Source organism: Halopiger aswanensis (assembly GCF_003610195.1).
Lineage (GTDB): Archaea > Halobacteriota > Halobacteria > Halobacteriales > Natrialbaceae > Halopiger > Halopiger aswanensis.
This window is the reverse complement of the sequence record NZ_RAPO01000001.1, coordinates 393519-1289691: the sequence shown is the minus strand read 5'-3', so window position 1 is coordinate 1289691 and position 896173 is coordinate 393519. Positions and strand designations below refer to the sequence as shown.

Annotated in this window: 874 protein-coding genes, 6 tRNA genes, 1 rRNA gene, 1 other RNA gene and 9 pseudogenes (1 of these 891 running past the window's edge); 457 read left to right on the top strand and 434 right to left on the bottom strand. The window is 64.9% G+C overall.

From position 1 onward, the window contains the following. The 3 genes from ATJ93_RS06230 to ATJ93_RS06220 all read left to right on the top strand — a co-directional run. On the top strand, positions 1-659 hold the 3' portion of the coding sequence (locus ATJ93_RS06230) for a GIDE domain-containing protein (protein WP_120243716.1). The gene continues 163 nt to the left of window position 1, outside the view; the window shows 659 of its 822 coding nt (coding positions 164-822); its start codon lies off the left edge, out of view; the stop codon is at positions 657-659. 71 nt (positions 660-730) lie between these two features. Next, the gene (locus ATJ93_RS06225) at positions 731-1177 is read left to right on the top strand and encodes an Hsp20/alpha crystallin family protein (RefSeq protein WP_120243715.1); all 447 of its coding nucleotides are present in this window, start codon (positions 731-733) and stop codon (positions 1175-1177) included. A 66-nt stretch (positions 1178-1243) separates the two neighbouring features. Next, positions 1244-2941 (top strand): ABC1 kinase family protein, encoded by a 1698-nt coding sequence (locus ATJ93_RS06220; protein WP_120243714.1) that lies wholly within the window; start codon positions 1244-1246, stop codon positions 2939-2941. 137 nt (positions 2942-3078) lie between these two features. Here ATJ93_RS06220 and ATJ93_RS06215 read toward each other — a convergent pair whose 3' ends face one another. After that, positions 3079-3540 (bottom strand): DUF6653 family protein, encoded by a 462-nt coding sequence (locus ATJ93_RS06215; RefSeq protein ID WP_147376632.1) that lies wholly within the window; start codon positions 3538-3540, stop codon positions 3079-3081. 134 nt (positions 3541-3674) lie between these two features. On the opposite strand from ATJ93_RS06215, the gene ATJ93_RS06210 reads away from it, so the two are divergent. The 4 genes from ATJ93_RS06210 (at position 3675) to ATJ93_RS06195 (ending at position 6802) form a co-directional block, all read left to right on the top strand. After that, positions 3675-4748, top strand: a complete 1074-nt coding sequence (locus tag ATJ93_RS06210; protein WP_120243712.1) for an enolase-like domain-containing protein — start codon at positions 3675-3677, stop codon at positions 4746-4748. Between the two features lie 245 nt (positions 4749-4993). Next, on the top strand, positions 4994-5368 hold the full coding sequence (locus ATJ93_RS06205) for a translation initiation factor IF-5A (RefSeq protein WP_120243711.1): 375 nt from the start codon (positions 4994-4996) through the stop codon (positions 5366-5368). Continuing rightward, positions 5368-6231, top strand: a complete 864-nt coding sequence (speB, locus tag ATJ93_RS06200; protein WP_120243710.1) for an agmatinase — start codon at positions 5368-5370, stop codon at positions 6229-6231. The genes ATJ93_RS06205 and speB overlap by 1 nt, the downstream gene beginning before the upstream one ends. 169 nt (positions 6232-6400) lie before the next feature. Then, a complete protein-coding gene (locus ATJ93_RS06195) occupies positions 6401-6802 on the top strand; it encodes a DUF7344 domain-containing protein (RefSeq protein ID WP_211334025.1) in 402 nt (133 codons plus the stop codon). Positions 6803-6829: 27 nt separating this feature from the next. Here ATJ93_RS06195 and ATJ93_RS06190 read toward each other — a convergent pair whose 3' ends face one another. Beyond that, a complete protein-coding gene (locus ATJ93_RS06190) occupies positions 6830-7762 on the bottom strand; it encodes an acetamidase/formamidase family protein (RefSeq protein WP_120243709.1) in 933 nt (310 codons plus the stop codon). A gap of 165 nt (positions 7763-7927) precedes the next feature. Here ATJ93_RS06190 and ATJ93_RS06185 point away from each other — a divergent pair, with 165 nt between their 5' ends. The 3 genes from ATJ93_RS06185 to ATJ93_RS06175 all read left to right on the top strand — a co-directional run bounded on the left by ATJ93_RS06185 (position 7928) and on the right by ATJ93_RS06175 (position 11513). After that, entirely contained in the window at positions 7928-8695 is a 768-nt protein-coding gene (locus ATJ93_RS06185; protein ID WP_120243708.1) for a Nif3-like dinuclear metal center hexameric protein, read from the top strand. A 390-nt stretch (positions 8696-9085) separates the two neighbouring features. Next, the gene (locus ATJ93_RS06180) at positions 9086-10258 is read left to right on the top strand and encodes a hypothetical protein (protein WP_120243707.1); all 1173 of its coding nucleotides are present in this window, start codon (positions 9086-9088) and stop codon (positions 10256-10258) included. Positions 10259-10433: 175 nt separating this feature from the next. Beyond that, positions 10434-11513 (top strand): deoxyhypusine synthase, encoded by a 1080-nt coding sequence (locus ATJ93_RS06175; RefSeq protein ID WP_120243706.1) that lies wholly within the window; start codon positions 10434-10436, stop codon positions 11511-11513. A gap of 4 nt (positions 11514-11517) precedes the next feature. Here the strand turns inward: ATJ93_RS06175 and ATJ93_RS06170 are convergent, their stop codons facing one another. Together ATJ93_RS06170 and ATJ93_RS06165 are read right to left on the bottom strand one after the other, a co-directional pair. Then, the gene (locus tag ATJ93_RS06170) at positions 11518-11856 is read right to left on the bottom strand and encodes a nucleoside triphosphate pyrophosphohydrolase (protein WP_120243705.1); all 339 of its coding nucleotides are present in this window, start codon (positions 11854-11856) and stop codon (positions 11518-11520) included. Positions 11857-11894: 38 nt separating this feature from the next. Continuing rightward, complete coding sequence (locus ATJ93_RS06165; RefSeq protein WP_120243704.1) at positions 11895-12776, bottom strand: MBL fold metallo-hydrolase; 882 nt, start codon at positions 12774-12776, stop codon at positions 11895-11897. Between the two features lie 148 nt (positions 12777-12924). On the opposite strand from ATJ93_RS06165, the gene ATJ93_RS06160 reads away from it, so the two are divergent. Both ATJ93_RS06160 and ATJ93_RS06155 read left to right on the top strand, forming a co-directional pair. Further along, positions 12925-14067: an NAD(P)/FAD-dependent oxidoreductase gene (locus tag ATJ93_RS06160; protein WP_120243703.1), complete on the top strand. Its 1143-nt coding sequence runs from the start codon at positions 12925-12927 to the stop codon at positions 14065-14067. A gap of 80 nt (positions 14068-14147) precedes the next feature. Beyond that, on the top strand, positions 14148-14753 hold the full coding sequence (locus tag ATJ93_RS06155; protein WP_120243702.1) for an HAD family hydrolase: 606 nt from the start codon (positions 14148-14150) through the stop codon (positions 14751-14753). A gap of 41 nt (positions 14754-14794) precedes the next feature. On the opposite strand, the gene ATJ93_RS06150 is transcribed toward ATJ93_RS06155, so the two are convergent. Next, on the bottom strand, positions 14795-15178 hold the full coding sequence (locus tag ATJ93_RS06150) for a pyridoxamine 5'-phosphate oxidase family protein (protein ID WP_120243701.1): 384 nt from the start codon (positions 15176-15178) through the stop codon (positions 14795-14797). A gap of 179 nt (positions 15179-15357) precedes the next feature. On the opposite strand from ATJ93_RS06150, the gene ATJ93_RS06145 reads away from it, so the two are divergent. Continuing rightward, the gene (locus tag ATJ93_RS06145) at positions 15358-17733 is read left to right on the top strand and encodes a PAS domain S-box protein (protein WP_245977514.1); all 2376 of its coding nucleotides are present in this window, start codon (positions 15358-15360) and stop codon (positions 17731-17733) included. Between the two features lie 20 nt (positions 17734-17753). Here ATJ93_RS06145 and ATJ93_RS06140 read toward each other — a convergent pair whose 3' ends face one another. After that, the gene (locus tag ATJ93_RS06140; protein WP_120243700.1) at positions 17754-18479 is read right to left on the bottom strand and encodes a glycosyltransferase; all 726 of its coding nucleotides are present in this window, start codon (positions 18477-18479) and stop codon (positions 17754-17756) included. Between the two features lie 326 nt (positions 18480-18805). On the opposite strand from ATJ93_RS06140, the gene ATJ93_RS06135 reads away from it, so the two are divergent. Next, the gene (locus ATJ93_RS06135; protein ID WP_120243699.1) at positions 18806-19054 is read left to right on the top strand and encodes a hypothetical protein; all 249 of its coding nucleotides are present in this window, start codon (positions 18806-18808) and stop codon (positions 19052-19054) included. A 310-nt stretch (positions 19055-19364) separates the two neighbouring features. Here the strand turns inward: ATJ93_RS06135 and ATJ93_RS06130 are convergent, their stop codons facing one another. Then, positions 19365-19817, bottom strand: a complete 453-nt coding sequence (locus tag ATJ93_RS06130) for a DUF4385 family protein (protein ID WP_120243947.1) — start codon at positions 19815-19817, stop codon at positions 19365-19367. A 342-nt stretch (positions 19818-20159) separates the two neighbouring features. Continuing rightward, positions 20160-21095 (bottom strand): pectinesterase family protein, encoded by a 936-nt coding sequence (locus ATJ93_RS06125; RefSeq protein WP_120243698.1) that lies wholly within the window; start codon positions 21093-21095, stop codon positions 20160-20162. A gap of 304 nt (positions 21096-21399) precedes the next feature. On the opposite strand from ATJ93_RS06125, the gene ATJ93_RS06120 reads away from it, so the two are divergent. From ATJ93_RS06120 to ATJ93_RS06090, 7 genes are all read left to right on the top strand, one after another. Then, positions 21400-24234: a glycoside hydrolase family 31 protein gene (locus ATJ93_RS06120; protein WP_245977513.1), complete on the top strand. Its 2835-nt coding sequence runs from the start codon at positions 21400-21402 to the stop codon at positions 24232-24234. A gap of 220 nt (positions 24235-24454) precedes the next feature. Continuing rightward, positions 24455-24889, top strand: coding sequence for a DUF2085 domain-containing protein (locus ATJ93_RS06115; RefSeq protein ID WP_120243697.1), 435 nt, complete (start codon positions 24455-24457; stop codon positions 24887-24889). A 60-nt stretch (positions 24890-24949) separates the two neighbouring features. Next, a complete protein-coding gene (locus ATJ93_RS06110; RefSeq protein WP_120243696.1) occupies positions 24950-25381 on the top strand; it encodes a TM2 domain-containing protein in 432 nt (143 codons plus the stop codon). Positions 25382-25732: 351 nt separating this feature from the next. Further along, positions 25733-27073 (top strand): FAD-dependent oxidoreductase, encoded by a 1341-nt coding sequence (locus ATJ93_RS06105; RefSeq protein WP_120243695.1) that lies wholly within the window; start codon positions 25733-25735, stop codon positions 27071-27073. Between the two features lie 185 nt (positions 27074-27258). After that, positions 27259-28593 carry a sodium:calcium antiporter gene (locus ATJ93_RS06100; protein ID WP_120243694.1) on the top strand — a complete coding sequence of 445 codons (1335 nt, stop codon included), beginning with the start codon at positions 27259-27261 and terminating at the stop codon, positions 28591-28593. Between the two features lie 13 nt (positions 28594-28606). Continuing rightward, positions 28607-29443 (top strand): hypothetical protein, encoded by an 837-nt coding sequence (locus tag ATJ93_RS06095; RefSeq protein ID WP_120243693.1) that lies wholly within the window; start codon positions 28607-28609, stop codon positions 29441-29443. A gap of 86 nt (positions 29444-29529) precedes the next feature. Then, positions 29530-29994 (top strand): DUF2391 family protein, encoded by a 465-nt coding sequence (locus ATJ93_RS06090; protein ID WP_120243692.1) that lies wholly within the window; start codon positions 29530-29532, stop codon positions 29992-29994. Here ATJ93_RS06090 and ATJ93_RS06085 read toward each other — a convergent pair. After that, positions 29991-30818, bottom strand: a complete 828-nt coding sequence (locus ATJ93_RS06085) for a GNAT family N-acetyltransferase (RefSeq protein ID WP_120243691.1) — start codon at positions 30816-30818, stop codon at positions 29991-29993. The two genes, ATJ93_RS06090 and ATJ93_RS06085, sit on opposite strands and share 4 nt — an antisense overlap. A gap of 214 nt (positions 30819-31032) precedes the next feature. On the opposite strand from ATJ93_RS06085, the gene ATJ93_RS06080 reads away from it, so the two are divergent. Then, positions 31033-31263 (top strand): DUF7860 family protein, encoded by a 231-nt coding sequence (locus tag ATJ93_RS06080; RefSeq protein WP_245977512.1) that lies wholly within the window; start codon positions 31033-31035, stop codon positions 31261-31263. A gap of 52 nt (positions 31264-31315) precedes the next feature. Here ATJ93_RS06080 and lrp read toward each other — a convergent pair whose 3' ends face one another. Then, entirely contained in the window at positions 31316-31777 is a 462-nt protein-coding gene (lrp, locus tag ATJ93_RS06075; RefSeq protein WP_120243689.1) for an HTH-type transcriptional regulator Lrp, read from the bottom strand. Between the two features lie 275 nt (positions 31778-32052). On the opposite strand from lrp, the gene hpt reads away from it, so the two are divergent. Next, entirely contained in the window at positions 32053-32607 is a 555-nt protein-coding gene (gene hpt / locus ATJ93_RS06070) for a hypoxanthine/guanine phosphoribosyltransferase (protein ID WP_013879684.1), read from the top strand. Between the two features lie 182 nt (positions 32608-32789). Then, on the top strand, positions 32790-34202 hold the full coding sequence (locus tag ATJ93_RS06065) for a uracil-xanthine permease family protein (protein WP_120243688.1): 1413 nt from the start codon (positions 32790-32792) through the stop codon (positions 34200-34202). A 53-nt stretch (positions 34203-34255) separates the two neighbouring features. Here the strand turns inward: ATJ93_RS06065 and ATJ93_RS06060 are convergent, their stop codons facing one another. The 3 genes from ATJ93_RS06060 to ATJ93_RS06050 form a co-directional block, all read right to left on the bottom strand. Next, positions 34256-35083, bottom strand: a complete 828-nt coding sequence (locus ATJ93_RS06060; protein WP_120243687.1) for an SDR family NAD(P)-dependent oxidoreductase — start codon at positions 35081-35083, stop codon at positions 34256-34258. Between the two features lie 134 nt (positions 35084-35217). Further along, positions 35218-36708, bottom strand: coding sequence for an aldehyde dehydrogenase family protein (locus ATJ93_RS06055; protein WP_120243686.1), 1491 nt, complete (start codon positions 36706-36708; stop codon positions 35218-35220). Positions 36709-36850: 142 nt separating this feature from the next. Next, a complete protein-coding gene (locus ATJ93_RS06050; RefSeq protein ID WP_120243685.1) occupies positions 36851-37663 on the bottom strand; it encodes a helix-turn-helix transcriptional regulator in 813 nt (270 codons plus the stop codon). A gap of 199 nt (positions 37664-37862) precedes the next feature. Between ATJ93_RS06050 and ATJ93_RS06045 the strand changes: the two genes are divergently transcribed. Both ATJ93_RS06045 and ATJ93_RS06040 read left to right on the top strand, forming a co-directional pair. Next, complete coding sequence (locus tag ATJ93_RS06045; RefSeq protein WP_120243684.1) at positions 37863-38867, top strand: DMT family transporter; 1005 nt, start codon at positions 37863-37865, stop codon at positions 38865-38867. A gap of 175 nt (positions 38868-39042) precedes the next feature. Continuing rightward, complete coding sequence (locus ATJ93_RS06040; protein ID WP_120243683.1) at positions 39043-40122, top strand: Vms1/Ankzf1 family peptidyl-tRNA hydrolase; 1080 nt, start codon at positions 39043-39045, stop codon at positions 40120-40122. 230 nt (positions 40123-40352) lie between these two features. Here the strand turns inward: ATJ93_RS06040 and rdfA are convergent, their stop codons facing one another. From rdfA to ATJ93_RS06020, 4 genes are all read right to left on the bottom strand, one after another. Further along, positions 40353-40991 carry a rod-determining factor RdfA gene (gene rdfA / locus ATJ93_RS06035; protein WP_120243682.1) on the bottom strand — a complete coding sequence of 213 codons (639 nt, stop codon included), beginning with the start codon at positions 40989-40991 and terminating at the stop codon, positions 40353-40355. A gap of 281 nt (positions 40992-41272) precedes the next feature. Continuing rightward, entirely contained in the window at positions 41273-42631 is a 1359-nt protein-coding gene (locus ATJ93_RS06030) for a glycerate kinase type-2 family protein (RefSeq protein ID WP_120243681.1), read from the bottom strand. A 108-nt stretch (positions 42632-42739) separates the two neighbouring features. Continuing rightward, the gene (locus tag ATJ93_RS06025; RefSeq protein ID WP_120243680.1) at positions 42740-43912 is read right to left on the bottom strand and encodes an MFS transporter; all 1173 of its coding nucleotides are present in this window, start codon (positions 43910-43912) and stop codon (positions 42740-42742) included. A gap of 99 nt (positions 43913-44011) precedes the next feature. After that, positions 44012-46267: an NADP-dependent malic enzyme gene (locus ATJ93_RS06020; protein ID WP_120243679.1), complete on the bottom strand. Its 2256-nt coding sequence runs from the start codon at positions 46265-46267 to the stop codon at positions 44012-44014. A gap of 218 nt (positions 46268-46485) precedes the next feature. Here ATJ93_RS06020 and ATJ93_RS06015 point away from each other — a divergent pair, with 218 nt between their 5' ends. Further along, positions 46486-47082 (top strand): hypothetical protein, encoded by a 597-nt coding sequence (locus ATJ93_RS06015; RefSeq protein WP_120243678.1) that lies wholly within the window; start codon positions 46486-46488, stop codon positions 47080-47082. A 122-nt stretch (positions 47083-47204) separates the two neighbouring features. Here ATJ93_RS06015 and ATJ93_RS06010 read toward each other — a convergent pair whose 3' ends face one another. Next, complete coding sequence (locus ATJ93_RS06010; protein ID WP_120243677.1) at positions 47205-48608, bottom strand: M14 family zinc carboxypeptidase; 1404 nt, start codon at positions 48606-48608, stop codon at positions 47205-47207. Positions 48609-48764: 156 nt separating this feature from the next. Here ATJ93_RS06010 and ATJ93_RS06005 point away from each other — a divergent pair, with 156 nt between their 5' ends. Together ATJ93_RS06005 and ATJ93_RS06000 are read left to right on the top strand one after the other, a co-directional pair. After that, positions 48765-49910, top strand: coding sequence for an acyl-CoA dehydrogenase family protein (locus ATJ93_RS06005; protein ID WP_120243676.1), 1146 nt, complete (start codon positions 48765-48767; stop codon positions 49908-49910). Between the two features lie 132 nt (positions 49911-50042). After that, positions 50043-51749: an acyl-CoA mutase large subunit family protein gene (locus ATJ93_RS06000; protein WP_120243675.1), complete on the top strand. Its 1707-nt coding sequence runs from the start codon at positions 50043-50045 to the stop codon at positions 51747-51749. 34 nt (positions 51750-51783) lie between these two features. Here ATJ93_RS06000 and ATJ93_RS05995 read toward each other — a convergent pair whose 3' ends face one another. Beyond that, positions 51784-52218: a universal stress protein gene (locus ATJ93_RS05995; protein ID WP_120243674.1), complete on the bottom strand. Its 435-nt coding sequence runs from the start codon at positions 52216-52218 to the stop codon at positions 51784-51786. Positions 52219-52370: 152 nt separating this feature from the next. Between ATJ93_RS05995 and ATJ93_RS05990 the strand changes: the two genes are divergently transcribed. The 5 genes from ATJ93_RS05990 to thrC all read left to right on the top strand — a co-directional run bounded on the left by ATJ93_RS05990 (position 52371) and on the right by thrC (position 56593). Beyond that, complete coding sequence (locus tag ATJ93_RS05990) at positions 52371-53171, top strand: alpha/beta fold hydrolase (RefSeq protein ID WP_120243673.1); 801 nt, start codon at positions 52371-52373, stop codon at positions 53169-53171. Between the two features lie 91 nt (positions 53172-53262). Continuing rightward, entirely contained in the window at positions 53263-54051 is a 789-nt protein-coding gene (locus tag ATJ93_RS05985) for an SDR family oxidoreductase (RefSeq protein WP_120243672.1), read from the top strand. After that, positions 54051-54440 (top strand): cupin domain-containing protein, encoded by a 390-nt coding sequence (locus tag ATJ93_RS05980; protein ID WP_120243671.1) that lies wholly within the window; start codon positions 54051-54053, stop codon positions 54438-54440. The genes ATJ93_RS05985 and ATJ93_RS05980 overlap by 1 nt, the downstream gene beginning before the upstream one ends. Then, the gene (locus ATJ93_RS05975; RefSeq protein WP_120243670.1) at positions 54437-55270 is read left to right on the top strand and encodes a fumarylacetoacetate hydrolase family protein; all 834 of its coding nucleotides are present in this window, start codon (positions 54437-54439) and stop codon (positions 55268-55270) included. The genes ATJ93_RS05980 and ATJ93_RS05975 overlap by 4 nt, the downstream gene beginning before the upstream one ends. 111 nt (positions 55271-55381) lie before the next feature. Next, positions 55382-56593, top strand: coding sequence for a threonine synthase (gene thrC / locus ATJ93_RS05970; RefSeq protein WP_120243669.1), 1212 nt, complete (start codon positions 55382-55384; stop codon positions 56591-56593). 4 nt (positions 56594-56597) lie between these two features. Here thrC and ATJ93_RS05965 read toward each other — a convergent pair whose 3' ends face one another. Both ATJ93_RS05965 and ATJ93_RS05960 read right to left on the bottom strand, forming a co-directional pair. Beyond that, complete coding sequence (locus tag ATJ93_RS05965) at positions 56598-57251, bottom strand: metallophosphoesterase family protein (protein ID WP_120243668.1); 654 nt, start codon at positions 57249-57251, stop codon at positions 56598-56600. Positions 57252-57683: 432 nt separating this feature from the next. Continuing rightward, positions 57684-58181, bottom strand: coding sequence for a hypothetical protein (locus ATJ93_RS05960; RefSeq protein ID WP_120243667.1), 498 nt, complete (start codon positions 58179-58181; stop codon positions 57684-57686). A gap of 179 nt (positions 58182-58360) precedes the next feature. Between ATJ93_RS05960 and ATJ93_RS05955 the strand changes: the two genes are divergently transcribed. Together ATJ93_RS05955 and ATJ93_RS05950 are read left to right on the top strand one after the other, a co-directional pair. Beyond that, positions 58361-59101 carry a sugar phosphate isomerase/epimerase family protein gene (locus ATJ93_RS05955; protein ID WP_120243666.1) on the top strand — a complete coding sequence of 247 codons (741 nt, stop codon included), beginning with the start codon at positions 58361-58363 and terminating at the stop codon, positions 59099-59101. Between the two features lie 186 nt (positions 59102-59287). Next, positions 59288-59503, top strand: a complete 216-nt coding sequence (locus ATJ93_RS05950) for a hypothetical protein (RefSeq protein WP_120243665.1) — start codon at positions 59288-59290, stop codon at positions 59501-59503. Between the two features lie 2 nt (positions 59504-59505). On the opposite strand, the gene ATJ93_RS05945 is transcribed toward ATJ93_RS05950, so the two are convergent. Continuing rightward, on the bottom strand, positions 59506-61227 hold the full coding sequence (locus ATJ93_RS05945; protein WP_120243664.1) for a spermidine synthase: 1722 nt from the start codon (positions 61225-61227) through the stop codon (positions 59506-59508). A gap of 135 nt (positions 61228-61362) precedes the next feature. Further along, the gene (locus ATJ93_RS05940; protein ID WP_120243663.1) at positions 61363-61584 is read right to left on the bottom strand and encodes a hypothetical protein; all 222 of its coding nucleotides are present in this window, start codon (positions 61582-61584) and stop codon (positions 61363-61365) included. A 147-nt stretch (positions 61585-61731) separates the two neighbouring features. Here ATJ93_RS05940 and ATJ93_RS05935 point away from each other — a divergent pair, with 147 nt between their 5' ends. From ATJ93_RS05935 to ATJ93_RS05920, 4 genes are all read left to right on the top strand, one after another. Then, entirely contained in the window at positions 61732-62145 is a 414-nt protein-coding gene (locus ATJ93_RS05935) for an SRPBCC family protein (RefSeq protein WP_120243662.1), read from the top strand. Between the two features lie 127 nt (positions 62146-62272). After that, positions 62273-62569, top strand: coding sequence for a hypothetical protein (locus tag ATJ93_RS05930; RefSeq protein WP_120243661.1), 297 nt, complete (start codon positions 62273-62275; stop codon positions 62567-62569). 1 nt (position 62570) lies between these two features. Further along, positions 62571-63584: an ArsA family ATPase gene (locus tag ATJ93_RS05925; RefSeq protein WP_120243660.1), complete on the top strand. Its 1014-nt coding sequence runs from the start codon at positions 62571-62573 to the stop codon at positions 63582-63584. 144 nt (positions 63585-63728) lie between these two features. After that, on the top strand, positions 63729-65573 hold the full coding sequence (locus ATJ93_RS05920) for a carbon starvation CstA family protein (protein ID WP_120243659.1): 1845 nt from the start codon (positions 63729-63731) through the stop codon (positions 65571-65573). A 4-nt stretch (positions 65574-65577) separates the two neighbouring features. On the opposite strand, the gene ATJ93_RS05915 is transcribed toward ATJ93_RS05920, so the two are convergent. Further along, positions 65578-66234 carry a hypothetical protein gene (locus ATJ93_RS05915; protein WP_120243658.1) on the bottom strand — a complete coding sequence of 219 codons (657 nt, stop codon included), beginning with the start codon at positions 66232-66234 and terminating at the stop codon, positions 65578-65580. A gap of 225 nt (positions 66235-66459) precedes the next feature. On the opposite strand from ATJ93_RS05915, the gene ATJ93_RS05910 reads away from it, so the two are divergent. Continuing rightward, a complete protein-coding gene (locus tag ATJ93_RS05910) occupies positions 66460-66696 on the top strand; it encodes a hypothetical protein (RefSeq protein ID WP_120243657.1) in 237 nt (78 codons plus the stop codon). Positions 66697-66735: 39 nt separating this feature from the next. Here the strand turns inward: ATJ93_RS05910 and ATJ93_RS05905 are convergent, their stop codons facing one another. The 4 genes from ATJ93_RS05905 to ATJ93_RS05890 all read right to left on the bottom strand — a co-directional run bounded on the left by ATJ93_RS05905 (position 66736) and on the right by ATJ93_RS05890 (position 70451). Beyond that, positions 66736-67935 carry a redox-regulated ATPase YchF gene (locus tag ATJ93_RS05905; RefSeq protein ID WP_120243656.1) on the bottom strand — a complete coding sequence of 400 codons (1200 nt, stop codon included), beginning with the start codon at positions 67933-67935 and terminating at the stop codon, positions 66736-66738. Between the two features lie 254 nt (positions 67936-68189). Beyond that, positions 68190-68468, bottom strand: coding sequence for a hypothetical protein (locus tag ATJ93_RS05900; protein ID WP_120243655.1), 279 nt, complete (start codon positions 68466-68468; stop codon positions 68190-68192). 106 nt (positions 68469-68574) lie between these two features. Then, entirely contained in the window at positions 68575-69699 is a 1125-nt protein-coding gene (locus ATJ93_RS05895; RefSeq protein ID WP_120243654.1) for a pyridoxal-phosphate-dependent aminotransferase family protein, read from the bottom strand. Continuing rightward, positions 69696-70451: a class I SAM-dependent methyltransferase gene (locus tag ATJ93_RS05890; RefSeq protein WP_120243653.1), complete on the bottom strand. Its 756-nt coding sequence runs from the start codon at positions 70449-70451 to the stop codon at positions 69696-69698. The genes ATJ93_RS05895 and ATJ93_RS05890 overlap by 4 nt, the downstream gene beginning before the upstream one ends. Positions 70452-70712: 261 nt before the next feature. Between ATJ93_RS05890 and ATJ93_RS05885 the strand changes: the two genes are divergently transcribed. Beyond that, a complete protein-coding gene (locus ATJ93_RS05885) occupies positions 70713-73625 on the top strand; it encodes an MEDS domain-containing protein (protein WP_120243652.1) in 2913 nt (970 codons plus the stop codon). A gap of 25 nt (positions 73626-73650) precedes the next feature. Here ATJ93_RS05885 and ATJ93_RS05880 read toward each other — a convergent pair whose 3' ends face one another. After that, positions 73651-74427 carry an NAD(P)H-hydrate dehydratase gene (locus ATJ93_RS05880; RefSeq protein WP_120243651.1) on the bottom strand — a complete coding sequence of 259 codons (777 nt, stop codon included), beginning with the start codon at positions 74425-74427 and terminating at the stop codon, positions 73651-73653. Between the two features lie 164 nt (positions 74428-74591). Between ATJ93_RS05880 and ATJ93_RS05875 the strand changes: the two genes are divergently transcribed. Further along, a complete protein-coding gene (locus ATJ93_RS05875) occupies positions 74592-75230 on the top strand; it encodes a phosphoribosyltransferase (RefSeq protein ID WP_120243650.1) in 639 nt (212 codons plus the stop codon). On the opposite strand, the gene ATJ93_RS05870 is transcribed toward ATJ93_RS05875, so the two are convergent. Beyond that, positions 75227-75451 (bottom strand): hypothetical protein, encoded by a 225-nt coding sequence (locus ATJ93_RS05870; RefSeq protein WP_120243649.1) that lies wholly within the window; start codon positions 75449-75451, stop codon positions 75227-75229. The genes ATJ93_RS05875 and ATJ93_RS05870 overlap by 4 nt on opposite strands. Positions 75452-75614: 163 nt before the next feature. On the opposite strand from ATJ93_RS05870, the gene ATJ93_RS05865 reads away from it, so the two are divergent. Next, positions 75615-76262 carry an ERCC4 domain-containing protein gene (locus tag ATJ93_RS05865; protein ID WP_120243945.1) on the top strand — a complete coding sequence of 216 codons (648 nt, stop codon included), beginning with the start codon at positions 75615-75617 and terminating at the stop codon, positions 76260-76262. A 28-nt stretch (positions 76263-76290) separates the two neighbouring features. Here ATJ93_RS05865 and ATJ93_RS05860 read toward each other — a convergent pair whose 3' ends face one another. The 5 genes from ATJ93_RS05860 to ATJ93_RS23530 all read right to left on the bottom strand — a co-directional run bounded on the left by ATJ93_RS05860 (position 76291) and on the right by ATJ93_RS23530 (position 78839). Beyond that, positions 76291-76773, bottom strand: coding sequence for a hypothetical protein (locus ATJ93_RS05860; protein ID WP_120243648.1), 483 nt, complete (start codon positions 76771-76773; stop codon positions 76291-76293). 46 nt (positions 76774-76819) lie between these two features. Further along, positions 76820-77689, bottom strand: a complete 870-nt coding sequence (locus tag ATJ93_RS05855; RefSeq protein WP_120243647.1) for a YihY/virulence factor BrkB family protein — start codon at positions 77687-77689, stop codon at positions 76820-76822. A gap of 147 nt (positions 77690-77836) precedes the next feature. Continuing rightward, positions 77837-78043 (bottom strand): DUF2196 domain-containing protein, encoded by a 207-nt coding sequence (locus tag ATJ93_RS05850; RefSeq protein WP_120243646.1) that lies wholly within the window; start codon positions 78041-78043, stop codon positions 77837-77839. A gap of 124 nt (positions 78044-78167) precedes the next feature. After that, positions 78168-78584 carry a peptide-methionine (R)-S-oxide reductase MsrB gene (gene msrB / locus ATJ93_RS05845; protein WP_120243645.1) on the bottom strand — a complete coding sequence of 139 codons (417 nt, stop codon included), beginning with the start codon at positions 78582-78584 and terminating at the stop codon, positions 78168-78170. A 96-nt stretch (positions 78585-78680) separates the two neighbouring features. Then, positions 78681-78839, bottom strand: coding sequence for a hypothetical protein (locus ATJ93_RS23530; protein ID WP_170155525.1), 159 nt, complete (start codon positions 78837-78839; stop codon positions 78681-78683). A 516-nt stretch (positions 78840-79355) separates the two neighbouring features. Between ATJ93_RS23530 and ATJ93_RS05835 the strand changes: the two genes are divergently transcribed. The 4 genes from ATJ93_RS05835 (at position 79356) to ATJ93_RS23525 (ending at position 83754) form a co-directional block, all read left to right on the top strand. Then, complete coding sequence (locus ATJ93_RS05835) at positions 79356-80624, top strand: ornithine cyclodeaminase (protein ID WP_120243643.1); 1269 nt, start codon at positions 79356-79358, stop codon at positions 80622-80624. A gap of 138 nt (positions 80625-80762) precedes the next feature. Beyond that, positions 80763-82394, top strand: coding sequence for a bacterio-opsin activator domain-containing protein (locus tag ATJ93_RS05830; protein ID WP_120243642.1), 1632 nt, complete (start codon positions 80763-80765; stop codon positions 82392-82394). Positions 82395-82479: 85 nt separating this feature from the next. Next, positions 82480-83490, top strand: a complete 1011-nt coding sequence (locus ATJ93_RS05825; RefSeq protein ID WP_120243641.1) for a phytoene/squalene synthase family protein — start codon at positions 82480-82482, stop codon at positions 83488-83490. A 102-nt stretch (positions 83491-83592) separates the two neighbouring features. Continuing rightward, positions 83593-83754: a hypothetical protein gene (locus ATJ93_RS23525; protein WP_170155524.1), complete on the top strand. Its 162-nt coding sequence runs from the start codon at positions 83593-83595 to the stop codon at positions 83752-83754. A gap of 31 nt (positions 83755-83785) precedes the next feature. On the opposite strand, the gene cruF is transcribed toward ATJ93_RS23525, so the two are convergent. The 3 genes from cruF to ATJ93_RS05810 are packed head-to-tail and all read right to left on the bottom strand — an operon-like array spanning position 83786 to position 87129. Continuing rightward, entirely contained in the window at positions 83786-84688 is a 903-nt protein-coding gene (cruF, locus tag ATJ93_RS05820; RefSeq protein ID WP_120243640.1) for a bisanhydrobacterioruberin hydratase, read from the bottom strand. Continuing rightward, positions 84681-85598, bottom strand: a complete 918-nt coding sequence (locus ATJ93_RS05815) for a prenyltransferase (RefSeq protein ID WP_120243639.1) — start codon at positions 85596-85598, stop codon at positions 84681-84683. Before ATJ93_RS05815 ends, cruF begins: the two co-directional genes overlap by 8 nt. A 43-nt stretch (positions 85599-85641) precedes the next feature. Beyond that, positions 85642-87129 carry a phytoene desaturase family protein gene (locus ATJ93_RS05810; RefSeq protein ID WP_120243638.1) on the bottom strand — a complete coding sequence of 496 codons (1488 nt, stop codon included), beginning with the start codon at positions 87127-87129 and terminating at the stop codon, positions 85642-85644. Positions 87130-87391: 262 nt separating this feature from the next. On the opposite strand from ATJ93_RS05810, the gene ATJ93_RS05805 reads away from it, so the two are divergent. The 3 genes from ATJ93_RS05805 (at position 87392) to ATJ93_RS24530 (ending at position 90457) form a co-directional block, all read left to right on the top strand. After that, the gene (locus tag ATJ93_RS05805) at positions 87392-89290 is read left to right on the top strand and encodes a formate/nitrite transporter family protein (protein ID WP_120243637.1); all 1899 of its coding nucleotides are present in this window, start codon (positions 87392-87394) and stop codon (positions 89288-89290) included. A 237-nt stretch (positions 89291-89527) separates the two neighbouring features. Further along, positions 89528-90235 carry an SDR family NAD(P)-dependent oxidoreductase gene (locus ATJ93_RS05800; RefSeq protein WP_120243636.1) on the top strand — a complete coding sequence of 236 codons (708 nt, stop codon included), beginning with the start codon at positions 89528-89530 and terminating at the stop codon, positions 90233-90235. Between the two features lie 105 nt (positions 90236-90340). Continuing rightward, on the top strand, positions 90341-90457 hold the full coding sequence (locus ATJ93_RS24530; RefSeq protein ID WP_394338792.1) for a phosphohydrolase: 117 nt from the start codon (positions 90341-90343) through the stop codon (positions 90455-90457). Between the two features lie 202 nt (positions 90458-90659). Here ATJ93_RS24530 and ATJ93_RS05795 read toward each other — a convergent pair whose 3' ends face one another. The 4 genes from ATJ93_RS05795 to ATJ93_RS05780 form a co-directional block, all read right to left on the bottom strand. Then, positions 90660-90944, bottom strand: a complete 285-nt coding sequence (locus ATJ93_RS05795; protein WP_120243635.1) for a translation initiation factor aIF-1A — start codon at positions 90942-90944, stop codon at positions 90660-90662. A gap of 122 nt (positions 90945-91066) precedes the next feature. Further along, positions 91067-91582, bottom strand: a complete 516-nt coding sequence (locus ATJ93_RS05790) for a YkgJ family cysteine cluster protein (protein ID WP_120243634.1) — start codon at positions 91580-91582, stop codon at positions 91067-91069. A gap of 88 nt (positions 91583-91670) precedes the next feature. Further along, complete coding sequence (locus tag ATJ93_RS05785; RefSeq protein WP_245977511.1) at positions 91671-93005, bottom strand: beta-propeller fold lactonase family protein; 1335 nt, start codon at positions 93003-93005, stop codon at positions 91671-91673. 132 nt (positions 93006-93137) lie between these two features. Further along, positions 93138-93866 (bottom strand): fumarylacetoacetate hydrolase family protein, encoded by a 729-nt coding sequence (locus tag ATJ93_RS05780; RefSeq protein WP_120243633.1) that lies wholly within the window; start codon positions 93864-93866, stop codon positions 93138-93140. A gap of 169 nt (positions 93867-94035) precedes the next feature. Between ATJ93_RS05780 and ATJ93_RS05775 the strand changes: the two genes are divergently transcribed. Together ATJ93_RS05775 and ATJ93_RS05770 are read left to right on the top strand one after the other, a co-directional pair. Beyond that, positions 94036-94713, top strand: coding sequence for a hypothetical protein (locus tag ATJ93_RS05775; RefSeq protein ID WP_120243632.1), 678 nt, complete (start codon positions 94036-94038; stop codon positions 94711-94713). A gap of 92 nt (positions 94714-94805) precedes the next feature. Beyond that, positions 94806-95006, top strand: coding sequence for a hypothetical protein (locus ATJ93_RS05770; RefSeq protein ID WP_120243631.1), 201 nt, complete (start codon positions 94806-94808; stop codon positions 95004-95006). Positions 95007-95079: 73 nt separating this feature from the next. Here the strand turns inward: ATJ93_RS05770 and ATJ93_RS05765 are convergent, their stop codons facing one another. From ATJ93_RS05765 to ATJ93_RS05710, 12 genes are all read right to left on the bottom strand, one after another. Beyond that, positions 95080-95289 (bottom strand): hypothetical protein, encoded by a 210-nt coding sequence (locus tag ATJ93_RS05765; RefSeq protein WP_120243630.1) that lies wholly within the window; start codon positions 95287-95289, stop codon positions 95080-95082. 138 nt (positions 95290-95427) lie between these two features. After that, the gene (locus ATJ93_RS05760; RefSeq protein WP_120243629.1) at positions 95428-95880 is read right to left on the bottom strand and encodes a hypothetical protein; all 453 of its coding nucleotides are present in this window, start codon (positions 95878-95880) and stop codon (positions 95428-95430) included. 26 nt (positions 95881-95906) lie between these two features. Then, complete coding sequence (locus ATJ93_RS05755) at positions 95907-96785, bottom strand: adenosylcobinamide amidohydrolase (RefSeq protein WP_120243628.1); 879 nt, start codon at positions 96783-96785, stop codon at positions 95907-95909. After that, positions 96782-97834, bottom strand: a complete 1053-nt coding sequence (gene cobD / locus ATJ93_RS05750) for a threonine-phosphate decarboxylase CobD (protein ID WP_120243943.1) — start codon at positions 97832-97834, stop codon at positions 96782-96784. Before cobD ends, ATJ93_RS05755 begins: the two co-directional genes overlap by 4 nt. 4 nt (positions 97835-97838) lie before the next feature. Then, positions 97839-98876, bottom strand: coding sequence for a nicotinate-nucleotide--dimethylbenzimidazole phosphoribosyltransferase (locus tag ATJ93_RS05745; RefSeq protein ID WP_120243627.1), 1038 nt, complete (start codon positions 98874-98876; stop codon positions 97839-97841). Positions 98877-98891: 15 nt separating this feature from the next. Then, positions 98892-99512: an NTP transferase domain-containing protein gene (locus ATJ93_RS05740; RefSeq protein ID WP_120243942.1), complete on the bottom strand. Its 621-nt coding sequence runs from the start codon at positions 99510-99512 to the stop codon at positions 98892-98894. Continuing rightward, positions 99512-100279, bottom strand: a complete 768-nt coding sequence (gene cobS / locus ATJ93_RS05735) for an adenosylcobinamide-GDP ribazoletransferase (protein WP_120243626.1) — start codon at positions 100277-100279, stop codon at positions 99512-99514. The genes ATJ93_RS05740 and cobS overlap by 1 nt, the downstream gene beginning before the upstream one ends. Continuing rightward, positions 100276-101277 carry an adenosylcobinamide-phosphate synthase CbiB gene (gene cbiB / locus ATJ93_RS05730; RefSeq protein ID WP_211334035.1) on the bottom strand — a complete coding sequence of 334 codons (1002 nt, stop codon included), beginning with the start codon at positions 101275-101277 and terminating at the stop codon, positions 100276-100278. The genes cobS and cbiB overlap by 4 nt, the downstream gene beginning before the upstream one ends. 67 nt (positions 101278-101344) lie before the next feature. Beyond that, on the bottom strand, positions 101345-102031 hold the full coding sequence (locus ATJ93_RS05725) for an HAD family hydrolase (RefSeq protein ID WP_120243624.1): 687 nt from the start codon (positions 102029-102031) through the stop codon (positions 101345-101347). Between the two features lie 98 nt (positions 102032-102129). Continuing rightward, positions 102130-102741: a translation initiation factor IF-2 subunit beta gene (locus ATJ93_RS05720; RefSeq protein ID WP_120243623.1), complete on the bottom strand. Its 612-nt coding sequence runs from the start codon at positions 102739-102741 to the stop codon at positions 102130-102132. Positions 102742-102850: 109 nt separating this feature from the next. After that, the gene (locus ATJ93_RS05715; protein ID WP_120243622.1) at positions 102851-103237 is read right to left on the bottom strand and encodes a DUF5789 family protein; all 387 of its coding nucleotides are present in this window, start codon (positions 103235-103237) and stop codon (positions 102851-102853) included. A 350-nt stretch (positions 103238-103587) separates the two neighbouring features. Then, positions 103588-104616, bottom strand: a complete 1029-nt coding sequence (locus tag ATJ93_RS05710) for an LLM class flavin-dependent oxidoreductase (RefSeq protein WP_120243621.1) — start codon at positions 104614-104616, stop codon at positions 103588-103590. A 154-nt stretch (positions 104617-104770) separates the two neighbouring features. On the opposite strand from ATJ93_RS05710, the pseudogene ATJ93_RS24660 reads away from it, so the two are divergent. Together ATJ93_RS24660 and ATJ93_RS05705 are read left to right on the top strand one after the other, a co-directional pair. Further along, positions 104771-106477 (top strand): annotated as a pseudogene (locus ATJ93_RS24660) (PAS domain S-box protein); the annotation flags it as partial. After that, entirely contained in the window at positions 106457-109057 is a 2601-nt protein-coding gene (locus ATJ93_RS05705; protein WP_449405095.1) for a PAS domain S-box protein, read from the top strand. The pseudogene ATJ93_RS24660 and the gene ATJ93_RS05705, both read left to right, overlap by 21 nt. 94 nt (positions 109058-109151) lie before the next feature. Here the strand turns inward: ATJ93_RS05705 and ATJ93_RS05700 are convergent, their stop codons facing one another. After that, complete coding sequence (locus tag ATJ93_RS05700) at positions 109152-111290, bottom strand: CapA family protein (protein ID WP_120243619.1); 2139 nt, start codon at positions 111288-111290, stop codon at positions 109152-109154. Between the two features lie 452 nt (positions 111291-111742). Next, positions 111743-111816: transfer RNA gene (locus ATJ93_RS05695), tRNA-Tyr, on the bottom strand. A gap of 128 nt (positions 111817-111944) precedes the next feature. On the opposite strand from ATJ93_RS05695, the gene ATJ93_RS05690 reads away from it, so the two are divergent. The 4 genes from ATJ93_RS05690 (at position 111945) to ATJ93_RS05675 (ending at position 114965) form a co-directional block, all read left to right on the top strand. Beyond that, a complete protein-coding gene (locus tag ATJ93_RS05690) occupies positions 111945-112625 on the top strand; it encodes a double zinc ribbon domain-containing protein (protein WP_120243618.1) in 681 nt (226 codons plus the stop codon). 197 nt (positions 112626-112822) lie between these two features. Continuing rightward, positions 112823-113002, top strand: coding sequence for a ribbon-helix-helix domain-containing protein (locus ATJ93_RS05685; RefSeq protein ID WP_013879759.1), 180 nt, complete (start codon positions 112823-112825; stop codon positions 113000-113002). A 2-nt stretch (positions 113003-113004) separates the two neighbouring features. Next, positions 113005-114204, top strand: coding sequence for a cell division protein FtsZ (ftsZ, locus tag ATJ93_RS05680; protein ID WP_120243617.1), 1200 nt, complete (start codon positions 113005-113007; stop codon positions 114202-114204). 362 nt (positions 114205-114566) lie between these two features. Continuing rightward, entirely contained in the window at positions 114567-114965 is a 399-nt protein-coding gene (locus ATJ93_RS05675) for a double zinc ribbon domain-containing protein (protein ID WP_245977510.1), read from the top strand. A gap of 69 nt (positions 114966-115034) precedes the next feature. Here ATJ93_RS05675 and ncsA read toward each other — a convergent pair whose 3' ends face one another. After that, positions 115035-116006 carry a tRNA 2-thiolation protein NcsA gene (gene ncsA / locus ATJ93_RS05670; RefSeq protein WP_120243941.1) on the bottom strand — a complete coding sequence of 324 codons (972 nt, stop codon included), beginning with the start codon at positions 116004-116006 and terminating at the stop codon, positions 115035-115037. A 149-nt stretch (positions 116007-116155) separates the two neighbouring features. On the opposite strand from ncsA, the gene ATJ93_RS05665 reads away from it, so the two are divergent. Continuing rightward, on the top strand, positions 116156-116926 hold the full coding sequence (locus ATJ93_RS05665; protein WP_120243616.1) for a hypothetical protein: 771 nt from the start codon (positions 116156-116158) through the stop codon (positions 116924-116926). Positions 116927-116956: 30 nt separating this feature from the next. Here ATJ93_RS05665 and ATJ93_RS05660 read toward each other — a convergent pair whose 3' ends face one another. Next, positions 116957-117691: an alpha/beta fold hydrolase gene (locus tag ATJ93_RS05660; protein WP_120243615.1), complete on the bottom strand. Its 735-nt coding sequence runs from the start codon at positions 117689-117691 to the stop codon at positions 116957-116959. A 140-nt stretch (positions 117692-117831) separates the two neighbouring features. Here ATJ93_RS05660 and ATJ93_RS05655 point away from each other — a divergent pair, with 140 nt between their 5' ends. Continuing rightward, positions 117832-118521: a DUF7095 family protein gene (locus ATJ93_RS05655; protein WP_120243614.1), complete on the top strand. Its 690-nt coding sequence runs from the start codon at positions 117832-117834 to the stop codon at positions 118519-118521. A 12-nt stretch (positions 118522-118533) separates the two neighbouring features. On the opposite strand, the gene ATJ93_RS05650 is transcribed toward ATJ93_RS05655, so the two are convergent. Next, positions 118534-118920: a DUF7344 domain-containing protein gene (locus ATJ93_RS05650; RefSeq protein WP_120243613.1), complete on the bottom strand. Its 387-nt coding sequence runs from the start codon at positions 118918-118920 to the stop codon at positions 118534-118536. 134 nt (positions 118921-119054) lie between these two features. On the opposite strand from ATJ93_RS05650, the gene ATJ93_RS05645 reads away from it, so the two are divergent. After that, complete coding sequence (locus ATJ93_RS05645; RefSeq protein ID WP_120243612.1) at positions 119055-119747, top strand: helix-turn-helix domain-containing protein; 693 nt, start codon at positions 119055-119057, stop codon at positions 119745-119747. A 37-nt stretch (positions 119748-119784) separates the two neighbouring features. On the opposite strand, the gene ATJ93_RS05640 is transcribed toward ATJ93_RS05645, so the two are convergent. The 5 genes from ATJ93_RS05640 to ATJ93_RS05620 form a co-directional block, all read right to left on the bottom strand. Continuing rightward, positions 119785-120579 (bottom strand): ABC transporter permease subunit, encoded by a 795-nt coding sequence (locus tag ATJ93_RS05640; RefSeq protein ID WP_120243611.1) that lies wholly within the window; start codon positions 120577-120579, stop codon positions 119785-119787. Then, the gene (locus ATJ93_RS05635) at positions 120572-121594 is read right to left on the bottom strand and encodes an ABC transporter ATP-binding protein (RefSeq protein WP_120243610.1); all 1023 of its coding nucleotides are present in this window, start codon (positions 121592-121594) and stop codon (positions 120572-120574) included. Before ATJ93_RS05635 ends, ATJ93_RS05640 begins: the two co-directional genes overlap by 8 nt. Positions 121595-121668: 74 nt before the next feature. Further along, positions 121669-122490: a class I SAM-dependent methyltransferase gene (locus tag ATJ93_RS05630; RefSeq protein ID WP_120243609.1), complete on the bottom strand. Its 822-nt coding sequence runs from the start codon at positions 122488-122490 to the stop codon at positions 121669-121671. A gap of 84 nt (positions 122491-122574) precedes the next feature. Next, a complete protein-coding gene (locus tag ATJ93_RS05625; RefSeq protein WP_120243940.1) occupies positions 122575-123444 on the bottom strand; it encodes a deoxyribonuclease IV in 870 nt (289 codons plus the stop codon). A gap of 78 nt (positions 123445-123522) precedes the next feature. Then, entirely contained in the window at positions 123523-124422 is a 900-nt protein-coding gene (locus ATJ93_RS05620) for a lipoate--protein ligase family protein (protein WP_120243608.1), read from the bottom strand. A 262-nt stretch (positions 124423-124684) separates the two neighbouring features. Here ATJ93_RS05620 and ATJ93_RS05615 point away from each other — a divergent pair, with 262 nt between their 5' ends. Both ATJ93_RS05615 and ATJ93_RS05610 read left to right on the top strand, forming a co-directional pair. After that, on the top strand, positions 124685-125092 hold the full coding sequence (locus ATJ93_RS05615; protein ID WP_120243607.1) for a response regulator: 408 nt from the start codon (positions 124685-124687) through the stop codon (positions 125090-125092). A 139-nt stretch (positions 125093-125231) separates the two neighbouring features. Next, on the top strand, positions 125232-125981 hold the full coding sequence (locus ATJ93_RS05610) for an MBL fold metallo-hydrolase (protein WP_147376631.1): 750 nt from the start codon (positions 125232-125234) through the stop codon (positions 125979-125981). A 39-nt stretch (positions 125982-126020) separates the two neighbouring features. Here the strand turns inward: ATJ93_RS05610 and ATJ93_RS05605 are convergent, their stop codons facing one another. After that, positions 126021-127088, bottom strand: coding sequence for an NAD-dependent epimerase/dehydratase family protein (locus tag ATJ93_RS05605; RefSeq protein WP_120243605.1), 1068 nt, complete (start codon positions 127086-127088; stop codon positions 126021-126023). Between the two features lie 96 nt (positions 127089-127184). Here ATJ93_RS05605 and ATJ93_RS05600 point away from each other — a divergent pair, with 96 nt between their 5' ends. Then, positions 127185-127955, top strand: coding sequence for a sugar phosphate isomerase/epimerase family protein (locus ATJ93_RS05600; protein WP_120243604.1), 771 nt, complete (start codon positions 127185-127187; stop codon positions 127953-127955). Positions 127956-127982: 27 nt separating this feature from the next. Here ATJ93_RS05600 and ATJ93_RS05595 read toward each other — a convergent pair whose 3' ends face one another. The 3 genes from ATJ93_RS05595 to ATJ93_RS05585 form a co-directional block, all read right to left on the bottom strand. Then, on the bottom strand, positions 127983-129053 hold the full coding sequence (locus tag ATJ93_RS05595) for a HEAT repeat domain-containing protein (protein ID WP_120243603.1): 1071 nt from the start codon (positions 129051-129053) through the stop codon (positions 127983-127985). A gap of 66 nt (positions 129054-129119) precedes the next feature. Further along, on the bottom strand, positions 129120-129392 hold the full coding sequence (locus tag ATJ93_RS05590) for a hypothetical protein (protein WP_120243602.1): 273 nt from the start codon (positions 129390-129392) through the stop codon (positions 129120-129122). After that, positions 129385-130560 carry an ABC transporter substrate-binding protein gene (locus ATJ93_RS05585; RefSeq protein ID WP_120243601.1) on the bottom strand — a complete coding sequence of 392 codons (1176 nt, stop codon included), beginning with the start codon at positions 130558-130560 and terminating at the stop codon, positions 129385-129387. Before ATJ93_RS05585 ends, ATJ93_RS05590 begins: the two co-directional genes overlap by 8 nt. Positions 130561-130859: 299 nt before the next feature. On the opposite strand from ATJ93_RS05585, the gene ATJ93_RS05580 reads away from it, so the two are divergent. The 4 genes from ATJ93_RS05580 to ATJ93_RS05565 all read left to right on the top strand — a co-directional run bounded on the left by ATJ93_RS05580 (position 130860) and on the right by ATJ93_RS05565 (position 134633). Then, positions 130860-131771 (top strand): serine/threonine-protein kinase RIO2, encoded by a 912-nt coding sequence (locus ATJ93_RS05580; protein ID WP_120243600.1) that lies wholly within the window; start codon positions 130860-130862, stop codon positions 131769-131771. A 296-nt stretch (positions 131772-132067) separates the two neighbouring features. Beyond that, the gene (locus tag ATJ93_RS05575) at positions 132068-133234 is read left to right on the top strand and encodes an ABC transporter substrate-binding protein (protein WP_120243599.1); all 1167 of its coding nucleotides are present in this window, start codon (positions 132068-132070) and stop codon (positions 133232-133234) included. A 242-nt stretch (positions 133235-133476) separates the two neighbouring features. Further along, on the top strand, positions 133477-134067 hold the full coding sequence (locus ATJ93_RS05570; protein ID WP_120243598.1) for a 50S ribosomal protein L15e: 591 nt from the start codon (positions 133477-133479) through the stop codon (positions 134065-134067). A gap of 131 nt (positions 134068-134198) precedes the next feature. Next, entirely contained in the window at positions 134199-134633 is a 435-nt protein-coding gene (locus ATJ93_RS05565) for a universal stress protein (protein WP_120243597.1), read from the top strand. Between the two features lie 34 nt (positions 134634-134667). On the opposite strand, the gene ATJ93_RS05560 is transcribed toward ATJ93_RS05565, so the two are convergent. Beyond that, entirely contained in the window at positions 134668-135387 is a 720-nt protein-coding gene (locus ATJ93_RS05560; RefSeq protein WP_120243596.1) for a phosphoribosyltransferase family protein, read from the bottom strand. A 92-nt stretch (positions 135388-135479) separates the two neighbouring features. Next, positions 135480-136217, bottom strand: coding sequence for a helix-turn-helix domain-containing protein (locus tag ATJ93_RS05555; RefSeq protein WP_120243595.1), 738 nt, complete (start codon positions 136215-136217; stop codon positions 135480-135482). Between the two features lie 183 nt (positions 136218-136400). Here ATJ93_RS05555 and ATJ93_RS05550 point away from each other — a divergent pair, with 183 nt between their 5' ends. Further along, the gene (locus ATJ93_RS05550; protein ID WP_120243594.1) at positions 136401-137021 is read left to right on the top strand and encodes a methyltransferase family protein; all 621 of its coding nucleotides are present in this window, start codon (positions 136401-136403) and stop codon (positions 137019-137021) included. A 6-nt stretch (positions 137022-137027) separates the two neighbouring features. On the opposite strand, the gene thrS is transcribed toward ATJ93_RS05550, so the two are convergent. Next, positions 137028-138977 (bottom strand): threonine--tRNA ligase, encoded by a 1950-nt coding sequence (thrS, locus tag ATJ93_RS05545; RefSeq protein ID WP_120243593.1) that lies wholly within the window; start codon positions 138975-138977, stop codon positions 137028-137030. A gap of 327 nt (positions 138978-139304) precedes the next feature. Here thrS and ATJ93_RS05540 point away from each other — a divergent pair, with 327 nt between their 5' ends. Both ATJ93_RS05540 and ATJ93_RS05535 read left to right on the top strand, forming a co-directional pair. Further along, complete coding sequence (locus ATJ93_RS05540) at positions 139305-140024, top strand: HAD family hydrolase (protein WP_120243592.1); 720 nt, start codon at positions 139305-139307, stop codon at positions 140022-140024. Next, on the top strand, positions 140021-140680 hold the full coding sequence (locus ATJ93_RS05535; RefSeq protein WP_120243591.1) for a class II aldolase/adducin family protein: 660 nt from the start codon (positions 140021-140023) through the stop codon (positions 140678-140680). The genes ATJ93_RS05540 and ATJ93_RS05535 overlap by 4 nt, the downstream gene beginning before the upstream one ends. A 30-nt stretch (positions 140681-140710) precedes the next feature. Here the strand turns inward: ATJ93_RS05535 and ATJ93_RS05530 are convergent, their stop codons facing one another. Together ATJ93_RS05530 and pyrE are read right to left on the bottom strand one after the other, a co-directional pair. Further along, positions 140711-141220, bottom strand: coding sequence for an NUDIX hydrolase (locus tag ATJ93_RS05530; protein ID WP_120243590.1), 510 nt, complete (start codon positions 141218-141220; stop codon positions 140711-140713). Between the two features lie 47 nt (positions 141221-141267). Further along, positions 141268-141801 carry an orotate phosphoribosyltransferase gene (pyrE, locus tag ATJ93_RS05525; protein WP_120243589.1) on the bottom strand — a complete coding sequence of 178 codons (534 nt, stop codon included), beginning with the start codon at positions 141799-141801 and terminating at the stop codon, positions 141268-141270. A gap of 114 nt (positions 141802-141915) precedes the next feature. Here pyrE and ATJ93_RS05520 point away from each other — a divergent pair, with 114 nt between their 5' ends. Continuing rightward, on the top strand, positions 141916-142710 hold the full coding sequence (locus ATJ93_RS05520) for a hypothetical protein (protein ID WP_120243588.1): 795 nt from the start codon (positions 141916-141918) through the stop codon (positions 142708-142710). Positions 142711-142730: 20 nt separating this feature from the next. On the opposite strand, the gene ATJ93_RS05515 is transcribed toward ATJ93_RS05520, so the two are convergent. Further along, positions 142731-143276 (bottom strand): CDP-2,3-bis-(O-geranylgeranyl)-sn-glycerol synthase, encoded by a 546-nt coding sequence (locus ATJ93_RS05515; protein ID WP_120243939.1) that lies wholly within the window; start codon positions 143274-143276, stop codon positions 142731-142733. A 193-nt stretch (positions 143277-143469) separates the two neighbouring features. On the opposite strand from ATJ93_RS05515, the gene ATJ93_RS05510 reads away from it, so the two are divergent. Then, positions 143470-144312, top strand: a complete 843-nt coding sequence (locus tag ATJ93_RS05510; protein WP_120243587.1) for a proline dehydrogenase family protein — start codon at positions 143470-143472, stop codon at positions 144310-144312. A 39-nt stretch (positions 144313-144351) separates the two neighbouring features. Further along, the gene (locus ATJ93_RS05505) at positions 144352-145038 is read left to right on the top strand and encodes a DUF502 domain-containing protein (protein WP_120243586.1); all 687 of its coding nucleotides are present in this window, start codon (positions 144352-144354) and stop codon (positions 145036-145038) included. A gap of 89 nt (positions 145039-145127) precedes the next feature. On the opposite strand, the gene ATJ93_RS05500 is transcribed toward ATJ93_RS05505, so the two are convergent. From ATJ93_RS05500 to ATJ93_RS05490, 3 genes are all read right to left on the bottom strand, one after another. Next, the gene (locus tag ATJ93_RS05500) at positions 145128-145628 is read right to left on the bottom strand and encodes a DoxX family protein (protein WP_120243585.1); all 501 of its coding nucleotides are present in this window, start codon (positions 145626-145628) and stop codon (positions 145128-145130) included. A 172-nt stretch (positions 145629-145800) separates the two neighbouring features. Continuing rightward, entirely contained in the window at positions 145801-146730 is a 930-nt protein-coding gene (locus ATJ93_RS05495) for a branched-chain amino acid transaminase (RefSeq protein ID WP_120243584.1), read from the bottom strand. 110 nt (positions 146731-146840) lie between these two features. Then, a complete protein-coding gene (locus ATJ93_RS05490) occupies positions 146841-147374 on the bottom strand; it encodes a winged helix-turn-helix transcriptional regulator (RefSeq protein ID WP_120243583.1) in 534 nt (177 codons plus the stop codon). A 251-nt stretch (positions 147375-147625) separates the two neighbouring features. On the opposite strand from ATJ93_RS05490, the gene ATJ93_RS05485 reads away from it, so the two are divergent. Beyond that, positions 147626-147976, top strand: coding sequence for a DUF7471 family protein (locus ATJ93_RS05485; protein WP_120243582.1), 351 nt, complete (start codon positions 147626-147628; stop codon positions 147974-147976). Between the two features lie 21 nt (positions 147977-147997). On the opposite strand, the gene ribB is transcribed toward ATJ93_RS05485, so the two are convergent. The 3 genes from ribB to ATJ93_RS05470 all read right to left on the bottom strand — a co-directional run bounded on the left by ribB (position 147998) and on the right by ATJ93_RS05470 (position 150413). Beyond that, positions 147998-148723 carry a 3,4-dihydroxy-2-butanone-4-phosphate synthase gene (gene ribB, locus ATJ93_RS05480; protein WP_120243581.1) on the bottom strand — a complete coding sequence of 242 codons (726 nt, stop codon included), beginning with the start codon at positions 148721-148723 and terminating at the stop codon, positions 147998-148000. Then, entirely contained in the window at positions 148720-149427 is a 708-nt protein-coding gene (locus tag ATJ93_RS05475; protein WP_120243580.1) for a DUF120 domain-containing protein, read from the bottom strand. Before ATJ93_RS05475 ends, ribB begins: the two co-directional genes overlap by 4 nt. Positions 149428-149612: 185 nt before the next feature. Beyond that, positions 149613-150413 carry a DICT sensory domain-containing protein gene (locus ATJ93_RS05470; protein WP_120243579.1) on the bottom strand — a complete coding sequence of 267 codons (801 nt, stop codon included), beginning with the start codon at positions 150411-150413 and terminating at the stop codon, positions 149613-149615. Positions 150414-150541: 128 nt separating this feature from the next. On the opposite strand from ATJ93_RS05470, the gene ATJ93_RS05465 reads away from it, so the two are divergent. After that, on the top strand, positions 150542-151342 hold the full coding sequence (locus ATJ93_RS05465; protein ID WP_120243578.1) for a helix-turn-helix transcriptional regulator: 801 nt from the start codon (positions 150542-150544) through the stop codon (positions 151340-151342). A 132-nt stretch (positions 151343-151474) separates the two neighbouring features. Further along, the gene (locus ATJ93_RS05460) at positions 151475-151807 is read left to right on the top strand and encodes a DUF7344 domain-containing protein (protein ID WP_120243577.1); all 333 of its coding nucleotides are present in this window, start codon (positions 151475-151477) and stop codon (positions 151805-151807) included. A gap of 57 nt (positions 151808-151864) precedes the next feature. Here the strand turns inward: ATJ93_RS05460 and twy1 are convergent, their stop codons facing one another. Both twy1 and ATJ93_RS05450 read right to left on the bottom strand, forming a co-directional pair. Continuing rightward, a complete protein-coding gene (twy1, locus tag ATJ93_RS05455) occupies positions 151865-152845 on the bottom strand; it encodes a 4-demethylwyosine synthase TYW1 (protein ID WP_120243576.1) in 981 nt (326 codons plus the stop codon). Positions 152846-152996: 151 nt separating this feature from the next. Then, a complete protein-coding gene (locus tag ATJ93_RS05450) occupies positions 152997-153287 on the bottom strand; it encodes a hypothetical protein (protein ID WP_120243575.1) in 291 nt (96 codons plus the stop codon). 114 nt (positions 153288-153401) lie between these two features. On the opposite strand from ATJ93_RS05450, the gene ATJ93_RS05445 reads away from it, so the two are divergent. Then, entirely contained in the window at positions 153402-154595 is a 1194-nt protein-coding gene (locus ATJ93_RS05445; protein ID WP_120243938.1) for an iron-containing alcohol dehydrogenase, read from the top strand. 36 nt (positions 154596-154631) lie between these two features. Here ATJ93_RS05445 and ATJ93_RS05440 read toward each other — a convergent pair whose 3' ends face one another. Both ATJ93_RS05440 and ATJ93_RS05435 read right to left on the bottom strand, forming a co-directional pair. Further along, positions 154632-155096, bottom strand: coding sequence for a pyridoxamine 5'-phosphate oxidase family protein (locus tag ATJ93_RS05440; RefSeq protein WP_120243574.1), 465 nt, complete (start codon positions 155094-155096; stop codon positions 154632-154634). A gap of 43 nt (positions 155097-155139) precedes the next feature. Continuing rightward, on the bottom strand, positions 155140-155832 hold the full coding sequence (locus ATJ93_RS05435) for a phosphoglycolate phosphatase (RefSeq protein ID WP_120243573.1): 693 nt from the start codon (positions 155830-155832) through the stop codon (positions 155140-155142). A gap of 366 nt (positions 155833-156198) precedes the next feature. Here ATJ93_RS05435 and ATJ93_RS05430 point away from each other — a divergent pair, with 366 nt between their 5' ends. The 5 genes from ATJ93_RS05430 to ATJ93_RS05410 are packed head-to-tail and all read left to right on the top strand — an operon-like array spanning position 156199 to position 161324. Continuing rightward, positions 156199-157404: an ABC transporter substrate-binding protein gene (locus ATJ93_RS05430; protein ID WP_120243937.1), complete on the top strand. Its 1206-nt coding sequence runs from the start codon at positions 156199-156201 to the stop codon at positions 157402-157404. 2 nt (positions 157405-157406) lie between these two features. After that, the gene (locus tag ATJ93_RS05425; protein WP_120243572.1) at positions 157407-158441 is read left to right on the top strand and encodes a carbohydrate ABC transporter permease; all 1035 of its coding nucleotides are present in this window, start codon (positions 157407-157409) and stop codon (positions 158439-158441) included. 2 nt (positions 158442-158443) lie between these two features. After that, positions 158444-159361, top strand: coding sequence for a carbohydrate ABC transporter permease (locus ATJ93_RS05420; protein WP_120243571.1), 918 nt, complete (start codon positions 158444-158446; stop codon positions 159359-159361). Continuing rightward, positions 159361-160557 carry an ABC transporter ATP-binding protein gene (locus ATJ93_RS05415; protein WP_120243570.1) on the top strand — a complete coding sequence of 399 codons (1197 nt, stop codon included), beginning with the start codon at positions 159361-159363 and terminating at the stop codon, positions 160555-160557. Before ATJ93_RS05420 ends, ATJ93_RS05415 begins: the two co-directional genes overlap by 1 nt. After that, positions 160557-161324 (top strand): glycerophosphodiester phosphodiesterase, encoded by a 768-nt coding sequence (locus ATJ93_RS05410; protein WP_120243569.1) that lies wholly within the window; start codon positions 160557-160559, stop codon positions 161322-161324. The genes ATJ93_RS05415 and ATJ93_RS05410 overlap by 1 nt, the downstream gene beginning before the upstream one ends. A 69-nt stretch (positions 161325-161393) precedes the next feature. On the opposite strand, the gene ATJ93_RS05405 is transcribed toward ATJ93_RS05410, so the two are convergent. Continuing rightward, the gene (locus ATJ93_RS05405; RefSeq protein ID WP_120243568.1) at positions 161394-162467 is read right to left on the bottom strand and encodes a hypothetical protein; all 1074 of its coding nucleotides are present in this window, start codon (positions 162465-162467) and stop codon (positions 161394-161396) included. After that, complete coding sequence (gene glpK, locus ATJ93_RS05400; RefSeq protein ID WP_120243567.1) at positions 162468-164009, bottom strand: glycerol kinase GlpK; 1542 nt, start codon at positions 164007-164009, stop codon at positions 162468-162470. A 298-nt stretch (positions 164010-164307) separates the two neighbouring features. Between glpK and glpA the strand changes: the two genes are divergently transcribed. The 5 genes from glpA to ATJ93_RS05375 all read left to right on the top strand — a co-directional run bounded on the left by glpA (position 164308) and on the right by ATJ93_RS05375 (position 172159). Beyond that, the gene (glpA, locus tag ATJ93_RS05395; protein WP_120243936.1) at positions 164308-166020 is read left to right on the top strand and encodes an anaerobic glycerol-3-phosphate dehydrogenase subunit GlpA; all 1713 of its coding nucleotides are present in this window, start codon (positions 164308-164310) and stop codon (positions 166018-166020) included. Position 166021: 1 nt separating this feature from the next. After that, the gene (glpB, locus tag ATJ93_RS05390; RefSeq protein ID WP_120243566.1) at positions 166022-167350 is read left to right on the top strand and encodes a glycerol-3-phosphate dehydrogenase subunit GlpB; all 1329 of its coding nucleotides are present in this window, start codon (positions 166022-166024) and stop codon (positions 167348-167350) included. A gap of 118 nt (positions 167351-167468) precedes the next feature. Further along, complete coding sequence (locus tag ATJ93_RS05385; RefSeq protein ID WP_120243565.1) at positions 167469-168806, top strand: anaerobic glycerol-3-phosphate dehydrogenase subunit C; 1338 nt, start codon at positions 167469-167471, stop codon at positions 168804-168806. A 4-nt stretch (positions 168807-168810) separates the two neighbouring features. Continuing rightward, positions 168811-169992, top strand: coding sequence for a Cdc6/Cdc18 family protein (locus ATJ93_RS05380; RefSeq protein WP_120243564.1), 1182 nt, complete (start codon positions 168811-168813; stop codon positions 169990-169992). A gap of 97 nt (positions 169993-170089) precedes the next feature. After that, on the top strand, positions 170090-172159 hold the full coding sequence (locus tag ATJ93_RS05375) for a hypothetical protein (protein WP_120243563.1): 2070 nt from the start codon (positions 170090-170092) through the stop codon (positions 172157-172159). Positions 172160-172204: 45 nt separating this feature from the next. On the opposite strand, the gene ATJ93_RS05370 is transcribed toward ATJ93_RS05375, so the two are convergent. The 5 genes from ATJ93_RS05370 to ATJ93_RS05355 all read right to left on the bottom strand — a co-directional run bounded on the left by ATJ93_RS05370 (position 172205) and on the right by ATJ93_RS05355 (position 175650). Then, a complete protein-coding gene (locus ATJ93_RS05370; RefSeq protein WP_120243562.1) occupies positions 172205-173461 on the bottom strand; it encodes an RNA-guided endonuclease InsQ/TnpB family protein in 1257 nt (418 codons plus the stop codon). Between the two features lie 222 nt (positions 173462-173683). Continuing rightward, on the bottom strand, positions 173684-173818 hold the full coding sequence (locus tag ATJ93_RS24655) for a DUF7503 family protein (protein WP_013879825.1): 135 nt from the start codon (positions 173816-173818) through the stop codon (positions 173684-173686). A gap of 235 nt (positions 173819-174053) precedes the next feature. Next, positions 174054-174560: a metal-dependent hydrolase gene (locus ATJ93_RS05365; protein ID WP_120243561.1), complete on the bottom strand. Its 507-nt coding sequence runs from the start codon at positions 174558-174560 to the stop codon at positions 174054-174056. Then, a complete protein-coding gene (locus tag ATJ93_RS05360) occupies positions 174553-175104 on the bottom strand; it encodes a DNA-binding protein (RefSeq protein ID WP_120243560.1) in 552 nt (183 codons plus the stop codon). The genes ATJ93_RS05365 and ATJ93_RS05360 overlap by 8 nt, the downstream gene beginning before the upstream one ends. An 84-nt stretch (positions 175105-175188) precedes the next feature. Then, a complete protein-coding gene (locus ATJ93_RS05355) occupies positions 175189-175650 on the bottom strand; it encodes a VanZ family protein (protein WP_147376630.1) in 462 nt (153 codons plus the stop codon). A gap of 375 nt (positions 175651-176025) precedes the next feature. Here ATJ93_RS05355 and ATJ93_RS05350 point away from each other — a divergent pair, with 375 nt between their 5' ends. Beyond that, a complete protein-coding gene (locus ATJ93_RS05350; RefSeq protein WP_120243558.1) occupies positions 176026-177297 on the top strand; it encodes a polysaccharide deacetylase family protein in 1272 nt (423 codons plus the stop codon). A gap of 53 nt (positions 177298-177350) precedes the next feature. Here ATJ93_RS05350 and ATJ93_RS05345 read toward each other — a convergent pair whose 3' ends face one another. Beyond that, positions 177351-178358: an aldo/keto reductase gene (locus ATJ93_RS05345; RefSeq protein WP_120243557.1), complete on the bottom strand. Its 1008-nt coding sequence runs from the start codon at positions 178356-178358 to the stop codon at positions 177351-177353. Between the two features lie 681 nt (positions 178359-179039). On the opposite strand from ATJ93_RS05345, the gene ATJ93_RS24520 reads away from it, so the two are divergent. Further along, positions 179040-179297, top strand: coding sequence for a zinc ribbon domain-containing protein (locus ATJ93_RS24520; protein WP_120243556.1), 258 nt, complete (start codon positions 179040-179042; stop codon positions 179295-179297). A gap of 85 nt (positions 179298-179382) precedes the next feature. On the opposite strand, the gene ATJ93_RS05335 is transcribed toward ATJ93_RS24520, so the two are convergent. The 3 genes from ATJ93_RS05335 to ATJ93_RS05325 form a co-directional block, all read right to left on the bottom strand. Then, entirely contained in the window at positions 179383-180273 is an 891-nt protein-coding gene (locus ATJ93_RS05335; RefSeq protein WP_120243555.1) for a putative nucleotide-diphospho-sugar transferase, read from the bottom strand. Between the two features lie 1232 nt (positions 180274-181505). Then, positions 181506-182774 (bottom strand): polysaccharide pyruvyl transferase family protein, encoded by a 1269-nt coding sequence (locus ATJ93_RS05330; protein ID WP_120243554.1) that lies wholly within the window; start codon positions 182772-182774, stop codon positions 181506-181508. 74 nt (positions 182775-182848) lie between these two features. Beyond that, the gene (locus ATJ93_RS05325) at positions 182849-184345 is read right to left on the bottom strand and encodes a lipopolysaccharide biosynthesis protein (protein WP_120243553.1); all 1497 of its coding nucleotides are present in this window, start codon (positions 184343-184345) and stop codon (positions 182849-182851) included. A gap of 418 nt (positions 184346-184763) precedes the next feature. Here ATJ93_RS05325 and ATJ93_RS05320 point away from each other — a divergent pair, with 418 nt between their 5' ends. The 6 genes from ATJ93_RS05320 (at position 184764) to asnB (ending at position 192830) form a co-directional block, all read left to right on the top strand. Beyond that, complete coding sequence (locus ATJ93_RS05320; RefSeq protein WP_120243552.1) at positions 184764-185951, top strand: glycosyltransferase; 1188 nt, start codon at positions 184764-184766, stop codon at positions 185949-185951. Positions 185952-186300: 349 nt separating this feature from the next. Beyond that, complete coding sequence (locus ATJ93_RS23520; protein ID WP_170155522.1) at positions 186301-186627, top strand: hypothetical protein; 327 nt, start codon at positions 186301-186303, stop codon at positions 186625-186627. 527 nt (positions 186628-187154) lie between these two features. Then, positions 187155-188375 carry an O-antigen ligase family protein gene (locus ATJ93_RS05305; protein ID WP_120243549.1) on the top strand — a complete coding sequence of 407 codons (1221 nt, stop codon included), beginning with the start codon at positions 187155-187157 and terminating at the stop codon, positions 188373-188375. A gap of 37 nt (positions 188376-188412) precedes the next feature. Further along, entirely contained in the window at positions 188413-189345 is a 933-nt protein-coding gene (locus ATJ93_RS05300; RefSeq protein WP_170155521.1) for a glycosyltransferase family 2 protein, read from the top strand. A gap of 77 nt (positions 189346-189422) precedes the next feature. Next, the gene (locus tag ATJ93_RS05295; protein WP_120243547.1) at positions 189423-190781 is read left to right on the top strand and encodes a sulfatase; all 1359 of its coding nucleotides are present in this window, start codon (positions 189423-189425) and stop codon (positions 190779-190781) included. Positions 190782-190916: 135 nt separating this feature from the next. Continuing rightward, the gene (asnB, locus tag ATJ93_RS05290) at positions 190917-192830 is read left to right on the top strand and encodes an asparagine synthase (glutamine-hydrolyzing) (RefSeq protein WP_120243546.1); all 1914 of its coding nucleotides are present in this window, start codon (positions 190917-190919) and stop codon (positions 192828-192830) included. A gap of 4 nt (positions 192831-192834) precedes the next feature. Here asnB and ATJ93_RS05285 read toward each other — a convergent pair whose 3' ends face one another. The 3 genes from ATJ93_RS05285 to ATJ93_RS05275 all read right to left on the bottom strand — a co-directional run bounded on the left by ATJ93_RS05285 (position 192835) and on the right by ATJ93_RS05275 (position 196505). Further along, positions 192835-193926, bottom strand: a complete 1092-nt coding sequence (locus ATJ93_RS05285; RefSeq protein ID WP_120243545.1) for a glycosyltransferase family 4 protein — start codon at positions 193924-193926, stop codon at positions 192835-192837. 150 nt (positions 193927-194076) lie between these two features. Further along, the gene (locus tag ATJ93_RS05280) at positions 194077-195024 is read right to left on the bottom strand and encodes an NAD-dependent epimerase/dehydratase family protein (RefSeq protein ID WP_120243544.1); all 948 of its coding nucleotides are present in this window, start codon (positions 195022-195024) and stop codon (positions 194077-194079) included. Further along, on the bottom strand, positions 195021-196505 hold the full coding sequence (locus ATJ93_RS05275; RefSeq protein ID WP_120243543.1) for a sugar transferase: 1485 nt from the start codon (positions 196503-196505) through the stop codon (positions 195021-195023). Before ATJ93_RS05275 ends, ATJ93_RS05280 begins: the two co-directional genes overlap by 4 nt. Positions 196506-196776: 271 nt before the next feature. Between ATJ93_RS05275 and ATJ93_RS05270 the strand changes: the two genes are divergently transcribed. Both ATJ93_RS05270 and ATJ93_RS05265 read left to right on the top strand, forming a co-directional pair. Further along, a complete protein-coding gene (locus ATJ93_RS05270; protein ID WP_120243542.1) occupies positions 196777-197901 on the top strand; it encodes a DUF4330 family protein in 1125 nt (374 codons plus the stop codon). Between the two features lie 2 nt (positions 197902-197903). Further along, a complete protein-coding gene (locus tag ATJ93_RS05265; protein ID WP_120243541.1) occupies positions 197904-198548 on the top strand; it encodes a hypothetical protein in 645 nt (214 codons plus the stop codon). A 347-nt stretch (positions 198549-198895) separates the two neighbouring features. Here ATJ93_RS05265 and ATJ93_RS05260 read toward each other — a convergent pair. From ATJ93_RS05260 to ATJ93_RS05235, 7 genes and pseudogenes are all read right to left on the bottom strand, one after another. Further along, positions 198896-199752: pseudogene (locus ATJ93_RS05260) on the bottom strand (NAD-dependent epimerase/dehydratase family protein). Positions 199753-199845: 93 nt separating this feature from the next. Beyond that, a complete protein-coding gene (locus tag ATJ93_RS24445; RefSeq protein WP_342768847.1) occupies positions 199846-200001 on the bottom strand; it encodes an HVO_A0556 family zinc finger protein in 156 nt (51 codons plus the stop codon). 108 nt (positions 200002-200109) lie between these two features. Next, entirely contained in the window at positions 200110-200964 is an 855-nt protein-coding gene (locus ATJ93_RS05255) for an undecaprenyl-diphosphate phosphatase (protein ID WP_120243935.1), read from the bottom strand. A 47-nt stretch (positions 200965-201011) separates the two neighbouring features. Further along, positions 201012-201143, bottom strand: a complete 132-nt coding sequence (locus ATJ93_RS24325) for a hypothetical protein (RefSeq protein ID WP_281271529.1) — start codon at positions 201141-201143, stop codon at positions 201012-201014. An 88-nt stretch (positions 201144-201231) separates the two neighbouring features. After that, positions 201232-203649: an MFS transporter gene (locus tag ATJ93_RS05250; protein WP_120243540.1), complete on the bottom strand. Its 2418-nt coding sequence runs from the start codon at positions 203647-203649 to the stop codon at positions 201232-201234. 473 nt (positions 203650-204122) lie between these two features. Continuing rightward, a complete protein-coding gene (locus tag ATJ93_RS23995) occupies positions 204123-206522 on the bottom strand; it encodes a BGTF surface domain-containing protein (RefSeq protein ID WP_245977507.1) in 2400 nt (799 codons plus the stop codon). 516 nt (positions 206523-207038) lie between these two features. Beyond that, complete coding sequence (locus tag ATJ93_RS05235; RefSeq protein ID WP_120243539.1) at positions 207039-209987, bottom strand: oligosaccharyl transferase, archaeosortase A system-associated; 2949 nt, start codon at positions 209985-209987, stop codon at positions 207039-207041. Between the two features lie 135 nt (positions 209988-210122). Between ATJ93_RS05235 and aglG (ATJ93_RS05230) the strand changes: the two genes are divergently transcribed. The 9 genes from aglG (ATJ93_RS05230) (at position 210123) to aglF (ATJ93_RS05190) (ending at position 220940) form a co-directional block, all read left to right on the top strand. Then, complete coding sequence (gene aglG / locus ATJ93_RS05230; protein ID WP_120243538.1) at positions 210123-211043, top strand: glucosyl-dolichyl phosphate glucuronosyltransferase; 921 nt, start codon at positions 210123-210125, stop codon at positions 211041-211043. Then, complete coding sequence (locus tag ATJ93_RS05225) at positions 211040-212065, top strand: glycosyltransferase (protein ID WP_120243537.1); 1026 nt, start codon at positions 211040-211042, stop codon at positions 212063-212065. Before aglG (ATJ93_RS05230) ends, ATJ93_RS05225 begins: the two co-directional genes overlap by 4 nt. Positions 212066-212086: 21 nt before the next feature. Beyond that, positions 212087-213445, top strand: coding sequence for a sulfatase (locus tag ATJ93_RS05220; protein WP_120243536.1), 1359 nt, complete (start codon positions 212087-212089; stop codon positions 213443-213445). A 2-nt stretch (positions 213446-213447) separates the two neighbouring features. Further along, positions 213448-214395 carry a glycosyltransferase family 2 protein gene (locus ATJ93_RS05215; RefSeq protein WP_120243535.1) on the top strand — a complete coding sequence of 316 codons (948 nt, stop codon included), beginning with the start codon at positions 213448-213450 and terminating at the stop codon, positions 214393-214395. A gap of 225 nt (positions 214396-214620) precedes the next feature. Beyond that, on the top strand, positions 214621-215688 hold the full coding sequence (locus tag ATJ93_RS05210) for a PLP-dependent cysteine synthase family protein (RefSeq protein WP_120243534.1): 1068 nt from the start codon (positions 214621-214623) through the stop codon (positions 215686-215688). Positions 215689-215784: 96 nt separating this feature from the next. Continuing rightward, the gene (locus ATJ93_RS05205; RefSeq protein ID WP_120243533.1) at positions 215785-217668 is read left to right on the top strand and encodes an asparagine synthase-related protein; all 1884 of its coding nucleotides are present in this window, start codon (positions 215785-215787) and stop codon (positions 217666-217668) included. Between the two features lie 98 nt (positions 217669-217766). After that, positions 217767-218633, top strand: a complete 867-nt coding sequence (locus ATJ93_RS05200) for an FkbM family methyltransferase (RefSeq protein WP_170155520.1) — start codon at positions 217767-217769, stop codon at positions 218631-218633. A gap of 76 nt (positions 218634-218709) precedes the next feature. Beyond that, on the top strand, positions 218710-220128 hold the full coding sequence (locus ATJ93_RS05195; RefSeq protein WP_120243531.1) for an oligosaccharide flippase family protein: 1419 nt from the start codon (positions 218710-218712) through the stop codon (positions 220126-220128). A gap of 50 nt (positions 220129-220178) precedes the next feature. Further along, on the top strand, positions 220179-220940 hold the full coding sequence (aglF, locus tag ATJ93_RS05190) for a UTP--glucose-1-phosphate uridylyltransferase AglF (protein ID WP_120243530.1): 762 nt from the start codon (positions 220179-220181) through the stop codon (positions 220938-220940). Between the two features lie 3 nt (positions 220941-220943). Here the strand turns inward: aglF (ATJ93_RS05190) and ATJ93_RS05185 are convergent, their stop codons facing one another. The 4 genes from ATJ93_RS05185 to ATJ93_RS05170 are packed head-to-tail and all read right to left on the bottom strand — an operon-like array spanning position 220944 to position 225025. Beyond that, on the bottom strand, positions 220944-221798 hold the full coding sequence (locus tag ATJ93_RS05185) for a TrmB family transcriptional regulator (RefSeq protein WP_120243529.1): 855 nt from the start codon (positions 221796-221798) through the stop codon (positions 220944-220946). Positions 221799-221800: 2 nt separating this feature from the next. Next, on the bottom strand, positions 221801-222808 hold the full coding sequence (locus ATJ93_RS05180; RefSeq protein ID WP_120243528.1) for an NAD-dependent epimerase/dehydratase family protein: 1008 nt from the start codon (positions 222806-222808) through the stop codon (positions 221801-221803). Between the two features lie 2 nt (positions 222809-222810). After that, positions 222811-223776, bottom strand: a complete 966-nt coding sequence (locus tag ATJ93_RS05175) for an NAD-dependent epimerase/dehydratase family protein (protein ID WP_120243527.1) — start codon at positions 223774-223776, stop codon at positions 222811-222813. A gap of 1 nt (position 223777) precedes the next feature. Next, positions 223778-225025 carry an NAD-dependent epimerase/dehydratase family protein gene (locus tag ATJ93_RS05170; protein ID WP_120243526.1) on the bottom strand — a complete coding sequence of 416 codons (1248 nt, stop codon included), beginning with the start codon at positions 225023-225025 and terminating at the stop codon, positions 223778-223780. A gap of 478 nt (positions 225026-225503) precedes the next feature. Here ATJ93_RS05170 and aglG (ATJ93_RS05165) point away from each other — a divergent pair, with 478 nt between their 5' ends. The 7 genes from aglG (ATJ93_RS05165) to ATJ93_RS23230 all read left to right on the top strand — a co-directional run bounded on the left by aglG (ATJ93_RS05165) (position 225504) and on the right by ATJ93_RS23230 (position 233408). Further along, complete coding sequence (gene aglG, locus ATJ93_RS05165) at positions 225504-226421, top strand: glucosyl-dolichyl phosphate glucuronosyltransferase (protein WP_120243525.1); 918 nt, start codon at positions 225504-225506, stop codon at positions 226419-226421. A 66-nt stretch (positions 226422-226487) separates the two neighbouring features. After that, on the top strand, positions 226488-227759 hold the full coding sequence (locus tag ATJ93_RS05160) for a nucleotide sugar dehydrogenase (protein WP_120243524.1): 1272 nt from the start codon (positions 226488-226490) through the stop codon (positions 227757-227759). A 1-nt stretch (position 227760) separates the two neighbouring features. Beyond that, positions 227761-228897, top strand: coding sequence for a glycosyltransferase family 4 protein (locus ATJ93_RS05155; protein WP_120243523.1), 1137 nt, complete (start codon positions 227761-227763; stop codon positions 228895-228897). A 130-nt stretch (positions 228898-229027) separates the two neighbouring features. Next, the gene (locus ATJ93_RS05150; protein WP_120243522.1) at positions 229028-230005 is read left to right on the top strand and encodes an alkaline phosphatase family protein; all 978 of its coding nucleotides are present in this window, start codon (positions 229028-229030) and stop codon (positions 230003-230005) included. Between the two features lie 430 nt (positions 230006-230435). Then, positions 230436-231341: a glycosyltransferase family 2 protein gene (locus ATJ93_RS05145; RefSeq protein ID WP_120243521.1), complete on the top strand. Its 906-nt coding sequence runs from the start codon at positions 230436-230438 to the stop codon at positions 231339-231341. 53 nt (positions 231342-231394) lie between these two features. After that, positions 231395-232501: a glycosyltransferase family 4 protein gene (locus ATJ93_RS24440; protein WP_120243520.1), complete on the top strand. Its 1107-nt coding sequence runs from the start codon at positions 231395-231397 to the stop codon at positions 232499-232501. 118 nt (positions 232502-232619) lie between these two features. Beyond that, positions 232620-233408, top strand: coding sequence for a hypothetical protein (locus ATJ93_RS23230; protein ID WP_147376629.1), 789 nt, complete (start codon positions 232620-232622; stop codon positions 233406-233408). Positions 233409-233507: 99 nt separating this feature from the next. Here ATJ93_RS23230 and ATJ93_RS05135 read toward each other — a convergent pair whose 3' ends face one another. Continuing rightward, a complete protein-coding gene (locus ATJ93_RS05135) occupies positions 233508-234332 on the bottom strand; it encodes an alkaline phosphatase family protein (protein ID WP_147376628.1) in 825 nt (274 codons plus the stop codon). 428 nt (positions 234333-234760) lie between these two features. Here ATJ93_RS05135 and ATJ93_RS05130 point away from each other — a divergent pair, with 428 nt between their 5' ends. The 4 genes from ATJ93_RS05130 to ATJ93_RS05115 all read left to right on the top strand — a co-directional run bounded on the left by ATJ93_RS05130 (position 234761) and on the right by ATJ93_RS05115 (position 238243). Further along, the gene (locus ATJ93_RS05130) at positions 234761-235684 is read left to right on the top strand and encodes a glycosyltransferase family protein (RefSeq protein ID WP_170155518.1); all 924 of its coding nucleotides are present in this window, start codon (positions 234761-234763) and stop codon (positions 235682-235684) included. A gap of 116 nt (positions 235685-235800) precedes the next feature. Next, positions 235801-236889 carry a DegT/DnrJ/EryC1/StrS family aminotransferase gene (locus ATJ93_RS05125; RefSeq protein WP_147376627.1) on the top strand — a complete coding sequence of 363 codons (1089 nt, stop codon included), beginning with the start codon at positions 235801-235803 and terminating at the stop codon, positions 236887-236889. Beyond that, entirely contained in the window at positions 236886-237797 is a 912-nt protein-coding gene (locus ATJ93_RS05120; RefSeq protein WP_120243516.1) for a Gfo/Idh/MocA family protein, read from the top strand. Before ATJ93_RS05125 ends, ATJ93_RS05120 begins: the two co-directional genes overlap by 4 nt. Further along, positions 237794-238243: an acyltransferase gene (locus ATJ93_RS05115; protein ID WP_120243515.1), complete on the top strand. Its 450-nt coding sequence runs from the start codon at positions 237794-237796 to the stop codon at positions 238241-238243. Before ATJ93_RS05120 ends, ATJ93_RS05115 begins: the two co-directional genes overlap by 4 nt. 21 nt (positions 238244-238264) lie before the next feature. On the opposite strand, the gene ATJ93_RS05110 is transcribed toward ATJ93_RS05115, so the two are convergent. The 4 genes from ATJ93_RS05110 to ATJ93_RS05095 form a co-directional block, all read right to left on the bottom strand. Beyond that, positions 238265-239098, bottom strand: a complete 834-nt coding sequence (locus ATJ93_RS05110; RefSeq protein ID WP_120243514.1) for a GT-D fold domain-containing glycosyltransferase — start codon at positions 239096-239098, stop codon at positions 238265-238267. Positions 239099-239290: 192 nt separating this feature from the next. Further along, entirely contained in the window at positions 239291-241087 is a 1797-nt protein-coding gene (locus tag ATJ93_RS05105; RefSeq protein ID WP_120243513.1) for an ABC transporter ATP-binding protein, read from the bottom strand. 124 nt (positions 241088-241211) lie between these two features. Beyond that, on the bottom strand, positions 241212-243017 hold the full coding sequence (gene glmS / locus ATJ93_RS05100) for a glutamine--fructose-6-phosphate transaminase (isomerizing) (protein WP_120243512.1): 1806 nt from the start codon (positions 243015-243017) through the stop codon (positions 241212-241214). A 2-nt stretch (positions 243018-243019) separates the two neighbouring features. Further along, the gene (locus tag ATJ93_RS05095) at positions 243020-244186 is read right to left on the bottom strand and encodes a sugar phosphate nucleotidyltransferase (RefSeq protein ID WP_120243511.1); all 1167 of its coding nucleotides are present in this window, start codon (positions 244184-244186) and stop codon (positions 243020-243022) included. Between the two features lie 125 nt (positions 244187-244311). On the opposite strand from ATJ93_RS05095, the gene aglF (ATJ93_RS05090) reads away from it, so the two are divergent. Then, complete coding sequence (gene aglF, locus ATJ93_RS05090; protein ID WP_120243510.1) at positions 244312-245076, top strand: UTP--glucose-1-phosphate uridylyltransferase AglF; 765 nt, start codon at positions 244312-244314, stop codon at positions 245074-245076. Positions 245077-245477: 401 nt separating this feature from the next. Beyond that, positions 245478-246461 carry an SDR family oxidoreductase gene (locus ATJ93_RS05085; RefSeq protein ID WP_120243509.1) on the top strand — a complete coding sequence of 328 codons (984 nt, stop codon included), beginning with the start codon at positions 245478-245480 and terminating at the stop codon, positions 246459-246461. Between the two features lie 45 nt (positions 246462-246506). Here ATJ93_RS05085 and ATJ93_RS05080 read toward each other — a convergent pair whose 3' ends face one another. Next, a complete protein-coding gene (locus ATJ93_RS05080) occupies positions 246507-247424 on the bottom strand; it encodes an NAD-dependent epimerase/dehydratase family protein (RefSeq protein WP_120243508.1) in 918 nt (305 codons plus the stop codon). A gap of 147 nt (positions 247425-247571) precedes the next feature. Here ATJ93_RS05080 and aglM point away from each other — a divergent pair, with 147 nt between their 5' ends. Both aglM and aglJ read left to right on the top strand, forming a co-directional pair. After that, on the top strand, positions 247572-248867 hold the full coding sequence (gene aglM / locus ATJ93_RS05075; RefSeq protein WP_120243507.1) for a UDP-glucose 6-dehydrogenase AglM: 1296 nt from the start codon (positions 247572-247574) through the stop codon (positions 248865-248867). An 81-nt stretch (positions 248868-248948) separates the two neighbouring features. Next, positions 248949-249965 carry an S-layer glycoprotein N-glycosyltransferase AglJ gene (aglJ, locus tag ATJ93_RS05070; protein WP_120243506.1) on the top strand — a complete coding sequence of 339 codons (1017 nt, stop codon included), beginning with the start codon at positions 248949-248951 and terminating at the stop codon, positions 249963-249965. Positions 249966-249971: 6 nt separating this feature from the next. Here the strand turns inward: aglJ and ATJ93_RS05065 are convergent, their stop codons facing one another. Further along, positions 249972-250301: a DUF5789 family protein gene (locus ATJ93_RS05065; RefSeq protein WP_120243505.1), complete on the bottom strand. Its 330-nt coding sequence runs from the start codon at positions 250299-250301 to the stop codon at positions 249972-249974. A 101-nt stretch (positions 250302-250402) separates the two neighbouring features. On the opposite strand from ATJ93_RS05065, the gene ATJ93_RS05060 reads away from it, so the two are divergent. After that, on the top strand, positions 250403-250612 hold the full coding sequence (locus ATJ93_RS05060; RefSeq protein ID WP_006186097.1) for a ribbon-helix-helix domain-containing protein: 210 nt from the start codon (positions 250403-250405) through the stop codon (positions 250610-250612). Between the two features lie 137 nt (positions 250613-250749). After that, positions 250750-250878, top strand: coding sequence for a hypothetical protein (locus ATJ93_RS24320; RefSeq protein ID WP_280985395.1), 129 nt, complete (start codon positions 250750-250752; stop codon positions 250876-250878). An 86-nt stretch (positions 250879-250964) separates the two neighbouring features. Here ATJ93_RS24320 and ATJ93_RS05055 read toward each other — a convergent pair whose 3' ends face one another. Both ATJ93_RS05055 and ATJ93_RS05050 read right to left on the bottom strand, forming a co-directional pair. Beyond that, positions 250965-251414: a hypothetical protein gene (locus tag ATJ93_RS05055; protein WP_120243504.1), complete on the bottom strand. Its 450-nt coding sequence runs from the start codon at positions 251412-251414 to the stop codon at positions 250965-250967. 108 nt (positions 251415-251522) lie between these two features. Then, positions 251523-252206 (bottom strand): hypothetical protein, encoded by a 684-nt coding sequence (locus ATJ93_RS05050; RefSeq protein ID WP_120243934.1) that lies wholly within the window; start codon positions 252204-252206, stop codon positions 251523-251525. A gap of 119 nt (positions 252207-252325) precedes the next feature. Here ATJ93_RS05050 and ATJ93_RS05045 point away from each other — a divergent pair, with 119 nt between their 5' ends. Both ATJ93_RS05045 and ATJ93_RS05040 read left to right on the top strand, forming a co-directional pair. Continuing rightward, on the top strand, positions 252326-253063 hold the full coding sequence (locus ATJ93_RS05045; RefSeq protein ID WP_120243503.1) for a VOC family protein: 738 nt from the start codon (positions 252326-252328) through the stop codon (positions 253061-253063). A gap of 89 nt (positions 253064-253152) precedes the next feature. Continuing rightward, complete coding sequence (locus ATJ93_RS05040; RefSeq protein WP_120243502.1) at positions 253153-253650, top strand: YciE/YciF ferroxidase family protein; 498 nt, start codon at positions 253153-253155, stop codon at positions 253648-253650. Between the two features lie 15 nt (positions 253651-253665). Here the strand turns inward: ATJ93_RS05040 and ATJ93_RS05035 are convergent, their stop codons facing one another. The 3 genes from ATJ93_RS05035 to ATJ93_RS05025 all read right to left on the bottom strand — a co-directional run bounded on the left by ATJ93_RS05035 (position 253666) and on the right by ATJ93_RS05025 (position 254776). Next, positions 253666-253881, bottom strand: a complete 216-nt coding sequence (locus ATJ93_RS05035) for a hypothetical protein (protein WP_120243501.1) — start codon at positions 253879-253881, stop codon at positions 253666-253668. A gap of 86 nt (positions 253882-253967) precedes the next feature. Then, a complete protein-coding gene (locus ATJ93_RS05030) occupies positions 253968-254258 on the bottom strand; it encodes a DUF5779 family protein (protein WP_120243500.1) in 291 nt (96 codons plus the stop codon). Positions 254259-254320: 62 nt separating this feature from the next. Beyond that, positions 254321-254776 (bottom strand): ferritin-like domain-containing protein, encoded by a 456-nt coding sequence (locus tag ATJ93_RS05025; protein ID WP_120243499.1) that lies wholly within the window; start codon positions 254774-254776, stop codon positions 254321-254323. A 499-nt stretch (positions 254777-255275) separates the two neighbouring features. Between ATJ93_RS05025 and ATJ93_RS05020 the strand changes: the two genes are divergently transcribed. The 22 genes from ATJ93_RS05020 to ATJ93_RS04920 all read left to right on the top strand — a co-directional run bounded on the left by ATJ93_RS05020 (position 255276) and on the right by ATJ93_RS04920 (position 279103). Then, positions 255276-256520 (top strand): LeuA family protein, encoded by a 1245-nt coding sequence (locus ATJ93_RS05020; protein ID WP_449405094.1) that lies wholly within the window; start codon positions 255276-255278, stop codon positions 256518-256520. 401 nt (positions 256521-256921) lie between these two features. Next, positions 256922-258748: a biosynthetic-type acetolactate synthase large subunit gene (ilvB, locus tag ATJ93_RS05015; protein ID WP_120243498.1), complete on the top strand. Its 1827-nt coding sequence runs from the start codon at positions 256922-256924 to the stop codon at positions 258746-258748. Then, positions 258745-259434 carry an acetolactate synthase small subunit gene (gene ilvN / locus ATJ93_RS05010; RefSeq protein ID WP_120243497.1) on the top strand — a complete coding sequence of 230 codons (690 nt, stop codon included), beginning with the start codon at positions 258745-258747 and terminating at the stop codon, positions 259432-259434. The genes ilvB and ilvN overlap by 4 nt, the downstream gene beginning before the upstream one ends. Further along, a complete protein-coding gene (gene ilvC, locus ATJ93_RS05005) occupies positions 259427-260482 on the top strand; it encodes a ketol-acid reductoisomerase (protein ID WP_120243496.1) in 1056 nt (351 codons plus the stop codon). The genes ilvN and ilvC overlap by 8 nt, the downstream gene beginning before the upstream one ends. A gap of 21 nt (positions 260483-260503) precedes the next feature. After that, a complete protein-coding gene (locus tag ATJ93_RS05000; protein ID WP_120243495.1) occupies positions 260504-260845 on the top strand; it encodes a hypothetical protein in 342 nt (113 codons plus the stop codon). Further along, complete coding sequence (leuC, locus tag ATJ93_RS04995; protein ID WP_120243494.1) at positions 260842-262269, top strand: 3-isopropylmalate dehydratase large subunit; 1428 nt, start codon at positions 260842-260844, stop codon at positions 262267-262269. Before ATJ93_RS05000 ends, leuC begins: the two co-directional genes overlap by 4 nt. Next, entirely contained in the window at positions 262266-262901 is a 636-nt protein-coding gene (gene leuD / locus ATJ93_RS04990; protein WP_120243493.1) for a 3-isopropylmalate dehydratase small subunit, read from the top strand. The genes leuC and leuD overlap by 4 nt, the downstream gene beginning before the upstream one ends. Before the next feature lie 140 nt (positions 262902-263041). After that, entirely contained in the window at positions 263042-264796 is a 1755-nt protein-coding gene (locus ATJ93_RS04985; RefSeq protein ID WP_120243492.1) for a vWA domain-containing protein, read from the top strand. Positions 264797-264865: 69 nt separating this feature from the next. Then, a complete protein-coding gene (locus ATJ93_RS04980) occupies positions 264866-267250 on the top strand; it encodes a S8 family serine peptidase (protein WP_120243491.1) in 2385 nt (794 codons plus the stop codon). Positions 267251-267315: 65 nt separating this feature from the next. After that, the gene (gene leuB / locus ATJ93_RS04975) at positions 267316-268296 is read left to right on the top strand and encodes a 3-isopropylmalate dehydrogenase (protein WP_120243490.1); all 981 of its coding nucleotides are present in this window, start codon (positions 267316-267318) and stop codon (positions 268294-268296) included. 279 nt (positions 268297-268575) lie between these two features. After that, complete coding sequence (locus ATJ93_RS04970) at positions 268576-269865, top strand: ABC transporter substrate-binding protein (RefSeq protein ID WP_120243932.1); 1290 nt, start codon at positions 268576-268578, stop codon at positions 269863-269865. Between the two features lie 40 nt (positions 269866-269905). Next, positions 269906-270835: a carbohydrate ABC transporter permease gene (locus ATJ93_RS04965; protein WP_120243489.1), complete on the top strand. Its 930-nt coding sequence runs from the start codon at positions 269906-269908 to the stop codon at positions 270833-270835. Continuing rightward, positions 270832-271752: a carbohydrate ABC transporter permease gene (locus tag ATJ93_RS04960; protein WP_120243488.1), complete on the top strand. Its 921-nt coding sequence runs from the start codon at positions 270832-270834 to the stop codon at positions 271750-271752. Before ATJ93_RS04965 ends, ATJ93_RS04960 begins: the two co-directional genes overlap by 4 nt. A gap of 48 nt (positions 271753-271800) precedes the next feature. Further along, entirely contained in the window at positions 271801-272937 is a 1137-nt protein-coding gene (locus ATJ93_RS04955; protein WP_120243487.1) for an ABC transporter ATP-binding protein, read from the top strand. Next, positions 272934-273104: a hypothetical protein gene (locus ATJ93_RS23510; protein WP_170155517.1), complete on the top strand. Its 171-nt coding sequence runs from the start codon at positions 272934-272936 to the stop codon at positions 273102-273104. The genes ATJ93_RS04955 and ATJ93_RS23510 overlap by 4 nt, the downstream gene beginning before the upstream one ends. A 97-nt stretch (positions 273105-273201) precedes the next feature. Further along, positions 273202-273963: an HTH-type transcriptional regulator GlpR gene (gene glpR, locus ATJ93_RS04950; protein ID WP_120243486.1), complete on the top strand. Its 762-nt coding sequence runs from the start codon at positions 273202-273204 to the stop codon at positions 273961-273963. After that, on the top strand, positions 273960-274868 hold the full coding sequence (pfkB, locus tag ATJ93_RS04945) for a 1-phosphofructokinase (protein WP_120243485.1): 909 nt from the start codon (positions 273960-273962) through the stop codon (positions 274866-274868). The genes glpR and pfkB overlap by 4 nt, the downstream gene beginning before the upstream one ends. A gap of 59 nt (positions 274869-274927) precedes the next feature. Continuing rightward, entirely contained in the window at positions 274928-276040 is a 1113-nt protein-coding gene (locus tag ATJ93_RS04940; protein ID WP_120243484.1) for a PTS fructose transporter subunit IIC, read from the top strand. Between the two features lie 25 nt (positions 276041-276065). Next, positions 276066-276527 carry a PTS sugar transporter subunit IIA gene (locus tag ATJ93_RS04935; RefSeq protein ID WP_120243483.1) on the top strand — a complete coding sequence of 154 codons (462 nt, stop codon included), beginning with the start codon at positions 276066-276068 and terminating at the stop codon, positions 276525-276527. After that, positions 276527-276907, top strand: a complete 381-nt coding sequence (locus ATJ93_RS04930) for an HPr family phosphocarrier protein (protein WP_120243482.1) — start codon at positions 276527-276529, stop codon at positions 276905-276907. The genes ATJ93_RS04935 and ATJ93_RS04930 overlap by 1 nt, the downstream gene beginning before the upstream one ends. 4 nt (positions 276908-276911) lie before the next feature. Then, on the top strand, positions 276912-278672 hold the full coding sequence (gene ptsP, locus ATJ93_RS04925) for a phosphoenolpyruvate--protein phosphotransferase (protein WP_120243481.1): 1761 nt from the start codon (positions 276912-276914) through the stop codon (positions 278670-278672). Beyond that, complete coding sequence (locus tag ATJ93_RS04920) at positions 278669-279103, top strand: PTS fructose transporter subunit IIB (RefSeq protein WP_120243480.1); 435 nt, start codon at positions 278669-278671, stop codon at positions 279101-279103. Before ptsP ends, ATJ93_RS04920 begins: the two co-directional genes overlap by 4 nt. Positions 279104-279146: 43 nt before the next feature. On the opposite strand, the pseudogene ATJ93_RS24510 reads toward ATJ93_RS04920, so the two are convergent. From ATJ93_RS24510 to ATJ93_RS04905, 3 genes and pseudogenes are all read right to left on the bottom strand, one after another. Further along, a pseudogene (locus tag ATJ93_RS24510) lies at positions 279147-281258 on the bottom strand (beta-glucosidase). 130 nt (positions 281259-281388) lie between these two features. Further along, on the bottom strand, positions 281389-282177 hold the full coding sequence (gene dph5 / locus ATJ93_RS04910; RefSeq protein WP_120243479.1) for a diphthine synthase: 789 nt from the start codon (positions 282175-282177) through the stop codon (positions 281389-281391). Positions 282178-282242: 65 nt separating this feature from the next. Continuing rightward, complete coding sequence (locus ATJ93_RS04905) at positions 282243-282662, bottom strand: Rieske (2Fe-2S) protein (RefSeq protein WP_120243478.1); 420 nt, start codon at positions 282660-282662, stop codon at positions 282243-282245. Positions 282663-282769: 107 nt separating this feature from the next. Between ATJ93_RS04905 and ATJ93_RS04900 the strand changes: the two genes are divergently transcribed. Together ATJ93_RS04900 and ATJ93_RS04895 are read left to right on the top strand one after the other, a co-directional pair. Continuing rightward, a complete protein-coding gene (locus tag ATJ93_RS04900; protein WP_120243477.1) occupies positions 282770-283819 on the top strand; it encodes a class I SAM-dependent methyltransferase in 1050 nt (349 codons plus the stop codon). Positions 283820-283907: 88 nt separating this feature from the next. Next, positions 283908-283981, top strand: a tRNA-Thr gene (locus ATJ93_RS04895). Positions 283982-284268: 287 nt separating this feature from the next. Here ATJ93_RS04895 and ATJ93_RS04890 read toward each other — a convergent pair. The 7 genes and pseudogenes from ATJ93_RS04890 to ATJ93_RS04865 all read right to left on the bottom strand — a co-directional run bounded on the left by ATJ93_RS04890 (position 284269) and on the right by ATJ93_RS04865 (position 291219). Then, positions 284269-286623: a BGTF surface domain-containing protein gene (locus ATJ93_RS04890; RefSeq protein WP_170155487.1), complete on the bottom strand. Its 2355-nt coding sequence runs from the start codon at positions 286621-286623 to the stop codon at positions 284269-284271. 63 nt (positions 286624-286686) lie between these two features. Beyond that, positions 286687-286785, bottom strand: a pseudogene (locus ATJ93_RS24505) (surface glycoprotein); the annotation flags it as partial. A 303-nt stretch (positions 286786-287088) separates the two neighbouring features. Then, the gene (locus tag ATJ93_RS23225; protein WP_147376626.1) at positions 287089-287646 is read right to left on the bottom strand and encodes a hypothetical protein; all 558 of its coding nucleotides are present in this window, start codon (positions 287644-287646) and stop codon (positions 287089-287091) included. 336 nt (positions 287647-287982) lie between these two features. After that, the gene (locus tag ATJ93_RS04880; RefSeq protein WP_120243475.1) at positions 287983-288777 is read right to left on the bottom strand and encodes a hypothetical protein; all 795 of its coding nucleotides are present in this window, start codon (positions 288775-288777) and stop codon (positions 287983-287985) included. 363 nt (positions 288778-289140) lie between these two features. Next, positions 289141-289845 carry an energy-coupling factor transporter transmembrane component T family protein gene (locus ATJ93_RS04875; RefSeq protein ID WP_120243474.1) on the bottom strand — a complete coding sequence of 235 codons (705 nt, stop codon included), beginning with the start codon at positions 289843-289845 and terminating at the stop codon, positions 289141-289143. Continuing rightward, a complete protein-coding gene (locus ATJ93_RS04870) occupies positions 289839-290567 on the bottom strand; it encodes an energy-coupling factor ABC transporter ATP-binding protein (RefSeq protein WP_120243473.1) in 729 nt (242 codons plus the stop codon). The genes ATJ93_RS04875 and ATJ93_RS04870 overlap by 7 nt, the downstream gene beginning before the upstream one ends. Before the next feature lie 64 nt (positions 290568-290631). After that, positions 290632-291219: a biotin transporter BioY gene (locus ATJ93_RS04865; protein WP_120243472.1), complete on the bottom strand. Its 588-nt coding sequence runs from the start codon at positions 291217-291219 to the stop codon at positions 290632-290634. 547 nt (positions 291220-291766) lie between these two features. Here ATJ93_RS04865 and ATJ93_RS04860 point away from each other — a divergent pair. Beyond that, on the top strand, positions 291767-296017 hold the full coding sequence (locus ATJ93_RS04860; RefSeq protein ID WP_120243471.1) for a DUF7282 domain-containing protein: 4251 nt from the start codon (positions 291767-291769) through the stop codon (positions 296015-296017). Positions 296018-296202: 185 nt separating this feature from the next. Here ATJ93_RS04860 and ATJ93_RS04855 read toward each other — a convergent pair whose 3' ends face one another. Further along, entirely contained in the window at positions 296203-296493 is a 291-nt protein-coding gene (locus ATJ93_RS04855; protein WP_013879920.1) for a DUF7545 family protein, read from the bottom strand. Positions 296494-296627: 134 nt separating this feature from the next. On the opposite strand from ATJ93_RS04855, the gene ATJ93_RS23500 reads away from it, so the two are divergent. After that, entirely contained in the window at positions 296628-296771 is a 144-nt protein-coding gene (locus ATJ93_RS23500) for a DUF7557 family protein (protein ID WP_170155516.1), read from the top strand. Positions 296772-296897: 126 nt separating this feature from the next. On the opposite strand, the gene ATJ93_RS04850 is transcribed toward ATJ93_RS23500, so the two are convergent. The 7 genes from ATJ93_RS04850 to ATJ93_RS04820 all read right to left on the bottom strand — a co-directional run bounded on the left by ATJ93_RS04850 (position 296898) and on the right by ATJ93_RS04820 (position 301959). After that, positions 296898-297368, bottom strand: a complete 471-nt coding sequence (locus ATJ93_RS04850) for a DUF5799 family protein (RefSeq protein ID WP_120243470.1) — start codon at positions 297366-297368, stop codon at positions 296898-296900. A gap of 124 nt (positions 297369-297492) precedes the next feature. Continuing rightward, positions 297493-297993: a gamma carbonic anhydrase family protein gene (locus tag ATJ93_RS04845; protein WP_120243469.1), complete on the bottom strand. Its 501-nt coding sequence runs from the start codon at positions 297991-297993 to the stop codon at positions 297493-297495. Positions 297994-298309: 316 nt separating this feature from the next. After that, positions 298310-298585, bottom strand: a complete 276-nt coding sequence (locus tag ATJ93_RS23990) for a DUF3006 family protein (protein WP_245977523.1) — start codon at positions 298583-298585, stop codon at positions 298310-298312. A gap of 170 nt (positions 298586-298755) precedes the next feature. Then, positions 298756-299835 (bottom strand): ComEC/Rec2 family competence protein, encoded by a 1080-nt coding sequence (locus ATJ93_RS04835; protein ID WP_120243930.1) that lies wholly within the window; start codon positions 299833-299835, stop codon positions 298756-298758. Between the two features lie 117 nt (positions 299836-299952). Further along, positions 299953-300348, bottom strand: coding sequence for an OsmC family protein (locus ATJ93_RS04830; protein WP_120243467.1), 396 nt, complete (start codon positions 300346-300348; stop codon positions 299953-299955). 114 nt (positions 300349-300462) lie between these two features. After that, positions 300463-301137 carry an HAD family hydrolase gene (locus tag ATJ93_RS04825; protein ID WP_120243466.1) on the bottom strand — a complete coding sequence of 225 codons (675 nt, stop codon included), beginning with the start codon at positions 301135-301137 and terminating at the stop codon, positions 300463-300465. A gap of 93 nt (positions 301138-301230) precedes the next feature. Next, positions 301231-301959 carry a metal-dependent hydrolase gene (locus ATJ93_RS04820; RefSeq protein WP_120243465.1) on the bottom strand — a complete coding sequence of 243 codons (729 nt, stop codon included), beginning with the start codon at positions 301957-301959 and terminating at the stop codon, positions 301231-301233. Between the two features lie 442 nt (positions 301960-302401). On the opposite strand from ATJ93_RS04820, the gene ATJ93_RS04815 reads away from it, so the two are divergent. Next, positions 302402-302665 (top strand): hypothetical protein, encoded by a 264-nt coding sequence (locus tag ATJ93_RS04815; RefSeq protein ID WP_120243464.1) that lies wholly within the window; start codon positions 302402-302404, stop codon positions 302663-302665. A gap of 146 nt (positions 302666-302811) precedes the next feature. Continuing rightward, on the top strand, positions 302812-304950 hold the full coding sequence (locus tag ATJ93_RS04810; RefSeq protein ID WP_120243463.1) for a DHH family phosphoesterase: 2139 nt from the start codon (positions 302812-302814) through the stop codon (positions 304948-304950). A gap of 181 nt (positions 304951-305131) precedes the next feature. Here the strand turns inward: ATJ93_RS04810 and mnhG are convergent, their stop codons facing one another. The 7 genes from mnhG to mbhE all read right to left on the bottom strand — a co-directional run bounded on the left by mnhG (position 305132) and on the right by mbhE (position 311552). Next, on the bottom strand, positions 305132-305545 hold the full coding sequence (mnhG, locus tag ATJ93_RS04805) for a monovalent cation/H(+) antiporter subunit G (RefSeq protein ID WP_120243462.1): 414 nt from the start codon (positions 305543-305545) through the stop codon (positions 305132-305134). Continuing rightward, complete coding sequence (locus ATJ93_RS04800) at positions 305542-305835, bottom strand: monovalent cation/H+ antiporter complex subunit F (RefSeq protein ID WP_120243461.1); 294 nt, start codon at positions 305833-305835, stop codon at positions 305542-305544. The genes mnhG and ATJ93_RS04800 overlap by 4 nt, the downstream gene beginning before the upstream one ends. After that, the gene (locus ATJ93_RS04795) at positions 305828-306493 is read right to left on the bottom strand and encodes a Na+/H+ antiporter subunit E (protein WP_120243460.1); all 666 of its coding nucleotides are present in this window, start codon (positions 306491-306493) and stop codon (positions 305828-305830) included. The genes ATJ93_RS04800 and ATJ93_RS04795 overlap by 8 nt, the downstream gene beginning before the upstream one ends. Then, the gene (locus ATJ93_RS04790) at positions 306493-308196 is read right to left on the bottom strand and encodes a complex I subunit 5 family protein (protein WP_120243459.1); all 1704 of its coding nucleotides are present in this window, start codon (positions 308194-308196) and stop codon (positions 306493-306495) included. Before ATJ93_RS04790 ends, ATJ93_RS04795 begins: the two co-directional genes overlap by 1 nt. Then, on the bottom strand, positions 308193-308555 hold the full coding sequence (locus ATJ93_RS04785; RefSeq protein WP_120243458.1) for a sodium:proton antiporter: 363 nt from the start codon (positions 308553-308555) through the stop codon (positions 308193-308195). The genes ATJ93_RS04790 and ATJ93_RS04785 overlap by 4 nt, the downstream gene beginning before the upstream one ends. Next, the gene (locus ATJ93_RS04780) at positions 308552-309016 is read right to left on the bottom strand and encodes an MnhB domain-containing protein (RefSeq protein WP_120243457.1); all 465 of its coding nucleotides are present in this window, start codon (positions 309014-309016) and stop codon (positions 308552-308554) included. The genes ATJ93_RS04785 and ATJ93_RS04780 overlap by 4 nt, the downstream gene beginning before the upstream one ends. A 121-nt stretch (positions 309017-309137) precedes the next feature. Then, positions 309138-311552 carry a hydrogen gas-evolving membrane-bound hydrogenase subunit E gene (gene mbhE, locus ATJ93_RS04775; RefSeq protein ID WP_120243456.1) on the bottom strand — a complete coding sequence of 805 codons (2415 nt, stop codon included), beginning with the start codon at positions 311550-311552 and terminating at the stop codon, positions 309138-309140. Between the two features lie 227 nt (positions 311553-311779). Between mbhE and ATJ93_RS04770 the strand changes: the two genes are divergently transcribed. Beyond that, entirely contained in the window at positions 311780-313450 is a 1671-nt protein-coding gene (locus ATJ93_RS04770) for a tRNA uridine(34) 5-carboxymethylaminomethyl modification radical SAM/GNAT enzyme Elp3 (RefSeq protein ID WP_120243455.1), read from the top strand. A 99-nt stretch (positions 313451-313549) separates the two neighbouring features. Then, positions 313550-313942, top strand: coding sequence for a hypothetical protein (locus ATJ93_RS04765; RefSeq protein WP_120243454.1), 393 nt, complete (start codon positions 313550-313552; stop codon positions 313940-313942). Positions 313943-314233: 291 nt separating this feature from the next. Here ATJ93_RS04765 and ATJ93_RS04755 read toward each other — a convergent pair whose 3' ends face one another. From ATJ93_RS04755 to ATJ93_RS04745, 3 genes are all read right to left on the bottom strand, one after another. After that, on the bottom strand, positions 314234-315016 hold the full coding sequence (locus ATJ93_RS04755; RefSeq protein ID WP_120243453.1) for an HpcH/HpaI aldolase family protein: 783 nt from the start codon (positions 315014-315016) through the stop codon (positions 314234-314236). Positions 315017-315109: 93 nt separating this feature from the next. Next, complete coding sequence (locus ATJ93_RS04750) at positions 315110-315775, bottom strand: lactate utilization protein (RefSeq protein WP_120243452.1); 666 nt, start codon at positions 315773-315775, stop codon at positions 315110-315112. Positions 315776-315856: 81 nt separating this feature from the next. Then, positions 315857-316687 (bottom strand): ZIP family metal transporter, encoded by an 831-nt coding sequence (locus tag ATJ93_RS04745; protein ID WP_120243451.1) that lies wholly within the window; start codon positions 316685-316687, stop codon positions 315857-315859. Positions 316688-317009: 322 nt separating this feature from the next. Here ATJ93_RS04745 and ATJ93_RS04740 point away from each other — a divergent pair, with 322 nt between their 5' ends. After that, positions 317010-317405 carry a hypothetical protein gene (locus tag ATJ93_RS04740; protein ID WP_120243450.1) on the top strand — a complete coding sequence of 132 codons (396 nt, stop codon included), beginning with the start codon at positions 317010-317012 and terminating at the stop codon, positions 317403-317405. A 154-nt stretch (positions 317406-317559) separates the two neighbouring features. Here ATJ93_RS04740 and ATJ93_RS04735 read toward each other — a convergent pair whose 3' ends face one another. After that, the gene (locus ATJ93_RS04735; protein WP_120243449.1) at positions 317560-318213 is read right to left on the bottom strand and encodes a hypothetical protein; all 654 of its coding nucleotides are present in this window, start codon (positions 318211-318213) and stop codon (positions 317560-317562) included. Positions 318214-318472: 259 nt separating this feature from the next. Between ATJ93_RS04735 and rqcH the strand changes: the two genes are divergently transcribed. Then, positions 318473-320638 (top strand): ribosome rescue protein RqcH, encoded by a 2166-nt coding sequence (rqcH, locus tag ATJ93_RS04730; RefSeq protein ID WP_120243448.1) that lies wholly within the window; start codon positions 318473-318475, stop codon positions 320636-320638. Positions 320639-320764: 126 nt separating this feature from the next. On the opposite strand, the gene ATJ93_RS24315 is transcribed toward rqcH, so the two are convergent. Next, positions 320765-320890, bottom strand: coding sequence for a hypothetical protein (locus ATJ93_RS24315; RefSeq protein ID WP_281271527.1), 126 nt, complete (start codon positions 320888-320890; stop codon positions 320765-320767). A gap of 247 nt (positions 320891-321137) precedes the next feature. On the opposite strand from ATJ93_RS24315, the gene ATJ93_RS23220 reads away from it, so the two are divergent. Both ATJ93_RS23220 and ATJ93_RS04720 read left to right on the top strand, forming a co-directional pair. Further along, complete coding sequence (locus ATJ93_RS23220; RefSeq protein ID WP_147376625.1) at positions 321138-321461, top strand: hypothetical protein; 324 nt, start codon at positions 321138-321140, stop codon at positions 321459-321461. Between the two features lie 65 nt (positions 321462-321526). Then, entirely contained in the window at positions 321527-321790 is a 264-nt protein-coding gene (locus tag ATJ93_RS04720; RefSeq protein ID WP_120243446.1) for a hypothetical protein, read from the top strand. 40 nt (positions 321791-321830) lie between these two features. Here the strand turns inward: ATJ93_RS04720 and ATJ93_RS04715 are convergent, their stop codons facing one another. Further along, positions 321831-323030 (bottom strand): MFS transporter, encoded by a 1200-nt coding sequence (locus ATJ93_RS04715; protein ID WP_245977506.1) that lies wholly within the window; start codon positions 323028-323030, stop codon positions 321831-321833. 217 nt (positions 323031-323247) lie between these two features. Next, entirely contained in the window at positions 323248-323802 is a 555-nt protein-coding gene (locus ATJ93_RS04710; RefSeq protein WP_120243444.1) for a hypothetical protein, read from the bottom strand. 139 nt (positions 323803-323941) lie between these two features. Here ATJ93_RS04710 and ATJ93_RS04705 point away from each other — a divergent pair, with 139 nt between their 5' ends. Further along, positions 323942-325009 (top strand): mRNA surveillance protein pelota, encoded by a 1068-nt coding sequence (locus tag ATJ93_RS04705; RefSeq protein ID WP_120243443.1) that lies wholly within the window; start codon positions 323942-323944, stop codon positions 325007-325009. 73 nt (positions 325010-325082) lie between these two features. After that, entirely contained in the window at positions 325083-325394 is a 312-nt protein-coding gene (locus tag ATJ93_RS04700) for a hypothetical protein (RefSeq protein ID WP_120243442.1), read from the top strand. Between the two features lie 59 nt (positions 325395-325453). On the opposite strand, the gene ATJ93_RS04695 is transcribed toward ATJ93_RS04700, so the two are convergent. After that, a complete protein-coding gene (locus ATJ93_RS04695; protein ID WP_120243441.1) occupies positions 325454-326221 on the bottom strand; it encodes a TrmB family transcriptional regulator in 768 nt (255 codons plus the stop codon). Then, positions 326218-329355: an MMPL family transporter gene (locus tag ATJ93_RS04690; protein ID WP_120243440.1), complete on the bottom strand. Its 3138-nt coding sequence runs from the start codon at positions 329353-329355 to the stop codon at positions 326218-326220. Before ATJ93_RS04690 ends, ATJ93_RS04695 begins: the two co-directional genes overlap by 4 nt. Before the next feature lie 356 nt (positions 329356-329711). Here ATJ93_RS04690 and ATJ93_RS04680 point away from each other — a divergent pair, with 356 nt between their 5' ends. Continuing rightward, entirely contained in the window at positions 329712-330665 is a 954-nt protein-coding gene (locus tag ATJ93_RS04680; RefSeq protein ID WP_120243929.1) for a formyltransferase family protein, read from the top strand. A 70-nt stretch (positions 330666-330735) separates the two neighbouring features. On the opposite strand, the gene ATJ93_RS04675 is transcribed toward ATJ93_RS04680, so the two are convergent. From ATJ93_RS04675 to ATJ93_RS04660, 4 genes are all read right to left on the bottom strand, one after another. Next, a complete protein-coding gene (locus ATJ93_RS04675; protein ID WP_120243438.1) occupies positions 330736-331470 on the bottom strand; it encodes an MBL fold metallo-hydrolase in 735 nt (244 codons plus the stop codon). Positions 331471-331555: 85 nt separating this feature from the next. Continuing rightward, positions 331556-331951: a tRNA (N6-threonylcarbamoyladenosine(37)-N6)-methyltransferase TrmO gene (gene tsaA, locus ATJ93_RS04670; protein ID WP_120243437.1), complete on the bottom strand. Its 396-nt coding sequence runs from the start codon at positions 331949-331951 to the stop codon at positions 331556-331558. A 78-nt stretch (positions 331952-332029) separates the two neighbouring features. Beyond that, positions 332030-332761: a bacteriorhodopsin gene (locus tag ATJ93_RS04665; RefSeq protein ID WP_120243436.1), complete on the bottom strand. Its 732-nt coding sequence runs from the start codon at positions 332759-332761 to the stop codon at positions 332030-332032. Then, positions 332758-334455: a methyl-accepting chemotaxis protein gene (locus ATJ93_RS04660; RefSeq protein WP_120243435.1), complete on the bottom strand. Its 1698-nt coding sequence runs from the start codon at positions 334453-334455 to the stop codon at positions 332758-332760. Before ATJ93_RS04660 ends, ATJ93_RS04665 begins: the two co-directional genes overlap by 4 nt. 251 nt (positions 334456-334706) lie before the next feature. On the opposite strand from ATJ93_RS04660, the gene ATJ93_RS04655 reads away from it, so the two are divergent. Continuing rightward, on the top strand, positions 334707-334970 hold the full coding sequence (locus ATJ93_RS04655; RefSeq protein WP_120243434.1) for a hypothetical protein: 264 nt from the start codon (positions 334707-334709) through the stop codon (positions 334968-334970). 31 nt (positions 334971-335001) lie between these two features. Here the strand turns inward: ATJ93_RS04655 and ATJ93_RS04650 are convergent, their stop codons facing one another. Further along, entirely contained in the window at positions 335002-335679 is a 678-nt protein-coding gene (locus ATJ93_RS04650; RefSeq protein ID WP_120243433.1) for a CPBP family intramembrane glutamic endopeptidase, read from the bottom strand. 160 nt (positions 335680-335839) lie between these two features. On the opposite strand from ATJ93_RS04650, the gene ATJ93_RS04645 reads away from it, so the two are divergent. The 3 genes from ATJ93_RS04645 to ATJ93_RS04635 all read left to right on the top strand — a co-directional run bounded on the left by ATJ93_RS04645 (position 335840) and on the right by ATJ93_RS04635 (position 339979). Next, a complete protein-coding gene (locus ATJ93_RS04645; RefSeq protein ID WP_120243432.1) occupies positions 335840-338623 on the top strand; it encodes an ATP-dependent helicase in 2784 nt (927 codons plus the stop codon). A gap of 89 nt (positions 338624-338712) precedes the next feature. Then, the gene (locus ATJ93_RS04640) at positions 338713-339699 is read left to right on the top strand and encodes an AIR synthase family protein (protein WP_120243431.1); all 987 of its coding nucleotides are present in this window, start codon (positions 338713-338715) and stop codon (positions 339697-339699) included. 82 nt (positions 339700-339781) lie between these two features. After that, complete coding sequence (locus ATJ93_RS04635) at positions 339782-339979, top strand: hypothetical protein (RefSeq protein WP_120243430.1); 198 nt, start codon at positions 339782-339784, stop codon at positions 339977-339979. Positions 339980-340376: 397 nt separating this feature from the next. Here ATJ93_RS04635 and ATJ93_RS04625 read toward each other — a convergent pair whose 3' ends face one another. Both ATJ93_RS04625 and ATJ93_RS04620 read right to left on the bottom strand, forming a co-directional pair. After that, positions 340377-341246 (bottom strand): phosphatase PAP2 family protein, encoded by an 870-nt coding sequence (locus ATJ93_RS04625; protein ID WP_120243428.1) that lies wholly within the window; start codon positions 341244-341246, stop codon positions 340377-340379. Positions 341247-341336: 90 nt separating this feature from the next. Beyond that, entirely contained in the window at positions 341337-344108 is a 2772-nt protein-coding gene (locus tag ATJ93_RS04620) for an AAA domain-containing protein (protein WP_120243427.1), read from the bottom strand. Between the two features lie 175 nt (positions 344109-344283). Between ATJ93_RS04620 and ATJ93_RS04615 the strand changes: the two genes are divergently transcribed. Then, a complete protein-coding gene (locus ATJ93_RS04615) occupies positions 344284-344835 on the top strand; it encodes an SPW repeat protein (RefSeq protein ID WP_120243928.1) in 552 nt (183 codons plus the stop codon). On the opposite strand, the gene ATJ93_RS04610 is transcribed toward ATJ93_RS04615, so the two are convergent. Beyond that, entirely contained in the window at positions 344832-345071 is a 240-nt protein-coding gene (locus ATJ93_RS04610) for a hypothetical protein (protein WP_120243426.1), read from the bottom strand. The genes ATJ93_RS04615 and ATJ93_RS04610 overlap by 4 nt on opposite strands. A 169-nt stretch (positions 345072-345240) precedes the next feature. Between ATJ93_RS04610 and ATJ93_RS04605 the strand changes: the two genes are divergently transcribed. The 4 genes from ATJ93_RS04605 (at position 345241) to ATJ93_RS04590 (ending at position 348014) form a co-directional block, all read left to right on the top strand. Beyond that, positions 345241-345795, top strand: coding sequence for a hypothetical protein (locus tag ATJ93_RS04605; RefSeq protein WP_120243425.1), 555 nt, complete (start codon positions 345241-345243; stop codon positions 345793-345795). A 151-nt stretch (positions 345796-345946) separates the two neighbouring features. Beyond that, positions 345947-347170, top strand: coding sequence for an ABC transporter substrate-binding protein (locus ATJ93_RS04600; protein WP_120243424.1), 1224 nt, complete (start codon positions 345947-345949; stop codon positions 347168-347170). A 68-nt stretch (positions 347171-347238) separates the two neighbouring features. Beyond that, a complete protein-coding gene (locus tag ATJ93_RS04595) occupies positions 347239-347676 on the top strand; it encodes a DUF3225 domain-containing protein (protein ID WP_120243423.1) in 438 nt (145 codons plus the stop codon). Between the two features lie 2 nt (positions 347677-347678). Continuing rightward, positions 347679-348014, top strand: coding sequence for a hypothetical protein (locus ATJ93_RS04590; protein WP_120243422.1), 336 nt, complete (start codon positions 347679-347681; stop codon positions 348012-348014). Positions 348015-348062: 48 nt separating this feature from the next. Here ATJ93_RS04590 and ATJ93_RS04585 read toward each other — a convergent pair whose 3' ends face one another. Further along, positions 348063-349025: a zinc-dependent metalloprotease gene (locus ATJ93_RS04585; RefSeq protein ID WP_120243927.1), complete on the bottom strand. Its 963-nt coding sequence runs from the start codon at positions 349023-349025 to the stop codon at positions 348063-348065. Between the two features lie 46 nt (positions 349026-349071). Next, entirely contained in the window at positions 349072-349386 is a 315-nt protein-coding gene (locus ATJ93_RS04580; RefSeq protein WP_120243421.1) for a hypothetical protein, read from the bottom strand. 137 nt (positions 349387-349523) lie between these two features. Here ATJ93_RS04580 and ATJ93_RS04575 point away from each other — a divergent pair, with 137 nt between their 5' ends. The 9 genes from ATJ93_RS04575 to ATJ93_RS04535 all read left to right on the top strand — a co-directional run bounded on the left by ATJ93_RS04575 (position 349524) and on the right by ATJ93_RS04535 (position 355236). Continuing rightward, complete coding sequence (locus ATJ93_RS04575) at positions 349524-349751, top strand: LSM domain-containing protein (RefSeq protein ID WP_120243420.1); 228 nt, start codon at positions 349524-349526, stop codon at positions 349749-349751. Continuing rightward, on the top strand, positions 349748-349924 hold the full coding sequence (locus ATJ93_RS04570; RefSeq protein ID WP_120243419.1) for a 50S ribosomal protein L37e: 177 nt from the start codon (positions 349748-349750) through the stop codon (positions 349922-349924). Before ATJ93_RS04575 ends, ATJ93_RS04570 begins: the two co-directional genes overlap by 4 nt. A 319-nt stretch (positions 349925-350243) precedes the next feature. Beyond that, positions 350244-350951, top strand: coding sequence for a DUF4013 domain-containing protein (locus ATJ93_RS04565; protein ID WP_120243418.1), 708 nt, complete (start codon positions 350244-350246; stop codon positions 350949-350951). A gap of 141 nt (positions 350952-351092) precedes the next feature. Next, positions 351093-352286, top strand: coding sequence for a threonine synthase (locus tag ATJ93_RS04560; RefSeq protein ID WP_120243926.1), 1194 nt, complete (start codon positions 351093-351095; stop codon positions 352284-352286). Positions 352287-352385: 99 nt separating this feature from the next. Continuing rightward, positions 352386-353087, top strand: a complete 702-nt coding sequence (locus ATJ93_RS04555; protein WP_120243417.1) for a phosphoglycerol geranylgeranyltransferase — start codon at positions 352386-352388, stop codon at positions 353085-353087. A 150-nt stretch (positions 353088-353237) separates the two neighbouring features. Further along, positions 353238-353933, top strand: coding sequence for a helix-turn-helix domain-containing protein (locus ATJ93_RS04550; protein WP_120243416.1), 696 nt, complete (start codon positions 353238-353240; stop codon positions 353931-353933). Positions 353934-354009: 76 nt separating this feature from the next. Next, positions 354010-354513 (top strand): Lrp/AsnC family transcriptional regulator, encoded by a 504-nt coding sequence (locus tag ATJ93_RS04545; protein ID WP_170155515.1) that lies wholly within the window; start codon positions 354010-354012, stop codon positions 354511-354513. Between the two features lie 175 nt (positions 354514-354688). Further along, on the top strand, positions 354689-354973 hold the full coding sequence (locus tag ATJ93_RS04540) for a HalOD1 output domain-containing protein (protein ID WP_120243414.1): 285 nt from the start codon (positions 354689-354691) through the stop codon (positions 354971-354973). Further along, complete coding sequence (locus ATJ93_RS04535) at positions 354970-355236, top strand: hypothetical protein (RefSeq protein WP_120243413.1); 267 nt, start codon at positions 354970-354972, stop codon at positions 355234-355236. The genes ATJ93_RS04540 and ATJ93_RS04535 overlap by 4 nt, the downstream gene beginning before the upstream one ends. Before the next feature lie 33 nt (positions 355237-355269). Here ATJ93_RS04535 and ATJ93_RS04530 read toward each other — a convergent pair whose 3' ends face one another. Next, complete coding sequence (locus ATJ93_RS04530) at positions 355270-356109, bottom strand: SIR2 family NAD-dependent protein deacylase (protein WP_120243412.1); 840 nt, start codon at positions 356107-356109, stop codon at positions 355270-355272. Positions 356110-356170: 61 nt separating this feature from the next. Beyond that, positions 356171-356854 (bottom strand): helix-turn-helix domain-containing protein, encoded by a 684-nt coding sequence (locus ATJ93_RS04525; RefSeq protein WP_120243411.1) that lies wholly within the window; start codon positions 356852-356854, stop codon positions 356171-356173. A 172-nt stretch (positions 356855-357026) separates the two neighbouring features. Here ATJ93_RS04525 and ATJ93_RS04520 point away from each other — a divergent pair, with 172 nt between their 5' ends. The 7 genes from ATJ93_RS04520 (at position 357027) to ATJ93_RS04490 (ending at position 362903) form a co-directional block, all read left to right on the top strand. Further along, a complete protein-coding gene (locus ATJ93_RS04520) occupies positions 357027-358373 on the top strand; it encodes a cytochrome P450 (protein WP_120243410.1) in 1347 nt (448 codons plus the stop codon). A gap of 74 nt (positions 358374-358447) precedes the next feature. Beyond that, the gene (locus tag ATJ93_RS04515; protein WP_120243409.1) at positions 358448-358660 is read left to right on the top strand and encodes a hypothetical protein; all 213 of its coding nucleotides are present in this window, start codon (positions 358448-358450) and stop codon (positions 358658-358660) included. After that, positions 358650-359018: a PIN domain-containing protein gene (locus ATJ93_RS04510; protein ID WP_245977505.1), complete on the top strand. Its 369-nt coding sequence runs from the start codon at positions 358650-358652 to the stop codon at positions 359016-359018. The genes ATJ93_RS04515 and ATJ93_RS04510 overlap by 11 nt, the downstream gene beginning before the upstream one ends. Before the next feature lie 130 nt (positions 359019-359148). Continuing rightward, positions 359149-360453, top strand: a complete 1305-nt coding sequence (gene aspS / locus ATJ93_RS04505; protein WP_120243407.1) for an aspartate--tRNA(Asn) ligase — start codon at positions 359149-359151, stop codon at positions 360451-360453. A 159-nt stretch (positions 360454-360612) separates the two neighbouring features. Then, entirely contained in the window at positions 360613-361038 is a 426-nt protein-coding gene (locus ATJ93_RS04500; protein WP_120243406.1) for a universal stress protein, read from the top strand. Between the two features lie 83 nt (positions 361039-361121). Further along, positions 361122-362357, top strand: a complete 1236-nt coding sequence (locus ATJ93_RS04495; protein ID WP_120243405.1) for a cation:proton antiporter — start codon at positions 361122-361124, stop codon at positions 362355-362357. Between the two features lie 90 nt (positions 362358-362447). Continuing rightward, complete coding sequence (locus ATJ93_RS04490) at positions 362448-362903, top strand: universal stress protein (protein WP_120243404.1); 456 nt, start codon at positions 362448-362450, stop codon at positions 362901-362903. Positions 362904-362940: 37 nt separating this feature from the next. Here the strand turns inward: ATJ93_RS04490 and ATJ93_RS04485 are convergent, their stop codons facing one another. Next, positions 362941-363330, bottom strand: coding sequence for a DUF7576 family protein (locus tag ATJ93_RS04485; RefSeq protein ID WP_120243403.1), 390 nt, complete (start codon positions 363328-363330; stop codon positions 362941-362943). 159 nt (positions 363331-363489) lie between these two features. Between ATJ93_RS04485 and ATJ93_RS04480 the strand changes: the two genes are divergently transcribed. The 3 genes from ATJ93_RS04480 (at position 363490) to ATJ93_RS04470 (ending at position 368405) form a co-directional block, all read left to right on the top strand. Continuing rightward, complete coding sequence (locus tag ATJ93_RS04480; protein WP_120243402.1) at positions 363490-364323, top strand: pantoate kinase; 834 nt, start codon at positions 363490-363492, stop codon at positions 364321-364323. Positions 364324-364590: 267 nt separating this feature from the next. Further along, positions 364591-367548: a YegP family protein gene (locus ATJ93_RS04475; protein WP_120243401.1), complete on the top strand. Its 2958-nt coding sequence runs from the start codon at positions 364591-364593 to the stop codon at positions 367546-367548. Between the two features lie 80 nt (positions 367549-367628). Beyond that, entirely contained in the window at positions 367629-368405 is a 777-nt protein-coding gene (locus tag ATJ93_RS04470; RefSeq protein WP_120243400.1) for a 4-phosphopantoate--beta-alanine ligase, read from the top strand. Between the two features lie 120 nt (positions 368406-368525). Here ATJ93_RS04470 and ATJ93_RS04465 read toward each other — a convergent pair whose 3' ends face one another. The 3 genes from ATJ93_RS04465 to ATJ93_RS04455 form a co-directional block, all read right to left on the bottom strand. Further along, positions 368526-370076: a sensor histidine kinase gene (locus ATJ93_RS04465; RefSeq protein ID WP_120243399.1), complete on the bottom strand. Its 1551-nt coding sequence runs from the start codon at positions 370074-370076 to the stop codon at positions 368526-368528. A 129-nt stretch (positions 370077-370205) separates the two neighbouring features. Further along, on the bottom strand, positions 370206-371204 hold the full coding sequence (locus ATJ93_RS04460) for an arsenic resistance protein (RefSeq protein WP_120243398.1): 999 nt from the start codon (positions 371202-371204) through the stop codon (positions 370206-370208). Positions 371205-371457: 253 nt separating this feature from the next. Further along, complete coding sequence (locus tag ATJ93_RS04455) at positions 371458-372102, bottom strand: hypothetical protein (RefSeq protein WP_120243397.1); 645 nt, start codon at positions 372100-372102, stop codon at positions 371458-371460. 114 nt (positions 372103-372216) lie between these two features. Between ATJ93_RS04455 and ATJ93_RS04450 the strand changes: the two genes are divergently transcribed. Next, positions 372217-372411, top strand: a complete 195-nt coding sequence (locus ATJ93_RS04450; RefSeq protein ID WP_013880001.1) for a hypothetical protein — start codon at positions 372217-372219, stop codon at positions 372409-372411. Between the two features lie 88 nt (positions 372412-372499). Beyond that, the gene (locus ATJ93_RS04445) at positions 372500-373501 is read left to right on the top strand and encodes a tyrosine--tRNA ligase (RefSeq protein WP_120243396.1); all 1002 of its coding nucleotides are present in this window, start codon (positions 372500-372502) and stop codon (positions 373499-373501) included. 6 nt (positions 373502-373507) lie between these two features. Here ATJ93_RS04445 and ATJ93_RS23495 read toward each other — a convergent pair whose 3' ends face one another. Next, complete coding sequence (locus tag ATJ93_RS23495; RefSeq protein ID WP_170155514.1) at positions 373508-373678, bottom strand: hypothetical protein; 171 nt, start codon at positions 373676-373678, stop codon at positions 373508-373510. Between the two features lie 172 nt (positions 373679-373850). Between ATJ93_RS23495 and ATJ93_RS04440 the strand changes: the two genes are divergently transcribed. After that, positions 373851-374792, top strand: a complete 942-nt coding sequence (locus tag ATJ93_RS04440; protein ID WP_120243395.1) for a biotin--[acetyl-CoA-carboxylase] ligase — start codon at positions 373851-373853, stop codon at positions 374790-374792. A 404-nt stretch (positions 374793-375196) separates the two neighbouring features. Here ATJ93_RS04440 and ATJ93_RS04430 read toward each other — a convergent pair whose 3' ends face one another. The 6 genes from ATJ93_RS04430 to ATJ93_RS04405 form a co-directional block, all read right to left on the bottom strand. Then, positions 375197-375673 (bottom strand): universal stress protein, encoded by a 477-nt coding sequence (locus ATJ93_RS04430; protein ID WP_120243393.1) that lies wholly within the window; start codon positions 375671-375673, stop codon positions 375197-375199. 111 nt (positions 375674-375784) lie between these two features. Beyond that, entirely contained in the window at positions 375785-376207 is a 423-nt protein-coding gene (locus ATJ93_RS04425) for a nucleoside 2-deoxyribosyltransferase (protein WP_120243392.1), read from the bottom strand. Positions 376208-376259: 52 nt separating this feature from the next. Then, positions 376260-376946, bottom strand: a complete 687-nt coding sequence (locus ATJ93_RS04420; protein ID WP_120243391.1) for an HD domain-containing protein — start codon at positions 376944-376946, stop codon at positions 376260-376262. A gap of 79 nt (positions 376947-377025) precedes the next feature. Then, complete coding sequence (locus ATJ93_RS04415; RefSeq protein ID WP_120243390.1) at positions 377026-378063, bottom strand: amidohydrolase family protein; 1038 nt, start codon at positions 378061-378063, stop codon at positions 377026-377028. A gap of 177 nt (positions 378064-378240) precedes the next feature. Beyond that, on the bottom strand, positions 378241-379452 hold the full coding sequence (locus ATJ93_RS04410) for an MFS transporter (protein WP_120243389.1): 1212 nt from the start codon (positions 379450-379452) through the stop codon (positions 378241-378243). 114 nt (positions 379453-379566) lie between these two features. Beyond that, on the bottom strand, positions 379567-382011 hold the full coding sequence (locus ATJ93_RS04405) for a cbb3-type cytochrome c oxidase subunit I (protein ID WP_120243388.1): 2445 nt from the start codon (positions 382009-382011) through the stop codon (positions 379567-379569). A 259-nt stretch (positions 382012-382270) separates the two neighbouring features. Between ATJ93_RS04405 and hisC the strand changes: the two genes are divergently transcribed. The 7 genes from hisC to ATJ93_RS04370 all read left to right on the top strand — a co-directional run bounded on the left by hisC (position 382271) and on the right by ATJ93_RS04370 (position 387241). Then, on the top strand, positions 382271-383425 hold the full coding sequence (gene hisC, locus ATJ93_RS04400; protein ID WP_120243387.1) for a histidinol-phosphate transaminase: 1155 nt from the start codon (positions 382271-382273) through the stop codon (positions 383423-383425). Beyond that, entirely contained in the window at positions 383422-383958 is a 537-nt protein-coding gene (locus tag ATJ93_RS04395) for an adenylate kinase family protein (RefSeq protein WP_120243386.1), read from the top strand. Before hisC ends, ATJ93_RS04395 begins: the two co-directional genes overlap by 4 nt. After that, positions 383955-384569 (top strand): CDP-alcohol phosphatidyltransferase family protein, encoded by a 615-nt coding sequence (locus tag ATJ93_RS04390; protein ID WP_120243385.1) that lies wholly within the window; start codon positions 383955-383957, stop codon positions 384567-384569. Before ATJ93_RS04395 ends, ATJ93_RS04390 begins: the two co-directional genes overlap by 4 nt. Positions 384570-384673: 104 nt before the next feature. After that, positions 384674-385225: a multiprotein bridging factor aMBF1 gene (locus ATJ93_RS04385; protein ID WP_120243384.1), complete on the top strand. Its 552-nt coding sequence runs from the start codon at positions 384674-384676 to the stop codon at positions 385223-385225. Positions 385226-385373: 148 nt separating this feature from the next. Then, the gene (gene tpiA / locus ATJ93_RS04380; protein WP_120243383.1) at positions 385374-386018 is read left to right on the top strand and encodes a triose-phosphate isomerase; all 645 of its coding nucleotides are present in this window, start codon (positions 385374-385376) and stop codon (positions 386016-386018) included. Positions 386019-386112: 94 nt separating this feature from the next. Further along, positions 386113-386538 carry a hypothetical protein gene (locus tag ATJ93_RS04375; protein ID WP_120243382.1) on the top strand — a complete coding sequence of 142 codons (426 nt, stop codon included), beginning with the start codon at positions 386113-386115 and terminating at the stop codon, positions 386536-386538. 40 nt (positions 386539-386578) lie between these two features. Beyond that, positions 386579-387241 carry a toll/interleukin-1 receptor domain-containing protein gene (locus tag ATJ93_RS04370; protein ID WP_120243381.1) on the top strand — a complete coding sequence of 221 codons (663 nt, stop codon included), beginning with the start codon at positions 386579-386581 and terminating at the stop codon, positions 387239-387241. A 44-nt stretch (positions 387242-387285) separates the two neighbouring features. On the opposite strand, the gene ATJ93_RS04365 is transcribed toward ATJ93_RS04370, so the two are convergent. Continuing rightward, on the bottom strand, positions 387286-388017 hold the full coding sequence (locus tag ATJ93_RS04365) for a J domain-containing protein (protein ID WP_120243380.1): 732 nt from the start codon (positions 388015-388017) through the stop codon (positions 387286-387288). A gap of 119 nt (positions 388018-388136) precedes the next feature. Between ATJ93_RS04365 and ATJ93_RS04360 the strand changes: the two genes are divergently transcribed. From ATJ93_RS04360 to ATJ93_RS04350, 3 genes are all read left to right on the top strand, one after another. After that, a complete protein-coding gene (locus tag ATJ93_RS04360; protein ID WP_245977504.1) occupies positions 388137-388598 on the top strand; it encodes a DUF3054 domain-containing protein in 462 nt (153 codons plus the stop codon). A gap of 421 nt (positions 388599-389019) precedes the next feature. After that, positions 389020-389235, top strand: a complete 216-nt coding sequence (locus tag ATJ93_RS04355) for a hypothetical protein (protein WP_120243379.1) — start codon at positions 389020-389022, stop codon at positions 389233-389235. 132 nt (positions 389236-389367) lie between these two features. Further along, positions 389368-390366, top strand: a complete 999-nt coding sequence (locus ATJ93_RS04350; RefSeq protein ID WP_120243378.1) for an ornithine cyclodeaminase family protein — start codon at positions 389368-389370, stop codon at positions 390364-390366. Between the two features lie 22 nt (positions 390367-390388). Here the strand turns inward: ATJ93_RS04350 and ATJ93_RS04345 are convergent, their stop codons facing one another. From ATJ93_RS04345 to ATJ93_RS24310, 3 genes are all read right to left on the bottom strand, one after another. Then, positions 390389-390868, bottom strand: a complete 480-nt coding sequence (locus tag ATJ93_RS04345) for a helix-turn-helix domain-containing protein (protein WP_120243377.1) — start codon at positions 390866-390868, stop codon at positions 390389-390391. Between the two features lie 172 nt (positions 390869-391040). After that, positions 391041-392150 carry a copper-containing nitrite reductase gene (gene nirK / locus ATJ93_RS04340; RefSeq protein ID WP_120243376.1) on the bottom strand — a complete coding sequence of 370 codons (1110 nt, stop codon included), beginning with the start codon at positions 392148-392150 and terminating at the stop codon, positions 391041-391043. A gap of 188 nt (positions 392151-392338) precedes the next feature. Then, complete coding sequence (locus ATJ93_RS24310) at positions 392339-392470, bottom strand: hypothetical protein (RefSeq protein ID WP_281271526.1); 132 nt, start codon at positions 392468-392470, stop codon at positions 392339-392341. Positions 392471-392475: 5 nt separating this feature from the next. On the opposite strand from ATJ93_RS24310, the gene ATJ93_RS04335 reads away from it, so the two are divergent. Next, positions 392476-393483: a DHH family phosphoesterase gene (locus ATJ93_RS04335; protein WP_120243375.1), complete on the top strand. Its 1008-nt coding sequence runs from the start codon at positions 392476-392478 to the stop codon at positions 393481-393483. An 87-nt stretch (positions 393484-393570) separates the two neighbouring features. On the opposite strand, the gene ATJ93_RS04330 is transcribed toward ATJ93_RS04335, so the two are convergent. Further along, positions 393571-394053 carry an Hsp20/alpha crystallin family protein gene (locus ATJ93_RS04330; RefSeq protein WP_120243374.1) on the bottom strand — a complete coding sequence of 161 codons (483 nt, stop codon included), beginning with the start codon at positions 394051-394053 and terminating at the stop codon, positions 393571-393573. 156 nt (positions 394054-394209) lie between these two features. Here ATJ93_RS04330 and ATJ93_RS04325 point away from each other — a divergent pair, with 156 nt between their 5' ends. Then, complete coding sequence (locus ATJ93_RS04325) at positions 394210-394890, top strand: type 1 glutamine amidotransferase domain-containing protein (RefSeq protein ID WP_120243373.1); 681 nt, start codon at positions 394210-394212, stop codon at positions 394888-394890. Positions 394891-395107: 217 nt separating this feature from the next. Here ATJ93_RS04325 and ATJ93_RS04320 read toward each other — a convergent pair whose 3' ends face one another. Then, positions 395108-395416 carry a cyclin family protein gene (locus tag ATJ93_RS04320; protein WP_120243372.1) on the bottom strand — a complete coding sequence of 103 codons (309 nt, stop codon included), beginning with the start codon at positions 395414-395416 and terminating at the stop codon, positions 395108-395110. Positions 395417-395953: 537 nt separating this feature from the next. Between ATJ93_RS04320 and ATJ93_RS23490 the strand changes: the two genes are divergently transcribed. The 11 genes from ATJ93_RS23490 (at position 395954) to ATJ93_RS04270 (ending at position 409755) form a co-directional block, all read left to right on the top strand. Beyond that, the gene (locus ATJ93_RS23490) at positions 395954-396127 is read left to right on the top strand and encodes a hypothetical protein (RefSeq protein WP_006674019.1); all 174 of its coding nucleotides are present in this window, start codon (positions 395954-395956) and stop codon (positions 396125-396127) included. Between the two features lie 57 nt (positions 396128-396184). Next, positions 396185-396269: transfer RNA gene (locus tag ATJ93_RS04315), tRNA-Leu, on the top strand. Between the two features lie 524 nt (positions 396270-396793). After that, positions 396794-397237: an SPW repeat domain-containing protein gene (locus ATJ93_RS04310; protein WP_120243371.1), complete on the top strand. Its 444-nt coding sequence runs from the start codon at positions 396794-396796 to the stop codon at positions 397235-397237. Between the two features lie 143 nt (positions 397238-397380). Then, a complete protein-coding gene (locus ATJ93_RS04305) occupies positions 397381-397878 on the top strand; it encodes a universal stress protein (RefSeq protein WP_120243370.1) in 498 nt (165 codons plus the stop codon). 247 nt (positions 397879-398125) lie between these two features. Then, positions 398126-400225 (top strand): cation:proton antiporter, encoded by a 2100-nt coding sequence (locus ATJ93_RS04300; protein ID WP_120243369.1) that lies wholly within the window; start codon positions 398126-398128, stop codon positions 400223-400225. An 89-nt stretch (positions 400226-400314) separates the two neighbouring features. Beyond that, positions 400315-402291, top strand: coding sequence for an acetate--CoA ligase (acs, locus tag ATJ93_RS04295; RefSeq protein ID WP_120243368.1), 1977 nt, complete (start codon positions 400315-400317; stop codon positions 402289-402291). A 138-nt stretch (positions 402292-402429) separates the two neighbouring features. Next, a complete protein-coding gene (locus tag ATJ93_RS04290; protein WP_120243367.1) occupies positions 402430-404790 on the top strand; it encodes a bacterio-opsin activator domain-containing protein in 2361 nt (786 codons plus the stop codon). 316 nt (positions 404791-405106) lie between these two features. Beyond that, on the top strand, positions 405107-407083 hold the full coding sequence (gene acs / locus ATJ93_RS04285; RefSeq protein WP_120243366.1) for an acetate--CoA ligase: 1977 nt from the start codon (positions 405107-405109) through the stop codon (positions 407081-407083). Positions 407084-407139: 56 nt separating this feature from the next. After that, positions 407140-407610 (top strand): DUF4212 domain-containing protein, encoded by a 471-nt coding sequence (locus ATJ93_RS04280; RefSeq protein WP_394338791.1) that lies wholly within the window; start codon positions 407140-407142, stop codon positions 407608-407610. Then, entirely contained in the window at positions 407607-409298 is a 1692-nt protein-coding gene (locus ATJ93_RS04275; RefSeq protein WP_120243365.1) for a VC_2705 family sodium/solute symporter, read from the top strand. Before ATJ93_RS04280 ends, ATJ93_RS04275 begins: the two co-directional genes overlap by 4 nt. Positions 409299-409302: 4 nt before the next feature. Then, the gene (locus ATJ93_RS04270; RefSeq protein WP_120243364.1) at positions 409303-409755 is read left to right on the top strand and encodes a universal stress protein; all 453 of its coding nucleotides are present in this window, start codon (positions 409303-409305) and stop codon (positions 409753-409755) included. 788 nt (positions 409756-410543) lie between these two features. On the opposite strand, the gene ATJ93_RS04265 is transcribed toward ATJ93_RS04270, so the two are convergent. Beyond that, complete coding sequence (locus ATJ93_RS04265) at positions 410544-410765, bottom strand: hypothetical protein (RefSeq protein WP_120243363.1); 222 nt, start codon at positions 410763-410765, stop codon at positions 410544-410546. A 164-nt stretch (positions 410766-410929) separates the two neighbouring features. Continuing rightward, positions 410930-411406, bottom strand: coding sequence for a cupin domain-containing protein (locus ATJ93_RS04260; RefSeq protein WP_120243362.1), 477 nt, complete (start codon positions 411404-411406; stop codon positions 410930-410932). A gap of 152 nt (positions 411407-411558) precedes the next feature. Between ATJ93_RS04260 and ATJ93_RS04255 the strand changes: the two genes are divergently transcribed. The 3 genes from ATJ93_RS04255 (at position 411559) to ATJ93_RS04245 (ending at position 415651) form a co-directional block, all read left to right on the top strand. Then, positions 411559-412179 carry a tRNA (cytidine(56)-2'-O)-methyltransferase gene (locus tag ATJ93_RS04255; RefSeq protein WP_120243361.1) on the top strand — a complete coding sequence of 207 codons (621 nt, stop codon included), beginning with the start codon at positions 411559-411561 and terminating at the stop codon, positions 412177-412179. A gap of 170 nt (positions 412180-412349) precedes the next feature. Further along, on the top strand, positions 412350-414281 hold the full coding sequence (locus ATJ93_RS04250; RefSeq protein WP_120243360.1) for a hypothetical protein: 1932 nt from the start codon (positions 412350-412352) through the stop codon (positions 414279-414281). Between the two features lie 26 nt (positions 414282-414307). Further along, positions 414308-415651 carry a DUF7405 family protein gene (locus ATJ93_RS04245; protein ID WP_120243359.1) on the top strand — a complete coding sequence of 448 codons (1344 nt, stop codon included), beginning with the start codon at positions 414308-414310 and terminating at the stop codon, positions 415649-415651. A gap of 35 nt (positions 415652-415686) precedes the next feature. On the opposite strand, the gene ATJ93_RS04240 is transcribed toward ATJ93_RS04245, so the two are convergent. Beyond that, a complete protein-coding gene (locus tag ATJ93_RS04240; RefSeq protein WP_120243358.1) occupies positions 415687-416388 on the bottom strand; it encodes a hypothetical protein in 702 nt (233 codons plus the stop codon). A 105-nt stretch (positions 416389-416493) separates the two neighbouring features. Here ATJ93_RS04240 and ATJ93_RS04235 point away from each other — a divergent pair, with 105 nt between their 5' ends. From ATJ93_RS04235 to ATJ93_RS04220, 4 genes are all read left to right on the top strand, one after another. After that, positions 416494-416763, top strand: coding sequence for an amphi-Trp domain-containing protein (locus ATJ93_RS04235; protein ID WP_120243357.1), 270 nt, complete (start codon positions 416494-416496; stop codon positions 416761-416763). A 181-nt stretch (positions 416764-416944) separates the two neighbouring features. Then, positions 416945-417472 (top strand): transcription factor E, encoded by a 528-nt coding sequence (gene tfe / locus ATJ93_RS04230; RefSeq protein ID WP_120243356.1) that lies wholly within the window; start codon positions 416945-416947, stop codon positions 417470-417472. After that, entirely contained in the window at positions 417472-418146 is a 675-nt protein-coding gene (locus ATJ93_RS04225) for a DUF2110 family protein (RefSeq protein ID WP_120243355.1), read from the top strand. Before tfe ends, ATJ93_RS04225 begins: the two co-directional genes overlap by 1 nt. A 1-nt stretch (position 418147) precedes the next feature. Further along, positions 418148-418918, top strand: a complete 771-nt coding sequence (locus ATJ93_RS04220; RefSeq protein WP_120243354.1) for a DUF5803 family protein — start codon at positions 418148-418150, stop codon at positions 418916-418918. Positions 418919-418948: 30 nt separating this feature from the next. Here the strand turns inward: ATJ93_RS04220 and ATJ93_RS04215 are convergent, their stop codons facing one another. Next, positions 418949-419455, bottom strand: coding sequence for a chemotaxis protein CheW (locus ATJ93_RS04215; RefSeq protein ID WP_120243923.1), 507 nt, complete (start codon positions 419453-419455; stop codon positions 418949-418951). 159 nt (positions 419456-419614) lie between these two features. On the opposite strand from ATJ93_RS04215, the gene ATJ93_RS04210 reads away from it, so the two are divergent. The 9 genes from ATJ93_RS04210 to ATJ93_RS04170 all read left to right on the top strand — a co-directional run bounded on the left by ATJ93_RS04210 (position 419615) and on the right by ATJ93_RS04170 (position 431231). After that, positions 419615-420319, top strand: a complete 705-nt coding sequence (locus ATJ93_RS04210; protein ID WP_120243353.1) for a chemotaxis protein CheW — start codon at positions 419615-419617, stop codon at positions 420317-420319. A gap of 131 nt (positions 420320-420450) precedes the next feature. Further along, positions 420451-420813, top strand: coding sequence for a chemotaxis protein CheY (gene cheY / locus ATJ93_RS04205; RefSeq protein WP_013880061.1), 363 nt, complete (start codon positions 420451-420453; stop codon positions 420811-420813). Continuing rightward, positions 420810-422150 carry a chemotaxis-specific protein-glutamate methyltransferase CheB gene (gene cheB, locus ATJ93_RS04200; RefSeq protein WP_120243352.1) on the top strand — a complete coding sequence of 447 codons (1341 nt, stop codon included), beginning with the start codon at positions 420810-420812 and terminating at the stop codon, positions 422148-422150. The genes cheY and cheB overlap by 4 nt, the downstream gene beginning before the upstream one ends. Beyond that, positions 422143-426591 (top strand): ATP-binding protein, encoded by a 4449-nt coding sequence (locus tag ATJ93_RS04195; RefSeq protein ID WP_120243351.1) that lies wholly within the window; start codon positions 422143-422145, stop codon positions 426589-426591. The genes cheB and ATJ93_RS04195 overlap by 8 nt, the downstream gene beginning before the upstream one ends. A 67-nt stretch (positions 426592-426658) precedes the next feature. Then, complete coding sequence (locus tag ATJ93_RS04190; protein ID WP_049895271.1) at positions 426659-427264, top strand: chemotaxis protein CheC; 606 nt, start codon at positions 426659-426661, stop codon at positions 427262-427264. After that, entirely contained in the window at positions 427261-428508 is a 1248-nt protein-coding gene (locus ATJ93_RS04185) for a chemotaxis protein CheC (RefSeq protein WP_120243350.1), read from the top strand. The genes ATJ93_RS04190 and ATJ93_RS04185 overlap by 4 nt, the downstream gene beginning before the upstream one ends. A 4-nt stretch (positions 428509-428512) precedes the next feature. After that, a complete protein-coding gene (locus ATJ93_RS04180) occupies positions 428513-429034 on the top strand; it encodes a chemotaxis protein CheD (protein WP_120243349.1) in 522 nt (173 codons plus the stop codon). Then, entirely contained in the window at positions 429031-429849 is an 819-nt protein-coding gene (locus ATJ93_RS04175; protein WP_120243348.1) for a CheR family methyltransferase, read from the top strand. Before ATJ93_RS04180 ends, ATJ93_RS04175 begins: the two co-directional genes overlap by 4 nt. Positions 429850-429956: 107 nt before the next feature. Beyond that, a complete protein-coding gene (locus tag ATJ93_RS04170) occupies positions 429957-431231 on the top strand; it encodes a hypothetical protein (RefSeq protein WP_120243347.1) in 1275 nt (424 codons plus the stop codon). 49 nt (positions 431232-431280) lie between these two features. Here ATJ93_RS04170 and ATJ93_RS04165 read toward each other — a convergent pair whose 3' ends face one another. The 9 genes from ATJ93_RS04165 to tatA all read right to left on the bottom strand — a co-directional run bounded on the left by ATJ93_RS04165 (position 431281) and on the right by tatA (position 441356). After that, positions 431281-432060: a DUF7289 family protein gene (locus tag ATJ93_RS04165; RefSeq protein ID WP_120243346.1), complete on the bottom strand. Its 780-nt coding sequence runs from the start codon at positions 432058-432060 to the stop codon at positions 431281-431283. Further along, a complete protein-coding gene (locus ATJ93_RS04160) occupies positions 432057-432569 on the bottom strand; it encodes a DUF7266 family protein (RefSeq protein ID WP_120243345.1) in 513 nt (170 codons plus the stop codon). Before ATJ93_RS04160 ends, ATJ93_RS04165 begins: the two co-directional genes overlap by 4 nt. A gap of 5 nt (positions 432570-432574) precedes the next feature. Next, the gene (locus ATJ93_RS04155) at positions 432575-433012 is read right to left on the bottom strand and encodes a hypothetical protein (RefSeq protein ID WP_120243344.1); all 438 of its coding nucleotides are present in this window, start codon (positions 433010-433012) and stop codon (positions 432575-432577) included. Beyond that, on the bottom strand, positions 433006-433677 hold the full coding sequence (locus ATJ93_RS04150; RefSeq protein WP_120243343.1) for a DUF7288 family protein: 672 nt from the start codon (positions 433675-433677) through the stop codon (positions 433006-433008). The genes ATJ93_RS04155 and ATJ93_RS04150 overlap by 7 nt, the downstream gene beginning before the upstream one ends. A gap of 4 nt (positions 433678-433681) precedes the next feature. After that, positions 433682-434254, bottom strand: a complete 573-nt coding sequence (locus ATJ93_RS04145; RefSeq protein ID WP_211334023.1) for a DUF7287 family protein — start codon at positions 434252-434254, stop codon at positions 433682-433684. Between the two features lies 1 nt (position 434255). Continuing rightward, positions 434256-436328 carry a type II secretion system F family protein gene (locus ATJ93_RS04140; RefSeq protein ID WP_120243342.1) on the bottom strand — a complete coding sequence of 691 codons (2073 nt, stop codon included), beginning with the start codon at positions 436326-436328 and terminating at the stop codon, positions 434256-434258. Continuing rightward, complete coding sequence (locus tag ATJ93_RS04135; protein ID WP_120243341.1) at positions 436325-440491, bottom strand: ATPase, T2SS/T4P/T4SS family; 4167 nt, start codon at positions 440489-440491, stop codon at positions 436325-436327. Before ATJ93_RS04135 ends, ATJ93_RS04140 begins: the two co-directional genes overlap by 4 nt. Positions 440492-440970: 479 nt before the next feature. Beyond that, a tRNA-Arg gene (locus tag ATJ93_RS04130) sits at positions 440971-441043 on the bottom strand. Positions 441044-441056: 13 nt separating this feature from the next. After that, positions 441057-441356 (bottom strand): twin-arginine translocase TatA/TatE family subunit, encoded by a 300-nt coding sequence (tatA, locus tag ATJ93_RS04125; protein WP_120243340.1) that lies wholly within the window; start codon positions 441354-441356, stop codon positions 441057-441059. 432 nt (positions 441357-441788) lie between these two features. Between tatA and ATJ93_RS04120 the strand changes: the two genes are divergently transcribed. Further along, positions 441789-442268: a redoxin domain-containing protein gene (locus ATJ93_RS04120; protein ID WP_120243339.1), complete on the top strand. Its 480-nt coding sequence runs from the start codon at positions 441789-441791 to the stop codon at positions 442266-442268. 66 nt (positions 442269-442334) lie between these two features. Continuing rightward, on the top strand, positions 442335-443147 hold the full coding sequence (locus ATJ93_RS04115; protein WP_120243338.1) for an HD domain-containing protein: 813 nt from the start codon (positions 442335-442337) through the stop codon (positions 443145-443147). A gap of 334 nt (positions 443148-443481) precedes the next feature. On the opposite strand, the gene ATJ93_RS04110 is transcribed toward ATJ93_RS04115, so the two are convergent. Next, entirely contained in the window at positions 443482-443706 is a 225-nt protein-coding gene (locus ATJ93_RS04110; RefSeq protein ID WP_013880079.1) for a helix-turn-helix domain-containing protein, read from the bottom strand. Positions 443707-443964: 258 nt separating this feature from the next. Between ATJ93_RS04110 and ATJ93_RS04105 the strand changes: the two genes are divergently transcribed. Beyond that, positions 443965-444162, top strand: coding sequence for a XapX domain-containing protein (locus tag ATJ93_RS04105; protein ID WP_013880080.1), 198 nt, complete (start codon positions 443965-443967; stop codon positions 444160-444162). Between the two features lie 53 nt (positions 444163-444215). Here ATJ93_RS04105 and ATJ93_RS04100 read toward each other — a convergent pair whose 3' ends face one another. The 6 genes from ATJ93_RS04100 to ATJ93_RS04075 all read right to left on the bottom strand — a co-directional run bounded on the left by ATJ93_RS04100 (position 444216) and on the right by ATJ93_RS04075 (position 449415). Beyond that, a complete protein-coding gene (locus tag ATJ93_RS04100; protein WP_120243337.1) occupies positions 444216-444401 on the bottom strand; it encodes a hypothetical protein in 186 nt (61 codons plus the stop codon). 189 nt (positions 444402-444590) lie between these two features. Next, positions 444591-446426, bottom strand: coding sequence for an FAD-binding protein (locus ATJ93_RS04095; protein WP_120243336.1), 1836 nt, complete (start codon positions 446424-446426; stop codon positions 444591-444593). 9 nt (positions 446427-446435) lie between these two features. Further along, on the bottom strand, positions 446436-447320 hold the full coding sequence (locus ATJ93_RS04090) for a succinate dehydrogenase/fumarate reductase iron-sulfur subunit (protein ID WP_120243335.1): 885 nt from the start codon (positions 447318-447320) through the stop codon (positions 446436-446438). Position 447321: 1 nt separating this feature from the next. After that, positions 447322-447687: a succinate dehydrogenase gene (locus ATJ93_RS04085; protein ID WP_120243334.1), complete on the bottom strand. Its 366-nt coding sequence runs from the start codon at positions 447685-447687 to the stop codon at positions 447322-447324. Further along, positions 447687-448115 (bottom strand): succinate dehydrogenase, cytochrome b556 subunit, encoded by a 429-nt coding sequence (gene sdhC, locus ATJ93_RS04080; RefSeq protein ID WP_120243333.1) that lies wholly within the window; start codon positions 448113-448115, stop codon positions 447687-447689. Before sdhC ends, ATJ93_RS04085 begins: the two co-directional genes overlap by 1 nt. Before the next feature lie 196 nt (positions 448116-448311). Further along, the gene (locus ATJ93_RS04075) at positions 448312-449415 is read right to left on the bottom strand and encodes a succinylglutamate desuccinylase/aspartoacylase family protein (protein WP_120243332.1); all 1104 of its coding nucleotides are present in this window, start codon (positions 449413-449415) and stop codon (positions 448312-448314) included. Between the two features lie 162 nt (positions 449416-449577). Here ATJ93_RS04075 and ATJ93_RS04070 point away from each other — a divergent pair, with 162 nt between their 5' ends. Both ATJ93_RS04070 and ATJ93_RS04065 read left to right on the top strand, forming a co-directional pair. Then, positions 449578-450327 carry a GNAT family N-acetyltransferase gene (locus ATJ93_RS04070; protein ID WP_120243331.1) on the top strand — a complete coding sequence of 250 codons (750 nt, stop codon included), beginning with the start codon at positions 449578-449580 and terminating at the stop codon, positions 450325-450327. A 293-nt stretch (positions 450328-450620) separates the two neighbouring features. Next, positions 450621-452090: a flippase gene (locus tag ATJ93_RS04065; protein WP_120243330.1), complete on the top strand. Its 1470-nt coding sequence runs from the start codon at positions 450621-450623 to the stop codon at positions 452088-452090. Positions 452091-452190: 100 nt separating this feature from the next. On the opposite strand, the gene ATJ93_RS04060 is transcribed toward ATJ93_RS04065, so the two are convergent. Continuing rightward, positions 452191-452664 carry a hypothetical protein gene (locus ATJ93_RS04060; RefSeq protein WP_147376624.1) on the bottom strand — a complete coding sequence of 158 codons (474 nt, stop codon included), beginning with the start codon at positions 452662-452664 and terminating at the stop codon, positions 452191-452193. 191 nt (positions 452665-452855) lie between these two features. On the opposite strand from ATJ93_RS04060, the gene ATJ93_RS04055 reads away from it, so the two are divergent. The 4 genes from ATJ93_RS04055 to katG all read left to right on the top strand — a co-directional run bounded on the left by ATJ93_RS04055 (position 452856) and on the right by katG (position 458087). Further along, entirely contained in the window at positions 452856-453680 is an 825-nt protein-coding gene (locus tag ATJ93_RS04055) for a manganese catalase family protein (protein ID WP_120243921.1), read from the top strand. 239 nt (positions 453681-453919) lie between these two features. Then, positions 453920-455263, top strand: coding sequence for a RimK family alpha-L-glutamate ligase (locus ATJ93_RS04050; RefSeq protein WP_120243328.1), 1344 nt, complete (start codon positions 453920-453922; stop codon positions 455261-455263). 63 nt (positions 455264-455326) lie between these two features. Then, positions 455327-455584 carry a PRC-barrel domain-containing protein gene (locus ATJ93_RS04045; protein WP_120243327.1) on the top strand — a complete coding sequence of 86 codons (258 nt, stop codon included), beginning with the start codon at positions 455327-455329 and terminating at the stop codon, positions 455582-455584. A gap of 364 nt (positions 455585-455948) precedes the next feature. Continuing rightward, positions 455949-458087 carry a catalase/peroxidase HPI gene (gene katG, locus ATJ93_RS04040; RefSeq protein ID WP_120243326.1) on the top strand — a complete coding sequence of 713 codons (2139 nt, stop codon included), beginning with the start codon at positions 455949-455951 and terminating at the stop codon, positions 458085-458087. 173 nt (positions 458088-458260) lie between these two features. Here the strand turns inward: katG and ATJ93_RS04035 are convergent, their stop codons facing one another. Beyond that, on the bottom strand, positions 458261-459643 hold the full coding sequence (locus ATJ93_RS04035; protein ID WP_120243325.1) for a hypothetical protein: 1383 nt from the start codon (positions 459641-459643) through the stop codon (positions 458261-458263). Between the two features lie 307 nt (positions 459644-459950). Continuing rightward, a pseudogene (locus ATJ93_RS04030) lies at positions 459951-460166 on the bottom strand (DNA-3-methyladenine glycosylase family protein); the annotation flags it as partial. A gap of 151 nt (positions 460167-460317) precedes the next feature. On the opposite strand from ATJ93_RS04030, the gene ATJ93_RS04025 reads away from it, so the two are divergent. Beyond that, positions 460318-460920: a DNA-3-methyladenine glycosylase family protein gene (locus tag ATJ93_RS04025; RefSeq protein WP_120243324.1), complete on the top strand. Its 603-nt coding sequence runs from the start codon at positions 460318-460320 to the stop codon at positions 460918-460920. Between the two features lie 1005 nt (positions 460921-461925). On the opposite strand, the gene ATJ93_RS04020 is transcribed toward ATJ93_RS04025, so the two are convergent. The 4 genes from ATJ93_RS04020 to ATJ93_RS04010 all read right to left on the bottom strand — a co-directional run bounded on the left by ATJ93_RS04020 (position 461926) and on the right by ATJ93_RS04010 (position 466093). Continuing rightward, positions 461926-462363 (bottom strand): S26 family signal peptidase, encoded by a 438-nt coding sequence (locus ATJ93_RS04020; RefSeq protein WP_245977503.1) that lies wholly within the window; start codon positions 462361-462363, stop codon positions 461926-461928. After that, the gene (locus ATJ93_RS23485) at positions 462360-462533 is read right to left on the bottom strand and encodes a hypothetical protein (protein WP_170155513.1); all 174 of its coding nucleotides are present in this window, start codon (positions 462531-462533) and stop codon (positions 462360-462362) included. The genes ATJ93_RS04020 and ATJ93_RS23485 overlap by 4 nt, the downstream gene beginning before the upstream one ends. A gap of 41 nt (positions 462534-462574) precedes the next feature. Beyond that, positions 462575-462997, bottom strand: coding sequence for a hypothetical protein (locus ATJ93_RS04015; protein WP_147376623.1), 423 nt, complete (start codon positions 462995-462997; stop codon positions 462575-462577). Between the two features lie 150 nt (positions 462998-463147). Further along, entirely contained in the window at positions 463148-466093 is a 2946-nt protein-coding gene (locus ATJ93_RS04010) for an N-6 DNA methylase (RefSeq protein ID WP_120243322.1), read from the bottom strand. Positions 466094-466204: 111 nt separating this feature from the next. Between ATJ93_RS04010 and ATJ93_RS04005 the strand changes: the two genes are divergently transcribed. After that, on the top strand, positions 466205-466438 hold the full coding sequence (locus tag ATJ93_RS04005; RefSeq protein ID WP_120243321.1) for a hypothetical protein: 234 nt from the start codon (positions 466205-466207) through the stop codon (positions 466436-466438). A gap of 26 nt (positions 466439-466464) precedes the next feature. After that, positions 466465-466755 (top strand): hypothetical protein, encoded by a 291-nt coding sequence (locus ATJ93_RS23215; RefSeq protein ID WP_147376622.1) that lies wholly within the window; start codon positions 466465-466467, stop codon positions 466753-466755. 652 nt (positions 466756-467407) lie between these two features. Here ATJ93_RS23215 and ATJ93_RS04000 read toward each other — a convergent pair. Together ATJ93_RS04000 and ATJ93_RS03995 are read right to left on the bottom strand one after the other, a co-directional pair. Continuing rightward, positions 467408-467629 (bottom strand): helix-turn-helix domain-containing protein, encoded by a 222-nt coding sequence (locus tag ATJ93_RS04000; RefSeq protein WP_120243320.1) that lies wholly within the window; start codon positions 467627-467629, stop codon positions 467408-467410. Between the two features lie 10 nt (positions 467630-467639). Then, on the bottom strand, positions 467640-467924 hold the full coding sequence (locus ATJ93_RS03995) for a hypothetical protein (protein ID WP_120243319.1): 285 nt from the start codon (positions 467922-467924) through the stop codon (positions 467640-467642). 390 nt (positions 467925-468314) lie between these two features. Between ATJ93_RS03995 and ATJ93_RS03990 the strand changes: the two genes are divergently transcribed. Both ATJ93_RS03990 and ATJ93_RS03985 read left to right on the top strand, forming a co-directional pair. Beyond that, positions 468315-469088 carry a recombinase family protein gene (locus tag ATJ93_RS03990; RefSeq protein WP_120243318.1) on the top strand — a complete coding sequence of 258 codons (774 nt, stop codon included), beginning with the start codon at positions 468315-468317 and terminating at the stop codon, positions 469086-469088. Continuing rightward, positions 469081-469287 carry a hypothetical protein gene (locus tag ATJ93_RS03985; RefSeq protein WP_120243317.1) on the top strand — a complete coding sequence of 69 codons (207 nt, stop codon included), beginning with the start codon at positions 469081-469083 and terminating at the stop codon, positions 469285-469287. The genes ATJ93_RS03990 and ATJ93_RS03985 overlap by 8 nt, the downstream gene beginning before the upstream one ends. A gap of 317 nt (positions 469288-469604) precedes the next feature. Here the strand turns inward: ATJ93_RS03985 and ATJ93_RS03980 are convergent, their stop codons facing one another. Next, the gene (locus tag ATJ93_RS03980; protein ID WP_120243316.1) at positions 469605-470018 is read right to left on the bottom strand and encodes a DUF7342 family protein; all 414 of its coding nucleotides are present in this window, start codon (positions 470016-470018) and stop codon (positions 469605-469607) included. A 238-nt stretch (positions 470019-470256) separates the two neighbouring features. Between ATJ93_RS03980 and ATJ93_RS03975 the strand changes: the two genes are divergently transcribed. Continuing rightward, a complete protein-coding gene (locus ATJ93_RS03975; RefSeq protein WP_147376621.1) occupies positions 470257-471177 on the top strand; it encodes a hypothetical protein in 921 nt (306 codons plus the stop codon). On the opposite strand, the gene ATJ93_RS03970 is transcribed toward ATJ93_RS03975, so the two are convergent. The 3 genes from ATJ93_RS03970 to ATJ93_RS03960 all read right to left on the bottom strand — a co-directional run bounded on the left by ATJ93_RS03970 (position 471164) and on the right by ATJ93_RS03960 (position 473033). Beyond that, positions 471164-471847 carry a hypothetical protein gene (locus tag ATJ93_RS03970; RefSeq protein WP_170155512.1) on the bottom strand — a complete coding sequence of 228 codons (684 nt, stop codon included), beginning with the start codon at positions 471845-471847 and terminating at the stop codon, positions 471164-471166. The two genes, ATJ93_RS03975 and ATJ93_RS03970, sit on opposite strands and share 14 nt — an antisense overlap. 168 nt (positions 471848-472015) lie before the next feature. Beyond that, complete coding sequence (locus ATJ93_RS03965) at positions 472016-472717, bottom strand: GNAT family N-acetyltransferase (RefSeq protein ID WP_120243313.1); 702 nt, start codon at positions 472715-472717, stop codon at positions 472016-472018. A 58-nt stretch (positions 472718-472775) separates the two neighbouring features. Further along, entirely contained in the window at positions 472776-473033 is a 258-nt protein-coding gene (locus ATJ93_RS03960; RefSeq protein WP_120243312.1) for a BlaI/MecI/CopY family transcriptional regulator, read from the bottom strand. A 144-nt stretch (positions 473034-473177) separates the two neighbouring features. Here ATJ93_RS03960 and ATJ93_RS03955 point away from each other — a divergent pair, with 144 nt between their 5' ends. Continuing rightward, positions 473178-473486, top strand: coding sequence for a hypothetical protein (locus ATJ93_RS03955; protein WP_120243311.1), 309 nt, complete (start codon positions 473178-473180; stop codon positions 473484-473486). After that, the gene (locus ATJ93_RS03950) at positions 473440-473919 is read left to right on the top strand and encodes a hypothetical protein (protein ID WP_170155511.1); all 480 of its coding nucleotides are present in this window, start codon (positions 473440-473442) and stop codon (positions 473917-473919) included. The genes ATJ93_RS03955 and ATJ93_RS03950 overlap by 47 nt, the downstream gene beginning before the upstream one ends. Here ATJ93_RS03950 and ATJ93_RS03945 read toward each other — a convergent pair whose 3' ends face one another. The 4 genes and pseudogenes from ATJ93_RS03945 to ATJ93_RS03930 form a co-directional block, all read right to left on the bottom strand. Further along, entirely contained in the window at positions 473920-475098 is a 1179-nt protein-coding gene (locus ATJ93_RS03945) for a hypothetical protein (protein WP_147376618.1), read from the bottom strand. Positions 475099-475386: 288 nt separating this feature from the next. Then, complete coding sequence (locus tag ATJ93_RS03940) at positions 475387-476373, bottom strand: tyrosine-type recombinase/integrase (RefSeq protein WP_120243308.1); 987 nt, start codon at positions 476371-476373, stop codon at positions 475387-475389. Further along, the gene (locus ATJ93_RS03935) at positions 476374-476973 is read right to left on the bottom strand and encodes a hypothetical protein (protein WP_120243307.1); all 600 of its coding nucleotides are present in this window, start codon (positions 476971-476973) and stop codon (positions 476374-476376) included. Between the two features lie 54 nt (positions 476974-477027). Further along, positions 477028-477435, bottom strand: a pseudogene (locus ATJ93_RS03930) (DNA-3-methyladenine glycosylase family protein); the annotation flags it as partial. Between the two features lie 138 nt (positions 477436-477573). Between ATJ93_RS03930 and ATJ93_RS03925 the strand changes: the two are divergent. Beyond that, positions 477574-478059, top strand: a complete 486-nt coding sequence (locus tag ATJ93_RS03925; protein ID WP_120243306.1) for a hypothetical protein — start codon at positions 477574-477576, stop codon at positions 478057-478059. A gap of 245 nt (positions 478060-478304) precedes the next feature. On the opposite strand, the gene ATJ93_RS03920 is transcribed toward ATJ93_RS03925, so the two are convergent. Beyond that, positions 478305-479456: an acyl-CoA dehydrogenase family protein gene (locus ATJ93_RS03920; protein WP_120243305.1), complete on the bottom strand. Its 1152-nt coding sequence runs from the start codon at positions 479454-479456 to the stop codon at positions 478305-478307. Positions 479457-479572: 116 nt separating this feature from the next. Here ATJ93_RS03920 and ATJ93_RS03915 point away from each other — a divergent pair, with 116 nt between their 5' ends. The 3 genes from ATJ93_RS03915 (at position 479573) to ATJ93_RS03905 (ending at position 483019) form a co-directional block, all read left to right on the top strand. Next, on the top strand, positions 479573-481543 hold the full coding sequence (locus ATJ93_RS03915) for a 3-hydroxyacyl-CoA dehydrogenase/enoyl-CoA hydratase family protein (protein ID WP_120243304.1): 1971 nt from the start codon (positions 479573-479575) through the stop codon (positions 481541-481543). A gap of 199 nt (positions 481544-481742) precedes the next feature. After that, positions 481743-482315, top strand: a complete 573-nt coding sequence (locus ATJ93_RS03910) for a HalX domain-containing protein (protein WP_120243303.1) — start codon at positions 481743-481745, stop codon at positions 482313-482315. 272 nt (positions 482316-482587) lie between these two features. Beyond that, complete coding sequence (locus ATJ93_RS03905; protein WP_120243302.1) at positions 482588-483019, top strand: SPW repeat domain-containing protein; 432 nt, start codon at positions 482588-482590, stop codon at positions 483017-483019. 95 nt (positions 483020-483114) lie between these two features. On the opposite strand, the gene ATJ93_RS03900 is transcribed toward ATJ93_RS03905, so the two are convergent. Further along, positions 483115-484269, bottom strand: a complete 1155-nt coding sequence (locus ATJ93_RS03900) for an acyl-CoA dehydrogenase family protein (RefSeq protein ID WP_120243301.1) — start codon at positions 484267-484269, stop codon at positions 483115-483117. 122 nt (positions 484270-484391) lie between these two features. On the opposite strand from ATJ93_RS03900, the gene ATJ93_RS03895 reads away from it, so the two are divergent. Both ATJ93_RS03895 and ATJ93_RS03890 read left to right on the top strand, forming a co-directional pair. Then, complete coding sequence (locus ATJ93_RS03895) at positions 484392-485060, top strand: helix-turn-helix domain-containing protein (protein ID WP_120243300.1); 669 nt, start codon at positions 484392-484394, stop codon at positions 485058-485060. 56 nt (positions 485061-485116) lie between these two features. After that, entirely contained in the window at positions 485117-486397 is a 1281-nt protein-coding gene (locus ATJ93_RS03890; RefSeq protein WP_120243299.1) for a sensor histidine kinase, read from the top strand. A gap of 18 nt (positions 486398-486415) precedes the next feature. On the opposite strand, the gene ATJ93_RS03885 is transcribed toward ATJ93_RS03890, so the two are convergent. The 3 genes from ATJ93_RS03885 to nikR form a co-directional block, all read right to left on the bottom strand. Beyond that, positions 486416-486862 (bottom strand): hypothetical protein, encoded by a 447-nt coding sequence (locus ATJ93_RS03885; protein ID WP_120243298.1) that lies wholly within the window; start codon positions 486860-486862, stop codon positions 486416-486418. 179 nt (positions 486863-487041) lie between these two features. Beyond that, the gene (locus tag ATJ93_RS03880) at positions 487042-487419 is read right to left on the bottom strand and encodes a cupin domain-containing protein (protein WP_120243297.1); all 378 of its coding nucleotides are present in this window, start codon (positions 487417-487419) and stop codon (positions 487042-487044) included. Between the two features lie 96 nt (positions 487420-487515). Next, on the bottom strand, positions 487516-487944 hold the full coding sequence (gene nikR / locus ATJ93_RS03875; RefSeq protein ID WP_120243296.1) for a nickel-responsive transcriptional regulator NikR: 429 nt from the start codon (positions 487942-487944) through the stop codon (positions 487516-487518). 135 nt (positions 487945-488079) lie between these two features. On the opposite strand from nikR, the gene ATJ93_RS03870 reads away from it, so the two are divergent. Continuing rightward, complete coding sequence (locus ATJ93_RS03870; protein ID WP_120243295.1) at positions 488080-488871, top strand: creatininase family protein; 792 nt, start codon at positions 488080-488082, stop codon at positions 488869-488871. 542 nt (positions 488872-489413) lie between these two features. Beyond that, the gene (locus ATJ93_RS03865) at positions 489414-490226 is read left to right on the top strand and encodes a mechanosensitive ion channel family protein (protein WP_120243294.1); all 813 of its coding nucleotides are present in this window, start codon (positions 489414-489416) and stop codon (positions 490224-490226) included. 52 nt (positions 490227-490278) lie between these two features. On the opposite strand, the gene ATJ93_RS03860 is transcribed toward ATJ93_RS03865, so the two are convergent. After that, positions 490279-490686 carry a hypothetical protein gene (locus tag ATJ93_RS03860; RefSeq protein WP_120243293.1) on the bottom strand — a complete coding sequence of 136 codons (408 nt, stop codon included), beginning with the start codon at positions 490684-490686 and terminating at the stop codon, positions 490279-490281. A gap of 235 nt (positions 490687-490921) precedes the next feature. On the opposite strand from ATJ93_RS03860, the gene ATJ93_RS03855 reads away from it, so the two are divergent. The 3 genes from ATJ93_RS03855 to ATJ93_RS03845 all read left to right on the top strand — a co-directional run bounded on the left by ATJ93_RS03855 (position 490922) and on the right by ATJ93_RS03845 (position 494909). Next, positions 490922-491368 (top strand): DUF1467 domain-containing protein, encoded by a 447-nt coding sequence (locus ATJ93_RS03855; RefSeq protein WP_120243292.1) that lies wholly within the window; start codon positions 490922-490924, stop codon positions 491366-491368. Between the two features lie 63 nt (positions 491369-491431). Beyond that, positions 491432-494350 carry a PAS domain-containing protein gene (locus tag ATJ93_RS03850; protein WP_120243291.1) on the top strand — a complete coding sequence of 973 codons (2919 nt, stop codon included), beginning with the start codon at positions 491432-491434 and terminating at the stop codon, positions 494348-494350. Between the two features lie 106 nt (positions 494351-494456). Further along, the gene (locus tag ATJ93_RS03845) at positions 494457-494909 is read left to right on the top strand and encodes a hypothetical protein (protein WP_120243290.1); all 453 of its coding nucleotides are present in this window, start codon (positions 494457-494459) and stop codon (positions 494907-494909) included. Here the strand turns inward: ATJ93_RS03845 and ATJ93_RS03840 are convergent. Continuing rightward, a complete protein-coding gene (locus tag ATJ93_RS03840; protein WP_120243919.1) occupies positions 494894-495571 on the bottom strand; it encodes an O-methyltransferase in 678 nt (225 codons plus the stop codon). The genes ATJ93_RS03845 and ATJ93_RS03840 overlap by 16 nt on opposite strands. Positions 495572-495726: 155 nt before the next feature. On the opposite strand from ATJ93_RS03840, the gene ATJ93_RS03835 reads away from it, so the two are divergent. The 3 genes from ATJ93_RS03835 (at position 495727) to ATJ93_RS03825 (ending at position 499007) form a co-directional block, all read left to right on the top strand. Then, positions 495727-496233, top strand: coding sequence for a dCTP deaminase/dUTPase family protein (locus ATJ93_RS03835; protein ID WP_120243918.1), 507 nt, complete (start codon positions 495727-495729; stop codon positions 496231-496233). 162 nt (positions 496234-496395) lie between these two features. Continuing rightward, the gene (locus tag ATJ93_RS03830; protein ID WP_120243289.1) at positions 496396-497373 is read left to right on the top strand and encodes an ROK family protein; all 978 of its coding nucleotides are present in this window, start codon (positions 496396-496398) and stop codon (positions 497371-497373) included. Positions 497374-497465: 92 nt separating this feature from the next. Then, complete coding sequence (locus tag ATJ93_RS03825) at positions 497466-499007, top strand: LVIVD repeat-containing protein (RefSeq protein ID WP_120243288.1); 1542 nt, start codon at positions 497466-497468, stop codon at positions 499005-499007. Between the two features lie 45 nt (positions 499008-499052). Here the strand turns inward: ATJ93_RS03825 and ATJ93_RS03820 are convergent, their stop codons facing one another. Next, positions 499053-499484, bottom strand: a complete 432-nt coding sequence (locus tag ATJ93_RS03820) for a PPOX class F420-dependent oxidoreductase (protein ID WP_120243287.1) — start codon at positions 499482-499484, stop codon at positions 499053-499055. A gap of 153 nt (positions 499485-499637) precedes the next feature. Between ATJ93_RS03820 and leuS the strand changes: the two genes are divergently transcribed. The 4 genes from leuS (at position 499638) to ATJ93_RS03800 (ending at position 505791) form a co-directional block, all read left to right on the top strand. Further along, complete coding sequence (gene leuS / locus ATJ93_RS03815) at positions 499638-502337, top strand: leucine--tRNA ligase (RefSeq protein ID WP_120243286.1); 2700 nt, start codon at positions 499638-499640, stop codon at positions 502335-502337. A 194-nt stretch (positions 502338-502531) separates the two neighbouring features. Beyond that, positions 502532-502828 carry a HalOD1 output domain-containing protein gene (locus ATJ93_RS03810; protein WP_120243285.1) on the top strand — a complete coding sequence of 99 codons (297 nt, stop codon included), beginning with the start codon at positions 502532-502534 and terminating at the stop codon, positions 502826-502828. Positions 502829-502913: 85 nt separating this feature from the next. Beyond that, the gene (locus ATJ93_RS03805) at positions 502914-503516 is read left to right on the top strand and encodes a DUF420 domain-containing protein (protein WP_120243284.1); all 603 of its coding nucleotides are present in this window, start codon (positions 502914-502916) and stop codon (positions 503514-503516) included. A gap of 160 nt (positions 503517-503676) precedes the next feature. Continuing rightward, complete coding sequence (locus ATJ93_RS03800; RefSeq protein ID WP_120243283.1) at positions 503677-505791, top strand: PAS domain S-box protein; 2115 nt, start codon at positions 503677-503679, stop codon at positions 505789-505791. 21 nt (positions 505792-505812) lie between these two features. Here the strand turns inward: ATJ93_RS03800 and ATJ93_RS03795 are convergent, their stop codons facing one another. Then, positions 505813-506586: an ABC transporter permease gene (locus ATJ93_RS03795; protein ID WP_120243282.1), complete on the bottom strand. Its 774-nt coding sequence runs from the start codon at positions 506584-506586 to the stop codon at positions 505813-505815. Next, positions 506583-507572: an ABC transporter ATP-binding protein gene (locus ATJ93_RS03790; protein ID WP_120243281.1), complete on the bottom strand. Its 990-nt coding sequence runs from the start codon at positions 507570-507572 to the stop codon at positions 506583-506585. Before ATJ93_RS03790 ends, ATJ93_RS03795 begins: the two co-directional genes overlap by 4 nt. 246 nt (positions 507573-507818) lie before the next feature. Here ATJ93_RS03790 and ATJ93_RS03785 point away from each other — a divergent pair, with 246 nt between their 5' ends. Both ATJ93_RS03785 and ATJ93_RS03780 read left to right on the top strand, forming a co-directional pair. After that, on the top strand, positions 507819-508967 hold the full coding sequence (locus tag ATJ93_RS03785) for a GNAT family N-acetyltransferase (protein ID WP_211334022.1): 1149 nt from the start codon (positions 507819-507821) through the stop codon (positions 508965-508967). Positions 508968-509032: 65 nt separating this feature from the next. Continuing rightward, on the top strand, positions 509033-509989 hold the full coding sequence (locus tag ATJ93_RS03780; protein ID WP_120243280.1) for a TIGR03557 family F420-dependent LLM class oxidoreductase: 957 nt from the start codon (positions 509033-509035) through the stop codon (positions 509987-509989). A gap of 33 nt (positions 509990-510022) precedes the next feature. On the opposite strand, the gene ATJ93_RS03775 is transcribed toward ATJ93_RS03780, so the two are convergent. Continuing rightward, positions 510023-511123, bottom strand: a complete 1101-nt coding sequence (locus tag ATJ93_RS03775) for an NADH dehydrogenase subunit (RefSeq protein ID WP_245977502.1) — start codon at positions 511121-511123, stop codon at positions 510023-510025. A 188-nt stretch (positions 511124-511311) separates the two neighbouring features. Here ATJ93_RS03775 and ATJ93_RS03770 point away from each other — a divergent pair, with 188 nt between their 5' ends. The 3 genes from ATJ93_RS03770 (at position 511312) to ATJ93_RS03760 (ending at position 514489) form a co-directional block, all read left to right on the top strand. Continuing rightward, a complete protein-coding gene (locus ATJ93_RS03770) occupies positions 511312-511974 on the top strand; it encodes a helix-turn-helix domain-containing protein (protein WP_120243278.1) in 663 nt (220 codons plus the stop codon). A gap of 89 nt (positions 511975-512063) precedes the next feature. Next, positions 512064-513053, top strand: a complete 990-nt coding sequence (locus tag ATJ93_RS03765; protein WP_120243277.1) for an aldo/keto reductase — start codon at positions 512064-512066, stop codon at positions 513051-513053. 116 nt (positions 513054-513169) lie between these two features. Further along, a complete protein-coding gene (locus ATJ93_RS03760) occupies positions 513170-514489 on the top strand; it encodes an outer membrane protein assembly factor BamB family protein (protein WP_120243276.1) in 1320 nt (439 codons plus the stop codon). Between the two features lie 33 nt (positions 514490-514522). On the opposite strand, the gene ATJ93_RS03755 is transcribed toward ATJ93_RS03760, so the two are convergent. Continuing rightward, positions 514523-515794 carry a DUF418 domain-containing protein gene (locus tag ATJ93_RS03755; RefSeq protein ID WP_120243275.1) on the bottom strand — a complete coding sequence of 424 codons (1272 nt, stop codon included), beginning with the start codon at positions 515792-515794 and terminating at the stop codon, positions 514523-514525. A 172-nt stretch (positions 515795-515966) separates the two neighbouring features. After that, positions 515967-518450, bottom strand: coding sequence for a dihydropteroate synthase (folP, locus tag ATJ93_RS03750; RefSeq protein WP_120243274.1), 2484 nt, complete (start codon positions 518448-518450; stop codon positions 515967-515969). A gap of 190 nt (positions 518451-518640) precedes the next feature. Between folP and ATJ93_RS03745 the strand changes: the two genes are divergently transcribed. Continuing rightward, the gene (locus tag ATJ93_RS03745; protein WP_120243273.1) at positions 518641-519012 is read left to right on the top strand and encodes a cupin domain-containing protein; all 372 of its coding nucleotides are present in this window, start codon (positions 518641-518643) and stop codon (positions 519010-519012) included. A gap of 12 nt (positions 519013-519024) precedes the next feature. Here the strand turns inward: ATJ93_RS03745 and ATJ93_RS03740 are convergent, their stop codons facing one another. From ATJ93_RS03740 to ATJ93_RS03730, 3 genes are all read right to left on the bottom strand, one after another. Continuing rightward, a complete protein-coding gene (locus ATJ93_RS03740) occupies positions 519025-519885 on the bottom strand; it encodes a hypothetical protein (protein ID WP_147376617.1) in 861 nt (286 codons plus the stop codon). Positions 519886-519948: 63 nt separating this feature from the next. Continuing rightward, positions 519949-520767, bottom strand: coding sequence for a hypothetical protein (locus ATJ93_RS03735; RefSeq protein WP_120243271.1), 819 nt, complete (start codon positions 520765-520767; stop codon positions 519949-519951). A gap of 42 nt (positions 520768-520809) precedes the next feature. Next, positions 520810-521595 (bottom strand): ABC transporter ATP-binding protein, encoded by a 786-nt coding sequence (locus tag ATJ93_RS03730; protein WP_120243916.1) that lies wholly within the window; start codon positions 521593-521595, stop codon positions 520810-520812. Positions 521596-521763: 168 nt separating this feature from the next. Between ATJ93_RS03730 and ATJ93_RS03725 the strand changes: the two genes are divergently transcribed. Further along, positions 521764-523425 carry a hypothetical protein gene (locus ATJ93_RS03725; RefSeq protein ID WP_120243270.1) on the top strand — a complete coding sequence of 554 codons (1662 nt, stop codon included), beginning with the start codon at positions 521764-521766 and terminating at the stop codon, positions 523423-523425. A gap of 113 nt (positions 523426-523538) precedes the next feature. Next, positions 523539-524537, top strand: a complete 999-nt coding sequence (locus ATJ93_RS03720; RefSeq protein ID WP_120243269.1) for an aldo/keto reductase — start codon at positions 523539-523541, stop codon at positions 524535-524537. 36 nt (positions 524538-524573) lie between these two features. Here ATJ93_RS03720 and ATJ93_RS23480 read toward each other — a convergent pair whose 3' ends face one another. Together ATJ93_RS23480 and ATJ93_RS03715 are read right to left on the bottom strand one after the other, a co-directional pair. Continuing rightward, positions 524574-524744, bottom strand: a complete 171-nt coding sequence (locus ATJ93_RS23480) for a hypothetical protein (RefSeq protein WP_170155510.1) — start codon at positions 524742-524744, stop codon at positions 524574-524576. Between the two features lie 87 nt (positions 524745-524831). Then, positions 524832-525209, bottom strand: a complete 378-nt coding sequence (locus ATJ93_RS03715; protein WP_120243268.1) for a hypothetical protein — start codon at positions 525207-525209, stop codon at positions 524832-524834. A 180-nt stretch (positions 525210-525389) separates the two neighbouring features. Here ATJ93_RS03715 and ATJ93_RS03710 point away from each other — a divergent pair, with 180 nt between their 5' ends. Continuing rightward, positions 525390-527015 (top strand): potassium channel family protein, encoded by a 1626-nt coding sequence (locus tag ATJ93_RS03710; RefSeq protein ID WP_120243267.1) that lies wholly within the window; start codon positions 525390-525392, stop codon positions 527013-527015. Between the two features lie 57 nt (positions 527016-527072). Beyond that, positions 527073-528689, top strand: coding sequence for a potassium channel family protein (locus ATJ93_RS03705; RefSeq protein WP_245977501.1), 1617 nt, complete (start codon positions 527073-527075; stop codon positions 528687-528689). 36 nt (positions 528690-528725) lie between these two features. Here ATJ93_RS03705 and ATJ93_RS03700 read toward each other — a convergent pair whose 3' ends face one another. From ATJ93_RS03700 to ATJ93_RS03690, 3 genes are all read right to left on the bottom strand, one after another. After that, the gene (locus tag ATJ93_RS03700; protein ID WP_120243266.1) at positions 528726-529370 is read right to left on the bottom strand and encodes a thioredoxin domain-containing protein; all 645 of its coding nucleotides are present in this window, start codon (positions 529368-529370) and stop codon (positions 528726-528728) included. 79 nt (positions 529371-529449) lie between these two features. After that, positions 529450-530877, bottom strand: coding sequence for a heme o synthase (locus tag ATJ93_RS03695; protein WP_120243265.1), 1428 nt, complete (start codon positions 530875-530877; stop codon positions 529450-529452). 91 nt (positions 530878-530968) lie between these two features. Continuing rightward, positions 530969-531346: a DUF7111 family protein gene (locus ATJ93_RS03690; RefSeq protein ID WP_449405093.1), complete on the bottom strand. Its 378-nt coding sequence runs from the start codon at positions 531344-531346 to the stop codon at positions 530969-530971. A 92-nt stretch (positions 531347-531438) separates the two neighbouring features. Between ATJ93_RS03690 and ATJ93_RS03685 the strand changes: the two genes are divergently transcribed. From ATJ93_RS03685 to ATJ93_RS23475, 3 genes are all read left to right on the top strand, one after another. Then, entirely contained in the window at positions 531439-532359 is a 921-nt protein-coding gene (locus tag ATJ93_RS03685) for a DUF3267 domain-containing protein (RefSeq protein WP_120243264.1), read from the top strand. Positions 532360-532447: 88 nt separating this feature from the next. Next, on the top strand, positions 532448-532759 hold the full coding sequence (locus tag ATJ93_RS03680; protein WP_120243263.1) for a PadR family transcriptional regulator: 312 nt from the start codon (positions 532448-532450) through the stop codon (positions 532757-532759). A 181-nt stretch (positions 532760-532940) separates the two neighbouring features. After that, a complete protein-coding gene (locus tag ATJ93_RS23475) occupies positions 532941-533099 on the top strand; it encodes a hypothetical protein (protein WP_170155509.1) in 159 nt (52 codons plus the stop codon). A 68-nt stretch (positions 533100-533167) separates the two neighbouring features. Here the strand turns inward: ATJ93_RS23475 and ATJ93_RS03675 are convergent, their stop codons facing one another. From ATJ93_RS03675 to ATJ93_RS03665, 3 genes are all read right to left on the bottom strand, one after another. Then, positions 533168-534313, bottom strand: a complete 1146-nt coding sequence (locus ATJ93_RS03675; RefSeq protein WP_120243262.1) for an acyl-CoA dehydrogenase — start codon at positions 534311-534313, stop codon at positions 533168-533170. Positions 534314-534425: 112 nt separating this feature from the next. After that, positions 534426-536078 carry a long-chain fatty acid--CoA ligase gene (locus ATJ93_RS03670; RefSeq protein WP_120243261.1) on the bottom strand — a complete coding sequence of 551 codons (1653 nt, stop codon included), beginning with the start codon at positions 536076-536078 and terminating at the stop codon, positions 534426-534428. Between the two features lie 169 nt (positions 536079-536247). Continuing rightward, on the bottom strand, positions 536248-536898 hold the full coding sequence (locus tag ATJ93_RS03665; protein WP_120243260.1) for an SDR family oxidoreductase: 651 nt from the start codon (positions 536896-536898) through the stop codon (positions 536248-536250). A gap of 207 nt (positions 536899-537105) precedes the next feature. Between ATJ93_RS03665 and ATJ93_RS03660 the strand changes: the two genes are divergently transcribed. After that, a complete protein-coding gene (locus ATJ93_RS03660; protein ID WP_120243259.1) occupies positions 537106-538152 on the top strand; it encodes a phytoene/squalene synthase family protein in 1047 nt (348 codons plus the stop codon). Positions 538153-538185: 33 nt separating this feature from the next. Here ATJ93_RS03660 and ATJ93_RS03655 read toward each other — a convergent pair whose 3' ends face one another. The 3 genes from ATJ93_RS03655 to ATJ93_RS03645 form a co-directional block, all read right to left on the bottom strand. Next, on the bottom strand, positions 538186-539481 hold the full coding sequence (locus tag ATJ93_RS03655) for a hypothetical protein (protein WP_120243258.1): 1296 nt from the start codon (positions 539479-539481) through the stop codon (positions 538186-538188). Between the two features lie 79 nt (positions 539482-539560). Continuing rightward, a complete protein-coding gene (locus tag ATJ93_RS03650) occupies positions 539561-540790 on the bottom strand; it encodes a pyridoxal phosphate-dependent aminotransferase (protein ID WP_120243257.1) in 1230 nt (409 codons plus the stop codon). 67 nt (positions 540791-540857) lie between these two features. Further along, on the bottom strand, positions 540858-541712 hold the full coding sequence (locus tag ATJ93_RS03645; protein ID WP_120243256.1) for a 3-hydroxyacyl-CoA dehydrogenase family protein: 855 nt from the start codon (positions 541710-541712) through the stop codon (positions 540858-540860). Between the two features lie 115 nt (positions 541713-541827). Here ATJ93_RS03645 and ATJ93_RS03640 point away from each other — a divergent pair, with 115 nt between their 5' ends. The 4 genes from ATJ93_RS03640 (at position 541828) to ATJ93_RS03625 (ending at position 545688) form a co-directional block, all read left to right on the top strand. Beyond that, entirely contained in the window at positions 541828-542865 is a 1038-nt protein-coding gene (locus ATJ93_RS03640; protein ID WP_120243255.1) for an SGNH/GDSL hydrolase family protein, read from the top strand. A 139-nt stretch (positions 542866-543004) separates the two neighbouring features. Further along, a complete protein-coding gene (locus ATJ93_RS03635) occupies positions 543005-543760 on the top strand; it encodes a hypothetical protein (protein WP_120243254.1) in 756 nt (251 codons plus the stop codon). A 253-nt stretch (positions 543761-544013) separates the two neighbouring features. Then, complete coding sequence (locus ATJ93_RS03630) at positions 544014-544808, top strand: class I fructose-bisphosphate aldolase (RefSeq protein ID WP_120243253.1); 795 nt, start codon at positions 544014-544016, stop codon at positions 544806-544808. A 1-nt stretch (position 544809) separates the two neighbouring features. Then, a complete protein-coding gene (locus ATJ93_RS03625) occupies positions 544810-545688 on the top strand; it encodes a class 1 fructose-bisphosphatase (protein WP_120243252.1) in 879 nt (292 codons plus the stop codon). A 31-nt stretch (positions 545689-545719) separates the two neighbouring features. Here the strand turns inward: ATJ93_RS03625 and ATJ93_RS03620 are convergent, their stop codons facing one another. Then, positions 545720-545977: a hypothetical protein gene (locus ATJ93_RS03620; RefSeq protein ID WP_120243251.1), complete on the bottom strand. Its 258-nt coding sequence runs from the start codon at positions 545975-545977 to the stop codon at positions 545720-545722. A gap of 76 nt (positions 545978-546053) precedes the next feature. Next, entirely contained in the window at positions 546054-547229 is a 1176-nt protein-coding gene (locus tag ATJ93_RS03615) for a hypothetical protein (protein WP_120243250.1), read from the bottom strand. Between the two features lie 489 nt (positions 547230-547718). Here ATJ93_RS03615 and ATJ93_RS03610 point away from each other — a divergent pair, with 489 nt between their 5' ends. Together ATJ93_RS03610 and ATJ93_RS03605 are read left to right on the top strand one after the other, a co-directional pair. Beyond that, complete coding sequence (locus ATJ93_RS03610; RefSeq protein WP_120243249.1) at positions 547719-549515, top strand: acyl-CoA carboxylase subunit beta; 1797 nt, start codon at positions 547719-547721, stop codon at positions 549513-549515. Positions 549516-549745: 230 nt separating this feature from the next. Next, positions 549746-550096 carry a hypothetical protein gene (locus tag ATJ93_RS03605; RefSeq protein ID WP_211334021.1) on the top strand — a complete coding sequence of 117 codons (351 nt, stop codon included), beginning with the start codon at positions 549746-549748 and terminating at the stop codon, positions 550094-550096. Positions 550097-550126: 30 nt separating this feature from the next. Here the strand turns inward: ATJ93_RS03605 and ATJ93_RS03600 are convergent, their stop codons facing one another. The 4 genes from ATJ93_RS03600 to ATJ93_RS03585 form a co-directional block, all read right to left on the bottom strand. After that, entirely contained in the window at positions 550127-550741 is a 615-nt protein-coding gene (locus ATJ93_RS03600) for a GNAT family N-acetyltransferase (protein WP_120243913.1), read from the bottom strand. An 87-nt stretch (positions 550742-550828) separates the two neighbouring features. Next, a complete protein-coding gene (locus tag ATJ93_RS03595; protein WP_120243247.1) occupies positions 550829-551455 on the bottom strand; it encodes a PH domain-containing protein in 627 nt (208 codons plus the stop codon). After that, positions 551452-552108 carry a PH domain-containing protein gene (locus ATJ93_RS03590; protein ID WP_120243246.1) on the bottom strand — a complete coding sequence of 219 codons (657 nt, stop codon included), beginning with the start codon at positions 552106-552108 and terminating at the stop codon, positions 551452-551454. Before ATJ93_RS03590 ends, ATJ93_RS03595 begins: the two co-directional genes overlap by 4 nt. A gap of 8 nt (positions 552109-552116) precedes the next feature. Continuing rightward, on the bottom strand, positions 552117-552584 hold the full coding sequence (locus ATJ93_RS03585; protein ID WP_120243245.1) for a MaoC family dehydratase: 468 nt from the start codon (positions 552582-552584) through the stop codon (positions 552117-552119). A 170-nt stretch (positions 552585-552754) separates the two neighbouring features. Between ATJ93_RS03585 and ATJ93_RS03580 the strand changes: the two genes are divergently transcribed. Both ATJ93_RS03580 and ATJ93_RS03575 read left to right on the top strand, forming a co-directional pair. Then, positions 552755-553264, top strand: coding sequence for a small multi-drug export protein (locus tag ATJ93_RS03580; protein ID WP_120243244.1), 510 nt, complete (start codon positions 552755-552757; stop codon positions 553262-553264). 129 nt (positions 553265-553393) lie between these two features. Continuing rightward, positions 553394-555148, top strand: a complete 1755-nt coding sequence (locus ATJ93_RS03575) for an alkaline phosphatase D family protein (protein WP_120243243.1) — start codon at positions 553394-553396, stop codon at positions 555146-555148. A gap of 35 nt (positions 555149-555183) precedes the next feature. Here ATJ93_RS03575 and ATJ93_RS03570 read toward each other — a convergent pair whose 3' ends face one another. Together ATJ93_RS03570 and ATJ93_RS03565 are read right to left on the bottom strand one after the other, a co-directional pair. After that, positions 555184-556584: an NAD-dependent succinate-semialdehyde dehydrogenase gene (locus ATJ93_RS03570; protein ID WP_120243242.1), complete on the bottom strand. Its 1401-nt coding sequence runs from the start codon at positions 556582-556584 to the stop codon at positions 555184-555186. 178 nt (positions 556585-556762) lie between these two features. Further along, the gene (locus ATJ93_RS03565) at positions 556763-558049 is read right to left on the bottom strand and encodes a Cdc6/Cdc18 family protein (RefSeq protein WP_120243241.1); all 1287 of its coding nucleotides are present in this window, start codon (positions 558047-558049) and stop codon (positions 556763-556765) included. A 1027-nt stretch (positions 558050-559076) separates the two neighbouring features. Between ATJ93_RS03565 and ATJ93_RS03560 the strand changes: the two genes are divergently transcribed. From ATJ93_RS03560 to ATJ93_RS03540, 5 genes are all read left to right on the top strand, one after another. Next, a complete protein-coding gene (locus ATJ93_RS03560; RefSeq protein ID WP_120243240.1) occupies positions 559077-559955 on the top strand; it encodes an HpcH/HpaI aldolase/citrate lyase family protein in 879 nt (292 codons plus the stop codon). Positions 559956-560087: 132 nt separating this feature from the next. After that, on the top strand, positions 560088-561344 hold the full coding sequence (locus ATJ93_RS03555) for a Glu/Leu/Phe/Val family dehydrogenase (protein WP_120243239.1): 1257 nt from the start codon (positions 560088-560090) through the stop codon (positions 561342-561344). 219 nt (positions 561345-561563) lie between these two features. Continuing rightward, positions 561564-563654 carry an ABC transporter ATP-binding protein gene (locus tag ATJ93_RS03550; protein WP_120243238.1) on the top strand — a complete coding sequence of 697 codons (2091 nt, stop codon included), beginning with the start codon at positions 561564-561566 and terminating at the stop codon, positions 563652-563654. Between the two features lie 68 nt (positions 563655-563722). After that, on the top strand, positions 563723-564220 hold the full coding sequence (locus ATJ93_RS03545; RefSeq protein WP_120243237.1) for a DUF2062 domain-containing protein: 498 nt from the start codon (positions 563723-563725) through the stop codon (positions 564218-564220). Positions 564221-564319: 99 nt separating this feature from the next. Next, on the top strand, positions 564320-565135 hold the full coding sequence (locus ATJ93_RS03540; protein ID WP_120243912.1) for a DUF6517 family protein: 816 nt from the start codon (positions 564320-564322) through the stop codon (positions 565133-565135). Between the two features lie 69 nt (positions 565136-565204). Here ATJ93_RS03540 and ATJ93_RS03535 read toward each other — a convergent pair whose 3' ends face one another. Both ATJ93_RS03535 and ATJ93_RS03530 read right to left on the bottom strand, forming a co-directional pair. Beyond that, on the bottom strand, positions 565205-566347 hold the full coding sequence (locus tag ATJ93_RS03535; RefSeq protein ID WP_120243236.1) for an acyl-CoA dehydrogenase family protein: 1143 nt from the start codon (positions 566345-566347) through the stop codon (positions 565205-565207). Positions 566348-566494: 147 nt separating this feature from the next. Next, positions 566495-567685, bottom strand: coding sequence for a DUF7544 domain-containing protein (locus tag ATJ93_RS03530; RefSeq protein ID WP_120243235.1), 1191 nt, complete (start codon positions 567683-567685; stop codon positions 566495-566497). 114 nt (positions 567686-567799) lie between these two features. On the opposite strand from ATJ93_RS03530, the gene ATJ93_RS03525 reads away from it, so the two are divergent. Both ATJ93_RS03525 and ATJ93_RS03520 read left to right on the top strand, forming a co-directional pair. Continuing rightward, positions 567800-568609 carry an RIO1 family regulatory kinase/ATPase domain-containing protein gene (locus ATJ93_RS03525; protein WP_120243234.1) on the top strand — a complete coding sequence of 270 codons (810 nt, stop codon included), beginning with the start codon at positions 567800-567802 and terminating at the stop codon, positions 568607-568609. Positions 568610-568707: 98 nt separating this feature from the next. Next, positions 568708-570243, top strand: coding sequence for an aldehyde dehydrogenase family protein (locus ATJ93_RS03520; RefSeq protein WP_120243233.1), 1536 nt, complete (start codon positions 568708-568710; stop codon positions 570241-570243). Between the two features lie 367 nt (positions 570244-570610). On the opposite strand, the gene ATJ93_RS03515 is transcribed toward ATJ93_RS03520, so the two are convergent. The 6 genes from ATJ93_RS03515 to ATJ93_RS03490 form a co-directional block, all read right to left on the bottom strand. After that, positions 570611-571468 carry a carbon-nitrogen family hydrolase gene (locus ATJ93_RS03515; protein ID WP_120243232.1) on the bottom strand — a complete coding sequence of 286 codons (858 nt, stop codon included), beginning with the start codon at positions 571466-571468 and terminating at the stop codon, positions 570611-570613. A 12-nt stretch (positions 571469-571480) separates the two neighbouring features. Then, positions 571481-571915, bottom strand: coding sequence for a CoxG family protein (locus ATJ93_RS03510; protein WP_120243231.1), 435 nt, complete (start codon positions 571913-571915; stop codon positions 571481-571483). A gap of 198 nt (positions 571916-572113) precedes the next feature. Continuing rightward, entirely contained in the window at positions 572114-572338 is a 225-nt protein-coding gene (locus tag ATJ93_RS03505; protein WP_013880179.1) for a DUF7123 family protein, read from the bottom strand. Between the two features lie 156 nt (positions 572339-572494). Continuing rightward, positions 572495-572677 (bottom strand): DUF7525 family protein, encoded by a 183-nt coding sequence (locus ATJ93_RS03500; RefSeq protein ID WP_120243230.1) that lies wholly within the window; start codon positions 572675-572677, stop codon positions 572495-572497. Between the two features lie 86 nt (positions 572678-572763). Then, on the bottom strand, positions 572764-573795 hold the full coding sequence (locus ATJ93_RS03495; RefSeq protein ID WP_120243229.1) for a phosphate signaling complex PhoU family protein: 1032 nt from the start codon (positions 573793-573795) through the stop codon (positions 572764-572766). A 184-nt stretch (positions 573796-573979) separates the two neighbouring features. After that, positions 573980-575140, bottom strand: a complete 1161-nt coding sequence (locus ATJ93_RS03490) for an ATP-NAD kinase family protein (protein ID WP_120243228.1) — start codon at positions 575138-575140, stop codon at positions 573980-573982. 98 nt (positions 575141-575238) lie between these two features. On the opposite strand from ATJ93_RS03490, the gene ATJ93_RS24305 reads away from it, so the two are divergent. Then, positions 575239-575361, top strand: a complete 123-nt coding sequence (locus ATJ93_RS24305; protein ID WP_281271524.1) for a hypothetical protein — start codon at positions 575239-575241, stop codon at positions 575359-575361. Between the two features lie 7 nt (positions 575362-575368). On the opposite strand, the gene ATJ93_RS03485 is transcribed toward ATJ93_RS24305, so the two are convergent. Further along, the gene (locus ATJ93_RS03485) at positions 575369-576052 is read right to left on the bottom strand and encodes a competence/damage-inducible protein A (RefSeq protein ID WP_120243227.1); all 684 of its coding nucleotides are present in this window, start codon (positions 576050-576052) and stop codon (positions 575369-575371) included. A 175-nt stretch (positions 576053-576227) separates the two neighbouring features. Between ATJ93_RS03485 and ATJ93_RS03480 the strand changes: the two genes are divergently transcribed. From ATJ93_RS03480 to ATJ93_RS03460, 5 genes are all read left to right on the top strand, one after another. After that, positions 576228-576581, top strand: coding sequence for a winged helix-turn-helix domain-containing protein (locus tag ATJ93_RS03480; RefSeq protein WP_120243226.1), 354 nt, complete (start codon positions 576228-576230; stop codon positions 576579-576581). A gap of 140 nt (positions 576582-576721) precedes the next feature. Further along, positions 576722-577222 carry a 6-pyruvoyl trahydropterin synthase family protein gene (locus tag ATJ93_RS03475; RefSeq protein ID WP_120243225.1) on the top strand — a complete coding sequence of 167 codons (501 nt, stop codon included), beginning with the start codon at positions 576722-576724 and terminating at the stop codon, positions 577220-577222. 1 nt (position 577223) lies between these two features. Further along, the gene (locus ATJ93_RS03470) at positions 577224-578009 is read left to right on the top strand and encodes a 7-carboxy-7-deazaguanine synthase QueE (protein WP_120243224.1); all 786 of its coding nucleotides are present in this window, start codon (positions 577224-577226) and stop codon (positions 578007-578009) included. Positions 578010-578027: 18 nt separating this feature from the next. Beyond that, on the top strand, positions 578028-578777 hold the full coding sequence (queC, locus tag ATJ93_RS03465) for a 7-cyano-7-deazaguanine synthase QueC (RefSeq protein WP_120243223.1): 750 nt from the start codon (positions 578028-578030) through the stop codon (positions 578775-578777). A 128-nt stretch (positions 578778-578905) separates the two neighbouring features. Next, positions 578906-579280: a CBS domain-containing protein gene (locus ATJ93_RS03460; protein WP_170155507.1), complete on the top strand. Its 375-nt coding sequence runs from the start codon at positions 578906-578908 to the stop codon at positions 579278-579280. 131 nt (positions 579281-579411) lie between these two features. Here ATJ93_RS03460 and ATJ93_RS03455 read toward each other — a convergent pair whose 3' ends face one another. Beyond that, a complete protein-coding gene (locus ATJ93_RS03455) occupies positions 579412-580416 on the bottom strand; it encodes a zinc-binding dehydrogenase (protein ID WP_120243221.1) in 1005 nt (334 codons plus the stop codon). Between the two features lie 210 nt (positions 580417-580626). Between ATJ93_RS03455 and ATJ93_RS03450 the strand changes: the two genes are divergently transcribed. After that, positions 580627-581124 carry a hypothetical protein gene (locus ATJ93_RS03450; protein ID WP_120243220.1) on the top strand — a complete coding sequence of 166 codons (498 nt, stop codon included), beginning with the start codon at positions 580627-580629 and terminating at the stop codon, positions 581122-581124. A gap of 13 nt (positions 581125-581137) precedes the next feature. On the opposite strand, the gene ATJ93_RS03445 is transcribed toward ATJ93_RS03450, so the two are convergent. After that, positions 581138-582376 (bottom strand): iron-containing alcohol dehydrogenase family protein, encoded by a 1239-nt coding sequence (locus tag ATJ93_RS03445; RefSeq protein WP_120243219.1) that lies wholly within the window; start codon positions 582374-582376, stop codon positions 581138-581140. A gap of 205 nt (positions 582377-582581) precedes the next feature. Between ATJ93_RS03445 and ATJ93_RS03440 the strand changes: the two genes are divergently transcribed. Then, on the top strand, positions 582582-583238 hold the full coding sequence (locus ATJ93_RS03440; protein ID WP_245977500.1) for a COG1361 family protein: 657 nt from the start codon (positions 582582-582584) through the stop codon (positions 583236-583238). A gap of 40 nt (positions 583239-583278) precedes the next feature. Here ATJ93_RS03440 and ATJ93_RS03435 read toward each other — a convergent pair whose 3' ends face one another. Further along, positions 583279-585576 (bottom strand): AAA domain-containing protein, encoded by a 2298-nt coding sequence (locus ATJ93_RS03435; protein WP_120243217.1) that lies wholly within the window; start codon positions 585574-585576, stop codon positions 583279-583281. 135 nt (positions 585577-585711) lie between these two features. Here ATJ93_RS03435 and ATJ93_RS03430 point away from each other — a divergent pair, with 135 nt between their 5' ends. The 5 genes from ATJ93_RS03430 to ATJ93_RS03410 all read left to right on the top strand — a co-directional run bounded on the left by ATJ93_RS03430 (position 585712) and on the right by ATJ93_RS03410 (position 590740). Beyond that, complete coding sequence (locus ATJ93_RS03430) at positions 585712-586986, top strand: Single-stranded DNA binding protein (RefSeq protein ID WP_120243216.1); 1275 nt, start codon at positions 585712-585714, stop codon at positions 586984-586986. Beyond that, entirely contained in the window at positions 586983-588866 is a 1884-nt protein-coding gene (locus ATJ93_RS03425) for a hypothetical protein (RefSeq protein ID WP_120243215.1), read from the top strand. Before ATJ93_RS03430 ends, ATJ93_RS03425 begins: the two co-directional genes overlap by 4 nt. 25 nt (positions 588867-588891) lie before the next feature. Then, entirely contained in the window at positions 588892-589749 is an 858-nt protein-coding gene (locus ATJ93_RS03420; protein WP_120243214.1) for a metallophosphoesterase, read from the top strand. A gap of 88 nt (positions 589750-589837) precedes the next feature. Continuing rightward, entirely contained in the window at positions 589838-590350 is a 513-nt protein-coding gene (locus ATJ93_RS03415) for a molybdopterin-dependent oxidoreductase (protein WP_120243213.1), read from the top strand. A gap of 93 nt (positions 590351-590443) precedes the next feature. Then, positions 590444-590740 (top strand): hypothetical protein, encoded by a 297-nt coding sequence (locus tag ATJ93_RS03410; RefSeq protein WP_120243212.1) that lies wholly within the window; start codon positions 590444-590446, stop codon positions 590738-590740. Positions 590741-590829: 89 nt separating this feature from the next. On the opposite strand, the gene ATJ93_RS03405 is transcribed toward ATJ93_RS03410, so the two are convergent. Beyond that, positions 590830-592182 (bottom strand): sodium-dependent transporter, encoded by a 1353-nt coding sequence (locus ATJ93_RS03405; RefSeq protein WP_120243211.1) that lies wholly within the window; start codon positions 592180-592182, stop codon positions 590830-590832. Positions 592183-592453: 271 nt separating this feature from the next. Between ATJ93_RS03405 and ATJ93_RS03400 the strand changes: the two genes are divergently transcribed. Continuing rightward, positions 592454-593998 carry an acyl-CoA carboxylase subunit beta gene (locus ATJ93_RS03400; protein WP_120243210.1) on the top strand — a complete coding sequence of 515 codons (1545 nt, stop codon included), beginning with the start codon at positions 592454-592456 and terminating at the stop codon, positions 593996-593998. Positions 593999-594010: 12 nt separating this feature from the next. Continuing rightward, on the top strand, positions 594011-594367 hold the full coding sequence (locus tag ATJ93_RS03395; RefSeq protein WP_120243209.1) for a hypothetical protein: 357 nt from the start codon (positions 594011-594013) through the stop codon (positions 594365-594367). A gap of 49 nt (positions 594368-594416) precedes the next feature. On the opposite strand, the gene ATJ93_RS03390 is transcribed toward ATJ93_RS03395, so the two are convergent. Next, positions 594417-595205 (bottom strand): class I SAM-dependent methyltransferase, encoded by a 789-nt coding sequence (locus ATJ93_RS03390; RefSeq protein WP_120243208.1) that lies wholly within the window; start codon positions 595203-595205, stop codon positions 594417-594419. A 241-nt stretch (positions 595206-595446) separates the two neighbouring features. After that, positions 595447-595568, bottom strand: a 5S ribosomal RNA gene (gene rrf / locus ATJ93_RS03385). 285 nt (positions 595569-595853) lie between these two features. On the opposite strand from rrf, the gene ATJ93_RS03380 reads away from it, so the two are divergent. Next, a complete protein-coding gene (locus tag ATJ93_RS03380; RefSeq protein WP_120243207.1) occupies positions 595854-597689 on the top strand; it encodes an acetyl-CoA carboxylase biotin carboxylase subunit in 1836 nt (611 codons plus the stop codon). Between the two features lie 446 nt (positions 597690-598135). Here the strand turns inward: ATJ93_RS03380 and ATJ93_RS03375 are convergent, their stop codons facing one another. Then, the gene (locus ATJ93_RS03375) at positions 598136-599308 is read right to left on the bottom strand and encodes a TIGR04053 family radical SAM/SPASM domain-containing protein (RefSeq protein ID WP_120243206.1); all 1173 of its coding nucleotides are present in this window, start codon (positions 599306-599308) and stop codon (positions 598136-598138) included. Between the two features lie 148 nt (positions 599309-599456). On the opposite strand from ATJ93_RS03375, the gene ATJ93_RS03370 reads away from it, so the two are divergent. Then, the gene (locus ATJ93_RS03370) at positions 599457-599819 is read left to right on the top strand and encodes an Htur_1727 family rSAM-partnered candidate RiPP (RefSeq protein ID WP_120243205.1); all 363 of its coding nucleotides are present in this window, start codon (positions 599457-599459) and stop codon (positions 599817-599819) included. A 159-nt stretch (positions 599820-599978) separates the two neighbouring features. After that, a complete protein-coding gene (locus ATJ93_RS03365) occupies positions 599979-600458 on the top strand; it encodes a type IV pilin (RefSeq protein WP_170155506.1) in 480 nt (159 codons plus the stop codon). A 37-nt stretch (positions 600459-600495) separates the two neighbouring features. Here ATJ93_RS03365 and ATJ93_RS03360 read toward each other — a convergent pair whose 3' ends face one another. After that, positions 600496-600798 carry a CGCGG family putative rSAM-modified RiPP protein gene (locus tag ATJ93_RS03360; RefSeq protein WP_120243203.1) on the bottom strand — a complete coding sequence of 101 codons (303 nt, stop codon included), beginning with the start codon at positions 600796-600798 and terminating at the stop codon, positions 600496-600498. Between the two features lie 74 nt (positions 600799-600872). Beyond that, positions 600873-601298 (bottom strand): MoaD/ThiS family protein, encoded by a 426-nt coding sequence (locus ATJ93_RS03355; RefSeq protein ID WP_120243202.1) that lies wholly within the window; start codon positions 601296-601298, stop codon positions 600873-600875. A gap of 88 nt (positions 601299-601386) precedes the next feature. Between ATJ93_RS03355 and ATJ93_RS03350 the strand changes: the two genes are divergently transcribed. Further along, positions 601387-602769, top strand: coding sequence for a heme-copper oxidase family protein (locus tag ATJ93_RS03350; RefSeq protein ID WP_211334020.1), 1383 nt, complete (start codon positions 601387-601389; stop codon positions 602767-602769). A 5-nt stretch (positions 602770-602774) separates the two neighbouring features. On the opposite strand, the gene ATJ93_RS03345 is transcribed toward ATJ93_RS03350, so the two are convergent. Continuing rightward, complete coding sequence (locus ATJ93_RS03345; protein WP_120243201.1) at positions 602775-603017, bottom strand: hypothetical protein; 243 nt, start codon at positions 603015-603017, stop codon at positions 602775-602777. Positions 603018-603359: 342 nt separating this feature from the next. Between ATJ93_RS03345 and ATJ93_RS03340 the strand changes: the two genes are divergently transcribed. Further along, positions 603360-604589, top strand: a complete 1230-nt coding sequence (locus ATJ93_RS03340; protein ID WP_120243200.1) for an HD domain-containing protein — start codon at positions 603360-603362, stop codon at positions 604587-604589. A gap of 25 nt (positions 604590-604614) precedes the next feature. Here ATJ93_RS03340 and ligA read toward each other — a convergent pair whose 3' ends face one another. Further along, positions 604615-606309, bottom strand: a complete 1695-nt coding sequence (gene ligA / locus ATJ93_RS03335; protein WP_120243199.1) for an ATP-dependent DNA ligase LigA — start codon at positions 606307-606309, stop codon at positions 604615-604617. 374 nt (positions 606310-606683) lie between these two features. On the opposite strand from ligA, the gene ATJ93_RS03330 reads away from it, so the two are divergent. From ATJ93_RS03330 to ATJ93_RS03305, 6 genes are all read left to right on the top strand, one after another. After that, positions 606684-607376: an archaellin/type IV pilin N-terminal domain-containing protein gene (locus ATJ93_RS03330; protein ID WP_211334019.1), complete on the top strand. Its 693-nt coding sequence runs from the start codon at positions 606684-606686 to the stop codon at positions 607374-607376. 250 nt (positions 607377-607626) lie between these two features. After that, the gene (locus tag ATJ93_RS03325) at positions 607627-609180 is read left to right on the top strand and encodes a glutamate--cysteine ligase family protein (protein ID WP_120243197.1); all 1554 of its coding nucleotides are present in this window, start codon (positions 607627-607629) and stop codon (positions 609178-609180) included. 102 nt (positions 609181-609282) lie between these two features. Next, on the top strand, positions 609283-610275 hold the full coding sequence (gene cofD, locus ATJ93_RS03320) for a 2-phospho-L-lactate transferase (RefSeq protein WP_120243196.1): 993 nt from the start codon (positions 609283-609285) through the stop codon (positions 610273-610275). Between the two features lie 7 nt (positions 610276-610282). Continuing rightward, positions 610283-611059, top strand: a complete 777-nt coding sequence (locus tag ATJ93_RS03315; protein ID WP_120243195.1) for a tRNA-dihydrouridine synthase — start codon at positions 610283-610285, stop codon at positions 611057-611059. 113 nt (positions 611060-611172) lie between these two features. Next, entirely contained in the window at positions 611173-611580 is a 408-nt protein-coding gene (locus ATJ93_RS03310) for a hypothetical protein (protein WP_120243194.1), read from the top strand. An 87-nt stretch (positions 611581-611667) separates the two neighbouring features. Then, positions 611668-611991 carry a hypothetical protein gene (locus ATJ93_RS03305; RefSeq protein ID WP_120243193.1) on the top strand — a complete coding sequence of 108 codons (324 nt, stop codon included), beginning with the start codon at positions 611668-611670 and terminating at the stop codon, positions 611989-611991. Between the two features lie 29 nt (positions 611992-612020). On the opposite strand, the gene ATJ93_RS03300 is transcribed toward ATJ93_RS03305, so the two are convergent. The 3 genes from ATJ93_RS03300 to ATJ93_RS03290 all read right to left on the bottom strand — a co-directional run bounded on the left by ATJ93_RS03300 (position 612021) and on the right by ATJ93_RS03290 (position 615297). Then, the gene (locus ATJ93_RS03300) at positions 612021-612497 is read right to left on the bottom strand and encodes a response regulator (RefSeq protein ID WP_120243192.1); all 477 of its coding nucleotides are present in this window, start codon (positions 612495-612497) and stop codon (positions 612021-612023) included. 296 nt (positions 612498-612793) lie between these two features. After that, positions 612794-614698, bottom strand: a complete 1905-nt coding sequence (locus ATJ93_RS03295) for a DHH family phosphoesterase (protein WP_120243191.1) — start codon at positions 614696-614698, stop codon at positions 612794-612796. Between the two features lie 152 nt (positions 614699-614850). Continuing rightward, the gene (locus ATJ93_RS03290; protein ID WP_120243190.1) at positions 614851-615297 is read right to left on the bottom strand and encodes a universal stress protein; all 447 of its coding nucleotides are present in this window, start codon (positions 615295-615297) and stop codon (positions 614851-614853) included. Positions 615298-615438: 141 nt separating this feature from the next. Between ATJ93_RS03290 and ATJ93_RS03285 the strand changes: the two genes are divergently transcribed. The 3 genes from ATJ93_RS03285 (at position 615439) to ATJ93_RS03275 (ending at position 618061) form a co-directional block, all read left to right on the top strand. Further along, positions 615439-616854 (top strand): GntP family permease, encoded by a 1416-nt coding sequence (locus tag ATJ93_RS03285; protein WP_120243189.1) that lies wholly within the window; start codon positions 615439-615441, stop codon positions 616852-616854. Positions 616855-617084: 230 nt separating this feature from the next. Then, positions 617085-617582 carry a Mov34/MPN/PAD-1 family protein gene (locus tag ATJ93_RS03280; protein WP_120243188.1) on the top strand — a complete coding sequence of 166 codons (498 nt, stop codon included), beginning with the start codon at positions 617085-617087 and terminating at the stop codon, positions 617580-617582. Then, on the top strand, positions 617579-618061 hold the full coding sequence (locus tag ATJ93_RS03275) for an adenylyltransferase/cytidyltransferase family protein (RefSeq protein WP_120243187.1): 483 nt from the start codon (positions 617579-617581) through the stop codon (positions 618059-618061). The genes ATJ93_RS03280 and ATJ93_RS03275 overlap by 4 nt, the downstream gene beginning before the upstream one ends. An 87-nt stretch (positions 618062-618148) precedes the next feature. On the opposite strand, the gene ATJ93_RS23470 is transcribed toward ATJ93_RS03275, so the two are convergent. The 3 genes from ATJ93_RS23470 to mobA all read right to left on the bottom strand — a co-directional run bounded on the left by ATJ93_RS23470 (position 618149) and on the right by mobA (position 620961). Beyond that, positions 618149-618307, bottom strand: coding sequence for a hypothetical protein (locus ATJ93_RS23470; protein WP_170155505.1), 159 nt, complete (start codon positions 618305-618307; stop codon positions 618149-618151). Between the two features lie 169 nt (positions 618308-618476). Further along, positions 618477-620204 (bottom strand): dihydroxy-acid dehydratase, encoded by a 1728-nt coding sequence (gene ilvD, locus ATJ93_RS03270; RefSeq protein ID WP_120243186.1) that lies wholly within the window; start codon positions 620202-620204, stop codon positions 618477-618479. Positions 620205-620346: 142 nt separating this feature from the next. After that, entirely contained in the window at positions 620347-620961 is a 615-nt protein-coding gene (gene mobA / locus ATJ93_RS03265) for a molybdenum cofactor guanylyltransferase (RefSeq protein WP_120243910.1), read from the bottom strand. 312 nt (positions 620962-621273) lie between these two features. Here mobA and ATJ93_RS03260 point away from each other — a divergent pair, with 312 nt between their 5' ends. From ATJ93_RS03260 to ATJ93_RS03225, 8 genes are all read left to right on the top strand, one after another. Next, entirely contained in the window at positions 621274-621600 is a 327-nt protein-coding gene (locus tag ATJ93_RS03260; RefSeq protein ID WP_120243185.1) for a hypothetical protein, read from the top strand. 197 nt (positions 621601-621797) lie between these two features. Next, entirely contained in the window at positions 621798-622811 is a 1014-nt protein-coding gene (locus ATJ93_RS03255) for a beta-ribofuranosylaminobenzene 5'-phosphate synthase family protein (protein ID WP_120243184.1), read from the top strand. 171 nt (positions 622812-622982) lie between these two features. Beyond that, positions 622983-623273, top strand: coding sequence for a PLDc N-terminal domain-containing protein (locus ATJ93_RS03250; RefSeq protein WP_120243183.1), 291 nt, complete (start codon positions 622983-622985; stop codon positions 623271-623273). Positions 623274-623382: 109 nt separating this feature from the next. After that, a complete protein-coding gene (locus tag ATJ93_RS03245) occupies positions 623383-624219 on the top strand; it encodes an RAD55 family ATPase (RefSeq protein ID WP_120243182.1) in 837 nt (278 codons plus the stop codon). Between the two features lie 85 nt (positions 624220-624304). Then, a complete protein-coding gene (locus ATJ93_RS03240) occupies positions 624305-625153 on the top strand; it encodes a hypothetical protein (protein ID WP_120243181.1) in 849 nt (282 codons plus the stop codon). Further along, positions 625150-625800 (top strand): hypothetical protein, encoded by a 651-nt coding sequence (locus tag ATJ93_RS23890; protein WP_211334018.1) that lies wholly within the window; start codon positions 625150-625152, stop codon positions 625798-625800. Before ATJ93_RS03240 ends, ATJ93_RS23890 begins: the two co-directional genes overlap by 4 nt. An 85-nt stretch (positions 625801-625885) precedes the next feature. Further along, positions 625886-626209 (top strand): transcription factor S, encoded by a 324-nt coding sequence (locus ATJ93_RS03230; RefSeq protein WP_013880233.1) that lies wholly within the window; start codon positions 625886-625888, stop codon positions 626207-626209. 223 nt (positions 626210-626432) lie between these two features. Continuing rightward, positions 626433-627215 (top strand): cupredoxin domain-containing protein, encoded by a 783-nt coding sequence (locus ATJ93_RS03225; RefSeq protein WP_120243180.1) that lies wholly within the window; start codon positions 626433-626435, stop codon positions 627213-627215. A gap of 25 nt (positions 627216-627240) precedes the next feature. On the opposite strand, the gene ATJ93_RS03220 is transcribed toward ATJ93_RS03225, so the two are convergent. After that, positions 627241-627645, bottom strand: a complete 405-nt coding sequence (locus ATJ93_RS03220; protein ID WP_120243179.1) for a DUF5518 domain-containing protein — start codon at positions 627643-627645, stop codon at positions 627241-627243. Positions 627646-627756: 111 nt separating this feature from the next. On the opposite strand from ATJ93_RS03220, the gene ATJ93_RS03215 reads away from it, so the two are divergent. Together ATJ93_RS03215 and ATJ93_RS24425 are read left to right on the top strand one after the other, a co-directional pair. Next, entirely contained in the window at positions 627757-629097 is a 1341-nt protein-coding gene (locus tag ATJ93_RS03215) for a DNA polymerase Y family protein (RefSeq protein WP_120243178.1), read from the top strand. Between the two features lie 149 nt (positions 629098-629246). Next, a pseudogene (locus ATJ93_RS24425) lies at positions 629247-629381 on the top strand (DnaJ domain-containing protein); the annotation flags it as partial. A gap of 77 nt (positions 629382-629458) precedes the next feature. Here the strand turns inward: ATJ93_RS24425 and ATJ93_RS24420 are convergent. Further along, complete coding sequence (locus ATJ93_RS24420) at positions 629459-629959, bottom strand: hypothetical protein (protein ID WP_342768853.1); 501 nt, start codon at positions 629957-629959, stop codon at positions 629459-629461. Positions 629960-630002: 43 nt separating this feature from the next. Here ATJ93_RS24420 and ATJ93_RS24415 point away from each other — a divergent pair, with 43 nt between their 5' ends. After that, the gene (locus ATJ93_RS24415) at positions 630003-630671 is read left to right on the top strand and encodes a molecular chaperone DnaJ (RefSeq protein WP_342768852.1); all 669 of its coding nucleotides are present in this window, start codon (positions 630003-630005) and stop codon (positions 630669-630671) included. A gap of 66 nt (positions 630672-630737) precedes the next feature. Here the strand turns inward: ATJ93_RS24415 and ATJ93_RS03205 are convergent, their stop codons facing one another. Both ATJ93_RS03205 and ATJ93_RS03200 read right to left on the bottom strand, forming a co-directional pair. Next, positions 630738-631370, bottom strand: a complete 633-nt coding sequence (locus ATJ93_RS03205) for a uracil-DNA glycosylase family protein (protein WP_120243176.1) — start codon at positions 631368-631370, stop codon at positions 630738-630740. A gap of 109 nt (positions 631371-631479) precedes the next feature. After that, positions 631480-632265, bottom strand: coding sequence for a helix-turn-helix domain-containing protein (locus ATJ93_RS03200; RefSeq protein WP_120243909.1), 786 nt, complete (start codon positions 632263-632265; stop codon positions 631480-631482). 280 nt (positions 632266-632545) lie between these two features. Between ATJ93_RS03200 and ATJ93_RS03195 the strand changes: the two genes are divergently transcribed. Next, positions 632546-633058 (top strand): metal-dependent hydrolase, encoded by a 513-nt coding sequence (locus ATJ93_RS03195; protein ID WP_120243175.1) that lies wholly within the window; start codon positions 632546-632548, stop codon positions 633056-633058. A 29-nt stretch (positions 633059-633087) separates the two neighbouring features. Here ATJ93_RS03195 and ATJ93_RS03190 read toward each other — a convergent pair whose 3' ends face one another. Continuing rightward, positions 633088-633972, bottom strand: a complete 885-nt coding sequence (locus ATJ93_RS03190) for a COX15/CtaA family protein (RefSeq protein WP_211334017.1) — start codon at positions 633970-633972, stop codon at positions 633088-633090. A gap of 164 nt (positions 633973-634136) precedes the next feature. On the opposite strand from ATJ93_RS03190, the gene ATJ93_RS03185 reads away from it, so the two are divergent. Next, a complete protein-coding gene (locus tag ATJ93_RS03185) occupies positions 634137-635249 on the top strand; it encodes a M24 family metallopeptidase (protein WP_120243173.1) in 1113 nt (370 codons plus the stop codon). 101 nt (positions 635250-635350) lie between these two features. Here the strand turns inward: ATJ93_RS03185 and ATJ93_RS03180 are convergent, their stop codons facing one another. Beyond that, positions 635351-635989, bottom strand: a complete 639-nt coding sequence (locus ATJ93_RS03180; RefSeq protein WP_120243172.1) for a helix-turn-helix domain-containing protein — start codon at positions 635987-635989, stop codon at positions 635351-635353. 247 nt (positions 635990-636236) lie between these two features. Between ATJ93_RS03180 and ATJ93_RS03170 the strand changes: the two genes are divergently transcribed. Continuing rightward, entirely contained in the window at positions 636237-638702 is a 2466-nt protein-coding gene (locus ATJ93_RS03170) for a DNA topoisomerase VI subunit B (protein WP_120243170.1), read from the top strand. Position 638703: 1 nt separating this feature from the next. Next, the gene (locus ATJ93_RS03165; protein WP_120243169.1) at positions 638704-639795 is read left to right on the top strand and encodes a DNA topoisomerase IV subunit A; all 1092 of its coding nucleotides are present in this window, start codon (positions 638704-638706) and stop codon (positions 639793-639795) included. A 317-nt stretch (positions 639796-640112) separates the two neighbouring features. On the opposite strand, the gene ATJ93_RS03160 is transcribed toward ATJ93_RS03165, so the two are convergent. Further along, complete coding sequence (locus ATJ93_RS03160) at positions 640113-641213, bottom strand: zinc ribbon domain-containing protein (protein WP_120243168.1); 1101 nt, start codon at positions 641211-641213, stop codon at positions 640113-640115. 87 nt (positions 641214-641300) lie between these two features. Then, positions 641301-642029, bottom strand: coding sequence for an MBL fold metallo-hydrolase (locus tag ATJ93_RS03155; protein ID WP_120243167.1), 729 nt, complete (start codon positions 642027-642029; stop codon positions 641301-641303). A 307-nt stretch (positions 642030-642336) separates the two neighbouring features. Here ATJ93_RS03155 and ATJ93_RS03150 point away from each other — a divergent pair, with 307 nt between their 5' ends. From ATJ93_RS03150 to ATJ93_RS03140, 3 genes are all read left to right on the top strand, one after another. Beyond that, complete coding sequence (locus ATJ93_RS03150) at positions 642337-643314, top strand: transcription initiation factor IIB (RefSeq protein WP_120243166.1); 978 nt, start codon at positions 642337-642339, stop codon at positions 643312-643314. Positions 643315-643421: 107 nt separating this feature from the next. After that, positions 643422-643601, top strand: a complete 180-nt coding sequence (locus tag ATJ93_RS03145; protein ID WP_120243165.1) for a DUF7836 family putative zinc-binding protein — start codon at positions 643422-643424, stop codon at positions 643599-643601. A 340-nt stretch (positions 643602-643941) separates the two neighbouring features. Next, the gene (locus ATJ93_RS03140) at positions 643942-644178 is read left to right on the top strand and encodes a UPF0058 family protein (RefSeq protein ID WP_049895280.1); all 237 of its coding nucleotides are present in this window, start codon (positions 643942-643944) and stop codon (positions 644176-644178) included. A 113-nt stretch (positions 644179-644291) separates the two neighbouring features. Here ATJ93_RS03140 and ATJ93_RS03135 read toward each other — a convergent pair whose 3' ends face one another. Next, a complete protein-coding gene (locus tag ATJ93_RS03135) occupies positions 644292-644804 on the bottom strand; it encodes a DUF555 domain-containing protein (RefSeq protein WP_120243164.1) in 513 nt (170 codons plus the stop codon). Positions 644805-644997: 193 nt separating this feature from the next. Here ATJ93_RS03135 and ATJ93_RS03130 point away from each other — a divergent pair, with 193 nt between their 5' ends. Continuing rightward, positions 644998-645879: a DNA-3-methyladenine glycosylase family protein gene (locus ATJ93_RS03130; RefSeq protein ID WP_120243163.1), complete on the top strand. Its 882-nt coding sequence runs from the start codon at positions 644998-645000 to the stop codon at positions 645877-645879. A gap of 1 nt (position 645880) precedes the next feature. Here the strand turns inward: ATJ93_RS03130 and ATJ93_RS03125 are convergent, their stop codons facing one another. Further along, the gene (locus ATJ93_RS03125) at positions 645881-646153 is read right to left on the bottom strand and encodes a hypothetical protein (RefSeq protein WP_120243162.1); all 273 of its coding nucleotides are present in this window, start codon (positions 646151-646153) and stop codon (positions 645881-645883) included. 11 nt (positions 646154-646164) lie between these two features. Next, on the bottom strand, positions 646165-646416 hold the full coding sequence (locus tag ATJ93_RS03120) for a hypothetical protein (protein WP_120243161.1): 252 nt from the start codon (positions 646414-646416) through the stop codon (positions 646165-646167). 5 nt (positions 646417-646421) lie between these two features. Here ATJ93_RS03120 and ATJ93_RS03115 point away from each other — a divergent pair, with 5 nt between their 5' ends. Further along, positions 646422-646700, top strand: coding sequence for an acylphosphatase (locus ATJ93_RS03115; RefSeq protein ID WP_120243160.1), 279 nt, complete (start codon positions 646422-646424; stop codon positions 646698-646700). Positions 646701-646820: 120 nt separating this feature from the next. On the opposite strand, the gene ATJ93_RS03110 is transcribed toward ATJ93_RS03115, so the two are convergent. Further along, complete coding sequence (locus ATJ93_RS03110) at positions 646821-647321, bottom strand: hypothetical protein (protein ID WP_120243159.1); 501 nt, start codon at positions 647319-647321, stop codon at positions 646821-646823. A 122-nt stretch (positions 647322-647443) separates the two neighbouring features. Between ATJ93_RS03110 and ATJ93_RS03105 the strand changes: the two genes are divergently transcribed. Both ATJ93_RS03105 and moaC read left to right on the top strand, forming a co-directional pair. Beyond that, positions 647444-648877, top strand: coding sequence for an NAD(P)H-hydrate dehydratase (locus ATJ93_RS03105; RefSeq protein WP_120243158.1), 1434 nt, complete (start codon positions 647444-647446; stop codon positions 648875-648877). Further along, positions 648870-649415: a cyclic pyranopterin monophosphate synthase MoaC gene (moaC, locus tag ATJ93_RS03100; RefSeq protein ID WP_120243157.1), complete on the top strand. Its 546-nt coding sequence runs from the start codon at positions 648870-648872 to the stop codon at positions 649413-649415. Before ATJ93_RS03105 ends, moaC begins: the two co-directional genes overlap by 8 nt. A gap of 33 nt (positions 649416-649448) precedes the next feature. Here the strand turns inward: moaC and ATJ93_RS03095 are convergent, their stop codons facing one another. Then, complete coding sequence (locus ATJ93_RS03095) at positions 649449-650207, bottom strand: creatininase family protein (protein WP_120243156.1); 759 nt, start codon at positions 650205-650207, stop codon at positions 649449-649451. A 122-nt stretch (positions 650208-650329) separates the two neighbouring features. Here ATJ93_RS03095 and ATJ93_RS03090 point away from each other — a divergent pair, with 122 nt between their 5' ends. Both ATJ93_RS03090 and ATJ93_RS03085 read left to right on the top strand, forming a co-directional pair. Beyond that, positions 650330-651349 (top strand): NAD(P)H-dependent flavin oxidoreductase, encoded by a 1020-nt coding sequence (locus tag ATJ93_RS03090; RefSeq protein ID WP_120243155.1) that lies wholly within the window; start codon positions 650330-650332, stop codon positions 651347-651349. A gap of 78 nt (positions 651350-651427) precedes the next feature. Beyond that, the gene (locus tag ATJ93_RS03085) at positions 651428-652594 is read left to right on the top strand and encodes a DUF7351 domain-containing protein (RefSeq protein ID WP_245977499.1); all 1167 of its coding nucleotides are present in this window, start codon (positions 651428-651430) and stop codon (positions 652592-652594) included. Here ATJ93_RS03085 and ATJ93_RS03080 read toward each other — a convergent pair. Together ATJ93_RS03080 and ATJ93_RS03075 are read right to left on the bottom strand one after the other, a co-directional pair. After that, entirely contained in the window at positions 652591-653361 is a 771-nt protein-coding gene (locus tag ATJ93_RS03080; protein ID WP_120243154.1) for an archaeal proteasome endopeptidase complex subunit alpha, read from the bottom strand. The two genes, ATJ93_RS03085 and ATJ93_RS03080, sit on opposite strands and share 4 nt — an antisense overlap. 1 nt (position 653362) lies before the next feature. Then, positions 653363-654127, bottom strand: a complete 765-nt coding sequence (locus tag ATJ93_RS03075; RefSeq protein WP_245977498.1) for a proteasome subunit alpha — start codon at positions 654125-654127, stop codon at positions 653363-653365. 163 nt (positions 654128-654290) lie between these two features. Here ATJ93_RS03075 and ATJ93_RS03070 point away from each other — a divergent pair, with 163 nt between their 5' ends. Continuing rightward, positions 654291-654689: a hypothetical protein gene (locus tag ATJ93_RS03070; RefSeq protein ID WP_120243153.1), complete on the top strand. Its 399-nt coding sequence runs from the start codon at positions 654291-654293 to the stop codon at positions 654687-654689. Between the two features lie 17 nt (positions 654690-654706). On the opposite strand, the gene ATJ93_RS03065 is transcribed toward ATJ93_RS03070, so the two are convergent. From ATJ93_RS03065 to ATJ93_RS03045, 5 genes are all read right to left on the bottom strand, one after another. Then, positions 654707-655450, bottom strand: a complete 744-nt coding sequence (locus ATJ93_RS03065) for a beta-ketoacyl-ACP reductase (RefSeq protein ID WP_120243152.1) — start codon at positions 655448-655450, stop codon at positions 654707-654709. 165 nt (positions 655451-655615) lie between these two features. Next, on the bottom strand, positions 655616-657214 hold the full coding sequence (phaC, locus tag ATJ93_RS03060) for a class III poly(R)-hydroxyalkanoic acid synthase subunit PhaC (protein WP_120243151.1): 1599 nt from the start codon (positions 657212-657214) through the stop codon (positions 655616-655618). A 4-nt stretch (positions 657215-657218) separates the two neighbouring features. Then, positions 657219-657779, bottom strand: a complete 561-nt coding sequence (locus ATJ93_RS03055) for a poly(R)-hydroxyalkanoic acid synthase subunit PhaE (RefSeq protein ID WP_120243150.1) — start codon at positions 657777-657779, stop codon at positions 657219-657221. A 71-nt stretch (positions 657780-657850) separates the two neighbouring features. Next, positions 657851-658336 (bottom strand): hypothetical protein, encoded by a 486-nt coding sequence (locus ATJ93_RS03050; RefSeq protein ID WP_120243149.1) that lies wholly within the window; start codon positions 658334-658336, stop codon positions 657851-657853. Between the two features lie 75 nt (positions 658337-658411). Next, positions 658412-658723 carry an AbrB/MazE/SpoVT family DNA-binding domain-containing protein gene (locus ATJ93_RS03045; RefSeq protein WP_120243148.1) on the bottom strand — a complete coding sequence of 104 codons (312 nt, stop codon included), beginning with the start codon at positions 658721-658723 and terminating at the stop codon, positions 658412-658414. Between the two features lie 273 nt (positions 658724-658996). Between ATJ93_RS03045 and ATJ93_RS03040 the strand changes: the two genes are divergently transcribed. From ATJ93_RS03040 to cdd, 7 genes are all read left to right on the top strand, one after another. Then, positions 658997-659629: a MaoC family dehydratase gene (locus tag ATJ93_RS03040; protein WP_120243147.1), complete on the top strand. Its 633-nt coding sequence runs from the start codon at positions 658997-658999 to the stop codon at positions 659627-659629. 82 nt (positions 659630-659711) lie between these two features. Further along, complete coding sequence (locus tag ATJ93_RS03035) at positions 659712-661136, top strand: phosphohexomutase domain-containing protein (protein WP_120243146.1); 1425 nt, start codon at positions 659712-659714, stop codon at positions 661134-661136. Positions 661137-661298: 162 nt separating this feature from the next. Continuing rightward, a complete protein-coding gene (locus ATJ93_RS03030) occupies positions 661299-662354 on the top strand; it encodes a BMP family lipoprotein (RefSeq protein WP_120243145.1) in 1056 nt (351 codons plus the stop codon). 3 nt (positions 662355-662357) lie between these two features. Then, positions 662358-664061, top strand: coding sequence for an ABC transporter ATP-binding protein (locus ATJ93_RS03025; RefSeq protein WP_120243144.1), 1704 nt, complete (start codon positions 662358-662360; stop codon positions 664059-664061). Beyond that, positions 664058-665323, top strand: a complete 1266-nt coding sequence (locus tag ATJ93_RS03020) for an ABC transporter permease (RefSeq protein WP_120243143.1) — start codon at positions 664058-664060, stop codon at positions 665321-665323. Before ATJ93_RS03025 ends, ATJ93_RS03020 begins: the two co-directional genes overlap by 4 nt. Further along, positions 665316-666443: an ABC transporter permease gene (locus tag ATJ93_RS03015; protein ID WP_120243906.1), complete on the top strand. Its 1128-nt coding sequence runs from the start codon at positions 665316-665318 to the stop codon at positions 666441-666443. The genes ATJ93_RS03020 and ATJ93_RS03015 overlap by 8 nt, the downstream gene beginning before the upstream one ends. 87 nt (positions 666444-666530) lie before the next feature. Beyond that, positions 666531-666947, top strand: coding sequence for a cytidine deaminase (cdd, locus tag ATJ93_RS03010; RefSeq protein WP_120243142.1), 417 nt, complete (start codon positions 666531-666533; stop codon positions 666945-666947). On the opposite strand, the gene ATJ93_RS03005 is transcribed toward cdd, so the two are convergent. After that, positions 666944-667435, bottom strand: a complete 492-nt coding sequence (locus ATJ93_RS03005; RefSeq protein ID WP_120243141.1) for a DUF488 domain-containing protein — start codon at positions 667433-667435, stop codon at positions 666944-666946. The genes cdd and ATJ93_RS03005 overlap by 4 nt on opposite strands. 66 nt (positions 667436-667501) lie before the next feature. Between ATJ93_RS03005 and ATJ93_RS03000 the strand changes: the two genes are divergently transcribed. Beyond that, positions 667502-668332: a nucleoside phosphorylase gene (locus tag ATJ93_RS03000; RefSeq protein ID WP_120243140.1), complete on the top strand. Its 831-nt coding sequence runs from the start codon at positions 667502-667504 to the stop codon at positions 668330-668332. Positions 668333-668404: 72 nt separating this feature from the next. Here the strand turns inward: ATJ93_RS03000 and ATJ93_RS02995 are convergent, their stop codons facing one another. The 7 genes from ATJ93_RS02995 to ATJ93_RS02975 form a co-directional block, all read right to left on the bottom strand. Continuing rightward, positions 668405-669169, bottom strand: a complete 765-nt coding sequence (locus ATJ93_RS02995) for a mechanosensitive ion channel family protein (protein WP_120243139.1) — start codon at positions 669167-669169, stop codon at positions 668405-668407. Position 669170: 1 nt separating this feature from the next. Further along, the gene (gene dacZ / locus ATJ93_RS02990; RefSeq protein ID WP_120243138.1) at positions 669171-669983 is read right to left on the bottom strand and encodes a diadenylate cyclase DacZ; all 813 of its coding nucleotides are present in this window, start codon (positions 669981-669983) and stop codon (positions 669171-669173) included. Between the two features lie 276 nt (positions 669984-670259). Beyond that, positions 670260-670433: a hypothetical protein gene (locus ATJ93_RS23465; protein WP_170155503.1), complete on the bottom strand. Its 174-nt coding sequence runs from the start codon at positions 670431-670433 to the stop codon at positions 670260-670262. 129 nt (positions 670434-670562) lie between these two features. Further along, entirely contained in the window at positions 670563-671468 is a 906-nt protein-coding gene (locus ATJ93_RS02985) for an alpha/beta fold hydrolase (RefSeq protein ID WP_120243137.1), read from the bottom strand. A gap of 59 nt (positions 671469-671527) precedes the next feature. Next, positions 671528-673099: a uracil-xanthine permease family protein gene (locus tag ATJ93_RS02980; protein WP_120243136.1), complete on the bottom strand. Its 1572-nt coding sequence runs from the start codon at positions 673097-673099 to the stop codon at positions 671528-671530. A gap of 198 nt (positions 673100-673297) precedes the next feature. After that, positions 673298-673429, bottom strand: a complete 132-nt coding sequence (locus ATJ93_RS24300; protein WP_280985364.1) for a hypothetical protein — start codon at positions 673427-673429, stop codon at positions 673298-673300. A gap of 71 nt (positions 673430-673500) precedes the next feature. Beyond that, on the bottom strand, positions 673501-675702 hold the full coding sequence (locus ATJ93_RS02975; RefSeq protein WP_120243135.1) for a VWA domain-containing protein: 2202 nt from the start codon (positions 675700-675702) through the stop codon (positions 673501-673503). Between the two features lie 34 nt (positions 675703-675736). Between ATJ93_RS02975 and cobN the strand changes: the two genes are divergently transcribed. The 3 genes from cobN to ATJ93_RS02960 are packed head-to-tail and all read left to right on the top strand — an operon-like array spanning position 675737 to position 681196. Next, positions 675737-679639, top strand: coding sequence for a cobaltochelatase subunit CobN (gene cobN / locus ATJ93_RS02970; protein ID WP_120243134.1), 3903 nt, complete (start codon positions 675737-675739; stop codon positions 679637-679639). Next, a complete protein-coding gene (locus ATJ93_RS02965; protein ID WP_120243133.1) occupies positions 679632-680405 on the top strand; it encodes a precorrin-8X methylmutase in 774 nt (257 codons plus the stop codon). Before cobN ends, ATJ93_RS02965 begins: the two co-directional genes overlap by 8 nt. Beyond that, positions 680402-681196, top strand: coding sequence for a cobalt-precorrin-7 (C(5))-methyltransferase (locus ATJ93_RS02960; RefSeq protein WP_120243132.1), 795 nt, complete (start codon positions 680402-680404; stop codon positions 681194-681196). The genes ATJ93_RS02965 and ATJ93_RS02960 overlap by 4 nt, the downstream gene beginning before the upstream one ends. 80 nt (positions 681197-681276) lie before the next feature. On the opposite strand, the gene ATJ93_RS02955 is transcribed toward ATJ93_RS02960, so the two are convergent. The 3 genes from ATJ93_RS02955 to ATJ93_RS02945 form a co-directional block, all read right to left on the bottom strand. After that, complete coding sequence (locus tag ATJ93_RS02955; RefSeq protein WP_120243131.1) at positions 681277-681963, bottom strand: class I SAM-dependent methyltransferase; 687 nt, start codon at positions 681961-681963, stop codon at positions 681277-681279. A gap of 226 nt (positions 681964-682189) precedes the next feature. Then, positions 682190-682372, bottom strand: coding sequence for a hypothetical protein (locus tag ATJ93_RS02950; RefSeq protein WP_120243130.1), 183 nt, complete (start codon positions 682370-682372; stop codon positions 682190-682192). 246 nt (positions 682373-682618) lie between these two features. Further along, complete coding sequence (locus ATJ93_RS02945) at positions 682619-682834, bottom strand: hypothetical protein (protein ID WP_120243129.1); 216 nt, start codon at positions 682832-682834, stop codon at positions 682619-682621. A gap of 486 nt (positions 682835-683320) precedes the next feature. On the opposite strand from ATJ93_RS02945, the gene ATJ93_RS02935 reads away from it, so the two are divergent. The 10 genes from ATJ93_RS02935 to ATJ93_RS02890 all read left to right on the top strand — a co-directional run bounded on the left by ATJ93_RS02935 (position 683321) and on the right by ATJ93_RS02890 (position 693200). After that, positions 683321-684637 (top strand): cobyrinic acid a,c-diamide synthase, encoded by a 1317-nt coding sequence (locus ATJ93_RS02935; RefSeq protein WP_120243127.1) that lies wholly within the window; start codon positions 683321-683323, stop codon positions 684635-684637. 106 nt (positions 684638-684743) lie between these two features. Beyond that, a complete protein-coding gene (cbiT, locus tag ATJ93_RS02930) occupies positions 684744-685325 on the top strand; it encodes a precorrin-6Y C5,15-methyltransferase (decarboxylating) subunit CbiT (protein WP_120243126.1) in 582 nt (193 codons plus the stop codon). Next, a complete protein-coding gene (locus tag ATJ93_RS02925) occupies positions 685322-686173 on the top strand; it encodes a cobalt-factor II C(20)-methyltransferase (protein WP_120243125.1) in 852 nt (283 codons plus the stop codon). The genes cbiT and ATJ93_RS02925 overlap by 4 nt, the downstream gene beginning before the upstream one ends. Then, entirely contained in the window at positions 686170-687123 is a 954-nt protein-coding gene (locus ATJ93_RS02920) for a cobalt-precorrin-4/precorrin-4 C(11)-methyltransferase (protein ID WP_120243124.1), read from the top strand. Before ATJ93_RS02925 ends, ATJ93_RS02920 begins: the two co-directional genes overlap by 4 nt. Before the next feature lie 75 nt (positions 687124-687198). Then, a complete protein-coding gene (locus tag ATJ93_RS02915; RefSeq protein ID WP_120243123.1) occupies positions 687199-688509 on the top strand; it encodes a DUF7125 family protein in 1311 nt (436 codons plus the stop codon). Positions 688510-688513: 4 nt separating this feature from the next. Continuing rightward, on the top strand, positions 688514-689794 hold the full coding sequence (locus tag ATJ93_RS02910) for a hypothetical protein (protein ID WP_120243122.1): 1281 nt from the start codon (positions 688514-688516) through the stop codon (positions 689792-689794). Beyond that, complete coding sequence (locus tag ATJ93_RS02905; protein WP_120243121.1) at positions 689791-691023, top strand: MFS transporter; 1233 nt, start codon at positions 689791-689793, stop codon at positions 691021-691023. The genes ATJ93_RS02910 and ATJ93_RS02905 overlap by 4 nt, the downstream gene beginning before the upstream one ends. Further along, on the top strand, positions 691017-691424 hold the full coding sequence (locus tag ATJ93_RS02900) for a DUF7857 domain-containing protein (RefSeq protein ID WP_120243120.1): 408 nt from the start codon (positions 691017-691019) through the stop codon (positions 691422-691424). The genes ATJ93_RS02905 and ATJ93_RS02900 overlap by 7 nt, the downstream gene beginning before the upstream one ends. After that, entirely contained in the window at positions 691421-692104 is a 684-nt protein-coding gene (locus ATJ93_RS02895; RefSeq protein ID WP_120243119.1) for a MinD/ParA family ATP-binding protein, read from the top strand. The genes ATJ93_RS02900 and ATJ93_RS02895 overlap by 4 nt, the downstream gene beginning before the upstream one ends. A gap of 121 nt (positions 692105-692225) precedes the next feature. Beyond that, entirely contained in the window at positions 692226-693200 is a 975-nt protein-coding gene (locus tag ATJ93_RS02890; RefSeq protein ID WP_120243118.1) for an aldo/keto reductase, read from the top strand. Between the two features lie 36 nt (positions 693201-693236). Here the strand turns inward: ATJ93_RS02890 and tenA are convergent, their stop codons facing one another. Next, positions 693237-693917 (bottom strand): thiaminase II, encoded by a 681-nt coding sequence (gene tenA / locus ATJ93_RS02885; RefSeq protein ID WP_120243117.1) that lies wholly within the window; start codon positions 693915-693917, stop codon positions 693237-693239. A 155-nt stretch (positions 693918-694072) separates the two neighbouring features. Between tenA and ATJ93_RS02880 the strand changes: the two genes are divergently transcribed. Further along, positions 694073-694273 (top strand): hypothetical protein, encoded by a 201-nt coding sequence (locus ATJ93_RS02880; RefSeq protein ID WP_120243116.1) that lies wholly within the window; start codon positions 694073-694075, stop codon positions 694271-694273. Positions 694274-694549: 276 nt separating this feature from the next. Here the strand turns inward: ATJ93_RS02880 and fdhF are convergent, their stop codons facing one another. The 5 genes from fdhF to ATJ93_RS02855 form a co-directional block, all read right to left on the bottom strand. Next, complete coding sequence (gene fdhF, locus ATJ93_RS02875) at positions 694550-697993, bottom strand: formate dehydrogenase subunit alpha (RefSeq protein ID WP_120243905.1); 3444 nt, start codon at positions 697991-697993, stop codon at positions 694550-694552. After that, a complete protein-coding gene (locus ATJ93_RS02870; RefSeq protein ID WP_120243904.1) occupies positions 697990-699663 on the bottom strand; it encodes an NADH-ubiquinone oxidoreductase-F iron-sulfur binding region domain-containing protein in 1674 nt (557 codons plus the stop codon). The genes fdhF and ATJ93_RS02870 overlap by 4 nt, the downstream gene beginning before the upstream one ends. A 127-nt stretch (positions 699664-699790) precedes the next feature. Then, on the bottom strand, positions 699791-699976 hold the full coding sequence (locus ATJ93_RS02865) for an LPXTG cell wall anchor domain-containing protein (protein WP_120243115.1): 186 nt from the start codon (positions 699974-699976) through the stop codon (positions 699791-699793). A 108-nt stretch (positions 699977-700084) separates the two neighbouring features. Then, the gene (gene msrA, locus ATJ93_RS02860; protein WP_120243114.1) at positions 700085-700618 is read right to left on the bottom strand and encodes a peptide-methionine (S)-S-oxide reductase MsrA; all 534 of its coding nucleotides are present in this window, start codon (positions 700616-700618) and stop codon (positions 700085-700087) included. A gap of 59 nt (positions 700619-700677) precedes the next feature. After that, positions 700678-701346, bottom strand: coding sequence for a 2,5-diamino-6-(ribosylamino)-4(3H)-pyrimidinone 5'-phosphate reductase (locus ATJ93_RS02855; protein ID WP_120243113.1), 669 nt, complete (start codon positions 701344-701346; stop codon positions 700678-700680). Positions 701347-701476: 130 nt separating this feature from the next. Here ATJ93_RS02855 and ATJ93_RS02850 point away from each other — a divergent pair, with 130 nt between their 5' ends. Further along, a complete protein-coding gene (locus ATJ93_RS02850; RefSeq protein WP_120243112.1) occupies positions 701477-702265 on the top strand; it encodes a hypothetical protein in 789 nt (262 codons plus the stop codon). Between the two features lie 8 nt (positions 702266-702273). Beyond that, positions 702274-703134 carry an alpha/beta fold hydrolase gene (locus ATJ93_RS02845; RefSeq protein WP_120243111.1) on the top strand — a complete coding sequence of 287 codons (861 nt, stop codon included), beginning with the start codon at positions 702274-702276 and terminating at the stop codon, positions 703132-703134. Between the two features lie 29 nt (positions 703135-703163). Here the strand turns inward: ATJ93_RS02845 and ATJ93_RS02840 are convergent, their stop codons facing one another. From ATJ93_RS02840 to ATJ93_RS02825, 4 genes are all read right to left on the bottom strand, one after another. Continuing rightward, positions 703164-704087 carry a DMT family transporter gene (locus ATJ93_RS02840; protein WP_120243110.1) on the bottom strand — a complete coding sequence of 308 codons (924 nt, stop codon included), beginning with the start codon at positions 704085-704087 and terminating at the stop codon, positions 703164-703166. A 75-nt stretch (positions 704088-704162) separates the two neighbouring features. Next, a complete protein-coding gene (locus ATJ93_RS02835; protein ID WP_120243109.1) occupies positions 704163-704804 on the bottom strand; it encodes a nitrous oxide reductase accessory protein NosL in 642 nt (213 codons plus the stop codon). 85 nt (positions 704805-704889) lie between these two features. Further along, complete coding sequence (locus tag ATJ93_RS02830) at positions 704890-705378, bottom strand: SRPBCC family protein (protein WP_120243108.1); 489 nt, start codon at positions 705376-705378, stop codon at positions 704890-704892. A 224-nt stretch (positions 705379-705602) separates the two neighbouring features. After that, positions 705603-706598 (bottom strand): phosphate uptake regulator PhoU, encoded by a 996-nt coding sequence (locus tag ATJ93_RS02825; protein WP_120243903.1) that lies wholly within the window; start codon positions 706596-706598, stop codon positions 705603-705605. A gap of 419 nt (positions 706599-707017) precedes the next feature. Between ATJ93_RS02825 and ATJ93_RS02820 the strand changes: the two genes are divergently transcribed. The 5 genes from ATJ93_RS02820 to ATJ93_RS02800 all read left to right on the top strand — a co-directional run bounded on the left by ATJ93_RS02820 (position 707018) and on the right by ATJ93_RS02800 (position 712744). Beyond that, complete coding sequence (locus ATJ93_RS02820) at positions 707018-708052, top strand: PstS family phosphate ABC transporter substrate-binding protein (protein WP_120243902.1); 1035 nt, start codon at positions 707018-707020, stop codon at positions 708050-708052. A 218-nt stretch (positions 708053-708270) separates the two neighbouring features. Beyond that, positions 708271-709245: a phosphate ABC transporter permease subunit PstC gene (gene pstC / locus ATJ93_RS02815; RefSeq protein WP_120243107.1), complete on the top strand. Its 975-nt coding sequence runs from the start codon at positions 708271-708273 to the stop codon at positions 709243-709245. Position 709246: 1 nt separating this feature from the next. After that, positions 709247-711037 (top strand): phosphate ABC transporter permease PstA, encoded by a 1791-nt coding sequence (gene pstA / locus ATJ93_RS02810; RefSeq protein ID WP_120243106.1) that lies wholly within the window; start codon positions 709247-709249, stop codon positions 711035-711037. A 41-nt stretch (positions 711038-711078) separates the two neighbouring features. Next, entirely contained in the window at positions 711079-711738 is a 660-nt protein-coding gene (gene phoU / locus ATJ93_RS02805; RefSeq protein WP_120243105.1) for a phosphate signaling complex protein PhoU, read from the top strand. A 1-nt stretch (position 711739) separates the two neighbouring features. After that, complete coding sequence (locus ATJ93_RS02800; RefSeq protein ID WP_120243104.1) at positions 711740-712744, top strand: phosphate signaling complex PhoU family protein; 1005 nt, start codon at positions 711740-711742, stop codon at positions 712742-712744. Positions 712745-712872: 128 nt separating this feature from the next. Here the strand turns inward: ATJ93_RS02800 and ATJ93_RS02795 are convergent, their stop codons facing one another. Then, on the bottom strand, positions 712873-713856 hold the full coding sequence (locus ATJ93_RS02795) for a metallophosphoesterase family protein (protein ID WP_120243901.1): 984 nt from the start codon (positions 713854-713856) through the stop codon (positions 712873-712875). Between the two features lie 308 nt (positions 713857-714164). On the opposite strand from ATJ93_RS02795, the gene ATJ93_RS02790 reads away from it, so the two are divergent. After that, complete coding sequence (locus tag ATJ93_RS02790) at positions 714165-714461, top strand: hypothetical protein (RefSeq protein ID WP_120243103.1); 297 nt, start codon at positions 714165-714167, stop codon at positions 714459-714461. A 77-nt stretch (positions 714462-714538) separates the two neighbouring features. On the opposite strand, the gene ATJ93_RS02785 is transcribed toward ATJ93_RS02790, so the two are convergent. Further along, complete coding sequence (locus ATJ93_RS02785; protein ID WP_211334016.1) at positions 714539-715513, bottom strand: DUF7260 family protein; 975 nt, start codon at positions 715511-715513, stop codon at positions 714539-714541. Between the two features lie 307 nt (positions 715514-715820). Here ATJ93_RS02785 and ATJ93_RS02780 point away from each other — a divergent pair, with 307 nt between their 5' ends. Continuing rightward, on the top strand, positions 715821-716054 hold the full coding sequence (locus ATJ93_RS02780; RefSeq protein ID WP_120243900.1) for a DUF7511 domain-containing protein: 234 nt from the start codon (positions 715821-715823) through the stop codon (positions 716052-716054). A 172-nt stretch (positions 716055-716226) separates the two neighbouring features. Here ATJ93_RS02780 and lrpA1 read toward each other — a convergent pair whose 3' ends face one another. Next, positions 716227-716655, bottom strand: a complete 429-nt coding sequence (gene lrpA1 / locus ATJ93_RS02775) for an HTH-type transcriptional regulator LrpA1 (RefSeq protein WP_120243102.1) — start codon at positions 716653-716655, stop codon at positions 716227-716229. A 164-nt stretch (positions 716656-716819) separates the two neighbouring features. Between lrpA1 and ATJ93_RS02770 the strand changes: the two genes are divergently transcribed. Next, a complete protein-coding gene (locus tag ATJ93_RS02770) occupies positions 716820-717143 on the top strand; it encodes a hypothetical protein (protein ID WP_120243101.1) in 324 nt (107 codons plus the stop codon). 92 nt (positions 717144-717235) lie between these two features. Here the strand turns inward: ATJ93_RS02770 and ATJ93_RS02765 are convergent, their stop codons facing one another. From ATJ93_RS02765 to ATJ93_RS02755, 3 genes are all read right to left on the bottom strand, one after another. Further along, entirely contained in the window at positions 717236-718345 is a 1110-nt protein-coding gene (locus tag ATJ93_RS02765; protein WP_120243100.1) for a double zinc ribbon domain-containing protein, read from the bottom strand. Between the two features lie 169 nt (positions 718346-718514). Next, entirely contained in the window at positions 718515-719450 is a 936-nt protein-coding gene (locus ATJ93_RS02760; protein ID WP_013880327.1) for a thiamine pyrophosphate-dependent enzyme, read from the bottom strand. A gap of 2 nt (positions 719451-719452) precedes the next feature. Next, positions 719453-721354, bottom strand: coding sequence for a 2-oxoacid:acceptor oxidoreductase subunit alpha (locus tag ATJ93_RS02755; RefSeq protein ID WP_120243099.1), 1902 nt, complete (start codon positions 721352-721354; stop codon positions 719453-719455). Positions 721355-721628: 274 nt separating this feature from the next. Here ATJ93_RS02755 and ATJ93_RS02750 point away from each other — a divergent pair, with 274 nt between their 5' ends. Then, on the top strand, positions 721629-723569 hold the full coding sequence (locus ATJ93_RS02750; protein WP_120243098.1) for a 2-oxo acid dehydrogenase subunit E2: 1941 nt from the start codon (positions 721629-721631) through the stop codon (positions 723567-723569). Positions 723570-723593: 24 nt separating this feature from the next. Here the strand turns inward: ATJ93_RS02750 and ATJ93_RS02745 are convergent, their stop codons facing one another. From ATJ93_RS02745 to aroC, 6 genes are all read right to left on the bottom strand, one after another. After that, positions 723594-724673: an NAD(+)/NADH kinase gene (locus ATJ93_RS02745; protein WP_120243097.1), complete on the bottom strand. Its 1080-nt coding sequence runs from the start codon at positions 724671-724673 to the stop codon at positions 723594-723596. Positions 724674-724677: 4 nt separating this feature from the next. Then, positions 724678-725691, bottom strand: a complete 1014-nt coding sequence (locus tag ATJ93_RS02740; protein WP_120243096.1) for an alpha-ketoacid dehydrogenase subunit beta — start codon at positions 725689-725691, stop codon at positions 724678-724680. Beyond that, a complete protein-coding gene (locus ATJ93_RS02735) occupies positions 725688-726746 on the bottom strand; it encodes a thiamine pyrophosphate-dependent dehydrogenase E1 component subunit alpha (RefSeq protein WP_120243095.1) in 1059 nt (352 codons plus the stop codon). Before ATJ93_RS02735 ends, ATJ93_RS02740 begins: the two co-directional genes overlap by 4 nt. Positions 726747-726869: 123 nt before the next feature. Further along, the gene (locus ATJ93_RS02730; RefSeq protein WP_120243094.1) at positions 726870-727646 is read right to left on the bottom strand and encodes a PHP domain-containing protein; all 777 of its coding nucleotides are present in this window, start codon (positions 727644-727646) and stop codon (positions 726870-726872) included. A 96-nt stretch (positions 727647-727742) separates the two neighbouring features. Continuing rightward, the gene (locus ATJ93_RS02725; RefSeq protein ID WP_147376615.1) at positions 727743-728270 is read right to left on the bottom strand and encodes a hypothetical protein; all 528 of its coding nucleotides are present in this window, start codon (positions 728268-728270) and stop codon (positions 727743-727745) included. Positions 728271-728366: 96 nt separating this feature from the next. Next, positions 728367-729518: a chorismate synthase gene (gene aroC, locus ATJ93_RS02720; protein WP_120243092.1), complete on the bottom strand. Its 1152-nt coding sequence runs from the start codon at positions 729516-729518 to the stop codon at positions 728367-728369. Positions 729519-729861: 343 nt separating this feature from the next. Between aroC and ATJ93_RS02715 the strand changes: the two genes are divergently transcribed. After that, on the top strand, positions 729862-730272 hold the full coding sequence (locus ATJ93_RS02715) for an HIT family protein (protein WP_120243091.1): 411 nt from the start codon (positions 729862-729864) through the stop codon (positions 730270-730272). A gap of 5 nt (positions 730273-730277) precedes the next feature. Here ATJ93_RS02715 and ATJ93_RS02710 read toward each other — a convergent pair whose 3' ends face one another. Together ATJ93_RS02710 and aroA are read right to left on the bottom strand one after the other, a co-directional pair. Next, positions 730278-731522, bottom strand: coding sequence for an alkaline phosphatase family protein (locus tag ATJ93_RS02710; protein WP_120243090.1), 1245 nt, complete (start codon positions 731520-731522; stop codon positions 730278-730280). An 84-nt stretch (positions 731523-731606) separates the two neighbouring features. Continuing rightward, positions 731607-732899, bottom strand: a complete 1293-nt coding sequence (aroA, locus tag ATJ93_RS02705) for a 3-phosphoshikimate 1-carboxyvinyltransferase (protein ID WP_120243089.1) — start codon at positions 732897-732899, stop codon at positions 731607-731609. A 115-nt stretch (positions 732900-733014) separates the two neighbouring features. Here aroA and ATJ93_RS02700 point away from each other — a divergent pair, with 115 nt between their 5' ends. After that, positions 733015-734331 (top strand): TIGR00341 family protein, encoded by a 1317-nt coding sequence (locus ATJ93_RS02700; RefSeq protein ID WP_120243088.1) that lies wholly within the window; start codon positions 733015-733017, stop codon positions 734329-734331. Positions 734332-734400: 69 nt separating this feature from the next. Here the strand turns inward: ATJ93_RS02700 and ATJ93_RS02695 are convergent, their stop codons facing one another. Then, entirely contained in the window at positions 734401-735594 is a 1194-nt protein-coding gene (locus ATJ93_RS02695) for a LolA family protein (RefSeq protein WP_120243087.1), read from the bottom strand. Positions 735595-735726: 132 nt separating this feature from the next. Here ATJ93_RS02695 and ATJ93_RS02690 point away from each other — a divergent pair, with 132 nt between their 5' ends. From ATJ93_RS02690 to ATJ93_RS23985, 4 genes are all read left to right on the top strand, one after another. After that, a complete protein-coding gene (locus ATJ93_RS02690) occupies positions 735727-736923 on the top strand; it encodes a M24 family metallopeptidase (protein WP_120243086.1) in 1197 nt (398 codons plus the stop codon). Between the two features lie 54 nt (positions 736924-736977). Beyond that, a complete protein-coding gene (locus ATJ93_RS02685; RefSeq protein ID WP_120243085.1) occupies positions 736978-737913 on the top strand; it encodes a phosphotransferase family protein in 936 nt (311 codons plus the stop codon). Between the two features lie 134 nt (positions 737914-738047). Beyond that, positions 738048-738347: a winged helix-turn-helix domain-containing protein gene (locus ATJ93_RS02680; RefSeq protein WP_120243084.1), complete on the top strand. Its 300-nt coding sequence runs from the start codon at positions 738048-738050 to the stop codon at positions 738345-738347. After that, entirely contained in the window at positions 738344-738760 is a 417-nt protein-coding gene (locus ATJ93_RS23985; RefSeq protein ID WP_245977497.1) for a hypothetical protein, read from the top strand. Before ATJ93_RS02680 ends, ATJ93_RS23985 begins: the two co-directional genes overlap by 4 nt. Before the next feature lie 144 nt (positions 738761-738904). On the opposite strand, the gene ATJ93_RS02670 is transcribed toward ATJ93_RS23985, so the two are convergent. Together ATJ93_RS02670 and ATJ93_RS02665 are read right to left on the bottom strand one after the other, a co-directional pair. Further along, the gene (locus ATJ93_RS02670) at positions 738905-739150 is read right to left on the bottom strand and encodes a HalOD1 output domain-containing protein (protein WP_120243083.1); all 246 of its coding nucleotides are present in this window, start codon (positions 739148-739150) and stop codon (positions 738905-738907) included. 2 nt (positions 739151-739152) lie between these two features. Continuing rightward, positions 739153-740175, bottom strand: coding sequence for a S1C family serine protease (locus tag ATJ93_RS02665; RefSeq protein WP_342768841.1), 1023 nt, complete (start codon positions 740173-740175; stop codon positions 739153-739155). Between the two features lie 492 nt (positions 740176-740667). Between ATJ93_RS02665 and ATJ93_RS02660 the strand changes: the two genes are divergently transcribed. Genes ATJ93_RS02660 through ATJ93_RS02650 form a run of 3 tightly spaced genes read left to right on the top strand, consistent with a single transcriptional unit; the run spans position 740668 to position 743731 of the window. Then, a complete protein-coding gene (locus ATJ93_RS02660; RefSeq protein ID WP_170155502.1) occupies positions 740668-741924 on the top strand; it encodes a CARDB domain-containing protein in 1257 nt (418 codons plus the stop codon). Further along, positions 741921-742583 carry an ABC transporter ATP-binding protein gene (locus tag ATJ93_RS02655; RefSeq protein ID WP_120243080.1) on the top strand — a complete coding sequence of 221 codons (663 nt, stop codon included), beginning with the start codon at positions 741921-741923 and terminating at the stop codon, positions 742581-742583. Before ATJ93_RS02660 ends, ATJ93_RS02655 begins: the two co-directional genes overlap by 4 nt. Further along, on the top strand, positions 742583-743731 hold the full coding sequence (locus ATJ93_RS02650) for an ABC transporter permease (protein ID WP_120243079.1): 1149 nt from the start codon (positions 742583-742585) through the stop codon (positions 743729-743731). Before ATJ93_RS02655 ends, ATJ93_RS02650 begins: the two co-directional genes overlap by 1 nt. A 35-nt stretch (positions 743732-743766) precedes the next feature. Here the strand turns inward: ATJ93_RS02650 and ATJ93_RS02645 are convergent, their stop codons facing one another. From ATJ93_RS02645 to ATJ93_RS02630, 4 genes are all read right to left on the bottom strand, one after another. Next, positions 743767-744834 carry an NAD(P)/FAD-dependent oxidoreductase gene (locus ATJ93_RS02645; protein WP_120243078.1) on the bottom strand — a complete coding sequence of 356 codons (1068 nt, stop codon included), beginning with the start codon at positions 744832-744834 and terminating at the stop codon, positions 743767-743769. Positions 744835-744945: 111 nt separating this feature from the next. Beyond that, positions 744946-745326: a DUF7344 domain-containing protein gene (locus ATJ93_RS02640; protein ID WP_120243077.1), complete on the bottom strand. Its 381-nt coding sequence runs from the start codon at positions 745324-745326 to the stop codon at positions 744946-744948. Positions 745327-745800: 474 nt separating this feature from the next. Further along, the gene (locus tag ATJ93_RS02635) at positions 745801-746292 is read right to left on the bottom strand and encodes an Lrp/AsnC family transcriptional regulator (protein WP_120243076.1); all 492 of its coding nucleotides are present in this window, start codon (positions 746290-746292) and stop codon (positions 745801-745803) included. 192 nt (positions 746293-746484) lie between these two features. After that, the gene (locus ATJ93_RS02630) at positions 746485-747216 is read right to left on the bottom strand and encodes a GNAT family N-acetyltransferase (protein ID WP_120243075.1); all 732 of its coding nucleotides are present in this window, start codon (positions 747214-747216) and stop codon (positions 746485-746487) included. Positions 747217-747373: 157 nt separating this feature from the next. Between ATJ93_RS02630 and ATJ93_RS02625 the strand changes: the two genes are divergently transcribed. The 7 genes from ATJ93_RS02625 (at position 747374) to ATJ93_RS02595 (ending at position 753149) form a co-directional block, all read left to right on the top strand. After that, the gene (locus ATJ93_RS02625; RefSeq protein ID WP_120243074.1) at positions 747374-748201 is read left to right on the top strand and encodes an NAD(P)-binding domain-containing protein; all 828 of its coding nucleotides are present in this window, start codon (positions 747374-747376) and stop codon (positions 748199-748201) included. Further along, positions 748198-749805 (top strand): small ribosomal subunit Rsm22 family protein, encoded by a 1608-nt coding sequence (locus tag ATJ93_RS02620; RefSeq protein ID WP_120243073.1) that lies wholly within the window; start codon positions 748198-748200, stop codon positions 749803-749805. The genes ATJ93_RS02625 and ATJ93_RS02620 overlap by 4 nt, the downstream gene beginning before the upstream one ends. Positions 749806-750315: 510 nt before the next feature. Then, complete coding sequence (gene surE, locus ATJ93_RS02615; protein ID WP_120243072.1) at positions 750316-751134, top strand: 5'/3'-nucleotidase SurE; 819 nt, start codon at positions 750316-750318, stop codon at positions 751132-751134. Between the two features lie 78 nt (positions 751135-751212). After that, on the top strand, positions 751213-751443 hold the full coding sequence (locus ATJ93_RS02610; protein WP_120243898.1) for a SelT/SelW/SelH family protein: 231 nt from the start codon (positions 751213-751215) through the stop codon (positions 751441-751443). Between the two features lie 209 nt (positions 751444-751652). Beyond that, positions 751653-752048 (top strand): helix-turn-helix transcriptional regulator, encoded by a 396-nt coding sequence (locus ATJ93_RS02605; RefSeq protein ID WP_120243071.1) that lies wholly within the window; start codon positions 751653-751655, stop codon positions 752046-752048. A 505-nt stretch (positions 752049-752553) separates the two neighbouring features. Further along, positions 752554-752700: a DUF1328 family protein gene (locus tag ATJ93_RS02600; RefSeq protein ID WP_120243070.1), complete on the top strand. Its 147-nt coding sequence runs from the start codon at positions 752554-752556 to the stop codon at positions 752698-752700. Between the two features lie 77 nt (positions 752701-752777). Then, positions 752778-753149 carry a hypothetical protein gene (locus ATJ93_RS02595; RefSeq protein ID WP_120243069.1) on the top strand — a complete coding sequence of 124 codons (372 nt, stop codon included), beginning with the start codon at positions 752778-752780 and terminating at the stop codon, positions 753147-753149. A gap of 410 nt (positions 753150-753559) precedes the next feature. Here ATJ93_RS02595 and ATJ93_RS02590 read toward each other — a convergent pair. After that, positions 753560-753631 (bottom strand) — tRNA-Ala (locus ATJ93_RS02590). Between the two features lie 278 nt (positions 753632-753909). On the opposite strand from ATJ93_RS02590, the gene ATJ93_RS02585 reads away from it, so the two are divergent. Genes ATJ93_RS02585 through ATJ93_RS02570 form a run of 4 tightly spaced genes read left to right on the top strand, consistent with a single transcriptional unit; the run spans position 753910 to position 756546 of the window. Then, positions 753910-754380: a 30S ribosomal protein S15 gene (locus tag ATJ93_RS02585; protein WP_120243068.1), complete on the top strand. Its 471-nt coding sequence runs from the start codon at positions 753910-753912 to the stop codon at positions 754378-754380. 21 nt (positions 754381-754401) lie between these two features. Continuing rightward, on the top strand, positions 754402-755619 hold the full coding sequence (locus ATJ93_RS02580; RefSeq protein ID WP_120243067.1) for an exonuclease: 1218 nt from the start codon (positions 754402-754404) through the stop codon (positions 755617-755619). Beyond that, positions 755616-755912, top strand: a complete 297-nt coding sequence (locus ATJ93_RS02575) for a KEOPS complex subunit Pcc1 (protein WP_120243066.1) — start codon at positions 755616-755618, stop codon at positions 755910-755912. Before ATJ93_RS02580 ends, ATJ93_RS02575 begins: the two co-directional genes overlap by 4 nt. Then, a complete protein-coding gene (locus tag ATJ93_RS02570) occupies positions 755905-756546 on the top strand; it encodes a 30S ribosomal protein S3ae (protein WP_120243065.1) in 642 nt (213 codons plus the stop codon). Before ATJ93_RS02575 ends, ATJ93_RS02570 begins: the two co-directional genes overlap by 8 nt. 119 nt (positions 756547-756665) lie before the next feature. On the opposite strand, the gene arsN2 is transcribed toward ATJ93_RS02570, so the two are convergent. Together arsN2 and truD are read right to left on the bottom strand one after the other, a co-directional pair. Next, positions 756666-757127: an arsenic resistance N-acetyltransferase ArsN2 gene (gene arsN2 / locus ATJ93_RS02565; RefSeq protein WP_120243064.1), complete on the bottom strand. Its 462-nt coding sequence runs from the start codon at positions 757125-757127 to the stop codon at positions 756666-756668. Between the two features lie 43 nt (positions 757128-757170). Next, a complete protein-coding gene (gene truD / locus ATJ93_RS02560; protein ID WP_120243063.1) occupies positions 757171-758568 on the bottom strand; it encodes a tRNA pseudouridine(13) synthase TruD in 1398 nt (465 codons plus the stop codon). A gap of 146 nt (positions 758569-758714) precedes the next feature. Here truD and ATJ93_RS02555 point away from each other — a divergent pair, with 146 nt between their 5' ends. Further along, on the top strand, positions 758715-758915 hold the full coding sequence (locus ATJ93_RS02555) for a hypothetical protein (RefSeq protein ID WP_120243062.1): 201 nt from the start codon (positions 758715-758717) through the stop codon (positions 758913-758915). Positions 758916-758941: 26 nt separating this feature from the next. Here the strand turns inward: ATJ93_RS02555 and pth2 are convergent, their stop codons facing one another. Both pth2 and ATJ93_RS02545 read right to left on the bottom strand, forming a co-directional pair. Next, positions 758942-759280 (bottom strand): peptidyl-tRNA hydrolase Pth2, encoded by a 339-nt coding sequence (pth2, locus tag ATJ93_RS02550; protein ID WP_120243061.1) that lies wholly within the window; start codon positions 759278-759280, stop codon positions 758942-758944. Positions 759281-759356: 76 nt separating this feature from the next. Further along, positions 759357-760172: a hypothetical protein gene (locus tag ATJ93_RS02545; RefSeq protein ID WP_120243060.1), complete on the bottom strand. Its 816-nt coding sequence runs from the start codon at positions 760170-760172 to the stop codon at positions 759357-759359. Positions 760173-760328: 156 nt separating this feature from the next. On the opposite strand from ATJ93_RS02545, the gene dcd reads away from it, so the two are divergent. Further along, positions 760329-760940, top strand: coding sequence for a dCTP deaminase (gene dcd, locus ATJ93_RS02540; RefSeq protein WP_120243059.1), 612 nt, complete (start codon positions 760329-760331; stop codon positions 760938-760940). A gap of 81 nt (positions 760941-761021) precedes the next feature. Here the strand turns inward: dcd and ATJ93_RS02535 are convergent, their stop codons facing one another. Continuing rightward, complete coding sequence (locus tag ATJ93_RS02535) at positions 761022-761399, bottom strand: hypothetical protein (RefSeq protein ID WP_120243058.1); 378 nt, start codon at positions 761397-761399, stop codon at positions 761022-761024. A gap of 174 nt (positions 761400-761573) precedes the next feature. On the opposite strand from ATJ93_RS02535, the gene ATJ93_RS02530 reads away from it, so the two are divergent. From ATJ93_RS02530 to ATJ93_RS02515, 4 genes are all read left to right on the top strand, one after another. Next, positions 761574-762473: a thiamine-phosphate synthase family protein gene (locus ATJ93_RS02530; RefSeq protein WP_120243057.1), complete on the top strand. Its 900-nt coding sequence runs from the start codon at positions 761574-761576 to the stop codon at positions 762471-762473. Between the two features lie 16 nt (positions 762474-762489). Beyond that, entirely contained in the window at positions 762490-763242 is a 753-nt protein-coding gene (locus ATJ93_RS02525) for a class I SAM-dependent methyltransferase (RefSeq protein ID WP_120243056.1), read from the top strand. Between the two features lie 105 nt (positions 763243-763347). After that, the gene (locus ATJ93_RS02520) at positions 763348-764019 is read left to right on the top strand and encodes an ABC transporter ATP-binding protein (RefSeq protein WP_120243055.1); all 672 of its coding nucleotides are present in this window, start codon (positions 763348-763350) and stop codon (positions 764017-764019) included. Further along, positions 764016-764906, top strand: a complete 891-nt coding sequence (locus tag ATJ93_RS02515; RefSeq protein ID WP_245977495.1) for an ABC transporter permease — start codon at positions 764016-764018, stop codon at positions 764904-764906. The genes ATJ93_RS02520 and ATJ93_RS02515 overlap by 4 nt, the downstream gene beginning before the upstream one ends. A 50-nt stretch (positions 764907-764956) precedes the next feature. Here the strand turns inward: ATJ93_RS02515 and ATJ93_RS02510 are convergent, their stop codons facing one another. The 7 genes from ATJ93_RS02510 to ATJ93_RS02480 form a co-directional block, all read right to left on the bottom strand. Further along, positions 764957-765367 carry an acyl-CoA thioesterase gene (locus ATJ93_RS02510; protein ID WP_120243054.1) on the bottom strand — a complete coding sequence of 137 codons (411 nt, stop codon included), beginning with the start codon at positions 765365-765367 and terminating at the stop codon, positions 764957-764959. A gap of 126 nt (positions 765368-765493) precedes the next feature. Then, complete coding sequence (locus ATJ93_RS02505; RefSeq protein WP_120243053.1) at positions 765494-766297, bottom strand: alpha/beta fold hydrolase; 804 nt, start codon at positions 766295-766297, stop codon at positions 765494-765496. Between the two features lie 99 nt (positions 766298-766396). After that, complete coding sequence (locus ATJ93_RS02500) at positions 766397-767224, bottom strand: DUF7001 family protein (protein WP_120243052.1); 828 nt, start codon at positions 767222-767224, stop codon at positions 766397-766399. Between the two features lie 57 nt (positions 767225-767281). After that, entirely contained in the window at positions 767282-768823 is a 1542-nt protein-coding gene (locus tag ATJ93_RS02495) for a DUF5059 domain-containing protein (protein ID WP_120243051.1), read from the bottom strand. A 194-nt stretch (positions 768824-769017) separates the two neighbouring features. After that, positions 769018-771690, bottom strand: a complete 2673-nt coding sequence (locus ATJ93_RS02490; RefSeq protein WP_245977494.1) for an AAA family ATPase — start codon at positions 771688-771690, stop codon at positions 769018-769020. 146 nt (positions 771691-771836) lie between these two features. After that, positions 771837-772766 (bottom strand): sulfide-dependent adenosine diphosphate thiazole synthase, encoded by a 930-nt coding sequence (locus tag ATJ93_RS02485; protein ID WP_120243050.1) that lies wholly within the window; start codon positions 772764-772766, stop codon positions 771837-771839. A 239-nt stretch (positions 772767-773005) separates the two neighbouring features. Then, complete coding sequence (locus tag ATJ93_RS02480) at positions 773006-773446, bottom strand: cupredoxin domain-containing protein (RefSeq protein WP_120243049.1); 441 nt, start codon at positions 773444-773446, stop codon at positions 773006-773008. Between the two features lie 161 nt (positions 773447-773607). Here ATJ93_RS02480 and ATJ93_RS02475 point away from each other — a divergent pair, with 161 nt between their 5' ends. Together ATJ93_RS02475 and ATJ93_RS02470 are read left to right on the top strand one after the other, a co-directional pair. Continuing rightward, a complete protein-coding gene (locus tag ATJ93_RS02475; RefSeq protein WP_120243048.1) occupies positions 773608-774333 on the top strand; it encodes a protein sorting system archaetidylserine synthase in 726 nt (241 codons plus the stop codon). Between the two features lie 69 nt (positions 774334-774402). Continuing rightward, positions 774403-775032: pseudogene (locus ATJ93_RS02470) on the top strand (HEAT repeat domain-containing protein); the annotation flags it as partial. Here the strand turns inward: ATJ93_RS02470 and ATJ93_RS02465 are convergent. The 6 genes and pseudogenes from ATJ93_RS02465 to ATJ93_RS02440 all read right to left on the bottom strand — a co-directional run. After that, positions 774991-775143 (bottom strand): annotated as a pseudogene (locus ATJ93_RS02465) (metal-dependent transcriptional regulator); the annotation flags it as partial. The pseudogenes ATJ93_RS02470 and ATJ93_RS02465 overlap by 42 nt on opposite strands. Before the next feature lie 97 nt (positions 775144-775240). Further along, positions 775241-775735 (bottom strand): ferritin-like domain-containing protein, encoded by a 495-nt coding sequence (locus ATJ93_RS02460; protein WP_120243047.1) that lies wholly within the window; start codon positions 775733-775735, stop codon positions 775241-775243. A gap of 150 nt (positions 775736-775885) precedes the next feature. Then, positions 775886-777100: a Fe-S cluster assembly protein SufD gene (gene sufD, locus ATJ93_RS02455; protein WP_120243046.1), complete on the bottom strand. Its 1215-nt coding sequence runs from the start codon at positions 777098-777100 to the stop codon at positions 775886-775888. A 1-nt stretch (position 777101) separates the two neighbouring features. Further along, a complete protein-coding gene (gene sufB, locus ATJ93_RS02450) occupies positions 777102-778532 on the bottom strand; it encodes a Fe-S cluster assembly protein SufB (protein WP_120243045.1) in 1431 nt (476 codons plus the stop codon). Positions 778533-778593: 61 nt separating this feature from the next. Then, positions 778594-779499, bottom strand: coding sequence for an ABC transporter ATP-binding protein (locus tag ATJ93_RS02445; RefSeq protein WP_120243044.1), 906 nt, complete (start codon positions 779497-779499; stop codon positions 778594-778596). A 206-nt stretch (positions 779500-779705) separates the two neighbouring features. Next, a complete protein-coding gene (locus tag ATJ93_RS02440) occupies positions 779706-782444 on the bottom strand; it encodes a DNA-directed DNA polymerase (protein ID WP_120243043.1) in 2739 nt (912 codons plus the stop codon). 185 nt (positions 782445-782629) lie between these two features. Here ATJ93_RS02440 and ATJ93_RS23460 point away from each other — a divergent pair, with 185 nt between their 5' ends. The 3 genes from ATJ93_RS23460 to ATJ93_RS02430 all read left to right on the top strand — a co-directional run bounded on the left by ATJ93_RS23460 (position 782630) and on the right by ATJ93_RS02430 (position 784045). After that, complete coding sequence (locus ATJ93_RS23460) at positions 782630-782803, top strand: DUF7331 family protein (protein WP_170155486.1); 174 nt, start codon at positions 782630-782632, stop codon at positions 782801-782803. 61 nt (positions 782804-782864) lie between these two features. Continuing rightward, a complete protein-coding gene (locus tag ATJ93_RS02435) occupies positions 782865-783542 on the top strand; it encodes a DUF7322 domain-containing protein (protein ID WP_120243042.1) in 678 nt (225 codons plus the stop codon). Next, positions 783539-784045, top strand: a complete 507-nt coding sequence (locus ATJ93_RS02430; RefSeq protein ID WP_120243041.1) for a DUF7346 family protein — start codon at positions 783539-783541, stop codon at positions 784043-784045. Before ATJ93_RS02435 ends, ATJ93_RS02430 begins: the two co-directional genes overlap by 4 nt. A gap of 32 nt (positions 784046-784077) precedes the next feature. Here ATJ93_RS02430 and rad50 read toward each other — a convergent pair whose 3' ends face one another. The 3 genes from rad50 to ATJ93_RS02415 form a co-directional block, all read right to left on the bottom strand. Then, positions 784078-786762 carry a DNA double-strand break repair ATPase Rad50 gene (rad50, locus tag ATJ93_RS02425; RefSeq protein WP_120243040.1) on the bottom strand — a complete coding sequence of 895 codons (2685 nt, stop codon included), beginning with the start codon at positions 786760-786762 and terminating at the stop codon, positions 784078-784080. Next, positions 786759-788177, bottom strand: coding sequence for a DNA double-strand break repair protein Mre11 (gene mre11 / locus ATJ93_RS02420; protein ID WP_120243039.1), 1419 nt, complete (start codon positions 788175-788177; stop codon positions 786759-786761). Before mre11 ends, rad50 begins: the two co-directional genes overlap by 4 nt. Positions 788178-788341: 164 nt before the next feature. Then, on the bottom strand, positions 788342-788611 hold the full coding sequence (locus ATJ93_RS02415) for a MarR family transcriptional regulator (protein ID WP_120243038.1): 270 nt from the start codon (positions 788609-788611) through the stop codon (positions 788342-788344). 123 nt (positions 788612-788734) lie between these two features. Here ATJ93_RS02415 and pan1 point away from each other — a divergent pair, with 123 nt between their 5' ends. Further along, the gene (gene pan1, locus ATJ93_RS02410; RefSeq protein WP_120243037.1) at positions 788735-789952 is read left to right on the top strand and encodes a proteasome-activating nucleotidase Pan1; all 1218 of its coding nucleotides are present in this window, start codon (positions 788735-788737) and stop codon (positions 789950-789952) included. A gap of 168 nt (positions 789953-790120) precedes the next feature. Here pan1 and ATJ93_RS23455 read toward each other — a convergent pair whose 3' ends face one another. Next, positions 790121-790258 (bottom strand): hypothetical protein, encoded by a 138-nt coding sequence (locus tag ATJ93_RS23455; RefSeq protein WP_170155501.1) that lies wholly within the window; start codon positions 790256-790258, stop codon positions 790121-790123. A 95-nt stretch (positions 790259-790353) separates the two neighbouring features. Here ATJ93_RS23455 and ATJ93_RS02405 point away from each other — a divergent pair, with 95 nt between their 5' ends. Then, a complete protein-coding gene (locus ATJ93_RS02405; RefSeq protein WP_120243036.1) occupies positions 790354-790908 on the top strand; it encodes a GMP synthase subunit A in 555 nt (184 codons plus the stop codon). Between the two features lie 151 nt (positions 790909-791059). Here ATJ93_RS02405 and ATJ93_RS02400 read toward each other — a convergent pair whose 3' ends face one another. Next, positions 791060-791320: a DUF3194 domain-containing protein gene (locus tag ATJ93_RS02400; RefSeq protein WP_120243035.1), complete on the bottom strand. Its 261-nt coding sequence runs from the start codon at positions 791318-791320 to the stop codon at positions 791060-791062. After that, positions 791321-791719 carry a prefoldin subunit beta gene (locus ATJ93_RS02395; protein WP_120243034.1) on the bottom strand — a complete coding sequence of 133 codons (399 nt, stop codon included), beginning with the start codon at positions 791717-791719 and terminating at the stop codon, positions 791321-791323. Positions 791720-791886: 167 nt separating this feature from the next. Here ATJ93_RS02395 and ATJ93_RS02390 point away from each other — a divergent pair, with 167 nt between their 5' ends. Continuing rightward, positions 791887-792300 (top strand): hypothetical protein, encoded by a 414-nt coding sequence (locus ATJ93_RS02390; protein ID WP_211334015.1) that lies wholly within the window; start codon positions 791887-791889, stop codon positions 792298-792300. Positions 792301-792402: 102 nt separating this feature from the next. Here the strand turns inward: ATJ93_RS02390 and ATJ93_RS02385 are convergent, their stop codons facing one another. Beyond that, complete coding sequence (locus ATJ93_RS02385; RefSeq protein WP_120243033.1) at positions 792403-793296, bottom strand: phosphatase PAP2 family protein; 894 nt, start codon at positions 793294-793296, stop codon at positions 792403-792405. Beyond that, positions 793296-795254: an ABC transporter substrate-binding protein gene (locus tag ATJ93_RS02380; protein WP_120243032.1), complete on the bottom strand. Its 1959-nt coding sequence runs from the start codon at positions 795252-795254 to the stop codon at positions 793296-793298. Before ATJ93_RS02380 ends, ATJ93_RS02385 begins: the two co-directional genes overlap by 1 nt. Before the next feature lie 278 nt (positions 795255-795532). On the opposite strand from ATJ93_RS02380, the gene ATJ93_RS02375 reads away from it, so the two are divergent. From ATJ93_RS02375 to ATJ93_RS02365, 3 genes are all read left to right on the top strand, one after another. Continuing rightward, positions 795533-795811, top strand: a complete 279-nt coding sequence (locus tag ATJ93_RS02375) for a ribonuclease P protein component 4 (protein ID WP_120243031.1) — start codon at positions 795533-795535, stop codon at positions 795809-795811. Positions 795812-795917: 106 nt separating this feature from the next. Beyond that, entirely contained in the window at positions 795918-796166 is a 249-nt protein-coding gene (locus tag ATJ93_RS02370) for a YhbY family RNA-binding protein (protein ID WP_120243030.1), read from the top strand. After that, entirely contained in the window at positions 796163-797116 is a 954-nt protein-coding gene (locus ATJ93_RS02365) for a mechanosensitive ion channel family protein (protein ID WP_120243029.1), read from the top strand. Before ATJ93_RS02370 ends, ATJ93_RS02365 begins: the two co-directional genes overlap by 4 nt. A gap of 1 nt (position 797117) precedes the next feature. Here ATJ93_RS02365 and ATJ93_RS02360 read toward each other — a convergent pair whose 3' ends face one another. From ATJ93_RS02360 to ATJ93_RS02345, 5 genes are all read right to left on the bottom strand, one after another. Further along, positions 797118-797927: a LolA family protein gene (locus tag ATJ93_RS02360; protein ID WP_120243028.1), complete on the bottom strand. Its 810-nt coding sequence runs from the start codon at positions 797925-797927 to the stop codon at positions 797118-797120. Positions 797928-798040: 113 nt separating this feature from the next. After that, positions 798041-798979 carry a DMT family transporter gene (locus ATJ93_RS02355; RefSeq protein ID WP_120243027.1) on the bottom strand — a complete coding sequence of 313 codons (939 nt, stop codon included), beginning with the start codon at positions 798977-798979 and terminating at the stop codon, positions 798041-798043. 93 nt (positions 798980-799072) lie between these two features. Beyond that, positions 799073-799243 (bottom strand): hypothetical protein, encoded by a 171-nt coding sequence (locus ATJ93_RS23450; RefSeq protein WP_170155500.1) that lies wholly within the window; start codon positions 799241-799243, stop codon positions 799073-799075. Between the two features lie 122 nt (positions 799244-799365). Then, an RNA gene (ffs, locus tag ATJ93_RS02350) (signal recognition particle sRNA) lies at positions 799366-799678 on the bottom strand. A 120-nt stretch (positions 799679-799798) separates the two neighbouring features. Then, positions 799799-800500 carry a DUF2270 domain-containing protein gene (locus ATJ93_RS02345; protein WP_120243026.1) on the bottom strand — a complete coding sequence of 234 codons (702 nt, stop codon included), beginning with the start codon at positions 800498-800500 and terminating at the stop codon, positions 799799-799801. A 123-nt stretch (positions 800501-800623) separates the two neighbouring features. Here ATJ93_RS02345 and ATJ93_RS02340 point away from each other — a divergent pair, with 123 nt between their 5' ends. Both ATJ93_RS02340 and ATJ93_RS02335 read left to right on the top strand, forming a co-directional pair. Next, complete coding sequence (locus ATJ93_RS02340) at positions 800624-801772, top strand: ABC transporter substrate-binding protein (RefSeq protein WP_120243025.1); 1149 nt, start codon at positions 800624-800626, stop codon at positions 801770-801772. 134 nt (positions 801773-801906) lie between these two features. Continuing rightward, positions 801907-803334 carry a sodium-dependent transporter gene (locus tag ATJ93_RS02335; protein ID WP_120243024.1) on the top strand — a complete coding sequence of 476 codons (1428 nt, stop codon included), beginning with the start codon at positions 801907-801909 and terminating at the stop codon, positions 803332-803334. Positions 803335-803502: 168 nt separating this feature from the next. Here ATJ93_RS02335 and ATJ93_RS02330 read toward each other — a convergent pair whose 3' ends face one another. After that, positions 803503-803877, bottom strand: coding sequence for an Hsp20/alpha crystallin family protein (locus tag ATJ93_RS02330; RefSeq protein WP_120243023.1), 375 nt, complete (start codon positions 803875-803877; stop codon positions 803503-803505). A gap of 147 nt (positions 803878-804024) precedes the next feature. Here ATJ93_RS02330 and ATJ93_RS02325 point away from each other — a divergent pair, with 147 nt between their 5' ends. Then, the gene (locus ATJ93_RS02325) at positions 804025-804354 is read left to right on the top strand and encodes a DUF5798 family protein (protein ID WP_120243022.1); all 330 of its coding nucleotides are present in this window, start codon (positions 804025-804027) and stop codon (positions 804352-804354) included. Positions 804355-804597: 243 nt separating this feature from the next. Continuing rightward, positions 804598-805578, top strand: a complete 981-nt coding sequence (locus ATJ93_RS02320) for a PLP-dependent cysteine synthase family protein (RefSeq protein ID WP_120243021.1) — start codon at positions 804598-804600, stop codon at positions 805576-805578. 157 nt (positions 805579-805735) lie between these two features. On the opposite strand, the gene ATJ93_RS02315 is transcribed toward ATJ93_RS02320, so the two are convergent. The 5 genes from ATJ93_RS02315 to ATJ93_RS02295 all read right to left on the bottom strand — a co-directional run bounded on the left by ATJ93_RS02315 (position 805736) and on the right by ATJ93_RS02295 (position 808593). Further along, positions 805736-805930, bottom strand: coding sequence for a hypothetical protein (locus ATJ93_RS02315; RefSeq protein WP_120243020.1), 195 nt, complete (start codon positions 805928-805930; stop codon positions 805736-805738). A 153-nt stretch (positions 805931-806083) separates the two neighbouring features. After that, on the bottom strand, positions 806084-806503 hold the full coding sequence (locus tag ATJ93_RS02310; RefSeq protein ID WP_120243019.1) for a CoA-binding protein: 420 nt from the start codon (positions 806501-806503) through the stop codon (positions 806084-806086). 127 nt (positions 806504-806630) lie between these two features. After that, positions 806631-807254 (bottom strand): RAD55 family ATPase, encoded by a 624-nt coding sequence (locus tag ATJ93_RS02305; RefSeq protein WP_120243018.1) that lies wholly within the window; start codon positions 807252-807254, stop codon positions 806631-806633. A 161-nt stretch (positions 807255-807415) separates the two neighbouring features. Then, positions 807416-808276, bottom strand: a complete 861-nt coding sequence (locus ATJ93_RS02300) for a geranylgeranylglycerol-phosphate geranylgeranyltransferase (protein WP_120243017.1) — start codon at positions 808274-808276, stop codon at positions 807416-807418. 134 nt (positions 808277-808410) lie between these two features. After that, positions 808411-808593 (bottom strand): DUF7511 domain-containing protein, encoded by a 183-nt coding sequence (locus ATJ93_RS02295; protein ID WP_120243016.1) that lies wholly within the window; start codon positions 808591-808593, stop codon positions 808411-808413. Positions 808594-808775: 182 nt separating this feature from the next. Between ATJ93_RS02295 and ATJ93_RS02290 the strand changes: the two genes are divergently transcribed. Further along, positions 808776-808850 (top strand) — tRNA-Arg (locus ATJ93_RS02290). Between the two features lie 67 nt (positions 808851-808917). On the opposite strand, the gene ATJ93_RS02285 is transcribed toward ATJ93_RS02290, so the two are convergent. Then, positions 808918-809340, bottom strand: a complete 423-nt coding sequence (locus ATJ93_RS02285) for a universal stress protein (protein ID WP_120243015.1) — start codon at positions 809338-809340, stop codon at positions 808918-808920. Between the two features lie 141 nt (positions 809341-809481). Between ATJ93_RS02285 and ATJ93_RS02280 the strand changes: the two genes are divergently transcribed. After that, complete coding sequence (locus ATJ93_RS02280) at positions 809482-809697, top strand: hypothetical protein (RefSeq protein WP_120243014.1); 216 nt, start codon at positions 809482-809484, stop codon at positions 809695-809697. Between the two features lie 55 nt (positions 809698-809752). Here ATJ93_RS02280 and ATJ93_RS02275 read toward each other — a convergent pair whose 3' ends face one another. From ATJ93_RS02275 to ATJ93_RS02170, 22 genes are all read right to left on the bottom strand, one after another. Continuing rightward, the gene (locus tag ATJ93_RS02275; protein WP_120243013.1) at positions 809753-810628 is read right to left on the bottom strand and encodes a hypothetical protein; all 876 of its coding nucleotides are present in this window, start codon (positions 810626-810628) and stop codon (positions 809753-809755) included. A gap of 66 nt (positions 810629-810694) precedes the next feature. Next, the gene (locus ATJ93_RS02270) at positions 810695-811696 is read right to left on the bottom strand and encodes a hypothetical protein (RefSeq protein WP_120243012.1); all 1002 of its coding nucleotides are present in this window, start codon (positions 811694-811696) and stop codon (positions 810695-810697) included. 57 nt (positions 811697-811753) lie between these two features. Next, positions 811754-812326, bottom strand: coding sequence for a hypothetical protein (locus ATJ93_RS02265; RefSeq protein ID WP_120243011.1), 573 nt, complete (start codon positions 812324-812326; stop codon positions 811754-811756). 2 nt (positions 812327-812328) lie between these two features. Next, the gene (locus ATJ93_RS02260) at positions 812329-813954 is read right to left on the bottom strand and encodes a DNA primase (RefSeq protein ID WP_120243010.1); all 1626 of its coding nucleotides are present in this window, start codon (positions 813952-813954) and stop codon (positions 812329-812331) included. A 140-nt stretch (positions 813955-814094) separates the two neighbouring features. Continuing rightward, on the bottom strand, positions 814095-815417 hold the full coding sequence (locus tag ATJ93_RS02255; protein ID WP_120243009.1) for an outer membrane protein assembly factor BamB family protein: 1323 nt from the start codon (positions 815415-815417) through the stop codon (positions 814095-814097). Positions 815418-815425: 8 nt separating this feature from the next. Beyond that, entirely contained in the window at positions 815426-815800 is a 375-nt protein-coding gene (locus tag ATJ93_RS02250) for a DUF3209 family protein (RefSeq protein ID WP_120243008.1), read from the bottom strand. Between the two features lie 66 nt (positions 815801-815866). Beyond that, positions 815867-817105: a CbiX/SirB N-terminal domain-containing protein gene (locus tag ATJ93_RS02245; protein WP_120243007.1), complete on the bottom strand. Its 1239-nt coding sequence runs from the start codon at positions 817103-817105 to the stop codon at positions 815867-815869. 37 nt (positions 817106-817142) lie between these two features. Beyond that, the gene (locus ATJ93_RS02240) at positions 817143-817871 is read right to left on the bottom strand and encodes a cobalamin biosynthesis protein (RefSeq protein WP_120243006.1); all 729 of its coding nucleotides are present in this window, start codon (positions 817869-817871) and stop codon (positions 817143-817145) included. After that, positions 817868-818134 carry a ferredoxin gene (locus ATJ93_RS02235; protein WP_120243005.1) on the bottom strand — a complete coding sequence of 89 codons (267 nt, stop codon included), beginning with the start codon at positions 818132-818134 and terminating at the stop codon, positions 817868-817870. The genes ATJ93_RS02240 and ATJ93_RS02235 overlap by 4 nt, the downstream gene beginning before the upstream one ends. A gap of 14 nt (positions 818135-818148) precedes the next feature. Continuing rightward, positions 818149-819270 carry a precorrin-3B C(17)-methyltransferase gene (gene cobJ / locus ATJ93_RS02230; protein WP_120243004.1) on the bottom strand — a complete coding sequence of 374 codons (1122 nt, stop codon included), beginning with the start codon at positions 819268-819270 and terminating at the stop codon, positions 818149-818151. Positions 819271-819282: 12 nt separating this feature from the next. After that, on the bottom strand, positions 819283-820161 hold the full coding sequence (locus ATJ93_RS02225) for a precorrin-3B C(17)-methyltransferase (RefSeq protein WP_120243003.1): 879 nt from the start codon (positions 820159-820161) through the stop codon (positions 819283-819285). Beyond that, positions 820158-821126 (bottom strand): cobalt-precorrin 5A hydrolase, encoded by a 969-nt coding sequence (gene cbiG / locus ATJ93_RS02220; RefSeq protein ID WP_120243002.1) that lies wholly within the window; start codon positions 821124-821126, stop codon positions 820158-820160. Before cbiG ends, ATJ93_RS02225 begins: the two co-directional genes overlap by 4 nt. A gap of 311 nt (positions 821127-821437) precedes the next feature. Further along, positions 821438-822742: an outer membrane protein assembly factor BamB family protein gene (locus tag ATJ93_RS02215; RefSeq protein ID WP_170155499.1), complete on the bottom strand. Its 1305-nt coding sequence runs from the start codon at positions 822740-822742 to the stop codon at positions 821438-821440. Positions 822743-823039: 297 nt separating this feature from the next. Next, on the bottom strand, positions 823040-826270 hold the full coding sequence (locus tag ATJ93_RS02210) for a DUF7286 family protein (protein ID WP_120243000.1): 3231 nt from the start codon (positions 826268-826270) through the stop codon (positions 823040-823042). Then, the gene (locus tag ATJ93_RS02205) at positions 826270-827316 is read right to left on the bottom strand and encodes a DUF7284 family protein (RefSeq protein WP_120242999.1); all 1047 of its coding nucleotides are present in this window, start codon (positions 827314-827316) and stop codon (positions 826270-826272) included. Before ATJ93_RS02205 ends, ATJ93_RS02210 begins: the two co-directional genes overlap by 1 nt. Continuing rightward, positions 827310-827732 (bottom strand): DUF7285 family protein, encoded by a 423-nt coding sequence (locus tag ATJ93_RS02200; RefSeq protein WP_245977493.1) that lies wholly within the window; start codon positions 827730-827732, stop codon positions 827310-827312. The genes ATJ93_RS02205 and ATJ93_RS02200 overlap by 7 nt, the downstream gene beginning before the upstream one ends. A 58-nt stretch (positions 827733-827790) precedes the next feature. Next, positions 827791-828852, bottom strand: a complete 1062-nt coding sequence (locus ATJ93_RS02195) for a DUF7283 family protein (protein ID WP_120242997.1) — start codon at positions 828850-828852, stop codon at positions 827791-827793. A gap of 54 nt (positions 828853-828906) precedes the next feature. Next, a complete protein-coding gene (locus ATJ93_RS02190; protein WP_120242996.1) occupies positions 828907-830637 on the bottom strand; it encodes a secretion system protein in 1731 nt (576 codons plus the stop codon). A 3-nt stretch (positions 830638-830640) separates the two neighbouring features. Next, positions 830641-832593 carry a type II/IV secretion system ATPase subunit gene (locus tag ATJ93_RS02185; protein ID WP_120242995.1) on the bottom strand — a complete coding sequence of 651 codons (1953 nt, stop codon included), beginning with the start codon at positions 832591-832593 and terminating at the stop codon, positions 830641-830643. A 90-nt stretch (positions 832594-832683) separates the two neighbouring features. Further along, entirely contained in the window at positions 832684-833154 is a 471-nt protein-coding gene (locus tag ATJ93_RS02180) for a DUF7311 family protein (RefSeq protein ID WP_120242994.1), read from the bottom strand. Next, the gene (locus tag ATJ93_RS02175; protein ID WP_120242993.1) at positions 833151-833846 is read right to left on the bottom strand and encodes a DUF7310 family coiled-coil domain-containing protein; all 696 of its coding nucleotides are present in this window, start codon (positions 833844-833846) and stop codon (positions 833151-833153) included. Before ATJ93_RS02175 ends, ATJ93_RS02180 begins: the two co-directional genes overlap by 4 nt. A gap of 63 nt (positions 833847-833909) precedes the next feature. Further along, positions 833910-834965: an ATP-binding protein gene (locus ATJ93_RS02170; protein ID WP_120242992.1), complete on the bottom strand. Its 1056-nt coding sequence runs from the start codon at positions 834963-834965 to the stop codon at positions 833910-833912. A gap of 74 nt (positions 834966-835039) precedes the next feature. Here ATJ93_RS02170 and ATJ93_RS02165 point away from each other — a divergent pair, with 74 nt between their 5' ends. Then, positions 835040-835549: a DUF7382 domain-containing protein gene (locus ATJ93_RS02165; protein WP_120242991.1), complete on the top strand. Its 510-nt coding sequence runs from the start codon at positions 835040-835042 to the stop codon at positions 835547-835549. 77 nt (positions 835550-835626) lie between these two features. On the opposite strand, the gene ATJ93_RS02160 is transcribed toward ATJ93_RS02165, so the two are convergent. The 3 genes from ATJ93_RS02160 to ATJ93_RS02150 all read right to left on the bottom strand — a co-directional run bounded on the left by ATJ93_RS02160 (position 835627) and on the right by ATJ93_RS02150 (position 839637). Beyond that, positions 835627-836616: an ABC transporter permease gene (locus tag ATJ93_RS02160; protein ID WP_394338794.1), complete on the bottom strand. Its 990-nt coding sequence runs from the start codon at positions 836614-836616 to the stop codon at positions 835627-835629. Positions 836617-836737: 121 nt separating this feature from the next. Continuing rightward, positions 836738-838567, bottom strand: a complete 1830-nt coding sequence (locus ATJ93_RS02155; protein ID WP_120242989.1) for an ABC transporter permease subunit — start codon at positions 838565-838567, stop codon at positions 836738-836740. A gap of 92 nt (positions 838568-838659) precedes the next feature. After that, a complete protein-coding gene (locus ATJ93_RS02150; protein ID WP_120242988.1) occupies positions 838660-839637 on the bottom strand; it encodes an ABC transporter ATP-binding protein in 978 nt (325 codons plus the stop codon). A gap of 221 nt (positions 839638-839858) precedes the next feature. Between ATJ93_RS02150 and ATJ93_RS02145 the strand changes: the two genes are divergently transcribed. Next, positions 839859-840263 carry a winged helix-turn-helix transcriptional regulator gene (locus ATJ93_RS02145; protein WP_211334014.1) on the top strand — a complete coding sequence of 135 codons (405 nt, stop codon included), beginning with the start codon at positions 839859-839861 and terminating at the stop codon, positions 840261-840263. A 41-nt stretch (positions 840264-840304) separates the two neighbouring features. Here the strand turns inward: ATJ93_RS02145 and ATJ93_RS02140 are convergent, their stop codons facing one another. Together ATJ93_RS02140 and ATJ93_RS02135 are read right to left on the bottom strand one after the other, a co-directional pair. Next, a complete protein-coding gene (locus ATJ93_RS02140; RefSeq protein WP_120242987.1) occupies positions 840305-840751 on the bottom strand; it encodes a UPF0179 family protein in 447 nt (148 codons plus the stop codon). A gap of 114 nt (positions 840752-840865) precedes the next feature. After that, complete coding sequence (locus tag ATJ93_RS02135) at positions 840866-841279, bottom strand: DUF5820 family protein (RefSeq protein ID WP_120242986.1); 414 nt, start codon at positions 841277-841279, stop codon at positions 840866-840868. 803 nt (positions 841280-842082) lie between these two features. Between ATJ93_RS02135 and ATJ93_RS02125 the strand changes: the two genes are divergently transcribed. From ATJ93_RS02125 to ATJ93_RS02100, 6 genes are all read left to right on the top strand, one after another. Continuing rightward, positions 842083-844155: a PrkA family serine protein kinase gene (locus ATJ93_RS02125; RefSeq protein ID WP_120242985.1), complete on the top strand. Its 2073-nt coding sequence runs from the start codon at positions 842083-842085 to the stop codon at positions 844153-844155. Position 844156: 1 nt separating this feature from the next. Further along, on the top strand, positions 844157-846442 hold the full coding sequence (locus tag ATJ93_RS02120; RefSeq protein WP_120242984.1) for a PrkA family serine protein kinase: 2286 nt from the start codon (positions 844157-844159) through the stop codon (positions 846440-846442). Then, positions 846433-847764: a YeaH/YhbH family protein gene (locus ATJ93_RS02115; RefSeq protein WP_120242983.1), complete on the top strand. Its 1332-nt coding sequence runs from the start codon at positions 846433-846435 to the stop codon at positions 847762-847764. The genes ATJ93_RS02120 and ATJ93_RS02115 overlap by 10 nt, the downstream gene beginning before the upstream one ends. After that, positions 847757-849793 carry a SpoVR family protein gene (locus ATJ93_RS02110; RefSeq protein ID WP_120243893.1) on the top strand — a complete coding sequence of 679 codons (2037 nt, stop codon included), beginning with the start codon at positions 847757-847759 and terminating at the stop codon, positions 849791-849793. Before ATJ93_RS02115 ends, ATJ93_RS02110 begins: the two co-directional genes overlap by 8 nt. A gap of 96 nt (positions 849794-849889) precedes the next feature. Then, positions 849890-850603, top strand: coding sequence for a hypothetical protein (locus tag ATJ93_RS02105; RefSeq protein ID WP_120242982.1), 714 nt, complete (start codon positions 849890-849892; stop codon positions 850601-850603). A gap of 92 nt (positions 850604-850695) precedes the next feature. Then, positions 850696-851097, top strand: a complete 402-nt coding sequence (locus ATJ93_RS02100; RefSeq protein WP_120242981.1) for a secondary thiamine-phosphate synthase enzyme YjbQ — start codon at positions 850696-850698, stop codon at positions 851095-851097. A 21-nt stretch (positions 851098-851118) separates the two neighbouring features. Here the strand turns inward: ATJ93_RS02100 and ATJ93_RS02095 are convergent, their stop codons facing one another. Beyond that, positions 851119-851778 carry a glycerophosphodiester phosphodiesterase gene (locus ATJ93_RS02095; protein ID WP_120242980.1) on the bottom strand — a complete coding sequence of 220 codons (660 nt, stop codon included), beginning with the start codon at positions 851776-851778 and terminating at the stop codon, positions 851119-851121. 241 nt (positions 851779-852019) lie between these two features. Between ATJ93_RS02095 and ATJ93_RS02090 the strand changes: the two genes are divergently transcribed. Both ATJ93_RS02090 and ATJ93_RS02085 read left to right on the top strand, forming a co-directional pair. Then, positions 852020-852463: a response regulator gene (locus tag ATJ93_RS02090; RefSeq protein ID WP_120242979.1), complete on the top strand. Its 444-nt coding sequence runs from the start codon at positions 852020-852022 to the stop codon at positions 852461-852463. Between the two features lie 124 nt (positions 852464-852587). Beyond that, complete coding sequence (locus ATJ93_RS02085; protein ID WP_120242978.1) at positions 852588-853310, top strand: SDR family oxidoreductase; 723 nt, start codon at positions 852588-852590, stop codon at positions 853308-853310. A 21-nt stretch (positions 853311-853331) separates the two neighbouring features. On the opposite strand, the gene ATJ93_RS02080 is transcribed toward ATJ93_RS02085, so the two are convergent. Continuing rightward, on the bottom strand, positions 853332-853709 hold the full coding sequence (locus ATJ93_RS02080) for a hypothetical protein (RefSeq protein ID WP_120242977.1): 378 nt from the start codon (positions 853707-853709) through the stop codon (positions 853332-853334). A gap of 179 nt (positions 853710-853888) precedes the next feature. Here ATJ93_RS02080 and ATJ93_RS02075 point away from each other — a divergent pair, with 179 nt between their 5' ends. Then, positions 853889-854128 carry a helix-turn-helix domain-containing protein gene (locus ATJ93_RS02075; RefSeq protein ID WP_120242976.1) on the top strand — a complete coding sequence of 80 codons (240 nt, stop codon included), beginning with the start codon at positions 853889-853891 and terminating at the stop codon, positions 854126-854128. 260 nt (positions 854129-854388) lie between these two features. Here the strand turns inward: ATJ93_RS02075 and glnA are convergent, their stop codons facing one another. Both glnA and ATJ93_RS24295 read right to left on the bottom strand, forming a co-directional pair. Then, positions 854389-855744 (bottom strand): type I glutamate--ammonia ligase, encoded by a 1356-nt coding sequence (gene glnA / locus ATJ93_RS02070; RefSeq protein WP_120242975.1) that lies wholly within the window; start codon positions 855742-855744, stop codon positions 854389-854391. A 279-nt stretch (positions 855745-856023) separates the two neighbouring features. Then, positions 856024-856290 (bottom strand): hypothetical protein, encoded by a 267-nt coding sequence (locus ATJ93_RS24295; RefSeq protein ID WP_120242974.1) that lies wholly within the window; start codon positions 856288-856290, stop codon positions 856024-856026. A 230-nt stretch (positions 856291-856520) separates the two neighbouring features. Between ATJ93_RS24295 and ATJ93_RS02060 the strand changes: the two genes are divergently transcribed. Continuing rightward, positions 856521-856877 carry a thioredoxin family protein gene (locus ATJ93_RS02060; protein WP_120242973.1) on the top strand — a complete coding sequence of 119 codons (357 nt, stop codon included), beginning with the start codon at positions 856521-856523 and terminating at the stop codon, positions 856875-856877. Positions 856878-856913: 36 nt separating this feature from the next. Here ATJ93_RS02060 and ATJ93_RS02055 read toward each other — a convergent pair whose 3' ends face one another. The 4 genes from ATJ93_RS02055 to ATJ93_RS02040 all read right to left on the bottom strand — a co-directional run bounded on the left by ATJ93_RS02055 (position 856914) and on the right by ATJ93_RS02040 (position 859630). Further along, complete coding sequence (locus ATJ93_RS02055; RefSeq protein ID WP_120242972.1) at positions 856914-857174, bottom strand: hypothetical protein; 261 nt, start codon at positions 857172-857174, stop codon at positions 856914-856916. A 63-nt stretch (positions 857175-857237) separates the two neighbouring features. Then, positions 857238-857669 (bottom strand): hypothetical protein, encoded by a 432-nt coding sequence (locus tag ATJ93_RS02050; RefSeq protein ID WP_120242971.1) that lies wholly within the window; start codon positions 857667-857669, stop codon positions 857238-857240. Between the two features lie 339 nt (positions 857670-858008). Beyond that, positions 858009-858230: a hypothetical protein gene (locus tag ATJ93_RS02045; protein ID WP_120242970.1), complete on the bottom strand. Its 222-nt coding sequence runs from the start codon at positions 858228-858230 to the stop codon at positions 858009-858011. Between the two features lie 338 nt (positions 858231-858568). Beyond that, complete coding sequence (locus tag ATJ93_RS02040) at positions 858569-859630, bottom strand: PGF-CTERM sorting domain-containing protein (RefSeq protein WP_120242969.1); 1062 nt, start codon at positions 859628-859630, stop codon at positions 858569-858571. Positions 859631-860005: 375 nt separating this feature from the next. Between ATJ93_RS02040 and ATJ93_RS02035 the strand changes: the two genes are divergently transcribed. The 5 genes from ATJ93_RS02035 (at position 860006) to ATJ93_RS02015 (ending at position 867172) form a co-directional block, all read left to right on the top strand. Continuing rightward, a complete protein-coding gene (locus ATJ93_RS02035; protein WP_147376614.1) occupies positions 860006-860545 on the top strand; it encodes a hypothetical protein in 540 nt (179 codons plus the stop codon). Between the two features lie 110 nt (positions 860546-860655). Further along, the gene (locus ATJ93_RS02030; protein WP_120242967.1) at positions 860656-863496 is read left to right on the top strand and encodes a DEAD/DEAH box helicase; all 2841 of its coding nucleotides are present in this window, start codon (positions 860656-860658) and stop codon (positions 863494-863496) included. A 144-nt stretch (positions 863497-863640) separates the two neighbouring features. Further along, complete coding sequence (locus ATJ93_RS02025) at positions 863641-865746, top strand: PAS domain-containing sensor histidine kinase (RefSeq protein WP_120242966.1); 2106 nt, start codon at positions 863641-863643, stop codon at positions 865744-865746. 69 nt (positions 865747-865815) lie between these two features. Next, entirely contained in the window at positions 865816-866208 is a 393-nt protein-coding gene (locus tag ATJ93_RS02020) for a response regulator (RefSeq protein WP_120242965.1), read from the top strand. Between the two features lie 148 nt (positions 866209-866356). Continuing rightward, positions 866357-867172: a protein sorting system archaetidylserine decarboxylase gene (locus ATJ93_RS02015; RefSeq protein ID WP_120242964.1), complete on the top strand. Its 816-nt coding sequence runs from the start codon at positions 866357-866359 to the stop codon at positions 867170-867172. 281 nt (positions 867173-867453) lie between these two features. Here the strand turns inward: ATJ93_RS02015 and ATJ93_RS02010 are convergent, their stop codons facing one another. Further along, the gene (locus ATJ93_RS02010) at positions 867454-869697 is read right to left on the bottom strand and encodes an AAA family ATPase (protein WP_120242963.1); all 2244 of its coding nucleotides are present in this window, start codon (positions 869695-869697) and stop codon (positions 867454-867456) included. A gap of 129 nt (positions 869698-869826) precedes the next feature. Here ATJ93_RS02010 and ATJ93_RS24290 point away from each other — a divergent pair, with 129 nt between their 5' ends. Beyond that, positions 869827-869961 carry a DUF7128 family protein gene (locus ATJ93_RS24290; RefSeq protein ID WP_013880488.1) on the top strand — a complete coding sequence of 45 codons (135 nt, stop codon included), beginning with the start codon at positions 869827-869829 and terminating at the stop codon, positions 869959-869961. A gap of 16 nt (positions 869962-869977) precedes the next feature. Here the strand turns inward: ATJ93_RS24290 and ATJ93_RS02005 are convergent, their stop codons facing one another. Genes ATJ93_RS02005 through ATJ93_RS01995 form a run of 3 tightly spaced genes read right to left on the bottom strand, consistent with a single transcriptional unit; the run spans position 869978 to position 871635 of the window. Further along, a complete protein-coding gene (locus tag ATJ93_RS02005; RefSeq protein ID WP_120242962.1) occupies positions 869978-870223 on the bottom strand; it encodes a DUF7508 domain-containing protein in 246 nt (81 codons plus the stop codon). A 2-nt stretch (positions 870224-870225) separates the two neighbouring features. Continuing rightward, entirely contained in the window at positions 870226-870732 is a 507-nt protein-coding gene (locus ATJ93_RS02000) for a DUF5796 family protein (RefSeq protein ID WP_120242961.1), read from the bottom strand. 57 nt (positions 870733-870789) lie between these two features. Next, complete coding sequence (locus tag ATJ93_RS01995; protein ID WP_120242960.1) at positions 870790-871635, bottom strand: YihY/virulence factor BrkB family protein; 846 nt, start codon at positions 871633-871635, stop codon at positions 870790-870792. A gap of 162 nt (positions 871636-871797) precedes the next feature. Between ATJ93_RS01995 and ATJ93_RS01990 the strand changes: the two genes are divergently transcribed. From ATJ93_RS01990 to ATJ93_RS01980, 3 genes are all read left to right on the top strand, one after another. After that, positions 871798-872670 (top strand): shikimate kinase, encoded by an 873-nt coding sequence (locus ATJ93_RS01990; protein WP_120242959.1) that lies wholly within the window; start codon positions 871798-871800, stop codon positions 872668-872670. Beyond that, positions 872667-873002: a chorismate mutase gene (locus tag ATJ93_RS01985; protein WP_120242958.1), complete on the top strand. Its 336-nt coding sequence runs from the start codon at positions 872667-872669 to the stop codon at positions 873000-873002. Before ATJ93_RS01990 ends, ATJ93_RS01985 begins: the two co-directional genes overlap by 4 nt. 96 nt (positions 873003-873098) lie before the next feature. Continuing rightward, complete coding sequence (locus tag ATJ93_RS01980; RefSeq protein ID WP_211334013.1) at positions 873099-873632, top strand: GNAT family N-acetyltransferase; 534 nt, start codon at positions 873099-873101, stop codon at positions 873630-873632. A gap of 474 nt (positions 873633-874106) precedes the next feature. Here ATJ93_RS01980 and ATJ93_RS01975 read toward each other — a convergent pair whose 3' ends face one another. The 4 genes from ATJ93_RS01975 to ATJ93_RS01960 form a co-directional block, all read right to left on the bottom strand. Beyond that, positions 874107-874376: a HalOD1 output domain-containing protein gene (locus ATJ93_RS01975; RefSeq protein WP_170155498.1), complete on the bottom strand. Its 270-nt coding sequence runs from the start codon at positions 874374-874376 to the stop codon at positions 874107-874109. Between the two features lie 682 nt (positions 874377-875058). Beyond that, entirely contained in the window at positions 875059-875370 is a 312-nt protein-coding gene (locus ATJ93_RS01970) for a HalOD1 output domain-containing protein (protein WP_120242957.1), read from the bottom strand. A gap of 43 nt (positions 875371-875413) precedes the next feature. Next, entirely contained in the window at positions 875414-876772 is a 1359-nt protein-coding gene (locus ATJ93_RS01965; protein ID WP_120242956.1) for a helix-turn-helix domain-containing protein, read from the bottom strand. A 294-nt stretch (positions 876773-877066) separates the two neighbouring features. After that, positions 877067-877507: a DUF7522 family protein gene (locus ATJ93_RS01960; protein WP_120242955.1), complete on the bottom strand. Its 441-nt coding sequence runs from the start codon at positions 877505-877507 to the stop codon at positions 877067-877069. 115 nt (positions 877508-877622) lie between these two features. Here ATJ93_RS01960 and ATJ93_RS01955 point away from each other — a divergent pair, with 115 nt between their 5' ends. Next, positions 877623-877826, top strand: coding sequence for a DUF7501 family protein (locus ATJ93_RS01955; protein ID WP_120242954.1), 204 nt, complete (start codon positions 877623-877625; stop codon positions 877824-877826). A gap of 185 nt (positions 877827-878011) precedes the next feature. Here ATJ93_RS01955 and ATJ93_RS01950 read toward each other — a convergent pair whose 3' ends face one another. Further along, entirely contained in the window at positions 878012-878827 is an 816-nt protein-coding gene (locus ATJ93_RS01950; RefSeq protein WP_120242953.1) for a hypothetical protein, read from the bottom strand. Between the two features lie 143 nt (positions 878828-878970). Here ATJ93_RS01950 and ATJ93_RS01945 point away from each other — a divergent pair, with 143 nt between their 5' ends. Beyond that, positions 878971-879549, top strand: a complete 579-nt coding sequence (locus tag ATJ93_RS01945; protein WP_245977492.1) for a hypothetical protein — start codon at positions 878971-878973, stop codon at positions 879547-879549. Between the two features lie 24 nt (positions 879550-879573). Here ATJ93_RS01945 and ATJ93_RS01940 read toward each other — a convergent pair whose 3' ends face one another. From ATJ93_RS01940 to ATJ93_RS01930, 3 genes are all read right to left on the bottom strand, one after another. Next, positions 879574-879951, bottom strand: coding sequence for a universal stress protein (locus ATJ93_RS01940; RefSeq protein ID WP_120242952.1), 378 nt, complete (start codon positions 879949-879951; stop codon positions 879574-879576). 389 nt (positions 879952-880340) lie between these two features. Further along, a complete protein-coding gene (locus tag ATJ93_RS01935; protein WP_120242951.1) occupies positions 880341-880649 on the bottom strand; it encodes a DUF7521 family protein in 309 nt (102 codons plus the stop codon). Continuing rightward, positions 880646-880993 carry an ArsR/SmtB family transcription factor gene (locus ATJ93_RS01930; protein WP_120242950.1) on the bottom strand — a complete coding sequence of 116 codons (348 nt, stop codon included), beginning with the start codon at positions 880991-880993 and terminating at the stop codon, positions 880646-880648. The genes ATJ93_RS01935 and ATJ93_RS01930 overlap by 4 nt, the downstream gene beginning before the upstream one ends. A gap of 253 nt (positions 880994-881246) precedes the next feature. Here ATJ93_RS01930 and ATJ93_RS01925 point away from each other — a divergent pair, with 253 nt between their 5' ends. The 3 genes from ATJ93_RS01925 (at position 881247) to ATJ93_RS01915 (ending at position 884663) form a co-directional block, all read left to right on the top strand. Then, complete coding sequence (locus ATJ93_RS01925; protein ID WP_120242949.1) at positions 881247-881876, top strand: metal-dependent hydrolase; 630 nt, start codon at positions 881247-881249, stop codon at positions 881874-881876. A 346-nt stretch (positions 881877-882222) separates the two neighbouring features. Then, positions 882223-883320 carry a polysaccharide deacetylase family protein gene (locus ATJ93_RS01920; protein WP_211334012.1) on the top strand — a complete coding sequence of 366 codons (1098 nt, stop codon included), beginning with the start codon at positions 882223-882225 and terminating at the stop codon, positions 883318-883320. Continuing rightward, complete coding sequence (locus ATJ93_RS01915; RefSeq protein WP_120242948.1) at positions 883317-884663, top strand: PGF-pre-PGF domain-containing protein; 1347 nt, start codon at positions 883317-883319, stop codon at positions 884661-884663. Before ATJ93_RS01920 ends, ATJ93_RS01915 begins: the two co-directional genes overlap by 4 nt. A 200-nt stretch (positions 884664-884863) precedes the next feature. Here ATJ93_RS01915 and ATJ93_RS01910 read toward each other — a convergent pair whose 3' ends face one another. Beyond that, a complete protein-coding gene (locus tag ATJ93_RS01910; protein WP_120242947.1) occupies positions 884864-885982 on the bottom strand; it encodes a DUF354 domain-containing protein in 1119 nt (372 codons plus the stop codon). A gap of 164 nt (positions 885983-886146) precedes the next feature. On the opposite strand from ATJ93_RS01910, the gene ATJ93_RS01905 reads away from it, so the two are divergent. From ATJ93_RS01905 to ATJ93_RS01895, 3 genes are all read left to right on the top strand, one after another. Next, entirely contained in the window at positions 886147-887442 is a 1296-nt protein-coding gene (locus ATJ93_RS01905; RefSeq protein WP_120242946.1) for a glycoside hydrolase family protein, read from the top strand. Then, a complete protein-coding gene (locus ATJ93_RS01900) occupies positions 887439-888668 on the top strand; it encodes a glycosyltransferase (protein ID WP_211334011.1) in 1230 nt (409 codons plus the stop codon). Before ATJ93_RS01905 ends, ATJ93_RS01900 begins: the two co-directional genes overlap by 4 nt. A 184-nt stretch (positions 888669-888852) precedes the next feature. Further along, a complete protein-coding gene (locus ATJ93_RS01895) occupies positions 888853-889872 on the top strand; it encodes a GNAT family N-acetyltransferase (protein ID WP_120242945.1) in 1020 nt (339 codons plus the stop codon). 45 nt (positions 889873-889917) lie between these two features. Here the strand turns inward: ATJ93_RS01895 and ATJ93_RS01890 are convergent, their stop codons facing one another. The 3 genes from ATJ93_RS01890 to ATJ93_RS01880 all read right to left on the bottom strand — a co-directional run bounded on the left by ATJ93_RS01890 (position 889918) and on the right by ATJ93_RS01880 (position 895881). Beyond that, positions 889918-891891: a right-handed parallel beta-helix repeat-containing protein gene (locus ATJ93_RS01890; protein WP_120242944.1), complete on the bottom strand. Its 1974-nt coding sequence runs from the start codon at positions 891889-891891 to the stop codon at positions 889918-889920. Positions 891892-892192: 301 nt separating this feature from the next. Beyond that, positions 892193-893728 (bottom strand): flippase, encoded by a 1536-nt coding sequence (locus ATJ93_RS01885; protein ID WP_120242943.1) that lies wholly within the window; start codon positions 893726-893728, stop codon positions 892193-892195. 329 nt (positions 893729-894057) lie between these two features. Next, positions 894058-895881, bottom strand: coding sequence for an MFS transporter (locus ATJ93_RS01880; RefSeq protein WP_120242942.1), 1824 nt, complete (start codon positions 895879-895881; stop codon positions 894058-894060). Positions 895882-896173: the final 292 nt, after the last annotated feature.

Here is an 896173-nt window from a genome sequence, read left to right as displayed (position 1 = left end):
TCGAACTCCGCGGCACCGCCAAACCGGTCGGCGGCGTCCTCCGATCACCGTTTACCGAGACGCCGTGTCTCGCCTACGAGTACGTCGTCGAGGAGGAACGCGACTCGAAGAACGGCCGCCACTGGACGACCGTCGCGTCGGGTGACGAGTACCTCCCCTTCCGGCTCGACGACGGCTCCGGCAGCGTCCTGATCGAACCGCCGGGGGCCGACTTCCGGCTCGCGACCGACGCCCGGATCGAGGTCGACGGCGGCACCGAACCGCCGGCGCCGATCGCCCGGTTCATCGATCGCACCGAGGATCTCGACTCGGAGAATACGTCGATCGACCTACGGGTGTTCGAACTCCGGACCGGACGGGATCGGCGCTTCGTCGAACGGCGCCTCGAGCCCGGCGAGACGGTCCACGTCCTCGGCACGGCGCGGTACGACCCGTCCGCCTCGAGCGCGGCGGGAGACGTCAACGCCGCCGTCGGAATCGACGAGCGCGCGCTGTCCCCGAGTCGATGGCTACGACTTCGTCACCGGCTGTTCGGCCATCCGTTCGTCATCGCGGAGGGTTCGGAGCGGTGGCTCGGGCTTCGGGCCGGCGCGGTCGGGCTGGCGTCGATTCTGGGCGGCGTCGCCGCGCTCGGATTCGTCGTCGCCGTCGCGGTGTAACCGGTTGGGGCGTGTTATCGCACCACTGCGGTACCGCGGGCTTTTTCGTATCGGCGTTCGAACCAGTAGCCATGTCAGCGCTCCGCGACGCGTTGCGGGACCTCTCCGACGACGTCTTCTTCGATCTGCTCGAGAGCGACGACCGGTACCTGCTCGTCCTCGACGTCCCCGGAGTCACCGCCGACTCGATCGACCTCGCGATCGAGGACGGTCGTCTCTCCATCGACGCCCAGCGGCAGAAGGACCTCCCGGACGACTACCGCTACCTCGAGGAGAACCGGTCGCTGTTCTTCGACGTCGAGTTGCCCCTTCCCGACGACGCGATCGAGGCGGACCTCGACGCCGGCGTCGAGCGGGGCGTCCTCGAACTCTCGATTCCGAAGCGGCCCGCGGACGACGAGACGACGATCGACGTCGTCGAGGGACGGATCCGCGAGGGCGACGACGGAGACGACGAACCCGCCGGCACCGATCCCGACGCCGACCCTGAACCCGAATCCGATCCCGAACCGAGGTGACCGAAGCTGGTATCGCTTCGCGCGTACCGACGATTCGTCCTCGTCGCTTGGCAGTTCCTCCCGCTGTTGCTCGCGTACGCCCGCGACCGTCGCCGGTTCCTCCTGTTCGGCTCGCGGCGGCAGGTCGACCCCGAGACCCACCGCGAGCGCGCGGAGGTGCTGCTCGAGTCGCTGCTGACCCTCGGCCCGACGTTCATCAAACTCGGCCAACTGCTATCGACCCGCCCCGACATCCTGCCGCCGGAGTACATCGACGTCCTCTCGGCCTTACAGGACGAGGTGCCCCCGGCCGAGTGGCGCGAAGCGAAGCGGGTCCTCGAGGACGAACTCGGCCCCGTCGACGAGCGGTTCCTCGAGTTCGACACCGAACCGATCAGCGGCGCCAGTCTCGGACAGGTCTACCGGGCGCGGATCGATCCCGACGCCGCGGACTGGGACGGCAGCGACGGCGGCCCGACAGCCGTGCCGACCGGCCCCGACACGACCGGCGGCGAGGGACCGCCCGGACAGGAAGTCGCGGTGAAGATCCGCCGCCCCGACATCGAACCCCTCGTCGAGGCCGACCTGCGCGTGATCCGCTGGTCGCTGCCGATCGTGATGTTCTTCGTCGACGAGTCACGGTCGTTCTCGCTCGAGAACCTCGCCGACGAGTTCTCGCGGACGATCCGCGAGGAGATGAACTACGAGCGCGAGGCCGAGATGCTGACCGAGATCCGCTCGAACTTCGCGGATGACGACCGCTTTTGTATCCCCGCCGTCGCCGAGAGCCACTCCGGGCCGCGCGTGCTCACGATGGAGTACATCCGGGGGACGAAGATCAACGACCTCGAGGAACTCGAGCGCAAGGGGATCGACCGGACGCGGGTCGCGGAGAACTTAGAGCGGGCGTACCTGCAGATGATCATGGACGACGGCGTCTTCCACGCCGATCCGCACCCCGGAAACCTGGCGGTGACCGACGACGGGCGGATCGTCTTCTACGACTTCGGCATGTCGGGTCGGGTCGACCCGTTCATCCAGGAGAAGATCATCGAGTTCTACATCGCCGTCGCCAACCGGGACATCGACGGCATCCTCGACGCCCTGATCGAGATGGGGACGCTCTCCCCCGATGCCGACCGGGCGGTGATGGCCGAGGTGATGGAACTGGCCATCCAGGACGCTCGCGGCGAGACGCTCGACCAGTACCGCGTCCGGGGCATCGTCGGTCAGATCGAGGATTCGATCTACGAGTTCCCCTTCCGACTGCCCAAGAACCTCGCGCTCGTCCTCCGGGTGGCGACCGTCGTCGAGGGGGTCTGCGTCACGCTCGATCAGGATTTCGACTTCATCTCGACGGCCACCGACTACCTCACCGAGGAGGGCTATCGCGAGGAGTCGATCCGGCGCTACGTCCGCGAATCCGCCGAGCAGATCCGTCAGTCGGGCGAGTCGCTGACCCGGCTGCCCCCCAAGGCCGAGGGGGCGCTCGACCGACTCGATCGGGACGACCTCTACGTTCGCATCGGCGTCGAGGACTCCGACGACGTCTTCGCTAAATTCGCAAAGCGGCTGATCTACGGCATGCTACTGACGATGTCGCTGTTCTCGATGGGCGTCCTCTACGCGCTGGGCGCGCCCGAGGCGTCGGTCGTAGCGGCCGTCTTCTCGGTCGTCGTCATCGTCCAACTCTACCGCTCGTTCCGCAAACCCAAATCGACCCGCGTGCGGCCGCAGTTCACGCGCCAGAACCTGCGACAGCGACGGCAGCAGCGCGAGGAGTGACCGCCGTTTGTCCGCCTCACCGTTTCGCTCCGGGCGCTCACTGCTTACCCACCCTGCTGAGAGTGTCGCTCGGTGAGAGGGTCAGCCGGTCCGCTGAATACAGGGCGTAAATCGGCCTCTCGAGCGCGCTCGGGTCGCTACGCAGTGGCTCCCGCCGCGTCGTCTTGGTTCGGCGCGTGTTCGTCGTAGTAGTTCACCAGCACGTGAAGATAGACGAGTTTACACGTGAGTGCGACCCCACCGCCGAGCGCAGTCACCCGCGGGTTGCGTTTGTACGCGCCGTAGAGACCGTAGCAGTATGCAACGGCGTTCAGACCGTTGAGAGCGCCGGGAAGGCTGGCCTCGAACACGTCGTGGCCGTCTTCCAGCCAGCGTTGCTCCCCGAGGACGCTACGGCTGATCCACGCGTCCTTGGTCTCGGGTTCCGGGAAGAGAACCGGATTGCTGGCGACGTAGAGAAGGGTGAGACCAACCAGCCGCCAGTCCCGCCGGTACAGTCCGAGCAGGAGGATCGGTCCCATCGGGAGGCGCGTGTAGCCGCTCCACGGATTCGTGTGTCGCGCCCAGAAGTCCTCTCCAAGGGCGTCTGTGAGAGCCATAAGATCACCTACGCGGGGAACTCGTATCAACCTACTGAATATACCCGTCTATGCAGCACGCACTCCCGCTCAGGTGCTGCCCGTTTCAACAGCGCCGCTGCAACCTACTTTTCCCTGGCGCTCGATGTGGACGTATGGAGTACGATCGGATCGCGGACCTGCCCCTCGAGATCGACGCCGTTTCGACCGACCGCCTCGAGCGCGAGACCTCGAGCGACTTTACCCGCGTCACGACTGTGTTTTCGCTGTCTGGTCCCCGCGACGACGACGCGGTCGTCGGCCGCGGCGAAGACGTCACCTACGAGACCGCCGACCACGACCGGCTGGCCGAGACCGGACTCCCCGATCTCGCCGGCGAATACACCCTCGCGTCGTTCTCGGAGCACCTCACCGACCTCGACCTCTTCCCGGGCGGCGCACCCGACCGCGAGGTCTTCCGGAACTACCGCCGCTGGGGCCTCGAGAGCGCGGCGCTGGATCTGGCGCTTCGCCAGAACGGGACCGACCTCGCGAGCGCGCTGGATCGCTCAGCCGAGCCGGTCCGGTTCGTCGCCAGCACGCGACTGGGCGAGCCGCCGACGGTCGACCGCCTCGAGCGACTGCGCGAGCGGGTGCCGGACCTCGAGTTCAAACTGGATCCGACGCCGGAGTGGGACGCGGCGCTCGTCGACGATATCGTCGACGCCGTCGGTCGGGACGCCGTCCGAATCCTCGATCTGAAGGGCCACTACGAGGGGACCGAGGTCGACACCCCGCCGGACCCGGCGCTGTACGAACGCGTCCTCGAGGCGTTCCCCGAGGCGGTGATCGAGGACCCCGCGCTGACCGACGAGACGGAGCCCCTGTTCGACGACCCCGCCGTCCGGGAGCGGGTCTCCTGGGACGCGCCGATCCACGGGCTCGCGGACGTCGAAGCCCTCCCCTGGGAGCCCGACTGGCTGAACGTTAAGCCGTCGCGCTTTGGCTCGCTCGAATCGCTGCTCGAGACGATCGATTTCTGCCGGGAGCGCGGAATCACGATGTACGGGGGCGGCCAGTTCGAACTCGGCGTCGGTCGCGGCCACCTCCAGTTGCTGGCGTCGCTGTACTACCCCGACTCGCCGAACGACGTCGCACCGGGCGCGTACAACGACCCCGACGTCGGGGACGGACTGCCGGCGAGTCCGCTCGAGCCGCCGGCTGCCGTGGACGGATTTCGGTGGGACTGAGATCCCCGTCGGCTCGTGACGTCCGAACGGGTCGCGTCGTGGCTGCGGGGCCGCTCGCGCCGCGGTTCAGGGGACTACTCGAGCGAGCGGTCGCTCGAGCGTTCGGGCGGGTTTCGGACCGCACCGATCGTACTAGTTCACCGCCGCTTCGGGATCGAATTTCACGCTGTGAGACCTGTTACCGGACCGAACTCGAGGAAACGCATTCCAAACCGTTTATGGACGTCGGTTGATTACCCCGGGACATGGCGAAACAGCAGAACGAAGTTCGCGACCTCCAGGAAGGTAGCTACGTGATGATCGAGGACACGCCGTGTAAAATCAACTCCTACTCCACGGCAAAGCCCGGCAAACACGGCAGCGCCAAGGCCCGCATCGAGGCCGAAGGCGTCTTCGACGGGAAGAAGCGCTCGCTCTCCCAGCCCGTCGACGCGAAGATCTGGGTCCCGATCATCGAGCGCAAACAGGGCCAGGTCGTCTCCGTCGACGGCGACGACATGCAGGTCATGGACTTAGAGACCTACGAGACGATCACCATGCGCGTCCCCGAGGACGCCGACGTCTCCCCCGACGAGAACATCGAGTACCTCGAGATGGAAGACCAGCGAAAGATCGTCTAATGTTCCCCGGGGCGGCTGACGAACGCGAGGGGACCGACGCGGCCGGTACTGCCGACCGTGGAGGCGCGAACTTCGTGGTCGTCGGTGCGCCCCTGGACGCCACGACGACCTTTCAACCGGGGACCCGATTCGGTCCTCGACGGATCCGTTCTTTTGCAGAGCCGTTCGACGACTACGACCACCGGACGGACCAGCACTTTTCCGACCTCGGCGTCGTCGACCGCGGCGACGTCCGCGCGTGGGACGACATCGAGGAGTACCTCGAGTACCTGACGAGCACGCTGCGCGAGGCGGTCTGGAACGACGCCGTGCCGCTCCTGCTGGGCGGCGAACACACCGTGTCGCTGGCCGGCGTCCGGGCCGTCGAACCCGAGGTGTTCGTCTGCCTGGACGCCCACCTCGACCTCTATGACGCCTACGACGGCAACCCGCTGTCCCACGCCGCCGTCACCCGGCGGATTCTCGAAGACGTCGACTCCGTCGAGGAAGCCGTTATTCTCGGCGCACGCACCGGCAGCGAAGCCGAGTGGGAACGCGCTGACGCGGACGACGTGACCGTCATTCCACCCGAGGAGGTCGGCGCATTCACGCGCGAGAACCTCGCAGATCGCGTTGCCGACCGCGAGACCTACCTCAGCGTCGACATCGACGCCGCCGATCCCGGCTACGCGCCCGGGACGGGAACGACCGAGCCGTTCGGCCTCGAGCCGCGCGAACTGCGCGACGTCGTTCGCACCGTCGCGCCGCACGCCGACGGGTTCGACGTCGTCGAGGTCAACGATCGCGACGACGGCCAGGCCGCGTCGCTGGCCGGCAAACTGGTCCGAGAGTTCGTCCTTTCACACGCCGCCGAACGGCTCTGACGGGCGGCGATCGGTCGTTGGATCCGCGATTCCGTCCGGACCTCAAAGTTCATCGAATCGAATATATCGATAACCGCCACAGTATCGTGGTGCGGACTATCGTATACCGTGATTTCCCCCTACTAGTTAGGGACAATCATTGGGAACGCGCTCGCCAAACTGCGGAGCAATGACAGCGTCGCAACCATCCGAACTCGATCTCGAGACAGCCTACGAACTGCTGGCACACCCGTACCGTCAGCAGTTGCTCCGGTCCGTAGCGCCGGACGAACGGCGATCAGTCGCCGCCCTCGTCGACGAGATCGCGGCTCGAGAGTGCTCCGATTCGGTCGGGGAGCTCGATCACTCCGTTCGCCAGCGGATCGAAATCGAACTCGTTCACGACCACCTGCCGCGGCTCGACCACCACGGCGTCGTCGACTACGACCACGAGTCGAAGGAGGTCGTGTTGACGGCGCCGATCGATCAGAACAGGGCTGACGGCGACGAAACCGACGTATTCGGCGAAGCCGGCAACGCCAACGAATCGGCCGCAGCCGCGGCGATCCTCGAGCGCATGATCGACGTCTAACCCTCAAGCGATCGGCCGTCGCCCCGCTCAGAACGGCGACGACAGGTACTCCTTGGGGATCGCGTTTCGAACCGTCACCAGCGGATCGACCACCTGACTGATCTCGAGGCCGCCGGTCAGGCTCGAGAACAGGTAGGCGTCGGTGTCGTCGAACCCGTGTTCCGCGGCCAGTAGGTCGACCGCGTCCCGGTTCGCGAGTTCGCAGGCCGCCTCGAGCGTCTCGGCGCTGGCGATCGGCTTCCAGGCGTCGGCGGTTTCGACGAGCGGGCGCTCGAGATCGACGGCGGCGTCGGTGGCGCTAATGACGTCGACGGTGACGTCGATCTCCGTCGCGATTTCCGCACCGGTCCCGCACATCTCGCCGTCGGCCATGGCGGCCTTGCAGTCGCCCATCGCGAGCATCGCGCCCTCCTGAAAGACGGGGAAGTAGACGGTGTTACCGCCCGTCACGTCCGTCGTGTCCAGATTCCCGCCGTGATCGTGGGGGACGAGGGTCGTGTACGACTCCGCGGCGGGCGCGACGCCGATCGTGCCGATGACGGGCTCGACCGGGACCTCGAGATCGTCGAACGCGATCGTCGGCTCCGAATCGTCCTCACTGTCACCGTCAACGGGTGTGATTCGCGTCCGCGGCGCCTCGATGTCCTCGTCGCCGTCGAGCAGCCCGAAGCCGTCGATGGTGATGACGCGGCCCCGGTCCTCCGCAAGGCGAACGGCCTCGATTTCGACTCCCAGTACGTCGCCCGGTTCGGCGCCCTCGACGGCGATCGGGCCCGTCGCGGCGTTGACTTCCTCGGGGATCGACTCGATTACGTCCGACTCGGTCTGAACTGCTCCATCTAAGCTGTCTCGCGTCTCGATCGTCAATTCTGTGCCCGGCTCGACGGTATCGACCGCCTCGAGACCGGGCGTGAACTCGTAGATCGCTCCGTCCTCGTGGGAAATCGTGCGACGCGACATGCGCGGACGTACGGCGGGGCGCGTGGTAAATCGAATCCTCTCCCCGGACGATTGCCGCGGAACGCGGCCGCCGCGACGAGTCGTCGCCGTCGCGGATGATCGCGTCACAACCGCAATCGCAAGCATACAAGCCCCGGCGCCGTCTATCCACGCCCGACCATGGCCATGGACCTCTCGGAGTTCACCGCACGGCTCGACGAGGAGCTACGCCACGACGACTACGCCGACCTCGACGCGAGCGCGAACGGCCTGCAAGTCGGCCCCGACGAGGCCGAACTCGAGCACGTCGCTTTCGCCGTCGACGGCGTCGAAGAGACCTTCGAGCGGGCGATCGATGCCGGCGCGGACGCGCTGGTCGTCCACCACGGCATCTCCTGGGGCGGCTTCGACCGCGTGACCGGCCGCACCTACGACCGGATCGCACCGCTGATCGAGCACGACTGCGCGCTGTACGTCTCCCATCTCCCGCTGGACGGCCACCAGGAACTGGGCAACGCCGCCGGCGTCGCCGACGTCCTCGACCTCGAGGACCGCAAACCCTTCGGCGAACTCGGGCCCGAGTACATCGGCCAGCGCGGCATCGCGAGCCAGTCGTTCGGGGCCGAGGAACTCCGCGAGCGCCTCGAGAGCGAACTCGTGACGGACGATCACTCCGTGCGGGTGCTCGACTTCGGCCCCGACGAACTCGAGGACGTCGCGATCGTCACCGGCAGCGGCACCGACTGGCTGGACGAAGCCGTCGACGCCGGCGTCGACGTGCTGGTCACGGGCGAAGGGAAACAGAAGGTCTACCACGAAGCCCGGGAGGCCGGTATCACCGTCGCGCTGGCGGGCCACTACGCGACCGAGACGTTCGGCGTCCGATCGCTGCACGATCTCGTGGAGGACTGGGGCCTCGAGACGAGTTACTTCGAGGTTCCGACGGGGCTGTAAGCCGACCCTGACGCGGGTAGGTTGCGGGTTGCGTCGCCCGCTCGACCGAACGGCCCGGTTTATGCGGCCGGTCTCGAGCCGGCCGGTCGTCGCCAGACCAGGACGGCGAACGTCGCTGTGCCCCGCTATCGATCCCCTTCGCTTCGTACGGCGCGGCTTCTCGAGTCCTGCGTGCCGGAAGGGGGTTCGTAGCGTCCGCTAGTGGCCGGTTTCACGGCCGCTCGAGCCCGTCCTCGAGCTATTTTATTTCGTGACTTTTCGATCGAACTGACGGTACGGTCGGTAGTAGTGTCGTGTCGTTCGGTAGTTCACTGATTACAAACCGTCCATCTCTCGGAGTAGTCGTCACTCACCGGGCCGGCGAGGACGCCGGCGACCGGGAGCGAACCTATGACCGACGAACGCACCATCTCCAGACGGGACAGTCTCAGGGGTATCGCGACGACCGGCACGCTCATCGGCGGCGCCGGACTCGGCATCGGAACGGTTAGCGCCGGCGAAAACGGCGGTAACGGCAGCAATGGCGGCAGCGGCGACGGGAACGGCGACGATATGCCGCTCTACGAGCGCACCGCCTTCCAGGGGTGTCACACCGTGTTCGTGCTCTTCGAGAGCGCGGACGAGCTGCCGACGAACCTCTGGATTCAAACCTACAACGCGGAGCGTGATCGGACCGAGAACGTCGTGCGGCCGGTCATGGCCTCCAACGTGTACGCGTATCCCTCCAGGTTCGGTGACTACTACGTCGCCGAGTTCAACGCCTTCCAGTTCTACGACCGCACGGCCGACAGCGGCGATAAGGTCCTCTCGGTCACCTACGACGGCGAGACCGTCGTCAACGAGAACTGCGGCGAGCAGTCGGGCGACGGAGACGACGGGAAGGAACACGAGGACGAGAATCACCACAAGAAGAAAGGCGGACACGCAAAGCGGAAAAAGAAGAAAGAGAAGGGCCACGACGGCGGGAAGAAGAACCACGACAAAGGCGGCGGGAAGGACGACGGCAGCGATGACGACGACGGTGACGATGACAGCGGAACGATCGACCTCGACGCACTCTCCCTCGAGGCGGTCTGCGTCGACAGCGAAACCGGCATGGCCCGGTTCCGCGTCGAGAACGAGAACGATGCCGCAGTCAGCGTCGGCTACACCGTCCACGGTGCCGACCGCAGCGGCTCCGTCGGCGTCGGGCCCAACAGCGCGACCTACTTCGACGTCGGCGGGACCACGTCGGAGGGCATGGTGACCCTCGATCTGGTCTACAACGATATCGCGCTCGACACGCAGGCGGCAAACACCGACGAGCAGTGCATCCCGCGTAACGACCTCAACCTGTTCCTCGACAGCGTCGACGCCGAGAACGACGAGGCGACGTTCTACGTGATGAACTACGACGAACCCGCCCGCAGCGTCGTCGTGCGCTTCCCCGGCACGGACGTCGAGGAGATCATCACCGTCCCCGCCAACGGCTCGCAGTACTTCACCGTTTCTGCCCCCGACGGCGACATCACGGCTGCCATCTTCTACGAGGGCGTCGAGATCGACTACGAACCGAGCGACTGACGATCGGTATCGGACGCCGCCGTCGACACCATTTTGATCGCGTTTCGGACGCTACCGACTCTTTTTCGACGCTGCTCGAGACCGTCAGTCGCTACGCTCGAGTCCGCGAGTCCGCGGGTCGAATCGCGCGGCCCGAACCGCGGCGTTCAAACCGCTGGCTCGCGGATGCGTGGACATGAGCGACGAGCACGAGTCCGAGAGTGACGCCGACGCGTCCGACGCGGATGGTGACGATCACGATCACCACGGCCACCGCGAGCCCGACCGCGAGACCTTCTCGCACGATCCCGTCGGCCACGCCGAGGCCCGCGCGGGGATGACCGTCGGCGAACTCGCCGACGAGTACGGCAACGCCGGCGTCGGTGCGGCGAACCTCCACGAGGCCGTCGACGTCACGGAGTCGATGTTCGACGACGACGTGACCGTCTTCTTCGGTCTCGCGGGCGCGATGGTCCCGACGGGAATGCGCCGAATCGTCGCCGACCTGATCCGGGACGGCTACATCGACGTGCTGGTCACGACCGGCGCGAACCTCACCCACGACACCATCGAGGCCATCGGCGGCAAGCACCACCACGGCGCGGTAACGGCCGAGGGCAAGACCGAGCGCGAGCACGACGAAACCCTGCGCGACGAGGAAGTCGACCGCATCTACAACGTCTACCTCCCCCAGGAGTACTTCGCGACCTTCGAATCGCACCTCCGCGAGGAGGTTTTCCCCGTCCTCGAGGAGGAAGGCGTCGTCTCGATCCAGCGCCTCACGGAGGAACTCGGCCGCGCGAACGCCGAAGTCAACGAGCGCGACGACGTCGACGAGGGGCCCGGCATCGCCGCGGCGGCCTACGAGAACGACGTGCCGATCTACTGCCCGGCCGTCCAGGACTCCGTGCTCGGCCTGCAGGCCTGGATGTACTCCCAGACCTCCGACTTCTCGCTGGACGCGCTGGCCGACATGACCCCGCTGACCGACATCGCCTTCGAGGCCGACGAGGCCGGCGCCTTCGTCGTCGGCGGCGGCGTCCCGAAGAACTTCACGCTGCAGACGATGCTGGTCGCGCCCGACGCCTACGACTACGCCGTCCAACTCACGATGGACCCCAAGCAGACCGGCGGCCTCTCCGGCGCGACGCTCGACGAGGCCCGCTCGTGGGGCAAACTCGAGAAGGACGCCGACAACGTCTCGGTGTACGCCGACGCGACGATCACGCTGCCGCTGGTGGTCGCGGCTGCGCGGGAGCGGCTCGAGGACGCCTAACGCGTTACCCGTCGTCGGCTGCCTCCGAGCGCGACTCGACGCGCTCGAGGACGATCCGATCCGCAAACCGACCGTTCTCCTCGGCTTTTCGATCGCGGTAGGTGTCGAGTTCCTGCTCGGAGAGGTCCTCGAACTCGCGGATCGCGTGGACGACCTCCAGAATATCGGCTAACTCCTCGCGGTCGCGGCTCTCGACGTATTCGTCGACTTCCTCCTGGAGCTTTGCGAGGAGATACCGCTCGTATTCATCGCCGCTCACGGCTCGAGTGACCGGAACGTCACCGTTCCGTTCGACGATTTCCGGAATCGAATCTCGAACGAGCTTGTCGTACTCTCGAGACACGGTCGCCCTTCCGACGGCGGCGTATTGAAACCCACACGTCAGTTGCGCCGGTCCCGCGACTCGAACTCGAAGGTCTCGCCGTGCTCGAGATATTCGACTCGATCCTCCAACCCCGCCTTCTCGACGGCCGCTTTGAAGTTCGACAGCGGCGACCGGAACACCTCGTAGTCGTTGTAGTGGATCGGGATCGCCGTGTCGGCGTCGATCAGGTCGACGGCTTCGACGCCCTGCGCGGCGTCCATCGTCAGCAGGACGCCCAGAATTCGCGTGCCGCCCAGATGTAGTAGAGCGAGATCGATCTCCGGATACCGCTCGGGAATCTCCTCGAGCGCGTCGTAGACGAGGGTATCGCCCGAAATATAGAGCCGCAGCAGCGGCGGCTCGTCGGGAACGACGTCGTCCGGACGGAACTCGAGCATGCTACCCATCACCGGCGGCAGGCCCTTCGCGACGACCGGCGGGCCGTGACGGCCGGGCATCGCAGTGATCGTGAGTCGAGCGTCGCCTTTCCGGATCCGACACTCCTCCCAGGTCTCGAGCGGGTGGGTTTCGCGAAAGCCCTTCTCCTCGAGTTCTTCGGCCGCGTGCGGGGTCGTCACGATCGGCAAATCCTTGTCGAGTTTCGCCTCGGCGACGCGATCGAAGTGGTCGCCGTGGTAGTGCGACAGCAACACGAAATCGATCGGCGGCAACTCGTCGATGTCGATCGCGGGGTCGGTTCGCCGGCGGGACTTGATCCCGTACCCGAGGTGGACGTGGTCCCCGCTGTGGAGGAAGTTGGGATCGGTGAGGATCGTAAAGCCGGCGTACTCGAGGACGATCGTCGCGGTGCCGACGAAGAAAATCGATCCGTTCTCGAGGTCGGGGTCGTCCTCCTCGGCGGCCGGCAACTCGAGGTCGATGGCCCGTATCTGACTCATGGACGTGGCTCCACCACGCGCCCGTTTCAAGCCCCATTCGGACTGGGCGAGACTACCGCGTCGGCTGATACGAACCGGACGTCGCCGCCGCGGCCGTGGCCGCACATGCGCGCTCCACGCTCAACCCGCTGGGTCCCGAATCCGACCCATGACGACGGACCCGCTCGAGTACGAGGTCGCCGTCGTGGGGGGTGGCCCCGCCGGCTTGACCACGGCGCTGTACACGACTAGACTCGGCCACCGTACCGCTGTCTTCGAGAAAGAGGGCGGCCGGCACGCGGCGGTCTCCCACGTCCACAATCTGTTGGGTGTCTCCGAGAACGTCTCCGGCGAGCAACTGGCGACCCACGCCGTCGACCAGTTCGAACACTACGGGGGCGACTTCTACCCCGACGCGGTCGAATCCGTGACGCGGCTGGACGGCGGCGAGAGCGGCGACGAACCGCGATTCCGCCTCGGGGCCGCCCACGCCACCGTCGACGCCGAGCGGGTCGTCTTCGCGACCGGCTTCCGCGACCGCAGTCCGGACGTGCCGGAACTCGAGCGTTTCACCGGTCGCGGGCTGCACTACTGTCTCCACTGCGACGCGTACTCGCTGGGGGACGGCCCCGTCTTCGTGCTCGGGCACACCGAGAGCGCGGCTCACGTCGCGATGACGATGCTCAATTTCACCGCGAACGTCGACCTCCTGCTGGACGGCCGCGAACCCGAGTGGGGCGACGAAACCGAGACGAAACTCCGCGTGCACCCGGTCGACCGGATCGAGACGTCGGTCGTCTCGGCGTACGAAGACGAGGCGATCGCCGAGGACGAACCCCCGTGGCTCGGCGGTCTTTCCTTCGGCGACGGCACGGAACGGGACTACCTCGGCGGCTTCGCGATGTACGGCTCCTCGTACAACGCCGACCTCGCCGCCGATCTTGGCTGCGAGTTGGGCGAAAACGGCGCGATCGACGTCGACGAGCGCCGGGAGACCAGCGTCGACGGCGCCTACGCCGTCGGCGACGTCACCCACGGGCAGAACCAAACCACCATCGCCATCGGCGACGGCGCCTACGCCGGACTCGCCGTCCACAAGGATCTTCGCCGGTTCCCGATGTCGGTCGCCGACCTCGAGGCGCGCGGCGCCGAGACAGAGGGCGACGGCGAACCCGACACCGACGCCGCCGACCTCGAGTGGGACGACCTCGAGGTGCCCGCCAGCGCGCCGAGCCTGCGGGCGCAGATGCGCCGCGTTCGCGACCTCGAGACGCATCCGGGGCTCCGGGGGCCGTCCCCGGGTCGGGAGTGACGACGCGTCGGTCTCGACTTCCCGGGCTGCCCTGTTGTGTCAAGGTGTTGTTTTTATTGTGGCCGTGAGAAGACGACGGCATGACGGCGATCGTCTTCGACGTCGACGGAACGTTGCTTCGCTTCGACCGGCCCTATCGGGAAATCGTAGCCGGCGCGATCGAGACCGTCCGCGGCGACGCGCCCGCGGCGTGGCTCGACGCGTACGAGGAGGCGTTCTTCGAGTCGTTTCTCGCGTTCGAATCGGAACCAGTCGAGCGAGCGTTCGGCCGGATAGACGGCTGTTCGGACCCCGAACCGTACGCGACGGCGCTGCTCGAGGCCGAGATCGAGGCGCTGTCGCCGCCGGACGGCGTCCACGACGACCTCGAGCGGCTGACCGCGGAGACCGACGCCGGTCTTGGCGTGCTGACGAACGGCGTTCGTGACTGGCAACTCGCGAAGCTCCGGGCGTTCGATCTGGAGGACTACTTCGACGCCGCTGTCGCCTCCTACAAGGTCGGCGTCCACAAGCCGGCGACGGAACCGTATCGTGCGCTCGAGGAGCGGCTCCCGGCACGGCGGTACGTGATGGTCGGCGACAGCGACGACGATATCGACGGCGCGGCCCAGGCCGGCTGGACGCCGTACCGGTACGACGGCGGCGGCTTCGGCGACCTGCCGGCGGCCGCCGAGGTCGATCAGTAGCGCAGTCGCTCAGTCGCCCAGTCGCCAAGTCTCCCGGTCGTTCAGTAGGTGCGGTACGTCGCTGAACCGACGTCGATCCGGACGAGCGTGTTTTCAGCGTAGGCATCCGGCTCCGCGTCGTACTTCGCGTTGATCCGGCGGCGAGCGTCGGCCGTCTCGGACTCGTCCTCGACGATCGTCGCCGTTCCGAGCAGCGTCACCATCCACTGCGTTTTGCCCGCGTCGTCCTTCTGGATCGACAGGGAGACGCGCGGGTTCTCGCGGATGTTCGCCAGCTTTCGCCCCGTCGTCACGATCTCGACGACGCCGTCCTCGTAGCGGTACCAGATCGGTGCGACGTGCGGGCGGCCGTCCACGCAGGTTCCGAGGTGGGCCATCAGCGGCTCGCTCTCGAGGAGTCGCTCCGCTTCGGATGGGACCGTCATTGGCAGTGACAGTGTCGCGGAGGACGCCCAAAAGTGCCGTCCCTATCGACGGTCGGCGTGTTCCCGTCGAACCGAACGACTGACGTATCGGTACCGCGGCCCGAATGTCGGATCGATTACCTGTAGCCGGACGGTTTATTAGCCGAACGGCCGACGTCCCCGTATTCACCGACTTCGCCATGACTGACGTGCCCGCCGCGATGACGCCGGAGTCGACTGACCGCCCACTCACGGTCGGATACGTAGAGACGAGTCCCCCGACGACCGAGGCGGTCCGCCGGGCCCTCCGGGACCGAATCGATCGGGTGACGGTCGAGCCACTCTCCGACGGGGCCCAAGCGGTCGACTCTGCTGCGGCCGGCACGATCGACTGTCTCGTGATCGGAGCCGATCCGGCACGCGACGTCACCGAACTCCTCGAGCGGATTCGGACGGCGACCGAGCGACTGCCGGTTTTCGTCCTTACCGACGGTCGCGATGAACCGGTCGCGAGCGCGGCGCTCGAGGCCGGCGCGACCGGCTGTCTCCCGGCCGCGAGCGTCACCGCGGCGGGCGATCGGTTCGCGATTCGAGTCGAGCGCGAAGTAGAGCGAGCAACCGAACGTCGTGAACTCGAGACGAACGGTGCTCGGTTTCGGGCGTTTACGGAGAACGCGTCGTTCGGCGTCGTCACTGCGGCCGCGGACGGGACCATCCAGTACGCGAGCGACGCCGTCGAAACTCTGCTCGGCTACGACCCCGAGGGCGTGATCGGCGAACCGCTAACGACGCTGATCCCGGCCGACTACCGCGACGATCACCTCGCGGCGTTCGCTCGATACCGGGAGACCGGCGACCGGCAACTCGAGTGGGACTGGATCGAACTCCCCGGTCGCCACGCCGACGGACACGAGGTTCCGCTCGGCATCTCGTTCGGCGAGGCCGTCGTCGACGGCGACCACCTGTTTACGGCTGTTTTGCGGGATCTCTCCGATCTCCGTGCGCTCGAGCGCGAGCGCGAAACGATTCTCGATCGGATCGCCGACGCCTTCGTCTCGCTCGACGAGGACTGGACGTTTACCTACGTCAACGACCGCGCGGTCGAACTGCTCGGTCGCTCTCGGGAGGTCCTGCTGGACGAGGGTCTCCGAACCGCAGTCCCGGAGTTCGCGGAGACCGACGCGGCGCGACAGCTCGAGGAGGCGTTCGAAACCCAGTCCGCGACCACGTTCACCGATTTCTTCCCGTCGCTCGGCTGTTGGTTCGAGGTCCGAGCGTATCCGGCCGACGACGGCGTCTCGCTCTTTCTGACCGACGTCACCGACCAAATGCGGGCAGAACAGAATCTCGAGGCCAGCGTGACGGCCCTGGAGTCGCTGTACGATATTTCGACCCGGCCCGACGCCTCGCGCGAGTCGAAGGTCGACGACCTGCTCGCACTCGGGCAGGAGTATCTCGACCTGCCGTACGCGTTCCTGACTCGGATCGACACGGACGACCTGACCCAGACCGTCGTCCAGTCCCGTAGTTCTCACCCGCAGTTGCAGCCGGGCGACTCCTGTCCGCTCTCGCAGGCGTACTGCCGGAAGACGATCAAAACCGACGAACTGGTCACCGTCGCGGACGCGCCCGACGAAGGCTGGATCGGCGATCCGGCCTACGAGACGTTCGAACTCGGGAGCTACATCGGCGCCAAGGTGACAACCAACGGCGAGATCTGGGGAACGCTCTGTTTCGCCTCGAGCGAACCGCGGTCCGGCGGCGGGTTCTCCGAGACCGAGCGGACGCTGGTCAAACTGATGGCCAAGTGGGTCAGCTACGAAACCGAACGCGCGCGCTCGCGGGCCGCCCTCGAGCAACAGAACGCCCGACTGCAGGAGTTCGCCAGCGTCGTCAGCCACGACCTCCGGAATCCCCTGAACGTCGCGCAGGGTACGCTCGAACTCGCGCTCGACGGGGGCGGAGACGGCGGTGAGGACGGTAACGGCAACGAGCGTGAGCGCGAATCCCGTCTCGAGGAGTGCCAGCGGGCGTTGGACCGCATGGCACGACTGATCGAGGACCTGCTGGCGCTCGCCGAACAGGGGGCGACCGTCAGCGACCCGAACACCGTCGCCGTCGCCGACGTCGCTACGAAATCGTGGGCGATGGTCGAGACGGACGGCGCCGCGCTCGCGCTCGAGGTGCCGGGGGACTATCGGATTCGGGCCGATCCCGACCGGCTCCAACAGCTGTTCGAGAACCTGTTCCGGAACGCGATCGATCACGGGTTGGCGGGTGAGGAGGACGCTGATACCACTGGCGACGCCAGCGACGATTTCACCGTCACCGTCGGCACGCTCGAGGACGGGTTCTACGTCGAGGACACCGGAGAAGGGATTCCCGCCGACGAACGGGAGCAGGTGTTCGACACCGGCTACACGACCGCGACGGACGGGACCGGATTCGGGCTCAGCATCGTCAATCGCATCGCGCAGGCACACGGGTGGGACGTCGAGGTAACGGGCGGTCGAACCGGCGGCGCACGCTTCGAACTGACGGACGTTCCGCACTCGGAGCGGTCGGAATCGGCGTAACCGACTGCGAGCGATCGACCCTATCCGTCGCGACCGCGACTCGCGCGAAGCCGCTCGAGATCGAGCCGGAGATAGTACGTCAGGGTGCCCGTAAGGCCGCGCTGATCGATTCGCCGGCCCGAGGTTTCGACCAGCGGCTCGGCGTAGTAGCCGGTCGGGTGGCTGCTCGCGAGTCGGCGGCTAAATGCCGTATCCTCGTTCGGGACGTTCGGAAAGCCGCCTGCATCTTCGAAGGCCTCTCGGCGGACGAGGAGGTTGAATCCCGGCAGAATCGGCCGCTCGAGGTGCGGAAAGACGTGGTTGATCGTCGCCTCCATGAGCTTCGTCCGTCTGGGCCCCGTCATCCGGCAGTGGGAACTCACCGCCGCGAGGTCGGTAGCCGCCGCGTACCCGAGTAGTTCGGTCAGGTAGTCCGCCCGTACCCGCGTATCGGCGTCGATGAAGGCGAGCCAGTCGCCGCTGGCGCGCCGGGCGCCGTAGTTTCGGCCGGCGGCGATGCTCGTCCCCGGCCCCTCGAGCACCGTCGCGCCGTACTCGCGGGCGATGGCGGGCGTCGCGTCGCTCGAGTCCCCGTCGACGACGAGCACCTCGTACTCGTAGTCCGTATCGAGGCCGGCGAGGCTGGCGAGCGTGCCGCGCAGGTAGTCGGCCTCGTTGCGGGCGGGGACGACGAAACTCACGTCGACGGGAGCGCCGTCGCTGGACACTGCCGCGCTGCCGGCATCGCCTCGCGGTTCGCTCGCCATTACACTCGAAATCCCAACGGGTGCAGGCTTAGTGATGCGGGCTTCGCTCGCCACGTCTGGGTCGGTCGCGCCCTCTGAGGGCGGGCCGTGTGCAGTTCGGCAGTCGGGATTTGACCGTTGTCGGTGCGACTGCGTGCGGTTTGGTGCCACAGCACGATCGTGGATTATAGAACATGAACTTTTATGATGGACGAGCCTGTAGCCGCTGGTACAGATGTCGGTCGTACACGTACGCGCAGCAGCCCCGAAACGCCGAGCAACGTCTGCATCGCCCGTCGACGATCCGCGCACTCGTACACCACTACTCGATCCCGAACACGACCGACATGACGACACGAACCCACACTCGACCCCAGACTCAGACCCGAACCGACGCCGAATCGACACCCGAACCCGCTACTGAGCGATCGACACCGCCGTCCTCGTCCTCGAGTCCGCCCGTTGCACCCGAGACATCGGCGGAGCGGACGTCTAGTACCGCCAGCGCACCGGCGATGTTCTCGCATCGGAATACGGATCGCCTCGAGAACCTCATCGACGAGTGGAACGCCGCGTTCGCCGCCGGCGGCTCGTAACTCGGTCCGTCGCGATCCAAACCGTCTTGGACTCGAGTCCCGTAGCCTCGCGTGGCCGATGACGATGCACCCGCTCCGAGCCGGACTCGGCACCCGGTGACGACGAGCCCTATGAGTGCCGAGGCCATTACAGCAATTCTGATGCTGCTTCCGCCAATAGCGGGGAAATTGCGGCTCATATTCCGAACCCCGTCTACGCGCCGAGATTCTCCGATGGGATCGAGAAGCCGCCCGGTCGTCCGTTGGAACGAGTCGGAAAGACCGCAGCAGTGTCACTTCGCCGATGGCGCAACGGCGGACCGCAACACAACTAGTCGCCGTTCTGCCACTCCCGTTTTCGTCGCTGGTACGTTTCGTCTTCGGTCACTCGATCGAGATACTCGCGGTACACCTGCGAGATCTCGAACTTTTCGTCGTCGTACCACTGCTGGGGTTCGCGCTCGACGCGATTTCCGTCCTCGTCTTCCTCGTACTTCTGTCCGCCCGGGTACTTGGCGTACCTGAGCGAGCGAGTCCATCCCATCTGTAGGTACTTTCGTGCGAGGTCCATCCCGGGAAACTCGTTGGCTCGCTTGTACTCCTCGAACTTCTGGTAAATGTCCGCAGCGGCCGCTTCGGCCTGCTCGAGACTCTTGATCGACCAGAGGGGCAACAGTTCGTCCTTGTACGGCTGCATCTTGAAGACGCCCTGCTCGCCGCGCCCGATCTCGTACTCCTCGGGGGACTCACGAAAATCGATGTCGTATTCTGGATCGTCGCTCACGGCCACTCACCCGGATCGACGCATACGGCCTCGGCCTACATCGGTTTTACTCGGACTGCCCGTCCCACGTTCTCGATGATGCGGGTGGCAGCCGCGGCCAACGGAGTACGGTGCGGTCCGTGAGCACGCCACTGCGATGGGATTTGCCGGATTCCGTTGTACACGTGAGTCTGTCCTGTTCGAGTGGCGAGGCCACTGCGTTACATATGCGACGAGCCGAATGCTGGGACACTCCACGCGGTGGCTACGAGCACGCAAGAACCACCGATAGCACAATGATACCGCTGTCGTGATAACAGGGCTATCCGTAGACGTTCGACAGTACGTATGAGTGAACGACCGTCAGCGAATCGCTCGATGCCAGTACCAGTCGGATCGTTCAGTTGCTTCCTCGAGAAGGACGTTTTCGCCGTCGTACTGGGCGGCCTCTTCCGATGACAACGTCTCGGACCAAGAGACTCGCTCCGCCGTCCTTGCACCGGGACCGTGATTCTCGTACTCCGCGTACGTGACGTCGTCCACCACGGCCGGTCGCGACCAGTCGTGCCAGCCGGCCGGGTGAATGTGGTCGCCCATGTGCGACCGTAGAAACGCAACGTGAGCGTGATCTCGCCAGGGTCTGCCCAGGTACACCTCGGAAACGTCCGGCTCGGCGGTTAGCGTACAGTTGTCGAACACGAACCCGAACGGTTCGGTCCGCGGCGTGGAGGCGGCCGTAATGTACGAATCGGCTTTTGAGTGTACCTCGCAGTTTTCGAATACGGCTGTGGCGCCGCCGAACACGAAGTCGGTCGTCCCCTCGAGGTAACAGTCGTCGAAATACTGTCGCGCTCCCTCGCCGGCGGCGTAGACCGTGTCCTGATTCCCGACGAACCGACAGTGTTCGAAGACGGCGCGATCGGCTTCGACGTGCAGCGCGACGGCTTGCCCCACCTCCGGCCCGGCACTGTTTCGCACCGTCAGGTTGCGAGCGCGGAAATCGTTCCCGCACACCCGCAGCGTGTACGTGAAGAACGTACTGTTGCGGCCGCGATCGATTCGGTCGAAGTGATCGTCGTGGGTGATGACGGTCCCGTCCGCGCTCTCGCCGATCAGGTCGATCTTCGGATTCCACGAGTGGACCGTGACCTTCTCCTCGTACACGCCTTCTTTCAGAAAGATCGTGATCCGGTCTCGAGGGAACGACTTCGCGTCGTCGATCGCCGCCTGGATGCGCTCGTAGTCGCCGTTGCCGTCCGGATCGACGACGTAGTCGTACCGGTCCTCGCTCGCACTCATTCGTACACTACTGCCGTCCGCGCTGCCACCTATGTTCTTCGGCGAGCGTTCGACCGCCGGTGAACTGCCGAGCGGTGTCGGACGACGGCAGCGCCGCTCGAGACCGGCGGCTTGGGGCCCTCTTCGACGCGGGGGCGGCGAGACTAGGCGGGACGACGCGTGAGGAGTTCGCTGCCCGGCTCGAGATCGGTCGCTCGAGCGATTGGCCGCACACCGATATGATTTGATGAAATTGTACGTAAAATATACTATGAATTCGAACCTAGAAAAATCTTAATACAAACTGTAGTTAATTTCTCCGATGATGTCTAAGAAGTTATCGCGGTTCGCGACGCGACGAACGGTCCTGCAAACGTCGGCCGCGCTGCTGGCCGGGAGCGCGCTCGCATCGTCGTCGGCACGCGCCGATCACTACGACTCGAAGATCCACTACGAACCGGAACTCGACGAGGACAACCTCCAGGAGCTGTCCGTTCGAGGCTACGACGTCCTCGAGGACGGCGTGAAAGTCGATCTCGGCGAGTACGAGGGGTACGTTCGGCTGTTCGCCGAGGATATGGCCCGCGTGTCCGTTCTCGAGCGCGGCGCGGACGAGTACGAGTCCCGCGGGATCGCGAAGGGGCGAACCGAGTGGGACGCGCCCGAGTTCACCGTCGACGCGACCGACGAGCGGATCGCGCTCGAGACCGCGACGATCACGGCCGAGATCAACAACGGGCGCTTCGGCGTCAGGTTCCGCGACGCGGACGGGACCGTCATCAACGAGGACTACCTCGAGAAGGGCTCGCCGGGCTACGAGGACGGCAAACCCTACGCGTACAAGAAGACCGACGAAGACGAGGCCTTCTACGGATTCGGCGAACAGCCCGGCAACGAACTCGACAAGCGGGGCGAGAAGCTCGAGCACTGGAACACGGACCAGTACGCCTACGGCGCGGACAACGACTACGTCTACACGTCGATTCCGTTCTTCGTCGGCGTGAAGGACGTCGGCGCCTACGGAATCTTCTTCGACGATCCGTACCACTCCGTGTTCGAGATGGCGACCGAGTCCGACGACTACTACTCCTTCTTCGCCGACGGCGGCCAGCTGACCTACTACTTCGCCTACGGCCCCGAGATCGAGGGGGTGCTCGAGCGGTACACGGAGCTGACCGGGACGATGGAACTGCCGCCGAAGTGGGGGCTCGGGCTCCACCAGAGCAAGTGGGAGTACACCCCGGAGGAGATCGTCGAGACCGCCGAGACCTACCGCGAGAAGGGGATTCCGCTGGACGCGATGCACTTCGACATCGACTACATGAACGAGTATCGCGTCTTCACCTGGGACGACGAGTACCGCGAGGCGCTCGATCGCGTCGAGTCGGTTCCGGGGATCAGAACGGTCGCGGTCAACGACCCCGGCGTCGCCGCGGTGGAATCGTACGATCCGACGGCCGACGACTCGCTTGACGACTCGTCCGGGGACGAGAGTTCGTACGGCGACGAGTCCGACGGCGATACGACTGACGATGGGGCCGACGGCGACAAATCTGACGGCGACGATTCAGCCAGCGACACGCCCTACGCGGAGTCGCCCGACACCGGCACGCAGGAAGACGGCGTTTCCCTCACGACCGATATCCCGGACGACCACACTCGGTACGACGTCTACATCGAGGGGACGGAAAACGACTACTGGGTGAAAAACGCCGACGGCGAAACCTTCGTCGGGCGGGTCTGGCCGGACGAGACGGTCTGGCCCGACTTCGCCCGGTCGACGGTCCGTTCGTGGTGGGCCGAGCAACACGACGCGCTGTTCGACGCCGGGATCGACGGCATCAAAAACGATATGGCCGAACCGGCTGTGTTCCAGGAGAACGAGAAGTACGACTGGACGATGCCGGTCGACAACGTCCACGGGACCGGCGACGAGACGATGCGCCACGCGGAGTATCACAACATGTACGGCTTCGACATGGCCAGAGCCGCTCGCGAAGCCTACGACGTCTACAAACCCGACCAGCGTCCGTTCCTGCTGAACCGGAACCTGTACGCGGGCGGCCAGCGCTACGCGGCGCTGTGGACCGGCGACAACGTGAGTTCGTGGGCGCACCTGCGCAAGTCGATCCCGATGCAGCTGAATCTCGGGCTGTCGGGACTGCCCTTCGTCGGCCACGACATCGGCGGGTTCGTCGGTCGTCCGAGTCCGGAGCTGTTCGCTCGGTGGATGGAGCTCGGCGCGTTCGTCCCCTACTGCCGGAACCACGCGGACAGCCACACCAAGGTCGCCGACGGAGAGCCGCGGAATCAACACCCCTGGACGTTCGGCGAGGACGTCGAGGCGATCAGCAAGAAGTACCTCCGACTGCGCTACCGGCTGCTTCCGTACCTCTACAACGAGTTCCGCGAGGCCAGCGAAACCGGCAAACCGGTCCAGCAGCCGCTGGTGTTCCACTTCCAGGACGACGACCGAACCCGGGACATCGACGATCAGTTCATGTTCGGCGACGACCTGCTGATCGCGCCGGTCCTCGAGGCGGGCGCCACCGCTCGCGAGGTCTATCTGCCCGACGGCGAGCAGTGGGTCGATTACTGGTCCGGCGAGTCGTACGACGGCGGGCAGACCCTCACGGTCGACGCGCCGCTCGATCACCTGCCGATCTTCGTTCGGACGGACTCCATCGTCCCGATGCGTGAGGTCCAGCAGTACACCGGCGAACAGCCGCTGACGACGCTGGTTCTCGACGCGTACGTGGACGACGAAGCGACGTACTCGTTCTACGAGGACGACGGCGAGAGTCGCGCCTACGAGGACGGCGAGTACAACGTGACCGACTTTACCGTCTCGGCCACGCCCGGCGGCGTCGTCACGTTCGAACGCGAGTCGGTCGTCCGGAACTACGAGGACTCGCAGCTGTCGTCGTACGTGCTACAACTGAATCGATCGGACGCACCGCGGAAGGTGCAGGCGGCGTCGACGAAGTACGAGGCCGTCGACGACGCGGCGACCGTCGAAGCCGAACCCGAGACGTTCACCTACAGCGAAGCGAAGGACGCCGTGCTCGTGCACGTCCCCGCGGACGAAGACGAGACGGTGAAACTATTCTTCAACGGGAAGAACAGTCGCCGCGGAAACCCCGAGAACGAGAGCGCGTGATCAGACGGGTAACGACTCGCCCTCCCCCTGCGGAACGCCACGCAACCGGTTCGGGTACACTCGATCGGACACGTTCGCGTCTCGAGATGAACGTGATGACGATCACCTGATTGAAACGTTCGCCGAACGTGAGGGACGATGATGGCGTCGTGACAGACCTCGGAGCCTCGTCTCGTCGACGTTCAACAGATTCATTTCGATCCTCTGTGAGCCACATTTCGTGAAGATCGACCCCGCCGAACTTCGGGCTGGACTCGCCGAGACGAGGCGGTTCGTCCTCTCCCATCACCTCCCGTCGGAGTACCACCGCTGTTATTCGCCCAGTATTGGCGACCGACGGGTCCACGTCTGTGCTCGGTGTCTGGGCGTCTATCCAGGTATCGCGATGGGCGTTCTGACCGCGTTGTTCCTCCTGAACGACGTACCGCTGGCGCTCGTCGCTTTGCTACCGCTGCCGGCGCTTTGCGACTGGGCTCTCACGACGTTCCGTCCTGCTCGAGGCTCCAACGTCATCCGGACTGCGACCGGCACCCTCCTCGGCTGCGGCTACGGACTCGGTGTTGCGCTCTTTCTCCTCGAGCACGAACTGGCCGTCCTCGGGATCGGTGCCGTCTACGCCGTAATCGCCGGTTTCCTGCTCACTCGCGCCTGGTGATCACCTCTGCGAACAATCAGGTATTTATGGTAACTGTGTGAACGGATTCAGAGATCGATCGTGAAATACTGTATTAACTGCGGCGAGCAGATCACCGCCGAGGCGGCGGTCTGCACCCACTGCGGCGTCAATCAGGCGACTTCGCTCGAGGGAAGCCACGAGGAGCGCGGCGAGAACGAAAAGTACTGCGTCGATTGCGGGACGCTGATCAACAAACAGGCCGAGCTCTGCCCGGACTGTGGCGTCCAACAGCCGGCCGCCGGATCGACGAATTCGGACAAGGTCGCGGCCGGCGTGCTGGCGCTGTTGCTCGGCGGACTCGGGGCGCACAAGTTCTACCAAGGGAACGTGAAACTCGGGGTACTGTATCTCTGTTTCTTCTGGACCGGGATTCCAGCCCTGCTCGGACTGGCCGAAGGGATTCTCATGCTGATCGCCGACGACAAGGAGTACGAGGAGAAATACGCTGACGGGAGTCTGTTCGGCCGCTAATACTGTGTTTCGTACGGTAGAGCTATCGTAGTCCGACCGACTCACCAGATCTCGCGTAGGTTGCCCGATTAGGAGTATAAAAACGTCTCTTGAGGACGGCGCGTCGACGCCGCGGCATCGACGTCGACCGGAGACGGAAAGGCCGCTCTCGAGACGCCGTCAGTAGCCGTGTGACTACCTTATACGGGCTGATGGACACGATTTCCGACGACTGGTCGCCGAACTGCGTTCGAAACCCCACGTTCGTATTGTCGATACCCTATTTCGTCAATCATCGATGCCCAGCGCGAAAAAATATGAGTTATCCGTACGGAGTGCACTGGTCGAAACGGATACGTTACGCAACTAATCATGTCTGGCAAATACGACCTCGTAATCGTCGGCGGCGGCATCAGCGGCGCATCTCTCCTGTACACGACCGCGAAGTTCTCCACGATCGACTCGATCGCACTCATCGAGAAGGAACCGGAGATCGCGGCGATCAACTCGCATCACACGAACAACTCCCAAACGCTTCACTTCGGCGACATCGAGACCAACTACACCCTCGAGAAGGCCGAGGAAGTCAAGGAGGGCGCGGAACTGCTCGCGGGCTATCTCGAAAACCACGACGCCGACCGCGAGATGCACGACAAGCGCAGCAAGATGGTGCTGGGCGTGGGGAAAGAGGAGGTCGCCAAACTCGAGCGACGCCACGAAGAGGAGGGCTTCGGCGACCTGTTCCCGAAACTGCAGGCGATCGGCCGCGAGGAGATCGCCGAGTACGAGCCGAAGGTCGTGGAGGGCCGCGACCCGAACAAGGAGATGCGCGCCTTGCAGACGCCGGACGGCTACGTCGTCGACTACGGGCAGACGACCAAGTCGTTCGTCGATGAGGCGCGCGAGGAGTCGAACGTCGACATCTACACCGGCACGTCGGTCAAAGACATCACCCCGACGCTGGACGGCTACACGATCGAGACGACGAACGGTCGGTTCGACGCCGATGCGACCGTCGTCGCGGCCGGCTCGCACAGCCTCCAGTTCGCGAAGGAACTGGGCTACGGCCAGGATAAGGTCCTGCTGCCGGTCGCCGGGAGCTTCTTCCTCGCGGACGACCTGTTGAACGGGAAGGTCTACACGCTCCAGATGAAGAAGCTGCCCTTCGCCGCAGTTCACGGCGACGCGGACGTCCACGACTCGTCGATCACGCGATTCGGGCCGACGGCGAAGCTCGTGCCCACCCTCGAGCGCGGGCGCATCTCGACCGTCGGCGACTTCCTCGACGTGTTCGGGCTGAACGCGGCGGCGTTCCTGAGCTACGCGAACATTCTCGCCGATCGCATTCTGCTGCCGTACGTGCTCCGGAACCTCGTCTACGACCTTCCCGAGGTCGGTCCGCGGCAGTTCCTCCCGCACGTCCAGAAGGTCGTCCCCAGCGTCGAACTCGAGGACATCGAGCGCGCGAAGGGCTACGGCGGCGTCCGCCCGCAGATCGTCGACACGAAGAAGAAGTCCCTGGACATGGGCGAGGCGAAGATCGTCGGCGACGACATCATCTTCAACATCACGCCCTCGCCGGGCGCCTCGACCTGCCTGAAAAACGCCATGCGGGACACTCACCAGATCCTCGAGTTCCTCGGCGACGACTACGAGTTCGACGAGGATGCGTTCCGCGCGGCAACGATCGACAACTTCCCGCGCGCGAACTGAGGGCGCTCTCGTCTCGATCTGCCGTCCTAGCTTTGTCCACCCCGCACGACGATTCGACGGCAGTTCCGATCGGGTAGTCGGCACTCGCAGGCCCGACCGCCATCATCACGGGGCTCATACTGCCGTTCGATCGGTACACGTTTCAGTTCGGTCTTTGATACGACGAATACGATCACACGATTCACATGAGACGCCGAGCCCTCGCCGCCCTCGCGGCCGCGGTCGCACTGACGCTCCCCTGGATTGCCGTTCTGGGGAGTACCGCTATCCTCCCGTCACTCGATACTCTCGGGACGGTGATCGTCACCGGACTGGCCGTCCTCGGCTCCTCGTTCCTGCTCGCGTGGGCGGCTGAGACAGCCGAGAAGGACGTCCCGCAAGCGTTCGCGATTGCCGTGTTGGCCGTCCTCGCCGTCGCCCCCGAGTACGCCGTCGACGCGCTCTACGCTTGGAACGCCGGCGTATACGCTGGCACCGAGCGCGGGATCGAGGCGGGGAACCTCGCCGTCGCCAACATGACCGGCGCGAACCGGATTCTCATCGGCATCGGCTGGGCCGGCGTCGCCCTCTTTACGATCTTCAGAGCGGGCGCGTCCAGCGATCCGGCGGTCGACGACCGGCCCGGCGTCCTCTCGGACGTCGTGAAACTCGACCGCGAGATCGGCCTCGAGATCGTCTTCCTGCTGTTGGCGACGCTGTGGGCGTTCCTCGTTCCGCTGAACGGCGGCATCGACATCTTCGACATGCTGGTGCTGGTCGGCATCTACGTCTGCTACATCGGGGTCATCCTGCGGGGCGACGTCGAACCGGACATGGACCACGTCGGCGTCCCGGCCTACCTCCAGAGCTTCCCGAAACCGGGCCGGGTCGCCACCGTCCTCCTCCTGTTCGCGTTCTCCGGCGCGATGATCTTCACCGCCGTCGAGCCGTTCGCTCACGGCCTCGAGGAACTGGGCGAGAGCGTCGGTATCCCCTCGTTCTTTATGATCCAGTGGATCGCGCCGCTGGCCTCCGAGGCGCCGGAACTCATCGTCGTCGTCTACCTCGTGAACAAGGCGCGCTCGACGGCCGGCTTCAACGCGCTCATTTCCTCGAAGCTCAACCAGTGGACGCTGCTGATCGGGACGCTCGTGGTCGTCCACTCGCTCGCGCTGGGCCGGTACGGCGTCCTCGCGTTCGACTTCAAGCAGTCGGCCGAGATCTGGCTGACCGCCGCGCAGTCCTTCTTCGCCATTTCCCTGCTGATCCGATTCGAGATCTCCGTGAAGGAGGCCGTGGCGCTGCTTGGACTGTTCCTCTCGCAGGTCCTGCTCGAGTTCGCCATCATCCGCGAGTTCGTGACGCTCCCGTTCACGAGCACCGACGTCCTGCTCGCCTACAGCGCGATTTACATCGTCCTCGGGCTGGCGCTGTTCGCCCGGCGACGCCACGCGTTCGTGCGACTCCTCCGACGAACGGCGGGGACGGTCGGTGACGCGATGTCGTTCGGCGGGGAGCAGCCCCAGAGCGCGGACGACTGACGGAACAGCCCGAATGCTTTCGTTTCCAGCAGGACTGCTCACTGGTCTTCCCCCGGGGCAACCGACGCCGCTCCCGGACTCGACGCTCCGTCCCGCAATCGCACTCGCTCTGGCGCTGACCCACTTCTTCGCCGGTCGGCTGGGCGTCGGCGGCCGCATCCCTCGCAGTCGGTGGCTCTCCGCCGCCGGCGGCGTCTCGGTCGCGTACGTGTTCGTCCACCTCCTCCCCGAAGTCCACGAGGCCGCGACGACGCTCGACGCGTACGCATTGCCGACGCCGACCGCGTTCGCCGACCACCACGGCTATCTGCTCGCCCTCCTCGGGTTCGTCACCTTCTACGGCCTCGAGCAACTGGCGCGGCGGTCCCGGCGGTCCGTTCGATCCGAATCGGCCTCGAACGCAGAGCCGGAGTCGACCGCGGCCCGGAACCGCACCGACGCCGACGACCGACCCGCAACCGGGGTCTTCTGGATCCACGTCGGCGCCTTCGCCGCCTACAACGCGATCGTCGGCTCGCTGCTGTGGGACCGCGCGCTCGGCGCCCTGCTGCCCTTCGGCGTCGCGATGGCGCTGCACTTCCTCGTCACCGACGACGGGCTCCGCGAGCACCACGGCCAAACGTACCACCGGCGCGGGCGCTGGGTGCTCTCGGCCGCCGTCCTCGTCGGTTTCAGCGGCGGCGCCGTCCTCGAGGGAACTGAGATCCTCGTCGCGGTGTTCGTTCCGTTCCTGTCCGGGGGCATCATCCTCAACGTCATCAAGGAGGAACTGCCGTCCGATCGCGAGAGCCGGTTCTGGGCGTTCGCGGCCGGTGCGGCGGTGTACGCCGTGCTCCTATTGTTCGTCTGAGGCAGTCAGTCGATGTCGACCGACGGATGGCGGCAACCGATCGGTCGAACGGGAAGGTTTTACCGATCGACTGTCAGTCACCGTCTATGAGAATTCGACGCCCGCGCCGGCCGCGGCAGTTCCGCCTTGCGGACTCGGCACAGCAGATCGTCGGCGGCTTTCTCCTCGCGGGGCCGTTCGTGGTCACGCAGGAGGTCTGGGACCTCGCCGATAGCATGAACCGCTGGCAGCTGCTCGGCGTCGTGATCGTCGTGTTCGGGATCGGCTACGGCGCGCTGTACGCCGCGGACACGACCCGCGACGTCGACGAGGAACAGGAGGTCGCCGGGATTCCGCTCCGGTTCATCTCGCTGATGCTCGCCTCGTTCGGCTCGGTCACGGTGCTCGCGCTACTGCTGGACGCGCCCGACGTGTTCCTCGACGGTAAACCGTTCCCCGCCGTCGTCGAGACCACGTTCACGGCCGTCAGCGTCGGCTCGGTCTTCAGCGTCGTCGGCGCGGCGACGGCGGACAGCCTCTTCTCGAAGCCCGATAACGGGAACGGCACCTAAAGGTACGAGTCGTCGTAGGACTCCCCCGACCGGGATGCGTGAGAGTTCCCGCAGTCACCGCACTCGAGGCGGTCCATATTGTCTAGCGAGATGTCGAGCGACCCGCAGTTCGCACAGTAGAAGCCGAACTGTTCAGCATGGTCTGCGTCCTCGTACGCGGTATAAAAGGACGCCGCGGTCCCGGATTCTTCCTCGTCGCGTGCAATGTAGACCGTCTCGCCACCGTCGGTCGTCGCCGTGAGTTCTCCGTCCGTCTCTTCGGTTTCCGGGAACTCACCTTCCTCGGCGTCCTCGTCGTCCGCCTCGCTCGGCAACTCGAGGTCGGCGTCGGGATCCGCGTAGACGTACTTCACGAACGACTCCTCGGCGATTTCGACCCGGCGGTCGCCCTCGTGTTCGAGGCCGAACCGCTCGACGAACTGGTGGCCCTCGGTGTTGGCCTCGAGGACCGTGACGCAGACGTGGTCGGCGCCGCGCTCGCGGAGGGCGTCGGTCGCACCCTCGTACAGCGCCGTGCCGATGCCGCGGCCGCGGTGCTCGGGGTCGACGAACAGCCAGTTGAGTTCGCCCCACTCGCCGTCCCCGACGAGGCTGCCCTCGACGAACCCGGCGATCGCTTCGCCCTCGATGTCCTCGCCGGTCTCGGCGATCAGCAATACGGTTTCGTCGTCCTCGATCTTCGCCGCGACGGCCTCGTCGTTCAACTCCTCGTTCGTGATCGCGTCGATCTGGCCCGGACTGAGCCTGAACGTGGTCGTCATCGAACTGTCCACGACCTCCTGAATCCGATCGGCCTCGTCCGGTTCCGGGGCCCGAATCTCCATACCGGCGTTTCGACGCGAATCCGGATAAGCGAGGTGCCGGCTGAAACAAGCGGGAGCACGCGTTGCGCGGGACAAGACGGTTCAGAGTCGGTATCGGCTCGAGTGACTCACGCCGGCGCTCTCCTATCGCCTCGCGCTCGGACGTCGTGAGCCAGTTTCGACACCCTATACTGGGGACGAAACTGTTAATTCGATGGATCGTTCTGGTGTAGGTATGCAACAGCGATACGGCGATCTCGATTACCCCTTCCTGACGAAAGCGGGATTCCTGTTCGGGGTCGGATTACTCGCACTCGGCGGCGGCGCCGAGCTCATCGGTCACGCCGTCGTCGGCGAACTCCCCGGCTGGGAGGATCGACTCTTCACCTACTCGGAAGCGCTCGGTATCCTCATCGCCTTCTTCTCGGTGTGGATCTTCGGGATCTACCTCCCGCTTACCGAATAAGTCCCACTGACCGAACTCGGATCAGCATACCACTCGGAGAACGGCGGCGCTGTTAGTCGTCGCCGGTTTCCAGTTCGAACTGCTGGTTTTCGGCGACCTGATTCAGCACGACGCTCGTGTTGGACTGATTGATGTCGGGGTCGGTCAGCAACTGTTTGATCTGGTCGTTCATGTCGTCCGTATCCTGGAACTTGCCGATAGCGATGACGTCGTAGTCGCCGGTGACCTCGTAGACGGAGATCATCTGCTCGTGCTCCCGGAGCGTCTCCGTGATCTCGGGAAGCGCGTTCCCTTCGGCTTTGAGTTGCATGATCGCCGTCACGTCGTAGCCGACGGCGTCGTAGTCGACGATCGGCGTGTAGCCCTCGATGACACCCTCCTCCTCGAGATCGGAGAGGTGATTCGAGACGGTCGTCACGGAGACGTCCAGTTCCTCGGCGAGGCTGCGCAGGCTCGCGCGGCCGTTCCCGAGCAGTTCGTTGACGAGATCGGCGTCGAGATGTTCGTACGTCATGCCGTTCAGTAGGTTGCTTCCACTACTAGATGTTTACGAATATCCAGTTTTTTGCGTCGATTTCTATCTCTCTCAGATCCGGGCGTGCATATATCGGGGATCAGTGTGCTCTCTACGGATTCCGATCGTCGTTGAATTATCGGTTCAACTGACCGGCGTTTTGCTACCACGAGTTGCACTCGAGAGCGATAGTCGCGAAACAGGACAGAACGAAATCGAAACCGAACCCGACTCGAGAACGAACGATTTTTGCCCCGATTTTCCGAACCGGCGGTATGGAACGGCTCCTCGAGTCGCTGGACGACGCACCGATCATCGACAAGGACGGCTACGAGTACCTCGTCCACCCGATCAGCAACGGCGTACCGCGGCTCGATCCCGACCTGCTGCGCGAGGTCGTCGTCGAAGTCATGCGGACCGTCGACCTGGACGTCGACAAGATCGTCGCCCCCGAGGCGATGGGGATCCACCTCGCGACCGCGCTCTCCCTGCAGACCGACATTCCGCTCGTCGTGATCCGCAAACGCGAGTACGGCCTCGAGGGGGAGGTCTCGCTCCACCAGGAGACGGGCTACTCGGAGTCCGAGATGTACATCAACGACATCGAGGACGGCGACCGCGTCGTCATCGTCGACGACATGCTCTCGACCGGCGGGACGCTGGCGGCGATCTGCGGTGCGCTGGACGAGATCGGGGCCGAGATCGTGGATATCGTCGTCGTGATGCGCAAGGTCGGCGAGTCCGCGCTCGACGACACCGAGTACGAGGCGACGAGTCTCGTCGACATCACCGTCGAAGACGGGGAAGTAACGGTCCACTCGACCCATTGAGCGGCGCGGCTCGTCTGGCGGCGGCTCCGATCGGCGACTTCGGCTGGCAACCGCGACGGATCGATGTATGCACGCTCCTGCAACAATCAAGCACAAACGTGCATACTATTCGGCGAACGACCCGCGCTATAGGCTCGTTTACGAAACTTTTTATGCACCCCTCTGCAATCTGGCGCCCATAGATGGCAACTGACTCCGATGGGGGGATTCAACTCGAGTACGGCCTCGACGAGAAGCCGCCGGTACCGAAATCGATCCTGCTGGGGCTCCAGCACGTCGCGGTGATGATCGTGCCGGCGACGGCGGTGGCGTACGTCGTCGCCGGCGGCGTCGGCCTCGACCCGGCGGATACGGCCTACATCGTCCAGATGGTCCTGCTGTTCTCCGGCCTGGCGACGATGATTCAGGCCTACACCGTCGGCCCGGTCGGCGCGCGCCTGCCGATCGTCATGGGCTCGAGTTTCACGTTCGTGGGGGCATCGATCTCGATCGGCGCGGACTTCGGGATGGCCGCGGTGTTCGGCGCGATCCTCGTCACGGGATTCGTCGTCGAGGGTCTCATCGGCTGGCAGTTCAAACGCATCAAACCCTTCTTCCCGCCGCTCGTCACCGGCCTCGTCGTCGTCATCATCGGCCTCTACCTCATTCCGGTGGCGATGGATTACGCCGCCGGCGGCGTCGACGCGCCGGACTTCGGCGCCCTTCACAACATCGGTCTCGCCGCGCTCGTACTGGCGATCGCCGTCGGACTCAACATGCTCACCCGCGGCGTGACGCGACTGCTGTCCGTCCTCGTCGCCATCGCCGTCGGCTACGCGGTTGCGGTCGCGCTGACGTTCGCGACCGGCCTCGAACTGGTGGACTTCTCGCCCGTCGGCGACGCGGCGTGGGTCGCCCTTCCCAAACCCACCCGCTTCGGCTTCGAGTTCGAGCCGATCGCGATCGCCACCTTCGCCGTCCTCTTCCTCGTCTCCGCGATGGAGACGGTCGGCGACATGTCCGGCGTCACGGCCGCCGAGGGCCGCAACCCGACCAACGAGGAGTTCCGCGGCGGGTTGTTCAACGACGGCCTGCTGAGTTCGGTCGGCGCCGTCTTCGGCGCGTTCCCGATCACCTCGTTCTCGCAGAACGTCGGCATCGTCAACTTCACCGGCGTGATGAGCCGCCACGTCGTCGGCATCGGCGGGGTCTTCCTCGCCGTCCTCGGGCTGAGCCCGAAGGTCGGCGCGGCCGTCACGACCATCCCCAGCGCCGTCTTCGGCGGCGCCGTGTTGCTGATGGCCGGGATGGTCGCCGCCAGCGGCTTCCGACTGATCGTCACCCACGCCGACCTCGACCGCCGGAACACGGTCGTCGTCGCCGTCTCGCTGGGGCTCGGGCTCGGCATCGCGACGACGCCCGAGGCGCTCGCCGGCCTGCCCGACGCCGCGGAGACGTTCTTCGGCCAGCCGGTCATCGTCACCGCGCTCTCGGCGCTGGCGCTCAACACGTTCGTGCCCGGCGCGCAGAGTCCGCTGTTCGACGCCGTCCCCAAGGACGCGGACGGGTCGACCGGCTCGGCCGACGCCGCGACGGCCGGTCCCACCGACGACTAACGGAACCCGTCGCAGTCGTTTCTATCTCAATACCGAGATTCGTTATCCGGCCGTTAGAGGATGCTGTACCCGCCGTCGACGTACAGCAGGTGGCCCGTCATGTACTCGGCGTCGTCGCTCGCCAGGAACAAGTACGGCCCCGCGATGTCCTCCGGTTCAGCCATCCGCCCCATCGGAATGTCGGTGCCGATCTCGCCCTCGCGCTCGAGCGGGTCCGGAACGTCGGCGTCCTCGAGGATGAGCCCCTCGTCCCGCGAGCGGTCCGGGCCCTCGGCGCCGAACGCCGTCTTCACGATCCCCGGCGCGACGGCGTTGACGCGGACGTCGTAGGGGGCGAGCTCGAGCGCGGCGACGCGGGTGAGCATCATCACCGCGCCCTTCGAACTGTCGTACATCGAGTGGCCCAGTTGGGCGTACTCGGAGCTGATCGACGCTGTGTTGACGATCGTTCCCGGCTCGTCCCGGGCGAGCATGTCCCTGGCGGCCGCTCGGGTGCCCGCGAGGACGCCCCGCACGTTGATCTCGAGGAGCCGATCGAACGTCTCGAGGTCGGTCTCGAGCACCGAGCCGTGGCGGTAGATGGCGGCGTTGTTGACCATCACGTCGACGCCCCCGAACTCGCGGGCGGCCTCGACGACGGCCGCGACGTCGTCGGCGTCGGTGACGTCGGTTTCGACGAACGTTGCTCGACCGTCAGCGTCTTCGATGCGCTCGTGGGTCGGCGTGGACTCGCCCTCGCGTTTGGGCTCCTCGCGAACGTCGGCGACGATGACCGTCGCGCCCGCCTCGCCGAAGCGAGTCGCGACTTCGCGTCCGATCCCCGATGCGCCGCCGGTCACGATCACCGTCTCGTCGTCGAAGTCGTACGTTAACGCGCCCATATGTCAACTCTAACGAGGGTTCTCTTCAGTGTAAGGGATGCAGATAATCGCGAGTCGGAGAAAGGGACCGGCCGATCATACGGCCGTCCCGACCGTCTCAGCCGTTTTGGGTCGTACCGCGGGGAATGCGGCGCTTAGAAGGGGTACTCCCGCGGCTCGTGCTGGATCGAGATCCACTTCGTCTCGGTGATCTCGCGGAGGAAGGCGTCGCTGTTGTACGATCCCATCCCCGACGCGCCGATACCGCTAAAGGGGACGTGCGCTTCGTCGTTGATCGGCTGGTCGTTGATGTGGACGTTGCCGGTCTCCATGCGGTCCGCGATGTCCTTCGCGACCTCGAGGTCGCCGGCGTGGACGGCACCCGAGAGACCGAACTCGGTGTCGTTGGCGAGCTCGACGGCCTCGTCGATATCGGAGAACGGGATGACCGGTGCGATGGGACCGAAGTGCTCGTTGCACGCGGCGGCCATGTCGTTGGTCACGTCCGAGAGGACCGTCGGCGCGACGACCAGCGAGTCGTCGACGCCCTCGAGGGGAACGGTCTTGCCGCCGGTTTCCAGCGTTGCCCCTTGGTCGACGGTCTCCTCGACGTACTCGAGCATCTCGTCGCGCTGTGACTCGTCGATGATGGGGCCGACGATCGTCTCCTCGTCGTGGGCGCTGCCGACCGGGAGTTCCTCGGCGCGCTCGGTCAGGCGCTCGACGTACTCGTCGTAGATGTCCTCGTGGACGATGTGGCGGTTGATCGAGATGCAGACCTGGCCCTGGTGAACGAACGAGCCGAAGGTCGCGCCGTCGAGCGCGCGCTCGAGATCGGCGTCGTCGGTCACGACGAAGGCGTTGTTGCCGCCCAGTTCCATCGCGGGGACGGCGAGGTTCTCGCCGGCGAGGCTGGCGACGTGCTGGCCGACTTCCGTCGAGCCGGTAAACGCCACCACGTCGCTCTCGGGGTGGCTCGCCACGCGGTCGCCGATCTCGCTCCCGCGGCCGGTGACGACGTTCAGCACGCCGTCGGGGAGGTCGGTCTCCTCGAACAGCTTCGCGAACAGCAGCCCGCCCGTGATCGGCGAGTTGGTCGAGGGCTTGAGCACCACGCTGTTGCCCGCGGCGATGGCGGGCGCGACCGCTCGCATCGAAAGGTTCAGCGGGAAGTTCCACGGCGAGATGACCGTCACGACGCCCTTGGCCTCGCGCTGGACGATGTTCTCCTTTCCGGGGATGTTCGAGGCGGCGTGTTCGCCTTTCATCCGCCGCGGGAGCGTCGCCGCCTCGGTGGCGTGGTCGCCCGCGATGTGGATGGACGTCTCGCCCATGATCCGCGACCCGCCGACCTCGTGGGCCAGCAGGTCGACGATCTCCTCGCTGTGCTCCTCCACCGCCTCGTGGAACTGCCGGATGACCTCGGCTCGACGGGCCGGCGGTTGGTCCTTCCACTCCTCCTGCGCGGCGGCGGCCGCCTCGTACGCCGCGTCGACGTCGGCTTCGACTCCTGCGGGGACTTCAACGACCGTCTCGCGGGTCGAGGGGTCCTCGACCGCGATCGTCTCCTCGCTCTCGCCCGCGGTCCACTCGCCGTCGATGTACTGGACGTCCCAGTCGGCCTCGATAGCAATGCTGTCGACCATGCGTTTACCACTTGGTAGAATATCGTAAAAGGGATTCGGCCAGCGAACACGCCGCCGGCTTCGAACCCTTCTCGGTTCTCGAGCCCGAACGAGAACGGGAATCGTCGCTGGGTTCGTGGTCGCCGCGTCGACGGCACCGCCGTCAGGACGACAGCGCGTCGGCCTCGAGCGGTGCGGCTCCCTCCCAGTAGGAGTCGAACGTCTCGCGAGCCCACGCGCGAATCTCGTCGTCGTCGCTGTCGATCGACGCCCGCAGGATTCCCTGCTCGTCGCGCACCAGCAGGTAGACGACGTCGTCGATGATCATCGCCGCGAGCGGGATCTCGTCGTCGTAAATACGGACGGTGGCGCGGTCGGTCTCGAGCAGTTCCCGCAACTGCGTCCGCAGCGCGGAGTCGTCTGCAAGCGCGTCGATCGCGTCCCGCGAGAAGACGCCCTCGAAGGTCTGCTCGCCGGTCTCGGTTCGCTCCTGGACGGTGGTCAGGTTCTGTTCGTTAAAGGCGTGCGAGACCGCTCGGACCTCCGTCGCATCCTCGAGCAAGGCGAGCAGGCGCTGCAGCGGGGCGTTCGGCCGCGTCTGGCTCGGCACGGTGATCCGCGCGTCGGCCAGTCGCCGGATATCGAACTCGAACGTCTCGGTCGGCAGGTACTCCACGATCCCCCGCAGCCGCCGCTCGGTCTCGAGGATGTCTTGCATGTCGGTAAAGCCCGACGCGACGAGTTGGCCGGTCGCCGTCGCGGTGTACTCGCTGCCGTCTCGCGTGATCCACGAGCGATCGGCGAAATCCCCCAGAATGCGGCCGAGCGTCGCCTGCGACGCGCCCGTTTCCTGTGCCAGTTCGGTCCGCGTGTACCGCCCCTCCGAGAGGAGTCGGAGCACGTCGACGCGGTTCGCCGAGAGCGCGAGGAACTCGATCTCCTCGAGCGCCGATGCCGACGGGTCCGTCGCGTTCATACGGGTACTCGCGTCCGCGTCGGTAAACAGCTTTCGCCCCGTGAAATAATTTCACTACGTGAAAGCGCGTAACGCCGACCCGCCTATTTCTTGCCGTGAAATATTTTCTGAACAAAACTATGCCCCTAACACCCCTACCGATAGATATGCTTCTCACGCTCTCCCTCCCCGGAGCATCGGACGCCGAGGTGATCTCCTCGTGGACGTAGATCGCCGAACGGCCGCCTTTTTCGTCCTCTCGAGTCTCTTCTTCGGGGGGACGTTCGTCGCGGCCAAAGCGGGACTGGAGTTCTTCCCGCCGCTGCTGTTCGTCGCGCTGCGGTTCGACGTCGCGGCCGCCCTGATGGCTGCCTACGTCGCCGTCACGGTCTCGCGCGAGGACCTCCTGCCGACGACGCGGGGCGACGCGCTGGGTATCGTCGCGACCGGCGTCTTCGTGATCGGCCTCTCGAACTCGCTGCTGTTCGTCGGCCAGCAGTACGCGACCAGCGCGGTCGGCGCGATCGTCTTCAGCCTCAACCCGATCCTGACGCCGGTGTTCGCAGCCGTGCTCCTCTCCAACGAGCGACTCTCCGCTCGCGGCGCGATCGGGATGGTGCTGGGTCTGCTCGGCGTCGTCCTCGTCGTCAGCCCCGACCCCGCGAACCTGCTCGGCGGCGACGCCGTCGGCAAGGCGATTCTGTTCGCCGGTGCGATCAGCGCCGCGTTGGGCGCCGTCCTCATCCGCCGGGCCGACGCGACCGTCTCGAGCACGGTTCGGATCGCGTGGGGACTGCCCCTCGCCGCCGCGCTCTCGCACGGGTTCTCGGCGCTGGCCGGTGAGTCGGCCGCGTCGATCGCGTGGACCCCCGGTGCGATCGCGGCGCTGGCGTACGTCAGCGTCTTCGCCGGCGTCCTCGCGTACATCGCCTACTTCGCCCTGCTCGATTCGACCGGCGCGATCCGCGCGAATCTGATCTTCTACGTCGTGCCGGCCGTCTCGACGCTGGGTGGCTGGGCCCTGCTCGGCGAGCACATTGCGCCGTCGGCCGCCGTCGGCTTCCTGACGATCTTCGCCGGCTTCGCGGTGCTGGGCAGCGAATCGATCGCCGTCCGCTCGCGGCTGCCCGGCCTCACGTTCGACGTGCCGATCGGGTCCGGGAAATCGGGCGACGACGACCGCCCCCCGATCGAGGAGGAGCCGCGCGGCTACCGCTCGGACTAACCGGTTCTGTCCGCCGTCCTCAGCAGCCCCCGCCGTCGGCCGCTTTCTCGAAACGCTCGAGGTGACTCGTACTTGAGCACGCCAGCCGATTTCTCAACTCCGGCCCCGGCCTACCGTCCGTACCTGTCGATCACCGGTGACGGGCTCTGCCGGTGTATCGACGTGCTCAGCTAGTATGTCGATGGCAAACTACGAACTCCACGACCGACTCGACCGTCTCTCGTCGGCCGACGCCGACCGCGATATCCTCGTGACGCTCGCCGTCCCGCCCGACGAATCGATCGGCGAAGCCCGCCAGCCGGTCGAAACCGACTACGCCGAAGCGACGCAACTCGACGAACAGTCGTTCCCGGAGCCCCTGACCGACGCTCTCGAGACCGTTCGCAGCGAGTTGAACGACTACGAGGAGGTCCCCGAGAACGGCCTCGCGATCTACGCCGGCGCGCCCGACGGCGATCTCGTGACAGCGGTCTTCGACGACCTCCCCGTGGCGATCGACGAGTCGATCTACGAGTACGCCAACGAGTTCGACCTCTCCCCGCTCGAGGCCGTCGCCGAACCCGACTCGACCTACGGATTGCTCGTCGTCGAGCGCGGCGGCGCCGCCCTCGGCCGACTCGACGATACCGGCGTCGAACCCATCGAGATCTTCGACAGCGACGTCCCCGGCAAGTCCAGCGCCGGCGGTCAGTCTGCCGAGCGGTTCGAACGCGACCGCGAACGGCAAAAGCGCGAGTTCTTCGACGAGGTCGCCGAGCGCGCCGTCCTCGAGTTCTGCGAGAGCGGCCCGGTCGACGGCGTCCTCCTCGGCGGTACGACCGGCACGGTCGAGGACTTCCGCGAGGAGGCCGACCTCGATCACCGACTCGAGGACCGGCTCCTCGGCGAGTTCGCCGTCGAGTACGCCAGCGAACAGGGCCTTCGGCAACTCGCGGAGAAGGGCCAGTCGGCGATCGACGAACGCGATCGGCGCGACGCCCGCGACGCGCTCGAGGAGTTCTTCGAGGCGGTCCGCGACGACGACGCAGCCGTCGCCTACGGCACGGACGAGGTCGACGACGCGCTCGAGTACGACGCCGTGGACACGCTGTTGCTCTCGACGGCGCTCGAGGGCCAGCAGCTCCGGGCGTTCGGCGACCGCACGATGGAACAGGGCGGCGAGACGGTCGTCGTGCCCGACGATTTCCCGGACGGGAGCCGCTTCGCCGAGGCCTTCGACGGCGTCGGCGCGCTGTTGCGGTTCGCGATCGACTGAACGGACACCGACGGTGGGGTTCACGCATTCCGCTGCCCTCGTCTCCGAACCTCCACAGTCACCCCTGCCGAACAGTACCGCACGCTCTTGGCTCGAGCTACCAGAACGAATAGTATCATTCGGATCTGAAACTACGTGTCGAAAGCGGAGCTGCAGTTGTCCCGGTGGACGTGAGGACCAGTAGACGTCGCGAACTGCGGCGACGGTAAGCGATCACCGATCGGGCGCACTCAGTCCGCGGACTGCTGGCAGTCACAGCCACCCTGATCGAACAGATCCTGCACCGTGTACTGGGTCTTGCACTCCTCACAGGTCACCGTCACGTTCACGAGCACGTTGAACTCCCCGATGTCGAGGACGTCGCCCCGCTCGAGTTGGTCGATCGTGTCCTCGGTAACGGCCGATGTCCGGTTCCGAAGCGCACCGAGCTTGTCCCGGCTTCGCTCGAGTCGCTCCTCGTCGCTGGGGGATTCGAGCGACGCCTCGAGACAGTCGGTCAGGTGGTTGTAGACCGTCTGGTGGGAGACGAAGTCGCTCTCGACGTCCTCGATCGGCACGGCGTCGCGCTCGAGTTCCTTGCGCGTCTGGACGCGCGTCCCGCTGCTGACGTCGTCGCTCGTGAGCAGTCGGTAGGTGTTCTCGACTTCGCCGTCCTTGTACTGGAGGCCGGCCTCGTCGAGCGCGGCGGCGAGGACCCGTTGGTTGACGTGTTCCGCGAGGTCGCGGGTGCTGTAGCGGTCCTCCGTCCGGTCGGTCCAGTAGCGGACGAGCTCGTCGTCGAGCCCCTCGAGGGCGTACTGGTCGGCGATGCGTCCGACCTTACAGCCGCACGGCTCGCTGGTGCGGTCGTCGGGCTTCGTGTCGGTCACTACCGAATGCTACCCGCCATCGCTAAAAAAGGTTTCCGCACGACGGACAGTTTACAGCAATACTGACGTAATCAGGCGGCGCCGATCGGTATCGCGAGCCCCCTGATTAGGCGCTCCGTTCGACGCTGAAACGCTTCTGCCCCCGCTGAATAATGGTACACGATATGGAAATAATGGAAACTCATCGAACAGAGTACAGTATGGGCATTCGAGGGCGGGCGGAAATAACTCGAGAGCCAGCGCCGTACGTCCGAATCGCTGCCGAGCTTACCGACCGTTCGTCATTCGACCGGTTCGACGACGATCGCCCTGAGATCGTTGACGTTCGTCCCCGTCGGCCCCGTTCTGAGCAGGGCGTCCGCCTCGTCGAGCACCGGCAACACGTCGTTGCGCTCGAGCGCGGCACGCCCCTCCGCATCCGGCACCGTCGTCGCGTCCGCGATCGCACCGGCGGCGTCGGTCGCACCGTCGATCCCGTCCGTGTCGACGCTCGCGACCACGATCCCGTCGGCCTCGAGGTCGAGCGCGCCGTTCAGGACGAACTCCTGGTTCGGCCCGCCGCAACCGGGCTCGTCGCCGAGCGTGACCGTCGTCTCGCCGCCTGAAAGCAGAACAGCGGGCGGCGATGCCGGCTCGCCGGTTTCGCGACACTCCTCGGCGATCGCGACGTGCGTGAGCGCGGCCTCCCGCGCTTCGCCGCGCACTCCTGCGGCGAGCACGAGCGGTTCGTACCCTCGCTCCGCGGCGGCTTCGCGGGCCGCCTCGAGCGCCGTGCGTCCGCTGCCGAGCACGTGCGCGCTCGTCCGGTCGAACGCCGGATCGTCGGCCGTCGGCGTCTCCGGTCGGTTCCCCCGTGCGCCGGCTTCGAGGTGGTCTCGAACCGCCGCCGGCACGTCGAGGTCGTACCGCTCGAGTACTCCGAGAGCGTCGCCGTACGTCGACGGATCCGGAACGGTAGGGCCGCTGGCGATCACGCTCAGGTCGTCGCCGACCACGTCGCTGAGGACGAGCGTCGCGACGGTCGCCGGCGCCGCGGCGCGAGCGAGTTGGCCGCCCTTGATCGCCGAGCAGTGCTTGCGGACGGCGTTGATCTCGTCGATCGTCGCGCCGCAGGCGAGCAGTTCCTCGGTGACCGCCTGCAGATCGGACAGTGATAGCGGCTCGGCGGGGGCTGCAAGCAGCGCGCTGCCCCCGCCGGTGATCGTCGCGATCACGAGGTCGTCCTCGTCCGCGCGCTCGGCGATCTCGAGCACACTCGACGCGTGCTCGACGCCGCGCTCGCTCGGAATCGGATGGTCGCCGGCCAGCAGGTCGACCGTCGCCGTCTCGCTCGGATCGTCCGTGACCACGGCGCCGTCGGTCAGCCGATCGCCGAGTTCGTCCTCGAGCGCCGTCGCGAAGTGACCCGCGGCGTTACCGCCCCCGACCAGAAGGACGTCGTCGTAGTCATCGAGGTCGTACTCGGTTGTCGTCCCGTCGACGGTCGTGACGGTGAGGGTGCCGTCGCGAACGACAATCGTCTCGTCGACCCGCGCGGCCGGGTGAGCGGCTTCGATCCCCGCCCGCAGGCACTCGAGGGCGACGTCGTGGGCGTCGGTCCGCGCGAGCGCGTCTCGATTCCGGAACCGAATATCAGCCATGCGACGCCGTACCGCGGAGAGCCGTATGTATCTACCGAGCCTGTTCGTCGCCCCTCGAGAGCGGCCACGTTCTCGAGTTGTGCTGCATTTCGTATAGCGAATAGTGATTTAATACCTGTGATCGAGGGCTCGATTGGCCGCCAGCAGGCAGAGGACGATCGCCAGCAGCGCGGCCAGCGCGCCGAAGGAGGCCGCCCAGCCGGCGACATCGGTAACGAATCCGACGGCGATCGAGCCCGTCGAGGCGACGATCATGTAGACGGTTCGGACGAGTCCGAAGCCGGCGCTTTGCTCGGCTTCAGAGAGGTGATCCATGAACCGCGGGAAGACCGCGGCGCCCCAGCCCATGCCCGTCCCGAGCAGCACGATACCGCTCGAGAGCGCCACCAAGCCGGTGCCGACGACGAGTAACGCGAGCCCCGCGATCCCGGTCGCCGCACAACAGAGGATACCGATATCGCGGCCCAACCGATCGGCGATTCGGCCGACGGCGATCTGGAGCACTCCCTGTACGATGAAATAGCCGGCGAACATGGTGCCGGCCGTCGTCGTCGCGTAGCCGTGGAATTCGACGAAAAACGTCGGCAGAAACGAGGCCAGTCCCTGCCAGGTGAAATCGAAGATGATGGCGATGACGCCGGTGTAGACGATCGGCGGCCGCGACAGCACCTCGAGCATCGGCCCCGGCGAGAGTCGCTCCCGGAGCGGTTGGTCGGGGCGGCGGGGCTCGGTCGGCCGTACGCGCCACGCGAAGAGCACGGCGGCCGGTACGGCGACGGCCGCCGTGATCGAGACTGCTGGCCGCCAGCCGTACCGGACGGCGATCCAGGAGACGACGACCGGCGTTATCAGCCCCGCGGCCGGCGCGCCGGCGTTGTGAATGCCGACTGCAGTTCCGAGATCGTCGTACGTTCGGGTAAGCAGCGCCGTCGCGACGCTGTAGTGGAGTCCGGCGGCGCCACCGAGCAAGACCGCCCCGAGCACGAAGACGGCGAAATGGGGTGCGAAGACGACGAGGAGACAGGTCGCGCCGGTGCCGCCGACCGACGCCAAGATAACGAGTCGCTCCCCGTACCGGTCGGCGAGGATCCCGCTCGGGTACTGCGCGAACGCGTACGCGAGCCACATGCCCGTCAGCGCGATTCCGACGTGAGTGTTGCTGACGCCGAACTCGCCCGTGATTTCGGGGACGACCGGGCTGAAGGCCAGTCGCCCCACCATCGTCGCGAAAAAGGCGAGCGTACACAGCGCCAGCACCGTCTCGCGGTACCGCCAGTCCATGCGACGGTTCCCACTCCCGTCTCGAGGAGGCAGTATCTGTCGGCCGGAATCAGCGACGGAAAAGCGGACGAACGACGGCCCCTCGAGCGACTTTCCAGATCAGTCGGAGCGCTGGGCCTCGACCGTCGCGACCGCCGCCAGATTCACGATGTCCTTGACTTCGTCGTCGCGCTGGAGGACGTGGACCGGTTCGGCCATCCCGGCGAGCATCGGGCCGACCGCCTCGGCGCCGCCCAACCGCTGGAGCAGCTTGTAGGTGATGTTGCCCGCCTCGAGGTTCGGCAGGACGAGCACGTTCGCCGGTTCGTCGAGGTCGGCGAACTCGTAAGTGCCCTGCAGGGTCTCCTCGACGACGGCGGTATCGGCCTGCATCTCGCCGTCGACGGGGAAATCGACGGCCGGATCGTCCCGCAGTATCTCGGCCGCGCGCCGGGGTTTGCGGGTGCCCTCGTTGTCGACGCTGCCGAAGTCGGAATAGGAGAGGAGGGCCGCGCGGGGTTCGACGTCGAACCGCCGGGCGATGTCGGCCGCGTGCTGGGTCACCTCGGCGAGCGTTTCCGCGTCGGGGTCCTGGTTTACCGTCGCGTCCGCGAGGAAGACGACCCGGTTCTTGAACGTCAACATGTAGACGCCGGCGGCGTAGTCGACGTCCTCGGCGGTGCCGATGACCTGCAGGAGCGGCCGCAGCGCCGACGGGTAGTGGTGAGTTAGCCCCGTTAGCATCGCGTCGGCGTCGCCCTGATCGACCATCACCGACGCGAAGTAGTTGCTGTCCTCGATGAACTCCGCGGCCTCCGTCCGGGTGATTCCCTTGCGCTTGCGCCGCTGGTAGAGCGCGTCGACGTACTCGTCGTAGTCGCCGGTCTCGGGGTCGACGATTTCGGGCTCGAACTCGAGGCCGAGTTCGTCCGCCGTCCGCTCGATCTCGTCGCGGTTGCCGATCAGGACCGGCTCGGCGATCCCTTGCTCCCGGAGCTGGTAGGCTGCTCGGATGATCTTCTCGTTATCTCCTTCCGCGAGCGCGAGGCGCTTGGGGTCGCTCTGGGCCTTGTTGAGGACGACGCGCATCATCTCGCGGGACTTGCCCAGCCGGGCCTCGAGTTCCTCGACGTAGGTGTCGACCTCGAGGTCGGTCCGGGCGACGCCGGTGTCGATCGCCGCCTGCGCGACGGCGGGTGCGAGTTCGAACAGCACACGGGGATCCATCGGCTTCGGGATGATGTACTCGGGGCCGAACTGCAGGGGCTGGTCGCCGTAGGCCTTGCGAACGGCGTCGGGGACGTCCTCCTTCGCGAGGTCGGCGAGCGCCTCCGCGGCGGCGACTTTCATCGCCTCGTTGATCTCGGTGGCGCGGACGTCGAGTGCTCCGCGGAAGATGAAGGGAAAGCCCAGCACGTTGTTGACCTGGTTCGGGTAATCGGAGCGGCCGGTCGCCATAATGACCGTATCGTCGCGGGCCTCCTTGGCCTCCTCGTAGCCGATTTCAGGTGTCGGGTTCGCCATCGCGAAGATGATCGGATCCGCCGCCATCGAGCGGACCATCTCCTGTGAGACGATGCCGCCGGCCGCGAGGCCGACGAAGACGTCGGCGCCCTCCATCGCTTGCTCGAGGCCCCCCTCCGGAACGTCTTTCGCGAACTCGCGGTTGTAGGCGTTCAGATCACCGGCTTCTGCCCGCTCGGTGGTGAGAATGCCGTCGATATCGACCATCGTGATATTCTCCCGCTTAACGCCCAGCGAGACGTAGAATCGAGCGGTCGCGACCGCCGCCGCACCGGCGCCGGCGAAGGTCACCTCGAGATCCTCGAGGTCCTTGCCGGCGATTTCCGTCGCGTTCAACAGCGCGGCACCGGAGATGATCGCGGTCCCGTGCTGGTCGTCGTGAAAGACCGGAATGTCCATCCGCTCGCGGAGGCGCTCCTCGATGACGAAACACTCGGGCGCCTTGATGTCCTCGAGATTGATCCCGCCGAAGGTCGGCTCCATTCCGGCGACGGAGTCGACGAAGTCGTCCGGATCGTCGTGGTCGAGTTCCACGTCGAAGACGTCGATATCGGCGAAGCGCTTGAACAGCACCCCTTTCCCCTCCATGACGGGTTTCGACGCCTGCGGACCGATATCGCCCAGTCCGAGGACGGCCGACCCGTTCGAGACGACGCCGACGAGGTTCCCCTTGACCGTGTAGCGGTAGGCCTCGTCGGGGTCCTCGTCGATCGCCCGGCAGGGGCCGGCGACGCCGGGCGAGTACGCGAGGCTCAACTCCCGCTGAGTGTTCGTGGGCTTCGTCGTCCTGATCTCGAGTTTCCCGGGCGGCCGCTCCGCGTGGTACTCGAGGGAGTCGTCTTCGAGTGACATACCGTCCGTTTCCAGTATGCAAGCAAAAACGTATGGGGTGGCGTCGATATCTGACCGACCCGTCGCTATCCCGCGGTTTTGGCCGATACTTCTGCGTGTTTGTCAGCCGATCGCTCCGAATCCCGCTTCGAGTGCGTGGCCGGTAGTCTCCGCTCGCCCTCACTGCCACGGCTGTTGCAGGCACCAGTCGCTTGGCCCGGATTCGACTACCGCTACCCATGCCCGAGTTTACGGACGACGACCGCGGGAAGCCGGTCGAGAACGCCAACGGCGACCGGGTCGGGACGATCGAGACCGTCGAGGACGATATCGCCTACGTCCGACCCAACGCGGACGCCGTGGATTCGATCAAGTCGTCGATCGGCTGGGAGAGTCGCGCCGACGAGCCCCTGCCGCTGGACCACGAGGCCGTCGCCGAGGTCACCGACGACGCGATCCGACTCGAGGGATCGCTGCTCGAGCACGCGCCTGACGACGGGGGCGAAGAATCGACGGCCGACGCGAGTACCGACCGAACCGAACCCGCGGGGAGTATGAGCGGCATGGACGAGACGGACGTTTCGGAGCCGATGGAAGACGACGAGTCGGAGCCCGACGAGGCGACCGATCGCGGTCTCTCCGCTGATCCGTCTGAACTGACTGACGACGCGTCCGGGTTCGAAGTCAATCCCGACGATATGGACGACGAGTTCCAACGAAGCGACGCGACGGTCGACCCCGAGGAGGACGCCCAGCGATCCGACGCAGCCGTCAATCCCGACGACGCGGATGATGGGAGTGACGCGGACGCTGATACCGACGAGGACGGAACGTAACTCGCTTCTATCCGTCTCGAGACGATCCTCTCCATCACACGAATAAACGTATAAATGCTATATCAAAACCGTGAACTGACGGAATCGCTGCCGCGTGATTCAGTCGGTGAGAACGCCTGCTGTCAGGGCTCACGCTCCCGCTGTCGATGATCCAGACAAATCAGTCCCGCCCGCGCCTGAATCGCGACGAGTTTCCAGATCGGAATCGTCTCGTAATCGAGTTCGGTCCGAATCTCCCCGAGTCGGTCGTGAAAGACGTCCTCGAGCGTCCGCTTCGCGTCTAGCAACGTGTCGCGGACCTCGCCGTCGGCACTCATTGCGGCACGGTCGATCGAGCGGAGCAACATTCCGAGGTACGTCAGCAGGTGGTACTGGCGGATGAATCGCTCGTCGACGTACTGGGCGACGGTCCCGGGTTCGTCGGTCTCCGACACCGAGGTCGCCCAGTCGAGTTTCCCCTCGAGTTCGTCCTCGAAGTAGCCGAAGACGCCAGCCGCTTCGTGGGCCATCGGCGTGTCCGGCAGGTACTCGGCAACGGCGTCGAGCGGATCCGCGATTTCCTCGAGGAACGATCGGCGGTGCTGGACGCCCTCGCGGATGACGGCCTCGCGGGAGCGCTCGAGTCGAGTTTGATCGCCGATTCGCGGGGCGGAGAAGTACGGGAGTTCGACCGCGAACTCGACCACGTCGTCCTCGAAGCGGCTCGCGTAATCGTAGGCGTTGCCGCCGAGTAGCGGTTCGTCGGAACCCTCTCCGTCATCGTCGTCCGTCTCGGCGGCGTCGAACCGATCCGCGAACGTCGGGAGCCGGCGGACGGCGTCGTCGAACGCCTCGTCGATGAACCGCTCCGGCTCGCCGCGGTTGAGCGATACGCCGTATTCTGCCGGAAGCGACCGCAGCGCGTCGTGTAGCGGCTCGAGCGGTTCGGTGACGACGTAGTAGCAGCCGCCGAACGCGGTGTTGTGGAAGCTGTAGACGAACTCGGGGCGACGGGCCCCGATCAGGTCGGCCAGCGCTCGCGTCGCCGGAATTGGGTCGTCGAACGAGTAACCCTCGCGGTCGACCGGAAACGTGGCTTCGACCTGACGTTCCGGCGGCGGCCGGTAGAAGTTTTGCGCGTAATTCGCGAGCGTAAACGGGCCGTCGAACCAGCCCTCGTTCCGCCGGACGCCGTCCGGGTCCGCGACCGGGACGCAGACGAACTCGTAGTCGAGGGACGCGCGGAGGTCGTCGTTCGTCGCGAGTTCGTGGAGGAGGAAATCGATGGTCATCGACCCGATCGGTTCGTTCGGATGGGGCGCGCCGAGCAGGAGTGCGGTCCGACTGCCTTCGCCGACGGTCACTGCCCAGATCGGGTTCCCGTCGGCGCTTTCGCCAAGTCCTTCGTACGTTACGTGCTCGTGTACGTCGGCGAGTTCCCGATCGCGCTCGCGGTGCTTGCGGACCGAGAAAAACGACTCGTAGCGGGGAATCGACTCGTCGAGCCACTCGAACGTCCGCGCGGGCGGCGCTGACGGATCGCTCATATGTAGTTACATTGACTCCATTACACGTAGTTGTGGGTATCATTACACGAACCAGCGCGCTATCTGATCCGTCGCAATCGCTATCTTCTCGCGGTTCCGCCTCGAGACCGACCGCTCGGCGGCACGTTTACCACGGCGGCCCGCAATACTTGCCTCATGTCGCTTTCACCGGAACAGGAACTCGTCAGGGACAGCGTCCGGGAGTTCGTCGAGCGAGAGGTACGACCCGTCGCGGCGGAAGCAGATGCGAACGGGGAGTTTCCCGAGGACGTCTGGGACGGCCTCGCGGAACTCGATCTCACCGGGCTCACCGTTCCCGAGGCGTACGGCGGGTTCGACGCCGACCCGCTCACGGCCAGCGTCGTCTACGAGGAACTCGCCTACGGCCACCTCTCGCTGGCGACGGCGCTGTCGGTTCACTCGCTCGCGACCGCCTGCATCCGCGAGTTCGGTTCCGAATCCCACACGGACGAATGGCTCCCCGAAATGGTCGACGGGCGACCGGTCGGCGCGTTCGCGCTGTCGGAACCCGACGCGGGATCGAACCCCGCCGAGATGAGTACGACGGCGCGGCTCGACGAAGAGTCGGAGGAGTACGTGCTCAACGGGACGAAACAGTGGATTACGAACGGCGAGCGCTCCGGCGTCGTGATCTTGTTTGCGAAGGTAGCGGACGAGTCCAACGGTGACTCGGATGCCGACACCATCACCCAGTTTCTCGTGCCCAAGGACGCGGCGGGCCTCGAGGTCGGCAAGAAGGAGGACAAACTCGGCCTGCGGGCCAGCGACACGACGACGCTGGTGTTCGACGACGTTCGGATTCCAGCGGAGAACCGCCTGACGGAGGTCGGGAAGGGGCTGAAGGCCGCCTTCTCGATCCTGACCGGCGGCCGGATCGCGATCGCGAGCCAGGCAGTCGGGCTCGCGCAGGCGGCGCTGGACGACGCCCTCGAGTACGCGACCGAGCGCGAGCAGTTCGGCAATCCGATCGCCGACCACCAGGCGATCGCGCACAAACTCGCGGAGATGCAGACGCAGGTGCAGGCGGCCCGACTCCTCGCTCGCGACGCGGCGCGGAAGAACGACGGCGACGTCGATCCGATGGCCGCCAGCACGGCCAAGTACTTCGCCAGCGAGGCGGCGGTCGACGTGGCCAACGAGGCCGTCCAGATCCACGGCGGCTACGGCTACACGACCGATTTCGACGTCGAGCGCTACTACCGCGACGCCAAGGTGACGACGATCTACGAAGGGACCAGCGAGATACAGAAGGAGATCATCGCCCGGCATCTGCGGAAGTGAGCGGGGACAGCGAGCGCGGAGCGACCCCGGCCCCACGAGTGCACCGTCTCGCCCGTTCCTGCGCGATTCAGTTCACTCGTGTCGTGGTGTGTGGTACCAATACTTTAGGCGAATCCCGTCGATAGTGGCGCTATGTTCGATCAGGACGACCTCGAGGACATCCGCGAGGAGCGCGAGCGGTGGGAGGCGGAGACGCTCGAGCCGACCCTCGAGCGCCACGGTGAACGGCAGGATCGGTTCGCGACGGTGTCGAACCACGAGGTCGAGCGGCTCTACACGCCCGAGGACATCGCGGACTTGGACTACGAGGCGGAGCTCGGCTTTCCGGGTGAGCCGCCGTATACGCGCGGCCCGTACCCGACGATGTACCGCGGACGGACGTGGACGATGCGGCAGTTCGCCGGCTTCGGCACCGCGGAGGAGACCAACGAGCGGTTCCACTACCTCATCGACGAGGGCCAGACGGGGCTGTCGACGGCCTTCGACATGCCGTCGCTGATGGGGATCGACTCCGACCACCCGATGAGCGAGGGCGAGGTCGGCAAGGAGGGCGTCGCGGTCGACACCCTCCGCGATATGGAGATTCTGTTCGACGGCATCGACGTCGGCGAGGTCTCGACCTCGTTTACCATCAACCCCTCCGCGCCGGTGATCTACGCGATGTACGTCGCGCTGGCCGACCGCCAGGGCGTTCCCCGCGACGAAATCCGGGGAACGCTGCAGAACGACATGCTCAAGGAGTTCATCGCGCAGAAGGAGTGGGTCATCCCGCCCGAACCGTCGCTCGAGGTCGTCACGGACACGATCGAGTTCGCCGTCGCGGAGACGCCGAAGTTCCACCCGATCTCGATCTCGGGGTACCACATTCGGGAGGCCGGCTCGACCGCCGCCCAGGAGGCCGCGTTCACGCTCGCGGACGGCTTCGCGTACGTCGAGGACTGTCTGGATCGCGGGCTCGAGGTCGACGACTTCGCGCCCTTGCTCTCCTTTTTCTTCAACTCGCACAACTCGATCTTCGAGGAGGTCGCGAAGTTCCGCGCGGCGCGGCGGGTGTACGCCCGCATCATGGAGGAACAGTACGGCGCCGAGCAGGCCGAATCGAAGCGGATGAAGTTCCACACCCAGACCGCGGGCCAGTCGCTGACCGCCCAGCAGCCGCTGAACAACATCGTCCGCGTCACGATCCAGGCGCTCGCGGGAGTCTTCGGCGGCACGCAGTCGCTGCACACCAACAGCTTCGACGAGGCGCTGGCCCTGCCCAGCGAGGAAGCGGTCCGGGTCGCCCTGCGCACCCAGCAGATCATCGCCGAGGAGTCCGGCGCGGCCGATATCGTCGATCCGATGGGCGGTAGTTTCGCGATCGAGAAACTGACCAACGAGATGGAGGAGGAGATCATGACGTACCTCGCGGAGATCGAAGAACTGGGCGACGGTTCGCTCCGCGACGGCGTCCTCGAGGGCATTTCGGGCGGCTACTTCCAGCGCGAGATCCAGGACGCGAGCTACGAGTACCAGCAGCGCGTCGAGCGCGGCGAGGAGGTCGTCGTCGGCGTCAACAAGTATACGATCGAGGAGGACACCTCGCCCGAAATTCTCCAGATCGACGAAACGACCAGAGACCGGCAACTCGAGCGCCTCGAGTCGGTCAAGGCGGAGCGAGACGAGGAGGCGGTCGACGCGGCGCTGTCGGCGCTGGCGGACGCGATCGCGGGGGAGAAGACCGAGAACGTCATGCCGTACATCGTCGACGCCGTGAAGGCGTACGCGACGATGGGCGAGATCATGCAGGTGTTCGAGGACCGCTACGGCGCGTACCGGGAGGAGGTGACGCCGGCGTAGTGGCCGAGGCTCCGATCGCCGGCCCGGACGAGCGTTACTCCGTTTCGTGGACCACCACCACGGTCATGGGCGCTCGCCGCACGACTTTCTCGGCGACGCTCCCGAACAGTAGTCGGCTGGCCCCCTGTCGCCCGTGGCTGCCCATGACGATCTGGTCGAAGTCGTTGTCGATCGCGTAGTCGACGAGCTCCTGCGCGGGTTCGCCTTTCACTATCACCGTCTCGAGGGAGCGATCGGCCCCTGCCGTCATCTCGTCGGCCTCATCGAGGAGGTCCCGGGCCTGCGCCTCCGCCCGTTCGCGGCCCGGGAAGTCCTCCTCCGACTCGACGAACAGCGTCCAGTACCCCTCCGGGAGCCGGATAACGTGGACTGCGGTGATCTCCGCCTCGGGGTACTCCTCGAGCGCGTACCGGAGCGCCGCCTTGGCCTGGGGCGAGCCGTCGTACGCGACCATCGTCTTTCGAGACATGTGTACACATACCACTGCTATCGGCTTAACATAATCTTCTCCGCAGGTGGTACTCCCGTCGGTGGAGACAGTCTTCCGGCCGTGTGCGACCGTTACGCGCTCGAGTAGCCGGCACGACTACTAAGGACCTGCTCGTGATACGACCGCCGGCAATGACTACAACCCCGCCCGATCGAGAACCGGAGGGCGCCGTCGACGTCGACGGCCCCGCGGACGCGCAGGCGATCGTCTTCGTCCACGGCGCCGCCATGACGCGAAAGATGTGGCTGCCGCAGGGACGCGACCTCGCCGGCGAGTTCCGCGTCGTCGCGCCCGATCTGCCGGGCCACGGCTCGCGCGCCCGCGAACAGTTCCGGATGGACCCCGCGATAGACCAGCTTCACGACACCATCCGAACCCACACCGACGGGACGGCGATTCTCGTCGGCCTCTCGCTTGGCGGCTACGTCGTGACGGAGTACGCCCACCGTTACCCGTCGAACGTCGACGGCTTGGTACTCTCGGGCGCCAGCGTGAACCCGGTTCGCGGCATGGGAATCATGACGCGGGCAACCGGCGGCCTCACGCGGCTCCTGACGAAGCCGGATGTCGGCAAACGCGCCGGCGAGGAGTTCGCGACGCGGTGGGTTCGCCAGCGCGACCTCCCGCCGGATATCGAGCGCGAGATCATCGAGGCCGGCTTCTACCCGAAGCAGTTCGGCGATGCGGGCCCCGATATCGCGGGGCAGGATTTCCGCTCGAAACTGTCGACCTACCCCGGCCCGACGCTGATCCTCAACGGCGAGAACGACAAGCTCATGCGCCGCGGCGAACAGGATCACGCCGCGGCGGCCCAGGACGGGCGGATCGAAGTCCTCGCGGACGCCGGTCACATCTGTAACCTCCACCGGCCGCGAACCTACACCGAGCGGGTGCGAAACTTCGTCCAGCAGCGGGTGCCGACCGAGCCGTAGCACCTCGTGGCCGCCCGCTGTCTGCCGTTCCGGCCGCCGCGTTACCGCAACGACAATCTTTTTCGTCCTCTCGTGGGCGATTACGAACGATATGGACCTGCAGATCGACGGCAACGCGGCGCTGGTAACGGCATCCTCGAGCGGGCTGGGGAAAGCGTCTGCGACGGCGCTGGCCCGCGAGGGCGTAAACGTCGTCATCAACGGCCGCGACGAGGACCGACTCGCCGAGGCGAAGGCCGACATCGAGGCGGTCGCGACCGGCGAGGTCGTCGCCCAGACGGGCGATCTCACCGACGAGGACGACATCGAGCAGTTGGTCGAGACGACCGTCGACGAGTTCGGCGGCCTCGATCACCTCGTCACGAGCGCCGGCGGCCCGCCCTCTGGCCCCTTCCTCGAGACCGACGACGAGGACTGGTACGAGGCCTACGAACTGCTCGTGATGAGCGTCGTCCGACTCGCTCGCGAGGCCGAACCGCACCTGCAGGAGGGCGAGGGCGGCACGATCGTCAACATCACCTCCCGGAGCGTCAAGGAAGCCATCGACAGTCTCGTGCTCTCGAACTCCGTCCGGATGAGCGTCATCGGCCTCGAGAAGACGCTCTCGCAGGAGTTCGCGCCGGACGTGCGCGCGAACGCGGTGCTGCCGGGCCCCCACGAGACTTCGCGCATCGAGGACCTCGTCGAGCAGGCCGTCGAGCGCGGCGAGTACGACTCCTACGAGGAGGGCCTCGAGAACTGGGCCGACAACCCGCTCGAGCGCGTCGGCGACCCGATGGAACTCGGCAATACGGTGGCGTTCCTCTCCTCGCCCCAGTCCGGCTTCATCAACGGGCAGAGTATCGTCATCGACGGCGGGACGACCGGTTCGAACCTATAATGGAGCCCGTCGAGTTCGACGACGCCGAGACCTACGAGCCCGACGCGGACTGGCGGCGCGCCGCACTGGCCGGCAGCGACCGCTTCTCCTTCGAGTGGTTCGAGAAGCCGCCGGGCCACAGCTCCCCGATGCACGACCACGAGAACGAGCAGGTCTGTCTCTGCCTCGAGGGCGAGTTGACGGTCGTCACCGAAGACGACGAGGTCACGCTCGAGCAGTACGACTCCGTCTGGCTCGACGCCTGGGAGTCCCACCGGGTCGAAAACACCGGCGACGAGCGCGCGGTCGGGCTGGACGTGTTCGCGCCGGGTCGCTCGTTCGACTTCTGGACGGACCGCGAGGACGGAGACGGGACCGACGAGGACGACGCCGCCGACGAGAACGCATGAAGCACCTCGCGCGCACCCTCGAGGGCCGGCCGCTGCTGGGCGACGACGAGGGATTCGTCCCGCTGTCGGCCGCCGCGCCGGAACTCGAGACCGTTCGCGACGCCCTGCCGCGGGCCGCGGCGGGAACGTTACCCGACGTCGACGACGCACCCGCCGACAGGACCGCCGCCGCGGGGCTGCAGTTCGGCCCGCCGCTCGAGCGCGAGCGGTTCGGAAAGCTGTGGGGAATCGGCCTCAACTACGCCGAACACGCCGGCGACCTGGACGAGCAACGGCCCGACGAGCCGGCGAGTTTCATGAAGCCCTCGAGTGCGCTGGTCGGACCGGGCGGGCCGATCCGGCTCCCGCCGACCGAACGGAGCGAGCGGGTGACGGCCGAAGCCGAACTCGCGGTCCTCGTGGGCCGGGAGTGCCGGAACGTCGACGCCGACGCCGTCGACGACGTGATCGCCGGCTACCTCCCCGTCATCGACATGACCGCGGAGGACGTGCTGCAGCGGAACCCGCGATTCCTGACGCGAGCCAAGAGCTTCGACTCGTTCCTCGTCGTCGGGCCGACGATCGCCGTTCCCGAGCCCGGCGACGGACTCGCGCTCGAGGATCTGACCGTTCGGACGATCGTCGACGGCGAGGTGGCCGCCGAAAACGAGATCCGGAACATGCTGTTCCCGCCCCGCGAGCTCGTCGCGTTCCACTCGGACGTGATGACCCTCGAGCCGGGCGATCTGTTCAGTACCGGGACGCCCGGCGCGGCGCCGATCGAACCGGGCGACCGGGTTCGCGCGGACGTCGAGGGGATCAGGTCGGTCGAGGCGCCGGTCGTGCGCTAACGTCCGGGTCCGCGGACCGAGCGAACCGCCGGTCCGGACGCCCGTAGGACCGAACGACCGCTCGCCGACGACCGAACACTGTTTTAGGCTCCCGCAGCGACGCTCACCGTAATGGATCGACGGGTCCGCTGCTACGACTGCGGGAAGACGTACCGCCTCGAGGAGCGCCAGCGCTGTTCCTGCGGCGAACCGCTCTGGTTCGACACCGACGCCGACGCGGCGACCTTCGAGTGGCCGGACGACGACTGGACCGCCGGAATGTGGCGTTATGCTGACGTGCTCCCCGTCTCCGCCACCGCCACGGAGCCGATGGGTCCCGTTCCCGGCGCGACGCCGCTCGTCCGCGCCGCGGATCTGGACGAGTACGCCGGCTGTTCCCTCCACCTGAAGCCGGAAGGGCAGAATCCGACGGGGAGCTTCAAGGATCGCGGCACCGCGGTCGGCGTCGCGTACGGCCGTCGGGACGGTCACGACTGGATCGGCACCGTCTCCCACGGCAACATGGCGCTGAGCACGAGCGCCTACGCCGCCGCTGCCGGCCTCGAGGCGGCGGTCTTCGTGCCGGCGGACACCCCGACGGAACGGCTCGAGTTGATCGCCCGCCACGGTGCGCGGATCTTCCGCGTCGAGGGCGATTACGGCCGGCTGTACGCCGAGACGCTCGCGCTCGAGACCGACGGTGGACGTTTCGTCAACTCGGATACGCCGCTGCGGGTCGCCGGCCAGAAGACGGTCGCGTACGAGATCCTCGAGCAGTTCCGACCGAGCGCGCCGGACGCGATCGTCCTCCCGGTCAGCAGCGGCGGCCAGGCCAGCGGCGTCTGGAAGGCGCTCCGGGAACTCGAGACGGCGGGCCTGCTCGATTCCGAGGACGTGCCGCGGCTCTACCCGGTCCAGGCGGCCCCGTGCGATCCCATCGCGACGGCCTATCGCGAGGATCGAGCGACCGTCTCGGCGATCGAACCGGGGGAGACGATCGCCGTCTCGATCGCGAACGCCGATCCGCCCAGCGGCACCCGCGCGCTAACTGCCGCCCGCGAAACGGGCGGTGCGGTCGTCTCCGTCTCCGACGAGGCGACCCGCGAGGCGATGGATCGGCTGGCGACGACGGCTGGACTCTCCGTCGAACCCTCGAGCGCCGTTGCACTGGCCGGGGTCCGCGAACTCTCTCGGCGGGGCGAACTCGACGCGGACGACGAGGTCGTCACGATCCTCACCGGCTCGGGGTACAAGGAACGGTACGACGTCGACGTCGAGTCCCGAACACGGACGATCGATCTCGAGGCGGTCGAACGGGAACTCGCCGCCGTCGTCGGTTCGTAAACCGCTACGGGTCGCTCGCGTTCGCGCCCAAATCGTGGTCGTGCGCCTCGAGTGCTAGCGTCTCCGAATCGAGCGTGTAGTACCGCTCCCAGGCCGGCGCGAGGCTCACGACGCGGGTCCCAGCGATCTCGGCTTCGTGATGTTCGTGGTGGTGACCGACCAGACACAACTCCGGATCGATCGCCTCGAGAAGTTCGTCGACGCGCTCGCAGCCCGGATCGTACCCGTACGAGAGGAGCCCGGTCGGCGCCTCGTGGGTGAGGAAGACGTCGATATCCTCGAGTTCGCGCGCTTGCGCGACGTCCTCGTGCGTAAAGTGGCGACGGCGATCGCCCGTGAGCGCCGAGCGCGGCTGGTCGTACTTCGTCGGCGCGTAGTTGCCGGAGAGGCCGGCCACCCGCAACCCGTCGACCGTCGCGACCGTGCTCGCGAGCAGGTGGACGTCGGGCTCGCCGAACGGGCGCTCGTTCGCACGCATCGACTCGATAACGTCGAAGTCCTCGTTGTTGCCGGCGATGAACCACGTCGGCGCCGGCAGGTCGTAGTACTCGAGGTCGCCGACCTGAAGGACGCGATCGGGGTCGATCGTCCGGTAGAGTGCGAGGAGGGTCTCGCGCCGGGCGGGATCGGCGGCGTGGGCGTCGCCGAGGACGAGCATGGCGGCGGTACGGTTCCGACGCGGATAGCGTCGTTGCTCGACGAGCGGTACGAAGCGGTGCGCTCGAGCGGCACGCTATTTGTCGATCGCAAACGGTGCTGAATCGACTGCACGCTGGCGCGGGAGCCGCGCGGAGAGCGCAGTCACCTCCCCGTTGCCCCGTCGTAGCTCGGGCTAGCCCGGAGCGGTCCGCCGCAGTCCGGACAGCGCGCCCGGTACGAGACGGGATGCACCTCGGATTCGCACTCTTCGCACTCGTAGTGATTTTCGTATCGCTTCATTCTCCGTCTCCCAGTGCACGGAGTACAGGATTCACCGATAAAAATGTGGGGTGTGATATCGTCCGACACATCCGGCGTCCAACTTCCGGCGTCGAGTGGCATCCATCAAATCGATCCCTCGAGAAGAGCGGTCTGAACCGCGAATGTGGCGTTACGCCCGCTGCGTCGCCGATCCGATCTCGAAGATTTCCGTATAGAGGCCGTCTGCGAGTCGGTCCAGGTTCTCCTCCGCGTCGGACGCGTCCATCGTGTCGTCCATGCCCTGCCACTCGATCGTCAGCTTCGTGATCGGTGCCAGCGCGACGCCGCCGACGACGACGTCGCCGCGGGCGGTGTGGACGGTCCACTCGGTCCGCATCCCGTCGGACGAGCGCGTCACCGACTCGATCTCGCCGCCGGCCTCGACCCACCGCTCGACGAGTCCGTCGGTGATCCGGCGCAGTTGCCGTTCGCCTAACAGGTGAACGCCGATGCCGCCGGCTGCGAGAACGACGAAGGCGACGATCGCGAACGACACGCCGCCGTACGGGATGTTTACGGACGCTGCGAGCCCGGCCGTCGCAACGACCAGCCCGAGCACCCGGACGTCCACAGCGGTCGGCACCGAGCCGCTCCACTCGCCGCGCTGCGACGATTTCTCGAGTTGCATATCGGCTCTCCGTCCGACCGGCCGATAGCCATTCTCCTGCGTCACTGTTCGCTTTAAGTGAACGGAAGCGGGCAGCCCCGAAGTGGCCGTTCTGGTCCCTCCACGGGACCAATTCAGTCGGCTGTCACGAACGCGAGTGTGTCATCAATTTTATTTGGTAAGGTATTTCTTCTCAAGGTATGGTTCGCACTGCCGTTCAGTTGTACTCGCTGCGCGATATCGACGCACCGCTGCCGGAGGTCCTCGATCTGGTCGGCGAGACGTCCTTCGACGGGGTCGAGTTCGCCACCCGCATCCGGGACGACGAGACCGACCTCGAGGCAGTGATCGACGCCCTCGAGCGGAACGATCTCGCGGTCGCCGCGGCCCACGTCGGACTCGACGACCTCGAGAACGACTACGAGGCGGTGACGGAACTGTACGACCGTCTCGGCTGCCGGACGCTCGTCGTCCCGTGGCTCGAGCCCGAGCAGTTCGCGTCCGAGGCGTCGATCGCCGACGCGGCCGAGCGCCTCGCGGCCGTCGCGGACGACCTCGCCGCCGACGGGTTCGACCTGCAGTATCACAACCACGATCAGGAGTTCGTCTCGCTCGGCACCAAGACGGGCCTGGACGAACTGCTCGGGCGGGCCGAAAACGTCGGCTTCGAGATCGACCTCGGCTGGGCGCGAGCGGGCGGCGCCGACCCCGTCACGGTCGTCGATCGGTACGCCGACCGGATCTCCCACGCCCACTTCGCCGACGCCGACGGCGAGACGATGACCTGCGTCGAACTCGGCGAGGGCGACCTCGACCTCGAGCGCACCCTCGAGGCGGTCCGCCGCGCCGACGTCGAGTGGTACATCTACGAGCACGACAACCCCGAGAACCCCCGCGAATCGATGGCTCACGGCGCCGAGATGCTCGAGTCGTTCCGATAGCGTTCCGAAGCGGTTCCAGATTTGCTCCGTGACCCGAGGGCTGGTACTCTCCGAAGTCGATAGTCCGCTGTCGGCGGTCAACTGCGCGCTCGAGTCGGAACCGACAGCGGCAGGCTCATAAAGAACGGACGGATGAAGTCGGGACCCTATCCGCCGCGAGCCCCTCCGATCACATCCTACGACTGTATGTCTCGAGACTACGTTGACGAGCTGCGGTGGGGCTGGCAGTGTCCCCGGTGTGACGCGGACGCGACGGTAACGAAGGACCCCCGCACGGAGACGTTCCTGTGGGCGTGCCCCGAGGAGTCGTGTCCGGCCGTCGGATTCGGCTTCACGTCTCGCCGAAAGGCGCGAATCGCGCTCCGAGAGTACCGCGAACGGTATAACGACATCTACCGCTAAAATCAGGTCGCGCTCGCCGGGACGGGCCGCGCGCCGTCGTTTTCGATCCCAGATGCCGGTGACGGCGAGTCGATCGCCTCGAGCGACGACGGTGAGTCAATCGCCTCGAGTGATGACGGTGAGCCGATCGCGGCCGGTGTGGCGGATTCAGCGTCGGTCACCGACTCGTTCGACCCGTTCGTCTCCTCGACGACGTAGCGCTGGCCGAGCATCGGATCGAGCAGTCCGTTGACGCTGCCGCGGTCGTCGCGCAGTATCGGCGCGTCGTCGGTTTCGGGTTCGTCCATCCGGTTGTGGATCGCATCCTCGAGATCGACGCCGAGGTCGCGCTCGGCGTTGCGCTGCTGGAGTTCTCCGGTCGAAAGCTCGGTGGCGTTCTTCGTGGCGACGACCTCGATGTTCTGGATCGATTCGCGCTCCGAGGTTCGGAAGCTGTAGACCTCGGGGAAGACCCGCTCCATCGTCCGGTACTGAGCGCGGTAGAACGCGCCGGCGGAGCCGCTGGGTGCCGAGATGACGTTCGCGTACAGCATGCCGTCGTCGGTCAGCCGCTCCGATGCCAGGGTCATGAACTCTTCAGTCGTCAGGTGGAACGGGACCTGATCCTTCTGGTAGGCGTCGAGGACGATCAGATCGTAGGTCTCGTCGGTCCGCTCGAGGTACTGGCGGCCGTCGCCCGTGTGGACCGTCAGGTTCTCGCTCTCCTCGAGGCCGAAGTACTCCTTCGCGGCGTCCGTGACCGTCGGATCGATCTCGACGACGTCGACAGTCACGTCGTAGCGCTCCTCGAAGTCCTGTGGCCCCGTGTATCCGCCGCCGCCGATGAACAGCACGCGATCGATCTCGTCGGGGTCGTCGGCCATGAGCATCGGGAGGTGGAAGTACTTCGTGTAGGTGAAGACGTGCCGGTCGGGATCCTCGAGGTCCATCGCACTGTGGCGGGCGTCGTCCAAGTACATCGTCCGCACGTCGCCGTCGTCGACGACCTCGAGTTGCTGCTGGTAGGAGGTGGTGGTCTCGTAGACGACGTCGCCGCGGTAGTCGAGTGCGACGGGGCCGCCGCCGGCGGCGACGACGAGCAGGGCCGCGACGACGACCGACGCGGCCGTCGGCTTCCGCGGGAGCGACGGTGCCTCGATGGCCAGCGCGGTCGCGACGAGCATGAACCCGAACAGGAGCGCGATCTGGCCGATCGACAGCAGCGGGATCAGCAGGAACGTCGTCGCGCCGGAGCCGACGATGCTGCCGATGGTTCCGAGCGCGTAGACGTGGCCCGACGCTTCGCCGGTGCTTTCTTTCGCCGAGAGTTCGGCCGCGTAAGGGCTGATAAAGCCCAGCAGGTAGGTCGGCGGGCCGAAGAGGACGACCACCGAGGGTAAGGCGGCGTACCGCGCCGGGAGCGCGAGCGTCGACGTCTGGACGACCAACAGTTCGTTCGCGTAGATCACGACGCCCATGTAGACCGCCGTCGCGAGCATGATCCAGGTCATCTCCCGCGTCGTCGCGCTCGCGGCGCGCTTGCCACCCTGCCAGTAGCCGAGGCTCAGCGCGGCGAGACAGACCGTGAGGATGCCGCCGACGGTGTAGATGTGGCTGCCGTACTGCGGGGCGACGATCGGGAGCGCGAGAATCTCGATACCCATGCTCGTGACCCCCGAGACGAACACGGCGAGGCCGGGTTTCGTGGGGCGGTACGAGGCGATGGTCCGTCCATCAACGTCCATCACCCCATGGGACGGGGTCCGCGGGTGAGTACTTGTCGCCTCGGCGTACAGTCCTCGCTCGAGACGCGGCGACCGCGATAGCGTAGGTGCTAGGTGCTCGAGCGAACGGTCGCGAAGCGCCGGGAAATGGCGGATTCAGGACTGAACGACGGTATAGGTGAGCACGAAGAGACAGACGGCGACGACCGCCAGCGTCGTGAGGGTAAACTCGCGGGCGCCGATGAAATCCAATCCCCAGAGAACCAGCGCGGCAAAGGCCGTCGAGAGGACGGCGTTGAGGGCAGTCAGCAGCCGCGGATCGCCCTGTGACGACTCGAGTCCTTCCTGGAGTCCGTCCCGTTCCCCGTCGGATGCCATGCGTGGAAACGCGGCCGTTCGCCACTTAGCCGTTTCCCCTCGCCGGTTTCTTCGGTCCCGTTGTCGACTCCCGCGATCGTCGAAGCCGGTGTCCGGCACCGCTGTCACGCCACCGAGGTTTATGGCACGTAGCCCGAACGTGGCCGTATGCGGGAGGTCACCGCGTCGCGCGTCGTCGACGCTTCGCCAGCAGAGCTGTCGGCGCGGCTCGATCCGCCGACGATCGTCGAGGCAGAGGGGAGTTTCACCGTCGAGTCCGTCCACGAGCGCGACGGCGCGACGGTCGTCGTCGCCGGCGGTCCCGGACTGCAGGTCCCGCTCCGATTCGAAGACCGCGAGAGCGAACTCTACTACACGCAGGAGGGCGACGGCGGCCCGTTTTCGCACCTCGAGACGTGGCTCGACCTTGAGCCAGTCGACGGAGGCTCGGGGACGCGCGTCCTGCTGCGCTCGACCGTCTCGCTCGCCGTCTCGCTGCCGTTTACCGACCGGATCGCTGCGTGGAAACGAAGGGGCGAACTCGAGCGCGCCCTCGACCACATCGCCACGGAGTTCGCCTGAGGTACGGCGACCACCGACGCTCGACCGGATCGGTTCGCGGTCCGTCCCGTCGTGAGGGGAGCCGACGGGCCGTTCGCCGTCACGGGACGCGATATCTTTTTATCCGCAGCGTCACGCATGATTGATGATGGAACTCGCCGATCGAATCGCCACGTTCCGTGCGACGCTCGAGGAGTGGCTCCACGGGCTCTACCACGGAATGATCGCCCATCCGGCCACTGAGAAGATCGAACAGGAGGCCGAGGACCTCGAGGACGCGTTCATGCTCGCGTGTTTCCCCGATGCCTTCGGCATCCCGTCGCCGGTATCCTACTACACGGCCGAACTCCTGCCGTACCTCGGCGAGGAGTACGCGGCCTGGGAGCGTCGGATGTGGGATCGGCAGTCGCTGATCGAACGCAAGGGCCACCAGTACCACTTCTGATATGAGCGAGTCTACTACGACAACCCGATCCGAGGACGCGACTGCGGTCGATGATAGTACAGGGACCGAGTTCGTCTTCGTCGGCGGCAAGGGCGGCGTCGGCAAGACAACCGTCTCGAGCGCCTACGCCCTCGAATGCGTCGAGGCGGGACTCGAGACGCTGATCGTGTCGACGGACCCGGCCCACAGCACGGCCGACGTCTTCGAGCAGACGTTCGATGACGACCCGCAGCCGGTCGAGGGGTACGACGGGCTCTCCGCCATGGAGATCGACCCGGATCAGGAGGTCCAAGAGCACCTCACCGATCTCAAGCGCCAGCTAAACGACCAGCTGAGTGCGGGGATGGTCAACGAGGTCGACGCGCAACTCGAGATGGCCCACCAGACCCCCGGCGCGTACGAGGCGGCCCTGTTCGATCGGTTCATCGAGGTGATGCGCAACGCCGACCCCTATGATCGGGTCGTATTCGACACCTCGCCGACCGGGGCGACCCTGCGGCTGCTCGCGTTGCCGGACCTGCTTCAAGGGTGGATCGACCGGCTGATGGATAAACGCGAACACAGCATCGACCTCTACGAGAAGGCCGCGATCGGCAATCAGGCGCCCCGACGCGTGATGGACGGCGACCCGATCCTCGCACGCCTGCAGGCGCGGAAGGAACGGTTCGAGTTCGCCGGCGAGGTGCTGCGCGAGCAGTCGTCGTTCTACCTCGTGTTGAATCCCGACGAACTTTCGATCCGGGAAACCCAGCGCTCGCTCGCCCAACTGCACGACGCCGACCTCCCCGTCGAGGGACTCGTCGTCAACCGACTGACGCCGGAACCCGAGTCCCACGAGGAGGGGCGCGGCGCGACGTACCTCCGCCAGCGCGTCGAAACCGAGCGCGATCGCCTCGAGCGGATCGACCGGGAGTTCGACGTGCCGGTCGTCGCGACGATCGAAACCCGCGTCGAGGAGGTTCGAGGTAGCCTGCTCGAGGAGGTTGCTGCGGAACTTAACGTCTCAGTGAACTGAGTTATACGCGAGTTCCGTTCCCCGTTAGTTCGTATTTCGGCCGGGTAACCGCCTCTTGACCCGGTATTATTCTCGGTCTCATCGGACCTCAATGAATTATATTTATGGTCATCCCGCACTATCGGTCGCACGGGAGATACTACCATGGCAGGAGTGATCTGGATCGTGGCACTGGTGCTGGTACTGTTTAGCGTCGCGTACATCGGGTACGGGCGTTACCTCTCGCAGTTCGTCGACCTAGACGACAGTCGAGAGACGCCAGCACACAAGTACCAAGACGGGCAGGAGTACGTACCGGCCAAGAAACCGGTCTTACTGGGGCATCACTATTCGAGTATCGCGGGCGGGGCGCCGATCGTCGGCCCGATCACGGCCGCGCTGGTCTGGGGTTGGGTTCCGGCGCTGCTGTGGGTCGCGATCGGGAACCCGCTGATCGGCGCGGTCCACGACTTCGTCTCGCTCTCGAGCAGCCTGCGACACGAGGGGAAGTCGATCGGCTACATCATCGGCGAGTACGTCGGGGAACGCGGCAAGAACATGCTGCTGTGGTTCGCGTTCCTGCTGACGATTCTCGTCGTCGCGGTGTTCGCGCTGGTCATCGGGATCGTGTTCGACGCCTATCCGCAGGCGGCGACGGCGAGCCTCCTCTACGTGGGGCTCGCGTTCGTGTTCGGGTTCTGGCTGTACCAGCTGAACCTGCCGTTCTCCGTCGGCACGGTCGTGTTCGTCGCCGGCATCTTCGCGACGGTGTGGGTCGGCATCCAGTACCCGATCGCACTGTTCGGCGAGGTCGGCGGCTTCGACAACGTGACCAACACCGAGACGATCGTGCTGTTCGGCGAGACTGCGCCGTCGATCATCCCCGAACTCGGCTTCAACGCGAACGTCGGGGCGTGGGTGCTGGTGATGCTCGTCTACGGCGGGCTCGCGAGCGTCTTGCCGGTCTGGATGCTGCTCCAGCCCCGCGACTACCTCTCGTCGTTCCTGCTGTACTCCGGCGTGGGCGGCGCGCTGCTGGCCGTGATCGTCGGGACGTTCGTCACGACCACCAGCCAACCGCTCGAGTTCCAGATCGACGCGTGGTACGGGCTGTTCGGCAGCGATAACGCGGCCTACGAGTTGATGCCGCTGTTCCCGCTGCTGTTCATCACGATCGCCTGCGGGACGATCAGCGGGTTCCACTCGCTGGTGTCCTCGGGGACCACCGCGAAGCAACTCGATAAGGAGACCGACGCGCGCCTGATCGGGTACGGCGGCATGCTCGGCGAAGGGCTGCTCGCGGCCGTCGCGCTCTGTACGATCGGCGTCGCCGGCATCGCCGGCGCCGGCGGAATCGGGACGGCGCTGCCGAACTTCGCGACCGGCGGGGGCGTGATCCTCACGGCCTTCGGCATTCCGGAGACCTACGGCGCGCCGTTCATGGCGCTGGTGCTTGCTAGCTTCCTCCTGACGAGCATGGACACGGCCGTTCGACTGAGCCGGTACATGGTCGAGGAGATCGTCGGGACGCCCGAGACGGCGATCGAGGGCTACGGCGCGAACCGCTACGTCAACACGACGTTCGTCGTCGGCTTCGCCTTCGTGCTGCTGGGCACGGGGAGTTGGGAGGACCTGTGGCTGCTGTTCGGCGGCGCGAACCAGCTGCTGGCCGCGCTCGCGCTGCTGACCGGGACTGTCTGGCTCGCCAACTGGGACCGGAGCAAGCAGCTGTACAGTACCGGCGCTCCGTTAGCCCTGATGGCCTTCATCACGGTGTGTGGCCTCCTGTGGGTCGCGTTCTACCAGGTGCTGTACAGCCGGCTCCTGTCGGGCGACCCTACGGTCTGGACCTGGATCGCCGGCGGCGGACAGATCGTCATTAACCTGACGCTGCTCGCGCTGGCGCTGGCGCTGCTCCGGATCGGTTACGGCAACATCTCGTCGATCCGCGGTATCGGCGACGAACCCGTCGCAGCCGACGGCGGCGACGCAGAACGGACTGACGACTAACAGCTTATAGCTGGAGCCGGCGGGCGATCAGCCCGAGAATTCCCGGCTCCTCGCGCTCGATTTCTTCCCAGAGTCGAAACGCCGCTTCGACGTCGGCGTTCTCGTTGGCGACCAGTTCTTCCTGCTCCGGTGCGACGACGACCAGGTTGATTTCGTAGTGGCCGTGGTAGCCGTACTTCAGTAGCGTTCGCTCCGAAAAGTCCGCGACGCGACGGCCCAGGTCGTCGGGAATCGACGGCGCGACCGCGACGAACGTAAACTCCGTCGCGAAGTGTTCCTCGTCGGGCTCGAGCCACGCATCCGAATCAGCCAGTTCGTGCCCGAGGTCGACGTACCGATCGAGCGTGCGGTCGTCGACGCGGTCGACGCGCTGGACGAACAGGTGTTCGTTCGACTCGTGCTCGGCGAGCGAGATCGCCGGGTGGAGGAAGTGCTTCTGGCTGACGAGGTTCATCCGCCCGTACAGCGTAAAGCGCTCGCCGGCGACGGTGCGGTCCTTCTCTAAGTCGTAGTTGTGCATGAGCCGGTCGCTCACGCGGTCGACGTAGTCGTCGTCCCAGTCGGGGACGTCGGGTTCGCTCGTCCCCGTTTCCGACTCCGGTCCCTCGACCGAGTGCTCCGAACCGGCAACATCCCCACTCCGTCTCTCGTGGTCGCTCATGTCCGGTCCCCCGATTGCTCTTTCGTTCTTTTCGCGGCTGTCCGACCCCCGAGCGACTGCGAACTCGAGCGGCGGGCGGGCGCGTCTCGAGTCCGCGCGCCCGAATCGCCGTTCACGACACCATCGACCATGCGATGAAATGCCACGCCGAGACCAAAAGCGCGTCGCCCCGGGCCCGGAGCCAGCGCTTAAGTCGCGGCGGGCCGTACTGCTGGATGAATAATCATGCCAAAAGAACGCGAGGCCTGCGGTCGGTGTTCGACGTCGATCGCGCTCGAGGCCGTCACCGAGGGGGAGGACGACGGCGGGAACGGCGACGAACGCGCAGGACGCGACCTCTTCGGCCCGGAGCGGATCGAGGTCGACGAGGGGCGGCTCCGGTCGCTCTCTCCCGACGGCTGGATGGACCGCGTCTCGTCGCGCCTCGATACGGCGGTAGAGCGGCTCACTTGGGGCCGGTGAACGACAGCAAAAATCGAGCTGAGAGGGGGTGCGAAGCGCTCAGTTCGTCGTGATAACTTCGATCACGTCCCGCGACTCGACCTCGTAGTCCTTGCCCAGTTGCCGGTTCGTCCGGCAGTCGATCGCGTGGAGGAACCCGTCGCCGATGTCGGAGTGGAGGCTGTACGCGAAGTCCTCCGCGGTCGAGTTCGGCGGGATCAGGTAGCAGTCGGGCAGCACCTCGCCGCGCTCGTTGCCCAGCCCGTTCGCGCCGCCCGGGAACACCGGGACGACGCCGAGCACGTCGAACAGCGCCGTCTCGAGCGCGGCCTGGACGCCCGTCGCGCCGTACTCGGAGAGGAAGTCGCGAATCTGCTCTAAACCCTCCTCCTGCTCGCCCGAGATGTCGCCCGTAATTTCGAAGTCCGCATCGCCGGGGCGATAGTCGACGACGCCGGCCTTGTCAGCGGACTTGAGCGCCTTCTCGGCGTGGGCGCTGCAGGGAACGAACGTCAGGTGGTCGTAGTCGGGGTCGTCCGTGATCTCCGCGTAGTTCTCCTGGGCCTCCGGGAGATCCATCTTGTTCGCCGCGACGACCATCGGCTTGGTCTCCTTGCGGATTTCGCGGGCGAGCTCGAGTTTATCGTCGTCCTCCCACTCTTCGGGGTCGAAGCCGATGTCTATTCGGCGGATGAGCCGTTTGATCTCGTCCTCGTTGGTCTTGAACGCGCTCATCTGCTCGGCGAGTTCCTCCTCGATGGCGTCGTCTTCGGTCGTGTAGCCGGATTCGTAGCGTTCGATACCTTTCTCGAGGATACCGAGGTACCACTGGTCGAGTTCCTCCTCGAGGAAGTCGATGTCCTTCCGGGGATCGTGGTCCTCGGTGGGTTCGCCCTCGAGGTCGGTCTGGCCGGAGAAGTCGACGACGTGGACGAGCACGTCGGTTTCGTTCAGGTCGGTCAGGAACTGGTTCCCCAGCCCGGCGCCCTCGTGAGCGCCGGGGATGAGGCCGGCGACGTCGACGAGTTTCGTCGGGACGAACCGCGTGCCGTGATCGCAGTAGCCGACGTTAGGCGTACACTCCTCGTCGAACTCGGGGGCCGCGCAGTCGACGCGGACGTAGGCCTCGCCGACGCTGGGATCGATCGTCGTGAACGGGTAGGCACCCTCGGGCACGTCGTTCATCGTCGCCGCGTTGAAGAAGGAAGATTTGCCGACGGACGGTTTGCCGACCAGTCCGATCCGGTAACTCGTACTCATTAGCCGTCCCAGGAGCGGCCCGATTAAACACGTTTCCTTCCGACGAGAGTGTGTTACGAGAAAACACACGCGAATCAGTCGTTCGGTCGCGTCGGTCGTTCATCGTCGCCGTCGCCGAATCGCAGCGCGGTTCTGCTGCGCGTCAGCGCGAAGCGCTGACGATGGGTGGCTCGAGCACACGGATGGGAGAGCGCAGAGAATGCGTGACGTTACAAAGCCGATCGAAACCGAAACGGAACCCGCCGTTGCCCTCGTTAGCCGGAGATCGCTTTCCAGCTCCAGCCGGCGAGCGCGAGCCAGATCAGCGCGAGCACACCGAAGACGGCCCACTGCTGGGTCCCCGTCTCCGCGACGGAGCCGAACACGTCCATGACGCCGGTCGCCTGCATCAACGCGATCATAAGCAACAGGAGGCCGAAGATCGAGACGACGGCGACCCCGATCCAGTTACGGATCATCCACTGGTCCTCGTGTTTCGCCTCCTTCTTCGTGTTCGTCGGTTTCTTGGTTGGCTCCCGATCGGGTTCGGACATGGACGACGCTAGGGCCGACGTCCGGGAAACGGTTGGACCTGCAGGTTCCGGCTACGCGTTCATCCCGCAGTTCGGGGCCTCACCGCTTCGATTGAAGCCGGGCTGATCACTCGAGCACCGCCTCGAGCGCGTCCATCGTCCGATCGACCCGCTCCAGACGCGCGTTGTGGCCCATGTGGCCGACGCGGAGAACGTCGTCCTCGAGGTCGCCGAGGCCGGTCGCGAGGACGATGTCGTGGTTCTCTCGCATTCGTTCCTGCAGTTCCGCGGCCCGGCCCTCGACCTCGAGCGCGGTCACCGTCGGCGAGGCCGCGTCCGCTTCGGGATAGAGTTCGAGGCCGAGTTCCGCGGCTCGCTCGCGACACCGCTCGGCCGCCGCTTCGTGGCGCTCGAAGACGCTCTCGAGACCCTCCTCGAGCAGCAGGTCGGTCGCGGTCTCGAGGCCGGCGACGTTCGCCGAGAGGTGGGTGTAGGGGAACCACTCGACGTCCTCGTCGGCGGCGTTCCGCCAGGGCTCGAGATTCGTGTACAGCGACCGGGTTTCGACGGTCTCGATGCGCTCCCACGCGCGGTCGCTGACCGCGCAGGTCGTCAGCCCCGGCGGCGCGCTCAGACACTTCTGGCTCGCGCCCAGACAGACGTCGATCCGGTCGGTCGGAACGGGCGTGCCGCCGACCGCGGAGACCGCGTCGACGATCGAGAGTACGTCGTGGTCGTGCTCCTCGAGCGCGTCGAGCACCGGCTCGAGGTCGTTCAGCGTTCCCGTCGGCGTCTCGCAGTGGACCATCGTCGCGAGGTCGAACGGCTCGCCGGCGTCGGCGGCGCGTTCCAGTGCTTCGCGGACGGCGTCGGCCTCGAGGGTCTCCCGCCAGGGGAACTCGCAGGTGACGGCCTCGCCGCCGTAGTCTTCGACGAAGTCGGCGAAGCCGTCGCCGTAGAGCCCGTTCGAGAGACAGAGCACGCGGTCGCCCTCCTCGAGCAGCGAGGCGACGGCGGCCTCGAGGCCGAGAATTCCCTCGCCGCCGAGGACGGCGACGTCTCGGTCGAGACTCGAATCGTCGGCGTCCCCGCCCGCCGCGTAGATCCGCTCGAGGTTAGCCGTTAGCGACCGGTAGATATCGAAGAATTCGCTCTCGATATCGGGGTTCGGCGTCGGTTCGGCCATCCGCTGGCGCACCGCGTCGGGGACCTCGGTCGGCCCCGGCGTCATCCGCAGTCGATCGCTGCTCATATCGACAGCCGGGACCCCGAGCCCGATAAATCCCCGAGGCTCTCGAGCGGCTCGTCACCGAGCGCGTCTCCCAAACCGCCGCGCTCCCGGCGCAACGTGCCTCGGACGACCGGCGTCACCGGAAAGAACCCGAACTCGAGGCGCTCGATCTCCTCGACGGCGAACGCGTCGTGGCCGGCGAACCGCGAGACGGTATTCCGAGTGAGGTTACAGCCGCCCGACGCCCGGCTCCAGAGCGGGTTCAACAGATTCTGGCCGGTTCCGCGCCAGCCGTCGTTGCCGACGTGCTCGAGGAACCGAAACTCCCCGTCGGGTCGCAGGACGCGAGCGAGCTCCGCCAGCGCGGCGTCGGGGTCCTGGACGGTGCAAAAGACCAGCGCGGAGACGACCGCGTCGAACGAGTCGTCGGGGTAGGGCAGCGACTCGGCCCGAGCGTCGCGCAGGTCGACGGACAGTCCGGCCTCGCGGGCCGCTTTCGCTGCACGCGTGCGCATGTTCGGATCCGGTTCGATCGCGTGGTACTCGAGGTCGGCCGCCGCGCCGTCGGCGACGTAGGGGAACATCGCCCCGCTTCCCGGGCCGATCTCGAGGACCCGTCCCGAGAGGTCCCGTGCGAGGTACTCGCGGTGGGGTCTGAGCAGCACCGAGTCGGGGAGCAGATCGTAGAGCGCGGCGAAAACGGGGTGGTCGATGTCATCGGTTTCGGCCTCGGTCTCGGTTTCGGTCGTCGGTCGAGCTGATTGCTCCGACATGTGTGCACGTAGCACGGGCTCGGTATTCAGTCTACGCCGTCGAACAGCCGTCGAGACTGGCGTCCCCGCATCGCTCGTGCCGGCGACTCACCGCTCTCGTCTGAACCTCCAAACCCCCAGTATAACGGGTTCCTCGACACCCTTTTTGTCCTCGGTCTCATCTCTTTGCCCGACGAGCACCGTCCGGTACGAAGCACCTGCCCGGCTGCCGAAGCCGAGGATCCGTTTGTCTCTGGATCGCCGGGCGATCGGAGGGAATTCATGAGCAAACAGGTATCTACCCACACCAGCCGCTACCAGACAGCCGACGACGAACGCGGGTTCACGTCCACAGCGTCGACCGGCGATGTTCGCGGCCCGCCCGGATCGGTCGAGACCCACGACGACAACGACCACTTCGCCCTCATCTACGAAGATCGACAGCAGCAGTTCGAAACGGCCGTCCGGTTTATCAAAGAAGGACTCGAGCGCGGCGAACAGTGTCTCTACGTCGCCGACGACAACACCGTCGACGAGGTCCTCGAGGCGATGCGAACGCGCGGGATCGAGGTCGATCGTGCCCTCGAGTCCGGGGCGCTCGTCGTTCACACGGCCGCGGAGACCTACCGCCGGACCGGCGAGTTCGACCGCGAGGCGATGCTCGAGTTCTGGGCGGACGCCCTCGCGGACGCGACCGCCGACGAGTTTACGGGCCTCAGAGCGACCGCCGAGATGACGTGGGCGCTCGAGGACGACGAGACGGAACTCGACGACGTCTGCGAGTACGAGGAACTCCTCAATCCGCTCTACGACGGCGAAGACTACGCGGTCCTCTGTCAGTACAACCGAAACCGGTTCCCGGCCGAGGTTCTCCACGACGTCCTCAACACACATCCGTTTCTCGTCTACGAGGACGCGACCGTCTGTCAGAACTTCTACTACACGCCGCCCGAGGAGTACTTCGGCGACGACCGGCCGTCGCGGGAACTCGACCGGAAGTTGGCGACGCTCGTCGATCGGACCGACGCGCGAACGACGATCGAGCGCCGCGAGCGGTACCAGCGGGAACTCTACGAGACGATCGCGGACCCGACTGCATCGCTCGGCGAGAAGATCGAGCGCCTGCTCGAGCTAGGCCGCCAGCGGCTCGGCCTCGAGATCGGTTACTTCACGGAAACCCGCGGCGAGGAGTCGTTCGAGATCGTCGAAGCCGTCGGCGAGCACGACCGCATTCGGGCGGGCGTTACCGACTCGCTCTGTGACACGTACTGCGAGAAACTCCTCGCCTCGCCGGGAACGATCGCCGTGCAGGACGCGGCCGAGGCCGGGTGGACCGACGACCCCGCCTACGAGCGGTTCGGCCTGGACGCGTACTTCGGCACGACCGTCCACGTCGGCGGCGAGGAGTACGGCACGCTGTGTTTCGCCTCCGAGAGGGCGCGTCCCGTCCCGTTTACGGACGCCGAACGGACGTTCCTCGACCTGATGGGACAGTGCATCGAGTACGAACTCCAGCGCCGACAACGCGAGCAGTTCCTGCGGGAGAGCTACCGGATCACGGCCGACCCCGAGCGCGACTTCGACGAGAAACTCGAGGAGTTGCTCGAGTTGGGCTGCGAGTGGTTCGGCCTCGAGATGGGCGGGCTGAACCACCTCCCGGCGTGGGGCGGCGAGTTCCGGCTGGAGAAGGGGGTCGGTCTCGGCGTCGATCCCGACGAGGAACTGTGGTCGGATCCGGGGTACGGGTGTTTCTGCCGACGGACCATCGAAGCCGACGAACCGGTCGCGATGGCGGACGTTGGCGGCACCGACTGGGAGCACGATCGGATCCACCGCGAGTTCGGGTTGACGAGTTACATCGGGACGCGAGTGATGGACGGATCGACGCCGTACGGAACGTTCTGGTTCGGCAGTACGGAGCCCCGCGACCGGCCGTTCTCCGAGACCGAGCGGACGTTCCTCGAGTTGCTGGGCCAGTGGGTCAGCTACGAACTCGAGCGCGAACAGCGCGAACACCACCAGCAGACGCTGACTCGGATCGCCGCCGATCCCGATCGATCGTTCGAGGAGAAGGTAGACGATCTGTTCGAGTTGGGCTGCGAGCGGTTCGATCTCGAACTGGGCGGCATCGCGAAAATCGATCCCGCGACCGATTCGTTCACCGTACAGGCCGTAAACGGCGACTACGACCACGACCACCTCCAGCCCGGCGCGGAGGCGCCGCTCTCGGAAACCTACTGTCGGGCCACCGTCGACGACGACCCGCTGGCGGACATCACCGATCCAGAACGAGCCGGGTTCGGCAACACCCTCGCCTACGAGGAGTTCGGCGTCGAGACGTACCTCGGCACGCGCATCGAACTCGAGACCGAGCCCGATCGGACCTTCTTCTTCGTCTCGACGGGCTCGCGCGACCGCCCGTTCACGGACGCCGAACGGACCTTCCACCAGCTCATGGCCCAGTGGATCCAGTACGAACTCGAGCGAACCCAACGGGAACGAGCGCTCGAGGAGTCCAACGAGCGCTTAGAGCAGTTCGCCTACGCGGCCTCCCACGACCTCCAGGAGCCCCTGCGGATGGTCACGAGCTACCTCCAACTCCTCGAGAACCGCTACGCCGACGCCTTCGACGAGGACGGCCGGGAGTTCCTCGCGTACGCGGTCGACGGCGCCGACCGCATGCGCGAGATGATCGACGGCCTGCTGGCCTACTCCCGGATCGAGACCCAGGGCGATCCGCTCGAGCCGGTCGAACTGGACGCGCTCGTCGACGACGTTCGAGCGGACCTCCAGATTCAGATCGAAGAGACCGGCACCGAGATCGCGACCGACGACCTCCCCCGCGTCGAGGGCGACGCGAGCCAGTTGCGCCAGGTCTTCCAGAACTTACTCGAGAACGCGATCCAGTACAGCGGCGATACCCCGCCGGCGATCCGCGTCGATGCGACCCGCCGCGGACGGGAGTGGGTGATTTCGGTCGAAGACGACGGGATCGGCATCGATCCGGCCGATCAGGATCGGGTGTTTACCGTCTTCGATCGCCTCCACAGCCGCGAGGAGTACGAGGGGACGGGCATCGGGCTGGCGCTCTGTCAACGGATCGTCGAGCGCCATGGCGGCGACATCTGGGTCGACTCCGAACCCGGCGAGGGCTCGACGTTCTCGTTCACGCTGCCCGCGGTGCGCGGTCGATAATCGGCCGCCGCCGATTTGTGCTCTCTTACCGGATCGTATCCGGGATCCGCTCGATCACGTCCGTCGCAAGGACGCCCGGCCCGTACTCGGCCGTCGCGAGTTCGCCGCTCTTGCCGAGGATCCACGCGCCTAGTTCCGCGGCTTCCGTCCGGTCCATCCCCTGTCCGAGCAGCGAGGCCGTGATCCCGGCCATCGTGTCGCCGGTCCCGGCGACGGTCATCGCCGACGTTCCCGTCTCGTTGCGCAGCCGTTCGCCGCCGGTGATTATCTCGTCGACGCCGCCGGTCAGCGTAATGACCGCGCCCGTCTCCTCCGTAAACGCCTCGAGCGAGCCGTAGCCGTCCCGAATCGGATCGTCCTCCGAACTGCTCGGCGTGAGGATCGCACTCGAGAGGTCGGCGTCGAGCGCGGGCTCGATCGCGAGCGCGTCGACGACGACCGGCACGTCGACGCCGTCGATGGTCTCGCAGACCGCTTCGGTCTCCGCGTCGACGAGTCCGGGACCGATCACGAGCGCGTCGGCCCACTCGCAGATATCCAGGGTTTGCTCGACGGCGTCCTCGCTGAACCGCTCGCCGGCGTAGTAACTCGTCAGCAGGTTCGGCGAGTGACTCGCGACGATCTCGTAGATGTTCTCGGCGACCAGCGCCCGGACGTGGTCCGACCCGGTCCGCAGCGCCGCCATGCCGGTGATCGCCGGCTGGTTCGGGTAGTCGATGCTGCCGCCGACGACGGCGACGCGGCCGTTGTCCATCCCCGACTCCTCGGAGACGTTCGAGAGCGTTCGCTGGAGTCGTCCCATACGCCACTTCCCGAACCGGAACGGGTAGTGGTTCGGCAAGCGTGTTCCAGTCCGGTCGCCAGGGTGCGACCGTGCTCGAGGCTTCCCGACTTCCTCTTGCGTCGAACGTCAGCCCCGTCGTGTGCTACGGTAACGCAAAGGGCGTTGCCCGCCTAGTCCCGACCATGTTCACCACTCGAAGCGAAGCGGGCGATCGACTCGCGGCCGAACTCGAGGCGCGGGGCGTCGAAGCCGACGTCGTCCTCGGCATCCCGCGCGGGGCCTTGCCCGTCGCGCGGCCGGTCGCGGACGCGCTCGAGGCCGATCTCGACGTCGTCGTCGCCCGAAAGATGGGGGCACCGAACAACCCGGAACTGGCGCTGGGCGCGGTCGCCAGCGACGGCAGCGTCTGGTACAACGACGACCTCATCGATCGGCTCGGCGTCTCCGACGACTACCTCGAACGGATCCGCACGGAGGAAGCCCAAAACGCCCGCGAGAAGGCCGACCGGTACCGCGACGCCGACGGATTGCCCGATATCGAGGGAAAACGCGTCCTTGTCGTCGACGACGGCGTCGCGACGGGCGCGACCGCGACGGCGTGTCTCCGACAGGTTCGCGCGGCCGACGCCGACTACGTCGGCCTGGCGGTCCCCGTCGGCTCGCCCCAGTCCGTCGCGGACCTCGAGGCCGAAGCCGACGAAGTGATCGCGCTCGAGACCCCCGAGAACTTCCGCGCGGTCGGGCAGTTCTACCGCGAGTTCGGGCAGGTGACCGACGAGGAAGCGATTCGCTATCTCGAGGGGCTGGGCGGCCGCTCCTAATCGGAATCGGCCGTCGCCTCGTCCGCTCGCGGCAGTTCCGACCGCTGCGAGAGATACCAGAGCACGACGACCCACCCGGCGAGTGGAACCGAAAGGATGCCGAGGGAGTACATCGCCGGCCGCTCGAGATCGAGTCGTCTCGCGTCGACGTAGACGAGGACAGCGATCGGGAACTGGATCAGGAGGGCGGCGATGAGGAGTACGACGACCGAACTGACCATATCAACAGAGCCACAGTCTGGGGAGAAAAAAGTACGCGCGGTGTCACAGTGGTACTCCGCTCGAGTCAGCCCGATCGGGCCGCTCGCCATACCGAACTGACGTAGCGACGCCGCGTCGAACCGACACCCGTTCATCGTTCGAGCCCCTCCACCCGGTATGAGTATGCGCGTCGTCGTCACCGTCGACGACCGGGAGCCCGCGGGCCTCGTCGAGGCCGTCCGCGAGCACCCCGACGTGACGGAGGTCGTCGTCGACCGGCTCCCGTCGGGTGACATCGCGATCGACTCGATCGGCTTCGAACGGAAGACGCCCCGCGACTACGTCAGCACGGCGATGGGCCGCTCCGGCCCCGACCTCGAGGAGCAGGTCGCGCGGATGGCCGACTCCTACGACCACTCCTACCTCCTGCTGGAGGGCGACTTCCTCGACCTCGAGTCGCTGCGGACGGCCGTCTCCCCCGAGTCGATCCGCGGCTCGATGGCCTCGATTACGGCCCGCCACGAGGTACCCGTCGTCCCCTGTACGGATCGCAGCCGACTCGTCGACTTCGCGATTCGGCTCGGCCGGAAACACGCGGAAGATCCCTCGAGCCGGCGACTCCCGGTCGGCGCGGTCGCGAGTCGCAGGGAACCGACGACCAAGCGGATGTACGGCTGCATCGACGGTATCGGTCCCGAACTTGCGACCACGCTGTACGAGCGGTATCCAACCGTCGAATCGCTGCTCGCGGCCGACCTCGAGGACCTCACGCGGATCGACGGGATCGGCGAGACGCGGGCGGAGACGATCTACGCAGCGTTTCGGGAATGACAGAGTGGCCGATAGCGGCGTCGCCCTCCTACCCCTCGTCGCTCCGGCTTCGGAACCCGTCGCGGAACGCACTCGCGCTTCTGTAGCAGAGGTAGGCGGCTGCGATACCGATCAGCAGGCTCGGATCGGTAGTTTCGCCGCTGAGCGCCGCCAGCGCCGCCGAGAGTCCGACCCACGAGACCGCGATCAGAAAGAGGCCGATACCGCCGATCCCCAACAGGTATCGGCCGACGACGATCGGCCACGGCCCGCGATTGACGGCGCCCGCGCCGTCGACGCGGACGGCGGCGACTTCGGCCGCGACCTGCAAGCCGATCAGCAGCGAGCAGCCGAGGAGACCGACGAGTTCCGGACGCGACGACAGGATCCGCTCCGCACTCATCAATCCCGTGCCCTCGAGGACGATCGAGAGGGTCAGAAACGTCACCGTCGCTGCGGGGAAGCCAACCGTGACCGCGAGCTTGGCAACAGTCAGGTTGCGGGCGATCGCCGAACGCAGCGGGGTCGACATCGGAGGCTGAACGGCTCTTCTCTCGGACAGCCAATACGTCTGGCGGTCACTTGAACACGTCCGCGTACTCCGACCACAGGTCCCGCATCGGCACCCAGCCGTCCTCCGGTTCGACGCGTCCCGCGAGCACGGCGTTCAAGACTGCACCGAGCAGTAGGCAGAGCCCGCCGAGGTACACCCACGTCAGAATCAGGAGGACCGCGCCGGCGACGCCGAACAGGGCGACGCTCTCGGAGGTCGCGACGTAGAGCCGGAAGCCGCCGGCCAGCGCGGTCCAGGAGAGGGCCGCGAACGCGGTTCCCGGGAGCACCTCCCGTACCGAGACGTCGGCTTGCGGAAACCAGTAGTACATCGGCAGGAAGACGCCAGTCAAGAGCGCCGCGAGGAGGACAGACCCGCCCGCGGCAAGCGGGAGGCCACCAAGCACCGAGACGCTCAGTCCGACGACGCTGACCAGCGCGACGCCGACCGAAAGCGTCGCCGTCGCGAGGACGACGTAGAGCGCCGTCACGAGCGTCACGGTCGTCGCCGCGTCGACGTACAACGCGTCCTTCCGCGAGCCGTAGACGTCGGTGAACGCGCTGTTGATCGCCTGAAACAGCCGAACCGCACTCCACAGGAGGATACACAGCGCCAGCACGGCGGCTCGCCTCCGAGCGCTACCGTTTGCGGTCGCCGCCGCCCCCTCGAGTCCCGTTCCGCCGAGTCCGGTCGCACTCGAGACCGCCGCGAGCAGCGGCTCGAGCGAGTCGACCAGCGCGGCGCCGACGAGCGCGAGGATGAGCAAGGGGACGAGCGTATTGACGGCGTGGTAGGCCAGTCCCGCTGACTTGACGCTTAGCTGGCGCTCGCGGGCGACCGCGGCGACGTCGCGGGCGAGCGTTCGGAGTCTGGGTCTCGAGTCGGAGTCAGCCATGAACTGCGTTCGATCCCGCCCTCAACGGACGGCAGGAAGTTCCTTGTGCCGGTACGGTGTCCCTACCGGGCGGAGCCGACGCTGCTCGTGACTGGCTCGTGATCGAAATCGGACGAAGACGAGCGCAAGGAGAACGTCGCGTGAGCGTTACTCGTCCGCAACGACCGACTGCACGTGGCCGACGACGCCGCTTTTCAGCTCCACCTCCGGCCCCTTCGGATCGTCGCCGTAGATCGTCCCGATTTCGCCGACGATCGGCTCCTGATCCTCGGACTGGACGTCCTGATCGCCCTGCACGATCTCGACGGTGATTCCCTGGCGGAGTTCCTCGGCGGTAGGGCGTTCGCTCGACATACGGGTGGTGATCGGCCGGGTACGTCGAAAAGAATGCTGCCTGCACTCGCCTCGCCCGATTTGGCGCGTTGTGGCGATCTCGGTCGCGCGCCGTCCCGCGATTCCGTTACTCGTCGTGATTCTGTTACTCGTCGTCCTCGAACTCGAGGGCGACGCTGTTGATGCAGTAGCGCTTGCCCGTCGGCTCGGGGCCGTCCTCGAAGACGTGGCCGAGGTGGCCGCCGCACTCGGCACAGAGGACTTCGGTGCGGCGCATGCCGTGGCTGGTGTCGAGACGGGTCTCGACCTTGTCGTCGTCGACGTCGTAGAAACTGGGCCAGCCACAGCCCGACTCGAACTTCGTCTCGGAGTCGAACAGTTCGGCGCCGCAGGCCGTGCAGGCGTAGCTGCCGTCGTCCTTGTGGTCGACGTACTCGCCGCTGAACGGTGGCTCGGTGCCGGCTTCGCGGAGGATGCGGTACTCCTCGTCGCTGAGTCGCTCGCGCCACTCCGCGTCGCTTTTCGGTAGGTCGTCTGCGGTGCGGTCGTTCTCGGATTCCATACGTGGTGTAGGAGGGTGACGTTCAAGAGTTTGTCCGCGTCGCGCGAGTTCCCAGTTGTCTGCTCACAACTTGCGCTCGACCCCGTCGCGACGGCGTTACCGTCGCGTAATGACGTCCGTACTCTCGCAGTTCGGACACTGTGTCATCCGGCCCAGTTTCGGGACCTCGAGTCGGATCCACGCGTCGTCGCCGCCCGGCGCCTCGAAGCCGCAGTTACGACATCGTGAGAGCGCTGTGGCTGTGTCGGTGGCCATACGCGATGGTATGTCACCGAGTGCCATATAGGTTGCTCCGGGAGCGACGCCGCCGAATTAGGGAAGGATGGGGGAGCGTGTGACGGCACTCGGTTCGGCGGGCGATCGCGATTGCGGTCACGATCGCGTCTCGCCGATCGACTCGAGTTGCCGGTCACTCGGAGATCTCTTCGTCGGCCCGCCGCTCGCCGCGGATCGTCCCACGTTCCGTCGCCGGCGTTCCCTCGAGCGCGTCGCGTCGGCCGACGACAGCGTGTCTACCGTCGTCGTGACAGGGGCGACGACGTCCGGTTGCCGTCGGCGAATCGGACGCACGTGCGATCTCCGTGGGAGGAGTCCACGACTCCGTACAAAAGTGTTCGCAATTATATCAGTTTCGGAGTTGTGAAAGTAACGGTTTCGGTACGATTACCTCGATACCGCCTGCCGAGCGGCGCTGCGATGAACACCGGCTGACCGCGAACGTGCTGGTCGAAAACCTCCACTGTCTTAGGCCATGCCGTCTAACTACCCCCAATGACAGTTGCGCGTACCGTCGAACTCGAGGGCCACATCATCGATTCGGGGACGATGGGCCACTGCTTCGGCGTCGTGATGGACATGGGCGGCGAGTTCGAAGTCGAGGAGTTCGAGGTCGGCCGCCACAAACACGCCGAGACGTACTGCCGGATGACCGTCATGGCCGACACCGAAGAAGATTTGCGGGCGATCCTCCACGAACTCAACCAGCAGGGCGCGACCGTCGCCGACCCCCGCGACGCGACGCTCGAGCCGGCGCCGGAGGACGGGGTCGTGCCGATCGACTTCTACTCGACGACGAACCACCCGACCTACGTCCGCGTCGACGGTGAGTGGGTCGAGGTCGCAGACCCCGAGATGGATTGTGCACTCGTGGTCGAGCGGGGGGATCCGGCGGATCCGCAAGGAACCGGCGACGCCGGCGAAGGCGACGGTGAGCCACGGGTTTCCACCAAAGTCCTGAACGCCGTCGAGGAGGGCGACCTCGTCGTCACCGGCGAGACCGGCATCCGCGTCGAACCACCCGAGCGGCCCCGCGACGGCGGCGGCTCCTTCGGGTTTATGCAGGGCGGCGTCTCGAGCGAGCGTCCCTCCGAGTCGCTCATCGAGGAGATCGCCGACGAGATGCGCGAAGTGCAGGCCGAGGACGGGAACGTGCTCGCGGTCTGCGGTCCGGCGATCGTCCACGCAGGGGGCCGGGACGCCCTCGCGGACCTCGTGGGTGCGGGCTACGTCGACGCACTCAGCGCCGGCAACGGCTTCGCGGTCCACGATTTAGAGCGCGACCTGTACGGCACCTCGCTGGGCGTCGACACGGAGAACTTAGAGCACCCGCGGGAGGGCCACAAGCACCACATCTACACGATCAGCGAGATCGTCCGGCTGGGCGGCATCGAGGAAGCCGTCGAGGCGGGCGTCGTCGACGAGGGCGTGATGTACGAGTGCGTTGCGAACGACGTCCCCTTCGTGCTCGCGGGCTCGATCCGCGACGACGGCCCGCTCCCGGACACGATCACCGACTCGATCGAGGCCCAGAACGCGATCCGCGAGCAGGCCCACGAGGCCGACCTCGTGCTCATGCTCTCGACGCTGTTGCACTCCGTCGCCGTCGGGAACTGCCTGCCCTCGACCACCAAGACCGTCTGCGTCGACATCAACCCCGCGACGGTCACCCAACTGCTCGACCGCGGCAGCGCGCAAGCGATCGGCATGGTCACCGACATCGGGACGTTCATCCCCATGCTCCGGGACGAACTGCTCGAGTAGGTACTTGAGGCGGGAGGTGAGGACGGCGACGCCCCGCTCGCCGGTCAATAGCGGCTCCCCATTCTGTAATCACACTTGGACCTGCCTATCGCGCGCGCTCCAGATTCGTTATTACACTCGAACCCGAAACTACGGGCGATGGCCACCGGGGATGCACTCGCCGCCGCGGCTCTCGAGACGCTCCCGATCACCGTCGCCGTACTCGACGACGACGGCGAGATCCTCCTGACGAATCGCTCCTGGCGCGAGTTCGAAGCCGGCGAGACGGACGACCACGTCGGCTACGACTACGTCGCCACCGCTGCGATGGACGCGGACGACGACGAACACGCCCAGCGCGCGACCGAGGGCCTCGAGTCGGTGCTCGAGGGCGAGCGCGACTCGTTTTCGATGGAGTACCCCTGTCACTCGCCCGATCAGAAGCGGTGGTTCATGATGCGAGCGGGCCGGTTCACCGCCGATGATGCGGTGCGGGTGACGGTCGTCCACCTCGAGATCACCGAGCGGAAACTGGCCGAAATCGCCGCCGAGGAATCCGCCGAACAGGTGCGCGAAGAGCACCGCGCGCTGGAACACGTCCTCGAGCGCGTCGACGGACTCGTCCGCGAGGTTACCGACGCCGCGGTCGGCGCCGGCAGCCGCGACGAGATCGAGCGGCGGGTCTGTCGCCGACTCGTCGACACCGATCCCTACGTCCTCGCCTGGATCGGCCGCGTCGACGTGACGACGCGACGGGTCTCGCCCCGCGAGTGGGCCGGTCGGGACGACGTCCCCCTCGAGGACGACGATCTCGTTCTCGGCTCCGACGAGACGCATCCTGCCGTCCGCGCGCTCGAGGAAGCGGAGCCCTACGTGATTCAGGATCTCGCGGAGTTCGAGGACGCCGACCGGTGGTGGCCGACCGGAGCGGGCGAGCAGTATCACGCAGTCGCTGCGATCCCGCTGACCTACGGCGACGTCACCTACGGCGTGCTCACGCTCTTCGCCGCCGAGCCGGCGGTGTTCGACGAACGCGAGCTCCCGATCCTCGAGTCGCTCGCGGAGACGGTCTCGACGGCGCTGAACGCCATCGAGGCGCGGCGCATGCTGACGACCGAGACCGTCGTCGAACTCGAGGCGACGATCGAGGACCCGTCGCTGTTCGTCACGGAACTCGCCGACGCGCTGTCGACGACGGTCATCTACCGCGGGCTGACTTACGACGAGGGCGGCACGCCGCTGGCGTTCTTCCGCGTCGAAACGGCCGACGCCGACCGCGCCGTCGACGCTGCGACCGCCCTCGAGGACGTCGAGAACGCGTCCGTGCTGACCGAGTACGACGACAGCGTCGTCCTCGAGTTAGCGCTCGGAAACGGCGTCATCACCGCACTGGCCGACCACGGCGCCGTGATCCAGCGATTCGACGCCGACGATCGGGTACTCGATCTGGCCCTGGAGTTGCCAAACGGCCAGGCCGCCCGCTCGGCGTACGACCTGCTCGAGGAGCGGTACGATCGCGTCGAACTGCGCAGCTACCACGAGACGGACCAGCCGACGCGGACGCCCCGAGATCTGCAGTCGACGATCGAAACCAAACTGACGGACCGCCAGCAGACGGCGTTACGGAAGGCCTACTACGCCGATTACTTCGACTGGCCGCGGGGCGTCTCCGGCGAGGAACTGGCCGAATCGATGGACGTCTCCCGGTCGACGTTCCACCAGCACCTCCGGGCCGCACAGCGAAAGCTGCTCGAGGAACTGTTTGCCGGCGACCCCACTAGTGAGGCCTAGGTATTTTATAACCATCCGTCGTTGTCAGACATCCGACGGTCGGTGACGGTTGCGTTCGCGTCGTCGACTCGGATGAAGTTCAGCAATGCAACAGGAACACATCGACGCCGGCAAGGCCATCCAGCGACGGACGGGAAAGACGTTCTACCTCGCGACGAAATTCCTGCCGGAGCGAGTTCGCCACGCGACGCACGTCCTCTACGCGTTCTTCCGCATCGCCGACGAGGTCGTCGACGACGCCGAGGGCGTACCGCCCGCAAAACAGCGGGCCGAACTCGAGTCGCTCCGCGCGCAGGCGCTCGGCGAGGCCGAGCCCGAGGATCCCGTCCTCGAGGCGTTTCAGGAGCTGCGAACGGCGTACGACATCGACGACGCGACGGTCGACGAATTCGTCGACGCGATGCTGACCGACATCGAGACGAGCCGGTACGAGACCTACGCCGACCTCGAGTCGTACATGGGCGGCTCGGCGGCCGCGGTCGGCGTGATGATGACGGCGATCATGGACCTCGAACCCGAAAAAGAGGCGACGGCGCTCCCGCACGCCAGAAAACTCGGCGAGGCCTTCCAACTCACCAACTTCCTGCGGGACGTTCGCGAGGATATGCTCGAGCGCGAGCGAATCTACCTCCCTCAGGAGACGCTGCGGCAACACGGGGTCTCGAACGACGAAATCGAGCGCCTCGAGTACTCGGACGCGTTCGCGGCGGCGATGCGCGAGGAACTCCACCGCGCCGAGTCGCTCTACCGGGAGGGCGTCGCGGGCATTCGGTATCTCCCCGAAGATTGCCAACTGCCGGTGCTGCTGGCGGCCGTGCTCTACGCCGAGCACCACGCGCTGATCCGACGACAGGAGTACGACGTGCTCTCTTCCGAACCGTCGCTGTCGACGACGCGGAAGCTGTGGTGTCTCGCGAAGACGCGGTGGCACTGGCAGTGGACCCGCGACCCCGAGGCGGTCTTCGAACGGGTCTCTGCGGTGCCGACGCTCGAGTCGGACGCGGAGACCGACTCCGAACCCGGTCCCGGCCCCGACTCCGATCCCGACCCTGAGCCGCACAGACCCGACCGCGGCGACGGCCTCCCGACGCGATAATTCTAGCGCCTCGAGTCCGCTTGTGGACGGACTCGAGGCGCCTATCAAAGCCCCTGATATAGTGGATTCCCTTTCGTATCGCCGCAGTGCGTACCGATAGGTATGGCCGAACGCACCAGTTCCGGTCCGTTCGAAGTAACGGAGAACGACCAGGAGTTCGTCCGCACCGCCGCGGTCTCGCTGGGCGTCTGGCTCGCGCTAACGCTGCTCGCCGTCGGGATCCTGCTGGTGGCCGGCGACAGCATCACGAGCCTCTTCCTCTGACCGTCCGAGAACGCCTCCCCGCTCGAGGGCGTTACCCGCTCGAGAGCGCCGTTCGGACCATCGCCCAGTCGTAGCGATCGGTGCTGAACAGGCCGGCGCAGAACAGCCCCGCGACGGCCGCGGCGATCCAGTTGCCGTACAGTAGGTTGATCGCCCCCCACAGCAGCACGAAGCTCACCAGATCGTCCAACACGAACTCGCAGGTCCGGACGCGCTCGAGCAGCGCCGCCCGGTCGAAGGCGAGATCGACGAGCGCGACGGCGACCGCGCCCGAGAGGAGCCAGCCCCGATAGTTCGAGAGCGGGACGCCGTAGTAGCCGCCCGTCTCGTAGCTCCAGAAGCCGATCGCGACCGCGCCCGGATCGAGGACGAGGTCGACCGCGACGACGGCGGCGACGGCGACCGGCAGCCTGACCAGCGCCCGCTCGAGGCCGCGCGGCCACCACCGCTCGAGGACCAGCAGGGTGAGCAGAACGGCGTTCAGCACGAGCGGGATGAAAAACAGCGGCAGCGCGAGCGGTATCTCGCCGTTGAGCATCGGCCCCAACTCGATGCCGTACTCGAAGGCGCCGTAGGGCCAGTCCGTACGCACGCCGACGGTCTCGATCGCGTAGGTGTAGGCCGTCAGCAGACCGAGACAGGCCAGCGCCCGACTATCGATCCGGGGCAGGAGGCCGACGATCAGCGGCGAGCGCATGACCGCGGTCCCGACGAAGATCAACAGCGGATTGTACGCGAGCGGCGCCGGCAGGAGGTTCTCGGCGCTCGCGACCAGCAACAGCGCGCCGACGACGGGGAAGACGACCGCGATCGTAAACCGGTTCTCCCGGATCAGACGCTCGAGGCGGCGCTGGACGGCGGTCCGCGTCTCGCCGTGTTCTTGGGCGTGCGTAGCGGGAGCGCCGCCCGCATCGTGTGCGTCGGTCCTATCCATTGACGATCCTCCAGAGTCCGCCCATCGTCAGCACCGCGCCGACGACGGTGTTGATCGCCGGGAACCACCAGTAGGCCCGGTCGACCGCGACGCTCGAGGAGACGATCGCCCCGATTAGCGCCGGGTAGACGAGCATGACGGCGCCGAGTCGGACGTCGACGGCGGCGAACCCGAGGGCGCTGCCGAGCCAGCACGCCCCGCAGTAGGCGTAGGTGCGCCGTTCGCCCAGCACCGTCGCGGTCGTGCGGATGCCGGTCGCGCGGTCGGGTTCGATGTCGGGAATCGCCGAGAAGGTGTGCATGCCCATGGCCCACAGCCACGCGCCGAGAATGGCGATCGCTGGCGGCTGTGCGCCGGCGACTGCGGCGTAGGCCGCGGCGCCCGGCGCGACGTAGAGGCCGTTCGAGACCGAGTCCAGGATCGGCGTCGTCTTGAACCGAACCGGCGGCGCGCTGTAGCCGGCCCCGAGCAGCAGGAAGACGACGAGCCAGGGCCAGACCGCGGGCTCGAGAAGCGGCGCGAACACAAGCGGCAGCGCCGCACAGACGCCGACCGCGAGAGGAACGTATCGCTGGCCGCGGTACCGCGCTTCCTGCTCCTCCTTTTTGGGGTTCGCGGCGTCGATATCCCGGTCGTAGATGTCGTTGATCCCGTAGAGGAAGACGTTCGCCGGGAGCAGGAAGTACGCGAAGAGGACGACCGACGCGGGAGTGAAGAGCTCCGCTCGTGACTCCGCCGCGTACGCGACCCCGACCAGCACCGGTCCCGCGAGGTAGAGCCAGAACCGCGGCCGCGAGAGGACGAGCAGATAGCCGAGTCGATCGCGGAGCCCGGCATCGCCGGCCGTCGACGCGCCGCTCGAGGGCCGCGATTCCCGGTCGCCGGCGTCGGGGTTCGGGTCGTCGGTCATCGGCAGATCGGAGGATCGCGATACTGGGACATTCGTCTCGCAGTCACTCGTCTCCGTGATCCGCGAGCACCTTCTCCGCGGTCAGTTCGCCGCTGATGAGACACATCGGGACGCCGATCCCCGGCGTCGTGTCGCCGCCGACGAAGTAGAGGCCGTCGGCGCCCTTCGAGCGGTGGGGCGGCCGGAAGAGCGCGGTCTGGCGGAGGGTGTGGGCCAGCCCGAGCGCGGTCCCGTCGTAGCTGTTGTACCGGTTCGCGAAGTCCTCGACGCAGAACCGCTCCTCGACGACGATCCGATCGCGAAGGCTCGTGCCGGTGTAGTCGGCGATGTCGTCCAAGATCTTGTCGCGGTACTGCTGGCGGATCTCGGGGGTGTCCTCGAGACCGGGCGCGATCGGCACGAGGACGAACAGCGCGCTGTGGCCGTCCGGGGCGACGTCGTCGTCGGTCTCGGAGGGGACGCAAATGTAGTAGGCCGGGTTATCGGGCCACTGCGGGTCCTCGAAGATCTGGTCGAAGTGTTCCTCCCAGTCGGTCGGCAGGACGAGCGTGTGGTGGGCCAGGTCGTCGACCTCGCCCTCGAGGCCGAGGTACAGTAGGAAGGCGGAGGGAGCGTAGGTCCTGGACTCCCAGTAGTCGGCGTCGTAGCCGCGCCGTTCGGCGGGCAGCAGGTCCTGCTCGGTGTGGGCGTAGTCGGCGTTGCTGACGACCAGATCCGGCCGGAGCGGGCCGTCGGGAGTCTCGACGAGGAAGGCGCCTTCCCGGCCCTTGATCGCCGTTGCCGGCCGGTTCGTGTCGTACTCGACGCCGAGTTCCCGGCCGAGATCCGCGATCGCGTCGACGGCCGCGGCGACCCCGCCGTCGGGGTACCAGACGCCGAGGTTGAAATCCACGTGGCTCATCAGGTTGTAGAGCGCGGGCGTGTTCTTCGGCGAGCCGCCGAGGAACACCAGCGTGTACTGCATGATCTGTTGGAGCTTCGGGTGGTCGAAGTAGCCCTCGACGTGGCCCTGCATCGAGCCCAGCAGCGAGAGGCCCCGGGCCTGGCGCGCGACGTCGAGATCGAGGTAGTCCCGCAGGCGCGGTCGGTCCTCGTAGACGAAGTGCTCCATCCCGACCTCGTAGTTCTCCTTGGACTTCGCGAGGTATCGCTCGAGGGCCTCGCCGGCGCCGTCCTCGTACTCGTCGAAGACGTCCTTGGTCCGCTCGAGGTCGGGTGTGATGTCGACCTGATCGCCGTCCTTGAAGAAAATCCGGTAGTGGGGATCGAGGTGGGTGAGTTCGTAGTAGTCCGAGGGCGTTCGGTCGAAATCGGCGAAAAAGCGCTCGAAGACGTCCGGCATCAGGTACCACGAGGGTCCCATGTCGAACCGAAAGCCGTCGCGCTCGAGGTGACTCGCGCGTCCGCCCAACTGTTCGTTTTTCTCGATGACTTGGACGTCGGCGCCCGCGTCGGCGAGGTAACACGCCGTCGCGAGACCGCCGACGCCGGCCCCGATCACGACGACGGACGAACCGGCCAGCGATTGCATGAGTCGTTGTGAGTATCGGCCAACTGAAAAACGTGTATCATACATACGTCGGGTTCCGGACTCGTTTGCCGTTTGTCGGCCGCGCGTCCGGCGGGCGTAGCGCGTCCATCGGCCGCCCCGAGTCGATGCTTATATTCGCGTCCTGAGTTGGCGGATATTCGATCACGTGTCTATTTTTACGGGAGAATGTGAAAATCTGAGCCAGTTCGATACCGTCGGAAATGCCAACGTCTTAGTTCTTCAACCCACTCGTTTCCTCATAATGGCTGATCCCGAACCCGAATCCGAACGCTCCCCGCCCCCGCAGGGGGACGCGGACGATGCTGATTCCGGTCAGCAGGCGGAACCAGCGTCGGCTGACCCGGTCGCCGAGCAGGGTACGGCCGTCCGAGACGCCGTCGAGCGATCCAGACACGGCGCGCCGGCGGTCGGCTCGGTCGTCCGCGATCGATTCTCGTCCGACGAGGTCTTCCAACGGATCGTCGCGGCCGCCGACGAGGAGGTCACGTCCGGCAACCGGGAACTGTTCTTCAGCGGGTTGGCCGCCGGCTTCGCGATCACGATTACGTTTCTGCTGTATGCCTCGCTGTACGGTGCGACCGGCGGCGATCCGATCCTGAGTTCGCTGCTCTACCCGCTCGGGTTCATCTACATCATTATCGGCGGTTACCAGCTCTACACCGAGAACACGCTCCCGCCGGTCGCCCTGACCCTCGAGCGGTTGGCCAGCCTTCCGATGTTGCTTCGCCACTGGCTGATCGTCCTCGCCGGTAACTTCACGGGCGGCGCTCTCGGTGCGGTCGCACTCACGTGGGGCGGCGTCTTCGACCCCGATGCGGCGGATGCAGCGATGTCTATCGCACACCACGGAATCGAGACCTCGTGGTGGCAACTGTTCTTCAAGGCGGCCTTTGCGGGACTGATCGTCGCCGGCGTCGTCTGGGTGACCTTCGCCTCTCGCGATACGATCTCCCGCCTCGTCGTCGTCTACCTCGCCTTCCTCGCGATTCCGCTCGGCAACCTGTTCCACGTCGTCGTCTCGTTCACCGAGATGCTCTATCTGGTCTTCGCCGGCGAACTCGCCGTCCTCGTCGGCGTGACCGACTTCGTGTTGCCGGTGTTGCTCGGCAACACGCTCGGGGGTATCCTGCTGGTGACCGTCGTCAACTACTACCAGACCAGCGAGGAACGCCTCGAGTCCGCGCGGTTCGACGGTATCGAACGCCGGCTCACCCCACAGGAGTGGCTGTTCGGCAGCCTCGCCGGGCGATCGTACGTCCCGCTGATCGACACTGCGGAAACGACGGCGCCCGAGGACGACGAGACGTACCGGATCGTGGTTCCGATCGCCAATCCGCGGACCGAAGCGCCGATCGTCGAGTTCGCCACACGGCTCGCGAGCGATCACGAGCACGCGACCGTTCACGTCGAACACATCGTCCAGACACCCGGCAGCTCGGCGACGGCCGACAGACAGCGCGATCGGATCGTTTCCGAGTCCGAAGAACTGCTCGCCGATCTCGAGGAGATCGTCACCGGTCAGGCGGTCGACTGCCAAACCTCGACGGTCGTCACGCACCGATCGTTCGAGGAAATCTTCGACACGGCCGACCGCGAGCACGCCGACCTCGTGTTGATGGGGTGGGACGAGAACACGCTGTGGAGCGCCGCGCGGGCCGAACGACCGCTCAGCGAATTGACGACGCGGCTGCCGTGTGACTACCTCATCCTGAAGAACCGCGGGCTGGACACGTCGCGGCTCCTCCTGCCGACGGCCGGGGGTCCCGATTCGGACCTGAGTGCGGCGGTCGCGCGCACGCTCGCCGATACAGACGGGTCCGAGGTGTCCCTCCTGCACGTCGTCGACAGCCCCGAGGAGCGCGATGCCGGCGAACAGTTCCTCACGGAGTGGGCTATCGATCACGACTTACCCGACGCCGAGATCATCGTCGACGACTCGGGCGACGTCGAGGACGCGATCTGTCGCGCCGCCGACGATCACACGATGGTCCTGATCGGGGCGACCGAACGCGGCCTGCTCTCGCGGCTCGTCACCAGCACGCTCCATCTGGACGTCATCAACGAGGTCGACGCGTCGGTGTTGCTCGCAGAGCGACCGACGGAGCGCAGCCTCTACAAGCGAATCTTCGGTCGACGATAGCGCGCCGAACCGGATTCGGTCGACCGCGAGGCTCCGAGAGCAACCCTTTTTCGACGCGATTCCGATCGGACGACGCGGCAAGTGTCGGTCGCCGGTAACTCGAGCCGAGTTACTGCTATAACGCAGATCACCTTCTCGGTAGCTAGGCAATCGCTATCCCGCCAGCCCCTCGTCCGCTCCGGTCGGTGCCGGCATCGTCGGGGGTAGGTTTCAGTTCCTCCCAGTTGTACGCGACGTATGACGCAACTGACTGCCGCCATCACCGGCGGTACGCACGGCATCGGACGCGCCGTCGCCGACGCGTTCGCGGCGGCGGGCGCGACGATCGTCGTCGGGGCTCGAGACGGGGACGAGGTCGATGCGACCGTCGGGGCGCTCGAGGACGCGACGGCCGAGACCGCGACCGCGGCGGGGCACCGAACCGACGTTCGCGACGAGTACGACGTCGAACGCTTCCTCGAGACGGCCTCGAGAACGGGAGCCCGCAGCGGGGTCGACGTCGTCGTTCCCGCGGCCGGCGTCTACCACGGCGAACCGGGGGCGACGCCGACCGACGACGAGTCCTACGCGGCGTTCGACGACCACTGGCGGACGAACGGGCGCGGCGTCTTCGCGACGATCCGCGAGGCGCTGCCCCACCTGAACGACGGCGCGCGGGTGCTCGTCCCGACCGGACCGGTCGCCCGTAAGTCCGCTCCTGGGTACGGGTCCTACGCCATTTCGAAGGCGACCGCCGAAGCCGTCGTTCGCGGATTCGCCGCCGACACCGACTACGTCGTCGGCTGTCTCGATCCGGGGCACGTCGCGACGGACCTGACGGGCGGTACCGGCCGCGACCCAGCCGACGTCGCGGAGCTGTTCGTCTGGGCGGCGACCGAGGCCGACGCGGACGACCTCGACGGATCGGTGCTCGGGCTGCGGGAGTGGAAACGCGCGACGCGGTAGGCACGATCGATCGGAACCGGTATCGAGCGGTGACCGTCACCGCAATAATTAACTCAGTTTCGTATCCGAGTAGTTTTACAAGGCCGGATCGCGTACGGAGAAACGATGCCGGAAGTCACCGTCTCGGAACAACTGTACGAAAAGCTCGAGGAACAGACCGACGAGTCCATCGAGGACGCGCTGTGGGACATGATGCACCAGACCCAGCGCGGCTACCACTGACGCGGTCGGATTCGGTTGCTTCGACGCGGTGAGCGGTGCGATTTTTGGATGGGTTCCCGGGTAGCGACTGCTATCGGAAATCGAGCGCAGTAGCAGACGGTGCACTCCCCGTACGCACAACGGCACTGCTATCGCGGCGTACGCTCTCGGAGCCCAGTACTAGCGGAGAAAGCGACGAAATTAGTCAGCGCTGCGACCGCTATCAGTCAATGTGACCTTCGCGGCGGAGCTGGTCCGCGTCCTGGCTGGTGTAGCGCCACTCGATGGTGGCCTTCTCGTCCTGCCAGTCCCAGGGTTCGGCGACGACGATGTCGTCTTGCTCGATCCAGGTTCGGTATTTCATCCGTCCGGGGATGCGGCCCAGACGCTCCTCGCCGTCCTCGCAGCGAAGCTGAACGTGGTTTCCACCGAGGTGTTCGGTGACGACGGCGAATACTTCATCGTTGTTGGGCATACGGAGGTTCCGACGCCCGGAGTTTTCTGTCACAAGATAACTACGCACCGAAGACGTTTAAAAGGTTGGAGAGTCGTGGTAACACGCCTCCCGATACCGAAAATTCGTTTTCGAGACGCTGGGGTTCGGAAAACGAGCGTCGACGGACGCACCGGTTACAGTTCGCGGTCCGAATCCGGATTCTCGAGTTCCCACAGCACCTCGGGGAGGAAGGCCTCGAGGTTGTCGATGACCGACCGCTCGCTGACGTTCAGTCCCTCGCAGTGGTCGTGGGCCGAATCGCGGATGTCGACGTGGAGGTCGCCGTCCTCGCGCCAGACGCCGAGCGGGAACACTGAACACCGAGTCGGCTTCCAGTCTTCCTCAAGATGCAGCGAACAGAGTCCGTCCTCGCGAAGGAAGGCGCAGGCACAGCCGTCCTCGGCGACGTGGTCCTCGCGTCCCTTCTCCTCGCGGGTGACGAACTTCTCGCCGCGAAAGTCGGTCGTCGTCTCGGCGAGGTTCGCCCGCTGGGCTAACTCGAGTAAATCCTTGTCGTAGAGCAAGACCCCGTGGTGACAACACCAGGTGCAGTCGTCGACGCACTCGAAGGTGAGGTCGGGGTCGAACTCGACGACGACCTCGCGGTCGGGGTAGACTTCCACGCGGCGCGGGGCCTCCTCGGTGCTCACGGCAGTGGGGAGGGACCGCGCGCGGAAGTGTGTTGCTCCTCGCGGCTGCGACCGGGGTCGGCGCTGCGGCGCCGCGGCGGACGCTCCGTCAGCCGCAGTAACAGTTCCCGTCGGGACACGCCGTCGCCTCCCGCTCGCCGAACTCGAGGCCCAGTCCGGCGAGTGCGGCCCGGAGCCGCTGGTCCGCGCTCGTCTCGGGCCGGACCATCCCGCCGACCGCACCGGTCGGGGACTCGCCCGCGTCGATCGTCGCGACGACCTCGCGGCGCGCGTGATCGACGACGGCGACGCGGTTCGCCGTCTGGACCGGCACGTACAGCTTCTCCCGGCGCGGCCCCCACGCGCCCGAAATCGCGCTCCCGCCGACGTCGAGGACGCGGTCGACTTCGCGGTCCTCGAGGTCGAGGACCGTCACGGCCTCGGCGTCCGGCGTGAACAGGTAGCCCGTCTCGCACTCCGGACCGATCTCGCTCGTGATCGGCGTCGCCGGCAGGCCGTCCGAACGCGTGATGCGCTCGAGTTCGACGGGTTCGGTGGGCGTCGACACGTCCCAGATGCTCTCGGACCCCTCGCGGGGCACCTCGGGATCGGGACCGAGCGCGCCCTCGCCGTTCTCGACCAGCAGCAGGTCGCCGTCGAACGACGCCGTCGCCATGAACGGCAACACCTGTCCGTCCCCCGCGGGTTCGCCGACGTCGACCTCGGCCGCGGTCTCGAAGGGGTCTACCTCGACGACCCGAAGCCGTTCGGCGGCGATCTCGGGGACGAACGCGTACTCGCCGCCCGGGTCGAGCGTCGCGTCGCACGGACCGGTATAGCCGGTTCGGATCTCCTCAGTGACCTCGCCGAAGGTATCCCCGTCGCGGTCGGCGTCGATTCGAACGATCGCGTGGTCCTCGGCGGCCGCCGACTCGTCCGATTCGTCGGCGCCGTCCGATTCGGGATCGGGATCTAGCGTCGTCGTCCCGCCCGCGGCGACGAGCAGGTGCTCCTCGTCCGGCGTCAGGTTGGGATAGTTCGGCTCGAAGCCGGTCTCGACGCGGGCGACCTCCTCGAGCGTGTGCGCGTCCAGCGCCGCGACGCCGCCGTCGACGTTGAGCCAGAGGACGTCGTACTCGGAGTCCGCGCCCGTGCCGTACTGGTTGGCCGGAAACGACGCGGTGGTGTCGACGTGGACCGTCTCGAGGGCCTCGTCGCGCTCCGCGTCGACGACGGTCACCGTCCGGTCGCCGTTGTTGAAGACGTAGACGGTCGGTTCGCGCTCCACGGCCGCACCGTCGCCGAGGCAGCCGGCGACGGCGGCGCTCGCGCCCGCAGCCGACGAGCGCATGAGGCGTCGTCGGTCGATACCGGACGCGAACGGATCCAGCCGGTCCGATTCCGTCCGCCGATCGGTCGCCGTTCGGTCTCGAGGGGAGGCCATGGGATGGATCGGCTACTACGGGCGGGCCCTTAGCGTCGCCGCCAAACGCGCAGCGGAACGCGGCGTGAGCTGATTCCGATTCCGTCGATCGACGGGACGCGGGATACGGCGGTTTCGGTCTCGCCGTCTGGTTCAGGCGGTTTCGTCCGCCTCGATCACCGTATTCCGCAGCGTTCCGACGCCCTCGTAGGTGATCTCGACCGTGTCGCCGGGTTCGACCAGTCCCGGATTCGCCGGGCTGCCGAAGGCGATCACGTCGCCCGGCCGGAAGGTAAACCGCCGCGAGAGGTAGGAGACGACCTCGTAGGGATCGAACAGCATCAGTTCCGTGTTCGCCTCCTGCCGGCGCTCGCCCGCGACGTCCGTGTGCATGTCGATCCCCCGCGGATCGAGGTCCGTTTCGAGCCACGGCCCGAGCGGGCCGGAACCGTCGAAGGCCTTCCGCGCAGTCCGCCCCTGCTGGTCGAGCGCGTCGACGTCGTTCATGATGGTGTAGCCCCGCACGACGTCGGGCACTTCGGCCTCGGAAACGTCGTGGCAGCGCTCGTCGATCACCGCGGCCAGTTCGCCGGCGTAGGTGAGTTCGTTCGTAAATTCGGGGTACTCGATGGGCTCCTCGTGGGCCAGCAGCGACGCCGGCGGCTTGATGAAGAAGTCGGGTTCCTCGGGGCGCTCGTACTCCATCTGCTCCAAGGTCTCGGCGTAGTTGCGGCCGACGCAGTACAGCGCGGAGGGCTCGCAGGGCGGCAGGAGGTCGCCGTCCTCGCCGACCGCGTACGTCTCGTCGTCCGCGTGGACGACGCCGTCCTCGTAGCGTCCGCGTACCGGTCCATCGGATGTCTCGAGTCTCGCGAGTCGCATTATCGGCGCTGGGGCGTCCGGCGGATTAGTGGTACCGATTCCGGCGACGGACTCGGTGCTCGAGGACTTACGAGGATGCGATGGCAGGGTTCCCGCGACCGCGGCCAAGCTGAAAGGATCGTTTCACGCTGCGCCGGTTTTTATACGCCGTCTGACAGCATACGAACCGATGAACCGACGGACGATACTGGCTGCGGTCGGAACGACGACGGGCGCCCTCGCCGGCTGTGTGAGCGATCGGACGGACGGCGGGAACGCCGGCGGCGAGACGGGCGACGAGCAGCACGCGGCGACCGCGAACGGGTCGACCGGCTCGACCGACGGGACGGTTCGTAGCCACTTCGAGACCGAACCGACGCGACCGGAGTGTGAACTCGAGTCGGAAACGGTCACGGTCAAGTCCGGCGGCGAAACGGAGACGGCCGAAACGGCAACGACGATCCCGTACCCCGATCCCCCGGACTCGTTCGCCGACGACGCCGTCGTCGAGTACGTCGAGGCGTTCGATCACGCGCACCTGACTCACGACGTCCTCTGCGATCGGCAGGGGTCGGACGGCGCGATCCTCAGCATTAGCCACGCCGTTAGAGCGCGCGAGACGTTCGACCGAACGGACGGGATTACGCACGTTTTCCTCCTTCGAGCCGCCGGTGCGACCGCGGGCGTGTCCGGAAACGGTCAGAAATGGGCCGCCGACATCGGCTACGGCGGCGTCGTGTACGCGGTCGACGAGACCGGCGTCGCCAGGGCCGGGTTCCCCGAGGCGCGTCCGGGGAAGACCGGCGAGTTGGAATCGGAAGCGCCCGATCCGCTCACCGACGGGACGCTGGTCGCCGCCTTCGACTGAGACGTGCGTCCGTGCCGACCGCGACGACACGAAGCTCGTTCGTGGCATATGCAACCCCGATCCGTTTCTCGCTGCTCGTTCTCGCTAGACCCATGACAGCTACGTCCAACCGCACGAAACTGCTGAAAAACGCCGGCGTCGTCACGACGCTCATCGACGCCGTCATGGAGTTTTCGAAGGGCCGACCCAAGAGCGGCGTCCTCCTGCTGGGCTCCGCGCTCGCCTCGTCGCGGATTCCCGGCTTCGGCACCGCCGTCTCGCTCCTGCTCCGGGCCTACCGACGATTCCGCTAACGGGTCGATAGCAGTCGGTACAGTTTGCACTCGAGTCAGTACGTCTATCGCCCCGTCAGCAGCGGGCTGCGTCTCACTCCTCGAGCACGAGATACGTCCGCGCGCCGCAGTGCTCGAGCGAGACGCGTTCGGTCGAGACGTTCGCGCGGACGAACTCCTCGATGCCGGCCGTCCGGAGGTCGGTCACGTCGATGCGACGACGCCGCTCGGCGGTCGTCACGGTCCCTTCGCGTCGGCTGTCCACCTCGCTCCGGTCGTCGGCCGCGTCTACGATCAGTGCCATACCTCTCAATTGGACAGACGGTACGTCAAACCGATCCGTCCGGAGTGAAAGTGAAAGTGCAGGACATGAGACGTGTCCCCTCCAAATCCGTGTCGTCGACTCGGTCGTGGCGCTCCGACAGTCGTGCTACTGCGCGGCTCAGCCGAGTCGTTTTACGTCGACCTGGTGGGGCCCGTCGTCGGTCTCGAGCGTCACCGTCTCGACGATGGCGGCTTCGGCCCGCTCCTGCCACTCTTCGACGGCCTCGGCGTGGCGTTTTCGGAGCCGTTCGGCTTCCGCGTCGTCCAGCTCATCGAGAGTGTCCGCCGCGAGGTCGTCGAATTCGTCCTCGAGGTGCGGATACGCCGCCAGCACGTCGTCCGCGATGACGTCTTCGGGCGGAACGTGGATCGCCCCGGTTACCTGCGTATCGTCGACTCGATAGACGTGAAGCCGCGCCCGCATCCGGCCGTGGAACGGCGAGGTCACGCGGAGGACGGCCTCGCCGGGGTTCTCCTGCCCGTAGGCGTACGCGTTGACGGCGTCTTCCGCCGATACGGCGAGCGACCGGATCCGGGTTGGATCGCTCTCGTCGGTTCCGTCCTCTCCCATCGAGCAGTCGTTAGCGGCGAACGCGTTTAATTGCCCTGCCCCGGCGACCCGTCGGACGGCGTCGGTCGAAACACGCTGGCGCGAACGTCCGTCGAGACGCCGTGGGTCGCCGCGTCGACCGACGACGGTACCTGTTGGTCGATTCCCGCGTAGTGTGCGCGCAGCGACGCTCGAACGGCGTCGCGGACGCAAGCCCGCGTCGCCGCGCCGACCGCCGTTCCCGAACCCGAAAACGAGGTGGCCGGACCCGACGGATCGTGGCCGACGACGACCGCGTCAGTCGTGGTGCCGGGAAATCCGGTCGCCGCGAGCAGCGTCGCCGCCTTCGCCTCCGCGGCGACGGCGATCAGGTTCGCCAGCGCGCCGGGCTCGAGGGCCCGCGTCGTCCCGACGATGAGGTTGACGGTGCCGGTCGGATCCAATTCCGAGTCGAAGTCCGAGTCCGGTCCCGGATCCGCGTCGGCATCGGTCGAAGCATCGGGGGCCATCGGCAGCGCCGCCGGATTCGAAATGCCGGCGGTGGCGTAGACCGTTACCGGGCCACACTGGGCACCGCGGGCGTCCTCGAGGTCGACGCCGGTCAGCAGGACGGGCGGCTCGCCGCCGGCGTCGCGGGTTTCGTCCTCGCCACCGGCGACGGCAGTACCGTCTCCGTCGCCGCTATCGGCGAAGTCCGCCCGCTCGAGCCGTTCGTCGACGTACGCCTCGAGATCGGTCCGATCCCAGCCGTCCGGAACCGAGACGTTGTACGCGCAGTCGGCGGTCCGGCGGCCGCCGTTCCAGCCGGTCGAGAGCCACTCGGCGTCGGCGTCATGATCGGAGCGACGAACCCGGAGGACGCCGTCCCGACGCTCCGCCTCGTACGCGCGCTCGCGATCGCTGTCGTCGGTCGTCTCCATCGTCATCGGTCGCGGTTGCCCTGCACACCGAGCGCTGCGAGCAGTTCGTCGTTCGCCGCGCGATCCTTGACGGCGACGCGAACGTGGGACTCGAGGCCGCGGAAAGTCGTCGCGTCCCGAATCGCAACCCCGCGGTCGCGGGCCGATGCGATCACGTCAGCGACGTCGCGGTCGCCGACGTCACACAGGAGGTACGGGGCGTCCGACGAGTAGACGTCGAACCGCTCGCCGAGCGCCTCGCGCAGTCGCTCGCGCTCGCTCGCGACGCGCTCGCGCGTCTCCCGGACGAACTCGTCCTGCCGAAGGCAGTGGGCGCCAACCCGCGCGGCCGGCGTCCCGAGCGACCACGCGCGGCGGGCCGTCTCGAGCGCGTCGCGCCGCTCGCCGGTCGCAACAGCGAAGCCCGCCCGCAACCCGGGGAGTCCGAACAGTTTGGTCAACGAACGCGCGACGATCACGTTCTCGAGGTCGCGGTCCCGCGCGAGGGTGGCCGCCGACGGCAGGTCGGTGAAGCCGAGAAACGCCTCGTCGACCAACAGCGTCGTGCCCGCCCGCTCGCACCGAGCCGCGAAGGCGGCCAGTTCGTCGGGATCGGCCGCCTCGCCCGTCGGATTGTTCGGCGTGCAGACGACCGCGAGCGCAGCCGACTCGAGGCCCTCGCGCTCGAGGGCGAACAGGTCGTCGTACCGAATGAACCGCGGCTGTGCGCCCTGCAGTCGAACCTCGCGGGCGTACTCGCCGAAACTCGGGTAGGGAACCAGGGCCTCGTCGCCGGGCTCGAGCGTGATTTCGATAGCGAGCCGAATCGCCGCCAGTCCGCCGGGCGTCGGAACCACGTCGTCGGGTTCGCAGCCGACGAACCCGGCGGCCGCGGCGCGGAAATCGGGGTAGTCGTCGTCCGGGTAGCGCCGGGCATCCTCGAGGGCGTCGGCGTAGACGCCCTCGACGCCGTCGGGTATTCGGGGGTTCGTGTTCGCCGAGAAATCGAGGATGTCCGTGTCGGTCTCGCCGCCGTGGGGGACGCGCTCGGCGGTGCGGATCGCGGCAGGGTCCACGGTATCAGTCACCTCCGCATTCTTCGTCGTCGTGCTGTCCTCCCTGTTCGGCGTCGATCCCGAGCCGCGAACAGACCGTCTCGAACTGATTGCGCACGTCGGCCATTTGTCCGTCCGGCACAAGGGAGAGCGCACCGCCCATCGCGACGCCCTCCTTCGCCTCGCCGGCACAGTAGCGGTTCATCGCGACGTGGTCGCGCTCGTGATCGGCGAATCCGGGGTCCGTCACCGTTAGCTCACAGTCGAGACGCTCGCAAGCGGCCTCGAGATCGTCCCCCCGCTCATCGGCGACGAACGACGTCGTCGCGATCGACAGCGGTGCATCGACGCCGGCGTGGCGCAAGAGGGCGGCGACGGCAATCATCTGCGTGCCGCCCGCGAGCGTCACCCCGGTGCCGGACTCGAGCGCGCCGGCCGCGACGCCGGCTACCGTCGGCTGGACGGGATCGCCGACGGCGCGGATCGCCTCGAGCGGTGCTCCCGCGCACGCGCCGGGCTCGAGGTCGCTGGCTGCGAGTCCCTCGTCGACCACCCGGCGCTTGTGCTCGAGGGGGTTCTCGGGGAGCGAGGAGGAGACGCCGATCGGTTCGCCGAGCGCGGTGAGAACGCCCAGCGCCGTGGTGGTCCCGCCGGGAATCGTCTCTCCGATCAGGAGGTCGTCGTCGGGGAGGCTCGTGCCGTACCCGTGCGCGCGGTCGAAGATCGCCCCAGCGTCCGAGACGGCCTCGTCTTCGCGAACGTCCGCACCCGGCGCGACGTCCCCGATACCGACCGTCGGCGCGGTCGTCGGCTCGGCGAGGCCGGCGTCGACGATCGCGATGTCGAAGCCAACCGTTTCTCGCACGGCGCGAGTGACCGCCGCGGGCGTCGGACAGCCCGTCGGACTCACCGGCGTCACGGGCGCGCGGGTCGGCTCGCCGTAGGCGAGAATCTCGGCGTCGGCCGCGGGCGTGTGGGCCATCAGTTCCGGGGACGCGCCGGCGGCGCTTATCCCCTCGATCAGTGCGGTGTCGGTCGTGCCGGCTGCGAGTAGTACGCGCATCGTGTTGTCTCCGTATTACTGCGTGTCGGGTTCGTCTCGATCTCGTACGGGTTCGCCCGTTCGGTTCGGTATTCGCTCGGCTGCGATCCGTGCGTCTTCGAGTCGGTTGACGTTCACTGCGAGTCGCGGATCGTAATGGATGTCGATCGAATCGGCGTCGGCGTCGCCGACGACGTTGAGGCCCGTCGGCGCGAGATGCGAGCGCGACTCGAGGCGCGCGTCCACGCTGACGCCGAGCCGTCGTTTGAGTGCGACGGGGACGCAGACGGTCCGCGACCGGTCACTGTCACGGTGGCGGGCGAGCACCCGATCGACGACCGGCGCCTCGAGCAGCGGGAGATCGGCGGCGACGGTGAGGATCGGCGTCGAGACGTCGTCGCGCTCGAGGACCTGCATCAAATCTGTAACGTACCCCTCGCCCGGCGTCTCGACAGTCGTCAGGGCTTCGCGCTCGCGCGCGGCGCGCTCGAGGTGGGCCCGCGTCTCGGGTGCGTTCGGCGAGACGGCGACGGATATCGTCTCGACGCGACTCTCCGCGAGCGCCGCCACGACGCGATCGACCATCGGTGTACCGCCGATCGGATGCAGGGGTTTCTCGTGGGGGCTCTCGAGGCGCGTTCCCTTTCCGCCGCACATCACGAGAGCGTCCACGCGATCACCCCCGCGTGAACGCCGACGATGCGGCCGATCTCGTTCGCGGCGCCGAAGATGTCGCCGTTGATGCCGCCGAGGCTGCGGTTCGCCCAGTACCAGGGCAGGCCGATTCCGGCGAGCGCACTCCACGGTGCCACAGCGGCCGGGTCGGGCCAGACGAGGACAGTTACACCGGCGAGGACACCCGTCGGAACGACGAACCGTCCCGGCGTCGACGCCTCGGTGAACTGCCGGCCCATCCCCTCGAACTCCGCGGTGCCGAAGCAGGCCATCGCGGCCATCCCGAGTTTCGCGCCGATCTCGGCGCCGATCGCGATCCCGACCGCCGTCAGCGGCGGCAGATCCGCCAGCCCGAGCCCCGCGAGGGCGAGAGCGGCCACGGTCAGCGCTACTGCAAGCACGGCGCCGACACCGGTCGTCGTATCCTTCAGCACCTCGCGCCGCCGCTCCTGATCACCGTGGACGACGAGGGCGTCGCCGAGGTCGGCGATCCCGTCGAGGTGGTGGACACCAGTCACGGCATAGACCGCGAGCAGGTAGCCGAGCGCGACGGTCGACGCCGGCAGTACGTCGACGGCGAGCAGCGGCATCGCCGCCAGCGACCCCGAAACGAGGCCGACGATCGGAAACGCGGCGGGCCGCGAGCGGAACGCGTCCCAGTCACCCTCGCGGTGAGGGACCGGCAGTCGCGTCAGGAACCCGACCGCGGCGCGGATCGCGCCGGGCCACCCTCGGCCGCGTGCGGTCATCGGAGCGTCACCTCCGGCGCCGCGAGTCGAGGCGCCTCGAGCGGCGTCGCGACCGTATCGGCCGCGACCGCGTCGACGCCGATCGCCAGCGCGACGGCGACGAGCACCGCGACCGCCGCCCCGCGTCCGACGACGCGCACGGCTCGCTCGCCGTCAGCGACTGTGGGGAGCGGAGCGTCCGGGTTGAGGTCGTAGACGCCCGGCTTGCGGAGTCGAACCCCGAGCGCGCAGGCGAGCGTCGCCATCGGCCACCCGGAGTTGGGCGACGGCGGTGCTCGAGCCCACCGTCGCGCACGCTCTAGTGCGAGGTGGTCGCCGGCGGCGACGGCGATCGCCAGCGCGCTGAGCCGCGCCGGGAGCCACATCACGAGGTCGTCGAGTCGCGCGCTCGCGGTGCCGATCGGCTTGTCCGGGTAGCCCAGCATCGAATCGAGCGTGTTGACCCCCTTCACCCACGCGGCTGCGGCGGCCGCGGCCGGCGGCGAGAGCGGGGCGAGCACGGCGAACGGAACCAGCGTCGCCACGAGTCCGTCCGCCAGGTTCTCGGCCGCGCTCTCTACGGCCGCACTGCGAAGCTCCGCCGCCGAAAGCGCCGACGTATCGCGGCCGACGAGTCCGCGGACCCGGTCGCGGGCGGTCTCGAGGTCGTTCGCATTCGCGGTCGCTGCGACCACAGTGTCGGTAAGCTCGAGCAGCGAACGCAGGCTCATCGACAGAAAGAGGACGAGCGCGGCGGCGACGGCGCCCGCGAGCGGAGCGAGCGCGCTCGCGGCGATGACGAGGGTGGCAGCCGCGACGGCGGGTAGCAGCGGCGCGAGGAGGGCAATCACGATGCCGACACGGCGCTGCCGTCGAGGCGCGTTCTCGGTGCGGGTATCCGTCGCCGCGCTCCAGTCGCGGTCGAGCGCGCCCACGAGGCGGCCGAACCACGCGACCGGGTGGGCGGCGTTCGGCGGCTCACCCAGGAGAAGATCGAGGCTGAACGCCAGACCGATCATCCCCAGCGTCGCGATCACGCGGCTCCCTCCTGTTGGTCGCGGTCCGGCCCTGATCGCGCCGTTGGCGTCATCGCTCCGAATCCCGTGTCGATGCGTTCGCGTTCGATCGGTCCGACAGTCGTTCCGGAACGTCCTCGAGCGTCAATCCGTCGTCGCCGTCACCGTCATCGCCTCGGCCGTCGAGCAATAGCGCCGTCCCGCCAACTGCCTCGACGCCGCCGTCGGTGTCCGGATCGTCGCCGACGTGAACGAGGTCGGCCGGGTCGACGCCGAGTTCGTCGGCCGCCAGTTCGAAGATCTCGGGGGCCGGCTTGCGCCAGCCGCAGCCGACGCTCGTGACGACGGCGTCGAAGGCGTCGCGCTCGAGGTCGGCGCGGATCAGCGTTCGGGCGACGAGTTCCGGAACGCTGCAGTTCGAGCAGATCGCCACCGGCCCCAGTTCGCGGGCCGCGGCGACCGCTTCGCGGGCCCCGTCTCTGGTCGTCACGTCGGGGTCGAACGCCGCGACGACGGCCCGTCTGACCGCGTTTCGCTCGTAGTCGATGCCGCGGCTCGCGAGCGCGCGGGCGACGTGAGCCGGAAGCGGTACCTCGGCGCCCTCGGGGGCGTCGACGTGTGGCTCCGTGTACGCGGCCTGCCAGTCGTCGGGGACCGGAACGTCCCGCTCGGCGAGTTCGGTCGCGACGGCGTCGGCCGGATCGGCCGGCGTCTCGGCGGCCACGAGGGTTCCGAAGAGGTCGAACGATACTCCCACGACAGTGTTACTAGGACAAATTTACTTTAAGTAATCGGTCCGACGGCTCTCGGTGATCGACGCCGCGAGAAGATCGGGAAGAACTCGAGTGGCTCCCGTTAGGCCAGTTCCGCGAACGCGAGGTTGCCCGAGATGTTCTTGATGTAGATCTCGACGACGTCGCCCTCTTCGGCGCCGGGGACGAAGATCGTGTACTCGCCCTTCTCGGCGACACCGTCGCCCTTGCGACCGGTGCCGGTGATCTCGACGGTGTAGGTCTCGCCTTCCTCGACGGCGTCGGCCTGCTGTTGCTGCTGGCTGCTCGCGGAGCGCTTGGTGACCGGGCGGAACGCACCGCAGGCGTCACAGCGCAGCATCGGCGTGCGGTCCTCCCGGACGAGGCGGGTGTCCGGCAGACCACACTCCGAACAGAGGACGTACTCGTCGACGTAGGCGTCGACGGCCATGTCGAAGTCCTGCTCGGAGAAGGTCCCGTTGTATCGGCCGCGGCCGTCCTCGAGTTTGCCGCTGGTCCCCATCTCGCGCTGGATGAACCGGTGGAGGTGCTCGTCCTCGCGCGAGAGGACGTCGGCGATGTCGCCGAGGTTCGTAAAGCGCGTGAATGCGCCGTCCTTCTGGGTCTCGGCGTCCGGGATCTGGAGCCGCTGTTCGTCGCCCCCGATGTCGGGGACATCGTCCATCGCACGGTCGAGACTCGATTCGTAATCCATACGCGAACGAAGGAGATTGGAACGTAAATCCGTTCTGCTATCACGATCCGGCGACGGCGCGGCGATGACTATCGACGCTCTCGAGGGTCGGTATCCGCCCCACCGCGGGTTATAGCGAGTCGCCGCCCCGCTCGCTGGGCGATCCCTGTTTCTCGGCGTCCAACGCCGTAAGGTCGCGTTCGGCGTTAGCCTCGTTCGGACTGCTCGCTTCACCCGTGATCTCGCCGTACACCGCTTCCCGAACCTCCTCCGGGTCGTCGTACTGTTCGCCCGCCAATCGATCGAAGACGCTGCCCAGCGACTCCGTCTCGTTGGGCATGTCGATCGCCTCGTTGCTGTACTCCGAGGCCAGTTCCTCGCTCGTGACGGGATACTCGAGTTCGCCGAGGTGTCGTTGGACGTCTTCGAAGATGGCCTCGGTGTGGTCGGCCCGCTCCGACTTGCGCTGTCCGATGCGGTCCTGTGCGCGGTCGCGGTTCGGTCCGTCCTCGCTCATACCCGGCGCTTTCACGAGGCGAGCGAAAAGGGACCGGCCGGCGTTTGCGGGCCCGCTCGTCCTGTGGGAAGACGGCTCGAGCGCTCCCCTTTCCCGACGCCGCCTCCGGGATTCGAACCCTGCCACGTGTTATCTATCCCTATTTGAGCGGCTTGCACAATAGTCAACGATAGTTTATGTGTCCCCGACACCAACCCGGAATTGGCCCTGGTTGATGGTGGCGCGTTGCCCAGCGGCTACCTGTTCTCCAGGGTCATTCGTCATTTTCGACTCGGGCGGCGAGTGTAGCCGCTCAGGGTGACCGGACGAATCGCGGAAAAACTCGAGAACTGACGCTGCGCGCCGGCAGGTTACGGCGTCGCCGTTACGTCCCCGAAGCGCGGGATGACTTCCTCTTCGATCACTTCACAGAAGGCCGCCTGGTCGGGACTGTGGCTCTGGTAGACGATGTGGTTGAAGCCGGCGTCGACGTACTTCTCGGTGACGTCGACGATGTCCTGTGGATCGGTCGTGATAGTCATCTCCTCCTTGAGGACGTCGGGATCGACCTTGTCGCCGTGGCGCTGGACGACCCGCGGGTCGGCGATGTTCGCCTCGAAGAAGATGTCGAGCATCGTGCCGCGCCACGGGAGACACGGCTCGAGGGCGGCCTCCTCGCTGTCGGGGTCGTAGGAAACGTGGAGGTGAATCGAGCGGTCCATCTCCTCGAGGGAGTCGTTTCGCTCGGACCGCTCGATGCCCTTTCGGACCGACGGGAACAGTTCCTCTTGGACGCGCTCGGGCGATTCGAAGACGGTGACGTAGCCGTCGCCGAGGTCGCCGGCCATTCGGGCGAGCGTCGGGCCGTTGCTGGCGATGTAGACCGGCGGCATCTCGTCGGGGCCGGTGTAGAGGTTCGCCTCGTCGAGCGACCAGAAGTTCCCGTCGTAGCTGACGAAGTCGTTCTCGAAGAGGGCACGCATTATCCGGACCGCTTCGGCGGTGCGCTTGGCGGACTCGCCGAACTCGGGCATCGGCAGCCCGAGCGGGCTCTCGTTCAGTGCTTCGCCGGAGCCGAGTCCGAGGAAGATTCGGTCGGGGTACATCTCTGCGAGCGTCGCCAGTCGATGGGCGACGTTCCCCGGGTGATAGCGGTGAATGACCGCGCTGACGCCCGTCCCCATGACGAGGTCGTCGGTGCGCTCGAGGGCCGCGGGGAGCCACGACCAAGCGTTCCCGCCGTTGGCCGACGATCCGTCCTGCTTGTGGTCGAACCAGGGGTGGAAGTGGTCGTTCACCCACGCAGTATCGAAGCCCGCCTCCTCGGCGAGTTCGACCTGGTGCAGGCACTCATCGGGCGTAAACTCCTCGAGAGAGGCAAACCAGCCAAATCTGACCATATTTGTACCTCCGGTGACGGGGCACTAAGTCCATTCTTCACGGCGAATCTAACCGACATCCGTGACGCCGGCGGCGGCCGAACCGCCGTAACAAAGGCTCCACACCTGAATCCGTGCCGGGGACTTTTCCGCCCGGAGAGCAAGGTGGCCGTATATGAGTGAGCGAGCGGACGCCACCGACAGTGCGTTCTGGGGGAATGCAGATGAGTCCGCGGCGCTCCAGCGGTATCGGACACTCGTGAACGCGATCGACGACGGTCTGTATCAACTCGATGCCGACGGGTGCTTCGTCGCGGCGAACGACGTCCTGCTGGAAACGACGGGCTACGTTCGAGAGGAACTCATCGGGGAACACGTCTCCGTCCTCCTCGATGGCGACGACGTCACACGCATCGAGCGCGCAATCGACGACCGACTGGCGGCTGTCGGCGAAACGAGCGACGCGACCGCCGCGAACGACGCCGTCGTCGGTACGTTCGACCTCGAGATCGAGACCGCTGTCGGCGAGCGCGTCCCCGTCGAACTGCGGACCTCGCTGCTGCTCGAGGAGGAGTCGTTTCAGGGGACGGTCGGCGTTGCTCGCGACATCTCCGAGCGAAAACGCCGCCGGGAGTGGGCCGAAACGGCACTCGAGTCCTACGAGACGATCACCAGCGTCCTCGACGAGGCCGCGGTGGGTGTGTTCGTTCTCGACGAGTCGTTCGACGTCGCGTGGGCCGACGAGACCGTCTCTCGGTACTTCGGTCTCGGCCGAGCCGAAACGATCGGCCGCGACAAGCGAACGCTGGTCGAGGAGACCATCCGTGACTGCGTCGCGGACGGAGACACGTTCGCGGAGACGGTGCTGGCGACCTACGACGACAACAGCTACGTCGAACACTTCGAGTGTCGCGTCACGCCAGGCGAGGGCCGCGAGGAGCGGTGGCTCGAGCACAGGAGCAAACCGATCGAGTCGGGTCGCTACGCTGGCGGACGGGTCGAACTCTACTACGACGTGACCGACCAGTACCGCCGTGCCGCCCAGTTAGAGCGGGTCAACGAGGCCGTCAGCGAGTGGCTCGCAGAAACCTCGCGTGAGGCGGTCGCCGAGCAGGCCTCGCAGCACCTGCAGGACATTCTTCAGTTGGAGACGAACGCCATCTACCTCCTCGAGGACGACGGGACGCTCCAGCCGACGAGCTGGACCGAAGACGCCGAAGCGCTGCTTGGCGAACTTCCGACGTTCGAGCCCGCCGATGGGATAGCCTGGCAGGTTTTCGAGACCGGCGAGCCAGCGATCTACGACAACGTGACCCAAGCCGAAACCGTGTACAATCCGGCAACGCCGATCCGAAGCGAGATCGTCCTGCCGCTGGGCGACCACGGCGTCGCCCTTATCGGCTCTGAGCACGAGGCTGCCTTCGACGATGAGGACGTCACCCTCGCGAAGATCGTCGCGTCGAACCTCGCGGCGACGTTCGACCGAATCCGCGACGAGCGCCGTCTCGAGCGCGAGCGCGACCTCACGGATCGGATCCTCGACGCGATTCCGGTCGGCGGAATCGTCCTCGACACCGACGGTGAGGTGACACGGCTCAACGACCGCGCGGCGGAGTTGTTCGGCGTCACGGACCCGGCGTCGTTTGCCCTGCAGGACCGGCCGGTGTACGACGAAACCGGCGACCGACTCTCCCCCGACGAGTACCCGTCCGAACGGGTGCTGACGACGGGCGACCCGGAGTACGAACGCATCCTGCGGATCGAACGTCCCGAGGGCGATCCGCGGTGGCTGTCGGTCAATACGGTGCCGATCACCGACGAGCGCGGCGAAATCGACCGCATCGTCTCCGCCGCCGAGGACGTGACCGCCTTCAAGGAGCGCGAACGCAAACTCGAGAGCGAACTCCGAGAGGTGTTCGGCCGCGTCTCGGACGCGTTTTATGCGGTCGACGAGGACCTGCGGTTCACGCACGTCAACGACCGCGCCGCGGAACTGCTCGGGTACGACGAGGACGACCTGCTCGGTGAACGGATCGCAGACCTCTTTCCGGAATCGGACGAACGCCGATACATCCGCGAGCGTTTTGAGACGGCGATGGAGACCCAGGAGACGATCGACCTCGAACACTACTCCAAGATACTCGGGGTCTGGATCGAGGCGACCATCTATCCCTCCGAGAGCGGCGTTTCGGTGTACTTCCGTGATATTACTGAGCGCAAGGAGATCGAGCAGGAACTCCGCGAGAGCGAGGCGCGGTTCCAAACCCTCGCCGAGAACGTCGACGAGATCGTCTGGATGTCGACGCCCGATACCAAGGAGATGCTGTATATCAACCCTGTCTACGAGGACGTGTGGGGCCGGAGCCGCGAGTCACTCTACGACGACCCCTACTCGTTCCTCGAGTCGGTCCATCCCGACGACCGCGACCGCGTCGCCGAGGCCTACGGTTCACTACCCGACAGCGAGTACGACGAGGAGTTCCGCGTCGTCCGCTCCGACGGGTCGACCCGGTGGGTCCACGCTCAGGGCGTCCCGGTCCGCGACGAGGAGGACACGCCCGTTCGTATCGTCGGGATCGCCGCCGACGTCACCGAGCGCAGGGAGCGCGAACGGGAACTTCGCGAGGCCAAATCGCAACTCGAGGCCGCGACCGAAGCCGGCGCGGTCGGGACCTGGGAGTGGCACGTCCCCGAGGACCGGTTCGTCGCCGGTGCCTCGTTCGCCAGAACGTTCGACGTCGATCCCGAGGCGGCCCGCGAGGGCGTCTCGCTCGAGCGGTTCGTCTCGTCGATCCACGAGGCCGACCGCGACCGCGTCGAAGACGCGATCGATGAGGCCCTCGAAACCTGCGGCGAGTACGAGGCCGAGTACCGGGTCCGCAACGCCGACGGCGAGTGGCGGTGGGTCGTCGCCCGCGGCCACGTCGAGTGCGACGGGGACGGGAACCCGATTACGTTCCCCGGCGCACTCGCCGACATCACGGAACGAAAGCGGGCTGAACAGGCTCTCGAGGAAACGAAGACGCAACTCGAGACGCTGATCGGGGTACTGCCGGTCGGTGTTGTCGTCGCCGAAGCCGACGGCTCGCTCGTCAGGGCCAACGACGTTTCGAAGGCGATCTGGGGTGGCAACGTCTTCGATGCGGACTGTATCGACGATTACGAGCAGTTCACCGGCTGGTGGGCGGATACGGGAACCCCGGTCGCCCCCGACGAATGGACGATGGCTCGCGTGCTCCAAGGCGAGGAGGTCACCGAACCCGACGTCTTCGAAATCGAGGCCGACGGCGGAGAGCGCCGGACGATCGCCGTCCGCGGCATGCCGGTCCGGAACGCCGACGGCGAGGTCGTCAGGGGCGTCGTCACGCAGTCCGACATCACGGAGCGTCGGGAGTACCGCCGCAGACTCGAGACCAGCGAGCGCCGCCATCGGACGCTCGTCGAGAACTTCCCCGACGGCGCAGTCGCGCTGTTCGACGAGGACCTCGAGTACACCGCCGTCGGCGGCCACTACTTCGATGTCGTCGAGGCAGATCCCGACGACCGAGTCGGTCACCACGTCTCCGAGGTCTATCCGGACGATATCGTCGCCGAGATCGAACCAGCGTTTCACGCTGCCCTTAACGGCGAGGAATCCGACTTCGAGGTCACGTATAACGACCGTCACTTCCGGCTCCACACCGTTCCCGTCAGGGACGCCGACGGCGACATCTACGCCGGTATGGCCGTCGCACAGGACGTCACCGAACGCCGCGAGTACGAGCGCAAACTCGAGGACTCGAACGAGCGACTCGAGCAGTTCGCCTACGCCGTCTCTCACGATCTGCAGGAACCGCTCCGGATGGTCTCGAGCTACCTGAGCCTGCTCGAGGATCGGTACGAGGACGAACTCGATGACGACGGGCGGGAGTTCATCGAGTTCGCGGTCGACGGCGCCGAGCGCATGCGGGCGATGATCGACGGCCTCCTCGAGTACTCTCGCGTCGAGACACGCGGCGACCCCCTCGAGCCCACGGACCTGAACGCGGTCGTCGACGAGGTTCTCGACGATCTGCAGTTCCGCATCGAGGAAACTGACGCCGATATCAGCGTCCCGGAACTGCCCCATGTCGAGGGCGACAGCAACCAGTTGCGGCAGGTGTTCCAGAACCTGCTCGAGAACGCGATCGAGTACAGCGGCGACGAGCCCCCATCGATCACCCTCTCAGTAGATCAACGAAGCGACGACTGGGTAATTTCGGTCGCTGACGAGGGGATCGGGATCGATCCCGACGACGCTGATCGGATCTTCGACGTCTTCGAGCGGCTGCACACCCAGGACGAACACGCCGGTACGGGAATCGGGCTCGCGCTGTGCGAGCGGATCGTCGACCGCCACGGCGGCGAGATCTGGGTCGACTCCGACCCCGGCGAGGGATCGACGTTCTCGTTTACGCTGTCCGACGCGAGTAACACGGAGTAACGGCTATCGGATACCGATCCTGGCTATCGAACAGCTACGCTCCAGCACTCCGTCCTGCGAAAGCGAGACCGAGCAAGGACGAGCGAAGCGGTCGCTACGATTCTCCCGGGTCCTCGAGCGGCTCGAGTTCGGTTTCTCCGCTGTCTGTCCCTGGGTACTGTGCGAGTTCCACCGTCGTCGCCCCGTCGACGAGGAGGTGGTCGGCGCCCGGTGTCGGCTCGTCGGCCAGTTCTACGAGCCGGAGATCAGTCACGCGGACAGTGACGTCGCCGGACTCGGGCGGCGAGAGGAAGCTATACGGCATCACGTACTCGGCGTCGGCCGGCGGCTCGAGGTCGTACCGGAATCGGTGCCAGTCTCCCTCGGTTCCATCGGGGGAGTAACGCGTCTGGTCGAACGACTCGCCGCTCGTGTCGTCGTACCACGACAGCTGCACCTCGAGTTCGTCGGCTCCGTCGAACCGGTAGCAGCCGGTCAGTACCAGCGGCGCCCCGGAAATCGGGATTCGGTGACGGGGTGACAGCATGGCGCGGTAGCTGTTGTCCGCCGACCGCTCGAGTTCGAGTGCATTGACCGGCGAGCGCGGGACGTCCCCGGGTGCGAGGTCGGGACTGACGGCGGCGTGCGAGCGACCGAACCGCCACAGCGGCCCCTCGACCGGGGATTCCGTCACCAACTCGTTGCGGAAACTCCCGAACCGAAGTCTGTCGCGGCCGAACCGGACCGTCCCGTCCCCGCTGACGTCCGCCACCCAGCCGTCGACGATCCGAAACAGCTCGCCGTCGCCGCTAACCGTCTCCGTGCTCGAGTCGGGCTCGCTGCCGACGGTACGGACGCCGTCCGCGGTCAGTCCGAACGGATCGTCGGCCAGCGCCGCCGTGCGGCGAGCGAGGCGCTGTCGCGACCGCCCCGTCGCCGGCTGGGGTTTGTATCCCTGAATGACGACCGGCTCGGTGTTGGCTCGGACGATCCCGCTCTCGTCGACGTCGACGGTGAGGACGAACGACCGGAGCGTCGCCCAGAACTGCTGGTCGAAGACCAGATTGCCGAGCGTCCAGGCCACGAGCGCGCCGTCGCGGCGTTCGACGCCGCCGGTCACGTGGGGGTGGTGGTTGACGACCAGATCCGCGCCGCCGTCGATCGCGGCATCGATCAGGGCGACCATCTCGTCGGTCGGCTCGCGAACGTACTGGGTCCCGCCGTGGATCTGGACGACGACGAGATCGGCGGCGTCGGCAGCGCGCTCGGCAGCCGTTCGCAGCCGCTCCGGCGTCGGCTCGGCGGCGCCCATCGCGCCCGAAAGCTGGAGCGACGAGTCGGCGTCGACTCCCTCCTGCGGCTCGACTTCGTGCGTTCGATCGGGATTCCGGTCGGCGGACCAGTCGATGTCGTAGCCGCCACCGACGACCGTCGTACACGAGAGGAACGCCACCGTCGTCCCGCCGCGCTCGACGAGTGCGGGTTCCCACGCTGCGTCGCTGTTCTCTCCCGCACCGGAGTGGGCGATGTCGGCCGCCTCGAGCGTCTCGAGCGTCTCCTTCAGCCCCGGTTCCAGTGCGTCGAAGATGTGGTTGTTCCCCAGCGCCGCGTAGTCGATTCCGGCGTCGGCCAGCGCCTCGGCCGCGACGGGATGGCCCGTAAACGTGTAGGCTTTCGAGGGGTGGCACCATTCCGTCGTCGTCAGCGACGTCTCGAGATTGATCGAGCCGATATCCGTCGCCCGGAAGTACGGTGCGACGTCCGCGAGCAGTTCTCGGTGGGACGCGAGTCGATCGTCCGGATCGAGTTGGAATCGCGGGCGTAGATCGTCCTCGGGCGCGTCGTAGTACCGACGGCCGAACATCACGTCCCCGCCGAACGCCATGGAGACGGCGTCGTCTTCGGCGAGTCTGATCTCCGGCGTCTCCCCAGGCGCGACCGCGCGGACGCGACTGTTGTACCCGTCCTGGCGAACGGTCAACTGGACGGGCCCGCTCGCCTCGAGCGAAAAGCGCCCGTCTCCGTCCGTCGACGTCGGGTTCGGTTCGTCGCTCGCAGTGGGTGCCCGAACGGCGACCGACGCGCTGGCGATCGGATCACCGCCGACCGAGCGAACGACGCCCTCGATCGGTCGCTCGCGCTCGGTCGCCGTCTCCTCGCGCTGCTCGAGATATCCGCACCCTGCGACCCCGCTTGCGACGCCGACGCCGACGGTTCCGAGGAACTGTCGACGGTTCAACCGTCGATCTTTCATTTGATGATTGTTAGTATTCTAACTATAAGTGTATTTTTCGAAGTGAAAGAATGGGCGTAATAATATGGGAAACAGTTACCGACGCTTACGTACGGAGCGAAACCGACTCGAAAACGGATTCAGTGCGCTGGCTGCGTCCCAAACTGCACAGGACGACTGCGAGTATCGCAGCTACGGCCGGTTCCGTTCCCGCGACAATCAACTCGACGGTCATCGTTCGTGGATGGGTAAACGAGCACTCGAGCGTCGCGTCCGTACACCCGGTGTAAACACATCTCTCGGCGTCAGTTGTAATGCGACGAAGAAGGAAGTCCGCTCTCCCCGATTTGAACGCCGGAAGACGGTCACCTCGCTTCGCTCGGTGCTGCGACTTCCGAGCCCTCGTTCGCTTCGCTCACGTGGACGGGGGACAAGCCGATCGGTAGTCAGCTACGAATCGACAGGAAAACGAGTCCGCCCTCCCCGATTTGAACGGGGGACAAGTCGATCTACAGTCGACTGCTCTACCAGTCTGAGCTAAGGGCGGTCGCACTCATACGTAGCCGCCGAGGGAAACATAAGGGTTATCATTCGCAACGGGGATGGACCTGTCACGGAAGATGAACGGCAGAATGATTGATATGGGAGGCGTTGCAATGTGGTAGTATCCGCCCCATGAGCAAGATCACGTTCCGCGCCGACGACGACCTCGTCGAGGAACTCGAGGCGCTCGAGACCTCGAAGAGCGAGGCGATGCGGGAGGCGCTTCGGGCGTACCTCGAGGACGAGGTGAGCGGTGTATCGGTGCGGAACGGATCAGACGGGGCCGAAACCGAGACCACAGCGCGCGCGGACGAAACCGCGATCGACGATCTGGTTCGCGAGCGCGTCGACGAACTCCTGACGGAGCGACTGGCGGAGTTGGAACACAACGCGCACGGGCGCGAGCGACAGCCGCGCGCGCAGTCATCGCAGCCACAGGACGTCAACGTCACGATCGCGCTCGAGGACGGGCGGGCGCGGCGCGTCGACGAGGCACAGGATTCGGCGTCGTCACGGGCGCAGGCCCGGTCCGATTCCCGGCCCGCTCGCGAGAGCGAACACGGCCACGATCACTCGCAGCAGCCACAGGATGGGCCTCAGTCTCGAACCCAGAGCCGACAGCACACGTGCGGCCAGTGCGGCGAGGACGTCGACAGCGAGCACGTCTTCTGTCCCAACTGTGGGGAGAAGGTGTCCCGCCGGCTGTTCTGCGACTGTGGTGACGAACTGCGATCGGACTGGGCGTTCTGCCCCAGCTGCGGGCGTCGGACGGCGTCAGCGGACGTGCTCGAGTCGAACAGTCAGCGATCGTGACTGTTGTAAGACAGTGAGAGTTGCGTCTGACGAAACTTTTATTATCCAAGACAGTATTGCGTTTATTCGCGTAAGACGGTCGTCTTACACCGGCCGACGGACGTCGGAAACCGCCCGATGTCGGGCGATTCCGGTGTAAGACACGTCGCGTCAGACAGGGGCGCGCTGCCGTCTTACCTCAACGGGGAATACCAACCATGGAGCGTGTGACACTGCGCATTCCGAAACAGCAGATCGAGGAGGTCGAACAGTTAGTTGACTCGGGCGAGTTCCCGAACCGGAGTGAGGCGATCCGGTCGGCCGTCCGCGAGATGATCAACGAAGAGTACGACGGACAGACCGAGCAGTCCCGTCAGCGTAACTGGGCCAAGGTGTAACGATGCAGGATATCGTTCAGGACGCCCTCGAGAACGCCGAGCAGGAGGCCCGACAGATGGACGCCGAGTTCGACGGCGACGAATTCGGCGATCCACGGATCGTCATCGTCGGCTGTGGCGGTGCGGGTAACAACACCGTCAACCGGCTGTACAACATCGGCGTCGACGGTGCCGACACCGTGGCGATCAACACGGACAAGCAGCACCTCAAGATGATCGAGGCCGACACGAAGATCCTGGTCGGCAAGTCCCTGACAAACGGGCTCGGCGCGGGCGGCGACCCCTCGATGGGCGAGCGCGCGACCGAGATGGCCCAGGGCACGATCAAGGAAGTGCTCGGCGACGCGGACCTCGTGTTCGTGACCGCCGGCATGGGCGGCGGGACCGGCACCGGCGCCGCGCCGGTGGTCTCGGAGATCGCCAAAGAGCAGGGTGCGATCGTCGTCGGCATGGTCTCGACGCCGTTTAACGTCGAGCGCGCACGCACGGTCAAGGCCGAGGAAGGCCTCGAGAAGCTGCGCGAGCAGGCCGACTCGATCATCGTGCTCGACAACAACCGGCTGCTCGATTACGTCCCGAACCTCCCGATCGGCAAGGCGTTCTCGGTGATGGACCAGATCATCGCCGAGACGGTCAAGGGCATCTCGGAGACGATCACCCAGCCGTCGCTGATCAACCTGGACTACGCCGACATGTCCACGATCATGAACCAGGGCGGCGTCGCCGTCATGCTGGTCGGCGAAACCCAGGACAAGAACAAGACCGACGAGGTCGTCAAGGACGCGATGAACCACCCGCTGCTGGACGTCGACTACCGCGGCGCCTCCGGCGGACTGGTCCACATCACGGGCGGCCCCGACCTCACCCTCAAAGAGGCCGAGGGGATCGCGGACAACATCACGGAGCGACTCGAGGCGTCCGCGAACGTCATCTGGGGCGCCCGGATTCAGGAGAACTACAAGGGCAAGGTCCGCGTCATGGCGATCATGACCGGCGTCCAGAGCGCCCAGGTGCTCGGCCCTACCACGCAAAAGCAGGCCGATAAGTCCCGCGCGAGCATCGAAGGGCTCGACGAGGCCGACTTCGACGCGAGCAACAACGTCGAAACCGCGAAATCGACTACCGGCACCGGCTACGGTGCCCAGAGCGACGGCGGTCGCGAGGAAGTCGAACAGCAAAACGGCGTCGACGTGATCCGGTAGGCGGCACGTCGCCGTCCCGCGGTTCGCTCTCGTATCCGTTTTCGAACACCTGTTTTCCGTACCGTTCTCAGTGCCACTGGAGAGTAGCGACAACGGCAGTTCGGCCTCGAGGTTGTGACGACATTCGGCCAGAACTGGGTGTTTACGGCCGTATACGTCCGCAATAGGGGTCAGCAAATTCCGGTTCTACTCCTGACGCATCCGACGTTGGGTGTCCGCAGCTTCGAGCCGCCGTCGACGTGAGCGTCCACCGATAAAGATAGGTCGGCTCAATGACGGGAATCCGGTATGTCCCTCCAGACTGGATTGCAGGTCGTCGGACTCCTTACCGTCGGCTACCTCGTTTTACGGGGCTGCTCGCGATGGGACCGATCGGCTGGCTGGTCTTCGTCCCGATGCTGCTGATCGGCGGCTACCAGGTGCGCCGCGAGCGGCGCGAGTGGTCCGAGGCCGAACGCGAGCGGACCGCCCTCAACTACGGTCTCAACTGCGGATCGCCGGTCTATTCCGAGGGGTTCGGGGCAGTCGACGATTCGGATGCCGACGACGACGGCGACTGGCGAGTTCGCTACTGCTCGACCTGTGGGGTGCCGCTCGAGTCGTTCCTGTCTCCCGGCCCCGGCGGCTCCGAGACCAGTTCCGTCGACGACCGTTTTGAAACCGATACGGATCGGTCGGGTTCCGTAACGAACTGCTCGGACTGCGGTGCGCCCAACGATCCGGATCGAACGACGTGCAAGCACTGCGACGCCGACCTGTAAGACGGATTCGACACCAGTTGGAAAACAGGCGAATAAGACGGCGTTCGGACGAGAGGCCGGAATACGTCCTCAGACCAGCGTCTCGAGCAGCGAGCACTTCCGACAGACGTCTCGCGTCGTCATCGATCCACACTGCTCGCACTCCTGTAGGTCGGCACCCTCGCCGTTCCCGTCGTCGTCGTTGAACTCCGCGGCTACCATCTGGGCTAGTTCCTCGTACCCCGAGAGGATCGAGTGGCGGGTTCCGGGGTGGTTCTCCTCGAGATCGTAGAGCAGTTGCTGGATCTCGCCGCGGTAGGCCTCGCTGGCGTGGGGACACTCCGTGATGTGGGCGGGGAGATCGTTGAGGTGCGCGTAGAGGGCGACCTCCTTCTCGGGAACGTCCCGCAACGGCTTCGCGCGCGGAATGAAATCGTCTTGCTCCTCGCGCTCCGAGAGCGGACCGAGGCTGGCGTCGAAGTGTTTGGCGATCTGGGCGACGTCGCCCTCGAGGAAGTTCATCAGCGCAGTTTGGGCCTCGTCGTCCAGATTGTGACCCGTCAGCAGGAGGTCGGCCTCGAGTTCGTCGGCGTAGCGCTCTAAGATGTCGCGCCGGAAGACGCCGCAGTAGGCGCAGGCGGCCATGTTTTCGGGGTCGTCCTCGACGACGTCGTCCATCTGAATCCCGAACTCGTCCTCGTAGCTGACGAGTTCGTGGCGGATCTCGAGGTCGTCGGTGAGGTCGACGCAGGCGTCGACCGACTTGTCGCGGTAGCCCTCGATCCCCTCGTGGATCGTCAGCCCGACGAGTTCGATGCGCGGGTCTTCCGCGAACGTGTCGTGGAGGATCTGCGTGAGGACGACGCTGTCTTTCCCCCCGGAGAGGCCGATGACCCACGTTTCGGGGTCGTCGGGCGAGGCGTCCTGCGGCACGAGATCGTCCCGTCGGACGCGCCGGCGCACCCGCTTTTCGACCGACTCGCGGAAGTGGTCCTCGCAGAGGTGTGCCCCCGAGTAGGCGGCGTGCATGACCGCCTCGTCGTCACACCGGTTACAGTCCATCGGCGGATCCTTGCCGACGAGCGCGTATGTCCGTTTCGTCTCCCGGGCAGTCCCCGTTCGAGTCCGGCAGCGGAACGTCTCGACGCCGTACTGGCCGACCGAACGTATCAATCGGTACGCCTTTCGGCGTCCCTCGAGAGGGTGTCCGCATGGGAGCGTACGATCGGTCGCCGTCGACGGGGTACCGGATCGTCGACGAGTTTAACCGCGGGTTCGGCTGGTTCGCGCATCCCGACGAGGAAGGGTTGCGCGCGAGTCACGCTATCGTCGGAACGGGGGAGTCGGAGGCCGCCGCGTCCGACGCCACTTCCGATTCCGATTCTGATTCCGACGCTGATGACGGCGACGGCGAGGTCTGGCTGTTCGACCCGCTCGAGGCGCCGGGAATCGGCGACGAAATCGAATCGCTCGGCGACGTTGCGGGCGTCGTCGTCTGCTCCGACTACCACGCGCGCGACGCCGGTGCGTTCGCACGGCGGTTCGACGTTCCGGTCTACGTTCCGGAGTGGCTCGAGCGAGTTCCCGAGCGCGTCGATGCGCCGCTCGAGGTCGTCGACGGCGAACTCGGGACGTCCGGATTTGTGCTCCGCGAGTCGCGCCCGCTGCCGGGCTGGCGGGAAGCGATTGCATACCGCCGCGCAGACGCGACGCTGTACGTGCCGGATCTGCTCGGTACTGCACCGCCGTATCTCACCGGCGACGAGCAACTCGCCGTTTACCTTCTCTGTCGACTCCGTCTACAGACTGCAGTATTCGAGGGGATCGCACCCGAGCGGATTCTGCTCGGCCACGGCCCCGGCGTCTTCGACGACGCGGCGGCCGTCCTCGCCGACGCGCTCGAGACCGCGCGGCGGGGATTCCCCCGTGCGCTCGTGACGAACGGGCCGACGCAACTGCGGGCGCTTCTCGACGCGCTGTAAGTCGTACTCGAGGGCAACAGCTCGAGCGTCTCAGGCCGGAACTGCCGCTTCCTCGTCGTCCGCCGTTTCTTCGACAGCCTCGGCGCCCTCCTCGAGCGCGGCCAGCAGCGTGTCGATGTGCCGGTCGCGGCTCGCCGAGGAGAACAGTTCGTGGCCGCCGTTGTAGAGGACGACGTGCTCGGCGGGGACGCGCTCGCCGATCGGCCGGAGGTCGATGACCGGATCGCGAAGCGAGCAGAAGACGACCGCGTCGTGGTCGATCGCGAGCAGTTCCTTCTGGGCGTGGCGCGTCTCGCGGACGAACGCCGGCGAGATCCACCGCGGCAGCGTCGCGAGCTGGTGGTCGGTCGCTTTCTCGCCGAGCGCCGATCGATCCATCTCGCCGACGGGGAGGAACGGGAACGTCGTCGGTATCTGGGAGACGGCCTCGAGAGCCAGGTCCGGGTAGCCGTCGCCGTACCCCCACCACGGGCTCAGGTAGACGTGGTTGTCCGCGCCGTCTAAGGCCTGCGCGACGAGTGCGCCGGCGCTGTGACCCAACAGCTGGTAGCCGTCGAGGTCGAGGACGTACTCGGCGATCGGCTCGAGCCAGTCGGCTTTGAAGTCGTCGATGTTCGTGGGGAGTTCGAACGCGTGGACGCGGTAGCCGGCGTCGGTCAGCTCGCCGATGAGCCAGCTGACGTTCTCGTGGGTCCAGCGGTTCCCCCAGCCCATGACGAAGACGAGTTCCTCGTCGCCGTCCTCGTTGAAGACGCGGTGTCGCATATGATTCCCTTCGGTCGGTAGCGATAAAAAGGTGCTCGCTTGACACGATTTGCGACAGTCTCGGCGTCCGGCTCCACCGCGACCGAGGCTGCGACTGCGACTGAGAAACGGTTTTGCGCCTCGAGCCCCCAACTCCGGTAATGACTGGCTTTGACCGCAGCGACGCGGTCGATCGACTCGAGGAACTCGTCGACACCGTCGAGAACGACCGGATGCCCGTGCCGGTGCGGGAGGTCTGGGCGTTCGGCGACGTCGCGCTCGGGCTCGACCCCGTCGAGCGGCTCGACGTTTACCTGACGAAGGACATCCTGATGCGCGACGACAGCGCGAACGAGGGTACCGACGGCTCCGACGAGCCTGACCCGGAAGCGCGGTTTCGCGAGTCCCACGGCATCGAGGGCGTCGGCAAGTCCGTCCGAGCCGACTGGGCCGCCGAACACCCCGAGTATCTCCGAGCCAACGCGGCCGGCCACGCTGCGCCCGAGAAGTGCCTCGCCGCCCACCTGATCGGCGACGAGGACGAGCCGATCCACCTCGAGGTCTGTAACTCTCCCTTCGAGGACAACGTCACCCAGCGGCTGCGCGGCGCGAAGCTGCGCGACGACTACACGCAACTGCTCGATCCTCGCGGCGTCTGCCTGTGGGCCGACGGCGTCCGCAGCGACGAGGCGTTCCGCAAACTTCGTGAGAGCGAACTCGCCCTCCCGACGCTCTCGTCCGCCCTCGAGATGCTCGGGATGGACGGCGACGAGGCGTCGGCGGCAGCCAAAGAACTCCACGCCTGGCGCGAGGAGCAAGAGGGCGTGACAGTCCGTGGCGACGTCGTCTAACCGGTCGCTCGCTTACTGGTCGTCTCGTTCTCGCTCGATCGGCGCGTTCTGTAGGTTCGTGACCGTCGCCCGAACGCGCTCGAGCAGCGCCGCGGTCGCATCGCGATCGAGGTAGACGGCACCGCTTTGGCGGTCGTACTCGACGACTCCCGCGTCGACGAGCGCAGGGAGATGCCGGTGGTGAAGCGCCGACTCGAGGGTTTGCCTGTCGCGATCCGTGGTGCCGGTCGCTACCGTCGCCTCGTCGGCGAGATAGTCGACGAGTTCCTCGCACGCGACGATATCCGCGTCCGTTCGTAGGACGTACCGACAGAGCGCTCGGCGGTACGGATCGCTCAGTGCCTCGAATCCGTTATCGATCGGAACAGTGCCGTCGTCCCCCGTGTTCCACCCAACCATCGATCACTACTGAACATGTCTACCGGTTAGTTACCACGCGTAAGTATTCACGCTATTTATTAGTGTTCGAAACTCTCGCGGTGTGGGCCGAAACCCCGAAGGGAGAGCGGCGTCTGCATCACGTACCTATACCGATGATCTTCGCGACGCTTCTCGTCGACTATCCCATTCTGTCCGAGACGCTCTCGACCGCTCCCGACGCGATCGTAACGTGGGAACAATCGGATCTCACCGCCGACGGTGACCACCGGATGCTCGTCTGGGTGGACGGCGACGACGACGCGCTCGAGGCGTTCGACGACGCGCTCGAGGCGGATTCGACCGTGGCCGAACCCCTGCGCGTCGTCGACTTCGGCGACCGACGACTCTACCACCTCGAACTCACCTGCGAAGGGCACCGAGACAGCGTCTATCCGACCGTCATCGAAGGGAGCGGCGTCTTACGGGACGTCACCGCGACGGCCGAGGGCTGGTTCTTTCGCGTCGCGTTTCCGAGCGCCGAGACGTTCGGCCGATTCCACGAGTTCTTCATCGAGCGGGACCTCGACGTCGAGGTTCGACAACTGTACGACGAGTCCGACGGGGCCGGAGATTCCAACGACAACCCGAACTCGACCCCGCCGACACAGTTCGGTCTGACCGCCAGCCAGCGCGAGACACTCGTCGCCGCCGTCGACGCCGGTTACCTCGATATCCCCCGTTCCTGTTCGCTCGCCGAACTCGCGGATCGGTTCGACATCTCGTCGAACGCGGCGTCGGAACGGTTCCGTCGCGGCGTCCGAACCCTCATCGAGAACACGATCTATCCCGAGGACCGGTCGCCGTGACCGCATTCGGGATCCCTCGAGGTGCGCATCGCTCGAATCAGGCGATATCGCGCCGGCCGAACCACCACTGACTCACAGCTAGCAGGGCGATCGTCATCGCGACGAGCACGCCCGCGTCGACGAGGTCGTAGCTGCTCTCTAAGAGGATCGCGTTCGGATCGAAGTACCGCATCGGCGCGATTGCGCCGACGGCCTCGTAGTCGGTCCCCCCGAGCAGCGACTCGAGCATGAACAACCCGAACGTGACGCCGAGCGCGAGCCGTTGGGCGATGCTCGTTCGGTCGACGACGACCGAGGCGACGAGGCCGATGCCGGCGCAGGCGAACAGATAGGGAACGGCGAACGCGTGGAGCGCGAGCAGGTCCGCGGCGGAAATGGGTTCGTCGACCAGCGCGGCCGCGACGTAGACGACGACCGGTACGACGGCGTTGACGACGAGGATCGGGACGGCCAGCGAGGCGAACTTCTCCGCGACGGTGCGGGCCCGCGAGACGGGCATCGAGAGGAGGATATCCATCCGCCCGTGTTCGACGTCGCCGGCGATCGTTCCGGCGGCGAGGTAAGCCAGGTAGAGCCCGAGCATGATCGTCCAGCCGAAGATGTAGAGTTCGAATGCGAGAAAGCCCTCGAGGACGGCCATCGTTCGGATGTCGAACACCTGGATGACGCCCTCGGGATACGCCTGCAGGAACTGCTCGTCGACGTCCTCGAACGAGCCGCTGAACGAAGGATAGATCCAGATGACGACGACGGCTAGCAGCGACATCGCGATCGACAGGTAGAGGCTCCCCTTGAGCCGGTGACGGCCGTCGTACCGGGCGAGTTCAAGCATCGTCGGTCACCTCGGTCGCGGCGCCCGCGTTCTTCCGTTCCCCCGCCGGCGACTCGAGCGCGGACGCGGACTCCGCCTCGCTGTCGCCGTAAAACCGCATGAAAACGTCCTCGAGCGGCGCTTCCTCGATCGAGAGATCCAGCAGCCGGTACTCGCGAAGCCGCTCGAGCAAAGCGTTGACGTCGCCGGTGAACGTGAAGGTACACTCCGTGAACGCGTCGGCTGCGGCCTCGGGCGCTCGGCTCCCCGTCGCGGAATCGGCGTCCGCAGAACGCCCAACTTCGAGGTCGTGCACGCCGGCGAGCTCGAGCGCCGCCGCCGGGATCGGGTCGTCGGCGCGGAGGTGGACGACCTTGCCGCTCCGGTCGAGCAGGGCGTCGACCGGTTCGACCGCGACGAGGCGGCCGTTTCGGATGATGCCGACGCGGTCGCAGAGTCGTCGTACCTCGCTCAGGACGTGCGAGGAGAAGAACACCGTCACGCCGCGGTCGCGTTCGGCCCGGAGGAACTCGGCGAACCGCTGCTGCATCAGCGGATCGAGTCCACTGGTCGGCTCGTCCAAGATGACGAGGTCGGGATCGTGCATGAACGTCGTCACCAGCCCGAGTTTGCGGACGTTCCCGTGGGAGTACTCCCGAACCTCGCGATCGAGCGGCGGATCGAACAACTCGAGCAGGTCCGCGCTGCGCTCGTCGCCTTTGATCGACGCGTGCAGGTCGAGAATCTCTCGCCCGGTCGCCGACTCGTCGAACGCCGGATTGTCGGGCAAGTAGCCGAGCCGGCGTTTCGCCTCGAGCAGGGCCGACTCGTCGGTGACGTCGCGGCCGAGCAGCCGCGCGGTGCCGGCCGTCGGCGAGATGAACCCGAGCAGCGTGCGGATCGTCGTGGTCTTTCCCGCGCCGTTGGGTCCGAGGTAGCCGAAGATCTCGCCGTCCTCGACGTCGAAGGTCACGTCGTTGTTGGCCAGCACCGTCCCGTAGTCCTTGGTTAGTCCCTCGAGTTCGATCGCGGCCATATCGTCCGCAAGGCGGGCCACCATCATGTAGATGTGCCCCCGCTGACACCGATTGCGACGCTCGACGGCGGCGACTACGGCTCCGATCCGGCGCCGTCGACCCGGCCGACGGTGACGAAGAACGGCACCGTCTCCTCGCGCTCGTAGTCGCCGGTTTCCATCTGGTCGACGACGTCCCGACCCATCTCCCGCCACGCGCTCCGGAGGTCGTCGTACTCCGCTGCGGTCAACGCGCCCTCGAGCATCGTCTCGCGGTCGTCAGCCAGCCCCGCGCCCGTCGCCTTTCGGCGGGCCTCGAGCAGCGCCCCCTCGTCGTAGGGCGGTTCGACCGTTCGGACGTGATCGTACCGGCGCGTTTCGAGCACCTCGAGGCCGGCGTCCTCGAAGGCGTCGCGGGCGTCGGCCCCGAGCGCGACGTCGGTGTCGACGCCGTCGAGGTAGGCCCGTCGCGCCCGCCGCTCGAGAGCATCTTCCCGGTCGACGCTCGAGTCGACCTCGACGGCGGCGTTGTTCGGTTCGACGGCGGCGACTAGGTCCGCGGAGACGCGGGCGAACTCGGACACTGCGGCCGCGGGGTCGGGCAGGTTGATCAACAGCGCCTGACAGACGACCAGATCGAAGGCGCCGTCGGCAAACGGCAGTCGGAGCGCGTCGCCGGCGACGACCGGCACGCGCTCGCCGGCGACCGCGAGCAGCGCCGGATCCGCGTCGCAGCCGACGACCTCGCAGTCGGCCGGCGATTCGGCCGCGAGCACGCGGCTCAACTCCCCGGTACCGCAGCCGACGTCCAGGATCCGCTCGCGGGACTCGAGGTTCAGTGGCTCGAGGGCGTCGCGGGAGTCGTCCCACATCCCCCGGCGGGTCCGGCGAAGGTAGTCTTCGGAGAACTCGCGCACGGGCCGGAATAGTGGCGTCTCGAGTAAAAACGGGTCGATTCGACGCGGAAGTGGCGATCGAACGGCGACGACCGCCGCTCGTCGTTACTCCTCGCGTAGTTCCTTGACCTTCTGGATGTTCCACTCGAAGCCGCGGCCGTCCTCGGTCGGCGTCTCGAGCGCGAACGGCAGGTCCCGCAGGTCGGGGTGGTTGACGATGGCCTTCATGCCGTCTTCGCCGATGTAGCCCTCGCCGATGTGGGCGTGTTCGTCCTTGTGCGTGCCGACGTCGTGCTTCGAGTCGTTGAGGTGGATGTACTCGAGGTACTCCAGCCCGACCTCGTCGTCGAACCGCTGGACGGTCTCGTCGACGGCCTCGGGCGTGGTGAGGTCGTTACCCGCGACGAGCGTGTGGGCGGTGTCGATGCAGATACCGATGTCCGTCTCGGTGCGGTCGATGATGCCCGCGAGGTGCTCGAACTCGCCGCCGAGCTTGGTCCCGCTGCCCGCGTCGGACTCGATCAGGATCTGCACGTCCTCGGGGACCTCGAGTTCGTCGATGAGACTCGCCGCGTTGTCGAGGCCGCCCTCGACGCCGGCGCCGGTGTGTGCGCCGAGGTGGACGTTGACGTACGGAATTCCCAGCTGCGCGGCGGCGTCGAGCTCCGCCTGCATGCTCTCCTTGGACTTGCGCCGGAGGTCGTCCTTCGGCGTACAGAGGTTGACCAGATACGCGGAGTGAATCACCCACGGCCCCTCGAGTTGTTCCTCGGTTTCGTCCTGGAAGCCCTCGGCGGCCTCGTCGCTGATCTCGGGCTGGGCCCAGACCTGCGGCGAGGTGGTGAAGATCTGGCCGCAGTTGCCGCCGAACGCCCGCTGGCGGTGGACCGCGTTGCGGATGTCGTCGTACGGCGGGGTTTCGTCGTCGGAGGAGACGCGCGAACCGGAAATCGACACGTGTGCGCCGACCTTCATGGTCATGGATTCCCGTCAGTACCGGTTCGTGATAGGTACTTCGGACCCGGTCGGCGCCGACTCGAGGTACCGGCCGCGCTACTGCTCGCCCGCCTCGAGCACCTCTCGATTCCGGACCCACGCGTCCGATCCGTACTTTCGATCGGCGAGGTCGCGGGCGGCCTCGAGTTCCCCGTCTCGCCACTCGCCTGCGTCGGCGTCGCACCAGTCGCCCAGCGCGTCACCGATCGTCGCCACCGCCTCTTCGCGAGTGATCTCGCCGCCCGTCTGCTCGCTGATGCTCGTCACGCGGTCGCGGAACGTCGCCGGCTCGAGGTCCGCGTCGAATGTTCCGACGTGGCGCTCGGGTTCGAGAGCGAAGCTGATCGAGCCGTGCTGGATGACGACGTCGCGCTGGCGGTACTGGGCGTTACCGCTGATTTTCTTCGGGACGGCGTCGACCTCGTCGGCGGCGCCCGCGCTCGAGTCCCCACCGGCGGGTGCGACGATGTCGTGAGCCGGATGGATGTCCCGCAGGTAGCACGACGGCTGGTAGATCGCCTCCTGTTCGCTGGCCGCGAAGTCCGCATCGACGCCCAGTCGGTCGAACGCCTCGAGGATCGGCTCGCAAAACAGCGCGTAGCACTCCATCAGGTCGCCCGGCACCTCGTCGGCCGGCGCGACGATCGTGTAGGAGATGTCGGCGTCTCGGTCGTGGTAGATCCCGCCGCCGCCGGTCTGTCTCCGGGTGACGTCGATCCCCTCACGCTCGCAGTAGTCCCAGTCGACCGTCTCGGCGTCCTGCCGGTAGCCCAGCGAGAGCGCGCTCGGCTCCCACGAGTAGGTTCGGACCGTTCGGATTCCGTCCTCGAGGGCCGTCTCGGCGGCGACCTCCTCGAGGGCCATCTGGATGGCGCCGTCGCGGGCTTCGTCGCGGATCAGCCGCCACTCGCGGCCCGCGAGGTCCGCGTCGTCTGCGCGGTCTGAGACGTCGGTCATACCCCTTCAGTCGCGCTCGAGCGAATTAGGGTTACGGGATCGACGACGCCCGATTCGGCTCTTGGGGAATCGATTCCGCGATCGTGCCGTCGAAAACCGATCCGTGACCGGCGGTGTATGCAGGAATTATCGGCGCAACCGGGACAGTTGCAGCCGACGCAACTGAGCGATTCCGCTGAAGCGAATTGAAATCCGCTGAACGCGGTCTGAATTCGAGAAACCGGAATGCGTCCTTTTTCCCTGTGGTTCGACGACGAATGCTATGGATGAGAGGACCGAGCCGGACGGAGAGATCCTCCTGGTCGAGGATAATCCCGGTGACGTTCGGCTGGTCGAGGAATCCCTTCGCGAGACGCCCGGGACCCTTCATACCGCGGTAGACGGCGAAGAAGCGCTCGACTTCCTTTCTCAGCGCGGCGACTTTGCCGATGCTCCTCGCCCCGATATCGTGCTTCTCGACCTGAACCTGCCGCGAGTCGACGGCACTAGAGTCCTCGACGAAATCCGGAGCGATCTCGAGCGAGACGGACTTCGAGTCGTCGTTTTAACCAGTTTAGAGGCGGAATCCGTCGATCTCGACCTCACCGATCTTGCGGAGGTGGACTTCTACACGAAACCGACGGATCCCGACGAATTTATGGCTCTCGTCCGTTCCGTGGTCTTCGATTGATGGCGGACGGTATCGGGCGGCGAATTCGTGGCTCTGTCGCTCAGACGCTCCGTGAACTCGCCGAGAGCGTGCTCGGTTCCCAGTACCCAGGAACGGCTCGAGGTGTTTATTCGCTGTCGTGAACTCGGTCGAGGTATCGATGACGATGATCGCGGAACGCGTTGCCGACGGCGTCCACCGGTGCGGAAGCGAGCGGGTAAACTGGTACCTCGTGGAGGCGGCCGACGGTCTCACGGTCGTCGATACCGGCTTTCCGGCGCACTGGGATCAGTTCGTCGACCGGCTCGAGACGATAGGCTACGACGTGACGGACGTCGACGCCTGCCTGCTGACGCACCCTCACCCCGATCACGCGGGGTTTGCTGAGCGACTCCGAAGGGAAGCCCGCGTCTCGGTGTGGCTCCACGAAGACGATGCCGCGCACGCGCGGGGCGACGCCGACGTGTCCCTTCGCAAGGGGGTTGTCCGCCTCTGGCGTCCGGGATTCGCCACGTACGCGGTCGAGTTCGTTCGCTCGGGCGGCCTCTCGGTCCCACCGCTGAGGGCGTTTCGTACGGTCACCGACGGCGAGACGCTCGACGTTCCGGGCTCGCCTCGCGTCATTCACACCCCCGGCCACAGCGAGGGACACGTCGCGTACCACTTCCCGGACCACGACGCGTTGTTCTGCGGCGACGAACTCGTCACGACCGATTTCGTCGCCGATCGCGGCCACCGGCCGCAACTGCTGGCTGAATGGTTCAACCCGGATCACGATCGCGCATACGAATCGTTGTCCCGCCTCGAATCGATCGGCGAAGTGCTCCTCCTCCCGGGTCACGGCGAGCCGTGGCACGGGGACACCGAGACGGCCGTCGAACTCGCTCGAGAGCGCGAGAAACGGAAGTAACGAGCCAGAATGCGGTCGAGGAACCGCGACTGTGCGTCGCTATTTGCCCGCCGAGCCGACGCGCTCGAGGAACTCGCCGGTCGCCGCGTTCCACGCCGCGATGAGTTCGTCGTCGTTCGCACTGTCCCAGGGGTCGATCGCGTCGCGGGCCTCGAGGTCCTCGATCGTCCGCCGGATACCGTCCATAAAGTCGATCGTGTACTCAAACCCGAGATCGCGCCGCGCTTTCGCGTTGTCGAAGACGGTGCTGTACTGGAAATGGGCCTCGAGCATGTCGGTGCGGTCGGGCACCGATTCGCGAAGCTGGTCGGTCGGGATGTGAACGAGGTCGGGTTCGGGCGCGTCCATCGCGCTGGCGACTCGCCGGTGGTACTGGTTCCACGTAATCAGTTCCTCGCTGGTGACGTGGTAAGCCTCGCCGTAGGCCCGTTCGTTGCCGACGGCGCCGACGAACGCGCGGGCGACGTCGTCGCGGTGACAGGAGCCCCACAGCGAGGTGCCGTCGCCGTGGACGACGATCGGTTTGCCCTTCCGAATGCGATCGAGGTAGTAGGTACCGTTTCCGAAGGTGTGAAGAACCGACCCGCCCTCGCCGTACGTGCTCCAGGGGCGGATGATCGTCGTCGCGAACTCGCCCTCGGAATCGGTGCCGGTGACGGATTCGGGGCCGTCGTGAGCCGCGAGGAACACGTCCTCCGCGGCGGCCTTGTTCGCACCGTAGTCGCTGACCGGCTCGACGCCCTCGAGGTCCGACTCCCGCGGTACGTCCTCGGTTGCGGGGTTGCGCTCGAGCGGCCGGTGGTAGACGTCGACCGTCGAGCAGAAGACGTACTGTTCGATCGCGCCGCCGAAGACGTCGACCGCCTCGGCGGCCTGCTCGGGCGTGAAACAGACCATGTCGATGACGCAGTCGGGGTCGATCTCGCGGGCGGCCCGCTCGAGGGCCGCTTGATCGTTGCGGTCGCCGGTGACGAACTCGACCGCGTCCGGGACCGGCGCGTCGGTTTCGCCCCGCGTGAGACAGCCCACCTCGTGACCGGCGTCGACCAGTTGCCGCGTGATGCCGGTGCTGATGACGCCGGTGCCGCCGATGAGGAGTACGCGCATGGGCCCCGGTCACGCTGAACGCGCATAAACCCGAGTACCGACCCCGTCGCCGGCCGCCTCCCGAACGCTTTTGCGCCGATCGGTACCACTGGATCCATGTCACAGCCGTTCGATCCCGGCGTCCAGAGCGTCGTCTTCGGCGACGATTCGATCGAAATCGCCCTCGAGCGTCTCGCATCGTCCCCGGCCGATCTCTCGACGCTCGAGCTCTGGACCGACCACCGCCCGCCGACCGACGACGCCGACGACCTGGCGACGCTCCGACGCAATCTCGAGGTGGCCGGCGTCGACGTCCGTGGCTACGGCGTCGTCGACCTCGACGACACCGGCGAGGCCCGCGAGTACGTCGCGTTCGCGGCCCGACTGGGCGCCGACTACGTGACGGTCAACTATCCGCCGGGCCGGGACGACATCACCGAAGAACTGCTGGCGCTCGCCGACGAGTTCGAACTCGACGTCGCGATCCACAACTACTCCGAAATCCACCACGACGACCTCTCGCAGGTGTTCTCGTCGATCGACGACGTCCGCGAGGTACTCGAGCGCTACGACGACCCGCGGCTGGGCGTCTGCGTCGACACCGGCCACTTCCTCGCGGCGTCGGTCGATCCCGCGGCCGTGATCCCGGCGTTCGGGGATCGCATCGTCGCCGTCCACCTCAAGGACACTTCCGACGCGGAACTCGAGGATCTGCCCGGCGCCGGCGTCCTCGAACTCGAGCGCATCGTCGGCCTGCTCGCCGAGCACGTCGACCGCGAGCGTCCGCTGCCATTGCTCATCGAGTACGAACTCCCCGCAGAACGAGCGGTGGGCGCGCTCGCGGACGCCGAACGGAACGTGCGCGATGCACTCGCCGCGCTCGAGTAGCACTCTCGTCGAACCGCGACTGCGCAGTCAGTACGGCGCGCCACACCGCGGACACATCGGCGGTGCACCGTCAGGCAGTGCGAGTCCGCAGTGAGGACACTCGTCGTCGGCGTCCGGCGACGACACGGTCGCGGCGATCTCGTCGGTCGTCCGGCGAATTGCGTCGATATCGCCGATCTCGGCGGTGTCGGTCGCGGTATCGATCGCCGGATCGGAATCGGGGGCAGCGAATGCGCGGGCCGCGTAGCGAGCGCGGTCGGCGAGAAAACCAGTGTCTGCGTCCTCGAGCATCTCGAACTCCGCCTGGAGCACCGATACCTCGACGTCGCTCTCGTTCTCGCTTTCGCTTTCGTCGCCGACGCCGTCCGCGCGGGCCAGCAGCCCCAGCGCCTCCGCGGCGCGGCCGCGGACGTAGTCGTTTTCGGTCTCGTCCTCGACTCGAGCCACGAGTTCGCCGCTCGCCTCGGCGAGCGCGCTGGGCCGCTCGCAGCCGATCACGACGAGCACTGTCGCGAGGTGATACCGGACGAGTTCGTGCTCGTCGTCGAGATAGTCGGCGAGGGTTCCGACGTGGTGGTCGAGCCGCGTCGGTTCGCCCAGCGCGACGCACGCCAACGCTTTCGCCAGCTTCGGCCGCACGTCCGGCTCGTCGAACGAGAGGCCGATCCGGAGATCCGCGAGGATGTCGGGCGAGGCAACCTCGTCGGGGTGGTCGAGTGCGACGTATCCGAGCGCCTCGGCACACCGTGCGCGGACGTAGTAGAATTCCGCGTCGTCGGCGAGGCGCTCGCCGAGGGCGGGGACCGCGTCGACGGCGGCGTCCGACTCGTTCGCGGCGACGGTGACGAACAGTTTCGCGGCCGTCAGCCGAATCGCTCGCTCGTCGTCCGTGAGAAACCGCTGAAGCGTCGGCACGAGCGGCCGAACCGTCGGCCCCTGGTCGTCGACGAGCGTGCGGAGGTCCCGGAGCGCCGTCTTCCGAACCTCGGGGTCTGCGTCGGCGAGTCGCTCGAGACACGTCCGCGCGGCCTCGTGCTCGCGCTCCTCGACGAGGGCCGTCAGCCGATCCGCCGCGGGGACTGTTGTCGAGTCATCCATCGATACGGTATCGTGTCACTGAGTTCTGTCGAGTAGTTAATAAATACTCCGCTCGAGAGCGGGCGCTTACCGGCGGACCCGAACCGGGCGCTCGGCCCGGAGGAACGGCTCCGAATCCGCGGACACCGCGAACTCGAGGCTGCCCGACACACTCGAGCGGACGTGCCACGCCGGGAGTTCGGGGATACCGTAGGCGGCCGGCTCGCGGTACCGGTGGGCGATCGTCCAGCACCGAGCGAGCATCGACGACGATCCGCTCTCGGTTTCCGTATCGGCCGCTGAAGCTGCTGAGTCGGCCCCGCGCTCGCGATCGGTATCGGTGCCATCCCGCTTACTCATCGTCGAACGCCCCCGTAACGATATCTGCGACCCGCTGGCGGTCGAACAGTTGCTCGTCGCCGAACACATCGGGGTAGAGCCCCTGCGCGGCCCGCTCGAGCTGGAACAGGTGGATGATCGGCCCCTGGTACGTGAGCCCGCCGTAGATGATCCGATCGTTCTGGACCGCCTGCAGTTCGCTCGCGACCTCGTGATCGCGCAGGTGCGAGACGATTTCGGACTCGAAGTACTCCTCGGTGATCTCCCCCTGCAGCCTGATCGCGAGGACGTCCGGATCGATCTCGAGCAAGGTCTCGTAGTCGATTTCGCCGCCGCCCGCCTGCGCGTCCGTGACGCCGTCGGCGGCGAGCGCGTCGCCGACCTCGAGGTCGCGCCAGTGTTTCGACTGGATGCCGTCGCCGATGCGGTACGGATAGAACGACTCGGGCGGGACTTCGGCGGGATACAGTACGGCGATATCGGGCGTCGCCGCGGGCAATCGCGACTGCACGTCCGACAGCACCGCGTCGTGAAGCTCCGCGAAGGCCTCGTAGCGGGCCTGCTCCTGGAACACTTGCGCGAGCTTCTCGAAGGCCTCGTACAGCCCGTAGTACCGGTACTCGTGCCAGTCGTAGACGCGCGTGAAACTCGTGTTCCCGACGAACGGGCCGACCTGCGCGGCGATCTCGTCGACGTCTCCCCGGTCCCACTCGAGGCGGTTGATCATGAAGTTCGGGTCGATGAGGTGGACGTCCGCGTCGAGTTCGTAGAAGAGTTCCTTGCCGGTACCGTCCTGCCACAGCTCCGTGAGTTCGTCCTTCGCGACCGTGACGTCGGGGAGTTCGTCGTACAGGTGCGTCCCGAACCGCGCCCGGACGCCGATCCCGGCGAGGCCGTCGGCTTGCCCGAGGGCGACGCCCATATCGGCGTAGTCGCCGGTGTAGGGCACCCACGTCTCCGGAACGGCGTCGAACTCGACGGTTCCGACCGGCTCCATCGTCACGGAATACGACTCGTCCGATTCCGTCGCCGACCCGTTCGTTGGGTCGGCCTCGTTCGACTCGTCGTTGGGCGCTTCCGATCCGTTCCCGCCGGTACAGCCCGCGAGGAGGCCCCCGCCGATGGCCGCGCCGCCGTACTTGATCGCGTCTCGCCGCGTCGGTGCGTCAGTTTGACTCGCGTCGTCCATGCCCTTTAGGCTCGCCTAAATAATTAAATCGCTTTCGAATCTTAGGCGTGCCTAAAGCAATCGCGAAGCGGCTTCTCGAGGCGGCGCGCATACTGTGCCTCCGAAACCGATTTGGCCCATTTGGTATATCGTGATGTAGTTTATGGGTCCGGGACGGCGGTTGCTATCATCGCGTCTCTTCGGGCGGAGAGTCGATGACCACCGTATACTCGGTGCGAACTGATCCTCGTTGGAGTACGCGTCGCGTCGCACGAGCACGCGTCACGACGTTTTTACGTACTCGCCGGCTATCCGACGATATGGTGCGGAACGTCGCCGGGTTACTCCCGGAGCTCGAGGAAGAAGACTTCTATCTCCTGTCGGGGGTCGAACAGGGAATGCGCTTCTCCGAGTGGGTCCAGCGGGAGAAGCTCCCCGAGTTCGCGAACCTGACCGAAGAGGAGGTCGACTACCGCCTCGAGCGCTGTCTCAAACGCGGGTTGATCGAGAAGAAGACCATCCAGTACGAGGGGTACACGCTCCAGTTCGAGGGGTACGACACGCTCGCGTTGCGGGCGCTCGTCCAGCGCGACACCATCTCGGAGTTCGGCTCGCCCCTCGGCGTCGGCAAGGAGAGCGACGTCTACGAGGTCCGCTCGTACAAACCGCTCGCGCTGAAGTACCACCGCGAGGGCTACACCAATTTCCGAGAGGTCCACAAGGAACGCGACTACGCCTCCGACCGGGAGCACGTCTCCTGGATGTACACCGCTCGGAAGGCCGCCGAGCGCGAGTACGACATTCTCGAGGAACTGTACCCCGACGTCTCGGTGCCGCGGCCGATCGACCAGAACCGCCACGCCATCGTCATGGAGAAGATGGACGGCGTCGAACTCTCGCGGACGAAACTCGACGACGACCAAGTGCTCGGCGTCCTCGATCTCCTGCTCTCTGAGATAGCGCGGGCGCACGAACACGGCTACGTCCACGCGGACATGAGCGAGTACAACGTCTTCGTCAGCGAGGACGGCGTCCGAATTTTCGACTGGCCCCAGGCCGTCCCGACCGACCACGAAAACGCGGCGGAGTTCCTCCGACGTGATCTCTCGAACGCGATCGGGTACTTCCGACGCAAGTACCCCCAGCACGTTCCGGACGATCTCGACGAAGCCGAAGTCGCACGCGCGATCGAAGACGAAGCGTTCGAGACGGTGACGGCGTTTACAGCCTGAACGACTGCTGCCGTTCGATCGACGCACAGCGCGGCGTTTCCGCAGCCGATCGCTTTTGATCGGTCCAGGGCTATGTTTTCGAGCGGAGCGTCGATCAGCGAAGTAGGCTCCCGAGTCACCGTCGAGACGAGCAGCGCATTTCCCGTTATTATATGATAAATCGTAAAACGATATACGAAATTCACCGCTAGCGGTTTAGCCATCCTGCGCTCGAGCGAGACGCGGCACGCTTCGCACCTGTTTTAGGTAAGCCAAAAATAGAAACTGTTTTATTACTTTAGGCGAGCCTAAAACTCATGCCAACTCACGTTGACGCAGTTCAGGCGCCGACGCGGCGTGATTCGTTGAAGTACGGTGGAGCGGTTCTCGGTGCGACGTTGCTCGCTGGCTGTAGCGACGAGACGACCGATTCGGAATCGACGCCCGAAGACGACTCGAGTACGGACGACGGATCGTACACGGTATCGATGGAACCGGTCGGCGAGGTGAGTTTCGAGTCGGTTCCCGAACGCTGGGTCGCGTACGACGGCGGCTACGCGGACATGGCCGTCGCGCTCGGACAGGCCGAAGGGATGACCGGGATCGGCGGTGCGGACCGGTACTACACCGACGTCTACGACCAACTGCCGGGCGTGTCCGTCAATCTGGAGGCGATCGAGTCGTACCCCGAGGTCAGGACCAGAGAGGAGTTCTACGAACTCGAGAACGACGTCCACCTCTACGATCCCCAGATGCTCGTCAACTGGTTCGACTGGCGCGAGGAAGACGTCACGGAGATCGCCGACAGCGTCGGGCCGTTCGTAGGCAACTTGATCTTCCGCCGGTCCGACGACTGGCACGACCACCGGTACTACACGCTCTACGAAGCCTTCGAGAAGGTCGCCGAGGTATTTCAAGAGCAAGCGCGCTACGAGGCCTTCGCGGAGCTTCACGACGAGTTCATCGCCGACATCCAGCGCCAGCTTCCGCCGGCGGACGAGCGGCCGAGCGTGCTGTTGACGTACGACGAAACGCTCGAGCCGGAGTCGTTCTCGCCGTACCGCCTCATCGACCGCGGGACGAGCAAGAAACAGTGGCGCGACCTCGGCGTCGAGGACGCGCTCGCCGGCACTGGAATCGACAACCTCAGCACGACCGATCGCGGGAAGCTCGACTACGAGGCGTTACTCGAGATCGATCCGGACGTCATCCTGCTGCGGGGTCACGAGCGAAAGTCGGCGACCGAGTTCCGGGAGACGGTCCTCGAGTACATGAAAACCCATTCGTCCGCAAGTCGGCTCACCGCAGTCCAGAACGACCGCGTCTACCGCGGCGGCTACCTCCACCAGGGGCCGATCCACAACCTGTTCCTGACTGAGCGCGCGGCACAGCAGCTGTATCCGGACGTGTTCGGCGAGGTAACGAGCGACCGCGAGTTGTTCGACCGCCAGCGGGTCGCGGATATCGTCACCGGCGACGTCTGAGCGCCGACCAGTATTCGCTTCGCTCGAGTGGCCGATCGGTGCTGTGAGAAACGGGACCACACGCCGTTTCGACGGTTCGAAGCCCTTATACGGGAACGCTGGGTACGTTCGGGCAACTCGCTGGGTCGCGGGCGCCAGCGGGCACCTGTTCGCGCGGCGCTGCAGTCACGCGGCGCCGCCACAGGTCGGGATGTGATCTCGAGATTCGGGATTGAACCAGGAAACGCCCGCAGGTGATAATCATGGCACGGAGCTTCTACTCCCACATCAAGGACGCATGGAAGGACCCCGACGACGGCAAGCTCGGGGAACTGCAGTGGCAGCGAAAGCAGGAGTGGCGCAAGCAAGGCGCCATCGAGCGCATCGAGCGCCCGACCCGTCTGGACAAGGCGCGCGAACTCGGCTACAAGGCCAAGCAGGGCATCGTCGTGACTCGCGTCTCGGTCCGCAAGGGGACCGCTCGAAAGCAGCGCTTCAAGGCCGGTCGCCGATCCAAGCGCCAGGGTGTCAACCGCATCGGGCGGCGCAAGAACATCCAGCGCATCGGTGAGGAGCGCGTCTCCCGGAAGTACCCCAACCTGCGGGTGCTCAACAGCTACTGGGTCGGTGAAGACGGCTCGCAGAAGTGGTTCGAAGTGATCCTCGTCGATCCCGAACACCCCGCGATCCAGAACGACGACGATCTCAACTGGATCTGCGACGACGCCCACCAGAACCGCGCCTTCCGCGGGCTGACGAACGCGGGCAAGGACAACCGCGGTCTCAACAACCGCGGCAAGGGCGCCGAGAAGGTCCGTCCGTCCAACACCGGCGGACGCGGTCGCGCGAAGTAACCCGCTTCGCATCGCCGAGCAGTCGGTTTTCGACGCCGCAGTTCACGCTTCGATTTTTCGAGCCGCCATCGTCTTCCCGATCAGTGCCAACTGTGGCAGGAACTTAAGTTCCGACTGGCGTAGTGTCAGGCATGCCGACTCACGTGCTCGTTCCGATCGACGACTCGAACCAATCGACCGAAGCCCTCGAGTTCGCCTGTACCGAGTATCCGGACGCGACAATTACCGCCCTACACGTCCTCGATCCGGGCGATTTCTACGCCGCGACGGGCGTCGAGGGCGGCACGATGGCGAACTACGATCAACTGCAGGAACACCACGAGACGCGAGCCGAGAGCTTACTCGAGGAGGCTCGAGACGAGGCGTCGGCCCACGGCGTCGAGATCGAGACGGATCACGTCGTCGGCGGCGTCTCGCGGTCGATCGTCGACTACGCGGACGAACACGACGTCGACCACATCGTGATCGGCAGCCACGGTCGAACGGGAGCGAGCAGAATTCTTCTCGGAAGCGTCGCCGAGACGGTCGCCCGGCGGTCGCCGGTGCCGGTGACGATCGTTCGCTAACGCGGTTGCTGACGGCGCTCGACGCTCGAGCGGGCTACCTGTCCGCGACCGTCGTCAGCGCGCCGACCGGCGCGTCCGTCCGCTCTCGAGCGCGTTCGATGCCGTCGTCGCCGGCCGCGATGAGTGCGAAGACGCCGGCGACGTCGGCTCGCGCGGTGGTCACGATATCGAGCAGGAGTTCCTGCGTTTCGCCCGAGCGGATGAGGTCGTCGACGACGAGTACGGACTCGCCGGAATCGATGGCCGACTCGGGCAGGTAGTAGGTGAGTTCGATTCCGGACTGGAGCCGCTGGCGCGCCTCGATGAACTCCTCGACGGCGGTTTCCTTGCTCTTTTTCGCGTAGGCGCAGCGGACGCCGTAGTAGCTCGCCAGCGATGCGGCGAGCGTGATTCCGTCGGTCGCGGCGGTGAGCACGACGTCCGGCCGGTCGAACTCGAACCCCTCGGCGACGACGGGCGCGACGAGGTCGAGGAACGGCTGATCGAAGACCGCGGCGGAGTTGTCGACGTACCCCTCCTCGTCGACGCGGATGCGCGCGTCGAGTTCGTTCGCGAGCGCCTCGCGGCCGAGATCCTCGACGATCTCGCGAGCGCGGTCGGTGCCGGGGAGGACGTGCCCGTTGACGTACCGGTTGAGATCGCCGGCGGGGAGCCCCGTCGTCTCCGCGAGTTCGTCGTAGGTCCGCGTCTGCTTCAGCATTCGCAACACGTCGACGGCCCGCAACTGGAGGGCTGCCTTCTCTGCTCTGTTCATAGTTGGTATGCACGATCCTGCAACTATGGGGGTTTCGATCGTCATCGGCGTGTGAGATAGTCACATCCGTGTTTTCGGCGACCGGAGCAGCCTCAGCCGCGATCGGAGCCGGTCGACCCGCTCGTTTCGACGGGGTCTCCCGTCTCGTCCCCGAGCAGCCCCCGCCCGCGCTGCTGGACAAGCCGTTGCATCACCCGCGCCTGTGCCTTCTGAAGTAGCGTCGCAGCCGTACTCGAGGCGCAATCCAGGCGCTCGGCGACGGCTTCGACGCCTGCCTTCCGGGGAACCTCATAGTAGCCCGCGTCGACGGCGGCCGCGACGGCCTCGAGTTGGCGCTCGGTGAGGTCGCCGGTCAGAGGCGCGTGATGGCGATCGTACTCCCCGATCGCGCGAACGGTGACGTCGATCTCGTCGGGGAGCCCCTCGAGCATCGCCTGCAGGTCCTCGCCGGCGCCGACGACGGTCATGTAGAACGCGGCCTCGGAGTCGTAGATCACGGGCGGGACGATGACGAGGTCGAGCGCGGCGAACGACTGGCGCCAGCGGACGTCCTCCTCGCGGGTCTCCTGGCAGATGTAGACGTAAAAGGAGTCGTCGTCGATCGGCGTGAGATCGTACCAGCGGACCGAGTCGACGGCCTCGATGGCCTCGACGTACGCCTCGCGGTCGGCTTCGGCGTAGAACAGTTCGTACTCGCGGTCGCCCTCGGGGCCGAGGATGTTCCACGTACGCAGCTCCTCGTAGCGGACCGCGTCTTCCTCGCGGATGAACCGCTGCATAGGATGGAGCATTCGGTCGGGCTGACGGAGCCGAACGTCGAGGTACTTCATCGCGGTAGGTGCACGGCAGCACGGGACCACATATAAATTCCCTAGTGTGTCCGTGAGAAGCGACAGATCGATCGCCGGTCGACGTACGCGCATGAGACTCCGACAAGCACGGCTGCCGACGGTCGATCCGGTACAGAAACAGGCGCAGACGCTCGAGTCGCCGACGACGGCGGTGATCGACCGATGACCGACGCGCTGACGAGCGCAGTGTTCGCCGCGGGTATCGGCCTCGCGCTCGCGAACTTCACGGGAATCGTCGCCAGCGCACTGGGGCTGGTCTCGTACTGGCCGCCCGGCGAGCGAGACTGGACCTACTACGTTCACTGGGGAATCTCGCACTCGCTCAACGTCGTTATGCTCGCGCTCACGTACCTCAGTTGGAACAGCCTCGGCCTGCCGCGCGGCCCGTCGCTGGCCGCCGGCGCCGCGCTGTTCGTCGGCGGCTACGCCGTCGCCATCGCGGCCGGCCTGGATCTCGGCGTCGAGGAGACGAAGGGGCTGGCCGGCGACCTGCGAACCGGCGGCTGGTACCGCTACTCGAGGAATCCCCAGTACGTCGGCTACGTCGTCGCGACGGTCGGGTTCGCGCTGCTGGCGAACTCCGCGCCCGTGGCCGTCGTCTGTGCGATCTACCTCGGCTGGTGGCTCTCGCTGCCGTTCGCCGAGGAGCCGTGGCTTCGCGAGCGGTACGGCGCAGAGTACGAGCGGTACGCCGAGCGCGTGCCGCGGTTCGTGGGAAGGCGGACCGTTCGTGCGGTCGTCGGGAATCGGTCAGAAGAAACGGCGGTCAGCGACGGCGGATGACCGCGGTCAGTCCTGCAGGAAGTCCGGCTGGGTCCGCTGTTCCTCGACCTCGGACTCGAGGTGCGCTTTGAACGCCTCGATTTCGACGTCGTACTCCTGATCCTCGAAGCGGTCGCGGACGGAGATGTTCCCGTCTTCCTCCTCGTTGTCGCCGACGATGATCTGGTAGGGGACGCGGTCGTCGTGGGCCGCGCGGATCTTGCGCTCTAAGGTGGAGTCGCGGTCGTCGACCTCGACGCGGAAGTCGTCGAACTCGTTGGCGACCCGGTGGGCGTAGCCGAGGTTGTCGTCCGAAATCGGCAGTACGCGGACCTGCTCGGGGGCGAGCCAGAGCGGGAACCGGCCCTCGTAGTGCTCGATGAGCATCATGAAGAACCGCTCGTAGCTGCCGTACAGCGCGCGGTGGATCATGACCGGGCGGTGTTCCTCGTTGTCCTCGCCGACGTAGTTCAGGTCGAACCGCTCGGGCATGTTGAAGTCCAGTTGGACCGTCGGGCCGTCCCACGAGCGGCCGATGGCGTCCTCGAACGCGAAGTCGATCTTCGGCCCGTAGAAGGCGCCGTCGCCCTCCTCGACCTCGTACTCGTGGCCGTGCTCCTCGAGGACGGACTCGAGTTGCGACTCGGCCTTCTCCCAGATCTCGTCGGAGCCGACCGACTTCTCGGGGCGCGTGGCCAGCGCCATCTCGTACTCGAGGTCGAACGTCTCGAGGACGTCCGTGATCATGTCCATGATCTGCTCGACCTCCTGCTTGATCTGGTCGGGACGGACGAACAGGTGGCCGTCGTCGATGGTGAACGCCCAGACCCGCGAGAGGCCGGAGAGTTCGCCGCGCTGCTCCTTCCGATAGACCTTGCCGTTCTCGGCGTAGCGGATCGGGAGGTCCCGATACGACCAGGACTGGTCCTGGAAGATGGCGGCGTGGCCCGGACAGTTCATCGGCTTCAGGCCGAACTCGTCGTCGCCCACGTCGAAGATGAACATGTCGTCCTGATAGTTGTCGTAGTGGCCCGACTTGTGCCACAGGTCCGTCTTGAAGACGTGGGGCGTCTCGACGTACTCGTAGCCCGCGTCCTTGTTCAGGTCCTCGACGAAGTCCTCGAGTTCCTTGAGGACGGTCTTGCCCGGCGGATGGTAGAGGGGGAGGCCGGGGCCGGTGACGTCCTGGATCGAGAACAGGTTCATCTCGTTGCCGATCCGGCGGTGGTCCCGTTTCTCGGCCTCGCGTTTACGCTCCAAGAAGTCCTCGAGGTCGCTCTCGTCCTCGAAGGCCGTCCCGTAGATACGGGTCTGCATCTCGTTTTCCTCGTCGCCGCGCCAGTAGGCGCCGGCGATCTCGAGCAGTTCGACGACGCCGATCTCGCCCGTCGAGTCGACGTGTGGGCCGGCACAGAGGTCCTCCCACTCGCCCTGCTTGTAGAAGGTGACGGTGTCGTCCTCCTCGGCGAACTCCTCGAGGAGCTCGAGCTTGTAGGGCTCGCCCGCGAGCCGTTCTTCGGCCTCTTCGATCGAGACTTCCTCGCGCTCGATCTCGTAGTCGGCCTCGATGATCTCCTCGATTTCGGCCTCGAGGTCGGCGAGATCCTCCTCGTCGACGTCGAGATTGTCGAAGTCGTAGTAGAAGCCCTCGTCGGTCGGCGGCCCGATCGCGAGTTTGACCTCGTCCTCGTCGTACAGTCGTTCGACGGCCTGGGCGAGACAGTGGGCCGCGGAGTGGCGCATGACCTCGAGGTACTCGTCGCTCCCGTCGGTGATGATCTCGAGTTCGGCGCCGTCGTAGACGGGTTCCTCCTTGGCGACGAGGTCGCCGTCTAACTTGCCGGCGACGGTGTCGCTGCCGAGGCCCGGCCCGATCTCGTAGGCGCAGTCCTCGACGGTTGCACCGGCGTCGACTGCGAGTTCCGATCCGTCCGGCAGTACGACTGCGATCTGCTCCTGTGAATCTGATTCTGACATGGGTGTAGTGTGGCTGTGGCTATGGCTGTAACTGATCTGGGAACTTCTGTGAGAAGTTCGGCGGGTGGTCCGCCCGGGCCGCTCGACTCTGTCGATCGAACAACGGCGACACAGCGAGCGGTAGGTGTGGATTAGAAGCGGGCAAACGCCCCTGTAAAGCGGACACCTACCATCGTGGATACGCGTAGTCTCGAGCAGGTTAAAAACATTGTGATGGTCTGCGAGCGCGGCAACGGCAGTCGTGGCGCCGTGTCGCTGGCTTGCCGTCTCGGGGCAGTCGGTACCGAGACCGGTACTCGTTTCTCGCTGCCGTACAACTGGTAGCGCATGGCAACCGCCGTGCTCTTCGACCTCGACAATACGCTGTACCCGTACCCCCCGTGTAACCGCGCGGGGCAAACCGCCGCCCTCGAGCGGGCCCAGGAGTTGGGCTACGACCTCGATCACGAGTCGTTCACCGAGTTCTACCAGGCGGGCCGCCGCGAGGTAAAACTCGACACCGGCGGGACCGCTGCCTCCCACGAGCGGTACCTCTACTTCAAGCGCGCCTTCGAGATCCACACCGGCGAACCGCAACCGGGGGACGCTCTGGCGCTCGGCGACGCCTACTGGAGCGCCTACCTCGAGGAGATGAGCCTCGTCCCCGAGGCGGAAGAGACGCTCGAGGAACTGCAAGCGCGAGGCATCGATATCGCGATCACGACCAACCTCACGGCGGCGATCCAGCTCGCGAAACTCGAGGCGCTGGGGCTGACCGACGACGTCGACCTCGTACTCACGTCCGAGGAAACCGGCCAGGAGAAGCCCGCGTCGGTCATGTTCACGCTGCCGCTCGCGCGACTCGACTGCCGAGCGTCGGAGGCGGTGATGGTCGGCGACGACCTCGAGGCAGACATCGTCGGCGCGAACGCGGTCGGCCTCGAGACCGTGCTGTTCGATGCGAGCGAGGATTCGGACGCGAACGAATCGGCGGACCGCGCTGCGGCGGAACGGGAAGCCGACCACAGCATAGATACTCTCGGAGACCTAACCGATCTGGTATCGTGATCCTCGAGACCGAGCGCCGAGCAGTCGTCGAGCACGCGTCCGAGTTGGCCGACCTCACGCCGGGTCGGACGGGGAATTTGAGCGTTCGCAGTCGCGGCGACGGCACCGACGCCGGGCCCGGAGACGCCTTCGCCATCACTCCGACCGGCGTCCCCTACGACGGGTTCGACGCCGAAGACGTGCCGGTCGTCGGCACCGACGGCGAGCGACTGGACGGCGAGATGGCCCCCAGCAGCGAGGTGCCGATGCACAGCGCCATCTACCGCCGCGAGGACGTCGGCGCGATCGTCCACACCCACTCGCCGTGGGCGACGGCGCTGGCGGTCGCCGACCAGCCGCTGCCGCCGATCCACTACATGATCGTCGCCGTCGGCAAGCGGGTTCCGGTGGCGGAGTACGCGCCCTACGGCACCGACGAACTCGCCGAAAACATCGTGACCGCGATGACCGAAGCCAGCTCGACGGCGTCGCTCATCGAGAACCACGGCCTCGTGGTCACCGCCCCCGACTTAGAGACCGCCCTCGAGAACACCCACCACGTCGAGAGCCTCGCGCGGCTCTACCTCGAGTCGCGCTCCGCGGGGCTGGAACCGCAGACGCTGACGGACGACCAACTCGAGACGGTGCTCGAAAAGTTCGAGTCGTACGGGCAGTGAGAGCCGACGGGCGGTACCGTCCAACCACAGCTATTCTCGGAGGTACGGTCGAAACAGATCGTCTTCGTGCAGATTCGAAGGCAGCGTCTCGAACCACCGCGCCGCTCTGATTTCGCCCCGTTCGACGCCTAACTGCTCGACGGCGGGGATCGATCCGTCCGCGCGGGCGTCGAACACGAGGAACTGCGCCGACAGTCGGGTCTCGCCGTCCGCCGTCTCGCAAACGTAGGTCTGGTCGATCACGAACAGCGGGTCGTCGATCGTCGCCTCGAGGCCCGTCTCCTCGAGCACTTCGCGCGGCGCGGCATCGGCGGGCGCTTCGCCCGGCTCGACCGCACCGCCGGGGACGATCCAGCCGTCGGACCAGCGGTTCTTCACGAGCGCGATTCGTCCGTCGGAATCGGTGACTCGGGCCGCGGCCGTCAGTCCGGTTCCCTCGACGGTCCACTCCCGGAACGCCTCGAACGCCTCGAGGTTCGACGGCGAGAGGCTGATCGTCTGCTGCTCTCGCGGCGCGTGTGAAGGGATGTCGACGGTCATCGGTATCGCTGGTCGCTCGAGAGTGAGTGAAACCGGTGTCGCTGCGGTCAGTCCCGCTCAGCGTCCGCCAGCAGTTCCTCCGCGGTCACCAGCGCCTCCATCTCGACGCCGGCGTCCTCGACGTTCTCGCGGCCGCCTTCCTGCCGGTCGACGACGACCAGTGCACGGTCGACGGTCGCGCCCGCGTCCCGCAGGGCCTCGATCGCGTCGACGAGGCTCGTCCCCGTCGTCACGATGTCCTCGAGGACGACGACCTCCTCGCCCTCCTCGAGGCGGCCCTCGATCAGGTTGGCCGTGCCGTAGTCCTTGCGCTGCTTGCGGGCGATGACGTAGGGGGCGTCGGCCGCGACGCTCGTAGCGGCCGCGAGCGGGACCGCGCCGAGGGCGACGCCGGCGAGTTTGTCGTCCGGCCCGACCCGGTCGGCGAAAGCCTCCGCGATGGCCTCGAGGCAGGTCGGATCGGTCTCGAAGAGGTACTTGTCGACGTAGTACTCGCTGGTGCCGCCGTGGGAGAGTTCGAACTCGCCGAATCGGACGGCGTCGGCCTCGCGCAGCGCGTCGATGAGTTCCTGATTCGTCATTGCTCGAAGGCGCGTGCCCAGACGAAATAAGCGGTGTGGAACGCGTCGGCACGGCCGATGCTGAGCCGGTCCTCACAGCGGAACTATTTTATTATATTGCTGTCACTACCGGATATGAATCGACGGTACGCAATCGTCGGCATCGTCGTCCTGCTGGCCGCCGCGACGACCGGAATGCTCGCGGGCTACTCGCCTACCGACGCGACCGCATCGTCGCCCGCGACGCCGACCGGACTCGAGGGTTCGTACACCGTTACCGAAACGGTGCTCGTCGACGGCGACCGCTTCTTCGAGCGCGAATCGATCGTCGACGCCGAAACCGGGGCACAGCGGTCCGTCCTGTTGTTCGAGGACAGTTCGTACGACAGTTACTGGACCGGCGACGGGGAACGGTACACGAAGGTCGCGTTCGAAAGCGAGGCGCGACTCGAGGAGTGGCTCGCCGGGTCCGAAGATGAGGTCGTCCGAACGGTCGACGACGAGCACGGCGCCATCCTCGCCGCGTCCGACGGCGCGGCCGATCGGGCGGACGGTCCGGTCGGGGATACCTTCCCGGATCGGTTGTCGCACTCGCAACTCGAGATGGCCGCATTTACCGAAACGGACGAGACGACTGTCGACGGAACGACGGTCGAGACCTACGAACCGCGAACCGGCTGGATCGACGTCCAACTCGAACGGTCGAGCCACGAGACGGTGTACGTCGCCGACGCCGACGGCGAGGTGCGCGTCGGCCCCGACGGTCGGCTACGGCATGCGAACGTCACCGTCGAACGCGTCGACGCCGAAACGTGGGGCGAATACCTGCTCGAGCGCGGCGAATCGTACGCGACGACGTTCGAGTACGACGTCGCCGAATCGACCGAGAACGTCCGGCCGGAGTGGCTGGACGACGTGCCGTCAGAATAGTCGGCGCCGCTCCCGCGGCGCTACCAGGGCTCGTTCTTCAGACCGAGTTTGTACGCGATCATATTCGTCGAGACGTGCAGAATCGGCGTGACCACGACGACGACCAGAATCACGTTCCAGGTGAAGACCGCGCGGAACCAGTCGGTCGCGAGCAGGGCGGTCAGCGGCAGGGAGACGACCACGAAGTCGAGCTGATCGAGCCCGGGGAACATCGCGCCGCGCTGGCGGCCGGTTCGGCGCTTGAGGAAGGACGCGAGGATATCGCCGAGCATCGCCCCGGCGGCGAGGCCGACCGCCGCGAGGGGCTCGAACTCGGGCACGTCGAACCCGAGCGCGTCGCTGACGGCCGGCGCCAGGACGGTCAAGACGGCCGCCAGCGCGAGCCCGGCGAAGATGCCCATCGCCGTGCCGCGCCAGGTCTTGCCGTCTCCCAGGACTCGCGTGTCGCCCCAGGTGCGGCCGCCGTCGATCGGTCGTCCCCCGCCGGCAAGCACCGCGGCGTTGTTAGGGACGTAGGCCGGCAACATCGCCCAGAAAGCGACGACGACAGTCTCGAGTAGCGTCATATCCGCGGGGACGAACCCCCGCGTCTTAATCGCCGGTGGTTTCTCGTCGCCGTCGCGGGGCCAGTCGGGGCGCCGAATCGCCGTCGGGCGACGACCTTTGCTCGAGCACAGCGCAGCCGTCGCCCGTACCGGTCCGTCGCACACACTTTCACGGACACCAAACACCTTACGTCCGGCCGTCGATATCCGGGGTATGATTCCGCCGATCGCGGACCGGTTCGTCGCGGGGGAGTCACCCGCGGAGGCCCTCGAGCACGTCCGTCGGCTCAACGGCCGCAACGTCAAGGCGATCGTCAACCTGCTTGGCGAACACTACGACGAGCGCCCGCCCGTGCGCTCGGACGCCGCCGAGTACCGGGCGCTGGTCGGCGATATCGCGGGCTCGAACCTCGAGGCCTGCATCTCGGTCAAGCCCACGCAGTTGGGACTCGACCTCGGCGAGGACGTGTTCCGCGAGGAACTGGCGGGCGTCGTCGACGCCGCGGCGGATCACGGCGTCTTCGTCTGGATCGACATGGAAGATCACACGACGACCGACGCGACCCTCGACGCCTTCGAGGATCTCGCACGCAAGCACGAGGGGGGCGTCGGCGTCTGCGTCCAGGCGAATCTCAAGCGAACCCGCGACGACGTCGAGCGGCTCGCCGACGTGCCGGGAAAGGTCCGGTTCGTCAAGGGCGCCTACGACGAGCCGGCCGACATCGCCTACAAAGACGCCGACCGGGTCAATCGCGAGTACGAGACCTTGCTCGAGTACGCCTTCGAACACTACGGCGACGGCCCGACGATCGCGGTTGGAAGCCACGATCCGGCGATGATCGAGCGCGCGATCGATCTGCACGAGGAGTACGGCACCGACTGCGAGTTCCAGCTGCTCATGGGCGTCCGCGAGGACGCCCAGTACGAACTCGCCGGCGACTACGAGGTCTGGCAGTACGTTCCCTACGGCCCGCGCTGGAAGTCGTACTTCTACCGGCGCGCGATGGAACGGACGGAGAACCTCCGGTTCGCCCTCCGGGCGGTGCTCGGGCGCTAAAGGGAAGGGCTCATTAGCCCGTGGTGAGAGTCTCACCACATGGCTTCGTGGAAGCGGGACTTCGCGAGCGGGCTCATCGTCCTCGGCCCGATTCTCATCACTCTCTACGCTATTTACTGGCTCTACGGGATCGTCGCCGGCGTTACCCCCGGGATCATACTCAAACCCGAAGCGCTCGAGCCCCTCGGCAACGAGCAAACTCGCGAACAGCTCGCGCAGTTCCTGCGCGTCGTCGTCGCCCTGACCGTCTTTACGATCCTCACCTTCTCCGTCGGCTACCTCATGCGGACCACGGTCGGCAGCCTCGTCGAGCGACTCGTCGACAACGTCGCGAACCGCGTCCCCGTGATGCGGGTCATCTACAACGCCTCGAAGATGGCCGCCGAGACCGCCTTCGGCGAACAGGAATCACTGCAGAAGCCGGTCAAACTCGAGGTGTGGGACGGACTCCGCATGACGGCCTTCAAGACCGGAAAGGTCACTGACGACGGCCGAGAGATCCTCTTTCTGCCGACGTCGCCGAACATCACGACCGGGTACGTCATCGAGGTTCAGCCGGAGCGGATCGACGAACTCGACGAGGACGTCGAGGACGCGCTGACGCGGGTCCTAAGCGCCGGGTTCGGCGATGCCGATCGTCAGCGAGGGATGGACGCGGGGGTCTCGATCGACGTGGTCGACGAAGCGAGTCCGAACAAGAACGCAGAGGCGTCGGACGACGACTGATACGGTACTGTAACGAGTTACCGGCCCAACCGCTGCACGGGTCGCAGTTGCGCCGGAAATGACTTCCAGTAGTCCGTACGGTGACCGCGCTACTGCTCGTCCCGGCGCCGGCCCTGCGTCATGAACGCGAGCGCTGCGCCGAACAGCGCGCCGTTCTTGAGGAAGTGCGTGAGTTCCTGCTGTTTCTCCGTCGGATCGTCCTCGTTCCAGAAGTCGTGCATTATGGGCGTCGTCCCCGCGAGAAAGCCGGCGATGGCGGCCGCGCCCGTCGCCGGCCGGCGCCACAGCGCCACGCCGAGCCCGCCGGCCAGCAACGCCGTACTGACCGCCGGCACCGACCGTTCGGGCGCCGGCGCGTCCTTGGCGTCGGCGTACTGGACGCGCTCGTCTAAGTTCCGGAGGTTGTCCACCGCGGTGAACGCGAGAATGCCGCCGAAGATAGCCCGTCCGAGGCGGAACAGCGGGTCGTCGGCGATCGAGTCGGCTTCCGTCTCCCCGCGTGCGGTCGTGCTCGGCTGGGGGACGGATTCGGGTTCGGGTTCGGATCGCCCTCGAGAACGCGAACGCGGGAGCTGGAGCAGTGATCGCATCGTTCGAGAGACAGCGATCCGGCCGGTTAGCTCTCGGCGTGGCATTTGCGTGTCCTGCAGGAGAGGATAGTGTCTCGTTCGGCGGGTAGCAACGGCGACGTAGAAACGAAAAGCGTCCACGAGGACACTCGAGCGGACGACTAACGTCGTCCACTGAAGCGAGTGAATCGGTTCAGACGTACTCGAACCACTCGTCGTACTCGTCGGTCTTGCGCTCGACGACGTCGAAGAACGTCGACTGGATGTCCTCGGTGATCGGCCCGCGGGAGCCGTCACCGACGACGACGTTGTCGACCTTCCGGATCGGCGTCACCTCGGCCGCGGAGCCGGTGAAGAACAGTTCGTCGGCCGTGTGGAGTTCGCCTCGAGAGATCGAGACGTTGTCGTGGACCGTGTACCCGAGGTCCTCGGCGAGTTCGATCACGGTGTCGCGGGTGATGCCGTCGAGAATCGACTCCGAGAGGCCGGGCGTGTAGATCTCGCCGTCGCGCACGAGGAAGAGGTTCTCGCCGGGGCCTTCCGCGACGTGGCCTTCCTTGTTGAGGACGATCGCCTCCGCGTAGCCGTTGCGCCGGGCCTCCTCGCCTGCGAGCATGCTGTTGACGTACAGTCCCGTCGTCTTCGCGTTGGTCGGGATCTGGCTCGAGGCGTGCTTGCGCCACGAGGAGATCATCACTTCGATCCCCTCCTCGAGCGCTTCTTCGCCGAGGTAGGCGCCCCAGGGCCAGACCGCGATGGCGGTCTTGGTCGGGCAGTCCTTCGGACTCACGCCCAGCGAGTTGTAGCCGTAGAAGGCGATCGGGCGGATGTAACAGGACTCCAAGTCCTGGCGCTGGATGAGTTCCTTGGTCGCCTCGGTGAGTTCCTCCTTCGTGAAGTCGATGTCCATGTCGTAGGGCTTGGCGGAGTGGAAGAGCCGCTCTAGGTGCTCCTCCCAGCGGAAGATCGCCGGCCCGTTTTCGGTGTCGTAACAGCGTGCGCCCTCGAAGACCCCGCTGCCGTAGTGGAGGCCGTGGGTGAGCACGTGGACCTGCGCTTCGTCCCAGTCGACGAACTCGCCGTCCATCCAGATCGTGTCGACGTCCATCTCGTCGAATCCCATTATCGGGTGTGTTGCAAGCCACCGTACTAAGTGTTCGCGATTTTCGAGGCCGACCGTCGTTCGACGGGTCGCGACTCGAGGGCGGGGACGGGTCAGAAACGAGGGCGGGACTATGCGGACTCCGCGCCGGACGCGTCCTCGAGCAGGTCGTCGACGAGCCGCGTGAACCGGTCGATCAACCGGTCGGGGACGGTCGGCTCCACGTCCGAGAGTAACTCGCCCGTTCGCTCGGGCGCGGCGAGTTCGAGCGTAACCCGGTTCCGATCGTCGTACCGTTTCTCGACGATCCCGCGGTCGACGAGCCGATCGAGGTGGTACTCGAGGGTGCTCCGGGCGATCTCGAGGGCGTCGGCGACCTCGCTCGGTACGGCCGAATCGTTGCCGATCAGGTAGATAACGATATCGCGGGTCGTTTCGCGGCGGAACAGGGCCAGCGCGGCGCGTTCCCACTCGTCGTACGCCGTCGGATAATAGTGCGTCCGGCCGTAGAACTCCTCGCGAACGAGGGCGTCCTCGTCGAGCAGCCGGCGGATGTGATACTGGATCTGTCCCGGCGCGAACTCCGATTCGCGGACGAGTTCGTTGAAGTGGATTCCGGCGTTCGACTGGACGTGTGCTCGGATCGTACGTCGAGTATCGGTCATGGCAGTGATCGCGGCTCCGGTCAGTACTCGCGGCTAGCGGTGCCGGACTGATAACGGGTTCCGCCGGTTCCCGACATTTGAGAACCGGTCATACGACGGATCGTGATATCGGTAGTGAACTACGGAAACCGCGCTGATCGTGGCGCGGCCTGCAACTGCAGGCGACAGGCGTTCACCTCGCTTCCGGGCCAACCGCCGAGTATCCGACCGAAGCACATACGTGACTCTCCCGCCGATGTAGGATAGCGGCGATGGACCACACGAATCCGTTCGACGTCGGGTGGCTGGATCCGAAACTCGCGCCGGTCTTACTCGCGATTATCGTTCTGGCGGTCGTCGGGACGACGATCCTCTTCGGATGCAGCGTCGTCGCGTACTCTCGACGGCGATCACCGCGATATCTGTTGATCACGATCGTTCTCGGCTTGCTCGTCGCACGGTCGATTACGGGGCTCGGAACCGTGTTCGGACTCGTGCCGATGACCGTCCACCACCTCGTCGAACACAGCTTCGACTTTACGATCGCCGTGCTCGTTCTCTACGCGGTCTACCGGAGCGGTTCCGATGCCGACCGAACCGGACTCGAGTCCGAAGGTGACTGACCGAAAACGGAGACGAACCGATCAGGCGAGTCGCTCGAGGACGTCCCGCCCCTCGAGGTAGACGAAGTCGTGGCGCCGTGCGTAGGCGCGGGCGTCGGCCGGCGAGAGCGCCTCGCCGGTTTCGTCGTCCAGCATTTCGCAGACGACGACCGCGGGCGAGAGGTCGGCGGCGCTCGCGAGCGCGATGCCGAGTTCCGTGTGGCCTTCCCGCTGTGCGAGCAGGTCGGGCGCGGCCTTCAGCAGGTGAACGTGGCCGGGGACGCGGAACTCGGCGGCGAAGTCGGTGTCCGCCGGCGCGGCGGCGGCCTCGCCGAGCGCTCGGATCGTCGTCGAGCGATCGTTATCCGTGATGCCGGTGTAGGTGTCGCGGTGGTTGACCGTCAGCGAGAACGACGAGCGGTCGTCGTAGCCGAGCTCGTGGGCCTCGGCCGCGGGGTGGTCGACCTCGTCGCCGTAGAAGGGGAGATCGAACGCCTCGGCGACCTCGTGGCCCAGCGCGGCGCAGACGAGCCCGCCGGCGTCGTTGCGCAGGCGTGCGACGGCCTCGGGCGTGACCGCGTCAGCGTGGTAGATCAGGTCCGTCTCGCCCTCGCGGTCGGCCGCGTCGTGCACGAGAATCGGTTCGCCGGCCCGCAGCGCCTCGAGTGCCTCGTCGACGCTGTCGGCGTCGGCTGTCGCCGCGCCTGCGGTTCCGCCGTCGGCGGTCGCGTTCGGATTCGACTGGGGGCCCGCGTGTCGGCCCGTCATTCGCGATCACCCACCGAGACGGTGACGTGGTCGCCGTCCTCGAGGTCGAGTTCGTCGCGCAACTTGTCCGGCGCGATGACCTCGAGTTGGTCCTCGTCGTGGTGGGTCCGCTCGGGGGCGATCGTGTGGGCGTCCTCGTAGGTCTCGCCCGCGCTTGTCTCGACCGTCGCGGGGTAGCAGACGGCGGGGCCGTAGGTCCGATCGTCGTCCTCCCAACCGTCGATCGGCACCGGCTCGAGCGAGGAGACGGCGCTGCGTCGGCGGACGCTGTCCTCGCGCAGGTCGACGTTCAGCGTGCCCGGGAACGGCTCGTAGCCCAGGCGCTCCTCGAACTGGCGGTTGTAGCCCGGCAGCGAGATGTAGTGGCGGCCCTCGCCCATGCCGCTGGTGACGGTCCCCTCGAGGTCGACCTCGGCGTCCGTCTCGAAGATGCGACGGTAGTCCTCGTACTCGGCGTGGAGGGCGCGCTCGCCGTCGTCGGTGATCGCGACCCACTGGCCGTCGCTGACGGTATCGCGCTCGAGGAGATCGGCGCTCTCCAAGCGCTGGAGTCGCCGCGAGGCGGTCTGGTTCGACGCGTCGAGGCGCTCCGCGAGACGAGCACAGGAGATCTTGACGTCGCCCTCGAGCCCGCCCTCGAGCGCCAGTAGCTTGAGAACGGCGAGTTCGTCGTGGCCGACGGCGGACTCCGTTGTCAGTGACATGTCCGTACGTTAGCGGCGCCCTCCCAAAAGGATATCGAATATGGGATGCGTAACACAACTGTTACGCCGTTGTCGACGGTTCATTGCGTACTCCGAACCCGCAGGTGGAAAAGCCACCGGTTGTCCCGCCGCTTGCCGGTTTCCGTCGGAGACGCTTCGGGGACCGCCGAGGGAGCCGTCGCTCCCTACAGTTCGGTCGCCACGTACTCCTCGAGGGCGGCGACGCGCTCGGGATCGAAGGTCCAGAAGCCGTCCCAGATCCGTGGCTCGGTCTCGAGACACAGCAGGGCGGCGGGGTCCGGATCGGTCGTCCGATCGTCGGGTTCGTAGACGACGAACCAGCCGTTCCGGTACTCGTCGGCCGTTCCGGTGTGGGTTGTCACGTCTAACTCGTCGGTCACGCTGCGGTCATCGGGGACGCCGTAGACGTGGACGTCGACCGCGGTCCGCTCGAGTTCCTCGTAGACTGCCAGCGTGCCGACCTCGTCGTTGAGCCGCGAGAGGTGCTGGAACGCCGTGTGGAGCGTGCCGCCGTCGCCCAGCCAGGCCCGTTGCTCGATGTACCGCGAGAGCAGGATCAGGACCAGTTTTTCGTTGTGGGCGAGCGGATACCCTCGCAGGCGCAGGCGCGTATCAGCGAGGTCTGCGAGCACGTCCGGGAGCGCGATCTCGCCGAGCCCGCGCGCGCCGGTCGTAAAGAGGTCGGAGTTGATCGCGAGGATCGACTCGTAGAGTTCGTCCATCGAGGAGGCCGCGATCGGCGTGTCGTCTTCGAGTAGTACGACGGTAGTGTCACCCTCGGAACTCGCCTCGAGATCGAGCGCCGAACGGTCGAGATCCGTCGTGGCGTCGCTCGACGCGACGTCGACCGGCGTCTCCGCGAACGTCTCCGCGAGCATCCCCTCGAGCGGTCCGCTCGTGTCGCCGACGACGGCCAAGGCGTGATCGGGTGGCCCGACGGCCTCGAGAAACGATCGGAGACTCACTCGCGGTGGGTTTTAGCGGTTCGTCCTTAAATCTTCTCGCCGATCCAACCATTCGGAATCAGCCTAATGCCGATCAGTATAACCGGAGCCAAATCGACTATGGTACTCGTCTGCAAACGCGGTGGCATATGGGGGACCCGACGGCGCCACGCGAACACATTTCGTTTCTCGTTCGGTCGGACGCGCGAATCGATATCCTGACGCGGCTGTTCGAGTCGGGGCCGGCGACGCAACGCGAACTGCGGACGGAACTGGACAGTTCGCGGTCGACGGTCGCCCGGTCGCTCTCCGCGCTCGAGGAGTGCGGCTGGGTCGAGCGCCACGCCGACCGCCACCGGCTGACGCCCGTCGGCACGCTCGTCGCCGAGGGGTTTCTGGACTTCGTCGAGACCCTCCGCGCGGCGGAGGAGCTCTCGCCGTTCCTCGAGTGGTTTCCGCTCTCGGAGCACGACCTCGAGATCGACCAGCTCGAGGGCGCGACGATCACCCCCTCGACGCCCGGTGATCCGTACAAACCGGGCCGCACGCAAACGGAGTTTATGCGGTCGACGGCGGAGTTTCGCGCGTTTCTCCCGTCGACCGAACTCGAGGGCTGCAAACTCCTCCACGAACGGGTCACGAACGGCGACCTCGAGGCCGAACTGATCGTCTCTCCGGAAGTCGAGCGGACGATCGAATCCGAGTCGTTCGCCCCGCTGTTTCGCGAGCAGTTGCAGACGGGTCGGATGACGCTGCTCGTCTCTGACGGGCCGTTGCCGTTCTACCTCGGGATCGACGACGCGCGGACGATTCAACTCGGCGTCGAGGACGACGACGGGTTTCCGCGGGCCTTGCTGGAAACGACCGAGCCGTCGGTCGCGGAGTGGGCGAGCGACCTGTACCAGGAGTACCGCTCGGCCGCGCGACGTAAATCCGCCGCGGAACTCTGAGATCGTTCAGTCGTCGATCGCGACGGAGCGGCAGTTCCGTCGCTCACCGCCCGTACGTCGTGCACGCCCTGAAACAGTTCCACCGGATAACATGATAACCCCCTGCTGTAAATATCGCTCTGTCGATCGATCATGGGGGACTCCAACCGACTGCGCCGGGACGAACTACACAGAATCGCGGCGAACGAGCGTCGACGAACGATCGTCGCAACGATCCGCGACAGGGGGGCGATCACCGTCGACGAACTGGTGGCAGCGATCGCCGAGTGCGAGCCGCCAGCGAATCCGGCACCGATCGATCGACGGACTGTGATCGAAGTCGAACTGCTGCACGTACACATCCCGATGCTGCGTGCAGCCGGGGTGATCGACTTCGATCCCACTCAGCGGCGCGTCACTCCCCGACAGCGTATAGCGCACGTCGACGAGATGTTGTCAGACGAATACGAACTGGCGTCTCCGTAAACGGTTGCTCGCACTCGAGCGAACACGATCGAGATTGGGGCAAGCCGGGCCGGTCGATCAGTCGCCCGTCACCGGATCCCGCGCCCAGAAGTCGCTGTCTTTCTTCAGCTTGGGGACCCACGTGTCCTCGGTCTTCGCCAGCAGGGCGACGCGGGACGGCGGCACGCCCTTGAGTTCGTCGAACTCGGGCATGTACTCCCGTACGTCTTCCGCGAACGCGACGACGTCCTCGTGGTCGGGCATCGACGAGCGGTCGAGTCGGCCCTGCGAGTGGCCGACGTGCATGTACGCCTTTAGTTCGATGAAGTCGGGGTCGGCCTGCTGGTAGAAGCCGGCGTACCAGTCGGGGTGGTGCATGTTCTCGCCGTCGACCAGCGTCGTCCGCAGAACCGTTCGGGTCTCCTCTTTCTCCCGCAGGACGTCCATCGTCTCGAGCAGGCGTTCCCAGGCGTCGTCCTCGACGGCCTTGACGACCTGATCGAAGGTGTGGCGCTCGGGCGCGTCGACGCTGACGTAGAGTTGGGTCGGGTCGCACTCCCGGAGAACGTCGGGATTGGTGCCGTTCGAGACGAGGAAGGTCGTGATGTCGCGCTCGTGGAAGGCCTCGAGCAGTTCCGGCAGGTAGGGGTAGAGCGTGGGTTCGCCGTCCAGCGAGATGGCGACGTGGCGCGGTTCCATGGCCTCCTCGAATCGTTCGCGGGGAACCTCGTCGTTGCCGCCGAAGCCCGAGAGGAGTTTCTTCTGGAGGTCGATGGAGGCGTCGGCGACGGCCTCGGGGTCGTCCCACTCGACGTCGTCCAGTTCGTAGGCGTGGCCTCGGTGGTCGCGCCAGCAGAAGACGCAGCGTTCGTTGCACTTGACGACCGGCGTCATCTGGATGCAGCGGTGGGACTCGATGCCGTACCAGACGTTCTTGTAGCACCGGCCCTCCCCGCGTAAGGCGTTGGCCGTCCAGCCGCAGGTCTGGGCGGCGGTGTGGTTCTCGCTGTGGTAGTCCGGTGAATCGACCTGCTTCGGACCACTTTCGGAGTCGCTCATTGGAGCGCTCTAGAGAATCCAGCGCAATAATAACCGCGCTCGGCACTCGCGGCCGCTCGTAAGTATCGGATTGAAAGGTCGACGTGGCGCGTCACCGCGGGTTTCACACCGGCCCGCGGCGGGTCGCACGCGATCTCCCCTCCTCGGCGTCTCACTTCTGATGGGGCAACTCGCCCGGTTCGGGCGGGTCGTCGTCCTCGAGCATGACCTCCCGTTCGAACGTGTAGATCACCGCGCCGGTGTTGGCCGTCATGATCGTTCCCGTCGTCGGCACCGACGCGAACAGGTAGAGCCCGAGGCCGACCAGCACCGGGGCCGCCGCGACCGTCGCCCACAGCAGCGGGCGCCCCATCTCGACGTTCGTCGCGTCGCGGTAGACGTACCCGAACACGCCGACCGTCGCGAGGAGTCCGAGGACGGCGATCGGTGACTCGAGGAGCATACGTATACGTAATCGTTCGACCGCCGGAGCAAAAGGGTTCTGTCGCGGGCCGCCGGTCGCCGCCGGCCGTGTGGGATGGGAACACTTTTGCCGGTGATCGGTATGTATCCCGTCATGTTCGACGGCATCGGTTCCATCCGCGACGTCAACGGCGTCGGCAGTCCGAACGACATCCGGTACGGCATGGGCGCGGCGGGCGAACTCGAGGCCTACGCTGCCGAGGAGGACGTCGACTCCGCGCTGGTCGTCACCGACGAGGGCGTGCTCGAGGCCGGGGCGGCCGATCCGGTCTTCGAGGCGCTCGAGGCAGCAGGGGTCGAGGTGGCGACCTACGACGGCGTCACGCCGGAACCGAAACTCGCGCTCGCCGAGGCGGCGGCCGAGGAGATTGCAGCGGTCGACGCGGACGTCGTGGTCGGCGTCGGCGGCGGCTCCAGCATGGACACCGCGAAGCTCGCGTCCGCACTGGCCGAACACGACGTGCCGGTCCGCGAACTGCTCGGGATGGGCAACGTTCCCGGTCCCGGTCGACCCACGATCTTGCTGCCGACCACCGCTGGCACCGGCAGCGAGGTGACTCATATCGGCGTCTTCGCGGACAAGGAGGACGGCGGGAACAAGAAGGTCGTCTACTCCGAGCACCTCTTCGCGGACCTCGCGCTCGTCGATCCCGAACTGACCCGCTCGCTGCCGCCGCAGGTTGCGGCCGCGACCGGAATGGACACACTGACCCACGCCGTCGAGAGCTACGTTTCGACGCTGCGGACGCCCTACACCGACGCCTTGGCCCGCCGCGCGATCGAGTTGATCGGCGACAACCTCCGCGAGGCGGTCCACCAGGGCGAGCACAACGACGAGGCCCGCTACGCGATGAGCCTCGCGGCCATGCTGGCCGGCCAAGCGTTCGTCAACTCCGGGCTCGGCGCCGTCCACGCGCTCACCTACCCGCTGGGTACCGAGTGCGGGCTCGGCCACGGACTGGCCAACGCCGTGCTCCTGCCCCACGTGATGGAGTACAACGTCCCCGCCGAACCCGATCGGTTCGCCGAGATTGCGGGCCTGCTGGGGGTTCCCGAACGCGAGGACGAGTCGACGCTCGAGCGCGCCCACCGCAGCGTCGACGCCGTGAAAGCGCTGAACGACGACATTGGAATTCCGAATCAGATTCGTGAGGTCGGCGACGTCGACGAATCGCAGTTCGACGCCTTCGCCGACATCGCGCTCGAGCACTCCGAGCACAACATCGAGCGGAACCCGCGCCGGATGGACAAGGCGGATATCGTGGACGTGTTCGAGACGGGGTACTGAACGCGGTTCGGCCTCGCTCGCTCTTTCGCCGAGCGGTTAGTCGCCGTCGTTCCAGACTACCGGCGGCGCCGGATACGACTGGTCTCGAGCGACGACCGTCTCCGGGTCGAAGCGGATGAGCCGGTAGTCGTCGGGGCGCAGGTCTACGAAGCCGTCCGGCCAGTCCTCAACCTCGTTACCCAGATACTTCGTCAATAGCCGTTGGGCCCGGTCCGGATCGTAGGGTTCGACTGCCGCCCTCCCGCGCATCCCGACGTGCTCGACGCGGCCGGTCCGACGGTCGAAGTCGACGATCGCGACGGCCGCCTCCGGTTGTCGGTCCGCCCGCTCGAGGTACGAGCGATCCGTCCGGGCGATGATCCAGCACGCGCCGTCCTCCCACAGGAACCACAGCGGGGAGAGCCTCGGCCCGGCGTCGACGGCTTGCGCGAGGTAACAGAACAGCGGTCGCTCGAGCACGCTCTCGAGGTCCGTCTCGAGCGTGTTCTCGACGATTTCCATACGAACATATCGATCTCGAACGACTTATATTCGTGATACGAACTCACACGTCCTCGCGAGTGCCCTGAACTCGCTCGAGAACCGACAGCGTGCCGTCGGCGTGGACGTCCTCGAGCACCTCGTCGGCCGCCTGTTTGGCCGCCTCGTCGGCGTTCGCGACGGCGAAACTGCGGCCGGCGACCTGGAACGTCGAGACGTCGTTGATCGAGTCGCCGACGGCGACCGCCTCGGCGAGGTCGAAGCCGACGTGCTCGGCGATGACCTCGACGCCCTCGCCCTTGTTCGGGTCGGCGTCCTTGACGTGGTAGGCGTAGCCGGTGTCGATCACCTCGAGGCCGTACTCGGCGGCGATCTCCCGCAGCGGCTCGACGGGTTGCTCTAAGTTGACCGCGATCTCGGTTTCGCGCCATCGGTTGACGGTGTCCTCGCGGCCCCAGCCCAGATCGTAGCCGGCGGCACGGTACTCTTCGGCGACGGCTTGGGCGGCCTCGCGGTCGGCGGTGAAGAAGACGTCGTCGCCGGTGTAGACGACGCCGCCGTTCTCGGCGACGACGAGTTCCGGCACGCCGGCGAAGTGACAGAGCGCGACGGGGTAGGGAAAGGCCTTCCCGGTGGCGATTACGACCGGCGCGTCCCACTCCCGGATCGGATCGAAGACGCGCGGATCGATGCCCCAGCCTTCGGGGCGAGTTAGCGTTCCGTCGATGTCGAGCACCAGCGGCGGATCGGCGGTCATACCCCCACGTCGGGGACCTGTCGCCTAAACGGTTACTCGCGACACGGTGGTCGACCGCCTCGTAGTCTCCGTTTCAGTCGGGTGTGGCTACGATTCTCACAGTACGGCTGAGTGTCACTCACAGCGATACGTTCTGCTCGGCGAAGGTATGGTTAGTTCCTAGCAATGTTCATTACCGCGCTGTCGGACCGAACACTCGTGACCCGAAACTCACGGAGATCGGTACTGCGCAACGGTGCTGTGGCACTCACCGGAAGCGTCGCGATGGCCGGCTGCCTCGACGCGCTGCCCGGTGGAGAAGAACCGGAGACGGACGCCGAACTCGAGTCGGAGCCGGACGAGGACGCGATCACCGTCTGGCACGCGATGGGCGGCGGCAACGGCGAGACGATGGAGCGGCTGGGCGACCAGTTCCAGGAGGAGACCGGCATCGACGTGGAGATGGTCTACCAGGGGAGCTACGAGGACACCCTGAACCAGTCGTTCGCGGCGATCGACGCCGGGACGATGCCGGAGGTCGTCCAGATCGACAGCCTCCACGCCAAGCAGATCCTCGACACAGACGCCTTCCAGTCGGTCGAGGGTATCCTCCCCGACGACTACCCGGTCGACGACTTCCTCGACCCCGTGACGGACTTCTTCACGATCGACGGCGAACTCTACTCGCTGCCGTTCAACAACTCGAACGCGATCCTCTACTACAACAAGGACATCTTCGAGGAAGCCGGCCTCGATCCGGAATCACCGCCCGAGACGCTCGAGGAAGTCACCGAGTACTCCCGCGAGATCGTCGACTCGGGCGCGGCCGAGTACGGGATCACCTGGCCCAACCACGTCTGGTTCATCGAGCACTGGTACTCGCTGGCGGGCCAGACGCTCGTGGACAACGAGAACGGCTGGGCGGACGATCCGACGACCGTCCACACCGAGACCGACGTCGGCGAGCGGCTCTGGTCGTGGTGGCGCGACATGGCCCAGGAGGACCTCTACACGAATCCCGGGATGGAAGCCTGGGGCGAGGCGACCGACCTCTTCTACGGCCAGAACGTCGGCATGCTGCTCACGTCGACGGCCTCCGTCGCCGGCGCCATCGCCCAGAGCGAGGAGCAGGGCTTCGAGCTCGGCACCGGCTTCTACCCGGCGATCGACGGCCGCGAGGGCGTCGTCATCGGCGGCGCGTCGCTGTGGGTCCCCGAGGACATGTCCGACCAGCGCGCCGACGAGGTCGGCCAGTTCCTCGAGTTCATGAGCCAGCCGGAGAACCAGATCACCTGGCACAAGGAGACCGGCTACTACCCGGTTCGCGGTGAGGCTGTCGACCAACTCGAGGAGGACGGCTGGTTCGAAGAGAGCCCCCACCACGGAACGGCTTTCGACCAGCTACTCGCCAGCGAGCAGACGACCGCCACCAAGCGCATGCTCGTCGGCCCCGCGCGGCAGGTGGCCGTCCAACTGCAGGAGGGCTCCGTCGAGATTTTCGAGGAACGGACCGACCTCGAGGACGGGCTCGCGAGCATGAAGGAGGGAATCGAGGCCGAGATGGAGCGCTACGTCGAGGCCCGCGGCTCGTAACGATGGGAACGCGAGACACGAAAGAAATCTACGGCGGCTCCCTCGGCGTCGGCCAGTTCCTGCGCGAGCGGGGACTTCGCGGTACGGTCGCGTACCTGCGCGAGCACGGCGTCCGCGGCGCCGTCGCGAACGCTCGCGAGGACGACCGATCGCTGCTGGGCGAGCTCCGGGGTATCTCCGTCGCGTACCTCCTGCTGGCCCCGACGCTGCTCGTCTCGGCGGTGTTCCTCTACTACCCGGCGCTCGAGGCGCTGGAGCTGAGCTTCCACCAGACGCTGTTCTTCGGCGGCCAGCGGACCTGGGTCGGGCTCGGCAACTACGAGACGCTACTGTCCTCGTCGGCGTACCACGAGAGCGTCGCGATCACCGTCGCGTTCGCGGCGGCGGTCGTCGTCGGCGTGATGACGCTCTCGCTGGTCGTCTCGTTCCTGCTGTACGAGGTCGACTGGGGCCAGTCGGGCTACCTGATCGCCGCGATCTGGCCGTACGCGCTGCCGCCCGCGGTCGCCGGCATCGTCTTCCTGTTCCTGATCCACCCCTCGATCGGGACGCTGACGGCGGTGCTCGAGGGGTACACAGGACTCGAGGTCGACTGGTTCAGCGACGGCCGCCAGGCGTTCGTCGTGGTCGCGGTCGCGGCGATCTGGAAGCAACTGGGCTACAACGTCATCTTCACCGTCGCGGCGCTGAACAACGTGCCTGCGACGCTCCGGGAGGCCGCTGAACTCGACGGGATCGGCCGCTGGACGCGACTCGTCCGGATTTACGTGCCGCTGATCTCGCCGACCCTGCTGTTCCTGGTCGTGATGAACACGATCTACGCGTTCTTCGGGACGTTCGCGTTCATCGACCTGATGACCCAGGGCGGTCCCGGCGGCGCGACCAACATCATGATCTTCGACCTCTACCGCAACGCCTTCGAGTTCAACAACCACGGCCTCGCGTCGGCCCAGTCGGTCGTCCTGTTCGCCGTCGTGAGCCTCCTGATGTACGCACAGCTTCGCTTCTCGGACGAACGCGTGCACTACGGAGCCTAACCATGTCACGGCACTCGAACACGAACACGAACGCGAACGCAAGTACGAGCACGAACGCGCCCACCGGCGGCGAGTCCCGGCGGCTCATCGACCTCGAGCGCGGACTGCCCGCCCTCGACGGCGCGACGCTGCGAGCCCACGCCGGCCTGCTGCTCGCGGTCTCCCTGATGGCGTTGCCCCTGGTGATCGCGGCGCTGATCAGCTTCGGCACGCGGGCGACGTTCACCAGCGTCTCGGAGCTGTCGCTCGAGACGGCGGCGCAGAACTACCGCGACGTGCTGTTCCGGTACGACATGGGCCAGTACATGCTGAACTCGCTGATCATGTCGGTTATCGTCGTGATCGGCAAACTCGCGGTCTCGCTGCTGGCGGCGCTGGCGATCGTCTACTACCGGTTCCCGTTCAAGAACGCCGTCTTCGCGGTCGTCCTGCTGACGCTGATGCTGCCGGTGCCGGTCCGGATCGTCCCGCTGTTCCAGCTGGCGGCCGATCTCGGCTGGGCGAACTCCTTCGCGGCGCTGACGATTCCCTACCTTGCGAGCGCGACGACCGTCTTCCTGCTGCGCCAGCACTTCCTGTCGATTCCGGCCTCGCTCGTCGAGTCGGCGAAGCTCGACGGCGTCGGTCCCCTGCGGTTCCTCGCGTTCGTACTGATCCCGATGTCGAAGGGGATGATCGCGGGCGTTTCCGTGATCATGTTCATCTACTCGTGGAACCAGTACCTCTGGCCGCTGCTGATCGTCGACGACCAGTCGATGCAGGTCGCGCAGGTCGGCATCCGCCTCCTACAGGGGGTCGTCGAGTCCGGCGAGATCGCCTGGCCGCTGCTGATGGCCGGTTCGATCGTCACGCTGGTGCCGCCGCTCGCCGTCCTGATCGTGTTCCGAAAACCGCTGCTCGAGACCTTCGGAGTCCAATAATGGCATCGATCGAACTCACAGCCCTACGGAAGCGCTTCGACGACGTCACCGCCGTCGACGGGATCGACCTCGAGGTGCGCGACGGGGAGTTCCTCGTCGTCGTCGGTCCCTCCGGCTGCGGCAAGTCGACGACGCTGCGGTGTATCGCCGGCCTCGAGTCGCCGACCGCGGGAACCGTCCGCATCGGCGACGAGGACGTGACCGCCCAAGAACCCCACCAGCGGGACATCGCGATGGTGTTCCAGAACTACGCGCTGTACCCGCACATGACCGCCGAGCGGAACATGACCTTCGGGATGCGGTCGGCGACCGACTTCTCGAGCGAGGAGATCGATCAGCGCGTCACCGAGGCAGCCGAGACGCTCGGCATCGCGGACCTGCTGGACCGAAAGCCGTCGGCGCTATCGGGCGGCGAGCAACAGCGGGTCGCGCTCGGCCGCGCGATCGTCCGCGATCCGGCCGTCTTCCTGATGGACGAGCCGCTCAGCAACCTGGACGCGAAGCTTCGCGTCGAGATGCGGACCGAACTCTCGCGGCTCCACGAGGAGCTGGGGACGACGACCGTCTACGTCACCCACGACCAGACCGAGGCCATGACGCTCGGCGATCGGGTCGTCGTCATGAACGACGGGCGCATCCAGCAGGTCGATACGCCCCAGCGGCTCTACGACTACCCGTCGAACCGGTTCGTCGCCGAGTTCATCGGCGACCCCGCGATGAACATGCTCGAGGTGACCGTCGACGAGGGGCCGTCCGGCCCGGTCGTCCGCCACGAGGCGTTCGCGATCGAGGTGCCGGGCGCGCCGGAACTCGAGGGTCTCGAGGGCAACAGCGCCGTCCTCGGTTTCCGCCCGGAAGACGCCTCGCTCGCGGATCGCGACGCGTCGTCCGCCGGCGGCGCTGGCACTGCGGATCGACGGCGAGACGGCCGCGGCGACCCCGAGCGGACCACTGGGCCGATCGAAGCGACGGTGCAAGTGACCGAACCGCTCGGCGATACGCTGCTGTGTTACTGCCGGGCCGGCGAGGACGAGTTCAAGGTCCAGACCGCGCCCCGAACCGGTCGCGCCGCGGGCGACGCCGTCACGCTGACGCTCGACGCCGATCGGCTCCACCTGTTCGATCCCGAGACCGGCGAGGCGATCTACCACTCGGACTCCGACCGCGAGCGACGCGCGGCGGCCCCCGAGCCGTAATGGCGCTCCGCTCGCAGCTATCGCGCCGGCGGCTGTTGGCCGGCGGCGTCGTCGGCAGCGCCTCGCTCCTGTTCGCTACTGCTGTCCGCATCCGATCGGTCGACGTCATCGCCCATCGCGGGTTCGCCGCCGAGCGACCCGAAAACACCCTCGAGGCAGTCCGCTACGCCGCGTCGCGGGCCGACGACATCGAGGTCGACGTCCGTCGCTGCGGCTCCGGGGAACTCGTCTGCGTCCACGACGAGACGCTCGAGCGGCTCACCGACGGCGCGGTGACCGACCGAGTTGGCCGGCTGGACTGGGGGACGCTGCAGACTGTGTCCATCGGTTCGTCGGACGCTCGCGTCCCACGTCTTGCCGAGGTTCTCGAGGCGGTTCCGCCCGACGTGCGGCTGAATATCGAGTTGAAAGAACGCGGGCTCGCGCCGGACCTGCTGGGGCTCCTCGAGGAGTTCGACGGTTCGGTGCTCGTCTCGTCGTTCGATCCGACCGCGCTGTGGCAGGTGCAGTCGCTGACCGACGGCGTGGCGCTCGCGTACATCTTCGGCGATGATCCCGATCGGGGGCTCGAGACGGCCGCGGATCTCGAGTGTGCTGCCGTTCATCCGTCGGCCGGCCTGTGTCACGAGACGAATATCGTCGATCGCGCGCACGAGCGCGGCTTCGCCGTGAACGCGTGGACGGTCGATTCGGGTCTCGAGGCGGCGCGGCTGGCGCTTTCCGGTGTCGACGGTGTCTTCTCGGACGCGTCGCTGCCGGCGCTCTGACGGGGAGATTGTGAGAACGGCGGCCCAGCCTCGAGGGAGTCAGGAAAATGAAACCGAAAACGGCTCGGGTTAGAGCCCGAGGTAGCCCGCGTTCGGCAGGACGCCCACCAGGTACAGCACCCCGAGGACGAACATGAACGCCGCGATGGCCATCGCCGGCGGGTCCACGTGCGTCCCGGAGTGGGAGTAGAACACCCGCTGGGAGAGTTCGCCGATGAGGGCGCTGATCGCGCCGAACGCACCGGCGACGAGCAGGATGACCGGATCGCTGCCGACGACCGACGCCGCGATCACCGCGCCCGTCGAGCCCAGCAGCGTGATGTGGTGGGTGACGGGGATCTTCTCGACGCCGAGGTTGAGGAACAGCAGGCTCATCGCCGAAATGGCGTAGCCCAGGAAGATGCTCCCGGTCTCGAGCCAGATGAACCCGCCGAGGAGCCCGCCGACGATACCGATGGTGGCGACGCCGGACCACTCGTACTGGTGGGGCAGCCACGGCTCGGTCGCCAGCCGGTCGGCCTCCGTGCCGCCGTCGGCCGCCATCCGCTTCTCCTCGCGCTCGAACGGCGACATGTCGAGCACGCTCGAGCCGCCGACCTTACCCACGATCGGGTAGTCGAAGACGATCCGGGCCAGGAACGCCGTGGCGACGACCGACAGCGCGATGTTGTCCGTCGGGAAGCCGACGCCGTCCATCACGCGGGTGAAGAGCATCCCGACGGCGCCGAAGACGGCGCCGACCGCGAGGATGTCGGGTTTGGTCCCGAAGGCGTACAGGATGTCCTTCCCGAAGTGGTAGTCCCAGCCGTCGGGCTCCATTTCGGGGTACTTCTTCCCGGCGTAGGCGGTCGCGGCCACACCGCCCGCGAAGGCGATGTGCGGGCCGGTCACCGCGCCGAAGCCGATCGTGCCGGTGATGCCGGTCGCGATGTCGCCGGCGCCGATCGCCTCGGCGGCGCCGATTTCACCCTCGAGAACGGCCAGTCCTTCCCCGAGGAAGACGACGAAGCCCGTGAAGACGAACGAGGGCAACGCGCCGAGGGCTGCGCCGAAGGCGCCGCCGGCTAGGGCGGCGATCAGCAGGACGGCGAACGCTTCGAACTCCATGCCGATGACCGGCACCTGAAGCACCGTTTCGTACATTTATTCATCACCGTCCCGCGCCCAGTCGCGCGCCCGGTCGACCGCGTCGGCCCACCGATCGTACCGCCGATCGGCGAGGTCGCGATCCATCTCCGGTTCGAACTCGCGGTCGACGCGCCAGTTGTCGCGCAGTTCCTCGAGGTCGTTCCAGTAGCCGACGGCGAGCCCGGCCGCGTACGCGGAGCCCAGCGCAGTCGTCTCGTCGACGATCGGCCGGACGATCTCCGAGCCGATGATGTCCGACTGGAGCTGGCAGAGGAAGTTGTTCTTGACCGCGCCGCCGTCGACCTTCAGGCTCGTCATCTCGATGCCCGAGTCGGCCTCCATCGCCTCGGCGACGTCGCGGGTCTGGTAGGCGATCGACTCGAGCGTCGCCCGGACGAGGTGTTCCTTCCGCGTGCCGCGGGTCATCCCGACGATGGTGCCGCGAGCGCGCTGATCCCAGTGGGGAGCGCCCAGCCCGGTGAAGGCGGGGACGACGTAGACGCCGTCCGTCGAGTCGACGCTGCGGGCCAGTTCCGCGGTTTCGGAGGGGTCGTCGATCAGATCGACGTCCTCGAGCCACTCGATGGCCGCGCCGGTGACGAAGATCGACCCCTCGAGCGCGTACTGGACGGGTTCGCCCGAGCGCTGGAAGCCGATCGTGGTCAACAGGCCGTGGTCGGACGTGACGGCCTCGTCGCCGGTGTTCATCAGGAAGAACGACCCGGTGCCGTAGGTGTTCTTCGCGTCGCCGGCGTCGAAGCAGGTCTGGCCGAACAGCGCGGCCTGCTGGTCGCCCAGCGCGCCCGCCACCGGGACTTCAGCCTCGAGGAAGCCGTCCGGATCGGTCGTCCCGTAGGTGTTCTCGTCGCTGGAGGGGCGGACCTCGGGGAGCATCTCGCGGGGGATGCCGAACTCCTCTAAGAGTTCGTCGTCCCACTCGAGGTCGTGGATGTTGTACAGCATCGTCCGCGAGGCGTTGGTGACCTCGGTGATGTGGTTCCCCGTGAGGTTGTAGATGAGCCAGCTGTCGATCGTCCCGAAGAGGACGTCGCCGGACTTCGCGCGGTCCTGGACGTCCTCCGGCCGCGCGCGCTCCATCTTGATCGGATCGCCCTCCTCGAGGAGCCACTCGGCCTTCGTCGCCGCGAAGTAGGCGTCGGGCTCGAGGCCGGTCTTCGACCGGATGGTTTCGGTCATCCCGTCCTCCTCGAGTTGCTCGACGCGCTCGGTGGTGCGCCGGTCCTGCCAGACGATGGCGTTGTGGACCGGCTTCCCGGTGTCCGCGTCCCACAGCACCGTCGTCTCGCGCTGGTTGGTGACGCCGATGGCCTCGAGTTGGTCGGGACTGATCTCGGCCTGACTCAGCGCCTGCGTCGTCACCGCCTTGGTGTTTTCCCAGATCTCCATCGGGTCGTGCTCGACCCAACCCGGTTCCGGGTAGATCTGTTCGTGCTTTTCGTATGCGTTGGCGACGACCTGCCCGCGGTGGTCGAAGATGATGAACCGCGTCCCGGTCGTCCCCTGGTCGATCGCGCCGACGTACGTGTTCGCTGTCATGAGAGCTTACCCCAAATTCCACGCGACATCTTTACCGACGGTCGCGTGCTATCGGTAAACACATCCGACAATCATTATAAATGTTACTGTAATATGCGAAACTTATTAATAATTCTCGGTAATTCTCCGGGCGAAGAATGTGCAGTAGCGTGGTTATACTGGCGGATATGCAGCTACTTCTCGGGCGAATAACATCAATGTTTTGTATATTCCAGCTGCGTGCAGCCGATTGTTATGGTCGTTCCGGCGCCGTCGATAAAATAATGGTGCGGCGGAATAGTAGACCTATGTGAAGGGAATGGCACGGGACACTGAGGTCCTCGTAATCGGCGGCGGGTCGACCGGCTGCGGTATCGCCCGGGATCTGGCGATGCGCGGCCTCGAGGTCACCCTCGTCGAGCGAGGCAATCTGACGGACGGCACGACCGGCCGAATGCACGGGCTCCTCCACAGCGGCGGCCGGTACGCCGTCTCGGACCAAGCGAGCGCGACCGAGTGCATCGAAGAAAACGAGATCCTGCGCGATATCGCCGGTCACTGCGTCGAGGAGACCGGCGGCCTGTTCGTCCAGCGGCCCGAGGACTCGGACGACTACTTCCGGGAGAAACTCGAGGGCTGTCGCGACTGCGGCATTCCGGCCCGCGTGCTCTCGGCCCGCGAGGCCCGCGAGATCGAGCCGTACCTCGCGGAGGACATCAAGCGCGCGATCGAAGTCCCCGACGGCGCGGTCGATCCGTTCCGGCTCTGCGTCGCGAACGCGATCGACGCCGAGCGCCACGGCGCGCGCGTCGAGACCCACGCCGAAGTGATCGACCTCCTCCGGGAGGGCGACGACGTCTACGGCGTCGAGGTTCGCCACGACTCCGGCCCGGGCAAACGGACCCACAAGGCGCCCGGCACGACCGAGGAGATCACCGCCGAGTACGTCGTCAACGCCAGCGGCGCGTGGGCGGGACAGATCGGCGCGATGGCCGACCTCGAGATCGAGGTTCGACCCTCGAAGGGCGTGATGACGATCATGAACGTCCGGCAGGTCGACACCGTCGTCAACCGCTGCCGGCCGAAGGGGGACGCGGACATCATCGTGCCCCACGAGACGACCGCGATCCTCGGCACCACGGACGAGGAAGTCGAGGACCCCGACGACTACCCCGAGGAGCAGTGGGAGGTCGACCAGATGATCGACACCCTCTCGGAACTCGTCCCCATCCTCGAGGAGGCGCGGACGATCCGGTCGTTCTGGGGCGTCCGGCCGCTGTACGAGCCGCCGGGGACCGGCACGCAGGACCCGACCGATATCACGCGCGATTTCTTCCTGCTGGACCACGCCGACCGCGACGAGGTGTCGGGAATCTCGAGCATCGTCGGTGGCAAGTTCACCACCTACCGCGCGATGGCCGAGGAGATATCGAACCACGTCTGCGAGAAGTTGGGCGTAACGGCGTCGTGCGCCACGGCCGAGGAACCGCTGCCCGGCAGCGAGGACCTGTCGGTTCTCGAGGAAGGCATGGACAACTTCGGGCTGCGGTCGCCTGTCGCCCGCCGGAGCAAGCAGCGACTCGGCAGTCGCGCGAGGGAAGTGCTCGAGGGCGACGGCGCCAACCCCGTGATCTGCCAGTGCGAGGGCGTCACGCGCGCGGAGATTCAGGACGCGATCGAGCAGTCAGGTTCGGACTTGAACGCCGTGCGCATCCGGACCCGCGCCTCGATGGGGAACTGTCAGGGCGGCTTCTGCTGTCAGAACATGGCCAACGAACTCCACCCCGAGTACGACGAGGAAACGGTTCGGGCGGCGCTGGACGAACTCTTCCAGGAGCGTTGGAAGGGGCAACGTCACGCCCTGTGGGGCGAACAGCTCTCGCAGGCGATGCTCAACTACGCCCTGCACGCGACGACGATGAACCGGGACCGCGACCCCGCGAACGAGAGGGACGCAGAGTCGACGCTCGAGTACGCCGCGTTCGACGGCGGCCCGACGAAAACGACTCCTCGAGCGGACGGAGGGCGCTGAGATGGCGATCGAAGACGACGTGCTCGTGATCGGCGGCGGCATCGCCGGCTCGATGGCCGCGCTGGTCGCCGCGGACCGCGGGGCGCGGGTTCGGCTGGTGACGCACAAGGAGAGCACGCTCCGCAACGCGAGCGGGTTGATCGACGTGTTGGGATACACCCCCGACGGCGACGGCCCGCTCGCGGAGCCGTTCGACGCCCTCGAGGACCTCCCAGAGGAACACCCCTACCAACGGGTCGGCTCCGACGCGGTCCGCGAGGCGCTTTCGGTGTTCGACGACGTGACGGGCGACGCGTACGCGGGCGGCCACACCGACGCGAACGCCCTCGTCCCGACCCACGGCGGCACCGTCAAGCCCACCGCGCGCTACCCCGCGTCGACGGCCGCCGGGCTGGCCAGCGACGACCGGGACGCGCTGCTGGTCGGCTTCGAGACGCTGCCGGACTTCGACGCCCCGCTGGCCGCACAGCACCTCGAGGCCGCCGGCGTCCCCTTCGAGGCCCGCGGCGCGACGGTGCCGTTCCCCGGCATCATTCGAGACGACGCGAAGGTGACGCGGTACGCCCACCTGCTCGACCACGACGAGACCGTCGAGACGGGTGCCGGCGAAACCGGCGCGCGGGAGGCGCTGGCCGCGACCGTCGAGCACCTTCTCGAGGACGAGCCCCGTGTGGGCTTCCCCGCGATATTGGGCGACGAGCACGCCGCCGAAGTGCGGGCCGATCTCTCCGAACGGCTCGGCGTCGACGTCTTCGAGGTCCCGATGGGGCCGCCGAGCCTGCCCGGACTGCGCCTCGAGGACTTGCTGTACGACGCGCTCGAGGACCGGGGCGTCCGCGTGACGTCGGGCGTTCCGGTGGTCGACTACGAGACGGCCGGGGCGGGAGCGGGTTCGACCTCGAGTACGAGCGACGACGACGGCGACCGCATCGACCACGTCATCGTCGACCGCAACGGCACCGAGATTCCCCACCGCGCGGACCAGTACGTCCTCGCAACCGGAGGACTGGTCGGCAAGGGCGTCCGCTCGGAGCGCGAGCGGGTGTTCGAGCCGATCTTCGACTGCCACGTTCCCCACGCCGACGACCGCTACGACTGGTTCGTCGACGACGCCTTCGGCGAACAGCCCTACGCCCGGTTCGGCCTCGCGTCGGATCGGGAGCTTCGGCCACTCGACGCCGACGACGAGCCCGAATTCGAAAACCTGCGGGCCGCCGGCGCCGTGCTGGGCGGCTACGACTACGCGGCCGAGAAGTCCGGCGCCGGCGTCTCCCTCGCGACGGGCTACGTCGCGGGACAGCGAGCGGCCGAGGAGGTGGAGCAGGCGTGAGCGGAATTTTGACGAACCGGACCGCGACTGTGGCGGCAACACGCGACTCGAGCAACGACACGACGACCGACGGACGCACCGACGCGACGACCAACCGACGATCCTTTCAGGTGATTCGATGAGCGACGCACAACGACCGACCGACGATCACGTACCGGGCGCGGACGAGGAGGAGTTCGAACCGATTCAGGTCTTCCCCGAGGCGGAGGACATGGACCTCCGGCCGGGCGCCGACAACTGCTACAAGTGCTCGACCTGCGACACCGAGTGTCCCGTCGCCGAGGTCGACGACGAGTTCCCCGGACCGAAGTTCCAGGGGCCCGAGCAGTGGCGGCTCAAGCGCCAGGAGGACCACGACATCGACGAGTCGGTGATGAAATGTTCGAACTGCATGCGCTGTGACGGCGCCTGCCCCTCCGAAGTCCCGCTCTCGCAGATGCACAACACCGCGCGGGCGGAGTACGTCGAACAGAACATGAGCAAGTTCTCCCGCGAGTACTGGCGCAACCGCATGCTCGCGAACTACCGCCGCCTCGCGCCGCTGGCCGCGATGTTCCCCCGAACGGCCAACTTCGTGACGGGGCTGTCGGTCACGAAGTGGCTCGGCGAGAAGGTCATGGGCATCACGAGCGAGCGGGAGTTCCCCGAGTTCGCCACCGAAACGTTCCGCGAGTGGTGGGCCAAACGCGGCGGCGCGAAGGTCGAGAACCCCGACAAGCGCGTCGCCTACTTCCACGGCTGCTACGCCAACTACAACACGCCCGAGGTCGCGAAGGCGTTGGTGCGCGTCTACGAGCAGTTCGGCTACGAGATCATGGTCCCCGACCAGCACTGCTCGGGCACGCCGATGTTCGCAAACGGCATGCTCGAGGACGCCCGCCACGCGGCCGAGACGAACGTCCCCGAACTCGCCGCGGCGATCGACGAGGGCGCCGACATCGTCGCCTCCTGCAGTTCGTGTTCGATGTCGCTGCGCCAGGAGTACCCCGAACTGTTCGACTTCGAGGACACCGAGCGCGTCGCCGAGAACACCTGGGACGCGGTGGAGTACCTGCGCGTCCACGAGGACTTGGAGGCCGCGCTCGAGGGGACCGAAGTCGAGGGGTTCGACGACTTCGCTTACCACGCGCCGTGTCACGCCCGGAATCAGGGACTGGACGGGCAGACCGTCGAGTTACTGTCGCTCATTGAGGGCATCGAGGCCCACGACGTCGGCGACTCCTGCTCGGGCATCTCCGGCACCTACGGCTGGAAGGAGGAGAACTACGAAACATCCATGAAAATCGGGGAAGAGATGTTCGAACACATGGACGCCGCCGACGCCGAGCAGGGACTGACGGAGTGTCCGACCTGCTCGATGCAGATGGAACACGGCACCGGCTACGAGATCACTCACACGCTCGAGGTCCTCGAGGCGGCACTTGTCGGGGACGGGACGACCACGGCACAGTCGTAATCGCATGAACCTCCGCGAACGCATCGCTCGACGACGCTCGGCCTACCGGACCCGCGGCCTCGTCGTCGACCGCGACCACCTCAGTCCGACCGTGCACCGCCCCGAACCCGTCGGGCGCGGCCCCGTTCTCGAGGAACTGCTTGACGTCTTCGAGCCGGTCTTCGAGGGCACGCTTCCCGACCCCGTCGCGGTGGTCGGCCCCGCCGGCGCGGGAACGTCGGCGGTCGTGACGGCGCTGTTCGATGCGCTGACCGACAGCGTCGGGTCCTCGGATCGACCGATCGGCACGACGACCCGTGCGGGCTCTACGGAACCGATCACGCGGTTCGTCTACGTCGACGCTCGCCGCACCGAGAGCGCCTTCGCCTTCTATCGAACCCTCCTCGCGGAGATTTCGGCCGAGCCGGTTCCGGAGAGCGGCGTCGGCACCGACGACCTGCGCGACAGAGTTCGCGAACGGCTCGAGCGCCGCGACCGGCGGGCAGTCGTCGCTATCGACCACCACGACGAACCCGAGACGCTCGCCTACGACCGGGCGATGGAACTGCTCGAGCCGGTCGATGAGAGCGTGGCGACCGTCGCCGTCGGCCAGTCCGCACCCGAGGACTGGTCCGGGCGAGTCGTCCGCGTGCCGGCCTATCGCGACCACGAACTCGTCGACGTGCTCACCGACCGCACCTCGACGGGGCTGGCCGCGGGCGGGATCGACCACGAACTCGTCCGGCAGGTCGCCGACTGGGCCGACGGAAACGCCCACGATGCGCTGGCGGCGCTGTTCGGCGCCGCAGTGGTTGCGAGCGGGGCCGACGCCGATCGGATCACTGACCAGCACATCGAGCGAGCGACCGATGCCGTCCCCGAAGACGGCGTTCACGTCGATCGCACGCTCGTGCTCCCGGAAACGCGACAGCGCGTGCTCGCGCACCTGATCTCGATCGACAGCCGCGACCGACCGATCCGCGACGTCGCGGAGGAGATCGCCGAGCGGTCATCGCTGACAGCCGGGACGGTCAAGCGGTTCCTGTACGAACTGGCGGATCGGGGCGTGATCGAACGCGTCCCGCTCGCGGTAACCGACGGCGGGAGCGGCCGCCGACCGAGCGGACTCGAGCCACGATTCCCCCAACTCGTCTTTCGGTCGCTGAGTGCCGTCGCAAACGAGACGCTTTCGGAGGGCGATTCGTGACTATGATCGTAACAGCGGCCCGGAGATCGCCAAATTGGCGCGACGGTATCCTTTTGATGGTCCGCGCGAATAACGTTCATATCCGCTGAGAGGAGTTATGACGATCACCTTCGACGAAACGACGGACCCGGTCGGCCTCGAGATTCACGACGCGATCGAACAGCGGTATCTGTCGATCGAGTCGACGGCGCCCGTCTCCATCGATGGGTCCGAGACGACCGACTTCTGTTTCCCGGTCGATCGAACCTGCGCGATCGAGACTGACGGGCTTCGGTTCGATCAACGCTACTCGGTGACGATCCACGACAGTTCGGGCCGGACCGAACAGGCCGTCACCGGCGCCCAAACGGTCCACCTCGAGGACCGACCGCAGTTCGTCGGCCTCAGCGCGCCGATCAAACTCTACTTTCGGATCGACCCCGCGGCGACGATCGACGTCGGCCTCTCGTCGGTCCGGATCTCGCTGGACCGCGAGGCGACGATCGACCTCGGCGTCCGGTCGCTCCACGACCAGCCCGCGGGGACGATCACGACGCCGCCGGATCTCGACTCGATGCTGCAGGCCATCTCGGCGCTCCCGTCCGCGCTGAAGACCACGTCGCCGGAGCGAACGTGGCCGACGCTGCGCGGTCATCCGCCGCTGATCGAACTCGGGGACCGCCTCGAGATTCCGTCGGCCGTCGACGCGCCGGACAACGACATCACGCTCGTCGTTCCGCCGGAGCATCTGGCCGCGTATCAAGCGGCTCCGCTGGCGTTTTTCCTCGGTGCAACGGTTCGATCCGGCCGAAATCCGCGACTCGAAACGTCGCAGTTCGAACGACCGCTCGCGGCGGAATCCTTCGGTGACGAAATTGCCGATCTCTTCCGGCGATTCTTCTTCTGCGATTGCCTCACGCGAACGGAGGGACTCTTCCGGTACGAACTGCTGGAGCGGTCGATGATCGAGGACGACCTGCCGTTCGATCTCGCGGCGACGTACGACGAACCGCTCTCGGTTCGACTGGAGCGCTACCTCGAGGTACCGTTCGACCTCATCGAGCCGCACCTGCCCCGGTGGCCGCTGACGGCACACCTGCCGTCGGACCCGGAAAGCGTCGAGGTCATCCCGTTCGTCGTCAACGAGCTCGGCCTCGTTCGCGAAGCGCGCGGTCGGACGCCGACCAACGTTCCGCAGACGGAGGCGACGAGCGCGCAACTGGTCCGCTCCGCCTCGACGTACCGATCGTCTGCGCCGCCGAACCCGTCCGAATTCGTGGTTCCGGCGGTAACCGGTGAGTCGATCGAGCACGCGTGGTTCGGCGACGGAATCCCACAGCACGCGTCGAAAGCCACGATCGAAGCCTACCGCAGCGAACTCGACCGCGGCGCTCGGAACGACTCGATCAAAATCCTGCTCGTCTGTAACGACGTGCGGATGCTCGACGAACACGACCTCCTCGGCGACGCGTACGGCAATCGCGAGGCGTTGCCCTTCGACGTCCGCTCCGAGTTCGGCGTCGATTCGGACCAGCTCGCGTCCCTGCTGACCGAGGGCGGCTACGACTTCCTCCACTACATCGGCCACGCGACCGAAGACGGCATCCGCTGTACCGACGGCGAACTCGACGTCCGAACGCTCGAGTCGGTCGATCTGGGCGTCTTCTTCCTGAACGCCTGTCGCTCCTACGAACAGGGGCTCGCGCTGACCCGCCGCGGTGCGTTCGGCGGTGTGAGTACGTACAGCGACGTCATCAACGAGGACGCCGTCGAAGCCGGCGAAATCATGGCGCGGCTGCTCAACCGGGGCTTCCCGCTTCGCGGGGCGCTCGAGATCGTCCAGGAGAACGCGGCCCTGGGTGACCAGTATCTGATCGTCGGCGACGGCTCGACCGATATCGCACAGTCCGACGGCGGATCGCCCGGGATCATCGAACTCGAGGATCACGACGACGACACGTTCGGGTTTGCGGTGCGATCGTATTCGACGAAGGAGTACAAACTCGGAACTTCAAGTACATCGAATCTCGCTACGGTCGCGGACCGCCACCTGACTCCGGGCATAACGCCACCATCTAGCGTGGATAAGCAGTCGCTCCGAGAGTATCTGACGTGGACCGAACTTCCGTTTCTGATCGACGATCAACTCCACTGGAACGACGGTATCACTCCAGACCCCTTCACTTGACCTCCTCCCACCCCTGAAGGGGTGGGATTCCCGAGCGTTGGGATATTACGGTTTGCAGTCTCCCTGTTCTCTCGGTGTGAACCATCCGCTCTCGCGGTCGAACAGGAAGACTCCGGGCTGGGCCAACCAGCCGTTACTCATATCCCCGGTCGGGGGACTCTGAGTTATCTTTCGTCGGATATTCACCGCACCGTTCACATCGGCGTTCATCGTCGTCTCGCACGACTCACAGACGTACAGACCACGCTCCACGCGGTTGCTGTCTCGAATCTGCCCACAACACGAACACGTCTTCGAGGTGTTGTCTTCGTCCACCCGGTCAACGAGGATACCGTGTTCTTCGGCCTTGTATTCGAGCAGGTTCGTGAACCGGTCGAACTCCCAACCGTGCAATTTCTTATTCCCCGACTGACCCCAGTTCCGCGAGTCACCGTTTTCGTCTTCGCGGATGTCGCTGAGGTCGCCAACTGCGATCTTCGTCACATCTTCTTCGAGACACCGCTCAACGATGTGCTTGCTGAGAGTGTGGAGGAAGTGGTCTTTGCGTCGGGAGAGTTTCCGACGAGCTTTCAACGCACGCTTTGATGGTCCGTTCTCGCCTTCGGTCTGGTACTCCTCGCGGGTGAAGTAGTGCTTGTCCTCTTTCAGCACGTTCCCCGGATACAACTCCGAGGGGCCGTCCTCGTAGTCGATGGCGAGGTAGTTGCTGATGCCAAGGTCGATGCCTGCTGTGTTGTCGCCGGGCGCGTCTTCGACGGGAATTTCTTTCTTGCAGACGAGGTGAAGTTCCCATTCGTCTCCGTTCCAGACGGCACGCACTTGCTGGATGTTCTTGACTTCTACGTCAGGTCGGGTTTCGTACTCGGCGAGGATGAAGTCAGACCGTCCGTCTTTCAGATTCCAGCCTTTCGAGAGTCGGATTTGACCGTGTTTGGCGTCGTGCTTGATGCCTTTCTGTTTCCACGTCACGGTGGAGCGTGGGTGTCGATCGCCACGTTTCCGATAGCCCGGTGGGTTGTTGCCATCGTCGGAGCTGTACCACCCATTGAACGCCTCAGCAAGTTCTTCGAGAACTCGCTGACTTGACTGAGAATGCAGGTCACTGTAACGTTCGTGGGCTTTTAACTCCGACTTCAGCTCGGCTTCGTCGGGTATCTCACTGTCTTCAGCCCACCGTTGTTGGATGTAGTAGCGGCCGACGTTCCACAGTTTGGACGCGGCGAACCCGCACTGGTCGAGGTCGTCACGAACCTGTGAGTGGTTCGTGATGCGTGCGACATAGGTACGGGTCGTCTCCAACATCCGTACTGTATTCATAACCAGTTATGAGCAATATCCTATTGAAAATTATGACCGGCGTGGAATATCCGTCCGAGCGTTCGAGCGTGGTGAGTCTCCCAGTTGTCGGCTTCATCCCACGGCTAAAGCCGTGGGTTTTCGCCTCGAAATCTCTATAATCGCCAACCGAAATCCCCTTCGCGACGAAAATGACACTCAGTAGTCGTTAGTACGTTTCACGAATTGTTACGGCCCGACCTGACTGCTGATCCCCGCCGCAACTGTGCCCGTTTGACTCAAGAGGACAAACAGTGTGAACAGGACGCCGATCATTCGTGGGTGCTGTGCGAGGTAATCTTGCATGCTGGTATCGTCCGACATTACATGCTGATGGACATCGCCACTGGAAATAAAATTATCTTATAATTACATATAGAACGTGATGGAATTGCAGTTCGGGATATACTACACTCTGACCCGGTTATAATTTCACCAGCCCATCAGGACATTACAATATACGCTGTTTTTGTCATTGGAATTGTGGTTCCGAACGAGATCGGCTCAAGGACGTGTAAATCGACAATCTGTAGCGGTCTGCTCACTCGAGACGGTTGCGCTACGTCAGGAGTGATCGTCCATCGACGACCCAGAAACGATCGTAGAGCAGGACGAGTCCAGCGGCTACAGCGGTGACGACGAGGACGGCCGGATCCGACGAGATATAGAGGCTCGGTGTCGGCGGCCGATACCACGTGAACGGGTACAGCCACGCGCCTGCAGCACCGTCGGCGTACGCTTTGACCCCATCTATCAGAAGGTGCGAGAGCGCTCCGCCAAGTAGCATACCGAACGCCCGGCGGTGCTGGCTCGTCACAACCATCGAACCGACGCCCGCGAGAACGAGGACCCCGCCGAGCGTGTGGATCCCGTCGACACTGAACGGGAGGTCCAGGACCGTTTCGAGGGTCGCGTCGGTGACGAACAGTCCGATGCGGTTGAGATCGGGCAGGAGCGCGCCGATCATCGCGACGGCCACCCACCGTTTCGTGAGCCACTCGAGGCGCCAGCTTCCGATGGTGAAAATGGCGTAGGCGGCGAGGACGTGCGAGAGGAGATCAGCCATTGCAATCTGCCTCCGTGGACTCAGTCGGATCGTCGGCATTCACTGTTTGTCGGGCGGTCGTGTCGGTCCGCGGTTCGAACCCGAACCCTCGGACAGTCGGTCGCCAGTGGACGAGGAAGTAGCCGATTGCGAGGAGCACGCCCGTAACGGAGGCGCCGAGCTTGTAGTAGAAGGCGGTCGTTCCGCCGTTGACGACGATCGTCTGGATCGGCGTCATCGTTCGATCCGCCTCGAGCACGCCGTAGACCTGCACGACGCCGCCGGGTTCGACCGGCTTCTCGAAGTCATGGATCTCGAGTTCGGCCGCGACCTCGTCTGCGGAGTCGGTGACGTGGATCGTGATGGAACTCGATTCGGCGTCGACGGATCGGACCTCGCCGAATAGCAGGACGCGCTCGCCGACGTACGCGTCGTAGTCGTCCCGCAGTTGGTCGCCGGTCGGGTGCGGCCAGCCCTCGTCGTACGTCGCCCCGTAGTGGACGCAGAGTCCGAGCAGGGCTGTGAGAAAGACGGCGGCCATTACGAACCGGACTGCGCGTCGCATTCGTCTCCGTGGTCGCAAATCCGCTACTTGGTGGTTCCGTTTTCGGGCTCGTAGTGGGTTCGGAGAGCGGCTGCTGTTGTTGTTCTACTGACTGGTTGGACTGCGGAGTTCCGCAAACGATACGAACTCCACACGGCGCTCGAGTTCGTACCAGCACAGTGCAGTCAGTGCGCCGAGCGCGTTGACCGTCCCATCCGTAACGGAGGCGGTGCGCTCGGGCCGGAACAGCTGTCCGAACTCCATGAGTGTGCCGTAAGTCGTTGCGAGAACGATGACTACCAACGCCTTCCTGATGATGTTTGACTCACGGTCGGCAAGGGCGTACGCGAGGGCAAGTGCGAGAAGCGCGTAGGCGATGCCGTGCTGAAAATACGATTGTGGTACAGCGGTGGGGTCGAGTAGGACTCCAACACTACTCGTTGCGACGCCAGTGACAGCCGCGGCTCCCCACTCGAACCCAACCGGAGAGATCGTCGGCGGGGTCGTTACGAGCGACCAGTAACAGATACCTGCGGCAATACCGACGGGGCCGAGCCAGCGAACCAAGCGCGGAAGCAACGGAATACGGAGCGCCACCGTTGCGCTGCGTTCGCGAGACCGGCAGTTAGTAAGGGACCGGCTGCTTTGACGACGATGATTGGGTGTAGAACGTAGTCGGCGGTTAGCCGACATTAGTCGGCTTTTGCGGGGATCTGAACGGTCCTCGAAGGCTAACTGCTGGCAGTCTCGAGTGAGTTAGTCATCGTAACTCCTGAAGGGGTTTCTAAAGTTGAACAACGGATGCATTCGTCGGGTGCCGTCTCAGATTCCCACTCGTCGCTCGGGCTAATTGGGCTTCGTGCTCAGAGATTTCGAACCCATTCAGTTACTGAATAATATTGTAGTCATAACAATAGCAGAATTTGATCTATTTCGATGGTAATGAGGCGACGGACCTATCTCTCGATAACAGCGTCGGCCGTAGCCGGTGTCGCGGGTTGTATTGCCTCGCGTTCTACCAATACGGACCGCGACAGTACCGATGATTCGACATTGCCACCTGACGACACTCGAGCGGCGCTACCTGACGAGGAGGGTGGATCCTCGACCGACGAGACTGCGGTCGATCAGCCGGCCGAAGCCGGCACCCACGACGACTTCGAGAATCTCGAGACGTGGGACATCACGGGCGGGACCCTGACGGCAGATCCAAACCGGGCCGTCGTCGGCTCCCAGAGCGCGCGGGTCGAAGTTCCGGCAGCCCGAGGGGCGACGCGACTCACGAAGACGTTCGCAGAACCGCGTGACCTCGCTGACGTCGTCCCCGGTGTCGCAGTCGCGGCGGACGACGTCGTCGTCCCCTGGGTGCGGTTGGTCGACACGGAGGGCAATTCGATCGACTACCGACGCGGTGTCGGTGGTGAACTCCCGCTGATGCGATACAACTTCGGTATCGAAGCGCTCGATACGGGATTCGATGCCACGAGTGTTTCCGAGGTTCACATTCAGCTCTGGACGGCCGAGGGGGACACGCGGACCGTGTGGTTCGACGACTTCCACGTTACGCCCCGTCCGGAGACGGGAGCGGTGATGATCCAGTTCGACGACGGCAGCGCCACCGACTACACCGAAGCCTTACCGATTCTCGAGGAATGCGGCTATCCTGCGGCGACGTTCGTCAACCCCGACTCGATCGACAGTGGCGAGCAGTGGCTCACGACCGACCAGCTATACGAACTCGACGACGCCGGCTGGTGTATCGGGAATCACACTCGTAGTCACGGACGGCTCCCCGAACTCAACATTGCCGAACAGGCGGCCGAGATCCGCGAGGGCAAACAGTGGCTCATCGAACGGGGATTCGAAGACGGAGCCGAGTATTTCGCCTATCCGTACGGGCGGTACGACGCGACGACGCTCGAACTCGTCGACGAGCACCACGCGATCGGCTTTGCCGGTGGCCGTCCGGTACAGGGATACACTACGAACACCAGGCTTGCGTCCCGGATCAGTGAACCGAGCGTTGACCGCCTCGAGACCGTACTCGAGCGGACAGCCGAACAGCGCGGGATCACGTCAGTGATGTATCACCAGCTCGAGGGCGAGGACCTCGAGGCCTTCGAGCGGCTGGTCGAACTGCTTCACGAGTACGAGTCGCATGGTGAGCTCGAGGTGATTCTTCCGACCGATCTCGAAGAACGGTTCCTGTTCTAGGCCGATACTGGACGCAATAAGGCTGGCCAGCTGGCGCGAGCGCGTTGATCGTCTCAGGCGTTCGTCTTGTAGAGTTTCCCGTTCTCGTCGTAGCGGGCGTCGAAGATGCGATCGAACTGTTCGTCCGTGAGCGAGATGTCGACGGCGCCGAGGTTCTCCTTGAGCTGGTCAACGGTGCGGGCGCCGATGATCGGCACGCAGTCGAAGTCGGGCTGGTCCATGAGCCACCGGAGCGCAACCTGGGCAGGCGTCGCATCGACCTCGTCGGCGACCTCGCGGACGGCGTCGAGAACGTGCCATCCCCGTTCGGAGACGTAGAAGTCCGTGAATCGATCGGACAGCTCCGCACGGGTCCCCTCCGGCGCGTCTAGGTCGTAGGTCCCGTCGCCGACGCGCTCGTACTTTCCGGTGAGAAACCCGCCAGCCAGCGGTGAGTACGGACAGACCGCGAGGTTCTGATCGGCACACACATCGAGGTACTCCGCGACGTCCTCGTAGTAGGCAGCGTGAAACAGGGGTTGCGTGACGCTGAAGGCCTCGTAGTTGTTTACGTCGGCCTTCCAGAGGCCCTTCGTGAGCTTCCAGGCGTCACAGGTCGAGATACCGACGTAGTGGACCTTCCCCTCGGAGACGAGGTCGTCAATCGTTCGCAGCGTGGTCTCGATCGGCGTCTCGTCGTCGAACCGGTGCAGGTACAGGATGTCGAGGTAGTCCGTCCCCAACCGGTCGAGCGAGCCTTCGACCTCCGCACGGACGTTCTTCCGGGAGAGGTTTTCCTGGAACCGAGAGACCGTCGACCAGTAGCACTTCGACGCGATCACGAAGTCTTCGCGGTCGCGGTCCGCGAGCCACTCGCCGATCCACCGCTCGGAGTCGCCGTCGCCGTAGCCGTTGGCCGTGTCGATGAAGTTGCCGCCACGTTCCGCGAAGGCTTCGAGCAGTTCATGGGCTTCCTCGCGGCCCGTCTCGACGACGCCGTCTTGTTCCTTCCCGAATCGCCACGTCCCGAAACACAGCGGTGAGACCTGCAGGCCTGTCTCGCCGAGTCGTCGGTCGTTCATGCACGTACTTGGGAGACGGAAGGTCATAATAGAGGGGGAAGTCCAATATAACATCCTCATCGCCATCGAACGTCCTGATAGGTGTCCTGTCTGCTCTCGTTCTCATCCCACGCTTCATCAAATTCTGCCGCGTAGCACTCGCTAACAGGTTTGCAAGCATCGTTCCAAACTCACTCTCCAATCCGCCCGTTCCTCAAACTGCGCTAACTAGACGGTACCATCCACACTCAAATTCTACACTGGTCTTGGACTCTAGTGCTAGTAATCGAAACACTACACTCGAAGTAATCTCCACAGGGACGGTAAAACCGCTATATGCACGCATCTTCGGTATTACACGCCCTGATTAAATCACCGGACTTCTAGGGGGTTGGTCACGGGTTCGGCAGAACACACAGGTGACGCCGAGACGGGTTCGGGTCGGAACCTAGAATGTGACGGGGCGTAGTATGAGCATATCAAAGCGTATAGAGAAGTCGAAGTACGGTCGAAATCCGACGCAAAGCGGACGCGGTTGGTTGACATCGGGATACCGACTTAGCCAGATATGCCACCGTGACGAGCGCAACATCCATATCGCTCCCAACATCTACAGTGACTTCCGAAAACGTGCTTCAGGACCAATCACCGTCTCTAACGGCTCAGAAGTAATTGAATAGCTGTTGAGTATAGCGACAGCCTATGGCGTGTTTGACCACATCATCCACTGAAAAGCCCCGTGCTAGAAAAACTCCAATACATTCGCGAGGACATAGACTATGGCGTGTTATGAACCCACTCCTTACGGATAGGCGTTTACCAAACTCCACACAAATTCAATACAAGGCTGAGAAATTCGGTACTCCAGTTTCAACGGTAAATTTCCAGAAAACGTCCACAGAGTGCCACACCTGTGGTGAGAACGGGACGTGTCCTGAGCAGGCGCAGTCTGATGTATGACTGATCCGTATTTGATCGGAAAATACCAGGCTAGAATTAATACTATATCCAACATTGTAGACCGCTACCGTAACGGAATTTCGTCTCATCCCGAGTTTGACTTCCACTTAAAGGCTTCCCAAAGAGTCTTGACTAGCCCTTTTTCTCTCACAGACCGTTCAAATCGTTCTCGCAGTCCACCTTCATTCCCCTCTTCTCTAATAAATGAATTGACTATAAATCGGTAGGATGGCCGACGTCCAATAACTTCGATCGGCCATTTTTTCGACGTGTATACTCTCATACCGGTTTTTTTGTTGAGATGATCGGCAATCACGTCTAGTCCCATCGGATGCCTACCGTGTACAATCCGGACTTTATCGGATGCAAATCCAACTGACCCTTGGTCATGCACTCTTAGATTATATTCTGAGGGGATCGTCCCAATTGCGACATCACTCTTGTACAAGGCTTCCCTGAACGCTGGTTGGTTTAGGTTCAATTTTATTTCTTTTTTGTTCTTCTCATATATTTTCTCCCAATCATTAAATAATGATTTAACCTTCTTATTTGATTTAAATGACATTACACCAGTATTATATAGGGGGAAGGTGTCTGGTGCATCTGCAATATACCCACCGCGCTTTTTTGAGTTCCGACTCCCTGGGTTGTGTGCGGCGAGTAGATCAAATCGGTCTAAGGCATCGATTAAACCATTAATGTTATCGCAAACATATGTATCTGAATCAAGAAATATTGTTCTTTGAAATGGTGTATCCTCAATTGATATAATCGAATCTCCGAAATCTCCATCAGTCCTTCTTGCTGGTAATATTATCTCAAAAAGATTTTCATTAACTTCTTCTAAGTTGTCTGTCCGAATTGCTGCAGGGATATCATTATGGCGTTTAAGCGATTGTACGGATATTTCAGCTTCTTTGATGTATTGCTCTCCCGTTGCGATGTACAAAACACCAATATCGTTTTCGTCAGACATTATTACCTGAGACAAGCCGATGATAGTACATATATTATTAGGTTCCGAGGAAAATTCCAGTTCCTCTGTTATGAATCAGCTTAGAGAAAGATAGCTATATTTTCCCGCTTACATGTTTTCAGTCATTTTATGTATCTCTATCTCGCGCAGTAGACTCGCAGCTGTCTCGGCTAGATCATCGTGGCTGCCGATCTCGAGTAGTCAAGTCAAATTCCAGACCGATAGGCGGCGGTGTATATCGTCAGGATCGGGATAGCAACAAGATTAATTCAGTATCAGGGAAGATTAACGCAAGACAGGCTGCTGTAAAATCTTCACCTAAAATCAATCCGAGAATCTCTTCCAGTCCTCGGTAATTGGTCATGGCTTCTCAAACTCAGGTTCGTGGGTTGGTCCTTCTTTCGGTGGTTCTTGCCGAGTAATTCAGTCGCGTCTTCGGTAAATCTATCTAATTTCGGACTATAGTCGCAGACAATGGCGCGCAGTTCGTCTCCGAGGGTATCGTGGTGTTCGTCGGGATGACGATGTCGCCCTCGAATGCGTTGAGATTATATTCCCGGAAAGGACATTTGGGGTGAATAAAACCTGCTCACCTTTCAGAAAGTCGGGTTGGTATTCGAATTGATGTACACCTGTAGGCACTTGACGATGGTAGTATATCACTGACCTCTTGTTTCTGTATAGGTTAGGAGCCACAGTTGATCAGTTACGGTGATAGTTGGACTGTCGGTATAAAAACACTGTAAGAACAGCATGTGCAACTGTTTGTGAGTTCCTCTACCAAATGTAATTTCAGTGGTCCAGCGTGCCGACTGCGCTTACCGTAAGCCAGCATCGGAGAAAACAGCTATGACCGCTTTATCGACCTGTACTGCCTAGGTATCAGTATCATATATTGTGGCAGTCTGGTCTGGTCGTAGCCGCGAAATGTTCGAATTTGTTTGATCGGTCCCAGCTGGCCTGATCGCTTTATAAGGGGGGTAGCTTTTGGTGGTTGAAATATTTGGATTTGCAAACAAAAGCGAACAATTCTGTAATTTTTGTCGTTTTCTAAAAGACCGAGTCCAAAAAAGATTCTGTCTACAGTCTCATATAGAACATTAGTGGGAGTGCTTTCTTGAGGTGGAGATGAATCTGGCTTCCTTAACCCACTTCACTAAAACGGACTCTTGAACAGTGAGATCTATTCATTATAAAACTGGCGTATAGTCACTAACACTTGCTTCGCAATATCATTTATACTCCTCTGCGGACTCCACGTGGTCCTTAACAAGTTGCGCTGATTGACTGGACTTATTTTGAACAACTGGAAGTTCTGACCGAATCGTTTTCGTAATAGAAGAGCGGTTGGAGAGCGCATTGTCTACGATCTGGCGAAGAGATTCTTCATTGACATCATTAATATCAATCATATAGTCTAGCAGGCCGAACTGTTCCATCAATCCTTCAGTCTTGAACTGATACTGGATTGCTACAATCGGAGTTTCTGCCATCATAGCTAAAATGTTAGAATGCATCCGCATTCCGATGTGTAAGTCCATCTGTTCGTAAATCTTAACCAGGTCTTGCGGTGTATATTCACCGGCGAGAATCTGTACTTCGTCTCGTTGTCCGTGTTCCATATGATTAACAACTTGTCCCGCCATAAGCCGATCATCTTTATGATATCCTGCTAAGCCGGTACAGGTTGAAGCAAATACGACGTTTATGTTCTTTTCTTTGACTAACCAGTCAGCAATATCTGCAATAGTCTGAGCGTAGTCATCTACGCTTATGCCTGCATCGGTATGACTCCACTCTCTAACGGAGATACTTACTGTAAACTCATTTTCATCAGGCAGTGTATCTGACGTACCCAAGACATTCAGAATAGATTCTCTATCCGTTTGGAGCGACATTGAAAACGCTGGATCTGCTGTGAAATAAACTGGGGTAGATACACCCAGATCCTCTATCATCTTTTTTGACTTTTGATCACGTGTGATTATCAGCTTAGTTTTATCAAGGACTGATTTTGTCATCCGGCGGTACGGTTGACGATTAAACGGCCCAAGCGTCTGGGCGTATATGACAACGGGCGTATTTAATTGGCTGAGGAAATAATGTTCCCAAAGAATCCCCACTTTCCCTGGAAAGTAAACGTCAGTCAAGAATTGCCCTCCTGTAGAAATAACCAAGTCGGCATCAAGATACGGTTGTAGGTTCCCTCTATTCTTAATATAGTCAAATCCGGGTGGAACCACACCCTGGTTAAAAAACGGGCTAATCAAAGATAGATATGCTCGTACAGCGTTCTTTTTTGATATTCTCCATTGGAATCCTGTTAGCACCTGTGGTTCTGCATTGATCCCATGAACTAATTCTGCAGCTTGAGGGTTTTCCGACATTATTGTCACATCGGCGTCAGGATATACCTCTTCTAACGATTGATAGACTCCTTCAAGAATCGCGGCATCACCGCGATTTGACGCACAATAGTAGTCCGTTATTAGAATGTCCATGGTGAACTTTCTGTGCGAATATCCTTGAGAGTACTGTTCCAAAAGTGTTAGGGAGCTAATCAGTGGTAATTTATCTAGATCCTCTGCACCACTAAGTGATATAGTTGCGTAAATTCTGCATCAAGTATATATTCAAAGAAGATCATTAGAGCAAAATAGAGTATAATGCCCAATATTATAAGAGATACGAGATTGAGCATGCTTGTTCCTACGAGAACGTAGGTATCTAGCACTATAACACTGCCAGCCATGCCGATGCTACTCACCAATGGATATACTATTAGTTTGAGCAACTCAATAGCTTGTCCCTGAGTGATTGACAAAACATAATGGAAGTGAAGTGGAAGTGATATGGTTGAACTCATCACAATAGCAGAAGCAACACCGGGAAGCCCAAACCACTCTGCAGCAGGATAAATTAGAATTATTATAGTGACAACTTTGAGTGCCTGTATCCGTGCTTCAATGTCTGGCCGCCCTATCGATTTATAAACAGGTCCGACATTTGCTCCAAACGCACGAATCCCACCCCAGACTGCTAGAACCTGCATCACCGGTATGGCTGCCCGCCATTGATCACCAAGAACTACAGGAACGAACTGAGGGGCGACAGCAGCTATACCGGCTGCCATCGGAAAAGCCACGGTTGTTGATAACTGGACAGCCCTCCGAAATCCCTCACGTAGTTTCTCGGTATCATTCTGAACCTTCGACAGTGTCGGAAACGCTACGCGTGAAATAACGTGTGTGACCTCAGTCGCGGGGGCATTTGAGAACCGATATGCTAATTGGTAGACGCCAAGCGAACTCGCTGCAAAGAACCAGCCAACGAACGCATCGTCCCCCTGTCCGTAGAGGAAAACGAGGATTGCCGACACAAGCAACCATTTTCCGAAGCCAAACATTTCCTTTCCATACGCGAGGTTAAACTCGATATTGGGGCGGTATTCGTGAATACCGTAGGAGATCACAAACTTTACGAAATTCATCGCTACGATGCCAGCCACGAGAGCCCAAACGCTACGGAAGATGAGCGCGATAACGACAGCGACGGTGAGATCCACCAATCGACCCCCAACCTGATACACGAACTCCTTGTGGAAGTTGAGATTCTTTTGGAAGTACATCACTGCCGGATTCTGTAAACTCAAAATCAATGGGGAGATACCAACGACACGGATAATCGGCTCTGCTTGCGGCTCGCCGAAAAACACCGCGAGATATGGAGCTGCGAGAAACGCGACGAGTGCGATTCCGAGCCCACGGATAATCTTCATTACCCAAGCGGTGTTCAGGTAGGCGTCTACGTCGTCGTCTTCGTGTTGTATCAACGCCTCATCAAACCCGAGTTTCGAGAATTGCCGGAGTGCCGCAATTGCAAGCAGCGCGATTCCGAGAAGGCCGAATGCGGCCGGTGAAAGCAATCGAGCGAGAATGACGACCTTGAGAAGTTGCAAGATACGGTCGGCAACATTGATTCCAGCCACCCAGATACCGCTCTGTATGGCTTGTTCCGCTGTTGACCCGCCCGCAGTAAGACGTTCGTAGACAGTTCGAAGTAGTTCAATCACTCATACCAGCGTTCTTTGCCCATTATCAAATAATCCTCGTTTTATCATCAAGCACCGCCTAGTGAGGAGTTTGAAGCGATCTACCAATAAATCGCGTGAACGACAAAATGCATCAAGAGAACACGTGACAGATTGCTAGTTCGGCCAGCGAAGCGTGCTGTGGGAAGTCAGACTCTTGATTTGAGTTTATGGTCTCTTAGAACGCATAGTTAGCTATGCCATCACAGTCTGGTAAGATAGCATAGTACAAGGGCAAACATGGAGAAGCCCTAGAGGAATCAAGACTATTACTCCACGGTGTTCAAAGTTGACTTGGGAGGAGAATACATCAAAGAAGTTCTAGGTATATAGCTAGGGTGATGTCATCTGAAATCAATTACTTTCAATAGATGTGAGCCACCAGTCAAACAGAACCAGCATGAATATTGTCTATTACCTCGGTCACTTCCCTAAACTCTCAGAAAGCTTTGTACTCAACGAGATCTACGAGTTGGAACAAAACGGGCACAACGTCGCAGTTTGCGCGTTGAATAAACCTGACGAAAACATTGTTCACGAAGAATTCAATGATCTGAATATCCCAATCAACTATATCCCTAGACCATCGTTCGCAGATGTGACAGAAATCTTCTCAACGAAAGCACTACATCCTCGTATTCTCAAAAACACATTCTATCGCGCCTCACCAAAGTACCACGCCGCAAATCTGTTCTGGGCTAAAGAGTGCATCAAATTTGTTGATTCCCTTGGTTGGCAACCAGATCATTTTCATTCACATTTTGCAGGCCTCTCAAAGTTCGGAGCCCAATACGCATCGGAATACTATCAGGTCCCCTTTACCATTACGACGCATGCATCCGGTCTCTACAAGGAACCAGTCGATTCATACACGACCAGCCTGCTCCAACAAGCCAATAGAATCATAACAATTTCTGAATATAACAAAGATTATATCCAAGAACAGTTCGCACCGAACACGCCAATTGATATCGTCCGGGCCGGAATCAGACCCGGAAAATTCGCGCCAACGGAAGCAACAAAACCAAACAGGGTCTTGACAATCTCTCGATTCGTAGAAAAGAAGGGGTTCCCATACGCGCTTAAAGCAGTCAAGATTGCAACTGAAGAGATACCTGAACTTGAATATCATATCATTGGATCCGGTAATCTGGAATCAGACCTCGTTCAAATGGTTGAACAGTTAGGAATTGAGGAAAATGTAGTTTTTCTTGATAACGTCAACGATCAACGGTTAGTCACCGAACTTGACGAGGCTCGCTGCTTTTTGTTACCTTGTGTGGTTGCAGAGTCAGGTGATCGAGACGGGATCCCGGTTGCGTTGATGGAAGCAATGGCGATGAAAACACCTCCGGTATCTACCACCGTCTCCGGAATTCCCGAGTTAATCGATCACGAACAAAATGGCCTCTTGACAGAACCGCGAAACCCGGAAGCGACAAGCAAGGCGATAGTTTCGTTACTTGAAGCCGGTTCAGAGTGGACAGCATACGCAGAGCGCGCACGCGAGAAAGTAGCAGCTGAGTTCAATATAGAGAAGGAAGCAGAAAAACTTGAAGCGGCTTTTCGCTCAACGCAGTACGAGTGAAAGCACTAAGAACCGAAATTATCAGACAGCTGTGATTGAAGTCGGCTTATAAATCAAAAGTATTATTTCACTTTTCTGGGGACGAGTACAGGAAGCGGCTCGACCGCGACGACATTTCGCACGAGGACCAGCCCATCGGTGTCGAAGGCATGGACCAGAAGACTGGTTCGTCCTTTGCGTTTCAAATCACCAGTATCAGCCTCGTTAATGTCAAGATGCCTTGGTGATGGCGGCGGAGGGCATCCAGCGGCGCGGGAACATCGAGCACCAGATAGACGAGATGCTGACGTACACGAAGCATACGTCTAGCCCGATATCGTCTGTATGATGGTGGTTCTACGGCCGCGGAATGCACGACTGTCTCGAAGAACACGGCCTAAAGTTCATCAGCCGACTGCGCACCCGACCGCCAGCGATCACTGACAACCTGAAGGAGGGTGTCATCCACTACGACATGGACTACAACGCAGCAGGGGACGACGTCTGCCTTGATAAGGTCGTCTTTAAGGGTGAGGCGGAGTCGTGGCTGATCACGATGCCCTCGAAAAAGCAGATCGAACAGACTGAGACGGGAATCGAGGACGAGGGAATTGGGAGGTGCACTACACGAACCTCGATCCGGAGGAGTTCGGTGGTTTGGAAATCGGAGGACGGTACCAGCAGAGATGGACGATAGAGACTGTATACCGACTGATGAAACATGATTTCACCGCGAAGTCCGCGAGCGAGCTACGGAGGCAGCGGGAGTTCATTGCCAATATGGCGTTCGTATACAACGCTATGTGGATATCGTTGAACGTGATATACGCCGAGGAGAACGACCAACCGGTGAAAGACGACCAAGCCCGATACCCATTCACGGCCAACAGTTCTTGGTTGCCGTGCTGCTCGGCATGGAGGACATCGACGTTGGAAAAGTCCGCGACTCATCAGTTCTAAGTAACATCATTTGGGAGGTACTCGACGATGGCTATCTCTTCCGCCTGGACGATCATCCATCGAGATCAGAATATACTTTATATCTGCTATAGTTATGATTTAGATGATATGATTGTATAATAACTGTATTACCTTGAATTACAGACCTCATTAGCGACGCGGTGTCTACCAAGTACTGGAAAACTGCTACTGACATAGGAATAGAATATAGTAGCGCTCTACAGAGCAAAAGGTACTTAGTCAGAACCGCACATCATGTAAGCAATGGTTGATAATAATTGGATTTCATTTTTAAAGAATATAATTAGCTTCGAAGCTTTTTTCTTTCTTTTCTTATTTGCAGGATTATACAATAATCATGAGGTATTCAACGTATTGCCTATAAATATGACTGGTGTTATGGCAATTATGACGGTTGGGTGGGCATTCTTCCTATGGTTGAAAGATGAATGGCAGTGGACAGCAATATCTTTCCTCTTATTGGTTTCATATTCAATACTCTCAGTTTGGTTAACAATTTCTTTATTTTGGTCTCCTGGAGGTAGTCATGCCATATTTAAAACATTCCGTTTTTGGTCGATATCTGCCTGGGCTGTTTTTGGTTTTGTACTTATTATCGGAAGCTCTGAAGAAAGGCTCAAAAGATTCCTGAAAGTGATATTCATATCATCAATAGTGATGACTTGTATTATTTTCTACCAATATCCATTTGACGGTCCCTCTTTTAGATTCGCAGGTTCTAATCATATACTTCCGGGTAGATTAGTCGGTATTGGTGGACTCGTAGCAGTATATTTGTTGTCTCAAACACAGAGAAGATATAAGAGAATCTTACTTTTAATCATATTCTTTACAAAAATTTCCGCCCTACTTATAGCAGGCAGTCGTGGGCCTTTAGTCGCATTAATCGGTGCAATCGGCTTCTGGCTGGTTGTATTGTCGCAAGAATCAATGTTTATGAAATTAAGGATAGGACAGACCCTACGTGATTTTATAAAAACTGGCTTTGTAGCAGGTATAGGTACCGGTTTGATGCTTCTGCAATTCCCTAACCTTATCGAAAAAATACCGGGTATTAGGAGATCGATCGAACTACTGAAGCTGGAGGGGATAGGGTTTTCTCTTCAGAGAAGACTCCAACTCTGGTCATATGCATACGACATGTGGAAGGAATCACCAATTATTGGTCACGGAGTGGGCGGGTTTTATGCTGAGCACAATGCATATCCACACAATATTATACTCGAAATCTTAGTTGAGTTTGGAATCATTGGATTATGTCTAGTAACTATATTTGTCCTAATATGTTTAGGGAGACTCTATGTATCTAGGAAAGCAATTAGCCCAACAAAAAAATCATTTATCATATCTTTTCCGGTATATTGTTTCCTGGCTGCATCATTCTCGCTAGATATTGCAGGGAATAGAATATTCTTTATGAGTGTTTCTTTGATGTGTGTATCCGAAGGTTTGTTTAAGAAATAGCGATCTTATTTATGTACCAAGAGGATGTGTTCAAATGATGAGTAAGCAGCCAAAAGTTTCAGTTATCATACCCACATATAATAGAGCAGATGTATTACCAAGAGCAATCAATAGTATAATTAACCAATCGTTTGACAAATTTGAGTTAATTGTTGTTGATGATGGATCTACAGACAATACTCAAAGTGTCGTTGAATCATATAACGATGAACGGGTTAAATATGTTGTGAATGATAGGAAAAATGGGGCGAATGCTGCACGGAATAAAGGAATACTCAAATCTAGAGGAGAATACATATCGTTCTTGGACTCTGATGACGAGTATCCGAGTGATAATTTAAGTAGGACAATATCATGTTTGGATACACTTTCATCAGAATTTGCAGGTGTATGTATTCCCGAGTATAAATATAAAGGTGATAATCTACTCACAGTCGATGAACCACCTAAAGAAGAAATACAACTTAATGATATTAAAAATGGAAATGTTATTGGAGGATTTTCAACTATAACGGTATGCGCATCAATCTTTGATAAAATAGGTCTATTAGATGAATCCCTTCCTGCTTCGCAAGACTATGATTTTTATATTAGGACACTCAAAAATAAGAAAATAAGATATACTGATAAAACTTATGTTATTAGACATCTGGATAATGATAGGATCACAACATCACCAGAACGAAAACAGAAAGGATTCGAAAGACTAGTCGAGAAACATGCAGACATATTACCTTCCTCAACGATATCTGCACAATATTGTTCTCTTGGTGTATTATACGCAAGAGAGAAAAATTCACCCCTAGCAGCTCGTGAGTTCCGGAAAGCTATAAAAGTAGATTCAGAATATATTCTTCCTTATGCATTATACATCATTTCCTTATTTGGGGGACATCCGATATATTATTCAATAATATCCTATGACTATCTCAGGTCATTGTATAATAGGTTCAAACATATGTCTATATGATAGTTCTGTTCATCTGTGTGGTACTTATCAAACCAAAAAAGACAGCCTTTTAAAATTACTTTTGCTTAACTCCTGTGATGAATGTCCTCTACATCACTGTTGATGCACTTAGAGCAGATCATGTTACAAAGAGTGTGATGCCAACTATCCATGATTTTGCTAATGACGGGCTTGAATATACGCGATGTTACGCGAATGGACCAGGAACGCCATGGTCATTTCCATCGCTACTGGCAGGCCGCTATTCAGGAGGGACTGATGGGTTCGGAATTCCTGATGAGAATGATCCACGCCCAACACTCGCCGAAGCGCTGAACAAAGAAGGATATGCGACTGCAGGATTTACTGACAATCGCTTCGCCAGCAGTGATTACAACTACGACCGCGGGATGGAGTCGATGTACGATGCAAATGCGACCTCGTCTGAAAAACGGATCAAACAGGTAGTTCGAGAGCGGCTTGACCATGATGGGCTCCTCTACCAGAGTCTCCTTCGAAGTTATCACCTCATCGACGACCTCCTTGTGAATGTCAGCGGTAGAGAAACGCGATTTGTTCGCGCTGAAATCCTAGTTAATCGATTACTTGACTGGGTTGATAATCAGGATGAGGAGTGGTTTGCCTGGCTTCATCCAATGGACGTCCACGCGCCATATGAAGCTCCGGATGAGTATCAACGTAAGTATCTTGATGACCCGGTCTCTCGGCGACGAACACAGGAACTCGCTCGGAAGGCAACGCACCATCCGGACGAGTTGTCTGACGATGAGTGGAAACTTCAGCGGCGACTATACAAGGCAGAGTGTACGTACCTTGACGATCAGCTAGAGCGTCTTTTTGATTCGCTTCCTAAATCTGTTTTAGAAGAAACATTGATCGTCTTCACAGCCGATCACGGAGAAATGCACGGTGAACACGGACTCGGTGGCCACCCTCAACAATTCTGGGAAGAGGTGATCCACGTTCCGTGTGCTATCTCTGGACCTGATCTGGGAACAGATGTGATCGACGATCAGATTGGACTCGTGGACTTGCCGCCGACGATCCTCGAGGCACTAGGAATAGATCAACCAACTGGGTGGGATGGCCATAACATCTTACCAACGGAAGACGGTACCGTTGATGAACGAGAGCACGTATTCGTCGATGTCAAACCCGAACTCGACAGAGATCACGTTGGGGTCCGTCGTGCTGATGAATGGAAACTCATGAGACATAATGAAGAAGGAGAGATCCTTGTTAACACGAACGATAATCCGAAAGAAGATCCATTACAGGATCAATCGAATAACGTGTCTACTATCTATCAGGAATTATCTGATATTCTAGATGAGCATCTCGACGAAATGGAACAACGTCGTCGAGAGGATGTAACCGGTATCGAAGACGAAGAAATGATTGAGGATCACCTTCGAGAACTTGGGTATCTTGAGTAAGGTTCAAGGCAGATTTGATCAAATTATTAGAGAGATATGCCTGCTCATGATTGAGGCTTTAACTTCATCATCTAAACCTGTCACTATACCCAATAACGTGACTTATATGGATGGAATTGGCTGTATAGATTACTAATGTGTGGGATCTCTGGTGTATACTCGGAAGGGAATCTACCATCATCCTCGACGTTGGAGAGAATGAATGAATGTGTCAAACATCGCGGCCCTAACGAAGAAGGATATTTTCGAGAGGAGCCGGTCGGTCTCGCACACCGTCGACTGAGCATTATTGGGATCGAATCCGGCCGACAGCCGATTTTCAATGAAGACGAATCTATTGCCGTCATTTTCAACGGCGAGATCTACAACTACACTGAACTTCGAGAATCGCTCGTCCGCGATGGGCATCGATTCAGTACTGACACGGATACTGAAGTACTCGTCCATCTGTACGAAGAAGAAGGTGACGCGTTCGTCGACCGACTCGAGGGAATGTTCGCCTTCGCGCTCTGGGATCGTGACGATGAACGCTTACTGCTTGCACGCGATCCGAGAGGGATCAAACCATTGTTCGTCGGTGACGATGGTGACCACGTAGCGTTTGGGTCGGAGTTACGATCTCTCCTCGCATCACCGATTGATCAAGGTCCACTGGATAAAAACGCAATATCACAATACTTTGCACTAGGTTACATCCCCGCACCAAACACGGTTTTCGAGAACGTTCGAAGTCTCCTGCCTGGCCAGTTGTACACGATCGAGGACAGTGATAGTAAGTCGCGGGAATTCACGGGGAAAACTATTCAGCCGCGAGATGTGTCGTTTGATACCGCGACAACTGAACTACGAGAGCGGATGACTGCGGCCGTCGAAAAACGGTTGATGAGTGACGTCCCGCTCGGAGCATTCCTGAGTGGGGGAATCGATTCGACGATCATTGTTGGTCTAATGTCGGAACTCTCGTCTGATCCTGTACAGACCTTCTCAGTTCGGTTCGGAGAAGAACTCTTCGACGAGTCCTCGTTTGCCCGCACAGTAGCTGAATATCACGACACTGATCATCATGAGTTTACGGTGTCACCGGAGACAATTCGGGAGTCAATCCCTCACGTCGTATCTAAACTGGGACAGCCGTTCGGTGATCCCTCACTTCTGCCGACGTACATCGTTTCGAATCGAGCAAGCGATGAAGTAACTGTTACACTTTCCGGTGACGGTGCCGACGAACTCTTTGCCGGATACAACCGGTACGTAGGCGAGTACTATTCATCATACTATCGAAAGATTCCCCGAACGCTACGAACGTCACTGATCAAACCAGCACTCGAGTCGCTCCCTGCAACCCGTTCGAACGAATTCGGTGAAATGATTCGGAAAGGGCAGCGGTTCGTGGCAACGAACGCTGACGAAACTGCCGAACGTCACTACCAACTGGTCCGTCGTTCGGACGATAGTATTGATGACGTATATACGGGATATATTCCTGAAAAAGATGGTCTTTCGGCGTTTCGTGACGCCCACGAAGACGCCCGCAATGCCCTTCCCAAAGAACGCCAGGACTCGCTCAGTCGGATCCTTGCCGTCGACATGCGGTTTGGACTTCCGAACCAGATGCTCCAAAAGGTCGATACGGCGAGCATGTTGAATTCGCTGGAAGTGAGGGTCCCCTTCCTCGACCAATCCGTAGTCAACTATGCACTCGGACTACCCACTGAATACAAAATCACTCGCCGATCGAGAAAACGAGTGCTGAAAGCAGCGTTCGACGATTTATTACCTAATTCGATCCTCAATAGGGAAAAGCAAGGGTTCGACATGCCTATCGGTGAATGGTTCAAGAATGAGCTCGCTGACGAATTCGAGGAATCGATTACAGGATTGGAAACTGAATTGCTCGATTCCCAGCGTATTCTCGAAATTCATCGAGAACATGTAACTGGATCGCGGGATTACGAACGCTTCCTTTGGAATGCGTTCGTGTTTGCTCAATGGGAGCGTCAAATGCGGGCCGAGGGATTTCTCGAAATCGAGGATCGGCAGATGAATTGATCGATCACTTCCGATTTAGACGATTGAGACTTGCTGTCGTCTGTTTAACTGTTCGTTCCCAGCTAAATTCCGAATCGAGTTCTGCGTTTGACTCCTTCATTAACGTCTCGCGCATTCTGTCTCCGAATACATCGACGTTATCAACGGGAGCGTACGCAATCTCATTACCGAAGGCTGACTTGACTTGCGGTAGTTCCGAACAAACCACGGGAATACCTGTCGAGAGCGCCTCCATGATCGTCCGTGGAACACCTTCTGCTCGGCTCGAAAGAACGAATAAATCCACACTCCGGAACACGTTTGGCATCTCATCATAAGGAACCTGTCCCAGAAAAGTAACGGAATCCTCGATTCCTAAATCGGCGGCTTGAGATTCAAGAGTCTCTTGAAGTGGCCCTTCTCCACAGAGGTACATTTCTGCGTTTGGATACTCTTTTCGAACCGATGCAAACCCCTCGAGTGCGATAGATGGCTGTTTTCCTTCAACCAACCGTCCAACAAACAACACTATAGGCCCGTCTGCCTCTACTAAATCGCTCTCGGGGCCCTCGGGCATGAAGCGCTCAGTATCGATTCCATTAGGAACGACCTCAATCTGACTCGAGACCCCGAACCCCCGAACCCGCTCCTTATCGGTCTCTGTATAGCAAAACACCACGTCGGCTTGGTTGAACGTCCACCGCCCCATCGTGCGCAGATAGAGATCGAAGACCCATTCGGGAGCAGTCTGACTGTATAGACCGTGGTTCGTAATCGCCAGCGGGATATCCTCGCAGAACCGTTTCAGCGCCGCGAGGTTCGTCGAGAAGTAGAGATGCGAGTGGGCGTGTATCACGTCGAAATTTGCCGCGTCCCGCAGATACTGCGCAACTCCGAGACTAATATCATTACCGAGTAGATTCACGGTAGGATCGTACCGAACCACTGTATACCCATCGCGCTCCTCAATGTGAGGCAGCTCAGGATCGTGCCGTACCGTTAGCACGGTCACGTCGTGACCCATCGCAGCTTGGTCGCGACTCATCGCGTGGACGTGATAGGCACCGCCGCCTTTCACGTCGGGATAGATCGTCTGTGCAACCCGAAGAATTCGCATTCGAGTCACCGTTACTGTGCGGTGGTGTAATGATTTGTCGTTTTGACGGGCTTTTCCTCGTCGATAGCGCCCCGCCCCTACAAGACAGAGAACGGAGACTCGTATTCGGTCCACCCTAAAAGTATCGTCCTTCACTAAACCGGAGTCCCGTTATTCCGATTTAGAATCCGCTGATGGAACGATTGTCTCGAGTCCGTTTCGAAGCGTAACAGTGGGTTGAAAGTCGAGGGCTGACTGGATCTTAGAGATATCGGCACGACTTTGATCGATGTCTCCGTCCCGCGCAGCGGCATGGACGATGTCCGATCCCGAACTCGCGACTTCGCGAACGGTTTCGGCTAACTCGAGAATCGAGACGCTCTCTCCGGTTCCAACATTGTACACGCCGGTGACATCGGAACTCGCCGCGAGTAGATTCGCCTGGACGATATCCCGAACGTGGACGAAGTCTCGAGTCTGGGACCCATCCCCTTCGACCGTGATCTCCTCTCCGTTGAGCGCCTGCTCGACGAAGATACCGATGACAGCACTGTAGTCGCTATCGATCTGTCCCGGACCGTATACGTTGAAGTATCGTAGGATGACCGCGTCCAGATTGTACTGATCGACGTATAGCTGGATGTATTCCTCAGCGGCGAGTTTCGAGACACCGTACGGCGATGTTGGATGCGTTGACGCGTTCTCAGAAATGGGGACGGACTCAGGCTGTCCGTACACCGCAGCGCTCGAGGCAAACACCAGCCGAGCGGATTCCTCACGTGCTCGTTCGAGCAGCTTTACGGTCGCAGTGACGTTGATCTCGTGCGTGAGCTCGGGTGCGCGCATCGACTTTTCGACGCTGATCAGGGCCGCCTGATGGAAGATAACGTCGACGTCCTCCGTCGCTCGATCGAGATCGTCATCGGTTCGGATATCGCCGTCAATCACCGTCGCCTCGTCCGGAACATTCGATCGAGAGCCACTGGAGAAGTTATCGAGGATACGGATATCATTGTCGGCAACGAGTTCTTCTGCGATGTTGCTCCCGATGAATCCGGCACCGCCGGTGATGAGAATCCGCTTACCTGAAAGAGAAGCCGTACCGTCCTGTGAACTCATTCGTCAGAAGCGAACTCCCTGACGTCGGATAACACTTTCCAGATCTGTCGAGCCACGATTATTAGATCGTACCCAAGTGACTGTCGTCGGACGTACTCGAGATCGTACCGAAGCTTCTTTGCAGGTTCATGGCCGGTGGCGTCGTTGATTTGTGCAAGCCCAGTCAGGCCAGGCTTGACGAACCAGCGTTTTTCCCAGTCGATCCCATCGTCTTGGATTTCTGTATCGAGCTCCGGCCGTTCCGGCCGAGGGCCGACGACGCTCATATCGCCGACGAGGATCGACCAGAGTTGTGGAATCTCGTCAAGATGCGTCTTTCGTAGTACGTGCCCGACGCGTGTAACACGTGGGTCGGCTTCGCCGGCGTCTTCCTCGCTGATCTTCGCCCCCGTTTCGGCTTCGGCGTTTTCGATCATACTGCGGAACTTATATACCGGAAACGAATCGCCAAACACGGCCGTCCGATCCTGCTGGTAAAGTATCGATCCGCCGTCCTCAAGTTTAATCGCCGTCGAGATGACAGCGACCACTGGTGCAAGCGCAACCAATGCGGTCGCCGCGAACAAAACGTCGAACGCCCGTTTGAACAGGTGATCAATTGGATCCCAGGGCTCGAGATCCACATCTACCAGTTTCCCGACGTCTCCCGCAGCTACGAGCACGCTGTCGGCGTACTCCCGGTGGACCTTCGCGTCCACGCCGTGTTCATAACAGGCGTCCAATGCGCCGAAAAACTCCGCGCGATCGGCCTGCCGGAACGCCAGGACGACGGTGTCGACGTCGTACTCGACGAGCGTATCCTCCAACCGCGACAGCCCGCCGATCCGAGGCAATTCGTCGAGGGCTTGTTCGAGTTCCTGATCCTCACCGGTGTGCTGCAACGCCACTCCACCGTCGGCAGTAACTCTCGTCCCGCCGCCCTCACCGATAGCACCCTCGTCGAACTCGTAGTAGTCCACGCTCGAGGGACAGAGATACCCGAGGATGGGCGCGTCCACGGCCGGTGCGATGCGTTCGATCTGCGCCAGATCGTCGCCGACCAGCAGCGTCCGCCCGTCGGCCCCGTGCGGTCGTCGTCGAATCCAGACGAACCACGCGGGAAGGACGATTCCGAGCAACCCGATGATCATCACGAGCGTCGCACGAGGCAGTCGGTGCGACCACTTGAAGTAGCCGAGCGTAGCGAGCGCGAATCCTGCCACGACCACGCGTTTTTGGACCAGTACCACGGTATCCAGAATCCGCCGCGGGCGGGGTTTGTACAGCGGCAGGAGACTCCCCGTCACCGTCACGACGGACAGCAGGACGGCCAGGTAGAACGACTCGCCGGTGAGTACGGTAGCCTCGAGCCGATTGAAAAGCGGCACGTACGTAGTAAACAGCGTCTGGGAGAGTTCGTGGTTGGCGGCGACCACGGCGGCGAGGGTCAACCCGATCACGCCGAGGAGGCTCACGACACGAAACCGCCACCCAGTAAGCATTCGTTACAGGGAAGGTTTCGACAGTGGCATAAGTTTGTTGAAAGGCGAGTTTCTCCGGATAGCCTACGGGCGAAGGCATATACCTCGAGATTCCCCTCCTGATTCGGAAGCAGTCGGTTTCCCGATGTTCGAGAGGTGGAATACCAGTCTCCACTCGAGAGTAGTGAAGCAGTCGATCGACGGTAACAGGGTGGGCTTCCGCTAGTACCGTGTCAAAACACCTATGGCCTTTCGAACGACTCAGCACTGATATGAACACTCCGGGTGAGCTATGGAACTGATTGACGAGAAGGGGAATCTCTTCGGCGTCGTCAACGTCATCGACGCACTTGTGGTTTTACTCGTTCTCGCGGTCGGCGTCGCCGGTATCGCCGTCGTCGGCGTTCTCGGTCCAGGAGACGACACTACGGACGGCGACGACGGACCGCCGACCGAAACCCGCTACGCGACGATCGATCTCGGCACGCAGTCGCTCTCGAACGCCGAAGCCGTCGCCACGGGAGACGAGATGACCGGCGACGTCGAAGACGAACGCCTCGCGGTTACCGACGTGTACGCGGTCCCGGCCGGAAACGAAACCGCCGACGTAACCGTCCGCACCGAGGTCAAAGGAACGCAGTACGAGAACGGCACGTTCGCGTTCGGCGGCAACGAGGTCGCCGCCGATCACAATATCTCGATTCAAACCGACGAGTACGACGTAACCGGCACCATCGAGACCGTCGAGAACACGACCGCCGAACTGCAGACCAACGAAACCGAGGTCCTGTTCGATCGGACGGTCGACCGGGAGACAGCCGAAGCGATCGAGGCCGGGGACGAAGCTCAGCTCGGCAACGAAACGACCGCAACCCTCGAAACTGCGTCCGTCTACCCACTCAGCGACGGCCAGTATCGCGTCGTCGCTGGCGCAACGCTCGAGACGCTCGCAACCGAGGACGACCCGCGGTACGGCTCCGCGATCGTCGAACCCGAATCGACGATCGCGTTCTCGACGGCCGAGTACGATCTCCGGCCGACGATACGCGAGCTCGGAACGACGGACGAACCCGGTGAGCCGTCGACGACTACCGTCGAAATCGATCTCGACCAACTCGGGGAACGGGAAGCCTCCCAGTTCGAACCCGGACTGACCGAGACGGCGGGCGGCGACACGTGGGCGACGATTACGAACGTCGACCGCGAACCGGCTTCCGTCATCGTCGAAACCGAGGACGGCAATCTGCACGAGCGCCAGCACCCAACCAAATACGACGTGACCCTCACTGTCGACCTGGAGACCCGCGAGACGGATCTTGGACAGCAGTTCAAGGGTGAATCCCTCCGGAACGGCGATACCGTCTACCTCGATTTCGGCGTCACAACCGTCGAGCAACGCGCGTGGATCGTTGACTGATTATGACCGATTCGAACGCTGACTCGACACAGCAGACGATCGAGACCGTCGAACAACGGCTTCGAACGGGTGTCGAACGCTCCCGGCTCGCCAGCACGGTACGGACCCTCGGCCGGTACGTGCGCCACTCGTGGGTGTACCGATGGCTTACGGCGGAACCCGATCCGGAGGTAATCGTCATCGATCTCCGCGAGACCTACACCGTTGGGCCGTTCATCCGCCTGCTCGATCGAATCTTCGAACAATGCGCACGGGCAACAGCCTCCTCGAGAGCGGTCGAATTCTCACACCGCGTCGAGGATCAGTTCCGCGCACGTCCGCTCCGAGTACTCGGCACTGCGATCCTCGGGGGAGTCGTCTTCTCGGGACTCGTTTCGATCGTCCTCGGACAAATCGGGACTGGATGGGTCATCGGTCACGCCGTCCTCGCCGGACTGGCAGTCCTCGGACTGCGCTCGGAACGGACGCTCGAGGACCTGACCGAAACCAGAGCATGGGAGCTACCTGTTGCTGCATTCGAACCGCCTGAGCCCCCGACCGAGACGGAGATTGCGGAAGGGACGGATGAATCGAGATCAGTTGACGATTCAGAACCAGCTTCTGACGACTCGCAAGTACGAAGCCGGAACGCGGATACCGAAATCTAACGGCGGATTTTCAAACCGAAATAGGTTGTTTTCGATCCGGTATATCGTATTTACAAACGAACGTCAACGGCGCCCAGTACGAGCGAAAAGCAGGACGTAACCTGTAGTAACAGGGCTAACTGGAGCGTGCCTGCTCGGGCGACATTCCGACGAGAGACAGAAACGGAGAGAGGATCACCTACGAGGGGACCGGCAGCCACTCGACGATTTCCTGAATGACATCCACGAGGACCCGGACGCTGTTTTTCTATTATTCACATCTCTGTACGTATTCGGAAACGGAATCTCGATTACTTATACTGTTCACAAACCCGTCGAATCCCTTCCTTGAAGTCGATTTCGGGTTCTCAACCAGTTGCTTCACGTATCTTCGTCGGATCCGCGCACGTGTCATGGATGTACACGTCATCGGGAATCGGGTTCTCAGTGTACTCGGGTTCGACGTCAGTACCGAGTTCCTCGTTGAGCAGTTCGACGACGGTGTTGAAGTCGTAGGCATCCCCGGTGCCCAGGTTGTAGACCCCGTCGAGTTCGTGTTCAGCAGCTAGAACGAGCCCGGGGACGACGTCGTCGACGTGAGTGAAGTCACGCGTCTTCTCGCCGTCTCCGTACAGGATGGGGGAATCGCCGTTTGCAATATCGTCGGCAAACTGTGCGATCACGTTCGCGTACTCTCCCTTGTGTTCCTCGGCACCGCCGTAGCCCTGATAGACTGTGAAAAACCACATTCTCGCAGCGCTTATGTCGTAGTGGTTCGAGAAGTATTCCGCGTACCGTTCGCGGGCCATCTTCGAGGCCTCATAGCCCGTGTTTACCGTCACATTCATATCTTCGGATGACGGCTCTGTCCGGCTGCCGTAGATCGACGATGTCGACGTGTACACCACTGTGTCACAACCGTCTTTCCTGGCCTGATCGACGACGTTGACGAATCCCTCCACATTCACTGGAGCACCTTTACAGGAATCATCCTCGTACATCGCGTACGACGACAATGCTGCCAAGTGGAACACGACGTCAACATCCGTCGGCAGGCCCTCCTCGAGGACGCTCGCATCCCGAAACTCGACCGCTACATCGAGATTTGCCGGCGTCTCCAGGTACCCGTCGTCAACGACGATCCCGTTGTCACTCGGAGTTCGTTTGCGAGGTTTGGGCCAATAAATCCGGCACCGCCGGTTACCAGAATCCGTTTGTCCTGCATCATCTGAAGACCAACAGAGGGCCAATAAAAATTCCCTACTTTACTGAGAGTAGATGCGCTAACGTTACTTTCAAAATATAGAATGGACGTGGTTCACTCAGGCTCCCATGACTGTATGGCAGGCGTTCCACACTGACTGCAGAGTACGGCTGAATTCCCTTTGAATTGCTCACGAATTAGGATACCCTCTTCACAATAGTTACATGGGGATCCCTCGAGGGACGACAGGATACGATCGTTAGGTGCCATTGATCTCTTCGACATTGGACGTGACTTGAAAGAAGATTTGGCACATAGATGAAGTACTTTTTGGCTAAATTTGTTTCAAAATCCCGTAAGGTGGTGTAGGTTCGAAAGCTACACCGTAAACACCGCAACCCCTCCGCCGCCGATGATCGCCAACCCACCCAAGCTGAAACAGACGATCCAGAATGGGATCCGTTCGACGACGCGCATCAGCAACCCAATAGTCAGGTATCCAACAACAGTACTGGTCACGATCGCCACTGTGGCAGCACTTAGGCTCACACCAGGAATCCCACCCTCGGTCACAACGGTCAACACGCCGGCGCCCAAACCTGCAGGAATCGAAAGCAGGAACGACAGCCGAAACGCCGACGGCACACGATACGAGCGAAAGAGCAGAGCACTCGTCGTCACGCCGGATCGTGAAATCCCAGGGAGGATCGACAGCCCCTGGAAGGCGCCCACGATTACGGCGTCACGGAGTGTCGGCTCGTCGCGATCCTCGAGCGCAACAGACTCGGTGACCAACTGTAACACCCCGGTCGCGACGAGCAACGCGCCGATCGCTGCGATAAACAGCCCGCCGCTCAGTTCGCTCACGAAGTCTGCAGCCAACACGTAGAGCGGGATGCCGACCAGTCCCGTCGCGATACAGGCGACGACGACGAACGTCGTCACCGCGTTCGCACCGGTAAATGCCGTCGACGGTCGCCATTCCGGAACGGCCGCGAAACTCTCTCGAATATCATCACGATAGTACAGCGCCGAGGAGAGTGTCGTCCCAACCTGTAGAAACAGCGCCAGTTGCAGCGCGTGCTCCGGATCCGTGCCGGCGAGCGTCAGGAACAGCGAAAGGTTCCCCTGCGAGGAGACCGGCAGCCACTCGACGATACCTTGGACAATGCCAGCGAGAACTGCGACGATGAATTCCCAGTTGGCGGATGTACTCACAGGAGGGGCTACCATCGTATTCTCGAGCACAGCGTCAATCATACTCGCGTTCACGACTACGATCAGGAGCGACGAACCAGCGATTCGTACTCGGTGTCGTAGACGGCCTCGAGATCCTCGAGGGCAATCGTGTCGTGGCCATCACTGACGAACCCTTCTGCGAGGAGACCGCCGATAAATCCACCCTTATTCATACTGAGAAGTTGCATTGTCGTTGTACAGAGGTTTTATCGAGTGTACTTTTAGGTTGTTATTCAGCTGAGTATCTCACACTGTGTTCGGTCAGTCACCGACCGTAACCGCTTGTCCGTTCAGAACGTCGCCCTCGGAAACGGTCTCCGTCTGATTCCCAACCACGTACTCGCCTGCGTACGGGACCGTTACCGTCCCCTGGCCGTCGTCTCCGATAGCCACGTCGCGTTCGTAGGTGATCGACTCATCGGACACCGATACCGTTGTCTCGAGGGGCACGGATGAACCCGCCTCGCCGGAGACGTCGAGCGTCGCACCGGGGACGACTGCGAACGCGGCAACGTCGTCGTCGACGAAGATAGCCTGGTAGTGGGCGACGCCGTCAGTTTCGTTTCCGGCCGAACCGTACCGCTCGAACAACTGCGCTTGCGTACTGTCTGCCGGCACATCCCGCTCGACGTCAGTGAGGACGACGTAGCCGACGCGGCCGTCGAACTGATCGTACCAGCCGTCGGGATCAGAACCGGTGACGAAATCGACGTAATTGCTCTGCGCGTAGCCGTACCCTCGCGACTCGCCGTTCACGAAGTGGTTGTACATTCGGTTGTCGCCCCACTCGCTCAGCACGTAGTTTTCGGGGTACTCTCGCTCGACCGCTTCGGCGTGGTCGTCGATCGCCTCGAGCGCGGCGACCTGTGAGTCGTCGTACGCGACGTCCGAAGTCAGTCCAGGTACATAGATCAGACTCACCCCGAATACCAGCAGGAAGATGCCAACAACGTACACGGCCGCCCGCCCATCGGGAAGCGCGATTGACGGCTCTGATCGGCCGCCGTCGGAAGCCAGCGATGGAGCTCCTGTGCGATCTACCATTGACGGCGAGTCGCCGCGGAACGGGACGGGGCGACGCGCGAGATCGACCGCGGACAACACGTACACGAACCCGAGTCCGCCAAGGATCGCGAGCGGAATCGCGAGTTGACTGGCGAAGCGAACCTGAATCCCCGCCAGCAACAGTAGGTAGCCGGTGTAGGTCCCGACGAGTAACCACCCTGGCTCGTACCGTCGGTAGACAAGCCAAGCTACCCAGCCCAACACGGCCAGTCCGAGATAGAATCCGACGCCGAGCTGATACAGCGGACCGAAGAACACCGCGTACTCCGTCGCGAACAGCGACATCGTTTCGCTCGCACCTTCCCGGAAGAACAGATCGTCGATACGTTCTTGGGCCGCTACCCAGTCTTCCGGACGCAACCGCCGGAAGGCAAACAGCCCGACAGCAGCGACGACTCCCTCAACGATTACTAACCCGCCGAGATGTACTTCCTGCCGCCGCCACAGTTCGCCAAGCGTGAATACGAGCGTCCCCCCGACCAGCACCATCGCAGGGGTCGCCGAGACGAAGGTTTCGTGCCATCCCCACCGGACATTCAAGGCGAGCGAAATCACCGCACCTAACGTAAGTCCACCCAATACTGGAAGGTTCGCGTGTAGCGATGGCACATCTTCTCGAGCATCCATCGCCGCTCGCAGGGCGATGTAGCCCGCCAGCGGGAGCAAGAGCAGCGGCGAGCCGCCCCACGCGTGCGTTCCGACAGCGACGGAAATTCCGAAGATACAGGCGACGACCCACGTCGCGGGCGATCGAAGGTGGTCCGAAACGACACCGCCCCTCTCGAGACGACGCTGAAGATCGACCGCGAGCCATCCGAGCGTGAGTAGCGTCACGCCGAGCCAGAAGTACTGGTGTAGCTGGTGATCGATGAATCCCAGCTCCGTGTACACTACGTGTGTGGGCGTGACAGCGAAGAGTAGCACCGATGCGATCCCGACGCGAACGTCTCGAGTGAGCAGAACGGTGAGCTTGTAGATCAACGCACCCAGTGCAACCGAGGCGAGGATCGGGAGCCAAGCAGCGACGATATCCGCCGCCCACTGATCACCACCGAGTAACTCGGCGAGAAACCAGTTAGTCGCATGGGAGGAGGGACGCGTCCACGCAGTATCGACTAGAACACCGTAATCCGTCGGCCCGGACGACTCCGCCAACAGCCGTTCCATCCAGTAGCGGAAGAAATACGGATCGTTCCCGGGCGAGACAACGTATCCGCGCTGGAAGACGCGGTTGTAGACGAGCATCCGCGCGGCGGCGACGACCGTCAGTGCGCCAAGTAGCGCTGACAGCGCCCGTACGTCAATATCATATTTGAACGAAAACGAACGCTCGTCTTGTGTACCGGTTGATTCGGCGACGATTGCGTCACCTGCAAGAACTGCTCGGACGACCGGCTCATCCGCAACGCGATATTCTCCATCGTGTTTCTCTACGATCCCGCGAGACACTAGCTCACCAAAGGTTCCGGAATCCAGAACGATGTCGTCAAAAGTCCACGTTTCGGCGTCCGCGTCGACCTCGAGAACCGCTTCGAGCACCCGTTCCCCGTCTTCATGATCCTCGAGAAACGCGGTGGTCGCGTCCGCAACGGCACTCGAGTCGTCGTCAGTCATTGCCCGTGTGGTGAGCGCGGGACCCCATCATGTTTTCGTTATAGAGAACTGCCACCACGACGTTAGATAGTAAACAGCGTTACCTCACCGCTGCTGACGATCTTTAGTCCGTAAAGACTGAGACAGACGGTCCAAAACGGGATCCGTTCGATAATGCGCAGCAATATCCTGATCGTCGCGGAGCTGACGACAGCACTCGTCGTGATCGCCACGATAACTACGTTGACACCAACACCGTGGATGCGGTCTTCGGTGACGGCGGTCAGTATCTCGCCACTGACTCACGCTAGGGTCGACAGGAGGAACAAAACTTGTCTCGGCCAGCGGATTCGTTAGCTACGTCTGATAGAGTACGTGTATCGCTGCGATCAGCTACGAAGACTTGAGAATAATACAGCTGTCGCTACGCGAGTAGCGCTCGAAAGAAAAGCGAAATGCGTGAAAGCCGGACGAAGTCCGGTAGTTAGGTGGCGTTAGTCCTGACGGCGCAGGGCCAGCATGGCGGCTGCGAGCAGGGCGATTGCGGCGACAGCAACGCCGAAGCCGGGCGTACCGGAGGCGCCGCCGTCGTCAGAGCCGCTGTCGTCGGAGCCACTGTCGTCAGACCCGCTGTCGTCGGAGCCGCTGTCGTCGGAGCCGCTGTCGTCAGTGCCACTGTCGTCAGTGCCACTGTCGTCAGCGGGCTCTTCTTCTTCGACAACGCTCAGGGTGCCACTGGCGGAGTCGTCACCAGCAGTGACGCCCCACTCGATGTCGCCAGCTTCCGAGGTGTCGAAGGAGTAGCTCTGGCTCCACTCGTCACCGGGCTCGAGCGTGACAGTCTGGCTGTCGACGGATTCGCCAGCGATGTCAACGCCGATCTCGACTTCGTCAGCTGCGCCACCGTTGTTGGCGACGGTCACGTCGAGCGTGGCGTCGTCACCGACGGTGACTTCTTCAGGTGCGCTGGTGTCGAGCTGAATCAGGGGTTCTTCAGCGTCGACGAGGGTCGACTCGATCTGATGTCGGAGGTCGTCCTCGTAGTTGCTGTCGAACTCGTTGCGGTCGGCGTGGGTCGCCGTGAGGTCGAACGTGATGCCAGCGTCGTACTCGCTAAAGTCGTACGTGGCGGTGAACGTGCCGTCCTCAGCAACGATCGCGTCTTCGGAGTCGGTGAAGTTACCCGAGGAGCGAGCGTTCGTGTCGATCTCGCTGCCAGGGGCGACGTTCGTTTCACCGGTCACGTCAGCGTTTGCCGAGTTGGGGACTTCCTCAGCGCTGTCGTCCCACTCAAGCTCAGGTTCTTCGATGGTGAACGAGTCTTCGATTTCCACTTCTTCGTCCTCACTGTCAACGTACGGACTGTCCTCGCTGACCGAGTAGGTCAGGTCGTAGGACTCGTCAGCTTCGAGGCCGGCGTCCTCGTAGTTGAGAGCCAGGACGAGGTTACCGTCGTATTCGGAGACGTCGGTGTAGGTAACGTTTGCGTGGATCAGGTCATCCGCATCGGAGTCAGCGACCTGATCGGGGTTAGTGCTCCAGACGTTGGCGTCAACGTTCGGGCCGGGGTCCTGCTCTTCGACGGTGATGTTGATGCTCTGGTTTCCGAGGTCTTCACCGACGGACTCACCGTTGCTCCAGGAATCAACCAGTCCGGACTGGTCGAAGCTGTCGAGGTTCAGGAGCAGGTGGTCACCGTCAGCGACGACGTTGGATTCGGTGACGGTGGTGTCGTTGAGGTTGTCGAACCCTTCAACGTTGTCGCCAGCGGGTGCGACGTGCGTCGAGACGTCACCGACGGGCGTTGGGTCGTTCACGTTGAAGAACGCCGTGTCGGTCACGTCGCTATCGTCGATGTAGTAGTTGTCTTCGTGGAGGTCGGACGACGTGTTCAGGTCCGTACCTGCCTCCATCTCGTACTCGTACGCGCCGAGAGGCTCGAACTCATCGAGCTCAGAGGCGTTCACAGCCTTGTTACTCAGTTCGATGTCGTGGTCGTCGTGCTTGGGGTGGAGCGACCATGCGTCGTCAGCCCCAGTGGCGTTCGGCGCGTTGGTGTTGAACTGCAGGGTGATCTCGTTGAGATCGTCTTCGTCGATCTCGAACTCGGTTGCAGCCTGGAAGTTCTGGTCTTCGAGGTCAGCGATCTGGACGGCACCACTGTCAACGTACTGGGTGCTGACAGTGATGTCGATGATTTCGCCCTGCTCGCCGTTCGCGTCACCTTCGAAGTTGACTTCGGCGTCGTCCTGGATGACTTCAACTGTTGCGTTATCTGCCGCGAGCGAGTCGGTCGACTCGAAGTCGAACTCGTACTCGCCAGCGTCGATCTCGCTGAAGTCAGCACCGAACTCGACGGAATCGTCAGACGGAACGCCCGTGACGTTGAGCGTCACGCGGTCGTCGTCTTCGTGAGTCGTGACATCCTCAATGTTGGAGTCGGAATTACTGAAGATGTTGTCGAGGTCGTCCGTGTCGAGACCGTCAGCGCTGACGTTCAGCCACTGCGTGTCACGGTCGGATTCGAGCGAGACGTTCACGCTCCCTTCCTGAGAGACGGTGGAACTGGTGAACTCAGTGTTGAGGTCCTCGGATTCAACCCAGAAGACAACACCGTTCCACTTGGAATCGCCGTTATCTCCAGTGACGTTGAGGTTGTATGGGTTACCTGCTTCGAGTTCGGAACTATCGAAGGTTACCTCCTGATTTCGAACACGGTTCTCGAGGACGACGTCATCGTCCTCGCTGTAGGTCGAACCCTGTCGAATCTGAAGCGAAGTGTAGTCACCATCGAGTTCGAGGGTGACTTCTTGACCGATCCAGACGTCCTTATTGTTCAGGTCGCTTTTCTCGTTGTATGTTGGTCCAGCGTCGCCAATGTCCTGCGACTTCACTGCAGCACCTGCGCCTGCGAAGGCAGCAGACATCGCGACGACAGAGAGGACCATCATCGCTGCCAGGAACACTGCGCGTCCCTTTTGGCGATATGAATTTCCGCTCATGTGTTGTGTTATAGTTGTGTTATCTGCGGTTTGGTTGGTTAGCGGGCGATCAGTGGAAGACGACCATTACGGCATCGTTCAACGCATCATCGCGTACCGACTCAGCCTTCCGGGTAGGGGTATTCGGAGGAAGATGGGATTCCGTAATAAGCTTTCTGTTTAACAGGTCGTCTTTAGAATGAGTTTCAAGACGCTATTATGGCGTAGTAAGTATGTATTACACCCGATTCTGGGTGATTCTACATCTGAATTCCCTCATGGTGTTTAATAAGTAACAATATCTAATATAATAGAATGGTTGGCAGAATTCAGACAGGGGTAAAGATAGTGGACGACTACAGGACTACGGTCAATCAGCAGAAAAGTGAGAACAACCGCAAATCCAAAATTGCGGTACCAACCAGTCCGCTAGTTCGCGGATTCAGCGATCATGGAATCAGCTGAGCTAATTGCGCCGGCCGTGTCGTTGTTGCCGGTCGAGTCACTTTCCGCACTGTTATCGTCGGAACTGTTTTCGTCAGTCGCGTTACTCTCGCTCTCGTTATTCATATCGCTCTGATTCTCGAACTCGACCTCCTCGAGATCAACCGAAACCGTCTCTCCGTCGACGACTGCTGATTCACTAACTTCAGTCTGGCCCTGATACTCAGTGATGCCGAAACCTTGCGAACCAGGCCGTTCGACGGAGACGACGTAGTTGCTGAGCGCTTCGACACTACTGTTCGTGTAGCCGTCCTCGACGCTCAGTTCGTCGTTTGTCGCGTACGGCACCGTCAGTTCGAAGCTCCCATCCTCGTTAACCGTAGCTTCCTGCTCATAGGTGAACGTACGGCCGGTGTTTGTCTCGAGGTCGACCGCTGCGGTCACAGTTGCGTTCTCGACGATAGACTCGTCGTCAACAGTTCCTGTAATCGTCGCGCCTTCGACACGCTCGAAGGTTTTGACAGTCGACTCGAGGTGTGCATCCCACATCGGGATACCGAGCGACTGGTAGATTTCGTTGTTCTCGCGTGCGTCCGCGAGGTCCGATTGCAACGCAGCCGTTTCGTTGCCCCAACTTGTTTCGACTTCGAACTGGTCGTTGACGAGCCGGTTGTATCGTGAGAGTTGGAGCGAGTAGTGGGGACCGCCTCGGTTTCCAACCCGCATTCCGCCGACGAACGCGTAGTCGTCGTTCTCGTGGACCAGCCGATAGTGCTCCATCTCGTTTGCGTCCTGAAGGTACAGCGACGCCGTCGTCGTATTGTAGTAGTTCTCGTTCGGGCCAGCAACCTGTTGTTGGTCACCGTCGAGCTGGTATTCCTTCGTGTCGTAGTAGTGACCGTAGCCGGGTCCGGTGAAGGCGGTCATCGCACTGAACTTCCCGCCGGCCATCTGGTCATCGATCATCACGTACCGGACGTCTTCGCCGCTGTCGTTGGTATCGGCGGCAATTTGCTCGAGTTGTTCGTTGGACTCGTCGGTCGGTGATCCACCTGCAGCGATCGCATCGAGCACCAACTCAGCTCGTTCTTCGGACGTAGCCGTCAGGAAGGCCGATGACGATGACGCGTGTTGCTGGAACGGATTTGAGTGCGGTATTCGTTCACCCTGCGTTGTGATCAGATGGCCGTAGTCCCACCACGAGATTACGCCGTACGCCCCCTCGGGATAGTCGTAGTTACCATTGTCCGGATACTCGTAGGTGCCGTAGTACTCGAGTTCGTCAGTTCTGTCTGCGTCCGCCCAGTCACCCGGCTCGGGCGTGTTTCCTTCTAGCCAGTGGTTCGCTTCCTCCCACGTCATCGCGTCGCCGTTCGGCCCAACGGATTCAGCACTCCCCCACGCAGTTGCCGTCGCAATCGGCGGCAGCAACGGCGCGAACAGCAAGAGGACAACAATCGCGACAGTGAGAACTTGATAGGTCTCGAGTTGCCTGACCGACTCGAGTCGTCTGGTGAGATCGAGATCGAAGAGCCGTACAACCTCCGCGACGAACGCGGCGTTAACGACGGCGATTGCGAGGACAAGGTAGTACGAGAAACGAACTTGTGCCGCCGCCATACTGATCAGGAACAGCGACCAGACGATAACGAGCGTGTGCTCAGCACGGAATTTACGGCCGAAGAGTGGCCGGATCGCGAGAAAGACGAGTCCAATGAGCATCGTGAAGAACGCGCTTCCGGACTCGGAGAAGACGTGGTTGAAGTAGTCATCCGGCGGTTGGACTTCCTGAACGGTTAGTGCGGATTCAGATGCACCGAAGGGAAGGAGTCGCCCTGTGAGGTTTCCGACGAGCGTACTGTAGAGTTCAGGGAGTACGAGCCACATCAGTGCCAGCGCACCGGCGCCGATTCCGACGATTGCAGCGGGATAGTACCGACGATCGATATCTCGATTGTTCCACTCTCGAGCGAGCCAGGCCATGAAAAGACAGCCAACTGCTACTGAGAGGGCAAGAAGGGGCTGGAGGTAGCTGAAATTAGTGGTCCCGAATCCGGGTCGTTCGATCAGTATCGCGGTCACGAGCGTAGTGACGCCGAGACTCACCGCACCGACGAATGCGATGTGGTCTGGAGAGACTCCGCGGAGATAATCGAGACAGAGCTGCACGGCGAAGAAGGCGCCGAAGATACCGACGAGTACGACGCCAGACGGCCACACCCAGATGTAAAGCGAGAGCGCAATTCCAGCGAGGACGCTATAGAGGGCAGGCGTACGAAGCGGTTGCCAGTCCTTGTCCGCGACCAGTTCGTAGATCGGTTTCTCCCGCTCGCCGACGGTGAGTGCGACCATCATCGCGAGGACCGCAATCGCCATAAACAGTGCCTCGCCGATGTGGTGGTCGAGCTGGCCGACGGTCGATCGTGAGAGGAACTGTCCGCGGGAAAGCGCGAGAATGATGATCGAGATGATCCCGCCTAGCGTCCCGCCGAGGCGCCGCCCCATGTAGAAGACGGGAATCGCAACGAGCGCTGCCATGATCGGGATCGAAAGCAGCGAAACCGTGTACAGCGTTTGGGTGGATGGATCGCCGAGCCCGACGATCATCGCCGCCGTGACGATCAGTTGATCGAAGAGTGTGCCGAACTGGCCGACGTAGTTCCCCTCCGGGAAGCCGGTCCAGATCTCGTACGGCATTGTGTGCGGGTAGTTCTCCGCGGTCCACTGGATCGTTCGCCAGTGATACCACGAGTCGATTCCCGCCAGCGCAGGCGTTCCGTCGCCAGTCGTGAACCGGTCGAACGACTGGGTCCGCAGCCAGAACATAAACAGCATCACGGCCCCGATAATAGGGAAGTGATACCAGTTTCGCCACGTCGCGAGGGCGGAGGACGTGTCGGACTCCTCCTCGACGTGTTCGGTATCCGTGCTCATTAGGTTGCACCAGACCCAAGTCAAAAATAAGCCTTGTCATATACTCGCCGCGCTTTCATATGTTGGCTGGCGACACTGTAGCAGCGACTGATTTGGCCCCGAAAAACTAACGGCCAGAATCTGGAAATTCCTCCAATGGACGTTTCAGTCGTACTCTGTACTTACGATATTGACGCATACGATGACTTCCGCGAGGCCGCGATGAGCGTTCTCGAGCAGACGTACGACAGCGTGGAACTCGTCGTTGTCGTCGACGGCACTGACGCCGTGTACGGACGCGCGCTCGAGGATTTCGGCAATCGAGACGACATCGTCGTTCACTGTAATGACGAGAACAAGGGACTGTTGGCGAGCCGAAATCGCGGCGCCGAACTCGCCAGCGGCGATGTCGTCGCCTTTCTCGACGACGATGCTGTCGCAGACGAACGGTGGATCGAGTCACTCGTCGACGCGTACGATGAGAAGAACGCGATCGCAGCGGGCGGGAAAATGACACCACGATGGACCGCTGATCGGCCCGACTTTCTCCCCGAGGAATTCTACTGGCTCGTCGGCGTGACCCACCGGGGGTTCGCCGACGGACCGGAGGAAGTCCGAAACACGTTCGGCTCGAACATCTCTTTCCGGCGCGACGTGTTTCTGAATCTCGAGGGCTTCGATACGGATATCGGCGGTCGAAAGGGCGACAAAAACCTGCAGGGAGGAGAGACGGAACTGTGCGCGCGGATGCAACGGAAGTACGGGCGCGCCGTCTGGTACGTTCCTGAGGCCGAAGTCGAACACAAGGTCTTCGAATACCGAACCGATCCGACGTGGCTCCTCGAGCGCGCGTTCTGGCAGGGTTATTCGAAACGAGCGATGGAAACGCTCGTTCCGGACTCGAGCGACGAGGAGAGCGAGTTCCTCAGCAAACTCCTTTTGAAATTCGCACCTGAAAGGATACGGGGACTCACGAGCGACCCGAGTATCGGACGAGCGACTCGATTCCTCGCACTGTTCGTCTTCACCGCCGTCGTGGGGCTGGGGTACCTCTACGGAGTCGTTCGATACCGATGACTACGCTACCCACTTCGACGACTGTCCTCTGGCTGACGCCCGATAAACCGGAAGATATCAGCGTCGGCCGTCAGCGTATCGCCACCCATCTCGAGGAGAGCGGCGTCGACGTAACGCTCAGGGGCACCACGTCGAAGACGGTCCTGCAATCGCTTCGCGATGCCGGTCAGTACGATGTCATCATTGGAACGACGCGGGCGGGGGCCATCGCCGGTACAGCGATTAAACTCGCGACTGGCACGCCGTTGATCGTCGATCATATCGATCCAATCAGGCAATTCGAAGAGAACAATCCGCGCTGGCTCGCGACGATCGTCCGTCAACTCGAGAATGTGGCCTTTCGCGTCGCCGATCGCGTTCTCTACGTCTACGACGAGGAAGCAAATCGCGTCAATCGGTTCGGTACCGCGACGAAGACCGCCCTCGGCGTCGACTTCGATCGGTTCGCGAATCCCGATCCTGACATCGTCGAACGAGCCGAATCGGCGCTCGAGGGGACAGTAGCGGAGAACGTCGCAATCTACGTCGGCGGCCTCGAGCCGATCTACCACGTCCGCGACCTGCTCGCTGCGGCGACGCGACTCGACGAATCGTGGACGCTGCTCGTCCTCGGGACGGGATCGCTGTCGGAGCAGGTCGAGCGAGCGGCGGCAAGTCACGACAATATCGTCTATCCAGGGACGGTTCCGCACGAGGTTATCCCGGGCTACCTCCACGCCGCCGACGTCGGCGTCTGTCTCGTCGATGACCCGCACACGCTGAAAGTCCTTGAGTACGGTGCGGCAGGATTGCCGACGGTCCAGGTTCGGGGCCGCGCGGAAGAACGGTTCGACGGACTCGTCGAGTTTTGCGATCCGACGCCGGACAGTATTGCTCGCGCGATTGAACGTGCTGGCACTGAGCAAACCGGTTCGACTGGGTCATCACAATCGACGACTACAGGGCTTCAATCGTTCGCGCGCGAGTTCGACTGGGCCGAAATTGCCGAGACGTATAAGAATACCATCACAAATCTGAAATAACCCGACGGTGGAATCGTCGACATGGAGGACGTTGTTCTCGTCACCGTCGACTCGTTGCGCGCAGATCACGTCGGATGGCACGGTTACGAACGAGAGACGACGCCGAACTTAGACACCCTCGCCGACCGCAGCCACACCTGTACGAACGCGTTCGCACACGCCTGCAGCACGCGGCCGTCCTTCCCGTCGATCCTCACATCGTCGTATGCTCTCATGTACGGCGGCTACGAGCGGATCTCGCCCGAGCGAACGCTGATTTCGGAAGTCTTCGACGAGGCCGGCTATCGAACGGCTGGCTTTCATTCAAACCTGTATCTCAGCGCCGATTTCGATTACGACCGCGGCTTCGACGAATTCTACGACTCGAAAACGGATCCGTCGGCGACTGCACGACTCCGGCAGTTCGTCAAGGACCAACTCGACTCGGACGGCCTGGTCTACCAGACGCTCGCTCGAGCGTTCGAGACTGCCGAGGAAACCGCCGGCGTGAACATCGGTTCGGCGTATGTCAGCGCCGACGAGATTACCGATCACGCGCTCGAGTGGGCTGAGTCCGTCGCCGACGACGGGCCTCGATTCCTGTGGGTACACTACATGGACGTCCACCACCCGTACGTCCCGCCGGAGCGCCACCAGCGCGCCTTCCGCGACGAGCCGATCGGCGAGCGGCGGGCGATCCAGCTCCGCCGCAAGATGATCGAGTCGCCCGGCGACGTCACCGAGTCAGAACTCGAGGATATCGTCGACCTCTACGACGCGGAGATTCGCTTTACCGACGAGCAAATCAGCCGGTTGATCGATACCGTGCGCGAGCAGTGGGGCGACGTCACCGCGCTCGTCACGGCCGACCACGGCGAGGAGTTCCTCGATCACGGGCAGTTCAGCCACTACGCGACCTTCTACGACGAGGTGCTCCACGTCCCGCTGCTGTACGACGACGGCTCCGGCGACGGCGGGGAGCACGACGACCTCGTCGGCCTTCTCGACGTAGCGCCGACGCTCGTCGAGAGCGCCGGACTCGAGCGGCCGCCGAACTTCTACGGGGAGAGCCTGCAGTCCCTGTTCGCCGGTGACGGCTGGTCTCGAGAGCATATCATCGGCGACTGGGAGAACACGAACTCCGGCGAGCGACGCTTCTCGTACCGAGATCGGGAGTGGAAGTACATCCGAACCGAGGACGGCGAGGAACTGTACGATCTGACGGCTGATCCCGATGAACGGGAGAACGTCGTCGACACCGAACCGGAAATCCTCGAGCACGCGCGAAGCGTCATCGACGACCACCGTCAGGAGATCGCCGCGACCGAGACCGACATCGGCGACGTTCACATGGACGACACCGTTAAAGAACGACTGCGAGACCTCGGCTACCAGGAATAACGATGGCCGCGCAAACGCCGCTCGTAAGCGTCATCGTTCCGACGTACAACCGCCCCGAACGACTGGTTCGCTCGCTCGAGAGCATCGCCGAGCAGACCTACGACGAACTCGAGATCGTCGTCGTCGACGACTGCTCGGAAACGCCGGCTGCGGAGGCCATCGAGCCGCTGCGTGACGACTTCCCGTATGAACTCGTGGTCATCAGACACGACGAGAATCAGGGCGCGAATGCAGCTCGAAACACGGGAATCCGCGAGGCGTCGGGGGAGTTTCTCGCCTTCCTCGACGACGATGATGAATGGGAACCGCAAAAGATACGCCAGCAGGTGGCGGCATTTCAGCGCGCACCCGACGACGTCGGCCTCGTCTACACCGCGCTGCGACTCGTCGATGACGACGGCGAGGTGATCCGGACGACGGACGCGTCTGTCAGCGGCGACGTGACGCGGACGCTGCTCTGTCGGAACGCCATCGGATCGTTCTCCTGCGTGATGGTCCGGACCGCCGCCATCGACGACGCCGGCCTCCTCGACGAAGAGTTCCCGAGTTGGCAGGATCTGGACTGGTACATCCGCATATCCGAGGAGTGGCGCGTCGAAGCGATCCCCGAACCGCTGGTCACGAACCACGCCGGCGGCCACGACCGGATCACTGACGACCTCGAGGCGCTGGTTCAGGAGACGTATCCGCGATTCCTCTGGAAACACCGTCCTCGAGCGGCGTCGTACGGGCAACTGTTCGAGCGTAAGATGCGGGCGTGGGCCGCGTTCCGGGTCGGTGCGTGGTACGCGCTGCCGGCCGGACGATATGAGACAGCGCAGCGATTTATCCGGCGGGCAATCGCGCTATATCCCCTCGAGCCACAGTTCTTCCTCTACGCTGCGCTCGCGGCCGGCGGTGAACCTGCGAACTCGGTGTTCGAGGTGGTGAAACAGTCGCTTCCGCAGTGACACGCATCGCTATCGCAGTGCGGTAGCGACTCGACTGCGACTCCGGCTTCTCAGATAGCCAGAAACGTCTGCATAACAGTAGCCCCGGAAATTCACGGCTAATCAAGAGCATGCATATGCGCCGTGGTCGGCTAAACAGCGAGCGGTGGTATCCCGCTCGTATGCGCGATCGAGACTTGGTCCCTGCACCGTCGTGTTCCGTCACATCCTCGAGAGGTGGTGTCCGTGACCGACGATAGCGATCGATCAGCTGATGAGAACTCCGTCGCCGACGGCGGCTATCTCGAGCGAGAAGAGCCGAAAGCCGAGACGCACGGATCTCCGTACCAGACGGGCGATCCGGTACTCGCTCGGATCGGCGAGACGCCGCTCGTCGACTACCCCGAACCGGCGGACGGCGGTGATATCCTCCTCAAACTGGAAGCCGACAATCCGACCGGCTCGATGAAGGACCGCGTCGCGCTCGGGATGATCCGCGAACTCGAGGCCAAGGGTCGACTCGAGGAAGACGACGTTGTGGTAGAAGCGTCCTCGGGGAACACCGCCGGCGCGGTCGCGCTGGTGACGAACCGGCTCGGCTACGAGAGCGTGCTGACGGTCCCCGAGGGAACGAGCGGGCAGAAGATCGGCTACGTGCGGGCCTTTGGGAGCGAGATCGTCGAGTGTCCGGACGTCGACTCCGGCGACGAACGACACTACCGCTCGACGGCCGAACGGATCGCGTCGGAACGAGGCGGCGTGTGGTTGGACCAGTACTCGACCCAGCTGAATCCGACCGTCCACTACGAGTGGACCGGTCCCGAACTGTGGCGACAGGCGGCGGGCGATCTAACCCACGTCGTCTGTCCGATGGGGACCGGCGGCACGCTCTCCGGTATCGCGAGGTACGTGAAAGAACGGACCGGGGACGTCGAGATCGTGGGCGTCGACGCCGAACAGTCGAACATCTCCGCGGCGTTCTACGATCGTGATCCCGGAACCTACGACACCGACGTCGAGGGCCTCGGGAAGGAGCACGAACTGCCGACTATGTGGTTCGACTACATCGATGAGGTTCGTAGTGTCGCCGACCAGCATGCCTTCGATGAGGCGCGTCGTGCCGCCGCCGAACACGGCGTCCTCGTCGGAGGCTCTTCCGGCGCGGCGATCGCTGTCGCTCGAGAGATCGCCGACGAGCAACCGAACGCGCGTATCGCCGTGATCGGCTGCGACGGGGGCGAACAGTACTTCGATACGGTCTTCGACGAGGCGTCGATGTCGCACGACGGGTCCTCTGGGTCGACCCTCGAATAACCTCGAGGGGGAGGCCACGAGTTGAATCGGCTGCACCAGACGATAACCGCCGTCGGTGTTTTTCTCGCTGTGCGGTGAACGACGACCGAGGATAGCATGGTCGGGATCTGCGGCGTTCTGGGCGACCGACAGCACGATATCAAGTCGCTCGCCGAGACGATCGAGTGGCGTGACGACGAGGAATCGGCGGGCTACCGGGAGGATACTGTGCAGGTTCGGCTGTCCGTCCACCGGGAAACGGACGCGGAGCAACCCGCAACGGTCCGAACCGGAGACGAGGAACGACTGTGCTGGATCTGGGGCGACGTCATCGGCGTCGAGGACTCGACGGGATACACGCCCAGGCGGGATCAGTCGACGTGTGATGCGGCCTACTGCGCGGACTTGCTCGAGGAGCGAGGCCTCTCGTTCGTCGACGGCCTGAACAGCGAGTTTGCGGGACTGGTAGTGAATCGCGACCGCGACGAGGCGACGCTGTTTACCGACCGGCTCGGCGCCCGGCCGGTCTACCTCACGGAAGCGCTCGACGGCCGCGTCCTGTTCTCGACCCACCCGAACACCATCTTAGCGCACCCCGAGTTTCGACCGGCCGTCGACGACGAACTCATGTCGGAGTTTCTCAAGTTCGAGCGGGCGTTCGGGATCTGCACGCCGTTCGAGGACGTCTACCAGCTCCATCCAGGGTCGAAACTCACCGTCGATCTCGAGAGCGGGGAAACGTCACTGGAGCGCTACTGGCAACCCCACTATCGGCCGACGGAGAAACCGTACGACGCGTTCGTCGAGGAGTTTTCCTCGATCATGCAACGCTGCGTCGAGGAACGCCGCCGCCCGGAAGACGACGAGGGCATCTTCATCAGCGGCGGCAGCGACTCGCGGCTGCTCCTGTCGCTGTTCGAGGACCGCGACGTGACGGGGTACCACCTGAACGACGCGATGAACGACGAAGCGAAGACGGCTTACAAAGTCTGTGAGATGCTAGGCGTCGAGTTCCGATTTCTTCGGCGTGACCAGGAGTACCTGACGAACGTGCTGGAGCGAGTGGGCGACTTTCAGATCTTCTCCTCGTTCTTCGATCAGGCGCATTTCACAGGGTTTGAGGACGAACTCACCGACGAAATCGACGCCGTCTTCGCCGGTCACACGGCCGATACGGTCCTCGAGGGGTTTTACATGCCGACGCGGGACCTCGACGTTCCCGGGCTCGGGTGGACAGTTCCGGTCCCGGTTCTCGATCAGATCACGGGCGTCGACGAATATGCCGAGCACATCACTTGCGACTATCAGTATCACCGCGGTCCGTCGGTAAACTCGCAGCCGAAGTGCGTGACTCTCGAGACGGACCCCGTCGCGGTGCTGCGAGAGCACATGTCGGAATCGGGCGGCGCTATCGACCACCACGGCGTGCGCTATCCGTCGCTCGAATCGCTCGTCCACACCGGCGGCTTCTACCCGATCACGAACAACAAGGCGTACCTCATGTACTACTCCGCGAACCAGATGCTTCCGACGCACTACCCGTACCTCGATAATCGGGTGATCGAGTTCTCGCTGTCCGTTCCGCATCGCCACCACGTCCGCCGGAGCGTCGTCAACCGGGCCGTGGCGAAGCGAAACCGCGACCTGGCTGAGATTCCGAAGGCGGGGATCGGTCTGCCGTTGACCTACCCGAGAACGGTGTACAGCGCAGCGCGGCTGTGGCGGAGCTTCAAAAGCAAGCTCGGAACGGAGTCGGGATCCGGCGGCGGCTCCTGGAGCGATCCCGATCGTATCGTTCGAGAGACGGACATCGTCGAGGAACACCTGCTGACCACGGAGAACGAGAAGCGGTGTCCGGATATCCTCGATTGGGAGACGCTCGAGGAGCTATACCGGGCTCATCTCGAGGGTGCGAACGAGTACTTCGAGTTGTTCGGCGCCCTCTCGCTCTGCCACTCGTATCCGGTCGCAAACGATCTTATACGCGATGAAGACGGATGATGGTCGACTGCTCGACGCTCGGTAACCGCCGACTGTCATCCGTGTCCGTAAAATGCAGCGTCCAGTATAATGGCGCGCTCCGTCGTAGCGACGGTTACATGTGTGCTCTCCACGAGCGAGCGGAAACGCTGCTCTCCTCACTGTACGCCGGTCCGGTTCGACGCGTCTCCGAACGGTCCGGACTCCACCCGTTTGTCTTCGAGGTCCACCAGCGAATCCAAACGCTCACGAAGCGTCTCGATCACCGTCTCGCGCCGAACCCTTATCCCGTTGAAGTGAACGACCGAACCGTTCGGTTCGACGTTTCGACGCTTCCCGAATACAACCGCGTCTCGAGCTTTCTCGAGGAGGAGGCAGTCATCGATGCGATCGTTTCGGAGATTCGGGATGACGACGTCTACTGGGACGTCGGCGCCAATATCGGTACGCATGCGTTGCTGCCGGCTGCGGCACAGCCGGGCGCCCGCGTTATCGCCGTCGAACCCCACCACCGGAACGTCGCGAAACTGATCCGGAACAAGACGCTCAACGAGTTGGACTCAGTCACTGTCTTACCGATTGCACTAGGCGATAACACAGGCACGGCAACGCTCCGCGGCGCGGACGATCGACCCGGCTACGGGTCGTTCTCACTGGGCAACAACTCGGAGCAGACGGTCGCGGACGTCCCCGTGCGGCCGGGCGACGACGTGATCGCTGACGGCGTTCCGGAACCAACGGTCGTGAAAATCGACGTCGAAGGCGCCGAATGCGAGGTACTCGACGGGCTGACAGAGACGCTCTCTGAGAGGTCGATACGCACCGTCTTCTGCGAGGTCCACCGTCACGAGGGCGTCGACGAGAGCGACGTCGTGGGGCGACTCGAGGACCGCGGATACGACGTAAGCCGTATCACTGAGCGTGGACCGACGGCGTTCCTCAAAGCGGATCGAACAGAGTCAAAGGGGTCAATCTCGTTGCTATGAGCGTAGACGAGTTCGAGCATCGACTGAGAACCGAGTTCGGACATCGGTCGGAAGCCGCTCGCCTCGAGACCAGAGTATGAAACTCGGCCAGATCTCGTTCGTCACGTTCGCGTCTCAGATCGCGTCGTCCGTCTTCGGCTTCATCGCGACGATATACCTCGCTCGCACGCTCGGACCGGGCGTATTGGGAACGTACTTCCTCGTCGTGGCGGTCGTGGTCTGGCTGAAGGTGATCGCCTTCGGCGGCGTCCAGTCGGCGCTGACGAAGCGACTGAGCGAGGGTGACGAACCCGGTGCCTACATCACCGCCGGAACGGGGTTGTTCCTCGGAATCTTCGCGGTGCTGGCCCTCGCCCTCGTCCTCGCTCGCGATCTCGTCAACGGGTACATCGGCCAACCCGTGGCGATACCGATGGTGGGCGTTCTCTTCGCGACGCTCCTGCTGATGTTCGTCTCGGGTGCGCTGCAGGGACAGCACCGCGTCCACATCTCCGGCGCGCTCAGTCCGGTGGACATGCTTTCGCGAAGCGCGCTCCAGATCGGCGCCGCCGTGCTCGGATTCGGACTATTCGGGCTGCTGGCCGGCTACGCGGTCGCGAGTATCATCGCGGGGCTCGTCGGCGCGATCTTCGTCACCTGGAGGTGGCAACGTCCCGAGCGACGCCACCTCTGGAGCGTGTTCGATTACGCCCGCTACTCGTGGCTCGGGCGGCTGAGTTCGCGAACCTTTTCCTCGATGGACACGCTCGTACTCGGGGTCTTCGTCGCCTCCGATCTCATCGGTATCTACGAGATCGCCTGGAACCTCGCGTCGCTGCTCGCGGTCTTTAGTCTCGCGATCCAGCAGACGGTGTTTCCCGAGATCAGCAGCGTCGCCGAGGACGGCGATCAGGACCGGATCGTCGCCTTGCTCGACGACGCCTTCGCATACGCCGGCCTGTTCCTCATTCCGGGGCTGGTCGGCTGTCTCCTCATCGGCGATTTCGTCCTGCGGGTCTACGGGCCTGAGTTCAGTGCCGGTCACACCGTACTCGTGATCCTCGTCGCATCTCGGCTCGCCTACGCGTACGGCGAACAGTTCCTCAACGCGCTCAACGGCCTCGACAGACCGGATCTCGCCTTCCGGATCAACGGCCTCTTTTTCGTCACGAATATCAGCCTCAATTTCGCGCTCGTCGCCGCGTACGGATGGCGCGGCGCCGCCGTCGCAACGGCAGTTTCCGCGCTGGTGACGGTCTCGATCGGCTACTGGGTTCTCTCGCGGTTCATCTCCGTCTCGTTCCCGCTCCGGGCGGTCGCGATGCAGGTGCTGGCCACGGTTCCGATGGCCGTCGTCGTCGGCTCCGGCCGGCTGTACCTCGAGCCGAGCATCCCGGTGACTGTCGGGCTGGTCGGCGTCGGTGCGGGCACGTACTTCGCGGCGCTGTTCCTCGTCTCGGGCCGCTTCCGGACGACGGTCGTGCGCAACCTGCCGGTCGAGTACGGTGGCTCGTAGGCTGCGAATCGGCCCCGTGATTCATCGGGCCGGCGCTGGTAGTACGCGGTATGCAAGCCGTCGTTCTCGCCGCCGGCAAAGGGACTCGCCTTCAGCCCCTCACCGACGACAAACCGAAGGCGCTCGTCGAAGTCGACGGGACGCCGCTCATCGAAGACGTCTTCGACAACCTCCTCGAGATTGGCGCGACGGAGTTCATCGTCGTCGTCGGCTACCAGAAAGAACAGATCATCGAGCACTACGGCGACGAGTACGAGGGCGTCCCGATCACCTACGCCCACCAGCGCGAGCAGTTGGGACTTGCCCACGCCATCCTCCAAACGGAGCCGTACATCGACGACGATTTCATGCTGATGCTCGGCGACAACATCTTTCGCGCCAATCTTGGTGATGTCGTTAATCGTCAGCGGGAGGATCGTGCGGATGCGGCCTTCCTCGTCGAGGAGGTCCCCTACGAGGAAGCCTCTCGGTACGGCGTGCTCGACACCAACGAGTACGGCGAGATCGTCGAAGTGATGGAGAAACCCGACGATCCGCCGTCGAATCTCGTCATGACCGGTTTCTATACGTTCACGCCGGCAATCTTCCATGCCTGTCACCTCGTTCAGCCGAGCGACCGCGGCGAGTACGAACTCCCGGACGCGATCGATCTGCTGATCCAGTCCGGCCGGACGATCGACGCGATCCGGATGGACGGGTGGCGCGTCGACGTCGGCTATCCCGAGGACCGGGACAAAGCCGAAGCGCGCTTGTCCGGGAATTCGGATCCTGAGCAGCACGGTGACGAAGACGAGAGTAACGACGGAGAATAACGACTACGGCTCGGGCCGCGTCTCGAGGCTCTCGTACTCCCAGATAAGATCGAAGTAGCGCTTCATTCCCGCGACGAACGAGCCGTTTTCGGTGATCGCCGCCTGTCGCCGATGGTTCGGCACGTCGGTCTCTTCGACGAGGAAGATCGCTTTTCCGGAGTCATAGTCCGTACTCGGATCGACGAACGTCCCGCGCCACGGAAGCCGCTCCTCGCTGAAGCGGTACTCGATGGCCGGAAAGTTGCTCGCAATTCGGTCGACGATCTCCCCCTGCGCGGCCGCCTTCTCCGCCGGCAGGTGCTGCGGATCGAGAAAGAGCACCGAGACGGGGATATCCTCCTCGAGCGCGGCTGCCACGGCCGGCTCGATGTCGTCGAAGTACGCGAAGCTGTTCGTGATGACGTAGACGCCGTCCGTCGCGTTCCGGTAGAGTTGCCGCGTTTCGGTCTCGCTGGGCTGGCCCACGTCGACGACGTGGAACAGTTCGGACGTCGGGGTCACATCCTTGTCCGCTCTCTCGTATCGCGGTCCGAACACCTCGAGAAACTCCCCGCGGAGGTCCTCGATCTCGGCGCAGTAATCTTCGTATCGCTGTCGCCTGTTCTCCTTGGCTCGCTCGAGGATCTCCTCGGGCGCCTTCGGCTGGTACTGCTTCGGCCGGCCGGGGATCACCTCGATGAAGCCGTAGTCGGCCAGCGACTCGAGGACGCCGTACACCCGCGCCTGCGGGATGTCAGTCGCGTCCGAGATATTCGGGGCAGTGGTCCGGCCGGCGCTCAACAGGTGCGTGAGCGCCGTCGCCTCGTACTCTTTGAGATCTAACTGCTGGAGCAGGTCGGTCGGTCCGGTTCCGGCCATAGTTATGCGCGCCGTCGTAACAGGTCCCGAACCGATTCCTCGACCGTGTGCCGTGCCTCCCACTCGAGGACCTCGTTGGCCTTCGAGGTGTCGACGGCGAAGTCCTCGACCATCGTCTCGTCGCTTCGGGGGTTTTCGATGAGTTCAACGTCGACCGTTTCGTCCAGTTCCTCGCGGGCGAGGTCCTGAACCGTCTCGGCGACCGCCATTACCGAGGGATCCTCGTTCCCGGCGATCTCGTACGTTTCCGTTCCAGTGTCGCCGTTCGACAGCTGCGTGAGCATCCGTTCGGCGCTCCGGACGTACGCCCTGGCGACGTCTTTGACGTGGACGAAGTTTCGGGACTGGGTCCCCGGTTCGTACACCGTCAGCGGTTCGCCCGCCGTCGCTCGCTCGACGAAGAAGTTGATCACGGTTGGCTTCGAGACGACGGTTCCGTCGACGGCGTGATCGCCGTACAGGTTCGACTTCAGGAACAGGTGTGCAGGGAACGCGCCGTCGGCAAACGACTCGATGGCCCGTTCGCCGAGGAGCTTCGTCCGCCCGTACCAGTTGAACGGGTCCCGCGACTGGTCGGCGGTGATCGGGAACTGTTCTGGGTCGCCGAGCACCGCCATACTGAACGGGAAGACGAGTCCCGCTCCGGTCTTGCGGCAGAACCAGGCGACGTTGTTCGTCCCCGTGACGTTGACCTCGTAGGCCAGATCTGGGTTCTCGTCGCAGTCGTCGACGCCGCTGACCGCCGCGAGGTGCAGGACGATATCTGCGCCCTCGAAGGCTTCCTCGAGGCGCCGTCGATCGCGAATATCGACATGGTCGATGTCGGTCTCGCCAACGGACTCGACCTGTCCGCGGTAGTAGTTGTCGAGCGCACGAAGGTTCCAGTCGGGATGGGTCGTCTGCAACTGCTGGACGACGCGACTGCCGATGTAACCGGCCGCGCCGGTGATCGCGATCGTCGGTTCGTCGTCCGTCGCAGCCTCGTCGCGATCGGTCGTTGCTTCCGTCATGGTTACGCTTCGAGCATCGCCGTGCTCGTTCGATCACCTTGCAGTCGCTTCGCGAGATCTCGAATCCCCTCACGGAGCGTCCACTCCGGTTCGAAGCCCGTCTCCGAGAGTCGATCAAAGTTCACGTGGTACGACGGGCCCGGGTGTTCGTCCTCGAGGAAGGTGATGTCGAGGTCGCGCTCGAGGCCGAGTTCGTCGCGGACGATCGACGCGATGTGGGCGATTCGGTAGTTCTCCTCGGTTGCGCCGACGTTGTAGACCGTCCGGGGCCACGACTCGGGCTCGAGGAGCGCGTGGGCGTACGCCCGCGCCGCGTCCTCGACGTGGATGAACGGCCGCCAGTTGGTGCCGTCGCCGTACACCGTCAGCGGCCGCTCGGTCAGCCCGCGGAAGACGAAGTGGTTCACGACTAGATTGAACCGGATGCCGGGCGCCCAACCGTAGTTCGTGCTCATCCGCAGCGCCGTGCCGTCGAAGCCGTAGTCGTCGATCGCGTCGGCGAGCAACTGCTCGGATTCGACCTTCGACTCCGCGTAGGGGTTGAGCGGATTCTGCTCGGTCGTCTCGTCGATGTTCGTACTGGCCGTCCGCCCGTAGTTGTTGCACGACGACGCAAAGACGACCGACTCGATGTCGAGCTTGCCGGCGGCGGTGAGGACGTTGGCCGTCCCGTCGCGGTTGACCGCGAACGTTTCCTCGCGACGGTCGTGCGTCGAGGCCGCCCCCGTGATCGCTGCGAGATGGATGACGCCGTCGACGCCCCGCATCGCGCTCTCGATGTCGCCGTAGTTCCGTACGTCACCACGGCGGAACTCGAGTCCGGCGCCGATACAGCCCCGAAGATTCGCCGGCGATCCGGACGCCAAGGAGTCGAAGACGACGACCTCGTCGACCCGCTCGTCTGCGAGCAACTTTGGGACGAGCGCGCTTCCGATGTAGCCGCAGCCGCCGGTCACGAGGACGCGCATGTTACTCGGCCTCGACGTCGGCGGACTGCGGTTCGTCGCTCGAGGAACTCGAGCCCTCGGTTGCGATCGATTCTGCTTCCCTGTCGGCCAATACGTCCGGCAGGAATCGATCCTCGTGCGCCTCGACGCGACCCTGATACTCGACCAGCGTGTCGAGCACGTCTCTGACGCCCTCCTCGAACGTCGTCGACTGGCCGTCGATCAGGTCGGCGTACCGATCGTTCTCGATCTCCATCTTGTGGGTCTCGTCCTCCTCGCGCGGGTTCTCGAAGTGCTCGACGTCGACGTCGAGCCCGAACTCGTCGGAAACGTCGGCGATCGTCTCCGCGATCTCGACGATGCTGATCGCGCGGGTCACCTGGTTGTAGATGACGTGATCGTCCGGCCGGTCGTCTGGATCGATGAGGGCCAGACGGGCTAGCCCCTCCACGGCGTCCTCGAGGGCGATGAACGGCTTGCGCTGTTCGCCCTTCCCGTAGACGGTCATCGGGTAGCCGGCGACGGCCTGCGCGCAGAATCGGTGGGCGACGACGCCGAAGTAGTAGTCGAAGTCGAACCTGGTCGCCAGTCGCGGATCTGCGGCCGTCTCTTCGGTTTCAGTTCCGTAGGTGATTGCGGTCCGAACATCGGAGACCGGGATATCGAACTGGTCGTGGGCCAAGCGCATGTTGGCCGCGTCGTGGGACTTCGTCAGGTGGTACCAGCTGCCGGCCATCGCGGGGAACGGTACCTCGTCGCGCTCGCCCTGGTTCTCCATCGTTGCGCCGCCTTCGGGGATCGGGAACTCGGGCGCGCCGTAGACGCCGGTCGTCGTCGTCTCGATGAAGTGCGTGTCGGTCAGGTCGTGCTCCTCGAGTCCCCACAGCAGGTTGCGCGTCGCCTGCAGGTTATTGTGCTGCGTGAAGTTCGCGCGCTCGCCGTTGATTTGTGAGTAGGGTGCGGAGGGCTGTGCGGCGGTGTGGACGATCGTTTCCGGCTCGTGGACCGTAAGCAGCTGGTCGACAGGGTCTTTGTCGGTGAGGTCGGCTTCGATGAACGAGAGGTTCGTGCAGCCGTGGACTTCTTCGGCGGCCTCGAGTCGCTCGTTCATCTCGGCGACTGGAACGGCGCTCGTCGAGCCGACGGACTCGACCCATTCCCGACGGCCGAAGTTATCGACGAGGACGACTCGATCCTTCGTGCGATCTGCGATCCGAAGTGCAGTCGGCCAGCCGAGGTAGCCATCAGCGCCCGTCACGAGTATAGTCATAGTGACTCAGGTCGTGAGTAAGTGAAAAAAGAGGCTGCGTTCGTTCAGATCGGTACGTAGTGGTTATCTTTCAACCGTCTATTTCTTTTAGGTAGTACGAGGTGATTACCAAATCCCGTTATGTCGACCGATGTGCTATCGAGGATGGTAATTCTATCCTACGTCGAGCTTGTCTCTCGATACCACCTGTAATCTGACCCGTATATATTTCACAAAACACTGTTTCTCCTGGGGATTGATTTGGTGAGGCGGTTACTCAGAAACTGAGTACCATGGGTTCAGAAAATCAGGCTGATGACGACACCACGCAGCACGCTGAACATCTCGCAGACGTTGACGACGGATGTGGCTGTACGGAGATCTGGGAACGCCTTGCCGACATACGAACATCCGATTAAAACTCCGCGGCAGTATTGGGCTGAGTACTGGTTCTCGAGATACGCAAACCTTATTCGGAGACGACTAGAATCCGACTCCAATGGAAGTATCGGTCGTCGTATGTACGTACTCCATGGAGCGCCTCGATGCGTTCTACGAGGCGGTTGATAGTATTCTCGAGCAAACGTACGAACCGATCGAGATCGTTCTCGTCATCGACGGAAACGAACGCGTCTTCGAACGCGTTCGTGATCGATACGGTGATCACGAGAACGTCGTCCTGCACTGTAACGACGAAAACCAGGGCATCTCGTATAGCCGAACGAAGGGCGGTGAAATCGCCTCCGGCGACGTCGTTGCGTTTATCGACGACGATGCGACTGCACACCCCACCTGGATCGAAGAGCTCGTCGATGTCTACGACGAAACCGACGCGTTAGCCGTCGGCGGTCGGATGGCCCCTGACTGGGTTGCGGGTCGGCCCAAATTTCTGCCTGAAGAGTTCTACTGGCTTATTGGAGTCACCCATAGAGGGTTCGCCGAACCCGGCGAGGAAGTCCGGAATACGTTCGGATCGAACCTCTCGTTCAAGCGTGAGGTCTTCCTTGATCTAGGTGGATTCGATCCGAACGTCGGTCGAAAGGGCGAGAAGGAAATGCAGGCCCACGAGAGCGAAATCGGGGCGCGGCTGCGCCGCCAGTACAATCAGGGTGTTATCTACCATCCGGACGCTATCGTCGAGCACAAGGTCTTCGACTACCGGACGCAGCTCACGTGGCTTCTCAACCGCGCGTTCATGCAGGGGTACTCTAAGCGCGTGCTCGCGAAACTTGCTCCGGACGCGTCAGGCGACAAAAACGAGTTCCTCAGCCAGTTACTCCTCGAGTTCGTCCCTGATCGACTTCGCAAACTCGTTCGGAACCCGTCGGTCGAACAGGCTTCACAGTTGCTCATGCTTTTCCTCTTGACTGGAACTGTCGGCCTTGGGTATCTCTACGGTATTGCTACAGTTCGGTAATGTCCTGATAAGTTGCTGATTATGTAACCGGTGGGGTTAAGGTAATCATTTCATAATCAGGTGGTAATGCGGTCTACCACTCGAGTCGGCGTCGTCGGACTCGGTTACGTCGGGCTTCCGCTCGCGCTGGCTTTTGCTCGCTCCGGATACGATGTCGTCGGTGTCGACGTCGATCAAGACCGAATTACGGCGCTCAAACGCGGCGAATCGTATATTACTGACGTTGCGGACGACGAAGTCCAATCCGTCGTCAATGATCGGTTTCATCCAACAACCGATTACGAGGATCTTGCCGACGTAGACGGAGTTTCGATTTGTGTCCCGACCCCGCTGCGAAAGACGGGCCAACCTGACCTCTCTTACGTCGCCGACGCTACCGAACGGCTCGCCGATGTCCTCCCAGACGGTTGTACTGTCGTCCTCGAGAGCACCGTCTATCCGGGTGCAACTGAGGAATTGGTTGCACCAACGCTGGCAGAAAACGGCAAGTCAGTCGGTGAAGACGTCTACGTCGCCTTCTCTCCCGAACGGATCGATCCCGGGCGGGACGATTATCGCTTAACCGAGATTCCAAAGGTACTCGGCGGCGTGACGGCCGACTGCAGCGACCACGCAATGGCGCTGTACGAGCCGATCTTCGACGATGTTGTTCGGGTAACGTCGTCGACTGAAGCTGAGCTGGTCAAACTCCTCGAGAACACGTTCCGGGCGGTCAACATCGGAATGATAAACGAGGTCGCGATGATTGCCCACGAGTTGGGCGTCGACGTCTGGGAAGTCGTCGAAGCAGCCTCCACGAAGCCCTACGGGTTCATGCCATTCTATCCGGGCCCGGGACTCGGCGGCCACTGCATTCCTATTGATCCGCTGTACCTCTCGTGGAAAGCCGGTCAACAGGATATACAGACGCGCTTTATCGACCTCGCAGATCGGATCAACCGTGAGATGCCCCTCCACGTCGTCCGTCGTGTAACCGATCTTCTCAATCAGGAGGGGCTGGCAGTATCCCAATCGTCTATTCTCGTTGTTGGCGTAGCATACAAGCCGGACGTTTCGGACGTTCGAGAGTCGCCGGCCTATGATGTGATGGGACTACTTGAGGAGCGTCACGCCGATCTTGCGTACCACGACCCCCACGTCTCCCAATTCGATGTAGAAGGGACGACCTATGAGTCGGTCGGACTAACTCGGAACCGACTGCAAGACGCTGACTGCGTACTGGTACTGACTGACCACAGTGTGATCGATTTCGATCATGTTGTAGAGCAAGCCTCGCTGGTATTCGACGCGCGAAACGCGACTAAAGACGCGGACTCCGAGACGGTGTATCGACTCTGATATGCCCGACGACGATGATATCTGCGTCGTTACACAACCCGTATCCAGTGCGAGTCAGTCGCATGTAGAAACCCTCGTAGAAATTCTCGGTGCAATCACTACTGTCTCGCTGCTCACCGCAAACCTGCCGAACGATTCCTCGATCCGTGACGATCATGAGGTCATCGACATCGCAATGGTTGGTACCGGCAGTTCGATTTCGACTGCTGCTATCCGGTTTCTCCAGAATCAGATTCGAATGGCACGTGAAATCTGGGGCCGGGATGAGTCGATTGTCCTCTTTTTCGGGACAACAGCGTATCTCATCCCGCTTCTCGCGGCGAAGGCATCCGGAAAGACTGTTGTGCTCGAGCCACGTGGAGATGTCCCGCTCACACTACGATTACACTGGGAAGAGCGCGTTCCATCGGCTATTGCTCGAGGATTAGCCGGTTCGATACGGCTCTTAGAAGAGATTGGCTACCGATTGGCCGACGCTATCATCACGTATACCCCATCAATGGCCAAGGAACTAAAGCTTGAGCGGTTTGAGGAGAAACTGTATCCACATGGAGCACGGTACATTGACACAGATCGATTTTCTCCAAGGATATCGTATGACGAGCGCAATCAGATAGTCGGTTTTCTTGGGCGACTCGACGAAGAAAAGGGAATTCGGGAACTCGCCGAAGTCGCGAAGCATCTCTCGGACGATATAATGTTTGTTTTTGCAGGTGATGGCGACCTGAAGGAGTGGCTGGAAGCGGAACTTTCAGACGAGATTAATTCTGGAGCGGTAGAACTGACTGGATGGATTGACCGAGAGGATGTTCCTAAAGTCTTAAGCCGATTTGGACTTTTGGTGTTACCTTCCCAACCAACAGAAGGTCTTCCAACAGTTATATTGGAATCCTTCGCGTGTGGAACACCAGTTTACGCAACACCCGTTTCGGGAATCCCAGATGTCGTCCGTGAAGATGAAACTGGGATGAGAATGTCAAACCGAAACCCGAGAACGATAGCTGCTCGAATAGAAGATTTCTATTCAAGAGATGATCGGCATAAAATGAGCGCGAATGGGAGACAACTAGCCAAATCAGAATATAGCTTTCAGGCAGCGACACAACGGTATCAAGAAATCCTCTCCAATATTGGGTGAGTAATCAAGTTCTTGCCGTAACTCCGCTGAAACAGTAGATGAGTTTTGGATATACGCCATATTTTGTACTGTTCTTGATCGTACTATTTAATAGAAAACGCTTAACCGCGAAAACGATAACAATGGACTAATGACAGTCGTTGTTTTGGGGATCGATGCACTTGATCCAGACCTCGTCGATCCAGATGAACATCCGAGTCTGACCTTAGAAGGGCACAAGCGGATCAATACGATAAATAGTGCTTCGGGAGAACCGAGTACACATGAGCTTTGGCCAACAATTATCACTGGACTCCCGCCCAAAAAACACGGCCTAGAGCTTGAAGACGGCGTTGCCTGGGAAAATCCGTTTCTTAGGGTTGGTAGTTCGATCGCAAATATCTTAGTTCCTGATGAAATTCAAACTCGTATCGGTGCGTGGCTCCTCAACAATACTGATCAGGATGCGTTCCGTGTAGAATCATCCTATTATAGCGAAAATGGAATTGATACGGTCTTTGATGGTCGTGACGCTTCTCCGATCGGAATCCCGAACTACGTTACTGACCCAGATTCAGAAGACCGAGAACATCAACTTCGGCGAAGTCTCGGTAATCTTTTCGAGCGCGATCTCAATACCGAATCCGGACACGTTTCGTCCGATCCCGAAGCATTCTACGAACTTTGTATGGAGATGGCAATGATCCGGATCGCTCGTGTCCGACGTGCTCTTCGGAGTCAAGAGTATGAGCTCGTGTTTGGATATACGAGTGGACTGGATCTAATTGGACATGTAGCGTTCGATCGTCCAAGTATGCAGATGGCAGTGTACGAAGAGCTTGATCAGTTCGTTAGCGAACTTCGTGGTGATCTTACCGACGATGATGTACTCATCCTTGTAAGCGACCACGGTCTCCAAGACGGTGTTCACACCCATGAGGCGATGGTTGCAACCACGCATCCAGAAACAATTGAACCGATCACTGGAGTAGAAAGTGTTCGAGATGGAATCGAATACGCACTGAATGACAGTAATCATGAACCAACTGGACGCCAATTCGAACAAAAACGAAGCAGAGAACAGTCAGAACAGGTCAAAAGCCAGCTCGAAGATCTCGGATACATATAATATTATTGAATTTTACCGAGATCACGGAGTTGCTGTTCCATCGTGTCAGTAAATTCGGCATCGTTTACTTCCCCGACTGGTTGTCCCCCGGACTCTAACCACGCATTCAGATCTGTTTCAAGCGTCTCGGCGACAGAGGGATGATGATCCGTTACATCGCCGGTTGCGTTCGGTAACTGAAAGAATTCAGTTCGATCCAAGCTTTGGTGGTATTTGAAATCCCCTGTTCGAAGAGTAGTAGAGGAAATCGAGGGTACCAGAAAGTATCGAAGTCAGAATTCTGCTCGAGGACGAGGAATGGCTTGAAGTCCATCTTACCACGCTACAAAATCGCATATCTGTATATATGAATATAATTAAATATTGAGAAAACTTACTGACCACGACGCATCGTAAACCCCAATAGACCATAAGCAAAGAATTTGCTTAGATGAGCGAGCTTGCCTTAGGAGTGACTGTTTTCAAACGCCCAAATAAATTAAAAAACCTCCTTCACTCGGTAAAAGGGGACCAAATTGATCGAGTCATCATTGCTGATAACGGAAATATGACAGAAGAAAAGAGGGAAATATATAATAACTTCTCTAAAACCGATATAACTGTTCTTGACATAGAATACGACTCTGGGCTAGGAAATAGTCGAAAGCAAATAGTTGATGAACTTAACGAGGAGTATTTACTGATCGTAGATAGCGATATAGAGTTGCCAAAAAATGTAGTTGAACTTCGTGATCAGCTCGAGATTCGGTCTGATCTTGGTGGTGTCGGTGGGATTCTTTGGGAAGAAAAAAGGATTCGAAGCGACTGTTACGACCTCTACGATCAAGGAAATATAATTTTTAGAGGCATTAGGGGGAAAAAAGAGGTGAAAAAGGTAGCAAATGCACCGCTTGTTGAGTTCGATGTTATTCAAAATGTAGCTATATTCCGCCGAGAGTGTTTAGAGGATTATTGCTGGGACCCAAAGTATAAGATAGGTTGGGAACACACAGATTTCTTCTTGGGTCATATGCAAAACACGAACTGGGAATTTGCGGTAAATCCAAATGTAATATTTAAACATAATCCAGGTGGTGATAACGAATATATGAAATCTAGGAAAAACAGGAAAAGACTAGAAAAAAGCAAAAAATATTTTCTACAGAAGTGGGGGTATAAACAGGTAGTCAATGGTCAGGTAAGGTGGCTTCAGTCAAATGATGGTATTTTAACAAAAAGAAGGCTATTCGAAGAATCTATCAAACGTGTTCTTCTGACTCTTCCAGTAAATGTTCAAGTGCTACTAATGCGAATGAGGGATAAATTACGATATTTGAAAGGCAAACCCCCTTTCTAAGATGAATCACAAGGTATATGGCCAATCAAAATAAATCAATCCTAGATAATTAGATGAGGTTCTGTGCTGTTTTACGTAAGTATCCGAAAGATGTACCAGGTGGTGCAGAATATCAGTCCTATCTTATAAGCAGAGAACTCGCTAAACGAGGTCATGAGACACATTATGTAGCATATCAATCGGATAGAGTTGAAACTATAGAGGACGAGGGAATTACGGTCCACCGTTTGAATGCGACCAAGACTCAAGCACTTGAAGCACTCAAGGACATCAGAGCCGATATCTACTATTTCCGGTTAGCACTAGATCTTCCGCTTCTTTGGCGAGCCAAACGGCAACTGGATTCCACATTTGTATATAATATTTCACGGGATATCCAGTGCCAGCCATTGTTCTCCGGGGGGCTCCATCAACCGTCAAAGGGGCTATTACAAAATCTCGTTAGTATGGGACGATACGCAATATATCGATATCTTCTCCGAGTCCCGGACGTGATATTTACTCAGACACGCCAGCAACAAGCATTACTTGAAGAAAACCATGATCTTCAGAGTACTCTCATTGGAAACGGGCATCCGGTTCCTGATCCCGACTTCAAGAAGGAGACTCCACCAGTAGTGCTCTGGCTATCAAGTCTCAAGAGAGTAAAGAATCCAGAAACATTCATCCGTCTGTTCGAAGCAACGGAAGACCTTTCCTGCCAGTTCTGGATCGTAGGACGACCAGTAAACGAAGAGGTACATGAGTATGTTCAACAGAAAGCGGACCAACACGAGAAACTAGAGTATCTTGGGGGTTGCGGAGTCCAGGAAAGCAATGAATACTTCAAAAAAGCATCTGTATATGTTCATACGGGTGGTTCAGAGGGGTTCCCAAATACGTTCATTCAATCATGGCTCCACAGGACACCAGTAGTTAGCTTTAGTACGGATCCTGACTCGGCAATTAAAAATAATACCATTGGTGTTCGCTGCAAATCAATTAAAGAAGCAAAAGAAACAATCACTCAAATGATTGAAGATCCAGAATACTGCGGACAGATTAGTATGAATGCCCGTGAATACGGAATAAATAACCATAGTATTGAAAAAATCACTGATAGGATTGAACGACGACTCGAGACTTTAATAGAGGAGACCCACAATACCGAAACTGAGTAGAAGAATAATGTATTCCTCACGAGAAATCCTCTCTGGATTACGTAAACCCCGAAAAGCAGTTTTGGAATTAAATCGGCTCTATAATAGGAAAATCCGGGGTCGGACTGGGATTAAAGTAATGGAAAAGGACTGGGATAATCTAATCATTCTCGATGCCTGCAGGTATGATCTATTTAAGCAGGTCAATACCATAGAAGGAGAACTACGATCTGTTATCTCCAGCGATTCGAGCACAAGTGGATTCCTCCAGTATAATTTTTCCGATAATGAATTTCCAGATACAGTGTATATTTCTGCGAACCCACAAGTGCAACGACACGAAGTTGGGGAGCAATTTCACGATTGTATCAGACTTTGGGAAGGTAGTTGGGATAATGAACTACACACAGTCCTTCCTGACGACGTAACTGAACGGGCACTTAGGGCACACAAGCAGTATCCACAAAAACGTTTGATAATTCATTATGTTCAACCACACTACCCATTCATTGGTGAAACGGGACAGCAGATTGAACATGGGACTCTAACAGGGGATGGAGTGATAAAAAACGAGAGAGAAGTAGAATCAGTTTGGGATCAACTTGAGAAGGGTATCGTAGAGCAGGAGACAGTTTGGAAGGCTTATCGTGAAAACCTTGAATTAGTTATCCCGGAGGTTAAAAAGCTTCTAAATGGAATGAATGGAAAATCAGTAATCACGTCAGATCATGGAAATACATTTGGTAGATTTGGAATCTATGGACACCCTGGTGGGACATTTTTAAAATCTTTAGTTACAGTACCCTGGCTAGAAAAAGAGAAAGAACCTCGGCGAGAAATAGAAACTGGTGAGATCCGACCAAATGATAATGGGATTGAGTCTGACGTATCTGATCGACTAGCTGATTTAGGATATGTCTACGATTAGATCGATATTGGAACAATCCTATGACTCTTATTAGGTTTTCATCAGGACCACAGAGTATTATGCAAATCCTGAAAGGCACATCCAATAGCCAGTATTAGACTATAAGTATCCTAAATGTTCCAGTTGCTCTCTAACTGTTTCGTCATCAACGGATTCCGATTCGACCGGTGTCTCACTGGTTACACTTTTTCGCTGTTCATATTCAAACTCCATCCATGGGACAAATCTGACCTCAGGTGAATACCCATTGTGTCCGTACTTTGGTGAAAAAACCCCGCCCGGATTGCCTAAGTTCTCACCATGATCAGATGAGATGACTGTCTTCCCATTGAGCTCGTTAGCTAACTTCTCGGCATATTCTAGTACGAGTTTTAGGTTCTCAATGTATACCTCATGTATCTGCGCTGCAGATAGGTAGCCATCCTTTGCAGCATACATCAGGTCTGCATATTGTTTTTTTCCGTTCTCCTCCGTATCTGGTAACCGGGTGAATCTGATATTGTATTCACTGGCCAACTCCTGTCTCAGGTGTTTGGCCTTCTCACCAAAATACGGACCGTGTGGTTGCATAAAATGAACTACAATATACTTATCTGAATACGATTCAATATTGTCCTTTGCAATGTTGTAGACGTTCTCAGGGTGGAATTTGGTATGATCGTTTGTTCGCTGATTCTTCCAACTTTCCCCATAGGTTTTTATCACATCGTGAAAGACACCATCATCAAGCGTCATTTCAACGTGGGGGTTCGATGAGATATAGACGGTATCGTATAATTCCTTGCCATTCATCGCTTCTTCAATGAATTCGGATGACCGTCCTCCGACAGATACAATCTTCTCTATTTCCCGGTCGGCAAGAGACTGCAAAATGTCGTACCGACACGCATCCAGCAAGAGAAGATTGTCCCAATCCTTCTGCATGATGTCCACTTCTCGATTCTTATATTGATGATTGTAATAAAATCTCCCAAAGCTGTTGTGTCCGACAGTAGTAAGATCATCCCAAATGTATCCAAACGCATTGGGGACTTTACTCGGATTCTTGACCAGACCAAGCATGTTATTGAGATTGTATTTTCCTCGCATTTCACGCACTATTGAGCCTATTTTCTGGCACTATTTATACTCTATTGCTAGCTTAAATCTGTAATTGTGATTATTCTGTCTTTAAATCTACCGTCGTAGCTATCTGGCCCTTTCGACAGAACTTTACGAGCTAGCGAGGAGAGAATTCAGCAAGAATGTACTCACCTCGTCAAATTCTGAGAGGCCTACGTGATCCGTCCCTTGTACGCGCCGAGCTGTATGGTCAATATGCGAATTTCCACGATACCATCATAAATAAAATAATGGAACAAAACCAGGTTGACAAATCCTCTCGATATGGACTAGTTTTGAATTGGGGGCTGAAACGGCGGGGAGAGTGGACGGTTGCTGAGTATCCGTATTTCATCAACCAATTCATCGATCGGTTTGACCCAATCATTATTACCACACAGCGACTCTACGAGCGAAAAGCAGAAGAACTTGACAATATTTTTGCCTTCGGCGCACGAAATAATAAAGGTCCAACACTGGATTATCTCGATGAGGACCATACCGTCCTTTTATTTGCGAGTGACCCGAACACAGATCCTGAGTGGTTCTACGAGTACATTCATCAGAATAACGTTGATCGCGTTCTTTCTCCAGTTTATGACCCGTTCTTTCACTGGATGCCTCAGTTAGAAGAGGATCGATTGGAGTTCTTTCCCTGGGCAGTTCCCTCGGAGTTCGTACTGTCCCCCGAAGAGGTTCAGTTCAGAGGTAATGAAGAAATTCACCTTACTGGTGCGTCCGGATCAGAGGTGTATAAAATGAGGGATTGGTGTAGACAACAAGACTATATTATCGATTATGACAACTCGGGCCATCAAAACCGTATTTTCGAACATGATGAGTACTACCAATGGCTCAGAAACTTCGACTGTATGGTTGCCGCGGGGTCGTTAGATCCCGAATGGCAGTATCTATTCGGTAAATATTTTGAAATTCCTGCTGCGGGAGCCCTGCTCTTCGCCCAATACTCCAATGACCTCGCCAGAGCAGGATTCACTAATGATAATTGCTTGATCTTTAACTCAAAGGAGGAGTTTGCCTCCCAAGCACACCAGTACTTGTCAGACCCAGAGAGCTACCTTGAAAAGCGGAGAAGAGGAACGAGACTCATTAAGGAGAACCATACTATTTCACACAGAATCGACACAGTAGACCGGCTCTTCAGACAAAACTGACGATTTCAGAACAGTTCACAAATAAAATATATGGGATCGAATGGTTATATACTATGCAGGACTGTCATTCATAGAATTGCATAATATTTATATTGGCGTGGGGTAAGGTGATCATAATGGAGATTCCACTTGCGAATCCATCCCTTGACGAGGAGATGCTGTCCGAGGCGCACCGAGTCTTGGAGGAGGAATTTTTCGTAGGAGGGGAGACGGTTTCGCGGTTCGAATCAGAACTTGAGACATATTTCGAAGTAAATCACGCTATTGCCGTCGACAGTGGTACTAAAGCGCTTCAACTCGCTCTTGAGGGAAAGGGGATTGGAGAGGGAGACACTGTACTTACTACACCAGCAACGTTCATCGCGACAGCGAATGCCATTGTCCAGACGGGGGCAACTCCTCGGTTCGTCGATATAGATCTTGATACCTACGGTCCGGATTTATCCGAGGTAAAGCGTATCGTTGAGATGGAGGAAATCGATGCTATTCTACCAATTCACCTTTACGGTTATCCAATGGATATTGAACGGTTGCGCGATATTGCTGGGGATATCCCTATTATTTCAGACGCCTGTCAGGCCCACGGAGCAATGCGCAACGGCAGGAAGATAGGGTCAATAGCAGACGCCGCGGCACTATCATTCTATCCGTCAAAGAATGTTACAGTCGCTGGCGACGGCGGTGCGATCTTGACAGATGATAATTCGCTAGCACGAGCAGCACGCTCACTTCGAGACGTAGGGCGATCCGAGTCTGGTTATCACCACGAACGCATCGGCTACACAGCACGATTGAATACTGTCAACGCAGCAATCGGTCGCATTCAGATTCAGCGACTGGATGAGTGGAACGGCCGCCGACAGGAGGTTGCAGCGCGATACACCGAGGAGTTCAGCGATTTAGATATCCATCTTCCACCGTCGGCCGATGAGAATGTTACGCCGGCTTGGTACTTCTATACAATTCGGTCAGAGCAGCGAGATGCGCTAAGAGAGTATTTGGATGAGAATGGTATAGAGACTGGGCGGCAGTACAGATGTCCGGTTCATCTACAACCACCGTATCGTGAGATGGGGTACAGCGAGGGAGACTTCGAGCGCGCTGAACAATGGTCTGAGACGGTTTTAACGCTTCCTTGTCATCAACACCTATCGGAACAGCAGGTAGACTATCTCGTTAAACACCTTCGGGGGTTCTTTCAATGACAAGTATAGGTGTCATTGGATTGGGTCATTGGGGATCAAAGGTCGTAGAAGAGTACACCCACCTCCGTAACGAGGGTCGAATTGAGGAAGTCGCCGCCTGCGATCTCGATGACTCGCGGCTCGATGCCGTCCAAGGTGCGGACTACTGCCTCTCAGATCTCGACTCAACGTTGAGGAAGGTCGATGGAATTCACGTTTGCACTCCGAATGAGACACACGTACCGATCGGCATGGAAGCTGTTAGGTCCGGTGTGGACATTATGATTGAAAAGCCAATCACAACAGATCGTAATGCTGCCTTTGATTTGATGGAAATTGCAAACGAAGAAAATCAGATCATTCAGACGGGGCACATCTATCGATTTGCAAACGTAATCCAGACGGTTCGTGATCTATATAGGGACGGGCGATTTGGGACATTGAATGATGTCACTCTCCGATGGACCCACCACATTGAACCTCCCTCAGGGACGGACGTGTTATGGGATCTTGCTCCGCATCCAATAGATATCCTAAACTTTGTTACAGACGACTGGCCCTCTAAGGAACAGTGTCAGACGCGGACAATTCCAGGTGTCGATGGAGCAGTATCAGCAACGGCACAATTCTCCGTTGCAGGTGCTGAAGTGACAATGCAGGTTAGCTGGGATGATTATATTCGTCGGAGGACGATTGAACTCGCGGGGACGGAAGCCAGCGCAAAAATCGACGCTGTCAGCCAAGACATCGAAATCTACGACGAGAGTGGCGTCTCCAAGTATCCTGTTGAGAAGAACAATACGATACGAGCTGAAGCCTCGAATTTTATCGATGCGATCGAAACAGGACATAATACTATCAACTCCGCCGTCGTAGGTGTTCGGACGGTAGAGGCGATTGAGCGACTGCAAGAGGTGAGACAAAAATGACCGACCACTCTCCGCAGCATGCTATCATCACCGACGTGTCATTACCTACGGACGTAGACATTTACGATCAGGTGAACCTCTTCGGCTGTGAAATCAGCAGCGGTACCAAAATCGACTCGTTCGTCTATATTGAGGAAGATGTTACTATCGGTCAGAACTGCACTATCCGCCCATTCACGTTTATTCCGACAGGTATCACCCTAGAAGAGGAGGTCTTCGTCGGTCCAAACGTCACATTCACCAACGATATGCATCCGTCGGTTGACGGCGAGTGGGAACAACTTGAGACTATCGTCCGCGAAGGTGCAGCGATCGGCGCTGGTGTGACGGTAGGACCCGGAGTTGAAATCGGAGCAGGTGCACTGGTCGGTGCTGGTGCCGTTGTTCTAGAAGATGTCCCGCCTAAGACAACCGTCGTCGGCAATCCTGCTGAACCTATTGAGTGACTGCTCACACTCTCGAATCTTTCAGAGCATCTTATACAGTTTCCCAATATCGTACGTCCGATACCCCTCTGCGTTTAACTCTGCTGACAGGGCAGTTGCCGTAACTCCCGCTGAGATCAGAATTAGAGGATTGTGATGTCGCTCATATGCTTTTATCGCTCGTTCCTTGATATTATCATATATATAAAAAGCATCAATTTCGGATTCCGGTGGTATTTCGATGACTTCGGATATCTCGATATCTTCGCTAAACCGATTCTTGTCCGTCACATATAGCAAATCTTTTTCCGAGAAGAGCTGAATCAGTTTCTCTTTGTATTCACCTACATTGTGGGCCACCTCTCCCTTTCGAAAGCAAAACTGGGATCCATATGGAACTCCCTTCTTGAGGAATGGGATCATTGCGTACCGCTTGTCGTAACTCCAAGCTGATGGATCAGTATTATGTTTGGAGTAGTAATCTCCAAGAGTAACGTCGATGGGTAATGTCACCAGATATTGGTTGGTCGAAGTATCGTTGCTGTACGTCGATAAGACCTGTCGAACTTTTTTTCTCAGGGGTGGATACTGTGGGTCGTGGCTCGTATTCTTACCCAATAAGTACGTGAGTTCACCGTCTCCAAATCGAGCGATTCCAACGTCATTTGCTTCGAGGTACTGGAGAGTTTCCCACTCGGATAGTGTAAGTATATCGTGTTCCGTGTAAGCTAGTTTGTGGGGCGCCTTGAGATTGTAATACGCGAGTCTTCCGTGGTAGGTCGCCGTTCGGGTAAGATGAGAGAAAGCGAGCTTGGAGAGATGTGTTAATCCACCACTTGCATAAGCCTGCTGGATTCTCTCCGATATTGATGGCATACCGGTACTTCTATAATAACCGTATTCAAGCTATCGAAATAATCGAGAGAAATTTACGAAAGGTAGTGAGCTGTGACTCATTGCTGTTTCTAACCATGCGAACGTATTCGCCTAATACGGATTATTGCGACAGTACCTAACACAGCGGTCTGCGGTAGCAGAGACTAAACATGGCTGCAAGGTTCAAACCACTTAACCTCGCGACTGAATCGCATACAGTTCCGCGTATTCACCCTCGTCGTCAAGCAATTCCCGGTGGCTTCCTTGTTCGATGATTTGCCCCGCCTCAACCGTGTATATCCGGTCAGCGTTCTTCACCGTCGAGAGCCGATGTGCGATCGCGATGATGCCATAGTTACGGTCCATTAATTCGATAGCGTCCTGCACCTCCCGCTCTAAATTCGAGTCGAGGTCGCTAGTCGCCTCGTCCAGTACCAGAAAGTCTGCGTCCTTCAATAATGCTCGCGCCAACGCCACTCGCTGGCGCTGTCCCCCGGACAATCGAACTCCGTCATCACCAAGCTGAGAGTCGTAACCATTTGGAAGTTCGTCGACGAATTCGTCGACTTTCGCGATCTCGCTAACGCGCTCGACGTCATCGCGAGTTGCGTCTCGATTTCCGACTGTGATGTTATTCTCAAGGGTACCATTGAAGATAAACGGCTGCTGGCGAACTACGGCGATCCGTTCGCGCCACTCCTTGAGGTCGTACTCCTCAATAGGGGTACCGTCTGCACGAATGTTACCCTGATCGGGATCGTACAGCCGAGCAAGCAGTGAGACGATCGTTGACTTTCCGGCACCGGAGTGGCCAACGAAAGCGATAAATTCGTCCTCTTCGACATTAAACGAGATGCCGTCTAGAACTTTCTCATCGTTATTGTAGGAGAAGTGAACGTCATCGAATTCGATACGGTTGACCGTAGAAATAGATTGAGTACCACTATTTTCCCGTCGACTGTCGAGTTCATCGAGAAATACCTGCGTGCGAACGAGGTGCGAGAGGTTGCCTTCGACCCTATACACCTGGCTGTTCAGGCGACTCATCAGCGGCGAAAGCCGGAACATCGCAAAGAGGAAAATACTGAGTGCCCCGAGTGAGAGGCCAGTATATGTAAACCCTGCATAGATCAAGACGAATAGTGATATTGCCGCTGCAAGGTCGTAGAAGTTTTGCATTGCGGCTTCGTTTCGGGAAAGATTTATTTCAGAGCGTGTGTAGCGACGAATTGACTCGAAAAAGTCATCATATACTTCGTCGGCAAGTCCGAAGAGTTTCACGTCACGGATACCCTGTGTCCCTGCCTGAACGGACTGTTGAACCTGTTCGTTCGCCTCTGCGACTTCCGTCCCAACGGTAGCCGCTGGTTCGATAACATGTCTGATAACTACAGTAACGCCCCCAAGGAGAAGTAGCGCAAAAACAGTCATTTTCGGGGTAATGTAAAACATTACCGTCAAGTACATTCCTGCGAGGAATAAGGTTTCTAAGGATTGCACGGCACCTTTGATTACACGACCAGAGTAGCGCGTCTCAGTGATGATTGCGTTCAGGATATCGTCTGATCCTTCCTCGTCGAAGTAGCCTACTTCGGCAGCGAGTGCAGCATTGAATGCTCGCTTCCGAAGGTCTTGCTCGTAGCGCTTCTGGAGCATAGCTTTGAGCCAACCGACGATAAATGACGACGTGAACCGAACCGTCATCACTGCTGCAATTCCAATAATTAGATAGCCAAGTTTGAAGGGTATATTAAGAGCATCGTATATTCCTAAGAAGACCTCCATAATCATATCGGACGAAGCGACTTCACCGTCGGTTTGCGCAACTTCGATGATCGGATAGATGAAACTTAGTCCGATCCCCTCGAGGAAGGCAACGAATCCACCCAAGACGATAAGCCCTGCAGTAAATTTTGGTCGATACTTCGCAACGCGGAGTAACGCATCGAGTTTTTCGCGTGAGCTAATATCGTCCTCTCCGTCTGTCATTTAACCACCACCGCTGCTTGTACAGAACCAATACGCATACTGTTTCGAGAGTCAAATTCGGTGAAAGATACCATCTGCTGTCGATGCACTCGTTTCACTCCCCGGATGTACGCTTTTCGGTCTCTCATTCGACGGTCACGCTCTTCGCCAAGTTCCGCGGTTTATCGATCGACTGACCTTGTAGGTTCGCGATATGGTAGGCAAACAACTGTAGGTAGACATTTGCAACAAGCGGCGTGAGTACTCCGATATTCGGAATCTTGAGCGAAACATCGAGCCCTTTCGCATCAACGGAGCCATCGATGATACCGATTGCCGGCGCTTCCCGGGTCTGGGCTTCTGCAACGTTGTTTAGCGTCTCCGCAGCACTTGTTCCATCTGTTAGAATCGCGAGTACAGGCGTTTTATTTGTCACGAGAGCTAGTGGCCCGTGTTTTAATTCACCGGCTGCGAATCCTTCAGCGTGGTCGTAGGAAATCTCCTTCAACTTCAACGCACCCTCGAGCGAGACCGGATAGCCGTACTCGCGGCCGACAAAGAAGTAGGCGTCGGCGTCGACGTATTCTTCGGCAGCCTCCAAAACGGCACCTTCGTCGTCGAGTACTTGCTGAACCGCACCCGGTAACCCACGAAGATTCTCCAGTACGTCACGGGCATCGGCCGCCGACAGCGTCCCCCGTTCTCGACCGACGAACACCGAAAGCAACGCCAACGTCGTCACCTGTGAAGCGAACGTCTTCGTCGCCGCGACCCCGATCTCCGGACCGGCACGGATGAAGAGACTATCGTCGGCTTCCCGCGTCACCGTACTGCCGAGCGTGTTGGTCACCGCCAGCGTCCGGACGCCGGCGCCGGCCGCACGCCGAAGTGCACTGAGCGTGTCGGCGGTCTCGCCGCTCTGAGTGACGGCGACACAGAGCGTCCGCCAAGGATCTCGTCCACCATCAAAGGTGTACTCGCTCGCCAGTTCGGCGGACGCTCGGACGTCAGCGAACTCCTCGAGCAACTCCGCCGCGTACTGGGCAGCGTAGTACGACGTCCCGCAAGCGACGAGCTGAATCTCCTCGAGGGAGTCGAGGAACCCGGTCGGGAACTCGACGTCGAGATCGGCCGTGCCGCGGTCGAGGTCGATCCGGCCCGACAGCGCCTGCCGCAACGCGGTGGGCTGCTCGTGGATCTCTTTGAGCATGTAGTGGTCGTACCCCCCTTTCTCTGCCGCGTCGGCATCCCAGTCGACGGTCTCGATTTCCCGGTCGACGACCTCACCGTCTTGGTAAACCGTCACGTCCCCGCCCTCGAGGGTTACGACGTCGCCGTCCTCCAGGTAGGTCACGTCGCGGGTGTGCTCGAGGAATGCCGTCACGTCGCTTGCGAGGAACGAGGCGTCGTCGCCGTGGCCAACAACTAACGGACTCTCGTGACGCGTGGCAACGATTTGCTCCGAACCAGCTCGCACCGCTGCGATCGCGTAACTCCCCTCTAATCGTTCAACGACAGATTCGAGTGCCGAGTGCAGATCGTGGCCGTCTGCTAACTCCTGCTCGAGGAGATGCGGGATAACCTCAGTGTCCGTATCGCTCGAGAACTCACGGCCGTCCGCGCGCAGCTCGGATTTCAACGCGTCGTAGTTCTCGATGATGCCGTTGTGGACGACGGCGACGTCTCCGGTCATCCCGGTGTGGGGATGCGCGTTTTCGTCGGTCGGCGGACCGTGGGTCGACCACCGCGTGTGACCGATACCGCAGGTCGCATCTGGGATGTCGGGAACGGATAGGTCATCTACCTTTCCGGACTGCTTTGCGATCGTCACCTCTTGATTGACGAGCGCGACACCCGCAGAGTCGTATCCGCGGTAATCGAGATTCTTGAGCCCGCCGTGAACGACCGGGCCAGCTGATTCGGTGCCGACGTAACCGACGATTCCACACATGATTATCCCCTCCTGACGATCGCGTCCGATTCAATTCGTCCGCTGACGGTCGCACCCGGATCGACGACGGCACCGTCGCCGAGGACGGTCCCAGGGTCGAGGACCGTCCCGCCCCCGACGGTCGCGTTGTCGCCGACGACGCCGCCGAGTTCGACGTCCTCGTGTACCTCGTCGGCGACGACGACCGTACTTTCGCCGCCGGCGATCGTCGCGTTCGCTCCAATGCGAGCATTTTCAGCGACGATGGCATCGCGAACGACGGCTCCCGCCTCGATGACGGCGTCCGAAAAGACGACAGCGTTGGAGACGACGGCGTTGGCTTCGATCGTCACGTTATCGCCGATCGCGACGCTTCCGCCGAGCGTCGCGTTTGCTCCGAGGGAAATGTTCTCGCCGATAGTCGTATCAGCCGCGATCGCACCGTCTAACTCGGCCCCACTGTCGTCAAATTCGTCGATCACTGCCGCATTCACGTTGAGTAGATCCCAGAGATACGAGACGTCGAGCCAGACGTCCCGATACCGGATGGCGCGAATCGGTTCCTCCGACGCAATGGTCTCGAGCGTCGTCGTGATCGCCATCTCGCCGTGTTCGGTCGGCGTTTCGCGGATGGCATCAAAGATAGCGCCGTCGAACCCATAGACCCCGGCGTTGATCACTTCGGACCGGACGGGTTCGGTTGGCTTTTCGGTGATATCGACAATACGATTGCCCTCGAGCGAGACAACGCCGTAATCGCTCGCATGGCCCGTTCGTGTGACCGACATTACCGGACTAGTGTCAGCGTCAACGATTTCGTCGCGGACACGCTCGACAAGTGACGAATCGACGATTCGGTCACCGTTGAGAACGAGAAACGGTCCATCGACGGCAGATTCCGCCTGTAAGACTGCGTGGGCCGTCCCGAGTTGCGTTTCCTGTACAACGTATTCAATGTCGATGTCCCAGTCGTCGCCATCGCCGAAGTGATTTCGAATTCGTTCGTCTCGGTACCCGACAATGAGAACGACTCGGTCGATACCGGCGTCTGCGATCGCCGAAATAACGTACTCCAGAATCGGTCGATTCGCAACGGGGACCATCGGTTTCGGACGCCGGTTCGTCAGCGGGTCGAGACGGCGTCCTTCGCCAGCCGCCAGAACAACAGCTGGCACGTTCGCTTCGCTCATAGTCACTCTTGTCGGAGGAATCCTTGAATACTTGCTGGTTGTCCGAAAGGAGTCTGATCGGCGAACTATCGCCCGTCAATACGATGCCCGAAGACATATAACACTTGATTGGAAGCTATAGCTATATGCAAGCAGTCGTGCTGGCCGCAGGCAAAGGAACTCGCCTTCGGCCCCTCACGGACGACAAACCGAAAGTCCTCGTCGAGGTCGACGGCAAGCCGCTCATTGAGGACGTATTCGACAATTTGATCGAGATCGGTGCGACGGAGTTCGTCGTCGTCGTCGGTTACCAGAAGGAACAGATCATCGAACGTTACGGTGACGAGTACGAGGGCGTACCGATCACCTACGCGCACCAGCGTGAACAGCTGGGACTTGCCCACGCGATCCTCCAGGCGGAGCCCCACATCGACGATGACTTCATGCTGATGCTCGGGGATAACGTGTTCCGAGCGAATCTCGGCGATGTCATCAATCGTCAGCAGGAGGCCCGCGCCGACGCGGCCTTCCTCGTCGAGGAAGTCCCCTACGAGGAAGCGTCACGGTACGGTGTTCTCGATACGAACGAGTACGGCGAGATCGTCGAGGTGATGGAGAAACCGGACGATCCACCGTCGAATCTCGTGATGACTGGGTTCTATACGTTCACGCCGGAGATCTTCCATGCCTGTCACCTCGTTCAGCCGAGCGACCGCGGCGAGTACGAACTCCCGGACGCGATCGACCTGCTGATCCAGTCGGGTAGAACGATTGACGCGATCCGGATGGACGGGTGGCGTATCGACGTCGGCTATCCCGACGATCGAGAGCGAGCAACGGAACGACTCCAAGACAATGACTCGCTGGCGTCTACGGGAGAGGCCTCTGAAGCCACGGCCAATAACGATTGAGAAACCAACAACAATAGTTCCGAATCAGCGCTCACAACACGTTTGGGCACCATGTGGATGCTCGTACTGCCTGTGACACTTTTTGCACTCGAATTTCGTAATGTAGTCCCGTTGCATAGGTGAACCAGTTTTACTCTGTTCCTTTGGTATGCTGCTTGTAATCGACGGGTAGGTGTTGCTTCGATTTACACGGCAGTCCGTAACGACTACCAAGGGAGCAGTCAGTGTGCTTCCGACTATGCGATTACAACCTCTGACCAAGTCAGTCTGTCTCTGCTCAAGTAGGTCCTACGTACCTGACTGATCCGATTATATATGGTCACACTCCGGGCTCAATCATCACGAGGGAAGAATTCGAGTGCACCGAAACTAACTAACGACCGCGCTGTCTCCTGCCCCGTATGAACGTCCTCGTAACCGGCGGTGCAGGGTTCATCGGCTCCCACATTGCGGAAGGACTCCTCGAGGAGGGCCATACCGTCACGGTACTCGATGTTATGGACCCCTACTACGATACGGGAATCAAGGAACGGAACGTCGAACTGTGTCGCGAACTCGGTGACGAGCGGTTCGAGTTCGTGAATGGATCGATTACTGACGAGGAACTCGTCCGAGACATTATCGCGAGTCGCGATATCGACTACATCTACCACCAAGCGGCTCAAGCTGGCGTTCGGACGAGCGTCGAGAATCCGAAAAAGCCCCACGAAATCAACACGACGGGACTACTCAACCTCCTACAGGCGGCCGCTGACCATGGCGTGGAACGGTTCGTCAACGCCTCGTCGTCATCGGTCTACGGCGAGATGGAGTACCTGCCGTACGACGAAGACCACCAGAACGTGCCCCAGAGCCCCTACGGCGTGACGAAGCTCGCGGCCGAGCACTACTGTCGCGTCTGGACCGATGTCTACGATCTGCCGACGGTCAGCCTCCGATACTTCACCGTTTACGGGCCGCGGATGCGGCCGAATATGGCGATCACTAACTTCACGTCGCGGTGTCTCAACGGCAAGCCGCCAGTAATCTATGGCGACGGCCAACAGACGCGTGACTTCACCTATATCGATGATATCGTAGGTGCGAATCTCACGCTGCTCGAGACGGATGCTGCGGACGGCGAAGCGATGAATATCGGCTCGACAGGGAACATCACGATCGAAGAACTCGCCGAACACATCATCGACGAGACGGGCGCCGATGTCGGTCTCGAGTACAATGACGCCAAGGAAGCCGACGCGCGCCACACCCACGCCGACGTGTCGAAGGCGAACGAACTGATCGGCTACGAACCGTCGACGAGCATCCGCGAGGGCGTCTCGCAGTTCGTCGACTGGTACCGGGACAACCGGGAGTGGTACGAACCACTCGTTCTCAATTCCTGATCTCCCTGCTCTGTCTTCGCCGAACGAATCGAAACAGACACTGACTCACAGGTACGGCTCGCAGACTCGCTCTACTCCCTCCTCGAGCCCGATCTCGGGTTCCCAGCCGGTCGCAGCCCGAAGCTTCGACGCGTCCGCGCAGGTATCGTGGACGTACACGTCTTCGGGAATCGGGTTCTCGACATACTCGGGAGCGACATCCGTTCCGAGCGTCTCGTTGAGTAACCCAACGAGTTCGTTGAACGAGGTTCGATCGCCGGTGCCAACGTTGTAGACTCCCTCGAGTTCGTCCTCGGCGGCTAACTCGAGTGCGCGCACCACATCCGAGACGTGCGTGAAGTCGCGGGTCTGGGTGCCGTCCCCGTAGAGTTCCGGCGACCGGCCGTGAGCGATGTCGTCGGCGAACTGTGCGATAACGTTGGCGTACTCGCCCTTGTGGCCCTCGGCGCCCTCATAGCCCTGATAGACCGAGAAGAAACGCATTCCGCACATGGACATCCCGTAGTGGTTGCCGAAGTATTCCGCGTAGCGCTCGCGGGCCATTTTCGAAGCCTCGTAGCCCGTGTTGACCGACACTGGCACGTCCTCGGGCGTCGGTTCGGTTCTGGTGCCGTAGATCGAGGACGTCGACGCGTAAACGACGGCCTCGCAACCGTCCTGGCGTGCCTGTTCGACCGTATTAACAAACCCTTCGACGTTCACGCGAGCGCCTCGCGTCGGATCCTCCTCGTGCATCGCATAGGACGAGAGCGCAGCCAAGTGGAAGACAACATCGACGTCAGTCGGCAAATCGTCCTCGAGGACGCTCGCCTCGACGAACTCGACGTCGTCGGAGAGGTTGTCAGCCTCGCCGAGATAACAGTCGTCGATGGCGATCACGTCGTTACGGCTCGCCAACTCGTTCGCGAGATTCGAGCCGATAAATCCCGCGCCGCCCGTGACAAGAATCCGGTAGTTTTCCATGCGAGGGTATTCACAGAACACCCTCAAAAAGTCGCGGATTCGAGCGCCGACAACCTCAACATTCGAGACGTAACCTGATCGGTTTAGACGCGGATCGCACCGTCGCGACCCGAAAACCACTAACACCAGCCCCGCGTTTCGCCCGCTATGAACGTCTCTATTATCGGCAGCGGCTACGTCGGGACCACCGTCGCCGCCTGTCTCGCCGATCTGGGCCACGAGGTCGTCAACGTCGAAATCGACGAGGACATCGTCGACGCGATCAACGCCGGCGAGGCGCCGATCCACGAGTCGGGCCTCGAGGAACGGATTGCCGAGCACGCCGGCGCTTCCCTCCGCGCGACGACGGACTACGACGAGGTTCTCGAGACCGATGTCACGCTGCTCTGTCTCCCCACTCCACAATCGGACGACGGCAGCCTCGAGCTCGCACCGATGCGCGCCGGCGCGGAGATGCTCGGCGACGCGCTCGCCGCCAAAGACGACGACCACCTCGTCGTCGTCAAGAGTACCGTGCTGCCGGGAACGACCGAGGAAGTCGTCGCGCCAATCCTCGAGGAGCAATCGGGAACGGCCATCGGCGACGGCATCGACGTCGCGATGAACCCCGAGTTCCTGCGGATGGGGACCGCGGTCCAGGACTTCCTCGAGCCGGACAAGGTCGTCCTCGGAACCCGCACCGACGCAGCCGCCGAGCAGCTCCGCGAGCTCTACGCGCCGATCCTCGCGAACGACGACACCCACCTCGTCGAGACCGACGTCCGCGAGGCCGAACTGATCAAGTACGCGAACAACGCCTTCCTCGCCTCGAAGGTGTCGCTGGTGAACGACCTCGGCAACATCGCCAAGGAGTACGGCGCGGACGCTTACGAGGTCCTCGAGGCGGTCGGCCTCGACGACCGCATCTCCGAGCGGTTCATGCGTTCGGGACTGGGCTGGGGCGGCTCCTGCTTCCCCAAAGACGTCGCCGCCCTGCGGGCCGGCGCCCGCGAACAGGGGTACGAACCCGAACTGCTCGACGCCGCCGTCGCCGTCAACGACGAACAACCGCGGCGGCTCGTCGACCTGCTCGCGGACCACGTCGACCTCGAGGGTGCACGGATCGCCGTCCTCGGCCTATCCTTCAAGCCGGGGACCGACGACATCCGAAAGTCCCGCGCACTGGACGTCGTCGAGTATCTCCGCGAGCGCGGCGCCGCGGTCGTCGCGTACGACCCCGTCGCGATGGATAACGTCCGCGAGCAGTACCCCGACCTCGAGATCGAGTACGCCGACTCGGCCGCGGGGGCGCTCGAGGGCGCTGACGGCGCGGTCGTCGCGACCGACTGGCCGGAGTTCGACGCCCTCGAGTTCGACGGGATGGCCCGGCGCGTGCTCGTAGACGGGCGGCGGATCGACGTCGACAAAGACGAGCTCGACGTGTACGAAGGACTGACCTGGTAGACTCGAAGGAAGTCACAAGCGTTGCACAGGCGATCCCGTCGATCAGTACTCTTTTGCGGCCACACGAAAGAGTGACTGGCGATGGAGAACGATGGGCCTCGCGCGAGCGCGGTCGCGGACGGTAGCGGCGAGATTACCGTCATGAGCCAATCCGAGACGACGCGCGAGATTTCCGCCGAAGAGGTGTGTATCCTCATTCCGACGTTGAACGAAGCCGCGACGATCGGCGACGTGATCGACGGCTTCGAGGAGCAGGGCTACACGAACGTCGTCGTCATCGACGGCGGGTCGGACGACGACACGCAGGAGATCGCCCGCGATCACGGCGCACAGGTGCTGGTCCAGTCCGGTGAGGGCAAGGGCCAGGCGGTCCGGGAAGCCGTTGACTACATCGACGTTCCCTACGTGCTGATGCTCGACGGCGACGGGACGTACGATCCGGCCGACGCCGACACGATGCTCGAGCCGCTCGCCCAAGGGTACGAGCACGTGATCGGCAACCGGTTTGCGGACATGGACGACGACGCGATGAAGGCGTTGAACGGGTTCGGCAACCGGATGATCAACCGCTCGTTCCGGCTGATTCACGGCGCCGACTACGAGGACATTCTCTCGGGCTACCGCGCCTTCACGACCGATTCGTTCGACCGGCTTTCGCTCGACTCAGACGGCTTTACGATCGAGACGGAACTCGCCGTCGAGTGCGTGAAACACGGGATCGACACGACGGTCGTCCCGGTCAGTTACAGCGCCCGACCCGAGGAATCGGAGACGAACCTCCACCCGATCAGGGACGGCGGGACGATCATCCTCGCGCTGTACTCGCTAGCGAAAACCAACAACCCACTGTTTTACTTCGGCAGCCTCGGAGCCGCCGGCCTCGTTACGGGGAGCCTCATCGCAGCTTACGTGCTCTGGGAGTGGGTCCAGTACGGAGTCGGCCACGAGATCATGGCGCTCGTTTCGGCGGCCGCAATCCTACTCGGCGTCCAACTGCTCATGTTCGGCGTCCTCTCGGACATGCTCGTAACCCTCCACCGCGAACAGCGGCGTCGGCTCGAGCACATCGCGCGCCGCAATAATCGCGACGACGACTGAGGTCGATTAGAAGGGGAGCATCGACCGAACCTGTTGGAAGACGCCACCCGAGTGCTGTCGGCGATACTCCTCGAAGGGTTGATGCAGTTCGTTCAGCAGTTCCTGGCGGGAGCGAAACTCCGGCGTATTGACTTCTGCTAGTATCTCGCCCAGCGCGACGTCGTCCCCGTGCACGTTGTACGGGATTCGTTCGTGGCCGAGTTCGGCCGCGACGTCGTCTTTCGTCGCCGGGAAGGAGAGGTCGGAATCGCGTAGCTTGGCGTCAACAGCGGCGATGCCGAATTCGATGCTCTCGGGTTCGTCGTCGTCTCCGCTCGAGGGTGGCCGAACGCCCATACAGTGAACTAGCGAGGCAGCTTTAAAAATCGCTACGAAGACGCGACGAACGCGACGAGAGCGGTCGACACGCATTTGGGGCCGGCGACAGAGGTTGGGGTATGACCGAGTACACCACGGTCTCGATCCCGAAGGATCTCGCCGACCGCGTCGAGGAGACGATCGAGGGGACGAGCTTCCAGAGCACGAGCGATCTCGTTCGATTTCTGCTGCGCAGCATCGTCATCCAGCACCAGAAGGAGGGCGAACTGACCGAGGCCGAATTCGAGGAGATCACCGAGCAGCTCCGCGGGCTGGGCTATCTCGAGTGACGTCGCGAGAACGACGGAGAGGGGAGCGCGAAGCTACCCTATAGACGGTATCACTGAGGAATGGGACACCGACGAACGCAGCGGTCCCCGATTCTTTTCCGCCTCGAGTCACTAGTGAGACGTGGAGGTCGAGTCGTATGCCACACGTACCGGGCTTCCCATCGTCGGACGACTCCGAGAGGGACGACGATCGAGACCGGCAGCGCGATAGCATCATCGGCCGAATCATCGACGACAACGGCTTTCCGACGCCCAATCCGGGCTAACCGCCGACCAGACTTCGATTTTATCCCTTTTCGAGTGGTGTGCCTACTACTCTCGCCGAGCCGGTAGTACGGCGCCACTGCGCCCACTATAGCTTCGACTCTGACTCCGACTCTGATTCGGAGAACGACTCCGCCGGCGCCTGCGCATCGATGATCTCGAGCGGCTGCCGTTCGCCCGAGCGATTGAACGCGCCGAAAGAATCTTGTCCGGTTCCCCAGGGTGGCACCGCGACGAAGATCACCTCCGCGAGGTCGTCGCGCTTGGTCACCTCGAGTTCGCGGACGGGGTGAGAGACGAATCGACCCTGCGCTTGGCGGGCAGGCGTTGTGAGGTCGACCCCGAAGACGGCGTTGACCGGGTTGCCGGGATCGGGGAGGAAGAAATCCGTAAAGACCGGCGTCTCGGGCGGGACGGCGTCGGCGTCCTCGAGGTCGCCCGCGGGCGTGACGGAGACGCCGGTCGTCACGCGATCGGGATCGGCGTCGCTGGCCAGATCGAGCAGGACGTCGACGAGCGCTCGCGTGATGTAAACCACAGGCGGTGTAGGAGCGGTAGGTAGTTAGGTGTATTCCCCGCGCATGCTGCTGCACCGTGCCTCGTCTCTGAAGATTCGGCAGGCGATTACAGCGGGGCAACCGCCAACTCAGACGGGAAGGAACTCCCGAACCATGCCCGCGAAGACCCCCGGCGCCCGCCGGCGGGAGTTCTCGAGCGCGTCTTCGAGTGCCACGTCGGCGTTGGACAGCACGCCCTCCCCGTGGCCGACCAGCACGCGGTCCGGATCGAACGCACCGAGCGTCTCGCGAGGCGGAACGAGCCGTCGCATCGGGTGGACGCCGAGCCGTTCGTTTCCGGCGCGGAAGTAGTCGCTCGTGCCGACCGACTCGGGGACGACGAGTGTGTCATCGCGCGGATCGTAAAGCGCGACTTCCTGCCAGAATCGGTTGTCGACGACCGGATACGCTTCGATGCCGGTATCCGAGAGTCGGTCGCCGAAGCGGGCGACCGCCGCCTCGAGGTCGTCGGTGACGCCCGAAAAGGAGTCGTGCAGGTAGACCGGGACGTTGTGGCGGTTGGCAATCGTGGCAGCGTCGCGGGTGTGCCGGTCGAGCAGGACGACGACGCCGGCCACGTCGCCGAACTCGGCGAACAGTTCGTCCAGGCCCTCGGCGTCGACGGGGTCGATTACCCAGACGTCGCCGTCGACCTCGATGGCGTGGCTCGCTCGCTGCATTTCCTCGTCCGGATGGGCGATCCAGCCGACGCCGTGGTCGTAGCGATCGATCTCCTCGAAGTCGGTCGCGCGCTCGTCGATTCGAAAGCTCATGTACGTGTCTACGGGCGTCAGTGGCATAAACGACCGTCACGCGGCTACCACGTCCGGTTCTCCAGCTTCGGTCGAGTCCCGGCCGACAGTATATGCGTCCACCGCTCGTACCGACGCCCATGCTCACCCAGCTCGCCTGGCTCGCCCTCGAGGTCAAATACCTCGAGCCAGCGCGGCGGTTCTACGCGGAGACGCTCGAGATGGACGTCCGCGAGGGACGGGTAGGACGATCACGAGGAGACGACGAGAACGGAGACGAACTCACCTTCGCGGCGGGCGAAACCGACCTCGTCTTGCGCCGGCCGACCGGCCTCCCGCGGGGCGGTCTGCACACGCACTTCGCGTTCTCGATTCCGGTCGCCGAGTACGACGACTGGTGGGACCGCCTCTCCGAGCGGTACGACGGCGACCTCGAGGAGACGCAGTTCGGCACCGCGAAGTCGCTGTACCTGTACGATCCGGACGGCAACTGCGTCGAACTCGGCCAGCGCGACGTCGACGGCCCCGGAATCGACGGCATCTTCGAGGTCGTCCTCGAGGTCGAGTCGCTCGAGCGCGCGGAATCGTTCTACGCCGACCTCGGTTTCGAGACCGTCGACAGGGGCAGCGAGCGTAAGCGCGTGCGAATGAACGGACCCGATCCGACGGGGCTGGCGCTCGAGTTGTGGGAACCACAGTTGGGGATCGCCGACGCACGGGGCGGAGTGCACGTCGATCTGGGATTCGAGGTCGAAGGCGAGGCGCCGACGCAGGTGCTCGAGGCGATCCGCGACTGCGTCCGATCAGTCGAGCGGGAGACGGACGAACGAGTCGTCGTTCGCGATCCGGACGGACACGTGCTCACGTTCACGGCCTGACACGGCGGTTCACAGCGGCGTGTACGAGCCGCTCAGTTGCAGGGCGATAGCTTATTGACAGGAGCGCTGTCCGCTCACACGGATCGCCTATGAGCATCGACTCAACCGAAGACCTCTTCGTATCCGGCCTGAAGCACGCGTACTACACCGAACAGCGCCTCGTCGACGCCCTCGACGAACTCGAGAGTTCCTCATCGAACGAGGAACTGAAGAGCGGGTTCGCCGAGCACCGCGAAGAAACCAAACAGCACATCGACCGCATCGAGCAGGTGTTTGAACACCTCGACGCGGACGCCGAGGCGGAGGAAGATCCCGTCGTCGAGGGGATGATCGAGGCCCACGAGGAGTTCATGAACCAAGACCCCAGCGATCAGGCCATCGACCGGTACAACATCGCCGCCGGCCAGAAGTCCGAACACTACGAGATCGCCACCTACGGCAACCTCATCCCGATGGCCGACCAGCTCGGGATGGACGACGTCGCGGACATGCTGGAGGAGACGCTGCGCGAGGAACAGGACGAACTCGACACCCTCTCGGAGATGGGCGAGGAGTTCGACTACGGCGAGTTGACGGTCTCGGAGTAGCGACGCCGGCTCGAGCTAGGGTTTCTTTTTCGAAGTACTGTCGTCTCCCTCTCGGTCGGCGAACTCGAGGAGGAGTTGCGCAGCCAGGAGGGAACCGAGAAGCCCGACGGCCGTCAGGAGAAGCCAGTTGCGGGTTTGAACGCCGTACCAAGTAAACAGCAGGAGAAACAGGCCGACGGCGAGCGCCGGATGCTCGCGGACGGACTCGTCCGTGCGTTCGATCAGTTTCATCAGCGTTTCCGACGTCAGGGAGTGACTCCCCGAGATCGGCGTGCGCCGCGAACGGTATTCGATCGTTGACAGGCCCCCAACGCCGATTACAGTCGATCCGTGCTGACGTCCACGCCCGGCGGCGCCACGATCAGAAAGCCCCGGAAGTGAACCAGATTGCCGCCCGCTTCCTTGACGTCGCGGGCGAAGCCCGACGCCAGTTCGTTAACCTCGCCCTCGACGCAGAGGACGAGTACGTTGCCGCTCGAGACGGTCTCGAGCCACTCGTCGGCCGGCGTCGTCCCGTCGAGGACGCCGAGTACGATGCTTCCCTCGAGTTCGAGCTCCTCGTCGATGTGTTCCTCGACCGCCCGAAGGTCGAGGTCGAAGTCGCTCATGTGGCCCTCCTTGGAGCGCGACGAGAAAAACGTTCCTCTGCCTGGCTCACCGCGGCCAGTCGTCAGTCCATCGGGAACTCTTTCTTGAAACCGCGGAACTCGGTGCGGTGGGCCTCCTCGTCCGTGAGGATCGTCACCGCGACGTCCTCGGTCACCGGATCGTTGGCGTCGTCGGCCGCCTCGACGAGCGACCGGTAGGTCTCGATCGCGTCCTCCTCCGCCTGGAGCACGCCGTCGATGACCGACTGCACGTCGGTCGTGTCCGCGGGCGGCTGTAGCCCCGACTGCTTCGCCTCGAACGACTCGGAGCCCGGCGGCGACTCGTCGAGTTGCTTCAACCGCTCGCCCAGCATGCGCGCGTGGTCGAGTTCCTCCTGGATGTCCTCCTCGAGGCTCGCTTTGACCTCCTCGGCGTGGATCCCGTCGAGGACGATCGCGTTCGTCAGGTAGTTCATCACGGTCTCGAGTTCGTCGTTGTACGCCTCCGTCAGGAGGTCGGTGATTTCGTCGGTCGTCATACCGGGCCGGCCTACCACGAGCGCACGTAAAATGCTGATACGCGCTCGTGCCGTCCGAAGTAGTGGGTCGAAATCTGAGGGCCAGGGTACGCGAGCGGAGCGCCGCGATTACGCTACGAATTGGACGATCGAACGCCTGAACCGTGTCGAGTCAACAGGAGACACGCACGACCAGTCTTAGTAGACGCCTGTCGACCGATACCCGTCGAAATAGACGCTTGTAATTTTCGAGGTAATTTTTGCGCAGTTACGCTGACCGAACGTTCACTCGAGGGTGCGCGAGAGCGCGCTCGAGGGTCTCGAGGGGGTCGAATCGGTCCCGATAGTCGGATGACGCGGCAAATCGGCGCCGATCGACTGGTATGATAATAGTCGATATAGGGAATATTAGGTCGTTGGTGTCGGGCGATTTTCCGCTGTCCGGTTTTCTGTGTGCCGTGGTAACTCGTCAGTTCTGGTTCGGTTCAGCGTTAGTTTTATATATCCAGTCCCGCCTCGGATTCTGATACAATGTCTTCACAAGACGGTTCGTCCTCTGACACCAGTCAGGGGGGTCGAGTTCTTCCAGGGCACGTTAGATTCCACTGACGAAATAGAGTCAGCACGTGTCTTCGATACGACCCTCCGGGACGGCGAGCAGTCGCCCGGAACCTCGTTCTCGTACGACGATAAACGGCAGATCGCCTCGATCTTGGACGAGATGGGGACCCACGTCATCGAAGCCGGGTTCCCCGTCAACTCCGACGCGGAGTTCGAGGCCGTTCGTGATATCGCTTCCTCGACGTCGACGACCACCTGCGGGTTAGCCCGCGTCGTCGACAAAGACATCGAAGCGGCGCTGGATTCCGGCGTCGAGATGGTGCACACCTTCGTCAGCACCAGCGACGTCCAGATCGAGGATTCGATGCACGCCACCCGGGACGAGGTCGTACAGCGCGCAGTCGAATCGGTCGAACGCATCACAGAGGCGGGAGCGGTCTGCATGTTCTCGCCGATGGACGCGACGCGGACCGACGAGGCGTTCCTGATCGACGTGATCGAAGCGGTCACGGAGGCCGGAACCGACTGGATCAACATTCCCGACACCTGCGGCGTCGCGACGCCGAGTCGGTTCAAGGCGATGATCGAGAAGGTCGACGCCCACACCGACGCGCGGATCGACGTCCACACCCACGACGACTTCGGGCTGGCCACCGCGAACGCCTTGGCCGGCATCGAAGCGGGCGCCGATCAGGCGCAGGTGTCGGTCAACTCCATCGGCGAACGCGCCGGCAACGCCGCCTACGAGGAGTTCGTGATGGCCGTCGAATCCCTCTACCAGACCGACACGGGGATCGACACGACGCGCATTACCGAACTCTCCGAGGTCGTCGAGGAGAAGAGCGCCATCGAGACGCCGGGCAACAAGCCCGTCGTCGGCGACAACGCCTTCTCCCACGAGAGCGGCATCCACGCCGCCGGCGTCATCGAGAACTCCGACACCTTCGAGCCCGGCGTCATGACCCCCGAGATGGTCGGCGCCGAGCGCCGACTGGTCATGGGCAAACACACCGGAACCCACTCGGTACGGGAGCGCCTCGACGAACTCGGCTTCGAGCCGACCGACGACGAGGTCCGCGCGGTCACCCGCCGGGTCAAGGACTACGGTGCCGAGAAGCGCCGGGTCACGGTCAGCGACCTCGAGCGCTTCGCGGAGGAAGCTGGCGTCGACCGCCAGCGCGAGGGCGAGGAGGTGCGCGCCTGAGGGATGTCCTCCCCGTTTGCCACCGTTCGCGAGCGTCGGCTATACCGCTCGAGCACCGCAAATAGCTCGAGCGGGCCGACTCGCGTTCGGACTCGTGATCGCACTCGCAGCGACGGCCGCAGGGGCAGACGTTGCTCGACACGCAAAGATTATGTGAGTCGAGCGACCTACATCGTCAGTAATGACGGAACGCGCAACGACGTCGGCTCGCTTCGCGGTCGACACCAGCGCGCTCGCTCCGATTCGTATTGTAGGGGCGCTTTAGCCCCACCTCTACTAGTCCGTCGCAGCTTCGATTTCGGGTTCGCACCGTTTTCAGAGCGATCACACACCCAGCAGATGACACCGTACCGTACACCCAAACCCACGACTGCTCGCCGCATCGCGGCGGGGGAGACTCGATGAGCGAACGCGCAACACCGGTTACACAAGCCGACGCGGAGGAAGAACAGGCAGACGACCAGATCACGGACAGCGCGGCGCCGGACGCCGCCAAACCGGATCCCGAAGCCGATTCGGCGTCGGAGACGACGCCCGAGCCGGTCACTAACGGCGCCGAGGCCGTCGTCCGTGCGCTCGAGAACGCGGGCGTCGAGTACGCCTTCGGCGTGCAGGGCGGGGCGATCATGCCCGTCTACGACGCCCTCTACGACTCCGAGATCACGCACATCACGATGGCCCACGAGCAGGGCGCGGCCCACGCGGCCGACGCCTACGGCATCGTCTCGGGCAAGCCGGGGATCTGCCTGGCGACCTCGGGCCCGGGCGCGACGAACCTCGTGACGGGCCTGGCGGACGCCGACATGGACTCGGACCCGATGGTCGCGCTGACCGGCCAGGTCCCGACGGAGTTCGTCGGCAACGACGCGTTCCAGGAGACCGACACCACCGGCGTCACGACGCCGGTCACGAAGAACAACGCCTTCGCGTCCGATCCGGACCGCGTCGGCACCGACGTCAGCGAGGCCTTCGCGCTCGCAAGCGAGGGTCGACCGGGGCCGACGCTGGTCGACCTGCCCAAGGACATCACCAAGTCCGACACCGACACCGAGCCCGACGCGCCGAAGACGCCCGACACCTACGAAGTCCAGGAGCGGGCCGACTCGGAAATCGTCGCGGCCGCAGCCGAACGGATCGAGAACGCCGAGCGACCCGTCATGCTGCTGGGCGGCGGCGTCATCAAGGGCGAGGCCAGCGAGGCCTGCCGCGAGTTCGCTATCGAACACGAGATTCCGGTCATCACGACGATGCCCGGCCTCGGTTCGTTCCCCGAGGATCACGAACTGTCCCTCGAGATGGCGGGGATGCACGGGACCGGCTACGCCAACATGGCGATCACGCACTGCGATACGCTGATCGGCATCGGCACCCGGTTCGACGACCGCCTGACCGGCGGCATCGAGACCTTCGCCCCCGAGGCGGAGGTCATCCACGTCGACATCGACCCCGCCGAGATCTCGAAGAACATCTACGCGGACTACCCGCTGGTCGGCGACGCCGAAACCGTCGTCGAGCAACTGGCCGAGGCGGTCGACGAGTCGCCGCAGGCGAAGAAGTGGCGCGCACAGTGCCAGCAGTGGAAGTCCGAGTATTCGATGGACTACGAGACGCCCGACGACAAACCCGTCCAGCCGCAGTTCGTCGTCGAGGCCTTAGACGAGGCCACGAGCGACGAGGCCATCGTGACGACCGGCGTCGGCCAGCACCAGATGTGGGCCTGCCAGTACTGGACGTTCACCGAGCCGCGCACGTGGGTCTCGAGTCACGGCCTCGGGACGATGGGCTACGGCCTGCCCGCAGCCATCGGGGCTCGAGTCGCGGCCGACGACGATCAGGAAGTGATCTGCGTCGACGGCGACGGCTCGTTCCTGATGACGCTGCAGGGCCTGTCGGTCGCGGTCCGCGAGAACTTAGACATCACCGTCGCGGTGCTCAACAACGAGTACATCGGGATGGTCCGCCAGTGGCAGGACGCCTTCTTCGACGGGCGCCACTCCGCGTCGGACTACGGCTGGATGCCCGAGTTCGACAAGCTCGCCGAAGCCTTCGGCGCGCAGGGGTACCGCATCGACGACTACGACGAGGTCGCCGACACCATCGAATCGGCCATCGCGTACGACGGGCCGTCGGTCATCGACGTCCACATCGACCCGCAGGCCAACGTCTACCCGATGGTGCCCAGCGGCGGCGACAACGGCCAGTTCGCACTGACGGAGGACCAGCTATGAGCGGCGACGAGTTCGAACGCGGACTCGAGGGACCGGCACCCGAGGAACGCCCCTCTCCCGAGGGCCGGCGCAACAAGCAGGGGATCCGCATCGACCCCGAGGTCGAGGCGACCCACGAGCCGCGCCGGACCGTCATCTCGGCGCTGGTCGAACACGAGCCCGGCGTGCTCGCGGAAGTCTCGGGGCTGTTCTCGAGGCGGCAGTTCAACATCGAGAGCCTGACCGTCGGGCCGACAAAGGACGACGACTGGGCCCGTATCACGGTCGTCGTCGAGGAGCCCGACCCCGGAATCGACCAGATCAAAAAGCAGCTCCGGAAGCTGCTGCCGGTCGTCTCCGTCCGGGAACTCGAGCCCGACGCGATGCAGCGGGAACTGGCGCTCGTGAAGGTCGACGCTCACGATCCCGCCGCCGTCAGCGCCGTCGCGGACATGTACGACGCGACGACCGTCGACTCGAGTCCGGAGACGGCGACCTTCGAGATCACGGGCGCGCGACAGAAGATCGAAGCCGCGATCGAGACGTTCAGTCAGTTCGGCATCCGGGAGATTTCCCGGACCGGGACGACGGCGCTCGCCCGCGGCACCGACGAGACGGCCGCACCGGCCGGCTCGAGCGCGGAAGCATCGACCGCCGACGAGGCGAACCACACCCAACAACAACCGCAGACAACTTCCGATGACTGACGAATTCACCACCGAGATTTACTACGACGACGACGCAGACGTATCGACGCTCGACGACGAGACCGTAGCCGTGCTGGGCTACGGGAGCCAGGGCCACGCCCACGCGCTGAACCTCCACGAGAGCGGCGTGGACGTGGTCGTCGGCCTCCGCGAGGGCTCGTCCTCGCGCTCGGCCGCCGAGGAGGACGGCCTCGAGGTCGCGACGCCCGGCGACGCCGTGGCGCAGGCCTCCTACGTCTCCGTGCTCGTGCCCGACACCGTCCAGCCGGACGTCTACGAGCAGTCCATCGAGCCGAACTTAGAGAGCGGCGACACGCTGCAGTTCGCCCACGGGCTGAACATCCACTACAACCAGATCCAGCCCCCCGAGGACGTCGACGTGACGATGGTCGCGCCCAAGAGCCCGGGTCACCTCGTCCGCCGCAACTACGAGAACGACGAGGGGACGCCCGGTCTGCTGGCGATCTACCAGGACACGACCGGCGACGCCGAGGAGCGCGCACTGGCGTACGCGAAGGGCATCGGCTGCACCCGCGCCGGCGTCATCGAGACGACGTTCCAGGAGGAGGTCGAATCCGACCTGTTCGGCGAGCAGGCCGTCCTCTGTGGCGGCGTCACCTCGCTGGTCAAGCACGGCTACGAGACGCTGGTCGACGCCGGCTACTCGCCCGAGATCGCCTACTTCGAGTGTCTCAACGAGCTCAAGCTCATCGTCGACCTGATGTACGAGGGCGGGCTCGGCGAGATGTGGGATTCGGTCTCCGACACCGCCGAGTACGGCGGCCTGACCCGCGGCGACGAAATCGTCGACGAGCACGTCCGCGAGAACATGGAACAGGCCCTCGAGGAGGTCCAGAACGGCGAGTTCACCCGCGAGTGGATCCTCGAGAACCAGGCCAAGCGACCGACCTACAGCCAGCTGCGCCAGGCCGAGAAGAACCACGAGATCGAGGACGTCGGCGAGCGGCTCCGCGCGCTGTTCGCGTGGGCCGAGGAGGAAGCCGAGGCGGAAGACGAGGAATCCGTCCAAGTGCAGGCGGACGACTAACGAATTCGGTGCAATGACACAATGAGCGACAACGCAAACGACGCGCGAACGATGGCCGACGTCAGCCACACCAACCCCTACACGGGGGAGACGACCGGCCGCCTGTTCAGCCGCGGCCCGACGGTCGCGGCGGACGGCGGTGAGCGAACCGATGGTTCGCGATCCTCGTCGGAGCGTCGCTCCGACGGTGGCCGGCCGGCTGACGCCGAGGCCGACGAGACCGACGACGGAACAGCCGAGCGAAAACGAGACACCACCATGGCGGACGTGGATCACACGCCGCCCCACGACGCCGAGGACGCGAACCGCGTCTTCGAGCGCGGGCAACGAAACCCGGTAGACCCGGTAGAGGACGAGGAATGAGCGAAGGCACGCTGTACGACAAGGTTTGGGATCGACACAAAGTCACGACGCTGCCGACCGGACAGGACCAGCTGTTCATCGGCCTCCACCTCATCCACGAGGTGACGAGCCCGCAGGCGTTCGGGATGCTCCGCGAGCGCGACCTCGAGGTCGCCTACCCCGAACTGACCCACGCGACGGTCGACCACATCGTCCCGACGGCCGATCAGTCCCGCCCCTACGAGGAGGACGCGGCCGAGGAGATGATGGCCGAACTCGAGGAGAACGTCCGCGAGGCGGGCATCGAGTTCTCGGACCCGACGACGGGCGATCAGGGGATCGTCCACGTCATCGGACCGGAGCAGGGCCTGACCCAGCCCGGCAAGACGATCGTCTGCGGCGACTCCCACACCTCCACCCACGGCGCCTTCGGCGCGCTCGCGTTCGGTATCGGCACGAGCCAGATCCGGGACGTGCTCGCGACGGGCACCGTCGCCATGGAGAAGCAGAAGGTCCGTAAGATCCAGGTCGACGGCGAACTCGGCGAGGGCGTCGAGGCCAAGGACATCATCCTCGAGATCATCCGCCGACTCGGCACCGAGGGCGGCGTCGGCTACGTCTACGAGTACGCCGGCGAGGCCATCGAGTCGCTGGGCATGGAGGGTCGGATGTCGATCTGTAACATGTCCATCGAGGGCGGCGCCCGCGCGGGCTACGTCAACCCCGACGAGACCACCTACGAGTGGCTCGAGGAGACGGACTACTTCCAAGAGAACCCCGAGCGCTTCGAGGAACTCAAACCGTACTGGGAGTCCATCCGCTCCGACGCGGACGCCGAGTACGACGACATCGTTCGCATCGACGCGAACGAACTCGAGCCGGTCGTCACCTGGGGCACCACGCCCGGCCAGGGCATCGGCATCACGGACCCGATCCCGGCACCGGAGGAGCTGCCCGAGGACAAGCAGGACACCGCCCGACGCGCCCAGGAGCACATGCGCGTCGAGCCCGGCGACACGATGGAGGGCTACGACATCGACGTCGCCTTCCTCGGTTCCTGTACGAACGCTCGCCTGCCGGACCTGCGACGTGCGGCCCGTATCGTCAAGGGTCGTGAGGTCCACGACGACGTCCGCGCGATGGTCGTCCCCGGCAGCCAGCGCGTCCAGCAGGCCGCCGAGGAAGAAGGCCTGAAAGACATCTTCGAGGAGGCCGGCTTCGAGTGGCGCAACGCCGGCTGCTCGATGTGTCTCGGCATGAACGAGGACCAACTCGAGGGCGACGAGGCCTGCGCCTCCTCCTCGAACCGGAACTTCATCGGCCGCCAGGGCAGCAAGGACGGGCGCACCGTCCTGATGAACCCGCGGATGGTCGCCGCGGCGGCGATCCAGGGTGAAGTGACCGACGTTCGCGAACTGCCGGAAGCGGAGGTGACCGCACAATGAGCGACGACGTCGAGATTCCCGAGGTCGACTACGTTTCCGGGTCGGGCCTCCCGATCCGCGGGAACGACATCGACACGGACCAGATCATCCCCGCGCGGTTCATGAAGGTCGTCACCTTCGACGGGCTGGGCGAGTTCGCGTTCTTCGACGTCCGGTTCGACGACGACGACAACCCCAAGGACCATCCGATGAACGAGGACCGCTACCAGGACTCCTCGGTGATGGTCGTCAACAGCAACTTCGGCTGCGGCTCCTCGCGTGAGCACGCGCCCCAGGCCCTGATGCGCTGGGGTATCGACGCGATCATCGGCGAGAGCTTCGCCGAAATTTTCGCGGGTAACTGTCTGGCCCTCGGGATTCCGACCGTCACGGCCGACAGCGAGACGATCCAGGACCTGCAGGACTGGGTCGACGAGCACCCCGACGAAGAGATCGAGATCGACGTCGAAGCCGAGGAAGTCACCTACGGCGGGCAGACCATCGACGTCACGGTCGACGAGGCCCAGCGCAAGGCCCTCGTCGAGGGCGTCTGGGACACGACGGCGCTGATGAAGTCCAACGCCGGCGAAGTTCGGAAGAAGGCCGAGGAACTGCCGTACGTCGAGGACGCGGCGATTCCCGAAGCCGAGTAGCGCCGCGCCGGCCGCCGTTCGATCCTTCGCTCCTTCGTTCTCTCGAGTTTCCGAATCGTCGTCTCGAAGCCGACGCGCTAGCTACAATCGTCGTTTCAGTTTGCCGAACCGATTATGACCGTCGACGCGTAGCGTCGGCTATGCCCTCCGATCGACGACAGTTTCTGACGCTGTGTACCGCTGCCGCCGCCTCGAGCGCCGCGCTCGCGGGCTGTTCGCTGCCGACATCGACGCCGTCGACGGCGACCGACGGGGAGCGGGTCGACGACTGGCAGTACTCGCCGGATCGCGAGGACGACGACGGTCTCTGGAGTTTCGGCGGGAGCGACGACGCGGCGGGCGGCAACGGCGCCGAGATGGCGACGAGCGCCGACGAGAGCATCGGCCTCGCCGCCGGCGGCGCCGCCGACGTCGGGACGTTCAGGCGCAACGTCGCCGACGGCTACCTGCCGCTCCCCGAAAGCATGGCCACCGAGGGGCTGTTCCACGAGTACTACTTCGACACCGGCGGCGACGGTACCTGCGAGTCGCTGTTCTGCCCGACCTACACGCCGGCCGTGACGCCGGACCCGCTCTCGGGCGACCCCGAGCGGTACCTGTCGGTCGGCCTCGAGTCGGGGCTCGCCCAGTCCGAGTTCGACCGGCCGGCGCTGAACCTCGTGATCGTGCTGGACATCTCGGGGTCGATGAGCGCCAGCTTCGACGACTACTACTACGATCAGTTCGGCAACAGGCAGGAAGCCGAGGGTGACACGAGCCGGCCGAAGATGGACGTTGCGAAGGAAGCGCTGGCCGCGATGACGAAGCAGCTCCGTCCCGACGACCGACTCGGCGTCGTACTGTTCAACAGCGAGGCGCACCTCGCGAAGCCGCTTCGGGCGGTCGAACAAACAGATATGGACGCGATCCGCGAGCACATGCGCGAGGACGTCGAAGCCCGCGGCGGGACGAACGTCTCGGCCGGACTCGAGTTGAGCGAGGAGTTGCTGTCCGAGTACGACGACGCCGACCGCGGGGCGTACGAGAACCGCTCGATCCTGATCACGGACGCCCAGATCAACGTCGGCGAGACCGACGCCGACGAACTCCACGCGAGCCTCGAGGCGAACGCCGACCGGGGCCACCACACGACGGTGGTCGGCGTCGGCGTAGACTTCAACGCGGAGCTGATCGACCGGTTGACGGCCGTCCGCGGCGCGAACTACTACAGCGTCTACTCCGCCGACGAGTTCGAGCGCCGAATGACCGACGAGTTCGAGTACATGGTGACGCCGCTGGTCTACGATCTCTCGCTGGAACTCGCAGCCGACGGGTATGAGATCGTGCGGGTGTACGGCTCGACGGCCGCCGATGAGGCAACTGGTGAACTCATGCGCGTGAACACGCTGTTCCCGTCGCCTCGAACCGACGGTGAGGCGAAAGGCGGCGTCGTCCTCGTGCGGGTCGAACGGACGGATACAGCGTCCTCCGATGGCACCGACGCGCCTCTGACGCTCGAGGCGAGCTGGGAGACGCGGTCGGGCGAGCGCCGATCGACGACCGAGACCGTCGCGTTCCCGTCCGGTGACGACGAGCGCTACGGCAGCACCGCCGTCCGCAAGGCGATCCTGCTTGCCCGCTACGCCGAACTGCTGCGAAACTGGACGGTCCACGAGCGCGAGGCCGACCTCGTCGCAGTCGACGGCGCCGACGACGGCATCGCCCCGGCTCCCGACCCCGAAGCCGATCGGCTCGGCGAGTGGGAGTTGCAGTCGGACCCGCTCGTGGTGTCACCGCCGTACGACGAGCGACTCGAGCGCTTCCGCGACCACCTCCGTTCGGAACGCGAGGCGATCGGCGACGAGACCCTCGATCGGGAGCGGGACCTGCTCGACGAGATTCTCGCGAGCGGTTGATCAGCGGCCTAAAAGCGAGCGCCGAGTCAACAGGTACGTTTAACCGCGCCGACTGTCTTCGCTCGAGCAATGTCCGCCTCGCCGATCGGTTCTCGGGTGCGGTCCGCCGGAGTGGCGGCGCTGGTTGCGTGCGTGCTTTGCGTGCTGTTCGTCGCGGCCGTTCCCGGCGCGTGGGCGGCGACGCCCGCCACGTCAGCGGTGGGCGATGCGACGTCCGCTCCCGCGGAACCGACTCCCATCGACGAGACGATCGAGGAGGCCGACGGAACCGTCACGGTGCTGGTCCGATTCGAACCGTTCGACGACGAGGCGGTCTCGAGTGTCGACGAGGGTGGTGCCAAGATCGAGGTCGAGCGCGAACGGGAGGACGATATGGTCGCCGCTCGCCGGGGCCACGCCGAGCGGACGCAGCAATCCCTCGAGCGGTACGCGAGCGCGACCGAGGGCGTCACGCTCGAGCGGTCCTTCTGGATCACGAACGCCGCACTCGTAACGGTCGATACTGATCGCGCGTCGCTGACGGTCCTCGCGCGGCTGGAGAACGTGACGCGGATCGAGCCGAACAGCGTCGTCTCGAGTTCCGCGCCAGCCATCCCAGCGAAATCAAGCACGAACGAGCCAACAACGCACGCCGAATTGGCGACCGCTGGAACGTCCTCGAGCGCGGTGTACACCGAGGGCCTCGAGAAGATCCGCGCCCCCGAGGCCTGGGACGCGTTCCGCACGAGAGGCGAGGGTGTCAGAGTCGCCGTACTCGACTCGGGCGTCGACGGCGACCACCCGGACATCGAGGTCGCGGAGTGGAAGGACTTCGACGACGACCCGTCGGCCGAGCCGATCGACTACGACGGCCACGGAACGCAGGTGTCGGGCATCGTCGCCGGCGGCAACGCGAGCGGAACCCACATCGGCGTCGCGCCCGACGTAACGCTGCTCCACGGCGCCGTCATGACCGACTGCGAGAACCGGAAGCGCTGCGGCGGGCGCTCCTCGACGATTCTGGCCGGAATGGAGTGGGCGATCGAGGAAGACGCCGACGTTATCAGTCTGAGTCTGGGGTGGGACGGCCACAGCAGCGCGTCCGTCGACGCGATCGAAAACGCCCGCGAGGCCGGCACCGTGGTCGTCGGCGCGGTCGGCAACGGCGGTGAGGGGACGTCGCTGTCGCCGGGGAACGCCTACGACGTGATCAGCGTCGGGGCGATCGATCAGTCGGACGACGTGCCCTCCTTTTCCGGGGGCGAGGAGATCGACACCGCCGACGAGTGGCGCGGGGATGCGCCGGCCCGCTGGCCCGACTCGTACGTCGTCCCCGACGTCGTCGCACCCGGTGTAAGCGTCAAGAGCGCGACGCCGGGCGGCGGCTACCGGACGAACCTCGGCACCAGCCTGACGGCGCCCCACGTCGCCGGTACGGCCGCGCTCATGCAGTCCGCAACCGCAGCGGACCTCTCGCCCGACGAAATCAAGCGTGCACTCGAGGAGACGGCCTGGAAACCGGACGGCGAGGACGTTTCCGCGGCGAAAGATACCCGCTACGGGAGCGGGATCATCGACGCCTACGCGGCGGTCGACGCCGTCGGCCAGTACGCGACCCTTGAGGGGACGGTGACCGACGCCGAAACCGGCAACCCGATCGCCAACGCGACCGTCGAGGTCATCGGCGAGGGCGAACCGTACGAGACGACCACCGACGCGGAGGGTCGCTACGAGGTTCCCGGATTGGCCGGCGACCGGGAATACGCCGTCGTCGTCGAGCGCGACGGGTACGAGTCGGTAACTGAGACGCGAACCGTCGCCAGCGACGAGACGTCGACCCTCGACGTCGAACTCGCCGGCAGCGGGACGCTCGAGGTGGACGTGACCGACGCCCGCTTCGGCGACGGAATCGACGGGGCGACGGTCGAGGCCGCCGGGCCAGCGGGAACGTACACGGGAACGCACGTCGGCGACGGGACCTACCGCCTCGAGAACGTGCCGATGCGGGGCGAGTATGAGCTACAGGTCGGCGCCGAAGGATACGTCGACGCTGATCGAACGGTTTCGTTCGCAGCCGATGCCGACCGACTCGAGGAATCGGTGACGCTCGACGGAGACGCCGCGCTCACCATTACGGTCCAAACGGAAGATGGTGAGCCGATCGGAAACGCGACGGTGAGGATCGAACGGGACAGCGGTACCGCGTTCGGCGCAAACGGGACGACGAAGGAAGACGGAACGCTCGAGGTCGTCGTTCCCGGCACTGGCGAGTCGTACGCCGTCGAAGCCGCCGCATCGGAGTTCGAGTCGAACAGCGTCGAGACGGGACCGGTCGAGAGCGGCGAGACAGCGAGCGTGACGGTGGCGCTCCCGGCTCCGGTGCCGGTCCCGGTGACCGGAACGATCGCCGCGCTGTTCGCGCTGTGTGCCGTCCTCGGCGGCGTCTACGCGTGGCGGCGCGCTCGCGGGTCGTAAGTCCGGTCCGTGACCAGTTCGGGTGTATCGATACCCTCTTTTCCCCCGCCCCGAGACGTTGTGGCATGACTCACGAAATCGCCGTCATCCCCGGCGACGGAATCGGTCAGGAAGTCACGCCCGCGGCCGTCGAGGTCCTCGAGGCGCTCGAGCTCGACTTCGAGTTCGTCGAGGCCGACGCCGGCGACGCGGTCGAGGAGGAAACCGGAGAGGCGCTGCCCCAGGAGACCTACGATCTCGCGGCCTCGGCGGACGCGACGCTGTTCGGTGCGGCCGGCGAGACCGCGGCCGACGTGATCCTGCCGCTGCGCGACGCGGTCGACTCCTTCGTCAACATCCGACCGGCGAAGGCCTACCCCGGCGTCGACGCCGTCCGGCCCGAGACCGATCTGGTCTTCCTCCGCGAGAACACCGAGGGCGTCTACTCGGGGATCGAGGATCGACTCACGCAGGACGTCTCGACGCTGACCCGCGTCGTTACCGAGTCGGCCTCCGAGGATCTCGCGGAGTTCGCCTGCGAGTACGTCGAGGACAACGGCTACGACGGCTTTACAATCTCCCACAAGGCCAACGTCATGCGCGAGACGGACGGCCTCTTTCGCGACACGATCAAGCGCGTGGCCGACGAGAACGGCGTCGAAACCGACGAGGTGCTGATGGACGCCTTCGCCACGCGGGTCTGTCTCGATCCCGAACAGTTCGACGTCGTCGTCTGTCCCAACCTTGCGGGCGACGTACTCTCGGACCTCGCCGCCGGCCTCGTCGGCGGCCTCGGTCTCCTCCCGAGCGCGAACGTCGGCCCCGAGCGCGCGCTGTTCGAACCCGTCCACGGTACCGCGCCGGACATCGCCGGCGAGGGCGTCGCGAACCCGGCCGCGACGATCATCTCCGCCGCCATGCTGCTCGAGTACCTCGGCTACGACGAGGAAGGGCAGGCGGTCCACGAGGCCGTCGAGGCGACGCTCGAGGACGGGCCGCGCACGCCGGATCTGGGCGGCGACGCCTCCACTGAGGACGTAACGAACGCGATTATCGAGCGACTGTAACGGACCTGTTCGTTTCTGACTGCGAGTGTTCGTTCGTGTCGGGCGAGCGTTTTCGTCGGTAGTTGATCTCATCGAACCTGACTCGACAGGCCACGCCCACATCGGGGCAAATAGCGCTCTTTTGGTGGTATTCTCCCGTCTCGAGATTCGGTAGTGACGCAGATGTTTGATCGTATTGTCACTTCCGGAGGGGCGATTCCAAATAATTCCACTCATCTACAGTAGTGTATAAACGAAATTACGCAACTTTTATTATTAATCACTCTGATGTGGGACAGTATGCCACGCAAACGGCAGTCACGGCGGACGGTTCTCAAAACGAGTGGCGCACTCAGCGCCGCCAGCATCGTGGGACTCGCTGGCTGTACGGGCAACTCGGACGGGGGCAACGGCAGTGGTAACGGGAACGGCGACGGCGAGATGGCCGACGAAATCACGTTCTACAACGCGGGGAGCCTCGAGTTCGACCAGGGGACCGAGGCCAACATCGAACGCTTCGAGGAGGAAACCGGCATCACCGTCAACGTCAACGAAGTTCCCTGGGCGAACCTGAAGACCAGCCTGACGACGATCTTCAACAGTCAGGAGCCGAAGGTCGACGCGTTCAACGGTCCGACCTGGTGGCTCGCCGACTTCGTCAACGCCGGCTGGCTCGAGCCGCTCGAGCTCTCGGACGACCACATGAGCAAGTTCCCGGACAGTCTCGTCGACCTCGTCAGCTTCGACGGCGATCCGTACATGGCTCCCGAGTTCGGGAAGTGGGGCACGTACCTCTACGACACGGAGGTCGTCGAGACGCCGCCGGACACGTGGGACGAGGTGCTGGAGATGGGGCCCGAACTGAGCGACGGCAGTCGGTCCGGCTTCGGCCTCACGTGGGCCGATAAGTCCGTGTTCACGTTCAAGCAGCTGCTCTACCAGGCCGGCGGCTCGCTGTTCAACGAGAACAACGAGCCGGTGTTCGCGGGCGACGAAGGCCAGCAGGTCATGGAGTTCGTCACGCAGCTCCGCGACGAGGAAATCATCCCCGACGGCATCTCGAGCATGGGCGAGGGCGCCGTCGGCGACGCCTTCATCGCCGGCGAGTTCGCTACCGTCGAATCGTGGACGCCGCTCGGCTCGCGCGCGATCGACGAGTGGGGCGAAGAGCGCGTCGGCAGTGCACGGCCGCCGGCAGGCCCGAGCGGTCGTGCGACCTTCCAGGACACGAACGGAATCAGCATCTCCGCGTTCTCCGAGAAGAAGGCCGCAGCCCAGCGGTTCGCCGAGTTCATGACGACGCGAGAGTCCTGTAAGAACAACATGCTCGTCGAGGGGAACCCCTGCGTCGTCCCCGACGTCTACGAGGACGACGAGATCCAGGAGGAGTACCCCTCGTGGCTCCTCGAGGACATGAAGTACAACCTCGAGCACGCGATGAGCGAGACCTACATCCAGCAGCCGCAGGTCGACGACTACATCGACGAACAGATCACGCCGGCGCTGCTCGGCGAGAAGGATCCGCAGACGGCGCTGGAAGACGCACAGGAGAACGTTACGCGCCTCTATCAGGACATCGGGCTCCTGTAAGTGGACCCACAGCTACCGACTATCCCGTTACATATCATATATGGAGACGTCAGAAAAGTCGCTACGTCGAGCGCTTGACCGGCTGTTCGTTCCGCTGACGGTCGGACCGACGCTGATCTGGATCGCGGCCATCATCGTCTATCCGACCGCTCGGCTCCTCTGGTCGAGCCTGTTCTGGGAGAACCCGCTCACGCGGGAGACCGAGTTCGTGGGGCTCCGGAATTTCAAGCGCATTCTGCTCGATCCCGGCGGCACGCTGGAGGTGTTTAATGCGAGCTTCATCGCGTTCACGAAGAACACGCTCATCTACGTCGGGTGTAGCGTCACCCTTTCGTTCCTGCTCGGACTCGGGATCGCGATCCTGTTGAACAAGGATCTCAAGGGTCGAGGGTGGTTCCGGACCGCCGTCATCGTCCCGTGGATCCTCCCGTACGTGATGAGCGGACTCATGTGGCGCTGGATGTTCGAGGCGAAAAACGGCGCGATAAACGGGCTGCTGACCCAGACGGGCCTGCTTTCGGAGAAGATTGCGTTCCTTTCGGACGGAACGCTGGCGATGATGGCACTGATCATCGCCGACATCTGGGTGTTCACGCCGTTTATCGTGATCATCCTGCTCGCGGGCCTGCAAAACGTCCCGGAGCAGCTGTACGACGCCGCCGAAGTCGACGGCGCGAGTCGCTGGTCACGCTTCTGGAACGTGACGTACCCGTTCCTGAAGCCGTCGATTCTGGTCGCGCTGACGATCCGCATCATCTTCGATATCAGGGCGCTGGACCTGGTGTGGGTGATGACCCAAGGCGGTCCCGGGAAGTCCACTGAGGTGTGGGCCTCCTGGCTCTACCGCACGTCCATGGAGTTCCAGCGAACCGGGGAAGGAGCCGCGCTGGGCGTCATCATGCTCGCGGTCACGTTCGCCATCGTCGCGATCCTGTACACGATCTTCGGAGGGACACCGTACGACTCATGAGCACGAAAGATTCACCCGTCAATCGATTCGCCGACCGCCTCGGCCTCAACGCGGACGACGCGTGGCCGAGCGTCGTCAGGGAACGACTGGTCGCGTACGGACTCTTGCTCCTGTACGTGATCGTCATCTGGTTCCCGATATACTACATCTTCATCACGAGCCTGAAGACCCAGGGCGAGGTCCTCTCGCTCCCGATCACGTTCGTCCCGCACGATCCGACGGTCCAGAACTACGTCGACATCTTCCGGAATCGGCCGTTCGAGGCGTACACGATCAACAGCCTGATCGTCGCGTCGACGACGACGCTGATCTGCGTCACGCTGGGGACGATGACCGGGTACACGTTCTCCCGGTACAACTTCCTGGGGAACAAGGCGCTGTTGCTCTCGATCGTGGCGGCGCGGATGATTCCGCCGATCGCGCTGATCGTGCCGTTCTTCCAGATCATGTCGAGTCCGCCGCTGATCGGCGGGTTGACCGGCAACCTCACCGACACGCGAGTGGCGCTGATCCTGACGTACACGTTCTTCAACCTGCCGTTCGCGGTCTGGATCATGAAAAACTACTTCGACGGGGTGCCGGAATCACTCGACGAGCAGGCGCAAGTCGACGGTTGTTCCACCTGGGAGGCGTTCGTGAAGGTCGTCCTCCCGGTCGCCAAGCCCGGTATCGCGGCGACGGCGATCCTCGCGTTCATCTTCTCGTGGAACGAGTTCATCTTCGCGCTGGTGCTCACCCGGAGCGAAGCGTCCCAGACGCTACCGATCGCCGTCTCGCTGTTCGTCGCCGACGACTTCATCGACTGGTCACACCTCGCCGCTGGCGGCATGATCGCCGCACTGCCCGGCATTCTGTTCGGGCTGTTCTTCCAGCGGTACATCGTGAGCGGTCTCACGCAGGGGGCGGTGAAAGAATGAGTTCGAAATCAATGCAACGACGACACACTATCTACGGCGGTGGTATCGATGGCTAAAGTACGACTCGACGACCTCGTCAAGCGGTTCGACGACATCGTCGCCGTCGACGGCGTCTCGCTCGAGATTCCCGACGAGAGCTTCACCGTGTTGGTCGGCCCGTCGGGCTGTGGCAAAACGACGACGCTGCGGCTGATCGCCGGCCTCGAGCGCGCCAGCGACGGGACGATCAAGATCGGCGATGAGGTCGTCAACGATCAGCGCGCCTACGAGCGCGACATCGCCATGGTCTTCCAGAACTACGCGCTCTACCCGCACAAAACCGTTCGCGGGAACATGCGCTTCGGACTGGAACAGCAGGGCGCCGACGAGGAGACGATCCAGGAGCGCGTCGAAGACGCCGCGAATCTCCTCCAGATCGACGAACTGCTGGATCGGAAGCCGGCCGAACTCTCGGGCGGCCAGCAACAGCGGGTCGCGCTCGGTCGCGCCATCGTCCGGAACCCGGACGTCTTCCTGATGGACGAACCGCTGTCGAATCTGGACGCGAAACTGCGCGTGCAGATGCGCGCCGAGTTGAACAAACTCCACGACAAGCTCTCGACGACGACGGTCTACGTCACCCACGATCAGGTCGAGGCGATGACGCTCGGCGATCAGATCGCCGTCATGAACGACGGGAAGGTCCAGCAGGTCGGCCCGCCGACGTTCGTCTACTCCAACCCGCGAAACATGTTCGTCGCGGACTTCCTGGGCTCGCCGAGCATGAACTTCCTCGAGGGGACGGTTCACCGGACCGACGACGGCTACGCGATCGATCTCGGCGCGTTCGAACACGAGGTCCCGGACGAGTTCGAGTGGGCGCTCGAGGGGGCGGTCGGCGACGATGTCGTCCTCGGCGTCCGACCGGAGGACGTGACGCTGCGTCCGGACGGGCTCCCGGCGACGGTCAACGTCGTCGAGCCGCAGGGCGAAAAGACGGTCCTCGAGCTCGGCCTGGGTAACGAGACGACGATGAAGGCGTCGGTCGAGCCCGGCGGGCCGATCCAGGTCGACGACCGCGTCAGCGTCGAGTTCGATCGCCGCTCGCTGCACTACTTCGACGCGGCCTCCGGAGAGTCGCTGACGTTCGAGCGAGCCGAAAACGAAGCGACCGCCGAATCCGCCGAAGAGGAGCAAGTCGCGTGACGACGATCGACACCGACTCCATCGCGGAGCTCGTTCCGTTAGTGATCGGTGTTGCGCTCGTCGGCATCGCGGTGTACAACTACCTTCGGGGAACCTACGGCGCCGCGTTCGTCACCGGTATCGGGGCGATGGTCACGCTGGCGCTCGCGATGCTCTCCGCGCGATAGCGCCAGTCGTCGGCAGCAATGAACGTAATCGATCACAAACAAATAAGGTCACGGGCCGAACAATAATCGAGCAACGAATATCTCTCCCCGCCGAGTTATGCTACCCAAACAACGGAAACGCGAAATCGTCGACGTCGTCTCTGAAGAGAACGGACAGACCGTCACCGAGCTTGCGGACGCACTCGGCGTCTCCGAGGCGACGATCCGGCGCGACCTCCAGGACCTCGAGGACGAGGGGCTGATCGAACGCTCGCACGGCGGCGCGATTCCCGCCTCGAGCGTCGCCGAGGAACGGACGTACAGCCAGAAACAGGTCCAAAACCTCGAGGCGAAGCAAGCGATCGGAAACCGCGCCGCCGAGGAGATTCGACGGGGACAGGTGGTCTTCTTCGATTCCGGGACGACGACGATGGAAGTCGCCAAGGCGGCGCCCGATACCGAGTTTATCGCCGCGACGAACTCGCCGCTGATCGCCATGGAACTCGGCGAGCGCGGCGACGTCAAACTCACCGGCGGCACGCTTCGCGAGCAGACGTGGGCGCTCGTGGGGCCGACCGGCGAGGAGTTCCTCGAGCGGACGAACTTCGACGTCGTCTTCCTCGGGACGAACGCCATCCACCCGGAGGCCGGGCTGACGACGCCGAACGAGGACGAAGCGCGGATGAAGTCGTTGATGGTGGAGAAGTCCCAGCGGGTCGTGCTCGTTTCCGACGGCTCGAAACTCGACCAGCGGAGTTTCGTCAACTTCGCCGACCTCGAGGACGTCGACGTGTTCGTCACCGAGGCGACGCTGACGGACGAGCAGCGCGAGCCGTTCGAGGCCGCCGGCGTCGACGTCGTCGACGGGGTGGGAGAGTGATCCTCACCGTCACGCTGAATCCGGCGGTCGATCACACGATCACCGTCGAGGGGGACCTCGAGCCCGACGTGGTCAAACGCGCGAGCATGTCCCAGTACGACCCCGGCGGAAAGGGGATCAACGTCTCGAAGTACCTCTCCGGGCTCGGCGTCGACTCGACCGCGACCGGGCTGATGGGCGGGTTCCTCGGCTCGTACATCGAGGATCAACTCTCCCGTCAGAAGATTCCGAACGACTTCGTCGAGATGGGGGGCTGTACGAGGCTCAACACGACGATCCTCACCGACGACGAGGAGTACAAGGTCAACCAGTCGGGCCACAACGTCAAGAAGGAGACCGTCCGCGAGGTCGTCAACAAGGTTCGCGAACACGATCCGGAAATGGTCGTCATCGCCGGCAGCCTCCCGCCGAACCTGGGGCCGGCGACGATCGACCGTATCGCTCGCGCCGGGTCGTGGCGAACCGTCGTCGACGTTCAAGGCGACCTGTTGAAGGGACTCCAGAGCGACTACTTCCTCTGTAAGCCCAACCGCCGCGAACTCGGGACCGCGACCGGGATGCCGGTTCACACCGACGAGGAGTGCGTGGAAGCGGCGGAAGCGCTCCGCGAGGAGGGGTTCGAACACGTCGTCGCGTCGCTGGGGGACGACGGCGCCCTGCTGGCCTCGCCCGACGGCGTGTACCGGGCTGACGCTCGAGACGTCGAGGTCGTCGACACCGTCGGGGCGGGCGACGCCCTGCTCGCGGGTATCTTATCGACGTTCGCGCGCGGCCAGTCCGGAACCGCCGCGCTCCGCATGGGCATCACGGTCGCCGCCGAGGTCGTGTCGGTGCCGGGCACGACCGTCCCGGAGATGTCCGGTCTCCGCTCGGATTCGACCGACGTCCCGCTGTTTACGAGGTGATCGGTTCGGCGACCCCGATCTCGATCTCGATCCCGCTCCCGATTCCGATATCCGTGCCCATGACCGTCACGTCCACACTCTCCGCCCACCTCGAATCCGTCCGCCGCGATCTCATGACCGGCGTGAGCTTCATGATCCCGTTCGTCACCGTCGGCGGCGTCTTCCTCGCGGTCGCTCGTCTCGTCGGCGAGGCGGGGGCGCTCGAGCAGCCCGGCACGCTCGCGTGGTTTCTCGCGGCGATCGGCCGAGCGAGCCTCGAGTTCGCCGTTCCCGTTTTCGGCGCGTACGTCGCCTACGCGATCGCCGACCGACCGGGTCTCGCGCCGGGGTTCGTCCTCACTGCGCTCGTCCAGCGGGGAGCGATCGTCGAGCAAGCGGGACTGATCGTAGGCCTCGAGACGGGACAGACGGGAGCCGGCTACCTCGGCGCGCTCGGCGTCGGACTCCTCGCGGGGGTGACCGTCGCCTGGGCCGGTAATCGCGACGTGCCGAACGCCGTCGAACCGCTCGTGCCCGTCTTCCTCGTTCCGGTCCTCGTCACCGGGTCGCTAGCACCCGTCGCGCTCTTCGTTCTCGCGCCGCCCTCTGCGATCGCGCTCGAGTGGCTGACCGCGGTCGTCCGCGACGCGGTCGGCCTCGAGGCGCTCGCGTTCGGCGCCGTGCTGGGCGGGATGGTCGCGATCGACAGCGGCGGCCCCGTCAATAAGATCGCGTACGTTTTCGCCGTGGCCCTGCTCCCCGACCAGATCTACGCGCCGATGGCCGCGGTGATGATCGCGGGGATGGTGCCGCCGCTCGGCCTCGCGCTGTCGAACGCCGTCGCCCCGCAGAAGTACCCCGACGAGCGGTACGCACAGGCGAAGGCCGCGGTGCCGATGGGACTGTCCTTCGTCACCGAAGGCGCCATCCCCTACGTCACCGCCGATCCCGAGCGGGTGCTGCCCGGCGTCGTCGTCGGGAGCGCGGCCGCCGCCGGGCTCGCGATGTGGCTCGGGGTGACGATGCCCGCGCCCCACGGCGGTATCCTCGTCGTAATTCTCAGTAACAGCCCGGCGCTGTTCCTGGTCTGTCTCGCGCTCGGGACGGCCCTTACGGCCACAACCGTAACGATGCTCAAACCGGACTACGTCGATACCGACGACGCAGTCGCGACCGCACAGAAGAACGACTAAACGTCATTAACGATATACCACATCCATGGACGACGAGATCGACGCCGTACTCGCGCCGGAGCTGATCACGCTCCGGGAGCCCCCGACCGACAAGGGCGGGTGTATCGAGTACCTCCTCGATCGCGCCGTCGACGCGGGCCGCGTGACGGACCGCGACGAAGCCCTCGAGGCGATCCGCTCTCACGAGGCGGAAATGGGCGCCGGGGTGGGAAAGGGGATCGGACTCTTCCACGCGAAGACCGACGCCGTCGACCGACCGACGATCGCCTTCGCTCGCTCGAGCGAGGGGGTCGCCGTCGAGACGAGCGACGGGGAGCCGGCGACGCTGCTGTTTCTGTTGCTCGCGCCGACGGAAGCGACCGACGAGCACCTCGCGATACTCAGTTCGCTGTCCCGCGCGCTCATGCACGCGGAGGTGCGAACGGCGTTGCACGAGGCGGAGTCGGCGGCCGCCGCCCGACGGACGCTCGCGGAGGCGATCGGGTGATGGACGGCGAACGCGTCGGCGAACGAGCGCGAGCGCGAACGCGAACCGTCACCGTTGCAGCAGATGAAGGTCTCCACGCCCGCCCGGCCGCGGACATCGTCGACACCGTCGCGCAGTTCGACGCCGAAGTCCGGATCGAGCCCGTCGATGACGCCGACAACGACGACGGCGACCGCGACGACGACCCAGTCGCGGCGACGAGCGTCCTCGCGGTCACGAGCCTCGGCGTCGCGAGCGGCGATGACGTTCGACTCACTGCGGCGGGCGACGACGCGGCGGCGGCACTCGACGCGCTCGAGGAACTGCTCGCGACGCAGAGAGCAGCGACAGAGGGGAAGCGGGAGACGGACTCGGACTCGCCGTCGGAATCCACGACCTGATATCATGACCGAAAACGAGCCGCCGAGCCGGCGAATCGAGGGGATCGGGATTACTGCGCTCGAAAACGTCGGCACCGCAGCGTGGTACGACCCCGGAACCGACGCCCGACTCGAGGCCGAAGCGCCGGCGGCCGCCGCGACCGACCCGGCGGCCGAGCGCAACCGGTTCGACGAGGCACGGGAGCGCGCTCGGGAGGAACTCGAGCGCGAACGCGAGCGAGCGGCCGAACGCGTCGGCGAGGAGGAAGCGGCGGTGTTCGACGTCCACGAGCGACTCCTCGACGATCCGCAGCTCGTCGACAACATCGAGGCGGCGATCGCGGACGGGTGCTCGGCGGAACGGGCGGTCCAGCGGTCGTTCGCCGACCCGATCGAACGGTTTGCGAACATGGAGGGGCGGACGGGCGAGCGCGCCGACGACCTGCGCGACGTTCGAGATCGGCTCCTCCGGCTGCTGACCGGCCGCGAGCGGCTCGACCTGACGGGCGTGCCAGAAGGAACCGTCCTCCTCGCGGAGCGGCTGACGCCGAGCGACGCGGCGCGGCTCGACCCCGAGCGCGTCGCGGGCTTTGCAACCGTGGACGGCGGCCGAACCTCGCACGCGGCGATCTTCGCCCGCTCGCTGGGGATTCCCGCCGTCGTCGGCGCCGGCGACGCGCTCGAGGCGATCGACGACGAGCGGACCGTCCTCGTCGACGGTGACGACGGCGCCGTGATCGTCGATCCCGACGACGGGCGACGCGATCGAGCGACGGACGGGCGAAACCCCGAGGTTCGCGAGGCGACCGTTTCGACGGCGGACGGGAAGCCGATCGGGGTCGCCGCCAACGTCTGTACGCCCGCCGGTCTCGAGGACGCCGTCCGGCAGGGGGCCGACGGGATCGGGCTGTTCAGAACCGAGTTTCTCTTTCTCGACCGCGAAAGGCCCCCGAGCGAGGACGAACAGTACGAGGTCTACCGGGAGGCGCTCGAGGCGTTTCCCGACGGGCGAGTCGTCGTCCGGACGCTCGACGTCGGCGGCGACAAGTCGCTCCCGTACGCCGACGCCCGCGAGTCGGCCAATCCCTTCCTCGGAGCGCGCGGTATCCGCCGCTCGCTCGGACCCGACGCCGACCTCTTCGAGACGCAGCTTCGGGCCCTGCTCCGGGCGGCGGCCGCCGAGTCCGGCACGCTGTCCGCGATGTTCCCGATGGTTGCCACCGTTTCGGAACTCGAGGCGGCCCTGACAGCGGTCGAGTCCGTCGCGACCGACCTCGAGACAGCGGGTATCGCCCACGAACTCCCCGAACTCGGCGTTATGATCGAGACGCCGAGCGCGGCGCTCTCCGCAGCCGATCTCGCGGAGCGGGTCGACTTCCTCAGCATCGGGACGAACGACCTCACCCAGTACGTGATGGCGGCCGCTCGAGAGCACGATCGAGTCGCCGATCTCCACGATCCCTGCGAACCCGCCGTTCTCCGGGCGATCGAGCGGACGGTCGAGGCGGGACACGACGCCGGCGTCCGGGTCGGGATGTGCGGCGAAATGGCGGGCGACCCCGACCTGACGGCGTTACTGGTCGGACTCGGACTCGACGAACTGAGCATGAGCGCGGTCACGATCCCCGAGGTGAAGGCGAATATACCCAGGATCGACGCGACGGAGGCTGCATCGCTGGCGGATCGGGCGACGAGCGCGACCACGGTCGAGGGGGTTCGCAGCCGACTGGCGGCGGACGACGCCGGTGCTGGCGGCGAGCGCAACGGGGGCGAAGCGAATCGATGAAATTCGTCGCAGTCACCTCCTGTCCGACGGGGATCGCACACAGCCAGATGGCGGCCGAGAATCTGGAACGGGTCGCGGCGGCGAACGGCCACGAGATCATCGTCGAAGTCCGAGGTGCCATGGGGCGGGAAAACGAACTCTCGAGCGACGATATCGCGACGGCGGACGCGGTCATCGTCGCCGCAGAGACGGCCGTCGGCCGCGACCGGTTCGAGGGGACACCCGTCGTCGAGGCGCCCGTCAAAGCGGCCGTCACCGATGCGGACGGCCTCCTCGAGCAGGCTGCCGAAGCAGCGTATCGTGAGGGTGCGGACACTGATCCAGAGACTTCGCTGGACGGTGACCACCGAGAACCAGTAGCCGACTCCGCGAATTCGCGCGACGGTCAATCGAGCGGACTGGTCGCGCGGCTTAAGCGCTTCTTCTCTTGACTGCGGCCCCGAGACCAGTTCCGACGGCGATGCCCCGACCGCGCTACACGTCCACCTCGAGCGTCGCCTCCAGATCTCGCGACGAGCGGCCAACGGCGATCGCATTCGCGCCGTTCGGGACCGTCCAGCCGTCCGATCCGTTCTCGCTTGCGTCGTAGTACGCGAAGTCCTCCGTCTCGAGCGAGACGGTCACCGTGGTCGATTCCCCGGCCTCGAGGGTGACTGATTCGAAGCCGACGAGTTCGCGCTCGGGCGTCGGGACGGGTGCAGCCGCCTTCTCGGCGTAGACCTGCATGACTTCCTTGCCAGCACGGTCGCTCACGTTGCTGATGTCGACGGTGACCTCGAAGCCGTCGCCGGTCTCGGTAACAGCAGCATTGTCGTACTCAAAAGCGGCGTACGAGAGCCCGTGGCCGAACGGGAACAGCGGTTCGCGGTCGTGTTCGTCGAAGTAGCGGTAGCCGACGAAGACGCCCTCGTCGTACCGTGCGACATCGTCAGTGCCCGGGAACGCCGTCTCCTCGGCCGTGGGGTAGTCGTCGGCCGACCGCCCGAACGTCACCGGAAGCCGGCCGCCGGGATCCGCGTCGCCGAATAGGATATCGGCGAGCGCTTCGCCGTCGCCCTGGCCGGGGTACCACGTCTCGAGGACGGCGTCGACGGCCTCGAGCCACGGCATCGCGACGGGGCCGCTGGTCCGGAGGACGACGACGGTTCGCTCGGCGGCGTCGGCGACGGCCGAGATCAGGTCGTTCTGGTCGCCGGGGAGGTCGAGGGAGTCCCGGTCTGTGAACTCCGTCGCGTCGTCCTGTGCGACGACGACTGCGCAGTCGGCGGCTTCGGCGGCCGCGACCGCATCGTCGACGCTCGCGTCGTCGGCGTCCGTCGGATCATCGCCGCCGTCGAAGAACGACGATTCCGCGATCGGTTCCGCGCCGCGCTCGAACGTCACCTCGACCGCGCGATCCTCGAGTCCCTTGAGGGGGCTCGTTTCCGTGACCGGCGTTACTTCCGACGAGCCGCCGCCACCGAGCTTTGCGGCGTCGGCGTTCGGACCGATGAGGGCGATCGACTCGTCGTCCGCCAGGGGGAGCGCGCCGTCGTTTTGCAGCACGACCGTTCCCTCGATCGCGATCTCTCGAGCCAGTCGGCGGTGTTCGTTCGTGTCCAGTTCGCCCTCAGGCGCACCGTCGTCGAACCGGCCGATCGACTCGAGGAGCCCGAGGAGTCACGAGACCTTTTCGTCGAGGACCGATTCGTCGACGTCGCCGGTCTCGACCGCTTCGCGAAGCGGGTCGCCGAAGTAGGCGGGGACGTCCGGCAGCGGCGGCAGCGCGCCGTCATCGGTGCCGTCTCCGCCGTCAGGTGCGTCCATTTCCTCGGGATCGGCCGGGAGGAACTCCTCGAGTTCGACGCCGGGCATCTCGAGGTCGAGACCCGCCCGTGCCGCGTCGACGGTGCTACGGGTGCCCCACCAGTCGGAGACGACGACGCCGTCGAATCCCCACTCGTCTTTCAGGACGTCCGAGATGAGATACTCGTGATCGCTCATGTGGGTACCGTTGACTCGGTTGTACGCCGTCATCACGGACCGGACGTCGGCCTCCTCGACGGCCGCCCGGAATGCGGGCAAGTAGATTTCGCGCAGCGCCCGTTCGCTCACGTCGGCGCTGACCTCGTAGCGGTTCGTCTCCTGGTTGTTCGCGACGTGGTGTTTGACCGTCGCCGCGACGTCCGCCGACTGGATGCCCTCGATTGTCCCGACGCCGATCCGAGAGGTAAGGTGCGGGTCCTCGCTGTAGTATTCGAAATTCCGCCCGCCGTGGGGCACTCGGATGATGTTGACGCCCGGTCCGAGCAGAACGTCCTGCTCGCGGGCCGCCGTCTCTCGACCGAGCGCGGCGCCGAACTCGCGTGCCAATTCCGGGTTCCACGACGATGCGAGAGCGATCGATGCGGGGAACGCAGTCGCTTGCGCTCCCAGTGCCCGCACGCCGAGCGGGCCGTCGACCATCCGCAGCGGCGGGACGCCGACCCGATCGATGCCGGGGACGTACCCGGTCGCCTTGCCGTCCGGATCGGGCGCGCCGTGGACGAGATCGATCTTCTCCCCGAGCGAGAGGTCGTCGACGAGGTCCGTGCCGTTTGCTCCCATGATCCTCTACGGTCTATCTGTCACTGTCGGACCATAACGTCGATCGAAGCAGAAACAGTCGCCGCCTTTCCGAAACGCGCCTGCGCTCGCCACACCGCGTAGCCGGCCGACCGCAGGAAGATGCCGTGCCTCAGACGATATCCAGTTGCTCTCGGTCCGCACCGGCGAGTTCGACCAGCGCGTCGGCCTCGAGCAGGTGGCAGTCGCCGGGAATCACGAGGAGGTGGAGCGGATCACCGAACTCGCGGTCGGCGAGGTCGGTCATCGTGCCAGCTTCGACGAGCGGGTCCGGGCTGCCGGCGCGGGCGACGACGACGCCGACGAGGTCGGGGTACTCCTCGGCGAGCAGTTCGGCGCCCCTATCGGCGGTCATGTACTCGTCCTCCTCGGCGCGTTCGTGCCCGACCTTGATGTCGAGGTAGACGACCGTGTGCAGTCCGTCCTCGCGGTTCTCGTCGATCGTCTCCGTGACGCTCGCCGGGAGACCGTCCGCGCCGTGGGCGTAGGGAAACGGCAGCGTCGTCGCCTTGCCGAACCGGTAGTTCTGTAGCCCCGTCAACGAACTGGTCGCCGTCTGGGCGGTGACGCCGTGGATCACGCGCGTCTCGATCCCGCGGTCGTGGGCGCGCAAGCGGAGGTCGACGTGGGTCGTCGAGATCATCGTGTCGCCGGCGGTCAGAAAGGCCACGTCCTCGTCCTCGGCGGCCGCGAGGATGTCGTCCGGTTCCTGCTCGACGCCGGCGCGATCTCGAACCTCGATCTCGACGTCGTGGTAGGACTCGAGGTCGTCGATCGTCGTCCCGATGAGTTTGCTGGTGTAGAATTCAGCGTAGGCGCGGTCGGCGTTTCGGAGCGCTTCCTGGCCCTCGACGGTGATCGAGCGTTCGTCGTAGAGGCCGAGGCCGATGAAGGTGAGCATGGCCGCTCGTAGTGCGACCGGGCGGAATACGCTTTCGAGACGACCGCAGTCCGATCGAGACTCGGTTAGAAGCCGATATGGGACGTCGACGCCGGTCCGTCGTCACCGTCGTCCTCGTTTTCGTCGATACCGCCCTCGCCGACGAACGAGAGTTCATCGTCAGTGAGGATGACGCGGCCGTCGTCGCGGACCGTGATCTCGACCGTCGGGAGCGTCGTATCGGCCGCCTCGCCATTGTCGCAGTAGCCCGAGCAGGTGTCGAACATCGACCCGTGGCGCGGGCAGATGAGCTGCCCGTTACGGATCGGTGCGCCCCGTCCCGTGTCGAATCGCTGGGCTTCGTGCGTACAGCGGTTGATCCATCCTTCGACGCCAGCTTCGCAGGGGACGAGCAGCGCCTCCTCGAGTTCGCCGTACTGATCTCGGACCGTAAATAGCCACGACCCCTCCTCGTGGACCGTTTCGACGGTCGTGAGCTGCTTCATAGGCCGGCTACGATCGGCTCCCTGATAACCGTTAATCGTTCTCGATGTCGACGCGCGGCCGTCCGGGAAAACGTCACCGTTACGGCCGCCCATCGGCGAGTACCGGTATGAACGTGCCCTGCGTCCGCGTTCCCCGCGAGGAGGGCGAGGCGACGCGCAGCGACCTCGCGGACGCGGACCTGATCGACGACGACTACGAGATCGCGGTCGAGGACGGCAACCTCTACATTCCGGTCACAGACGCCGAGGCGGTCCCCGACGACCTCGAGGTCGTGCGGCGAACTGCCGACGAACGCGAAACACAGACGAGGCCAGCCGATCTGCTCGGCTTCGATCCTTCGTACGAACGACTCGGGAAAGCAGTCCTGCTCGACGAGGACGATCCGGACCGCGCCCGGGAGATCGCCGATGCCGTCCTCGGGTCCGACCTCCCGGTCGAGACGGTGCTGAACAAGGCCTCGAAGGTCAAAGGCGAGACGCGCGTCCGCGACTGGGAGCTGCTCGCCGGGGAGGATACCGAGGTCATCCACCGGGAGTACGGCTGCGAGTTCGCGCTAGATCTCGCGGAGGTGTACTTCTCGCCGCGGCTCGCAACTGAGCGCCACCGCGTCGCCGAGCAGGTAGCAGCCGACGAGCGGGCGTTCGACATGTTCGCCGGCGTCGGCCCGTTCGTCGTTCCGTTCGCGAAACGCGGCGCGGAGTGCGTCGGCGTCGATATCAACCCGGACGCGATCGCGTACCTCCGAGAGAACGCCTGCCGAAACGGTGTCGAGGACCGCGTGACTGCGATCTGTACGGACGTTCGAACGGTCGTTCCGTCTCGAGTCGATGCGAGCGAAGGCGAAGCAGTCACCGAGCGCGATACCAAAGGCGCCCCTGACTACGAGAACTGGGCCGACCGCATCGTCATGAACCTTCCGCACAGCGCCGACGAGTTCCTCGAGACGGCCGTCGCGATCGCCGGCGATGACTGCGTCCTCCACTACTACGACATCCAGCACGAGGACGACCCCTTCGGACCGGGCGAGCGCGCGATCCGCGACGCCGCCGAACCCGAATACGACGTTTCCGTCGAGACCCGACACACCGTTCGCTCGTACGCCCCCCACGAACTGAACGTCTGTCTCGACGTGCGACTCGAGCGCTCGTCGGCGTAGGCGCCGGACCACGCAACACGGTCACACGACCGGATCGATTCGCAATCCTTATGCCTGCTATCGCTCGTACGAATACATGCAACGGAGCGCCGGTGTAGCTCAGACTGGCAGAGCGAATCCTTCGTAAGGATTAGGTCGAGGGTTCAAATCCCTCCACCGGCTTCAATCCTTCAGTTCAACGCTTCTGTCTGCAGGTATTTGCGACTCTCGAAGTACGGAAGAGGCCAGTAATCCGAGCTCGCGGTTCAAAGCACATTTACCGCTCTCCTTCTGCGACGAACATCACACGTGATCACGTGAAGAGCAGAGTAGGCTGTGATGGACCTGGATCTAATCGAGTAGAGTCATTCTCGAGAAATTAGCACAGAAGTGCCGTCGCTACCGGGTATAGTATCCAGAATAAAATCAGAATACGGAAGAGCCGGACGAAGTCCGGTAGTTAGGTCGCGTTAGTCCTGACGGCGCAGGGCCAGCATGGCGGCTGCGAGCAGGGCGATCGCGGCAACAGCAACGCCGAAGCCGGGTGTGCTGTCATCGTCGTCATCGGAGCCACTGTCGTCAGAGCCGCTGTCGTCAGAGCCGCTGTCGTCAGAGCCGCTGTCGTCAGAGCCGCTGTCGTCAGAGCCGCTGTCGTCGGAGCCACTGTCGTCAGTCGGCTCTTCTTCGACGACACTCAGCGTGCCACTGGCGGAGTCGTCACCAGCAGTGACGCCCCAGCTGATATCACCAGCTTCCGAGGTGTCGAAGGAGTAGCTCTGGGTCCACTCCTCGTCAGGCTCGAGCGTGACGTTCTGACTGTCGACGGGTTCGTCAGCGATGTCAACGCCGATCTCGACTTCGTCAGCTGCGCCACCGTTGTTGGCGACGGTCACGTCGAGCGTGGCGTCGTCACCGACGGTGACTTCCGACGGTGCGCTGGTGTCGAGCTGGATCAGCGGTTCCGCAGCGTCGACGAGCGTCGACTCGATTTCGTCTTCGAGGTTGCTGTCGTACTCGTCGTCGAACTTGTTCCGATCGGCGTGGGTCGCCGTGAGGTCGAACGTGATGCCAGCGTCGTACTCGCTAAAGTCGTACGTGGCGGTGAACGTGCCGTCCTCGGCGACGATCGCATCTTCGGAGTCCGTGAAGTTACCTCCGGAGCGAGCCTTCGTGCTGATCTCGCTACCGGGGGCGACGTTCGTGTCGCCGGTCACTTCAGCGTCTTCCGAATTGGGAACTTCTTCAGCGTTGTCGTTCCACTCGAGTTCGGGTTTTTCGAGGGTGAACTCGTCTTCAATCTCGATCTCTTCGTCCTCATCGGACACGTACGGACTGTCCTCACTGACCGAGTAGGTCAGGTCGTAGGATGCGTCAGCCTCGAGTTCCTCGTCAGCGTCATCGTATTCGATGACCAGTGGGAGATCACCGTCGTATTCCTCAGTGTCAGTGTGTGCGGGACTGACGTTGATCAGGTTGTAGTCTTCTTCGTCTGCCTGATCGGGGTTGGTCGTCCAGACCTCGGCATCAACGTTCGGGCCAGGATCCTGTTCTTCGATAGTGATGTTAATGCTCTGGTTTCCGAGGTCCTCACCGACAGATTCCTCTGCTTTCCAGGAGTCAACCAGTCCGGACTGGTCGAAGCTGTCGACCGACAGCAGGAGGTGGTCGCCGTCGGCGACGACGTCGGAGTCAGTGATCGTGGACTCGTTGAAGTCCTTGTAGTCGAACACGTCGTCCCCTGCGGGCGCAACCTGCGTAGTGACGTCACCAACAGGTGACGGTTCGCTCACGTCGAAGAACGCCGTGTCAGTCACGTCGTTGTCGTTGATGTAGTAGTTATCGTCGTAAGTGGTCGACGTATTCAGGTCCGTGCCGGCCTGCATCTCGTAATCGTACGCACCGAGGGGCTCGAACTCGTCGAGCGCCGAGGCGTTCACGGCTTGATTATCCAGTTCGATATCGTGGTCGTCGTGCTTGGGGTGGAGCGACCACGCATCTTCAGCATCGGTCGCTCTCGGTGCGTTGGTGTTGAACTGCAGGGTGACCTCGTTGAGATCGTCTTCGTTGATCTCGAACTCAGTTGCGGCCTGGAAGTTGTAGTTTTCCAGCTCACCGATCTGGACTGCACCACTGTCGACGTACTGCGTGCTGACAGTGATGTCGATAATTTCACCCTGCTCGCCGGTGGCGTCTCCCTCGAATTCGACTTCCGCGTCGTCTTGGATAACTTCGACCGTCGCGTTATCCGCAGCGAGCGAGTCCGTCGTCTCGAAATCGAACTCGTATTCGCCAGCGTCGATATCGCTGAAGTCTGCACTGAACTCAATGTCGTTGTCGTCGTAAGTAGTGACGTCCGTGACGTTGAGGGTCACGCGGTCCTCGTCACTGTCGGTATTTTCAACCGAAACGTCGCTGTTGTCGTTCGAACTGAAGACATCCTCGAGATCGTCTGCATCAAGACTGTCAGCCGTAACGTTCACCCACTGGTTCGCTCGGTCAGACGTGAGCGAGACGGTTGCGTTACCCTCCTGGGTAACTGTGGAGCTGGTGAACTCGGTTTCGAGGTCTTCCGATTCAAGCCAGAAGACAACCCCATTCCACTTCGAGTCCGTGGTTCCGCCGGTAAGGTTGAGGTTGTACGGATTGCCTGCCTCGAGCTCGGAACTATCGAAGGTCACCGTGTTATCGCTGGTGTCGACACGGTTTTCGAGGACGACATCGTCATCCTCGTCATAGGTCGACCCTTGGCGAATCTGCAGCGAGGTGTACTCCTCTTCAAGTTCGAGGGTTACCTCTTGGCCAATCCAGACGTCCTTGTTTTCCAAGTCGCTCCTCTCGTTGTATGTCGGTCCTGCGTCGCCGATATCCTGTGTCTTAACGGCAGCGCCTGCGCCTGCGAAGGCAGCAGACATTGCGACGACAGAGAGGACCATCATCGCTGCCAGGAACACTGCACGTCCCTTTTCGCGATATGAATTTCCGCTCATGTGTTGTGTTATAGTTGTGTTATCTGCGGTTTGGTTGGTTAGCGCACGATCAGTGGAAGGCGACCGTCGACATCCTCCCAACAACTCAGCTACGAACCTACCAGCCTCCCGGGTAGGGGTATCAGAAAGATCATTCGAGTGAAGTAATAAGTCTTGTGTGTTGACTCATCTGGCAGATAATTTTACCGAGTAGTGAAATCGTAGGTGAATATCTGCAATAGTGCGCGTCATCAGTTCATGAACTATTGTGCTATGGACGCGTTCGTCAGAGTCGATTTTCAACGTGAAGTGGGGATGCATCGGCTATGATCGCTTTTTCACTGCCAACGCTCCGTCGCTGATAACCGGTTCACAGTCAAAGGGACCAGCAACACGATAGTACTCGAGGACGTTCGTCTCGCAGCCCTCGATAGCGTCGTGAGCCTCAAGATCGGATTCAGTAATAACGGTTCCAAGGTCGCGATAGACCGACTCGAGAGGGGCAGCCTTTGCGACCGCCGCAGTCGATGTCGGTCGATACCGATCGTTGGGATACGTTTCGAAGTGGTCGCGATCGATTACCCACTCGGTACCGCTTCGACGCTGTTCATACACGATATTTTGGTATTTCCGGAGTTTCCGTTCACCCAAAAAGTGGAGGATCCAGTCGTATACCTCACGCGGGACCGCGCGTTGAACCGGATCGGGATGCGAAAAGTCGATCGCCTTCAGTTGCGCTCGATTCTCTTCAACGAATTTCTTTGCGGCCATTCGTTCGTCACCGTCGAGATAGTAGACGGTCGTAAATTGGCCGTCGTAGGCTGGAGGTTGATCGCTGCGGCGATTGACGCGGAGGTACTGAACTTGCATTCGTTCGTCCATCGCCAGAGCGTTCCGATTGATACCGGTTTGCGGGGACTCGGTGAGGCGATCGTATTGTTCGGTCGCCACACAATAGTGTTGTTTCTACTATAACATTAGTGTTCCTATAATAATTGTGGGCAAGTAAGCCCATCCACCAGTGATAGTAAGTCGCTTAACAGGCAGTTCTGAGGATCAATCGCTTCGAGCGTCCAGACTAACCTTGGAAGTGAATGAAACCTGTACGATATCGAATTAATTGACCAATAGTACTGAGATAGATTGAATCACATGAACAATGGGAAAAGTAACTTCTCTCCCGAAGATCGCTATTGTGAGTACGTGTTAGCGTCCAAATCACGCATCCTCCTCGGTTGATCTATCTTCTATCGGTTCAGTGTCTTCACTACTGGCTTCGACCGACAGCGCAACGTGGGGGATGTGCCACTCTTGGCACCACTCTTCGATCACCGCCTCGAGCCGCCCCTCCGTCGCAGCTGAGGTGAGATCGATCGTAAACGCAGTTTCGCTCGTTCCAAGGCGGGCGGCGTCGGCTCGATCTTGTTGGTTGCTCAGTGCAGTCGACTGCGTGACCTGTTCCGTCACGTCGACGGCGGCTCGAGCGGGATCGTCCGAGTCGTCGAGGGTTACCTCGAGGGTTCGTTCGACGGTACGCACCTGACCGCCGGTCGTCCGGTAGCGGTACGAGCCCGAAAACTCGAGGTTGTGGTCGGCCGCGGCGCTCGTGTTGCTCCGGGTAAAGGTGATCGGCTCCGGTGCTGATTTGCGCGATTCATCCGCATCTTGCAGTCGCTCCCGCGCGAACTCGGAGAGCGAATCCCACTCGAGGCGGTCGCCGAACGCCGCGAGAGTCTCGGCGAGGCTGCCGTCGGACTCGAGTTCCCGTTCGGTACCGTTCTTCGGGACGAGCCGCTGGTTGTCCTCGTCGATTACGGCCTGAAACACCGTCTCGTCACGTTCGTCGTAGACGAGCGCGGTTGACTCGATATCGGCATCACCGCTTTCGTGGCTTGCCATCCCGATGTACGTCGTCTGGCGTTCGGTTCCGTCGAAGCCCTTGACTGGCCAGCTGCCGCCTTCCGCGTGCGGGAGCCGCTCCGCGGCGTCCCGTTCGGACGAATCGTGGCTCATGGTGACACGTATATCTTCGTCGGATCGCGGGTAACCCTGTGCCCCGTATTTCCCGACGGCCGCCGCGAGAGTCGAGAGCGCGCTGTGCTGGGTCGAAATCGCAGGCCGGAACGCCGACGAACGTCAGACGAGCGTCTGCCGAAGTATTATTACTCATCACCGATACTGATTACACGCCCATCCAGACGCGTTCCGTCTGGAGGCATCCCCCATCCGCTTGTCACTCCATCCCCCCATCTCGACTGGCAGTTTGCGGCTGGGGCTGCGGGGAGCGAGGGTCCCCTCTCGTTCCCCACCCTCCCCTCTCCCCCACTCGCTTTTGCTCCGGACCGAGTCCGCGGGCGATCGGTACGTCACCGCGAGCTACAGGAACGCCGTTAGACTTAATCCGACCGCAAACACCAGCACGACTGCGTCGCCCCGTCCGAACGATAGCGGCGGCAGCGTCGGATTCCACGAAAAACACCGCGCTTGCATCGCGAGCGCGAGTCGATCCGCGCGGTCGAAGGCGCGCGAGAGCCCGAGCAACGTGAGCGTACTCGCGCGGTCGACGGCGCTGCGTTCGGTGCCGAGTCGGGCAGCCATCGCATCGCGAATCGTCCGAATATCGCCCTGCAGGACGGGCAGAAAGCGAAAGACGAGCGCGATCCCGATTCCCAGCAACTGACCGGGTTTCCCCGGGATCGTCCGCTGGATCGCGGCGCGCGAGTCCCGTACCGGCGTCGACCGGACGTACGCAGCGCTAACGAGCAGGATCAACAGGACGCGATAGCTCGCTCGAGCCGACGCGAGTCCGTCCTCGAGGACGATCCACGGCGGCCCGAGCGCGAGCGCGGCCAGCAGCGGCGCGAGCGTCAGGATGACGAACGCGAACCGATACGCGTACAGCGTCCGCCGGAGCGGTACCCGCGCTGCGACGAGGACGAGCGCGGCGACGGCGGACAGCGCGAGGAGGGCTCGCGCGTCGGTGTGTGCCAGCGCGGTCGCGGCGAAGCCGAGCTGGACCGCGAGCTTCGAGCGCGGATCGAGCCGATGGGCCAGCGTGTCGTCGGGTTCGTAGGTCAACATCGGTCGGCCTCGGGACGGAACGCTTCCGGAACGCGAACCTCGAGGCCCTCGAGTTCCGCAATCGCTCGCTCGGGCGCGTCGTCGACGACGACGCGTCCGTCCCGCATGGCGACGAGCCGATCCGCGAGCGCGAGGACGTCCCGCAGGTCGTGCGTCGCGAGCACGACGCCGGTGCCCTCGGCGGACAGCGACTCGAGGCGCTCGAGGACGGATCGGCGGGCGGGATCGTCGAGCCCGGTAAACGGTTCGTCGAGGACGAGGTGGTCGGGATCCATCGCGAGCGCGCCCGCAATGGCCACGCGGGCCTGTTCGCCGCCCGAGAGCGCGTCGATCTGCTCGTCCTCGCGGCCCGCCATATTCACGGCCGCGAGCGCGGCTTCGACGCGGCGGTCGATCTCCGATCGCTCGAGGCCGAGGTTCTCGGGGCCGAAGGCGACGTCGGCGCCGACCGTCGCGGCGACGAACTGGTCGCGCGGGTGCTGGAAGACCATGCCGACGCGCGAGCGCGCGGCAACGAGGTCGTCGGCGACGGGCGTGCCGTCGACCAGCACGGTTCCGGAATCCGGCTCGAGGAGGCCGTTGCAGTGACGCAACAGTGTCGTCTTTCCGCTGCCGTTCGCGCCCGCCAGAACGACGAACTCGCCGCTCTCGACCGACAGCGAGAGTTCCTCGAGGACGGGGACGTCCTCGAAGGCGTAGGAGACGTCGCGGAATTCGATCATTGCGTGCGTTCGCGTACGAGCGTGGGCGCGGATGTGCGTGCGGTCTCGAGTCGGTTGCGTGCGGTCACGAGCGCACCGATACGATCCGGCCGCTTTTGACGATGGCGATCGCCGCGGCCATCTTCAGGATCTCGCCGGGGATGAACGGCAGTGCGCCAGCGGCGATCGCGTCCCAGAGGTTCATCTCGAGGAGCCAGGCCATGTAGCCGACGCCCATGCCGTAGATGAGCAGCGTTCCGGCGACGAGTGCCGCGACGACGACCGGAAGGGGCTGTGCGGCGGGGTCGCGCAGGTTCGTCCCGCGGTGGACGACCAGCCCGATCAGTCCGGCGGCGATCGGGTACGACCAGAGGTAGCCCGCGGTTTGCCCGACGAGGACGCCGGGGCCGCCGTTCATGCCGGCGAAGACGGGGAGCCCAACCGCGCCGGCGGCGAGATACAGCACCAGCGAGAAGGTCCCCCAGACCGGCCCGAGGACGAGTCCGGCCAGGAAGACGAACAGTACCTGCAGCGTGATCGGCGCCGGCGAGAGCGGGATCGGGATCGTTACGGGTGCGGACGCCCCGATCAGCGCCGCGATCAGCGCCGCCCGGGCGAACTGCCGGACGACGTCGCCGTCGACGCGATCGACCGACTGTCGTTCGGTTGCCATACCGACGTGTGTCTCGTAAACCAAGATCAAAACTTCGGTTTCCAAAATCGGTGATCGACCGGGGCTCCTCGAGACCCTCGCGATACTCGAGTCCCGCGGAAACCGATGCTCGGCACGAACGGAGCCGAATCAACCCGGCTGAAACGGGACGTTCCTGTCCGGTTTCACGATTATACTGGCTCCCTGAACGAGCGTAGAACCGGGCCGTCAACTCACTGCGCGCTCGAGGACGGGCGGCTGACGATTCACGGGGAAGTAATCCGGTATTGTCTCCGGGTCCTGACTGAAACGGACGGCGCGCTTATGCGCCGATTCGGTCGGGTGGTGTGAAACGAATGCGATCCGGTAGTACGCGGTACGGACGGCGACGGCAGCGCAGGATAAACGCGAGACGATTCGACCACTGCGGTACGGGACGACACGTACCGATCTCGATATCGAGGTCGTCGTCTGGACGCGCGCGTGAACGATGCGTGAGAGCACGCGAAGCGTCCGCCAGTTCTGATCCAACGGGCGTCTGTGACGGCCCCCGCGCCGGTGATCCGCAGTGAACCGCACGCGCGTCGGGTTCGTCGCGGTCGCGCTCGTCGTCGGGGCGATGCTCGTTGGCGCGGTCGCACTGCCGTCACTCGGTGGTCTCGGTCCGTTCGACGGAGCCGAAACCGGATCGGCAGACGAGGGGGGCGACGGCACGCAGGCGCAGTTCCAGGAGGACGACCCGACAGGTGAGGACGATGGGGCCGAGTCGTCGGGAACGGAATCGGCGGGGACCGACGGCGAAGCGGATATTCTGCCGCTCGAGGCGCCGGTAGAGCTACAACCGCAGGACGGCGGCGAGGATGAGAGCGGCGAGGCCGCATCCTCGAGCGTTGAAGCAACGCCTCAGCAGACCGAATCTGGTGCGCAGGAAGACCCCGTCGAAGCCGGCGTCGACGCGGGAATCGAACTCGCGCAGTCCCAGGGCGTCGAGGTGACGCAGGAACAGCGCGCGGCCGCGATCGACGGCGCGCGACAGGCGGCCGCCCAGCACCAGGCGGCCGACGCCGAGCAGGTGCAGTCCGCGACGGCGGGCGCGGTCCACGGCTCGCTGATGCAGGAGCAGGCGGTCAACGCCACCCAGATCCAGTACGCGGTCGGCGGCGCGACCGATGGTGCGCTCGCCCAGTACCAGACGGTCAACGCCACCCAGATGCAGAGCGCGACCTGGGGCGCGACCCACGGCGCGCTCGCCCAGCAACAGCGCGTGACCGTCGAGCAGATTCAGGTCGCGACCTACGGCGCCGCTGCAGGCGCCGCCAGCGAGGCCGGCGACACGGGCGTCGACAGCAAACCGAAGATCCAGGAGGCCGCCCAGGGTGCGGCCTACGGCGTCCTCGAACAGTACCAGAAAGTCACGGTCGAGCAGCGCCAACGGATCACGCTCGAGCACGTCCAGCACGCTGCCGCGGGGGCGTCGGCCGGCTCGCTCGAGGGGAGCACCCGGAGCGTGCTCGAGCAGGAGCAACGCGTCGACGTCGAACAGCGCCAGCGCGTCGACATCAAGCAGGTTCAGAAGGCCGCGATCGGGGCCGCGAAGGGCGCGCTCGAGCAGCGCCAGTCTGTCTCGGTCGAGCAGACCCAGGCCGCCGCACGCGGTGCCGGCAAGGGGCCGCTGAAGCAGGTCCAGTCCGTCAGCGTCGAGCAGGTCCAGCGAATCTCGATTACGCAGATTCAGGAGGCTGCCTTCGGCGCGTCGAAAGGGGCGATCGAACAGAGCCAAGAAGCATCCGTCGAGCAGATTCAGGCTGCGGCGGACGGCGCCTCGCAGGGGTCGCTGCTGCAGCGCCAGGAGGTCTCGATTACGCAGATCCAGCACGCGGCCACCGGCGCCTCGAAGGGCGCCGTCCAGTCGGCAGTCCAGTACCAGATCGTCGAGGTCGAGCAGATCCAGGCCGCCGCGCGCGGCGCGGGTGAGGGCGCGGTGACCCAGCAGCAGGTCGTCGACGTCGCGCAGGTCCAGCGACTCGCACAGGGCGGCTCGAGCGGCGCACTCGTCCAATCTCAGGAGGCCAGCGTCGAGCAGATCCAGACCGCAGCCCGGAGCGCCTGCGAGGAGACCGCACGGGTCGTCCAGTCCCAGCGGATCAGCATCACGCAGCTCCAAACGATCACGCAGGAGACGGCAGCGGACGCGACCCAGTACGCCGTCAGCGAAGGGATCACCGACGCGACGGAGATCGTCCAGTACGTCGAGGTCACCGTCGTCCAGCGAATCGAGCAGGTCGACGAACTCGAGGGGACCGCGTCGATCGAGTTCGCCGATCAGCAATCGGAGGGCGCGAGCGTCGTCGTCGACGAGGTCGACCTCTCGGAAGGCGGCTTCGTCGCGATCTACGAGGGCGTCGCGGTCGATACCGATCCCGACGCCGTCATCGGCACGTCCGACTACCTCGAGGCCGGCGAGTACGAGGATCTCGAGATCGACCTCGAGGAGCCGATAAACGAGAGTCAGGCGCTCGTCGCGGTCGTCCATCACGATACGAACGACGACGGATCGTTCGACTACGTAGAGTCCGACGGCAGCGAGGACGAGCCATACGTCGCCGCGGGCGGCGGCCCGGTGCTCGACGGTGCGTTCGTCACGGTCGCCGACGATACCGACCGCGAGGCCACGCTCAACGTAAGCGATCAGGAGGGCGACGGCGAGACGCTCGTCGTCGACGAGGCCAATGCCTCCGTCGACTACGCCGTCACGGCCGAGTACGACGGCGAACGGGTCGACAGCGAGTCGTTCGCCGCGGGTCAATCGGTCGAGGACCTCGAACTCGATCTCGAGCCACCGCTCGAAGCGAACGCAACCGTTGATGTCTTCGTGCGCGCGCTCGAGGACGACGCGGCACTCGCGAACGAATCGATCGAGTACACGATGGCGACTGAACCACCTGAACCCGAACCCGAGGCGACGCTCAACGTAAGCGATCAGGAGGGCGACGGCGAGACGCTCGTCGTCGACGAGGCCAATGCCTCCGTCGAATACGTCTTGAGCGCCGCGTACGACGGCGAACGCGTCGACAGCGACCCCTTCAGCGCCGGCGAGGCGGTTGAGAACGAGTCGATAGACCTCGAGCCGTCGATCGAGAACGACACGACGGTCGACGTCTCGGTGCGCGACGCCGCGACGGACGAGGCGCTGGCGAACGACTCCGTCGAATACGCGGTCGCGGACGAGGCGCCCGAACCCGAGCCGGAACCGGAAGCGACGCTCAACGTGAGCGACCAAGCCGGGACCGGCGAGGCCCTCGTCGTCGACGAAGCCAACGCCTCCGTCGACTACGCGCTCACCGTCACCGACGAGGCCGGCGACCAACGCGCCGCGAGCGACACGTTCGCGGCCGGCCGGGCGGTCGAGAACGCGTCGCTCGCCCTCGAGCCGCCGCTGGAATCGAACGCGACGCTCGAGGTGGCGGTCGTCGCGGCCGACGGTGACAACGCGACGGCCGACGAGAACGAGAACGGGACCGCCGCCCCGCTCGCGAACGAGACGATCGAGTACACCGTCGACCAGTCGCCCGAATTCGGCGTCGAGTTCGTCAACTGTTCGCGCGCGGAAGTGACGGGCTCGTTCGAGGAGGGCGACACGGTCATCGTGGCCACCGGCTTCTACGAGTCCGGCGGCTTCGGCAACTCGATGGGCGAGTACGCACTCAGCGTCGGCGAGAACATCGAGGGACCCGTCGAGGGGACCGTCGTCTTCGAGACGGGCGAGGACTTTGGCGTCTCCGAGACCGATGACGGCGCGTACGTCGAGGTCCCGCAGGGACAGTTCGGCTCGGCGATCACCGGCATCGCGTCGCCGGACGCACTCGCCGGCTCGATCGACTACCCGAACCCCGACGCCAGCGAGTGTCTCGAGCAGGTCCGGCCCGAGCAGCCGGAAATCGGCGTCGAGGAGACGACGCCGACGGACGACGGGGAGACCATCGAGGTCACCTTCGGCTACGAGAACCCCAACGACGCGCCGCTGTTCGTCGACAGCGCGTTCGTCGAAGGGACGACCGCCAGCGAACCGCCCGAAGAACTCGAGCCCGGCGCGGGCGAGTTCACCGTCGAGTGGACCCCCGAGAGCGACGACGAGCGGCTCGTCTGGGAGGTCGATATGAGCCGCTACGACTACGAGGAGGTGCTGACCGCCGAAACCGCCGCTGCGGGCGAGATCGCGCCCACCGAGCCAAGTGGAGATCCTGCCGAGTTTGCCATCGACGACGTGTCGGCGGACGCAACCGATCCGGCGCCGGGCGATCCGGTCACGGTGAGTACGACGATCACGAACGTCGGCGATCTCGAGGGAACGCAGACGGTGACCTACAGCGTCGACGGGCAACCGGCCGGAGAGACGGCGGTGACGCTCGCCGGCGGCGAATCGGCGACGGTCTCGTTCGAGACGACGGTTCCGGAGGGTGAATCGACGCACACGATCGCGACCGAGAACGACACTGGCTCGGTGACGATCGAAGCGGTCACCGAGTCCGGTGCCGGCGACGCGGGCGACGCCGGTGCGGGTGCGGACGAACCGCCGGAGGCGCGGTCCGAAGACGGAGGTGACGGTCAATCTCCGGAGGGACCGCCCGAAACGACCGACGAGGCCCCCGATTCGGGAGCGGCTGACGAGCCGGCGAACGCCGGTACCGAATCGCCCGACGAACCGACCAGCCCTGGTCCACCGGCCGAGTCGAACGGCTCAGCCGAGGGCACCGAACAATCCGGCGACTCGCCGCCGGCTGAATCGACCGCCGGCGAATCGGGGATAACAGTCGTCTAGCTCCGAGAGCCGGCGACCGACGGCGTCGCTCGAGCGCGCCCGCCACAGCGCGACACCAGCGCCGTCGGTAGCTGGTCGATCGTTCGGATACCGCCGTAGAAATCGCCGACGGTCGAGTCCGCAGAACGAGGGTCCGAACCCGCAGACTGCAGCGTCGACCGGTGGTTCGATCGTTCGGGAGCGCGTTAGTGCTGGTGACCGGTCGCTTCGCCGAAGGTGACGCCGAACCGCTCCTCGAAGAGATCCATGATGCGTTCCTCCTGGGCCTCGAGGTCCTCGTCGCCGCCCTGGCCGTGGTGAACCATGTGGTGGGCGCGGCTGGCGAACGAGAGCAGCACGATGTCGCCGACCGTCTCGGCGGACGTCTGGTCGCCTTCCGCGACGAGGTCCACGAGGCCGGCGGGGACCGTCACGTCGTCTGTCGTTTCATCATCGGCCGTAATCGAGACGGTGATCGTCTCCACGTCGTCGGACATATCCCTACGGTCGGGAAGCGTCCCTAAAGGTGCTGTGGCTTGCGACGACGGGTCGATCGGTCAGTCGATCGGAAGAAGGCCGGCGAGGACGGGTGCCCGTGGCGTTTTTGCCCGTTGACGTCGAAGTTTCGCGTATGCCCACCGTCGAACTCGAGGAAGAGACGATCGAGCGACTGGACGAACTGCGCATCGACGACGAGTCCTACGACGAACTGGTCAACGAACTCATCAACATCTACGAGACCAGCGAGTACACGCTCTTTCGCGCCGGCGACTGATGGCGCGGTCGGTCGTCGCCGGTCCGCAGGCGTTGTCCCCGGTCGGTGCTCGGTTGTCGCCGAACAGCAGTGGTTGTCGATCGACCGGACGTATCGCGCGTCGCCGGCCGTCTCGCGCCGCGCCGATCAGTTTTCCGCGGCGATTTCTCGAATCGAGTCCCACTTGCCGTTCGACTCGAGTTTCGACTGAAGTTCGTCGGCGTACTCCTGTGTGAGCCGTTCGGCTGCCTCGCGTTTCGCATCGTGCCCGCCTCCGCCGTCGCCGCCGAGGCCGAGCGCGCCCTTGATGGAGTCGACGAGGCCGCCGCTCGAGCCGCCCGCGTTACCGCCACCGCCGCCGGCACCCGGCCCGCCCATCGCTCCCATCCCCGCATCCACGTTCTCGAGTTCGGGCATGATCTGATCGACTTTGTCGGTGTTCGCGACGATCCGGGCGCGCTCGGGGTCGTCGGCGTGTTCGATCTCGAGTTCGGTCGCGGTCATGATCAGACTCCACTGCTGGTTCGAGAACCGCGACTCGGCGATACGTGAGGAAAACTCCTGATCGAGGGTCATCCGCGCCCCGACGATCCGGTCGGTCCAGTCGGCGTCGCTCATGGCCAGCGATTAGCACGGTGCGCGTATCAGCGTTTCCCTCGACGGACGCCGATACGGGGACGAACGGCCCTCGAGCCCTCGATTCGCGGCCGGTCGCGCCGCCGGTCACCGCTGCCCCGCGTCGTCAGTCCAGCCGTTCGGACGACTCGGCGTGGCGCCTCGCGAGGTCGACGTACCGATCGGCGGTCGCCTCGAGGCGCGGATCGTCGACTTCGGTCTTCGGCTCGGCGGGCGCGCCGGCGACTAACGTCGACGGCGGGACCTCGGTTCCCTCGGTGACGACGCTGCCGGCCGCGACGACGGCCCCCTCGCCGATGTGGGCGCCGTCGAGGACGGTCGCGTTCATCCCGACCAGCGCGCGCTCGCCGACCGTGGCGTCGTGAACGATCGCGCTGTGGCCGACCGTCGCGGAGGGCTCGAGTTCGGCCTCCTCGTGGAGAACGGCGTTGTCCTGGACGTTCGCGCCCTCGCCGACGACGATCTGCCCGTGGTCGCCGCGGAGGGTGGTGTTCGGCCAGACGCTGGCGTCGGCCTCGACGATGACGTCGCCGATGACCACAGCGGCCTCGTCGACGTACGCGGAGTCGGCGATCTGTGGCGTCGTGCCGTCGAACGAACGAAGCATGTCTCGTCTCACGGTGGTTCGGGCGTGCCCTTGAATCTGTGCGCCGCGGTCGATCGGTCAGCTCCTATCATCCGATCATATCATCCAGTTGCAAGAACGGATGCAGTTTCTCATAACTACCAACGTGATTTGGCATTACGGCTAAGATCGATCCTGCGAAATAAACGATTGCAGCGGGCGTTCTGGCTTCCCCCGGCCACCGTTCCGCTGAGTGTCATCCCACCACCTCACCCCATCTACCCCAACCGGTGAACAGGGGTCGAGTCGAACCCCCCCTTCGTTCCTCCCCTGTTGCTGCACCCGTACCCCCGAGTCCCTACTCGTCCGAGAGTCGCTCCGAGAGTCGATCGAACCGATCCTGCGCTCGGTCTCGACGATCCCGCTCCTGCTCCGGCTCGTACGTGATCTCGAGCAGCGTGCCGGTCTCGACTTCGGTTTCGGTCCCGGTCCCGCTATCGGTCTCGTCCTCGTCGTCCGCAATCACGACCTCGAGTACGGCGCCCTCGTGGGCTCCGTCTTCCGGGAGTCGATCGACCGGGACCGTTCGCTCGTCGACGACCTCGCCGTCGGCCTCGAGCAGGAGGACGGCCAGTTCGACGCGGTCGCGTTGCGGTTCGCGATCGGCGTCCGCCTCGTGATCCGTCTGGTCCTCGCTGGACGACTCCGTCTCGTCACCGCCTCCAGCCTCGCTTTCGCTCGCGCGCTCGCCCCCGCTTTCGGCCTCGACGATGCGGTCGAGGACCGCAGTGTAGCTGGTACCCATTAGCCCACGGTACGCGCGGGAGTCACATCAATCGCGGGTGAGAGCGGATCGGACGCGATCGGGGACACCGCGGCGCTGTCGGCCCTCTCGTCGTCCGCGCCGTGTTTCCGCTCGAGCAGCGCGGCCGCGTCGGTCGGCCCCTCGCGTTCGGTCGCCACCGACAGGTCGGTGCCGCCGTCGTCGACCGTGAGCACCGTATCGCCGTGCACGCCGGTCCAGTAGGTCTCGATATCGCGCTCCGCGAGGCTCTCGAGCACCTCGTCGTGCGGGTGGCCGTACTGGGAGTCGAGCGCGCTCGAGATGACGGCGACGTCGGGATCGACGGCGTCCAAGAAGGGATCGCTCGATGAAGTCGACGACCCGTGGTGGCCCGCCTGGTAGGCGTCGGCCGCGAGGGCGTCGCCGTGGGCGTCGATCAACCGCTGTTCCGTGGTCCGTTCGATGTCGCCCGTCGTGAGGTAGGTAAACTCGCCGTACGCGAGCGAGAGGACGACGCTGTTCTCGTCGACGCCGTCGTTGGGGCGCTCCTCGGGCGGATTGAGGACGGTCGCCTCGAGCGTCGCGTTACTTCCGTCGGCGCTTGCACTCTCGAGGGGCAATCGATCGCCCGCGACGACCTGGAACAGGTCGACGTCGTATTCCTCGATCGCGTCGAGGTAGTTCTCGTAGGTGGCGCTCGTGTGCGCGACGCCGGCGTCGTAGGCCGCGCCGACGCCCTCGCCGTGTTCCTCGAAGTGCTCGATGACGGCCGGGTGGCCGCCGATGTGGTCCGCGTGGCCGTGGGTCGCGACCAGGTGGTCGATGCGCTCGATCCCCTGGGCCTCGAGGTAGTCGATGACGGCCTGGCCGTCGTCGCGCCAGTCGCCCGTATCGATCAGAATCGTCTCGTTGGCCGGCGTGACGATCAGCGTCGAGTCGGCCTGGCCGACGTCGATGTGGTGAATCTCGAGGTCGCCGGCGGCGTCGACCGTGGACGAGTCTGCGCTGGAATCGGCGGACGTCCCGAAATCGACACCGCCGGCACAACCCGCGAGGATGACCGTGAGTCCGACAGCGACGACGAGGACGGATCGTTGCACGTTCCCCACGACGCCCTCGCGGGATATGGTGGTTCGGAGCGGTCGGGTTTCCGACCGGTTCACGGGTTGAAACGTCTCGGTGCGAAAAGAGTTACAGTCGGCCGACAGGGTGTCAGGTTAGACGGCGCCGCCCTCGAAACTCGTCTCCGCGTGGAGGTCGTCCTTTAGCGCGTCGTGGACCTTACAGAGTTCGAACGCGCGCTCGATGATCTCCTCGCCCGTCTCGTCGTCGACGTCTTCCTCGACGCGGATATCGAAGGCGATCGACTCGAGTTTGTCGTCGTCGTTGAGCTCGCCGGTGATGTCGATCTCGATCTTTCCGAGGTCGTCGGCGCCGCGCTGCTGCCCGCCGACGCGGAGCGCGGGCACGTAACAGGAGCCGTAGGCGGCCAGCAGCGCCTCGAGCGTGTCGGGTGCGTCCTCGCCGTTGGCGTCGATTGTCGTCTCGAACTCGCGGATCTCGTTCGTCGCGCTGTAGCCCTCCTCGGATACCGTGGTGACTTGCTTCGCCATAGCAGGCGGATCGTCCACAGCCGGGGCCGTAAACGTTGTTCTCGCGGGGGATACGGTCCGTTCGACTGAGACGAACCGCCGGGGAGCCGACACAGTACGTCCCTGCGCCCGACGTCAGCCCGTCCAGGGAGGGGGCGATAACTCACTGATCCCCTCGACGCGATAGGTTGGATCGTCGTTTCCCGCATCGCCGTCGGCGGCAACCCACACCGACTCGAGGCCGGCGGCAGCTGCGCCGCGCACGTCGGTCTCGAGCGAGTCGCCGACGTGAACCGCCGTCTCCGAAGACGCGTCGAGGGCCCGGAGCGCCCGTTCGAAGGGCTTCGGCGACGGTTTCGGTGGAATCTCGTGGCCCGCGATAACGACCGTGTCGATCCACCGCTCGAGTCCGGTGGCGTCGATTTTCTCTCGCTGTGCGTCCGGCGCGCCGTTCGTGATCACCGCCAACCGATATCTCCGACTGAGCGTCTCCAGCACGTCCGGAACCGACGGGAACAGTTCGACGTTCGATTGGTCGCGTTCGGCGCGGAACGCGTCCGCAACCGCCCGTCCGAGGCGGCGCTCGTACCCGTTCTCGGCGGCGAGCGCGGCGAAACACGCCGACCGGAGCTCGCCCATCGAGTCGCACTGCTGTGCGAACTCGTCGTACCGGTCGTAGTAGTTGTCGACGGAGAACAGCGGGTCGACTCCGACTGTCTCGAACGCGAGCCGAAGCACCTCACCCGGCGAGCGTTCGTATCGAAGCAGCGTATTATCCAGGTCGAACGAGACCGCCTCGATTCGGCTCATCCTCGTTCGGATCGGTAACTGACACGAAAATAACTCGGTCGGTTCGCACCGGCGACTCGACTCGGTTTCCCGGCTGCAGACCGGGATCGACGCTCAGGACTCGAGTTCGAACGGCTCGTCGGCCTCGAGGACCTGCACCTCGGCGTCGCTGCCGGTCGCCTCGACCTCGCGCTCGAAGTCCGCGGGGTCCTGCTCGATCGGCGGGAAGGTGTCGTAGTGCTGGGGGAGCGCGTAGTCGACGTCGAGCCAGTCGACGGCGATGGCGGCCTGCTGGGGCCCCATCGTGAAGTGGTCGCCGATCGGCACGGCGGCGGCGTCGGGCTCCAAGTACGGACCGATGACGTCGCGCATCTCGGTCATGAGCGCGGTGTCGCCGGCGTCGTAGAAGGTCGTCGACTCCTCGTCGGCGATCTGCGTGGGCTTCGTATCGGAGATGACGAAGCCGGTCGGCATGCCGGCGTCGACGTCGTACTCGGTCATGATCCCGTTGGTGTGGTCGGCACGGTGCATCGTGACGTAGGCGTCGCCGCACTCGACGGTGCCGCCGAGGTTCATTCCCATCCCGCCGACGGCGTCCTCGAAGCCGAACTCGTCCTCGCAGTAGGAGACGAGTTCGGGCGTCGCGACCAGCGTCGCGTCGGAGAACTCCCCGGCGTGGGAGATGTGATCGGCGTGGCCGTGGGTCAACAGCACGTAATCGGGCGTCTCGACGTCCGACGGCTCGAGATCCGTCTTCGGGTTATCGAAGAACGGGTCGATCAGCAACTCGGTGTCGCCAACGGTGACGTGCCACGTCGAGTGGCCGTGCCAGGTGAGTTCCATAGCGGTCGAACGTTGACGCGAAACGGACTTAAAACTGGGTGCGCGGGCAGCGATTTCCGCGGGAACGACGGTCGGATCGATACCGACTCCTCGGGAGGTCTCTGTTTCGATACCGAGTGGCGGGCGACTAATTTGCCCCGTTTTCGGCGCGTATGAAACGTACACGATCACCAACATTTATCAGCCGTCCATCGCAACGGTAGCAAGCCGCACGCGTACTGACACACTGCGCATGCGGTCGATCGCTTCCGCGATCGAACGAGCGGCGATCGGTGTTGCAGGACCAGTCACACCAGCCGTTTCAGGGGGCTCGAACGCAACGGCGCTATCCCGCCCGCTCGATTTTCGTGACGACACGGCGGACTCCGCCGGGGGTCGCCACCGACATCTCCCGGTGACGCCGATGCCGTGTCGTTTTTTATGTCGAACCCGTACGGCAGGTATGCTCGCACTGACGCTCGAGGACTTCATGGTAGAGCTCAACGACGGGTCGATCAAGAACGTCGGGCCGAAGAACAAGTCGGCGACGGTCAAGCTGTTCGACGTCGAATCCGCCGAGGGCCGGGAGTTCGGCGACAAGCGCGTCAAACTCGTCTTCGAGGACGACGACGAAAACGAGATTCAGGTGTCGCTGTTCCCCGAGCAGGTCCGCGACCTCGCCGACGACATCGAGCGTCTCGAGGAGGAGTCGCCGGCATTCGAGTGACGGCGGCGCGATAGCGGTCCCGGAGCGGTCGACTCCGACCCGAACGAATCGCGCTGCGACCAGCGACCGGTACCCGCGGACGTGTCGGTCGACCGACGGACGCATTTCGACAACCGTTTTAGGGCGAACCTGCTTGAACCGAATAGATGGGTAACTGTATCATCTGCGGCACATCCGTCGACGGGCAGATCTGCGAGAGTCACGAGGAGGACGCGGTCTTCGCGTTCCGCGGCTCCTCGGCCTCGCAGCTCTCCCCCGGTCGCTACTACCGGGGCACCGTCGACGGCTACGCCGACTTCGGCGTCTTCGTCGACGTCGGGGATCACGTCACCGGCCTGTTGCACAGAAGCGAACTCGACCAACGACTCGAGAGTCTCGACTGGGAACCTGGCGACGAGGTCTACGTCCAGGTGCTCGACGTCCGGGACAACGGCAACGTCGACCTCGGCTGGTCGATCCGCCAGCGCGAACGCGAGTTCCGCGGGAAGCTGATCGACACGGGCGACTCGGAGCTTCTCCCCGAGGAGTTCGAGGACGGAACGGACTCGGACGCCGACGCTACCGACACCCAGGAGAGCCAACACGAAAGCGACCAGCAGTCGGCAGACGTCGACGCCGGCGAACTCCAGACCGCCGCCGACGACACCGGTCCGGCCGACGAACAGCCCGCCACCGCGGGCGCGACTTCCGGCGGCGGCACCGTCGCGGCCGAGAGCGCGACGACGTCGACCGCGGCCACCGACGACGCGGCCGACGCCGAGCCCACGACGGAGGACGCACCGCTCAAGCGCACGACGATCGACGCTATCGACAACCAGGTCGGCAGCGTCGTTCGCCTCGAGGGCGAAATCACCGGCATCCGCCAGACCAGCGGCCCCACGGTGTTCACGCTGCGCGACGAGACCGGCACCGTCGAGTGCGCCGCATTCGAGGAGGCCGGCGTTCGCGCCTACCCCGACGTCGAAATCGACGACGTCGTCGCCTTAGAGGGCGAAGTCGAGCGCCACCACGGCGACCTGCAGGTCGAAACCGAGACGCTCGAGATTCTCGACGGCGAGGACCGCGAGGCCGTCGTCGACCGCTTAGAGAGCGCGATCGAGCGCGAGGCCCGACCCGCTGAGATCGAGTTCCTCGCGGACCACGACGCCGTCACCGCCGTCGAGGACGAACTGCTCGACGCCGCGACCGCCATCCGCCGCGCGGTCATGGAGGCCCGACCGATCGTCGTCCGCCACGGCGCGACCGCCGACGGCTACGTCGCCGGCGCCGCCATCGAACGCGCCGTCCTCCCGCTGATCCGCGAGAAACACACTCGCGAAGACGCCGAGTACCACTACTTCGAGCGTCGTCCGCTCGACGGCCGCGTCTACGGCATGGACGCCGCCACCGACGACGTCACCTCGATGCTCGAGGCGCGCGACCGTCACGGCGAGCAACTGCCGCTGATCGTGCTCGTCGACGCCGGCGCGACCGAGGAGTCGGTCGACGGCTACGAACTGCTCAGCCTCTACGGCGCCGACGCGCTCGTCATCGACGACAGTCGCGCCGACGCGGAGATCGCCGACGCGGTCTCGGTCGCCGCGACGCCCTCGCTGGCGGGTGTCGACGTCTCGGACGTCACCTCGACGGCGCTGGCCGCGAACGTCGCCGCTCACGTCAACGGCGACGTCCGGGACGACCTCGGACACCTCCCCGCCGTCAGCTACTGGGAGAACGCCCCCGAGGCCTACCTCGAGCTCGCCACCGAGGCCGGCTACGACGAGACCGCCATCTCGGAGCGGCGGGAAGCCGTCGCGCTCGAGGCCTACTACCAATCCTACAAGGACAAGCGCGAACTCGTCGCCGACCTGCTGTTCGACGACGACGGCGACCTCGCGGCCCACGTCTCCGAGCAGTTCCGCGCGAAGCTCGACACCGAACTCGAGACGGCCCGCGAGAACCTCACGACGGAGGAAGTCGACGGGATCACCGTCGCCGTCCTCGACACGTCGGCGTTCACGCACCGGTACAACTTCCCGACGACGACGATGCTGCTGGACGAACTGCACCGCCGGCAGCGCGACGAGGGGCCGTTCGTGACGCTGGGCGTCGGCGACGACGAACTCCACGTCCGCGCGACCGAATCGCTGAACGTCCGCGACCTCGGCGACGCCATCGCTGCGGCCGCGCCCGACGCCGGCGTCCGCGTCGTCGGCGGCCAGGACGGTCACATCGAGTTCCTGCCCGGTGAACGGGCAGCCGTCCGCGACGCCGCGCTCGAGGCACTCGACGAGACGCTCGCGTAACTCGCGCCCTTCTCCGTCGTCCGTACTCACCCGATAGCGACTGCGTTTGCGGTTGCACGCGGGATTGGGCTGTGCGTGGTACGGAGGCTGTGTCGTCACACCTCGAGCCCGCGTCGTCGCTCGAGCGACTGAGACGAGGACAAGGTTGAGACGGTGTAGATCGGACCGCGAGCGAGATCGATCAGTCGTCGTCGGTTACTTCCGATCCAGTTTCGGACCCGGATCCGGATCCGGAACCAGCCCCGGACCGAGACTCGGACCGCTCGCCGCGCTCGACGGCCGACGGATCCGGCCACGTAACGCTCCCGAGGAACGGGATGCCGATCCGTTCGGCCGCGCGAGCGATCATGTGCGCGCCGGTGGGCACGGTCAGAAAGAGGAAGGCGATGCCAAGTAGCGCGGTCAGCCCCTCGCCGCCGGGACCGAACTCGACGAAGCCGGCCAGAAAGATCGCGGCGGTGCCGAGCGTCGTGGGCTTGCTCGTGGCGTGCATCCGATTGTAGACGTTCGGCAGGCGCAGCAGGCCGATCGTGCCGACCGTCAGGAAGAAGACCCCGACGACGATCAGCGCGAGGATAACGATCTCGTGGATCATTCGATCACCTCCCCTTCGGTGACGAACTTGGCGACCGCGACGGTCGCGATGAAGCCGATGATCGCGAGCACGAGGCTCACGGTCAGGAAGAGCCCCCGCTCCGTCTGCAGCGCGAACAACACTGCGATCGCGACGACGTTCGTCGCGATGGCGTCGAGCGCGACCACACGGTCCGGGTTCGTCGGCCCGCGGATCACCCGGTAGCTACAGAGCACGCAGAGCCCGCTCACGATCACTAACGCCGCGCTGATCGCGGTCTCGAGCAGCGCCGGGTCGGTGGCCTCACTCATCGTCGACACCTCGTCGTTCGCGGTCCGCGGATTTGTCGGTTTCACTCTTCGGGTTTCCTCGATTGCGGTCCTCGTCCGCTCCGGCTCCGTTGTGGTTCCGTTCCCCGCCGGAAACGACGATATCGGGGGGCGTCTCTTCGGGCGAGGCGCCTTCGTCGAACATCTCGAGGGCGTAATCCTCCCACGTGCGAATCGGCGCGGCGATCGCCTCGGGGTCGCGGCCGTCGACGGCGTGGACGTAGAGCGCGTTCGTCTCCGCGTCGTAGTCCAGCGTAACGGTTCCGGGCGTGAGGGTGACGCTGTTGGCCAGCAGCGTGATCGCGACGTCGGTCTCGGCTCGCAGCGGCACCAAGATCACCTCGGGCTCGATCGGCATCCCCGGCGCGAGCACCCGGTACACCATGTCCAGATTCGCACGGACGAGTTCCCAGATGAACGCTCCGAGGTAGAGTCCGGCGTACGGCAGCGCGTGCACGCCCCGGCCGATATCGATCCGCTCGACGTACAGCCGGCGGAAGACGAACGCGATCGGCAGGCCGACGACCAGTCCCTCGAGGAACTGGCCCAAAAGCGCCGTCGGCGCGAGCCCGATCCCGCGGACGAAGATCCACAGGACGGCGAAGGCGGCGCCGGCGAGGGGCCAGGTTTTGACTCGCATCAGTGTCCACCTCCGCTTTCGGTTCCGTTACCGGCGCCGTCGTCCGGCAACTCGAGATCGCTTGCGTCGGCCGGATCGACGGCGTCGACGTACGCGTCGGCGTCGACCGCGGCGGTAGCGGCCGCGTCGGCGAACTCGTAGACGGGTTCGAAGCCGACGCCGACCAGCACGATCGCCGCGGCGAGGACGGCCAGGACGGCCAGTTGTACCCCGTCCGTCGTCGCGTTCTCGACCGCCGGCGTTCGATCACCCCAAAAGCTCCGGTTCCACACCCGCGTCGCGTACGCGATGGTCAGCAACGAGCCGACCAGGAGGAGGACGATCACCGATGCGGCTTCGGCTCGAGCGGCCGAATCGAAGACGAGGAACTTCCCGAAGAAGCCCGACAGCGGCGGGATGCCCACGAGCGAGAGCGAGGCGATGAAGAAGGGGATCGCGAGCATCGGCGATCGCTCCGCCAGTCCGCCGAGGTCGGCCAGCCTACTCGTGCCGGTCGCCGAGCGGACCGCGCCGACCGTCAGGAACAGGAGCCCCTTCGCCAGCGTGTGGTTGAGCGCGTACACTAGCGCGGCGACGATCGCGAGGTGGCGCAACTCCGCGCTGGCGGTGGTGGCCGCGATCGCGACCGGAATCGCGATGAAGCCGACCTGCCCGATGCTCGAGTACGCGAGCACGCCCTCGATAGAGTCGCGGCCGACGGCGCCGATCCCGCCGACGAGGATGCTGGCGGCGGCCATGACGAAGAGGGCGGCACCGACGAAGATGAGCGGCGAGTCGCCGGCGATGCCGACGCCGGTGCCCGGAATCGAGAGATCCACGGCGATCGGCGCACCGGCGAACACCGTAAAGGACAGGCGAATGATCGCGTAGATGCCGACTTTCTTCGTCGCGCCGGCCAACAGCGCACTGATCTGGGGCGGCGCGGCCCGGTAGGCGGTCGGAATCCAGAACTGGAAGGGGACGAGGCCGGCCTTGATGGCGAACACCGACAGGAGCAGGGCGTAGAGCCCGAGTGCCGCCTCGGGTTCGATGCCGAAGGCCGCGGAGTCCGCGAGGCGCCTCGAGAGGTCGGCCATGTTGAGCGTCCCGGTCACGGCGTAGATGCCGCCGACGCCGAGCAGGAAGACGGCGCTGGCCAGCAGGTTCAGCGAGACGTACCAGAAGGCCGCGCGGGTGTGCTGGGGCCCGCCGTAGTAGGCGACGAAGATGTAACTCGCCATCAGCATCACCTCGAACCAGACGAACAGGTTGAACAGGTCGCCGGTGAGGAAGGCGCCGGTAACGCCGAGCGCCAGAAAGTGAAAGAGCGGAAAGTAGTAGCTCCGGCGGTCGATTTCGGGGAGGACCCGCGTCGAAAACACGAGCGACGCGATCCCCAGGACGGCGACCATCGTCAGCATGAACGCCGACAGGCCGTCGACGACGAGCGTGATCCCGACCGGGGCGACCCAGTCGCCGACCTGATAGGTCGCGATTCCGGGTGCGTCCGGCGCGAGGACGATGTACCAGTCGATCGCCGCGACGGCGACCGCGTAGGCCGCCCCGCCCGCGAGGCTGACGCCGATCCGGGCGCGGGGCCAGCGACCGAGCAGTAAGCTGGCGACGGCCGCCACGAGGACGATCAGCATCGGGGCGATCACCAGTTGGGATTCGGTGCCGACCGGGACTGCGGCGAGCGGCGCCACTGATCCGAGCACCGTCATTCGCGATCACCCAGTTCGGAGACGTCGAGCGTATCGTGTTCCTCGTAGACCCGATACGAGAGCACCAGCGCGAAGGCAGTCATGCCGAAGCCGATCACGATGGCCGTCAGCACGAGCGCCTGTACGAGCGGGTCCGCGACGCCCACCGGAACGTGGACCTCGTGGCCGTGGCCCTCGAGGACGGGCACCGTCTCGGCGGTCCCCTCCGTAATGCCGCCCATCGCCAGCAGGTAGACGTTCGCGGCCTGGCTGATGATCGCCAGCCCCCAGACGACCCGGATCAGGTCCCGCCGGAGCAGCAGGAAGGTGCCGAGCGCGAACAGCGCGCCGATCACCGCGGCGAGGACGACGGCCGTCATTCTGCTCCCACCACCGAGAGGATCGTGAGCAGGCCACCGACGACGACGCAGTAGACGCCGAAGTCGAACGCCATCGCGCTCGCCACCTCGACGGTGCCGTAGATCGGCACGCCCTCGAACTCCCAGTAGGTCTGAGAGAGGAAGGGCAGATCGAACAGCAGCGGCGCCAGCCCGCTGCCGACGGCGATCGCGAGGCCGTACTCGAAGATCCGGCGGTAGGCCACGACGACCCGATCCCGCGAGGGTTCCTTCCCGGGTTCGACGTCGCGGCCGAGCACGCCGCGCTCTAAGAAGTCGAGTCCGAACGCGAGGTAGAGCACGGCGAAGGCCGTCACCGTGAGCACGCCCCCGATGAAGCCGCCGCCGGGGAGGTTGTGACCCTCCACGAACAGCGCGATGGCGACGACCAGAATGATCGGGACGACCGCCCGCGCGGTCGTGCGCATGATGACGGTGGTCATCGGCGCTCACCTCGGCTGTGGGTGGGGGTCCGGTGTCGGCGACTGCGGGTGGGGGTTCGGTGTCCTTTTCGCTCCCGGTCGTCTCGCGTCGATACTACCGTCGAAGGCTGTCGGCTCCGTCTCATTCGTCATCACCTCGAGTGCGACTGGTGCTGTCCTCGATGGGGGCAGTCCCGTCGGCGCCGCCGGTACCGCCGGCCCGCATGACGATCAGCGTGAGGATCGAGATCGCAGCGAGCGCGACGACGACGAGCTCGCCGAGGGTGTCGAAACCGCGGAAATCCACGAGGGTCACGTTGACGATGTTGGTGCCGCCGCCCTCGGGGACCGCCAGATTGGCGTAGGCCTCGGCGATGTCCGTGCTCCCGGCGGGGCGAGCGTCGGTCGCGACGAGCACGGTGACGAACACGGTCGCGCCGACGGCGACGGAAACGACCGCATCGCGGGCGTACTCGCCGAGGCTGACCTCGTAGTACTCGGGAATCTCCTCGATCACGAGCAGAAAGATCAGCAACACGAGCGTCTCGACGACCAACTGGGTCAGCGCGAGGTCCGGCGCGCTGCCGAGGATGTAGAAGATCGCGACCATGAAGCCCAGAATCGAGAGCGTGAGCACGCCCGCAACGTGGGAATCGGAAGTCACGACCGCGAGTCCGGCGGCGACCGCGACGACCAGCACGAGCCCGATCGCCAGCGGCGTCTCGAGGCCGAAGACGGTCGCCGTCACGGCACCCGTTGCGACGAACCCCGCCAGCGCGAGGGCGGCGGTGGCCAGCAGCGTCCACGTCGCGTAGGTTCGCAGCAGGCCGTTGTGGACCCGCGAGCCGAACCACGCGCCCGCGCCGGTGAGGTTGCCGACGATGGCGTCGTACCACCAGTTCGCGCTCGTCGGCGGCAGGGTGTGCGGAATCGCGCGGATACCGTCGTGGAGTCGGTCGTAGAACGGGAACGCCAGCAGGCCGACGCCGATCGTGACGATGCTCATCCCGACTGCGGGCGAGTACGACGTCGGGATGCCGACGTGCATCTCGTGGGGATCGACGGCCGTCGCGTCGACGCCGGACTGGACGATCGCGTCGATCGCGAGTTGGGGTCGAACGCTGACGACGGCCGCAAGCAGCGCCAGCACGGCCGGCGAGACGAGCAGCGTGACGCCGGGCCGGTGGACGTGGCCGAGCGCCTCCGGCCGCTCGCCGAAGAACAGCGAGAGGAACTTCAGCGAGTAGAGGACGGTGAAGATGCTCCCGAAGACGGCGACGGCGGGGTAGAGCAAGCCCAGGAGTCCGATGTCGTGGTAGTGGCTCGCCTCCACGGCCGCTTCGAACAGCAGTTCCTTCGAGTAGAAGCCGTTGAAGGGCGGAATGCCGGCCATCGAGAGTGCAACGACGGTCGTCATCGCCGCGGTGATCGGTAGGTCCCGCCGGAGCCCGCTCAAGTTCGCGATCTCTCTCGTGCCGGCCTCGTGGGCGATGATGCCGGCGATGAGGAACAGCGCGGCCTTGAACAGCGCGTGGTTCAGCAGGTGGAAAACGCCCGTTTCGGCGCCGTAGACCGACGTGAAGCCGAAACCGGCGACCATCAACCCGAGGTGGCTCGCGGTCGAGTACGCGAGCAGTTCCTTGATGTCCGTCGACGCGACGGCCATGATCGCACAGACGGTCATCGTCGTCAACCCGAGCGTCGCGAACAGGAACAGCCACTCCTCGCCGACGAGCAGCGGCCGCACCCGGCCGATGAAGTAGACGCCGACTTTCACCATCGTCGCCGAGTGCAGGAACGCCGAGACCGGCGTCGGGGCCGCCATCGCGTTCGGCAGCCAGAAGTGGACCGGCACCTGCGCGGACTTGGTCCCCGCGCCGACCGCCAGCAGGAGCAGTACGGGGACGAAGAGGCCGCGCTCGCGGAGCCCCTGCTGCATCGCCTCGGGGTTCTCGAGCATCGCGACGAGGTCGAACGTCGCCGCCGCGCCGATCGCGTCGCCGGCGACGATCGACAGCATGAGGAGGCCGACAAGCAGGAAGAGGCCGCCGCCGACGGTGATGAACATCGCCATCCGGGCGGCGTACTTGGAGGACTCGTCCTCGGTGTAGTGGCCGATCAGGATGAACGAGCAGAGGCTGGTCAGTTCCCAGAACAGAAAGATCGCGACGAGGTTGGCCGCCAGCGCGACGCCGATAATCGAGCCCATAAAGGCGAGCAGGGCGGCGTAGAAGCGCGTGAGGTGGGACTCGCCGTGCATGTACGCCGGCGAGTAGAGGAAGATGAGGGTCCCGATGCCGCTCGCGAGGAGGGCAAAGAGGAGGGCCCAGCCGTCGACGTAGAACTGCATCGCGATCTCGAGCGACGGAATCCAGGCGAGTTCGACGGGGCCCTCGGTGCCGTACTGCGAAGCGAGCAGGCCGAAGCAGGTCAGCGCGACCGCGGCGCCGGCGTAGCCGACGTACTCTCCGAGGAATCGGTATAAGAGGGGCGTCAGCCCCGCGACTACGAACGGCAGCGCGACCGCCGAAAGCACGATCGACAACTCGGGAGGCACGTCTGCTATCTTACACACAGGCGTGATTTAACGGTTCGGCAAGAAAGCGCGAGACGTGAGGGCCGCGCCGATATTCCCGATGACGGTCAGTACGACCACTACTGACACCGAAGCGCGGCTCGATCGAAGCGTTCTGCGAGGGGTAAGGCGGAGCCCGACATCGGCCGTCGGCGCCGTCAGCCGCGACTCCGACACGCTTATTCGCCGCGGGCGACCAAAATCGAGTAGTGAGTACCGAGACGCCCGATTCCGACGATCCCACGGAAACCGACGCCTTCCGGCAGGTCTGTGAGACGCTAGTCGACCGGATCCTCGCGGGCGAGATCGAGCGCGACGAGGTCGAGAAGGCCAAACTCGAGGCCTGCTCGGAGCACTCGGCCCCGAAGGTGCCGAAAAACTCCGAGTTGCTCGACTACGCGCCACAGGAGCACCGCGAGGATCTCGAGGCGGTGCTCCAGCGCAAGCCGGTCCGCACCGCATCGGGAGTCTCGCCGGTCGCGATCATGACCTCGCCCGAGCGCTGTCCGCACGGAAAGTGTCTCTACTGTCCGGGCGGGCCCGACTCCGAATTTTCGTCGTCCCAGAGCTACACGGGCGAGGAACCCGCCGCAGCACGCGGCGTCCAGAACGATTACGATCCCTACGGGCAGGTGACGCTGCGCCTCGAGCAGTTGCGGGAGATCGGCCACCCCGTCGACAAGGTCGAACTCATCCTGATGGGCGGCACCATGACCGCCCGCTCGCACGACTACCAGGAGTGGTTCGTCAAGCGCGCCCTCGAGGCGATGAACGACTACGACGTCGACAAGGAGCCCGAACCGGCCGAGGGCGAGAGCTTTGCGCAGGATCCCGAGGAGTACGAGTTCAAGTACCTCGAGGACGTGATCGCCGAAAACGAGACCGCGGACGTCCGCAACATCGGGACCACCTTCGAGACCAAGCCCGACTGGTGCGACCCCGAGCAGATCGACCGGATGCTCGATCTGGGCGGGACGAAGGTCGAGGTCGGCGTCCAGACGACCTACGAGCGGGTCAACCGGGAGATGCACCGCGGCCACGGCGTGCAGGAGTCGATGGACGCCAACCAGCGGCTTCGGGACTCGGCGTTCAAGGTCGGCTTCCACATGATGCCCGGCCAGCCCGGCATGTCCAAGGAGATGTGCCTCGAGGACTTCCGGCGCATCTTCGAGGAGGAGGAGTGGAAGCCCGATTATTTGAAGATCTACCCGATGCTGATCGTCCGCGACACGGCGACCTACGACTGGTGGCACCGCGGCGAGTTCGAGCCGCTGGGCAACGACGAGGCCGCCGAACTGATCGCGGAGATCAAGGACATGATCCCCCGATACACGCGCCTGCAGCGCGTCCAGCGGGACATTCCGGCCGACTTCATCGACGCCGGCGTCTGGAAGTCCAACCTCCGGCAACTGGCCCGCCAGCGCATGGACGAGCACGGCTGGTCCTGCGACTGCATCCGCTGTCGCGAGGTCGGGATGAACGACGAGGAACCCGAGAACGTCGACCTCGACGTGATGACCTACGACGCCTGCGGCGGCACGGAACATTTCATCTCCTTCGAGGACTTCGACAAGGACCTCCTGATCGGCTTCTGCCGGCTCCGGTTCCCCAATGATCCCGTCCGGCCGGAACTCGAGAACGCCGCCCTGGTCCGCGAACTCCACGTCTACGGCAGCGAAGTGACCATGGGCGAGGAGGGCGAGACGGATCAACACCAGCACAAGGGCTACGGCCGCCGACTGATGGAGAAAGCCGAGGAACTCGCCGCCGACGCGGGCTACGACAAGGTCAGCGTCATCTCCGGTATCGGCGCTCGCGAGTACTACCGGAACAAGCTCGGCTACCACCAGGACGGGCCGTACGTGAGCAAACGACTGTAGCGGTCGCCGACGGTCGAATTCGGCTACAGATCGGACGGGCGGTAGCGGATTCTGGCAGAAATCGGCGGTTATTTGCAGGCATACGCCAATCGGATCATAATGTCCTCCCGCAGAACCGTCCTCTACACGTTCGCCACCGGCGCCACCGGCGTACTCGCCGGCTGTTCCGCCGCCGTCGAAGGCGGGCCAGAAGGATCGGCGGATCTCATTCTCGTGAACGAGACCCAATCGCCGGTTACGGTTACCCTCGCCGTTACCGACGAGTCGGGCGGAACCCTCCTCTCCGAGACGTTCGACGTACCCGTCGTCGAGGGGCACGGCCGGCCGAACACGCCGATCGAGGACGTCTTCGAGACGGACGGCGAGTACACGATATCCGTAGCGGTCCGAGACGGACCGTCGACTACCGAGACGCTACTCGTCCGAGCGACGGCGGACGACGCCGACATGCACCAGATCTACATCGAAAACGACGGTATCGAGTTTTCGTGACCGCAAGGCGCGATGGGTGGAGACGGCCGAAGACGAGGTAAACAACGGCGTCGTCCCTACAAGCGACTCCGAGAGCGGATCGCGAACGACGATCGCTCTCCGAGCGCGGTGTGAACGGCGACGGATGAAACGATTACCGGCGCTCGCTACCGCTCCGACGGATCCTTCTCGTACTCCTGCAGACGCTCGTACTCCTCGTCCGTGATCGGCAGGATCGTCCCGTGCTTGAACCCGTACGGGAACGAGAACTCCTCGTCGGCGCGGACGAACTCCTCCTCGAGCGTGGACGGATTACGAACGGTCGATCGCGTCCTCGAACGCCGCCTTCGCCCGCCGACCGCCGCGCTGGAGGTAGTCGATGTCGACGCCGGCCAGCACGAAGTCGAAACCGCGGTCGACCCACCGCTCGATCTCGTCCTCCTCGAACGCGAGCGTCGCGACCGGCTTATCGACCGCGTGGCCCGCCTCGAGCACGCGGTCGACCGCTTCCAGAAACTCGTCGCCGTCCGTCTCGCCGAACAGATCCAGTGCGGCCGAGAGGTCGGCCGGGCCGACGAACAGTCCGTCGAGGCCGTCGACGGCGGCGATCTCCTCGACGTTCTCGAACCCGGATTCGGTCTCGATCTGGGCGAGCGCGAGGGTCTCGGCGTTGGCCCGCTCGAGGTGTTCGGGGAACGCTTCCCCGTACTCGGTGCCGCGACCGTAGCCGACGCCGCGGACGCCCTCGGGCGGGTAGCGGGTCGCCGCGACGAGGTTTCGGGCGTCCTCGGCCGAGTCGATCATCGGCGCCATCACGCCGTCGACGCCGGCGTCGAGGGTGCGCTTGATCTCCGTCGGATCGTTCTCCGAGAGGCGAACGATCGTTCCGGGATCGGTTTCGGCCTCGACGGCCGCGGCGTCGACCGCCCGGGCCATTGCCGTCACCGTCTCGATCGAGTTCGTCGAGTGCTCGGCGTCGATCATCACGGCATCGAACGCGAGCTGGGCGCTGATCTCGGCGATCGCCGGATCGCTCAGGGCGACCCAGGTGCCGACGAGCGACTCGCGGTTCCGGAGCCTCGAGACGAAGGTCATGCCGAAGCGTTGGCCGATCCGCGAGAAAAGGCCACCGGTGGCGGAAACGCGGGCCGACGGGCCCGCAGTTCCTGCCGGCAGTGCGGGAGTGCGTCAGAACCCGAGCTCGTCGTCGATCAACACCAACTGCGTGCGGTCGTCGACCCGCTCGTGCTCGAGCGAGACGAGCTTCCCGACGACGCTGCCCTGGCCGTAGACCTCCCGTGCGCGGGCGTCCTCGAGCGGGAGCGCGTACTCGCGAATGCGCTCGACGGCGGTCTCCCAGTCGGACTCGATCTTGTTCGTGCCCGCGACGAGGACGAGCGATTCGGCGCCGAAGGGCCAGGCGCCGACGGCGTTGCCCAGCGCGTTCGCGCCGAGGATTTCGCCGCTCTCGGCGATCGCGTTCGCGCCGTCGAAGAAGACGTCGGCGGTGGTCGCCTCGCGACGGCGGGTCGAACGCTCTTCGTCGTCGTCGATCTCCTCGAGTGCGTTGCCGGCGTACTCGAAGCCGTCGGCCGCCGCGAGCACGTCCGTGAAGCCGATCTCCTCGAGCGTCGTCGAGTGGCCGTCCATCACTTCGGCACCGTCGGGAATCTGATCGGCCAGATGGTCACGGGCGTCGTCACCGTCGTCGAAAACGTGGACCACGATATTTCGTTCCTCGACGTTGGAGACGACGGTCTCGAGGGTTTCCTCGTCCGGTCGATCGTCGAAGCGGTCGGGATCGACCTCGAGGTCGTCGACGAAGTCCGCTTTCGTGTAGTAATCGGGGGCCATCTTCGTCGCGAAGGAATGCCGTCGAGGCGGATCAAGACGGGCCTGAATACGTCTCCATCTCCGTGGCGCGATAGCTCGAGGTCAGACCGCAAGCACCGTATCGACGATCAGCATCAGCGCGAAGCCGGCGACGAACGCCGCGGTTGCGATATCGGCGTGGCCGTGGCCGTGGCTCGAGGGGACCAGCTCGCGGAAGACGACGGCGATCATCGCGCCGGCGGCGAAGCCGGCCGCGATGGGGAACAGGTTCGAGACGACCGCGACCAGCAGGAAGCCGACGGCCGCAGCAATCGGTTCCGGGACGCCGCCCGACAGCGTCGTGTAGAGCAGCGTCCGCGGGCCGGAGACGCCCGCGCGGACCGAGGGGACGGCCATCGCGAACCCGTCGGGGACGTTCTGGACGGCGATCGCCGTCGCGATGGCCAGCCCCAGCGCGGCCTCGCCGCTGGCGAAGGCGATCCCGACGGCCAGCCCCTCCGGGACGTTGTGGATCGTGATCGCGGCGCCGACCAGCGCGGCGCGGCGGAGATCGTCGCCGAGGCCGTCGTCGGGCCCCGATTCAACGCGCTCCGACAGCGTCGGGAGGTCGCCGGCCGGATCGCGGAGTCGCGTTCCCTCGACCTGCTCCCCGGGGAAGAGCACGTGGATGTGGGGCAAGAGCGCGTTGCTCGCGAGCAGGAAGCCGCCACCGGCGACGAGCCCCGCGACGACTTCGAACGGCGAGCCGAGCTCGAGGCCGGGGAGCACGAGCGCGAAGACGGCCGCGCCGACCATGATTCCCGAGGCGAGGCCGAGCGAGCCGTCGTAGACGCGGTGGCTGATCCGATCGGTGAGCAACAGCGGTAGCGCGCCGATCCCGGTCGTACAGCCGGCGATGGTCGCAACCACGAGGACTTCCTCCAGCGACGACATATCCGCACGTCGATCCCGAACGGACAAATCGCTGCCGGCTCGGGCCGCTCACTGCTGGGTTGCGAAGCGCCGATAACTGATTAGCATCTCTGCGAACGATCGTGCGGACGGATGGAATACCGTTCCCATACACAGAATCTATTTTGCCACTCGTTCCATCGGTGGTCTCTATCGACGGCCCGAGTTGAGAGAACATCATCGTTCACCAAGTGGCCGTAATCCGCCGTTTGACGCGTCGACTGCTAGTTTTAACAGTACTATAATGATTAAAAATATTATAATTATCGAAATAGTTTAGCCGGTTTGCGCGAAATCGGGCGGTATGTCGGCTACACGCTACGAGAACGGGAAGCGGGTTATCCAGAACTGGGATCGGGTCTTCGAGGCTGCCTCCGCCGAACCGCGTCGACAGCTTATCGTCTCGCTGCTGGACGTTTCGTCGGGCAAATCGGTTCCCTTGCCGGAACGCGCGATCAACCCGAACGTCCCCGTGGAGCCGGAGCCCCTGCGACGCGACCTCGTGCACCGACATCTGCCGCTGTTAGCCGACTACGAGTTCGTCGAGTGGGACACCGATCCGTTCGTTGCAACTCGAGGCCCGCGGTTCGAGGAGGTCGCCGCGGTGTTCGAGTCGCTCCAGTCGTCCGCCGCGGCGCTTCCCGACTCGCTGGTCGTCGGCTGTCAGCAACTCGAGCGGGAACGGGAGTTCGACGAGTAGGGGCGGTCGCGCAGTTCGAAGTGATTCGAGGGCGAGGTTGCGAGCGATGAGGGGTAGAACGGAGGGGAGGAACGACCGGTGGCCGACGCCGAAACTGGAATCGAACTCAGAACCGGAACTGGAACCGGAACCGGAACCGAAACGAAGTCGACGCTCAGTCGATCGTCAACTCGAGTTCCAGCAGCCCGAGATACGAATCGGCGTTGCCGCTGGTGCGGAACTCGGTCGGCGTCGCGTCGACGTACCGGTAGAACTCGTTTTGCGTGGACGGGACGACAGTAGAGCCGTCCTCGCGGCGGAGGTACGCGGGCGAAGTGGTCTGTCGGAGCTGGTCGGCCCGTTCGGTCCAATCCTCGGGGCCGTAGAGGAAGACGCCGAACGAGAATCGGCCCGCGGTCAGCGCGTCGTGTTTCGTCTCGAACTCGTCGGCCTCCTCGATGCGGTACTCCTCGTCGCTCACCCAGGCGAGCGCCGCCACGCCCTGGGTCATAAGGAGGTAGAAGTCCCACGAGACCGTCGCGTCGAAGACGGCCCACGTATTTCGCGGCCCGATCGAGTCGACCTCGAGGCTGAACGCGGGCCGGCCCCGCGAGCCGGTCGGCTCGTGGACGAAGGTGGCGTCGTAGCCGGGCACGCGGATCCCGCGGTCGTGGTAGACGACGCCCTCGGGGTCGATCGGGAGCGAGCCCTCGCCGACGAGTTCGTCGACGAACTCGAGGACCCGAACGCCGCCCTCTTCTTCGAGGCGCTCGAGGAAGGAGGGGATCCGGTGGACCTCGGCCCAGGGGCGCTGGTTCGGTGCGCTCATCGTCTCACCGACCTCCGCGGTCTCGAACTCGAGTAGCGGTTCGAGCGGCGACCGGAGACCCGGCTCGCGTCGGCGGAACGCTCGTTTCGGCGACGATCGTGTGCATAGTTGTCCGAAACGGGCGGATTCGGATTAGGCTTTCTGACCGCGTTCCACCCGTATCCGACGACTCGGTCGCGATTACATTCGGTCGGTTCGGCGCCGTCGCCCCGAAACGCGGAGCGACACGCCTTTTTGACCGCGCCGGGCAGTTGAGAGTATGGATCAGAAGCGGGAGCTTACGAGCGTCGACCTCGCCGCCCTCGTCGAAGAACTCGGCGCGTACGAGGGCGCGAAGGTCGACAAGGCCTACCTCTACGGCGACGATCTCGTCCGGCTGAAGATGCGGGACTTCGATCGGGGCCGCACCGAGTTGCTCTTCGAGGTCGGCGAGGTCAAGCGGGCCCACACGGTCGCCCAGGAGCGGGTACCCGACGCGCCCGGCCGGCCGCCCCAGTTCGCGATGATGCTGCGCAACCGGCTCTCGGGCGCGGACTTCGCCGGCGTCGAGCAGTACGAGTTCGACCGCATCCTCGAGTTCACCTTCGAGCGCGACGACGGCACCACCCGGATCATCGTCGAACTGTTCGGGCAGGGCAACGTCGCCGTCACCGACGGCGAGTACGAGGTGATCGACTGCCTCGAGACCGTCCGCCTGAAATCCCGAACCGTCGTTCCGGGATCGCGCTACGAGTTCCCGGACACGCGGACGAACCCCCTGACCGTCTCGCGGGACGCGTTCTACCGGGAGATGGACGACTCCGATACGGACGTCGTCCGAACCCTGGCGACGCAACTGAACTTCGGCGGCCTCTACGCCGAGGAACTCTGTACCCGCGCCGGCGTCGAGAAGGCGATGGACATCGCCGAGGCCGACGAGGACGTCTACGACCGGATCTACGAGGCGATCGAGCGACTCGCGCTCGATATCCGGAACGGGAACTTCGACCCGCGGCTGTACCTCGAGCGCGAGGACGATGACGGGAACGGCGATGGCGATGATGAGGGCGAGGGCGATGTCCCGGAGCGCGTCGTCGACGTCACCCCGTTCCCGCTCGAGGAACACGAAGCCGAAGGACTGGCCGGCGAGGCCTACGACTCGTTCCTGACCGCCCTGGACGACTACTTCTTCCGGCTCGAACTCGAGGACGAGGAAGAACCGGACCCGACCGAACAGCGGCCCGACTTCGAGGAGGAGATCGCCAAGTACGAGCGGATCATCGAGCAACAGCAGGGAGCGATCGAGGGCTTCGAGCAGGAAGCCGAGCAACTCCGCGAGAAGGCGGAGCTGCTGTACGCCCGGTACGGGCTGGTCGACGACATCCTTTCGACGATCCGGAACGCCCGCGACCAGGACCGCCCCTGGGACGAGATCGAGGAGCGCTTCGAGGAGGGCAAGGAGCGCGGCATCGAGGCCGCCGAGGCGGTCGTCGGCATCGACAGCAGCGAGGGGGTCGTGACCGTCGATATCGACGGCGAGCGGATCGACCTCGAGGCCCGGCAGGGCGTCGAGCAGAACGCCGACCGCCTCTACACCGAGGCCAAGCGCGTCGAGGAGAAGAAGGAGGGCGCGCTCGCGGCCATCGAAGACACTCGCGAGGACCTCGAGGAGGCCAAACGCCGCCGCGAGCAGTGGGAGGCCGAGGACGCCGACGAAGGGGATGACGACGAGGACGACGAGCAGGACGACCGCGACTGGCTCGCCATGCCCTCCGTGCCGATTCGCGAGAACGAGCCCTGGTACGACCGGTTCCGCTGGTTCCACACCAGCGACGACTACCTCGTGATCGGCGGCCGCAACGCCGACCAGAACGAGGAGATCGTCAAGAAGTACTTAGAGCCCGGCGACAAGGTGCTCCACACGCAGGCCCACGGCGGCCCCGTTACCGTGCTGAAGGCGACGGACCCGAGCGAGGCGTCCTCGCACGACATCGAACTACCCGAATCGAGCATCGAGGAGGCCGCCCAGTTCGCCGTCTCCTACTCCTCGGTGTGGAAGGACGGCCGCTACGCCGGCGACGTCTACGCCGTCGACTCGGATCAGGTGACGAAGACGCCGGAAAGCGGCGAATACCTCGAGAAGGGCGGGTTCGCGATCCGCGGCGACCGAACCTACTACGACGACACGGCGGTCGGCGTCGCCGTCGGGATCCAGTGCGAGCCCTACACCCGCGTCATCGGCGGCCCGCCGTCGGCCGTCGAGGGCCAGGCCGAGACGACGATCGAACTCGAGCCCGGTCGGTACGCCCAGGCCGACGCGGCAAAGCGGATGTACCGCCGGTTCCGCGAGCGGTTCGAGGACGAGTCCTTCGTCCGCAAGATCGCGAGTCCGGACCGGATTCAGCACTTCATGCCGCCGGGCGGGAGCCGGATCGCGGAGGATTAGTAGAGCCTCGCTGCGAGGAACGGATCCGACCGTTCGATTCGGCCATCGGCCTCCGACTCGAGCGTCAGTACGGCGGATCGTCGATCGAAAGCGGTACAGTTGGAAGCGGGAGGCGGTGCCGCGAACTTAATCGGCGCTCTGTCGCGGCACGTAGCTGCAGTTCGTACAGCCCCAGGCGCCGTCGGTAAAGGAAAGCGCGCCGGCACACTCGGGGCACTCGAACGCATCAGTCGTCTGGTTCTGGATTGCCATCACCGGAGCGAAGCGAGTCAGCACTGAAGAGCCTTCTTATAATACCGACCATAGAATACTAGGTGATATAGACGGACGTGTGAGGGGACGACTCTCACGATTTGCTGGTTACTCCCGAATTTAGCGCGATTCCGATCTCGAAATTAGATTCGCCCGAGCGCCGCTTGCTCGAGGCGCCGAGCCGACCACCGATGCACTTCGGCTGAAGGCTCATTACGGCGTATCCGATAGCGCGGGTGTGAACGTTTTGAGCATCGTATCGATCGGAAGCATCGCGTCGACGGCGATCCCGCTGCAGAGCAGTACGACGGTCGGGATCACTGCCGCCATCATCTTCGCGTTGGCCGTCTTCGTCGGCGTCATGGTCTACCTCGCGTTCGGCCCCCACAACACCATTCTGCAGGACGACGAGACGCCGATAAGTCACAATCGATCGGCCGCTGGCGACCCCGGTAGCGGTCACGAATCCGACGCCGAAGGGGTACAGGGCCAGCCGGACGAGCCGACCGCCAGCGCCGGCGCCGGCGAGAGCGGCGCAGGTGGCGAGAGTGACAGCCCCTCGAGCACGTAGTCGACGGCGCGTCCCCCGGCAGCCCCATGGCCAGCGTACAGGGGTGTCGACGGTGACCGTCCGGTATGCCGGAACTCGGAACCGCAACGATCGTCTACGAAACGTCGGAGGGTGACGTCGAGGAGGTCGACGTCGACAACGACCACATCGCGTACTTCCAGGACCACTGGCTGTTCGCCTACGACATCGACGACGAGGGAAACGACATCGTCCGGCGGGTGCCGCACAACCGCGTCTACTACGTCGAGCGCTCGGTCGAGGAACTCGAGGACACGTTCGATACGGCCGTCGACAAGGCCAAGGATAAACTCGAGCAGATTCGGGACTGACGGCGTCGGAGAGCGAGCTGCGCCGCTCGCCCCGCTCGAGTCAGGCGTAGCCGCCCCGCGGGAGTCGCCCGGCGCGTGCGAGGACGGCCATGGCGACGGCGATGGCGGCGACGAACAGCGCGTAGCCGCGGAAGACGGCCGTGTAACCCAGACCGACCTGCGCGAACGCGCCGACGGCGACGCTGCCGGTCGCCTGGATGAGCATCATCGTCGCGCTGAAGCCCGCGTAGGCGCTGGCGCGGTTCTCGTCGGGCAGCGAGTCGAGCAGGTAGGCGTCGGCGACCGGAAAGAGACAGTGGATGATCAGTCCCATCGCGACGGTGACGGCGGCGATCGCGAGCACGCCCTCGACGACGGTCACTGCGAGGAGACAGGCGACGAAGCCGGCGAGCGTGGCGAGCAGCACGGGGAGATAGGAGAACCGATCGGCGAGGCGCCCGGCGATGACGAACGAAGGCACGCCGGCGGCGAACAGCACCGTCAGCAGAGTGGTGCCCGTCTCCGACGGAATCCCCTTCGCGGCGCCGAGGTACGTGACGTAGAAGTTGAACACGCCCTGCCAGACGAAGCCGGTGAAGCCGACGAAGACGATGCCGACGGCGATCAGCCGCCACTGGGCGCGGATCGCGGCGAGGAAGTCACGGTCGTCGGCGCCGGCGGTCGGCATCTCGGCGCGCCGGACGGCGAACTGGAAGCCCACCGTGAGGACGAACGCGAGGACGGCGAGCGCCCCGAAGACGAGTCGCCACGAGCCGCGGACGATCGCCACCGAGACCAGAATCGGCGCCGTGACGGCGGCGATCTGGGAGAACATCCCGCGGATGCCGACCGCGAGGCCGACCCGCTCGGGGAACAGTTCGCTCACGAGCGGGTTGGCCGCGATAAAGAAGACGCCGGTCGCGAGGCCGACGAGGAAGGCGCCGGCGACGGTGAACCAGATGCCGGGCGAGAGCGCGGTCAGCGCGGACGTGATGCTGAGAAAGAGCCCCATACCGAGGAGGGCGCGGTGGCGGCTGATCCGCGTGAGGAGATACCCAGTCGGCAGCCGGGAGAGCGCGCTGCCGACCCAGACGGCCGTTGCCGCCAGTCCCGCGGTCGCCGGGTTGATCCCCGACTGAATGAAGAAGTCGACCAGCGGCGCGAACGCGATCCGGCCGGTGTTGACCAGAAACGAGAACAGACAGATGGTGCCGAACACGCCCGCTCGGCCCGACGGTCGCGGGAGCCCTGCGCCCGTCATCGACCAGCCGATCCGCGGGGAACCGTCCACTGCTGCGACTGCGCCGCTCGCGAGACGCCGACTACCGGCACCGGACACGTCGGACCCATTCGTCGAGACACGACTACGGGTCGCTACGGTACGGATTTGAACCTCTCGATTTCTTTTATCCGGTCGGGCTGCGCTGGAGGGAATCGATGACGACAAAAAACGGATACTGGTGTGAGCGCTCGCCGGCTCACGGCGGCCCGTCGACGGAGCCGCCATCGCTGGCGGCCTCGCCTGCGTCCTGCGCTTGGGCGTCCTCGATGCGGTCGCGCCACCCCTGCTGGCTCTCGTCGTACGACGCGCCGAGGGCGATCAGGAAGCCGATGATCGCGGTGACGAGCGCGATGCTGCCGACGGCGACGATGGCCACCGGGAGGATCGAGCCGCCCAGGACCTGCGCGGCGGTCAACAGGGACACGGCCGTCACGGTCGCGATAAGCCCGAGCAGGCGACCGAATCGGCCGGTGTCGAACCCCTCTCCGGCGTCACCGCCCGTGTCCCACAGTTCGTTCAGCACGCCGTCGTACTCGTCGTCGGTCGTGGCGTTCCCGAGCGAGTGGATCGAGTGGGCGACCCACAGGCCCGCGGTGAAGTTGAGCAGCGCAACGAACGAAATGACGCCGACTTGACCCCCGATGACCAGTCCTGCCAGTATTGCGTTCACGAACGCCAGCACCATGAGCGCGTGGGTGGCGATCGATCGAGTACCGAAGTCTTCCAAGAGCGTTACGTGCGCGAGCTTCATGTTAGATATTGGCTCCCAAGGTAGATACCAAGCGTCCCTAACAGTGGCAACTCCGGGTGCGGCGACGCCGAAAACGGCGAGCACGGCACCCGCTCGAGGGATCGCAGCCCACTTACCCCCGCCGCGAGAAGTCACGCGCATGCAGATTAAAGACCGGGAGCAGGTCGAAGGCGGGCGCGAGCGGGTGACGGTCGTCCCCGAGAGCGTCGACGACCTGTGGCACCTCCAGTACGTTTTAGAGCCCGGCGACCGCGTCGCGGGCGATACGACCCGGCGCATCCAGCGCAACGACGACCAGATGCGGGACACGGGCGGCGAGCGCGAGCACATGTGGGTCGCCATCGCCGTCGAGGATATCGAGTTCCACAAGTTCGCGAACCGGCTGCGGGTCGGCGGCGAGATCGTCGCCTGCTCGCGGGAGGACCAGCTCGGGTTCCACCACACGCTGAACGTCGAGGAGCGCGACGAACTCTCGATCGAGAAGCGGTTTAAGCCGGATCAGGAGGCTCGCCTCGAGGAGGCCGAGGAGGCCACGGAGAACCCGGACGTCGCCATCGCGACCGTCGAGGAGGGTCAGGCTCACGTCCACACGGTCGCCCAGTACGGGACCGAAGAGCGGGCGACGATCACCGGCCCCACCGGCAAAGGTGAATACGCCCGCGAGCGCTCGGAGCTGTTCTCGGAACTCGGGGACGTCCTCAAGCGGCAGGACGCCGACGCGATCATTCTGGCCGGCCCCGGCTTCACGAAGCAGGACGCCTACAAGTACATCGAGGACAACGAGCCCGAGGTCGCCGAGAAGATTACGATGGTCGACACGGCCGCCGTCGGCGACCGGGGCGTCCACGAGGTCCTCAAACGCGGCGCCGTCGCGGACGTCCAGCAGGAGACCCGCATCGAGAGCGAGGCCGAGTACATCGACGAACTCACCGAGCGCATGGCCCAGGGCGCGAAAGCGGCCTACGGTCCCGAAGAGGTCCAGCAGGCCGCCGACTACGGCGCGATCGACCGGCTCCTGATCCTGGACGATCGGCTCCGGAAGGAGCGCGGTCCCGAGGGCGAGTGGGACATCGACGTCGACCAGATCGTCCGCACGACCGAGCAGAAAGGCGGCGAGGTGACCGTCTTCTCGAGCGAGTTCCCGCCGGGCCAACAGCTGTCGAATCTGGGCGGGATCGCCGCGCTGCTGCGGTACCGCCTCGAGTGACCGGGTTCCGCCGCGAGTCGCGACGGGCCGAAACGCATAGGGTGCTGTTCGCTCCCGTTCAAAACGCGCGACCGTGAGTACTCTGGCTCTCGTACTGTGGCTGCTCGCCGTCCTCTTCTACGGCGTCGGCGATCTGGTCACGACGATCGTCGGCACTCGAACGGACGGCCTCGAGGAGGGACAGCCCCTCACTCGAGCGATCTTCGGCGAGCAGCCGTCGGCGCTGCGGTTTGGACTGTTCAAGGTGGGTATCCTGCTCGTGTTTTACGGCGGTTCCCTGCTGCTCCCGGACGACCGGTTTCGCGCGCTCGTTCCGGCGGCGATTCTCGGCGTCGGGATCGGCGTCGTCGTCCACAACGTCCGAACGATACTCGCGGTTCGCTGATCGCGATCGTGATCGGTGTGGTCGGGGCGTGACGAAGCACGGGTAGCCGGCGAGGTGCGTTAGGTCCGCCGCACGTCGGCCTCGACGTTCGCCTCGATGAGCTGAATCAAGACGGACGCGAACAGCGATCCCGAACTCCAGATCGCCGTCTCGCTCCCGTCGTCGTCGATCACGCTCAGCAGGATGCTGTCGTCGTCGACGAGCACGATCCGCCCCGACCGCTGGTCGTCCGTCCGGTGCATGAACGGCGACTCGACCGCGACGTCCTCGAGCGAGTCGAACGCCGCCTGGACCTCGTCGATCTGGCTCACCGTCACCACCGTCGCGCCGGCGGTCGCCCGGTCCTCGAGCGTTCGCCGGATCGCGTCGGTGACGAGTTCCGGGAGCCGCGTGCCGAAGACGATCCGCTTTTCGGCTTGCGAGAGGAGGTCGACGGCGCGGTCGTCGATCCGGTCGCGGCCCCGAATCGTCCAGATGTCCTCCTGGGTCTCCTCGCCGGCGGCTTCGTCCCGTACCGATTCGACGTACGCGAACGCTCGGTCCTGTTCGCGCTCGAACTGCTCGCGCAGCGTCTCGCGGGCCTCGTCGACGCTGACCGGCCGGTAGCGGATCGGATTCGACTGCTGGACCTCGAGCAGGCCCCGCTCCTCTAAGCTGTCGGCCACGCTGTAGACCTGCGACCGCGGGACGTCGGTGATCTCGGCGACGTCGCGGGCGGTCCCCGCGCCGAGTCGGTGGAGCGCGATGAACACCTTGGCCTCGTAGCTGGTCAGCCCCAGGTGTTCGAAGGCGTCGACCGCCGCGCTCTCGTCGATCGCGTCGGTCATTCGTCGTCACCCCCGCTGTCATTACCGCCGGTTCGAGGCTCGTCGGTCGGCGTGCCCCCGTCGCTGGCCGCCGGCGCCGGACCGCCGGCACCCGACGGATCGAAGGACACGTCGGGACCGAGGTACCGCGTCCACAGCACCAACAGCGACGGGAGGACGACGACGCTCGCGAGGAACGCGTACGTGATCGTCAGCGCCGTGATGATGCCGAACTGCTGGAGAGCGGGCAGGATCGCGAACGCGAGCGTCCCGAACCCGCCGACGGTCGTCGCCGCGCTGCCGAGCAGGGCGCCGCCGGTGCCAGTGACGGTCGTTCGCAGCGCCGACCAGACGTTACCCTGCCGTTCCAACTCGAGCGAGTACCGCGCGCTGACGTGGATGCTGTAGGCCACGCCGAGCCCGATGGTGAGGCTCGTGATCATCCCCGTCAGCACGTTGAAGGGCATCCCGATGAGGTACATCGTCCCGAGGATCCAACTGACCGAGAACGCGACCGGCAGGAGGGTTACGATCCCCAGCGACGCGCTGTTGCCGGTCAGCCAGTAGGCGACCGTGAGGAAGGCGAAGACGGCCACCAGCGTGATCAGCAGGCTCTCGAGGACGGTATCGAGCAGGTCCTGTTCGACGATGTAGCTGACGATCGGATCGCCGGTCGCGACGGCGGTAACGTCCGCGCCGTCCTCGATCGCGCCGGCGATGTCGCGCATCTCGTCGGTCGTGTCGCCGGCGCTCGCGTCGCCCTGCACGCCGATGACTAGTCGGGCGGCGTCGTACTCGTATCCGCCCTCGCCGCCCTCGCCGCCACCGTCGGTACGGGAGAGCACCTGCCCGGCGGCGTCCTCGTCAACCTCGAACAACTGGTCGTAGAGATCCGTGACATTCCCGTCGGGCACCCCGTCGTCGTCGGTGTCGGCGGCCTCGAACGACTCGTTGAACGACTCGTTTTGCGCCGCGACTCGCTCCATCGTCGACAGCGGATCCTGCACGTCCGCCTCGCCGGTCGCCAGCTGGTAGGCGACCTTGCTGTCCGCGGCGTCGTCGCGCGCCGCGTCGATCCGCTCGAGCGCTGCCGGATCGTCGATCTCGCCCTCGACGAGGATCTGGGCCTGGCTGTCCGCCCGCTGGAAGTGCTGGTTGACGAACTCCATGTCCGCCTTGGCCTGGTACTCGCCGGGGCTCAGCCCGCCCGGCAGCCGCTCGGTCCAGGCCGGCGGATCCTCCGCGAGGAAGTCCTCCTGCTCGAAGCTGGTGTCGACCTGCGTCGCGCCGTAGACGCCGCCGGCCGAGAGCACCAGGACGAGCACGAGCAGAATTGCGGGCAGCTTCCGGGCGGCAGTCGAACCGACCGTCAGGAGTTCGCTGAAGCGGCCGCCGCCGGTCCCGAACGCCCGCTTGCGGCGATCGTACCCGCGGCCCTCGAGGAACTCGTCGATTTCGACCTTGGCGGCGGGGATCAGGGCGCCGAAGACGATCAGCGCGGCGACGATACCGACGGAGCTGACGATCCCGAACTCGCGGATGGGACCGATGGGACTGACCAGATTCGAGAGGAAGCCGATGACGGTCGTCGCGGTCACCCAGACGAGGGCGACGCCGACGCCGGCGAGGGCGATGGTCATGGAGCCGCGGACGCCGTCGGCGTTGGCGTCGGCGGTTCCGGCGGACTCTCGCTGTTCTCGGTGCCGCATGAAGACGTGAATCGCGTAGTCGATCGAGAGCCCGATCAGCAGGACGGGTACCGCGACGAACATCTGATTGAACGCGATCCCGGCCCAGCCCATGAAGCCGAACGTCCAGACGAGGACGACCACGATACCGACCACCCCGAGGATGATATCGAGCAGGTCGCGATAGGCGACAAGCAGGGCGACGACGACGAACAGCATCGCGAGCGGGCCGACGATCGCGAGGCTGTCGCCCATCGAACGGTCGATCTCGTCGGTGACGATTCCGCCGCCGAAGACGACGTAGTCACCGTCGTGGGCGTTCGCGAGGTCGCGGATCTCGAGTTGACTCTCGACGGTCCGGTCGTCGATCGCGCCCATCTCCTCCGCACCCGCCGCATCCGCGCCGGCGGTCGACTGGGTGATCGACGTCATCCGGGCGTCGGCCTCGGTGCTGCCCGGCTCGTACTCGCTGGGCATCAGGCCGATCGCGAAGTTCTCTCCGTCGTCGCCGTCCGAGAGCGTCCGCTCGACGGTGTCGTTGAACGCCTCGCCGTCGAGGTCCTCGAGCGCCTCGATCTGGTCGTCCAGCGACGGCTGTCCGTCGTCCTCCTCGAGCGCCGCCCAGTCGGCCTCGAGTTGTTCGGAATCCGCCTCGAGTTGTTCGTACTCGGTCTCGAGGACGCCCATCGTCGCGCCGGCGTAGACGTCCTCGCGCTGTTGCTGGAGCTCCTGGTATTCGGGGACCGACGCCGGATCGGCGGCTTCCCGCTCGATCTCGAACAGTTGCGACTCGATCTCGCGGAGTTGGCCGACGTACTCCTCGTACTCGGCGGCCTGCTCGTCGTCGAGCCCTCGCGTCGCGTTCTCGACGACGGCTGCGAAGTCTTCGTCGCTCGGTCGTTGCTGGTACTCGGGATCGCTCTCGTTATACGTGGCCTCGATCTGGTCGCGTTCGCGCTGTAACGCGACCGTCTCGTTGAGTCCCTCCTCGAGCCGCGCGGTCGTCTCGTTTAGCTCCGCGCTACGGGCCTCGAGGTCGGCGCTGCGGTTCTCGAGTTCGGCGACCCGCTCGTCCGTGATCGCCGTAACGGCGACCAGATTCTCTACGCCGGTGATCGGATTGTCGTTGACGAGCGTCTCGTTGATGGACTCGTTGTTCCGAAGTTCCTGCTGGAACTCGAGGGAGGCGAGTAGCGACTCCTTCGTGAGGACGTTCTCGTCGGTTCGATCGCCTCTCGTGATCATCTGGACGCTCGTCGTATTCTCCTGTTGGTCGCTCGTGAAGTTGCCGTCGATGCGCTCTAAGGCCTGTGCCTCGTCGGATTCGCTCTCGAACTGATCGAGCGAGGAGTCGTCGTCGACCATCGGCATGCCGGCGCCGACGAGCGCGGTCGTCACGAGCAGGACGACGAGAACGAGGCGAGAATGAGACGTGATGACGTCGGCGATCCGTTCCGGCACGCTCATGCGATCGCCTCCGTCGGACTGCTTCGATCTTCACTGTCGACACGTTGGCGGAGCATGCTGTTGTTATGATCCTACAAAATGCGGCCGCTTATACGTGTTTGCTTATTTACACTTTCGGGACAGTCACGACGACTGAGACGCGCCGACTGATCGCCGCCCCGATCGGGGAGACGAACGGATCGCCCGTTCGTCTGAACGGTGCGTTCGATCGGACTTCGGATCGTAGCTACGGATTAGAGCCGTGTACGACGTTCGTACTGTTCGACGGCTCGGATCGGCGCCGGGCGGCGATTTTCGGCGGGTATCCGCTGAAACGATGAGTGTGACTAAAGGCGGTGATCGAACCAACGAACGATATGTCATCGCCCAAACCGGAAACGGTCGGTCTCTTGACCGAGCCGTACCTCCACCGGTGGCAGGTCCGCGCCGTTAGGAACCTGCTGGCCGAGACCGACGTCGAGATCTCGCTGGTCGTGAGCAACGCTCGCAACGCGGACCCCGAGATCGATTCGTGGAACAGTCGCAATCGGATCGGCCTCGGGGATCTCGCGCAGTTTCTCGGGCTGGTGCGGCGCGAACGGGCGTGGACGCTCGTCCTCGCGGAGCGCAATCTCGGCCGCATCGCCGGCGACGACGCGACGCTCTGGCACCGCCGCGCGATCGAGGACGTCGACTCGCTCGCCGACGCCGCACACGTTCGGTGCACCCCGCGAGTGGACGGCGCCTGGGCCGAATTCCCCGATTCGGTCGTCACCCGGATCGCCCGGGAGTGCGACGTCGTGATCCGGTTCGGGTTCGGGCTGATCCGCGGCGCGATTCTCGAGGCTCCGTCCCACGGCGTCGTGAGCTTCCATCCAGCGGACATCCGCCGCTACCGCGGACTTGGGCCGCCGGCGATCTTCCGCGAGGGCCGATCGACCGCCGGGGTCACGTTACAGCGACTGGACGAGTCGATCGACGGCGGCGAGATCGTCGCGTTCGACGAAACGACGATCGAGGACTGTTACACGCTGTGGGACGTGTTCGACCGCACGGCGACCCTCCAGATCGATCTCCTCGCCGACGGGATCGAGAACCTGCGCGATCCGGCGTTCGAACCGACGACCGTCCCCGACGAACAACTGGGCGACTTTTACTCGCGCGATCAGCGTCGAACGCTCCGGTTTGCCGGCCGGATCCTGGCCCGAAACCTCCGCGGTCGGGTTCGGCGGCAGTATCGGCGACGCCGTCCGACCGACGATTCGGACGAGACGCGACGCGATGCGGACGACCGCGACGGCGTCGCGGAATCGAGCGATCCGCACGGGTAGGGGCTCGAGGCCGTCGAGTTGCGGATCGACCGATCCGTTCGCCCGCTCGTCCACTCGCCCGCTCGATCCGTTACTCGATGGAAACCGTCGTGAGGTCTTCAGCGAACCGCACGTCGCCGTCGTAGTGGGCGCCGATCGACTCGAGCATCTCCTCGTGGCGCCCGTCGGTGTGCGGATAGCAGTGTGTGAGGTAGACCCGACCGATGTCGCGGCCCGAAAGCGCCTTCCCGAGCGTCTCCGGCGTCGGATGGTTCGAGACGTCGACGTCGTCCGGAAAGGAGCAGTCGTGAGCCAGGATCGCCGACCCCTCTGCGAAGTTTGTCAGTCCGCCGAAGGCCTCGCTGTCGCCGCTGAAGGTGAATCGATCGTCGAACCGGTAGGCCAGACAGGGCACCGAGTGACGCGTTTCGTAGGCCGCAACGTCGAAGCCGGCGACCGAAAACTCGCCCTCGTGGACCTCCCGAATCCGCAGATCGATCCGCCCCTCGAGGTAGTCGTAAACCGACAGTAGGTCGTCGACCAGCGCCTTCGTCCCCTGCGGGCCGACGATCTCGAGGTGCTCCTCGCCGGCGAGCCAGCGGGCCTTGACCAGCGGCAGGAGGTCGCTGACGTGATCGAGGTGATGGTGGGTCAGCAGGACCGTCGAGACGCTCTCGTAGCCGACGCCGGACTGCTGAAGCCGGTGGAGGACACCGGAGCCGCAGTCGACCAGCAGCGTTCGGCCGTCGTCCTGCACGAGAATACCGGTCTGGAAGCGCTCGCCGGTCGGCATGGCGCTTCCGGTCCCGAGAAAGGTGACGCGCATGCGAGAGCGTGCGCCCGGCCCGGGCAAAAGGATTGCGCTGGCCCGAATCGGCCGCCGGATCCGGGTTTTGGCCCCGCCGCTGGGCTCACTCGAGGGATGGCTTCAGATCCAGCACCGGCGTGTCGTCGACCATATCGACCCCGGCGACGGTCACCCGCGGCGGTTCGACCGCGAGCACGTCACAGGTAGTGACACAGATCGGGTTCGGCCGCTGCGGCGCTCGCGTCGAGAAAACGCCTCGCTCGCCGTCGCGAACGCGCAGGGCTGATCGCTCCACCCGATCGGCGTGCCAGACGACCTCGACCGTCTTCTTCGCGGCGAGCCCCTCGAGTGCGCGCTCGTACTCCGGGGCGAGGACGATCTCGCCCTCGAGATCGGTCTCGAGGCCTTGTCTGGGCGCGTCGGCGGGCGTCTCGAACGGCGTTCGAACGACGCCGATCGGCTCGCACTCGAGCGCTGGCGCTGGCGCTGGCGCTGACATCGGCGGATGATCGACGAGAAACGGGTTGACGATTGGTCCGAACGTGATCGGGTCGGCAGTCGCGCGATCGCGTCGCCGTTACGACGCCGACGCGGCCACCTCGTCGCTCGCCTGCGCGTCGCCGAACGACGCTCCGTCGCCGTACTCGGCCTCGAGCGCGGCGCCGGCGTTGAGCGCGATCAGGCCGAACCCGACCTTGGTGAGCAGATCGAGGTAGGTCGTGAGCATGACGTCGACCGGGAGGGTCAGCAGGCCGAAGCCGGCAGTACCGAGCAGCCAGATCACCGGATAGACGGACCAGAGGATGACCGTGAGGTTCCGAAGGCCGGTGAACAGCGACTGGATGGCGTCGGCCTGTTCACTTGCGCGGGTGGTCATCGGTTGCAGGATCAGGTACAGCAGACCGACGTACGCGACCGCGGCAAGGCCGAACAGCGCGAACCGGACCGTGCCGGTCAGCAGCGCCGCCCCGAAGCCGCCGACCATGACGACCGTGTTGACGCCGGCGACGAGCGCGAGTCGATTCCGGTTGACGTCGGCGAGCCAGCCGAGATAGAGCAGCAACAGCGGCGTCGTCAGGATCCAGTCGATGTACCGCGGCGCGAAGACCGTTCGGCCGTCGACCGAGAGCCAGCCGTAGCCCATCGCCATCGCAGCGTAGGCGAGCGTGGCGATCAGACTGATCGCGCCGAGTACCGTGTAGTACTGCCGGGACTCGGCGGCCGCGGACTGTCTGCCCCAGGCGAACGCGATCGTCCCTGCAGCCATTCCGATCGCCCCGAGCCAGAAGACGAGCGTCGGCTCGATCATACGCCCTCACCCGGATTCGGGGCCGCACCGACGCCGGCACCGCGACCGGCCCCGGAACCGCCACCGGCGTTCGCGCTCGTGTGCGAGAGCTGCGTGTCCTGCAGGAGCTCGAGCAGCGTCTCGGCGCCGTCGGAGAGGTCCTCGACCCGGCCGAAGACCTCGCGGGCGGCGGTCGACTGCGACTGGGCCGCGTTCGCGACGTCGTTGGCCTCCGCAGCGGTCGTCTCGGAGATCTCGGCCACGTCATCGATCATGCTCGCGACCTGCTCGGTCGACTCGGCTTGCGTGTCCGTCGACTCGTTGATCTGCTGGATGCCGGTGTTGGCCTCCTCGACGGACTCGACGATCACCTCGAGGGAGTCGACCGTCTCCTCGACGGTCTCGACGCCGTTGGAGATGCGGTCGCTCGTCTCGCGGATGTCCTCGACGGTCATCTGGGTCTGTTCCTGGATTCGATCGATCGAATCCTCGATCTCGGTCGTCGCCTCCTTGGTCTCCTCGGCGAGGCTCTTGACCTCGCTCGCGACGACGGCGAACCCGTCGCCGTCGTCGTTGGCGTGGGCCGCCTCGATCGAGGCGTTGAGCGCGAGCAGGTTCGTCTGCTCGGCGATGTCGGCGATGATCTCCGTGATCTCGCCGATCTCCTGGATCTCCTCGTGGAGCGTCTCGATCTCCGCGACCGAGGCGTCGGTCTGTGATTCGACCTCGTTCATCGCCTCGATGGCCGCCTCGGCGGTCTCGAGGCCGTTCTCGCTGGCCTGGGCCGCCTCGTGGGAGGTCGCGGCGACCTGGGCGGCGCTGGCGGCCATCTCCTCGGTCGTCGCGGAGATGTCGTCCATCTCCGCCGCGATCTCGCGGATCTTCTCGGTCTGGGTGTCCGACCCCTGCGAGATCTCCGCGATGGTGTCGCTGACGTCCTCGCTGGCGTCCATTACGGATTCGGCGTTCGCACGCACGTCCCGGCTCGCGTCCGAGACGTCCGTCGCGAAGCCCTGAATGCGACCGACCAGCGACTCGATCCCGTCCATCATCTCGTTGAACGAGGTCGCGATCGATTCCATCGCCTCGGTCTCGCCGTCGGCTTCGGCTTCGAGGCGCTGGGTCAGGTCGCCGTCGGCGCAGCGGGCCATCACCTCGCCGAAACGTTCGGCCTCGGCCTCGAGTTCGGCGTTGACGTCGGCGAGTCGTTCGCGCTCGCGTTCGGCTTCCGCCTGTGCCTCCTCCGCCTGTTCGCGGGCTTCCTCAGCACGTTCACGCTCGCGTTCGGCTTCCTCCTTCGCCGCCTCGGTCTCCTCGAGCGACTCCCGCAGCGAGGTTCGCATCTCGTCGAACGAGTCGTAAAGGTCGCCGATCTCGTCCTCCCGGCGCGTCGAGAGATCGACGTCGAGTTCCCCCTCGCCCATGCGCGTCGCCCGAGTGGACAGCGAGGACAGTGCCGCTGCCGTGTTCCCCCCGACCGTCGCCGCGACGAGGCCGAGATTGATCACCGTCAGGACGAGCAACCCGAGAATCCCCGACGTCGCCGCCTCGCCGACAGCGGCCGCATCGCCGGCCTCGAGCGCCGCCGTTACCTCGAGGTACGCCACCCCGCCGAAGGCGAACGTGACCCCGATCACCAGCGCGAAGATCGCGCCGAGTTTCGCCGTATAGCTCCGGCGAGCGCGAGCCGGAACTAACGTCTGTGCTACGTTCATGAGATACCCTGACGTTCACGCTGGGTTAAGGGTGGTGGCCACGCTGTTGGGGCTCACGACGGAGGAGATAGTGTTTTCGGCCGTCGTCAACCGAACGGCTTCGGTGACCGACGCCGAAACGGACGGAAGTGGAGCCGTGACGGCGCGCTATCTACCCACTTGATCCGAACCCGATCCGGACCGGTTCCCGCTCGCTCAGAATCGACGAGCGATCCTCAAGGTCGGACGGCAAAGGACTAGGTAGAAGGCCAGTGCTCCCCGCAACCCCGCACTTCGAGTACTACGACAAGCTCCTGGTCGCCATCGTCGGGAGCCTCGCGCTCGGGGCGATCATCGGACTCGCGACCTCGGTCGCCTTTCTGACCGGCCTCGCCGGCGGCGCCGCGCTCGCGACGGTGTTCGTCTACGACGCGATCGTTCGGAATCCGCCGATCCCGCCGTCGTCGACCCGTGCGAAAGCCGCTGCGGTCGTCTGGCACGCGTTCCTCGTCGCGACGATCGGCGCAGCGATCTGAGAGCGGTTTACGACGATTCGGGGCAACGCCGTCACGCGAAGAACGCGCCGAGAACCGGGAGGACCCAGACCAGCACATGTGCGCCGACGACCGGCACGAGCGTACGGCGTCTGAGGTAGACGACCACGAAGATCGCGGTGACTGCGGCGACCTGCAGCAGGTTCCCGATCGGCCAGGCGACCGCGTGGGCGAGCGTGAACACGAGCCACGTGAGGCCGCCGGCGACGAGCGGACTGCCCGAGTACTCGAGGAGTCGTTCGATCGCGTACCCCCGGTACAGGAGCTCTTCGACGACGCCGGCCGTGACCGCCGCCGCGAGCGCGACGGGGAGACTCGGTAGCTCCGCGATGCCGCCCGCTCCGGACTCGACCGGCAGTCCGAGCGCCGCCACGAGCGGTCCGGTGACGAGAAAGATCAGCAGCGCGCCCGCGGCCGCCGCGAGCAGATAGCCGAGGTCGATCCACGCCGGCCGTCGGAAACCGATCGACGACAGCGAGCGCCCCTCGACGCCGACCGTGACCGCGACGACCGCGATCGCGACGAGCCACTGGAGCGCGAGCGAGACCGGTTGCGATAGCTCGAGGGCCGCCGCCGCGAACGCGAGCGCGGGGAGCGCGATCAGCGCGAGCACGAGCGTGACGCCGGTGACCGGCGGGATCGCCCCGAGTCCCGGCGGCGGCGAACGCCGGTCGGTCGTCGGTCGTCCCATAATCGCCGGTCTTCGCGCAGCGACATAATTCTTAGTCGAGTGTCATTTTGACGGCGGGGCCGAACGCCGTGACGGTGGCCCGACGATCCGCGAGCGCGGCAATTTCACTTCCGCTCCGCTGGCCAAACCCTCTTACATACCCGGCCCTCAGCCCTCACTAATGGCCGAGACCGAGACCGATCGTCTCGAGTTGCCCGTCGACGACGGCGCTCTCCCCTTCGATCCGGACGCAACGACGATCGAGGACGGGGACGTCTTCGCGTCGCTCGAGCCCGCGGTTCAACAGTGGTGGCTCGAGGAGTTCGGGGAGTTCGTCCCCGAGAACGAGGGCTTCTTCACGCCGCCCCAGCGGGGCGCGATTCCAAAGATCCACGAGGGGACGAACACGCTGATCTGTGCGCCGACCGGGTCGGGCAAGACGCTCGCGTCGTTTACGTCCATCATCAACTACCTGTACACGGAGGATCGCGCGAACGACGACGGCCTCGAGAACTCGGTCTACTGCCTCTACGTCTCGCCGCTGAAGTCGCTGGCCAACGACATCCACCGGAACCTCGAGGTCCCCCTCGAGGGGATCGAATCGGTCGTCGCGGATCGCGATAACGGCGAAGAGATGGGCGAAATCCGCCACGCCATCCGGCACGGCGACACCGACTCGAGCGAGCGCCAGAAGATGCTCGAGGAGACGCCCCACATCCTCAACACGACGCCGGAGACGCTCGCGATCCTCCTCAATTCCCCCAAGTTCCGCGAGAAGCTTCGTACCGTGGAGTACGTCATCGTCGACGAGATCCACTCGCTGGCCGCGGGTAAGCGCGGGACCCACCTGTCGGTGAGCTTAGAGCGCCTCGAGGCGATGGTCGACCACGACATCACCAGAATCGGCTGTTCGGCGACGATCGAACCGCTCTCGCAGGTCGCCGAGTTCCTCGTGGGCCAAAACGAGCCGGGGGGAGAGCCCCGCGACTACGACATCGTCGACGCCCGCTTCGCCCGCGAGTTCGACATCGAACTCGAGTGTCCGACCGACGACCTGATCAACACGCCCCGCGAGGTCGTCCAGGACCGGTTCTACCGGTCGCTCCACGAGCACATCCAGGAGCACACGAACACGCTCGTGTTCACCAACACCAGATCGGGCGCCGAACGGGTGCTGCACAACCTCCGCGAGCGATTCGACGCCTACGACGAGGACAATTCGGGCTGTCACCACGGCAGCCTCTCGAAAGAGGTCCGCCACGACATCGAGGGGCGGCTGAAAGACGGCAGTCTCGACGTCGTTACCTCCTCGACCAGCCTCGAACTGGGCATCGACATGCCCCACGTCGACCTCGTGGTGCAGGTCGGCTCGCCCAAATCGGTGGCCGCCCTGCTCCAGCGGATCGGCCGCGCCGGCCACCGCGTCGGCCAGACCGTCACCGGCCGCGTTATCGCCCTGGATCGAGACGAACTGCTCGAGTGCGCCGTGATGCTCAAGAAGGCCGAGGAGGGGTTCGTCGACTCCGTTTCGATACCCGAAAACGCCCAGGACGTGGCGGCCCAGCACGTCTACGGGATGGCGATCGCAGAGGTTCGTCCCGAGTCGGAGGTGACGGAGATTCTGCGTCGCGCCTATCCCTATCGGAACTACAGCGAGGAAGAATGGGAATCCCTCGCCCGCTACCTCACCGCTGAGTACGCCGGCCTCGAGGACAAGAACGTCTACGCGAAAATCTGGCGCGACGAGAACGACCCGCCCGACGGCGAGCACCACTACGAGGACTTCGAGGTCGGCCGGGAGCTGATCGGCAAGCGGGGCCGCCTCGCGCGGGTCATCTACATGACGAACATCGGCACTATCCCCGATTCGTTCACCTGCGACGTCTACACCCGCGCGAGCGACGAGTGGGTCGGCCAACTCGACGAGAACTACCTCGACACCTTGGAGAAGGGCGACGTCTTCGTCCTCGGCGGCGACCACTTCGAGTACCGCTACCGGCGGGGCTCGAAGGTCTACGTCGACCGCACGAGCGCCCGGCCGACGGTGCCGTCGTGGTACTCGGAGCGCCTGCCGCTGTCCTACGATCTCGGCTGCGAGATTCTCGAGTTCCAGGGCGACCTCCTCGAGCACTACGCGGAAGGTGGCCCGCCGCGGGTCCGCGCGTGGCTGCGCGAGTGCCCGCTGGACGACGACAGCGTCCGGGCGATCGCGCGGCTGTTCGAGTATCAACTGCGCTACGCGGGCGCAGAGAGCGTCAGCACGCCCGGTCGTCTCGCGATCGAGGTCGAACGCGACCGCGACGAGTACGAACGGCACTACTACGTCCACTCCGCCTACGGCCGGAAGTTCAACGACGGCCTCTCGCGGTTGCTCGCCTACCGCTGCGCGCAGGAGGCGACGGCCAACGTCCGCGTCGCCGTCGCGGACAACGGGTTCGTCCTCTCGATGCCGCTGAACCGGAAGGTCGACCTCGAGGGGATCTTCGAGGACTTAGAACCCGAGCAGGTGCGCGAGGACCTGCGCGCAGCGCTGTCCGGCACGGACCTGCTCCAGCGGTACTTCCGGATCAACGCGACGCGCTCGCTGATGATCCTCAAACGCTACAAGGGCTACGAGAAGTCCGCGAGCGAGCAGCAGGTTTCCAGCGAGATGCTGCTCGGCTTCGCCGAGGACCTCGAGAACTTCGCGGTGATCGAGGAAACCTACCGCGAGATCTTAGAGGACAAACTCAACGTCGAAGAAATCGAGGCCGTCGTCGAGGCGATTTCAGCGGGCGAGATCGCGGTCGAACGCCACCTCGTGGACTCGCCGACGCCGCGGGCCTTCGGCCTCGCGACGCTGTCGGCCAGCGACGTCGTGCTCGCCGAGGACGAGAGCGCCGCCCTGCAGGCGTTCCACGAGCACGTCCTCGAGGAGATCGGCGAGGGGTCGCTGCAGGGACTGGCGTCGGAAACGTCGGAGTAGCTGCTTGCGGTCGGGTCGCTATCACTACCTGTGGCAGCATACGAGCCGAATCCCGAAGGTACAAACCGTCGATCGTTCCAAGTCCTGCTATGCCCGGGAAGGTACCACCCGACGAGTTACTCGCGCACGTGTTCGATCGGACGGGCGGGCCCGACGCCGACGAGACGATCCTGCAGGGGCCAGCCTACGGCGAGGACGCCGCCGCGATCGACTGGCCGGGCGGCGACCTGGTCGTCAGTTCCGACCCGATCTCGTTGGCCGCCTCGCAGGTCGGCACCCTCGGCGTCCACGTCGCCTGCAACGACGTCGCCGCCTCCGGCGCCGATCCGCGCTGGCTGACCGTCGTCGTCATGCTCCCCGACGAACAGACCGCTCTCGAGGCGATCACCGAGGACCTGCACGCCGCCGCCAGCGAGGTCGGCGCGTCGATCGTCGGCGGCCACTCCGAGTACGTCGACCAACTCGAGCGGCCGCTGCTCTCGCTGACGGCGATGGGCGCGACGGAGTCGTTCGTCCCGACCGGCGGTGCCGAACCCGGCGACCGAATCATCCTAACGAAGGCCGCGGGGATCGAGGGCACGGCCATCCTCGCGGCCGACTTCGCCGACGAGTTCGACGTCGACGACGAAACTCGGATGCGGGCCGAAGCCTTCCTCGAGGAGATCAGCGTCGTCCCCGACGCCCGCGTCGTCCGCGAGTACGCGACCGCGATGCACGACCCCACCGAGGGCGGCGTCGCGGCCGGTCTGCTCGAGCTCGCGCGCGCTTCGGACGTGCGACTCGAGGTCGACCGCGACCCCGTCCCGATCCGCGAGGAGACCGCGCGGCTCTGTGACGCCGCCGGCGTCGACCCGCTGCGGATCTTCGGCTCCGGCGCGCTGCTCGCGACCGTGCCGCGCGACGCGGTCGGCGACTGCCTCGCGGCGCTGGCGAACGAGGGACTCGAGGCAGCCGAAATCGGCGTCGTGACGGCGGGCGGCTCGGGGCTGCTCGTCGACGGCGAGTCGGTCACGGAACCTGTCGAGGACGATCTGTATCCGCTGTGGGAAGCGGCGGACGCGGACGAGGGCGAGTGACCGGTCCGTCCAGTCGCGGACAGCGACCGACGCCCGAATTCGCGTGCCCCGAACTTATTGATAGGGATCGCCACCCACACACATGGCAACGATCGCCTACGAGGGGCCGGACGGGCTCGCCGAAGAAACGGTCGACGCCGACCACATCACCGACTCCGGCAAGGTACAGGGCGTCCGCGTGCGCCTCGCGGACGAGGGGTTCATCCACCTTCCCTACACCCGCCTCTACTGGATTCGAATGAGCGAAGAGGAAGGACGAGCGAATTACTCGTCGGCGTAGCGCGGGATCAACGACGAACCCGCAGCGGACGATCGCTGCTACTCACTCGCGATCGTCCGCACTTCCCATCCCTCGTCGCTCGAGGCGCCGGACCGAAAACCCACCGTGATTCGAAGCGGTCCGGAGCCGTGTTCTCTCAGTTATCCGGTCCTGCCGTAGGGGCGCGCGAGCAGTCGGATCGGCTGCGGCAGATCGGCCGCTCGGCGCCGGTGGCCGGTCTCGGTCGATTCCTCCCCGTCGGCCGCTCGCCCCGGCTGCGGCCGCCGAAAGTACCGTTCGATCGGACGCGGTGTCTCCCCACCTATCATGCTGTCGCGAATAGCCATTCCCCATTAGCCGTCATTATTGTTGTGGCTGTAACACGATCGGGGCCCGCCAGGGGACGGGACGCGAGAGCTCAGGACGCGCCCCGTCGCTGCGCGAGCGAGTCGAACACGGCGGTCGAGCAGCGGGCGACCGCGCTCGGCGCGAGCAGGATCCAAGCGACGAGCACCGCGTACAGGCCCGCGAGCAGCGGTGCGACCGCCACGGCGGCCTCGAGCGCCCGAACGCCGACGGTGCCGCCGGCCCCGAGCCCGACGAGGGTGGCGGCCTCGAGGCGCGATCGCAGCGCCGGCACCCCGTAGTCGTCGATGCCGAGGGTGGCGAGGACGCCGCCGACCGAGCCGCCGAACCCGAGCAAGGCGTCCTCGGTCGCGCCGGCGACGGCGAGGGCCGACAGCGAGAGGACGACTGCGATCGCGAACCCGCGCGTCGGGTCGCCGCGGGTGAGGCGGTTCATCGCGGGTAGGAAGGCGAGCCCGATCGCCGCGCCGGCGATCACGTCGCCGAGGTAGTGGACGCCGAGGACGACCCGCGAGAGCGAGACGGCGACGACGACGGCGCCGACCGCCAGGACGGCCCGCGGATCGCGCCTTCGGTCGAACGCCGAGAGGAGGCCCCCGTAGACCACGACGGCGGCGAACGCGTGGCCGCTCGGAAAGCCGTAGCCGTCGGCCTCCCCCGCGGCGCCGGGCAGCAGGACCGCGTCCGGCGGGCGGGGCAGTCCGATGAGCGACTTGAGCGCCACGAGGAGGGCGAGGCCGGCGAAGGCGTAGCTGACGATCAGCGCGGTGTTCCGACGGTGCCGACTCGAGAGCCAGAACAGCAGCGCGAGGACGATCATCGCCCCCGTCGACCCACCGAGTTCGGTGACGGCAAGCGCGAGGTCGGCGTAGTCGGCGGGAAACAGCTCTCGAATCGCAGCGCTTTGTGCCTCGAGTCGCATGTCGGCTCAGCGTCTTCGTGCGTCCGACGTAAGTGTTCACATCGCGGGACACTCACGAGACGCAACCGTTCGGGCGGACCGGGTCCGAAGTCAGCGCCGCGCCCACTCGAGCATCCGCCCGTAGACGGGATCGGTCGCCAGCGCGTTCGAGTCGCCGACGAGCACGAGCGCTCGCTTAGGTCGCGTGAGCGCGACGTTGATCCGCCGGTAGTCCTCGAAGATCGGCCCCTCGAGCGACCCCGTCGCGGTGAAGGAGACGACGATGACCTCCTGGCTCGAGCCCTGGAAGCGGTCGACGGTGTCGACGGCGACGTCGTCGGGGACGTGCGCCGAAATCTCGGACACTTGCGCGCGGAACGGTGCGATGACGCCGATTTCCGAGCGCTCGAGGCCGGCCGCCTCGTAGGCCTCGATCAACTCGGCGATGCGGGCGGCCTCCTCGCTGTCGGTGTACCGGCTGCCGTCGCCCTCGACGTCGACGAACGAGACGGGGTCTTGCAGGTGTTCGGGCAGGTCAGCGCGCGCAACGCCCTCGAGGTCGTCCAGCGTCCGGGCCGCGACTTCGGGTTCGGCGGGCCGCAGTTTTCCGTCGTAGAACTCCCGCGAGGCGAACGCCTGGATGCGCTGGTTCATCCGGTACTGGCGGTCGAGCATGACGCCGGCCTCGGGGTGGAGGTCGACGAGCCGCTCGAACAGCGACTCGGAGAGGTCGTTTTCGGCTCGCACGACCGGCGGCAGCTGCTCGTGGTCGCCGACGAGGACGAACCGCTCGGCGAGGTTGATCGCCGCGCAGGTACCGGGTTCGGTCAACTGGGCGGCCTCGTCGACCAGCGCCGCGTCGAACGACTGTTCCTTCATGATGCGGGAGCCGCAGGTCGCCGTCGTCGCCGCGACCACCTGCGCGTTCTGCAACTCCGCGAGTCGGTCCTCGGGATCGCCGGCCCGCTCGAGGCGGTAGGGTTCCATGTCGTCGCGGACGCCGCTCTCGGAGCCGACGCGGACGATCCGCTCTTCGTCGATGACGCCCTCGAGTTGCTCGAGCAGTGCCTCCAAGGCGTTGTCGACCGCGCGGTTCGTAAAGGCCGACAGCAGGACGCGCTCGCCGCGCTCGACCATCGCGCGGATGGCGCGGGCGATGGTGTATGTTTTCCCGGTGCCCGGCGGGCCGTGGATCAGCGCACAGTCCTTCGCGCCGACGGCCTTCGTCACGGCCTCGTTCTGGCGCGCGTTGTTGTCGATGAAGGTCTCCTCGATCTCCTCGAACTCGGGATCGGCGCGGCCGAACAGGATATCTTTCCGTCGCTCGTCGCCCTTCAGGAGCGCGTCGTGCAGGGCGGCGAGCAGTCGGTCCGTGGTGAGTTCGGAGGGGTAGACGTCCAGTCTCGTGACCTCGACGGGTTCGTCGGCAGTGAGGACGATTTCGTCGTCCAATCGCTCGATGCGGGCGAGTTCGGACTGCCCACGGACCGGGTGGCCGTCACTCGCGAGGACGAGGTCGCCCTCCCGGAGCTTCGATGTCGCACCGCCCTCGCGGCGCGCACGGAGTTCCCAGCGCCCGCCCTCGAGCGGTCGCTTCTCGACGAACTCGAGGTCGATCAGCGCGCGGTCGTCGTCGGCTCGCTCCTGGGCGTCCTGCTCCCAGAGCTTGGCGTACTCGCGGTGGACCTCGCGGCGTTCCTCCTCGATCGCCCGATAGAACCGCTCGAAGTACTCGAGTTCCTCGTCGGGCAGGGCCTGGCCGATCTGACCGGCCTTGGACTCCTGATCGAGGCGACCGGAGACGACCATACAGGTGTCCTGCTCGAAGCAGTACTCGCACTTGGCCGACCCCTCGTAGCCGGTCGGGATATCGCCGCTCGTCTCCATCGCCGCGATCTCGTTCCGGAGCCGGACGACGAACTTCAGCAGGCCGTCGCCCATCGAGAAGTCCTTGGCGGGGGTGAGGTCGCCGGTCTCCTCGTTGCGGTCCAGCGCCGAGTTCTTCGTGTACAGGAGGGTCCCGGTGTCGACGTCGCCGCCGTGTTCCTCGAGCAGCAGGGCGTAGCAGGCGGCCTGCACCTTGTCCTTGAACCGCGGTTCCTTCTTTAAGTTCTTCCCCGTCTTGAGTTCGACCGGCGCCCCCCGGCGGATCGCGTCGGCGCGGCCGCGGATGCCGAAGGTCTCGCTGATGAGCAGTTGTTCGGAGCGCCAACTGTCTTCTTCGGTCAGCCGGCCCTGCTCGAGCCAGCCCTCGATCGCGCCGGCGTTCTCGCGGACGTCCTCGGCGACCGAGTCGGGGGATTCCCCCAGCAGCCCGAGTTCGAGGCCGTGCTCGTCGACGCGGGCGTCGATGGATTCCTCGAGATCCCGGCCGCGCAGGAGGTCGCCGAAGACCTCGTGGACGATGGTCCCTTTGACGACGGGGTAGTTCAGCGGAACGCCGGAGAGCTTGTTCAGGTAGTAGAGGCGGGGACACTCCACCCAGTTGCGGATCGCGGTTACGTTCACCAGAAACGAGGGCTCGACGACGACGTAGGAGTCGCCGGTCGTCTTGTACTGCGTCTCGCCCTGGTACTCATCTTGCTCGGCGTTCGTGACGAGCAGTTCCATCCCGGGCTCGAGGAGTTCGGCCGATTCGGTCCACTTGTTCCAGAGCGTTACCGTCGTCGGCTCGGGGTCGGGCTCGAGGTTTGGGCCGGAGTCGGCGACGGAGTCACCCTCGACGGCGGCCGCGAGCGGCTCGCTCTCGGGGCCGCCGTCCGGCGCGGCCGCCGCCTCGATCGCCGTCAGCTGCAGCGGCACTTCCGCCAGATCGGTCTCGCCGTAGCTCGTCGACACCGACCGCACCTCGACCTCGCCCGCGACGGTTCCGCGTACGTGCACGGCTATGCATCACGGGCCGAGTCGACAAAAACGCTATCGGTCGCCGCTCGAGTCGCCCGCCGAACGGGAACGCCGCAGTCCTGCGAGTAATCCCCGATTACTCCCGATTGCGACCGACGGCCGGTCGAAACGGTCGCCGTCGCTTTTGGGACCGCGAGCGGAATCGCCGCTCGAGATGAGCGACTCGAACGACGACCGGCGGACGGGATCGGAACCGGACGCGAACGGGATCGACGGCCCGAAAAACCGGCCGGAGGAGGCGTCAGCCGATATCGACTCCGGGACCGGCGTCGGCGACAATCCCAACGACCGCGATCCCCGCGACGAGTCCACGCGAGTCGTCACCGAGGAGCGCCGTCGTAACACGCCCATCATCAGCGCCATCGTCGCCGTCCTCGGCGCGTGGATCGCGCTGTCGGTTCTGGTCTACGAGGTCGGCGAGGCCGCCACGTGGAACAACGTTCTGGTCGGCATCGCCGTCGTCGCCGCGGCCGGCTACAACTACTACCGGCTCCACAACGACATCCCGCTCAGCGCCGGGGTCGCGTCGCTGGTGGCGGTGCTCGGCATCTGGCTGATCATCTCCGCGGCGCTGCTCGAGATGGCCGGCGGCCTGTTCTGGAGCACGCTCGCCACGGGGCTGCTCATCGCCGGGCTCGCGGGGTACAACGCCTACGAAGCCCGCGAGGCGAGAACGGTCGCGACGGAGCCGGAGACGGGAGCTTAAAGCTCCGACTCGAGTCGACGCAGCCGATATTCGGCGGCGTGATGCCGAATCGCGACGGCGGCAAAGCCGAGCATAACCGCGGTAAAGCCGATCGCCACGAGCGGCGACACGCCGTTGACGTAGCTGTTCAAAAGCTGTCCGAGCGCCAGCGCCGCCGGGCCGAGGGTAAGCAGGCAACTCGTCGCCGGGGTGGCGCGAAACAGTTCAACGATGGGGAGTGGTTCGCGGACGGACATGGGGAAAGCGACGGTTACGTGTGATGTCGGGGCGGTCGTCGTATTCCTTTTGGTTCGATTCGGGTCGAATTTTCTCGCGTACCGGACTATCACAATCACTTGCCGGTCGGATCACACGGTGGTCGTCGCAACCGATACGTTCTTTCCGACCGCAATCCAACCACGAGACATGCGGATTCGCGAGTGGCAGGACATACTCGAGGACGTCACCGAGCGGAACGTCGACCCGGACGACTGGCGCGCAGTCGCCGGCGACCGCGCCGGCGGCGTCGGCGAAGACATGTACCTCGCGCATCCCCGAGCGGGCGTCTTCTTCCTGAAGACGTACGCCAAGAATCCCTACGAGGTCCGCGGCGTCGGCACCCAGGTCGCGCGCAATCTGGACGACGAGATCGGCTCGTTCCTTCCCCAGGAGGAGGAAGCCGGCGGCCGGTTCGCCGTCCAGTCCCCGCCCGAGGACGAGGACCACGCCGAGACCCTCTCGAAGCGCCTCGAGACGGTCCTCGAGACCCACGCGGACGCCCCGACCCGACCGCAGGATCTGTTCGACGACGTGATGGAGGCCATCGAGAGCCCCGCGTTCGGCCCGATGGAGTACGACCAGTACGACCGCCCGGACGAACTCGACGATCTCTCGGACCGCTTCGAGGAGGCCGACGAACTGCTGAACGCGGAACTCGAGGACTTAATCGAGACCGACGAGGTCGACCGCGGCTTCATGTGACCGGAACGGCCGGTTACTCCCCCACGTAGCGCGCTGTTTCTGTGATCCACCGCCCTCACACGGTGCAAGACCGTCGCTACTCGGCGATTCGATATTTTAACCTCGCCTACATTCCGGAACCGTTTTATATTTTTAGGTCAGCCTAATTCGCATGGCTCGAGACGAGAGAACGCCGCGGACGCCGACCCGACGAGACTACGTGAAGTACGGGGGCACCGTCGTCGGTGCTGGGCTCTTCGCCGGCTGTACGAGTAACGAAGGGGACGAGTCGAACGCGACGACCTCGGAGTCGCCGGAGTCGTCGCAGTCGCCCTCGAGCGACGGCACGATCGCAGACGAGTCGTACACGGTATCGATGTCGCCGATGGGCGAGGTCGAGTTCGACGAGGTCCCCGAGACGATCTTCACCCGCCTGACCCACCTTGCGGGGATGGCGTTCGCGCTCGGACGCGGCAACGACGTGAACGCGCTGCACGCGCCGGACTACTACAACGACCTCTGGAACCAGTTTACCCCGCGACTCCCGGGCGTCTCGATCGATTGGAGCGGGCGCTACTCCTCGTGGAATCCCGACCCGGAGAAACTCTACGAACTCGACAGCGACGTCCACCTCGCCGATCCGGCGAGCGTCCTCGCACTCGACGGGTGGAACCAGTCCGACGTCGACGAGATCCGCGAGAACATCTCCCCCTGGTTCGGCAACCACTACAGCAACAGGCATCTCTCGCCGCCCGACGAGTACGCCGGTGAATACGAGTACTACACCCTCTGGGAGCAGTTCGAGAAGGTCGCACAGGTGTTTCGGGCAGAAGAGCGATACGAGGCGCTGGCGTCGATCCACGACGACATCCTCGCGACCATCGAGGCGGACCTGCCGCCCGAATCCGAGCGGCCGACCGTCGTTATGGGCGGCTTCTCTACACCGACGGAACCCTACGTCTACAACGTGGATACCCCGGGATACCTCACCGCCCACATCCGCCCGCTCGAGCCGGTCGACGCGTTCGGGGACGACGTGTCCTCGGGAGCGCAGATCGACATGGAGACGCTGATCGAAGCCGATCCGGACGTGATCATCTCCTTCGGCGGGATGCACCCCGACACCGATATGGCGAGCATCCGAACGGAACTCGAGAACGATCCGGTCGGACAGAAACTCACGGCGGTACAGAACGACCGCATCTACGCGCAGGGCGCACGGTATCAGGGCCCCATTCTCAACCTCTTCCAGTTGGAGATGACCGCCAAGCAACTCTACCCCGATACCTTCGGCGAGTGGCCGGCGTACGTCGACGGCGCGTATCCCGAACTTCCGGCGGCGGAACAGTTCTTCGACCGGCAGCGCGTCGCCGACATCATTCGGGGCGAGTTCTAAACGCCGGTCGCCTGCGACTGCGTCCGATGATTCTATAGGAGCGGCTTCCCACGGATACACCAACACCAATGTCTACCGGCGCCGCCGACGTCGTCCGCGACTACTACGACGCGCTCCGGCAGGGCGAGCCCCTCGAGCCGTACTTCCGCGAATCCGATGCGACGGTCAAGTTCGGGATCAGCGAGGCGCTGTTCGGCTCCGACGCGGTCGCCGAGGCGCTGCGATCGCAGACCGAGACGACCGACGAGTGGTCGGTCGAGAGTTCGAATCTCGTCGTCGACCAGCGCGAGGCGTTCGCCACGTTCGCGGACGAAGTGACGATGGCCTGGAGGGAGACGGAGAGCGGCGCCCGACACCGGTTCGACTCGCGCTGGAGCGGATCGCTGGTGCCGGCCGACGACGCGTCGGCCGCCGGAGACAGCGCTGGCGAGAGGGCGACCGAAACCGACCCAGACCCCGACTGGCTGTTTACATCGATGCACGTCAGCGCACCGCAGGACCTGTGACCATGAGCCGGGACCGAAATCGCGATCACAATCACGACCGACGACGCGACCGCAACTCGAGCGGCGCGAACGACTCGAACCGCGCGCGTGGCTCGAGTCGCCGGCCGCGGCGACGAGATCGGGCGGGGCGACGAGGGGCCCGCGAGCAGGAAGAGCGAAGCGCCGACATCGCCGGTCGCAGACGGCTCGGTGCCGGATTCGTACTGTTGGTCGGCCTCTCCGGCGGACTGATGGCACTGCAGGGGGACGCGTCGCTGGCCGCGGTCGGTGCGGTGACTGTCGCCAGCATGGTGGCCGGCGGTGCGCTGTTGTGGTATCTGTACTGGATCGTCCGCTAAACGGTGGTATCGCGGGTGAGGCTGGAGTCGTAAAATCGGACGTGTGCGTTATCGCTCGACGCGTCGCAGCCACTGCTCCGGCGAGTCCAGTTCGTCGTGACTCGGCAGGTATTCGGGCCCCTCCCAGACTACGGCGGCCGTCTCGAGGTCGCGCGTGGAGACGACGTACTCGAAGAAGTCCTTGCCGCGCTCGTACTGGCGGCGCTTGAGACCGAGGCCGAGCAGGCGACGGAACAGCTGCTGCAGCGGACCGCGACCCTGTCGGCGCTCGTCTAACTTGCGGCGCAGGTCCTCGTACTCGTCGTCGAAGGCGTGGTCCATCAGCAGTTCGGCGTACCCCTCGACGACGGTCATCGCCGCGTCGAGGTCGCGGAACGCCTCGCGGTCGAACGAGCCCTGCGAGAGCGTCGCGATCCCCTCCTCCATGCGCTGCTCGAGGTGCTCGGAGAGCCACGGGGCGGCGCCGAACTCCGCGGCGTGGGTCACCTCGTGGAAGGCGATCCAGCGGCGGAACCGGTCGGGATCGACCTCCAGGGACTCGGCGGCCTTGAGGATGTTCGGCCGGACGAAGTACAGCGCGTGCTCGTCGGCGGGCGTGTCGGCGAGCAGGAGGGGGTCGTACTGGCCGAGGACGTTCCGCCCGAGGAAGGAGAGCATGACGGTCATCGTCCCCGTGTTGATCGTTCGGGCGACGCCGGGGAACGTACCGGTGTTGGCGTGGGTTTCGAGCGTGCTCATGACGCGCTCGAAGGTCGCGACGTTGGCGTCGATCCAGTGGTGGCGGTTCTGGATCTCGACGGTTTCGGGGACGTCGAACTCGAGTCCCGACACCGACCGGACGCCGGCGCGGGCGTCGCGAACGTCGCTCGCGTACGCCTCGGCCTCGCCGGGCTCTAAGTCGATCGAGCCGGGATCGGTGGCGGCCTTGGCGGCCTCGGCGGCCGAGCGCCAGTCGATCGCATCGTCACCGGACGCCCCGGCAACGGCCCGGGCGCTGCGATAGAGATTCACGAATACGGGTACGTCGAGCGGACGCAAAAGCGTTCTGTCGATCCGGTTAGTTGACGATCACGTCGGGCTGTTCTTCCTCTTCGAACTCCTCCTCGTCGTCGCCGCGGTAGCGCTTGACCGCGACGCCGGCGGCGACGAGGAGTGCCAGCGCGACCAGCGCGCCGACGGCGCTGGGGCCACCCGAGTCTTCGTCTGCCGCGGCAGCGTCGTCGTCTTCTTCGTCTACTGTTTCGACGTCCCCCTCGAGTTCGGCCGACTCTTCGCTCGCGCCGAACGGCAGCACTTCGCTGATCGTCCGCGGCCCGAACTGCGGATTACCGTCCAGATGCAACTCGACGAGAGTGAATTTCTTGTCTCCCATATTCGGGTGGTCAACGAGTGTCCACTTAGCCGTTTGGTTGGTTCGCATTAGGGGTCGCCAGCGTAGGCAGCCATTGATCCCCGCGAGACGGAAACGGGACCGGTACGATTAAGTGTCCGTCACCTGCCCTCTTTTGTATGAGTGGACGACCGCTGGACATCCTCGAGGCGTCGCTCGGCGAACGCGTCACTGTTCGGCTCAAGAGCGGTGACGAGTACGTCGGCGAGCTCACGGGCTACGATCAGCACATGAATCTCGTGTTAGAGGACGCGACGATTCCCGTCGAGGGTGGCATGGAAGAGGAGACGCCGGTCGAAGACACAACCATTATACGCGGCGATAACGTCGTTTCGATCACTCCATGACTGGTGCAGGAACCCCGAGCCAAGGAAAGAAGAACAAGACGACCCACGTTAAGTGTCGTCGCTGCGGAGAGAAGTCCTACCACGTGAAGAAGAAGGAATGCTCGTCGTGCGGCTTCGGCAAGTCGTCTAAGCGCCGCGACTACGAGTGGCAGTCGAAGGCCGGCGACAACTGAACGTACGATCGCTCTGCGACTCGTAACGGACATTCTACCCCTGCTTCCGTGCCGTCTCTTCTCGAGTCGCATCGCTCCATTCTCGTCTCAGATTAGAGCCGCTTCTCAGCGGGTGGGCGTTCTCCGTTGTCGACTAGTGAATTCGAATGTCGTCTCGAGAGAGTTCGCCGTTCTGTCACTATCCGCCCCCCAATTCCAAATATTCCTCATACGGGCCGTGAACGTCCCGAAAGCAGGCCTGACGAACGTTTATATAGTTGTCGGTCGTATAATACATTACTCAGGCCGCGAGCGACTGCAGACGGTCGAGGTGATACCCATGCTAACTGACTCACTAGCGTACTTGACGCGCAGCGACGAGATGTGGAAGACGAGCATTATCGGCGGACTCATGCTTCTGTTCGGCTTCCTCCTCTTCCCCCTGTTTCTCGTCTGGGGGTACGTCGTCCGCGTCCTCGAGCGAACGACCCACGGCGACGACGAGGCACCGCGGTTCGAGGACTGGGGCGAAATGCTGATCGACGGCGCGAAGGCAACGGTCATCCTCCTGGCCTACTCGCTCGTACCGATCGTCGTCGGTGGCGTGCTGGCCGGCATCGCGACGCTCGTCGCCGGCGGTTCCGTCGACTCGATCGGCGCGGCCGCCGCGGCCGTCACTGGGCTGGTCACGTTCGCGACCGTCCTCGTCGTCGCCTACGCCGTGCCGGCGGCGATCACGAACTTCGCCGTTGAAGGGCGACTCGCCGCGGGACTCGACGTCGGCGCTATCCGCCCGATCCTCGCAAGCGGCACCTACGCCGTCGCGTGGCTGCTCGCGCTCGCGATCGTCGTCGCCGGCTCGCTCGTGACCGGCGCGCTCAACGCCATCCCGTTCGTCGGCGTCGTGCTCGGTGCGATCGTCGCGTTCTACGCGCTGGTCGCGGCCTATCACGCGATCGGCCACGCCTGGTTCGATCTCAACCCCGTCCCCCTCGAGGAGATGGGGAACGACGAGGGCGACGCATCGACGGAACGGCCGGCGATCTGATCGCCGCAGTACGACGCGGTCGTGCGGTTCGATCGTAAGCGGACTCGTTTTTTCGGTACTCGAGGCAGCACCGTTCGACGCTCGTACCCGCACGACGATGGACAGCCATTAGTCCCGGGCCCCGAACACTCGAGTATGGACCTGACGACGACGGACGCCTTCGACGGCCTCGAGTGCGTCGACTGCGGCGCGACCTTCGACGCCGCCGAGGCGACCCACGAGTGTCCGGACTGCGGCGGGGTTCTCGATCCGACCTACGACTACGACGCGATCGACCTCGACCGCGAGACCCTCGCATCCCGACCGTTCGACTCGATGTGGCGCTACGAGGAACTGCTGCCGTTCACGCGCGAGTCGGCCGTCACGATGGACGAGGGTGCGACCGCGCTGGTCGACTGCCCCAATCTGGCCGACGAACTGGGCGTCGGGCGCGTCCTGATCAAGGACGAGGGCCGGAATCCGACGGGGACCTTCAAGGATCGCGGGCAGACCGTCGCCGTGACGGCCGCGACCCAGCACGGCGCGAGCGACGTCGTCCTCGCCTCCGCCGGGAACGCGGGCCAGGCCGCCGCGGCCTACGCCGGCCGCGCGGGCCTCGAGTCGCACGTCTTCCTGCCCTCGCGCTCGGGCTTTACGAACAAGGCGATGGTCAACGTCCACGGCGGCGACATGAACGTCGTCGGCGGGCGGATCGGCGACGCCGGCGCGGCCTACGAGGAGGCTCGCGAGGAACACGAGGACTGGTACCCGCTCCAGACGTTCGTCACGCCCTACCGCCACGAGGGCAAGAAGACGATGCTGTACGAGATCGTCGAGCAACTCGACTGGGACGTTCCGGACGCGATCTGTTACCCGACCGGCGGCGGCGTCGGCCTCGTCGGGATGTACAAGGCCGCCACCGAGTTCCGGGACCTCGGTCTGATCGACGATCTGCCGGCGATGTACGCCGCGCAGGCGTCGGGCTGTGCGCCCATCGTCGAGGCCTACGAAGAAGGGTGGGACGAACACGAACCCGTCGAGACCCCCGACACCATCTGCGGCGGGCTGGAGATCCCCGATCCCGGCGCGAGCCCGTGGATCCTCGAGGCGCTGCGCGAGACCGACGGCGGCGCGGTCGCGACGGACGATCCGGACATCCTCGAGGCCGGCGTGCAGGTCGCGAAACACGAGGGGCTCGAGATGGTACCGAGCGCCGCCGCAGCCGCGAGCGGCGCGTGGGAACTGGCCGAGCGCGGCGAGTTCGACGGCGACGAAACGATCGTCATCCTCAACACGGGTTCGGGGAACAAGGAGGCCGACGTGTTGCGGAGCCACCTGATGGGACAGGGCGTCTGAGGGCCCGTAGCGCCGCCGCGGTGTCGTCGGGACCGCCCGCGAACCCGACGCGACGCCCGTTTCGTAGCGTTTTTGCCGGTTGTCGGGAAACGGAGCGGTATGACTGCTCCCTGGGCCGACTGGAACCACATTCTGAAGATCGATCCGGACAAGGACCTTCCCGACGGCGTCACCTACGGCGACCTCTGTGCGACCGGGACCGACGCCATCGAGGTCGGCGGCACCATGGGGATCACCGAGGAGAACATGGCCGACGTCATCGCGGCCTGCGCCGAACACGACGTTCCGCTCTACCAGGAACCCTCGAGTCCGGACGTCGTCATCGAGGACGACGCGCTGGACGGCTACCTCATTCCGACCGTCTTTAACGCCGGCTCGCCGTTCTGGATCACCGGCGCGCACAAGGAGTGGGTCCGCCTCGATACGGACCTCGACTGGGACCGGACGTCCACCGAGGCCTACATCGTGATGAACCCCGAGGCCGACGTCGCGACATACACCGAAGCCGACTGCGAGCTGGACGCCGACGAGGTCGCCGCCTACGCGAAAGTCGCCGAGCGCATGTTCGGCCAGGAGATCGTCTACCTCGAGTATTCGGGCACGCTGGGCGACGAGGAAATCGTCGCGGCCGCGGGCGAAGCGACCGACGAGTCGACGCTGTTCTACGGCGGCGGCATCCACGACTACGACTCCGCGTACTCGATGGCGCAGTACGCCGACGTGATCGTGGTCGGCGACCTCGCGCACGACGAAGGCGTCGAGGCGGTGCGCGAGACGGTCGAAGCCGCGTCGGACGCCTGATTGCGCGGCGATACCGCCGCATCTCGGTTTCATATTACTGTCGATACGTGGGACGATAAAGCCGAATTCCTCCCGGTATTAGCCGTTTACGGCCGGGTATCGAGTTGTCGGCCTAAACGGTTTTGGACCTCCACCAACGTATCACTGGGTATGAGTGTCCGCGTGGCGTTCGAAGCGGCGTCGCCGAAGTTCTTTCTCGGGCCGACGCTCGAGGCGATGCCGTCGCTCGATGTGGTTCTCGAGCGCCAGTACGCGCTCGACCCGACCCAGCCGGTCGCCTTCTGCCGGATGCGATGCGACGATCACGAGCGACTCGAGCGAACGCTTGCAGCCGACGGAACGGTCGCGGCGTTCGACCGACTCGATCGAACGAACGATCGGGCGCGTTTTCGGGTCAGGCGGAGTGAGTCGGAGGCAGGGGCCGAGGCCCAATCTCGATCTAAATCCGATGCCGACACTGACGTCGTCGGTGCGTACCGCCGCTGGGTATCGGTCGGCGGCGAACTGTTGGGCGGACGGGCCACGAACGGTCGGTGGGAGATCGACATGCGATTTCCCGACCGGGAGGCGTTCACGGACTACCACGAGTTTCTCGCGGCCCGCGGCGTCGAACTCGAACTCCACCGCCTCGCGGACGGCCCGAGCGCCCACGCCGACGACGCGGTCGTCACCGATTCCCAGCGCGAGGCCCTCGCGCTCGCGTTCGAACACGGCTTTTTCGACGTGCCGCGCGAGACGGGGCTGACGACGATCGCCGAGACGCTCGAGATCTCCGAACAGGCCGTCAGCGAACGGCTTCGCCGGGGACAGGCGCGGCTGGTCGAGGAGTACGTCGTCACGGACTGAGTCTCCGAGGGACGCCGATCGCTCGATGAGCAAAAGCAGCGCCGGCACTCATCCGTCGGACGCCCGTTGGAACGGTATGGACCTCGACGCGACCAACCGGGCGATCCTCCACCTGCTACAGCGGGAGAGTCGGAGCCGCCTCACCCACGACGAGGTTGCCGAGCAGGTCGGCGTCTCCTCGAGCACCGTGAGCAATCGCCTGCAGGACCTCAAAGAGCGAGGGATCCTGCAGGAGTACCGACCGGTGATCGACTACGAACGGGCGGGCGTTCCACACCACCTCCTGTTTATCTGTACGGCGGCCATCGCCGATCGCGGGCCGATCTGCGAACAAACCATCGAGATTTCGGGCGTCGTCAACGTGCGCGAACTCCTGGCCGGAACCCGGAACCTGCACGTCGAGGCCATCGCGATGGAATCGGGGGAGATCGAACGGATCGCCGAGGAACTGGACGCACTGGGCCTCGAGATCGAGGGGTCGGAGATACTGCGCAACGAGTATGCCCGGCCGTTCGACGGGTTCGGGCGCGAGGAACTCGAGGGCGAATCGGATTCGGACCCCGATTCGGAGCAGCCGTAGCAATCGGACGCGAGATCGCACTCTCGGTCGGGTCCGAACCGGGATCACCGTCGACCCGCCGCTCGGCATCGACCCCTTTCGTTCATGGCCAGCAGCCAGAATCCATCTTTTCTGCTGGTGTCCGCCGACGATACTGTTCGTCATTCTTATAGTGAGGCCGCCCCTGACACTGGTGATGGCAACACAGTCCTCCCGGCCCGACGGCGACGAGCCGCTGTCGGTCAGGGTCGCTCGCGAGATCGCGGCCCACGACGGCGTCGATCCGACGGAGCTGTCGCCGCCACTGTACCACAGCCTCGATACGGCTGCGTTAGACGCCCTCTTCGAACCGAAGCGGCGCGGCGGTTCCCGACACGGCCGCATCACGTTCGCCTACAACGAAAAACGGGTAACCGTCCACGACGACGGCGAGATAACGGTCGAACAGTCCGGCACTGATCCGGAGACCGACTCCCAATGAAATTCTGCCACACCTGCGACTGGTTCGTCGACGAAACGGACGGTGCAACCGAACAGGAGCGATCGCGGCTCGCGCTCGAGCACTTCGTCGAAACGGGCCACTCGATCGACTCGAGCGGGTCCGTCGGCCGGCCGACGCCCCCGTCGATCTGCGAGGAGTTGCTGATCCGGGATTTGTTGGGCGTGGACGCGGATCTGGACATGAGTACCAGCACGGCAGGAACGAGACCGGGAACGGAAACGGAGACCGGCTCGGGCGCGTAGCTCGCCGGTCCGAATTCCGTGCGAGTGCTAGATTCAGTTTTCTTTCTCGACGAGACTTCGTAGCCGCGGCAGGGCCTCGGTAACGTCGTCCCGACGGACGATATCGGCGGCGTCGTCGACCGGCGTCGACTCGAGGTTGATGACGCCGACGGTCGCGCCCGCCGATGCTGCAATCTTCGGCAGCGACGCGGCCGGCTCGACGACCAGCGAGGAGCCGATCGCGAGGAAGACGTCGCTCTCGCGGGCCAGCGACCGCGCGCGTTGCATGACGGCGCCAGGGAGCTGTTCGCCGAAGAGGACGACGTCGGGCTTGTAGATCCCGCCGCAGTCGCAGGTCGGCGGGAGTTCGCCGTCCGCGGCGCGGTCGAAGACCGGACCGGCGTCGGTCCGCGCGCCGCAGTCGGTACACCGGACGCGGCGCGCGTTGCCGTGAAGCTCGAGGAGGAGGGGAGCTTCAGTTTCGGACACTGCGTCGCCGTTTTCGGCCGAATCGTCGTCGATTGCTTCGGCGACCGTCCCGTGCAACCCGTCGGTATTCTGCGTGAGAATCGCCTCGAGGTAGCCGTCCCGTCCCATCGCGGCCAGCGCTTCGTGGCCGGCGTTCGGCTCGTATTCTTCTCCGAACAGCTCTCGCTGGAGATCGACGCGGTCGTCCCAGAAGCCCTCGGGATCGCGTCGGAACCGGCCGTAGGTGAACTGCCCTTCGTCGAAGTGCTCCCAGACGCCGTCGTCGCCGCGGAAGGTGGGCACGCCCGACGGCGCGGAGATGCCGGCGCCGGTCAGCGCGACGGTCGTCCCGGCGCGTCGGATCTCGTCGGCGAGGGACTCGAGGTCGCCATCGGCGCCTTCGTCGCGGTCGTCCGTTTCGGCCATATCGGACGGTAGACCGCGCTCGACTAAAGCGGTCAGGTCGTCGCTCGCCGATCCCCAACTGTTACTGCAGCGACGCCGAAGCCGCGTAGGATCCCGCTAACTTCGCTTCGATCCGCTGGAGGTGTTCGCCGACCGTTCCCGCCGCGAGATCGAGTTGCGCGGCGAGGTCTCGGTGGGTCGTCTCGCGGGGGATCTCGTAGTACCCCTCCTCGAGCGCGAGTTCGAACAGCTCTCGCTGGCGGTCGGTCAACGTCGGCGCGAACCCGCCGTCATCGGGCTCGTACTCGCCCATTCGGCGCAGATCGAGGGCGATCCCTTCGGGGAGGGCCGCGGCCGCGCGCTGGATCGAGCGGCTGGTGCCGACCGCCGTCACCTCGAGGCCGCGGCCGGCAGCCCCGTCGCCCGCGTCGACGTACGTCATCGGCCAGTCGAGGACGAGTTCGTGCTCGTCGAGGATCGCGAGCAGGTCGTCGACGGGGCCGACGGTGCGACACTGGACGTACGCGACCCCGCGGACGCGCTCGCCGGTGACGTCGTACTCGAGGGCGTCCGGCGAGTCGTCGAGGAGGGCTCGCGCGCGCTTGAGGTCGCCCCGAAGCTCGAGCAGTTCGACGTATCGGTCGTCGCCGACGGCGTTCACGTGGCGGATCGCCTCGATCGAGACCGCGTCGCTGCGAGCGAAGGCGTCGTCGACGGCGTTGAGTCGGCCGTCGGCCCAGGTCAGGACGACGGTGGCGTACCTCATCGCCAACCCTCCGTCCCGCGAGTACTCGACACGGGTCTCGAGCGCTCGGGTCGGTTTCGGTTTTCCGCCGATCGATCGCGAAGTCTCATACCGATCCTATCCATCGACCTCTTAAATACACCTAGCATGCTCGGGTATAGACGAACGGGTTCGGGGTTCGTTTTATCGGGTGATGAGCAGCGACGTCCCCGCGATCACTGACGAGCGTCCGGACGGTCCCGACGGCTTGCCGATCGTCGGCAACCAGTTGGCGTTTCTCCGCGATCCGTACGGGTTCATGACCCGGACGGCCCGCGAGTACGGCGACATCGCCTACTGGGAGGACCCCGGCGGGCCGGTCTTCCAGTTGAACCACCCCGAGTACATCGAGCAGGTGCTCGTCCAGAACAACCAGAACTACGTCAAGGGCGACCGATTCCAGCAGACCCTCGGGCCGCTCACGGGCAACGGGATCCTGAACAGCGAGGGCGCCGTCTGGCGGCGCAACCGCCACCTGATCCAGCCCGCGTTCCACCCGAACCGGATTCAGGAGTACGCGACGATGATGACCGACTTCGCCGCGGACGCACTCGCGGACTGGGAGGACGGCCAGACCAGACACGTCCACGAGGACATGATGGAGGTTACGCTGAAAATCGTCGCCCGGGCGCTGTTCGGGACGGACATCGACGAGCACGTCGACACCGTCGGCTCGGCGCTCGAGGAGTTCATGGAAGCTACGGAGAGCCTCGCGAACTTCGTGCTCCCGCCGCAAGTGCCGACGCCGGCGCGGCGTCGCATCGAGCGCGCCCGCGAGAACTTAGACGAGGTCGTCTACCAACTCATCGAGGAACGACGCGCGAACCCCACCGACCGCGACGTCATCTCGAAACTGCTCGAAGTAACCGACGAAGAGGGCGAGGCGATGTCGACCGAGCAGATCCGCGACGAGGTCGTCACGCTCCTGCTGGCCGGCCACGAGACGACGGCGCTGTCGCTGACGCTGACTTTCTACCTGCTGGCGAAAAACCCGAGCGTCGAGGAAAACCTGGTCGACGAACTCGAGGACGTCCTCGGCGGCGACGCACCGACGATGGGGGACCTTTCGGAACTGACCTACACCGAGAAGGTCGTCAAGGAGTCGATGCGGCTCTATCCGCCGGTACCGGGGATCATCCGCGAGGCGGTCAAACCCGACGTCATCGGCGGCTACGAGATTCCCGCGGGCGCGTCGATTCGGATGCACCAGTGGGTCGTCCACCGGGATCCGCGCTGGTACGACGACCCGCTCGCCTTCCGTCCCGAGCGTTGGACCGACGAGATGGAGTCCGACCTGCCGAAGCTCGCGTACTTCCCGTTCGCGGCCGGGCCGCGCCGCTGCATCGGCGACCGGTTCGCGATGCTCGAGGCGCGGCTCATCCTCGCGACGGTCTACCAGAATTACCACCTCGAACTCGAGCCCGGTACGGACCTGGACCTGCGCGCGACGATCACCGCGCGGCCGAAACACGAGATTCCGATGACGGTCCGCGAGCGGTAGCGCGGACACCTCGTGTCGTCGTTCGCCGACCGCCGTCTAACCTTTATATCCGGGGCATTCGTACTCGGACACAGATGGGGACCGACACGGAGCCAGCCGACGACGAGAATCCGCTTCGCGACCTCGTCGGGTTCGTCGACGCGGACGAACTCGAGGGGGTTCGCGCACAGCTATCGGCGTTTCGCGCGGAGATAAACGGACAGATGGACGAGGCCGAGCGCTTTCGCAACTCGAACGGCGAACTCGATACGGAACAGTTCCTGGAGGGCGACGATAGTGCTGCTTGATGAGAGCTTCGTCGTCGACCTCATGGCGGGCGACGAGGACGCCGTCGCGGCGCTCGAGGATATCGACTGGCGCGACGCCGCGATATCGGAGCTAACGGTGGCTCAGATTCGAGAGGGGCTGCCCGAAGCGAAGCGAGCCGAGTTCGACGCGATCGTCGAGCGACTCGAGGTGGCACCCTACGATTTCCCGGCTGGCCGGACGGCGGTCGACGAGCACAAGCGCCTCCACGGCGAGGACCACCCGATCGACGCGGTCGATGCGATGATCGCCGGGATCGCCATCGAAGCCGACGAACCGGTGCTCACGCGGACCCCGTCGGTCTTCGAGCGGACGGCGGCGGACGTCAGGTCGTACTGATCGGACCGTTCTCGTCGCTCGCATTCCGTTCTGTTTCGGTTCGTCCCGGGACGTCTCGTCGCCCTGCGGCCGCTCGACACGGCGACCCCGAACGATTGCGCTTAAGTTGCGCCTGCGTGAATCGGTGTGTATGCAGGACAGAACCTACACTGCCGACGCCGAGCCGGGCGACGAGGTCACCGTCGCCGGATGGGTCCACGAGATCCGCGACCTCGGCGGCATCGCCTTCCTGATTCTCCGCGACACGACCGGGAAGATCCAGATCAAGTTCGAGAAGGAAGAAATGGACGACGACCTCGTCGAGGCCGGACTCGACGTCTCCCGCGAGAGCGTCATCAAAGTCTCCGGCGGCGTCGAGGAAGAGCCTCGCGCGCCGACGGGCGTCGAGGTCACGCCCGAATCGCTCGAGGTCGTCGCGCCGGCCGACCCCGAACTGCCGCTCGACCCCTCGGGGAAGGTCGACGCCGACCTCTCGACGCGGCTGGATAACCGCACCCTCGACCTGCGCAAGGACGACGTCCAGTCGATCTTCGAGATCCGCTCGGGCGTCCTGAACGCCGTCCGCGACCAGTTCCGCGAGTTCGACTGTACGGAGATCAACACGCCGAAGATCGTCGCGACCGGGACCGAGGGCGGCACCGAACTGTTCCCGATCACCTACTTCGGCGAGGAAGCGTTCATGAACCAGTCGCCTCAGCTGTTCAAGCAGCTGATCGCCGGCTCCAACGTCGAGCGCGTCTTCGAGATCGGCCCGATCTTCCGCGCCGAGGAGCACAACACGCCGCGACACCTCAACGAAGCGACCTCGATCGACTTCGAGGGCGCGTTCTGCGACCACGAGGACGCCATGGACGTCGCCGAGGGTATCGTCAAGTCCGCCTACGAAGCCGTCGAAGAGAACTTCGGCGACGAACTCGAGGCGCTCGGCATCGCCGACGAGTTCGAGGTGCCGGAGGGCGACTTCCCCCGTATCAGCTACGAGGAGGCCATCGAGCGCATCAACGCGACGGGCGAACTCGACGAGCAGCTCGTCTGGGGCGACGACCTCTCGACGCCGGCCGAGGAAGCGCTCGGCCAGGACGTCGGCGGCCACTACTTCATCACCGACTGGCCCAGCGAGATCAAGCCGTTCTACATCAAGGACCACGACGACGATCCGGAACTGTCGACCGGCTTCGACCTCATGCACCCGCGCATGGAACTGGTCTCCGGTGGCCAGCGCGAACACCGCCACGAGAAGCTCATCGAGGGCTTCGAGCAGCAGGGGCTGGACCCCGACCAGTTCGAGTACTACACGAAGATGTTCAAGTACGGCATGCCGCCCCACGCCGGCTTCGGTCTCGGCGGCGAGCGTCTGCTGATGACGCTGCTCGAGCTCGATAACATCCGGGAGGCTGTGCTGTTCCCACGCGACCGTCAGCGGCTGTCGCCGTAACTGATAGCAACGTAGCCGCGAACCGGGATCACTGAAATCGTTTTTTGGCGCTGGCCTCGAGTGCGGACGCGATAACCGCCCGAACGAACAGCTGTCGCGGTGACCGACGGCGACGGGCATCGCGCCAATAACTATCTATCACTGCACCGTAGGTCACCTATGGCCACTCGAGTCCTCGTACCGATGGACGGCTCCGAACCGGCGGAAGCGGCGCTCGAGTACGTCCTCGAGATGCACCCCGAGGCGGACATCACGGTGTTGCACGTCATCGAACTCGAGGGGACGACGCTGACCGTCGATGACGGGCTCGGATTCGACGACGAGGTGCAGCGAGGCATGGAGGAGCAGGCCGAGGCAGTGTTCGACCGGGCGCAAGAACTGGCCGAGGAGGCGGCCCACGAGGGCGACCTCGAGACGACGACGGGGATCGGCGATCCGACGCGCTCGATCATCGACGCCGCGGCGGACGCCGATCTGGTCGTGATCGGAAGTCACGGACGCCACGGGGCCGCGCGGCTCCTGCTGGGGAGCGTCGCGGAGACGGTCGCCCGACGGTCGCCGGTTCCGGTGACGATCGTCAGGTAAGTTCGGACCGCGATGGCCCGAATTCGAGCGCTGTTTGTATTGCAACCCGAGAATATTTTCCGCGAGTCGTCGCACACGCGTTCGTGTCCCTCTACGAGATCGCGCTGGTGATCGTCGGCGTCGCGGTGCTCGGCACGGTCGCGCTGCCGCGGCTGCTCGACAATCGCCCGGTCTCGTTTCCCATCGTCTACGTCGCGTTCGGCATCCTCGTCTTCTCGCTGCCGCTCGAGTTGCCCGCGCCCGATCCGCTCGCACACGGGACGATCGCGGAGCATCTGACCGAAATCGGCGTCATCGTGGCGTTGATGGGGGCGGGGCTGAAGATCGACCGGCCGCCGGGGGTCAAGCGCTGGAAGACGACGTGGCGGCTGCTCGGGATCACGATGCCGCTGACGATCGCCGCCGCGGCGGTGCTGGGCTGGTGGGCCGTCGGGCTGTCGATTCCCACGGCGGTGTTGCTCGGGGCAGTCATCGCGCCGACGGACCCGGTGCTGGCCGCCGACGTCCAGGTCGATCCGCCCCAGAAGGGCGAGAGCGACGAGGTCCGGTTCGCGCTCACGTCGGAGGCCGGACTCAACGACGGGCTCGCATTTCCGTTCACGTACCTCGCGATCGCGATGGCGACGGCCGGCGTCGGGCCGGACAACTGGCTCCTCGAGTGGCTGGCGGTCGACGTCGGCTACAAGATCGTCGTCGGGGTCGCCGTGGGGTGGGTGTTCGGCTACGCCCTCGCGAAGTTCGTCTTCCAGTACCCCGCGAGCACCCGACTCGCCAAGGCGATGGGCGGTGCCGAGGCGCTCGCGGCGACGCTGATCGCCTACGGCCTGACCGAACTGGCGGGCGGCTACGGGTTCATCGCCGTCTTCGTCGCGGCGGTCGCCATTCGCGGCTTCGAACGCGATCACGAGTATCATCAAGAACTCCACGACTTCGCCGAGGTCGTCGAGCGGCTCGTGGTGGCCGTGTTGCTCGTGCTGTTCGGCGGTGCGATCGCGACGGGGCTGTTCGCGCCGCTCACGTGGCAGGCTGCACTCGTCGGGCTCGCCTTGGTCCTGCTCGTGCGTCCTGTCGCGGGCTTGCTCGGACTCGTCGGCTATCCGCCGGAGCGAAACGCCATCGCCTTCTTCGGAATTCGGGGGATCGGCTCGTTCTATTACCTCGCCTACGGCGTGAACAACGCCGAATTCGATAACTCGGGGATCGTCTGGTCGATCGTCGGCTTCGCCGTCCTCGTCTCGATCGTCGTCCACGGCGTCACCGCCGCGCCGGTGATGTCCGATCTCGGCCAGGAGGTTCCCGCGCCGGAGGCGACGGAGTGAGGTGCTGACTCGGCCCGATCCGCCCCGCACGTTCGCACGTTTCGTGTGACGGCCCAACCCCTACGGCGAGACTCTCCATATGCTCGCCAGATGTACGACGAAATTCTCGTCCCGACCGACGGAAGCCCCAGTTCCGAGTCGGCGATCGACCACGCCCTCCACATCGCTCGCCAGAACGACGCGACTCTCCACCCGATGTACGTCGTCGACCCCGCGGACATGGGCGATCTCGGCGACGAACCGGCCGAGCTACGCGCCCAGTGCAGCGAGGTGACCCAGCCGGTTCTCGAGGCGGCCCAAGAGGCGGGTCTCGAGGCCGAACAGCACGTACTCGAGGGAACGCCGAACGAGCGAATCGTCGAGTACGCCGGCGATACGTCGATCGATCTCATCGTAATGGGGACGCGCGGAAAGAACGGTCTAAGCCGCGTTTTGCTCGGGAGCACGGCTGAGCGAGTCGTCCGGAACGCACCGGTGCCGGTGTTGACGATTCGGCACGGGGTCGAGGGCGAGGCCAGGGTCGGCAACGAGACCGAGGCCGCGTAGACGGCGACAACTCGACGCGAGACGCGGCGAGCAACAGTCAGCGGCAGTACGACCAGTCGCGGGGCGCTTGCCGTGCGTCCGCTTTCGCTGCCGCCGACTGCGATCCGGTCGGCGGCTCATCGGGGAGGCACGCCTCGCTGCAGTAGTGGGCCTCGAGCGTCGCCGTCTCCGTCTCGACGACCCAACTGAGTCGGCGCTCGCGCGGACCGATCGTCTCGCCGCAGGCCCGGCACTGATCCGCAGCTGCAGTAAGCTCGAGCGGGCCGTCGGCGGCCTCGTCACCGGTGTCGGTTGCCGACGCGTCGCTGTCGCTCGTGTCGACGCCACTGCGGCGCTCGAGTCGATCGGTACTCGCCGCGGACCGGGCGGCGTCGCTCCCCAGCGAGGACGATGTCGACGTTGACGTGGAATCGGGCTTTCGGGTCACGTTCTGCTTTCACTGAACGAACACAAATACGGTGCCGTGATATTCACTCACTGATGACGTTCAGGGAGCGGAACAGTCCGCCGGGGGCTGCGAGTCCGCCGCGAGCGACGGACGCGAAAAATCTTCAACGTTATACCGCTCGGACCGAAATCACGGGTAATGCGCGACGAGGCGACGGCGTTCGTTCCGGGCCACATCACCGGTTTCTTCAGTGCTCATCCGGACGAAGATCCGACGAAAGCCGGCTCGCGAGGCGCCGGCCTGACGCTTACCGACGGCGTCGAGGTGACGGTCGAGCCCGCAGCAGGATCGGAGCCGACGGTCGTCCTCGACGGGGAGGAAATCGAGGTCGACCCAGTGACCACCGTTCTCGAGACGCTCGACGCGCCCGCGCGGGTGGAGGCGACTGCGGACCTCCCGCTGGGCGCCGGCTTCGGCGTCTCCGGCGCGCTGGCGCTGGGGACTGCGCTCGCGGCGAACCGCGTCTTCGAGCGGAAGCTCTCGATGAACGAACTCGTGACGATCGCTCACGGCGCCGAAGTGCAGGCGGGCACCGGCCTGGGTGACGTGGTTGCACAGGCTCGCGGCGGCGTCCCGATCCGCCTCGAGCCGGGCGGGCCGCAGGACAACAAACTCGATTCGATTCCCGCGCGCGCTCGAGTCGAATACGTCTCCTTCGGCGAACTGTCGACGGCCGACGTCCTCTCGGGCGATACCGAGCAGTTGACCGAGGCCGGTACGGAGGCGCTGTCGCGGGTGGTCGAGGAGCCGACCCTGCTCTCCTTCATGTACGCGTCGCGGCTGTTCGCGCGCGAAGCCGAGTTGTTGACCGAGCGCGTGAGCGAGACGATCGGCGACGTCGCGGCCGTCGACGGACAGGCGTCGATGGCCATGCTCGGTGAGACGGTCTTCGCGCTCGGGACGGGACTCTCCGACGCCGGGTACGAGCCGTCCGTCTGTGCGACCCATCCGGCCGGCGCGATGCTGAAGTAGCCGCCTCGCCCTCATCGCGGGCGCACTACAGTCGCTCGCTGGGTCCTGCCGATTTCGACCGGTATGCTGATGGTTTTCGGAGGACCGGACGGCGGCACCTGTTCTGTCGGTACTCCGTTACGTCTTCGCCACCCAATTATCAGATCTGGGAATTTGGCCGAGTAGCGCGTTCTCAAGGCTGAATACGTGCAAGAATATCCGTAACAAATCGTACACTTGGCCGAAGCTTTATTATAGTACATTCGAGTTATGTACTCGAATTTACGAATGTCATTCAGCAGTGAACTTCACCGAAGCCTGTTTCGGCTGTACGAACACTACGTCGGGGAACCGGATTCGGGAAAGGACGTCTACGGCTACTGGCTGTTCATTCTCGGGTACATCATCGGGGCGGCCGGTGTCATCGCGTTCGTCGTCGGCTACGCCGGCAGCTTCGGAGAAGAACCGATAATCAGGGTCACGGGCGTCGCAGCGGCGGCGGGACTGGCGATCTGTCTGTTCGGGATCGGACTGATGTTGCCGGTGCGCAGACGCGGCATTCAGGCCAGCGTCGTCGGGTTGTTCGTCGCGCTCGTCGGCGTCGCGGCGTTCGGCGTCGTCTACCCGGACAACTGGCGCCACCTCGGGATGGGGCTCGACGTCGAGGTCATCAGCGTCTACACGACGGGCATCGCGATTATCACCGGCGTGACGGCGCTCGTCCCCGTGCTCACCGGGCAGAAGGGGCTGTTCGTCGAGGAGGAAGGGACGACCGAAGACCCGCCGATTCTCACCGGCGACGCGCTCGAGGACGCGCAGTTCGCCGTCTTCCGGGACGAGCAGGGCGACTGGAAGTGGAACGTCCTGCACCGGGAAGCGCTGGCGACGAGCGAGGGAAGCGCCCCAACGCGGCCGGACGCGCGGGAAGGAATCGAACGCGTCAAGTCCCAGATCAGCTCCGCGGGACTGTTAGAGCTGACGACGTCGGCGTTCCGGCTCTACGAGGATCGGGACGGCACCTGGCAGTGGACGCTCGCACGCGAGGACGGCAGCGTCGTGGGAACCTGCGACCGCGAGTTCGACGACCGCGACGGCGCCGAGGAGTCCGTCAGCTTCCTGAAAGACCGCGGGCCCGACGCGGACATCATCGAAATCGAAGGGGCCGCGTTCACCTACACCGAGGAACGAGACCGCTGGTACTGGCAACTGGTCGACGACGAGCACACGGTGCTGGCGACGAGCGACCGCGGCCACGACGATCAGGCGAGCGCCGAGGAAGCCGCCCGCACGTTCGCCGAACGGTTCGAACAGGCCCGCGTACTGGACGTCGAACACTTCGGCGTCGAACTCCGCGAAGCCGACGCCGGCGACGGCTGGACGTGGCGCTTCGTCGACGAGACGGATACCGTCATCGCGACCGCAGCGGACACCGCCGAGACGCGCCGCGGGGCCGAGGAAGCCGCCGAAACGCTGCTCGCCGAACTCAGTTCGGCATCCGTGACGGTTTCCGGCGACCCCACCTACGAACAGTACACGTCCGACGACGAGTGGCAGTGGCGGCTCGTCGATGAATCCGAACACGTCGTCGCCCGTGGTCCCGAGAGCTACGCCGACCACGGCGAGACGACCCGCGAAACCGAACAGTTCGCCGAGAACGCCCGCGACGCCGACGTCGTCGAAATCGACGATGCGGCCTACGAAGTGTATCCCGCCTCGGAGCTCCCGACCACGCCGTCGTCGTCCGACGGCGACGATCTGCCGGTCCTCGAGGAGCCGGCGGCAACGGACGGCGGAACGGCGACCCCGGACGGGGCCGACCCCGACGGCAACGGCGCCGCGACGCAGGACTGGCACTGGCGGCTCGTCACCGACGATCGCGAGGTCGTCGCCGCGAGCACCGAACCCCACGCCGACGCCGAAACCGCGACGGCGGCGATCGAACGCGTCCGCGAACAGGCCAGCGAGGCCGACCTCATCGAGTTCGAGGAGGCGGCCTTCCAGGTCTACGAGGCCGACTCCGGCGAGTGGCGCTGGCGGCTCATCGACGAGGACGGCAACGTCCTCGCGGACAGCGGCGAGGAACACGCGAGCCGCAGCGAGGCCGCCGAGGCCATGATGACGCTCAAAGAGCAGGCCCCCGACGCCGAACTCCTCGAGATCGAGACCGCCGCGTTCGAGCTGTTCGTCGACGAGAACGACGAGTGGGGCTGGCGGCTTATCGACGAAGGCGGCAAACTCGTCGCCGAGGATCCCGCGACGCATCCGACCCGCGACGCCGCTCGCGAGGCGATGAACCGCCTGCTCGAGCACCTCGAGTCCGAGGTGCGGACGATGGACGACGCGATCTTCCAGCCCTACGCCGACGAGGAGTGGCACTGGCGGTTCGTGCTGCCGTCGGGCGACACGGTCGCGGTCGACGCCGACGGCGCGGCGACGCGGGACGAACTCCGCGATCGGCTGGAAAGCGTCCGCGACGCCGCCGCGTCGGCCCAGCGCTGTACGATCGGCGACGTGACGGTGCAACTCTACGACGCCGGCACCGGCGACTGGAGCTGGCGGCTGCTCGATCGCGACCGCGAGGAACTCGCCGACGCGACGGTAACCTACGATGGCCGCGAGACCGCGCTCGGCCGGGTCTCTGCCCTGACCGAACGTGCGGACGCTGCGCCGATCTTCGCGATCGAGGACGCGGTGATCCGCGTCCAACGCGACAGCAACGGCGGCGAGGCGGCCAGCGGCGCCCGAACCGACGCCTGGCGCTGGGATCTCGTCGACGCGGACCGAAACGTGCTCGCGAGTGCAGCCGGCACCGCACCGACGAAAGAAGAGCTGCTGTCGACGATCGATGAAGTCAAACAACTCGCACCCATGGCCGGCCGCGTCGACTTCGACGTCGCCTCGTTCGAACTCATCGCCGACGAGGACGACCGCTGGTCTTGGCGGCTGCTCGACGAGGACGGCCGGCCGGTCGCGACCGGCACCGAGACCTACGAGTCGAACGCAGCCGCCCGCGAGGGACTCGAGCAGGTTCGGGACCTGATCGAGGCCGCGAGCATCCTCGAGATCGACAGCGTCTCCTTCGAGCTACACCGGGACGAGGACGGCTGGGTGTGGCGGCTGGTCGACGAGTACGGCTCGCGGATGGCCGAGAGCACGCAGACCTACGAGAGTCGGACGGCGGCCCGCGAGGCCATGAACGACGTGAAGTCCCACGCGCCGGACGGGTGGATCACCTTCACGGAGTAAGGCACTCGCGGGACGATTCGAAACGGACGACGAACGGGCAATCAGTCGACTTTTTTAGCAGCCGACCCGAGACACCGGCCGTGAGCGACTACGACACCGTCTCGGCCGACGTCGACGAGGAGGAGGAGATTCCGGAGGACCACCCGCGGTACCAGGACCTGCTCACTCGCCACCGGATCGAGAAGGGCGTCGAGAAGGGAATTACGCACCTCCAGGGGATGCACGCCGAGGGCCGGGGCAGCGCCTTCGACTACCTGCTCGGCGAGGAGACGATTCCGAGCGCCGATGAGGCCGAACGCGCCGCCGCCGCGCACCTGCTACTTGCCGACCGTCCCGTGCTCTCGATCAACGGCAACGTCGCCGCCCTCGTGCCCGGCGAGATGGTCGAACTCGCCGACGCCACCGGTGCCGACCTCGAGGTCAACCTCTTCAACCGCACCGAGGAGCGACTCGAGGCCATCGCCGACCACCTGCGCGAGCACGGCGCCGAGGACGTGAAGGGGCTCGAGGCCGACGCGCGCATCCCCAATCTCGACCACCAGCGCGCGAAGGTCGATGAGGACGGTATCTACGCGGCCGACGTGGTGCTCGTGCCGCTCGAGGACGGCGACCGCGCGGAGGCGCTCGAGGAGATGGGCAAGACGGAGATCGTGATCGACCTGAATCCCCTTTCGCGCTCGCCGCAGGTCGCAGACGTGCCGATCGTCGACAACATCATCCGCGCCGTGCCGAACATGACCGCACACGCGCGGGACCTCGCGGACGCCGACGAGGACGAACTGCGGGCGATCGTCGAGGCGTTCGACCGGGAGCGGGCGCTCGAGGCGGCGGAAGAGCGGATTCGGAACGGGCTGTGAATCGGCTGCGACTCCAACGACAGCCGAGGGACGGTCACGGAAGGAACTCCGGAGACTCCGTCGCCCGTGAATCGAGCGGTTTGATTCGAGAAAGCGGGGCGAGCACTCAGTACGGATACTCTACGTCGCGGAATCAGTCACTGCTGGGAGTGTGAACGAGAACGTCGATCCCTCATCAGGTTCGGAGTCGACCCATATCTCCCCATCGTGACGCTCGACGATACGTTCACAGACTGCAAGGCCAATTCCTGTGCCTGCATAGTCACCGTCTCCGTGTAATCCCTCGAAGACCTCGAATATCTGTTCTTGATCGTCGGGATCGATGCCGATTCCGTGGTCAGTGACGGAGACGACCCACGTGTCGCCGTTCCGTTCGGCAGAGACGCGTACCTGCGGCGCCTCCTCACCACTATACTCGATCGCATTAGACAACAGATTTTGGACCAGTTGGCGCAACTGGTCTGCATCCCCTTTCACGCGAGGGAGCCGGTCGCTGGTTATTTCGGCCCCACTCTCTTCGATCTGTACCCGTAAGTCTTCACGGACGTCGTCGAAAACGGTGTCAAGATCGACCGGCTCGAACTCGCCGCCCATCGTTTCGATTCGGGAATACTGGAGCAGTCCGTCGATCATCGAGCGCATGCGCTCGGCCCCGTCCAGCGCGTACTCGAAGAGTTCCTCGCCCTCCTCGTCGAGTTTCTCTCCGTATCGGCGTTCGATGAGCTGGAGGTAGGTCGACACCATCCGCAGCGGTTCCTGCAAGTCGTGGGAGGCGGCGTAGGCGAATTGCTCTAAGCGTTCGTTCGATTCCTCGAGGTCGGCGACTAACTGTTCGAGTTTCTCCTCGTGCTGCTTGCGCTCGGTGATGTCCTGGGACATCGCTAAGATGGCGTACACGTCGCCGTCGTCGGTTAGCGGATGCGTATGGAACTCGAATACGCGTCCCTGCATCGTCAACTCGAACGAGGTCGGCTCGCCGGCGAGTGTTGCGCGATAGTGCGATTCGATAGTTTCTAGAATTTCGCCTGAATACACTTCTTGAACCCTTTCTCCTTGGAGATCTGCGGCACCGAAATCGACTGATTCGAAGCCCTGACCGCCGACAATTGTATGGCGTAACTCGTCGTCCAAAAGCGCGACCGCACCGTTCGGGAAGTTCTCCGTGAGCGTTCGGTATCGTTGCTCAGATTCTTCGAGTCGAGTAACGGTTTCCTCGAGTTCTGCCTGCGTCTCCTGTAGCTCCCGGTTCCGCTGTTTGAGGGTAAACGTCCGTGTTTTGGCCCGTGCATCATGCCTACCTGCGCCAGTGCCGGCGATGGCAGCAAGCGCCGGTAGGATGAGGAAGTTGTGGGCAGGATCGTTCAGATCGGCAACGAGTCCGATGAAGACGAGAATTGCGACCATCACTCCGACTGCGCGGAAACACCAACTGGCGACGGTATCGAAGAATTCGGGCCGGATATCGGTCTGTGGCAGGCGATAGCCAACATAGAAGAGCGTGATTCCAGCCCCGCCGACCAGGATAGAAACGATCAGTTCCTCCTCGAGTGGTGTCGGTCTCGGGAGTCTTACAAACGGCCACAGGACACTCAGTACAATATACACGCTTCCAAGGCCCAAGATAGCGCGCCGCCCGCCGATGTTCGAAAGAATGCTAATCACGGGCTTCATCGCTCGTCGAGAACAGCGCCAGCCAGTTATGATTGCTGAACTACCGTCTCGGGGGTAATATCGCCGACAAGTTCGGATCGAAACGAGCCCAGTTCGCACTTTGTTCCGCAAATGCAAAGACTGTGACAACTACGAGTATCGCTCGAGTAGGGTCGACGGCTCGAGCGGCCACCAGTCGCGGTTCCTGACGGCTATGTGGATCTGTGCGATCACGCCTAACAGCGGCAGCTCAAGCAGCGGACCGATGACTAGGGCCAGCGGGATCAACGGCTCGTCCGGGAAGGCGACGACCGCGATAGCCAATGCGGTCGGCGAGTTCCGCGAGAGGATCGTATTGTTGAAACAGACCAGCTCGTCGTAGGAGAACGACAGGAGGCGGCCGACGCCGAACCCGACGGCGAGGTTGATCGCGTAGAAGCCGATCACGGGGACCGCGAGCAGCGCGAGCAGTTCCGGGCGCTCGAGGACGACCTCGCCCTGCGAGGCGAACATCGCGCCGATAGCGAAACAGAGGCTGGCGATCTGCAGCGGACTCAGCTTCGGAAGGACGCGTTGTCGGAACCACTCTTTGCTCCGCCGCCGGAACAGCACCCACCGCACGCCACCCGCCAGCGCGAGCGGCACGACCAGCACGAGCGCGACGCTCTCGAGTAACACGCCGAGCGGGAGCTCGACGAGTTCGCCCGCGAACGCGTAGAGGTAGACCGGCAGGAGGATCAGTTGGAGCACGAGGTTGTACGGCAACAACGAGGTCGCCAGCGGCACGTTCCCGTCCGCGATGTCGGTGAAAATCAGGTACCAGTCGGTACAGGGCGTGACCAGCAGCATAAGTAGGCCGACCCAGAGCGCGGGATGATCACGGAGGAAGACCGCGCCGAGGCCAAGCGCCACCAGCGGGTTCCAGACGAAGTTGACCAGCAGGCTCGAGCCGACGACGCGCCGGTTGCCGAACGCCGCGCGCAACTGCGAGAGCGGAATCGCGGTGAATGCGGCGAACAGCATCACCATCAGGATCGGGAGGAGCAGGGCGTCCGCGACGGCGGGAACGCCGGGGAGTTGACCGACTGCAAGTCCGCCGAGGATCGCGGCGAAGACGAGGAACGACTGGTACTTCTCCACGAGATCCATTCGGGAGGGCGTTGGCGTACGACGGCCGTAAGCCTGCGGATCCGCGGGGGACGGATCGAAGCACCCGCTCCTCGGACAGATTGTGATATTATCGACCGTTAATAAACCGATTATCGATATCACGAATCGGTCTGCGGTGATGACTCGCCGAGCTACTTCCCGTCACTTCGTATCGAATGTAAGTTGGTGACGGTGGTATTACCGGAATGGCAGCTATCGGCCTTGCTCGAGCCGAATTCTCGTCCGTCGTTTCTCACCGCTCGACGATCGAAGCGGAGAGATCGTCGTTCCCAGTTCGGTCGATTTCGAGCGAGACGTCCTCGAGTAGGGGCACTCGGTCCTCGACCGTTGCGATCACGTCCTCGAGCCGGTAGTACGACAGCGAGAGGGCTTCGCTCGCGCGCCGGGAGAACGAACTGTCGATCTCGTAGGGGACTTCGGTGCCGGCGAGTTCGTCGCGGCCGTAGCTGGTGAGCCAGCGGCGGGCCAGTTGGACGCCGATTTCGGCGTCGTACCCGCGAGCGATGTAGTGTTTGTAGGGGTGGCGGATCCAGGAGTACTCCCAGTGGGCGTAGACGTCCACGCCGGTCCCGTCCTCGAGCGCGTGGAGCACGATGTGCAACTGGCCGTCGGCCAGCGGCGACGGCCGCCACACCCACGACCCTTCGGAGGTATTGCCGTCGACTCGGACCTTCAGGGAGGCGATCGGATTACGTGAAAAGCCGATCTCGTCGAGGATTTCCTCGAGGCGCTGCTCCTGACAGTGGGCGGTCAGCGCGTACTCCTCGGCGGTGGTGTGGCTGACGGCGTAGCCGCCGAAGGAGCCCCGAAGGAGGTAGTGGAGCTGCGGGAGGAGGCTCCGACGGACGGCGTTGATCAGGTCCTCCGAGTCGAGCATCGATCGGTCGCTACGCGAGAGGTTCAAATGAGCCTTCGGCAGGCAGTCACGCGCCGACATCGATACCGGCGCCAGTGACAACAGTTATTCATATTCGGATTGAACGAACCGACGATGCCATCGCTCGAGCCACCGTGTCTGCGATCGGAGCACGCATCGAAAGGAGCGGCCAAGGGAGCGAAAGTCGGCGGCAAGGTCGGCGGCCTCGCTGGCCCGGCCGGCGGCGCGGTCGGCGCCGGCGTCGGGGCTGCGACCGGCTACCTCGCGGGGACGGCCCGCGACCGGGTCGACTCGCTGACGCCGTTCTGAGATCGGCCGGCGCGAGTGTGAGACCGTCCAGTATACTACCGTCGTTCAAGAAGTCATAAATCCGTCCGCTGATTCCAGTCAAACAGCAATGGATGCATACGACCTGATCACCCGCAACGCCGAGGAGGTCGTGACCGACGAGGAGGTGCGCGAACTCGCCGAGGACCCAGAGGGCAAGCGCGCCTACGTCGGCTACGAGCCCTCCGGCGTGCTCCACCTGGGGCACCTGCTGACGGCGAACAAGCTCATCGACCTCCAGGAGGCCGGCATGGAGGTCGTCGTCCTGCTCGCGGACGTCCACGCATACTTGAACGACAAGGGCACGTTCGAGGAGATTCGGGAGACCGCCGAGCAGATGAAGGCTCAGTTCATCGCCTACGGGCTCGAGGAGGACCAGACGGAGTTCGTCTACGGCTCGGAGTTCCAGCTCGACGAGGAGTACGTGCTCGACCTGCACGAACTCGAGGTCTCGACGACGCTCAACCGCGCCCAGCGCGCGATGGCCGAGATTCAGGGCGGCGAGACCGCGAAGGTGAGCCACGTCGTCTACCCGCTGATGCAGACGCTTGACATCGAGTACCTCGATCTGGATCTGGCCGTCGGCGGCTTAGACCAGCGCAAGGTCCACATGCTCGCCCGCGAGGAACTCCCCGAACTGGGCTACGACGTCCGGCCGGCGCTGCACACGCCCATCGTCGCCGACCTCACCAGCGGCGAGGGGAAGATGTCCTCGAGCGAGGGCGTTACCATCTCGATGGAGGACTCGACCGAAGAGCTCGAGGAGAAGGTCAACTCCGCCTACTGTCCCCCGACCCGCGATCCGGAGCCGGACGAGGACGGCAACGAGCGCAAGAACCCCGTCCTCGAACTCTTCGAGTACCACGTCTTTCCGCGCTTCGAGGAGATTACGGTCGAGCGCCCCGAGAAGTACGGCGGGGACCTGACCTACGAGGCGTACGAGAGCCTCGCCGAGGATCTCGAGTCCGGCGAGCTTCACCCCGCGGACGCCAAAGGCACGCTCGCGACCTATCTCGACGAACTGATCGCGCCGGGTCGGGAGAAGCTGCGCGAACTGCGAGCGGAAGAATAACCGACGTCAGAATTCGACCGCGCCGATCCACTGTTCGTCGCCGCACCTGCGGCACTCGAACGTCGTCTCGTACTCGCGACACCGGTCGTGGATTCCCCTGCCGCACGTCTCGCAGACGGTCACTTGGTCCGTTTCGATGCGTTCCCCGCAGGTCGTACAGATCGTGCCGAGTTTCATGATTGTGTCACCTGCCACCGGTCCGCGTCTCCCCCCAGTTCGGGGCTCCGACGAGCATCCGTAAAAGCCTATAGACCGGCCAGTTGACGGACCAGTCGTCCGGAATGGAAGTCGCTCTCGTGACCGCCAGCAACCCCGCCGATTGAAGTACACGCGCTCCCCTCCCACCCCTATGAACGAGACGCGACGAGCCATTCTCGAGGCGATCGCGGACGGTCCGGTCTCGGGACCCGACCTGGCCGAGTCGCTCGAGGTCTCGCGGGCGGCCGTCTGGAAGCACGTCGACGAGCTACGGGACGCCGGCTTCGATATCGACAGCGGCCCTGCGGGCTACGAACTCGTGGGAGTGCCCGAGTTCGGCGGCGAGGCAGTCGAGTACGGGCTCGAGGCGCCGTTTTCCGTCGAATATCACGACGCGATCGGGAGTACGAACAGCCGCGCGCGGGAACTGGCCGTCGACGGCGCCGAAGACGTCGTCGTCCTCGCGGACGAGCAAACGGGCGGCCGCGGCCGCCTCGAGCGCGAGTGGGCGGCGCCGTCCGGCGGGGTCTGGCTGAGCGTCGTCGACCGGCCGGCGATCGCGCCGTCGCGGGCGCCGCTGTATACGCTTGCGATCTCGGTGGCGACCGCGACGGCGGCCCGCGAGGCGGGCGTCGACGCCCGGATCAAGTGGCCCAACGACGTGGTCGTCCCCGTCGGCGAGGAGGGCGACTACCGCAAACTCTCGGGGATCCTAACGGAGATGGAGGGCGAAACGGACCGCGTCGAGTGGATCGTCGTCGGGCCCGGCATCAACGCGAACATCGACGTCGACGCCTTACCGGAAGGCGCGACCAGCATTCGCGAGGAAGCAGGCGACGTCGATCGCCGCCGGTTCGTCCAGCGGCTGCTCGAGGAGTTCGACAACCTCCGAACCGATCTCGAGTCGGTCGTCCCCGCCTGGCGCGACCTCGCGCTGACGCTCGGCCAGCGCGTGCGGGTCGATCGGCCGTCCGGCGAGGTCGTCGGCGACGCCGTCGATATTACTGAAACGGGCGCGCTCGTGCTCGAGACGGACGACGGCGAGCGAGTGACGGTCTCGGCGGGCGACTGCGAACACTTGCGACCGGTCTAATCGTAGTCGATGGCCGGTTTCTTTGCTCACAGGGGTGTCAAAACAAAAATTTCAACTGGAGTCTGTATTAGGTTTGTAATATGTCACATAGTCCGCCACGGCGGGAACTCCCCGCTGGAGTCGGTGCTGGAGTCGCTATTATCCTGGTCGGGATTCTCGCCTACGCTTTCATAACAGCGAATATCCTCCTCGGAGTGTTCGTTGCGGTTGGTATCGGGAGTGCCGTCTATCTCCTACATCTGTTTCATCGATTGGTTGTTGCCGTCGAGGAAATAGCGTTCAAGTTGTAGGCGGTCCCGTCCAGTTCGTCTTTTAGTCTAGCTGTACACACGATCATTTGCAAGAAACACGGTGATTCTCGTTCCGACCCGGTTCCAGCAGCCAGCGGCCCGCCCTGAATCCGGTTACTCGACGGCGACCTGTGGCTCCCCTTCGGCCTCCTTCGGGGCGTCGGGATCGACCTGCACCGTCAGTACCGGGACGTCACAGCGCCGGACGACCCGCTCGGTGACGCTGCCCAGCAGCAGTCGGTCGATGCCGCCGCGGCCGTGGGTACCCATCACGACGAGGTCGCACTCGCCCGGCGAGGCCTCCTGGACGATGACGCGGCTGGGCGATCCCTCGAGAACCTTCGTTTCCACGTCGATATCCTCGGGTGCGAGTTCCTCGACGCGCTCGACGGCCGACCGGCCCTCCTCGCGGAGCGCGTCGCTGATCCCCTCCCACGCGGTCTCCATCGGCAGCCCCCCGTAGCCGGCCGCGTTGACGACGTAGACCGCCCGGATCGTCGCGTCGTGGGCTCGCGCGAGATCGAACGCGTACTCGAGGGCGCGTTCGACCTCCGGCGATCCGTCGGTCGGAACGAGAATGCAATCGTACATGGAATATGATAACGATTCACACTCCATCTATAATAACGTTGTCGTGGCGCGGACGGAACGTCTCTCGGTGTGACAGGAGCGAGGGCGCGTAGCGCGACCCCGTGGTCCAAGTTACTGATACGACGTCAGGAACGCCTCGAGCGCGTCCCCCACGTCGTCCGGCCGCTGGTACTCGACGAGTTCGACGGCGTCGTTTCCGCGAATCATCGCGGACAGCTCGTGCTCCGCGTCCGGTCGGTAGAGGCAGAGTACGGGTTTTTCCCACGCGACCGCGCGGCCGACCTCGTAGCCGACGCCGAGGCTCGGCGTGGTGACCTCGGCGACGACGGCGTCGGCCTGCCGGAGCCAGGCGACGTCCTGATCGTGGATGTCGCCGTCGGTGAGCCCCGCTTCCGCCTCCTTCTCCTCGACGTCCTCGGTGCCGACGTGTTCGGTGAGGACCGTCCCGTGGCGCTCGAGGAGGTCGATGAGGTCGGCGTACAGGTCGACGTCGTCGCGGCCGCCGCGGATGGAGCCGCTGAAGAAGATATCCATAGGCTGGCGTCCGGACTCGAGCGGTATTACTGTGACTTTCTCGACTTCCGAATTACCGGGTCGGGTCCCCCTCGAGTTCGCGCTGGAACTGTACGAAGAACTGCTCTACGAACTGCCACCGTGACTCACCGACGTGGCGAGCGGGCGACGTGTATAGCGCGTCCAGCCGCTCTCGCGCCCACTCCTGGAGGAGAGTAACATCGGGTTGCCCCGACGGCTCCGCGTCGACCACTGCGGTCGCTGCGGCGTCGACATCGTCGATCACCGCGTACGCGTCGCCCGTTCGGCCCGATCGCTCGCCGACGATACAGGCGAGTCGAACGATGCCGCGTGCGCCGACGGCGTCCAGTTTATCCGCGTCGAAGAGCAGTTTCGCCTCGAGCGTCTCCGGCTCCGGGGAGGACGGTCGGATACTGTGGGCGCGGATACAGCGTTCGACGGCCGCGATCCGGTCGGCCGAGACGTCTTCGACCTCGCGCTCGAGCAGCGCTTTCGCCTCCGTAGCGCCCCACGCGGCGTGGTCGTCGATCTCGCCGGTTCGTTCGAGCGGCCGGCCGACGTCGTGGAACCATGCGGCGGCGGCGAGTACCGCTCGGTCGATGGACTGCTCGCACTCGTCCGCCAGTCCCAGTGCCACGTTGTGAACGCGTGCGGCGTGGAACCGATCGTGCGCCGGGAGGGCGTCCGCGTAGTAGGGCAGTGCCAGCGCTCGGGCGCGAGGACCCAACTCCTGCGTCATGATGGGAAAGTAACATCTCTGTCGGATAGGTACTGTGACTTCGCTATCCGAGGGCGCTCAATCGGATCGTCGAACAACCCTACGCCGATTCGGGCTCGAGCACGGTTTCTTTCACGTCGTCGACGCCGGCCCGGCGGACGACCGCCCGGACGGGGTCGCGCGCCCCCGCGAGGTTGTTCGTGTCGCCGTCCAGCACCAGCAGGCGGGCCTCCTTCCCGGGCTCGAGTACGCCGTAGTCGAGGCCGGCGATTTCGGCGCCGTTGACGGTGGCCATCCGCAGGATTTCGTCGGCCGTCAGATCGGAGAGTTTCGCGAGGAACTCCATCTCCCGGAACATCGACGGCGAGTTGAGCATCACGTTGTCCGTCCCGAGCGCCAGCGTCGTGCGCTCGTTGAGTTCCGAATAGGGGGAGAGCCCGACGTTCGTGACGAGGTTCGAGCGCGGACAGACGACGATCGGCACCGGGTTGTCCTCGATGCGCTCGAGGTGGACCGGCTGCGGGTGGACCATGTGGACGAGGAAGTCCGGATCGAGGTCCAGCGCGGGGTTGATGTCGCTCTCGTCGACCTCGCCGGCGTGGATGCCGAAGGGTTTGCCGGCCTCGCGGGTGGCGGCGCGCTCCTCGTCGAAGTTCGCGTCGTTCGCGCCGCTGGCGCCGAACCCGTCGCCCGCTTCCATCGCCTCGACCGAGCCGCGGGCGAGCGACAGCGCGTCGATCGGGAGGCCGTCTTGGGCCTCTTCGAGCATCTCGACGCCCTCGACGTCGCCCTCGCGGAAGTCCAGACAGGCCGCCGTCCCGCTCCGTTGCATGAACCGCAGCGAGGTCCGCATCGCGGAGACCAGTTCCTCGCGATCGGCGTCCCGCAGCAGGCGGTGCTTGAGCCCGTCCGGCGGCGCGACGAGTTCCTCGAGGGAGAGCCCACGACCGGCCTCCTTCGCGATCGAATCCCCGATGTGGGTGTGGGCGTTGATAAAGGCCGGGAGGATGATGTCGGCGCCGTCGACCGACGCCTCCTCGATAGCCTCGATACGACCGTCCTCGTCGACGACCAGTCGGCCCTCGACGGGCTCGAACTCGCTGCCGCGGAGGATCGTCCCCGTGTACTCCGTCGCCATACGCGAGTGTTCGCGGGCAGTCCCTTCAACGGTTCGGGGTCGGACCAGACGTGGGCTCGGACCCGGACTCGAGCGCCGAGGCCGACCGGCGTTTTAACTCTGAACGACGGGGGTCGGATGGGCCCTCGAGTCACCGACTGCCGGCGCGTCGAGCCGCGGTGTTTCACGTCGATCCGCCTACGAATCGAGCGCCCGCAGCGCAGTCCCGGCCAGCACGACCACGAGCGCACCGGCTGCGAGGATCGCGAGTCCGGGTCCGAACGATCCCGTCGCGTCCCGCAGGAAGCCGATCAGCACCGGCCCGAAGAAGCCGCCGATCTCGCCGACGGCGAAGATGAAGCTCACCGCGGTGCCGGTCAGTCGCGGCCCGATTCCGTCGAGATCTGGCGGAATCGCGCGGACGAGCGGCGAGACGCCGCCGGTGCCGACGCCGGTCGCGACGATCCCGGCGACCGCCAGCGCGCTCGTCCCGCCGACGATCACGCCCGTGACGCCGAGACAGGCGAGGGCGCCGCAGCCCGTCAGCGCGAGCCGACGCGTTCCGAACCGGTCGGCGAGTTCGGGAACCGAGAGGATGCCGACGACGTAGGCGCCGATGAGGAGGCTCGTCGCCCGGCCCGCCAGACCCGCTGAGAGACCGCGCGACTCGAGGATCGTCGGGAGCCACCCCTGCATGCCGTGGTTGAGCAGCAGGTACATCGTCCCGATCACGACGACCAGTTGCAGTTCGCGGTGGGTAAGCACCAGCCGGAGGTCGGTGGTGATCGACTCGAGGGCGAAGGATTCGTCGGCTGCGGTGTCGTCCAGCCGAGTCCGACGGACGAGAGCGAGCCAGGCGAGTCCGTAGCCGATCGCGACGAGGCCGCTCCAGAAAAACAGCGGTCGCCAGCCGCCGAGCGCCGGGCCGAGGATCGGGCGTCCGACGCCGAAGACGAGCGCGGAGCCGGACGATGCGCCGACGAGGTAGATCGCCGACGGACGGCCGGTCTCGGCGGGCGGAAACAGGATGGAGACGAGTTTCGGAAGGCCGAAGGTGATCGTCGTCGCGCCGACGCCGATCAGGATCGTACAGGAAAGCAGCGAGGGAAAGTCGGGCGCGACGCTCCGGCCGATCTGTCCCGTCCCGTAGACTAACACCCCAGCCCCGAGGATCCGTCCGGGGCCGATTCGATCGACCGCGAGCCCGGTGGCCAGCGCGAGCGGGATGTAGGTCAGCGGCACCGCCCCGGTCAGCACGCCGGCTTGGGTTCCCGTCAATCCGACGTCGTCGATGATCGTCGAGAGGTACGCCGGCAGCGAGAACCAGACGAACATGAGCAGGAGGTAGCTCATCGTCCCGGCGACGACGAGCGCGTAGGCGCGGCGAGACGACTGCGGGTAGCGTTCCATTCGGGCGCAGGGTAGGCGACTCGAGGGAGAAAACGGACGCGATGCGGCAGCATCGGCTGCTAGTAGCGCGCGCCGACACCCGTGAACCGTGAGCGAACGGGGAGGGCCCCGTCGCTACATCAGGTAGAACAGCGGGAACAGGAACACCCACACGATGTCGACGAAGTGCCAGTAGAGCCCGAAGAACTCCACCGGCCGGTGGTCCTCGAGGTAGGCGTCGACGGACGCGACTCGGTAGATCATGAAGCCGGCGATGAGCAGCCCGAAGATGACGTGCAGCGCGTGCAAGCCGGTCGTCACGAAGTAGACCGAGTAGTGGAGGTCGGTAAACCAGTAGATGCCGTGAGAGAACTCGTAGTTCCACTCCCAGCCCTTGATGCCGAGGAACGTGAACCCGAGCAGCAGCGTCGCACCGAGCGCGGTGAGGAGCCCGCGCTTGTTCTCGCGTTCGGCCATGACGAGCGCGAGGACCACCGTGAAACTCGAGGTCAACAGGACGTAGGTGTTGACGAGCCCGACCGTCGACGACGGCGGCACGATCTCCCAGTTCCCCCACCCGGAGTGGAGTCGCATGAAGATGAACGCGCCGATGGCGCCGCCGAAGACGATCACGTCCGAGGCGAGGAAGAACCAGACGCCGAGTTTCGTGGTTCCGACCCCGCCGAACGGCCAGCGTTCGGCGATAGCCATCTCGGGCGCGTTGAACCGTTCGCGGCCGTACTCGAACAGCGTGTAGCCGAGGACCGCCACGCCGAGGATCGCGATCAGCGGATAGACGATGTTCGGCTCGGACCCGGTCCCGGGGACGCTGTGGCCGCGCGCTTCGGCGAAGTTAACGAGATACGGCGTGATCCCCGAGAGGCCCAAAAAGAGGACGAAGACGCCGACGCCGATGCCGAACGGCCAGATGCTCGCGTGGTCGGCGTGTTGTTCCTGCTCGACGTCCGCCGTCACGACGCCGCCGTCTGCGGCCGTGTCATCGACGAACTCGAGGCGACCGCTGCTGTAGGAGGGGCGGCCGTCCCAGTTCTCGAGCGGCGGCGGCGAGGGGATCGCCCACTCGGCCGTCCGGGAGAACTTCCAGGGATTGTCCGGCGCCGCAGGGCCGGTAAACCAACTCTTTCCGAGCGTGTAGAACGTAAGCAGGAACGAGAGCGCGAAGACGAACGCGCCGATCGTCGCGGACTGGTGGTAGATCTGGTAGCTTTCGGGGTACTCGAAGACGCGGCGGGGCGTCTCCCAGGCGAGGAACATCGGGAAGTACAGCAGGTTGAAGCCGACGAAATAGACCGCGAAGCTGAGTTTACCCAGCGTTTCGTCGTACATCTTGCCGCTCAACTTCGGCCACCAGTAGTAGAGCCCGCCGATGAGGGCCGTGACGCCCGAGACCATCACGTAGTGGAAGTGCGCGACGACCCAGTAGGTGCCGCGGAACTCGTAGTCGAGCACGACCGCCCCGAGGAAGACCCCGGTAATCCCCCCGAGGATAAAGAGGACGAGTGCCCCCATGGCGTACAGGAACGGCGTCGTGAACCGCACGCGACCCTTGACCATGGTATAGATCAGCGAGAAGACCATCAGGTCGAAGGGGAGCGAGATCCCGATGGTCGTCGCCATGTAGAGCGTCTTGATCTCGAGGTTGATGGTCGTCAGGAACATGTGGTGCATCCAGACCAAGAAGGACTGGACGGCCACCAGCACCATCGCGATGATGACCCACTTGCGGCCCACGAGCCGCCGCCCGGTGAACGTCTGGAACGTCTCGAACATGATCCCCAGCGCGGGGAAGAAGACGATGTAGACCTCCGGATGGCCGAAGAACCAGAACAGGTGCGCCCACAGGAGACTCGAGCCTTCGTCGGTGACCATGTACTGCGTGAGCAGCAGGCGATCGCTCAGTTGGAGCAACAGAGCGGCGAGCAGCGCGGAGAACGCGAACAGCATCATCCAGACGGTCAGCAGCCAGGACCAGGTGAAAAGCGGCATGTTCCAGAGGCCGAGCCCCTCCGCCCGCGAGCGGTGAATCGTCGTGAGGAAGTTTACCGTCCCGATGGTGACCGAGAGGACGAACAGGATCAGCCCGAGGATGGCCGCGTTGCCGCCGGTTGCTGCTTCCATCGCCGTCGTGTACATCGGGACGTTCAGCGGCGCGTACATCGTCCAGCCGCCGGCGAACGTGTGGCCCTGGAAGTACGAAATCGCAAACAGCACGCCCGAAAAGAGGTAGAACCAGTAGCTCATCGCGTTCAGCCGCGGGAACGCGAGATCCTTCGCCCCGATCTGTAGCGGAACGAAGTAGTTCGCGAAGCCGGTCGCGATCGGCGAGAGGAACCAGAACACCATCAGCAATCCGTGGCTCGTCACGGCCTGGTTGTACTCCATGCCGTCCAGAATCCCGAGTCCGCCGGGCTGCCAGAGTTGGACGCGGAACAGCAGCGCCATGATGCCGCCGAACAGCAGGAAGAACAGCGCCGTCACCAGATAGAGGATGCCGACGTCCTTGTGGTTGGTCGTGACTAGCCACCGCTTGATCGTCGTTCGTGGGGGAAGATCGCTCATTTGTCCGTCGGTTCAGGTCGTTCGGTTGATCGTGGTCGTTCGCCACTCTGCGTGAATCCGGACGGCAGTTCGATGGTTCCGGATGGTACCGTCCGCCACAGCGTCATGGAGTTCTCTCACTGCTGCCGGTAAGAATGTGTCCAGCGCATATGCAAGGCGCCCGGCGGTGTCTCGAGAGCGGTCAGGGCCACCGATCGACGCCACAACCGCGCCGGGACAGGTAAGCACGCTTAAGAGCCGCGACGGACTGGGTTGGCGTATGCAACCGCGCGACCTGTCCGATCATATCGCTTACGAGGCGGGTCGAGGCATCGAGGAGGTCGCCCGGGAACTCGGCCGGGACCCCTCGGAGTTCGTCAAACTCGCCTCGAACGAGAACCCGCACGGGCCATCGCCCGCGGCCGCCGTCGCCATCCGCGAGACGGCCTCGAGCGTAAGCTCCTATCCGAAGGCCGCCCACGCCGATCTGACGGCGGCGATCGCGGACCGCTGGGACGTCACCGACGAGCAGGTCTGGCTCGCCAACGGCGGCGACGGGGCGCTCGACTACCTCCACCGGGCGATGATCGAGCCCGGCGACGCCGTCCTCGTGCCCGACCCGGGCTTTGCCTACTACGGAATGAGTTCCCGGTACCACCACGGCGACGTCCGCGAGTACGAACTCTCGAAGGCCGACGACTTCGCCCAGGACGCCGACACCGTCCTCGAGTACTACGACGGCGACCGGGATCGAATCGTCTTCCTGACCAGCCCGCACAACCCGTCGGGTTCGACGATTCCGCTCGGAGAAGTCGAACGCCTCGCCGACGAGACGAGCGACGAGACGCTGCTCGTCGTCGACGAGGCCTACGGCGAGTTCGCCGACCGAGATAGCGCCCTCGCGCTGATCGAGGGCCGGGACGGGTTCGAGGCTCGCGACGATATCGCCGTCCTGCGGACGTTCTCGAAGGCCTACGGATTGGCCGGCGTGCGACTCGGCTACGCCGTCGTCCCCGAGGCGTGGGCCGACGCCTACGCCCGCGTGAATACGCCCTTCGCCGCCAGCGAGATCGCCTGTCGTGCCGGGCTGGCCGCCATCGACGACGCAGAACACGTCGAGCGGACCGTCGAGACGGCCCGCGACTCCCGCGCGTACATGCGCGAGCACATCGACGCCCACGTCTGGGAGAGCGAGGGCAACTTCGTCCTCGTCGAGGTCGGTGACGCCGCCGCGGTCGCCGAGGCAATGCAGGAACGGGGGGTCATCGTCCGCGACTGCTCGAGTTTCGGCCTGCCGGGCTGTATCCGCATCACCTGCGGCACCGAAGACGAGACCGAGCGGGCCGTTGAAACGCTCAACGAGGTCCTCGCGGAGTTGGACATCGAACCGGACGCCGACGGCGCGAGCACCGAAGCGGAGGTGCCCGACACGTGAGGCTCGCCGTCACCGGCACGCCCGGCACCGGGAAGACGACCGCGACGGAACTGCTCGAGGAGCGACTCGCCGACGACGACTCGCTGCCCGACCTCGAGGTAATCCACCTCAACCGGGTTCTCGAGGACGAGGAGCTGTACACCGAGGTCGATGCGGATCGGGAGAGCAAGATCGCCGACCTCGACGCGCTCGCCGACTGGCTCGAGGGCCGGGACGAGGCCGTGATCGAATCCCACCTCGCGCACCACTTCGAAGCCGACCGCGTGGCCGTCCTGCGGTGTGCGCCGGCGACGCTCGAGGAGCGCCTCCTCGAGCGGGGCGAAACCGAGGCCAAGGCCCGCGAGAACGCCGAGAGCGAGGCGCTCGACGTCATCCTCTCGGAGGCCGCCGACCAGCACGGCCTCGAGTCGGTCTACGAGATCGACACGACCGACCGCGAGCCCGAAGACGTGGCGGACGCGCTCGAGGCGGTCGTCACCGGGGACCGCGAGCCGAGCGCCGGCGAGGTCGACTTCGTGGGGTATCTCGGATGACGCTCGATCAGCTCCGCCCGTACGTATCGCGGTTTCTGGACCCGTTCGTGCGGGGCTTCGACCGCATCGGCCTGACGCCCGACGGGGTGAGCGTCATCGCGTTCGGAATGGCGGTCCTGGCCGCCGTCGCCTTCTTCCTGGGCGGGCACGCGTCGCCGGTCTGGTACGTCGTCGCGGCGGTGCTGGTCTTCCTGAACGGCTGGCTGGACATCGTCGACGGCGCGCTCGCCCGCGAGCAGGAGCGCGCGTCCGCGGCGGGGGACCTGCTGGATCACGTCCTCGATCGCTACGCCGACATCGTCGTCATCGCCGGGCTCGCCGCAGGCATCGAGAACTACTTGCTCGGCTTCCTCGCGGTTACGGGCGTCGTCATGACCTCGTACCTGGGGACGCAGGCCCAGGCGGTCGGCCTCGACCGCGTCTACGGCGGCCTCGTCGGTCGCGCGGACCGGCTGGCGATCATCGGGATCGTCGGCTTTCTCGCCTACCCGCTCGAGGGCGCGGACCCCGCCGGGCTCACGATCGTCGGGTGGCTGCTGGTCTTCCTCGCCGTCGTGGGCCACCTGACCGCCGTCCAGCGGTTCGCCTACTCCTGGTCGGCGCTCGACTGAGCGGCCCCGGGATCGCGATTGCGGTCCACGCGGGGCCGCGCCGCCGTTTTTTCGAGCCGGGGAACGCCGCATGCTTTATAGCTCGCCGGGCTATAGCTACTCCCATGGTTCAGTGCGAGATGTGTGGCGCCGAGACGTCGTCTCCGAAGACCATCAAAGTCGAGGGCGCGAAGCTCGACGTGTGCGCCGACTGCACCGACTTCGGCACTGAAGTCAGACAGACCTCGAGCTCCGGCTCGTCGACGAAGTACTCGACCGGCTCGAGTTCGTCGTCTTCGTCGGCTTCCAGCTCCGGCGGCACGTCGACCGGCGGCACCAGTTCCAGCTCCTCCAGTTCCTCGAGTCAGCGCCGCTCGGACATGTTCGACGACATGGACGAGCTCGCGACCGACTACGACGAGCGCGTCCGCAAGGCCCGCGAGCAGAAGGGGCTTAGCCAGTCCGATCTCGCGAACGAGCTCAACGAGAAGGCGAGTCTCATCCGCAAGATCGAACGCGGCGACACCCTCCCGAGCGACCGCGTCCAGTCGAAGCTCGAGCGGTTCCTCGAGATCGACCTGAGCGCCGAGGGCAGTTCCGGCGACGACTCGGAGTGGTCGGGCGGCTCCTCGTCGGGCAGTTACACGCTCGGCGACGTCGTCAAGCGGAAGGACTGAGGCAGTTCCCTGCGGCCGACGGCTGCTCGGCGGCGATCGACTGACAACCGCCGGCTGCCGACTCGAGGAGCAAAAAGCGAGCCGATTCGCGGCCGGCACAGTGACGACTCGCAAGCTATTTCTTGCCGGCGACTGCCGTTGAGGATACATGTTCGTTCTCGTAAACCTCAAGACCTATCCCTGCGACCCCCTCGAGGTCGCGGAAGCCGTTCGCGACGTCGACGACGAAACCGACGCGCGCATCGCAGTCGCGCCGCAGGCGACCCACCTCGAGCGCGTCGCCGAGACGGGCGCCGAGACCTGGGCCCAGCACGTCGATCCGATCGACTACGGCAGTAATACCGGCCACACCCTCGCGGAGACGGTCGCCGACGCCGGCGCCGACGGAACGTTGCTCAACCACTCCGAGCAGCGCCTGAAACTCGCCGACATCGACGGTGCAGTGCAGGCGGCCCAGCGGGCCGACCTCGAGACGATCGTCTGCGCGAACAACCCCGCACAGATCGGCGCGGCCGCGGCGCTCGGGCCCGATGCCGTCGCCGTCGAACCGCCGGAACTCATCGGGACCGGGACGCCGGTCAGCCAGGCCGACCCCGATATCGTCGAGGACGCCGTCGACGCCGCCGCAAACGTCGACGACGACGTCGACGTCCTCTGTGGCGCCGGGATCAGCACCGGCGACGACGTCGTCGCTGCGGGCGACCTCGGGGCCGAGGGCGTCCTGCTGGCCAGCGGCGTCGCGAAGGCCGACGACCCGCGGGCGGCGCTCGAGGACCTCGTCGAGCCGCTCTGATCGGCGACGTTCGTTCGCCGCCTCGCCGACTCGGCCGCGTTGCACGAGGTGTGGTAACCGACCACTTTTCTCTCCGCTCGTCGAACTGCCCGCTATGACCGAATCCGACACCGGGTCCGACGAGCGGCCGGTCGGGGTAGCCCTCGAGAACCGACTGATGAGCCACGGAATCTACGTGAACGAGGTAGAACGACTCGCGGAAAACACGGACGAACGCGAGCCGGACGGCGAGCGGATCGACGCTCGGGACGGCACCGACGTCCGCCTCGAGTACGAGACCATCGCGGAGGTCGACGCCGTCACGAGCGACGAGGTCGGCGCCGTCGTTCGCACCCTCCTCGAGGTCGCCGACGAACGCGAGTGGACGCCGGGGCGGCTCGAAGTGACGTCGCTGACGACCGACGGCGACCTCCGGGGCCGCTGGCACGTCGAGGGCGAGTGGTTCGACCGTCTCGGCGACGAGCTCTCGGAACTCGAGTTCTCCGAGCGGGTGCTCGAGACGATCGAGTTGCCTCGTTGAATGAATACATTAATGATAACTGCGGCGCGTCTCGGAGACGATGGCCCGGGAACAGCTGTACGTCTCGCACGCCCCCGGCGACCTCGAACTCGTTCAGGAGCTGTTCTCGACGGTCGAGAACTTCCCGATCGGGGTCCACATCGCCGCGGAGGAGACCGACTCCGGCCGCGCCCGGACGCGGCTCACGGGACGGATCGCGAACAGCGACCTCGTCGTCGCGGTGTTGACCGAGCGGTCGGCGACCGATCAGTGGATCAATCAGGAGATCGGCTACGCGCGGGCGAAGGGCATTCCGGTGTTGCCACTGTCCGACCGGGACGTCCGTCACAGCGGGTATCTCAGCGATATCGACGGCGTAACGATCGATCGTAGCGATCTGCCCGCGACCGTCTTCGAGTTACTCTGTCAGCTTCGCCGCGAACTCTCGCCGCTGGGTGCCCTGTCCGTTCCCAACTGGTACGTTCGATTCCCCTGTACGGTCCCCGGCTGCGACCAGCCGGTCACCCTCGAAATCGAGCACGAGCAGTCGAAACTCTGGAAGCTCCACCGGCGCGGGCGCCGACTCTCGGCGGACTGCGAGGGGTGTGGCTCGCGGTACTACTTCGATCCGGGGACGATCGGCTTCGTCGGGCGGGGTGAACCCGAGTCTACGGCCGGATCCGAAGCCGGATCTCCCTCGAGGTCGTCACAGAAACGCCGGTAACGCGCCCGATTCGCGGCGAGAAATCACCCGGCGACAACCGACTGCTATTGACTGCTCGCCTCCCGGCGAAGTCGTTCGTAGGCGTCGGTCACGAGTTGAAACGCCGATCGGCTCCCGCTCTTTCGGTCCGGGTGGGCGCGCTTGACCTGTTGGTGGTAGGCGTCCCGAATTTCGGCGAGACCGGCATCGGGGTCGACGCCGAGTACGTCCCGCGCTCGTGAGGCGCGCATTTCGACGTCTTTGATGATACCGTCGGCCGCCGCGTCCTCCTTGCAGGACCGGCACAGTCGCTCGGTCCGGCCGTCGACGGTCGTCACGCGAAACGGTTCGGTCGCGATCGGGTCGGAACACTGGCTACAGCGAGTCGGCGCGGCACCACCGTCGTCGACCCGTCCGCCGTCTGCCTCGGCCGCAGTACCAGTGTCGGTCCTGTCGCCGGGGCCATCGGCGTTACCGTCAGCCGTTTCCGTCGTCTCCGAACCGCCCGACGGCGCTTCGGCCGCACACGACGGACAACAGGCGATGACGGTCCCGTCGGGCAGCCGAACGTCCTCCAGTTCGCTCTCGAGGAAACTCCCGCGACAGCCGTCGCAGGCGGCGCGTCGCTGGTCGAGCGTCGCTTCACCGTCGGCGGTGGCATCGGTCACCGCTCGAGCGTGGGGCGCACACTGCGGACAACAGGTCACCTGCTCGCCGTTCGGCATCGCGACCGTCGTCGCCGCTTCGGAGGGGATCGAGCGGCCACACCCGTCACAGCCAGTTTCACCCGCGGCCATCGGACGCGTAATTTGGACGGTCCCATCTTAGTTCTGCCGCTGTCATGTTTCGCTCGGACGACGATCGATGGAAGATCGGCGGGTGGCACCTCGAACCGCCTCGGAACCGGGAAACCAATATGGACGCGGTCCCGACCTCCGATATGGACACGGGAGTGCGAGCGGAGAGCGCGGGCGGCACCGCCGATCGGACGACGCTGTTGCTGGCCGTCGGCGACGTCGTCTTCCTCGCCGGGTTGGTACTCGTAGGCCAACTCAGCCACGGCGTCACGCCGATCGAACAGCCCATCGCGGCCCTCGAGACGGTCGCACCGTTCGTTCTCGGCTGGCTGCTCATCGCAGCGATCGCGGGACTCTACACGAGCGCGAGCGACGTCGCAACGTCCGTCCCGCAAACGGCCCGCACCACGGCAGTCACCTGGATCGCAGCGGCGAACGTGGGCTTTATCCTCCGTAACGGGCTCTTCGGCGAGAGCACGATGTGGCCGTTCCCGCTGGTGATGACCGGCTTCGGCCTGCTCGTTCTCGTCGGCTGGCGGGTCGGCTACGCGGTTTTCGCCCGCTCGAGCGGCCGAGCGTAACCGACCATCCTCGCGGGAATCGAACCCACAATCGTCTCACCGGTCAGTTCCGGCCGTTGATTTTCACTTTTCGGACAAACACGGAACCTGTCAGGTTTGATAGCGTCTCTGCTGCCGATCTGTAATCCACCAGCGGTACTATAATGAACAATAGTTATTGACTTTCGGAGAGTGTATCGCAGCCCTCAGTTCTCGAGGGCGACTCCGTCGTGCGATTTTAGAGATCTACTGTCGTTTCTCTTTTCCTATGTGATCCGAAGAAATCCGGTTGTGCTGTAAAATCCAGCGTCGGCCGATCACTCTATAATTGCTCCATAAGTTATGCAGATTCACTGAGTTGAATACGAGTTAGAAACGGATCTGGTATCGACCGATTATGGGAAACACTTATATGCCTATTTCCCATAGTATAGGATAGATTATGACTGGATACTACGACATTGTTCTTGGCCTCATCCCAGTCGCACTGCTCGGTATCACCGCCGCCCTGACGCTCGTGGGACTCTCGTTTACGGCAGCGGTACCGATCGGCGCGTTCGTCTCGATGGGGATTATTGGCCATGCAATGTTCGTCAACACGCCGTCCGACGGCGCCGATGAGGCCCAGTCCGCGCGCCCGCCGCTCAACGCGGACTAACGGATCCAGTCACGTTCTCGCGGTTTCGGTTTTCTCGGCGTTCGTTTCGGTCGTTCTGCTTCGTTGGATACCATTCGTGCGTAGTGGCCGGTGTCGCCAGCTTTTCCCTGATTGCGTTCGTTAGTGTCGCCGATGACCGACGCGCTGTTTCTCACCAGTAGCGACGTAACGGAGCTTGCGACGCCAGCCGACTACGTCGAGGCCGTCCGCGACGGCTACCGACAACGCGGCGAAGGGGCACCCGCTCAGCCCCGCTCGAAGTTCTTCCGGAGCGAGCCGGCCGGAATGCTCACCAGTTACGCCGCCGTGCTTCCCGACACGGGGGCGATGGGCGGCTACATGTACAGCGCCGGCTTCGGCGCCGAAGACGCCTGGTTCATGACGCCGCTGTTCGACGCCGAGAGCGGCGAACCGCTCGCGCTGCTCGACGGTGCGAGCATGAACCCGTTCAAAACCGGCGCCGCTGGCGCCGTCGGCGTCGACGCGCTCGCCCGCGAGGACGCCGAGACGCTCGGAATCATCGGAACCGGCGCGCAGGCCCGCGGCCAACTCCGGACGACGGCGACCGTCCGAGATTTCGCGGACGTGCGCGTCTACTCGCCGACCCCCGAGAACCGCGAGTCCTTCGCCGACGAGTTCGACGACCAACTCGCGGCCGACGTCCAGGCGGTCGACTCGAGCACGGCGGCCGTGTCCGGGGCGGACGTCGTCATCACGGCGACGACCGCGAGCGAGCCGGTGTTCGACGGGTCGGATCTCGAGCCCGGAACGCACGTGACGGCGATGGGCCAGTACAACCCCGAGAAACGCGAACTGGATACGACGACGATCGAGCGCGCGACCTACGTCCCCGATCTCCGCGAGCGAGCGACGTTCGACGCCGGCTCCTTCCTCGCGGCGCTCGAGGAGGGTGTCGTCACCGAAGATCACATCCACGCGGAACTGGGCGAGATCGTCGCAGGCGAGGCGCCCGGCCGGACGAGCGACGACGAGATCACAGTGTTCGACAGCGGCGGCACGGGGATCGAGACGGTCGCCGGCGCGTACTTGCTCTACGAGCGGGCGCTCGAGGCGGGCGTCGGCACCGAGATCGAGTTCGCGCCGGCCAGCGAGGCGCTGACCGGGGACTGACCGGGAAGCACTCGGTCGGCGGCTACCGGTCACCCGGCTCGGGCTCGGCTACCGGTTCGCCGTCGGTGCCGGTCGGTTCGGGCTCGGCGTCCGTACTCGAGCTCGAATTCGAACGCGAACCCGAACTCGAGTCCGCGGTCGACTCCCGAGCCGCTTCGATAACCGCCCGGATAAGCGTCGATTCAGCCGCGCGGAGCCGCTGTGAGACGGCCGATTTCGAGATCGAAAGCTCCGTCGCGAGCGTCTCGAGGTCGACTCGCCGCGGACAGTCGAAGTAGCCCAACTCGGCGGCTAACTCGAGGGCGTCCCACTGTTTCGGAGTCACCTCACCGACGTCGATTCGCAGCACCGGCGGCCGACGGTTCGGGTTCGAGTCGGCAGCGTCGTCGACGATGCGGGCGTCTATAACGTCGTCCACGCACTCGACGAGCCGCTCGATGGAGTCGTCGTCCGTGATCGCCACTGTGACGCGGATGCGGTCGCCGTCGGCGTCGTCAGTCATTGGAATTCACCCTGTTGATCGCGATTGGTCGTCGCGCTCGCTCTGTTACCGGTACCTTGGTTGTGGCATCGCTTTTCGGCTCGCATCGTTCCGACTCCGCTGGAAACGGGTGTCGTTCACCCGCCGCACGACGGTATTTGACGGGGTCTCGTCGCGGCTTCGGAGACCCCCGTCACGGGTTCGGATCGTAGATTTCGGGCTGTTCCTCGCCCTCGACGTCGATGACGGCCAGCGCGCCGCGCCGGCCGGCTCGAGTGAGCGCGTGGTCGACGATCTTGACCGGGCCGGGGACGGGGAACTCCATCTCGGCCGCGGCGGTCGTCCCGGGCGCGACGGGCGCCGTTTCGATGTTGCGATCGGGTTCGGTCAGGAGGTCGCCGTCGCGGTAGAAGCGGCTCCAGACGTTGCCGATCGGGTGCCACGAACTCAGCAGGTTCGGGCCGCCGTTGGCGAAGTAGACGCGGGCGGTCTCGCCGACCTCGGCGTGCATCGGACCGACGCCGTCCTCCGTGAAGCCGTAGGCCTGCCCGTTGAAAACGACGTAGGTCGGCTGTTCGGCGAGCATGGCGTCGAAGTCGAACCCGTGGTGGCCCTCCTCGCCGAGGTCGCCGTCCGTGTAGATCTCGTGCTGGCCGAGGTAGAATTCCCGATCGACCTCGGGGAGCCCGTCTTCGGGTTCGACGAGGATCGAGCCGAACATGCCCGAACTGATGTGCTGGTCCATGTTCGGGATCGCGCAGTGGTAGATGAACACGCCCGCGTATTCGGCGGTAAAGCTGATCTGCGCCGGATCGTCGCCGGGGGCGATGGTCGTCGCGTCGGCACCCCCGCCGGGGCCGTAGACCGCGTGGAAGTCCATGTTGTGGGCCTCGACGTTCAGGTCCTCCGGTACGTCGAAGGTGAGGTTTACCCGGTCGCCCTGGCGGACGCGGATCATCGGCCCGGGGACCTGCCCCTCGAAGGTCATGTAGTCGAACGTGACGCCGGGTTCGATCTCGGCGGTCAGCCGCTCGGTTTCGATCGTAATGTCGTGCTCGCGGGGTTCCGTCCAGTCGACTGGGTCGGGAATATCGGTCGGATCGCGGGCGATCCGATCGACGTCGACGCTCGTCGCTGCCGTTGCACTCGCCTCGTCCGTGGAGTCGGTATCGTCGCCCGTCGATCGGTCGGCACTGTCGCCGTCCGACCCGGAACCGAGACAGCCGGCGACCGCCAGCGCCGTCGCCGCACCGGCCGTTTGCAGGAACCGTCGTCGGGGTTTGGAGTGGGTACGTCGGGTCATCGTCTGACATCGAATCCTCGACTGGTTTGAGTATTGAATCGGGACGCGCGTTTCTCCGGTGTGAGAAGCGTTCTTGAGGGGTTCAGACCCGTTACCTCCCGCTGAGAATGCCGCCGAAGATGTTCCGAAATGACACATAAATCGACGCAGCGGTCGCTCGAGTACGGCAAGGATACCTGCGTTTGTCGTTACGATATGTGGCGGACCGCTCGAGCGCGGCCGCCTGCACCGACCAGCCCTGCCGACTGCCGATTCGTCCCGCTCGTCGTCTCGCCTTCCTGAGAGGCGACGCGGGATTCAAGCGTCTCGTCGTCGTACACAGGGTATGTCCCGTGCGGCCGAGCTCGCGTCCGTCCTCGAGACGGCCGACTCGCTGGCGATCGTCTGTCACGACAACCCCGATCCGGACTGTCTCGCCAGCGCGCTCGCGCTGGAGGCTATCGCCGTGCAACAGGATGTCGACGACGTGACGATCGTCTACGGCGGCGAGATCTCCCACCAGCAGAATCGCGCGTTCGTCAACATGCTCGACATCTCCTTAGAGCCGGTCGAGGACGCGGCGATCGACGACTACGGCTGCATCGGCTTCGTCGATCACGCCCGTCCCGGGGCGAACACGCAGCTTTCCGAAGCGGTCACCCCGGACATCGTGGTCGACCACCACCCGGGCGAGCCGGGCGACGCTCGCTTTACCGACGTCCGAACGCGGTACGGCGCGACAGCGACGATCTTCGTCGAGTATCTGGGCGAACTCGGCGTCGAACCCACGACGCGACTCGCCTCCGCGTTGCTGTTTGCCCTCCACCGCGAGCGGCTGGACTTCGTCCGGGAGCCGACCCGCCGCGAGTACGAGGCCGCGCTCGCCGTCTACCCCAACGCGGATCTCGAGACGCTCGAGCAGTTGTACGGCAGCGCGTTCTCGCCGGGGACGATCGACGCCATCGGCCGGGCGATCGCGACCCGCGAACGGCGGGGATCGTCGCTCGTCGCGAGCGTCGGCAAGACGACCGAGACCGACGCGCTCCCGCAGGCGGCGGACTACCTGCTCAATCTCGAGGGCGTGGATACGGTGCTCGTCTACGGCATCGTCGACGACGCGATCCGGCTGAGCGGCCGTTCGATCGATCCGCGGGTTCACATGGGTGAGACGCTCGAGGACGGCTTCGAAGGGCTCGGCGCGGTCGGCGGCCACCACGACATGGCCGGCGGTCGGATCGAGTTGGGGCTGTTCGCCGACGAGGCCGACGACGACGAGGAGTTGCTCGAGTTCATCGGCGGGCGGCTGACCCGGCGGTTCTTCGACGCGCTGAATCTCGACGGCGGCGAGAGCTGATCGGGGCTCGAGAGCAAGGCGGAGGGCGAGGCCGCGGGCGAAGACGAAGGTGAAGGCGAGGACGGATACCGCGGGCGACGTACCCGCTCACTCGATATCGATCGATGTCGACTCGTCCGCGGGCTCACGCTTCGGCAGTTGGACCGTCAGAATGCCGTTGTTGACCGTCGCGCTGACGTCGTCGGCCTCGACGGAGTCGGGAAGTTGCACCCGTCGGTTGAACGACTGCACCGCTCGCTCGCGACGAATGTACTGTTCGTGCTCGCCGTCTCCGCCGCGTTCTGCCTCGTGCTCGCGTTCGCCCCTGATCGAGAGCGTCTCGCCGGAAAGCCGAATCTCGAGGTCCTCGGTGTCGTAGCCGGGAACGTCGACGGTGACGACGAACTCCTCGCCCTCGTCGGCGAGGTCGAGGCTCGGCGACGAGTGGGTCATCGAGAAGTCGAACCGGCTGCCGCCCCCGTCGCGGACGTCCATCTCGGCGTCCCACGAGCGCGCGGCCGTCTCGAGTTGCCGGGAGAGTCTCTCGAACAGTTCCGTGATGCTGTCGAAGGGGTCCGATCGGTCTGCCATGGTAACACCTAGCGTCTCTACGCGCGGAACGGCGAAAAAGACTGTTCGCGATCGTCCTGACGATCACCGTCTCGAACAGGTTGGGTGCCCGGATTGCGGCAGAACCGAGGGGTGGGCTGGACGTTTTTAGGCTGCTGCCCCTAGGGCCGAACACACATGACTGACGCACTGTTCGTCGTCAGCGAAGAGGGGTACTGGGGAGAGGAATGTGTCGAACCGCTCGAGACGCTCTCCGAGGCGGGGGTCGAGATCACGGTCGCGACGCCGTCGGGCAATCCGCCGAAGATCGACGAGCGCTCGATCGATCCCGACGAGGTCGGCGAGGAGACCGCCGAGCACATCCAGGAGGTCCACGAGACTGACGAGCGACTGAACGATCCGATTCCGACCGCGCAGGCCGACGCCGAGGAGTACGACGTCGTCGTCTTCCCCGGCGGCCACGGCACCGAGTGGGACGTGAATCAGGACCACGACGCGCGACGGCTCCTGCGGGACGCCGTCGAGGGCGACGACGGCAAGGCGCTGGTCGTCTGTCACGCCGTCGGTATCCTCGCGTTCACCCGCGACAGCCACGGCGCCTTCCTCGTCAACGGCCGCGACGTGACCGGCTTCCCCAACGAATGGGAGGAAGGCATCGTCGACGAGAACGACCTGATGCCCAGCGGCCGCAAGCTTCCCTACTGGGTCGAGGACGAGGTCAAAGCCGCCGGCGGCGAGTGGGACGCCGAACTCGAGGAAGACACGAGCGTCACCGTCGATGGCGACCTGCTGACCGCCCGCGGCCCCGAATCCTCGAGCGCGGCGGCCCAGACCCTGCTCGAGGAACTGGGACTCTAAGACCGTCTCGTCCGCTGCCGATCGAGACCGATCCGACGCGCGATTCCGGCTTTTGTGTAACTGAATCAGGCGATTACGGGTCGAAACGGAGTCTCTACTCGGCGCCTACACCGCGTTACCGGGGAAACGGTTATGAGGCCCGATCAGATGCGACTCCGCGAGCGGCCCTCCGCCGGTCCGACCGGTCACCGATCCGACCAGTGATCGATCCGACTGGTCACCAGCCCGGCGGCTCGAGGCCGGCCGTCTCGAGCCGATCCTTCCAGTGTTGTTGGATGGACAGCCGGGAGACGTCCGCGGCGTCGGCGACGGCTCCCTGCGTTCGGCCGTCGCCAGCGACGAGCGAGCCGGCGTAGATGCTCGCGGCCAGCATCGCGCGTTTGGAGCGGTCGTCGTCGGGCACGTCCGCGAGAAAGAGATCGACCGCACACGACCGCGCCTCGGTCGACAGTTCCAGCCGCTCGGCGACCTGCTCGAGTTCCTCGAGCCACGGTTCGTACTCGATCCGATCCCGGGCGCTGTGCATACGACGCGGTACCGTCCCCACCGGCATAAGTCCGCGGTGTAGGTCTCGAGTCGGCCGCCTCGATCGCGGTACGATCGCTCTGGTCGCCGGAATGGAGCAGACGCGTCTCGGTATCGATAGGTTCGTCACCGAAGCGGTGGCACAGTCAGTCAATCGTCTATCAAACGATTTCGTACTGTTCGTCGTAAAGAGCGCTTTTACGGGACGACCGGTCGCAACTGACGATTCTCCGTGCCACGTTGCGGAGTAACGACGTAAGAAGAAACGGGTAATCCCGGTGAAACGGCCCCCGTAGCCGTCCTTTCGCCGTTGCACGCCGAAATCAATTCACTGGCCAATAACGTCGTCCGTTTCTGCCCGAAATCGTTCCATGTCGCCGCAAGACGGTGCTACTCCCGCCAACGTTCAGCTAGTAACGAGTCGGTGAATCGGCCGTTCTTCCCTCGTTTCACTAGGAGACGACTACTAAAGCCCGACAGGACCGAACCGTAGTCTACCGCCGTCGCCCGGCTCCGTCGGGCCTGTTCGCCACACGTCATGAAGGAACCAACCTGCAAACTCGTCTGTACCGGGTGCGGCCTCGAGATGCCGTACCGCGACCGCTCGCTGGCCGAACAGGCCGCGGAGCTACACCAGCTTCGCGATCCGGAGCACGTGACGTTTATCGTTCCGCCGGACTGGTCGCCGGAGGAGCCGGTAAAACATCAGTAGTGCATCGGTCTTACGGATCGACAGCTTCTTACTCGGGTCGGCAAAACCCGTGTGTGAGCGCGGGTAGCCAAGCTAGGCCAACGGCGCAGCGCTTAGGACGCTGTCCCGTAGGGGTCCGCCGGTTCGAATCCGGTCCCGCGCATGTTTTTCCGAGCAATTACGCGAGGAGAAGCATCGCGACGAGGATTCGAAGCAGGGAGCAGCTTCGCTGCGACCGCGGTTCGAATCCGGTCCCGCGCATTCTCACGGCGAACAATTCCGTGAGCCGTGAGTATCGTCGACCGGATTCGCGGCCCAGAGGACGAGCGGAGCGAAGTCCTCGCGGTTCGAATCCGGTCCCGCGCATGGTTCTGCGGCGAGCAACTCCGCGAGCCGCAGGTTCTGCACCGTGCCTTCGGAAGGAAGACGCGCGCAGCGAGAGCGCGGTCGCTATGCGACCGCGATTGCGAGCGGCGAAGCCGCGAGCGAGCACGTCTTCGCGTAGTTCGAATCCGGTCCCGCACATCGATACTCGAGTCCTGTTCGGTGTTCGAACTCGGTCGTGGAACTCGCGTACAGCTAGGTGACGAACTGATCGGCAGACGCGAACGCCTCGAGTCCGTGGCCCGGCGAGCGCAGCCTCGGCCCCTTTCCTTCGCGGGCGACTCGCCACGTGTGGAGATAACGATGAGTGAAACACCGACCGATTCGGAAGCGAACCGTACCGCCGAGACTGACCGCCGCCGGAACACCCTCAACACGGACACGATGCAGTGGGTGAGCGCGATCGTTGCCCTGGCCGGACTGGGGCTGGTCGCCTACCCGTTCATGTTCGAGGCGACGGATACGGCGACCTGGAACGATACGCTCGTCGGGACGGGCATCTTCCTGCTCGCCGGCTATAACTTCTACCGCCTGTCGAAAGACCGGCTGGCGAGCGTCGGCGTCGCCTCGCTGGCCGCGCTACTCGGCCTGTGGGCGCTCGTCTCGCCGGCGGTAATCGAGATGGGCAGCAGCGAACTCGCGATGACCACTGCCGCTGGCGGACTGCTCGTCGCAGCCCTCTCGGCCTACAACGCCTACGCGAACAGCAAGGCTGACGCGCCCGATCACGCCCGCGCTCGAGCGTAGAATAAACCAATTTTTCACCGGTGAGAAAGGAAACCCCTCGAGCGCCGGGAGCGCCCGGAGAGAACGACGCGGACCGCTACAGACCGAACGGGAGCGTCGAACTCGGCCGAACATTTACCTCTGCGGTCGTCGGAGACCGACGTATGTCACTGCTCGTTCCGTTCGACGCGTCCCGGCTCGCAACCGACGCGCTCGAGCGAGCCACGACGTTCAGCGAGGCGCTCGAGGAGGAAGTGGTCGTGCTGACGGTGATTCCGGACGATCCCGAGTACGCGCGGGATCGCGGTTGGATCACGGAGGGAGAACCGTTCGATCCCGACGCGATCGAATCGGGGATTCGGGAGCGGGCGATGGACGTTGCGCCTGAAGCGACGTTTCACACGGAGCGGGTGAGTTCGGACGAGCCGACGGCGACCTCGACGACGAACGTGGTCCGGGAGATCCGCCGCGTTGCGGCCGAGATCGAGGCGAGCGTGGTGTTCATCGGCTCGGAGAACGCCGGCTCCGTGATCGCACCCCAGTCGAGCGTCGGAAACCCGGTCGCAAGCGACCAGCGGTACGACGTCTACGTCGTTCGCCGGCCGGGCGAGGCCGTCGACGAGGCCGACATCTCCGACATCGACTCGACGTCGGAGTTGTAAGTTGTAGCACGTCCCCGCCGAGCGCGCTCGAGCACCGGCGTCTCGCAACGATCCAGGGCGGCCGGTAGAACGGACGAAACGACCGCCGCGATCGCCGTCGGCGGATAAAGCGGCGCCCGTAACCGGCGCTTAGTAATCACCACGATCGTCGTCGACTACTGCGATACCGGCCACGAGCGACGCGGACCGCGCCGCGGTACGCCGGCCGCGGGCGAACCCGACCGTCGACGGGCCGTCGGCAAGAGTGATGCACCCGTTACCGATACTGTCAGTATTGCTTTCCGCACCGGCTCCTGGTCCCGTCCCCGTCCGCGATCCGATCCTCATCTTCGGACTCGCGATGCTCGTCTTCCTGACCGCGCCGCTGGTCCTCCAGCGCTACCGGCTTCCGGGGATCGTCGGCATCATCGTCGTCGGCGCGGCGATCGGACCCAACGGCGCCGGCCTGCTCGAGCGCGACGAGACGATCGTGCTGCTGGGCGAGGTGGGCATCGTCTACCTGATGTTCGTCGCCGGACTCGAGATCAACCTCTCGCAGTTTATCGCGTACAGGGATCGGAGCGTCGTCTTCGGCGTGCTCTCGTTCGTCGTCCCGCAGGCGATCGGCACCGTCGTCGGGGTCGCCGCGCTCGACCTGTCGTTCGGCGCCGCGTCGCTGTTCGCCGCGATCTTCTCCTCGCACACCCTGCTGGCCTACCCGATCGTCAGTCGACTCGGCATCGCGACGGTCGAGAGCGTGACCGCGACGATCGGCGGCACGATCGTTACCGACACGCTCGCCCTGCTCGTGCTCGCGGTCGTCGTCGCCGCCGAGCGGGGCGCGATCGGACCGCTGTTCTGGCTCGAGTTGACCGGCAAGCTCGCCGTGTTTTTCGCGGGCGTCTGGCTGCTCGTCCCGCGACTCGGCCGGTGGTTCTTCCGGACGGTCGAGCAGGAGAGCTACTTCGAATTCCTGTTCGTGATGGTCGTGCTGTTCGCCGCCGCCTCGCTCGCCGCGGCCGCCGGCGTCGAGGGCATCGTCGGCGCGTTCCTCGCCGGGCTGGCGCTCAACCGGCTCGTCCCCGAGAGCGGCCCGCTGATGAACCGGATCGAGTTCGTCGGGAACGCGCTGTTCATCCCCTTCTTCCTGCTGTCGGTCGGGATGCTCGTCGACGTGCGGGTCCTGACCGCCGGCCTCGAGACGGTGACGATCGCCGTCGCGTTCCTCGTGCTGGTGACGACGACGAAGTACGCCGCGGCGTGGCTGACGGCCGAGCGCTACGGCTACACCCGCGACGAGACGATGGTCATGTTCGGCCTCTCGGTCGGCCAGGCCGCGGCGGCGCTGGCGATCGTCCTGATCGGCTTCGAGGTGGGGCTGCTCGACGAGGCGATGGTGAACGCCGTCGTGGTGATGATCCTCGTCGTCAGCGTCTTCAGTCCCGCGGTCGTCGACCGCTACGGTCGGGCGCTCGTTCGCGCCGCGGACCGCGCCGCGTACGATCCGGCGACGGCGCCCCAGCGGCTCATGCTCGCGTTCCCGAGCCGGACCGACCCCTCGACGAACCGCCAGCGGCTGGTGGACCTCGGGGTGGCCATCCGCGAGCCCGAAGCGGCCCAGCCGCTCTACGTCGCGACCGTCGCCCGTCCGGATCCCGACGGGCCCGAGCCCGAGCGCAACACGGACGCCGAAATCGCCGAGATCGAGGCGTCGTTCGCCGAAACCGAGGCCTACACCGCCGGCGCCGAGGTCCCGATCGAACTCGAGACCCGGATCGACGACGACGTCGCCGCCGGGATCGGCCGCGCCGCCCTCGAGAACCGGATCACGACGCTGATCGTCGGCTGGGACGGGAGCCCGTCGCGATGGCGGACGTTCGGCACCGTGATCGATCGACTCCTCGAGCGGACGAGCCAGCAGGTGCTGGTCGCACGCCTCTCGCAACCGCTCAATACGACGGACGAGATCGTCGCGGTCCTGCCGCCGGGGATCGACCGCAACGAGGGGTTCTACGGGACGGTCCGGACGCTCGCAGACCTCGCGGACGGGATCGGCGCGTCGCTCCGCGGGCTCGCCGTCGACCGGCGGCCCGACCGGTACGAGCGCCTCTTCGAGCTGGTCGATCCGGACGTACCGGCGACCGTCGACGGGGTGGACGGGTGGCCCGGCGCTCGCGACCGGCTCCGAGCCGTCGGCGAGACGGACCTCGCCGTCCTCGTGAGCGCGCGCCGCGGCGCGACGGGCTGGCACCCCGAACTGGAGACGCTCCCCGCCGACCTCGCGCGGACGACGGCCGGTAACGTCATCGTCGTCTCCCCGTCCGGCGACGGCCGCGGCGACGACCGGCAGTTCTTCCGATTCGACTGACGGCCGGGCCGGCGACGGCCGCGATGTCACCGCGAATTCAAATCGATTCGGAGGAACGTTTATTCCGCTGACCGACTTCGGTTCGAAACATGGTCGATCGGAACGGGTGGGGACGGGATCGGCCCGTCCCGACCGGGTCGCCTCGGAGCCCTCCCGACTGGTTCGCCCAGCAGGCGAACGTCACGGACGGGGGGATCTACGAGACGTTCGAGCGAGACTGGCCGGACTGCTGGGAGCGGGCGGCCGATCTCCTCTCCTGGGACGAGGCGTACGACACCGTCCTGAACGACGGGAACGCCCCCTTTTACGAGTGGTTCGCCGGCGGGAAACTGAACGCCGCCTACAACTGCGTCGACCGTCACCTCGAGGCGGGCCGGAAGAACCACGTCGCGATCCGCTGGGAGGGGAAACACGGCGAGCGCGAGACCTACACCTACCGGGACCTGTACGTCGAGGTCAACGAGTTCGCCGCGGCGCTGCGCGGGTTGGGCGTCGAAGAGGACGACGTGGTAACGATCTACCTCCCGATGATCCCCGCGTTGCCGATCGCGATGTTGGCCTGTGCCCGGATCGGCGCGCCCCACAGCGTCGTCTTCGCCGGACTCTCGGCCGACGCACTGGCGACGCGGATGGACGCCGCCGAGAGCGAGTACCTGATCACCTGCGACGGCTACTACCGGCGGGGCGACGCCTTCAACCAGAAGAGCAAGGCCGACAACGCCCGCCTCTCGGTCGATCGAGACGTCGAGACGGTCGTCGTCGACCGCCTCGGGGACGACCTCCCCCACGTGCTCGGCGACGACGAGCGGGACTACCACGACCTCTGTCGGGAGTACGCCGGCGAAACCGTCGAACCGGTCTCTCGAGACGCCGAGGACATGCTGTTTCTCATGTACACGTCGGGGACGACGGGCGAGCCGAAGGGCGTCGTCCACACGACCGGCGGCTACCTCGCGCACGTCGCGTGGACGAGCCACGCCGTCCTGGACATCACGCCCGAGGACACCTACTGGTGTGCGGCCGACATCGGCTGGATCACCGGCCACTCCTACATCGTCTACGGCCCGCTCGCGCTGGGGACGACGACGGTGATGTACGAGGGCACCCCGGACTATCCCGACCGCGACCGGCTGTGGGAAATCGTCGACCGGAACGCGGTGGACGTCTTCTACACGGCGCCGACGGCGATCCGCGCGTTCATGAAGTGGGGGTCGGACTACCCCGACCGGCACGACCTCTCGTCGCTGCGCCTGCTGGGGTCCGTCGGCGAGCCGATCAGTCCCCGGCCGTGGAACTGGTACCGCGAGCACATCGGCCGCGGCGACTGTCCGGTCGTCGACACCTGGTGGCAGACCGAGACGGGCGCGGTGATCGTCTCGACGCTGCCGGGCATCGACGAGATGAAACCCGGCGCGGCCGGCCCCGGACTCCCCGGGATCGACGTCGCGGTCGTCGACGAAGCGGGCGACCCGGTCGAACCCGGCCAGGCCGGCTACCTCACCATCGGCCGCCCGTGGCCCGGTATGGCGCGGACGCTGTACGACGGCGACGACCGCTTCCGCTCGGAGTACTGGGACCGGTTCTCCGACCCCGACCGCGACGAGTGGGTCTACTTCAGCGGCGACGCCGCCGCGATCGACGAGGACGGCTACATCACGGTGCTCGGCCGCATCGACGACGTGATCAACGTCTCCGGGCGGCGCCTGAGCACGATGGAGATCGAGAGCGCGATCACCGACGTCAGCGGCGTCGCCGAGGCCGCGGTCGTCGGCCGCTCGAGCGAGGTCAACGGCACCGATATCTACGCCTACGTGAGCACGGCGGGCGGCCACGATCCGGACGCCAGGGTTCGACAACGGATCGTCGACAGCATCGAGTCGACGATCGGGCCGATCGCGAAACCGAGCGAAATCGTCTTCACGCCCGAACTGCCCAAGACGCGCTCGGGCAAGATCATGCGCCGACTGCTCGAGGACATCGCGAACGGCGAGGATCTCGGCGATACGAGTTCGCTGCGGAACCCGGAGATCGTCGGCGAGATTCAGGCAGAGAGCGGCTCCGAGTGAATTCCGTTTCGCAGATTCTACAGAAACGAAATAGCGTCGGGTTGTACGATTGCGATTTTCACGAGAAGTGCTCGAGAACGGCGACGAGAGACGACACAATTATGTTCGCGACGCCGGAACAAGCGAAACAAGCGAAACATGAGTCAGTTGGGGGCCGACTCGCCGGTGCTCTCCCGGCGGCAGTACGAGGCGCTGCTCGACGCCGCGGAGACGTATCGGGAGGCGCTCGTCGTTCGCCTCTGTGGCGACGTCGGTCTCCGTCCCGCGGAGTTAGCGGAGCTTACGGTCGACGACGTCGAGCAGGTGCGGATCGACCCGCCGCGGTATCTCGTGCGCGTGCCCGCGATCGACGACCGCGACCGCCGAGTCGCCTACCTGCCGACCCACGTCGAGCGGGAGCTTCGGCGGTACGCAAAGAGTAACGGGCTCTCGACCGACGACCGGATCTTCTCGGTCACGCCGCGGCGACTCCAGATGCTCGTCTCGGAGGTCGCCGATCGAGCGAGCGATCTGGTCGACGATCCCGCGCTCGAGGACGTCTCCTCGAGCGACCTCCGCCGGTATTTCGCCCGACGGGCGCTGGTCGATCACGACGTCAACCCCCGTGCCGTCAAGGCCGCCGGCGGCTGGCGGAGTTTCGAGGCCCTCGAGCCCTATCTCGCCGAGCCGACGGAGGCGGAGCTCGTCGACGCCTTCGAGACCGTCGAACGGCCGTCGGGACCGCGCGACGGGCGTTCCGAGGACGGCACCGGTCCCGTGATCGGCGACGACAGCGTCATTCGGCTGCTACTGGCCGCCAGCGACCGGTACGCTCTCGTTCGGCTGGACGAGGACGGCTACGTCGAGCGCTGGAACCGCAGCGCCGCCGCGATGTTCGGTTACCGAGCCGGCGAGATCGTCGGCACCCACGTCTCGACGTTCTACCCGGACGAGGCCGTCGAGGACGGCGTTCCCGAGCGGGTGCTATCGGCCGCTCTCGAGGAATCGGGCTACGAGGACGGCGGCTGGCGGGTCCACAAGGACGGCACCCGGTTCCGCGCGACCGAGGTGATTACGCCGCTGCGGGACGACCGCGGCCGCCACCGCGGGTTCGCCGTCTTCTTCCGCGACATTTCGGCCTATCACGAGGAACTCGAGTCGGTCCGGGGCGAGCGAGACGCCCTCGAGCGCCGCGCGGCGATCGCCCGTCGACACCGCGACCTGACGCGTGCGCTGCTGGATGCGACCGACCACGAGACCGTCGAGACCACGACCTGCGAGACGCTCGTCGACGGGCCCGCCTACGCGTTCGCCTGGATCGATCGGCCGACGGTCGGCGATCGACCGCCGGCCGGACAGGATCGGCCCCGGAAGTGGCGCGTCTCGAGCGGTATCGACCCCGCCGACGTCGACCGACTGCATCCGGACGAGGGGAGCCAGCGACCGGCGACTGGCGAACAGCCTGCTGTTGACCCGCCAATGGAACCCGCGACGCTCGATCCGAACGCACCGGAGTCGGCGGAGGGGGCAGCCGGTGAACCGTCCCAGGTCGCAGGGGATGACGGAGCCGCAGCCACGGTGACGGTCGACACCGACGTCAGGGCAGACATCGACGGCACGGCGTTCGACGGGGCGATCGCTCGCGTCCCCCTCGCGTACGGCGACACCGTCTACGGAACGCTCGCGGTCGCGACCGAGCGCCCGGACGCGTTCGACGACGAAGAGCGGGCGTGGCTCGAGACGATCGGCCGGCTGGTCGGCTACGTCATCACCGCCGTTCGGCGCCGGAACCTGCTGCTATCCGACCGCGTCGTGGAGATCGAGATCGCCTGCCGGGACGACCGTTCGTTCTTCGTCGACGCCTCGAAGCAACTCGGCTGCCGGTTCGAACTCGACTCGCTCGTCCCCGTCTCGGAGTCGACGCACCTCTACTACCTGGATCTCGAGGGCGCGTCGCCCGCCGCGGTCTTCGAACTCGCCGAAGCGGATCCGGGGATCGCCGACTGGCGCTTGGTCGAGACTCGGCCGAACGGCGGTCGCCTCGAGTTCGTCGTCGAAGGATCGGCGCCGACGCTGACGCTCACCGAGTACGGCGTGACCGTCCGCGAGGCGGTCGTCGAGGACGGAACGGCGACGATCACCGGCGAGTGCGCGGCCGACGCCGACCTCCGGACGATCCTCGACGGGCTCCGCGCGACGTACCCGGACAGCGAACTCGTCGGCAAGCGCGAGGCCGAACGCACGGTCCAGACCGCCCGGCAGTTCCGCGAGGGACTCGAGGATCGACTGACCGACCGCCAGGAGGCGACCCTGCGGGCGGCGTACTTCGGCGGCTACTACGATTGGCCCCGCGAGAGCACGGCCGAGGAGATCGCCGACGCGATGGGCGTCTCCTCGCCGACGCTGCACAATCACCTCCGGAAGGCCCAGCACGAACTGCTGCGGACGTTCTTCGACGATCCGTCGGAGGGCCAGCGCCGAGAGGGCGACGAGGCGAGTGCGGAAGCCGGCGCCGAGTGACGAGTCGCCAACCCGATCCAGCGACCCGTCCCGAGGGGTGACCCTACGCACCTAGAATGCCCCTACTATCTATAATCTAATACTAACTCTCTAGGGTGGGCATCGAATCACCGCCGTAGACCGCGATGAGCGTCCCGAATCCCGCCACCGTCTCGTTCTCGTCGCTCGCTAGTCCGGCCGTTCGTATCACTACGGTCGATTGTTTCACGCGTTGGGATGACGGAATCACGGTCGCGAGTCGCTCGGCCCGGCGATCGATTTTGTACAACTAGAGGCTGCTTTTAGTATCATGGTTGTGCATTGATTGTGTTGTACCATGTCACAGGAGGAAGTCAGTCTCGAGGCGCGACTCGAGGAGCAAGAGGCGTTCGAGCCCCCCGAGTCGTTCGTCGAGCAGGCGAACGTCGCCGATCCGTCGATATACGAGGAGTTCGAGGAGAACTGGCCGGAGTGTTGGGAGCGCGCGGCCGACCTGCTGTCCTGGGAGGAGGAGTACGACACCGTCCTCGAGGACGGCGACGCGCCGTTCTACGAATGGTTCACCGGCGGGGAGTTGAACGCGTCGTACAACTGTCTCGATCGCCACGTAGAGGACGGCGCGAAGAACCGCGCGGCGATCAAGTGGGAGGGCGAACTGGGGGAGACTCGCACCTACACCTACGGCGAACTGCTGAACGAAGTCGAGGCGTTCGCCGCGACGCTGCGGGATCTCGGCGTCGAGGAGGACGACGTCGTCACCCTCTACATGCCGATGATCCCGGAGCTGCCGGTCGCGATGCTCGCCTGCGCTCGCATCGGCGCGCCCCACAGCGTCGTCTTCGCTGGCTTCTCCGCAGACGCACTCGCGACGCGGATGAACGCCGCGGACAGCGAGTATCTGGTCACCTGTGACGGCTACTACCGCCGCGGTGACGCCCTCGATCACATCTCGAAGGCCAACGAGGGCCTCGAGGGTGTCGAGCACGAGGTCTCCGACGTCGTGGTCGTCGACCGACTCGGCGACGCGCTCAGCCACTCGCTGGGCGACAACCAGCACGACTACGACGAACTCGTCGAAGAACACGAGGGCGCGTCGGTCGACCCCGTCTCTCGAGACGCCGAGGACATGCTGTTCCTCATGTACACCTCGGGGACGACGGGCGAACCGAAGGGTGTCAAGCACACGACCGGCGGCTACCTCGCGTATACGGCCTGGACCAGCCACTCGGTGCTGGACATCAAACCCGAGGACACCTACTGGTGTTCGGCGGACATCGGCTGGATTACCGGCCACTCCTACATCGTCTACGGCCCGCTCGCGCTGGGCACGACGACGATGATGTACGAGGGGACGCCGGATTACCCAGAGAAGGACCGCCTGTGGGAGATCGTCGAGAAGAACCGCGTCGACGTGTTCTACACGGCGCCGACGGCGATCCGCGCGTTCATGAAGTGGGGCTCGCAGTACCCCGAAGAACACGACCTCTCCTCGCTGCGGCTGCTGGGAACCGTGGGCGAGCCGATCAACCCGCGGGCGTGGAAGTGGTACTACAAGCACATCGGCGACGAGGAGTGTCCGATCGTCGACACCTGGTGGCAAACCGAGACCGGCGGCATGATGATCACGACGCTGCCGGCGATCAACACCATGAAACCCGGCTCCGCCGGACCGCCGCTGCCGGGTATCAGCGCCAAGGTCGTCGACGCCGAGGGCGAGGAGGTCAGCGCCGGGAAAGCCGGCTACGTCACGGTCGACAAACCGTGGCCCGGCATGCTCCGGACGCTTTACAAGAACGACGAGCGGTTCATAGAGGAGTACTGGGACGAGTACTCGGACGAGGAGGCCGACGAGTGGGTCTACTTCCCCGAGGACGGGGCGAAGATCGACGACGACGGCTACATCACCATCCTCGGCCGCGTCGACGACGTGATCAACGTCTCCGGCCACCGACTCGGCACCATGGAGATCGAGTCGGCGGTCGTCGGCGTCGAGGGCGTCGCCGAGGCCGCCGTCGTCGGCGGCGATCACGACGTCAAAGGCGAGGCGGTGTACGTCTACGCCATCCCCGAAGACGGCTACGAAGGCAACGACGAACTCGGGGAACGGGTCATCGAAGGCGTCGTCGACGCGATCGGGCCGATCGCCCGACCCGAAGAAGTGATTTTCACGCCCGAACTCCCCAAGACGCGCTCGGGCAAGATCATGCGTCGCCTCCTCGAGGACATCGCCAGCGGCAACGAACTCGGCGACACCTCGACGCTGCGCAACCCTGAGGTCGTCGACGACATCGAGGAACAGGTCGCCGGGGACTAATCGATCCCCATTAATTATTAATAATATACACGAGAAGACGATTCACGCACGATACTATGCCAGATAATAACTCACGCAACTCGACGGGAGATAAAGACGGCCGTTCGGAGGGGTCTCGCAACCTCGAGACGGACGGCGGGGTGGCCGGACAGCACGGCCAGGCCCATCGAAACACCGACTACCTCAGTCAGGAGGTCAACCTGCTCAAGCCGAGCACGCCGTTCATGCGCGATCATCTGCGCATCGTTTGGACCGGCTTCGCCATCTGGGTGCTCGCCGTCTGGGGCCCGGTAACGCTGACGTACCTGGCCACGGACGCGATGACGACCCAGATGCCGGTGCTCGGTTTCCCGCTGCATTACTTCCTGGTCGCGTTCGGCGCGCCGACGAGCGCGCTGATCCTGTCGTTCTGGTACTCGCGCAAGCGGGACGCGTTAGACGAGAAGTACGGCATCGACCACGCGACCGTCGAGACGACCGAGCGCGGCGGCGGTGCGACGGCCGCTGACGGAGGTGCCGACGAATGACGGGAATTCCGCCCGTTCCACTCCAGGAGAGTCTCCTGCCGGAGTCGCTCGACATCTCGTTCAAGCTGCTCCCGGCCATCCTGGTCGTCTCGATGCTGGGACTGTTCCTCGCGATCGGGTTCGTTTTCCGCGTGGCCGACACCGAAAACATGTGGGTCGCCGGCCGCTCGATCGGGAACGTCGAGAACGGGATGGCGATCGGCGCCAACTGGATGTCCGCGGCGTCGTACCTCGGCATGGCAGCCTCCATCGCACTGGCCGGTTTCTACGGGCTGGTGTACGTCGTCGGCTGGACGACGGGGTACTTCATCCTGCTGATCTTCATGGCCGCGCAACTGCGCCGGTTCGGGAAGTACACCGCGCCGGACTTCGTCGGCGACCGCTTCAACTCCGACGGCGCGCGCGCCATCGCGGCGATCACGACCTTCCTCATCGGCTTCGTCTACGCCATCGGGCAGGCGAAGGGGATGGCGCTGGTCGGCCTGTACATCTTCGGCGACTACGGCGGCCTCATTCCCGGCCTCGACGGCTATCAGGTGATGGTCGTCGCCATGATGATCATCACCGTCGGCTACCTGACGCTGTCGGGCATGCTGGGCGCCACGAAGAACCAGGCGGTCCAGTACACGATCCTCATCATCGCGTTCGTCGCCGGGCTGTACGCCGTCGGCTGGACGCAGGGCTACTCGACGGTCCTGCCCCAACTCGAGTACGGCATGTTGATCGACAGTCTCGGAAGCGAGTTCAGCGAACCGTTCGCGACCTCGAGTTACTACCTGTGGGTCGCGACGACGTTCTCGCTGATCGTCGGGACCTGCGGACTGCCCCACGTGCTGGTGCGGTTCTACACGGTCGAGAGCGAACGAACGGCCCGCTGGTCGACGGTCTGGGGGCTGTTCTTCATCTGCATCCTGTACTGGAGCGCGCCGGCGTTCGCGGCGTTCGGGACGAGCCTCTACTCGGAGAACGTCCGCGCGACGTACGGCGATCCCGGTATGGCCAGTGCAGCCAGTGAGGTCATCGTCGTGCTGGCGGCCCAGCTGGCGGAACTGCCCCAGTGGTTCGTCGGCCTCGTCGCCGCCGGCGGTATCGCGGCGGCGATCGCGACGATCGCCGGATTGTTCATCGCCGGCTCCTCGGCGATCAGCCACGACATCTACACGAACATCATCAACGAGGACGCGACGCAGCGCCAGCAGATCCTCGTCGGCCGCCTCTCGATCGTCGCGCTGGGCGCGCTGACCACGCTGGCCGCACTCGACCCCGCGTCGTCGATCGCCGCGCTCGTCGGCTACGCGTTCGCGCTGGCCGGCTCCGTGCTGTTCCCGATGTTCTTCCTCGGCATGTGGTGGGAGAACGCCAACCGCGAAGGTGCGCTGGCCGGCATGACCACCGGGCTGGTCATGTGGTCCATCCCGATGATCAACGAGATCGTCCCGACGTACATGTCCTCGCTCGAGGCGCCGCTGTCGGCGGGACTGGCCCAGTGGATGCCGGCTATCGGATCGGCGCTGATCACGCTGCCGGTCGTCTTCATCGTCACCATCGCGGTCTCGCTGGTGACCGACGAGCCGGACATGGAGACCAAGCGGGTCGTCCGCCAGTGTCACAGCCCCGAGCCGATGCGACAGCAACAGACCGCCGAAGACGTCGTGACCGACGGGGGCGAGACCCCCGCGGACGACTGAAACCATGTACGAGAAAATACTCGTTCCGACTGACGGCAGTGAGACGTCCAAGGCGGCGATCGATCACGCGATCGACCTCGCCGAGAAATACGAAGCCGGGCTCCACGCCCTGTACGTGGTCGATACCGATTCGATGAGCCTCACCCTCGGCGGTGAACAGCTCGATCGCATCGAGCAGGGACGCTTCGGCGAGATGGACGAGGTCCGCGAGCGCGCCGAGCGAGCCACCGGCTACGTAGCTGATCGTGCGGCCGAACGGGGACTCGATACCGTCGAGCACATCTCGGCGGGACGGCCCCACTCCCAGATTGCCGACTACGTCGACGACAACGGGATCGACCTCGTCGTCATGGGATCGCACGGGCGCACCGGCGTCCGCCGGGCGTTGCTCGGTAGCGTTACCGAGCGTACGCTCCGGTCGGTCCGCGTGCCGGTCCTGGTCATCGACGAGGACTGAGCCGCGTCGGCGCTCGAGACGCCGTTTTTGTTTAGGAAATATGTGGCAGAATTAGCGGTTTTGTTTTAGGACAGGTGGCGTTTTATATTGTATGTGATCGTAGTGTTACGTGGTGTTGTAAGTGATCGCCATAAAAATATTCGCAGTTCTTGTCCTCTTGCTCTTGGTAAGTGGTACGGGCGCTGCCGTAGAAGACCAAGCAAGAGTTTGTACTGAGGTTTGTGTGAACCCATCAGGTTCGAGTCCGAACGCTGCACAAGACCTCTGTCTCCCCACTGAGATGGCTCAAACGTTCGTTGAACGGAATCCACACGCCTACTTCGGGAGTTGCTGACGATACCAGCATTTGTATTTTTATAAGTATATTTACCGAACAGCTAGTTCAGCACAAATCGGTTGAAAGTGATGACAAGCTGTTGCATCCATACTCTATCCCCCGTGTGCGAAACTTCGCAGCTAATATTACTCTACTTCGTTATAGAACCGCCATGAAAGTCCATCAAGCGCCCGGTGGCGAGAACTAAACCACACCGACCGCTGGAAATATCTCTATCTCTCGTACCACCATCCACATCCAATACTATTTTAATTGACACTCGGAACGATATGTACGTTCCCCATACTGTGTGATTAGCCTCTCCATCGAATAGACATTGATTCGTTCCGTATTCGCGCCCCGTATTCAGCACGGCTTCGACAACCCGTCACCAATTAGGGATTTCAACGTGGCCTATCGAGACGAATTACAGGCGCGGAGAACGGTAGCAGTACCGAACCGACGCTCGATCCTACTGCTTCTGGCGTTCGGTCGCGAGTTCGAAGTTCCAGACGAAGCCGAAGTACGCGACGATGCCGGCGAGCATGAGCATGTAGTACACCAGCGTCGGCGGGCCGAGGAGGAAATTGATGGTCTCGACGATCGTCACCCAGACGACGGCGAAGGCCAGATCCGTCAGGATTCCCCACCGCTCCTCGCGGGCCGTTTGAAGCCACTCGCGAGCGCCAGTCATGGCTCGCTCACCCGTTCCCGTTCTCGTTCCCGTATCCGTCCCCTGCGTGCGGCTACCACGGCGATCATTGTGCGACTATCTCGCACGCACCGGAAAAAGCCTATCGGCGCGCTCGAGCAACCGTCCGTCGCTGTATCGTGATTGACCCCACCGGACGGCGCCAGCTACGCGTCCCAGTAGGGCACGTCGTCGTCCATCTCGTAGTAGCCCTCGAGCGATCGCTCGTCCCGGCCGCCGGGCGGCGAACCGACGAAGACGCCGAGCTTGTTCAGCTCCGGGTAGACGGTCACGTCGGGTTCGTTCATCGTCGAAATCGCCAGGTAGCGCAGCGGTTCCGCGCCGTCGTTGACGACGCGGTGGCCGCCGCTTTCGTCGGCGGGGAGGGTCACGTAGTCGCCCGCCGTCAGCGAAACGGGACCGTCCTCGGTTCGTAACTGGCCGTCGCCGGCCAATACGTACAGCGCCTCCTCATTGGCGGTGTGGTAGTGGTAGGGCCACGAGCGCATGCCCGGCGGCAGTTCGTAGCAACTGCAGCCCAACTCGTCGGCGTCGACGGCGCTCGAGAGTTCCTTCCGGCGGAACGTCGTCTCCTCGCGGTCGTACGTTTTCCACTCGAGGTCGCGTTCGTTGATTTTCTCCATGAGGGAGTGTGCTATCTGCGAACAAATAACGGTACTCGAGCGATCGAGCGTACTGCTCGGTCGGATCACGATACGCGATCAGCGTGTCGGCGTCGTCAGCGCACGACCGCGAAAACGAAACCCCCTAACCGCGCCCGGGAGTGGGTACGAGCATGCACGACGAACCCGACGTCGCCGTCCTCCGGCTCGGCCACCGGCCCGGGCGCGACGACAGGATGACGACCCACGTCGGCCTCACGGCCCGCGCGCTGGGGGCCGATCGGGTCTGGTTCCCCGACAACGCCGGCCAGTCGCTCGAGACCGTCGCGGACATCACCGACCGCTTCGGCGGCCCCTTCGAGGCCGAACTGACTGACTCGCCGAAGGCGCTCATCCGCAACTGGGAGGGACGAGTCGTTCACCTCACGATGTACGGCGAGCGCGTGCAGGACGTCGAAGACGAGATTCGAGCGGCCCACTCGAGCGGTGGGGAGGGCGAGGCCGACGATGGGGACGAGAGCAAGGGAGCGGACGAGGACACCGGCGGGGGCGAGCCGCTGCTAATCGTCGTCGGGTCCGAAAAAGTTCCATTCGACGTCTACGAGGAGGCCGACTGGAACGTCGGCGTCACGAACCAGCCCCACTCCGAAGTGGCCGGCCTCGCCGTCTTCCTCGACCGGCTGTTCGAGGGCCGCGAACTCGAACAGGAGTGGGAAGGCGCCGACCGCACGGTGATCCCGATGGAGACGGGCAAGCGCGTCGAGTCGGCGGAAGCGGAAGACGCGTCCGAATAGTCGACTCGTCGGTCTCGCTCGCCGTTTTCGGTCCGGACCGCCCTCGCATCGCGCCAGCGGCATGCTCGTCGGCAACTACTCATCAGCGCCGATAGCCACGGAACGATTATTTTCATCGTCTGTCAACCATGCAAACGTTCCTGTACTAGAGTGGAATAGCTGGTCGTATTGTGACAGCGGACGACGATTTCACTCGACGAAAATACCTGCAATTGGCCGCGATCGGCGGCACCAGCGCAGCGATCGCGGGGTGTAGCGCCTTCAGTAGGGGCCAGGAGACGCAGAACGCCTCGGAGTCGACGGACGAACCGCCGGCGGTGGACGTCCCGGCACTCCGGCTGGAAACTGCCGACTTCGCCTCCGTCCGGCAGTTTTCCAACCGGAACTACGAGCGAATGCACGCCTATCGAAAGCGCCAAGCGATCGAGACGCTGCTGGCCGATCCGGCGGTCAACGACATCGTCAGCGACTGGGTCGGCGGGTTCGAAGCGTACGAAGTCCTCACGAACCACTTGGAGACGATCAGTCTCCAGGGGCCGACGGACATGACCGTTCAAGTGGACGGGTTTCCCGACGGCGAGGAAGCCCAGTTCGACGTGACCGCGAAGAACCGACAAACCGTCTACGGCCTCATCGACCGCCGTCGCGACGAGATCGTCGCGCTCCAGATCACCGATCCCCAGGACATCGAGTGGACGGTGACTCAGACGCCCGGCCAGATGGTGATCGGTCAGGCGATCCTCAACCACGAGGTGGTCCGCGACGCCTTCGGCGACGTGAGCGAGCGGGACTGGTACCCCTCGTGGAAGGGCGCAACCGGGGGATACACCGGGCTCGGCCAGGGGGATCTCCAGCACGGCCACGGCGGCACCGCGGTCCTGCACGTAAAGGACGGCGACGAAGTGCGGATAATTAGCGCGTTTATCGACGGGTCGGACCCCGAAAACCCCGAGATCATCGAGGCCGCGGTGCTCGACCACGCCGTGGAGTTTCCGCCGTACGAACTCGCCGCGTCCATCGAGCCGGCATCGGAATCGGTACTCGAGGCCGTCCCGGACGTGCCGACCGAACAGCGGCCGTACTACACGGCCAACGAGGGGTACCACCGGATCGAACCGCCGTCGGAGTCGTTCGAACAGGACGGATGGGAGATCGAGTGGACGCCCGCCGACACCCAGGGGGTAACCGTCGCGGCGTCGTTTCAGGGGAGTCCGGTGTTCGAGGCGATGGACACGCCGTACACGTTCACGGGGTACTACCTACCGCCGCGGGAGGGGCGGAACACGCGAGAGTGGTACTTCCCGGACGACGACACGGTGTTCAGCGGCGATCTCCTCTTCTGGGACATCCACTCGTCGAACCCGGGCGGCCCGGGGATGCTCGCGAAACTCGACTTCCCGGCTCGCGACGAGACGCCGACCGGGTTCCAACTCAAGAGCCACTTCCACTCGAGCGCGATCGGCCAGGAGAGCATCGACTTCCACTCGGGGTTCCGCTTCGGGCCGTACAACTACGATCTCGCGTACGAGTTCTACTCGGACGGCGTCCTGTTGCCGGTGTTCCGACGTGCCGGCCCGGGATTCGTCACGCAGTTCGTTCAGAAGGTCGAAGAATCCGCCGAGTCGTACGGCGAGAACGGCTCCTACGAGGAGCCGGTCGTCCAACACTACACGTCGGCCAAGGCCATCGACATCACGCCCGGCACCACGGACGGCGTCGCGATAGAACTCTTCGACGGAGACGAGTGGACGACCCCCGAATCGGAGTTCTACCTCGAGGGCGAGCCGGGGATGATCGCCCGGTTCAGTAATCCCGACGGGACGGAAACGATCGATATCCCCCTCCGAGACGATCTGGAGCTCGTCGTCGTCAGACGGGACGAGTCGGAGATCGGACCGGGCGAGTATCAGGCCCAACGGCTGTACGACGAGGGGATCCCCTCCCGCCACTATCACCCGGCGCAGTACGTCGACGACCAGCCGATCCAGGGTGAACGAGTCATCGTGTGGCTCCTCATGATCGGTGCGATCGGTGAGATGCCCCACCCGTCGGGAACGTCGAACTTCGTCACGAAAGGGCGGATAGAGCTCTCCGGATACTAACCGTCTGAGATGACCGGGTCACCGATATGAAAGACGACGATCCGACACCGAGCCGATCGCGGCGGGCGTTCGTCCGCTCGGCGGTCGCGGCCGGCGCGAGCGCCGCACTCGTCGGCTGTCTCGAGGACGGGACGACACTGAAAGCCCCCGACGGCGTCGAGGCGCCCTCGTCGCTCCCCGACCGGCAACACGCCTGGGACGACGCGCTACCGGAAGATCGGGACGGGAACGTCAGCCCGCCCGAACATCACGTTTTCCTCAGCCTATCGCTCTCGGCGGAGCCGGACGAGACCGCCCGCGAAACCGTTCGAACGGCGCTGCGCGAGGTCGAACGGGCGATCGAGTGGGGTCCCGACGGTGTCCTCTTCACGCTCGGGTACACCCCTGCGTACTTCGATCGGTTCGACGCACCCCTCGACGACGCCGTCGACCTTCCGGAGCCGGAGCCGATCCTCGCGCTCACCGCCGAGAGCGACGTGACGGTCGACACGAACGACGCGCTCTTGCACCTCGCGAGCGACGACGGGGCGGCGGTACTCGCCGTCGAGCAGGCCCTGTTCGGCGAGCGCGAGCGCCTCAACGGCCGCTCGCTGTCGACGTCGCTCGAGGACGTCTTCGACCGGACGGCTCGACGAACGGGCTTCGTCGGGCCCGGGCTGCCGGCCGATCGACAGGACGGACTAGAGGGCATTCCCGACGGTGAGCCGGTGCCCGAGGAGGCGCCCTTCTTCATGGGGTTTCGATCCGGCTTTCGCGAAAGCCAGGCGACCGAGGACCGGGTCACGATCCGGGAGGGACCGTTCGCCGGCGGCTCGACGCAGCACTTCGAAACCCTCGAGCTCGATCTCGAGGTGTGGTACGACGAGAGCGATCACGAGCAACGCGTCGCGCGACTGTTCAGCCCCGCACACGCCGAGCGGGAGGCGGTCGGCGAGGTCGGCGAACGGCTCGGGACCGAAACCGGCGTCGCGTCGGTCGCCGCCGACATCCACGACCACGCTCGCGACGACGGCGTCGTCGGCCACGCACAGAAGCTCGCTCGAGCCCGGGACGACGGGACGCCGACGCTGCTCCGGCGGGACGTGAACACGACCGACGACGACGTCTGCGGCGTCCACTTCGTCTCCCTGCAACGGGAAATGTCGGAGTTTACCCGCGTCCGGGAGGCGATGCTCGGCGAGGAGTTCGGCCAGTACGGGCTCGGTCCGCGCCAGGGCAACGGCATTCTCCGGTACCTCCGGGTTCGACGCTGGGGGAGCTACCTCGTTCCGCCGCGGCCTCGCCGAGCGCTCCCGCGACCTGCACCGGACGGCGAGCGCCGCAAGGCGGACGGCGCTCCGGAAGAAAAAGACGGCTCCGACGACGGCTAAAAGGGCGATATCCGACGAGAACCGCGTTCGGTTCGTCAGCCAGACGGGCGCAGCAGCCGGAACGGCCGGAGCAATCGCCCGCCGACTAACCGAGCGACGGTACGGAGAAACGGGACGAATCCCGTATCGCTATCCTCGAGGACGTAGCCGGTGCCGACGCGCTCGATCGGTCCCGATTCGCCGCGGGCGTGCTCGGCGAGGACGCGCTCGAGATCGGGTTCGCTCAGCCCGGTTCGCGAACGCAGTTCCGCCTCGGTCAGCGGCTGATCCGCGTTACGAAGCGCCTTGACCACGCGGCGGTTGTGTCTCGCCATGCGGGCCACCTCGGCTCGCGATAGGTCGTCGGTGTCGGCGTCCGCGTCCGGGGCGTCCCCAGCACCGTCTCGAGCAGTCCCATCGTCCGAACCCCCGTACTGCCAGCTGTAGAGGCCGTCGAGACAGATCCAGCAACCGATCGCGAGGAGGCCGCTCCCGATCCACGGATTGCTCGCCCGCAGTTGCACACCACCGGCGACGAGCCAGGCGACGCCGAAAGTCATCCACGCAAGCCCCGGCGCCGGATCGACCCGCTCGAGGACGGTCTCGACGACCGGGGAGACCACGACGAGCGCGAGAAAGAGCGCGATCAGATCCGTCGAGAACCCGACCAGCGAAAGGAGGCCGGCGATCGCGATCGAAATACCGATATCGACCGGATCGTACCGCTTGCGGACCCAGGGGACGACCTGCTGGAACACGTGTTACTGGTACAACACGACCGGTCCTAAACGTACCGCCGTGGCTGAACGCGAGCCGATCCGTTCGTCCGAACTTCTTTGTGTCCGGTCGTTGGGCCTGCCATCATGGCGGATACGACTAATTACCGGAACGATATGACGCGCGATGAGGCCGCCGATCTGGTGGCGGACCTCGCCGCCGAGCTTCGGGGGACGGGCCCCGCAGAGGTGCAGGTCGGCAACAAGCTGCTGACGCTCACGCCGGCGTCGACGGTCGAGTACGACATCGAAGTCGAGGAGCGCTCGCCGATGCTCCGCGGGGACCGCGAGGAGATCACCGTCTCGATCGGCTGGGAGGTCCCCAAAGGGGACAACAACGCCGAAGACATCGAGTAGCGCAGCGGCGGCCGAGTCCGCCCGTCGATCGGCTTCGGCGCGCTACCGACGCCAGCGCTGACGGCAGGCCGACTAGCATCCACACCGACGGCGACGCCGACACCGACGCGGCGGTCGACAGTACCGCGCGTCGAAGGGCAGTTGGCAAGACTTAATGGCCACATGCCGTTACACGTAGGTAATGGCTTTTGAGGACCTGCTCGAGGACCCGGTCATCCAGAAGTACTTGCACGAGTTGGTCGGTCCCAAGGGAATGCCCGTCGCGGCGGCCCCGCCGGACGGCGAAGTGACCGACGAGGAGCTCGCGGAAGAGCTCGACCTCGAGTTGAACGACGTGCGGCGCGCGCTGTTTATTCTCTACGAGAACGATCTGGCGAGTTATCGCCGCCTGCGCGACGAGGACTCGGGCTGGCTCACCTACCTCTGGACCTTCGAGTACGACAACATCCCGGAGAATCTGGAAGAGGAGATGTACCGACTCCACGACGCCCTCGAGGACCGTCAGGAGTACGAACGGAACCACGAGTTCTACCTCTGTGAGATCTGTTCGATCCGGTTCGAGTTCGGCGAGGCCATGGACTTCGGCTTCGAGTGTCCCGAATGCGGCTCGCCGCTCGAATCGATGGACAACGACCGGCTCGTCAACGCGATGGACGAGCGCCTCGAGGCCCTCGAGGAGGAACTCAACATCGACAACGCGGACGCCTAATGGTCGTACTCGCAACCAAACTCTACGTCGAGGGCGACGCCCGCGAGCGAGCGCTTGACTCGCTGCGATCGCTGGTCGACAACGAGATCGGCGACCTCGAAGTCGAGTTCGAACTCGGGGTACGCCACGACGACTTCCCGTCGGTCACGATCGAGGGCGAAGACGCCACCGTCGCGCGCAACGTCCTCCGCGAGGAGTTCGGCGAGATCGTCCCCGACCTCGAGGCCGGCGAGACCTACGTCGGCACGCTCGAGTCGTGGGACGACGAGGGATTCGTCCTCGACGCCGGACAGGCGGTGCGGATTCCCGCGGACGAACTCGATCTCGGGCCCGGATCCCCCACGCAGATCCGCGAGCGGTACGGCCTCGTCCAGCACGTGCCGCTGCGGTTCGTCTACGGCGGGGAGGACGAGGCGTCGACCCTCGCCGACGAGGAAGTCGACCGCCTCTACGAGTGGACCCGCGGCGCCGGGCGGCTCAACGTCAACAGCGCCACGCGGGCGGAGGTTCGCGCGACGCTCAACCGCGCGGGCCACGCTCAAGACTACGTCACCGTCGAACGACTCGGCCTCCTCGAGCAGAGCGTGATCTGTACCGACGATACGGACCCGCCGGGACTGCTGGCCAGCGTCGGCGAGTACCTCCCGGCGGAACTGCGCTGTGTCGTTCCGTAACATGAATCGTCGACTCGTTCTCGCGGTGCTCGCGGTCTTCTTGCTCGCCGGTACAGCGGGCTGTCTGGGATTCTTCGGCGGGATTTCGGACGAACAACTCGATCAGAACGCGAGCTACGACGATCTGCGCGACAGCGAGGCCGACGTCGCGGTCGACGTCGAGGGCGGCGGTATCATCAGCGACGGCGAGTTCCGCGCCGTCTACGATCTCAACGACACCGAGGAACTGTCGCTGTACCGCTCACAGCTCTACCGCGACGAGGCGCTCGACATCCGCGGCGTCCGGTACTGGTACCCCAACGGGACCGAGGTAACTGGCTCCGAACTCGAGGTCGAACAGGACCGCTCGAGCACGCAGGTCCGGGTTCCCGACGGGAACGGGACGCTCGCGTTCTCGGGCGACGCGGGCCGGCGAACCTTCCAGTTGCCGGCCTACGTCGAGGGCTCCTACGAGGTGACGCTGCCCGAGGGCCACCGGACGTCGAACTTCCTGTTCGGCGACGTCAGCCCCGGCGGCTACGAGCGCGAAATCGTCGACGATCGCGAGCGCCTGACCTGGGAGAGCGTCGATAGTCCGCTCTCGTTGCGGTACTACCAGACGCGCGATATCCCGCTGTTCGCCGGGCTGATCGGCGCGGTCGTGTTGCTCGGCGGCGCCGGGATCGCGTACTACTACCGGCAGATCAAGCGACTGCAGGAGAAACGCGAGGAGATGGGATTCGACATCGATATCGACGATTCGGACGACGGCCCGCCGCCCGGGATGCGATAATCGCTCGCGTCGACACTGGTGTCGACTCTTTTAGCCGTGAATCGCCGTCTCGTTGAGTAAGATCGCGCTTCCGTCCTCGAAGTCGAACCGCCCGTCGACGTGTTTAGTGGTAGCCCGGGTCGACTCGAGGTCGTCCATTCGAACCGTTCTCGTGACGTCGACGCCGTCGACCAGCCAGCCGTAGTAGGCGTCGGTCTCGTCAGTGTCGTCGATGACCAGCAACATCGGATCGTCGATCCGTGCGGCCGTTTCCCGCGTTCGCTCCGCGGCGAACACGCGGGGCAGATCGACGACGCGAACGCGCTCGCCGCGGACGGTGACGGTCCCCGCGTTCCAGGGATCGTCGGCGTCCTCGAGCGGCGCCGTCTCGGAGAGCCCGAGGACGGAGGCGACGGCGTCGGTTCGGACGCAGTAGCGCTCGGACGCGAGCGAGAAGGTGAGGACCGTCAGTCGGCCGTCGTCGACGGTGTCTGGACCGTCGTCGGCGGCTGCGTCGGAACCGGGGTCGGGGTCCGCGCGGTCGGCAGGGGAGGTCATCGTATTCGCTCTCACCATGGAAAGACCCGAAAATAAACGTTGTGCGTCCCGCCGTCTCCTGTTTCGGGATTGCCACGACCGGCCGCGGCCGCAGGACGCTGGGCCCGTCACCGCGGGAGTCAACGTTTTATCACTGGGCTGGGATACACGAACGGATACATGGCCCCGGACCTCCCCGACAAGCTTCTCGGCATCGATATCGACGGTGACGACCGCTCGCAGCAACGGTCCGACGAGTCCGACGACGAGGAAGAGCTCGTGCGGCTCGTGCTGTTTACCGTCGGCGAGCACCGTCTGGCCGTTCCGGTCGACGACGTTCGTACGACGACGGATCTCCCGGACGAACTGACGCCGGTCCCGCGAACGCCGTCGGCGGTCGAGGGCGTCACCGACCTCCGCGGCGAAATCACGGCCGTGATCGATCCGTCCGTGCACTTCCCGACGGCCGACCACGGAACCACCGAAACCGACGCCGGGCGCGACCAATTGCTCGTCTTCGACCGCGGTGCCGACGACCAGTCGGCGGCGATTCGGGTCCACGAGGTCCTGGACGTCGAATCCGTTCCCGAGCGCAACCTACTGGACGCCGACGACGTCGCCTCGCGCGAGTTCGAGACCGATCTACTCGAGCACCCGCTGATCAGTGCGCTCGCCGAACAGGAGCGGCGTCCGACCCGACGGATCGGGGAGACGGTCGTCTCGCCGACCGAGGGAGCGGAATCCGCCGACGCGATCGGTGAATCGGACGCAACGAGTGCGGCGGCATCGGTCGACGAGCCGCAGGACCGGGAGCCCGTCGTCGTCGAACTCACGCCGGTCGTCACTGTCGACAAACTTTTGTTAGCGGCTGGGCCGCGGTCGTGACCGGTAACTACCGGTCGTGGTAGCCGCGCGGACGCACCGCTCGCCGTCGTTTTCGTCGGTTATCACGTCTGATAATAGAGAGACAGCATTTATGGTAGTTGTATTTCTACCCGAATTTGGTGTACTAGTGAATGTCGACAGGGGTGCTCATCGTAGACGACTCACATTTTATGCGGAATCTCCTCCGGCAGATTCTCGAGCAGGAATACCGCATTCTGGGTGAGGCGTCGAACGGGGCTGAAGCCGTCAAGTTGTACAAGGAACACGATCCGGATATCGTCATGATGGACATCGTGATGCCCAAATGTAACGGCATCAAGGCGACCGCGGCCATAAAGAAAATCGATCCCGACGCCAGCGTTATCATGTGCACGAGCGTCGGCCAGCGGGAAAAGATGAAACTCGCGGTCAAAGCGGGCGCGGACGGCTACGTGACGAAGCCGTTCGAGGAACCGAGCGTCAGAAAAGCGCTTACGGACGTCACTGCGGCATGACGCGAGTACTCGTTGTCGACGACTCTCAGTTCTTCCGAACAGTCGTCGGCAACGCGCTCAGCGACGCCGGCTACGACGTCGAAACGGCCGAGACCGGCACCGAAGCAGTCGAAATCGTGACGAACGCGGCCTTCGATCCCGACGTGGTGACCATGGACGTCGAGATGCCGGACATGAACGGCATCGCGGCCGTCGAGCGGATCATGGCGGCGACGCCGACGCCGGTCATCATGGCCAGCGCGTATACCGATGCAGGCGCGGAGGCGACCCTCGATGCGCTGGAAGCCGGCGCGATCGACTTCCTCCAGAAGCCCGACGGTTCGGGCTCGCGTAACATCGCTCACTTCGTGGACGACCTCCGCGAGAAGATCGATCGACTGGACGACGTCGACGTGTCGTCCCTGGCTGATGCTCGACCGACGAGCAGTGAGACTCGGTCAGAGTCGAACGGTCGTTCGGACTCGCAATCGGGCGCTCCTACTCGCGCTCGCTCGCACTCGCATCCGGCACGCACCGACCGCTCGAGTCCGTCGACGGCCGGTGCCACCGGGACGACGTCGCGAGGCGAAACGGCGGTCGAATCGATTGCGCCGGCCAGTCCGGAGACGGACACCGAAACCGACGCGCAATTGACTGCGGCGCCCGTCCCCGAGCGCAACGACGATCTGGCCTCCGCGGTCAACGGTGACGAAGCGGACGACGGCGTCCGCGGTCCGACGATCGTCGTCGGCGCCTCGACGGGCGGCCCGAAGATCGTCGAACGACTGCTCCGGCGGCTTCCGATCGGCCTCGGCGCGACGGTGCTGATCGTCCAGCACATGCCGGCCGATTTCACCGGGCGGTTCGCCGACCGACTCGACGCGATGGGACCGTACGCGGTCAGCGAGGCCAGCGACGGCGACCGGGTCGGTCCCGGCGAGGCGGTCGTTGCACCCGGTAGCGCCCACCTCGAGATCGGCGCCGACTTCGGCGATTCGCTGCGCGTCCGCCTCGACGAAGCGCGGCGTGACTACGGCATCCAGCCGGCGATCGACGTCACGATGGAAACGGCCGCCGACCGCGTCGACGGACCGCTCTGTGGCGTCGTCCTGACCGGCATGGGTGACGACGGCGCCGCCGGGATCGAGGCGATCAAAGCCGCGGGCGGACGAACAATCGCACAGGACGAGGCGACGAGCCCCGTTTTCGGCATCCCCTGTCAGGCGATCGAAACCGGCTGCGTCGATTCGATCGCCCCCGCCCCCGAGATCGTCGACGAGATCGTCGCCGCGTTCGCGGACACGACGCCGGATCCGGACTCGGACCCGGACGCGAAAGCGGGTGACCGCGATGACTGAGTACGAGTACTGGACCGATTTCGTCCAAGAGAGCACGGAGCGAATCACGGAACTGAACAACGCCCTGTTGACCCTCGAGCGAAACCCCGACGACGAGGCGGCGATGGAGGACGTCTTCCGGGTCGCCCACACGCTCAAGGGCAACTGTGGCGCCGCCGGCCTCGAGTCCGCGAGCGAACTCGCCCACGCGATCGAGGACCTCCTCGACGCCGTCCGCGGCGGTTCGCTCGAGGTCTCGCCGGAACTGATGGACGACATCTTCGACGCCGTCGACGAACTCGAGACGATCATCGAGACCGCCGACGGCGCCGACGACGAGTTCGACGCGGATCCGTCCGAGACGATTCACGCCCTCCGGGACCACCTCGAGGGGCCGGCGGCGATCCAACCGCCGACGGACGAGGAGATCGAAGATGTCCTCTCGCGATTCGAGCCGCCGGCGGAAGACCGGAACGTCTACCTCGCCCGGCTCTCGGTCGACGAGAGCGAGGCTGAGGGCGCCAACGCCGGCATCCTGATCGTCAAGGCGTTGATCGACGCGTTCGACCTGATCGGAACCGCGCCGCCGCGCGACGCGATCGAAGCCCACGCGTACAACGGTCGCTTCGATGCCGTCTTCGCGAGCGCGGTGACCGAATCGGCGATCGAATCCGGTCTCGAGCCGGTCGACGAGGTCGCGGACTTCGAGTTGCTCGAGGTGACCGACCAGTTCGCCGCGGTGGCCGATGCCGAGGAAACCGGCGGCGATAACGCAACGCCGGGGGCGGCAGACCCGGACATCTCGGCCGACGATGCGCAGGACCTCGAGGTCGATGAACTACTCGGCGAGTTCGATCAGTACGACGATCTCGATTCGATGGTCGAGGAAGTCGAGGACGACGACGATCTCGACGCCTTCGACGATATGGGCAAAGCCGGCTCGTTCGACGATCTGTTGGGCGACGACGACGTCGACATCGAGGTCGATCCCGCTCTGGACGAAGCTGCGGCCGAGCTGGCGGACGTCGATACCGACGAGTCCGCCACGGAATCGGCTTCTGAGGGCGATTCGGTCGAGACGGCGACCGACTCGAGCGCCGAAAGCGACGAGCGGTCCGGATCGGTCTCCGATTCCGATTCTGACTCCGATTCCAGTTCCGACTCCGGATCCGCGGTCACCGATCCGGGCTCGGCGGAGGATCCCGTCGAGGACGCCGACGCCGTCTTCCAGGAGCTCAAGGACGAAGTCGAGATGGTCGGCTTCGACGAACTCCAGGACGAACTCGCGGAACTCGAGTTCGACGAGTTCGACACCGACGACGAAGTCAGCATGGACGAGCTTCTCGGGGACGACGTCGCCGACGAAGATCCGTTCCTCGAAGCGGACGACGCCGGCGATGCGACCGCCGACGCCGACGCTGCAACTGCGGACGCGGATTCGGCTGCCGATGAGGCGGAACCGGCCACCGGTCAGCCGTCCGACGGCGACGTCGCGGACGCAGTCGAGGCGGACGCAGTCGAGACGGCCGACGAGGCCGAATCCGATCTCGAGACGCCTGCGGACGACCCCGATTCGACGGAAGAGCCTGCAGAGACGGTCGCCGACGAAGCGACAGCGACGGCGGAACCGGCTGAAACGCTGGAACCGGCTGAAACACTGGCCTCAGAGCCGGAACCGGAGCCGGAACCGAAATCTGAGACGGCAGCGTCGTCTACGGGCGCAGAATCCACGGACGATGCTACCGAAGACGGTGTGATTCCGCTCGGGTCGCCGACCGCGTCGGCCGACGAAGACGAATTCGAGGAAGATGACGAACTCGAGGACGTCGATGCCGACGATAACATCGGTGTCGACGATGACGCCGGCGTCGACGATAGCGACGATGACGACAACGGTAGCGACGACGCTCCGCCGACGGACGTCGCTGATTTCGATTCGGCGACCGGCGGCTTCGAACCGGCGACGGACAACTTCGAGCCGGCGACTGATGACGAATCTGCCGACGCGGTAGATGCCGAGGCCGACACCGATTCCGCCGGAAGCGCCGGCGGAGACGAAATGGTCGACTTCAGCGACCTCGGTGCGACCGTCGGCTCGGCTGCCGACGACGCTGCGACGGCGGAGTCGGACGCCAATGACGCGACGGCCGCTCCGGAGTTTGACGGTGATGTCCCAGTCGATAGCGACGACCAAACTGGGGCCGATCCGGAGTCGAACGAGATAGAGCACGTTGGCTCGGCGTCCGTAGATGAGGCAGTCGAAGACGGGAACGAAGACGAATCCGAACTCGAGACCGAGACTGAATCCGAACCCGCGACGCCGTCCGATACCGCCGATGAGGTGCTCGAGGCGGCGTTTTCGTCGGTCGACGGTGACGAGGACGACGCAGAACCCGTCGCCGCCGATGACGACGAGTCGGGCGTCGGCTTCGCAACTGAAGACGCAACGGCAGCGTCGACGGACGACGCCGAACTCGAGTCGGCAGCCGATTCGACGGAGACGTTCGACGACGGTGCGATCGATTCGGACGAGTTCGACGTCTCGGACTCCGTTCCGTCGGAGGGCGACGCGGCCGAGTTCGGCGAGGCGGCGTTCGACGAGTCGGACGGCGCCGACTCCGATACCGAACTCGGAGCCGACGATGTCGCCGATGAGGGCGTCGCTGACGAGGACTTCGTCGACGAAGCCCTCGATGATGGTGCGACGGCCGCCGATCTCGAGACGGGCGATGCGTTCGAAGCGACCGACGACTTCGAGTCAAGCGGCACGTTGGAGACGGACGATGCGTTCGCTATTGCCGACCCGGATATCGAGAGTACCTCCGAGGACGAGTTCGATTCAGTCGATCTCGACTCGACGGACCTCGAGTCGACGACCCTCGACGACTCGCTCGAGTCCTTAGACCTCGAGCCCGATTCGGACACGTCCTTCGAGGACACGTTCGGCGACGACGCGTTCGCCGACATCGACTCGGAATCGACGTCGTTCAGCGAACCCGACACCGAGAGCGAGCCCGGAATCGGGACCGAAACCGACGACGGGACCGCGTTCGAGCACGACTCGTTCGGTGACGGCGCCTCGAACGCGGCGAGCGATTCCGCGACCGCGACCGAGGCAGACGAGACGCCGGACCGCATCATCGACGTGCCGGAGATCGAGATTCCGGACGTCACGGTGCCCGAACCGGAGACCCAGCAGGACGCCGACGACGACGCCGACGAGATCCAGTCGCTCCGCGTCGACGTCGAGCAGGTCGACGAACTCCTCACGCTCGTCGAGGGACTGGTGACCAGCCGCGTCCGCCTTCGACACGCCGTCGAAGCCGACGAGGATCGCCAGGCCCTCGAGACGGAACTCGACGCGCTCGAGGATCTAACGACCGACCTCCAGGAGACGGTGATGGACGTCCGCCTCGTCCCCCTCGAGACGGTGACGGGGCGGCTGCCGCGGGTCGTCCGCGATATCGCCCGCGAACAGGAGAAGGAAGTGGCGTTCGAGATGGACGGCGGCGACGTCGAACTCGATCGGACCATCTTAGACCGGATCAGCGATCCGCTGATCCATCTGGTTCGCAACGCCGTCGACCACGGTATCGAACCCCCGGAAGACCGAGAAGACGCGGACAAGCCCAGCGAGGGGACCGTCGAAGTGACCGCGACGCGGGAACGCGACCGCGTGACGATCACGGTCGACGACGACGGGAGCGGTCTCGACCCCGACCGGATCCGATCCGAGGCGGTCGAGGCGGACGTGCTCACCGAGGACGAGGCCGACGCGATGGCCGACGAGGACGTCTACGACCTCGTCTTCCATCCGGGCCTCTCGACCGCCGAGGAAGTGACGGACGTCAGCGGCCGCGGCGTCGGAATGGACGTCGTCGACCGAACGGTAACGGAACTCGACGGCACGGTCTCGATCGACAGCGCGCCGGGCGAGGGCACGACCGTCACGATGACCCTGCCGGTGTCGATCGCGATCGACGACATCCTGTTCATCGAGAGCGGCGGCGAGGAGTTCGGACTGCCGACCGAGGTCGTCTACGACGTCGAGCCCGCCGAGTCGATCGAACTGATCGACGGCGAGCCGATGCTCCCCCGTGACGGCGATGACGACGATCCGATTCCCGTACTCAGCCTCGACGAGGCGCTCGAGACGGCGGCGGTCGATACTGACGCCGACACCGACACCGAGACCGACGCCGGAGTCGCAGTCGGTGACGGCGGCAGTAGCAGTGACGGTGACACCGCCGGGGTCGGACTCGAGCGCGAGGGCGGCGACGTCCTCGTTCGGATCCGCGACGACGTCCGCCCGGTCGCGCTTCGGTGCGATCTGGTCCACGGCCAACAGGAGGTCGTCGTCAAGCCCTTCGAGGGCTTCATGCGGGGCATTCCCGGCCTCAGCGGCGCGACGGTGCGCGGCCGAGGGAAGGTAGTCAACATCCTTGACGTGACGACACTATGAACGCGAACGACGCAACCGCACACGTGTACGCAGACACAGACGCACATCGACGGAGGATCAGGAACAGATGACGCTAATGGTCGACATCCGCAAGCTGAGTTTCATAAACGAGATGGCCAAGGTCGGGACGAACGGTGTCGCCGACAACATGAGCAAGCTGACCGGCCAAGACGCCCAGATGGAGGTAACGAAGACGAACTTCGTCGACGTCGACGACATCCAGTCCCAACTCGATAACGGGAAACGCGTCGGCGTCCGCGTCCGCCTGCTCAACCCGCCCCACGGCCACATCCTCATCCTCTTCCCGGAGGCGAGCGCGAAGAAGATCACCGCGATCATGCTCGACGACGTCGTCGACGACATGTCCGACGTCTCCGGCAAGATGGCCCGCAGCGCCGTCGAGGAGATGGGCAACATGATGGCCAGCGGCTTCATCGACGGCTGGGCCGACGTGCTCGGGCGCGTGATCGACATCGCCGCCCCGCAGCTCGTCTACGCCCCGACCGAAGAAATCGTCACCCGAACGGCCGGACTCGGCGACGACGACCTCGCGCTGTTTTTCGACTCGGATCTGTCGGTCCCGAGCTATCAGATCGAGGCCGAAATCTATGCCTTCCCCGACCTCGAAGAGTTCGTCGAAATGGTCAACGGGATGGACGTGCAATCCGCATGAAACTCGACGTCAACGCGCTCGGAACGTTCTATCGAATGGCTCGAGAGGGGGCCGGACTCGCCGCGGGTCGGCTGACCCACATGACCGACGTGGAGACGCGGGTCGGCGTGACGAAGCTCAACTTCATGCGCGGGCGGGAGATCCGCCGCGACTTCGCCGACTCGAGCGAGAAGGTCGGCGTCCGCGTCGAACTCACGGGCGCGATCGAGGGCCAGTCGGTGATCGTCTTCGAGCGCGAGAACGCGCTTCGAATCGTCGAGACGCTCGTCACCGAATCCGAAGCCGACGAGTTCGACGAGATGAACCGCTCCGCCGCGACCGAAGTGGGCCAGATCATGAACAACGGCTTCATCGACGGCTGGGCCGACGTCCTGGAAACGGTCATCGACGTCTCGACGCCCGAGTTCGTCCAGGGACAGTCGGCGGACCCCTTCCTCGGCGACATCGAGGGCGCAGGTGACGAGGAACTCGCCTTGCTCTTCCAGAGCAACATCGAGGCCGTCGGCACCGAAGTCGGATTCCACCACTACCTGTTCCCGACGCGGGAGTCGATGGCCGACCTGCTGGATCAACTGCGCACCAGCGACGGCATCGAGTACGACAAACTCGACGGCTTCGACCGCATGGCCGAACGCGGCGCCGAGGAGATCGCCAACACGGCGACGACGCTGACCGGGATCGAAACGAGCGTCGATATCCGCCGGCTGAACTTCCTCTCGCTCGAGGCGATTCCCGAGCAGGTAGCCGACGAGCGACTGGTCGGGGTCGCGTTCGAGTTCGACGGCGTCCCGAGCGGCTACCTCCTCTTCCTGTTCGACGAGGCGTCGGCCGACGAGATCATCGACGCGATGGTCCCGACGGGCGCGCCCGGAACCGACGACGAGACGGACGGCTACGACGAGATGGGCCGAAGCGCGATCACCGAACTCGGGAACATCATGGCCAGCGGCTTCCTCGACGGCTGGGCGAATGTGCTGGACACGACGATCGACCACTCGACGCCGGAGTTCATCCACGACATCGGCGCGGCAGCCGTCGATCCGGTCGTGATCCACCTCGGCGAGAACCAGGAGTTCGCGTTCGTCTTCGATACAGTCATCACGGCCGACGGGAGAGAGTTCGACTGCGAAGTGTACGCCATCCCCGACGAGTCGGACCTCGAGCGCGCACTCAACGATCTCGACGTCGATCGGATCGAGGAGACGCCGACCACGGCTGACTTCCAACAAGTGAACGAGTCATGAAATCATGAAAACGTACGGCAGTGAACCGGGCGCGCCATCGCCGGTCAAAGTCGGTATCTCCGAACTGGCCATCGGCGACGGCGACGAGACGCTCAAATCGTACGGGCTGGGCTCGTGTCTCGCGATCGCCCTCTACGATCCCAACGCCGAGATCGGCGGCCTCGCCCACGCCATGCTCCCCGACGGCGACTCCGCCGCCAACAGCGACCGCAAACCGGGCAAGTACGCCGACACGGCGATCCGGGCCCTCCTGCGGCGGATGGTCGAACGCGGCGCCGATTACACGGCCGTCGAGGCGAAGATCGCGGGCGGGAGCGACATGTTCGAGTTCGACAGTTTCGGCGACGGCGTCGGCCAGCGAAACATCGCCGCAGCCAAGGAGGAACTCGAGAAACTCGGCGTCCCGCTGGTCGCCGAAGATACCGGCGGCGACCGCGGCCGAACCGTCGAGTTTACGCCGGCGTCCGGAACGCTTCGCGTAAAAACCTCCACCGACGACGGTACTAACGGAGTGACTGATCTGTGACAGACGACTCTTTCGACGATCTGCTCTCGTTCGTCGAGCACGAACTGGATTTCGCGACGAGCCACTACAACGACAGCTACCTCGACCGCCGAGTCTCCTCGCGAATGCGTCGCACGCAAAACGATACCTACGCCGACTACCTGGCGTTCCTCCGAGAAGACGCGGACGAACAGAAGGCCCTGCTCGAGGCGATGAGCATCAACGTCACCGGGTTCTTCCGCAACCCGGACGTCTGGGCCGGCATCCGGGACGTCCTCCGGACGCTCTCGGCGGAAAATCGCGAGGTCCGTATCTGGAGCGCCGCCTGCGCCGACGGCCGCGAGCCGTACTCGCTAGCGATGCTCGCCCACGACGATGCGCAGATCGACGAATCGTCGATCTCGATTCTCGGAACGGACATCAGCGAACCGGCCCTCGAGACGGCTCGCGAGGGCGTCTACGAGGAGTCGCGGACGGTCGATATGGCCGACCAACTGTCCTTCCTCGACGATTATTCGCGGTACGTCGAGCAGGACGAGCGGATCTACCGGATCGACGACGCCGTCAAGCGGACCGTCGAGTTCGAGCGCCACGACCTGATCAACGGCGATCCGAAGTCGGGCTTCGATCTGGTCGTCTGCCGAAACCTGTTCATCTACATCGACAACGAGTACAAGCAATCGATGCTGGAAGTGATCGCGCGGTCCCTCCGCCAGGACGGCTACCTCGTCATCGGAAAGGCGGAAACGATCCCGCCGAACCTCAAGTCCGCGTTCTCGGTGTACGACGCCCGCCTTCGGATCTATCAGCGCGACGCGGCGGAAATCTCGTCGTGACGTCCCTCCGCAAGAGCCGTCGATCCCGCGAACGCCGCACGCGTATCGATTCCTGAGTCTTACCCGCTCCTTACATAATCGGCCCCGAACTACGACTGAACGATACGATGTCCGGCCCCCATCTCCGCTCGTTCGTCGGCCGCTCGCGGGCACTCCTCGAGTCCGCGCCCCCGACAACCGGTCGCGAGACGCGCACGTGGCTCGTCGAGCCGTTCCTCCAGACGCTCGGCTGGGACAGCCACGGCGACGCGGTCGCGGTCGAGACGACCGTCGAGGAGACCCGCCTCGAGTACGTCCTCGGCGTCGATTCGGTCCCCGCGCTGTTCGTCGCTGTCGATCCCTACGATCGGTCGCTCGACGAATCGCGGGCCCGGGGCGTGCTCGAGGCGATGGCGTGGACCGGCGTCGACCGCGCGGTCTACACGAACGGCCGCGAGTACCTGTTTTTGGCCGGGACGCGAGACGTCGAACGACTCGCGTGTCGGCTGTCGGCGCTTCCGGACCACGCGTCGTCGGTCGAACACTTCTCGCGGGCGACGCTCAGCCGGCGGCTCGAGGCGGATGCGGAGCCCGCCGTCGCGCGGCAACTCGCGGTCCGACAGGAGTCGCTCGTCGAGGCGTTCGTCGACCAGTTGACGGCCACGGCGGGCGACGGCTACGCCGACGAGTTCGAGGCTGCCGCGGAACGGTTCTGCGAACAACTGGTCGTTTCGTTCGCTGAGACCGACGCCGAGCGGTTCGACTCCCCGTCGGACGATATCTCGTTTCGGTTTACGGATCCGACGGCCGAAGGTTCGGATCCGAGTTCGAACGTCCCATCCGAACCGGACTCGTCCTCGAGTCCGGACCAGCACAGCGATCTCGAGGCAGCCGACGACGCTCTCGAGGGGGCGTCACAGGGAGAGCGGCCGGAAACGGACGCAAAGAGTGGACGAACAGCCGAGACGAACGCGACACCATCAGAATCGGCGGCAGACGGCACGGCGACGTCCGCCACCCGAGACGCGACGGACGAATCCGCGGCGGCCGCCGACCGCGACGACGGCGAGTACGTCGCTCGCTTCTTCAACGATCGCGGCTCGATCGGGGCGATCGGCCACTCGAGTTCGCAGCGGGCGCTCGTCGGCGTGACGGAGTACCTCTTCGAACGAGGCCTCTCGGGAGTGTCTGTCCCTTGGAGCCCCGGCGACGGCGACGAGGAACCGACGCTGCTGAACGCCGACCCCGTCCGTGCCGACGGCGAGCCGATGGCCGCTCCCTACGAACTCTCGAACGGCCTCTACCTCGAGACCGGTGGCGATACGGAAACTCACGCCGAGCGAGCGAGAGCGCTCACTTCGCGTGCGGGGTTACGAGTGCTCTTGACTGGCGATTGGGAGTAGCGGCGGTACTCGAGGAAACGTTCGGCTCGAGGAGCCACCCGAGTCGCCGTCAGTATTCGATCTTTGCTTCGACGACCGTCACGAGCACGCGGTCGACATCTTCGTGTTCGTTCTGCCAGTCCGCGAGAATGTCGTCCTTCCACACCCCGTGAGAGTCGCCACTCTCAGCCGAGATGTTCACGTCCGCAGATCGGTAGACTGCACTCGTCCGATTCTCGACCGAGATGGTCACTCCTCGGCCGCCTTGGCTCTGTATCGACCGGCCGTTTTCCTCGAGGACGACAAGCGAAACGATCGCAACGGAGTCACCTGCGTTCTCGCTGTACCGAATTTGGGGATCCTTGAGCGCAACACTGCCGGCTTCTTCCGAGCGAACGACGCCGCCGCCTTCGTACTTGACCGCCGCGTCGTCGGACTCGTACGTAAACGCGCCGAGCGGGAGTGAATCGCCGTCGCTGACGTGGTCGAGGTCGAACTCCGATTTGTCGCCGACGAACTCGCCATCGACCGAGACGTTGAGCGCGACTCCCTCGTCGACCGTGATCGTTCCGCCGCGCAACGAGAGTTCGCCGTACCGCTGCTCGACGCCGTCGGATCGCAGGACGTCGTTAAAGTTCTCGGCGAGGGCGGTCATCGCCCGGTCGGCGTTTCGCTCCTGCTCGACCTCCTGATAGTCTTCCATCGCCTGAAATCCAGTCACCGAGAGGATAGCGACCGAGCTGAGGATGATTCCGAACACGAGGATGAACGCGATCAGTTCGGAAACCGCCCGCTCGTCTCGCTGCAGTGAAAGCGACGAACGAACGTCGCCGTCGGGTCGGTTGCTCATCCGCTCACCTCTTCGATGGTGATCGTCCCGTTACCGTCGGCACTGATCTCGATCGTCCCACCGGTCGCCGAACCGTCGAGGTCAGCATCGACGGCGACCGGCACGTACACGACAACGTCGGTACTCCGTGCGGTCAGCCGCAGACACGGGCCGTCCTCGATCAGCGGCGCCTCACTCGCGTCGTTCAGCAACTCGACGGTGTAGCCGCTATTCGAGACCGTTCGCGGGTGATCCACGGTGAGGTTCACGGTTTCGGTTCCGTTCCGACTCGCGATCCGATCCACGTTCGCGATTTCGTCGGCGAGGCGCTCGCCGACCGTCTCGAGCGACGTTTCGACCGACCGGTCCGTCTCCGACTCGAGGAGGCTGCTACCGCTCATCAACAACATTGCGATCAGAATCGTCGTGATGCCGATCGTCAGGACGTGCGTGATCGCGATGGAGACGCCTCGGTCCCGGTGTCGGTCCTGCTCCCGATTTCGTTCGTCGGACGGACGCTGCTCAATCATCGTTCTCAGGGACACTCCTCGTCGGGTTCGATTTCTCGCTGCTGGTTATACTGCAGATCGTGTGTGTCGTACGTGACGTTCACGGTTGCGTTGATATCGCTGCTGCCGGTTCCTCTCACATCGACGTCACTAACGTTGATCAGCGTGGTCTCCGACTGTGCGCTTACGTTTCGATAGATCCTCCCGAACTCCTCGATCTCCGTTTCGGCTTGATCGGTTTCGGTTTGATTGTATCTCGTGAGGATACAGCCGATACTCTGCTCGAGTTCGGCATCGGTAACGGCTGCCGAACTCCCGCCCTGGCTCGCCGTTCCGGACGAGATCGTCTCGGTGTACAGGACGCCGTTGAACACGACGACGATCCCGAGGATGATGAACGCGAGCGCGATCGCACCGATGAGGATGATCTGTCCGCGGGATCGATCGCCAGTCGCAGTTACCATACGATCACCCGCACCTCGACGACGTTGTAGAGTGCACTGGACCCAGCGTTGTGGTGTTCCGGAATCGGCGGCGTGGTGTTCGACTCGTTCTCAGCGTCGCTGAGATTCGCATACTCGTCCGTGCCGGTCACCGGCTGATCGTCGTACAGCGTCACGATGTAGCTCGCCGTCTGTGCGTTCGACGGCGGACTCCCCTGATAGACGAGGTGTGTCGTCTCGAGTTCGCCACCGGAACCGTTCTCGTAGTGGAGTTCGACGTTGTAGCTTCGGCCGGTTTCGGTCAACCGGTCGTCGAAGAGCTGGCCGAGCGTGAAGTTCCCGAACTGCTCCTCGCTGTACACCCGCTGGCCGTTCGGCCCGGGCTGGTCGGTCCCGTTGAAGACGATTTCATCGCCGTCTTTCTCCCAGTACCTGAGCGTGTAGGACAGATTCCGGGTTTCGTTCGCCGCGGCGACGACCAGCGCGTCCTGGGTCTCCTGTTGGAGTTGTTCCTGGACGGTCCGATCGGCCAGTCCGCCGGTCGTCGGCGTGATCACCGCCGACTGGAGCGCGAACAGCACCGCCATCAGGACGATCATCGCCCCGATGAATCCCTCGAGGGTGTACGCTTGCGCGCGGTCTCGAGTGTAGCTGTCGCGATTGTGGGCGGTAGGTCCGTCGTTCATGCGATCACCACACCCTCACGAGGAGCCGATACGCCGGTTCGTCGAAATCGTCGGAGTCGTCTTTGAGTGCGACGATACGGGCCGAGCTGGCAGCCGGCTGGTCCTCATAGGCCGGACCGACGCCGTCGACAGTCGTGTGTTCGACGGTACTTCCGTTGAGGTGCTGTATCGTCACGTTCGCCTTGTCGATAAGCACGGTATCGCCGCCGCCGGTCGTCGTCGTTCTAAGTCCGGTTCGGGTAGCTAGCTGGCTCTCGTTCCACGCACCGGTAACGATCGGAGTCTCGTCGATCTCGTTCGGCGACTCGCCAGTCGAGAGGTTCTGCACGACCCGATCCGCGATCCGATCCGCCTGCGCCGTTTCCGCACCGCCGACGGACGAATCGTAGGGCGTCACGATCGACGGCAGGAACGAGAAGACGAACGCGACCGCCAGAATGAAGACGCCGATACCGATAGCGAAGTCCTGCGTCGTCTGGCCGCGATCCGCCAGCGAGATCGAAACCGTCCGCGGTCGCTTGCGCCGCGTCCGTTTGGATCGTCCGTCTCGAGGTCGTGGTCGTGATCTCGCCGTCATATTAGGCCACCAGCATCCAGCCGACGAGTGCGATCGTCGCCAGTATAACCGCGTACTTGAGTCCGCTCAGAATGTCCGCGTCACGGATGTAGCCACAGATGAATCCCGAGATGATCGCCTGCATCGTCACCGCGTGGAAGAACAACACCGACAGCATATCCACGTCCACGTTACTGCTGAGGTCCGCCTGTGCGAGGTCACCACCTGCTCCGCCGCCGGAGCCACCGCCGCTACTACCCGGGTTGAGTCCGGCCATCGTATCGATGAACTGGGTCTTGAGGATAGCGATCACGGCGAGAACGGTCATGAACGTCATAACGATGATCACGACCTGCATCCGCGTCCGGGACTTGCGGTCGCGTTCGATATCGTCGTGATTCTCGCTCGCGCGGGCAGCGGTGCGAAGGACGTCGGTGATCTGGTTCGACGCCTCCTGTGCTTCGGTGATCAGTCGCGTCGTCCGTGCGAGCCGGGGGATGTGGTACTTGTTGTTAAACTCGATGAGCGCCTCCTTCAGGCTCATCCCGTAGTTGACCTTCGTGTGCATCATCTCGAACTCGCGGGCTAGCTTGCCGCTCGTAGTGTCCGATACGGATTTGAGCGACTCGAGCAGCGTTAGCCCGGTGTCGTTCGCACTGGCGAGCTTGCGCAGGTCCTCCGAGAGCTGGTTGACGACGGTGTTTCGGTGCCTGACGTTCCACTCGCGGAAGATCGAGAGCGGAATCGCCATACAGTACAGCGGCACGTAGACGTAGACGAACGTTCCCCAGATCGGGTTCTCGAGCAGGGCGCTCCACGACGTCGGCGCCGCACCGGTTACCATCGCCGACGTGATCACGACGAGCGACGCGGGCACGGTCAATGCCAGCGTGTACAGCGGGTTGTCCCGGAAGAAGATGTGCGGTCGCTTGAGTACCTTGACCGTCTCGTGGGTTCCTTCGCGGTTCTTGATGCGATCGAAGACGCTGTGCTCGCCGGTGAAGGCCTCGACGAGCCCGAGGTTGAGCAGCCCCTGCTGCTGGGCTCGCTGGATGCGGCCGTTGTCGTCGGTCATCGAGAGGAAGCCGTCGCCGGGTTCGTCGTGTTTGACCGTCGAAACCAGCACGAGGAAGCCAACGCCGGTCAGCGGAATCAATCCGTAGACGGTCATGTAGAGCATGTTGTCCGTCACCTCCGCCTGCGGAATCATCTGCATGACGACCATGATGATGATGAGCAAGAGCGGGAACAGCGACAGCGTCATGTACATCTCGCCGAACAGCTCGAGGGTTTCGAGGGTCAGTTCCTGCTCCTGTTTGGCGGTTCGCATGTGCTTTTCCTTCTTGTCCTCGAGGAAGTTCTCCATGTCACCGCCGCTGTTGACGATCGAGAGCATGTCGGTCAGGAACTGCGAGAGTTCGTCACTCGGGGTCTCCAAGGCCTGCTTGCGGATCGCCGTCCGGTAGTCGACGTCGAAGTATTCGGTCTCCTTGACGATGCTCTGGAACTCCTTGGCGACCTCGCCGTAGGTGTCGTCGGCCTGGGCCATCGCCTCGATGATCTCGAGCTGGTTGAGGCCGCCGACCGACAGCGCGTACATAAAGGAGACGGAGTCGGTCAGCAGCATGTTGATCTCGCGCTTGCGAGCGGAGGCGCGCGAGTAGGGGATCGCGGTCAGCGAGCCGAAGCCGAGGGCGAACCCGATCGTGCCGAACACGAGCCCGGTCCCGAAGACCAGCGCCGGGACCTTGAGCTGCTCGATGATCTGGATAAGCGTCTGATTCTGCAGCGGAATGCCGAGGAGTTCGTTGACCGTGATCAGCCCCGTCGCGAAGAGCCCGTAGCCGATCGTGAGCCCGATCAGCCACAACGCCAGCCCGGTGATGAGGCCGATCCCGAGCGCTCGAGCGAGGTAGAGCTCGACCGGATCCGTCATCCGGGATTGTGCAAGTTTGGTCTCGACGTCGGCGACGAACTCGCTGTCCTCGTCGAACAGCAGGCGGTACAGCGGGTAGAAGGCGTTCCCGAGCGCGTCGGAACTCGAACCACCCGCGACGCCACCTCCGGTGTCACGATCGTCAGTTTGGAGGCTCATGTGTCGGTTTCCTCGTCGTCGCTCTCGGTGCCCGTCCCATCGAAGATCGAGTCGGATTCATCGCCGGAATCGTCGGCGGTTTCGGCGGCGTCGCCGAACAGCGATTCGGGCTCGTCGGCGGCATCCGTCTCGTCGGGTGCAGCAGGTGCCTCGTCATCGCTGAAAATCGGGTCGGATTCAGGGCCGAAGATCGATTCGCCGTCGTCTCGACTGTCGGTGCCGTCGTCGTCGTTCGTCGACTCGGATTGTGGCTCAGTGGGCGTGGAGGACTTCGAATTCGTACTGGCTGCCGTCTCCTCTGGCACAGTCTCGGCATCCGGCTCCTCTGGCACAGTCTCGGCATCCGGCTCCTCTGGCACAGTCTCGGCATCCGGCTCCTCTGACACAGTCTCGGCGTCCGCCTTGTCCGCTGCGGTACCGTCACCGTCGCGCTGGTCCGCGGAACGATCGACGTCGATCGTCGGCGGCTCCGCGTCCGTTTCGATCGGCGGTGCGGGTTCAGCGGCCTCATCGTCACCGACGCCCTCACCGTCATTGACGTCGTCTTCATCATCGCCACCGGCGTCGGAATCGTCGGCAGCGATAGCATCCTCCTCGAAGGCCACCGTCTCTGTTTCAGCGGCGTCGTCACCGCCTCCCGGTTCCGAGTCGGAAGCATCGGTGTCGGCGCTCGCTGACGGCTCGTCGATGTCGATCGTCGGCGGTTCGGGTTCTGATTCCGGCTCTGAGTCAGACGTTGACTCGGGTTCCGGCTTCGACTCCGGTTCCGGATCAACTGAAGCCGATTCGGTCGTCGCCGCGGTTGACGCCGTACCAGAATCGGACTCGGACGCGGCCCCGGATTTCGACTCGGCCCCCGACGGCCGCGCGTCCTCGAGTTCGTCGGTGAAATCGCCGAACGACGGGCCGGCGTCCGCTTCGGGATCGAAGATCGACGTCGAGTCGCCCTCCGTAAAGACCGGCTCGTCGGCTGCTCCGCCGGCACCGGCCGGGGTTGACGAAGAGCGGGCCTCGTCGACTTCGTCCATTTCGTTCAGCGTCTCATCCATGTTATCGAATAGGCCGCCGAATCCACCGTCTTCGGGCGCGTCGTCCGCCGAGAACACGATCGGATCGTCCTCGGAATCCGAGGCTGTACCTGCTGCGTGGCCGGTACTCGAAGCCGATTGCCCACCACCATCGCCGCCGCCGACTGATTGCGTCTCGACCGGCGACATGTCGAACTGTCCCGTCGCAATCTCGCGGTCGCCGCCGCTCGAACCCGCCGTGCTGGCAGTCGAGTCGGCACTGGCTTCGGCCGCGCTTTCGGTGGTCGACGAGGTATCGGCGCTGGCCGTCCACGATTGGGCACTGGCGCCATCGTCCGCCGTCGGACTCGAGCCCTCGTCGAACCCGATATCGAAGTTCGTATCGTCCGTGATCCAGGCTGGCTGGTCGTCGGTGCCGCCGGTGGTGAATCCGTCGTCGGTCGCCGCTGCCGACTGTTCGTCGATGCCCCAGCCGTCGTCGGCGTCGTCGATCGAATCGTCGAACGACTCGTCGTCCCCGTCGACGTCGATCGGCTCCTCCTCGTCGAGGTCACCGAGCGCGCTCGCGAGGCCGCTGGGGACCTTCCCGCGGTAGTCCTCGAACAGCGATTCCTCGGCGCGCTCGAGGACGTCGACCGAGGTGTTGTACGTCTCGCCCGTCGCCTCGGGTCGCGGGACGAGTTCCTCCTTCTCCTGGTCGACGTCGATCAGGACGCTCTCCATCTCGCGGAGATCGTCGAGGCTGTCCTCGAGTTGGCCGTTCGCGATGAGCGTGAGGATCGTGTCGGGGTCGTTGATGAACGCCTGAGCCGTCGCCGCGACTTCCGCGTACGTGTTCAGCTCGTTCTTGATCAGATAGGCGAGGATTACCTTCCGCTTGAACAGTTCCTCCTCGAGTTTCTCGCGGCTCCACCCGCGATCGAACTGGATCTCCTCTAAGGTGTTCGAGTCCCCCATCTTGAGGTACTCGTCGGTCTCGGCCTGCCACTGGTAGACGTCCTGAACGTTGATCTCGTCGTTTTCGGCCTCGTAGTGGTTGATCTCCGTGAGGGATTTGTTCCGGCGGACCTTTCGGCCCTGGACCCGCGTCTGCGTCTGGATCGACACCAGGTCCAGGGCGGTGAACATCGTCTTCGAGACGTTGATCGGATCCGTCGTGAATCGTTTGAGGACCTCGTCGACGGAGTCCGCGTGGAAGGTCGTGTACGTGGTGTGACCCGTCGACATCACCTGGAACAGCGTCCGCCCCTCTTCACCGCGGATCTCACCCATGACGATGTAGTCAGGGCGCTGGCGGAGCGCTGCCTCGAGGAGGTCGAACTCGTCGACGTCGCCTTGCTCGTCGTCGGAGAACGACGGCCGGGTGACGCTGGCGATCCAGTTACGCTGTGGCAGTTCGACCTCGCGGGTGTCCTCGATGGAGACGATCTTCGCGCTCGAGGGGATAAACAGCGAGACGGCGTTCAGAGAGGTCGTCTTCCCGGATGCGGTACCGCCGGCGAAGATCAGGCTCTTGTGGTTCTCGATACAGAGCCAGAGGAACGCCATCTCGTCGAGCGAGAAGGTGTTCCAGTTGATGAGGTCGATCGGGGTAAAGGGGACGTCCTTGAACTGGCGGATGGTGTAGTTGGTCCCGTGGTCCGAAACCTCCTGGCCCAGCGTCAGTTGGGCACGCGAGCCGTCGGGGAGGGTCGCGTCGACCTGCGGGAGTCGTTTACTGATCCCCTTTCCGGACCGCTGGGCGAGTTTCACGACGAAGTCGTCGAGTTCCTCCTCGCCGTGGTAGACGTTGGTGATGATCTGCTCGTAGTCGGAGTGGTAGACGAACACCGGCGAGTTGTAGCCGTCGACGGAGATGTCCTCGACGTTGATGTCGTGTTTGATCCCGTCGATGCGCTCGTAGCCGATGAAGTTGCGCTGCAGCAAATAGAGGAGCTTCTCGACCTGATACTCGTTTAGCGTGTCCGGATCCTCCTCGAGGATCGCGGGCTCGGGTCGGACCTCGATTCCTTCGAGTTCGGTCGGGCCGTCGTCCTCGTCCTCCTCGTCGTCGTTCAGCAGCGACTGGACCGTCTCGAGGAGGCCGGCCGTCTTGCTGCCGGCGGTTTTCTCGTAGAGGTCGTACCGCTTCAGCAGGCGCCGGGTCTCGTCCTCGATGACGATCCGGCGACCGTCCTCGTCGGCCTTCTCCTTGATCCCGTCGTCGGAGTACTTGATCGCCGTCCGGAGTTTGCCCGAGAGGAACGCCTGGAGTTCGTCCTCGATCTCGTTCAGGTAGGGTTCGATCAGGTAGTACTTCTTCTCGTTTTCCTGCTCCGAGTGGAAGATGACGACGCAGGCGTAGGGTTTGTTCACCCAGTAGCGCTCGACCTCCTGAAAGTGGGTCTTCTTCTCCATCGGCACGGCCTTCTCGAGGTCGTACCGGTTGGTCAGCGTCGTCGCGCCGTCGGCAGTCGAGAAAAAGTCGTCCTCGTCGAAGTCCTCCTGGACGTTGACGGTTCGTTCCTCGACGACGTCGTCGAGTTCCATGGCGCGATCCGCGCCCGCCGAGAGCCGCTCCTCGAGCGTGTCGGGATCGAACCCGAGTGCCTCTTCCTTGTCGTGTTCGACGACCTCGCCGTCGCTATCGCGCGGTCTGGAGCCGTCGTCTTCGTAGTAGTACTCCCACTTGTAGTGTTCCCAGGTCCAGACGTCCTTGACGACCGGCGTGGTCTCCGGATCGACGTACTCGAGAAATTCGTCCCACAGTGCGTCCGCGTTGTCCCCCGCGATCGGTAGCACGCGGTCCGTCAAGTCGTCCGGATGGTAGCCGAGATAGGATTCGGGATCGAACGCGACCTGCTCCCAGTCGTCGCCGCTTGGCACCGTCGAGGCGTCCGCTTCGCCCGTCTCGAGGCCAAGTTGGTCGTCGTCAGGAGCCGGATCGTCCGGATACAGCGTCGAAACGTCGTCACCGTACCCGTACTCCACCATGAAATCTTCCCACGTATAGTCGCCGACTCGGACCGATGATCCGGACGCCGGATCCGAGTCCGAATCGGAACCGGCGGCCCGCTCGTCTGCCGACGCGGAGTCGGACGCCTCGCCCGAAGCAAAATCCCCGGCGTCCGACCGGTCACCCTCGTCAATAGCCATTGACTCCATCCAAACCCTCACCCTTCAAAAAATTCATGTTCTCATTACCACTTCTGATAACGAGATCCGCATCGAGCGTTCGGTCGATGGAAACCGGCTGTTCCGACGTATCAAGTTTTCAACCGATGGAAATAGCCACCAGACATCCCTCGTTCTACTCAACTTGCTGAACTATTTCGGTATAAATAGTGCCACCTATCCGAACGGGCCGTATCGGCAGACCTCGGGCTGTAGGTCCCACGGCCGCTCAAAACGGTCGTTTCGATCGGCGATCGATTCGGGAGTCGGGTCGTCGATAATTGGGAGCAAGAGCGTGAACTCGAGGGGTGGATGTCACTTCGGAAACTCGGTGACAGAATCGGGCGCGGTGGGATTGGGCGTGGCGGGATTCGAACTACGCGAACGGCTCGCTGCCGCTCGCCGTTCTCTTATTCGAATCCCGCCGTGCCGGTTCACTCGCCACTGCGTGGCTCGTTGCACGGGCGTGGCGGGATTCGAACCCACGATCAGAAGGTTAGGAACCTTCTGCCCTCTCCGCTAGGCCACACGCCCCGGAAAAACCGCGTTAGTTGGTTTCCGTTTCGGTCTGGGTCTCGCTTTCCTCGGAGGTGACCGGCTCCGTGTCGACGAAGTCGTCGTCGTCCTCGTCGAGGTCGTCGAAGTCGCCGGTTTCGCGCATTTCCTCGAGTTCCGTTTCGACCTTTTCACGCCCCTTCTGGAACTCGCCCATGGCCTCGCCGGTGGATCGGGCGAGCTTCGGGATTTTGTTCGCCCCGAAGAGCAGAATGGCGATGAAAAGGATGATCAGTAGTTCCGGACCCCCGGGTGCACCGGGGATGAACAGCGGTGCAATTTCGGCTACCATCTCTATGCGTGGCTTACCCGCTGGCAATTATAACCTTTTTGGACCACTCAGTTAAGCAAGAGCCAGCGAGACGCCCCTCGAGCGTAATATCCGTCTAGAAACGATGTACGACGATGGACAAGGGAGTAACGGCGGCGATTGCAGGCCAGGGCGGTCCGAGTTCGGCTGTCCCTCGTCTCTCGGTGCGGTCCGCCGGTAGTTTCGATATCTTCTCTCCAACGCCTGCTATCGGCGGAATACGGCCGAATAGACGATCGGAAGACTGAACTGCGTATCAGGCCACGCTGGTACGTTTCTAAAACTGCGACTGCGCTCGATCGCCCGTTTGGACCCGTACGGATCGGCGATCCAGTGACCCACCACTGATCGGAACGCGACCAGTTCATTCCGCGAACGAAACTATCTTTCCTGCTTGCACGTAATGGGTGACTGATGGCAACGAGTGGAGATTCCGCACCCGACTTCACCGCACCGCTCGCAAACGGCGACATCGAGTCCTTCACGCTCTCGGAGCGTCTCGAGGACGAGGCACCGATCGTCCTCGCCTTCTTCCCCGGTTCGTTCACCGGCGTCTGCACCGACGAGATGTGTACGTTCCAGGACCGACTCGCGAACTTCAACGAACTCGACGCGACGGTCTACGGCATCAGCCGCGACACGCCGTTTACGCTCAACGAGTTCCGCGACCAGAACGACCTCGAGTTCGGTCTCATCAGCGACCTGAACAAGGAGATCATCGACGAGTACGATCTCGAGATGGACTTCGACGATCTGGGCGTCTACGGCGTCGCCAAGCGCTCGGTCTTCGTCGTCGACGGCGACGGCGAGATCACCTACTCGTGGGTCAGCGACGACCCCGGCGTCGAACCCGACTACGACGAAGTCGAGGCGGCCGTCGAAGAGCTAGCCTAACGTCACTCGCAGCCGACCAGTCAGTATCGTCGCAGCGCTTTTTGGGACTCGAGTCGACGTTCGCGTATGAGCGATTCGACTGTCGACGACGAGTCCGGTCGCGTCTACGCCCCCGACGCCGCGCACAACTTCCCCGACGAGAAGCTCAATGAGGTCCTCGAGTTCATCGAAACCGACGAGGAGATCCAGACCTATCTCGAGGCGCAGAACGTCAACGCGGTCGATCGGATGCGGTACAACGATCACGGGGCGAAGCACATCGAGATCGTTCGCAACCGGGCGCTCTGTCTCTACGACCTCCTGAAGGCCGGCGGCGTCGAGTTCCACGCCCAGCAGCAGGGACTCGCGGAGGAAGACGAAGCGGTCATCATCGCCTTAGCGGCGACGCTGCACGACGTCGGCCACGTCGTCCACCGGGACGAACACGTCTACTACTCCATCCCGCTCGCGGCGGACATCCTCGATCGAGTCCTGCCGAACTTCTACGATCTCGCCGAGACGGTCCGCGTGAAAGGTGAGGTGCTCCATGCCATTCTCTGTCACCACACGGCTGAGACGCCGCTGACGACCGAGGCCGGCGTCATCCGCGTCGCCGACGCCCTCGATATGGAAAGCGGCCGCTCGCGCATCCCCTACGAGCAGGGCGGGCGCGGGATCAATACCCTCTCGAGTCAGGCGATCCAGCGCGTTACCCTGACCGAGGGCGACAGCCGCCCCGTCATGGTCGAAATCGCGATGACCAACGCCGCCGGCGTCTATCAGGTCGACAACCTGCTGAAGGCCAAGCTCCGCAACTCCGGCCTCGAGGACGAGATCCGGATCGTGGCGGTCAACACGAACGAGACGACCGACCAGTTAGTCGAGCGGATCGAGCTCTAAGAACGAAGTTTTGCGCTGTCGTTCGAGAGAGCGAAGCTCTCTCGTGATGACGAAAGGCGCGAAGCGCCTTTCGAACCACGGGCGCGGCTTCGCCGCGCCCTCGGCAAAAATTCGATTAAAAGCACTCCTCCTTCCCCGTCAGCCGCGCGTGGCGCGGCTTCTCGGTCAGTCGTCGGCCCGCTCGCTCACTACGTTCGCTCGCGGCAAATGACTGATGACGGCCTGCCTTTCCCCGGGTCGCGAATTCGCCGCGATTGCGGCGACTCCGCTCCCGGCCGAGAAACAGTTGGGACTACGCAGGAGAGACTATCGACGACGTATCACGAGCCGCGATTCAAACCAGTTCGTACCGACCGTTTCGTCGCTCGAGGTGGCCGCGTTCGCGAAGGGTGCCGGTGATCGAGAGGACGGTGCTCTTGTTGACGTCGAGTGCCGATCGAAGCTCGTCGGCCGTTGCGCTGCCGAACGCCTCGAGATAGAGATAGACCAGCTTCGCACGCGGCGAAGCGAGATCCTCCGGCATCGACACGTCGAGTCCCTGCGCCGTTGTCGGGTTCATACTCGATTTTCACTGTTTCGACGATAATAAACCTATGTTACAACAGATGTCGAAATTCAGCCGGCTTCAGCAACCGAAATGCGATTCAGTACCGTCGTGTAGAATCAACGGACGAGGTTCTCTCGTCCGTTACCGGTCGATTATGGCCGATACGAGGGGTTTACCGATCGTCGTTCCCCGACAGTCAGTCCCACAGTCACCGGTCGAAACAGCCGGCAAGCGGGTCGCTTTTGTGCACGCCGACGACAGTCGGTGACGATGTCGACGCAACTTACCGTCCTCGCGCTTCTGGCCGGCCTGTTCACCGGCGCGCTGTTTCGCTTTCTGAACGTTCCGATCCCTGCACCGCCGGAACTGCCCGGCATCATGGGGATCGTCGGCATCTTCCTCGGCTACAGGGTCATCGAGTACTTCGACGTCGACGTCGCCGTTCTCCTCGAGGCGCTGGGCATCTGACTGGACGGCGAGAGCGCAACGGCTGACGCGGCCGACACACGGCCGCTATTGCGTTACGACTCCAACGCCATCGAGAGTCGCGACATCCCCCACGCAAATCCGAGCACGATGACGAAACAGAGGTAGCTCAGCCCGATCGGGAGGACGATAACCGGGAGCGACTCGTAGTAGAGGTAGCCGACGCCGAGCAACAGCGGCGCGAGAACCAGATTGACCTGAATGAATCGCTCGAGGCTCATCTACTGAACGAGAGTCGATACGGGACGAAAGGGCTACCGGTCTCGAGCGATCGGCACGCGAGCGGTCGATGTGAATCGAGGAGAGTCAGTCGCGTTCGGGCCGCCGATCCACGAATCACGATCGACGGTCAACGGTTGACGGTCGAACCCGCAAACCGGATTTCGGTCCCGGGTTGAGACCGTGCGGCGTTAGTAACTGCGTTCCTTTGGCTCGTAGGTCTTGTTCTCGCCTTCGAGGATGACCGGACGGTAGAAGATGTCCGGGTCGCCCTCGTTCCACGAGATCAGCGTGTGCTTGAGCCACTCGTCGTCCTTGCGTTCCTGGTGTTCCTTGCGCCAGTGGGCGCCGCGGAACTCGTCGCGGACCAGGGCGCCGAGCGCGATCGTCTCGGCGACGTCGATCAGGTTGCGCGTCTCGTAGGTCTGCTGGAGGTCGGTGTTGAACGTGCGCGAGGGGTCGTCGACGTAGACGTTCTGGTACTCCTCGCGGCACTCGCGGATGATCCGCAGCGCCTTCTTGACGCCTTCCTCGGTCCGGAAGACGTTGACGTAGTCGGTCATCGCCTGCTGGAGCTTCGAGCGGATCTCGGAGTGCTGAATGCCGCTGTCGCGGTCCATCAGGCGGTCGACGCGCTCGCGCTCGCGCTCGACGGCGCGCTCGAGCATGCCCTCCGCCTCCGCGGCGACGCCGCCGTCGGCCGCGACGCCGCTTGCCGTATCGAGGCCGGCGGAGCCGGGCTGGACCGGCAGTTCGGTGTCGTCGTCCTCGACGTCGTCGCCGTAGCCGGTGCGGATCTCGGGGGCGCCGAGATCCTCGCCGGCGGCGTGGCGTCCGGCGCGCTTGCCGAAGACGATGAGTTCGGGCAGGGCGTTGCCGCCAAGGCGGTTCCCGCCGTGGACGGAGACGCAGGCGCACTCGCCGGCGGCGTAGAGGCCGCTGACGCAGGTCTGGCCGTTCTCGTCGACCTCGATGCCGCCCATCGCGTAGTGCTGGCCGGGCTTGACCGGCATCGGCTCGACGAGGCCGTCGACGCCCTCGAAGTCCTCCGCGAGGTGCAGGATGTTCTCGAGGCGGTCCATGATGCGGTCCTCGCCGAGGTGGCGCATGTCCAGATGGACGTACTCGTCCTCGATCCCGCGGCCCTCGTCGACCTCGGTGAGTTCGGCGCGGGCGACGACGTCGCGGGAGGCGAGTTCGCCGGAGTTGTTCGCGTAGCCGTACTCGAACATGAACCGCTCGCCCTCGCTGTTGTAGAGGATACCGCCCTCGCCGCGGACGCCCTCGCTGATGAGGACGCCGGTCGACGGCAGCGATGTGGGGTGGAACTGGATGAACTCCATGTCCTCGAGGGGCGCGCCCGCTCGGTAGGCCATCGCGTGACCGTCGCCGGTACAGGAGACGGCGTTGGTGGTGTGGTCGAAGGCCTGGCCGGGGCCGCCGGTCGCGAGGACGACGCCGTTGTTGGCCTTGAACCCTTCAATCGTGCCGGACTGGACGTCGTAGCCGACGACGCCGTGACACTCGCGGTCCGTGGGGTCGTCCTCGTCGGTCGTGACGAGGTTCATCACGTACCACTCGTCGTAGACCTGGATGCCCCGCTTGACGACCTGCTCGTACATCGTGTGCAGCAGGTGGTGACCGGTTTCGGCGCCGGCGTAGGTGGTACGGGGGTAGGAGAGGCCGCCGAACGGCCGCTGGGAGACGCGCCCGTCCTCTTCGCGGGAGAAGGGCATCCCCCAGTGCTCCAAGTTCATCGTCTCCTCGGGAGCGTTCTTTGCGAGGGTCTCGACCGCCGGGGCGTCGCCCAGGTAGTCCGACCCCTTCATCGTGTCGTAGGCGTGGAGCTCCCAGTCGTCGCCCTCCTGGAGTGCGGCGTTGATGCCCCCTTCGGCCGCGCCGGTGTGGCTGCGGACCGGGTGGAGCTTCGAGACGATTGCCGTGTCGGCTCCCGCCTCGTTCGCTGCGATCGCGGCTCGGAGGCCGGCGCCGCCCGCGCCGACCACGATGACGTCGTGTTCGTACATAGGTTAGGGTTACCAGAACTTCAGGTTCTTCTTGACTGCTTCCCGCTTGAGCTCCTGAATGTGCTCGGTCAGCGGAATGTCCTTCGGGCACACCTCGGTACAGGAGAACTGGGTCTGGCACCGCCAGACGCCGTGTTCCTGCTCGAGGATGCGGAGTCGGTGCTCCTTGATCGCCTCGCTCTCGCGGTCGTCCATCGCGAACTTGTAGGCCTTGTTGATCGCCGCCGGGCCGAGGTACTTGTTGTCGCCGGCTGCGATGTTACACGAGGACATACAGGCGCCACACCAGATACACCGCGAAGACATCTTGATCTTCTCGCGGTTCTCGGGGCTCTGGCGCTGCTCCTCAAGGTCGGCCGGATCAGGGGTGTCCTCGTCCTGGAAGTACGGCTCGACCGCGTGCATCTGGTCGTAGAAGTGGTCCATGTCGACGACCAGGTCCTTGACGACCTCCTGGTGGGGCAGCGGCTCGATGCGAACCGGCTGCTCCAGATCCGAGATCTGGGTCTTGCAGCCGAGTCGCTGCTTGCCGTTGACGAAGAAGGCGTCGGAGCCACAGACGGCCTGCCGACAGGAGTGGCGGAAGGTCAGCGACGAGTCGAACTCGTCGCGGGCGTACATGACCGCGTCGAGGACGGTCATCCCCTTCTCGAAGGGGACGTGGAAGTCGTCGAAGCGAGGTTCCTGCTTCGCCGCGACCTCCGGGTCGTAGCGGAAGACCTTGATGTGGACGGTCTCGCCTTCGGCTTCGGCTTCCTTCTCGGCGTGGTCGTCGACCATCCCCTCCTGCTTTTCTCGGAGTCGCTCCTGCTGGGGCGACTCGGTCCCCTTCATCTCGGGGTCTTGCGGTGATTCCTGACTCTCGGGTTCTTGCTGCTGTTGTTGCGTACTCATGTTAGATCCACCCCGCCATAGCGACTGCGACGTAGACTCCCTGCACGATCAGTGCGCCGCCAGCGATGACAAGGACTGCGAGCACTACTTTCTTCCGGGTGCCCTCGAGTCCCTGATTGATCAGGGCGTTGTAGACGCCGTTGACGCCGTGGAACGCGGCCGTGATCAGGAACAGCACCATCGCCAGGAAGTAGCCGACGTTCTGCATGCGGGCCTGCGTGCCCATGAAGGTCACTTCCGCCGCGTGGGTGACGAAGTGCAGCTGGAAGAAGTGAAAGGCGAGCACGACGACCAGAAACGCCGCCGTGATCCGCTGGAGCAACCAGCGAGTCCCGCCGGGCGCGAACGAGGAGTACCGTTCCGCCATCAGAAGCCCACCCCCGAAAGGAAGGTCGGCACGCTCGCGACGGTGATCGCGCCGGTCAGGATCAGCGACGCGTAGAAGCTGCGATCCTGTGCTTCGAGTCCGATGCCGAGGTCGACCATCAACAGCCGGAGGCCGTTCAGGATGTGGAAGACGGCCACCGCCAGCAGGCCGACCTCGAGAACGCGGACGATGAACAGTTCCTCGAGGCCCTGAATCGTCGTCGTGTAGACGTCGGTTTCAGCTTGGATCATCGATGCATCACCGCTCGCTGCGCCGATCGCCGTACTCAGCACGGCGATGTGGGTGAACAGGTAGCCGATCAGCATCCACCCGGTGAACTTGTGGAAGATCCACGCCCACATGCCGGCCGAGAACTCCTTCCACCGACCGAAGTCCTCGATGAGACCGCGATTGTAAGACTGACTCATGCGCTCATGTGGACGGTTTGACCGTGGGGGTATAGAACTTACTTTTATCTCCTCGTTCGCCGGTTTCCGACGCTCGAGAACGTCCGAAACGCGACAAATTTCACCCGCGTTCCCCGAACCTGTTCGACCGAGGCTTGCCGAGCGACCTCCGCGCGGTCGGAACTGCGACCGCGCCCGCGACTTCGCTACCCCGCCGCTACCGGAGTTCCGACTGCGACCGTGCGGCCGTGTGTTCGCGCTCGAGCGCGGTCCGCGTGTCCGGCGAGAGCCCCACTAAGTGACACAGCGGGTTCCCCGGGTAGACGACCGGATTCTCGAGGACGCCGACGACGAGGCCGGTGAAGGGCGCTTCGACGGTGACGATGTCCTCCTCCTCCTTGAACGGGTTCGTGATGGTACAGATCACGTCGCCTTCCCTGACGAGTTCGCCGCGGCCGTGTTTCATGTCGACGATGCCGCCGGCGTCGGCGCGGATCCAGGTCTTCTCGTCGTCGTCGTTGATGACGGTCCGCCAGCCGGGCCAGTGGACCGACGAGTCCTGATGGAGGCCGAACTCGGCGAGAACGCTCGCGACACCGGTCAGCGCGCGGTCGATCAGGCTCCGCTGGAAGCGGTGGGCCTCCCCCATCTCGACGGTGATCGTCGGGACGCCGGCGTCGGTGGCCTCGCGCCGGAGCGTTCCCGACGGCCCCTCGCCCGCGATGATGACGTTCGAACTGAACGCCTTGGCGAGTCGCGAGACCTGGGAATTATCCATGTTGGCTCGGACGTGGAGCATGTTGGTCCGGCCCCGCGTGGAGGTGTGAAAGTCGATCCCGATGTCGCAGGGTTCGATGAAGTTCGTAAAGATTTGGTGGGCCATCCGTCTGGCGCTGGTCGACCCCTCGCGGCCGGGGAACGACCGGTTCAGGTCCCGGTCGTAGATCGGCAGGTACCGCTCCTGGGCGAGAAAACCGGGGACGTTCATCACGGGGAGACAGACCAGCGTGCCGTGGAGTTCGGCGTGGTTCCAGTCGTGGGCGACCTCGCGGACGACCTCGATGCCGTTGAGCTCGTCGCCGTGGGCCGCCGCGGAGAGAAAGACAGTCGGCCCGGGGTGTTCGCCGTTGACGATCGTGACCGGAATCCGGACGGGGTCGCCGAGGTAGGTCTCGCTGATGCCGTACCGGATGTTCGCGGACTCGCCGGGGTCGATACGACCGCCGTTGTAGGTGAACGCGTCGTTCTCGATCCCGTCGGAATCGGCGGGCTGATCGGGTGGCTCGTCCGTTCCCTCGTCCCGCGCGGCGTCGTCGCTCATACACCGGTCTCGAGTGGCAACAATGTGAATCTTGTCTTGTTAGTCTCCGGCCTGTACTCACACGGTATTGAACCCGTAACAGTCCGGATTTCCTGATGGAGTCGCGGGGAAAATCTCTCCCCGTGGGCATACGTTTTGTAGGATGATGTGGTAACGGTCCGCATGGAGATTCGTAACGCGACCGACGCCGATATCGACGCCATCCGCTCGATCGCTCACCAGTCGCTTAGTTCCACCTACACGGACTTCCTCGGCGAGGAAACCGTCGAAGACGCGATCGATCAGTGGTACGGCGACGGCTTCGCCGCCGAACTCGAGGACGATCACGCGGTCGTCCTCGTGGTCGAACGCGACGGCGAAATCGCCGGCTTCTCCCAGAGCGATCTGGTCGGCCAGCAGTACGGCACCGGCCGGATCCTCTGGCTGCACGTCCACCCCGACCACCGCGGCGGCGGGACCGGCGTCCGGCTGCTCGTCCGGACCCGCGAGACGCTCCTCGACGAGGGAGCCGATCGCGTCGAAGCGTTCGTTCTCGCCGACAACGAGGGCGGGAACGAGTTCTACCAGGAGCACGGCTTCAAACGCGCCGGCGAGCGTGAGGTCGAGATCGGCGACGAGACGTTTACCGAGAACGTCTACGTCGAAGGAGACCTCGAGGACGAGGGCTGGGGGGCGATCGACGAACTCGAGGTCGACGGCGAGACGGTCTACGTGAGCTACGGCGAGGCGGCGCGGGGGTCGCAGTCGCCGTTCTACAGCGCCTACCGGGACGGCGACCGGGAGGAACTGTACGCCTGGCTCTGCGGCTCGTGCGACTCGATCGACAACACGATGGACACGATGGGCCGCATCGAGTGTAACGTCTGTGGCAACCGGCGGAAGGCGACGCGGTGGGACGCCTCGTATCTCTAGGGCCCGTCCGGCTATTCGGTCGAGCAATGGACGACGCGGTTTCCGGATCGGGACGGCGCGAGCGTGTACGACCCCGTTTCACCGTCCGTACGAGAGTCTTTCGACGGTTAGTTCCCACTAGCCCGGTGCTTCGGGCGGCGTTGGCTCCGCATTACAATTGCCGGATTTCGCTATCGGACGAATGAGTCTCACCGGACGCCGACCGACGATCGGCGGTCGGCAGTCAGCAGTCGGCAGCCGCCGGCCGCCGGCCATCGGTCGACGTCCGGACTCTCTCGTCTCAGTTCCGTCCTATGAGCACGCAGCAGGATCACATCGTCCGCGGGTTCAAAGCAACGCTCGTCGCTCGAGCAGTCTACATGCTCTCGAGCGCACTCCTGATGCTCGTCCTCGCCCGGTTTCTCCTCGACCCGCAGGGGTACGGGGACCTCTACTGGGCGATCAGTATCCTCGCGATCATCCAGCTGTTCGCCGACGTCGGGCTGGGGAAGTCGGCAGCGCGGTACATCTCCGAGTACAACGAGAAGGATCCGGGACAGATTCCGCACCTGCTCCGGTCGACGATCATCTACAAGCTCATCGTCGTGTCGGTCGTGGCGTACGCGCTGTTGCTCTTCCACGACGAAATCGCGACGATGCTGGGGGAACCCAGCGCGGCGCCGTTCCTCGCGGCGGGCGTGCTCTACATCGTCGTCAAGTCGTTCCAGACGTTCGCGCAGATCTCCTTCCAGGGGTTCAACGAACTCGGGTACAGCGCGGCCGTGCAGGCGATCGGCGGTGCGACGCGCCTCGTCTTCGCCGTCGGCTTCGTCCTGCTGGGGTTCGGCGCCTTAGGGGCGCTGTTCGGCTACATCGTCGGCTACGCGTTGGCCGGTGCGTTCGGACTGGGCATCCTCTACGTCAAGTTCTACCGCGAGTACGACACTGCCGACATCTACGAGGAGGGCCTGTCGAAACGACTGCTCAAGTACAGCGTTCCGCTGACCGCAACGCGGAGCGCCAACGTCCTCGACAAGCAGATCGACACCTTCCTCGTCGGCGTCTTCCTCTCGTCGACGGCCGTCGGGTTCTACACGCTCGGCAAGCAGATCACCGACTTCGTCCTCGCGCCCGCCGAGTCGCTCGGCTTCACCATCTCGCCGAACTTCGGCGAGTACAAGGCCAACGGCGAACTCGAGGAGGCTCGGCGGATCTACGAGTCGTCGCTGACGAACACGCTGTTGCTCTACGTGCCCGCGGCGGCCGGCCTCGCGATCGTCGCCGACCCGTTCATCTCGCTGGCGTTCCCGAGCTACGAGGGGGCGATCCCCGTCCTGCAGGCGCTGACGGCGTTTATCGTCCTGCAGGCGATCACGAACCTCACGAGCGACAGTTTAGACTACCTCGGCCGAGCGCAGGCGCGAGCGGTCGCGAAGGGCGGAACGGCCGCGGCCAACTTCGGGCTGAACCTCGTGTTCATCCCGGCGATGGGCGTCGTCGGCGCCGCGATCGCGACGGTGATCACTCACTCCGTCTACGTGGCGGTGAACCTCTACGTGGTCCACAGCGAACTCTCGCTGCGCGTGCGCCACCTCGCCCGCACGATGGGGCTGATCTTCGGCATCACGGGCGTCATGGCGGTCGCGGTGCTGATCGTGACGCCGATGGTCTCGAGTTTCCCGATGCTCATCGCCGCGATCGCACTCGGCGCCGCGACGTGGGCGGTGCTCGCCGTCGTGAGCGGGCTGGTCGATCCCGGCGAAGTACGCTCTGTACTCGGCTAACGCGGCGCCGGACGCGCAGTTATCGGCGGGTCGGCGGAAGAGGCGGGCGGAAAATCGGTGTTGTCGCGACCCGTCGCCGCAGTCGACCGTCCTCGATTGTCTAGTCGCCCTCGAGAACGGTCGCCTCGACGCCGATCAGATTCGACGCCGACGCCGGCGCGCCGGTCGTGCGCTCGAGGGAGACGGTTCGCCCGTGCAGGGACGATGGTGTTCCGTCGTCGTTCTTGTTCTCGTTTCCGTTCCCGTCCTCACCCTCCTCGGCGAACAGAAAGCCGCGGAACGACCGCGCGTGGCCGTACTCGAGGACGTGCGTCTGGTATCCCGAGAGGCGTTCGGGGAGCCACTCGAGGTCCGTCTCGACGATCGTCGCCTGCGAGGCGGGCGCGTAGTGGTAGGGAAACATCGCTCCGTGGACGTGGTGGGCTGCCGCCGACTCCTCGTGCTGTGTGCGGGTCTCGACGGCGCCGACCGCGTGCGAGCCGCCGACCACGGCGCCGGTCGCCGCGAGCGCACCGGTCGCGAGCACGCGTCGTCGCGAGGGACCCGTCCGTGCTGTGGATTCGTCACCGGTCATCGAAATCAGTACAGCCCACGGAGTACTACCAGCGGGAAAAAGCCACTACCGGCGAGAAAAAGCCTGATTACGGCCGATCTGAGGGTCTCGAGAACGTCTTTTTCGGTCTCGAGTATTTCTCTTACCGATCGTAATAACACTGTTTCCGACGGATGAAATATTTATTTGTTACTTCGATGTCCATGGGGTGGATGTTCTTTCAAGAACCCGAACTCCAGTACGAGGTTACCGTCGAGGATCCGGATCCGCACTTCGCGAAGCTACTCCAGCAGGCGATCGGCGGCCAAGAGGGAGAGATGCGCGTCGCGCTCCAGTATATGTTCCAGGCGTGGGCGCTCCCCGAGGAGTACGAGGCCTATCGGAACCTCCTCATGGAGACCGCAGCCGAGGAACTCGGTCACATCGAGATGCTCGCGTCGGCCGTGACGAAGAATCTCCGCGGCTCGCCCAAGGAGATGCGCGAGGAGACCGAGGAAACGGCCGCCGTCGCCGCGGCGATGACCGGCCAGAACCCGCGTCAGTACCTCTCCTCCGGGCTCTCGGCGATGCCCGTCGACAGCAACGGCGTGCCGTTTACCGGCGCGTACATCGCCGCATCGGGGAACCTCGCCGGCGACCTCTACGCGAACGTGATGGCCGAGGCGACCGGCCGGACGCTCGCCACCCGGCTCTGGGACTACACCGACGACCCCGGCATGAAGGACATGCTCTCCTACCTCATCGCCCGGGACACGATGCACCAGAACCAGTGGCTCGAGGCGCTCGAGTCGCTCGACGATCCGGTGCCGGTCCCCGCCAGCTTCCCGCAGGATCAGGAGAATCAGGACGTCAACTACACGTTCATCTCGACGCGCCGCGAGGAACAGCCCGATCCCGAGTACCCCTGGACGCAGGGCGAGTCGCCGGACGGAAAGGGGCAGTTCTCCTACGCCGCGGAGCAGCCGGGCGACGGGGAAGTCGTCGCGCCCGACCCGGATCCGTCCACGTACAACAATCCGAACGACGTCGACGAGTAATCGGTGCCGGAGGCGCGGGTAAGAATCGGTTATCGATCCGCACCGTCGTTCGTCGGCGATTACCGCGTCGCAGTCGTGCGAATCGCGGCGGTCGAACGACACCGGGCTCGAGCGCGGCGCTCGACGCTGCGCTCGAGTGCAGTTGAACGACCCGAACGCCGCGCGTGCCCCCATGCGGCACCGTCACTCGGTGCGATTCACTACTAATACTTATCCACGCGGTTGCCGTCTAGCGCGGTATGGACGTCGACGATCCCGTCACGGTGGGGGTACTGAGTTTACACACGAGCAAGGAGACGAAGGCGATACTCAACGCCGTCGAGGATCTCGGCCACGACACCGAGTGGCTTCGAACCGAAAACACGTCCATCAGCGTCACTGACGGCAGCGTCGTCCTCGAGCCGTCGGTCGACGTCATCGCGAATCGGATGTTGCTGTCGAACACCGAACAGCCCGCCGAGGAGCTGGGGCTGGCGAACACGTTCGCGCAACTCGTGCCGATGCTCAACGAGCCGGCGAACGTGATGACGGCGATCCACAAGCTCTCGACGGCGACGACGCTCGCGGCGAACGACGTCCGGACGCCCGACGTGACCCTCTCGCTCAACAGCGATCAGCTGAACGCGGCGCGGGAGCGCTACGGCGAGGAGGCCGTCTACAAGACGGCGATCGGGACACACGGGGGCGGCACCTGGAAGGTCGGCCCCGACGACCCGGTCAACCCGAAGGTCGGCAACCGGTACGCCTTCCTGCAGGAACTGATCGACCGCGAGGACGTTCGCCACCGCGACGTGCGCGTCTACGTCGTCGACGGCGAGATCATCGCCGCGATGTACCGCTACGCGCCGGACAACGACTGGCGGACCAACGTCGCGCTCGGCGGCAGCGTCGAGGACGCGACCGAGGACCTGCCCGAGGAGGCCCGCGACATGGCCCGCCGCGCAGCCGGTGCCGTCGGCCTCGACTACGCCGGCGTCGACTTAGTCGAGGGCGACGAGGGCTGGTTCGTCCTCGAGGTCAACCCGACGGCGGGATTCAAGGGACTCTACCAGGCGACGCAGGTCAGCCCCGCGCCCTACATCGCCAAACTGGCGATCGAACGGGCCGGCGGCGAGGTCGACGAGGGCCGCGTCCGCGACATCGCGAACGTGCTCGACGACTCGCGGCCGACGGCGCAGCCGGTCGAGTCGATCTCGGAGGACACGGAGCCGGCGGTGATCGGCTACACCGAGGAGGTCGTCCTCTCGGGGACCAGCGGCTCGAAGTCCGTCGTCGCCAAGTCCGACACCGGCGCGACGCGAACGAGCATCGACACCGGCCTCGCCGCCGACATCGGCGCCGGGCCGATCAAGTCGATCACGCGGATCCGCTCGGGCAGCAGCAAACAGTCCCGGAGTCGGCCCGTCGTCGACGTCGTCGTCGGCGTCGGCGGCAACCAGCACACCGTGACCGCCAGCGTCGAGGACCGCAGCCACATGGACTATCCCGTCATCCTCGGCCGGGACATCCTCGAGAACTACCAGGTCGACGTGAGCCGCCGCATCGACAGCGAGGCGCCCGATACGCCCGAAGAGGAAGAGTAGCGCTCCTTCTTGCCCGCGACCACCGGTTAATTTATTGATCGTTTCGACGAACGGGACCGTACGATGACGACGGTCCTCGCATCCACGCTCTCCGGCAAGCCCGTGTTGAGCACGAGCGGCGAAAAGCTCGGAACGATCGAGAACATCACGATGAACCTCGCGTCCGGCGAACTCGAGGAGGTGTTCGTCGCGCCCGCGAACGAAGGCCGGACCGGCGCCGCCCGTGCGTTCGAAACGACCGACGACGGGACGCTGATCGTGCCCGCGGGCTGCATGCGCGACGTGGACGATTACCTGCTGATCGAGCGGCCCGATCGATAGGACCGGAAGGACGGGCGGTCAGCCCCGTCTCGAGGTCCGAAATGGGGCGCCGGTAGTCGATCGTCCGTCCCGTCGCGTAACTACCGACACCGAACGACAAAGTTGATCCCTGCGTCGTCCTGACGGGAGTGCCGGACCATCACCGTCACTGCTGTCGATCCGGAACGACTCGAGTACCGGCCGATAGCGATATCAGTGAGTTCGTTTGCCGTATCGGAAACAATATAGGGCGAATCATGAACTGGAAGTTGCGATCGGTACACCTATTATTCTCGAATCCCATCTTCCGTTCGTAGCAACAATCCATGGCAGACGAGTATCCGGAACGCAGCGTGTATGGCGGTATTGCTGGGGTGACCCGAGCATGACTGAGTACGAACGCAAGGAAAACCACGAGTGGTGGCCGAACAAGCTGAACCTGGAGGTCCTCGACCAGAACGCCGAAGACGTCGGGCCGTACGACGACGACTTCGACTACGCCGAGGAGTTCCAGAAGCTGGACCTCGAGGAGGTCAAGGCGGACCTGAAGGACCTGATGACGACCTCGCAGGACTGGTGGCCGGCCGACTACGGCCACTACGGGCCGCTTTTCATCCGCATGGCCTGGCACAGCGCCGGTACCTACCGCACGACCGACGGTCGCGGCGGCGCCTCCGGCGGGAACCAGCGCTTCGCGCCGCTCAACAGCTGGCCCGACAACGTCAACCTCGACAAGGCGCGACGCCTGCTCGAGCCGATCAAGCAGAAGTACGGCCGCAAGCTCTCGTGGGCCGACCTGATCGTCCTGGCCGGGAACACCGCCCTCGAGTCGATGGGCATGCAGACGCTCGGCTGGGCCGGCGGCCGCGAGGACGAGTTCGAGCCCGACGAGGCCGTCTACTGGGGTCCCGAGGACGAGTGGGAAGCCCCGCAGCACGACCGCGTCGACGAGGACGGCGAACTCGACGAGCCGCTCGGCGCCACCGTCATGGGGCTCATCTACGTGGACCCCGAAGGGCCGAACGGCGACCCCGACCCGATGAAGTCCGCGGACCGCATCCGTCAGGCGTTCGGCCGCATGGCGATGGACGACGAGGAGACGGCCGCACTCATCGCCGGCGGTCACACGTTCGGGAAGGCACACGGCGCCACCGACGACGACATCGGCGCCGAGCCCGAAGCCGCCTCGATCGAGGACCAGGGCCTCGGCTGGACCGACTCCGGCAAGGGCTCCGAGACGACCACCAGCGGCATCGAGGGCGCCTGGAACGCCTGGCCGACGATGTGGGACACCTCCTACCTCGACAACCTGCTCGACTACGAGTGGGAGCTGACCGAGAGTCCCGCCGGCGCCAAGCAGTGGCAGCCGGTCGAGGAGGAAGCCTACGACACCGTTCCGGACGCTCACGACCCGTCCGAGAAGCACGCCCCGATGATGATGACGACGGACGTCGCGCTCAAGCGCGACCCCGAGTTCCGGGAGATCATCGAGAACTTCCGCGACAACCCGCCGCAGTTCCTCGACGCCTTCGCGCGAGCCTGGTACAAGCTCATCCACCGCGACATGGGCCCGCCGGAGCGGTTCCTCGGTCCGGACGTGCCCGAGGAAACCTTCGTCTGGCAGGATCCCGTCCCCGACGCCGACTACGAACTGATCGGCGACGAGGACGCCGCCGAACTCAAGGAGGAACTCCTCGAGACGGACCTCTCCGTCTCGCAGCTGGCCAAGACCGCCTGGGCGGCGGCCTCGACCTACCGCGACAGCGACAAGCGCGGCGGCGCCAACGGCGCCCGCATCCGCCTCGAGCCCCAGCGTAGCTGGGAGGTCAACGAGCCCGCGGAGCTCGAGGTCGTCCTCGAGACGCTCGAGGGCGTCCAAGAGGAGTTCAACGGCTCGCGCGACGACGACGTGCGCGTCTCGCTGGCCGACCTGATCGTGCTGGGCGGCTACGCGGCCGTCGAGCAGGCCGCAGCCGACGCCGGCTACGACGTCGAGATTCCGTTCGAGCCCGGTCGCACCGACGCCTCGCAGGAGATGACCGACGAGGAGTCCTTCGAGGCGCTCAAGCCGAAGGTCGACGGGTTCCGCAACTACTTCGGCGGCGACTACAACGAACCGCCGGAGGACCTGCTGGTCGACCACGCCGACCTGCTCGACCTGACGGCCTCGGAGATGACCGTCCTGGTCGGCGGCATGCGCGCACTCGGCGCGAACTACCAGGATTCCGACCTCGGCGTCTTCACCGACGAGCCGGAGACCCTGTCCAACGACTTCTTCGTCAACCTGCTCTCCATGGACTACGAGTGGGAGCAGGCCTCGGAGGGCGAGGAAGTCTACGAACTGATCGACCGCGAGACCGGCGAGGTCGAGTGGGAGGCCAGTCGCGTCGATCTCCTCTTCGGTTCGAACTCCCGGCTTCGCGCCATCGCGGACGTCTACGCCGCCGAGGAAGAGAAGTTCGTCGAGGACTTCGTCGACGCGTGGCGGAAGGTCATGACCAACGACCGCTTCGACCTCGAGTAATCGAGTAACTGCCGGGATCCGTAGTTACGACGGGGTCACGCCCGTCGACCCCCTGCTCGCTCGCGCGCCGGTTTCGACGCGTTCGGGTGAAGCCGGTCGAGCCGAACTGACCCGTGTCATCGCCTGGGACTGAGACCGATTCCGAACGCGACTGACGCGTCTATTTCGACCGCTCAGTCGCCGCGGATGACGATTTCGTCGTCCGTGACTTCTTTTATCTGCGCCGGTTCGATCGGATACTCGTCGTCGTCCTCGCTACCCCAGCCGAGGCGCGCCTTGAGTCGATCCGCGAGGCCGGGTTCCGGATCGATGTAGACGGTATCGGCCTGGATCCGCGAGGCGATTCCGATCTCCTGGCCCGATTCGTCGACGACGACTTTCCCCTGATCGTCCTTGCTGATGGAAACGGACGCATCCGCCTGGGCCGTCGGTTCGGTGGCTCCGTGTTCGGTTTCGCTCGTTTCGGTTCCCATGCCGGATTCCGATTCGACCGTCGGCCCGCTTTCCATAGGAGACTCGGATTCGGCCATCGTCTCGTCGTCCCGCATCGCCGCTTCGGTATCGGTCACTTCGACGCGCTCGCTCCGCTCCTCGGCCGTGATCGACTCGTACTCCTCCACGTCGATGATCTCCCCCTCGATGATGTCGCTACCGATCACTTCGGACTCGACGAGGTCCGTGTCCTCGAGCGTGAACTCCTGGCGGGTCCGTTCGTGGATCTCCTCCTCGACCGTTCGCCGTTCGATGAGTTCGCTTCGGACGGTGTCGCCTTCGCCGCGCTTGCTCTCGATGACCTCGCGCTCGATGACCTCCTCGGGCGCGACGTCGGCCTGCACGACGTCGCTCTCGAGAATCGACCGCTGGACGCTTTCGAGTTCGATCCCCGTCTCGATCTCGTCGCTCTCGAGTTCCTCGTCGCTCTCGAGGTCGACGTCGACGACCTTGCTCTCGACCGTGTACCGCTCGATCTCTTCGATCGTGTCCAGCCGAGTTTCGTCGGTCGTGACCTCGATCATGTCGGCCGTGACGAACTCTGTATCGACGATGTCGCGGCTCAGCAGTTCGGAGTCGACGACGTGCCGGTCGGCGAGTTCGGTGTCGACGACCTCGCTCTCGATCGTGTCCCGTTCGACGACCTCCCGTTCGATGACCTGGGTCTCGACGATTTCGGTCGTCACGGTCTCGCCCTGCCGGAGCTGGTCCTCGAGTTCGCTCTCACCGAGATCGGCGCGGTCGAAGGCCTCGTTGCGCTCGAGCAGGTCGAACCTGCCGAGCCCTTCGGGTTCCGTTCCCGTCGACTCCGTGTCCTCATAGACGAAGACCAGGTCCCGGTTCGTGAACGTCTCCTCGAACTCGTCCCACGTGTGCTCCTCGTGCTCGTCGCCGACGTCCTCCCGGCGAGCGAAGGTGTGGCCGTGGCCCTCGCCGCCGCGGGTCGAGACCGGGACTGCGTCGCGCTCCTCGGCCCACTCCCGAATGCGGTCCGGATCAGTGGTCATGCGTCGCTGTGCCGGTGTGTCGGTGGATTCCGTGGAGTCGGACGGATCGTTTGCCATCGACGGCACTGCAGTCGAGCGGCACTTGAGTCGACGGGGCCGTCTCTCCGTTCAGTCCGGGATTTCTCCCGTCGTACAGTCGTCTCGAGACGGACGGAATCGTAACCCGCGATTGAGACGGTCGCTGGAGCTGCGCCCTCGCGCTCGCAGCGCGATCGGTGCGAAACAGTGTTCGATTACCGCCTTGCGATAGACGGGAGCACCGCCCGAAACCGCTCGGCCGATGGCAGGAACGGGGATGACAGGACGGGAACCGAATGAAACGTGTTGGCGAACGGGTCCCGTATTCGGTTCGGGACGGCCGCCGCTAGAGGACGGCCGGCGACTCCGCCTCGTACTCCGCCCAGATGTACCGCGTCGCGACGCTGCGGTAGGGTCGCCACTCCTCGGCGATCTCGCGCATCTCGGCGCGGGTCATCTCGTCCGGTTCGCCGTTGCCGTACAACTGCTCGATGCCGCGGCGGATCGCCAGGTCGCCCAGCGGGAGGACGTCCGGGCGCTCGAGGACGAACAGGAGGTACATTTAACTCGCAGTGTATCTACACCGAAGTCAACTACGTCTGGCGATTAGCCTCAAATCTGTATATACAAAATCAGCGTTGGCGAATGTGTGAACACGGGACACTATCGAGATGCATTTCCCGCCCCATCACCATCATTCTAACGACACGAGGATGATAGACGAGGCAATCCCCGTTCTAAGGGAAGACCCGGTAATGGCGGAGCTCATTGAGCAGCACGACCCATATGTTGAGCAGGACTGGGACGAGTTCGAGCGACTCTGTATTTCCATCATCAACCAGCAGCTCTCGACCGCGAGCGCCACCGCCGTCCGGGAGCGCGTGTTCGAGTTGTTCCGTGGCGAGGTCACTCCCGAGGCCGTACTAGAAGCAGAAGATGAAGCACTCCTCGCAGCTGGACTCTCCCGGAGCAAGGTGGAGTATATGCGTAATGCTGCCCGTGCCTTCCAAGAGAACGATTTTACACGCGAAGGTCTGGCAGAGTATTCGAACGAGGAGGTTGTTGACCGACTTACCGAAATCAAGGGTATTGGTCCGTGGACGGCACGCATGTTTCTGTTATTTGTACTCGAACGGCCAGACGTACTCCCGCTCGGCGACCTCGCTATCCGTCGCGGCATTGAGCAGTTGTACGGGAACGGGCAGGAGCCGGGGGAGATGACGCGTGCGGAGATGCGTGAGATTGCTGAAGCGTGGCGTCCGTATCGGTCGGTGGCGACACGGTATATCTGGGCAGAGTACGAGTCTGCTGATTAAGAGCGATGGTCAGATATGTAGAGGCCAGCAGCTATAATTGGTACCAGTGTCTCGGGTTGGATGCGGTCTCGGAGCAACTCCCATTCGCCTCCGGGCCGTTCTGAGAGCGGGTGAAGAAAGAAGAGTGGCAACGATACATGCCCCGCGAGAAGTTGAGTCTAAGTATAGACCTCAGGGTCTTCTTGTCTCGACCCCATTGAGGTAGAGGGACGGAGACCCAATTGGTGTTCACCAAGAACCGTTGACGTTCACTGTGACTTCTTGACCGCATTGGCAGCGGACTGTATCAACGACGCCAGAGGCTACTGGGTTTGTTGATACGGTGTTTCCGCAGGCGGGACATGTGATATTGATTTCGCCGCTGATTGGTTGCGACGCCATATATTGTGTATGGTTGTCAAACCCTATATATCCTAGGTCAAAATCGCAAGAGGAGAGAGGGGATACAGTACTATCCACCACTTGGAACTGGCGCTCGATACACTGGACTTCCTGGTTTATGCTCGATGTAATCAAACTCGACCATCGCGCGGAGTACACTGCGCACAGTCTGTTCACAGACTTCAACGGAACATTCTGATTGGATGTCGTCTACTGTAGTCTCTTCTTCTTCGGATAGGAGTTTCAGAGTGGCCGCCCAGATGTGGTCTCTCTTTGCTGGTTGTGTCATATTAACTATGAGTGGTTACTACCTCTTAGATGACAGGGGGGATAGCGTCGGTTAGAGCCGACGCGCCTCCGACGCATGGAACTCAGACAGATACTACCGATGGTGTATTTGGAGGGCGGTACATTGGCGTCATGGGATACCCCGGGTGACGCCTATCAATTATTTGGTACTACTACCTTTTATAACATAGGATGGGTTCGTAACTGATATTGTTTACTCGTTGATGGGTCTCCCCATATAGAGTGTCGGATAGCGGGTCTCCCCTAGGAGGATGTTACAGTACCTGGTTACAGGTTGCTCCCTAGGGGTGATGTAACAGGTTGGAACGGGGAGGATTAGAATGGAAGGTCGATGTGGACCAGCTCGCGGCCGTAGATAGTCTCCTCGGTTGCATGGGGGATGCCCCGGTCTTGGTCAAGGTAGCCGTTCGCGTCTCCTTTAGTTACCCATCCTTGCTCGGTGTCCTCGACCGCGCGGTGGACTAAGTCTATGTCTCGCTGCGCGTCCTCAAACACGATGATGTCTCCTTCCTCGACTTCTCCCCAGTCCGTGTAGATGACCAGCTCGCCACCGGTCATTGTGGGTTCCATCGAGCCAGTTCCGGCAGTCATTGCGTATCCGAATGGGATTTCATGACTGGGCATTCGGTCAGCGAATCCAACACCAACCATTGAGCAGAGGAACAGGAGGAAAACAACGACGCTGACGCGGAATAATCTATCCCAGTCGACATCGTCTTGTGCAGCGTGGGGGGCTGTAGACTTGGTACTCATTCTGTGTCACCGGATTCACCTCCGTTGTTGTCTCCGACATCGTACTGGTTGACTGCGGCACGGACGAGTTCCTTTTTGCTTGGCCGTGTGCCGGTTGCTTCTTCGACTTGGTCTTGTGCTTGGATTATTTTCTCGTCGATGCTATCATCGATGCGGACTGTGTCTGTCATATACCCGCCAGCGGAATCGAACCACTGTACGCCGACACGGGTTATTCGCGTTTGTAGACGAATACATCTACGTCAGAGGCGATGTGGGGATTGCCACTGATTTCTTCTGCGACACGGTCGTGTACCGATTGGAGTAGGTTGGTTGCGAGTTTCGCATCGAGGTCGTAGAACTCGCAGTTTTTCTCGTCAGGGTCGTCTACGTATTGTTGGAGGATGTGGCGGTCACTGGTGATTACGTACCAGTCGTCATCGTGGTAGAGGACGCCGTCAGCGTTTGCTTCGAAGTCGTTGATGGTGTCTCGATGTGCGTCTACAAGTGAGTCGATGAGACTGCCTCGTTCGGTTTCTGTAAGTTCGATAATTGACTCGTCAATGATTGAGTCGAGTACAGATTTGAACTTCTCAACGGAGTTGTTCATCGGACTATCCTGTGCGTCTGCACCATCGGTAGTGTGCGACTGCATACAATTGTATACGGGGTATACTCCTAAAGGAGTGTTGGTCATATGATACTTTGTGCAAAGTTTGTCTACTGTTCTTGCAGCTATCCGGCGGTTTGACGGGTTAGATAGTAGTGACTGGAGGCAGAGAAAGATGCAGAGAAAGGAGAGCCGTTAATTGAAGTCGCTGAGGGTGGTACTGTCTCGGGTTTCGGTGACGCCTTCAAGGTTGATGACCTCGGTCTCTTGCGGGCGGTTGACCAAGACCTGGGTGCGCTCTCCGGCGTCTTGCTCGCGGAGAGCAACTTGCTCTTCGACGGCGGCTCTCAGGTCGTCGACTCGGTCTTCCATTCCGAGAGCTGCGAGTACAGCACGGTCGAGTTCCGTTCGCTCATCCTCGGTGTTTTCGACGTTGCGGTCTTCTTCATCCAGTTCGTCTTCTTTGTCCATGAGGTCCTCGAACGCACCGCGGATTCGTTCCTTCTCTTCGTCGCTCATCGTCCGCGGGTCGGGTATGGGGAGCTCCTCAGTCTCGTAGACTTTGATGCGGGCTCGCGTCATACCTTGACCGCCTGCCCATCGACCGCGCAGTTCGACCATGAGCCAGGCGAACCGTGAGTTTAGGATTCCACAGAGGACTTGGTCATCTATATCGTTCCGAGGCTCTATGCAGTAGAATTGGTCGTTAACGGCTGCTCCAGCCTCGTTCCAGACACTACGGAAGATTCGCCACGTGAAGTCGGTAGTGAGTATCTTGGGGGTGTCTAACTCTCCGAGGTCGTACCAGACACTTCGAGATGAGGTCGTGGGTCGGTCATCGTACCCCTTGTCTTCGCCCCATTCGATATATTCTACGAGGGTTTCGTGGCCGTTGTCTGCCATCCACGATTTCGCTCGCTCTGCCGGGTCGATGTCTCGGTACTCTTCGCTTTCTTCTTCCTGGGCTTTCGACTCCTCGATACCCTGTTCAACGAGGTCGTGGATGGAGAGAACCCCCCACTCTTTCGCGTCTTCATCGTTGAATCGGATGCTGTCGAGCTGTCCAGTGGCTTTGAGCAGAGGTTCGGTGTACTCGGTGAGTCCGAGGTCTTCCCATTCCTCGCGTCGACCGTAGTAGAACGGATTTGCGCCGCTCGTTATTCCGCGACTGACATCGGCTACGTCCTGCAGTTCGGTAGTATCGTCGTGACCATACAAGTCGAAGTACACCGGGCTAGCCAGGAAATATGGCTTCCATTTATCTTGGTCGTAGAGGTCTCCTTGTCGCCGTGTGACGAGTCTGTACTCGGTATCGTTAATCATCTGGTCGCTCGCCGTGTCCTCCCGGAGGATGGATTCTATTTCATCGATTTCGAGAGGCTCGCGTACGCGTAGGAATTTGACGGTGTTCTCGTCTCGGGTAGGCGTGTCCGGCTCTTTGGTGGCGATGATGATGCTGGCTCCGACCAAGGCGTCATCGAACGTCTGTCGGTCAAATCGGATGACGGCGTCGATGCTGTAGTTGTCGAGGAGGAACTTCTGGAGGTCAGCTCCATAGTCGGTGTCCATCCACCGGTCGCTCGTGATGAATCCCAATTTGCCCCCGTCTGAGAGGAATTGGGTACTATGGGTGATGAAGTACCCGTAGATGTCCATCTGACTGGATAGGTCGGTAGCGTCTAGGTCGGATAGGTGGCTTCGGATACGGGATTTATCATCAAGGCTGGTAGCTCTGATATAGGGCGGATTTCCGACCACTGCGTCGAAGCCGCCGAGCGCATCCTCTGAATCACCGTTCTGCCATTCTCGGCCACTGAGGCCTGCCACCACGCGTCCAAATCTCTGCGTATCCGAGGCAACGTCGAAGTAGTCTGAGACCTCGATGTGTACGTCCTCCGTGTAGGATTCGAGGTCTTGGATGGCGAGGTTGATGGCGCTCAGATGGGCCGGGAAGCGGTTGATGTCCACCCCGTAGATTCGGTTGAGAATCTCTGTGTGCGCTCCTTTTGCCTCGGGGAATAGCTCTTGGAGGCGGTTGTACGCACTGACAAGGAATCCTCCAGAGCCGCAGGCAGGGTCGAGGACCGTGTCGGAGGAACTGTCGATACAGAGTCGAGTAATCAGGTCGCAGACGGCGGCGGGAGTATAATATTCCCCCATCTCGTGCCTGCGCTCGTGGGGAATAACGCCCTCGTAGATGCGCCCGATAACGTCACTGTCGAACTGTGTCAAGTCCTGGTCGTCCAGTTCGATAACGAACTCTCGGATTTTCTCAGCAACGGGTTCGAGCGGAATCTCGGAGTAGATGTCGTCGTGCTCGAAAATAGCCTCGAAGTCCACGTCGGACACGATTTTGTCGAAGTGTTCTTCGAGGTCTTCTTGGACTCGGTGGATGCTGACGGCGAGTGGGGCAACCTCGTCACCGTACGCGGGTGAGTTCTCCAGTATCTTGTAGAATAGAATCTTGTTTATCAACAAGTAGGTTGCCTGCTCAGAAAAATTCTGGAGTATATCCTCCTTCTCGCTCTTGCTGGCGTCTGAGTACTCTAGCCCTTGCTTGTCGGCCCACTCCTCAAACGAGACCTGGAACGAACTGTCCTCTTCGATTTTCTCTTGGAGAGAGTCCTCGATTCGGGGTGATACGAACTCGTGAAGGCTTTTAACCCGCTTGATGAACGCGTTGTCGAGGCTGTCCCACTGGGCTTGCTTCGCTTCAAACCGGGAGACCTCGTTCAGCAGCTCGTCAGCGAATTTCGGTACACTCGAAATCTCGTAGGATTTGGTAGCTCTCTGGAGAAATGGTTTCCCGGGCTCCAAGGTCTTGAACAGGACGAGTCGGCTCCCGTTGTACGTCGCTGTGAAGGGGGCTCCCAGCTTGGTCGCGTATTCCAACCCTTGTTCGATGACATCCGGCGAATATGGGTCGATGTCACGGTTGCCCGAATCCCCGGGCTTCTTCGCCTCGACGACAAGTATCGGGTTGTGCGAGTCGTCGAATATGACGATGTCTGCTCGGCCGCTAATCCCTTCGCTGTACTCGGGTCGGGCGGAACCGAAGGTTATCTGACCGCGACTCGGCTGGTCATCAATAGCGTTCTGTACATGACGATAGAGTTCAAAGTGTACGTCAGCCTCACTCACGGACTGGCACCCTCCATTAGGTCTCTCTGTTGATACACTAGGTTCTTGTAGCTTACTGTGTGGTAGTTTTGTTTGGTAACTCTCACGAGGGTGGACGCGAAATTGAGGGGTATGGTCAATCGGTTTAGTGTCGGAGACCGTGTCCGGGTAGACATTCCTGATACGACAGACCCTGATTTTGAGTATCACAGGGAACACGGAGTGGTAACTGCAATCAAGGAAGATGCAGCTGGATATGCGACTGGTGACGAACGTGATAGTGTACTCTACCGGGTAGAGCTTGAATCAGGGGAAGAGATGGATTTTCGCTGGAGAGACCTCCGTCCGAGCGATACTGAGGTTTAAATCGGAGAACGAAGCGAACAGCGGTTATGACAGTGACCGTCAAAGTAGAGGAGTACACTGATTCAGACCGAGTTGTCGCAGAACGTCCGTATGGACCTCATGTAGAGATTGTTTGCTGGCCCGCTGACGAGTGTCCCGATGTGGCCAAGGAATCTGGTACAACATACGATGTCTATGTACGTAAGACTCGGCAAGAAGTCTGGCCGGTGTATGATGAGTACGGAGGTTTTAGCGATGTCGAGGTCGCTATCCGTACAGCCGTGGATTTAGCTGACGAGTTGGGAATACCGGTATTAGACGATATTAACGGGGATTAGAGAGTGAATCCCGAGTTTGGTAGAGACTATAGTATGTACGCTCAGCTAGTTGTACATCTGGATGTCTGACTAGTAGACTCACTGGTACACTCAGCAGCATACTCAGCGGTATACTCACTGGTACACTCAGCAGCATACTCAGCGGTATACTCACTGGTACACTCAGCAGCATACTCAGCGGTATACTCACTGGTACACTCAGCAGCATACTCAGCGGTATACTCACTGGTACACTCAGCAGCATACTCAGCGGTATACTCACTGGAATTCTCAGCAGTATACTCACTATTCCCTCGACCTTTTCTCAACAGAAATCAATGAATCGAGTATGGCTATGGACCAAGACGGGGTCGCTGGAAGCGTATCAGATTATCTCTCGTCGGACCATATCGTCGAGGAACGGCTGCGCGACCGCGTACACATTGTAGTCTATAGAATCCCGGAGGACGATGGTATTGGACTTCACGGGGATGGTACAGAAGCTCATGATGTCGTTCTTTGGCCAGCGGGTAGAGGAGAGGTTATCCAGTCATGCGGTCTATATGGGTCTGCTGAGGATGCGTGCGTGCAGGCGTTAGACCTCGCGGAAACGCACGATTGTGTTATCTGGGACGATATTATCCGTCTCCGTTATTCTGGCGAGTAAGAAGGGTCACAACTGGTCGTGTGCGTCGAGCCAGGCAAGCGTCTCTTCCCATTCTTTGATTTCCTCCGTAGCGCGCTCGGTCTTATCGCTTACGCGTGCCATTTGTTCTTCGAGCGCGCTCTGGCTGATGTCCAACTCGTCCGCGGCGGACGCCCACGTGTGGCCTTCATCGAGGAGTTCGATGATGCGCTTCTGTTGGTCACTGAGTTTGGGTGCGTCGTCAGTCATAAATTCGAATTTAGATAAGATGAGGTTTGTAAGCCACTGAGAGAGTCAGGATGTTGCCGGAGGTTGTTTCAACTCCTAACATCTCCGGCTGGTCTCGGTCCGAAACATTTTCGAGAACACATGCCGGGATGTTGTCATTAAATGTGAGTGTGAAGTCTGCACCGTCGTGATACGCGTCAACGGTGCTGTCGATGTATTCGCACTCACCAAATCCAGTAATGGATTTGATTAGGTTCTCTGCTTTCGCTTCGTTTTCGGCCTGTGCGTCGTCGGTTCGGGTGGTGTCTGACTTCATACCTACTTGTTGTACCCCTGACCCTATAGGTTTACCCCCACAAGGACTGTTGGGGTAGGTGGTAAGATTCCAAGTGGATTCTGACAGGCGGTAAAATTCGACCCGCATTTATATAGGGTAGTGGGCGGTAAGTTAGGATAGCCAGAAATAGCATAATTATGACAGCAAGTACCAAAGACGGCCTCCACTATTCTGGGGTAGAGTGCCCAGAGTGTGAACACGAACTCGAACAGACTCCAATCAAGTCTACGTACCTGTGCAGAGGTGACTGTGATAGGCACTATGCCCGCTCACAGGTGAGAATTCTCCAGGTTGTGGATACAGTTCTGAGATTTCTAGAACAGTTCCTGACGGACGAGGAGATAGCCTCTCTTCGGGAGAGTGATTCCTATGAGTGAGGTAAAGCGATACGCGTCCTACCAGCGTGTGTCGACCGGCAATCAGGAGTCAGGGGAAGCCAGCCAGCATGGGAGTATCCGCGAGTGGTTCAAGGAGCGCGACATCTCGATGAGCGAGGTCGACCAGTTCGTTGACCGCGACCGAAGCGGCTCGGACCTCTCCCGGGAGCAGTTCCTCGAACTGATGGAGAACGTGCGGGACGGGAAGTACGACGCCGTCGTGATGACCGAAATCTCCCGCATCGCCCGCAAACTCTCCGCGAGCGCGGACTTCATCGATGCGGCGGTGAAGACGGAGACACCCATCTACCTCCGGGACGAGATGATTGACTGCATCGACCCAGACGACCCGATGTCCCACTTCTTCGCCAAGCAGCTCGCGCTCTGGTACGAGGAGGAGGCTAAGCAGACCCGCCGACGCATCAACCGCGGGCTGGCACAGACCCAGCGCGAGGGCAAGTGGACGGGCAAGACCCCCACCGGGTTCACCACCGACGACAACGGCTACCTCATCGTTGACGACGAGGAGTTTGCGGCCATCCGCGCGGCCATGCTACGGGTCGAGGACGGTGAGTCACAGCGGTCGGTTGAGGAGGACATCCCTATCTCCCGGCAGGCGCTCTCCTCGCTGATGGAAGACCACCGAGACCGATACGTTGAGGGGAAGGAGTACGTTGAGGATGCAGAAGAGGGAACTGACGAACGTCGTCGGCGGAGGCTCGTGCAGGAAGCCCTCGACGAGTACTACGGTGGTGATAATGAGTGAAGTACATATAGATGAGGACTACGGGGTGACACTCCCTCTCTTGGGATTTCTACTCTTTAGAGTGGCCCACATCCTCAAGGTCGTGCTGGTCGGGGTGGCGCTTCTGGTAGTGGTTCCTACTCTCCTTTTAATTCACCTCGGGCCGGTTGCTGGTCTTCCGCCTGCACTCCTGTACATGTGGGTGCTAGCTCACCTCTGAATCGAGAAAGAAGCGGCAACGGAGCCGAGGTTTTCTCCCTGCTTATCAAGCTGAGCGGGTACCTTGCTGTTCACCGCTCCGAGTGGACCGGACGGGATTCGAACCCGCTTCCTAACCAATTGGTTTTGTTTGCCTGACACGGTATACGTTGTGTCTCGGCCCAAGTACATCTGAAGGTCGACTACCCCATAGGTTCTCGGTCGATGAATCGTCCGCGAACGTGAGCGTAGTACTACTGGTAGGTGGAAGGGTAGTGCAACGAACTAAGAGAAGAGAACTGGAGGTTTCCTACACACTTGATACCGGAGAGACAGAATTCAGTCCGCCTGCATGTAGCGTTGCCGCACCTCGATGGCCTCTTCGACTACTCCCAGTCGATACTGGAGGAGGTCTCGCTCTCGACCTTCCAATTCTTCCAGTTTACTCCGCATCTCCGTCTGCAGGTTGGCGAGGCCATCTTGGTCATAAGCATCGAGTAAGTCGCGTAGTGACAGCATCCGTGTATAGAGCGGGTCTGGAGCGTACCAAGTCTCCTCTTCATGAGTGCGCCTGAGAACTCCCAGGTCTACGAGCTGGTCCAGATGCTCTCGTGCCGTAGCCTCCTCAACGTATGCCTCATCGGCGATATAGGCTGCTGACCTCGGCTGAGTCACGGTGGTCGCAATCGACTGCACTCGGTCAAACGCGCTCGTGTGTTCCTTCCACGAGTCAACTCCGGGAGCGTCAGCCATAGACCTCAGTCTTCACCTGAGAAGTACTCGTCCTCAAACTCCTCGTGGTCAATATGCTCAGTCCGCTCGCGGTTACGCTTTATCGCGTCCTTCAATTCGGACCTGTCGTCATTTCCCTCTTCTCGATGTCCCATACTGATAGATTGGGTATAATATGCCAAAGATGCATCGCCGAGACCGTCCGACCTGTCTGCGGAACCCGAGGGATTAAGACGATACTTGCCTCTGAATGTGCCAAATGGCGAAAGTATCGTTATCGGATACGTTAGAGAAGGATATGGAGTCGGCAGTAGACTATGAGATAACTGTTGCTGCCCTCATTGCTACAGCTCTCCTGATTAGTCCTGGTGTCAGCCAGGTACTGACGATACCAACTATTGGTGCTGCTCTTCTGCTGCTGCTACTCACACTCCTCCGCCGGATGGCATTGATAAACCCGCATTCGAGACAGGATTGGATTATGTCGCGGTCTACTCCCCTGTTAGTCGTCACAACCACGTACTCGTTTCTCTACCTCTCCCTTGTTGTCGGTTCATATCTCACACCTATTGTTCCCGCGACCCCATTGTCTATCGCAATGACGCTATGCGTCGTTGCTGCTCTACTTTCAGTTGTACTCTACGAAATACTGTATCGGGATTTCTTCCTCTTGATGTCGCTCCACGTTTGGAACGTGCATCTGAATTCCAGAGGAACTCCGTTTGGTAACGAGGTTTTGGCGATGTCGAAGACGCTACTTGAGAGGTCTGTCCTACCTGAAGACGAATATCCTCCTCAAGCTCGCCGTATTCAGGAAACAGGTCTAGCAGATACCGAGGAACAGAGTCTGGGGGAGCGTATTGGGTCACGTCTTGGTGTTGCCCTCGGAGCAGCCGCCTTTACAGGAGTATTTCTCTTGCCGATGGCTGCAGCCACTTTCGTCTTCCCGACCTCATCGGTGGTTCAAACGACGAAAATAACCGTTCTGTCACTTCTATTTGCTCTTGCTACAAATTATAGCATCGTCTCTACACGCTTCCTTTACGGTCGGTATGGGCGAGATGACTTTGGGGAGTTGTCGTCTAACAAGTGGAGATACGTGCAGTACTCACTGGTAGTGTACGTTCTCTTCGGGCTGCACTTTGCGTATGAGCGCGGTCTCGTCACTAATCTCGTCTGAACCGAGTTTGCAGTTTCTGAATCATGTACCCGCTCCAATTGGCTATCCGGTTTAGCTCTTTGTTTGAGTCCTCCTGTTCATCCTCTTCTGGCTCATTGGACTCTATGAAGTCATCCAACGTTGTTAGCTCGTGTTCAACGTCATCTACTGTCTCTTCTGGCAGTTGTTCATCAAGAACTCTCTTCACCCTCTTCACGGATTTATAGGAGAGTTCCCCTGCTTGGTACAGACCTAACGCTGTCAGAATCAGTTCTGTGATTCTCTCAGGAGTAGACTGATACAATTCGTCAGGGTCTGCAACTACTATATCCCAAGTCGCGTTGATTCGTTCTGACTCCTTAACGTTCGCCATCTTTTCAGAGTCTCCACTCGCAAGTTTCTCCATCTCTGCAGGAGATGCAGGCCCTTCGACGATTATCTGGAAGGTGAACTCGCCCGTCTCCCGGAATGTTGGCTCTATCATCCACTCAGTCTCCGCTGGATGTAAACTTGGGGCGGCTGCTATCTCATCATTGACCAGAAATTTCACACCGCTTGGCCCAATCCCATCGAATTCGACTTTGAAATCAATTTGCTCGTTTTGGAGGACTACTATGGAGTCTCGGGAAGGTATCTTTCTCGGCAAGTTACCCAGATAGAGGCGTCTAATGGCATTTAAATCTTGAACCATGATGTAACTCTTCTCATGCCGAGGAATACCAAGAAAACTCATCTCCACCTCGTGCCGAGTGTAGTAACCTAAACTGTCTCCTAATACCTCATACCGCCCGTTCTCGACCCCTTTATATGCTTGAGTCTATTCTAGACACACACCTCGTACCGAGTGAAGTCTACGTAGTCAGCTCGGCTGGTGTCTGTAAGCGCATGGTTGTCCATCCTCACCATCATGGCCAAGGTCAACTATTAGCTCCGTCATCGATTCGTTAGGCATCTCGATATGGTAGAAATCCTCGTCACTGTCCTCGCACCACTCTTTGGCCACGTCGTCCCACCAGTATTCAACGAGGGCAGACCCAATCCCTTGTCTGCGGTACGGTTCACGGATGAACAACTGTCGAAGAACCATGTACTCGTTAGGCGTTGGTCCCCAGAGTAGGTAGCCGACTGCCTCTCCGTCATCTAACACGATATGCGGGTAATGGTGCCCGATATTGTACGTCCCAATTCCGTGTTGGTGGTCTTTGGCTTCTCGATTTAAAAGGTACGCAGTCAGGTGGGTTCGCGTAAATTCATCCGAGTCCTCGCGGACTACCTCATACTCTGTGTCGCCCACGTTGAGTGTGGATTTAGACAAGGGCTTGCTGACCAGGTAGAGGAGGTCAGTTGGCTGGTGGAGGTCTCCGTCCCATCGGATTTGGAGGTTGTTTCTGCAGGAGTTGCAGAGCCATCGGTCGACATAGTACCCAGCTGCGTTATCAGCTGTCAATCGTTGTCCCCGTCCGCAACGACTGCAGTCAACATGTACTCCACCCTCGTCTAACCCTTTGTCTTCAATAATCTCTGAACCTTGTAAAACGTTGAACTCACTCCCCTCAATCATATCCTCCTTTATTCTGTCTGCGTGCTAATCAATATCGGGGGTAGCGAAACTGAGTGGGTCACTCTCTAGACTCGTCAATAGTGTCCTCGCTCACGTTCAACAGCATTCTCCCTTTCTTCCCAAGCCGCCAGATACCGGATTGCTTGCTCTCCCGTGAGAGCCAACCTTGCTCCTCAAGCTGTCTAAGGGTACGTCGTACGGTCTGCCGCTGCCTCTCAGAGAGGTCGAGTTCGTCCATAACTTCGGCGGCTTTGAATTTTCCCTTGGCGACGAGCTGTTCGAGTGCCGCGTTCCAGATTTGGTCTCGCATCGTCATTCTATTCCTACCTATCAATGAGCACGAGAGAATCTACACATATATCCTGGCGTCCCGGTGAAGGTCGAGGGATTCTCTACTGCGTGTCTGGCCGAGATACTAGCCCCAGGCGTTATGTACGATTCGCGTTGATGTCTCAGATATATGGAGACTCTCCCGGAGGACTATGTGGTCATGTATTTCCGCGTCCTCGACGATTCTGGCGTTGAGTTCCGCGTGAGACGGTGGTACTCTCCGGGAGATGGAGAGTTAGAGTATCGAGGGTCTGAGTGCGACTGTGACGCTTGGGGTCCACACCGAGAGATACATCCTGAGGAGCGGTGGTGCGTGCATATCGGAGCAACAGAGGAACTCATCGATGCGCACCGTCCACCGGGCGCTCCTGGCTCTAAGGAGATAGATGTCGATGTCAAGCTGGTGGACATCAGAAAAGAGGTTGTGCCGGTGCAGTAGCTTAGTTGTCGAACCAGAAGTTTGGCAGAGTTTTAACGCCGGTTCCCTTGACGAACTCGCCGCCGAGGTTTCGACCGAATTCATTCTGGTGAGCGGTGACCTCAACGAACAGCGGCTATGGCCAAATGAGACCCTCGAACACGCACACTATATCCGGTCAGGATATGAGCCTGCAATCCGCATCTTCCACGACGATTTGACCGACACAACTGACGTTCAACTCTCGTGGCGAGCCTACCAAGACGAGGACGCAACCCGTCTATCCATTGAAGACGACCTCGACCTCGATAACGACCGAACCTACGAAACCCTATTGAGAGAACTCAAATCCTACAATGACCATAGTTGTATTTACATCCACCCTCAGATGTGGACGGCCATCAACAACCAGAAACACGGACTCAACGACGCCGCACGCGCACTCACAGCGTGACTACCCCTCTACTTCTTCAATGACCTCGTCCCGGAGGTCAAACAAGCGGTCCTCGAACTCATCCTGCATTTCCTCGACCAAGTCGAGGTCCGTGTCACGGGTTGAATGAGTCAGCTGCGACGTTGCGATGTCTACATCCTCCTCAGATTCCACTATCTCGTGGTTGAGGATGTTCTCTGCGCTACCAATGAGACCAACGATGTACTCTGGCGGCTTGTCGTCCGTGTAATACTGCGCCGGTGAGTGGAGAGGTTTCCCAGGTACGGAATCTCGCCACCGGTCATCCTGCCGCATCTCGCTGACGAGGTCTTCCGCGAGGTCTTGGACGCGTTCGGCGAATTTAACACCGTCAACCTCGGCAGACCCAGGGTCGTAATCGAGGTCGTTAATCATCTGGTCTACCGTGAGGTCGTGGACCTCCCACAAGTCCTTGATGAGGCTGCGGATGTCGCTCTCGTCCCAGACCTGAGACGAGTTTGACAGCGCGTGGTCAAGCGCACGCCGACGCTTGCGCCCTTCCGGGATGTAGGTCGTGTTGCGCAGGTCCTCGACTGTCAAATCGGGGTCGTTCCATGGCTCCCGGTCAACCACAGCTTCATGGAGGTCACCTACGGCCCACGTCGAGGTATCGCCCTCAACGATTGCGGTAAGGAATGAAGAGTCATCGTAGTCAACCGCGTCCACCCCGTCGGTGAACATCCGGTCGAGTCGCTGGAGGTCATTGAGACGGTCAGTACGCGAGTCCCACGGAGATGCTACGAGATACCGGATGCTATCCGCAATCTCGTCTCCAAGTCCGCGACCATCAGGCATCTGCGACTCGATTAAATAACAATCAACGTGATTTAGACGTTCCTCCGGGTCGTCATACCTACACTCATTCTGAAGTTTCGCCATCGCCTGACCAGTGCGCTCAGATATTATTCTGTTGAGCAGCTCTCGGAAGTCCAACTCGCTGCGCTCAGACAGCCGGTTGAGGACACGACCCTCAATCTCGGTGAGAGGGTCGGTTAAATCGCGTCGAAAGTCGAAGAGAAGAGCTTCATTAGCTGCTAAACCCTTCGTCATCGACGAGTCCGAGTTGAGATAATCTGCGGCCCATGCTTCCATCGTCAACTGTTTCCGCGTTGACTGTTTGTCAACGTGGATAGTATCTCTAACCATCTTGATAAGAACCACGCACCCTACCCCTATTAATTTATTCACAGCCTGTGTTAGTTATCTGGAACACCCCCTTGTTAAACAGTGGTTTTAGTGTTAGTTAGTAAATATAGTACTAGACAAGTACTAGGAGATGTGGGGCTACAACGCCGTGGGCACAGAGCGACAACTCGCTGAAACGGTCGAAAACGCGCCTCTCATCAGAACGGTCTCTCAGAGTAATCCACACTCTCTCACCACTCCTCTAATAAAATAATATTTTGCCCCATCTGCGATACTCTCCACGTTGTGGACGCGTTCACTCGGTCAATCGTCGAGGCTAAGGTCGTGATACGGATTCTCTTCGTCTTCAGTCTCAGTGTGAGTGTACGTGGACTCCGTCAACTCTACAGATGCGTGTCCAAGCTGGGACTGTACTCGGTGGATGCCAACCCGGTCTGAAGCCCATGTACCGTGGCCGTGACGGAGAGCATGAGCATTGATATAATGGAGGTCTCGACCCTGTGAGTCTTGACCAATCACTTTCTGTATCCCTGCTTCCCAGGCAGATTCGCGCACGATTTCGGAGACAAGGTCTGGATACATGGGAGCGGTCTTCCGTGAACAGAAGAGCCAGTCCTCGTCAGCGTCTTTGAGACACTGGTACCGTTTTCGGTCTGTCAGCCAAGCGGTGAGGGGTTGGTCACATACAGGGAGATAACTCACCTTCCGGGTTGCGTCTGGGTCGCTCTTCTTACGGTCAGGTATCTCTATGATGCGATTATCTTGGTCAATGTCATCCAATGTGAGATTGACTATCTCACTGGCACGTGCTCCAGTAGTCCAGAGAAGGTCGATGAGCAGTTGATTACGAGTTCGGGGGGAACGGACGTTTGCTCGCAGTTGCCTCCACTCGTCCTCCGTGACTCCTTCAGTTAGGTCGTGTTCTTCGAGGTATTGCTGGCGTAGAGTCTTGTTCTCGTTAATCCCCCATTCATCCATACTCCAGTCTCGGGGTAGAGGATGTTCGTCTATGACCTCGTCTCGATACGCCTCGTCCAAACATTTCTTAATTGCCTGGACTCGGCCAGCTACGGTTTTTGGAGCATAGTCTTCGTTTTGCTCGATAGCGAATCGCTTGAGGGTTCTGTACGTGACTTCTTCGATAGAATCTATCCCTTGTTCCGATGCCCATTCGTCGAATTGCCGGATTTCTGAACGCCTTGTGTCGTAGCTACGTGGGCGGGCGGACTTGTAGAACAGTAGCCACTCTTCGATGTAGTCGATATGCCAGTCGTAGTCCTCCCGGGGCATCTATCGGACCTCAACGAGTCGATGGTCTCCTTCGTTCACTTGTACTTCGTTGATGCTGGCAGGCAGGTCCTCTTTGAGTTTGTCAATAGCGTTTCGCACCTTGCCCTCTCGGACTCCACGTCGGGCACTGACAGTATCTATGATTGCATCAATGCTCCCTGCTTCTTCAGCGAGGAATTTCACTGTTTTACGGGGGTCAGCTTCGATTTTCTCGACCTCGCTGGTGTCGTTTACTTGGGGAATTAACTCCCGGATGTCCTCGGCCAGCAGAGTCATCATATCGTGTTCTTGGTCTTCAATGTTATCGAGGCGGTCCTCGATAGAGTTGATGTCGTCACTGAGGTTGTTGAGAGCATCGAGCACAGGGTCGAGGTCTACGTCTGCTTCAACGCTTCCTCCTGCCGGTGCCCCGGGCTGGGTGTACCAACCGTCTATCTCCCGGTAAACAGCTCCGCGGATAAGGTCAGAGACGCTGTCCCATTCATCAGAGTCGTCAACGAAGTCGTGCCATTCGTCGCGGGTCTCCGGGTGGACGCGGCATGGGACTGTAACGCGTTTGTTTGCATCGTCTTCCTCCGTCCCTTCTTTTGCTTCTCCCATACTGTCTATCGAGGGAGATTGTTTGTATATACTTTGTGTATAGATACTGAGTTAAAGGAGGTACATGTTCGCGGTCCACTCGCCGATTCCCTTGATCTCGGTGAGGCGGTCGATCACCTCCTCGTCGGAGTGGTCGGCCAGCGCTTCCTGCGTGTAGTCGTTTTCCTGAAACGCCTGCGCAGCGTTTCGCATGTACTCGATCTTGCTGCGCGAGAGGCCGGCGTCCCGGAGCGCTTCGTCCTCGGCGGCGAGCACGGTTTCCGGCGTCACCTCGCCCTCGAGGAGTTCGAACACGCGCTCGCGGACGGCCATCGCGCTCGCGGTCGAGAGCTGCTGGTTGATGATCGAGATGCAGAGCCGTTCGTACTCGCTCCAGTCTGGTTCGACGTACGGCTCGTGGGTCTCGATCAGTTGTTCCATGACGGGGTCGCGTCGCAGGACGGGTTCGGCGTCGGTTAGCATGTTCGACATGTTCCGGTCGGATACCGGAATACGGGACCGCGAGCGGAAAGGCGTCTCGGTTGGCGCCAGCATCGGACGTCGAACTCGAGGCGCCCACCCGACAAAGTGGTTTCTCGCTGGACCTCGTACGGTGCAGTAATGGTGCTCGTCTCGTCGACCGTGCTCGTGACCGTCCCCCGTCGTCTCCGGCGGTTCTGGTCGTTCTATCGTCGCTATACTGCTACGGCGATCCACACGGCTGCGACAGCGGCGCTGGCGATCTTCGGCATCCTCGTGTTCGTCGATCCGTGGTTCGCGGCGCTCGCTATCGGCAGCTATCTCGTGCCGCCCGTGTTCCTCTACACGATCGGAGCCGAACCGCCGTCTCCTGGGGACGATGTCTCGAGTACCGAACGCAGCGAGGCGGACGCAGCGGTCCCAGACCGAACCCGCTCCGCCGACCCAATCGCATCGACGCCCGAAACGGGCCGCTCGAGAGGCGGCACGGATACCGATACGGACACCGATTCGGACGGCGGGAACGGCGATACTGATTCGGATTCCGACAGTGACGACGGTGACACGGATACGGACTCGGATAGCGACGACGGCGATACCGACTCTGACTCCGACTCGGATTCGTGACGGACGGCGGCTCGAGCGTCTCTGCTCGAACTCCGTCCACAGACAGCAGACTGTGGATCTGCTGTCACGGTCGACTCGAAAACGAACGTGGTCGGGAGCGTGCTCGACGGAACTCGTCGAGCACGCGACCCGGGGAAGGGCAGGCTACCACCCAAACGTTCTCCGTGAGCGACCGGCGGGAGGAGCGTTTTAATCGAATTTTGCCGAGGGTCGCCTCCGGGCGACCCGCAGAGCAAAACTTCGTCTCAGAAACCTTTGCCGAGCATCTCCCGCGCGATGACGTTCTTCTGGATCTCCGTCGTCCCCTCGTAGATCTGGGTGATCTTGGCGTCGCGGTAGAACCGCTCGACGGGGAAGTCGTCCACGTAGCCGGCGCCGCCGTGGATCTGGACGGCCTCGTCCGCGACGTCGACCGCGACGCGGGAGGCGTACTCCTTGGCCATCGAGGCGAGTTTCGTGATGTCCTCGCCCTGGTCGACGTTCCAGGCGGCCTTGTAGGTCAGGTTGCGCGCGGCTTCGGTGTCGGTGGCCATCTCCGCGAGCTTGTGCTGGATGGCCTGGAACTCCGAGATCGACTTGCCGAACTGCTCGCGGTCCTGGGCGTACTCGAGGGCCGCGCGGGTGGCGCCCTTCGCGATGCCGACGCCCTGGGCGGCGACGGCGACGCGGGTTTCGTCGAAGAACTGCATCTGCTGCATGAAGGCGGCGTCGCGCGTGCCGATGAGGTTCTCCTCGGGGACGCGAACGTCGTCGAAGACGAGTTCGGCGGTGTCCGAGGCCCGGATGCCCAGTTTTCCGGTGATCTTCTCGGCGGAGAAGCCGTCGCGATCCGACTCGACGACGATCTGACTGAACCCGTTGTACCGCCCCTCGGCGTCGGGATCGGTCTTGCAGAGGACGACGAAGAAGTCGCCGACGGAACCGTTGGTGATCCACATCTTGTTGCCGTTGATGACCCACTCGTCGCCGTCCTTCTCCGCGCGCGTCGAGACGGAGGAGACGTCCGAGCCGGTGTCGGGTTCCGAAATCGCCGCGCCCGAGATCTGCTCTCCTCGAGCGACCGGCTCGAGGAAGCGTTCCTTCTGGTCCTCGGTGCCGAAGTTCATGATCGCCTCGCAGCCGAAGGAGGTGGAGACGATCGAGAGGGCGATGCCGGGATCGTAGGAGAACAGTTCCTCGGTGATGATCGCGGTATCGAGGATCGAGTAGCCGGCGCCGCCGTACTCCATCGGGATGTGCGCGCCGGTCAGCCCCATCTCGGCGGCTTCGTCGACGATGTCGTGGGGGAACTTCTCTTCGCGGTCGTACTCCGCGGCCTGGGGAACGATTTCGTTTTCCGCGAACCGCTGGATTTCTTCCCGAATCTGCCGTTGTTCGTCCGTGAGACCGAACTCCATGAGTCAGTATGTCTATGCCGATCGATAAAGATCTTTGTAACCAGACATAAACCTAAACATAGTTTTTCCAATGAAGTGGGGAAACGTTCAAACGACTCCCCATCGCATGAGTGTCCATGGAGTTGGAAGATATCAACACCGTCGCAGTTCTCGGCGCAGGGAATATGGGCCACGGCATCGCGGAGGTCGCCGCGATCGCGGGCTACGACGTGACGATGCGAGACATCAAAGACGAGTTCGTCCAGAACGGCTACGACCAGATCGAGTGGTCGCTCGACAAGCTCGCGGAGAAGGATCAGCTCTCACAGGAGGAAGCCGACGCCGCCTTGGAGCGCGTGACGCCGCTGGTCGACATGGAGGAAGCCGTCGCGGACGCCGACGTCGTCATCGAGGCCGTCCCCGAGCAGATGGAGATCAAGAAGGACGTCTACGGGGAACTCGAGGCCCACGCCAACGACGAGGCGATCTTCGCGACGAACACCTCGAGCCTCTCGATTACGGAACTGGCCGAGGTGACGGAACGGCCCGAGCGGTTCTGCGGCATGCACTTTTTCAACCCGCCGGTGCGGATGGACCTCGTCGAGGTGATCACGGGCGCCGAGACGGCCGAGGAGACCCTCGAGACGGTCGCGGACCTGGCGGCGGACTTCGGCAAGACGCCCGTGCGCGTCCACAAGGACTCGCCCGGCTTCATCGTGAACCGCATTCTCGTGCCGCTGATGAACGAGGCCTGCTGGCTCGTGAGCAACGACGAGGCGACCATCGCCGAGGTCGACTCGACGACCAAGTACGGCATGGGGCTGCCGATGGGGAGCTTCGAGTTGGGCGATCAGGTCGGCAACGACGTCAGCTACCACGTGCTCGACTACATGCACGAGGTGCTGGGCGAGGCCTACGAACCGGCGCCGCTGCTCGAGGAGAAGGTCGAGAACGAGGAGCTCGGCAAGAAAACGGGCAAGGGGTTCTACGACTACGAGAACGGCGGCGTCGACATTCCGACCGACGAGCAGTCCGACCTCGTCGAGCGCCGGCTGCTGGCGACGATGGCCAACGAGGCCGCGAAGCTGATCGGCGGCGACGTCGCGCCGCCGGAGTCGATCGACGAGGCCGTCCAGCTCGGTGCCGGGTTCCCCGACGGCCCCGTGAAGCTCGTCGACGACTACGGCCTCGAGACGCTCCACGAGACGCTCGAGGAAGCCTACGAGGAGACGGGCCACGAGCGCTACGCGCCCGCTGACTACCTCGCCGAGCGCGCCGAGGCGGGCGGCTTCTACGAGGACGAGGGAGAAGACGCGGGCGAGACCGAGTTCGAGACGATCCGCGTCGAGTACCCCGCCGACTACGTCGGCCACATCGTGATCGACCGCCCCCATCGGATGAACACGATCAGCAACGAACTGCTCGGGGAACTCTCCGAGGCGATCGACCACCTCTCCGACGACGACGAGGTCCGCGCGATCTTGTTGACCGGCGCGGGCGACCGCGCGTTTTCCGCCGGCGCCGACGTCCAGAGCATGGCCGCCGGCGCCGACCCGCTCGAGGCCCAGGAGCTCTCCCGGACGGGCCAGCGGACGTTCGGCAAGCTCGAGGCCTGCGACGTGCCGGTCGTGGCGGGCATCGACGGCTACTGTCTCGGCGGCGGGATGGAACTGGCGACCTGCGCGGACCTGCGGGTCGCCAGCGAGCGCTCGGAGTTCGGCCAGCCCGAACTCAACCTCGGCCTGCTCCCGGGCTGGGGCGGCACCCAGCGGCTCAAGCACATCGTCGGCGAGGGCCGCGCGAAGGAGATCATCCTCACCGCCGAGCGGTTCGACGCCGAAACCATGGCGGAATACGGCTTCGTCAACGACGTCGTCGACAACGATTCCCTCGAGGAGGCGGCGCTCGAGTTGGCGAGCGATCTGGCCGGCGGCCCGCCGATCGCCCAGAAGTTCACGAAGCGCGCGATGCTCACCGGTCGCGACGACACGGAGGCCGGCCTCGAGTACGAGGCGTCGGCGTTCGGCCACCTGATGGCAACCGACGACCTCATGGAGGGGATTACCGCCTTCATGGGAGACGAGGAGCCGGAGTTCGAAGGGCAGTAAGAACACCGGCGGACGAGACGACTACGGTAGCTGTAACGTCGTCCGGTCGAGTACCTCCCACAATCGGGTACTTTCAGCACTTTTGACGGTAACGTAATACGATTGTCATTTGGTCGCGAGATTTATCACCCAGAGGTGCCATGCATGACGCGTGGCTGGAATCGATGATGGGTGATGAAGGGAACGGAGGGGTCAGCCGATGAGTGAGGGGACCGAGGTGCTCGTCGTCGACGACGAGTCCCGCCTCGCTGACCTGTTCGCCGCGTGGCTGCAGTCCGATTGGGCCGTCGACACCGCCTACGACGGGGAGGAAGCCCTCGAGAAGATGGCCGACTCCGTCGAGGTGGTCCTCTTAGACCGGCGGATGCCGGGCCTCTCGGGCGACGACGTCCTCGAGCGGCTCCGCGAGGCGGGGTACGACTGCCGCGTCGTCATGGTCACGGCGGTCGATCCCGACTTCGATATCATCGAGATGGGATTCGACGACTACCTCGTCAAACCGGTCTCGAAGGACGAACTCCTCGAGATGGTCGACGACGTCTCCGGGCGGTCCGACTACGAGTCGGCGATCCAGGAGTACTACGCGCTCGTCTCCAAGAAGGCCCTGCTCGAGTCCGAGAAAGCGGAGCGAGAACTCGAACAGAACGCGGAGTACCAGGATCTCTGTGACCGCGTCAGCGAACTCGAGCAGGCTGTCGACGAGACGGTAACGAGCATGTCCTCCCACGACGAGTTCGTGGGGGCGTTTCAAGATCTCCAGACCGAGAACTGAGCCAGTCGGCGCAGATTGGGTTCGATTCCACTCGACCCTCCCGCTCCCGTCTCCCGCGTCCCGATTCTCCCGCCGTAATCACGCTCGGCAGTCAACCGCGAGTCTCGAGTCGGCGGTCGGATACACACTCCGTGATCGACCGTCCGTTCGGTCCGACTACCGCGAGACACGAGGGATGACCGTCAATTGTAGGTGGACATTAGCGCCGACTGGGTTCCCGACAGGTGCAGGCACGCTCGTTTTCGCCCGTCGAGAGCTACTGTACATGTAGCATGAGTGATGCAACAACCGATACGGCGACCGATCGGAACCGGAACGCGTTGAACACGGACACGATGCAGTGGCTGAGCGCCCTCATTGCGCTGATCGGGTTGTACATCGTCGCCTCGCCGTTCATCCTCGAGTCGACGGACGCGGCGACCTGGAACGATACGCTCGTCGGAACGGGCATCTTCCTGCTGGCCGGTTACAACTTCTACCGGCTGTCGAAGGACCGGCTGGCGAACGTCGGCGCCGCAGGTCTAACCGTCCTGCTCGGGCTCTGGGCGCTCATCTCGCCTGCCGTCATCGAGATGGGCAGTAGCGAGCTCGCAACGGGGACGGCGATCTCGGGGCTGGCCGTCGCGCTCCTCGCGGCGTACAGCGCCTACGCGAACAACAAGGCGGATATCCCGGCACGGGCCCGCACTCGTACTCGTGGCTGAGTCGGCCCGTTCGGGAGTCGCGTTTTCTATCGGTACATCGGGTATCGGATCAGCGATCGTCTCACACCGTCTCCTGTCACCGCCTCGCGACAGCGCTACTGCGGTGACTGTCTGTAGATCAGGTTCCGCTGGATCTCGTTTGCACCCTCGTAGATGACCGGAATCCGCGCGTCGCGGTAGACGCGGGCGATTCGTCGCTCGTCCAACACCGAGCGACCGCCGTGGAACTGCATCCCCTGTTCGGAGACGTCGACGGCAGCCTCGGTCGCTTTCGTCTTCGCGAGCGCCGCCCAGTAGCCGGCGTGGTCGTCGTTCGCGACCTTCTCGCAGGCGCGCCAGGTGAGCGTCCGGGCGCTCTCGAACTCGAGCAACATGTCCGCGAGGCCGTGCTGGACGGCCTGAAACTCGTTGATCGTTCGGCCGAACTCCTCGCGGTCGTGGGTGAACTCCCAGGTTTCCTCGATGGCGGCGGCGGCCATGCCGAGTCCGTGACCCGCGACGGCGACGCGGCCGTGGTTGAAGAAATCGGAGATCATCCAGAAGCCTGCACCCTCGGTGCCGATCAGGTTCTCCTCGGGGATGCGGCAGTCGTCGAACGTGATGTGGGCCTGCTTCGAGGCGCGCATCGCCATCTTCTCGGGGATGTGTTCGGCCTCGTAGCCGTCGGCGTCCGTCGGGACGATAAACAGCGAGTGGTTGTTGTAGCGGTTGTCCTCGTTGTCCCCGGTGCGGGCGTAGACGGTGACCCAGTCGGCCTCGACGCCGTTGCCGATCCAGTACTTCTCGCCGTTGATGACCCACTCGTCGCCGTCTTTCTCCGCGCGAGTCTGCATTCCCGCGAGGTCGCTGCCGGTCTCGGGCTCCGAGACGGCCAGTCCGGAGAGTTGCTCGCCCGCCGCAACCGGACGGATGTACTCCTCGCACTGCTCGTCGGAGCCGTACTCGTAGGTGATCTCGCAGCCGAAACTCGCCAGTTGTAGGGTGAGGGCGATACCGGCGTCCGCGCGGTAGAACTCCTCGGTAAGCGCGAGCAGCTGGGGTAGGTCGAAACCGCGCCCGCCCCACTCCTCGGGGATGTCCTGGGCGACTAACCCGGCTTCCTGGCCGGCCTCGAGAATGTCGTGGGGATACTCCCCGGACTGGAAGTACTCCTGGGCGTTGGGTTCGATATACTCTTGGGCGAACTCGCGGGCTTCCTGTTTGACGTCGCGGGCGTGCTCCGGGACGATGCTGTCGTCGAGCAGATCCATGCCTTGTCAGTTGATTGCAACCCGAATATAGGCGATGGTTTCTGTTCGCAGGCGAACACGACTCGAGGAGTTGGCGGCGAGGGTGGTGACAGGACTTTACAACCGGCCTACGTCCACCTGATATGGCGACTGAAGCGACGTTTACGGTGCCGGCCGACGAATTTCCCCTGGGGAGCGTGTTCGAACGACTGCCGGACGTCACCGTCGAACTCGAGCGCATCATTCCGGCGCGGGACGTGGTGGTGCCGTACTTCTGGGTTCGGGGCACCGCCGTCGACGACATCGAGACCGCGTTCGCCGAGCATCCGGGCGTGACGGACATTCAGTTCATCGATTCCGTCGCGGACGAGTACCTGTTGCGCGTCGAGTGGACGCTAGAGTACGACGGCGTGTTGAGCACGTTGACCGAAACGAAGGTGCCGCTCGTCAAGGCGGTCGGCACGAGTCGGCGGTGGACGTTCGACATCCGCGGGGACGATCGCAGCGACATCGCGGCGTTTCAGCAGCGCTGCCGGGAGTTGGACATTCCCATCACGCTGACGAAACTGCACGCGCTCACGCCGATCGAGACGGATACCGAGCGGGCGCTTACGGACCCGCAGCGGGAGGCGCTGGTGCTCGCCTACGATCGGGGCTACTTCAACACGCCGCGGGACGTCACGATGGCGGAACTCGGCGACGAACTCGGCATTTCGCAGCAGGCCGTCGCGTCCCGACTCCGGCGCGGTATCGACCGGATCCTCGAGAGTTCGCTCCCCGAATTCACGGCCTCGTCCGGCGAGGATACTTAAACGAGTTGTATACTAAAAAGCGCCCCTGAACGGAGAGACGGTCGTAAGGAGGACCTATGAGTGGGCGTTCCCTCGAGTTCGGTGAGGCCCTCGTGTCGGAGGGCGAGCGGGGCTACTGGTATCGCGTGATTCCCGCGCTGGGCGTGGTGATCCTCTTCAGCGCGATCGCCAAAGCGGCGCTCACGCTGGCCGACAGCGGACTCCTGCTGGAAGCCGTGCTCGATCTGCTGCTTGTGGGCTCGGTGGGCACCGTCGTGCTGTACATCGGCGTCTGGTTGCCGAACACGTCGATCCGGGCCGAATTCTATCCGCGTATCCTGTGCTGGGTCGCCGGCGGTATCGTCGTGATGGGAATCGTGCTCGGACTCCGGGTCCTCCACCCCGGCGTTACCGTGCAGTTCACGTTCGGCACCCAGGCGGTGCTGTTAGCGATCGGCTCGATCGCGGGACTGGGTATCGGCATCCACGAAGCGCAGGCGCTCATCCGCGCCGACGCCCTCGCGGTCCAAAACGAGGAGCTGAAACGCACCGAGCAGCGCCTCGAGGAGGCCGTCACGCAGCTGGAGGCGTCGAACGAACAACTCGAGCAGTTCGCCGCCGCCGCCTCCCACGATCTGCAAGAGCCCCTGCGGATGGTGACCAGCTACCTGCAACTCCTCGAGCGACGGTACGGCGACGACCTCGACGAGGACTGCACGGAGTTCCTCGAGTTCGCCGTCGACGGCGCGGAACGCATGGACGCGATGATCGACGGCCTCCTCGAGTACTCCCGCGTCGATACGCAGGGCGATTCGTTCGATGCCGTCGATCTGGACGCGGTTCTCGAGGACGTGTGCACGGACCTCCAGTTCAAAATCGAAGAGACGGACGCGACGATCACGCGGGAGTCGTTGCCGACCGTCGAGGGCGACGGCCGGCAGTTGCGGCAGGTGTTCCAGAACCTCGTATCGAATGCGCTCGAGTACAGCGGCGACGAGTCGCCGCGAGTCCACGTGTCGGCGGAACGCGAGGGGGTCGAGGGGGCGTGGACGATTTCGGTCCGCGACGAAGGGGTCGGCATCGATCCCGACGAGGCCCACCGAGTCTTCGGCGTCTTTCAGCGCCTTCACTCCGCCGACGAACAGGAGGGATCGGGAATCGGGCTCGCGCTGTGCGAGCGGATCGTCGAGCGCCACGGCGGCGACATCTGGGTCGACTCCGAACCCGGCGAGGGCTCGACGTTTCGGTTCACGCTTCCGCCCCGTGGCGAGGGACCCGACGCGTCCGCTCCCGGTATCGTTTCGCAGCGGGGCGAATCCAACGCGCATTCGGAGCGGAACAGCCGGCAGAACGACTAGACGCGGCGACCGCTCGTCTCACCGCAGCGCGCGCAGCAGTTCGTCCTCGTTCGCGGCCGCGTCGGCGTGATGATCCAGTCGCCAGATGTCCCAGATCACGTCACAGACGATGTGCACGTACAGCACCGTCCCCGTCAGGATCGCGAGCGGGACGCTGGCGAGCGCCAGGAGCGGGACGAGGACCCCGACGAGCAGCAGGTGGCTCAGGAGCCGCGAGAGGACGCCGACGTCGCCGCGGCCGAAGATCCGGTCCTGATCGGCGACGGCTGCACCGGGGTTCGAGAGGCAGAATCGGACCGCGTCCCACGATCCGGTCTTGAATCGAGCGATGAGGAAGTGATCGAGATCGATGAACACGCCGAGGGCGACCCCGTAAGCGACGATGAGAGCGGCGGGGATCGAGATGCCGGCAACCTCGACCGGCGGGAGCGCGTACGCCAGCGCGCCGGCGACGACGAGCGACACGACTGCGTGGTGTTTCGAGTAAATCGAGACTCACCCGATTTCGACGACGACGGCGAGTTACTAAACCGTCCCGCCGGTCTCGAGAGATCGGCGAGCGGCCGGTCGCGTTTCGCGGGTGGTCACAGGCCGTCTCGAGCGAATCGGACGGCGCCGGCGAATCGGTCGCCTCGAGTGCGCCCTCAGCCGGCGAAGCCCGAAAGCAGCCACTCGCCGTCGTCGCTGTCTTCTTCGCCGATGCTGGGTGCGCTCACGAGCACGAAGGCGCTTTCCTCGTCGCCGTTGCGAATCTGGCGCGTCGACTCCGGCGGGATCCAGAGCGCGTCGCCGGCCTCCATCTCGACCGGTTCGCCGTCGATCACGACGGTCGCCTCGCCCTCGATGAGGACGTAGACCTCCTCGTGGTCGTTGTCGGTGTGGTCGTGGGGCTTGCTGTTCCACCCCGGATCGCAGCGCGCGACCGTCACGCCGACCTGCTCGGTCTCGAGCGGATCCGACAGAAAGTGCATCGCGCTCGAGACCTGCTCGACGTCTTCGTAGTTGACTTTCCGGTAGGACATACCGCGATATTCGTGGGGCACCCAGTAAAGCTAGGTGTTCGGCCGCATTCTGCCAGCGACTCGTAATGCGATCGGGGACGACCGTCACCGGGGCCGTTACCTGTCCTGGGCGATCGGATCGAAGCCGTCGACCGGCGTCACCGAGTAGTCGATCGTCAGCGCGTCCTGGGTCGCCCGGATTTTTCCGACGAACGTCGAGATGTCCTCGAGTTGGCCCTCGAGGACGAACAGTTCCATACAGTGGTGGTCGCCGACGTGACTGTGGAAGTTCGAGGCGACCAGATCCTCGTGTTCGTGGCGCAGGTGCATCATCTGTTCCTCGACGCTGGTCGTCTCGTAGTCGAAGAGGACGGTGACGATCCCCATCAGATCTCGATCCTCGAGTCGCGTGTCCTCGAACTCGCTCAGCAGGTTTCGGGATGCCTCGCGGACGACCTCGCTGCGGCCGGTGTAGCCGTGCTCGTCGGCGAACTGGTCGAGCCGCTCGAGGAGCTCGTCGGGCATCGAGACGCTTACGACTGCCATATAATAACTCGGCGGCGTTGGAATATTAATATTTGCTATCGAGGGCGACGCGCCGTCAGCGAGGTGTCGTCTCGCGGCGGTTGTGCCCGCCCGATCGGCACATAACGTTTTCCGACTCCAACGAGAGGAGCGACTATGTACCTCGCGAACCGGGCCTGGCCCGACCTGGCCGATTACGTCGCCGACGAGTCGCTGGCGGTCGTCCCCCTGGGGTCGACCGAGCAACACGGGCCGCACCTCCCCGAAGGCACGGATCACATGATCGCCGAGGCGCTCGCGCGCGAGGCGACCGAGCGGACCGGCTTCCTCTGTACCCCGCCGATCCCGATCGGCGTCAGTTCCCACCACCGTCAGTTCCACGGGACGATGTGGGTCGACGCCCCTGTTTTTCGGGACTACGTCGAGAGCCTCTCGCGAAACCTCACCTACCACGGCATCGATCGGATCGTCTACGTCAACGCCCACGGCGGCAACGTCGCCCACCTCCGGGAGGTCGGCCGGCGGCTCCACGAGGACGGCACCGCCTACGCCATCGAGTGGATGTGGGACGAGTCGATTCCCGACCTGATCGATGAGGTCTTCGAGACCCCGGGCCCTCACGGCGGTCCCAAGGAGACCGCGATGATCATGCACATCGCCGAGGAACTCGTCCACGAGGACCGCCTCGAGGAAGCCCGCGACGGCGGCGTCGTCTTCGATTACGACGCCGAGCGAGTTCACGGCGCGACGACCTTCTACGACGCGATCGAGAACAGTCCGAACGGCGTCTTCGGCGACCAGACCGACGCGACGCCCGAGATCGGTGAGCGGCTCTTCGAGGCCGCGACCGACCAACTAGTCGCGCTGCTCGAGTGGCTCGACGAACAGCCGCTCGAGGATCTGCTGCCGGAGTCGCACGTGGAGCCGCGCTCGGATCGCAAGCGCTAGCGGTCCGTCCGATCGACAGCGACGGCCGGCTACACAATCCGACATTACCTGAGCGGGGGAGATCGGCCGATCACCGACTGCTACCGCGTCCGTAGGCGGACGGTTCGAACCGCTGTACGGCTCGTCTCTCGAGGACGCGGGATAGACTTGCGTCGTCGCTCCGTTCGTACGGACGGTTTCGACCGGACGCGACAAACCGCTGTTCCGCTCCGGCGGCGAGGATCATGAATGAAACTCGGTAGCTACGGGCCGGCGGCCCGCTCGAGTGCTGCCGGTGCGAATGCGTCGACCGTTGGCCGAGTTTCCCGAGTCGTACCAACACACGGTTATCGCACGACTGCGCGACGGTCATCGCGCCGCTGCCGTCGACGTGATCCAATCGGCGGCTCGAGATCGAGATCGATCAGCCACGGATCGCTCGAGTCGCAATTCGGGATAACGGACACTTCAATCGGCTCGCGATCGCCGCCCATCACTGATTGATTTCACTACACTTTGATAGGCACGCAATTACGAAACGCCGTGGACCACGAGGGCTGGACATGGTACAGCCACAACCTGCTCAACAAGTACAGGTGCCCGACTGGTTACAGGAACCGGCTGCGGAACTCGTTACGTTCCTGCCGCGGCTGGTCGGCGCGCTGGTGATCCTCTTTATCGGCTGGATCGTCGGCCGGATCGCTGCACGGGCCGTCCGACGACTCGCCGACGGGATCGAACTCGATCGCATGGTCCTCGAGACGCCGCTGGGACGGATCATGGGCGGCACGGAGCAAGCCGTCTCGAGTACGTTCGGCTCGCTCGCGAAGTGGTTCGTCTACGGTCTCGCCATCCTGGCGGCTGCAAACGCCCTCGCGATCCAGTTGCTATCGGAGTGGATCTCGACGGCGATGTCGTACCTGCCGGCCTTCATCGCGGGCCTGCTCGTCATCGTCATCGGGTTCGTCGTCGCGGACTTCATCGGCGACGTGATCGAACGGACGCGCGCGGCGGCCGAGACCGTCTACGCCAGCTGGTTCGCCAACGGGGCGCGGATGTTCCTCTACTTTACCGCGATCGTCATCGGGCTCGACACGATGGGGATCGACGTCGGCGTCCTCTACGTCTTCGCGAGAGCGCTCGCGTGGGGACTCGCCGCGGCGGTCGCCATCGGCGCCGGCGTCGCGTTCGGCTGGGGCGGCAAGGACTACGTCGCCGACAACATCGACAGCTGGATGGGACGGACCGCCTCCGTCGCGCCGGACGAGGAGTCTGGCGGCCAATCGGCCGGCCGTGATCGATCCGGCAGTCCCTCCTCTAGGTCCGACCGCGAGCCCGGAGCCGGCGCCGGTCCCGGCCCGAGCGACGACGACTGAGTCACTGCGTCGCGCGACGACCGCCATCGCCGTCCTGCTTTTCTCGCGCTCGTCACTCCGCAGGCGATCGGATCGCCGGCGCGTCGTCCGTCCGATCGCGCGGAAAGAGCGGCTTGACCGGAACGACGACGTAGGACTTGACGAGCCGACCGTCGATCCGCCGCCACTTCTCGAGGCGCGCCACCGAGTGGGTCTCGGCGTAGCACGACTCGAGGCGCTCGAGCGCGGCCTCGAAGGCGTCGCCGTCGAACTGGTCGGCGGGGACGCAATCGGAGACCGCCGCGACGCCGTCGACGCGCGCGTACACGTCGACTCGTCCCTCGAAGACGTGCTCGAGGCGTTCGATACAGTCGTGAACCTCGCCGAACGACCGGTCGGCGGTCGGCAGCGAGACGTACGCCCGGTAGCCGTCGGGTTCCCCGCGAACGTGTCGTTTCCAGAGTCGCGTTAGGAACTGCACGGTTCACCCCTCTCGAGCCGCAGTCGGGGTGCGGCTGCTGCACCCGTATCAGCGAACGGTCGATTCGCCTGCCCCGCCCGTGCCCTGGTCCTCATTCGTTCTCACGTTCGACTCGTCGCCGCCGGTAATACGTTCTTTGTTGTCGGCCGCGCTCGAGCGGCGGACCGCGGCGCGACGCGGAAGCGCGAGCGATTCGCGAGAGTTTTGTCCAAGGGCTCGCTACCGGTCCGCAGCGATGACTCGATCGATCTCGGTCCCCACCTCGGCGTCCCTCGTCGGTTCCGTCGCGCTCGCCGCCGCCGGCGTCGCGGTTAATACGGTGTTGAACTCGCCGTCCCGACTGGTTCCCGCACTCCTGTTACTGGCCGTCGGAATCGCGGGCGTCACCAACGCCGCTCGCGAGTACGGCGTCGACCGACTCCGCATCGCGGCGAAACGGTGGTGGGCGCTCGCGTTCGTCGCCTTCCTCCCGTACGCGCTTGCGACGGCCCCGAAAAGCGACGCTGCCGCGGCCGCCGGCGACGCGTTCGCCGGACCGGTCGTCGGCCTCGCCCTCGAGTCGATCGTCGGTGCGCTGGTTTGCTGTGCAGTCGCCCTGACGGTGCTGTACGGCTTCGCGCGCTACGGCATCCACCCCGGACGGCCGTCGCCCGAAGCGCGTCTCCTCGCCGACGACGAGTAGCCCACCGACGACTCGGTTCCCACCGCCGCTGGACTTATGCGTCCATGCGGCCTTTCACGGCTAATGAGCGAACGGGCACCGTCGACGGAACCGACACCGGCGTTCTGGGCGGACGGCGGCGAGCACCCGGGCAGTCAGTACTACCGGGCGCTCGTCGACGCCGTCGACGGCGGTGTCTTCCAGTTGGACGGCGCGAACCGGCTGGTCGCGATCGACGACGTGCTCCTCGAGTTGACCGGCCACGACCGGGCGGCCGTCCTCGACGAACCGGTCTCCGTGCTGCTCGAGACGGACGCTGTTCCCCACTTCGAGCGCCGCGTGCGAGCACAGGCCGACGACCGCGAACCCGAAAGCGAAACCGCCGGCGCCGGCGCGAACGGGAGATCCGTCGCGACCCTCGAGCTCGATCTCCGGACCGTCGACGGCGCGACCGTTCCCTGCGAAGTTCGGCTCAACGTGTTCTGGATCGACGAGGGAGAATCGGACTCGCAGTCCGAAAACGAGCGGCACGAGGGGGATGCAAACGAATCCCGCCATCGTCGACGCGCAGTTATTGGAATCGTCCGCGAACGGGACGAGCGCGCGGGTGAGGAGGGCGACGACGGCGTCGAATACCGGCACGACGACGCGCAGGAGTACGCAGCGACGACGCCCGTCCCGGACGATCCGGGCTCGCTCGTGCCGGTTCTGGACGAAGCCGACGTCGGCATCTTCGTCCTCGACGCCGACCGGCAGGTCGCGTGGGCTAACGAGACGATCGAGCAGTACTTCGGCCTCGAGCGTGCGGCGCTGCTCGGCCGGGACAAGCTCCGGGTCGTCGAGGAGTCGATCCGGGACCGGACCGCGGATCCCGAGGGGTTTCGCGACACCGTCCTCGCGACTTACGACGGGACCGACCGCGAGCGATTCGAGTGTCGCGTGACCGCCGGCGAGGACCGCGACGAGCGCTGGCTCGAGCACCGCAGCCGGCCGATCGAGTCCGGCCCGTACGCCGGCGGGCGGATCGAATGCTACTACGACGTGACCGACCGCCACCGCCGCATCGACCAGTTGCGACGGCTGAACGCGGCCGTCCGCGACTGGATCGAGGCGGATTCGAACGAGGCGGCCGCCGAACGGGCCTGCCGGAGTCTGCGGGAGACGCTCGGCCTCGAGATCAACGGCGTCTTCACCTACGATTCCGAGCGAGACGCGCTCCGGCCGCTGCGACAGTCCGAACCCGCGGCGAACCTGTTCGAGGAACCGCCGACGTTCGAGCGCGGGGAGGGCATCGCCTGGCGCGTGTTCGAGTCCGGCGAGCCCGAACTGTTCGCCGACGTCAGATCGGATCCCGACGTCTACAACCCCGACACGCCGATTCGGAGCGAACTCGTCCTGCCGGTCGGCGACTACGGGGTCGTCATCGCCGGCTCGCGACAACGGGACGCGTTCGACGAGGGCGACCTCTCGCTCGCGGCGATCGCCGCGTCGAGTCTCGAGGCGGCGTTCGATCGCATCGAAACCGAACGCCGACTGCAGCGACGTAAACACGATCTCGAGACCGAGTTGAGCGAAATCCTCGGGCGCATCTCCGACGGCTTCTACGCGCTCGACGAGGAGTGGCGGTTCACGCACGTCAACGAGCGCGCCGAGGAACTGCTCGGGTATCCGCGCGAAGAACTCGTCGGCGAGGTCGTCTGGGACGTCTTCCCCGGCGGCACCCGATCGGAACTCATCGACCGGTACCACGAGGCGATGGAGACCCAGCGGTCGATCTCGTGGGAACGCTACTCCGGATCGCTCGACATCTGGATGGAGATCCAGATCTATCCCTCCGAGACCGGGCTCTCGGTGTACTTCCGCGATATCACCGAGCGCCGGGAGCGCCAGCGCAAACTCGAGGAGCGCGAGCAACGGTACCGAACGCTCGCGGAGAACTTCCCGAACGGCGTCGTCACGCTGTACGACGAGGACCTGCGGTACACGCTGGCCGACGGGAAGGCCTTCGAGGACATCCCGCAGTCGGCGGCCGACCTCGAGGGCCAGCGGCCGTCCGAAGTCTTCCCGACGCCGGTCGCCGCCGAACTCGAGGAGATGTTCGCGAAAAGTTTCGACGGCGAGCGACTCGTCCGGAAGATCGAGTACGAGGGGCAGGTGTGGCGCGTGCAGACGGCGCCGATTACCGACGAGGACGGCACTATCCTCTCCGGGATGGCGATCGGCCAGGACGTCACCGAGCGCAAGCGGTACGAGCGCCGACTCGAGGCGTCGAACGAGCGCTTAGAGCAGTTCGCCTACGCTGCCTCCCACGACCTCCAGGAGCCCCTGCGGATGGTCACGAGTTACCTCCAACTCCTCGAGCATCGGTATGCGGACGACCTCGACGACGACGCCCAGGAGTTCATCGAGTTCGCGGTCGACGGCGCCGAGCGCATGCGCGAGATGATCGACGGCCTCCTCGAGTACTCGCGGATCGAAACGCAGGGCGAACCGCTCGAGCCGGTCGATCTCGAGGCGGTGCTCGCGGACGTCCGTCAGGATCTCGGCCTCCGGATCGAGGAGAGCGACGCCGATATCGTCGCCGAGTCGCTGCCCCGCGTTCGCGGCGACGCCGGCCAGTTGCGGCAGGTGTTCCAGAACCTGCTGGACAACGCGATCGAGTACAGCGGCGACGGGGCGCCGACGGTCGAGATTTCGGCGACTCGTGAGGGGGCGATGTGGCGGCTCTCGGTCGCAGACGACGGGATCGGCATCGATCCCGACGAGACGGACCGGGTCTTCGAGGTGTTCCAGCGGCTCCACAGCCGCGAGGAACACGCCGGAACGGGGATCGGCCTGACGCTGTGCAAGCGGATCGTCGAACGCCACGACGGCGAGATCCGGATCGACTCGAGCCCCGGCGAGGGGACGACGGTGTCGGTGACGCTTCCCGCCGTGGCCGAGGACGGTCAGGAGGATGACGAGGGTAAAGGCGAGAGCGACACCGAACCCGAGACCGAGTGAACCGGCAAGTTCGGCGGCATAGAGCGGTACCTGGGCCGAACGAACCGGTTACGATGGACGCCACCAACAGCTATATATTCGACCGGCTATACGTGCCAGCAAAGCAGTGTCCGACGTGATCCACGCGTACGCCCGTTCGGATCGGCTCCTGCTCGCCGCCTCGTTCGCCTGTTTCGCCGTCGCCGGCCTCGCGACCGCGGCCGCCGACGCGACGGGTGCGACCATCGGGGCGACCGCACTCGCGGTCGTCGCCGTCTACAGCCTCGCACAGTACGCAAGCCGGGTCCGCCGCCGGACGCTCGCGCACCTGTCGCTGGCCCTCTGGATCGGCTTTCTCGCGATTGCAGGCCTGCACGCGGTCGGCCTCGAGACGGTCGGCGCGGCCGTGCCGGGCCCAGCCGGGACCGTCGTCCAGTCGCTGACCGCCGTCACGTGGGCGACCTTCCTGACCGCCAGCACGGCGACCGCGTTCCTCGGGTTCCGCGAGTACGGCGCCTCGCAGACCCACGCCCCCGACGACTACCTCGAGGGCGACACGTCCGATTACTCGACGCGGTAACTCACCGCGATGCCCTCCCCCAACGGGAGGATGATCGTCTCGAACGCCGGATCAGACTTGACCCGTTCGAGGTAGTCCACGATGCCGCGCGTCGATTCGTTCAGGTCACCTTTGTCGACGGATTCGTCACCCTCGAGCGTAGCGAGCAGGTCGTCAAAGACGATCGAGCCCGCCGTGATCGCGTTATCCGCGACGATGACGCCGCCGACGGGCACCTTCTCGCGGACGGCCTCGAACGCCTCCGGATAGCGATGCTTCTGGTGGTCGATCAGCACGGTCTCGAAGGGGCCGTCGTAGCGCTCGATCGTCTCGAGCGCGTCGCCGAGTTCGTACCGCACGCGGTCGTCGTAGCCGCCCCGGGAGAGGTAGTCGCGGGCCAGCTCGAGTTCATCTTCGTCGACCTCGGTGAGGACGATCTCGCCGTCGTCGGGCAAGGCTTCGGCGAACCAGTAGGCGGAGTAGCCGTAGCCGGAGCCGAACTCGAAGATCCGTTCGGCGTCGCTCGCGCGGGCGAGGAATCGGAGAACGGCGCCGACCTCGGGTCCGACGTGCGGGAAGCCCTGCGACCGGGCGTAGTCGTCCATCTCGGCGAGCGTCTCGTCGGGACTCGGTCCGGCGGCGCGAACGAAGCGTTCGATCTCGTCGCTGAGTACGTCGACCATAGGCGGGACTACGGCGAGGAGCATATAGAGTTCCGGGTCGTTGACGTTTTTGCTCGCTTTCGACGGACTCGATCGAGTGCGATCGTAAACCGATGCGGCGCGAGCGCACCGACACAGCATCCTTTTTGGCGCTCGCAACCGTCAGTACGACCGACATGTCCGCCGAAAACTCGAACCAGAATCCGCTCGCCGAGTTCGTCGATAACCTGGTGTACGAGCCGGTACAGGTCCACGAGCACGGCGTCGACCTGACGGCCGGCGCCGTCTACGAGGTCGCCGCGCCGGGTCGAATCGACTTCGGCGGCGACGAACTCGAGGACGCCGACCTCGAGCCCGTCGACACCGAACTCCGGAATCCCGACGACGAGTACGGCTGGTGGACCCTCGAGGCCGGCCAGTACGTCGTCCAGCTCAACGAGTTCCTGACGGATCCGGAGGTGCCGCTGTTGCTCCAGCCCCGAAACGAGTTGCTGGCCCGCGGCGGCTCCCATCCCTCGGTACGGGTGGACTCGCATCTCCCGCTGCTCCCGCTGTCGGTCGCCGACGGCGGCCTCGAGTTGAAGGAGAACGCGCGGATTTCGACGCTGGTGCCGCTCGCTCCGCTCGGGACTGATGGCGGCCCCGGCGCGGACGTCGCGGACGCGACGGACCGTATCGAGTAAGCAGCGCCGTTGCTGCCCGCTCGAGGGCAGACGTGACAGGCCCGGATCGCTTTCGGGTCGCATAATCGGAGTAACGAGCCCGTATCGCGTGTGAATACTACTCGCTCGCGAGTACAATATGTGTAGTTAAGTAGGCCGGTGAGTTGTCCCTAGGTACACAGCATGGTCTACTACGCGGGCGTCGACCTCGGGGCGACGAACGTACGGGCGGCCGTCGCCGAGGACGACGGGACGACGATCGGCGTCAGCCGGAGCGCCACGCCGCGCGGCCCGACGGGCATCGACGTGACCGAGGGAGTCCTCCGGACGCTGCGGGAAGCCTGCACCGACGCCGGGATCGACCCGGACGAGATCGTCTCGGCGGGAATCGGCTCGATCGGCCCCTTCGACCTCGCCGAAGGGGCGGTGATCGATCCGGCCAACCTGCCCGACTCGATCGATCGCATTCCCCTGACCGGCCCCATCGAGAAACTGATCGACAGCGACGAGGTCTACCTCCACAACGACACCGCCGCGGGCGTCATCGGCGAACGGTTCCACGCCGACCGCAACCCCGACGACATGGTGTACATCACCATCTCCTCGGGGATCGGCGCCGGCGTCTGCTGCGACGGCGAGATTCTGGCCGGCTGGGACGGCAACGCCGGCGAGGTCGGCCACTGCATCGTCGACCCGCGCGGGCGGCTCACCTGCGGCTGCGGCCACGACGGCCACTGGGAGGCGTACTGTTCCGGGAACGGGATCCCGGACTACGTCCGACTGCTCGCCGAAGACGATCCGACGATTTCGACCGACCTGCCGCTCGACGACCCCGATTTTACCGCGAAAGACGTGTTCGAACTGGCCGGCGAGGACGAACTGGCCGACTACGCGATCGACCAACTGGCCCACTGGAACGCGATGGGCGTGGCGAACGTGGTCCACTCGTTCGCCCCGATCGTCGTCTCCTTCGGCGGCGCCGTCGCGCTCAACAACGAGGAGCTCGTCGTAAAACCGATCCGCGAGCGCGTCTCGGAGATGGTGATGAGCAACGTCCCCGAGATCCGCGTGACCGATCTCGGCGACGACGTCGTCCTCGAGGGCGCCCTCGCGAGCGCGATGACCGAGGGGACCGGCGACCGGCGACGGTTCCAGGGGTAACTGCGGGCGACGGTCGGACGGCCGCGCTCGAGCGTCGTCGGCCCTCGAAACGACGACCGACGTTATTTGTCGTCGGGAGTCGAACGGCGAGTATGCGCCGACGAGCCCTCCTCCGCGCCGGAAGCCTGAGCGCGGCCGCGCTGGCCGCACCCGGGATCGCCGCCGGTCGGACGCGAGTTACGCCGATGCAAGACGAAGACGCCTACGGGCCCCTCGCCCGCCTGCCGATCGACAACGCCGCCGAAGTCGTCGTCGGCGACGACGGCGAGACGGCTTACGTCGCCGCGACGACCGGCTTCGTCACCGTCGACGTCAGCGATCCCGGCGAACCCGAAATACTCGCCGAGGAACGGCGGCTCTCGTTCGAGGACGCCAGCGCGAACGAACTCCTCGATGCCAAAGTCGACGGCGACCGCATGGTCATCGCCGGTCCGGCGAACCCGTCCGCGGACACCTTCTTCCACGGCTTCGCCGTCTACGACGTGAGCGATCCCGCCGAACCCGAACTGCTCGACACCTACGAGACCGGCGCGCACATCCACAACTGCTACCTCGAGGGCGACCTGTGCTACATCGTCGGCAACGGACAGGACGCGAATCCGCTCGTCATCTACGATATCGCCGACGGGATCGAGGAGGTCGGCCGCTGGTCGCTGCTCGAGCACGAACCCGGCTGGGAGGAAGTCTTCTGGCTCGCGCGGTACTTACACGACGTCTACGTGCAGGACGGGATCGCGTACCTCTCCCACTGGGACGCCGGCACCTATCTGGTCGACGTCAGCGACCCCGGCGAGCCCGAGTTCCGTTCCCGGGTGCAGCAGGAGAGCCTCGAGGAGCAACTCGATCGCGAGGCCGAGAGCGGGAACAACGGACAGGTCGGCTTGCCGGGGAACGACCACTACGCTGCGGTCGACGAGACCGGCGACCTGCTGGCGGTCGGCCGCGAGGCGTGGGCGACCGGCAGCGGCGAGCCCGACCGGCCGGGCGGCATCGACCTCTACGACGTGAGCGACCCCGCCGAACCGGCCCATCAGGCGACGATCGACGCGCCGCGAGCCGTCAACGAGCGGTACCGCGGCGGGCTCTGGACGACCGCGCACAACTTCGAACTCCGGAACGACCGGCTCTACTCGGCGTGGTATCAGGGCGGCGTGAAGATCCACGACGTTAGTGATCCCAGCGAGCCAGAGGAAATTACCTCGTGGCGCGACCCCGCCGAGGCCGGGTTCTGGACGGCTCGCGTCCTCGAGCCCGAGGGTGAGGACCCGGAAACGTTCGTCGCAACCAGTACGCCACTGATCCCGAACTCGCCGACGACGGGTGCGCTCTACACGCTCCCGATTAGAGACGGAGAGCAGGCCGATCCGCCGTCGCTGACCGATCCCGAGGACCTCGAGTTCGACGTCCAGCCCCCGGAAGAAAACGAGACCGACGACGCGTCGACCGGCGGGCCGAGCGGGCCGAGTACTGACGGCGGCGGAACGACCGACGAGACCAACAGTTCCAACGCGACCGACGACGCCGGTGACGAGAGCGACGATTCGATCCCCGGATTCACCGCCGGAGTCGGGCTCGCCGGCGGCGCGGGAGCGGTCGCGCTCGAGTGGCTGCGCCGGGACGACGATCAGCAGTGACGGCAGTAAATCGGACTGATTGACCTGCCGATCGGAATCCGCCTTCTATTCGTACTCGCGGCCGCGGGTAACGACGTGCTCGGCGGGGATTCGAACGATAACGCGCGGTTCGTCTTCCTCGTCGTGGTGCGGGTAGTCCTCGACGTCGAGGTACTGACGGGCTAACTCGTCGATGTGGTCGTCGGCCCCCTCTTCGATGAGTTCAGCGTGGCCCCGAACCGAGACGTAGCGGTAGGGATCGTCGGGATCGACGACCGAGATCGAGACCCGCGAGTCAGACCGGATGTTGCGCTCCTTGGTGCGGCCCCGAAGCGTGTTGAACAGCACGGCCTCCCCGTCGTCGTGGTCGACCCAGACCGGGCTGCTGTGGGGGTGGCCGTCCGATCCGAGCGTCGCGACGTGGCCGAACGATTCCGTCTCGAGGATGTCCAGATACGAGTCGGGGATCCGTCCGCTGTGGGTTTCGAAGGCTCCCATCGTCGGTGCGGAATCGCGGGATCGGGTTCGGCCTTTCGATGTAGCCGATCGCGTCCGGCATCCCCGTCCCTCGAGCCGATCGTCCCTCCCGGCGGCCGAACAATGATATAGCGGGCGCGCCCAGTGGTGGACAACGGAACGGACCCCACGCCAATGACGAGTCACTACGATCACGCGCAGGTGCAGGAGTTCTGGCAGTACGTCTGGGAGCGCGACGACGTCTACAAACTCGACGAGGACGCCGCGGATCCGACCTACGTCCTCGGGATGTTTCCCTATACGTCGGGGACGCTCCACATGGGCCACGTCCGCAACTACGCGATCACGGACGCCTACGCCCGCTATCGACGAATGCAGGGCGACGACGTCCTCCACCCGATGGGGTGGGACGCGTTCGGCCTTCCCGCAGAGAACGCCGCCTACGAGCGGGCCAGCGACCCCGAGTCGTGGACCCAGGCCTGTATCCGCCGGATGCGCGAGGAACTCGAGACGATGGGCTTCGGTTACGACTGGTCCCGGGAGATTACCACCTGCGAGCCGGAGTACTACCGGTGGAACCAGTGGCTCTTCGAGCGGTTCTACGAGGAGGGGTTAGTCGAGTACGAGGCGGCCTCCGTGAACTGGTGTCCGGACTGCGAGACGGTGCTGGCCGATGCGCAGGTTGCAGAGCGCGAGGACGAACGCAGTGAGTCCTCGGAGCAGGCGAGCGGCGACGCCGCGAGCAGCGGCGGCGACCGCGTCTGCTGGCGCTGCGAGACCCCCGTCGGCCGCCGCGAACTCGACCAGTGGTTCTTCACGATCACCGACTACGCCGACGAGCTATACGAGGGCCTCGAGGACCTCGAGGGCTGGCCCGACGGGGTCCGCGAGATTCAGCGCAACTGGATCGGCCGGCAGGAGGGAGTTCGAATCACGTTCGACGTCGAGCGCGGTGAGACGACCGACGCCGTCGACGTGTTCAGCACCCGCCCCGACACGGTCTACGGCGCGACCTACCTCGCGGTGTCGCCGGGCCACGAACTGGCCCGCGACCTCGCCGATGCGGACGAGGCCGTCGCCGAGTACGTCGATACCGTCCGCGAGCAGGATCCGGACGAGGTCGGCTTCGCCGGCGTCGAAACTGACGCGACGGCGACCCACCCGCTGACCGGCGAGGAACTGCCGGTCTACGTCGCCGGCTACGTCTTGGAGGACGTCGGTACCGGCGCCGTGATGGGCGTCCCCGCGCACAACGAGCGCGACCACGCCTTCGCCCGCGAGCACGACCTGCCGATCGAGGGCGTAATCGCGCCGACGGACGCCGCGCGCGAGGTCGACCTCGAGCGCGAACCGTACACGGGCGAGGGCATCCTCGAGGACAGCGGCGACTACTCGGGACTCGAGAGCGAGACGGCTCGCGAGCAACTCGTCGCCGACCACGAGGCGCTCGAGGAGGACGTCACCTACCGCCTGCGCGACTGGCTGATCTCCCGCCAGCGCTACTGGGGGACGCCGATCCCGGTCGTCCACTGCGACGACTGCGGCCCCGTGCTGGTGCCTGACGAGGACCTGCCCGTCGAACTGCCGGAGTTCGTCCGCACGACCGGAAACCCGCTCGAGGAGCACGACTCGTTCCGCGAGACGGCGTGTCCCGAGTGCGGGCAGCCGGCTCGCCGCGAGACGGACACGATGGACACCTTCGTCGACTCCTCGTGGTACTACCTGCGGTTCCTCTCGCCCGACTTCGACGGGGGCCCCTTCGACACCGACCGGGCCGAGGAGTGGATGCCGATCGACGTCTACGTCGGCGGCGACGAGCACGCCGTGCTCCACCTGCTGTACATCCGGTTTTTCGCACGGGCGCTGTCGGATCTCGGCCTGCTGGACTGCCGAGAACCCGTCGAGGAACTCGTCAGCCAGGGGACGGTGCTGTACGACGGCGAGAAGATGTCCGCTTCGAAGGGTAACGCCGTCGCTCCGCAGGAGTACGGTGCCGAGACCACGCGGCTGTTCGTCCTCTCGGCGGCCCACCCCGAACAGGACTTCGAGTGGACCGCGAACAACGTTCGGGGCGCCTACGACCTCCAGCAGGACCTCTACTCGATGGCGACCGCGTTCGTCGAGGACGGCGACACTCGCCTCGAGCGCCGCCCCCACGACGAGTACGTCGCCCGGGAGATCGACCGCACGATCGCCGCGGTGACCGGGGAGTACGAGCGGTTCCGGTTCCACCGCGCCGCGACCGAAATCCGGGAACTCGCCCGGCTGCTCCGGCGCTACCGCGAGTACGACCGCCCGCACGACGAGATCTACCGCCGCGGGCTGCTGACGCTTGCGGCGCTGATCGCGCCGATGGCGCCCCACCTCGGGGAGGAGTGCTGGAACAAACTTCGCGGCGAGGGACTGGTCGTCGAGGCCGACTGGCCCGAACCCGAGGCCGACGTCGAGGACTACCGCCGGGAGCGGCGACTGGTCGAACGAACCCTCGAGGACGTTCGCGACATCCTCGACGTCGCCGCGATCGACGAACCCGAGCGGATCGAACTGGTCGTCGCCGAGGAGTGGAAGTACCGCGCGGCCGACTCCCTCCGCGAACAGGACGGAAGCGACGCCGACGTCGAGAGCGTTCTCGAGGCCGTCGACGCCGACGTCGACCGCGATGCGGTCGCGACCTTCCTCGCGGAGCGGGCCGATCGGACGGGCCGGGGAACGGAACCGGCACTCGATGCCGACCGCGAGCGCGACCTGCTCGAGCGCGCTGCGTGGCTCGTGACCGACGAGTTCGGCGCCGACGTGACGGTGCGACGGGCGACCGGCGACGACGAGTTGGCGACGAAGGCGCGACCGAGCAAGCCGGCGATCCGCATCACCTAACAGCCGCTGTTTTTGTCTTTTATCTAGTACGATTGCATAACCGACGGCTTTTCTAAATAGTTCACCGATCGAAAACAGTGGCGTGAGGGGGTTTTCTATTGACCTTCGATATCGAAGGGAGCCGTATCGTACGTGTCAGGGGGTCGACCTCGGAAGGACAGCTTTATTCGATCGGACTTGGAATTGGGTGGTATATGAAGGGTGGCGGCGATAGTGTCGATGGGACGGTTCGCAAAACGCCGAGTCGTGCGGTCGTCGAAGCTGTTGCGGACGCTGAAGGAGTGGCGCCGACCGAACTGCGGCCACCCGAGTACGAGCCGCTACACGCGGCGGTCGATCCGGAGGCGCTCGATTCGCTGTTCGACGAGCGGGCCAACGGCTCGCCGCGATCGCACGGCTCCACCTCGTTTCACTACTGCGGCTACCGCGTTACCGTCGCCGCCGACAGTTCGGTCTCTCTCGAGCCGCTCGAGGGCGACGAGTCCGAGTAGCGAGGCCGGCGTCGGACCGCCAGCAGCGGTGTAGACCGGTTCCGGAACAGCAAGACAGATACGACGACTCTCCTAACGTCCCATAATGGCAACCGCGGACGCGAGACGGCGGCTTCGGAATCGGCCGATCGGCGCAACGATTCTGTTGACGATAGTCGGCTACGCGCTGGTTATCGGCACGTTCGTGCTCGACGTGCCGATCTATCCGGATCTGACGACCGGCCAGATCAACCTCCTCACCCACGCGATCGCGGTGATCAATACGGTCACGACGATCCTGCTCGTCCTTGGCTGGTACTGGATCCGACAGGGAGATATCGAGAACCATCGCCGTGCGATGATCAGCGGGTTCGTGACGATCATCCTCTTTTTGGTCGTGTACCTGTTCCGCGTCGGCGGCGGCGGTACCAAGGAGTTCGTCGGCCCGCCGCTCGTGCGGTCCGCCTACCTGCTCATGCTGGCGATCCACATTCTCCTCTCGATCGTCGCCGTCCCGATCGTCCTCTACGCGCTGATCCTCGGCCTGACGCACACGCCGGCGGAGCTGCGAAACACCGCCCACGCCCGCGTCGGCCGGATCGCCGCCGGCTCGTGGATCCTCAGTCTCGTCCTCGGCGTCGTCACCTATCTCCTGCTCAATCACGTCTACGGATACGAGTTCGCAGCGATGCTCGTTCCGGCGCTCTGACCGACGACAGACGACGCCACCGCTGCCCGGCGACGGCTAGATAGCCTCTTTTCGAGCACGAACGCGTGTCTCGTTGTCCGTTCGTCTCGAAATTGGCCATGTGATGCTATTCCGTCACAATAAGAGGCTTTACAACCGGCGGGCGACTAAACCGCTCGAAATGAATTCGTCCCGGACCTCGAACGGAGCGCTCGAGCGCCGCGTCCGCCGACAGGAGGCCGCCGCGGAGTTCGGCGAGCGCGCGCTCGAGGCGGACGACCGCGAGTCCCTTTGTTGCCGGGCCGCACGAACGGTCGTGGCGACCGTCGCTGAGGAGACGGACGTGGCGACAGACGGCGTGGATTCGGGACCAGGATCGCAGTCACGGGCGTCGTCGTACGGACCCGCACCCGAACGGTCGGAGACCGAACCCGAGTCGCCACCGATATACACCTGTACCGTCCTCGAGGCGCTTCCGGACGTGGATCGGTTCCGGCTCCGCGAGCGAGCCGACCGCGCGGCGGGTGGCCGCGAGGTCGTCGGCCGGTCGCCGCCCGTCGACGGCAGCGACGACAAAACGATGTTTCCCGTCGACCGAACCTCCCACGCGGGACGCGCGCTCCGTACCGGCGACCCGATCGTCGTGGACGACCTGCGCGCGGACGACCGATTCCGCGGCCCTGATCCGCCGCTCGAGCGGGCACACAGTGCGGTTAGCGTCGTCATCGGTCGAGCCGACGACCCGTGGGGTGTTCTGAGCCTCCACGCGACGGCGCGGGACCGGTTCGACGACGCGGACGTCACGTTCCTGCGAAGCGTCGCGAGCGCGCTCGCCTCGGCCGTCGAGCGCCTCCGTGCGGACCAGCGCCGGAGCGAGGAGGCGTCGCTCCGACGGACGATCCTCGAGACGAGTCCGGTCGGCATCACGCTGATCGACGCCGACGGTCAAAACGTGTTCTCGAACGACCGCGCCGAGGAGATCCTCGGCCGCTCGGCCGAGGAACTGCGGACCTACACCCACGACGACGAGCGGTGGAACCTCATCGACGAACGGGGCGACCCGATCGAGAGCGACGATCTGCCGCTCTCGACCGTCGCCGAAACCGGCGAGCCGGTGTACGACGATATCGTGGGCGCCGAACGGCCCGACGGGACGCGCGTGTGGGTCTCGATGCACTGCAACCCGATCTTCGACGCGGACGGGGAGTTCGACGGGGCCGTCTACGCCTTCAGGGACATCACCGAGCGCAAACACCTCGAGAGCCGGCTCGAGGAGATCCTCGGTCGGGTCGACGACGCGATCTGCGCCTTCGATACGGACCTCCGGTACACCCACGTCAACGAGCGCGCCGAAGAGCTGCTCGGCCAGTCCGAATCGGAACTGCTCAGCGAGCGGCTCTGGGACCGGTTCCCCGAAGCCGAAGACGACGACGCCGTCCGGGAGAGCTTCCAGAAAGCGATGGAGACCCAGGAGCCGACGAGCTACGAGCACTACTACGAGCCGATCGACGCCTGGTTCGAGGTGAGCGTCTACCCCTCCGAAACCGGCCTCTCGGTGTACTTCCGCGACGTCACCGAGCGCAAGGCGTACGAGCAGCAACTCGAGGCGTCGAACGAACGCTTAGAGCAGTTCGCCTCCGCGGCCTCCCACGACCTGCAGGAACCGCTGCGGATGGTCACGAGCTACCTCCAGCTCGTCGAAGACCGCTACGCGGACGAGTTAGACGCGGACGGCCGCGAGTTCATCGACTACGCGGTCGACGGCGCCGAGCGCATGCGGGAGATGATCGACGGCCTCCTCGAGTTCTCCCGGGTCGAGACGCAGGGCGAACCCTTCGAACCCGTCGAGCTCGACGAGGTGCTCGAGGACGTGCGCCAGGACCTCAGCGTCTGTATCGAGGAGAGCGACGCCGACATCGCGGCCGAGTCGCTGCCCCGCGTCGAGGGCGACGGGAACCAGTTGCGGCAGGTGTTTCAGAACCTGCTGTCGAACGCGATCGAGTACAGCGGCGACGAGCCGCCGCAGATCGAGGTCTCGAGCGAGCGCGCGCCGAGCGGCGACTGGGTAATTTCGGTCAGCGACGACGGCGTCGGGATCGATCCCGACGATCAGGAGCGGATCTTCGGCGTCTTCGAGCGGCTCCACGGCACCGGTGAGCGTGATGGAAACGGTATCGGACTGGCCCTCTGTCGGCGCATCGTTGAACGCCACCGCGGTGATATCTGGGTCGACTCCGAGCCGGGTGACGGCACGACGTTTTCGTTTACGCTGCGGCCGGCGTCGGCGGACGAGTAAGGCCGACGGCGGCGACGCTCGTCAGTCGGTCCGCGGAATCGACCGCGCGCCGAGCGCGAACGCGACGACGGCGAGTACCGTCAGAATCGCGAGGTTCGCCAGCGTGGCATCGACGCCGGCGACGGCGGCTGCGTCAGCCTCGGGGAACGTCGCCGCACGGACGCCGCGAGCGAAGTACGTCAGCGGCGAGAGGTTCACCAGCGGCTCGAACCAGCCGGGCAGCTGCTCGAGCGAGATGAACGTCTCCGAGAGGAACAGCAGGGGGAGGCCGATGGCGTTGCTCGCGGTGACCGCCCCGTCCTGGGAGTCGGTGTAGCTGCCCAGCATCGCGCCGACGCCGCAGAAGCAGACGACGCCGACGAGCACGTACGGCACCAGCAGGGGCGAGAACGCGATCTCGGCGCCGGTCAATAGGACGACGAGCGCGAGGATCAGCAGGCTCGCCAGCCCGATGATGACGGCGTTGACGACGGTCTGTGCGAGCAGCCACTCGGCCCGCGTCAGCGGCGTCGTCGCCAGTTTCTCGAAGCGGTTCCCCTCGCGGTGGCGCGCGACCTCGCTGCCCATCCGCGAGAGCGGCGTGAAGAGGACGACGACGGCGAGGTAGCCCGGCACGTAGTAGGCCGGCGGCTCCGTGAACAGGCCCTCGCCCGTCGGATCCGTCCGGACCAGCGCGCCGAAGATCACGATCAGGATGACGGGGAAGAAGAACGTGAAGAAGACCGCCGTCCGCCGGCGGATAAAGGAGCGCCAGCCGGCGTTCGTCTCGGCGCCGATGCGGCCGAGGCGGCTCACGCCGTCTCACCCGCACGAGTGCGGTCGGCGTCGGCGGTCGCGTCGTCGTCTCCCCCCTCGAGTCGCCCCGTCCGCTCGCGTTCCGTCGCGTCCGCCAGTTCGAGGTAGACCGTCTCGAGGTCGGGTTCGGTCCACGAGAGCCCGCTGTAGGCGAGCCCGCGGTCCTCGAGGTAGTCGACGACGGTGCCGATCGCCTCGGGCTCGATCTCGCGGACGACGACCCCCGCGTTCCGGTTCCGGCCGCGATCGGCCGTCCGTTCGACGGGGAACTCGAGGTCGTCGAACGCCGCCGGCTCGGCGTCGGTGTCGATCGCCAGCCGGCTCGAGCCGCCGTGCTCGGCGATGAGCGCGTCGGGCGTCCCCTGCGCGACGAGCGAGCCGTCGGCGAGCAGGCCGACGCGGTCGGCCAGCCGCTCGGCTTCGGCCATGTCGTGGGTGGTGAGGACGACGGTCGTCCCGCCGGCCGCGAGCTCCTCGATCAACCGCCAGACGGTCCGCCTGCCGGCGGGGTCGATCCCCGTCGTCGGCTCGTCCAGAAAGAGGAGGTCGGGGTCGTTGACCAGCGTCGCGCCGACGCAAGCGCGGCGCTGCTGGCCGCCCGAGAGGTCCTCGTACCAGGTGTCGGCGCTGTCGACGAGTCCGACGTCGGCGAGGACGGTCTCGGGATTCCGGGCGCCGTCGTAGAGCCCGGCGTAGTAGTCGAGCAGTTCGCGGGCGGTGAGTCGGTCCGGCGGGGAGAAGTCCTGCGGGAGCACGCCGAGCCGGTCGCGGTCGACGGCGCGGGGTGCGTCGCCGAGGATGCGGGCCTCACCCGCGTCGGGGTCGGTCGTCCCCGTCAGCGCGCGGACGAGCGTCGTCTTCCCGGCCCCGTTCGGGCCGATCAGCGCGAAGACCTCGCCGCGCTCGATCGTCAGGGTGGCCCCCGACAGCGCGACGGTCTCGCCGTAGGTCTTCTCGAGTTCTGTCGCCTCGACTACGGCTTCCATACCGGCGGGTTTCGACGCGGCGCGGGTAAGGGGTTCGATTCCGGCGTTCGGTTCGTGCGGCCGTACGGCTCGCACGGCTCGTCGGTTCAGCCGGCTCACTCGAGTTGCACTGCTGAACTCTGTACTGTTCGGTACTGTTCCGATCGAGACTCTGTCTCGAGGTACGGTGTATTTACAGCCGATCTTCCCGCGGTATCCTGCGCATATCGCGTTTGATCACAACCGAAGAGTGTGCGCGGATTACCAATGGATCCGTATAACGAAGGGGCGATCCGTCGCCGTTCGATCGAAATGGCGTCCCAACAGCAACCTGTCGAGTCGGACGAGTACAGGGTCAGAACGTACGAGTCGGGTGATCGGGACGGCGTGCTCTCGCTGTTCGAGACCCAGTGGGGGTATCGACCCGGGACCGACTGGTTCGACTGGAAGTACGTCGACGATCCGTACCTCTCGCACGTTCCGATCACGCTCGCCGAGCAGGCCGGCGAGATCGTCGCCGTGCAGGGGTACGTTCCCTGCCGACTCCGGCGCGGCGGCCGGATCGTCCGGGCGCTGAAACCGGTCGACGCGGTCGTTCATCCCGACCACCGCCGACAGGGGCTGTACTCTCGGATTACGGAACTGGGAATCGAGCGGTACCGCGACCGGGAGGCGGCGCTGTTCTTCAACTTCCCGAACGAGGCGTCGCTGGGCGCACAGGAGAAACTCGGCTGGTCGGAGGTGACGGTCGTCTCGATGTACTACCGGGTTCAGCGACCCGGCGAGTTGCTGCCCGAAGAACGATCGGTCGGCCCGCTGGCGGACGTGGCCGACGTCGCTGCGGACTCCGCGCTAGGGCTGTGCGATCGGTTCTCGCCGTCCGACGGCGACTACGAGATCGAACGGTACGAATCACCGCCCGCCGATCTTCTCGCGTCGATCTACGACTCCCGCATCCCCAACGCGTTCCACGCCCACCGCGAGGCGCGGTACTATCGGTGGCTGCTCGAGGCGCCGTCGGTCGACCACACGGCGTACGTCGCCAGACGGGGCGGCCGCCCCGTCGCCGCGCTCCTCACGCGAGCCGACGGCGGCGAGGTACTGCTCTTCGACGCGGTCCCGCTGGGGTCGGCCCACGAGGCCTTCCCCGACCTGCTCGCGGCGGTCGTCGCCGACAACGCCGACGCCGACGTGCTGGCGGTCACCGCCCACACGCTCCCGTCGACGTTGCTCGCCCGCTTCGGTTTCGTCAGCTACGAGACGCCGGTCATCTCGCGGTTCTGCGATCCCACCTACATGGCCGTGCGGCCGCTTGCGGGGGAGGGCGACGACGGCGGCGAATCGCTCCCGTTCTCGCGCCGAGCGCTCGCCGACTCGTCGAACTGGTGTCTCTCCTTCCTCGAGGTAAAGGACTGAGCGGTCGGCGTTCTTGCCCTCGCAGGGTCAACCGTTACCCGCCGGTTCGTGGTAGCGGGCCGGGAATGCCACGGATCGGATACACCCTCTCGAGCGAGGAACACGGCCCGCAGCGGCTCGTCGAGATCGCCGAACGCGCCGAGGAGGCCGGCTTCGACTTCCTGTCGATCTCGGACCACTTCCACCCTTGGGTATCGGCCCAGGGCGAGTCGCCCTTTGTCTGGTCGACGCTGGGCGCGATCGCGAACGCGACCGACGAGATCGAGGTCGGCGTCGGCGTCACCTGCCCGACGATCCGGATCCACCCGGTCAACGTCGCCCACGCCGTCGCGACGATCGACGAACTGTTCGGCGACCGCTTTACGTTCGGCGTCGGCACCGGCGAGAACCTGAACGAACACGTTACGGGCGAGCGCTGGCCGGAACACGACGTGCGCCTCGAGATGCTCGACGAGGCGATGGACGTGATGCGGAAGCTTTGGACCGGCGAGACGACGAGCCACCACGGGAAACACTACACGGTCGAGAATGCGCGCCTCTACACCTGTCCCGACGAGCAGCCGACGACGGTCGGGAGCGCGTTCGGCCCCCAGACCGCCGAGTGGGTGGCCGAGAACACCGACGGCCTCTGGTGTTCCGGGCCGAAGGGGGAGCCGGTCGAGGCCTACGAGGACGCGGGCGGCGACGGGCCGAAGTACACGCAACTGCACGGCTGCTACGCCGACAGCGAGGAGGAGGCGGTCGAGACGATATACGAAAAGTGGCCCAACGGCTCGATACCGGGCGAACTGGGCCAGGAACTCCCGACGCCGGCTCACTTCGAGCAGGCCGCCCAGATGGTCGAGAAGGAGGACATCGCCGAAGCGGGGACCACGACGAGTCCGGACCCGCAGGACCACATCGACAGCCTCGAGCAGGCCGTCGACGCCGGCTACGACCACGTCTACTTCCACCAAGTCGGGGACGAACAGGAGAAGGCGATCGCGTTCTACGAGGAGGAAGTGCTACCGTCGTTCAGCTGACGCGACGGTGTGAGCGCCGCTCACGGCGGCGCCTCACCGGGACTCGATCTCGACCGCCGACGCGGACACCGCCGTCACCTCGCCGGCGATAGAGGCGTGTTGGGGGTTACTGATCCCGTCGGAACTCGGCTTCGCGATCGGATCGCCGACGCCGACGCGGTCGCCGACCGCGACGATCGGCTCGGCGGGGTCGACGACGTCGGGTTCCGGGTTCGTCGCGAGCGGAATCCGAACGCGGGACGGCTCGAGCGCCGCGGTCGGCTCGGACTCTATCTCCCGGTCGGTCCACTCGTAGGCCTCGAGGACGTCGATCCGGTCCTCGCCGTACGTATTTTCCGCGACGGTTTCCTCGTCGAGGACGAGCAGGCAGTTCGTGTGCTTGCGGACGCCGTACTCGTCGAGCGGCGCGTCGACGGGGAAGCACCAGCCCGGCCCGCCGTCGGCGATCACGGCGTCGGCCGGCAGCAGTTCGGGCGGGCAGTCGGCCGCTCGCAACAGTTCGCTCGCGGGCGTCCCGATCGGCACCGCGAGGAACCGGTCGCGCGGCACGTCGCCGCTGACGTGGACGTACTTGCGGGTCACGGGGTCGCCGTCCGAGAGCGCGCGAGAGATGTTGTACAGCGTTTCGGTGTTCTGGACGAGCCAGCCGTGATCGGTGGGGAGGTCGTTTCCGATGACGGTCCCGTCGACGGTCTTGAGGAGGACGCTCTCCATCCCGTACTGGTACGTGTTTTCCGTGTAGGCGAACACGACGCCGGATTCCGCGTCCCGGTCGAGGGGCAGTTCTTCCGGCGGGAGCACCGTCCCGTCGGTTTCGGCCTCGAGGGCCCGCACGTACTCGTCGCGGTCCTTCCACTTCGCGCTGACGACGATCAGGTCGACCGCCTGCTCGAGCAGCGCGTCGAACAGCGCGGCGAACGTCTCCGCCTTCGTTTTGCCGAGCCACTTGTCGATGCGGTAGTTCGGTTCGCTTTCCTGGTGGTTCACGAGGAGCGCGTCGACGTCCTCGAGGGCCGTCCACTTCGCGTAGGACGGAAAGCCGGCGCCGCCCGCGCCAGCGACGCCGGCCGCCCGGATCAGGTCACTCCCCTGCGCTCGAATATCCGGCCACTCCGCGGCTCGAGTCGGCTGCATTCGTGGAGTCGTCATGACATACGGAGCGTCGGCCGGAACGAGCGTTCGACTTGCTCCGCATATATGAGGGGCGTTTATAACTCCCCGTCGCGGCGTTCGGTCCGCCGTCCTCCACCCGTTATCCGCCGCTCGCCGATCCGTCGAAACGGTAGTTTGTAGGCGACAGCGGACGTATCTCGAGCAGCGACATGCGTTACCTCGAGGTGACCCTGCGGCGGCCGCCGGTCGAGCAGCATCCGATGCACCAGTTCATCGTCGAACGCGAGGGGTACACCGCATCGAGGCTGCTCTACGGCCACCAGTACGGCGACGAGTACGCGATGCTGTTCTACGTCGACGGGCCGCGAGACCCCTACGAGGGCGCCCTCGAGGACGCGCCCACGGTGCTCGACTACGAACTCGCCCCGTGTCGCGACGACGCCTTCTACCTGTACGTGCGGGAGTCGCTGACGGGCGCCGACCGAACGTTCGTGGACGCGGTCGAACAACCGGGGCTGATCATCATTCCGCCGGTGACGTTCCGCGACGACGGGACGATCCGACTGACGGCGGTCGGTCCCGACGAGGCGATCCAGACGGCGGTCGACGACGTGGCCGATACGGCGCGCGTCGACGTCCGCTCGGTCGGATCGTACTGCGCCGGGCGAATCGACACGCGGGCGGATCTGACCCGGCGTCAGTTCGAAGCCGTCTCCGCGGCCGTCGACTGCGGCTACTACCGCGCGACCCGAGACGGGTCCCTCGAGGACGTCGCCGATCGGCTGGACTGCTCGAGCGGGACGGCGGGAGAGTTGCTCCGGCGGGCCGAACGAACCGTCATGGAAGGGCTCGTCCGCGGCGGGCCGTTCTGAGTGCACTTCCCGGTCTCGGACCGCGCGGGTCGGCCGTGCGGATTGCCCCGAAGGCAAGGCATACCCGAGACTATCCGCATCGATCACACATGAACCATCGACGACTCGGTTCGACCGGCTACGACGTCTCGGAAGTTGGACTCGGCACCTGGAACATCGGCGGCGACTGGGGCGACGTCGACGACGAAACCGGCCGCGAGGTCGTCCGCGCTGCACTCGATGCGGGCATCGACTTCATCGACACCGCGGACGTCTACGGCGACGGCCGCAGCGAGCGCCACATCGGCCACGTGCTCGACGAGCGCGAGGCCCACGACGACGTCACCGTCGCGACGAAGGCCGGCCGCCGGCTCGACCCCCACGAGGCCGACCGCTACAACTACGAGAACCTCTCCGAGTTCGTCGACCGGAGCCGCGAGTACATCGGCGAGGACACCCTCGATCTCGTGCAACTGCACTGTCCGCCGACCGAGGCCTACTACCAGCCCGACACCTTCGAGGCCCTCGAGCGCCTCAAAGACGAGGGCAAGATCGCCCGCGCCGGCGTTAGCGTCGAGAAGGTCGAGGAGGCCCTGAAGGCCATCGAGTACGACGTCGTCGAGACGGTCCAGATCATCTTCAATCCGTTCCGCCAGCGCCCGAAGGACCTGTTCTTCGAGCAGGCGAAGAAGGAAGATATCGGCGTCATCGTCCGCGTTCCCTACGCCTCCGGCCTGCTGACGGGCGCGCTCGAGCGCGATCAGGAGTTCCCCGAGGACGACCACCGCAACTTCAACCGCCAGGGCGAGGCCTTCGACGTCGGCGAAACGTTCGCCGGCGTCCCCTACGAGACCGGTCACGACGCCGTCGAGGCGCTCGAGCCCCACGTGCCCGAGGACCTGACGATGGCCGAGTTCACGCTGCGCTGGATCCTCGACCACGAGGCGGTCTCGACGGTTATCCCGGGCACGACCTCGCCGGACCACGTCGAGTCGAACGCCGCGGTCTCGGACCTCGATTCGCTCTCGCACCAGACCGACGGCGCGGCGCGGGACGTCTACGAGGAGTACGTCGCGGAGCACGTCCACCACCGCTGGTAACCGGTAGCACGCCACCGACAAGTTCGGCGCGGGTCTCTACTGCGGACGCCGTCCGGCGCCGTTCACCGACCCGTCGATCAAAAAGTACATTCTGCTGCCACGAGCACGGCGGAACGATGCCCTCCACTCGCCGATCGTTTCTCGTGGCGTGTGCCGCGGGACTCGGTTCGTTCGCAGGTTGTCTATCGTCTGCGGATCCGAATGTCGACGGCACCTGGACGCGTCGAACGGTAGACGACGAGCGGACCGGATACGCGCCGACCGATGGCCCGACGACGGATCTGCACGCGGTCTGGACTCGAGATCGACCCGGCCGGTCCGCAGCGAAACCGTCACCGGTCGTCGACGACGGCGTCGTCTACTTCGCCTACTCGCAGGAGGCGATGGGCGACGGGCAGGGCGGCGCGTGGGTCGAAGCGTTCGACGCGGGGACCGGCGACTCCCTGTGGACGACCGAACTCTTTCGGACCGACGAGTTCCACTACTTCTACCACTCGGATTCGACGGTCGTTGACGGCGACAACGACCGGTTGTTCGTGCAGACGAAACCGGGACTGACGATGCTGACGACCGATGGAACGGTAGAATGGACGTTCGATAACCTCTACCGCGGACAGCAAACCCCGGACGTCGTTCCCCCGGTCGTCACCGACGACACGGTCGTAACGGGAACCTACAATTCCGACGTCGACGAGGGCCAACGCGAGATCGTCTACGGTATCGATCCCGCGACGGGCGACGAACGCTGGCGGACAGCGTTCCCCGATCGCGACGATATGTGGCAGTTGTCCGGAACCGACGACGCCGTCTACGTTCCGTTCAACGGGTCCGGGCTCGCCGCGCTCGAGACGACAAGCGGCGACGAACGGTGGTGGTGGGACGGCCCGATCAACGGAACGGTGACCGTCCTCGAGGAGACGCTCCTCGTCCCGCTCTACCACCAAGACCGGGATGAGCCCGCCCTCGCCGCGCTGGATCGGAACGATCGGTCGATTCGCTGGGAAGTCCCGTTCAGATCCCGGTGGGCCGACGCGGAAGCGACCGTCGTTGGCGATCGCGTCTTTCTGATGGCGGATTTCGGCCTCGAGGCGCGCGACCTCGAGACCGGCGAGCAGATCTGGCGGTTCGGCGGCGAACACGACGGAGAGGAGGTAGTCGGACCGCAGTTCGATCTCAGATCCACCCCCGTTGTCGCCGGTGACGCGGTCTACGCACCCGGACATATCCAGCGCGATACGATGTACGGCCATCTGTTCGTCGTCGACGCCGCCACGGGAGACGAACTCGGACGGGTAGAACTCGGGCGAAACGAGAACGCTGATACGGCAACGCCAGCGATCACGTCCGATCTCGTGTTCTTGGGCACAAGCCACGGAAACCTCCATGCCGTCGGCGAGTGTGGGTTCGACGTGGCCGGATACTGTCTGCGGAACTGAGGAGCGGCGACTCGAGCGAACGGCATCGAAGCGTTATTCGCGTTCGTCGGCGGACTCGACCGACCGGCGACGGTCGCGGTTGCGGTCGTCCGCGGTTCGATCCGCTCGCAGCGGCTGCCATTGCCCGTAGGTGAGCACCCGCCAGAGCCACTCGAGCGGCCCGTACCGGAAGTACCGCAGCCAGAGCACCGACAGCGGCACCTGCACCGCCCAGATAGCGACGACGACGCCGAGCAACTCGAGGCGCGTCAGGGAGCCGAACAGACCGAGCCCGTGGCCGTAGAAGATCGACGTCGCGAGGACGGTCTGGAGGATGTAGTTGCTGAAGGCGGTCCGGCCGACGGCGGCCAGCGCCCGCGTCGCGGGGCCGTTCGGCCGCCGCCGACAGTACAGCATGACCAGGCCGATGTACGCGCCGGCGAGCGCGAAACTACCCCAGTAGTTGAACTGCCGCCAGAGCAGCGCGACGCCGGCCGCCCAGTCGTTGGCCTCGATGTACCAGACGCCGACGAGGATCACGGCGAGCCCGCTACTCGCGCCGACGGCGACCAGCCGGCGGTAGAATCGGGTCGACCGATCGTTCGTTAGCACGCCCCGCTTGAACAGCGCCATTCCGAGCAGCATCGATCCAGACACCCGCCAGCCGGTGTAGCCGAGCAAGCCGGTCGTCTGCCGGCTCAGGGACGACGGAACGCGGTGGCTCAGCTGCTCGAGCCAGCCGCCGCGGTACGCCTCGAGTTCCGCCTGAATCGCTGCCTCGGACGGGTGCCACGTGCTCGCGATAGCGGCGGGATCCATGACGAGCCCGGCCAGCCCCTCGATGAGCGAAGGGACGGCCACCAGCACGAACCCGAGACCGGCCAGCGTGCGGGGCTCGAGGTCGCGCAGGAGGACGACGCCGAACGCGCAGACGCCGTAGGCGACGAGGATGTCGCCGTACCACAGCAGGTAGGCGTGGGCGAGTCCGAAGACGACGAGCCAGCCGTTGCGGCGGGCGTACAGTCCGAAGACGGATCGCCCGCGCTGTTCGGCCTTTTGCGTGAACAGCACGACGCCGCCGCCGAACAGGAAGGTAAAGATCGTGATGAACTTCTGCTGGGCGAAGACGTGGCCGACGACCCAGGCCCAGTAGTTGCCGCCGGTGAAATCGCCGTAGACCGTCGGATTGCCGAGCGTCGCTTCGGGCATCGCGAACACCCGAATGTTGATGATCAGGATGCCCAGAAGCGCGAAACCCCGCAGCGCGTCGAGCGCGACGATCCGCTCCGACGGCGCGGTCGGCCCGGTGCCGGCAGTGTCGCTCATCGGTCCCTCGCGGTGACGGCAGACGAGCGGGCTCGAGGTCGAGCGCCGGTCCCGCGGTCGGTTTTCCGGTAGCGCATCCTACACGACACACGTCGGGCGGTCGATACAAAAGTGTAGTCGACGAGCGGGAGCGGCGGTGGCGTCGACGGTGGCGTAGCTGCGGTAGAAGCAGCTACCACTCGAAGCGCTCCGGGTCCCGCGTCGCCAGCGCCGTCCGGACCGCGGCGACGTTCTCGGGGACGTCGTGGACGCGGACGAGGTCGGCCCCGCGGTCGGCCGCGAGCGCGCTCGCCGCGACCGTCGCGTCGAGACAGTCGCCGGCTTCGCTGCCGACGTGGGTGAACATCGACTTGTGGGAGTGACCGAAGAGGACCGGACAGCCGAGCGCGCGGAACTCCTCGAGGCGGTCGAGGATCTCGAAGCTCTCGCGGGCCGACTTGCCGAAGCCGATCCCGGGATCGACGACGATGTTCTCGCGGTCGACGCCCGCCTTCTCCGCGAGCAGGACGCGTTCGGAGAGCTGGTCGACGACGTCTTCGACGACGTCGTCGTAGGTCACCTCCTGTCCCGGGACGACCGGCGCGTTGATGCTGTGCATCACGATCAGGCCCGCGTCGTGCTCGGCCGCGACGAAGCGCATCTCGGGATCCTCGAGCCCCGAGACGTCGTTGATGATATCGGCGCCGGCCTCGAGGGCCGCGTCGGCGACGGCGGCCTTGCGCGTGTCGATCGAGATCGGGACCTCGAGGTCGCGGATGCGCTCGAGGACGGGGACGACGCGGTCGATCTCCTCCTCGGTCGAGACGGGGTCGGCGCCGGGGCGGGTCGACTCGCCGCCGAGGTCGAGCACGTCGGCGCCGGCCTCGACCATCGCCTCCGCGCGGGCGACCGCGTCGTCGACGGCGTCGTACTCGCCGCCGTCGTGGAAGCTGTCGGGCGTGACGTTCAGGATCCCCATGACGGCGGTGCGGTCGAACCACGGCCACCGAGACGCCGCCGAGTCGGCCGTCGAACCGCCGCCGTCCGCGGCGTCGATCTCGAGCGTTCCCCGCAGTTCCGCGGCGAGTTCGGCGAGCCCCAGCGACTGCGCGTCGGCGTCGGACTCGAGACGATCGACGAGGCGCTCGAACTGCGCGAGCGTCCCCATCAGGACGGCGTCGACGGGTTCGTCGTCTCGCTGCAGTCCCGAGAGCGCGCAGTCGCCGCCGACGCGCAGCAGTTCCTCCTTCACCAGCGTCGCCTGCCGGCGCTGCAGTCGGGTGCGGACGACGCGGTGGACGCCCTGTCCGCTCAGTTGTCGGACGCTGGCCTCGGGGACGTTCGCACCCGCGAGCGCCGCGCGGGCGTCCGAGCGGTCGCGAATCTGCTTCGCGATCTCGGTGCGGGTCCACCGCCGGCGCGCTTCGGCCACCGCGAACAGCGAGCCGGTGACGAGCACGCAGTCGTCAGCGTCGGCCTCGGTAAGTGCGGCCTCGAGGGCGGCCTGTACGGCACCCCCAGTCCGGACATCCGCGACGCCGGCGTCCGCGAACACGTCGGCGAGGACGGCCGGCTCCTCGGCGCGGTCGAGGGCCGGTTCCGCCGTGACGACGGCGTCGGGGGTCGGCAGCGCCGCTGCCATCTCCCGGTGGTCCTTGTCGTGCATCGCCCCGAAGACGACGCGGAGGTCGTCGTACTCGTAGGTCTCGAGCGTCGACGCGAGCGTCTCGCAGGCCCCGGGGTTGTGCGCGCCGTCGAGGACGACCAGCGGCTCGGTGTCGATCACTTCGAACCGGCCCGGCCAGTGGGCGCTGCGCAGGCCGCGAGCGATATCGTCGGTCGAGACGTCGGCGACCTGCCGCGCGAGCGTCGCGGCGATGCCGGCGTTTTCGGCCTGGTGCTCGCCCGGCAGCGGCACGCGCGTCTCGAGGTCCCAGTCGCCGGCGTCGATCGAGACGGCCGCTTCGGTGTGGTTCGTCCGGCCGCCGTACTCGACGCGGACGTCGGGTTCGGGCTCGTCGTCCGCGAATCCGACGGTGACGACGTCTCCGGCGACGTCCCGAACCGCCTCGAGCGGCTCGCCCGAGACGCCGGTCACGAGCGGCGCGTCGTCGGGCGCGACGTGAGCCTTATCGCGGGCGATCTCCTCCTCGGTGTCGCCGAGGATGCCCGTGTGCTCTAAGGTGACACTGGTGACCGCGCTCGCGATCGGATCGACGACGCTCGTTGCGTCGTACTTCCCGCCGATGCCGACCTCGAGGACGGCCACGTCGACGTCCTCGCGGTCGAACTGCCAGATCGCCAGCGCGGTCATCGTCTCGAAGAACGTGGGCGACTCCCCGTCGGCGGCCCGGTCGGTGATGTAGTCATGCGCCGAGTCGACGAACTCGCAGACGGCCGAGCGGGGGATCTTGCGCCCGTCGACCCGCACCCGTTCGCGCAGTTCCTCGAGGTGCGGCGAGGTGTACAGTCCCACCGAAAGTCCGGCTTCGCGGAGCGTCCGCTCGAGCATCCGCGCCGTGCTCCCCTTCCCGTTGGAGCCGGCGACCTGCACGAAATCGACGTCCTCGTGTGGGTTCCCGAGGTGCGCGAGGAGTCGGGCGGTCGACTCCGTCCCCGGTTTCGGGCGGAACCGTCGCAGACCGAAAAGCGCGTCCGCCGCCTCGTGATACTCCATATCCGAACCACAGAGTCCGCCCGCTTTAGGGTGTCGGACTCGGGTTTCGCCCGCCGCCGGCCGGTTTCACGCGAACGCCGCCGTTCGGCACTCGAGCGCGGACCGGACACGTTCGGGAGAAGATCGATCCCGTCGGCACGTACAGTCTAACGCAAACGGTTTAGGCTACCCTAAACCGAGATGATTAGCCATGCCAGCAACTGACTTCGACGCCGAACGGGAGTACAACGAGGACAAATTCTCCGCACGGACCGTCTTCGAGACCGATCGCATGAAGGTCGTCTGCGGCTACTTCGAACCCGGACAGTTCATCCCGGTCCACGCGCCGGGCAGCGACGTCGCCGTCCACGTCCGCTCCGGAACCGGCGTCGTCCGCGACGGCGACGCCGAGCACGCGGTCGAACCCGGCGACGTCGTCACCGTCCCCGCCGACGTCGACCGCGGCGTCCGGGCGAGCGAGGACGAGCGCCTCGAGGCGCTGCTCGTGACCAGTCCGCCGCCGACCGACGCCGAGCACGACCCCGTCCGCGAGGGGCTGAAACGGGGCGTGTTCGACCCCTGAATCGACCACCGGCTATTTTCGCGCCGTGGCCGCGATAAGCGCCAGCGCGGCGATCACGCCCGCCTTCGCGACGACCAGCCGTCCGGGAACGGTCTCGAGGTAGACCGTGCTTGTCGTTCCTACGAACGTCGCCGCTTGCTCGAGGCCGGTCAGCACGACCGCGGGGAGCAAGACGGCGACGACGCGGCGGAAGGCAAATGCCTGCGCGCGGAGCGGCTCCCGGCTGTCCGGGAAGCGGCGGGCGACACCGACGACCACGACGTTGTGCCACAGTGCGCCGCCGAACCAGACGGCGAACGCCCCGAGGTGGCCGACGCGAACCGCGACGTCGACCGGGCCGCCGCCGACTGACAGGACGTGGTCGGCGGCGGTTACGGTGAGCGCGCTCGCGCCGCCGAGAACGGCGAGGAACCGCCACCAGCGGTCCGTTGTCCCGTCGCCGACCCTGTCGACGGCGAGCGCGAGAACGATCGTACTCAGGGCCAGCGGTCGGAGCGGAGTGTGCGGGCCGCCGCTGCTCGAGATCGTCCCTGCGACGGCGCTTGCGGCGCCGACCGCGGCCCCGACGACGGCCAGCAGCTCGATCAGCGCGTACCGCAGGTCGACGAACGAGCGACACGCCTCGTCGGCCGGGACGCGACCCGGATACAGGACGAGGCGCCAGCCGACGCCGCCGAGGGTCGCGCCGAGCCCGAGCAGGACGATCCACTCGCGGACGACCGCCGCAGGATCGCCGCCGCGGCTGCCGACGATCCAACACCCCGCAAGCGACGCGAACAGCAACAGGGCGAGGACGACCCGCGGTCGAAGTGGTCGCAGCGCCGCTCCGATGCGCGGGAGTCGAGCAAACGGTTTAGGCCTGCCTAAACCCATGTGCTACGGTCCGAAGGATCGACCGATAATCGCTGTCCCGAATATCTTCGCGCGTCGGGACAGTCATGCCGGCTTCTGACCGGCGAACCGACCGCCGTTCCAGCCGCCCAGTCGCGAGCGGATCGCTTCCTCGAGCGCCCACGCGAGCGCGAGAACGACGGCGTAGGGGCCGAACAGGAGGATGTGGAGCGGGCTGTCGGTCGTGACGAACACCTCGTAGATAAGGAAGTACGGGACGAGCGCGAACAGCACCGTCGGTGCCACGATGCCGCGGGCGAGCAGCGCCGCGAGCGGGATCGCGGTGACGACGGCGGCGAAGAGGAATACGACGGCCGCGGCAGCAGGCGGCCGAATACCGGATCGTAGCACCAGCAGCGTCGCCGCGAGGCCGACGAGCGCAGCGACGGCGCCGACCGTTCGGACGAGCCGATCGCGCGAAAACGGCAGCGTCGGCAGGTTCCGGAGCCGGTCGTCGCCGATTCCGTACCCTCGCCTGATCGCGAACTCGAGGACGCCGGCGACCGTCAGCAGAGCCAGCCAGACGTACCAGGCGTTCGCGTAACTCGAGGCGTGCGTCGGCCCGTCGACGACGACGTACTCGCCGAGTCGGCTCCACTCGGGTGCCGGCGTCGTGAGCTCGAGGAAGACGGTGCCGGCGAGTGCGCCGAGGAAGCCAAGCGCGGGCGTCACCAGACGCGTGTGCGCCGAGGCGAACCAGGGGAGGACTCCGACGACGAACGTCGTCAGCGCGAGGACGGCGAGTTCGGCGGTGGGCTCGAGAGCGGGATAGTCGCCGCGAGCGTACAGGGCGAACACGACGCCGACGTTCGCGAGACCGACGAGTGCTGCGATCGCGAGCGTCGCGGGTGAGAGACGGGCCATCGTGTGTGGGTGAGATACTGGAACGGATAGGCGTCCGCGTCGTTACTCCAGCGGCGGTTCCGCCGTCGCCCCCTCGTGCTGAGGCTCTTCGCGAGTCACCTCGAGGAAGGCGTCCTCGAGGCTCCGCGCGTCGCCGGTCTCGGCGCGGGACTTGAGCGTCTCGGGGTCGCCCTCGGCGACGAGTTCGCCGTTGTGGAGGACGCCGATCTCGTCGGCCAGTTCGTCGACGACCGGGAGGATGTGCGTCGAGAGGAAGATCGTCATCTCCCGATCGGCCAGATCGGCGATGGTGTCCCGCATCGTCCGCGCGGCCCGGGGATCGAGCCCGCTGGTCGGCTCGTCGAGGAAGGCGACGGCCGGCTCGTGGAGGACCGCCTGAATGACCCCGACCTTCTGGCGCATTCCCTTCGAGTAGTCCTCGATGCGCTTGTTGGCGTCGGCCCGCAGGTCGAACCGCTCGAGCAGGGATTGGATTCGCTCGTCGGCCTCGTCCTCGGGGATATCGCGGAGGCCGGCGGCGTACTCGAGTTGTTCGCGGCCGGTGAGTTCGTCGTAGACGGGCGGATCCTCGGGGAGGTAGCCGATGTGGGGGGCGACGGCTTCGCGCTCGGCGATCGAGTGGCCGGCGACCCGGGCGGACCCCGACGTCGGCTTCGTCAGCGTCGTCAGCATCCGCATCGTGGTCGTCTTGCCGGCCCCGTTGGGTCCGAGGAAACCGTAGACGGCCCCCTGATCGACGGACATCGTCAGGTCCGAGACGGCGGTCGTCTCGCCGTAGCGTTTCGTCAGGCCGTCGGTCTCGATGGCGGGGGCGTCGGCGGGGCGCATACCGGCCATTCCGGACGAATCGTATTAAACCCGTGTCATTTTCTGCGCCGTGATGACAAGGATCCAAAGTGTTTACTACGAGCGCGGTGCGGATTCGACCATGTACGTCCCGTTCGCTCGTCTCCGTCCCAGTCCGCCCCGCTCGAGCGCTCCTCGAGGTGACCCCTGATGCGCGCCGCACCCGCCACCGTCGCGCACCTCGAACTCCGACGGACCGCTCGGACGTTCGTCGGGAACAAGACGAAACTGCTCATGATGGCCGCGGTCGCCCTGTTCGCGCTCGGACCGATCACGTTCGTCGGCCTCTCGATCCTCCCGTCGCTGGGCGAAGAAGCGGCCGCCGGAACGGTAACCCCTGAGACCGCCGAGACGATTACCAGCTACGTTACTGGCGGAACGGCGGTCCTGTGGCTGTTTCTGACCTTCATGGCGATACTGCGGACGGTGACGACGGTCGGCGACATCGACGAGCCGGCGTTCCTCCTGCTGTCGACCCCGATTCGGAACACCGTCGTCGGCGTTATCGCCGCCGAAACCGTGCTGATCGGCGTCTGGGTGGTCCCGCCCGCGATCCTGTTTGCCGCCGCGTTCGCCTACGGCGCGGGGACGGTCCTGCCGGTTCTCGCGGCGCCGCTGTTGATCGTCTGCCTGCTCGTCACCGCCGTCCCCGTCGCGTTCGTCGTCGGGATCGCGATTCGCCACCTGATCACCGTCTACGAGCCGATCGCCCGCTACCGACTGGTGCTGTTCGCCGCGTTCTGGATCGTCTACTTCGGCGCGGTCGCGACCGGTGGCCTCGACGCCGTCATGACGACGCTGTTTACCCACCTGCAGGCCAGTCCGCTCGGCTGGCCCGGCCACCTCCTGCTGCTGGGCATCCCCGGGATCGACGCTTCGACGGTCGGCGTCGGCGGGGCGCTCGTCGGCTCGGCGCTGCTGGTCGGCGCCGCGGTCGCCGTCGGGATTCCCTCGGCGCGGCTCCACTGGTTCGCCGATCCGGCCCGGTTCGAGGACGAAGAAATAGACGAGGAGACCTCCTCCGATCGACTCGCCGACCTCCTCTCCGGGACGGTCTCGCAGCCGGTCCGGACGGAGACCGTGACCGCGATCCGCCGCGCGAAGCGCTCGCCGATCCGGCTGGCCTACGCCGGCTACCCGCTGCTCGGGACCCTCGGGTTCGTCCAGCAGATTATGGAACTGGGGACGGTGCCGTCGTATCTGGCCGTCCTCTTTAGCCTCTACGTCGTCTGGGCGGCCGGCGTCCTCTTTACCCTCAACCCGCTGGGCGACCTCGGCCCGGGGCTGCCCGCCGTCCTGACCTCGACGCTGACCGGACGGCAGGCGATCCGCGGCCGCGTCCTCGCCGGCGCGCTCGTCGGCGTCCCGATCGCGATCGTCGCGTCCGCGGTGCTCGGGTTCGTCAGCCCGCTCTCGCTCGAGCACACCGCCGCGCTGGTCGCCGGAACGGCCGTCGGCGCGGTCGCCACGCCGGCGCTGGCGACCGGCGTCGGTTCGGCGTTCCCCCGCTTCGGCAGCGTCAAGGTGACGAACAACCGCGAGGCCGTGATGCCGAGCAAGACGGCCTTCCTCGTCTACACGCTCTCGATCGCGCTGCCCGCCGCGGCCGCCGTCGTGCTCTACCTCGAGGCGCCGGAGTTGATCGCCGATCTCATCGCGACGGTGTCGGCGTGGACGCCGGGGCCGGAACTGGCGATCTCCGCCCAGACGATCACCGTCGCGGCCTGGATCGTCCTGGTCGTCGGACTGGTCGCACCGCTGGTCTCCTACCGCTACGCAGTTGAGCGGTTCGACTGGTACTACCTCGACTGACGAGTCGTCAGCGGTCTCGAGAGCGTCGGGAACGGCGTTCGAGGGGGCGAAAGGCCGACCGACTCGCCGGTTTCCGACCCATTTTAGCGGTCCCTCGAGAACCCCGACACGGAATGGAGTACACGACACTCGGTAACACGGGCACGACGGTATCGAAGCTCTGTTTCGGCACCTGGCGCTTCGCCATGGAGAGCGACGGCGTGGTCGAAACCGACCGCGAGGAGGCCCACGACCTGCTGGACACGGCGTGGGAGAACGGGATCAACTTCATCGACACCGCCAACGTCTACGGCGATCCCAACGGCACCAGCGAGGAGTGGATCGGCGAGTGGCTCGAGGACCACGACCGCGAGGACTTCGTCATCGCCTCGAAGGTCTACTTCCCCTTCGACGGCTGGGGCGAACCCGGGCCGAACGACTCCGGGCTGGGACGCAAGCACATCCGCGCCCAGATCGAAGGGACGCTGGACCGGCTGGGGACGGACTACCTCGACGTCTACTACATCCACCGCTGGGACGAGGACACGCCGATCCGGGAGACTCTCTCCGAGCTGACCCAGCTCGTCCGCGAGGGGAAAGTGCGATACCTCGGCGCCTCCTCGATGGCCGCCTGGCAGCTCACCAAGGCGCTCTGGACGAGCGACGTCGAGGGGCTCGAGCGGTTCGACGTCACCCAGCCGATGGTCAACGCGGTCCAGTACGACGAGGTAGCCGACTACCTCGACGTCTGTGCGGACCAGGATCTGGCCGTCTGTCCGTATTCGCCGCTCGCGGGCGGGTTCCTCACCGGCAAGTACGACCGCACCGCGGACGGCGGCATCGAAGCCCCCGACGGCTCGCGCGGCAGTCTGGACGAGATGTTCGACGAGTGGTACGTCCAGGAGAACGCCTGGGACGTCCTCGAGGCCGTCGAGGGCGTCGCCGACGAACTCGACGCGACGCCGGCGCAGGTGTCGCTGCGCTGGCTGATGGAACAGGATCGATTCACGTGCGTCCCGATCGTCGGCGCGCGGACGCCCGACCAACTCGAGGAGAACGTCGGCGCGGTCGAACTCGACCTCTCCGACGAGCAGTTCGAGCGCATCGAGGCGGCTCGAGCGACGAACGAGTAGCGGTCAAAAGGAACGGCCCGGGACGGCTGCCGGCAGTTACGAATCCGCCGTTTCGGCTTCGTCGCGTCCGTCGTCCGCTTCGTCGTCGCGGTCGTCGCGCGGTTCGGCTTCGTCGGTGCGATCGATCGCCTCCTCGAGTTCCCGCTCTCGCTGGCGGTCTTCCGCGTCGCGCGCTTGCTTGTCTCGCCCCTGTTTCGTGTCTCCCATGGAGTGACCGACGAGCGTGGGCGGGATAACGATGCGGCCGGCACGCGCGAGATAGTCGTATCGATGACCGCGGGACGGTGCGTCGCGCTACGACGGGAACTCCGGAAGCGATCCGCCCGATCCGGGGACGCCGATCACCTCGAGCGTGACGAACCCGAGACCGGCGAGGACCGCGAGCACGACGAGGACGGTGAGCCAGGCGATCGCCGCAATCTTCGCGGCGTCCAGCCAGTCGCCGGGATACCGCCGGCCGATCAGGCCGACGTAGACGGCGAACAACAGGGCTTGTCCGAGTAGCGGTACCCAGCCGAAGAGTAAACCGCCGCCGACCAGGACAAGTGCGCCGATCAGGCCGGTGATCGCGGCGTTGACGTAGTCGTGCGAATCGACCACGGTTCGAGCGCCGAGATACACCCCCAGTCCGCCCGTGAGCAAACTGGCGACGAAGGTGGTGACGAAGACCATCCCGCGTGCTATCGGGCCGAGGCGGAGAATGGCGTCGCCTGCACGTGCACGCGCACTTCGGCGGGAGTGATACCGGAAGAATGGACGCTGTGTGTCCGTAAATCGATCGGTCAGTCGAAACAAACTGTGGCCGCCACCAAACCGGTACATTACAGAGCCTCGAGTGAGTAGGCCGCGGTCATGAATACGTGGTGGCGACGGATTTGTCTCTCGCTCGTCGCCCTCTTCGCGATCGTCCTCGCCTACGCCGGACTCTACCGCTGGGGCATGGCGACCTTTCAGGGCGAGCAGCGTTCCCTGATCAAGTCGGCCCAGATCGTCATCGAGATCCTGACGACCGCCGGCTTCGGGGGCGACTCGGGGAGTTGGACCACCCCCGGGATGAACCTCATCGTCATCGCGATGAACATGAGCGGGGTGTTGCTCGTCTTTCTCGCGCTGCCGATCGTCGTCGTCCCGCTCTTCCAGCAGGCCCTCGAGACCCAGCCGCCGGAGTCGACCGAGCTCACCGACCACGTCATCATCTGCTCGCACACCGAGCGGGCCGACGTGCTCCGGGACGAACTCGAGGCCGCGGACGTGCCCTCCGTCTTCATCGAGGACGAACCGGAGGCGGTGACGGCGTTGATCGACGACGGGATCGAGGCGATGCTCGGCGATCCGGAACAGGAGGAGACGCTTCGGGCGGCGAACATCGACGCCGCCCGCGCTCTGGTGGTCGACATCTCCGACGAAGCCAACCCGGAGGTCATCCTCACCGCGCGGGAGCTTCGCGACGACATCAGGACCATCAGCGTCGCCGAGGACCGCGAGGTCGCGACCTACCACCGCTACGCCGGCGCCGACGAGGTCGTCCGGCCCCGGCAGGTGCTCGGGCGCAGCCTCGCCGGGAAGGCCGCGATGTCCGTTACGGCGGAGCTTCAGGAAACGATCGAACTGGGGGACCAACTCGAGATCACCGAACTTCGCATCGGCCGCGGGAGCGACCTCGCCGGTCGGACCATCGGCGAATCGAACATGCGCGATCGGATGGGCGTCAACGTGATCGGCGCCTGGATCGACGGCGAGTTCGCCCCGGCGCCGGATCCCGACATGGTCATCGACCCGAACACGATCCTGCTCGTCGCCGGTTCGCACGAGACGCTGACCGAGCTAACGACTCGAACGGTGTCGCCGACCGGCGGCCCGTACCGCGTGATCGTCGGCGGCTACGGCGAGGTCGGCCACACCGTCAGCGAAACCCTCGCCGAGTCCGGCGTGCCCCACACCATCGTCGACGACGGCGACGAGGAGGCGATCGACATCGTCGGCGACGTCACCGACGCCGACACGCTGGTCAACGCCGATGTCGAAAGCGCCCGTTCGATCGTCCTCGCGCTCGACGACGATACGGCAGCGATCTACGCGACGCTGGTTCTCGAGAAGATCGCACCCGACGTCGAGGTAATTGCGCGGGCCAACGAGACCGAAACCGTCCGCAAGCTCTACCGCGCGGGCGCCGAGTACGTCCTCGCGCTCTCGACCGTGACCGGACGGATGCTCTCCTCGCTGCTGCTCGAGGACGAGGAGGTGCTGACGCCGGAGACGCAGTTCGAGATCATCCGGACGACGGCGCCCGCACTCGTCGGCCGGAGCCTCGGCGAGGTCGACGTCCGCGCGCGGCTCGGCTGCACGGTCGTCGCCGCCGAGCGGGACGGCGAGTTGCTGACGAACCTCGGCGCGGAATTCACGATTCGCACCGGGGACACGCTCATCGTCGCCGGCAGCGACGAGACGGTCAACCGGTTCATCTCCGTCGCGAAGTGAACGAAGTGACGCCGGAGCCGCCGGAATTGATTTAGACTGACAGTCAACGGATTACGTATGGAGCGTTGGCAACGTCGCGCGGCGAAGACGCTCGGCGGCGTCGCGGTGCTCATCCTCGTCGTCTCGCTGCTGTACCACAACGCGATGGCGTTCGTCGAAGGCCGGTCCCAGAGCTACTTTCACTCGACGCAGGTCGTCATCGAGACCTTCACCGGTACGGGCTACGGCTCCGACTCTCCCTGGGAGACGCCGCTGGGCAACCTCTTCGTCATGGTGATGGATCTGAGCACGTTTCTGTTCCTCTTTATCGTGTTTCCGTACGTCTTCCAGCCGATCCTCGAGCAGTCGCTCTCTCGGACGGTTCCGCGCTCGGTCGAGTTAGAGGACCACGTCGTCGTCTGCGGCTACAGCGCCCGCGGCGAGCGGCTGATCGACGAACTCGAAACGCGGGACGTCGACTACGTCGTCATCGTCGAATCGCGCGACGAGGTGCTCGACCTCGACGACGCTGGCGTCTCGGTGATTCACGGCGACCCCGACAACGTCGAGACGCTCGAGCGCGCCGCCGTCGACGCGGCGACCTCGGTCGTCGTCGACACCAGCGACGAAGACGCCGCGAGTACCGTCCTCGCCGTCAGAGAGTGTGCCGAACGCATCCAGGTCGTCGCCCTCTGTCAGGATCCCGCACTCGAGCGGCCGCTGCGGTACGCCGGCGCCGACGACGTGATGACGCCGCGGCACCTGCTGGCCCAGCGGATCACCGAGCGGATCCAGACCGAACTCAACCCGCGGCTGAGCGACGTGACGAGCCTCGGGGACGACTTCGCACTCGTCGAGATCACGGTGTTCGAGGACAGCCCCATCTGCGGGATGACGCTCGCGGAGGCCGGGCTGATCGACAACCAGTCGGCGGCCATCGTCGGCCTCTGGGCCGGCGGCGAGTTCGTCGGCTCGCCCGCGCCCGACACCGTGATCACCGACGAAACGACCCTGCTCGTCGCGGGCGGCGAACGGGAGTTGCGCGACCTCGAGGCCCGGACCTACGCGAGTCACGGCCGGAACGGAACCGTGGTTATCGCCGGCCACGGCGAGGTCGGGTCGACGGTCAGCGAGCAACTGCGTGCGACCGACGTCGACTGTACGGTCGTCGACGTCGAGGAGAAGGCGGGTGTCGACGTAGTGGGCAACGCGACGGACGAGGACGTCCTTCGGGAGGCCGTGATCGAGGACGCGACGACGTTCGTCGTCGCGATCAAGGACGACGCGGCGGCGATCCTCTCGGTGCTCGTCGCTCGAGAACTGGCGCCGGACCTCGATATCATCGTTCGGATGAACGACGCCGACAACGAGGTGAAGGCTCGGCGAGCGGGCGCCGACTACGTCCTCACGCTGCCCGACATCAGCGGCCGACTGCTCGCGCTGGACGTCCTCCGCGAGGAGATCGTCTCCTACGACCGCCAGCTGAAGATCGTTCGGTTCGAATCGCCGGCGCTTACGGGACGAACAGTCGCCGACATTCCCCTCGCCGAAACGAACTGCACGCTCATCGCCGTCGAACGCTCCGGTGAGGTCTACCCCGACGCGTCGCCGACGTTCACGCTCGAGGCTGGCGACAGCCTGTTGCTCGCGGGCGACGACGACGCGATCAACGCGTTCGAGTCGGCCGTGGAGTGACCGAGCCGACCGGGCAGAGATGCGACCCGGAGACTGCTACCGGCCGAGCGCGTCCTCGATCGCCGCGACGACCGACTCTCCGTCCTGCGAATCGTCGACCGGCTCGCCGTCCACGAACACCGTCGGGGTCGCCTCGACTCCCTCCGCCTCGCCGTGCTCCCAGTCCGCGACCAGCGTCGGGTAGTAAGTGTCGTCCTCGAGGGCCTCCGTCACGGTCGACGGGTCGACACCGACATCCTCGGCGGCCGCGGCCAGTTCGTCCGCGCTGCCGATATCGTCGCGCATCACCGTGCGCTTGTACTCGAAAAATCGGCCGTTCGGATCGTCGTCTGTCTGAGTGGCGGCCTGTACCGCGCGGGCGGCGTTCGCCCGTGCCGCGGACGATTCCGACGCCATCACTACGAAATCGCGGTGGCGGTACTCGATCTCGCCCGGCTCGATATAGTCGGACTCGAGCGTGGGGAACACGTCGGCCTGAAACTCCTGACAGTGGGGACAGCCCAGGTCCTCGTAGACGGTGACGGGGACGTCGCCGTCGCCGAGCGTCGGGACCGGAAGTTGGCGATCGGCGTCGACGTCCTCGAGTTCGCTGGGGATCGACGCCTCGAGGAACGACGTACAGCCGGCGAGCCCGACAGCGGCGGTGCCGGCGGTTGCGGCGAGAAACGAACGGCGATGCATTACCCGGCTCTAGCGAGCGAAGCGAGTTAGGAGCATCGCAACGCGCGCCTCGGAGCCAAAGCCGGGGCGAGCGGGTGAGTTACAGTACGAGCGCGTCGACCAGTACCGCGACCAGTACCGCCCCGAGGAAGGCGTTCGAAGCGTGGAACGACCGGAACGCGGCGGCTTCGGTCTGCTCGAAGTGGAGGACGACGGCCGCCCAGAGGAAGATTCCGCCGAAGATCGCGACCGTCGCGGCGTAGATCGCCCCGAGGTCGGTGAGCCACGCGAGCGCGACCGTGCTCACGAGCGTCGCGGCGAGGTAGTAGACGATGTGTTTCCGGGTCTCGGTCTCGCCGCGAACGACCGGCATCATCGGGAAGCCGCCGCGGGCGTAGTCGTCCTTGTACGCCAGCGCGAGGTTGTAGAAGTGCGCCGGGGTCCAGAGGAAGATGACGCCCGCGAGCGCCAGCGCCGGAATCCCGATCTCGTTGGTGACGGCCGCCCAGCCGATCAGCGCCGGTAGCGCGCCGGCGAAGCCGCCGATGACCGTGTTCTGGACGGTGTTCGGCTTGAGAAGCAGCGTGTAGACCACGCTGTAGAACAAAATTGCGGCCAGTCCCAGCGCCGCCGCGAGCCGGTTGATCGTCAGGAAGACGCCGAGCGAGGCGACCGTCAGCAGGCCGCCGAAGGCCAAGGCGTTCCGGACCGGCACCAGATCCGTCGCCAGCGGTCGATCCGCGGTCCGGGACATCCGCCGGTCGATGTCGCGTTCGAGGACGTGATTGAACGTCCCCGAGGCGCCGATCGAAAGGACGCCGCCGCCGAGCGTGGCGACGATCGTGTACGCGTCCAGCGACGGGCCGGCGGCCAGGGCCATCCCCGCGGCGGCGACGAGACAGAGCAGCCACATCAGCCGCGGCTTCATCATCTTGAAGTAGGCGTACGCGGTCAGCCGGGCGCGAGCGAGCGGACTCGAGGGGAGCTCCCGTTTCTCGCTCGCGTTCTCCTCGAGCGGTTCGGGCGCCATACTCGGATCGGTCGCGATCGCGTCGTCGTCCCGGCCGGTGGTCAACTCGAGGTCCCAGGCGAGCGCGAGGACGACGCCGGCGAAGATGACGACGCCGAGTCCGAGGTGGAGTCCGGGTGCGATGGCGTCGGCGCCGAGCGTCGCGGTGGCCGCGCCGACGCCGACCTGGACCACGTAGAGTGCGGCGGCGGCGAACAGCGTTCGTCGAACGCGGGCGGTGGCGTCGCCGAGTACGGCGACGGCGGCCGTCGCGGCGACGAGCAGCCCGACGACGAGGGCCGCAATGCGGTGGCCCCAGACGATCGCGAGTTGCGTCTCGTTCAGCGGGTCGGTCGGCGCGTGGCAGGTCGGCCACGTCGAACACGCCGACGCGGCGTCCGTAATCGACGTCGTCGCGCCGATGATCAACAGGAGGTAGACGCCGAGTGCGGTCGCTGTAAGCAGTGCGGAGAAGCGTCGGTGCGTCCCGATCGGGCGGGGAAACGAGTCGGTTGCCACGGCTATTCTCGTCTGCAACGTTCGACTCTGCGTATTTATGATTCCCGCTTTCGCCCCCGCTTTCCCCCGATTCAGTCGGTGTGCGTGACTCTCACATTCCCATATCCTCGGCCGCTTCGGGGATCGGGAGGTCGTGCGGCGAGACCCCGAGTAGCTCCGCGGCGTGGTCGAGCGCCATGTCGAACCCGTAGTAGCGCTCGAGTTCGTCGCCGTCGGGCCTCGGGCGGACCTTCAGCATGGCGTAGCCCTCGATGTTCTGGGCGATTGCCGCGGTCGCGCGCGGCCCGGTGCCGGCGCCCGTGCGCTCGAACGCGAGGATTCGCTCGCCGCCGGTCTCCTCGTAGGTCGCTGCGATCCCGTCGGTTTCGGCGGTTCGCGTGTCGGCGTCGGTACCGTTCGACTCGCCTTCGGCGGCCGCTTCCGTTCCCGTCTCCGTACCAGATTCCGCCTCGTCCTCCGACTCGGTCATGGGTCGTACTCGCGAGTCCAGAACCGGGAAACTGTCGGTTCCGGCGAGGCGAGATCGATACCGCTTTTTCGCCCCCGTCGGGAGTCGGAGACGTGTCCCGGACGGCGTCCGTCAGGTCCCGCCCGCTCGCCGAGTTTCGGCTCACCCGACGCGTCGCCCTCCAGTGGCTCGGGACCGCGGTGGTCGGCTTCTTCGTCTTCGCGTACTGCTTCGCTCGCGTCTTGGCGGCGATCCGCGGCCACTCCCTCGAGCCGATCGTGATCCGGGCGACGCCGCCGGCCGTCCACTTCTGGCTCCTCGTCTCGCTCGGTCTCGTGGCGCTCGTCATTGTCCTCCACGAAGCGCTTCACGGGCTGGTTATGACCCGGTACGGCGATTCACCCGGCTTCGGAATCGGTGTCTCGTACTTCGTGCTGCCGTACGCCTACGCCGAGACGCGGGGCGACTTTACGCGGAATCAACTGCTCGCGATGTTGCTCGCGCCGTTCGTCTCGATCACGACCCTCGGCGTCGCCGCCATGCTGGGTTACCCGTCGTCAGTGTGGCTGATCCCGCTCGCGACGAACGCGGCCGGCTCGATCGGCGATCTCTGGATGGCCGCGACGCTGCTGCAGTATCCCGCGGACGTCCGAGTCACCGAGCTTCCGGACGGCGACGGCGTGCAGGGATTCGCGATCTACGGCCCGGAACCGGACCAAAACGCGGACGGACAGCCCTCCTCCCTCGAGTGCCGTCCCGTCGCAGTCGTCCTCACAACGCTGCTCGCGGGCGCCGCCGGGACGCTCGCGATCCTCGTGGGACTGGGCATCGTCGCCGTACTGGGCTCGCTCGCGGTCGGCTCGGGCGACGTCGTAATCGGCCACCCCGACGGCCGGTGGTTCCTCCTCCGGCACGAACTCGGCGTCAACGGGGACGCCCACCTCGAGATCGGCGCCGCGTCCGTGCTGGCGGTCGCCGCCGTCGGCGGGATCGTGCGGACGCTCGTGGCGGCCGCTCGCGGTGAACTCGAGTGACGGACGGCGACACCGACGAACCCCCCGAGTCGTGCGACCGAGACCGGAAACCGTAACGCTCGAGCGACGCCCCCGCGACTCAACCACTATGAGCAAGTGGCTCCAGAGCGGCCGCCGTCGAGACATGTGCGTCCTGCTTTCCGCCGCCGAGGACGGCGAGCTCCGCGGGCAGCAACTGAAGTCCCGCCTCGAGTCCCACTACGACGGCCGCATCGACCCGAAGTCGTTCTACGGGTCGCTCTCGGCGCTGGTCGAGGCGGGCTTCGTCGAGGAACGAACGGAGGGCATTCACGACGTCTATCGGCTTACTGACGAGGGTGAGCGACGGGTGCAGGACCACTACGAGTGGCTCCGGGGGTGTCTCGAGTCGGACGCCTCGAGCGAGACGGTCGACTCCTAACGCCTACCGATCCCGAATCCGCTGCGGTCCCTCGATCGCGCTCGATGCCGCGGTGACCCTGCGGCGTCGCTAATATATCCCCCTGATATCGTGGGACTAGTCCGGCGAACTTCCGCGCGCTGGGAATTAGCGGCGGGGTTTGTCCGTGCGTAGCCCCACGTTCCACGTGAGGGGATTCACAATGGCCGTCGCCGACATCGAACGGGACGTCTTCGGCGAACAGATTCACCCGATCACCAGGGCAGTCACCGGCGTCATCGCGGCGATCGGGGTTGCAGGTCACGTTGCGCTCGGCGTTGCCGTCGTGCTACTCTTTTACATCCTCCTCGCGGGGATGTGACGCGGTAGTGCGACCGCATCACCGCGGTCGCAATCGCCGTTTTCGATCGCTTACCGCGTTGTCGCCGGTCACTCCTCGAGTAACTGATCGCCGATCGTGTTCCGCAGCACCTCGCTCGTTCCCTCGTAAATCTCGTTGAGCTTGGCGTCGCGGTAGAACCGTTCGGCGGGGAAGTCCTTCGTGTAGCCGTAGCCGCCGTGGATCTGGATGCCCTCGTTGGCCACCTCGCGGCTCACTTCGGAGGCGTAGAGTTTGGCCTGGGCGGCGTCCTTGATGTAGTTCTCGCCGCGGATCTTCTTGTCCGCGGCCTTGTGCATCAGCATCTTGGCGGCTTGGATCTTCGTGTCCATGTCCGCCAGCTTGTGCTTGATCGACTGGAACTCGCCGATCGGCTGGCCGAACTGCTCGCGCTCGTTGGCGTAGTCGCGGGCGGCCTCGAAGGCGGCGCGGGCGATGCCGACGCCGCGGGCGGCGATCGTGATGCGGCCGCCGTTCAGGGTCTTCAGCGCCTGGACGAAGCCCTCGCCTTCTTCGCCGAGCAGGCGGTCCTCGGACAGGCGCATGTCGTCGAACCGCAACTCGGCCGTGGGACACCCTTTGTCGCCGAGTTTCTCCTCCGTGTTCTCGACGATGAAGCCGTCGTCCTCCTCGGGGCGGACGACGAACGACGAGATTCCCTTGTTGCCCGCCTCGGGATCGGTCTTCGCGAACAGGGTGATCGTGTCCGCGACGGAGCCGTTGGAGATCCAGAGTTTGCCGCCGTTGACGACGTATTCGTCGCCATCTTTTTCGGCGGTCGTCTCCATCGCCGGCACGTCGCTGCCCGCGCCCGCCTCCGAGAGCGCGAACGCGCCGATGTCGCGTCCTTCCGCGAGCGGCACGAGGTACTCCTCCTTCTGGCTCTCGGTCCCGAAATTGTAGAGCATGTTCCCCGCAAGGGAGGTGTGGGCCGCGACGATCGTTCCCAGCCCGCCGGAGCCGCGGGAGATCTCCTCGAGGCCGATCGCGTAGGAGTGGTAGTCGAGGCCGGCGCCGCCGTACTCCTCGGGGAACGGCATGCCCATGAGGCCGAGATCGGCCATCTCGTCGATGAGATCCTGCGGGAACTCGTCGTCGTGGTCGATCTCGTCGGCGATGGGAACGACCTCCTCGTCGACGAACTCGGCGACCATGTCCCGGATCTGTTGCTGCTCGGGGGAGAGCGCGAAGTCCATACCGTGGTATTTGGAACCGTGGCCCTTTACTGTTCGTTCCGATAGCTATCCGTTTCCGTCGCGGTCGATCCGATCGGCAAAAACTGGACGCCGACCGTGGGGAGATTCAGTTTCAGTCGTCGTCCGGCGCGGCTTCCTCCGGAACCCGTCCTTCAACGAGCGACTCGTCGGCGTACTCCTCGCGGATGTCCTTCTTCGAGAACTTGCCCGTCGCCGTCTTCGGAATCTCCTGGATGAACTCGACGTCGTCCGGGAGCCACCACTTCGGATACTCGTCGGCGAGTTCTGCCTTGATTTCGTCGACCAGCGTCTCGCGGTCGGCGTCCGCCGCGGGGACGACGAACGCGACCGGCCGCTCCTGCCACCGCTCGTGCGGCACGCCGACGACGGCCGCCTCGGCGACGTCGTCGTGGGCCATGATCGCGTTCTCGAGTTCGACCGACGAGATCCACTCGCCGCCGGACTTGATGACGTCCTTCTCCCGGTCGACGATCTTGACGTAGCCGTCCTCGTCGACGGTGACGACGTCGCCGGTCTTGAGCCAGCCGTCCTCGAACTCCGCCTCGTTGGCTTCCGGCCGCTTAAAGTACTCCGTGGCCACCCACGGCCCGCGGATCCACAGTTCGCCGAAGTCCTCGCCGTTCCAGGCGACCTCCTCGCCGTCGTCGCCGATCACCCTGAACTCGAGGCCGGGCATCACGAGTCCCTGTTTGCTGCGCTTATCGACCTGGGTCTCGTAGTCGGCGTCCTGCAGGTCGGCCCTGAGGTGCGAGACCGTGCCGATCGGCGCCGTCTCGGTCATCCCCCAGGCGTGCAGCACCTCGACGCCCTGGTCGTCGAACCACTCGATCATCGACTTCGGCGCCGCCGAGCCGCCGACGATCACGGTCTCGAGCGCCGAGAGATCCACCTCGTTCTCCGAACAGTACTCCATCAGGCCGAGCCAGACGGTCGGCACGCCCGCGGTGATCGTCACGCCCTCGGATTCGATGAGGTCCGCGAGGTCCGCGGGCTCAGGGGAGGGACCGGGGAAGACCTGTTTCGCGCCGCCCGCGGTCGCCGTAAACGGCATCCCCCAGGCGTTGACGTGGAACATCGGGACCACGGGCATGACGACGTCGTCGTCGGCCATCGGAATCCCCTGCGGTGTCTGGGAGGCCATGGTGTGGCTCCAGAGCATCTGCTGGGTGTACTCGACGCCCTTCGGATCGCCGGTCGTCCCCGAGGTGTAACACATCCCCGCGGGCTGTTCCTCGTCGACGTCGGGCCAGTCGTACTCCGTGTCGTGGCCCTCGATGAACGACTCGTAGGGCGTCGCCTCGAGAGCATCGGACGCCTCGCTCCCCATGACGACGAAGTCGACGCCGTCGAACTCGTCGTCGGCGTCCTCGACCGCGCCCGCGAGTTTCCCCGCGAAGGACTGATCGACGAAGATCAGTTCGTCGTCGGCGTTGTCGACGATGTACCGGATGTGCGCGTCGGGGAGGAGCGGGTTGATCGTGTGCAGTTGCGCCCCCATCGACGGGACGGCGAAGTACGTCTCGAAGTGCCGCGAGTGATTCCAGCAGAACGTCCCGACGCGGTCGCCCTGCTCGATCCCGTGCTCCTCGAGGGCGTTCGCGAGGCGGCAGGTTCGGTCCTCGTACTCGCCGTACGTGTACCGCTGCAGTCCGTCGTGGTTCCGGGAGACGATCTCCGTGTCGGCGTACAGTTTGCTCGCGCGCCACAGAAACGGCCGAAGGGTCTGGTCTGTTCCCGCTGGCATACCAACTGTTTAATCATGAATATATGGTATTACTCTTTCCATATGCGGGTTGATATACAGCATCACGATACGCGTTGTACCACTCGCTGCGGATCGCACAGCACGGAGAGACCGGAAAAACGAAGCGCGAGCTGCCGCCGCAGTCACTATCCGACCGACGACACCTCCGCTATTCGGCCGTCCCGACCGCCTCGAGCGCCGATTCGATGGATTCGTCGCCCGACAGAATCTCGACCGTCTCGCCGTAGACGGGATCGAAGTCGATCGCGGTCACGAGTACGCGGGCGACGTCTTCCCGCGGGATATCGCCGTCGGCCATCTCGAGGCTGTCGGCGGCTCGAATCTCGCCAGTGCCGTCCGCGGTCGTCAACTCGCCGGGGCGGACGATAGTGTACGAAAGGTCGCTCTGCCGGAGGTACTCGTCGGCCTCGGCCTTCGCGATGAGGTAGTCCCACAGCGGGTCGGGTCCCGACTCGGGATCGTCGGCACCCATCGAACTGAGCATGACGAACCGGTCGACGCCCGCGTCCTCGGCGGCGTCGATCAGGTTGATCGCGCCGTCGCGGTCGACGCCGTAAACGTCCTCGCCGTCGGAGCCCGCGGCGAAGACGATGGCATCGCAGCCCTCGACGGCGGGCTCGAGCGAGTCGGGCTCGGTCAGGTCGGCGACGACCGGGTCGCCGCCGAGCGATTCCATCTCCTCGGTCTGCGAGTCGTCGCGGATCATCGCCCGCGGCGTGCGGTCGCGTTCGGCGAGCAGTCGCGTGACGTGCTGACCGGTCGGGCCGTGCGAGCCGGCAACGAGTACGGTGTCGTTCATACGGACGGTTCGGTCCTGCTCAGAAAAGAGGTTTCGCCGGGCCGTGCCGGCACCCCACCGGCGAAGCGTCGGATCGGCGCGTCACGCCGGATACTATCGTCGACCTCTCGGTTGAGACGACTGTCGCTATCCTCGACAGGTGTAACTCACCCTACATAAACCGACCACGGTATTTTTCCGGCGTGGCGACAAAGAAAACGCGAGTAGATGACCACCGGCCAGCACGATTGCACAACTGACGCCGACCTGGAGTGGTGTTACGACGCGGTTCACGGTGTTTCGCGGACCTTTTCGATCACGATCGATCGGCTCGAGGAGCCGATGTCCAGACACATCTGCGTGGGGTATCTCCTCTGTCGTGTTGCAGACACTATCGAGGACGCAGGCCACATCCCGCCGGAAACGCAGACCGACCTCCTCGAGACGTACGATCGACTCCTCGATCCCGACGCGGAGCAGCCGGTGGCTGCGTTCATGGACGACGTCGAGCCCTGGATCCCCGATGAGCGAACCGACGACTGGGAGGTCGTCGCCCAGACTCCTCGCGTCCTGCGCACCTTCGACTCGCTCGACGAGGAACCCCGCGAGATCATGCGCGAACCCGTCCGCGAACTCGTCGACGGGATGGCCATGTTCACCGACCGCTACGCCGACGAGGGCGGGCTACGCCTGCAGACCCTCGAAGAACTCGAGGAGTACTGCTGGTACGCCGCCGGCACCGTCGGCACCCTGATTACGGGCCTGGTCGCCCGCGGCGCTTCGGAGGAACGAGCTACGGAGATGCGGAACAACGCCCGCTCCTTCGCCCTCCTGCTCCAACTGGTCAACATCGCCAAGGACGTCGAGGACGACTATCACGAGGAGAACAACGTCTACCTCCCCGCCGAGTGGCTCGCCGAGGAGAACGTCGACGCCGAGGCCGTAACCCACGAAGCCAACCACGGCGGCGTCACGAACGTCATCAAGCGCGTCACAAATCGTGCGGAGACGTACCTCGACGACGCCCAGCGCTACCTCGAGATCGTCCCGGAGCGACACGGCAACCGCCTGTCGGCGTGGGCGATCCCCTACCTGCTCGCGGTCGGCACGATGCGCGAACTGCAGGCTCGCCCCGAGGACGTCGTCCGCGAGGGCGACGTGAAGGTCTCTCGAGCGGAAGTGTATACGCTCATCCAGCAGTTCGAGGACGGCGTTTCACGAAGCCGTCTCGAGGAGTTGCGCCGGAAGATGGCGGAACAGCCGCTCCACCAGTAAGCTGCTCGAAAGACCTCGTCTTCTATCGGATCCTTACACCGCTCCGTCAGCCGAGTCGGCGTCGGTCGCCACGAGCCGGCCGACGAGCGCCAGCGGGTAGCCGAAGACCGCGACTATCGCGGCCCAGCCGCCCAGGACGAACCAGAAGACGAACACGCCGAGTCCGGCCGGCGTGACGAACAGCGACAGCGCGACAGCGCCGCCGATCAGGAAAATCGCCGCACACGCGGCGAAAGCGAGCGGGACGATACCACTCGAGTGGCGTTCGGCAGTGTACCCGAGCGGCAAGAAGCACGCGGCGGCCAGTCCGAACGGAAGCGCGGTCAGCGACGCCGGACCGCCGAGCAACCACAGCAGCGCGCCGGTCGACAGCGCGACGAGCGCCGCGAGGCCGATCACGTCACGGGTACTGCGGCGGCCGCCGCGGCGAACCCCGAGCCCGAGTGCGGCGTACCCGACGCCCAACGCACTCAGCGCACCGAGTACGGGGTTGAACGGCCGTCCGGTCGCCGCCGTACTCACGACGACCAGCCCGACCGCACCGGTCGCGCCGACGCCGACGAGTAACCGCTCGAGCGCGGCGAGATCGAACGCGTCGCGGCCCCAGTCGACGCGACCGGCGGCGATTCCGGCGACCGCGAGCAGCGCACCCGGAACGAGGCCGGCGCGAACGCCCTGCTCGAGCGCCGCGGGACCGATCTCGAGTCCGATCGTCGCGGATGCGCTCGCGGTGGCGACGAGCGCGGATGCGTTGCTCGAGCCGTACGTGATGTAGGTCCGGTCGCCGAACTCGCTCTCGCCGGTCCACGTCGCCGTATTCCCGTCGACGCCCGCCCCCGGCGGATCGTTCGTCACGACGGTTCCCTCGGGGGAGTGGATCGTCACGCGGTCGGCCTCCAGCCAGTACCGGTCTCGCGGGTTCTCGAGCACGAAGTAATCGATGACTCGGGTATCCCGAACGCCGGGTCGGGAAACGTTTTCGACGGCGTAGGTCACCGTGACGGTGCCGTTCTCGAGCGCGATCGCTCGGTCGACGTCCTCGTCGATGACGTGGTAGTAGGTTCCCGTCGGATCAACTTCGCGCTCGAGGGCGGTGGCGTTCTCGCGGTATCGGACGGCGGTGGAGTCGTTCACGGGGACGCGCTCGATCCAGCGGGAGTCGCCGTCGGCGTCGACGTAGACGTCGAGCGTCCCGGGTTCCGTCGCGCCGGGAACGCCGTCGGCGCAGCTGCCACAGAGCGTCGTCGGCGGGGGTGCGCCCGCGACAGCGGCGCTCGCGAGGGCGATCAGACAGCAGAGGGCGATCGCGGCGAAGCGGGAACGGGGCATCCCTTCGGCGTTCGAATGTCAAATACATAAAATTTGGTCGTCGTTCGTATTACCGGTTCTCGGCCGGGCGAGCGGCCACTCACTCGCCGTTCAGTTCGGTCTGTACCATCTTCTCGAGCCGGTCCAGCCCCGTCTCGAGGCGCGCCAGATCGTTCGCGAAACTCAGTCGGAGGTGGCCCTCGCCGCCGGCGCCGAAGGCCGTCCCCGGCGCCGCGACGACCTCGTAGTCGTAGAGCAGCCGCTTCGCGATCTCCGCGCTCGAGCCATCGAACGCGCTCACGTCGATAAAGGCGTAGAAGGCGCCCTCGGGTTCGGCCGCGGAGACGTGGGGAATCGACTCGAGGCGGTCGACGACGTAGTCGCGGCGCTCGCGGAAGGCGGCTCGCATCTCCTCGAACGGCTCCTGCGGGCCGGTCAGCGCCTCGACGGCGGCGTACTGCGCGGGGGTGTTCACGCAGGAGGTCGTACTCTCGTGGATCGTCTCGACCTGCGAGAGGACGTCTGCGGGCCCGGAGAGCCAGCCGACGCGCCAGCCGGTCATCGCGTAGGTCTTGGAACAGGAGTTGATCGAGAGCACCCACTCGTCGCGGTCGGTGAGGGCCGCGGCGCGAGGCGGCAGTTCCGCGTAGGCCAGTTCGCGGTAGACCTCGTCGGCGAGGACGTAGGCGCCGTGGTCGGCCGCGGCCGCGACGACGCGCTCGACGGCCTCCGCGGGGAACACTCGGCCGGTCGGATTCGACGGGGAAGTCAGCAGGACGGCCGCAGTATCCGGGCCGATCGCGTTGACGATCCGCTCGGGATCGGGTTCGAATCCCCGGTCGGCGGGCATCGGCACCTCGACGGGCACCGCGGCGGCGAGTTTCGCCTGCGAGATCGGGTTCGGCCACGCGGGCGTCGGGACGACGACCTCCTCGCCGGGATCGGCGACCGCGTGGATCGCGAGGTGCAGCGCCTCGACGCCGCCGTTCGTGACGACGACCTCCGAGTCCGGGTCGACGGCACGGTTCCGCTCGCTCGAGAGTTTTGCTGCGATTGCGTCCCTGAGTTTCGGCAGCCCGGCGTTCGAGGTGTAGTTCGTCGCGCCGTTCCGAGCGGCCTCGACCGCCGCCTGAACGACGCGGTCAGGCGTATCGAAGTCCGGCTCGCCGAACTCGAGGTGGACGAGGTCGCTGTCGGGCGTTTCGCGTTCGTACTCGGACGCGAGTTCGAACATCACGCGGATCTGCTGGGGCTCGATCTCGCGGACGCGTTCGGCGAGCCGATCCGACTCGGTTCCGGGCTCGGCGTCGGGGGCGGACGACCGATTCATTGCTCGAGACGAAGACGGTGCGCGGCAAGAAGATTCGGAGTCGCGACCGTCCGTGGCGGCGTACTCGCTACTCGTACTCGTAGAATCCCTTGCCCGTCTTCTTCCCGAGGTCGCCGGCCTCGACCTTCCGCTTGAGCAGGTAAGCCGGCTGGTACCGGTCGCCGAGTTCCTCGTGGAGCGTCTCGGAAGCGTGCAGGCAGATGTCGAGCCCGATGTGGTCCGCGAGCCGCAGCGGCCCCATCGGGACGTTCGTGCCGAGTTCCATCCCGCGGTCGATGTCCGCCTTCGTGGCCACGCCCTCGTCGAAGGCGCGGATGCCCTCGTTGATCCACGGCATCAGGATCCGGTTGGTGACGAAGCCAGGCTTGTCGTCGGCCTCCCAGGTGGTCTTCTCCAGATCCTCGGCAATTTCGTGGGCCAGAGCGGTCGCCTCGTCGCTCGTCTTCTCGCCGACGACGACCTCGACCCCCTCCATGATCGGGACCGGGTTCATGAAGTGCAGGCCGATCACGCGCTCGGGGTGCTCGAGGTCGCCGGCGATCGAGGTGATCGAGAGCGTGCTCGTGTTCGTCCCGAGCAGGACGTCGTCGTCGCAGACGCGCTCGAGGTCGGCGAACACCTCCCGCTTCACGTCGAGTTCCTCGAGCACGGCTTCGATCACCAGATCACAGTCGGCGAACGCCTCGAGGTCAGTCGTGCCTTCGATTCGGCCGCGGATCGTCTCGGGGTCTTCCTCGAGGTCGTCGCGGTCCGCGAGCCGCTCGAGGCTGTCGCGGATGGTCTCGAAGCCGTTCTCGACGAACTCCTGCTCGACGTCGCGCATTCGGACGTCGTAGCCGGCGGTGGCGGCGACCTGTGCGATGCCGCTGCCCATCGTGCCTGCGCCGACGACGCCGATCCGATCGATGCGATCGCGTACCATACCGCGCGTTCGATGCTGTGCGTGGTAAACGTGGGGGCTAGGGGCCGGCCGGGATCGCTCGAGCGCCTTCGTAGCGACACCAGACCTATAAGCTATCGCGAACGTTGGTACCGGCATGCAACGCGATGGCATTCAGTTCCACAACGTCGGCGAGGCCCGGACGGCCGAGGACCGAGAGGGGTACCTGCTGCAACGCGTTCCGGAGGCGGTCCGGCACGAACTCAACGACGGCGCGCAGTCGCGGATGCGCCACCCTGCAGGCGTCGAACTGCGGTTCGTCCCCGATGGAACCGCGTCGGTGACGCTCTCGACGGTACCCGGCGGGAGCGCCCCGGAGGGCACCGTCCAGGTCTTCTGGGGGCCGATCCAGGGCACGACGGAGGTCGTCGTCGGCTCGGAACCGACGACCATCGAGGTCTCGCCGCCCGAAACGCTCGCCGACCTCGAGCCCGCGGCCCGCGAGAAGTTGGCGTTCGATCCCCGCGTCTGCCGGATCCGGCTGCCGGGCGAACACCGCGGCGGGCCGATGGTCTACCACGGCCTCGAGGGCGACGTGCGCCCGCCCCGCGAGGACGAGTTACCGGACCGGCGGTACCTCGCGTACGGCACCTCGATCACCGAGGGCGAGGCTCCGTCGGCGGAGCACCTGACCTACGTCGGACAGACGGCGCGTCGGCTGGACGCTGATCTGATCAACCTCGGCTCCTGCGGGACGGCCTACTGCGACGCGGCGATCGCCGATCACATCGCCGGGCGCGACGACTGGGACGTCGCGACGCTCTCGATCTCCATCAACATGGTCGGCACGTTCTCCACCGACGAGTTCCGCGAGCGAGCCGAGCACCTGATCGATCGGGTCGCCGCCGCACACCCCGAGAAACCGGTCGTCCCGATCACCATCTTCCGGAACGGGTGGGACGTCAGCCAGGGTGCCGGTGAGTCGGGCGACGCCGACGAGTGCGAGCGGTTCCGCGAGGAACTGCGCGCTGTCGTCGCCGAGACATCCCACGACAACGTCCACCTGCTCGAGGGGCCCGAACTGCTGCCGACGATCGAGGGGCTCACCACCGATCTGGTTCATCCCGGGGACAACGCGATGATCACGATGGGCGAGAACCTCGCGGCGGAACTCGAGGAGTTGCTCGAGGCGTAACCGGCGGGCGACCCGCGAGATCGCGCCGGGACATCGAGACGGCAGGCGTCGTCTCGAGCGGTCGCGCATTCGACGCCGAGAACGACGGGACAAGTTTCAAGACCGGACAGTGAGAGCTACCGATAACCGGTGGAACTGCGTGAGTAAGAAAGAGGTCGTCAGCGATACGGGTGTGGACGTGGGGAGTGCCGACGAAAGCGACGGCAAGGACGAGCCCGTCGATATCGGCATCGGGATCGCGGTCGATATCGACCCTGCGGCCGTCGACGCCGAGCACGTCGAACTCACGTACGACGAGGACGAACTGCTCGAGGCCGACGCCGACACTGATTCGGGCCCGTTCGACGACTCGACCGCCGACCGCGAGCGACGGCGCGAGCTCGAGGCCGACGAACGGGAGGCGCTCGAGGCGGCCGACGTCGATCCCGACGCCGTCCTGGAGAAAGAGTTCTCCTACCGAATGCTGCTGGACGCGGGCGTCGAGGAGGCGACTGCCGACGCCCTGCGCCGACGGTTCTCCCTGCCGTGGTCGTTCGAGGGCGACGGGGACGACGACCTCGAGCGCCGCTCGAACGAGATCCGCGGACTCGGCGCCGCCGAACGGGAGTGGATCGCCGTCAGCGGCGACGAGGGGTGGCAGGCGTTCGAGTACGAAGCCGTCTCCGAGATTGACGACCGTTCGGACGCCGAGGACGGCGAACGCCCGTGGCCGCGACCGACCCCTGTCACGGCCGTCACCGGCGTCGGACCCGACGACGCCGAAACGCTGGCGGAGGCCGGCGTCGTCTCGGCGGAACGGCTGGCGACGATCAACGCCTTCGAGATCGCGAAGGCGCTCGACCTGAACGTCCTGCACGTCCGGACGTGGCGCCACAATGCGCGGGAACTGCTCTGAGTTCTCTGAGTTCTGAGCGAGCTACTTTCGGTTTCGAAACTCGGCTCGAGTCCGTTATCGATGCTCGCGCGACGGCGAGTACACGACGCGCAAGTTCCCAATGATTTATAATTAACTCGTTAATTGCCCCTGGGTATCACGTTGATTCCGGCCCGCGTCAAAATCGCCACCCGAGACGCTTACTACTAAAATAAGTAATTTCGATAATTTGGATCACCAGAGATTTATACTCGCCTGTTGGACGATCCATCAGATGCTTCCCATCGACGACTCCCCGATCGTCCGCGACGGCAAATCACTGATTCTCGCGATGGACCACGGGTTGGAACACGGCCCGGTCGACTTCGAGGAGGTCCCCGAGAAACTCGATCCGTCGACGGTCTTCGAAACGGCGACCCACGACGCCGTCACCGCGATGGCCGTCCAGAAGGGGATCGCCGAGGGGTACTACCCGAGCTACGAGGACGACGTGAACCTGCTGGCGAAGCTAAACGGCACCTCGAACCTCTGGATGGGCGAACCCGACTCGCCGGTCAACTGGTCGGTCGACTACGCCGCCGAAATCGGCGCCGACGCGGTCGGGTTCACCGTCTACAGCGGCTCGAACCACGAGGTCGAGATGTTCGAGGAGTTCCGCGAGGTCCAGGAGCAAGCCCGCGACTACGACCTGCCGGTCGTCATGTGGTCCTACCCCCGCGGCCAGGGGCTGAAAAACGACACCAAGCCCTCGACGATCTCGTACGCAACTCGTATCGCCCTCGAGCTCGGCGCCGACATCGCGAAGGTCAAGTATCCCGGCAGCGCCGAAGCGATGCAACACGCCTGCAAGGCCGCCGGTGACATGAACGTCGTCATGAGCGGCGGCTCGAAGACCGACGACTACGAGTTCCTCTCGACCGTCGAAGCCGCCGTCAACGCCGGCTGCTGCGGGCTCGCCGTCGGCCGCAACGTCTGGCAGCGCGAGGATCCCACGCGCATCCTCGACGCCCTCGAGAAGGTCATCTACGAGGAGGAAACGGCCGACGCCGCGCTCGAGGCGACCGAATAGGATGACGGTCTCCGATCCGGTCGTCGAAGAAATCGTTGCGACGATCAGCCGATCGGCGACGGAGATCCAACAGGGGCTGATCGGCCGCCGCGGCGCGGTCGACGAGGAAGGGCGCGAAAACCCGACCGGCGACACCCAGCTCGAGGCCGACGTCTGGGCGGACGACCTGCTCGGCGACCGCCTCGCCTCGCTCGAGGGCGTCGGGCAGTACGCCAGCGAGGAGCGTCCCGAGGCCGTCGACTGCGGCCCCGATCCGGCGACGGAGGACGTCTACGCGGTCGCGGTCGACCCGCTCGACGGTTCCTCGAATCTCGAGTCGAACAACGCGATGGGGACGATCTTCGGGATCTACGACGCCCCGCTGCCCGCCCGCGGCGAGACGCTCGTTGCGGCGGGGTACGTGCTCTACGGCCCGATCACGACGATGGTGATCGCGACCGAAGAGACCGTCGCCGAGTACGAACTGACCGGCGGCGAGCGCCGACTCGTCGAGCGCGACCTCGAGCTTCCCGACGACCCGGTCGTCTACGGCTTCGGCGGTCGCGTTCCCGACTGGACCGACGAGTTCGAGTCCTACGCCCGCGAGATCGAGCAGGAACTGAAACTGCGCTACGGCGGCGCGATGATCGGTGACGTCAACCAGGTGCTCACCTACGGCGGCATCTTCGGCTACCCCGGCCTCGAGTCCCGTCCCGAGGGAAAGCTCCGGCTCCAGTTCGAGGGGAACCCGATCGGCTACATCGTCGAGCGGGCGGGCGGACGCTCCTCGGACGGAGAGCAGTCGCTGCTGGCCGTCGATCCCGAGGAGATTCACCAGCGGGCGCCGGTCTACGTCGGCAACGCTGATTTGATCGAGCGACTCGAGGACGCCCTGGCGTAGGTATTCGCGTCGCGGATCTTTTTAGCAGCGTTCAGCGCGGCGAATCTCCCTCTCGGCCGCGCTTCGTCCAGGCCGCCGTGATGGAGACGTAGCCGCCGACGCCGAGCAGTAAGAGCGCGTAGAACAGCCACCGCGGCCACGCGGTCTCGAGGAACAGCACCGTCAGGAAGACGACCCACAGCGTCACGACGAGGAGATCGACGCCGAGGCGAGCGACGGCTCGGACGGCCGTCTCAGCGGCGGACGTCCCGCTCGATCCGGATCGAGTGGGAGTAGCATCGTCGCTCACGGTCGATCGCCTCCGGTCGGATTGTCGGTCGCAGCCGGCTCGAGACGGACGAGGTCGCGGGTTCTGGGTCGGATCATCAGAAGTGATACCCCTGCGTTTCGGTCAGTCGATAGGCGCTGATTCCCCAGACGTAGCTCTGTCCGGGCCACCACGTTCGGGCGTTGTTGAACCCGGCCACGAGCACGTCTTCGGGTTCTCCCTCCGGATCGGGGTAGTAGCTCACCGAGCCGCTGTCGCCGTCCGTCAGGTCCATCTCGCCGCCCCAGCGGATCTGCCCGCGACGACAGGACTGCTCGGTGAAACACGTCACGGCGTCGACGCCCTGAATGCGGCCGGTCGTGTGACCGGTGAGCGCCCCGACCTTCTCGAGGTGTTCGCCGCGTGCCGCGAGGTACGCCAGGCCGTACTTGGTGAGTTGGCCCCGAACGCGGACCGGCGACGGTGCGTCGATCCAGCTCGTCGGCCGGTACTCGCCGGTCGGTTCGATGGTCGCGACGTCCTCGAGCGGATAGAGGTTGTCGACGGTCCCCAACCTGACCGTCTCGCCGCGCTGGGTCGGCAACAGCAGGCGTTCGCCGTTGGGCTCGTCGCCCTCGAAGGCGTGGCTGGCGGTGACGAAGAACGATCGCTCGCCGTCGGGGTGGTACAGCGCCGGGGCCAGCGTCGCCATGCTCGAGGGCGTATGGCAGGCGAATCCGCTCAGCGGACCCGGGCCGACGATCCCGTCCGCGATTCGCGGCTCGGCCTCGATCGCGTCCGGGCCGACCTCGATGTCGTCGGTCTCGAGGATCGACTCGGTGTCGATCGAGATGTCGTCGGCGAACTCCCTGATCGCCTCCGGGATGGAGTTGCTGTCGCTCGAGACGCCGACGGAGACCGATGCGGTGCCGCTTTCGGGATCGCCGGGGACGACCGCACTGCCCAGATAGCCGGTAAAGGCGACGCGAGCCAGCAGCTCGTTCACCTCGAAGGCCTTCTCGACGGCGGCGTACCAGTCGGCGGGGACGTGCGTCGTCCGCTCGGTCAGCGAGAACGGGTCGTCGGGATCCTCCCTCACCAGCGCGGTGACGATCGGGACCTCGCCGTCCTCGGCCGCGAGGAAGTCGTCGACGCCGAGCCAGCGGGCCATCCCGACCGCGAAGCCGCCGCTGACGAGCGTGCGAACGAACTCGCGACGATCCATCCCCGAGTCGACGCGATCGCGAAGCGTCGCGAGCCGCCCGACGGGACGGTCTGATTGCTCCTCTGACATACCCTCGAGACCGATACCGTATATCGCTGCACCCCGTTACGCCAAAGCTAATGTTCACGTACACGGGGTATTCGGGAGTTACCCGAGCTACGACGATATCGAGGATAGCGATTCTGCCTGCAGGTGCGACCCATTGGACGGCACGGGACTGCCGACACACCCGGCCATAAGGGGATGCGAGGGACGACCGCATACCGATTCCTGTCGGCCTACTAACCACCCCGATATAATGATCGAACGGGTGAACGCGAGCGTTGGTGTGAGCGGCCGGTCCACGACGAACTGTCTCCGTGCTGGTGACCACGGAGGCGACGACTCCCGACCGGTTCGCGCCATCTCCCCGACGCGATCCTCCTCATCCGTCCGCTCCTCGACCGCCGACCGCGGTGATCGACCCGGCGCGAACCGTTCTCCTCTGTGTCTCTCTTTCGCTCTCTCCCGCTACGAGCGCGCGCCGGTTTTTTGCGACGGGCCGATCCATACTGTGGTATGAGAGTCCGTATCGCACCGAGGGCGACCGACGACGAGGCTTCGGCGATCGCGGCCGCACTGGCCGAGCACCTCGGTGCTGCGGTCGAAGTGTACGTCGGTGACGGGGACGAGCCGGCGGCGATTCACGAACACGAGCACGACCCCGACGGATCAGGGCCCGAGTCGATAGCTGCGGCCGATGCCAACACCGTGGCCGCCGACGGTACCGACGACCTCGGTCCCACCGAGCGCGAGCAGCGCCTCCGCGCGGAGATCGAGGACATCCTCGAGGGCGGCCCCGAGAAGTACCGCGAGCAACTCCCCGACGAAGGAAAGCTGTTCGTCCGCGATCGGCTCGAGTTGTGGTTCGGCGGCGAGGACGACGAATTCCTCTTCGAAGACGGCAAGTTCGCGGCGTTCGACGACTGGCACCCCGACGGCGCCGGCGAGGAAACGGACGACCGGCTCCCGGCGGACGGGCTCATCACCGGCGCGGCGACCTTCGAGGGCCGGAACGTCCACTTCATGGCCAACGACTACACGGTCAAGCGCGGCAGCATGGCGGCCAAGGGCGTCGAGAAGTTCCTGCAGATGCAACAGCGCGCCCTGAAGACCGGCCGGCCCGTCCTCTACCTGATGGACTCCTCGGGCGGCCGGATCGACCAGCAGACCGGCTTCTTCGCCAACCGCGAGGGGATCGGGAAGTACTACTACAACCACTCGATGCTCTCCGGCCGGGTCCCGCAGATCTGCGTCCTCTACGGTCCCTGTATCGCCGGCGCCGCCTACACGCCCGTCTTCGCGGACTTCACGATCATGGCCGAGGGCACGTCCGCGATGGCGATCGCCTCGCCGCGGATGGTACAGATGGTGACGGGCGAGGAGATCGACCTCGAGGAACTGGGCGGCCCGCTGGTCCACACTCGCGAGTCCGGGTCGGCGGATCTCGTGGCCGAGGACGAGGAGCACGCGCGGGACCTCGTCGCGCAACTTATCACCTATCTGCCGGACAACGCGGACGAGAAACCGCCCCAGCGAGCGACAATACCGCCGGCGAAGTCACCCGACGGCATCGATTCCGTCGTCCCCCAGCGGCCCAACGAGGGGTACGACATGACCGCCGTCATCGAGCGGATCGTCGACGACGGGTCGTTCTTCGAACTGCAGCCCGACTACGGCCAGGAGATCGTCACGGCATTCGCCCGGATCGACGGTCGGCCTATCGGCATCGTCGCGAACCAGCCGGCCAAGCGGGCGGGTGCCATCTTCCCCGACGCGGCCGAGAAGGCCGCCCGGTTCATCTGGAAGTGCGACGCGTTCAACGTCCCGCTGCTGTACCTCTGTGACACCCCCGGGTTCATGGTCGGCTCGCAGGTGGAGAAGGAAGGCATCTTAGAGCAGGGCAAGCGGATGATCTACGCCACGTCGGCGGCGACGGTGCCCCAGCAGACCGTCGTCGTCCGGAAGGCCTACGGCGCCGGCATCTACGCGATGGGCGGGCCGGCCTACGATCCCGAGAGCGTCATCGCGCTCCCCTCGGGCGAGATCGCGATCATGGGACCGGACGCGGCGATCAACGCCGTCTACGCGCGCAAACTCGCCGAAATCGACGATCCCGAGGAGCGCGAGCGCACCGAGCGGGAACTGCGCGAGGCCTACCGCGAGGACATCGACGTTCACCGGATGGCCAGCGAGGTCGTCGTCGACGAGATCGTCCCGCCGAGTACCCTCCGCGAGGAACTGGCCGCCCGCTTCGCCTTCTACGAGGACGTCGAGAAGTCCGTTCCGTCGAAGAAACACGGGACGGTGCTGTAGGCTCGGGGTCGGTTCTCCTCGTCGCCGACTCGTCGTCGGGACCGCCCTCGGGTCGCGAGCCGTCTCCCCGCTCGAGCGGCGTACCACCAGATTTCACGCGAGTTATCACTGCTTAACGTCGACCCAGTGCTCGCTACGCTTGTCATAACAATACCCTGCGTGCTGGAACCGCTGGGTGTTCCAGCGCTCGGGTGGCTGGCCCCGGCCGGTTCGAGTCCGGCGGAGCGCCTATGGGTTCCGACGCCCCGTACTGGCACCACCGCCTTCCCGTCGACGTGACGTCGCTCGGGTTCGAGCGGCTGCTGTGGGTCGTCGTCGCGATCGCGCTCGTCGGCGACGTCGCGACGACGTTCGCCGGGCTCTACCTCGGGCTGTCCGAATCGAATCCGGTCGCTCGCGGCGCGATCGACGGCTACGGGCTCGGCGGAATGCTCGCGCTGAAGGGCTTTGCCGTCGGCGTCGCCCTCCTCTGCCGGCCGCTGTTGCCGCAGGTCTACCGGCCGATCATCCCGGCCGGCCTCGCGCTCCCGTGGACGGCCGCCGTCTGCATCAATCTCTACATGATCTCGTTCGTCGCCTGACTCGCCGACGCTGCTCTCTTCCGGGCGTTCTCAGTCGACGATTTCGACGGCGACGTCCGTCTCGTTCGCCTCCCACTCCGCCCGCGAGATGCTGTAGCGGTAGCAGTCGACCGGATCGCCGTTCAGGACGACGTGGTTCCGGAAGCACCCCTCCCGAGTGCCGCCGTAGGCCTCGACGTACTTCTCGATCGCGCGGTTCGACCGGTCGTTATCGACGTGGGCCGCGACGGCCACCAGCTCGAGATCGAGCCGGTCGAACGCCAGGTCGACGAACGCGGCGGCGCGTTCACCGGAGTAGCCCCGGCCCCAGAACCGCTTGCGGAGCCAGACGCCGAGCGTCATCGTCCGCTTCTCCCAGTCGATGCCGAAGCCGCCGGTGCCGGCGATCTCGCCCGCGCCGTCTTCGCCTTCTCGCGGCCGGATCACGTACGACGCACCGTCGTCGGACTCGTACCGATCGGCCACGTGCTCGAGGAACTCGAGGGTATCCTTCGGCGTCTCGTGAGGGTCCCAGGTGAGGTACTCGGTGATCGCCTCGATGTCGGGATCCGACGAGCAAATGTCGTACAGCTCGAGCGCGTCGACCGTCTCCGGTCGCAGCGCCTCGAATCGTAACCGATCCGTCTCGACGGTTTCGGGGAGCACGTCGCCCATGCTCGTCGTGTCGGCCGGTTGAATAAAAGTCGTGTCGCTGGTATGAGAGCGAACCGCACGCAGGAACGCCGAACGCCGTCAGTTCGATCTCGATCTCGATTCCGATCGCTCGAGCGTCCGCCGCCAGCCCCGAACTTCCTCGAGTACGGCTTCCCACTGCTCGAGCGACCCCGACACGTCGGCGACGGCGGAGCGGTCGGGGTCGGCCCCGCGGCCCTGTTCCCGTGCGGACTCGAGGCGCGTCTGGATCGCGGCCGGATCGTCGACGTCCCAGAAGCGCAGGTCCGAGCCGCCCGCGATTTCGACCGTCACCGTGCCGTACCCGACCAGTCGCCCGACCGCGTGTTGGGACCGCTGCGTGTTCTGGACGCACTCGAGCGGGACGGCCCGGACGGACACCCCGAGGACGCCGCTGCGAGTCGCGATCCGGTGGGTCGTGACGGCGAACGTCGTGCGCGTGACGCGAGCGTACTGCCACGCCGCCGGCGCGACTACCGCCGGAATCGAGAGCAACGCGAGCGGCGGCACCAACTCGAGCGCAACGGCGGCGACGGCGGCGAGCGAGCCGACGATCGCCAGCGCGAACCACGGATAGATCGTCTGGATCCGTGGGCCAGTCTGAAAGTGCAGTTCCTCGTCCGCCGCGAGCACGAGCCACTCGAGGGGGCGCTCGGAAGCCGGGTCGGGCGTCGCTTCCTCGGTCATGATCGCCGCTCGTCGTACTCCGCCGTGACCCCGTCCCGGTCGGCGTCGCGGTCGCGTCGTCCGGTTTCGGCGCGCGAGCGGTCCTGTGCTCCCTCCCGCTCTCCGTCCTCGAGCGTCGCGCGGATCGCGCGCAGTTCGGTGAGGATTTCCCCGAGCACGTCGTCCGTCGTGTGTTCGTCGCGGTCGTCCCGGCGAGTGTGGTCGCGCTCGCGCTGGTCGCTGATGACGTGTTGAACCGCTCGTGGATCCGGGACGGATTTGAACGCCATTTCGACGCCGGAGCCGCCGGCGGTGCTGATCTCGACGGTCCCGTAGCCGAAGTGGGCGCCCAGCGCGGACTGGGAGTAGGAGATGTCCTGTACCTTCCCGTGTTCGATCCGCTTGACGTCCCGCGAGAGAACGCCGGTCTTCCGGTAGAGCGCGCGGTTCGTGACGACGTAGTGCGTGTTCGTCACGCGGAGGTACTCGCCGGCGATGATGAGGAGCCCGATCAGCACGATCGCGAGCGGAATTCCCACCAGTACCGCGGGCAGGAGCGTGCGTCGGTCCGGCCCGCCGGTCCAGACGAGTTCCTCGCCGTCGTCGAGCGACAGCCACTCGAGGTCGGCGGCGGTCGCCGCCGTGCTCGAGTCGGGCGTCGTATCGGTTGCCATACGTCGGCTTACTCGCTCCCCGCCGAAACGTGTTCCCGTTTTAACGAGAGCACGGTCCGGTCGAACTCGCAGACCAGGTCGTCGTCCTGATTGAACGCCTCGACGTGCATCGTGACGACGCCGCGCTCGCCGTCGCTGGTCTCGCGCTTGTCCGTCACCGTCGACTGCGCGCGGATCGTATCGCCGTGGAAGACCGGGTTCGGGTGCTCGACGTCGTCGTAGGAGAGGTTCGCGACGATCGTCCCGTCGGTCGTCTCGGGGATCGAAATCCCCACCGCGAGCGACAGCGTGTAGAGACCGTTGACGACGCGCTCGCCGAACTCGGTCTCGGCGGCGAATTCGCTGTCGAGGTGCAGCGGCTGCTGGTTCATCGTCATGTCGCAAAATCGTTGGTTGTCGCTCTCGGAGATCGTCCGCCGGCGCTCGTGTTCGATCGTTTCGCCGACCTCGAACTCCTCGTAGTACAGACCGGTCATACCGTCACCGTCGACGATACGAACCAAAAGCGTACTGCAGCCGCTGACCTTGATCGAGGGTCTCGCGGTCCACCGGGACCTCGCGGCACGCCGATCTCGCCGGGACGACCCGAACCGAAACTGTTTTTCTCGCGTTCGTGTTATCACAGCAACAGTTCGGCCGTCGGCCGATGATTCCCGTGGCCTGGTGGTTACAGTTCGTCGACGTCGGAACGACCCTCGAGGAGGCGACCGGCGGCTGGCAGTACGTGCTCGTGTTCGTCCTGACGATGATCCCCGCGATCGAACCGTTTCTCGTGATCCCGGCCGCGATCGGGCTCGGGCTCGATCCGGTGCTGACGGGGCTGGCCGCGTTCGCCGGCAGCGTCACGGTCGTCAGCGCGATCGTCCTCGCCCAGCGGCGGCTCCTCGCGTGGTGGTCGCGCCGGTTCGGCGGGGAGCCGGGTGACTCGAGCGACCGGTACGACCGCGCGCGGCGGCTCTGGAACCGGTACGGTCTCCCTGGTCTCGCCTTCGCCGGGCCGATACTCGCGGGGATCCACCTCACGGCGCTGCTGGCGGCGACCGCGGGCTCGAACGGGCGGACGGCGATCGGCTGGCTGACCGTCGGCCTCGGCGCGTGGACGGTCGCGCTCGTCGTCGGGTCGGTCGCCGGGTTTTCGGTTCTTGGCATCGTTTGAGGACGAGCCCGAATCGCGATTCGAACTGGGCCGTTCGACCGGTTCCGGCTCCGTTGCTACCCGCTGCGAATCCGAGTCCGGAACCCGGAAACCGAAAACATACAACCGCCCGTTCCCCCACCGGGGCCTATGGCGGACGACATCGATCTGGACGGGCGCGACGAGCCGTTACGGGGCGACGACGACCACGCCGAACTCCTGTCCGAACTCGACTCGCACGACCTCGCGGTCGCGACCGATCCCGACACCGACGGCAACGGCGATCGGTTCGAGCACGATCCCGATGCGGATCCGGACGCGGTGTTTCCCCAGTCGGTGGCCAGCGGCGGACCGACGCCGACCGGCGTGATCCTCTGGACGCGGGTCGCACCCGACGCCTTCGATCCGGACGAACCCCTCGCCGTGCGCGTGGCCCGCGATCCGGACTTCGACGATGTCGTCTACGAGGGCGCGGTCACCGACGCCGAACGGATCCGCGCCCACGACTACACGGTCAAGGTCGATCTCGACGGTCACCTCGAGTCGGACCGCGAGTACCACTACCGGTTCTACTACCGCGATACCGCCTCTCGAGTCGGTCGGTGCCAAACCCTGCCCGCGGCCGACGCCTCGCCCGATTCCGTGCGGTTCGCGGTGCTCGCCTGTCAGAACTACCTCAACGGCTACTACCCCGCGTTCCACTACGTCGCCCGCGAGGACGTAGACTTCCTCGTCCACGTCGGCGACTTCATCTACGAGTCCGAGGACGGCGCCTTCAAGGGGCTCGGCTCCTACGAGTACGACGGCCGGGAAAAGGCCCTCCCCAGCGGAAACGGGCGCGTCTGGGGGCTCGAGGACTACCGGTACCTGTACCGCACGTACCGGAGCGACCGCTTCCTGCGGGAGGCCTTAGAGAACCATACGCTGATCGCCGGCTGGGACGACCACGAGATGGTCAACGACCTGTACTGGGACCGACGGACGGACGCGCCCGCGGGCGACCACCCTCGCGGCGACGATCCGGAGTTCATGACCGACCTCGTCGCCGACGCGATGCACGCGTGGTGGGAGTACATGCCCGCTCGCGTCCACTACGACCCGGCCGGGGAGTCCCTCCAGGACCGGTTCCAGCTCTGGCGCGAGTTCGAGTTCGGGGACCTCGTGACCCTCGCGATGACCGACGAGCGCCTGTTCCGCGATCCGCCCCGCGAGGCGATCCCGACGCCGGATAACGTCGGACCCCACCGCGAACCGCCCGGGCGGACGATGCTCGGCGACGACCAGCGGGAGTGGCTCATCGACACGATCACCGGTTCGGACGCGACGTGGACGGTGTGGGCGGACGAGGTCCTGACCGTTCCGCTCCGGATCGGTTCCGGTCCGCTCTCGCTCTACCCCGTTCAGGGCGGTTGGGACGGCTACACGCGGGAGCGAATGCGGATCACCGAGTCGATCGCGGCGGCCGACGTCGACAACTTCGTGACCCTGACCGGCGACATGCACTCCTACATCGCCGCCTACTCGAAGGCGTCGTACCCCGGCCGGGTGACCGGCGGCGAAGGCGTCGCGCAGGGCGAACGGATCGGCGTCGAGTTCATGACGCCCGCCGTGACTTCGCTCAACGTCGCGGAAGCTCTCCTCCTGACTCGCGGCTGGCGAAAACGACTCACCGAACCGCTGTTGTCGTGGCTGGTGCCGGCGATGAATCCCCACATCGAGTTCTTCGACGGCCACAACTGGGGCTATTCCGTGGTCGAATTCGACCGAAACGAGTGCACGTACGTCGGCTACGCCGTCGACAAGACGGTGAACTCGCCGAACGCCGAACGATCCGTCGTAGCCGCGTACCGCGTTCCGGAGGGCGAGGTCGAACTCGAGGACGTGACCGAGCGGTATCGGGCCTAGAACGGCTCGAGCAGGCTATCCTACCGACACGCGCGTTACTCGACCTGTGTCGTCTCCTCCCCCGCGTCCTGCTGCACCCAGATCGTCTTCGTGTTCACGAACTCGCGGATGCCGTGACGTGACAGTTCCCGACCGTAGCCCGAATCCTTCACGCCGCCGAAGGGCAGGCGCGGATCGGACTTGACGAGTTCGTTGACGAACGCGAGGCCGGACTCGAACTGCCGGGCGACCCGCTCGCCGCGCTCGAGATCCTCGGTCCAGACGCTTGCGCCCAGTCCGAAGCGAGTGTCGTTGGCCTTCTCGATCGCCGCCGCCTCGTCGGCCACGCGGAAGACCGTCGCGACGGGACCGAACAACTCCTCCTCGTCTGCGGGCGCGTTCTCGGGGACGTCCGTGAGCACCGTCGGCGGGTAGAAGGCGCCCTCGCGGTCCATCGGCTCGCCGCCGAGTTCGAGCTCGCCGCCCTGCTCGACGGTTTCTTCGACCTGCCCGTGGAGGTCCTCCATCAGGTCCTCGCGGGCCTGCGGACCGATGTCGGTGTCCTCGTCCATCGGATCGCCGACTACCTGGTCGTCCATCGCCTCGATGAAGCGGTCGACGAACTCGTCGTACACCTCGTCGACCACGATAAACCGCTTCGCCGCGATGCAGGACTGGCCGTTGTTGATGAGTCTGGCCTGGACCGCAGTTTCGACGGTTTGCTCCATGGGGGCGTCCTCGAGGACGACGAAGGGATCGCTGCCGCCGAGCTCTAAGACGTTCTTCTTGAGCTGGCTGCCCGCGGTTTCCGCAACCGCGCGGCCCGCGCCGTCGCTGCCGGTCAGCGTGACGCCGGCGATCCGTTCGTCCTCGATGACGGCGTCGATCTCGCTCGAACTGATCAGCAGGGAGGTGAACGCGCCCTCGGGAAAGCCCGCCTCGTGAAACACGTCCTCGATGGCCCGGGCACAGCCGGGGACGTTCGAGGCGTGTTTCAGCAGGCCGACGTTGCCCGCGGCGAGGTTCGGCGCGGCGAAGCGGAAGACCTGCCAGAACGGAAAGTTCCAGGGCATGATCGCCAGGATCGGCCCAAGCGGCTGGTAGGCGACGACGGTGCGAGCGCTCTCGTCGCTGGCGACGACCTCGTCCTGCAGGAATTCGGCCGCGTGCTCGGCGTAGTAGTCGCAGACCCACGCGCACTTCTCGACCTCGTCGCGGGCCTGTCCGATCGGTTTCCCCATCTCCCGCGTCATGAGTTCGGCGTACTCGTCGGCGTTCTCCCGGAGAATCTCGCCCGCCCGCGCGAGCAACCGCTGGCGCGTCTCGATCGGCGTGTCGCTCCACTCCTCGAACGTCTCGCTTGCCCGCTCGAGTTGCGCCTCGCGCTCGTCTTCGGACTCCTCGTCGTAGGTGTCGACGACCTCGCCGGTCGCCGGATTGGTGCTCTCGATGCTCATGCGCATAGCGTCGACCGGCGGGCGCTTAGAACGGCGGCTGGCAGGTGTCGGCTGTCGGTCGCCGGCTGCGAGTGATCCCTGGCCCCCACACCCCTCGTTCAGAGTGAAAGCGGACTCGAGGGGACGGGGGAGGTGGCGGAGGGAAGACGGACGAATCCGCGGCACCGAATCGCTCCGCTCAGGAAAACGAACTCAGATCCGCGTCCCGGTCCGCTGGCGATCCCCCAGAGTCGAGCAGTTGGTCGTAGGTCGGCAGCTCCTCGAGCGAGGAGTCCCGACGGACGGCCTTGACGATGTGTTTCGGATCGGTGACGAGCCGGTGGAGGAGGTAGCTGCCCTGCGAGCGGCCGCCGCCGGTCTTCTCGGACTCGATGACGCCGAGGAACGCTTGCTCCTTCAACTGGCGGTAGAGCCCGTTCTCCGTAATCGGATCGTTCGCCACGAGTTCGCAGATACCGACGTAGCGCTCGTAGATTTCGCGGGTCTTGTACGTTTCCCGGTCGCCGGTGATGATCCGGCTCGCGAGCGCGTACAGCGCGAGCTTCGCGTGGACGGTTGCGCCGCTGGTGAGTTCCTCGATCCGGTTGATCTCTGCGACCTCCTGGGCCTGCTGGATGTGGTCCTCGGAGACGATCTCCGAACCCGTCCGGCGGGCGAGTTCGCCGGCCTCCTTCAGAATCTCGATCGCCTTGCGCGCGTCGCCGTGTTTCTTCGCCGCCAGCGCCGCGCAGAGTTCGATCGTCCCGTCCTCGAGAACGTCAGGCTGGAAGGCGTCCTCCCGATTGCGCATGATTTCCCGCAGCTGGGAGGCGTCGTAGGGGTGAAAGAACAGTTCGCGGTGACCGAAACTGCTGTCGATCCGCTCGTCTAGCGTCTCGCGGTACTGGATCTTGTTGCTGATGCCGATCACGCCGATGTAGGCGTCGGTTTTCTGTGCCTCGCGGGCCCGCGAGAGTTGCATCAGGATGTTGCTGTTATCCAGCTTATCGATCTCGTCCAAGATGACGACGATCGCGTCGAAACACTCGTCGAGGATGCGCCAGATGTGTTGGTAGTACTCCATCGTCCCGACGCCCCGGAGGGGAATGTGCTCCTGGTAGCCCGTCTCTTCCTTGAGGCTGAGGGCCAACTGGCGGGTCGCTCGCGTTTCGGTGTTGGCTTCGGAGCAGTCGACGTAGAGGACGCTACAGTCGATATCGTTGCGCTGTGCGGCGTCGCGAGCGCGGGTCGCGACGTGGCGGGAGATGAGGCTCTTGCCGGTGCCGGTCTTGCCGTAGATCATCACGTTGTTCGGCGGATCGCCTCTCGTGATCGCCCCGACCTCAGCCGCGACCGATTGGATTTCGTCGTCGCGACCGACGATTCGGTCTTCGTCGGGGACGTGACCGACGTGGAGGAGCTCCTTCCGATTGAAGATCGGATCGTGCGATTGAAAGAGCGGATCCCCACCAGCCTGATCGGACATGTCCGCATTCTCGAAGAGGTGTATTATAAAACCACGTGAGGGCGTTCAGACTGATAACGTTCAAGTAAGACGACGAATGCCCGGCAAATCGGCCGGACGCCGGTTCTCATGTCACAGGCCCGATGCAGACTGAAATCCTCCTCTGACCGAACCTCAATCCGGATTCGTCACACCCACCCACACCCCTCGTTCAGAGTGAAAACGGTCGATCGGAGCGGGGATCAACTCGAGCAGCCGAGCATCTAGATAAGGGTCGAGCAGCCGGATAGGGTGTGCGCTGACGGACGGATACTTCGCTACGTTCGAACGTGTCTCGCTCGAGGGGCGGATCTAGAGACGAACAGAGGAAACCGGCTCGAGAGCGCCGAGATTGCGTCAACTGACGCTTCCGGCAAGTCCTTTCTTCTTCCTTCTTTCCTTCCTCCAGTATACCTAGTAGTGCGATCTAGCTAGTAGTATTGTATCTTATGGAATCGGTAATAGTATCCACATTACACTCGCTCCAAGTATCTCTGTTCAGTTCTCCTTAAGTTCTCAGGGGGGACGGCCACCGGCTCCCCCGCCTGTTCGTCGTTTCACTCTGAACGGGGGGTGGGGCCGTCCCCCTACGGAATCGAACCGGGTGCAACCCGTCGAGACACCACATTCAGAACGTATCACTCTCGAGTACAGGCAACACCCCTCATTCAGAGTGAAAACAGTCTCCGCGTATCGCACGCCGAACCACCCAGCCATCGTAGTCGTTCGTTTCACTCTGAACGAGGGGAGTGGCTCCGTCAACCGACCAGCTGTGGCTTCTGCAATCGGCCGTTACGCTCCTGTCGGTTCATCCGACGGCGGGTCCGCGGGATGTTTCACTCTGAACGAGGGGTGTCCGGGACCGGAACCGTCGATACAGCGCGGTGAACAGCCGAATCCGATCTCTCGCGACGAATCGCCGACTTCCACCCCGTCAAAACCGAAGCGACAACTGAACCCAGTGAGCCCGGACCGTACTTTCACGGTCCTCCCTCGCATGTGCGACTGTATGGCACGTCGAAGCGTTCTCTTCACCCCCGGGGATCGGCCCGAGATGCTCCGAAAGGCGCCCGGTTCCGGCGCCGACGCGATCGTCTTCGACCTCGAGGACGCCGTCTCGCCCGATCGGAAGGACGAAGCGCGGGAGGTTGTCCGGGACGTCCTGACCGATCCCGATTTCGATCCGGACTGCGAGGTCTGCGTTCGGGTTAACGCGTCGCCGGCGGCGTTTGAGGCCGATCTCGAGGCCGTGATCGGCTCCGATTCGGATTCGAACGCGGATGCGACCGACGCCCTCCGCTTGGATAGCGTGATGCGCCCGAAGGTCGCCGGCCCATCGGACGTTCGGGAACTCGCCGCCGAACTCGAGGCGCACGACCGATCGCTGCCGGTGTTCGCGCTGCTCGAGAGCGCGGCCGGCGTGCTCGCGGCGCCGGAGATCGCCGCCGTTTCCGCCACCGACGCGCTGGTGTTCGGGGCCGAGGACCTCGCGGCGGACATCGGTGCAACCCGGACCGCCGAAGGAACGGAGGTGCTCTACGCGCGCGAACGGGTCGTGCTCGCCGCGGCCGCCCACGACTGTACGGCGATCGACACGCTCGTCACCGATTACGAGGACGACGCCGCACTCCGCGAGGACACCGCGTTCGCGGTCCAACTCGGCTACGACGGCAAACTGGCGATCCACCCCGCGCAGGTGGGGCCGATCAACGAAGCGTTCACGCCGACGGCGGCCGAGCGCGAATGGGCCGAGCGCGTCCTCGAGGCCAAACGCGAGGCTGACGCCGAGGGTCGGGGCGTCTTCGAGGTGGATGGCGAGATGATCGACGCGCCGCTGATCACCCAGGCCGAGCGGATCCGATCTCGAGCGGACGCTGCGGACGAGTGACGGCGCCGCTGATCGAGGCCGGAGTTGCGATCGTACAGTATATCCATATCTTCATATTCCTTATATTGTTATTTTATGGCCTACCAGGGATCTTCGCTACGTTTATTTTGCAGACCTCGAAATCGTCAGGTAATGGCAAGCCAAGTCAACCCATTCGAGAGCCTCCAGTCCCAGATCGACGACGCCGCTGCCTACCTCGACGTTGGGGACGACGTCATCGAGCGCCTCAAACACCCCGAGCGCGTGCTCGAGACTAACCTCACCGTCGAACTCGACGACGGCAGCCTCGAGCGGTTCAAGGCCTTCCGATCGCAGTTCAACGGCGACCGTGGACCGTACAAGGGCGGTATCCGCTACCACCCGGACGTCTCCCGCGACGAGGTCAAGGCGCTGTCCGGCTGGATGACCTACAAAACCGCTATCGTAGACATCCCGCTGGGTGGCGGCAAGGGCGGCATCATCATCGACCCCGACGACTACTCCGAGAGCGAACTCGAGCGGCTTACCCGCGCGTTCGCGAAGGAACTCACGCCGCTGATCGGCGTGGATCGGGACGTTCCCGCGCCCGACGTGAACACGGGTCAGCGGGAGATGAACTGGATCAAAGACACCTACGAAACCTTCGAGAACACGACCGAACCGGGCGTCATCACCGGGAAGGCGCCCGACTCCGGCGGTAGCGCGGGCCGCGTCGAGGCGACCGGTCGTTCGACGGTGCTGGCCGCGCGCGAGGCCTTCGACTACCTCGATAAGGATCTCGAGGGTGCGACCGTCGCCGTCCAGGGCTACGGCAACGCCGGTTCGATCGCCGCGGAACTGATCGACGAGATGGGCGCGACCGTCGTCGCGGCCAGCGACTCGAGCGGCGGCATCTACAACCCCGACGGGTTCGATCCGGTCGCCGCGAAGGCGCACAAGGCCGAGACCGGCAGCGTCGTCGGCTACGAGGAGGCCGAGGAGGAGATCACCAACGAGGAGGTCCTCACGCTCGACGTCGACTTGCTGATCCCCGCCGCGCTCGAGAACGCGATCGACGCCGACCTCGCGGAGGACGTCGAGGCCGACGTTATCTCGGAAGCTGCGAACGGGCCGCTGACCCCCGAGGCCGACGAGGTGCTCGAGGAGAAGGACGTCTTCGTCATCCCGGACATCCTCGCGAACGCGGGCGGCGTCACCGTCAGCTACTTCGAGTGGGTCCAGAACCGCCAGCGGTTCTACTGGGACGAGGAGCGCGTCAACGAGGAACTCGAGGCGATCATCGTCGACGCCTTCGACGCGCTCGTCGAGACCTACGAGGAACACGACCTCGAGAACCCCCGCACCGCGGCCTACGTCGTCGCGATCCAGCGGGTCGCCGACGCGTTCGACGAAGCGGGCTCGTTCCCGTGAGCTGAGGTCAGCGTTTCCGACCCGTATTTCCGTTTTCGGCCTCTCTCGTTCGTTTTTCGGCCTCGACTCGTCGCCCGGTCTACGGGTTCGTTGACCGACTCGAGTAGCGATTCTGTACTTTTCGAACGACCCTGATGTCCGGTATCCGTGGAGGGAGCGATGGTTTCCGCTTCTCGGCCCCTTTTCCACGCCAATCCTGAAAGCCGACTGGACTGCGTCATGGCTGACTCCGATCCGCACGGCAGTTTCGAAGACATCCGCGACGAACTCGAGGGAAATCCGATGGCGAAGCTGGTTCCGTACGCGCTCCCCTACTGGGTGCCCCTCTCTATCGGGTTCGTCTCGACGATGATCAACCGCGCAGCGCGGCTGTTTCCGGCGCTGATGCTCGCGGCCGCGATCGATCTGGTGATCACCCAGTCCGGCGGCGTCGACCAGCTACTCGCGGCGACGGGTCTCGTCCCGACCGAGCCGGTTCCCGCCGAGCGGACCGGCGAGCGCCTGTCCCTGCTGTACTACTTGGGTACGCTGACGGTCGCCGCCTACGTCGTCCAGTCGATCACCCACTACCTGTCGCGGTACTTCTTCCAGACGACCGCCCAGCGCATCCAGCACGACCTGCGGCTGGACACCTACGACCACATGCAGCGGCTGTCGCTGTCGTTCTTCAACGACCACCAGACCGGCGGGATGATGGCGATCTTGAACAGCGACGTCAACCGCCTCGAGGACTTCTTCAACACCGAACTCCGCCAGATCACGGAGGCGGTGATGATCTTCGGGCTGGTCGGCGGCTACATGCTCTACACCGAGCCGTGGCTGGGCGCGCTGGTGTTGCTCCCGGTGCCGCTGATCGCCCTCGCGACGGCGAAGTTCATCATCTGGATCGAGCCGAAGTACAAGCGTATCCGCGAACACGTCGCCCAGTTGAATACGCGGCTCTCGAACAACCTCAGCGGCGCGGCCATCGTGAAGTCGTTCGACCGCTACGACGTCGAACGCGGCCGCGTCGCGGAACAGAGCCGCGGCTACCGCGACGAGAAGATCGGCGCGATCACGGTCCGGAAGGCGTTTTTCGCCTCGCTGCGGTTGCTGGTCGGCGCGATGTTCGTCTCGATCCTCGTCGCCGGCGGCTACTCCGTCGTCACCGCGGGCGGGCTCACCGCCGGCACGTTCGTCGTCTACTTCATGTACCTGCGGGAGCTCGACGGGCCGATGACCCGGATCGGCAAGACCGCGAACAACTACCAGAAGGCCAAGTCCAGCGCCGAGCGCGTCTTCGGCATCCTGGCGACCGAGGCCGCCGTGCAGTCGCCGCCGGACGCCGAGGCTCCCGATGCTGTCGAGGGCACCGTCACGTTCGAGGACGTCGAATTCAGCTACGGCGCGGACGGCGAGCAAATCCTCGAGGGCGTCGACCTCGAGGTCGAATCCGGCGAGACCGTCGGTTTTGCGGGGACCAGCGGCTCCGGGAAGTCGACGCTGTTGAAGCTGTTACCCCGCTTCTACGACGTCGACGCCGGCGCCGATGCGCACCACACGCGGGCGGACGGCGGAATCGACGCCGAATACGGCGGCGAGGACGCCGACGGTCGGGACGCGAGCGGACGGACCGATCGCGACCACGACCGCGAGCGTCGTACCAACCCTGCCAACCCCGCCGTGCGGATCGACGGCGTCGACGTCCGGGACTACGACCCCCAGGCGCTCCGGGATCGGATCGGTGTCGTCGAGCAGGACCCCTACATGTTCTCCGGGACGATCCGCGAGAACATCGCGTACGGCGACGGCGAGGCGTTCCGAACGGTGCTCGAGGCAGAGGACGAATCCGACGTGCCGGACGACGTGGACGACCGCATCCGCGAGGCGGCAGTCGCCGCCGGCGCTCACCGGTTCGTCGAGGAGTTGCCCAACGGCTACGATACAATGGTCGGCGAACGCGGCGTCAAGCTCTCGGGCGGCCAGCGCCAGCGGGTCTCGATCGCGCGGACGATCCTCAACGATCCCGACCTCATCGTCTTAGACGAGGCGACCAGCGACGTCGACACCGAGACGGAGGAAGTCATCCAGCGCAATCTCGACGAACTCACCGCGGATCGGACCGCGTTCATCATCGCCCACCGGCTCTCGACGATTCAGGACGCCGACCGAATCGTCGTCATGGACGACGGCGAGGTCATCGAAACCGGCTCCCACGAGGACCTCGTCGACGACGGCGGCACCTACGCCGACCTCTGGGACTCGCAGACGGGGACCGAAGCGGACGGTGACGACGGCGACGCCAGCCAGTCGATCGGGGCCGACGACTGACAGTACCGATCGACTGCTCGAGGTACTCGGTATCTTTTTCTCGCTCGAGTCGGATCGACGCATAAACCGTGAGGCTCCGGGAACGGCTCGCTCGGTACCGCGATCGCGCTCGCGACGAACTGACCGCGGCCTTCCGCGAGGAGCGGACGCCCCACCAGATCGCGGCCAGTTTCGCGACCGGCGTCTTCATGACGGCGCTGCCGACCGGCGGCGTCGGTATCGGCCTCTTCTTCGTCTTCTGCTCGCTGTGGTCGTGGGTGAGCAAACCGGCGATCTTCGCGTCGGTCGCCGTCCTCAACCCGTTCGTTAAACCCGCCGTCTACGTCGCGAGCTTCCAACTGGGCGGCGTCGTGCTCGGCAGCGGTCAGGCAGCGATGCCTTCAACCGGGATCTCGCTCGCGGCTGCCGGCGCGGCAGCTCGGCAACTACTCGTCGGCAATCTCGTCATCGCGGCGGCCTTGGCGGCGATCGGCTACGTGCTGGTGTTGCAGTTGACGCGGGCGTATCGACGACGCGACGGGTGGCTGCACCGGGCGTCGCTCGTCTCGAGTCGGTTTCGGCGCTGATCTACGGCGACAGTGCGGATTCGACCGGCGGTCCTGTCGATCCGACAACTGTTCAGAAACGAACAAACACTTATGAACTGACTCGAGATTGTCGCGGTGATGCAACGACGAACCTTCATCGCCGGGCTCGGAATCGGCGGACTCGCCGGACTCTCGGGCTGTCTGGGCGTGATCGGGATGGCCGAACACACGTCGACGCCGGCCGGCGTCGATCCCAGTGTTCGCGAGGACGCCGGCTACGAGGCACCGACGCTCGAGGAACTGGTCGTCGAACGGGACGTTGGGACCGACGCCTATTCGGAGACGATCACCGTCACCAACCACCAGACGCAGTACGAGAAGGTTATCGACATGGGGCCGCTGGGCGAGCAGCGCGGGGCCGTCTTCTCCGTGCTCTCGACGCCGCAGGTCGAACTGGCCGGCCGGCAGTTCAACCCCGTCGAGGAGATGTCCACGACGGAACTCGTCGACCTCATCGCGAGCAACTACGAGGGCATCGGAAACGTCACGCTCGAGGAGGAAGCGGCGATTCAGATCCTCGGGCAGGCGACGACGCGCTCGCGGTTCAGCGCGGACGCGGAGTTCGAAGGTGAAAGCGTCGAGGTCGACCTGCACGTCACCGAAGCGGTCGAAACTGACGAGGATCTGCTCGTGACCATCGGCGTCTACCCGCAGCGACTCCGGAGCCGCGAGGAGGAGCGCGTGCTCTCGTTGATGGGGGGGGTGACCGAAACGCTCGAGGAGGATGCATCGACCTCGAGCGACGGCGACAGCGATGGTAACGACGAGGAAGACGGCGAAACCAACGAGAGTGACGGTTCCAGCGGGGGGAACGAGACGCAGGACGGAAACGAGAGCGACGACGACAGTAGCACCGACAACGACAGCGACGACGGCGGCCTCTTCGACGGCTAACTCGAGGTTCGATTTCTCCCTTCGTACTCGAGCCCGCAGACGAGCGGAACGTCCGACTCGTAACCGCCGCTATAGCCCCAGTTCTCGCCCGATGACCAGATGTTGAATCTCGCTGGTCCCCTCGCCGATCTCCATGAGCTTCGCGTCCCGGTAGAACCGTTGGGGTGCGAAGTCAGTGGTGTAGCCGTAGCCGCCCAACACCTGGACGGCGTCCTCGGCGACCTCACGGGCGGCCTCGCTGGCCTCGAGTTTCGCGAGCGCAGATTCCCTGGTGACCGGCTCACCTGCGTCGTAGGTTCTGGCGGCCCGGTAGGTGAGCAGTCGCGACCGCTCGGTCTTGCGGTGCATGTCGACGATCTTGTCGCGGACGGCGTCGAACTTCGAGATCGGCTGGCCGAACTGCTCGCGTTCTCGGCTGTACTCCGTCGCACTCTCGTAGGCACCCTGCGCCAGCCCCGTCGAGAGCGCCGCGATCGAGATGCGCCCCCCATCGAGGGCCTTCTTCGTCTGGTCCCAGCCCTCGCCTTCCTCACCGAGCAGGCGATCTTCCGGCAGGCGGACGTTCTCGAGGCGGATTTCGCAGGTCGGCGAGGCGTTCAGGCCCATCTTGTCCCAGATCGTCGAGACCTCGAAACCGTCGTCTTCCCGCGGGTCGACGATGAACGTCGAGATGCCGTCGTAGCCCGCACCGGGGTCCGTGACGGCCTTGACGAGGATCGAGCCCGCCTCGCTCGCGTTCGTGATGAACTGCTTGGTACCGTTGAGCACCCACTCGTCGCCCTCCTTTTCCGCGGTCGTGTCCATGTCCGAGGCGTCCGACCCGCTCTCGGGTTCGGTTAGGGCCCAGCCACCGAGATACTCCCCCTCCGCGAGCGGGCGGAGCCAGCGTTCCTTCTGCGCCTCGGTGCCGAACTGCTCGATCGGTTTCGACGCGAGCGAGGTGTGGGCGACGTACGAGAGCCCGATCGCCCCCGAGACGCGACCGAGTTCCTCGGCGACCAGCGCGTACATGAGCGTGTCGCCGCCGAGCCCGCCGTACGCCTCGTCGATCGGGACGCCGAGCATGTCCAGGTCCGCCAACTGGTCGAAGATCTCGTCCGGAAACCGGTGTTCGTCCTCGATCTCCTGCGCGATCGGCTCGATCTCCCGCTCGCAGAAGTCCCTGACGGTCTCCCGAATCATCCGGTGTTCGTCGGGCAGCTCGAACTCCATGCCGCAATACTTGCCGGCGCGCGAGATAAACGCACCGCCGGTGTTCACACACCTCATGGCCGTCTCGGTACAGTTCCATTCTAAACTGCGGTCGACTCGAGGAGCGAGCGTGAAAAGAGGGTGGAAGAAGGGAAGACGACCCCGCGGTTACCAGCCGCGGTCGCGGTCGTCACCGGTCTCGTCTTCGTCGTCCGACCGCGAGTTGTCCCACTCGTCCGAGTCGTCCGCGTCCGAATCCCAGAAGTCCGTATCCCGGTCATCGGAGCGGTCGTCCCATCGACCGTCGCGGTCCTCGTCGACGGGGCCGTTCCGGTCGGAGTAGTCCCGTTCGTCGTCCGCGTAGGGCGACCCGAGGCCGTTCCGCCGACCCGAATCGGCGGTTCGGATCTCTCGCCGCAGGTCCGAAACGAGATCGAGATCCGGGTTCGTATCGCCCAGCAGCAACAGCGCGTAGTACTGGAAGTACGTTCGGACCGGCATCTGGACGAGCGCGACGAACAGCAAGAGCGTGAGCACGCCGAGGATCGCGACGCCGCCCGCGATCCAGACGCCGATTTCGCCGAGCGAGACCAGGACGAACCCGATCACGAGGAAGGGGATCGCGACGATGATCGCCCCGAAGAGGAGCACCACGCCGACGCCGATATTGACGACGAGGCCGAGAATCCAGACCAACACCAGGTAGACCGCGTACTCCGCCAGGTTCGATCGCAGCGTCGGCCAGAACCGACTCCACGCGCTGAGGACGCCCCGGTCCTCGAGCAGCATGATCGGGGCGACGAACTCGGAGGTAAAGCGCATCACGAGGGCGGAGGCGAGAAGGAGCGGGACCGCGAGGAGGAAGATCGGCGCCAGCGAGACCAGTGCGCTCTCAACGGTCGAGACGCCCGACAGGAGGAGTGCGGTTGGAATCCCGAGGATCGCGAGCACGACGATGCCGACGACCACTCGAAAGCCGAACAGTCGGACGCCGCGTCCGAGGTTCGCCCGCGCGTACCGACGAATGTGGACCGCCCTCGAGCGGAGCGATTCGATGAAGACGAACTCCATAATTGCGCTGATGAACGCGTATAGCGCCCCGAGCAGGAGTATCGCCCCGATTACGATCGCGGCGATGAGGAGGATATCGTCGGGAAGTTCGCCGCTGATCGGCTCCGTGGACGGGTTCTGCGGCGCCATCTCGGGGTTGTTGGACGAGGCCAACCCCGGATTGTTCACGCCGAACCCGCCGACGAAGAAGACGACGACCGCGAGTTTGAGCCACAGTACTGGCTGGACCGGCAGCAGCAGGTTTCGGGTCGCATCGAGCGCGTCGCTTAAGTCGTCGACTGCATCCATCACTACGGCCATACTCTTGGCGAGTTGAAAATAATACTGCTCGACGGCGACCGAACACGTCTCACCGGCAACACTTCGAGATGCATTTAACGCTGAGACGAGTCTTTCCACCGTATGGATCTCCGCCAGCTAGCCCGCGGGACGGTCGAGTGGGACCGCATCGAGCGCGTCGTGCGGACGCTGGCGGACCGGTACGACCGCGAGGTCGTCCGCGTCGAGTTCCTCGAGGCGGACAACTGGCTGTCGACGCCCTGCGTCATCGACGACGAGTGGTTCGTCAAGATCGTCTCGCGACAGAACGCGTTCGTCCACGCCCTGCTGACGACCGGACGCAATGTCGGCGCGGTCTCGGCCGGCACCGGCGGCTTCTTCGATCGGTTCGGGACGCCCCGCGAGATGGTCGAACACGAGTACGAGGCCACCCAGCGGATGCGCGAGATCGGCGTCAACGCGCCCCAGCCGATCGAAGCCTTCGAGGTCAACGGCCTCGGCGTGCTCGTCCTCGAGTACCTCCCCGAGTTCGAGTCGTTCGGCTCGGTGTCCGACGCCGTCGTCGACGACCGAGCCGCGGACCTGTTCGACATGCTCGCGACGCTGCACGAGCACGGCCTCGCCCACGGCGATCTGCGCGCGGAGAACATCCTCCTCTGTGACGGCGAGCTCTACTTCATCGACGCCACCAGCGTTCACGAGGACCGCGTCGCGGAGACGACGGCCTACGATCTGGCCTGCGCGCTGGCCGTCCTCGAGCCCCGGATCGGCGCGCGGCGGGCCGTGCAGGCGGCGTCGTCGGCCTACGATCCCGACCAACTGCTGTCGGCGCGGCGGTTCCTCGATTTCGTCCGACTGCGCCCCGACCACGAGTTCGACTCGACGCAGTTGCGCAGCGAACTCGAGAAGGCGGCGGATCTCGGCGGCCAGTAGGCGGATGCCGGCGGCGACTCGCCGCCGGATCACCGGCGAGCCGTCGCCGCATGTGACCCACCACCAGGGTTTTCACGGCTCTCGTCGTACGATTTTCCATGAGTCAGCAAGCCTCCGAGCAGGTGTACGGCCACTACATCGGCGGAGAGTGGACCCACGGCAGCGGCTCCGACACGTTCGACAGCGAGAACCCTGCGACGGGCGAGACCCTGGCGACGTTCCGCCGCGGCACGGAGGACGACGTCGACGCCGCCCTCGAGGCCGCCGAGGACGCATTCGAGGAGTGGCGGGAGCTATCCTACATCGACCGCGCGGAGTACCTCTGGGACATCTACCACGAGCTGCGGGATCGCCACGAGGAACTGGGCGAGATCGTCACCAAGGAGTGCGGCAAGGAGATCTCCGAAGGCAAGGCCGACGTGACCGAGGCCTGGCACATGGTCGAGTGGGCGGCGGGCAACGCGCGCCACCCCCACGGCGACGTCGTCCCCTCCGAGATCGGCAGCAAGGACGCCTACATGCGCCGCAAGCCCCGCGGCGTGATCGGCTGCATCACGCCGTGGAACTTCCCGGTCGCGATCCCGTTCTGGCACATGGCGATCGCCCTCGTGGAGGGCAACACGGTCGTCTGGAAACCCGCCGAGCAGACCCCGTGGTGCGGCCAGATCATCGCCGAGATGATGGAAGACGCCGGCATCCCCGACGGCGTCTTCAACATGATCCAGGGCTTCGGCGACGCGGGCGCGGCGATCACCGACGACGAGCGGGTCGATACGGTACTGTTCACGGGCTCCGCCGAAGTGGGCCACGAAATCGCCAGCAAGGTCGGCGGCGAACCCGGCAAACTCGCGGCCTGCGAGATGGGCGGCAAGAACGGGATCGTCATCACCGAGGAGGCGGATCTGGACATCGCCGTCCACTCCGCCGTGATGTCCAGTTTCAAGACCACCGGCCAGCGCTGCGTCTCGAGCGAGCGCCTGATCGTCCACGAGGACGTCTACGACGAGTTCAAGGAGCGGTTCGTCGACATCGCCGAAGATATCGCGGTCGGCGATCCGCTCGAGGAGGACACGTTCATGGGGCCGGCGATCGAGGCGGATCACGTCGAGAAGATCCGCCGGTACAACGAGTTAGCGCAGGAGGAGGGCGGCGAGGTACTGGTCGACCGGTTCGAACTCGCGGACGACGAGATTCCCGAGGGCCACGAGGACGGCCACTGGGTCGGCCCGTTCGTCTACGAGATCGACTACGACACCGATCTGCGCTGTCTGAAAGAGGAGTGTTTCGGCCCCCACGTCGCCCTCATCGAGTACTCCGGCGATATCGATCGCGCGCTCGAGATCCACAACGACACGCCCTACGGGCTCGCGGGGGCGATCGTCTCGGAGGACTACCGCCAGATCAACCGCTTCCGCGATCGGGCGGATCTGGGGCTGGCGTACGCGAACCTGCCCTGTATCGGCGCCGAAGTCCAACTGCCCTTCGGCGGCGTCAAGAAGTCGGGTAACGGCTACCCCAGCGCTCGAGAGGCCATCGAAGCCGTCACCGAGCGCACCGCCTGGACGATGAACAACTCGAAGGAGATCGAGATGGCCCAGGGACTGTCGGCGGATATCGTGACGCGGGACGACTGAGCGGCGCAGTCTCGCTTTCCCGTTATTTCCTGTTTTTGCCCGTGCTCGAGAGAGTGGACTTACTATCACAAGGCCAACGTGGGGGTACTCCGGTCAGTATCGTGCAGGAAGTGAAATGGAAAGGGGTGGACGAGGCCGAGGTGAGGCGACGGATGCGGACGTGGATGCGGACGCGGACGTAACGCTCGGTCCCGGGCCCGAGCGTGCGACGGGCCGGAGCGACGCGCATGCCGGTTCGACGTGAAAAGCGTCTTCCCGGCACCGGTCAATTGGCGCCCTGAGACAAAAAGTCAGCGGTCGGCAGTTGCTGCCCGGTCTAGTCACATCGTCTACAGAACGACGATTGACGTTCCGAGACGCTCACCTTTCAGAACCGTCGGTCCCGAAGGGCCGGGAACTCCGTGCGGACGTCGGCGACGGTCTCGCGGTCGACGTCGGCCGCGACGAGAGCCGGCGCGTCGCCGCTCGAGGCGAGCGACACGCCCCACGGGTCGTAGACGGTCGAGCGGCCCAACAGCGTCGTTTCCCCGTCGTCGGTGTCGAACGTCCCGGCGCCGTTGATCGTCGCAACGTAACACTGGTTCTCGATCGCTCGCGCCCGCGACAGCGTCTCCCAGTGTTCGATCCGCGGATAGGGCCACGCGCTCGGAACGAGCACGAGTTCGGCACCCTCGTCGATCAGCCGCCGGTAGAGTTCGGGAAACCGCAGATCGTAGCAGGTCGTCACCCCGATCGTGACGCCGCCGATCGTCGCGGTCTCGAGGCGCTCGCCGGGAACGAGCAGTTCGGACTCGGCGGACTGGTAGCCGAACAGGTGGTGTTTGCGGTAGACCAGTTGCAGGTCGCCGTCGGCGTCGAACAGTGCCGCGGTGTTGGCCAAGCCGCCGTCGGCGGGGGTTGGAACGGTCTCGGTCGCTGCGAGGTCCTCGACGATGCTTCCCGCGAGGACGGCGACGTCGTGCTCGGCCGCGGCTTCCCGCAGGCGCCCGAACGTCTCCCCGTCAAAGGGCTCCGACAGCCGCGCGTAGCGGTCGAACGCGAAGTAGCCGACGTTGAACAGTTCCGGGAGCGCGACCAGCTCTGCGCCCCGTGCAGCGGCTCGTTCGATCGCCGATACTGCTCGTTCGACGTTCTCCTCGACGCGGCCGGCCTCGATCTGAATCTGGGCGAGGGCGATCGAGAGCGACTCGTCCGCGGTCGGATCCGTCGTCTGTTGGTTACTCATTGGTACAGTACGCTACGGTTGTCCCTCCAGTTCCCGCTCGAGCGCCCGGCGGAGGTTCTGTATCTCGTCGTCCAGATTCCGCTTGAAGAACTTCTCGACGCCCGGAAGTTTGCCGTCGACGACGAAGTGGTTCTCGAGGCGCGTGCCGCCGTCGATCTCGACGATCTCGTGTTCGCCCGTCACCTCGAGGACCTTCGATTTGCCGACGAATTTGACGTACTCCGGCGGTCTGCGCGTGACGTCTTCGGTTTCGACAGCGACCGTTCGTCGCACGAGCGGGATCGGTAGTTCGACGTGCCAGGTAACTTGCCGACCGTCCGGGTCGTCGGCGGAGTAGCGCTGCACGACGCTGATCGCTCGAGCGCGGTTTTCGGGGTCAGCGATAAACTCCCAGACGCGCTCGGGCGGTGCCGACACCTCGAACGAACGGTCGACCCGTACAGTCATGCGGCTAACTGGGTCGTTGTGCGGTAAAAAGACCGTGGACCGCGGCGCGGTGCCGGTCCCGTCTAGAGAGCGGGAGCAACCGGACGGATCTGAGATCGTCGGGGTCGCGATCGATGGGTGGAATGCGGTGGGCGGCGCCCACTCCGAGCCCGCGAGACGGCGGCCGAGCCTGCTCCGTAGGCTCGAGGCCGTCCGCACTCAGCTCAGGGTGACTTTCCACGTCGTCGACCGGGCACGGCCCCACTTTTCGATGTCGACGTCGTCCGATTTCTCGGCGAGGTGGGGAAGCCGTGCGCCGACCTGTTTCGACGAAAGTCCGATCGCATCCGCGATGTTTTTCGCCCGGAAGTATCGTTCGCCGCGGGCGGCGCTCTCGCGGAGATACGAGAGGATTCGCTGCTCTTCGTCGGAATAGTCGGTCATCGTCCGTGCTCTGTCTAGGGCGTCGGCGGCCTTAACTCTTAACGGCCGTTGTCTCGTGTGATCGCGCTTCTACCCGTGGTACCCGGTCTGCCGGTCGGTCCGGAATCCTTCGACCGCTGTCACGAACGCCTCCTCGCAGCTCGGATTCGTTCCCGATCAGTCCCAGAGGTGCAGGCCGACGACCGCGATCGAACTGAAAAGGACCGCGGCGCCGAAGCCCCAGGCCGCTTCCAGTTCCGGTGCGCCGATCAGCATCAGGAGCGCGCCGAGCACGGCGATCGCGCCGGCGCCGAGCGCCAGTCCGACGCCCTTGTCCGTCGAGTTCGTTTCGGTAGCCATGCTCGTGGATTGTTAGCGGGGTCTCTTAAGACCACTTGTTCGCGGCCGTATTTGGACCGTCAAAACGGCGGCTCCGAACGGAGCGCTCAGTTGATCGTCGTGTGCTCGGACTCCTCGTTCAGCGCCAGGTTCGCCGCAATCTCGGCGTTTCGCATCGCGTACTGGGCCGTCTGCTCGAGGCTGACCAGCACCTCCCGCACCCGCAGCAGGTCTTCGTTGGGCATCTCCGGCAGGTCCGAGAGAATCTCGTCCTCGAGGGTGGTGATCTCGTGGAAGAGCCCGCGAACCTGGTTCGACTTGTCGTAGTCGCGCTCGACGGCCGCCTCGACCGCCAGCGAGGTGATCTCGTCGACGAGGTCGTTCAGTTCGCGGATGTCCCGCATCACGGAGCTGTCGACGTCTAACGTATGGCTCTCGGTCTCGATGACGATCTCGGCGATGTCCTCGCCGTTGTCGGCGGTCAGCTCGAGGTTCTTCGCGATCGAGCGGTAGCCGATCAGCGGGAAGCCGCTGGAGAGCCCGACCGCGCGGGCGAGGTTGGGATTCTGATAGGCCGTGAAGATCAGGCGCAGCAGGAGCACGAAGATCTTGTTCGCCTGTCGTTCCCGGTTCAGGGCCCGCTGGGCGAGGTCGGGATTGCCGTGCGCCAGGGCCTTGATCCCCTCGCCGCGCATCGTCTGGCCGGTCCGCTCGAGGCGCTCTAAGAGGTTGTCGAGCGTGAAGTCCTCGGGGTCGACCGAACAGCGGATGGCGATGCTCTCGGGGGTTTCCTCGATGACGCCCAGCCCCATCAGCTGGGTTTCGGCCTGGTAGACCGCGTTGATGTGCTCGGAGTCGAGCGCGCCGTCCTCGCGCTCGATGCGGATGACGCGCCGGCCCAGGACGTACTGGGCGACGATGGCGCGCTCGACGGCGTCGGCGTCGAGATCGTCGGCGTGGATGATCGCCTCCGTCTCCTCGGAGCTGGCCGATTCGGGCATCACGGTCAGGGTGCCCTTGCCGCTGGTTCGCAGGGAGACCTCGTCGCCCTTCTCGACGGCGTGCTCGGACGCCCACTCCGCGGGCAGCGTCATCGCGAGGGTCGACGGGCCGAGTCGTTGCACTTTCCGGGTTTCCATGGGATCGGCTACGCGGGACTCGACCTTAATCTTGACTATATGGTCATTATATTGGGTCCAATAGTAATATGGTTGGTTCCCTCGGTAGAACCGCGCCGATCCTTAAACTAGATTCAGGCCGTTCCGGTAGCGATGCACGGACGACGGGGAGCGGGAACGGGAGCGAAACCGGTACCGAACGCCCTTAGACGACCTTCACGAGCCGCGTCGTGAACCGACCGGTCCGAACGCGGAGCCAGCCGCGCAACTCCTCGTCGATCGCCTCGTCGTCGGTGTCGACGTGCAGGGCGTCGATCCCGTCGAGTTTCTCCTCGGACGCGACGACCTCGATCTCGTCGGCGCGCTCGATGACCGCCGGCGAGATCTGGTGGTTGCCCCGACCGAAGACGAACCCCTGTCCGCCGATCGGCGAAACGACGATCGTCACGGGATCCTCGAGGACCGCGAGGATGTCCGATTCGGCGGCGTCCCTGGCGAGCACCTCGCCGTCGCGCCAGACGTCGACGCCGAGCGGCGACGGGTCGATCCCCAGTTCCGCCTCGATCGCGCCGACGGTGCCGCCGGGGCCGAAGACGTACGTCCGCTCGTCCTCGATCTCGCGGGCGAAGCCCGACGCCAGCGAGTCGACGCTGCCGCTCGAGACTTGCTTCCCGGACTGGACGTCCGGCGCGACGGGGACCGGCACGACGGCCTTGAGTTCGGTGCGGACCTCGCCCTCGCGATACGCCTCCTCGTCGATGTCGTTTACCTCGCGCATTTCGACGCGGTCGAATTCGGCGGCGATCCGGCCCGCGTCGGCCGGCGTGACGGCGAATACGGACGAATAGATCTTGACACCCGCGGGGACGCCGAGTATCGGCGTTCGATCGCCGGCGCCGGAGTCACCGTCGGTATCGGTCTCGGTCTCGGCCTCGCCCTCGCCCTCGAGCACTTCGGCCGCGTCGACGGCCGTCCCGTCCCCGCCCACGAACAACACGAGATCGACCCCCTGCTCGAGGAAAGCCCGGACGGCGGCCCGCGTGTCCGCCGCGGTGGTCTCGGTTTCCTCGGGATCGACACCCGTTGCCTGGCGATCGGCGGCAGCGTCGCTCGAGGGCTCGTAGACGACTTGGGGATCGAACCCCGCGTCTCGAACAGCGTGCTCGCCCAGCACGCCCGCGGCCGTGTACACCGTCACGTCGGGGTCGCGGCGGTGCAGCGAGCGCAGCGCCTCCCGCGCTCGGTCGGGTGCACGCGGCTCGGCGCCCAAGCGGCGCGCTTCCGCGACTTTTCCGTCCGTTCCCTTCAGGCCGACCCGACCGCCCATCCCCGCGATCGGATTGACGACGACGCCAAGCGCGTCCATGGCGGCTCTAGGGTGATTTCGGACAAAAGGCGTCCGGTGTTCCGGGCGATCACCCCGTTTTCTGAAATATTAAGAGGGGGGCGAACGGATGGCCGATTATGAACGAACTGACCTACGTGCTCGCCGCGGAGACCGAACTGCCCATGGACCTCGTCGGCTGGGGCGTCCTGATCGCCAGTCTGCTCGTTACGATCGTCTGGCTCGCCTACGTCTACCGCTAACTCGAGTTCAGACGGTGTCGACCCGTTCTCGAAGCCACGCCGCCGCTTCGGCGACCGTCGCTTCGTCCGTGCTTTCGATCGCGATTCGAACCGACTCGCCGGGATAGCTGCCGACCGAAACGTCGAAGCGGTCTTGGATCTCCTCGAGACGATCCAACAGTGCGCTCTCGGGTTCGTCGGCGACGACTTCTTCCCGGTAGGTCGGCGTCCCCGAGAACGCCGGTGCGATCGCCTCGAACATCGTCTGCATTTCGGTCGGAACGCCCGGCAGCACGTAGACGTCCTCGAGCGCCGCCCCGGGTGCGACCCCGGCTTCGTTGTGGAGCGCTCGCGCACCCGTCGGGAGTTCGGCCGTTCCCTCGGTCAACTCCGACCGGGAGTAGCCGTCCTCCTCGAGCCAGGTCAGGGCCTCTTCGTGGGTCTCGAGCGGGCGTCCGAGCGCCGCGGCGATTCCCTCCATCGTGACGTCGTCGTGGGTCGGCCCGAGGCCGCCGGTGACGATGACGGCGTCGTACTCGGCCCGGTACTCGTTGACGACGCGGGCGATGTCGGCGACCCGATCGGGCACCGTCGTGACGCGCTCGACGGTGACGCCGCGTTCGTTGAGGCGTTCGCAGAGCCAGGTTGCGTTCGTGTTCGTCGTCTGCCCGGCGAGCAGTTCGTCCCCGACCGTAACGACCGCGACGTTCATACGAGCGTGTTAGCGCCGGGTCCCCAAAACGGTATTCCAGCGGCCGCCGTTGCTCTGCACCGATCCGTTCTTCCTTCACTGTCGGTGTGCCAACCATTTTCGAACGGAACACTCCATATAAATAAACACTCCATCAGCCACAAGATTCAATTAGAGGAGTTAGAATAGTGCACCAATGTCTTCGGGTCTGACACAGTACGAATCGGATTCGGATACGGTTCTCTCAGCGCTTGGGAACAAATACAGCGCCGAAATCCTCTGCGCTGCGGGCACGCCGAAATCGGCACAGGCGCTGAGTGAGGACATCGAGATTCCAATCGCGACCTGCTACCGTCGTATCGAGGAACTGGTCGACGCGGGTCTCTTGACCTGCGAGGGTCGAGAGCTCTCCGAGAAGGGGCGCCGAACGAACATCTACCGGCGGACGGTCGACGAACTCGAGGTGGATTTCTCCGAGGCCGAACCGGAGTTCTCCCGTAAGCGCCGGACCGAGGCGAAAAACCAGCTGCAGGACCAACTCGAGGAGTGAGCGGGTTTTCCGGCGAGCCGGCTCGAACGGTCGGAGTGTGAACTGCCACCCGTCGGCACAGTCGGTGCATCGGGACGGTGCACACACCGCACGCGGCTCGCAGTAATCATCCTTAAGTAATCCTACGAGAATACTGCAGTGTGACTGAACGAACCGCCAGCCGCGAGCACGCGGAACGAGCCGATGCAGAGCTCGAGTCCCCGGCTCCTGCGGCGCAGGTCTCCGGCACCGAACGCGTCCTCCACGTCGGTCGCGACCGGCCGATCCGCATCAGCACGGGCCATCGGCTGCAGCACCACGACGGGAAGTGCGCGCGACCGCACGGTCACAACTACGAGATCGCGGTCACCGTCACCGGCGAACTGACCGACGAGGGCTGGGTCGCGGACAAGGGCGATATTACTCGGGTAATAGACGAGTGGGATCACCGGTTCCTGCTCGAGCGCGGCGACCCCCTGATCGAAGCTTTCGAGGCGGCCGGCGACGCCGACGGGATCGTCGTCCTCGAGCATCCGCCGACGGCCGAAGTGATGAGCGTCGTCCTCGAGCGGAAACTCGAGGCCGCCCTGCCCGATACCGTCTCGGCGGTCGCAGTACAGGTCAACGAGACGAGCGAACTCTGCGGGGGCAGCCGGTTCTGAGATGCCGGTGTCCGACTCGGTAGACGACCGCGCGGCCGCCGACGAAGCGACCGACGTGAGCGACGAGCCCGGTCTCCCGATCAACGAACTATTCGAATCTCTGCAGGGAGAGGGGACGCTCGCCGGCGTTCCTTCCGTGTTCGTCCGGACCAGCGGCTGCAATCTCCGCTGCTGGTTCTGCGACTCCTACCACACCTCCTGGGAGCCGACTCACGCCACCATGTCGCTGGAGGAGATCGTCGCCGAGGTCGAATCCTACGACGCCGACCACGTCGTGCTCACCGGCGGCGAGCCCCTGCTCCACGAAGCGAGCGTCGACCTGCTCGAGCGCCTCGACGAGCGGGGCTACCACACCACCGTCGAGACGAACGGCACGATCTACCGCGACGCGCCGATCGACCTCGCCTCGATCAGCCCGAAACTCGAGAGCAGCACGCCTACGCCCGGACGGGATCCCAAAGGCGACGGCGAGTGGGAGCAGCGCCACGAAAACGACCGGATAGACCTCGAGCGTCTCGCAGCGCTCGTCGAGGAGTACGATCACCAACTGAAGTTCGTCGTTACGGACGACGAGGACATGCCCGAGATTCTCGATCTGCTCGCGGACCTTCGGAGCGTCGCCGACGTCCCGGTTCGCGACGGAAACGTCCTCCTGATGCCCGAAGGGGCGACTCGAGAGCGACTCGCCGAAACTCGAACTCGCGTCGCGGACCTCGCGATGGAGTACGGCTTCCGCTACACGCCGCGGCTCCACGTCGATCTGTGGAACGATGCACCGGAAACGTAACGTCACACCTACGATAGCATGACTGCAGACACTGCCACGACCGACGACACCGAATCGTCCGCCGACCGCACTAAACGCGCCGTCGTCCTCCTCTCCGGCGGCATGGACAGCGCCACCGCCGCCTACGAGGCCCGCGAGCGGGGCTACGAGATCTACGCCCTGCACACCTCCTACGGGCAGCGCACCGAGGACCGCGAACTCGAGTGCGCCCGCCGACTGGCCGACGAACTCGATGCCGCGGACTTCCTGCAGATCGAGACCGGTCATCTCTCGGCGATCGGCGCCTCGAGCCTGACCGACGACGAGATGGAGGTCGCGGACGCGGACATGGAGAGCGACGAAATTCCCACGTCGTACGTCCCCTTCCGCAACGCGAACCTGCTCGCGATGGCGGTCTCCTACGCCGAGGCCAACGACTGCGACGCCGTGTTCATCGGCGCCCACAGCGAGGACTTCTCGGGGTATCCCGACTGCCGCCCCGAGTTCTTCGAGGCCTTCGAAAACCTAGTCGACGTCGGCACGAAACCCGAGACGGAGATCGCGATCGAAGCCCCGTTCGTCGAGTGGTCCAAGACCGACATCGCCGAGCGCGGCGTCGAACTCGAGGTGCCCTACGAGCACACGTGGAGTTGCTACCGCGAAAACGAACCCGCCTGCGGCACCTGCGACGCCTGCGCGTTCCGCCTGCAAGCGTTCCAGAACGTCGGCGTTCGCGATCCGATCGAGTACGCCGAGCGGCCGTCGTACGCTGGCGGTGGCGGCGCCTGATTCTCGGTCTGCACCGTCGGCGGAGCCGAACTCTATCGAAATCGCCGGTTCGACTCGGAGTTCGGTGACGCTGAAACTCCCGCTGCGAGGAGGGAAACTACCATAACGGCCGTGCCCGTTTTTACCGTATGACTTCTTCAGACAGAACCACCGTCGAAGACGTGATGTCCACGCCGCTCGAGACGATTTCGAAGGACGCGACGGTCATGGAGGCCACGCAGCGAATGCGGGAGAAGGACATCAACGCGCTCGTGGTTCAGACCTCGCCGCGGGCGATCGTTAGCAGTACGGACGTGCTCGACGCCGTTGCTGACGGGCAAGACGTAACGAAGTTGACGGTCGCCGACGTGATGACGACCGACGTCGAGACGGCCACGCCGGACCTCTACATGGAGGAGGTCGCCGCGATGATGACCACTTACGGGATCAAACACCTCCCGGTCGTCGACGACGACTACGTCGGGATGGTCACCTCGACGGACGTCACCGCCCACCTCTCGTGAGGTAGTGCGTAAGCGCGTACGGGCGCTATCGTCGCCGCCGAAGGTCGTCACTCTACGAGCGGAATGCAACCGCGCCGACGGCGGCGAGTCGCTTCAGTCGTTCGGGGAGGACTCGCGCCGGTGATTTCGATTCACTCGTTGACCAGCAGCAGCTTCCCGCGGAAGTCGCCCTCCTCGCCGCGACGGTGGACCTCTGCGACCTCGTCGAAGGTGTACCGGTCGTCGATGTGCGGCTCGAGGGCGCCCTTGTCGACCAGCGTCGCGATGTCGTCGAGTTCCTCGCCGATGCGCTCCTGTCGGTCGCCGAGCAGCACCGGCAGGATGACCAGCACGACGCCCAACTCGAGCGAGTTGGCGTGCATCGGGGCGAGATCGAGGTCCTGCGCGGCGCTGGATTCGGTCGTCACGACGCTCCCGAACGGCCGGACCGCCTGAAAGGCCGTCTCGAGGTGCTCGTCGCCGACCGGGTCGAAGACGACGTCGAACCCGCCCCCGCTGGCGTACTCGTCGACGTAGGTCTCGACGTCGGTTTCGGTGTAGTCGACGGTCGCGTCGGCGCCGAGTTCTTCCGCGAGCTCGCGGTTGGCCTCGCTCGAGCCCGTCGCGATCACGTTCGCGCCGAACCAGTCGGCCAACTGAACGCCGATGTGGCCGACGCCGCCGGCCCCGCCGTAGACGAGCACTTCGTCGCCGATGTCGACGGTCGCCTTGTCGGCGAGCATCTCCCAGGCCGTCAGGGCGACGACCGGGAGCGCGGCGCTGTCCTCGAGCGGAATCTCGCCGGGCGCGTGGGCGAACGTGCCGGCGTGGCCGACGACGTAGTCGGCGAGCGCGCCCTGCCGGCCCGCGCCGCCGGGCATGCCGTAGACTTCGTCGCCCGCCTCGAATTCCTCGACGCCGTCGCCGACCGCGTCGACGACGCCGGCGACGTCGCAGTGGAGGATCGCCGGGAACTCGGGCGCGAAGTCCGGGATCGCGCCCTGCCGGATCTTGTAGTCGACGGGGTTGAGGCTCGAGGCGACGACCTCGACGCGAATCTCGTTCGGTCCCGGCTCGGGGACCTCGCGGGTCGTCTCCTCGAAGACGTCGGGGTCGCCGTACTCCTCGATCGCGTAGGCGGTCATTCCAGAAGGCATCTCGGCTCGAGGTTCGGTACCCGCGCGGGAATACCCGGCGCTTCCGGTTACGCGTGCTGATAGTCCCGGATAGCGGACCGTCCTGCTGGTTTCGGTTCGGTCCCGATTCGCACGGACTCGCCTTGCCCGCCGCGAGCGCGCTCGAGTACAGCTAGCGAATCTTACCAAATATTCAACACGACCCGCGTCGTACGCCGTAGACGAGCACCGATGGTCGATCTCCGCGCGTGGTTCCGCGACGACGAGGGCGGTTGGACGTTCCCCGACGGTCGCCGCGGGGAGTTGCTCGTGCTGCTCGCCGGCCTCCCGCTGTTCGCCTGGCTGGTACCCGTGCAGGCCGATCTCACCCTGCCCGCACGCTGGACCGACGCGTGGTGGACCGCCGCCACCCTCGGCGTCTGCTGTGGCTTCTGTTACGCCGTCATCGCGAGGGAGTATCTCGTCGCGGTGGTTCCGGACACGAATGCGTGGACGGTCGTCTCGATCGTCGGCAGCAGCGTCGGGGTCTCCGCGTTCAGACACGTGCCGGCGGCGGGCACCGTCACGGTCGGGCTGGTCGCCGCCGCCGCCGGCGCGACGATCGCCGTGATCTACGCCCTTTGGCTACTCTCGCCGCTCACTGAGGGGGTCCGACCGGCCAGGCGCGGCGTCGAGCCGCCCGCCGCCCTCGAGTCGCACTCGTCGGCGCGGTACTCGTCCGACCGGTAAGACGGCGCGACCCTCACCACGCCGCCTCGAGAATGTCCTCGATCGCCGCACGCGACGGCTCCAGCCCCGGCGGCGCGTTTTCCATGAATCCGTCCGCCAGCACGTCCTCGGCAACCTTATCGAACGCCTCGGGCTGCGGGCCGTCGACGTTGCGCAGCTTCGCGGGTAACTCGAGCGCGTCCCGAATCTCCGTCACAGCCTCGACGACCGCGGCGCCGTGATCCGCGGCGTTGTCGACGCCGAGCGCGTTCGCGAGCAGGCCTGACCGTGCGTCGATAGCTCCGGCGTCTTCGCGCTCGAAGAGGTACTCGAGGACGTGCGGCGCGACGACGGCGTGGGCGGCCCCCTGCTGGACGTCGTAGGTTCTGGTGAGTCCGTGACCGAACGCGTGAATGATCGAGAGCGTCGTCCCCTCCGGCCGGGAGACCCCGTACTGGACGAGGACGAGCCCCTCGAGGATCGTCTCGAACGTTTCAGTGTCGCGGTCGCCGTCGCCGAACGCGCGCAGGCCGTCCGCGAGCTTCTCGAGGCCGTGTCTGGCCGTCGCGTCGGTGATCGTCGTCGCGTTGGCGGCGTAGAGCGTCTCGACGCCCTTGTCGAAGCCGTTCATCGCGGAGCCGGCCAGCACCGAGTCGGGCGTCGTCGCCACGAGTTCGGGATCGTAGAACGCCGCCTCGGGCATCAGTCGCGGGTCCGAGATGCCGCCGCCGATCTCCGCCTCGACCGGGCTCGAGTCCGGTGCCGCCGTGACGCCGGCGACCTGCGAGAGGTCGGCGCCCGCCAGCGTCGTCGGAACGGTGACGACTGGCAGCAAGGCCGCGTCGTCCGGCACGGCGATGGTTCCCGTCTCCTCGAACTCTTCGGCTACCGCTGCGGACGACGCATCTCGCGCGGCGAGAACGCTCATCACCGTCGCGACGTCGAGGCTGCTGCCGCCGCCGAGGGCGACCAGCGCGTCGGCGTTCTCGGCTTCCGCTCGCGCAACGCCGTCGAGCGCCGTCGACAGGCGCTTCTTCGTCGTCGTCTCGTCGAAGACGCCCGCCAGCCGGTCGCCGAGCCCGGATTTCACCGGCTCGATCACCACCGGCGTGTCGCCGACCGTCGAGCCGCAGACGACCAGCGCGCGCTCGAGGCCCAGCCGCTCGAGTTCGTCCTCGAGATCGGCGACGCAGCCGTCGCCGAACCGGATCGTCGCCGGGTGGTACTCGAATCGGAACGCGGTGTCGCGGTCGCTCGAGGGGAAGCGATTCATGTCCGATCACACACCACGAAACGGGTTAAAGTAGCGGCGATCAACGACCGTACCGAATCGACGGGTGATCGGAAATCCGAACAGTTTGTACCGACGAACCGTACACTACTGTTTGATAGGAATTGACACGGTAGCCCCGAGTATGAACCGGCGACGGTTCATCACGATCGCGGGCGGAGGTCTTGGGGTAGGCGGTTTCAGTGGGGTGACAACCGCCGATACGCGAGGAGTCGTCGGGGCACAGGATCCTGCGCTGTTCGAGGTAACGAACCGCTGGACGAATTCGCCCGTCGGTCCGGGGGAGGTTCTCGAGGTGCACGCAACGATCGAGAACGTCGGTGGCGAGACGGGGCGAACGGACGTCGAGCTAATCGTCGGCTACAGTCCCGAAGTCGAAGACAGGCGGATGCTAACCCTCGCACCGGGTGAACGGCGGACGATCACCCTCGAGTTCCGTGCGGGGGACCCGTCGGGCGGTCACGAGGAGTTCCCGGTCCGGGTGGATACGGGCGCGCATTCGGTCACCGAGATGGTGACGGTCACTACCTGGACAGGTGATCCCGCGCTGTTCGAGGTCGACTCCGTCTGGACGAACTCGCCCGTCGGAGCCTCCGAACTGCTCGAGGTGTACGCGACGATCGAAAACGTCGGCGACGAGACCGGGCGGACGGATATCGAGTTGATCGTCGGTTACAGTCCCGAGGTCGAGGATAGCCGCATGCTGACGCTTGCACCCGGCGAACGGCGGACGATCATCCTCGAGTTCCGTGCGGGAGATCCGTCGGGCGGTCGCGAAGAGTTCCCCGTCGAAGTGGATACCGGCGCGCACTCGGTCACCGAGATGGTCGCCGTAGTCGAGTAGCGACGGCCGACGGTGCCGCGCGGCCCAGTCGGAGACGTGATCACTCCGGCACCGGGATGAACTCCGGTTCGACCTCGCGGAGTCGGCCCGTGTGCTCGAGGAACGAGTGGAGGTCGTCGTACAGGTCGAATTCAGGATCGGCGGCGGCCGCCGCGCCGCGGGCGTCGCTGCGGAGCGTGTACCAGTCCCCGACGATCGCGCAGTACCGCTGGGCGCGGGTCATCGCCACGTTCAGCCGGCGCGGCCCGTCCAGCGGCCGGCCGAGGAAGCCGATCTCGCCGTCGGCGTTGCTCCGGACCAGCGAGAGCACGATCGCCGTTTTTTCGCTGCCCTGGAAGGAGTCGATCGTATCGACGGTGACCTCGCGGCCCCGATCGCGCTCGAGGTGCCGGCGCAGTGTCCCGCGAATCGCAGCCACCTGCGCCGTGTACGGCGTGATGACGCCGACGTCCGAGGGTTCGAGATCGTTTTCCTCGAGGAGTTCCGAAACGAGGTGTGCGACGAGTCGCGCCTCCGCCTCGTTTTTCGTCGAGCGGTCGACGGTCTCCTCGCTGCCGCCGACGTCGTAGCCCACGAGCGCCGGGCGGTCCGCGAGCGCGTCGACGTCCCGGCCCTGCCGCAGCGCGCGGTCGTAGAACCGGCGGTTTGGGAACCAGGCGACATCGCGGTGCATCCGGTACTGGGTCCGCAGCTGGACGCCGACGCCCTCATAGACGCCGCCGTCGGCGTAGAGGTGTTCGAATAGCGAGAGACCGGCCGCCGACTCGGGCGGCTCCTCGGTCGCGCTGAACGGCGGGAGCTGCTTGTGGTCGCCCGCGAGGATCACCTTCTCGGTCCGCGAGAGCGGGATGCAGGAGGCGGTACACGTGGCCTGGGTCGCCTCGTCGAGCACGAGCACGTCGAACTCGCGCTCGAGGGCGGCCGCGCTGCTGTTGGTCGCGGCGACAACGTCGGCCCGGCCGTCGCAGCCCGCATACTGTCGACTAACGACGTCGTTCGACGAGTTCCCGGCGTTGGCGCGTCGGAGGACGAACTCGCCGGCCCCGTGCTGGGCGTAGGCGTGCAGCGACCGTTCGTCGGCCGAATCGGGGGTGCTCGAGCCGGCGACGAGGTTGTCCACCGCCTGGTTCGAGTCGGCGCAGACGAGGACGTCGTCGCCGGCCTCGACGGACCGCCTGACGACTTCGACGAGGGTCCGCGTCTTGCCCGTCCCCGGCGGGCCGTGGATGCAGAACAGTTGGTCGGCGAGCAGGGCACAGGAGACCGCCAGTTCCTGCTCCTGGTTCAGTTCGACGTCCTGCTGGCTGCTCTTGACGCCGGCGGTGTCGCCGAAGGTGACCGCCGTCCCGCCGGTCAGCAGGGCTCGAAGGTCCTCTCGCTCGCGGACCCGCTCGATCGCCTCGAGTTCCCGGTCGTACGGGACAGGGTTCAACAGCAGCGTCGCCGCGAAGCCGCGTCGTTTCTTGTTCAGGTAGCCGCCGACGGTCGTCCGGTTCTCGATTTCGCGCCAGTCGATCGCGAGTGAGACGGTCGTCCCCTCGATCGCGTCGACCGTCGCCGGGATCGGAAACTCGTCGGGCGCGTGCTCCTCGCTCGGCGGGTGGAGCAGCACCTCGTTGCCCTCGTAGATGCCGAACTCGTCCTGGACGTACCGGTATCGGTCTCGCCGGTCATCTTCGACATCGCCGTCGCTGCCGTCGTCACCCGCACTGTCATCAACTCGGAACCGGTAGACGCCGTCGTCCGGCCGGCCCAGCGACGACAGCGAGGGAATCGCGCCGAACCCCTCTCTGCGGAGCCGTTTAGCTGACTTTCCGGCCGCTCGTTCTCGGTTCTCGTCGCGTTGGGCCTCCATCTCCGCGCGGACGAACGACTCGAGTTCGTCGAAGAAGGCGTCCGGATCGTCGGTGACTGGGTTCCGTGCGGGTTCACGCTCCGCGATCGGCGAGTCGAAGTACGCGGGCGGCTCGGCGGGCGCGTAGTCGGAGTGCCAGAAGCGCACCCGCTCGGCCAGCAACGATCTGACGAACGCGTCGCGGTCGATCGATTCGTGCTCGCCGCCGTCGTCGTAGACGAACACCTCGCCGTGGAGCGCGTGATCCGTGTACGCGACGTACTCACCCGTCAGCGCCGCGCCGTCCCGTTCGTGCAGCGGAATCGCGATCCAGTCGTCCTTCTCGGGGTGGGCGAGCCCCTCGTGGTGACTCGCGTACTCGACGATGCCGTCGACGGGGATCGGCTCGTCCCGAGTCGGCTCGAGGTCGTCGTCGGAGGGCGAATACAGGGCCGCAGACGAGAGATCGAAGTCGTCGATCGCGCTCTCGAAGAGGAGGGACATATCGCTGCGATCGAAGTATTCGCTCCTAAATCTTTGCGTCGCGGTGACGTATCGACAGTGTCGACACCGACTCGGTCGATCACTTTCGCCCCACTGCGGGAACGCTTTTAAATCCTGCACGCCAATTACGGACGAATGGAACTCGATGATCATGCCGAGGATCTCGCCTCCGACCTCGGCGTCGACAAAGAGGAGGTCAAATCCGACCTGCAGAACTTGGTGGAGTACAGCGTTCCCGTCGACGAGGCCAAACAGAGCCTTCGCCGGAAGTACGGCGACGGCTCGAGCGGCGGCGGTGCGACACCAGAATCGAAGGATATCGCCGACATTTCCCCGGACGACGGCAACGTCACCGTCACGGGTGTCGTCCTCACGGCGGGCAAGCGATCGATCCGCTACCAGGGCGACGACCACGTCATCGTCGAGGGTCGCCTCGCCGACGACACCGGCGTCATCGACTACACCGCGTGGGAGGACTTCGGCCTCTCGCCGGGCGATACGATCACCGCCGGCAACGCCGGCGTCCGCGAGTGGGACGGCGAACCCGAACTCAACGTAGGCGAGAGCACCTCGCTCTCCTTCCAAGAGGAGTCGCCGGAGATCCCCTACGAGATCGGCGGCGACGCGCAACTCGCCGACCTCCGGACGGGCGACCGCGCGGTAAACATCGAAGTAACGGTCGTCGAGTGCGAACGGCGCACCATCGACGGCCGCGACGGCGAGACCGAAATCCTGAGCGGCGTCTTCGGCGACGAGAGCGGCCGCCTGCCCTTCACGAACTGGGACCCGGCACCCGAGATCGAGGAGGGCAACGCGGTCCGCATCGAGAACGCCTACGTCCAGGAGTTCCGCGGCGTCCCCGAGGTCAACGTCTCGGAGTTCTCGAGGGTCACCGACCTCGAGCGCGAGATCGACGTCGGCGCGGACACGACGACGATGGACGTCGGCGAGGCCGTCCGAACGGGTGGCATCTACGACGTCGAGGTCGTCGGCAACGTCATCGCGGTCCGCGATGGATCTGGACTCATCCAGCGCTGTCCGGAGTGCTACCGGGTCATCCAGAAGGGCCAGTGTCGGACCCACGGCGACGTGGACGGCATCGACGACCTGCGCGTGAAGGCGATTATCGACGACGGTACCGGCACCCTCACGGCCGTCCTCGACGACGAACTCACGGAAGACGTCTACGGCGGCACGCTCGAGGACGCCTTAGAGCAGGCCCGCGAGGCGATGGACCAGGAGGTCGTCGCCGATCGGATCCGCGAGCGCATCGTCGGCCGCGAGTACCGCGTGCGCGGGCACCTCTCGGTCGACGAGTACGGCGCGAACTTAGACGCTGAGACGTTCATGGAGAGCGACGACGATCCGGAGGCGCGTGCAACTGCCTTCCTCGAGGAGGTGCGAGCATGAGCGCGAACGACGACGAGGAGATGGAGATTCCGGGCCGCGAAGTCGCCTACCGACTGTTCGCGGCCGAGTACGACGACGCGTCGGTCTCCTACACGGAAAGCGACGAGGAACGGGCCCCCAACTACGTGATCGCGCCGACCGGCGCCCGGATCAACCGGCTGTTCGCGGTCGGCACGCTGACCGAAGTCACGTCGGTCAACGACGAGATGGTCCGGGCCCGCGTCGTCGACCCGACCGGCGCCTTTGTCGTCTACGCCGGCCAGTACCAGCCCGACGAACTCGCCTTCCTCGAGGGGATCGAGCCGCCGGCGTTCGTCGCGGTCACCGGGAAGGCACGCACCTTCCAGCCCGAGGATTCCGATCAGGTCTACACGTCGATCCGCCCCGAGAGCATCGCGACGGTCGACGCCGACACGCGCGATCGTTGGGTCGTCAGCGCGGCCGAGCAGACCGTAGAGCGGATCGAACTGTACGCGGCCGCCGCGGAGGCGAACGCTCGCGGCGACGACCTGACCGACATCCTGCTCGAGCAGGGCGTCGAACCCGGCCTCGCGGCCGGCATCCCGCTCGCACAGGAACACTACGGCACGACCCCCTCGTACCTCGCGGCCCTGCGCGACTGCGCGCTCGAGGCCGTCGAGGTCGTTTCCGGCGATCTCGACCAGGTCGGGCCGTTCGATGCTCTGCCCGGGGAGACGAACCCGGCGTACGAGGACGCAACGTTCGACTCGCTCGCGGATCTCGGCGTCGACGCCGTCGATCGATCCGCGCTCGAGGCCGTCTCGAGCGACGCCGAGCAGGAACCGGCGGTCGAGGCGGGATCGGAGCCGGAACCCGACTCCGAACCCGAAGCGGTCGCCCCGGCGGCCGGCGGCGACACCGTCGAATCGTCGTCCGCGGCCGGTACCGCGACGAGCGAGGCCCACGACGCCTCGAGCGAAACGGAGACCGAGACCGACCTCGAGACGGAGACCGAACCCGTTGGCGACGACTCCGGCGTCGAACTCGAGAGCGAGGGCGGGATCGAATCCGAGTCGGAATCCGAACCCGAGACCGAACCTGCGGAGTCCGAGCCCGAACCAGCATCCGAATCCGAACCCGCGGCAGCGTCCGATCTCGAGTCCGATACGGGCGAACCCGCCGACGAATCCACCGACGCTGCTGCATCAGACACCGACATCGACGGCGAATTCGATGCCGACGAGCCGGCAGACGACGAGGAACTCGGCGACTTCGATGCCAACGATATCGGCGACGGCATGTACGAGATGGACGACGAGGAGCGCGAGCAACTCGAGGAAGAGTTCGGCGCCGAGTTCACCACCGGTGCGGAGGTCGAGGAACCCGGCGAAGCCGACATCGACGTGCCGGAGCCCGACGACGGAGACGCGGCAGCCGACACCGGGACTGACGCTGCTACCGAAGCCGAATCTGCTTCCGATCCCGATCTCGACGACGACCTCGGCGCGCCGCCGACGTCCGGACTCGAGGAGGAGACGGCCGAATCCGACTCCGAAGGCGAAACCGACGTTACCGAGTCCGAACCCGAACTCGAGGAGACCGAAGCGGAGTCGGGCGCCGAGACGGCGGCCGAACCGGACGAGTCGGAACCAGAACCGGAGTCCGCCGCGGACGAATCCGAGGACGAAACCGCTGACGAGTCCGACGACGAACCCGCAGACGACGTCGACCTGCAGGACTACGTCGTCGAAACCATGGCAGAACTCGACGACGGCGACGGTGCCGACCGCTCGGAACTGGTCGAGACCGTCGCGGCCGACACCGGCGCATCCGAGGACGAGGTCGAGGACGCCATCCAGGACGCGCTGATGGGCGGCCAGTGTTACGAACCGAACGACGAGACGTTGAAACCGATCTAACTCGTCTCACTTCATTTCGAGACCGATGGAACCGGGATCGCCGATTCCCCTCGTCGAGCCCATCCCCGGCGAACCCGCCGCGACCGCGACGGTCGGCGGCGATCGCGTGCTTCTCGTCGCCGACTATCACGCCGGCTACGAAGCCGGCCTGCGCTACGAGCGCGGCGTCGACGTCCCCAGCCGCGCGCCCGACCGCCGCGAGCGACTGTGCGACCTCCTCGAGCGAACCGCCGCCGACCGGCTGGTCGTGCTCGGGGACCTCATGCACTCGATCGGCGACCCCGGCGGCGCCGAGCGCGGCGAACTCGAGGTGTTGCTCGAGTCCGTCCCGCCGACGGTCGAGGTGACGGTCGTCAAGGGCAACCACGACGGGCAACTCGAGACGTGGTTCGGGACCGACGATAACGACGCCGGTGACGGTGCCGTCGGCGACCCGAGGAACACGGAACTCGCCAGCGTCACCGTCGTTCCCGGCGACGGCATCGCCATAGACGGCGTCGGCGTCTGCCACGGCCACACCTGGCCCGCGCCGGCGGTTCTCGAGAGCGACGTCGTCTGTCTCGGCCACGAACACCCCTGCGTCCGCCTCGAGGACGAGGTCGGCGGAAGCCGCGTCGAGCGGACGTGGCTCCGCGGCCGGATCGATCCGGCGCCGTTCCGCGAGTACGGGGGCTACGCGGACGCGGAGATTTCGTGGCTCGAGTCGCCGACCGTCGAGCCGCCGCGGCTGGTCGTCGTCCCCGCGTTCAACGATCTGGTCGGCGGGACGTGGGTGAACGTCCCGAACCAGTCGTTTCTCTCGCCGTTCCTGCCCGACGGGCTGGCCGACGGCGAGGCGTACCTGCTCGACGGGACGCGGCTCGGGCCGTACCAGGACGTCTGAACCGCGTTTTGCGTTCGATTCGGCGCGCTATTCCTACGCGCTTGGAATGAGCGGTGGCGCTACGATACTACCACGGCTACAGTAGATCATGGCCGACGGTGACCTTCACGTCCCGTCTCTCTCGTCGTCGATTCGGTTGGTCGGCGAGGAGGAGACGACGATCGACGGCGCCGCGCTCGCCGCTCTCCCGCTGGAGGAGCGCGAGTGCGAGATCGTCTGTGCGACCGGCGACCGGTACACCGAACCGTGGTACGGCGTTCCGGTGCTCGAGGTGCTCGAGCGGGCGTCGGTACCGCCCGAGACGACTCATCTGCTCGTCGAATCGGCCGACGGCTACCGAGCCTGCGTCGCCGTCGACACGGCGCTCGAGGGGCTACTTGCGCTGGGCAAGAACGGCCGACCGCTCGCGGATGCGGGCGACTACGAGACGCGGTTCGTCGCGGTCGGGGCGGACGGGCCGCGGACCGTGAAGGACGTCGCGCGGATCGAGGCCCTGACGCTCGAGCCGGGGGCGGATCCGGAGGCGTACGAAATCGGTGTCGCACCGGATCCCGATTCGGAGGGCGAGTCCGACCCTCCGGTGCCCGACGACGCCTCGTAAGGAAAGACGGGCTCGAGACGCGACGCCCTCGTTCGACCGGGGCCAGCGCATGTAAGCCGAATTACCATCCCACGGCCGGGCAAACCCACGCTCATGTCTATGGAAACGTATCGGCTCGAGGTGCGCGAGACCGACGAACCGGGGCTCGACGCCGACGTGTACGACTCCGATGACACGGTCGCGGTATCGACGTACGTCTCCTACGACGATTACGACCTCGAGCCGCCGGCCTCTGGCTCGAGCGACGGCCAGCGGACGTATACCGAGCAGATCACGGCCGACGTGACGACGATCGATCTCCAGTACGAACGGGACGACGCCGGCTTCGTCTTCCGGCTGCTCGGCGACAGGGACGAACTGACGAGCGTTCGGATCGACGCCGAGGAGTAACGTGGCGTCGATTCGAGCGTCGAATCGCCGATAGCCGTCGCTAGTCGCGGCGTGAAACCGAAAAACGCGGTGTGTGTTCGCTCGCTACGTTACAGGTTTTCGCCGAGCCACGCGGCGAAGTCCCCGGTCAGGAACCCGTAGTAGTCCCACGCGTTCAGCGCAACCACGGCGACCAGCGCGATGATGACCGGGATCCGAAGGAGCCAGATCCACGCGACGCCCAGCGATCCGATATTCGAGATGCCCTTCCCGAGTTCGTCGAGCGCGAGGTCCGGAATGACCCACCCGATGAAAATCGAGAGGAGGAGTCCGCCGAGGACGAGCAACACGCCGTTGGCGAACAGGTCGTAGACGTCGATGAAGATGATGTCGAGCGCGGCGGGAACGCCGACGACGAACATTGCGGTGCCGAGCATCGCCGTCGCCGGAACCCGCCCGATGCCGTGTTCGTCGATCAGGTAGGAAGTGACGACCTCCATGATACTGATCGCACTCGAGAGGGCGGCGATCGAGACCACGGCGAAGAAGATCGCACCCAGAACGCCGCCGAACGGCAACTCGGCGAACGCCGCCGCGAGGCTGATGAAGATCAGCGCCGGACCGGATTCGCCGGCGGGGATGCCCGCGGTGAAGAGGATCGGGAACGCGATCAGGCCGGCGGTAAACGCAATGCCGGTGTCGAGGAACGCGATGATCCCGGCGTCTTCGGCGAGGTTTCGATCCTCACCGAGGTAGGAAGCGTACGTGATCATCACGCCCATCCCGAGCGACAGCGTGAAGAACGCCTGCGCGGCGGCCGCCGGCAGGATCGACGTCCAGTTGGACGCGATCGCGCCGAAGTCCGGCGAGAGGTAGTACGCGTACGCCTCACCCGCTCCCTCGAGGGTGAACGCGTAGATGGCGAGCCCGACCAGCAGCGCGATGATGGCCGGCACCATCACCTTGACCGAGAGCTCGATCCCGCGCTCGATACCGAACGCGACGATGGCGATGACTGCCACCATGAAAATCGCGTGGAAGACGACGGCGTCGAGGCCGCTCGCGATGCCCACGAACTGTTCTGCGGCCCCGTCGGCCGTGTATTGACCCTGCAGTCCGAGCAAGACGTATCGGACGGTCCAGCCGGCGACGACGCTGTAGTACGAGAGGATGATGAATCCGGCCGTGACGAAGACCCATCCTATTTTCGTCCAGACCCCTGTCCCGATACGTTTGAGCGCGCCGACCGGGTTGCGCTCAGTGTGGCGTCCGACGACGAACTCGACGAGGATAACGGGGAATCCGATTCCGAGGATCAACAGCAAGTAGACGACGAGGAACGCGGCCCCGCCGTACTCACCTACCTGGTACGGGAACCGCCAGATGTTCCCCAGTCCGACTGCGCTTCCAACCGCGGCAAGGATGAACCCTGCCCTCGTTGCCCATGATTCGCGTTGTGCCATACCGATTGGTTTGAAAGAGCCATCATATAACTTTTCGTGGTTTCACGAAGTGAGAGACGACTGCTGGGCCCGGATTTCGACCGGTATAGCGGCTAAAATTGCGCACCGGTCGGGTTACATTACATTTATATTTTATATCAACGCGGTCCGTCGGGACTGCGAAACCGGTCACCTCGAGCAGTGATAAACCGTGAAGGTGTTACGGAATCCTTTTCCTGTTGGTCATCACAACAGGGCGTATGATACCGACAGGGGTGTTTCGAGCGTGACGATGGAAGACCGCATCGACGAACTCGAGGAGCTCCGCGAGGAGGCCGAGCTGGGCGGCGGCGAGGAGCGCATCCAGAAGCAACACGATAAGGGGAAGATGACCGCCCGCGAGCGGATCGACTACTTCCTCGACGAGGGCACCTTCACGGAGTTCGACCAGCTCCGAACCCACCAGACGAGCCAGTTCGGCATGGAGGAGCGGAAGATCCCCGGCGACGGCGTCGTCACGGGCTACGGTGAGGTCAACGGCCGCACCGTCTTCGTCTTCGCCCACGATTTCACGGTCTTCGGCGGCTCGCTGGGCGAAGTTTTCGCCGAGAAGATCTGCAAGGTCATGGACATGGCGATGGAAGTCGGCGCCCCCGTCGTCGGCCTCAACGACTCCGCCGGCGCCCGCATTCAGGAGGGCGTCAAGAGCCTCGCCGGCTTCACCGAGATCTTCCGCCGCAACCAGGAAGCCAGCGGCGTCATCCCCCAGATCTCGGGGATCATGGGCCCCTGCGCCGGCGGCGCGGTCTACTCGCCCTCGATTACGGACTTCATCTTCATGGTGCAGGACACGAGCCACATGTACATCACCGGGCCGGGCGTCACCAAGACCGTCACCGGCGAGGAGGTCACCCACGAGGAACTCGGCGGCGCGATGACCCACGCCGGCAAGACCGGCGTCGCCCAGTTCGCCTGCGAGAGCGAGGAACAGGCCTTGGACGACATCAAACGACTGCTCTCCTATCTTCCGCAGAACAACGTCGAGGACCCGCCCCGCGTCGAGCCGTGGGACGACCCCGACCGCCGCGACGAGAAGCTCAACGACATCGTCCCGCCGAGCCCGCAGAAGCCCTACGACATGATCGACGTCATCGATTCCGTCGTCGACGAGGGCTCGTTCTTCGAGGTCGCGGAGAACTTCGCGAAGGAACTGGTCGTCGGGTTCGGCCGCCTCGACGGGCGCTCGGTCGGCATCGTCGCCAACCAGCCCCGCGTCAACGCCGGGACGCTGACCGTCGACTCCTCGATGAAGGGCTCGCGGTTCGTCCGCTTCTGTGACTCCTTCAACATCCCGATCGTCACCTTCGTCGACGTTCCCGGCTACATGCCCGGCACCGACCAGGAGCACCGCGGGATCATCCGCCACGGCGCGAAGCTGCTGTACGCCTACGCCGAGGCGACCGTTCCCCTCCTCACGGTCATCACCCGGAAGGCCTACGGCGGCGCCTACTGCGTCATGGCCTCGAAGAACCTCGGGGCCGACGTCAACTACGCCTGGCCGACCGCCGAGATCGCCGTCATGGGCCCCCAGGGCGCGGTCAACATCCTCTACCGCGACGAACTCGAGGAGGCCGAGAATCCCGACGAACTGCGGGACGAGCTCATCGAGGAGTACCGCGAGGAGTTCGCCAACCCGTACACCGCAACGGACAAGGGCTTCCTCGACGACGTGATCGTCCCCACCGAGACCCGGCCGCGGCTGATCGACGACCTCGAGATGCTCGAGACCAAGCGCGAGTCGAACCCGGACAAGAAACACGGCAACATCCCGCTGTAACGATCGATCACTATGGCATCACAGAAACAGCCGAACGCAACCGAGTCCGAGGCGGCTGAGCCCGCAGCGGACGGTCGACCCGCCGGCGAGGGGCCCGACGTGGCGGCGGTCCTCTCGGACGTCGAACTCGATATCCCGGAGACGGCTGACGAGGAGGAGGCGGCCGCGATCGCCGCGGCGGTCGGCGCGCATCTCCACGACCACGCCCTCGCGGTCGCCGCGGCGGCCGCGAGCGAGGAAGAGACGTGGGACGACAAACGCTGGGCCTTCAGCGGCCGGCTGCGCGCCCAGCAGCACCGCTACGCCCGCGTCCCCCGCGAGGCGCCGACGAACGCGTGGTCGGCCGCCGGACGGACGGATCGGTTCTGACCCGCTGCCCCCTGCGATCGCGTCCCCGCGTCCCCGTTCTGATCGCGACTTACGACCGTTCGGCAACCAACGCGATCGCCCGTAGCTGATCCTCGTACCGCCCGAAAACCCGTCGTAGCGACCGCGCTCGCTGTCGCGCCTGCGGCTTCCGGAGTAGATTGTATCCGATCCGCAGCGCGCCCAGCAGGCCCTCGTCGGCGAGCACTCGCCGCGGCTCGAGCAGCGCCATCGGCTTGACGGCCTGCCACGTCACGGTGAATCCCGCGGACTCGAGGCGATCGACCCAGCCGGATTCGGACAGCGGTTGCGGGTGGACGTTGGCCACCTGTGCCGCCTCCCGTCGGATCCGAGCCGCCGTCTCGTCGTCGACGCCGTCCGCGAGGGCGAGTTCGTGGATGCCGTACCGGCCGCCGGGTCGCAGCAGTCGGTGCGCTTCCTCGAGGATCGCTCTCTTTCCGCCGTCGGGCTGCATCGTCAACATTGCTTCGCCGTAGACAGCGTCGGCGCTCTCGCGAGGGAGATCGGTGTCGGCGGCGTTTCCGACGCGGATTTCAGGTGCAGGCTGATCGATGCCGTCGAGTGTCTCCCGAAGCCGCGCCGCCCGCTCGCGGTCCAGTTCGATTCCCGTGTACGAGTTCGGGTTTCGAGCGAGCGCGAGCCGTGCAGTCGCTCCGATGCCGGGCGCGAACTCGACGACGTCGTCTTCGGACGTGATCGAAAGCGTGCCGAGCAATTCGCGGGTCAACGCCTCGCCACCGGGACGGAGCGTTCGCTTTCCGACGGCGGCGAGCAACTCGTGTGCCGGCTGGTCGGCGATCGGTGTCGACTCTCGAGTCATTGCGGGTGTCTCCGGCGTCGCTCTCTCGAGCACCGCTGCGGCCGTCCGGAACGTCGCTGCCGTCGCCGTATCGCCGTTGTCCCGAACATGCTCGTAACGCAGTGAGACTCACTACTGTAATAGAACGGCGGCGAGTCGCCGCTCGAGACTAACGACCGACAGATCTTGCGAAGGACAGAAAACGCCGGTCCTGAGAAGCGTCGGGCTCTCTGTCCGTGAGTATGGGAATGACGTATGAATAGTGAAGCGGCGAACCGACGTTCCCGGAGGCTCGCGCACTCCAGTACTTGCCGGAACGCAGGCGGGCTTAACTTCCGTGTTCGGGATGGGTACGGGTGTTTCCCCGCCGCTGTGGCCGCTTCAATGCCGACCCGCGGAGTCGAACCGCGGTACAGCCACCGTCGGTTTCCGCGTTCAATCCGTTGTTTCCAGTCCGTGGACGTAATGATTTCGTTTCGAAACGACTGCGTGAACACGACCCAGTCTGTGCCCGGGCCCGGTCGGATTCGTGCTCAGTTGTGGGCCGAGTACGCGGCCCACACTCGAGCGACGGCCCTCGAGAGTGATGCATTTGCGTGCGAGACGGTCTCAGTGAACCGATCGGTTGCGAAAAAGTAAGGTAGTCGCCTCGCAACTGTTTGTACAGAAATGTTCAGGAAGGTCCTGGTGGCGAACCGCGGCGAGATCGCCGTCAGAGTCATGCGCGCGTGCGAGGAACTGAACGTTGGGACGGTCGCGATATACTCGGAGGCGGACAAGAACGCCGGACACGTCCGCTACGCCGACGAAGCGTACAACGTCGGACCGGCCCGCGCGGCCGACTCGTACCTCGATCACGAGGCCGTTATCGAGGCCGCGCGCAAGGCCGACGCCGACGCGATCCACCCCGGCTACGGCTTCCTCGCGGAGAACGCCGAGTTCGCCCGCAAGGTCGAGAACGCGGACGGCATCACCTGGATCGGACCTTCCAGCGACGCCATGGAGTCGCTCGGCGAGAAGACGAAGGCCCGGACGATCATGGACGAGGCCGACGTCCCCATCGTCCCCGGGACCACCGATCCCGTCACCGACCCCGAGGAGGTCAAGGCGTTCGGCGAGGAGTACGGCTACCCCATCGCCATCAAGGCCGAAGGCGGCGGCGGCGGCCGCGGCATGAAGGTCGTCCGCTCCGAGGACGAGGTCGAAGACCAACTCGAGAGCGCCAAACGCGAGGGAGAGGCCTACTTCGACAACGACTCGGTCTACCTCGAGCGCTACCTCGAGCAGCCCCGCCACATCGAGGTCCAGATTCTGGCCGACGAGCACGGCAACGTGCGCCACCTCGGCGAGCGCGACTGTTCGCTGCAGCGCCGCCACCAGAAGGTCATCGAGGAGGGGCCGTCTGCCGCGCTGACGGACGAACTTCGGGAGAAGATCGGCGAGGCCGCCCGCCGCGGGGTCGCCGCCGCCGATTACACCAACGCCGGTACCGTCGAGTTCCTCGTCGAGGAGGAGCCCGGCCGCGACGGCCCGCTGGGGCCGGACGCGAACTTCTACTTCCTCGAGGTCAACACCCGGATTCAGGTCGAACACACCGTCACCGAGGAGATCACGGGCTACGACATCGTCAAGCGCCAGATTCGGATTGCGGCCGGCGAGGAGATCGACTTCGAGCAGGACGACGTCACTTTCGACGGCCACGCGATGGAGTTCCGGATCAACGCCGAGAACGCGGCGAACGACTTCGCGCCCGCGACCGGCGGCACCCTCGAGACCTACGATCCGCCGGGCGGCATCGGCGTCCGCTTAGACGACGCCCTCCGGCAGGGCGACGAACTCGTCACCGACTACGACTCGATGATCGCCAAACTCGTCGTCTGGGGCGAGGACCGCGACGAGTGCATCGAGCGCTCGCTGCGCGCCCTCCGGGAGTACGAAATCGCGGGCATTCCGACGATCATCCCCTTCCACCGGCTGATGCTGACCGACGAGGAGTTCGTCGCCAGTACGCACACGACGAAGTATCTCGACGAGGAGATGGATCCGGAGCGAATCGAGGAAGCCCAACAGCAGTGGGGCGGCGACACCGGCGACGGCGGTGACGGCGAGGACGAGGAGTCCGTCGAGCGCGAGTTCACCGTCGAGGTCAACGGCAAGCGCTTCGAGGTCGAACTCGAGGAGCACGGCGCGCCGGCGATTCCGACCGGCGACGTCGAGGCCGGCGGCGGCCAGGGCCAGCCCCCGCAGCCGGCCGGCGGGTCCAGCGGCGGCGGCGCCGAGGTCGCCGGCGAGGGCGAAACCGTCGACGCCGAGATGCAGGGGACGATCCTCGACATCGAGGTCGAGGAGGGTGACGAGGTCGCGGCCGGCGACGTGCTGGTCGTCCTCGAGGCGATGAAGATGGAAAACGACATCGTCGCCTCCAAGGGCGGGACGGTCGTCGAAATCCCGGTCGAAGAGGACCAGAGCGTCGACATGGGCGATACGCTGGTCGTCCTCGAGTAGCGTCGGTCGCTCCCGGAGTCTGCATTCGTGGCAGACGCCAGCCGGAACGTGTTCGGCTGAACGCTGAACTTGCTTCGTTCGGAAGACGGAGGTGCACGCGATATCGACGACCTACCCCTGCGAGCGGTCGACGGCGTCCGGACTCGTCTGCACGTGGTGCTGGCTCCGTCTTTGACCCATACCGATATCGCGTGCACGGTCGGAAGCCACGTACCGATCGGTTCGATCGTGCGGTCGGTGCGTCGATGTGCCGACTCCACTCTAGAGCCATCGTCTTCCGCCGGTCGGCCCAACTCTGCGATCGACGGGCTCGAGACCCGTCACCGGTGGTTGTTCAGTCAGTCCGGGCCGACCCCGCGGTTCACGTTCGATCTTTTGTCCCGACACCGATCGTTTACGTAGCCGGCCGTCCGCTCGGTCTCGAGCCCGGCGAACTGAGTGTGCGGTCAGTCGCCCGAGGCCTGCCGTTCGAGCGTCGACGCGTCCTCCCACGGCAGCGGGCCGTCGTACGCGTCGGGAACGTAGGGACAGAGCGGATCGCTGGCCAGCGGATTTCCGGTGTGGGCGTAGGCCCGCGAGCGGCTCCCGCCGCAGACGTGGCGATACGGACAGGAACCGCACTTCCCCTCGAGATTGTCGCGATCGCGTAGCGATTGGAACAGCGCCGAGTCGCGGTAGACGTCGGGCAGCGGTTCGTCGCGGACGTTACCGGCGGATTCCGGCAGGAAGCCGGAGGGGAAGACCTCGCCGGTGTGGCTCACGAACGCGAAGCCGTCGCCGGCGATGATGCCGGTTCGGCGGCCGATGCCGTCGCCGTCGTCGGATTTGGGACCGCCGGGACCGGGACCGGTACCTGAACCGGGGCCGGGTCGACCGCCGCCGCTCGAGCCGTCGGTCGCTCGCTGCATCGCGACCCGCCGGTACTGGGGCGCCTCGGTCGTCTTGACGCCGAACGGCTCCTCGTCGCTGACGTCGTTCAACCAGCCCATCACCGCGTCGGCCTCGTCGGGATCGATCGGCTCGAGCACGCGGCCGCGGCCGACGGGGACGAGGAAGAAGACGCTCCACAAGACTGCGCCGAGGTCGCGCAGTAGATCCCTGATTTCGGGGAGTTCGCCGACGGTCTGGCGACAGACGGTCGTGTTGACCTGCACCGGGAGGCCGGCCGCGCGGGCGTCCTCGACGGCGCGGACGGTTTCTTCGAAGCTGCCGTCTTCGCCGCGGAACTCGTCGTGGGTTCCGGCCGACGCGCCGTCGAAACTCACGGCCATCCGCTTGAGGCCGGCGTCGGCCAGCGCCTCGATCCGGTCGGCGGTCAGCGAGTGGGTCCCGCTCGGCGTGATCGTCATCCGGAGGCCGAGGTCGGTGCCGTAGTCGACCAACTCCTCGATGTCGTCCCGGACGAGCGGATCGCCGCCCGAGAGGACGACTAACTGCCCCTCGCCGAACTCGGCGGCGTCCTCGAGCAGGCGCTTGCCTTCGGCCGTCGAGAGTTCGTCGGGGTGGCGTTTCTCCTGTGCGTCGGCCCGGCAGTGGTCGCAGGCGAGCGCGCAGGCCTGGGTGACCTCCCAGATGAGAACGAACGGCCGCTCCGACGTATCGACGTGACCAGGTCTCATTGCGCGGTACTTGCGAGCGACCGAAGGAAAGCCGCGCTCTCGTTCTCACGGGCCGGGAAGACGCGAACGCGTTCGCCCGATCGGCGAGGTGTTCCCAACCGCTGGGAGTTTGGGGAACGATCTTCGTCCGCGTTTCGTACCGTCGAGTATGGTCGAGAAGGCGCGCCGTTCGAAGGTCGAATACGATGACTCCGACGCTCCGATCCCGCAGTGGGAGGTCTTCGTCCGCGACGAGGAGTCCGATCCGCTGCGCCACGTCGGCAGCGTCGCCGCCGAGAACCCGACGGATGCCCACGAGCAGGCTTCGAAGCTGTTCGGCTGGTATTCGGTCGATCTCTGGGTCTGTCCGGCCGACGAGGTCGTTCGGTTTTCCACGGACGGGGACGCCGATGCGGATGCCGCGGATTCGGGAGCGGACGCTGACGCGGACGGCGGCGGAACGGACGGCGGGAGCGAGGAACCGCGCGTCTATAAGGAAACGGCAGGAGCGTCCGACATAAACAGCCTGTGATCGGTGACTCACGACCGTCGACCGACGAGTACGTCTGGTGATCGCCGGCGCGATAGTACCCGTTGACCGTCGGTCAACCGCTACTATTCAATTCGTATATCAGTCCTGAACGCTGATATTCCGCGTATAACAATGCCGGTTCTCTCCGGAGAACCGATAATGCGCTCCGTCTCGCTGTCGAACGTGGCCGCCGATCGCACCGCCGTCTCGTCCGTCGTCGGCGTTCTCCTTCTGATCGCGATCACCGTCGTCCTGGCCGGCGTCGTTCACACGTTCGCGTTCAGTCTCGCGGACGACAATCTCCAGACGTATCCGACGGCCGGGGTTTCGATCGATGCCGATGCGGACTGTACCGACGAGAAGGCGACGGGGCTCGTCGCGACCCACGTCGCCGGCGACTCGATCCCCGCGGACGAACTCTATCTCGAGTCCGTCGGCGAGAACCCCGAACTTTCGGGCTCGTGGGCCACACCGGACGGGTACTCGACCGCAGGTGTCGACGACGGAACGGTGAGCGCGGGCGATACTGCGACCGTCTGCGCCAAGGACGACGACCTCGAGGAGACAACGGTGCAGGTCGTCTGGCAGGCGGATTCGGGCGCCCGGTCCCTCGTCTTGGCCGAGTGGGACGGCAGCTAAGCTCGAGTCAGCTACGCGACTCGTCGCGTCTCAGGTCTCAATCCTGGACGTGCGCGCGAGTCACGTGGCCGCCGCAGCCACACTGATCGACGTACTCGAGGTCGATTCCATCGAACGCGGCCTCGAGTTCGCCCCAGAGGTACGTTTCGGGGTGGCCGTGGTCGCCGTGGGTCACGAGGTTGACGTGGTAGCCGCTCGCGGTCGCCTCGATGGCGTCTTTGGCCTGCTCGACGACGAGGTCGCGGTCGGCCGCATGCTGGGGCTGCTCGAGGTTCGCGGACCACGAGTTCTCGTGATCGCGCCGCGTCACCGGTTCGACGTCGCTGACGTCTTCGGCCATACGGCAGTGTCGGCCCTCGAGAGAGCTAAGGGCTGAGCCGAACCTGTTCGGCCGGCGAGTTCACGATCCGCCGGTCAACAGCAGAACATGAACGGGTAGATCAGCGCCACGCGATCGCCGTCCTCGAGTTCCGTCTGGAATCCGTCCAGCAGTTCGTTGAACTTCCCGTTGACGCAGACGCGAGCGTACGTGCGCGTCTGTTCGCCTTCGGGGTTCTTGCGCCAGGTCCCCGGTAGTTCCTCCGGCGGCTCCGCCCAGCCGTGGGCCGTCGCCTCCTCCTCGGTTTCGGCGATCAGCAGCTCCTCGACGTCGTAGTCCTCGAAGAAGGTCTCGAGGAAGGCCTGCAACTGCGTTCCCTCGAAGGTAAACTCGAGTTCGTGGGTGCCGACGGCTTCGCGGACGTGGCCGGTACAGCGGACGGTGACGGTGGTGGTTTCGGCGGCAGACTCTGCAGCGCGGTCGGAATCAGTCGTCTGATCGTGGGTAGCTTCGGCCGTCATACCCGTTCGTACGACGGTGCAAAGCGAAAACCCGACTCCGAACGTGTTCGGGAGTAATCGAACGACGATCGGGGCCAAACGATCGCGTATGAACCGGATGCCTGGCGGGTTACGGACCGATCAGCAACCGCCGATGGCGATTCCGTTTCGCCACTTCGTGCTCGCGCTGGCGTTTCTCGTCGCCGGCGTCGTCGGCGGAACGGCCCTGACCGTCACGACGCTGCCCGGGCTCTCTACCCTCGCGTTCGTCCACGTCGTCCTGCTGGGGTGGATCGCCGTGACGATCATGGGCGCGATGACCCAGTTCGTCCCCGTCTGGTCGGGCGTTTCGATCCACTCGAGACGGCTCGCCGTCGCCCAACTGTGGCTCGTCGTCGTCGGCCTGCTGGGTTTTGTCGGCGTCCTGCTCGCGGGCGAACTCGCGTGGCTGCCGGTCGTCGCCGCGCCGATCCTGCTCGGGATCTGGCTGTTCGTCTACAACGTCGGGCGGACGCTGCTCGAGGCGCGGCCGCTCGAGTTCACCGAGCGCCACTTCGCGATCGCGCTCGCGTGTTTCGCCCTCGTCGCACCGCTGGGCTACCTGCTCGCGGTCGATTTCACGCGCCCGGCGTTCGACGCGGTGGCGCTCGTTCGCGGCGACGTCCGGTTGCTCCACGCCACGCTCGCGCTGTACGGCGCCGTGCTCGCCACCGTCGTCGGCGCGCTGCTGCAGCTCACGAAGATGTTCGCCCAGTGGGACCTCGGAGCGCTCGAGGGTCGACTGCTCCAACTCGAGCAGGCCCTCTTTCCGACCGGCCTCCTCGTGTTCGCGGTCGGCCGCGCCGCCGGGACTGACCTCGTCGCGCAGGTCGGCGCGATGGCCCTGCTGGCCGGCCTCGTCGCGTTCACAGTGGTCATCGTCCGCGCGCTCGCGGGGTCAACCGCTGAGCGCTCGCCGATGACCGACCGCTACTGGGTCGTCGTCGCCTCGCTGTACGCGTGGACGTTCCTGACGGTTCCCGCGTGGTGGCTCGAGCCGACCGGCGAGACGGTGTTCGGTCACCCCGACGCGGCCAACATCTTACTCTTCGGCGTCTTCGGCTTCGTCGTCGTCGGCTCGCTCTACCACATCGTTCCATTCATCATCTGGCACGAGCGCTACAGCGACCGGCTGGGCTTCGAGCAGGTGCCGATGATCGACGACCTCTACGACGACCGCCTCGAGCGAGCTGACTTCGCGCTCACGGTCGTCGCGCTCGTCGGACTCGCGAGCGCGGCGCTGTTCGATCTGCCGTCGACTGTCACGGTCGGGAGCGCAGTCCTCGGAACCGCCGGCGTCGTCCTGTTCGTCTCGAACGTGCTGCTGACCATCCACACGCACGGGCCGAACGGACTCGCCGGCGTCCTCATGACCGACGACCGGCTCGAGTCCGACGAGGGCGGAGAGGAACTCGAGTCCGCGGAGGGCGGCGTCGGCGAGGTCGGCGACTGAAGCCGCTACTCGAGCCGAATCAGCGAGTGAATCTGGTCGTACCGGATGCTTCCCGCCTCGAGCGGTTGCCCGTCGAGTTCGAGGTAGCCGGGCTCGAGTCCAGTGACTTTCCCCTCGTGCTCGGGGTCGTCGGAGCCGGTCCGGTCGGCTTCCCAGATCTGGACGACGTCGCCGACGTCGACGTGTTCCTGCACGAGTGCCTTCGCTCGCGAGTCGTCGGCGTCGGGCGGAATAGTAAGTTCGGTCATCGTTCCGGTCCACGGCGGCCACGGGGGTAAGCACCGTCGCGTCAGGTGACGGGCGCTTTTGTAGGCCGCGGCTGGATCAGGTCAGGGTTCGCTCGCGATCCCTGTGGGCTCACTCCCACTGCGTCGAGATATACAGCAGCGCGATCAGACAGAGGATCACGATGACGAACAGCGCGACCGTCATCACGAACGGGTTGAGCATAGCGGCCGTTCGAAGCGGCCGATGAAAGTGCTGTCGGTCGCCTGACGAACGACGAGGTTCGTCGCTCTCCATCGACTACCGACGGCCGTCGCCTGTCCCCGTCACGACAGTTTTTGTACGATCCGGACGAACTATCGGCAATGAAAGTCATCAAGGACAGCGTCCACGACCACCTCCAGGTCGAGGCCGTCGCGCGGGACCTCCTCGATACGCCGCCAGTCCAGCGGCTCCGGGGCATCCGCCAACTCGGTACCGTCTCGCTCGTCTACCCCTCCGCGAACCACACCCGCTTCGAGCACAGCCTCGGGGTCTATCACCTCGCCTGCAAGGCCCTCGAGCAACTCAACGTCGAGGGCACGCAGGCCGAACGCGTTCAGGCCGCCGCCCTGCTGCACGACGTCGGCCACGGACCGTTCAGCCACAACCTCGAGCCGCTGACCCACCGACGGACGGGCCGGTACCACGACGACGTCGACCACCTGATCGCGGACGGCGCGGTCGGCGACGTCCTTCGGGACCACGACTTAGAACCCGAGCGGATCGCCGGCCTGATCGCCGGCGAGGGCCGGTTCGGCCAGCTCGTCTCGGGCGAGCTCGACGTCGACCGGATGGACTACCTCGTGCGGGACGCCCACCACACCGGCGTCCCCTACGGGACGATCGACCACGAGCGGCTGGTTCGGGAACTGACCTTCGTCGACGGCGAACTCGTGCTCGACGAGGGCAACGTCCAGGCCGCCGAGAGCCTGCTGGTCGCGCGGGCGCTGATGAACCCGACCGTCTACAGCCACAGCGTCGCCCGGATCAGCAAGGCGATGCTCCGCCGGGCGGCCGAACGCCTGCTCGAGCGGACCGACACGGACGCCGAGGCCCTCCAGCGGATGGACGACGCCGACCTGGTCGTCGCCCTGCGCTCCTGTGAGGACACCCAGGAGTTCTCCCGCCGGCTGGACGAACGGGACCTGTTCAAGCGAGCCGTGTGGGCCGAAATCGACGACGTGCCCGGCGGCGTCATCGAGAGCGACCACGAGTCGGTCCGCGAGTTCGAGCGCGAAATCGCCGACCGCGCCGAGGTCGAACAGGAGTGCGTGATTCTCGATATCCCGAGCCGCCCGTCGATGACGGAGTCGACGACGCGCGTGATGGTCAACGGCGACATCCGCCGGCTGGGCCAGCAGTCGCCGCTCGTGGAGGCCCTGCGCGCAGCCCAGTACTCGCAGTGGCGCCTCGGCGTCTACTCGCCGCCCGAAATGCGCGAGCGGGTCGGCCGGGCCGCCGTCGATGTGCTCGGGCTGGACATCGAGGGCGCGCTGGTCAGCGAGGTTCGCGACGGGATGGACACGACGCTGGATCAGTTCGTCGACGACTAACGGCAGAGAACAGAGAATTCGAACGTCAGGAGCGCAGCGATTCGATCCGCTCGAGCGTATCCGCGTCCTCGGGTTCCTTATCCGAGCGAACCGCCAAAAAGCGCGGGAAGCGCAGCGCGTACCCCGACGAGTAGGTCGGCGAGGTCTGGATCTCCTCGTAGCCCACCTCGAAGACGACTGCCGGCTCGAGGTCGACGTCTTGGCCGTCTTCGGCGGCGACGTGGGGCTCGAGCAGCTCGGTGAGTTCGGCGAGTTTCTCGTCCGTGATGCCGGTCGCGACCTTCCCAACTGTTTCCAGGTCGTCGCCGTCACGGATCGAGAGCTCGAAGGTCCCGAGGAAGTTCGCACGGCGACCTTCACCCCACTCGGCGCCGGTGACGACGCAGTCCAGCGTCTCGACGTCGGGTTTGCGCTTGCGCCAGTGTTTCCCACGTCGGCCCGGCGAGTACGCCGAATCGGGGTTTTTGAGCATGATCCCCTCGTGGCCTGCCTCGAGGGCGTCGGCGTCGATCGCCTCGATCTCGTCGGGGTCGTCGGCGGTCCAGAGCAGGGAGAGGCCCTCCACGTCGGTTTCGTCTTCGTCCTCCGGCGCATCGTCGTCCGCCAGCACCGCCCGCAGCTGGTCGTGTCGGGTCGTCAGCGGCTCCTCGAGCAGGTCCTCGCCGCCGGCGTGCAGACAGTCGAAGAAGACCGGCCGGACGGTGACCTCCTCGCGGGCCTTCTCGACGTCGTGCTTGCGGCGGAACCGCTTGAGCACCTCCTGGAAGGGGAGCGGGCTGCCGTCGTCGTCGACGGCGACGACCTCGCCGTCCAGGATGACCGGGTCCTCGAGGGTCTCGTCGGCGTACTCGAGAACTTCGGGGAGGGCGTCGGTGACTTCCTCCATGTTTCGGGAGAAGACGCGGGTCTCGCCGTCGGCGGAGTGGTGCAACTGGATCCGCGCGCCGTCGTACTTCCACTCGACGGCGGCTTCCTCCCACTCATCCAAGGCGTCGGTGACGGTTCCCGCCTGCGCGAGCATCGCCTGGACTGGGCGGCCGATCTCGAGGTCGATCGCGTCCAGTCCCGCGACGCCCTCGTCGCGGGCGACGCGAGCCACCTCGCCGTAGTCGTTCGAGACCTGTAGCGCGCGCTCGACGCTGTCTTCGGGGACGTCGAAGGCTTCAGCAACGGCGTCGCGGACGGTCCCCTCGCCGACGCCGATGCGCATCTCCGAGAGGACGAGCCGCGCGAGGTAGCGGGCCTCCTCGCTCGAGCAGCGGTTAAAGAGACCGAAGAGGAGGTCGACCTTGCGATCCTGGCTGCCCGACCCTTCGGCGGCCGCGAGGTCGGCGAGAGTGTCGTAGACCTCGCGGACGGTGAGGTCGTCCCCGCTCCCGTCGTCACCGCCGGTGAACGCGCCCAGTCCCTGCTGGCCGCCGAAGTCGTAACTTGCCGCCACGTCGCCGATCTCGCCCATTTCGGCGAGCCGGTCCTCGACGTCGTCGGCGTCGACGTTCGTCCCGGCTGCGCGGGCGATCGCCTCGTAACACGCGCTCGGGCCGATATCGAGCGTCGTCGAGTCCCACGCGGGGAAGACCCGGCCCTGCACGAATCGGGCGACGATCTCGAGGTCGGCTTCCGCGTCCTCGAGCAGGTCGGTGACGTGGGCGACGATCTCGAGGTCCGCGGGCTCGGCTTCGATCGCGGCGGCGCGGTCGGCGAACGTGGCGAACTGCATCGGCGGAGTCTATCGTCGGCGGGAGTAAAACGGTTCTGAGACGCTATCGATAATGTAACTGAATCGCGGGTCTGGCGGTGTGTTCGTTCGGTTACCCTCGATCATTGTCCGCCGGATGCCGTGGTGTCTTCCGATAACCGCGCTTCCAGTGTGGTCGCAAGCGCCCGGATGCGGGACGAGTACGAATTGGAGTCGGGAAGCGTGTGGACGGGGAAGCGACGATCGACGACGTTCGAGAGAGTAGTAGCTACGATATATGACAGGTATTCATCGGGTAGCGCCACCCGTATAAGTCAGCTCAATCATCACTTGGCCGAAGATTTCATACTCGAATGCGGGAGAGTTTCCGTGTCTAAATGGATGCATCACTCTCTGTGAAGACGGACGACGTGTCGGATCAACGAGGCCAGGTGGGTATTGGGACGCTTATCGTGTTTATCGCGATGGTACTAGTTTCGGCGATCGCTGCGGGTGTGTTGATCGATACAGCCGGTTCTCTCCAGACTCAGGCGGAAGCTACTGGTGAAGAGAGTACGGCGCAGGTATCCGACCATCTACAAGTAGTGTCGGCCGCCGGTGAGACTGGGAGGAACGACTACATCGAATCCATAGCTGATAGCGATGCGGACGAAATTTATCGAGTCGGGTTACGAGTCAAGAAAAGCCCCGGGGCTGGAAATATCGACCTCAATAGTACGATAATAGAGTATGCCGATAGTGATCACAGTATATTAACTCATTATGACACGAACGGGTTCGATGCAAACGGATTGCCGACTGAAGTGAACGCAACAAACGGTTCGGACAACGTTTTCTTCACACGATCGATCAAAGGCGACGATAATACGGTGCTCGACGAACGGGGAGACGAAATCGAGATCGTCATTCTCTTAGGAACGGTTACGAAATCGAGCGATTTCGTCTACGACGACGATCTCGAACAACCGACTCCGATATCCGACGATGGAGAAGCGGAGTTGACGATTACGACCGGTTCGGGGGCTCAAACGATCGAAGTGTTGCGGCCGCCACATACTCTCATAGAGCAAAAAGCCGTTCAACTCTAGGAGTGCGAATCGCTACTCGAGAGATCGTTCGGTTCCAGACGATCGGTCTTCCGAGCCGATTTTTCGACTGTAACGAACGCGGTGTGCGGGCTCTCTCCCCCTCACGCCGGACCGTATTCCGACGTGAACGTTCCGATTCTATCTGATCGGTGAATCGCTCGAACGTCGCCAGTCCGGTTCGGATCGCAGCCGTATCGGTTCGTCGAGGGCGGCTTTAAAGACCGTTGCGTCCGCACTCTCGAGTAGAACAATGCCCGAGGAGGAACTCGCGTCGCGGGTCGCCGACGTCCTGTCGGTCGACGCCGAGACGTATCAAACGCAGGCCGCGGCAGACGCCGAGGTCATCAAAGAGGGGGTCGAGAACGGCGTCTTCGACAACCCGCAGGCGATCGTCGGCCTCGAGTACGAGTTCTACGCGGTCAAGGACGACGACTGCGCGCTCCGGCGGGTGCCCCGGCGGCTGCTCGAGCTCATCGGGTTCGAGAAGGAACTCGGGTTGCACAACGCGGAGATGACGACCAGCCCGCAGCCGCTGAACGCCGACGGGATCCTCGCCCAGGAGTCGGAGGTCAAATCTCGGCTGCGAACGGCGCTGACCGTCTCCGAGTCGGAGGGGATGCGACTGGTCAGCGACGGGCTCTGGACGATCCCGCCGGAGGGCGAGGACGCGGCGACGTACCTGACGGACAGCGTCGAGCGAACGGCGACCGCCGAGGACGGCAGCGAGCGCGCGATCCGCGTCGCGACGAACATGAGCGACTCGGCGCGCTACCACGCGATGGCCAACACCGACCAGGCCCAGGCTGCGGGGATGCGCATCGAGGCACCTCACGTTTCCCTGCAGGCCGACACCGTCATGCCCGAGAGCCTCATCACGTCGATCCAGCCCCACTATCAGGTGCCCCACGCGCCCGACCTCCCGGACTACTTCAACTACGCGCTGCGGATCGCGGGCCCTCTCCTCGCGCTCGGCGTTAACTCACCCTTCTTCCCGCCGGATCTGTACGACGAGGACGCGACACCCGAGGAGATCCTCGCAGACGGCTGGATGGAACACCGGATCAGCGTCTTCGAGACCGTCCTGAACGATCCCACCACCGGCGAGGGGAAGGTCCGGTTCCCCCGCGATCTGGAGACCGTCGACGAAGCGATCGACCGCGTCGCGACCGACGACACGATCGTTCCGATGCCCGTCGAGAAGGGCGAGCGGTTCGACGACCAGTTCCCCCACTTCCGGCGCAAGCACGGTACCTACTGGCGGTGGGTTCGCCCGGTCTTCGGCGGCCCGACCCGTTCGGCGGCCAACGCTCGCATCGAGTTCCGGCCGATCCCCGCCCAGCCGACCGTCCGCGACGGCACCGCCTTCCTCGCCGCCTTCGCCGGCCTGCTCCAGAGTCTCACCCGCCTCGAGCACCCCGTCCGGGAACTCGACTGGCCGGTCGCACGCGAGAACTTCTACGCCGCGATGGTCGACGGTCTCGAGGCCGACCTGACCTGGATCACCAACGACGGCAAGGAGACGACCGATACCCTCGAACTCTACGAGGACCTGCTGGCCCACGCCGAGGACGGGCTGACGAACCGCGGCCTGAACGAGGAAGAGGCCGCGAAGTACCTCTATCCGCTCCGGCGGCGGGTTCGACAGGGCGTCACGCCCGCGAGTTGGAAACGCGAGCAAGTTCGCGCCGAACTCGAGGACGGCGCGAGCCTCGCCGACGCCATCACGACGATGCAGCGGCGGTACGTCGACCGCCAGCGCGAGACCCTGCTCGAGGGGAGTTTCGCGGACTGGATCGGCGACTGAAGCGGGCCGCCGGCTCGGGCCCGTGCGGGAACTCACGCCCCACGACCGTTCGCCGCCGAACAGCCAAAAGCGATTAAGTAGCCACGCTCGAGAGTATTGCGTATGGTAACCTTCCTCTCCGGGGGCACCGGGACGCCGAAGTTGTTAGACGGCGCTGGGGCCGTATTTTCGCCGGAGGAGACGACGATCGTCGCCAATACGGGCGACGACATCGAGATCGGCGGGCTGTTCGTGTCGCCGGACGTCGACACGCTGCTCTTTCAGGGCGGGGGCGTCCTCGATCGGGAGACGTGGTGGGGGATCGAGGGCGACACGCACCGGACGAACGCGGCGCTGATGGATATCGCCGACGCCGCGGACCTCCCCGAGGGGCCGCAGTACCTCTCCGAGGAGCAACAGACGACGGGGCGGGACCTCGCCAACTGGCGGCGCTTTTCCGGCGTCGCCGAGTTCATGACGATCGGCGACCGCGACCGGGCCGTCCACATCACGCGCACGAGTCTTCTCGATCAGGGCTACACGCTGAGCGAGGCCACCCAGCGCCTCGCCGACGCCTTCGATCTCTCGGTCGATCTCCTCCCGATGAGCGACGACCCCGTCGCCAGCCTCGTCCACACCGACGAGGGGATGATGCACTTCCAGGAGTACTGGGTCGGCCACCGCGGCGAGCCCGACGTCGAGAACGTCGAGTTCCGCGGCTCCTCGACCGCCGAACCCGCGCCCGGCGTCCTCGAGGCGCTCCAGGACACGGTCGTCATCGGGCCGTCGAATCCGGTGACGAGCATCGGGCCGATGCTCGCGCTGCCGGGCGTCGCGGACACGCTCGCTCAGACGACGGTCGTCGCGGTGTCGCCGTTCCTCGGCGACGAGGCCTTCTCCGGGCCAGCCGAAGACCTCATGGAGGCGGTCAACGCCGAACCGAGCACCGACGGGCTGGCGACCGCGTATCCGTTCGCCGACGCCTACATCGTCGACGAGGGTGACGACGTCGAGTTCGACCGGCCGACGATCCAGACGGATATCGAGATCGACTCGCCCGCGGACGCGAAGCGCGTCACCCGAGCGATCGAACAGGCGATCGAAATCGTTAGCTAGCACCAGTATGCCCACACTCCCCTCGGAACCCGAACTCACCTTCGACCCGCCGCTCGCGCTCGCCAGCCTGAGCGGCGAGGCCGACGCCGAGTGGGCTCGCGCCGGCGCCGACTACGCGGGTGCCGCCTTCCTGGGCGGCATCGCCCTCGACGAGGACTCGAGAGCCGCCGCACGCGAGCTCGTCGCCCGCGACCGGAACGAGTTCCTGCCCGCCGATCCGCTCGAGTTCATCGACCGTCAACTCGCCGCCCTCGAGGGCGTGCCGATCCAGCCCGGGTTCAACGTCCGGAGCGCGACCCGGGAGCCGATCGCCGACGCGGCGCGGGTCTGTCGCGACCGGGACGCCGTCCTCGAGATCAACGCCCACTGCCGGCAGGACGAACTGTGCGCGGTCGGCTGCGGCGAGACCCTCCTGCAGGACGCCGACCGACTCGTCGGGTACGTCGAAACAGCAGCCGACACCGGCGCGACCGTCGGCGTCAAGGTCCGCGCCGAGGTGCCGGACGTCGACCTGGCGGCGCTCTCAGGGCAACTCGAGGATGCCGGTGCGGCGTTCGTTCACGTCGACGCGATGGACTCCGAACCCGTAATCGCCGAGGTCGCCGACGCGACCGACCTGTTCGTGATCGCTAACAACGGCGTCCGCGACGACGAGACCGTCCGGGAGTACGTCGACTACGGCGCCGACGCCGTCAGCGTCGGCCGGCCCAGCGACAACCCGGCGGTGCTCGAGCGCGTCCGTTCGGCGGTGGATCGACGGCTCGGCGTCGAAGCGCGTCCCTGAGTTCGCTCCGATTTCCGTTCAGTCTCGGAGGCAGTCAGTACAGTCAGTAACCACTTCGAATGATATCAAATCGGCAACAACTGTTTTAGGGACTGCGTCGCTCTGTCCAAGGGATGTCGACGGAACTCATCGAACGCACCGACGAGTACACGATCGAACTGGACGAGCAGCAGAACGTCCCGATTTTCACGTACAACACCTTCGTCTCGGGAGAGGAACTCCGGGATATCGCCCGCACGTGGGCGGATTTCATCGCATCCGAAGGCGCCGACCAGTACGTCGTCAACACCGAATCGATCTCCGCGCACGACGATGCGGACAAGCGGTGGCTCGCCGAAACGTGGATCCCGACGCTGATCGAGCAGGGCGTCCGCCACGGGGCCGGCGTCTACGCCGATTCGGCGATCGCGAGCATGGACATGGAGGAGATCGAAGACCAGTTGAACGCGATCGATCCCGACTTCGAGTACCGCACCTTCGGGTCGGACGCCGACGCCCTCGAGTGGCTGGCGGCGCAGTAAGCCGCGCGCACCGCGTCCCTCGAGCGATCGATTCGAGCGATCGCGAAAGAAGAAAGGCCTAACCAGTGCGCTCGCTTCCATCCGAGCATGAGCCTCGACGACCTCAACGAGGACGTGCAGGCATCGTACTCGGAGTTCGGCGACGAACTATCGATCGACCTCGACCGCGAGACGCGAAACGAACTCGCGCTGCTCGAGACCGCCCTCGATCCGGAGGAAACGGACGAACTCGTCCGCCGGGCGATCCACATGCTCTTTCAGTCGACCGTCGAGACGGGGAACCTCGATTTCCACCTGCGGTCGGCCTACGACGTGACGTACGACGAGTACCTCTCAGGAATGACCTTCGACCAGATGACCGGCGCCGATCAGTATCCGACGATGGACGACGAGCGGCGGTACCAGTTCTAACTGGCTTCCGCTGCAGTAGAATCGGTGTCTTACTCGGTCGGCCCCGACTGGGGCGGTAAGCGGGCGGCCGCGATCCAGAACCGGACGAGCAGCCGCATCGTCTCGACGAATTCCGCTTCGTCCTCGCCCGCCGGCTGTTCGACGACCGCGTTCGCCCGCTGGTCGTAGGCGTGCCGGACCGCGGTCGCGGGCGAATCCGTTGGGAGACAGACGACGAGCGGAATCCGCGCGAGATCCGCGTCGGCGGCGATCGTCTCGAGAACCGAGTCGCCGTCTAGCAGGGTCGACGGTTCGGTTCGGTAGACGACGAGCCCCGGAGTGGGGGCGTCCTCGTATTCGCCTCGCTGTTGAAGGAAGTCGAGACATGCGGCGTCGTCGTCAACGACGTGCAGCGCGAGGTCGTCCCGTTCGGTCCGGAAGGCGCGTTTCGTTCGCTCGATCCGGTCGCTCGAGGGATCGACGAGGAGCACGTCCGGCGGGTCAGTGGGGTCGTCGCGATCGATCATCGAAATCGTCTATGCTGCAGTGCAGTCGGTGTCGGCGAGTTGGTTTCAGGACGGGCCGGCGCTGTCGGCGGGGCTCCGGTGTCGGAAGGGGGGCCTCGGTCACAGTCGTAGTCGTCGCCGCCGCCGCAGTCAGGTGCACGCTTCGAGGCCGAACAGTGTGGCACTCGGGATGCGACTTGATCGTCGGGCCGCGTAACCCTTCGGGCTGCAGACGACGCGGTCGGCGTACTCGAGGGACTCGAGACGGATCCGGAGCCGAAGGCGGGGGACAGTCTCGACCGAAACCTGTGCGTCACTTAGTCGTCGATCGGCGCGGCGCTCGAGAGCGCCTCGTCGAGTTCGGCGTCTTCCATCTTCTCGACTAACGCCTCGATGACTTCCTCGCGCTTGCCCTTGACGAACTTGATCGAGCCGACGACGAGGTGGCCGCCGCCGGAGACGCCGCCGCCGGGGACTTCCTCCTCGAGTTCCGAGACCATCTGCGGGATGTCCAGGCGGACGCCGTCGGAGCGCAGGACGGCGAAGTCCGGTCCGTAGCCCACGGTGATCACGGGGTCGCCGGTCTCCTCGATCTTGCGGTCGTGGATCTCGCCGGTCGTCTTGCCCGGCGCGGGGTAGGTAAAGCGGTGGGCGTGGTTCTCGACGTCGATTCGGTAGAGGTGGGCGCCGTTGTCCAGTTCCTCGTGCTCGAGGTGGGGCATCGCGGCCGCGAGCTGTTCGTCGACCTCCTCGCGAGCGCGGTCGGCGAAGAAGTCCACGAGTTTGCGGTGGCGGTCCTCGTCGTCCGAATCGATCTGGAGCAGGTCCTGAATCAGCTGATCGCCGGAGTTGTAGCGCAGCCAGAAGGCGGCGTAGTCAAGCGCCTCGCTGACGTCCTGTAGACGCTCCTCGTCGTAGCCTTCCTCGGCGGCCAGCGCGAGGTAGTCCTCCATCGCGTCGGCCTTCGAGCGGTCCGAGAGGCCGGCGACGGCGGGGACGTGGCGCAGTTCCTCCGTGAGGTCGGGGTAGATCATCCGCGCGAGTTCGACGCAGAGCATCCCCGTCGTGATTCGGTAGTCCTCGTCGTGGAGGTAGGGGTTGACGTGGGCGTCGAGCAGGTTGCCCACCGCATCGGGGTCGGGGTGGTGGTGATCGATCGCGACGATCGGGATGTCGTAGTGGGCCAGCGTCTCGTAGGCCGGGACGTCCTCGGCCGTCGAGCCGTTGTCCAGCATCAGCAGGAGGGGGAGCTGCTGGCCGTGTTTCTCGCGGTCTTCCAGCGCGAAGTTGAGGTCCCGCGTGGCGTCTTCCATCTCGTAGAACGGCGCCTTGGCGGGTAGGCGCTTGATGAGGTGGCGCGGCGCGTCCTCGTCCTCGTGGACCTCGGCGATAAAGCGCTCGAGGGCGATCTGGACCGGTACCGCGGCACACATCCCGTCGCCGTCGGCGTGGTGGCGGACGCGGATGGGGCGGCCCTCGAGAACGGTCCGGCGGAGTCGCTTGGCGACCTCCTCGAGGTCGGGCCGGAGCTTCTCGAAGGCGGGCCAGTCGATCAGGGGCTCGACCTCGTGGGGCTGGGCGCGTCCCTCGAGCGCGGTTTCGATGCGCTCGCGAGCCTCATCGGCGTCGTCGCCCTCGAGTCTCGAGAGGCCGTCGACTTCGATCTGTACCGAGCCCTCGCGGTGTTCGGGGGTGCCGGTGACGCGGACGACGTCGCCGACCTCGACCGAGGGGTAGGCGCGGACGCCGGCCTCCTCGAAGGCGGCACAGGGGACGACGCCGTACTCGTCGGCGACGTGGAAGATGGTCGGGCCGCCGGTCTGTTTGACCTGGACGACCTCGCCTTCGAGGTGGATCTGTTCGCCGACGTTGGCCTCGAGCCGGTCGGTGCCGGTCAGCGCGTAGTCGTGGGAGACCTCGCGGACCGTGTAATCGTCGACGTCGACCGGCTCGAAGGCCATGTCGCCGTTGTCGCGGACGCTCTCGAGTTCGACGACGAGTTCGTCGCCGACGGCGAACGTGCCCTCGAGGACGGATTCGTGGACGAGACCGGAGACGGATTCGGAGAGATCGACGAAGACGCCGTAGTCGACGATACCGTTAATTTCGGCGAGATAGGCTCGGTCCTGCTCGAGATCGTCTGCGGTGCAATCTGCATCGAGATCGTAGACGACGGAATCCCCGTCGTCCGCGCCGGGTTCTCCGGCGGACGCTCGTGTCATCTTGGTACGTCGTTTGGGGGTGGCCGCGTATAACCCTTGTCAAGAAGGGCAGGGTACGGCGCGAGGGGGCGGTGCAATCGACTGCGAATACCAACGGTGTCTGTCCCGGATCCAAGTCCGAGCCCGGGCCCGGGATCCGGCGTCGTGATCGATTACTCCGTCAGCACCGTGACGGGACCGTCGAACTCGAGCAGGACCCGCTGGGTCGCGTCGCCGAACAGCGCCTTGCCGGTCGGCGAGCGCTCGCGACCCGGGAGGTAGACGTGGTCGCAGTCGTGGTCGTCGGCGGCCTCGAGGATGGCGTCGGCTTTCTCGCCGACGTAGCCGGCCGTTTCGTACTCGATGTCGAACTCGGACAGCTCCGCTTCTGCGAGATCCTGCGCGAACTGCCGTGCGCCTTCGCGTGCGTCGTCGGTGGTGTACGTTCCGCCCGAACTGGCGATCGACGACATCGCTTGCTTGCGCGCGGCGTACTCCTCGTCCGTCGTCGCGTGAATCAGGACGACGGTTGCATCGCCGGCTTCGGCGAGGGATCCGGCCATCTGTGCGAGTTCCGTAGCCGCTTCCGTCGGTTCAGCGACGACAAGTGCTCGGTCCATGTCCGGCCCTGTGAGTGTAAATACGTAAATATATGAGGGTATTAGTTAGTGATATTCGAAAAACATAACGAAAATTCGTAAATCGTTGCACCTATTCCATAAAATATACCAATTATTCTTTGAGAACGTATCTGGTGAACGATGTTCATACCACTACAGGGTGTTGAGTTTTCACACAGCCCACTGCTAACGTTCTTCATCGGACTGTTAGTTGTCGTGGCACTGCTCGTCTGGCTCGACTTTCCGGCATTTATCGGGTTGATCCTCGCCGGCTTCACCGTCGGTGTCGTCAACGCCGTGTTCGTACCGGACTTCGCACCGGCCGACGCCGCGACGGAAGTCGCGGGGGCGTTCGGCGACAACATGACCGGGATCGGTATTCCGATCCTCGCCGCCGCCGTCATCGGCAAATCGATGCTGGAAAGCGGCGCCGCCCAACGCATCGTCCGCGGGTTCCAGAACCTGCTCGGGAAGGACAACTCCGACATCGCGCTGCTGGGCAGCAGTTCCGTGCTCGCGATTCCCGTCTTCTTCGACAGCGTGTTCTACCTCATGGCGCCGCTCGCGCGGTCGATGCGCGCTCGAGTGGGACGTGACTACACGCTGTTCCTCGTCGTCGTCGGGGCCGGTGCGGCGACCGCACACGTCTTCGTGCCGCCGACGCCCGGCCCGCTGGCCGTCGCCGCCCAGGTGGGCAGCGACCTCGGTGTGACGATCTTCATCGGCCTCATAACGGCGATTCCGGCCGTGGTCCTCGCCGGCCTCGTTTACGGCCGCTGGATCAACGCCCGACTCGACATTCCGCTGCGCGACACCATGGCGACGACCACCGAGGAACTGCAGGAGGTCGCCGACCGACCGACCAGTTCCCTACCCGGCCTGCTCGCGTCGCTCTCGCCGATTCTGGTCGCGGTCGGTCTCATCGGTTCCTACACCGTCGTCGACTCGTTCCAGGACGTTATCCCGGCGCTCAGTTCGATCGAGCCGATCGTCGTCTTCATCGGCGAGAAGAACGTCGCGCTGATGCTCGCGGCCGTCGTCGCCGCCTACGTCCTCTACAGTCACAACGAGATGACCTCGAGCGAGTGGAGCGAGGAACTGACCGAGGCCCTGAAAAGCGGTGGTAACATCGCCGCGATTACGGCTGCCGGTGGGGCCTTCGGTGCGATGCTCGCCGCCTCCGGCATCGGCGATTACCTGGCGGGCATCCTCCAGGAGTTCGGTATCGGACTGCTGATCACCGCCTGGCTCATCGCCGCGATCGTCCGCATCGCACAGGGGTCGGCAACCGCCGCGATGCTCACCGCGGCCGGGATCATGGCGCCGCTGACCGGCCAGCTGTCGGTCAGCACCGCGTACCTCGTCATGGTCATCGGTGCCGGCGGGAACATCTGCTCGTGGTACAACGACTCCGGCTTCTGGCTGGTCAAGGAAATCGGCGGCCTCACGCAGGAGGAGACGCTGAAGACCTGGACCGTCCTGACGACGATCATCTCCGTCTCGGGACTGATTACGACGCTCGTCGTGTCGTCGATCATCCCGTATCCGTTCGGGTAATTCGGGGACGATACCCGGATACCCGATATCCGGTACCGCTCTCGAGTATCGTCGTTTTCGACTGCAGTTTCGTTCCGAACCCGTTTCTCGCCGTTTACCCGTTCGCTCGACTCGCACAACTCGTTCGACTCGAGCGACTGGAGTCGACCGTTCCTCGATCCGTAGGTCGGACACCTGCGCGGAGTCGGCGCATCGGAACGTTTAGCAACCGCAAGCCCGGACGTGGTGACATGGGGCTGCTCGACGCGCTGTTTCGCTCGAACGAGATCCTCGGTATCGCCGAGGAGACCCTCGAGTTCGCCATCGAGTCCTCGGAGGCGGCTCACCCCGACGAGTACATGGGCTTTCTGCGCGGGACCGAAGCCGATCAGTTGGGGTTGGACCGCGACGGACTCGTTATCACGGACATCCTGGTCATTCCGGGCACCGAGTCCAACAGCGTCAGCGCGACCGTCAAGACGAACCAGATTCCAAACGACGTGAAGGCGTTGGGCAGCGTCCACTCGCACCCGAACGGCGTTCTCCGACCGAGCGACGCGGACCTGGGGACCTTCGGCCGCGGTAGCGTCCACATCATCATCGGCGCGCCGTACCGCCGGACCGATTGGAAGGCCTTCGACTCCCAGGGCCGGCCGACGAACCTGCAGGTGATCGACGTCGAACTCCCCGAAACCGAGGAATTCTTCGATTTCACGCAGGCCGACATCGACGAGGAGTTACGAGGATGACGGCAGGCGACACAGCGGACGACGGCGGCCACAGCGACGGCAGCGAGGACGCCGTCCGAACCGTCATCGCCCAGGGCACCTTCGATATCCTCCACCCCGGTCACGTCCACTACCTCGAGGAGGCCGCGGCGATGGGCGACGAACTGATCGTCATCGTCGCCCGGAAGGCGAACGTCGATCACAAGGAGAAACCGATCTGTCCCGCTACGCAGCGCCGGGACGTCGTCGACGCGCTCGAGGCCGTCGACGAAGCGATCTTAGGTCACGAGGAAGATATCTTCGTCCCGATCGAGGAGATCGATCCCGACGTGATCGCGCTGGGCCACGACCAGCACCACGACGAGGCCGCCATCGAGGCCGAACTCGAGCGCCGCGGGGTCGACTGTACGGTCGAGCGCGCGAGCGGCCGCGAACCCGGCGCGGAGGAACTGCTCTCGACGCGGCACATCATCGATCGGATTCTCGAGCGACGAGGGTAGCCGTTCAGGCGGCGTCGCCGCTGTCTCGTTCTCGGTCAGCCGTTCGCGTCGCCGATCACGGTCCACCCACCGGTGCCGACGGCGCGCTCAGTTCTCGATGATCGCGGCCGGCGGCGGCAAGCGCAGCGAGTCGACCGTGTGCCCTGTCTCGACGAAGTGTTCGATCGCCTTCTCGGACACCTCTTTCTCACTGTACCCCTCCGACGTACTGATTTGCCACTCGCACTCGAGACAGTACTTGCACATTCGATTCTCTACTGGCTCTCCGTGGTAAGACGTGGAAAGGGTCATGCAGGAAATCGAAGGGACCGCCCCCGCCTTCGAGCCACCGTATCTTCCCCGGAGAACCGTTGTACGGCGTCTGTACTGCGATTCGAGAGAGACCGCCGCGGCGGACGACCGCGGTCGGGCGTAACTACTCCCGCTTAACGCCGGGGTTCGTCACTGCGCCGTTGGCCGCCGAGCCGAAGTCGCGGCCGTACTTCGCCAGCACGCCGGTCGTGTACTGGGGTTCGGGGAGGTCGCGCTCTGCGAGCCGTTCCTCGATCTCCTCGTCGGTGAGGTCGACCGAGAGTTCGAGTTCGTCGATGTCGATCCTGACGGTGTCGCCGTCCTCGAGGGCGGCGATGGGGCCGCCGACGGCGGCCTCGGGGGCGACGTGGCCGATGGAGAAGCCGCGGGTCGCGCCGGAGAACCGCCCGTCGGTGAAGAGCGCGACGTCCTCGGCGTGGCCCTGGCCCGCCACCGCGCTCGTGACCCCGAGCATCTCGCGCATGCCGGGGCCGCCGCGGGGCCCCTCGTTGCGGATGCCGATGACGTCGCCGCTCTCGACGCGGCCCTCCTGGACGTACCGCATGGCGTTTTCTTCGTTCTCGAAGATGCGGACCGGGCCCTCGTGCTCGAGGTGGTCCTCGCCGGTGATCTTGATGACGGCGCCGTCGGGCGCGAGGTTGCCGGTGAGGATGCGGATGGCGCCCCGCTCGTGGATCGGATCGTCGACGGTGTGCAGGAAGTCGGCGTCCAGATCTTCGATCGCCGGTGGGTCGACGCGCTCTATGCCCTCGGCGAGCGTCTCGCCGGTGACGGTCAGCGCGTCGCCGTGGAGCAGGTCCGCCTCGAGCAACTCGCGGAGGACGACCGGGATGCCGCCGACCTCGTGGATGTCGTTCATCACCTTCTCGCCGCCGGGCTGGAGGTCGGCGATCTTGGGCGTGCGGGCGCTGATCTCGTTGAAGTCCTCGATGTCCAAGTCGACGCCGGCCTCGGCGGCCATCGCCAGCAGGTGGAGCACGGCGTTGGTCGAGCCGCCGACGGCGACCTGCAGCGCGATGGCGTTCTCGAAGGACTCCTTCGAGAGGAAATCGGAGGGTTTGCGCTGTTCTCGGACGGCTTCGACGGCGAGTTCGCCGCTCTCCTTCGCGACTTCGTAGCGTTCTTCGTCCTCGGCGGGCGGCGACGAGGATCCGAGCGGCGCGAAACCGATCGTCTCGGAGATCGAGGCCATCGTGTTGGCGGTGAACATCCCGCCGCAGGAGCCCGCGCCGGGACAGGCGTTGCGCTCCATCTCGTCGAGTTCGTCCGGGGACATCTCGCCGTCGGCGACGGCGCCGACGCCCTCGAAGACGTTCTGGATCGTGACCTCCCGGCCCTCGTGCTCGCCGGGCATGATCGAGCCGCCGTAGAGGAAGACGCTGGGCAGGTCCGTCCGGATCGCGGCCATCATCATCCCCGGCATGTTCTTGTCGCAGCCGCCGATCGTGACCAGCCCGTCCATGCGCTCGCCGAAGGAGACGAGTTCGACGGAGTCGGCGATCAGTTCGCGGGAAATGAGGGAGGCCTTCATCCCCTCGGTTCCCATCGAAATGGCGTCGGAGATGGTGATCGTCCCGAACTCGATGGGCATGCCGCCGGCCTCGTCGACGCCCTCGAGGGCCGCGTCGGCGACGTCGTCCAAGTGGACGTTACACGGCGTGATGTCCGCGGCGGGGTTGGGAACGCCGATCATCGGCGCGCCGAAGTCCTCGTCGTCGAACCCCATCGCCCGGAACATCGCGCGGTGGGGAGCCTTGTCCGGGCCCTCCGTCACCTCGCGACTCCGGAGATTCTCGTCCTTTCCGTAGTCGAACTCGTCGTCGCTGCTCATGGTCGGTTCTTGCGTCGCGCAATTATAAACACCCAGTTCTCGGCCGATTATTCCGCACGGAATCATTCGTCCGAACATGTTCGCACGAAACCGGGGGATAGTCGTTCGCGACGAGTACTCGAGTCAGTTCGCGACCCGCCGCCTACTCGAGTCGGGTCGCGGCCGCCTCGAGCGCCTCCTTCGTGTCGAGGCTCTCGAACGTCGCGTCGTCGACGTCAGCGTCCTCGAGGACTTTCTCCGCGACGGTCACGTAGTCGACGCGCTCGAGGGCGGCGACGATCCGCTTGTCGTCGGACTCGAGGGTTTCCGCACATGCTCGCGCCATCGGCTCGGTCCGGTAGACCGCCTGGGTCGTCTGGTACCAGCCGTCCTCGAGTTGGACGACGGCTCCGTCAGCGTCCGCGTCGCGAGCGCGCTCGAAGAGCAACTCGAGCAGGTCGGGATCGACGAACGGCATGTCGCAGGCGACGACGGTCGCGAACTCGCGGCCGTAGGTCTCGTCGACCGCCTCGAGACCGGTCCCGATGCCGGCGACCGGGCCCCGATCCTCGACTGGATCGAGCGCGAACTCGATCGTCGGGGCACAGCCCTCGAGGGCGGCCGCGATGGCGCCGCGCTGGTCCTCGCGGCAGTTGACGACGACCGCGTCGGTGACGGCGGCGAGTCGGTCGACGACGCGACGAATCATCGGCGTCCCGGCGAGGTCCGCGACCGCCTTGTCCTCGTCGCCGAAGCGCGTCGAGTAGCCGCCGGCGATGACGAGGCCCGCGAGGTCCGGCGCCGGCGCTGACTCCGGCTTCGACTCGCGATCCGTGTCCGCGTCGGCGTCCGCACTCGCGTTCGAGTTCGAACTCGAGTCCGATCGGGAGCGGTCGGAAGGTGACACGGCTCGAGGTAGCACCGAGGCGGCTATAATACTGGTGTTGACGCGACGGCGGTCGTCGAGAAGAGTGCCGGCCAATTCGAATCTGAATATCAGGTAATTTTATACGCTCGAAGGTCTAATTCGTACGATCCTACCGTTTTGCGAGGAAGAAAGCTTATACCGCACCGTTCGACTCATCGAAGCATGGCACGCGATGATCCGGTACGCAGCCAGACAGCAGCGAACGACTCAGCACTCCCGAACCTCGTGACCATCGTCGGTCGCGGCGTCCCCTCCAAGTTCGAAATCGCCGTCGACGGCGAGATCGAGATGGTCGCGGACGATCCGGTCGCGGAAGCGACGATCGTCTCCGAGAACGTCGCGGAGGGTGCGATCGACGTCGGCGTCCAACGGTTCCGCTTCTCCGGCGAGATGGCCAACGTCCACGTCGTCGACTGGAACGGCGTTCCCGCACCCGAGTCCTCGAGTACGCCGAACGTCCACGTCGACTACAACGTTTCCCAGCGATAACGTCGCTATTCTCCGGGTAGGGGTCTCGGTTTCTCGCGGTACTCCAGACGTTCGTCCGTTTTCTCGAGTCTCGAATCGTGATTCTTCGCATCCCCAGCGGTTGCTGAACGCGCTGTTAGCCCGACAGCCACCGGACCGTCAGGCGTTGCCACCGTCGAAACCCCCTTGCGGGGGGCGATCCTATCCCGACGATATCGATGCCGAATCCGACTTCCGGCGCCCCGTCCGACCCCGAATACGAGACCGAGGTCGCCACCGTCAGCGCGGGCGCTCGGCTCCACGTCGGCTTCCAGAACCTCTCGCTGGCCCGGGAGCGACTCTACGGCGGGATCGGCGTCGGCCTCGAGGAGCCCCGCGTCACCGTCACCGCCGAACCCGCCGAGGGCGTCTCGAGCGACGACCCGCTCGGCCGGGAGTACGCCGCACGCGCCGCCGAAATTCTCGACGTGCCCGGCGTCGCCCTCGCGGTCGAGGAGCGACTCCCGCGCCACGTCGGCCTCGGCAGCGGCACCCAACTCGCGCTGGCCGTACTCGCGGCGACGGCGCGAGCCCACGGTCTCGAGCCCGGGGCTCGAGACCACGCGCCGGCGATGGGCCGGGGCGGTCGCAGCGCCGTCGGCGTCGCGACCTTCGAAGGCGGGGGCTTCGTCGTCGACGCAGGCCACCCGACGAACCGCTTCACCACGGAACCGCCCGCCGAGGGCGACTGGACGGTGCCGCCGGTCGTCGCCCGCCACGATCTGCCCGAAGATTGGCGCTTCCTCGTCGTCGTCCCCGACGCCGAGCCCGGCCGCTGCGGCGAGTCGGAGGACGAGAGCATGCGCGCGGTGGTCGAGCGCGCGGATCCGGCCGTCGCCGACGAGATCGCCGGCGTCGTCACCCGCAAGTTACTGCCGGCGGCCGCCGAGGGCCGCCTCGAGGCCTTCGGCGAGGCGATCGCCGAAATCGGCCGCAAGAACGGCGCGTGGTACGCCGACGCGCAGGGCGGGGTCTTCCGTCCGCCGGCCGGCGAACTCGTCGAGGCGCTCGAGGACTGCCCCGTCCTCTCGGGGATCGGCCAGTCGTCGTGGGGACCGGTCGTCTACGGCGTGACCGACAGCCGGCACGCCGACGAAGCCGCAGCGGCGGCTGAGGATGCACTCGAGGAGCGCGGGCTCGAAGGGCAGGTTATCGTTACGTCGGCGGCGACCGATGGAGCACGCGTTCGGTAATCGTCGGCCACCGGGACTCGAGGACTACCGCGGGCGACGTTCCCTCGACTCACCGCGCTCGGGTCCGTGGCTTACAGCAGCCGTCTGCGCGGGGACGCCGATTCGTATCCCATCCCTCACAGTCTCCGGGCTGAGAAAATTATTTGACAACTCGACAAAACTTATTGCGTAATGGGTCCCGTAGCGATTCTCGGGCTGACGGTCGTGTTCGTCTCGGTGTACGTCTTGCTGTCGGCTCTCGTACTGAAGGACGCTGAGACCCGCGGGATCGAAAACTCGGTCCTGTGGGCCGTGATCGTCGTCGTCTTCCCCGTGATCGGACTCGGCGCCTACCTCATCAGGCGACGCATGCCCGAAAGCGACAGTGAGGATTCCGGGGTCGGAGGGACGACATTTCCGCGTCCCGGAGCGGAGCGTTCGAACGACTCGGCACGGGCGGACGAATCGGAGACGCGCCGCTGAAGCGGCGGATGCGTCGCGTTCGGATCCGCCCCGCGGTCCCGGCCGTTTCTGAACGATGCCGACAGTCGGGTCCCACAAACGGTATGCATCTCCCCTCGTAGTGGTCGATATGGAACGGATGCCGCTGGGCGTCGCACGCCTCGACCGGATGATCGGCGGCGGCGCGCCGGCCGGCAGCGTCGTACTGCTCGCCGGCGAATCCGGCGCCGGCGCGCGAGAGTTCGCCTACACGAGCGCCGTCATGAACGGGCTCGCCGAGCGGGGCGCCGAGCAGTTCGACCTCCACTACGGCGACCTCGAGAACGGTGCAACGCTGCCCGACGGCATTCACTACATTTCGTTTACCGACGAGCGGACCGCGGTCGCCAACGAGATGTCGTTCGTCATGGAATCGGACCTCGTCGAAACGGGAATGGACGCCGTCGAGTTCGTCGAACTGGCCGAGGAGTACTTCCAGTTGACACCGGTGCCGACGGAGTGGTACGCCGAACGGACGGCCGACATCACCCAGCTCGGGTCGCAGACCGAGCGCGAGGACGTCCTCGACGCCTTCGGCGGCTACATGACCGAACACGCTGCGGGCAACCTCGTGATCGTCGACTCCGTAACCGACCTGATCGCGGCGGCCGAGGACCGGCTCGGCTGGTCCGATCTGACCGTCCTCCTCAAGGGGCTCGCCCGCGCCTCCCACCGCTGGGGCGGCGTCATCTTGTTGCTGGTCAACTCCGAACTCCTCGAGCCGACCCAACTCGGCGGCCTCAAGGAGGCCACCGACGGCACGCTGCTGTTCGAGTGGGAGAGCGGCGGCTCCGAGCGCGCCCGAACGATGGTCGTCGAGCAGTTCCGGGGCGTCCTCTCGCGGCTCGAGGACGAGAACATCGTCCGGTTCGAGACCGAGATCGGCGACGCGGGCTTCGACATCAGCAACGTCCGGAAGATCCGTTGAGCCGTCGTTCGGCGCCGAGACCGCACCTGCGGGCGGTCGTCGTCGGCAACAACCCTTATGCACCGACCCTCGCTAGCTACGATAGATGGAGAGCGAGGACGACGAGGGGGACGTTTCGTTCGCGCTCCCGGCCGACGTCGACGACTGGGTGACCGACGCGGCCGCGGACCGCGACGAATCGCCCGCCGACGTCTGTCGGCGCGTCGTCGCGGCGGCCCACGCCGTCGCGACCGAGGGGGAGGGCGCCGAGCCGGCCGACCGCGAGGACCTCGAGGAGCTCCGGGGAGAACTCGAGGCCCAACGCGAGGAGTTTCGCGACCTGCTCGAGGACGTTCGTTCGCGGGTGATTCAGGTCAAACGCGAGACCGACGCGAAGGCGCCCGCCGAGCACGACCACGACGAGTACGAGGCCGACCTGTCGTCGCTCCGCGCGGACCTCGAGGACCTCGAGGCGACCGTCGACGCGGGCTTCGAGAACTTCGAGGAGGTGCTCGAGTACCTCTTAGAGCGGACGGACCGCCTCGAGGAGCGCTCGACGGTGCTCGCGAAGGCGGCCGTCGACCTCCGCGATCACTGGGACGCCTTCGCCGAACGCGAGCGCCGTCGGGCCGCGGCCGACCGGCTCAAGACGGCGGCCAACCGCCTAGGCATTCGGACCGCGACCTGCGAGGACTGCGGCTCGAGCGTCGACGTCGCGCTGTTGACCGCGCCCGAGTGCCCCCACTGCGCGAGCCCGATCGCCGACGTCGCCGCAAAGCAGTCGTTTTTCGGCTCGCCCACGCTCGAAACCGGCGAACCGCCGGCGCTCGAGGGCAGAGCAGAGCGCGCGACGGAGTCGACGGCCGAGGACGTCTTCGCGCAGATCGAATCGAACGCCGAAACCGCCGCCGAAACGGAGCGAGACCGCACGCTGCCGTTCGACACAGACTCATGAGCGACGGATCCGACTCGAGTTCGGGCTCGAATTCGAACTCGAGCGACGACGGCGAACTCGACCCCGATCGCGAGCGCGAGCGCGAGGTGGCCGTCGACTACGACGAATTCGACGCGCTCCCCGATCCCGGTACGACCGGATCGCAGCGGGGACTCGCCGGTGACGAAGAAGCGAGCGGGGAAGCGGGCGCGGAACCGACGGCGCTTCGCGCGGATTCGGACGCTCGAGCCTCCGAATCCCCCTCGAGTGACTCGAGTCGCTCGCGTAACGATTCGGCCGCCGATCGAGCCGGACCGCTGGGCGACCTCGCCGCTGCCGTCGACGAGCGAGCGACGGAGCGCGACAGCGGGGATGACGCGTTCGACGACTTGTTCGAACGCGAGGACGTCACCGCGCTCGATCCCGACCGACTCTGGGAGCGCCTCGAGAACGACGACCCGCTCGCCGACCAGCTTGGCGACGACCGCGAAATCCGCGAGATCGACAAGCACGAGTACTGTCACCAGTGCGAGCACTTCGCCGACCCGCCGGGGGTCGGCTGCACCCGCGACGGAACCGACATTCTCGAGCTGCCGAGCCTCGATACGTTCCGGGTCGCGGGCTGTCCGGTCGTCCTCGAGAACGAAGAACTCGAGCGCCGATACTAGGCGTGGGACGGCCACAGCGGCCTCGAGCCCCGCCGCAGGGACGGGAATACGAGGTGTTTTTGCGCTCGATATCCTACCGGTGGGTATGCAGTTTTGCGACGACTGCGGTTCGATGATGAAAGCCGACGGCGACCGCATGGTCTGTACGAGCTGCGGCGCCGAGACGGAACGGGACCGCGAGCAGGAGGACGCGTTCGTCACGACGGAGTCCCAGACGGACGACGACGTGATCGAGTCGAGCGAGGACGCGAACTTCGAGGGGAAGCCGAAGGCGACCGACGTCGTCTGCGACGAGTGCGGGACCCAGGAAGCCTGGTACACGCTCAAACAGACCGCGTCAGCCGACGAACCGCCGACCCGATTCTTCAAGTGCACCGAGTGCGGCCACCGCTGGCGCGGCTACAACTGAGTCGTCCCCACCACGCCGACGCGCGCCAGAGTGAACCGTTTCTCGAGTCGATAGCCGCTCCCAGTTGCACTCCGTTTCGGGTTCCAACGGCCGATTTCTGCGCCGTGACGGTCGACAGCGACGAGCGGGTAATATACAGCTGCACGTAGCAGTCCGCTCACAAGAACGCGTTGCGCGAGCAACGACCCCGGACAACTAATCGGCGGTGCGGACAGAAGCCGCCATGGACCGACGGCAGGTTCTGAAAGCGGCCGGCGTAACGTCGACGGTGTCGCTCGCGGCCGGACTCGGCGCTGCGAGCGACGACGAAGGACACGGGCGAGGACGCGGCAACGGCCGTACAGGCGACGACCGCGGACAGGGGCAGGACCAGCGAGCGTGTTCGCAATCGAACTGCATCCACCCGGTGCTGGGGTACTCCGGGCTGACCGCCGACGAGCAGTTGCCCCAGCCGCTCCAGCCCGATCACGCGGTCGAACTCGAGACCAGACCGCCCTCGGGGGAACGGCCGCTCCCGGAGTTCATCTTCGAACCGACCGGGCTCCACGTCGAGCCGGGCGACGTAGTCCGATTCGATCTGGTGGCGCCCGATCACACCGTCACTGCGTACCACCCCTCTCTCGGACGCCAGCGCCGCGTACCGGAGGGTGTCCCGGCGTTTTCGTCGCCGGTGCTCGGACAGGGCACGTTCTGGCTGTACCGGTTCGATCAGCCGGGCGTCTACGACGTGCTGTGTGCGCCCCACGAGATCTTCGGGATGGTGGGGCGGATCGTCGTCGGCGACCCGCCCGCGGAGCCGAACTTCGGGCCGGCGGGTGAGGTTGACGTCAACGGCGAGACGGTCGACCTCCGCCCGCCCGAACTCACCGCGGAACTGGTGTATGCCGATCCGGCGCTCGAGCCGGCGACGATCGCCGAGCAGGGTCGGGTTAGCTGGGACGCCCTCCAACCCGAGAGTAAGCGGGTGCTCGTCGAGTTTCCGGAGCCGCCGGCCGAGGGCGAGTAAGTAGCGTCGATCGCGCGGTAGTCGCTTACAGTTCGTCGGCGAGAACGACGCCGATGATCGCACCGACGGTACTGAGCCCGAGCGTGTACAGGACGAGAAACGCCAGGACGACGAAGACGAACCCGCCCATCGTGCCCGGCATACCGGTGCCGAGCACCATCGTCATCGCGAACAGCCAGAACAGCGTCATCGGGACGAGCATGACGAGCCCGGCGAGCGCGCCGACCCGCAATCCGTCCCCGCTGTCCCCGCCCTCGAGGTAGCCGGCGAGCGCGCCGCCGACGAACGCGGATCCGGGGATAAACGAGAGCACGATGCCGACGACGCCGCCGACGAGCGCGTTGACTGACGTGTTCCAGCCGCGACTCGAGTCGTCTTCGTCGGGATACGTCTCGATCGCTGGGGGCGTTCCCGCGGTGTCGGAGGACATACCCTTCGATAGCGACAGCACGATAAAAAGTGTTCGTTCGTGATAGGTTTCACGGAGCGACGAGCGGCCCGCAACGTTCACAACCCAGCAGACGAACCGACGAGTAGACGAATGTCAGACGGCCCGCGGCTGCCGGGCGTCGAACGGGAGGACGAGGAGGACCGCATCGTCCTTCACGTCGACGCCGACTGCTTCTACGCCTCCTGCGAGCGACTGCGCGAGCCCGAACTCGAGGGCGAACCGGTCGTCGTCGGCATGGGCTACGAACCCGGGGAGACGATCGGCGCCGTCGCCACCGCCAGCTACGAGGCCCGCGAGTTCGGCGTCGAGAGCGCCCAGGCCATCTCAACGGCCCTCGAGCGGCTCCCCCGTCGCGCCGCGCTCGAGCCGGAGGCCGACGACTACGATCCGGACCTGACCCGCGAGGAGACCGGCTTCTACCGGCCGGTCGATATGGACTTCTACGAGTCGGTCGCGAGCGAGGTCCGCGACATTCTGCACGACTGCGCCGACGTCGTCCGCGAGGTGAGCATCGACGAGGCCTACCTGGACGTCACCGAGCGCACCGCCTGGGAGGTCGCCGACGGCTTCGCCCGCCATATCAAGGACCGCATCCGGCGCGAGGTCGGCGTCACCGTCAGCGTCGGCGCCGCACCGACGATGAGCGCGGCCAAGATCGCCAGCGACTTCGACAAGCCGGACGGACTGACGGTCGTCAAACCCGGCGAGGTCCGCGAGTTCCTCGCGCCGCTCGAGGTCGACCTGCTCCACGGCGTCGGTCCCGTCACGGCCCGCGAGTTGCGGGAGATGGGTCTCGAGACCGCGGGCGAAGTGGCCGAAACCGACCCCGAACCGCTGGTCGAGCGGTTCGGCGAGCGCGGCCGGGAACTCTACGAGCGCGCCCGCGGCGAGGACGACCGCCGCGTCGAGCCCAAGGGCGATCCCAAGAGCTTCTCGCGGGAATCCGCGTTCGCCGAGCCGGTGTCCGACTCCGAGCCGAAGTACGAGCAGATCGAAACGCTCGCGGCCGCAGTCGCCGACCGCGCCCAGCGTGAAGGCGCGCTCTACCGGACCGTCGGCGTCAAGGCCGTCACGCCGCCGTACGACGTCAATACCCGCGAGCGCTCGCTGCCCGGCCCGGTCGACGATCCGGACCTCGTCGATCGGATCGCCACCGAACTCTTCGCGGAGTTCGAGGACGAACCCGTCCGCAAGGTCGGCGTTCGCGTGGCGAACCTCGAGTTCTCGGCGGCCGATCAGGCGAGTCTGGACGGCTGGGACGGCACTGAGAGCGCGGCGGAGACCGGAAGCGAGACCGACACCGACGCCGATACCGACCCGTCGCTCGAGCAGAGTGAGACCCGAGGGGATGCGGCGGACGATGACGCTGCGTCAGCGAGCGGGCTCGAGGAGCCGTCGGATGGACAGGCATCGTTGACCGATTTCTCCTGATACTCACGGGACGACGACGGCTGCTCGGCGAGTCCCGGCCACGGTGCCGTCCCGGACTCCGGGCCGACGAACGCGACCGTCAGCCGGAACACTGAAACGATCCCCCTTCGTTGACACTCGAGTAACGAACTATATCGTCTCGATCGCCCATGACAGAGGACTTCTACGACCTTCTCGATATCCCTCCCGACGCCTCCCAGGACGAGATCAAGGACGCCTACCGCGAGAAGGTCCGCGTCTATCATCCGGACGTCAACGACGACGACCGCGCGCGGGCGCAGTTTACGGCAGTTAAGAAAGCCCACGAGATTCTCGGCGACCCCGTCGAACGCCGGGCCTACGACCGCATGGGCCACAGGGACTACGTCTCGAAGCGGACCAGCGGGATCCCCTCGCCGGACGTGTGGAGTTCGGATTCCGACGGCGACTCGAGTCGGTCGACGTCGACGAGCACGACGTCTAGCTCGAGTTCGAGTGCAGGAACACGTTCGACATCGACCTCGAGTACGAGTTCAACCTCGAGTTCACGCTCGCGTTCGTCACGGTCAAAATCGACCAGTTCGTCGACCGGCGGGTCCGGATCGACTTCTCGAAGCCGTTCGCGCTCGACCTCGACGTCTGGGTCGAGCACCGGCGGTTCGTCAACGTCGCGAAGCCGATCGACGAATCGAAACACCGGAACGGGGACCGGGACTGGAACCGGAACCGCGACCGGATCCGCCAGCGGCGCGAGCGCCTCCGCCTCAACTGCGAGCGGGACGACCGGTACAACCTCGAGCGCCGGCACCCGAACCACATCCGCATCCGGAAGCGGAACCGGGAGCGCTCGAACCGGCGGCTCGAGCGCGACGGCTTCGGGCACTCGGACTCGCAACCGCACTCGCTCGGACGACGCGGACGCCAACGTGTTCGTCCAGTGGTGGCGCCGACAGAACTTTGCCCTACCGCTGATCTGGCTGTCGGTGCTCGTCTACGCGATCGGTCTCGGCCACTTCGCCCGCGAGAACGAATCCGCGCTACTGGCGCTCGCGACCGATCTGACCGCCATCGGCGCCGATCCGGCGGTCCTCTGGGCGACGCTTCTAGAGAGTCGCCACGGCATCCCGGCCCCGGCCGCCTTCGTCGTCCAACTCGAACTCCTCGAGCCGCCGTTGGCCCCGCTCGAGTGGAACGCCGCGTTAGCGGGGATCGTCGTCGCCGCGATTGCGATCGTCCTCGGTGCCCGACTCGTCCGGCGCGAGGATACCTGGGGGACGATCACGATCGACGAGACGATCTTCCTCGCGCTCGCGGTGACGGTCGCAGCGACGCTGTTCGGCGGGCCCCTCCTCGCGGGAGCGGCACTCATGCCGTTCCTGTTCGCGGTGATCGTTCACCGAACGAGGCTCGGCCCCGGCTGGAAGCCGTCCTACCTGTACGTCGTGCCGGTGCTCGCCCCGGCCGTCGCCCTCGGCGCTGGACTCGCCGGGTACGCGTCGCTCCCGGGTGATCTCCTCGCGTTCGTCGTCCTCCCGTTCGCGGGCGCGTTCGGACTCCCGCTGCGGGCGACGATCAGGAAGCACTTCAATCGCTGACCGCCGCGATTCACCTTCTCTGTCCTCCGTTCGTTCGCCCGTCTACTCTCGTCTCGAGTCCCGTTCTCAACCCACCAACGTCGCCACACCCTTCGTCTGGCGGTAATCGCTCGCCAGAATCTCCTCGAGCGTCTCCACGAGCGTCTCGCGGTCGCCGTCCTCCCACTCCGACGGGTCGCGGATGGGGACGACCATGAAGCCGCGGCCGCGGATCTGTCGGGCGTGCAACGCAGCCATGTCGAGTTCGAGATGGCGCCGCTGGGTCGTGTACTGCTGCAGGACGTGGTCGGTCGCCTGCGCGCCGACCGGCAGGAGGATGTGGGCGTTGATCGCCCGCAGTTCGGCGTCGAAGAACCGCTCTAGGTCGTCGTAGTCCCGGGCGGTCGGCTGGTGACCGTTCGGCAGACAGCACATGTGAATGTAGCTGCAAAAGAGGTTCTCGAGGTCGGGCTCCGCCGCCGGCCCGGAGACGAAGCCGGTTTCGCGGAAGACGTCCTGAATCGCGAGCCCCGAATCGAGCTCGGTGAAGGGAACACCGGTTCGCTTCCCGCCGTGGACCCCGGGATGGTCGCCGATCAGGTGGAAGTCGGCGTTGGCGTCACCGTAGCCGAAGACGGCCGTCCGCTCGTCGGGCGGCGTCCGGTCGAACGGCGGTCGGAGTCCGAACGGGTTGCTCGTTCTATCGGTGACGTTTTGCACGGCTATACGAACGGGTGACTCCCCAATAACGGTCGCGATTGCGGTCGGAATCGCGTCGGGACGCGTCGGGATGCGCTCGAGAGGGTGCGATGTTTGGGTGGGGGTAGGACTAGGGCTCGGGCGACTCTTCGGGACCGGGACCGGTGCCGGTGTCCGGGCCCGACCCGGATCCCGCGCCCGCTCCCGTTCTGAAACGGTCGGGGCCGCCGTCGCTCGAGAGAGGCCGCGAGCGAGAACGGGACTGGGGCTCCACGACGAGCGTCGCGTTGATCAGTTCCGCGAGTCCGCGCCGGAGCCGCTGGGAGACCGCCGAGTCGGAGATTCCGAGCCGCTCTCCGAGTTCGACGAGCGTCGTCTTGCGCGGGACGTCGAAGTAGCCCGCCTCGTAGGCGGCGACGACCAGGTCCCGCTGGGCGTTCGTCAGCCCGAACCGCCGGCGGTGATCCGACCCGACCGCTTCGTGAAGCTGAGCGAGTTCGATCGAGACGTCGTCTTCCACACAGGCCGTGTAGAACTCCGAGAGGTCCTCGTAGGACGGAAACCGAAGGCGGAACGTCCACTGCGAGGCGGTGCCCGCGGCGCTCGTGACGATCGCGTCGCTCCCTCGGATCGCCTCGAGCACGCCGTCGACCCGATCGTCCCAGTCGATTTTGACGAGGACGCTGTCCTCGAGTTCGTCGACGACGGCGGCGTCGGTGACGTTCCCGTTGTCCTCGAGGTCGTCGACAACGGCGTCGGCGACGTCGGCCGGCACCCAGAGGTACGGGAGGCTTCCCTCGTCAGCCGGGACCGTCGTCTCGACGGTGACGGTCGCGTCGCGGTCGCGCTCCGACTCGAGCACCGAGCCGAGCGGGAACTCGCTCGCGGGAATCGAGACCGTCGCGATGACGCTCATCTGTGGCTCCGACTCTCGAGCGCGGTCGAACGGGGCAGGGGGCGCTCCGGTTCCGACCCGGTTGCTGTCGCCGTTCGTCTCGATTTGCGTCGCTTTGCGTTCCAACACCGAACGGTACGCTCCGAACGTCGAACACGACTGTACATACGGTTCGTTCGGTAATACATTCACAGGTCGTTACAAGAATCGGCCGGTTAGATATCGAAGTCGTTTAAATAGCGCTCGCGGCGGAACGCGGTGATTTTATGCCGCCGTTCCGGCTCTCCCCTGACGAAGACGAATGTATCAGGTTGGACACTACGGCGCGGCGCTGTTGCTGTACGCGCCGCTCGGCGCGGCCGTCTCGCTCGCGGGGTACGAACCGGCCGCCCTTCTCGGCGGCCTCGTCTGCGTCGGGCTCTCGACGCTGCCGGACTGCGATCACCGGCTGCCGCTGATCGACCACCGGGGGCCGACCCACACCCTGCTGTTCGCCGGACTCGTCGGCGGGGCGCTGGCCGGGACCGTGGCGGTTCTCGGCGACGCCTCGGCCTCGCTACCGGCCCCTGTCGGTAGGGTCGACGACGCGCTCCTCGTCGGCTTCGCGTTCGTCGTCGGCGCGCTCTCGATCGTCTCGCACCTCCTCGCCGACGCCCTGACGCCGATGGGAATTCGGCCGTTCTGGCCCGTCTCGAGTCGGCACTACACGCTTAGGGTGACGCGTGCGGCGAATACGATCGCAAACTACGTTCTGTTCGCGATCGGCGTCGGCGCCGTCTTCGCCGCGGTTGCCGTTACGACGGTCGTTGGTTGAGACGGGGGCTGAACTGGACGTCGAACGCGCTACGTCGAGAACGAGGGCTGGGACCGCGCTGTGGCCGTCCGGGTTCGGTAGAGGCCGGCGCAGAACGCAATCGCGAGAGCCACGGCGAGGGCGACGTAGAGGCTGTCGAGGGCGGGACTGTACGTCATGACGGTCCGGCGACCGAGATAGGCGACGGCGAGAACGAGCACGGCCGATCCCGAGAGCAGCCATCGGAGGGGGCGATCGTCGAACCGTCGTTGACTGACTCGCGTGGCGACGATAATCGAGGCCAGCAGGACGAGCGTCGCGGCGTACTGGAGCAGTTGCACGGTCGGCGAGTAGTCTGTCACCAGCCCGAGATCGGTCGGGCTGAGCGCGACGTGGGCCGGCACCGCGAGGAGGCCGAGGCCGAGCGCGCCGGTAGCGGTCCCGGCGGTCAGCGTCGACTCCCAGACGAGAACGGTCGCGACGGCGAACATCGAGAAGATGAGGATCGCCGTCCAGAAGTGCAACGAGAGGATGTCGAGCGTGTACTGGGTGACCGTTTCGCGGCCGAGAGCGACCTGCACGGGCGTCAGGACCATCCCGAGAACGACCAGCGCGGTGACGCGTCGGTCGACGCTCGGCAGTCGCCAGGCGGCGATCGCGGAGCCGATGATCCCGAAGCCGGCGAACATCGCGACGAAGCGGTGGATCCACTCGTAGAAACTCGGCAGCGACGCCGGGAGGAGGTTGTACGGACCGGCGTCACACTGGGGCCAGTTCGCTTCACACGCGAGCCCCGAACCGGTCGCCTTCGCGGCGATACCGAGCAGGATCGTCGCGGAGACGAGGACGAGCGTCGTCCCGAGCAGGTGTCGGAAGCCGAACCGATCGATCAACGAGCGAAATCTCGGACGGGTAGCGTGACTGGTGGACGACACGGTCGTTCGTCGGGGGTTAGGACCACCCGTATTTAGATTTCCCGTGTCAGGGGTCTGCGCGATTGCCGGTGGTCTCGGTCGCCGGATTCCTCGAGCGAGCAGTCAGCACCCGGCCGGCGCCCGGGGTCCGTCGGATTCAAGACCCGTCCCCGACAGCACCTGACATGGGCAGTGACGACAAGCGCGAGCGACTCGAGGCCGTTCTCGAGTCCCGCGATCTGGATGCGGTGTGGTTCGCACGGCCGAACTCCTTCGCCTGGCTGACGGGCGGCAACAGCGTCATCGACCGCGAGAGCGACACGGGGGTCGCCGCCGTCGGCTACGACGGCGACGTGCGGATCGTGACGAACAACATCGAAGCGGAGCGGATCAAGGCCGAAGAGCTCCCGGATCTCGAGGCCGACGCCGTCTCGATCGAGCAGTTCTCCTGGCACGCTTCCTCGCTCGGCGAGGCGATTTCCGCTCGCGTCGGCGACGACGAGCGCGCAGCCGCGGACGTCGACGTACCGGGCCTCGAGCGGATCGATCCGAGCGCGCTGCGACAGCCGCTGACCGAGCGCGACCGCGAACGATACCGCGAACTGGGCCGGGAGACGGCCGCAGCCGTCGAATCTGTCTGCCGGGAGCTTCGCGCCGAGGACACCGAACACGAGGTCGCCTCGGCGCTGCGGGTCGCCCTGTCGGCGCGAGATATCGAGGCGCCGGTCTGTCTCGTCGGCGGCAGCGAGCGCGCCCAGCAGTACCGCCACTACACCCCGACGCAGGCCAAGCTCGGCGACTACGCGCTGCTGTCGGTGACCGCCGAGCGCCACGGGCTGCACGCGAGTTGCACCCGCACGGTCGCCTTCGACGCGCCCGACTGGCTCGAGGACCGCCACGAGGCAGCCGCGCGGGTCGAGACGACGGCGCTGGCGGCGACCCAGGAGGTCGCGGAGAACGGCGGCACCGCCGGCGACGTCTTCGGTGCGGTTCAGGACGCCTACGCCGCCGTCGGCTTCGAGGGCGAGTGGGAGTACCACCACCAGGGCGGCGCCGCCGGCTTCGCCGGCCGAGAGTGGATCGCGACGCCGGACCACGAGGCGTCCGTCGAGGTCCCGATGGCCTACGCCTGGAACCCGACGGTGCAGGGCGCGAAAAGCGAGGGCACCGCGCTCGTCACCGACGACGAGATCGAGCCGCTGACGACGACCGATAACTGGCCGACGATCACCGCCGACGCCGTCGACCGCGACGTCGAACTCGAGCGGCCCGCCATCCTGACGCTCGAGGACGAGTAACCGCGAAAATTGCACGGCGAGTACGGCGGCTGCGGACGTGGAGAACGTGAGAAGCCGCGGATTGACGCGGGCGAGCGGCCGGTTCCGACCGGAGCTGTGCTCTACAACTCGTCGTCGTCTTCGTCCGGCTCCGAGATTTCGATGTCCGTCTCGTCGTCGTCGAACTCGAGGTCGGCGCTCGTCTCCGAGTCCTCCGCCGGTTCGGTCTCGTCCTCGTCGAACGGCGCCGTCTCGTCGACGGTGATCGTAACCGGCTCGACGTCCTCCTCGAAGGCCGGTTCCGGCTCTTCCTCGTCGCGGTCGAGGACGCGATCCAGCGTAAAGATCGTGTTCAGTTCCTGCTGGACCTGATCGACGACGCCGCCGACCAGTTCGCTCGGCTGGATCGCCGTGTACTCGTAGGGGTTGTTGCCGGCGCCCTCGCTCGCGCGCTTCTCGCGCGTGACCCGATCCTCCTCGTGGAGTTCCGCGAGGGCCTCGCGAACCGTGCTCGGGTAGAGACCGGTCCCCTTCGCGACCTCCTCGGAGGTGCTGCCCGGATTCGCGAGCAGGTAGACGTAGATCTTCGCCCGCGTCTCGGTGTCGAGGATCCACGACAGCAGGTCGACGATCCGCTGGTCGACCTCCTCGACCGTCGGGTTTCGCCCTCGCTCACCCGTCTCGGCGACGATATCGTCCTCGAGCGACCGGTGCTCCTCGCTCCCCTCGTCCCGGTGGTCGTCGGTATCGTTCGGTTCCATGTGTCCTCTTACCCGGGACAAAGTTTCGTGCGGGGTTAAACCTTTGCGGGGGTCGAACGAGCGGATTTTCGGCCGTCTCAGCGACGGTTCGTCGTTCATCGCCGTCGCGTCGGGCGACTCGAGTCGGCGCGTCGACCCGGTGGTGATCGGCGCACCCGACCCCCTCGCGGGCCGGCCCCGTTACTCTACCTTCACTTTCACCGCGGTAGCGTACACCTTTTAGCCCCCCCGCTAGTACAGGGAGGTGATGACGTCGTTCCAGTCGACACTCGGTGAGGAAGCCGGGATCGCCGAGGAGCTGGCCGAAAGCCAGCAAGCGATCTCGATCGCCGAGTTCTTCGAGAAGAACAAGCACATGCTCGGCTTCGACAGCGGCGCTCGAGGCCTCGTCACGGCCGTCAAGGAGGCCGTTGACAACGCACTCGACGCCGCCGAGGAAGCCGGTATTCTCCCCGATATCTACGTCGAAATTCAGGAGGAGGGCGACTACTACCGGCTAATCGTCGAAGACAACGGCCCCGGGCTGACCAAGGAATCGCTGCCGAAGGTCTTCGGGAAACTGCTCTACGGTTCTCGCTTCCACGCCCGCGAACAGTCCCGCGGCCAGCAGGGGATCGGGATCTCCGCAGCCGTCCTCTACGCACAACTGACCAGCGGGAAGCCGGCCAAGATCACGAGTCGAACGGAGGGCGCGAGCGAGGCCCAGTACTTCGAACTCATCGTCGACACCGACGAGAACGAACCCGAGATCAGCGTCGAGGAGACCACGACGTGGGACCGCCCCCACGGGACGCGCATCGAACTCGAGATGGAGGCCAACATGCGCGCCCGCCAGCAGCTTCACGACTACATCAAGCACACGGCGGTCGTCAACCCCCACGCCCGCCTCGAGCTGCGCGAGCCCAAGGCCCACTTCAAGTTCGAGCGCGCGACCGACCAGCTCCCCGAGGAGACCGAGGAGATCCGGCCCCACCCCCACGGGGTCGAACTCGGGACCGTCATGAAGATGCTGACGGCGACCGACTCCCAGACCGTCTCCGGCTTCCTCCAGGAGGAGTTTACCCGCGTCGGGAAGAAGACCGCCGACTCGATCATCGACGCCTTCCGCGACCGCCACTACGGCCGCGAGATGCGCTGGCGCCCGCCCGCCGTCCACGAGGAGATCGACCTCGAGGCCGCAGTCTCGGACGCCACGGCGAACAAGGGCGCCGACGCGACGGCCGCCTTCGCGGAAGCGATCGCCGACGCCGTCGACGATCGCGACCGGATCGCCCACCACGAACTGCTCGCGGTCGTCGAGGACGCCGCCGAGCAGGTCGAAGCCGAGCACGGAACGACGTTCGGCGACACCGTTCGCGAGAACGCCGTCGATGTCGTCTGGCGCACGCTCGTCGACGAACTGCCCGACGACGCTGACGAGGACGCCGCCGAGCAGACCCCGACCGACGAATCTCGTCTCGTCGCCGACCTCTACGAACTCGCCGACGAGGCCACGAGCACCCGCAAGGACGACGAGATCATCCAAGCCTTCGCCCAGCGACTCGCCGGCAAGTTCGCCGACGCCGCCGAGGAGGACATTCGCCACCGACACACCCGCTCGAGCGTTCGGGAGTTCGTCGACCGGGCCGCGGACCTCACCGAGGAGTACGACGAGGTCTCCTTCGGCGACACCGCCCGCGAAAACGTCGTCGAAGCCATCTGGGACGTCATGGCGACGGTGCCGGACGATCCGCCGCTCGTGCGCGAACTGAACGGCGACCGCGACGCCACGAGCGACCTCGTCGACGCGATGCGCGAGACCGACATCATGGCGCCGCCGACGCGGTGTCTCTCGCCGATCACGGCCGACCTGATCGAGGCCGGCCTCGAGAAGGAGTTCGACGCCGACTTCTACGCCTCGGCGAGCCGCGACGCCGAAGTGTCGGGCGGCGACCCGTTCGTCGTCGAGGCCGGCATCGCCTACGGCGGCGAGATCGAGAGCGAGGGCAGCGCCCAGGTGATGCGCTTTGCGAACCGCGTACCGCTCGTCTACCAGCGCGGCGCCTGTGCGACGACCGACGTCGTCAAGTCGATCGGCTGGCGCAACTACGGGCTCGACCAGCCCGGCGGCTCCGGCCTGCCCAACGGCCCCGCGGTGATCATGGTCCACGTCGCCTCGACGAACGTGCCCTTCACCAGCGAGTCCAAGGACGCCGTCGCGAACGTCCCCGAAATCGAGGACGAGATCGAACTCGCGATCCGCGAGGCGGCTCGCGATCTCAAGAGCTACATCAACAAGCGCCAGTCGATGCAGCAGCGCCGGAAGAAGCAGAACGTCCTCGGGAAGATCCTCCCCGAGATGGCCGAGAAGGTCGCCGAGGTGACCGGACGGGAGGAACCCGACATCGACGACGCGATCGCCCGGATCATGAACAACGTCCTCGTCGAGCGCCAAGTCAAAGAGAACGGCGACGGCCAGGAGATTTCGGTCGTCGTCGAGAACAACTCGAGCACGAACGAGAGCCTCGAGATCACGGACATCGTCTCGGCCGAACCCACCAACCTGCCCGACGACGCCACCGTCATCGAGATGGACGGCGAGTGGTTCGTCAAGTGGGAACCCGAGGTGTCGAGCGACGACGAGGCGGCACTCGAGTACGAAGTGCCCGACGGCGCGTCGTTCGATCTGGACGTGAAGGGTGTCGAAAGCGAGAAACTCACGGTGAACCAGTAACATGAGCGCAGACGACGACCAACAAGCACGAGAGCAGTTGATCGATCTCGCAGCGCAGTTCTACGACCAGTTCGAACTGGGCGAGATTCCCCACATGTCCGTCCCGACGCGGACGAAGAACAACATCGAGTACGACGAAGACGAGAAGGTTTGGGTCTACGGCGACCGGGAGTCGACCCGCTCGGCTAACTCGGTCCGGGGCGCCCGAAAGCTCCTGAAGGCCGTCTACACCATCGAGTTCCTCGCCGAACAGCTCGAGGAGGACCGCTCGTCGACCCTGCGTGAACTCTACTACCTCTCCGAGAGCTGGGACAACGAGGAGGCCCAGTTCAGCAGTCAGGACGAATCGAACAGCCTGGTCGAGGACTTAGAGATCGTCTCGGGCGTCACCCGCGAGGACTTCCACATGCGCCCCGAGGAATCGGGTGCGACGATCATGGGCCCGCTGCACCTGCGCGAGCAGACCCGCCGCGGCGAACGGGAGATCCACTGTCAGAAGGACGTCGGCGAGGGCGGCTACCAGATCCCGAACAACCCGGACACGATCGACTTCCTGGACTGCGACGCCGACTTCATCCTCGCGGTGGAGACCGGCGGTATGCGCGACCGGCTCGTCGAGAACGGCTTCGACGACGAGTACAACGCGCTGATCGTCCACCTCAAGGGCCAGCCCGCCCGGGCGACCCGCCGCATTACGAAGCGGCTCCACGACGAACTCGACCTGCCGGTCACCGTCTTTACGGACGGCGACCCGTGGTCGTACCGAATCTACGGCTCCGTCGCCTACGGGTCGATCAAGTCGGCCCACCTCTCGGAGTACCTCGCGACGCCCGAGGCGCAGTTCATCGGCATCCAGCCCGCCGACATCGTCGAGTACGAGCTTCCCACGGACCCGCTCTCGGACTCGGACATCAACGCCCTCGAGAGCGAACTCGAGGACCCGCGCTTCCAGACCGACTACTGGGAGGAACAGATCGAACTGCAACTCGAGATCGAGAAGAAGTCCGAACAGCAGTCGCTGGCCTCGCACGGCCTGGACTTCGTGACCGAGACGTACCTTCCGGAGCGACTCGACGCGATGGGGGTCCTCTAACGCTCGATCCGGCGCTTCAGATACGCTTCGAGTCCGAGATTCGGAGAGGCGATCGCCTCGAGAAAACAGCTTCTATCTGGTTCCCGTAACGCAGTCCGGATGATAGACGCCGAGACCGCTGGTGTCGCTCTCAGTTGCTTTGTATATCCGTTCGCCGCTGATCATCCCGCCACACGCATCACACGTCATCGGCGTTCCTACCCGCTCACGGTATTAAACGTGCTTGTGAGCACAGGTGTAGTAACAGCGCCGATACCACGGCTGTAGCACGTGAGTCTCGGCTATCGATTCGGCTGCGAGGGGAGCGAATAGTTAGATTAGTCGAGGTGCTCCGGTTCCGGCTCCGGCCCGGTGCCGCTCTCGGGCTCCGATTTTCGCCCCGCTCTCGAGGCATCGCCGCTCGAGGCGCCATCGACAGTCCCCCGTCCGGTGTGCCCCGTCTCGGTGCTGTGCGACGAGAATTCGGCGTTCGCACACCGCTGGCAGTAGTAGTTCCGGCCCGCCGATCCCGTCAGCGGGACGCCGAGCAGACAGAACTCCGAGCGGTAGGTCCGCTCGAGACCGCGGCCGACCGGCTCGGCACACGCCGAGCAGGGCCGGTCGTACGCGACGACGGACCGCTCCTCGACCGATCGGGTACGGCCGTTCGTCGCGAGCGAGTGGCGGCGCTCGAGTCGGCTGCGGACCGACGGGAGGACGCTTGCCCCCATGGCGATGAAGCCGAACGCGAGCGCGAGGAGTCCGAGTCCGAGCGCCGACGTTACTGATAGTTGGAGTCCGATCAGCGCGAGGATCACACCGGCGGTCCAGCAGACCGCAGCGGTCGCGCGCTCGAGCAGGTGTGAGGACTGTTCTTTCGTCTCCGGGTTTTCGGGCGGGCCGGCGCGCAGCACCATCCGCTCGGCGTCCTCGACGTACCGGTAGACACCGTAGAGGACGTTCCCGAGTCCCATCGTCCACCAGACGGTCAGCATGGCGACCACCAGGTGTTCGTCCGTATCGCCGAACGTGTGCCGGACCATCACCGCGTGGTCGCCGAAGTCGTGCTCGAGCTCCCAGCCGTCCCGGGTCGCCCTCGCGATGCGGGCCTCGAGTTGCTTGCGAGCCGTCGGGTCCACGTCTCGACTCGGACCCGAAGATTCAGTGGGTGACGATGGAGCGTCGCGGGCGTCTCGCCGGGTCGCGGATGTGGGTCCGCTCGAGCGGTCGCCGGCGTGCGAGCGGGTCTGCGAGAACTCGCCGACGGACGGGTGGCGGTTCTCGGTCCGACGTCGCGGCTGCGAGCGGGTGTCCGACGAGCGCTCGCGTCGCTCGATCGCCGTCCCGCAGTTCGGACAGTAGTTCATCGGCGGCTCGAGGGAGTGCCCGCAGTGCGAGCAGTACCGCGTCTCGGACCGTCCCCGGCGGTCGTCGGCCATACGTGACTCCACGCGGAGCGCGCCACTAACTCTTGGGACCGGTTACCGAACCGGACATATCGGTGCCGAATGCGGTTCTCGAGGACGTCACTCCGTTTCGCCCTCGCCGGTAGCACTGTCGAGCACGACGGGGACCCCGCGGTTCGCGACGTCGACGACGAACGCATCGGCGTCCGTCTCGATCGCATCGAACGTCTCGTAGTGAACCGGGAGCACGAGCCCCGGTCGCATTGCTGCGGCCAGGACCGCGGCCTCGCGGCGGTCCATCGTGTACGTCCCGCCGATCGGCGGCAGAAAGAGGTCGACGGCGAGGTCCTCGTGAAACGAGTGTGCGTCGGTGTCGCCGGGCCAGTAGGCCGTGACACCGTCGATGGTGACCCCGAAGCCGCAGCCCTCGCCCTCGCGGTGGTAGGGCTGGCCGTCCGCGTCGGTGTGCGGGCCGTCGGGCTCGTTGTGCGCCGGCGTCGTGAACAGATCGAGCGGCCCGAGGACGAACGATTCGTCGGCCCCGACGCGCTCGATGTCGTAGGGGAGCGTCTCGGGTCGGTCGTCGATTCCATCGATCGCATCGGCATCGATCGATTCGTGGACGAGGACCATCGCGTCCTCACGGGCAACCCGACGAATCGACGCCGGGTCGTAGTGGTCGCCGTTGGAGACGAGAACGAGGTCGCCATCTCGCGGCTCCCGTCCCTCGAGGACGCCGTACCGCTCCGGACCGGGATCGATGTAGACGACCGCGCCGGTCTCCCCTTCGAGACGGATGGTCGCGAGGCCGAGCCAGTCGACGGTTACCGCGCCGAATCGGACGGTCATTACTCTCGAGTTTCCCAACCAGTTCGATAAGCGTTCGGCTCCCCCGCGCCGGCGATCGGTCTCGCGAGTTCGGTCCCCCCGCTTGCAGACCAACGGGCAACCCCTACCCGTCCGTCGGGACTAGGGGCTAGCGACGAATACGATCAATCACCATATAACCAGAAGATATATATTGAGCATAACCGCTTAGTTTATAAGTAAGGCAAAACATTTATATGCGTTACGGTATTACTATACGTTAGCCGAGGCGACCGGGTTTCTTCTGGTTTCCCCACCCGGGAGCCCCGAGTAACCAACCCCATACACCATGTCCGATTCAAACATTCGTACCTATACGCGCGAGCGAGAGGCTGAGGAGGAAGAGACAGCAACGCGTTCGGAGGAGCAAGAGCAGTGTCCGGAGTGTGGCGGCCGGCTCGTTTCGGACACCGAGCACGCCGAGACGGTCTGTGAGGACTGTGGCCTCGTCGTCGAGGAAGACGAGATCGACCGCGGTCCCGAGTGGCGCGCCTTCGACGCCGCCGAGAAGGACGAGAAGTCCCGCGTCGGCGCCCCGACGACCAACATGATGCACGACCAGGGGCTCTCGACCAACATCGGCTGGCAGGACAAGGACGCCTACGGCAAGGCGCTCTCGAGTCGCCAGCGCCAGAAGATGCAGCGCCTGCGCACCTGGAACGAGCGGTTCCGCACCCGCGACTCCAAGGAGCGAAACCTGAAGCAGGCGCTGGGCGAAATCGACCGGATGGCCTCCGCGCTCGGGCTCCCCGAGAACGTCCGCGAGACCGCCAGCGTCATCTACCGCCGCGCACTCGAGGAGGACCTGCTGCCGGGTCGCTCGATCGAAGGCGTCGCGACGGCGTCGCTGTACGCCGCGGCCCGACAGGCCGGCACCCCGCGCAGCCTCGACGAAATCTCGGCGGTCAGCCGCGTCGACAAGATGGAACTCACCCGCACGTACCGGTACATCATCCGGGAACTCGGCCTCGAGGTACAGCCGGCCGATCCCGAGAGCTACGTGCCGCGGTTCGTCAGCGACCTCGATCTCTCCGACGAGACCGAGCGGATGGCCCGCGAACTGCTCGAGTCGGCCCGCAAGGCGGGCGTCCACAGCGGCAAGTCGCCGGTCGGCCTCGCGGCCGCCGGCGTCTACGCCGCGGCGCTGCTGACCAACGAGAAGGTCACCCAGAACGAGGTCAGCGAAGTCGCGAGCATCTCCGAGGTTACCATCCGCAACCGGTACAAGGAACTGCTCGAGGCCTCGGACACGGCGGCACCGGCCTAAAACGGCTTCAACGGCCGTCATCGGGCGGGTAACGACGGGTTGCTTTTTTCGACGTGGTGGCGTGTGACGCGACAACACTTTTGGCACTTGGTGTGCAATTGAATAACATGGACAAAACGACGGTGCAACTATTATGTCCAGAATGTACGAAAGACTGGCAGACTGCGCCCGGCGAACTCCCCGAATCGGCGGATATGTTCCACTGTCCGAACTGTCACGCTTCCCGGCGGATGGCCGAGTTCATGCGAACTGACCGCGATCTGCAGACGCTGAAGCAACTCGGGTAGGCACACTTTTCCAGTTCGAGGTCCGACTCGAGCGATCGTTCACCGCCGAATCCGCTGTAACCACCGCGTAAGAGCCGCCTACTGATAGCTCGCGACCACGGCACGGCTACGGGACGAGGGTAGGCAATCGTTTCTGGAGGCGGGCCACAACATATCGAACAAACAGATAATTATCCGGACCATTTAGCCGGATCGACCGCCGTCTGACCCGAATTCCGGTCGGCTAGCGGCCGTCTTCAAATCGTTAGAAACCGTTATGGTCAGAAAAACCTGTATAGGTCGCATGGTAACGCGACTCAAGATAATAATATAACCCTGCAGTGGATAGGACAGCATGGTTATGAAGAAGCAGGAGCTCATCCACCTTCACGGTCTTCTCGCGGAGGTATCGAACCAGTGTGCGGAATGGGACAACTGCGAGATCGACCTCGAGGAGTACGAATCGCTCGGTATTCGGCCCACATCGATCCACAAATCGAAGACTGATCACAAAGCTGCTGTTTTTGCGCTCGCCGGCGGCATCACGGCGAACATGCGTGAAGACGAACAGGAAGCAGTCGCGGCTACTGCCGACTGAATCTTCGGGAGCATCCTCCGATCGATCTCAGCTACTACTGACTGGCGAGACTGTCCGCCGCCAACGCGTAATAAAAAGTTCCTACCGGAACCGAATACGCTCGTAAGTGCTGCTTATTCGACCAGGTCTTCGAACTCGGGCAACACTTCGTCGTCTTCGTCGTCCGAGTCCTCGTCTGACGCCGCGTTCGCCTCGTTCGAATCGGAATCGGCGTCCGACTCGAGATCGAGGTCGTCGAGTTCGCCAGCGTCGGCGTCTGCGTCGTCTTCGCTCTCCTCGTCGAGCTCGTCCTCTTCTAACACTTCGACTTCCGTTACCTCGAGCGGAATGTTCTCGAGTCGCTGACCGATTTCCTTGCGCGCGATGCGCGAGGCGTGTTCCTCGCGCTCGACGTTGAAGACGGTCATCTCCAACTCGAGGGCGACGAGCGCCTCGTCCGCCGCGATGAACGCGGGCGGCAGTTCCTCCCCGGATGGGGAGGTGCGCTCGCCCATGTTTATCTCGACGTAGTTTAAGTCAGGGTTCAACATCTCTCCCGTCTTCGAGATGGCGATACGAATCGCCTCGTCTTCCGTCTCAACGTCGAACACCGGCACTGCAGCTTCGACGACAACCCTGCAGTTCATACCTAGACATTGTGTCGCCTACAGTATCAAGGTTCGCCTCCGGACCGTTCGAAACCACTCACTGCCTGACCGACCACGAGTGGTTGAGCCGATACCACGAGTGGTTGAACCCGGCTGTCTGCCTCGAAAACGGTTCATCCGACTTCGCCCCGGTTCGAAAGGCCCAAGCCGTCGCCCCCGAAGCCACGCACGAATGGAAACGGGAACGATCCCGCTCGCGGACCTCGCCGGCGGCCTGGACCTGTACCGAACCCTCGAGAGCGGCCAGACCTACCTCTGGCGCCGCGAGGACGGCGAAATGTACCGCACGGAACCCCCGGCTGGGACGTGGTACTCCACGGTCGTCGACGGCGACGTGATCCGCGTCCGCACCGTCGATGGCCACCTCGAGTGGGAGTCGACGACCGACGCCGAACCGACCGTGCGCCGGCTGCTGCGCCTCGAGGACGACCTCGAGGCGATCGTCGCTGCTGCACCGGACGACCCGCTGCTTGCGGAGGCCTACGAGACTCACCGCGGGATGCGACTCGTCGAGGATCCGGCCTTCGGCTGTCTGATCTCGTTCATCTGCTCGGCGCAGATGCGCGTCAGCCGCATCCACGGGATGGTCTCGACGCTGGCGCGGGAATACGGCACTCCGGTCGACTTCGACGGCCAGACCTACCACGCGTTTCCGACGCCCGAGCAGCTCGCGACGGCGACCGAAACCGAACTCCGCGAACTGGGACTCGGGTATCGCGCACCCTACGTCGTCCGGACGGCCGAGATGGTCGCCGACGGCGAAGCCCACCCGGCCGAGGCGCGCGACCTCGAGTACGAGGCCGCTCGCGACTACCTCTGTCAGTTCGTCGGCGTCGGAGACAAGGTCGCCGACTGCGTCCTCCTGTTCTCGCTGGGATTCGACGAGGCCGTGCCCCTGGATACCTGGATCAAGTCGGCGATCGAGGACTACTATCCGGACTGCGATCAGGGCTCCTACGCTGCAACTTCGCGGGCGATCCGCGAGCAACTCGGCGGGGAGTACGCAGGCTACGCCCAGACGTACATCTTCCACCACCTCCGGACCGGCGAGTAGCTCAGCGAGCGCCGTTGTCGCGCTCGCCTTCGTCGTAGTCAGCCCGTCCGGTCAGCCCCCAGTACGCCTGCGAGACGATCGTAACGGCGAAGACGACGACGAGCACGCCCGCGAGCGCGATTGCGGCGGTTCGGCCCAGCAGATAGAACGTGAAGCCGCTCGCGCCGATGACGAACAGGATCGAACCGGCGATCAACTCGAGCAGGTCTCGCAGGGATGCGCGGCTGCTCGAGACGTCCACGTATTCCTCCTCGAAGCGATCGATGATGCCCATGGTGATAGTGATTAGCAGAACTCCCCGAGCGTTCGCTGGTCGGGGTTCAGCGGCTGTTCCCGGTAGCCGTACTCGGTTGCGAGTGCGTCCGCGACGATGAGGGCGGTGTCGCCCCGGTCGAGGTGATTTCCGTCTCGGTGGCGGAGGGCCACTGCCTCCGTGGAGGGACCGGCGCTCCCGTTCGCTGTCGCTCGAGCGAGTTCGGGACTGCTCCGCGGGCCGGCGCCGACGAACGGGATTTTTGCCGCTCGCACTCGAGCCATCACGTATGACGGATCGAACCCGCGCACACGTCTTCGTTTCTGGGACGGTACAGGGCGTCTATTACCGCGCGACCACCCGCGATACGGCCCGCGACGAGGGCGTCGACGGCTGGGTGAAGAACCTCGAGGACGGCCGCGTCGAAGCGGTCTTCGAGGGCCCGGAGGACGCCGTCGACGCGATGCTCGAGTTCTGTCACGAGGGCAGCCCCGCGGCCGAGGTCGAGGACGTCGAAGTCGAGTACGAAGACCCGCAGGGCGAAGACGGGTTCGAGATTCGGTACTGAGCGTCGCGTCGGAGCGGTTTCCCCGCACGAGCCGCCCTGAAGCGCGACGCAGCGTCGAATGAGCCGGAAACGCGTTTCATTCGGAAGTAATCGCGTTTTACTGGCCCGATTTAGTCGAGTTCAGGCCTCGACGCGATCGCGGTACTCCTCGAGCCACGGCGGCTCCTCGGTGTAGCGCCACTCGGCCCAGTCAACCTTTTCGCCGGCGTAGTAGGCGCGGTAGGCGGCGACGGGATCGCCGGGCTCCTTGTACTCGTCGGGCATCGCCTGCGGGCGCGGCGTCGGCTCCGCGCTCGGGAACGAGATCTCGTCGGGCTCGATCAGTTGGATCACCCGCCAGCTTGCGTGGTCGTCGTCTTTCTCGTAGCGCTCGACGAACTCCGCGTTGAGCGCCTCGGCGTGGTCGCGCAGGCGCAGCCAGTTGGCCCGCGACTCGGTCGCCCACTTCGTGACGGGGTGGTCGACGTGGGTCGGCCGATAGAGAAACTCCCGCTCGTAGCCGTTCTCGCGGGCCGCCGTAGACAGTACCTGTGCGGCCTCGACGAGCAGCTTGTTGACGTGCTGATCGCAGTGATACCGGGCGGCGAGCCGCGGATCCTCGTCGAGCCAGAAGACGTTCACACCGGTACTAGAGACTCGAGGACAATGGGTGCGACACCTAATCTGTTTGGGTCGTCGGTCGCACATCGGCGGTATTCGGGCGGTCCGCAACGTTGAACGGTCGGCCCGTCGAAGCCTCGGACATGATCACGGGAGAGCGGATGGCCGCCGTCGACGAGAACGCCGCGGCGCTGGGCGTGCCGCGAAAGCAGTTGATGGAGTCGAGCGGACACGCCGTCGCCCGCGCGGTCCGCGAGGTCGCGGAGCCGGGTACGAGCGTGGCGATCGTCGCCGGCCGCGGGAACAACGGCGGGGACGCGTTCGTCGCCGCCCGGTTCCTCGACGAATACGACGTCACCACCCTGCTGCTCGGCCGCGCCGAAACCATCGGCACCGAAATCGCCTGCGAGAACTGGGACGCGCTCCAGCGGGCCGACTACGACACTCGCGAAGTCACGGACTCGAGCGCGTTCGACCTACCGGACTGCGACGCCGTCGTCGACGCCATGTTGGGGACGGGGATCAGCGGCGACCTCCGCGAGCCCGCCGCGACAGCCGCCGCGGCGATCAACGACGCCGACGCGACCGTCGTCTCGGTCGACGTTCCCTCCGGCTTCGACGCCGACGCGGGCGACCACGCCGATAACGGCGTCGAGGCGGATCGCGTCGTCACCTTCCACGACACGAAGCCCGGTCTCGAGGAACTCGAGGCCGACGTGACGGTCGCCGACATCGGCATCCCCGACGCGGCGGAGCGGTTCGTCGGCCCCGGCGACGTCGACCTCGCGCGTCCCGACGGCCGCGAGGGGCGGCCCAACGTCATCGGCGGCGGGCCCTACACCGGCGCGCCCGCGCTGGCCGCTCAGGCCGCGCTCCGGGCCGGAGCCGAACTTTCCTTCGTCGCCGCACCCGACACCGTCGCGGGCGAGATTCAGGGGTACAGCGAGGACCTCATCGTCCAGCCCTACGAGGAGGACGTTCTCACGCCCGAGCGGGCCGAGGCGCTCCTCGAGCGCGTCGAGGGCTACGATACGCCCGTCGTCCTCGGGCCCGGCCTCGGCACCGCCGACGAGACGCTCGCGGCCGTCCGGCGGTTCCTCGAGTCCTATACGGGAACCGCAGTAGTCGACGCGGACGCCCTGCAGGTCGTCCCCGAGGTCGAAACGGACGCGACGCTGGTCTGTACGCCCAACCGCGGCGAACTCGCGAGGATGGGTGGCCCCGACACCGACGACCTCGCCGCGGTCGCGGACGAGATCGAGGCCTTCGCGGCCGACCTCGGGCACGTCGTCCTCGCGAAGGGCGCGAACGACGTGATTACGGACGGCGAGCGAACCCGGATCAGCCGGTCGGGCACAGTCGGCATGAAAGTCGGCGGCACCGGCGACACGCTCGCCGGGATCGTCGCAGCCTTACTCGAGCACGCCGAGCCCCTCGACGCCGCTGCTGCAGCGGCCCACGTCAACGGGCTGGCCGGCGAGCGACTCGCCGAGTGCGACGAGCACGGGTTCCTCGCCTCCGAACTGCTCGCGGAAATTCCCACGGTTCTGTGGGACGGAGGTGAGGACGATGTCTGATGACCCGACGCCGGCCGAGGGTTCGAATCCGGATCCGCGGGCCGACGCGTCCGAGACCGACTCGAAGGACCTCACCCACACCACCGACGAGGGCGACGTCCAGATGGTCGACGTCGGGGACAAACCCGACAGCGAGCGCCGGGCCGTCGCCGCCGGCGAGATCCGCCTGCAGCCGTCGACCGTCGACGCCATCCGCGACGACGAGATCGGCAAGGGCGACGTGCTCGCGACCGCCCGCGTCGGCGCCGTCCAGGCCGTCAAACACACCTGGGAGACGATCCCGATGTGCCACCAGATCCCGATCACGAACGTCGAGACCGACTTCGAACTCGGCGACGACCGGGTCGAACTCGAGGTCGCCGTCGAGACGACCGGCAAGACGGGCTGCGAGATGGAGGCCCTCGAGGGCGTCACGACGGGCCTGAACGTCGTCTGGGACATGGTCAAGGCCGTCGAGAAGGACGCGGACGGGCAGTATCCCGAGACGGGCATCGAGAACGTGCGGGTGCTGCAGAAGGACAAGCGGACGCTCGAGTAGGGGACGGCGGTCGTTACCGTTGCCCTCGAGCGTTCAGGCCGCCTCGCGCTCGGCTTCGATCCGGTCGACGTACGCGGCCGCGACTTTCTCGACGATCCGTTCGCCGGCTTCGGCGGTCGCCTCGCGGGGGTCGCCGAGCACGCCGTTTTCGGTGATCGACTTGAACCCCTCGCTGAGCAACCGTGCGGGAGAGACGTCACCCTCGTGGCCAGGCTCGAGGGCGTCGGTTCGGACGAGCCCCTCGTCGATCGCCAACACGATCGACGTTTCGGCGGCTCCCGCGTGAATGACGTCCTGATCGTACTCGATCCCTGCCTCGGACAGCCCCTCGTTCAGGAGCCGCATGTGCTCGTCGAGGTCGGCCAGCGAGATCACGGTCGCGTCGATCTCCCGCCCGATATCCGGCGTGACGGTGTTAACGGGGGCGAAGTTCCCGCCGTGCGTGGGAACGAGCGCGACGTACTCGAAGCCGTGTTCGTCTAGCGAGCGACAGTACGAGCGAATCACGTCCATCAGCGTCTCCGGCGGGACCGTGATCGTTCCGGGAAACTCCATGTGGTGGCCCGAACAACCGGGGCGTATCGTCGGCGCCGCGAGCGCGTCGCCGAGCTCCCGCGCGATACGGCCGGCGAGTTCGTCGCCGTCGAGCGTGTCCATCCCTAACGGGAGGTGCGGACCGTGCTGTTCGATCGATCCGACGGCGACGATCGCCGTCCGCGTTCCGTTCTCGAGCGCCGTTTCGACTTCCGGCCACGTCAACTCCTCGAGGCGAAGCGACCGCTGAGAAGACATACGCACACTCGGTGAGACGCGGTTAAAAATATGATACTCGGTTGACTTTTATTAGCAGGATAGCGATGGCGACCCCAACGAATACGTGTTACTCGGCCAATGTGAACCGATAGGATTCTCCGATGACGCTTCGAACGCACCTCTGCGACGCCCTCGAGATCGAGTCCCCGATCGTGCAGGCGCCGATCGGCAGCGCGACGAACCCCGACCTCGCGGCGGCCGTCTCGAACGCCGGCGGTCTGGGCCACCTCGCGGTGACCTGGCGCGACCTCGAGGAAACGCGGGACGTAATCCACGACACCCGCGAGCGGACCGACGCGCCGTTCGCGGTCAACCTCGCGCTCGACGACGCGACGACGGTAGTTGACACTGAAGACCATCTCGAGGCCGTCCTCGAGGCGGGCGCGCCGATCGTCTCCTTCTCGTTCGGCGACGCCGCGCCGTACGTCGATCGGGTACACGACGCCGGCGCAGTCGCGATGCAAACGGTCGGCAGTGCGGCCGCTGCACGCGAGGCGGTCGACGCCGGGATCGACGTCGTCGTGACGCAGGGCCTCGAGGCGGGGGGCCACGTTCAGAGTGAAGTCGCGACGACGGCGCTCGTCCCGCGGGTCGCGGACGCCGTCGGCGACGCGGTTCCGATCGTCGCCGCGGGCGGCATCGCCGACGGCCGGGGAATCGCGGCGGCGTTCGCGCTGGGCGCCGACGGCGCGTGGCTCGGCACCCGGTTCGTCGCGACCGAGGAAGCGACCGTTCACGAGGAGTACCGCCGCCGACTAGCGGAGAGCAACGAGACCGGGACCGAGTACACGACGCTGTTCGACAAGGGCTGGCCGGGCACGCCCCACCGCGTGCTCGAGAACGAGACGCTCGAGCGCTGGGCGGACGCAGGCCGACCGCCAGCCGGGGAACGGCCCGGCGAAGACGACGTGGTCGCTCGAACCGGCGACGGCGAGCCGATCGAACGCTACGACGAGGCGCTCGCGACGCCCGACGTCGAGGGCGATATCGAAGCGATGGCGCTGTACGCCGGTCAGAGCGTCGGTGGAGTCGACGACGTTCGTCCGGCAGCAGCGGTGCTCGAGGATCTCGTCGCGGAAACGACCGCAGCGATCTCGAGTCTCCCCGGCTGTGACGGGTGATCGGCGTCCCTACCGGCGGCGAACGACGACCTTGCCGCTCGCGGAACCTACTTTTCGCTCCGACGCCTAGGGCGTGCTATGTCTTCGCAGGACGGGCGCGCGTCCTCGACTGAGACCCGCGACGACGGGACGGAGCCGGGGATATCGGACGCGACGGCCGATGAAAGCGGCGCGACCGGTGAGACTGAACAGGTGTCGCTCCCCAGCGACGCCTTCCAGGCGCTGGGCAACGACGTCCGAACGGGCATCCTCGAGACGCTCGCCGACCGGACCACGGGCGAGGGCGCCTCGAGCGCGTCGTTCTCCGAACTGTTCGAGGCGTCCGACGTCGACACCACCGCGGGATTTGCCTATCACCTCCGGCAACTCGAGGGGTCGTACGTGCGGAAGGTCGGGGATGGTAGCGAGGCCGGCGAAACCGAGGACGGCGAGGGCTACGAACTCACCTACGCCGGCCGTCGCATCGCGCAAGCGATCGCGGCCGGAACCTACACCCGTCGCGTCGACCACCCATCGGTCGCCCTCGAGGACCCCTGCCCGTTCTGCGACCGCGAGACGCTCGAGGCGCGCTCGCGGGACAACGTCGTGACGGTGTCCTGCGCCGGCTGCGACCGCACCGTGCTCGATCTGGGCTTCCCGCCGTCGGGCCTCGAGAGCCACGGCGACGAGTTTCCGGACGCGCTCGACCGGTACCACCGTCACCGACTCGGACGCATGCGGGGCGGACTCTGTCCGGACTGCGGCGGAACTGTCGCTGCACGACTCGTTGAACCCTCGGAGGACGTTCAGGACGAACTTCCAGCCGAACACGCCGACCACGTGCAGGCCGAACTCGAGTGCGAGTCCTGCGGTACGACGACGCGCTGTCCCGTCTCCCTCACGCTGCTGGATCACTCCGCGGTCGTCGCCTTCTACCGCGATCACGGTCGCGAGGTCGACGACCGTCCCATCTGGAACGTCGGCGCCGAGTGGGCCGAAGCGGTCCTCTCCGAGGACCCGTTCGCCGTCCGCATCGTCGTCGAATTCGAGGCTGACGTCCTCGCGCTGTACGTCGACGAGACGCTCTCCGTGGTCGACGTCCAGCGATCGACGACCGATCCGACCGACGAAGCGGCCTCGGATGCGGGTTCCGAGCCCGAGACAGAGACGCGAGCCGACGCGTCCGCCGAAACGGTGTCGCCGCAGCCGGAGCCTGACGTCGACGCCGGGCAGCCGGCCGACTCGACCGCCAGTACCGGCTCTTAGTCGAGTTCGAGTTCAGCGAGCAGCGACGCGAGGTCGTCGCCGGTCCGCTGCGTGATCGGGCTCGAGGCCGCTGTCTCCGATTCTCCGGCCTCGAGCGTCCAGACGTCGACCGTTTCCGGCGTTAGTTCTGGTTCGTCGGTCGTCGCCGCCAGCGCCTCGAGCGCGGTCGCAGTGCCCTGCTGCAGGTCGCCGGAAGCGGACTCGCCGTCACCGAGCCGGTCCTCGAGGAACTGCCGCACGTCCCGGCCGCCGTTGCCGACGGCGACGGCTCGCCAGCCGTACGGCGTGCCGCTGGGATCGACCTCGTAGAGTTGCGTCCCCTCCGTGCCGTCCGGATCGACGCCGGCGACCAACAGTGCGACCCCGTACGGTCGCGAGCCGCCGGTCTGGGTGTGCTCCTGGATGTGGTCGGCGAGACGCTTCGCGAGCAGTTCAGCGTCGATCGGCTCGCCGTAGCGCAGCCGGTGTCGCTGTGCCTCGCGGCGCGCGACGTCGACTAGTTGGCGGGCGTCGGCGGCGTGGCCCGCCGAGGCGATCGCCAGGTGGTCGTCGATCCGGTGGATCTTCTCGACCGTTCCAGCCTCGAGTAGCGGCGACCGGACCCGTTTTCGGGCCGCCAGGACGACGCCGTCGTCGGCGACGACGCCGACGCTCGGCGAGCCGCGTTCGACGGCTTCCCGCGCGTACTCGACCTGGTAGAGCCGGCCGTCGGGCGAGAAGATGGTGTGGCCGCGGTCGTAGGCCTGCTGGTTGGCGCTCGAGTCCATCTTAGATCGCCCCCTCGCTCTCGTTCTCGTCGCTGTCGACCGCCGAAACCGCGCGCTCGAGATCGTCGTACCGCTCGATCGCGAGGTCGTCGTCGGTGATCGTCGCGATCGTCATTCCGTCGCCGCTGGCGGTGTCCCGCTCGGCGGCGCTCCGGACCGCACGGGCCGCGATCGGTCGCAGTTCCGCGACCGATCGATCGGGCTGGTAGGCGGCCTCGAGCGCCCCGTAGGCGAGTTGCATCCCGCTGCCGCTGGCCGCGTAGGGCGCTTCCATGACGCCGCCACCGCCGCCGATCTGGTAGACCGCCGGTTCGTCGTCGACGCCGGCTAAGACCAGATCGAGGATGCGGTAGGGGCCGCGGCGGACGAGGTCCCCGGCGACGGTCGCCGCCGTCTCGACGGACGCGGGACCGTCGCGCTCGAGGTCGTACTGGCTGAGTTCGGCCCGCAGGTGGCGCACGAACGACTGCGCGTCGCTGACGCTGCCCGAAAAGGCGACGGCCGTCCGATCAGCGACGGGCTCGATCTTCCGGGCCGTTTTGTTGGTCACGAACTGGCCGCCGAGGCTCGCTCGCGCGTCGGCCGCGAGAACGGCCCCGTCCGCGCCGGCGAGGCCGACCGTCGTCGTGCCCGTCTTGATGATGGCGTCGCTCGGCGTCGAATCGGCTCCGCCGTCGCCTGCGGACGGCCGTGCGTCGCGAGTCGGTGCACCGATCGCTCCGATGCGGTCGTCGGGTTCGAATCGCGTTGGTGGTCTCGAGTGCATCACCGAAACCGAGGGGCCTCGAGCGAATATATGTTAGCTAAAATATATTTTAGCGGCGGGTGCGTACGAACGTCAGCTGGGTGCGGACCGTGAACTCACCGTCGCCGAATCGTGCAACTCCGGGCGAAGTTTCATGGTATCACACACGAAAACTGCGTAATCAATGGCGATGGGTCTGTTAGCGATTCTGGCGATAACGGTCCTCGGGACGTTCCTCATCGCCGGGCTCTGTCTCTCCTACGCGATCGCGGCGGACGCGAACGCACGCGGCGCAAACGGCAGCATCTGGGGCCTTTTCGCCTTCGTATTCTCGCCGATCGCCGTTCCCGTGTATCTGCTCCACCGGCGGGAGTTGCCGCGGCGGACCGACTCGCCAGGTCGCCTCGAGCGGATCGCCGGCTCGATCGGCGTCGGCGTCGCCACCGCGGTTATCGTCGGCGGGATCGTCTCGCCGCCGGATCCGTACAGCCTGATTCTCTACGCCGGGCCGTTGATCGTCCTCTTCGTTCCCCTGGCGTTCGTCTGCTGTTACGAGCCGGGGTGGCGCGCGCTGGTCGCGTGAGCCGTGGGCGGTTCCGCTCAGAGGTCCATCCCGCCGTTGATATCGATCACTTCGCCGGTGATATAGGACGATTCCTCGCTCGCCAGGAACCGGACGAGGGCGGCGATGTCCTCGACTTCCGCGAGGCGCTCGAGCGGAATCCCCGCGATGATCCGATCGAGCACCTCGTCGGGGACGCTCTCGACCATATCGGTGCGCGTGAAGCCGGGCGCGACGCAGTTGGCCGTCGAACCGCCCTGGGCGAGTTCGAGGGCGATCGTCCGCGTGAAGCCGAACATCCCGCTTTTGGCGGCGGCGTAGTTCGCCTGGCCGAAGTTCCCCTGTTTGCCGACGACGCTCGAGATGTTGATCAGTCGCCCTTCCTCGGCTTCCCAGATGTCGTCGTAGAACTCCTGGGTACAGTTGAACATCCCGCCGAGATTGACGTCCATAACGCGGTCCCAGTCCTCGCGGGTCATCTCCGTGAACTGCTTGTCGGCGGTGATGCCGGCGTTGTTGACCAGCACGTCGGCCGGGCCGAACGCCTCGTGGCAGACCTCGCGCATGTGTGCGACCTGATCGCGGTGGGTGACATCCGCCTGGGCCGCGACGGCCGAACCGCCGGCGGTTTCGATCACGTCGACGGCTTCCTTCGCCGCTCCCTCCGAGGAACGGTAGTTGATGACGACGTTCGCGCCTTCCTCTCCAAGGTACTCGGCGATCCCCCGGCCGATGCCGCGCGCCGACCCGGTGATGACGCAGGTTCGTCCGTCCATGGACATGGCTGCTCGCACGTTCGACCTCCGGTGGTAAATAATAGCATGCAAGGTGATACGTTCCGCGCGACGCGACTGTTCACGCAGACTCGAAAACGAACGTGACGGTCCGAGATCGGGACCGACTCGAGCGAGCCGGTCTCGGGGGCCGCCGCGACGGGTTAGCGGCCGTTACCGCTCGGCGGCCTGTTCGATCCAGTCCTCGACGCGACTCGGCGAGAGGCCGGTCTCCGCGGCGAGTTCGGCGGCGTCAGCGTCGGCGAGCTGGTCGAACGTCTCGATGCCGGCCGCGGCGAGTTGGTCGGCGTAGGCCTGCCCGACGCCGCTCAGTTCGGTCAGGTCGTCGGTCTCGTCCTCGATAGCGGACTCGGAGTCCAACTCCTCGTCGGTGATGTCCTCGGCGACGTCTTCGTCGACGGTCATCTCGCCCGGCGCCGCGGGTTCGTCCTGCACGTCGTCTTCGCTGCGCGCGGCGATTTCCTCGTCCGACCGATCCTCGCCGTGGAACTCGCTCGTCTCGTCGTCGATGTCGATCTCGGTAGCGTCCGCGTCGGTACCTGACTCGACGTCCACGCCGCCGTCAGAGAGGTCGTCGGGACCGCTCTCGTCGCCTTCGACGTCCTCGGCGAGCGCGGCGTCTTTCTCCTCGGGTTCGGGCGTCTCGGGCTCGGATTCGACCTCGGTACCGTTCGAGCGCTCCTCGAACCACTCGCAGACGTCCGGCCAGAGTTCGTCGTGGCTCCGCGAGGAGACCGACATCCCGATGTGGCCCGTCGCGAACTCCATGATCTCGGTGTCTTCGGCCGGGATCGCCTCGTTGAACGGCTTGGACGCCCCCGGCGGGATGAGGTGGTCGTACTCCGCGACGATCTGCAGCACCGGCATGTCGATGTTCGCGAGGTCGACGCGCTCGCCGCCGAGCTCGAGCTCGTTCGCGTAGAGCTTGTTCTCCTGGTAGATGTCGCGGATGAACTCCTCGTAGGCCTTGCCGGCGACGTCGATACCCTCGTCGAGCCACCGCTCCATGCGGGCGAAGTTCTCGACGAAGTCCTCGTCCTCCACGTTGTCGTAGAAGCGGACGTACTTCGTCACGTTGTTCGCGACGGGGTCCATCAGCGCGAAGCCGGTATCGAGGAAGTCCGCGGGGACGTTGTCGAACGTCTCGGTAACCGTCTCGGGATCGTAGTAGTCCTCGGCGCCCCACAGCTCGAGGACGCCGCCCTCGCCGGCGAAACAGAGGCCGGCAGCCATCAGTCCGAGGTTGCGGACCTTCTCGGGGTAGAGCGCGGCGTACATGGCCGACATCGTGCCGCCCATGCAGTAGCCGAGCACGTTGATCGCGTCCTGGCCGGAGCGGTCGCGGACGACGTCGACGCAGTTGTCGATGTACCGGTTGACGTAGTCGTCCAGTCCCAGCGAGCGGTCCAGCTTGGAGGGCTCGCCCCAGTCGATCAGGTAGACGTCGAAGCCGGCCTCGAGCAGCCGGCGGACGACCGAGCGGTTCGGCTGCAAGTCGAGGATGTAGGGCTTGTTGATCAGCGCGTAGACGATGAGGATCGGGACGTCGTGTTGCTCCTCCGTCTGCGATTCGTAGTGGAGCAGCTCGAGCTTGTTCTCCTCGTAGACGACCTCGCTGGGCGTCTGGCCGACCTCGATGTTCTCGATGGTTTCGGTTCGATCGGGCGCGACTCGGCTCTTCTCGGCCAGATCGGCCGTCGCCTCCCAGGCCTGGCGCTGGATGTCCAGGACGGTTGCGTAGGGATTTTTCATGGTTTCACTCCTGGTCCTCGTCCTCGAGGTGCTCGAGGATCCGGTCGAGCTTCCGCTCGACGTCGTGCTGGCGGCGCTCGAGTTCGACGAGGCGGTCGCCGACTTCGACGACGTCCTCCTCGGTCGCGAAGCCGAGCGTTCGCAGCGTCTCCTGGGCGGCCTCGTCGGCCTGCTGCTGGAGTTCGAGGACGTCGCCGACGGTTTCGCCGGTCATCCGGGCGAAGGCCGTCGTCGACATGACGTCCTTGAACGCCTCGTTGGCCGTGTTGAGCCAGATGTCGCGGAACTCCTCGATGTCGACGTCCTCGCCCTCGAGCTGGTCGTTGACGCGCTCGACCATCTGCTGGGAGGCGTTCATCCAGGTTTCGTAGGCCTTCGCGTAGCCTTCGACGCCCTCGGACATCTCGTTGTCTTCGGTCGCCTGACCGACGGTTTCGGACCAGCTCTCGACGAACTGCGCCTGCGCTTCGACGTTCTCCTCGAGCGCCTCGAGGAACTGCTCGTTCCACTGTTCGACGAACGCGTTCCAGTTCTGGGCCTGCGGGGGTTGCTGTGAGTCTGCCATAGTGTAGTGTGGGGGAAGGTAACGTAGTGGTGGTTCGGGACCGTGCGTGAAAAAATCGGGGCTGGACGGCGTTACGCCGAAGCGTCGAACTCGTCGGCGGCCTGCTCGACGTTCTCGGCGACTGCGGTGACGTTCTCCTCGACCTGCTCGTGAGCTTCGAGGGCGGCGTCGAACGACGTGTCGACGGCCTCGGCGTAGTTCGCGACGAACTCGTCGTAGGCTTCCTCGGATTCCTCGAGGGCGTCGACGGCGGCCTCGAGCGACTGGAGCTGGGCCTCGGTCGCGGAGTCGACGCCGTCGTCGACGAGGTCGCGCAGTTCAGCGAAGTCGGCGCTGCCCTCGGGCATCGACGCCTCGAGCGCGTCGAAGTAGGCGTGGACGGCGCCTTTCGTCAGTTCGGCATTGGACTCCACGAGACTGCTGGAGTTTTCCATAGCGTCGGCGAACGCGCCGATCGAGGCCTGCTGTGCCTCGAGGGCGTCGTGGGTGAGCGTCTGGGACTGTTTGACGGCGGTACGCTGGGCGTCGAAGAACGCGGTGATGGGGTTCTGAGTCATGGTGGATTCGGTGTGGGTGTGAGTGTGGTTTGATCCGGGTTCGGTTTCGGGTTCGAGCCTGGTCTGCGGGGACGACTACTCGTCGCGATCGCGTTTGACGGGGACGACGATGGTCTGGACGATATCGCCCTCTTCGATGTCGAGGGCCTCCCGTTCGGGTTCGGGAATGCTGATCCGACCGCCGCTCTGGACCCGGGCTTTGAACGTCGCCGTGCCCATGTTCATCGGCCCGAAGGCCGACATGTTCTCGAGCGGGTTGGCCGAATTCGCCTGGAACAACTGTTTCATCATCTCCTGCTGGGATTGCGCGACTTGCTCGCCCGCCTCCTGCATCTCGTCGAACATCGCCGGCGGGAACCAGAGCGATCGGTCGGAGTCGTCCGTCATCAACTAAACCAACGAGCGCCGCGCTAATAAGCGTTACCACTAGATGCCATCTAATGACATCAGATGGGCCGAGTAGGTTCGGAAGGGGTCGGGTCACTCGAGGGACGGGCCGCTTGTCGCTCGAGTCAGCAGCGGCGGCAACGGCGACCGCGCCGACCGCGCCGACCGCGCCGCCGGTGAAGGTCGTCCGTCGCGGTCCGTGGCGGAGGATACTGGCCTACTTGTTCAGCCAAAGAATCATTACCACGCCATCCCAAACAACGATAGATATAGATGTCACAGAATTCCGGGCGGAATAACCTCGCTGCCATGACGAACGCGTGGACAGCGATGACTCAGAGTTTCCTCCGCAGTGCCACTGCCGCCAACCGGGCAGCCCTCTCCGCGATGGTCCCCGACGGTCACGACGCGACGGCCGATGACGGGATCGTTCCCGCATCGATTCCCTCCGTCGATCACTCGAATCTCGACTGGACGTTCGAGCGTACCGTCGACAGCCGCGAGGCCATCGGCGTCGGCGACGCCGTCACGTTCGAAAAGACCCTCTCCGACGAGGACGTTCGCGCGTTCGCCCAGATCAGCGGCGACACGAACCGCCTCCACCTGGACGACGAGTTCGCCGCCCAGACGCGGTTCGGCGAGCGGATCGTCCACGGCACGCTCGTCGCCGGGCTCATCAGCGCCGCGCTGGCGCGCCTGCCCGGCTTGACGATCTACCTCTCGCAGGATCTGGAGTTCCGCGGCCCCGTCAAAATCGGCGACCGCGTCTCGGCCCGCGTCGAGGTCGTCGAGGACCTCGGCAACGACCAGTTCCGCCTCGAGACCCAGATCCGCGACGAGTCCGACGACGAGACGGTCATCGACGGCGAGGCCGTCGTATTGGTCGACGAACTACCCGACGAGTAGACGACACGGCGCCACCGCAGCGTCGTCACGTCCTCGTACCGCTTCTCCACAGTATAAGTAGTTCCTCGCGGAACGGCCGTACATGACACTGTTCGGGACCGCCGGGATTCGCGGTCCGGTAACCGACGTGACGCCGGCGCTGGCCCTCGAGGTCGGTCGGGCCGCCGGCGAACCAGGCGCAACGTTCGTCGTCGGGCGCGACGGCCGGGAAACGGGGCCGGCGCTCGCCGCAGCGATGGAAGCCGGCCTCGAGAGCGCGGGCGCGGACGTCTACCGGCTCGGGCAGGTGCCGACGCCGGCGCTGGCGTACGCCTCGCAGGGCCGACGCGGCGTGATGATCACCGCGAGTCACAACCCGCCGACGGACAACGGCATCAAACTCTTCGCCGACGGCGTCGAGTACGACCGCGACGCCGAACGCGCGATCGAGGACGCCGTCGCCGCCGCCGACGACGGCCTCGCGGCGTGGGACCAGTGGGGCGAGTCGGCCGGTCTCGAGATTCTCGAACAGTACCGCGATGCAGTCGGGGACTACGTCCGCGAGCAGTTCGCCTCGAGCGACGACACGGACGCCGAAACGCCGACCGCCCGTCCCCTCGCCGGCCTCTCGATCGCGGTCGACTGCGGCAACGGTATGGGGTCGGTTGCGACGCCGCACGTCCTCGAGCGCCTCGGCGCCGAAGTTACCGCGGTGAACGCGAACGTCGACGGCCACTTCTCCGCGCGCGAGAGCAAGCCGACGCCGGAGACGCTGACCGACTTCATCGAGTTCATGGCGACCGACTCGAGCGGCGCCGGCGCGAGCGGCGGACAGTTCGACCTCGGCCTCGCTCACGACGGCGATGCCGACCGACTCGTCGTCCTCGGCCCCGACGGCGACGTGATCCACGAGGACACCGTCCTCGCGGTCGTCGCGGAACACTACGTCGCCGCGAGCGACGCCGCCGACCCCGTCGTCGTGACGACGCCGAACGCCTCCGCCCGGATCGACGAGCGGGTCCGCGAGGCCGGCGGGCGCGTCGAACGCGTTCGCCTCGGCGCGTTACACGAGGGCATCGCGCGCGAGCGACGGCAGGGCGACGCGGACACCGCGGTCGTCTTCGCCGCCGAACCCTGGAAGCACATCCACACCGCCTTCGGCGGCTGGATCGACGGCGTCGCGAGCGCCGCCGTCGTCGCTGCACTCGTCGCCGACGCCGGTAGCACCGACGCGCTTCGCGAGCCGGTCACCGAACGCCCCTACCGGAAGGTCAGCGTCGACTGCCCCGACGACGCTAAACCCGCGGTCATGACGGCCCTCGAGACCGAGCTTCCGGACGCCTTCCCCGACGCGGCCGTCGACACCGACTACGGCGTGCGCCTCGAGTTCGACGACGCCTCCTGGGTGCTCGTGCGCCCGAGCGGGACCGAGCCCTACGTGCGGATCTACGCCGAGAGCGAGACGGTCGACGACCTGATCGCGGACGCGCGGACGGTCGTCGAGTCGGCGGTCGACGACGCGAACTGACCGCCCGCGTCGATTTTCCCGATGAATCATCGGATGAAACACAAGTGAACTGTTCGGGTTGGTGGTGGTTCTCACCCGCGTACGAGTGATTCCCATGCACTCGTTTATTCCGTGCCGCAGATTCCGACGAGTATAAACCAATTGTTTGCGCTAGTCGCTCCTATGCCACGTAACAGACGAGCTGTTCTGAAGGGGATGGGTGTTGCTGGACTCACGGCGATGGCGGGCTGCGTCGGCGGGTTCGGCGAGGAATCGGGCGACGCGAGCGCGCAGGTCGGGATGGTCTACGCGACCGGCGGCCTCGGCGACGACTCGTTCAACGACATGGCCAAGCAGGGTGTCGAAGACGCGCGCGAGGAGTTCGACATCACGTACGACGAGACGGAGCCCGGTTCGGAGGGTGAATTCGAGGGCGCACAGCGCGACTTCGCCGAGAGCGGCGACTACGATCTGGTCAACTGCATCGGCTACGCCCAGAAGGACGCGCTCTCGGAGAACGCGCCGGAGTACCCGGACCAGAACTTCATCATCGTCGACGACGTCGTCGAGGAGGACAACGTCCGGAGCTACGTCTTCGGCGAACCCCAGGGGTCGTTCCAGGTCGGCCAGCTGGCCGGGCTGTTGACCCAGGAGGAGTTCTCGGCCGGTGCCGGCGAGACGAACCCCGACGCCGACGTCGTCGGCTTCGTCGGCGGCACGGAATCGCCGCTGATCGAGTCGTTCCACGCCGGCTTCCAGGCCGGCGTCGAGCACGCCAACGAAAACGCCGAGGTCGTCTCGACGTACGTCGGCGGATTCAACGACACCGCCGGCGGCCAGCAGGCCGCCCGAACGATGTACCAGGACCAGGACGCGGACATCATCTTCCACGCGGCCGGCCGCACCGGGATCGGCGTCTTCCAGGCCGCTCAGGACGAGGGCCGGTTCGCGATCGGCGTCGACAGCGACCAGTCGCTGTCCAACGCGGACTTCGCCGACGTCATCATCGCGAGCATGGTCAAGCGCGTCGACACCGCGGTCTACACCGCGATCGAGTCCGTCGTCAACGACGAGTTCGCCGGCGGCGAGACCGAGACGCTCGGCCTCGAGCAGGAGGGCGTCGGCGCCGTCTACGGCGACCAGATCGGCGACGAGATCCCCCAGGAGATCAAGGATCAGGTCGACGAGTCCAGACAGCAGATCATCGACGGCGAGATCGACGTTCCAAGCGAACTGTAACCGATGACCGAGTCGGGAACGGGAACGACTGACGGGGCAGCACCGACCGATTCGGGGTCGGACGCGCGGGGCGGCCGCCGTTCCGCCGACCTGGATCGAGACCGGGAGAGCACCGGCAGCGACCTCGCCGTCCACTTGGACGGCATCACGAAGCGGTTCCCCGGCGTCGTCGCCAACGACGACGTCGACCTGCAGGTCGAGCGCGGGACCGTCCACGCCCTGCTCGGCGAGAACGGGGCCGGGAAGACGACGCTGATGAACGTCCTTTACGGACTCTACGAGCCCGAAGAGGGGCGCGTCGTCGTCGACGGCCGGGAACGAGCGTTCGACTCCCCGCGAGACGCCATCGACGCCGGCGTCGGGATGATCCACCAGCACTTCATGCTGGTCGACACGATGACCGTCGCCGAGAACATCGCGCTGGGCAACGAGCCGACGAAGTGGTTCGGGATGGCCGTCGACCGCGAGCAGGTCGAGCGCGAAGTACGGGACCTCTGCGATCGCTACGGCTTCGACGTCGATCCGCAGGCGACGGTCGAAGACTTGAGCGTCGGCGTCCAGCAGCGCGTCGAGATCCTCAAGGCGCTGTTCCGCGGCGCCGACGTGCTCATTCTCGACGAGCCGACCGCCGTCCTCACGCCACAGGAGGTCGAGGGCCTCTACGACGTCCTGGACGAACTCACCGCACAGGGGAAGACGATCATTTTCATCACGCACAAACTCGAGGAGGCGACCCACGCCGCCGACGCGATCACCGTCCTCCGGGACGGGGAGTCCGTCGGCACGGTCGACCCCGAGCGCACGACCCGGGAGGACCTGGCCGAGCGCATGGTCGGCCGCGAGGTCCTGCTCGAGGCCGAATCTGAACCGGTCGAGACGGGCGATGTCGTCCTCTCGACGGGGGACGTCGCCGTCGAGGACGAGCGCGGCGTCGACGTCGTCTCGGGAATCGATCTGGACGTCCGCGCCGGCGAAATCGTCGGTATTGCAGGCGTCGACGGCAACGGGCAGGCCGAACTGATCGAAGCGATCACCGGGCTGCGGACGCCCGACGAGGGGACGATCACCTACGAAGGGACCGACATCACCGACTGGTCCCGCCGCGAGCGAATCGAGGCCGGGATGGCCTACATTCCGGAGGACCGCCACGAGCGCGGGCTCGTCATGCCCTTCGACCTCGTGGAGAACGGCGTGCTCGGCAGCCAGCGGTCGCCGGCGTTCGCCAACGGCGGCCGCATCGACTGGGCCGAAGTCCGCGACCACGCCGAGGAAATCATCGAGACCTACGACGTTCGCCCGCCGAACGCCGACGCGGACGCCCGCTCGTTCTCCGGCGGAAACCAGCAGAAGTTCATCGTCGGCCGCGAGTTCGAGCGCGATCCGTCGCTGGTCATCGCGACGCATCCGACTCGCGGGGTCGACATCGGCTCGACGGAGTTCATCCACGACCGCCTGCTCGACCTCCGCCGCGAGGGGGTGGCAATCTTGCTCGTCTCCTCGAAACTCGACGAGGTTCGCTCGCTCTCGGATCGGCTGGCGGTCATCTACGAGGGCGAGTTCATCGACGTCACCGATCCGGACGCCGTCACCGAAGAGGAACTCGGCCTGCTGATGGCCGGACAGGAACTCGAGGCCGACGGCGGCCGTGCCGGTACCAGCGCCAACGGTGCCGACGGCGCCGCCGGCACCGGGGGTGACCCCCGATGAGCGCCTCGAAGGAGCGCCTCGAGCGCCTCCTCGAACGATTGGTTCAGGCGTCGGTGCTCGAGCGGGTCGTCATCAGCGTCGCCGCGCTGCTGGCCGCCGTCCTCGTCGGCGGCGTGCTGGTGTTCGTCTCCGGGGGCATCGCCTCCTGTCGGACCGGCCTCGAGCTGGCCGGCACGACGTTCTGTTACAACCCGATGCAGGTCTACTACGAGCTGTTCCTCGGGGCCATCGGCCACCCGCTCGAGGGCGGCTGGAGCCCCACGAACTACAGCCTCGCGCGGACGCTCCAGCAGACGACGCTGCTGGTCTTTGCGGGACTGTCAGTTGCGGTCGCGTTCCGCGCCGGCCTGCTCAACATCGGGACGCAAGGTCAACTCGTCTTCGGCGGCCTCGCGACGGCCGTGACGGTCGTCTACGCGGCGACGATCGTTCCCGGTGGCTTCATCGGGACGATCGTCCTGATTCCGCTGGGCGTGCTCGCCGGCGCGGTCGTCGGCGGCCTCTACGGGGCGCTGCCCGGCGTCCTCAAAGCCTACGCGGACGCCAACGAGGTCATCACGACGATCATGCTCAACTTCGTCGCGACCGGGGTCACGTCGACGATGCTCTCGCAGTGGTTCCAGGACCCCAACAGCACGAACCCGCGGACCGAGCGAATCCCCGAGTACGCCGAGATTCCGACCGTTCCGTACGTCGGGTTCGGCGGGTCGGCGAACTTCTCGCTGCTCGCGCTCGGCTTTGCCGTCGCGCTCATGGTCGGCATCGCCTGGCTGTTCGCCCGCACCTCGTTCGGCTACGAACTGCGGACGAGCGGCACCCAGCCCGCGGCGGCCGCCTACGGCGGCGTCGACGAGAAGCGCATGACCGTCGCCAGCATGACCCTCTCGGGCGCGCTGGGCGGCGTCGCCGGCGCGTTCTGGGTGCTGATGGTTCACGGTAGCTGGCTCGAGAACGTGCCGTCGATCGGCTTCGACGGGATCGCAGTGTCGGTGCTGGCCGGCAACAACCCGATCGGCGTCGGCGCCGCGGCGTTCCTGTTCGGGGTGTTAGACAGCGGCGGAAACTCGATCGGGACGTCGACGGACGTCCCGCCGGAACTGGTCGGCATCCTCACCGGCCTGATCATCCTGTTCGTCGCGATGCCGGAGTTCTTCCGGATGTTCGGGCGACGGTTCGTCGACCTCGAGACGACGCGGCCGGCCCGTGCGGACGGCGGCGACGCCGATGCCGCTGCTGAGACTGGAGGTGACACCGATGAGTAAGCCCACCGGAACCCCGACCGACACGAACGACGCGGACGCTGACGAACCGACACTGCCGTTCTCGCGGCGAACCACCATCGGACTGCTCGGCGCCGGCGCCGTGCTGGCCGTCTGGATCGTCGTCGGCCTGCTCGCCCCCGACTCGTGGGCCGGCGTGTTGCTCTCGATCGCAGCCAGTCCGAGCACGCACACGGCGATGCTCCGGCTGGCCGTGCCGATCGCGCTGGCGGCGATCGGCGGCATCTTCGCCGAGAAAAGCGGCGTCATCAACATCGGCATCGAGGGGCTGCTCATCGTCTCGGCGTTTAGCTCGATCGTCGCCGTCCACTGGCTCGGCGTCGGCGAGGCGACGGCCGGCCTGTCGAATCACTGGTGGGGCCTGCTCGTCGGAACGATCATCAGCGTGCTGTTCGCGCTGCTGTTCGCGGTCGTCTGTATCGAGTTCAAGGCCGACCAGATCATCGCGGGACTCGCCGTCTGGCTCATCTCGCTCGGGCTGGCGCCGTTCGCGTCCCAGATCGTCTTCGGGAGCCCGAACACCGCCAGCGTCGGCCGCTTCTCGAGCGTGACGATCCCGGTCCTGTCGGACCTGCCGCTCGTCGGCTACCTGCTGTTCGACACCGAACCGCAGGTCTACATCATGCTCGCGGGCGCAGCCATCGGCTGGTACCTGCTCGCCCGGACGAACTTCGGGCGCTGGGTCGTCGCCAGCGGGGAGAACCCCAAGGCGCTCGACACGGCCGGCGTCGACGTCCGCAAGGTCCGGTACGCCGCCGTCCTCCTCTCGGGCGTGTTCGCCGGCCTCGGCGGTGCCGGCTTCGCGCTGGGCGACCTCGGAACGTTCGCCGGCGGCGGCGACACGGCGATCAACGGCCGCGGATTCATCGCGATCGCGACCTACCTGCTCGCGAACTACCACCCGATCGGCGCCCTGCTGGGCTCGTTCCTCTTCGCCGGGCTCAACGCGGTGCAAAACGGGATGCAGGCGGCGGGGTACGCCATTCCGACGGAGCTCATCCGCGTCATCCCGCACATGACGGTCATCGTCGTCCTCGTGCTCGTCGGCCGCACGCGGCTGCCCGACGCCGCCGGCGATCACTACGAGTCCGGCGAGGACTGAGCACCGGGTCGCGTCTCGCCGTCGATTTTCACCCGACGAATCGCCGACAGCAGTGCCTTCTTGTCTCCGCCCCGCACAGTAGGGTGCATGGCTGATTCCGACGACTCCGACGACTTGCTCGAGCGCGCACGCGAAATCCAGTCCCGGGCCCACGTTCCCTACTCCGAATACCGCGTCGGCGCCGCCCTCGAGACGGCCGACGGCGCGGTCTTCGTCGGCTGTAACCTCGAGAACGCGAACTTCAGTAACAGCCTCCACGCGGAGGAGGTGGCGGTCGCCGAGGCGGTCAAGCGAGGCCACGACGACTTCGCGCGGATCGCCGTCAGTTCCGGCCGCCGGGACGGCGTCACTCCCTGCGGGATGTGTCGCCAGACGCTCGCGGAGTTTTGCGACGACGATCTCGTCGTCATCTGCGACGAAGGCGAAGGCGAGGCGCCGACCGAGTACACGCTCGGCGACCTGCTGCCGAATACGATCTCTCAGGAGACGCTCGAGGACGACTAGGACTCCGATTCGGGGCGTCCGGCGAGCCGCCGCTCGAGGCGCTCCCGCAGAACCGTCCGGTGACACCGCTTCTTCTCAGTGTTCTCGAAACAGACGAGGGCGATCGACTCGCCCGACTCGAGTCGGTCTACGAGTTCCTCGAGCGCCGCCTGCGCGTCCGTTGACGTCTCGAGGTGGTCGCAATAGGCCTCCTCGAACCCGACCTGATCCCAGGCCGCGTTGTGGGCGCCTTCCTCGCACAGCCCCTGCATCTTCATGTCCTCCTCGATCTCGCGCATCGACTCGAGCAGGTCGGCGGGGGGCCCGAGTTCGGGGTGGTTCTCGTCGACGGCCGCGTGAAACCACGGGGCCGGCTGTCGGACGACGCCGACGTAGGTTACGTCCTCGGGGACATCCGCTAAGTCGTGCTGAATGGCGGCGACGTAGGTATCCGCGAGTTCCCACTCGCTCTCCCCTTGCGTCTCGGTACCACGAGACTCGATTGCCATATTCGGTCTACGCGGGCCCCGCATTTATATACGGCGCCGGCCCGAATCGCTCCCCGTTCAACAGCGATGCCAGGGGACAGCGAAGACCCGAACGCGGACGTACAGTACCACCTCGAGGTCAGCCCGGACGACGTCGCCGACACCGTACTCTTGCCGGGCAACCCCGAGCGCCTCGAGAAGATCGTCGCCTTCTGGGACGACCACGAGATGCGCGCCCACCACCGGGAGTACCGGACGGCGACGGGGAGCTACGAGGGGACGCCGATCTCGGTCACGTCGACGGGGATCGGCAGCCCCTCGGCCGCGATCGCCGTCGAGGAACTCGCCCGGGTCGGCGTCGAGACGTTCATTCGCGTCGGTTCCTGCGGTGCGATCCAGCCCGAGATGGACGTCGGCGATCTGGTGATCACCACCGGCGGCGTGCGCCAGGAGGGGACCAGCGCCGAGTACGTCCGGGAGGATTACCCCGCTGCTGCGGATTACGAGGTCGTCAGCGCGCTCGTCGCCGCGGCCGAACGGCTGGGCTACGACTACCACACCGGGGTCACGATGAGCGCGGACTCCTTCTACGCGGGCCAGGGCCGGCCCGGCTTCGAGGGGTTCGAGGCGGCCGGCGCCGACGACCTGGTCGCGCAACTCAAAGAAGCGAACGTCAAGAACATCGAGATGGAGGCCAGCGCGATCATGACGCTGGCGAACATCTACGGGCTGCGCGCCGGCGCCGTCTGTACCGTCTACGCCAACCGCGAGACCGGCGAGTTCCGCACGGAGGGCGAATCTCGCGCCGCCGAAACCGCCACCCTCGCGACGCACCTGCTCGCGAAGATGGACGCAGCCAAGCGCGAGGCCGGCGCGGACCGCTGGCATCCGGGCCTCTCGCTCGATCTCGAGGAGTGAGGACTGAGGGCTGCGGACGGCGTAGGACTGAGAGCAGCGGCCTGCAGACCGCCGACGGCACGCGGTGAATCGCTAGTCGCGAACGCGGACGATTTCTTCCTCGAACACCTTGCGGTTCGGCACGATGTACTCCTCCGAGTCGTCCTCGATCTTCGTCACGAACAGATCGACCTCCTGGACGATTCCGGCCTGGTCGCCGATCCGGATCTCGTCGCCGATACCGTAGGGCTGGTTCAACAGCAGGTAGATCCCCGCCGCACTCGAGACGAGGAAGTCCTTGAAGGTGACCGCACCGACGACGACGATCCCGGCCGCGTAGACGGCGAGCAGGATCAACAGCGGGTAGATGTAGACGCCGATCTGGCCCAGCGCGATGAGAAAGGCCACGTAGAGGACGGAGTACTTGACCAGCCGCGGGATGATCGAGACCTCCGGCAGTTTGACGCTCCGGAGGTACTCGCTGACGACGAGTTCCGCCTTGTCCGCGACGATGAACCCGAGGATCAGGACGAGCACCGCGATGAAGACCTGTGGGATGTACTGCGTGACCTGAAACCAGAAGGCCTCCGTGTCCAGCAGCTGGGCGATGTGGATCGCCGTCAGGACCGCGATCCCGTAGATGAACCACGAACTGAGGCGGGCGACGATCTCGACCGTCGACGTGCCCAGCGACTGGGCCGTCCGCTCGAAGGGCGTCCCCTCGACGGCATCGGGCACGCCCGACGCCGCCAACAGTTCCTTGTTGAGCCGCCCGACGAGGTAGCCGACGACGAATCCGAGCGCCAACACCGCGGCTGCGATCACCGCCGGCTCGTCGAGAAACGTCTGCCAGTTCATATCAGTACGCCTCCGGATCGACCTCCAGAATAAGCTCGCCGGCCTTGAACGCCCGGACGAGCCCGTCGCTCTCGGAGAGCACGATCGAGACCGCGTTCGTATCCCGCGTAATCGCCGCGCCGGACATGTGCCGCGCGCCCAGACCCTTCGGAATGTCGATCCCCTCGGCGGACGGCTCGAGGTAGCGGTAGGCCGAGACGATCTTGCCGGCGTCGGAGATGACGAACGCGCCGTCCAGCCGCGAGAACTCTTTGAGCATCACGTTCACGATCGGGTCGCCGACGTGGACGTGGGACTTCTCGAAGGGGTTGTAAGAAAGGGGCCGGGACTTGTTCATCACCTTGCCGGCGTCGCCGACGACGAACAAGGCGCCGACGGGTTTGCCCTTCTGGCCCTTCTGTCCGAGTTCGATCGCCACCTCGAGGACGGACTTGATGACCTCGGGTTCGGCCCGAGACTGGGCGAACAGATCGTAGATGCCGGTGTGGGAGTCGGCGTCCGCACGCACGCGGGAGACGGTATCGATCTCGTCGTCGAAGACCCCCGTCGCGCAGATGAGTTCGTCGCCGTCGTCGACGACGTTCTCTTCTAACGCGCCCTCGAGGGCGAACCGGATCCGTTCGGAGACGTTCTCGAACTCGAGGGGGAGTTCGACGAACGTATCGGCGTTGACATCGTTCTCCGTGCCGACAACGACGACGTCGAGGTCGTCGATCTCCCGAAACCGTTCGTAGAACGATCCGCTCGGTGCGAACAGCAAAATCGCGTCGGCACCGGAGAAGAGCTCCCCGAACACGTCGTCTAACCCGGCCATTGCTCATACAAGTCGTGTCCGCGCGAATAAGCGTTGTGGAGGCGTCTGACGCGTGTCTGTCGATTTCCGCCGGATTCAACCGAATTCAATTAGTTCAACCGGTCGTGTGATTCAATCGTCACGACGTGCGGGTATTTCCCATCGACCGAGGAGACACCGGACTTTGACCGGAGAGCCGTCGCTGTGCGTCCTCGAATTCGGTGTCCCGAGAGGCACGAAGAATGAATCTCAGTTGAATCGAACTGAACGCCGAACGACCGCGTTACTCGATCGACCTTACTCGAGGTCGGCCGTCCCCGAAATTCGACGGAAATCGCCGTCGCCGCAGGTGCAGTCCGCGGAAACGCCGATCGGTCGGATCGTCCCGTCGGGTTTGACTTCGGAGACGAAGACCGACTCGCAGGACTGACACACGACGACGGTCTTCGTACTCGATTTTGATTGACTCACAAGAACAGAATACACGTCACTCCCCTATCACCATTCCTCCAACGTACTTTGGGTAAATCCGACTAAACGGTCGAAATGCGACGTGTTCGACCGTTCAGGGCCCGTTGAGTGATCGCACTCTCCCTCGAGTCAACGGGCGGCCAGCCCGTCGGCGAGGCCGTGCAGAAAGTCCTCGCTCACCGCGTTGAACGCAGTCGGCCGGTCCTGATTGACGAGGTGCCCGGCCTTCTCGAGCGTCACCTGACGGCCGTCGGCGACGGCCGACGCGATCTGTGCACCCTGGCGCTTGACCTGCGGGGCTTCCTGCTCGCCGTGGACGACGAGCGTCGGGACGTCGACGCCGGTCAGTTCCGGCGGATCGTACCGCACGAGCGCGTCGAAGACCTTCCGGAACTCCGCGCGGGAGACCTCGCCGACGGCGTCCATCGCCGCCGCGCGGACCTCGGGATCGACCGACAGCCACTGCTGGCCGGTCGTCGCGCGGATCGACTGGAGCAGCGATCGGAACGTCGTCTTCGGCCCCGTCAGCGATAGCGCGGTCCCGAGCGCTGGTCCGGGCGAGACGAACGGTTTAACTCCCGACGGGAGGTCGACGGGCGGCATCGAGCGAACCGCCCCGCCGAGGATCGCACCCGCCGGAGCGGTGCCGTTCGACGTAGCGTCGGCGCCGGAACTCGAATCCGGGACCGTCCCCGCGCCTGCGTGACGGTGGAGATACTCCTGGACGACCATCGAACCGAGCGAAAGGCCACAGAGGACTGGACGCTCGATCTCGAGGTGGGACAGCAGCGCCTCGAGATCGTCCGTGAACAACTCGATCGAATACCGGTCGGCGTCGGTCGCGCCCGTTTGGCCGTGGCCGCGGACGTCCAGCGTCACGATGCGGTAGTCGTCTGCGAAGTGCTCGACCTGCGGGTTCCAAGCGGTGCCGTTCAGCCAGCCGCCGTGCACGAAGACGAGGGGTTGTCCGCGGGTCCGGCTCGGGTCGTGCGTTTCGTACCAGAGCCGTCCGTCCTCGAGCGTAAGTTCCGCCATCGGTCCGATGTCCGCGTCGCGGACGTATATACTATCGGCCGCTTCGGGGAACGGGCCGCTCAGTCGCTTCGCCCGGAGTCGACGCTCGAGGCACTGCCGGTGCCGAGCCAGCGGTCCCAGAAGGAGTCGAACTCGGATTCGTCTTCGGTGATCCGGTCCCAGTGTGCGAGGCCGCGTTCCTCGCGCGAGCCGGCGATCGTGTTGTCGAGAATCAGTGCGGCGAGCCCGCCGACGGCCATCCCGGTCGAGCCGATGATGTAGACGGTGTCGACGGCCACCTGAACGACCGCCTCGGCCCAGATCGGCAGCGAGGCGAGCGTGGCCTCGAGGCCGATGGCCTCGCGGAACGCGATCGTGCTCTCGAAGTTGCCCATGTAGGCGGGGATCGCCAGCCCGACGAACAGGGCGAAGCCGACGATGAACGTGTTCCGCGAGGACTCGAGGTCGACGTGGCGCAGGTTGGAGACGCCGACGGCGACGATCTGGCCGAACATGGCGATGAAGAGGCCGCCGACGATGGGGTCGGGAATCGTCGCGATCAGTTGCCCGAAGTAGCCGATGAACCCGACGAACAGCATGACGAGCGCGCCCAACTGGACGACGTAGCGGGAGGCGACGCCGGTGAGCCCGATCGCGCCGATGTTCTCGGAGTAGGAGGTCGAGCCGGCGGTGCCCATGATGCCCGCGAAGACGTTCATTAGCCCCTCCATGCCGATGCCGTGGTTGATCCGCCGTTCGCTCGGCGCGCCGGACCCGGTCAGGTTCGCGACCGCGTAGTAGTCGCCGATGCTCTCGACGATCGAGGCGAGGACGCCGGCGAACATCCCGACGATGAACGCGGTCGTAAACTGCGGTGCGCCCCACTGGAACGGGTAGATCGGCAGGAACCGCTGCGTGTCGGTGACGTCACCGAGCGGGACGTAGGCCGGGTGCCCGTCGACGATCACGCCGGTCGCCGACAGCGCCGCGGCGACGGCCCAGGCGATCACGAGCGCCAGGATAACCGGATACAGTTTGAACGCCCGGTGTTTGACGTCGAGGTACTGCGAGAACAGCAGGATCAGCCCGAGCGTCAGTGCCAGAAGCCACCAACTCTGTTCCTGTGCGGTGATCTGTGGCGCGCTAAACAGCGAGAGACCGATGAGCATGATCGTCGGGGCGATGACGACCGGCGAGAGGAACCGCCGGAGTTTGCCGACGAGGCCGAGATACCCCATCAGTACTTCGACCGTCGCGGCGACGATGATCGCGCCCTGCAACTGGACTAAGGCGGTCTGCCAGTCCCCGCCGCCGACGCCGCCCACGGTCACGACGGTGATGATCGCCAGCGCCGGCGCGAGCATCGAGAACGGCGCGCCCTGCACGATCGGGTAGCGGTTCCCGAACGTCGTCTGGGCCAGCGTCGCGATCCCCGAAACGACGAAGAAGGTGCCGATAAACTGCGCGGTGACGTCGTCCGGCATCCCCATCGCCGCCGCCAGAATCAGCGGGACGGCGATGTTCGCCCCGACCATCGTCAGGTAGTGTTGCACGCCGAGGACGAACGATTCGCCCAGCGGCGGCCGGTCGTCGATCCCGTACTCGATATCGTCCCTGGCGGCCCCATCGCCGGCCGCGTCGTCCCCCGTCATGGATAGGTGCTCGTCGGATCACGGAGCGGCAAGTCAAAAGGCGTATTGATCCGCGACGGCCGTCACAACCGGACAGTGCACCGTCCTGAGATATCTGTAGACGACGGTTACTCTCTCGACGATCCTGAACCAAAAGCCGCTGCTGGTCGGTTCGAGCGTCTCGAGGTCGACGTTCGATACGCCACGGGTCGCTGCGCGTCAGAATACGACGTTCCAGACGTATCCACAGCGGTCGCACTCGAACGTCTTCTCGAGACCGTACTCGAGTGCGGTTCGATCCGTTTCGGTTCCCGAGTCAGTGAGGCAACTCGGACAGTCGATCGTACTCACTGTCCTCGCAATCGGGACGCGGCAGGGTAAACCAAACTCCAACACACTTTGGGAGTGCGTCGCTGCCGCCGCTACTCGGATGCAGCACGATCGGCCGCCGTTCGCACCGCTTCCGGCGACAGCGCTTCGAGGTCGATCAGGTCGCCGTCGGTTTCGTCGGCGACCAGCCCCGAGAGGCCGGCTCGCGCGTCGTCGCCGGCGTCGACCACGAGGACGTGTGCGCCTTGACGTGCGAGTTGCCGCGCGGCGCGACGAGTCGACTCGGTTGGACCCCCTTCGGCGACGTTCGCGCGACCGTCAGTCACGAGCACGACCACCGATGCGTCGGTGTCGGCTCGCTCGAGGGTCTCCGCGGTCGTCTCGAGGCCCGCGGGCAGCGGCGTTCGGTCGCCGGAGGGAAGCTCCTTGAGGTGGCGCGCGGCCAGCGAGACGCTGTCGGTCGGCGGCAACAGAACGTCGGCGTCCTCGCCGGCGAAGGCGACGAACGCGACCTCGTCGCGGTGCTCGTAGCTGTCGCGCAGCAACTCGAGGACGACGCCCTTCGCGGTCCGCATCGCCGGCCGCATCGAGGCGCTGGCGTCGACGGCGAAGACGATGGTTACCGACGTATCGCCCGTACGGACGGATTGCCGGAGGTCGCGCTTTTCGACCCGCGACTCGCCGCGCGCTGCCGCCGATCGCACGGACGCGGCGGCGTCGATCGGCCCGTCTCCGTCGGCGGGTTCGGTCCGAACGCGGGCGCCGCGGTTGTCGACGCTCGGCGCGGTAGCGGCCCGCGAGCCGCCGGTCGCGGTCTCGTCACCGCGCTCGGCGTCGGGCGTCTCGAGGTCCGGTGCCGAGGCATCGCCGATATCGGCCCGCTGCTGTCCGGGCACGAGCGGTTGCGCGGTTTCGTCCGCGTCCTCGTCGCTATCGTTTGAACTCGAGTTCGAGTCGTCCGCGTTCGAATCTGAGTCGTCGTCGCTATCGCTCGAGTCGTCCGGACTTGCGCCACCGGTATCTGCGGCCGACTGCTCCGCGGCGGGTTCGTCGCCGCTTTCCGGCCGCTCTCCCCGGTCGGGTCCCGAACTCGAGTCGTTATCGCCCGACTCGGCGTCAGGGCCACCGGGCTCGTCCCTGTCGGAGTCTGATTCGCTAGAATCGTCCTGGCTTTCGGCGCCCCGCTCGTCGTCGCCGCGCTCGTCACGCTCGCTCTCGTCGGATCCGTCGTCTTCGCCGTCCCCCTCATCAGTCCCGTCGTCGAACCGGTCCTCGAGCAAATCGTCCAGCTCCGGTTCGTCCTCGAAGGGCGTGCTCCGGAGGCGGTGGGGCAGCGCGTAGCTCGCGGCCTCGTGGACGTCCGGTTCGATCACCGTCGTTCGGCCCTCGAGCGCGGCGATCGTCATCGCGGTGCGGGCGATCGCCACGTCGCCGCGGTGGCCGTCGACGCCGGCCTCGAGGCAGAGATCGGCGATCTCTTCTTTGAACTCGCGCGGGAGGTCGACGTCCGGAATCCGGTCTCGGGTCTCGAGCAGCGTCTCTCGGAGGGCCGCAACGTCGTCGGCGTACCGCTCCTCAGGGGTCGGAGTGCCGTCGCCGCTCTCGTCCTCGAGCACGCGGTCCATGATCTCGACGCGCTCGTCGACATCTTGGGCGCCCTCGACGGTGGCCTGCAGGGCGAACCGGTCGCGCAGTTGGGGGCGCAGATCGCCCTCCTCGGGGTTCATCGTCCCGATCAGCGTGAACTCGGCGGGGTGGGAGACGCTGATCCCGTCGCGCTCGACGCGGTTCACGCCGCTGGCTGCGGCGTCCAAGAGGACGTCCACGAGGTGGTCGTCCAGCAGGTTCACCTCGTCGACGTAGAGGATGCCGCGGTGGGCGCGAGCTAGCAGGCCGGGATCGAAGTCGGCCGCGCCCGCCAGCGCGTCCTCGACCGAGAGGGTGCCGAGGACGCGGTCGCGGGTCGCGCCGAGCGGCAGGGTTACGAGCGGGACGGGACGAGTTTCGACGGGCATCTCCGCCGGATCGCGCTCGCGGCACTCCTCGCACTGCAGTGCGGGGTCGTCGGGCGCGCAGCCGTACGGACAGTCCGCGACGGCTCGCTGCTCGGGAAGCAGATCGACCAATCCGCGCACCGCCGTCGACTTTGCAGTCCCCTTCTCGCCGGCGATCAAGGCGCCGTCTATGTCGTCGTTGGCCGCGACGCACAACAGGACGCGCTTCAGGTCCGCCTGTCCAACGATCGCCGGAAAGGGAAGCGACGAAGATTTTTTACCCCCGGCGTTTACAACCATGCTTGCGCTAATACAATAGAGGTTTAAAAAATCGATGACACGGATCGGGATCTACACCGCGACGGAGAACGAACTCGGCTCGATCGGGCAGGCCGCACAGCGCCTCGAGGACGTCGAACTGGTCGTGCGCTCGGAGAGCGACCTCGAGGACGAGGCCGACGTCGAGTCGTTCGTCGAGGAACTGCGCGACGCCGCGGCGGCGATCTTCTGGCTGCACGGCGCCGAGGACAGCATGCCCGGCTACGACTACGCGACGAGCGAGCTCGAGGCGGCGGGCGTCCCGCTGATCGTCAAGGCGACCGGCGACGCCTTCGCCTTCGAGGACACGACGGTGAGCGAGGCCCACCGCGATCGCGTCTACGACTATCTCGAGAAGGGCGGCACGATCAACGTCGAGAACCTGTGTCGGTTCCTCGTCTCGGAGTACGAGGGTCGAGATCTCGAGTACGACGACCCCGCCGAACTCCCCACCGAGGGCGTCTACCACCCAGACTATCCGGGAATCGGGTACGAAGAACTGCTCGAGACCCACGACCCCGACAGACCCACCGTGGCGGTCTGGTTCTACGAATCCCACTGGACCCACGAGAACACCCGCTACGTCGACGCGCAGGTCCGCGCGCTCGAGGAGCAGGGGGCGAACGCCCTGCCGATTTTCTGTAACCCCGCCACGGACACCGACGAGCAGGAGGACGCGGAGTGGGTAACGGACAACTGGCTGCTGGACGCCGACGGCGAGCCGATCGTCGACGCCGTCCTCTCCTCCTTCATGTTCTCGCTCTCGATGGACGAGCGCGGTCGGTCGGCCAGCGACGAGGGCGAGTCGGCCGAGGACGTCTTCCTCGATCGGCTCGGCGTGCCGGTCCTCCAGACGATCACCACGATGCGCTCCCGGTCGCGCTACGAGTCCAGCGACACGGGCGTGATGGGCTTCGAACTCGCCCTCTCCGTGGCGCTGCCGGAGTTCGACGGCAACGTCATCACCCACCCCATCTCGGGGAAGGAGCGCACCGACGACGAGGCCGGCATCGGCTCGGCGCCGAAACACCACTTCCCGATCGAGGACCGCATCGACCACGCCACGCGGCTGGCGGTCAACTGGGCCGAACTGCGCCACACTCCGAACGAGGAGAAGAACGTCGCCGTCGTCCTCCACAACTACCCGCCGAGCGACGACGGGATCGGCACCGCGTTCGGCCTCGACTCGCCCGAATCGACGGTGAACCTGCTCGAGGAACTCGAGGCCCGCGGCTACGACTTGAACGGCGAGACGCCCGACGACGGGCAGACGCTGGTCGAGACGCTGACCTCGCAGTTGACCCTCGAGGACCGCTGGGTCGCCCCCGAAGACGTCCGCGATCTCTCGGTCGACGTGGTCTCGCCCGATACCTACGAAGACTGGTTCAGCGAGGCCGACGAGCGATTCCGGGAGAACGTCGTCGAGGAGTGGGGCGAGGCTCCGGATCGGCCGTTCGCCATCCCGGGCGTCGAGTTCGGCAACGTGCTCGTCACCGTCCAGCCCCCGCGCGGGTTCGGGATGGACCCCTCGAAGGTCTACCACGACTCGGACCTGCAGCCGCCCCACGACTACTACGCCTTCTACGGCTGGCTGCGCAACTCGTTCGAGGCCGACGCCGTGGTTCACCTGGGCACGCACGGCAGCCTCGAGTGGCTCCCCGGCAAGACGGTCGGGCTGAACGGCGAGAGCGCGCCCGATCAACTGATCGACGACATCCCGAACGTCTACCCGTACATCGTCAACAACCCCGGCGAAGGGACCCAGGCCAAGCGCCGGTCCTACGCCGCGATCGTCGACTACCTGACGCCCGTGATGCGGTCGGCCGGAACGTACGACGAACTCTCCGAACTCGAGGAACTCGCGAACCAGTACCGCGAGGCCGGGATGGAAGACGCCCGCGCGGACGACGGCGAGCACCTCGAAACGCTCATCCGTGAAAAGGTCGAGGAACTGGATCTCGCCGTCGAACTCGGCATCGCGGGTACGATCGACGAGAAGGCCGACGTCCGCGGTCCGGACGAGGCCGGCTCGAGCCTGGCTGAAGGTGAGGTCGAGGGCGACGAGGTCGACGTCGACGAACTCGTCGAGCGGGTCCACGAGTACCTCACCGACGTCAAGACCACCCAGATCCGGCTGGGGCTGCACACCATGTCCGAGCCGCCGGCCGACGAGCGCCTCGTGGAGTACCTCGTCGCGCTCACCCGCCTCGAGAACCCCGGCGCGCCGAGCCTGCGCGAGAGCGTCGCCGGCGCGCTCGGCGTCGACTACGAGAAGATGCTGAACGCGCCCGGAGAGTACGACGAGGATCTCGGGATGACCTACGCCGAGGCCGCAGACGTGGTTCACGAGACGAGCCTCGAGTTGGTCGAGACGCTCGCCGAGCACGATTTCGACGTGCCCGAGTCGGAGCGGGAAGCCGGTCCTGACGACGAGGTCAACATGAATCTCCTCGTCGTCGACCTCGAGACGATCGGCGACGCGCGGGCGCAGTCGGGCGCCCACGACGACCTGCGCGAGGTGTTGGCTTACATCTGCGAGGAGGCTCAGCCTCGCGTGCAGGGCGCCGAGGACGAAATCCCGAGAACGGCGGACGCTTTATCGGGCGAGTACGTCCCGCCGGGCGGCTCCGGCGCGCCGACCCGCGGGGGCGTCGATCTGCTGCCGACGGCGCGGAACTTCTACACGCTCGATCCGCGGAAGGTCCCGGCCAAGCCCGCCTGGCAGGTCGGGAAGGAAGTTGCTGAAGGTGTGCTCGAGCGCCATCACTCTGAAGAGGGGGAGTATCCCGAGGAGATCGGTGTCGTCGCCTGGGGTACCCCGACGGTCCGCACCCGCGGTGAGACCATCGCCCAGGTGCTCGCCATGATGGGTGTCGAGCCGCAGTGGACCGACGCCGGCCGGATCGACGACGTCGAGCCGATTCCGCTCGAGGAACTCGACCGGCCCCGTATCGACGTGACGACGCGCGTCTCGGGCCTGTTCCGCGACGCGTTCCCGGCCGCGGCGGGGGTCATCCACGACGCGGTGGACGCGGTCGTCGACCTCGACGAGCCGCACGACATGAACTACGTGAAGAAACACGTCGAGGAGGAGGCCGAAGAACTGCAGGAGGCCGAGGACCTCGACGAATCCGACGCCCGAAAGGCCGCCAAACACCGCGTCTTCACGACCAAACCCGGCGGCTACGGCGCCGGAACGAACAAGGCCGTCGACGAGGGCAACTGGAACGACCGCTCGGACCTCGCGAACGTCTACGTCCAGTGGGGCGGCTACGCCATGGGCTCGAGAGGCCGCGTCTCGGACGCCCACGACGCCTTCGAGCGACGCCTCTCGAGCGTCGACGCCACCGTGAAGCTCGAGGACACGATGGAGCAAGACGAGTTCGACTCCTCGGACTGGTACGCCTTCCACGGCGGCTTCATTTCGGCGGTCTCGGAAATTGCGGGCGAGGAACCCGCCTCCTACGTCGGCGACTCCTCGGACCCCGACAACGTCTCAGTCTACACGAACGAGGAGAAGGTCCGCAAGGCGATGCGCTCGCGCGTGCTCAATCCCGACTGGCTCGAGTCCATGGAGGAGCACGGCTACAAGGGCGCGGGCGACCTCTCGACGACGGTCGACGTGACCCTCGGCTGGGACGCGACGACCGGCGTCGTCTCCGATACGCTCTGGGAGGAAGTCGCGGAGAAGTACGCCTTCGACGAGGACCGCCAGGACTGGCTGCGCGACGTCAATCCGTGGGCCCTCGAGTCGATCACGGACACGCTGCTCGAGGCGATCGAGCGCGACCTGTGGGACGCCGACGACGAAACGGTCGACCGCCTGCGCGACCTCAATCTCGAGGTCGAAGGCGATCTCGAGGCGCGGACGACGAACGAGGCCGTCGGCGCCGACGCGGAGGTGTCGACGGATGACTGACGGCAGCCAGGAGTTCGAGGAGGAGTACGCCGACCTCGGCGCGACCACGCAGAACGCGATGGACATCGCCGAGACGAGCATGGACATCGTCCGGCAGTTCGTCCCCGACGAGACGCTCGCGGATCGAGTCCGCCAGAAGTCCGTCCACTCGATGGGCGACATCGAGTTCCAGCACCTGATCGAATTCACGGGCGCGGACGACCTCGGTGACGACGAAGACGCGCCCGTCCGCGCCGGCGCTCGAGCGGTCCTCGAGGAGGCCGACATCGTGACCGACATCACGATGCCCAAGGCCGGTATCACCTCTCGCGGGCACAACTGCGAGAAGCGCAAGGCGATCGGCAACGGCGCCGAACTCGCGAAGGAGACCGGGATGACCCGGACCGCAGCCTCGGTACTCGAGTTGGACAAGCAGGGCGCCTACGACGGCGCGATCGCGACGGTCGGCAACGCGCCGACGGCCGCCTTCGCCCTGGCCGACTGCATCGAGAACGGTACCCGTCCCGCCGTCGTCGTCGCGACGCCGGTCGGTTTCGTCAAGGCCGAGGAGAGCCGCCAGCGGATCCGCGAGGTCAGCGAAGAGTACGGCGTCCCCGCGATCACGAACGTCGGCCGCCGCGGCGGGAGCGGGCTGGCCGCCGCGCTGACGAACGAATTGATCCACGTCGCGAAGGACGTGCGGACAGACGAACTCGAGCTCGAACTGACGGCCGACGAACGAGCGGCACGAGTCGCCGAAACGAGCGAGGATCCATCCGACGAATGAGTGACTACGACCTCGAGGCGGGGCCGGATCCGGCGACGTTCGCGGCCGCTGCACCGGAGGGCGACATCAACGAAGCGGGCGACGAGCCCGTCTACGCCGTCGGCATCGGCCCCGGCAACCTCGAGTACCTCACGCCGCGCGGCGAGCGAGCGATCCGCGAGGCGGACGTGATCGTCGGCTTCACGACGGTCGTCGAGTTCGTCGAAGACGTAGCGGACGACGCCGACCTGCTGACCTGCGGTTACAAGGACGAAGCCGATGCGCTCGAGGAGTTCGGCGAGCGCGTCGCGGCCGGCGAGTCGGGAACGGCCGTCGCGATGGGCGATCCGAACCACTCGGGGTACCAGTTCGTCGGGAAAGTCCAGGACGCCGTCGAGCGGGAGGGCCCTGACGTCTCGGTCCGAATCGTTCCCGGAATCTCGTCGCTCCAGGTGGCCGCCAGCCGCGCCCGCACGCCGATGGAGGACACCGAGTTCGTCACGCTGCACAAGAGCGGCGATCTCGAGGCCGACATGCAGCGGCTCGCCGCCGCAGTCGTGGACGACGAGCGACATCTGCTCGCACTCCCTCGACCCTACGACCGGATGCCCGGCGACATCGCCCAGTTTCTGCTCGAGCGGGGCACCGGTCCCGACCTTGAGACGCTCGTGCTCGAGAAGTTGACCCACGAGGACGAGCAGATCCATCGGTTCACGCTCGCTGAACTGGCCGAACACGCCGGCGGAACCGGTCGGGATGACACGCCGTTCTCGGATCTGGTGGTGCTCGCGGTTCGGCAGGCAGTACCTTAATCGAACGGTCGGTGCGGGTGCCACGGCGGCGCTCACTGGTGATCGCCACTCGGGCGTGGACTTAGCCTGCGTGGCGTGGCTCACTCCGGAACGTCGCCGGCGACGACGTACTGCTCGTACTCCGGTTCGTCGCCCCAGAGCACCGACTCCATCAGCGGCTCGTACTCGACCCGCTCGAGGCCGTGTTCCTCGAGTACCGTTACCAGTTCTTCGGGCGGACGGCCATCGTACAGCGGTAATTCGTCGTGAATCTCCTGATAGCCGTCGAACGCCTCGTCGAAGTCCCAGTGGCCTTCGATCAGGACGATTCGGCCGCCCGGACGGACGACTCGTTGCCACTCCCGAAGCGCCGCCGTCGGGTTCGGCAGCGTCCAGATGAGGTGTCGGGCCGTCACCAGGTCGTACGCGTTCTCCGGATCCGCGATCGATTCCGCGTCCTCCGCTCGGAACGCGACCGATAGGTCGCGCTCGCCGGCTTTCGCTCGCGCGCGCTCGAGCATGTCCGTCGAGAGGTCGACGCCGGTGACGTCGTGGCCGATTTCAGCGAGTAGCAGCGAGATGACGCCCGTTCCGCAGCCGACGTCGAGCACTCGCCGCGGCGGCGTCTCGGTCCCGTCGCCGGTCCACTCCTGGAGGACCGAGAGCCACGCGTCGCGTTGGGCCTCGTCCTGAACGGCGTGGTGACTATCGCCGTCGTACGACTCCGCGCGGTCGTTCCAGTACTGCTGGACGCGCGCTTTGACGGTCTCGGCGTCCGGATCGCCCACTACCGTTCACCCCCGATCTCCGGGTTCGGTTCGACCTGCGATCGGTTTGGCTCGAGGACGGCGCTCGCGAATATCATCGGTGTATCTGTACCTCAGTTGAATAGAACAAGTCGGTTCGCGAATCGGTAATATCTACGCGCACCGTCGAGGGACCGTGTCGATCGGTGCTCCGCTCTCGGTTCGCGATCGGGTGCCCTCGCGAGACGACCCGCCGATCGTCGTCGCCTCACTCGTCCTGTTCGTACTCCCGCAGCACCGTCGAAACGGTGCTCTCGACCTCCTCGAGCGCGACGGCGTTCGTCTTCCTGAGGTCCTCGTCGTCTCGCGCCTCGCTCAGGTGCTGCAGCGCTCGGCGGAGGTGCTGGTCGGTCTCGAGTCCGTCGTCCCCGCGCTCTTGGTTCCCAGTCATAATTCGATCCGACGGTCGTAGCCGACTCGAGCGGTTAAGTTCGTCGGTGGTCTGGGTGGCACAATCTCGAGACGCTCGCTCGAGGGCGTTCCGGGCCGCCGCTCGCCGTTCGGCACCCGTCGCGTCGTTGCCTTCCGGTCGACCTCGACATCGGCTTCCCGGTCGATCCGGGTGTGACAGTTCCGGCGTTCCGCGTTCCTCGGTGGGCCGCGGGGAACGGTCGTTGCTAGCGCGGTTTCCGCGACGTTACGAGGCGACCGTCTCGGTTAAACTCTCACCAGCGAAGAGCTTGTAGAGTCCTAACAGACCGACGACGAGGAAGAAGGCCCCGAGCCCGTAGAAGATCGTTCCCTCTTCGAGCAGCAGGTTGTAGAGACCGGCGACGAGAAGGAGTACCGACGCGACTGCGTTCGCACGTCGTGATCCTCGAAATGCGCGCGCCCTCTCGATCGCTGCGGACATGGAAGATGAATCACCGCTGGCTGCCAAAAATCTTGTCGTTGTTTCTTCCTGACGAATCGGGCCGGTCGTATCGACACCGGCCGTCTATTTCGGACGGGAGGCTACCCACGGAAACCGACGGGATATACGGGAGCACCCGGCTGCGCGCGACGGTCAGCGGGGAGTCCGACCACGCCGGGTCGACGTCGATGCACGCCGGCGCGACGCGGAATACGTCAGCGATGTCGCGCCGACGGTGATGCTCTTCGTGCCATCGGACGACGGCCGAATCCACAGCGAGGCGAGGCACACCGCGTCGGAGCACTGCGTCGCCGGTGCAACCGTCTCCGCCACCGCGATGCGCTCGCTCGCCGACGAGTGGTCCGTCCTCGGTCTCACCGACGGATTCAAGTTCACTTGTTCTAACCCAACTACAATGGCTACGTCCCGCACGATCGACGGTGCCGGTCGGACAGATGGACTCGGTCGGTGCTCGGTGGACGACCGATGAACGGATTCGTCCTCGGCGGCGTCAGTTCCGGCGTCGGGAAGACGGTTGCGACGCTGGCGATCGTGCAGGCGCTCGAGGACGCCGGCTACGACGTTCAGCCCGCGAAGGCGGGGCCGGACTTCATCGATCCGAGCCACCACAAGGCCGTCGCGGGCCGACCCTCGCGAACCCTCGACTTGTGGCTCGAGGGCGAGGGCGGGCTCCGCCGAAACTACCGCCGCGGCGAGGGCGACATTTGCGTCGTCGAGGGCGTGATGGGACTGTACGACGGCGACGGCTCGAGCACGGCGATGGTCGCCGAAGCCCTCGAGTTGCCGGTCGTCCTCGTCGTCGACGCCAAAGCGGGGATGGAGAGCGTCGCGGCGACGGCGCTGGGATTCCGCGAGTACGCCGACACGATCGGGCGCGATATCGAGGTCGCCGGCGTCGTCGCCCAGCGCGCCCACGGCGGCCGCCACGAGCAGGGTATCCGGGACGCGCTGCCCGACGATCTCGAGTACTTCGGCCGGATCCCGCCGAACGGCGACCTCGAGATTCCGGACCGGCACCTGGGCCTCGAGATGGGCGACGAGGCGGCGCCGCCGACCGAGGCGCTTCGGGAGGCCGCCGAATCGCTCGAGGCTGAACGGCTGGCCGCGGTTGCGAGGGAACCGCCGGCGCCCGAGGAACCCGGCCAGCCCGCAGACTCGGTCGAGGCCACCGTCGCCGTCGCCAGCGACGCCGCCTTCTGCTTCCGCTATCCGGCCACGCTCGAGCGGTTCCGCGAGCGCGCCGACGTGGTGACGTTCTCGCCGCTGGCAGGCGATCCCGTCCCGGACTGCGACGGCGTCTACCTCCCCGGCGGCTACCCCGAACTCCACGCCGCGGAACTCGAGTCGACCGACACGCTCTCGCAACTGGGGGAACTGGCGAGCGAGGGACTGCCCGTCCTCGGGGAGTGTGGCGGACTGATGGCGATGAGTCGATCGCTGACGACGGCCGACGGGGATCGCCACGAGATGGCCGGCATCCTCCCCGCCGACGTCGCGATGCACGACCGCTACCAGGCGCTCGATCACGTCGAACTCGAGGCCCTCGACGGGACGCTGACCGCCGACGCCGGCGAGTCGATCCGCGGCCACGAGTTCCACTACTCGAGCGCCGACGTCGATGCCGACGCGCGCTTCGCGTTCGAGACGGTCCGCGGCGACGGTATCGACGGCGAACACGACGGGCTCACCGAGTACGAGTCGCTGGGAACGTACGTCCACGTCCACCCCGAGAGCGGCGCGTTCGATCGGTTCCTCGAGCGCATCGCGTCGGGGAGCAGATAACGAACGGCGCGCGTCGGCTACGGCTCGGGCCACCGTCGAGTAAGCAACCGTAGTTGCGCTACACCAAACAAAATTGTTTTAGGCCCGGCCGCTGATTCCACGCGTGATGCCACCCATCGCGCTGCCATACGATGCGAAGGCCGGACCGACGAAATCGGAGGTCCGAGCCGTCGTCCGCTCGAAACTCGCCCTCGAGCCGGACGACCACTTCGCCGAGGTCGGCTCCTGCACGGGGGCCGTCACGATCGAAGCCGCACAGCGGGCCGGGCGGGTGACCGCCCTCGAGCGGAAGGCCGAACGCCTCGAGACCACCGAAAAGAACCTCGCCGCGAACGAGGACTCGATCCGCGCAGACGTCGAGCTTCGAAACGCGGAAGCCCCCGAGGGACTGCCCGACGACGCCGACGCGCTCTTTCTGGGCGGGAGCCGCAACTTCGAGGCCGTCCTCGATCACGCCGTCGCGACCGAGGTCGACCGCATCGTGATGAACGTCTCGCGGCTCGAGGTCGCCGGGAAGGCGACCGAGGCCTTCCGCGAGCGCGATATTCTCGAGGAGGTCGTCCAGTTCCAGGTGAGCCACGGCTACGAACTCGCCGGGGCGACGAGTTTCGACTCGGATAACCCGGTCTACATGCTGGTCGGGAGCGCGACGCCCGATTCGGATTCGGACGGCGAGGTGAGCCGATGACCCTCTACGGCGTCGGCCTCGGCCCCGGTGAAGCCGATCTCGTCACCGTCCGCGGGAAGGACGTGCTCGAGAGCGCAGACGTGGTCTACTCACCGGGCCGCCTCTCTCGGAGCGTCGCGCTCGAGCACGTCGATGAAGGCAAGATCGGCGACCTGGATTTCCCGATGACGAAAGACGAGGAGAAGCTCCGGCGAGCCTGGAAGGAGGCCGCCGCGGAGGTCGCCCCGAAGGCTCGCGAGGGCGACGTCGCCTTCGTTACGCTGGGCGATCCGAACGTCTACTCGACCTTCGGCCACCTGCGCCGGACGATCGACGCCTTCCACCCCGACATGGACCTCGAGATCGTCCCCGGCGTCAGCGCCGTCACCGCGTTCGCGACCGCGATGGGGATCGAGATCGAGGCCGGCGCGGGCCTCGCGCTGCGGGAAGCCGCAAGCGGCGCGAGCCCGACGGGACCGGATCGGATGATCCTGTTCAAGGTTACCGACGCGCCCGCGACCCACGAAGGGCTCCTCGAGGCCGGCTACGACGTGACCTACGGCCGCCGGCTGTTCATGGAGCAGGGCGAGACGATCGTCACCGACGACCCTGAAGAGATCGACGAGCGCGACTACTACACGCTCGCCTACGCCGAAAAGAGCGATCTCGAGGTGGAACCGGCGACGGCGGCGTTCGAGACGGGTGAGGAGTCGGACGACGCGACGACCGATAGCGAGCCGGTCGCGGACGGCGGACGCGAACTAACTAGCGAAGAACTCGTCGCGCTCGAGCGCGCGGAGGGATACGAAAGCGGCGACTACGGACCCGTCGAGGACCGCGAGCGACGCCGGCGCGGAGGCGACCGATGAGCGACGACACCTCGGACGCGAACGACCCGCAGACGGCGATCGACTCCCAGTCCGACCGCCGGCGCGAGCAACTCGACGACCGCGTCTTCGAGCACAGCGCCGGCGACGAGCAGGAGGGCATCCCGTTCGTCGGCGCCGGGCCCGGCAACCCGCGCCTGCTGACCGTCGCCGGGAAGGAACTGCTCGAGGACGCGGACCTCGTGGTCCACGCGGGCTCGCTGGTCAACAGCGAACTGCTCGACGAATACTGCGGGCACGCCGAACTCGTGAACTCGGTCGGCAAGGACCTCGAGGAGCTCATCCCGCTGATGCGGGACGCCTACGAGGAGGGGCGCAACGTCGTCCGACTCCACAGCGGTGATCCGGCAATTTACGGGGCCGCTCTCGAGCAGATGGACGCGCTGGAACACGAGGGCGTGCCGACGTACTTCGTCCCCGGCGTCACCTCCGCCTTCGCCGCGAGCGCGACGCTGCGGACACAACTGACGCTCAACGAGGTGTCGAACCACGTCGCATTCACCCGCCCGCAGGGCAAGACGCTCGAGCCCGAGGAGGACCACATTGCCGAATTCGTGGAGATGGGTGACGTGACGACCTGTATCTACCTCGGGACCCACGCCGTCCGGGACACGATGGATCGCCTGCTCGAAGACGGCGCGGACCCCGAGACGCCGGTCGCGGTGATCTACCACGCCTCCTGGCCGGACGAGGACGTGCTCGTCGGTTCGATCGCCGACATCGCCGACAAGGTCGAGGAGGCCGGCTACCGCGCCTCCGCGCTGGTCGTCATCGGCGACGCCGTGACCGGCGCGGGCTACGAACGGTCGTACCTCTACGGCGACTGGGCGAATCGGGGGTCGAGTTCGGGCGCGGACTCGAGCGAGTCCGAGTCCGAGTCCGGGACTGCGTCCGACGAGTCGGCCGACGGGAGCGAGGCGTCGTCGGACTGAGCAGCCCGTCGTTCTATTTTTCCGGCCGACCCGCGCAAGCGGGAGTTCATAAGGGATGGCGCGGCCAGAGCGGGTATGATCGCCATCGCTGGCTCGAAAGGCGGCTGTGGCAAATCCACGGTCACGATGGGTCTCGCGACCGCGTTCGCCAGGGCAGATCCTCCAACCCCGGCGATCGCGATCGACGCCGACCGACAGCTACCGAACCTGCACGTCGTGACCGATCGGGACCGGGAGCCGACGCTCGCCGCCCTCAAGCGGGACTCGACGCTGAAAGAGATCGCACAGGAACATCCACGCGAATCGGCCGTCGGGATCGTTCCTGCACCGAAACCGGCGGACGCCTTCGAGTTCGACGCCCTCGCCGATCGGGGCGACCTCCAGGGCACGCAGGTACTGCTCGACTGCCCCGCCGGCGCCGGCCCCGACCTCGTCGAACCGCTTCGGAGCGCCGACGGCGTGATCGTCGTCGCCGGCGATTCCGAGCGGAGCCTCGAGGCCGCGGAGACGACGATCGACGTGGCGCGGCGACTCGGCGTCCCGATCTACGGCGCCGTCATGAACCGTCGATCCGAGGTGCCCGACCGCGCGGCCGAGTGGCGCGGCGTGCCGATACTGGGCTGCGTCCCCGACCGCCCCTCGCCGCTGGCGAACGAGGAGGTCGCGGCGGCGTTCGACGAGATCGTCGAGCGGTTGCGCGCACAGTCCCCGCGCGAACGGGCGCCGCCGACGACCGACGGCGATCGGCTCCCCATCGGCGCGGACGCCCTCGATCGGCACCTCGACGACGGGCTCCCCGCGGGCTCTATCGTCGCGCTCGTCGCCGATCCCGCGAGTCAGGCCGAGCGGCTCCTCTACCGAGCGACCGAACTCCGCGGGACACTCTATCTCTCGACAGAACAGTCGCGGGACACGGTTCGGCGTGCCATCGAGACGGCTACGGTCGCCGCCGGCGAACCGACGATCAGACGCGTCGCCGGCGCCGACGCCCTCGAGGAGGCGACGACGCTCGTCGAGAACCTCCCGGACGCGGCCACGTTAATCGTCGATCCGGTCGACGAACTCGAGCGACGGGATCGCTCGGCGTACGTCTCGTTCCTCGATACGCTGTCCGAGCGGGTGACCGAAACCGGCGGCCTCGCGATCCTCCACTGCCTCGATGACCCCGCCAATCGGTCGGCGACGCTTCGAGTGGCCGACGCCGTGTTCGAACTCGAGACCGTCGGTTCCGGCCTCGAGGCGGGTGTCGGCCACGCCGTTTCGGTGACTAAGTACCGACCGGACGCCGGCGCGATCGGCACGGTTCCGATCGATTTCGACGCCGTGAATGCGGGTACGGACCCGATCGAGTCGCCATCGAACGCCGACCGCGGTGACCAGAGGTGAGCCGATGACCGATCTACCGTACGAGTCGCTGCTCGGCATCGCGTACGGGTTACTGCTCGGCTTCGGACCGGCGCTGCTCGCCGGTCTCGGTGTACTCGCTGTCGGGATCGGCGCCGATCGAACCCTCCCTCTTGCCGCCGGGCTTGCCACAGTTCCGGTCGCGATCGGTGCGGGCATCGTCGTCGGGATTTTCGACCCGAGTGCCGGCCTCGAGCACGGTCCTCGAGTCGTGCTGGCGGCGACTGTCGCTGGGACGTTTGGAATCATCGCGGTCGCGCAGGGGAACCGGATTGCGACCGAACTCCCGCGGGATCGGGCGGTGCCGCTCGTGCGCGGTACGGCCCTGTCCGCGGACGCGATCGATGCTGTCGACGCAATAGGGCAGGTGACGGTCCGCTCGGCCGGTTCGATCCGCGAGTTCGACGGCTATCCGGGGCTGTCACCGGACCTGCGGACGGCCCTCGCAGATGGTTCCTGGCGGTTCCCTGCGGACTTGCAACTCTCGGAACTGGAGCGACGACTCGAGCAACGGCTCCGGTCGACGCACGACCTGTCGAAGGTAGCCGTCGCGATCGACGGCCGGGGCCGCGCGACGATCACCGCCGCACCGCCGACGAGAGCTATCGCGACGTCGCTCGCCGGCGGCACGCGAGCCGTCACGGTCACCGGGTTGCTTCCGACGGGGATCGAACCGGGCGACCGCGTCGCGATCGGGGTCGCTGGTGACAGCGACGGTGACGAGTCCGCCGTCACCGCAACCCTCGAGGCCGACGTCCTCGCGGTTTGTAGTGCGGCTTCGTCAGAGGAAGGCGAGTCGGACGCCCGTTCTCCGTCCCGGCCGATCGGCTTCCGCGCTGCGGATGCCGGGTTCGAGGGCGGTCCGGGACGGCTCACAGTGCGTGTCGCAGCGAGCGACGCCGGCCGATTACTCGGTGCCGATCGCTGTCGGATCGCCGTTCTCCCGAGCGGCGACGCGCCCGCGTTCGAGGCCGCGGCGCTTCTCGAGGCGGCCGGGCGACCGATCACCGCACTCGAGGGCCGTGAGGTACTCGAGGACGGCGATATCGGTCTCACTGCGGACGAGGTACTGGGCGTTCACAGCGGGGACGAGTGGGCGTTTGTCGATGGGAACGGGAGCGAGAACCGGGACGGGACCGTCGACACCGTCGATACCAGCGGAGCGACCGACACCGATACTGATCGCATTGCGCCGACGACGGCGACGCCGACCCGCGCGTTCGTCGCCACACCGCCTTCTCGAGAACGCGAGGTGACCGACGGATGATCGACGCCGCGGTCTACGCCGAGTTGCTGCGACAGGCGTCGGTCGGAATCGTAGGACTCGGGCTGCTGTCGGCCGTCGTTGCCGGCCTTCTCGCGGCAGGTTACCGGCGGGTGACGACTCGAGGAGCGCCCGCCGGCGTCGCGGTCGGCCTGGGGCTATCGTCGGTCGCCGGCTACCTCTCGTACGCTGTCTTCGCTACGGGCACGGTGTTCGAGGGTCTCCCTCTCGAGCACCCCGCGAGCGCGGGGTATCTGCTCGCGACGTTTGCGGTCGCCGGTGTCGTTGGCACCGCCGGCGGGCGATTCGGCGACCGGATCGCTCGACAGGTGCTGGATATCGATCGAATCGACGCGAACGGCGAGCCCGCGTCGGTCGTTCGGGCCGCTCGGCTCGCCGTCGCCCTCGAGTTGCCCGAGACGATCGACGACGCGGACGGCTACCGAGCGGTCGACCCCGCCGTTCGACAGGAACTCGCCGGGACAGCCGTTCGGGTGCCCCACGACTCGTCGATCTCCGAGCGGCGGGATCGGCTCGAGCGCCACCTCGAGCGCGACTACGACCTCGATTACGCGGCCGTAACGATGGCGTCCGACGGCAGCATCGAACGGGTTCGCGTCGGGCAACGCCAGCCCGGACTCGGATCGTTGCTGCCGCCGTCGACCGTCGCCGTTGCGATTCGGACGGACCCACTGCCGGACGCGAGCGTCGGCGATCCGGTCGAAATCTGGACCTCGAAACCGCAAGAACACGGGCGAACGGCGGCTGACGAACGCGAGCGAGAAGGCCAGTGGGACCGGCATCGAGAGCGACTCGTCGCTACAGGGACGCTCCGAGCGTCGACCGGGTCCGTCGCCACCGTTCTCGTCGATGCCGATCGCGCTCGCGACCTCGCGGCCGACGAACGGTACCGACTCGTGGCCCATCCCGACGAGACGACCGACGGCTACGAGTTCGCCGCCGCGGTTCGGACGGCCGACCAGACGGTCACGACGATAACCGTCGAACCCGACGACCCGCTCGTCGGCGAGTTCGTCGGCTGGCTCCCCGGTCGGGTGCTCGTCCTCGAGCGCGACGGCGATCGGCAGCCGCTACCCCCGGATCGACGGACGCTCGAGGCAGGGGACGAATGCTGGCTGCTCGCGTCGCCGGCCGGGTTGGCCGCGCTCGAGGCCGAGACAGGCGATACTGCAACGAGCGTGGAATCGGAAACGGGTGAGAGAGCGTGGTAACGATCGACGCGAGCAGCGAGCGGAGCGATGGGATCACGCGCGTCCAAATCGTCGTCGCGAACACGCGTGAGACACCCCAGCGCGTTCGGCTCCGCTGCCGGCTCGAGGGTCCTCTCTGGCTCCCGCAGCGTAACGGCGTCCCCGATCCGCGCTGGGACGGGGACTGTTGGAGCGGGACGATCCGACCGAACCGTCGCCGCGGGATCGGTGTTGCGAGTCCGGCGCCGCCGACGGAGCCGCTCGTCGAGGTCGTCTCGAGCGAGCGCTGTGAAGCCGACGCGGTGGGGCCCTCGGCGGACATCACGCTCGCCGAACTCGAGGACTGGCGGCCGACGAGCGCGGTGCTGGGTCTCGAGCGCGAGCGTGAACGGGCGTACGACGGCGACGAACGGACACCATGATCGTCGCCGTCGCCGGCGGGAAGGGCGGCGTCGGCAAGTCGACGACGGCGTGGAACCTCGGCCGCGAACTCGACGCCGTCGTCGTCGACGGCGACCTCGCGGTCCCGGATCTTCCGTCCGGAGCCGATGCGGGCCCGGATCTCCACGACGTGCTCGCCGGCCACGCGGATCCGCTCGAGGCGGTCGCGGACGCCGGCTCCGTCTCGGTTCTCCCCTGTGGCCGAACGCTCTCGGGGGCCCGCGCGTCGACGCTCGAGTCACTCCCGTCGGTACTCGACCGGCTCGAACGACGGCGGGGGCACGTCGTCGTCGACTGTCCCGCGGGGCTCGCGCGCGACGTCGGTATCGAACTGCGGTGTGCCGACCTCGCGGTGCTCGTGACGACGCCCTCGCGAGCGGCGCTGGTCGATGCAGTCCGGACCAGCGACCTCGTGGCTTCGCTGGAGACACCGCTCGGGGCGGCGGTTCTCAACAAAGCGGACCGCGGTACCCACGCCGACCTCGCCGACCGGCTCGGCCGGCGGCTCGGCGTCGACGTGACGCTCGTCGCTGCGCAGACTGCGGTCGCCGACGCACAGGCACGATGGCGACCCGTTCGCGACCACCGACCGGACGCGCAGGCGGTCGACGCCTACCGGGCAGTCGCCGATCGACTCGAGCGCGCGAGCGAGACGTCGTGACTACGTTCTCGATCCGGAGGAGAGACGAGAGACGGGGGCGGCGCGAGCCGGGATCGCGTCGTCGATTCGTGCGTGTCGTGAATCGCCCCCTCTTTTTTCGCCGGCCCGCGTACGCCCGTGCATGGAGTACACGACCCTCGGCGACACCGGCATGGAAGTCAGCAGGATCTGCCTGGGCTGCATGAGTTTCGGCGATCCCGACTGGCGCGAGTGGGTCTTAGACGACGAGGAGAGCACGGAGATCATCGACCGGGCGATCGACCTCGGGATCAACTTCTTCGACACCGCGAACATGTACTCGACGGGCGAGTCCGAGCGGATCCTCGGCGAGGCCCTCGAGGGCTACCGCGAGGAGTCCGTCGTCGCGACGAAGGGGTACTTCCAGATGCGCGAGGACGACCCGAACTCGGGCGGACTCTCGCGGAAGGCCATCGAACAGGAACTCGAGGCGAGCCTCGATCGACTGGGGATGGACACCGTCGACCTCTACCAGATCCACCGCTGGGACGACGACACGCCGATCGAGACGACGCTGCAGGCGTTGGACGACGCCGTCCGCCGCGGGCAGGTGCGCTACGTCGGCGCCTCGTCGATGTGGGCACACCAGTTCGCCGAGTCGCTGCACGCGAGCGACCGGCTCGGCCTCGAGCGGTTCGCGACGATGCAGAACCACTACAACCTCGTCTATCGCGAGGAGGAACGGGAGATGCTCCCGCTGTGCGAGAAGGAAAACGTCGGCGTCATGCCGTGGTCGCCGCTGGCGCGGGGGTATCTCACGCGGCCCCACGAGGAGATCGACGCGACGACGCGCGGCGAGACGGAAGAGCACCTGTACGACCACCCCTACCGCGAGGGCGGCGGCCAAGAGATCAACGAGCGCGTGGCGGAACTGGCCGCCGAGAAGGGCGTCACGATGGCCCAGATCGCCCTCTCGTGGTTGCTCCACAAGGACTGGGTCGACGCGCCGATCGTCGGCACCACGAGCGTCGAGCACTTAGAGCAGGCCGTCGAGGCGCTCGAGATCTCGCTGTCGGCGTCGGATATCGCCTACCTCGAGGAGCCGTACGAACCGGTGCCGGTGTCGGGTCACGACTAGCGGCCGTTCGGTTCGACGGCGACCGATCGCAGCGGGTTAGACGTCGATCGCCGTCGCCGTCTCCCACCCTTCCTGCGTGTAGGCCATCTCCCAGAACTGGTGCTCGAGTTTGGCGCTCGTGCGGAACGCCTCGCGCATGGCGTCGTGCTCGCCGGGGTAGCGCTCGCCGCAGCGGTCGACGAACGTCCGCATCCAGTCGACGGCCTCGCGGAACTCGTCGCTGGTGTACTTCTCGATGAACGGCTGGTAGGGATTCTCTCCGTCGGTCGCGATCTCGGCCATGTGTTCGGCGATGTCGAGATAGCCCTGGCCGCAGGGGTAGATCGCCGCCGCGATCTCAGCGAGCGATCCCTCGTGAGCCGTTCGGACGAGGAAGTTCGTGTAAGCGACGCAGGTGGGCGCCTTCTCGACGGCCTCGAGATCGGCGAGGTCGATACCGTAGTCGGCGGCGAACTCGCGGTGGAGGTCCATCTCGAAGTCGAGGATCTCGTGGGCGACGCCCAGCAGGTGGGTCATCGTCTCCTCGTCGCGAGCCTTCGTCCCGGCGATCGCGAACACGCGAGCGTAGTCCAGCAAGTAGCGATAGTCCTGGCGCACCCAGTGGAGGAACGCGTCCTCCTCGAGCGTGCCCGCCGCGAGTTCCCGCACGAACGGGTGGTCCTTCTGAGCCGCCCAGAGCTGTTCGCCCTCCTCGAGTAGTCGGTCGCTGAATGCCATCGGTGAGGAATACTACCGGATAATACAAATGGCTTATCTCTACGGATCACCGCCGCTCTCGACAACGGGTCATCAAATCAAAATCGACTATCCAGGGCGCCTGTACGGCACTACCACGGAAATCCATTATACCACCGTCCGGCGGTGAGTCACACATGCGAATCGTTCTCAACGAATCGACGAAGACGGCTCACAAGCCTGCGCGCAGCACGCGAAACCAACCGGCCGACTGCGGCGCGTTGCGCCACGTGCCGACGGAGCGCATTCGGGAAACCTCGGAAGCAGAAATCGAGCAAGCGGTCGAAGCCGAACTCGAGCGCTGCGGGCGGTGTTTCGAGGATTCGGGCGGCTACTGATTGTTCGGGTCCGATCGAGTCGGCGGTTGATCAGGGACTGGACGCCAGCGACTGGGCTTCGATCGCCTCGGTGACGTTGTTGAGTTGCTCGCCGAGCGTCGTCACGAGAGTATCGGTCATCTCGACTTCCTCGAGGCCGGTATCCGGTCCGCTGTTACCACGTCTGGGCAACCGAATCCGCCGACGGACAGCGCCAGTGAAATCGACTAGGAAGCGGATTCGAGGTGGAGCTTTCGACTGAACCCAAGCCGACGCACACGGGCATCCTCCGATCGATCAGTCGTCGGCCTGCCGTCCGCCGACGTCTTCGGGGTCGCCACCCTGGCCCTCGAGTTGGCCCGGCGTCGGCGAAACCACGTTGGCCGCCTCCTCGGGCGGAACGTCCAGCGGCGTGACGCGGACGCTCGTCACCTTGTACTGCGGGATGAACGATGTCGGGTCGAGTTCGTGCTCGGTGAGTTCGTTGATCGCGCCCTGCGGGAAGTGCATCGGGATGAAGACGACGCCGGGATCGGACGTCCCCTCGACGTTCGCCTTCACGACGATCTCCCCCTGGCGGGACTGGACGCGGACGTACTCCTGATCCTCGATACCCAACGGCTCGGCCATCTCGGGGTGGATCGTCACGAAGCTCTCGGGGACGTGGTTCATCAGCGTCCCGACGCGGCGGGTCATCGTGCCCGTGTGCCAGTGGTAGAGCACGCGACCCGAAGAGAGGGTGAGCGGGTACTCCTCGTCGGGCATCTCCGGCGGATTCGCGTAGTCTGCGGGGACGAACCGCGCCTTCCCGTCCTCGAAATTGAACTCGTCCTCGTAGAGGTACGGCGTGCCGGGATCGTCCGCGTCGAAGCAGGGCCACTGGATCCCCTTCGTTTGCTCTTCGAGGCGCTCGTAGGTGACGCCGCCGTAGATCGGCACTAGCTGGTTGATCTCCTCCATCACGTCGGCCGGGCCGTCGTAGTCCCAGTCGTAACCGAACCGGCGGGCGAGTTGCTCGAGGATCTTTCGGTCGGCCTTCGCCTCGCCCGGCGGCTCGACCGCGGGCCGGACCCGCTGGATGCGCCGCTCCGTGTTGGTGAAGGTTCCCGACTTCTCGGCGGCGGAGGCGGCCGGCAGGACGACGTCGGCGTACTCGGCCGACTCGGTCAGGAAGATGTCCTGAACCGCGAGAAACTCGAGTTCCTCGAGCGCCCGCCGGGCGTTGTCGATGTCGGGCTCCGAGAGGACGGGGTTCTCGCCCATGATGAAGGTGCCGCGAAGGTCGCCGTCGGTGATGGCGTGGAACTGTTCGGGGAGCCGGAGCCCGACGTCGTTCGGCGGGCGCTCGCCCCACTCCGCTTTGAATTTGTCGAGCACGTCCTCGTCGCCCAGATCCTGGTAGCCCGGCAGGTTGTGCGGCGCCGGACCCATGTCGCCCCCGCCGCCCTGGACGTTGTTCTGGCCGCGGAACGGCGAGAGACCGGCGCGGGGTTTGCCGAGGTTGCCGGTCACCAGCGCGAGATCGGCGATGGCCAGCACGTTGCGCGTCCCTGTGGTGTGCTGGGTCAGCCCCATCGCCCAGCCGAAGATGCAGGTGTCCGCGGTGGCGATCGTCTCGGCGGCTTTCGTCAGTTCCTCGGCGGGAACGGCCGTCAGCTCCTCGACCTGCTCGGGCGTGAACGGCTCGACTTTCTCTTTTAAGTTGTCGAAATGTTTCGTTCGCTTCTCGACGAATTCCTCGTCGTGGAGGTCGTTCTCGACGATGTACCGAATCATTCCGTTGATCCAGGCGACGTCCTCGCCGGGCGTCGTCCGGACGTACTGGTCGGCGTGCTCGGCCAGGCCGATCTCGCGCGGGTCGAAGACGATCAGGTCCGCGCCGTCGCGGACGTTCTGCTTGATGCGGGTCGCGAGGACGGGATGGGATTCGGTCGTATTGGAGCCGGTGACGAGGTAGCAGTCGGTCTTCCCGACGTCCTCGTTGATTCGGTTGGTCATCGCGCCGTAGCCGACGGTCTGTTTCAGCGCGGCCACCGTCGAAGAGTGACAGAGCCGCGCGCAGTTGTCGACGTGGGGCGTGCCCAGCACCTGCCGGGCGAACTTCTGGTTGAGGAAGTTCTCCTCGTTGGTCGTCTTCGAGGAGGAGATGACCGAGAGGGATTCGGGGCCGTGTTCGTCCTTGATTGCGGAGAGCCCCTCGTAGACCCGCTCGAGCGCTTCTTCCCACGACGCTTCGCGGAACCCGTCGCGACCAACCGGGCCGTCCGGTGCGTCGTCCTTGCGGATCAGGGGCGTCTCGAGGCGGTCGTCGGCGTCGACGTAGTCGTAGCCGAACTTGCCTTTGACGCAGGTCGAGAAGTCGTTCGCCGGCGCCGAATCTGGCTCGACGGGCCGGACACCGACGACCTCGCCGTCCTTCCCGTAGAGTTCGAACCGACAGCCGACGGCGCAGTAGTTGCAGGTCGTCTCGGCCTTCGTGACCCGCGAGAGACGGACATCGCCGATCGTCGTCGCGACGTCGAACAGGCGACCGACCGGCATCGCCTCGCTGGCGATTTCCTCGGAGACGTGTTCGAACTCCTCGAGCGCGCGGTCGCCGGCCCGCCGAACGGTGTCGCTCGCGTGGCGCTTGGCGTTTCCGGCTCGAGCCCTCGCGACGGACATGTAGCGGGCGACGCCGGACAGGTCCTCGTCTTCGGTCGCGGCCGTGGCACCCGTTCTTCCGCCCGTGTCGTACGGCAGGTCGCGGTTCGGCGCTTCCGTCACGTCGGCCGTCTCGGCTTTCGGGCTCTCGAGTACCTTCCCGATCGAATTTTCTTGGGTGAAGCCGGGGAGCGGGATCGTCGCGATGTCGGTCAGCCCCTGCTCGACGAGGGCGCCGGTCGGACAGACGGTCGCACAGTGGCCGCAGGAGACGCAGGTGGACTCGTCGAAGGTTTCCTCGCCGTTCTGGAAGGCGATGCGAGTGTCCTGGCCGTTGCCCTCCATGCGGAGGACGCCCTCGACCTGCACGTCGTTGCAGGCCTCGACGCAGCGGTTACAGAGGATGCACTTGTTGCGGTCGATCTGGATGGCCGGCGAGGTATCGTCCAGCGGTTCGTACTCGTCGCGGTCCTCGAAGACGCCCCAGCGGGGCTCCTCGACGCCCTGCTCGATCGAGGTGTCCTGCAGTTCGCAGCGGCCGTTCTGCCCGCAGGTCGTACAGCGGAGGTTGTGGTCGGATAGCTGGAGGTCCAGATTGACCTCCCGCGCTTCGGCCGCATCGTCCTGATCGGTCCGGACCGTGAGCCCGTCCTCGGCCGGGAACGAGCAGGCCGGCACGAGCCCGTGTCCCTCGGTGTGGACGGTACAGGTCCGGCACTCGCCGCGGGGCCCGATCGCGTCGGCCTGCTCGGTATCCCGATCGTAGTAGCAGAGTGCGGCGATTTCGTCGGCCGGCTCCGCTGCTTCGATGGCGTCGATAATCGTCGATCCAGGCGGGACCGTGACCGGCGTCCCGTCGATCTCGAGCGTCGTCGAGTCCCCGTCGTCGGACGCGTCGGCCGCGTCCAGCGCAGTGGGATCGGTACCGGCCGATCTCACGTCGGGATCGTTCGCCGTCCCGGTCTCGAACTGCTCGGTCAGCGGCGTGCTCGGCCGCGGATCGGTTACCTCGGGCACCGACGGCAGTCGCTCGACCGGTGTCGATCGCCGCTCGGTTTCGACGTCGTCGACGTGACTCGCCGGATCCTCGCTACTCATCGCGCTCGTCCCCCGTCCGTACTGACGCCGGTGTCGGTACTCGAGCCGCTTCCGGAGCCGGAGCCGGAGCCGCCGTTCCCGGGCGCACACTCCCCGCTCGGACAGCGCCCCTCGGCGTGGGCGGCGACCTCGCGCTCGAACTCGCGCATCGCCGTGACCGCCGGCCGGATCGCCGTTCGGCCGAACTGGCAGATGCTCGTCTCACCCATCACGCGAGTCAGTTCACGGATCTTCGCGTCCCGGTACTCGCCGGCGTAGACGTCCCGGAGCATCCCCGTGAGTTGCTGCGATCCCTCGCGGCAGGTGACACACCGGCCGCAGTTTTCCTCCACCGCGAAATTCGACCGGCGCCCGGCCGCCGCGAGGACGCAGGTGTCCTCGTTCAGCAGTTCGACGACGCCCGCCGTTCCGAGACCGGCGCCCTCGAGCGCCGGCGCCGACGGCGAGTGAGAAAGCGACCGCGCGAAGCCGCCGAACTGCCCGCCCACGCAGGCCATCTTGAACCGGCCCTCGAGGTCGACCGCCTCGCGGACGGCCTCGAGCGTCCCGCCGGTCGGCAGTTCCACGGTCGCCGTCGCGTCCACGTCGCCGGTGACGGTCACGAGTCGCGTCCCGGGATCGGCGTCGTCGGCGTCGAACGCGTCCGGCTCGAGCATCGCCTGACGAACCTGCGCCACCGTCCGCGGCGTGTGGACGACGGTCGGCCGGCCGTAGAGGCCGTGTTCCGCGGGCGAGGGTGGGCGCAGACGCGCCTCGAGCCGGTCGTTTCCTTCCATCGCCTCGAGGGCCATCGTCGGCTCGGTGGCGATGTAGCGGTCGGGGCCGACGACGACTTCGGGGCCCTCGTCCCGGCCGAGTCGGTCGGTGAGCGCCTCCGCCGCGTTCCGGGCGGCGTCGCGGACGCGCTCGCGAGCCGCGTCGTCGTTCTCGTTGCAGTAGACGACGACGTCCGCGGCACCGACGAGTTCGGCGACCGCGAGCGCGCCGTCGAGCACCTCGCCCGCCGCGCCCTCGAGCAGGGTCCGGTCGGTCTCGTTGCGGTCGTCGCTCTCGTTGGCGTTGACGACGACAACGGGTTCGCGGTCCTCGCCGCCCTCTGCAGCCGCCTCGCGGGCCACCTCCCACTCCTCGTGGACCGGTTCGTCGGCGCACCAGTCGCCGCGGCCGCGACCCAGCAGGCCGACCTCGCGGACGCGCGAGAGGGCCGTCTCGGGCTCGTCGCTGGCCAGTTCGGCCGCCGACGCGTCGGCGTCGGGCTTCGGAACCGACGCGGACTCGATCCAGCCGCAGCGGCCGAGAACGCGGCGTCGACCCACCGAGAGCGCTCCCTCGTCCGGCGCCGGCAGCGACGACGGCTCAGACTCGTGGTCGACGACGGCGATCGCGTCGTCGGTCGGGAGGCCGCCCCGCTCGAGCGTTTCGACCAGCGACTCGAGGCGACCGGTCACCGGCGCCGAGTGAAACGCCGTCCGACCGTCGCGGGTGAGAAGAATCAGGGGTTCGTCGCGTCGGAGTCCGGTCGGTCCCGTCTCGAGGACCGTCGTATCGCCGTCCGCGGCCGCCGACCGAATCTCCTCGAGCGCGCGGTGCGTCCGTCGCCGGCTTCTGGAACCGCCGGCGACGCGGATCACGGGCGCGTCGTCGCCGGTCGGCTCGCTCCGTTCGTCCATCGGCTCGGACTCCGACACCCCCGTCCGAAAAGGCACGGCTTGAAAACTGAGTCGGGAGGTACTCGGCGCGTCGGGGACGCGTTCGTCGCCGCATTTCGCTCCGCGTCGCGGGCGATCGAATCGGTTGTCAGAACGGTGGCTCGAGGCCCGGCTCCTCCCGTCGGCGGACACCGAGGACGATTCCGACGAGGAGCAGCGCAAGGACAAGCGCCCCCGCGAGGAGCGCCGATCTCGAGCTGTCGTCGCGGCCGGGAGCAGGAGCGGCCTCGGACGTCGACCGGACGGTTTCGGCCGGCGGGCGATCGTCGAACATACGGAGCCGTTTACCGGCGTTCGGGATAGGCGTCAGCCGTTCGTGTGCCGGCCGCCGCTGTCGATCGAAACGAGAGGTCGAGTTACTGAGCAGTTACTGCGTCGCGGGTTACTGCGTCGCGGCGACGTCGTCGGCGAACTTCTCGCGAACCTTCTCGACCTTCGGCGCCGCGTGCATCGTACAGTACGCGTCGTTGGGGTTCTTCTCGAAGTAGTCCTGGTGGTACTCCTCGGCCTCGTAGAACGTCTCGAGCGGTTCGATCTCGGTCACGATCCCCTCGTAGAGCCCTTCGTTCTCGAGTTCCGCGGCGAACCGCTCGGCCGTCTCGAGTTGCTCCTCGTCGTGGGCGTAGATCGCCGACCGGTACTGCGAGCCGACGTCGGGGCCCTCGCGGTCCTTCGTCGTCGGGTCGTGGATCGTGAAGAAGACCTCGAGCAGGTCCTCGTAGGCGATCGCGTCGGGGTCGTACTCGATCTGGACGACCTCGGCGTGGCCGGTTTCGCCCGAACAGACCGCCTCGTAGGTGGGGTTCTCCGTATGGCCGCCCGCGTAGCCGGAGGTCACCGATTCGACGCCGTCCAGTTCCTTGAAGGCCGCTTCGACGCACCAGAAACAGCCGCCGCCGAACGTTGCTCGTTCCATACCGCCTCGTAGGCGTTGCGCGAGGAAAGATGTGACGGGGCGCGGTCGCCGGCCTCGGGCTACTGGCCGCCGGCCAGCCACGTCAACAGGACGCCGTCGTCGAGCCGCTCGACGCTCTCGAGTTCGAGCGTCGGGAAGTCCGCGACGAAGCCCTCGCCGTCGGCCAGCGTGGGGGCGTCGCGGCCGCCGATCACCTTCGGTCCGACGAATACCCGCAACTCGTCGACCAAGCCGGCCTCGAACAGCGAGAAGATGAGTTCGCCGCCGCCCTCGACCATGATGCGCTCGAGGCCGGCTTCCTGCAGCGTCGCGAACGCGCGCAGGAGGTCGACGCGGTCGTCGCCCGCGGTGACGAGTTCGGCGCCGCGGTTCGCCAGATCCATCCGCCGGTCGACGGGCGCGGCTTCGCTGACACAGACGTAGGTTTCGGCGTCGTCCTCGAGGAGTTCGGCATCCGCCGGCGTTCGCGCCTTCGAGTCGACGACGACGCGGGCCGGATTCGCGGGTTCGCCGTCTTCGACTCGCTGCGCGCGCAGGTCGTCGTCCTTGACGGTGAGGCGCGGATCGTCCGCGAGGACGGTGCCGACGCCGACGACGACGGCGTCGCTGTCGGCCCGGAGTCGGTCGACGCGCTCGAAATCGGCCTCGCCGCTGATCGCGATCTGTTCCCGGCGTCTCGAGGAGAGCTTCCCGTCCGCGCTCATGGCGGCGTTGACGACGACGTGCATACCCGTGCTGGGCGGGCCGGCGCAAAGAAATCACCGTCCGCTGTCGAGGGACGGGTCGACGGCCGCCCGGATCGATTTCCCGTCCTGTGCAGGCTGAGAACCTTCCCGCCGACGCGGCTAGACTCCGGGTATGACGACCTTTACGGACGACGACATCGGCAAGCGCGTCGAAAGCGCGACCGGCGAGCGGGTCGGGACCGTCGCGAACGTCGACCGGGAGACCGCCTACGTCGATCCGACGGGCGACGCCGTCGACTCGATCAAAGCCGTCCTCGACTGGGACGGGGGCGCCGATACCGTTCCGCTCGCGGACGACGCCGTGAGCGAGATTACGGCGGAGGCGGTTCGACTCGAGGCGGAGCTACCGGCTGAAAGCATCGAATCGAACGTCGATGCGGATGCAGCCGACGCCGACGCTGCTGCGAACGCGGACTCCAGCGAATCGGACGACAGCTACTCCCCCGGCACGTCGGTGGAGTCGTCCGTCACTGAACCGGGAACCGACCAGAGCGATCCCACGCTCGGAACGGAGCGCCGAACCGAATCGACTCCCGAGACGGGTGCGGAACCGGCACCCGACGAGCCGGCCGTGGAGACGGACGCGGAAACGCGAACTCGAACGGAACCCGAGGCTGACGCGGAACACCACTCGCCCGAGCAGGCGGAGCCGACCGACGAAGTCGATCCGATGGGGGAGATGGAAGACGGCGACGCGGTCGATCCCGAAACTCGGGATCCCATCGACGAAACCGGCGGCAGCGGCGAGCACGTCGACGCCGACGACCTCGAGTCCGTCGAGGAGGAGGCGGGACGGAACCTCGAGGTCGATCCGACCGAACTCACCGACGGCGAACCGGAAGCCGAGATCCGATCGCGCGAGGACGTCGGCGATCGGACGGATGCCGACGAGGAGCAATAGGTACTCCTATGCTGTCGATACAAACCGCCGCGCCGCCGGCGCTCCGCAGTGATACCGGCACGCTCCCCGACGACCACCCCTACGCCAGCGTCGGGGACGGCTCGAGAGCGCTCGTCGTCCTGCCGGGCGTCGGCGATTCGATGTTTCCCGGCACCTATCCGCCGTTTACTGGGTGGGCGATCGCGCCGTACTTTGCCCGCTATCTCCGGGAGCACACGGTCTACGTTCTCAGCCGTCCGCGCGGACTCCCGGCGGGCTACGACGCGGCCGACGCCGTCGAATCGCACGCCCGTGCTCTCGAGGCGATCGCCGACTCGCACGTCGGCATCGACGTGCTCGGCGTGTCGATGGGCGGCCAGATCGGGCAGGCGCTGGCCGCCCAACAGCCGGAACTGGTCGACCGGCTCGTTCTCGCGAACAGCGCCCACCGGATCGGCGACGGCGCGCGGGAGACGGTCCGGGAGTTCCAGGTCGCGGCCCGCAACCGCGACTGGGCGTCGATCCGATCCGGGCTCGCGACGGCGATGTTCACCGACGGCCGGGCGGTCGCGTACCCCCTGTTCCTCAGGACGGTCGGGCGTCCCCTCCAGCCGCGACCCGCCGATCCGTCCGACGTCCGCCGCTCGCTGCAGTTCGTCCTCGAGTTCGACGGCCGGGATCTCTTGTCGACGGTCGAACCGCCGGTGCTCCTCGTCGGCGGCGACCGCGACCCGGTCTTCCCGCCCGAACGAACTCGAGCGACGGTCGAACGGCTCCCGAACGGCGACCTCGAGTTGATTCCGGGCGCCAAACACGGCGCCTTCCACGAGCGGAAGGCCACCTTCGACTCGCGCGTGCAGGAGTTTCTCGAGGCGACGGACCCGTCGTAACCGCGATCCAGAGCGCGGCGACGGTCCGGTCAGTCAGTCGGCGACTCCGTCTTGGGTCCGTCCCGCTCCCGCTCCCGTTCGATCGTCGTGACGTAGATCCCTGCGAGGACGACGAGGCCACCGACGACCGTGATCCCGTCAGGAATCTCAGCCAGCAGGAGGGCCGCCAGCAGCGCCGACCCGAGTGGCTCGCCCAGCCAGGCGACGCTGACGACGACCGACTCGAGGTGCTTCAGCGTCCAGTTGACGACCGTGTGGCCGAAGACGCCGGGGCCGACGGCCATCCCGAGGAAGAGCAGCCACTCGCGAGCGGGGTAAGCGACGTAGTCGTGGCCCTGCGCGCCGACGACGAGGAACAGGGTTGCCGCACAGGCGGTGTAGACGACGGTCACGTAGGGAAACAGCGAGACGCGCTGGCGGATCGACCGGCCGGCGAGGACGTAGCCCGCGACGGTGACCGCGCCGAGCAGCGCCAGCGCGTTGCCGAGCGCCGTCGCGTCGGCCAGCGGCGCCTGCCCGGCGTCGCCGAACGACATCGCGGCGGCGCCGACGACGGCGACGGCGATCCCCAGCACCGTCTCGCGGCTGATCCGTTCGCCGAGAACGAGTCCGGCGCCGAGCGCGACGAAGATCGGCTGGGTCTGGACGAGAGTCACGCTGGCGGCGACGCTCGTGTAGTTGAGGCTCTCGAACCAGGCCGCGAAGTGAACGGCCAGTGCCACGCCGGCGACGACGGCCCCGGCGAGATCGGATCGCGAAAGTCGTGCGAACTCCCCGCGGTGTCGCAGGAGGGCGACCGGCGCGACGATCGCCGTCGTAAACAGCACCCGGTAGAACGCCGCGACCGAACTCGGCGCCTCGCTCCACCGGACGAGGATCGCGCTCGTACTCGCGGCGAACACGGCGACGGCGAGCGCGGCGTAGGGCGCCACCTCGCGGTCGATTCCGGACACGGCTCGAGAATGCGATCGGAACGGGAAACGAGTTCCGTTCCGGGTTCCGGACGGCCGGGACGGAAAACGAAGAGCCTACGGCAGCCGGTTTCCGCGGTAGATTTCGGCGTGCTCCTGACCGACGTCGGAAAGGGAGATCACGTCGTCCTCGGTCAACTCCTCCGCGTCCCAGTCCTCGAGGTAGGCGACGGCGTCCTCGCGGTCGGCGAACGGGCGCGGGTTGGGGCCCATCGGTTCGTCGGCGGTCGCTCGCTTGTCGGTGACGAGCACGTAGTGGGCCTCGGTGGCGTCGATCAGGTCGCCCGCTTCGATGCCCATCACCCAGCCGGCGGTGACGGGTGCCTCGACCGGTTGGTAGGCGTAGTACGCGAACAGACAGCCCGGCGTGTCGAAGACGGCGCCCTCGCCGTTTTCGTGGGCGAGTTGGCAGTGCCAGCCCCCATACGAGGCGGGCGTCATGCGACAGACCGGACACTGCTGGCCGTCGACGAACGCGATCGGCTCGTCGCCGGGGTGGTCGACGAGGCTCTCCCCGTAGCGGTTTTCGCCCCCGTCGGCCGCCGCGTCGTCGCTGTGTCCCTCGACTCCCGAGTCTTCTTCGGTTCCGCCGCCGAGACAACCCGCAACGAGCGCCGTTCCGGCGCCCGCTGCGCCGAGGAGTCGTCGCCGCGTAATGGGGCCGTCCTCGCTTTCACCCGCTCCCTCGAGTCGAGTCATACGCACAGTAGCGGCTTGGACGGCAAAACGAGCGTGGTTCGGTTCCCGAAACCGCGCCTCGATCGCTCGGGACGGTAGCTGGCGGCTACTCGAGCAGGGCTCGCGTCCGCCGGTGGCGATCCCGAAACATCGCTTCGAAGCCGAGCGACGAGAACGGCGTCGCGGCCGCGCCGAGCGGACCGAGCGGGCCCAGCGGGAGTTCGTACTCGACGCGGTCCCGGACGATCGTCGCCTCGCCGTCGGCGTAGAACGCGTGCGTATGGGTCCACTCCTCGAACGGCCCGTCGACCATCTCGTCGCGGAAGTAGGCCGTCCCGTCGTCCCGTTCGCGCTCCGTGATGACCGAGATCCACCGTTGGCGCGGTCCCATCCCGCACGGCCGAACCGAGAGCGTCACTTCCGAGCCGGCCTCGAGCACGTCGGGGTCGGGGCTGCCGTCGGGGCCGACGACGGATTCGACGCGAAGTCGCATCCAGTCCGGCGTCAGTGCCTCGAGGCCGGAGACCTGCGAGTGGAAATCCCAGACGTCCTCGAGCGGCGCGTCGACTCGAGTTCGTCGTTCGTAGGTGGGCATAGCAGTCGATACGGCCGCGATCGTGAAAAGCGGCCGCGTCGGTCAGGTGATGGGCGGGACACGGGACGGTCCGGAGAACGGTGCGTTGGTGGAGACCAAGACGGGCTACGGTGCGTCGGTGGTGCGCAGGACGGGATACCGTTGGCGATGGAGACGAGGACAGGATACGGAGCCGTCGTAGGAGACGGGTTCGAGGACGATGCGACGAGTCCGGCTGACTCGAGTTAGGGCCGCGGCGCGGCCTTCTGCAGCGCCGTCTCGGCGACGTTCCCGCCGTAGTCGGCGCTCCGGGACAGCGAGTCGAGGATCAAGCCGAGCGACTGGGCTAACACCGGATCGAGATCGCGGAGGATATCGTCGATTCGGCGGGTGTGTTCGTCGATCTCCGGCACGGCCTCGAGGGCGTCGTGGCTCTGTGCGGTCGCCTCGTCGCCGTCTTCGGCGAACAGCGCGTCCATCGACGTCTCGAGGATGTTCTCGACGTCAGCGTGCAGTTCCAGGAGCGGATCGGCGACGTCTTCGGGGATCTCCTCGAGTTTGAGCGCGAGGTTGCTAATCTTGACGGCGTGGTCCGCGACGCGCTCGAGTTGGCGGGCGCTCGAGTGGTAGTCGAAGCAGTCCTCGCGGGGGAGCCCGAGTTCCTCGGCGGCTCGCGGTGAGCGCAGCGTCGCCCGGAAGATCCGCGAGACGACGAGGAAGAGCCGGTCGACGTCGTCGTCGCGGTCGATAACGTCGTGAGCGATGTCGTCGTCGTTTTCGACTAAGGCGGTGACGGCGTCGGCGAGCATCGAGGTCGCGATCAGTCGCATGCGCGTGACGGCGTTGACGATCGACAGCTCCGACGAATCGAGGAGGTCCTGCACGACGACGCAGTCGGTCTGTTCCTCGACGACCTCGACGCCGATGAGTCCCTGAATCGCACTGCGGATCGCCCGTCGTTGTTCGGTCGTAATCCGGTTCGCCTCGAGGCGGATGACGTCGAAACCGCTGACGTACATCGTGAGGACGGCGCGAACGAGTTGTTCGTTCGCGAGCGTGGAGACGTCGAGCGTACCCTCCTGATGGTTCGTGTCGCTTTTCGGCGTGACGAGGAGCGTGTCGTCCTCGGAAAAGATCTCGACGATGGTACCGCTGCTGATGTCGTTGTCGGTCGCCCAGTCCTTCGGCAACGAGACGGTGTACGTCGACCCACCGGTCACCTGGACCTTGCGTGTCTCCATGTACCGCGGTTGATACGGATGGAACATAAATCTACCTGGATCTATAGAGTGATCCGATTTCTACGATCTTGTCGTGGTCTATCCGCTATATCCGGCACAATACTGCTCGTAGTAAAACGTAGCTATATACTGTACAACGTAGAAGTACATAGGAATAAATATGGCTCTATTTTCCCCCGCATCCCTCGCAAGCCCCGGATTCAATAGCCGGTGACGCCTACAATTCGACCGAAACGTCGGATTCGGTCGTCGTGACTCGACTCAAACGGCAGTTAAGTCCCCTGACGAACTGGCGAGGGAATCTAAATTCGGCCGCGTGACGGCCGCTGTAGACGGGACAGTATCCAGATATATAGATATGTACGAGTATATATTAGTCATAGCATCGCTTTTTTATGGGCTGTTTCTCTCTCTACGTGATGACGGACAATCAGGCTGGACGTCCGGTTGATGCAGTATCGCGGCGCAAGTTCATCGCAGCGGCCGGCGGTGCCGGCGCCGTTGCGCTTGCTGGCTGTACTGAGGAAACGGGTGAGGGGAACGGCAACGGGGATGGCAACGGGAGCGGCAACGGCAACGGCCAGAGTAGCCTCTCGGGCGACATTCAGATCGCGGGCTCGAGCACCGTGTTCCCGCTGATGTCCGCGGTTGCCGAGGACTTCCAGCGCGACCACTCCGAGGTCAATATCGATATCAGTTCGACCGGTTCCGGTGGCGGCTTCGAGAACCACTTCTGTCCCGGCAACACCGACTTCAACAACGCGAGCCGCGCGATCAAGGAAGAAGAGGAACAGATGTGTGCGGACAGCGGCGTCGAGTGGATCGAACTTATCGCCGCAACGGACGCGCTCACGGTCGTCATCAACAACGACAACGACTGGGCGACCGAGATGACCGTCGAGGAAATCGCACAGATCTGGGAGTCCGACGCCGCCGAGACCTGGAGCGACGTCAACAGCGACTGGCCCGACGAGGAGATCGAACGCTACGGGGCCGACGACACCTCCGGTACCTACGACTACTTCATCGAGAACATCATGGGCGAGGACCGCGGCCACACCGACGACTACCAGGCGACCGAACAGGACAACACCATCGCCCAGGGTGTCCAGGGGAGCGAGTACGCCATCGGCTACTTCGGGTTCGCCTACTACTACCAGAACTCCGATCAGTTGACGGCAGTCGCGATCGACGACGGCAACGGTCCCGTCGAACCGAGCCTCGAGACCGCCTCGGCCGGCGAGTACACCCCGCTGTCCCGCTCGCTGTACACGTACCCCTCGGTCTCCTCGCTCGGCGAGGAGCACGTCGCCGAGTTCGCGCGATACTTCGTCGAGCAGACGACCAACCGGGAACTCGTCGCCGACGACGTCGGCTACGTCCCGCTCACCGACGAGCAGCAGTCGGAGCAGATGTCGAAACTCGAGGACGCGATCGAAGAGGCACAGGGGTAACCGAGACGATGGGCGGTTGTCTCGTACAGTCCGAGGCGGCAGCGTCACCGCGACGAGGGCGCCGCCTCGAGACGACCCCGCTCCGGCACGCTGTTGGAGGTGCCGGTCGGGAACCGATTTGCGACTATTCAACTGGGGATTACAACTGATGCTTTCGATATCGACGCCGATGGCTCTGTCAACCAAGGATCGGGGAGGACGACGGGAGGTGATCGCTCGTGAGTGACGCGTCGGCTCAGCCGGACCTACAGCGGTCGGGCGGGCTCGAGAAACTGACGGAACGGTCGTTCGGGACCTTTTTCGTCGCCTGTGCAGCGGTGACGCTGCTGACGACGGTCGCGATTTTCGTGACGCTCCTCTCGGACGCGCTGACGTTTTTCAGCGAGTATCCGATCGTCGAGTTCCTGACCGGGACCCACTGGAGTCCGAACCCGTCCGGCGGCGGTTCGGCCTTCGGGATCCTGCCGTTGCTGGCCGGGACGATCGTCGTCACGCTGACGGCTGCGTTCGTCGCGCTCCCGATCGGGACGCTTACGGCGATCTTTCTCAGCGAGTACGCGACGCCGCGAACGCGGTCGATCATCAAACCGCTGCTCGAGATCCTGTCGGGGATTCCGACGGTCGTCTACGGGTACTTCGCGCTCGTGTACGTGACGCCGGCGCTGAAGGCGACGCTGTTCCCCTCGATGAGCACGTTCAACGCGCTGTCGGCGTCCCTGATGGTCGGGATCATGATCATCCCGATGGTGTCCTCGATCAGCGAAGACGCCATGAGCGCCGTCCCGGACGAACTCCGGCAGGCCGGCTACGGGCTCGGCGCGACGAAGTACGAGGTTTCGACCGACGTCGTCGTCCCCGCGGCGATCTCCGGGATCGTTTCCTCGTACATTCTGGCGATCTCGCGCGCCATCGGCGAGACGATGATCGTCGTCGTCGCGATGGGTGCACAGGCGAGCATGCCGAGCGTCCGTAACGGACTGCTCGGGATCCCCTACGTGCATCCGGGCGACGTGCTCCTCGATCCGGGACAGACGATCACCGTCGCGATGGTCCAGATCGCCAACGGGGACCTGACCGGCGGCTCGCTGCCGTACGACGCGATGTTCGCACTCGGACTGACCCTGTTCATCGTCACGCTCACCATGAACGTCATCAGTGACCAGATCGCTCAGCGGTATCGGGAGGAGTACTAACATGGCGGCCGAACAACCACAACCCCCGGCGGAGCACGGTGCCGGTGCGGACCACGGGTTCGGACAGGTCAGCCGGCTCAAGGGAGTCGTCTTCGAGGCGCTTTCGTTCGGCGCCTCACTGACCGGGATCGCCGCGCTCGCGGTGTTGCTGATCTACGTCGCCATCGACGCCTTCGACCTCGCCAACGCGAGCCCCGAGTGGCTGTTGACCTACTTCGCGACGCTGGTGCTCCCGCTGATCGGATTCTGCCTCTACAGCGCGAACGACGCCGACCTGACGCGCAGGATCGTCCTCGCGCTCGGCGGCGGACTGGTCGGTACGGCCGTCGTCTTTCAGGCGTTCGAAGCGCTCGTCCGACCGATTCCGCGGCTCACCTGGCAGCTCGCGTACCTGTTCGTCGTCGTTACGCCGGTGACGGCCTACGTCGTCTTCGCCGGAAGTCGCGAGCCGGTGGGCAGAGTCGGCTTCGGACTGGTCGGCCGATTCCTGATCGGGACGGCTCTTGGGCTGGCGCTGATCCTCCTCTTTATCGCCGTCGATCAGCGGCTCTGGTTCCTGGTCTACACCGCCGGATTCCTGCCGGCAGCGGTCCTGTTCGCCTACGGGCAGGTCACCGAGACGCGACCCCTGACGATACTCGCAGCCCCGGTCGCACTCGTCGGCAGCGGTGCGGCGATCGTGGCCGACGGAACGATCACGGTGTATCCGACGACGTGGTTGATCTACAGTTGGACGTTCGTCGTCCCCGTTGCTGCCGGTATCGCCGGGCTGGAGTATCGCCGGACCAGCGAGGCCAATCGGGCGCTGCTCGTCGGCGCGCTCACGTTCGCGCTGCCGGTCGGCGGGAGCTTCGTCGCGGGCACGGTCGGACTCTCGCAGGCGAACGCGGTGCTGGTCCTGTTGATGATCGTCGTGCCCGTCGGCGCGTACATCCGACAAGCGCTCGAGAGTGAGGGACAGCTCGGACTGGTATTGCCGGTCCTGCTCGCTGCGGGCGTGCTCCTCGGTGCGTTCATCGTCGAGACCGTCGGCATCCCGGCGCCCGATCCGTGGCTCGACGTCTCCTACGTGACCAGTCCGGCCTCGAGAGATCCCTCGCGGGCCGGCCTCTATCCGGCGATCGTCGGCTCGGTCTTCCTCCTCGCGCTCGTCGCGGTCTTCTCGTTCGTTTTCGGCGTCGGCACCGCCGTCTTCCTCGAGGAGTACGCGCCGAACGAGGGGGTGCTCGGGACGATCACCCGGATCATCCAGATCAACATCGCGAATCTCGCGGCCGTCCCGTCGGTGGTCTACGGGATGCTCGGGCTCGGGTTGTTCGCCCAACTGCTCGGGCTCGGGTTCGGCACCGTCATCACCGGCGCGGCGACGCTGTCGCTGTTGATCCTCCCCGTGACGATCATTTCGGCACAGGAGGCGATTCGATCGGTCCCGAGTACGGTCCGGCAGGGGTCCTACGCGATGGGCGCGACGCGGTGGCAGACGACGAAAAACGTCGTGCTCCCCGAGTCGCTATCCGGGATCCTGACGGGAACTATCCTCTCGCTCGGACGCGCCATCGGCGAAACGGCCCCGCTGATCATGATCGGTGCCCCGACGATCACGTTCAGTCCCCCGCAGGGCATCTGGGGCAGCGCCGCCGCGATGCCGATGCAGATCTTCGCCTGGTCGAGCTTCCCACAGGAGGAGTTCCGGTACGGCGTCGTCGCGGCCGGCGTCGTCACGCTGCTGATCGTCCTGATCGGGATGAACGCGACGGCGATCATCATGCGGAACCGCTCCGAACGCGCCTGACGCAACGAGTCTAGCGTCACCGCCACCTTCGACCCCCATCCATGTCACGAAACGAATACCAACGGCAACTCGAGCAACTTCGCACGGACGTCCGGTCGATGAGCGACCTCGTCTGCGACCGCCTCGAGGCGGCACTGACGGCCCTCGAGGACACGGACGAGACCCTCGCCGACCGCGTCATCGAGGGCGACCACGAGATCAACGAACTGTACCTCGATATCGAGGGCGACTGCATCGAACTGCTCGCCCTCCAGCAGCCGGTGGCCGGCGATCTGCGCTTTATCGCCGCGTCGTTCAAGATCATCACCGACCTCGAGCGAATCGCCGACCTCGCGGTGAATCTGGCCGAGTACGCCAAGCAGGCTGCGCGCGACCGCTACCCGCACATCGATATCACCGCCATCGGCGAGCGGACCCTCGAGATGGTGTCGGTAGCCATGGACGCCTACGCCGCGGACGACGCGTCGACGACGCGCGAGATCGCAGCGATGGACGACGAGATCGACGACCGCTGCGAGCACGCCAGCGAGATCGTCGTCCAGGACCTCCTCGAGACGGAAATCGCCGACGACGCGCTGTTCGACGACGTCTCGCGAATGCTGCTGACGATCCGCGACCTGGAACGGATCGGCGACCACGCCGTGAACATCGCGGCACGAGTACTGCATATGGTCGACAACGACGCCGAGTTGATCTACTGATATGGCCGAGAACCGATCGCCGCCGGACGGCTGGGATCCCGTCGAACGGACGGTACAGCTGGCGGGCAACTCGACGTTCGTCGTCTCGCTCCCCAAGGAGTGGGCGACCGACCAGGGGCTCGAGGCCGGCATGTCGATGTACCTCTACCCCCACGAGGACCGGCTGATCGCCGCCCCGAACAGCGTCGCCGACGGGAATCGATCCGTCACGATCGACGCGGCTGCGATCGACGACGAGACGGTACTGCGCCGAACCCGCGCCGCCTACTTGGCCGGCGTCGACCGCCTGTCGGTCGCCAACGTCGACGCCCTCGAGAACCGCACGCGCCGCGACCTCGAGCGGCTAATCGGCCGCCTCATCGGGATCGAGATCGCCGACGCGACGGCCGAGCGGCTGACCGCGACGAACCTGCTCGACGTCAGTGACGTCTCGCTTCCGCAGACGATCGCCCAGGCCCGACAACTCGCCCTCGAGATGCACGCGGACGCGATTACGGCCGTTATCGAGGGCGACGCGGACCTCGCCGAACAGGTGATCGATCGCGACGACGACGTCGACCGGCTGTTCGCGTTCGTCGCTCGCGGCTTCCACCGCGGCCTCGAGGACGTCCACGAGATCAATCGCCTCGGAACGGACCGGACCGCCGCGTTTCGCAACTACCGGATCGCCCGCCAACTCGAGCGGATCGCGGACCACGCCGAAGGGATCGCGACGGTCGCTACGCGCCAGTCCGGCCCGCCGGACGCGGCGTTCGGGGACCGGCTCGAGACGGTCGGCACCGACGCGCGAACCGTCGTCGAGCGTGCGCTGTCCGGCGAGACGGACCGTGCGCTCGAGACGAGTGCCGCCGTCTCCGAGACCGTCGCCGAACTCGATCGGCAACTGTACGATCGCGGCGATCCGAACGCGTACCTCTACGGACGGTTCCTCCAGCATATCCGCCGGACTGCGGCGATCGGCGTTAATATCGCCCACGCGACGACCGAATCGCAGATCGCCGACTGAGCGGAAGACGGTGCGAACAGGACTGCTTTTGCACGGCGAGTGGCTCGCCGCGCCGAAAACAGGGTGGCACGTCTGAAGTGGCGCGTTTCTGGCTGTGATCGGCGTCGCGGACTCGCCCTTCGCCGACGTCAGTCGGCCAGCGCGGCGTCGTCCAACTGCGTCGGCTCGTAGAGCAGCGGCAGGTCCGTCAGCGTGTTCTCGGTGATCCCGAGGACCGCCCGCCAGAACGGCGGTCCGTCTGCGGCCAGGTCGTACGCCTCCGCCCGGCCGGTCTCCGTCGCGTGCGAGACCAACCAAACGTTCGTCCCCGTCTCGTCGATCTCGAGAAGGCAGTACGCCTGCGGGAACGACGCGATCGCCGGCGCGATGAGCTGTCGCAGCCCGTTGCGTTTGACCAGCGACGGCAGGTGGTGGTGGCCGGTGACGACGAGCGAGACGCCGTGGCGCTCGAGGATCGATCGAGTGCGACTCCGCTCGCGCATCGTGAACGCGCGCCAGGGGTTCGTCCGACAGAGGGGGTCTGTCACGACCGGGAGCGGATTGTGGTGGCAGGTGACGATCGGCACCGACGCGTCCGCGAGTCGGTCGTCGAGCCACTCGAGTTGGGCCGAGGAGATGCGCCCGCGGTGGGTTTCGGCGTACGGGCCGTCCGGGCCGGCGGCGCTGTTGAGCACGAAGAGGTCGATCCCGCCGACCTCGCGGTGGAACGGGAACGACTCGCAGTCGTACCGGTTCGCGAACGCCGTCGCCGACGGACAGCGGTGGTCGTCGTCGCACTTCTGGAGGTCGTGGTTCCCCGGCGTCGCGAGGAACGGCCGCTCGAGTTCCTCGAGCAGGGCGTCGACGCGGTCGTAGTTCCAGGGTTCGCCGTCCTTCGTGAGGTCGCCGGGGAAGAGCACGAGGTCGACCGCGCGCTCGTTGACGTCGTCGATGACGGCCCGGAGCCGCTGTTCGGTCCGGTGGAAGACGCGGTAGGTCCCCTGCGACCGGGTCGCGATATGAGGGTCGCCGACGACTGCGAGCGCCGCTTCCTGCTCGGTCCGCGGTTCCTCGAGCCGGCCGAGGAGCACCCGGTCCCCGACGTCGGCGAGGCCGTACTCGTCGCCCGTCATCGTCCCGCGCCCCGATCGGTCGACGGTCGATCGGCAACGGAGGCAGAACCGCGCCGTCGTCGGTTCGGGCACCGAAACGCACTGGGGGATCGTCGATACATACCGCGGTTCACGACCGCGTTTAAAAATAAAATTTATATGAGGTGTACGTGGCGGGCCGTACTCGAGTACGGGCGTCGCGCCGACTACGAACCGGGACGGAGCGCCACGGAGTTCGATTGAGGGATACGTATCGGTACGAGCGGGACTTGGCGACTCGTAGCGCTCCTAGCAACTGACTTGTGGTGAGTCGTCGTGGCTCCACTCGAATGGCTCCCGACTCCATCTCCGCGCCGGTCCACAGTTCCGAGACGACCGCTGACCGAGAGGACGCACCCGACGAGGGCCCGCGTGACGCCCGGTCCGCCCCCGTCGCACAGCGCGAGTCGTTCGAGGGGACCCACGCCTGTCCGCTGTGTGGCTACACCGACGACACCAGAGACAGCGTGTTCACGCACCTCCAACTCAGCCACCGAAAACGAGCGATCAGCAGCGCCCTTCTCGAGGCGCACGCGAGCGCCGGCGCCGGTGCTGGTGCTGGTGCTGGTGCTCCCGGCCACGAGTAACGATTGCGACTGTATTCCCCGCTGACGCGACGGTAGCCCGCGCGTCTGCCGACTGCGTCCCCACCAGACTCGACCCGCTACGATTCTGCCCGACCGAACGGATGTGCCTTCGATTCGCGCTCGAGCAACTGCTCGAGCGACCGATCGACGGCAGCGGCCCCGCGTTCGATGCTCGTTCCGAGATCGGCGACCGCGGCCAGAATCGGATACGTGTGCTCGCAGTCACCGTAGAAGTAGTCCTCGAGCGTCCCCGCATTGCCGATCACGAACTCCTGACGCCGCCGTTGCAACACGGTCTGGCGCTCAGTTGCGAGGACGTCACATCGCTCGCGAAGGGTTTCCAGGCGATTCCGCGTCAGCCGGAGCGCGTTGAACTCCAGTTGCGCCAGCGGCTGCGCGAGCAGCGACTGTAACTCGTCGCGAATGTCGCACAGTTCCTGATCGGCAGCAGCGACGGCCTCGCGTTCGGTTTCGACGTGCTCGAGGAGTTGCGTCCGATTGGTGACGGCCTGTTCCGCCGCGGTCACGAGCGACTGCTGCAACTGCGGGTGTAGCTGCGTGTGCTGTTCGAGGGCCGCCGCCTGCTCCTCGCTGAACTCCTCGGCGATGCTCTCGAGCCAGGTGTCGTCGTACAGGTCGTCGTAGTGGGGGACGCTCATCACCGTCTCGACGTACGCCGCCCGGACCTGCGAGAGTCCCTCGGACGGGCGACCGTGCATCGCAGTGCTCGTCGTTCCGGTTCCGACGCCGCCGGCACCGGCGGTTCCGGTGCCGATTCCGGACCCGACCCCTGCACCGGCGACGGTCGCTTGCGGCGCTACCGGATCGAGGGCTGCCACGCGCCGCTGGAACCGCTCGAACGCGCGTTGTTCGACGGTCAGCTGTCGGTCTTCTCGCTCGAGGACCTCGCGCGCCGTCGTGAGCGGCTCGCGTACTTCGGGGACCGCCGGTGCCTCGAGCGTCCCGGGCGACTCGGTCGCTCCGCGACCACGGTCGCGATCGGAATCGGGATCGGGAGCGCGGTCGCAGTCGGTAGTCGGTGTCGGGGACACGGTATGCGGTGCTCGCGGGCTAACCACCGTAAAGCCATCTAGTAGGATTCGTGTCGTCTACGTTCGGGACCGTAGCCGACTATAGATTCACGAACGCGAACTGCGTCCGCCGGCCGTCGGGACTGGATCGACCGCGGCCCTCCCAAATCCGGCGACGAGAGGCGCGTGTAGGGCGCGTGTCGACTCACAGCCCGTACGGACGCGACGGCAGTGAGCAGTAGCTCTCAATACTACAATTAGCAGCGGCTTTGTAGGCTTCTGGTGTGGGTCGATGTACGGCGTCTTCGACGTCGACGTTTCGAAAGCCATGACGGACTCAACGAGCACATACGAATCCGACAGCGTCCGACAGCGACTGCAGACGGCGGCTCGGTACCCGCCTCGATCGCAGTCGATCGACCTCGAGTCCATCGTCGTCCGGTACGAGGACCGCACCGATCGGTGTACGATCACGCCCCGGGAGTGTCCCGATTCGGAACGGCTCACGACCTGGCTCTCGGCGGACATCGACGCGTTCGTCGAACTCGAGCAGCGACGCTAGTCGAATCCGACGCTCGTCGCGATAGAAAGCGGCCGTCCGAGCGGGCCCGATTGGATCGGCGCCGCGCAGTTGCCCGGCAGTGACGCGTCGCGATCGAGGAGCATCCGGGCGGTTGTACGTCGCTCCGAATTGCGAGGCGAACGCGAGCGGTCGACGTCGAAACCGCGATCGCTTACTTCAGTCGTTCCTGCAAAAACGACGGATGTGCGGCGGTGACGCCCTCGATCTCCATTAGGTCCTCGGAGATGATCTCGCCCAGCGAGTCGCCGTCTTCGGCGCGCACCTCGGCCATCAGCATGTGGTCGCCGCTGGAACTGTACAGCGCTTCGATCTGGTCTAGGTCCTTCAACGCCTTCGTCGCCTCGACGTAGCGTTCGCTCGAGACGTCGATCCCGACCATCGCGATGGTCTTGCTCGAGAGCTTCTTCGGATCGATGTCGGCGGAGTAGCCGACGATGACGCCCTCCTCTTCGAGTTGGTTGATGTACTTGCGGACCGTCGGCTTCGACACCCCCGCCCGATCGGCGATTTCGGCGTACGAGGCCTGTGCATCCTCTTCGAGGACCTCGAGGATGCGATCTTCCGTAGCCTGGGTACTCATGGTAGTCTCTTTTGCTCCGGCGGAAAAATATCTTTTGTATACGAAAACGTCGGCTCTCCGAACGGAAGTCGACTCGAGATCGGCGATAAAGGGCCTCGATACGACGGCTGGCCGCGTAATCGCCGGACTTATTCGCCCGCTGCTCGCAGGTCGGCACGTTCCGAATGGTCGATCCGAGTTACGTCAGTGGCGCCGTCTGGTTCGTCTGCGGGGTCGCGATCCTCTATCTCGGCTACCTGATCGGGGTCCGCGGCCGAGCCGAGTTGCACGCGGACTACGACGAGTCCAGCGGCGTCGATCCGGCCTACGTCTCGCGATGGGTCGGCGCAACGGCGCTGCTGATGGGGACGCTGGTCGTCCTGTACGCGATCCGTGAGGTCATCTACGGCTTTCAGCCCGTCGCGCTCGGTGGGCTCCTCGTTGCACTACTCGTGTTGAGCTACGTCACGAAACTGATCGCGCGCGGCGTCGGCTCTCGCGAGTCCTAGTGCAGAGCCCGAGCGCTTCTCGGTCCGCCGCGTCGCTCGAGACGACGGCCTCCAGCGTCGGTTTCCCGGCACGTGTTCGCTCGAGTCCGGTTTCACTCGCGATCATCGGTCATCATATCCGCAGCCGCATCTGTCGCCGTCTCCGTATTTGCGCCCGCATCCTCGTCGATCGCCGCGCCACCGGAATCGTCGCTCTCGAGGTCCGATGTGACGTCCGACCCGGATGTGAGGCGGGAATCGGAGCCGGGTCCGAAGAGATCCGTTCTGGCACACTCGCTGCAGTAATAATTGTGCTCCATCGCGTGGGTCCGGACGGGAAATCCCGCGACGACCGTCTCGTCCCGGCGACGGCGAACGAGACCGCCGTCGAACGGCTCGTTGCAGACGACGCAGCGTTCGGCGTCGGCTTCGCTGGCTTCGTCGGGCCCGACGACTCGGTGATCCACGGTTCGTTTCCGTCCGAAATCGGTGCTCCCGTGGCGGCGTTTGAACCGTCGTCTGAACGCCGGGGCAACGTAGAGGCCGACGGCGGCGAATGCGAGCCCGATCAGCCCGGGGACGATCGCACCGTTGAGAAGCGCCACGAGCGACAACACGGCGCCGACGAACAGGAACATCGCCGCCGTCACGTACGCCGACCCCGTCGATAGCCGCTCGGAGGCAGCCGCCGGCGAATCGCGTCCCCGACCCGGACCGTTCACGGGCGGCGCGTGCTGGTCGTCGATGGAGAGGTGGCGCTGCTCGGCACGCTCCGAGTAGTGATACCAGCCGTACAGGAGATTCCCGACGCCGCCCGTGGTAAGCAGTAGGACGACGTGGACGGGGATCGACCCGATATCGCGATCGACGAGGACGACACGGTCTCCGTAATCGTGCTGGAGCTCCCACCCCGCGTCGAGGTGCCGCTGAATGCGTCGCTCGAACGCTCGGCGTGCCCGTCGCTGCCGGCTCGAGTCCGAGTGTGGTCTCGACTGCCGGGATGAACGTGTCGCGTCACTTTCGACGCCGTTCCGCGGCGTCCCGCAGTTCGAGCAGAACTCGTCGTCGCGATCGAAGGCGTCCCCACACGACGAACAGTACGCCGGCTCCACCTTCCTCAGTTCCGCCCCGCAGTGGAGACAGAAGTTCGCGTCGACCGGCACAGTCGCTTCGCAGTCGGGACACGGGCGCCGACCCGATGCCGACGAGTTTCCAGGGGGCACGCCGAAACGTTCACTCCGCTATCATTTAGTAGTATCCGGTTCGCGGAGTGGTCTGACTCGAGCAGTGCCGGGGAGAGACGTGGTCGTCCGTGCCGGCTCGTGTAGTTACGGCGAGAAAAACGTCACGCAGCGGCCTCGAGTCTCGGAAGAGACCGGCGCCGTTGCGGCGTTACTTGTGGCGGTCGAGCAGGTCGTAGCTACGCTCCCACTCGGCGTCGTCGTCGAAGTACCGCTCGGCCAGCGGCTCGTCGGGCATCTCGCCGACGGCCTGCTTCTCCTGGGTGTAGGACGGGCGATCCTCGTCGACGTAGTAGCGACCGGTCAGGACGGTCCCCTCGTTGAGGACGTCCTCGGTCTCGCGCATCATCTCGGCGGCTTCCTGCCGGTCGTGGATGTCGTGCTCGTAGTCGTCCGACTCCTGGATGTCGATGTAGGGGACGTACTGTCGGGCGTCCTTGTTCCAGGTCGGACACTGGGTCAGGAAGTCGACGTGGGCGAAGCCGTCGTGCTCGATGGCTTCCTTGATGATCTCCTTGGCCTGGTTCGGGTTGACCGCGGCGGTGCGGGCGATGTAGCTCGCACCGGCGGTCAGCGACTGCGAGAGCGGCCGGATCGGCGTCTTCGCGCTGCCCGAGGGCTGGGTCTTGGACTTGTGGCCCTTCGGACTCGTCGGCGACGTCTGGCCCTTCGTCAGCCCGAAGATCTCGTTGTTGAACACGATATAGGTCATATCGTGGTTCTCGCGGGCCGTGTGGATGAAGTGGTTGCCACCGATCCCGTAGCCGTCACCGTCACCGCCGGCGGCGATGACCTCGAGGTCGGGGTTGGCCAGCTTCGCGGCGCGAGCCACGGGCAGCGAACGGCCGTGGATCGTGTGGAACCCGTAGGTGTCTAGGTAGCTGTTTAGCTTGCCCGAACAGCCGATCCCGGTGACGGTCAGGACCTCCTCGGGGGTCTTGCCGGCCTCGGGGAGGGCCTGCTTCAGCGACTTCAGCACGCCGAAGTCGCCACAGCCCGGACACCAGGTCGGCTGCGGTTCGACACCGGGGGTGAACTCGTCCCGGTCGATCTCTCGCTCCTCACCGATTGCGTTGAATGCACTCATTGTTAGTCACCTGCAGCAGGTTCGATTCGTACCTGTGCGGTCGGTTCGCGGTCCTCCTCGGCGATGTTGACCTCGTAGCCCTCGACGATCTCGGCGGGCTCGAAGGGGTTGCCGTTGTACTTGAGCAGGCTGGTGAGCTTCTCGCCGAAGCGACCGAGCTCCTTCTGGAGGAGCCCGCGGAACTGCGCGGTCGCGTTCATCTCGACGACCATCGCCTCGTCGACGCTCTCGAGGAATTCGGTTACTTCCTGCTCCGGGAACGGCATCATGTCGGAGACGCTCAGGCCCTTGACGGAGTAGCCGCTGTTGTTCAGGCGTTCGACGGCTTCCTCGACGGCACCCTGGGAGGAACCCCAGGTGATGATGCCGTACTCGGCGTCCTCGTCGCCGAAGTAGGTTTGGGTGGACTCGCGTTCCTCGTTGAGTTCCTCGCGGATCGCCTCGAGCTTCTCGAGGCGGCGGTCCATCTGGTAGACGCGGTTGTCCGGGTCCTCGCTGATGTGACCGACGGGGCTGTGTTCGTTACCCGTGGCGAGGTAACGGCCGCCCTTCTGGCCGGGCAGGGAGCGCGGCGCGACGCCGTCCTCGGCGTTCTCGTAGTCGAAGCGCTTGAACTTCCCGGAGTTGTCGTGTGCGGCCTCCTTCAGTTCTTCCTCGGTCAGCGTCGAACCCAGATCCGGCGAGGGTTCGCGGTCGAAGAACTCGACGTCGACGTTGGTGTTCTCGCCGGAGAGCTTCTGGTCGTAGATGAGCATGACCGGAATCTGGTAGTCCCACGCGATGTCGAACGCCAGCCGGGTCTGCTCGTAGGCTTCCTCGATGTTGCCCGGCGCGAAGACGACGCGCTGGGAGTCGCCCTGGCTCGTGTACAGGACGTGTTCCAGGTCGCCCTGCTCGGGCTTGGTCGGCATCCCGGTCGAGGGACCGGCGCGCATCGCTTCGACCAGCACCAGCGGCGTCTCGGTCATCTCGGCGAGACCGAGCGGTTCGCTCATCAGGGCGAACCCGCCGCCGGAGGAGCCGGACATGGCCTTGACGCCGGCGTGGCTCGCACCCACGGCGAGCGCCGCCGCGGCGATCTCGTCCTCGACCTGTTCGGAGATCCCGCCCATGTCGGGGAAGTTCTGGCTGAGGATGGTGAACACGTCCGTCCACGGCGTCATCGGGTAGCCGGCGATGAACCGACAGCCGGCGTCGATGGCACCGTAGGCGATCGCGTTCGATCCCGAGAGCAGCGCCTGCTCGCTCTCGTGTTCGCCCTCGGGGATGCGCAGGTCGTGCTCGAACTCGAGGTCCTGCCCCATCTCGTAGGCTTCGTGGAGGATCTCGAGGTTGGACTCGAGGATGTCGCCGCCCATGGCGTCCTCCATCAGGTCCTCGATGTGCTCGAGATCCATCTCGAGCAAGGCGGCGGTGATCCCGACGCCAGCCGTGTTCCGCATGACCTCGCGGCCGTGCTCCTTGGCGAGTCCGCGGAGGTCGATCGGGTAGACGTGCCAGCCGTTCTCCTCGGCACGCTCCTCGAGGTTGAGTTCCTCGACGTCCTCGTCGCTGATGAGGCCCTCGTCGTAGACGATGACGCCACCCTCGCGGAGGTCGTCCAGGTTCTCCGAGAGCGGCTTGAGCTCCTCGTTGCCGTAGAAGGCCTCTTCCTGCGGGTTCCGGGCGAACGAGTCACCCAGTGCGAGCAGGAAGTTGTAGCCGTCCCCTCGTGACTGTACCTCTCGGTCTGCGGCCCGGATTTCGACGTAGGTGTGGCCGCCACGGATCCGCGACGGATAGTGACGGTGCGTAAATACGTCGAGCCCCGAGCGCATCAGCGCCTTCGCGAAGTTCTGGCTCGTCGAGTCGATCCCGTCGCCGGAACCGCCTGCGATTCGCCAGATGAGTTCGTCGTCGCTCATAGGTAAATCAGTGGCCGGTGGGCCAACCGTACCCAGATTTTGCCGTACCGAACCTAAAGCCTTTGCTATAGATTACCAAGGATCTTTCGTGAAGGATTGACAGTAGTGTAAAATAACGCCATGATAAATAATTTTGATAGTGTTCAAACAGGTCTATGGGTCAACATGAGTTCGCTTCCCTACGATCGGAACCCATCGAACATACTCGCGTGCGGCGGTTACGAACGAGATCGGCGACGATAGCTTTTACACGCGGGTTGTGATACCCTGTCCCATGGGATACATCGTCAGGATGCCGAAGCTCGGGCTCGAGATGGAGTCGGGAGAGCTACTCGAGTGGCACGTCGACGAGGGAGCATCGGTCTCGGAGGGCGACCTCGTCGCCGAAGTCGAGTCCGAAAAGAGCATCGGCGAGGTCGACGCCCGCGAAGACGGCGTCCTCAGACGGACCTACCTCTCGGCGGGGGAGAGCGTTCCGCCGGGGACGCCCATCGGCATCGTCGCCCCGTCAGAGGCCGACATCGGCGACCTCGAGGCCGAGGCGAAAGCCGATCTCGAGGGTGACGCCGCCGAGGCCGACGCCGCCGAGGCCGACGCGGGAGGCGGCGCCGAGCCCGAAGCAACGGCGAACGGCGCCGGGGCTGGGGCGAGTACCGGACACGCTACCGGCGGACGCAGCGGTACCGAGGCGGGCAACGAAATCAAGGCGTCGCCGCGGGCACGCGAGCGCGCCGAGGAACTCGGCGTGGACCTCGCAACCGTCGACGGAACCGGGTATCAGGGGTCGATCACCGAAAACGACGTCGAGCGGGCCGCCGAGACGGCCGACGGCGAAACCGCCGGGGGAGCGACATCGGCCGCCGACGTCGACGCCTCGCCCCGCGCCCGTCGCCGGGCCGAGGAACTCGGCGTGGACCTCGCGACGGTCGAGGGAACGGGCTATCAGGGCGCCGTCACCGAGGCCGACGTCGAGGCCGCCGCTGCCGCGGCGGACGAAGCTGGTGGCGGCGCGTCGCGCACCCTCGCTGAAGAGCGTCCCTTCGACGGCATGCGCCGAACCATCGCCTCGCGGCTCGGCGAGAGCTACCGCGAGGCCGTCCACGTCACCGTCCACCGGGAGGCCGACGCCGAGGCGCTGCTGTCCGCCGCCGCGGCCGCCGACGATTCCCTCGAGACGGACGTCTCCGTGCAAGACGTGCTCCTCCGGGCCGTCTCGGCGACGCTCGAGGAACACCCGGCGTTCAACGCGACGTTCGAGGACGACGTCCACGAGCTGTGGGAGGAGCACAACGTCGGCATCGCCGTCGACGTCGAGCAGGGGCTCATCGCGCCGGTGCTGTCGGACGTCGGCTCGAAGTCGCTGGCCGAGATCGCCGACGACCGCCGGACGCTGGTCGAGCGCGCGACGGGCGGCGACTACACGATGGACGACCTGCGGGGCGGGACGTTCACGGTGACGAACCTCGGCGTCCTCGGCGTCGAGTCGTTCGATCCGATCATCAACCCGCCCCAGGTCGCGATCCTCGGCGTCGACGCGATCGAGGAGCAGCCGGTTCGCGCCGGCGGCAGCAGCGACGACGGCGACGCCCCCGACCTCGAGTGGCGCCGCTACCTCCCGTTCGACCTCTCGTTCGACCACCGCGTCGTCGACGGCGCCGACGCCGCGCGCTTCCTCGAGACGCTCGTCGAGCACGTCGAAGACCCGTGGCCGCTGCTGCCGGACGAGGTTCGGGACGCGGCCGACCGCGGGGCGGCGACCCGGACGGGAGCGGGGACCGCAAGCGATCCGACCGACGCTCCCGCCGACACGGAGATGCCCGGACGGACCGTCACGGCGACGAATCCCGACGAACTGCGGGGCCGCATCGAGGCGGGGTCGTTCGAGTGGAGCTACGACGAACCCGCCGCGGAAGGCGGCACCGAAACCGGACCGACGCCGGTCGACGTCTTCCTCGGCGGCCTGGCCTCGTGTCTCTCCCTGAGTACTCGGTTTCAGGCCGAAAAGCGCGACGTGTCGGTCGGCGAGATCTCGGTCACGACGGACGCGACCCCCGAGACCGGCTCGGTCGAGCGCATCGAGGCGACGATTCACATAGCGTCCGACGCGGACGACGACACCGTCGAGCGTATCGTCACCCTCGCCGAGCGGGGCTGTCACGTCTCGCAACTGCTCCGCGAGGACCTGGAACTGGACCTGTCCTGGGATCGGATCTGAGCCGACCGCTCGGACGCGGTCGACTCACTTCTTTTTCGCGGCGCTCGAGTCGACCCTGCCATCCCCGGCGAAGGCCCCGACTCGCGTTCCGGCCTCGAGCGCCGCGCGCACGTCGACGAGCCGTGGCCCCGCCGCCGCAGCCGTCGGGCGCAGGTCGACCGTCGCGTCCGTCACCTCGAGTTCGCGCTCGCCGTCCGCGCCGACGACGCCGTCGGAAACGTCGAACCGAACCGGTTCGCCGGGCTCGAGCCGCTCGACCGATTCGACGCCGACGGTCGTCGTGACGCCGGGCGCCAGCACCGCGCGGACGGTTCGGGGCGCAGTTTCGGGATCGGCGAGTCGGACGGCGACGCCGCCCGGCTCGTCCGGTGCGACGGGCTCGAGCGCGCCCGCGACGGCCGGCAGCCCGATGTCGCCGGGGTGGGCCCGCGAGACGACGCCGCCCCGGAGGTCGGCGGGATCGACGAGCGCGCGCGTGCCGACGAACGACTGGGCCGACACCTCCGCGGCGGCCAGTCCCGTCAGCCGGCGCTCGCCGATCGGCGTCTCGGCCCGCGCTTCGACGATGCCGTGGCGCGTCGTCACCTCGTCTCCCGGAATCGCGCCGGTCGCGACCAGCGCCGCCGCGGCGCCGGCGATCGTCCCGTCCACGGCCGACGGGACGACGTTGTTCGTTCCGGTCGACACCGCCACGAGCGGCACGTCCCCGAGTTCGGCGGCGGCGTCCCGCGTCGTCCCGTCGCCGCCGAGGACGACCGCCGCGTCGACCGCGTCGCGAAACCGGGCCGCCGCGCGGCGGGTGTCGGCCGCCGTCCCCTCGATCGGCATCTCGAGCGTTCGCGCCTCGAGGCCCTCCGCGTCCGCCGCGTCCTCGATCGCGCGGTCCGCGATCCCCGCGCGGTCGGGCATGACGCGCACCTCGAGGGTGCGGTCTCGGTCCCGGTCGTCGTCGTGCGCGACCGCGGTCAGCCCGTCGAGGACGCACGCGGCGACCCGCCGCTTCGCGTGGTTGTCCACGACGCTCGCGCCGCCGGTGAGGCGGCGGACGTCGCGGCCGGCGGCCGGGTTGACGATCAGGCCGACGCTCGGTACGGCCGACCCCATTCGATCACGCCACCCGCTCGATGGCCTCGCGGACGTCGTCGCCCGAGGGCAGGACTTCCTGCTCGAGGGGCGGGCTGAACGGGATGTGCGTGTCCGGCGTGCCGATCCGCTGGATCGGCGCGTCGAGGCTGAAGAACGCCTCCTCCTGGACGCGGGCGACGATTTCGGCGTGAGTGCCGTACGAGAGCGGGCTCTCGTCGGCGACGATGAGGCGGCCGGTCTTCCGGACGCTCTCGGCGATCGTCTCGACGTCGAGCGGGTACAGCGAGCGGGCGTCGATCACCTCGACGCTCACGTCGCCGGCCAGGCTCTCGGCGGTCTGGAGCGACTCGCCGACGAGCCGCTGGGTCGCGACGACGGTGACGTCCTCGCCCTCGCGCTCGACGGCGGCTTCGCCGATCGGCACGGTAAACTCGTCGTCGACCGGCACTTCGCCCTCCTGCTCGTAGATCATCTTGTTCTCGAAGACGAAGACCGGGTCGTTCGAGCGGATCGCGGCCTTCGTCAGCCCCTTGGCGCTCGCGGCGGTACCGGGGGCGACCGCCTTCAGCCCCGGGAAGTGCGCAATCCAGGAGTGGATCGTCCCCGAGTGCTGGCTGGCGGCGCCCATCCCGCCGCCCTCGGTCGTTCGGACGGTGACCGGCATCTCGGCTTTCCCGCCGAACATGTAGCGCATCTTCGCCATCTGGTTCATGATCTGTTCCATCGCGACGCCCGCGAAGTCCGAGAACATGAGTTCAACCACGGGGCGGGTCCCGGTCGCCGCCGCGCCCGTCGCGGCGCCCATGAAGCCCGCCTCGCTGATCGGCGTGTCGCGGACCCGTTCGTCGCCGAACTCCTCCCACAGGCCGCCGGTTACCTCGAGCACGCCGCCGAACCGGCCGACGTCCTCGCCCATGAGGTAGACGTCCTCGTCGCGCTCGAGCTCTTCGCGGAGGCCCTGGCGGATGGCCTCCCGGACGGTCATCGTCTCGGTCTCGAGATCGAGTTCGCGCTCGGGTTCCGCGTGTGCGGTCATGGCTGCTCACCTCCCTGGCGGTCGCGACCGCCGTCGGCTCTGGTCCTGGCTGCCTCCGCAAATCGTTCGATCTCCGGCGGCGTTTCGGCGAACATGTCTTCGTAAGCGTCCGCCGGCTGCGGCTGGTCGGCATTCTGGGCGTACTCGACGGCCTCCTCGATGGTTTCCTCGGCGTCGGCCCGCATCTCGTCGAACTCGTCGGCGGTCAGTTCGCCGCGCTCGATCAGCCGTTCCTTGAACGAGTCGATCGGATCTCGGTCCTTCCAGCGCTCGATCTCCTCGTCGTCGCGGTACGGCTCCTCGTCGCCCTCGTAGTGGCCGCGGTAGCGGTACGTCTTCGCCTCCACGATCGCCGGCCCCTCGCCGGCCCGCGCCCTCGAGCGCGCTTCGGCGACGGCTTCCGCGACCGCGGTGACGTCCATCCCGTCGACGGTCAGTCCGGGGATGTCGTAGGCCTGGGCCGTGTCGCTCAGATTGTCGACGTTGTGCTGGTTCTCGACCGGCGTCCCCTCGCCGTACTGGTTGTTCTCGACGACGAAGATCGCCGGCAGGTCCCACGTGGCGGCCAGGTTGATCGCCTCGTGGGTCTGGCCCTGCGCGACGGCGCCGTCGCCGAGGAAGCCGACCGCGACCTGATCGCGGTCGTCGTAGTCGATCGACAGCGCCGCGCCGGTCGCCAGCGGCGGCCCCGCGCCGACGATCCCGTTCGCGCCGAGCATCCCGGCGTCGACGTCCGCGATGTGCATCGAGCCGCCCTTGCCGTTGCAGTAGCCCTCGGCCTTGCCGTAGAGTTCGGCCATCATGTACTTCGGATCGAGCCCCTTCGAAATGCAGTGGCCGTGGCCCCGATGGGTGCTCGCGATGTAGTCGTCCGGATCCAGCGCCGCGCAGGTGCCGACGCCGACCGCCTCCTCGCCGATATAGAGGTGGACGAACCCCGGTATCTCGCCGTCTGCGAATCGATCCCCCGCCTCCTCGTCGAACGCCCGGATGGTCAGCATCCGGCGCAACGCCTCTCGTCGTCCCGTCTCGGTCTCGAGGTCGTACTCTGCCATGCGACAAGTTGGCGTACAACATCATCCGATAAATGTGCTAGCACCCATCATGTCGTGGTACCAGCCGAGTATCTCTCGCTCCGAACGGAACCGTCACGAAACCAAATGTGCCGGTGACCCCCGCTACTCAAGCGCGGGCGGCGTCGCCGGTTCGAGTCCCTCACGCGCGAAGAAGTTCTCGAGGAACTCGGCGCGGTCGCCGACCTCGTCAGGTGCGTGGGAGTCGGTGCCGATCGTGACGGCGACGTCGTGCTCGCGCAGGATCTCGAGGAACTCCTCGTCGGGGTGGACGATTTCTTCGTCGGTCAGCGCGCGGCCGGCGTTGATCTCCGGGATCGTCCGCGAGTCGGCGAGCGCGCGGGCGACGCGGCGGTAGTGGTCGGTCGTCGCCCGTCCGCGCAGCGGCCGCGTGCGCTCGATGAGATCGATGTGGGCGGCGACGTCGAACAGCTCTGACTCGATCAGTGAGACGAGCCGATCGAAGTACTCGTCGACGACGGCGTCGCACGCTTCGTCCGAGAGATCGGTGAAGTGCGACGAGACCTGGACGTTCTTTCCGTCGACCTCGTGGACGCTCCCGATCGCGTAGTCGAAGCCCGCTTCCGCGAGGAACACGTCGATCGCGTCCTCGTCGCGGGGATCGTAGTCCATCTCGACCGCGTCGTAGATCTCGATCGAACGCCGCTCGCGCAGCCCCTCGATCGCCTCCCGCCGTCGCTCGTAGGTCAGATCGAGATTGAACCCGTAGAGCCCGCGCATCCGCTCTACGTGGTCCCGCGGCGCGACGTTGCAGTGGTCCGCGAAGCCGACGCCCTCGAGGCCGGCGGCTTCGGCGGCGCGAACCATCCCGCCGAGGAAGTCCCCGTCGGAGTAGTTCGAGTGGATATGAAAATCCCGCATACCGAAGCAACGGCGGCGGACGGGTTAGTAGTTCGGCCCGCCGTCGCGGTCGCCGAGACCGGGATTGCGATCTCGAGTTCGAACCGGCGCCGGCGGCTACTCGGCGCGATCTTTCCGCCACTCGAACTCGTCGATATCGACGGACCACTCCCGGTCGTCCCCTTCGTGCACCTCCTGAACGTCGAACCGATCGTCGCGCAGTACGACGTCGGCCCGGTCGCCGAACTGGACGCGGTTGAAATCCGCTCGAGCGGTCCCCGTGTTCCGGCAGCCGTACTCGCCGTCGCGATCGAAGTCGTCTCCGCAGAGGCCGAGGACGTACCGGACGGTCTCGAACTCGGCCTCGAGCCGTTCGTGGTGGTCGTCCGAAACGGTAACTGCGGGGAGGGAATCGATAGCACCGGCGTACTCCGCGGCGACGCGGCCGGTTATTCTGTTTCCCTCTCGATGGCGCAGGTCGAGAATCTGGTCGCTGTAGGTAGTCCCACCGTAACGCCACCGAACGCTGATCGCTTTCAACTGCAGTAACTCGGCCGACTTCACGTCTCCTCTCGAGAGGCAACCCGCGATTCCGCTCGCGACGGCACTGCCCGTCGCGGCGAGAAGCGTCCGTCTGGAGGGCATTACTCAGAACGTGACTGCCGACCAATATATAGGTATTCGAACGAGTTGCCGTCGTTCGACGCCTCGAGCAGCCGTCGGAACTGTCCCGCGGTTTCGCTACTCGTTTCGCGGGTTACTCGGGTGGTAGTCCGTATCGTACTCGCCGGGCTGGTCGTCGACGCGGTCGGGGTTGATCCGGCCCGACAGCAGCATGAAGTCCACGAGCGTCAGGGCGAGCATCGCCTCGACGACCGGCACGCCGCGGGGCGGCAGCACCGGGTCGTGGCGGCCGATGACCTGCTCCTCCTTGAGTTCGCCGGTCTCCCAGTCGGCCGTCTGCTGGGGCTTGGGGATCGAGGTCGGCGCGTGCAGCGTCACCTCGCCGTAGATCGGCTCGCCGCTCGAGATGCCGCCCTGGATGCCGCCGTGGTCGTTCTCGACGGGCGTCGGGTTGCCCTCGTCGTCGAACTCCCAGTCGTCGTTGCGCTCCTTGCCGGTCCACTCGCGGGCCTCGCGGCCGAGGCCGAACTCGAAGGCCGTGGTAGCCGGAACGGCCATCATCGCCTGCCCGAGTCGCGCCGACAGCGAGTCGAACCGCGGCGCGCCGAGGCCGACGGGGACGCCACGGGCCTCGAAGTAGATCGAGCCGCCGATGGAGTCGCCCTCCTCCTGATACTCCTCGATTCGCTCCTGCATCTTCTCGGCGGTTTCGGGGTGAGCGCAGCGGACGTCGTTCTCCTCGCTGTGCTCTTTGATCTGCTCGAAGCTCACCTCGGGCGCCTCGATGTCGCCGATCTGGTTGACGTGAGCCTTGAGTTCGATCCCCTCGCGCTCGAGCAGTTTCTTCGCGATCGCGCCGGCCGCGACCCAGTTGACGGTCTCGCGGGCCGACGAGCGGCCGCCGCCGCCCCAGTTGCGCGTGCCGAACTTCGCCGAGTAGGTGAAGTCGCCGTGGCTCGGTCGGGGCGCGGTGATGAAGGGCTCGTACTTCTCCGAGCGGGCGTCCTTGTTCTGGATGACCAGCCCGATCGGCGTGCCCGTGGTGTAGCCGTCCTGGATCCCCGACTTGATCGAGACGTCGTCGGGTTCCCCCCGAGAGGTCGTGATCATCGACTGGCCCGGCTTCCGGCGATCGAGATCTGCCTGAATGTCCTCCTCGGAGAGCTCGAGGCCGGCGGGGCAGCCCGAGACGGTACAGCCCATCGCCTCCCCGTGGCTCTCGCCGAACGTGGTCACCTGAAAGAGGCGACCGAACGAGTTGCCGTTCATTACCCTTCCGTGGGAGGGCCTGGCATTTAGGTTTTGCAATCTCTCGGCCCGGGCGCAGTTCGCGCTCGAGGTTTCGTCCGACGGGATCAGCGACGCGCCGACCGTGACGGGTACTGCCGATCGATCAACCGCGGTCCTGGCGGACTGAACGGGCGAGTGGCGCTCGCCGAACCCCGGCGAAGCAAGCACTGGAGGCCGCGACTCCGGCCGAAGCGCGCAGCGAGCCGCGGGAGTCGAACGCCGCGAGGGCTTTCGGAACCGTGGTGGCTCCGCGGACGGCGTCGCCGTACACGACCGAGACAAGCGGCGGAATCGTTAACTCCCCTCGCTGCGGGCACCGCGTATGGACGAGGAGTGTCCGTTCTGTCGAGTTATCGAGGGCGAGAAGGACGCCCACGTCGTCTACGAGGACGCGCGGACGATCGCGTTTTTCGACGAGAACCCGGCCTGCGTCGGCCATACGCTCGTCGTGCCGACGGCCCACCGGCCCGACCTGCTCATCGCCGACGCCGAAACCAACGCCGCCGTCTTCGAGACCGTCCGCAAGGTCTCGACCGCGATGGAGGCGACGCTCGAGCCCGACGGGTTCAGCGTCTTCTACTCCACGGGGCCGATCGTCGGCCGCGTCGAGCACGCGCACGTCCACCTCCTGCCCCGGTACGAGGACGACGACATCTCGCTCAGTCTGCGCCGAACCGCCCTCGAGGACGAGACGGCTCGGGAACTGACGGATCGGATCCGCGAGGAACTGTAGGCTCCTCACGCCGAGGACCGCAACGCCGACAGCCGACACGCCGCCAGCGGCACGAGCATCTCATCGGGGTTGAGCCCCCCGTGCATCCCGACCAACTCGAGTTCGTCGGGTTCGTAGTCGCCGCCGTACCAGACGCCCAACTCGCGGTGGGAAACGACGAGGTCGCCCAGCCGCCGCTCGAACGTCGCGGACGGCTCGCAGTCGCCGAACAGCCCCTCCTCGAGGACGGTCTCGCGCCGGAAGATACGGGCGTCGAGCCGAGAACTCAGTTCTTCACGCACGCGCTCGACGGTTCCCTCCCGTAGATGGAGGTGAACGTTGCGCGGACTCCCCGCGTAGCGGATCGGCTCGCCGTCCGGGCCGCGCTCGAGGCTCTCCTCGAGGACGTCGAACGCGGTCAGATCGACGTTCCGGTCGAGGTCGGTGTCGACGTGGCCGTGGTCGGCCGTGACGAGCACCAGCGTCTCCTCGGCCGTCTCGAGGTCGACGGCTGCCAGCGCGTCCTCGAGTTGCGCACACGCTTGCGCGAGCGTTTCGCGGTACTGCTCGGACGTCGTCCCGTGCTGGTGGGCGGCGACGTCGACGTGGGGAACGTACGCGAACGTGTACGACGGCGACGCGGCGGCCGCGAGGGCGTCCTCGAGCGTCTCGCCGAGATTCTCGAGCGCGTCGTACTCGTGGTTCGTCGCGTGCGCCTCGTGTTCCGGGTAGCCCGTGACGTAGCGGACGTCGACCTCGCTCTCGAGGGCCGCGACCCACGGGTCGGCGTCGGCGACATCGTCGGGCTCGAGGCCGGCGGGCGGATTACCCGCCTTGTCGACGAACGGGAGCGCCAGGAACGAGGTGCCGACGGTCGGCTCGTGGACGTTCCAGCCGATCACGCCGTGGTCGGCGGGCAGTGCGCCGGTGTGGTAGGTCGTCATCGCCGCCGCGGTCTCGGAGGGGTAGACCGAGGTCAGCGGCGTGACGGTGCCGCGTTCCGTGAGGCGCTCGAGCAGCGGCACGTCGGTCCGCTCGCTCCGCCAGCGGTTGAGTCCGAGGCCGTCGAGCAGGACGACGAGGACGTTCTCGACGTCCGTCTCGACGCCCCGAAGCGCTTCGTCGGGGAGCGTCCGTCCTGTCTCCGCGCCCAGAATCGACGCGACGGTGTGGGGGACGTTCGCGAAGCAAAACGAGTCGTACCCCGGATAGAGGTAGCCGTCGCGCTCGTACCGGTCGCGGAGCTGGTCCTCGAGGTCGGCCCGGAGCATGAGCGACGGTTCGACGCCGCCGGTCCTAAAAGGTCGGCGAGTATGTCACTGCGTAACGCGGCGGTTTGCCGTTCGAGCGCGATCCTACTCGCTGTGCTCGAGGTCCGCACCCAGCTCGTCGAGCATGTCGAAGAAGCCGGGGAAAGAGACGTCGACGTGGTCGGCACCTTGCACCGTCGTTTCACCGTCGGCGACGAGTCCCGCGAGCGCCAGCGCCATGATGATCCGGTGGTCGCCCCGTCCCTCGACGGTCGCGCCCTCGAGCGTCGACTCGCTGCCGTGGACGGTCAGCGAATCCTGCTCCTCGGTGGTCTCGACGCCCATCTTTCCGAGTTCCTCGGCCATCGCGCTCACGCGATCGGTCTCCTTGTAGCGGACGTGCTCGGCGTTCGTGATGTGCGTGTCGCCGTCCGCCGCGGCACCCAGCGTCGCGATCGTCGGCAGGAGGTCCGGCGTGTCCTCGACGGAGACCTCGATCCCCTCGAGCGAGCCCGCCGCGACGTCGATCGTGCCCGCATTGCGGTCCCAGTCAACGTCGGCGCCCATCCGATCGACGATCTCGACGATGGCGGTGTCGCCCTGCGCGCTCGGGTTGGCGCCCTCGATGCGGACGCCCTCATCGCTGGCGATCGCGCCCGCGGCCAGCGGGTAGGAGATCGACGAGAAGTCGCCGGGGACGGCGTACTCGCCGTCCACAGGGCGGTAGGACTGCCCGCCCTCGACCGCGAACCCCTGTTCGGTCTGCTCGGCGTCGACGCCGTAGGCCTCGAGCAACTCGAGCGTGATGTCGACGTACGGCGCGGACTTGAGTTCGGTCTCGAGGTTGACTTCGATACCCTCCTCGGTGACGGCGCCGGCCATCAGCAGGGCGGTGATGTACTGCGAGGAGACGTCGCCGGGGATCGACACTTCGCCGCCCGAAATCGGGCCGGTGACGACCAGCGGCGCCTGCCCGTTGCCGCGGGTGCTCTCGGCCTCGCCGCCGAGGTCTGCAATGGCCTCGAGCAGCGGCCCTTGGGGCCGCGAGCGCAGCGACTCGTCGCCGGTCAGTACCGACGTGCCGTCGGCGAGCGCTGCCGCGGCGGTCACGAGCCGCATCGTCGTTCCGCTGTTCCCGCAGTCGATGACGTCCGCCGGCACGCCGGGGCGCCCGTCGAACCCCTCGATCTCGAGGGTGCCGTCCTCTCGCCGGTCGACGTCGCCGCCGAACAGTCCGACTGTGCGGGCGGTCGCTCGCGTATCCGCGCTCCAGAGGGCGTCCCGGACGGTCGCCCCGTCGGCGTAGCCCGCGGCGAGGATCGCTCGGTGCGTGTAGCTCTTCGACGGCGGTGCCCGTGCGGTCCCTCGGAGGCTCGAGGGCGTGATAGTGACGTTCATGGTGGGGGTGTCGAGCGGATATCCTATACCGATACCGATCCGAGCGGAGCGATCGGACGGGTCCCCCTGTCGTCTCCGGACCCAGGTTTATCCGCGGCATCGTGGACGTGCGCCCATGCGGCTCGTGGAAATCCTCGTTCCCGAAGAAAAGCGGGACGCCATCGAGGAGACGCTCGAGGACGAGGGGCTCGACTTCACCCTCGTCGCGGAGGAAAGTCGCGAGGAGCCCTCGGTCGTCATCACGTTCCCGTTGCCGGCGCCCGCGGTCGAATCCGTCCTCGATAGGCTCCGGGAGACGGGCATCGAAGAGGACTCCTACACCGTGGTCGTCGAGGCGGAAACCGTCGTCTCCGAGGGGTACGACGAACTCGAGAAGCGGTACGCCCAGAACACCGCGCGTATCTCCCGCGAGGAGATGCAGTCGCACGCGAAGGATCTCACGCCCCAGTTCAACACGTATCTCGTCATGACGATCATGAGCGTGGTCGTCGCGACCGCCGGCCTGTTGCTCGATTCGCCGGCGGTCGTCGTGGGATCGATGGTGATCGCCCCGTTGATCGGCCCGGCGCTCGGCGCGAGCGTCGGCACGGTGATCAACGACCGCGCGCTGTTTCGACGCGGGATCAAGCTCCAGGCGATCGGGCTCGGAGCCGGCGTCGCCACCGCTGCCCTCTTCGCGTTCACTGTCCGGACGACCGGGCTCATTTCGCCGATGCTCAACATCTACGAGATTTCGGAGATCGAGGGCCGGTTAACCCCCGATTTGCTCTCGCTCGCCATCGCGATCGGCGCCGGCGTCGCGGGCGCGTGGACGCTCACCGCGGGCACGTCGACCGCGCTCGTCGGCGTGATGATCGCCGCCGCGCTCGTGCCGCCGCTGGGCGTCGTCGGCATCGGCATCGCGTGGGGCTTGCCGTCGGTCGCCGTCGCCGCGGGCATCCTCGTCCTCGTGAACATACTCACGATCAACATCACCAGTCTCGCTGTCCTCTGGTACAAGGGCTATCGGCCGGATACCTGGTTCCAGCAGGACGAAGCGCGCGTCACTACCCAAAAGCGCGCCGTCGTCTTCGCCGTCACGATCCTCGTCCTCTCGGCGTTTCTCGGCGTCGTCACGTACGACACCTACCGAACCGGGGTGTACGAGGAGGAGGTCAACGAGGACGTGGTCGCCGTTCTCGAGTCGCCCGAGTACGACGACCTCGCGCTCATCGACGTCGCGGTCGACTACGACGACCCGGTTCCGATCCGCCAGCCGGAACGGGTCGTCGTTCGGGTCTCGCATCCGATCGGCACCGATCCGCCGCGGATCAGCGACGGCATTCGATCCCGCGAGAGCGTCGTCGCCGAGTCGGCGATTCAGTTACCGACGGGGCCGCTCATCGAGTCGCACCGCGCCGAGGTGGTCGTCTACTACGTCGAGCGCGGCTAGCCGCGTCGACTCGGCTGGCCGTCCGCGGCGTCCGCGGAGATGCGACCCGCAGTGAGCGTTCGAACGACGTTACGAACAGCCGATCGAGGACGCGATCTCGAGCAGCGGTTCCCGCTCGTCGATCGCGGGACTGGCGACCCGATAACTCAGCCCCGACGTTCCGTTCCCGTCCTCGCACGTCCAGAAGATCGTCTCGAGCCGCCCGTCCTGATGATAGGCCGGGACCGCCATCCCGTCGGCCTCGATCTCCTCGAGCGCGCTCGAATCAGGATTGAATCGCTGGACCTCGCGGACGGCAACGAACAGTTCGCGGCCGTTCACGCCGGGATCGGTGTACCACAGGGTTGCGGTCGTGCCGAACTTTTCGGACCGCTCGACGACGGTGACCCGATCGAGGACGAAGGAGTCGGGGACCGCCGGGTCGGGCAGGTCGTAGGGGACGGCGTCCGCGGCCGCCTCGAGCGAGTCGAAGACGCCGTCGGGCTCGGTTCCCTCCCGTTCGATCTCGGCGTCGGCCGGCGGGTCGTACGTGAACGTTCCCGCGGGCACCCCCTCGTCGATCGCCAGGTCCGCGTAGGTGACCGCCGTCCGGTGGAGGAGTTCGTCGTCGCCGTCGCGAACCACGTTTCGCTCGCCGACCGGGTAGCGGTGCTCGTCGTCGATCAGCACGGTCCGGCTGATCGACAGTTCCTCGAGGTCGGTCGAGGGATCCAGCGGAATCGCGTACACCGAGTCGCCGACGACGAGTTCGATCGCCGGGCCCGTCTCCTCGAGCGGCGACCGCGCCTCGATTGCGTGGGCCTCGCGGTCGTCGACGGTCTCGGTACCGGCGTACTCGAGCCGGTACGACTCGCGCAGTTTCTCGAGGATGAGCCGCGTCCGATCGGTATCGGTCTTGTTGGGGTGGAACTGCTTCTCGACGACGTTCCGCTCGGGGTCGTACTCCCAGGTGACCGTCCGATTGGTGACCGCGACCGAGTCCGCCGGCTCCTGCGGGTCGGTCGAGTCGACGACCTCGATGCGCTTCGCGGCCGGCGGGCGCGAGAACACGCGCTCGGTCCGACCGGCGGACGTCGTCGGCGTCTCGAGTTGCACCCGGCGTGTCGCCGCGAGGTCGGTCAGCCCGGCGCGGGTTTCGATGGCCTCCCGCAGGAGCGCGTCGCTCGAGGGGTCGTCAGCGTCGGCATCGGCGTCGCTCCCGGGAACGCTAACGCATCCCGCAAGCGCGGCCGCGCCCGCCGTCAGGAGCCGTCGACGTCGCATACACGACCGATTGGATCGTAAATTGATAAGTCTGTATGTCCGTTTAGCAGCGTGTAACAGCTCGAACAGGTTACGTCGATCCCGGCTTCCGCGATCCGCGAAATTATGTGCCCGCCGGCCGCACGGACGCGTATGAACGTCGATCCCGATCTGTCCCCGCTCCGCGAGGCCGTCGCGTCGGCCGGTGCGGACGGCTACCTCATCGACGACGACGCGACGGACTCCGACCAGCGGTACGTCTCCGGCTTCACGGCGCCGGACCCCTACCAGACGCTCGTCACCGACGACGGCGTCCACCTGCTCGTCTCCGGCCTCGAGTACGGTCGGGCGACCGCCGAAAGCGGCGCAGACACGGTTACGCGCCGCGCCGCCTACGACTACCAACAACTCGTCGCGGAACACGGCCCGCACGACGGGAAGATCCGGATGCTCGAGGCCTTCCTCGAAGACCAGGGCGTCGAGACGGTCGCCGTCCCGCGGAACTTCCCGACGGGAACCGCGGACGGACTGCGCGACCGGGGCGTCGACGTCACGGTCGAATCCGAGGGCGTCGTCGAGGAGATCCGCGCGACCAAGACCGACTGGGAAGTCGACCAGATTCACCAGACCCAGCGGGCCAACGAAGCCGCGATGGCTCGCGCCGAGGAACTGATCGCGACCGCCGATATCGCGGAGGACGGCACGCTCGTCCACGACGGCGAGCCGCTCACCAGCGAGTTCGTCGCCGAGGAGATCGAAGTCACGCTCCTGCGTCACGGCTGCAGCCTCGACGAGACGATCGTCGCCTGCGGCGCCGACGCCGCTGATCCCCACGATCGGGGCAGCGGCCCGCTCGAGGCGGACGAACTGATCGTGATCGACATCTTCCCGAAGGACAAGGAGACGGGATATTTCGGCGACATGACCCGGACCTTCGCTCGCGGCGACCCGAGCGACGAGGCCCGACGGCGGTACGACGTAACGCGGGAAGCCTTCGAGGCCGCCCTCGAGGCGATCGAACCCGGCGCGACGGGCGCGGACGTCCACGGCGCGGCCTGCGACGTGATCGAAGAGGCCGGCTACGAGACGCTGCGCAGCGACCCGAGCACCGAGACGGGCTTTATCCACAGCACCGGCCACGGCGTCGGGCTGGATATCCACGAACAGCCGAGCGTCTCCCCGTCGGGCGGCGATCTCGAGCCGGGCCACGTCGTCACGATCGAGCCGGGGATCTACGACCCCGACGTCGGCGGCGTCCGTATCGAGGATCTGGTCGTCGTCACCGAGGACGGCTACGAGAACCTGACCGACTACCGCGTGGGTCTCGAGCCGGTCGCCGAGTCCGACTAACGGCACATCGTCCGTTCCCTCTACGCGATGGTGGCTCCGTAGTGAGTTCCTCTCATGACCGAACACGAACGCATCGCAGCAACGCTCAAGCCGTACGCCGACGAGCCGACCGTCGTCCGCGAGTTACACGACGTCCCGCCCTACCGCGTCTACGAGGTTCGGCTCGATGGTCGTCGAGCCGTCCTGAAACGCGACGCCCATCCGCGAGGGCACGCCGCCGACGAAGGACGGGTCCACGAGTACGTCGCTCAACGCACTGAAGCACCGGTTCCCGACGTCATTGCCGTCGGCGACGACCACTACGTCACGGCATGGTCCGACACGATCGCACAGACGCCCGAGACGCTCGACGTGAACTGGGCTCGAGCAGCCGGTGCCTGGCTCGGAGCCCTACACGACGACACAGTCGGCGCGTTCGACGGTTACGGACGGCCTCGAGACAGCGGCTCGGGGCTCGAACTCGAGGGCCACAGTGACTGGGTCGACGCCCTGATGGCGAAGATCGACTACCATCGCGCGTACCTCGAGGAGTTCGGCTACGCAGATACCGCGGACGCTGTCCTGCAGTTTCTGCGGACGCATCCGCACGCGCTCGACGGCGCCGGCGAGCCCGTGCTCTGTCACGGTGACGTCCATCCCGAGCACGTCGCATCGGTGGGGGAGACGACCGCGGCCATCGACTTCGAACACGCGCTCGTCGCCCCGGCCGAGTACGACTACTGGCGAACGGCGATTCCGTACCTCGAGATGCGCGACGACGTCGACGACGCAGTACGACGCGCGTTTCGCGACGGCTACGAATTCGTCCGCTCGCTCCCTGCTGACCTCGAGTCTCAGCACCCGATCTATCGCGCGATCACCGGCGTCGCGTTCCTCGAGTCGGTCTTCCTCCAGCGAAACGTCGCCCCGGAGCGACGCCCGGCTGTCGCTGATCGATTGCGCGAGGCCGTCTCCGATGCGCTCGTAGACTGCCGCGACGCGAGTTCCTGAACCCGGCCCCGGTCGTATTGGCTCTCGCTGGCCACCGCGTCGACTCGAGACTCGACTACCGACCGCCGGTTCGGCGACCGAACGTATCGATATCCCGGAATCTATTTTTACGCGTTGTCCCGAGGTCCATTCGTATGCGCCAGCTCCTGTGGTGGCTCATCGGCGGTTCCCGGGGCGGGCACAACCGCCTTCGAATCGTCCGGACGCTACAGGAGCGGCCGATGAACACGAACCAGTTGGCCGAGGACCTCGATCTGAACTACAAGACGGTCCAGCACCACCTCGAGGTGCTCGAGGAGAACGACATCGTCACGACGCAGGGCGACAACTACGGTCAGCTGTACTTCTTGTCGGATCGCATGGAACAGAACCTCGACATCCTGGAGGAGATCGTCGAGCAAGCGGATATCGACCCTGATCCCACCGACCAATGATACGCGAACTCAGTGCACCGGCGAAAACGGCGCTCGTCACCGGAATCGCAACGGTGTTCGGGCTGTTGAGCACCGTCATCCTACCGAACGTTCCGCTCCCGGCCCGGGCGCCGACGCTCGAGGTCGTCCACCTGTTGATCCGGATGGAGCTGTTCATCACGACGTTCAACCTCGTGTTGCTGGTCGCGCTGACGTGGTCGTACGTCTCGCTCTACCGGGACCTGCCGAACAAGTACAGCATGAGCCTCGTGGTTCTGAGTCTCGCGCTCGTCCTGTACGCGATCAGTTCGAATCCGCTCGTCCAGTTGCTGTTCGGCTTTCCGCCGGTGAGCGACCTCGGGCCCTTCGGGTTCATTCCGGACGTGTTCGTCGGCTTCGCGATCATCGTGCTGTTCTACCAGAGCCAGACCTAGCCCGGGTCGTCCGTCGCGTATCGGCGGTCATCTCCCTGCTCTGGCTCGATTGCTGGAAGTCTATTCCGCTATCGCTCGAGCGATCGACGTGCAAAACAGTGCCGTCCCGAGGACGGGCAGCCACCGATCGCTATCGACGTGCGGTCACCGGCCCCCGACACGCGGCCCCTGCTGGCGGACCGTCACTCGGGTCGGCGTCGCCCGCACGGCACAGCCCGCGTAGTCGAACGTGACCATCACCTCGTCGGCGGCAGCGAGGAGCCGGTCGAGCGCATCCGCATCGAAGTGCTCCCCCAGCGGCGGCAACTCGAGCGGATCGACACCTCTGACGTCCGCCACGGCGCGAACGATCGTCCAAACCGACCGTCCGTCGTCAATTCGTCGCTCCATCGTTAGACCCGCGGCCGCGGTCGCGTGCCGAGGGTCAGTTCCACCGATTGCTCCTGTCCATCGCGGATGACCGTCACCGAAATCGTCTCGTCCGGACTCGTCTCGAGCGCCAGGTAGCTCGAGAGTTCTTCCAGCGAAGCGATCTCAGTTCCGTCCAGCGCGACGATGATATCGCCGCCCGTCGGCACCCGCGTTCCGTCGACGACTGCGGTTCCGGTGCTCGGTTGCAGCACGCCGTCGGACGGCCCGCCGGACCGGACGCGCTCGACGATCACGCCGCGGGGATTCTCGAGGTCGTTGGGCTCGGCGATAGCCGGCGTCACGGTCGCGAGCGAGACGCCCATGTACGCGTGGTCGTACTCGCCGTTCTCGATGAGCGAGGGGACGACCCGCTGTGCGAGCGCCGCGGAGATGCCGAAGGCGATGTTGTCGCCGCCGCCGGAGTTGATGACGGCGATCACCTTCCCGTCCAGCGAGACGATCGGACCGCCGCTGTTGCCGGGGTTCGCCGCGGCGTCGGTCTGGACCGCGTCGGGGATGTCGTAGCCTAGCGAACTCGGGAGCGACCGGTTGACGCCGCTGACAACGCCTGTCGTGAGCGTGCCGTCGAGCCCGTAGGGATTGCCGATGACCAGCACTTCCTCGCCGACGACCGGGTCGCCGTCGATGAACGGCAGGGGCGTCGCGTACTCCGGCCGCTCGTCGACCCGGACCGCGGCGAGGTCGCTGTAGACGTCGGTGCCGACGACCGTCCCCGACCGCCACTCGCCGTTCCGGAACCGGACGTCGAGTTCGGTCGCGTCCCCGACGACGTGGGCGTTCGTCACGAGGTGCGATTCGTCGTAGACGAACCCCGTCCCCTGCCCGGACGACGTTTCCATCTGGGTGACCGAGTCGACGGCCGATTCGTACACCGACGCGTAGTCCCCGTTCGACGGCGGATCCCGGTTCGCATCTGATTGATTGGCCGTCGACTGCGATGTCTCGGCGCTCGTCCCGCTGTCGTCCGTGTTTGCGCCTGGCATCGTACAACCCGCGAGCGCAGTCGTTGCCGTCACCCCGAGACCTTGAAGGAGTCGCCGTCGCGATACTGGTTCGCGAGACATTTACGAGCGAATATCCACTGCCAATACCTGTTTCTTTCCCGAGTTTGGTTCCAACTTCCGGGAAAATTAGACCCAAATCGAAGCGGTCGACGGCTGCCGGTCGGTAGATGTTGTGTGGGGTGTCCGTCAGCGAGAACAGTACCCAGTCGAAGCCAACTGGAACCCGCCGATCCGGGATCATCCGTCCGACAGACGAGAATTTGGGTCTGAATTGCAATATCTCTCCCCTTAATTCAGGAAATGAAATAAGTCACTGCAGTAATGAGACGCGAACGTGACAGTGAAAAAACTATTTCAGGACGGTTTACGGATGTGGTGGGAAGCGAAGACGTCCGCGTGCGGTACGAGTTCGCCGCGCGCTTATCGTACGTGCGCGACGGGGGTGAAGTCGCAGTGAGACGTTTTAGAACGGTGCTTCTCGCTGCTATTCTCGTTGCTACGTCGGCGACGGCTGCCGCGCCAGCCAGCGGCTCCCAACCAGATATCGCCGTCGAATCAGTCTCCGTGTCGGCCGACCAACTGGTCGCAGGGGACAGCGAAACGGTCACTGTCACCGTTGCAAACCGGCAGACCAGCGAGAAAGCGGTCTCCCTCGAGGAAGTCTTCATCCGAGAACGTGGCAGCTATAGCAACGAGGACGTGTACGGTCGAACGTCCACGTCAATCGGTTCGATCTCGCCGGGCAACAGTCAGGACGTGCCGGTCGAACTCTCCATCGACAAGCCGGGTGAGTACGATCTGACCGTGTACGCGACGGTCGAAGACGACGACGGTATCGAACACCGTGTCAGTTACCCGCTGGACGTAACGGTCACGAAGGCGGTGATCGACTGGGACATCTCGACGACGGTCCAGTCGTCCGCGTCCGGGACTGAAGGCGATGGCGAGGGCGAGGGCGACGGCAATAGCAACGACAACAGCGAAGACGTACTCGCCGTCGACGTCAACAACTTCGGAACGGCGCCCCTCGAGGATGCCGCGCTGAACGTCACTCAGGGCGGCGAAGTTATCGAACGAGCGCTCGTGGGAGACATCGCCGCTCACTCGAGTGCGACCGTTGAGTTCGATCCCGATAAGTTCGAGCCGCGGCCCGCGCGGTTCACGCTCGAGTACGAGTCGGTAGGCGGATCGTACACGGACTCAATGTTGCGTGATCTTTCGGACACGCTCAGCGACGACATTCCGGGCGAGATTCGGTTGACCGGAACCGAAACGTCACAGGGCGTCGACGGCCTAACGATTCAGGGTGAAGCCGCGAATATTGGCGGTACGGACGTCGAGTCGGTGCTCGTGAGTGTCCAGAACACGGAACGCGTCTCGCCGACGGCTCCGTCCGGCGAGTACTTCGTCGGCTCGGTCGACGCTAGCGAGTTCGCCACCTTCGAGCTGACGGCGGACGCACAAAGCGAGATGTCGTCGGTCCCCATCAAGATCGAGTACATCGTCGAGGACGAACGGGTGACGACGACCCAGCAAGTGGATATCGACGCTGCGGGCGCGTCGGCAGTCGGAACGAACGTGCAAGCGGCCGCCGCGAACGCCGAACGGGGACCGCCCGGTGGAACGAGCGGTGACGGCGGACTGCCGCTGACCACGATCGGGCTCGCGATCGCCGTACTCGTCATCGCTGGGGGCGGCTTCACGATCTATCGCTGGCGCAACCCATGAGCGTCATCGAACTCGAGCGGGTCGTCAAGCGGTATCGGAGCGGCGAGCAGACCGTCGAAGCGCTGAAGGGGATCGACTTCAGTGCCGCCCGTGGGGAGATGGTCACCATCATCGGGCCCTCGGGTTCGGGGAAGAGCACGTTACTCAACATGATCGGCCTGCTCGATACGCCGACGGAGGGCACAGTCCGGCTGAACGACCGCGTGGTGACCGACTTCACGATTGACGAACTCACGGAAGAGCGCCGTTCGGGGATTGGCTTCGTCTTCCAGGATTTCCACCTGCTCCCGATGCTCACCGCGCTCGAGAACGTCGAGCTCCCCTCGATGTGGAACACGTCGGTCGACCGCTGCGACCGGGCCCGGGACCTTCTCGAGCGAGTCGGACTCGGCGACCGGCTCGAGCACACGCCCGAACAGCTCTCGGGCGGCCAGCGCCAGCGGGTCGCCATCGCTCGCGCGCTGATCAACGAGCCCGAGATCCTCCTCGCGGACGAACCGACGGGAAATTTAGATCAGGACACCGGCCGGACGATCCTCGAGGAGATGACGCGGCTGAAGGAGGAGGAAGACATCGCGATCGTGTCGGTGACCCACGATGAGCAGATGGTTGACTACGCGGATCGAGCCGTTCGACTCGTCGACGGAGTGATCAAGTAATGGGGATCGCGGATCTGCTATGGCGGTTTCCGAGCGCCCAGATGGCGTGGCGCAACCTCGGCCGTAACCGCGTCCGGACGGCGCTGGCGGCGCTGGGAATCGTCATCGGCGTCGTTGCCATTGCGTCGCTGGGTATCACCGGTGTGGCTCTCCAGCAACAGGCCTCGTCGAATCTTGACGACCTCACGAACGAGGTGACGGTGTCATCCGGTGAAGATAGCGATACAGCCGGCGTCACCGCCGATCGGGTGAGACGCATCCGCGGGATCGCCGACGACGCCACCGTGGTACCGGAGTACTCCAATCGGACGACGCTCACATCACGAAGTGGGCAGGAAGAGATAGTCTCCGTCACCGGGGTGACCCAGGCCAGCGCGCAGTACAACGTGTCGGCGGGCGAGGAACCGGACCGGCTCCAGTCGGGCGCCCTGCTCACAGAGAGCACGGCTACCAAACTGGGGCTCGATCTCGGCGATCCCGTCACGTACGACGGACAACTCTACCGCATCCGCGGCCTCATCGAGTCCGATCAAGGGTTCGGACTCACGGGAGGCGGCGAACTCGTCCTGCCGGAGGCGGCGCTGGCCGACCAGGGAAACTATAACTCGGTCACAATCGTGGCCGAGGACGGTGACGCGGCGACCGAGATCGCCGCCACCCTCAACGAGCGCTTCAACACCGAGGAGAACGAAGAGTTGAGGGTCTCAAGCTACGGGTACGCCCAGGAAAACATCGGGTCGTTCATGAACACCCTCAACCTCGCGCTGCTCGGCATCGGCTCGATCTCGCTGATCGTCGCGAGCGTGGCCATCCTCAACGTAATGCTGATGAGCACGATCGAACGGCGCGGCGAGATCGGCGTGCTCCGGGCGGTCGGCATTCGCCGCGGCGAGGTGCTCCGCATGATCCTGGCCGAAGCCGGTTTCCTCGGCGCGATCGGCGGCCTGATCGGTGCACTCGTGTCGTTGGCCATCGGATTCGTTATCTTCCGAACGATCGTGGGGGACGCGATGCTCGTCTTCGACTGGCTGAGCCTGCGATATCTGATTTACGGCTTCGGCTTCGCCGTCGTTGCGAGCGTCCTGAGTGGCCTCTATCCGGCTTGGAAGGCAGCGAACGACCGACCGGTCGAGGCGCTGCGCGGATAGCTTCTCCGTCCCCCCTGTTGCGATTACACTTCGCGCTACCGCTCGAGCGCGATCCGCTCGCCGACCTCGAGGCCGGATCGAAGCGCGGCATGGAGCCGTCCCTCGCCGGCGACCCAGTCGCCGAGACAGTACAGTCCCTCGGCCTCCGCGCTCCGGAGCGGGCCGGTCGGGACGCCGTCCTCGGGCAGCGCGTAGCGCCAGCCCTGGTGGTCGGTCCAGTCGGGATCGGTCAGCCGCTCGTCGTCGAGTACGTCCGCGGCGATCCGGGCGAGTGCCGCGCAGTTGTCCTCGGGCGGGTCGTCGTAGTGCTGGACCGACCACTCGTGGTTGGCCTGGACGATCAGTAGCGACTCGCCGTCGGGGACGTGGCCCGGCTTGCACTCTTCGCGGGCGATCCAGCCGACCTCGTGCTCTTTGTCCGTGTTGACCAGCGCGTAGTAGGGGTGCTCGAGTTCGAACGGGTAGTGGAGGACGGCGGTCCAGATCGTCCGGTAGGGAACCCCCGAGATGGCGTCGACGAGCGTCTCGCGGAGTTCGTCGGCGTCCCACTCGGCCGACCGCAGGAGATCGGCGGTCTGGGGGGCCGGCGGGTTCAGGAGGAGCGTATCGAAGGGGCCCCACTCCTCGCCGTCGGCGTCCTCGAGGCGCCAGCCGGCCGCTTCGTCACTGTTTTCATCGCCGCCGGCATCGCGGATCAACCGTTCGACCCGCGTCCTGCGGTGGACGTCGGCGTCCGTGCGAGCGAACAGTCGCTTGGCGATCTGGGTCAGTCCCGCCCGATACGTCCACTTGTGCTCGTCGGCGTCGCGCCCTTCCGAGACGTCGCCGTCGCGATCGAAGGTCCAGACGGGATCGGTGATATCGACCAATCCGTCGGTCCCGAGGGTTGTCGTCAGCAGATCGGTGACGCGCTCGTCGTCGTCTTTGACGTAGTTCGCGCCGTAATCGTAGACGATGTCGTCGCGGCGTCTCGTCGCCGCGCGGCCGCAGACGCCGCCGGACTTCTCGAGCACCGTCACCGTCGCGTCGGGCAGGGTCTCCTCGAGCACGTATGTTGCGGCCGCGGCGGCCGCGCCGGCGCCGACGATACCGATTTTGGTCATGTGGGATACTCGGACCCGGTGCGGGAAGTATCTCAGCACAGGTTGGGAGCGTTGCCGCCACTTCGGACGTGCGGGTGTGGTCTCGGCCAGCCACAGCCCGGCTACCTGCAGTCACCCCTCGAGGTCGTCGTCGAGACACTGATCGAGACAGCACTCGACGAGCGACGGCGGATCGCGAAAGACGAGTTGTTCGGACCGGTCGTCGTACTCGAGGATATCCGCCTCCTCCAGCATCGGCAGATGGATGTGATACAACTGAATCTCGATGTCTTCGAGGGTCTCGTCTCGGACGGCGGTCGGCGAGCGATCGCTGTCCCACGCCGCCACCTGACGGGCCGTCTCGGTGAGCGATGCCCGCCGCTCGTCCCGCAGATAGTAGAGCACGTACCGCCGACGGGCGTCGGCGAGCGCGGTAAGGAGCTCGTCGATTCGCGCCGCACGATCGTCATCCGGCACCGGACTGCAATCGGGGCCGTCGCGGTCGCCAGTCATTCGTTCCCCGCTGACTCGAAGCACAGTTCCGAAGCCGCCCGGTGTGTCAGGGCGCCCGTCGCCGATGTCGTGCGCGTCGTAGCGGTTTTCTCGAGCGATCGTACCAAGGGCTCATCGGGGTACATCCAGCGAATCCGGCGCAGCCGGCGGCGACACCCCACCTGTGCTCGCGACAGTCGAGTAGCGATCCGGACTTGGCGACTGGCGGACCGACGGTACCGCCGGCTGTAGACTGCAACTGAATCGGCCGATCGGTCGTCGCGACTGCCGATGCGATGACGGATCGTCCGCGAATGAGGAGACGACATATCGTACGGTACTCCGATACCGGGTATAGGTGTTGTCTTACAGCGAATAGACAGATTGCGAATTGCGGAACTAATGCCGACCCAACTGCGGAAATCAAAACGGTACGCGGATAACGTCCGAAAATAACTGAACGGAGCCGTCTAGTATAACGACGGTCGACGGTGCTCAGTTGTCCCCATCGCGACGAACCGACTCGAGCGCAGTTTCGAAGATCGACGGGGACCCCGTTCGCCGCTGTTTCGCGATTTCGGTCCGCTCGATCTCGACGTCTAACTCGTGGATCGACTGCGTGATTTCCGAGAGGTGGCAGTTGTCCCGCGCGAGGACCTTGACGTGGATGTTCTCCCGGCCGCCGAGCAACTCCTGGACCTCGAGGACCCCCTCGACCTCGAGCAGCGCCTCGACGGCCTCGTGTCGCTGCGTCGGGGCCGCTGTCACGACGAACGTAGTCAACAGCGGAATATCGAGTCGGGTGTAGTCGATCTGCGGGTGGTAGCCGGTGAGGACGCCGGTCTCCTCGAGCCGTTCGATTCGGTTTCGGACGGTGCTGGGCGAGACGTCGAGTCGTTCGGCCATCTCGATCGCGGTCGTGTTTCTGGCATCGTCCTGCAGGAGAAAGAGGATCCCCCGGTCGACGTCGTCGAGGTCGCTCGACATACGTATCAGTACACGGTATATGTATATGTAGCTCCGGAAACCGTATCATAATCGGAGACGGAGTCCAGATCTTATTGTTGTCGACCGCATACAGGAAACAGTATTTTGGGACGGAATCCGACCGACGAGTAATCGAGCCGCGAGCGAGTGGCGGCGTTCAGCACCGCTTACAGCGACGACTGGCGGAACCGGCTACAGCTCGCGCGCCATCATCACCTCGTCGACCAGTTCGTCGTCGATCGCGTAGTGGTTCCGACGGATCGCCTCGGTGTCCCAGCCGTGGTCGGTCAGGAACTCGAGCGCGCGGTCGTTGGTGACCGGAACGCTGTTGTAGACCTTCCGGTAGCCGTTGGCGTCGGCCCACTCGACGCCGCGCTCGAGCAGTTTGCTGCCGATGCCGTGCCCGCGGAAGGCCTCGCGAACCCCGACGGTCTGCTGGGCGGTCCCCCGCAGGCGCTCGACCTGCGGAAGCTCGAGGTGGGTCCAGCCGACGACGTCGCCCTCGACCGTCGCGACGAAAAACACCCGCGAGCGGACCGCGTTGTGCCTGGTGACGGCGTTCTCGTAGAGCAGTTCTTCGGCGACCGTCTCCGCGACGACGTAGGTCTCCGTGTCGGTCACGTCTCGGATGGTCTCGATGAGGCCGTCGAAATCGTCGTGGCGCCCCGGCCGAATCGCGAACGCGAGGTCGTCGGTTTCGTACTCCGCGACCGCCCCGAACTCGAACCCGATCCGAAGCGTCCCGCCGTCCTCCTCGAGATAGCCGTCCGCCTTCAGCTCCTCGAGCCGCGATGCGAACTCGTCGGCCGACACTGAGACGTACTCCCGAAGCTTGTGGCGCTCGACGGTGCCGTGGCGTTCGACGTACTCGTAGAGCCGTCGGTTGGCGTCGGACGAAAACGTCGGTCGTTCGGTCGATCCCATACCCCCAGTACGCGGACGGTCGGCTTATGGTTTGGTGCGTGCCAACATCCAACATGTTCGGGGTCGGATTCGAACCGGACGGTAACTCGCGTGACGGGCGAGGAAATGAGGAAATCGATCGAACGCCTTTTGCGACCCCGGGCGGTAGCACCGGGCGATGGACGTACTGATCGTCGGCGCGGGATCGATGGGCGCCTGGTTCGGACGCGCGGTCGACGCCGCCGTCGCGTTCGCCGACGTCGATCCCGACGCCGCAGCGGCGGCCGCCGACGCCGTCGAGGGCGCCGAGGTCGCCCCGCTCGCGCCCGACGGGGCGGACGCGAGCGACGACTACGACGTCGTCTGTCTCGCCGTCCCGATGGCCCACGTCACCGACGCGATCGCGACCCACGCGAGCCGCGCCGAGCGGGCCGTCGTCGACGTCTCGGGCGTGATGGAACCCGCACTCGAGGCGATGGCCGAACACGCGCCCGACCTCGAGCGCGCCAGCCTGCACCCGCTGTTCGCACCCGAACGCGCGCCGGGTTCGATCGCCGTCGTCCGCGACGCCGGCGGACCGACGGTCGATGAGGTGCTCGCCGGACTCGAGGAGCGCGGAAACGAACTCATCGAGACGACGGCGAGCGAGCACGACGAGGCCATGGAGACGGTGCAGGCGGCGACCCACGCCGCGGTGCTTTCGTTCGCGCTCGCGGCCGAGCCGGTCCCCGAGGGATTCGAGACGCCGATCTACGAGGGGCTGGCGACGCTGACCGAGCAGATGACCGAGGGGACGCCGCGGGTCTACGCCGACATCCAGACCGCCTTCGACGGCGCCGATGCAGTTGCCGAGGCCGCCGCCTCGATCGCCGCGGCCGATCCCGACGAGTTCGAATCGCTGTACCGGGAGGCGGCGGCGACCTGGCAGACACAGGATCGAGCGCAGAACGGCGACGCCGACGCACGGACGACGGCGACCAGCGACAACGGCGGTGATTCTACATGAGCGAGCAACGGGAGGCGATCCGATCGAACGCGAAGTACCTGCGCAACGTCCGGCCGATCGACCCCGACGAGATCTGCGAGTACGTCGCGGGGAACCCCCATCCGGCCGTCGTCCGCCAGCATCTCCGGGAGGACGCCGTCGACCTCGGTCTGGTCGAGCGCGACGACGGCACCTTCGTCCCCGTCGAGGACGAGCCCGTTCCCCCCAGCCGGGGGCCGGTGCGGGCGTTCCCCGCCGACTACGAGACGGCGCTCGAGGACCTGCTCGTCGAGCGCTACGGCGTCAACTGGCACCAGGACGGGGCCGGCGACCTGCTGCGATCGACGATTCGGCGGTTCAAGTCCCGCTACCTCGAGGGCCGCCGCGTCGAGTACGACGACGACGTCGCGGCGGGCTACGCGATCTACCACCTGCCGGCCTACTACGCGGCCGTCCAGTACGCGCTGACGGAGCTGGCCGAGCGCGGCCTGCTCGGGCGCGACCTGCGCGTGCTCGACATCGGCGCCGGCGTCGGCGGCCCCGCGCTGGGACTCTGCGACTACCTACCCGACGACGCGCTGGTCGAATACCACGCGATCGAGCCCAGCGCGGCCGCGGACGTGCTCGAGGAGTTGCTGGGAGAGACGGGTCGGAACGTGCACACGACGATTCATCGAACGACGGCCGAGGCGTTCGATCCGGCGGCGGTGTCGGGGGACGGCGACGGCGGGGATGACACCTTCGACCCCACCGCACCCGACGACGGCTTCGACCTCGTGCTCGCCTGCAACGTCCTGAGCGAACTGCAGGACCCCGAAGCCGTGCTGCGGGACGCCCTCGAGTGGCTCGCCCCCGACGGCACCGCGCTCGCGATGGCCCCCGCGGACAAGAACACGAGCGTCCAACTGCGCGAGGTAGAACGAGCCCTCGAGGACGAACGGCTGCTGGATCGAGACGTGTTCGAGGCGCTCGAGGATAGCGACGGCGGGGACGGTGGCGACGGCGAGCGCGGAGATGGCGAAACCGCCGACCGCGCTCGCAACCGCCGCGGCACCGTCACCGTCTACAGCCCCGCCGTCCGCCTCTGGCCCGACGAGCGCCCCGCCGACCGCGGCTGGTCGTTCGACGTCCGGCCCGACCTCGAGGTGCCGTCCTTCCAGCGCAAACTCGACGAGGCGACGCCCGAGGGCGACGCCGAGCACGCCCCCGGCGAGTTCGTCAACGTCGACGTCCAGTTCTCCTACTCGCTGCTGCGGCTGGACGGCCAACGCCGGATCGACATCGCGCTCGAGACCAGCGACTGGGCGAAGATGGCCGACATGGAGCGCCACGTCACCAACCGAATCGACCTCGTCGCGGCCAAACTCAGCCGCTCGCTGAGCGACAATGACGGCGACGGCCGCCACAGCGGCCGCTCGAACCCCCTGTTCAAGATCAGCGACGGCAGCGAGCAGGTCGACCACTACGCGGTCCTCACGAAGGAAACCGCGCTCAACCGGCCGCTGCTCGAGGCCGACTACGGCGACGTGTTGTCGTTCGAATCGATCCTCGCGCTCTGGAACGACGACGAGGCGGCCTACAATCTGGTCGTCGACGAGGAGACCGTCGTCGATCGAATTACCTGAGGTCCATCTCGAGCGCTGCTCCGGATCGATCGAACTGTTTCTGCTACTATCTCCGTATCTCCGGGTTGAACGGCAGATTCGAATACTACGAAAGCCCCTGCCGCCATCCGGTCGAGGGCCTGGCGAGACGCGAAGCGTCTCGCTGCCCTTCGCTCACTTCGTTCGCGAAGACCTCGCTGCGCGCGCTCGCTACGCTCGCGTGCTTACGTCGTCCGTCTTCCCGGATGGCGGCAGCCCCTTTCATTCCCACCCAGCGGTGGCTTGCCGGTCAGGCGACACGGGCGGGAATGAAAGGGGCTGTCGCTCTCGGTCGGCGAGACGATGCAAGGACCGCAGTGTAACGAGGACCGAAGCGAGTCGCAGCCACCGAGAGCGACAGGGGCTTTCGTAGTGATCCCATCACTTCTGATCCGAAGCAATGAACGACGGGCGCGACACGTACCGTCGTACCGCTATGATAAAATGCCGCAAAACGGTGGGCTTTTCGCGCCGGCCTCCGACCCACACGGTATGAGCGACGCCCTCGAGATCCTGCTGACCAACGACGACGGGATCGACAGTACCGGGCTGTACGCGTTATACGACGCGCTCTCGGAATACGCGAACGTCACGGTCGTCGCCCCCGCCGACGACCAGAGCGCCTGCGGGCGGTCGATCTCCCACGAGGTCGACGTCAGCGAGCACGAACTCGGCTACGCGGTCCACGGGACGCCCGCCGACTGCGTCGTCGCCGGCCTCGCGGAACTCGGGCCGTTCCCCGACCTCGTCGTCGCGGGCTGTAACAAGGGCGCGAACTTAGGCGAGTACGTCCTCGGCCGCTCGGGGACGATCAGCGCCGCCGTCGAGGCCGCCTTCTTCGACGTGCCCGCGATCGCGACCTCGATGTACGTCCCCGTCGACGGCGCCTCGCTCGAGGCGGTCGACCTTTCGGTGGACGACTACGCCGAGGCGACCCGAATTACCTCGTTCCTCGCCGAACACACCCTCGAGACCGACGTCTTCGAGCACGCGGCGTATCTCAACGTCAACGTCCCGGTTGCGGATCCCGACGGCGAGCCGGCGCCGGTCGAGATCACCCGCCCCTCCCAGCGCTACGAGATGGACGCCGAGCGCGACGGCGAGCGCGTCCACCTCCACGATCGAGTCTGGGAGTCGATGGACCCCGACGAAATCCCCGATCCTGAGGGCACCGACCGCCGCGCCGTCGCCGAGGGCCGGATCAGCGTCTCGCCGCTGACCGCGCCCCACTCGACGAACCACCACGAGACGCTCGAGGACCTCGCGGATCGCTACGCCGAGTCGGTCGGCGTCCCGGAGTTCGTCCAGTAAGCGCCGCTCGCGGCCCGCGACGCTACGTCGTTCGCTGCAACCCCGAGGGATATGTACGCCGACGGTGAACAGTCGCGCATGCCGACGGTCGAGATCGAATACTGCGTTCCGTGTGGATTCTTGTCACGAGCGGAAGACGTCCAGCACGCCCTGCTGTCGACGTTCGGCGAGCAACTCGATGCGGTCACGCTCGCGACGGGTGCCGACGGCGTCTTCGTCGTCCGCGTCGACGATACTGTCATCTTCGATAAGAGTGAAGACGAGTACGACGTCGACGAAATCGTCAGACGGGTCCGGGATCAGCTGTAACCGTCGGCGTTGCTGCCGGTATCTATCGGGCAATCGAGGAGATAGCGACCTTGCAGGTTGCAAGGTAATCGACCTTCGCAACGGGGCCTGACAACTCGAGATGCGGACGGCCTGTCACCACCTGCCGGCAGCAGAAATATAACCGATAAGACAGAAGATCAATGTAACTGCGTGTTCAGGCTCCTGTACGGACAATCGAGGGTAGACACATGGTACTGAGTGCACTCCGGGCTCGCCTCTCGTCGCTCTGGTCGACCGAATCGACCGACGAGACACCGAACGAGTCCACAACGACGGACGAGGCATCGACCGACGAATCACCCGAGGACGAAACGCTGAGTTACGCCGAAGAAATCGAGTACGGCGTCGACGAGCACGACCTCCAGGACGAGGACAAGATCCTCCGATTGCTCGTCAAACGCGGCGGGCGCGTCGATCAATCGACCGTGCGCGAGGAAACCGGCTGGTCCGAGGACCGACTCGCCGACGTCATCGACCGCATGGAGGACGACAACCAGATCAGCGCGATCACGGTCGGGCGAAAGCGCGTCATCTGTCGGCGAGGCTTCGAACCGAAGGGCTACCGGTCGCATCTCAACGAGTAGGCTGCTTTCCGACTCGAACCCAACTCGAACTCGAGTCCAAACCGGGACCCAAACCCAGACCAAACTCGGACCGGCACGATCCGGATCCGAAAACCGGAACCTCGAAACTGGAACCGGAACCGGTACCGATCGCGGGCGACGCGTTCGATCGGGCACCCATCGCTCGCGTGCGTCTCCCTTTTCACGTTCGTTTCTACGTCGACTCCTCGAGCAGCGGCGCGCATTGGCAACTCCCAGTAACACCTCGCTCGAGTCAATCTGCGGCGGCACGCGCTGTCGGCTCGCCGATCGGCGACTCGAGTCCGTCTCGAGTATCGAGAGCCGATCAGGGACCCTCGATCGCTGGCGAGACCTCGCTGCCGTGTCGATCCCCGTCTCCGTCCTGCGAACGACAGTCGCTGCCGTCGAGAGGTCATCCGGCCTGAACTCGATACAGCCGCTGCACGCAGCTACGGCGGCATGTTCAGGCCGAATCGGTTTCAGTTCTCCACTCGATTAAACGGATATGTTAGAACTTGCACTCATGTTCTTCGTAATCGCGATCATCGCCGGCGCACTCGGTGCGGGCAACGTCGCCGGACTCTCGATGGCCGTCGGGAAGTGGCTCGTGTTGGTCTTCCTCGTGCTTGCCGTCGTCTCGCTGCTGCTCTGAGCGCACGGCCCTGCCGTCGCGCCTCGAGCCCCTCGCAAGCACAGGGGCTATCCCCGACACTCGAGTGTCACTACCACATGACCGACGAGCCACTCGAGACGGACCGCTCGCCGCTGGGTCGTCGCCGGACGCTCCGGCTGTTCGGGCTGGCCACAGCCGGCTCGATGACTGCGCTCGCGGGCTGTTCCCAGGACGATGAGAACGAGCCCGAAAACACCGACGTCGAGGAAACCCCGGAGGAGCCCGCCCAACCGGAAGGCGAGGATCCGGAAGACGATCCGACGACGGAGAACGAGTCCGGCGAGAACGACTCCGAGAGCGAAGCGTCGACGGAGAGAAACGCTACGGAGGACGAAAACGAAAGCAGCATCGTGGAAAACGGCACGGACGCAGCGACGGACAACGAAACGAGCGCCCAAGAAAACGAGACGGAGGAGAACGAGAGTTGACGCACTCGCGCCGTCCGACGGCGGTCGCTCTCCTACGTGCGGCGTGCGGACATCGAGCGGGAAAGGGGTATTGCGCGCGGCCCGCGCCCCCAGTGGACGGATCGCTCAGCGGTGACTGCGCTTCGACCTGCCCTCGACAGGGTCGGGAACGAACCGAAGGCAGGTCATCCGTACCTGTGCCGTCGATCCGCGTAGCCCTTTGCCTGATCTGTTCAGGGGTTCTTTGTGGGGGCTCGAGTCAGTTCATTGACAGCGACTATCACTCGCGATATCGGCCGCGTAATCGGTTGAACGGTTCACTGAGGCGAAACGCGCTCGAGTAGACTACAGGAAATTAGCTGGCAGAAACGCGGCCCGAGTTACGCTACTCTTTCCGATGTAGATCCCTGAGCACAACGAAGAAACGGTAGTGGACTCGCCGGGATTTGAACCCGGGGCCTCTCCCATGCCAAGGGAGTGATCTACCTCTGATCTACGAGCCCTCGTTCGCATTCCATAGTATTCCGGACGGATAGATAAACCCCTCGAAATTCTCGAGGTCGTGGAGTCAATCACTGGCACGGTCCGCTGCGCGTGCTGACCTAGAAACGCTTTAGTTCGTCCCGGCGAAAGCGACGGTGGGAAGCGCACGGCCGCAAATCTGACTGCGTCGCCCGCTATTCGGGGCGACTTGGGATTGCGGAAGTGCACCGACAGTCGTCGAGCCGTATCCGCGACTGTCGCGTCATCGTGCGGTCAGTGCGGTTCCTATCCTCGAACAATGGCACGAATGCACACCCGCCGTCGCGGCTCGTCCGGTTCGGACAAGCCGGCGGCAGACGAACCTCCGGAGTGGAGCGACGTCGACGCGGAGGACATCGAAGACCGCGTCGTCGAACTAGCAGAGCAGGGCTACGACCCGAGTCAGATCGGGATGAAGCTGCGTGACGAAGGCGTCACCGGCACGCCCATCCCGGACGTCAAGCTGGCGACCGGGAAGAAGGTCACCGAGATCCTCGAGGAGAACGACGCTACGTCGGACATCCCCGAGGACCTGTACAACCTGATGGAGCGCGCCGTGCGCCTGCGCGAGCACGTCCAGCAGAACCCGCAGGACTACCAGAACAAGCGCGCCCTGCAGAACACGGAGTCGAAGGTCCGCCGTCTCGTCGACTACTACCGCGGTGACGAGCTCGAGCCGGACTTTACGTACTCCTACGACGTTGCGAAGGACCTCATCGACGAGGAGTAATCGATAGTCATAGTCAATTCAATGTCCGCAGACGGTCGGTCCGCAGACGCAGACGCCCGCGCCGCCCTCGAGAGCGCGAGCTTCGTTCGGCTCGTCGCCCGAGCCGACGGCGACGCGCTCGCGGCGAGCGGTCTCGTCGCGCAGGCGTTGGCCGACCGCGGAACGCCGTTCCAGCTCACCGTCGGCCGGACGATCGCGGACCGAACCGCGCGCGCCGAAGTGGCGGCCGGCGACGAGCGAGATCTGACGCTCGTTATCGGTGCCGCCGATATCGACGCCAAGGCCGACGCGACCGCCACGGTGACCCGACTCGACGCGGACGATCGACCCGCGACGCTCGCGGCCGTCGATCACGTCCGCGATCTCGGTGCGACGCCCGACCTCGTACTCGCGCTGGCCGGCCTCGCGGCCGCCGGCCTCGAGCCGGGAGCGGGCGAAAGCGAGTGGGTCCTCGAGACGGCCCAGGAGCGCGGCCTGGTCGACCGTCGACCGGGGCTTGCGGTGCCGACGGCGGATCCGGTTGACGGCGTCGCCCACTCGACGCGGCTCCGCGGGCCGTGGTCCGGCGACGCCGATGCGGCCCGCGACGCGCTCGCGGACGCGGTCGATCTCGACGCGTCGCTCGAGAACGACGACCACCGCACGATTGCCTCACTGGTCGCTCTCGAGGCGGTCAGCGCCGACGCGGCCGCAGAGGTCGCCGCGGAGTCGATCCAGCGCGCGCTCCGGCCGTACGCGACCCCCGGGGCCGACGCGCCGTTCGAGACGATCGGCGGCTACGCCGACGTGCTCGAGGCGACCGCCCGCACGGAGCCGGGCACCGGCGCTGCGCTCGCGATGGGCCACGACGTCCACGAGTCGGCCCTGTCCGCTTGGCGCGAGTACGGCCGACGCGCACATCGCGCGCTCGAGGGCGCCTCGACCGGCCGCTACGACGGGCTCTTCGTCGTCGGTATCGACGACGGCCCCGTCGACGGCGTCGCACAAATCGCCGCGGCCTATCGGTCGCCGGAGCCGACCGTCCTCGTCGTCGGCGACGGCGAGGCGGCGCTGGCAACCCGCGACGACGAGTCGCTGGGTCCGGCGGTCGAGGGCGTCGCTCGAGAGCTCGCGTGCGAGACCGCGTACGACGTCGGGCGGCGGCGCGGCTACCTGCGGTACGACGCGGACGCGGACGAGGACGCAAATGCGGACATCGACGAGTCGACGATCATCGCGCCAGTGAGGGAGCTACTATGAGTCGGCGAGCGACGATCCGGACGACCCACGACGACCCCGAACTCGTCGCGCGGGCGCTGCGTCCGGACAACACCGACGAGATGACGACGACGGTCGACGACGAGTCCGGCGCGGTCGTCACGCGGATCGAACGCGAGACGACCGGCGGACTCCATTCGACGGTCGACGACTACGTGGTCAACCTCGAGGTTGCGACCGAGATCGTCGACGGCGCACGACGGACAGCACGCACAACCGACGGACGCGGGACAGCGTCCGACCAAGAACACAACCACACAGATACCAATGAGTGAACGCTCAGTTTCACGCGCGAAACAGGAGAAGCGGTGGTACACCGTGCTCGCGCCGGAGCAGTTCGACCGGCAGGAGCTCGGCGAAACCCCCGCTGACGAACCGGAAAAGGTCTACGACCGAACCATCGAAACGACGCTCGGCGAACTCAACAACAACGCCAGCGAGAACAACACCAAGCTGACCTTCAAGATCACGGACGTCGGCAGCGACTCGGCCTACACCGAGTTCCAGGAGCACTCCCTGACCCGGGACTACCTGCGCTCGCTCGTCCGCCGCGGTGCCTCGAAGATCGAGGCCTACGTCACCGTCCTCACGACGGACGACTACCGCGTGCAGGTCCAGCCCGTCGCCTTCACGACCAAGAAGGCCGACGCGAGCCAGGAAAAGGCCATCCGCGAGCAGATGGTCGAGATGGTCGAGGAGGCCGCCGCCGAGCGGACCTTCGAGGAGCTCATCAGCAGCATCGTCGAGGGACGGCTCTCCTCGGGCATCTACGGCGAGGCCAAGACGATCTACCCACTGCGCCGCGTCGAGATCCAGAAGACGACCCTCGAGGCACACCCCGAGGAAGTCGCCGAAGAGGAAGCGACCGCAGTCGACGTCGACGAGGAAGACGTCGCTACGGGCGACTAATCGCGATACCGAACGCGACGACAATTTCGTTTTTTACGGGACACGGAGTCGACCAGTGCCAACGCTAACGCTGCGTTCCACGTCCGCGCTCGTTCACTGCTGACCGTTACGCTCGAGTACTACAGCGACCGTCGCAGACAGGTTGCGGTCGCCGGACAGAGGTCGGCGAACTGGTCGGTCCGGCGGATCGCCGGCGGCGCGTCAGATCGGTCGATCCGTTCGTAGCCACGATCCGCGAAGAACTCGGCCGCGGTCGTCGTCAGCAAGTACAGCCGCTCGATGCCGTCGGCTCGAGCGGCCTCCTCAAGTGCGTCGCAGATCGCCGTTCCGTAGCCGTTCGACCGCGCTCCCGATTCGACGACGAGCGACCGAAGGAGTCCGTCGCCGCCGTATTGCTCGAGGCCGCCGATTCCGACCCGCTCGTCGCCGTCGGAAGCGATGTAGAACGCCTCCGGCTTCTCGCGGACATCATCGTTCGGGAGGTTAGTGGCCTCGAGCAGGGATTCGACGTACGCGAGGTCAGGGTCGCGGGCACCTCCTCGCTCGCCGATCGGACGGAGCGTGATCGACGCGCTGTCCATGCGGGATAGCAACGACGACGCGCTACTAGTCGCTACCGGTCGTTCACCCGAGATCGATGGGGTCGACCTTCAGGTACTCCCGCGCCACGACCGTCGCGTAGGACCCTTTCGGCAGCGCAAACGACAGCGAGAGCGGGTCGGTTCCGACCTCGAGATCCGTCTGCACCAGCATCGCCCGCCGCGTCCCGCTCGAGTAGAACTCGTCGGGGAGGTCGAAGTCGTCGGGATCGAGGTCGAGATCGTCGAGCACCTCGCGCTCGATTTCGCCCTGCTCGCCGTCGGCCAGGTCCGTCTCCGTGCCGACAAGCGGCGCGGTGACGAACGCGCGGCCGCGCTCGCAGTGACGCGTCACCGAGTCGACCCGCCGCTCGTCGACCCGCTGGAGTCGATCCGTGTCCGGGAGGACGAGCCCCTCGGGTGCGTCGGTGTCGGCGAAACAGACCACGTCGCCCGCGACGGGCCGGTCGAACGGCAGCCCGCGCTCGAGGCGTTTCGAGAGCATTCGGTTGAACGCGTAGGACTGCGCGGCGTGGACGAACAGCCGCTGGAGGTTGGAGGGGAGGCGCTCGAGCGCGGCCCTGAACTCATCGGGTCCGGGTTCGCCGTCACACTCCGCGAGTTCGTGGAGCATCGAGCGCTCGTAGCGCAGGCGGTTGGGGAACCGCTCGAGGGCGGCCTGCCAGTCGCGAGTCTCCTCGACGAACGTTCTTGCCTTCTGAGTCCCCTCGGGTTCGGCCTCGGTCGGTCGGCCGAGGTAGGCCATGACTGCACCCTCCCAGTCCCCGCGGACGATCTCGAGGCCGACCTCGTGGGTGATCGGACGGCGGCTGCCGAAGCGCTGCTGACCGAAGAAGTTGGGGACGCCGACGGAGACGGCGTCCACGTCTCCATCCTCGGTCTCCGCCCCCGAGCGCCTCGAGCCGCCTCGAGCGTTCGACTCGTCGAACCCGCCGAATTCGTGCAGTTCGTCCGTAATCTGCGCTGCGTTGTCGGGCCGCTCGGGATCGGTCACGACGAGTTCGAACTCGTTGCCCGCGAGATCGCCGAACTCGAGCGAGCGGCCCGCCCGCCCGAGCACCTCGATCTCGGCGCCGTTGACCTCGGGCAGGTCCGCGGGGTCGGCGCCGTAGACCGAGAACAACTGCGTCGTCACGGCGTACTTGTCCTTCGTGCCGGCCCAGTTGACTCGCTCGCGGGAGACCCCGAGCGCATCGGAGAGCCGGGTCGCGAAGTCGTTCGTGTCCCAGCCCCGCAGCGTCGCGCGGACGACGAGGTGGGGATAGGCGTCCGTATTCGCGTCCGCGGGCTCGGTGTCGAACCGCTCGAGTTCGCGGACCCGAAACTGGTCGTCGTCGTCGCGCAGGTGGCCGCCGACGCCGTCGGCGTCGCTGACGTAGTATGCCATGCCGACGGCCTGCTCTGTGGGGTGGGCTGGACGCATCGCTTGGCGGCGATTCGGTCGCCGGCGGTAAATCGGTTCGTTCTTCGCCCGGCGAATGGCGGAACTCGAGCGGTGGCGGCGGGTCCGGCACCGCGACCTGCGCTTGCACGCCCGTCGCTCAAATTCATCGCCGCGAACGCACATACATGAGCGATGCCCCATCCCGTTCGCTGGACGACGATTCGCCACCGGGTATCGAAGATCCGGAACAGTTGTGCGACGCGATCGTCGAACTCGTCGACGCGCTCGAGGCTGGCGATCTCCTCGACGAAGAACAGGCGGACGAACTCCGGTCGGACGTCTACAGTTCGGTCGAACTGGTCGAACTCCCCGAAGAGGAGGAGTAAGAGGACGAGTAGCGACGCCCGGCGACTCAGAACAGCGAGAGCTCGCCCGTCACGCGGTCGATCCGATCGTCCGCGGCGGGGCCGACGGCAAGCGCCGTGACCGTGCCGGGCTCGAGTTGCGTGTGGCCGGCGTCGCGCACGAGTGCGTTGGGAATCCCTTCGCTGTTGGCGATTTCGGCGAGTTCGTGGAGCTGCCGTTCGCTCTCGCCCTTGAGGACGACCTTCTTCTGCCCGCCGTCTTTCCACTGCCGTCGGAGCTGGCTGTCGGCCTTCTCGTAGGCCGACAGCGACGCGTGGGCGACCTGTGCGGCGAGTTTGCCCTGGCCCATGCCGATGTCGGTGCGAGCGACGATGGCCTGTTTCATAGCCGATCCGACGACGGGAGCGCCTTTATCACTGGCTATCCGTTCCTGCTGCGCTCTCCGTTCTACTGCGCGCCGATCAGTGAACGAGCCCGTCCTCGAGCCGAAGCTCCCGTTCGGTCCGTTCGGCCTCCGGCCCCGCCTCGACCAGCGCCGGCTTCTCGATCGAGTTCGAGAATCGATCGGGGTCGGGCTCGACGCGCTCGGTCATCGTCGTGAAGACGGAGCCGCGTCGGCCGCCCGCCATGACGATCCCGCCGTACTTGCGCTCCGCGAAGGACGTTTCGTCCGGGTCGGGGAACTCCTCGCGGATCAGGGCCGCGCCGTCTCGGACGCGCTCGGCCGCTCGGCGCTGTGAGTACTGGCTCTCCTCGTAGTAGGTCTCGGCGTACTCGTCGGCCAGTTCCTCGGCGGCGTGTTCCGGCGACTCGTAGTGGATCGATTTCGGCGTGGTGTAGTCGTCGGCGAACCGGACGTTCACCACGAAGCTATCGGGGTACCGCAGGATCAGCGGGACGTACAGCAGTTCCGTCACGGTTGCGGACTGCTGGATCCGCCAGAGCCCCTCGACGAAGTACGCGGTGATCTCGGCCACCCGGTCGTCGCGCTCGTCGCGGTAGTAGGCCATCGCGACGTCCTCGTAGTCCTCGCCGGCGATGTCCTGGAGTTGCCGTTCGATGATTTGGGCTGCGTGTTCGAAACTCGTCTCGAAGGCGACGGAGAGCGGCACGTCGGGGTCGGCCAGCAGGGACGCCCGTCGCTCCTCGGCCTCCGCGAGCGTCACTGCGTTCTCGTGAAAGGCCCGCTCGGCGTCCGCGTCCGGAAGGGGTATGCGGACGGCACGCTGGTGCAGCACCTGCGCATCACCGCAGAAGCGGTCCCGTCCCCCGGTCATGCGGCGACGTACGGCCCGGGGACTAATAATCGATTAGGCCGATCCCCGATTCGGAAACCCGAACACTGCCGCCGAACGCGAACGTGCAACTCCCGTGACGCGTTCGCTCGAGTCGGATCGGGTCATTTAGGGGCCCGTGGCTCGCTCCTACTCGATATGATCCTCTCCGATGCGGACATCCTCGAGCGCCTCGAGGCCGGCGACCTCGTCGTCGACCCCCTCGACGAGCCCGAGTTACAGATCCAACCCGCGAGCGTCGACCTTCGACTCGGTCGCGAGTTCCTCGAGTTCCAGCGGACGAACATCCCCTGCATCCACCCCAACTCCGAACAGGAAGTCGACGAGTACGTCACCGAGACGGTCGTCGACGAAGGCGACGATTTCATTCTGCACCCGGGGGACTTCGTCCTCGGCACGACCCACGAGCGCGTCGAGATTCCGGCGGACCTGATCGCCCACGTCGAGGGGCGCTCCTCGCTGGGCCGGCTCGCCGTCGTCGTCCACGCCACCGCGGGGCTCTGCGACCCCGGCTACCGCGGGCAGATCACGCTCGAACTCTCGAACCTCGGCACGGCACCCGTTGCGCTTACGCCCGGCATGCGGATCTCACAGCTCACCTTCACCGAACTCAAGACGGAGGCCGAGCGGCCCTACGGCAGCGAACGCGGTTCCAAGTATCAGGATCAGGACGGCCCGCAGGCCTCGCGCATCCAGAGCGACCACGAGTTCGGCGGCGACCAACTCGAGCGAGAGGCTGAGGGCGAGTAAGCGCCACCTTCAGCAGCCTCGCCCACGACCGGTCGCAGCGATTCACCGTTCTCGAGACTCGAGCCGATTACGACGATCCGCTTACGACGGCGTGGCCGCCGAGCGGGCGGTGTAGCGCCAGACGCCGACAGCCACAAGAACGCCGAGGAGGAGGCCGACGCCCAGCGAACTCACCGTCCCGATAGGCTCGAGGGCGGCGCCGCCGACGATCCCGGCGACGAAGCCGACCCCGAATCCGATCGCGGTGCCGCCGATTCGCTGTCGGCCATCGGGGACGTCGTCGACGAACCCGACCGAGACCGCGATCGTCACGACGGCACCCGCGATGGTCCCGGTGAGCAGGCCGAGAAAGACCGAGAACTCGATCCAGTGAGCGGTAATCGCGGTCACGCCGATGCCGACGCCGAAGAAGGCCGCGATCCCCGCGACGAGCGCGAACACGCCAGTTTTGAGGGACATTACTGATAGCTTCCGTCCCCAGGGACAAGTATATGCAGTGTCTCGAGTCGCCGCAGGCGTCGGCATGCGTCCTCGAGCGGCCCAGTACGAGAGTTGTGACAGTCGGCCGCGGTCGCCACTGGCGGACCGCCGGGACAAATGAGTTATCCGGCGCGCGCCCGTAGGCCCGCGCAAATGCAATTCGTCGAAGAAATCGTCGTGGACGAGTTCCTGCCGACCGTCCGGTCTCTGCTGGCCGGCGAACTCCGCGAGCAGGGGCTCACCCAGAGCGAAGTCGCGGAGGTGCTCGGGATCAGCCAGAGCGCCGTCTCGAAGTACGCCCACGGCGACGTGACGACCAACGATCGCATCGCCGCGGACGAGCGCGTCCAGACCCTCGTCACGGATCTCGCCGAGGGACTTGCGGCCGGGGACGTCACCCCAGTCCAGGCGCTCATCGAGATCGAGGTGCTGATCCGCGAACTCGAGTCCGGCGGCGACCTGCTCGCACAACTCCACGAGGACGCCGTCCCCGAACTCGCCGAGCACGGCACCGGGTTCCGCGTTCACGACCCCGAGAGCGACCTCCGGACCAGCGAGCGCGTGCTCTCCTCGCTGCGACGGGGCCTGCGCATCCTCGAGAACGCGAGCGGATTTTCGACGCTGATCCCCGCGGTCGGCTCGAATCTGGTCGCCTGCACGCCCGACGCGAACGACGTCGACGACGTGGCCGGCGTTCCCGGCCGGATCTTCGACGTGAAGGGTCGGACGACCGTCCCGGCGGAACCCGAGTTCGGCGTCTCCGAACACGTTGCGACGGTGCTGCTGGCGGCGCGACGACACGGTTCGGACGCCGCGGCGGCGATCAACATCCAGTACGACGAGGACCTGCTGGGCGACCTCCGGGAAGCCGGCCGCGTCACCGCGGAGTTCGACGAATCCGACGACATCCCCTCGAGCATCGGCGCGGCGATCGAGGACGAACCCGAGGCGTCGGTGCTCTACCAGACCGGCGGCATGGGGATCGAGCCGCTGATTTACGTCCTGGGACCGGACGCGGAGTCGGTCGCGGATACGGTCCGGTCGCTGCTCTGATCGGAACGGAATTGACATGCAAGAGCCGACGCGCGGCACCTCGGACGTGGACTCGAACTCGAGTACGGGCTCGGAAACCGCCCAGGAGTTCTACGGCCGCTGGGCGCGCCTCTACGATCTGATCGCGCGCCGGACGCCCGGCATCCCGGCGCTGCGCCGCCGAGCGGCCGCCGCCTGCCGCCTCGAGCCCGGCGACACCGTCGTCGAGATGGGCTGTGGCACGGGTGCGAACCTCCCCTACCTGCGCGAGCGGGTCGGCCCCGAGGGGACCGTCGTCGGCCTCGATTTCACGGGCCCCGTTCTCGAGCGCGCCCGCGAGTTGACGGCCGAGTACGACAACGTCCACGTGGTTCAGGGTGACGCGACGCGGCCGCCATTTGCTGGCGACGCGCTCGAGAACGTCGGCGTCGACGGCAGCGAGATCGACGCCCTGCTCGCGACCTTCGTCGTCGGGATGCTCGAGGACCCCGCGGGTGCGGTCGACGACTGGTGCGACCTCGTCGGTCCCGGCGGCCACGTCGTCCTCGCGAACGCCGCCCGCAGCGACGCGTGGTACGCGCCGCCGGTCAACGCCGTTTTCCGGGCGATCGTCGTCCTCTCGACCCCGCCGACGACGAAGCTTCGCTACGAGAACGACCCGCACCTGCGCCTCGACGAGAAGATCGACGCCGCCCACGCGCGACTCCGCGAGCGATCGGCTGCTATCGCCGACGAGACGCACGTCTTCGGGGTCGTACGGCTCACCGGCGGTCGAATCGCTAGCAACTAGCAACTCGAGACGCCGGCTCTTCCCCGGCTCCGCCGGCGATTACGACCGTCTGTTCGGCCAAGGAACAGTGACTTGAGAGTGCCGTCCGTACCGGCGTCACAACCAATGGCGTCGAAACTCGAGACGGCGGCACTCACCCGAGTCGTCGACGGCGAGCGGATCGTTGACTCGGTCTCCGTCGACGTCCCGGCCGCCGAAGTCGCGGCCGTTATCGGACCGTCCGGGGCCGGCAAGTCGTCGTTCCTCCGGTTGCTCAACCGCCTCGACGAACCGACCTCGGGGACGGTCTCTCTCGACGGGCGCGATTACCGCGACATCGATCCGCTCGAACTCCGCCGTCGGGTCGGGTTCGTCCCGCAGGATTCCGCGTTACAGTCCGGGACCGTCGGGGAGAACACCGCGCTCGGCGACCGACTGCGCGACCGGCCGGTCGACGACGAGCGCGTCGACCGATTGCTCGAGCGCGTCGGGCTGGCGGGGTACCGCGATCGATCCGTCGAGGAGTTGTCGGGCGGCGAGAAACAGCGGATCGCGATCACCCGCACGCTGTACGTCGACCCCGAAGTACTGTTGCTCGACGAACCGACTGCCCACCTCGACTCCGAAACTGAACTGCAGATCGAACACCTGCTCGAGGAACTGGTCCGCGAGGACGACCTGACCTGCGTGCTCGTGACCCACGATACCGAGCAGGCGCGCCGGCTTGGCGATCGCATCCTCGAGTTCGAGGGCGGCCGCGTGACCCGCTCCGGGGAGCCCCGGGAGGTGTTTCCGTGACGCCGAGTAGTGCCGTAACCGCAAGCGCGATCGCGAGCGGACTCACGCTCGCGACTGCAAGCGCCGGTGAGGATGCCCTCGCGACGCTCTTCGAGCACGCGACCGATTCGGCGGTCGTCACCGGCTTCGTCCAGATCGGGATCGCGATCGTCCTCGCAGTGCTCGTCCTGCTGGTCACCTACGTCCGGGATATGGGGTTCGGTCGCGAACTCGCCACGACCGCTGGACGCGGATTCGTCCAGATACTTGCGGCTGGCGCGGTGATCGGCACGCTGCTCGCGGCACACCTCGCGTGGGCGAGCGTCGTCCTGACGTTCATGATCGTCGCCGCAGCGTGGATCTCCCACAAGCGCGGCGCGGCGATTCCAGGGGCGTTCCGTGCGTCGCTGCTCGCGATTGCCGTCAGCTCCGGGCTCGTAATCGGCTCGATGGCGTTGGTCGCCGTGATCGAGCAAACGATGCGGGACCTGATCGTCATCGGGAGCATGGTCATCGCGATGGCGATGAAGACCAACTCGCTGACTCTCGAGCGGTTCACTGGCGAGATATCAGCGAACCGAGCGGAGATCGAGGCGGCCCTGAGTGTCGGCGCACCGCCTGATTGCGTCGTCGGGGAGTACGTCTCGACGAGCGTCTACGCGGCGCTGGTGCCGGTCCTGGACAAAATCAAGAGCCTCGGTATCGTCTCGATCCCCGGGCTGATGTCGGGGATGATCGTCGCGGGCGCGAACCCGATCTACGCCGCCCAGTACCAATTCGCCATCATGCTCCTGCTCTTCGCGGCCGGTGCGCTGACGAGCATGTCGAGCACCCTGTTGGTCAGCCGGTACGTCTTCACCGACGCAAAGCAACTCGACGACGGCGTGCTCGAGGCGATTGACGCGTAGTGCAGGGGTTCCCCGCTTTGCTGTCCCCGACTGCTATTCCAACAACGACACTACTCCTCGGGTTCCGATCCCTCGTGCGCGACGATCCGCTCGCGAATAGCGGACGGAATCGGCCCCGGCCGCTTGGTTTCGGGGTCGACGAATACGACCGTCGATTCGCCGGTCGCGACCGAGTCGCCGTCGACCCGGAGGTCGTAGGCCATCGTCGCGCTCGAGTCGCCGAGGTCGGTGACTTCGGCGGTGACGATCGGATCGTCCTCGATCGTCAGCGGCCGTCCGAAGTCGATCTCGAGGTGCGCGATGACGAAGTTCAGGTTCTCGAGGTCGACGTCGAAGACCTCCTCGACGTAGGCGACGCGAGCCTCCTCGAAGTAGCTCGCGTAGACCGCGTTGTTGACGTGATTCATCGTGTCGAGGTCGCGGTACCGCACGTCGACGTCGACGGTGATCGGATCGCTCATATGTAGCTCATCGAACGGGACTCCGATAGAAGTGGGCTGGGTTTCCGGCAGGGACGGCGCGACGTCGCGACGGGAGCGGCGGCGCGTTCCCGTTCGAGAAAACCCGAACGGCTAGGAGCCGTTCGGTCAGCCGGCGAAATCGGCCAGTTCATCGTTGATCTTCTCGGTTTCGTCGGTGACGAGGCCGTGGCCGCTGTTCTCGAACCGGACCAGTTCGGCGTTCTCGATTCCGTCCTCGAGCACCTCGCCGGTGATCTCGATCGGGGTGACCTCGTCGTGGGTGCCGTGGTAGACCTTCGTCGGGACGGTGATATCGTCCATGTCCGGCCGGAGGTCGGCGTCGCGCCACGTCTCGGCGGAGGCGACCGTCGCGTGGCCGGCCGCTTCCATCCCGAGGCTCCAGATCCAGTGCAGCAGCTCGTCGCTCTGGTCGGTGTGAAACAGCATCGCGGCGAAGTCGGCGTTCATCTTCGCGCGGTCGGTCCGCGCGCCCTCGATCAGCGGGTTCACCTCTGACGCTGCGAGCCCCTCCGGGAAGTCCGGTTTCTCGGTGATGACCGGGCTCGCGGGGGCCAGCAACGCCAGCTTGTCGACGCGGGCCTCGTCGTGTCGGCTCATGTAATGCGTCGCCGTCCCGCCACCCATCGAGAACCCCGCTAACGTGACGCCGTCGACGGCCAGTTCGTCGAGCACCGCACGGACGTCGTCGGCGAACCGGTCGTAACTGTAGTCGCCGTACGGTTTCGCCGATTTACCATAGCCGCGGAGGTCGATCCCGATGCAGCGAAAGCCCGCCTCGAGGAGGTGAGTGAACTGGTACTCGAACATCCGGTGGTTAAGCGGCCAGCCGTGGAGGAAAACGATGGGGTCGCCCTCCCCGAGGTCCCGGACAAATACGTCGGCGCCATCTTCAGCCGTGATGTAAGGCATACATCAACTGACACCTTAGCTACTGGTATCAAGGGGCGCCTTTCATAGTCCGAGTCGCTGGCCGCCAGCGGGCCGGAGACGATTCCACAGTGTCGCTCGTTAGTCCCCGCCCCCGTACAGTCGGGCGTGTTCCGCACAGAACGCCGGTTCGCGAAGTTGGGCGTCGATCAACTCCTCGTGATAGTGGGCGTTGTAGAGTCGACACCCCTCCCGATCGCAGAACTCCTCGCCGGTCTCGAGGACGTGGTACGCCTGCAGGACGTATCCCTTCAACGCCTCGGTCGTCCGCGGATCGTTCTCGATCAGAAAGTCGCCCTCGACCTGGTTCTCGAGGACCTCCCGCGGCGGCGTATCGCCCGACAGCAGAGCGTGGCGCTGCTTTTCCTTGTAGTACGCCTCGGGCTTCGCGGGCGCCTCGTAGAGCCCCGGCACCGACACCAGCGCCGGCTGGCCGAGGACGGTTACCCGCTTGTGCCAGCGGCCGTCGTGGTCGCCCCAGGTGCCGATCGCCCGGTCGAGGACGGCGACGTGGAGCGTCTCGAGGTCGCGTTCGTCGTCCGGCAGCGCCGCGTTCAGCGCCCGCTGGACCTGCACGCCGTCGTAGAGCACGCCGCCCTCGCGTTCGGGGTGCTCGAGCGCCCGCTCCTCGTAGCGGATCGTTCCGAGCATCGTGTTGCCGGTCTCGCGCTCGTGGGCCGATTTGACGCGCGCCTCGGCGAACCGCTCGGCGAGATCCGCCGTTCGGTGCACGTCGAGGAATCGATCGCGGACCGTCACCGTCGCGTCGATGCGCGACTCGAGCCAGTCGGCGATTTCGTCGACGTCGGCGACGGGTTCGGTGTTGTCTCCCTCCTCGGTGTCGCCACCTCGAGACGCCTCGCCGACAACGGGCGTCGGTGCGCGGTAGCAGATGACGCGGTCGACCATGTATAAGATGGTGGTACCATTCGGTGAAATACTTGCGGTCGACCCGCGGCGTCGGCGTTACTCGACGACGATCGTTCCCGTCATCCCGGCCGCTTCGTGGGGGATACAGACGTACTCGTGCTCGCCGACGGTCTCGAAGGTTCGGACGTAGGACTGGCCGTCTACGACCGCTCCGACGCCGTCGTCCCACCCCTCGCGGGCGGCGTCCTCGCTCTCGAAGTCGCCGGACGCCCAGTACTCGGCGTCCTCGGGGATGTCGTCCTCGTAGGCCGTGACGGAGTGGGGTTCGCCCTCGACGAACTCCCAGGCGACGGTGTCGCCCGCAGAGATCGTGATCTCCGCCGGCTCGAAGGACACGGCGTGCATCTCGACGACGTGATCGGCGTCCTCGGGCACCCCGTCGACGACGTTCGGGCCGCCCTCGAGGTCCTCCTGATGGCCGTGGCCGTCCTCATGTTCGTGTCCGTGCTCGCCGCCCTTGCCCGGCGCCTCCTCGAGCGCGCCGGCGACGGCGAACTGCGCCCGCTGTGCGGCCGCGGCGAAGTTGCTGGCCGCCTCGTCGACGCCTTCGCCGGCCGCGAGCGCTTCGATGTAGGCCTCGAGTTCGCTCTCGAAGGCTTCGTAGGTGGCGTGGTCGGCTTCCTCGAGCGCCTCGTGCGAGCGAGCGCTCTCGAACCGCCCGAAGGTATCGCGCATCACGTCTGCGGCCGCTTCGGCGTCGACGCCCTCGAGATCGTTGAGGACGGCGGCGTCCCAGGCGCGGGCCTGCATGGTCGCCAGTTGGGCCGCGTGGGCGGCGGCGTCGTCGGCCGCGAGTTCGTACGCCGCGTCGACGGCAGCCGTGAGCGCGGCGTCCGCCGCGGACGCGACGTCATCGCCGTTCTCGTCGCTCGCTGCCTCCGCCAACGTCGGCAGTTCGCCCTCGAAGGCCGCGTACAGGTCGCCGTTCGTTCCGCTGAGTTCGTCGTGGACGGTCGCGGACTCCCAGCGCTCGTCCGTCTCCTCGGCGAGCGTCTCGGCAGCCCCGAAGTGGCCGGCGGTCGCGAGCACGTCGATATCCGCGACGCGAGCGCCGAACAGCGCCATCTCGAGCGCGAGCGCGTTCGCCTCCTCGAGGCGGGCGCGCTGGGCCGCCTGCAGCTGTTCGTCGGCGAGCCCGACCTCCGTTCGGACCCGTTCGAGGTCGCCCTCGTCGAGCCCCTCGAGGCGAAGTTCCTCGACGGCCTCCTCGAATTCCTCGTAGAACTCGTGATCCGTCTCCTCGAGTTGCTCGTGGGCGCCCCATTCAGCGGTCGCGGCTTCGAATCGAGCGAGCGTGTCGCCTACTACCGACCCGCCGACCTCGAACTCCTCGGCGATGCCGAGCGCGAGCGCGTCGGCAGTTCGGGCGCGGATGGCGTTCCACTCGGCCGCGACCCCGAGTTCCGGACCGGCGGCCATTTCGTCCTCTTCGCTGCCGCTCGAATCGCTGCTGTTCGAGTCGTCGTCGCCCGAATCGGAGTCGTTCGTTCCCGTCTCGTCCGAGCCGCCCGTACAGCCGGCGACGGCCGTTCCTGCGACTGCTGCGCTCAACGCCAGTAGCTTCCGTCTCGTTGCCATATCTTTTAGGCTGGCCTAAAAATTGAAATACCTTTCGGGAATTCCAACCGAACGCAAGTTCCGACGATATCCGCATCCAAATACGTCCAAGTTCCGACGTTCGGTACTGTAAGTACTACAGTCGAATAGCTTTCATCCCGTCATACTGGGGAGGGTTATCCACGCCAGACTGAAAAGAGGTGCTCGGCGTCTCGTCAGCGGTACCAACTATCGGTTCGGTCGGCCGTCGCGGTGACACCTGCCGGTTCGCCGGCCCGCTCGAGACTGGGCGTCGTCTCCGCGACTGCGTCCAGAAGGTGGCGCTCGCGGACCTGATCGCCGTCGTGCATCGCCCGTCGCGCCGCGTTGTCCGCAAGCAGGGCGAGGTCGCTGGCAGCGTACCCGCTGGTGCGCTCGACGATCGTCTCCCAGTCGCAGTCGTCGGCGACGGGCCGATCCGCGAGGTGGACCTGAAGAATCGCCTTCCGGGCGGCCGCGTCCGGCGGCGCCACCTCGATTCGCTCGTCGAACCGACCGGACCGCAACACGGCATCGTCGACGTCCCCCGGGCGGTTCGTCGCGGCGACCACGACGACGTCTTCGTCGGCGTCGCCGAGGGACTCGAGTTCGGTCAGCAGTTGGTTGACCATCTGGCGCTGGCTCGCGCCCCCGCTCCCGTGTCCACCGCGCGCGCCGGCGATGGCGTCGATCTCGTCGAGGAAGACCAGACACGGGGCGTTCTGCCGGGCGATCTCGAAGAGATCCGCGACGTTCTGTGCTGGCTTTCCCATCCACTTGCTGGTCAACTCCGCCGGCGACACCTCGAGGAATGCAACGTCGAGTTCGCCCGCGAGCGCGCCGGTGACGTGGGTCTTCCCGCAGCCGGGCGGCCCGTACAGCAGGATGCCGCCGGCCGTGCCGAGCCCGTACTTGGCATACTGGTCGGCGTTCTCGAACGGATCGATCACGGTCTCGTGCAGGCGGTCTTTGAGCGCGTCCATGCCGCCGACGTCGTCGAAGTCGCGATCGACGCTTGGCGTCACCAACGATCGGGCGCTCAACTCGACGCCATCGGGCTGGGTGATCGTCTTCCCGTCGCCCAGCGCCGAGCCCGCCCAATCGGGAACGCTCGAGTCGACCTCGTCGGCTGCCGCGAGCAGGTGCTCGGTCCCGATTCGGTCGTCTTCCCTGAGTGCCCGCCGCGCCGCGTCCGTCGCGATGTACTCGAGGTCGCTGGCGGCGTACCCCGCGGTGCGGGCGACGACGGGATCGAACTCGAGGCCGTCGGCCAGCGGCCGCTCCTCGAGGTGGATCCGCAGGATTTCCCGCCGCGCCGGCTCGTCCGGCGGCGGCACCTCGATCTGCTCGTCGAATCGGCCCGTGCGAACGATGGCGTCGTCGACGTCGTCGAGCAGGTTCGTCGCCGCGAGCACGAGCACGTCGTCGCCGACGTCCTCGAGTTCGGTCAGCAGTTGGTTGACCATTCCGCGTTCGCTCGTACTCGACTGCTCCTCGCGGGCGCTCGCGATGGCGTCGATCTCGTCCAAAAAGAGGACGCAGGGCGCGTTCGCCTCGGCGATGGCGAAGACGTCCTGGACGTTCTCGGCGGGTTTGCCCATGTACTTGCTCGAGAGGTCCGCCGGCGTCACCTCGAGGAACGCGTAGTCGAGTTCGCCCGCGAGCGCGCCGGCGACGTGAGTCTTCCCGCAGCCCGGCGGGCCGTGTAACAGCACCCCCGAGACGGGATCGAGCCCGTACTCGCGGAACTCGTCGGGCCGCCGGACCGGCCCGATCACGGACCGGCGCAGCGTTCGCTCCAGTTCGACCATCCCGCCGACGTCGCCGAAACAGCGGTCCGGGCTCGGGTCGACGAGCGTCTTGGCCTCGAGTTCGGCGTCCTCGGGTTGTACCGGTTCGTCTCGGTCCGTTCGTCGGCCGCCGGCGTTCCGTTCGTCCGCACCGCCGTCACCAGTCGCGTCTCCGTCATCGCTCCGCTTCCCGTCGCCGCGGGCAGTCGCGTCGTCCGGCTGCTGTTCGTCGCTCGAGCGCTCGTTCCCGGTCTCACCGGCTCCCCCGGCGGTTCCGTCGCCGTCGGCGTCGCGGTCGGCCGACCCGGACTGGTCGATCGCCTCGCGGATCGACGTGTGCGCGTACCGCGCGAGTCGACTCTTGTCCTCGCGGAGAAACGCCGACAGCCAGCCGTGGCTCGCGTCGTCGGTACGTGCATCCTCGAGGCCGCGGACGACGCCGATGAGGTCGCGTTCGTCCGGACGGTACACCTCGCAGACCCAGAACGGGAGGTAGAGGCGGGTCACGTCGGCGACGCCCTCGAACGACTCGAGATCGAGGTCGTCGGGCAGGCCGAACGTCTCGCGCAGTTGGTCGGCGAACGAGGCGGTGATCGACTCCGGATCGCCGAACGCTCGCGACTCGGCGACGTCCTCGACCCGCTCTGGGAGCAACTGGCGCGCTCGCTGGGTCGGCACCTGGAAGTCCAACAGCACGGTTCTTCCCAGTCCCGGCTCGTCGCGTCCGAAATCGTAGTAGTCGAGCGAGACGGTCTCGAGCGAATCGGTACCCGACCGGTACTGCTGGAGGGCGGCGTGGTTGTCCGTCCAGAGCCCGTCGAGCAGCGTTACGCCGTGGTCGGTCTGGTCGCCCCAGGGAAGCGTGCTCGAGTCGGAATAGCGGTACTCGACCCGGAACACCGGGTAGAAGACGCGGTGGAGTCTGGTCAGTTGTGCGTCCGGTCCCACCGACGCGACGGCGTTGGCCTCAAGCGCGTGGCCGATCGCCCCCGCCGCGGACAGCGGCCGATCGACGTCGATTCCGCTCGGAATCATTCGCGCCAGATCACCCGCTGCGTTCGTCGCGGTCGCGGCCGCCATCCCGGCGTCGCGTCTCGGTTCGGCATTACGCCGCCCCTTTCGTATCGACGAAAATTACTTTATCGGTTGAAACGAGCTCGACGAGCGGTCGCGGTCCAAAAACGGATAGCGACGGCTGCGTCGGTCTCGCGTCGGCCGATGCCGGCTCAGTCGTCGGCCGGCGTCGCCGCGCGCGAGGTGATGTCGACGGGTTCGGCGTCGACCTCGAGTTCGTCCAGCGCAACCTGCGCGGCGCGCTTGCCGGAGACGAGCATGGCGCCGAAGGTCGGACCCATGCGCGGGAGGCCGTAGGTCGTCGCCGTGGCCATGCCGGTCGCGATCAGGCCGTCGTGGACGAGGCCGGTGTGCTCGACGACGGCGTCCTCGCTCTTGCCGACCCACATCGAGTCGTGGCCGGGCGAGTCGTGGCCGGGTGCACCGTAGCTGTCGTCACCGGTCTGGTCCATGCCGGCGTTCTCCTTCGCGTCCTCGATGCCGGGTGCGTCGAGCACGCCGCGCTCGTCGAGTTTCTTGACCGCCATCGCGTCGTGGCCCGTCGCGTCGATGACCAGGTCGGCCTCGACCGCGATCGGGTCGACGCACGTAATTTCGCGAGGCAGCGCGTGGACCGGCGTCCAGTTCATCACGATACCGGACACCTTGTGGTCCTCGCGGATGACGATGTCCGTAAACTCGGTCATGTTCTGCATCTTCGCGCCCGCGTCGCAGGCGGCCTTGATGAGCCCGGAACAGGCTTCGGGGCCGTTGGCGATGTAAAGGCCCTCGCTGTCCTCGGACTGTTTGTAGGACACGTCGAGTTCCTCGAGGATCTGCTGGGCCGGATCTCGCACCGTCACCTTGTTCATCAGGAAGCCGCCGAGCCAGAACCCGCCGCCGAGGTAGTTGTTCTTCTCGACGACCATCGTCTTGACGCCCCGTTCGGAGAGTTCCTTCGCCGCGGTCAGCCCCGAGGGGCCGCCGCCGACGATGATGACGTCCGAGTCCGAGAAGTCCATAAACTCCTCGGTCCACTCCTGGCCGATCGCTCGGGTCACATCTGCTTCGCCCACCTGACTGAACTGATCAAATTCGCTCATACAACTAGGTGGTAGCAACCAGTGGTGAAAAATCTGTCGCGATGTAATCCGTTTGATATCCGTTCGCGATTCGCCGCTAGTGACGCCTCTCGAGTGCGAAATTCGCAGTATCTCGTCTCGAGATCGACGGGCCAAGACGGCGGTCGGCACCGAGAGTGATCGAGAAGCGGGGATCGGCGGAGAATACGGGCGGTGGGCTGGTCGCGATGCTCGTACTCGAGGCCGGACCGGCCGCTCAGTTACTCGGTGACGACGATCGTCCCGGCCATTCCCGCCCGAATGTGGGGTTCGCAGAAGTAGGTGTAGGTGCCGGGGACCTCGAAGGTGTGCTCGAACGTCTCTCGAGGGCCGAGCCGGCCGCCGCGGTGGTCGTGCCAGGCGTCGACGGCCGTTTGTTCGTCCTCGAAGCCGCCGGTGGCGAAGTACTCGGCGCCCTCGGGCAGGCTCCCTTCGCGGGCCGTGATCGTGTGGTCGGCGCCGCTCGTGTTCTTCCAGACGACGGTTTCGCCGACGGTCGCCTCGTACTCCTCGGGGACGAAGGAGTTGCGGGTCATGCCGATAGTGCAGTCCTCGCCCGCGCAGAGTTCGTCGTCGCTGAAGGCGCTCATGACGGTCGAGCAGCCGGCTAGGCTGACCGACACGGCGGTTCCGACGGCGGCGAGGTAGGCGCGCCGGTGCATACCGACCGTTGGGCACACCGCGACATAACCGCCGTGGTTCGCGGCTCGAACCGGACAGCTATCGCGGTCATCCCAGCGCCGAAACGCGATCGAAAGTCAGTTCCAGCGACACCGTGGCGAAACGAAAACACGTAAGGGATCGGCCCGCCGAATCCGCGAGTATGCTTCCGCGGTTCGTCGGCCGGTTGGGCGTCGCCGACGCGGTGACGATCGCGAACGCCGCCCTGGGATTCGTCGCCGTCGTCGTTGCCTTCGTCGACATCGATCTCGCCGCTCGCCTCATCCTGTTCGCGGCCGTCGCCGACGGCCTCGACGGGATCCTCGCCCGCCGCTACGGCGGCACCGAAGCCGGTCCCTACCTCGACTCGCTCGCCGACGTCGCCTCCTTCGGCGTCGCTCCCGCAGTCCTCGCGTTCGTCGTCGTCTCCCGCGGCCTCGAGATCTCCCTCGAGACGGTCACGCCGGAACTGCTGCTCGTGGCGGTCGTCTGCGCGCTGTTCGTCGCGACGGCCGTCACCCGCCTCGGGATGTACACCGCCTACGACGTCGCGGCCAACTACACGGAGGGGATCCAGACGACGCTCGCGGCGACGATTCTCGGAGCGGCGATCCTCGCCGGCGTCGCGGATCCGTGGCTCGTGCTCGCGGTCACCGCCGCGTTCTGTTACCTGATGGTCTCGCGGATCCGGTACCCGGACCTCCTCGCTCGCGACGCGGGCATCATGGGCGTCGTCCACGTCCTCGCGATTCTGATCCCCACGTTCGCGGGTCGGACCTTCCCGTACGCACTCCTGACGCTCGGAATCGCGTACATGACGCTCAGCCCCTGGTTCTACTGGCGGGAGGACCCCCAGCCCGCGGAGACCGACGTGCATGGAAACGCTTAGGGCGATCCTGCCACGACCGTCACGTATGGACAGTGTCACGCGTCGGCGTCGTCTCGCACGGGTGGTACCATGAGTGAGGAATCGAACGGCGACGAGACCGAGCCCGAAGCCGAGGACGAGGCGGACCAAGAACAATCCGCCGACCTCGAGGCCATTCGGACCCGGCTCGAGGCGCTGAACGACGACCTCGAGGGGCTCCAAAGTGACCTCGAGGCGGCCGAGACCGAGGACGACTTAGACGTCGTCGAGGCCGACATCGAGGAGTTCCGCGCGGACCTCGAGGAAATCGAGATTCCGGAACCGCCGGAGGAAGAAGACGAGGACGAAGACGACGAAGAGTCCGAACCCGCACCCGAAGAACAACTCCAGGAGACCTACGACGAGATCGAAAGCGACGTCTCCGACCTCGAGGACGACCTCGAGGACAAGCGCGGCCCCTACGCTGAAGACGTCATCGGCGAGATCGACGGCGTCAGCGGCACGATCACGGGCACGCGCTGGGCCGAGGAGGGCGACGAGGAACTGATCGACGCGACCGAAGCCTTCCTCGCGGACTTAAACGACCTGCTCGGAACCTCAGTAACGCTTCCCAGCAATCTCGAGCCCGCAAGCGGGGCCGAACTCGGCGAAAACGGCGAGGAGGAGAAGACCGTCCCCGACGAGCTCGCGCTCCTCGAGTTTGCCGATCATCTCGTTGACGCTCGCCGGGCTCACCTCGAGGAGATCCGCGAGCGTCCCCGTCGACGCCGGTCCGTCTTCCATCCGTTGTGCGAGGTAAATCGCCTTGAGATACTGATCTGCGGTGTTCATCGCGTCCCTCCGTTGCCGTTGGTGTTGTCGGTCGTCGGTGCTCGGGTCGAAACCGATGTCGATGCCGCACCCGCGGCGGCGATCTCGGTCGCCCCGATCATGCTCTGTGCTCCATGATTTCCGCGACCTCTTCGACGCCTTCCTTCTCCTCCTCGCGGATGTCGTACAGCGTCTCGAGCAGCCGATCGCGATCGATCGCAAACTCGCCGTCGGCGGCTTCGATCGCGTCGATCAGGTCGTCGTAGAACTTGTAGGCGGTCTCCTCGTTGGCCAGTTGGTCGTAGAGGACGCCGTCGGTGTCCTCCGGCGGCCCGTACTGGGCGTCGACCAGGGCATTGATTTCCTCGTACGCCACCGTCTCGGCGTCGAGATCGTCGATCAGCGCCTCGAGTCGCTCGCGGTGCTCGGCCGACTCCTCGCTGGCCTCTACGAGCAACTCCTCCACCGCCTCATCGACCTCCGCCCGTTCGTCCGCCGGCAGAGACTCGAGGTGGTGGGCGGCGCGAGACTCGACGACCTCCTCTAACACGACCCCGATCTGCAGGAGTCGCGCAAGCTGGTGGTCGTTCGAGACGCGCTGTCCCAGACTCATATCTCGATAAGTGGGCCGCTGTTACTTAGTCGTCTCGGAGCACCATCGGGTGAGGAGTACATTTTGCTCGCACCCGCGGCTGGGAGCCGACGGTTTCGGCACCAGGAGAACAGAACGCGACGAGAACGGAAAGAGACTGGAGAGAACGCGTTAGTCGCGCTGGCGGAGTCGGGTCGCGATCAGTTCCTCGAGGTCGTCGCGCAGTTCGTCGACCGCGATCTCCTCGAGGACCGGCACGAAGAAGCCCTGGACGAGCATGTTCGTCGCGGATCGCTCGTCGATGCCGCGGGAGGTCATGTACAGCAGGTCCTCGCGGTCGATCTGGCCGACCGTCGCGGAGTGGCTGGCCTCGGTGTCGTGGTTGTTGATGATCAGCTTCGGCGAGGCGTCGGCCTCGCTTTCGTCGCTGAGCATCAGCGTGTTCTCGCGCTGGTAGGAGCTGGTGTCCCACGCATCTTGGCCGACGTCCTGAACGCCCTCGTAGACCGAGCGGGCGATGTCGTCGGTGACGCCGCGGGTGACCAGATCAGCGGTGGTGTGCTCGGCGCGGTGCCAGACCTTCGCGTCGAGGTCGAAGTGCTGGTCGTTGTGGCCGTAGAAGGCGCCGACGATCTGGGTCTCGGCGGAGTCGCCGTTGAGCTCCGTCGAAACGCCGGACTTCGTCAGCTGCGTGCCGAGGTTGACCTCGATCCAGTCGATCGTCGCGTACGTGTCGGCGTCGCCGCGCTTGAGCGCGAAGTTGTAGGCCTCCTCCGAGAGGTTCTGGAGGCTGCCGTACTGGACGTTGCTGTTCTCGCCGGCGACGACTTCGACGATGCCGCTGTAGTACTGCTCGTCCTGTTCGGCGCCCGTCGACTGGCGCTCGAGGATCGTCACGGAGGACGATTCCTCTGCGACGACGAGCGTGTAGTTGAACAGCGAGCGGGAGTTCTGCTCGGTCCGGATGGTGACGTCCTCGGCGTCGACGCCCTCGGGGACGTAGACGACGGTCCCGGTGCTAAACAGCGCCGTCGAGAGCGCCGTCAGGTAGTTTTCCTGCGGGTCGACGATCGAGCCGAAGTGCTCCTGGATGAGGTCCTCGTGCTCCTGTACGGCCTCGGCCCATGGGAGGACGTCGACCTCGTCGGGACCGACCTGATCCTTGTCCTCCGCGGCGTTCAGCGGGTCCACGAGCGACTCGAAGTCGAGTTCGTGGAGGTTCGTCCACTCGCGACCCGGCGTCTTGATAACGTCGGGCATGTCGAGGGCCTCGAGCGCCTCGAGGGCCTCGAGGCGGGTCTCGAGGAGCCAGTCGGGCTCGTCTAAGTTCCCGCTGATTTCGCGGACCTGTTCCTCCGTCAGATTGGCGTGTACCTGCGTGCTCATATTATCCGAGGCTACCTTCCATCTCGAGTTCGATGAGGCGGTTGAGTTCGACCGCGTACTCGATCGGCAGTTCCTCCGTGATCGGCTCGATGAAGCCGGCGACGATCATCTTCTTGGCGTCGTCGTCGTCCAGTCCGCGAGACTGGAGGTAGAAGATGTCCTCGTCGCCGATCTTGCCGACGGTCGCCTCGTGTGCGACGTCGACCTTCGACTCCTCGATCTCCATGTACGGCATGGTGTCCGACGTGGACTCGTTGTCGAACATCAGCGCGTCGCACTCGACGGCGGTGCTCGAGTTCTCGGCGCCGTCGGCGATGTGGACGAGACCGCGGTAGTTGGTGCGGCCGCCGTCCTTGGAGATCGACTTGGACTCGATGGTCGAGGACGTCTCGGGCGCGTTGTGGTAGACCTTCGCGCCGGTGTCGATGTCCTGGCCCTCGCCGGCGAAGGCGATGGTGATGTGGGTGTCGGTCGCGCCGCGACCCTTGAGGATCGAGCACGGGTAGAGCATGGTGGCCTTCGAGCCCATGCTACCGGAGACCCACTCCATCGTGCCGCCGGACTCGACGATGGCGCGCTTGGTGTTGAGGTTGTAGGTGTTCTTCGACCAGTTCTGGACGGTCGAGTACTGGACGTGAGCGTCCTCGCCGACGAAGACTTCCACGCCGCCGCTGTGGAGGTTGTGGGTCCCGTACTTGGGCGCGGAACAGCCCTCGATGTAGTGGACCTCGGAGCCTTCCTCGGCGATGATGAGCGTGTGCTCGAACTGGCCCATCCCTTCCGAGTTCATGCGGAAGTACGCCTGGACGGGCATCTCGACGGTGACGCCCTCGGGGACGTAGACGAACGAGCCGCCGGACCAGACGGCGCCGTGCAGCGCCGCGAACTTGTTGTCGCTCGGCGGCACGCAGGTCGTCATGAAGTGCTCCTTGACGAGCTCGGGGTGTTCCTGGACCGCGCGGTCCATATTCATGAAGATGACGCCCTTCTCCTCCCACTGCTCCTGCATGTTCTGGTAGACGACCTCCGACTCGTACTGGGCGCCGACGCCCGAGAGGGCGTTCTTCTCGGCTTCGGGGATGCCGAGCTTGTCGAAGGTGTCCTTGATCTCGTCGGGCAGCTCCGTCCAGTCGTCGACGCCTTCGCGCTTGTCGACGTCCGGGCGGATGTACGGGACGATCTCCTCGACGTCCAGTCCCGAGAGGTCGGGCATGCCGGGCCAATCCGTCGGCATCGGCATGTTCTGGTACTGCTCGAGCGCGCGCAGACGGCGCTCGAGCATCCAGTCGGGCTCGTCCTTGTCCTCGGAGATCATGCGGATGACCTCCTCGGTCAGGCCCTTGTCGGATTTCACCGCGGCGTTCTGTTCTTTCTTGAACTCGAACCGCGCTTCGGTGTCAGTGTCTTTGAGGTGGTCTTGTTCGGAACTCATAATTTGATTGTGTCTATGGTTACGGCCGTAGGGTTATGACGGTTGTTCTAGCCGGATCCGGTTACGCGGTGCCGTAGACGTCTTCGCGGACCCAGTCGTACCCCTTGTCCTCGAGCTTCTCGGCGAGCTCGGGACCGCCGCTCTTGGCGATCTGGCCGTCGAGCATCACGTGGACGTGGTCGGGCTCGACGTAGTCGAGGATGCGCTGGTAGTGGGTGATCTGGAGGATGCCGGTGCCCTGCTCGTCGCGCAGGGCGTTGATGCCCTCGGAGACGTCCTGCAGGCGGTCGATGTCGAGCCCGGAGTCGATCTCGTCGAGGACGGCGATCGAGGGCTCGAGGATGGCGGCCTGCAGCACTTCGTTTTGCTTCTTCTCGCCGCCGGAGAAGCCGGCGTTGAGGTAGCGCTGGGCGAACTTCTCGTCCATGTCCAGCTGCTCCATCTTCTCCTGGAGGATCTGCTGGAACTCGGCGACGCCGACTTCGCCCTCGTCGACGTCTCCCTCCATCGGCGAGGTTTCGAAGCCTTCGTCTTCCTCTTCTTCGTCGCCCTCCTCTTCCTCGAAGAGCTCCTCGCGCTCCTCGATCTTGGCGTTGAGCGCCGTCCGCAGGAAGTTCGTCATCGTGACGCCCTCGATCTCGGCGGGGTACTGGAAGCCGAGGAAGATGCCGAGCGCGGCGCGCTCGTTAGGTTCGAGGTCCAGCAGGTCCCAGGTGCGCTGGTCCTCGTCGATCTCGACCTCGTCGCCGAACTCGTTCTCCTCGAGGTGCAGCAGCACCTCGCCCTCGGTGATCTCGTAGGCGGGGTGGCCGGCGATGACCTTCGCGGTCGTCGACTTCCCGGAGCCGTTCGGTCCCATCAGGGCGTGAATCTCGCCCGACTGGACCTCGAGATCGACGCCCTCGAGAATCTTCTCGTCGCCGTCCGCTACTTCTGCGTGCAGGTTGTTTAGCTCGAGACGTGCCATAGTACTCTGTCATATGAACGGTGGGGCGTATCACTCATAACGGTTTCGTATCCAATTGGATACGATCCCACATTAGAAAAATAATTTTCCGAAAGGAAAACTCGAGTTGGGCTCGATCGGGCTGCCGGCTCGCGATTCCGATACGAACGGTCGGTAGTGTGTCAGATTTTGACGAGGGAAGCGAGCGGATCACGCCGGCCGAACGACTACATAAAGCTGTCTAGACCAGTCTGCTCCTGGCCCGACTTCACTTCCTCCCACGAGATGTCCAGCGCCTCGAGGATGCGCTCGATCGGTCCCTTCAGCGTTTTCTCGAGCATCGTGTCGTAATCGATCTCGAACTCCGCGGGGATCTGGTCCTCGTACTCGAAGCAGATGACGTCGGGATCGCGCTTGAACGCGCCGTAGAGGTGGTCGCGCTGCGGATCGAACCCTTCCTCGCTCTCCATCCGCCGGAAGAACGCGGGGTCGACCCGGTCGAGGTAGAGCCGCTTGGGCTTGCTCCCGCGCTGGAAGTTAGTCCCGAGCAGGAGGTTCGCGTACTTCGCGCCCCGAACTTGGGCCGTGTCCGTGTCGTAGTTGTCCAGGCGCTTGCCGATCCCGCCCGGAATGGCGATGTCCTCGAGGCTGGTCTCGCCGGCGAGCACGTCCTCGATGACCCCGTTGACGTACTCCTTGGCGCCCTCGATATCGCCCTCGCGGACGATCATCTCGATGACCCGGTGCTGGACCTCCTTGGTGATCGGCGCGATGTCCGAGCGCTGGTACTCGAAGCCGACGATGTCGATGTCGTCGACGTCCTTCCCTTCCTTCCAGGTGATGTGACCGGCGTAGCGTTTCTTCTTGCCGGCCTGGAAGAACCGCCGGTAGAGCTTTTCGAACTCGATCTGGAACCGGTGGGACTCGGCGTTCAGATCCTCGCGCGCGAAGTCGTCGTAGCGGCCGTTGATGTGCTCCTCGATCTCGAAGGACGTCTCGAGGGCCTCTTCCTTCGAAACGTCGGGCCCGAGCTCGAGCATCACGCTGTCGGTGTCGCCGTAGGTGACCTCGTAGCCGAGTTCGGTGGCGGCGGTCTCGGTGAACTCGATGACCTCGCGGCCGGTGGCGGTGATCGCGGAGGCGGCCTCCTTGTCGTAGAGCCGGAACTGCTCCCAGCCCGAGACGCCGTACAGGGAGTTCATGATGACCTTCACGGCGCCCTGCTGGCGGTCGTACTGCTCGTACTCCGGACTGCCGGGCTCGTACTCGTTGCGCAGTTCCTTCTTCTCCTCGCGCTCGGCCAGCAGTTCCGTGATCATCTCGCGCATGACGCCGTCGGGCTCCTTGCGGAAGTGAATCTCGTCGTCGCCGACCGGCGCGACGTAGGTCTCGCCGTCGTACTCGTCGGGGTCGACCTTCGTCTCCGGGCTGGCGTTGATCGTCGTCATGCACATCGGGTACAGCGACTTCAGGTCCAGCACGGTGACGTTCTCCTTGACGCCCGTGATCGGCTCGAAGACGGCGCCGCCCTCGTACTCCTCGCCGGCCTCCTGCTGGCCCTTCGAGGGCAGGGCAAATCGGCCGTAGGCCTCGTGGAGGACGTACATGTCGACCGCGTCGCCCGGCGTGGGGGCGTCCTCGAGTTTACAGCCGACGAAGGAGCGCACCTCGTCCCAGAAGGGGATGATCTCCTGCTGGCGGTCGAGTTCGACGCAGAGTTCGACGTCCCGCAGGTTGTACGCAAGCAGCTGGGTAGGATCGTCCTCCCAGAGGTCGCCGATGTCGCCGGCGTAGCGCTCCTTGCCGACGCCGAGTTCCTCCTCGCCGACGGCGTCCAGGCGGTAGGAGTCCAGTTCGGAGAAGACCATCCGCTGGTAGCCGTAGAGCAGGTCGAAGACGATTCGGCCCTTCACGTCCGGGCCGCCCCAGTTGCTCCGCCAGACCTCGTCGACCCGCGAGAGCCGATCGATATTCAGATCGTACTCGTGGTGGGGCCCCTGCAACTCCTCGAGCCGATCGAGGAAGTAGGGGGCGTCGAAGTCCTCGAAGTTCCAGCCCGTCAGCACGTCGGGGTCGGTGTCCTCGATGTACGCGAGGAAGTCGTCGAGCATCGCCTCCTCTTCCTCGTAGCTGCGGACCGCGTGATCGATCTCGCCCTCGATCGGGTCGTAGTCCTCGATTTCGGTCGGGATTTCGCCGTCGCCGATCGGGGCCTCGTAGAGCCACATGATGTACTCGTCGCGGTAGGAGTCGTGGCTGGTGAGACAGACGATCGGCTCCTCGCCGTCCTCGGGGAAGCCCGAGCGGTCGTCGACCTCGATGTCGAAGGTATTGATCCGCGGCGTCGCGTTCACGTCGACCGGTTCGACCTCGTCGTGGGGAACGACGAGCGAGTCGTCCTCGGCGCGCCGTTCGGGCACGCGGATCCCGCTGCGAACGTCCTTGTCGATCAGGAATCGGTTCGGGAACAGGATGTCGGCCTCGTAGTGCTCGAAGTCGTCGCGCACCTTCCCGACGTCCCGCGGCGTCTGGCCGAAGATCTTGGTGAGTTTCTCCCCGCGGATGCTCTCGTAGTGCTCGCCGTCCTCGTCGTACTCCTCGCTGCCCGTCAGCCGCTCGTACTGCTCCTCGGGCGGTCGCTCGAGCGTCTCCGTCGGCGCGTAGAAGTAGGGCCGGAAGCCGACGACCTGGACGTGCTCGAGTTCGTCGTCGGCCGTGCGGCCGAACACGTGCATGATCGGCCGCTCCTCGTCGCCGTAGCCCGCGATAGTGTAGTCGACCTGCATCACGGCGAGTTCGAGTTCTCCCTGGGGTTCGGGGAGGGTCTCCTCGAGAACGTCGATCACCTCGGCGGCGTTCGAGCCGCCGTTGCCGGCGACGTGGATCGCCTCCTCGTCCGGCCGATCGGCGGACTCCTCGTCCGCCTCGGAAAACTCCGCGAGTCCGGTTTGGCCCGCCTCAGTCATGATATCCTGCTTTGCAGTCGCCGGATAAAAACCCCCGCAATCCCGGTCTCGACCGGCCGGCTTCGCCCGCCGAAGCCCACGTCCTGTCCCCGATTCGTCACGCGGTGTGAACCGCTCCCACGACCTTGCGGGAGCAACAAGACATATAATGTGGTAACACATACCATAGCGATAGGTGATTGAGGTTGTCTACCCGAACCGACGACGCGATGGACGAACGCGAACCGAGTAGTGAACCCGCGGGTACCGAGACGATCGAAGCGTACGAGACCGACGACGGCGTCGTCTTCTATGACGCCGAGAACCCCCTCGCGTGGGTCGAGACATCGCAGACCCTGACGCTGGACGAGGTCGCCTGACCAGCGTAGCTCCTAGATCCAAACGCGAATCCTTTTCTTGCCGCCCTGCGACGCTGCCAACGTGGCCTCCGACCGACCCGACGAGGCAGATGAACCAGACCCGGACACCGACGCCGGAGACGGGGACGCAGACGAGACCGCACCGAGCGGAGAGTCCTCCCCCGATCGTAACCCGGATAACGATGCCATAACGATTCCGAGCGTCGGAACAGAGAACGCCGGGTCGGGCCTCTGGTCGGACCTGAAAGCCGACCTCGAGATCGACTCGATCGACATTCCCGAAGTCTCGAACGACGTCACCGACGCCGATAGCAATGCCGACGCTAACGCGTCCGCCGAGATGGCACCCGCACCGTCGGACGCGCCGCCGGAACTTGTCAAGACCTTCTGGGCGCTCGTACTCGTCATCAACGCCGCACTGTTGGCCGTCTCGCTCGGGGTCCTCTTTCTCGTCTTCGAGGGCGCGACGAGACGCGGCGCTGCGTTGCTGGCCGGAGGACTCATCCTCTTCGGGTTCGCAGTTCGTCGCTACAGGGGCTATCGGCGATCGGCCGACCGTGCCGATTCGGACGTCGAAGCGACGGCGGACGCCGACTCGGAAAGCGGGGCAGACGCCGACATCGACGACCCCGCGGCGTCGGCCGATTCCCCCGCGAGCGTTGACGAGTCAGCGAGCAGCGAAACATCTTCAAACGATGTGACCGAACAACGGTCACCGGACGACTCAGACCCATCATGAAAACCGTCCAGGACGACACCGGCAAACGGTATCTCTTGCTCAAGCGGTCCGAACAGGCGAGTCTCGTGCGCGATCCGGAGAGCGGTAACGAGTGCTACGTCCAGAACGATCGCCTCGAATCGACCGACGAACACCCCTTCGAAACGGCCGCACGCACCGTTCCGCGTTCCGTCCGGACGCTCCTCGAGGCCGTGCCGGACGAGAAGACCCTCGGCCTCCTCGTCGAACTCGAGCGCCGCGGTCCGCTCGGCATCCGAACGCTTCTCGATGTAAGCGACTTCTGCGAGAGCGACCTCCACGGCCGACTGACGGTGCTTTCCGCCGCCGGACTACTCGCCGAAACCGAGGTCGACGGCGCCCGCGGCTACCGGACCACCGAGGAATGTGCCGATGCGCTCGGCGTCATCCGGTCCGACGTGTCCGACGCCGCCGACGAGTCGGCGACGGGCGATGCGTTCGACGTCAACGAGCGGTCAACGCAAACGAACGAAACGGAAACGTAGAAATACCGATTCGGAGACCCGTTCTGCAGGCGTCAATCCGACGCGAGCAGCTCCATCTCCGGCGGCTCGCCGCGCTCGAGGCGCGAGCGGTTCGACGTGGCATCCTTCTCGACGCGGACCAGCGAGTCGGCCGCGCCGACGAGTTCCTCGTCGTGGCTGACGACGACGATCTGTTCGACGCCCAGTTCGCGCATCGACTCGACCAAGGAGACGAGTTGCGTGACGTGGCCGGAGTCGAGGAAGACCGTCGGCTCGTCGAGAATCAGCGGCGGCATCGGCGCGGTGCCCTCGACGCCCTCCGCCAGCAGGCGGTAGATCGCACACCGCAGGCTGAGGTTAAAGAGCGCCCGCTCGCCGCCCGACAGTTGTTCGGGCTCGAGCGCCTCGCCGTCCTTCTGGTAGACCGTCAGCCGATAGTCGCCGTCTAACTCGATCGAGGCGTAGGAGTCGTTCTGGTAGACCAGGTCGAACGTCTCGTTCAACAGCCGCTCTAAGGTCTCGACGTTGCGCTGGCGCAGCTCCGATCGGAGCTCGCCGTAGGTCGTCTGCAGCGTCTCGGCCTCGTCGTACAGCGACTCGAGGCGGTCGCACCGCTCCTCGAGGGTCTCGAGGCGCTCGCGCAGGCGCTCGAGTTCCTCGAGTTCGTTCTCGACGGCGCCGATCGCGTTTTGGATCTCGGTGCGCCGTTCCTCGAGGTCCTCGAGTTTCGCGTCGACCTTCTCGATGTACTGCTCGGCGTTTTGCTTGTCCTCTCGAGCCGTCGCGACGCGTTCCTCTTCGAACTCCGACTCGAGGTCGCGTTTGCGCTCGCGCTTGCTCGAGAGCGTCTCGCGGCGCTCGTCGTTGAGTTCCTGCCGGTTCCGCCGGCGCTCGCGGTAGTTCTCGATCTCGCTCGCGAGGTCGTCGCGCTCGTCGTCGATTTCGGCGATGCGACGCAGCGCCTCGAGGGTCTCCTTGATCGCGCCGCGCTCGCCGTTGATCTCGCCGAGTTCCGTGCGTTTTTCCGCGACTTCCTCCTCGAGCGCGTCGGCCTCCTCGCGCTTCCGTTCGGCCTCGCTTTCGTATTCGTCGGCGTCCTCGAGCAGTCCTTCGCGCTGCTCGCGTCGGTCTTCGAGGCTCTCGCGCTTCTCGGCGACTAACTGCTCGACGTTGTCGCGGTTCTCCTCGAGGCGGTCGACGCGGCGCTCGGCCTCGCGAAGTTCCTCACCTCGCTCGATTCGGTCGTCCAGATCGTCCCGTTCGGCCTCGAGTTCTTCGAGCCGATCTTCGAGGTCGGCGAGTTCCTCGCGCTTGTCGTCCAGAACGTCGACGTGGGGAGAGTCCTCGACGGGCTGGCCACACTCCGGGCACTTGCCCTCCTCGAGCAGTCGCTCGCCTTCCTCGATGGCGTTCTCGGCGGCTCTGATGTCGGCGGTGACGTCGCCGATTTCGTCGGTGAGGTCCTCGCGCTCGCTCTCGAGGTCCTCGAGGTGGTCGGCGGCGTTACCGAATTCGACCGGTGCGTCGTCGAACTGTTCGCGGGCGGTTTCGATATCGTCCTCAAGTTCTTCGAGTTTCGCCTCGCGGTCGGCGATGTCGTCCTCGTCGCGCTCGATGCGCTCGGCGAGGTCGTCGGCTTCCTCGCGGGCCTGTTCGGCCTGAGACTCGAGGTCGTCGGCCTCCTCGCGGAGCCGTTCGATCTCGCCGTTGGTCTCCGTGATCGCGACGCGGACCTCCTCGAGGTCGTCGCGCAGTTCCTCGTCGCGCCCCTCGAGATCCTCGATGCGCGCCTCGACGGCGTCGGTGTCGGCGTTTGCGGCCTCGAGGTCAGCGTCGGCCAGCAGGTCGGCTCGCTCCTCGGCTAACTCCTCGCGCTCGGCCTCGAGTTCGCGAATCCGCTCTTTCGCCTCCTCGCGCTGCTGCTCGGTCTCGGAAATCTTCGATCGGAGTTCCTCGATCGCCTCCTCGAGGTCCGAAATCTCTTCCTGCGTTTCGGCGTGGCGCTCGAGGACGTCTTCGGCGGTGTCGAGCGTATTCTGGGCCTGCTCGCGCTGAGTCTCGTAGTGGTCGATCTCCTCGGTGACCTCGCCGCGCTGGGATTCTAAGTTGTTCAGCCGCTCGTGCAGCCCCTTGTCCTCCTTGCGCTCGACCTGCTTGCGGACGTCCTCGAGGACCTCGCGCTGGCCGTCGAGCACCGACTTGACGCCGAGCCGGGCGTCGCTGGCCCGTTCACGGTAGTCCTCGAGCGCGCCCAGTTGCAGGAGGTCGTCGATCATGTCCTGCCGATCGCTCGGCGAGGCGTGGATCAGCTTGTTGACCTCGCCCTGGCGGACGTATGCACAGTTGACGAACGCCTCGGCGTCCATCCGCAGAAGTTCGGTCACCTCGCGGCGCACGTCGCGGGCGCCCTCGATCGTCTCCGTGGGCGTCTCGAGGACGCACTTGGTCGTCGTCGCTCGATCCCCGCGCAGTTTCAGGTGGCGTTCGACGTGGTAGTCGCGGCCATCGTGGGTGAACCACAGTTCGACCTCGGCCTCCTCCTCGCCGGTCGTGATGACGTCGTCGAGCGTGCGATCGTCTAAGGCCTTCGAGCCGTACAGCGCGAAGAAGACGCCCTCGAGCAGCGTCGACTTGCCGCTGCCGTTGACGCCGTGGACGACGGTGACGCCCCGGTCGAGGCCGAGGTCGGCGTCGCCGTAGCACTTGAAGTTTCGCAGGCGGATCCGATCGACCCTCATGCGAAATCACCCAGGGAGGCGGTGTCGGCGTCGGCGGGTTCTTCGTCGCCGGTCTCCTCCGCGTCATCAGCGCCAGACGCTCCGGTAACCCCTTCGTCGGCCGGTCCCGCGTCGGCGGCATCGTCGCTCGAGGGCTCATCATCGGCCGTTGCAGAACCATCGCTCGAGGCCGCAGCTTCGGCCGTCGCGTCCGAATCGGCCGGCTCGGCGTCAGCCCTGGAATCACCGTCGCCGCTCAACTGATCCGCGACCGTCGTCACGTCCGCATCACTCGGTTCCCGCTCCGGCGCGGGTTCGAACGCCGAATCGTCCTCCTCGAGTAAGTCCCGAACGCGGCGTTCGACCGTCTCGCGAACGTTCGCGTCCGCGAGGTCGCCGTTGCGAACGGTCTCGTCGATCTCGAGGGCGGCGTTGCTGAGTCCGAGGTCCCGAACGCGCTCGCGGACGGCGGCGTCCGGGTCCGCGAAGCTGACGGACACCTCCTCGTCCTCGTCGGGCAACTCGCGGCGGTCGTTGACGCGGGCGACTAAGGCGCCGCGGTCGATCGCCAGTTCCTCGACGGCCGCCGGGGTGATCGGTCGGCCCTCGCCCTCGATCGTGACGATGACGACCGCGTCCTCGAGGCCCGGATCGTGCTGGCGGACCCGCTCCTGCACGCGGTCGATCCCCTCGTCGGCCTCGAGTTCGACGTCGACGAAGACGAAGTCGCGGGTCTCGGCGATCGCGCGCCGACTGATGGCGACCTCGTCTTCGAATTCGACGAGGTTGTAGCCCCGATCCTCGCGCTCGCTGGCGCTCGCGCGCTCGGTCGAGCCGCAGTAGGTGACCCACGCGTCCTGCACCTCCGCCGTATCGGGCGCGTGGTTGTCCCCGAGCAGGACGGCGTCGAAGTCGACAGTCGACTCGGTGAGCAGCCGCTCGGTGTCCCAGTCGGCGTGGGCGAACGGCTCGAACAGGCCGTGACTCACCAGCGTCGCGTGGTCGGCGTCGTCGGGCACCGGGTCGAACTCGTACTCGAGGTCCTCGCGTCGCGAACGGGGCACGAAGTCAAGCCCGTAGAACGCGACGTCGTCGATCACTTCGGGGTCGGCGCCGAGTCGCGTCGCCAGCCCGAGATCCTCGAAGAGGTCGAGCCACTGGGCGTCGCGTTTCCCCTCGTGGTTACCGACGACGGCGAGAAAGGGGATGTCGGCGTCGGCGAGAGTTCGCAGAATATCGATCGTTCCCTGCAGGTCGATCAGTCCGGGGCGGCGGTCGTGGAAGAGGTCGCCGGCGTGGATCACGGCGTCGACGTCGTCGTCGACGGCGTCCTCGACGACCCCCCGGAAGGCCGCGAGAAAGTCCCGGCGTCGCTCGGGCGAGTTGTACTGCTGGTACCCGATGTGGGTATCGCCCGTGTGGATTACCCGCGTCATTGCTCTGTCGTTGGAGAGCGGCCCCTAAAGGGGTTCCGCGACCGCGGTGAAAGTAACCCGTGCCGACTGGTCGCCGTCGCGAACTGATCGGTGAGACGCAGTAAGGAGCGACAATCGACAAACCGGACGAACGGAGGCAGCGCAGCGACGCTCGAGCGTAGCGGTTACGAGTCGATATCGAGACTGTACAGTCGCTTGCGGGCGTCCGAGAAGGAGAACCGCGAGTCGATGACGTTCTCCTCGTCGAGTCGGTTCAGCGCGTAGCGGACCGTCCGGGACGGCAGCAGCGTCTCCTCGGCGATCTGCTGTTGGGTCATCGTCTCGTTGTACTCGAGGACTTTCGCGACGAGTTTGGCGCTGGGCGGCAGATCGCGGACGTCCTCCCAGCTCCCCCTGTCGTCGGCCTCCTGTCGGATCGACTCTGAAGCACTCATCACGTACCCCTTTCCAATACGGAGTGATAATATTTTCTGTTTCGTGTGATGCTTGTTGGTTATATTCTCGGGTGGGTATGCTGACCCGAAGCCTCTTATGAACCAACCCCCAAAGCAAGTGTGATGACCGATACTGTGGACGACGTCGACCTCCCCTACGACGAGGACGAGGCGTCCCAACAGGAGAAGATCCAGGCGCTCGAGGAACGGCTGGAGGTCCTCGAGTCGCAAAACGAGGAGATGCGTGACAAACTCCTCGACGCGAACGCCGAGAACAACAAGTACCAGCAGAAGCTCGAGCGACTGACCCACGAGAACAAGAAGCTAAAGCAGTCCCCGCTGTTCGTCGCCACGGTCCAGGAGATCACGGACGAAGGCGTCATCATCAAGCAACACGGGAACAACCAGGAGGCCCTGACGGAGGTCACCGACGAGATGCGGGAGGAACTCGAGCCCGACGCTCGCGTCGCCGTCAACAACTCGCTTTCTATCGTCAAGACGCTCTCGAGCGACACCGACGTGCGGGCTCGCGTGATGGAGGTCACCGAAAGCCCCGACGTCAGCTACGAGGACATCGGCGGCCTCGAGGAGCAGATGCAGGAAGTCCGCGAGACCGTCGAGATGCCGCTGGAGAACCCCGGCATGTTCGACGACGTCGGGATCGACCCGCCGAGCGGCGTCCTGCTGTACGGCCCGCCGGGCACCGGCAAGACGATGCTCGCGAAGGCCGTCGCGAACCAGACCGACGCTACCTTCATCAAGATGGCCGGCTCGGAACTCGTCCACAAGTTCATCGGCGAGGGCGCAAAGCTCGTCCGGGACCTGTTCAAGGTCGCCCGCGAGCACGAGCCCGCCGTCATCTTCATCGACGAGATCGACGCCATCGCCGCCAAGCGAACGGAGTCCAAGACCTCCGGCGACGCCGAGGTCCAGCGGACCATGATGCAACTGCTCTCCGAGATGGACGGCTTCGAGGATCGGGGCGACATCCGCATCATCGCCGCGACCAACCGCTTCGACATGCTCGACCGCGCCATTCTGCGCCCCGGTCGATTCGACCGCCTCATCGAGGTGCCCAAGCCGAACCAGGAGGGCCGCGAGATCATCTTCCAGATCCACACCCGCAACATGAACGTCTCCGACGACGTCGACTTCGCGGAACTGGCCGAAGAGGCAGAAGAAGCCTCCGGCGCCGACATCAAGGCCGTCTGTACGGAAGCCGGTATGTTCGCGATCCGCGACGACCGCACGGAGATCCAGATGGAAGACTTCCGCAACGCCTGGGACAAGGTGCAGGCCGAATCCGACGAGACCGAGGACGTCTCGAAGACGTTCGCCTGACGACCGTCAGAGGACCTCCACTGCGACCAGCGGCGCTCTCGATATAGCGGCTTTTGCTCCCGGTTTCTGCGGGCTCGCCGTTTTCGGTTCGCCGATCCGCCCTCGATACGGCGTGTATTTTCACTCCAGAGTTACGGCTCCGCGCGGCCGCTCTCGAGACGGGCCGCGCTACAGCGTCGCGAAAACGAGCCACGGCACGACGAACAGCGCGACCGTCAGGATCGCGAGAATGACGAGATAGCCTGCGATCGTACTCGCCGCGGTCAGCCACGAGGGATGCTCGAGGTCGATGCGAGTGAGTGCCATACGCGAACGTCACGCGGACGATGCATAAACGTGCCGACGAACGGCGGTTGCGCGTTCCGGACCGTTTTTACCGGCTGACTCGCTACGGACACCCAATGACGAAAATCGTCGTGGTGGACAACCACGGACAGTTCACCCACTTGGAGCGCCGGGCGCTTCGCGACCTCGGCGTCGAGACGGAACTGATCGACAACGACACGCCCCCCGAAGACGTCGACGCCGACGGTGTCGTCCTCTCCGGCGGGCCGGACATGGACCGGATCGGTAAGTCTCCCGAGTACCTCGAGGCCGACATGCCGGTGCTGGGGATCTGTCTCGGCATGCAACTGATCGCCGAGGAACTCGGCGGCCGCGTCGGCGGCGGCGACTACGGCGGCTACGCGGACGTCACCGTCGACATCGTCGACAGCGACGATCCGCTCACGGGATCGCTCCACCCCGACACGCGGGTCTGGGCGAGCCACGCCGACGAGGTCAAGGAACTCCCCGAGGGCTTCGAACTCACGGCCCGGAGCGACGTTTGCGACGTCGAGGCCATGAGCGACACCGAGCGCGACATCTACGGCGTCCAGTGGCACCCCGAGGTCGCCCACACCGAGGAGGGCGAGGAGATCTTCGAGAACTTCATCGAGATCTGCGAGTCGCAGTAGCGGTCCCGTCGTCGTTTTCTCTCGCGCTCTCGTCCCGATACAGCCGTCTCGCCGTCGAATACGGCGATCGCACTGAGGACCAGCGATGGCTCTCGAAAGCGTGTACCGACGGCGAAACGCCGCCGATGAAGAAGCGGAGTCGGTGTCGCTCTCAGGCCGCGTCCTCGAACAACTCGTCGACCGCCTGGCGCGCGGTGAGCGCCGCGTCGTCGGCGACCTGTTCCGGGTCGGGCCCGTCCACCTCGTCGGGCGCGTTCAGGTAGACGTCGACCTCGAGGATACCGTCCTCGAAGGTCACGGTGACGTCGAGATCGCGCACGTCCGATTGCTTGTACTGCGAGAAGACGTAGCCTTCCGCAGCGTCAGAGGCCGTCTGCACGACCTCGTCGTCAGTCGGTTCGCCGCTCGACATTTATGCGCCGCCGGCGCCCGGACCGCCCGGGCCAGCTGGGCCGCCCATGCCGCCGGCGCCGCCGAGCAGTTCCTCGAGCTCTTCCTGGAGGCTCTCGAACTGATCCTGGACGCGCTCTTCCTGCTTTTCGAGGGTCTCGAGACGGATCTCGAGGGAGTCGACCTTGTCCTCGAGGTCGTCTTGGGCCTCGTCGTAGTCGGTCTCGACGAGGAGTTCGCCGACGTTTCGGTACATCGTAGTGTCGTCGTCGATGTTCTCGAGTTCGTCGAGGGCGTTTTCGGCCTCGGTGAGGTTCGTCTCGGCTTCCTGCTTCTGGACGGCGACTTCCTGAGCCGTCTCCTGCAGGTCCTGGAGCTGTTCGATTTTCTCCTGTGCCTCCGGCGGCAGATTGCCTTGCATATCTCGACCGTCGCCCTCCGGACTGATAAAGCCAAGCTTTGTCGTCGACCCGGAGGGTCAGATTCGCAGCAACGTTCCAACGACCCCGTTTTCTCCTCTTCGGGCGCTACGTTGGCGGTTTCTGGAACGCAGCGTGAGCGCCGCTGAATCTGCGTCCGATCAGAAACATGGCAATCCTTTTCCGCGGCGCAACAGAACTCGAGGGTATGACGGACGAAAACGAATCCGAACCCGAAGCCGGGTCCAACGACGACGGCGGAGACGAGGAGAAGTCGTTCCGGGAACGAGTCGAGGAGATCCGCGAGAAGCGCGCCGAGGAAGGCGAAGAGGGCGAGGCACCCGAGAGTCCGTTCGGCGGCGGCGGTGGCGGCCCCGGCGGCATGGGCGGGGGCGGCAACCCCTTCGCACAGATGATGGGCGGCATGATGGGCGGTGGCCCCGGCGGCGGTCCGGGCGGCCGCGGCGGCAGCGACGAGAGCAACGAGGAACTGGTCCGCGAAGTCCGCCAGCTCCGCGACGAGATGCGCGATCAGACCCGCGCACTCAAGCGGATCGCCGACGCGATCGAAGACGACAACTGACGACGTAGCGTCGACATCGCTGCGACGCTTTGTTTCGGTTCGACGAGATTCTCTCGCAGCCGTCGCTGGATCCGTTAACGGGTTCGAACGGCTTGCTCGAGATTAGTCGCGGTCGGTACGCGTCGTCTCCGATTCGGGTTCGGTTTCGGCAGGGTCGGGACCGCCGCTCCGTCGAAGGTCGGGGAATCGATCCGCGGCCCACTGATAGATGGACCAGCGACCGACCAGCGCTCGCGCCAGCGCGACACTGACGTACGCCAGTCCGAGTCCGGCGACGACGTCGGTCGCCCAGTGAATTCCCAGGTACATCGTCGAGACTGCGACCGAAATCGCGAGGACGAGGGCGACGACGAGCCACTTCGGATAGATCGTCCGCGTGCGATACGCCAGTAACGTGACCGTACCGGCGAGCGATGCGTGCAGCGAGGGGAACACGTTGGTATTGCGGTTAACCTGCCGCGTGAGGTGCTGGTACTCCGGGTACGTGTCGTACAGCAGCGCCGTAACCTCGGGCATCATGTTCCGGGGGCCGTAGGCGATGACGAAGATGTAACACACCAGCCCGAGCGCGTAGTTCAGCGTGTAGGCTGCCAGCAGCTCCCGAAGGGGCCGCGTGTTCGAGAGCGCGAAGTAGGCGATAACGGGGAAGACCAGCAGGAAGACGTAGCCGTAGATGTAGATGAACGAGAAGTACGCCGTCGCCGCCGGCGTCTCGTAGGTCTGCAGCCAGAGGATGAACTGCCCCTCGAGGTCGAAGATCGTCCCGGTCAGGTTCCAGCCGATGATCCACGAGAGTTCGGGCCCGACCAGTCGGGCGTCGCTGCTGCCGAGCAAGACGAGCGCGAGTACGGCGGTGACCGGCGCGGCCGCGCGAACCCGCTCGCGCCACTCGGCGATCGTAGCGCGGAGCCGGTACCGGCCGACGAAGACGGCGATCCCGATCAGGATCATGAGCGTCACGACGGCGACCAGTTGCGTCAGGACTTGCGTGAGCATCAGCGTCTCACCCGTAGTCGGCCCTCGCTGTCGAAGCTGAACCCAGCAGCCTCGAACGCCTCCCGGGCCGCAGCGACGTCGATCTCGCCGTCGGTTCCGAGAAACGGCGTCTCCGGATCCTCGCCGCCCCAGCGGAGGCTGTCCGGCGTCCACTCCTCGGTGACCGGCGCGGCGATCGGCCGCGCGTGGCCGTCGAACACCGTCTCGACGAACCACTGCTTGTCGAGCACCTGCGCGACACACCGCCGGAAACGCGGGTTGCTGAACGGCGCCTTGCGCGTGTTGAATCCGAGGTGGTAGAACAGCCACGACTTCGACTCGAGGACGGTCACGTCCTCGGGTAGCTCGCCCGCCTCCGCGTCCGCGAGGAGGTCGTCGACGACGTAGCTCTCGAGGGCGGTGCTGGTGATATCTGCTTCGTTCGTCTCGACGCGTTCGATGGCGGACGCGCTTCGGGGATCGATCAGGAATCGAATCCGATCGGGAGTCGCCCCGGGAAGGGTGACGGCGTCGCGGGTCGTGAAGTGATCGTTGAACCGCTCGAGCGTGACGTGCTCGCGCTCGCTTCGAGTCGCGAACTGGTAGGGACCGCTGCCGACCGGCGGGACGTTGTTCGTGACCAGCGCTTCGCTGGTACCGAGCGCGACGCGGTAGCCGGGAACGTCAGCGGCCGCCGCCCGCGGCTTCCAGATGTGTTTCGGCAGAATCGGCACCGTCAGCGCGCGCTCGCCGACGGCGCGACTCGCGTCGACCGTTATCTCGAGGCGGTATTCGTCGAGTCGGTCGACGGATTCGACGGCGTCGACGCGGCCCTGATAGAGCGGCGACGGGGCGTCGACCTCGAGCTCCCCGAGGCCGGTATCGGCGAGGAACCGGTACGTGAATCGGATGTCGTCGGCGGTCAGCGGTTCGTCGTCGTGGAAGCGGCAGTTCTCCCGCAGTTCGACCGTCATCGTCTCGCCGGCTTCGTCCCACTCCCAGTCGGCGGCGAGCCACGGCTCGAGGTCGGTGGTCGGCGTCGCTTCGTCAGTGTCCGACGCAGCTCCATCGTCTTCCGTATCGGCGCTGGTTTCGTCATCGTCCTCGAGATCGGCGCCGTCGAAGTCGGTGCTCGAGACGGGAGTAACCGCGAGCGAATCGTACAGCAGATCGATGATCGTTCCGCGGTTCCGGTACTCCGCCGAGAGCGGGTTCAGGTTCTGCGACGGCCGGGCGTCGACGTGGGCCGCTCGTAACGCGGTGGGCTCGTCGCCGTCCGCGGCCGCGGCCTCGCCAGCAGCCCCGTCGGCCGACTCGAGCGCAGGGCCGCGTTCGAGCCCGAGGTAGCCGAGCTGCGACGCGGGGTGGCCGTCGCCCCAGCCGGTAAACCGGTCCGTTCGGACCAGCCGATACTCGTCTGGAACACACAGCGGCACGAACGGCTGCTCGACGGCCAGCGCCTCGAGGGTATCCTGAACCGCTGCCTGCCGGTCGTCTCCCTCGGCCGCGCGCTGGGCCTCGAGGAACTCGTCGAACGCCAGGTTCGCGTACCCGAAGGGGTTCTGCCAGCCGCGCTCGTCGGCGTAGCGGGAGTGCAGCGCCTCGTAGAGGTAGGACGGATCGGTGTCGCCGGGGTGGCGGCCGACGTAGACGTCGAACTCCTGGTTGATCAGGATCGCGCGCAGGAACTCCTCGTTGGAGCGCATCTCGATCGAGACGTCGATGCCGACGGTCTCGAGGGCGGCGGCGATCTCGCGGGCGAGTTGAATACTCTCGCGGTCGCCGTCGGCGGGGAGGGTGGTGATCGTCAGCGACAGCGGGTCGACGTCCTCCCGGTTGACGATACTTCTGACCCGGCGGATACAGCCGCTGGTCGACACCGCTGCGCCGGTTCCGGCCGCCGCCAGCATCGCTCGGCGGCTGACCCGGCTGCCGTCGCGTCCGCCGTCATCGTCGTCGGGTACCTCGGATCCGGTCATAGACGTGGGAATAGATTGCGACAAATGGAACGCTCCTGTTGGTGGTACTTGCGTCCCTTCGGTTTATCGGTGGAATATAACAGTATTGCGTTACCACGCGACGCGTCGTTGGGGCGTACTCGTCGCCGCCGATCGTCACCGCGACCGACGGTTGACCTCTCCATCCCCATCCCCATCCCCATCTCCGCCTCCGTCGCCGAGGATCTCCCACACGGGCCGGCGATCGGCTCGAGGGAACGCAACACCAATACGTCCACCGCGACAACGAGAACACGACTATGAGCATCGCCGCCGAGCGACTCGAGCGCCTGCACGACCTCGCCAGCGCGGCGGCAGCGGACGGCGACGACGACCGGGCCCGCTACTACGTGCAGCTCGCCCGCCGCGTCGCGGAGCGAAACCGCCTCTCGCTTCCGAAGCAGTTCCGCCGGTTCACCTGCGACGCCTGCGACCGCTACCTGCGGCCGGGCTCGAACGCCCGCAGCAGGCTGCAGGACGGCCACGTCGTCATCACCTGCGACTGCGGCGCCCACGCGAGATATCCCTACGAGGAGTAACTGAGCGCGGTCGCGAACTGCGACAGCGGGCGTGCCGAGTGCTGGCACGGCGGACGGCGAGCCGGTTCGCGAAGATTCAACTGCCTCGACTCCCTTACTCGAGGCTATGGATCAACAAGAACTCAAAAAGCGTGCACACGACCTCGACGTGACCGTCTGGGTCGGCAAGAGCGGTATCGAATCGGTCGTCGACGAACTCGACGACCAGCTCTCGAACACGGAGCTGGTGAAGGTGAAGTTCCTGCGGGCCGCTCGCGCCGGCAGCTCGACCGACGAGAAGGCCGCCGATCTCGCCGAGCGAGTCAATGCCGACCTCGTCGAGACCCGCGGACACACGGCCGTGCTGCATCGATGACTGGCGCCATCGGATCGATTTCCGCGTCACTTCTGCACGTTCGTCCGCTGCAGGCCGATCCCGCCGGCCCGGTCGAGCGCGCCCTCGAGCTGGTCGGGCTCGAGGATCCCGCGCTGACGAGCAGCATCGCGGGTGCGATTCGGTTCGTCCTCGCGTTCGTCGTCGTCTGGGCGGTCGGCCGCTTCGTCGTCCTGCCGCTCTTGCGGCGCGCCCTCGATCGGCGCGGCCTGGACGAACACGCGCGGAATCCGCTGTTGATGGTGACCCGATTCGGGCTGTTCTTCCTCGCGATCGCGGTCGCGTTCGGCTTCGGCGGGTTCGGTAACTTCCTCGTCTCGATGGCCGGCATCGCGGCGGCCGGCGCGCTGGCGATCGGGCTGGCGATGCAGAACGTGATCTCGAACTTCGTGGCGGGCATCTTCATCTACACGGACAAACCGTTCCGGATCGGCGACTGGATCGAGTGGGACAACGGCGACTACGCGGGCGTCGTCGAGGACATCAGCCTCCGCGTGACCCGCGTTCGCACCTTCGACAACGAACTGCTGACGGTGCCTAACTCGGTGCTGACCGACGACGTGATCAAGAACCCGGTCGAGGGCGACAAGCTGCGCCTGAAGTTCGTCTTCGGCATCGGATACGACGACGATATCGAACGGGCAACCGAGATCATCGTCGACGAGGCCGAACGCCACCCCGATATCGCGGACGATCCGGCGCCGAGCGTGCGGCTGACGGAACTCAACGACTCCGACGTCGGACTCCAGTCGCGGTTCTGGATCGAGGATCCCTCGCGGTCCGACTTCGTCCGCATCAAGGGCGAGTACATCACCGCCGTCAAGCGACGGTTCGACGAGGAAGGGATCGACATCCCCTACCCCGTCCGCACGCTCGATGGCGATCTGTCCCTGAACGGGGCCGATCAGAGCGTCGTGCAACCGGCCGAGTAACTCACCAGTCCTCGACGGTCGTATTCGCCGGCGGCTCGAACGCGAACCGCTCGTCCTCGAGGCCGGCGTTGAACGTCACCGTCTCGTACTCCATAAGCAGTTCGTGGCGCTCGCCGTTCGCGCCCTCGTAGACGAGTCGCTCCTTCAGCGGGTAGTCGTACTCCGAATCGATCCAGAGCGACCACTCGATCACGCCGAGGTCAGTTTCGACTTCGGCCGTCTCGAGCGGGACGACGAACTCGGTGTTCCCGACGAGCACCGAGACGTCGCGCTCGACCGTCTCGTTTTTCGGCTCGATCTCGAGGACGTGCGCTTCGCGGTCCGCGATCCGCTCGGTGCCCGCGTACTCGAGGTCGTACAACTCGCGTTGTTCGGCGGCCATGTCGGCCCGATCCGAACGGATCGCCGCGTCGTCGAACGGCTCCGCCGGTTCGAAGTAGTAGGCTGTCTCCGCGTCGGGATCGTAGTTCCAGGTCGCCGAGGCGTTGGAGACGTAGCGATCGCCGATCACGGACGGGTCCGATGCCTCGAGCACTTTGCTCCGCTCGTCGGTGTATGGACGTTTTTCGATGCGGACGCGCTCGGAGACCGTGTCGTTCCCGGCGGTCATCTCGACCGTTCGGATCCCTTCGAGGTCCTCGAGGTCGTCGGCGTGGACGTACGCGCTTTCGAAGAGCGCGTCCGGCTCGGGACCGGTGTCGGCGTCGGTCCCGGTGCTCCCGTCGCTCGTCGGTACGGAGACCGCACAGCCCCCGAGCGCGACGAGCAACGCGATCGCCCCGAGAAGCGCGGCGAAGCGACGAGGTGTCATCACACGTGTTGACCGAGAGAAGGGTTCTAAACTTTTTCATCACCGGAGCGAACGGCGGCTGCGATAGCGTCTCGCCGGGTCAGGACTGGCTTTCTCGTGATCGTGACCGTGAGCTACGACTCGGCCGTCGAGACGACGTAGACCCCCGCAGCCATCACGAGTCCGCCGAGCACGAACCGCGGCCCGAGGGACTCGCCCAGCAGCGTCGCGCCGAGGACGCCGCCGACGACCGGCTGTGCGAAGAAAAACGCCGAGATGACGCTAGCGTCGACGTACTCCATCCCCTTGTACCAGCAGTACCACGCCGCGGCGGTCCCGAGCAACCCGAGGTACAACACCGCGCCGACCAGTTCCGGCGTCGGGTCGATCGCCCGCAGCGACGCGTCAGTGAGTGCGACCTCGAGCGGCACCAGCGGGGCGGTCATCGGCACCGCGGCGGCGCAGGAGTAGGTCGCCGTCTCGAGGGCCGAGTAGCGGTCGATCAGCGGCTTCCCGCGGACGGTGTAGAGGGCCCACGTCGCGCTCGCGATCAGGAGCAGGCCGATGCCGATGGTCGGCGTCGCTCCGCCGGCGAGCGTCGAGAGGTCGTACTGGCCGGTCAGGACGAGCACCGTTCCGGCTAGCGCGACGACGATACCGATCACGAGGCGGCCGGTGAGGCGCTCGCCCAGCAGCGTCACGCCAAGCAGGATCGTAAAGATCGGCGTCAACACGGTGATGAGCGATCCCTGGCTCGCCGTCGTCAACGCGGTCCCGAGGAACTGGGTCGTCATCGAGGCCGTGATGACTGCCCCCAGAGCGATGAATCCGAGCAGGTCCCGGCGCGCGAACTGTCGGCGCGGATACTGCACGCGGACGACGAGCAGCAGCACCGCCGCGCCGACGACGATTCGGAGGAACGCCAGCGTCACCGGTGGAATCGATTCGAATCCCCACATGCTGACGACGTAGAGCCCGCCCCACAGCACCGCCGCGGCGAGCGGCGCCAGCGCGAACAGATACGTCGCACAGAACCGTCGCAGGCGAGCGACTCGAGCGTACGAACGACTCATCGGTCGCACGTAGCGGTAGGGACACCATGGGCTCTTCGAACGGCGAAGTGATTGTCGCAGTTGTTCCGTCCCACCGTTCGTCCGTCTGTGAGCCTATCTGACCAAGAGGAGACCGAAGGTGAGCAACGGGAGTCCGATTCCGACCAGCAGCACCGCGAAAAACACTCGCTCGAGCGAAAGCAGCGGGAGAAGCAGTATCGCAAGAATCCCGACCAGAAGCGCGGTAATGAGGTTCAATCGGAGGAGTATCGGGTCTTCGTCCATTGCGCGGTTGCTTTAAATCGCACACTAATAGATTTTGTGACACGAACGTAGCGTATCGAGTACCGGACTACTCGAGCAGCGACGACTGCTGTCGCTCTACGGGTCGGGACGAAATGAAGTATGAGTGCGGAAGCCGCGTTTGCCCGGCGTTCCGGCCGGGGGAATCCCGGTTGCCTTCTCCACCCCGCGACCCGTCGAGCGACAGGTGTCCGGCGGTCCACTGCTCGCTTCCGCGCCTGATGGGCTGTCGCCGGCTAACCGCGATGGGACGTCCCTGCGGACGGCCATCGCGGACCGCTGTCCCCGACGGACGAGGCTTCTATGTTGGCTCCCGGGGCCCCGGCCGGTCTGACCGGACGCCCGCGGTGTTCGGTCCCCGCTGATGACCGTAGCGCGGGTAGTGAGCAGGGCCAAACTGCCCGACCTATCCATCTCCCTGTAGGTGGTTACACCTTAAGGGCCTTTCGCCTCCGCAATCGCCCGACGGCGTGCAGGTCGTCGCGATGCCACCGCGGAAGCGCCTCGATTCCGCATCGACCACCGTCGAGAGCGACCCTACTGCTCGAGGTCGCCGTGGTCGGCGCTGCCGGATTCGCCGCGCTCCTTCGAGGTGAGCGGGACGGCGAGGACGAGCAGCGTGAGGTAGTAGAGTCCAACGGCGACGGCGATGACGGTGCCGTCGATGCCGGGGAGCGCGGCGCTTTCGGGAAACGGTTCGTCCGGGGTGAACGCCCAGAGGTGGAAAAGCCAGCCGATCAACATCGCGGTGATCAACGGGAGGTAGACGCGGCGAAGCCGGTGGCTGAACGCACCGCGGTAGCTGATCTTGGGCGAGGGGTTCCGGTAGTCGTCGCTCAGTTCCTTGCGCCACGCCGCCCGCTCGACGCCCGCGGAGGGATCGAGCGCGTTGGCGAAGAGGTTCTCCTGGAGCACGCGGACCCGCGAGCGCCAGATATCGTAGTCCTGGAAGCGGCGCGCCTCGATGAAGAGGAACGCGGTTCCCACGATGACGCCGGCGAGGATCACCGCGTGCGACACGTCGCCCGAGAAGGCGTACGCGACGATCGCCGACATGACCGTCACCGCCCAGTTGGTCGTGGTGTCGAGGCGGCCCCGCCAGTCGACGGCGCGGTGGACTTCGCCTCTGTAGAGGTGGGCCGCGACGGACCCGAGCCCGGTGCTCTGATCGACCATCTCGCGGCCGATCTCGCGCTCTTCCGCCGCTTCGGGATCGAACTCGGAGTCGCCCTCGCTCATACGCGGCCGTCCGGGACGCAGTGACAACACCCTTTCACCGGCAGCCGTCGGGTCCTGCCGGACAAGCGTTTTGGCCTACCTAAAATAGAAATCGTTTTAGATAATTAGGCAAGCCTAAAGACTATGTCAGAGACACCGAACACTGGACCGACGCGACGAAAGCTGCTTTCGATCGGCGCCGGCGCCGCCCTGACGACGGGGCTGGCGGGCTGTGCCAGTACCGAAACGACCGACGATGCGAGCGGCGAGCACACCGTGACGATGGAGCCGATGGGCGAGGTCACCTTCGACTCGGTCCCCGAGACGTGGATGGCCTACTTTAGTACCTACGGCGACATGGGGATCGCGCTCGGTCAACTCGAGGGACTTCAGGGACTGATCTACACCGAGAACTGGCCGCTCGAGTTCTACGAGACGCTGCCGGGTGTCGACGTCTCGTTCGACGACGTTCCGCAGCTCACCGGGAGCAACGGCATCGACAAGGAGATCTTCTACGAGATGGACTGCGACGTCCACCTGATGGACCCGAACTTCGTCGCTCGACTGGACGACAACTGGGACGACGACGATTTCGAGGAGATCGAGACCAACATCGGTCCGATCGTCGGCAACAGCATCCGCCGCCGCGACGAGGACTGGCACGACTACCGTTACTACGACCTCTACGAGGCATTCGAGATCATCGCGACGCTGTTCGACGAGCGCGAGCGGTACGAAGAACTCGAGGCCATCCACGACGAATTCCAGTCGACGCTCGAGGCCGACCTCCCGCCCGAAGACGAGCGCCCCGAGATCGGCCTCGTCTCGATCAACTCCGACTTCGAAACCGGCTCGTTCTACGTCTACCCGCTCGAGAAGGGGAACGGCCGCAAGCAGTACCAGGATCTGGGCGTCCACGACGCGATCGGGCCGCACCTTGACGCCTCCTACGGCGAGTGGGACTACGAACAGCTCCTCGAGGTCGATCCGGACGCGCTGGTGTTCTCCTACGGCTTCTCGCACGCGACGACCGAGCAGTTCGAGGAGCGGATGGACCAGATGCGCGACGACCCGACGGGATCGGAACTCGCCGCCGTCCGGAACGATCGCCTCTACCGCGGCGGCACCGCTTATCAGGGGCCGATCATCAACCTGCACCAGACCGAAATCGCCGCCAAGCAGTTCTATCCGGACGTCTTCGGCGCGTGGAACGGCCTCGAGACGCTCGAGAACGCCGACGAACAGTTGGTCGATCACCAGCGGATCGCCGACGTCGTGACCGGCGAGTTTTGAACGCTTCGACGGGGGACCCGCGACTGAGAGTACCCCTTCCTCGGGGTCGGGATTGGCACGGTCGTGTAACCGCGAATGAATTGTGCTACTGATCAACAACCCTTATGCGCGCCGAGTTAGTTCGCTGAGACAGCATGGTACGTGAAAGTTGGACGAGTCGGACCGGATTCATCCTGGCCGCGGTCGGAAGCGCCGTCGGCCTAGGGAATCTCTGGCGGTTCCCGTGGATGACCGCAGAGAACGGCGGCAGCGCCTTTCTACTATTGTATTTGCTCATCGTCCTCGGCGTTGGGGTGCCGGGGTTGCTGGCTGCGTTCGTGATCGGGCGACGGTCGAACCGGAACCCGGTCGGGGCGTTCAAATCGCTCGCCGGATCGCGCGTCTGGACGGCGCTGGGCGCGCTCTGTGTCCTCACCTCGGTCATCCTGATGTCGTTCTACAGCGTCGTCGGCGGGTGGATCCTTCGATACTTCCTCGAGAGTGCGACGGGTGCCTACTTCGCGGCTCCCGAAACCCACTTCGCGTCGATCAGCTACGGTGCCGAAGCGTTCGGGTACCAACTCGCCGTCCTCGCGGCCACATCCCTGATCGTCGCTGCCGGGATCAGACGCGGCATCGAGGCGACGACGAAGGTAATGATGCCCGGCATCGTCGTGTTGCTCATCGGGCTCGCGGTCTGGGCGGCTCGACAGCCCGGCGCCGCGCAGGGGTACGAGTTCTACCTCAGATTCGACGGGACCTACCTCGCGGAGAACTTCCTGTCGATACTCGGGTCGGCCGCCGGCCAGGCGCTGTTTACCCTCTCGATCGGCAGCGGGACGATGATCACGTACGCCTCGTACATCGACGACGACCGGTCGCTGCCCCTCGACGCTTCGGCCATCGCCGTGTTCAATCTCAGCATCGGCATCTTGGCCGGCCTCGTAGTGTTCCCGCTGCTGTTCTCGTTCGCGTCGGGACCGACCGAGGGCGGCCCCGGCGCCCTGTTCGTCGGCATCGCCGGCGCGTTCGCCAGCCTGCCCGGTGGCCGACTCCTCGGCGTCGTCTTCTTCCTCGTCGTTCTCCTCGCCGCCCTCACGAGTCTGATCAGCATGCTCGAGATTCCGGTTTCGTTCTTGGTCGACGAGTTCGACCTTGAGCGGTCGACGGCGACCTGGGGACTATTCGCGCTGGTCGCCGTTACCGGCGGCGTGAACGCGTTCAGCCCCGCGGTGTTTACGCTGTTCGCGGACCATCTCGTCGATCTACTGTTGGTGCTCGGCCTGACCGGGTTCATGGTGTACACGGCCTGGACACTCGGTCCGGCCGCGATCAAGGAGTACCTCAAAGGCGCGGGACCGGTCTCGCGCCCGCTGGTCGTCCCGTGGCGATACGCGATCGGGACCGTCTTTCCGGCGTTTCTCCTCTTTACGTTCTACGCCGACGTCGCGGCTATCGTCGGACTCGAAGCAGGAAGAGGGTTGTTGGTGGTCGCGGCGCTGCTAACGTTGCTGCTGCTCGTCGGTGTGGCCCGCCGCTCCGTCTCCGAAACCCGGCCGCAACTGAACGAGAGCGCGGACTAACTGTTATCCGTCGCTCGGCAGAAACCGATTTTTCGCTGTCGCTCGAGAGCGCAACTCGTTCGTGAACCGGCGAACCCGACGGCTTCGTGGACCTCGTAATGAACACGTCCCTCTGACCGTTCGGGATCGAGTCTCAGTGGTCGAGTTGAAAGGGACGACGGCTCGGCGTTAGCTATCGCCCTCGAGCGGGATTTCCTTGCCGCGGGTGGTCGCGTCCGCCGTTGGCAGGCGGACCTCGAGGACGCCGTTGGTGTACGCGGCGCTGATCGACTCGTCGTCGACGGTCTTGGGGAAGCGGAACCGACGGTGGTAGGTCTTCTTGCGGCCGCGGTCGTCGTCGACGTGCTCGGCGGCCACGTTCAGAACGCCGTCGTCCCACGCCAGTTCGATCTCGTCGGTCTCGAAGCCGGGCATGTCGATCGTGAGGACGAACTCGTCGTCCTCCTCGTACAGTTCGTAGTCGGTACCGCCGGCGTCGCCGAACAACCGGGACGGCATCTCGAGGCCTTGCATCCAGGTGCTGGGCGCGCTCGCTCGCACCATGGGTGATCACCTCGAATTCAGTTGATAATTGATAGCGGTTCGTAATAAGATTGTCGGATCATGTTGTTTGGTATCGTGTGTGAACAGGCGTCGCTCGAGAGTCGCCGGAGGAAAAGGCCCATTATCCGGCCGACACATCGCATAGGTATGGGACTCGGCAGCACTGCAAAGAAGATTCAGGGACTCTCGGAACGGGCCGAGGCGATGTACAAACAGGTACAGAAGCTCCAGGAGCGGATCATCAGCCTGGAGGAGGAGATGGACGACACCCACGACACGGTCAACCGGATCGACCACCAGTTGACCGAACAGCGCGAACTCCTGCTGGCGATCGCCGACGAGCAGGGGATCGACGGCGAGGAAATCCTCGCCCAGGCGGCGATCGACGAGGTTGACGTCGAGGACGCGGACGGCGAGTCCGGCGCGACCGACGGCGAGTCGGCGTCGGTCGACGGCGGCGAGACGACCGCGGAGTAAGTCGACGCGAACGCACAGTCGCCGGACGCCGATGGCGCCTCAAAAAGCGACCAGTTGTGAACGACCGCCGCTTTGGTCGCTGCGGTCGTCGATCCGGTAGACGTCGCTCCCGGCCGCAACCGCGTTCTCTCGTCATCAGGCCGGCCGACGTCCGCTTTCTGACGCCACCATCGTTGCGTGAGGCCATCGCACGCCTCAATCGGAACGACAAACCTAACAGTAGTGGCAACTTTTGCCATCACAATGACTACTCACGAGCAGCCGTTGGATTCGGTCCTCGAGACGATCGGCCGGACGCCGCTCGTACGAGTGCAGGACGGGCCGGACGACGTGCGCATCTACGCGAAACTCGAGACGTTCAATCCCGGCGCCAGCGTCAAGGATCGGATCGGCCGCTACATGGTCGAGCGAATGCTCGAGCGCGGCGACGTCTCCCCCGGCGGGACGATCATCGAACCCACTGCCGGAAACACGGGGATCGGGTTCGCGATCGCCGCCGAACAGCTCGGCCTGGATGCCATCTTCGTCGTTCCCGAACGGTTCAGCGTCGAGAAACAGCAGCTCATGGACGCGCTGGGTGCGGAGATCATTAACACGCCGACCGAGGACGGGATGGGACGCGCGATCGAGCGCGCACACGAATTGGCTGAGGAACTCGACGACGCCGTCGTCCCCCAGCAGTTCTCGAACCCGCTGAACGCCGAGGCCCACTACGAGACTACCGGACCGGAGATCTACGACGCGCTCGACGGCGAAGTCGGCGCGGTCGTCGCCGGCTGTGGCACCGCCGGCACGCTCATGGGGATCGCCGAGTACGCACTCGAGCAGGATTCCGGCACCCACGTCGCAGCCGTCGAGCCCGAAGGCTCGCTCTACGGCGAAGCCATCGGCGAGGACCGCGAGGAGGGCGAGTACAAGATCGAGGGGATCGGCACGCACGACCTCGAGACCAACGAACTCTTCGACCCCGAACTCGTCGACGACGTCTTCGCGGTCGCGGACGAAGCCGCCCACGCGGAACTCAAACGGCTCGCGCGCGAAGAAGGTCATCTGGTCGCCTCGAGCGCCGGCGCCGCCAGCGTTGCAGCGAAGCACGTCGCCCGACAGATCGCCGACGGCGAGATCGAGACGCCCCACGACACCGTCGTAACCGTCTTCCCCGACTCGAGCGAGCGCTACCTCTCGAAGGGGATCTACCGCTCGTTCGAGGAGTGGAGCTCCTGAGCCAAACGTATCGTTCGTCGCTGGTCCGAGGTGACCGGAACCGAAACTGAAATCCAGATTCCGTCCGCCAATCGCGTGATCGCCAACGCCGGGGCTTCGACCGCGCGGCGGTCCATCGAACCGCCGTCGACTGTCGCTGTCTCCCCGCCGGGACGGCTCAACTCGAGGTCGCCGTCCGGGAAAGCGTCGTCGCGTCGACGATATCTAACTCGTCGTCGCGCTCGGCTTCCCAGATCCGGAGGACGAGATGTGCCTTGCAGTGGTGCTCGACGAGTTCCATCCCCGTTTTCCGGTTCCTGAGTACGAGTTGGCAGGTCCCGTTGTTCGAACAGCTCCCGGACCGGTCACACATGGGTACTGGTAACGCGTACTCCTCTTGCGGATAAGTCTTTGTCGGTCAGTATCAACGATGAGAGGGAGCTATCGGCTCCATATCGAGTGTACTGACGGCTCATTCGACGTTCGAGACTCTACAAGTGCTCGCCGCGTTCGATCCAATCACCGTTCAGGCAACCAGTCGTCGGTGCTCGACCATCATACACCGATCCTGGACGACCTGTCGACCCGCCTCGAGTGCGCGCTCGGCCGCCTCGTCGTCCTGAATCCCTCGCTGCGTCCAGACGGCCTTCACGTCGTCGCGCTCGAGGGCCGCGTCGACGATCCCGCCGACTTCCTCGCTCGGTCGGAAGACGCAGACGACGTCGATTTCCGCCTCGACCTCGGCGAGGCTGTCCCGCGTCGGCCGGCCGAGAATCTCGTCCGCGAACGGGTTGACCGGGATCACCTCGTAGCCGCGCTCGTCTAGGTAGGCCGGGATGTCGTGTGCCGCCTTTCCCGGCGTGCTCGAGCAACCGACGACGGCGATCGTCTCGTACTCGAGAATCGAGCGGATATCTGCGTCGGACTCGACGGATTCGACAGCCATACGCGATAGTAGCGGGGCAGTGCCTATATACTCCGGGCTGGAGTGAATTGCGTCTGCCCTCCGCCACCGCCTTCGACTCTTGGCCGTCTGACCGTCCGACAGTTCGGCCGTCTCAGTGGCCCGCCCGTTACGTGAGGCCCGCGGTTCTAATTTCGGGATCGTCGCCCTCTTCGATCTCGACGATGCCGTCGAACAACTGCTTGAGCGTGTTCATCGTCTGATCGTCGTGGGCCGTCGAGTCGATGACGTAGACGCCCATCGCGTCGGCGCTCTGAATGCGGCCCGTGAAAACGTGGAGGAAGCGGAAAACGGTCTGCAGATCCGAGTACATCAGTAGCGTCGATACCGAGTCCAGCAGAACGCGGTTTTCCGTCACGCCCCGTTCCTCGTAGAACTCCTGTAGGAACTCCGAGAGCTTGATCCCGATCCCGGTCATGTCGACCGGCGACGACGCGTACTTGATGCGAGGGTCGTCCTCGACGGCGCCGATCCCGCGCTGTTTCGTTACGCAGTCAACGATCCCGATCGTCGCCTCGTCGAGCGCAAGGGCATCCACATCGTCGAATCGCTCGAGGACCTTGCCGGCGCTGTCCTTGGTGGTCACGACGATCGAGCCGTCGTTTCGAACGGCACCGTTCGTGAGAATCTCGTAGGCGAGTTGGCGTTTCCCGGTCAGCGGCGGGCCTGCGATAAGGACGTTCGTCCCTGGGTCGAGTTCGGCGTCCGGGAGGACATCTACGAGGTCATACATAATACTCATATTCGTCTCAGCCGTGGCAACAACCACTGCTGGCACCGCTGTCTCCGGCGTGCGTGATAGGAGAATACAGGAACCAGTTTATAATCCTTTTGATTAGTTGTCAATTAGCGATCGCCATTTCGGACGGCAATCGGTCGCGGCCTGTCAGTTCCTTATAGCCCGCTCACCACGGGTACCGTACGGCCGACGATGAACGCCAGTGACGCGAGAAACATCCCGTACTTGAGATGGGATTGCCCGGCGGTCGGATCGTCGAAACTCTCAGCGGCCGAGTAGAGCATGATCGCGTCGGCCGGCACCACCACGAGCAGGTACGCGACGCCGAAGTATCCGAACAGGTACGGGAGCGGGCTCGCGAGCACGGCGAGTGCGAGGAGCGCAACGCTGAGCCAAATGGCGCGTCCCTCGCCGACCGCGATCGGGAGCGTTCGCAGCCCCTCCGCGCGGTCACCCTCGATATCCTCGACGTCCTTGATGATCTCCCGCGTGAGCGTCGCGACCGCCGCCAGCAGCGCCAGCACCAGCGCCGGTTCGATGTCGCCGTACTCCCCGACCGCCGCGGCGCCAAAGAGGAACGTACTCCCCACGAGGTAGGCGACGACCGCGTTGCCGACTCCGGGGAGCCCCTTGAAGAACTCGGTGTAGGCCACCAGCGCGATGAGGTTGACGACCGCGATCCCGATCGCGAGCAGCGGCAGCGTGACCGCTAATCCGGTGGCGAGCGCAAAGAGAACGAGGCTGTACGCGAGCGCCCCACGAGCACTCACCGCCCCACGCGGAATCGCCCGCTCGGGCTGGTTGATCCGGTCGATCTCGCGGTCGAAGTAGTCGTTGATCGCGTTACCCGCGCCGACTGCCAACCCAGTCGCCGCGACCGCAGCCGCGACCGCGACCGGCGCCTCGGTCATTCCGCCGGCGACGAACGCCCCGATGAACGTCAGGACGCTCGCCGCGATCACGTTCACCGGTCGCAGCAACTCGAGCAACCCGCGCACCGTCTCTCCCGCAGTCATCTCGTTGCCGGGAGTGCTCAGGCAGGCCGGTTAAACGGTGCGATCCGGCCCGCGTTCGGGAGTGCGTCTCGTAGCGGGCGACATCGCAAAGATTGCGTTCGTCGGACGAAAACCGAGTTGCGGCTTCGCGATCGTTATCGCCACTCCTCGAGATCGCAGAGCGTGTCCGCTTCGACCGAAATCCACTTTCTCACTCGCTCGTCACCGCTGGCGTCGACGGGAACGGCCGTCCAGAGCCCCTCGTCGTCGGTCAGCAACTCGAGCGGTGCGGTGCCGTCGTACCCATCGTCCGCGACGGGGGATTCGTTCACCGTCATATGCGTTCCTATGGACGCTACATAAAGAGCCGCGCCGCTAATTTCCACCCGCTGGGAATGTGACACCAGGTGCCGGTGCTCGAGCAGCTGGCTGCGGTCGGGGTTTCAGCGGTGTGTCCACGTCTGTCGGAATGGGTGAAAATCGAGTCACTTATACGGACTCATCGGATACGATATGGCGAGGGCGCTTAGCTCAGTCTGGACAGAGTACTTGGCTTCGGACCAAGCTGTCGCGGGTTCAAATCCTGCAGCGCCCATCCCTTTTCGGGTTGTTCCGAATCCAATAATTTGGATCGGTAGCAGACGTTCCGTGGCGTACTGATTTCAGTTATCGTCTACGACGAGCACTGGGCGCGCTGCTTGTCGAACAACAGCATCAACCGTACTCCCGAGCAGTGCCCCTTTAAACGACGAGCGTCCTCGAGACCCGATGACGATTACGTCGGCATCCTGCTCGGCTGCGTAGGCCAGAATCTCCTCGTGTGGGACGCCGGTGCGGATCGTCGTCTCGAGGGCCAGCCCGTCGGCTGCAGCCTCGAGGTCCGCGAGCACCGATTCAGCGCGCTGTCGCCGTCGTCGGTCGGCTTCCTCGGGGTCGACGATCGCGTTGTCGTACTCGGTGCGACTCTCGAGCACGACGATCCCGTAGAGGGGGACGTCGAACTGGCTGGCGAGCGTGATCGCGTGGTCGACAGCGGCCGTGGCTGTGTCGCTGCCGTCGGTTGCGACGAGGACCGAATCGTACATGACTACTGGTCGACGCGCCAGCAAGAAAGCAGTACTCCCGGCGATGATACCGCCGCTGGCCCAGCCCGTGCTCGCAGTCGTCACGCAGTCTGGGTCGCCGCGAAACTCGACATCTATATGGGAGCGCTCCTAAGGGCCGGTATGGAAGAGGAAGTTCCAGTAACCCGTCGGGATCTCGGGTTGCTCGTCATCATTTCGCTCCTCGGCGGCGTCGGTATCGCCGCGGCGCTGTTACCGGTGGAACTGTCGCCGCAGTTTCTCAACGCCGTGATGGTCGGCGCGATGTTGGTTTCCTTCTTCATGTTCATCCCCGTCATGGGAATTCGTATGTTTCTCGAGGATCGGACGGACGACTAACCAGGCCGCTACGAACCCCGTCATCTACCGGTCGCGCGTCGACTCGCCCCGGACGTCAGTCCCGTATCTTGTCCGGAATCGTCGAGAATCGGGCTGTCCCGCGCATATCCGCGCGCTTCGAGGGTGGCGGTGCCATCGTCGAGTATCGCGTCCCGCTCCCCGATGTGCCGCGATTGCCCCCCGATCCGAGGTCCGTTCCGAACAGGCCGTCATCCGACTCGTCGCGTGCCTCATCCTCCGGGTCGGTGTCACGTTCGCCCTCGGCAGCCGCTGCTTCGTCGGGTTCGTCGGTCGCTTCGGATTCGTCGGCGTCCCCGCCACCGCCGAGCGACTCGAGCCGTTCCTGAAGTTGGCTCACGTCGTCGCTGAAGTCCGTAAGCGACGACGTCATCGCGGACCGCAGCCGCTCTTCGAGATCGCTGGTTGCGTCCGCAGCGTCGCTCGTCTTATCCGCCGCCGCGGAACTCGAGGCCTCGTCGGTCGACGACGCAGCGGACTCGTCGCCTGACTCGGATTCGGTCTCGGTGGGATCGCCCGAATCGGGATCACTGGACTCGCCGATACCTGCGCGAACGCTGCCGATGGCGTCCTCGAGGCCGTCGCCGCGATCGGCGAGTCGCGCGAGGTGGAGCAACCGCTGGAGGTCCTCGACCGCGTTCGGATCGCCCTTTGCGATCGCCTCCGGGATCGAGTTGGGTTCGGTTCCGTCGGGGAGCGTCTCCAGTCCGACCGCCGCGAGCAACTCGTTTGGGTCCGACGAGTCGAGGAGGTCGTTTGCCTCGGCAGCGAGGTCGCGGACGTCGTTCGCTGCTTCGGCGTCAGCGCTCGATTCTGCGTCGCCGTCCGCCGTGGACCCGGCCACTAGCGATCCGCTCTGGTCGTCGGCCCGGTTCAGTAGATCGGTAACGCGATCGTGCAGTTGTTCGCTCATGGATCGATCTTGTACTCCGCCGGTAGTGGTGGTACGCCCGCTTGAGTCGGTCGAACGCGAGTGGCGTCATCCCGCTTCCGACTCCGCTTTCGCGTCAGAGTCTGACTCCGACTCCTCCGATTCGGCGTCTGACTCGTCGCCATCCTCATCGTCCCCCGCTACGGCGTCGATGATCTCGTCGGTCATCTCCTCGCGGCTGAGGTTCGCCTTTACGCCGACGTCCTTGGCGATCGACTGGAGATCCTCGTACGACATCATCCCGAGGAAGTCCTCGAGCGTCTCACGCCTGAGATCCTCGAGGTCGCCCGCAGAGGGTTCGGAGTCGTCGTCGCTGTCCGTCTCTTCTTCCCCTTCGCCGCCTTCGGCCTCTGTTCCGGCGTCGTCAGTCTCGTCTTCGGTCGTCTCGTCTGCTGTTTCTCCGTCGTCGCTGTCGACTGTCGATTCGTCGTCGCCGTCATCCTCGGCTTCGTCCTCGTCGCTCTCGAGCAACTCGTCGAGTCCGCTGGCCTCGCTCGCCGATTCGGCGGCCGACTCGACCGCGTCTCGAGCGCTGGCCGCTTTGTCTTTCGCCCCGGATTCGGATTCGGATTCGGCCCCGCTCTCGGCGTCCGATTCCGAGTCCGAGGCCGACTCCGATTCGGATTCTGATTCAGACGCCGGTTCGTCCTCATCCTCATCACCGCTCTCGAGCAGCCCTTCGAGACTGCTCTCGTCGGTGATCCCCTGTGCCAGTGACCGGACCGATTCCGAGGCGTCGTTTTCGTCGACGCTCTCCCGGATTGCGTTACGGATCGCGGTCGCGAGGTCCGACCGGATCTCCTTGCGATCCTTTCCTTCCTCGAGGCCCTCAGCGATCGCTTCGTGGATGCCGCGACCGATCGCCGCACCCAGTTCGCGACCGATGCGTTCGCCGAACTCGCGTCCGACTGCAGCACCGACCTCGCCGCCGTCGATGTTGTCCTCGATGTTGCCGTCGCCGAGCAGGTCGGCCACGTCCAGTTGGTTGCTCACCTCCCGGCTCACCAGCTCTTTCAGCCCGCTCTGGCTTCCGCTCTCGCTTTCACTCATAGCGTTCACCTCGAGCCGGGACCGGCCGTGGGTCGTCGGGACGATTCCACGCCATGATTACTCCTCCGCTTCCGCTTCAGCCGTTTCTTCGTCCGCTTCTTCGGCTTCGGAATCGGAGTCATCGTCGTCGCTCGTTTCGGTCTCCTCGGTCTCGCCGCTATCGGCGTCATCGCTGTCGGACTCGGCGGACTCCGAGTCGTCGTCGGACGAGTCCTCGGCTTCCTCGCTTTCCTCTGCTTCTTCCGAGTCGGTGTCTTCGTCCGCTGATTCGTCGTCTTCGGATTCTTCGCCGGCGCTTTCTTCGTCCTCGTCTTCCTCACCTTCCTCACCTTCGGATTCGTCCGATTCCTCGTCCGTCTCGGATTCGTCCGCCTCCTCTTTGGTCCCGAGCAGTTCTTCGACGACCATATCGCCGATCGTTCGGCCGATGGATTCGCCGACTTTTCGGCCGACGAGCGCACCGATCTGGCCACCGAGTGCTTCTCCCAGGGGCTGGTCCTCGTCGATCTCGTCTTCCCACTGGGTTCCCTCGATCAGGTCGTCGACGTCGATATTGTCGGTGATCTTCTCGTAGTCGATACGCTGGGCCATTGACGTAGACTCGGTGTCGGATTCGGATTCTCCGCTCATTGTTAGGCTGCCTCCGCTGTCGCGTCCGCCTGGTCACCCGCCTCTTCCTGCTCTTCGCCCGGCTCTAGCTGCTCGATCAGTTGCTCGAGTATCTGACTGACGACCGCCGCAACGAGGTCCTCGACCGGTAAACTCGGTATGAGTCCGGCGAGTCCCTCTTTCGCCCGGTCGCTGACGGCGGAGATCGGGCCAGGGGAGTCGGTCGTCTCGTCCGCTTCATCCGTTTCCCCAGTCTCTTCGTCTTCTTCCACGTCCGCCTCGTCCGGCGTCCCTTCGCTCTCTTCGCCCTCGGCTTCGTCCGGTGCTTCTTCGTCCTCGGCCTCGGCTTCGGCCGCTTCTTCGGCTTCCGCTTCCGGCGTTTCCTCCTCACCGCCGCCGAAGAGTCCGCGGAGCCACTGCACTGGCTTGCCGAGGATCCCTTTCACCCAGCTGAGAGCCGAGGATATCCGACCGCCGGATTCCGCTTCCTCCCCTTCCCCTTCCGCTTCGCCTTCGGCCGCTTCCTCGCCCTCGGCTTCGTCCTCGCCGCCGAGTCCCAGCAGCCCCAGCAGCTTGTTGAACAGTTCCTTCGGCTTGCTCACCAGGTTGCTGAGGAACTCCTTGGGCTTCTCGAGCAGACCGCTGAACAACTCCTTGGCCTTCCCGGGAATCTCCTTCAGCTTCCCGGGAACCTTCTTGAGCAGTTCGATCGGCTTGCTCAGGAGCTCTTTCGCCTTGTCGATCATCGCACCGGGGCCGTCAAGCAGTCCCGTCACCGCGGACAGCAGGTTCCCCAGCAGGTTGTTCTCGCCCGGCCGCGCCGACACGTCGAGCTGGACCGGGTTCAGATTGACCTCGAGGCCGAGCAGGTCGAGGAATAGGCCGTCGAGATCGAGGTGCAGGACGCCGGAGGCGTCGTCGCCCTCGTAGACCTTTTCGGCGTCGTCGGCGTGGCCCTCTTCGCGATTGTCCTCGGTGAGTTCGCCGGTATCCTCGCCGACATCTCGCTCTTCTTCCTCCTCTCCAGCCTCAGATTCTTCCTCTTCGCCCTCTTCGGCTTCCTCCTCGCGCTCACCTTCGTCCTCGAATTCTTCTGCTTGAGCATCCTCCTCGAGGTCTTCTTCGTCTTCTTCGACTTCCTGTTCTTCTGCGCCCTCCGCGAGGTCTTCTGTGTCCTCTCCCTCGGTTTCCTCGTCTTCAGCCGCCGTGTCCTCTTCTTCCCCTTCGTCGGTTTCTTCAGTTTCCTCCTGGGCTCCGTCTCCTTCACTCTCTGCTTCCTCGTCTTCAGCATCGCCCGCTCCCTCGGCCCCTTCTTCTTCGGCTTCTTCGTCCTCTGTCTCTGTTTCCTCGGTTTCGGCTTCTTCCTCGGCTTCCGCTTCTTCCCCCTCCGCTTCCTCGGATTCAGATTCTTCCGCTGTTTCCGCTTCTTCGGCGTCCTCGTCCTCTGTTCCTGCGTCCGTTTCTTCGGCGTCGTCTCCGTCGGCTTCCTCCTCGTCCGGATCCGACATCTCCGCCTGACCGCCGTCGGTCATCACCCTGCGCTCCGCTCGAGTCGCTCGGTCACCGTCCTGACGGTTGCTCAGGACGTCCGCGACCTCCACGGGATCGGGACAGTCCTCGGAACCATCATCTTCTAGGCGTGCTGTCATTATGTGCAGAAAACACGAGGGTGAGCGTTGTGGTGATTTCCCTTGCGTGTGCGACTGACCGCCGCGTGTCGGCCGGTTTCGAGAACTGACGGAAAAACAGAACCGCGGAACCGATCGATCGAGTCGACCGTCTCGAACGCCTACTCGAGGGCGGCGACGTGCAGTCGATACGTGCCGCGCGTCTCGCCGTCGTCGTGGTACGCGACCGGTTCTTCGATCGCTGCGACGGTATCGTCGGCGACGGCACCAGCGGTCGCGACGCCGTCGAACCGCTCGCGGCCCACCGGTCCCGACTCGAGGTCGTACCGCCGAACCGCGTGGGTGTCGGGGTCGCGAACGCGGAAGTTCTGTGCGCAGGGGGCGACGAGTCGGTCGCCGTCGGCGGCGAGTCCGTGGACGAAGCCGCGGACCGCGTCGTCCCACAGCGGCGTCCCCTCCGCGTCGAATGCGGCGATCCGGTGTTCGTTCGGATGGCGGCCCTCGGTCTCGCGGCTCTCTTCGGCGTAGGTGTTCCCCGTGACGAACGCTACCCGGCCGTCGTTCGCGTATACGTGGTTCGGGTACGCGTAGAGCGTCTCTCCGTCGACATCGGTCGGCACGGCGAGATCGACCCGCCAGCGCTCGGCGCCGCCGGGTCCGAGCAGGTAGCCGCGCTTGTCCCCGTGGCTCGCGACGGCGACCTGCTCGCCGTCGACGGAGACGTCCCCGACGCGGCGGTCGCCCTCGGTGCCGGGATCCCACGTCCAGAGGGGGTCACCCGATTCAGCCTCGAGAACGACCAGACCGACGTCGTGGTCGCCCGTGCAGCGGTTGTAGCCGACCGCGAGCCGGTCGCCGTCGTCAGCTCGGTCCAGCGCGATCGGCGAGGCGTCGGTTTCGTAGCGCCAGCGGACCGTACCGTCGGATTCGAACGCGTAGACCGTGCTGTGCCACCGGCGGGTCTCGCCGTCGCGCTCGTAGCGTCGGGCGGCGGCGTAGACCCGTCCGGTCGCCGGATCGGACTCGAGGGCGACGACGTAGGGGAGGTAGAAGACGCTGTCTTTGACCGGCTTTCCGACGTCCGATGCGGTCTCGTAGCGCCAGCGTCGATCGCCAGTTGCGGCGTCGTAGGCGGCAATCGCCCCGGTTTCGCCGCGGCCGGCGACGACGATCGCGTCGCTGTCGTCGCTTCCGTCGTCGCCTCCGTCAGCCTCCTCGAGCGACGCGATCCCGACCGCGTGCTCCGGATGGTTGACGGTCCAGCGCGGTTCGAGATCCGGGGCAGACGATCCACCCTCGAGCGCGCCGGCCTCGTAGGCGACTACACTGCCGTTCCACTGGCCCGCCGCGACGAGTTCGTCGGTCGCGTGGACCGCCGATCGGGTCCACATGTGACGGCTGCGTGCGGGCTCGATCTCGCCGAGCGAGACGGAGGTGAATTCGGCCGCTCGATCGTCCAGTACGTCGGAATCAGTGTCGGCCATCGTCCGAGTCACTCGTCGTCGACCGGGAAGGTCTCGTGGAGGGTGTCGTGGGCATCGCCGAGGCCGTCGACGATACTGTCACCCTGTACGCGCAGCCGCTGGACCGCTCGTTCGGCGTCGCGAACGGCGAGCAGTCGGCCCCGCGTGTAGTCGTACGCGGGGTCGTCGCTGTCCATCGTGGCGACCTCTTCCTCCAGATCCACGAGGGCGGCGTCGAGGTGGCGTTCGACCTCCGCGAGGCTTTCGGCGTTCGCCAGTCCCTCGATCGGGCCCTCGAGGTGCCCCTCGAGTTCCTTCTCGGCGTGATCGCGGGCGCTCTGATCCTCGACGCCGAGGACGTTCATCAGTCCGAGTCGTAGCGCTTCGATTTCGTGGCAGCTCATGGTTCGATATTGTGAATTGTCGGAGTCGTGTCTTTCGTCTCTGGATCGGTCGAGTATCGATACTTCTTACAGCGTCTGATCGACCAGTTCGCTCACGATGCGATCTCGGTCGAGGTGGTCGGAAACGATCCGTTCGGCATCCTCGCTCGCGACGTCGCCGTACCAGATCCCGTCCGGGTAGACGGCGACCATCGGGCCGTCGCCGCAGCGGCCGAGACAGGACGACCGGGTGATCCGGGCGTCGCAGTGCTCGGAATCCCGCACCTCTTGGCGCAGGCGCTCGAGGACGGCCGGCGACCCCATCTCCGCGCAGGTCTGGTTCATGCAGACCGCGACGTGCTTCTCGGGGGCGTCGTGGCTGTGGGGTTCGTCGTCGACGTCCTCGCGGTCGGCGTGGGCCTCCTGGTGGGCCAGCGCGCGCAGCATGGCGCGGGCGCCGCCGACGTCTTCCTCGTAGCCCTCGAGATCGACTTTGTACTTGCACGTGTCACAGGACATCTCGACGCTGTCGGTGCGAGCCTCCTGCCAGCGATCGGCGAAGACGTCCAGCAGCCGCGAGTCGGTTCCGAGGGGGTCGCCGGCCAGCGCGTCGACGTACGGATAGTCCGCGTCGAACTCCGCGGTCCAGTCGCGGACTCGCTGGGTGAGCACGCCGTCGCCGAGCATGTACGGCAGGACGACGACGGCGTCGGGCCGGTGCTTCGAGAGCCCGTGGAGGGTGTCCTCGAGCGTCGGCTCCGTGACGCCGATGAAGGTGGCCTCGACGCGGTCGAACGCGCGGCCTTCGTAGAGCAGTCGGGCGAGCTTGTGTACGTCGCCGTTGGCGTCCGGATCGCTCGAGCCGCGACCGCAGAGGACCACGGCGACGTCGTCGGTCTCGCGGTCGACGCCCAGTTCGGCCTCGACCGCGGCGGCGCGATCGTCCAGCAGGTCCAGGATGGCCGGGTGGATGCCCAGGTGGGCCCCATTGGAGATCTCGAGGTCGTACTCGGCGCGGGCCTGTTCGATCGCCAGCGGCACGTCGTTCTTGACGTGACTCGCGGCGAACAGCGAGCAGTGGACGACCGTCACCCGGTCGGCGACCGGTTCCAGTCCCGCGAAGGCCTCGTCGATCGCCGGCTCCGCGAGCTCGAGAAACGCGGCGTCGACCGGGATCCCCAGCCGCGACTCGAGGCCGGCGGCCAGTTCGCGGACCTGCTCGTTCGACTTCTCGCGCCGGGAGCCGTGGCCGATCAGGAGGACGGCCTCGTCGTCGAACGCGGCGGTCGAGCCGGGCGCGGCTTCGTTGGATGTCGGTGTGCTCATTGTGTGGTAGCGTGTGGTGGCGTGACTCGTCGGTCGATTACTCGTCCTCGCCGTCGTACGCGTCGGCTTGCTCGAGACTGCGCTCGAGCTTCCGACGGCGGCTCGGCGCGAACAGGCCGGTCTCCTCGCAGTTCTCGTAGAGCCACGTCCCGAAATCGGGCGCGGCGGCATCGTCGACCCCGAACCAGTAGCCGCCCGACGACGTTTCCGACAGATCGCCGTAGGCGGCGTCGACGGGACACTCGTCGATCAACTCCTGCGCGACCGCGAGCAGGTCGCGGTCGTCGTGGACGAACGAGATTCCCACGGTGCCGCTCTTTGACTTGAAGCAGATCGTGCCACAGCCCTCGAGCAGGCCCCGCAGGAGTTCCCGGTCGTACGCCGAGAACGCACCGAAGCGGTAGTTGCCGCGGCCGTCCACGGGGAGCCCGAGCGCGCCGCTGCGGCCGAGCAATCCGGATTCGTCGCCGTCGATCGTCAGCGTGTACTCGTCCTCCGTCCGCGTGATCGACGTGTCGTGGGCGTAATCGCGGGTGGTCGTCTCGTGCTCTACGTCGCCGCCGGCGACCGCGGCGAGCACCTGCGCGGATTCCTCGTCGTTGGCGACGACCTCGATGCGGTCGTCCGAGACGTCGCCGCTGCCGGCGACGTGTCCCCAGAAGTACGCGGTCGCGGGGTGGCCCGCGAGCGGGTCCGCGGGGACTGCGATCTCGAGGGCTGCGTCGGCGTCGCCAGCTTCCGCCTCGGCGGAGTCGGCGTCGCTCATTCGCCCACCTCCTCGACGATGATCGCGTCCGTCGGACAGGCCGCCGCGGCCTGCTGAGCCTCGTCGATGCGGTCGTCGTCGAACGTCGCGACGACCCGCTCCGCGGTGTCGGTGACTTCGCCCTCGCAGTCGTAGACCGGATCCGCGTCCGGATCGACGGTCGCGAGGCCGTCCTCGCCCTCGACGAACCGCGGGTCGCGGGTCAGGCAGGCGAAGATGCCGTCGCAGGCGTCCTTCTCGATGGTGACTTCGTATCGTGGCATGTTGGATTTCGTGCTCAGTAGTCGTATTTCGTCTCGTACCCGCGAGGGGTGACCATCCGGTCGTCCCAGACGTAGGTATCCTCGGTGCCGACGACGATCGTCGTCGTCATGTCGATGATCTCGCTCTCGCCGAGGTCCTCGAGTTCGCCGAGTTCGGTGAGCATCACCTGCTCGTCCTCGCGGCCCGCGCCGTGGACGATGCCGACCGGCGTGTCCGGATCGCGGTGGGTCAGCAGGATCTCGCAGGCCTTCTCGAAGTTCTCGCGGCGCTTACGGCTCCAGGGATTGTAGATCGTGATCGCGAAGTTCTCGCTGGCGACCGAGTGCAGTCGGGACTCGATCTCGGGCATCGGCACGAGGTGGTCCGACAGCGAGATCGAGACCGTGTCGTTCACGAGCGGCGCGCCGAGGCGAGCGGCGCAGGACTGGGCCGCCGGGACGCCCGGCACGACCTCGAAGTCGACCATCGAAGCCGTCGCGCCCTTGGACTCGAGGATCTCGAGCGCCAGGCCGGCCAGCGCGTAGACGTTGGGGTCGCCGCTGCCGACGATGGCGACGTCGTTGCCCGCCAGCGCGCGGTCGATCGACTCCTCCGTGCGGGAGACCTCGCCGCACATCGGCGTGTCGTAGATGTCCTCGGCCTGCTCGGTGATCTCGTCCGGGATGAGTTCGATGTAGGTCGTGTAGCCGACGATGTGGTCGGCCTCGAGCAGCGCGTCCTTGGCGCGCTCGGTCATCCCTTCGGGGTGGCCGGGACCGAGGCCGACGGCGACCAGTTGGCCGGGTTCGGCGTCGAAGTCTTCGATCGTCGCGCCGACCTCCTTCTCGTTGCTACTCGAGTCGTCGGAACTGGAACTCGAGGCGCCGCACTTCGAGCCGCTCGAGGACGACGAACTCGAGGCGCCGCATTTGGAACTACTCGAGTCATCGCTTTCGCTCGAGGAAGCGCCACACTTCGAACCGCTCGAGTCCGAGTCGGAACTCGAAGTCGAACTCGAGGGTTCGGCCTCAGTACTGCTGCTCGAGGCCCCGCATTTGGAGGTGTTCGAAGTCTCGGTTTCGGTGTCGGTCGATGCGCCGCAGTTCGATGTCGATTCGCCGTCAGCGTCGGAGTCAGGGTCGGTGTCTGTGCTCATGGATCCGTATTCTCAGAAGTCGTCGACATCACGCCCGCCGCGCGGGGTGACGAGGTACGTTCGGTCGTCGTTGAGCCAGGTCTCGGTCTCGTGGTTGCCGATGATCAGCGAGGTTCCCATCCCCGAGACCTTGTCGTCGTGGTCGGCCGCCTCGCCGAGGGTAGTGATGAACTGGCTCTCGCCGTTGCGGCCGGCGTCGGCACGGCCGGCGTCGTTGACGATCGCCACGTAGGCGTCGTCGGTCCGCTCCTCGCGGACGATCTCGACCGCCTTCTCGTAGTTGCGCCAGCAGTTGTAGAGGACGATCACGAAGTCCGAGATCGCGGCCGCACGCAGTTTCTCCTCGATCTCGTCCCAGCCACGCCACTTGTCCGACAGCGAGACGGTACAGAAGTCGTTACACAGCGGCGCACCGACGTTGGCCGCGCCGCCGAGCGCCGCCGTCATGCCGGGGACGACGTCGATCGGCACGTCCGTCGCGTCCTCCTCCTCGGCCATCTTGAAGATGAGGTCGGACTTGCCGTACACCGAGGGATCGCCGCCCGAGACGTGGGCCACGTCCTTCCCCTCGCGGACGTAGTCGAACGCCGCGCGGGCGAGTTCGATCTGTCGGCCCATCGTCGAGCGAACGATCTCCTGTTCGGTTCCGTCCTCGCGGGTTGCGATTCCGCCCTCGTCCGTCCGCTCCTCGGACGGGATGGTACCGTCGTCGCGCAGGAACTCCTGGTAGAGACTCGAGGCGATGACGACGTCCGCCGATTCGATGACCCGCTTTGCCTTCTTGGTCATGTGATCCGGCAAGCCGGGACCGATACCGACGACGTAGAGGGTACCGTGGTCGTCGGGCGTGCCGCTGTCCGTCGCGTCGGTGGATTCGGCGTCGGAACTCATCGGCCGATCGCCACCGTCACCTCGTCCTCGTAGCTGAACTTCTCGATCACCAGTTCGTGGTCGCGTCCGCCGGCGATCGCCGAGGCCTCGGAGACGCCCGGCCAGCCGATCAGTTCCTTGGACTTGGAGGGCGTGGGCCCCTCGTGCTCGAGCAGCGTCTCCTTGTCGAAGGTAACAACGCCCAGATCCAGTTCCTGGGCCGCCTCGAGCAGCCCCTCCTCGTCCTCTTTGCGGGTCGCGGTGCCGACGAACTCGACATCCGCGAGTTCGTAGTCGGTTTGCTCGAGTGCTTCCTCCCAGGCCTCGAGAAACGCCTCTTTGTCCGCGCCGGAGACGCTGCCGGTGCCGATGACGACGCCGTCGTCTTTGTTACGTTTGAGGACGGTGACGTCGTCGCCGACCAGCACGGCGCGAGGCCCATCGAGCCGAGCGACCGGACCGAGGTTCTCGTCAAGCACGGCGAGGTTCGTCTGGACCGTCGAGTCGCCGTTGACGACGTGGGTGTCCATCGCCTTCGCGCGGGACTCGACGCCCTGCTTCCCTGCGGCCTCCGAGGCGGTCGTCATCGCCGGGACGGCGCCCATCGTCGCCAGATCCTGCGCGACCTGATTCGCGCCGTGGTGGCCGCCCGTGATCGGGATCGCCCACGTCAGTTCCTCGTCGACCACGCAGATCGCGGGATCCTCCCACTTGTCGTCGAGCAAGTGGGCCGTCTTCCGCATCGCGATGCCCGAGGCCATGAGCCCGACGAAGCAGTCGTACTCGCCCCAGTGCTCCTCGAAGACGTCGCCGTGGTACTCGATAATGTCGATCGCTTCATAGCGATCGGCGAGTTCGGTCTGGATTTCCTCGGCCGTCTCGAGTTTGCGCTCGAAGGAAATAATCGCGATCTCCTCCGCGACTTCGCCGTCGCTGTCCGGCGTGGCACAGTGTCCGCCGCCGTCGTCGTTCGTCTCGGAACTCATCGTCTCCCTCCGTTCCGATTGCTGCGTACGCTCACGAGAGGCACCATCAATCCCCTCCCTAATACAACCTACGTTTCTCATATACAAGATAGGTTTACCTAAGCTTATTCTGTAATACTCCGTATTGAGTTGGATATCGGATTTATTCGGGATAATTGGCCCTCAAGCGATGAAATAGCATGAAGAAGACTGCAAGCGGTCTGCAGAGTACGCTGCTGACGTTCCCTTCAGAGTTCGGCTATCGTGACAGTGCTCTCTTGGACCAACCGCACTTGATGAAACCCTTCTGAACTATTGCCTCGAGAATCGGCCTACGAATCGTTTTCCTCAGTCTCGAGGCGTCGCTTTAACATGTACGCTGTGGCACCGAGACCGGAAACTGCAGCGGGGACACCGAATCCGGGGAGGCCGTCATCATCGGAATCTGCATCGGCAGCCGACGAGTTCGAACTGCTGGCCCTGGTTCCACTGCTCCCTCTGCTGGAGGCGCTACTACTTTCGGAACCGTCGACAGACGGCAGATCCGCCATTGATGTCGTTGACTCGTGATGATGGTTGAACGTCCCCAACAGGACCCGGGAGTCGACGCTATCGCCGCTTTCTGGATCCGCTACGACCGTTGGAGATCCTCTTGAGTATTCACTAAAGTCGCCCTCAAGTTCCCATTCAATCTCGCCACTTTCAGCGTGAACACCGTACATGGTCTGATCGCTTCCACCGACACCCGTGTACACCATCCCGTCGTAGACCGTTGGAGACGTATCGCCGGGAGTAATGTCGGTGAGCGTCCACTGCTCTTCACCTGTCTCTGCGTCCACTGCGTACAGTCCGTCGCCACCGGTGAAGACGAGTCCGTCGGCGACTGTTGGGGAAAGCAAATCACCACTCCAAGATGTGGTATATGACCACTGCTCCTCTCCTGTTTGCGGATCCAGAGCATACAGGTTGTCGCCGTGAATGTACAGCGTGTCGTCGACGAACACCGGTGACGGAGAACCCTCGATCGAATCCGTTACTATCCGTTCTTGATCACCTGTTTCCGGGTTGACTGCGTACAGCGCCTCGTCGTAGGCAGAGACGTAGAGGGTATCGTCGTAGATAGCCGGCGATGAATCGACCCAATCCTCAGGATCAAAAAACGTCCACTCATGCTCACCAGTCTCTGCGTCGACCGCATCGAGTGTGTGATCTCGTGAACCGGCGTAAACGGTGCCGTTGTGGACCGTTGGTGATGAAGTCACTCGTGCTTCTGGTAAGTCGAATTCCCATTCTTCGTCACCTGTCTCTGCGTCGACAGCGTAGATAGTGTTATTCTTCGTACCAATGTAAACGGTGTTATCGACAACCGTTGGTGAGGAATCGACTCGACCTGAAGGCTCGTCAAATATCCATTCTTCTTTACCTGTCGCTGCATCAAGGGCATATAGCTGCTCTCGACCGGAACCGATATAGAGCGTTCCGTCGACAGAAATTGGTGATGTCGTCGGTGAACCGGGTCCGCTCCGCTCCCACAAGAGGTCACCAGTCAATGCGTCGGCGGCGATAAGATTCCCAGAGTACGACCCAACATAGACGGTCGGACCAGTTGCAGTTTCGTCCTGTGCACGACTGACCATGGACGCTGATCCCCCGACAAGAGATCCCCCAATTCCCGTCAACACGGAACGTCGCCCAATTCGAGTTATCATCGTAGGTCCGCCTCCGTGCTAGCTTTTCGTGGGGCATAGCTAGGTGTTCGGGTTTCTCGAGGGTATCTTCTGTCTTCCATATTCTGTAGTTTTATTTTCACACTTAAGATATTAATCCATTGGCTGTACCTGGAATATAACTAGGGTCTATTCAGGAATGAATTACATTAAATAATCCCGATATAAAAAGTTAGATTATATTTCAATAACTGGCTAGACGATCTATCACTCGTACTCCGGGAAGTCACACCTGTCTTTTATCCTTTCCTCAGCTTTACCGGAGTCAAAATTCGGCCCGGTGTGCCCCCAAGTCGGAGAGCACGCTATCTGTCCCATATCTTCGGGATATGTGTCGGCCACTGCAGGAACACCACCATTTCGGAAGACTGCGCCCGGCATGATGACGATAACTTCGGTAGAACTCTCGAACGTGATTGGCTCATTCTTTCCGAGTTCTATCTTAGTGCCATCGTGTAATTCGACCTCGATCGGTCGATGCTCGCGAACGTAAGTCAACCGCTCTGTGTCAGCGGGACTGCCGACCGAGGCACTGACTTCGAAACGGGCGTACTCCCCTTTGACCGTACTGTTCCAGGTGTTTGTCTGGAAGAACCAGAACTGCGGTGGGTAGGGTGTAATCGGAACACCCGGCCACGGTGCTCGGTTGTCACTCTGGATCGTCATCGGGACGTGCTCGGTCTCCGTGCCGAAGTCGGTGATCGTCTTGTTTTCGGGCCGGATCGCCGGATCCTGCTCCCGGCTAATATTCACGTGGGTCATGTACGTCGGCGATCCGGAAATCTCGAACTGGGCGTCGTCGAGTACCGGCGATCCCTCGATCTCACCGGGATCGTACTCGACGTCCGCATTCACGACATCTTGTGCGAACCCGAGGATCTCGTCAGCGCTGTTGGTTCCGCCCTCACTCATCTCGTTGATCTCGTCTTCAAAATCTTCGACTTGCCCCTCGTACTGGTCGCCGATCCGCTCGATGTAGTGGTAGAGTCGATCGAAGTACGCCTTCCGGATCTGTGCCGTCAGATACTCGCCTGTCGTTTCGAACTCTCCGTCGGCTGCACCTTCGGAGAGGTCGGCGTACACGAAGTCGTCTTCGACCGCTTTGATGTGATCGATAGCGCCGGTGATCGGCTCCGCGTCGGAATCCAGAAGCTCGGTTCGCTCGACTGTATACGCGTTGTCCTCCTTTTGAGCCCACTCGGTGAACTCGTCGTGGGTTCGTTCGAGTTCGATGCGCAGATCCTCGATGAGTTCGTTCTCCACGGGCTCGAGTTCCGTCAGGTCGTAGTCTTCCTGAAACGAGTCAGACACGACTGCGTCTCGCATCTTCTCCTCGATGTCGCCGCTGTTTTCGACTTCTCCGCCGATTCTTCTCGCGCTGGATTCGAGGTCGGTCTCGATCGTGGCGTACGACCTGACATTCATCGCATCGACGGGAGACTTGCGAAACGCGACCTCGAAGTTCTGGCCGCTTCCGACCTCGACCCGATTTTGGTCCGCGAGCTTGTCCAGTTCGAGCGACTGATAGTCGTACTCGATATTCGGATCCTGATCGAGTACGAACTCCTCGTCATCGTAGTGCATCCCCTCCTCGTAGAAGTCGTAGGTCGATTGGATTTCGACCTCTGTTTCGACCGTCACGTCTCCGGTAGGCGAGCGGGAAACGACTACGTCTTCGCCGTACTCGCTCGCGTTCTCGGAGTCGTCGTGGACCCATCGTTCGTCCGCTTCGAGGTCGACGGCAGCGGTCACGTCGATCTCGTGGATCGTCTCACCGCCTGAATCAGGCAACGCATCGTGGTTCGCGTCCACCTCGTGGACGTTCGTGATCATTACGTCGAATTCCTCGAGCGAGTAGTTCCCGCCGGGTCTGTCCGGCTGCGGGATATTTCCCCGCGATCTATCAGTCACGGACCTGTCGAGGCCGATATCGTAGAGCTCCTTCGTCATACTCCCGATGGTCCGATCCTCGTTAGTGTCGATGTCTGGCGGATCGGCTTCGTCCTCGATCGACTCTTCGACCTCGTCCTGATATTGTTCGTCGGCTTCGTTGACGATCTCGTCGGTTTGTTCGACGAGGTGTTCGGCCTGATCGACGTACGTCTCCGCTTCGTCGACGTGGGCGTTCGCCGCGTAGTACGTGTACGAGACCTCGGCGGACTCGGCGAACGGAATCCGCTCTTCCTCGTTCATCACCTCCATCTCCTCGAGTTCGCTTCGTAGCAACTCCGACGGCTCCGGGACGTCGGGCAGTTCGCCGGTGGCCGAATCGCCGAATAACCAGTTCTGGACCGCACCGTCGCCGCAGAGTTGTTCCTCGATGTCGATTTCCTCGGTGCCTCCATTACTACCGTTGGTTTCGATTTTCCCGTCCTCGAGTTGCTCTTCTGCTTTATCGAGACCATCCGCGCTGTCACTGTTACTGCCGTCATTGTTCGTATTAGCTTTCTTTTTCTTTCCGCCTCCAGTCCTCTCCATAGAATCCAACATCTGATACGACATGCAGACGTATTTCGGTCGCATGGTTCGATCCGCGTACGGGTCCTTCGTCCCGAAGACGTCGTGCTGGACATCGAAGATCGCGTCGTTCATGAGGACTTCCGTATGTTCCGGCTCGAGTACTCGCTCGAAGTCGTGATCGTCAGGCCTCGCTGTACGGTCAAACCGATCCCAGCCAGCTTTGAAGTACGCAAGGAGATACAGCCGGGCGGCGGAGTGCTGGCCGAGGCCGGAGAGTTCGCCATTGAGATCCGCATCGAAGAAGTCCGCGTCGAGCTGGGATTCGTACTCGGTCGTCCGTTCATCCAGCTGTTTCACCGGTGCGCCGACCGTCACCGTGATCGGTCGGGTTTCCGTCGCCGTGGCGGTGCTGTGAATCTCGACGTCTTCGATCGTCACCTCGAGCAGCCCGGCCTCGAGTTCCGTGTCGGCGTAGTCGCCGATCACCAGATCGACCCTGTCGATCGCCTCGTCGGGCGTAATCGCGTCGTCGCCGGCACCGTCTTCGGTTACCTTCGGGATGGATACCGTCGTTTTGGTGTCGGTGCCGACAGTTTGTCCGGCAGCGGGCAGGCGTTCGTACGCCTCGAGGTAGATGAGCAATTTGAGGTAGTTCTCGAAGTTCTCGTCGTGGTCGTCCGCCGTCGAATCGATGGCATCGATACCCGTGTCGGTACGAGCGGTTATGAGCGGTGCACTCACCGCGCTGTGACTCGCATCGATCGACGCGGACCGGAGCTCCGACTGGGCCGCAGTGACGCTCCGGTCCATACCCAGTTCGGCCTCTTGATCGATGACCGGGTCCGATCGCTGCTCGAGGACCGCGATCGCCCCGAGACTCGTAACGAGCAACAGGACGGCGATCATTGCAAACGGGATGCGGGCTCGGTCGTCGTCGGCAATCGATACGGTTCGGGGGCGGTTGTTACGTTTCGTCATTAGTCGGTTGCTTGGACCGTCAGGTCAGCAGTTTCGATCGAAATGTACGCTTCCAGAAGTGGCGCTGCCTCGTTCACGAACTCGTCTTCGCGCGGCGACGGAGCCAGATCGAGGTACGTTTGCTCCAGCTCGTCGGCGATCTTGTGGTTCTCCATATCCTCGGCGACCGTTTCCGCGAGCGCGTCGGCGAGCAGTTCGTTCGCACGCTCGGCGTTCGGATCCGAGCCGACGATCTCGTCGTTCACGTCGTCCCGTAACTCCGCTCCGCCCAGCGCCAGCGCGAGTTTCCGGTAGTCGTACGTCGTCACCGCGTTCTCGGTGCGCGTCGACTCGAGGGTGTACTGGGTTTCGGCGACGGGGAACATCGCCTCGATTATCGTCGATGCGAGCGCGTTCGCGGCGTGCTCGAGCCCGTCGCCGCTCGTGCGCTGTCCCTCGTGGTAGGCGGCTGCAATCTCCTCGTAGTCGGCGCCAGCCATCGTCGTCGAAACCGTCCCGCTCGCGCTCGAGACGGCTACCGACTGCGCCGGTCGATCGCCGCTGGTCGCAGTCCCGCTGAACGAACTGTCCTCGTAGGGTTCCCAGGTCGCAACGACGTAGATCGAATCGTCGGCACCGACGAGCTGTCCCTGAATCGCTGCATCGGCGGACGATTCGACCTCGTGGCCGTACGCGAACGGCTGTGTGCCGTCGTAGTCGACGTTCACGATCGCCGCCTCAGCCAAGAGACCGCTTGCCGGGCCGTATCTCGTGACGCGGTACGCGTCGGGCGCCTCGTCGGGCTCGTATCCGTCCGGAACGTCGAACTGATCCGTCTCGTCCACCGCTGCGACGCCGGACTCGTTTTCGACCCGGAGGTCGTAGGTGATCGTCACGGTCGATCCGGTGATCGTCTGGTACGAACGATCGCCGCGGTCCTGATCGACCGAGCGATCGTCGCCTTGGAGGTGGATGCCGATCAGCAGTACGCTCGCGCTGATTATCAACAGCGCCAGCGAGACGTCCATCACGGTCGAAATCGCCCGATCGGGGTCCGGTCTCACCATACTGCCACCCGGAGCGTTCCGGAGCGAACGTCGGCCTCGTTCTCGACGGTGACCGGAATCGACTGCGTTGCAACGGAAGCGTCGTCAGGGATACCGTCTTCCGCTACGTACTGCTCGATATCGGACGACGACGCGTCGTTGTCCGGATACCCCGAGGGAAAGGCACCGTCGACGAGTACGCGATTCGCATCCTCGTCGATCGCCGTGATACTCACGTACACCGTCGCTCCAGCCGGGAGCGGTTCGCTATCGTCGATACGGTCCTGAAGCGCTGGATCGTCGTGCGCGTAAAACACGCCGTTCTCCTCGAGTTCGTCCCAGATACGATCGATCGTCTGGTCGGCCGTCGCCTGCTGGCTAGTTCCCGGAAGCACGCTCTGGTACGCAACCGCGTACATTCCGATCCCGAGAACCACTACTCCGACCGCGACGATCGCCGCGAACGGTTCCGTCTGGGCTCTCTCCCTAGCTCTCCTAAACCTTGACGAGTGTAACATAGTAGTTCCCTCCGTCAGTGACGCCGATTGCTGCGTGATCGTGATCGAAGGTCATCTCCCGGTCGATCTCGTTCGACCACGTTTTCGATCCGTCGTCGTACTCGAGGTCGAACGTCCACGTTTCGGCCGGTAGGTCCCCGTCGGGATCGGTAAATTCGATCTCGAACTCGATCGGATCCCTGACGGGTTGTCTGGATTCGATATAGTACGTCTCGTCCACGACCGGGGCGGTAAACGTGACATCGATCCCCTCTGCCGATTTGGGTTCGAAAACGAAGCTATCGGCGCCGTGTTCGTTAGCCTCTAACTCTTTGGTTTCGTCCAGTGATTCGGAAGTCGGAATGGGACCGTCCGGGACGAACGCGGGGAGGAGATCCGCGAGGCGATACTCGCCCTCCATGTGGACCGTCGCCTGTCGCTCCTTGCTGCCGCTGTAGGTCACTCGCAGCTCGCCGATGTACGGGTCGGGATTCCACCCGGGGATTCCGTTCGCGACGGGCTCCCAAGAGTCCCGTACCTCGACAGTTGCCTCCTCTTCGATCGGCTCGAGTTCGTCGATCCCGGAATCGACCGTGACCTTGCGTGCCCGGAGTTCGCCATCGGCGCGAATCGCTTCGCCGGTATGTTCGTCGTACGCGGTTTCGACATCGCGTGTGAACTCGGCGAACGCGTGCCGATCGCCGTCCCGCAGCGCCTCGTCGTACTCCGCTTCGATCGACCGTCCGTCCGTGATGTTCTCGAGTCGCTCGTTGCCGTTGACCGGAACGACGACGCCGTACGAGAAACTCGAGTGAGCGGTCCCGTGTTCGTTTTGCATGGTGATCGTCTGCCGATCGATCGTCACTCGATCGGCGTCGTGTTCGTAGGTCGCACTGGCGGCGTACTCGCTTCCGGTAGCCCCTTCGATCGCGTTCGCTGCCGCCGGGGCGTCCGGCGGCGGCCCCGTTGCGACACCCAGCGCGAGTCCCGCGAGCGCGACGCTGACCAGCGAGACCGCGACGTAGGTGTACCACGCGTCTGCGGGCGTCTCCAGATCCATGCCGACGTTGGCCGCGGGTTCGTATATAAAGGTCAACACGCACGGCTCGCACCGTCACAGCGGCGCGACCAGGACGACATCGATCAGCGCGACAGTTAGCACGAACAGCACCATCGAGGAGACAAGCGTCCGCCCGACGTGGTAGCCGAACAGCGTGCGATCCATCCCGAACCGGAGCGCGTACGACAGCGGCGTCAGGATGCACGCCAGCAGCATCAGGTAGACGGCCACGACGACGCCGAGTTGGTCGGTCGCTAGCGTCGTCGCGTCGCCCATCCCCGCGACGGCGGTGAAGTTCTCGGCCGAGAGCATCCCGGCCATCCCGACGGTCGCCCCGCCGACCATCGGGCCGAAGTACGCCGCCGTGTTGTCGAGCGTGCTCGTCACGCGCACGAGGTCGCGTTTGGTCTCCGCCTCGACGTCCTCGAGTTCCTCGAGGTGGTCGGCCATCGCGACGATCGCGCGGCCGGCCGGCTTCCCCTCGTCGCCGGCGATCGCGAGCAGCGCCGCCATGCTCCGGGCGCGCTGGCTGGGCACGTCGCGGAGCGCGCCGTAGTCGCCGAGAAAAGCCTCCTCGACGCTCGTGTGCAGGCGTCGCTGGACGCCGGCCGCGTGCGCGAGCATCTCGCCGGTCTCGTCGGCGACGCGGTCGGCGGCGAGTTCGATGGCGGCCTCGACCGACTCGCCCTCGGCGACCTGCCGGCCGATGATGTAGAGGGCGTCGGTCAGGTTCGACTCGACGTCGCGCACGTAGTTGCGAAGCTCGAGGATCGGGCCGTAGACCGCCAGCAGGGCGACGCCGAGGGCGATTCCGAGCGCCGCGATTTCGGCGAGGGAGGCGGGGCCGACCGCGGTGACGGTGACGTAGGTTACGCCGCCGGCGAGCAGTCCCCAGCCTGCCCGCAGCCAGAGCCGATCCGGTAGGTCGGGGTGGGTTCGATCGATCTCCGGCGGCGGAAAGGCGACCGGCCGGCGCACGAGCAGCCAGATCGCGGCGCCGAGCAGACACAGCGGCAGCACGATATCGTACAGGAGCACGAACATCCAGATGTTAAGCGAGACGCCCGCCATCGGCGCGGCGGGGACGAGCGCGATCAGCGCCAGCGGGAGCAGGATGCCGAACGCGAACAGCATCGTCGTCGGCGCCCTGATCGCAGCCGTGAACTCGGCCATCTGACTCCGCGTCCCGTCGAGGATCGCCGAAAGTGCCCGCTCGAGGGTGCGGCCGCGCTCCCCCTCCGGAGCGTCCTGTGCGGTCGCCAGCAGCGTCGACGAGCGCCGCAGTGCCGGGAAGTGGGGCGCCCACTCCTCGGCGAACGAGAGGAGACCAGCCCGCGGGGTCCCCTTCGAACGGGTCACGTGGGCGGCGAGACTCCGAGTCAACGGCCCTTCGCCGGTCCGTGCGGCGAACCGGACCGCGTTCTCGAGCGAGGGGTGAATCTGCATGCGCAAGACTGCGCGGCCGACGAGCGTCGGCGTGTCGCCGAGCGCCTCCGTTCGCCGAAACGCGGCCGCTAGATGCGGCCACGAGTGCACGGCGTGGATCGACGCGAGCGACGCCGTCAGCACGAAGAAGCCGACGAAGGGAAACGGGACGCCGTAGAGCAGTAGCGGCAGGGGAATGAAGGCGGCGAGCAGCCCTGCGCCGTAGCCGGCTCTAACGACCGCCTCGGCGTCGTACGGCGGCTCGACGAATCGGACCGACTCGCGGAGGTCGTCGCTCGCCGAGACCGGGTACGGATACAGCCGGGCGAGGCCGCGAACGAGGGTCGATTCCACTGCCATGGCTTATCCTCTGTCGGCGTATGCCGCAGCGACGTCGTCGGGTGATACCCGTCCGTCCTCGGCGAGCGCTCGCATCGTATCGGTCCGGTCGGCGATCGCCGCCCTGACGTCGGCGTACGCTTCCGTCGGGCCGGCGATCGCGTTGACGAACCGGCTCTCGCCGCGGTCGATTCGGCCGGTCGCGACTGCTTCCGTGCCCTCGAGTTCGTACAGCGGTTCGAACCGGACGTCCTCGCCGTCGCCGAGCACCTCCTCGACGCGGGCGACCCGGCGGCTGCGCCCGTCGGCGGTCCGGTACGACTGGACCGTGACGACGAGATCGGTCGCGGCGAACGACGAGGGCTCGACGCCCAGATCGGAGACGACGCGCTCGTACACCGCCGCCGCGCCGTCGCCGTGGATCGTTCCCAGCACCGCGTTGGCGTTCGCGCCGACCCGCATCGCCTCGTAGAGGACCGCGGCTTCCTCGCCGCGGATCTCGCCGACGACCAGCGCCCCGTCGCCGAGCCGCAGGGCCGTCCGGAGCGCGTCCGCGGGCGAAATCTCCGGCCCGTCGCCGGTCCCGGTGCGCAGCGCCTGCACGTCCCGCCCGACCGACTGTAGCGGGGCGACCGGTAACTCGGGCGTGTCCTCGATGAGCACCGTTCGGGTGTCCGGCGTCACCTCGTAGAGCAACGTGCCCAGCAGCGTCGTCTTCCCCGCGCCGCGGGTGCCGGCGATCAGCGCCGCGGCGTTGCGCTCGATCGCGACCGAGAGAAAGCCCGCGACGGCCGGCGGCACGGTCCCGTTGGCGACCAGCGCCGGCAGCGTGAACCGGTCGTCGGACCGCTCGCGGAACGCGAAGCCGGTGCCGTCGGCGACCGGATCGGTGACGCCCGCGATGCGGAGCCCGCGACCGTTCGCCAGCGAGGCCGTCGCGTCGATCGTCGGCTTCGCGCGGGAGAACGCTCGACCGCTGGTCCGACGGATGCGAGAGGCCAGCGCCTCCGCGCCGGTCTCGGTGAGGTGGACGTTCGTCTCCATCGCGACGCCGTCGCACTCGACTCGGAGCGGGTTCGCCGTCACCGGGGACGTGGCGTAGACGTCGGTGACCGCCGGATCGGCGAACAGGTCCTCGAGAACACCGTAGCCGTCCGTGTGTTTCTCGAGAATCGCGGTCAGCGTCGGATCGACCGGGTCGTCCCCGTCTGAAACGAGTTCGACGGCCCGGGAGGGCGCCCGGTCGCCGTCGACCCACCCCTCCGCGATCGCCTCGTAGCCGTCGACGAGGAGTTCGCGTTCGGCCGGCGACAGCGAGAGGTCGACGACCTCGAGCGCGTACAGCGGCAGTCGATCCGCGCGTTCGTAAATCCGTGCCGTACTCCCGGTTTCGAGTTCCCTGACGTCGGTGAGTCGAGGCCCGTCCGTATCGTCGATCGTCCGCTCGACGAAGTAGTAGGCGATCTCCAGGCCCATTCGCGGCGAGAATACGTCCGTGTACTCATCAACACCTGAGACGGCGTCGAGCAACCCGGACTCGAGGGCGATGTCGCCGAGCTGATCGACGCGGGTCTCGAGGGTCGGTGCTTCTCCGAGCGGATCCCGGGCGACATCGTGGGCCAGTCCGTCGTCGCGAGAGCCCAGCAGTTCGACGAACCGACCGGCGGCGCCGAGCAACGCCGTCGCCTGCGCGTCGTACCGGTACTGGAGTCCGTTCGAGCGAACGACGATCGCGTCCGCGTCGCGCTCGACCAGTGCGGCGACGACCGACCGACGGCACGACGGCGCCTCGGCGAGCGTCCCGTCGCAGGCTGATGCGTCGACGACGAGCGTGCGACCGTCGAACTCGAGGTCACAATCGCAGTCGCCGCGGTCCGTCTCCCGATCGTCGAAGAGGGACTCGAGGCCGATTCCGGCGAGCAGCGTCGGTACGACGTCCGTTCGCTCGCCGTCGGCCGCGGCCTCGTTCGATGGCATAGGCTAGCTGGCTCGCGTTCCGATTTAAACCCGAACATCGCGGGGGTCCCGTCGCACGAGGTGGCCATCTCCGAGATCGGTCAGCGTACATCATCGCGAGTCGGAAAGCGTCACAACGACGACCGGCTGCCCGTCGGCATCCGGTTGGAGCACGAGTCGGACATCGTTCGTGCCCCTCCACCCGATTTCGGTCGTCCGAGCGGCCGTCGGATCGCGGTAGACGAGACGGCTCTCGAGGAGCATTCGCCCGCGCGTCCCGTCGGTCAGTACGTACCGCGCGACGCTGGCGTCGTCGGCGACCGGTTCGATCTCGAGGTGGTCGACGCCCGCTCGGGTCAGCGAACGCGTCGGAACCGAAAACTCGACCACCCGCTGCGGATTCGGATGGCCAGCCGGGGAGAGTTCCTCGGTCGCCTCGAGTTCGACCGCCGCCGCTTCGACGGCCGCGAGTTCGGTGCGGAGTTCGCGTTCGGTCGTCTCGCCGGCCGCGTCGTCGATTGCGAGTCCGGCCAGTCCCAAGAGTGCGAGCGTCAGAAGGACTGCGACAACGTATCGAATCATGAAAAGCGAGCGCGAAGCGAACCGAGTAGGCCGGACTCGGCCCCGTCGCTGTCGGTCTCGTCACCGACCTGCGCCGTTCGATCGCTTCTCGAGGGGGCGTCCTCGAGCGACCGCGGCTCGTCCGCTCCCGCGACGATGTCGGTCACCGTTTCCTCCGGCGTCTGTGCGGTCTCGGTATCGGTCCTGTTGCCACTGCCGGTCTCGGTAGCGTCCGCGAGCGACGCACTATCAGCCGTTTCAGCCGCTGTGCCAGTCGCAGCGATCGACTCGTCGTCGAACTCGAACCAGGCCCCAGTACTACCCCCACTGGCCCCGTCGTCCGCATCGGAACGCGTACGCTCCGTCTCCCGTTCGGTCGGGTCTCGAAGAACGCCACCCCGGACGTCGTCGAGTTCGACCTCGAGCCGGTCGACCCGCCGCTCGAGTCGATCGACCGTCGCGACCGCCGACGCGGCCTGGCGCTCGACGTCGTCGTTGATCGACTCGACGTTGCCGACGTACCCCTCGAGCGATCGGACCGCCGCCTCGAGGTCGGCGAGCCGACGCTCGTGCTCTTCGACGCGCGTCTCGAGGTCGGCGACGGTCTCCGCGAGTGACGCTACCTCCGCGAGTTCGTCCAACGTTGCGTCGCCGTCGACGACGACGCGCTCGACGGCCGACAGCCGCTGCTCGAGTCGATCGAGATCGGTCATGGCGAGGGTTGCCGCGCGATCGGATTTAAACTCGGACCCGGAGTCGGCTCGCTGCGAGACCGATTACGGCTGATCGGCGACCTCGCGTGCGCTCGGACTGCCACCCCCGTGGGGCGTGTCCCGCCGGCGAATCCGGGCCGCGTGGATCGTCTCCGTCGCGTCGTCGATCACGACGACGCTCCCCGGTTCGGTCGGGAGCCGGTCGGCGAGCGATTCGTGGACGTACGTCGGTTGCGCGGCCTCGAGCGCTTCCAGATCGGCTTCGGCCGTCAGTCGGTGGGCGATCAGCACGTCGGACTGGGAAACGGCCGTCTCCGAGAGCGAACTCGGCCGCTGGGTCGCGAGGACGAGGCTGACGCCCGGAGCGCGCCCGCGCGTGAGTACCGTATGCAGTGCGTCCGCTGCGACCCCGCCGAAGAACGCGTGCGCCTCGTCGAGCAGGAGCCACGGCAGCCGGTCGATCGTCCCCGTAATCCGTGCGCGGTACAGCGCCTCCGCAATGGCGCGACACACCGCGTTCATCGGTGCTGCCTCGAGCCCGGAGACGTCTACGACGGTGACCGCCGACCCGGCGAGGTCGGCCGCATCCAGCCCGTCGGGGTCGAACGCATCCCACGACTCAGCGAGGGAAATGTGGTTGCTCGCCGCCCGCTTGTCGGCCCCCGGCGCGTCCGTCGCCGCGACGTGCTCGCGCATCCCCTCGAGCGTCGCCGATTCCTGAGCGGCTTGCCAGACGAGACTCCCCGAGCCGCTTTCCGGCGAGAGGCCGAGCAGTGCACACCACGACCGAGGATCGAGCGCGTCGGCCGCAACGGTCGGTTCGGCGACGACTTCGACGGGGACCGACTCGCCCGTCGACCCGTCGGCGAGCGTCGCGAAGACGCCCATCGGATCGACGATCACCGGCGCGACACCGGCCGCTCGAGCGAGTTCTTCCGCGACGACGCCGAGGGTGTAGGACTTCCCGTAGCCGCGCTTGCCGACGACCAACATCGCGTGCGGATCGTCGAGATCGACGTACAGATCGGCCCCGTCGCTGCCGTCGAGCGCGCGGTACGTGCCGACCCGGCCCGCCTGTACCGTCTCGGCGTCGCTTCCCCGTCCGATGACGAAACTCATGGCGACGGTTCCCGCGCCTTCCTACTTGAACCCGCGTCCCGGGGTTTACGTACGAAGGGGCGACCAACGGCGGTATGGCTTCAGGACGAGAGTCACCGTCACCGACCGTATCGATCTCCGTCGGCTCGAGGCGCTCGTTCGCCGACGACGATCGTGCGATCGAGGGGCTGCCGATTAGACTCGTGATCGCACTCATCATCGGCGTCGTCTCGCTCGGAATCATGCTCCAGATTCTCGGCGGTATCGACGGCTTCCAGACGGACACCGAAGTCGACGTTCGGTTCGACGACGCGACGATTAAGGAGGATGACGACGACGTGAGCATCTACGTCGTCGACGAGGACGGCAACGAGGTGACCGACGCCGTCGTCGTCGCGCAGGCCGGAACGGCACGGATGGACGGGGCGTTATCCGACGACACGGGTGATAACAACGAGGTCGAATTCGATTTCGACAGCGAGGGCGACCTGTCGCTCGCCCCGGACCAATCCACGGGAACGATCGAGTTTACGGTTCAGCCGCCGGCCGATTCCAATTGGGAGGACGCCGAACCGAACAACGAACTGTTGGTGGTCGACGACTGAGCGGCGCACAGCGATCGGTAGCGATCGCCATCAGCCATCGACGGTCTCGAGAGTCGAATAAAGGTCTGTTGCGCCCGTTACAGCGAGTCAGTATCGAGCGCGCCGACAGTTCGCCGGAGCACGACGACCGCGGCGATTCCCGCGAGACAGTAGCCCGCGAGGAGCGCCCAACTCGTGCCCGTCGCACTGCCCATAGCGAACTTCGCGACGGTGTTGGCCGGATGTTCGGGCAACAGACTCGCAACCACGAGGGCACCGACGATACTGATCGAGTAGAGTAACTGTGCCTGCCGCCGATCCGGTGCGGACAGCGCGACGATCGCGCCGACGCCGACGACGAGTAACGACAGCCCTGCGACCATCGCGACCAGTGCCGTGGGGGTCGCGATCGTCGTCCCGTTGACCGCGAGCAGAACCATCCAGGCGACGGCCTGCAACGGCGCCAGCGCCGCCGTCGCGGCGACTTTCGCGTCGACGATCTCGGTCAGCGAGAGCGGCGCAACCCGAAGCAGCGTCAGCGTCCCCCGATCGCGCTCCTCGATCAGCGAGTCGACGACGATCGAGCCGCTGATGAACACCGGCAGGAAGCAAAGCAGCGGCAGCAAGACGGTGTAGGTGAAGCCGACGTACGGGCTCGCCTGAATCGCCGACGGGACGGAAAGCGGCGTCTCGGACAGCCGACCTGCATCCGCGTTCGCCAGCCGCTCGACGCGCTCGAGGTCCTCCAAGGCGTCGCGCAACTGGACGACCAGCAGCGTCGTCTCGAGCCCCTCCTCGGGGGCGGTGACGTGGACGAACAGTTGGCCTTCATCCGTCCGCGACGTTCGCAAGACTGCGGCAACCTCACCGCGGTCGAACGCCCGCTGTGCGCTCGCGGCGTCGTACTGGTCGGCGGAGAGCCCCTCCTGTCGGGCCGCAACCTCAATGAGGTCGTCGGCGCCGTCGCCGGTCACCGCGACCTCGGTCTGGTAGCCGTCGACTGCGCCCGGATCGTACAGCGAGACGAGGCCGACGACGAGGAACGACGAGAACGCGGCGATAAACAACTGGATCGCGATCGCGAGCATGATCGTCTTCTCGGACCGTAGCGACCCCAGTTCCCGGCGAACCAGCGCTAGGCGAGCGCGCCAGGATGTGCCCTCGCTGTCCGCCGCCTCTCCCTCGAGCGTCGGCGGGTTCGGTCCCTCCTCACGCGACAAGGGCGATCACCCCCGCGTTGTAGGCCGCGTGGACGAGCGTCGCGGCGACGAATCCGAGCGCGTACCCGACCTGGCCGCGACTCGCTCCGATCGCAGAGACGACCGCCGTCGCGGCGTGGAGCACGAGCGGTGCGAGGAAGATCGCGCCCGCGAGAAGGGGCCCACTCGTCCTCGCGAGATCGGGGCCGAAGGCCGCGGCGCCGATCGTCAGTTCCGGGAGCCCGACGAACTGAACGACGTGGGTGAGCTTTTCGCCGACGAAGAAGCCGAGCCCCGACAGCGAACCGACGACGACTGCAACGCGAAGCGAGGCCTCGAATCTCGAGCGGGCGAAGCCGGCGTAGACGTGGATACTCTTCGCGAGTTCCTCGATCGCCGCCGCGAGCACGAGGACGATCGGGAGCGCGACCGCTTCGGGAACCGCGAACAGCAGGGCGACGATGAGCAACTGCCCCGCGAAGACGAAGGGGATAAAGAGTATCGAGAGGACGAACGGGCTCAGACGGGCGTCCCACCACGAGAGCGCGTCGATTTGGCTCGCGATCGCGTCGAGCACCTTCGCCGGAATCGGCTTCTGGTCGAACATGTCCTCCTCGCGGTAGATACCGATCCCGAGCAGGAAGAGGACGACCGCGCTGAGGTAGAACGGCAGCGTCGAGAACAGGTACTCGCCGGCTGCCACCGACTCGCCCTGCAGCGCCGTCACGATGAGCGTCAGCGGCGAGATCAGGGCGATCGGCGTTACGTCCGTGAAGATCGCCGGGATAAAGGCGTAGGTCGTCAGCCCGACGCTGATCGTGACGGTGACGAACGTGAGTTCCTTGAACGAGCGGGCGAGCATCGCGCCGACGAACGTCGATGCGAGGAACAGCAACGCGATCGGCAGTGCCGCAGCGACGGCGAGCAACCCGCCCTCGATCGCGTAGGCGATTCCCGCTGTGATCGCAACCAGCGCGAGCAGATACGGCAGCGTCTTCCCCGCGACGATCTCGTAGCGCGAGGCCGGCGAGACCAGCAGGAGTTCGCCGCGGCGCTTGATCCGTTCGTCCATGATCGTGCTCCCGTAGGCCTGGATGACGAAGTTCATCGGCACGACGAACAGGAACGCGAGCACGAGCGATTGGAACGGGAACGGCGGCGAGAGCGAGCCGGGCGCGCCGACCGTCGTCTCGGCGGCCCCGGTCGATCCCCCGACGTTCGGGACCTGCAGTTCGTCACTGGAACTCGAGGCGTCATCTTCGCCACTCGTATCGGAACGCCCTCCATCGCTTGCCGTTCCGTCATCGGCTGTCGTCCCGTCGCCGATACCACCATCCGTAGAGCCAGCGCTGCCGGAGTCGTCCGGTGCGGCGAGGTCGCGTTCCCGGTAGTCGAGTTCGACGAGGACCGGATACGCGGCTGCTTCGTCGGCTTCCTGAGCCATCAGCCCTTCGTTGTAGCCGTCGATCGCGTCGCGAAACGCGTCGTAGGCGGGTTCCCCGTTGTCGCCGACGTCCCAGATCCGATCGCCGGAGACGGCGAGGTCAATCGACTCGTCTGCCCTATCTCGCTCACCGTCCTCGAGTGGCACCGGCCGGAACTGGGTGCTCTCGACGGCGACATCGTGGTACGGATTGGATTCGTCGACGGCGACCACGTAGATCTCGTCCTCGAGGCCGAGGCCGTCGTCGGCGACGCCGAACCCGACGGTGCCGACGACGAGCACCATCGCGACGAGGATCAGCACGGTCTTCCGATCGATGGTGCCGGTACCGCGCGAGACCTCCCAGCGAGCGATCCGGGCGGTTCGCGAGAGCGACTCCCGGAGACGGTTCGCCACGCCCGCTGGCTGCTGGGCGTCGGTTTCGTGAGTATCGCTACGATCGGTCCGTGGCTGCTCGAGACTGCCTCTCTCTTTCGCGTCGTCCCTGCTCACGGCTCGGCCTCCGCGTCCCTCTTCCGGGTCCGGTTGCGCTCCGCGTCGGGGTCCGCACCGCTTGCGATCTCGAGGAAGATGTCCTCGAGACTCGGCGTCTTCGTCTGGATATCGGTGACGCGGCCGCCCTCGGCTTCGACGGCTTCCCGGATCGCTTCGACGGCGGCCATGTCGGCGACGACGTGGCGGATTTGCTCGTTCTCATTCTCGCCTGTACCCTCGTACGTGACTTCGACGGCCAGCGGTTGGTCGTCCTCGAGCGCGTCGCTGCCGTCTTTCGTCGCGTAGACGTGGTACTCGGTGCCGCCGTGTTCGTCGCGGATCTTGTCGACGCTCCCGCGCGCGATGATTCGCCCGTCGTTCATCACCGCGACGCGGTCGCAGATGCTCTCGACGTGGAAGAGATTGTGTGCGCTGAAGACGATCGTCTTCCCCTGCTCGCTCAGTTCGCGGGTGAACTCGATGATGTAGTTCGTGGTCAGCGGGTCGAGGCCCGAAGCCGGCTCGTCGAAGATGAGCACGTCCGGATCGTTCACCAGCGCCCGTGCGATCGCGACCTTCCGCTTCATCCCCTTGGACATGTTGCCGATCCGCCGGTCGCGGTGCTCGAGGTCCAGTCGGTCGAGCGTATCCGCGATTCGGTCGGTCGCAACCTTGCCGGGAACGTCGTAGAGATCCGCAAAGAACTCGAGGTAGTCCGTCGCCGTCATCTCCTCGTACAGCGGGGACTCCTCGGGGAGGAAGCCGAGCCGTCGCTGCATCGCCGGCGAGCCGGGTTCGCGGCCGGCGACGACGGCGGTTCCGGCAGTCGGTTCGACGAGCCCCGCGAGCATCTTCAGCGTCGTCGTCTTCCCCGCGCCGTTGGGGCCGACGACGCCGAACACCTCGCCGCGCTCGATCGCGAAGGTGCTGCCCTCGACGGCGGGAAAATCGCCGTACTCCTTCCGGAGCCCGTCCACTTCGAGTATCGCCATTCGTTCCTCGAGAGTGAGCCACCGGAGTAAAGTGTAGTGGCCGGTGACAGTCGTCCGAAACGTCCGATTTGCGCACGCTCGATGTGAGCGGCTGGACGCACCTAACGCAACTGCGCGGTGATCCGGATTTCGCCCGGCGGCTATCCGAGAACTTTCCCGATGTTAGCTGGTTCGTATCCGAACTGCTATACGGGTGGGGACGCTACGAACGATCGACCGAGATGTCTTCCCCCCAGACGAAACCCCGTGACGACGAGTCCACCCCCCGCAGCGACGGCGAGAACGAGACCGACGCCGACCAGCACGGCCACGACGCCGCCTGTCCCGTCATCGCGTCGATCGAGCAGATCGGTTCGCAGTGGCGACTCGCGGTCCTCCACGAACTGCTAGACGGCGAGCAGCGGTTCAACGAACTCAAGCGCTCGACCGACGCCAACGCCCGCACGCTGTCGCGGGTCCTCGACGACCTCGGCGAGATGGGGTTCGTCGAGCGCCGCATCGAGGAGGACTCGCCGATCGCGACCTACTACAGCCTCTCCGAGAAGGGCGAGTCCTTAGAGCCGGTGTTCGACGAGATCGAGTGCTGGGCCGGCAGCTGGCTCGACGAGGACGCGCTCGAGAAGTAGCGCCAGCAGCGGTCGTTTCGCGTGGAATTCTGTTTCCGCCGTTAGTCGTCGACGTCGAGTTCGACTAACTCGAGCGAGCGATCGAGGTGACAGACGTCGTGGGGCGGATCGCCGCGGATCTCTCGGATGCGATACTCCTCGTCGAACGCGACGCCGTCGGGTTCGCAGTACTCGTGGCTCGGACACTCGACGTACGGGCAGGGACCCTGCAGACTCGCTTTACTGCCCGCGAACGCGCCTTTCGACGGGACGTTCGCCTCGACGGCGGCGGGTTCGACTTCGACGGCCCGGACGCCGCCGTCGTGCATCGCACACTCCAGCGTTTGGGCCTTCTCGCGGACGTCGGTGACGCGGTACTTAGTGCCCTCAGAGAGATTGAGACACTGGCTGCGGTAGGGACAGCCGGCGCAGCCGTCGGCCTCGCCCTGATAGACGAATTCGGTGCCGGGCTCGGCCAGGCGGGAACCGATGAGCGTGACGGTCGACATAGCACGGCGTAGTCGGCACGCGCGGTTAAGCCTCTCGTCCTCGTCACGGACGCCTTCACGTCTACCCGTACAGTCGGTACAGCGACGCGCTCGAGACGCAGACCCCAAAACCAGCTACTCAGCCACTGCGTCGCCGCGGCCCGTCAGTTCGTCGAGACGCTCGAAGTACCGCTCGCGGGGGACCTGATACAGCTCTCGGTAGTCGATCTCGCCGTCGTCGAACGCCTGCGCGAGTTCGACCGTGCGCTCGAGTGCTTCCTCCCGGGTCGGGTATCGGTCGTGCTCGTCGAGCGTGACGTCGGGCTCGAGGTAGAGGGTGACGAACCAGTCGGACGCGCCGGTGGTGTCGGTCGGGTTCCGTCCGGGACGCCGGGTTCGCCGGCCGTGAGTTAGGTACAGGGTCGGCAGACAGGGGGCAGGAAACTCGGCGGCGTCGAAGACGTCGGGCCGGTACGCGAGGACGAGGCGGCCGTCGTCGCCCCGCGACCAGACGTTCCAGGCGTCGGGCAGGTCCGTCAGTTCGTCCATACCGGTCGTACCGTCGCCGGTCCTAAAGCCTCGTCGTCGCGAAACGACGGTATTCTGCTCGACTCGGTCTTCAGGACTGGACCGCTCTCTCCTTCGATATCGGCGTCCTCGACGGTCGGGCAACTTACCGGGCTTGCAGAATCCGGGAACAGCGTTGTCACTCCGGCCCACTCTCATGCGACCGCATTTCACAGGATGCAGCGCGTCCCGAACTATAAGCGGAGTAACGTATGAGTGACAGTCACGTATGCACCCGGGAAACCGAGCGCGCGCGAGCGCGCCACGCCAGTGCAGGCCCATCGTTTACGGCACCCGTCTTCAAAAAATGAGGTGTGGTATCAGTTGACGGTGTACGATACTGGCAGGATTTTCCTGCAATTAACTGCTGGTAAATACCTTTTGGGGCCAAAGCTAAGTACCTGGATTACTCACTCATTAAATACTATCGGTATCCGATCGCCGGACCGATCCACTCTGCGCCCGTCCCCGGCGCACGTCGCGCACGATCCCCGATCCGGTCGTCGCGCAACGACGAGTGGTGATCGCTCACACATGACACGACACATCGCCGCCCGACGGGGTCCGCGCTCTCCGAGTGCCACGCTCGAGGAGGGACGACCGTGTGACGTCGTCGAACGGGTCGGCCGGATGACCGGTCACCCGACGAAGCGGACGGGCAGGACCGCCGGGACCGGTTCGGCCGCGCGAGGCTCTGGCCGGTCGACTGCTGCCCACTCCACGTCAACACGCTCCCCGCGCGATCACAACCGACGGCAGGGGAGCACGCAACGAGCACTGATACAATGAACGGTGACATCGAGACGCTCGAGACGCTCAGTACGGAATACAAGGAATCGATGCCCGCGGACCTGCGGGAGACCAAGTCCTTCGACTGGTACCTAGAGGAGGTCTACGAGGACCCGAAGATCGCCCGCAACGCCCACCAGCGGGTTGCGGACATGTTCGACCACTACGGGACGACCTACGACGAGACGGAGGGCATGGTCGAGTACCTACTGGCCAGTGAAGACCCGCTGCACGACGGGGAGAACACGTTCTACGGAAAGGTAATTCACCAGTCGATCCACGAGTTCGTCAACAAGGTCAAGTCCGGTGCCCGCCGGCTCGGGCCCGAACGCCGTATCAAGCTGCTGCTCGGTCCGGTCGGCTCCGGCAAGTCGCACTTCGACAAGCAGGTGCGCCGGTACTTCGAGGATTACACCCTGCGCGAGGAGGGCCGGATGTACACCTTCCGCTGGACGAACCTCTGTGACGTCGTGCAGGATCAGGACCCGGCCGACGACACGGTTCGATCCCCGATGAACCAGGACCCGCTCGTGCTGCTGCCCCTCGAGCAGCGCCAGCGGGTCATCGACGATCTCAACGAGAACCTCGACGCGCCGTACACGATCCAGAACGATCAGGCGCTAGACCCCGAGTCGGAGTTCTACATGGACAAGCTGCTGGCCTACTACGACGACGACCTCCAGCAGGTTCTCGAGAACCACGTCGAGATCATCCGCCTCGTCGCCGACGAAAACAAGCGCCAGGCGCTCGAGACGTTCGAGCCCAAGGACAAGAAGAACCAGGACGAGACCGAACTCACGGGCGACGTCAACTACTCGAAGATCGCCATCTACGGCGAGTCCGACCCGCGCGCGTTCGACTACTCGGGGGCGTTCTGTAACGCCAACCGCGGCATCTTCTCCGGCGAGGAGTTGCTGAAGCTCCAGCGGGAGTTCCTCTACGACTTCCTGCACGCCACCCAGGAGCAGACGATCAAGCCGAAGAACAACCCGCGGATCGACATCGACCAGGTGATCGTCGGCCGGACGAACATGCCCGAGTACAAGGACAAGAAGGGCGACGAGAAGATGGAGGCCTTCAACGACCGCACCAAGCGGATCGACTTCCCGTACGTCCTCTCCTACGAGGACGAGGCCCAGATCTACTGGAAGATGTTAAACAACGCCGACGTGCCGGACATCAACGTCGAGCCCCACACGCTCGAGATGGCCGGGCTGTTCGGCGTCCTCACCCGCATCGAGGAGCCGGACGCCGAGACGGTCGACCTCCTCTCGAAGGCCAAGGCCTACAACGGCGAGATCGACGAGGGCGACGACATCGACGTGAAGAAGCTCCGCGAGGAAGCCGAACAGAAGGCCGAGATCGGCGAAGGAATGGTCGGCGTCTCGCCCCGGTTCATCGGCGACGAGATCGCCGAAGCCATCATGGACTCCAAACACCGCCAGCGCGGCTTCCTCTCGCCGCTGACGGTGTTCAACTTCTTCGAGGAGAACTTAGAGCACCACGGGTCCATTCCGGAGGACAACTTCGAGAAGTACTACCGCTACCTCGAGACGGTCCGCGAGGAGTACAAGGAGCGGGCCATCGAGGACGTCCGCCACGCGCTGGCCTACGACGTCGACGAGATCCAGCGCCAGGGCGAGAAGTACATGGACCACGTGATGGCCTACATCGACGACGATACCATCGAGGACGAACTCACGGGCCGCGAGCAGGAGCCCGACGAGACGTTCCTGCGCTCCGTCGAGGAGAAACTCGACATTCCCGAGGACCGCAAGGACGACTTCCGCCAGGAAGTGAGCAATTGGGTCTCCCGCCGCGCCCGCGAGGGCGAGGCGTTCAACCCGCAGGACAACGAGCGCCTGCGCCGCGCGCTGGAGCGCAAACTCTGGGAGGACAAGAAACACAACATCAACTTCTCCGCGCTGGTGTCGGCCAACGAGTTCGACGACGACGAACGCTCCGCGTGGATCGACGCTCTGATGGAGCAAGGCTACTCCGAGGGCGGCGCGAAGGAAGTGCTCGAGTTCGCCGGCGCGGAGGTCGCCAAGGCAGAGATGGACGACTAACATGACCGAACGCGACTACGTCTCCGAGGCCGACCGCCAACTCGAGGAGACCTACGAGGAGCCGATGAGCCTCGCGGCGTACGTCGATCGGATCTTCGAGAACCCGACGATCGCCTCCCACGCCTCGAAGTACTTACTCGAGGCGATCGAGGCGGCCGGCACGCGCACCGTGGTCGAGGAGGGCGAGGAGAAGGAGCGGTACCGCTTCTTCGACGATCCGCACAACGACGGCGAGCACGCGATCCTCGGCAACACCGAGGTGCTGAACGGGTTCGTCGACGACCTCCGATCGATCGCCGCGGGCCGGGCGAAAGACGAGAAGATCATCTGGTTCGAAGGGCCCACCGCGACCGGGAAGTCGGAGCTCAAGCGCTGTCTCGTCAACGGGCTGCGCGAGTACTCCAAGACGCCCGAGGGCCGCCGGTACACGGTCGAGTGGAATATCACGACCGCCGAGGCGGGCGACCGTGGCCTGAGCTACGGCGGCGATCCCACCGCCTCGGACGACCAAAACTGGTACGAGAGTCCCGTCCAGGCCCATCCGCTGTCGGTGTTCCCCGAGGACGTCCGGCAGACCGTCCTCGAGGACTTAAACGCCGAACTCGAGGACCACGTCCCGGTCCGGGTCGACGCGGAACTCGACCCGTTCTCTCGGGAGGCCTACGATTATCTCGAGGAGCGGTACCGACGGGACGGCGAGGAGGCGCTGTTCTCCGCCATCACGGACGACGCGCACCTGCGCGTGAAAAACTACGTGGTCGACGTGGGCCAGGGCGTCGGCGTCCTCCACAGCGAGGACGAGGGCCAGCCCAAGGAACGGCTCGTCGGCTCGTGGATGCACGGGATGCTCCAGGAGTTAGATTCGCGCGGCCGCAAGAACCCGCAGGCGTTCAGCTACGACGGCGTGCTCTCGCAGGGCAACGGCGTCCTCACCATCGTCGAGGACGCGGCCCAGCACGCCGACCTGCTCCAGAAGCTGCTGAACGTCCCCGACGAACAGTCCGTGAAGCTGGACAAGGGGATCGGGATGGACGTGGACACCCAGATGCTGATCATCTCGAACCCCGACCTCGAGGCCCAACTCAACCAGCACTCGGACCGAAACGGAATGGACCCGCTGAAAGCGCTCAAGCGGCGGCTCGACAAGCACAGATTCGGTTACCTGACGAACCTCTCGCTCGAGTCGGAACTCATCCGCCGCGAGTTGACCAACGAGACGGAGGTCTGGGAGGCAGAAAGCTACGACGAACTCGAGGACCGGATCCGCGCGCCGGTGACGGTCGCGATCAAGGATCAGGCCGGCGAGACGACGGTGCAGGAGTTCGCACCGCACGCCCTCGAGGCGGCCGCGCTGTACGCCGTCGTCACCCGATTGGACGAGGAGAATCTGCCGAACGGCCTCGATCTGGTCGATAAGGCGCTGATCTACGATCAGGGCTACTTACAGGAGGGCGACACCCGCCGCGAGAAGGAGGAGTTCGACTTCGACGACGACGGAGCGGACGGCGACCACGGGATTCCGGTCACGTACACGCGGGACACGCTCGCCGAGTTGCTCCAGAGCGACCGGGACCGCCACCACCCCGACCTGTCGGTCGAGGACGTCGTCATGCCCCGCGACGTGCTGAACGCGATGGCCGAGGGGCTGGCCGAGGCGCCGGTCTTCTCGACCGGCGAGCGCTCGGAGTTCGAGAACCGCGTGGTCCCCGTGAAGAACTACATCTACGACCAGCAGGAGAGCGACGTCATCGAGGCGATCATGCACGACAAGCGGGTCGACGAGGAAACCGTCGCCGAGTACGTCGAGCACGTCTACGCGTGGGAGACCGAGGAGCCGCTGTACAACGACCGCGGCGAGCGCGTCGAGCCGGACCCGCTGAAGATGAAGCTGTTCGAGGTCGAGCACCTCGGGCGGTTCTCCGAGGACGAGTACGAGGGGAACCTCCCCCGCGAGAGCGTCCGCAACTTCCGCCGCGAGAAGGTCATCACCTCCTTGAACCGCCACGCCTGGGAGCACCGCAACGAGGACTTCTCCGTCGAGGACGTCGACCTCACCGCGATCCCGGTGATCAAGACCGTCCTCGAGAGCCACGACTGGGACGACGTCAAGCGGACCTTCGAGGACTTCGACCCGCGCCAGTGGGACGATCCGCCGAGCGGCACGGAGACGGCGGCGGTCAAGGAAGACACGATCGAGACGATGGTCGAGGTGTTCGACTACTCCGAGGCCTCGGCCGAACTGACCAGCAGACACGTCATGGGACAGGTGAGCTACAGATGGGACTGAGAGACGACCTCGAACGATTCCGCGAAGTGGGCGAAAAGCGCCGCGAGGATCTGGCCGACTTCATCCAGTACGGCGACCTCGGGGGCAGCGGCCCCGGACAGATCAACATCCCGGTGAAGATCGTCTCGCTACCGGAGTTCGAGTACGATCAGCGAGACAAGGGCGGCGTCGGGCAGGGCGACGGCGATACGCCCGACACCGGCCAGCCGGTCGGCCAGCCCCAGCCGCAGCCGGGCGACGGCGACGGTGACGAGGACGGCGAACCCGGCGAGGAGGGCGGCGACCACGAGTACTACGAGATGGACCCCGAGGAGTTCGCCCAGGAGTTGGACGAGGAACTCGGGCTCGACCTCGATCCGAAGGGGAAGAAGGTCGTCGAGGAGAAGGAGGGTCCCTTCACCGACCTCACGCGGACCGGCCCCAACAGCACGCTCGACTTCGAGCGGATGTTCAAGGAGGGGTTAAAGCGCAAGCTGGCGATGGACTTCGACGAGGAGTTCCTCCGCGAACTCTGCAAGGTCGAGGGCATCGAGCCCCGCGACGTCTTCGAGTGGGCCCGCGGCGAGAACCTCCCGGTCTCGATGGCCTGGATCGAAGAGGCCTACAAGGACATCCCCGACGACGAGCGGGGGAAGTGGGCCTCGATCGAGGCGGTCGAGGAAAACGTCGAGCGCGAGGACGTCCAGCAGAAGATCCGCCGCGAGGGGATCGACCACGTCCCCTTCCGGCGCGAGGACGAGCGCTACCGCCACCCCGAGATCATCGAGGAGAAGGAGAAGAACGTCGTCGTCGTCAACATCCGCGACGTCTCCGGCTCGATGCGCGAGAAGAAACGCGAACTCGTCGAGCGTACGTTCACTCCGCTGGACTGGTACCTCCAGGGTAAGTACGACAACGCCGAGTTCGTCTACATCGCCCACGACGCCGAGGCCTGGGAGGTCGAGCGCGAGGAGTTCTTCGGCATCCGCTCCGGCGGCGGGACGAAGATCTCGAGCGCCTACGAACTGGCCGCCGAGTTGCTCGAGGAGTACCCCTGGAGCGACTGGAACCGGTACGTCTTCGCGGCCGGCGACTCCGAAAACTCGAGCAACGACACCGAGGAACGGGTCATTCCGATGATGGAGGAGATCCCGGCGAACCTCCACGCCTACGTCGAGACCCAGCCCAGCGGCAACGCGATCAACGCCACCCACGCCGAGGAGCTCGAGCGCCACTTCGGCACGGACGACGACGAGGTCGCGGTGGCCTACGTCAACGGCGAGGAGGACGTGACCGACGCGATCTACGACATTCTCTCCACGGAGAGTGATGACGATGAGTAAGTCAAATTCCAACGCCGATCGCTTCCGCAAGCAGGCGATCGCCACCGACCTCGAGGAACCGGTCGAAGAGGCCCGCAACCTCGCACAGAAACTGGGCCTCGAGCCCTACCCCGTCAAGTACTGGATCATCGACTACGACGAGATGAACGAACTCATCGCCTACGGCGGGTTCCAGACCCGGTACCCCCATTGGCGGTGGGGAATGCAGTACGACAAGCAGCGCAAGCAGGGCCAGTACGGCGGCGGGAAGGCCTTCGAGATCGTCAACAACGACAACCCGGCCCACGCGTTCCTCCAGGAGTCGAACACGCTGGCCGACCAGAAGGCCGTCATCACCCACGTCGAGGCCCACTCGGACTTCTTCGCGAACAACGAGTGGTTCGGCCTCTTTACCGACGGCCGGGCCGACGAGGAGCAAGTCAACGCCGCCGCGATGCTCGAGCGCCACGCGCGGGCGATCGACGACTACATGTCCGACCCCGACATCGACCGCGCCGAGGTCGAGAAGTGGATCGATCACTGCCTCTCGCTCGAGGATAACATCGACCAGCACCGCGTCTTCCAGCGCCGTCTCGAGGTCGACGGCCCGGGTGAGAACCTCGAGGATCTCGACGACGACCTCGCGGAGAAACTCGACGAACTGAACCTCTCCGACGAGATCAAGGGCGAGGTGTTCGACGAGGAGTGGCTCGAGCAACTCGAGGGCGAGGACGGCGGCGTCACGTTCCCCGAGGAGCCCGAGAAGGACATCCTCGCGTTCGTCCGCGAGCACGGCAAGCAGTACGACGACGACTCCGAGCGCGCCGTCGAGATGGAGGAGTGGCAACGCGACGTCCTCGACATGATGCGGGCGGAGGCGTACTACTTCGCCGCCCAGAAGATGACGAAGGTGATGAACGAGGGCTGGGCCGCCTACTGGGAGTCGACGATGATGACCGACGAGACCTTCGCCGGCGACGACGAGTTCATGAACTACGCCGACCACATGGCGAAGGTCCTCGCGTCGGGCGGCCTGAATCCCTACAGCCTCGGGATGGAGCTGTGGGAGTACGTCGAGAACACCACTAACCGCCGCGAAGTCCTGGAAAACCTGCTTCGCGTCGAAGGAATCTCGTGGCGCAACCTCACCGACGTCGTCGACTTCGACGACGTCCTCGCGACCCTCGAGCCCCCGGAGCCGATCGACACCGTCACCCCCGACACGCTGGACTCGCTCGAGGAAGTCCCCGACGAGTGGATCGACCGCGAGGCGCTCGAGCGGGCCCGCGAGGGCGAGATCGACGTCGAAAAGTACCCCTGGAAGGTGCTGACCTACGAGGGGCTGGCACGCCGCCACTACTCGCTGGTCAAGCGCCAGAATCGTGGCTTCCTTAGCCGGGTCAACCAGAACGAACTCGAGCGGATCGGCCGCTACCTGTTCGACGACGCCCGCTACGAATCGGTCGAAGAAGCCCTCGCGGAGGTCGACTTCACCGCGGGCTGGGATCGGATGTTCGACATCCGGGAGAGCCACAACGACGTGACCTTCTTAGACGAGTTCCTCACGGAGGAGTTCATCACGGAGAACAACTACTTCACCTACGAGCACTCGCAGGCGACCGGCCAGTTCCACGTCGCCAGCGACGCCGCCGAAGACGTCAAGAAGAAGTTGCTCCTGCAGTTCACTAACTTCGGGAAGCCGACGATCGCGGTCTACGACGGCAACTACAACAACGCCAACGAACTGCTGCTCGGCCACCAGTACAACGGCGTCATGCTCGATCTCGGGAAGGCCAAGGAGACCTTGAAGCGCATCTTCGAACTCTGGGGCCGGCCGGTGAACCTGCTGACGATCGTCAAGGAGGTCGACGAACACGACATCGAGGTCGCGAAGCGCCGCAACCGCGAGCCCGAGGCCCAAGAGCGCGGCAAACTGCTCCGCTACGACGGCGACGAGGTTACCGTCGAAGACGTCCCCTGGGAGGAAGTCGAACACCTCGCGGCCGACGACGTCGATTACGACACGAAACCCGAGAACTGGCTCGCCTGAACGGCCGATTGACTTCCGGCCGTCCGTTTCTTTCAGCCATCCGTGAATTAAACAGACAGAAGATTTTTACCTCCGATAGGATATGGAGCGCATGTTATGGATGGGGATGGGGGCGAGGGCAGCGCGCAACTCCACCGTTCCGCGGACTCGCGTGCGGCTGCGGATTCGAACTCGAGTGGGGGCTCGAGTTCGAGGCCGACGCGAAACCGCGATTCGGACGCGGACGCGGACGTAGACACGGAGTTCAACCTGCCGGCAGTCCTCGCACAACTCGACGCAACAGACGCGGACGCACAGCGACAGGCGGTTCGAACGATACAGGCACACGTCGACGACCGTCCCGAAGCCTGTATCCCGGCCGTCCCGAAGTTACGAACGCTGCTCGAGCGGACGGACCTCGAGTGCCACGAGGCGGTCGCGTATTGCCTCGCGGAACTGGCCGCGGAGTCGGCCGCCGACGTCGCACCCTCTGCGGACGAGATCGTTTCGTTCGCGGCCGAGCGCCCGTCGCACCCGGCGACGGCCGATTGCTGTCGATGTTTAGCCGCCATCGCCGACGAGCGCCCGGGCGCACTCGTCGACCGCGTCGATGCGTTCGTTCCGCCCCTCGAGAGCGAGCTCGCGGCCGCGCGAGCAAACGCCGCGCTCGCACTCGCCCGCGTGGCCGACGAGCCGGAGAGACGCCTCGAGCAGACTGATACGCTCGACAGCACTGACGAATTACGTACGCTACTCGCTGATCTCGAGCGCACTGATCCCGACCCCGATGTTCGGGAGTGGGCCGGACGGGCGCGCGATCGATTGCGCTGATTCGATATCGATATGCCCAAAAATCCGTTCGACGACGGATCATCAGCACTGCAACCGTAACTATCTGACCGATGGCCCGCGTTTGCTCGGGTATGGAGACCGAGTTCACCGTCGACACCGACGCGCGGCTTACGACGATCGACATCACCGACCAGATCGGCGCGGCCGTCCCCGACGACCTCGAGTCGGGAACCTGCACGGCGTTCGTCGAGCACACGACCGCGGGGCTCGTCGTTCAGGAGAACGAACGGCGGCTCCGCGAGGATCTCGAGTCGTTCCTCTCGGAACTCGTGCCTGACGAAGGCCACGCCCACGACCAGTTAGACGGCAACGCGGATTCTCATCTCCGCGCGACGCTGGTCGGGCCGGACGTGACGATCCCGGTCCGCGACGGCGAACCGGCGCTCGGCACGTGGCAGTCCGTCCTGTTCGTCGAGTGTGACGGACCGCGGACCCGAACGGTTTCGGTGACGACAGTCGGTGACTCGGCCTAACGTCGCTCAGGACGGGTCCGCTCAGGGCCGGATCGGTCGATCCGCAGAGACGTAGTCGACGCCCCGTTGCTCGAGGAGCGTTGCCACCGGCCGCCGTTCGATCGACCACGAGTGGACCTCGAGATCGACGGCCTTCGCCCGGGGGACGAGCCGCGTCGTCAGGCAGCGCCACCAGTTCGCACCGATGACCTCACAGCCGAGTTCGATCGCCGTCGTGACCGGATTCTCGAGGTGACGGTTGGCGAGCAGGCCCGTCGGCTGGTCGGAATCGAGGTCGCGCATCGTCCGAAGTTCCGGAACGAGAAACGAGGTCGTAACGACGCGGTTCTCGATGCCCTCGATAGCCGCGAGAACGTCCGCAGCCATGTCGAGTTCCTTCATCTCGAGGTTGACTTCTATGTTCGGCGGAAGCGCGGCGAGCATCTCCTCGAGCGTCGGGATCCGTTCGCCGGACTCGAGGACGACGTGGCGCTTGAGTTGCTGGAGCGAACTGCTGGCGACGGTGCCGGCGCCGTCGGTGACGCGATCGATCGTTTCGTCGTGGATGACGACGAGTTCGCCCGAGCCACAGCGTCGAACGTCGAACTCGACGGCGTCCGCCCGGTCGGCCGCCGACCGGATCGCCGCGATCGTATTCTCGGGGGCCGTTGCACCGAACCCGCGGTGTGCGATCACTCGCATTCACCACCCAACACGGCCCGAATACCGTTATAGCCACCTCCGGTTTCCCCGGCGACTGTCTCGCTTCTTTTATAAGAGACAACGGCGATTCTCGCAAGTGATCACCGACGGCTCGGCTGATTACGAGTTCCAAACCCTTTAGCAAGTACTCTTAAACCTATACCGTTATTACCTCAATCTAAGTGCCTAATTCGATGTTCTCCAGACCATCCTCCCCTAGACTTGCTTGTGGTGACCCCGTATGAGCGATCGGCTAACCGAACCCGTCGAAATCCTGTTGGTCGAGGACAATCCCGGTGACGTCCGACTCATTCAGGAAGCGTTCAAAGAGCTTCCAACCGAGGTCACGCTGTGCGTCGTTACCGACGGCGACGACGCGCTAACCCTGCTCCAGAACCGACGCGCCGAGGCGGCCGCCCTCCCCGATCTCGTACTGCTCGATCTCAACCTGCCGCGCATGGGCGGCCTCGAGTTCCTCGAGGCGATCCAGGACGAGCCCGCGTTTGCTCGGCTCCCGGTCCTCGTGTTGACGAGTTCCGAGGCCTACGAGGACGTCCTCGAGAGCTACGAGCTCGCCGCCAACGCCTACCTCACCAAACCGACCGATCCCGACGAGTTTTCCTCGATGGTCGAAACGATCGCGGAGTTCTGGTTCCAGCGCGTTGCGCTGCCGCCGATGGCGTAGTCGGACGATCGGGTGCAGTTACCCGACCACCGCAGCCGAGCCACGGAATCGAACCGGGCCATCGTCGCCGCTTCCGTTCGTTTGACCCCTGCCATTGATCCGTACAGCCGTTGCAGGACCGCCTATGGCAGCCACCAAATCATTCGATGTCGACTTCGATGATACCGTTGCCGTAATCACCGGCGCCAGCGGTGCGCTCGGGAGTGCGGCCGTCGACCGCTTCCGAGATGCCGGCGCGACGGTCTGTGCCGTCGACGTCGTCGCCCCCGATTCGGAGGACAGCCTGCTCGAGCCCGACGAGCGAACCCACTTCTACGAGGCCGACCTCACGGACGAGGACGACGTCTCGGACCTCGTCGATGCCATCGTCGACGATCACGGGCGGATCGACCACCTGCTGAACATCGCCGGGACCTGGAAGGGCGGCGATCCCATCGCGGAGACCGATCTCGAGGAGTTCGAACTGCTGGTCGACGTCAACCTGAAGTCGGCGTTTCTCGCGTCGAAACACGCGCTGCCACACCTACAGGAAAGCGAGGGAGCGATCGTCAGCGTCAGCGCTCGGTCCTCGCTCGAGGGTGGAGAGGGCGACGGCCCGTACCGCATCACGAAGGCGGGAATCCGGATTCTCACGGAGACGCTCGCCGAGGAAAACGAAGGGACCGTTCGCGCGAACTGCGTGATGCCGAGCGTGATCGATACGCCGGCGAACCGGGAGATGATGCCGGACGCCGACCACGACTCGTGGGTCGACCCGAGCGAGATCGCGGACGTGATGGCCTTCCTCTGTTGCGACGGGGCGGCGGTGACCAGCGGTGCCGCGGTGCCGGTCTACGGCGAGGCCTGACGGATCGGGGCCGGCCGGCGGTTATTCGATACTGTTATCGCCCGCGCCGTCGGTCGCGTCGTCGGCCGCGGTGTCGGCCGGCAGTTCCACTGTCTCCGACCGGATCTCGTCGCCCTCGCGCCACTGGTAGTACCGGTATTTCGTTCCCGAGATCTCGGTGACCGTGACGGTTGCGTGTTCGGGAACCCCTGGCGGGGTGCCGTCGGTATCGCCGTCGTCGCGGTCACCGTCACTCGAGTCGGGATCGTTCTGTTTTGCGTCGATCCACGCAGCCAGATCCTCTGCATACGCCGCGACCGCAGGCAGTGACTCCGGATCGCGTTTCGCGAGTTCGACGAGGGCCACACGAAGCGACGGCTCGAGTGCGGCCGGCGGGCGCGGCCGGTCGTTGTCGGCCATGGATCGGCGATTCGTCGCGAACGATAAAATGGGCGCCGATTGCGGAACCGGCGCTGACCACGCAGCCGTCCGCGGTGATCGAGCCACCGTTGACATACCAACTATTAACACCTGCTATCGGATTTATACTCAACCGCAGTGTGGACTTATATACCAGCGCGGAGTCCGTTCACGTGACAATGCAGACACAGGAGCACCGCTCCGCGGAAACAGCCCGGATCGAACCGATTCCCGAGGACATCGAGTCCACGCAGGCGAAACTCGTGTACGTCTATCTCGCGGCGACGGGGGGCGCGACGATCGACGAACTCCGAGAGACGCTGGCGCTGAAGAAAATCACGTTATTGAGCGTGCTCCAGTCCCTGATGCGGGCCGATGTCGTCGAAAAGGACGGCTCGAGCTACGTCGTTACGGCGTGACCGGTTTCGGCGACGAGTGACACTTGCGCTTGCATCGCGTCGGTTACTCGATCGACGAGTGCGCTCTGGCGACCGTACGGCCGACAAAAGCGGTAAACGACGAACCGCAAACCGCGAGTGACTGGTGACGAACGGCGAACTGCGAGTGTGAGCCGTCCTCGAGCGTCGACCCGACAAAACCAACGAATCGTCAACACGCGACGGAAGCCGGCGCGTGAAGTCGAGGCGTGACTGCGACTCTGAACCGCGAGGGCGTCGAGTTAGTACTTCTCGAGGTAGCGGTCGAGCTCCCACTCGGAGACGTCGACGAGGTACTCCTGGAACTCCTGGGTCTTCGCTTCGACGAACTTGGGCGCGACGTGCTCGCCGAGTGCGTTGTAGATGACCTCGTCGTCCTCGAGGGCCTCGACGGCCTCACCGAGGTTCGTCGGCAGCGTGTCGATGCCGTACTCCTCGCGCTTCTCGTCGTCGAACTCGTAGATGTTCTCGCGGATCGGGTCGGGACACTCGAGGTCCTGTTCGATGCCGTCGAGACCGGCGTGGATCATGGCGGCGAACGCGAGGTAGGGGTTACACGAGGGGTCCGGCGAGCGCAGTTCGACGCGGCTGGCGGCCGGGACGCGGGCGGCCGGCTTGCGGACCAGCGCCGAGCGGTTGCGGTCCGACCAGGCGACGTACACTGGCGCCTCGTAGCCGGGCACCAGGCGCTTGTAGCTGTTCACGGTCGGGTTCGCGACCGCCGTGATCGCCGGCGCGTGCTCGAGGACGCCCGCGAGGTACGAGTGGGCCTCGTCGCTGAGGTTGAACTCGTCGTCCTCGTCGTGGAAGGCGTTCTCGCCGTCCGCGGTCATCAGCGACATGTGGGTGTGCATGCCCGAGCCGTTGATGCGCGGGATCGGCTTCGGCATGAACGTGGCGTGGAGGTCGTGCTGGGCGGCGATGGCGCGGACGACCATCCGGAAGGTCGCGACGTTGTCGGCCGTCGACAGCGCGTCGTCGTACTCGAAGTTGATCTCGTGTTGGCCCTTCGCGACCTCGTGGTGGCTGGCTTCGATCTCGAAGCCCATGCTCTCGAGGCCGTAGATGATGTCGCGACGGACGTCGCTGGCGAGGTCCTTGGGCGCGACGTCGAAGTAGCCGCCGTGGTCGCCGGTCTCGGTCGTGGCGTTGCCGTCCTCGTCCTCCTCGAACAGGAAGAACTCCGGCTCGGGCGCGAAGTTGACGGTGTACCCCATGTCTTCGGCGCGCTCGAGGGCGTTCTTGAGGACGCGGCGCGGGTCGCCCTCGAAGGGTTCGCCCGTGGAGGTGTCGTAAACGTCACAGATCATCCGGGCGGAGACGCCGTCGTTGTCGTTGCGCCACGGGAGGACCGCGAACGTGTCCGGATCGGGGACGAGGCGCATGTCCGATTCCTGAATGCGGACGAAGCCTTCGATCGAGGAGCCGTCGAAGTAGATCCCCTCGGTGAAGGCCTTCTCGGCCTGCCGCGCCGGCACGGCGACGTTCTTGACCGTCCCGAGGATGTCGGTAAACTGCAGTCGGAGGAAGTCGACGTCTTCCGCCTCGATTTTCTCCAGTACTTCTTCTTCCGCAGCGGTCAGGTTGTCACCTGTCATCTTCTACTCGAATAAGCCAATGGATTCTACTATTAAAGCTCTACTGTTGTGGGCGAATATACTCAGATCGAATCAAAATTATTCAATCGTACGCTTCTTACCCTGTATGGCCGGATTCGATATGAAGTACGTTCGCAAAACGGGAGCAAAATTTGAGAATGTGCGCGATGGTGGCCGAAACGGGGTGGACATTCGTCGGAATATGCACGAACAGCCAACGGAACGGCCGTTCTCCGCGAGCGAGTCGTCGATCCGGTCTCGTGGACTGTAGACCGAACGTTAACTGTAGATCAGCTCGAGGGCCTGACGCCGACGATTTTCGGCAGCCGCGTTCGATCGGCCGCCGTCGGACTGGCGGTTATCGCCGCCGTCGCGGCGCGGTCGTTCCGTAATCCGCGTCTCACAGACCGGGCAGACGTAGACGACGGTCTCGCCGCGCTCGCGACGACGCCAGTCCCCGTCGATCGGACTGGCGTGATCGCACGCTCGGCAGAATAACGTCGATTTTCGACGGGCTGCCGCCTTGTGGGTGCCAGATTCCGTCATCAGTGATCCCTAGGCGTTCGACGCATAAATGTCCTATCTGTGATGATTATAGATCCTGTACGCGTCCGGTACCGCGCCGGTCCGTCCGGAACAATTCCAAAGTGGGCACCTGAATCCGTATCAAGAGTATAAGTATTGGTCGAATGGCCGATTCTCGGGCGACGCACACCGACGGCCCGGCTACCCGTGCCGTCCGACATCGATATCCGTCCGGCGCCCCTCGCTCGTCTATGAGCGACGCCACAACGAAACCAGCGCAACTCGCAGACGGCGCCGAGCTAGCGGCGTTCGTCGACGAGCACGACGTGGCGCTCGTCGAATTCTACACGATCGGCTGCCCGAAGTGTCAGGCGATGGAGCCGGTACTCGGCAACGTCGCGCGGTCGACCGCCGTTCCGATCGGAATGCTCAATCCCGGCGACGACCTCGAGTTAGTCGACCGGTTCGATATCGAGTCCGTCCCGTCGCTGCTCCTCTTCCGAGACGGCGACCCCGTCGCCCGCCTCGCGGACGGCTTCGTCGGCGGTGACGAACTCGTCGACTTCCTCGCGGATCACGCACCCGAGGCCGTCGACACGGACGAATAGGACGCCGGACGATTCGGGTCGACCGGCAGGAGTCCGCTACTCCTCGTCCGCCTCGAGATCCGCGGGATCGACCTCGCCATCGAGATACCGCTCGCCGAGGTCGGTGATGTCGTAGACGCCGGTCATCGGATTCGCCAGGAGGCCGCGCTTCGCGAGTTCGCGACACCGGTAGGCCGCGTGTGGCCCTCGACAGACGCCTTCGTCCCTGATCTGACTCGGCTCGAAAATCTCGTCCTCGCGCATCAACTCCAGGATGTCGTCGTCCACCGGATCCATCCAGTCGGCGGGGTCGGTCATACGGCCGACTACGCGAGTCTGCGGTAAGAACGATCCGTTTTCGGGACTCGAGGTGCCCGGACCTTATTCTGCGGTGCCGTAATCCACGTGGACGTTCGGCGCCGCCGCGGGCGAGTGGCCCGTGATCTCGCGGTCGACGAACGTCACGTCGAGGAGGTCGCCGTCGAAGCGGAACGCGACGGTTCCGGTTTCGACGGTCCCTTCGACGGTCGTTCCGGAGACGACCGTGGTCTCGCGAGCGGTATCGGCGGCGTCGATCGCGCCGTCGACCGTGATCTCGAAACTCGAGGGCACGCCGTGGCCGACGATGGTTACTTCGTTGGGAAAGGCGCTCTCGCGCTTGCCGTCCGGTCCGTCGGTCCCGTCGGTCGCGATGATCGTCGCAGGAGCCGCCTCGAACGCGTCCGGGCCCGCGTTCGCGTTCCACCCGTCCGCCCGTTCGGTCGACGCATCGTCCAGTTCGGCATCGACGTCGGTCGCTTCGTTCCGTGCCATACCCGTCGAAGGCGAGTATACGATCATAAGCCTTCCCACTGAATTATTCATCCGATTTCGAGAAATTTGGATCGAATTATCCGTTTTGCGGAGAATTCTCGCGTTGCAGGTGCAAGGCCAATCGTTGTTCAACGGGTTCCCAAATCGTGGGCGTATGGATGCGAAACGACCGGACGTTCGAGTCGACGAACGGCCCGACGAAGACGGCGTCGTGACAGCCCGCAGAAAGCGAGAAGGTAGAACCGCCAGCGACGGGGGGCGACTCCGACGAGCGGTCAAAACGATCGCCGACGCGTTGCGACGATAGCGGGCTCGCTGTTCTCTACAGCGGCGTGACCGTTACTCGGCGTCGTCGAGGAAGCCGAGTTCCGTCGCGATCAGGTCAGCGATGTGGTCCGCGACGTCGGGGTCGACTTCGGCGATATCCTCGCCGTCGTGGAGCTGGTCGTTGTGTCGCGCGACCGTTTCTGCGAGATCGGTCAGCGGCACGCGGGAAGTCGTTTCGCACTCGGGACACACGACGGGGACGCGCGGATCGTCGTCCGATTCAGCGGGCGCCATTGTCGGGAGTCTCGCTGCAATCGTCAAAACCTAATTGGTTCCGGCCGCACTCGAGGTCGTCCCCGAACCGGACCGCTCCAAATCGGCCCGCTCCGAACCGAACGTGGACGAGTGCGAACCCCGACGCGCCGGATCGGGTGAGCGGTCCGGGTCCGATCACGGTGGCCACTACGCTTATGAGTTCTCGCTCGAGTCCTCCGGGTAGACGGGGGACGATAGTCTATCCGTGGATCGCAGTATCCACTTTGCGACCCCCGTCATGGAGTGTGGGGCCTCCATGGTTGACGACGGCGGCCGTTCCCGTCCGTCGTCGTTCCCTGTTTTGCCGTCTTGACGGGTTAGGACGACCGTGAATCGACGTACCGTGCAAGCGTCACGGAGCCCAGTGCGACGACCGCAGCGATCGCACCGAAGCCGGGTAGTCCGTCGCCCGTACCGCTGGCATCGCCGGTGTCGTCGCTTTCGTCGGTCCCGTTCGAATCGGAGGACGATTCTGACGGCTCGTTCTCGTCGTCGCTCGAGTTCGTCGCGTTCTCGTCACCGTCGCCGTCGCCGGAATCGATCGTCGAATTATCGGTCGAATCCTCGAGGCTGATGTCTCTGTCACCGTCGAGTTGGAGGACGACGACGACCTGACCGTGCGAGCGGTCGGGGTAGTAGGTCCAGCCGCCGCCGGCTTCCTCGTAGGATTCGGCGTCCTCGATCGGATCGACGTCGGTGTCCCAGGTGTCGTGGGCCTGCTGGACGTAGCCGACGAGTTCGATATCGTCGGCGTGTTCGCCGGAAATTTCGGCCTCGCCGTACTGCACCTCGCCGCCGTCTTCCGGCAGGCCGTGGATTTCGATGCAGTGGGCGTCCATGTAGCCGTCGCCCTGCGGGACGTCGGGACTCGTGCCGAACTGGTCGGCGTCGAGCGGCCGATCGTAGTTTTCGGTCAGCGGGTACTCGACGGTCACCGGGTCGGCGTGGGAGTGCCAGTCGATCGACTCCCCGGTCGGCACGGTAACGGTCGTGTTCGGGACGCTCTCGCCGGCGACGACCTGTCCGGCCTCGTTGAACAGCGAGACGCAGATCTTCCCCGAGCCGTCCCCGAGGTATGGCGACCGGTACTCGTCGCGCGGGTTGACGTAGCTGATCCACCGGTTGTCGTCCGCCTTCGCCTCGAAGTAGGGATCGCCCTCCTCGGGGGCCGGCACGGCGAACTCGCTTTCCGAGACGTTCTGCTGTAGGGCGACGTTCGCCGATGGACTCGAGTCCGACCCGGCGTCGGCGGTGCTCGCACCCGTCGCACCGACGGCGACGCCGACCGTCGCGACGCTACTGACCGCGACGAGGACGGCGAGAACGAGCGCAGTCCGCGTGCGCTCGTTCCCCGCGCCTCGTGAGAGGGAATTCCGCATTCGGCTCACCTCGCACTGGACGCCGGAGCGGTCGTAGCGAGCGATCGCGATGCGAGGGCCGGCCGGCCGCGGCCGTCCTTCCTTCCCGCTCCACCGGCAGGTGCACCCGGCTCAGTACCGGGAGTTACAGCACGGGGGCGTCTCGAGCACGCGGACAGCTCAGTCGAACGACCAGTCGGAATCGGTGACTGTCGTGGATCGATAACTGTCATCTGGTCGAAGTACTGAACTCGCGCATGTAGCTATGAATCGCATACCCGGTCGGAAAGTGGTCCCTACCGCAGTTACGGTCCGGTTTCGCCACCGATTCGAGGCGGTCGACCCCTTGCGTTGCCACCCCGAATCGACTTCCGAGGCGGGAGAGTAGGGGCCCCGATGCGCCTTCCATCGACACCACGAACGCGCAGGCGAGATCAGCGAGCGGCCACACCGCCGGGCGATGGCGCCTCGAGCGGCGGTCGGGGCCTCGCGCGGAAGTTGCTGTTGCTCTCGCTGGGGTTCGCCGCCGTCGCGTACGCCGCGTCGAGATACGCGGGCGTCCCGGACGAGTTCGAGAAGATTCCGATCGGCGAACGGGAGGAGGAGATCGACCGGAGCGAGGAGGGGCCGCCGACCGAGGACGCGAAGTCGGCGGCCGACGACGGCGGCGACTCGGACGCCGACGTAACCGGCCTCGACGCCGAGTCCGGGACGCAGGCTGACGCCGACGCCGATACCGACGTTAACGACGTGATCGACGATGCGGAAACGAACGTCGACATCACCGACGAGGAGCGCTCGTCAGAAGAGATCGCGGAACGCGCCGACGAGAACATTCCCGAGCCGGGTGAGATGGCCGTCGACGAGGACGTCGCCGACGAACTCGTCGGCGAAGGGAACGACTCGAGCGGCGGCGAGGCGTCGGACGAAGAGTAGCCGAATCGGCCCGTTTCGCCGCCTCACCGTCGTCCTCGAGTCGGCGTTCGATTACCGATCGGGCGAGCGGAGCGTGGTCCTTATGCGTCGCTCGCCCCTACGAGAAATCGATGACTGACGGGGACGTCGCGGCCTTTACGCACCTCGGCTCGACGGTTCGCGGGGCACTTTCCGAGCGCGGGTTTTCGACGCCGACGGCGCCGCAGCAGTTGGCGATCCCGCCGCTGGCTGCGGGCCAGAATACGCTCGTGATCGCACCCACCGGGAGTGGCAAGACCGAGACGGCGATGTTGCCCGTGTTCGACCACCTCGTCGCCGACGACGGGCCGCCCGAGGGGTTCGGCGCGCTCTACATCACCCCGCTGCGGGCCCTGAACCGCGACATGCGCGAGCGCCTCGAGTGGTGGGGCGAGTACCTCGGCCTCGAGGTCGACGTCCGCCACGGCGACACGACCCAGTACCAGCGAGGGAAACAGGCCGAGAACCCGCCGGACGTGCTGATCACGACGCCCGAGACCGTCCAGGCGATGCTTACCGGCGAACGCCTGCGCGAAGCGCTGCAGGACGTCTCCCACGTCGTGATCGACGAGGTCCACGAACTCGCCGCCTCGAAGCGGGGCGCGCAGTTGGCGATCGGCCTCGAGCGACTCCACGACCTCGCGGGTGAGATGCAGCGCATCGGCCTCTCGGCGACGGTCGGCGATCCCGAGGACGTCGGCCAGTTCCTCACCGGCGGCCGATCCTGCGAGATCCGCGAGATCGACGTCGGGAGCAACGTGGACGTGGCGGTTCGCCACCCCGAGATCACCGACGAGGACGAGGACCTGTCGGGGACGCTGATGACGGATGCCAGCACGGCCAGCCACGTCCGCTTGATCCGCGACATCGTCGCCGACCACGAGTCGACGCTCATATTCGTCAACACGCGCCAGACCGCCGAGGCGCTGGGCTCGCGGTTCAAGGAACTCGACCTCCCGATCGGGGTCCACCACGGCTCGCTCTCGAAGGAGGCCCGGATCCAGGTCGAGGACCGCTTCAAGACGGGCGAACTGGACGGCCTGCTCTGTACGTCCTCGATGGAACTGGGGATCGACGTCGGCCGCGTCGACCACGTGGTCCAGTACAAGAGCCCGCGGCAGGTCACGCGCCTGCTCCAGCGGATCGGGCGCGCCGGCCACCGCCAGGACGAGGTCTCGAGCGGGACCATCGTCACGACCCGGCCGGACGACACCTTCGAGGCGCTGGCGATCGCCCGCCGCGCCCGCGAGGGCGAGGTCGAACCGGCGGCGATCCACGAAGGGAGCTTAGACGTCGTCGCCAACCAGATCCCGGGGATCGTCCAGAGCCGCGGGGATACCCACTTTCGGGACGCCTACGACACCGTTACGCGCGCGTATCCGTTCCGGGACCTCCCGAAGGAGACGTTCCGCGAGATCTGCTCGGAACTGCACCGCAACCGGATCGTCTGGTTCGACGAGGGCGAGGACCGCCTCGAGACGACCGGCGGGACCTGGCAGTACGTCTACTCGAACCTCTCGATGATCCCCGACGAAGAGACCTACGAGGTCCACGACATCGCCTCGAGCCAGCAGATCGGGACCTTGGACGAGCGGTTCGTCGTCAACTTCGCCCAGCCCGGCGAGGTGTTCGTCCAGCGCGGCGAGATGTGGCGGATCGCCGAGATCGACGACGAAGAGGGGAAAGTGAAGGTTAGTCCCATCGAGGACCCTGCCGGCGAGGTGCCCTCCTGGATCGGCCAGGAGATTCCGGTCCCCGCCGCGGTCGCCCAGGAGGTCGGCGAGATTCGCAATGTTGCACAGCCGCAACTCGAGACGGGTGCCGACGCCGCCGCCGTCGGCCGCGAACTCGCCCACCGCTATCCCGCCGACGAGTACACGCTCACCGAGGCCTGCGACCAACTCGAGAAGCAGATCGAGGCCGAGGCGCCGATGCCGACGGCCGACCGGATCGTCTTGGAGCGACAGGGCCGGACGATCGTACTCAACGCCTGCTTCGGCCACACGGCCAACGAGACGCTGGGCCGCGTGCTCTCGGCGCTTTTGGGTCAGCGGGCCGGCTCTTCCGTGGGACTGGAGACCGACCCCTACCGGATCGAACTCGAGGTCCCGAGTTCGATCGCGACCAGCGACGTGATCGAGGTGCTCGAGGACACCGACCCGGACCACGTCGAGACGATCGTCGAACTCGGACTCAAGAACTCCGACGCGCTGGCCTTCCGCCTCGCGCAGGTCTCCGCGAAGTTCGGCGCACTCAAGCGCTGGCAGAGCCAGGGCTCGGGCCGGATTTCGAACGAGCGCCTGCTGGCGGCGCTCGAGGATACGCCGATGTACGAGGAGGCGGTCCGCGAAGTGTTCCACGAAGATCTGGATATCGAGCGGGCGAGCGCGGTGCTCGAGGGGATCCAGTCGGGCGACCTCGCGTTGGTCACCCACCGCGGTCGCACGCCGGTCGGCCAGGGCGGGCGCTCCTCCTCGGGGAAGGAACTGCTCGCGCCGGAGAACGCCGACGCGAGCGTCATCGAGACGGTCCGGGAGCGCCTGCAGAACGACCGGGTCATCCTGCTGTGTACCCACTGCAAGGAGTGGAAGGTCAAGACGAAAGTCAAGCGGGTATCGGACCAGCCCGAGTGCCCCGAGTGCGGGTCGACCCGGATCGCGTCGCTGAACCCGTGGGCCGAGGAGGTCGTACAGGCGGTCCGCGCGGAAGAGAAAGACGAGGAGCAAGAGCGGATGACCGAGCGCGCCTACCGCGCCGCGAGTCTGGTCCAGAGCCACGGCAAGCAGGCCGTCACCGCGATGGCCGCTCGCGGCGTCGGGCCGCACAACGCCGCCCAGATCATCAACAAGCTCCGGGAGAACGAGGACGAGTTCTACCGGGACATCCTCTCGAAGGAGCGCGAGTACGCGCGGACCCAGTCGTTCTGGGACTGAGGCGCTCGAGGCGGGCAATTGGCGCTCAATACACGCCTAATACGGCATAAACGGTCGTCGAAACAGGTCAATTCCATAAAATGTACCGAACAAATACGGCAAGTCACCGCAGTCCTTATCCCCACTTATGCCGAAACTCCGGCGATGGAATCCGGTCCGCCTTCGAGGCCGTCTGCAGGTGATACGGACCACGAGAGCGACCCGGCAGCGTCGAGTCCGCGTCGGATCGGTGCGCTTCTCGCGGCGGCCGACATCGCCGGTTTCCGCGCGACGGAATCCGGCGTGATTACCGAGGTCAACGACGCGTTCGCGTCGCTGACCGGCTACAGTCGGTCGGAACTCCGCGATAAGTCGCTTACGGAGCTCGTGACTGCTGACGACGCCCTGCTCGAGGAGCTCGGTACCCCCCACGACGCGAACGGATCGGACGACGGGACCAAAGCGGGGTCGACCCTCGAGCCCGGCGCGGGTCCGGTATCGATCCCCGTCTCGCTGCGGACGAAAAGCGACACTGCCATCTCCTGTGACCTTCATCTCGAGGGCTTTGCGGGAACCGATGGCGAGTTGGAACTCGGGGGAATCGTCGACCGGCGACCGAACGCGACGGCGACGGTATCGGAACCAGACCTCACGTACGGCAAGACGTTCCAGGCGTTAGCCGAGGCGCTACCTGACGGGATCATCGTTCTCGATACGAACAGCGACATTCAGTACGCCAACCCGGCGGTCGAGCGCATCCTCGGCTACACGCCGGACGAACTGGTCGGCTCGAGCAAGGTCAACATCATCCCGCCGCGGCTTCGGCAAACACACCTCGACGCCCTCCAGCGGTACCTCGAGACCGGCGAGCGACACCTGAACTGGACCTACGTCGAACTTCCCGGCCAGCACAAGGCGGGCCACGAGGTGCCCCTGGCCGTCTCGCTCAACGACTTCACGTACGACGGCGACCGCTACTTCGTCGGACTCTTTCGCGATATTTCACCGCGCAAGGCCGCCGAACAGGCGCTCACCGAGAAGGTCATCCAGCTCGAGTCGGTCAACTACCTCGGCCGGTACGCGCTCGAGAATCCGGACGTCGACGACCTGCTCGAGAAGGCGACCCGCCTGATCGAAACGGCGCTCGACGTGGAGTGCTGTCTCGTCCTGGAGACCGAACCGGCGCCCGTCGGCGGCGACGGCTCCGCACTCGAGGTCCGCGCGAGCGTCGGCTGCGACGACGACCTGCTCGAGAACGAGACGACGACCGCGGTGTCGTCGTCGGAGCCGGGGCTGTTGGCCGAGCGGACGCTCGCGACCAGCGAACCGATCGTGGTCGAATCGTTCGAGGCCGACGACAGGATCGAACGCTCGTCGGTGCTGAACGACACCGGCATCCGGAGCGGAATGGGCGTCACGATCGGTCCCGCAGACGATCCGTGGGGCGTGCTGGCCGTCTACGACGACCGCGAGCGGGAGTACGCCGACCACGACGTCGATTTCCTCGAGAGCGCCGCGACGATCCTCGCGACCGGCATCGAGCGCCAGCAGTACGAACGCCGGCTCAACGAGACGGTCGCCGACCTCGAGGAGTCGAACGAACGGCTCGAACAGTTCGCCTACGCCGCGTCCCACGACCTGCAGGAACCGCTCCGGATGGTCTCGAGTTACCTCCAACTCATCGAGGACCGGTACGTCGACGAACTGGACGCGGACGGCGAGGAGTTCATCGAGTTCGCGGTCGACGGCGCCGAGCGGATGCGCGAGATGATCGACGGGCTCCTCGAGTACTCCCGGATCGACTCGCAGGGCGACCCCTTCGAGCCCGTCGATCTCGACGACGTCCTCGAGGACGTGCTGACGGATCTGCAGGTGAAGATCGAGGATACCGACGCGGAGATCACGACTGAGTCGCTGCCGACCGTCGAGGGCGACGCCAGCCAACTGCGCCAACTGTTCCAGAACCTGCTGTCGAACGCCCTCGAGTATTCGGGCGACGAGCCGCCGCGGGTCCACGTCGGCGTCGAGCGGAATCGGCGGATGTGGGAGATCTCCGTTGCGGACGAGGGCATCGGCATCGAACCGGAGGAAACGGACCGGGTCTTTCAGGTGTTCCAGCGCCTCCACAGCCGCGACGAGTACCCCGGTACGGGGATCGGACTGGCGCTCTGTCGGCGCATCGTCGAGCGCCACGGCGGTCGGATCTGGGTCGACTCGGAGCCCGGCGAGGGGTCGACGTTCGCGTTCACGATTCCCGTCGACGGGCCGTAACATCGGGTATAATAACGCTTCTGGCAGACTGCCAAACGGTTTATAGTAACTCGTCCGAGTTGTCTGTCTATGTCACCGTATCGCGTTCTCTTCGTCGACGACAGCGACTTTCTGACGGAACACGTCAGCCAAACGTTACGATCGGAACACGATTTCGACGTCGAGACCGTCGCGACGGCCCCGGACGCCCGCTCCGTCCTCGCCGACTCGTCGTTCGACTGCGTCATCTCCAGCTACGAACTGCTCGACGAGACCGGCCTCGAGCTCGCGGCCTCGCTGCACGACGAGGCGTCGATCCCCGAGCTGCCGTTCGTCCTCTTTACCGGTAACTCGCTCGAGCCGCTCGTCGACGAGGCGCTCGAGGCGGGGGTCTCGGCGTTCGTCAGTAAGAGCGACCACGCGACGGGGGAGATGAACGTCTTCGCGAACCGGATTCGGTTGGCGATCGAAGCGCACGAGTAAGCTCGCTGGGCGGCGCCTCAGTATGGCTATCCGTCGGTTCGACGTCTCGCGGTCGGCGACCCTGTTCTCGCGCTGTTCTTCTGGACTGGTTCACTGTCGGCTCCCTGCCCTCCGTAACGGCCATACGCCTCGGCGTCGTGGATCCGATATGAAGTTCGCTCCCGGGGCCTGGAAGTACGCCATCCTTCCGCTGCTGGCCGCGCCGTTCGCGCTCGTAATCAGCGCGACGGCGGGGCTCCTCTCGCTGGCAGCCGGCGCCGGCGTCCTCGCTTTCTTCCGCGATCCAGAGCGTACGCCGCCGCCGACGGGCGTCGTCGCGCCGGCCGACGGCCGCGTCTCCGTGCTCCGCGAGGAGGGCGACCGCGTCCGGCTCGGCATCTTCATGAACGTCTGGCACGTCCACGTCGTCCGCGCGCCCTTCGCCGGCCGCGTCACCGACGTCGAACACGTCTCCGGCGCGAACCGCCCCGCCTTCTCCAAGGAATCCGACCGAAACGAGCGGGTTCACGTCCGCCTCGAGACCGACTCGTCGAACCTGCCGGCCGACTCGAGCGGCGACGCCGCCGACGGCGAGCCGGCGCCCGCACCGGATCCGGACGACTACCCCGACACGCCCGAAAGCGACGCCGAAGTCACCCTCATCGCCGGCGCGTTCGCCCGCCGGATCCACCCCTACGTCGAGGCCGACGACGACCTCGAGCGCGGCGAGCGGATCGGACACATCGCCTTCGGTAGCCGCGTCGACGTGCTCTTCCCGCCGTCGGTCGACCGGTCGGACATCGCCGTCGAACCCGGCGACTCGACGACCGCCGGCGAGACGGTCGTGCTCGAGGGCGGCGGGTTCGAGGCCGACGACCTCGAGTTCGACGTGACGACCGAAACGCCCGATGGCGGGAGCGAAGAGTTCGAGACCGACGGCGACTCCGACGCCGAATCGGACGGCTCGGCCTCGAGTCCTGCCTAAGTTACCATCGAGGTACCCGCGTTCGCACGGTCAATCCGTTTCATCGACCCTCAAGCCCGGCAGATCGCAGCCCGCACGGCTTGCAAAGGTACAGCCAGCGTTCATGTGGCTCGTCATCGGTTTAACAGCTACGCCTGCAGTGGCATCGGCCCGCGGTCCGGCGATTGGATGCCACGGTTGCAGGACGCAACGTCAGCGATCGGCGCGCATCGCCACTGAGAACGCGATCGCAAGGAAGTACCGGCCTGCGGCCGCGGACATCGCTAACCGATCGCGAGCGGCTACGTATCCGTATCGACGTTCTCTCGAGCCGCCTCGAGGTGGCGGCGCTCGATGAGGACCTCGTCGGCCTTCTCGTTGGCCTCGTCGGGCTCGTACTCGGTCGCGACCTCGCGGATCGCCCGCATCGAGGCGTCGCGCACGAGGGCCTCGAGGTCGGCGCCGGTGTAGCCCTCGAGTTCGGCCGCCAGTTCGGCGATGTCGAGGTCGTCCGCGAGCGGCTTGCCGCGGGCGTGGACCTCGAGAATCTTCTCGCGGGCCTCGCGGTCGGGTTCGCCGACGTAGACGTGCGTGTCGAGGCGCCCGGGACGGAGCAAGGCTGGGTCGATGTGGTCCTTGCGGTTCGTCGCCGCGAGCACGACGAGGTTCGGGTTCTCGCGCATGCCGTCGAGTTCCGTCAGTAGTTGCGAGACGACGCGCTCGGTGACTTCGTGGCCCTCGCCGCGGGCCGAGGTGATCGCGTCGATCTCGTCGAAGAAGACGATCGACGGCGCGGACTGGCGGGCCCGCTCGAACACCTCGCGGATGGCTTTCTCGCTCTCGCCGACGTAGCGGTCGATGATCTCCGGGCCGTCGACGCGGACGAAGTTGACGTCCGTCTCGCCGGCCAGCGCGCGAGCGAGCAAGGTTTTGCCGGTCCCCGGCGGCCCGTGCAGCAGGACGCCGGAGGGCGGTTCGGTGTTGGTCTCCTCGAATAAGCGATCGTAGGTCAAGGGCCACTCGACCGATTCGCGGAGGGTGTTCTTCGCCGCCTCGAGGCCGCCGACGTCGGAGAAGTCCGTGTTCGGCGACTCGGCGACGTACTCGCGCATCGCGGAGGGTTCGACTGACGCGAGCGCCTCGTCGAAGTGCCGCTTGCGGACCGTCGGCTCCCGATTCCACGCCTCGCGCTCGTCGGCGTCGGTCGGCCGATCCCGAATCGCCGCCATCGCGGCCTCGCTCGTGACCGAGTCGAGGTCCGCGCCGACGAAGCCGTGGGTTCGCCGGGCGATCGCGTCGACGTTGACGTCGTCGCCCAGCGGCATCCCGCGGGTGTGGACCTCGAGGATCTCCTTGCGCCCTTCTTCGTCGGGGACGCCGATCTGGATCTCGCGGTCGAAGCGGCCGCCGCGGCGCAGCGCAGGGTCGATCGCGTCCACGCGGTTCGTCGCGCCGATGACGATGACCTCCTCGCGGGCGTCGAGCCCGTCCATCAGCGTCAGCAGTTGGCCGACGATCCGGTTCTCGGCGTCGCCGTCGTCGTCGCGCTGGCCGGCGATGGAGTCGATCTCGTCGAAGAAGATGATCGTCGGCGCCTCGGCTGCGGCGGTTTCGAACACCTCGCGGAGCCGCTCCTCGCTCTCGCCCTTGTACTTCGACATGATCTCCGGGCCGGAGATCGTCTCGAAGTTGGCGTCGACTTCGTTGGCGACCGCGCGGGCGATCAGCGTCTTCCCGGTGCCCGGCGGGCCGTACAGCAGGACGCCGGAGGGCGGCTCGACGCCCAGTCGGCGGAAGAGGTCGGGCTCCGAGAGCGGCAGTTCGATCATCTCGCGGACGAGCTCGAGTTCTTCGTCTAAGCCGCCGATATCCTCGTAGGTGACCCCGGAGCTCGGTTGGGTCGCGGTCGCGGGTGCAGAGGGCGTGTCGGACTCGGATGCCGCGGGGCCGGTGTCGCCAGACCCGCTCGTCCCGCTGGGTCCGCCGCTCGAGGATCGGGAGCCGGACGTCGCAGCCGCCGCATCGCTCGCGTCGGGGGCGTGAATCCGAATCGTCGTCGTGCTCGTGATCCGCACGTCGCCCTCGGGGGTCGTGTCGACGACCTTGAACGGTTCCGCACCGACGCCCTCGACGCGGATCTGTTCGCCGGCCCGCACCGGGCGATTGCGGAGTTTCTTGGTCGCCTCGCGCTCGGCGACCTGCCGTTCGTTGGCCGACAGCGACGGCGGCGGCGTCAACGTGACGCGTTCGGCCTCGCGGATCGAGGACTTGTCCGCCGGCCGGACCGTCACCGTATCGCCGACGTGGACCCCGGCGTTCGCGCGGGTATCGGCGTCGATCTGGATGCCGTTCTCCGCCACCGACGGGTCGGCCGGCCACATCTTCGCGACCGTCTCGGTCTCGCCCTCGATGATGACCGTGTCGCCGCTCAGTACGCCTAACTGTCGTCGCGCCAACTCGGGAATCCGCGCGACACCGCGGCCGGCGTCGCGCTTTTCGGCCGCTCGTACCGACAGGGAAACGCCGTCCGTATCCGACCCGCTCATACCCCTTGGTTTCGGCCCTGTCATCTTGAGAATTTCCCCGTCCCCGTCGCCGCCCTCCCTGCCGTCTCGAGCGCTCGATCCGTCCCACCCGGAGAAACGCATTTGGGCGTCCCCGTCGCACCGTGTGGTATGGTCGTCCAGACCGAGCGCGACGACGCAACTTGGTACGAGTGCGAGACCTGCGGGTTGCTCTTCGACGAGAAGTCGGACGCAACCGAACACGAGAAGCACTGCGACGGCTCCGATCCGTCGTACATTCAGTAACGCACGTCGCGGCGGGCTACTCGAGACGCTCGCGGTGGTCGGCCGCGACCTCTCGAGCCTGCTCGGGCGTGTGGGTCTCTGTCCAGCGGACGCGCGCAGCGTCGCCGTAGGCGAGCGCAGTCTTGAGTTCGTCGCGCAGGATACCGTGGTCGACCGAGAGCACGGTCCCGGAGCCGTCGCCGAGTTCGTAGACGCCGGGTTTGTCCGGCGCGCTTCGGACGGTCTCGCGGTCGAGGTCGCGCCAGGGTTTCCGGAGTGGCATGCTTACGCGCTCACTCCGTCTTCGTCTTCGTCTTCGTCTTCGGGTGCCGCGTCGTTTTCACTTTCGGCCTCACCGTCGACGTCGCCCTCCGCAACCAGTTCGTACGCGTGCTCGCTCAACTCGTCCTCCGCGAAGACGAACACGCGGCCGTCGACGACCTCGAGATCCGCTTCGACGCGGATCGAGTAGGCTTCCGTCGTGACGGTCACGCCGGGGAACAGCACCTCTTCGTCGTCGGCCTCGAGCATGACCCGGCCGACCCCGGTCGACTCGAGGATCTCGTCGTGGGTGTCTCGGTCGTTGACGTAGGTCATCACGCCCTCGAGGCCGTCGGGGTCGGTGACGAGGACGTGGACGTCCTTGCCCGGCGGGGTCGTGATGGACTCTTCGACCGGCTTCGGCGGCCCGTGGTAGAACACGTCCCGTCCGTCGAGGTACTCGACGACGATGCCGCCCTCGACGAAGTCGACGCCGATCGTGCTGGGTGCGACGTTGCTGCGCGCGCTCATTGGATGCCCGTTCGGCCGGAGTTCGGAAAAGCGGTGCGTTCCGGTTCCGGGTCGGGCTCAAGCGCTCGCGGCATCGGGTGCGCTTCGCTCGTCGTCGGCGCCGCCGTCGTCACCGTCGTCGCGGCCGGCGGGATGGTGGTCGCCGACCACGACGTTGACCGCCGCGCCGATCAGCAGGACGAAGGCGTTGCCGTAGAGCCAGACGAGCAGCAGGATGACCGCGCCGAACGTCTCGTAGGTGCCGACGGTGTCGACCAAGCCGGCGTAGACGCCGAACACCGCCTCGAGCGCGACCCAGCCCGCCGCAGCGACGATCGTCCCGGGAAGCACCTCTCGAGCGCTCACGTCGACGTTCGGAAAGACGTAGTACATCGGAAAGAACGCGGCGAGCAGTCCGAAAAACAGCGCGAACGGCGTGAGCACTTCGACGACGATGTGATCGATCGCTGCGAGCGTCGTCGCGCCGAAGCCGGCGCCGACGGTCGCGATCAGGATCGCCACGAAGACGACGACGCTGTCGATCGCCTTGCGCGCGACGGAGTCAGCCTCGCCGCCGTAGAGTTCGTCGAACGCGGTGCCGATGCCGCGAAAGATGCGCAGCATGCCCCACAGCAGCGAGACGACGCCGATGAGCGACGCGCCGGCCCGCTCGGAGGCGTTCGTCAGCGCCTCGAAGACCAGTCCCTCGCCCGCGGGGCTGAGGTGATCGCGAGCCATCGCGACGATCTGGTCGCTCAGGTAGTCGTTGCCGACCGCACCGACGAGAATGAACAGCAACAGCAGGAGGGGGACGATCGAGAGGAACGCGGCGTGGGCGATGCTGCCGGCCATGAACGTCACGTTGTGCTCGCGCACCACGGCGGCGACGTCTCGAGCGACGGCGCCGAGCCGTCGCGGGTCCATACGGTTCGCACGCGGTCGGTGCCGAAAAGTCCGCTGCCGACACCTGCGCTCGTACACTTGCCGGCGCCTTCCTCACCCAGCTACCGCTCGAACTGGCGTGCGAACGGGTACCGGGACCCGAAGACCGTCAGCCGTAAATAGCCGCTTTGAGAGTGTACCCGTATGGACGGCCGCGCCGTTGCCCCCGCAGCCGGGACGGTTCTCAACGCGCTCGCGACCGGAGTCGGCTCCGCGTTCGCGATCGACCTCGAGACGACAGCGACCGTCGAACTCACCGACGACGGCACCTTCGTCGGCGAGGTCGACGGCCAACCCGACGCCGACACGACGCTCGTCGAGCGCTGCGCCGCGTTCGCGATCGACGAGTACGCCGCGCAGGCGGGTCTGGACCCCGAGGAGGTCGGCGCCCGCATCCGCACCGAGAGCGAGGTGCCGATGGCCTCCGGGCTGAAGAGTTCCAGCGCCGCAGCCAACGCGACGGTGCTCGCGACGCTCGACGCGCTCGAGATCGCCGACGCGGTCGAGCGCATCGAGGCCTGCCGACTCGGCGTCCGGGCGGCCCGCGACGCCGGCGTGACGGTCACCGGCGCGTTCGACGACGCCAGCGCGAGCATGCTCGGCGGCGTCACCGTCACCGACAACGCGGGCGACGAACTCCTTGCCCGCGACGAAGTTGAGTGGTCGGCACTGGTCTACACGCCCCCCGAGCGGGCCTACAGCGCCGACACCGACGTTTCGGCCTGCGAGCGCGTCGCCCCGATGGCGAAACTCGTCGAGGAACTCGCGCTCGAGGGCCGCTACGGCGAGGCGATGACCGTCAACGGCTTCGCGTTCTGCGGCGCCCTCGAATTTTCGACCGGGCCGATGATCGACGCCCTGCCCGACGTGACCGGCGTCTCGCTGTCCGGTACCGGGCCGAGCTACGTCGCCGTCGGCGACGAGGCGACGCTCGAGGCGGTGCGCGAGCGGTGGGCCGAGCGCGACGGAACGACACGATTACTGCAGACGCGAACGGACGGAACACAAGTACAATGACTCGAGAGTCAGCGACTGACGGGGACGGAAACGGAACAGCTGCGGACGATCGAACGCCCGACGAGATGAGCCTCGACGAACTGCGCGAGGAGATCCAGACGATCGACCGCGAGATCGTCGAACTGATCGCCCAGCGCACCTACGTCGCGGATACGATCGCCCAGGTCAAAGACGAGCAGGGGCTCCCGACGACGGACGAGAAGCAGGAACAGCAGGTCATGGAGCGAGCGGGAGAGAACGCCGAGCAGTTCGACGTCGACGCGAATCTGGTGAAGGCTATCTTCCGGCTGCTGATCGAACTGAACAAGGTGGAGCAGCGGGAGAGTCGGTGAAACCGACATTCCGTCGCGCTTCAAACATAAGGTGAGCGAACCGTTCTTGGAAAGTACTTCAGAAGAGCTATTCGCCGACGCTTTCTCTTTCGGGACGTGACTGCTGACATCAGCCTTCGTCCCTTCAGTCAAGAAGACTTCGACCAACTAATCGAGTGGGTGGACTCTCCGTCGTTTCTCCTTCAGTGGGCGGGCCCAATATTTTCGTATCCGCTCGACGAGTCGCAACTCCGAGAGCATCTCGAAGCTACGAACGACCCTGAACCGAGCCGACTGGCGTTCAAAGCCGTCGATTCGACGGAACAGATGGTCGGGTACGTCGAACTGAACACCATCGACCGACGAAATCTCTCAGCGAGCGTCTCTCGGGTCATCGTGAGTCCAGACGAACGCGGGCGCGGTCACGGAACGTCGATGCTCCACCACCTACTCGAAATTGGCTTCGAGGAACTTGGTCTCCACCGCATCGAACTACGTGTCTTCGACTTCAACGAGTCCGCAATTGCGTGTTACGAGAAGGTCGGTTTCACCCGTGAGGGTACACTCAGGGAGGCACGACGGCACGGGGACGAGTACTGGACGCTGGTTCAGATGAGCGTCTTGGAAGACGAGTGGCGGACGGGCGCGTAGAGGTTTCATCTTTAAATTGACCCGCCAACCAACCCCTCATCGGTGGGCGACAGACAAACCAGCAAAATAGACGAAATCTGTAACGTGAGTCCGAGACCTGAACAAGGTCGAGCAGCGGGAGAATCGGTAGCTCATAACCGTCTATTCTGGTAGTTGGCATCGGAACCGCCATCCTATCCCATCCCATCGCTGTTATCTTGACGAACCACAGCCGACGAGGGAACAGATACCGGGTAGTAGTATTTCTCGAAGGAGGTACGCACCGTTTCAGTATAGGTCAAGTAGGTAACGGCGCAGCGATCTATTTCTCCGATACCTATCAATAGATGCCTGCTGAATAGGGGGGATGAATTCAGCACGATGACTTCGTTTGTTTCACGCCGAAATCAGTGAACCAGTCGCCCTGTAGAGATGCATACTTATCGTGAATGCTGTGTTCAAGCGCTTGTGACGAAAAACGTCGGAAAGTAGCCGTCATAGCTCGTCTGGTTCAGTCAAAGTGACATTCGCCTCGTTATCTACTGTGACAACATATCCAGCGTATTCGAGGACAAGCGATCCGTGACCCTCTTTCCCTTCGAATAGCCTGTCCAAAGCCGACGGATCGACAACTTCGAAGAGTGGGGGACAGTCAACTGGATCAATATCCATCAAATCAGCAACAGCCCCCACGATTCGAAGGCTGAGAGCAGACTCGTCCGCGGACGGCGGCCCCTCTTTTTTCGAGTTGTATCCGTTCCCCATTATCATTCTAATCCCCTTAGATAAAATAGGAACTCTACAGCAATAACGTCACTCCCTAACTAGCGTATGGAGCAGTTCAGTTGATCGCTACACTGACCGGGAACTGCGGTAACGTCGGACAGGTAACCACGAATCGACGATACGTACACGGCCTCTCCTGAGCGGTCACCAACTTCTCAAATCGAACAGAAGCTCGTTCTACATTCGCGCTGTGTTCAGCACAAAGTGTTCGTACTTACTATACTTGGGCCGATTTGCCCTATATCGGTACATACGACCCTGTGCTGAGTAATCTCGTCCTCCGTACATCGAGCCGAGTCTTATGCAACATTCGCGTCATCTATTCAGCAAGGTCTGATTGAACTACCAAACCACTGCCGAGAGCGGCTTGCTGCATACAGAGGATGAGTTCAGCATGGCCTCTCAGTGCTTTCAGGAATTGGCTGACGTCCGTTGCGCCGAGACGTACTGGAAGGGTTATCTAACTAAACGACAACTTAGCCTCGGTTGAGTTCTTCACCATGTTCGTTGAGTCACTTCGCTTTACATTCCATACCGCAGAATGTGAAAATGTGGATGGTTCCGTTTTCTCCATCTACTGTGGCAATCGGATACCGTCTCCCCACCTCTAGTGGAGTTCCGTAGTAATCACAGGTCTTCGGGAACGATGGCCCCTCGTCGCTCATTTTTCTGGCTGAACGGTGATCTCGCCACTACCTGCGATGGTGACTGTACACCCTTCATATGAAAACGAAACCTGGACACTATCCTTCCGCTCATGTAAGATGCAAGCTTCTAGGGCATCCGGGTCGAGAACCGAATACAGCGGTTCCATAGCATATGGCTCCTGCCCCGTGACAGCCGAGACAGTCATGATAATCGTGACACAGAGCGAGTCAGAATCCTCCCGGGCGATTTGGTTGTGATAGGTGTTCGTGGTCGGGTCGTAGCCAACGCGGTCGTCTTCGTCAAGTCCATTCGTGCTTGGACTCATCACGCTGTAAGAAGAGCGTGGGTGGAATAAGCAGTGATATTGACTAGTCAAGTATCCCTTTGCCAGACGCTTCGAATAACTGCTCATACACGGTTTGTTCGGCCTTGCGAAGATGCTGATGGAACGCTTGGCGTGTGATACCCAATTGGTCTGCTAACTCGTCACCAGTACTCGTTCGCGGAGTGGTGAAATAGCCTCCGTAGTATGCCGTTCGCAGGGCTGCGAACTGCTTGTCTGTAAGTGACTCTTCAACGATGTCGTACAAGAGGCGGGGCGTGTAGCGGAGTTCCTGAGACTCCAGTTCGATGTCCGAATACAGTTGTCGAGCCTCCTGGAGTACCGTTCGCGGATCAACGTCTCCCGGCAGTACACCGGTAAGAATTGGTGTTTCGTCGGTCCGACTTCGTACGAAAGCGTTGACCCGTCCCCCGTGATCGTCAAATATCAGCGGCAGAGTCGGAGCCTCTACATGGACTTCGTAGCGACAGTGTTCCTCAGCCAAACTAAGCAATCGCGCGTCGAGAACGGCGAAATGACGTTCGAAAACGTCACGTAATGCCTTTGCCGGGATACCCGTTGTTGTGATGTATTGGAGTGCCGTCCCATCGGAAAGCGTGACAACCTCGTCTACGTCGATATGGACCTCATCGTCAGCCGCAGCAAGATACGGCTGAAACAATTCTTCAGAGTGGAGTTCGAGCAACCGTCGTCTGTCGCTGGTCAATTTATCTTCGCGTTCCTTCAATGAGGTCGCGTCCTCGAAGCCGACAACCACGTACTCGACATCTCCGTCCTCGTTCGGTACTGGAGCCGAATTGCTCGATAGCCACCGCTCAGTTCCGTTCGGGAGCTCTATCCAGTGTTCAAACCCGTAGTCCGGCTCGCCCGTTTCCAGAACACGTGTTACGGGGTGTTCATCGACGGGGACTGGTGTTCCGTCATCGTACGTGATGTTCCACTCAGGTTGTCGATACGTCCGGCTCGTAATCTCGTCCCGGTCGAGATCGAGCGTCTCTTCTGCCCGTTTGTTCGCAAACGATATTTCACCGGACGGTTCGACAACAACGATACTAACGGGGCTGGCATCGAGAATACGCTCGATAAGGTTTCTGTCTTGGATACTCTGCGAAGGGGTGGACTGGGTGTCAGGAGAACGCTTCGCAGACGGTTGGTCAATAAGTGACGCCGGTCGCCACCAGACCCGGGCATTGGCACCAGCTTTCTTTGTCTTCAGTTCACCTCGATCAACGAGTTTCTCTAAGCGTTTGTAGACCGTTCGTCGTGGTGTGTCCAGCGATTCTGCAATTTCTGGCGTCGTGAGCGGTTCGAATGGCTTGTAGCGCTGATCGAAGACGGCCAGCGTTTCAGAATAGACATCCCTCGAAGAGTCCGATGATGACATTGCGTATTTTAAAGCGACCCACACGGAAAGCGGTTCCGTCGATGGAACCATCGGACGGTATGCTTCCCTATTTCAATTAAGGAAGATAGATGGCCATCCACTTGATGCCGCATATGCGCTGTGTATTCAGCACGTCTCGCTCGATCTATCCAGTTACTGGTAGAATTGGCGTGACCGATACAGAGGGTGGATGCAGCAGACCGGCTTCGTTCTGAGTGACTGTCGACAAATCTACCGACCACTGGATCTACCTCGAGGTGACTGACTACCGAGTAGCTTACCGAACTACGGTCTTCAGTCGCCGCCGAACGACGCGTCCGCGAGCAGCCGTCGGACGGCGGTGGCGGCGTCTTCGAACGCGTTCAGATCCATACTGTCGGTCGTCATGATCGTTCCGACGTCGCCCTCGAGCACCCTGACGACGAAGCCGTCCTCGTGGAACCGGACGGTAAACTCGTACGGCCCGATTCCCGTTCCGTCTTCGCGTCGAACGATCGCCGCCCTGACCGGTACCTCCGCGAACCCGACCCGCTCGAGTTCGACCAGTTGCTCCTTGGCCGTCCGGGCGGATTCCGTCGAGTCGTAGAGCCCCTGCCGAAGATAGAGCACGTCGAACGCCGACGGCGTAAAATACACGACGCTTCGGAGTGTGTCACCGAGGCTGGTACGTGCGGCGCTCACGAGACCGGTCGCCACGTCTTCACTGATCCTTGTGCTGTGTTCTTCCGTAATCATCGAACGTATAGAGGTGCTATACCGTATCAAGGATTTCGCCTACAGTTACACGAACTTCCATTCGGACGTCGAATGTCACCCTACGATTGATGCACTTCGCCAGCGAACAGTACGTATGGGCGATTACGAGCACCCGACCCGGGATTCGTCGGCGTGGGATAATCCGGATTTCTGTCCGTTCTGCGGTCGCGAACTCTCGGACGGCGGTCCAGGATTCATCGATCACGTGTCGAGTGACGAGCACGCGACCTGTCGTCAGCGATTCGAGCAGTGGCGGGAAAACGTTGTGACCGACATCGGCGACGAGTGGAGCGGCTGACCTGAACAAGGTCGAGCAGCGAGAGAACCGATCGTCGGAACCAGCCCACTTCTCAGTCCATCGGAACAGTACGGGACGACCAATAGCCGGTCCAATTCGCCTTTAAAACCTCGTCTCCTCGAAATTCTCTCGAGCGCCGACACTCCTCACGCAGTTTCAGCCGACAAGCAATCTAGTTCCACGAGCTAAATCACGACTTCGTCGTCGGCGAGGTACGCCTGTTCAGTCCGTCGTGCTTCCGCCCCCGCTTCGACGAGCGTCGACTGCGTCACCGTGTCCGTGAACCGGTCCCGTTCCGGGTCGACGCGCTCGAGCATCGTCGTGAACGTCGTGCCGCGGCGGCCGCCCGCCCCGACGATGCCGCCGTACTTGCGCTCCTCGAACGCGGTCTCGTCCGGATCGGGAAACGCCTCCCGGATGCGCTGGGCGGTCGCGCTGATGTACTCGGCCGCCTGCCGCTGTGAGTACTGACTGTCCTCGTAGAACGCCTCGGCGTGCTCGTCACACAGGTCTTCGGTGAGGTGGTGGGCCGACTCGTAGCGGACCGATTCGGGCGTCGTGTAGCCGCTGGCGAAGCGTACGTTCACCGTGAAGCTATCGGGGTACCGCAGGATAAGCGGGAAGAAGAGAAACTCCGAGACGGTCGTTCGCTGCTGGATTCGCCAGAGTCCCTCGACGTAGTACGCGGTCAGTCGCCCGATCCGATCGTCGCGGTCGCCGCGGTAGTACGCCATCGCGACCTCCTCGTAGTTCTCGCCTGCAATATGTCGACACCGGCGCTCGAACGTATCGGCCAGCCGCTCGAACTCGGTCTCGTGGGCGTCGAGTAACGGCACGTCGGGATCGGCGAGTAACTCCGCCCGTCGCTCGCGTGCGTCGGCGACGGCCATCATGTGCTCGTGGAACACTCGCTCGGCATCGAGATCGGGCAGCGGCGTGCGAACCGCTCGCTGATGGAGCACCCGCGTCTCGGCGTTGAATCGATGGTGGGTGCCTGTCATTCGCCGGGTCGTACGGGCCAGCGGGTCTTAATTGCGGGTCCCTCGGGGACGGTCGCCTCGAGCGGTGCAGACGTATCGGTCTCGATGACAGTCATCGGGCGCCGAAAAATGATTGATACGGGGAGTCGGGAAACACGGGAACGATGGCTACGTTTCCCTGGAATCGGACTCTGGCGGGTCGCGCGATTCGATCGCGAACGGCTCGACTCGAGCGCGGCGTCCTCGGTCGCACGGCTCGCGGCGTCCGAGCGGCGAGACTCGTCGAGACGGGCCGACGAGCGCAGGACCGAGAGACGGCACGCAGTCGATCATCGGATGCACAGATACGCACCGACGGGGGCAGCGAGCAGTCCGGCACCGACGAGACGGTCGCGATCGAGTTTCTCGACCGCGAGACGGTGCGGATCGTCGGCGACCTCGAGGAGACCATGCTCTCGCTGTTCTGGTGGGACGAGTCGGGGCGGGTCGGGACGATAACGGAGCCGATCGGCGGCGTCGACGGCGACCGGACCGTCACGGTCTCCGAGGCGTTCCCCGAGCAGACGTTCGCCTACGGCCCGGTCGTCACCGGCGTCGAGGGATTCACGACCCCGGGGCCGTCGGTTCCGGGAACCGGCGACGTCAGCGCCTCGAATCCCGACCTCGAGCGCCACGTCGAGGCCGTCCGCGACGAGTACGACGAGGGTGGCGAACTCGAGGATCCGTTTCCCGACGCGAGTTGAGTTGTTGCTCGGCCCGCCCAGCGGTTAGAGTTCCGGCACCGGAACGACCACGACCGGCCGCGTCGCCGACTCGAGGATAGCCTGCGCCGTCGACCCGAGGGCGGCCGTCGCGTCCGGGTTGCCGCTGCGGGCGCCGATGACGAGTTCGTCGGCGCCGATCTCGTCGGCGACATCCCGGAGGATCGATGCGGGGTCGCCGTCTCGGACGTCCGTGTCGACATCGTCGACGGTTGCGAGACGAACCGGGGCGACGTTGAGCGCTTCCTGGGCGTCCTGGCGGGCCGTATCATCGTCGATGGCGGCGACGACCGTCACCGAATCGTCGCTCGTCGTCCGGCCGTCCAGGTAGTCACAGATCGCTGCGGTCGTGTGTACGGAGTCGGTGCCGACCAGATACTGCATATCGGCTGCAGGAAGCCCAGTACCAAGAACGCGGCGCCGGACGCTTTCGGCGACGGGGCGTTTTCCGACCGAGAAAACGCGCTTGCACCACTAATATGGTAGCGTCGAAAGGGATGGACGGGGACGTGATAGGTCCGATCCCGTACCGCGATCACGTCCCGCCGATCCCCACTGCCCGATCCCGGATCGAACGACACTCACCTCCCCTCTCCATCGCCGTTTCCCACGGCTCGCATTGGGTCGTTCGATCCGCCTGCCACCCTCGAAACGGTCCTCCCCCTTCATCCGCATCCGGTCCGCGTTCGCTTCGGCCCTCACGGTCGTGATCGCTCGCGCGAACACGTCCGGTTCGTTCGTGTTCGCCGGCCAGTCTCACCGTGCCGTCGACCTCAATGCTGCCCGTACAGCGAGTACATGATCGCGAGCAGCCCGAGCAGCCGGCTCACGTTCTCGAGGAAGGCAGTCACGACCTGCTCGAGTTCGGTCGCGGTCGTGATCGTGACGTTGACGAGGAACGGACAGAGCGTCAGCAACAGCAAGCCGCCGGCGAGATAGAGCATCGAAGGGGCGTCGTTGCGACGGTAGCCCCGGTAAGCCTGATACGCGATGAGCGTCCCGAGGATTGCGACGAGGAAGAGACTCGCGACGGTCAGGAGTTCGAACAGCGTCGCCTCGTCGAGCCGGACGGGGGCGCTCATCGCATCCCCTCCCACATTCGGGTGAACTTGTCCGCGACGTCCTCGTCGCGATACGATACTTCGAGGTCGAACGTCCCGTCTTCCAGCGAGAGTTCCAGGTTATCGAGGTTCGCGCTGTAGACGCTGTAGTGGTTCCCGTCGGGTGCGAGCTCCGTCTCTTCGGTGACGAGGCGACACTCCTCGAGGCGATCGAGCCGACGATAGATCGTCGGCAGGGACGCATCACACCGTTCGCTCAAAGTACTGGCAGACATGGGTTCGACGCTCGTATGCGTGAGGATTTCCCGTGCGTACTCGTCGTCGAGGACTGCGAGCACCGTCGACAGGTCAGTCTCCTCACTCACTGGTAGCTGAATCGTTCTGGTACTGATATGAAAAGCTGTCCGGTTTTTCTGACCGAGAAAACACCGCCGTCTCGGAGCCGGCGTGGATTTTCCAGCAAGAGCGGCCGGTGAACTCGAGGCGGTATGCGGTCGTTACCGGCGGGCGATCACGGTGGGCGACAGTATCGATCGAACCTCGTTACAGTCGCGGATCGCGACCGGGCGGCGGATATCACGTCCATAACTAACCCGGTCGGGCGGCTGTCGTACCCTGATGTGGCCATGGGAGCACGCGATCGTCGGCTACCTCGTCTACTCGCTCGTGAGTCGCCTCTACTACCGGGAGTCGCCTGACGGCCCGGAAGCGCTCGCGGCCGTGATCGCGTCGGTACTGCCCGACGTCATCGACAAACCGCTAGCCTGGGAGTTCGAGGTGTTCGAGACGGGATACGCGCTCGGGCATTCGATTTTCTTCGCGGTGCCGCTCGGAGTCGCCGCCGGTCTCCTCGCTCGGTCAGTCGGCCGGACGCGAGCCGGCATCGCGTTCGCGATCGGCTACCTCCTGCACCTTCCCTCGGACATCCTCGACGGCTACCTCCGCGGCGGGGTCGTCTACCCCGAGATCGTCCTCTGGCCGGTCGCGACGGTGCCGACGCGGAGTCGAGCCCAGGGGCTTTTCGACCAGTTCTTTCAGTTCTTCGCTCGGTATCGCAACGAGTTGGCGGCCGGTGATCTCTCGACGTATCGAACGGTCCAGATCGCGCTCGCACTCGGCGCGGTACTCGTCTGGCTGATCGACGGTGCGCCCGTCCTCCGGGAGTGTCTGGCGGGTGTGAAACGGCTCCTCCTCGGACGCAGCGGACGGAACGACCGCTCGAAGGCCGGCCCTGGAAATCGGGACTAGTCGATCGACCAATCGCCGTTTTGCGGTCGGGTTCCCCGTTCGCTCTCCATCTGCGGCGATCAGTCGCCGTTACGGACTTCGAATAAATCCGTAATGTCGTCATTTACTATCGTATCGGTGCCGGTGAGAGTGACAGTGGAATGAGCGATACGATCCGGCGATATCGTCCCTCGAGCCGTGACCGGCGGGCGCCGCTGCCGCTGCGATCCCGTCCCCGCCGCAGGCGTTCGAGACGCCGACGAAGATGGCGATCGACAATCCCCCAGCGATCGCCCTCGAGCGACGGTACCGTCACCGATGACGAGACGACCGACGAAGCGACCGGGCCTACCCGGTTGATAGACGGATGACCGACGCGAACCGAACGGAACGAGAGTCTCGGCCGGCGGCTGCCGGGAACCGAGACGAGGACGAGACTGGCGCCGCCGAGGACCCGGTCCAGCAGAGCACACGCGTCGAGGAGGTGCCCCAGGACGCCGAGTTCGCCCTCTGTCTGACTCACGACGTCGACCGGCCGTACAAGGGGGTCCGGTCGCTGTACTACGCGACGCAAGGACGACCGGGCTACCACCTCGGAACCGCCCTCTCGGGGTCGAACCCCTACTGGCAGTTCGAGGAGATCATGCGCCTCGAGGCCGAGTTGGGCGTGCGCTCGGCCTTCTACTTCCTGAACGAGCAGCACCTGCTGGCCGACCGGCCCGCGCGAGAGTGGCTCTCGCCGGCCAACTGGGTGCAGCACCTGGGCCGGTACGATATCACCGCCGACGAGATCGTCGACGTCATCCGCGCCTTAGACGACGGCGGCTGGGAGGTCGGCATGCACGGCTCGTACCACTCCGCGGACGATCCGGATCGACTGCGCGAGGAGAAAGCGACGCTCGAGCGGGTTCTGGGCGAGCCGATCGCCGGCGGCCGCCAGCATCACTTGCGGCTGACGGTGCCCGAGACGTGGGAGTATCACCGCGAGATGGGGCTGCGGTACGACGCGAGCCTCGGGTCGGCGACGGAGTGTGGCTTTCACGAGGGCTATCACCCGCTCCGGCCGTTCGACGACGAGTTCCTCGTGTTCCCGCTGACGATTATGGACCAGGCGCTGCCTGATCCCGCGACGAACCCCGACGCCGCACGCCGCACTTGCGAGCGACTGCTGCTCGAGGCGGCGAACCACGGCGCCGTAATGACGGTCCTCTGGCACCCGCGCTTCTTCAACGAACGGGAGTTCCCGGGCCACCGTGACCTCTACCGCTGGCTCGTCGAGCGTGCGCAGGATCTAGGCGGGTGGATCGGCTCGCCCGGCGCGTTCTGCGACGCGCTCGAGCACGGGCGGACGGCGGGGGTCGACGTCGACGCGGAGGTCGACGCCGACCCGTCCGAAGCCGAGCCGGGTCTCGAGGACGAGCCAACGGAGGCCACACAGCCGTCGACCGTGCGAGGTGAACCATGACGCCGCGCACGCGGTCGGTCGCCGCTCTCCTGATGACCGCCCTGCTGGTCTGTAGCAGCGTGGGGGTCGCGGCAGCGCAGTCGTCCGCGACGCCCCAGCGGGGCCCGGCAGTGAACGCGCAGGCACAGATGCAGTCGGCCGACTCCTACGTCGTCGAACAGGGCGACACCTGCCGACAGATTCGGCCGCTCTCGACAAACGGCACAGTCGGGGCGTTCTACGACTATCGGAACCACGAAACCCACCCCGAAGGCGTCGATCGGCTCTACAGTTCGTACGGAACGACCCACCTGCAGGAGGAGAACACGAGCGTCCTCTTTCTCCACCGCGGGACCGACGGCCTGAGTCTCGTCGCCGTCCACGGCCACCTCGAGGGCGAGACGGCCGGCGGCGTCGCCTCGTTCGACATCGTCGGCGTGCCCAACGAGACCGAGTGGGTCGTCCAGGACGACCTGTACGACGGCGAGTCGAACATGGCCCAGTGGCACCGCGGCGACGGCTGGATCGGCGCGGACTGGATCTGGAGCGAGTCCCGGACCGACGGCGGCGCGATCCGCGGCGGTCTCAACGGCGAGTTCGCCCTGACCGTGCAGCCGGCGTTCAACGAGGACTCCCCGTTCTACGAGAACGAGAGCCTGTACGACCCCGACTTCTACGGCGACGGCGAGGTTGAGGACTGGGAGGTCCTCTCCGGCGACGCCGACGATCCCGAGCGGTCGTCGCTCTCGCTCGAGGAGCCGGTGACGATCCGAACCGGGACCTGCGACGATCCGTCGGTCACGTACGAGCGCACCGACGGCGGCATCGCGGCGACGATCGACGGGGCGACGGCGAACGATCAGATCGCCCTGCAGCCGACCAGCGGAACGAACGAGAACGTCACGTTCGAGCGCGTCGCCGTCTCCGGCCTCGACGACGGTGGATCCGTGACGTTCGCGAACGACCGGCCCGACGGACTGCTCGCGTCGCCTGAGGGAGTCGACTCGCTGTCACACTTGACGATGGACGGCGAATCAACCGAGGATGCTTCGGCAACCGTCACGTTCAGCGTCACCGCCGCCGAGCTCGAGGCACGCGGCCTCGAGGCCGACGACATCGCGCTCTACGAGGCCGACAACGAGAGCGGCGAGTGGACGCAGGTCGAGACGACCGTGGCCGAGGAATCGGCGACCGAGTACCGGTATACCGCCGAAGTCTCGTCGCTCGAGGCGGTGACGGTTGCGGAATCGCGGACGGACACCGAGAGCGGCTCGAGTTCGATGCCCGGCTTCGAGATCGGCGCGACCCTCGGGGCGCTCGCGGTGCTGACCGCGCTGTGGGCCGCTCGAGGACGTGAGCGATAAGGTAGTCGCGGCGTTCTGAGTTTTGTTTCTTCCTCTCCAACCCTCCACCCGGCGGGGCCAGTGTGATACTCGATTCTTCGATAGCAGGCGGCTGCTCTCGACACAGATATTGCTCGAGCGCTTGTGGACGGATCAGCCGCAGTCGAGCCGAAACGAGAAACCGATCGCCGCGTCGCAGTTCGGCGCGGAATACGGAGCCGTTAGTCGCCGCCGACGCCGACCGAGGGCTCGAGTTCGGCCGGCTGTCGCTGGCCGAACTGTGCGAGGGCCTCGAGCCCGTCGACGCGACCTTCGGCGGTCGCCACGTCGACGATCAGTTCGGTGAGGTTCACCGTGTCCGCGAGGAAGGCGTTGCGCCGGCGCTGCCACGTCTCGTCGACGTCGTCGGCCTCGAGCAGCGGGACCGCGCGGTCAATGATCGCGTCGGCCGAAGCCACGTTGTGGATCAGGCCCTGTTCCTCGAGCGCGACGAAGTTGCCCATGTCGTCGTCGCCGACGAAGGAGTTCGAGCGGATCGCCGGCGTGCCCAGCAGCGCGGCCTCGGTGACCATCGTCTGGGTATCGGCGACCAGCAATTCGGCTTCGGCGAGGGCGTCGTGCATCAGCGCGGGGTGGAGATCGAACGGGCGCGCCGGCATCCCCTCGAGGTCGGCCTCGCCGCTCTCGTCGGAGACGAGCACCGTCGCGTCCTCGCTGAGGCGGTCGACGATCCGGCGGCGATCGTCGGCCGTGAGTCCCTGCTTGCCGACGTCGTGTTGCGAGCCGAAGGCGTTGAGCCGGAGGATGACGTAGGGTTCGTCGGCCTCGAGCTCGAGCCGGTCGCGGATCGACGGGTTCGGCTCGTAGATCTCGGGGTGGAGGTACGCGCACTCCTTGAAGCCGGGGAAAACGTAGTGGTTCCGACCCAGATTCTTCCGGAACGTGTCGGGCGTGAGGACGGCCCGGGCGAAGGGCGTCGAGATCGTATGATCGAACGAGGCGGGCTCCGAGTCGATGAGCAGCACCGTCGGCGTCCGCAGAACGGCGCCGGTGTGGGCCGCGTAGCCGCCCATGCCGAAGACGAGATCGGGATCGAAGCGCCGCGCCTGCGTGATCGCGCGCGCGTAGTGGGCCGGTAGGCGGCTCAGCAGCGACCCTTTCGAGGTATCGCAGGCCCCGTAGACCGCGTAGGGCAGCTCGTACCACTCGAGGAGATCGACCGTACAGGTGTAGTCGCGAGCGAGCACGAGCACCTCGTGACCGCGGTCGCGCAACCGCCGGACGGCGTGTTTGTACAGATGGACATGTGCCGGGGTGTTCGTGAAAAACAGGTACTTCATGCTGGAAGGCACCGTATCGTGAACGGTGCCCCGTCGACGGGGTTTGTTATCTAGCTCGTACCGACTGTAACGGACGGCGGGACGTTCGACAGTCGGACCCTTGGGCGCGACCCGGCGCGGTAACAGCCGTATAATAATAGGACGACTCGGCGAGGATCCGATCAATGCAGTCGCAAGGACTTCACGCGCCGGACGATCGGGCAGAGACGGGAGCGCGCGCTCGAGACGTCGATCGGTACGTCTCCGCGCTCGATTCGATGCTCGCGTACGCGCGGCGGCGGGACTACATCGGGCCGGATTACGGCGACGGGATGAGCAGTCAACTGCTGCAGGCCCTGCCCGTCGAGAACCGATTTCTCAATCTGGCGGTCCAAGAGACCGTCAAGCGTGCGCCGATCGACGTCAGGCCGCTCTTTCGCGTCGAACAGCGGCGCAACTACATGGGGGCGGCGCTGTTTTCGATCGCGAATCTGAACTACTACGACCTCCTGCAGGCGCGGGGCCAGCGCACCGATCCCGGCTTCGATCCGCTCGGCGAGGCCGAGCGGCTGGCCGAGTGGCTCCTCGAGGAGAGCCTCTCCGGCTACAGCGGCTTCTGCGGCGGGCATCGCCACGAGATCCAGCATCTCCACACGAAAGGCGTACCCAGCGATCCGGACATCGTTTCGACCTCGTGCGCGGTCAAGGCGCTCCTGCGGGTCGCCGAGCACGAGGGGAAAGAGGAGTACGCCGAGATCGCACGCACGGCGGTCGACTTCATGGTCGAGGACCTGAACTACCGCGAGGTCGAGGAGGGCGCGAAGATCGACTACCACCTCAACCACCCCGACGACTCCTACACGATCAACGCGGCCGCGCTCGGCGCGCAGATGCTCGTCGATCTCTACGAGTACTTCGGCGACGACGAACTCCGCGAGCGCGCGACGAAGATCTTCGATCACATCGCGGCCAACCAGACGGACCGGGGCGGCTGGCCCTACCGGCTCCCGGCGGACGCGTCGCACCTCTCGATGGACAACCACCACAACGGGTTCGTCATCGAGTCCTTCCAGCGCTACCGCGAGGTCGTCGACGAAGAGCGGTACGCCGACACGCTCGAGGACGCCGTCGAGTTCTACCGCGAGGAACTGTTCGAACTCGACGGCGCGCCGAACTTCGACGAGGAGCACGCCTACCCGCGTGACATCCACGCCAGCACGCAGGGTATTCTGGTGTTCACTCGCGAGGGCGACCTCGAGTTCGCCGAGCGGATCCTCCGCTGGGTGCTCGCGAACATGCAGGTCGAGGGCGAAGAAGGCCGGTTCTACTACCGGAAGTACCGTCACCATACCAAGCGCGTGACGCTGATGCGGTGGTGTCAGGGCTGGATGTCCTACGCGACCTCGGAGTTCCTGCTGGCGTGTCTCGAGGCCGACGCCGACTCCAGGGCCGAGGACCGAGCCGACCCCCTCGAAGCATGAGCGAAACGACCGCCGAACGGACGGAGAGCACGCCCTCGAGCGACGGCGCCGGATCGACTGACGCGGACGGGGCTGGCGACGCGGCTACTGGTCGCGACGAGACGTCGTCGCCGATCGACTCCAGAGCGCGCTGGCGACGCCCGCTCGCGGACGAGGACGACGAAGACGAACAGGACGACGCGCGCGTGCTCGTGATCACCGGCCTGTCGCACAAGAACGAACGCCACTACGGTCCGCTCGCGGACGTCGCCGGGAAGACGACGCTCGTCTGTCTCGAGCCCGAACGTGCCATCGACGATGCGGAGTACGTGCAGGTGCCGGAGATCGGGCCGCGCCTCCTGCGGGTCCTCCTGTTGTTTTTCGTGGCCCTCTACGAGGGCTACCGCAACGAGTACGACGCCGTCGCGTCGATCTCGCTGCTGCCGTACGGGCTCTACGCGCTCGCGCTGAAGGCGGTCTACGGCTATCCGGCGCACCTGGGCATCATCGGCATCGACCTCGATCACCACGCCCGGCAGTGGTACGGCGCCGGGCCGCGCTGGGCGTTCAGGCAGTTCGACGCGATTTCGGTTCCCGGCTCCGCCCACGCCCGCAAACTCGTCCGAATGGGCGTCCCCGAGGAGCGCATCGAGATCCTGACGAACGCGATCGACGTCGACACCTACCACCCGATTCCGGCGGATATCGACGCCGAGTACGACTTCGTCTGGCTCGGCCGCTTCAGCGCGGAGAAGGACCCGCTCCTGTTCGTCAGGGCGCTCGCACAGCTCGAGGCGGACGGCCGAGAGTTCCAGGCGGCGATGGTCGGCACCGGTTCCGATCGAACGGACGTCATCGACGAAATCGCCGCACACGGCCTCGAGGATCGCATCGCTCTGCCGGGCTGGGTCGACGACCCGCTGTCGTACTACCGGCGCTCGAATACGTTCGTGCTCACCTCGCGGCGCGACGCCCTGCCGCTGGCGCTGCTCGAGGCGATGGCGTCGGGGCTCGCACCGATCGTTCCGCGAGTGGGTTCGGTGCCGGACGTCGTCACCGACGGGGAGAACGGGATCGTCGTCCCAGATCGAACGCCGGCGGCGTTCGCCCGCGCGATGGGGCGATGTCTCGACGATCCGGACTACCGGGCGGACCTCGCGGACGCCGCGCCGGCGGTCCGGGACGAGTTCGGGATGGACGAGGCCGGCGACGACTGGCGGCGGATTCTCTCGACGCTCGAGGGGTGACGCTGGCGCTGCGGGAGCGCCGTCCTTCTCGCCGATTCGACGCCGCTCTTTTCGCGGTCATTTCGCGGCGCTCGAGCACGCTCGGAGGCTCGACTCGAGTACACTCGCAGCCGACCGTTCGTCCGCCGTTACCGTTCGGTAGCGGCGAGATAACAAAACGAATAGTCGTCCCAGGGAGACACACATGGATATCGAACGACTGACGCTCGCCGAGTGGGGCGAGGCGCTGCCCCGGTCCGGGTTCGAGGTGTTCCACGACCCCGACGCGCTGACCGTGCTCGACGCCCACACCGACGCCCAGATGCGCCTCTACGGCGCGTTCAAGGGACAGCAAGCGGTCGGCCTCCTCCCGGTCTTCGTCGACGAGAAGTCCGTCGGCCGCACCGTCTTCTCGCCGCCCGTCTCGCTGGGCGTTCCCCGCCTGGGCCCCATCATCAACCCGAACAGCCCGAAGCGCCGCAAGTGGGAGCGCATCAACAGCGAACTCGCCGAAGCCGTCGCCGACGACCTCGAGACCGACAGGCGCTCGACGCTGTTCCGGATGACCTGTCCGGTCGGCTACGACGATCCCCGCCCCTACAACTGGAACGGCTTCACTACGGAGCCGAAGTTCACCTACGTCGTCGACCTCGAGGACTGTTCGGACGTCGAGGACGCGATGTCGGGATTCAGCAAGAGCCTCCGCAACGAGATGCGCCGCTACGACGATCTCGACCTGACGATCGAGCAGGAAGGGATCGAGTCGGCGATGCGGATCTACGAGGACGTCGTCGACCAGTACGCGGAGTACGACGACACCGCGCCGATGACCGAGCCCTTCCTCCGCGATCTGCTCTCGTCGCTGGACGACGACCGCTGGCGGGTCTACGTCGCCCGCACGCCGGACGGCGAGTACAAGAGCGGCATCATCACGCTGTTCTCGAACGATCTGGCCTACTACTGGCAGGGCGGCGTCGTCGCCTCCTACGAGCACGTCAGCGTCAACAACCTCCTGCATCGGGTCATCCTCGAGGACATCGTCACCGATCCCGACCTCGAGTCGGTGACGGGGTACGATCTGGTCGGCGCGAACACCGAGCGCCTCTGTGAGTACAAAGGGAAGTTCAACGGCGAACTCCGGCCCTACTACGCGGTCGAATCCGAGGGTCTCGAGATGACGCTGGCGAAGTCGGTCTACAGCACCGTGAGCGGCTCGTTGAAGTGAGTTCGAACCGCGAGGCGCTCGAGAAGCGCGGGGGTGAACGAAACGTTATCGAGCGTTGTACTCGACGTCGACGAGCGCGTCCCCGTTCAGCCAGAAGTCCGTGATGTCGCCGCTGAACCAGTAGGCGTCCTTCGCGCTGTCGACGGAGCCCTTGACTGCGGTACCGTCGACGCTATCGCCGTCGTCGATCGTCGCGTCCCGGTGGGTTGCTTTCTCGACCGATCCGGAGACCTCGAACCGGTACTCTGCCGACGCACCAGTTTCGGTCGCGTCGATGACGAGCGCGTTCGACGGGCCGTCGGAGGCGTCGTCATCTTCATTCCCGCTGTCGTCTTCGTCGTCGTCACCGGACGTGGCCTCGATAACCTCCTCAACCGACATCTCCTCGCCGTCGAGTTCGACCCACATCACGTCGGGCTGGTCGATATCGATCGACGTAACGGGACCCGAGACGCGGAAGGCGTCGCCGTAGCCGCCGCCAGTGAGTCCGCTGACGCGGTACTTGCCGTCCGACTCTTCGATCGCGTCGTTGCCGTTGCCACCGATAGAGCGGCCGGACGGACTCTCGTAGTCGGCGTCCGCGAGTTCGACGGCTCCTTCGGCCGTAAACTCGTACTCGGCGTATCTGGCGTCGGCGTCGGTCACGAACGCGAGCAGGTGGTCGCTCGCTTCGTTCTCGTCGTTCTCGTCGTCCTCGTCGCTGTCGTCGCCGGACGTGGCTTCGATGACCTCTTCGACGGACATCTTCTCGCCGTCGAGTTCGACCCACATCACGTCGGGCTGGTCGATGTCGATCGACGTCACCGGGCCGGCGACGCGGTAGGCGTCACCGTAACCGCCGCCGGTGAGCCCGCTAACGCGGGCCGTTCCGTCCGATTCCTCGACGGAATCGTTACCGTTGGCGCCGATGGAGCGGCCGGAGGGACTCTCGTAATCGGCCTCGGCGAGTTCAACAGCCCCCTCGGCCGTGAACTCGTACTCCGCGTTCCGCGCCTCGGGTTTCGTAACGAACGCGAGGAGGTGGCCCTCGAGTTCCTCGTCGTCCTCGCCGTCCTCGTCGGGTTCGTCGCCGTTGCTCGGCGGCGACGGACTGACGCCGCCGCTGCCGCCGCCCGAGGCAGCCTCCTCCGCCGAGAGCGGCACGCCCTCGACCTCCTCGGGGGACGTCCGCTGTGGCGAGCCTGCCGACGAGCCGACGACCGAACCCGAGTGAATTACGTCCGTCTCGTAGCGGACGTTCTCGAGTCGCGGTCTGGCGTTGGCTTGCCAGTGGCCGTCGCCGACGCGGATGTCGCCGAGGTTCGAGTCGGAGAAGTCGCAGTCGACGACTTTGGGTGAATTGTAGAACGCCCAGAAGCCGCAATCGGAGCCGACGGAGACGCAGTTCTCGACGCGGCTCCCGTCGGTCCCGACGCGGAACGAGGAGGCGACGCAGTCGGCCGCGTAGCTGTTCGTGATGATCACGTCGCCGCCGCCGCCACCGCCGCTGGGGTGGGAGGGGAGATCGCCCGGCGAACTGCCGTAGATCGCGTTGTCGGGCATGTCCTGAATGTTGACGTTGTTGATCCGGATCGTGCCGCTGTGGGCGTTCGCCACGTAGATGCCCGTGGGGCCGTTGGGGTAGGTGTTCCCGGTCGCCCCGTCGGCGAAGTAGTAGTTGTCGATGACGCCGTCGCCGCTGACGATGAACGGTTCGGCTTTCTGCGTTTCGTCCCAGTTGCCGCGGATGCCGAGGTTGCGGACTTCCCAGCCCGACCCGCGGGCGGAGATCTGGAATTTCGCGTTCCGCGCCGAAATGTCGATCAGCGTGTTCTCGAGCGTGTCGCCGCTACCGAGGGTGATCGTGTGCGTCCGTCCGGCGGGGACCTCGATGACGTCGTAGTCCTCACCGGCAGCCGCAGCGGAGCCGGCGCCGGCGGCGCCGAGCGTGACCGCGCTCGCGGCCGCTTTAATATAGGAGCGTCGACCGACCAGCGTTCGTTCGTCGGGATCCGAGCCAGCGTCCTCGTTGGTAGTCATACACTGCGGTTCAGGAACAGTCCGTCGAAGTAAGAATCTCTTCAACTGATTAGTCTTTATAATAGCATAGTCACGGCCGGCTGATCGTCAGGAGAAACAAATAAACTCGTCAACGTGAATGCGGTGGCGGAGCAGTTCGGGTGCACCGACACGCGGTAGCGTACCGGGCCGTCGAGCGGTTCAGGTGCGACGAGCGTTCGGCTCGAACTCCACTCGAGCACGTACCGCCGGTCCCGGCGGACGGCGCGGGTCGACGCAGTTCGGACGGAAAACGAGACGGAACGGCGACGATGTCGTGCCGTTAGCTCAGCTGAGCGACGGCCCGGCGCAGATCCAGCAGCCCGCTGGTGACCGCCAGCGCGAGCCAACTGACGACGCCGAGGAGGACGATCGCGGCCAGTGAGACGACGCTCGAGACGTAGGGCAAGCCGAGCACGACGATCAGCGACATGCCGAGGGCGATACTGCACACGGTCAGCGCCGTTCGGAACAGCGACCGGAGCGGGAGCGAGAGTTCCGAGTGGATGAGGTAGATGTTGATCCCGACCATGATCGCGTAGCTGATGACCGTCGACAGCGCCGCGCCGACGACCCCGATCGTCGGGAGGAAGACGAGGTTGAGCACGAAGTTGAGCGCCGCCGTTCCGCCCTTCGAGAGCGCCCTATGCCGGGCGCGCCCGAGGAAATCGAGCGCGTCGTCGGTGATCTTGTTGATCGACTGGAGGACGACGAACGCCGCGAGCACCTGCACGATCGGAATCGCACCGAGGTACCCCTCGCCGAAGACGTATCGGACGGCCGGATCCGCGACCAGTGCGATCCCGGCGGCGGCGGGGATGTAAAAGAGCAGGTTGTACTCGAAGGTCGTCCGGTAAATCTCGGCGGCCCGCTCGAGGTTGTCGCTGGACTTCGACTCGCCGTAGGCGGGTGCGAGCGCGAACCCGAGCGAACTCGCGGGCGCCGTCACGAACTCGGTCAGTTGCTTGGCCAGGGTGTAGTAGCCGACCGCGACGGGGGAGAGAATCGCCCCGACGAGCACGATGTCGACGCGCTTGTACAGAATCGACGCGGCGCCGGTGACGGTAAGCGGGAGGCTGTACTCGAAGATGCGGCGAGTGAGGTTCTCGGTTTCGTCGGTAGCGCTGCTCCCAGCCGACGAGGTCCCCGCCCCATCGGCCGACTCGGTCCCGTCCGCGTCACCGGTCGCATTCCAATCGGCGCTCGACACCCACCGGTAGAGGACGGTCAGCCCCACCGTCGCGCTCAGCCCGTAGCCGACGACGTACCCGAACAGCGCTCCGGCGACGCCGAAGCCGAGCGCGAGCAGCGATAGGACGGACGCGAGGATCCCGAGATTCGCGACGATCAACAGCAACGCGCTCCAGGAAACGCGGTTGAATCCCTGACAGAGGAAGTACCCGAACGAGTGGAGCGTCCGGGCGACGATAAAGAGGAATCCGATCGAGAGCAGCCAGACCAAGTCGGGTTCGCCGAACTGCGCGGCGATCGGCCCGCGGAGCGCGAGGACCGTGCCCGCGACGACCGCGATCGCGATCACGTTGAACGTCAGCGCGCGCCGGACGATGAACGGGATCTTCGACGGATCCGTCTCGCGGTACTCGGTGACGTACCGGGCGGCGGACTTGGCGAACCCCATCCGGCTGAAGAAGATCGCCACGCTGCAGATCGAAATCGCCAGGTACAGCAGGCCGTACTCCCCTGTCGTCAGGAAGACGTTCGTCAAGAGGAGCACGAGCAGGCCGTTGACGCCGACTTCGACGACCTTGGCCGCCAGATTCGCCTTGAACCCGCTGACGAGCTTGTCGGTTGCGGACATGGGGTTACGACTCGTCGGCGGTCTGTCTCGACCCGAGGGCACTGTGCAGTTCGATTCGAGGGAGGGCTCGACGGGCATCTGGCACTGTCGGTCCACCCCCGAGCCACCACGAGCGGGCATCCGAACAGCCGATGCGATACGAGGACGTCCGGGACTGGCGTTCGAGATCCGGCATTAACCAGTACAACGCTAGCCGGATCGAGCCCTTGTTATTGATCTACTACCCGATTTCACGCCGGCCGTGTGGGATTTTGCGGCCGATTGAATTCGTGTTCAGCCCGGGAGTACGGACACCGACTCAGCGAGCGCGGCACGGCGCCTCCACGAGCTTATTCGAGGCTCGATTCGGTGTCGACGTAGTAGAGGTCGAACTCGCCGTTGGACTGCACCCGGTTCACGCGGGGTTGCGTCGCGACCGAGTCGAGTTCCTCCTCGGTGTACCGGAGTTCGTTGTACGCGTTCACCTCGCGTTCGTAATCGACGCGGGTGAGCGCGAGATACCTGTCCTCGTCGTACCGCGTCGCGAGCGGGTCGCCGAACGACGACTCGTCGAGATCCTGATGGCGGTGCATTCGCTCCTCGTTCCCGTTGATCGCGTCGTCGAAGCGGTTCGGCCCGTCTCGGAGTCCGAGGAACCCGATGTCCTCGTCCCGATTCTCGAATGCGGCCTCGTACCCGCTCATCTGCGTGTCGCTGACGTGCGGGGAGGCCTTGTACGTGTACGGCGACGGAATCACGGCCGCGAGCGACAGGACCAGCAACAGGGCGAAGCCGACGGCGATGACCGGGTGACCGGGAACGAACCGGGACCGATCGCCCGAAAACCTGGCCGTAAGCCCGTGGATCGCGATCGACCCGAGTAGCGTCACGAACAGCATCATCAGCCCGAAGACCCGGAAGTGCATCGTCGAATCCGGCGCGAGGAAGTAGATGCCGAACAGCGGGACGAGAGCGACCAACGCGGTGAGGAAGTACATCGTCTCGGCCCGCACCGACGAGACCCAACTCGAGTTGCGGCGGACGACCACAGCTAGCGCGAGCGCGCCGACGAGGATCACGAACACCAGTTGCGCGGTGAACAGTTTGAAGAACACCTCGACGAGACTGCCGCCGATCGACGAGAGCGACGCGCCCTGCACTGCGACGGTGTCGCCCGCGCCGCTGCGACCCTCGAGCAGGAACTCGATCGCCGCGCTGAAGAAGTGCTCGAACATCCCGCTGAAGAAGTCGTGGTTCGCGGTCCACACCAGGAAGAGGCCGATCAGAAACAGCGAGTGGCCGTACAGCGTGGTCTGGTTGGCCATCCGTCCGCCGGCCGCGACGCGACGCGCGAGGAACTGGAGCGCGCAGATCCCGAGGAAGACGGCGATCAGGTGGGCCACGAGCTGGGGGTGGTAGACGACGGTCGCGATCGAGACGAACGCGAGGGCGACGCCGATCGCGGACGCGGGCCGAGAGACGCTCTCCCGACCCGGCCGGACGTACTTGACGAGCAGATAGACGAGCAGCGCCGAGAACAGCACGGCCTGGGACATCGCGTGGGCCTCGAGGAACATCGAGATCGTCGTGATCGGCAGCAGGAGGAAGCCGGCGAAGGCGCCGATCGCCGCGGCGCGGCCGCGATCGTCGGGAGCGATCGTCCCGACACACAGCGGGACGAACGTGCAAAACACCAGCACGGCGAGCAAGACCATCAGTAGCATCGACCGCGAGAGGGGGATGCCGAGCGCCGAGTGGATGAAGACCGTCACCGTGTGGATGCCGGGGTAGTAGAGGTCGAACGGGACGATCGTTCCCTCGGAGAGGGCACGCGCCCAGCCGAGGTGCGTGAGCGCGTCGTGGTGGCCGAGAAAGCGGTAGCCGCGAACGATCGGGAGGCCGACGAACACGGTCATCACGAGGCCGCCGAGGACGACCGCGAGTCCCCGATCCGTTCGGTCGCCGCCGGACGGGCCGAACGCGACGGCGAGCGATGCAGCTAGCGCAACCAGTAGGCCGGCCCAGACCTCCGTGGGGGTCATCGTGTAGAACGAGAGTTCGTAGCCGGTCGCCGGATTCGAACGCGCGACGAGCGCGCTGGCGGCGACCGCGAGGAAGCCGAGTGTGAGCGCTACCTTTCGAAGCGAATCGCCGACGGATGACTGCGTTGACATTCGAACTATCGCGTCGTTCGCCGATCGCAGGCCTTGTTATTCGCTCGTTGCCGACTGTAAGCAGTACGGTACCGTCGTCGAAACCGGACCGGTCGCCGTTCGTTGCATTGCTCTCAACTGACAGCCGGTATCGAAACAGTGGGTCGATAGCCGACACCTGCGATCACAGCTCGCGGCCGTGCGGTCGGAACGGGGGTCAGGCTCGAGGCTGAACGAACGGCGGACGAGACGGAGCCGACACGGCCGCCGACAGACGATCCACGGCCGATAGAACCGGCGACACGTGACGGCA

What these genes read in the sequence shown, in the direction of transcription:
- ATJ93_RS01920 (WP_211334012.1), top strand. Translation starts at nt 882,223, where the DNA reads ATGACCGACGCGAACCGAACGGAACGAGAGTCTCGGCCGGCGGCTGCC.
- ATJ93_RS05980 (WP_120243671.1), top strand. Translation starts at nt 54,051, where the DNA reads ATGGAGCCCGTCGAGTTCGACGACGCCGAGACCTACGAGCCCGACGCG.
- ATJ93_RS03905 (WP_120243302.1), top strand. Translation starts at nt 482,588, where the DNA reads ATGAGTGATGCAACAACCGATACGGCGACCGATCGGAACCGGAACGCG.
- ATJ93_RS23480 (WP_170155510.1), bottom strand. Translation starts at nt 524,744, where the DNA reads ATGGGAGACACGAAACAGGGGCGAGACAAGCAAGCGCGCGACGCGGAA.
- tatA (WP_120243340.1), bottom strand. Translation starts at nt 441,356, where the DNA reads ATGGTAGCCGAAATTGCACCGCTGTTCATCCCCGGTGCACCCGGGGGT.
- ATJ93_RS04705 (WP_120243443.1), top strand. Translation starts at nt 323,942, where the DNA reads ATGCAGATTAAAGACCGGGAGCAGGTCGAAGGCGGGCGCGAGCGGGTG.
- ATJ93_RS05175 (WP_120243527.1), bottom strand. Translation starts at nt 223,776, where the DNA reads ATGCGCGTCCTCGTGACCGGCGGCTGCGGCTACATCGGAAGCGCGCTC.
- ATJ93_RS02405 (WP_120243036.1), top strand. Translation starts at nt 790,354, where the DNA reads ATGACGAAAATCGTCGTGGTGGACAACCACGGACAGTTCACCCACTTG.
- ATJ93_RS02975 (WP_120243135.1), bottom strand. Translation starts at nt 675,702, where the DNA reads ATGGTTGTAAACGCCGGGGGTAAAAAATCTTCGTCGCTTCCCTTTCCG.
- ATJ93_RS04820 (WP_120243465.1), bottom strand. Translation starts at nt 301,959, where the DNA reads ATGGAACTCACCTGGCACGGCCACTCGACGTGGCACGTCACCGTTGGC.
- ncsA (WP_120243941.1), bottom strand. Translation starts at nt 116,006, where the DNA reads ATGGACTGTAACCGGTGTGACGACGAGGCGGTCATGCACGCCGCCTAC.
- ATJ93_RS04005 (WP_120243321.1), top strand. Translation starts at nt 466,205, where the DNA reads ATGGTCAATCGGTTTAGTGTCGGAGACCGTGTCCGGGTAGACATTCCT.
- ATJ93_RS05235 (WP_120243539.1), bottom strand. Translation starts at nt 209,987, where the DNA reads ATGAGCACGGATACCGAACACGTCGAGGAGGAGTCCGACACGTCCTCC.
- ATJ93_RS03790 (WP_120243281.1), bottom strand. Translation starts at nt 507,572, where the DNA reads ATGGAAGCCGTAGTCGAGGCGACAGAACTCGAGAAGACCTACGGCGAG.
- ATJ93_RS04335 (WP_120243375.1), top strand. Translation starts at nt 392,476, where the DNA reads ATGTCCCGTGCGGCCGAGCTCGCGTCCGTCCTCGAGACGGCCGACTCG.
- ATJ93_RS02825 (WP_120243903.1), bottom strand. Translation starts at nt 706,598, where the DNA reads ATGGAGACACGCAAGGTCCAGGTGACCGGTGGGTCGACGTACACCGTC.
- ATJ93_RS23485 (WP_170155513.1), bottom strand. Translation starts at nt 462,533, where the DNA reads ATGACAGACACAGTCCGCATCGATGATAGCATCGACGAGAAAATAATC.
- ATJ93_RS04785 (WP_120243458.1), bottom strand. Translation starts at nt 308,555, where the DNA reads ATGACGGCCGTCGTCCTCGCCGCGGTGATCGGCGCGCTGTTCGCGCTC.
- ATJ93_RS05810 (WP_120243638.1), bottom strand. Translation starts at nt 87,129, where the DNA reads ATGCAATCGCTGGCCGGTTCGTCCGTCGTCGTGATCGGGGCCGGCGTC.
- ATJ93_RS02490 (WP_245977494.1), bottom strand. Translation starts at nt 771,690, where the DNA reads ATGGCGGCCGCGACCGCGACGAACGCAGCGGGTGATCTGGCGCGAATG.
- ATJ93_RS03325 (WP_120243197.1), top strand. Translation starts at nt 607,627, where the DNA reads ATGCCCGAGGAGGAACTCGCGTCGCGGGTCGCCGACGTCCTGTCGGTC.
- asnB (WP_120243546.1), top strand. Translation starts at nt 190,917, where the DNA reads ATGTGTGGGATCTCTGGTGTATACTCGGAAGGGAATCTACCATCATCC.
- ATJ93_RS02960 (WP_120243132.1), top strand. Translation starts at nt 680,402, where the DNA reads ATGAGTGACTACGACCTCGAGGCGGGGCCGGATCCGGCGACGTTCGCG.
- ATJ93_RS05365 (WP_120243561.1), bottom strand. Translation starts at nt 174,560, where the DNA reads ATGGCTGATCTCCTCTCGCACGTCCTCGCCGCCTACGCCATTTTCACC.
- ATJ93_RS03505 (WP_013880179.1), bottom strand. Translation starts at nt 572,338, where the DNA reads ATGACCGACTATTCCGACGAAGAGCAGCGAATCCTCTCGTATCTCCGC.
- ATJ93_RS05060 (WP_006186097.1), top strand. Translation starts at nt 250,403, where the DNA reads ATGACCGAGTACACCACGGTCTCGATCCCGAAGGATCTCGCCGACCGC.
- ATJ93_RS05255 (WP_120243935.1), bottom strand. Translation starts at nt 200,964, where the DNA reads ATGGTAGCCCCTCCTGTGAGTACATCCGCCAACTGGGAATTCATCGTC.
- ATJ93_RS04260 (WP_120243362.1), bottom strand. Translation starts at nt 411,406, where the DNA reads ATGGAGAAAATCAACGAACGCGACCTCGAGTGGAAAACGTACGACCGC.
- ATJ93_RS03350 (WP_211334020.1), top strand. Translation starts at nt 601,387, where the DNA reads ATGAACCGGATGCCTGGCGGGTTACGGACCGATCAGCAACCGCCGATG.
- ATJ93_RS05960 (WP_120243667.1), bottom strand. Translation starts at nt 58,181, where the DNA reads ATGCAACTCGAGAAATCGTCGCAGCGCGGCGAGTGGAGCGGCTCGGTG.
- ATJ93_RS02195 (WP_120242997.1), bottom strand. Translation starts at nt 828,852, where the DNA reads ATGGATCTGGAGACGCCCGCAGACGCGTGGTACACCTACGTCGCGGTC.
- ATJ93_RS02205 (WP_120242999.1), bottom strand. Translation starts at nt 827,316, where the DNA reads ATGGTGAGACCGGACCCCGATCGGGCGATTTCGACCGTGATGGACGTC.
- ATJ93_RS04210 (WP_120243353.1), top strand. Translation starts at nt 419,615, where the DNA reads ATGGCCCCGGACCTCCCCGACAAGCTTCTCGGCATCGATATCGACGGT.
- ATJ93_RS05635 (WP_120243610.1), bottom strand. Translation starts at nt 121,594, where the DNA reads ATGGCCGCGATCGAACTCGAGGGACTAACCAAGGACTACGGGACGGTG.
- ATJ93_RS04410 (WP_120243389.1), bottom strand. Translation starts at nt 379,452, where the DNA reads ATGGAACGCTACCCGCAGTCGTCTCGCCGCGCCTACGCGCTCGTCGTC.
- ATJ93_RS01890 (WP_120242944.1), bottom strand. Translation starts at nt 891,891, where the DNA reads ATGACTACCAACGAGGACGCTGGCTCGGATCCCGACGAACGAACGCTG.
- ATJ93_RS05280 (WP_120243544.1), bottom strand. Translation starts at nt 195,024, where the DNA reads ATGAGTTCACAGGACGGTACGGCTTCTCTTTCAGGTAAGCGGATTCTC.
- ATJ93_RS03720 (WP_120243269.1), top strand. Translation starts at nt 523,539, where the DNA reads ATGGAGTACACGACACTCGGTAACACGGGCACGACGGTATCGAAGCTC.
- ATJ93_RS03410 (WP_120243212.1), top strand. Translation starts at nt 590,444, where the DNA reads ATGTCTATGGAAACGTATCGGCTCGAGGTGCGCGAGACCGACGAACCG.
- ATJ93_RS23455 (WP_170155501.1), bottom strand. Translation starts at nt 790,258, where the DNA reads ATGGCACTCACTCGCATCGACCTCGAGCATCCCTCGTGGCTGACCGCG.
- ATJ93_RS05250 (WP_120243540.1), bottom strand. Translation starts at nt 203,649, where the DNA reads ATGACTGACGACGACTCGAGTGCCGTTGCGGACGCGACCACCGCGTTT.
- ATJ93_RS04965 (WP_120243489.1), top strand. Translation starts at nt 269,906, where the DNA reads ATGGAGACGTCAGAAAAGTCGCTACGTCGAGCGCTTGACCGGCTGTTC.
- ATJ93_RS03675 (WP_120243262.1), bottom strand. Translation starts at nt 534,313, where the DNA reads ATGGACTTCGCGCTCTCCCCCGAGCAGCAACAGATCCGGGACATGGTC.
- ATJ93_RS05000 (WP_120243495.1), top strand. Translation starts at nt 260,504, where the DNA reads ATGAGCGACAACGCAAACGACGCGCGAACGATGGCCGACGTCAGCCAC.
- ATJ93_RS02670 (WP_120243083.1), bottom strand. Translation starts at nt 739,150, where the DNA reads ATGGAGCGACGAATTGACGACGGACGGTCGGTTTGGACGATCGTTCGC.
- hpt (WP_013879684.1), top strand. Translation starts at nt 32,053, where the DNA reads ATGGAACGGCTCCTCGAGTCGCTGGACGACGCACCGATCATCGACAAG.
- ATJ93_RS04490 (WP_120243404.1), top strand. Translation starts at nt 362,448, where the DNA reads ATGTACGACGAAATTCTCGTCCCGACCGACGGAAGCCCCAGTTCCGAG.
- ATJ93_RS23490 (WP_006674019.1), top strand. Translation starts at nt 395,954, where the DNA reads ATGAAGGAACCAACCTGCAAACTCGTCTGTACCGGGTGCGGCCTCGAG.
- ATJ93_RS03005 (WP_120243141.1), bottom strand. Translation starts at nt 667,435, where the DNA reads ATGGCAATCGAGTCTCGTGGTACCGAGACGCAAGGGGAGAGCGAGTGG.
- ATJ93_RS04165 (WP_120243346.1), bottom strand. Translation starts at nt 432,060, where the DNA reads ATGAGCAACCGACCCGACGGCGACGTTCGTTCGTCGCTTTCACTGCAG.
- ATJ93_RS05885 (WP_120243652.1), top strand. Translation starts at nt 70,713, where the DNA reads ATGAGCAAACAGGTATCTACCCACACCAGCCGCTACCAGACAGCCGAC.
- ATJ93_RS04575 (WP_120243420.1), top strand. Translation starts at nt 349,524, where the DNA reads ATGAGTGGACGACCGCTGGACATCCTCGAGGCGTCGCTCGGCGAACGC.
- ATJ93_RS05450 (WP_120243575.1), bottom strand. Translation starts at nt 153,287, where the DNA reads ATGCTCCTCGAGTCACCGATCGCCGTCCTCGGACTCCTCGCGACGGTC.
- ATJ93_RS02600 (WP_120243070.1), top strand. Translation starts at nt 752,554, where the DNA reads ATGTTAGAACTTGCACTCATGTTCTTCGTAATCGCGATCATCGCCGGC.
- ATJ93_RS05745 (WP_120243627.1), bottom strand. Translation starts at nt 98,876, where the DNA reads ATGCGCGTACTACTCGCAGCCGGCACGACCGACACCGCACTGATCGAG.
- ATJ93_RS04095 (WP_120243336.1), bottom strand. Translation starts at nt 446,426, where the DNA reads ATGTACGAACACGACGTCATCGTGGTCGGCGCGGGCGGCGCCGGCCTC.
- ATJ93_RS03375 (WP_120243206.1), bottom strand. Translation starts at nt 599,308, where the DNA reads ATGAGACCTGGTCACGTCGATACGTCGGAGCGGCCGTTCGTTCTCATC.
- ATJ93_RS03895 (WP_120243300.1), top strand. Translation starts at nt 484,392, where the DNA reads ATGGCGACTGAAGCGACGTTTACGGTGCCGGCCGACGAATTTCCCCTG.
- ATJ93_RS23500 (WP_170155516.1), top strand. Translation starts at nt 296,628, where the DNA reads ATGCCCACCGTCGAACTCGAGGAAGAGACGATCGAGCGACTGGACGAA.
- ATJ93_RS03965 (WP_120243313.1), bottom strand. Translation starts at nt 472,717, where the DNA reads ATGATTGAGGGGAGTGAGTTCAACGTTTTACAAGGTTCAGAGATTATT.
- ATJ93_RS05030 (WP_120243500.1), bottom strand. Translation starts at nt 254,258, where the DNA reads ATGAGCGACTTCGACCTCGACCTTCGGGCGGTCGAGGAACACATCGAC.
- ATJ93_RS03785 (WP_211334022.1), top strand. Translation starts at nt 507,819, where the DNA reads ATGGATCCGTATAACGAAGGGGCGATCCGTCGCCGTTCGATCGAAATG.
- ATJ93_RS02430 (WP_120243041.1), top strand. Translation starts at nt 783,539, where the DNA reads ATGAAAACCGTCCAGGACGACACCGGCAAACGGTATCTCTTGCTCAAG.
- ATJ93_RS05985 (WP_120243672.1), top strand. Translation starts at nt 53,263, where the DNA reads ATGGACCTGCAGATCGACGGCAACGCGGCGCTGGTAACGGCATCCTCG.
- ATJ93_RS03340 (WP_120243200.1), top strand. Translation starts at nt 603,360, where the DNA reads ATGAAAGTCATCAAGGACAGCGTCCACGACCACCTCCAGGTCGAGGCC.
- ATJ93_RS05575 (WP_120243599.1), top strand. Translation starts at nt 132,068, where the DNA reads ATGCCAACTCACGTTGACGCAGTTCAGGCGCCGACGCGGCGTGATTCG.
- ATJ93_RS02835 (WP_120243109.1), bottom strand. Translation starts at nt 704,804, where the DNA reads ATGACTCGACTCGAGGGAGCGGGTGAAAGCGAGGACGGCCCCATTACG.
- ATJ93_RS04525 (WP_120243411.1), bottom strand. Translation starts at nt 356,854, where the DNA reads ATGAGGTACGCCACCGTCGTCCTGACCTGGGCCGACGGCCGACTCAAC.
- ATJ93_RS05405 (WP_120243568.1), bottom strand. Translation starts at nt 162,467, where the DNA reads ATGTACGAAACGGTGCTTCAGGTGCCGGTCATCGGCATGGAGTTCGAA.
- ATJ93_RS03570 (WP_120243242.1), bottom strand. Translation starts at nt 556,584, where the DNA reads ATGAGCATCGAGAGCACCAATCCGGCGACCGGCGAGGTCGTCGACACC.
- sufB (WP_120243045.1), bottom strand. Translation starts at nt 778,532, where the DNA reads ATGAGTTCCGAACAAGACCACCTCAAAGACACTGACACCGAAGCGCGG.
- ATJ93_RS05760 (WP_120243629.1), bottom strand. Translation starts at nt 95,880, where the DNA reads ATGGGAGAGGACGGAACCGACGAGAGCGATCCAACCCGGATCCGGTCG.
- ATJ93_RS24530 (WP_394338792.1), top strand. Translation starts at nt 90,341, where the DNA reads ATGCCGGAAGTCACCGTCTCGGAACAACTGTACGAAAAGCTCGAGGAA.
- leuS (WP_120243286.1), top strand. Translation starts at nt 499,638, where the DNA reads ATGACGAGTCACTACGATCACGCGCAGGTGCAGGAGTTCTGGCAGTAC.
- ATJ93_RS02735 (WP_120243095.1), bottom strand. Translation starts at nt 726,746, where the DNA reads ATGGCAGAGTACGACCTCGAGACCGAGACGGGACGACGAGAGGCGTTG.
- ATJ93_RS05300 (WP_170155521.1), top strand. Translation starts at nt 188,413, where the DNA reads ATGAGTAAGCAGCCAAAAGTTTCAGTTATCATACCCACATATAATAGA.
- ATJ93_RS04405 (WP_120243388.1), bottom strand. Translation starts at nt 382,011, where the DNA reads ATGAGCGATCTTCCCCCACGAACGACGATCAAGCGGTGGCTAGTCACG.
- ATJ93_RS04455 (WP_120243397.1), bottom strand. Translation starts at nt 372,102, where the DNA reads ATGCTCGACTCGGAGGACCTGATCAACGCCGTCCGTCGGAGCCTCCTC.
- ATJ93_RS04325 (WP_120243373.1), top strand. Translation starts at nt 394,210, where the DNA reads ATGACTGACGCACTGTTCGTCGTCAGCGAAGAGGGGTACTGGGGAGAG.
- ATJ93_RS03995 (WP_120243319.1), bottom strand. Translation starts at nt 467,924, where the DNA reads ATGAAGTCAGACACCACCCGAACCGACGACGCACAGGCCGAAAACGAA.
- ATJ93_RS03960 (WP_120243312.1), bottom strand. Translation starts at nt 473,033, where the DNA reads ATGACGATGCGAGACCAAATCTGGAACGCGGCACTCGAACAGCTCGTC.
- ATJ93_RS05805 (WP_120243637.1), top strand. Translation starts at nt 87,392, where the DNA reads ATGGCTGATCCCGAACCCGAATCCGAACGCTCCCCGCCCCCGCAGGGG.
- ATJ93_RS03955 (WP_120243311.1), top strand. Translation starts at nt 473,178, where the DNA reads ATGGAGACTCTCCCGGAGGACTATGTGGTCATGTATTTCCGCGTCCTC.
- ATJ93_RS02245 (WP_120243007.1), bottom strand. Translation starts at nt 817,105, where the DNA reads ATGAGCACACCGACATCCAACGAAGCCGCGCCCGGCTCGACCGCCGCG.
- tsaA (WP_120243437.1), bottom strand. Translation starts at nt 331,951, where the DNA reads ATGTCAGCGCCAGCGCCAGCGCCAGCGCTCGAGTGCGAGCCGATCGGC.
- ATJ93_RS23525 (WP_170155524.1), top strand. Translation starts at nt 83,593, where the DNA reads ATGGCCGAACGCACCAGTTCCGGTCCGTTCGAAGTAACGGAGAACGAC.
- ATJ93_RS03535 (WP_120243236.1), bottom strand. Translation starts at nt 566,347, where the DNA reads ATGGAGTTCGAGCTGCCCGACGAACACCGGATGATTCGGGAGACCGTC.
- ATJ93_RS04360 (WP_245977504.1), top strand. Translation starts at nt 388,137, where the DNA reads ATGGACGCGGTCCCGACCTCCGATATGGACACGGGAGTGCGAGCGGAG.
- ATJ93_RS05650 (WP_120243613.1), bottom strand. Translation starts at nt 118,920, where the DNA reads ATGGTTGGGTGGAACACGGGGGACGACGGCACTGTTCCGATCGATAAC.
- ATJ93_RS02345 (WP_120243026.1), bottom strand. Translation starts at nt 800,500, where the DNA reads ATGAGCGAGGGCGACTCCGAGTTCGATCCCGAAGCGGCGGAAGAGCGC.
- ATJ93_RS03080 (WP_120243154.1), bottom strand. Translation starts at nt 653,361, where the DNA reads ATGGACTCGAGCGCCAACCAGCAGGCCTACGACCGCGGCCACACCATC.
- ATJ93_RS03395 (WP_120243209.1), top strand. Translation starts at nt 594,011, where the DNA reads ATGGCATCACAGAAACAGCCGAACGCAACCGAGTCCGAGGCGGCTGAG.
- acs (WP_120243368.1), top strand. Translation starts at nt 400,315, where the DNA reads ATGGTCGATCGGAACGGGTGGGGACGGGATCGGCCCGTCCCGACCGGG.
- ATJ93_RS04720 (WP_120243446.1), top strand. Translation starts at nt 321,527, where the DNA reads ATGCCGGAACTCGGAACCGCAACGATCGTCTACGAAACGTCGGAGGGT.
- ATJ93_RS05435 (WP_120243573.1), bottom strand. Translation starts at nt 155,832, where the DNA reads ATGACCGCCGATCCGCCGCTGGTGCTCGACATCGACGGAACGCTAACT.
- ATJ93_RS04445 (WP_120243396.1), top strand. Translation starts at nt 372,500, where the DNA reads ATGGATGCATACGACCTGATCACCCGCAACGCCGAGGAGGTCGTGACC.
- ATJ93_RS02235 (WP_120243005.1), bottom strand. Translation starts at nt 818,134, where the DNA reads ATGCCACGATACGAAGTCACCATCGAGAAGGACGCCTGCGACGGCATC.
- ATJ93_RS03090 (WP_120243155.1), top strand. Translation starts at nt 650,330, where the DNA reads ATGACGCTTCGAACGCACCTCTGCGACGCCCTCGAGATCGAGTCCCCG.
- ATJ93_RS05385 (WP_120243565.1), top strand. Translation starts at nt 167,469, where the DNA reads ATGAGCGACGCACAACGACCGACCGACGATCACGTACCGGGCGCGGAC.
- ATJ93_RS02555 (WP_120243062.1), top strand. Translation starts at nt 758,715, where the DNA reads ATGAGCGATGCCCCATCCCGTTCGCTGGACGACGATTCGCCACCGGGT.
- ATJ93_RS02100 (WP_120242981.1), top strand. Translation starts at nt 850,696, where the DNA reads ATGGAGACCGAGTTCACCGTCGACACCGACGCGCGGCTTACGACGATC.
- ATJ93_RS05550 (WP_120243594.1), top strand. Translation starts at nt 136,401, where the DNA reads ATGACCGACGCGCTGACGAGCGCAGTGTTCGCCGCGGGTATCGGCCTC.
- ATJ93_RS04065 (WP_120243330.1), top strand. Translation starts at nt 450,621, where the DNA reads ATGAGCACGCAGCAGGATCACATCGTCCGCGGGTTCAAAGCAACGCTC.
- ATJ93_RS04475 (WP_120243401.1), top strand. Translation starts at nt 364,591, where the DNA reads ATGTCATTCAGCAGTGAACTTCACCGAAGCCTGTTTCGGCTGTACGAA.
- ATJ93_RS04850 (WP_120243470.1), bottom strand. Translation starts at nt 297,368, where the DNA reads ATGAGCGACGCCGACTGGACCGACCGGATCGTCGGGGCGCGGATGACC.
- ATJ93_RS02050 (WP_120242971.1), bottom strand. Translation starts at nt 857,669, where the DNA reads ATGGCACGGAACGAAGCGACCGACGTCGATGCCGAACTGGACGATGCG.
- ATJ93_RS05225 (WP_120243537.1), top strand. Translation starts at nt 211,040, where the DNA reads ATGACTACGCTACCCACTTCGACGACTGTCCTCTGGCTGACGCCCGAT.
- ATJ93_RS02165 (WP_120242991.1), top strand. Translation starts at nt 835,040, where the DNA reads ATGGCTTCAGGACGAGAGTCACCGTCACCGACCGTATCGATCTCCGTC.
- ATJ93_RS05690 (WP_120243618.1), top strand. Translation starts at nt 111,945, where the DNA reads ATGAGCAAGATCACGTTCCGCGCCGACGACGACCTCGTCGAGGAACTC.
- aglF (WP_120243530.1), top strand. Translation starts at nt 220,179, where the DNA reads ATGCAAGCCGTCGTTCTCGCCGCCGGCAAAGGGACTCGCCTTCAGCCC.
- ATJ93_RS03025 (WP_120243144.1), top strand. Translation starts at nt 662,358, where the DNA reads ATGACCGAGTCGGGAACGGGAACGACTGACGGGGCAGCACCGACCGAT.
- ATJ93_RS01905 (WP_120242946.1), top strand. Translation starts at nt 886,147, where the DNA reads ATGCAGTCGCAAGGACTTCACGCGCCGGACGATCGGGCAGAGACGGGA.
- ATJ93_RS02745 (WP_120243097.1), bottom strand. Translation starts at nt 724,673, where the DNA reads ATGGGGTCGGCCGTACCGAGCGTCGGCCTGATCGTCAACCCGGCCGCC.
- ATJ93_RS04425 (WP_120243392.1), bottom strand. Translation starts at nt 376,207, where the DNA reads ATGGATATCTTCTTCAGCGGCTCCATCCGCGGCGGCCGCGACGACGTC.
- ATJ93_RS02365 (WP_120243029.1), top strand. Translation starts at nt 796,163, where the DNA reads ATGACTGGCGCCATCGGATCGATTTCCGCGTCACTTCTGCACGTTCGT.
- ATJ93_RS05500 (WP_120243585.1), bottom strand. Translation starts at nt 145,628, where the DNA reads ATGCGATCACTGCTCCAGCTCCCGCGTTCGCGTTCTCGAGGGCGATCC.
- ATJ93_RS24315 (WP_281271527.1), bottom strand. Translation starts at nt 320,890, where the DNA reads ATGGCAATCCAGAACCAGACGACTGATGCGTTCGAGTGCCCCGAGTGT.
- ATJ93_RS05665 (WP_120243616.1), top strand. Translation starts at nt 116,156, where the DNA reads ATGGGAGCGTACGATCGGTCGCCGTCGACGGGGTACCGGATCGTCGAC.
- ATJ93_RS04590 (WP_120243422.1), top strand. Translation starts at nt 347,679, where the DNA reads ATGAGCCGGGACCGAAATCGCGATCACAATCACGACCGACGACGCGAC.
- ATJ93_RS01965 (WP_120242956.1), bottom strand. Translation starts at nt 876,772, where the DNA reads ATGTCATCATCGGACTCTTCGAGGGATGTCTATTCTGAAACGCTGGCC.
- ATJ93_RS03705 (WP_245977501.1), top strand. Translation starts at nt 527,073, where the DNA reads ATGGAGCGTTGGCAACGTCGCGCGGCGAAGACGCTCGGCGGCGTCGCG.
- ATJ93_RS05200 (WP_170155520.1), top strand. Translation starts at nt 217,767, where the DNA reads ATGTGTGCTCTCCACGAGCGAGCGGAAACGCTGCTCTCCTCACTGTAC.
- ATJ93_RS02535 (WP_120243058.1), bottom strand. Translation starts at nt 761,399, where the DNA reads ATGTCCCTCAAAACTGGCGTGTTCGCGCTCGTCGCGGGGATCGCGGCC.
- ATJ93_RS05560 (WP_120243596.1), bottom strand. Translation starts at nt 135,387, where the DNA reads ATGAACAGAGCAGAGAAGGCAGCCCTCCAGTTGCGGGCCGTCGACGTG.
- ATJ93_RS05350 (WP_120243558.1), top strand. Translation starts at nt 176,026, where the DNA reads ATGAGGCGACGGACCTATCTCTCGATAACAGCGTCGGCCGTAGCCGGT.
- aroA (WP_120243089.1), bottom strand. Translation starts at nt 732,899, where the DNA reads ATGAACGTCACTATCACGCCCTCGAGCCTCCGAGGGACCGCACGGGCA.
- ATJ93_RS02180 (WP_120242994.1), bottom strand. Translation starts at nt 833,154, where the DNA reads ATGATTCGATACGTTGTCGCAGTCCTTCTGACGCTCGCACTCTTGGGA.
- ATJ93_RS02005 (WP_120242962.1), bottom strand. Translation starts at nt 870,223, where the DNA reads ATGCCACTCCGGAAACCCTGGCGCGACCTCGACCGCGAGACCGTCCGA.
- ATJ93_RS04280 (WP_394338791.1), top strand. Translation starts at nt 407,140, where the DNA reads ATGCCAGATAATAACTCACGCAACTCGACGGGAGATAAAGACGGCCGT.
- ATJ93_RS04145 (WP_211334023.1), bottom strand. Translation starts at nt 434,254, where the DNA reads ATGACGGCGAGATCACGACCACGACCTCGAGACGGACGATCCAAACGG.
- ATJ93_RS01925 (WP_120242949.1), top strand. Translation starts at nt 881,247, where the DNA reads ATGTGGCCATGGGAGCACGCGATCGTCGGCTACCTCGTCTACTCGCTC.
- ATJ93_RS03650 (WP_120243257.1), bottom strand. Translation starts at nt 540,790, where the DNA reads ATGAATCGGTCGTCCGCCCCCGACGCCGAGCCCGGAACCGAGTCGGAT.
- ATJ93_RS03455 (WP_120243221.1), bottom strand. Translation starts at nt 580,416, where the DNA reads ATGCCTTCTGGAATGACCGCCTACGCGATCGAGGAGTACGGCGACCCC.
- ATJ93_RS05320 (WP_120243552.1), top strand. Translation starts at nt 184,764, where the DNA reads ATGAATATTGTCTATTACCTCGGTCACTTCCCTAAACTCTCAGAAAGC.
- ATJ93_RS03935 (WP_120243307.1), bottom strand. Translation starts at nt 476,973, where the DNA reads ATGGGAGAAGCAAAAGAAGGGACGGAGGAAGACGATGCAAACAAACGC.
- ATJ93_RS03020 (WP_120243143.1), top strand. Translation starts at nt 664,058, where the DNA reads ATGAGCGCCTCGAAGGAGCGCCTCGAGCGCCTCCTCGAACGATTGGTT.
- ATJ93_RS02650 (WP_120243079.1), top strand. Translation starts at nt 742,583, where the DNA reads ATGGGGATCGCGGATCTGCTATGGCGGTTTCCGAGCGCCCAGATGGCG.
- ATJ93_RS04800 (WP_120243461.1), bottom strand. Translation starts at nt 305,835, where the DNA reads ATGAGTGAGGCCACCGACCCGGCGCTGCTCGAGACCGCGATCAGCGCG.
- ATJ93_RS02475 (WP_120243048.1), top strand. Translation starts at nt 773,608, where the DNA reads ATGCTTCCGCGGTTCGTCGGCCGGTTGGGCGTCGCCGACGCGGTGACG.
- ATJ93_RS01970 (WP_120242957.1), bottom strand. Translation starts at nt 875,370, where the DNA reads ATGAGTCCAAGCACGAATGGACTTGACGAAGACGACCGCGTTGGCTAC.
- ATJ93_RS05375 (WP_120243563.1), top strand. Translation starts at nt 170,090, where the DNA reads ATGACGATCACCTTCGACGAAACGACGGACCCGGTCGGCCTCGAGATT.
- dacZ (WP_120243138.1), bottom strand. Translation starts at nt 669,983, where the DNA reads ATGGCCGGGTTAGACGACGTGTTCGGGGAGCTCTTCTCCGGTGCCGAC.
- ATJ93_RS03825 (WP_120243288.1), top strand. Translation starts at nt 497,466, where the DNA reads ATGCGCCGACGAGCCCTCCTCCGCGCCGGAAGCCTGAGCGCGGCCGCG.
- ATJ93_RS02085 (WP_120242978.1), top strand. Translation starts at nt 852,588, where the DNA reads ATGGCAGCCACCAAATCATTCGATGTCGACTTCGATGATACCGTTGCC.
- glnA (WP_120242975.1), bottom strand. Translation starts at nt 855,744, where the DNA reads ATGACAGGTGACAACCTGACCGCTGCGGAAGAAGAAGTACTGGAGAAA.
- ATJ93_RS04780 (WP_120243457.1), bottom strand. Translation starts at nt 309,016, where the DNA reads ATGACCACCGTCATCATGCGCACGACCGCGCGGGCGGTCGTCCCGATC.
- pyrE (WP_120243589.1), bottom strand. Translation starts at nt 141,801, where the DNA reads ATGACGAATCAGGAACTCATCGACGCGCTGCGCGAGGCCGACGCCGTC.
- ATJ93_RS02580 (WP_120243067.1), top strand. Translation starts at nt 754,402, where the DNA reads ATGTCCGCAGACGGTCGGTCCGCAGACGCAGACGCCCGCGCCGCCCTC.
- ATJ93_RS02760 (WP_013880327.1), bottom strand. Translation starts at nt 719,450, where the DNA reads ATGAGTGCATTCAACGCAATCGGTGAGGAGCGAGAGATCGACCGGGAC.
- ATJ93_RS04580 (WP_120243421.1), bottom strand. Translation starts at nt 349,386, where the DNA reads ATGGGAGACAAGAAATTCACTCTCGTCGAGTTGCATCTGGACGGTAAT.
- ATJ93_RS02015 (WP_120242964.1), top strand. Translation starts at nt 866,357, where the DNA reads ATGAAGTTCGCTCCCGGGGCCTGGAAGTACGCCATCCTTCCGCTGCTG.
- ATJ93_RS23520 (WP_170155522.1), top strand. Translation starts at nt 186,301, where the DNA reads ATGCACGACTGTCTCGAAGAACACGGCCTAAAGTTCATCAGCCGACTG.
- ATJ93_RS03810 (WP_120243285.1), top strand. Translation starts at nt 502,532, where the DNA reads ATGAAGGGTGGCGGCGATAGTGTCGATGGGACGGTTCGCAAAACGCCG.
- ATJ93_RS05145 (WP_120243521.1), top strand. Translation starts at nt 230,436, where the DNA reads ATGAGCGAGCTTGCCTTAGGAGTGACTGTTTTCAAACGCCCAAATAAA.
- ATJ93_RS03730 (WP_120243916.1), bottom strand. Translation starts at nt 521,595, where the DNA reads ATGCGCCCCGCCGACGCCCCCGCCATCGAGACCGACGGCCTGACGAAA.
- ATJ93_RS04050 (WP_120243328.1), top strand. Translation starts at nt 453,920, where the DNA reads ATGGACGTCGACGATCCCGTCACGGTGGGGGTACTGAGTTTACACACG.
- tenA (WP_120243117.1), bottom strand. Translation starts at nt 693,917, where the DNA reads ATGGCATTCAGCGACCGACTACTCGAGGAGGGCGAACAGCTCTGGGCG.
- ATJ93_RS05490 (WP_120243583.1), bottom strand. Translation starts at nt 147,374, where the DNA reads ATGACCGATACTCGACGTACGATCCGAGCACACGTCCAGTCGAACGCC.
- ATJ93_RS03400 (WP_120243210.1), top strand. Translation starts at nt 592,454, where the DNA reads ATGGAAGACCGCATCGACGAACTCGAGGAGCTCCGCGAGGAGGCCGAG.
- ATJ93_RS02160 (WP_394338794.1), bottom strand. Translation starts at nt 836,616, where the DNA reads ATGCTCGCGATCGCGATCCAGTTGTTTATCGCCGCGTTCTCGTCGTTC.
- ATJ93_RS01935 (WP_120242951.1), bottom strand. Translation starts at nt 880,649, where the DNA reads ATGAGCGCCCCCGTCCGGCTCGACGAGGCGACGCTGTTCGAACTCCTG.
- cdd (WP_120243142.1), top strand. Translation starts at nt 666,531, where the DNA reads ATGGCTGATTCCGACGACTCCGACGACTTGCTCGAGCGCGCACGCGAA.
- ATJ93_RS05615 (WP_120243607.1), top strand. Translation starts at nt 124,685, where the DNA reads ATGGATGAGAGGACCGAGCCGGACGGAGAGATCCTCCTGGTCGAGGAT.
- ATJ93_RS01955 (WP_120242954.1), top strand. Translation starts at nt 877,623, where the DNA reads ATGGGCGATTACGAGCACCCGACCCGGGATTCGTCGGCGTGGGATAAT.
- ATJ93_RS02790 (WP_120243103.1), top strand. Translation starts at nt 714,165, where the DNA reads ATGGCTCCCGACTCCATCTCCGCGCCGGTCCACAGTTCCGAGACGACC.
- ATJ93_RS06180 (WP_120243707.1), top strand. Translation starts at nt 9,086, where the DNA reads ATGACCGACGAACGCACCATCTCCAGACGGGACAGTCTCAGGGGTATC.
- ATJ93_RS03380 (WP_120243207.1), top strand. Translation starts at nt 595,854, where the DNA reads ATGTTCAGGAAGGTCCTGGTGGCGAACCGCGGCGAGATCGCCGTCAGA.
- ATJ93_RS02315 (WP_120243020.1), bottom strand. Translation starts at nt 805,930, where the DNA reads ATGTGTGACCGGTCCGGGAGCTGTTCGAACAACGGGACCTGCCAACTC.
- ATJ93_RS05215 (WP_120243535.1), top strand. Translation starts at nt 213,448, where the DNA reads ATGGCCGCGCAAACGCCGCTCGTAAGCGTCATCGTTCCGACGTACAAC.
- ATJ93_RS02300 (WP_120243017.1), bottom strand. Translation starts at nt 808,276, where the DNA reads ATGACTGCGGGAGAGACGGTGCGCGGGTTGCTCGAGTTGCTGCGACCG.
- ATJ93_RS05275 (WP_120243543.1), bottom strand. Translation starts at nt 196,505, where the DNA reads ATGCTTACTGGGTGGCGGTTTCGTGTCGTGAGCCTCCTCGGCGTGATC.
- ATJ93_RS05990 (WP_120243673.1), top strand. Translation starts at nt 52,371, where the DNA reads ATGACTACAACCCCGCCCGATCGAGAACCGGAGGGCGCCGTCGACGTC.
- ATJ93_RS03980 (WP_120243316.1), bottom strand. Translation starts at nt 470,018, where the DNA reads ATGGCTGACGCTCCCGGAGTTGACTCGTGGAAGGAACACACGAGCGCG.
- ATJ93_RS04830 (WP_120243467.1), bottom strand. Translation starts at nt 300,348, where the DNA reads ATGGCGAAGCAAGTCACCACGGTATCCGAGGAGGGCTACAGCGCGACG.
- ATJ93_RS03510 (WP_120243231.1), bottom strand. Translation starts at nt 571,915, where the DNA reads ATGACTGTACGGGTCGACCGTTCGTTCGAGGTGTCGGCACCGCCCGAG.
- ATJ93_RS04275 (WP_120243365.1), top strand. Translation starts at nt 407,607, where the DNA reads ATGACGGGAATTCCGCCCGTTCCACTCCAGGAGAGTCTCCTGCCGGAG.
- ATJ93_RS24520 (WP_120243556.1), top strand. Translation starts at nt 179,040, where the DNA reads ATGGCGTGTTTGACCACATCATCCACTGAAAAGCCCCGTGCTAGAAAA.
- ATJ93_RS02545 (WP_120243060.1), bottom strand. Translation starts at nt 760,172, where the DNA reads ATGACCGGGGGACGGGACCGCTTCTGCGGTGATGCGCAGGTGCTGCAC.
- ATJ93_RS02210 (WP_120243000.1), bottom strand. Translation starts at nt 826,270, where the DNA reads ATGACGAAACGTAACAACCGCCCCCGAACCGTATCGATTGCCGACGAC.
- ATJ93_RS03745 (WP_120243273.1), top strand. Translation starts at nt 518,641, where the DNA reads ATGCCAGCAACTGACTTCGACGCCGAACGGGAGTACAACGAGGACAAA.
- ATJ93_RS01880 (WP_120242942.1), bottom strand. Translation starts at nt 895,881, where the DNA reads ATGTCAACGCAGTCATCCGTCGGCGATTCGCTTCGAAAGGTAGCGCTC.
- ATJ93_RS04415 (WP_120243390.1), bottom strand. Translation starts at nt 378,063, where the DNA reads ATGGCGACGGAGTACACGGGGACGATCCTCCGCGGCAGCGAGTTCGAG.
- ATJ93_RS03590 (WP_120243246.1), bottom strand. Translation starts at nt 552,108, where the DNA reads ATGGCAACCGATACGACGCCCGACTCGAGCACGGCGGCGACCGCCGCC.
- ATJ93_RS04940 (WP_120243484.1), top strand. Translation starts at nt 274,928, where the DNA reads ATGACCGTCACGTCCACACTCTCCGCCCACCTCGAATCCGTCCGCCGC.
- ATJ93_RS04635 (WP_120243430.1), top strand. Translation starts at nt 339,782, where the DNA reads ATGGCAACGATCGCCTACGAGGGGCCGGACGGGCTCGCCGAAGAAACG.
- ATJ93_RS02045 (WP_120242970.1), bottom strand. Translation starts at nt 858,230, where the DNA reads ATGGCGCCCGCTGAATCGGACGACGATCCGCGCGTCCCCGTCGTGTGT.
- ATJ93_RS03170 (WP_120243170.1), top strand. Translation starts at nt 636,237, where the DNA reads ATGACGTCGTTCCAGTCGACACTCGGTGAGGAAGCCGGGATCGCCGAG.
- ATJ93_RS02360 (WP_120243028.1), bottom strand. Translation starts at nt 797,927, where the DNA reads ATGACACCTCGTCGCTTCGCCGCGCTTCTCGGGGCGATCGCGTTGCTC.
- ATJ93_RS02780 (WP_120243900.1), top strand. Translation starts at nt 715,821, where the DNA reads ATGACGGACTCAACGAGCACATACGAATCCGACAGCGTCCGACAGCGA.
- ATJ93_RS03240 (WP_120243181.1), top strand. Translation starts at nt 624,305, where the DNA reads ATGGAGAGCGAGGACGACGAGGGGGACGTTTCGTTCGCGCTCCCGGCC.
- ATJ93_RS04430 (WP_120243393.1), bottom strand. Translation starts at nt 375,673, where the DNA reads ATGTACGATTGCATTCTCGTTCCGACCGACGGATCGCCGGAGGTCGAA.
- ATJ93_RS02255 (WP_120243009.1), bottom strand. Translation starts at nt 815,417, where the DNA reads ATGGCCGACACTGATTCCGACGTACTGGACGATCGAGCGGCCGAATTC.
- ATJ93_RS02870 (WP_120243904.1), bottom strand. Translation starts at nt 699,663, where the DNA reads ATGGACGAACGGAGCGAGCCGACCGGCGACGACGCGCCCGTGATCCGC.
- ATJ93_RS04665 (WP_120243436.1), bottom strand. Translation starts at nt 332,761, where the DNA reads ATGATCGAGCCGACGCTCGTCTTCTGGCTCGGGGCGATCGGAATGGCT.
- ATJ93_RS23530 (WP_170155525.1), bottom strand. Translation starts at nt 78,839, where the DNA reads ATGGCCACCGACACAGCCACAGCGCTCTCACGATGTCGTAACTGCGGC.
- ATJ93_RS03310 (WP_120243194.1), top strand. Translation starts at nt 611,173, where the DNA reads ATGTCGACGGAACTCATCGAACGCACCGACGAGTACACGATCGAACTG.
- ATJ93_RS02500 (WP_120243052.1), bottom strand. Translation starts at nt 767,224, where the DNA reads ATGGTCGACCGCGTCATCTGCTACCGCGCACCGACGCCCGTTGTCGGC.
- ATJ93_RS02595 (WP_120243069.1), top strand. Translation starts at nt 752,778, where the DNA reads ATGACCGACGAGCCACTCGAGACGGACCGCTCGCCGCTGGGTCGTCGC.
- ATJ93_RS01960 (WP_120242955.1), bottom strand. Translation starts at nt 877,507, where the DNA reads ATGATTACGGAAGAACACAGCACAAGGATCAGTGAAGACGTGGCGACC.
- ATJ93_RS02440 (WP_120243043.1), bottom strand. Translation starts at nt 782,444, where the DNA reads ATGACTGAGGCGGGCCAAACCGGACTCGCGGAGTTTTCCGAGGCGGAC.
- arsN2 (WP_120243064.1), bottom strand. Translation starts at nt 757,127, where the DNA reads ATGGACAGCGCGTCGATCACGCTCCGTCCGATCGGCGAGCGAGGAGGT.
- ATJ93_RS04215 (WP_120243923.1), bottom strand. Translation starts at nt 419,455, where the DNA reads ATGACCTCCCCTGCCGACCGCGCGGACCCCGACCCCGGTTCCGACGCA.
- thrC (WP_120243669.1), top strand. Translation starts at nt 55,382, where the DNA reads ATGGATCGACGGGTCCGCTGCTACGACTGCGGGAAGACGTACCGCCTC.
- ATJ93_RS02965 (WP_120243133.1), top strand. Translation starts at nt 679,632, where the DNA reads ATGACTGACGGCAGCCAGGAGTTCGAGGAGGAGTACGCCGACCTCGGC.
- ATJ93_RS02700 (WP_120243088.1), top strand. Translation starts at nt 733,015, where the DNA reads ATGCGGCTCGTGGAAATCCTCGTTCCCGAAGAAAAGCGGGACGCCATC.
- ATJ93_RS02310 (WP_120243019.1), bottom strand. Translation starts at nt 806,503, where the DNA reads ATGGCTGTCGAATCCGTCGAGTCCGACGCAGATATCCGCTCGATTCTC.
- ATJ93_RS02820 (WP_120243902.1), top strand. Translation starts at nt 707,018, where the DNA reads ATGACGGACAATCAGGCTGGACGTCCGGTTGATGCAGTATCGCGGCGC.
- ATJ93_RS05425 (WP_120243572.1), top strand. Translation starts at nt 157,407, where the DNA reads ATGGGAACGCGAGACACGAAAGAAATCTACGGCGGCTCCCTCGGCGTC.
- ATJ93_RS02035 (WP_147376614.1), top strand. Translation starts at nt 860,006, where the DNA reads ATGCGCCTTCCATCGACACCACGAACGCGCAGGCGAGATCAGCGAGCG.
- tpiA (WP_120243383.1), top strand. Translation starts at nt 385,374, where the DNA reads ATGTTCGTTCTCGTAAACCTCAAGACCTATCCCTGCGACCCCCTCGAG.
- ATJ93_RS04195 (WP_120243351.1), top strand. Translation starts at nt 422,143, where the DNA reads ATGACTGAGTACGAGTACTGGACCGATTTCGTCCAAGAGAGCACGGAG.
- ATJ93_RS03150 (WP_120243166.1), top strand. Translation starts at nt 642,337, where the DNA reads ATGTCCGATTCAAACATTCGTACCTATACGCGCGAGCGAGAGGCTGAG.
- ATJ93_RS02830 (WP_120243108.1), bottom strand. Translation starts at nt 705,378, where the DNA reads ATGCCCACCTACGAACGACGAACTCGAGTCGACGCGCCGCTCGAGGAC.
- ATJ93_RS03470 (WP_120243224.1), top strand. Translation starts at nt 577,224, where the DNA reads ATGCCGGTGTCCGACTCGGTAGACGACCGCGCGGCCGCCGACGAAGCG.
- ATJ93_RS05465 (WP_120243578.1), top strand. Translation starts at nt 150,542, where the DNA reads ATGGGGGACCCGACGGCGCCACGCGAACACATTTCGTTTCTCGTTCGG.
- ATJ93_RS03800 (WP_120243283.1), top strand. Translation starts at nt 503,677, where the DNA reads ATGAATTCGTCCCGGACCTCGAACGGAGCGCTCGAGCGCCGCGTCCGC.
- ATJ93_RS03615 (WP_120243250.1), bottom strand. Translation starts at nt 547,229, where the DNA reads ATGTCAGAGGAGCAATCAGACCGTCCCGTCGGGCGGCTCGCGACGCTT.
- ATJ93_RS06120 (WP_245977513.1), top strand. Translation starts at nt 21,400, where the DNA reads ATGTCTAAGAAGTTATCGCGGTTCGCGACGCGACGAACGGTCCTGCAA.
- ATJ93_RS03990 (WP_120243318.1), top strand. Translation starts at nt 468,315, where the DNA reads ATGAGTGAGGTAAAGCGATACGCGTCCTACCAGCGTGTGTCGACCGGC.
- aroC (WP_120243092.1), bottom strand. Translation starts at nt 729,518, where the DNA reads ATGAACGGCAACTCGTTCGGTCGCCTCTTTCAGGTGACCACGTTCGGC.
- ATJ93_RS03040 (WP_120243147.1), top strand. Translation starts at nt 658,997, where the DNA reads ATGTCACAGAATTCCGGGCGGAATAACCTCGCTGCCATGACGAACGCG.
- ATJ93_RS02485 (WP_120243050.1), bottom strand. Translation starts at nt 772,766, where the DNA reads ATGAGCGAATTTGATCAGTTCAGTCAGGTGGGCGAAGCAGATGTGACC.
- ATJ93_RS02375 (WP_120243031.1), top strand. Translation starts at nt 795,533, where the DNA reads ATGAGCATCGCCGCCGAGCGACTCGAGCGCCTGCACGACCTCGCCAGC.
- ATJ93_RS24320 (WP_280985395.1), top strand. Translation starts at nt 250,750, where the DNA reads ATGCCACACGTACCGGGCTTCCCATCGTCGGACGACTCCGAGAGGGAC.
- ATJ93_RS05330 (WP_120243554.1), bottom strand. Translation starts at nt 182,774, where the DNA reads ATGGACATTCTAATAACGGACTACTATTGTGCGTCAAATCGCGGTGAT.
- ATJ93_RS03065 (WP_120243152.1), bottom strand. Translation starts at nt 655,450, where the DNA reads ATGTCCATGGACGGACGAACCTGCGTCATCACCGGGTCGGCGCGCGGC.
- ATJ93_RS04075 (WP_120243332.1), bottom strand. Translation starts at nt 449,415, where the DNA reads ATGAGCGACGACGCCGCGCGGGACGAGGGAACGGACGAGCCACCCGAT.
- ATJ93_RS04930 (WP_120243482.1), top strand. Translation starts at nt 276,527, where the DNA reads ATGGACGGCGAACGCGTCGGCGAACGAGCGCGAGCGCGAACGCGAACC.
- ATJ93_RS03715 (WP_120243268.1), bottom strand. Translation starts at nt 525,209, where the DNA reads ATGGTCTTCGTCACCACCTTCGTCGCCAGTTTGCTCACGGGCGGACTG.
- ATJ93_RS05120 (WP_120243516.1), top strand. Translation starts at nt 236,886, where the DNA reads ATGACAAGTATAGGTGTCATTGGATTGGGTCATTGGGGATCAAAGGTC.
- dph5 (WP_120243479.1), bottom strand. Translation starts at nt 282,177, where the DNA reads ATGCTCACCTTCATCGGCCTCGGCCTCTACGACGAACGCTCGATCACC.
- ATJ93_RS05925 (WP_120243660.1), top strand. Translation starts at nt 62,571, where the DNA reads ATGAGCGAGTCTACTACGACAACCCGATCCGAGGACGCGACTGCGGTC.
- twy1 (WP_120243576.1), bottom strand. Translation starts at nt 152,845, where the DNA reads ATGAGCGACTCCGAAAGTGGTCCGAAGCAGGTCGATTCACCGGACTAC.
- ATJ93_RS02750 (WP_120243098.1), top strand. Translation starts at nt 721,629, where the DNA reads ATGGGATACATCGTCAGGATGCCGAAGCTCGGGCTCGAGATGGAGTCG.
- ATJ93_RS04715 (WP_245977506.1), bottom strand. Translation starts at nt 323,030, where the DNA reads ATGACGGGCGCAGGGCTCCCGCGACCGTCGGGCCGAGCGGGCGTGTTC.
- ATJ93_RS03260 (WP_120243185.1), top strand. Translation starts at nt 621,274, where the DNA reads ATGGCACGCGATGATCCGGTACGCAGCCAGACAGCAGCGAACGACTCA.
- ATJ93_RS03450 (WP_120243220.1), top strand. Translation starts at nt 580,627, where the DNA reads ATGGTCGATCTCCGCGCGTGGTTCCGCGACGACGAGGGCGGTTGGACG.
- ATJ93_RS04520 (WP_120243410.1), top strand. Translation starts at nt 357,027, where the DNA reads ATGAGCAGCGACGTCCCCGCGATCACTGACGAGCGTCCGGACGGTCCC.
- ATJ93_RS03645 (WP_120243256.1), bottom strand. Translation starts at nt 541,712, where the DNA reads ATGGTACGCGATCGCATCGATCGGATCGGCGTCGTCGGCGCAGGCACG.
- ATJ93_RS02390 (WP_211334015.1), top strand. Translation starts at nt 791,887, where the DNA reads ATGGCAATCCTTTTCCGCGGCGCAACAGAACTCGAGGGTATGACGGAC.
- ATJ93_RS03315 (WP_120243195.1), top strand. Translation starts at nt 610,283, where the DNA reads ATGCCCACACTCCCCTCGGAACCCGAACTCACCTTCGACCCGCCGCTC.
- ATJ93_RS04170 (WP_120243347.1), top strand. Translation starts at nt 429,957, where the DNA reads ATGTCCGGCCCCCATCTCCGCTCGTTCGTCGGCCGCTCGCGGGCACTC.
- ATJ93_RS05305 (WP_120243549.1), top strand. Translation starts at nt 187,155, where the DNA reads ATGGTTGATAATAATTGGATTTCATTTTTAAAGAATATAATTAGCTTC.
- ATJ93_RS03365 (WP_170155506.1), top strand. Translation starts at nt 599,979, where the DNA reads ATGCGCTCCGTCTCGCTGTCGAACGTGGCCGCCGATCGCACCGCCGTC.
- ATJ93_RS02890 (WP_120243118.1), top strand. Translation starts at nt 692,226, where the DNA reads ATGGAGTACACGACCCTCGGCGACACCGGCATGGAAGTCAGCAGGATC.
- ATJ93_RS05825 (WP_120243641.1), top strand. Translation starts at nt 82,480, where the DNA reads ATGCAACAGGAACACATCGACGCCGGCAAGGCCATCCAGCGACGGACG.
- ATJ93_RS05595 (WP_120243603.1), bottom strand. Translation starts at nt 129,053, where the DNA reads ATGGATGACTCGACAACAGTCCCCGCGGCGGATCGGCTGACGGCCCTC.
- glpA (WP_120243936.1), top strand. Translation starts at nt 164,308, where the DNA reads ATGGCACGGGACACTGAGGTCCTCGTAATCGGCGGCGGGTCGACCGGC.
- ATJ93_RS04020 (WP_245977503.1), bottom strand. Translation starts at nt 462,363, where the DNA reads ATGAGTACCAAGTCTACAGCCCCCCACGCTGCACAAGACGATGTCGAC.
- ATJ93_RS04460 (WP_120243398.1), bottom strand. Translation starts at nt 371,204, where the DNA reads ATGGATCTCGTGGAGAAGTACCAGTCGTTCCTCGTCTTCGCCGCGATC.
- ATJ93_RS04615 (WP_120243928.1), top strand. Translation starts at nt 344,284, where the DNA reads ATGAGCGACTCGAACGACGACCGGCGGACGGGATCGGAACCGGACGCG.
- ATJ93_RS05950 (WP_120243665.1), top strand. Translation starts at nt 59,288, where the DNA reads ATGTCTCGAGACTACGTTGACGAGCTGCGGTGGGGCTGGCAGTGTCCC.
- ATJ93_RS02530 (WP_120243057.1), top strand. Translation starts at nt 761,574, where the DNA reads ATGCAATTCGTCGAAGAAATCGTCGTGGACGAGTTCCTGCCGACCGTC.
- ATJ93_RS04600 (WP_120243424.1), top strand. Translation starts at nt 345,947, where the DNA reads ATGGCTCGAGACGAGAGAACGCCGCGGACGCCGACCCGACGAGACTAC.
- ATJ93_RS02605 (WP_120243071.1), top strand. Translation starts at nt 751,653, where the DNA reads ATGGTACTGAGTGCACTCCGGGCTCGCCTCTCGTCGCTCTGGTCGACC.
- ATJ93_RS03480 (WP_120243226.1), top strand. Translation starts at nt 576,228, where the DNA reads ATGTCTTCGGGTCTGACACAGTACGAATCGGATTCGGATACGGTTCTC.
- ATJ93_RS05155 (WP_120243523.1), top strand. Translation starts at nt 227,761, where the DNA reads ATGCCCGACGACGATGATATCTGCGTCGTTACACAACCCGTATCCAGT.
- ATJ93_RS04675 (WP_120243438.1), bottom strand. Translation starts at nt 331,470, where the DNA reads ATGCGCGTCACCTTTCTCGGGACCGGAAGCGCCATGCCGACCGGCGAG.
- ATJ93_RS02855 (WP_120243113.1), bottom strand. Translation starts at nt 701,346, where the DNA reads ATGCACGTCGTCGTCAACGCCGCCATGAGCGCGGACGGGAAGCTCTCC.
- ATJ93_RS06195 (WP_211334025.1), top strand. Translation starts at nt 6,401, where the DNA reads ATGACAGCGTCGCAACCATCCGAACTCGATCTCGAGACAGCCTACGAA.
- ATJ93_RS04565 (WP_120243418.1), top strand. Translation starts at nt 350,244, where the DNA reads ATGCTAACTGACTCACTAGCGTACTTGACGCGCAGCGACGAGATGTGG.
- ATJ93_RS05220 (WP_120243536.1), top strand. Translation starts at nt 212,087, where the DNA reads ATGGAGGACGTTGTTCTCGTCACCGTCGACTCGTTGCGCGCAGATCAC.
- ATJ93_RS03435 (WP_120243217.1), bottom strand. Translation starts at nt 585,576, where the DNA reads ATGTCCCTCCTCTTCGAGAGCGCGATCGACGACTTCGATCTCTCGTCT.
- ATJ93_RS03180 (WP_120243172.1), bottom strand. Translation starts at nt 635,989, where the DNA reads ATGGAACCGAACGATACCGACGACCACCGGGACGAGGGGAGCGAGGAG.
- ATJ93_RS02030 (WP_120242967.1), top strand. Translation starts at nt 860,656, where the DNA reads ATGACTGACGGGGACGTCGCGGCCTTTACGCACCTCGGCTCGACGGTT.
- ATJ93_RS04190 (WP_049895271.1), top strand. Translation starts at nt 426,659, where the DNA reads ATGACGCTAATGGTCGACATCCGCAAGCTGAGTTTCATAAACGAGATG.
- ATJ93_RS05955 (WP_120243666.1), top strand. Translation starts at nt 58,361, where the DNA reads ATGGTTCGCACTGCCGTTCAGTTGTACTCGCTGCGCGATATCGACGCA.
- ATJ93_RS05870 (WP_120243649.1), bottom strand. Translation starts at nt 75,451, where the DNA reads ATGGTCAGTTCGGTCGTCGTACTCCTCATCGCCGCCCTCCTGATCCAG.
- ATJ93_RS02055 (WP_120242972.1), bottom strand. Translation starts at nt 857,174, where the DNA reads ATGACCGACCCCGCCGACTGGATGGATCCGGTGGACGACGACATCCTG.
- ATJ93_RS04330 (WP_120243374.1), bottom strand. Translation starts at nt 394,053, where the DNA reads ATGGCAGACCGATCGGACCCCTTCGACAGCATCACGGAACTGTTCGAG.
- ATJ93_RS04135 (WP_120243341.1), bottom strand. Translation starts at nt 440,491, where the DNA reads ATGGCTATTGACGAGGGTGACCGGTCGGACGCCGGGGATTTTGCTTCG.
- glpK (WP_120243567.1), bottom strand. Translation starts at nt 164,009, where the DNA reads ATGACAGCGAACACGTACGTCGGCGCGATCGACCAGGGGACGACCGGG.
- ATJ93_RS04745 (WP_120243451.1), bottom strand. Translation starts at nt 316,687, where the DNA reads ATGTCGTCGCTGGAGGAAGTCCTCGTGGTTGCGACCATCGCCGGCTGT.
- ATJ93_RS01915 (WP_120242948.1), top strand. Translation starts at nt 883,317, where the DNA reads ATGACGCCGCGCACGCGGTCGGTCGCCGCTCTCCTGATGACCGCCCTG.
- ATJ93_RS06085 (WP_120243691.1), bottom strand. Translation starts at nt 30,818, where the DNA reads ATGGAGATTCGGGCCCCGGAACCGGACGAGGCCGATCGGATTCAGGAG.
- ATJ93_RS03185 (WP_120243173.1), top strand. Translation starts at nt 634,137, where the DNA reads ATGGGCAGTGACGACAAGCGCGAGCGACTCGAGGCCGTTCTCGAGTCC.
- ATJ93_RS05815 (WP_120243639.1), bottom strand. Translation starts at nt 85,598, where the DNA reads ATGACCGACGACCCGAACCCCGACGCCGGCGACCGGGAATCGCGGCCC.
- ATJ93_RS05410 (WP_120243569.1), top strand. Translation starts at nt 160,557, where the DNA reads ATGGCGCTCCGCTCGCAGCTATCGCGCCGGCGGCTGTTGGCCGGCGGC.
- ATJ93_RS05610 (WP_147376631.1), top strand. Translation starts at nt 125,232, where the DNA reads ATGACGATGATCGCGGAACGCGTTGCCGACGGCGTCCACCGGTGCGGA.
- ATJ93_RS03145 (WP_120243165.1), top strand. Translation starts at nt 643,422, where the DNA reads ATGGACAAAACGACGGTGCAACTATTATGTCCAGAATGTACGAAAGAC.
- ATJ93_RS03925 (WP_120243306.1), top strand. Translation starts at nt 477,574, where the DNA reads ATGGTGCTCGTCTCGTCGACCGTGCTCGTGACCGTCCCCCGTCGTCTC.
- ATJ93_RS02880 (WP_120243116.1), top strand. Translation starts at nt 694,073, where the DNA reads ATGCGAATCGTTCTCAACGAATCGACGAAGACGGCTCACAAGCCTGCG.
- ATJ93_RS05755 (WP_120243628.1), bottom strand. Translation starts at nt 96,785, where the DNA reads ATGACGATGGAGACGACCGACGACAGCGATCGCGAGCGCGCGTACGAG.
- ATJ93_RS04855 (WP_013879920.1), bottom strand. Translation starts at nt 296,493, where the DNA reads ATGTCCGACGACGTGGAGACGATCACCGTCTCGATTACGGCCGATGAT.
- ATJ93_RS02080 (WP_120242977.1), bottom strand. Translation starts at nt 853,709, where the DNA reads ATGGCCGACAACGACCGGCCGCGCCCGCCGGCCGCACTCGAGCCGTCG.
- ATJ93_RS02690 (WP_120243086.1), top strand. Translation starts at nt 735,727, where the DNA reads ATGAACGTCGATCCCGATCTGTCCCCGCTCCGCGAGGCCGTCGCGTCG.
- ATJ93_RS24445 (WP_342768847.1), bottom strand. Translation starts at nt 200,001, where the DNA reads ATGGCACCTAACGATCGTATCCTGTCGTCCCTCGAGGGATCCCCATGT.
- ATJ93_RS05360 (WP_120243560.1), bottom strand. Translation starts at nt 175,104, where the DNA reads ATGCGACGCGCAGTCCGGTTCGTAATGGCCGCCGTCTTTCTCACAGCC.
- ATJ93_RS23230 (WP_147376629.1), top strand. Translation starts at nt 232,620, where the DNA reads ATGGAAAAGGACTGGGATAATCTAATCATTCTCGATGCCTGCAGGTAT.
- ATJ93_RS06025 (WP_120243680.1), bottom strand. Translation starts at nt 43,912, where the DNA reads ATGGACTGGCGGTACCGCGAGACGGTGCTGGCGCTGTGTACGCTCGCC.
- ATJ93_RS02525 (WP_120243056.1), top strand. Translation starts at nt 762,490, where the DNA reads ATGCAAGAGCCGACGCGCGGCACCTCGGACGTGGACTCGAACTCGAGT.
- ATJ93_RS04810 (WP_120243463.1), top strand. Translation starts at nt 302,812, where the DNA reads ATGGGTAACTGTATCATCTGCGGCACATCCGTCGACGGGCAGATCTGC.
- ATJ93_RS02135 (WP_120242986.1), bottom strand. Translation starts at nt 841,279, where the DNA reads ATGGACGAACTGACGGACCTGCCCGACGCCTGGAACGTCTGGTCGCGG.
- ATJ93_RS04530 (WP_120243412.1), bottom strand. Translation starts at nt 356,109, where the DNA reads ATGGCCGAAACGGACGACCGCGACGAAGGCGCCGATGGCGACCTCGAG.
- ATJ93_RS02460 (WP_120243047.1), bottom strand. Translation starts at nt 775,735, where the DNA reads ATGAGTCTGGGACAGCGCGTCTCGAACGACCACCAGCTTGCGCGACTC.
- ATJ93_RS06155 (WP_120243702.1), top strand. Translation starts at nt 14,148, where the DNA reads ATGACGGCGATCGTCTTCGACGTCGACGGAACGTTGCTTCGCTTCGAC.
- ATJ93_RS02330 (WP_120243023.1), bottom strand. Translation starts at nt 803,877, where the DNA reads ATGGTGCGAGCGAGCGCGCCCAGCACCTGGATGCAAGGCCTCGAGATG.
- ATJ93_RS05265 (WP_120243541.1), top strand. Translation starts at nt 197,904, where the DNA reads ATGACCGATTCGAACGCTGACTCGACACAGCAGACGATCGAGACCGTC.
- ATJ93_RS02355 (WP_120243027.1), bottom strand. Translation starts at nt 798,979, where the DNA reads ATGAGTCGTTCGTACGCTCGAGTCGCTCGCCTGCGACGGTTCTGTGCG.
- ATJ93_RS04070 (WP_120243331.1), top strand. Translation starts at nt 449,578, where the DNA reads ATGGAGATTCGTAACGCGACCGACGCCGATATCGACGCCATCCGCTCG.
- ATJ93_RS23475 (WP_170155509.1), top strand. Translation starts at nt 532,941, where the DNA reads ATGGCCGTCGCCGACATCGAACGGGACGTCTTCGGCGAACAGATTCAC.
- ATJ93_RS02275 (WP_120243013.1), bottom strand. Translation starts at nt 810,628, where the DNA reads ATGAGCGAACAACTGCACGATCGCGTTACCGATCTACTGAACCGGGCC.
- ATJ93_RS04220 (WP_120243354.1), top strand. Translation starts at nt 418,148, where the DNA reads ATGAATCGTCGACTCGTTCTCGCGGTGCTCGCGGTCTTCTTGCTCGCC.
- ATJ93_RS05135 (WP_147376628.1), bottom strand. Translation starts at nt 234,332, where the DNA reads ATGCAGAAGGATTGGGACAATCTTCTCTTGCTGGATGCGTGTCGGTAC.
- ATJ93_RS01885 (WP_120242943.1), bottom strand. Translation starts at nt 893,728, where the DNA reads ATGTCCGCAACCGACAAGCTCGTCAGCGGGTTCAAGGCGAATCTGGCG.
- ATJ93_RS03200 (WP_120243909.1), bottom strand. Translation starts at nt 632,265, where the DNA reads ATGAGCGTCATCGCGACGGTCTCGATTCCCGCGAGCGAGTTCCCGCTC.
- ATJ93_RS04090 (WP_120243335.1), bottom strand. Translation starts at nt 447,320, where the DNA reads ATGAGTACGCAACAACAGCAGCAAGAACCCGAGAGTCAGGAATCACCG.
- ATJ93_RS05035 (WP_120243501.1), bottom strand. Translation starts at nt 253,881, where the DNA reads ATGAAACTGATCGAACGCACGGACGAGTCCGTCCGCGAGCATCCGGCG.
- ATJ93_RS04610 (WP_120243426.1), bottom strand. Translation starts at nt 345,071, where the DNA reads ATGTCCGTCCGCGAACCACTCCCCATCGTTGAACTGTTTCGCGCCACC.
- ATJ93_RS03055 (WP_120243150.1), bottom strand. Translation starts at nt 657,779, where the DNA reads ATGGCAGACTCACAGCAACCCCCGCAGGCCCAGAACTGGAACGCGTTC.
- ATJ93_RS06210 (WP_120243712.1), top strand. Translation starts at nt 3,675, where the DNA reads ATGGAGTACGATCGGATCGCGGACCTGCCCCTCGAGATCGACGCCGTT.
- ATJ93_RS01895 (WP_120242945.1), top strand. Translation starts at nt 888,853, where the DNA reads ATGGATATCGAACGACTGACGCTCGCCGAGTGGGGCGAGGCGCTGCCC.
- ATJ93_RS03850 (WP_120243291.1), top strand. Translation starts at nt 491,432, where the DNA reads ATGAGCGAACGGGCACCGTCGACGGAACCGACACCGGCGTTCTGGGCG.
- ATJ93_RS03775 (WP_245977502.1), bottom strand. Translation starts at nt 511,123, where the DNA reads ATGCAGCCGACTCGAGCCGCGGAGTGGCCGGATATTCGAGCGCAGGGG.
- ATJ93_RS03740 (WP_147376617.1), bottom strand. Translation starts at nt 519,885, where the DNA reads ATGGGTTTAGGCAGGCCTAAACCGTTTGCTCGACTCCCGCGCATCGGA.
- ATJ93_RS06105 (WP_120243695.1), top strand. Translation starts at nt 25,733, where the DNA reads ATGTCTGGCAAATACGACCTCGTAATCGTCGGCGGCGGCATCAGCGGC.
- ATJ93_RS03130 (WP_120243163.1), top strand. Translation starts at nt 644,998, where the DNA reads ATGGAAACGGGAACGATCCCGCTCGCGGACCTCGCCGGCGGCCTGGAC.
- ATJ93_RS04390 (WP_120243385.1), top strand. Translation starts at nt 383,955, where the DNA reads ATGACGCTCGATCAGCTCCGCCCGTACGTATCGCGGTTTCTGGACCCG.
- ATJ93_RS03490 (WP_120243228.1), bottom strand. Translation starts at nt 575,140, where the DNA reads ATGGACGCGCTTGGCGTCGTCGTCAATCCGATCGCGGGGATGGGCGGT.
- leuB (WP_120243490.1), top strand. Translation starts at nt 267,316, where the DNA reads ATGACTCACGAAATCGCCGTCATCCCCGGCGACGGAATCGGTCAGGAA.
- ATJ93_RS04155 (WP_120243344.1), bottom strand. Translation starts at nt 433,012, where the DNA reads ATGGTAACTGCGACTGGCGATCGATCCCGCGGACAGATCATCCTCATC.
- ATJ93_RS06225 (WP_120243715.1), top strand. Translation starts at nt 731, where the DNA reads ATGTCAGCGCTCCGCGACGCGTTGCGGGACCTCTCCGACGACGTCTTC.
- ATJ93_RS04000 (WP_120243320.1), bottom strand. Translation starts at nt 467,629, where the DNA reads ATGACTGACGACGCACCCAAACTCAGTGACCAACAGAAGCGCATCATC.
- leuD (WP_120243493.1), top strand. Translation starts at nt 262,266, where the DNA reads ATGAGCGACGACGTCGAGATTCCCGAGGTCGACTACGTTTCCGGGTCG.
- ATJ93_RS02715 (WP_120243091.1), top strand. Translation starts at nt 729,862, where the DNA reads ATGGACGAGGAGTGTCCGTTCTGTCGAGTTATCGAGGGCGAGAAGGAC.
- ATJ93_RS24325 (WP_281271529.1), bottom strand. Translation starts at nt 201,143, where the DNA reads ATGAATAAGGGTGGATTTATCGGCGGTCTCCTCGCAGAAGGGTTCGTC.
- ATJ93_RS04735 (WP_120243449.1), bottom strand. Translation starts at nt 318,213, where the DNA reads ATGAGCGCACCGAACCAGCGCCCCTGGGCCGAGGTCCACCGGATCCCC.
- sdhC (WP_120243333.1), bottom strand. Translation starts at nt 448,115, where the DNA reads ATGAGTCAGTCTTACAATCGCGGTCTCATCGAGGACTTCGGTCGGTGG.
- ATJ93_RS05195 (WP_120243531.1), top strand. Translation starts at nt 218,710, where the DNA reads ATGAAACTCGGCCAGATCTCGTTCGTCACGTTCGCGTCTCAGATCGCG.
- ATJ93_RS03030 (WP_120243145.1), top strand. Translation starts at nt 661,299, where the DNA reads ATGCCACGTAACAGACGAGCTGTTCTGAAGGGGATGGGTGTTGCTGGA.
- ATJ93_RS04385 (WP_120243384.1), top strand. Translation starts at nt 384,674, where the DNA reads ATGGTTCAGTGCGAGATGTGTGGCGCCGAGACGTCGTCTCCGAAGACC.
- ATJ93_RS05295 (WP_120243547.1), top strand. Translation starts at nt 189,423, where the DNA reads ATGAATGTCCTCTACATCACTGTTGATGCACTTAGAGCAGATCATGTT.
- ATJ93_RS02320 (WP_120243021.1), top strand. Translation starts at nt 804,598, where the DNA reads ATGACTACTCACGAGCAGCCGTTGGATTCGGTCCTCGAGACGATCGGC.
- ATJ93_RS03550 (WP_120243238.1), top strand. Translation starts at nt 561,564, where the DNA reads ATGGCTGACTCCGATCCGCACGGCAGTTTCGAAGACATCCGCGACGAA.
- ATJ93_RS05110 (WP_120243514.1), bottom strand. Translation starts at nt 239,098, where the DNA reads ATGCCATCAATATCGGAGAGAATCCAGCAGGCTTATGCAAGTGGTGGA.
- ATJ93_RS02190 (WP_120242996.1), bottom strand. Translation starts at nt 830,637, where the DNA reads ATGGCAGTGGAATCGACCCTCGTTCGCGGCCTCGCCCGGCTGTATCCG.
- ATJ93_RS03670 (WP_120243261.1), bottom strand. Translation starts at nt 536,078, where the DNA reads ATGCCAGCGGGAACAGACCAGACCCTTCGGCCGTTTCTGTGGCGCGCG.
- ATJ93_RS02630 (WP_120243075.1), bottom strand. Translation starts at nt 747,216, where the DNA reads ATGGGATCGACCGAACGACCGACGTTTTCGTCCGACGCCAACCGACGG.
- ATJ93_RS04225 (WP_120243355.1), top strand. Translation starts at nt 417,472, where the DNA reads ATGGTCGTACTCGCAACCAAACTCTACGTCGAGGGCGACGCCCGCGAG.
- ATJ93_RS03355 (WP_120243202.1), bottom strand. Translation starts at nt 601,298, where the DNA reads ATGACGGCCGAAGCTACCCACGATCAGACGACTGATTCCGACCGCGCT.
- cofD (WP_120243196.1), top strand. Translation starts at nt 609,283, where the DNA reads ATGGTAACCTTCCTCTCCGGGGGCACCGGGACGCCGAAGTTGTTAGAC.
- ATJ93_RS06000 (WP_120243675.1), top strand. Translation starts at nt 50,043, where the DNA reads ATGTTCGATCAGGACGACCTCGAGGACATCCGCGAGGAGCGCGAGCGG.
- ilvB (WP_120243498.1), top strand. Translation starts at nt 256,922, where the DNA reads ATGAGCGAACGCGCAACACCGGTTACACAAGCCGACGCGGAGGAAGAA.
- ATJ93_RS03485 (WP_120243227.1), bottom strand. Translation starts at nt 576,052, where the DNA reads ATGAACGTCGCGGTCGTTACGGTCGGGGACGAACTGCTCGCCGGGCAG.
- ATJ93_RS02250 (WP_120243008.1), bottom strand. Translation starts at nt 815,800, where the DNA reads ATGAGCTGCCACGAAATCGAAGCGCTACGACTCGGACTGATGAACGTC.
- ATJ93_RS05050 (WP_120243934.1), bottom strand. Translation starts at nt 252,206, where the DNA reads ATGAGCTTTCGAATCGACGAGCGCGCGACCGACTTCGAGGAGATCGAT.
- ATJ93_RS03655 (WP_120243258.1), bottom strand. Translation starts at nt 539,481, where the DNA reads ATGCCCCGTTCCCGCTTCGCCGCGATCGCCCTCTGCTGTCTGATCGCC.
- ATJ93_RS02520 (WP_120243055.1), top strand. Translation starts at nt 763,348, where the DNA reads ATGGCGTCGAAACTCGAGACGGCGGCACTCACCCGAGTCGTCGACGGC.
- ATJ93_RS04300 (WP_120243369.1), top strand. Translation starts at nt 398,126, where the DNA reads ATGCACCCGTTACCGATACTGTCAGTATTGCTTTCCGCACCGGCTCCT.
- ATJ93_RS05770 (WP_120243631.1), top strand. Translation starts at nt 94,806, where the DNA reads ATGACAGCTACGTCCAACCGCACGAAACTGCTGAAAAACGCCGGCGTC.
- ATJ93_RS03680 (WP_120243263.1), top strand. Translation starts at nt 532,448, where the DNA reads ATGAGCAAGTGGCTCCAGAGCGGCCGCCGTCGAGACATGTGCGTCCTG.
- ATJ93_RS05495 (WP_120243584.1), bottom strand. Translation starts at nt 146,730, where the DNA reads ATGGGATTCGACGAGATGGACGTCGACACGATCTGGATGGACGGCGAG.
- ATJ93_RS03565 (WP_120243241.1), bottom strand. Translation starts at nt 558,049, where the DNA reads ATGTCCGATCAGGCTGGTGGGGATCCGCTCTTTCAATCGCACGATCCG.
- ATJ93_RS05570 (WP_120243598.1), top strand. Translation starts at nt 133,477, where the DNA reads ATGGCACGGAGCTTCTACTCCCACATCAAGGACGCATGGAAGGACCCC.
- ATJ93_RS04365 (WP_120243380.1), bottom strand. Translation starts at nt 388,017, where the DNA reads ATGGCCGCGGGTGAAACTGGCTGTGACGGGTGTGGCCGCTCGATCCCC.
- ATJ93_RS03360 (WP_120243203.1), bottom strand. Translation starts at nt 600,798, where the DNA reads ATGGCCGAAGACGTCAGCGACGTCGAACCGGTGACGCGGCGCGATCAC.
- ATJ93_RS04160 (WP_120243345.1), bottom strand. Translation starts at nt 432,569, where the DNA reads ATGATTGAGCAGCGTCCGTCCGACGAACGAAATCGGGAGCAGGACCGA.
- ATJ93_RS06065 (WP_120243688.1), top strand. Translation starts at nt 32,790, where the DNA reads ATGGCAACTGACTCCGATGGGGGGATTCAACTCGAGTACGGCCTCGAC.
- ATJ93_RS03420 (WP_120243214.1), top strand. Translation starts at nt 588,892, where the DNA reads ATGGAACCGGGATCGCCGATTCCCCTCGTCGAGCCCATCCCCGGCGAA.
- ATJ93_RS06095 (WP_120243693.1), top strand. Translation starts at nt 28,607, where the DNA reads ATGCTTTCGTTTCCAGCAGGACTGCTCACTGGTCTTCCCCCGGGGCAA.
- ATJ93_RS02415 (WP_120243038.1), bottom strand. Translation starts at nt 788,611, where the DNA reads ATGAGTGCTTCAGAGTCGATCCGACAGGAGGCCGACGACAGGGGGAGC.
- ATJ93_RS04865 (WP_120243472.1), bottom strand. Translation starts at nt 291,219, where the DNA reads ATGGCAACCGAACGACAGTCGGTCGATCGCGTCGACGGCGACGTCGTC.
- ATJ93_RS02505 (WP_120243053.1), bottom strand. Translation starts at nt 766,297, where the DNA reads ATGCCTTACATCACGGCTGAAGATGGCGCCGACGTATTTGTCCGGGAC.
- ATJ93_RS05710 (WP_120243621.1), bottom strand. Translation starts at nt 104,616, where the DNA reads ATGGTCAGATTTGGCTGGTTTGCCTCTCTCGAGGAGTTTACGCCCGAT.
- ATJ93_RS04815 (WP_120243464.1), top strand. Translation starts at nt 302,402, where the DNA reads ATGCTCGCACTGACGCTCGAGGACTTCATGGTAGAGCTCAACGACGGG.
- ATJ93_RS03370 (WP_120243205.1), top strand. Translation starts at nt 599,457, where the DNA reads ATGGTCGAGAAGGCGCGCCGTTCGAAGGTCGAATACGATGACTCCGAC.
- ATJ93_RS05420 (WP_120243571.1), top strand. Translation starts at nt 158,444, where the DNA reads ATGTCACGGCACTCGAACACGAACACGAACGCGAACGCAAGTACGAGC.
- ATJ93_RS05775 (WP_120243632.1), top strand. Translation starts at nt 94,036, where the DNA reads ATGAACCGACGGACGATACTGGCTGCGGTCGGAACGACGACGGGCGCC.
- ATJ93_RS03900 (WP_120243301.1), bottom strand. Translation starts at nt 484,269, where the DNA reads ATGGATCTGCTCGACGACAGCATCGTCCCGGAGCACGCCCGCGACGTC.
- ATJ93_RS05865 (WP_120243945.1), top strand. Translation starts at nt 75,615, where the DNA reads ATGCGCGTCGTCGTCACCGTCGACGACCGGGAGCCCGCGGGCCTCGTC.
- ilvC (WP_120243496.1), top strand. Translation starts at nt 259,427, where the DNA reads ATGACTGACGAATTCACCACCGAGATTTACTACGACGACGACGCAGAC.
- nikR (WP_120243296.1), bottom strand. Translation starts at nt 487,944, where the DNA reads ATGGCAGTCGTAAGCGTCTCGATGCCCGACGAGCTCCTCGAGCGGCTC.
- ATJ93_RS05900 (WP_120243655.1), bottom strand. Translation starts at nt 68,468, where the DNA reads ATGTCCGAACCCGATCGGGAGCCAACCAAGAAACCGACGAACACGAAG.
- ATJ93_RS05080 (WP_120243508.1), bottom strand. Translation starts at nt 247,424, where the DNA reads ATGGAAAACTACCGGATTCTTGTCACGGGCGGCGCGGGATTTATCGGC.
- ATJ93_RS05940 (WP_120243663.1), bottom strand. Translation starts at nt 61,584, where the DNA reads ATGGCATCCGACGGGGAACGGGACGGACTCCAGGAAGGACTCGAGTCG.
- ATJ93_RS06160 (WP_120243703.1), top strand. Translation starts at nt 12,925, where the DNA reads ATGACGACGGACCCGCTCGAGTACGAGGTCGCCGTCGTGGGGGGTGGC.
- ATJ93_RS03275 (WP_120243187.1), top strand. Translation starts at nt 617,579, where the DNA reads ATGACGGCAGGCGACACAGCGGACGACGGCGGCCACAGCGACGGCAGC.
- ATJ93_RS06015 (WP_120243678.1), top strand. Translation starts at nt 46,486, where the DNA reads ATGCCCGAGTTTACGGACGACGACCGCGGGAAGCCGGTCGAGAACGCC.
- aglJ (WP_120243506.1), top strand. Translation starts at nt 248,949, where the DNA reads ATGGAGAACGATGGGCCTCGCGCGAGCGCGGTCGCGGACGGTAGCGGC.
- ATJ93_RS05460 (WP_120243577.1), top strand. Translation starts at nt 151,475, where the DNA reads ATGGGGGACTCCAACCGACTGCGCCGGGACGAACTACACAGAATCGCG.
- ATJ93_RS05085 (WP_120243509.1), top strand. Translation starts at nt 245,478, where the DNA reads ATGAACGTCCTCGTAACCGGCGGTGCAGGGTTCATCGGCTCCCACATT.
- ATJ93_RS04375 (WP_120243382.1), top strand. Translation starts at nt 386,113, where the DNA reads ATGACCGAATCCGACACCGGGTCCGACGAGCGGCCGGTCGGGGTAGCC.
- ATJ93_RS05540 (WP_120243592.1), top strand. Translation starts at nt 139,305, where the DNA reads ATGGCAACCGCCGTGCTCTTCGACCTCGACAATACGCTGTACCCGTAC.
- ATJ93_RS05285 (WP_120243545.1), bottom strand. Translation starts at nt 193,926, where the DNA reads ATGCGAATTCTTCGGGTTGCACAGACGATCTATCCCGACGTGAAAGGC.
- ATJ93_RS02755 (WP_120243099.1), bottom strand. Translation starts at nt 721,354, where the DNA reads ATGAGCGACGACGAACTCATCTGGCGAATCGCAGGCGGTTCCGGCGAC.
- sufD (WP_120243046.1), bottom strand. Translation starts at nt 777,100, where the DNA reads ATGAGCACGCAGGTACACGCCAATCTGACGGAGGAACAGGTCCGCGAA.
- ATJ93_RS05880 (WP_120243651.1), bottom strand. Translation starts at nt 74,427, where the DNA reads ATGGGACGACTCCAGCGAACGCTCTCGAACGTCTCCGAGGAGTCGGGG.
- ATJ93_RS04980 (WP_120243491.1), top strand. Translation starts at nt 264,866, where the DNA reads ATGTCCGCCTCGCCGATCGGTTCTCGGGTGCGGTCCGCCGGAGTGGCG.
- ATJ93_RS05555 (WP_120243595.1), bottom strand. Translation starts at nt 136,217, where the DNA reads ATGAAGTACCTCGACGTTCGGCTCCGTCAGCCCGACCGAATGCTCCAT.
- ATJ93_RS04970 (WP_120243932.1), top strand. Translation starts at nt 268,576, where the DNA reads ATGCCACGCAAACGGCAGTCACGGCGGACGGTTCTCAAAACGAGTGGC.
- ilvN (WP_120243497.1), top strand. Translation starts at nt 258,745, where the DNA reads ATGAGCGGCGACGAGTTCGAACGCGGACTCGAGGGACCGGCACCCGAG.
- ATJ93_RS02910 (WP_120243122.1), top strand. Translation starts at nt 688,514, where the DNA reads ATGACCGATCTACCGTACGAGTCGCTGCTCGGCATCGCGTACGGGTTA.
- ATJ93_RS05040 (WP_120243502.1), top strand. Translation starts at nt 253,153, where the DNA reads ATGAGCATCGACTCAACCGAAGACCTCTTCGTATCCGGCCTGAAGCAC.
- ATJ93_RS04740 (WP_120243450.1), top strand. Translation starts at nt 317,010, where the DNA reads ATGTCGGCTACACGCTACGAGAACGGGAAGCGGGTTATCCAGAACTGG.
- ATJ93_RS05170 (WP_120243526.1), bottom strand. Translation starts at nt 225,025, where the DNA reads ATGACTATACTCGTGACGGGCGCTGATGGCTACCTCGGCTGGCCGACT.
- ATJ93_RS02740 (WP_120243096.1), bottom strand. Translation starts at nt 725,691, where the DNA reads ATGACCGCACACGCGGAACCCGAGCGCGAACTCGATCTCGAGACCGAG.
- ATJ93_RS04370 (WP_120243381.1), top strand. Translation starts at nt 386,579, where the DNA reads ATGGCCCGGGAACAGCTGTACGTCTCGCACGCCCCCGGCGACCTCGAA.
- ATJ93_RS05115 (WP_120243515.1), top strand. Translation starts at nt 237,794, where the DNA reads ATGACCGACCACTCTCCGCAGCATGCTATCATCACCGACGTGTCATTA.
- ATJ93_RS02685 (WP_120243085.1), top strand. Translation starts at nt 736,978, where the DNA reads ATGACCGAACACGAACGCATCGCAGCAACGCTCAAGCCGTACGCCGAC.
- ATJ93_RS05855 (WP_120243647.1), bottom strand. Translation starts at nt 77,689, where the DNA reads ATGGCTGACTCCGACTCGAGACCCAGACTCCGAACGCTCGCCCGCGAC.
- cheY (WP_013880061.1), top strand. Translation starts at nt 420,451, where the DNA reads ATGTCGACAGGGGTGCTCATCGTAGACGACTCACATTTTATGCGGAAT.
- ATJ93_RS04825 (WP_120243466.1), bottom strand. Translation starts at nt 301,137, where the DNA reads ATGAGCCGAATCGAGGCGGTCTCGTTCGACCTGGATAATACGCTGCTT.
- ATJ93_RS04790 (WP_120243459.1), bottom strand. Translation starts at nt 308,196, where the DNA reads ATGACGGTGCTCGGATCAGTGGCGCCGCTCGCCGCAGTCCCGGTCGGC.
- ATJ93_RS02925 (WP_120243125.1), top strand. Translation starts at nt 685,322, where the DNA reads ATGACCCTCTACGGCGTCGGCCTCGGCCCCGGTGAAGCCGATCTCGTC.
- ATJ93_RS05520 (WP_120243588.1), top strand. Translation starts at nt 141,916, where the DNA reads ATGAATCGACGGTACGCAATCGTCGGCATCGTCGTCCTGCTGGCCGCC.
- ATJ93_RS02060 (WP_120242973.1), top strand. Translation starts at nt 856,521, where the DNA reads ATGAGCGACGCCACAACGAAACCAGCGCAACTCGCAGACGGCGCCGAG.
- msrA (WP_120243114.1), bottom strand. Translation starts at nt 700,618, where the DNA reads ATGGAACGAGCAACGTTCGGCGGCGGCTGTTTCTGGTGCGTCGAAGCG.
- ilvD (WP_120243186.1), bottom strand. Translation starts at nt 620,204, where the DNA reads ATGAGCAGCGACGACGAGTTCGACTACGGAAAGGACGAGAATCTCCGG.
- ATJ93_RS02635 (WP_120243076.1), bottom strand. Translation starts at nt 746,292, where the DNA reads ATGTCGAGCGACCTCGACGACGTCGACCGGGGGATCCTCTTTCTCCTG.
- ATJ93_RS03915 (WP_120243304.1), top strand. Translation starts at nt 479,573, where the DNA reads ATGGAGTTGGAAGATATCAACACCGTCGCAGTTCTCGGCGCAGGGAAT.
- ATJ93_RS03890 (WP_120243299.1), top strand. Translation starts at nt 485,117, where the DNA reads ATGAGTGGGCGTTCCCTCGAGTTCGGTGAGGCCCTCGTGTCGGAGGGC.
- ATJ93_RS03665 (WP_120243260.1), bottom strand. Translation starts at nt 536,898, where the DNA reads ATGAACGACACCGTACTCGTTGCCGGCTCGCACGGCCCGACCGGTCAG.
- ATJ93_RS01975 (WP_170155498.1), bottom strand. Translation starts at nt 874,376, where the DNA reads ATGGGGAACGGATACAACTCGAAAAAAGAGGGGCCGCCGTCCGCGGAC.
- pth2 (WP_120243061.1), bottom strand. Translation starts at nt 759,280, where the DNA reads ATGAAACAGGCCATCGTCGCTCGCACCGACATCGGCATGGGCCAGGGC.
- ATJ93_RS05835 (WP_120243643.1), top strand. Translation starts at nt 79,356, where the DNA reads ATGACAGTTGCGCGTACCGTCGAACTCGAGGGCCACATCATCGATTCG.
- aglM (WP_120243507.1), top strand. Translation starts at nt 247,572, where the DNA reads ATGAACGTCTCTATTATCGGCAGCGGCTACGTCGGGACCACCGTCGCC.
- ATJ93_RS03125 (WP_120243162.1), bottom strand. Translation starts at nt 646,153, where the DNA reads ATGGGCATCATCGATCGCTTCGAGGAGGAATACGTGGACGTCTCGAGC.
- nirK (WP_120243376.1), bottom strand. Translation starts at nt 392,150, where the DNA reads ATGACCCGACGTACCCACTCCAAACCCCGACGACGGTTCCTGCAAACG.
- mnhG (WP_120243462.1), bottom strand. Translation starts at nt 305,545, where the DNA reads ATGATCCACGAGATCGTTATCCTCGCGCTGATCGTCGTCGGGGTCTTC.
- ATJ93_RS05565 (WP_120243597.1), top strand. Translation starts at nt 134,199, where the DNA reads ATGCCGACTCACGTGCTCGTTCCGATCGACGACTCGAACCAATCGACC.
- ATJ93_RS04015 (WP_147376623.1), bottom strand. Translation starts at nt 462,997, where the DNA reads ATGCAGTCGCACACTACCGATGGTGCAGACGCACAGGATAGTCCGATG.
- ATJ93_RS04320 (WP_120243372.1), bottom strand. Translation starts at nt 395,416, where the DNA reads ATGCACAGCGCCCGGGATCGGATCGAGTACGAACCGTGGCTCGAGGAA.
- ATJ93_RS03255 (WP_120243184.1), top strand. Translation starts at nt 621,798, where the DNA reads ATGCCGAATCCGACTTCCGGCGCCCCGTCCGACCCCGAATACGAGACC.
- ATJ93_RS02125 (WP_120242985.1), top strand. Translation starts at nt 842,083, where the DNA reads ATGAACGGTGACATCGAGACGCTCGAGACGCTCAGTACGGAATACAAG.
- ATJ93_RS04115 (WP_120243338.1), top strand. Translation starts at nt 442,335, where the DNA reads ATGAGCGATTCGACTGTCGACGACGAGTCCGGTCGCGTCTACGCCCCC.
- ATJ93_RS05510 (WP_120243587.1), top strand. Translation starts at nt 143,470, where the DNA reads ATGATTCCGCCGATCGCGGACCGGTTCGTCGCGGGGGAGTCACCCGCG.
- ATJ93_RS01950 (WP_120242953.1), bottom strand. Translation starts at nt 878,827, where the DNA reads ATGACAGGCACCCACCATCGATTCAACGCCGAGACGCGGGTGCTCCAT.
- ATJ93_RS03430 (WP_120243216.1), top strand. Translation starts at nt 585,712, where the DNA reads ATGGAACTCGATGATCATGCCGAGGATCTCGCCTCCGACCTCGGCGTC.
- ATJ93_RS05485 (WP_120243582.1), top strand. Translation starts at nt 147,626, where the DNA reads ATGGACCACACGAATCCGTTCGACGTCGGGTGGCTGGATCCGAAACTC.
- aspS (WP_120243407.1), top strand. Translation starts at nt 359,149, where the DNA reads ATGCAGGACAGAACCTACACTGCCGACGCCGAGCCGGGCGACGAGGTC.
- rqcH (WP_120243448.1), top strand. Translation starts at nt 318,473, where the DNA reads ATGGATCAGAAGCGGGAGCTTACGAGCGTCGACCTCGCCGCCCTCGTC.
- ATJ93_RS04355 (WP_120243379.1), top strand. Translation starts at nt 389,020, where the DNA reads ATGACTGGATACTACGACATTGTTCTTGGCCTCATCCCAGTCGCACTG.
- ATJ93_RS06030 (WP_120243681.1), bottom strand. Translation starts at nt 42,631, where the DNA reads ATGGCTGATATTCGGTTCCGGAATCGAGACGCGCTCGCGCGGACCGAC.
- ATJ93_RS02695 (WP_120243087.1), bottom strand. Translation starts at nt 735,594, where the DNA reads ATGCGACGTCGACGGCTCCTGACGGCGGGCGCGGCCGCGCTTGCGGGA.
- ATJ93_RS03045 (WP_120243148.1), bottom strand. Translation starts at nt 658,723, where the DNA reads ATGACGGACGACTCCGACCGATCGCTCTGGTTCCCGCCGGCGATGTTC.
- ATJ93_RS05605 (WP_120243605.1), bottom strand. Translation starts at nt 127,088, where the DNA reads ATGCGCGTACTCCTCATCGGCGGCACCGGCGTCATCAGCACCGGCATC.
- ATJ93_RS02270 (WP_120243012.1), bottom strand. Translation starts at nt 811,696, where the DNA reads ATGAGTGAAAGCGAGAGCGGAAGCCAGAGCGGGCTGAAAGAGCTGGTG.
- cheB (WP_120243352.1), top strand. Translation starts at nt 420,810, where the DNA reads ATGACGCGAGTACTCGTTGTCGACGACTCTCAGTTCTTCCGAACAGTC.
- ATJ93_RS03135 (WP_120243164.1), bottom strand. Translation starts at nt 644,804, where the DNA reads ATGAACTGCAGGGTTGTCGTCGAAGCTGCAGTGCCGGTGTTCGACGTT.
- ATJ93_RS04420 (WP_120243391.1), bottom strand. Translation starts at nt 376,946, where the DNA reads ATGACGCAGGAGTTGGGTCCTCGCGCCCGAGCGCTGGCACTGCCCTAC.
- ATJ93_RS01940 (WP_120242952.1), bottom strand. Translation starts at nt 879,951, where the DNA reads ATGCAGTATCTGGTCGGCACCGACTCCGTACACACGACCGCAGCGATC.
- ATJ93_RS03830 (WP_120243289.1), top strand. Translation starts at nt 496,396, where the DNA reads ATGGTCTACTACGCGGGCGTCGACCTCGGGGCGACGAACGTACGGGCG.
- lrpA1 (WP_120243102.1), bottom strand. Translation starts at nt 716,655, where the DNA reads ATGAGTACCCAGGCTACGGAAGATCGCATCCTCGAGGTCCTCGAAGAG.
- ATJ93_RS03220 (WP_120243179.1), bottom strand. Translation starts at nt 627,645, where the DNA reads ATGTCCTCCGACACCGCGGGAACGCCCCCAGCGATCGAGACGTATCCC.
- ATJ93_RS02170 (WP_120242992.1), bottom strand. Translation starts at nt 834,965, where the DNA reads ATGAGTTTCGTCATCGGACGGGGAAGCGACGCCGAGACGGTACAGGCG.
- ATJ93_RS02395 (WP_120243034.1), bottom strand. Translation starts at nt 791,719, where the DNA reads ATGCAAGGCAATCTGCCGCCGGAGGCACAGGAGAAAATCGAACAGCTC.
- tfe (WP_120243356.1), top strand. Translation starts at nt 416,945, where the DNA reads ATGGCTTTTGAGGACCTGCTCGAGGACCCGGTCATCCAGAAGTACTTG.
- mre11 (WP_120243039.1), bottom strand. Translation starts at nt 788,177, where the DNA reads ATGACGCGGGTAATCCACACGGGCGATACCCACATCGGGTACCAGCAG.
- ATJ93_RS02915 (WP_120243123.1), top strand. Translation starts at nt 687,199, where the DNA reads ATGATCGCCATCGCTGGCTCGAAAGGCGGCTGTGGCAAATCCACGGTC.
- ATJ93_RS05860 (WP_120243648.1), bottom strand. Translation starts at nt 76,773, where the DNA reads ATGTCGACCCCGCTGCGTTCGGCGATCGCCCGCAACCTGACTGTTGCC.
- ATJ93_RS03425 (WP_120243215.1), top strand. Translation starts at nt 586,983, where the DNA reads ATGAGCGCGAACGACGACGAGGAGATGGAGATTCCGGGCCGCGAAGTC.
- ATJ93_RS04060 (WP_147376624.1), bottom strand. Translation starts at nt 452,664, where the DNA reads ATGACCGGTGACGAATCCACAGCACGGACGGGTCCCTCGCGACGACGC.
- ATJ93_RS03105 (WP_120243158.1), top strand. Translation starts at nt 647,444, where the DNA reads ATGATCACGGGAGAGCGGATGGCCGCCGTCGACGAGAACGCCGCGGCG.
- ATJ93_RS05150 (WP_120243522.1), top strand. Translation starts at nt 229,028, where the DNA reads ATGACAGTCGTTGTTTTGGGGATCGATGCACTTGATCCAGACCTCGTC.
- ATJ93_RS05370 (WP_120243562.1), bottom strand. Translation starts at nt 173,461, where the DNA reads ATGTTGGAGACGACCCGTACCTATGTCGCACGCATCACGAACCACTCA.
- ATJ93_RS02995 (WP_120243139.1), bottom strand. Translation starts at nt 669,169, where the DNA reads ATGAACTGGCAGACGTTTCTCGACGAGCCGGCGGTGATCGCAGCCGCG.
- ATJ93_RS06010 (WP_120243677.1), bottom strand. Translation starts at nt 48,608, where the DNA reads ATGAGCGATCCGTCAGCGCCGCCCGCGCGGACGTTCGAGTGGCTCGAC.
- ATJ93_RS05440 (WP_120243574.1), bottom strand. Translation starts at nt 155,096, where the DNA reads ATGGAAATCGTCGAGAACACGCTCGAGACGGACCTCGAGAGCGTGCTC.
- ATJ93_RS06135 (WP_120243699.1), top strand. Translation starts at nt 18,806, where the DNA reads ATGACGACACGAACCCACACTCGACCCCAGACTCAGACCCGAACCGAC.
- ATJ93_RS03970 (WP_170155512.1), bottom strand. Translation starts at nt 471,847, where the DNA reads ATGGTTCAAGATTTAAATGCCATTAGACGCCTCTATCTGGGTAACTTG.
- ATJ93_RS01990 (WP_120242959.1), top strand. Translation starts at nt 871,798, where the DNA reads ATGGACGGCCGCGCCGTTGCCCCCGCAGCCGGGACGGTTCTCAACGCG.
- ATJ93_RS05720 (WP_120243623.1), bottom strand. Translation starts at nt 102,741, where the DNA reads ATGGATTACGAATCGAGTCTCGACCGTGCGATGGACGATGTCCCCGAC.
- ATJ93_RS02075 (WP_120242976.1), top strand. Translation starts at nt 853,889, where the DNA reads ATGCAGACACAGGAGCACCGCTCCGCGGAAACAGCCCGGATCGAACCG.
- ATJ93_RS05185 (WP_120243529.1), bottom strand. Translation starts at nt 221,798, where the DNA reads ATGGCCGGAACCGGACCGACCGACCTGCTCCAGCAGTTAGATCTCAAA.
- ATJ93_RS02725 (WP_147376615.1), bottom strand. Translation starts at nt 728,270, where the DNA reads ATGCCCTCCAGACGGACGCTTCTCGCCGCGACGGGCAGTGCCGTCGCG.
- ATJ93_RS03880 (WP_120243297.1), bottom strand. Translation starts at nt 487,419, where the DNA reads ATGTCCTACCGGAAAGTCAACTACGAAGACGTCGAGCAGGTCTCGAGC.
- cbiG (WP_120243002.1), bottom strand. Translation starts at nt 821,126, where the DNA reads ATGAGTTCCGAGACGAACGACGACGGCGGCGGACACTGTGCCACGCCG.
- ATJ93_RS02980 (WP_120243136.1), bottom strand. Translation starts at nt 673,099, where the DNA reads ATGACGGGGGACGACGCGGCCGGCGATGGGGCCGCCAGGGACGATATC.
- ATJ93_RS03230 (WP_013880233.1), top strand. Translation starts at nt 625,886, where the DNA reads ATGCAGTTTTGCGACGACTGCGGTTCGATGATGAAAGCCGACGGCGAC.
- ATJ93_RS04695 (WP_120243441.1), bottom strand. Translation starts at nt 326,221, where the DNA reads ATGACCGACGCGATCGACGAGAGCGCGGCGGTCGACGCCTTCGAACAC.
- ATJ93_RS23985 (WP_245977497.1), top strand. Translation starts at nt 738,344, where the DNA reads ATGATACGCGAACTCAGTGCACCGGCGAAAACGGCGCTCGTCACCGGA.
- ATJ93_RS02145 (WP_211334014.1), top strand. Translation starts at nt 839,859, where the DNA reads ATGTCTTCCCCCCAGACGAAACCCCGTGACGACGAGTCCACCCCCCGC.
- ATJ93_RS05105 (WP_120243513.1), bottom strand. Translation starts at nt 241,087, where the DNA reads ATGACAGACGGAGAGGACGATATTAGCTCACGCGAAAAACTCGATGCG.
- cobN (WP_120243134.1), top strand. Translation starts at nt 675,737, where the DNA reads ATGACACGGATCGGGATCTACACCGCGACGGAGAACGAACTCGGCTCG.
- ATJ93_RS04960 (WP_120243488.1), top strand. Translation starts at nt 270,832, where the DNA reads ATGAGCACGAAAGATTCACCCGTCAATCGATTCGCCGACCGCCTCGGC.
- ATJ93_RS02295 (WP_120243016.1), bottom strand. Translation starts at nt 808,593, where the DNA reads ATGACGGTGAACGAATCCCCCGTCGCGGACGATGGGTACGACGGCACC.
- ATJ93_RS06190 (WP_120243709.1), bottom strand. Translation starts at nt 7,762, where the DNA reads ATGTCGCGTCGCACGATTTCCCACGAGGACGGAGCGATCTACGAGTTC.
- ATJ93_RS23450 (WP_170155500.1), bottom strand. Translation starts at nt 799,243, where the DNA reads ATGGACGAAGACCCGATACTCCTCCGATTGAACCTCATTACCGCGCTT.
- ATJ93_RS02845 (WP_120243111.1), top strand. Translation starts at nt 702,274, where the DNA reads ATGCTGTCGATACAAACCGCCGCGCCGCCGGCGCTCCGCAGTGATACC.
- ATJ93_RS24305 (WP_281271524.1), top strand. Translation starts at nt 575,239, where the DNA reads ATGAACGAACTGACCTACGTGCTCGCCGCGGAGACCGAACTGCCCATG.
- ATJ93_RS03920 (WP_120243305.1), bottom strand. Translation starts at nt 479,456, where the DNA reads ATGGAGTTCGGTCTCACGGACGAACAACGGCAGATTCGGGAAGAAATC.
- aglG (WP_120243525.1), top strand. Translation starts at nt 225,504, where the DNA reads ATGGAAGTATCGGTCGTCGTATGTACGTACTCCATGGAGCGCCTCGAT.
- ATJ93_RS03405 (WP_120243211.1), bottom strand. Translation starts at nt 592,182, where the DNA reads ATGGCACAACGCGAATCATGGGCAACGAGGGCAGGGTTCATCCTTGCC.
- ATJ93_RS02985 (WP_120243137.1), bottom strand. Translation starts at nt 671,468, where the DNA reads ATGGCGGAACTTACGCTCGAGGACGGACGGCTCTGGTACGAAACGCAC.
- ATJ93_RS02905 (WP_120243121.1), top strand. Translation starts at nt 689,791, where the DNA reads ATGATCGACGCCGCGGTCTACGCCGAGTTGCTGCGACAGGCGTCGGTC.
- ATJ93_RS05890 (WP_120243653.1), bottom strand. Translation starts at nt 70,451, where the DNA reads ATGTCGGAGCAATCAGCTCGACCGACGACCGAAACCGAGACCGAGGCC.
- ATJ93_RS03735 (WP_120243271.1), bottom strand. Translation starts at nt 520,767, where the DNA reads ATGGCCCGTCTCTCACCCGCGACGCTCGCGATCGCAGCACTCGTCGGT.
- ATJ93_RS05445 (WP_120243938.1), top strand. Translation starts at nt 153,402, where the DNA reads ATGTTCGACGGCATCGGTTCCATCCGCGACGTCAACGGCGTCGGCAGT.
- ATJ93_RS03445 (WP_120243219.1), bottom strand. Translation starts at nt 582,376, where the DNA reads ATGAATCGCTTCCCCTCGAGCGACCGCGACACCGCGTTCCGATTCGAG.
- ATJ93_RS04690 (WP_120243440.1), bottom strand. Translation starts at nt 329,355, where the DNA reads ATGAGCGTGCCGGAACGGATCGCCGACGTCATCACGTCTCATTCTCGC.
- ATJ93_RS05415 (WP_120243570.1), top strand. Translation starts at nt 159,361, where the DNA reads ATGGCATCGATCGAACTCACAGCCCTACGGAAGCGCTTCGACGACGTC.
- ATJ93_RS03225 (WP_120243180.1), top strand. Translation starts at nt 626,433, where the DNA reads ATGGACCGACGGCAGGTTCTGAAAGCGGCCGGCGTAACGTCGACGGTG.
- ATJ93_RS03805 (WP_120243284.1), top strand. Translation starts at nt 502,914, where the DNA reads ATGGCAACCGCGGACGCGAGACGGCGGCTTCGGAATCGGCCGATCGGC.
- ATJ93_RS01900 (WP_211334011.1), top strand. Translation starts at nt 887,439, where the DNA reads ATGAGCGAAACGACCGCCGAACGGACGGAGAGCACGCCCTCGAGCGAC.
- ATJ93_RS03460 (WP_170155507.1), top strand. Translation starts at nt 578,906, where the DNA reads ATGACTTCTTCAGACAGAACCACCGTCGAAGACGTGATGTCCACGCCG.
- ATJ93_RS05205 (WP_120243533.1), top strand. Translation starts at nt 215,785, where the DNA reads ATGGTCGGGATCTGCGGCGTTCTGGGCGACCGACAGCACGATATCAAG.
- ATJ93_RS04310 (WP_120243371.1), top strand. Translation starts at nt 396,794, where the DNA reads ATGAGTGAAACACCGACCGATTCGGAAGCGAACCGTACCGCCGAGACT.
- ATJ93_RS03295 (WP_120243191.1), bottom strand. Translation starts at nt 614,698, where the DNA reads ATGACACGAGCGTCCGCCGGAGAACCCGGCGCGGACGACGGGGATTCC.
- ATJ93_RS04440 (WP_120243395.1), top strand. Translation starts at nt 373,851, where the DNA reads ATGAACGAGACGCGACGAGCCATTCTCGAGGCGATCGCGGACGGTCCG.
- cbiT (WP_120243126.1), top strand. Translation starts at nt 684,744, where the DNA reads ATGCCACCCATCGCGCTGCCATACGATGCGAAGGCCGGACCGACGAAA.
- ATJ93_RS04935 (WP_120243483.1), top strand. Translation starts at nt 276,066, where the DNA reads ATGGACGACGAGATCGACGCCGTACTCGCGCCGGAGCTGATCACGCTC.
- ATJ93_RS06150 (WP_120243701.1), bottom strand. Translation starts at nt 15,178, where the DNA reads ATGACGGTCCCATCCGAAGCGGAGCGACTCCTCGAGAGCGAGCCGCTG.
- ATJ93_RS06165 (WP_120243704.1), bottom strand. Translation starts at nt 12,776, where the DNA reads ATGAGTCAGATACGGGCCATCGACCTCGAGTTGCCGGCCGCCGAGGAG.
- ATJ93_RS02175 (WP_120242993.1), bottom strand. Translation starts at nt 833,846, where the DNA reads ATGACCGATCTCGATCGACTCGAGCAGCGGCTGTCGGCCGTCGAGCGC.
- ATJ93_RS04120 (WP_120243339.1), top strand. Translation starts at nt 441,789, where the DNA reads ATGGCAACGAGTGGAGATTCCGCACCCGACTTCACCGCACCGCTCGCA.
- ATJ93_RS04750 (WP_120243452.1), bottom strand. Translation starts at nt 315,775, where the DNA reads ATGGCCCCCGATTACTACACGAAAGCGGACTTCGTCGACGACCTCGAG.
- ATJ93_RS04185 (WP_120243350.1), top strand. Translation starts at nt 427,261, where the DNA reads ATGAAACTCGACGTCAACGCGCTCGGAACGTTCTATCGAATGGCTCGA.
- ATJ93_RS03085 (WP_245977499.1), top strand. Translation starts at nt 651,428, where the DNA reads ATGTCTTCGCAGGACGGGCGCGCGTCCTCGACTGAGACCCGCGACGAC.
- ATJ93_RS04450 (WP_013880001.1), top strand. Translation starts at nt 372,217, where the DNA reads ATGCCATCGCTCGAGCCACCGTGTCTGCGATCGGAGCACGCATCGAAA.
- ATJ93_RS02215 (WP_170155499.1), bottom strand. Translation starts at nt 822,742, where the DNA reads ATGGTCAGTCGTGCACAGGACGAAACTGCAACTGGTCCGACCGTCTAT.
- ATJ93_RS02120 (WP_120242984.1), top strand. Translation starts at nt 844,157, where the DNA reads ATGACCGAACGCGACTACGTCTCCGAGGCCGACCGCCAACTCGAGGAG.
- ATJ93_RS05505 (WP_120243586.1), top strand. Translation starts at nt 144,352, where the DNA reads ATGGCTTCGTGGAAGCGGGACTTCGCGAGCGGGCTCATCGTCCTCGGC.
- ATJ93_RS03575 (WP_120243243.1), top strand. Translation starts at nt 553,394, where the DNA reads ATGGCGGACGACATCGATCTGGACGGGCGCGACGAGCCGTTACGGGGC.
- ATJ93_RS06020 (WP_120243679.1), bottom strand. Translation starts at nt 46,267, where the DNA reads ATGTCACTCGAAGACGACTCCCTCGAGTACCACGCGGAGCGGCCGCCC.
- ATJ93_RS03820 (WP_120243287.1), bottom strand. Translation starts at nt 499,484, where the DNA reads ATGGGAGCCTTCGAAACCCACAGCGGACGGATCCCCGACTCGTATCTG.
- ATJ93_RS23890 (WP_211334018.1), top strand. Translation starts at nt 625,150, where the DNA reads ATGAGCGACGGATCCGACTCGAGTTCGGGCTCGAATTCGAACTCGAGC.
- ATJ93_RS04035 (WP_120243325.1), bottom strand. Translation starts at nt 459,643, where the DNA reads ATGGCAAACGATCCGTCCGACTCCACGGAATCCACCGACACACCGGCA.
- ATJ93_RS04680 (WP_120243929.1), top strand. Translation starts at nt 329,712, where the DNA reads ATGTCATCGCCCAAACCGGAAACGGTCGGTCTCTTGACCGAGCCGTAC.
- ATJ93_RS03120 (WP_120243161.1), bottom strand. Translation starts at nt 646,416, where the DNA reads ATGGCTCGAGTGCGAGCGGCAAAAATCCCGTTCGTCGGCGCCGGCCCG.
- moaC (WP_120243157.1), top strand. Translation starts at nt 648,870, where the DNA reads ATGTCTGATGACCCGACGCCGGCCGAGGGTTCGAATCCGGATCCGCGG.
- ATJ93_RS04645 (WP_120243432.1), top strand. Translation starts at nt 335,840, where the DNA reads ATGGCCGAGACCGAGACCGATCGTCTCGAGTTGCCCGTCGACGACGGC.
- ATJ93_RS04270 (WP_120243364.1), top strand. Translation starts at nt 409,303, where the DNA reads ATGTACGAGAAAATACTCGTTCCGACTGACGGCAGTGAGACGTCCAAG.
- ATJ93_RS03710 (WP_120243267.1), top strand. Translation starts at nt 525,390, where the DNA reads ATGAATACGTGGTGGCGACGGATTTGTCTCTCGCTCGTCGCCCTCTTC.
- ATJ93_RS03300 (WP_120243192.1), bottom strand. Translation starts at nt 612,497, where the DNA reads ATGATCGATCGCGACGACCCCACTGACCCGCCGGACGTGCTCCTCGTC.
- ATJ93_RS04540 (WP_120243414.1), top strand. Translation starts at nt 354,689, where the DNA reads ATGGCAACACAGTCCTCCCGGCCCGACGGCGACGAGCCGCTGTCGGTC.
- ATJ93_RS04870 (WP_120243473.1), bottom strand. Translation starts at nt 290,567, where the DNA reads ATGATCGAATTCCGCGACGTCTCCTACGCCTTCGAGGACGTCCCCGTC.
- ATJ93_RS02115 (WP_120242983.1), top strand. Translation starts at nt 846,433, where the DNA reads ATGGGACTGAGAGACGACCTCGAACGATTCCGCGAAGTGGGCGAAAAG.
- ATJ93_RS05915 (WP_120243658.1), bottom strand. Translation starts at nt 66,234, where the DNA reads ATGAGCGACCACGAGAGACGGAGTGGGGATGTTGCCGGTTCGGAGCAC.
- ATJ93_RS03070 (WP_120243153.1), top strand. Translation starts at nt 654,291, where the DNA reads ATGGCGATGGGTCTGTTAGCGATTCTGGCGATAACGGTCCTCGGGACG.
- ATJ93_RS05715 (WP_120243622.1), bottom strand. Translation starts at nt 103,237, where the DNA reads ATGAGCGAGGACGGACCGAACCGCGACCGCGCACAGGACCGCATCGGA.
- queC (WP_120243223.1), top strand. Translation starts at nt 578,028, where the DNA reads ATGACTGCAGACACTGCCACGACCGACGACACCGAATCGTCCGCCGAC.
- ATJ93_RS05645 (WP_120243612.1), top strand. Translation starts at nt 119,055, where the DNA reads ATGATCTTCGCGACGCTTCTCGTCGACTATCCCATTCTGTCCGAGACG.
- ATJ93_RS02865 (WP_120243115.1), bottom strand. Translation starts at nt 699,976, where the DNA reads ATGTTCGACGATCGCCCGCCGGCCGAAACCGTCCGGTCGACGTCCGAG.
- ATJ93_RS06100 (WP_120243694.1), top strand. Translation starts at nt 27,259, where the DNA reads ATGAGACGCCGAGCCCTCGCCGCCCTCGCGGCCGCGGTCGCACTGACG.
- ATJ93_RS04500 (WP_120243406.1), top strand. Translation starts at nt 360,613, where the DNA reads ATGGCCACTCGAGTCCTCGTACCGATGGACGGCTCCGAACCGGCGGAA.
- ATJ93_RS05765 (WP_120243630.1), bottom strand. Translation starts at nt 95,289, where the DNA reads ATGGCACTGATCGTAGACGCGGCCGACGACCGGAGCGAGGTGGACAGC.
- ATJ93_RS05875 (WP_120243650.1), top strand. Translation starts at nt 74,592, where the DNA reads ATGTTCACCACTCGAAGCGAAGCGGGCGATCGACTCGCGGCCGAACTC.
- ATJ93_RS03140 (WP_049895280.1), top strand. Translation starts at nt 643,942, where the DNA reads ATGAAGAAGCAGGAGCTCATCCACCTTCACGGTCTTCTCGCGGAGGTA.
- ATJ93_RS04765 (WP_120243454.1), top strand. Translation starts at nt 313,550, where the DNA reads ATGTCCTCCCGCAGAACCGTCCTCTACACGTTCGCCACCGGCGCCACC.
- ATJ93_RS05380 (WP_120243564.1), top strand. Translation starts at nt 168,811, where the DNA reads ATGAACCTCCGCGAACGCATCGCTCGACGACGCTCGGCCTACCGGACC.
- ATJ93_RS05600 (WP_120243604.1), top strand. Translation starts at nt 127,185, where the DNA reads ATGTCACAGCCGTTCGATCCCGGCGTCCAGAGCGTCGTCTTCGGCGAC.
- ATJ93_RS05920 (WP_120243659.1), top strand. Translation starts at nt 63,729, where the DNA reads ATGGCAGGAGTGATCTGGATCGTGGCACTGGTGCTGGTACTGTTTAGC.
- ATJ93_RS04100 (WP_120243337.1), bottom strand. Translation starts at nt 444,401, where the DNA reads ATGAGCCTCGAGCGATTCATTCAGGTCAATCTGGTTCTCGCGCCGCTG.
- leuC (WP_120243494.1), top strand. Translation starts at nt 260,842, where the DNA reads ATGAGCGAAGGCACGCTGTACGACAAGGTTTGGGATCGACACAAAGTC.
- ATJ93_RS02445 (WP_120243044.1), bottom strand. Translation starts at nt 779,499, where the DNA reads ATGGCACGTCTCGAGCTAAACAACCTGCACGCAGAAGTAGCGGACGGC.
- ATJ93_RS06205 (WP_120243711.1), top strand. Translation starts at nt 4,994, where the DNA reads ATGGCGAAACAGCAGAACGAAGTTCGCGACCTCCAGGAAGGTAGCTAC.
- ATJ93_RS02575 (WP_120243066.1), top strand. Translation starts at nt 755,616, where the DNA reads ATGAGTCGGCGAGCGACGATCCGGACGACCCACGACGACCCCGAACTC.
- aglF (WP_120243510.1), top strand. Translation starts at nt 244,312, where the DNA reads ATGCAAGCAGTCGTGCTGGCCGCAGGCAAAGGAACTCGCCTTCGGCCC.
- pstA (WP_120243106.1), top strand. Translation starts at nt 709,247, where the DNA reads ATGGCGGCCGAACAACCACAACCCCCGGCGGAGCACGGTGCCGGTGCG.
- ATJ93_RS05130 (WP_170155518.1), top strand. Translation starts at nt 234,761, where the DNA reads ATGGAACAAAACCAGGTTGACAAATCCTCTCGATATGGACTAGTTTTG.
- ATJ93_RS03050 (WP_120243149.1), bottom strand. Translation starts at nt 658,336, where the DNA reads ATGACTCAGAACCCCATCACCGCGTTCTTCGACGCCCAGCGTACCGCC.
- ATJ93_RS05740 (WP_120243942.1), bottom strand. Translation starts at nt 99,512, where the DNA reads ATGTGCGGCGGAAAGGGAACGCGCCTCGAGAGCCCCCACGAGAAACCC.
- ATJ93_RS03630 (WP_120243253.1), top strand. Translation starts at nt 544,014, where the DNA reads ATGCTTCCCATCGACGACTCCCCGATCGTCCGCGACGGCAAATCACTG.
- ATJ93_RS05160 (WP_120243524.1), top strand. Translation starts at nt 226,488, where the DNA reads ATGCGGTCTACCACTCGAGTCGGCGTCGTCGGACTCGGTTACGTCGGG.
- ATJ93_RS03865 (WP_120243294.1), top strand. Translation starts at nt 489,414, where the DNA reads ATGGTACAGCCACAACCTGCTCAACAAGTACAGGTGCCCGACTGGTTA.
- ATJ93_RS02795 (WP_120243901.1), bottom strand. Translation starts at nt 713,856, where the DNA reads ATGACGGGCGACGAGTACGGCCTCGCCGACGTCGGGGACCGGGTGCTC.
- ATJ93_RS02920 (WP_120243124.1), top strand. Translation starts at nt 686,170, where the DNA reads ATGAGCGACGACACCTCGGACGCGAACGACCCGCAGACGGCGATCGAC.
- ATJ93_RS02095 (WP_120242980.1), bottom strand. Translation starts at nt 851,778, where the DNA reads ATGCGAGTGATCGCACACCGCGGGTTCGGTGCAACGGCCCCCGAGAAT.
- ribB (WP_120243581.1), bottom strand. Translation starts at nt 148,723, where the DNA reads ATGACGGGCCGACACGCGGGCCCCCAGTCGAATCCGAACGCGACCGCC.
- lrp (WP_120243689.1), bottom strand. Translation starts at nt 31,777, where the DNA reads ATGACGTACGAACATCTCGACGCCGATCTCGTCAACGAACTGCTCGGG.
- ATJ93_RS02225 (WP_120243003.1), bottom strand. Translation starts at nt 820,161, where the DNA reads ATGAGTTCCGACGCCGAATCCACCGACGCGACGGACAGCGGCACGCCC.
- ATJ93_RS03840 (WP_120243919.1), bottom strand. Translation starts at nt 495,571, where the DNA reads ATGGTCGACGTACTCAGCGACGAGATCGAACGCTTCGTTCGCGCCGCC.
- ATJ93_RS05785 (WP_245977511.1), bottom strand. Translation starts at nt 93,005, where the DNA reads ATGGCCTCCCCTCGAGACCGAACGGCGACCGATCGGCGGACGGAATCG.
- ATJ93_RS06005 (WP_120243676.1), top strand. Translation starts at nt 48,765, where the DNA reads ATGTCGCTTTCACCGGAACAGGAACTCGTCAGGGACAGCGTCCGGGAG.
- ATJ93_RS04255 (WP_120243361.1), top strand. Translation starts at nt 411,559, where the DNA reads ATGCACGACGAACCCGACGTCGCCGTCCTCCGGCTCGGCCACCGGCCC.
- ATJ93_RS03770 (WP_120243278.1), top strand. Translation starts at nt 511,312, where the DNA reads ATGCGTTACCTCGAGGTGACCCTGCGGCGGCCGCCGGTCGAGCAGCAT.
- acs (WP_120243366.1), top strand. Translation starts at nt 405,107, where the DNA reads ATGTCACAGGAGGAAGTCAGTCTCGAGGCGCGACTCGAGGAGCAAGAG.
- ATJ93_RS04140 (WP_120243342.1), bottom strand. Translation starts at nt 436,328, where the DNA reads ATGAGCCTCCAAACTGACGATCGTGACACCGGAGGTGGCGTCGCGGGT.
- ATJ93_RS03950 (WP_170155511.1), top strand. Translation starts at nt 473,440, where the DNA reads ATGTCAAGCTGGTGGACATCAGAAAAGAGGTTGTGCCGGTGCAGTAGC.
- fdhF (WP_120243905.1), bottom strand. Translation starts at nt 697,993, where the DNA reads ATGAGTAGCGAGGATCCGGCGAGTCACGTCGACGACGTCGAAACCGAG.
- ATJ93_RS03985 (WP_120243317.1), top strand. Translation starts at nt 469,081, where the DNA reads ATGAGTGAAGTACATATAGATGAGGACTACGGGGTGACACTCCCTCTC.
- ATJ93_RS05530 (WP_120243590.1), bottom strand. Translation starts at nt 141,220, where the DNA reads ATGACCGTCGACATCCCTTCACACGCGCCGCGAGAGCAGCAGACGATC.
- ATJ93_RS02010 (WP_120242963.1), bottom strand. Translation starts at nt 869,697, where the DNA reads ATGAGCGGGTCGGATACGGACGGCGTTTCCCTGTCGGTACGAGCGGCC.
- ATJ93_RS05930 (WP_120243661.1), top strand. Translation starts at nt 62,273, where the DNA reads ATGGAACTCGCCGATCGAATCGCCACGTTCCGTGCGACGCTCGAGGAG.
- ATJ93_RS04105 (WP_013880080.1), top strand. Translation starts at nt 443,965, where the DNA reads ATGTCGACGCAACTTACCGTCCTCGCGCTTCTGGCCGGCCTGTTCACC.
- ATJ93_RS03495 (WP_120243229.1), bottom strand. Translation starts at nt 573,795, where the DNA reads ATGGAAACCCGGAAAGTGCAACGACTCGGCCCGTCGACCCTCGCGATG.
- ATJ93_RS02935 (WP_120243127.1), top strand. Translation starts at nt 683,321, where the DNA reads ATGAACGGATTCGTCCTCGGCGGCGTCAGTTCCGGCGTCGGGAAGACG.
- ATJ93_RS02730 (WP_120243094.1), bottom strand. Translation starts at nt 727,646, where the DNA reads ATGCGGGATTTTCATATCCACTCGAACTACTCCGACGGGGACTTCCTC.
- ATJ93_RS03755 (WP_120243275.1), bottom strand. Translation starts at nt 515,794, where the DNA reads ATGAGCGACACTGCCGGCACCGGGCCGACCGCGCCGTCGGAGCGGATC.
- ATJ93_RS03765 (WP_120243277.1), top strand. Translation starts at nt 512,064, where the DNA reads ATGAACCATCGACGACTCGGTTCGACCGGCTACGACGTCTCGGAAGTT.
- ATJ93_RS02305 (WP_120243018.1), bottom strand. Translation starts at nt 807,254, where the DNA reads ATGTATGACCTCGTAGATGTCCTCCCGGACGCCGAACTCGACCCAGGG.
- ATJ93_RS05475 (WP_120243580.1), bottom strand. Translation starts at nt 149,427, where the DNA reads ATGTCACTGACAACGGAGTCCGCCGTCGGCCACGACGAACTCGCCGTT.
- ATJ93_RS02950 (WP_120243130.1), bottom strand. Translation starts at nt 682,372, where the DNA reads ATGACTGGGAACCAAGAGCGCGGGGACGACGGACTCGAGACCGACCAG.
- ATJ93_RS04900 (WP_120243477.1), top strand. Translation starts at nt 282,770, where the DNA reads ATGAACGTGCCCTGCGTCCGCGTTCCCCGCGAGGAGGGCGAGGCGACG.
- ATJ93_RS06185 (WP_120243708.1), top strand. Translation starts at nt 7,928, where the DNA reads ATGGACCTCTCGGAGTTCACCGCACGGCTCGACGAGGAGCTACGCCAC.
- ATJ93_RS01910 (WP_120242947.1), bottom strand. Translation starts at nt 885,982, where the DNA reads ATGAAGTACCTGTTTTTCACGAACACCCCGGCACATGTCCATCTGTAC.
- ATJ93_RS02240 (WP_120243006.1), bottom strand. Translation starts at nt 817,871, where the DNA reads ATGAGCGACGCCGACTCCGCCGAGGCGGAAGCTGGCGACGCCGACGCA.
- ATJ93_RS04465 (WP_120243399.1), bottom strand. Translation starts at nt 370,076, where the DNA reads ATGAAGCCCGTGATTAGCATTCTTTCGAACATCGGCGGGCGGCGCGCT.
- ATJ93_RS05620 (WP_120243608.1), bottom strand. Translation starts at nt 124,422, where the DNA reads ATGACCGACGTCTCAGACCGCGCAGACGACGCGGACCTCGCGGGCCGC.
- ATJ93_RS03165 (WP_120243169.1), top strand. Translation starts at nt 638,704, where the DNA reads ATGAGCGCAGACGACGACCAACAAGCACGAGAGCAGTTGATCGATCTC.
- glpB (WP_120243566.1), top strand. Translation starts at nt 166,022, where the DNA reads ATGGCGATCGAAGACGACGTGCTCGTGATCGGCGGCGGCATCGCCGGC.
- ATJ93_RS05655 (WP_120243614.1), top strand. Translation starts at nt 117,832, where the DNA reads ATGACTGGCTTTGACCGCAGCGACGCGGTCGATCGACTCGAGGAACTC.
- ATJ93_RS05270 (WP_120243542.1), top strand. Translation starts at nt 196,777, where the DNA reads ATGGAACTGATTGACGAGAAGGGGAATCTCTTCGGCGTCGTCAACGTC.
- ATJ93_RS03855 (WP_120243292.1), top strand. Translation starts at nt 490,922, where the DNA reads ATGACTCGATCGATCTCGGTCCCCACCTCGGCGTCCCTCGTCGGTTCC.
- ATJ93_RS02025 (WP_120242966.1), top strand. Translation starts at nt 863,641, where the DNA reads ATGGAATCCGGTCCGCCTTCGAGGCCGTCTGCAGGTGATACGGACCAC.
- ATJ93_RS03035 (WP_120243146.1), top strand. Translation starts at nt 659,712, where the DNA reads ATGACACTGTTCGGGACCGCCGGGATTCGCGGTCCGGTAACCGACGTG.
- ATJ93_RS03095 (WP_120243156.1), bottom strand. Translation starts at nt 650,207, where the DNA reads ATGTCTTCTCAGCGGTCGCTTCGCCTCGAGGAGTTGACGTGGCCGGAA.
- ATJ93_RS04595 (WP_120243423.1), top strand. Translation starts at nt 347,239, where the DNA reads ATGTCTACCGGCGCCGCCGACGTCGTCCGCGACTACTACGACGCGCTC.
- ATJ93_RS24295 (WP_120242974.1), bottom strand. Translation starts at nt 856,290, where the DNA reads ATGACGGAATCTGGCACCCACAAGGCGGCAGCCCGTCGAAAATCGACG.
- ATJ93_RS03520 (WP_120243233.1), top strand. Translation starts at nt 568,708, where the DNA reads ATGAGTCAGCAAGCCTCCGAGCAGGTGTACGGCCACTACATCGGCGGA.
- phoU (WP_120243105.1), top strand. Translation starts at nt 711,079, where the DNA reads ATGTCACGAAACGAATACCAACGGCAACTCGAGCAACTTCGCACGGAC.
- katG (WP_120243326.1), top strand. Translation starts at nt 455,949, where the DNA reads ATGACTGAGTACGAACGCAAGGAAAACCACGAGTGGTGGCCGAACAAG.
- ATJ93_RS03690 (WP_449405093.1), bottom strand. Translation starts at nt 531,346, where the DNA reads ATGACCGAGTCGGAGGACGAGGCGGAATCTGGTACGGAGACGGGAACG.
- ATJ93_RS02620 (WP_120243073.1), top strand. Translation starts at nt 748,198, where the DNA reads ATGAGCGAGCAACGGGAGGCGATCCGATCGAACGCGAAGTACCTGCGC.
- ATJ93_RS04650 (WP_120243433.1), bottom strand. Translation starts at nt 335,679, where the DNA reads ATGGGACGACCGACGACCGACCGGCGTTCGCCGCCGCCGGGACTCGGG.
- ATJ93_RS04875 (WP_120243474.1), bottom strand. Translation starts at nt 289,845, where the DNA reads ATGTTGACCTACGAACCCGACGACACGCTGGCCCATCGGCTCGATCCG.
- ATJ93_RS03940 (WP_120243308.1), bottom strand. Translation starts at nt 476,373, where the DNA reads ATGCCCCGGGAGGACTACGACTGGCATATCGACTACATCGAAGAGTGG.
- cbiB (WP_211334035.1), bottom strand. Translation starts at nt 101,277, where the DNA reads ATGATCGGTCTGGCGTTCAGCCTCGATCTTCTCCTGGGTGAGCCGCCG.
- ATJ93_RS02510 (WP_120243054.1), bottom strand. Translation starts at nt 765,367, where the DNA reads ATGAGCGATCCGATCACCGTCGACGTCGACGTGCGGTACCGCGACCTC.
- ATJ93_RS06145 (WP_245977514.1), top strand. Translation starts at nt 15,358, where the DNA reads ATGACTGACGTGCCCGCCGCGATGACGCCGGAGTCGACTGACCGCCCA.
- ATJ93_RS02380 (WP_120243032.1), bottom strand. Translation starts at nt 795,254, where the DNA reads ATGACCGGATCCGAGGTACCCGACGACGATGACGGCGGACGCGACGGC.
- ATJ93_RS03580 (WP_120243244.1), top strand. Translation starts at nt 552,755, where the DNA reads ATGATTCCCGTGGCCTGGTGGTTACAGTTCGTCGACGTCGGAACGACC.
- ATJ93_RS03560 (WP_120243240.1), top strand. Translation starts at nt 559,077, where the DNA reads ATGGCACGTCGAAGCGTTCTCTTCACCCCCGGGGATCGGCCCGAGATG.
- ATJ93_RS02480 (WP_120243049.1), bottom strand. Translation starts at nt 773,446, where the DNA reads ATGCACCGGCGCGCCTACCTCGCCGCCGTCGGAACCGCCGTGTCGGTC.
- ATJ93_RS06040 (WP_120243683.1), top strand. Translation starts at nt 39,043, where the DNA reads ATGTCGATGGCAAACTACGAACTCCACGACCGACTCGACCGTCTCTCG.
- ATJ93_RS02385 (WP_120243033.1), bottom strand. Translation starts at nt 793,296, where the DNA reads ATGCTCACGCAAGTCCTGACGCAACTGGTCGCCGTCGTGACGCTCATG.
- ATJ93_RS04265 (WP_120243363.1), bottom strand. Translation starts at nt 410,765, where the DNA reads ATGACTGGCGCTCGCGAGTGGCTTCAAACGGCCCGCGAGGAGCGGTGG.
- ATJ93_RS03760 (WP_120243276.1), top strand. Translation starts at nt 513,170, where the DNA reads ATGCCCTCCACTCGCCGATCGTTTCTCGTGGCGTGTGCCGCGGGACTC.
- cobJ (WP_120243004.1), bottom strand. Translation starts at nt 819,270, where the DNA reads ATGAGCACAGACACCGACCCTGACTCCGACGCTGACGGCGAATCGACA.
- ATJ93_RS05095 (WP_120243511.1), bottom strand. Translation starts at nt 244,186, where the DNA reads ATGAGCGAAGCGAACGTGCCAGCTGTTGTTCTGGCGGCTGGCGAAGGA.
- ATJ93_RS03625 (WP_120243252.1), top strand. Translation starts at nt 544,810, where the DNA reads ATGACGGTCTCCGATCCGGTCGTCGAAGAAATCGTTGCGACGATCAGC.
- ATJ93_RS02770 (WP_120243101.1), top strand. Translation starts at nt 716,820, where the DNA reads ATGGTCGATCCGAGTTACGTCAGTGGCGCCGTCTGGTTCGTCTGCGGG.
- ATJ93_RS03540 (WP_120243912.1), top strand. Translation starts at nt 564,320, where the DNA reads ATGCAACGACGAACCTTCATCGCCGGGCTCGGAATCGGCGGACTCGCC.
- ATJ93_RS02150 (WP_120242988.1), bottom strand. Translation starts at nt 839,637, where the DNA reads ATGGCGATACTCGAAGTGGACGGGCTCCGGAAGGAGTACGGCGATTTT.
- ATJ93_RS05895 (WP_120243654.1), bottom strand. Translation starts at nt 69,699, where the DNA reads ATGAGCAGCGATCGACTGCGGATGACGCCGGGGCCGACCGAGGTCCCC.
- ATJ93_RS04550 (WP_120243416.1), top strand. Translation starts at nt 353,238, where the DNA reads ATGAGTGTCCGCGTGGCGTTCGAAGCGGCGTCGCCGAAGTTCTTTCTC.
- ATJ93_RS02710 (WP_120243090.1), bottom strand. Translation starts at nt 731,522, where the DNA reads ATGCTCCGGGCCGACCTCGAGGACCAGCTCCGCGACCGGTACGAGCGC.
- ATJ93_RS06125 (WP_120243698.1), bottom strand. Translation starts at nt 21,095, where the DNA reads ATGAGTGCGAGCGAGGACCGGTACGACTACGTCGTCGATCCGGACGGC.
- ATJ93_RS03585 (WP_120243245.1), bottom strand. Translation starts at nt 552,584, where the DNA reads ATGACCGGTCTGTACTACGAGGAGTTCGAGGTCGGCGAAACGATCGAA.
- ATJ93_RS03195 (WP_120243175.1), top strand. Translation starts at nt 632,546, where the DNA reads ATGTATCAGGTTGGACACTACGGCGCGGCGCTGTTGCTGTACGCGCCG.
- ATJ93_RS03290 (WP_120243190.1), bottom strand. Translation starts at nt 615,297, where the DNA reads ATGGACCGAGCACTTGTCGTCGCTGAACCGACGGAAGCGGCTACGGAA.
- ATJ93_RS06140 (WP_120243700.1), bottom strand. Translation starts at nt 18,479, where the DNA reads ATGGCGAGCGAACCGCGAGGCGATGCCGGCAGCGCGGCAGTGTCCAGC.
- ATJ93_RS02105 (WP_120242982.1), top strand. Translation starts at nt 849,890, where the DNA reads ATGGATGGGGATGGGGGCGAGGGCAGCGCGCAACTCCACCGTTCCGCG.
- ATJ93_RS03390 (WP_120243208.1), bottom strand. Translation starts at nt 595,205, where the DNA reads ATGACTCGAGAGTCGACACCGATCGCCGACCAGCCGGCACACGAGTTG.
- ATJ93_RS05660 (WP_120243615.1), bottom strand. Translation starts at nt 117,691, where the DNA reads ATGCGACACCGCGTCTTCAACGAGGACGGCGACGAGGAACTCGTCTTC.
- ATJ93_RS04920 (WP_120243480.1), top strand. Translation starts at nt 278,669, where the DNA reads ATGAAATTCGTCGCAGTCACCTCCTGTCCGACGGGGATCGCACACAGC.
- ATJ93_RS04605 (WP_120243425.1), top strand. Translation starts at nt 345,241, where the DNA reads ATGCGGATTCGCGAGTGGCAGGACATACTCGAGGACGTCACCGAGCGG.
- ATJ93_RS02570 (WP_120243065.1), top strand. Translation starts at nt 755,905, where the DNA reads ATGAGTGAACGCTCAGTTTCACGCGCGAAACAGGAGAAGCGGTGGTAC.
- ATJ93_RS04570 (WP_120243419.1), top strand. Translation starts at nt 349,748, where the DNA reads ATGACTGGTGCAGGAACCCCGAGCCAAGGAAAGAAGAACAAGACGACC.
- ATJ93_RS04545 (WP_170155515.1), top strand. Translation starts at nt 354,010, where the DNA reads ATGGACCTCGACGCGACCAACCGGGCGATCCTCCACCTGCTACAGCGG.
- ATJ93_RS05700 (WP_120243619.1), bottom strand. Translation starts at nt 111,290, where the DNA reads ATGAAAGATCGACGGTTGAACCGTCGACAGTTCCTCGGAACCGTCGGC.
- ATJ93_RS02370 (WP_120243030.1), top strand. Translation starts at nt 795,918, where the DNA reads ATGGATCAACAAGAACTCAAAAAGCGTGCACACGACCTCGACGTGACC.
- ATJ93_RS02140 (WP_120242987.1), bottom strand. Translation starts at nt 840,751, where the DNA reads ATGTCGACCGTCACGCTCATCGGTTCCCGCCTGGCCGAGCCCGGCACC.
- glmS (WP_120243512.1), bottom strand. Translation starts at nt 243,017, where the DNA reads ATGTGTGGAATCGTCGGTTACGTCGGCACCGAATCAGCTGGCCCGGTC.
- ATJ93_RS04345 (WP_120243377.1), bottom strand. Translation starts at nt 390,868, where the DNA reads ATGACTGACGACGCCGACGGCGACCGCATCCGCGTCACAGTGGCGATC.
- ATJ93_RS02000 (WP_120242961.1), bottom strand. Translation starts at nt 870,732, where the DNA reads ATGAGCGCGCGCAGCAACGTCGCACCCAGCACGATCGGCGTCGACTTC.
- ATJ93_RS03075 (WP_245977498.1), bottom strand. Translation starts at nt 654,127, where the DNA reads ATGCACTCGAGACCACCAACGCGATTCGAACCCGACGACCGCATCGGA.
- ATJ93_RS05335 (WP_120243555.1), bottom strand. Translation starts at nt 180,273, where the DNA reads ATGTCTGACGAAAACGATATTGGTGTTTTGTACATCGCAACGGGAGAG.
- ATJ93_RS05180 (WP_120243528.1), bottom strand. Translation starts at nt 222,808, where the DNA reads ATGACGGAAGCAACGACCGATCGCGACGAGGCTGCGACGGACGACGAA.
- ATJ93_RS05830 (WP_120243642.1), top strand. Translation starts at nt 80,763, where the DNA reads ATGGCCACCGGGGATGCACTCGCCGCCGCGGCTCTCGAGACGCTCCCG.
- ATJ93_RS04845 (WP_120243469.1), bottom strand. Translation starts at nt 297,993, where the DNA reads ATGCTTCGTTCGTTCGACGGCACGACGCCACAGATCGCCGACTCCGCG.
- ATJ93_RS05945 (WP_120243664.1), bottom strand. Translation starts at nt 61,227, where the DNA reads ATGGACGTTGATGGACGGACCATCGCCTCGTACCGCCCCACGAAACCC.
- ATJ93_RS05675 (WP_245977510.1), top strand. Translation starts at nt 114,567, where the DNA reads ATGGGACCGATCGGCTGGCTGGTCTTCGTCCCGATGCTGCTGATCGGC.
- ATJ93_RS03415 (WP_120243213.1), top strand. Translation starts at nt 589,838, where the DNA reads ATGGCCGACGGTGACCTTCACGTCCCGTCTCTCTCGTCGTCGATTCGG.
- ATJ93_RS02610 (WP_120243898.1), top strand. Translation starts at nt 751,213, where the DNA reads ATGCCGACGGTCGAGATCGAATACTGCGTTCCGTGTGGATTCTTGTCA.
- ATJ93_RS05975 (WP_120243670.1), top strand. Translation starts at nt 54,437, where the DNA reads ATGAAGCACCTCGCGCGCACCCTCGAGGGCCGGCCGCTGCTGGGCGAC.
- ATJ93_RS05590 (WP_120243602.1), bottom strand. Translation starts at nt 129,392, where the DNA reads ATGAGTAAGCGGGATGGCACCGATACCGATCGCGAGCGCGGGGCCGAC.
- ATJ93_RS03245 (WP_120243182.1), top strand. Translation starts at nt 623,383, where the DNA reads ATGGAACGGATGCCGCTGGGCGTCGCACGCCTCGACCGGATGATCGGC.
- ATJ93_RS04555 (WP_120243417.1), top strand. Translation starts at nt 352,386, where the DNA reads ATGACTGCTCCCTGGGCCGACTGGAACCACATTCTGAAGATCGATCCG.
- ATJ93_RS05640 (WP_120243611.1), bottom strand. Translation starts at nt 120,579, where the DNA reads ATGCTTGAACTCGCCCGGTACGACGGCCGTCACCGGCTCAAGGGGAGC.
- ATJ93_RS02850 (WP_120243112.1), top strand. Translation starts at nt 701,477, where the DNA reads ATGACGACCTTTACGGACGACGACATCGGCAAGCGCGTCGAAAGCGCG.
- ATJ93_RS05045 (WP_120243503.1), top strand. Translation starts at nt 252,326, where the DNA reads ATGCTCACCCAGCTCGCCTGGCTCGCCCTCGAGGTCAAATACCTCGAG.
- ATJ93_RS02585 (WP_120243068.1), top strand. Translation starts at nt 753,910, where the DNA reads ATGGCACGAATGCACACCCGCCGTCGCGGCTCGTCCGGTTCGGACAAG.
- phaC (WP_120243151.1), bottom strand. Translation starts at nt 657,214, where the DNA reads ATGAAAAATCCCTACGCAACCGTCCTGGACATCCAGCGCCAGGCCTGG.
- ATJ93_RS05065 (WP_120243505.1), bottom strand. Translation starts at nt 250,301, where the DNA reads ATGGGCGTTCGGCCACCCTCGAGCGGAGACGACGACGAACCCGAGAGC.
- ATJ93_RS02895 (WP_120243119.1), top strand. Translation starts at nt 691,421, where the DNA reads ATGATCGTCGCCGTCGCCGGCGGGAAGGGCGGCGTCGGCAAGTCGACG.
- ATJ93_RS03835 (WP_120243918.1), top strand. Translation starts at nt 495,727, where the DNA reads ATGTCCGCCGAAAACTCGAACCAGAATCCGCTCGCCGAGTTCGTCGAT.
- ATJ93_RS02335 (WP_120243024.1), top strand. Translation starts at nt 801,907, where the DNA reads ATGGTACGTGAAAGTTGGACGAGTCGGACCGGATTCATCCTGGCCGCG.
- ATJ93_RS06055 (WP_120243686.1), bottom strand. Translation starts at nt 36,708, where the DNA reads ATGGTCGACAGCATTGCTATCGAGGCCGACTGGGACGTCCAGTACATC.
- aglG (WP_120243538.1), top strand. Translation starts at nt 210,123, where the DNA reads ATGGACGTTTCAGTCGTACTCTGTACTTACGATATTGACGCATACGAT.
- ATJ93_RS04625 (WP_120243428.1), bottom strand. Translation starts at nt 341,246, where the DNA reads ATGCGACTCGAGGCACAAAGCGCTGCGATTCGAGAGCTGTTTCCCGCC.
- ATJ93_RS04180 (WP_120243349.1), top strand. Translation starts at nt 428,513, where the DNA reads ATGAAAACGTACGGCAGTGAACCGGGCGCGCCATCGCCGGTCAAAGTC.
- ATJ93_RS04085 (WP_120243334.1), bottom strand. Translation starts at nt 447,687, where the DNA reads ATGGCGGAACGGTACTCCTCGTTCGCGCCCGGCGGGACTCGCTGGTTG.
- ATJ93_RS06175 (WP_120243706.1), top strand. Translation starts at nt 10,434, where the DNA reads ATGAGCGACGAGCACGAGTCCGAGAGTGACGCCGACGCGTCCGACGCG.
- ATJ93_RS04795 (WP_120243460.1), bottom strand. Translation starts at nt 306,493, where the DNA reads ATGCGAGTCAAAACCTGGCCCCTCGCCGGCGCCGCCTTCGCCGTCCTG.
- ATJ93_RS04150 (WP_120243343.1), bottom strand. Translation starts at nt 433,677, where the DNA reads ATGAACGACGGACCTACCGCCCACAATCGCGACAGCTACACTCGAGAC.
- ptsP (WP_120243481.1), top strand. Translation starts at nt 276,912, where the DNA reads ATGACCGAAAACGAGCCGCCGAGCCGGCGAATCGAGGGGATCGGGATT.
- ATJ93_RS02340 (WP_120243025.1), top strand. Translation starts at nt 800,624, where the DNA reads ATGTCAGAGACACCGAACACTGGACCGACGCGACGAAAGCTGCTTTCG.
- ligA (WP_120243199.1), bottom strand. Translation starts at nt 606,309, where the DNA reads ATGCAGTTCGCCACGTTCGCCGACCGCGCCGCCGCGATCGAAGCCGAG.
- ATJ93_RS02400 (WP_120243035.1), bottom strand. Translation starts at nt 791,320, where the DNA reads ATGTCGAGCGGCGAACCGACTGACGACGAGGTCGTGCAGACGGCCTCT.
- ATJ93_RS24440 (WP_120243520.1), top strand. Translation starts at nt 231,395, where the DNA reads ATGAGGTTCTGTGCTGTTTTACGTAAGTATCCGAAAGATGTACCAGGT.
- ATJ93_RS23495 (WP_170155514.1), bottom strand. Translation starts at nt 373,678, where the DNA reads ATGAAACTCGGCACGATCTGTACGACCTGCGGGGAACGCATCGAAACG.
- ATJ93_RS01985 (WP_120242958.1), top strand. Translation starts at nt 872,667, where the DNA reads ATGACTCGAGAGTCAGCGACTGACGGGGACGGAAACGGAACAGCTGCG.
- ATJ93_RS06090 (WP_120243692.1), top strand. Translation starts at nt 29,530, where the DNA reads ATGAGAATTCGACGCCCGCGCCGGCCGCGGCAGTTCCGCCTTGCGGAC.
- ATJ93_RS05905 (WP_120243656.1), bottom strand. Translation starts at nt 67,935, where the DNA reads ATGAGTACGAGTTACCGGATCGGACTGGTCGGCAAACCGTCCGTCGGC.
- ATJ93_RS05585 (WP_120243601.1), bottom strand. Translation starts at nt 130,560, where the DNA reads ATGGACGACGCGAGTCAAACTGACGCACCGACGCGGCGAGACGCGATC.
- hisC (WP_120243387.1), top strand. Translation starts at nt 382,271, where the DNA reads ATGCAACCGCGCGACCTGTCCGATCATATCGCTTACGAGGCGGGTCGA.
- ATJ93_RS02110 (WP_120243893.1), top strand. Translation starts at nt 847,757, where the DNA reads ATGAGTAAGTCAAATTCCAACGCCGATCGCTTCCGCAAGCAGGCGATC.
- ATJ93_RS23225 (WP_147376626.1), bottom strand. Translation starts at nt 287,646, where the DNA reads ATGGACGAACGAATGCAAGTTCAGTACCTCCGCGTCAATCGCCGCAGC.
- rad50 (WP_120243040.1), bottom strand. Translation starts at nt 786,762, where the DNA reads ATGAGGGTCGATCGGATCCGCCTGCGAAACTTCAAGTGCTACGGCGAC.
- ATJ93_RS03700 (WP_120243266.1), bottom strand. Translation starts at nt 529,370, where the DNA reads ATGCATCGCCGTTCGTTTCTCGCCGCAACCGCCGGCACCGCCGCTGTC.
- ATJ93_RS02640 (WP_120243077.1), bottom strand. Translation starts at nt 745,326, where the DNA reads ATGACTGGCGACCGCGACGGCCCCGATTGCAGTCCGGTGCCGGATGAC.
- ATJ93_RS02280 (WP_120243014.1), top strand. Translation starts at nt 809,482, where the DNA reads ATGGAAGAGGAAGTTCCAGTAACCCGTCGGGATCTCGGGTTGCTCGTC.
- ATJ93_RS05965 (WP_120243668.1), bottom strand. Translation starts at nt 57,251, where the DNA reads ATGCTCGTCCTCGGCGACGCCCACGCCGCCGATCCCGCCCGGCGCGAG.
- ATJ93_RS02020 (WP_120242965.1), top strand. Translation starts at nt 865,816, where the DNA reads ATGTCACCGTATCGCGTTCTCTTCGTCGACGACAGCGACTTTCTGACG.
- ATJ93_RS06050 (WP_120243685.1), bottom strand. Translation starts at nt 37,663, where the DNA reads ATGAACGCGACGGACCCGTCGGCATCGGCGCTCGAGGAGATCGAGTTC.
- ATJ93_RS04710 (WP_120243444.1), bottom strand. Translation starts at nt 323,802, where the DNA reads ATGAAGCTCGCGCACGTAACGCTCTTGGAAGACTTCGGTACTCGATCG.
- surE (WP_120243072.1), top strand. Translation starts at nt 750,316, where the DNA reads ATGAGCGACGCCCTCGAGATCCTGCTGACCAACGACGACGGGATCGAC.
- ATJ93_RS03215 (WP_120243178.1), top strand. Translation starts at nt 627,757, where the DNA reads ATGTCAGACGGCCCGCGGCTGCCGGGCGTCGAACGGGAGGACGAGGAG.
- msrB (WP_120243645.1), bottom strand. Translation starts at nt 78,584, where the DNA reads ATGGAATCCGAGAACGACCGCACCGCAGACGACCTACCGAAAAGCGAC.
- ATJ93_RS04880 (WP_120243475.1), bottom strand. Translation starts at nt 288,777, where the DNA reads ATGAGCCACGATTCGTCCGAACGGGACGCCGCGGAGCGGCTCCCGCAC.
- ATJ93_RS05025 (WP_120243499.1), bottom strand. Translation starts at nt 254,776, where the DNA reads ATGACGACCGACGAAATCACCGACCTCCTGACGGAGGCGTACAACGAC.
- ATJ93_RS05580 (WP_120243600.1), top strand. Translation starts at nt 130,860, where the DNA reads ATGGTGCGGAACGTCGCCGGGTTACTCCCGGAGCTCGAGGAAGAAGAC.
- ATJ93_RS03605 (WP_211334021.1), top strand. Translation starts at nt 549,746, where the DNA reads ATGGGTTCCGACGCCCCGTACTGGCACCACCGCCTTCCCGTCGACGTG.
- ATJ93_RS03610 (WP_120243249.1), top strand. Translation starts at nt 547,719, where the DNA reads ATGAGAGTCCGTATCGCACCGAGGGCGACCGACGACGAGGCTTCGGCG.
- ATJ93_RS03500 (WP_120243230.1), bottom strand. Translation starts at nt 572,677, where the DNA reads ATGGCTACCGAAACGAACTCGACGGACAAGGGCGTCGGACTGGCGCTC.
- ATJ93_RS04515 (WP_120243409.1), top strand. Translation starts at nt 358,448, where the DNA reads ATGGGGACCGACACGGAGCCAGCCGACGACGAGAATCCGCTTCGCGAC.
- ATJ93_RS03000 (WP_120243140.1), top strand. Translation starts at nt 667,502, where the DNA reads ATGCCAGGGGACAGCGAAGACCCGAACGCGGACGTACAGTACCACCTC.
- ATJ93_RS24655 (WP_013879825.1), bottom strand. Translation starts at nt 173,818, where the DNA reads ATGTCGGACGATACCAGCATGCAAGATTACCTCGCACAGCACCCACGA.
- ATJ93_RS05800 (WP_120243636.1), top strand. Translation starts at nt 89,528, where the DNA reads ATGACGCAACTGACTGCCGCCATCACCGGCGGTACGCACGGCATCGGA.
- cruF (WP_120243640.1), bottom strand. Translation starts at nt 84,688, where the DNA reads ATGGATAGGACCGACGCACACGATGCGGGCGGCGCTCCCGCTACGCAC.
- ATJ93_RS02040 (WP_120242969.1), bottom strand. Translation starts at nt 859,630, where the DNA reads ATGCGGAATTCCCTCTCACGAGGCGCGGGGAACGAGCGCACGCGGACT.
- pan1 (WP_120243037.1), top strand. Translation starts at nt 788,735, where the DNA reads ATGACCGATACTGTGGACGACGTCGACCTCCCCTACGACGAGGACGAG.
- ATJ93_RS05685 (WP_013879759.1), top strand. Translation starts at nt 112,823, where the DNA reads ATGGAGCGTGTGACACTGCGCATTCCGAAACAGCAGATCGAGGAGGTC.
- ATJ93_RS03015 (WP_120243906.1), top strand. Translation starts at nt 665,316, where the DNA reads ATGAGTAAGCCCACCGGAACCCCGACCGACACGAACGACGCGGACGCT.
- ATJ93_RS04905 (WP_120243478.1), bottom strand. Translation starts at nt 282,662, where the DNA reads ATGAAGCAGCTCACGACCGTCGAAACGGTCCACGAGGAGGGGTCGTGG.
- ATJ93_RS02625 (WP_120243074.1), top strand. Translation starts at nt 747,374, where the DNA reads ATGGACGTACTGATCGTCGGCGCGGGATCGATGGGCGCCTGGTTCGGA.
- ATJ93_RS02090 (WP_120242979.1), top strand. Translation starts at nt 852,020, where the DNA reads ATGAGCGATCGGCTAACCGAACCCGTCGAAATCCTGTTGGTCGAGGAC.
- ATJ93_RS05780 (WP_120243633.1), bottom strand. Translation starts at nt 93,866, where the DNA reads ATGCGACTCGCGAGACTCGAGACATCCGATGGACCGGTACGCGGACGC.
- ATJ93_RS06060 (WP_120243687.1), bottom strand. Translation starts at nt 35,083, where the DNA reads ATGGGCGCGTTAACGTACGACTTCGACGACGAGACGGTGATCGTGACC.
- ATJ93_RS04235 (WP_120243357.1), top strand. Translation starts at nt 416,494, where the DNA reads ATGGCGGATACGACTAATTACCGGAACGATATGACGCGCGATGAGGCC.
- ATJ93_RS05430 (WP_120243937.1), top strand. Translation starts at nt 156,199, where the DNA reads ATGGGCGGCGGCAACGGCGAGACGATGGAGCGGCTGGGCGACCAGTTC.
- ATJ93_RS05125 (WP_147376627.1), top strand. Translation starts at nt 235,801, where the DNA reads ATGGAGATTCCACTTGCGAATCCATCCCTTGACGAGGAGATGCTGTCC.
- ftsZ (WP_120243617.1), top strand. Translation starts at nt 113,005, where the DNA reads ATGCAGGATATCGTTCAGGACGCCCTCGAGAACGCCGAGCAGGAGGCC.
- ATJ93_RS05910 (WP_120243657.1), top strand. Translation starts at nt 66,460, where the DNA reads ATGCCAAAAGAACGCGAGGCCTGCGGTCGGTGTTCGACGTCGATCGCG.
- ATJ93_RS03595 (WP_120243247.1), bottom strand. Translation starts at nt 551,455, where the DNA reads ATGACCGAGGAAGCGACGCCCGACCCGGCTTCCGAGCGCCCCCTCGAG.
- ATJ93_RS02665 (WP_342768841.1), bottom strand. Translation starts at nt 740,175, where the DNA reads ATGCCAGGCGCAAACACGGACGACAGCGGGACGAGCGCCGAGACATCG.
- ATJ93_RS04290 (WP_120243367.1), top strand. Translation starts at nt 402,430, where the DNA reads ATGAGTCAGTTGGGGGCCGACTCGCCGGTGCTCTCCCGGCGGCAGTAC.
- ATJ93_RS03780 (WP_120243280.1), top strand. Translation starts at nt 509,033, where the DNA reads ATGCCACGGATCGGATACACCCTCTCGAGCGAGGAACACGGCCCGCAG.
- ATJ93_RS03870 (WP_120243295.1), top strand. Translation starts at nt 488,080, where the DNA reads ATGTACCTCGCGAACCGGGCCTGGCCCGACCTGGCCGATTACGTCGCC.
- cobS (WP_120243626.1), bottom strand. Translation starts at nt 100,279, where the DNA reads ATGACCGCACGCGGCCGAGGGTGGCCCGGCGCGATCCGCGCCGCGGTC.
- dcd (WP_120243059.1), top strand. Translation starts at nt 760,329, where the DNA reads ATGATCCTCTCCGATGCGGACATCCTCGAGCGCCTCGAGGCCGGCGAC.
- ATJ93_RS05995 (WP_120243674.1), bottom strand. Translation starts at nt 52,218, where the DNA reads ATGTCTCGAAAGACGATGGTCGCGTACGACGGCTCGCCCCAGGCCAAG.
- ATJ93_RS04985 (WP_120243492.1), top strand. Translation starts at nt 263,042, where the DNA reads ATGCCCTCCGATCGACGACAGTTTCTGACGCTGTGTACCGCTGCCGCC.
- ATJ93_RS01945 (WP_245977492.1), top strand. Translation starts at nt 878,971, where the DNA reads ATGGCTACGTTTCCCTGGAATCGGACTCTGGCGGGTCGCGCGATTCGA.
- ATJ93_RS02645 (WP_120243078.1), bottom strand. Translation starts at nt 744,834, where the DNA reads ATGACCAAAATCGGTATCGTCGGCGCCGGCGCGGCCGCCGCGGCCGCA.
- ATJ93_RS04245 (WP_120243359.1), top strand. Translation starts at nt 414,308, where the DNA reads ATGAAAGACGACGATCCGACACCGAGCCGATCGCGGCGGGCGTTCGTC.
- ATJ93_RS02495 (WP_120243051.1), bottom strand. Translation starts at nt 768,823, where the DNA reads ATGGCAACGAGACGGAAGCTACTGGCGTTGAGCGCAGCAGTCGCAGGA.
- ATJ93_RS03525 (WP_120243234.1), top strand. Translation starts at nt 567,800, where the DNA reads ATGGATCTCCGCCAGCTAGCCCGCGGGACGGTCGAGTGGGACCGCATC.
- ATJ93_RS03345 (WP_120243201.1), bottom strand. Translation starts at nt 603,017, where the DNA reads ATGACCGAACTTACTATTCCGCCCGACGCCGACGACTCGCGAGCGAAG.
- ATJ93_RS02185 (WP_120242995.1), bottom strand. Translation starts at nt 832,593, where the DNA reads ATGCCATCGAACGAGGCCGCGGCCGACGGCGAGCGAACGGACGTCGTA.
- ATJ93_RS04480 (WP_120243402.1), top strand. Translation starts at nt 363,490, where the DNA reads ATGCGCGACGAGGCGACGGCGTTCGTTCCGGGCCACATCACCGGTTTC.
- ATJ93_RS02800 (WP_120243104.1), top strand. Translation starts at nt 711,740, where the DNA reads ATGGCCGAGAACCGATCGCCGCCGGACGGCTGGGATCCCGTCGAACGG.
- ATJ93_RS04535 (WP_120243413.1), top strand. Translation starts at nt 354,970, where the DNA reads ATGAAATTCTGCCACACCTGCGACTGGTTCGTCGACGAAACGGACGGT.
- ATJ93_RS05935 (WP_120243662.1), top strand. Translation starts at nt 61,732, where the DNA reads ATGCGGGAGGTCACCGCGTCGCGCGTCGTCGACGCTTCGCCAGCAGAG.
- ATJ93_RS06215 (WP_147376632.1), bottom strand. Translation starts at nt 3,540, where the DNA reads ATGGCTCTCACAGACGCCCTTGGAGAGGACTTCTGGGCGCGACACACG.
- ATJ93_RS04640 (WP_120243431.1), top strand. Translation starts at nt 338,713, where the DNA reads ATGCCCGGGAAGGTACCACCCGACGAGTTACTCGCGCACGTGTTCGAT.
- ATJ93_RS03115 (WP_120243160.1), top strand. Translation starts at nt 646,422, where the DNA reads ATGACGGATCGAACCCGCGCACACGTCTTCGTTTCTGGGACGGTACAG.
- ATJ93_RS01995 (WP_120242960.1), bottom strand. Translation starts at nt 871,635, where the DNA reads ATGGACCCGCGACGGCTCGGCGCCGTCGCTCGAGACGTCGCCGCCGTG.
- ATJ93_RS23470 (WP_170155505.1), bottom strand. Translation starts at nt 618,307, where the DNA reads ATGTGCAAGTACTGTCTCGAGTGCGAGTGGCAAATCAGTACGTCGGAG.
- ATJ93_RS04025 (WP_120243324.1), top strand. Translation starts at nt 460,318, where the DNA reads ATGATAGACGAGGCAATCCCCGTTCTAAGGGAAGACCCGGTAATGGCG.
- ATJ93_RS04110 (WP_013880079.1), bottom strand. Translation starts at nt 443,706, where the DNA reads ATGAACCCGACAACGGCGCAGGGACTCGACGTGTCGATGCCGGAGGAT.
- ATJ93_RS03305 (WP_120243193.1), top strand. Translation starts at nt 611,668, where the DNA reads ATGAGCCTCGACGACCTCAACGAGGACGTGCAGGCATCGTACTCGGAG.
- ATJ93_RS03910 (WP_120243303.1), top strand. Translation starts at nt 481,743, where the DNA reads ATGAGTGAGGGGACCGAGGTGCTCGTCGTCGACGACGAGTCCCGCCTC.
- ATJ93_RS02260 (WP_120243010.1), bottom strand. Translation starts at nt 813,954, where the DNA reads ATGACAGCACGCCTAGAAGATGATGGTTCCGAGGACTGTCCCGATCCC.
- ATJ93_RS04955 (WP_120243487.1), top strand. Translation starts at nt 271,801, where the DNA reads ATGGCTAAAGTACGACTCGACGACCTCGTCAAGCGGTTCGACGACATC.
- ATJ93_RS23215 (WP_147376622.1), top strand. Translation starts at nt 466,465, where the DNA reads ATGACAGTGACCGTCAAAGTAGAGGAGTACACTGATTCAGACCGAGTT.
- ATJ93_RS24290 (WP_013880488.1), top strand. Translation starts at nt 869,827, where the DNA reads ATGGTCGTCCAGACCGAGCGCGACGACGCAACTTGGTACGAGTGCGAG.
- ATJ93_RS03160 (WP_120243168.1), bottom strand. Translation starts at nt 641,213, where the DNA reads ATGGCCGACGACCGCCGGGGACGGTCCGAGACGCGGTACTGCTCGCAC.
- ATJ93_RS03250 (WP_120243183.1), top strand. Translation starts at nt 622,983, where the DNA reads ATGGGTCCCGTAGCGATTCTCGGGCTGACGGTCGTGTTCGTCTCGGTG.
- ATJ93_RS02655 (WP_120243080.1), top strand. Translation starts at nt 741,921, where the DNA reads ATGAGCGTCATCGAACTCGAGCGGGTCGTCAAGCGGTATCGGAGCGGC.
- ATJ93_RS03155 (WP_120243167.1), bottom strand. Translation starts at nt 642,029, where the DNA reads ATGACCGTCCGATTCGGCGCGGTAACCGTCGACTGGCTCGGCCTCGCG.
- thrS (WP_120243593.1), bottom strand. Translation starts at nt 138,977, where the DNA reads ATGTCAGAATCAGATTCACAGGAGCAGATCGCAGTCGTACTGCCGGAC.
- ATJ93_RS05850 (WP_120243646.1), bottom strand. Translation starts at nt 78,043, where the DNA reads ATGTCGAGCGAACGCCCTACCGCCGAGGAACTCCGCCAGGGAATCACC.
- ATJ93_RS02265 (WP_120243011.1), bottom strand. Translation starts at nt 812,326, where the DNA reads ATGAGCGGAGAATCCGAATCCGACACCGAGTCTACGTCAATGGCCCAG.
- ATJ93_RS03280 (WP_120243188.1), top strand. Translation starts at nt 617,085, where the DNA reads ATGGGGCTGCTCGACGCGCTGTTTCGCTCGAACGAGATCCTCGGTATC.
- ATJ93_RS04350 (WP_120243378.1), top strand. Translation starts at nt 389,368, where the DNA reads ATGACCGACGCGCTGTTTCTCACCAGTAGCGACGTAACGGAGCTTGCG.
- ATJ93_RS02680 (WP_120243084.1), top strand. Translation starts at nt 738,048, where the DNA reads ATGCGCCAGCTCCTGTGGTGGCTCATCGGCGGTTCCCGGGGCGGGCAC.
- glpR (WP_120243486.1), top strand. Translation starts at nt 273,202, where the DNA reads ATGCTACCCAAACAACGGAAACGCGAAATCGTCGACGTCGTCTCTGAA.
- ATJ93_RS03515 (WP_120243232.1), bottom strand. Translation starts at nt 571,468, where the DNA reads ATGAGTAACCAACAGACGACGGATCCGACCGCGGACGAGTCGCTCTCG.
- ATJ93_RS02325 (WP_120243022.1), top strand. Translation starts at nt 804,025, where the DNA reads ATGGGACTCGGCAGCACTGCAAAGAAGATTCAGGGACTCTCGGAACGG.
- ATJ93_RS04755 (WP_120243453.1), bottom strand. Translation starts at nt 315,016, where the DNA reads ATGACCTTCGTCTCGAGGCTCCGGAACCGCGAGTCGCTCGTCGGCACC.
- ATJ93_RS03725 (WP_120243270.1), top strand. Translation starts at nt 521,764, where the DNA reads ATGCGCGCCGCACCCGCCACCGTCGCGCACCTCGAACTCCGACGGACC.
- ATJ93_RS04305 (WP_120243370.1), top strand. Translation starts at nt 397,381, where the DNA reads ATGTCACTGCTCGTTCCGTTCGACGCGTCCCGGCTCGCAACCGACGCG.
- ATJ93_RS02285 (WP_120243015.1), bottom strand. Translation starts at nt 809,340, where the DNA reads ATGTACGATTCGGTCCTCGTCGCAACCGACGGCAGCGACACAGCCACG.
- ATJ93_RS06080 (WP_245977512.1), top strand. Translation starts at nt 31,033, where the DNA reads ATGCAACAGCGATACGGCGATCTCGATTACCCCTTCCTGACGAAAGCG.
- ATJ93_RS05625 (WP_120243940.1), bottom strand. Translation starts at nt 123,444, where the DNA reads ATGAAGGTCGGCGCACACGTGTCGATTTCCGGTTCGCGCGTCTCCTCC.
- ATJ93_RS03640 (WP_120243255.1), top strand. Translation starts at nt 541,828, where the DNA reads ATGCAACGCGATGGCATTCAGTTCCACAACGTCGGCGAGGCCCGGACG.
- folP (WP_120243274.1), bottom strand. Translation starts at nt 518,450, where the DNA reads ATGGAGTATCACGAGGCGGCGGACGCGCTTTTCGGTCTGCGACGGTTC.
- ATJ93_RS03555 (WP_120243239.1), top strand. Translation starts at nt 560,088, where the DNA reads ATGGCAAGCCAAGTCAACCCATTCGAGAGCCTCCAGTCCCAGATCGAC.
- ATJ93_RS04055 (WP_120243921.1), top strand. Translation starts at nt 452,856, where the DNA reads ATGTTCTTTCAAGAACCCGAACTCCAGTACGAGGTTACCGTCGAGGAT.
- ATJ93_RS03660 (WP_120243259.1), top strand. Translation starts at nt 537,106, where the DNA reads ATGACCACCGGCCAGCACGATTGCACAACTGACGCCGACCTGGAGTGG.
- speB (WP_120243710.1), top strand. Translation starts at nt 5,368, where the DNA reads ATGTTCCCCGGGGCGGCTGACGAACGCGAGGGGACCGACGCGGCCGGT.
- ATJ93_RS03530 (WP_120243235.1), bottom strand. Translation starts at nt 567,685, where the DNA reads ATGGATGCAGTCGACGACTTAAGCGACGCGCTCGATGCGACCCGAAAC.
- ATJ93_RS04660 (WP_120243435.1), bottom strand. Translation starts at nt 334,455, where the DNA reads ATGAACGTAGCACAGACGTTAGTTCCGGCTCGCGCTCGCCGGAGCTAT.
- truD (WP_120243063.1), bottom strand. Translation starts at nt 758,568, where the DNA reads ATGCGTCCAGCCCACCCCACAGAGCAGGCCGTCGGCATGGCATACTAC.
- ATJ93_RS05345 (WP_120243557.1), bottom strand. Translation starts at nt 178,358, where the DNA reads ATGAACGACCGACGACTCGGCGAGACAGGCCTGCAGGTCTCACCGCTG.
- ATJ93_RS03975 (WP_147376621.1), top strand. Translation starts at nt 470,257, where the DNA reads ATGGCGAAAGTATCGTTATCGGATACGTTAGAGAAGGATATGGAGTCG.
- ATJ93_RS04045 (WP_120243327.1), top strand. Translation starts at nt 455,327, where the DNA reads ATGACGACGGTCCTCGCATCCACGCTCTCCGGCAAGCCCGTGTTGAGC.
- ATJ93_RS05515 (WP_120243939.1), bottom strand. Translation starts at nt 143,276, where the DNA reads ATGACGCTACTCGAGACTGTCGTCGTCGCTTTCTGGGCGATGTTGCCG.
- ATJ93_RS03285 (WP_120243189.1), top strand. Translation starts at nt 615,439, where the DNA reads ATGTTCATACCACTACAGGGTGTTGAGTTTTCACACAGCCCACTGCTA.
- ATJ93_RS02945 (WP_120243129.1), bottom strand. Translation starts at nt 682,834, where the DNA reads ATGTCCGCAGCGATCGAGAGGGCGCGCGCATTTCGAGGATCACGACGT.